Raw genomic sequence first — 922,746 nt, forward strand, 5'->3', positions numbered from 1 at the left:
GCGGTGGTGGTGGCGACAATGACCAGGTCGATATCGGCGGGCTTCAGGCCGGCCGCATCCAGGGCGTGGCGCGCCGCCGCTTCAGCCAGGTCGCAGGTGGTCTCGCCTTCAGCGGCAATATGCCGTTTTTTGATGCCGGTGCGTTCCCGAATCCATTGATCCGAGGTCTCCACCATTTTTTCCAGGTCGTGGTTGGTGAGCACCTTTTCAGGGAGGAAGCTGCCGGTACCGGTGATTCTCGAATATGTCACCTTAACCCACCTGCTGTTTGGTCAACAGCGTATCCAGTTGCTGGTTGATGCGCGCGGGCACCGACTTGTCGACTTCCAGCACCGCCTCCTTGATGGCGTTGGCGAAGGCGAACACATCGGCGCTGCCGTGGCTCTTGATCACGATGCCGTTCAGACCGACCAGACTGGCGCCGTTGTAACGGCGCGGGTCGATCTTGTGCTTGAGCGCCTTCAATACCGGCATGGCGATCAGGGCGGCGAGCTTGGCGAACGGATTGCGCGCAAAGCCTTGCTTCATGAAATGGGTGATCATCTTGGCCACGCCCTCGCTGGTCTTGAGGGCGACGTTACCGACAAAGCCGTCGCAGACCACTACGTCCACCGTGCCCTTGTAGATATCGTCGCCTTCCACATAGCCGACATAGTTGATGTCGCTCTGGGCCAGCAGGCGCGCCGCCTCTTTGACCCGTTCGTTGCCCTTGATCTCTTCCTCACCGATGTTCAGCAGGCCGATCTTGGGCGCCGGATTATTGTCCACCGCCTGCACCAATACCGACCCCATCACCGCAAACTGGAATAATGCGTCGGCGCTGGAATCCACATTGGCGCCCAGGTCCAACATGTGGGTATGGCCGTTCATGGTGGGCAGGGCGGTGATGATAGCGGGCCTATCGATGCCGGTCAGGGTCTTGAGCACGAAACGCGAGGTCGCCATCAGCGCACCGGTATTGCCGGCACTGACACAGGCCGAGGCCTTGCCCTCTTGCACCAGGTTGATGGCGACGCGCATGGAGGAATCCTTCTTGGTGCGCAAGGCCACCGAAGGCAATTCATCCATAGCCACCACTTGCGAGGTGTGTCGGATCTGCAGGCGCGGCCCCACATCGGCGCCTTGTTGCTGCAGGACGCCGGTCAGGATTTCCTGGTCGCCGACCAGGATCAACTTGAGATCTTGATTTTCCTTTAAAACACTAAGGGCGGCAGGCACGACCACATCGGGGCCATGATCGCCGCCCATAGCATCCAGGGCGATGGTCACGCTCAAGGTTTACTCGCCTTTATCTGCGATCACCTTGCGGCCACGATAATACCCGTCAGCCGATACGTGGTGACGACGATGCACCTCACCGGAGGTTTCGTCGATGGACAGAGTCGGTCCGCTCAGGGCGTCGTGGGAACGACGCATACCGCGCTTGGACGGACTCTTTTTGTTTTGTTGCACAGCCATTGTTTAAACTCCTGTTTCGTTACGATCAATGCCTACTCTACTGCTTCTTGCCTTTCAACTCAGCCAATACGGCAAACGGGTTGGGTTTGTCCTGTGTCCGGTCACTCTGTTCGGCCTCGCTGTGAAGCCGCTCCAAAAATGGTTCACAGGCGTCCTCATGCAACGCCACGATGGGTAATGCCAGGATCAACTCATCCTCAACCAGGTCGGCCAGCTGTATCGGCTCGCTCCCCACCATGCAGGGTTCGTAGTCCGGCGCCAGCTTGCGGGCCTGCTCGTCGCTGGCGACGAAACCCAATGCCACGTCCGACTCGATGCGCTCGGTCACCGTTTGCAGGCAACGCTGACAGACCCTCTCCACCTGGGCGCTGAGATGCCCCTTGGCGTAATGCGTGCCCTGCTCGTCTATACCAAACTGTAATTGTACGCCGGCATCACCCGCAACATCGACGACCGCTTCAGCCAAGCGCGCCATGCCCGTTAGCTCGAGCGTGCCGGCCAGCACCTGACCCTGTCGGGCCAGCCTGAAGGGAGCGATCTGTACGGGCAGGTGCTGGGGTGACATAGGCGCGTGATGATAAAGGCAAAGCCCCGTTGTGTCAAAGAAAATTCTTATTTTTCACTCTGTTACCACAATTACGTCTTGACTTGGGGGTGGCTTTCTCGTAGAAACCACTAATGGCCCGCATACGCCTGCCACGACGCGCCGCGCCATCGGCGCTCGAGGGCTTCCGGTCAGGCATCACGCCACTGAATCAATTGATATAAAAATCAACATGATAAAAAAGATACTTATCGCCAACCGGGGGGAGATCGCAGTCCGCATCGTGCGGGCCTGCGCCGAAATGGGCATCAAATCAGTCGCCGTTTATACCGACGCCGACCGTCACTCGCTGCACGTCAAAAAGGCCGATGAGGCCTATAATCTGGGGCCCGATACGGTGGCCGGCTATCTGAATGCCCACCGCATCGTCAACCTGGCGGTGGCGGCGGGCTGTGACGCCCTCCACCCGGGGTATGGATTTCTGTCTGAAAATCCGCAGCTGGCGCAGATCTGCCAGCGCCGCGGCATCAAGTTCATCGGGCCCAGCGCGGATGTCATCCGCAGCATGGGCGATAAGATTGAGGCGCGCAGCGCCATGGTCAAGGCGGGCATCCCGGTCACGCCGGGCAGTGACGGCAATGTGGAATCACTTGAGGCGGCCGTTACATGCGCCGCCGCTGTGGGCTACCCCATTATGCTCAAGGCCACCTCCGGCGGCGGCGGCCGCGGAATCCGCCGCTGCGAAAACGAGCAGGCGCTGCGCCGCAACTACGACCGGGTCATCTCCGAGGCGACCAAGGCCTTCGGCAGCGCCGAGGTGTTTATCGAGAAATGCGTGGTCAATCCGCGCCACATCGAGGCCCAGATCCTGGCCGACAGCCACGGCAATGTGATTCATCTGTTCGAACGCGACTGCTCCATCCAGCGCCGTCATCAGAAACTGATCGAGATCGCGCCCTCGCCCCAGTTGTCGCCCGAGCAACGCGAGTACGTCGGCGATCTGGCGGTGCGCGCTGCCAAGGCGGTGAATTATGAAAACGCCGGCACGGTGGAGTTTCTGCTCGACCAGGATGACAATTTTTACTTCATGGAGATGAACACCCGCCTGCAGGTGGAACACCCCGTCACGGAACAGATTACCGGCGTGGATATCGTGCAGGAACAGATCCGCATCGCCGCCGGCCTCAAGCTGCGCTTCAGTCAGGATGAGATCAAACTGCGCGGCTTCGCCATGGAGTTTCGCATCAACGCCGAAGATCCGAAAAATGATTTCCTGCCCAGCTTTGGTCGTATCACCCGTTACTTCGCACCGGGCGGCCCCGGGGTGCGCACCGATGCAGCGATCTACAGCGGTTACGAGATCCCTCCCTATTACGATTCGCTGTGCGCCAAGCTGACGGTGTGGGCGCTGACCTGGGACGACCTGCTCGACCGCGCCGAGCGCGCCCTGAACGACATGGGCGTATACGGCGTCAAGACCACCATCCCCTACCATATTGAGATTGTGAAATCGCAGGAATTCCAGAACGGCAGCTTCGACACCAGTTTCGTCGAAAACCATCCCGAGCTGACCGGCTATTCGGTGAAGCGCTCGCCGCGCGAGCTGGCCGCCGCCATCGGCGTCGCCGTCGCGGCGCATTTGGGACGTTAACTCACCACACAAAAAGCGAAAGCAGGCTTATGGACAAAGTACACATTACCGATACCGTTCTGCGCGACGGCCACCAGTCACTGATCGCCACCCGCATGCGCACCGATGACATGCTGCCCATCTGTGCCAAGCTGGACCAGGTCGGCTATTGGTCGCTCGAGGTCTGGGGCGGCGCCACCTTCGATTCATGTCTGCGCTTTCTCAAGGAAGACCCGTGGGAGCGCTTGCGCAAACTCAAAGCGGCCTTGCCCAATACGCGTCTGCAAATGTTGTTGCGCGGCCAGAATCTGCTCGGCTATCGCCATTATTCGGATGACGTGGTCAAGGGCTTCGTCGCCCGCGCCGCCGAAAACGGGGTGGACGTGTTTCGTATCTTCGACGCCCTTAACGACACCCGTAACCTGCGTGTCTCCATCGAGTCGGTGAAGGTGGCGGGTAAACACGCCCAGGGGGCGATCAGCTATACCACCAGTCCGGTGCATGACATTCCCCAATTCGTGGGGATAGCGAAACAGATGGAGGCCATGGGGTGTGACAGCATCGCCATCAAGGATATGGCCGGCCTGCTGACGCCCATGGTCACCGCCGACCTGGTGGACGCCCTGGCCAATGCCGTGGCCGTCCCCATTCACCTGCATTCGCACGCCACCTCAGGACTGGCCAGTATGTGTCAGCTCAAGGCCATCGAACGCGGTTGCCGTCATATCGATACCGCTATTTCCACCTTTTCCGGCGGTACCAGCCATCCTCCTACCGAAAGCATGGTCGCGGCCCTCAAAGGCACACCGTACGATACCGGTCTCGACCTGGAGCTGTTGCAGCAGATCGGATTTTATTTTTACGGTGTGCGTAAAAAATACGCCCGTTTCGAGAGCGAATTCACCGGCGTCGACACCCGCGTGCAGGTCAACCAGATTCCGGGCGGCATGATCTCCAACCTGGCCAATCAGCTCAAGGAGCAAGGCGCCCTGGAACGCATGAACGAGGTGCTGGAGGAAGTCCCGCGCGTGCGTGAGAATCTGGGCTATCCGCCGCTGGTCACGCCGACCTCGCAGATTGTCGGTACACAGGCGGTATTGAACGTGCTGTCCGGCGCCTGTTATCAGAACATCAGCAACGAAGTGAAATATTATCTCAAGGGCCGTTACGGCAAGGCGCCGGGCAAGGTCAATGACATCGTACGCCAAATGGCTATCGGCAACGAAGACGTCATCGACTGTCGCCCGGCCGACCTGCTGCAACCGGAAATGGACAAGCTGCGCGAAGACGTCGCCACACTCGCCACCACCGAAGAAGACGTCTTGACCTACGCTATGTTCCCGGAAGTGGGCCGCACGTTTCTTGAGGAACGCGCCGCCGGCACACTGGTGCCTGAACCGCTGGAAAACGTGGAACCGAAGCAGTCCAGCGGCAGCACGCCGGTGGAATTCAACGTCACCATGCACGGCGAAACCTACCATATCAAGGTCACCGGCACCGGCCATAAGGCCGACAATCGCCGCCCGTTTTATGTCTCGGTGGACGGCGTGCCGGAAGAGATTATGGTCGAGACCCTGGAAGAGATCGGCCTGGCGGAAAGCGGTGAGGTGCTGTCGGCCAAGACCAAGGGCAGCAAACGTCCTCAGGCCAAACAACCCGGTCATGTCACCACCTCCATGCCCGGCACCATTGTGGATGTATTGGTCAATGAGGGCGATGAAGTGAAGGAAGGCGATCCCCTGCTGGTCACTGAAGCAATGAAAATGGAGACCGAACTTCAGGCGCCCATTTCCGGCAAGGTGACGGCGCTGCACGTGCAGAAAGGCGACACCGTCAATCCGGATGAGACCTTGATCGAAATCGAATAAACGGCTTGGTCAAGAAACCACTCATACTCGCCTCCTCATCGCCCTATCGGCGTGAACTGCTGCTTAAGCTCGGCGTCGATTTCGCCTGCGTCGCGCCCGACATCGATGAAACGCCCCGCCCTCATGAGTCTCCGGAACACTTGGTGGCGCGCCTGGCCCTGGAAAAGGCCCGCGCCGTCGCCCGCTGCAATCGCGACGCCCTGATCATCGCCTCCGACCAGGTGGCCCTGCTCGGCGGCCGCATCCTCGGCAAACCCGGCACTCACGCAGCGGCGCGACAACAACTGGCCGCCGCCTCGGGCAATACGGTGCTTTTTCTGACCTCGTTGGTGCTGCTCGATGCGGCGACGGATAAGTTTCAAAGTGCGGTGGTGCCGTTCAGCGTCCATTTCCGCAGCCTCGCGGAGAGTGAAATCGAGGGCTATCTACACAAGGAACAGCCTTACAACTGCGTCGGCGCCTTCAAATCGGAAGGCCTGGGGATCACCCTGTTTGAACGTTTGGAAGGCGACGACCCCAACACCCTGGTCGGTCTGCCCCTGATTCAGCTGACGCGTATGTTGGCGCAGGCGGGGGTCAGACTGTATTAACGGATTACTGTATGAACGGATTAAGGTTCGGCCAAGTTTGTCGATATAAACAAATACAGTAAAATCGGGGTAATACGCCATGTCCGGCAATTTCAAACTCAGCGATCTCGCCATCAGCGTAGTCGAACCTTCCTCCACCCAATGGCGCGTCATCAGCGGACAATTGAATCAGGTGGGTATCACCCGTCTTGAGCATTTTAAGCAGGCCGGCACTGCGCTGACCGATATGCGCGCCTTCAAGCCGGATCTGGTCATCAGCGCCATGCACATGCCCGACATGACCGGCGCCGACCTGGTCCAGGCCATGCGCAACGACGATGAGCTGGAGGCGATTCCCTTTATGCTGATCTCAAGCGAAGACTCGGATTACCACCTCGAACCCATCCGCCAGGCCGGGGTCATCGCCATTCTACCCAAACCGTTCCAGGCCCAGGACTTGACGCGCGCGCTCTATTCGACCTTAGAGTTCATCGAGCCTGATCAGTCCTTGCTGGCGGAGATCGATCTCGACGAACTCAGTGTGCTGGTGGTGGATGACAGTACCACGGCGAGAAAACATATCTGCCGCGTACTCAACAATCTGGGCATCGATGAGATCACCCAGGCGGCCAACGGCAAAGACGCCGTCGAAATCATGGGGCGGCAGTTATTCGATCTCATCGTGACTGATTACAACATGCCTGAAATGGACGGCAAGCAACTGACTCAATACATCCGTCAACACAGCCACCAGCGTTCCATCCCGGTGCTGATGGTGACCAGCGAGGCCAACCACAGTCACCTGGCCGGCGTAAAGCAATCCGGTGTCTCAGCCCTATGCGACAAGCCGTTCGAGCCGCAAGAGGTGAAGTCACTGATCCGTAAAATCCTCGCCGCGGAGACCGAACTCTAAACCCCAGTCTGCTACACTCTCCGTCTGGCTACGCATCAAAACCGGATGGATATGAAAACACTGTGCTTCAGCGCGTGTCTGTTTCTGCTGACGGATGCCTTTGCCGCCGACGCGCTAATCTCCCTAAAGGATCGTATCTTCGAAGTCGATCTCGCCGTGAGCGCGGCTGAACGCAAACGGGGATTAATGCAACGATCGTCGTTGGCACCGGATCAAGGCATGTTGTTTGTATACCCCGAGCCACAGATTGTTTCCTTCTGGATGAAGCAAACACTGATTCCGCTCGACATTCTCTACTTCGACGCCGAGGGTCGCCTCATACACATGTTCGAGCATGTCCAACCCTGCAGAATAACCCCTTGCAAAACCTACACTAACAAGCAGCCGGCACAATATGTGCTGGAACTGCCCGCCGGCAGCGCCGAAAGCCTGAGTCTGACGCTGGGAAACAGCTTTGAAATAATGAAGCCGTGAGTGTCTTGAAAGATGGCGAGCCATGAATTATCTTGAACCAAATGCCTCGCAGCGGAGATCATCACATGACGGCGGTTCACGCACTGGAACAATTCGAATTTCACCAGACACTGGACTCCACGCCCGGTATTTCCATTGTTTTCTTCTCCAGCAGGGAATGCCTTTCCTGCCGCTATTGGGAGCAACTGCTGGAACAGTTTCTTAAAAAGCATCCGGATATCAACATATTCAAAGTAGACGCCGGACAGGATCAAGCCTTAACCGAAGAATTCGATGTGTTCCATCTGCCGTCCTTATTCCTGTACCAGGACGGCCAGTATTATTCCCCTCTTCAAGCCGAAGCAAAACTGGAGGCGCTGGAATCCGCCATTACGGCAGCGCTGGAGGCGCCGGCAAAGGAATCGCCTTAGCTCGCCGTTGTTTTTTACCGATGAACTCAAGGGGCGCTCAATAAGGGATGCACCTGCCGTCAAAGGCGACGAAGGCACCCGGACTGTAGCCATCCATATTGTCGATAATGGCGGCCACACCCTTCACCGAACACTGCACGTCTATCAGCCCGCTTTGCCCGGTCATATCGGTTTTCACCCAGCCCGGATGCAGGGTAATAACCCTGACATCATAGGGCGCCAGGTCAATGGCCATGGATTTGGATACGCTGATCAAACAGGCTTTAGAGGCGCGATAAGCATAACACCCGCCCGTCGTGTTCTCTTCGCAGGAACCCATTTTAGAACTGATATTGGCAATCTTGCCCTTGGCCGAGATGACCTTTGATTTAAGGCGCTGCACCACACGCAGAGGACCGATACAGTTGACGTCCAATACATTCAACATGGTCTCGGGAGTGATGCCGTCCAAGGACTGGCCGGTTTCCTTATCCGGGCCGTAAATCCGGGCATTATTGATCAGCAGGTCGATAGAGCCCGGAATCTCCGACTCATTAATAAAATTGGCATCCTTGGTTTCGATGACGTCCCACTGTACGGTCTTGAGCCTGTCGGAGTCGAAATTTCTAAGTCCATCATCACCACAGCGATAACAGGCCCATACGGTGGCGCCAGCTGAGAGATAGTACTCGACAAAACCCAGACCTATCCCCCGGCCGGCCCCTGTAATCACCACATTCATGCACTGCCTCCCCAATTTGACATGTGGGATTTTGTCTACATTACCTCATTAAAGGCGGGAATTCTCCTCTTTGATTGCCCTTTATTCTTGTAATTCGATACTCGGAAATTTTGAGGCGAAGCGCTTGATCCACTCGGTGGCGGCCTGCTCGCCAGTCAGTTGGCGTCCCTCTTTGGCCAGGGCCTTTCTTTTATAATGCTCAATATGACAGACCTGCTCTATCATACGGGCTCGATAGGCGTCTTCCGGATCGCAAAACGCCACACCCACGTCGTAATAACCGCCGCGTTTGCGGCACCACTTGACCAATGCCGTGGTTTCGAATGACGGTTTAACAAAGCGGATTGTGATGCTGATACTCGATCCCGGTTGGATATACGATTTAGACGTGAAGGAAAGCCCGCCGTAGCTCACATCCTGCAGGCTTTCCTGGTTGTCTGCAGCTACCCCTTCGACACGAAAATCAATCGGGATATCTGACGGATGCCGGATATATCTGCGCATATAAATGCTGCCTTGTTTCCAAGAAAGGTGGCATGCCCACCTTCCTTTCTTTCAGTACAAAACCACTGTCTTAAAACGAGTCTATGTCTAATTAGACGCATATTCAAGCTGGGTGTTCAATCACGCAATTTGTAGCCACTTCGCAGCAAAAACAGGGTAAATGCAGCAAGACCGGCCCAAAACAATAAAACCGCGAACAGACTGACCCCAGGGTTTACATCCGAAACGCCGAAAAATCCATATCTGAAGCCGTCGATCATATAGAAAAACGGATTGAATCTGGAGAGCGCTTGCCAAAATTCCGGCAGCGAATGAATTGAATAAAAGACGCCGCTCAGAAACGACAAAGGCATAATAATGAAATTCTGAAAGCCGGCCATGTGGTCGAATTTCTCCGCCCAAATGCCGGCGATGATGCCCATGGTGCCAAGCACCGTACTGCTGACAAAGGCAAACATGATCAACCACACCACACTGTGCAAAGGCAGGGAGACAAACAGCGACGCAACCAGGAATATGCCCAATCCCACGACCATGCCGCGCACCACCGAGGCGAGCACAAACGCCAAATATAGTTCCAGGTATGACAAGGGCGTTAGCAGTACAAACACGATATTACCGGTCACCTTGGACTGGATCAGGCTTGACGAGCTATTCGCAAAGGCATTCTGAATCATGGACATCATCATCAGGCCGGGGATCAGAAACGCGGTGTAGCTGACATTCTCGTAGACACGCACGTGTTCTTCCAGCACATGGGAGAACACCAGCAAATACAGCAATGCCGTGACGATAGGCGCCAAAACGGTTTGCAGGGCCACCTTACCGAATCGCTTCAGCTCCTTGCGAAACAGGGTCCACAAGCCTTCCCAGTTCATGAGACCTGCCGCCCGGTCAGCTCCATAAATACGTCCTCCAGATCCGCGTCCTCGGTGCGCAAATCGACAATCTCAGCCCCGAGCTTGCGCAAACCGTCGACCAAGGAAATGATGGTATCCGTATCGCGGTTGAGAATGAACTCGATGTGTCCACCATCCACCGATCGGATTTTGGTAGCCAAGGCCTCGGGGATCTGCACCAGGGGCTGCGCCAAGGTCACCGAGACGGTACAGGTCTTGCCGACGCCGCGGGCCAACAGCGACTCCTTGCTATCCAAGGCGATCAACTGGCCGTCATTCATAATCGCGATGCGTTGACACAGGCTCTCCGCCTCTTCCAGATAGTGAGTAGTCAAGACGATGGTATGACCGTCTTTATGTAAGGCCTTGACGAATTCCCACAGCGAACTGCGCAGCTCCACATCGACGCCCGCGGTGGGCTCGTCGAGGATCACTACCTCAGGCTTATGCACTAAGGCTTGAGCGATCAAGACGCGCCGCTTCATACCGCCGGATAGGGCGCGCATATTGGCGCCGGCCTTGTCGGTCAGTTTCAGGCCTTCCAACAAGGAATCGATCCATGCCCTACTCTGTTTGCCGCGGCCGAAATAGCCGGCCTGAATCTGGAGAATTTCGCGCACCGTAAAAAACGGATCGTAGACCAGCTCCTGCGGCACCACGCCCAGATGTTGCCGTGAACGGCGATAATCGTGCACCACGTCGTGGCCCAATACCGACACCTGGCCGCTGTCCATGCGCGTCAGGCCGGCGATGATGTTGATAAGCGTGGACTTGCCGGCGCCGTTGGGGCCCAACAGGCCGAAGAACTCGCCCCGCTCGACCGTTAAGGACATGCCCTTCAGAGCGTGTACCTCGCCATAGCGCTTTTCCACTTTATCGATATGAATGGCTGCTTGCATCGCTACTGACCCGCTGCGTCCAAGGCTAAACCGATGTGGCAGGATTCAATAATGTCACGCACCAAGTGCGGGCCGCGATAGATCAGGCCGCTGTAGACCTGTACCAGTCTTGCGCCGGCATCCAGTTTGGCCTGCGCGTCCTCGGCGCTGAGTATGCCACCGGCGGCGATAATGGGTAATTTATCGCCAAGCAGGCGATAGAGTGTCTTGACCACCTGGGTGGAAGCTTGGGTAAGCGGCGCTCCGCTCAGGCCGCCCTGTTCGTCGCCGTGCGGCAGCCCCTCGACGCCTTGGCGGGAAAGTGTCGTGTTGGTGGCGATCACGCCGTCGATGCCATAGGCTATCAGTGTTTCAGCGATCACTTTTAAGCCGGCATCGTCCACATCCGGCGCGATCTTCAACACCAAGGGTACATATTTGTCATGGTGTCGCTGCAAGCGTTGTTGTTCCTGCTTCAAGGCCGACAACAAACCCCCGAGCTGATCCTTGTTCTGCAGCTCGCGCAAATTGGCGGTGTTGGGCGAGGAAATATTGACCGTGACGTAGTCGGCGTGGACATACACTTTTTGCAGCCCGAGCACATAATCGTCGACCGCCTTTTCAATCGGCGTATCGAAATTCTTACCAATATTGATACCGATAATGCCATCGAAGCGTGCCTGCTTGACGCGCTGCACCAGATGATCGACGCCGAGATTATTGAACCCCATGCGATTGATAATGGCCTCGGCCTGGGGGATCCGGAACATCCTGGGGCGCGGGTTGCCGGGCTGCGGCCGCGGCGTTACCGTGCCCACCTCGATAAAGCCGAAACCCAAGGCCGCCAGCGCATCGATGTGATCGCCGTTCTTGTCCAGCCCGGCGGCCAGCCCGACCACGGCGGGAAAGTCCAGCCCCATTACCTTGACGCCGCTATGGCTGCGAGGGGCCGGGGCTCGGATCAACCGCAGCTTATGGGCAAGGTCCAAACCGTTGAGCGTTAGCGTGTGGGCTTGCTCGGGATCGAGACAAAAAACCAGTGGTCTAAGCAATGAATAAAGACCGGGCATTAATCAACGATTCTCCGTCATACAATGGGTCCGCACGGCGGCGGACTCGAACCTCCTATTTACCCGGCAGGGATGATATTGCGTCCGACCAAGGCGCGGATGATTTGCTCCACGCTGTCTTCAATGCTTTGCGCGGCGGTGTCGACAATGATCTCGGGGTTGAGCGGTTCTTCGTAGGGCGAATTGATACCGGTAAACTCCGGAATCTCGCCGGCACGCGCCTTTTTGTAAAGACCTTTCACGTCACGCTCCTCGCATACATCCAGATCGCATTTGCAGTAGATCTCGATAAAATCGCCGTCTTCTACCAGTTCGCGCACCGCATCTCGGTCGGAACGAAAGGGCGAAATAAAGGCCGTCAGCGCCATCACACCGCTGTCGGTAAACAGCTTCGCCACTTCGCCGATGCGGCGAATATTTTCGGTACGGTCGGCATCGGAGAAGCCCAAGTCCTTGCACAGGCCGTGACGAATGTTGTCGCCATCGAGTACATAGGTGCGGGCACCCAGCTGATACAGGCGGTCTTCAACGGCGTGGGCCACGGTCGATTTGCCGGCACCGGAAAGTCCGGTAAACCACAGAATGGCGCTTTTATGGCCGTTGAGTTTTTCACGATCTGCACGGCTGACGGTGGCAGAATGCCAATAGATATTCTTAGATGTGGTCATCTATCTGTACCCCGGTTTATAACAAATTGATTTTTCGAAGTTTGTGCTGCGTCGCCTGGGGGCGGCCAGTAAGCCCGCCTATTCTACACCAGTTCCCTGCGGCCTGCCTAAAACGGCCAGACCACAGGCACGATGAGCAGACACAGCACACCGATCAGCAGCGTCAGGGGCAGGCCCATGCGGATGTAATCGGAAAAGTGATAGCCGCCGGGACCGAATACCATGAGATTGGTTTGATAGCCGATAGGGGTAGCGAAACTGGCCGAGGCCGCCACCATCAACACGATCACGAAGGGCATGAAACTGACGTCCAAGGAGGTCGCCATGGACAATACCACGGGAAACATGAGCACCGCCGCGGCATTATTGGTAATCATGGCGGTGAGCAGGGCAGTGGCGAAATAGACCGCTGCCAAGGCGATAATGGGGTGTCCGTCTCCGGCCAAGGCGACAATGCGATTGGCGAGATAGTCGGCGCCGCCGGTTTGATATAGGGCCTGGCCCAGGCCGAATGAGGCGGCGATCACAATCAGCACCTGCCAATCGACTGCGCGCCGGGCGTTATTGCCGGTGAGACAACGACTCACGATCATCAAACCGGCGGCCAACAGGGCCGCCTTGAGCATGGATAAGACGCCGGCCGATACCAGCACAACCATGCCTAGCAATATGGAGATGGACAGCACGGCGCGATCATGGCGCGGTGGGTTACTGCCCAGCAATTCACTGACCAGGAAAAAATCGCGCGAGTTACGATGGTTCTCGGTGAAGGCGGCCGGTGCCTCCAATAACAAGGTATCACCCGCCTGCAGCACGATCTCCCCGATCTTCATGCGCAACTGTTCACCATTGCGGGAGACGGCAATGATGGCGGCATTGTAACGTGAGCGAAAGCGCCCCTCCTTGACCGTCTTGCCCACCAGCGGGTTGGTGTCCGACACCACCGCCTCGATGAAACTGCGCTCCGGCCGCGGCACGTTCACCTTAAACACTTGGTTGGTCGCCGGTGTCAGGCCGCGGATTTTTTGCAAATCCACCACCGAATCCACCACGCCGGCGAACACCAGCCGGTCGCCACTTTCGAGTCGTTCCTTGGGGGATACGGCCGGCAGAATATGTCCGCGTCGCTCGATCTCCACCAAATACAAGCCGCTGAGCTGACGCAGGCCGGCCTCTTCAATGGACTTGCCCTCCAGACTGCTGCGCGGCTCCACCAGCATCTCCACGGTGTATTGGCGCACATCGGAAAACTGGGTAATGGCCGATTTTCGTTCAGGTAGTAGCCACTTGCTTACAACTAAGACATAGATGAACACCAACAGGGTACAGGGCACGCCGATCCAGGCCAGTTCAAACATGGTCAAGCCGTCACCGTCCGATTCCTTGATCATCAGGCCATTGACGATGAGGTTGGTGCTGGTGCCGATCAGGGTGCAGGTACCGCCGACGATGGCGGCATAGCTCAGGGGCATTAACAGTTTGGAAACCGACAGATGGTACTTGCGCGCCCAATCGTTAACGGCCGGGATCAGCATGGCAACGACGGGCGTGTTATTGAGAAAGGCGCTGAATCCGGCGACCGGCCCCATGACCCGCATCTGGGCATTGGCCAAGGACCTGGGGCGTCCGAGGAGACTGTCTGTCAACCAGTTGATGGCGCCGGTCTCTTTCAGTCCGGCCGAGACGATGAACAGCACGCCCACCGTCACCATGCCCTCGTTGGCGAGTCCGGACAAGGCCGCTTCCGGCGTCAGGATCCCGAGCACAAGCAACAAGGTCACGCCGCCCATCAGCACAACGTCGGCGGCCCAACGGGTGAACACAAGGGTTAGGAAGCAAACGGTGATAACCGCGATCGTGATCCAGGCGTCTACAGTCATGCGAAAAAAAAGAGGCTGGGGATTAAACCAGCCTCGCATTCTTTCACAGTCGCGGGTGTTTTAAAACTCTTCCCACGCCTCGCCTTCATCCTGGGGCTTGGCTTTGCTTCGTGCTGCCGGCGCAGGGCTGGCCGCCGCACGCGCTTGCGGCGCGGGTCTGTGAGCCGGTACGCCGGCATGGTGGGCAGCCGCAGCTTCCTGGCGCAGCAAGGACTGGTCGATGGTGAACTGTCCCACCAAGCGTTGCAGCCCCACTGACTGATTGGCCATGGATTCGCTGGCGGCGGCCGCCTGTTCCACCAGCGCCGCATTTTGCTGCGTCACCGATTCCAACTGGGTGATGGCCTTGTTGATCTGGTCGATGCCGGTGGCCTGTTCCTGTCCGGCGGCGGCGATCTCGGCGATGATGTCGCTGACCTTCTTCGAGGCGACGACAATCTCCTCGAGGGTCTTGCCGGATTCGTCCACCAGGCGGCTGCCCTCCTCGACCTTGCTGACACTGTCCTTGATTAGGCCTTTGATCTCCTTAGCGGCCGCGGCGCTGCGCTGCGCCAGGCTGCGTACCTCGCCGGCGACCACGGCAAAGCCGCGGCCCTGTTCCCCGGCGCGGGCGGCTTCGACCGCTGCGTTCAATGCCAGCAGGTTGGTCTGAAAGGCGATCTCGTCGATGACGCTGATGATGTCCTCGATCTTCTTGCTGCTGGCGTTGATCTCAGACATGGCGGTGACGGCATTACCGACCACTTCGCCGCCCTTTTCGGCCTGTTGCCGCGCGCCGCTGGCCAGCTGATTGGCCTGCCGCGCGTTGTCGGCGTTCTGTTTCACCACGCTGGTCATCTCTTCCATGGTTGAGGCGGTCTCTTCCACCGAAGACGCCTGCTCCTCGGTGCGCTGACTGAGATCGGCATTGCCCTGGGAGATCTCACCGGCGCCACTGCTGATATTGCCCGCGGCCTGGGTGATCTCGGCCACCATGGTCTGCAGATTGGTGAGGGAATTATTCAGGGCGTCGCGCAACACCGCGAACTCGCCTTGGTATTCGCCGGTCATGTGTTGCGTCAGGTCACCTTCTGACAGCGCCTGGATCACACGCGTCGATTCACGGATGGGTTCGACCACGGCTTGGAGCATGTCGTTGACATTGTCGCCCAGGCCCTTCATGAAACCGGTGTACTTAGAGGTATCGAGACGGCGATTGAGATCCCCGGCTACCGCCGATTCGATCAGGCTGGCGAGTTGCTCTTCGGCATCGCTCTGTTCGGTCAAGTCCTTCCATTCCACCATGTTGCCCATGTAACTGCCATCCGGACCGACGATGGCGGTGGCATTGACCTGGAATACCAGATCCAATAAGCGGATGGTGCCGGTGGCCGGAAGGCGGCCCATGTCCGCCAACAGGCTGCGTTGATGGGCCGGGTTCTTGTGAAAACGGTCGATATTGACGCCGATCAGGTTGTGCGGATCAAAACCCGGAAACACCTGGCGCAGTTCAGCCTGGCGTTTACCCAGCAGTTCAATCACGGCCGGATTGACGTAGGTGATGTCCAGGTTTTCGTCGCACAACATCAGGGCGGTTTGGGCCCCTTCAACGGCTGACTTGAGGCGCGATACTTCCAGCTCACTGGTGCGTAATTCGGTAACATCCGACCACTCAAGGGTGTTGCCAATATAGCTGCCGTCCAGACCGTGGATGGCACTCACCCGGAGATGGAACTTGAGCGGCCCGACGGTGATATCGGTCTCGTACGGCAGGTTCGCGGGATTCGCCAGCAGCTGGCGTTGATGCGCTGGATTCTTGTGGAAGATGTCGATATTGGTCCCCGTCAGCTTGTGCGCATCGAAACCGGGGAACAATTTCTTAAGTGTATCTGCATGCTGCGCCATCAATTCCTGTGTGGCCTCGTTGACGTAGGTGATGACGAAATCGCGATCAATCATCATCATCGCCGTCTGGGCACCGTCGACCGCACGTTGCAACCGTGCCGCCTGCTCTTCTTTCAGGCATTTTTCGGTGACGTCATACCATTGCACCACGTAACCCGCCAGGTCGCCGTTGCGGTCCACCAGCAGGCGGGTTTCATGCTCGAATACATACGGACCTGGCGTGATTTCACCCTTATGGACGCTGCCGGGCTTGAGGCCGTGGAGGATCTTTTTAATGGCGTCCGGATCTTTATGATAGCGGTGAATGCTGCCGCCCATGACTTCCGCCACCTTAAAACCGGGCAAGTACTTGACCAATTCATCTTCGAGACCGGCAAGCACCTCCCGGGCGCGGTGATTGAGAAAGACCACGTTTTCGTCGGCGTCGGCCATCATGATGTTGATGGGCGCGTATTCCAATACGTCCTTCAGCACATTCAGGTCATCAATCATGGTTACAGGTCCGTCTATATTGTTCATTGGGTCACCAACCTCTTGATATTGTTCTGACATGCGCAGTCTCCGGATCGGCGGCAGGCGCCCGCCGCAGCTTGTAATGCAAGGATATGTCCGCCCCTGCCAGTTCATATCGGATATCGGGTTGGAAACTTTAAACCCGGCGTGCAGGCTTTAACTGCCTGATTGTAAAAGGGCTCTGACAGGGGTTCGGAGATTCTCGCCAAGCCCTGAGACAGTCACGTCGCGCGCATCACGGAATGACGCCAAACAATCAATAACTATTTGAAATTAGTGCGTTTTTACTGTACTATGGGCGCAAATTTCGAACCCGCCTAGGAGAAAAAATGGCGCACGGCCCAAACCACACGATCGAAACGAAGGATACAACGCTGGAAAAAGCCTTCAGCAAGGTTCTCACCCCCTTCGAAGAATTTATCCATCGCCAAACGACCGGCGGTTTGCTGTTAATGGCCTGCGCGGTTATCGCCTTGCTGATCGCCAATTTCGGCTATTTGGAAGCTTACCAACACATTCTCCATACGCCCCTGGGACTGTCTTTGGGCGGACTCGAACTGGAGAAAAGCCTGCATCACTGGATTAATGACGGCCTCATGGCGCTGTTCTTTTTCGTCGTCGGTTTGGAAATCAAGCGCGAGGTGATCGTCGGTGAACTGTCGGACATCAGCAAGGCAACCCTGCCCATCATCGCCGCGATCGGCGGCATGGTGGTGCCCGCCCTTGTCTATACCGTGGTCAGCGGCGGCCCGGAGACCGGCTCCGGTTGGGGCATCCCCATGGCCACGGACATCGCCTTTGCCGTCGGCGTACTGGTATTGCTGGGCACGCGTGCGCCCAAGGCCCTGTTGACCTTCCTGGTGGCCCTGGCCATCGTCGACGACCTGGGCGCGGTAATCGTGATCGCCCTGTTCTACACCGACACCATCTACTGGGGTGCGCTCGGCAGCGCGGGCGCACTGTTTGCTTTGCTGGTACTCATGAACATCGTCGGCATACGCAAGCCCCTCCCCTATTTTTTGATTGGCATGCTGCTTTGGCTTGCCATGCTCAAATCGGGCGTGCACGCCACTCTGGCCGGTGTGCTGACGGCCTTGACCATCCCGGCCCGGCCCAAGTTTGAGCCGCAACAATTCAGTCTGCTGGTGCGCAAGCTGCTGGACAAGTTTGACCAAGTCCACCAGCCCGGCATGAGCATAATGCGCAATGAGGAGCAGCGCTCTATCCTGCAGACCTTGGAAAATGGCGTTCACTTGGTGGAAACACCGCTGCAGCGGCTTGAACACAATATGCATGCCCCCGTGGCGTTCTTGATTATTCCTCTATTTGCGCTCGCCAATGCCGGTATCCCCGTGCATTTCGAGTCCATGGGCGAAACCCTTTTCCACCCCGTGACTATCGGCGTCATGCTGGGATTGATACTGGGCAAGTTTCTGGGCATCGCCGGCTTTTCCTGGCTGGCCATCAAGCTCGGCGTCGGCAAACTGCCGGCGGGCGTAAGCTTCAATCATATTGCGGCGGTCTCATTATTGGGCGGTATCGGTTTTACCATGTCGATATTCATTGCTGAACTCGCTTTTGTCGGCCAGCCCGAACATTTGCTCATGGCCAAAACGGGTATTCTGCTTGCCTCCATCATTGCCGGTGTGAGCGGGTACATCTGGCTCTACCTGGCCGGCAATAAACACGTGGATAGTTAATACAAGATGAAGCGGCGCCTTGTACCGCACCTGCAGCGCTATCTGATCACCGGCATTATCACGGTGATCCCGATTTGGATCACCTGGCTGGTGTTCAACTTCTTTTTCAACCAACTTTCCAAGGCCGGCAGGCCTTGGGTCAAGGCGCTGGCCAATAATCTGGGAGACTATTTGCCCGAGCTGAGCCAGTGGCTATTGGAGTCCTGGTTTCAGAACATTCTGGCGGTCCTGCTGACCCTGATCGCCCTGTATATCCTGGGCTGGTTGGCCAGCCGCGTCATTGGCAAGAAATTTCTCGATCTTTTGGATCTCCTTCTTAACCGCATCCCGCTGGTACAGACCATTTACGGCTCAACCAAAAAACTACTCAGCGTATTGCAGCAGAAGCCGGAAAAACTGCAACGGGTGGTGCTTATAGAGTTCCCCTCGCCACAGATGAAAACGGTGGGGTTTGTCACCCGGGTGATGACGGATGACGTGACGGGGCAGGCCTTAGCGGCGGTTTATGTGCCCACCACCCCCAATCCTACCTCGGGCTATCTGGAAATCGTGCCGGCGCACAAGCTGGTGGAAACCGATTGGACGGTTGAGGAGGCCATGACCTTCATCATCTCTGGCGGCGCCATTGCCCCGGCGCGCATTCGCTTCGATAATCCGGTCCCGCCCGAGGCGTAATCTTTAAACCAGGCGGCTATTGCTTATCCGATGATTGGTCGTGGTCGTGGTCGTGGTCGTGGTCGTGGTCGTGGTCGTGGTCGGCATGACTGGGGCGGTGCCCGGGCTCATCCTCAAGGGGAATCTTGATACTTTCATGAATATGTTCATCGGCCACGTCGTGATGCATGTGTTCGTGTTCGTGCGGATGAAAATGGATATGCACATGCTCATGATCGTCCGGACCGTGACTGTGGCGATGGGCGTGCAGAAAACTGGCGATAATACGTTTATGTTCAGCGTCCATCTGCCCGCTTCTGAGTTTTTCGTGCAGCAGCTCATGGGTCATCAAAGCCAGCGGTAACTCAAGGTGATGATCTTCCAGCAAGTTGCGGTTATACAGAATTTCGGAGGCCGGCCCGTCGGCGACAAACACGCCGTCGGAGAGCATGAGACAGCGGTCACAGACATCCAGGGCGATGTCCAAATCATGTGTACACAGTAGGATGGTCTTATCCGATTGTGCCAGCCAATGGATCAGCTTGCGTCGGTTCAAAGGGTCCATATTGGTGGACGGCTCGTCAAATACCAGGATATCCGGCTGATAGGACAATACGGTCGCCAGTGCCAGCCGCTTGCGCTCACCGAACGACAAATGGAATGACGAGCGTTCCTCGAAGCCCGTCAGGCCGACCGTGTCCAGCGCCTCACTGACGCGGGCCTCGATCTCGTGTTTGGGCAATCCCAAATTCAGCGGGCCGAATGCCACATCGTCAAACACGGTGGGACAAAACAGCTGGTCGTCCGGGTCCTGGAACACGATCCCGACCTTGCGCCGAATCTGGGTCAGATTGTCCTTGGTCACTGCCTGTCCGCCGATCGACACTTGGCCCTGAGTGGCCAGGGAAACGCCGTTCAGCAGACTCATGAAAGTGGATTTACCGGCCCCGTTGGGCCCGATCAAGGCCACCTTTTCTCCCGCCCGGATGCTGCAGTTAATCCCTTTCAATACCTCATGGCCATCGGGATAGCTAAAAAATACTTCTTTGGCCTGAATGGCAATATCATCACTCATACATGATCACCTTTTAAATCCAACCCTGTTCCGCCTGGATGAATATCCCTGCCAGGTCCATAGCGAACAGGATGACGGCAATGACGATGACAACAGCGGCCTTGAGAAAATCTTTGGCGGTGGCGTTGAACGTGACCAAGGTATGGAATTCTCCTTGATAGCCCTTGGAAAGCATGGCCTTGTAGATACGTTCAGTGCGCTCGAAACTGCGAATCAACAGGGTGCCGACAAAACCGCCCATCACTTTTAGGGTATACAGGTTCGCCTTTTTGACAAAGCCGCGCGCCTTCATGGCCAAATCCATACGTTTCATCTCTGCCAGAAATAAAAAGATGAAACGGTAGGTAAACAGCATGATCTGCACCACGACCGCGGGGCACTTAAGGTGCTGCAAGGCAATCAGATTGATATCGAAACGGCTGGAACCGAAAATCACAAACGCGATCAAGACGATGGCAAGCGCCTTCAATACTATCAACAGAGCAAGGCGCAGCCCTTCTACGGCGAAGGGCATGCCCAACAATTGCGAGCTGGAATCGACGGGATAGGTAAGCGGCAGAATAACAAAAAAGGGCAGCAGAAAAATCACGATCAACTTAAGCGCTTGATATACGAACGACAAGGGGATTTTGGATATCAACAACAGCGCCACGGCAACCAGCAGCCCGATACCGACCAGCGCGATGCTCTGCACCAGGGCGATACTCAGGATCAACGGCATCAGGGAAGCGATCTTGAAACGGGGGTCCCAGCGCTGAATGCTTGATGCCAGATGCGCGTGGCGATCAATATCCAAAGACACGGCGGCGCTTATCCCGTGGCGACGGCGCGACGTTGACCGGCCAACAGATCCGGTTTGGTCTTCATCAGAAAGCCGACACAGGCGCCGGTCACGATCCCCTCCAACACCATCAGCACCACATGATAGCCCAGCACCAGCTGCGCGGTCGCCATAAAGGCCTCCCCGGTCGTGACCAGTGCCAAAGCGAGGACGCAGCCCGAGAAAAAGATCCCCAAGGCCCCGGCCAGGAAACCGAACACCACCGCGCGATTGGCGAAGGATACCAGATGACGAGCTTGCCAGACGGCATAGGCCAGCAAGGCCCCGCCACCCAGCATGACGCTGTTGACGCCGATCACCGAGACACCGCCGAAGCCGAAGAAAGACTGTAATACCACCCCCAGCATAATCGCCATAAAGGCGCGTTTACCGAGGATTACCCCGGCTAGGCCATTGAGGATGAGATGAATACTGGCGACGACAAACGGGATATGGATGAAGTTGGCCACGAAGAAGACAGCGGTGACGACGGAGATTTTCGGTATTTCCTCCAGATCCACATTGCGAGAGGTGGCGGCGGCCAGCACCGCCATGGCTGCAAAGCCCGCGGTCAGCACCGGGCCCGAAACTATACCGTCTGCTATATGCATCTATTCCATACTCCAAAACGCCGGTTCGAGAGTAGCACGAATGGGCGATTCATGTCATAGAAACCGGATTTACGCGCCGATCACTCGCGCCGGCCACCCTGGCGCGCCTTGAAATAGGCAAACAGACCGAGAAACCCCATGATATAGCCCACTCCACCGACGATGCCCGACAATGAGGCTTTTTGCTGCGATTCCTCCAGCTCCCGCACCAGCGGCTTGATGGCTTCCTTAACGGCATGATTGACTACGGCCTGCAGTTCATCTGTCTCGGACGTGACCCTTTTATTAACAACAGGCGCTGAGGGCTCGACAACGTCCCCCGTCGCGGCGTTCGTCGCCGTAGTTGTGCGACTACTGTCCGTTTGCGGCACAGCATCGCTGAGTTCGTCGGCTGCCATGACAAATTCGCTCTGATGCCCCATGCCGGCATTGACAACGATTTTGAGGTCGCTGTGCTGGGGGATGGGAAAGCGGTACTGGCCTTCATCATTCGTCACCCCTTCGAGCAAAAGCTCGCCCGCGGGCGAATACACCTCGACCGCACTGTTCTGGGCCTTTTTGCCGTCGACGAAATACCCTTCAACGAAGACTTCACCATCCTCGGCATAGGCAAACAAATTGACCTTGTGCGCCAAGGCCTGGGGCATGGCCAAGACACAGACAAGCGTGGCGGCGGCAAGCAAACAACTTGGTAACTTCATGTACATATTCCTGGCTGAACCCAAAAAAAACAAAGGCCACCTGTCGGTGGCCAAATTCGAGCCTTATTTCATATCATGGGTATGCACCCAAAGTACAGCGCCGATCTCAACCGGATAGTCCTTGCCCTCGTGCTTCATAGTCTTCTCGTCTTCATTCAAGGCAGCGAACCCCCACCATCCCTGTTTCGGCATGGCGTAAGTGAATACGCCGTTTTCATCCGCCTTGACCACCTGGGTAATCATGGGATCGGCCGGCGGCTCGATGCCTGCATCCTGGGCGTAATACTCCACCTCGACTTCGCTGTACGGGACCGGCTCGCCGTTGACCTTGACGATGCCCTGGAAGACATTATTGGTCCATAGGCCGTATGGCCGAGTCAGGGGCACGATTTCGGTCTTAAGACCGATTTCCTCATCCCAGCCCGCTTCCATACCGAAGCCGTTCACCACCACCTTGGTGTAGTGCACGATAAAACTCTCTTCCGCCGGCTCCCAATAGGGTTGCGGTTCGACGTAAAAGATGTGATCACCGGGGCGTTTAAATGAGTAATCCGCTGTGAACGTGGTGAAGTGATTGCCTTCCCGATCTTGGGTCTTGCCCGCCTTCAGGTTGGACAGCAGATCATGATCCTCACCCTGGGCCACCACACCAAACTTTTCAGGTTTGACCATGTTCATGCCGATCCCCTCAAAGGGGTGCCAGAACAGCAGATCGAGATCGATGGTGCGTGACTCATCCTGTTTGACCATATCATCGCTCGGGACAATCATCTGGAAGTGCGCCTGGGCGGTGCCAGCCGCCAGCACGGGTCCCATCAGGCAGGCCAGGGCGAGGGAGGTACGGTTCATCATCGCGATTAACTCCTTAAAATTATGGATAAAGATTAAGTCGGACGGGCACGTACTGACTACGCATAGCGACCGCCTGCCAATTCATGTTGTGCTAAGCAATGGTATCACGATATTATTTTTCGTGTCACGCACGCTCGCGGCAGCCGTATGTTCGTGCAACGTAGATAAAACACCACAAGGAAAATACTATGAAATCAATAAAATACTGCAGCATTGCCCTCCTGCCCCTGGCGCTAGGAATGCATAGCACCCAGGCCGCAGAACTCGAATTCGGGGGCTTGGTGGAGGCCGAACTGTTCGTCGGCGACGAATTCACCGGCGCAGACTACAGCGATATCGTGCTGGCGACCATCGAACTGGGGGTTGATGCGCGACTCAATGACCGCGTCAGCGCCCACCTCTTGATGCTGCATGAGGACGACGACACTGAGCCCATGGAAGTGGACGAAGGTTTTATCAGTGTCCGCCTCGATCATGGCCTTTCCGTCAGCGCCGGCCGCATGTATGTCCCCTTCGGCAGCTTCGAGAGTCACTTCATCACCGACCCATTGACCATTGAGCTGGGCGAGACCCGCGAGGCGGCTGCGGTATTGAGCTATGTCGGCGACAACGGCCTATACGGCGCGGTCTATGCCTTCAACGGCGACACCATCGAGGCGGGCAACAACGGCGATGAAACCATCGATGGCGTCGGCGGCTCCATTGGCTACCTCTGGGAAGACGGCGACATGAGCCTCGACGTGGGGCTGGACTACATCAGCAACATTGCCGATGGCGATACCACCTCAGATACCCTCAGCGGTGGCACCTACCCGCATACATTGCAGGAATACGTCAACGCCATGGCGCTGCATGCCAACTACACCCGGGGGCCGCTGGCGGTGTTTTTCGAATACATGGCCTCCGATCAATACAATGTCGCCGACCTGGGATTCAACGGCCGCGGCGCCGAGCCCACGGCAGTCAACCTTGAGGCAGGCTACGACTTTGGCTGGAGCACCGCCATGATCGGCTACCAGGGCACCGATGAGGCGGTCAACCTCGAGCTGCCGGAACACCTGATCCTGGTCGGTCTCTCCAAGGAGATCTACGAGAATACCTACCTCAGCGCCGAATATGGCATGTACGAGGATTACAGCAGCGCCGCTGGCGGTACCGGTAACGACAAGAACCTGCTCACCGTGCAACTGGCGGTCGAGTTCTAAGCCTGGCGATCGCCAAACAGGCGACACTCCCAAAGGGCCGTAAGGCCCTTTTTTGATGCATCAGTCATGGGAATGAGGGCTTGCCGGGTCATGAGGGTGGTGCGCTCCCTTGGTGGGAATGGCCGCACCGGTGGTCGCCATGGTCAGCTTGCCGTGCTTCACCCCTTTGATACTCACCAGTTGATCGGCGAACTGCTGCAACAGGCGCGCCTTGCCCGCCACCACCAGCACCTCCAGGCAGTTGTGGTGATCCAAGTGGATGTGCAGCACCGACTTGATCTCCCCTTCAAACGAGTGCTGAATATGGGTCAGATTGCCCGATAGGTCGCGCGTGTGATGGTCATATACGATCGTGATAGTTCCCACGGTTTCCTGGTCGGATGTCCACTCCTCAGTGACGATCTGATCGCGAATAAGATCACGTATCGCCTCGGAACGGTTCGAGTAGCCCTTTTTCTCGATTTCCCGGTCAAAGCGCTGCAGCAGCTCATCCTCTATGGATACCCCGAAGCGTACCAATTTACTCATCCCTTTCTCCTAACTACATGAAAAATATGATTCTAGTATCGCAAAAATACGCGCGAGACCAGAACAATACCTTTTTATTTTTATATTTTTTCCATAAAAACCGCCAGCGACAGAAGTATGATGATTCTAATTCCATTGGCCCGCGTTATGACCATTCTAGCCTTCGTCGCTTTGTCCCTGCCAGCTGCCCCTTTTTCCATTCAATCCGAAAGGCCCCTGTCATTGTCACAGGGTGTTTAAACGCCGTTAGGCAGCGCTTTTTCAACAGGCTATACTAACCGCCCATTACGCAAATCACCCCGGGAGTCATCTAAGTGTCTGCTTTCATAGCCGAATACGGCCTATTTCTGGCCAAGACCGTCACCATCGTTATCGCGATTATCGCCATCGTCGCCGCTATCATCCTGTTGGCCAGCCGCGGGCGTGAGGGCGCTCGTGAGCACTTGGAGGTCAAAAAGCTGAATGACAAATACGAACAGATGGCCCATACCATCGAGGCTAGCACGTTGGACAAGTTCCAACTCAAAAAACGGCTTAAGCACGAAAAAAAGCAGCTTAAAGACCGTACCAAACGGCTCAAACGCGGCAACGCCGAACCACGCCAACGCGTCTTTGTGCTGAATTTTGACGGCGATATCCGCGCCACCCAGCTCGCCTCCCTGCGCGAGGAAATCAGCGCCATCCTGAGCGTCGCCACACCCGCAGACGAAGTACTTCTTAAATTGCAAAGCGGCGGCGGACTGGTGCATGCCTACGGCCTGGCCGCGTCGCAATTGATGCGACTGAAACAGAAAGACATTCCATTGATTGTTTCCGTGGACAAGATCGCCGCCAGTGGCGGCTATATGATGGCCTGTGTTGCCGACAAGATCATTGCCGCGCCGTTTTCGGTCATCGGCTCCATCGGCGTGATCGCCCAAATCCCCAACTTCCACCGTTTGCTGAAGAAGCACGATATCGAATTCGAGCAACTGACGGCCGGAGAATTCAAGCGCACGCTCACCATGTTCGGCGAAAACACGGACAAGGCGCGGCAAAAATTCAAGGAAGAGCTTGAGGACACCCATTCATTATTCAAGGACTTTATCGCTGAACAGCGCAGCTCCGTTGACGTCGACCGCATCGCCACCGGCGAACATTGGCCGGCCAAACGGGCCCTGGAAATGAGCCTGGTGGACGAGCTCAAAACCAGCGATGACTATCTGCTTGAACAAATCAACGCCAAGGATGTCTATGCACTTAGCTACTCAATCAAGAAGCCGCTGGGCGTCCGGATGGGTTGGTTCATACAGAGCACACTGGAAAAATTGCTACAAGACAAATCTCTTCCGTAGCAATACCCCTTCTTAATATAGGAAGGGGATATAGACCAGGCAATTGCAAAACCATGTTAAATATCCTTAATTGCAATTGATAAGCGCCCTGTTTCGTGCCAAACTAATTCCTGACTATTTTGATAAGTTTTTTCTGGAGGCGTTTTAGCCATGAAACTTTCAACTAAAGGACGATATGCGATCACAGCGATGCTTGATCTTGCCCTGAATGCCAATCAGGGGAATCGCGTGACGCTGGCTGATATATCGGAATTTCAAGGAATCTCGTTATCATATCTCGAACAGCTGTTTGCCCGTTTAAGGCAAACCGAACTGGTCAAAGGCACCCGTGGCCCGGGCGGCGGTTATCGCCTGGCGCGATCGCCTGACGAAATCACCATTGCCGAAATTATCGCCGCCGTCGATGAAAAGACGGGCAAAGAAAAGATGATGAAGATTGATGAACGGCATCAAAAAACCCAGGAATTGTGGGAACAACTGAGCAACTGCATCACCGATTATTTAGCCAATATCACCCTCAATGACCTGGTTGCTGGCCATAGACCCAAGGTGACCAGCGGCTCAGATAACAATGATCTCGACGCTTACGGTGTGTGGGGAAAGCGAGAGAACAACGACAAACAGACTTCAATGGCTTAACCGCCGGAATCAGGAGGTATACACGATGGCTTACAGTGAAAAGGTAATTGATCACTACGAAAACCCCAGAAACGTAGGGGCTTTCGACAAGAGCGACCAACACGTCGGCACCGGCATGGTGGGTGCGCCGGCCTGCGGAGACGTGATGAAACTGCAGATCAAAGTCAACGCCGAGGGAGTCATCGAGGATGCGCGCTTTAAAACCTACGGCTGCGGTTCCGCCATTGCATCCAGCTCATTGCTGACCGAGTGGGTCAAAGGCAAGACCTTGGACCAGGCGGCTCAGATCAAGAACAGCGAAATCGCCGAAGAACTCGCTCTGCCACCGGTGAAAATCCACTGTTCCGTATTGGCGGAAGACGCCATCAAGGCCGCCATAACGGACTATCAGGGGAAACACTGAGGCGATACCTCAGCAATACTTTGGAACAGCCAACAGCCCGGCAACTGCCGGGCTTTATGTATAAAGCGACAATGATCTCCGATTATGTCAGAGACCGTCATCTTCCATTGCAGCGGTGACGACGGTGTAATCGAGATCACCCAGGAGCGAGATCAGCGTTCGCTCTATCTGGGGAGTGGCGCCAAACAAAGCAGCATGGATCTGAGCCAACCTCACAGGCTCACGCTCTCCTACACACGGGCCATGATGGGCTGTCTTTTGTTTCATCCCGCGCCACGACAGGTCCTGCTGATCGGGCTTGGCGGCGGTTCATTAGCCAGGTTTTTTCTGCACCACTTTCGCGACTGCAGCATTGATGCAGTCGAACTGAGAGCCGACGTGGTTAAACTCGCCCATGCCTACTTCGCCCTACCCGCACAATCGAATCTGGAAATATTCACCACTGAGGCCTCACGGTTTCTAAACCAAGGCCTGGGGAGATTCGAGCATTACGATCTAATCCTAGTGGATGCCTTCAATCATGACGGCGTAGCACACTCGGTTAAAACCTTCGAGTTCATCCAGTCCTGCCGCGAGCGGCTCTCGCCCCGAGGTATCTTTACCATCAATCTTTGGGATCATCCGGCGGAAGAGATTCGACACACCGGTGCGCTTATTCAACAACTGTTCGAGAATAACACTTTGCTGTTGCCCGTCATTGATAAGGGCAATCTGATCATCCACGCCGCCAGAGACAAACGCACCCTGCAATTATCCGCTTCGTGCAAGCTGACAGCTCGCCGTCTGGAAACCGAGTTGGAAATAGATTTGAGCGGCCTGCTGCGTCAGCTCAAGCGCGCCAACCGCTGGCGCAGCCTAGGAAGATTCATGGGACGGGCCTGAAGGCCTCGGAAGAATTCTCATGCGGTACGCTGTGGCAACGTTCACAGGTCCACAGACTGAAGGACACCTTGTCATGACAGCGGCCACAGTACTCACCTTTGAGTATTTTTTCCATATTCACCGGGTTGGCCTCGTATTGGGGAATGAAGATATCGAAATGACAATTGCTACAGGTAAGCCATTCGGTATGGGCAAGGTGGGGAAAGCGGACATGGGGCATGTTGGCGGTCTGTTTCATAATGATATCCATATCCATCTCCAGCATCATCTCACCACCGAATTCGTCACCACTTAAACTGCGGCGGGGATTGATTTTGCCGCTGCGCAGGGCCTGGACCCAGTCGACCATACCGCGGCGATCCATGGGAAAATCCACCATGGCCTCAACCGGCTCCTGGAGGATCTGAATCGCTTCGTTTTCCGGGTCATGGATGCCATCTTCAGCCAAGCGGGGAGTCGAATAGGTTTCCGCCACAGCCACCCAGCTGATCGCCGAGAACAGCAAAAAGGTGATTGAACTGCGCCACATAAGGTTTCGCCCCGTGTTATTCATCAACTCCTGACGATACGAAGTTTCGTTAATGACTACAAGTGCTTTCGCCCATGTCTGGATATCGGTTTGAGCACTGTGCGGCACTATTTCCAGCGCCCGCGAACCCGTCTCGGTAATTTGGGTCAAATGCCTGAATCCCATATAATCGGCTGCATGGGCAGTCAACATTCAGGATATTGAGAATGACACTTAGCAGAAAGATCGTCTCCCTCGCAATTATCGCCGCCACGGCCGTGTTCGGCAGTTCCGCCATGGCCGCACCTTTGACACAGCAACAGTTGAACGAGCTCACACGCCACGCTCAACAGGGCGATACCCAGGCCCAATCGGATCTCGCCAATCGCTATCAGGCCGGCGACGGTGTCGAACAGAACACGGCCCAGGCCGCCTTTTGGTATACCAAGCTGGCCGAAAAAGGCGTCGCCGAGGCCCAACTCACTTTGGGATTGATGTACATTCGCGGCGACGGCATTGACCGTGACGACGAGCAGGCCCTGCATTGGCTGAACCTGGCGGCGGAACAACGTCTGGCGCTGGCCCAGTATCTATTAGGCATCGCCTATGCCGAAGGGCACGGCGTGCCCCGAGATCGGGTCAAGGCCTACATGTGGTATGAAATTGCCGCCGCCATGGACCACCAGAACGCCGTCGACGCCCGCGCGGCGCTGGCCCCACAACTGAATCAACAGGAAATAATCAACGCGGAAAAAATGGCCACCGAGTGGTGGATGAAATTCCACCACTAGGGTCTAGAGAATCAGGGAAGACTCGGTCTTAGACAGACTGAGAGGCGGCCAGCAGCTCGATCTCATGCTTGGCCTTGGCATGGCCTGATTCACCTGCCAGGCGGAACCATTCCAACGCCTTCTGAATGTTTTGCGCCACGCCCCAACCGTTTTGGTAAAGCGTGCCCACATAATACTGGGCCTCGGCATCCCCCTGGCGCGCGGCGGCCAGGAACCACTCCGCAGCCTTGTTCAAATCCCGGGCCACACCTTCGCCCTGCATGTACATCAGCCCCAGATTGAACTGGGCGCTCAATTCACCTTGTACGCCGGCCAGCTGATACCAACGCACGGCATGAGCATAATCCTGCTCAATACCTATGCCCTTGTGGTACATAAACCCCAGACTGGCTTGCGCCGTCGCATATCCCTGGCGTGCTGAGTTGCGGTACCACATTAAGGCGCGATTCACATCCTGTTCCACACCGAGACCGGTGCGGTACATATAGGCGATATTGTTCTGGGCACCGGCGTGACCCTGCATGGCGGCCTTGAAAAACCACTCGAAGGCGACCGAAGCATCACGTGCGACGCCCTCGCCGTCCAGATACATGTGCCCGATACTGGCCTGGGCTTCGGGATGCGCCAGTTCGGCGGCCTTTTGCAGCCATGCCATGGCACGTTTGAGATCCCGTTCGACGGCAATGCCCTTCTTATACATAAACCCCAAGCTGTACTGGGCAAAGGCATATCCTTGATTCGCCGCTCGGCGATACCAGTGCAGCGCTTCGCGGTAATCCACCGCGACGCCTTCACCGTAATAGTACATATCGGCAAGCGCGTATTGTGCCGCCGCAAATTCATTCTCCGCGGCCTTGGACAACCATTTCAGCGCCAGCCAAGTGTCCTGAGGCACCCCTTCGCCCTTGCTGTACATATAGCCCAGACTGAACTGGGAATAGGCATCGCCCTGCGCCGCGGCCTTGCGATACCATTTGGCCGCCGCGTCGTAGTCTTGAGTGACCTCGTCACCGTAATAGTAAGCATCCCCCAGTCGGCTTTGCTCACCTGCTGTGGCGGTTGCAAATGCCCCGTTTTTGCAGCGATAAGAGAACGCGTTCACGCGCTCCGCTTGTTGCTGCCAATGGAAACAGTTCAAATCAACGCCTGCGGAATCGAGCTGCGCGGTTTGTTGGGAGGTGATGGCGAAGGCTTGGGAACCGATGATCATCATGCCGGGGAGCACGGCGAGAGCTAACTTTTGGGCAAATTTGGTATTCACTGCGGGCCTCATAACTTTTTTGCAAATCAATCACTTCGCTCGGATTCCGAGATCGCCCCGAAATGGCGCGAGCCGCTGTTGACCTAGGCTCAAGATTAATATCGGTATTCGGCCCCAGGTCCTTTAACGAAAATGCCGCCCAAAAAGCCGGTTTCAGGCCTCAAGAAAACCACCGCCTTGCCGTCCATACGGGGGAGTGATTTTTGCCCAATCAAGCCGTACCCTGCCGAACCATTTGCAGTCACCAAGGAGCCGTTGCAAAATGTCCACCCATACCCCGCCCCGGAGACCGACCCTACTGATCATCCTGGATGGCTTTGGAATCAACCCCAGCAAGATCAACAACGGCATCGCCGCCGCCTCCACACCGCGACTGGACGACTATTTCGCACGCTATCCTCTGACCACGCTGTGCGCCGCAGGCCGGGCAGTGGGATTGCCCGACGGACAAATGGGCAACTCAGAAGTAGGACACCTGACCATGGGCGCCGGCGCGGTGCTGCGTCAGGACTTGGTGCGCATCAACGATGCCATTGAAGATGAAAGCTTTTACCAAAATCCGGTGCTCTGCGCGGCCGTGGAAAAGGCCAAGGCCCGCAACACACCGCTGCATATCGTCGGCCTGATTTCGGACGGTGGTGTCCACAGCCACATGCGTCATTTTTTCGCCCTGTTGGAGCTGTGCCGACGCCATGGCGTCACGCCCCTGTTGCACGCCATCACCGATGGCCGGGACACCGCGCCCCAGTCCGCGATTGAGTATGTCAATAAGTTGGAAGCCGCCCTGGCACGTGCCAACGGCGCAGTGGCCACGGTCAGCGGGCGCTATTACGCCATGGATCGCGACAAACGCTGGGAACGCACCGAGCGTGCCTGGCAGGCAGTCGCAAACGCCTGTGGTAGACGCGTACGTTCCCTACGTCAGGCTGTCGACGCGGCCTACGCCGCCGGCGAAACCGATGAATTCATCACCCCCACGGTATTGCCCGACGCCTGCCCCCTAAACGCCGACGACGCGATGGTCTTCTTCAACTTCCGCAAGGATCGCACCCGCCAATTGACCGCCGCCCTGGCGAGGCCCGATTTTGACGGCTTCGACCGCGGCCGATTCAGCCCCCTGCACGTCACCTGTATGACGAATTACGACAATCACTTCGATCTGCCCTATGCCTTTGCCCAGGAACAGCCCGAGGCGACACTGGCAGAGACCGTTTACCATGCCGGCCTGGCCCAGTTTCACTGCGCCGAAACGGAAAAATACGCCCACGTTACGTATTTTTTCAACGGCGGCCGGGGCGACGCCTTTCCCCATGAGGAGCGCCTGATCGTCCCCTCCCCCAGGGTGGCGACCTATGACGAACAACCGGAAATGAGCGCCGCCGCCGTGGCCGACAGCGTGATCGAAAAGCTCCGCGCTCAGCGTCATGCCTTTATCGTGGTCAACTTCGCCAACGGCGACATGGTGGGCCATACGGCCAAGCGCGAGGCCGTCATCAAGGCGGTGGAAAGCCTGGACCGGGAAGTCGGTCGGGTACTGGACATGGCGGTGAAGGAAAACTATTCGGTGATCTTGACCGCCGATCACGGCAATTGCGAACAACTGGTGGACCCCGACACCGGCGCCCCCCACACCCAGCACACCGTCAATCCGGTGCCCTGCCTGATTATCGATCAGATTCGCTGGAAATTGGCGCCCGGAGGCGGCCTAAAAGACATCGCGCCCACCGTGTTGCAACTGATGGGACTGAAACAGCCCGGCGCCATGAGCGGCCATTCGCTGCTGCTCAAGCCGGTCGATTCGTCCGCCGCGGCCTAGCCCACCGGGGCCGGGACCCTAACGGATGGTCCCCGCCTCCATGCCCGTAATGCGGGCAAAGGTCTCCGCCATCACCACCCCCAACCGGTTGGCGAACTGCTCGAAGGGATCGGGTCTGACGGTGTAGTCAACAATCTTTTTCTGCCCCACGATCTCGCGCGCCACATAACTGGCACTGCCCAGATCATCGACCAGCCCCAGCTCTACACTCTGCTCACCGGTCCAGACCAGTCCCGAAAACAAGGCCTCCTCATGCTTCAGTCGCTCACCGCGACCCGCCTTGACCACATCGATAAACTGCTGATGAATCGTGTCGAGCATGGATTTGATGTGTGCCACTTCCTCTTGCCTCAACGGCGAAAAGGGATCAAGAAAGCCCTTATTTTCGCCGGCGGTCAGCATGCGCCGCTCCACACCCAGTTTGTCCAGGGTTTCGACAAAGCCGAAACCGCTCATCGTGACACCGATGGACCCGACGATACTGGCCTTATCGGCATAGATCTCGTCCGCCGCGGCGGCGATGTAATAACCGCCTGAGGCGCACATGTCGGAGATGACCGCGTATACCGGCTTGTCGGGGTACAGGCCGCGCAGGCGCTGGATTTCATCATACACATACCCGGACTGTACCGGGCTGCCGCCCGGGCTGTTGATGCGCAGGATAATGGCCTTGGCATGGCTGGACTCGAAGGCGTCGCGCAGACTGGTCACGATATTGTCGGCGCTGGCCTCGGCATCGGCGGCGATGACCCCGCGTATTTCGATCAGCGCCGTATGCGCTTTGGTCACCGACAGCGCCCCGTCGCGCCCCGGCAGCATGGCCACCAGAAACACGACCAGGTAGGCGACGAACAAGAGCTTGAAGAAAATCCCCCAGCGCCGCGCCCGGCGTTGCTCCTTGAGTGCGCCCATGGCCAGATTGGTGATGAGCTCGCGCTCCCAGGCCTCATTGTCGCCGTTCTTTTTTGCGTCTTTCTCATCCACAATGGGGTTGCCGGTCCAAGGGTCCTGCTCACCCGATCGATTATTGCCATCTTGCATCACTCGGTCCTTTCTAAGCTATGCGTTGTCGGCCAGCCACGTTGCCAGCGCCGTAGCACTGTCCACGCAGGCCAGCGGCGCGAAACTTTCTAGGCGCTGCGGTTCATGGGCGCCATACGTGACCGCCAGTGCCTCGGCGCCGGCACGGCGCGCCATTTCCAAGTCGTACTCTGTATCGCCCACCATCAGGGTACGCTCGGGCGCCACATCCAGATCCGCCATGATCTCCCGCAACATCATGGGATCCGGTTTGGAACAGGTTTCATCGGCGCAGCGGGTGGCATGGAAATAGCGTTTGCAGCCGGTATGGTCCAACGCACGATCCAATCCTTGGCGGCTTTTACCCGTCGCCACGCCAAGCCAGAGGCGGCGCCGCTCCAGCGCTTGCAGTATCTCATGAACCCCGTCGAAGAGCACTTCTGGCAGGGGACACGCAACCAGAAAGTGATGGCGGTAGCGCTCAACAAAATGGGGCGCGTGGTGCGGCTCCATGGTGGGATGCAGGGTATTAATGGCTTCCTGCAGGCCCAGTCCAATGATGTTGCGGCATTCGGCGTCACTGCGGCGCGGCAAGCCCACATCCCGCCCCGCCGCCTGCAGCGAGGCCACAATACGGGCGGCGGAATCCATCAGGGTGCCGTCCCAGTCGAATACGATCAAATCAAATTTTGCGGACATGGACGATTAAGTTAACCTTTCCAGAACTGCTTCTAAGGACTCATCCAACGGCGCGGTCACGGTGAGCCGGCCGCCCTCCCAAGGAAATTCGAGGCGGTAAGCATGTAGAAACAGCCTTTTAACACCATATTCGCGCATTTCCTTGTTGAACACCTTGTCGCCGTATTTGTCGTCACCGGCCAAGGGATGCCCCGAATGAGCGGCATGGACGCGGATTTGATGGGTGCGGCCGGTGAAAAGTTCCACCTCCATCAGGGTCGCGCGCTTAAATCGCTGCTTAGGCGTAAAGCCGCTGGCCGCCGCCTTGCCGTCGGCGCTGACTCGCACCATGCGCTCGCCGGAGCTAACGCTGTTCTTGCGCAGCGGCGCGTCGATCACTCGACCATCGCCGCGCCACTTGCCCTGGCAAAGGGCGAGGTAAAGTTTTTTCACCTCCCCCTGGCGCAAGGCCTCGTGCAGACGCCGCAAGGCGGAACGCTTCTTGGCAATCAGCAGACACCCCGAGGTGTCACGATCGAGCCGGTGCACCAGCTCCAGACCGCGGCACTCCGGTTTGAGCGTGCGCATGGCCTCGATCACGCCATAGCTGATGCCGCTGCCACCATGCACGGCGATCCCCGACGGCTTGTTGAGCACGATCAGGGCGTCATCTTCGTGGAGCACACCACGCGCTATGCGCGCCAACACCCCGCGGCCCGGCTCGACCGTCGGCTTATCCGCCAAGCGCATGGGCGGAATACGGATCACATCGCCGCTTTGCAACCGATAGGGAGGCTTCACCCGGCCCTTGTTGACGCGCACCTGGCCGGTGCGCAGCAGCCGGTAAATCATGCTCTTGGGCACGCCTTTGAGCACACTCAGCAGGAAATTGTCGACGCGTTGGTCGGCGCGCTCGGCGTCGATTTCGATCATTTGCACACCCTGATGTGCATTTTCCGAAAAATCAGTCATTTATAATCACTTTTTAAGCCTGAAACATATTTCCAGCGGGAGGGTAACATGATATATTCTGGAGGTGGTGCTCGGCGGGCGACTGCATTCTACAGGATGCCTTTTCATCCCTACCGCGCCTACGTTGCAATACCGAGAGTGCAAATTTTGAGCCTTAGCGTGAAAGTCACGACGACGAACCAATCTGCGCACGGTATTGTCAAAAAACACTTACAACTGCCAATAGTTACGCTGGCAAAGGAAACAAATTTTATCACTTCATGAAGGTTTGCCAAATTTTCATGAAGTTGCGCAAATAAGCGCGGGGCCCGTCAGGGCTGACACAACTAGCAGTATTGACGCGAAATTAAACGAACATTGGCGTACCCGTGGTACACGGGCAGCTGAATGAACCCTGTCAGTCGACAGCAGGACCGAGCAGGTCGAGCATTAACGAATTCGAACCTCACCCGGGCGCCGGAACGGCCCCGGGTGACAGAGTAGCGAAAATTAGCGACCCGCGAGCGTCACCGTCCTCCGGACATGTGACATCCATGCTGCGCTGCAGTGAATTGCACGAGTTCCTTCAGTCTCCGCCCGCCTGTAATACGGGGCAGACGCCCAGGAGACAGTTAAAAATGAGAAGAATGTTAATCAACGCAACCCAGAAAGAAGAGTTGCGTGTTGCCCTCGTCGACGGCCAGCGCCTCTACGACCTCGATATCGAACTTCCCGGCCGGGAACAGAAAAAGGCCAATATCTACAAAGGAAAAATCACCCGCATCGAACCCAGCCTTGAAGCCGCCTTCGTCGACTTCGGCTCGGAACGCCACGGATTTCTTCCTTTGAAGGAGATTGCCCCCGATAGTTATGCCAAACAGCCGCAGGACGAAAACCGCCGCCCCAATATCAAGGAGATTCTGAAAGAGGGCCAAGAGGTCGTGGTCCAGGTGGATAAGGAAGAACGCGGCAACAAAGGCGCCGCCCTGACCACCTTTGTCAGCCTGGCCGGTCGCTATCTGGTATTGATGCCCAACAATCCGCGCGCCGGCGGCGTATCGCGCCGCATCGAGGGCGAGGATCGCAGCGAGCTGCGCGAGGCCATGGCGGCCATGGAGATCCCCGAAGGCATGGGCGTGATCGTGCGTACCGCCGGGGTGGGCAAAAGCACCGAAGAACTGCAATGGGACCTGGATTACCTGGTGCGCCTATGGCAGGCCATCGAAAAGGCCGGCCAGGAGCGCGCCGCACCCTTCCTGGTGTACCAGGAGAGCAACCTGATCATCCGCGCCATCCGCGACTATTTCCGCCAGGACATCGGCGAGATCCTGATCGACGCCAAAGAGGTGTACGACTACGCCCAGGACTTCATGACCCAGGTGATGCCGCACAACAAGAAGAAGGTGAAGTTCTACGACGACAGCGTGCCCCTGTTCTCGCGCTACCAGGTGGAGAGCCAGATCGAGACCGCCTTCCAACACGAGGTACGCCTGCCCTCCGGCGGCGCCATCGTCATCGACCGCACCGAGGCGCTGGTCTCCATCGACATCAACTCCTCGCGCGCCACCCAGGGCGGCGATATCGAAGAGACCGCCCTCAACACCAATCTGGAGGCGGCCGATGAGATCGCCCGTCAACTGCGTCTGCGCGACCTGGGCGGCCTGATCGTCATCGACTTCATCGACATGACCCCGTCACGCAACCAGCGCGAGGTGGAAAACCGCCTGCGCGAGGCCCTGAAGATGGACCGCGCCCGCGTCCAGGTGGGGCGCATTTCGCGTTTCGGCCTGCTGGAGATGTCACGCCAGCGCCTGCGTCCGTCGCTGGAAGAATCGATCCAGACCACCTGTCCGCGCTGCAAGGGCGAAGGCTCGATCCGCAATGTGGAATCCCTCTCTCTCTCCATCCTGCGCCTGATCGAGGAAGAGGCGATGAAAGAAAACTCGGCCCGCATCGAGGCCCAGTTGCCACTGCAAGTGGCCACCTTTCTGCTTAATGAAAAGCGCAATTCAGTGAGCGAGATCGAAGCCCGCCACGGAATCCACGTGGTGTTGCTACCCAATCCGGCACTGGAGACGCCCAATTACGACGTCAGGCGGGTCAAGGGTGACGACCTCAGAGACAGTGACGCCACCAGCAGCTATCAAATCATCAAGGACATCGAACCGGAAGAGGAAACCTCAAGCAAGCGCCAGGCCTACGCCGAACAACCCGCGGTCAGGAGCGTGCAGCCGGCGACGCCGGCGCCGCGTCCCACGCCCCCCGCCTCCAGCAATGTCTCAGAAGCGCAACGTAATGCCGAGGCCGGCTTTATCAAGCGCATGTGGAACACCCTGTTCGGCAACAACACCCCTGAAGCCACCCAGGAGGAAGAACAAACGGCGCGATCTTCTGACAAGCCGTCGCCGCGCCGCGCCAGTCAATCGCGCGGCGGCAGCGGCCGTGAGCGTACCTCGTCACGCCGGGGCGGGAGCCAAGCGCGCGGCCGCCGCGGCGGCCGCAAGCAGGATGACGACAAACCCCAAAGCAGCGCCACTGCCGCATCTGAGGCGAGCACCGAAGCACCCGGCGCAGAGGCGACCGAGGGTGAAAAGCAGCAGCGCCCGGCGGGGGAAAGCCGACGCGGTCGTCGCGGCGGCCGGCGGCGGCGCAAACCCAGCGGCAGCAAGCCGTCGCAGCAACGGGACGGGACGTCAAGCAGCGGCGACCCATCTAACGACAAGCCGACAAAGGCGGATTCCGACAAACCTCAGAAAACCGCCCCCAACGACGCCAAGCCGAACTCGGCGGATGCCAAAGCCAAGCCCAAGCGCCGTTCTCCCCAGACAACGGAGGAAACACCTAAGGCGACTGAAACGTCCCCGCTCGCCGCGGAGCGACCCAAGCCGGCTGGCGACGTTGCCGAAGCAGGTCCCACTCAGACCAAATCTGACCACCCCCCACGCGACGCTAATAATGCGCCCGCTAAAGGCGACGCGCCTCCCAAGGCTGAAGCCAAACCGGTGGTAGACCTCAAACCTAAGGCGCCCGAACCGGTGCAGAAAAGTATGGATCTACCGGCGCCTGCTGAAGAAAGGAAGGAGACACCCCCGCCGGTCACCGCGGAAAAGCGCGGCGTCCACGAGTAGTCGATACAGCGTCACCCAAACCCAAGGGCCGGGGCACATTGCTGTGCCCCGGCCCTTTCATTCTGGGGTGATCAAGAGAGGCGCGCGTCAGAGATGGCGGGCGCGAATATCGTCAAGCAGGCCGAGGGACGCCGCTTCGATCAAATCCAACACCCGCTCAAAGCCGCTCTCGCCACCGTAATACGGGTCGGGCACCTCGCGCACCGGCTGATCCGCCGCGAAATCCAGAAACAGGCGCAGCTTTGCTTCCTGGCCGGCGGGGCAAATCATTTCCAGGCGCTCAAAATTGTCCCGGTCCATCGCCAATACATAGTCGCAGCGGTCAAAATCCTCCGCCGTCACCTTGCGCGCCCGCAAGCGCTCGAGATCAATGCCGCGTCGCGCCGCCGCATCGCGGGCGCGGGGGTCGGGCGCTTCACCGACATGATAGGCATGGGTGCCGGCCGAATCCACGTCGATGAGATGGGACAGGGATTCATCTTCAATCATTTTAAGAAACAGTCCGTGGGCGGTCGGTGAACGGCAGATATTGCCCATGCAGACGAATAAGACTTTAACCATGACAGGGACCTGCGAATTAATCTATACTTTCACTCAGATATTTTTCCAGGCTATTATAACCTGGCACGAATAAGGTAAAGCAACATGCAGAGCCATTCCATTAATGTCGACAATCTGCGCAACCTGATCGGACAGGAAGTCGATTATGACGGTCGGCGTTGCAAGATTATAGAGATCCTTGAAGATATTCCAGCGCTAATCCTGCAGCACCACGACCCCTCTACCACCATCCAGGCGGACCAACATGGCGAAGCCCATCGCAAGGTGCCGGGCACCATTACCCTGCCGGTGGTGGACCGCGAAAGCGGTGGCCTGCATCCCGCCTTCAGCGATCTAAACGTTTCTCATCTGCTTTAAATTCGGAGCGTACACGCGCCAGGTCGGCCTCGGTGTCGACGCCCGCCACGGCACAGGCTTGGGCCTCGGCGACGTGAATCTTATGGCCGTGCCATAACACCCGCAGCTGTTCCAGCGATTCCATCTTTTCAAGTTCGGTGACCGGCCAGCTGACGTACTGGCGGATGAACCCGGCGCGATAGGCATACAAGCCGATGTGACGGTAATGCACCGCCTGCTGCGGCAATTCTTCGGTGGTTACCGAGAACGCATCCCGGTCCCAGGGAATGGGGGCGCGGCTGAAATAAAGGGCGTAGCCCTCGCGATCGCTGATCACCTTGACGCAGTGGGGGTCAAACAGCGCGCCGGCGCTATGGATTCGCTCCATTAATGTGGCCACACTGGCCGCTCCATGCGCTGCAAGATTTTGGGCCACCTGGTGAATCAATGCGGGCGGCATCAAAGGTTCATCGCCCTGTAGATTGACCACGATGGCGCCATCCTCCAGGCCGATTTTGCCCACCACTTCCGATAAGCGTTCGGTGCCGGAGCCATGCTCCGCCAAGGTCATGCACACCTCGGCGGAGAAGCCTGCAGCCGCCTCTGCCACACGCGCATCGTCGGTGGCGATAATGACCCGATCCGCGCCGCTCTCACGGGCCCGTTCGTAGACGTGTTGAATCATGGGTTTGCCGGCAATATCCAGCAAGGGCTTGCCGGGCAGACGCGTCGATTGATAACGCGCCGGAATGACCACGGTGAACCGCACTACTCGACTTCTTCCAGGCTCATGCGCCGCGCCTCGTCCTCGAGCATTACCGGGATGTCGTCGCGGATGGGGTAGGCCAGCCGGTCGGCCCGGCAAACCAATTCATTCTGTTCCTTGTGATATTTCAAGGGCCCCTTGCACACCGGGCACACCAAGATATCCAATAGTTTTCTATTCATATGCATTAACCAGTTAGTTGTTTGAGCATTTGCAGCAGGCATAATGCCAAGGCCTCGGGTAAACGTGCCTCCACGGGAACATACCACATCCTCGGCGCGTCCAAGAGCCGGCATTTTACCGCGTCCTTCTCCGTCATGACGATGGGTAACTCATCAGCGAAGCTCAAATCCTCGGCACTGAAAACGTGATGATCGGGAAAGGCGTGTTCGGTCACCTCCAGGCCGCGGCTGCGCAGCAATTGGAAAAAGCGCTGCGGATTGCCGATACCGGCCACCCCATGGACCCGCTGCCCGGCAAACGCTTGAAACGTCAGCGTTTCACCCTCCCCGGTCACGGGCTTGAGTCCCTGCGGCGCTAAATCCATGGCGAACTCCCCGCGCCGCGCCGCGCCGTTGGCGATGATGAAATCCACCGTATTCAGGCGCGACGCCGGTTCCCGCAGCGGTCCGGCGGGCAGGCAATGACCATTGCCAAAGCGGCGCTCGCCGTCCAGCACCGCCAGCTCGATATCGCGCTGCAAACGGTAATGCTGCAATCCGTCATCGGCGATGATGACGTCGCAGCGGGCGTGCTTGAGTAATTGTTGTGCCGCCGTCACCCGGTCCGGACCGGCCACCAGCGGACAAGCGCAGCGCCGTGCCAACATCACCGGCTCGTCACCCACCATGCGCGGGTCACTGTCGTGACGCACCTGCTGTGGCCAGCGCTGCGCCTGCCCGCCATAACCGCGCGCCACGATCCCCGGCCGGTATCCCGCCTTACGCAGCAGTTTCACCAGCCAGACCACCAACGGCGTTTTGCCCGTCCCCCCCACACTGATGTTGCCCACCACAATCACCGGCACGGCAAGTTTGTGGCTGCGTAGCAGACCGATTCTATACGCCCCGCGCCGCAACCCGGCCAGGCCGCGGAACAGCCACTCGGCCGGCAACAGCCAGACGCGGGCGCGGGAGGAATACCAGGAACGTTCCAGTGAATTCATCAAACAGGTTGTAACAGGCGGCGCCGAGCGGCGCAATTATTGATTATCGTTCTGATTACGCGTGGCGATGGACATCCGCAGCAAGCCGACCTGACGCGCTGCGTCCATGGCCGTCACCACCGATTGATGGGGGGCATTGGCATCGGCGCTGATGATTACCGGCGGGTTTTCCCGCTCGCCTTTGGCCTTGCGCAAGGCGCGCTTCAAGGTATCGAGCTGGGTGTTAATGACGAGATTCTTGTCGATGTAATAACGCCCTTCACGATCGATCACCACCTCCAGCGGATTGCCCACCTGCTCCATCGGCTCGTTGGAGGCCTGGGGCAGGTCGATCTCGATCTCGGATTCATCGCGGAACGTGGTGGTCACCATAAAGAAGATCAGCAACAGAAATACCACGTCGATCAGCGGCGTCAGATTGACGGAAATCTCTTCGCGGCGAAATTTACGTAGATTCAACTATTCGGCCTCCGCCAAATCCTGCTCACGCATACCCAGCAGCACTTCCACCAGTTTGAGCGATTCCTGTTCCATCGAGATGACCAGCTCGTCCACTTTGCGCTGGAAATAGCGATAACACATCAGACTGGGAATGGCGATGGCCAGGCCGGCGGCGGTGGTGATCAGGGCCTCGGAAATACCGCCGGCCAACTGGTTGGCATCCCCCACCCCCTGCACGGTGATGGCGGTGAACACCTTGATCATGCCGATAACCGTGCCCAGCAGGCCCAGCAGAGGCGTGATCAGGGAAATGGTCCCGAGGGTATTGAGAAAACGCTCCATGTCGATCACCACCTGGCGGCCGGTCTCCTCAATGGCCTCTTTCATAATAGCGCGATCATGGCCGCGGTTGAGCAGACCCGCCGCCAGGATACGACCCAGCGGTGAGCCGCTTTGCAGCTGCTTGATCTTGGCGGTATCCAGCTCGTTATTCTTGATCCAGTTCCAGATCTGCGCCAACAGGTGTTTGGGACAGATGCGACGCTTCTGCAGCGCCCAGATCCGCTCGCCGATTATCGCCAAGGCGATAATGGAACAGAGAATAATCGGGATCATCAACCACCCACCGGACTTTACGATTTCAAGCACTACGGCTCACTCCTTCCTTTGAGAATTTGCTGGAAAATCAATTTCGCTAATCATCCTTATTTTACGGACAAGGCCGGCACTTGTTTAGGAAAATGTGTCCAATAATGGCGATTTAGGCGGCGATAGCTTTGCGGCGGCGAGATCGCCTCGCGGCCCAGCCGCAGACTGATGGCCCCCTCCAGTCCGGAAGCCATCACCTCGGCGCCGACGACTGTATCATAACGAGCCACAATCGCCGCATGCGGCAGCTTGAAGCGGTTGCGGTAGCCGACCGGAAACAGGGCCCAACGGGGGCCGACCGCGCGAATAAAACGGGGCAAGGACGACGTCTTGCTGCCATGGTGCGGCACCACCAACACATCGGCGCGCAAGTTGGCGGCCTGCTCGGCCAGTAATAGGGTTTCGGCCCGTTTTTCTATATCGCCGGTCAGCAGCACCGCCCCACCCTGAGTACTCACCTTCAGGACGCAGGAGCCGTTATTCTCGTCGCCGCGAAATGCCCGTCCGGGATGCAATATGTCGAACTGTACCCCGTCCCAGCGCCAGCCCTGACCGGCGTGACAGCCACGCGCGCCGACATCACTCAACTGCCCGGGCACACTGGTGAGAATATTGGCCACCGGGATGCCCTTGATCAGACTCCGGGCGCCGCCGATGTGGTCATTGTCGCCGTGACTCACCATCAGGGTGTCGACGCGCTCGACACCGCGGCTGATCAGGTACGGCAACACCACCGCCGCGCCGGTATCAAAGCTCGCGCTGAAACGCGGCCCGGTGTCGAAGACCAGGGTGCGATGGCGCGTCTCCACCACCGCCGCCAGGCCCTGCCCCACATCCAGCAAGGTAAAGCGGGCCTCACCCGGCTCGGGGCGCGCATGGGGCAGGCAAAAGGCCGCCGCCAGCCACACCCCTCCGAGCCAGCGTGCCGGCCAGCCGCGCGGCGCCAGCAGCCACAGCGTACCCAGGGCGGCCGGCAGGATCACCCAGGGCGCAACGAAGGCGTGATAGATCTGCGCCGCGGGCAAGGCCGCCAGGCCCTCCAGCACGGGCCATATCAGCGTGAGACAGCCCTCGGCCAGGTACAGTAGTCCCTGCCCCAGCGCCGGCAAGACACTAAGCGTCAAGGTACCCAGCAATACCAGCGGCACCACGAGCAGACTGATCACGGGCACGGCGATGAAATTGGCCAGCGGCGAGATCAGCGAGGCCTTCTGAAACAGCAGCAGGGTCAGGGGCAACAGGCCGATGGCGATGAGCACATGCACCCGGCCCCACTTCCACCAGGCGCCCCGGGCACCCAGCCGGCCGCCCAGCCCGAACAGGATTACGGCCACTGCGGCGAAGGACAGCCAGAAACCGGCGTCCATCACCGCCAGGGGATCCAGCGCCAGCACCACCAGCAGGGCCAGCAACAGACCGTCCAGCGGCGGCCGGTAGCGCTGAAAGATCAGCGCCAGCATGAATACCACCACCATCACCAAGGCCCGCTGGGTGGGGATGGAAAATCCCGCCATCGCGGCATATACCAGCGCCGCCACGATGGCGGCCAGCGCGCCCGCCTTGGGCGCCGGCCAGTAGCGTAACAAATACGCCGAACGGGCCCAGACCCAGCGCCATAGAAAAAACGCCAGCCCCGCCACAAGCCCTATATGCAGACCGGAAATGGCCATCAAATGATTGGTGCCGGTCTTCACCAACACATCCCACTGCGGTGCCGAAATATCCTCGCGCAGGCCGATGGCCAGGGCCTTAACCATGCCTTGGAAGCGGTCTTGTGCCAGGGCCTGATCAATCTTTGCCGCCAGGGACGCGCGCAGTCGGTGCAGCGCATAGGCCGGGCTGTTTTCCCGGCCTAGATAGCGGTTGTCGTCACTGTGACGCACATAGCCGGTGGCACGGATGCCCTGACGAAACAACCAGCCCTCGTAATCGAAACCGCCGGGATTCATAAAGCCGTGAGGCTGCTTCAGCCGCAGCAGCAACTGCCAAGCTTGACCGACCTCCAGGGGCTGGTCGCTACGATACCAATTCAGCCGCACCCGACGCGGCACCTCGGCCGCCTGGAGCGGCGGCGTGATGACATCGGTGATCCGGAACAGAAAGCGCTGGCCGTATTGGCGTTGTTCGGGCAGGGACTCAATCACCCCCTCCACGAGCAGATTCTGGCCCTGCCATTCAGACGCCAGCTCGGTGGCCAGCAGGCTGTGCGCCTGCAGCAAGGCGATCAAAAACCCGTTCACCATCCAGAGGGGAATTTTGAGTGGTGCAACCAGGAAAGATAGTGGTAGGCTTAACAACAAAAGACCGGCCCAGCGACCGTCCGGCACGTCAGGCAGTTGCTGAAACACCACAATACCGGCAAGAAATGCGATGGCTGCAAGGCGCATCTTTGACTTCTTATTTTTATCCTGAGCTATGAGTGACCACGATTTCCCGGCCGCGGGGCGAGCGTAAGCACATTACCCTATCATGCCGCGCAAGCTGATCAAACGCTATCTGCCCGATCATCGCAGATTCAGGGAACACAAACACCTGAAGCGCTTCGGCCGTCTGCTGCACGATCCCAATATCTGGCATCTGAATCGGCGCTCGGTGTCAGGGGCCTTTTTCGTCGGCCTGCTGTGTGCCTGGATACCGGTGCCCTTTCAAATGGTCATCGCCGCCGCCATCGCCATCGCCGCGCGCGTCAATCTGCCCATCTCGGTCATCTTAGTGTGGATCACCAATCCACTGACCATGGCGCCCATGTTCTACTACGCTCACAAACTCGGGGCCTGGATACTCGACAGCCCGCCGCATAAATTCAGCTTTGAGCTATCCTTCAATTGGTTTATGAGCGAGCTGGGGCATTTCTGGCAGCCGTTCCTGCTCGGCTGTTTGCTTATCGGGCTGCTGTCCGCCCTGACGGGTTATGTGGCGGCACAAGTGGTCTGGCGCGTGCACATCTTCCAGTATATAAAAAAACGCAGCGCCCGCCGCCGGCAAGGTAAAGAGACCTCTTAGGCCGGCACCAGACGCCCCGCTTCCAAGCGCAACACCCGGTCCATCTTGCCGGCCAGAGAGAGATCATGGGTCACCACCAAAAAACTGGTACTCAACTCCCGGTTCAGGGACAGCATCAGGTCGTAAACCTGGGCGGCGGTATGCTGATCCAGATTGCCGGTGGGTTCGTCGGCCAAGACGCACTGAGGTTGGCTTATCAGGGCGCGCGCCACCGCGGCGCGTTGGCGCTCGCCACCGGACAATTCACCCGGCTTGTGCCGGGCGCGCGGCGCCAAGCCGACCCGTTCCAGCATCTGCTGCGCCTGGGCGGCGGCGCGTTCGGGCCGATCGCCGCGGATCAGCAGCGGCATGGCCACATTCTCCAGGGCGGTAAATTCCGGCAACAAATGATGGAACTGATAGACAAAGCCCAAGCTGCGATTGCGCACTTCGCCGCGTTGGCGTTCGTTCATGCCGGTAAAATTCTGCCCCTTCAGATAGACTTGACCGGCGCTGGGCAGATCCAGTCCGCCCAACACATGCAACAGCGTGCTTTTGCCGGACCCTGAGGCGCCGATGACGGCCAGGCGTTCACCCTTACAGACCTTGAGATCGACGCCATTCAACACCTCGGCCGCCAGGCCGCCTTCAACGAAGCGCTTCACCAGGCCCTGGCAGGACAGAATCACCTCACTCATAGCGCAGCGCCTCCGCCGGCTGGGTGCGCGAGGCGCGCCAGGCGGGATACACAGTGGCCGCCAGGCACAGCACAAACGCCACCACGCTGATGGTGACGATGTCTGCGCCGCGCATCTCCGAGGGCAGATCGCTGATGTAGTAGACATCGGGCGACAGGAATTTCATGCCCAGGGCCCGTTCGATGGCCGGTACGATCACCTCCACGTTGGAGGCCAGGGCGACACCGCCCGCCACCCCCAGCAGCGTACCGAACAAGCCGATCACCACCCCCTGGACGATGAAGATGCGCATAATCGCGCCGGGGCTGATGCCCAAGGTGCGCAGGATGGCGATATCGGCCTTCTTATCGGTGACGACCATCACCAGGGTGGAGACGATATTGAAGGCGGCCACCGCCACGATCAGAGTCAAAATCACAAACATCACAATCTTCTCGGTCTTCACCGCGCGAAAGAAATTGACGTGTTGACGGGTCCAGTCGGTGATCACAAAACCGTGCGGCAAATCCTGCACCATGAGCTGGGTCAGGTAGGGGGCCTCGAACATGTCGTCGAGCTTGAGCCGCACGCCGCTGACCTGGCCCGGCTGCAGGAACAGCTTGGCGGCGTCCTCGATATGAATCAGGGCCAGGGCGCTGTCGAATTCATACATGCCGGCCTCGAATACCCCGGCCACGCTAAAGCGTTTCAAGCGCGGCATAATGCCGATGGGCGTGACACTGGCCTGGGGCGTCACCAAGGTCACCTTGTCGCCCACCCTGACCCCCAGTTGGCGCGCCAGCTCCTGCCCCAGAATGATGTTGAACGCACCGGCCTTAAGGTCACTCAGGGCGCCGGCCACCATGGTCTGATCGAGGGTGGATACCTGCGGTTCCAATGTCGGTGCGACACCGCGAATGATTGAACCACTGACCCCGGCGCCGGCGGTCAGCATCCCTTCGCCGCGCACGAAAGGCGCCATGCCCTGGATCTGGGGATAGCGCTGCAGATACGGATCCAGACGCTGCCAGCGCTCCAGGCCGTCGCTGGCGCTGCTCACCACCATGTGCGAGGCCACGCCCAGGATACGCGTGCGCAGCTCCTGCTCGAAACCGTTCATCACCGACAGCACGGTGATCAGCGCCGTCACCCCCAGGGCGATCCCGGCGATGGAGATGAATGAGATAAAGGAAATAAAGTGGTTGCGCCGTTTGGCACGGGTGTAGCGCAGACCGATAAACAGTTCCAGGGGTTTAAACATCGCTTAAGATAAATTTTCGGGTTGGAGTGCCGCCGGACATTGTCGCCTTAAACAGCATTCACTACAACGGGCACGTTTGCGGCAGATATCCTTGGCGTGAATCACGATCAAGGCATGATACTCGTTGTACATCTGCACCTGTTGCGCGCGCGTCTTGATGCGGCGACTCAGGTTGGACTCGAATAGATGACGCAGGGTTTCATAGGCCTCGTCGCCGTCGATCAGCCCTAGGCGCGCAAACAGGCGGCGGGTATAGGCATCGATAACGAACACCGGGCGATCAAAGGCATACAGCATCATGTCATCGGCGGTCTCAAATCCGACCCCGTTCACCGACAGCAGGCCGCGACGCAGTTCATCATCATCCCATTCTCGAATGACCTTCTCGCCGCCCTGCTGTTGCAACCAGCGACAAAAATTCTGCAGGCGCTTGGCCTTGACGTTGAAATAGCCCGCCGGTTTGATCAAGCGGGCAAGCTGTGCGGCGGGCATGGCGGCGATCTTGTTCAATGACAAGGCGCGGCCGTGCTTGAGATGGGCGATGGCCTTTTCTACATTGATCCAGGCGGTGTTCTGGGTCAGCACTGCGCCCACCATGATCTCGAACGGCGTATCACCCGGCCACCAGGATTGGGGGCCGTAGTGTTTGTACAGGCTGCGATAGACCGACAGAAACGTCATTTACGCTTTTTGTAGACCGACTGCCTCGCCCTGACCGGCTTTTTGTGTGGCTTGCCCGCTTTGCGCCGGGCGGGCTTTTCGTCGCGGGCCAGTTGCTCCAGCGGGGTCAGGCCGACACTGTGGCGCAGCAATTCTATATCAGCGCGTGTCAACTCGTCCCATTCGCCCGATTTGAGACCGCGGCGCAGCGCAATCGGCCCATAGCGCACCCGCGACAGGCGGCTCACCCGCACCCCTTGGGATTCCCACAGGCGGCGCACCTCGCGGTTACGGCCTTCATTGAGGGTGACGTGGTACCAATGGTTGGCGCCCTGGCCGCCGGCATCGCGGATACTGTTGAAATGGGCCGGGCCGTCTTCCAACTCCACGCCCTGGCGCAGTTGGCGCAGCATGGCCTCATCCACCGGGCCCAGCACCCGCACGGCGTATTCACGCTCCAGTTCATGGGACGGATGCATCAGGCGGTTGGCCAGCTCACCGTCGGTGGTCAGCAAAATCAGACCGCTGGTGTTGATATCCAAGCGCCCCACGGTGATCCAACGGCCGCTGCGCAGACGCGGCAGACGGTCGAATATGGTGGGCCGCCCGTCCGGATCGGAACGGGTGCAGACTTCGCCTTCGGGCTTGTGATAGGCCAATACGCGGTGTTTGGTCGCCGGCCGTCGTTCGAGTCGAATCACCTTGCCGTCGACGCGCACGGTATCGCTCAATTCGGCCTTGTCGCCGAGGGAGATCACATTGCCGTTGACGCTGACACGGCCGGCCTCGATCAGACGTTCGGCCTCGCGCCGCGAGGCGATGCCGGCCGCGGCCAGAAGTTTTTGGATACGTTCTGCCACGATTAGGATTAATAGGCGGCTTCGGTTTTGGAGCGGGCGTCGCTGTCGGAGCCGTCATCCTCCGCCTCGGCCTGCGCCTGCTCGTCACGCGTTTCAGGCGGCTGATCCTCGGCCTGCGCTGCGTCGGTCTCGACGTCGGCCGTGTCCCGCTCGGCAGGATGTTCATCCGCGTCCGCCAAGGCCACCGGCTGCACTTGATCCGTATCGCTCCCCGCGTCATTCGCGGCGTGATCACCCGCGTCATCTTGCGCCTGTTCGCCGAAATCGAATTCGCGCTCGATGCTGTCGATGCTGCGCAATTCGGCCAGGGGGGGCAGATCGCTCAGACTCTTGAGATTGAAATAATCGAGAAAGCCCTTGGTCGTCCCGTACAGCGCCGGCTTGCCGGGCACGTCGCGATGACCGATGACACGAATCCATTCGCGCTCCAGGAGGGACTTGATGATATTGCTGCTCACCGTCACGCCGCGCACATCCTCGATCTCGCTGCGGGTGATCGGCTGGCGGTAGGCGATCAGCGCCAGGGTTTCCAGGGTGGCGCGCGAGTATTTCGACGGCCGCTCTTCCCACAGGCGCGCGATCCAGGGCGCCAGGGCGACCTTGACCTGGTAGCGAAAGCCGCTGCTCACCTCCTTCAACTCCACACCGCGCTCGCCACATTCTTCCTGCAGTTGCGCAATGGCGCTGCGGATCTCCTCGCGGCTGGGCTGGCCCTCGTCCAGGAACAGGCTCAGGATCTGATCGATACTCAGGGGCCGGCCGGCGGCCAGCAGCGCGCCTTCGATGATCTGTTTCAGTTTGTCAGGATTCGTGTGCATGGACATTCTGATGCGCCTTTACGTAGATAGGTCCGAAGGGTTCGGTCTGAATCATTTCGATCAGACTCTCCTTGATCAATTCGAGCACGGCCAGCAGGGTCACCACCACCCCCATGCGTCCTTCCTGGACCTTAAACAATTTACTGAACTCGATAAAGCTGTCGGGATTGATCATGTCCAACACCCCGGTCATGCGCTCACGCACCGACAGGGCCTCACGCTGGATGTGATGGGAGGAAAACATGTCGGCGCGCCGCAGCACGTCCTGAAAGGCCAGCAACACCTCTTTCAACTCCACCTCGGGCACCGGCTTGACCACCTTCAGATCGGGCGCCTCGGCGCTGCTCTCGAACACATCGCGGCCGAGGCGCGGCAGCTCGTCCATATCCTCGGCGGCCCGTTTATAGCGTTCGTATTCCTGCAGCCGGCGCACCAGTTCGGCACGCGGGTCTTCCTCGTCTTCCTCGGCAGCCGCGGGACGCGGCAGCAGCATGCGCGACTTGATTTCGGCCAGCATGGCGGCCATCACCAGGTACTCGGCGGCCAGCTCGAAACGCATATCCTGCATCATGTCGATATAGCTCATGTACTGGCGCGTGATCTCGGCAATGGGGATATCCAGGACGTCCAGGTTCTGACGCCGGATCATGTATAACAACAGGTCCAAGGGGCCTTCAAAGGCTTCCAGGAACACCTCCAGCGCGTCGGGGGGAATATAGAGATCCCGGGGCAGCTGGGTCAGGGCCTCGCCGTGGATCAGGGCGAAGGGAATCTCCTGCTGCAGGGCCGTTTCGGCGGGCGCATCATGCTCGCCGTGACCGGCCGCTGCTGCGCTGTCGTGTGTCTCGCTCATCGATACTCCAGGCCCATGGATTGACGCACCTCTTCCAACGTCTTGCGCGCCACTTCCCTGGCCTGTTCGGTTCCCTCGTTGACGACCTTGCGCACAAGGTTGGGGTTGTTGACGAATTCCTCGGCGCGCTCGCGCATGGGCGCTTGCTCCCGGATCACCTGATCGATCACTGGCTGCTTGCATTCCAGACAGCCGATGCCGGCGCTGCGACACCCCTCCTGCACCCAGGCCTTCACGTCATCCGTGGAATAGACCTGGTGCAACTGCCACACCGGGCATTTATCCGGATCGCCCGGATCAGTACGCCGCACCCGCGCCGGATCAGTGGGCATGGTGCGCAGCTTCTTCTCCACCTCGGCCGGGTCTTCGCGCAGGGCGATGGTATTGCCGTAGGACTTAGACATCTTTTGCCCGTCCAGACCGGGCATCTTGGAGGCCTGGGTCAGCAGCGGCTGCGGCTCGGGCAGGATTATTCTACCCCCTCCCTCCAGATATCCAAACAGCCGCTCCTTGTCACTGAGGGTGATATTCTGTTGCGCCTCCAGCAGGGCGCGCGCCGTCTGCAGCGCCTCATCATCACCTTTTTCCTGAAATTTCTTCCTCAACTCATCGTAAAGCTTGGCGTTTTTCTTGCCCATTTTTTTGACCGCCGCCGCCGCCTTATCTTCAAAGCCGGGCTCACGGCCGTACAGATGATTGAAGCGCCGCGCCACTTCGCGGGTGAGTTCCACATGGGCCACTTGGTCTTCCCCCACCGGCACCAGTCCGGCCTTATAGATGAGGATGTCGGCGCTTTGCAGCAGCGGGTAGCCGAGAAAGCCGTAGGTGGCCAGGTCTTTCTCCTTCAACCGCTCCTGCTGGTCCTTATAGGTGGGCACGCGTTCCAGCCAGCCGAGCGGCGCCATCATGCCCAACAATAGGTGCAACTCGGCGTGTTCCGGCACCCGTGATTGAATGAAGATCTTGGCCGAGCCCGGATTGACACCGGCGGCCAGCCAGTCGATCACCATTTCCCAGACATTGTTGGCGATGATGGCGGTATTTTCGTACTCCGTGGTCAGGGCATGCCAATCGGCCACGAAGAAGAAGCAGTCGTACTCGTGCTGCAGCTGAACCCAGTTTTTGAGCACGCCGTGATAGTGCCCCAGATGCAGCTTGCCGGTGGGACGCATGCCGGACAGGACACGCTGCTGTTGGTTTGGAACCGTATTCAAATCACTCCCTTCCTTACCCTGGTCTATTTATAAGGCCAACACACTATACAACAGCTGCATCACACCCTGAACCACGGGCCATAGCAGACCACCCAGCAGACCGGTGAACAGCAATACCAGCAGAATCACAATGCCATAGGGTTCGATACGTGAATATTTGTAGGCCAGCGGCCCGGGCAACAGGCCGGCCAGCACGCGGCCGCCGTCCAGCGGCGGCAATGGTAACAAATTTAACACCATCAGAATGATGTTAATCAGAATACCGGCGCTGCCCATGTAGATCATGGGCAGGCCGAGGAACGGCACCTGATCCGCCAGCAGATAGCCGAGCTTGGCCACCACGCCCCAGCCGATGGCCATGAGCAGATTGGAACTCGGACCGGCCAAGGCCACCAGCGCCATGTCACGCTTGGGATTACGCAGATTCTGCCACGTGACCGGCACCGGTTTGGCCCAGCCGAAGATGAAATTACCGGGCAGCAGCACGAATATCAGCGGCACCAGCACCGTGCCGATGGGATCGATGTGCTTGAGCGGGTTGAGGGTCAGACGCCCCATCATTTCGGCCGTCGGGTCACCCAGGCGACGCGCCACCCAACCGTGGGAGACCTCGTGAACGGTGATGGCGAACAGCACCGGCAGGGCCCAGGCGGCGATCTCCTGCACTAAATTCAATTGCAACATCGCAGCAGTATACCCCTTTCCGACATAATGATAATTATTCGAATAATATTATTGCCTTACAATATTTATATGACTCACTACTTTAAGGCTATAGCACAAGCTCGTCGGCCCCCTTGCCGCGCCGCACCACCTCCGGCGTCTCGTCCAGCAACTCGATCACCGTGGTGGGTTCCAGACCGCAGTAGCCGCCGTCGATGATCAGGTCCACCTGGTGACCGACCGTATCGCGCATGTCATAGGGATCGATCATGGGAAATTCATCGCCGGGCAGGATCATGGTCGAACTCAGGATCGGCTCGCCCAGCGCGTCCAGCAGCGCCAGGGCGATGGCATTGTCGGGCATGCGCACGCCGATGGTCTTGCGCTTGGGGTGCAGCAGGCGTTTGGGCACGACCTTCATGGCCGGCAGCACGAAGGTGTAAGGGCCGGGGGTAAGCCCTTTGATGAAGCGATAGGCGATGTTGTCGATCTGGGCATAATCGGACATCTCGGACAAATCACGACACATCAGGGTGAAATTGTGTTTGTCATCCAAGCTGCGGATGCGGCGAATGCGCTCCACCGCCTTTTTGTCGCCGATCTGACAGCCGAAGGCATAACAGGAATCGGTAGGATAGATCACCACCCCGCCCTGGCGGATGATCTCCACCGCGCCCCGGATCAGGCGCTGTTGCGGCGTTTCCGGATGAATCTGGAAAAACTGGCTCATGCGTTCATTCCCACAAGCGCCAGACGGGTTCGCAGCCCTGCGGCAGGGGCGGCAAGCGGCCCATGTGGCGCCAGGTTTGACTGGGGCCGTGATAATCGGACCCCAAGGAGGCATGCAGTTCATAGCGGCGCACATAATCGGCCAGGTTGCGGGTCATGTTGATGTCCTGGCTGCCCGAGATCACCTCCAGCGCCCGTCCCCCCACGGCCTTGAACGCCTCGATCAGGCGCCGCAGTTTGGTGGCGGACAGCTTATAGCGGCCGGGATGGGCGATGACCGCCTCACCGCCGGCGGCGGTAATCCACTGCACCGCCGTCTCCAGACTGGTCCATTCGGTCTTCACATAGGCGGGCTTGCCGGTGCCGAGATAACGGTCGAAGGCCTCCTGCAGGGTCTTGACGCGGCCGCAGGCATGCAGATGGCGGGCGAAGTGGGTCCGGCTCAGGATCTGGCCGTTGGCATAGCACCTGGCCCCTTCCAGACTGCCGTCGAAGCCGAGCTTGTCCAAACGCCGCGCCATCTCGGTGGCGCGGGCCTCGCGCTGTCGCCGCAGTCCCGCCAGGCCTTGTTGCAGAGTGACATTTGCGACATCGAAATTCAGTCCGACGATGTGCAACAGATACGTGTCCCAAGTGACCGAGATTTCGACACCGCTGACAAAACCCAAGCCATGCGCGCGCGCCGCGCCGGCCGCCTCGGCGAGGCCGTCGGTAACATCATGGTCGGTGAGCGCCAACACCTCCACCCCGTTTTGCACGGCGTATTCCACCAGCGCCGTCGGCGAGAGTTCGCCGTCGGAGGCGGTGGAATGACAGTGCAGATCATATTTCGTGTATCTATCCGTTCCCATGAATCTCGCGGCATGCCTCGACAAAGCGGCCTATGATAGAATCTTTGACCTCATTTAGCGAGACCCCTTACTGCCCCCTTGAGATGTTGAGGACTTCATGAAATTCCTGTTTGATTTTTTCCCCATTCTTTTATTTTTCATTGCCTATAAAGCCTACGACATCTATGTCGCCACGGCCGTGGCCATCGTCGCCTCCTTCATCCAAGTGGGCTGGCTCTGGCTGCAGCATCGGCGCGTCGAGAAGATGCATGTCATCACGCTGTTGCTGATCGTGGTACTGGGCGGCGCCACCCTGGCCTTGCAAGACCCGACCTTCATCATGTGGAAGCCATCCCTGGTCAACTGGGCCTTCGCGCTGGTGTTCGTCGGCAGTCACTTCATCGGCAAAAAGACCATCGTGCAACGCATGATGGAGAAAAACGTAGCGCTGCCCGGGCACATCTGGCCGCGCCTGAATATCGCCTGGTCGGTGTTCTTCGTATTTATCGGCTTTCTCAATCTCTATGTGGCCTACAATTTCGACGAGGCCACCTGGGTCAACTTCAAACTCTTCGGCATGATCGGCCTGACCTTCGTCTTCATCATCGCCCAGGCCTTTTTCATCGGCCGTTACATGAAGGAGCCGGAATCGGCCAACCCGCCGGAATCCGTAAATTCCCCAGAATCCGTAAAATCCCCCGTAAAATCCAAGGAGCAACCTTGATGCTGTATGCCATCATCGGCCGCGATAAGGACAACAGCCTGGAACAACGTCTGGCGGCACGCCCCGAGCATCTGCAACGACTGGAGGCCCTGAAAGGGCAAGGCCGCCTGCTGTTGGCCGGCCCCTTTCCCGCCATCGACAGCGAGGACCCCGGTCCGGCGGGCTTCAGCGGCAGCCTGATCGTGGCCGAGTTCGAATCCCTCGAGGCCGCGCAGCAATGGGCCGATCAGGACCCCTATGTTGCAGCCGGGGTGTACCAGAGTGTTACCATTAGGCCTTTCAAAAAGGTATTGCCTTAATGTCCGCTGAACGGGAACAACTCATCCGCCAACGCATCGAAGACGCCCTCAGGCCGCAACACCTGGAGCTGATTGATGACAGCCACCTCCATGCCGGCCATGGTGCCACCGGCGGTCACTATACGGTGCGCGTTATGTCGGATGCATTTGTGGGCAAGAATCTGTTGCAGCGCCATCGACTGGTCTACGAGGCACTCGGCGACCTGATGAACGGCGAGATCCACGCCCTCAGCATCGACGCCAGCACCCCTGCAGAACATGCCGAAACCTAGTCATAACCATCATTACAAAACCATTAAGGACTCAAGTATGCAATCACTCATGAAGTCGATCTCCGCCTTGTTTCTACTGTGTGCAGTCTCTATATCCTTCGCCGCCGACGGTGACAAGCAGATCGCCACCGTGAACGGCGAACCGATCACCACCGCCGATTTGCTCACCTATGCCAAGATCAAGAATCCAAAAGCCGACCTCAATTCGCCCCAGACCCGCCAGCAATTGATACAGGCCTACGTCGGCCGCGAGCTGCTGTTTCAGGAAGCCATGAAGCAAAATCTGAATGAGTCGGAACGGGTTCAGTTGGCCCTGGACAATCAGCGTCGCGAAGTGATTTCGCAGGCCCTGGTGGCCAAGATCCTGAACCAGAACCCCGTCACCGAAGCACAGGCGCGCGCGTTTTATCAGCAACAGGCCGAGACCTCCAAAGCGGCGGAATACAAGGCCGCCCATATCCTGACCCAATCGCAACAACAGGCCGAGGAGGCCATCGGCAAACTCAACAGCGGTACCGACTTCGCCCAGGTGGCGCGCGATTTCTCCAGCGACAGCAGCGCCAGCCGCGGCGGGGAAATCGGCTGGATCAACCCGGCCAGAATGCCGGAGAACTTCGCCGCCGCACTGCAAAACACCCGCGTCGGCGAATACACCAAAACACCGGTGCAGACCAATTTCGGCTGGCATGTGATCAAGGTCGAGGCCTCGCGCCCGGTAAGCGTGCCGGACTTCGCTCAGGTGAAGGATCGCCTGATGCAGCTGCTTGCCGAGCAACGGGTGTCGGAATACGTGGCCGAATTGCAGAAAAAGGCCGACATCAAGATCAACAATCAGTGAACCATGCAATGCGCCCGGTGCCGCGGCACCGGGTTATTCATAGCGGTGCAGCAGCTCCGTCAATCCTGCCTCGTCCATCACTTCCACACCCAACTGCTCCGCCTTGCTGAGTTTGGAACCGGCCTCGGCGCCGGCGATCACCAGATCCGTCCGTTTCGACACACTGCCGGTTACTTTTGCCCCCAGGGCTTGAAGTCGCCGTTTGACCTCGTCACGCGTCCACTCAGATAAACTCCCGGTAAGCACGATAGTCTTACCCTGCAAGGGCAGTTGCTTTACGGCGCGCCGCTCCACGGCCGGCCAATGCACACCGGCCTGCAACAGCTTGTCGATTACATCCAGATTATGGGATTGCTGAAAAAAGGCGCGAATATGAGCGGCCACCACCGGTCCCACGTCCGGCACCTGCTGCAAATCCTCTTCAGTGGCCGTGCGAATCGCATCCAGCTCGGCGAACCAGTTAGCCAGGCCCTGGGCCGTCGCCTCGCCCACCTCGCGTATTCCCAGCGCAAATAGAAACCGGGGCAAGGTCGTCTGTTTGCTCTTTTCCAGGGCATCGATCAGGTTCTGCGCCGATTTCTCGCCCATGCGCTCTAGGCCGGCCAGCTGTTCCGGCGTCAGGGCATAGAGATCGGCCAAATCGTGGATCAGCCCCTGCTGGCACAGCTGCTCCACCAATTTGTCGCCCAGGCCGTCGATATCCATGGCCTTACGCGAGGCGAAATGTTTGATCGCCTCCTTGCGCTGGGCGGCGCAGAACAGGCCGCCGCTGCAGCGCGCCACCGCCTCGCCCTCGGCGCGAATCACGTCCGAACCGCAGACGGGACACTGCTGCGGCATGGTAAAGCGTTTGACGTTTTTGGGGCGTTTGGACAGCACCACCGAGACCACTTCGGGAATCACGTCACCGGCCCGCCTGACGATCACCGTGTCACCGACACGCACATCCTTACGGTCGATTTCATCCTGGTTGTGCAAGGTGGCGTTGCTCACCGTCACGCCGCCGACGAACACCGGCGCCAGGCGCGCCACCGGAGTGATCGCTCCGGTCCGGCCGACCTGGACCTCGATATCCAGCAAACGGGTCATCTCCTCCTGGGCCGGGAATTTATGGGCGATGGCCCAGCGTGGCGCGCGCGCGACAAATCCCAGGACCTCGCGTTGATCCAGCCGGTTGACCTTGTAGACTACACCGTCGATCTCGTAGGGCAGCTCGGCGCGGCGCCGGGCCAGCGCTTCGTAATAGACCAATACCTGGTCGAGACCGATGACCCGTTTGATCTCGGGCGAGACGCGCAGGCCCCAATGCTGTAGTTGTTCCAGAATACCGCTATGGGTGGACGCCAGTTCCCTGCCCTCGACGAGACCGACACCGTAGCAGTACACGGCCAGGGGCCGCGCGGCAGTGATGCGCGGATCGAGCTGGCGCAGACTGCCGGCAGCCGCATTACGCGGATTGACGAACTCCTTGTCGCCTTTGTCGCGCGCGCGCTGATTGAGCGCCTCAAAGCCTTGTTTGGGCATATAGACCTCGCCACGCACTTCCAGACGCGCCGGGTAGTCCTTGCCCATCAAGCGCAGCGGAACGGAGGCGATGGTGCGCACGTTATGGGTCACGTCCTCGCCGCTGACGCCGTCGCCGCGTGTCGCCGCCTGCACCAGACGCCCGTCCTCATACAGCATGCTCAGCGCCAGACCGTCCAGCTTGGGCTCGGCGACGTACTCCACCCGCTCACTGCCAAGTCGTTCCCGCACGCGGCGGTCGAACTCCGCCACCTCGTCATCGGAAAAGGCGTTGTCCAGCGATAGCATGGGGATTTGGTGTTTGACTTCGCCGAAGGCCTTGACCGGCTCGGCGCCGACACGCTGGGTGGGTGAATCGGGCGTCACCAGCGCCGGATGCTTTGCCTCCAGCGCCTGCAGCTCGCGCAGCAGCCGATCGTATTCGACATCCGGGATCTCCGGACTATCCTCTACGTAATAAAGATAGTTGTGATGGTTGATCTCATCCCGCAACTGCTGGATGCGTTGTTCAACATTTGGGCTTTTCATAAGCGGCTAAGGCACAACACACGCGATTGTTATTATCGGTGCGCGTATTATCCCAGAAAGTCGGCCCACCACCCAGCCAAAAAACGCGCCCTTTAAAGCATGCCTGTCAACAGGGTGGCGATGCCAAGAAAGGAGAAAAACCCGACCACGTCGGTGACGGTGGTCAAAATAATGGATGAGGATTGTGCCGGATCCTGCCCCAGAGAACTGAGGATGACCGGGATAATGACGCCGGAAAACGCGGCAGCCGTCATGGAAATGATCATCGAGAAGGTGATCACCAGTCCCAAGCCATACGACCCGCTCCAGAAATAGACCCCGACAGCTGTAGTCAGCGCCACCGCAATCCCATTGATAAAGGCGGCGCCGATCTCCTTGCGCGTCACGCGGCGCCAGTGACTGGTGCCGATCTCGCGCAACGCCAGTCCGCGCATGGTCACCGCCAGGGCCTGGGCGCCGGTATTGCCCGACTGCCCCGCCACCACCGGCAGCAACACTGCCAAGGCGGTAAAGCTGGCGATGGTACTCTCGAAAATACCCACCACACTGGCGGCCAAAAAGGCGGTGAGCAGATTGATCTGCAGCCAAGGCAGACGCTTGCGCACCACGAACCCGATACTGGACAGGGCACGTTCGTCCTTGCTGGCGCCGACCATGGTCTGGATATCGGCGCTGGCCTCTTCCTGCACCGCCGTCACCAGGGCGTCCTGGCGGATAATCCCCATTAAGCGACCGTCGATATCCACCACCGGTAGATCCGTCATCTTGTGCTGTTCCATCTGTTCCACCACCTCGTCGCGGCTGGCGGTGGCCAGCACCCAGGCGGGCACCGCCTTGGCCAAGGCCTGCAAGGGGCCGGTGCCGTCGGCCAGCGACAAGGCCTGGATATCCACCATCTGCTTGACCACACCGTCGGCGTCGGTAAGAAACAACTGGCGGCTGAATTTGGGCTTGTGACGTTGCAACAGACGCAACGCTTCGCGCACCGTCAATTCGCCGCGCAAAGACAAAAAGCGCGGATCCATGACCCCACCGGCGCTGTCCGCAGGATATTCCATCAAACGCTGCAGTTCGTGACGGCGATCAGTATCCAGCAAGCGGAGATAGTCATCACGCGCCGCGTGCGGCAGGCGCAGCAACAATCTGGCCGAGGCTTGCGGCTCACTGCGCCCCAACAAGGTCCGAACAAAGCCCTCAGGCAACTGCAGCAGCGCCTCTTCCTGAGCTCCCAGAGGCAAGTGCTGCCAAAGCTGCAAGGCAATGGTCACCGGGACCGACTGCAATATGCCGCCGAGTTCATGCGCCCGGACCAAGGCAAGCTCGCGGGCCGCCTCCGCGGGATAGTGATTGAGATACTCGCGATTCAACGCCGCTGCCGCATGTTCAGACGCCGTTGTCATGGGTATCCCTTTTCGCTCGTTGAGTGTCGAACAGCGTGTCGAGCGTGGCCGTGAGGGCCACCGCCAGCGATAACCAAAGCCACTCCAAAAATGTCGTGGTCGCTGCTCCGGTGTCGGCCGTGACCTGAATTGGCACCGCATCATGCAAGCTGGAGAAATCGATTTCCCCCACCAGTCTGGTTTTACTGTCGATGACCGGGAGATACTGGTGATGACGCCAGACCGGCATATCCACTACTTCCTTCACGCTGGCGCGCACCGGAATGCCGGGCACGCTCCTGAGGGCCAATTGGGCGATGGGCGCCTGGGCATCGGCGCGCAGCAACTGGACCAGGCTCAGCACGCCCTTCAGCCTGAGCGCCTCATCATTGACATAAATGTGATGCTGGCTCAATTGATGCGTCTGCCTGATGCGCTTCAATGCCTCCGTCACCGAAATCGTGGCGGGGAGCACGAATAAATAACTGCGCATGCGGCTACCCACACTGCCGTCCGGATAGCGCATCAAACGCGTCAGGCGTCTTTGCGTTGATTGTGGCACGCGCTCCAGGCGCGCCTGCGCCGCATCCGGCGGCATGGCGCGCAGCAGTGTGGCGGCCGTGTCCCTGTCGCAGGCATCCAGCAAGGCGGCGGCCGCGTCCGCGGGCATGGCGGCAAGATAGGCGGCGCCATGCGCTGTCACCATGGCGCTCAACACGGTGACGGCGGGGTGCAGCTCCAGCTCGCTTAGGTAATCGGCGACCACCTCCGGGCCGAGACGCTCCAGCACCCGCGCCGCGGCCTGGGGATGGCGGCTGACAAATGCGCGACTGAGTTGAAACTCACTCTTCATCGTCGGGCACTGAATCCACCAGGGTCGAGAGATGGCGGCTGAACAGATTGGCGGGCAGGCTCACCTCGCCCTGATCACTGTCGAGGATCACCATGGTGGCGGTGATGGACAGCAGCCTGCCCTGCACGTCCAGTACGCGGATCATATCGCCGGTATGATAGCGTCGCCGCACTTGATGCGCCGCCAATACATTGGCGACATAATCCCGCGCCCCGATGCCGAAGGCCAAGGCGATGGCACTCAGCACCGCGGCCAGGGTAATGCCGAACACGGTGGCGAGAAAACTGACATCGATACCGAGCTGGGCCAGCGCCAGCACCACCGTCAATACGATAATGACGCCCTGCATCACCTGCGCCAGTAGCCTGGCCTGGGCGACGCCGGCGGCGAACATGGCCGACTCCACCAGACGCCGGCACAAAGACGCCAGAAATACGCCGACCGCAATGATCAAAGCGCTGAGCAGGATCACGGGCAGATAGCCGAGCCCCAGCCCGATCCATGCGGTGATGAACTCCAATTCTAGGATATGGGCGGCGACGGCGAAGAAAAATATCAGCACCAGCCAAAACACCAACAGTCCCAGCAGGCGCGTCGGCGGATGCGCACTTTGCAGGGTCTTCAGACCGGGCACATGGGTCAAGCGATGCCAGAGATGGTCCAAGCCTTCGGCCAGCCGCACCACAAAACGCCGCAGCAGCCGCGCCAGCACCCAGCCCGCCATCAATACCACAAGCGCCGCCAGAAGCTGGGGCAGCCACGCCAGCACCGCATTCAGCATTTCCACCAGACTGTGGGTAAGCGTGTCCAGCCAGTTATTCTCGTTCATAATAGAAGGATCTATTGTTGCGCCTTTAGCTATTGTAGACATTTTATGGATCGATGAAGTCGTCGCGACGCTCCGCCACACGGTGCTGTAACACCTCGGCCAATTCATCTATGCTTACCCGAAACCGCCGACTAAGGCATCATCATGACAAAAACCAAGACCATGCAACAAACAAAATTCATACTCGGCGTCGCCTTATTGGTGCTGCTGGTGATATTCACGGCGCAGAATACTGAAATAGTCACCATCACCTTCTTTTTTTGGCAACTCTCCATCTCGCGTGCCCTGATGGTGTTTTTCGTACTCGCCATCGGCGTCGTCATCGGCCTGCTGGTCGGCACCTGGCAGGCCACGCACAAGACTAAGCGCGGTCAATGAGCCAAGATAAAATCGTTCACCAGAAAGATGATTATCTCGACCGCGATGAGCCAGATGATGATCCACTCCAGGGTGGATGAATGCTGGTGTTTCTGATCGTCGGCCAGCATCTGGAACAATTCGTGGATGGTCTCAAGCTTGAGGGATAATATCTCGGTACGTTGTTTCAACTCCAAATAATGCGCCCCGATTTGATACACCGGCTCCAGTTCGGGGTATTCCCAGAAAAATTCCGGCGTATCCAGCAACTCATACTTGAGAATGATATCGCTCTTGGTCAAAAACAGCTTGCCGCGCATCCTGGCGGTCTGCCGCCGTGACAACAGGGTGGAGCCGGTGTCGGCCAACTTGCGCGGAATGGCGGCGGTCTCTTCGATGGTCTGCTGGGCCTGTCTCTCAAACATGGCCAGTTTCACCGACTGAGACAGGGCATGAGAGAAGGCCAACAGGGTCATGGTGTCGTTATCGACGAGCTCGATATGCTCATGGGTGAAACGGTTTTTCTCACAACCATGGATAAAGGGATAATGTTCCGTTTCCCGTTCCGGGTAGGCGCGCAGCGCAAACAGCTGCAGCTGCTCGTCAATGCGCTCCACCACATCCTTCCTGACATTCCAGTACACCGCGACGCCGAAGGGAAAAATGGCGCAACTGCCCTGTTCGACCTCGAGATAGATCACATCGCGGTAGCAGGCGCACCGTCCCGTGGTCAACAGGGCTCCGGACAAGCCGAGGAAGTTGAAGGACTCGGCGTAGCACACCGCCTGACATGACAAGTATTCCATGTTCTCGGACATCAGTTGCCTCGTTCAGATGGTCACCGCGATTGTTATTTCTTGCCATCCAGGCGGCGCAAAAAGTCGGCCATGACCAAGTTGAATAACTCCTCACCCAGATAGCGGTCCTCGACACCCATATCCAGATTCGGATTGTCATTGACCTCGATCACGTAGACACCCCGATCACTTTGTTTGACGTCGACGCCGTAGAGCCCGTCGCCGATCAACCCCGCCGCCTTCACGGCGATCTCCACCACCGCGCGCGGCGCCTCGGCGACGGCCCAGGTCTTGGCGTCGCCTTCCTGAAAAGCGCCGCTGCTGCCGTGTTTGACGATCTGCCAGTGTTTGCGGTACATGAAATACTGGCAGGCGAAAATGGGTTTGCGATTGAGCACGCCGATACGCCAATCGTACTCGGTATAAAGATACTCCTGCGCCAGAATCAGTTCGGAACTCTCGAACAGGCGCTCAGCGATGGCATGGAACTCGTCACGGCTTTCGGCCTTGAACACCCCTTGCGAAAAGGCACTGTCCGGCACCTTCAGCACCATGGGATAGCCGATGCTCCGTTCGGTGGCCTCCAGATCGCGCCTGCCCAGAATGGCGCTCTTAGGCGTGGCGATATGGTTGGCGCGCAGCAATTCCGCCAGATACACCTTGTTGGTGCAGCGCAGTATGGAGGACGGATCGTCGATCACGACCATGCCCTCACTCTCGGCGCGTTTGGCGAAACGATAGGTATAGTGGCTGATGCGGGTGGTGTCGCGGATGAACAAGGCATCATATTCCGCCAACCGGGCGTAATCCTTGCGCTCGATCAGCTCGGCATTGATGCCCAGCTTGCGCGCGGCCTTGATAAAGGCCTTGAGGGCGCGCGGATTGGACGGCGGCAAAGGGTCCTTGGGATCGTGCAGAATGGCCAGGTCGTAACGACCGGGCAGCTTCTGCTTACGGGTACGCCAGCGTTTGGACAGATAGGCGCTGAGTGCGGCACTGAAGTAGGCCTTTTCCTCAGCTTTGAGCTTATGCAGGGCAAACGGCCGGATGGTGGTAATGCGCCATTTATCCAGGCTTTTGAAATTGATCTGCAACAAAGGATAAGGAAATATCTCGAACAGTTTGCGCGCCAGGCCGTTAAAGGCCGCGTCCTGACAAGCGCCGAACATGACGCGCAGTTCGAACTCGCCCACACCCTGGGTGACGTGTTGCTTCTTGAAGGCCTTTTCTACGTCTTCATCGAGGATCACAGCATCGAGGCTGTACAGCGCCTTGTCGCTGAGATCGAGCATGCTCTTCACCGAGGGGATGACACGGTGCCGACGCGCCTCGGCCAGCAGGGAACAATAATAACCGACCCTGGAATAACGGTAGTCCTTGCACAGGTTGATCACCTGCACGTTCTTGAGCGCGAAATACTCCGCCGAGGTCAAATACTCGTCAATATCCACCACCGGACATTCGATCTCGCTATAGGTCCAGCGTTTGACGTCTTCAACCACTATTATCTGGGTCACCATGGATGTATGTATTACCTCGTCTGTGTCATGGTGGATACAAGATCAACGCGGCGCGCTGACCACTCTTGCCGTACTGTGCCATACGCTCGAACTCCTTGTGTAGAATGGGCATGTTGACGCAATCGGTGACCGTCTTGCCCTTCTCCTCATCGATGTAGGGGTCATGAAAATAGATGTAACGGTCGTCGTGACCGGTGACCACCACCCAATGGGGAAACTTTTCCTTGTAAATACGATAGGAACTGATCAGGATCACCGGCACGGCACCGCTGTCCAGGGCCTCGATAATACCGACGAGCGTGAGGCGGTGATAACTGAGCTTGACGGGCAGGTGGCCGATCTCTTCCAGAAAATCCTCGTCCACCAAGCGGATCACCTCTTTTTTTTCCTCGCTGCGCACGGAATCGACGAACAAGGTCTCGCCTTCTTTGACGTAGATCTCGACGCGAAAGCCGCGGTGATGCGCCGCCAGCGCCAAACCGTAGGGACCGCAGCCGCCGTGACCGGAGGTCATATAGATGGTGGTGGATTCACGCCACAGCCGCAGTTCCAAATGGCGGCTCATCTCGGTGTGATCATCCAGGGCCTTCATGGCCATCATCAGCGCCGCCGGGCCGCAGGTAAAGTCCAGCGTCTGCTGATAATAGGGCACCGAGGTCATATTCGGCGGAATATTCTGCACCAGACGTTTTTCCAGCCGCACAGCGTCGGACAGATCATCGTAATACTGCATATAGCGGCCAAACTGTTGGTAGCCCATACTCTCGAACAACCTCAGCGAGGCCTTGTTATCCACCCGGATCTCCAGGCGCATATAAATGCAATCATGTGCCAGCGCGGCGTCTTCGGCGGCCGCCACCAGACGACGCCCGAGACCGCCCTGGCGCGCCTCTTGGGTCACGGCAATGGAATAGAGCCGCGCCAGCGAGGTGCCGCGATGGAACAACACCATGGCGTAACCCACCAGCCGCCCGTCCTGCTCCGCCACCAGGGTGTCGGCATGGCCCTTGGTGAGCATGTAACGGAAATTGCGGCGGCTGAGCCGATCGCTGTCGAAACAGACCTTTTCGATCTCGACCAGTTGGGGAATATCGCCAAGGGTGGCGGGGCGAATCATGGGCTAACTCCGGAAACGAGAAAGGGACGGCGGCGAATAATTAGCACAGTCCATAGCGCCACTCCAGGAAAATTTCGCTCATCTCCGGCACGGCATTCAGGCGGCGGGCGGCCAGACCCGGTGCATTAGGTTGTTCTTGCCCGACTTTTTGATCTGGTACATCAGGTCGTCCACCGCCTTGATCATATCCCGCGCGCTGTGCATGGGGCGGATAAAACTCACCGCCCCGATACTGAACGTGACCGGCCAGCCCCGCGCCGCCATGGCCGCCAAGCCCTGGCGGTTCAGTTTGTCGATCACCACGCCCGCCGCCGCCTTGTCGCTGAGCGGTAATAATACGGCGAATTCGTCACCTCCCAGCCGCGCCACCAGGTCACTGGCGCGGACATGCTGCTGCAGGCTATCCGCCACGGTTTCGAGCAGTTCATCGCCGCCGTCATGGCCGAAATGATCGTTGACATACTTGAAGCCATCCAGATCGATGTAAACGATTGTAAACGGCTCAAGCTGGCGCTCGAACCTGAGCCGCTCGCGCTCGACTTGTTCAACGAAAAAGCGTCGATTGGCCAGCCCCGTCAGGGCGTCGGTGTCGGCCAGGCTCTGCTCCTGCTCAAGGGTCTTGCGCACCGTCAACAGCAAGCGCAGGATGATGAGAAAAAAGCCGAGACGCGCCAGTGTATTCCAAACCGGGATCAGTTCATGACTGTATTGGTTGCCTTCGGCCAGATCGCACAACACCCACACCGCCGCCGACACCAAGGCCACCGTCAGCCCGACCCGCCCACCACCGTACCAACCGGCCAACATGATGGGCGCGGTATAGAACACGGCGAAGGAAAGCTCGGTGCCGCTGATGTAGTCCACCCCACCAAGCACCAGTACCAGGCCAAACCCGAGCGCCAACACGGTCGGCTTGGCCACAGACTCAAGACGTTTATGAAATACCTTCAGCATGCTAAACACATTCCCGCTGGCGTTCAACCAAGTCCACGACGGCACTGGAAAATTACACCCGGGGACGCCAAAATGGCAATGACGATCTCACGCCAGCGAGTTGCGCACTGTCCATGCCTTATTTTACTAAAACCTATCATCCGCCGGGGACGCCGCCCGGCACCCTGGTGGAACGTGCGGCCGGCGCAGCCGGCGCGTTGAGCATCCGCCTGGTCGATTACACCGATCAAGACTACCTGGATAAGGTGGTCGATCATGCCGATGAATGCCGTCCCTACCTGGAACGGGACAGTATCACCTGGATCCACTTTCAGGGCGCAATCCAGGCACAGGCACTGCGCAACATCGGCGAGCTGTTCGATTTGCATGCACTGGCCATGGAGGATGTCATGAACAGCGGGCAACGTCCCAAGGTGGATGAATACGAAGATCAGCTGTTCATCGTCATGGCCATGCTGGACGTTCAGGCGCCGCACATGAAGGTCGACCAGGTATCGGTTTTTATCGGTCCGAACTACATCATCAGTTTCCACAACGGCGTCCATGACCCCTTCGATCCGCTGCGCAAGCGGCTGAAAAAACGCAGCGGCCGGATTCGTTCACTCAAGGCCGATTATCTGCTCTATGGCATTATCGATCTGATCATCGACCACGGCTTTCCGGTATTGGAACGCTTCGGCGAGGAAATCGAGACCCTCGAAGACACATTGCTGGCGGCGCCGACCCGCTCCACCCTGGGCGACATTCACCGGTTGCGGCGCGAGCTGCTGTTGCTCAGGCGCATGCTGTGGCCGCACCGGGATATAATCAACTACCTGTCGCGCGGCGACAACGCCCTGATCGGCGCAGGCACCTTGATATATCTGCGCGACTGTTACGATCATTCGATCCAGATCATGGACCTGCTGGAAAACTACCGCGATATGGCCGCCAGCATGCACGATGTCTATCTCTCTTCGGCCAGTTATCGACTCAATGACGTCATGCGCGTACTGACCATCATCGCCACCATCTTTATTCCCCTGACCTTCATCGCTGGTATCTACGGCATGAACTTCGAAAACCCGGACAGCCCCTGGGCCATGCCCGAGCTGGGCTGGTACTACGGCTACCCGCTGGTACTGGGCGGCATGCTGCTGATCGTATTCGGCATGTTGTTTTATTTTCGCCGCAAGGCCTGGCTCTGATTGACCGAATCTGTCAGTTTATTGCTATTATCCGTTGCCATAAGGAGAAGGTATGGATCCGGATACATCACAAGCACCACACTGGTGGGGCGAATACACCATCGCCGATACCAAAGGCCTACGCTGCCATATCGGGCCATTAGACCTGCTGCTACGCAACCTGCATGAGGAATGGCAAATCGCCTACGATCGCAGCTCAGGCGACGAGGATAAACACAGCGTCTGCCAAATCAGCGAATCGGATCTGAGTCTCGAACATTTCACCAACCATTCGCGTTACATCCTGCACGATGACTCGGGCAAAGTGTATATCAACCCGCGCTTGGCGGACCGGCCCATCGTATCCCGCCCCTGGTCGCCATTTCACCTCAGCGCGGGTCAGGAAACCACACTTTACGTCAGCTCGCCCCTGTGGATCGAAATCACGGTGGGGCACCAACGCCGCACGCTGGAGGAGATCGCCATCCTGCGGCCGTCTGATACTTGGTTCGGCGCCTCCACGCAAGAGGGTGAGCTTTGCTACGCCTCGCGCACCAGTTGCCGTCTGCGCCTCGATGAATTGCCCTGGCGCCCGCATCGCGCCCTTACGCCGGTGGTCATCCGTAATCGCGCCGACACCACATTATTACTGGAACGGCTCAGCCTGCCCGTGCCCCTGTTACCCCTGTTCGCCGCGCCGGACGGACGCCTGTGGACCCCGCGCGTCACCCTGACCCGCAGCGATGACGGCGACATGGCGGCGCTCAAGATCGACAAAGAGGCACCGGTGGAAGTCGACGCGGCGACGCTCATCCACACCCCCCGCACCAACGCCGGCACGGGCACCCTGGTGCGCGCCTTCAATGCCCTGTTTAGCTAAGACCGGAAGATCCGCCCGCATGCAGAGAACGCAATCATGACCGAGTTCTGGAACGAAATCACCACCTATCTCAGCAGCGAAAAGCTCTGGCTCGTGGTGCGCGCCACCATCCTGCTCATTATCGGTCTGGCGGTCGCCAAACTGGTCAGCAGTACCCTGGCCCGAGTCAGTCATAAAAAACTCGATAGCCATCGGGTGATGCTGCTGCGGCGCGGTAGTTATTATCTTATTTTGGGCCTGTTTGCAGTCTCGGCCCTGCACGAACTGGGGTTCAACCTGAGTGTGCTGCTGGGCGCCGCGGGGATACTCACGGTCGCCATCGGCTTTGCCTCACAGACCTCCGCATCCAATCTTATCAGTGGCCTGTTCCTGGTGGCGGAACGCCCCTTTACGGTGGGCGATATTATCCGTGTCGGCACCACCTCGGGGGAGGTGCTGTCCATCGACCTGCTGTCGGTCAAACTGCGCACATTCGATAATCTGTTCGTGCGTATCCCCAACGAGTCCCTGATCAAGTCCGAGGTCACCACCTTGACCCGCTTTCCCATCCGCCGGATCGATGTGGCGGTCGGCGTGGCCTACAAGGAGGACATCAACCAAGTCCGCGAGTTGCTGGAGGCGGTGGCGGATAAAAACCCGCTCTGTCTCGAGGAACCCAAACCGCTGTATATCTTTCAGGGCTTTGGCGAATCCTCACTCAACCTGCAATTTTCGGTCTGGGCCAAACGGGAAAATTTCCTGGAGCTCAAGAACCTCATACACCAAGAGATCAAAGAGGCCTTTGATGCCCACGGTATCGAGATCCCCTTCCCCCATCGCACCCTGTATACGGGCAGTGTCACCACACCCTTTCCGCTCAGGATGAGCAGCAGCGATTCGGCACAGGCCGACCAGGATAGGGCTTGAGCGGGCCTTAACCCGCCAGCGCGGACATTGCGAAATCTCAAAAAAACCGGTCACCAGATGTGCTAGGGTTTTAGGCATGTTGTCTCATCGCACCCTTCAAGAACAATCAAGGTGACTCACAAGATGGCAGAAGCTTCCGACTCGACCCCGTTGATGTTAAAGGCGCTCTATCCCCGCTCGCTCAAATACCTGACCGACAATCTGCAGGCCTTGGTGCGTGGGCGCCTGTGGCTAAAGGTGATCATCGTCAAACAGGCGGCCTTGCGCACCACCACCGGCGAGGATGTACTCACCGAGGCGCAATTGAGCGGGGCGCATAAGACCGAAGTCGGTCAAGCCTAAGGGCGGGCGTCCCGATGCAGGAGGCGGTCTCCACGCTCTACCACGCCGTGCGCCTAAAGGTGGTCGCCAAGTATCTCGGTCAATTGGCACTGATGCTGGCACTGCTGACCCTGGTGCCCCTGCTGGTGTCCCTGTTCTACGGCGAACACTTCTACAGTCTACGCTACGCCGGCGTGATCCTAGCCCTGCTGGTGCTGGGCATCCCCGGGCTCAAGTTGGCCGAACCGAGCGACATTCACACCAACGAGGCCCTGGTCATCACCGCCCTGGCCTTTGTGCTGTCGCCCCTGCTGATCAGTTGGCCCATGATGGCGGCCGGCCTGCCCTTTATCGATGCCTGGTTCGAGGCGGTCTCGGGCATTACCACCACCGGGCTCACGACGGTGCAGGCCTTCAGCGACAAACCCATGACCTTCCTCTTCGCCCGCGCCTGGATACAATGGTATGGCGGCCTGGGTATCGTCATCCTGTCGGTGGCCCTGTTGATGGGTCACCATAATGCCATGAAACGCCTGCTCGGTCCCGAAGGCGGTCAGAGCATGATCACCACCACACGCCACTATGCGCGCCGCGTGTTGGTAGTCTATGTCCTCCTTAGCCTAGTGGGCGTGATCGTGGTCTGGTTGCTGCTCCAGGATGGTTTCCTGGCTATCACCCACGTCATGACCGCCATCTCCACCGCCGGCTATTCACCACTGGACAACAGCCTGGCCGGTATCGACGACTGGGGCGCCCGGGCGGCGATCATGGTACTGTGCTTCTGCGGCGCCGTGCCCTTCGTGCTCTACTATCGACTGTTTAAGGGCAACTGGCGCGGTGTGGTCTTCGACAGTGAATTCCAGCTCCTGCTGCTGCTCACCCTGGTGGTCAGCGCAGCATTGAGCCTCATCCTGGCCCAACAGTTCGAGTTCAGCTATCGCGAGGCGCTGGGGCACGGTTTCCTGCTCGGCACGTCGACCCAGACCAGCACCGGTTTCAGTTCACTCGATGTCGGCGAACTGGACCCCTTGGCCAAGGGCATATTGATCATCGCCATGTTCATCGGCGGAGACATGGGCTCCACGGCCGGCGGCATCAAGATCCTCAGGCTGTTGATCCTGGCGCGTCTGATCCAACTCATCATCCAGCGCTATACCCTGCCCGCCCACGCCGTGATCCAGCCGCGCCTCGACAATCGCAACCTGGAGCACGATGAGATCCATCAGGCCCTGGTGCTGATCCTGCTATTTATCATGGTGAATGTGCTCTCCTGGCTTGTCTTCCTGGCCTATGGGTACCCACCGTTGGATGCCCTTTTCGAGGTCGTTTCGGCCACCGGCACGGTGGGGCTGTCCACCGGCATCACCCATCCCGACCTGGAACCCAGCTTGAAAATGGTGCTGATCTTGGACATGCTGCTGGGGCGACTGGAAATCATCGCCCTGCTCATCGTATTGTATTACCGTACCTGGATTGGAAAGAGGATGGCCTAATCATGCGCGCCGTATTCGTGGGAGCCTCATCGTTTGCCCTTATGACCGCCAATCTGCTGCTCAAGCGCGGTCACGAGGTGGTGATTATCGAAAAGGACAAGGAATGCATTGCCGAGCTGAGCGAGACGCTGGACTGCGGTTTTCTCCACGGGGACGGCAGCAAACCGGCCCTGCAGAAAGAGGCCGACCCGGACAGCACAGAGATCTTGTTCTGCCTCACCGGCGATGATCGTACCAACATCCTGGCCAGCCTGGTGGGACATTCACTGGGATTTAAACGGGTCGTAACCCGCATCGAAGACCGCGAGCTCGAGCATATCTGCCTGGAGCTGGGGCTGGAAGACACCATTATCCCGGCCCGCACTATCGGCCGTTTTCTCGCCGACATGTTCGAGGGCCAGGACCTGCTGGAACTCTCCACCATGATCCGCGACGAGGCTCGGGTCTTCTCATTCGTGTTGCCGGAGGACTTCGAAGGCGGCGTCGAGGCCTTGGAGTTGCCCGCAGACGCCCGCCTGGTCTGTATCTATCGTCAGGACAAGCTCATCATCGCCAAGGACGATATGGACCTGCAGGCCGATGACGAGGTGGTCATTCTCGCGCACCGCGACTGTTTGCCGAGCTTGCAGGAGCAATGGAACAGTTAGACAGGTGTCGGGATATTTTACACATCCACCTGTACAACCCCGACACGAACACCCTAATTCATTAATTCTGAAGCCCCTGCCTGCAGTTGGCCCGGGATTTGCAATAAATTTTGTGCAGTTAAGTTGAATTTATCGTTATCGGATGTTTAGTCATTGTCGCGCTTGGGGGTCATGTGCAACACGGAGTGTGCCGCAGGAAGGGGGATCGTCGCCGCAGCCACCAACCCTTTCACCTCTATAGCCTCGTCGGCCGGCGCCGCAACCATCGCCGCGCCGAACAGACCGCCAATGCCTGGCTGGATCATCACCCCTCCGTCTATCTCGTCGTCACCCTGGCCATCCTGGGCCTGTGTTTTGCCGATGCCTTTAATACCCTGCAATTGCTCCAAAATGGTGCCCAGGAACTCAACCCACTGATGGATGTGTTGATCCGATCCGATATTCGCCTCTTTGTCACGGCCAAATTCGCACTGACCGGCCTGGGCCTGTTATTGCTGGTGGGTTATCGCAACAGCACATTTATCAAATGGCTCAAGGCCCAGCATATCCTGTATAGCGTACTCGCCTTGTATGTCACCTTGATCCTATATCAATCGGTATTGATTCCGGATCATTTGTTAGGCCTGGTATTGCCCATCTGACGATGGTCGCACCATACGAGTCTGTCTACAAACGCTTGGCCACCAGCGTCGGCACCTTATCGCTGCGGGTCTCAAGCTTTACATAGCTCAACAGACGCACGCTGCCCTCCTGATGCAGGGTCTCGTGGACCAGCTTGACGGCGGCGAGGATTTCATCCAGCTCGCCTTCGATGTTGGTGCCGGAGGCATGGGTTTCAAGGATAAGATCACGATCATGCAGCAGCTGGACCGCGCGCCGGACCTCCTCCCGGACCGACACCTCGCTACCCAGCGGAATGACCTGTAGTTCGGCAGTGGCTTTCATAACGGCTCCTCCCTCGATCCTTATAATGGCGGTGCCCATCACTATAGCCGATTCCGGGCCTGAGACATTACACCACCGCAATGGGGAAACAGAAAAAGGCCGGGGAGTACCCGGCCTTTTCTCTATACTTTACCTGGCGGAGAAGGGTGAGCAAGGTTTCTATCAAAGCCAACGGTTTGGCTTTGATCCTTGCGAACGCCCGAGCCTCTGGCGCGGGCTGGATGGTCACCGACTGAACCGCCAAATGAAAAAAGCCAGCTGTTTAAGCTGGCTTTTGAGTCTGGCGGAGAAGGAGGGATTCGAACCCTCGATACGCTATTAACGTATACACACTTTCCAGGCGTGCTCCTTCAACCACTCGGACACTTCTCCTTTAAGGCGCGCAATAGTACCCCATCTCTTTTGTTGACGCAATTGGCCATACTCATTTTCGCTGCGCTAATTGATTGGAATCACTGCAAAATTCCTTGAGTGGACCGATATATGTAATATGGAACCCTGCTCTATGTATGTCAGTCCCAACTAACAGCCATTAGCCAGGAAGGATGTCGGGCCATGATTCATAACACACCCCCCTCTACCCTCTCGTCCAGCCGCGCGGCGATCAACCAGGCCTATCTGATGGACGAGGATGCCCACCTCAACACCCTGCTGGCAGCCCTGCATCTGGACCAGGATCAGCAGGCCCGCATCGAGGACATCGCCCGGGAACTGGTGGTGGAGCTGCGCCGGGTCAAGACCAGCAAGGGCGGCATCAGCGCCTTGTTGCAGGAGTACGACCTGAGCTCACAGGAAGGGGTAATGCTGATGTGCCTGGCCGAGGCGCTGCTGCGCGTCCCGGATTCCGAAACCGCCGACCGGCTGATCCGCGACAAACTGTCCCAGGCCGAGTGGGACACCCACCTGGGCAAGAGTCATTCCGTGTTCGTCAACGCCTCCACCTGGGGGCTGTTGCTGACCGGCCACATCGTCCAGCTGGCGCCCGAGATGGTGCACGAAAGCAGCTCGTTTTTTTCGCGCCTGGTGAGCCGCAGCGGCGAACCGGTAATCCGCATGGCCATCAAGCGGGCCATGAAGATCATCGGTCAGCAATTCATCATGGGGACCAGTATCGACCAGGCCATTCAGCGGAGTCAGGCAAGCGACAACCGGCTGTTCCGCTACTCATTTGATATGTTGGGCGAGGCGGCCCTGACCGCGGCCGACGCGCAGACATATTTCGATGCCTACCTCAACGCCATCCACACCCTGGGCGAGCACGCCGCTAAAAGCCACGATGCGCTGTTCGCCAATCCCGGCATTTCGGTAAAACTATCGGCCCTGCATCCGCGCTATGAATACACCCAGCGCGAGCGCGTGGTAAAGGAACTGCCGCCGCGTCTGCTGCAACTGGCCCGGGCGGCCAAGCAGGCCAATATCAACCTGACCGTGGACGCGGAAGAGGCGGATCGCCTCGAGCTGTCCCTGGATATTTTTGAACAAGTCGTGTTGGATGAGTCGCTCACGGCCTGGGACGGTTTCGGCCTGGCACTGCAGGCCTATCAAAAGCGTGCCGTCTTCGTCATCGACTGGCTCGCCGAACTCAGTCACCGCAGCGCTCATCGCATCCCCATTCGTCTTGTCAAAGGCGCCTACTGGGACACGGAGATCAAGCGCGCCCAGGAGCAGGGCCTGCCCGACTACCCCGTGTTCAGCCGCAAGTGCTCCACCGACACCGCCTACCTGGCCTGCGCCCAGCGCATTCTGAATTGCGGCAGCGCCTTTTATCCCCAGTTCGCCACCCACAATGCCCATACCCTGGCCAGCATCGTGGTGATGGCCGGCGACCGGGATTACGAATTCCAGCGCCTGCACGGCATGGGCGAAGGCCTGTACCGCATGGCCATCGAACAGCAACAGCTGACCCGTTACTGCCGCGTCTATGCCCCGGTGGGCAGCCACGAAGAACTGCTGCCCTACCTGGTGCGGCGGCTGTTGGAAAACGGCGCCAACACCTCCTTTGTCAATCAGATCGTCGACGCGCACACGCCGGTGGAACAAATCATCGCCAACCCCATTCATGAGACTGAGGTACTGCAGCAGAAACGCCATCCGCGTATCCCCCTGCCGCGCGACATCTATGCGCCGCAGCGTTTCAATTCCGGCGGGATCAACCTCAGCGACCCTGAGGCCCTGGCCGAACTGGATCAAGGTCTGGAAGACGCTATGTGTAAATCCTGGATCGCCGCACCCATCGTCGGCGGTCAGACCCTTGCGGGGAAACACCGCACCGTGAGCAGCCCCGCCAATCGCGAGCACACCATCGGCGAAGTACATCTGGCCGATCACGAGGCGGTGCAGCAGGCCTTGAGCCTGGCCCATGCCCACGCCACCGACTGGAACCATACCGCGGCGGAACAGCGCGCCGAGATCCTGGACCAGGTGGCCAACATGCTGGAGCGCAATCGCTACGAACTCATGGCCCTGGCCATACGCGAAGGCGGCCGTACACTCCGCGACGCGCTGAGCGAGGTGCGCGAGGCCATCGACTTTTGTCGTTACTACGCCGCCCGCGCGCGCGCGGATTTCGCCCAAGCGATCGAATTGCCGGGCGTCACCGGCGAACGCAACGAGCTGCGCTTAAGCGGCCGCGGCGCGTTCGTCTGCATCAGCCCGTGGAATTTCCCCGTCGCCATTTTCACCGGCCAGATCGCCGCCGCCCTGGCGGCGGGCAACAGCGTCATCGCCAAGCCGGCCGGGGCGACTTCATTGACCGGGGCGAAAATCATCAGTTTTATGCACCAGGCCGGGGTGCCGACCGAGGTGCTGCACTTCCTGCCCGGCGGCGGCGCCGAGATCGGCATGGCGCTGGTGCGCGACCCGCGCACCGCCGGCGTCGCCTTTACCGGCTCTACCGATACCGCGCGGCAGATCAACCAGGCCCTGGCGCAGCGCGACATCATCATCCCTTTCATCGCCGAGACCGGCGGCCAGAACGCCATGATCGTGGACAGCTCGGCACTGCCGGAGCAGGTGGTGGCCGACGCGCTCGAGTCCGCCTTCGACAGTGCCGGTCAACGCTGCTCGGCGCTGCGGGTGTTGTTCGTGCAAGAGGACGTGGCGCCGCGCATACTGGAACTGCTGAGCGGCGCCATGGAGGAACTGGTCATCGGCGATCCGGCACTGATCAATACCGACGTCGGCCCGGTGATCAACGACAAGGCCAAGGCGGGCCTGCAGCAGCATGTGGAACGTATGCGTCAGGAGGCGAACTTGGTCAAGACCGTGCCCCTGCCCGCGCATTGCAACAACGGCTCGTTTTTTGCGCCGCACGCCTTCGAGATCGACACCCTGGATCAACTCAGCCACGAAGTATTCGGCCCGGTGCTGCACATCATTCGCTATCCGGCCAATCAACTGCATAACGTCGTCGAGGCCATCAATAATACCCGCTACGGCCTGACCCTGGGCATTCACAGCCGCATCGACGCCACGGCGCAGTATATCGCCCGCCACGCGCGTTGCGGCAATACCTATGTCAATCGCAATATGATCGGTGCCGTAGTGGGCACCCAGCCCTTCGGCGGCGAGGGATTATCGGGCACCGGCCCCAAGGCCGGCGGACCCCATTATCTGCACCGCTTTGCCAGCGAACGGGTGTTGACCATCAACACCACCGCGGTGGGGGGCAATGCCAGCCTGCTGTCCATTGGCGAAGACGATGAATCCTAGGGCAGATGCTCGCCCAGCGGCGCTTCGATAAACTCCAGAGCATTGCCGTCCAGGTCGCGGCAAAACAAGGCCTTGCGACCGGATTTGCTGCGCGTATAGACGGCGCCGGCGTCATCCAGGCGCTGACACAAGGCTTCAAGGTCTGCCACTGCGAAGGCGATGTGCCGATCACGGCCGCCATGCTCGGGGCGTCCCGTCACCGGATCGGGGTTGGGCACTTGCATCAAATGCAGCTGCTGCTGACCCACGTCGAACCAGACGCCGGGATATCCCAGATCGGGCCGATCCGGATTAAGCGTCAAACCAAGCACTTGACAATAAAACTTCACCGACTTGTCTACGTCGGCCACAATTACCGTGGCATGCAAAATCGATTGTATGTTGGACATAAGGCACCTGTTGGACTGATTACTTTCCCCGCTCAACATTGTAGAGTAAAGCGACAATTAAAGGAGCCAAGCCATGTTGGGTGTGTTTCTCGATCGTGACAGCCTGGATCGCGGTGATTTAGACTTCTCCGCGCTGGACACTCTCAGTGACGACTGGCGCTTCTACGGCGTCACTCGGCCGGACGACCTGGCCGAACGCATCTGCGACGCCCGGATCATCGTCAGCAATAAGGTGGTGATTGACGCCTCCGCCTTCGAGGCCGCGCCCAAGCTGCAACTGATTTGCATCGCCGCCACCGGCTATAACAATGTGGACCTGGAGGCCGCCCGGCGCCACGGCGTGACCGTCTGCAACGTGCGCGGCTACGCCACGGCGTCGGTCAGCCAACATGTCTTCGCACTGATTCTGTCCCTGTCCATTCACCTGGGCGGCTACCGCCGGGCGGTGATGAAGGGCGAATGGCAGCGCAGTCCGCACTTCTGTCTGCTCGACTATCCCATCGAAGAACTGGCCGGCAAAACACTCGGCATCATCGGCCACGGTGAACTGGGCCACGCCGTGGCGCGTCTGGGCGAGGCCTTCGGTATGCATGTGCTCATCAGCGAGCACCGTGGTGGCGCGCCGCGTCCCGGCCGGGTGGCCTTCGAACAGGTGTTGGCGGACGCGGATGTGCTTACCCTGCACTGCCCGCTGACGGCGCAGACCCGCGGCCTGATCGGCACGAGCGAGATTCAACAGATGAAGCCCGGCGCCGTTCTCATCAACACCGCACGTGGCGGGATTGTCGACGAACAGGCCCTCGTCGATGCCCTGCGCGACGGCCGACTAGCGGGCGCCGGGGTGGACGTGCTCACCGAGGAGCCGCCGCTGCACGGCAACCCCCTGCTCGCCGACGACATCCCCAATCTCATCCTCACTCCGCATATCGCCTGGGCCAGTCGCAACGCGCGTCAACGTCTGTTGGACGCGATCGGCGCCAACATCGGCGCCTTCTTGGCTGGCACGCCGCGCAACGTCGTGAGTACATGAGCGCTTATTACCTCGCCATCGATCAAGGCGGCCATGCCAGCCGCGCGATTGTCTTCGATGCCGCGGGCAACCCTGTCAGCCAGGCCGAGCAGTCTATTCAAACCCACACCCCGCGGGTGGGTTGGGTGGAACACGACGCCGCGGCACTGGTCCAGGCCACGCGCGCGGCCATCCACCGGGCGCTTGCACCGCTGGGGGACAATAAACGGCACATCCAAGCAGCAGGCCTGGCGACCCAGCGCGCCAGCATCGCCTGTTGGCATAAAACCAGCGGCGCGGCACTGGCGCCCATCCTGAGTTGGCAGGACCGGCGCCACGCCCAATGGTTGGAACGGCTGCACGCACACAGCGAAACCATACATGCCAAAACCGGTCTGTTCCTGTCGCCCCACTACGGCGCCAGCAAGATGCGCTGGTGTCTGGATAATCTCGATGAAGTCAAACATGCCCGGCAACAAGGACAGCTGGTGATCGGCCCGCTGGCCAGCTTCCTGGCCTGGCAGCTGGTGAAACAACGGCCGCTACTCGCCGATCCGGCCAATGCCTCGCGCACCTTGTTGTGGAACCTGCAGCGCGGCGACTGGGATGACGACTTACTGGAACTGTTCGGCATCCCCAAAGCCATCCTGCCGCCCTGTGTGGCCAGTCGCGCGGCGGTCGGGCAGCTGGACATCGACGCACTCAGCATTCCGCTTGAGGTGATCACCGGCGACCAATCCGCCGCCCTGTTCGCCTGGGGCCGGCCGCAGGCGGAGGCCTGTTATATCAATGTAGGCACCGGGGCCTTCGTTCAACGCGCCATGAACACCCTCCCGAACGCCAAACGTTTGCTCAGCGGTATCGCTTATCAGGATGACTCACAGACCTGGTTCACCTTGGAGGGCACGGTCAACGGCGCCGCCCGCGCCCTGCAATGGTATGGTGAAAAACACGGAATCACGAACATCGAGCAGTGCGTGACCGAGGCATTGGCCAGCGCAGCCATACCGGCGCTGTTTATCAACACGGTGGTCGGCTTGGGCTCACCCGACTGGCACAGCCAACTCGAGCCACGGTTCGTAGGCAGTCACAATCGCGCCGCACAACTGCTGGGCATTGTGGAAAGCATTGTGTTTTTAATCCAACGCAACCTGGATGAAATGCGCCACTGCACGGCTGCCGCGCAACACATCATTATCAGCGGCGGATTGGCCAAGCTGGACCGGCTGTGCCAGAGCCTTGCCGACCTAAGCAAGCGCCCGGTGAAACGCCCGCCCCTCCATGAGGCGACGGCAAGCGGCCTGGCCTACCTGGTGGCGCAACCCTCCGGCAAGTGGTGCGCGGGGGAGGGTTCCCGGACCTTTTTACCGCATACCCATGCGGCGCTCGAGCAACGCTATAGCGACTGGAGTCGAGAGCTGCAGCGCTCGATCGCCGACAAGGCTTGAAATGCCCGGTTGAATTCAATATGTTACCCTTCATCAGTGCGAAGGTCGGCATTTCAAACAATAATAAACCACGGCGTCGTTGGTTAACGCGCCGTTCTTCAAGGACGATATATAGCGCTATGGAACCACCTATTCTGATCGCCCATCGCGGCTACGCCAAGAAATTCCCGGAAAACACCTTGGTCGCCATCCAGGCGGCACTGGATGCAGGCGCATGCGGCGTGGAGTTCGATGTGCAGTTCACCAAAGACGGCGTACCGGTCTTGTTGCACGATGCCAATCTGAAACGCACCACCGGCACCAACAAGCGCATCACCAGTATAGAACATGCCCAGGTGCACGAAATTACAGTCAATGAAGCCCAACAACGCCCGAAAAAATTCGGCAATGTGGGTATCCCGACGCTGGCCTCAGTGGTGGAATTGTTCATCGATTATCCCAAGCGCCACGCCTTTGTAGAAATCAAGCAGGAATCCATCGACGCCTTTGGTATTGAAAAGGTGATCAAAACCCTGGCCACCCTGTGCCAGCCCATTATCGACCGTTGCACCCTGATCGGTTATGACGATCTCGCGCTGCGTTGTTCGCGCGCCATGGGATTCAAATCCATCGGCTGGGTGTTGAAAAAATACAATGACGAATCGCGCATCCGGGCCACCGAACTGGCCCCCGATTTTCTCTTCTGCAATCACACCAAGCTCCCCAAAAAAACCACAGACATCTGGCCCGGTCCCTGGCATTGGGTGTTTTACGAAGTCACCCATGTCAAACAAGCGCTGCAGCTGTTGGAGCTGGGCGCAGAATATCTGGAGACCATGGCCATCGCCGAACTCATGAAGAGCAAACAGTTGCGGGCGCGCCATTGCGGTGAAGCCTGAGTCGAGTGTGTCCTCCCCTTATTACGACATCATCATCATCGGGGGCGGCATTCACGGCGCCGGTGTCGCCCAGGCGGCCGCGGCACGGGGGTATTCGGTGCTGGTCCTGGAACAATCCGCCATCGCCGCCGGCACCTCGAGCCGCTCCAGCAAATTAATTCACGGCGGTCTGCGCTATCTGGAGAGCGCCCAATTCAACCTGGTGCGCGAATGCCTGTATGAACGCGCGCTACTGCTCAAAAACGCACCCGATCTGGTGCAACTCAAACCGTTCTATATTCCGGTGTATTCCGAGACCAGCCGCAGCGCCTGGCAGATTCGCGCCGGCTTGTCGCTTTACGGCACTCTGGGCGGTCTGAGCAATGCCACTCGTTTCCAGAGTGTCGCCATGCGTGAATGGGGCAAACTCGACGGTCTGGATTTGGAAGATCTGCAAAAGGTGTTTCGTTATTACGACGCCCAGACCGATGACAAGTTACTCACCGAAGCGGTCATGCGTTCCGCTCAGTCCCTCGGCGCCGAGCTGCAAATGCCCGCTAAATTTATCGCCGCCGAGCGGCGCGGCCAAGCTTATGTAGTGCACTACCAAACCGAGTTTAAACAGTTCGAATGCGAAACCGCCCTGCTCGTCAATGCCGGCGGCCCGTGGGTCAATGAAGTGCTGCAGCACGTGACGCCGACCATACACGCCCTGGCGATCGACTTGATCCAGGGCACCCATATCATTCTGGACGGCACCGTCAATCAAGGCATCTATTATATGGAAGCGCCGGAGGACAAACGCGCCGTCTTCGTCATGCCTTGGAAGGATAAATTGATGGTGGGCACCACCGAGAGTTTGTTCCGTGGCAATCCGTCCAAGGTGATCCCCTTGGCCAAGGAAAAATCTTACCTATTGCAGACCCTGGGCTATTATTTCCCGCGCTACCGTTTCACGACGCATAAGGAGATCCTGTCCTCTTTCGCTGGTCTGCGTGTACTGCCCAAAATCGACGGCATCCCCTTCTCACGCCCGCGCGACACTCTGTTTCATACCGATACACCGCAACAGCCGCGATTGGTGAGCATTTACGGCGGCAAGCTCACGGCCTACCGCGCCACTGCCGAAAGACTGATGCACCGATTCAGCTTCGTGCTGCCCGAACGCAAGGCAATGGGCGATACCCGTAAGCTGCCCTTGACTCCCTAACAGCCCCGGTCGCATTGCAAGCGTAAAGCCAGTAAAATACGGGGCTTATCAATATTTGCGGAATGTGGCAATGAAAAGCCTCTGGGACGATAACGAAGCCAAACAATACGCAGGCGAGCTGAGCCAACGCGTCTACACATCGCGCCTGCTGGGGCGCGACACCTCCTTGGTGTTACACGGCGGCGGCAACACCTCGGTTAAAATCACTGCGACCAACCTGGTGGGCGAAGAGGAAGAACTGCTCTGTGTCAAAGGCAGCGGCTGGGACCTGGAGACCATCGACATCCCCGGCTTTCCCGCCGTCAAATTGGAGCATCTGATCAAACTCGCCAAGCTGGACTCGCTTTCCGATCCGCAGATGGTCAACGAACTGCGCACCCATATGACCGACGCCACCGCGCCCACCCCCTCGGTGGAGGCCATACTGCACGCCACGCTGCCCTACAAATATGTCGATCATACCCACGCCGACGCGGTGGTGACGGTATGCAATACGCCGCATGGGCTGGACAAGATCAAACAGATCTACGGCGACTCGGTGGTGATCGTGCCCTACATCATGCCGGGGTTTGACCTGGCACGGCAGTGCGCCATCGAATTCGCAAAGCAGCGCAATGAAGGCAGCATCGGCATGGTGCTAATGCACCACGGCATCTTTTCCTTCGGCGATACAGCACAGGAATCCTATCAACGCATGATCCGGCTGGTGGGCATGGCCGAGGATTACATACGCGAACATGGCGCATGGGAACTCGATTACGACACCCCGGCCAAAGACACCATCGCCCCCCTCGCCCTGGCGCAGCTGCGCCAGGATGTTTCCAAGGCCGCCGGCTTTCCGCTGCTACTCCGCAGTCAGCGCGACGCCAAGGCCATGAGCTTCATCAACCGCAGTGATGTAGCCAAGATCTCGCAACAGGGCCCGGCTACGCCGGATCACGTCATCCGCACCAAGCGCCTGCCCCTGGTGGGGCGCGACGTGAAAAGCTATATCGCCGACTATAAGACCTATTTCGAGCAACACGCCCCCCGGGCGCGCGCGCCCAAGACCATGCTCGACCCGGCACCGCGCGTGATCCTGGATAAAGAACTGGGCATGGTCACGGCGGGCAAGAGCGCCAAAGAGGCGAAGATCGTCGCAGACATCTACGACCATACGATGGATATTATTACGCGCGCCGAGCTGTTGGGTGGCTGGCAGGCCCTCCCGGCCAAGGACCTGTTCGACATGGAATACTGGGATCTGGAACAGGCCAAACTGCGCAAGGGCGGCAAGCCGCCGGTATTTCAGGGCGAGGCGGCCTTGGTCACCGGCGCCGCCTCGGGCATCGGTCGGGCCTGTGTCGACTCCATGCTGGCACGCGGCGCGGCGGTCATCGCGCTGGATATCGATCCCGCTATCGAGACCCTATTCGAGCGTTCCGACGTCCTCGGCATCGTCTGCGACGTGGGCAGTGAATCTCAGCTTCAAGCCGCGCTCAAACAGGGTGTCGCCACCTTCGGCGGCCTGGACATGCTGGTGCTGAACGCCGGCATCTTCCCCGGCGGCTGCCGTATCGACAATCTGAGTTCCGAGGCGTGGCGCAAGGTCATGAACATCAATCTGGACGCCAACCTGATCCTGATGCGCGAGGCCTATCCCTATCTCAAACTGGCCCCCCAGGGCGGCCGCGTGGTGGCGATGGGCTCGAAGAACGTCCTGGCGCCGGGCCCCGGCGCGGTGGCCTACTCCGCCAGCAAGGCGGCATTGACCCAGATCACCCGCGTCGCGGCGCTGGAATGGGGCGCGGACAATATCCGCGTCAACACCCTGCATCCGGACTGCGTCTACGACACCGGCATCTGGACCGATGAAGTGCTGGCCGCGCGCGCCGAACATTACGGCTTGACGGTAGACGAATACAAAACCAAGAATGTGTTAAAAACAGAGGTCAGCAGCCACGACGTGGCGGAGCTGACGGCGGAGCTGTGCGGGCCGTTGTTCGCCAAGACCACGGCGGCGCAGTTGCCGATCGATGGGGGTAATGAACGAGTAATTTAAACCTTGAACCGCAAAGGTCGCCAAGGAACGCAAAGAGAATATGAATTTTGGAGTTACAGGGAATCTACAATCTCAATTCTAAAACCACTTAATTATCACTTTCTCGAATTGACTTCGCGCACCTTCGCGCCCTTTGCGGTTAAATTTCAAACATACAACATGGATCAGTAATAATGGCCCAATACATCTACACCATGAACCGGGTGAGCAAGGTTGTTCCCCCCAAACGCACCATCATCAAGGACATCTCCCTGTCCTTCTTTCCCGGCGCCAAGATCGGCCTGCTGGGCCTCAACGGCGCGGGTAAATCCACCGTGCTGCGCATCATGGCCGGTGAGGACACGGAATACGAAGGCGAGGCGCGGCCGCAGCCCGGCATCAACATCGGCTATCTGCCCCAGGAGCCGGAACTGGACCCCAGCAAGGACGTGCGCGGCAACGTGGAAGAGGCCCTGGGCCACATCAAAGAGGCGATGGAGAAGCTGGATCAAGTCTACGCCGCCTACGCCGAGCCGGACGCCGACTTCGATGCCCTGGCCAAGCAGCAGGCCGAGCTGGAGAACATCATCCAGGCCAGTGATGCCCACAATCTGGAGCGCAAACTGGAGATCGCCGCCGACGCCCTGCGCCTGCCGGCCTGGGATGCGGATGTGACCACACTCTCCGGCGGTGAGCGCCGCCGCGTGGCGCTGTGCCGCCTGATCCTGTCGGCGCCTGACATGCTGCTGCTGGATGAGCCCACCAACCACCTGGACGCCGAATCAGTCGCCTGGCTGGAGCAATTCCTGCGCGAATTCCAGGGCACCGTGGTGGCCGTTACCCATGACCGCTACTTCCTCGACAATGTGGCCGGCTGGATCCTGGAATTGGACCGCGGCCACGGCATCCCCTGGGAGGGCAACTACTCCTCCTGGCTGGAGCAGAAGGAGAAGCGCCTGGAGCAGGAGGAGAAAGGCGAACAGGCGCGCATGAAGGCGATGAAGGCCGAGCTGGAATGGGTGCGCAGCAACCCCAAAGGGCGCCACGCCAAGAGCAAGGCGCGCCTCACCCGCTATGAAGAACTGGCCAACCAGAACTTCGACAAGCGCAACGAGACCAACGAGCTATTCATTCCACCGGGCCCGCGCCTGGGCGATCTGGTGATCGAGGCCGACGGTCTGAGAAAGGGTTTCGGCGAGCGCCTGCTCATCGACGATCTCAGTTTCAATCTACCGCGCGGCGGCATCGTCGGCGTCATCGGCCCCAATGGCGCCGGTAAGTCCACCTTGTTCAAGATGATCATTGGCACGGAACAAGCGGATGGCGGCGAGCTGCGCATCGGCGAGACGGTACAGCTGGCCTACGTGGACCAGAGCCGTGACGCCCTGGATGACAGCAAGACCGCCTGGGAAGAGGTCTCCGACGGTCAGGACATCATCACCGTCAACGGCGTGCAGATCAACTCACGCGCCTACCTGAGCCGCTTCAACTTCAAGGGCACCGACCAACAGAAGCGCGTCGGCAAACTCTCCGGCGGCGAGCGCAACCGCCTGCATCTGGCCAAGCTGCTGCAAAGCGGCGGCAACGTGCTGCTGCTGGACGAACCCACCAACGACCTGGACGTGGAGACGCTGCGCGCCCTGGAAGAGGCCTTGCTGGAATTCGCCGGCTGCGTGGTGGTCATCTCCCATGACCGCTGGTTCCTGGACCGTATCGCCACCCACATGCTCGCCTTCGAGGGTGACAGTCACGTGGAGTGGTTCGAGGGTAACTTCGCCGACTATGAAGAGGACAAGAAACGTCGTCTGGGTGAAGATGCCGTGACGCAGCCGCATCGTATTACTTATAAGAAATTCAGCGATTGATTTTGTGGGGCGCTGCGCGACTTAATACCCCCCCCTAACCCCCCCTAACCCCCCCTTTTTCAAAGGGGGGATCTACGTGCTTATAGCGACGCTTTACCCACTAGAGGGTGACATACATTTATAGCCCCCTCTTTAATAAAGAGGGGGTTGGGGGAGATTTGAGGCGAGCCCACCACAGATTTAGGTAAAAAAAAGCCCCGGCATTCAAAACCGCCGGGGCTTTTTTATTGCGATACCAGCGGGACCATAGGCCCCGCTGTTTTTCTGCCTTACTTCTTGGCTTCGCGCTCCTGCACTTCCTTGATGACGTCATCGGCCACATTCTTGGGGCAGGCACTATAGTGTGCGAATTCCATGGAGAACTGGCCGCGACCCGAGGTCATGGTACGCAGGTCACCGATGTAACCGAACATCTCGGACAGCGGACACTCGGCCTTGATACGCACACCGGTCGGGCCTGATTCCTGGCCCTGGATCATGCCGCGGCGACGGTTCAGGTCACCGATGACATCGCCGACGTGATCATCCGGGGTAAACACATCCACCTTCATGATCGGCTCCAGCAACTGCGGGCCGGCCTTGGGCATGGTCTGACGATAGGCCGCCCTGGCGGCGATCTCATAGGCCACCGCCGAGGAGTCGACCGCGTGGAAGGCACCATCCATCAGGATGACCTTGAAGTCGAGACAGGGGAAGCCGGCCAGCACGCCCTTTGCGGTGCTTTCTCTGAAGCCCTTCTCCACGGCCGGCCAGAATTCACGCGGTACATTACCGCCGGTGACCTTGGATTCGAATTCAAAGCCTGAACCCGGTTCGCCTGGCTCGATGACGTAATCGATCTTGGCGAATTGGCCCGAGCCACCCGTCTGTTTCTTATGGGTATAGCTGTCTTCAGTCCGTTGGGTGATGGTCTCGCGGTAGGCGACCTGAGGCTTGCCCACGTTGACCTCGATGCCATGGGTACGCTTGAGGATATCGACCTTGATGTCCAGATGCAGCTCACCCATGCCCTTGATAATGGTCTCGCCGGAATCTTCATCCGTTTCAACGCGGAAGGACGGGTCTTCGGCGATCATCTTGCCGATGGCGATACCCATCTTCTCAGCAGACGCCTTGTCCTTGGGCGCGATGGCGATAGATATAACCGGTTCGGGGAACACCATGGGCTCCAGGGTGGCCGGGTTTTTGGGGTCGGCCAGGGTATGTCCGGTTTGCACGTTTTTCATACCCACCACGGCAACGATGTCGCCGGCCTGGGCGCTGTCGCGCTCCTCGCGCGAATCCGCATGCATCTCGACGATACGGCCGATACGCTCGGTCTTGCCGGTGAAGGTATTCATTACCGTGTCACCCTTGTTCATCTTACCGGTATAGACGCGCATAAAGGTCAGGGCGCCGAAACGGTCGTCCATGATCTTGAATGCCAGGGCACGCAGTGGACCGTTGGGATCAACGATGGCGAATTTTCCGGTCTCGTTACCTTCCAAATCCACCTCAGGCTGAGGATTGACCTCCGTCGGGCTTGGCAAATAATCGACCACGCCGTCCAGCACCAGCTGAACCCCTTTGTTTTTGAATGAAGAACCGCAGAAGGTCGGGAAGAAATCCAGATGGATAGTCCCCTTGCGAATGCAACGCTTGAGGTCTTCGATGGACGGCTCTTCGCCTTCCAGATATTTCTCCATCAAGTCATCGTCCTGCTCGACAGCCGTTTCCACCAACTCGGCGCGATATTCTTCCGCCTTGGCTTTATACGCCTCCGGGATGTCGACGATCTCGTAGTTGAGCGGATCGCCCGATTCGTCCCAGATCCACGCTTTCATGTTGAGCAGGTCGATGACGCCCTTGAAATCGTCTTCGATGCCGATGGGCAGGGTCATCACCAGCGGGCGCGCGGCCAGCACGTTCTTGACCTGGTCGACCACGCGATAGAAATCAGCGCCGATACGGTCAAGCTTGTTGACGTAGATGATGCGCGCGACCTTGGAGTCGTTGGCGTAACGCCAGTTGGTCTCGGACTGGGGCTCGACGCCGCCGGAACCGCAGAACACGCCGACACCGCCGTCGAGCACCTTCAGCGAACGATACACCTCGATGGTGAAGTCCACGTGGCCGGGGGTGTCGATAATGTTGAAACGATGATCCTTCCAAAAACAGGTGGTGGCGGCGGACTGGATGGTGATTCCGCGCTCTCTCTCCTGATCCATGAAATCGGTGGTGGCGGCGCCGTCGTGGACTTCTCCCAGCTTGTGGATCTTACCCGTCAGCTTGAGGATACGTTCGGTGGTGGTGGTCTTGCCCGCATCCACGTGCGCGAAAATACCAATGTTTCTGTATTTAGTCAGATCAGTCATGTTTCTACTCTAGAGTTGTGTATAAAATCATTCGGCCGAGCGCTAAAAGCCGGCCCACGTCAAAATGGCCGCTATTTTACATCAAAATCTGTGAAAAAACAGGCAAATACCGGGAGGACAGCAAAATTCTCCGCGCGCGGCCGGGAATGCCGGTTATCCCCTTGTTTTGTAACGATAGTGAGCCTGGGACGGGGGGAACGGACCCTACCGGCACCCAACACCGCGGTCAATCACAGTGCAACTGACCGCCGCCGCGGGGAATAGTTCTCCCGAGCGCGCGGCGACCCTCGCCAAACGCCTGATTTATGCCCATACTTGTCAAAGGCAAAACACTCAGGGAGGAATACACATGCAGCGTTTATGTTTGTTTGGCGTCCTGCTGGCCGTACTGGCGCTACCGGCGCAGGCCAAGGTCATCGCCGAGTCGGTCACGTATCAAGCCGGCGACACCCTCCTAAAGGGCTACTTGGTCTATGACGACGCCATCCGGGGCAAACGACCGGGGATTCTCGTGGTGCATGAATGGTGGGGGCTGAACGACTATGCACGCATGCGCGCGCGTCTGTTGGCGGAGCAGGGTTATGTGGCGCTGGCACTGGACATGTACGGCGAGGGCAAGCAGGCCAGCCATCCGGAAGATGCGCAGAAATTCTCCTCTGAAATCGCCAATAACGTCGAGCTGGGCAAACTACGCTTCACCGCGGCGATGGACTTTTTGAAACAACAGCCACTCACGGATACCACCGACATCGCCGCTATCGGCTATTGCTTCGGCGGTGCCGTGGTGCTGCAAATGGCGCGCGAGGGGGTCGATCTGGATGCCGTGGTCAGCTTTCACGGCAGCCTCGGCACCCGCAATCCGGCCGAGGCCGGCGCCGTCAAGGCGCAGATTATGGTCGCCCACGGCGCGCAAGATCCGTTTGTGAAACCGGAGCAGATCACCGGCTTTATAGATGAGATGAACCAGGCCGAGGCGTTTTACCGCTTTATCATCTACAGCGGCGCCAAGCATTCCTTTACCAATCCGGGAGCCGATGAATTCGGCGAAAAATTCGATCTGCCCCTCGAGTACAACCCGCAGGCGGATCGCGATTCCTGGCAGCATATGCAGACTTTTTTGCGCGACGCCTTCCTTAAATAGGCCCGCGGCGGCGGCCAGCAAGGCGGCCTCCGCATCGCGGCGCGAAATGTCGTAACCCAGCGACACCCCGGCGGAGATGGCCGATCAGGCTTCAAAAGCTGATCAAGGATCGGCAATAGCGGTGTTTGGGACCGGCCTGGCAGTGACGCCTCAACAACAGATTGCCGCCCATGAACGCAGCCACTGCCAGGATAAGGGTGACGATACCGGCAACAAAGTCTCGCAAGCTCAAGCCGGACCTGCGTAATTCCGGGTATTGAAAAAAGCGTCCGCTGTGCGCTAAGACCCGCTATTCCAAGCCCTTCTCTTCGATGCTCATAATCGCGGCATAATGGGCGCGGGCGATGCGATCACGCCCCTCCCGCGTCATCAGGCACTCGCGACACTCCTGCTCGTTATCCATGAAAAAGTTTTCCGTCAGGATGGCCGGCATACGAGTACGTGTGAGCACGTAGAAATTGGCCTCCTTGTCCACATCACCGTCCAGGGTGTCGGCGCGCATCCTGATATCGGGGAACTCATTCTTGAATTCATTAAAAAACACCGTTGCCACGGCGTCCGAATCCGTCTCGCCCGGCGAAGTATAGACCTCGTATCCGGTGCCGCCACCGGCGTTAGCGTGAATGGATACATAAATACAGTTGCGCTGGTGGTGATAGTTGTTGGCGCGCCGCACCCGTTCGTTGAGTGAGATATCTTCCAATTCCGGCGCGATATTGACATAGCTGACCCGATCGGCGGTCAGCATCTCAATCAGGCGGTTGACGATGGAGCGGTTGAACTCGCCTTCATAAAGAATCGCCCCGTCGTCCCATTTGGGACTGCGCTTACCCTCGGTTTGATACAGGCCGTCGATTACGCCGCCATGACCGTTGTCCAGCAACCATAGATATCTGCTTGTCATCGCCATCCATCCCTCGTCTGTACGGATATATTTTTAGTTGTAGCATAGTTCAAGTCCACCGCAATCAAAGCAGAGCGCGCGCCATCACCAGCGCGTCTTCCCGGCCGACATGGCTGGGATAATAATTATTGCGGCAACCCAGTTCGTTAAACCCCATCGAATGATACAGGCTGATTGCTGCTTGATTGGAGGCGCGCACTTCCAGCAACATCAGCTCGATGTCATGTTTGCGAGCGATTTGCTCGAGCATATGCAACAATCCCCGCCCCAAGCCCGCACCGCGGAAATCGGGATGAACACAGACATTCAGCACATGGGCCTCCCCCGCCCCCATGGACATGACGGCATAGCCGACCAGCCGCCCATCCCTCTCCAGCAGACCGCCGTAGTAGCCGCTATTGAGGCAATCGCGGAAATTTCCGGCGCTCCAGGGAAAGGTATAGGAAAGGCGCTCCAGCGGCATCACCGTTTCGATGTCGTCCATTTTCATCGGGCGCAACTGATACGGAGCGGGAAACATGCGACCGGCTCAGTGACTAGCGTTCATCACTTGCCGCGCCAGCAGCAGATCCTGCCAGGCCTTGCGTTTTTGCGCCGGCGAGCGCAGCAGGTAGGCCGGATGATAGCTGATCACCACCGGAACGCCGGTATCGGCGTATTCGAAGCGTTTGCCGCGCAGCGCGCCGACGCGCTCATCGGTGTTGAGCAGATTGTGGGCGGCGACGCGTCCGACGGCGAGAATAATCTTGGGTTGGATCAACTCGATTTGGCGTTTGAGATAGCCCCGGCAGGCACCGGCTTCGTCCGGCTTGGGGTCGCGATTACCGGGCGGGCGACACTTGACGATGTTGGTGATATAGACCTGTTCACGTTGCAGGCCGATCGCCAGCAGCATCTGATCCAAGAGCTTGCCGGCGCGGCCGACGAAGGGTTCGCCCTGCTTGTCTTCGTCGGCGCCCGGGGCTTCACCGATGATCAGCCAGTCGGCCCGATGATCGCCCACACCGGGAACCGCTTGGATGCGGTGTTCATGTAAGGGGCAACGAGTACAGGCACGGACGGTGGCCTCCAGCTCGGGCCAATCCAAGGCGGCAATGGCCGGGTCGGCATCGGCCGCAGGATCGGAGACTGTGGTGGTGGTGGCGTCGACCGCATCGGCGCCACCGCCCGGCGCCGGGGACCGGCGCAGCCGCCAACTCTGGATGCCCATGGCATCCAGATAGGGTTGGCGTTTGTGCTGATCCATGGTCCCCTCCCGGTGTCATTAAAGTTGGGGATGGGCCCGTTCGGCCGCCGCCAGGATCTTGTTCAGGGCGTTGATATAGGCCCGCGCCGAGGCGATGACGATATCGGTATCGGCCCCTTGACCGTTGACGATGCGGCCACCGCGCTCCAGGCGCACGGTCACCTCGCCCTGGGCGTCGGTGCCGCTGGTGATATTGCTGACCGAATACAGCTGCAGGTCGGCGCCGCTGTCGATCACCGCTTCGATGGCCTTGAAGGTCGCGTCCACCGGGCCACTGCCGCGCGACTGGCCCTGCTGTTCTTCGTTGTTGATGCGCAGGGTGATCCGGGCGTCGGGGGTCTCGCCGGTTTCGGAACAGACCTTCAGGGCGACCAGTTTAACGTATTCGTTCTCGGCCTCCAGATTGACCTCGGTGACCAGGGCCTGCAGATCGTCGTCGTAGATCTCATGCTTTTTGTCGGCCAGTTCTTTAAAGCGGGCGAAGGTGTCGTTGAGTTCCTCTTCCGAGTCAAAGGCGATGCCCAATTCCTGCAGGCGGGTGCGGAAGGCGTTGCGCCCCGAGTGTTTACCCAGCACCATGCGGTTGGTACTCCAACCGACGTCTTCGGCGCGCATGATCTCGTAGGTCTCGCGATTCTTGAGCACACCGTCCTGGTGAATGCCCGACTCATGGGCGAAGGCGTTGGCGCCGACGATGGCCTTGTTGGGCTGCACCACGAAACCGGTGATGCCCGAGACCAGGCGGCTGCAGGGCACGATCTGGGCGGTATCCAGGGTGGTATCGCAGGGAAAGATATCCTGGCGCGTGCGCACCGCCATAACGATCTCTTCCAGCGAGGCATTGCCGGCGCGTTCGCCCAGGCCGTTGATGGTGCACTCCACCTGGCGGGCGCCGTTCATGACCGCCGACAGGGAGTTGGCCACGGCCAGGCCCAAGTCATTATGACAATGCACCGAGAACACCGCCTTGTCCGCGTTGGGGATGCGCTCGATCAGGTTACGCATCAGGCCGCCGAATTGTTCCGGCACGTTGTAACCGACCGTGTCCGGGATGTTGATGGTACGGGCGCCGGCCTCAATCACCGCCTCGATCACACGGCAGAGAAAATCCAGCTCGGAGCGGCCGGCGTCTTCGGGGGAGAACTCGACGTTGTCGGTGTACCGGCGGGCGCGCTGGACCGCCTTCACGGCCTGCTCCACCACCTGGTCCGGCGACATGCGCAGCTTCATCTCCATATGGATGGGCGAGGTGGCGATGAAGGTGTGGATGCGCGCCGAGTTGGCGCCCTTGAGGGCCTCGCCGGCGCGATCGATGTCCTTGTCCAGGGCGCGGGCCAGACCACAGACCGTGCTGTCCTTGACGGTATTGGCCACCGCCTGTACCGACTCGAAGTCACCCTGGCTGGCGATGGGAAAACCGGCCTCGATAACGTCGACGCGCATCTTTTCCAAGGCCTTGGCGATACGGATCTTCTCTTCCTTGGTCATGGAGGCGCCGGGGCTTTGCTCGCCGTCGCGCAAGGTGGTGTCGAAAATGATTAATTTATCACTCATTTTTCAATGCTCCAGTGCTGTGTGCTGATGTTACAGCAGGGCTACATCAGCGGCAAACGGAAGGCTCCGGGGGAACGCTTTCCGTCGATCAGTGTTCAGGTTTGTATGATTTTGGGCCCGCAACCGGGCTAGGGGATTAGTCTCTGCCCGAAGGCAGCAGTCGCAGGCCGGCGCGCAGCAAGGCATTGCCGGTGGAGGGAAGGACAAACTGTGGGACCGCTGGAGTCATGAAGCTTTCCGATATTCGTTGGAAGAAATATAACGTCCCCGGCGCCGGTGCGCAAGCCCGCCGGGGCTGCAAATCACTGCCCTTTGTCGGCCGACTTGCGCGCGGCGCGGCGCTGACGCAACAACACCAAGGTCAGCACCGGACCGGACAGGGCATAGATGAGCGCCATGGCGAACAGCACACGCGGCGGGTCCAGGGCCACCAGCACGAAGATCGCCACCACCACCAGGATCTTGAAAAACGGCACCTTGCCCTTGAGATCCAGGTCTTTAAAACTGTTATAACGCACGTTGCTGACCATGAGCACACCGGCGGCGGCCGTCAGCAGGGCCGTGATCCAGCCCAGATCCCCCCGCACCCAGGCGGCGTCATGCCCCCACCAGACCAGCCCCACCACCAAGGCCGCCGCCGCCGGGCTGGCCAGGCCTTGAAAATAACGCTTATCGATAATACCGACCTGGGTATTGAAACGCGCCAGGCGCAACGCGGCACCCGCGGCATAGACAAAGGCGGCGGCGAAGCCCACCTTACCCAGCGGCGTCAATGCCCAGAGATACATGACCAATGCCGGCGCCAGACCGAAGGACACCATGTCGGCCAGACTATCGTACTCCTTGCCGAAATCACTCTGGGTATTGGTCATGCGTGCCAGCCGGCCGTCGATGCCGTCCATGAACATGGCGATAAAGATCGCGATTGCCGCCGCTTCGAAGCGACCGCTCATGGCGGCGATGATGGCGAAGAAGCCGGCAAACAGGCCCGCCGTGGTGAACAGATTGGGCAACAGATAAATACCGCGGCGGCGTTTTTTTTCTGCTTCCGTTTCCATTGGCGTTCGCTCTTGCTCCTTCAGTTCCAGACTAAGGCTCCATTCTTACATCTTCGTGTAATGGATACAAAACAGGGATTGGGCCGCAGCACCAATCCCTGTAGCGATAGCGTCAAAAACAAAGATCAGTTCTTGGTCTTATCGACGATCTTGTTGGCGCTGATCCAAGGCATCATCTCACGCAGACGCGCGCCCACCTGCTCGATGGGATGCTCGGCGTTGAGGCGACGCATGGCGGTCATCTCGGGATAATTGGCCTGGCCTTCCTGGATGAACTGCTTGGCGTACTTGCCTTCCTGAATGTTCTTCAATGCCTCGCGCATGGCCCAGCGGCTCTCTTCGTTGATGACCTTGGGGCCGGTGACATACTCGCCGTACTCAGCGTTGTTGGAGATGGAGTAGTTCATGTTGGCAATGCCGCCCTCGTACATCAGATCGACGATCAGCTTGAGTTCGTGCAGACACTCAAAGTAGGCCATCTCGGGGGCGTACCCCGCCTCCACCAGGGTTTCGAAGCCGGCCTTGACCAGCTCCACCGCGCCGCCGCACAGCACCGCCTGCTCACCGAACAGGTCGGTCTCGCACTCGTCGCGGAAGGTGGTTTCGATAATGCCGGTACGACCGCCGCCGATGGCGGAGGCATAAGACAGAGCGATCTGTTTGGCCTTGCCGGAGGCGTCCTGTTCGATCGCAATCAGGTCGGGAATACCGCCGCCCTTGGCGAACTCGGAACGCACGGTATGGCCGGGTGCCTTGGGCGCGATCATGATCACGTCCAGGTCCTGGCGTGGCACGATCTGGTTGTAGACGATGGAGAAGCCATGGGCGAAGGCCAGCACCGCGCCCTGCTTGAGGCTGGGCTCGATCTCGTTCGTGTAGAGCTGGGCCTGGAACTCGTCCGGGGTCAGGATCATGACCAGGTCGGCGCCTTCCACTGCGTCAGCGGCATTGGCGACCTTGAGGCCGGCCGCTTCGGCCTTGGCGGCGGAGGCGGAACCTTCACGCAGCGCGACGGTGACATCGACACCGGAATCCTTCAGGTTATTGGCATGGGCATGGCCTTGTGAACCATAACCAACGATGGTGACCTTCATCCCCTTGATAATGGAAAGATCACAATCTTTATCGTAATAAATATTCATGGGCTGTTTCCTTATTAAACTAACTTCATCAATTAGAGAACCGAATTCGATTTACAGCGACAGACTCTTCTCGCCACGGGCGATGCCCGATACACCTGAGCGCACGGTCTCGATGATCGCTTCCGCGCCCACCGCCTTGAGAAAGGCATCGAGCTTGTCGCCGGTGCCGGTCAGCTCCACGGTATAGGTGGAGGTGGTGACATCGATAATATTGCCGCGGAAGATATCCACCAGGCGGTTGATCTCATGGCGCGCCTCGGTGCCCGACTCGGCCTTGATCTTGACCAACATCATCTCACGCTCGATGTGGGCGCCTTCGGTGAGATCGATCAGCTTGACCACATCGATCAGCTTATTGAGCTGCTTGGTGATCTGTTCGATGATCTCGTCCGAGCCGCGCGTCACCAGGGTCATGCGCGACAGGGATGGATCCTCGGTCGGCGCCACGGTCAGGGATTCGATGTTATAGCCGCGCGCCGAAAACAGCCCGGCCACACGTGACAGGGCACCCGCTTCATTTTCCATCAAAATCGAAATTATATGCCGCATCGACTTACACCAAAATCATTTCATTCAGGCCGGCACCGGCCGGGATCATGGGATAGACATTTTCCGTCTGGTCGGTGACGAAATCCAGAAACACCAGCCGGTCTTTGTATTTACCGGTGGCCTCTTCCAAGGCCGGCACCACATCCTCGGGCTTTTCGATACGCATGCCGATGTGGCCGTAGGATTCGGCCAGCTTGACGAAGTCCGGCAGCGCATCCATGTAGGACATGGAATAACGGCCCTGATAGAAGAACTCCTGCCACTGCCGCACCATGCCCAAATAACGGTTATTCAAGCAGACGATCTTGATGGGCAGGCCGTACTGCAGACAGGTGGACAACTCCTGGATGTTCATCTGGATGCTGCCCTCACCCGTGACGCAGGCAACCACATCCTTGGGGTTGGCGAACTGCGCCCCCATAGCCGCCGGCAGGCCGAAGCCCATGGTGCCGAGACCGCCGGAATTGATCCAGCGATAGGGCTTGTCGAACTTGTAGAACTGCGCCGCCCACATCTGGTGCTGGCCCACGTCGGAGGTGACAAAGGCGTTGCCCTTGGTGACATTATAGAGCGACTCGACCACATACTGGGGTTTGATCTGTTCGGACTCACGGTCATACTTCAGGCAGTCCACCGCGCGCCATTCCTCGATCTGCTTCCACCACTCGGCCATGGCCTTCTTTTCCGGCGTCTTGCCCGATTCATTGACCAGGGCCAACATCTCTTTCAAGACATGGGTGACGCCGCCGACGATGGGCACGTCGACCTTGACGTTCTTCGAAATCGAGGCCGGATCGATATCCACATGGATGATCTTGGCGGTAGGACAGAACTTCTCGATATTGCCGGTGACCCGGTCATCGAAACGGGCGCCGATGGCAATGAGCACATCAGAATTGTGCATGGCCATGTTGGCCTCGTAGGTGCCGTGCATGCCCAGCATACCCAGGAACTGCTTGTCCGTGGCCGGATAGGCGCCCAAGCCCATGAGCGTATTGGTGCAGGGAAAACCCAGCGTCTTCACCAGGTCGGTGAGCGCCTTGGCGCCGCGGTCCAGAATCACCCCGCCGCCGGTATAGACCATGGGTCGCTGCGCCGACAGCATCAGCTCGACGGCCTTTTGGATCTGGCGTTTGTTGCCCTTCACCACCGGGTTGTAGGAACGCATCTTGATGCGCTTGGGATAATGATACTCGGCCTTTTCGGCGGTGATGTCCTTCGGGATATCGACCACCACAGGTCCGGGCCGACCGGTGGTGGCGACGTAAAAGGCCTTCTTGATGGTCTCCGCCAGCTTGGTGACGTCCTTGACCAGGAAGTTGTGCTTGACACAGGGTCGGGTGATACCGACAGAATCGACCTCCTGGAAGGCATCGTTGCCGATCAAGCTGGTGGGCACCTGGCCGGTGAAGACCACCATCGGGATGGAGTCCATGTAGGCGGTGGCAATACCGGTGACGGCATTCGTGGCGCCGGGGCCGGAGGTCACCAGCACCACGCCCGGCTTGCCCGAAGAACGTGCATAGCCGTCGGCGGCATGGGTGGCGGCCTGTTCGTGGCGCACCAGCACGTGCTCGACCTTATCCTGCTTGTAGAGGGCATCGTAGATGTGCAACACGGCCCCACCGGGGTAGCCGAACACATACTCGACACCTTCATCCTCAAGACAACGGACAAAGATTTCGGCGCCTGTTAATTCCACCTTGGTATCTCCCTCAAAAAACCGTACTACTTCAGAAAAAAAAGCCCGCTTAACGGGCAGTTGCATGAATTCGGCGTTTTTGTTCCTAAGAAGGGCTCGAAACTACATTAGAAATCGAGACTTAGTCAAGCGCTACGCGCGCGGATGGCAGTATATCAGAATTTCACCACGCCGGGCGACTGGCAATGCCGCTGCGAGCCTCGTTATAATTCGCCGAAACCCAGACACAACGGAGGTCTCATGCCCTATCTCACGCTTCAAACCAACCAAGGTATTGACGCAAATGACATGCCCGCCGTGCTGGATGCACTTTCCAAAGGCGTCGCCGCAGCCTTGGGAAAATCGGAAAATTACGTCATGATCGCGCTGGACAGCGCAAAACCCATGTTTTTTGCCGGAAATGATGCCCCCGCCGCCTATGTCGAATTGAAAAGCCTAGGGCTGCCGGAAGACCAGACGACGCGCTTTTCAGAACAGCTCTGCAGCCTGGTTGAAGCACAGATCGGCGTCCGCCGGGAACGCATCTATATCAACTTCGGCGCGCCAGCCCGGCACATGTGGGGCTGGAATGGAAAGACGTTTTAGCCTTCGACAAAACCGCTCAAAAAGTCGTCCACCTGAGACCAGACATCCTCAGTCACGGCGGCATCGTAGTCGGGGTGCAGCGGATCCATAAATCCGTGTGCGGCGGGAAACACATAATTGCGATGGATAATTAGGGATTTCTTCAGCAACTGGCTGTATTCATCCATCATGGCGGCGGTAATGGCCTCGTCGTCCCGGGCAAAAATGGTCAACACCGGCGCCTTCAAATTACGCACCTGGTCCACATTGGCCTCAAGCACGCCGTAGATTACCACCGTCGCGGCCACTTTTTCCGGCGCCGCCACCGCCGCCTGGAACGACTGCCAACCGCCGAACCCGGCCCCCAGGGTCACCAACTTGCGGCCCTCGCGCTCACGCGCCAGATAGTTGAGCCCGGCGTTCACATTCACCTTGACCGATTCCGGGTCGGTGGCGTCCATGATTTCGGTCGCCAGCCACATTTTGTCCGAGATACGACCGTCGAAGACATCAATGGCCAGGGCCCGATAACCGCGCGCGGCGAAGCGCTCCACCCACGCGCGCACCGTCTCGTTCAGGCCCCAGCGGTCATGCAAAATTAATATACCCAGTTCGGCATCTTGCGGCCCGGCCGCATAGCCCTGCAAATACGTGCCCATGGCCGTTTGCAGGGTGATGGTGCCCTGATTGGGATCCGCCGGGGCAGGATCGGCCGCCCGCACCGAGACGGCAACAAGACATAAAATACATAGAATAAGGCTTTTCATAGTCACTCCGGCACAATCACGCCGATCAACATAGCAACAAGCACAGCGGCGCTCAAGCGATTCCAACCCGGCAGCGCCCAGACTATCGCCTCCCCTGTGCTATGCTCGGCAGCAAGTAAGCGACAACGAAGGGAGTACGCATGGCCTCACAAAACCAACCCGATTGGGATACCCTGGCGGAAAAGTTTGATCTCTGGCTCCCCCACATCGCCCCGGTCGGTGAGGCCTTGCTGGAAGCGCTGCAGGTCGACCCCGGCGACGCGGTGTTGGATGTAGCCTGCGGCACCGGTGAACCGGCCCTGAGCCTGGCGCGGCGTCATCCCCATGCCCGGGTGACCGCCGTCGACGCCGCCGCTGGCATGGTGCGCGCGGCCCAGAACAAACTCAAAGACGAGCGCCTCGATAATATTCAGTTCGACATCATGGCGGCGGAACACATGGACTTCGAAGACGCCAGCTTCGACAAAGTGCTGTGCCGCTTCGGCGTCATGCTGTTCGAAGATCCCCTGCAAGGGCTGAAAGAAATGCGCCGCGTACTCAAACCCGGCGGCCAATTCGCCCTGGCGGTGTGGAGCACGGCGGAAACTATGACCACCATGCACTGGGCCCACCGCGCGTTCAAGAATCGCCTGAAGGAAGAGGATCAACCTGCCCTGGCCAAGGTCACCTCGCTGGGCGAGTCAGGCATGCTGGAATCCCTGCTGAATCAGGCCGGCTTCAAGCAACATATCATCCAACGCAAGCCCTTTGATTACCACTTCCAGAGCTTCGACGAATACTGGGACACGGTCGAGGCCTCGGACATTATGAAGCAGCAGTTCGACGCCCTGGCCGAAGGCGAGCGCGACCAGGTGCGTGACGAGATTGCGCGCTTCGCCCGGGATTTTCACAGCGACAGCGGCCTGGCCATTCCACACGAGTACATCCTCGCCTACGGCGTCAGGTAAGCAACGAACGTCAGAACGCATTCAACAGATCGCCGAAACCCCATACCAGGGTGCCGACGATCAGCATGTACAGGCCGTATTTCTCGTACCGCCACACCCCCCCTGCCACATCATCGATCAAATGTCGTTTGTCGCTGTCGGCCCAGTCGCGCTCGAACTGGCGTGGCGGCCGCATCTGGCTGAGTTTGAGGCGGTTGATGTGATCGATGATCTGATGCGAGGTGAGTACAATGCCGTTGATGACCACCAAGGAGCCGCTGCGCGACAACCACAACCAATCATCCAGCCAGACACTCAGCAGTACGCCCAACATGAGCGTCAGCAGGGCGACGGCATAGGCCTTGATTGCAAAATGGGTGGTCTTCACTGCTGTTCATAGTAGCCGATCTGCGCCAACGCGCCATGGCAGCTCAGACACTGCGCAGGGTGCGCAGCGGCGGCTGATTGATGACAAAGCGCGTGCCCAGCGTCCCGGCGATACCAATGCCCAGCGCCCCTATCAGCATGCCACCGAACCACAAGGTGGGGCCGGGCGCGTATTCCAACTCGAAGATGCGCTCCGCCACCACCATGCCGACGCCGCCGGCGCTGAGGGCTGCCACCAGGCCGGACATCAGACCCAGGCCCGCGTATTCGAGCATCAGGCTGCCGAGCAACTGGCTGCGCCGCGCGCCCAGGGTGCGCAGCACCGCCGCCTCGTGGATGCGTTCATCGCGGCTGGAGTGAATGGCGGCATACATCACCATCAGTCCGGCCAGCAGGGTGAAGACGAAGACATATTCCACCGCCAGGGTGACGCGCGCGATAATGCGCCGCACCTGCCCCATGATGGCGTCGACATCGAAGACGGTGATGTTGGGGAACTGCTGTACCAGGTCATTCAGCACCTGGTGCTCATCCGCAGGCAGATAGAACGCGCTCATATAGCTGACCGGAAACCCCTCCAGCACCCCCGGCGGCGCCAGCACGAAAAAGTTGGCGCGGAAACTGTCCCACTCCACCGTGCGCAGGCTGGTGATGGGGGCGGTGAATTGTTGCCCGGCGGCGCGATAGGTCAAGGTGTCTCCGAGCTGCAGGTCCAGTTCCTCGGCGATGCCCTGCTCCACGGACAGCATGGGCCGGCCGTGTTCGTCCTCATCCCACCAGCGCCCGGCGACGATATTGTTGTCCGCCTGCAAATCAGCGGCCCAGGATAGGTTGAACTCGCGCGTGGCCAGGCGCTTGCCGCGCTCGGTGGCGAAATCATCTTCGCTCACCGCTTGGCCGTTTATCTCCACCAGGCGCATGCGCACCATGGGATAAAGCTCCGGCACCTCGATGCCCTGCCGCGCGAAAAAGCCTTCCACTTGATCGAGCTGCTCGGGCTGCACATTGATCAGAAAGCGATTAGGGGCATCGGCCGGCACCTTGCCCTGCCACTCTTCCAACAAATCGGTACGCACCACGGTGAGCAGCAACAAGGCCATCAGGCCGATACTGAAGCCCATCATTTGCAGCATGCTGCTGCCGGCACGGCGCGAGATATTGACCAGGCCGAAGCGCCACGAGGCCCGCCCCTGCCGACTCAAAGGCTTGAGGATCAGTAGCAACACCCCGACCAGGGCCGCCAACGCCAGCAACAGCACCACCAGACCCGCGAGAATGGTCAGGGCCAGGCGGGTGTCCTGGGCCTGGAGCAAGGCCAGCACCACAAACGCGGCGCTGCCGGCGCTATAGGCCAATAGACTGTTGATCTGCAAGCGACCCAGGTCACGCCGAATCACCCGCATGGTGGAGACATTGGCCAGTTGCAGAATCGGTGGCATGGCGAATCCCAGCAGGGTGATCATGCCGGTCAACATGCCCAGCGCCACGGGCCAGGCCGAGGGCGCCGGCAACTGGATGCGCGCCAGTTCACCCAAGAACAACACCAGTCCGCCCTGGGCCAGATACCCGAGCGCCACCCCCAGGGCGCTGGCCAGCAGGCCCAGCACCAGCATTTGATATAGATACAGTCGATTGATCACGGCCTGAGAGGCACCCAGACAGCGCATCACCGCGCAATTATCGAGATGGCGGCTGACATAGCGCCGCGCCGCCATGGCCACCGCCGCCCCGGCCAACAACACGCTCACCAGGGCCGCCAGCCCGAGAAAACGCTCGCCCCGCTCCAAGGCGGTGCGCACCTGGGGCCGGGCGTCCTTGACGCTGTTCAGTTCTTCGCCGGGCGCCAGGGTGTCCTGCCACTGGCGGCGCAACTGCTCCACCTGCTCCGGCGCGCCGGCCACCAACAATCGATAACGCACCCGGCTGGCGGGCTGCACCAGCTCGGTGGCGGGCAGGTCTTCCAGATTCATCAGCAGACGCGGCACGAAGCCGGAGATCATGCCGCCGGACTGGGTCGGCTCGCTGGTCAGCACGGCGCCGATGCGCAGGGTGGTCTCCCCCACCTGTACCGTCTCGCCCACCTCCAGTTTCAGGGCGTTCATCAGGCGACCGTCGGCCCAGGCCGTGCCCGGCTCGGGGCCGTGAGCCACCGCCTCGTCCGGGGCAAACTGCTCGGGCGCTATGCGGTTACGGCCGCGCAGCGGGTAATTGGCGCTCACTGCCTTCAATCCCACCAATTGACTCTGCTCCCCCGCCAACACCATGGTGGGAAACTCCACCGTGGCGGCGCTGCGCAGCCCCGCGTCTCTGGCGTGATCGCGGCGTTGCGCGGCGATGGGATCGCGCGAGACCAGCACCAGGTCGCCGCCCAGCAGGTCGTTGGCCTGCAGCTCCAGGGCCTGATGGATGCGGCTGGTAAAGAAATTCACCGACGACACGCTGGCCACGGCGATCACCAGCGCCAGCGCCAGGATGGTGAGCTCACCGGCGCGCCAGTCGCGGCGCAACTGGCGCAGACCGAGTCGGAATGCGTTCATCCCTCCAGCCTCAACCGCCCGTCCTCCAATTCCACCTGCCGGTCACAGCGCTGGGCCAGGTTCGGGTCGTGGGTCACCAATACCAGGGTGGTGCCCTGCTCGGCATTGAGCTGGAACAGTAAATCGATGATGCGGGCGCCGGTGTTGCGATCCAGATTGCCGGTGGGTTCGTCCGCGAACAACAACTTGGGATGAGGCGCAAAGGCGCGCGCAATGGCGACGCGCTGCTGCTCGCCGCCGGACAGCTGTTTGGGATAATGACCGGTGCGCGCGCCCAGGCCGACGCGCTGCAATACGCTGGCGGCCACCTGCGGCGCGTCGCGGCGCCCCGCCAGCTCCATGGGCAACATGACATTCTCCAGGGCGGTAAGATTGGGCAACAGCTGAAACGCCTGAAATACAAAACCGACCTTTTCCGCGCGCAGCCGGGCACGTTGGTCTTCGTCCAGGCCGAACAGATCCACGCCGTCGATCATGACCTGGCCGGTGGTGGGGGTATCCAGCCCCGCCAACAGCCCCAGCAAGGTCGACTTACCCGCGCCGGAGGCGCCCACCACGGCCACGGATTCGCCGGCCGAGATAGAAAGTGACACGTCGTGTAATAAGTCCAGCTCGCCGTCGGGACTGCGCACCCGTTTGCCCAGTCCCCGGACTCTCAATACCTCAGCCATAGTCGATTGGAAGATCCTTTTTTCTTGTTGGACATGCGTGTTCCCCACCTTAGACACGATAATGACAGATGATTCACTGCGCGCCCTGCGCAGGGCGAATCAGATCAGGCATAATGGTGCCATGCAAAAAATCGTCTTTACCCTATTGGTGGTGCTCTGCTGTGGCGTAACGGCCCAGGCCGATGAGCATAAAATTCTGGTACTGGGCGACAGCCTCAGCGCCGCCTTCGGCATCAGCCAGGAACAAGGCTGGGTGGCCCTGCTACAACAGCGGCTCACGCGCACTGGTGAAAAGTATCAGGTCATCAATGCCAGCATCAGCGGCGAGACCACCGCCGGCGGGCTGTCACGCCTGCCCGCGCTGCTGCAACGGCATGAGCCCGACATCGTAATCTTAGAGCTGGGCGCCAACGACGGTCTGCGCGGCCTGTCACTGAATGACATGCACGCCAACCTCGCGCGGATGATCGAACTTTCCCGGGCCCGCGGGGCCGAGGTGCTGCTGCTGGGTATGCAGTTGCCGCCCAACTACGGCCCCACCTACACGCGTCAGTTTCACGAAGTGTATGCCCGGCTGGCCGAGAGCGAAGACGTCGCTCTGGTCCCGTTTCTGCTCGCGGGGGTGGCGCAGCAGCGCTCACTGTTCCAGGCCGACGGCCTGCATCCGAGCGCCGCGGCACAGGATGAACTGCTCGAAAATGTGTGGGACAAGCTACAGTCACTGCTTACAACCAGCGGCGCCGTCTAAACAGCCATATCTGCAGCCCCACCAGCACCACCAGAAACAGAATCACCACTTCAAAACCATAGGCGTACTCGGCGCCGGGGATGCCGCCCACGTTGATACCCAACAGCCCGGTCAGAAATCCCAAGGGCAGGAACACCGCCGCCACCAGCGATAACACATACATGCGGTTGTTCATCTGCTCCGAGAGTCGATTATTCAACTCCTCCTGCACCACGCCGGCGCGATCGCGCGCCGCCTCCAGGTCCTCCACATAGCGCACTACGCGGTCGGTGATTTCACGCAGGCGGATGCGGTCATTGTCCGACAACCACTCGACTCTTTCTTGGGCCAAGCGAGCCATGGCCTCGCGCTGGGGTGACAGGTAGCGCCGCAGACCGATTACTTCCATGCGCATGCGGGCCAGTTCGTGGCGCAGTTGCGCCCGCTCTGATTCCACCACCTCGTTTTCGAGCCGATCCACCTCTTCTTCGATGGCGTCGATCGCATCCGCCATACGCACCACCAGGCGATCGGCCAGGTCGACCAACAGTTCGCCCGGTGTACCAGGTCCGTCACCGCGATCGATGGACTCGCGCACATCAACAATAGAGAGCAGACGCCGGCGCCGGGTGGTGATCACACGCCGATCCTCCACCCACAGGCGGAGCGCCACCATGTCCTCGGGATCGGCCCCCGGGTTGGTATTGACGCCGCGCAGCATCACCAGCAGGCCGTCTTTCAGGGCGGTACTGCGCGGACGCGTCTCATCGGCCAACAGCGCATCACAGACCACCTTATCGACGCCGCTGTCCTGACGCAGCCAGCGCTGTGCCTCGGCATGCGTAAAATCCAGGTGCACCCACAAAAACCCCTCGTCCGAGCGCCATTGTTGAAGGCCCTGCCAGTCCAGCGGGGTACCGCCGCCCTTGCCGTCGAGGGCATAGGCAGCAATCAGTCCATCTTGCTCGTCCATGGTCAATTCCCGGATCGTTGTTTAGTATGAGGACTATAACCGACTTGGGCGCAGCGGCAATAACACGCGCTCGACCGGGCCATAGCGCAAAACAAAAAGGGCCGACACACTTGTGTATCAGCCCTTTGTTGAAAAGTAATGGCGGAGAGGCAGGGATTACTCGGGCGTCCGCCCTCGCCCTACGGGCCAGCCTCGCTCCGCTCCGCTGTTCTCCCTCCGCTGCGCTACGGTCGTCGAACCGAAGGGTTCTCATCAAAACCTGCCCCACTCCAAAAACAAAAAAGGCCGCCTCTGGGGCGGCCTTTTGTATTTTATGGCGGAGAGGCAGGGATTCGAACCCTGGGAAGGTTTAACCCTTCAACGGTTTTCAAGACCGCCGCTTTCGACCGCTCAGCCACCTCTCCGCAGAAGCGCAAGATGATACCAAAAATTTTCAGGATTTCCAGCACTTGAGGAAAAATTTTGCGATTTAGACCGGGTATTAATCTAGGGAACCTTTCGTGCTAAACTCGGGTCTCAGAATATGAGTAATTCTCTATGGAATTCAACTTAAACAGGAGTCTGAACACTATGAGACCAGTAGAACGTGTGTACGGCGGTGCGATTCCCGCTTCGGCGTCGACCAATAAGGTTCTGCGAAATACCTACATGCTGCTTTCTATGACGCTGCTGTTCAGCGCCTTGATGGCGGGCGTGTCCATGACCATGCAGATGGGTCCGATGGCACACTTGCTGTCGTTCGTGGGTTCCATCGTGCTGATTTGGTTCGTGCTGCCGCGCACTGCGAATTCGGCTGCAGGCATCGGTGTGGTGTTTGCCATTACCGGCCTGATGGGCTTCGGTCTTGGGCCCTTGCTCAACGCCTACCTGAGCATGGCCAACGGTAGCCAGGTGGTGATGACCGCCTTGGGCGGTACCGGTGCCATCTTCCTGGGGCTGTCGGCCTACACGCTGACGACCAAAAAGGATTTCAGCTTCCTGGGCGGCATGCTGTTCGTCGGTATTCTGGTGGTGCTCCTCGGCGCTATTGTGAATATCTTTCTGGCCATTCCGTTCGTATCGATGGCCATCTCCGCTGCGGTAATCCTGATCATGAGTGGTTTCATCCTGTATGACACCAGCCGCATCATCAACGGCGGGGAGACCAATTACATCATGGCGACGGTCTCTTTGTACCTGAGCATCTACAACATCTTCGTCAGCCTGCTGCACCTCCTGGGTGCGTTTAACGGCGACGATTAATTAGCCCATACAGGCTATGCTAAGGCCCCGGCTGGTCCGGGGCCTTTTTCTTGGGGAGGCGTCATTATGGAAATGTGGATGAAGGTCGCCTATGCCGTGGCCCTGGGGGCCATGGTAATTTTCCTGTTGCCGCGCGCCAAGGCAATGATGGCGAATAGCCGCAAGGCCGAGGCGGGCGAATGGCGCGGCGTGATTATCCCCTTGCTGCTGGTCATCCTGTTTGTCGTATTGCTGATTCAATCGGTCCAATAGGCCAGCCCCCCTTGGAAACCCATCCCTTCGCCCCCTTCATCCGCACCCTGGGCCGCGGCCAGAAGGGTTCGCGCTCGCTGTCACAAGATGAGGCCTTTGAGGCCATGGGCATGATCCTGGAGGGACAGGTGGAGCCGGAACAGCTGGGGGCCTTCCTGATGCTGATCCGGGTCAAGGAGGAAACGCCGGATGAGGTTGCCGGCTTCGTGCGCGCCGTGCGCTGGACTATCCAACTGCCCGAAAATATTCCGGCGGTGGATCTGGACTGGTCCAGCTATGCCGGCAAGCGCCGTCATTTGCCCTGGTTTCTGTTGAGCGTGCTGCTGCTGGCGGACCAGGGGGTCAAGGTATTCATGCACGGCCTTAAAGGGCGCAAGGATAACCGTATCTACACCCCGCAAGCCTTGGAGTTTCTCGGCCTGCCGGTATCCGATTCGCTGGCCGAGGCCGCCCAGCGGCTGGAGACGCACACATTCGCCTATGTGAACCTGGAGCGCATCAGCCCGCGGCTGCAGCAGATTATCGACCTGCGCGAGATCCTGGGCCTGCGCTCGCCGGTGCATACCGTGTCACGCATGCTCAACCCGTTTCTCGCCCCCCATCAGATGCAGGGCATTTTTCATCCCGGTTATCTGGCGATCCATCAAGGCGCCGCCGCGCTCCTGGAGCAAGCCCACATGGCCGTGATAAAGGGCGACGGCGGCGAGATCGAGGCCAGCCCGGACAGCAGTTGCAGGGTATTATCGGTGAATCAACAACGGTGTAACGAAGAAGAATGGCCACCCCTGCTCGCTACCCGTGAACTCAAACCCAAATCCCTGGAACTCGAGCTGTTGCCACAACTCTGGCGCGGCGAAATCGAACACAAATATGGTACTGCCGCCGTCATCAACACCCTTGCCGTGACACTGCAGATGATGCAAAAACAAAGCCGCCGCGAAGACGCGCTGGCCATGGCGACGGAGTGGTGGCAGACGCGTTCGAAGGATCTCATTTAATATTCGCCAAGATTCTTACCCGCCGCCCCTACACAACAGCCCCGTTTCTGCTAAATTTAGAACGTAGGTTTCTGGATATTGCAAGTTCTCAGCCTTGCTCGGCTGTGGTGGCTTCTTTTAATCCTTATAGATCCGGGGACGAGGGAGGGGGGTATGGGTGTCAATGAGACGTTGCTCGATTTTGTGTTTCCGATTTCCAAAGCGACGCTCAATCAGTTTCTAACTAATATTTCATACGGCGTAGTGTTTTCCGACGAACACGGAAAAACGCTCTACGCGAACAATAAAATGGAACAAATCCTCGGCTATCAAACAGCCGAGATCAACGGCAAGACGCTCGAGACATTTTTCATTCCGAAAGATCGTCACAAACTCAATTCGGTTCTTCAAACGACGCTAAGCACTCGCGGTCATCGCGCAGAAAAACATTTAGAGGCCGTGGCGGTAAACCGGGCAGGCGTGGAAATCCCGGTGGCCATTTCCTTCAACCTGATCCGCGAGGGCGAGCGCCAACTCATCTTTTGCCTGGTGCAGGACATCAGCCAGCAAGTCACCCTGCAAAAGGAGTTATACCAACAGGCCATCACCGATTCGCTTACCGGTCTATACAACCGGCGCTATTTCGATCAACGACTGTTTGAAGAATTCACCCGCGCCAATCGCTACAGTCGCCCCTTCTCGGTGGTCATCATCGATATCGACGGCTTCAAACAGGCCAATGATTTACATGGCCACTCCTTCGGCGATGAGATGTTGATCAAGGCCACGGACACGTTCAAGACCGTGCTGCGCGAAGGCGACAGCATTTATCGTTACGGCGGCGACGAGTTCGCCATGCTGCTCCCCGAAACCAGCAAGGAAGGGGGCATTGAAGTGGCTGAACGGCTCAAGTCCATGTTCGCAACACGCTTTAGCAGCAACGAAAAACGCGTGCGGCTGTCACTTAGTATCGGCGTCTCGAGCTACCCTGAAGACGGCATGGACGAAAAGAACCTGATCAGCGCCGCCGACCGTCGTATGTACTCAGCCAAAGACTCCGGTGGCAACATGGTCAGCGCCTATGACGAAGTGACGTATTTAAACGATGATACCAGCCTGCTGTTACGCTCGCTCTGCAGTCTCGCGGCGTTGATGGAGAAGAGCCGCGGGCTCACCTCACGCGGCCTGAGTCACTCACAAAGCACCCGTACCCTGTCCATTGAGATCGCTCACCGACTGGGGCTGTCCGATGAGCGTATCGCCCTGCTGGAACAAGCCGCCATCCTGCACGACATCGGTAACATCACCGTTCCGGCCGCGGTATTATGCAAGAAAAACGCGCTTAGTGACGAAGAACGGCTTGAGATCCGCAAACACACGATGATCGGCGAAGAGATTATCGAAATGCTTGACACCACGCACGAGCAAAAGGAACTTCAGGCGCTCAAACGCATTATTGGCGAGCATCATGAACGCATCGACGGCTCGGGCTATCCGCGCGGCCTGAAGAATAGCGCTATCAGTATCGAGGCGCGCATCCTGGCCGCCGCGGACGCCTACAACGCAATGGTTTCCGAACGTCCTTATCGCAAACCCATGACCCAGACCCAGGCGCTGCAGGAGATGCAAAAACTGGCCGGCACGCTTTACGATACCGAAGTGGTGTCACACCTGTTGCAAATCAGATCCAATCAGTGATGCCCGCGGCCGTCTTCGCCATCCAGTTCGGCGAGCTGCAACTCCTCGCCCAGCTGCAACCAGGCCTCTTCCGTTTCCTGCTGCCGCTTTTTCAATTCACCCTGCCTGCTCAGCAACTGGGTCAGCCTGTCTTTATTGCCCTCCTGGTACACTACCGGATCGGTCAGCGCCTGTTCCACATCGTCGAGTTCGGCCATCAGTTTATCCAAGGCCGCCTCCAGGGATTTAAGCCTGTTTTGCAGGGGTTGTAGGCGTTTGCGCCGCTCGGCCTGGTGTCTCCGGATTTGCTTCTTGGATAGACTGGCCGCCTCTCCTCGCGTTTGCTGACCCGCGCAGGTACTGTCATTAAGCCGTTTGGATAACCACTCACGGTAGTCGTCCAAATCGCCGCCAAAACTGTGTACCTGTCCGTCAGCGACCAGCAAGAAATCGTCGCAGACACTGCGCAGCATGTGGCGATCGTGAGACACGATCACCATGGCGCCCGGATAGTCCTGCAACGCCATGCCCAGGGCCAGGCGCATCTCGATATCCAGGTGATTAGTGGGTTCATCCAGCAACAACAGATTGGGACGTTGATACACCAGCAGGGCCAGGACCAGGCGCGCCTTCTCACCGCCGGAAAAATCGGCCACCTGCTGGTCCACCCGTTGACCGCTAAAACCGAAACCGCCGAGGTAATCGCGCAGCGATTGCTCCGTCACCTGCGGCGCCAATCGCCGCAGGTGCTGAAACGGTGTCTCGGCCAGCGTGAGCTGCTCCAGTTGATGCTGGGCGAAATAGCCCACAGCCAGATCCTTGGCGCGCGTCAACTCGCCCGCCTGCGGCGTCAGCGCGCCGGCCAACAGCTTGATCAGGGTGGATTTGCCCGCGCCGTTGGCACCCAACAGACCGAGCCGGTCACCCGGCGCCAAGCCCATCTCAATGCCGTCCAGCAGGCGGGTGTCGCCATAGCCGGCCGCCACCTGATCCAGCCGCAACAGCGGATTGGGCAATTTTAACGGCGTACAGAACTGAAAATGAAAGGGGGAATCCACATGGGCCTGGGCGATCGTCTCCATGCGCGCCAGCATCTTGAGCCGGCTTTGCGCCTGCTTGGCTTTGGTAGCCTGGGCGCGAAAGCGATCCACAAAGCTGCGCACATGGGCGATCTCGCGCTGTTGCTTGTCGAAGGCGGCCTGTTGCTGGCGCAGCTGCTCGGCGCGAGCTGTTTCGAAATCGCTGTAGTTGCCGCTGTAGAGCTGGATGCTTTGGTGTTCCACGTGGGCGATCTGGTCCACCACCGTATCGAGAAAATCACGATCATGGGAGATCAACAATAGGGTGCCGGGATAGGCACGCAGCCAATCCTGCAGCCAGATGACGGCATCCAGGTCGAGGTGGTTGGTGGGTTCGTCCAGCAGCAACAGGTCGGAACGGCACATGAGCGCCTGGGCCAGATTGAGGCGCATGCGCCAACCGCCGGAGAACTCGCGCACCACTGTGTTTTCCTGAGCAGTGCTAAACCCCAGGCCGCGCAGCAGACGGGCTGCCCGGGCGCGGGCGCTGTACCCGTCGATGGCATCGAAACGGGCGTGCAGCTGGCCCTGGCGATGGCCGTCAGCGGCCGACTCGGCCTGGACCAGCGCTGCCTCGATACGACGCAGCTCGGCATCGCCGTCCATGACATAGTCGATGGCGGCGCGCTCCAGCGCCGGCGTCTCCTGGGCCACATGGGCCAACTCCAATCCTGCCGGCATGGAGAACTCACCCTGATCAGTCTGCAATTCGTCGCGGATCAGGGCGAACAGGCTGGACTTGCCCGTGCCATTGGCGCCGGTAATCCCCACCCTGCGCCCCGCATGGATAATCATATTGACCTGTTGGAACAGCAAACGCGGGCCGCGACGCAGGGCGACATCGGTGAAATTCAGCATGGGCGCAGTGTATCAGCCCCACCGCTGCGCCACCATATAGGGCCCTTGTGAAGTTGAAAGTGATAGACCATGAAATATGTCGGGGCCCATGTCAGCGCCTCAGGCGGCGTGGAAAACGCCCCGTTCAATGCCCATTCATGCCCGTGCCTTCGCCCTGCTCACCAAGCACCAGCGCCAGTGGAGCGCCAAGCCGTTGTCTGCAGCGAATATCCAGGCGTTCCAGGCCAATCTGACCAAGCTGGCATCGCCCCGGAACAGGTCCTGCCCCATGATCGTTATCTCATCAAAGCTGGGTCATCCCGAAAAGGTGGGGCTGGAAAAATCGCGCTTGGCCTTTCTCGACGAGATGCAGCGCTGTGCGCAATTGGGATTGACCCTGCTCAATTTCCATCCCGGCTCACACCTGAACTGAACCTAATCGGCGTCGACCAGTGCCTGGGCCGCATCGCCGAGTCCATCAATATCGCCCTGGACCAAACCACGGGCGTCACCGCGGTGATTAAAAACACCGCCGGCCAGGGCACTAAGCTGGGCTATCACCTCGAACACCTGGCCCAGATCATCGACCAGGTGGAGGATAAGACCCGGATGGGGGGGCTGTCTCGATACCTGCCACAGCTTGTGCGCCGGGTATGAGCTGCGCAGCAGCCGAGGCTTGGGACCAAACCTGTGCCGATTTTGAACGCATTGTCGGCTTTGAATATCTGAGGGGGATGCATCTCAACGATGACTATCATGCGCCATTCAATGGCACTTTTGTCTACAATTACCCGTATTCGCAGGCGATACAGCCTGGCATTGAGTTGGGGTGTGCCGCCGAAAACCGTCCCGTGGAACGGACAAGGAGGATACGATGAAACCACTGATACATGCCGGCCTCATCACCTTGGGGGCCTGTCTGTGTCTGGGTAGCGAGGCCGCATTGGCCGGGCTGTTCGACAAATTCAAGGAAAAGGCCGAGGCGGCAATCGCCGAGCAAAAAGCCGAGGTCGAGGTCGAGGATGCGTCCTCCCAGCCCACTGCGGCACCGGGACCCGGCGAATCCCCAAACAATCCCGCATCTGCGTCAGGCCAGACGGCCCTAGCTACCGTGAATGGTACGCCCACTGAGGCCGCACGCGCCTATCTCTTGATTCATTATAATCCCCAGGTACTCGACGAGGATCGCTGGCTCAAACTCCTGGCCCGGCGTACGTATCCGAGTGTACGCGACTGGATCTCCTCGGATGAATTCAGATGGCGGCGGGAACGGGACACGATCAGGTCCGCATTGCGCAATGCCGCCGAGGAGGTCCCGATGCGCTACGACATCACCCCTTGGCCCGATGCGGGCCCGACGGTCATACTGGGAAAATACGATTTCGATAGCGCAGCGTTTGGCATGTCTGGGGTTCACTGGCCCTGGGGACGAGATAATCCCGTGAGGTCGCTGTCTGTCCCGGTCGACAAGGCCGAACAATTGGCGGCCGCCTTTGGGGAACAGCCGCGCAACCTCTATGGTAAATATACGCTCGTTGTCAACGGTGCCGAGTTGGACAACAGAGATCGCCACGGCCGCGGCGATCTCTGGCGCAGCGTCATCTGGGACGACCGCATCGACAAGATCGACTTTTACATACGCAAAGGGTTCCAAGGCGAGACGCCCGAGGACTATGAATACGCCTTAAGCCTGGATACCCGTCAGTTCAGATCCGAAAACCCGACCGTTGGTCCTTGACTCGCGAATAATACAGCGGGCCACCCGCGGCGCGGCTGGGGTCTATTGGTGCCGTACTGCCGGCCGCTGGCATGCACGTCTGACAGGGCGTCGGTGGATATCCTGGATCAAAATCCAGAACCGGGAGATTGAATAAACGCCCGCTCCTCATCGGTGGACTCACGCCCTAGAATGGCGTTGCGATGGGGGTAGCGGCCAAAGCGGTCGATTATGGCCTTGTGCTGGATTTCAAATCTGTAATTATCTTCCAGGCCCGGCGCCTTGAACAATTCGACCGCACATTCATGGATCAAGGCGGATTCGCTATGCATGTAGGGCATATACAGAAAGGCACGCTGTTTGGCCGATAGCGACTTGTCCGCACCCTGGGCGACGGCCTCCTGTGCCAAGGCCAGGGCCAGCTCGTCATAGGCGAAGGCCTGGGGACGATCGCGGAAGATGTTGCGGGAAAACTGATCCAGTAACAGGATCTCGGCCAGGCGCCCCTGCGGCGCTTGGCGCCACGCAAACAACTCGCAACACGCCGCTTGGGCATGCAAGGCCGCGAACCGCTGTGTCACGATTCGATCAAAACCGGCGTCTTTACCGAACCAGCGCTTGGGTTCGATCTCATCAAACCAGAATGCGATAACCGCTTGATAGGCCGCCATCAGGATACGGGGTCGAACCAGTTGAGCTGATCATGCAACCGCACCACCTCCCCGATGATTAACAACGTGGGCGCATGGACCTCGTGTTGCGCCACTACCTGGGGCAGATCGGCCAGCGTGCCGGTGATCACCCGCTGCGCGGGCGTCGTGCCCTGCTGAATCAAGGCCGCCGGCATGGTGGCCGCCATGCCGTGCGCTATCAATCGATCACAAATGATCTGCAGCCCCGCCAGGCCCATGTAGACCACCACCGTCTGGCGCGGTTGCACCAGTGTCTGCCATTCCAGGTCCACAGTACCGTCCTGAAGCTGGCCGGTGACAAAGATCACTGATTGGGCGTAGTCGCGATGGGTCAGGGGAATACCGGCATAACTGGCACAACCGGCCGCGGCGGTGATCCCCGGAACCACTTGAAAAGGGATACCCTGTTGCGCCAGGCCGCTGATCTCTTCGCCGCCACGGCCGAAGATGAACGGATCGCCACCCTTGAGCCTGAGCACCCGCTTGCCCTGCTTGGCCAGCTTGATGAGCATGCCGTTGATCTCTTCCTGACGCAGGGCATGGTAGGCACGCTTCTTACCGACGTAGATCTGCTCCGCCTCGCGTCGCACCAGGCTCAGAATCTCCGGCGCCACCAGGCGGTCATAGAGCACCACGTCGGCCTGTTGCATCAGGCGCAGGGCACGAAAGGTAAGCAGATCCGGGTCACCCGGACCGGCGCCCACCAGATAGACTTCACCCTTGGCCAGCTGTGCGCTGTCGGCCTGATCGATGGCCGCTTGCAGGGCCTGCTCGGCCTGCGTGTCTTTGTTGGCATACACCAATTCGGCGATGGGGCCTTGCACCACTTGCTCCCAAAACCGGCGTCGCTGGGCCAGGGTCTTAAAACGCTGTTTCACCGGTTCGCGAAAGCGCCCCAGTAATTCGGCGAAACGACCGTAGGAGGCCGGGATCAAGGTCTCCAGCCGGGCGCGCAGCAAACGCCCCAAGGTGGGCGAGGCGCCGCCGGTGGAGACCGCGACCATCAGCGGCGAACGGTCGATGATGGACGGCAGAATAAACGTGCACAACTCCGGGGCATCGGCCACGTTTACCGGCATCCCGCGCTGGCGTGCATCCAGGGAGACCCGGCGGTTCACCGCTTCGTCACTGGTGGCGGCGATCGCCAGGATCGCACCTTCCAGTTCAGCCGCTTGATAGGCGGCAGCGATGTGATCGATCCGCCCTTGCTGTTCCATTTGCCGCAATGCATCACACAATTCGGGCGCCACCACGCGCACCTGGGCCTGCGCGCGTAGCAACAGTCCCACCTTGCGCGCCGCCACCTCGCCGCCGCCCACCACCAACACCGGGCGCCCCTTGAGGTCGATGAAGATAGGCAGAAAATCCATGCCCAGTTAGGCCTTAACGAGCCTGGTCAAGCCGCCCATGTAAGGCTGCAAGGCCTCGGGCACAACCACGCTGCCGTCGGCCTGCTGATAGTTCTCCAGGATGGCCACAAGGGTCCGGCCCACCGCCAGGCCGGAGCCGTTCAGGGTATGGACAAGTTCGGGTTTGCCGGTCTCCGGATTACGCCAACGGGCCTGCAGGCGGCGCGCCTGAAAGTCCTCGAAGTTGGAACAGGAGGAGATCTCGCGGTAGGTGTTCTGGGCCGGCAGCCACACCTCCAGGTCATAGGTCTTGGCGCTGGAAAAACCGATGTCGCCCGTGCACAGGGCCATGACGCGATACGGCAGGCCGAGCTTCTGCAGCACGGCCTCGGCATGGCCGGTGAGCGCTTCCAAGGCCTGATACGAATCCTCGGGACGCACCACCTGCACCAGCTCCACTTTTTCGAATTGATGCTGGCGGATCATGCCGCGGGTGTCGCGACCGTAGCTGCCCGCCTCGCTGCGAAAACAGGGCGTATGGCAGGCGTATTTACGCGGCAGATAATCCGCGTCGATGATCATATCGCGCACGATGTTGGTCACCGGCACCTCGGCGGTGGGAATCAGATAAAATTCCTGCTCGCCCTCCAGCTTGAACAGGTCTTCCTCGAACTTGGGCAATTGGCCGGTACCGCGCAGGCTGTCCTTGTTGACCATGTAAGGCACATAGGTCTCGGTGTAGCCGTGCGCGCCGGTGTGCAGGTCGAGCATGAACTGGATCAGGGCACGGTGCAGCCGCGCCACGCCGGCCGACATGACGGCGAAGCGCGCGCCGGTAATCTTGGCGGCGGTGTCGAAGTCCAGCTGGCCCAGACCCTCGCCCACATCCACATGATCCTTGACCTCGAACGCGAACTGCGGCGGCTCACCCCAGCGGCGGATTTCCACATTGTCTTCCTCGGACCGGCCGTCGGGGGTGGTTGCATGGGGAATATTGGGCACGCCCAGCAATATGGATTCCAGCTCATCCTGGACCTGGCCCAAGTCCTGTTCGGCGGCCTTGAGTTGATCGCCCATCTCGCTGACCGCCGCCAGCAGCGGCGCGATGTCCTCGCCCTTGGCCTTGGCCTGGCCAATAGCCTTGGAACGGCTATTACGCTCGGCCTGCAGTTCCTGGGTGCGCATTTGTATCTGTTTGCGCTGCGCCTCCAGCTCGGCGATGCGCGCGCGATCCAATTCGAAACCGCGCCGCGCCAACTGGGCGGCGATGTTGTCTAACTCGTTGCGGATTAAACGGGGGTCAAGCATGTCGTGTCCTTATTAATGCGCTTCTTGTTCGTTCACCCACGCCGACCATTTCAGCATGTGGCGCGGTTTAATAATGTTGTTCAAATGTTCCAGAATCTTTTCCACCTTGGTCGGCTCATCGAAAAACTCAACCACCAGCGGTAGATCCAGCGACAAGTCGGTGAGTGAAGCGGTGTGCATGCGGCCATCGTTGCCATAACCGCTAATACCGCGAAATACCGAAACGCCTTTCACCTTTTCCCAGTCGTGCAGGCGCTTCATTAGATTTTCCAGATGGCTGTCCTTCTCGCTGAGATAGATGCGCACCATGGTCACTTCGATCATATTCATATCTGTCTCCCTGCGATAACACCGGCCCAGGCGGCACCGACGCACAGCACCACACTGAGGGCGGCATTGGTCAATGCCTTGGCATGCTCGCCGGTCTCGATCAGGTTCAAGGTTTCGATGGAAAAGGTGGAAAAGGTAGTAAAGCCGCCCAACACACCGATCAGAATGGCGGCGCGCCATTCGGGGCCGAGGCTGAGACGTTCGATCAGCAATACCGACAGCACACCCATCAACAAGGATCCCAACACGTTGACTATCAGCGTGCCATAAGGGAACCCACGACCGAGCCAGCTGTAGACCCAACCGGACATGAGGAAGCGCAGTACTGCGCCGATAGCGCCGCCGGTGGCGATGGCCAGGAGTTGCATTATTTTAGCCCTTCACCCGAATCCCTTGCATGTTCTATTTTTTGTGTCATGACCTGGAAATGTATTGATTATAGACGTGGCAGATGCTCCAGCCCTTGGCAGGACTTGGGTCGTCGCGCCCTTCTCGACTTAACCCCGAACAGTTGCTGGGCCCTTTCTCCTCGAAGGGGAGCGGAAAATATCCGCGCCAACTTTTTGTAATGGTACCACCATCAGGTATTGGGCCATGAAGCGCCAGCCGCGCTATTTTTTTGCCTTTCTATCCAACGCCTGCAAATGGGCCAACTTCTCGCCGATCTTGGCCTCCAAACCACGCGGGCTAGGCTGATAGTAGTGCCGTTCCGGCATGTCCTCCGGAAAATAGCGTTCACCCGCGGCATAGGCCTCGGGTTCGTCATGGGCGTAGCGATAGGCCTTGCCGTAGTCCAATTCTTTCATGAGTTTGGTGGGCGCGTTGCGCAGATGAATCGGCACGTCGTGGGAACCATGTTGTTTGACATCGCTCATGGCCTTGTTAAAGGCCGTGTAAACGGCATTGCTCTTGGGCGCGCAGGCCAGATACAGCACTGCCTGGGCGATGGCCAATTCCCCTTCCGGACTGCCGAGACGCTCCTGCACGTCCCAGGCATTCAGACAAATCTCCAGCGCGCGGGGATCGGCGTTGCCGATATCCTCGCTGGCGATGCGCACTACCCGACGCGCCAAATAAAGCGGATCGCAGCCGCCGTCGATCATGCGCGCAAACCAATACAGCGCGGCATTGGGATTGGAGCCGCGCACCGATTTGTGCAAGGCCGAGATCTGATCGTAGAAGGCCTCGCCCCCCTTATCGAAACGACGCGGCGCCCCACCCTGCAACACTTCGTTCAACAAATCCTCGCTGATCTCGTCCTCGGCCAGATCGGCCATAATGTCGAGGAAATTCAGCGCCCGGCGGGCATCGCCGTCGGCCACCTCGGCCAGGCGATCGCGCAACGCCTCGGCCATTTTCAGCGGCCGGCCGATGCCGCGCTGGGCATCGCTCAAGGCGCGGTCGACGATGCGGCGCACGGCGTCGACGCCGAGACTGCGCAGCACGTACACCCGGGCGCGCGACAGCAAGGCGTTGTTCAGTTCAAACGAGGGATTCTCGGTGGTGGCGCCGATGAAGGTGAAGGTGCCGTCCTCCACATAGGGCAGGAAGGCGTCCTGCTGCGCCTTGTTAAAACGATGCACCTCGTCGACGAACAGCACGGTGGGTTTGCCCTCCATGTCGCGGGCGTATTGCGCCTTGTCCACCGCGGCGCGGATTTCCTTGACGCCGCCGAGTACGGCAGAGATGGCGATGAAGCGGGCCTTGGCTCGGCTGGCCAGCAGGCGCGCCAGGGTGGTCTTGCCAGTGCCCGGCGGGCCCCAGAAGATCATGGAGTGCAGGCGCTGGGATTCGATGGCCTGGCGCAGCGGTTTGCCAGGGCCGAGCAGATGCTCCTGGCCGGTGAAGTCATCCAGACTGCGCGGCCGCATACGGTCGGCCAGGGGCTGCCAGGCGTGACTATCGGCGTGTTCGAGCAAATCGGCCATGGGCGTTACTTGGTTTCGTCGATCACATCCACGCCCTGCGGAATATCCAGACGGAAGCTGTCGGCGGGGTAGTCCTTATTCAATACTACATTGTCGAAGCGAATGCGGGTGAACTGGCCGAAGCTGTCCTTAAGCTCCATGGCGTGGATGACATCATCTTCCAGCAATAGGTAAATGGACTCGAAGCCACTGTCAGGTCGTTTGGGCACCAGCTCGAACCAATCACGGCCTTCGCGCGTCAGTGCCAGCACATCAAACTGTTCACTGAGCTGCCCCGCCCCGCTCAATAGGCTGGCGGGGGTATTGGCCATGGTCTGATCCTGGGGCTTGATGGTGACCTGTTCCAGATCCACATCGTAGAGCCAGATCTTTGTGCCGTCGGCGACAATGTGCTGCTCGTAGGGTTGTTGGTAATCCCAACGGAACTTGCCCGGCCGCTGGATAATCACCCGCCCCTGGGACCGTTGCTTCAATTGATTGCCGGGGGCATAGACGCCCTGCGTAAAATCGGCGCCCAGACTCGATAAACCACTGAAAAATGCCTGCAGCGCCTCGTCATCGGCGGCTGAGACGGTGCTGGAAAACAGCGACACACATAACACTAACAACAGGGTTCGCGGCGACATAATCAATCCTTGACGGGGGGTGGCGCCATCACTTCACGGCTGCCGTTGGACTGCATGGGGCCGACCACGCCGGCACGCTCCATATCTTCCACCATGCGCGCGGCGCGGTTGTAGCCGATCTTGAGGCGGCGTTGGATGCCCGACACCGAGGCACGGCGAGTCTCCGTGACGATCTGCACCGCCTGGTCGTAGAGCGGATCGGCCTCTTCGCCGCCGTCCAGGCCCATGATGTCGCCGCCGTCGTTGGCCGGGCCTTCCAAAATCTCGTCGATATACTCCGGTGCGCCGCTTTCTTTGAGCGAATTCACCACATTGTGCACCTCGTGGTCGGCGACAAAGGCGCCATGGACGCGTGTCGGAATGCTGGTGCCGCCCGGCAAATAGAGCATATCGCCGTGGCCCAGCAATTGCTCGGCCCCCATTTGGTCGAGGATGGTGCGTGAGTCGATCTTGGAGGACACCTGGAAGGCGATGCGGGTGGGGATATTGGCCTTGATCAGGCCCGTGAGCACATCCACCGAGGGGCGCTGGGTGGCCAGCAACAGATGGACGCCGGAGGCACGCGCCTTTTGCGCCAGGCGCGCAATCAGCTCTTCCACCTTCTTGCCGACCACCATCATCATATCGGCCAACTCGTCCACCACCACCACAATATAGGGCAAAGGCGCCAGGGTGGGCCGTTCGTCCTCAGGTGACAGGACCTCGGCCAGGGGATCCGGGATGGCCGCGCCGGCGTCGATGGCCTCCTTCACCTTCTTGTTGTAACCGGTGATATTGCGCACCCCGAGTGCCGCCATCAATTTGTAACGCCGATCCATCTCGGCCACACACCAGCGCAGGGCATTGGCGGCGTCCTTCATATCGGTGACCACGGGCGCCAGCAGGTGGGGAATGCCCTCGTAGATGGACAGTTCCAGCATCTTGGGATCGATCATGATCATGCGCAGCTGCTCGGGCGCGGCCTTGAACAGCATACTCAGGATCATGGCGTTGACGGCCACTGATTTACCCGAGCCGGTGGTGCCGGCCACCAGCAGGTGGGGCATTTTGGCCAGGTCGGTCACCACCGCGTGACCGGCGATATCCTTGCCCAGGGCCAGAGTCAGCGGCGAGGCGCTGGCATCATATTGCTTGGACTGGACGATCTCGCTGAGGCGCACGATTTCGCGGTGCTCGTTGGGGATCTCCAGCCCCACCACCGACTTGCCGGGAATCACCTCGACAATGCGCACGCTCACCGCCGACAAGGCGCGCGCCAGGTCCTTGGACAGATTGGAGATCTGGCTCACCTTGACGCCCACCCCGGGCTGCATTTCAAAACGGGTGATCACCGGGCCGGGGTGCACCGCCACCACCTCGACCTCGATATTGAAATCCTGGAACTTGAGCTCGACCAGCCGCGACATGGCCTCCAGGGTCTCCTTGGATAAGCCCTTACCGCTGTGCGTGGCCACATCCAGAATCGACAGCGACGGCAGGCCTTTGGGCGTGTCGCCTGCGAACAGTTTCTGCTGGCGCTCCTGCTCGACGCGCGGGCTTACCTCGACCTTTTGGATGATGGGTTCGATGCGCACCGGCTTGCGCTTTTCCACTTTCTCGACCGCGGTCCTGACTGTGGATTCACGCTGCTTCTTGTGTTTATAGGCGGCCCATTTTTCACGCAGGGCACCCACCCAACTGCGCAGCAGGATGGCCAACTCCAGACTCAAGCGGCCGGTGACATCCATCAGCCAAAGCCATGACAGGCCGGTGAACAGCGTCACGCCGGTAAGGAATAAGGCCAGTAAAAACAGCGTCGCGCCGACAAAGCTGAAGGGTGCCACCAGGGTGCCCCCCACCACATCGCCGAGGATACCGCCAGCGTTGAGCGGCAGGGCCGTGGGGGTGCCAAAATGCAGCGTCGCCAAGCCGCAACCGGCGGTCACGGTGAGCACGAAGCCGCCGATGCGCAGCCCGAGTTCGTGCAGCACCACCGCGCCTTCCTGTTGACGCCCCTTGAACAACAGCCATCCGGTATAGGCGACCATGATGGGAAACAGGTAGGAAAAGTATCCAAACAGATACAGAAACACATCGGCGAACCAGGCGCCGGCGACGCCGCCGATGTTTTCCACTGTGCCGTTGACGCCGCTGTGCGACCAGCCGGGATCGCTCTCCGTATAGCTGCCCAGTGACACCGCCAAATAGAGCGCCACGGCACCGAAGACAAACAGCGCGCCCTCCCGCAATCCGTGGGTCACGGGGGCATTGGCCGCGCCGGGCTTGTCCTTTTTCCTTATCGCCTGTCCCAAGCTGAACTCACCTGTCTTGTATCGATTGACTCATTATGCGGAAAGCATCTTACTATTCAATACATTGCCGAGAAAATATCAAGCAAATACTTGGAAAAATGCGGCACCTATGCGGCGCACACCTCCGAGTGATTGATTTGGCACAAACGGGGCACGCTCTTTACCCCATCAGCGACATCACCTATGATGGGGTTTGCCGGTGTCGCGAAGCAGCAAACCACAAGATATAGGTTGCAACTGCCCTCAAAAACACTGGATATACTGTATCACACAACAAAAAGGATTTCTGGCACATCATGAGCGAAACCAAACACTGTCGATTGCTGATCCTGGGCTCAGGCCCGGCCGGATACACCGCCGCCGTCTATGCGGCGCGCGCCAATCTGAATCCGGTACTTATCACCGGACTGGAACAAGGCGGTCAGCTCACCACCACCACTGATGTAGACAACTGGCCCGGCGATAACGAAGGCGTCCAAGGCCCGGAACTCATGGTGCGCATGCAAAAGCACGCCGAACGCTTTAACACCGAAATCATCTTCGATCACATCAACGAGACCGACCTGAGTAAGCGCCCGTTCACCCTCAAGGGCGATGCCGGCAGCTACACCTGTGATGCCCTGATTATCGCCACCGGCGCATCGGCCATGTATCTGGGATTGGAATCCGAGGAAGCCTTCAAGGGCAAGGGCGTATCGGGCTGCGCCACCTGCGACGGGTTTTTCTACCGCGACCAACCGGTGGCCGTCATCGGCGGCGGCAACACGGCCGTCGAGGAGGCGCTGTATCTCTCCAATATCGCCTCGCACGTCACCGTGGTGCATCGGCGCGATGCCTTTAAATCGGAAAAGATCCTTTCGGACCAGCTGCTGAAAAAGGCCAAAGACGGCAACGTCAGCATCGAATGGAACCACACCTTGGATGAGGTGCTCGGCGACGACATGGGTGTTGCCGGCATGCGGATTAAAAGCACGCAAGACGACAGCACCAAGGAGATCAAAGTGCAGGGAGTTTTTATCGCCATCGGCCATAAACCCAACACGTCGATCTTCGAAGGTCAGTTGGATATGAACGGCGGCTACATCAAGGTGCACAGCGGAAGCGACGGTAATGCCACCGCGACCAGCGTTCCCGGGGTCTTTGCGGCCGGGGATGTGGCCGACCACGTATACCGCCAGGCGATCACCTCGGCGGGTGCCGGCTGCATGGCCGCGCTCGATGCCGAGCGCTTTCTGGAGAACCAGTAGTCAAGGGGAATAATATGGCAATCAATTCGTTTTATTCCAAAGGGAACAATTCCAATTCGGTGGTAGACTCTATGATTATCGGCAGGAATGATCAACGCGGCTTTTTACGGATGGATGTCAACGCGACCCTGACATTCAAGTTCTGCGGCGCCGATGACGTCTACGAAGGTGCGTCCCAAGACCTCAGCGCGACCGGCTTGCGTTTCGTTAGCCCGCAGAAGGTCAGTGTGGGCGATATGCTTGACGTGTGTATGAAGCCTGGTATCGATATCACCCCACCCCTGGAAACCACCCTGGCCGTGGTGCGCGTGACTCAAACCAACGACGGTCAGTACGAAGTCGCCGGCGTGTTGCAGCAAAACGATCCCGCCTAAACCAACAGCCCCGCCGGGGATATTGCCGGCGGGTTTTGACCTTGCCCATCACCGCCGCGTCGCGATTGAATCCGCGCCCACGCGGCATCGCCAAGCCGTGGCGACGTTGACTATAATATGATCCTGTACCGCATAAATCGTCTTATAGCAGAGCTCAGGGGGGGATGTGACCGGCCCGTTTTGGATTAGCGATGATGATTCGAATCAAGCCTTTCCTCCGGTCGAACTGGCGCTGGATGAACCTAACGGTCTATTGGCCGTGGGCGGCGACCTCTCCCCGGCGCGCCTGGTCGGCGCCTATCGCCACGGCATTTTCCCCTGGTTCAACGCAGACCAGCCAATTTTGTGGTGGTGTCCCGATCCGCGCGCAGTGTTGTTTCCGGAACACCTGCATATCAGCCGCAGCCTGGCCAAGCTCATCAAGAAAAAGCCCTTCCACATCACCGTAGACCGGGATTTTGAAGCCGTGTTGCGCGGCTGCGCCGCGCCCCGGCCCTACGAGACGGGCACCTGGATTACACCCGACATGCACCAGGCCTATCTCAAACTGCATCACATGGGCTTTGCCCACTCGGTGGAGGCTTGGCAGGAAGGACGGCTGGTGGGCGGGCTGTACGGCGTGGCGATCGGAAGGGTGTTTTTCGGGGAATCCATGTTCAGTCGTGTCAACAATGCCTCTAAGGTCGCCTTTACCTATCTCGTGGACCAATTAAAGGCCTGGCGCTATACCCTGATCGACTGCCAGGTAAGTTCAGCCCATCTCCACACCCTGGGCGCCGTGGACATCAAGCGCGATATCTTCATCGGTCTGTTGCGGCGCCACATTGATGCGACGGTGTACCCGAGCGCGTGGCAGACCGGCACCATCTCAACACCCACAAATCGAAATACAACGGCAACGGTATGAGTTGGACATGAACCGGCAGAACACTAATTCCATCCGCTGCCATGTCACCGCCCCCTTCGAGTGCAGCTATCTGCCGGGCCGTCAGGCCAGCAACCTGGTGGTCGATCCGGGGCTGCCGCTTAACGATCATCTACTCGGCGCCTTGCTCAACAGCGGCTTTCGCCGCAGCGGCGCGCATGTCTACCGGCCTCAATGCAACGGCTGCCAGGAGTGCGTCTCCGTCAGGGTGCCGGTCAAACGTTTCCGGCCGGACCGCAGTCAGCGACGCAACTGGCGACGCAACCGCGATCTGTGCCACACACCCTGCGCCGCCGAGTTTCAGGACGAACAGTTCCAACTCTACCGTCGTTATCTCGCCAGCCGTCATCACGACAGCGAGATGAGCAATCCGATTCCCGCCGACTATGTCGGCTTTCTCACCAGTCCCGGCGTGAGGACGGTGTTCCATGAATTTCGGCTGGAGCAACAACTGCTGGCGGTGGCCGTGGCCGACCATACACCCAACGGGCTGTCGGCGGTCTACAGCTTTTTCGACCCCGACCATCCCCATCGCGGACTAGGCACCTATGCCGTGCTTTGGCTCATCCAGCACGCCCGTCATGTGGGCCTGCCTTGGGTCTATCTGGGCTACTGGGTAAAGGAATGCCGGAAAATGAGTTACAAGACTCGATTCATGCCCTGCGAGGGCTATATTGATAACGAGTGGCGCCCCGTGGACGCCACCGGCGACTGAAATCTATCCCTTTGCGCAGGGAAGGGAAATAAGGCAAAATACGCGGCTGTTAAAATATTCGTGGAGCACGTACACCGGCATGGCTAAAGAAGAAGCGATAGAAATGGAAGGGACTGTGGTCGAAACACTGCCCAACACCATGTTTCGTGTTGAGCTGGAAAACGGCCACGTCGTCACCGCCCATATCTCAGGAAAAATGCGCAAAAACTACATTCGCATCCTGACTGGCGACAAGGTCACGGTTCAGCTGACCCCCTATGATCTGGCCAAGGGCCGCATCGTCTACCGCGCCCGCTAAACCGATGCAGGACTCTTTTCCTCTTCTATCTCGAAACTCAATTCCCCCTGATTCAGACCGACCCGTACATGACCGCCGCCGGCAAGCTTGCCAAACAGTAGCTCTTCAGCCAGCGGCCGCTTGATACTCTCTTTGATCACCCGCGTCATAGGGCGCGCGCCCATGGTCGGATCGAAGCCATGCTCAGCCAGCCATTCGCGCGCCTCGTTATCGACTTCAATGGTGACACCCTTCTCTTCCAATTGGGCTTCGAGTTCGATGATAAACTTGTCCACCACATGGCCCATGGTCTTTCGATCCAAGGCCTGGAATTCGACGATGGCGTCCAAGCGGTTGCGAAACTCCGGCGTAAAGGCGCGCTTGATGGCCTCCATGCTGTCACCGACATGGGACTGACCGGTGAAGCCAATCGCCGGACGGCTCATTTGTTCCGCCCCGGCATTGGTGGTCATCACCAGGATGACATTGCGGAAATCCGCCTCACGACCGTTGTTGTCGGTCAGGGTACCGTGATCCATCACCTGCAACAGCAGATTGAAGACATCGGGATGAGCCTTTTCAATCTCATCCAGCAACAACACCGCGTGGGGATTCTTGTTGATGGCATCGGTGAGCAGACCGCCCTGGTCATAGCCCACATAGCCGGGAGGTGCGCCGATCAGGCGCGATACGGCATGGCGCTCCATGTACTCCGACATGTCGAAGCGAATCAGCTCGATGCCCATGATCTTGGCCAGCTGGCGCGTCACCTCGGTCTTGCCGACCCCGGTGGGCCCGGCGAATAGGAAGGAACCGATGGGTTTTTCTTCGTGACCCAGGCCGGAACGGGCCAACTTGATCGCCGTCGACAGGGACTCAATGGCGGGATCCTGTCCGAAAACCACCATTTTCAGATCCCGCTCCAAGGTGCGTAGTTTTTCCCGATCGGAACTGCCCACCCGCATCTCGGGAATGCGCGCGATCTTGGAGACGATTTGTTCCACGTCTTTGACGCCGATGGTCTTCTTACGCTTGGACTGGGGCATCATACGCTGCCGCGCGCCCGCCTCGTCGATCACGTCGATGGCCTTATCGGGTAGATGGCGATCATTGATATAGCGGTCCGCCAATTCCACCGCCGCCTTGATGGCCTGGCGCGTGTACTTGACGCCATGGTGCTCTTCGAAACGCGACTTGAGTCCCATCAGGATCTGGGTCGCTTCCACCACCGTCGGCTCGGGCACATCGATCTTCTGGAACCGACGCGCCAGGGCACGATCCTTTTCAAAAATGCCACGATACTCCTGGTAAGTGGTGGACCCGATGCACTTCAATTCACCTGAGGCCAAGGCCGGCTTGATCAGATTGGAGGCATCCATCACCCCGCCCGAGGCCGCGCCGGCGCCGATAATGGTGTGAATTTCATCGACGAACAAAACGTTGTGGGGATTCTTGCGCAGCTGCGCCAGAACCGCCTTGAGGCGCTTCTCGAAGTCGCCACGGTACTTGGTGCCGGCAAGCAGGGCGCCCATGTCCAAGGCGTACACCGTGCTGTCCGCCAATACCTCGGGGACTTCGCCGTCAACGATACGCTTGGCCAGACCTTCGGCCAACGCAGTTTTTCCCACCCCGGCCTCACCGACGAACAAGGGATTATTCTTGCGCCGGCGACACAGCACCTGAACAGTACGTTCGATTTCGTGGTCACGGCCGATCAGCGGATCGATCTTACCTTGCTTGGCGCGCTCGTTAAGGTTGGTCGCGAAATTTTCCAGCGGTGATTTGCCCGGCGCTTCAGCTTCCGCCTCTTCGCCGTCGGACTGGCCGTAGCCTTCGCTGTCTTCATCGCCCGACACCTTGGAAATGCCGTGGGAAATATAATTCACCACATCCAGGCGCGAAACATTTTGGGCATTGAGCAGATAGACCGCCTGCGAATCCGGCTCTCCGAAGATGGCGACCAGCACGTTGGCGCCGGTGACCTCTTCCTTGCCGGCACTCTGCACGTGAAACACGGCGCGCTGTAATACGCGCTGAAATCCCAGCGTCGGCTGAGTTTCGCGACCGTCATCGGCGGACAGCACCGGCGTGGTCTCATCCAGAAAGGCGGCCAACTCTTTCTTAAGATTGGTCAGATCAGCACCACAGGCGTGCAACACGCTGGCCGCCGCCGAATTATCCAGCAGGGCAAGCAGGAGATGTTCCACCGTCATGAATTCGTGATGCTTATCGCTCGCCTCACGAAATGCAGTGTTGAGTGTATATTCCAATTCCTTGTTTAACATGACGACACCTCCGGCACTGTCACAATCAAATAGCCCGCCTTGCTAGGCTTCCTCCATGGTGCACTTCAGTGGGTGCTGGTTCTCTCGGGCAAATTCATTTACCTGATTCACCTTGGTTTCCGCGACATCACGCGAGAACACACCACAAATGCCGGCACCGCGCGTGTGCACTTCAAGCATCACTTGAGTCGCCTTTTCACGCCCCATACTAAAAAAGCTCTCCAGTATAAGAACGACAAATTCCATAGGTGTGTAATCGTCGTTCAGCAAAATTACCTTATACAAAGGGGGGCGTTTCAGCTTGGGCCGTGCTTCTTGGACCGTCAGGTCCTCGTCACTGTGTAAGGAGATCTTGTCACTCATAGTAGCCGTAACTATACCAATTGAAGCCGTTATGAGTGCCATCCTAGCACAAAATCACGCACATGATTCCAGTTCTAAAAACCTACCCAACACATTAAGAAATCGTGCTTTTTCAAAAGAGCTACTTGAGTCCTATGGCGCCTCCGCGAGCGGTCTCAAGGATTGCCGGACACCCCTTCCTGCATACCTATTAGATCGGACAAATCAATCAGAGCTTTAGTTGCACGGGCCATATTTTGCAGCTTCAAACCATAGCATTTTCAATCCCTTGACTTATCGACTTTTTTGTTCAACATTAATAATTGTGGTGGGGGGGAAGCAGTTATACATCCTCTACAGCGGTGCCGATGTTGGGCGGCATGTTTTTTGTTTTAACCGCGAGGAAAGTCAGTATGGCAAAAGGTACAGTTAAGTGGTTTAGTAATGCGAAAGGTTATGGTTTTATCGCCCCCGATGAAGGTGGTGATGACATCTTTGCTCACTTCTCTTCAATCGACATGGATGGTTACAAGTCACTGAAGCAGGGCCAAAAGGTCCAGTACGAGGTGACTCAGGGGCCCAAAGGTTTCCTGGCCTCATCCGTCACACTGGAAGGTGAACCGGAAAAGGAAGAAACCGGCAGTTGACGACTTGAAACAATCTATAGAAAAAACCGGCCTCAATAATAATAATCATGGCCGGTTTTTTTATTTGCGTTGGTTTTGCTGAATTTTACATCTTGGCAATCATGGCGTCGCCGAAGGCCGAGCAGCTCACCTCGGTGGGATTGTCCATCAGCCGGGCCAGGTCGTAAGTCACGGTTTTCGAGGCGATGGTGGCGCCCAGTGATTTGATCACCAAATCCGCCGCTTCGGTCCAACCCAGATGACGCAGCAACATCTCACTCGACAGAATCAAGGAGCCAGGATTGACCTTATCCTGTCCGGCGTATTTGGGCGCGGTGCCGTGAGTCGCTTCAAACATGGCGACTGTATCTGACAAGTTGGCCCCCGGCGCAATACCGATACCGCCCACCTGGGCCGCCAAGGCGTCGGAAATGTAGTCACCGTTAAGGTTCATGGTGGCGATCACGCTGTACTCGTCAGGGCGCAACAGGATCTGCTGCAGGAAGGCGTCGGCGATCACGTCCTTGACCACGATCTCCTTGCCGGTATTGGGATTCCTGAAACTGCACCAGGGACCCCCGTCGATTTCCACAGCGCCGTATTCTTCTTTGGCGAGCTCATAGCCCCAGCTCTTAAAGGCACCTTCGGTGAACTTCATGATATTGCCCTTGTGCACCAGGGTGAGAGAATCGCGGTCATTATCAATGGTGTATTGCAGCGCCTTACGCACCAAGCGTTTGGTGCCCTCACTGGAGACCGGCTTGATACCAATGCCCGAGGTGTCGGGAAAGCGGATCTTGGTTACGCCCATCTCACCGCGCAAAAAGTTGATCACGCGGGTCACTTCGGGGGTGCCGGCCTCCCACTCCACACCGGCGTAGATGTCTTCCGAGTTTTCGCGGAAGATGACCATATTGGTCTTTTCCGGCTCTTTCAGAGGACTGGGTGTGCCGTCGAAATAACGCACCGGCCGCAGACAGACATACAGGTCCAGCGCCTGGCGCAGCGCCACATTCAAGGAGCGCATACCGCCGCCGACAGGGGTGGTAAGCGGACCCTTGATGGAGACGACAAACTCCTTGACTGCCTCCAGGGTCTCCTGCGGCAGCCAGGTATCCTTGTCATAGACACGGGTCGACTTCTCGCCGGCATAGACCTCCATCCAGGCGATCTTCTTCTCGCCGCCGTAAGCTTTTTCCACCGCGGCATCGACAACCTTCTGCATCACCGGGGTAATGTCCACACCGATGCCGTCGCCTTCAATGAACGGAATGATGGGATAATTAGGGACAGTTAAGGCGCCGTGCATGTCGGCCGTGATTTTTTCACCCTCCGCCGGGACCACAATCTTGTCGTATGCCATCTGATCTTCCTATATTTTAAGAATATTGGCGCGTATTCTACCATTGCCGCTGAGTTCACGCTAAATCACCCTGACATGGCCAACATCATTCTGTTCAACAAACCTTACGATGTGCTGTCGCAATTCACCGATGCCGACGGCCGCACCACCCTGGCCGCCTATATCGATCTGCCCGGCGTCTATCCGGCCGGCCGCCTCGACCGTGACAGCGAGGGCCTACTGATTCTCACCGATGACGGTGCCATGCAGCAGCGCATCGCCCATCCACGCCACAAAATGCCCAAGACCTATTGGGCCCAAGTGGAAGGCCTTCCGGACCCAGCCGCCTTGGCGCAACTGCGCCACGGCGTAGAATTGAAAGACGGCCTGACCCGGCCCGCCGAGGCACGCCTGATCGAACCGTCCGCCGTTTGGCCGCGCACTCCACCCATTCGTTACCGCGCCCACATCCCCGACAGCTGGATCGAGCTCACCCTCCACGAAGGCCGTAACCGCCAGGTGCGACGCATGACCGCCGCCGTCGGCCACCCTACCCTGCGGCTGATCCGCGTCGGCGTTGGCCCCTGGACCCTAGACGCCCTCGAACCGGGACAATGGCGCGCACTGGAATGTCCGCCGGAATTGTTGCAAGCTGGCACCAGGCCCAAGCAAAAACGAGTCAGCAGACATGGTCTGGAAACCGCGCGTCACCGTCGCCGCCGTCATCGAAAACCAGGGTAAGTTTCTGTTGGTGGAGGAAGACAGCGGCCACCAAGCGCACACCGTCTTCAATCAACCCGCCGGCCACCTGGAGCCAGGGGAAAGCCTGATCAACGCCGTGATCCGTGAGACCCTGGAAGAGACCGGTTACGACTTTACGCCCACCGCCCTGGTGGGACTGTATCGCTGGATCGAACCGGCATCGGGCGAGACCTTTCTGCGGGTCTGCTTCAGCGGCGAGGTGGGTCAGTACTATCCCGGCCACCCGCTCGACGCCGGCATCGTCGGTCCGCGCTGGCTCAGCGTGGCGGAGATATCGGAATTGACGCCCAGCCTGCGCAGCCCACTGGTGCCGCGTTGCATCGAGGACTACTGTGCCGGGCGGCGCTTTCCGCTCACCCTATTGAGCGACATGCAGGCCGAATAAAAATGATCAGCAATCCCGCCCAGCAACTACGTCTGATAGAAAGCTTCACATTTCTACACCAAGCACGTCCCGAGTTTCACCGCGAATTCTTCAACGCCGCCACCTTGGTGCACGTCCCCGAAGGCCATACCATCGCCGAAGAAGGCTGTGAATGTTCGCAACTGGCCCTGCTTCTAAACGGGAAGGTGCGAGTCTATAAACTGGCGGCCAAGGGGCGCGAGATCACCCTGTACCGCATCGAACACGGCGACAGCTGCATACTCACCGCCTCCTGCGTCATGAGCGCCACCCCCTTCCCCGCCATTGCCCAGGCCGAAACCAAACTGGACGCCGTCATCATCCCGGCCGCGTTTGTGCGCGACTGGATGACCCGGTCTCCGCCGTGGAGCGGCTTCGTCTTTGGCCTCATCGCGCGGCGCCTGGCCGATGTCATCACCGTGCTGGAGAGTGTTACCTTCCTGCGCATGGATGTGCGCATCGCCGCCTATCTGATCGACAAGGCCGACGCTGGCAGCAGCCTGACCATCACCCATCACGAAATCGCTGCCGATCTAGGCAGCTCGCGCGAAGTGGTCAGTCGCGCCCTCAAGGCCTTCGACAAACAGGGGTGGATCGCGATGGGCCGTGGTGTAATTACCCTTCTCGCCCCGGCACAACTCCACGCCCTGGCCGAGGCGGAAGCGCCTCAGGAAATATCAGTAAAAGGTGATTAAGTCACATACACCGGACCGGACACTCCCTAAAGTGAATGCGTGGTTAATCAACGCAACGCGGGAGGTATGATCATGAAACACAATGTCGGGACGACCGATCGAGCCGTGCGCGCCATTGTCGGCGTCGCCATCATCGGCGCGGGGGTGTATTTCCAAAGCTGGTGGGGCGCTGTCGGCGCCGTGCTGTTAGTCACCGCCCTGGCGGGTTGGTGTCCGCCCTACGCTCTGCTGGGCATCAACACCTGCAAGGCCAAGGCCTAAACGCGATACCGGGCTATCCTGGAATCCGGGCCGGATTCCAGGACCACACCAGACACCCTCATCTATGCAGACTAAGCCCGCGGCGGCTGAGCCGCCTTGGCTTTGGCGTCGGGCCGTCTGCGTTTGTGCTGCAATCCACCGTCGGCACGTTTGCCTCCAGTGCCGCTGTTGCGCGGCTTGCCGTTGCGGCCACCGGGCTTGGCACGGCCATGCGGCTTGGGCGCTGATTGTTTCGCCGCCGTCGGCATCCGCCCCAAACGCGTCAAGGGTACGGCGTGGGTCGGTTCAAAACCGGGTTCCGTCTCACGCGGCAATTGCTTGCGGATCAGGTTCTCGATCCCCGCCAATAATTTCACTTCATCGGCACTCACCAAGGAGATCGCGGCACCACTGCTGCCGGCCCGGCCGGTACGACCGATACGATGGACATAATCTTCCGCCACATTGGGCAGTTCAAAATTCACCACATGGGGCAGCAGATCGATATCGATACCGCGTGCGGCGATGTCAGTGGCCACCAGCACTCTCACCTTACCGCTTTTGAAATCCGCCAGGGCCTTGGTGCGCGCGCCTTGACTCTTGTTACCGTGGATGGCCGCGGCTTTGATGCCATCGCGCTCCAGCTTCTGGGCTAGACGATTGGCGCCGTGTTTGGTGCGCGTGAACACCAGCACCTGATCCCAGTTATTGGCGCGGATCAGATGGCTCAACAAGCCGGTCTTGTTGCTCTTATCCACTTCGAATACCGACTGAGTAACACGCTCGGCGGTGGTGTTGCGCGCCGCCACTTCCACCAGCACCGGTTCGTGCAACAGGCCGCGCGTCAGACGGCGGATTTCGTCCGAAAAGGTGGCCGAGAACAGCAGGTTCTGGCGCTGTTTGGGCAACAGCGCCAGGATCTTGCGGATATCGTTAATAAAGCCCATGTCCAGCATACGATCCGCTTCATCCAAGACCAGGATCTCCAGCTGATCGAACGTCACCGCGTTTTGGTTGTACAAATCGAGCAAGCGTCCCGGTGTCGCCACCAGCACATCCACCCCGCCGCGCAGGCGCTGCATCTGTGGGTTGATCTTCACCCCGCCGTAGACCACGTCCGCACGCAGGGGCAGATACTTACCGTAGGTCGCCACGCTATCGCCCACTTGCGCCGCCAGTTCGCGGGTCGGCGTCAGCACCAAGGCGCGCACTGAGTTGGCCTTGACCTTGGGGCCGCCCGCCAGGCGCTGCAGCAAAGGCAGGGTAAAACCGGCGGTCTTGCCGGTGCCGGTCTGCGCCGCCGCCATCACATCCTGACCGGACAGTACTGCCGGAATGGCTTGCAGCTGGATAGGTGTCGGGGTGTCATAACCTTGCGCGTTGACGGCACGTAACAGGGGATCGGCCAAGCCGAGAGAAGAAAAACTCATGAATAAATTACTCTTAAAATGTACTGCCGGAATCAGGTGAAGACGGAGGTCAAAACAGGACGACAGCGGGGCTGAAGGAAATCTCAGACGCGATTATACGCGAAATCCGCGCGCATCGCTGTTATATTTTAATTCCGGCCTGACACTGAGCGACGCCCAACAATGCGCACCTACGCAAACATTATCGCCTTGATCCTGACCTGCGTGGCAAGTACCAGCCACGCCGCCCCTCCCCGGGCCGACGACATCATCGACAAGGCCTATCGCATCGAGCGGGTGGACGACCAGATCGCCACCCTAAACTTTACCTTCTCGGCCCCCGGCAAGGACAAGCAGGAGGTCATCTACACCATGGTGTGGAAGAACATGGCAGGGCGGGACGGCTATGACAACAAGGCCATTTTCTTTACCGAATACCCACCCGAGAAGCGCGGCGTCGCCTACCTGGGCTGGCTCAGACGGCCCGGCAGTACTGCCAAGGATGACGAGTGGATCTATCTGCCTGAGCTGCGCATGACGCGGCGCATCGCTCATCGCGACCACGCCCATGCCCATGACGATGACGAGTTCGGCAATTCATTGCTCAAACGCGAACACCTCGACCCGCGCCCGCCCGAACTCGACCACCACCGGCTCATCGGCGAAGAGATCCTGGAGGGCAGGCCGCATTACCTCATCGCCAGCATCCCCAAACAGGCCGCCGCACAAATGCCGGGCATGCCGCACCAAAGCGGAAAGGTCATTCGCTGGATCGATACCGAAAGCTTTCTTACCCGGCGCCTGCAGTTCTTCGAACAACACGGACAAGAAGTGCTGAGTATGCGTATCGATTGGGTCGAGAAAGACGGCTATTGGCTGTGGCGGCGCGTCATGGCCACCGATCCGCGCACCCTGGCGAATACGGTGTTGGAGATCAGCGATATCAGAATCAACACCAACCTGGACGACCGCACCTTTACCAAACGTGTCCTGGAAAAGGGCGCCGAACGCCTGCGCTAAGTCCTCCCCCGGCGCCTCACCCGCAGTAAAAGAGGTGCGCGCGGCCACCGAATTGGCGTGTTGTCGGCGGCCTATCAGTAGAAGGTCATAGAATCTCTAGCCCGGATTTTGGCTATCGCTATACAGCGAGAAAAACAACACAATCACACAGAGGTCAACTATGGGAACGTCCAGCAGCCAGAGCGGAAATCACAACAAGCAGAAAGTGAACGTACTCGTCATCATGGCTCACCCGCGCAGTCCCAGCCTGTGTTCCGCCTTGGCCGACGCCTATGCCGAGGGCGCCCGCGCCGCCGGCATGGAGGTGGAAACACTGAACTTGGGCGAACTGGAATTTGATCCGGACGTGCACCCCATTTCTCCGCGCCAGCAAACCCTCGAGCCCGACCTGGAGCGGGCCCGCCGACTGATCGAATGGGCTGACCACCTCAGCTTTGTCTACCCGGCCTGGTGGGGCGTGGGGCCGGCCCGGCTCAAGGGCTTTCTCGACCGGATAATGCTGCCCGGCTTTGCCTTTCGCGAAAAGGCGGACGGCAGTTATGAAGGCCTGCTGCCGGGCAAAACCGCCCATCTCATCACCACCATGGACATGCCACCCTGGGTCTACCGCTTTATCTTTCGCGCGCCCGGCCACAACGCCATGAAGCGTTCTACCCTCGGTTTTTGCGGCATCGACACCCCGCGCATCCTGGCGCTCGGACCGGTCAAGGATTCCCACCTGGAACAACGCCAGGACTGGCTGGAGCAGGCCCGCGCCCTGGGTTTCTCCCTGCAACACGGCGCCGAAAGCCGGGGCGCCCGCGCCAGGGCGAAACTCGTGGCCTGGATCAAGGCATTGCGGCTGCAATTCTATCCCATGACCTGGATGGCCTATACGGTCGGCGCCTTGGGGGCGCAGGCCGTCACCGGCCGGTGGGACCTGGCGCTATATCTGTTGGGCTACGCCTATCTGTTCTTTGGCGAGGCGGCGACCGTGTTCACCAATGAGTGGTTCGACTATGAAAGCGACCGGCGCAATACGCGGTACGGCCCATTCAACGGCGGCTCACGCGTCCTGGTCAGCGGCGAATTGAGTTTTTCTGAAATCAAGGCCGGCATCGTGGTGTCCTTGGCGGCCGCCGCGGCCTGCGCCGGTGTGATACTGGACCGCTTAACGGGTAACGACACGGCCGTCGCCCTGGCGCTGTTGGCCATCTTGATCTTGGGCCTGGGTTACACCGCGCCGCCCTTGAAACTGGCCTGGCGCGGCCTCGGGGAACTCAATGTGGGGTTCACCCACAGCCTGGGCGTCATCCTGATTGGCTATCTGCTACAAGGCGGCAGCTGGCATGATCCCTTTCCCTGGCTGGTGAGTCTACCCCTGTTTCTGGCAGTGTTGCCGGCGATCATCCTCTCGGGCGTGCCAGATCTTGAGGCCGACCGCGCGGCCGGCAAACGTACCCTGGTGGTACGACTGGGGCATGGCCGCGCTGTACTGCTGGCTCTGGGCCTGGCACTTGCCGTGCCGCTACTGGTGATGCTGATCAAGGACCTGCCGGCCCTGCACTGCGCCCTGCAGGGCCTACTGCCCTGGATACTGCCCCACGCCATGCTGATCGCCTATCTGCTCAGCCGTGAATGGCGCCACCAGACGCAGGGACGCAAAGACGGGCTGATGCTCGCGACCTTGAGCTATATCATCTGGTTCGGCCTGATCCCCTTGCTGCAGCTGAGCTGAGGTCTATTCCCCCCGCAGGCACGTCGACAGACGCTGTCCCAGCTGTCGCAGCAACTGAAAATAAAGCGTCGTGCCGGGCTTCAGATCCATCCCCATGGGATCGAGGGCGGCGCTGCGGATGTTTGTGCCTTGCGTCACCACCTGCATCAATTTGTCCGGAAACTGGGGCTCGCTGAAGACACACGCGACCTCTAGGGCAGTGATGCGCTCGCGAATCTCGCTCAGGCGGCGCGCCCCAGGCTTGCGTTCCGGATCGATCATCACCGCACCCACCGGGTTGAGATCGTAATGCTTTTCGAAATATTGATAGGCATCATGAAACACCAGATAGGGGATATGACGCACGGGCGCCAAGCGCGCCTGCAACGCCCGATCCAAGGTCTCTAAGTCTTGCTGCAAGCGTTCGCCATTGGCGCGATAACGCTCGGCATGGGCGGGATCCAGGGCGCTAAGGGTGTTCACCAAGGCGGCGACGATGCGCGCGGCATTGCCGGGATCCAACCACAGGTGGCCATCCATGTCGCGGTGATCATGAGCGCCCTCATGATCCGGTTCATGCCCCGCCCAGACCCCACCGCTACGCGCCGGCCACAAGGTCATACCCGGCAGGCGCAGCAACTCCAGCACCTGCACGTCGGCCCACAGACTGTCCAACACACGGGGCAAAAAGCTTTCCACACCGGGGCCGACCCACACCACCAAATCGGCGCGCTGTAGGCTGAACATCTGCGAAGGCTTGAGCATGTATTGATGCGGCGAGCGGTCACTGGACACCAACAGCGTCGGCTCGGCCACGCCCTCCATCACCCCCGCGGCGAGTGAATGGATGGGGGCGATACTGACCACCACCTGCGGTGGCGTGGCCGCGTGTCCCGCCATAGGCAGGGCCGAGAGCAACAGGGCGGACCATAATAGACGACGCAGCATAGGGCAGACTCAATCAAGATCAACGTTATGTTATAGTATAACATCACTGTCCGAACGGAGCATCCATGGCCCGCCAGCGATCCGATCACGCCTTTGCCCCCCATGACCACCGTCGCTGCATCACGGCGGCGCTGCTGGAGGCACAGCGCATCTGCCGCCAGAACAAAGGGCGGCTGACACAACAGCGCCAACGGGTGCTGGAGTTGATATGGCGCAGCCACAAACCGGTGGGCGCCTATGCCATCCTGGAACAGTTGCGCAGCGAGGGCTTTAACGGCGCCCCGCCGACGGTCTACCGGGCGCTGGAGTTCTTGCTCAAGCAGGGGCTGATTCACCGCCTCGAAAGTCTCAACGCCTATACCGGTTGCGCCCATCCCGGCGCCCAGCATACCGGTCAGTTCCTGATCTGTAGCGGTTGTCAAAAAATCGCCGAACTGGACGACCCCAAAGTCAATCACGCCATCAGCAGCAGCGCCGCGCGCCACGGTTTCGAGGCGGCTTATCAGGTCATCGAAATCCGTGGCCTGTGCCCACGCTGTCAGGAGCATCACCATGCCGGGTGAGCTGCTGATCGAAACCCGTAACGTCAACCTGCGGTTGCAGGGCCGCCAGATTCTGGATGCTGTGGATCTGAGCGTGCAGCGCGACGAAATCGTCACCCTGATCGGCCCCAACGGCGCCGGCAAATCGACCCTGGTGCGGGTCATTCTCGGTCTGATCAAACCGGACAGCGGCCGCGTCAAGATCGCAGCCAAGACGCGCATCGGCTACATGCCGCAGCGCCTGAGTATCGATGCGGTACTGCCGCTGACGGTACGGCGTTTTCTCACCCTGGCGCAACGCTGTTCCCAAACCCGCCTGCGGGAGGTACTGACCGAGGTCGGCGCGGAGCAGTTGCTGGATGCGCCCATGCAGACCTTATCCGGCGGCGAGACCCAGCGCGTGCTGCTGGCGCGCGCCATGCTACGCCAGCCCGATCTGCTGATCCTGGACGAGCCGGTACAAGGCGTGGACGTGGGCGGCCAGGAAGAACTCTACCGTCTCATCGGCAACATCCGCAGCCGCCACGGCTGCGGCATCCTGATGATCTCCCACGACCTGCACATGGTGATGAGCGCTACCGACCGGGTGTTCTGCCTGAATCGCCACATGTGTTGTTCCGGCACCCCCGACAGCGTGCGCAGCGATCCCAGTTATGTCGCCCTGTTCGGCCAGGCACCCATTCTCATGCCTTACAGCCATCGTCACGACCACGGCCACGACGCCCACGGCAATATCGTCCCGGACGATCGGCACAAGGAGTGCGAGCATGGATGACTTTCTGCTGCGCGCCCTGCTCGCCGGGCTCGGCGTGGCGCTGGTGGCCGGACCGCTGGGGGCCTTCGTGGTATGGCGCAAGATGGCCTACTTCGGCGACACCCTGGCCCACGCCGCCCTGCTCGGTGTAGCGCTGGGCTTCCTGCTGGAGTTCAATATCAATCTGGGCGTGATGATCGTCTGCGTGCTGCTGGCCCTGCTGCTGGTGGCACTGCAACAGCAACGGCGCTTGGCCAGTGACACCCTGCTCGGTATCCTCTCCCACACCACCCTGTCCCTCGGCCTGATCGCCCTGGCCCTCATGGAGACCCTGCGTCTGGACTTGATGGGCTATCTGTTCGGCGACATCCTGGCCGTCAGCGCCAATGACGTTTACTGGATTTTCGCCAGCACCGCGCTAGCCCTCACCGTACTGGTGTTGATTTGGCGGCCGCTGCTGGCCATCACCGTGCATGAGGAACTGGCACAGGTGGAAGGCGTGCCGGTGACCTGGGTACGGCTGGCGCTGATGCTGCTCATCGCCCTGGTGATCGCCGTGGCCATGAAGGTGGTGGGCATCCTGCTGATCACCTCCCTGCTGATTATTCCCGCCGCCACGGCCCGGGCCTTTGCCCGCACCCCGGAACAAATGGCCATCGGCGCCGCCTTCATCGGCTGCCTGGCCGTCGCTGGCGGCCTGTTCGCCTCCTTGCAATGGGACCTACCCGCCGGCCCGGCGATCGTCGCCGTCGCCGCCCTGCTGTTTTTCGCCGGGCCGTGCTGGCGCAGCAGCGCAGTGCGCTAGCGCCGCTTGCAATACCCAAACAATTTACTAAGATTATGCTCAGACGACAGCCATTACACTTGCAAGGAGATAACAATCATGAACACAAAAACGGGCCTCTCATTCGCATTGTTGTTGAGTGCCGCGCTCATATTGCCCTTCGCCGCCGTCGCCGGTGACGAAGCCACCAGCAAGATGGCGCGCATCGTGGCGGACATCAATCACAGGCCCAGTGCCACGGATAAGGAAAAGCTGCGCCAGATTGCGGAGAAAGGTTCCCCGGCCCAGCAAGCCATCGCCAACGCGCTGCTCGACATGAATCACAAGGTCAGCCCCAGCGCCAAGGACCGGCTGGGCAAAATCGCGCAGGATAGCTCGGTGCCTGAGGATACCCGCGAGCTCGCCTCGATTGTGAAAGAGTTTCACCATGAAGCCTCTTCGGCAGCGAAGCAAAAACTGCGCGATATGTAAGTTGAAGTGAGCGCTGGGGCCGCCAAACCCGGCAACATCTCTCTCCTGAAGCCTTTGCGCCGCCGAACCCTTCGGCGGCGTTTTTTATTGCGCGGACTGTGTATTGACGCGTTCGCGCAACAACACGGCCACGATCAGGGCGCCGACCAACAATTGCACCCAGATCGTCTCCACCGAGGGATTTAGCCTGAGCAGCTCGACACGCGGCAAGGGGCCGAACCGGTATCCAGCCCGCCTTGCAAAGCGGCGACGCCGTGCCCGGAAAACGCCTGCGCCGGCAAGGCGGGGATGGCGTTGAGCAGACGCTGGCTGAATTCCATCTGCCCGGCATATTCCGCCTGATTGGTCACCTTGTCGGTGGCCACGGTACCAGGGTAATCCACGGCGATATAGTCTAGCGAATGGCGCACAGGACGGGACATCCATCGCCTTGGCCGCCATAACCGACACGCAACCCAACTGACTCCATAGCAGCTGCAGCGCGCGCGTCACCAAGTGGGATGTAGAACGTTTTCATATGACAGATTCGTCATCTTGAAAGCTTAATGCGAATCATTTTCCATTCACTATTAACCCACACATCAATGGGTTTTTACACACGCCGCTGCGCTGCGCCGCGGCACCTGCGTAAGGCGTCGATTTATATTAAAATACGCCCTCTTTTTGAGGCTGGCTTTCGGACCCCATGACCCACAACCCTGCTCAACACATCGTCGTCGGTATGTCCGGGGGTGTGGATTCCTCGGTCACCGCCCTGCTGCTCAAGCGGCAGGGTTACGCCGTCAGCGGTCTATTCATGAAGAATTGGGAGGACCACCCCGACGGCGAATGCCCGGCGCTGCAGGATTCGCGCGACGTCATGGCCGTGTGCGACCAGCTCGACATCGACATGGACGGGGTCAATTTCGCCGCCGAGTACTGGGACCGGGTGTTCGCCTATTTTCTCGAGGAATACCGCGCCGGGCGCACCCCCAACCCGGACGTACTCTGCAACAAAGAGATCAAGTTTAAGGCCTTCCTCGATTACGCCTTGGCCCACGGCGCTGACAAGATCGCCACCGGACACTACGCCCGGATCGAACTGCGCAACGGTTACTACCGCCTGCTGAAGGCCAAAGATCAGAACAAGGATCAGACCTATTTTCTCTACACCCTGGGCCAGGCGCAGCTATCGAAGACCCTCTTCCCGCTGGGTGAGATCACCAAGCCACAGGTGCGCAAGATCGCGGCGGAGCACCAGTTCGTCAATGCACAGAAGAAAGACTCCACCGGCATCTGCTTCATCGGCGAGCGCAAGTTCAAGGAATTTCTGAGTCAGTACCTGCCGGCCCAACCGGGCGAAATGCGCACTCCGGAGGGCGAACTGATCGGCCACCACGACGGCCTGATGTACTACACCTTGGGCCAGCGTCAGGGGCTGGGCATCGGCGGGCGCAGCAATTCCAGCGGCGCGCCCTGGTTCGTGGTGGGCAAGGACCTGGAAGGCAACATCCTGCAGGTGGCTCAGGGCGAACACCCCATGCTCTATAGTGATAGTCTGGAGGCCGCCAAGCTGCACTGGACCACCGGCGTGGCGCCGCACACGCCACTGCGCTGCGCCGCCAAGACCCGTTACCGCCAACCGGACCAGGCCTGCACCCTCACGCGAATCGAGGGCGACCGCTGTTGGGTCGACTTCGACCGGCCGCAGCGGGCCGTGACGCCGGGGCAGTCGGTGGTTTTTTATCAGGGTGACGAATGCTTGGGCGGGGGCGTCATCGAGGCCACGGCCAGCCACACTCAACTCAAACAACACCTGGGATAAGACGAACAGAGATGCAACACAGCTATCGGGAACAGGTCATGGCCTTCGGCGGCATCTGGCAAGCCGTCAAACTGGTGCAACAGGTGGCACGTCAGGGCCATGCCGACACAGAACCCTTCGAGGCGTCACTCAACACATTGTTCGTCACCGACCCAAAGACCACCGAAGAGGTGTACGGCTCGGTCAAGCATCTGGTCCTGGGGCTGGAGACCATCCTCGACCAGTTCGGCGACGCCACCAATCACCGCGACATGGAGCTGACCAAGTACGTCATCGGCCTGATGCACCTGGAGCGCAAACTGGCGCGCGCGCCGGCGTTGGTGGACAAGCTCGGCAGCGGCATCGAACTGGCCACCTCCCAGCTGCAGCACTTCGGCAGCGTCAGCCACGAAAACATCATCGCCAGCCTGGCCGAGACCTACGCCAACACCATCAGCACCCTGGCGCCCAAGATCATCGTCCAGGGCGAACAGGGCCATCTCAGCAACAGCCATAACGCCGCCAAGGTGCGCGCCCTGCTGCTGGCCGGCATCCGCTCCACCGTGCTCTGGCACCAGTGCGGCGGCCGCCGCCTGGGGTTGCTGTTCAACCGCAAAAAAATGCTGAACCAGACTAAAGAACTCTTGAATGAAACCTACTGACACAGGAATGACCATGGAATTATCACAACTCACCGCCCTCTCCCCCATCGACGGCCGCTACGGCGCCAAGACCACCGACCTGCGCCCCATCTTCAGCGAATACGGCCTGATCAAACACCGCGTGCTGGTGGAGGTGCGCTGGCTGCAAATGCTGGCGGCCCAGCCGAATATCGACGAGGTGCCAGATCTGAGTGAGCATGCCACCAAGGTACTCAACGACATTGTCGACAAATTCAGCGTCGAGGACGCCCAGCGCGTCAAGAATATCGAAAAGACCACCAACCACGATGTCAAGGCGGTGGAGTATTTCCTGAAAGAGAAGATCGCCGGCAACGAAGAACTGGAGGCGGTGAGTGAATTTATTCACTTCGCCTGCACCTCGGAAGACATCAACAACCTGGCCTACGGCCTGATGCTGCGCGCCGCGCGCACCCAGTCGCTGCTGCCCATGATGGACGACATGATCAAGGCCGTCTCCGATCTGGCGCACAAGTACGCCGAACAGCCCATGCTGTCACGCACCCACGGCCAGCCCGCCTCGCCCACCACCGTAGGCAAGGAAATGGCCAACGTCGCGTTTCGACTCAAACGTCAGCGCGAACAGGTGGTGATGGTGCCCATGCTGGGCAAGATCAACGGCGCGGTGGGCAACTACAATGCCCATCTGTCGGCCTACCCCGAACTGGACTGGCAGTCCATCGCCGCCAACTTCGTCACCGGTCTGGGCCTGGACTGGAATCCCTACACCACCCAGATCGAACCGCACGACTACATCGCCGAGTTCTTCGACGCGGTGGCGCGTTTCAATACCATCGTCATCGACTTCTGCCGCGATGTCTGGGGCTACATCTCGGTGGGCTATTTCAAGCAGCGCACCGTCGCCGGCGAGGTGGGCTCCTCCACCATGCCGCACAAGGTCAATCCCATCGACTTCGAAAACGCCGAGGGCAACCTCGGCCTGGCCAACGCCCTGTTCGACCATCTGGCGGCCAAACTGCCCGTCTCGCGCTGGCAGCGCGACCTGACCGACTCCACCGTGCTGCGCAACCTGGGCGTGGGCCTGGCCCACGGCGCCATCGCCTACCAATCCTGCCTCAAGGGCATTGCCAAGCTGGAGGCCAACCCGGCACGCCTGGCGGAAGACCTGGACCACGCCTGGGAGGTGCTGGCAGAACCGATTCAGACCGTGATGCGCCGCTACGGCATCGAAAAGCCCTATGAGAAGCTCAAGGAACTGACGCGCGGCAAGGGCATCGACCAGGACAGCCTGAAGAATTTCATCCAAAACCTGGCGATTCCCGAGGCCGAAAAGCAGCGCCTGCTGGGACTGACCCCGGCGAGCTACATCGGCAACGCCGTACAACAGACGCGTAATTGCTAAGCCAAAGTGTGAACCGGATCACAGAAATCCGGCCGCGCATGGTCATAATTGATCCTACGGACGAGTCTTGTGGCGGCACCCCCACATCCACCCCAACGCTCTGGTCGTCGCAAACCGTCCGGAAACACGCCCGAACTGCGGAGGGAGCAGTTCGGGCTTTTTTGTATCCGGTCACAATGCGGCTTAAAATGGGATCAGTGCTTAGCAAGATGGGGAGTACACATGGCGTTACAGCTAGACGACTATATTCTGGGTGAAAGTGACGAGCTGCTCATGCTCGACAGCAGTGAGGACTGCAGTGCCGCCGTACTCGCCCTCACCCAACAGGCGAAACGGTCACTGGATATTTTCAGCCACAGCCTCGACCGCCGCGTATACAACGGCCAAGCCCTCTACAGCGCCGCACTCAAGCTGGCGACTTACAGCCGTTATTCCCAGATCCGCATCATCCTCAAGGACTCCACCGACGCGGTCAAACGCGGCAGTCGTCTGGTGGAGTTGAGTCACCGCCTCAGCAGCCGGGTGTTGATGCGCAAACCGCCGCTGGAATACCGCGATTTTGCCGAGGAGTTCGTCATCGCCGACGACGTCGGACTGCTGCGGCGCAAGCTCGCCACGCGCTATGCAGGCGAATTCAGTTTTTACGAGCCCTTAACATGCCGCCAACTCAAAAAATTCTTCGACGAGTGCTGGGAAAAGAGCGCCCCGGACCCGGACCTGCGCCGCCTACACCTGTGAACCGCCCACTGCCAGGCCCTGGCCATTGGCTCGCGCTGCTGCTCCTGCTGGGACTGGCGCAACATGCCATGGCCGAGGAAACCGTCAAGATCATCGCCCTCGAGCACCGTCTGGCGGCCGAATTGGTGCCGACACTGGAACCCTTCGTGGATGAACAGGGCGTGCTTACCGCCAAGGACAACAAGCTCATTATTCGCAGCAGCCTGCGCAACATCGGCGAGATCCGGGAACTGGCCGAGCAATTGGACCAGCCGCTGCAACGCCTGTTGATCGAGGTGAGACAACCGCTGGCGGGCTCGCGCGCGGCCGAGCGCACCACCGTATCGGGCCAGAGCGAGTCGCCGGAGCAGACGGCCAGAATCGTGATTGAACGCCACCGCAGCGCCGGTCGCGACCAGGCCGCCAGCGGGCAGCGCCTGCAAGTCCTGGACGGTCGCAGCGCCGTGATCAAGAGCGGCCAGCTCGTCCCCATGGCCAAGCGCCAGCTACGCGACGGTCAGGCCGAGACGGTGATCGAACATCAGGACGTCAGCAGCGGGTTTCGCGTCACCCCTCATCTCACCGGTGACGACCGTGTGATGCTCCAGATTGCCCCCTTCAGCGCCACGCTAGACAGTGGTGGGGGCGGCGTCATCAACCGCCAACAGGCCGTCACCACCGTCTCGGGCAAGCTGGGCGAATGGCTGGAGATCGGCGGGATCAGTGACAGCCAACAGGAACAAGAGCAGGAACAGACGCGCGTCTATGCCACGCACCGGCGCGATGAACAACAGCGCCGTATATTGATCAAAGTCACCAGACTGGAGTAAATAACCGCGATGATGGCCATTCTGGAAAATCTTGCCGATATCTCTCTCGAGGCGGCGCCCTGGCTGCTGCTGGGATTCCTGTGCGCCGGTCTGATCAAGGCCTGGTTGCCGGCAGACCTGATCAACCGCTGGCTCGGCGGCGACGGCATCTGGCCGGTGACCAAGGCGGCCTTGATCGGCGCACCCTTGCCGCTGTGCTCCTGCGGCGTGTTGCCCGCCGCCACCAGCCTGCGCCGCAACGGCGCCTCACGCAGTTCCACCGTGTCCTTCCTCATCGCCACGCCGGAGACCGGGGTGGACTCCCTCGCCCTGTCCTACGCCCTGCTGGGGCCGGTGATGGCGCTGATCAGACCGGTGGCGGCCATCGGCAGCGCCATCTTCACCGGTCTGCTGACGCTGGTCTTCGGCGCCGAACGGGCGCGTGCGCAGGTGCCCGCGGACGGCGACATGCTTGCGGTTTTTGAAGAGTCATGCGGCGACAACCAGTGTTCCGATAAACGCTGTACAACCCCGCCGGTCACACGGCAAGGACTGATCTCCCGCACCCTCGATGGCCTACGCTACGGCCTGGTGGACATGGTGGACGACCTGGTGCTGTGGCTGGCCTTCGGCCTGCTGTTGGCGGCGCTGATGCAGACCTTCGCCCCGCCCATGGTACTCGCCGACTGGGGGAGCGGCCTGCCGGCCATGCTGTTGATGCTGCTGGTGGGGATTCCTACCTACATCTGCGCCACCGCCTCCACGCCCATCGCCGCAGCGCTGCTGATCGCCGGCGTCTCGCCGGGCACGGTGCTGGTGTTTCTGCTGGCCGGACCGGCGACCAATATCGCCACCATGGGCGTGATCCATCAGGAAATGGGAACCAAGGTGCTGATCGCCTATCTGACCGGCATCGCTGTCAGCAGCGTCGGTTTCGGTCTGCTCACCGATGCCCTGCTGCAGGCTTACGGCATCGATGTCCATGCCCAGGTCAGCGCCGCCCCTGACTGGCTGCCGGCATGGCTGGTGTATTCGGCGGCTACGGTACTATTATTGGCCGCCGTGGTGTCGCTGGCCAAGAGGCTGCAGCAGCGCCTGCCCTCCGCGGCACGCGAGAACCACAGCCACTAGCCTGCAATTTCACCGGGCGGCTGTGGCGTCGAAGGCTGACACGGATGGAGGACTCTCAAACCCTGTCGAGCGAGCCGGCATCGCCATTCCTGTTCCCACCTTCGGCCTTTCACGAGTGAGGCGGGGCTGCGCACCCGATGAGACAGGCGGGCTAGCGCCCGCGCAGGAACAGCTTGTCCAATTCCCCCATGGACAACTGCACCCAGGTGGGACGGCCGTGATTGCACTGGCCGCTGCGCTCGGTGCGTTCCATGTCGCGCAACAGGGCGTTCATTTCAGGCACCGTGAGCTGGCGGCTGGCGCGCACCGAACCGTGACAGGCCATGGTAGAGAGGATCGCATTACAGCGCTCCTGGATACGATTGCTTTCCCCCGCCACCGCCAGATCCGAGAGCACATCGGTGACCAGGGGCTTGGCGTTGGCCTGTCGCAGTAAGGCCGGCACGGCGCGGATCATCAGGGTCTCGGGGCCGATGCGATCCAATTCAAACCCCAGTCCACGCAGAAACTCGGCATGTTGTTCGGCCAGCTGCGCCTCTTTGGCGCTGACACTCATGGATTCAGGCACCAGCAGCGGCTGGGCACGCACCCCCGCATCGCCCCAGGCCTGCTTCATACGCTCATAGGTAATGCGCTCGTGCGCGGCGTGCATATCCACCAACACCAAGCCCGTGTCGTTCTGGGCCAGAACATAAATCCCGTGCAGCTGCGCCAGCGCAAAGCCAAGCGGTGGAGCCTCGCCAGATTGCGGCGCGGGCCGCTCGGCGACGGCGCTATCGGCCAGGGCGCGCATACCTTCATAGGCCGCCCGGCCCTCCTGCACGCCGAGGGCGAAGCCGTGTTGGCGCGGCGCCGGCGCGCTGCCGAGACGGGGCTGAGCGGGGCCAGGATTGCCGGCGGGGACGGCATACTCCCCCGGCGATTGCGACTGGGGCTGCCCGCCCCCCGGACGCAGGTCGGCCAGGCAGCGGTGCAGGCTGGAAAACAGGAAATCATGCACCATGCGGCTTTCGCGAAAGCGCACTTCGTGTTTGGTGGGATGGACATTGACGTCCACCTCTTCGGCCGGCACTTCCAGATAAAGCACGAAGGCCGGCTGACGGCCGTGGTACATCACATCCTGGTAAGCCTTGCGCACCGCATGAGCGATGACCTTGTCCTTGACCATGCGCGCGTTGACGTAAAAGTACTGCAGATCGGCCTGACTGCGGGAAAAGGTGGGCAGGCCGACCCAGCCCCACAGCCTGAGTCCGCCGCGCTCGACATCGATCTCGGCAGATTGCTCCACAAAAGGTTTGCCGCAGATGGCGCCGATGCGGCGGCGGCGTCCTTCCTGATCACTGGCGGCGCGCCATTGATGCAGCGACTTCTGATCATGCTTGAGGCTGATCGCCACGTCGAAACGGCTTAGGCCGATGCGTCGCACCACGTCCTCCAGATGTTTGAACTCGGTACGCTCGGTGCGCAGGAACTTGCGCCGCGCCGGGGTGTTGAAAAACAGATCGCGGATTTCGATCGTGGTGCCCACCGGATGGGCCGCAGGCTGTGCCTTGGCCTTACCCTCACCGCCACTGACGGCGATCTGCCGGCCCTGTTCTTCATCCCGGTAGCGCGACACCAGGCGCAGCCGCGAGACCGATGCGATACTGGGCAGGGCCTCGCCGCGAAAACCGAGACTGGACACGTGGCTGAGGTCATCGAATTGGCTGATCTTGCTGGTGGCATGACGGCTCAGTGCCAGTACCAGGTCGTCCGGATGTATCCCCGCGCCGTTGTCGCGCACCCGAATCAGGGCGATGCCGCCTTTTTCCACCTCAAGTTCGATATGATCGGCGCCGGCATCCAGGCTGTTTTCAATCAATTCCTTGACCACAGACGAGGGCCGCTCGACCACCTCACCGGCGGCGATCTGGTTGGCGAGATGGGTGGAAAGACGCTGAACTCGTTTCACGGCGGGACCACACTGGCTTGCTCAAATAAGCCTGAGATTATACGGCAAGCGAGTGACGCTTTCAGCGCCCCCACAATTGGCCGCTTAACTGTCGCTGGTGGGAATGTGCAAAACCTGCCCGATACGCAGACTGTCAGACTGGAGCTGATTGGCCAGCCGCAAGGTATCGAGACTGACATGATAGCGTGAGGCGATTTCCGACAGCGTCTCGCCCCGGCGAATCACATGTTCGCGTGCCGCGATGCGCGTGCCGGGCGGAGGGTTGGATATAAAATAGCTGCGAATGCCGGCCATCATGGCGTCGGCCAACTGTTGCTGATAGCGCCATGAACGTAGATTGTGTTCTTCCGTGGGATTGGAGATGAAGGCGGTTTCCACCAAAATCGATGGAATATCAGGGGATTTCAATACCGCAAATCCGGCCTGCTGCACATGACGCTTATGGATTCTGGCAACCCCCTGCAGGCCTTTCAAGATACGGTCGGCCACATCCAGACTGTCTTCGATCGTGGCGCTCTGGGACAGATCCAGCAACACCGAGGCCAGCATATCGTCTTTGTCATCCAGGGTGACGCCACCCACCAGGTCCGAGGCGTTCTCACGATTGGCCAGCAATTTAGCGGCCTCGCTGGTGGCCCCGCTCTGAGAAAGCGCATACACCGATGCCCCCTTGGCGCGCGGATCGGGGAAGGCGTCGGCATGGATGGAAATAAAGATGTCAGCCTTGTGACGGCGCGCCTTCTCCTTGCGATCACCCAGCTTGATAAAGTAGTCACCGTCGCGAATCATCAGCGGGCGCATGCCTTCTTCCCGTTCCACCAGCTTTTCCAGTTTGCGGGCGATGGCCAGCACTACGTCTTTTTCCAGCGTACCCTTGCGGCCTTTGGCGCCCGGGTCGATACCGCCATGACCGGCATCAATGGCGACGATGATGTCGCGGTTTTGCGGCGCCACCACGATTTCCTTTTTGACTTGCGGCGCCGGCGCCACCGGCGCTGGTGTCTTGACCATGCGTTGCGGCACGCCGCCGGCCAGCTCAATCACCAATCGGTATCCCCTCTTACCCGCGGGCGTGAGTAGATACACCTTGCCCGGGGCAACGCGATCCAGCTCAAACACCAAGCGCAGGTCGGTGCCTTTGCGCACGCCGTTGCGCAGCTTGGTAATGGCGCTGCCGTTGAAATCGAGACTGGGTGTATGGCCCTTGCCGACCACATCGAGCAGGTCGACCACGAAGCGATCAGGACGGGAAAGCGTGAAATATTTGTACTTGACCGGACCGTTGAGATCGACCACGACCTTGCTGTGATCGTCGTAATGGCCGACGCGCAAACTGCTGAAATCCAGCGTTCTTGCCGCCCAACTCGCAGTGGTCGGCAGCAGGCAGAGTATTAGCAGATAGATTAGACGCCGCATGACTCCAACCCCTTTGTTGTTATTCCTCGAGGCACGGGATGACCCCTTAAAATAATACTTTAGCTTTTTCTCATATTTTCCAGAAAGATACAAGACTTTCCTAGAAAAAAGACAAATTACGGATGCTTCACCCTTGTTTCTTCGTCTGTACCCGCCATAACTTTAGCCCATAGTGTGGGACAGTTGCGCGAGCGTTGCCTTGAACCGCATCCCGGCATCGCTTATCGGCGTCAGGCTCACCGCCCTGCCCTGACCCGAATACTGGATCTCCACCACCAGATCAGCAGCCGGCAGTACGCCCGCCCCCTTTTGCGGCCATTCCACCAGCAGAATCACGTCCTGATCCAACCAGTCGCGCAGCCCCAGAAATTCCAGCTCTTCGGGGTCGGCCAGACGATATAAGTCCAGGTGATAGACCTGGCATTGCGGCAGGTCATAGGGTTCGACCAAGGTGTAGGTCGGACTGCGCACCGCGCCCTTATGGCCGAGGGCCTGCAAAAAGCCGCGCGCCAGGGTGGACTTACCGGCCCCCAACTCGCCGCGCAGATAGATCACGCAGCGTGGCGGGCAGGTGTGCGCCAGCTGCGCCCCCAACGCGCGCATCGCGGCATCGGTTTCGATGTTCAACATTGTCAGCTTAGGCGCTGGCCAGCCACTTGCAATCGTATTCGGCGATTTGCTGGCGGATATGGTCGACGGCGGAATGGGTCAACACGCTGCGGGTTTCGTCACGCAACTCGCCGCCTAGTTTTTGCGCCAGCTGCTGCGCAACGATCAGCATGGTGTCGAAGGCAGCCAGGCCGCTGGCGGTGTCGTTGGGCATTTGAATAAACAGACTGACACCGGGGGTGGAGAGCTGCTCCAGGTCATCGAGATCGAAGACACCGGGCTTGACCATGTTCACCAGACCGAACAGCGGTGCGTCATTCTCAATATATTGGAAGATCTGCATATCCGGACCATAGCGCAGGCCGCTGCGCTCGATCATCTCGATCAGGGCCGGACCGATGAAGTGTTGTCCCGGCGGCGCCATGACATTGAGGATAATCACCTTGTCAGGCGCCTCGTGCTTGTGGCCCTTCTTTTCTGGGGGGGCTTGCGCCGCCGGCGACTCGGCCTCCTGATGATTGCCGCGCAATTTGCCCAGCACGGAACGCACCCGTTTGGTGACGGGTGCCGCCGCCGTTTTACGTTCGTGTGCGCGGGCATCGTCAGCGTCCACTTTGATTCGGAATGGCTCCGCGCCCGCGTCTTCATCAACCAGGGGGGCATCAACAGTGCGCGGGGGCGGGGATTCGCCTTCCAGGTCGTGCGCATCCGCGGCGCTGTTTGCGACCGGGTGCGGGGCCGACGGCGGTTCGTCGGCGGCGCCCTCCCGCCCTGGTCCGGCCTTGGAAAACAACACACTGTGATCGATATCATCCCAACTGCGGCGCCGCTGGGTCTTACTGCGCATCCTGGCCACCCCGGCCAGAATCATGATGACGCCGATGACAACCAGAACTATGAGTAGCGAATCCATTGGTCTATTTCCGTGAACTCCTATGCGTGAGTGGCTGTTGCTAACCCACCATGCGGACGGCTTCGTCCACATCCACCGCCACCATGCGCGACACGCCGGGTTCGTGCATGGTGACACCGGCGAGATGATCCGACATCTCCATGGTGGTCTTGTTGTGGGTAATAAAAATGAACTGCACCTTCTCGGACATTTCTTTGACCATGGTGCAGAAGCGGCCCACATTGGCCTCGTCCAGCGGCGCGTCGACCTCGTCCAGCATACAAAACGGCGCCGGATTGAGCTGGAAGATGGAGAACACCAAGGCCACGGCGGTAAGGGCCTTTTCACCCCCCGATAACAAATGAATACTGGAATTGCGCTTGCCCGGCGGCCGCGCCATCACCGCCACGCCGGTATCGAGCAGGTCTTCGCCGGTGAGTTCCAGATAGGCATGACCACCCCCGAACAGGCGCGGGAACAGCTCTTTGACGCCGTCGTTGACCTTGTCGAAGGTATCCTTGAAGCGGGTGCGCGTCTCCTTGTCGATCTTGCGGATGGCGTTCTCCAGGGTGGTCAGGGCGTCGATCAGGTCGGCGTTCTGTTTGTCCAGATAATTCTTGCGTTCGGATTGTTCCTCGAACTCCTCGATGGCGGCCAGGTTGATGGCGCCAAGGCGCTGGATACGCTGGCCGATCTCATTGACCTGTTCCTGCCACTGGGCCTCCTGGGCCGCGTCGGGCAGCCCTTGTCTGACCTCGTCCATGACGAAGCCGGTTTCGGCGAATTGTTCCTGCACGGTCTGGCAGCGGACGCGGTATTCCTGACTCGCCATGCGGAGCTTTTCCAGCTGGGAACGGATCTCCTGGGAACGCTGTTCGGCCTGGTTGCGTTCGTCGGCCAGCTCGCGCATGGTGTGGTCGATCTCTTCCATGGCGCGGCGCGCCTGTTGCAACTCCTCTTCCACACCGAGGCGCTTGGCCAGTTTTTCCTCCAATTCCTGTGTCATGTCGGCCACCGGGTCGCCCTCGCTCCGCAGCTGGGCCTGCAGCTCTTCGCGGCGCCGTTCCAGGTGACTCAACTGGCCCTGCATACGCTCCAAGCGCTGCTGGGTACCTTCCAGCTGGGCGCGCAGCGATTGCAGCTTGAGGGCAAGCTCATGGGCACGGTCCCGGTCTGCGCGCGCCTGCTGGCGACTCTGCTCCAGGCGTTGACGCAATGCATCGCGTCGCTGCTGCAACTCATGCCGGGTCTGTTCGAAGTTCTCGGTCTTGGCTAGGATCTCATCCAGGCGGGCGCGCGCTTCTGCCAGAGACGCCTCCATGTCCTGACGCTGCTGGCGCAGGTCGACGATGTCGCCTTCCAGGCGCTGCTTACGGCTATGGAATTGTTGCATGCGCTCCTGGCGCGCGCTCAACTGGGACTCGATGCCGGATTTAGACTGGGTCACCTGTCTGAGCGTACCCTGCAGTTCTTCCTGAGCGCGCTCCAGCGCCTGCTGGCGCGTACGACTCTGCTGCAGCTTGGCCTGCAGCTCATCCACCCGCTCAGCAGTTTCCTCAATCTCGCTTTGCAGCGATTTCAGTTCCTGTTCGCGCTGCAGCACACCGGCCTTTTCATCTACGCCGCGTGACACGCGCAGCCAGTCGCGGCCCAGCCAGACACCGTCGCGGGTGACGATGGATTCCGACGCTTTGATCTGTGAGCGCAGCGCCAAGGCCTGTTCCAGGGTCTCGGCGGCATACACCCCACTCAGCAGGGAGGCCATGGAATAAGCACAGCGGACCTTGTCGAGCAGAGGCGTGCCGGCGCCACCGGTCTCCACTTGACCCGCATCCATGCCTGTATCGAACAGGGACAAGGCCCCCTTGTCCAGATCGCTCAGGGCGTCAGCGACGGCCTCCATGCCCTCGACACAGACCGATTCCAGGTGCAGGCCAAGGGCCGTCTCAACCGCCTTTTCCCAGCCCGACTCGACGTCGATGTTCTGCGCCAGACGCGCGGCGTCGTCCAGCCCTTTGCGCTTGAGCCAGTCGTTGAGCGTGTGATCGTCCTTGCCCAGCGCCTGCTGTTGCAGGGCCTCCAGCGAGGCGCGCCGTCCCTGCATGCTCTGCAGCCGGCCGCGCTCGGCGTCCAGCTCGCCGCTCAGGGCCTGGGTGTGTTCGCGCTCATAGCGGATCTGTTCGGCCTGTTGTTCCGACTCGTGGTGCAGCTGGCCCAGCTGTTCCTCCGACTGCTCGCGCGCTTGGCTCAGCTCCGCGATCTCGCCTTCCAGACTGCCCGGCGACAACAGTCCCAGCTCGTCCTCCATGCGCTGCATGCGCTGATTGACTTGCGCCAGGCTCTGCTCCTGATGCTGGATGCGGGTCTTCTCCACCTCGGCGCTGCGGATGTGTTCGGACGAGGTCTGGTTGAATTCGTCCCATTGCTGCTGCCAGGTTTGCATCTCCTCTTCCGCGCCATCGCGCACCAAGGCGGATTCGCTTTCTTTTTCGCGCGCGACCAGGGATTCCTCTTCCAGTGACTCGAGGGACATTTTCAACTCATCAATGGCGTCACGGTCATTGCTGAGATGTTCAGTGGCTTCGCGCCAGGCCTCTTCCACCTCGCCCATCTCACGTTCCTGTTGCTGGCGTGTGTCACGGACGTGCTGGATGGTCTGTTCCAGGCGCGCGATCTCGGAGCCGATGGCATAGTAACGCCCTTGCACCTCGTTGAATCTTTCGTTGCTCTCCACCTGGTGCTCACGCTGGCTCTCGATGGCCGCCTCCAGCCCGCGCTGTTCGGCCACCTGGCCTTCCAGGGCGGTCTCCTGGGCCTGGATCTGCTTATCACGCTCCTTGACGGTGGCCTCCAGGTTGGCGAATTTGAGCGCCAACAGCTCGGCCTTGAGTTTGCGCTCATCCTCTTTATAGGCCTTGTATTTTTCCGCTGTCTTGGCCTGACGCTGCAAGGTGGCGAGGCGTTTCTCCAATTCCTCACGCAGGTCGTCGATGCGCTCCAGGTTCTCGCGCGTATGCTTGATGCGGTTTTCCGTTTCGCGGCGCCGCTCCTTATATCTGGAGATACCGGCCGCCTCTTCGATGAAGACGCGCAAGTCCTCCGGCTTGGCCTCGATCAGGCGCGAAATGGTGCCCTGCTCAATGATGGCGTAGCTGCGCGGCCCCAGGCCGGTGCCAAGAAAGATGTCGGTGATGTCGCGCCGGCGGCACTTGGTGCTGTTGAGGTAATAATTGGACTGGCCGTCGCGGGTCACCTGACGTTTGATGGAAATCTCGTTGTACTGGGCGTATTCGCCGCCCAGGCGCCCCTCGGTGTTGTCGAACACCAGCTCCACCGAGGCCTGCCCCACCGGCTTGCGTGCGGTGGAGCCGTTGAAGATGACGTCCGACATGGAATCGCCGCGCAGATTCTTGGCCGAACTTTCGCCCATTACCCAGCGTACGGCATCGATGGTGTTGGACTTGCCGCAGCCATTGGGACCGACGATGCCGACCATGTTGCTGGGCAGGGGGATGGTGGTGGGATCGACAAAGGATTTGAAACCGGCCAGCTTGATCTTCTTCAGACGCATTCGTGAGTAACCTTCAGATGTATCCGGGAACGCTTTCGCGTTAAAATATTGCCCGATCATACCAGACCTGCCGAGTGACGCTAGGCTGGTATTTTTTATTCCCGCCACCGGGATCAGAGATATTCGTTAACTGTTTGAGTCTTTTAAAAATTATGTCGACACAGCCCACCAAAGAACTGGAAACTTTCGCCAACCCCATGCCGCAGCGGGATTATACCATCCGTATCGACGTGCCCGAATTCACCTGCCTCTGCCCCAAGACCGGCCAGCCCGATTTCGCCACGTTCAAGATTGAGTATGTGCCCGAGCAAAAATGTGTCGAACTGAAGGCGCTCAAACTCTATATGTGGTCCTTCCGCGACGCGGGTGCCTTCCATGAGAAGGTCACCAACGATATCCTCGCCGATCTGGTGGCGGCCACCGCGCCGCGCTTCATGCGCATCACCGGGGTCTTCAATGTGCGCGGCGGGATTTACACCACCGTCATCGCCGAGCACCGCGCGCCCAACTGGACGCCGCCCACACCGGTCAGCCTACCCTGATCCACGTGTCCCGTCCGCTATTCATCGGCCTCGACCTGGGCACGTCGGGCTGCCGTGCCATGGCCATCGACGCCGACGGCCGCTTGCAGGCCCAGGCGGCCATCGCCCTGCCGGCACCGCTCCGGCAGGGCGCCCGGGCGGAGCAGGCGCCCGAACTGTGGTGGCGCGGGGTGGCCGACTGCCTCGCCGCCCTGCTGCCGCAGATCAGCGCCAAAGCGGTGCGGGCCATCGCCGTGGACGGTACCTCCGGCACCCTGCTGCTGGTCGACACGGACGGCGAACCACTGGGCCCGGCGCTGATGTACAACGATGGCCGCAGTCAAGCCGAGGCGCAGCGCATCGCCGCGGTCGCACCGCGGGAATCGGCCGCCCACGGTGCCAGCGCGGCCCTGGCCAAGCTGCTGCATCTCAAACCGGGCGCCGCGGCGCGCTATGCAGTGCACCAGGCCGACTGGGTCGTCGGCAGGCTGACCGGACACTGGGGCGTCAGCGATGAGAATAACTGTTTGAAACTGGGCTTTGATGCCATCCGCAAGCAATGGCCGGATTGGCTGGACGCCTTGGGCATCGATCGCCGGCTGTTACCCAAGGTGCTGTTCCCGGGCACCCCGGTCGCGTCCATCAAGCCAACCCTGGCCGCCGAGCTCGGCCTGCCGCCCGAGACACTGATCGTCGCCGGCACCACCGACAGCACCGCCGCCTTCATAGCGACCGGCGCCAGCCGGATCGGCGAGGCGGTCACCTCGCTCGGCTCATCCCTGGTGATGAAAGTCATCGCCGACCGGCCAATCTTTTCGCCCGACCACGGCGTCTACTCACAACCGCTGGGCGAGCGCTGGCTGGTGGGCGGCGGCTCCAACAGCGGCGGCGCCGTGCTGCTGCACTTTTTCAACCGGCAGCAACTGGACGCCATGACGCCGGCATTAAACCCGGAGCGACCGACCGGCCTGGATTACTATCCCCTGTTGACACCGGGCGAACGGTTCCCGATCGCCGATGCCCGACTTCAAGCGCGTCTCACCCCCCGCCCCGAGGACGACGTCACCTTCTTCCAAGCCATGCTGGAAGGCATGGCGCGCATCGAACAACAAGGCTACCAACTATTGGCGGAATTGGGCGCGCCCTATCCCGTCTCGGTGCGCAGCGCCGGCGGCGGCAGCCGCAATCCGGCCTGGACGACTATCCGTCAACACCTGCTCGGCGTGCCGCTGCTCGAGGCGGAACAACAAGAAGCCGCCTACGGCAGCGCCCTGCTGGCGCGCCAAGGTTTTTTATCCCAAGGAATTGATGTCTTATGAATCCCTTCATCGGTCCCCTGTACGCCATCAAAGGCTTTAATCTCATCCGCCGACCCGGCCTGCGTCGCTATGTGCTCATCCCACTGTTGGTGAACATTGTGCTGTTCAGCGCTGCCATCTGGCTTGTTGCCAGCCAGTTCGATGCCTGGATGGCGCAATTGCTGCCGCAAGGCTATGAGTGGCTGGAGTGGCTGCTCTGGCCGCTGTTGGCTGCCGCCATGCTGTTGCTGATGTTCTATAGCTTTACCCTGGTGGCCAACCTCATCTGCGCGCCTTTCAATGACCTGTTAGCGGAACAGGTGGAACGGGAACTCACCGGTAGGGTTCAAGGCGAGGAGACCAGCCTGATGCAGGCGCTCAGGGACAGCCCCAAGACGCTCTGGAACGAGCTGGGCAAACTGAGCTATTTTCTGGTGCGCGCCATTCCCCTGCTGATCCTGTTTCTGATTCCCGGTCTCAACCTGTTGGCGCCTTTTTTGTGGATCGCCTTCAGCGCCTCGCTGCTGGCCAAGGAATATTTCGACTACCCCATGGCCAATCACGGTTACAGTTTCGAACAGCAACGCGAGATTCTCAAACAGCACCGTATCGGCAGCCTCAGCTTTGGCGCCAGCGTCATGGTGCTCACTATGATCCCGGTGGTGAACTTCATGGTCATGCCGCTGGCGGTGGCCGGCGCCACCGCCCTCTATCTGGAGCGCATCCAGAAATAAACAATGATATATATAGAATGAAGTGGTATAATTCGCGCCCTGTAGATTCATCGCAATAGCCACCACTCCCGCCGGGTCGTCGCCATTGCCTCAAGACCGCAAAGGTGTGCCCCCATGTCCGCTCCTCAATCTTCGATCCAGTCGTTTTCAGAACTGGGTCTAAACCCATCCGTCCTCCAGGCAGTGATCGAGGTCGGTTACGAAACCCCTTCGCCGATCCAGGCCGAAACCATCCCCTATCTGCTGCAAGGCCGGGATGTGCTGGGCCAGGCCCAGACCGGCACCGGCAAGACCGCCGCCTTCGCCCTGCCGCTGCTGTCGCGCATCGACCTCAAGCGCCTGGCACCGCAGGTGCTGGTGCTGGCACCGACACGGGAGCTGGCCATCCAGGTGGCCGAGGCCTTCCAGACCTATGCCAGCAACATGAAGGGCTTTCATGTCGCCCCCATCTACGGCGGCCAAAGCTACGAGACCCAGATCCGCCAGCTCAAGCGCGGCGTGCACGTGGTGGTCGGCACGCCCGGACGCGTCATGGACCACATGCGCAAGGGCACCCTCAAGCTCGACGGCCTCAGCACCCTGGTGCTGGACGAGGCCGACGAGATGCTGCGCATGGGCTTTATCGACGATGTGGAATGGGTGCTGGAACAGACCCCGCCCAAACGCCAGGTGGCCCTGTTCTCCGCCACCATGCCGGCGGTGATCCGCAAGATCGCCGAGCGCCATCTGAACAACCCGGAACAGATCACCATCAAGGTCAAGACCACCACCGCCGAGACCATCCGCCAGCGCTACTGGATGGTCAGCGGTCTGCACAAGCTCGACGCCCTAACCCGCCTGCTGGAGGTCGAATCCTTCGACGGCATGCTGGTATTCGTACGCACCAAGAATGCCGCCGCCGAACTGGCCGAGAAACTGGAAGCGCGGGGACATGCCGCCGCCGCCCTGACCGGCGACATGATACAAAAACAGCGTGAGCGCACGGTGGAACAGCTCAAATCGGGCAAACTGGATATCCTGGTCGCCACCGATGTAGTGGCGCGCGGCCTGGACGTGGAACGCATCACCCATGTCATCAACTATGACATCCCCTACGACACGGAGTCCTACACCCATCGCATCGGCCGCACCGGCCGCGCCGGGCGCAAGGGCGACGCCATCCTGTTCGTGGCACCGCGCGAAAAACGCATGCTGCACACCATCGAAAAGGCGACGCGCCAAAAGATCGAACAGGTGGAGCTGCCCTCCACCGCGACCATCAATGACAAACGCATCGAGCGTTTCAACCAGCGCATTACCGACACGCTGAGTGAAAACAATTTGGAATTTTTTCAGCAACTGATGGAGAACTACCAGCAGGAACACAATGTGCCCGCGCTGGAAATCGCCGCCGCCCTGGCGAAAATGGTCCAGGGCAACCAGCCGCTCTTGTTAAAAGAGCGCCAAATCCCCGCACCGCATCCGACGAAAAGCTTCGCCCAAGGGGAACGGCCGGACAAACGCAAACCGAAATCGGAACGCCCCAAAAAGAGCGGACCGCCGGAGGCGGGCATGGTGCGCTTTCGCCTGGAAGTGGGCCATAAGGACAAGGTCAAACCCGGCAACATCGTCGGCGCCATCGCCAACGAGGCCGGGCTGGACAGCGAACACATCGGCCGCATCGAGATCTTCGATGACTATAGTCTCGTCGACCTGCCCGAAGGCATGCCCAAGGACGTGTTCAACGATCTGCATAAGGCCTGGGTGGCGGGCAAACAGTTGCGCGTCTCTAAATTTGGCCAGGACACGCCGGGACGTGACTTTAGCGCCAAGGGCAAGTCCAAAAAGCATGCTCCGGCAAAACCCGCCAAGCGCGCCGGCGATAAACCGAAAAAGAAGTTGAAGCACCGCGGCAAATAACACGCGTCCACGGGCGCACTTTATTTACGCGGCGGCAGGACGCTACAATCCAGCACCACCACCATCGGCTCACCGTTACCCATGTTCCGACGCCGCCGCAACACCCCGCGCCTGTTTTCCAGAAAGCCGGAGATCGACCGCTCGCTGCGTCATTCGGTCAAGGACGGGGTGGCCTATGCGGTGATGACCGGTGCCGGCGAGGCCTATTTCTCCGCCTTCGCCATCCTGCTCAAGGCGACACCCAATCAGATCGGACTGCTGGCGGCGCTGCCGCAACTGATCGGCTCGCTGGCCCAGCTGCTGTCGGCCTGGCTGGGGCAGCGCTCGCAGCGGCGCATGCCGGTCATCCTGGGCGGCGCCCGGCTGCAGTGCTACAGCTGGCTGCCCTTGATGGTCCTGCCCCTGCTCGTGCCGGAACACGCAGTGACGCTGTTGCTGCTGGCGGTGACGCTGTACTACTTCGGCGCCAATCTGTCGGTGCCGCAGTGGAGCAGCCTGATGGGCGACCTGGTGCACAAGCGCCGCCGCGGCCGCTATTTCGCCTATCGCACCCGGCTCGCCAGCATTACCTCCTTCGTCGCCATGATCGGCGCCGGACTGGTATTGCACCTGTTCGACCAGAGCGGCTACGCCCTGGCCGGGTTCGTCACCATCTTCGCCATTGCCATGACCGCGCGCCTGGTCTCCATCCATCACCTGAAACAGATGCACGATCCGCCTGGTCACACCGCTGCGCTGGAGATTCCCAACTGGCGGCTGTGGAAAAACCAGTTCCTGAATTCGCCCTTCGCGCGGTTTTCCATTTTCTTCGCCCTGATGCAGTTCGCCACGGCCATCGCCTCGCCGTTTTTCAGCGTCTATCTGCTGCGCGATCTGGAGCTGAGCTATTTCCAGTTCACGCTCAACATGGGTATGGTGATCCTGGCCCAGTTCCTCACCCTCAACCAGTGGGGCCGCATCGCCGATGCCTTCGGTAACCGCCTGATCCTGGTCGTCACTGGCAGCCTGATTCCGGTCATCCCGGCGCTGTGGCTGCTGTCCAGCGAAATCTGGTATCTGATGCTGTTACAAGCGCTGGGCGGACTGGTGTGGGCAGGTTTCAGCCTCAGCGCCAGCAACTTCATCTACGACGCCCTGCCGGCGCACAAGCGCGTCACCCTGATGGCGCTGCATAATACCCTGGCCAACATCGGCCTCTTCGTCGGCGCCGTGATCGGCGGCTTCGTCGCCACCCACGTGAACCAAACCATCACTCTCGGCGGCTACACCCATGAATTCGCCAGTGTGTTCCTGATCGTGTTTCTGCTGTCGGCGCTGGCGCGCGGCCTGGTGGCGCTGATCTTTCTGCCGCGCCTGAAAGAAGTGCGCTACATCAGACCCATGCCCATGCGCGAGCTGATCTTCCGCGTCGCCCGCTTCAATGCCTTATGGGGATTGTTCTTCGATGTGGTGGGCAGCCGCCGCAAGCCCGGGCCCGGCGACAAGAGCGATTAACGCTTGATCACCCGGAAAGAGTTGATGATGCTGGCCAGATCGTCCTTGAGGCCCTGGGTGAGATCACCCTGCGGCACCTGGCTGGCGGTCACCACGTAGGCCTTGCCGTTGCCCATAGCATAGCGTTGGAACTGATACAGCTCATTACCGAACATGTTATTCATGAGCACGATTACGCCGCCGTTGGTCTTGGGGTCGACGCTGCTGGACAACACTTCCCAACCCTGGGCAAGAAGATTTTGCTCGGACAAGGCGATATACTCTTCAATACCCATCTGCCCGATCTTCTCCACCACCACGTTCACATTGGGGCGGAAATTATCCACCACGTCGTTTGAAATGATGGCGATGGGAATATCCACCGTTGCCGGCATCCCCATATTCCGAGCAAACTGACGGCCGATATCCAAATCCGCCGTCCACTCCTGATTGTTAGGCCAACTGATTTTGAAGCCGTGTTCCGTATCGGTATAGGTCGTGTTTTGGATGCCGGTGGTTGCTTGGGGCGTCGGCTCGACGGGCACGACCGAGACCTGGGTCTGGCCGATGGGTGTGTCGAGCGTCTTGATCTCCACGCCGCTGGCGGTAATCTTGAGATCGGTGGTGCGCTCCAGCAAACCGCCAAGTTCGGCCTTGAAGATCAACATGAAGGCGATAATCACAACCCCGAACACAATCCATTTGACCGGCAGTTGAGTAGCACGCGGGCTCGGCGATTTGCTGGAATCCTCGGACATGTCCCTACCCTTTTATAGTTGCAATCATCGCTCTACCCGCAAGCTTATATCAAGTAGATATTTAATCAAGCCGCGCGGTATCTAGTCATGCCCGCGCCAACGCGGGCGCGGGGTAATACACAGGCACGACAAACTCAACAAGACGATCAAACGATTCAACAAAGGACTTATTCGTGTATAAAGCGCTGCAGGCGCTCCACGCCCTGTTCCAGGCGTTCCAGCGCGGTGGTGTAGGCGAAGCGCACATAGCGTTCCGGCTGATTGAAACCGAAGTCCTTACCCGGGGTAATGGCTACGCCCGCCTCATCCAAAAGCCTTAATGCAAAGCCGTAGCTGTCGTCGGTAAAGCGGCTGCAGTCGGCATAGAGATAAAAGGCCCCCTGCGGGGTGACCGGTATCCCGAACCCCAGTTGCAACAGCGCCGGCAGTAGAAAATCGCGGCGCTGGCGAAAGGTTTGCCGGCGCCGCTCCAGGATCTCCAGGGTGGCGGGTTGGAATGCCGCCAGGGCGGCGTATTGCGCCGGCGCCGATGCCGAGAGAAAGATGTTCTGCGCCACCCGGTCCAGGGCCTCCACATACGCCGGCGGCGCCACCAGCCATCCCAGTCGCCAACCGGTCATACCAAAAAATTTGGAAAAACTGTTAATGACGAACACGTCTTCACTGACGGCCAGTGCCGTGTGTTCTTTGCTTTCATAAGTAAGACCATGATAGATCTCATCCACCAGCAAATGCCCGCCGCGGGCGGCGACGAATTCCGCCAAGGCCTGCATCTCAGACCTAGGAATCAGCGTACCGGTGGGGTTGGCGGGCGAGGCGCAGATCACCGCCTTGCTGCGTTCACTCCAGTGCTGCTGCAAATGGGCGGCGCTAAGTTGAAATCCGCTTGCCGCATCCACCGCTACGGCGACGCTGTTACCTTCGACCAGGCGCACGAAATTGCGATTGCAGGGATAGCCCGGATCGCTCATCAGCACCTGCTCGCCCGGATTGATCAACACCGTCATCAGCAATTGCAAGGCCCCCGACGAACCGGGCGTGATGATGATGCGCTCGGGGTCGACCGCCACGCCATAGTGGCTTCGGTAGTAGCCGCTGATGGCCTGGCGCAATTGCGGCAGCCCGCTGGCGGGCGTGTAATGATGGCAGCCTGATTGCAGCGCCTCGATGCCGGCCTGGACAATGGGCGCGGGGGTGTCGAAGTCGGGCTCGCCGATCTCCATGTGAACAATGTCACGCCCCTGCGCCTCCAAGGCGCGCGCCCGTGCCAACAGCGCCATGACATGAAACGGCTCGATGGCCGTCATGCGCTCGGCGAGGTGGGCCCGTTCAGCCATGTTCGGCCTTGTGCAAGGCGCGCACCATGCCCAGATTCAGGTGGCTGAAACCCAAGGCATCGCCCGCTTGAACGGTGAAGGACGCATCCGGTTCGCCCATCTGGTCAAGCACAATCGCGGCACCGTCGAAATCGTCGTCGGCGGTGTAGCCGTTGGTCGTTACGATGGTGGTCAGGCGCGCCTGATGCGCGGAGCGCATGCCGTTATAGGAATCCTCGAAGGCGACACACTGTTCCGAGGCCAGATTCATCTTGTCCAGCACATAGTGAAAGATATCGGGCGCGGGTTTTTTCAAGGGCACCACATCACCCGCGCCGATCACTTCGAACCAGTCAATCGAATCGGCGCCCAGGGTGTAGGTCAACAGTGCGGTGACGTTCTCCGGCGTGGTGGTGGTGGCGATGGCCAAACGCACGCCCGCATCCTTGGCCTCATTGATCAAACGCTCCACCCCGGGGCGCAGCGGAATGGCGCCTTTCGCCATCAGCTTGGTGTAGAAGCCGGTCTTGGCGGCATGCAGACCGGCGACGAATTCATCCAAATCACCCGGGCGTTTGAAACCGGTATTGTATTTATCGAGATAGAAGCGAATGCGCTCCTTACCGCCGGTCACCGCCAGCAACTCACCGTAGAGTTCCGGGCTCCACTCCCAATCCAACCCCGCTTCCTGGAAGGCCAGATTGAAGGCGACGCGATGGCCGTCGCGCTCGGTGTCGGCCAGGGTGCCGTCGACATCAAAAATCAGTGCCGCTAGTGTGCTCATGCTGCATTCCTTTCATCTATCAGGATTTCTCGAGGGGGGCATTTTAACACCAATCGTCCGCGATTAACCTTTTGAACTGAAATGGCTTTTCCTTTTGCGCCGGCATTCCTGCAGACACATCGCGCTATTGCCTCGCACCTCGATTTCTAGTATATATTCGGGTCTTTATGTTGAGGCACCAGGAGAAGGGAATGTCCCCGAAGAAAGCTAGCGCAAACAAAGCGGCGCCCAAGAAAAAGGCCGTCGCCAAGAAAAAGGTTGCCACCAAAAAGAAAGTCGTCGCGAAGAAAAAGGCTGCGACGGGCGGCCACAAGGGCGCGCCTAAAAAGACGGCCGCGCCGAAGAAAAAGGCGACACCGAAGAAAAAGGCCGCCTCCAAAAAAATGAGCGCGACGGAGGCCAAGGCCCGTGCTGACAAGCTGCTGCAGGGCTTTGGCAATTTCGAGCCCTATCAGCCGAAAAAAGGCGAGGAGTACATGAACGATGACCAGATCGCTCATTTCCGCCAAATCCTGACCGCCTGGAAACATGCCCTGATGGAAGAGGTGGACCGCACGGTTCAGCACATGCAGGACGAGGCGGCCAACTTTCCCGATCCCAACGACCGCGCCAGCCAGGAGTCGGACTTCACTATGGAATTGCGCACCCGCGACCGCGAGCGCAAGCTGATCAAAAAGATCGAGGAATCCCTCAAGGTGCTCGACAGTGAAGACTACGGCTATTGCGAAAGCTGCGGTGTGGAGATCGGCATCCGTCGCCTCGAAGCGCGGCCCACCGCGACGCTGTGCATCGACTGCAAGACACTGGATGAAATCCGCGAAAAACAAAAAGGGGGCTAAAGCCCCCTTTTTTTATTTTTCGTTCCGGCGCCCTAACCGGTTTTCACACCTGGCTGCTGTTCCAGCTCGGTGATCTTGGTTTCACATACCTGACTTACCTGCAAGCGATTGGCGCGCACAAACTGCATGATATAGTCGAACGCGGTGGGGTTGGTCTCTTTGAGCGAGTTTTCGACCACCAGGCATTTTTCACCCTCGACCATGCTCGGCTTAACGGCATTGGAGTAATGCAGACGTTGATCTTTACCGAAACTTGCCATTGTCGTGGAGATGCGCTCTATCCAATCACTCGGCCGGAATCTGCGCCCTTCCTCGGTCACGCTTCGTATCACGAGTTTACAACCAGATTTCAATTCCATTTTATGACTACCTAATCAGAATCGCTCGCCTCCGGGCGATTCTGTAGTTGTGGATTTTCAGGGAGTGTAACTAGCGTTGCTATCGGCAAGTCAGTGACATTCATAAGGGGTATTATACAACGAAGCCCCCTCTGGTAGGTCAATACCCTTCCAGAAAATAGTGCGTTTTCGCATAATGGGGTGATCGCCTCATCCGAAACGGACGAATATTTCAAAACAATGACACCACTGGGAGGGATTCATGAGCGTCCAAAATATCGACTCGGTACTCCAGGAAGAGCGTTTGTTTCCGCCTTCTTCCGACTTTGTCCAGGCCGCCGCCATCAACGACGCCGAAACTCTTGCCGCCCTGCGGCGCCGGGCCGAGGAAGATTACGAGGGCTTCTGGGGCGATCTGGCGCGCCAGGAACTCGACTGGCAGACTCCCTTCAATAATATTTTAGATCAAAGCCGGGCACCCCATTTTCGCTGGTTCCACGACGGGCGCCTGAATGTCTCCTACAACTGCCTGGATCGTCATCTGGAGGCGCGCGGCGACCATCCCGCCATCATCTTCGAAGGCGAACAGCACGACATCAAGACACTCAGCTACCGCGAGTTGCACGCCCAGGTGTGCCGCTTCGCCAATGCCCTCAAGGCCCAAGGCATAGCCAAGGGCGATCGCGTGGTCATCTATATGCCCATGACCCCCGAGGCAGTGGTGGCCATGCAGGCCTGCGCCCGCATCGGCGCCGTTCATTCGGTGGTGTTCGGCGGTTTTTCCGCCGAGTCGCTCAAAGACCGCATCGAGGACGCCGGCGCGCGCATGCTGATCACCGCCGACGGCGGCAACCGCGGCGGCAAGATCATCCCATTGAAGCAGGCAGCCGATAAGGCCCTGGCCCACGGCTGCCCCAGCATCGAGCGGGTAGTGGTATTCAAGCGCACCGGCCACGACGTGGATTTCAATGCCGAACGCGACGTCTGGTGGCATGACGCCATCGACGGCATGGATAGCAGCTGCGAACCCGAGTGGGTTGAGGCCGAGCATCCCCTCTTCCTTCTCTACACCTCGGGCTCCACCGGCAAGCCCAAGGGCATCCAGCACGCCAGCGGCGGCTACCTGCTGGGCGCCATTCTCACCATGAAGTGGGTCTTCGACATCAAGGACGACGACATTTACTGGTGTACCGCCGACGTGGGCTGGATCACCGGCCACACCTACGTGGCCTATGGCCCGCTGGCGGTGGGCAGCACCGCCCTGATCTACGAAGGTGCCCCCACGGTGCCGGACAGCGGCCGTTTCTGGGATATCTGCGAACGCCACAAAGTGAGTGTCTTTTACACCGCCCCGACGGCCATCCGCGCGCTGATGAAATGCGGCGACGACATCCCGGCCAAATACGATCTCTCCACACTGAGACTGCTCGGCACCGTGGGTGAGCCCATCAATCCCGAGGCCTGGATCTGGTATCACAAGGTGATCGGCGGCGAACGCTGCCCCATCGTCGATACCTGGTGGCAAACCGAGACCGGCTGCAACATGATTGCCCCCGTGCCCGGCGTGGTGGCCACCAAGCCCGGCTCCTGCACCCTGCCGCTCCCCGGTGTCATGGCCGACGTGGTGGACGATAAGGGCAACAGCATCCGCGAGCCCAACAAGGGCGGTTACCTGGTCATCACAAAACCCTGGCCCTCCATGCTGCGCACCATCTGGGGCGACGACGAGCGCTACGTCAGCACCTACTGGCCCAAGTTCGACGGCAAATACTATCTGGCCGGCGACAGCGCCCGACGCGACAAAGACGGCTATTTCTGGATCATGGGTCGTATTGACGATGTACTCAATGTCTCGGGTCACCGGCTTGGCACCATGGAGGTGGAATCGGCCCTGGTGGCCCACCCGCGCGTAGCCGAGGCCGCGGTGGTGGGGCGGCCCGACGAGATCAAGGGCGAGGCCATCTTCGCCTACGTGGTGCTCAAAGGCGACCGTCCCGAGGGCGGGGTTGACCGCGCACTGACCAAGGAGCTGCGCGCCTGGGTGGCGGAGCAAATCGGTCCCATCGCCAAGCCGGACGACATCCGTTACGCCGACAATCTGCCCAAGACCCGCTCCGGCAAGATCATGCGCCGGCTGCTGCGCAGCATCGCCCAGGGCGAGGAGATCACCCAAGACACCTCGACCCTGGAAAATGAAGGCATACTGCTGCAGCTGCAGGGCAAGGCCTGACGACCGGGGTAATTGAAGCGATGACCTCGGCTCCCGCCAATACACGCACTATCCGTATTGACTTTGCCCACCCCGTTTGCTGTAATGGTTACGACCTTACAGTTTGCATGGTTAGTAGCTGTGTATCATGCCAAGGGGTGCCGCGCGGGTTGGCGCCCAGATACCGAATATGAGTGACACGGCATATTCGACTGCAAACCGGGGTTTAGAAAAATAGAGACACGATCTCCTCCTAAGTCGTCGTCGCTTATTGTTACAACCCACCAGGGGCGCCCCAACCGCCCCTTTTTTTGTCTCCGGAATATGCCAGCCCGAACAAAAAAAGAGGGGCGCCGTTGTGGCACCCCGAAGTTAGGGAGGATATGAAAAAGAGAGGTTTTTCATACCACGTCGGCCGAGCTGGAGGTACCCGGCCAGTAACCATGATGCATGTTACGGACCAAGCGGAATGCGCCCAGCCCTTGACGGCAAGTCTTTAATAATCAAACACATGCTAAAATCCCTCCGCGCCGTGTCTGCCCACTGGCGGTGCCGCCGCACCGATTTGGCGCAATCACTTTAGAATCTCTCCAAATCTGGCCACAAGTACAAAAATCACTTAACATAGCCTCCCATTCTTGGTGTACCAGAATGACACTCCGCAAACAGCGGGGCCGGGGTCCAGCACGGGACCTCAACCCAGCCGCTCCCACCTACGCCCGGCCGCAAACACAGGATGTATGTATGAATCGACACCAACGGCAACTGTTACTGGAGCGCTATTTTCAACAGGTCAACGACGTGATTCTGTCGCGCCAGCACCCCATCACCGGCCTACTGCCGGCCAGTACCGCCGTCAACGCCCACGGCGATTACACCGATGCCTGGGTACGCGACAATGTCTACAGCATCATGTCGGCCTGGGGACTGGCGCTGGCCTACCGCAAACTGGACAACAATCAGGGCCGCGCCTATCTGCTGGAACAGAGCGTGGTGAAACTGATGCGCGGCCTGCTCATCGCCCAGATGAAACAGGCCGGCAAGGTGGAACAATTCAAGGCCGACCAAAGCGCTGAAAACGCCCTGCACGCCAAATACGATACCCAGACCGGTGACCCGGTGGTGGGCGACGACGAATGGGGCCATCTGCAACTCGACGCCACCTCGCTCTACCTGCTGATGCTGGCGCAGATGACCGCCTCGGGGCTGCGTATCGTGTATACCCTGGACGAGGTCGACTTCGTGCAAAATCTGGTGCATTACATCGGTCGCGCCTATCGCACGCCGGACTACGGCATCTGGGAACGCGGCCACAAGATCAACCATGGTCTGCGTGAACTCAACGCCAGCTCCATCGGCATGGCCAAAGCCGCGCTGGAATCGCTGCGCGAACTCAACCTGTTCGGGCCCGAGGGCGGCAGCGAATCGGTGATCCATGTGGTCGCCGACGAGATCGCCCGTACCCGCAGTACGCTCAAGGCAATTCTGCCGCGCGAGTCCGGTTCCAAAGAGGTGGACGCCGCCCTGCTCAGCGTGATCGGCTTTCCCGCCTTCGCTGTCGAGGACGAGGCGCTGGCCCAGCACACCCTTCATGCCGTGATCGGTAAGCTGCAAGGGCGTTACGGCTGCAAACGCTTCTTGCTCGACGGCCACCAGACCGCCCTGGAAGATTCGGAGCGTCTGCACTACGAGCCCCACGAGTTGAAGCAGTTCGAGCATATCGAATCGGAATGGCCACTGTTCTTCACCTATCTACTGCTCGATGCCCTGTTCCGCCAGGACGAGGAAGCCGCCCAAGACTACCGCCGGCGACTGGAACAACTGGCCGTCGACCGCAACGGTCACCCGTTGCTGCCGGAACTGTTCTATGTGCCGCTCGAGGCCATCGAGCTGGAAAAGGCCCAGCCCCACAGCCAGACACGCCTGCCCAATGAAAACGTGCCGCTGGTCTGGGCCCAGAGTCTGTTCTATCTCGGCACCATGATCCAGGACGGCCTACTGGAGATCAGCGATATCGATCCGCTGCAGCGCCATCTCAGCATCGGTCGCCAGCGCGCCACATGTATCCAGGTCGCCTTGCTGGCGGAAGACGAAACGGTGCAGCAGCGCCTGTTGGATCAAGGCGTGGTCAGCGAGACCCTGGCGCAGGTGGCGCCGATTCAAGTGCGCACCGCCCGGGAACTGGCCGAATGCCTGTATCGCTTGGGCAAGAACGACAAGCTGCAACTCACCGGCCGGCCGCCGCGGCGCATCCGCAGCCTGACCACCTCGCAGGTGTTCCAGATCGACGACAAGACGCTGGTGTTCCTGCCCGAGTTTCTCAACCAGAGCGATTTCTATCTTAACCACGACAACAAGCTCTTGGTGGAACAACTGAAAAGCGAACTGGCCTATCATCAACACAACTGGGACATCCCCGGCCGACCGCTGCTGATTCTCCAGATCAGCGCTGCCATGCTGCACCAAGAGGGCCAGAACGATCTCATCAATCTGATCAGGCAACTGCAGCAGGGCGAGTTCAATGACATCCCGGTGCGTATGGGCCGTCTGGCAGAACTCATGACCACCGCCGCCAAGCGCCGGCTGGATTATCTGCATGATTATGAATTCGCCGCACCGCCCCAGGCCACCGCGCGCCTCAGCCGCCAGCGGCTCAAATACGACGCCATGAAGACCCGCCCCATCTCCGCCGGCCAGGAGCAGAAGGTGGACCTGGCGACCAAACCCGCCGACCTCAGCGAACGGCTCGACTACAGCGACAACCCCTATCTGCAGATCGCCATCCTCACGCGCCTGGTGGAACTGGTCGGCTTTGAACACCCCCTCAGCCTGTCCCAGGGCGCTGAGCAAACCGACGTCTGCGAGCTGATTAAAGAGCTTTATACGCGCGCTGTGATGAATCATATCTGGTCAGTGGTGCGCCAGGCGGCCATCCTGCTGAACAAGCACGACGCCGGCCTCGAAGACGCCGTCACCGAACTGCTAGTGCGGCAGAAATGGGTCGACCTGGGGCGTTCCTACACCAACCAGGCCCTGGTCACCGAACCGCGCAGCAACCGCGAGATCGTCGCCCTGATTCAAGAATACGGCGGCGACGACAAGCGCCTGCACGTGCTGTCCGAAGAGGCCTTGATCTCCCTCGGCGCCCTCATCAAGGCCGAACCCGATCTGTTCGAGCAGATCCTCACCCTGCGCATCCACGATCTGATCGCCCTGCTCATCAACAAGATCGCTGCCGAGTATCACATCAACCAAAGCGAGGCCTTCGAAACCCTGCTTCAACTCAGACCCTATGAAATCCAACTGCAGCTGCGCAGCGTGCTGGGTGGCATGGGCTCGGCCCTGGACCAGGTCTTCAACCTGGAGACCTTGCACTATTCAGGTGTCGACAACGAACTTAACCGCGTCGTATTCCGCAAAAAAGAAGATCCGGACGCCTGCGGCGGCTACCCGGACTGGCTGTCCTGGCGCCAGCATCACGGCGTGCTGACGCGCATGGCCGACAGCTTTTACGTCGGCGTCTGGAATGTACTGGGCGGCTGTCCCGGCGTCGTCATCGGCGACCGCTACGAACGCAGCAACTATCTCGACGCCGAGTTGCGTTCCGCCACCACCGCCAACGAGCAAAACTTCGCCCTGATGGTGGCCCAACTGCTGAACAAGATCCACGCCCCGGAATACCGCCATCTGGCCATCGAGGCCCTCACCACCCTGGCCGCCATCTTCCGCGCCAATCCCGACCTCACACTCAACGACGAGATCATCCTCGACGTGCTCATCGGCCACGCCGTGCGCCAGGCCTGGCTGGAACGCCACCCGGAGGATCAAGCCAATTACGAACGGCACAAGGCAAACGCCTGGGAGATGTTTTATCTCATGCCGCCGCACGAGGCCGCCACCGCCTTGATGGACGCCTTCATGTTTTTGCTCAGCCCCGGCAACGCCACCCTGACCGAACCACAATCTTCAGAGGAATTAGCCGGTTAAGCGAAAGATTCAGGGCCGACCGTGTTGACCTTTGGAGAGCATGACAGTAATATACCGCCCTCGATTCAAGCACTCTTCCCCGGTAGCTCAGTCGGTAGAGCAAGTGACTGTTAATCACTGGGTCGGCGGTTCGAGCCCGTCCCGGGGAGCCATATTTGATAGACATCGAAACCGCCTTTCAGGCGGTTTTTTCGTTTCCGGCCATGTTTCGTCCGCATGTTAAGATCGCAGCCATGGCCAAGCACCCCGACATCGATCCCGAAGATCAGGCGTTGTTCCGCCAGGCCATGGCGGATGTGCGGCGCCTCAGCGGCGCGCGCGAGCATCCGGAAAAGCCACGACCGCCCCCCGAACCACGTCAGACCGAGGCCGACGAAGCGCGCGTGCTAGTGGATATGTTGTCGGACGATTTCGATCCCATCGATGAAGCCACCGGCGAAGAACTGCTGTTCGCCCGTATCGGCATCCAGAAACAGGTGTTGCGCAAGCTACGTCAGGGGAAATTCGCCCTTGAGGCGGAACTGGACCTGCACGGTCTGCGGGTGACCGAGGCGCGCCAGCGGCTGATCCTGTTTCTCAACCAATGCCGCGATCGCGGTCTGCGCTGCGTGCGCATCATCCACGGCAAGGGCTTGGGATCACAGCAAAAACAACCGGTGTTGAAAGGCAAGACAAGCCACTGGCTGCAGCAGCGCGACGAGGTGTTGGCGTTTTGTTCGGCGCGGCCGGTGGACGGCGGCACCGGGGCGGTCTACGTGTTGCTCAAACGACGTTAATAATAGTAACCCAGCCCCAGCTGGATGTAATTGTCGTTGCGCAATAGATAACTGATGTCTTGCGGCTCCACCGCATGCAGACCGCGGTATTCCAGGGTCAGGCGCCAACTTTGGCCCAAGCGCCGACTGGCCTCGACACTGGAGCTGGTAGCGGTACCGTCGCGGTCGATAATGACGCCCATCAGGATCTCGCTGCTCTGCATATCGTTGAAGGCCCAGCGCAGCCCGAGCATGACATCGTCCTCGAAGGGCTGGGGGGCCTGCTCGCCGCGTTCGTCATAGAGATACTCAGCGATAAAGCCGAGATCGATGGCGCTGCGGAAGATGCCCACGCGGGTGTATTCGAAACCGGCCACCGCCTCGGTATAGCGCTGGTCCAACTCCCTGGTGGAGGTGGCCTCCAGCTTCCACAGCCACTCGCCCATAATCGCCTGGAGCGTCAGCCCGGTCTGATCGATGAGGTTGTAACGTGGGATCAACACCGGCTGGCCTTGGGCATTCAGACCCGGGACGAAGCGCGGATCGCGGCCGGTGCCTGAGAAATGGGACACGCCGATATCCCAGTCGCCGATGTAGTGTGACCAGCGCACGGCCCAATCCAGATGATTTTCTTCATCCGGCGATTCGTAGATGGCGTCCTGCTCGGTGTCCACCACCAACGGTCCGCGCAGGCGTCCCTCCTCGCCGGGAAAGCTGCGCTCGCGAAACAGCGGCAGGGCAAAGACGTCAAACGTGCCCCAATCGCTGAACCAGCTGAGGTTCGCCATGGGCTGACCCAGCTTGTCCTCTTCATCGGTGTTTTCCACCAGATCCACCTGATTGATCACATCCACCAGGTGGCGCGACTCGGTCACACCCCAGAACACCTTGCCCACGCCCAGGCGCAGCTCCCAGTCGTCCCAGGCATTGAGCCACATCAGTTCGCGGATATCGGCGTGGTTGCGCTCCTCGTCCGCATCGCCGACGCGCACGAAGGGCACGAAGGTGAGACTGCTGCTGCGCTGATTCCAGCTGATATGAAATTCGGGCTGGATCGCCAGCGAGGCAGTGGTCTCGTGCTGCTCGGTACTATAGAGCGGCGCGTCGGTGAAGTGGCGCACTTCGCCCGCCAGGGAACCGGAATAGGTGGTCCGGAAAGTGGGCGGCTTGGGCGGTTTTGGTTTGGGTGGCGCCGGGTAACGCTTTACCGCCGCCGACCAACCCACGTCGGCCAGGCGGTTCTTGTCATACAAGGCTTCGCGGCTGCGCGCATACGGCCCTACCAGCACCACGAAGGCGGGACGGCCGATCACCTCGACTTGGCGTTGCGAGACATTGAACCCAAAGGACTCGATCTGCTGGCGGATGCCGGTGGCCGTGGCAGCATCGGAAAACACCCCGATCTGCAGGTAAAAGCGCTCCTCGGCCTGAGCGACCAAGGCTGCCAGGCCGAGCATGACACCCAGCACCAGGCGTGGCCAATAAGACTTACGCGACATAATCTCGATGTTAGGTTTAGCGCAGCCGTCTCAAGTCGTTCACCTCAAAATCATCTTCCGTCAGACCGGTGCGAAAACGGTAGTTCTTCCAGACGATGCGGGTGGTCTTGCCAGTCTGATGATTCTCCATGAACATCTCGCTGGGACGCCAGTGGTTCTCGAGGTATTTCTTGTAACCGATGAAGGTCAGCGTCTTGAGCAGGGCATTCTTGCGATCATAGTAAACGGTCTTCTGGGGCCGATATTCCTGTTTATCGATCCAGGTCACCTGGCGCGTGTAGCCGGAATACTCATCCACCGGATAGCGCTCCACCACAAAGCATTCCAGCTTGCCGCAGGCCTCGTCACGCAGGTATTTGTAGGTGTATTTCTCCACCTCCTGCGAGCCGATATCTTCATAAGCGAATTCACTGCCCATGTAGGGGCCCGATTTGTTGCGCGAGGCGATACGCTTGACGCGTTTCAGGGCCGGCAGATAAAGCCATTGGTCATCCGGTTCCACCTTGTGGGAATAGGTCATCATGGCGGTCCCCTTGACGTCCGCCGGCTCGTCGAAGATGGACAGGCCTTTGTCGCCGTCCCCTTCCACCTCCAGGCCCCAGACCCTCACCTCGCGGCGGCTTTCGTCGCCCTGGGCGTTCTTGAGGATCATTTCCATCTCGGCCTTGAAATCGTCGAAGCCGTTGGCGCGCCGATCCGACTCCTCGGCGATTTCCAGGCCGCGCTCCTCAGGCGTTTGGGCCAGCGCCTGCACGGGCGTCAGCAGGCTTCCCAGCAATACCGCAACAACAATCCTTTTATTGAGCATAGGCAACACCAGTCTCTCCTTGATCTTTCGCTTTATCAAATCTCATTAACAGGGGTGGTAGTAATAGGAAATCGGCAAGCAGCGCCAAACCAATAGTCAGGGCGGTCAACAGGCCCATGCCGGAATTCATTTCGAAGGCTGAAAACATCAGCACCAGAAAACCGGCCATCAGGGCGACCGAGGTGACCCATAATGCCATACCCACGGTGGAAAACGCATAACGCACCGCGTCCGGGCTGGACAGACCTTTCTCGCGCCGGGCGCGCACATATTTGCTGAGAAAGTGCACCGTATCATCCACCACGATGCCCAGCGTCATGCCGATCACCACCGATAGGGCCAGTCCCACCTCACCGACCACCATGCCCCAGATACCGAAGGCCATGGCCGCCGGGATGAGATTGGGTATCAGGCTGATCAGCCCCATCTTCAGTGAGCGCAGGGCGAAGATCAATATAAAGGAAATCAACACCAAGGCGATGGTGGTGCCCTGCAACATGCTGCGGATGTTGCTGAAGCCGATATTGGCGAACATGATGGTCGGCCCGGCGCCCTGGGTCTGCATGGACGGCGGCGCATTGTCGCGCAGCCAGGCCTGGGCGCGCCGCTCCAATGCCAACAGCTCGTTGGTAGAGATACTGTCCAGGCTCACCTGCAGGCGCGTGGCGGACTTGTCCACGTCAATCTGATTATTCAGATCCAGGCCGTAGGGCAAGGACATTTCATATAGCAGCAGATACTGCGCCGCCAGGTCGCGCCGGTCCGGGGTGCGATACCAGGCCTGTTCATCGTTGTGCATATTTTTGTTAATGCGTTTCATAACATCGCTAAAGCTGCTGACGTGCATCACATGGGGTTGCTGGCGATACCACCGGGCGAACTTTTCCAGGGTCTCCAGATAGCCCGGATCGCTGATGCCGCCGCTCTCGCCGGCGGGCACCGAATAACTGATCTGGTACATGCCGGTGAGATTATCGGTGGTGTAATCAGTATCCAGGCGGAACTGGATGGATTCGTCGAAATACTTCACAAATTCATCGTTCAACTCGTTTTTGGGTACAAAGGCCACCAGCACCACGACCAGGCCCACCATGCCCCACATCAGGGGCGTCCGTTTTTCGACTACGAAGTCGCCCAGCCGTTCCATCGAGGTCCAGCCGCCTGCGCGTGCTTTCGGCTTGCGCAGCGGCAGGATCATCATCAGCGCCGGCAGGAACGTTATCGACAGCAGCCAGCCCGTCACCACCCCCATGGCGACTATGCTGCCCAGATCGCGAAACGGCGGCGCGTCGGAGAAGTTCATACTCAAGAAACCAATGGCCGTGGTCAGGCTGGTAAGAAACACCGGCTGCATGTTGATGCGCAGGCTTTCCGTCATGGCCTGGCGCCTGTCGCGGCTGAGACGAAAACTCTGTTGAAAATTGGTAAGGATGTGGACACAGTGGGCCACGGCGATCGTCATGATCACCGTCGGCGCCGCCGTGGTGGGCGGCGACAATTGAATCCCGACCCAACCGGTCAGGCCCATGGCCGAGAGGATGGCCATTAAGATCACCAGCATTGTCGCCAGGGTGCCGGCGATCATGCGCAGCGACAGGCCCACCAACAGCAGGATCAGCAGGAACATCAGCGGCACCAGGGTCTGCATATCCTGCTGCGAGGCCTCGGGGAAGGCATTGTTCATGAATACGATGCCGGTCAGGCGCACGTCGATTTGCGGATACTTGGCCTCGAACTGCTGTGCCAGCCCGCGCGCAAACCCAACCACCTCGGGCACCTCCGCCTGGGCATTCTCGCCCGGCAAATGCACGGTCACATTCACCGCCGTGACGTGGCCCGCGGGCGAAACGATGCGGTTGACCAGGCTCGGCTCGGCCAGCGCGACCTGCCTGGCCTGCTCCAGTTCGGCCGGCGTCAGGGAGTGGGCGTCCTCGACCAGATTCTCCACGATCAGATCGTCGCCGTCGGCATGCGTGTGCTGGAAATTGGTGATCGAATCGACGCGGATGGAATACGGCATCTGCCAGGCCGCCTCGGTCAACTCCTCGACGATACTCAGGGTATCTCGGTTGAACACCTGGCCTGATTTGGGGGTGACCACGATCAGGACATTATCATCTTTACTATAGGTGTTCTGCAGTGCTTCGAAGGCCTGCAGCAAGGGGTTCTCCGCACTGAAGAACACCCGGTAGTCATTGGAAAAGCTCAAAAAACGCACACCGCTGATGGCGGCGAAAACCCAGATCAGGGTCAAGAACAGCGCCAGCCAGCGCCAGCGAATCAACATATTTGCATACCGTTCCAACATCACCTGCAACTCCTACATCAACAGCTTAAGCATCTGTTTTTTCAATCAATTCTGAAGTCGGATTGGGCCGTCGTCGCCAGTCCCTATCGGCAAAAACGGGGAAAAAACAGCCGCGGATGTGCGCTGACGCGCAAATGTGAGAAAATGCGCCCTCCTTGGAACGCGACCATTGTAACCGCAAATACCCGCTATGACGCCAGAGGCCCCGGAAATCGACGCCCCCGCTACACTGCAGGCCGCGCAGCGACGCGACCCCTTCACCCCCTATGTGCCGGACAAACCCGGCCGCAGGACCCTCTGGGCGCGACTCTACGGCAGCAGCTTCGGCATGGTGCTGGGCCAGGGCGCGCGCCGACACGCCGGCCCCATGGTGGTCATCACCGCCGATAACCTGATGGCGGCGCGGCTGGAGCACGAACTGCGCTTCTACCTGGGCGACGACGAACAGGTGCCGGTGATCCCCTTCCCGGACTGGGAGACCCTGCCCTACGACGTCTTCTCGCCGCACCAGGACATCACCTCGCAACGGCTGGAGGCGCTCTACCGCCTGCCGACGCTGGACAAGGGTATCCTCATCATCCCGGCGTCGACGGCCATGCACCGCCTGGCGCCGCGCGACTACATCGAGGCCCACAGCCTGATGCTGGACGTGGGCGAGACCCTGGACATCGAGGCGCTGCGTATGCGCCTGGAGCGCAACGGCTACAGCTGCGTCTCCCAGGTGATGGAACACGGCGAATTCGCCGTGCGCGGTGCGCTCATCGATCTCTTTCCCATGGGCAGCAAGACGCCCTACCGCATCGACCTGTTCGACAACGAGATCGAGACCATCCGCAGCTTCGACCCCGAGACCCAGCTGTCGCGCGACAACGTGGACCGCGTGCGCCTGCTGCCGGCGCGCGAGTTTCCCCTCACCAAGGAGGCCATCACCCGCTTCCGCCAGGCCTACCGCGCCGAATTCGAGGGCGACCCGGCCCGTTCGGCGATCTATAAAGACATTACCGAGGGCATCGCCCCGCCCGGCATCGAATACTATCTGCCGCTGTTCTTCGAACAGACCACTACCCTGTTCGACTACCTGCCCGACAACGCCGTGGTCGTGCTGGAAGAAGGCATCGAAGAGGCCGCCCGGACCTTCTGGAGCGAAGTGGAACAGCGCTACGACCAGCGCAAACACGACCCGGAGCGCCCCCTGCCGGCGCCCGAGCGCGTCTTCGTCCCGCCCCGCGAGCTGGACCGGGGCATGGCGCACTTCCCGCGCATCGACTGCCACCACTTCGAAGTGGAGGACGGCCAGGGCGTGCACAACTTTGCCAGCCGCACGCCGCCATTGCTCACCGTCAATGCGCGCGCCCCACAACCCCTGGCGGCGCTGGAAACCTTTCTCAAAGAGTTCAAGGGCCGCGTGCTGTTCGCCGCCGAGACCGGCGGCCGCCGCGAGGCCCTGTTGGAATTGCTCAAACGCGACGACATCCACCCGCGCCAATACCCGGACTGGCTCAGCTTCCTCGATGATAAGGCGCGCATCGGCATCACCATCGCGCCGCTGGAAAAAGGCCTGTTGTTCGACGACATCGCCGTCATCAGCGAACCCCAGCTGTTCGGCGAACAGGCGGTACAACGGCGCCGCCGCAAGGTCACCAAGCGCGACGACGATGCGGTGGTGCGCAGCCTCACCGAACTCATGCCCGGCAGCCCGGTGGTGCATGAAGACCACGGCGTGGGCCGTTATCTGGGACTACAGAGCCTGGAACTGAACGGCATCACCACCGAATTCCTGACGCTGGAATACGCCGGCGGCGACAAGCTCTACGTGCCGGTCTCATCCTTGCATCTGATCAGCCGCTACACCGGCACCTCGCCCGACAGCGCGCCGCTGCACAAGCTGGGTTCCGAGGTGTGGGCCAAGGCCAAACGCAAGGCTGCGGAAAAGGCCCACGACGTGGCCGTCGAGCTGCTGGACATCTACGCCCGCCGCGCCGCGCGCCAGGGCTATCGCTATCCCGAACCGGACGACCAGTACCGCGCCTTCGCCACCGCCTTTCCCTTCGAAGAGACGCCGGACCAGGAAGAGGCCATCCACAATGTGGTCAAGGACATGGTCTCGGCTCAGCCCATGGACCGGCTGGTGTGCGGCGACGTGGGCTTCGGCAAGACCGAAGTGGCCATGCGCGCCGCCTTCCTCGCCGTACAGGGCGGCAAGCAGGTGGCGGTGCTGGTGCCCACCACCCTGCTGGCGCAACAACACTATCAGAACTTTCGCGACCGCTTCGCCGACTGGCCGATACGCATCGAAGTATTGTCACGCTTCCGTTCCAAGAAGGACCAGGACGCCGTCCTGAAAGACATGGCCGACGGCAAGGTGGACATCATCATCGGCACGCACAAATTGTTGCAGGCCGGCGTTAAATTCACCGAACTCGGTTTAGTCATCCTGGACGAGGAGCACCGCTTCGGCGTGCGCCAGAAGGAACGGCTCAAGTCCCTGCGCGCCGAGGTGGACGTGCTCACCCTCACCGCCACCCCCATTCCGCGCACGCTCAACATGGCGTTGGCGGACATGCGTGACCTCTCCATCATCGCCACCCCACCCTCCAAGCGACTCGCCATCAAGACCTTCATCCGCCAGTGGGACAAGAACCTGGTACGCGAGGCCTGCCTGCGCGAGATCAAGCGCGGCGGCCAGGTCTATTTTCTCCACAACGAAGTGGAGAGCATCGAAAAACAGGCGCGCGACCTGGAAGCGTTGATCCCCGAAGCACGCGTCACCGTCGCCCACGGCCAGATGCCGGAGCGCGAACTGGAAAAGGTGATGCTCGACTTCTACCACCAGCGCTATAACATCCTGGTCTGCACCACCATCATCGAGACCGGCATTGACGTGCCCACCGCCAACACCATCGTCATGAACCGCGCCGACAAGCTGGGCCTGGCCCAGCTCTATCAGCTGCGCGGGCGCGTCGGGCGTTCCTATCATCAGGCCTATGCCTACCTCATCGTGCCGCCCAAGCGCAGCATGACCGCCGATGCGGTCAAGCGCATGGAGGCCATCGAATCCCTGGAAGGCCTGGGGGCCGGCTTCACCCTGGCCAGCCACGACCTGGAGATCCGCGGCGCCGGCGAACTGCTGGGCGAGGAACAGAGCGGCCAGATTCAAGAGGTCGGTTTCAGCATGTATTCCGAACTGCTCGACCGCGCCGTCAAGGCGTTGAAATCCGGCCAGGTGCCCAACCTGGATCAGCCGCTGGACCAGCACGCCGAGGTCGACCTGCGCATCCCGGCCCTCATCCCCGAGGATTATTTACCGGATGTCCACACCCGCCTGGTAATGTACAAACGCATCGCCAACGCCGCCGACGAAGAGGACCTGCGCGAATTGCAGGTGGAGATGATCGACCGCTTCGGTCTGCTGCCGGAACAGGCCAAGAACCTCATCCGCGTCACCGAACTCAAGCTCAAGGCCGAACCGCTGGGCATCAAAAAGATCGAAGCCGGGCCCCAGGGCGGGCGGTTGATGTTCAGTCAAAAGCCCAACATCGATCCCATGCGAATCATCGACCTGATCCAGCACAAGAGCCGGATCTACAAGCTGGACGGTCAGGACAAACTGCGATTTACTATGCCAACCGAGACGCCGGAGCAACGTATCGAGGTGGTGGAAAAGGTGCTGCATGAACTATCGGCATAGCATGCGCGCAATTCAATATACTCAACCGTATGGGGCGCTGTCGCAATCACGATAATGACAACGGAAAACAAACACAGCGTATGTCCACATTGCGGCAGTACTCACGTCAGGGTTTCCCGTTTAAACCAAAAACGGAATATTTTATACCGTCAGTTGTACACCTACTCCCGTTGCCGCAGCTGTCGGCGGCACTTTCGCACACCTAAACGAAACATCAAGCGCATGTCGCTTATAGGCGCAATGGCGACTGTCGCCGTCATACTCTCTCTTGGAGCGCTGTATCACTTTACTGCTCGGTCCAACTACCTTGCCCCCCCGCTCACCGAAAACCAACGGTTCTTAAAAGAGTTGGAATCGGCCCGTAAAGGTGATGCCGAGGCGAAATACCAACTGGGACTCAAATACAAAAACGGAGATGGCATTACACCCATGAGAGCGGAGGCGATCAAGTGGCTGACCAAGGCCGCCGAATCAGGACACGCCAAAGCGCAGCTGGAATTGGGTATGCTGTACTTTGGATATGTTAGCAACGACGATGTGCTTGACTTCAAGCAGGCGGGGCATTGGCTGCAACAAGCGGCGGAACAGGGTGAAGTAGACGCGCAATATGTTTTAGGGGAGATGTATGCCGACGGCCGAGGGGTGATTCAGGACTACGTGCAGGCGGCCGCATGGCTTAAGCGTGCTGCCCAGGCAGGACATTTAGACGCCATGTACAGCCTCGGCATGATGTATGTGGCGGGTAACGGCGTACCCGAGGACTTGATTGAAGCCTACGTGTGGTTCAACCTGGCGGCGGCGCAGAACAACCAAACAGCGATCATCGCCCGCGAAAAAGTGGCTGAACTGCTAAACCCGGAGCAGCTTGCCCAGGGTCAAGCGCGGTCACGCTCATGGGCGCCGTCGACTGGCGTCGCTCCCGCCACGGCGAATAGATAAAACGATATTGAGGTACCGCCAAAGCAAAAATCAGTACCCGCTTTGTAAATCAGGGAGCAGGGCTAACATGAATTAGTTTCGACTTGATCTGACAGTCACTTCCGCAAAATCGGTAACTGTCAGATCAGGTCGCGACTACTACCCTATCCCTCAGCGCTCACACCTGAGACACTGGGTTTCGTACTCGATCCAACCAGTGTTCCATCCCGTCCGCTTTTGTCTCATGAACTATCCGCATCAATTCGCCCAGCTCTGACGACGGGAAACCCTTTTTTGAGAACCAGTCCAAATAGGCCACCGGCAGGTCGATCAGAAGCGCGTTCGAATGCTTGCCAAAGGGCATTCGATAATTGGCCAGTTTGTACATCAGCTTGGGGTCGCCGTAGGTGCCTTGGGTACTCATTTTCCGGCCTCTCTATCTTCGTGGGCTAGGCAGGATATCTCAACCGGACCGTCTGACGCATAGATATTTTCGATATTTGCCGCCGCTGGGGGAACTATCCTGATTCCGGCTGTCTTACGAAGGGACCGATATAGCCGATGGCGTGGTCACCCGGGGTATTTCGCCCGGATGAAAATAAAGATACACATTCGGCCAATATCTGTTAACCTGTATCCCGGCCTGCTGAAACAGACCTGCTTACTGCTACAACGTGACACTGAAAAACTTCTGCTGCACCTCATCTTAATTTTTAAGACCTGATGTCCTGAAGATCTTCACTCTCTGCTGTTTGTCGTCATTAAGTGATTCTCTACACTGGCTTAAACGTGCGATTTGCATACACTATTTTTATCTTTAGGAGACATCATGTCTAAATCAACTGGTACTGTTAAATGGTTCAACGCCGATAAAGGCTTTGGTTTTATCACTCAAGCCGACGGCGGCGAAGACGTTTTCGTTCATTTCCGCGCCATTGCCAGCGAAGGCTATAAGAGCCTGGACGAAGGCCAAAGCGTTTCATTTGAAATCGAACGCGGCCAAAAAGGCCTGCAAGCTGCCAACGTTACCCCGCTGTAACCCGGCTTTACCGCTTGTAAGAGAAAGGGCGCCATCGGCGCCCTTTTTTATGTTATTTCCCGGCTTCAAACTCATTCAGGGGTGTCGCACGCCGCCTCGATATTGTGCCGGGTCGGTGGCCACCTTCATGCCCTCCCCGCTTGAAGGCCGTTTGTGATATAAAAAATCAACCCACCGGATTTTCCAGCGTGCCGATCGGATCGATGGTGACCGCAACCCAGTCGCCTGTCTTCAGGAAGCGCGGCGGCTCGAATCCCATCCCCACCCCGGCCGGTGTCCCGGTGGCAATGATGTCACCCGGCTCAAGCGTCATAGTCTGCGACAGAGTTTCGATCAAGATCGGAATGTCGAAAATCATTTGAGCCACGCTGCCATCCTGGCGTATTTCACCATTCACCGAGGTCTTAACCTGCAACTGCGTCACATCAGGAATCTCATCGCGCGTCACAAGACCCGGCCCCATGGGACAGAAGCCATCCAGGCTTTTGCCGAGGAACCATTGCTGATGTCCCTTCTGCATACGCCGCGAAGTGACGTCATTGATGATTGTGTAGCCGAAAATGTGCTCCATGGCCTGATGGCGTGAAATACCTCGACCACCTTTACCGATCACCACCGCCAGTTCGCCTTCGTAATCGGCCGAGTCGGTCGGGTCTTGGCTGGCGGGTATGGTGTCACCGGGCCCGATGACCGTAGTAGTGGCCTTGGTAAAGATGATGGGTAGTTCCGGTACGCCGTCACCGCTGGACGGCAATGCTGACTGCACTTCACTGACGTGGTCACGGTAGTTTTTACCGACACAGAGAATGTTGCGCAGAGGGCGTGGGATAGGTGCCAGGATTTTTACCTCATTCAAAGCCAATCGAACCTCTCCGGAGACGATAGCTTCGCGAGCTTTATCCAACCCAACTTCGCCCGCATTGATCAATGCCAACATATCACCGGGAAGACCGATTGCGGTTAGGTCGACAACTTCATTGCGGACTGTATCGAGCACACCGATACGACTGTGATTGTTTTGTTTGAAGGTGATTAAATGCATAGGAACACCCGGTTAATGTTTAGGAGTACGTAGGCTTCAGATCAAACCTTACGATGCCTGGAATTGCAGAACCTGCCCCGGTGCCTTTCTAACCAACAGCTGCCGCACTTGGGCCTGTTGCCGCTCACTCAGTTCGGTGAACACGTCTACCTCACCGGCGATGACAGCGGCCAGCGGCACACCGTCACGAAACAGAATACGGTTATTGATCTGGGCCGGGACGCGGCGGCCCGGGATGATGATGCCGACTAGGTTGAGGGGGTCGACGGCACTGATATTCAGGAGTTCACCATGTTTGTCCCGCTTGCGCGTGTCGCGCAGCGCGGCGACGGCTTCGGCCAGGGCGAACTGCTCACCGCTAAAACCCTGCACGAAGCGACCACCGCGGATCTCACCGCGCGCCTCCAGGCGGCGATAGACATAGAGCAGTTCGCGCCAGGGCGGCAGATTGGCCTCCCGCTCCAGTACTTTTCTGAACACCACGCCGTAGCGTTGCAACAGGGTGTGGGCGATGTGTTCCACCGCTTCGCTGTCGAAGGGTTGGGTCGCGTTGTCGTAATCCACCGCGGCACGCGGCGGACGCAGCAGCGACCAACGCCCGGCGTCGTCCACGCTCACCGCGGTGGCGCGGCGTCGGCGTCTGCCGTGACCGAACCCCGGACGTTTGTGTTGCGGTGCGATCAAGGCGCGCAGGCCGGCGAAGCTGTCGGAGGTGACCAGGCCGCGCGCCACCAGCTCGGCCAGGGCCTCTTCCACCTGGGTGCGCAGCAGACCGGTCTGTTGCACCAGATCGATGAAGAACGAGGCGCCGTGCTGATGCAAGGCATCCAATATTTTGTGGGCGCCTGCGGATAGTTTTAGATGTTCAAGCTCGGTGTCATCATTCAGTTTGTGCCAGTAATGGGCGTGTTGCCGCGCCACCAGCGCGATGGGCGTGATGCGCACCGGTGCGGCCTTGCGTGCCTGTTTGCCTTCGCTTTGTTTGGGCAGGTTGAGACGCAACCAGGTGATGCGGCCGGAGAGACAGAGATTCTCCAGCATGTCACTGGTGTAGCGCTCCAGCCGCGCGGGCAGGATCTCTGCCTCCCACCCCACCGCCGGGATGGAGTAGCCTTCCAGCTGTTCCAGCACGCCCAGCAAGGCGTCCTGCCCTTCGCCGCGATCCGTCAGATACTGCCACTGAAACAAAAAACGCATGTAGTCGGCCGGGGCCACGGCCTCAATCTCGCTGCGCAGCCGTTTTAGGGTGTAGCGATGGATGCGCGCCAGCAGACGCCGGTCGCACCATTCGGTTTCACTCGTTGCCTGGGTGGTGAAGCTGCCCTGGATGGCGAAGCCTTCCTGCTCCAGTTCCAGCAGGACGATGTCGAGCTGTTGGGTGGACAACCCCAGGGGCGCGGCCAGTTGCGCCACGGTGACCGGCCCCAGCCCTTCCAGGCGACTGCGGATCAATTCGCGCAGGGCATCCTCTTTGTGCAACGGCTGGTCACCGTTTTCAAACAACGGATCGATAGCAGGTTCACGCACCGCGTCTGGAAACAGGGTCAGGATTTCGTTCAAGCGTTCCGCCGCCACCCAAAGCTTTTTATCTGCATCGATGCTTACCAGCGTGACCCGCTTGTCGTCCGTCAGGCTGTTGAACAGAGGCTGCCAACCAAAACCCAATGCATCTTTTTCAACCAACGGGCCGCGTTGCGCCTCGCCCTCGCTCATGAAACCGAGCATGATAAGGCCGTCGTGTAGCTCGTCGGCGTCACGCGCATCGGGCCAGGCCTCTGACTGCACCCGCTGGATAGCCGCCATATCCAAACGACCGATGTCCGCCGCCGTTTCCGGATCCAGGTAACGGCGTTGTTGGATCGCCAGGGTGCGGCGCTCCTCCGCCGGGGCATCGTCGAGAAAGGCGTAGGGCCGGGCGTTGATTACTTCCATAGATAACGGCGACGGCGTGGTGAGGTCACACGTGACCAGTCGGATCTCGCCCTGCTCCAGGCGGGAAAGCAGGGTGATTAACCCGTCGATGTCCATAGCCTCGTACAGACAATCCTGCAGGGTCTGGCTGACCAGCGGATGGTCGGGCACTTCGCGATCACCGGCGATGTTTTCGAAACAGGCCAGCTGATCGGGAAAGATCACCGCCACCAGATCCTCGGCATCGGAGCGCTGAAACTGGGCCGGCACCCGCTTGCCGTTACGATTGCGAATCACCGCCAGGGCGATGTTGGCGTTCCAGCGCCAGCGGGTGGCGAACAGCGGCGCGGCCAGCAGGGCCTGGATCAAAATCTCTTTCACTGTGGCCGGCTTGAGATAGGCGGCGGGTTCTTCCAGCGGAAAACTGTGGGTCGGCCCCAGGGATAGAATGATGCTGTCCTCGGTGGCGGCGGCCTGAAGTTCAAAATTGAACTTGCGGCAAAAGCGTTTGCGCAGCGCCAGGCCCCAGGCGCGGTTGATGCGCGAGCCGAACGGCGAATGGATGACGAAGTGCATGTCCCCCACTTCATCGAAGAAGCGTTCGAAGATCAGCGTGTCGAAACTAGGCAATGCGCCCAGCGCGGCCTTGGCTGCAGCGAGGTATTCGGTGAGTTGTTGCGCCGCCGGTAACGGCAAGCTCAGCGCCTGCTGCAGCCATGCCTCGGCGGCCTCCATGCCCTGTTCCAGCTGCACGGAGATAGTGTCACGCAGCCTTGCCACCGCCAGCGACAACTCGTCGGTACGCCCCGGCGCCTCGCCGAACCAGAACGGGATGTTAGGCGGCTGGCCGTGGGCATCCTCCACATGGACCTTGCCCTGTTCGATTTTCAGAATGCGATACGAGGTGTTGCCGAGCTGGAAGATATCGCCGGGCAGACTCTCGAAGGCGAAGTCCTCGTTGAGACTGCCGATGGAATAGCCTTCGGGCGACAGCACCACGTCGTAATCGAACAGATCGGGGATGGCGCCGCCGTTGGTAATCGACGTCAGCCGCGCCGCCGGGCGCGGCCGCAGGCGACCGTTAACGGCATCGCGATACAGATAGGCGCCGCGCCGGCCACGGCGGGTGGAGAAGCCGTCGGCCAGCATGCGCACCACCTCGACAAACGCTTCGTTGGTTAAATCGCGATAGGGCCAGGCGCGGCGGAACTGTTCGAATAAAGCGGCCTCCTGCCACTCCTTGCCCGAGACCTCGGCGACGATCTGCTGCGCCAGCACGTCCAGCGGTTGTTGCGGCATGATGATGCGGTCCAGTTCATCGCGCCGGACCGCATCCAGCAGCGCTGTGCATTCCAGCAGATCGTCGCGCGACAGCGGAAACAAGCGCCCCTTAGGCAGACCGCCCACCGCATGGCCGGAGCGGCCGACGCGCTGCAGGAAGGTGGCAATGGAGCGCGGCGAGCCCAGCTGGCAGACCAGGTCCACGTCGCCGATGTCGATGCCCAACTCCAGCGAGGCGGTGGCCACCAGGGCGCGCAAGCGGCCGCCCTTGAGGCGCTGTTCAGCGTCTAATCTGTGTTCGCGCGCCAGACTGCCGTGGTGGGCGGTGACATTCTCCTCCCCCAGCCGCTCGGCCAGAAAGCGCGCCGCCCGCTCCGCCAGGCGGCGGGTATTCACAAAAATCAACGTGGTGCGGTGTTCATCCACCAGTTCGGCCAGGCGGTCGTAGATCTCGTCCCACACCTCGGCGGCCATGATCGCCTCCAGCGGCGAGTTGGGCACCTCGATGGACAGGTCGCGCTCGCGCGCGTGACCGGTGTCGATGATGGTGCAGTCTTGAGCCGGGCCGGTGAGGTAGTTGGCCATGGCCGCGATGGGCTTCTGGGTGGCCGACAGGCCGATGCGATTGGGCCGACTGCCGTGGTGGGCCTGACACAGGGCCGCCAGCCGTTCCAGCGACAGGGTCAGATGGGCACCGCGCTTATTGCCCGCCAGGGCGTGAATCTCATCCACGATCACTGTGCGCACGGTTTGCAGCATCTCGCGCCCCGAGGCGGAGGTGAGCAGGATATACAGCGATTCCGGCGTGGTGACCAGGATGTGGGGCGGCTGACGACGCATGCGCGCCCGCTCGCCCTGGGGCGTGTCGCCGCTGCGCACCCAGGCACGAATCTCCACATCCTTCATGGTCTGATGGAACAACTCCTCGCGGATGCCGGCCAGGGGCAGGTCCAGATTCTTCTGGATGTCGTTGGAGAGCGCCTTCAGCGGCGAGACATACAGCACTTGGGTCTCATCCTCCAAACCGCGTGCCTCACCCTCGCGTACCAGGGCATCGATGGCGGCCAGAAAGGCGGCCAGGGTTTTACCGGAACCGGTGGGCGCCGCGATGAGCGTGTTGTCGCGCCGCTGGATAGCGGGCCAGGCCTGTTGCTGGACGCCGGTGGGGCTGCCGAAGGTGGTGGTGAACCAGGCGGCGACGGCGGGGTGGAAGATGGACAAAGTCATGGATTATAGGACCGTTGGGACGGACGACTGTTCTCGGATAAATAAAACATAAGTTCCCCCCTTTGCAAAAGGAGGGTCAGGGGGGAATGGCACTTACTTAAGCTTCTTAGGGTGACCATTTTTCATCACCTCCGCTCTTGCTTCATGCCGTGTTCTCGTCAATAAGGGATAGGCTTTCGGTCTTCGCTTCACCGCTCTCGGTTCGATTCGGCCGGGACGATTCCCCACCTTTTTCTGCACCATCATGCGGAATAAATAACCGATATATTCATCATCCAAATACTGCGCGTTTTGTAGATAGATCAGCCATATCTGCAAGCAGTGCTTGAAACTTATACGTCTTGGGCTGATATCCGCCAGCAAGGCGGATTGTGCCATCATGAGGCGGATCAGGTTATAGGCAAGTAGATGGATCCATATTTCCTTGATCGCCATCTCGGGCGTTTTGCAACTGAGCACATTCATGCTTATAGTGTCTTTGATGTTGCGCAGGTCCAGCTCGATATGCCAGCGCATTTTGTACAGGGCTTTTAGCTTCTCTTTCGGGTAGTTGTTGTGATCGTCCAAAGTCGTGATCATTGTTTTGCCGCCGGCCTGGAATTCCCTGACCGTGAGTCTTTCTGGCGCCGCGTTATAGTCCTCTTCACTCATCCACTCCGGTCGTCGCTTGGGCTTGTCGATCAGGATCAGATGATCGCGTTCTCCCAGCCTTTGACCGAGACGAAAATCTGTCACGCGCTTTCTGGAACCGTTCTGCTCCATTAGAATATCGATCCCGTCGGCCTGCATGGCGGCAATAAAGAAATAGGTGGCAAAGAAGGCATCGCCGAGCGCGATATCGCCGGGCTGCAAGGTGTTCTGTATGGCGCGCAACAGGGTTTGTTCGTCACCCCCCTTGCCGTTGAAACGGCCGATCGCTGCATTCAATAGCGCACCGCTGGCCAGACTGGTGATGCCGACGATGCGACAAATGGGAAACCCTAAACCAGGCTGTTGACCGCGTTGTTGTGGGAATACGGCTTGGTTGGCAGCCGTGTCGGGCATCGTGACGGTGGTGCCGTCGATAATCCTGATGTGTCGACCCTGCCATTGCCATTCATCAGGCGCTCGTTCGTCAAGCTGGTCGCCCAGATGTTGGGTCAGTTCTGCGACCATCGTCAAAGGCAATCGTTGCCTGGCACGACAATAGCCACCCGTGTATGTGCTTCGGGCGCTAAACCCGCCGGCGAGTCGCTGGACTGCTGCCCGGTTAACAATGCTCTGACAGGAACGATCGGCGCTCATGGCTTGGGCCAGGAACATGGATAAGGTTTCCGTAGGTGGATAGAGGCGTTCCCGGTGCTCGGGCAAGAGCGCTTCCACTTTGTCCAGCAGCGTGTCGCTGGTGAGAAGATTGAAGAAACGATAGCTGTTGCTGTTTCCACGGTATGCCTCAACTCGAGTATGTTGATGTTTTTTGGCAGTATGGCTAAGCTTCATCGAGACCGGTTCCTTTTGGTAGGTTGTGGGTTTGGCGATTTACACCCTACCATGGTGCCGGTCTTTCTATTTGATAATCAAGTGCTTGGGCTTAAGTAAGTGCCATTCGGGTCAGAGTCATTGATTTCTAGCCCTCCGGTACTTCTCCGGTTTCGAGGGTGTTCAAAACACTGTGTCACCAATGCTCACAGAGCCAGGTGCTCGTCCCATTGATCCCAAACCGATCAGCCTGGAGCAGCGCCGGGACAAGCCCTGGTTTCGCGCCGCCTGTTTAGTGACTAATCCCGTCGCCGCGCTGTTACACGAATAGATCTCATCCGGGCGCATCGTCAACTTCGGTCACAAACCCCAAACGGCTTAAGCCGGCCTGCCGAGCCGCGGCCATCACCCGCACCACATGGTAGTAATCGGTGTGACGGTCGGCGCGGATATGCAGCTGCGGCTGGGGGGTTTCGGCGGCCGCTGCGGCCAGCCGCGCGGTCAAGGCCGGGCCCGTCAGTAGGACGTCATTCCAATACACCTCACCCGCGGCGTTCACGGCGACGCTCACCGTCTCCGGCGTGGTCTCGGTGGCACTACTGCTGGCTCGCGGCAACTCCACTTCCAGCGAGCGGGTCAGCACCGGCACGGTCAGCATGAATATGATCAACAACACCAGCATGACATCCACCAATGGGGTCATGTTGATTTCACTCATTACCTCGTCTTCGTCGCGCTCATCGAAAAATGCCATCAGTGCACCTCATCATCATGCTTGTTCGCGACCCCGGATAGAAAATAGGGATGCAATTGATGGGCGAACCGGTTGAGTCTGTTCACCACATTCTTGTTGCTGCGCACCAGGGCGTTGTAGCTCAGCACGGCGGGAATGGCCACCGCCAAGCCGAAAGCGGTCATGATCAGGGCCTCACCCACCGGTCCGGCGATCTTGTCGATACCCGCCTCGCCCGAAACGCCGATGCGGACCAGGGCATGATAAATCCCCCAAACCGTACCGAACAGGCCGATGAAGGGGGCGGTGGAACCGATTGATGCCAGCAGCGACAAACCGCTCTGCAGCTGTTCACGCCGTTCATCAATGGCACTCCGCAGGCTGGCGGACAACCAGTCGGCCAGCGGCAGGTGGCCGTGCAGATCCTGTCTGTGGCTGGCATGGTGCGACACCGCCTGACGCCCCTGCTGCGCCAGATAATAAAACGGATTGTTTCGCCCCTCGGCCTCCAGGAGTTGCAAGCCCTCGTCAAAGCGCTTGGCGTGCCAGAAAGCCGCGGCGTTTTTGGCCATGCGGCGCACACGCCAGAGGACCGCTACGCGCACCACGATGACGGTCCACGAAGCGACCGACATGAGCAGCAATAGCACGGCGACGAATTTGATCACCGGGTCGCCCTGTTGCCATAGGGTCTCCATTCCGTAGGGGTTTGTTTCCATGCTAATACTCGTTCTGTGAATACGCCACCGGCTCAAGCCGGTGACTTCGGGTTACAGCTGTGAGCCGGAGTAATCGGCCATTCGGCCGCTTTGTTTTGCCCCCTCTCTTTGAGAGAGAAGAAACACTCTATTCAAACTCATTCACGCTATCCAACAACCAAGTTCATATCATACGCAGATAGCCGTCGCCGACAGGCGAGGAGGTACTGATCCCCTCTCGGGGACTTTAAAGGATAATTCATTGCTGAGCGCGTGTCAGCGAAAACTCGATGGGCTGCCGGTAACGGTAGTCGATGGCCTCGCCATTGCGGGTGGCAGGGACGTAACGCCAGTTGCGCACCGCCGCCAGGGCGGCTTTATCCAGACGCGGATAACCACTGGAACGCTGCACTTCCACCTGACTCACCGATCCGTCTTTATGCACCACCAGCTCCAGCACCACCACACCCTCTTCGCGTAACCGCTTTGACAGCCGCGGATAGTCGGGCGCTGGATTGTTCAAATGGCGGGCATGCCGGCGCGGCGGTGTGACACTCGCTTGCGGCGCGGCTGTGGCCGCCGCATCCGGCGCCGGCGCCGGAGTGACGTCCGGCTCCTCGGGCGTTGGCTCGGGCGTTGGCTCGGGCGTTGGCTCGGGCGTTGGCTCGGGCGTTGGCTCGGGCGTTGGCTCGGGCGTTGGCTCGGGCGTTGGCTCGGGCGTCGGCTCGGGCGTCGGCTCGGGCGTCGGCTCAGGCGTCGGCTCGGGCGTCGGCTCGGGTTGCGATGACGACGACGCGACCATTACCCCTTGGATCACCGGCGCCTCGACCACCTCAGGCGGTGGCGCATCATTCAGCGAGAGCGCCAACAATCCGGCGGCGTGTGCGGCCATTACCAGAACCAGGCAAACGATTATTCCACTACGCGATAAAACTGCATCATCCCCCCATCATAAAAGGGCCGTTACCACGTAACGGCCCTTACTCAATCAAATGCTGTCGTCCCTGCTCACATCAGAAGCGATGAGTCATGCCCAACGACAGGGTCAGTGGCTTGTTGGGACGGGCACCATCGGGCGTGCGCGCGACGATCTTCTGCTCGTCAAACACATTTTCCACCTTGACGAACACATCCACGTCACTGGCCAACGGATAGTGGCTGACAAAGTCCACTACCACCAGCGATTCAGTCTCGTCGAAGGCGTTGGCGGCGTTGTTACAACCGGTGACTACACACATCTCGTCGATGTATTTGGCTATGGCGTAGCTGTCCCAGCCGCTGCTGTGTTCCAGCCCGGCGCGCAGCGCCAGTACATGTTCCGGCACATCCTTGAGCTGGTCGCCACTGTTGAAACCGCTCGCCGTATTGTCGGCGCTGATCTCGGCCCGGGTGAACGTGTAGGCGATGTTCAAGGGGATATCGAATTGCCCCTGCTTGAATGCGCTGCCGAGCTGCAGCTCCAAGCCGCTGATTTCCGCCTCGCCGGTAACGAAACTGCCGGAGGTGGCGCCGTTACTGCAAGGTGCGCCGAGCGAACAATATTCCGTCTTGTTGGAAAAGTCACTATAAAAACCGACGGCCTCGGCGAACAGGGCATCGGTGCGATAGCGCAGCCCCAGCTCCCAGTTGTCGCTGGTCTCCGGCTCTTCATTGGCTGTGGCACCGCCGCCCAAGGGGGAGAAGCCCTTATGCACACCGGCCAACAACTGCCAGGTCTGATCCAGGTCATAGGTCAAGGAGGCGCCCGGCAACAATTCATCGGACTCATTGCTGCGCGTCGCGGCAACGACGGTGCGCGCCGCGTTACCATATTGAATACGGCTGCTGCTGACATCCTCGTAACGCAGTGCCAGATTGACATTGAGGCGCTCGCTCACCTGCCAATCATCCAGCAACCACAGACTGGTGGCCTCGGCCTCTTCAAAGCGGTTGTCGCCGCCGCTGGGCGCCGTCGTCGACTGATACACCAGCGAACCGTTGACCTGGTCGTAGACATCCACCGGCTGGAAGCGATCCATCTCGTCTTCATGCAGACGCGCGCCCACACTGACCAGATGGCGCCCGGCGGCCACATCCACGTTCAACTGCACGCCTTGTGATACATAGGCGCGGTTGTTGTGTTTGTAATTGAGCCCGGTCACATCCGTCGTGCCGTCGAGTATCCCCTGGGCCGTGGCATTGCCGCTATTGGCATCATCGATAAAGCTGCCGCCGCCGCTGAGTTTGAACCAATCCCGCTCGAAGTAATTGCGATACAGGGTGGTGGTCGACGTGACCCGCTCGTTCCAATCCTTGGTATGGGTGGCCGACAAGCCGCGGTGACGGTTGTCCATCTGATCGATGCTGGAGAGACCGTAACGGCGATTGGGGTCGGCATTGAAGTCGGCGTCGGTCAGCCCCAGATAGGTCTCGTTGGAGATCTCTTCGGAATACTGGGCCTTGAGCAGGATGTCTTGGTCATCCCCCTGCCAGCCCAGCTTGGCCACGTAATCGGCGATGTCGAAGCCGGTATCCCGGTTGCTGCGGTCGATATCCTTATAGCCCTCGACTTCGCGTTGCACCGTCTCCAACTGCCAGCGCCACGCCCCCTGGCGGGCACCGTAATGGGTGTGGACGTCGGTGGAGCCACGCTCGTCGAACATTACCGACAACTCGCCGCCCCGATCCTCGGGGATGGGCGTGGAAATCAAGTTGACCACCCCGCCCGTGGTCTGGGGACCGTGGCGCAGCAGGGGCGCACCCTTGAGCACCTCAATCGCCGACATACGCATGGCAGTGGGGAAATAGTAGGCCGCCGGGTTGGAATACGGGGCCGGCGCGATCAGTACACCGTCTTCCAGCAGGGTGATCTTCTCGCTGCGCTCGGCCGTCGCACCGCGAATACCGATGTTTGGACGCAAGCCGGTGCCTTCTTCCTCACGCACATAAACGCCGGGCACGGTCTTGAGCACCTGGTTCACATCGGTGACCACCTCCTGCTCCAGGCGCTCCGACGTTACCACCGCACCGGAGCCGGGCAAGCTTCGGGCCTGCTCCTCCGTACCGATAATCAATACCTTATCCAAGCTTTCGGGCGGGGCCGCTGGCGCGATGACCGGGGCCAGGGCGGTGATGACCGCGATGGATACTAGAGACCGCTTGTACATAGACATAACTCCCTTCTTACATTTGACAGAACATGCACGGGCCGAGCCGCAACTGATAACCATTCTCATTACTGTATGTGAATACGGATGGTAATTATTATCGTCTGCGTTGTCAAACCATAAATGGGCCGAGCGGATCGATCCCGCGGTAAGCAGATCAATGGCGATCAACGGGGGGAGATTTACTCTGGCCCATACTCTGGCCCCATTGATCGCTCATTGAGTATCCTCCATTGATCCTCCTCGCCCGCGCCACGACGAACGCCACGATTTTGTCCGCTTTTTGTCGTCGCGCGTTCAATGTGTGCGCTCCATCCATATGTCTTCAGCAAACCCGTGATTCGAGACATTGAACGCACGGCCGGCTCGGATTCATTGCGATATTTCAATGCTGCGTGATTCAAACGCACTAGCATGGAGAGCATTAAACAATTGTGCTGTCGCTAACAGGACATAAAGATGGCGCGGCCGTATCGCTGTCCGCTTTCACATCCAAGCCAATGGAGGATTACACCATGAGCACCCTGAAGGTCATTGAAGTCTTATCCGAATCAGACAAAGGCTGGGAAGACGCCGCACAGCAAGCGCTCAGCAAGGCCGCAGAGACCATTCAAAATATCAAATCGATTTATATCAAGGAAATGGAGGCCAAAGTCGAGAACAACAGCATTACCCGTTACCGCATCAATGCCAAGATCACCTTCGAACTGAAATCCTGACCGGTATGACATCCCCCTCCCCCCAGAAGAACGGGATCAGCGGCGCATGCCCTGACCCCGAAATGTTCAGATCATGGACGTCGGGATCCTGAGGAACCGTAACGGCTCCGGGAAAGAGCCGGACATGATGCAGGAGCATGTACTGAAAATGCGTGGATGCAGGGGCGGGATAAAGCGTCACGGCATGGTGAGAGATGATGTAAACGCGCAATGACGGGGTCCGGTCGCTCAATGCGTAGTCCGCGGCAGAGCCCGGCGCCCGCTTTCCCACGCTGTTAAGGAGATGATCTAGATGATCCAACGACTTCGACAGACAGAGCCACCTGTGGATCGCGATCTCGACAGTGAGCTGCGGAAATTCGCCACTCCGCTGCAATCAGACGATGACCTGACGCCGCTGCTGGAGCGTATCGGCGACGCGCGCTACGTCCTCCTTGGCGAAGCGTCGCACGGCACGGCCGAATACTACTCCTGGCGGACCCGGATCAGCCGCCGGCTGATCGAGGAGAAAGGCTTCGATTTCATCGCGGTCGAAGGCGATTGGCCCAATTGCTACCGGCTTAATCGCTATATCAAGGGCTTTCAGGATGCCGGCGCCAGTGCCCGCGACGTCCTCCACGCCTTCGAGCGTTGGCCCACTTGGATGTGGGCCAACGAGGAAATCGTCGCACTGGCCGAGTGGCTACGGCATCGCAACGAGCGCCTGCCGGCGGCGCGAAAGACCGGTTTCTACGGGCTGGATGTCTACAGCTTGTGGGACTCGCTGCATTCCCTGATGGCGTACCTGCGGCGCTCGCGTCCCGAGGCGTTCGAGCAGGCCGTGCACGCCTTCCGCTGTTTCGAGCCCTACGGCGAAGACCCGCAGGAATACGCCTGGGCGACAAGGTTCGTAGACGCCTCTTGCGAAGACGAGGTGGTCGCACTGCTCGCGGAAATACGCCGCGGCGCGCCGCATTACGCCCATGACGGGCGCGAATCGGACTTGAATGCGGAGCAGAACGCGATTGTCGTGAAGGACGCTGAGCACTATTACCGTACCATGGTGCATGGGGGGCCGGAGTCCTGGAACATCCGCGATCGCCACATGGTCGAGACGCTGGAGCGGCTGATGCGCCATCACGGGCCGCAGGCCAAGGCGATCGTGTGGGAGCACAACACCCACATCGGCGATGCGCGCTATACCGACATGAGCGACGAGGGAATGGTGAACGTGGGTCAGCTTGTGCGCCAGCAGCGCGAGCGCGAGGATGTGGTACTGGTCGGCTTCGGCTCTCACCGTGGCAGTGTGATCGCCGGCAGCAGTTGGGAAGCGCCGATGGCGCGGATGCCTGTCCCCCCCGCCCGACGTGACAGTTGGGAAGACGTGCTGCACCGCATGGGACCGGAAAACCGGCTGTTGATCTTCAACCGGGACACGCCGGGTGAAGCCATGCTGAGGCCCCGCGGACACCGTGCGATCGGTGTGGTGTATCATCCGCGCCACGAAATGCTCGGCAACTACGTGCCGACGGTCCTGCCGCGTCGCTACGACGCATTCCTTTATCTGGACGAGACGACCGCGTTGCACCCCTTGCGCGTGCCGGTCGAGACGAAGCGCGAGGTCCCCGACACGTTTCCCGCCGGCGTTTGATGCGCGCGTTCTCCTTCCTGTGGCTAAGTCCGAAAAAGGCGACCCGCCTTGCAAACGCATTTGATAGCCCCTGAAGCTGGCTGAACCAGCAAATGAGCGACGGCCTGAACAGTAGCGAGGGAACCGGGTCAGGTTCGCCCTGATCCCTTTGATCCTATATCAATCACTACGCTGCGTTGTTAGGCGGCGTTGGCCCACCGTTTATTGGCGTATTACTCGGGATACAACAGATAACAGCGCGCCGAATGGCTGGGACTGGCGGCCACCGCGTCGGGATAGGCCTGGCTGCAGCGCGCCATGGCGTGGGGACAGCGAGGATGAAAATGACAGCCGGCCGGCGGCGCCATGGGCGACGGGAGATCGCCTTCGATGTGCAGCACGTCCCGCTTAGTGTCTGAATCAATGCTGGGCACCGCCGCCAACAGGGCCTGGGTATAGGGATGCCGCGGCGTCTGCAAAATCTCCGTCACCGTGCCACGCTCGACAATGCGGCCCAGATACATCACCGCCACTTCGTCGGCCAGATAAGACACCACCGAGATGTTGTGGGTGATGAATAGATAAGAAATGCCGAACTGCGCCTGCAGCGCCTGCATTAAATTCAGGATCTGCGCCTGCACCGACACATCCAAGGCGCTGGTGGGTTCGTCGCAGATAATCAGCTTCGGGTCCAAGGCCAGGGCACGGGCGATGCAGATGCGCTGGCGCTGACCGCCGGAAAACGTGTGCGGATAGCGGTTGCGCATGGCGGCCGACAGGCCCACGTGTTCCAGCAGGGTGTCGACGCGCACGCGGCGTTGTTGCCTGTCGCCGCCGATGCCCTGGGCCAGCATGCCCTCTTCGACAATGGCGCCGATGGTCATACGCGGGTTCATGGAGGAAAAGGGGTCCTGGAAGATGAACTGCATGTCGCGGCGCTTGCGGCGCAGGCGTTCGCCGCTGAGGTAGGTGAGGTCCTCGCCTTCGAACATCACCTGTCCCGCGGTGGGACGCAACAACTGCAGAATGGCCTTGCCCGCCGTGGTCTTGCCGCAGCCTGACTCGCCCACCAAGGCGAGGGTCTTGCCCTTTTCGATGCTGAGATCGATGCCGTCCACGGCGTAGACGAGACCGCTGCCGCGTTTGAACAGTCTCGGGCGCGCGGGGAAGTGGACCTTAAGCCCCTTCACCTCCAGCAGCGCCCCACCGACCTCGGCATTGATGTCGGCTTTAAGCTCGGCCGAAGCAACGATGTCCTGCGGCGGCCATTGCCTTAACACGTCGGGATCACAACGGTGACAGCGGACATGATGGCCGGCGTCCGTTTCGAGCCAGGCGGGCGCCCGGTCACGACACAGGTCCCAGGCGAAGTCGCAGCGGCTGGTAAAACGGCAGCCGGTGAAGACCTCGGTCAAGGGCGGCACGCTGCCCTTGATCACCTCCAGTTGTCGGTCGCGCTTCTGCAACTCGGGCAGGGAGTCGAACAGTTTGAGGCTGTAGGGATGTTGCGGGTGATTAAAAAAGGTCGCACGCTCGGCCTGCTCGACGATATGTCCGGCATACATCACCGCTACCCGGTCGGCGGTCTCGGCCACCACGCCCAGGTCATGGGTAATGAGCAAAATGGCCATGCCGGTCTGCTGTTGCAGATCGCGCAGTAGTTGCAACACCTGGGCCTGGATGGTGACGTCCAGGGCGGTGGTGGGTTCGTCGGCGATGAGCAGGTCCGGTTCGCCGGCCAGGGCCATGGCGATCATGACGCGTTGTTTCATACCGCCGGAGAGCTGATGCGGATACTCATCGATGCGGCTCGCGGGGGCGGGGATGCCCACCGCAGCCAACAACTCGATGATGCGCCTGCGTGCCGCCGCGCCCCTCATCTGCTTGTGCCGCCACAATACCTCGCCGATCTGCCGCCCCACCGTGAACACCGGATTAAGCGAGTTCATGGGTTCCTGAAAGATCATGGCGATACGGTTGCCGCGCAGCTTGCGCATGCCCGCCTCGGGCAGTTTGAGCAGGTCTGCGCCGTCGAGCAGGATCTCGCCGCCGACCACCTCACCCGGCGACGGCACCAGGCCCATGATGGACAGCGAGGTCATGGATTTGCCGCAGCCCGACTCGCCTAACAGGGCGAAGGTCTCGCCGCGCTGGATATCGAAACCGACGCCGTCCACCACGCGGGCGCTCTGTTCACCGAGGTTGAACCAGGTCTGCAGATTGCGGACGCTGAGCAGCGCGTCGGACATCAGTGCTCGAACTCAACGCGCGGCACGGCGGCCAAGAGCTTCTTGGTGTACTCGTGCTGCGGTACGCGGCTGATGCGATCGGTCGGGCCCTGCTCCACGATGCGGCCGTCGTTCATCACCGCCATCTCGTCGCTGACGTATTCCACCACGCCGATGTTGTGGGTGATGAACAACAAGGTCAAATCGCGTTCCTGGCGCAGTTCCAGCAGCATTTGCAGAATTTCGGCCTGCACCGAGACGTCGAGGGCGCTGGTCACCTCGTCGCAGACGATAAACCGGGGGTTCAAGGCCAAGGCCCGGGCGATGCCGATGCGCTGGCGTTGACCGCCGGAAAACTCATGGGGAAAGCGCCACACATAGTCACCCTTCAAGTGCACCCGCTCCAGAATCCGTTTGGCCAGCTCCAGGCGTTCTTCCTTCGATTCGCCGATGCCGTGCACCTTCATGGGCTCGGTGAGGGTGGCGGCGATGGTGAGGCGCGGATTGAGGGAGGACATGGGATCCTGAAAGATGATCTGCATCTCGCGCCGCAGCGGTTGCATCTGCTTGTGCGGCAGGGCGGTGATGTCGGCACCGTCGAAGTATACCTTGCCGGCGGTGGGATCGTTCAAGCGCAGGATCGCCCGTCCGAGGGTGCTCTTGCCGCAACCCGACTCCCCCACCAGCGCCAGGATCTGGCCCTTGGGGATTTTGAGGTCGATGCCGTCCACCGCCTTGACATGATCGACGGTGCGGCGCAGCACGCCTTTCTTGATAGGAAAATACACCTGCACCCCCTGCAGTTCGAGCAAGGGTTTGGCTGACGCAGTGTGCTCGGAATCGTGGCTGATGATCTCGCGCGGCAGATTCTCCGGCAGGGCCGCCAATAGCTTTTTGGTATAGGGATGTTGCGGCTGGTTGATCATCTGCTTCAGGGGGCCGGCCTCAACGATCTTGCCCAGTTGCATCACCGCCAGCCGGTCGGCCATCTGCGACACCACGCCGAAGTCGTGGGTGATGAACAGGATGGCGGTGCCGCGGCGTTGCTGCAGATCCTTCATCAGGCGCAGGATCTCGGCCTGCACGGTCACATCCAGGGCGGTGGTGGGTTCGTCAGCGATGAGCAGGTCGGGCTCGCAGGCCATGGCCATGGCGATCATGACACGCTGCCGTTGACCGCCGGAGAGGCGGTGCGGATATTCGTCGATGCGCTCCGCGGCATTGGGGATCTTGACCTGCTCCAGGGCGGCGATGGCGCGCTGGCGCGCCGCGGCCTCGTCCATCTCCGGGTTGTGAAGTTGCAGCGCCTCGATGATCTGGTCGCCGATGGTGAACACCGGATTGAGGGAGGTCATGGGCTCCTGGAAGATCATGGCGATGCGCGCGCCGCGGATGGTGAGTGTCTTGGCCGGATCAAGCCTGAGCATGTCCACCTGCTCGATGCGGCCGTCGTTATGGCGATAATCGAATAGAACGCGCCCGCCCGGGTGTTGGCTGATGTCCTGGGGCAATAACTGGATCACGGACAAAGCGGTGATGGACTTGCCGCTGCCCGACTCCCCCACCAGGCAAAAGGTCTCGCCCTTCTTGATCTCGAAACTGACCTCGTCCACGGCGCGCACGATTTCGTCGCCGCTGCGCAGCCAGGTCTGCAGGCCTTCGACTTTGAGCAGCCTAGTCATTATCTGGCCGACTTCTTGAGATGGGGATCGATGGCGTCGCGCATGGATTCGCCGATCAGGTTGTAGGCGAACACGGTGAGAAAGATCGCCCCGCCGGGAAAGGCCGCCATCCACCAGTTGAAGGTGGCGGCCTGTACCGCCTGGTTGAGCATCTGGCCCCAGGAGGGATCGTCCACCAGGCCCAAGCCGAGGAAGCTCAGGGTGGCCTCGGCGAGGATGGCCGAGGCCACGCCGAAGGAGGCCGCGACTAAAACCGGCGCCATGCCGTTGGGCAGAATATGGCGGAACAGGATGGAGTGCAGCGGCAGGCCGCAGGCGATGGCCGATTGCACGAACTCCTGCTGGCGCAGTTTCAAGAATTCGGCGCGCACGTAACGGGCATAGCCGGTCCAGCCGGTAATGCCGATGATGATCATCATGACGTAGAGGTTGCGTCCGAAGAAGGCGACGAAGGTCAGCAACAGGAACAACACCGGGATGGCCTCGAAGATCTCCACCAGGCGCATGCCGATCATGTCATAGATGCCGGAGAAGTAGCCCATCAGCCCGCCGATGATGGTGCCGATGATCATGGCGATGCCGGTGGCGACGAAGCCTATGCCCAAGGCGATACGCGAGGCGTGGATCATGCGACTGAGCACATCGGCGCCGTTTTCGTCGGTGCCGAACCAGTGGCTGCGATCAGTGTCGGCCAGCGGCGCCTCCAGTCCGGTATCGCCGGCGTCGCGCAGGTAGTCCTTAGGCGAATACGGGATGGGCGCGGTGAGCATCCAGTTATACTCGCCCGCCCTCGCCTTTTCCCGATATTCTTCATAGATGCTGAGCTTGGGCGGTGACACCAAGGCATTGCAGGCTAGGCCTGCGATCACCGCGATCAGAATCACGATACCGAATTTGGCGCGAAAGCTGATGCCCACAAACCACAGCGCCACGGCGCTGAAAAAGATGATCAACAATGTCACGTCCGCTGCGCTGAGGTATGTCAACAAGGGGCTGCGCAACTCACCCTGCGCGCTCACTAACAAGGGATGACTGTTGGCCAGAAACGGCGCGAATACCGCCACGAACACCAGCAGGCCAATCCACGCCAGACCGATGCGCGCGCCCCATTTGGTGAACACCTCGCGCAATACCTGGGCGGCATAACTGCGCTGTTGCCGGGGTTTCACAGCCTCACTCATAGCTCACCCGGGGGTCGGCGATGGCGTAGCAGAGATCGGCGATCAGATAACCGGCCAGGGACAACAGGGTACCGATCAAGGTGATCGACAGTACCAGCTCACGGTCGCGGGTCTGCACCGCCTCCACCGCCAGTTTGCCCATGCCGTCGATACTGAACAGGGCCTCGACGATAATGGAGCCACCCAGCAGGCTGGGCAACAGCCCGGCCGCCACGGTAATCAGGGGCAACAGGCTGTTGCGGAACACGTGGCGCCACAGCACCTGTTGATCGGGTACACCCTTGGCGCGGGCGGTGCGGGCATAATCCGAGAGCAGATTTTCCAGCACCGAACTGCGTGTCAGCTTGGCCAGAAAGGCGAAGCCGCCGTAGGAGAGACACAGCACCGGCAACAGCAAATGCCAGACGCGATCGAGCAGAAAGCCACGCACGAACTCGCCCTGCATGAAATAAAAACCCACGCCCGCACCGACACACAGGCCTACCATGCCCATCATGCTGGTGCGCAGGGCGCCGTAATCGGTATAGCCGATAAAGCCCGTGATGAACGCCAGTAACACGGCGATGATGAAATAGGTAATCTGCAGCGACTCGCCCGGTAGGGCATCGGCCATCGTGATGCCCAGGCCTGCGCCAAGCAATGCCATTACGCCTGTGCGCAGCAAGCGCCCGCCCCTCAGACTCAAGGTGATAAACAAGGACAGCGCAATGGCGATGGCCGCGAACAGCAGCAATACATCAGCAAGTGAATGCCAGTGCGGCATAAAGGGCATGTCCAAGGCTTCGCGCCGATTGAGACCGGCGGTGGGAAACCAGCGCCAGTATTGATCGCTGGCAAAAAAACCGATCAGCAGCACGCCGGCGAGCATGGTGGGCACCGACCACAGCGCCAGCATGCTCACCCCCGACCCCACGTCGAAGGCCTTGCCCCGTTGTGTCGCGGCGTGGACACCGATGGCGATGGCGATCACGTAGATCAGGGGGATGGAGATGACATTCAACAGTAGCGTGATGGGCAGGCGTTCTTCAATCAAATCCAGCACCGGGCGGCCGTACCGGAAACTGGTACCCAGGTCCGAGCCCTTGGTGAAGGAAAAGCCCTCGATCTCGTTTTCCTCATTAAAGGTGAATCCCACCGGCGACACGTTGTTGAGCCAACGCAGGTATTGCACCGGGGCCGGTTGGTCCAGACCGTAGAGGCGGTTGTAATACTTCTCCATGGCCTGCTTCACCTCGGGCTCGAGGTTCTGACCTTCCACCAGACTCTGCGCGCTGATGCCTCCGGGGGCCGCCGCCATGACGGCGAAGACCACGATGGTGATCCCGATCAGGGTCGGGAACATCAACAGCAGGCGGCGGATGATATAGGTATGCATCGGGGCCTGTGCTTACCGAGAGTACTTCTGCAGTTCTCCGGGCACGAAAATCTCCACCGGCACCATGCCCATGTTGAGACCGAGCTTGGTGATCTCAAGGTTGCGGATACGGTCATCGATGAACACCAGGGACTCGCGCCGCATCAGGAAGGTATAAGGCTGATCCTCGTACAGGATCTGTTCGGCCTCTCGCCACAGAGGCATGCGCTTTTCTTCGTTCACCGTACCGCGCGCCTGTTCGATGAGCTGATCCAGACGCTCGTTTTGGTAACCGACGAAGTTGTCGCCGCCGGCTTCGATCTGCTTGCTGTGGAAGATCTGGTAGATGTCGGTTTCGACACCACTGGTCCAGCCCAGTGTAATGGCGTCGAAGTCACGTTTGTTGATCAGGTCCAGCATCACCGACCATTCGGTGGGCTTGGGGATTAAAGAGATACCGGCGCGGGCGTAGAGGTCTTTAATAAAAAGCACCATGCGGCGGGTATCTTCATTGTCTTGAAAAAACACCAGCTCAAATTCGAAAGGCTTGCCATCGGGACCCTCCAGTACCCCGTCGTCGTCACGATCGGCAAAGCCGGCTTCTTTTAGCAATTGCTTGGCCTTGTCGAGATTGAACTGGCGCGCATCCAAATCGGGATCATGTTGCTTGCTGCGCGGATTGAAGGGGCTCACCGCCACCTCGGCATAGCCCAGCATGATCTCGTCGATGACGCGCTGACGGTCGGTAAGATAGGTCATGGCCTGGCGCACGCGCTTATCGGCGAAACGGGTGGGCTTGCCGTTGCGTCCCTGATTCCAGCCGATATAGCTGTAGCCCGCCGTCGGACTCATGTACTCGAAACGCTGGGTACGTTCCATTAGCGTGTCATCATCGAGCAGGGTCTGGTACTCGCGCGGGCGGGCGCCATAGGCGTCGATTTCGCCATTGCGGAACGTGGTTAGGCGTGCGGCGTCGTTTTGAATCACCTTCCACAGTAGACGGTCGAATGAGGGCTGCAGACCCCAGTAACGGGGATTACGTTGCAACTCCACCAGCCCTTGGTCCGGGGTCCAGCCCTTGGGATCCAGCAGACGGTAAGGACCGGAGCCCAATAACAGTCCCTTGGACTGATTGAAGGTCTCAGGGTCTTTCAGATAAGGCTCATAAAAATGGCGCGGCATGATGGCCATACCGCCGGCCAGGGCCAGACTGTTGAAATAGGGTTCCTTGAACTTGAACACCACCTTGTAAGGTCCGGTAGCGGTGACGCTGTCAATCTTGTCGTAGATGGCACGTTCACGGGGTGCGGCAATGGCCGGGTTTTGGATAAACTCGAAGGTGAATACGACGTCATCGGCGGTCAACGGTTCACCGTCGGAGAACTTCACATCATCGCGCAATTGAAAGGTGAACGTAAGGCCGTCTTCGCTCACCTGCCAATCGCGCGCAACCATGCCCAGCCATTCCAGTGACTCGGGGTCGCGCGTGAGTAAGGATTCCTGCACATAGGATTGCACCTCGGCGGCATAGGCGTCGCTGGAGATCAAAGGCGTGATGGTCTTTAGACCGGTACCGAAGGAGTTGACCAACCAGTCACCGCGGGCGAAGCCAGGCATGCGGGTGGCGGCGAAGGCGCGTTGGAAGGCCGGCAGCACTTCATCGCCTTGCGCACCGGCGGCCTTGCTGATCACCTGACCGCTGCGCAGGCGCTGATCCAGACCGTTCACGAGGCCGCGCAGGGAGCGGATATCCTCGGCCTGTTCCTTCATTACACTCTGCATGGCGTCCATCTCCCGCCACTGCCGGTCGACCATATACATGGCGAGCAGCAAGGTGATAAACAACAGGCTGAGAAAGGCGAACAAGAAAAAGTCTTTAAAGGTGAAGCGTTTTTCCATGACGGGTTTTCGATCCGAGTGTCGCGGCTAATCCACAGGTTTTTGATGGTACACTATTTTATTAGCGTATCTGAAAGCTCAGAATAACGGCCCCGCCGACATCAAACAAGATGCCCTCACACGGCTCTTCCCCTGACTGAGGAATTTAGGTACCTTTAACAAAATCATATCGAGAGGCGCCCGCCCCGGATGCCGACCGACAAACAAATCAATATGTATCAACACGCAAGGTGAACTATGGGATTTCTAGAAGGGAAACGCGCATTAATCGTCGGCCTGGCCAGCAACCGTTCCATCGCCTGGGGCGTGGCGCAGGCCATGAAGAACCAGGGAGCGGACCTCGCCTTCACCTACCAGAACGACAAGCTGCAGTCGCGGGTGGAGAAGATGGCCTCCGAATTGGATTCGGACATCACCCTGCCCTGCGATGTGAGCAGCGACAAGGATATCGAGCGCGTCTTCGAGCGACTGGACGACTATTGGGATCACGTCGACATCATCGTCCATTCGGTGGCCTTCGCCCCGCGCGAGGCGCTGGAGGGTGACTACCTGGATGCCATCACCCGCGAGAGCTTCAATATCTCGCACGAAATCAGTTCCTACAGTTTCGCCGCGCTGGCCAAGGCCGGCCGCAATATGATGGAAGGCCGCGACGGTGCCCTGCTGACCATGAGCTATCTCGGCGCCCAGCGCGCCATGCCCAATTACAACGTCATGGGTCTGGCCAAGGCCAGCCTGGAGGCCAATGTGCGCTACATGGCGCACAGCCTGGGGCCGGACGGTATCCGCGTCAACGGCATCTCCGCCGGACCGATCAAGACACTGGCCGCGGCCGGCATCGGTGACTTTCGTAAAATGCTGACCCATGTTGAGAATTTCGCGCCGCTGCGGCGCAACGTCACCATCGAGCAGGTGGGCAATGCCGCCGCCTTCTTGTGCTCAGACCTGGCGGCGGGCATTACCGGCGAGATCACCTATGTAGACTCCGGCTACAACACCATCGGTATGGCCATGGAAGTCTAACCGACCCTGCGACTTCCACAAACGGCGCGGCCTCGGGTGCGCCATTTGTAACTTGTAAACGCACCAGATGTTAGGAGTGCGACGTCAGGCGCCGCTCTTCCTCATCGGTGGTCAGCACCCGCTTCTCCCCTTCCAACCGGGCCACGATCACCGCGCCGCAGGAATCGCCGAAGACATTGACGCTGGTGCGACACATATCCAAGATGCGGTCCACCGCCAGAATCAAACCCAAGGCCTCCAAAGGCAATCCTATCGCGGTCAAAATAATCGAGATGGCCACCAGACTGGCCGAAGGAATCCCTGCCACGCCGATAGAGGTCAGCAAGGCCACCACCACGATCATGAACTGTTGGGCAAAACTCAATTCCAACCCATAGGCCTGGGCGATAAAAATCGCCGCTACACATTCATACAGGGCCGTACCGTCCATATTGATGGTGGCGCCCAGGGGCAGGACAAAGCTGCTGGTGCGGTTGGAGACCTTGGCGTTTTTTTCAACGCATTCCATGGTCAAGGGCAGCGTGGCCGAGGATGATGCCGTAGAAAAGGCCGTCAACAAGGCCGGGGCCATGGCGCGATACATGCGCAGCGGATTGACGCCGCCGACAAAGCGCAGCAGCAGCGGCATGGTAACGAAAATGTGAACCCCCAAGGCACCAAGCACCGCCGCGGTGAACCAGGCCAGTGGCAGGAAGGCAGAGAAGCCGGTACCGGCGACCACCTTGGCCACCAGGGCGAAGACGCCGATAGGGGCAAACTTCATCACCCAGTCGGTGATCATCATCATGACCTCGAACACACCTTCCCAAAAGGTGTGCAGGGTTGAGGCGTAACTGTGCGACACCCGGGTCATGAAATAGCCGAACAACAGACTGAAAAAGATCAAGCCAAGCATCTGACCGTCGGCTGCAGCGGCGACAATGTTGGTGGGCACCATGCGCAGAAAAATACCGGCGACATCGCCCGCGCCCTTGCCTTCGACCTTTTCCTCCAACTCGGCGACATCTTCGGACAGACCGATCATATCCCGGGCCGGTTGGCCGTCGATAACCCCCGGCTGCAAGGCGTTGACGAACACCAGCCCGATGAGGATGGCGAGCAGGCTGGTGGTGGCGTAGTACAACAAGGTCTTGGCGCCGAGGCGGCCGAGATCACCACCCGAGCCGATGCCGGCGATGCCGACGATGATAGATGAAACGATCAACGGCACGATCAGCATTTTCAGGGCATTGAGGAACAGCGTGCCGACGAAGGCGAAGATATCGTAAAAGCTAACGCCGAAGATGGCGGCGTCGGTACCGGTGAGGCTGCCGACGATAACCGCCAGCACCAGGGCTATGAGGATTTGCCAATGCAGCTTGAGCTTCATCTACGACGACTCCTTGTGACCCCGGCGCGGCGTTTTGGCAATTGCGTTTACAGGTTTTCCGGATATTCTTTGATGTCAGCGGATTGGCGCATATCGCTCATGGCGCCCATCAATTCGGCGGCACCGTAATAGCGCTCGCGCTCAGCCGCGATGGTATCAATAAGATTCTCATCTGCCGCTGTCACATCGCCGTCACTGACTTCAAATAGGGCGATTACCGCATAGTCACCGTTGCTCATGGCCAGGCCGTCATAGACCGGCGCGGCGCTGTCCGGAGACGGCATTTGGAAGGCGTGCCGGACCAGCTTGGCATCCATCCCTTGGACATCACGCTTGATGGGCTCGGGATGATTCCAGTTCAGCTCACGTTGTTCGGCAAGGGCTTGGATTTCGCCAGCTTGCGCAAGCGTGTCGAGGATTTCTTGTCCCGCCGCTTCGGCCATGGCACGGGCGCGCTGTTGACGCAGCTGAGTGATGATTTGTTGCTTCACCTCCTCGAAGGGGCGAATGGACGATTCCTGGTGCTCGTCTACACGCAGCACGACTACACGGTCGCCGTTGAGCTCCAACACCTGGCTGTTGAGCCCTTGCGCCAGCACTTCGTCGGAAAATGCGGTAGCACGCACATCCGGATTGCTGGCGATACCGGCGCCTTGCTCACGGCTAAACAGGGGAGTCTGTTTGATCTCCAGCTCGAGTTCGTCGGCGGCAATCTCCAAGGTGTCCGGATTCTCGAAAGTCAGATTGGCCAAGATCTCGCCCTGTTCGAAAAACATATCCTCGGCCTGACGACGACGATAGTCCTGTTCCAGTTGCGCGCGCACCTCGGCAAAGCTCTTGGACTGGCCGCTTTTGATATCTTCGACTTTGATAAGATGGAAACCATAGCCTGACCGGACCGGCTCGCTCACCTCGCCCTCGGCCAGGGAAAAGGCGGCATCGGCCAGAGCCGGGTCCATCATGGTGTCACGCGCCATGTAACCCAGATCGCCGCCGTCATTGGCTGAACCGATGTCATCAGAGTGTTCGCGGGCCAACTGCTCGAACGATTCGCCCGCCTGGACCTGTTGGTACAACGACTGGGCTTCCTGGCGCGCCGCTTCGAGCTCCGACTCCGCGGCATCGCCCGGCACTTCGATCAGAATGTGACGCGTACGGCGTTCCTCAGGTACGCCGAACTCCAACTGACGCTCCTGATACAGCTCGCGCAACTTGCCTTCATCTACATCCACATGCCGAGTCAGATCGGCGATACTGAGTTCGAGATATTTGATGCTGAGCTTTTCAGGCGTCGCGTAGCGGATCGAGTGTTCGTCGTAATACGCCTTGGCGTCTTGCTCGGAAACGCTGACCTGTTCAAGATAATCCGCCGCGGGGATGCGGATGTACCCCATGTCGCGCTGCTGTTCCTGCAAACCGATTAATCGCTTATTTTCCTGCTCTGTACTCCAACTGGTGGCGGCCACCGCCAAACGGTATTGCTGCATAATGACGTCGCGCCGCAGCATGTCTTCAAAGGTTCCTGCGGACATGAAATTTTGGTTCAGCCACTGTTGGTACAGTGCGGGATCAAATTCACCGTTGCTTTGAAACGCATCTAAATTGCGGATCTGCTGCGCCAACAGTGCATCACTGACGCGATAGCCCGCGTCCAACGCCGCCTGCAGGATCAACCGTTCTTCTTCCAGACGTTTCAAGACATTGCGCTTGAATTCATCTTCATCGGGAATGAACTGGCTGATGTCGGCACCGCCGAGCATGTTCTGCAAACGCGCACGCTGTTGCTGATAGGCGCGCTGAAATTCTTCAAGGGTGATCTTTTCACCGTTGACATTGGCCACCGGCACCTCAGGGTCGGGGCTGAAGTAGGCATCCCAGGCGACTGTCGAGAGGCCGATAATCAGCATCCCGATAATGGCGATCGCAATCCAACTTTGTGCTCTGTCACGTATATGCTGCAGCATGGCTTAATATCGAATTTCTTCCGGTGAATTTAAAAATGAGATGATAAAGAAAAAGGGTGCAGGCTGGAACAGCGCTGCACCCTTTTTTGACTGTTGGCGGAGTGGACGGGACTCGAACCCGCGACCCCCGGCGTGACAGGCCGGTATTCTAACCAACTGAACTACCACTCCACGCGTTACTTTTTAAATAAAAAGTCTGGTGGGTGCTGAGGGACTTGAACCCCCGACATTCGCCTTGTAAGGGCGACGCTCTCCCAACTGAGCTAAGCACCCCAGCGAAAGAGCGGCTAGTTTACAGCATCTTTTAAGGCTTTGCCAGCCTTAAATGCGGGAACCTTTGCGGCTTTAATTTGAATAGTTTCACCGGTTTGCGGGTTGCGGCCACTGCGTGCGGCACGCTCACGAACGGTGAAGGTACCAAAGCCAATCAGGGACACATCGTCCTGCTTTTTCATGGCGCTGGTGATGGTGTTGACCATGGCATCGACGGCGCGTCCGGCATCGGCTTTGCTCATATCAGCCTGTTCGGCGACAGCTTCAATTAGTTCTGCTTTATTCACTACGAAAACTCCTCTGTAAAAAACGTTATCTACACGTTATAAAAATACGTGCCGACCTAAAATCTCTCTTAACCGACCCACCAACTGCGAGAAACCAAACGGCTAGAAATACACTCCTCAGGACGCTGCGAGAATCAGCGTTAAATCCAAACTCTAGATTAGGTATGGCAGATTCAGGAATGTTTATTTTCTTGTTTAATTCGACCGAGGACCACGACGATCAATTCGGTAGAGCGGATTTTATACTTTTGTCCCCATGATATGTCAAGAGCCAAGGAGGCAACGGGCACCGTTATCAATGGTGCCTGACGCGTTCCTGTTTTGATTTTTTCCGTTTCGAAACGACCTTCTCGGGCACGCCTTCGTTTTTGCCCGTCACTGCTCTGGTCTCAGGCATATGCTGCAAGGCGACTTGTAGAACCTCATCTATCCACTTCACCAGGCGTATTTCCAGTTGGCCTTTGATATGCTTGGGGATTTCTGCCAGATCACGTTCATTCTCCTGCGGGATCAGGACCGTTTTGATACCGCCGCGATGGGCCGCCAAGAGTTTTTCCTTGAGCCCGCCGATGGGTAATACCTCACCGCGCAGAGTGATTTCGCCGGTCATGGCGACACTTGCCTTGACCGGGATATTGGTCAAAGCCGATACCAGGGAAGTGCACATTCCGATACCGGCACTGGGACCATCTTTGGGGATGGCTCCCTCCGGTACGTGGATATGCATATCCTGTTTTTGATGAAAATCTTCATCCAAGCCGAAGATTCCGGCCCGGCTTCTAACGACAGTCATAGCGGCATGCACCGATTCCTGCATGACGTCGCCTACTTGACCGGTCACCGTTAGCTTGCCTTTACCGGGGACAATGGCGGCCTCGATGGTGAGCAGGTCACCGCCGACCTCCGTCCAGGCCAAACCAGTGACCTGACCTACCCGATCCTCTTGCTCCGCCGCACCAAACCGGAACCGCCTAACACCGAGATATTTTTCTAGATTACGAGGCGTTACCGAAATCTTCTTAGTGGTCTTTTTCTTGCCTTGGAGCAGGATGTTCTTGACGACCTTACGACAGACCTTGGAAAGCTCACGTTCCAAACCACGCACACCGGCCTCGCGCGTGTAATACCGAATCACGTCTCGGACCGCGCCCTCGCTGATGTGGATCTCTTTCGGATCAAGACCGTTGGCCTCCACCTGTTTCGGCACCAGATAACGCAGCGCGATATTGGCCTTCTCATCCTCGGTATAGCCGGCCAGACGAATGACCTCCATGCGATCGAGCAACGGGCCCGGGATATTCAGACTGTTGGCCGTGGCAACAAACATGACATCGGACAGGTCGTAATCGACCTCCAGGTAATGGTCGTTAAAGCTGTTATTTTGCTCGGGGTCCAGCACTTCAAGCATGGCGGACGAGGGATCACCACGGAAGTCCATCGACATCTTATCCACTTCGTCAAGCAAGAACAGCGGGTTACGCACTGCAATCTTGGACATGTTCTGGACGATCTTGCCGGGCATGGATCCGATGTAAGTACGCCGGTGACCGCGGATCTCTGCCTCGTCGCGTATGCCACCCAGCGACATGCGCACGAACTCGCGTCCTGTGGCGCGCGCGATCGAGCGCCCCAGCGAGGTCTTACCGACACCAGGCGGTCCGACCAGACATAACACCGGACCTTTGAGTTTGCTGACACGTTGCTGTACGGCAAGGTATTCGAGGATACGTTCCTTGACCTTTTCCAGCCCATAGTGGTCTTCTTCAAGCACCGCTTCGGCCTTAGCCAGGTCATTGCAGATCTTGCTACGTTTTTTCCACGGCACACTGACCAGCCAGTCGATGTAATTGCGTACCACGGTCGCTTCCGCAGACATGGGCGACATCATTTTCAGCTTGTTCAGTTCGGCCTTGGCCTTGGTCTTGGCCTCTTTGGACATGCCGGCCTTTTCAATCTTGTCGGCATATTCATCCAACTCGTTGGGCGCTTCATCCATATCGCCGAGTTCTTTCTGAATAGCTTTCATCTGCTCGTTGAGATAATACTCGCGCTGGCTCTTTTCCATCTGGCGTTTAACACGGCCGCGAATGCGCTTTTCCACCTGCAACAGGTCAATCTCAGACTCAAGCAGGCTCATCATCCTTTCAAGGCGATCGCGCACATTGATTTGCTCAAGCACGCTTTGTTTTTCCTCGATCTTGAGCGACATGTGCGCGGCAATGGTATCCACCAGACGGCCGCCGTCATCAATACCGGAAAGCGAGGACAGTATTTCAGGCGGAACCTTGTTGTTGAGCTTGACGTACTGATCAAACTGATTGAGCAGCGAGCGCACCAAAATGTCTGATTCAGCTTCATCCAAAGAGACACTTTCAAGCACCTCTGTCTCGGCGGTAAAATAATCTTTTTCATGCACGTATTTGCGCAATTTAGCCCGCTCTATACCCTCAACCAGGACCTTAATGGTGCCGTCCGGCAGCTTCAATAACTGCAGGATGTTGGACAAAGTGCCAATGGCATAAATGTCTTCGGGCTGAGGATCGTCCAGTGACGCGCTCTGTTGCGCCACCAGCAGAATCTGTTTGTCCTGTTCCATGGCGGCTTCCAGCGCCTTGATGGATTTTTCTCTGCCGACAAACAGCGGAATAACCATGTGCGGATAGACAACCACGTCACGCAGCGGCAGGACCGGCAACACTTTGCTCACTGTCAACGCACTATTTTCGTGGTCATTCGTACTCATATCTATCAACCTCAACCAGAAATTCTATGGAAATATAAATAGGCAGGGTTTTGACACCCGAACGATGCAAAAACCTGATGCGCGGGACACGTCCCGAACGAATCGATCAACGTCTAATATGGTGGCCGGGCTTGCGAAAATCAAGCCCGGCGAGAAGAGTAAATATTAATTTTCCTTGCTGGCAACCCGGCCCTGTTGTTCGGCCTGGTCATACATCAGCAGCGGTTCGGAAGCCCCGCTAATAACCCCATCATCGATAACGACTTTGGCGACGTTTTCCATGGAAGGCAGGTCATACATGATATCCAGCAGGGCGCTTTCGAGGATCGAGCGCAGCCCGCGTGCACCGGTCTTGCGCTCCATCGCCTTGCGCGCCACGGCACGCAGCGCGTCGTCGCGGAACTCGACTTCGCAACCTTCCATTTCAAACAATTTGGAATACTGCTTGGTGATGGCGTTTTTGGGTTCGGTCAGGATTCTAATCAAGGAATCTTCATCCAACTCTTCCAATGTTGCCAACACAGGCAGACGACCGACAAACTCAGGGATCAAACCGTATTTGACCAAATCCTCGGGCTCGACAGAATGCAGCACTTCGCTGAAATTCTTCTTGTCATCCTTGCTTTTCACTTGAGCGGAAAAACCGATCCCGCCCTTTTCGGAACGATCACGGATGACCCGATCCAGGCCGGCAAATGCCCCACCACAGATAAACAGAATGTTCGATGTGTCTACCTGCAAGAATTCCTGCTGCGGGTGCTTACGCCCGCCTTGCGGCGGCACGGACGCCACGGTTCCTTCAATCAGCTTCAACAAGGCTTGCTGCACGCCCTCACCGGAAACGTCACGGGTGATGGATGGATTGTCCGATTTACGCGAAATTTTGTCGATTTCGTCGATATAGACAATCCCCGTCTGAGCCTTCTCGACGTCGTAATCACATTTCTGCAGCAATTTCTGGATGATGTTTTCCACATCTTCGCCAACGTAACCCGCCTCGGTCAGCGTAGTGGCATCGGCAATGGTGAACGGCACATCAAGCAGACGGGCCAGCGTTTCGGCCAGCAAGGTCTTACCGCTGCCGGTGGGGCCGATCAATAGGATATTACTCTTGGCCAGCTCCACCTCGTCCTTCTTCTGTCCGGCATCCAAACGCTTGTAATGGTTGTACACCGCAACTGACAGCACCTTCTTGGCGGAGGCCTGTCCGACCACGTATTCGTTGAGGATATCGTTGATCTCGCGCGGCACGGGCAACTTGCTGTCCTTGCCCACCACGCTACCCTCTTGCAACTCCTCGCGAATGATATCGTTGCATAGCTCGACGCACTCGTCGCAGACAAACACCGAGGGACCGGCAATCAGCTTCCTCACTTCATGCTGGCTTTTGCCGCAGAACGAGCAATAAAGCAATTTCTTGCTGTCGTCACCCGTGCCGTTTTTCTCGTCGCTCATACTCCCACCTCTGTGTGATCAACCGTCCGCAAATATTTAGCAAGAATCATTCCCGCCATGCGCCATTAGCCCCGTTCGCTCAGGACCTGGTCGATCAGGCCATACTCCACGGCTTCCTGTCCGCCCAGGAAATTGTCCCGGTCCGTATCTTTTTGAACCGTTTCAATCGACTGTCCTGTATGTTTGGCCAAAATCTTATTCAAACGTTCCCTGACCGCCAGAATTTCCCTGGCATGAATATCAATATCCGAGGCCTGTCCCTGAAATCCGCCCAGCGGCTGGTGGATCATGACCCGCGAATGAGGCAGGCAATACCGTTTCCCGGCCGCGCCACCCGCCAACAATAAGGCGCCCATGCTCGCCGCCTGCCCGATACACATCGTGCTTACATCCGGCTTAATAAACTGCATGGTGTCGTAAATGGCCAGGCCGGCGGTCACCACCCCTCCGGGTGAGTTGATGTACACATGTATGTCCTTATCCGGGTTTTCCGACTCCAGAAACAACAGCTGCGCCACTACCAGGTTTGCCATATGGTCCTCGACCGGACCGACCAAAAAGATCACCCGCTCTTTCAGCAGGCGCGAATAGATGTCATAGGCGCGTTCGCCTCGAGCGCTCTGCTCGACCACCATCGGCACCAACCCTGACGCCCATGTCTCCGCACTAGTTCCAGTCATAATATTATCGGCCATCGCTCATAATCCCTTTACTGCCAAATGCCTGCCAAAAACGGCCCAACACTATGTTACACAAAACGATTTCAGACTCAAAAAAAGGGGCAAAGCCCCCTTCTTCAGCTCTTCTTTCATTGAGCCTCCATGATATCATCAAAGGATTTTGTGACATCCTCGGTCTTGACTTCGGACAACAACCAGTCAACCACCTGGTCTTCCAGCACCAGGGCCTCGACCCCGGAAAGCCTTGATTTATCCTGATAGTACCAATTTAACACAGCCTGCGGGTCTTCATAGCTCTGGGCCATTTCTTCGATTCGGGTGCGCACATTTTCGGCATCGGCCTTAAATCCCTTCTCGCGGATCAGCTCACCGACCAACAGCCCCAGCCCGACCCGACGGCGGGCCCGGTCGCCCAGTGCTTCACGTATTTCGTCGGACACCTCTTGGTCGCCCTGCATGCCCATACTTTGACGCGCCTGATTCGCCATTTGGCGGATTTCATCCTCCACCAGCGCGGCTGGCAGATCAATGGGATTGGCGTCCAGCATTTTGTCCAGCAGCTGCTCTTTGACCTTGGCTTCGATCTTCTGTTTCAGTTCGCGCTCCATGCTCTGGCGCACTTCCTGACGCAGCGTCTCCACACCGCCTTCATTGGTACCTAGCGCCTGGAGGAATTCCGGATCGTCCAGCTCGGGGAGTTTGGGGCCCTTGACCGCTTTGACGCTGACATCGAATACGGCAGGTTTGCCGGCCAAGGCTTCGCTCTGATAATTCTCGGGAAAGCTGACACTCACCTCCTTGCTGTCACCCGCCTTGGCGCCGATCAACTGGTCTTCAAAGCCCTCGATAAAACGCTTGCTGCCCAGCTCGAGCGTATAGTCCTCGGCAGTCCCGCCTTCAAAGGCCTCGCCATCGATCTTGCCGACGAAATCGATGACCAGCTGATCGCCTTCGGCGGCGGCCCGGTCGACGTCTTCCCAACCGGCACGTTGTTTGCGCAGCTTTTCCAGCATACGGTCGACATCGGCATCGGTAACCTCCACGACGGGTTTTTCCACCACCAGATCGGCGGGCACGTCGACCTTGACTTCGGGATAGACTTCGAAGGTCGCGGTAAACGCCAGCTTATTCTCGGCCGAGGCATCGGTTTCGATCTGAGGCGTGCCGGCGGGGCGTAGATTTTCCTGCTGAATGGCTTCGTAAAAACTGCTGCGCACCAGCTCGGATTTCACCTCTTCGCGCACCTGCGCGCCAAAACGCTTCCGGATGACGCTGAACGGCACTTTGCCGGGACGAAAACCGTCAATGCGCACGCGACCGGCCATTCCCTTGAGGCGCTGTTGCACCTCTTGCTCGATCTTGTCGGCGGGCACTTCCACCGTCAATTTGCGCTCCAAACCTTGATTAGATGTTACAGATACTTGCATGACTCAATTCCTTAGGGACACTCGCATGTCACTTGATTAATCGTTAAACCGATGAACTCATTTCACCGCCAAAGCTGTTGGCCAATTTGTCAGGAGACTATTAAATATGGTGCGAAAGGAGAGACTCGAACTCTCACGGGTTACCCCACTGGAACCTAAATCCAGCGCGTCTACCAATTCCGCCACTTTCGCATCATGAAAATTTCGGCGCCTAAACCCCATATCCCACGCCAAGAATAGCGCCATTATACAGAGGCTTGGCCGGTTCAGTCACCCCGGAAGTGGATTTTTTGCCATGTGTTCACGCCTCGCGCTGGGCGGAGGTAACGCGGCCTCGACCCGCCCGCTTCGCCTCATAAAGCGCCTGATCGGAGCGCGACACCCAGGCTGAGGCGGTGTCATTGGTCTGCAGGGCAGAGACGCCGATAGAGAGGGATATTTTGAGGGATTCGCCATCAGCCACCTCGAGGGCGCGTGACTTAATATCCGCGAGCAGTCGATTGGCCAGCATCTCGCCATCATGCAACTGGGTATCTTGGAGGATTACGGCGAACTCATCGCCGCCGTAACGGGCGACAAAATCGGTCTTACGCGGAAAGGTTTTCCTAAGCACCTCAGCCACCTGCAGTACCACATTGTCGCCGCGGACATGGCCATGGCGATCATTGATTTCCTTAAAATGATCGATGTCGATCATCATCAGGCAGGACGTCTGACCGGAGAACAGGCTGAGCTCTATGGTTTTCTCCAGCAGTTCATCGAAGGAGGCACGGTTGTAGAGCCGCGTCATGGGATCCAGGGCCAACTCCTGTTGCGCCTGCAGCAGTTCGTGGCGCATGCGGTTGAGCTGCGTTCCCAGTTCCTCCAGCTGGTCGCGCTGACGCTTTTTGCGATCCTCGATGGCGCGGTTGATCAGGACCACCGCCGCCACCACCTCGGTACGCAGCTCATCGATGGAATCGCTGTCCACGGCCTTGTTGAGGCGTGAAAGGTGTTGAACCACTTCGTTATCGGCGCTTTGTTCGTCCTGAAAGGCCTCGCGCAGGCCCTGGATCACGACCCAGATCATCTGCCTGAAATCGGCAAAGCGCGCCAGCGCGAAATCATGTTCACGCTCCACCAGCTTTACCGCCAGATCGCCGATCTCATTCCAATCCAACCCGGCCTGTTTGTTTGCGGACGCCGTTGAGATTCGGCTCACCAACAGTTCACACTGCTTGACGATCTCATCGCCATCCTCGTCGCCCAGGGCCGCCGCCGATCGAGCCACGGCCTGCAGCACCTCGATGCAAGTCTTTACCGCAGGATGGGCAGTGTGTCTGATATCCTGTGCCATACACTATTTACCAAGGAAATTAACTGGGTACGGAAAGCATACCATTAAATTAAATGAACTGAGGAAAGGCGCGAGGCAGGCAAAAAAAATGGTGGGCCGTCAGGGACTCGAACCCCGGACCAAGTGATTAAGAGTCACCTGCTCTACCAACTGAGCTAACGGCCCCACAAACTTTAAACTGGGGTGAACGATGGGACTCGAACCCACGACAACCGGAATCACAATCCGGGGCTCTACCAACTGAGCTACGCTCACCATAAAACCACATCAATTATAAAATCCGGCGAGTGCCTCGTCACGCGTCTAAGGGCACAAATCAGCGAGGCGGACACCGGACCTGCAAACTGGCGCGCCCGGCAGGACTCGAACCTGCTACCCTCGGCTTAGAAGGCCGATGCTCTATCCGGATGAGCTACGGGCGCACATTAATCCACTATTGTTTCCAACGCCGCCCGTTGAGTCAATTTGGTCGGGGCAGAGGGATTCGAACCCCCGACATCCTGCTCCCAAAGCAGGCGCGCTACCAGACTGCGCTATGCCCCGCTGCCACGCCAGCACCTGGCGAAACAGGCGGGGTGGCGTAAAGGACGGCAATAATACTCGGCAGGCCCCCCAGCGTCAATGGATAATTGGCAGTGTTTTCAACAATGTTACCAATCTTGGGCGCGCAATCCGCGCCACGTGATCAGAAACGCCAGCGCACTCATCAGGGCCGCCGCCGTGAAGGTAACGGCGGCGCCGACACCGCTCCACAGATAACCACTCAACAGACTGCCGACTGCGCCCCCGGCACCGAAACTGAGACTGCTGTAAAGCGCCTGCCCCCTGCCCTGGTGGCGGCCGGTGAAGATATGATGGATCAGATGGATGGCGACGGCGTGATAAATGCCGAAACTGGCCGCGTGCAGCAACTGGGCGAACACCATTACCGACAACCATTCGACGCACCAGCCGATCAAAACCCAACGCAGTGTGGTCAAGGCCAGGCTGAGTAATAACAATATCTTGGGTCCGAAACGCGGCAACAAACGGTGCATCAGCAGAAAAACGCCGATCTCCGCGGCCACCCCCAAGGCCCACAACCCGCCGATCAGGCCGCGGCTGTAATCGCTCGCCTCAAGATAGATGGTATAGAAGGTGTAATAAGGTCCGTGACTGGCCTGCAGCAGAAAACATACCAACAACACCGTGATCACCTGCGGTCGGCGCAGCACCTGCCAGATGGAGCCGCCGTGATGTTCCAGCACTTCACCCCGTTCGCGCGGCACCAGCCAGGTGGACAAGGCCAGCCCGGCCAGCAGCGCCAGGAATACCCAGGGCACCATGCCCGTGCCGAAGGAGTCCAACAACGAGCCCACCAGCACGACCGCCAGAATGAATCCCACCGATCCCCACAGCCGCACCGCGCTGTAACGCTGCGGCTGGTCGCCCAGCATGTTCATGGTGGTGGCCTCGAACTGCGGCAGGGCGGCATTCCAAAAGAAGCTGAACAGGCACATCACCGCCGCGATCCACCAATAGCCCTGATCCAGGAACACGCCGCAAAAGGCGATCAAGGCCAAAAAAGTGGCCAAGCGGGTGATCTCCACCCGCCGGCCGCTGTGATCCGCAACCCAGCCCCAGATGTTGGGCGCCACGATCTTGGTGGCCATAATCAGAGCCATCAGTTCGCCGATCTCGGCCGGCCCGAACCCCAGGGATTTCAGATACAGGGACCAATAGGGGACCAGGACCCCCAGCGAGCCGAAGAAAAACAGATAGAAATTTGATAATCGCCAATAAGGCATCAACCCAGCTTAGCCCGCCGGGATGATGGGTGTTTCCGATTTAACGTCCAGATTCTGGGCGCGGTGGCGCAACAAGTGGTCCATCAACACCAGCGCCAGCATGGCCTCGGCGATGGGGGTGGCGCGGATACCGACACAGGGGTCGTGGCGGCCGGTGGTGACCACCTCTACCGGCGCGCCCTGCAGATCGACGCTGTGACCGGGCAGGCGCAGGCTGGACGTGGGCTTGAGCGCCATGCTCACGATAATATCCTGACCGGTGGAAATACCGCCCAGCACGCCGCCGGCATTATTACTGAGAAAGCCCGCCGGGGTGATCTCGTCACGGTGTTCGGTACCCTTCTGTTCGATGCAGGCAAAACCGGCACCGACTTCAACACCCTTGACCGCGTTGATGCTCATCATGGCATGGGCGATATCGGCCTCCAGGCGGTCGAAGATGGGCTCGCCCAGGCCGGGCATCATGCCGCTGGCCACTACGTTGATGCGGGCACCGATGGAATCACCCGATTTGCGCAGGGCATCCATGTATTCCTCCATCTCGGCCACCTTGCCGGCGTCGGGACAGAAGAAGGGGTTTTGGCCCACCTGATCCCAATCCAACGCCTCGGCCTTAATGGGACCGAGCTGGGCCAAATAGCCGCGAATTTCGATGCCTTGGGTGTGTTGCAGATACTTTTTGGCGATAGCCCCGGCGGCAACACGCATGGCGGTCTCGCGCGCCGAGGAACGGCCGCCGCCGCGATAATCGCGGATACCGTATTTCTGCTGATAGGTGTAGTCGGCATGGCCGGGGCGAAAGCGGTCCATGATCTTGGAGTAATCCTTGGAACGCTGGTCGGTGTTCCGGATCAATAGGCCGATGGGCGTGCCGGTGGTTTTACCCTCGAAGACGCCCGACAGAATCTCGACCTCGTCCGCCTCGCGGCGCTGAGTGGTGTGGCGCGAGGTACCTGGTTTACGCCGGTCCAGATCCCGCTGTAGATCGGCCGCGCTCAATGCCAATCCCGGCGGGCAACCGTCCACGATCGCCCCCAACGCCGGGCCGTGGCTTTCGCCGAAGGTGGTGACGGTAAACAATTTTCCGAAGCTGTTGCCTGACATGGGATGCCTCTGCGGGATGCCGAATGGTAGGCCGCGATTCTACCATATAAACGTCTGTTTTCTATGTTAAAACAGCCGCGTCGGCGGCGACGGGGTTAGTCCGGTGAGAACGGCGGCTAGATCACTTTGGAGAAACGCTGGGCGCTGGTGTGGCGCAGGTACTTGTCAAACACCATGCAAATATTGCGGATCAGCAGGCGTCCCTTGGCGGCGACGTGGATGCCTGCGTCATCGAGGCCGAGCAGTCCGTCGCGTTCCATGTCCCGGAGCGTCTCCATTTCGACCTTGAAGTAATCATTGAAATCGATCTTGTATTGCTGTTCGATCTGCGCCTTGTTCAGGTCGAAGTTACAGATCAGCCGGGTGATCACGGCGCGACGCAGCACATCGTCGGCATCCAGCTCGATGCCGCGAAACACCGGCAGCTGACCGGCGTCGATGCTGGCGTAATACGCGTCCAAGGTACGCTGGTTTTGGCTGTAGCTGTCCCCCACCATGCCGATGGAGGTGACGCCCAGACCGATCAGGTCGCAGCCGGCGTGGGTGGAATAGCCCTGGAAATTGCGATACAGCTTGCCCTCACGCTGGGCCACCGCCAACTCGTCGTCGGGCTTGGCGAAGTGGTCCATGCCGATATAGACATAGCCGGCGCTTTGCAAGCGCTCCGCCGTCATTTGCAGGATATCGAGCTTGGCCGCCGGCGAGGGCAGATCGGCCTCGTTGATGCGACGCTGCGGTTTGAACATCTCCGGCAAATGAGCGTAGTTGAAAATGGACAGACGGTCGGGATCCACCGCCAGCACCCGCTCGAGCGTGCGCGCGAAGCTGTCCACGGTCTGGTGCGGCAGGCCGTAGATCAGGTCGAGACTGATGGACTTGAAGCCCTCCTTGCGCGCCGCCGCCAACGCCGCCATGGTCTCCTGCTCCGACTGGATGCGGTTGACCGCCTTCTGCACCTGCGCCTCGAAATCCTGCACGCCCAGACTCATGCGATTGAAACCCAGCCTGCGTAACAGGGCCACGGTCTCGCCCGTCACTTCACGCGGGTCGATCTCGATGGAATATTCACCGCTGTCGTCGTCATGCAGTTTAAAGTGCTTGCGCGTGGTCTCCATCAGCTCGGTCATTTGTGCGTGGCTGATAAAGGTGGGCGTACCACCGCCCCAGTGCAGCTGGTCGACCATGCGATTGTCGTCGAACAGCTCGGCCTGCAGGGCCATCTCTTTGTAGACCCTGTCGAGATAGGGACTGGCCAGGCCGCGGTCCTTGGTGGCTATCTTGTTGCAGCCGCAATAGAAACAGACCGTGTCGCAGAAGGGAATATGGAAATACAGCGACAGCGGCCGGGCGGAGACATTGGTGCCCTGGGCGACGCGGCGATAGTCTTCCTCGCCGAAGCCTTCATGAAACTGCACCGCGGTGGGGTATGAGGTATAGCGCGGCCCCGATGTGTCGTAACGTTTAATCAGTTCCAGATCGAATATCAGGGATTGATCCACACTCTGCTCCTCCAGAAATGGTTCGCCTTCAGTTGATCGACTGATTATAGGGGAATTCGGCCCGGGATTTAAGTCGTATGACAGGCCTGCCGGAACAGCGCGTGGTACTCGCTCAGCACCTCGGCCTGGAGCAGAAACACGCCGTGGCCGCCGCGCTCGAATTCGAGCCAGACAAAGGGCACCTCGGGAAAGCGGTTCACCAGCGCCGCCTCACTGTTGCCCACCTCCACCACCAGCACGCCGTCGCGGCTCAGGTGATCGCTGGCCTGGGCCAGGATCTGCAGCACGATCTCCAGACCGTCCTCCCCCGCCGCCAGCCCCAGGGCCGGTTCGCGGCGGAACTCCTCGGGCATGGCGGCCATGTCCTCGGCATCCACGTAAGGGGGATTGGAGACGATAAGATCGTAGCGTTTGCCCTTGAGCCCGGCGAATAGGTCGGTCTGCACGGCGCGTACCTGATCCTGCAACTGGTGGCGCTCGATGTTGATCTTGGCCACGTCCAGCGCCTCGGCGGAGACATCCGCCGCGTCCACTTCGGCCCACGGAAAGGCGGCGGCACAGGCGATGGCGATGCAGCCGCTACCGCTGCACAAATCAAGGATCTTCTCGGTACGCTCCTCGTCCACCCAGGGGGCGAAACGCGCCTCGATCAGCTCGGCGAAGGGTGAACGGGGCACCAGCACGCGCTGGTCGACATAAAAACTCATACCGCCGAACCAGGCCTCATGGGTCAGATAAGGCGCCGGCAGACGCTCGACAATGCGGCGCCTGAACAGGCTCAGCACCGCCTCTTTCTCGGCCTCGGTCAGGCGGGCATGGTACATCTCGGGCGCCAGCCCCGGCGCCAAATTGAGGGCGTGCAGCACCAGGAACAAGGCTTCGTCCACGGCATTGTCCGTGCCATGACCGAAATAGAGCTTGGCCTCGTTGAAACGGCTGGCGCCCCAGCGCACAAAATCCACCACGCTGTGAAGCTGCGCCGCCGCCTGATCGAAAGTGTTATTCAAAGGAGTACCACCCGGTTTTGAAGAATGACTCTATTTATCGGATAAATAGGCGGAAAACAAGGGGCGCATGCTTTCCATCACGGCCTCGGCACGCATCGGGAACATGCCGGAAAAGACATCCCACTCCATCAGACTGCGGGCAATACTGCCGTCCTGGCGCGCTGCTTTCAGACGTGCCGACAGACCGGTGTTGACCGTCTCCAGGTTGGCGTAGATCTCGGACAAGCCGTCCAAATCGGCAGCGCCCTCCTTGCCGGCCTGACGGCGCACGAATTGCGCCATGGCATAGGCGGTGACGGCGCGGTAGATGGTCTCCGCCTCGGTGGCCAGGGGCAGATGGAACCGCGCCAGCGGACGGAAATAAGCCGCATGGGGACAATCACTGGTGGCCATCAGCAGGCCGATGAGCGAGCCCAGCGCCTTCTGCACCGTGGCGGAGACAATCACCGCCCGGTCGGCGGTCTTGACCTCAAGTTTTACCGTATCGAGCAGGTCCAGATCGTTGTAGTCCTCCACCAGCTTGACCAGATTCAGGGCGGCGGGGCAATAGGCATGTTCGTTGGGCTTGAGCGGGCAGTTAGTACATTTCTGAAACTCCAGGGCGGCCCACTCCGGCGGCTTTGGGGGCAGCCAGGCCACCGGCACCAGGGTGTCGCTGCGCAGGTGCAGCTCCAAAACCCGCTCCGGGCCGTCAGGAAAGATCAATTTGTACTGAACCTTGTTAATGTCCACGCGCCGCTCCTGTGATTTCGGGATTGATCAGGATTTCAACAATGAGTCGGGGGCGTAATAGTCATACCCCAGATCCTGAGCCACGGCCGGATTGGTCACCCGGCCCTTATACACATTGAGCCCCGCCAGCAGCCCCGGGTTGTGCTTCAGCGCCGCCTCGCCGTGCTCGGCCAGCTGCAGGGCATAGGGCAAGGTGGCGTTGGTCAGGGCCATGGTGGCGCTGCGGGCGCAGGCACCGGGCATATTGGTGACGCAATAATGCACCACACCCTCTTCTATATACATGGGATCGGAATGGGACGTGGGCCGCGAGGTCGCCACACAACCGCCCTGGTCGATGGCCACATCCACGATCACCGCGCCGCGGCGCATCCGCTGCACCAATTCGCGACTCACCAGTTTCGGCGCGGCATGGCCGGGCAGGAGCACCGCCCCCACCAACAAATCGGCCTCCAACGCCAATTCCTGCAGGGAATGGGCCTCGGAAAAGCGGGTGTTGAGGCCCGGCCCGAATAGATCGTCCAATTGGCGTAGACGGCCCAGGTTATTGTCCAGGATGGTGACCTCCGCCCCCAGGCCCAGGGCCATCTTGGCCGCCTCGGTACCCACCACGCCGCCACCGATAATCACCACCTTGCCGCGCGGCACGCCGGGCACACCGCCCAGCAGCACGCCGCGCCCGCCGTTGATCATCTGCAGACCGGCGGCCCCGGCCTGGATGGCGATGCGTCCCGCCACCTCGCTCATGGGCACCAGCAGCGGCAGGCGCCCAGCCTGATCAGTCACCGTTTCGTAGGCGATGCCCACCACCTTGCGTTCCAACAGATGGCGCGTCTGCTGCGGGTCGGGGGCGAGATGCAGATAGGTAAACAGGATCTGACCCGCGTGCAGCAGGGGAAACTCACTCGCCTGAGGCTCCTTTACCTTAATCACCATGGGGCATTCATACACCGCCTCGGGAGCGGGCACGATGGCGGCGCCCACCGCCTCATACATATCATCGTGAAAGCCGATGGCATCGCCGGCATTGTGCTCCACGCACAGCTCATGACCGGCATCGATCAATGCCTTGGCCCCCGCGGGGGTCACCCCGACGCGGTACTCGTGATCCTTGATCTCCTTCGGCACACCGATCTTCATTGCCCTGCTCCTTGCCTGCGAGGTCTGCGCGGTTTAGGTCTCGGCCTGATGTTGACGCCATACCCGGCGCAGCTTGTCAGCCAGGCTCATGGGGTCAAACGGCTTGGCGATCACCTCGATCGCGCCCAATGATTTAAAGTGCTCGATCTCCTGCGGCTGCACCTTGGCGGTCATAAAAAGGGCGGGCGTGTCTTCCAGGCCCTCGAGTTTACGCAACCGCGCCAGCGTGGTGGGCCCGTCCATGCCGGGCATCATGACATCCAGCAATAACAGATCGGGCGCGAATCCCGCCGCCGTCCTGATCGCCTCTTCGCCGCCGCTGCACACCTGCAATTCAAAACCACCTACCGATTCCAGGGCGATCCTGGCGACGGCCTGGATGTCCGGCTCGTCTTCTACGTATAGAATTTTGTTCAAGCCATTAGTCATGGATTTCTCTCTAAGCCGTCCATACGGGTCTTATACATCTATCATGCGTCCCAGTAAAAAATATTCTTCACACCAAGCGCGGCGCGCAAGCGTGGAATTCACCCCCTAAAACCGGTATCCTTAGCGCCTTTAGATCGGCACGGCGCATGTATTTGCCACAGTTAAACACTAGAAACTTGCATGACAGTTAAAAAGCTCCTGGGGTGGCTGCTGGCACTCATTCCCATTCCCGCACTGTGTCTCGATACCGCCCTGACGGGCGCGCAACTCGACCTGCGACCGCAACTGGGCCTCGGTGACGCACACCTGCACATAGCAGCGGCAGCAACGCAGGATTCTGAAATTGCGCCCGCTACCGCCCAATCCGCCGACAATGCCGAATTCCCCCATCTCGAGATCCCCGCCGAACCCGACTGGGACGGCATCACGAGTGACACTAAATTGTTCCTCTTATACCAGGTCGCAGTGGTTGGTGTGCTGTATCTAATGCCCGAGAGCGTGTCGCAGTGGGACGACGAAGACAAATCGGGTAACATCTTCGGCAAGTGGGACAACAACGTCAACAGCCTGCGCAAGGACAGCGACGACTGGGCCATTAACTTTATCGGCCACCCCTATTTCGGCGCGGTCTACTACGTGCGCGCCCGGCATCGCGGTTTCGACCGTCAAGCTTCTTTCTGGTACGGCCTGATCATGTCCACCATTTACGAATACGGCATCGAGGCCCTATTCGAGCCAGTGTCGATTCAAGACATGATCTTCACCCCCGTCGGCGGCGCCGTCATGGGAGAATATTTTATGATCGGACATGAAAATATAAAACGCGGCATCGCCGCGCGCGGTTATGCGCGTACGCGTGACAAGGTGGGCCTGTTTTTTACCGACCCGCTCGGCGCCATCAATGACAAGGTCAACCAGTGGTTTGGTACCAGTGATGAGCAAGCGGCGCGGCTGGAACTGTACCCCATGCTGAGCGCCCGCGACGACACGCTCAGCTCCCTGGAAGTGCGCGGCGTCCAGGCGTTTTATCGCTGGTAAAAAGACCGCGCCATGTCACTCTTGATACGTCTGCCGTTCATCCCCTGCTGCACATTCATCATCGCGACCCAGCTTCAAGCGGCCACCGCGCAGCCCTTTTCCATCAAGAACCTCAACCCCTTCATTCAAATCTACGGAATGCCGGTTACGGAAAACGCCGCCCTTGTCCCGGCGCGAAGCTATGCCGGCGCCGTGGCCTTGGATATGGCCAATAATTCCATCCTCACCACGGCGGGCAAAGAGTCCGTCATCCTCGACGGCGAGACCTATCGGCTCGCGTTTACCCTGCGTTACGGCCTGGATGAACGTACCGAGGTGGGGCTGGAGATACCCTTCATCGCCCACAGCAACGGCTTTATGGACAATTTCATCGAGGATTGGCACGACAGCTTTGGCCTCAGCAACGCCGAGCGGGTGAAGACCACCAGCAATACCCTGCGCTACCGCTATGCCGTCGCCAATACCGCCCTGGTGGACCTGGACAGTCCCAGCGAGGGCATCGGCGACATCCGCCTCTATAGCGCACGCCAACTGAGTAAGACGGCCGACAGTGCCCTGAGCCTGCACCTCGGGCTCAAACTGCCCACTGGCAGGGCGCGCCAACTGCACGGCAGCGGCGCCACCGATGTCTCCGTGTCCCTGGCACATATCAAGCGAGACTGGCTGACCGCCCTGGGGCTGACCAGCTTCACCAACGCCGGCATCGTGTGGCTGGGCGAAGGCGAGGTGCTGCCGGACACGCAGGAGAATGTCGCCGGTTTCGCCAGCGCCGGGCTAATCTGGGACAACAGCCGCATGATCGATCTCAAGGCCCAACTGGACATGCATACCCGCATCTACGACAGCGAGCTGGATCAACTGGGCGCACATACCGTGCAGCTCACCGTGGGCGGCTCGGTCTATCTAGGCGCGCAGACCCGTTTGGACATCGGCGTGGGTGAAAACCTGCTCACCGACACAACGCCCGATTTCCTCATCAATCTGGTGCTCAAGCATGGCTATCGCTAATCCGCACCAGGGTGGTATGATAGCCGCGATAACAACTTTCTTTGGGAGGGAAATCGATGTTGAATGAACAATTTATTACCATCATGGTGGTCGGGGTTTCGATTGTTGTCGTCGCCATGATGATCCTGCTGGTGTTTCGAATCTACAAGGTCGACCAGAACGACAAAAAGGATAGCTCCAACTCCTAAACCGGTTGCGGCCGGTTCAATGAAAAAAGGCGGGAATCCCGCCTTTTTTGCGTTCTGGTTTTGTGTGCTGGCTCCCGCGCCGCCGACTAAGCCGTGGCGGCATATTCACGCGCAATGGCGCTGAATTCCTCCAGATTGTCCGCTTCCAGGCCCAGTTCCTTCAATACCTCGGCCTCGATGCCGCGCCAAAATGCATCCTCTTGCTGCGCATCCCCGTTGGCCGGCGCACTGGCGCGGGCCAAACGATCCGCCAGTATGAGGGCCGCACCCAAGCGGCGTGCCTGGAGGGTGGGAAACAGGCTCAGGTCGTCACTGTGGTGTTGCTGGATGGCATCGCAGACCACTTCCGGCAGCTGCCAGGAGCGGGCCAGTAGATAGCTCACCACGGCATGGCTGGTATTGAAGTTGTCCTGCTCAAAGCGCTCGATATCACCCCCCAGCGCGATTACCATTTGCATGGATTCTTTAAACCGCGGCTCCTTATCCAGCAGCATAGGGATCGAGCTGTCGTGAAACAACCCCGCCATATAGGCGAGCTCGGGGGCGACGACCCGGGTGGTGCGGGCGATCATTTCACAGGTCTTGGCCACGACCAGGGTGTGATTCCACAGTTTAATCGTCGCCTCGGTAATGCCGACGATATCCTTGAGCGAGGAGGCCAATACAACACAATAGAAGTTGCGCAGCCCGAGAATGGACAGCGCCTGAACCATGGAATGCATTTCATTATCGGAGGTGCGGTAAAACGGTGAATTGACCAACTTCAATACCTTGGCCGCCAGGGCCGGATCCTGCTCGACCAAGCCGGCAATGCGCTCGAAACCGGGGTGCTCCTTCTTCATTTCGTCATTGATGGCCAGCAATACTTTCGGTTGCGGCGGCAGCTTCACCCGCTCGACCAGACCGACGAGGACGTCATACTCAGACACTTTATTTTCCACTGCCAGACTACTCCCGGAAAAGTTCAACTGTTATTAAAATTATTGTTTTCGCGTCACTGTCTGTTTATCGTCGCCGCGCGGCGATTTTAAAGCCGACCCCCCTCAGTTTTTTCCGGAGCTAACTAAGCGACTGAATTGGGACTGGTTTCTTCGGGCACTCAACCCGGCGGCCAACGCATGGGGCGTCCGCCCAAGACGTGCAGATGAATATGGAAGACGCTCTGGCCGGCGCCGGCGTTGCAGTTCATTACCGTCCGGTAACCCTCCTCGGCGATGCCATCCTTCGCCGCTACCTGCTGCGCCACGAGATAGAGCTTGCCCACCAGCTCGGCGTCGTCCGCATTCAAATCGTTAATGGTCGAGATATGACGCTTGGGCACCACCAGCACATGGGTGGGCGCCTGGGGATTGATGTCGCGAAAGGCGAGCACCTCGTCGTCCTCGTAAACCGTATCCGGGCTGATATCGCCGGCCACCATTTTGCAAAACAGACAGTCAGTCATTGCTCCCTCCTCCATTGCTCGGCCACGCTCGGGCCTGTGTCATTTCTCCTGTGAGCACAGTACTATACAAAACCAGTGAGTTCGAGAGGAGAGCGCCATGCACGTGACCCTGGTCCATGTTCACGTCAAACGCGAACATATCGATGCCTTCATCGCCGCCACCCGGCTAAACCACAAGGCCTCGACGCAGGAGAGCGGCAATCGCCGCTTTGACATTCTGCAGGCCGCCGATGAGCCAAACCGCTTCGTGCTCTACGAGGCCTACGCCTCGGACGAAGACGCCCAGGCCCACAAACACACCGCCCATTATCTCAAGTGGCGCGACAGCGTGGCCGACTGGATGGCCGAACCGCGCCAGGGGGTGCAATACCACGGACTGTTTCCCAAAGGCTGAGCCATGCTGTGTAATGATTTTTCTATTTCGCGCCTGCCGCGCATTGTCTACGGCGCGGGGAGCTTGGAGCAACTGCCGGGGCTGATCGCCCAATACGGCGAACGCGTGTTGCTGGTAACCGGCGCACGTTCGTTGCGCCAAACCCCGCGATGGCAAGCACTGATCGACGCGCTGGACCAACAGCAGATGCGCTGGGACAACGTGGTGGTCTCCGGCGAGCCCTCCCCCGAGCTGGTGGATGAAACCGTCAAACACTACGCCGGCGCCAACATCGCCACCGTCGTCGCCATCGGCGGCGGCAGCGTGGTCGACGCCGCCAAGGCCGTGGCCGGCCTGCTGCCCCATGGCAATTCGGTGCTGGATCACCTGGAGGGGGTGGGCAAGGGCATCGACTACCGCGGCCCCGCCCTGCCCTTCATTGCGGTCCCGACCACCGCCGGCACCGGCAGCGAGGCGACCAAGAATGCCGTACTCAGCCGCCAGGGTCCGGACGGTTTCAAGAAATCCTTCCGCCACGAATGCCTGGTGCCCGAATACGCCCTTATCGACCCGGAGCTGCTGGCCAGTTGTCCGCCGGCTCTGATCGCCGCTGACGGCATGGACGCCTTCACCCAGCTGCTGGAATCCTATGTCTCCACCAAGGCCAATCCCTTCATCGACGCCTTAGCCTGGAGCGGCATCCAGGCGGTAAAACAGGGCTTCCTCGACGCCTGGCGCGGCCAGGAACCCCAGGCCAGCCAGGGGCGCTGCGCCATGGCCTACGCCGCCTTGCTGTCCGGCATCGCCCTGGCCCAGGTGGGACTGGGCTCGGTGCACGGCCTGGCCTCGCCGCTGGGGGCGTTTTTCCCCATTCCTCACGGAGTGGTCTGCGGCACCCTGGTGGCGGCCGCCACCGAGGTCAACATGCGCGCCCTGCAACAACGCGAGCCCCATAGCCCGGCCTTGGCGAAATACGCCCAGGTGGGCCGGCTGCTGGCCGAGCGGCCCGAGGCCTCGGACGAACAGGCGCGCCGGGCCCTGCTCGAGGTGCTGCACGCTTGGAGTGAACAACTGCAGCTGCCGCGCCTGAGCGCCTACGGCATCACGCAACACGATTTCGACACGATTGTCGCGCATAGCCGCGGCAGCAGCATGCAAACCAACCCCCTCGTACTGACGGATGATGAGATCCGCGAAATCCTGCAGCAACGTCTTTAAAGTCCTGCCACTCGCTCTGGGCCTGGCCTGCAGCTGTGCCCAGGCCCAGCAACGCCCCCTGTGGGAGCTGGGGATCGGCGTCGCCGGCTTGCATTTGCCCTATTACCGCGGCAGCGACAGCGAGCGCGGCTACCTGCTGCCCTTTCCCTACATCATCTATCGGGGCGATTTTTTCAAGGTCGATGACGAAGGCATCCAGGGCCTGCTCTACAGCAGTGATGATCTGGTGCTGGACCTGAGCCTGGCCGGCGGCGTGCCGGTGCCCAGCGACCAGGACGGTCCGCGCCAGGGGATGCCCGAACTGGCGCCGACGGTGGAATTCGGCCCCTCCCTGGAAATCCGGCTCTGGCATGAGCCGCGCAGGAAGCACCGCAGTCTGTGGCTGCGGCTGCCGCTGCGGGCGGCCTATTCAGTGGATGGATTGGATTGGACCCATGAAGGCTGGGTCTTCGCCCCCTACCTGGAATACTACCGCAGGCCGGCCGCCGCCAGCGATCCGGAATACAGCGTTTCCGTCGGCCCCATCTTCAGCGACGATGCCTATCACGACTATTTCTACGGCGTCAAACCGGTCTATGTCACGGCGCAACGGCCGGCCCATGAAGGACGCAGCGGGTACAGCGGCAGCCGTCTCACCCTGACCGCCTCGAAGACCCTCGGCAACCTTTCCGTCGCCGCCTTCCTGCGCCTCGACACCCTCAAGGGCGCCAGCTTCAGTGACAGTCCGCTGCTGGAAAAGCATAGTTATCACGTTATCGGCTTTGCTGTCAGCTGGATCCTGGGGCGCTCCGACACGCTGGTGCATTCCCCTTGAAACATTCTGTCATACTCCTGTAACAGATCTGTTTTCTAATGCCACCACCGAAGACAGCTGAAGCCAAACCTATGTCAGTCAATATCTTTATAGTCGATGACGAAGCCGATGTGCGCGAGATGGTGAGTTTCACCCTCAAGCGCCAGGGCTTCAATGTGGTCAGCGCCGCAGACAGCCGCACGGCACTCAAGAAACTGGGCGAGATCCTGCCCGATCTGATCCTGCTTGACTGGATGCTGCCCGACATCAGCGGTGTCGACCTGGCGCGACAGCTGAAGGCCGACGAGCGCTACGAGGACATCCCCATCATCATGCTCACCGCCCGCGGCGAGGAGGACGATAAGATCCGCGGCCTGGACGCCGGCGCCGACGACTACATCACCAAGCCCTTTTCGCCGCGTGAGCTGGGCGCCCGTATCAACGCCGTACTGCGCCGCGCCTCGCCCAGCCATGGCAAGGATGTGATCAACATCAACGGCCTGTCCCTCGACCTCAAGGGCCACCGGGTACACGCCGGCAACACCGAGGTCAATCTCGGCCCCACCGAATTTAAGCTGCTGCAGTTCCTTATGGGACATCCCGACCGGGTTTTCAGCCGCACCCAGCTGCTGGACCGCATCTGGGGCAGCAATGTCTATATTGAGGAACGCACCGTCGACGTCCACATCCGCCGGCTGCGAAAAGCACTTGAACCGGTGGCGTATGACCGTATGATACAGACAATACGAGGAGCGGGTTACCGGCTGACAGCTGAGGAGTGAGGGTTATTGTCTCCATTGAGTAAGGAAATCTGGCGCCTGACCGGCCTGCTGGGCCTGGCGATGGTGATTGGTTTTGTCATCGAACAGCTGCTGGCCTGCCTGCTGATCGCCCTCGCCGTCTATCTGGGTTGGCACCTGCACAATATCAACCGGTTGGCGCGCTGGCTCAACAAACCGGGCAAATTCCATCCGCCGGCAGGTCAAGGCATCTGGGCCGAGATCTTCGACCGCATCTACCACCTGCAACAGAAGAACCGCGACCGCAAGAAGAAACTGGCCAAGTACATCGCCCGCTTCAAGGAGTCCACCGCGGCCATGCCCGACGCCACCGTGGTGCTCAATCGCTACGACCAGATTGAATGGGTCAACAAGGCCGCGCAGGAGAGTCTCGGCCTGCAACCGGCCAAGGACATCGGCCAGCATCTCAGCAATCTGATCCGGCATCCCAGTTTCATCCGCTATCTCAACCGCAAGGATTATGAGACTCCACTCGAAATACCCGCGCCGGTAGATGAACAACAACAGCTGAGTGTGCGCATCATCCCTTATGGCCAGAACCAGCGCCTGCTGATCGCCCGCGACATCACCCGCATCAAACGCCTGGAACAGATGCGGCGCGACTTCATCTCCAATATCTCCCACGAATTGCGCACCCCGCTGACCGTCATCCACGGCTATCTGGAAAGCATGCAGGATGAAGCCGACGGGCCGCTGGCCGAATGGCATGACACCCTGGAGATGATGATGCGCCAATCGGGCCGCATGCAGAACATCGTCAACGATCTGTTGATGCTGTCGCGGCTAGAAAACGAGGAACTCAAACCGGCCGCGCGCGAAGAGGTACCGGTGCCCAGCCAACTCTATGCCATCAAAGAGGAAGCGCTCGTCCTGAGCGCCGAAAAAGAACATCGCATCACCCTGGAGTGCGACAACGAGCTGGGGCTTTACGGCGTACAGAACGAACTCTACAGCGTCTTTTCCAACCTGGTCTTCAACGCCGTGCGCTACACCCCCAAGGGCGGCAACATCACCATCCGCTGGTATCACGATGAAGCCGGCGCCCATCTGGAGGTGACGGACACCGGCATCGGCATTCCGCCGCAACACCTGCCGCGGCTGACCGAGCGCTTTTTCCGCGTCGACGTCGGCCGCTCGCGCGACATCGGCGGCACCGGCCTGGGCCTGGCCATCGTCAAGCATGTGCTGGAGCGCCACCAGGCCAAGCTCAGAATCAAGAGCCAGGTCAACCGCGGCAGCACCTTCATCTGCGATTTTCCCGCCGAAAGCATGGTCATTTACCCGCAACAATCCGTCATAAAAATGTAATATTAAGGCCGCATACTTGCGCCAGCTCGTCACTTTAGACGATGTTTTCCCCAACGACTGCAGGAGCAATATTCGATGAAACTTCGTAACACTCTGATCGCCGTGGCCGGCGGCCTGGCGCTGGCATCCGGCGCGGCGCTGGCGGACAGCAAGGTCGACCCCAAGCTGCCTGAATACAGCAAGGCCAGCGGCATTTCCGGCAACCTGTCGAGCGTCGGTTCCGACACCCTCGCTAACCTGATGACCCTGTGGGCCGAGGAATTCAAGCGCGAATATCCCAATGTGAATATTCAGATCCAAGCGGCAGGCTCCTCCACCGCGCCGCCGGCCCTGACCGAGGGCACCTCCAACCTGGGGCCCATGAGCCGCAAAATGAAAGATAAGGAAATCGAGTCCTTCGAAAAGCGCTACGGCTACAAGCCCACCGCCGTGCCGGTCGCCATCGACGCCCTGGCGGTCTACGTGCACAAGGACAACCCCATCAAGGGCATGAGCATCCCGGAAGTGGATGCCATATTCTCCGTCACGCGCAAGTGCAAACATGACACTGACATCACCAAGTGGGGCGACCTGGGCCTGAGCGGCAGCTGGGCCAATCAGGATATCCAGCTCTACGGCCGCAACTCGGTCTCCGGTACTTATGGCTATTTCAAGAAAAAGGCCTTGTGCAAAGGCGACGCCAAGAACACCGTCAACGAGCAGCCCGGGTCCGCCTCGGTGGTGCAGTCGGTCTCGGCCTCCATCAACGGCATCGGTTATTCTGGTATCGGCTATAAGACCTCCGGCGTCAAAGCCGTACCGCTGGCGAAAAAGCCGGGTGACCCCTTCGTCGCGGCCACGCCCGACAACGCCATTGCCGGCGACTACCCGCTGTCACGTTTTCTGTATGTCTACGTCAACAAGCACCCCAACAAGCCCCTGGCGCCGTTGGAGCGTGAGTTCTTTAAGATGGTGTTGTCCAGGGCCGGGCAGGAAGTCGTCGTCAAAGACGGCTATATCCCGCTGCCGGCCAAGGTGGTGGATCGGGTGCTGGAGAGCCTGGAATAACACGCCGCCCGCTGCTTTTCATAAGGCCCCGCTCGGCGGGGCTTTTTTTGTCTGAATCACCGCTCAAATATTTCAGTCGGTCACACGAGCGTAACATTGGCTCCGTAAAATGCTCTCGAATTGAGTAATCGCGATTAGGTTTTTTAGTTCATTCATTCACTCAAATCGAGAGGTTAAAATTATGTTTAAGCATTCTCTGGCAAGCAGCCTGATCCTGGCCGGCGGCATGATCGGCACCGCCCAGGCCGACTCCAGCCGCGACTATATCAGCATCGTGGGCTCATCCACCGTCTACCCCTTCGCCACCGTGGTTGCCGAACAGTTTGGCAAAACCAGCAAGTACAAGACCCCCAAGATCGAATCCACCGGGTCCGGCGGCGGCCTGAAGCTGTTCTGCGCCGGTGTCGGCGTGGAACACCCGGACATTACCAATGCCTCACGCCGCATCAAGTCATCCGAAGTAAAAATGTGTGAAAAGAACGGCGTCAAGGAAATCATCGAGGTCAAGATCGGCTATGACGGCATCGCCATCGCCAACTCCAAAGCGGCGCCCCAGCTGGACCTGCAGCTGAAGGACATTTTCCTGGCCCTGGCCAAGGACGTGCCCAACCCCAACGGCAAGCAAGAGCTGGTCCCCAACCCCTATAAGACCTGGAAACAGGTCAATGCCAGCCTGCCCGATATCGAAATCGAAGTATTGGGTCCGCCCCCCACCTCCGGTACCCGCGACGCCTTTGCCGAGCTTGCTCTGGAAGGCGGCTGCAAAACATTCGACTGGATCAAGGCCATCAAGAAAGAGGACAAGAGCCGTTACAAGAGCATCTGTCACACCGTGCGTGAAGACGGCGCCTATGTGGAAGCCGGCGAGAATGACAACCTGATCGTACAGAAACTGGAAAGCAACGCCGACGCCCTGGGCGTGTTCGGTTACAGTTTCCTGGATCAGAATCGTGACAAAGTGCAGGGCTCCGCCATCGATGGCGTGCGACCGAAATTCGACAGCATCGCCGACGGCAGCTACCCCGTTTCACGTCCGCTCTACTTCTACGCCAAAAAGGCCCATGTCGGCGTGATTCCGGGCATGAAGGAATACCTGGCCGAATTCACCAGCAACAAGGCCTGGGGCGAAGAGGGCTACCTGGCCGACCGCGGCCTGGTGCCCATGCCCAAAGCCGAGCGCAATACGTTCGCCCAAGATGCCAAGCAGCTCGATACCCTCAAGATGTAACCAGGCAAATGCATAAGGGGCGGCGACCCTGGCGTCGCCGCCCATTATATTTTTAGGTAACGCCTATGTCCGTGCAAACCCTGCTGCTGCTATTACTCATACTGAGTTCGGCCGCCTACTATGTTGGCCGGCGCCGCGCCTTCAGTGTGAGCGACGGCAAGATCAGCCAGCTTCATTCCCTGCCGAGTTATTACGGCCTGTATACCGCCCTCTGGTGCGGCATCCCGGCACTGCTGCTGCTGAGTGTCTGGTTTGCCTTTGAAACGACCATCATCACCCACCTGGTGGTGGCCCGTTTGCCCGCCGACCTGCAACAGCTGGACCCGGCGCGCCTCAACCTGATCGTCAATGACATCAAGAACACCGTCAACGGCAATATCGTTTCCTCTGACGCCGATCCCGCCATCCTGGCAGCGGCTGAACATTACCGTCGTCTACAGTCCATCAGCCACGGCCTGATCGCCCTACTGGCGCTGTCACTCGCGCTGGGCCTGGCCGCGCTCAAGCTGCGCGCCATCCACATCAAGCATCAGGCGCGCAATGCGGTGGAATCCATCATCAAAGTTTTCCTCATCGTCTGCTCCAGCATCGCCGTTCTCACCACCGTCGGCATCGTGTTGTCGGTACTGTTCGAATCGCTGCGTTTTTTTCAGACCGTGCCGCTCACCGAATTCATGTTCGGGCTGGAGTGGAGCCCTCAGACCGCCATCCGCGCCGACCAGGTCGGTTCCAGCGGTGCCTTCGGCGCGGTCCCGCTGTTCGCCGGTACGCTGCTCATCTCGTTCATCGCTATGCTGGTGGCCGTGCCCATCGGTCTGATGTCGGCCATTTATTTGTCTGAATACGCCGGCCCCAAGCTCCGCGCCTCGGCCAAACCGCTGCTGGAAATCCTGGCCGGCGTGCCCACCGTGGTGTACGGCTTTTTCGCCGCCCTCACCGTCGCCCCGTTCATCCGCGATAGCGGCGGCCTGATCGGGCTGGATGTGGCCTCTGAGAGCGCCCTGGCGGCCGGACTGGTGATGGGCATTATGATCATCCCCTTCGTCTCTTCCCTGTCGGATGATGTCATTAACGCCGTGCCCCAATCACTGCGCGACGGCGCCTACAGCCTGGGGGCGACGCAATCCGAAACAGTGCGTAAGGTGATCTTTCCCGCCGCCCTGCCCGGCATCGTGGGCGGCGTGCTGTTGGCCGTGTCCCGCGCCATCGGCGAGACCATGATTGTGGTCATGGCCGCCGGCCTGGCGGCCAACCTGACCGTCAACCCGCTGGAGGCGGTCACCACTGTGACGGTGCAGATCGTCACCCTGCTCACCGGCGATCAGGAATTCGACAGCGCCAAGACCCTGGCCGCCTTCGCCCTGGGGCTGATGCTGTTCCTCACCACCCTGGTGTTGAATGTGATCGCCCTGCACATCGTGCGCAAGTACCGGGAGCAATATGAGTAATCCAAGCCCCTCCGCCGACTCGCCGACGCCGCCGCGCTGCATCGACGTGGTGCACAAGCACCTGGGCAAGCGCTACCGCGCGGAACGCCGCTTTCGCCGCCTGGGCATCAGCGCCATTGTCATCGGTATGTGTTTTCTGGTCATCCTGTTCACCAGCATCGTCAGCAGGGGCTATACCGCCTTTGTGCAGACTTATGTCGAGTTGGATGTCCACTTCGATCCGGACTATATCGCCGCCCCCGGCACGACTGATTATGCGACCCTGTCGGCGGCCGACTACGGCGGCCTGGTCAAGGCCACCCTGCGCGACATGTTCCCGGCCGTCACGGGGCGCCAGGACAAGCGCAATCTGTATAGCCTGGTCAGTGCCGGCGCCGGCTATCAGTTGCGCGAAATGATATTGGCCAATCCCGATCTGATCGGCACGACCCAGTCCCTGTGGGTTCCGGCCGACTCCGAGATGGATATGCTGATCAAGGGTCACGTCGACCGCGACCTGCCCGAGAGCGAGCGGCGTCTGACAGACACGCAGCTCGCCTGGATCGATCAACTGCAACAGCAACAGCGTATCGAACTGCGCTTCAACACCACCTTCTTCAGCGCCGGCGATTCACGTGACCCGGAACTGGCCGGCATTTGGGGCGCCGCCATGGGTTCCATCCTGACCCTCATCGTCACCCTGGCCCTGTCCTTTCCCATCGGCGTGGCGGCGGCCATCTACCTGGAGGAGTTTGCACCGCGCAATCGCCTCACCGACCTCATCGAGGTCAACATCAACAACCTGGCGGCGGTGCCCTCCATCGTCTTCGGCCTGCTCGGGCTGGCGGTATTCATCAACTTCTTCGGCCTGCCGCGCTCGGCACCGTTGGTGGGCGGCCTGGTGCTGACCCTGATGACCCTGCCCACCATCATCATCGCCAGCCGTGCGGCGCTGAAATCGGTGCCGCCGTCCATCCGCGAGGCGGCCCTGGGCATCGGCGCCTCGCCCATGCAGACGGTCTGGTTCCACGTGCTGCCGCTGGCCCTGCCGGGCATGCTCACCGGCACCATCATCGGCATGGCCCAGGCCCTGGGCGAAACGGCGCCGCTGCTGATGATCGGCATGGTGGCCTTCATCGTCGATATCCCCAGCGGCGTCTTCGACCCGGCCACAGCGCTGCCGGTGCAGATCTACCTGTGGGCCGACAGCCCGGAGCGCGGCTTCGTCGAGCGCACCGCCGCCGCCATCATGGTGCTGCTCGGTTTTCTGATCACCATGAACGCCCTGGCGGTGATCCTGCGCAAACGTTTCGAACGGCGCTGGTAATCGCCGACAACGCCAAGGAGGCGCTATGCAAACGGTAATCAATGAAGAGGTAACAATGACTGAGGCATTCCACGGCAAGATGTCCCCCGCGCGACCGAAACCCGCCCGGAAAAAGGTCGAGCGGGAAGCGCGCGGCACCGTCGGCACCACCACGGTGGACAATCCCCGCATCACCTGTCGCAACGTCAACGTCTACTACGGTGACAAACACGCCATCAATGATGTCAGCCTGGACATAGCGCACAACGAGATCCTGGCCATGATCGGCCCGTCGGGTTGTGGCAAGTCGACCTTTCTGCGCTGCCTCAACCGCATGAACGACACCGTCCCCGGCGCCCGTGTGAGCGGCGATATCCAACTCGACGGCATGAACATCTATGACAAAGGGGTCGATGTGGTCCCCATCCGCGCCCAGATCGGCATGGTGTTTCAGAAGCCCAACCCCTTCCCCAAATCCATCTGGGAAAACATCGCCTTCGGCCCCAGAATCCACGGCGTCTCCAACAACAAGGAAGAACTGCACCAGATCGTTGAGACCAGCCTGAAAAAGACCGGGCTTTGGGACGAAGTCAAAGATCGCCTGGACCAACCCGGGACCGGCCTTTCCGGCGGTCAACAGCAGCGCCTCTGCATCGCCCGCACCATCGCCGTCAACCCAGAGGTGATTCTGATGGACGAGCCCTGCTCCGCCCTGGACCCCATCGCCACGGCCAAGATCGAAGAGCTGATGGACGAACTGCGCCATCAATACACCATCTGCATCGTCACCCACTCCATGCAACAGGCGGCGCGCGTGTCACAACGGGTGGCGTATTTTCATCTCGGCGACCTGATCGAGGTCAGCGACACTGAAACCCTGTTCACCAATCCGCGCCACCAATTGACGGAAGACTACATTACCGGCCGCTTCGGTTAATCAGCGCAGCCGCACAGCAAAGGAACGAGTCATGTCATATCTGCTTGAGGGTCATACGGTAAAACGTTACGACGGCAATCTGAATCAGCTGCATATGCAAATCATCCAGATGGCGGGGCTGGCGCTGGACCAAACCCGGCTGGCGCTCAGGGCCCTCAAGGATGAAGACCTGGGTGCCGCCCGTCGCGTCAACGAGCGCGAAAAAGAGATGGACAACGACGAACTCAAGATTGATGAAATGATCGTCAATCTGATCGCCACCCGTTCGCCCGTGGCGCTGGACCTGCGCGTCATCATGGCCTTTTCCAAATCCGTCATCGACCTGGAACGCATCGGCGATCTCGCCTCGCGGATCGCCGCGATTTCACTCAACATCTATGACAACGAAAACAACGATCCCAGCAGCCAACTGATGCGCGATGTCTTCGTCATGGGCAGGCGTGCCACCGAGCTGCTGGAAAACGCCGTCGAGGTGCTCGACAGCCTCGACCAGACCAAGGCGCAGCAACTGCTGTGCGAACGCGACGAATTGGACGAGGACTTTCGCTCGGCGCTGCGCCGTCTGACCACCTTTGTGATGGAGGATTCACGCAACGTGGGACACGCCATCAATATCGTGCTGATACTCAAATCCTTCGAGCGCATCGGCGAACACAGCCGCAACCTGGTGGAACAGGCCCTCTACATCACCAATGGCACCGATGTCAGACACCAGGACATCTCGGCGCTGTGCGCCACCGATAATGAGTAAGCAACCACGACCCGACTCGTATACCCCTAAAGGATAAACCGAGGCTACGGACCGCAGGTTTGTCATCTTCAAGCCCCACCACAGGGGCTTTTTCTATTTCATTCAATTGCCCTGCATACTACTCTTGTGACAAGGTAGAAAAAATTCGCCTGGCAAGGGAGCAAACAGAATGAATTTCGAAAAGGTTGTGTTCGGTTTTTTTATCGTGCTGGCCCTGACGCTGAACTTCGGCTTTTTCATCGGGGATATCGATAATCCCGACCACCACAACGTCTACGAGCTGTTCGCCGCTTTAGTGATCAGCCTCATCGCCACCGTGCTCAAATTCGGCGAGCGCACCCAGATCGGCGCGGTGCTGCTGGCCACCAGCCTGGTGGCCGACCTGCAGCTCATCGCCGCCGCCATCGTCTGGGGCGGCGCGCTCTACGTTACCGAGGTCGGTCTTACGCCCCATGTCATGAGCTCCATCGTCTCGCTGTCCGGCGGCGCCCTGCTGGCCAATGTCACCTCGGTGGTGCTGCTGATTATCGAAACCGTCACCATGCGGCGCTGATGTTGAGGCTCAGATGCTGATCAGACCGCGACACTCCAATTACAAGGTGGTCTCGTTAGTGCTGCGGCGCATGCGCGCGCCGTTGATCGTCTTGATCAGCGCCTATGCCGTCTCGGTGCTCGGCTTTGTGTTGATCCCCGGCGTGGATGACCGGGGCGATCCCTGGCACATGAGTTTCTTCCACGCCTTTTATTTCGTCAGCTATATGGCCACCACCATCGGCTTCGGTGAAATCCCCTACCCCTTCACCAATGCCCAGCGCATGTGGACCACCTTCAGCGTCTATCTCACCGTCATCGCCTGGCTATACGCCATCGGCAAGATCCTGGCCCTGGCCCAGGACCCGGCGCTGCAGCGCGCCATCACCGAGAACCGTTTTGTGCGTAATGTGCGCCAGATCCGCGATCCGTTCTACCTGATCTGCGGCTATGGCGACACCGGCACCCTGATCACCAAGGCGCTGACCCAGCGCGGCCTGCGCGCCGTGGTCATCGACATCAAACAGGACCGCATCAACGAACTGTTGCTGACCGAGCTGGATGTCTACGTGCCCGGCCTGTGCGCCGATGCCGGCGATCCCAACACCTTGCGCAACGCCGGGCTTAAATCGCCCTTTTGCGTCGGCATCCTGGCCCTGACCAACGGCGACCACACCAATCTGGAAATCGCCATCAGCGGCAAGCTGCTCAACTCCTCACTGCGCGTGATCTGCCGCGCCGAAACCGAGGCCACCCAGGCCAATATGGCCTCTTTCGGCACCGACTATGTCATCAATCCCTTCGAGGCCTTCGCCGAGGAGATGGCCACGGCCCTGCATTCGCCCGAACTGCACAGGGTGTTCGACTGGCTGACCCAGTTGCCGCGCACGCCGCTGACGCGCCACACGCCGCCCCCGGCGGGCCATTGGATCCTGTGCGGCTACGGCCGCTTCGGCCGCTCCATGGACAAACATTTGAAACGTCAGGGCGTATCCACCACCATCGTCGAGGCCGACCCCGTCAGCACCCAATGCGAGGGCGCCTGCATCGTCGGCAAGGGCACCGAGGCCGTCACCCTGCTGGCGGCGGATGTGAAACACGCCGCCGGCATCGTCGCCGGCACCAATGATGACGCCGACAATCTCTCCATCCTCATGACCGCCAAGGAACTGAACCCGGAACTGTATACCGTGGCGCGGCAGAACAAACGCGGCAACGACCTCGTCTTCGCCGCCATCAAGAGCAACCACGTCATGCAATACAGCGAGGTGGTCACCCTCAAGGTGCTGGCGCTGGTCACCACACCGCTGCTGTACGAATTTTTGCGCCTACTCAAACAACAGGGCAACGATCTGGCGCGTGAGGTCATACCGCGGATCGAGCAGGTCTGCGATCAGATCGTGCCGGATATCTGGACCCTGCACATCAATTACAAGTCGGCCCTGGCGGTGACCCATGCCATCGAGAACGGCCGTAGCGTTCAACTGGGCCATCTCACCAGCGACCCGCGCGCGCGCGAGCGCCAACTGCGTTGTTTGCCGCTGTTGATCCGACGCGGCGAGGAATCGATCCTGCTGCCCGAGGTCAATGAGCCGTTGCAAAGCGGCGATCAGATCCTGCTGTGCGGCCGCTACGGCATCAGCGAACTTATGCGCTGGACGCTGCAGAACCACAACACCCTGCGCTATATCGAATCCGGCGAGACCCGTCCCGACGGTTATATTTGGCGCTGGTTTGCGCGGCAACGCTCCTAATGCGCTATCGGGCGTCGCATCGCTGGGATCTCAGCCCGCGCGAGGCGGTCGAATTGCAGCGCGAATTGGCGGCACAGGTGATCCGCACGGATGACTTCGGCACGGTCAGGCGTGTGGCGGGGGTGGATGTGGGCTTTGAGGATGGCGGCCGCGTTACCCGCGCCGCGGCGGCGGTGCTCAGCTATCCCCAATTGCAGCCCTTGGAACAGGCCGTTGCCCGGCGGCCGACCGAGTTCCCCTACATCCCCGGCCTGCTGTCGTTTCGCGAGATCCCGGCCGTGCTGGACGCCTTGAATCAACTCAAGCAGACACCCGATCTGCTGCTCTGCGATGGCCAGGGCCTGGCCCACCCGCGCCGTCTGGGCATTGCCTCCCACCTGGGTGTGATCACCCACCTGCCCAGCATCGGGGTGGGCAAGACGCGGCTGACCGGCCGCCATGGAACGGTCCCGCAACAGAAAGGAGGGTGGACGCCGTTAACCGATGGCGACCAAATCATCGGCGCGGTATTACGCACCCGGGAAGGCGTCAAACCGCTTTATATTTCCCTCGGCCATCGTATCGGCCTGGAAAGCGCCATCGACTTCGTGATGGGCTGTGTGACGCGCTACAAGCTACCCGAGACCACGCGCCAGGCCCACCGGCTGGCCTCAGGTCCACCAGTTTGAGGACCCCCGGCGTCGCAGCCGCGGTACCACCAGCCCCAGGATGATCCCCACCACCAGCACCCCGGCGCCGGCCATGAACCATTTCTGCACACTACTATTACGCAGCCTCGTGTTGTCGCTGGCCAGGCGCGTATTCTCGGCCCGCAGCTGAGCCAGGGCCACGCGAAGGCGTTGGTTTTCACTTTCCAATTCCATAGGACGGGCGGCGACATCCTTGAGCGTTTCGTTCTCGGCCAATACGGCTTCGTGCTTGCCCTTGAGCGCCTGCAACTCCTGCGTCAGGGCGCTGCGGCGCTGTTTCAAATCTTGATTGGCGGCCGCTAGGGTCCTGTTCTCCGCCGCCAGGCGTTCGGCCTTGCTTTGCGCCTCATCCAGCAATAACTCCGCGGTCGGGGTGTCGGTGAGGTACCAGCTTCTCACCCAGCCTTCGGTGCCGTCCGCAGTGCGGACACGCGCGAACTCGCTGTCCTCGCTCTCCTCCAGCAGTTCCAAACGCGTGCCCGAAGGCAATGATTCCAGGATCCGGAACTGGTCCCCTTGACCGCTGCGGAGCGTGATGATGAGATGATCGCTGACGTAGCGGGTGTTATCGGCGGCAAGCACCCCCAAGGATGCGCACAAGGCCAGGGCCGCCACAATTTTTCTATTTGCGTACACCGGTTTCATGGCCTCCAAAAACCGACTCGGTTACAGCGCCTAAGGCGCCCATTCGGCTTGAATATGCAGTTGTAAAAAACTCATTATAGCCACATAGCCACACCTTGTATAAAATCGCCACGACCCGCGAGACATAAAGACGGCAATGTGCTTTCTCTTGAACAATCATATAATTACAATAATTTCCTCTCTTTAAATACGGTTGTAATAAATTTGTCATAAATGCAAAGTATGATGCGCAGCACATCCAAGGACAGCGAATTCCATGGCTACAGCCCTTCCACCCGTTGACTCCCCCGCCAGTCAACGCCACCGCAAAATGCGCCGGGTCAAAGACCTGCTGGCGAAATACATGATCGGTGTCGGCGGACTGGGGGTCATCGCGGCGGTGGCCTTGATCTTCTTTTATCTGGTGTATGTGGTGTTTCCCCTGTTCCTGTCGGGCAGCCTTGAAGTGGAAGCACGCTACCCCAGCCCGGCCGCGGCGGACAGCGAAACTATGCTGCTGGCCATGGAGGAACAGGCCGAAATCGCCGTCCGCTTCGATGACCGTGGCCGGGCGACCTTTTTCAGCACCGCAGATGGGCGGATTATCGACGGCGTCGCCGCGGCGCTGCCGCCGGGAGCGGTGATCACCAGCTTCAGCGCCGCCGATCCGGCCTCACGCATCGTCGCCTACGGCCTGGACGACGGTAGCGCGGTGGTGTTGCGCCACAATTATAAGGTGAGCTATCCCAATAATATCCGCACCATCACCCCCTTCATCGACTATCCCCTGGGCCAGGAACCCATCGTGGTGGATGAACAGGCACGCCCCCTGAGCCAACTGGCCATTCAGAACGCCGAGGATCAGGCCATGATCAGCGCCGTTACCGCCGACGGCGAGCTATTGCTCACCGATATCCAGAAAGAGGTCTCGTTTCTCAGCGACGCGGTGGAGATCGAGGTGGAGACCACCTCCATCACATCCGCGGCGGCGAAGTTCCGTTTTATGCTGCTGGATAAAATGATGGATGTGCTGTATCTGGCCACGCCCCGCGGCGAGGTCACGGCCTATGATGTCAACGATCCCGGCGCAGCGGAAGCGCTGGAGACGGTGAACCTGCTACAACGCCCGGCCGAATTGACCAGCTTTGAATTTCTGACCGGCGATATCTCCATTCTGGCGGGTGATAGCCAGGGCAATGTCAGCCAGTGGTTTCCGGTCAAGAACGCGGACGGCATGCCACGACTGACCCATATCCGCGATTTCAAACTGGCGACGGCGGCCATAACCAGTCTCGCCACCGAGCACGCGCGCAAGGGCTTTCTGGCAGTGGACCGCGCTGGACGCCTCGGCATTTTCCACAGCACCGCCGATCAAACCATTCTCACCGAACAGTTGAGCGACGTCGCGGCTCAACAGGTGACCATCGGACCGCGCGCCAACGCCGCCATCGTCGAGAACGCCGAGGATCAACTCATCTTCGTGCGCCTGCACAACGAGCATCCCGAGGTGTCCTGGTCGTCGCTATGGGGCAAGGTCTGGTACGAAAGTTACGACGAACCGGCCTATGTCTGGCAATCCTCCTCGGCGAGCAGCGATTTCGAGCCCAAACTCAGCCTGGTGCCGATCTCATTCGGCACCATCAAGGCGGCCTTCTATGCCATGCTGTTCGCCATCCCGCTGGCCATCTTCGGCGCCATCTATACCGCCTATTTCATGACACCGAAAATGCGTTCCATGGTCAAGCCCACCATCGAGATCATGGAGGCCCTGCCCACTGTCATCCTCGGCTTTCTCGCCGGTCTGTGGCTGGCACCGCTGATGGAAGAATACCTGCCGGCCATGCTGGCCCTGCTGTTGCTCCTGCCCCTGGCGGTGGTCGGCGCAAGTTATGCCTGGCACAAGCTCCCTCCCCGCATCCATAACCGGGTTTCGGACGGCTGGCTGGCGGCGCTGTTGATACCACTGATCCTGTTGGTCTCCTGGCTGTGCTTTGCCATCAATCATCCGCTCGAGGCGTGGTTGTTCGGCGGCGACACGCAACTCTGGCTGGACCGGGAACTGGGCGTCAGCTTCGACCAGCGCAACTCGCTGGTGGTGGGCATCGCCATGGGCTTCGCCGTCATCCCGACCATTTTCTCCATCACCGAGGACGCCATTTTCGGCGTGCCCCGGCACCTGACCAACGGCTCCCTGGCCCTGGGCGCCACCCCCTGGCAGACCTTGACCCGGGTTGTTATCCTCACCGCCAGTCCCGGCATCTTCTCGGCCGTGATGATCGGTTTCGGCCGCGCCGTTGGCGAGACCATGATCGTGCTCATGGCCACCGGCAACACCCCGGTGATGGATTTCAGCATCTTCCAGGGCATGCGCACCCTGTCGGCCAATATTGCGGTGGAAATGCCGGAATCGGAAGTGGACAGCACCCATTACCGCGTCTTGTTCCTGGCCGCCCTGGTGCTGTTCATGTTCACCTTTTTCTTTAACACCATCGCTGAGGTTGTGCGTCAGCGGCTGCGTAAAAAGTATAGTTCTCTCTAATGCGTAAATGGATCAATAGCGGTTCCCCCTGGGTCTGGTTGACGGCGGCCTCCGTCAGTATCAGCATCATCATGGTCGTAGGTCTGCTGTTGCTGATTGCGGCGCGCGGCCTGGGGCACTTCTGGCCCGCCGATGTGGAGAGCTTCACCTATCAAAACGATAACGGCCAAATCGTGCAGGTGGCGGGCGAGATCCGCGATTCGGAAGAGGTGCCCGCCGCGCGTATTACCGACAGCGGTATCGAGTTGGACAGCGACGCAGAATGGATCACCCGGTATCTGATCAAGACCGGCAACCGCGATCTCTACGGCATCGACTTCCGCTGGCTGATCGCGCCGCGGATCCAGCAATGGAGCCAGGCCGACGATATGATGGTGATCGAGCGGCGCGAATGGGGCAATTTCTACGGCTTTCTGAAACAGGTGAAACGCGATGGCGAGGTGATCGCCGAGGGCCCGGGCAGCTGGGATACCCTGCAGCAACAAATCGAACACACCGGCGAAACCTTCGCCGCCATCCGCGACATCGAAAAGGGCGACATCGGCGCCATCAATTACGCCATGGAACAGTTGCGCCTGGAACGACGCGGCCTGGAACTGGAGGGTGAGGACAGCCCTGAGGCACTGGCCCGCCTGGAACGGGAAAAAGAGAAACTGCAAGCGGAATACGAGCACCTGCAGGACGATCTGCAGGCGCTCTATCGCGAGCTGAACCGTGCCTCGCTCACCGCCGCGACCGTCGACGGCAGGACGGTGGAAATCCCCATCGCCAAGACCGTGCAGGCCTATCGCCCCAACAGCATGTCGGTGCTGGACAAGGTCGGCTTCTACATCGGCAAGTTGTGGGAGTTCGTCAGTGAAGAACCGCGTGAGGCCAACACCGAAGGCGGCATCTTTCCCGCCATCTTCGGCACGGTGATGATGGTGATGATCATGTCCGTGCTGGTCACGCCCTTCGGCGTCATCGCCGCCATCTATCTGCGCGAATACGCGAAGCAAGGTCCGATCATCCGCATGGTGCGCATCGCGGTGAACAACCTGGCCGGGGTGCCCTCCATCGTCTACGGTGTGTTCGGCTTAGGCTTCTTCGTATATTTTCTGGGCGGCAATATCGACCAGTTATTTTTCGCCGAAGCGGCGCCTGCGCCCACCTTCGGCACCCCCGGCCTGCTGTGGGCCTCCATCACCCTGGCCCTGCTCACCGTGCCGGTGGTGATCGTGGCCACCGAAGAGGGCCTGTCGCGTATTCCAAAGTCCATCCGCGAAGGCAGTTTGGCCCTCGGGGCCACCAAGGCTGAGACCCTATGGCGCACCATCATCCCCATGACCAGCCCGGCCATCATGACCGGCCTGATCCTGGCGGTGGCGCGCGCCGCCGGCGAGGTGGCGCCGCTGATGCTGGTGGGGGTGGTGAAACTGGCGCCCACCCTGCCCCTGGACGGCAACTTTCCCTTCCTGCATCTGGACCGCAAGTTCATGCACCTGGGCTTTCACATCTACGACGTCGGGTTTCAAAGCCCCAACGTGGAGGCGGCGCGGCCGCTGGTCTACGCCACCGCCCTGTTGCTGGTGCTGGTGATCATCGTACTCAACCTGGCCGCCATTGCCATCCGCAATCGCCTGCGGGAAAAATACAAGTCACTGGAACAGTAATGCACAAGCAAGCAATCAAGAGACGATGCCCATGAGTGATTCAAGCGCCCCCACCACCCATGGCGTCAATTTGGACGCCATCAAGTCGAAGCAAAGGTCCGCTTCCCCGGCGACCGCCGAAACGGCGCTCACGGTCAAGGACCTGAGGCTCTTCTACGGCGACAAAATGGCGCTCAAGGACGTCAACATGACCATCCCGAAGGAGCGCGTCACCGCCTTCATCGGTCCCAGCGGCTGCGGCAAATCCACGCTGTTGCGCTGCTTCAACCGTATGAACGATCTGGTGGACGGCGTGCGGATCGAGGGCCAGATCATCTTGCATGACCAAGACATCTACCATCGCGACGTCGACGCCGCCGCGCTGCGGCGCCAGGTGGGCATGGTGTTTCAGAAACCCAACCCCTTTCCCAAGTCGATTTATGAGAATGTCGCCTACGGTCTGCGGCTGATGGGGGTCAAGCATCGTCGCACCCTGGACGAGGTGGTAGAGCGCTCGCTGCGCGGCGCGGCGCTGTGGGATGAGGTCAAGGACCGCCTGCACGACAGCGCCTTCGGTCTGTCCGGCGGCCAGCAACAGCGTCTGGTCATCGCCCGCGCCATCGCCATCGAGCCGGAAGTCCTACTGCTGGACGAGCCGGCTTCGGCGCTGGACCCGATCTCGACACTCAAGATCGAGGAGTTGATTTACGAATTGAAATCCGAGTTCACTATCGTCATCGTCACCCACAATATGCAGCAGGCGGCGCGTGTTTCCGACTATACTGCCTTCATGTATATGGGCGAATTGATCGAATTGGCGGATACCGACACGCTGTTCACCAATCCCAAAAAGAAACAGACTGAAGATTACATTACCGGTCGCTACGGCTAGAACCGGCAGCATACGCAACGGAGCCAGACATGGACAACAGCAATTTGCCTCATCATATTTCGCAACAGTTCGACGCCGAGCTGGAACGGTTGCGCAGCCAGGTGTTTGCCATGGGCGGCCTGGTCGAGGAACAGGTCAAGAAGGCGATTACAGCACTCACCGAGGGCGATACCGCCCTGGCCGATGAAGTCACCACAGGCGATATCCAGGTCAATGCCATGGAAGTGGACATCGATGAAGAGTGCACCCATATCATCGCCCGCCGTCAGCCCACGGCCAGCGACCTGCGCCTGGTCATCGCCGTCATTAAGACCATCACCGACCTGGAGCGCATGGGCGACCAGGCCGAAAAGGTCGCGCGCATCGGACGCGAACTGGCAGAGATGGAGCGGCCGCGCAACGGCTACATCGAGATCCAATCCCTAGGCACCCATGTCCAGAACATGCTGCGCGGCGCACTGGATGCCTTTGTCCGTATGGACGCCGAGGCCGCGGTCAAGATCGCCAAAATGGACCTGCAGGCCGACCACGAATACGAGGCCATTATCCGCCAGAACATGACCTTCATGATGGAAGATCCGCGCACCATAAAGCGTGTCCTCGGCGCCACCTGGGCGGCGCGGGCATTGGAGCGTATCGGTGACCATGCCAAGAACGTCTGTGAATACGTCATCTATCTGGTGAAGGGCAAAGACGTGCGCCACACCACCCTGGAGCAGCTGGAAAAAGAGGCGACGGAGGGCTAAATGTAGGTTGGGGTAAGCGCAGCGCACCCCAACACGTCAGGCTGCGAGACGGCGCCATAGGTTCGAGCCCAAGGCAGCGCCTGCTGAAATCATATCCCCACCCCAAGGGATTGGGGGAACCAGGAAGGTCTTTTAAATCCCCCCTACCCCCCTTTTTCAAAGGGGGGACCTACGTGCTTATAGTTGGGCTTTGTCGACAACCGCGCGGCACATCGGTATAGCCCCCTCTTTTTTAAAGAGGGGTTGGGGGAGATTTACAGCCCTTCCCCATGTCTAGCCTCAATAAAACCAAAACCCTCGCACGGGGGGCGTGACGGTCGGACGTGTTGGAGTGCGCGACATTTGCTTCTCCTTTATGCCCCACGGGTACAACCTACGTTAGATACCGTAGCCTGCGGCGCCAGGGTCCAGGCCTTCCGGCACCCTGGCCAAACGCCGCACCCCCGTCTCGAGCTGGCCATCGGGGTGGAGTCGGAACCAGCGATAACCCGGGGGCAGATAGTCGAGTTCGAATTCCTCCACGCCGGGTTTGAACTGTATGCAGGTAGACGGCGTACTCAACAACCGCACGCCGGCGCGCTCTTCGTCAAACTCCTGATGCACATGCCCCCACACCACGGCCTTCACCTGGGGATGGGCGGCGATCACTTCGAACAGTTTTTCCGGATTCCCCAGCCCCAGCGGATCCAGCCATTTGCAGCCCACCGGCACGGGGTTGTGATGCAGAAAGATCATGCTGTACGGCGCATCCGACTTAGTCAGGGCGCGCTCCAGCCAGCGTAGTTCCTTGTCATCCAGATGACCGCCCACCTGGCCCGGCAACTGCGAGTTCAGCAGCAACAGCTGCCATTGCCCCATGCGAATCTGCTTGTCACAGCTGATCACGCCCTGACCGAATTCGGACTGCATGAAACCGGCATCGTCATGATTGCCGGGGATCAGATGAGTCGGCACTTTGAGCCGCTCCAAGACCTGACGCAGGTGTTGATAACCTTGTTCCGACTCGTCGTGCACCAGATCGCCGCTGATCACGGCCACATCCATGGTCTGCTCTAGCGCCTTGTTGACCACGGCCTCGAAGCTCTGAAAACTGTTGACCCCGTACAAGCCGACCGACTGATCCGCATACAGGTGCGGATCGGTCAGCTGAACCAGTTCAATCGCTTTGTCTTGATTGCTCACGATAGGCTTTTATAGTTTTGTTTTTTTTGTGCCACGTTGTCGCGCAGATAGACCGGCACGGCCTGATCGGCAGCGACTGTCCTGCCCTGTTCAAATTCATGTTTCGCCAACAACGCCACCTCCTCCGCCCTGGGCAGCCATTCGGTCATTTCCGCTACCGGCACATGCGTCAGCACATCCGGCAGTTGCCCGGCGTACACCGCCCAGCCATTGCCGACGCCATACCACTCACCCGGGCCGGGCACCGGCACGGCCTCGGGCCGACACACGCACTCATCCCCCAGCAACGATACCACTCCTTGCTGCACCTGATAAGCACCCCAGTAGACCTCCCCCATGCGCGCATCGGTGGCGCACAGCACGGCCTGATAGGCGTTGTGACGATACCCCGCCAGGGCCAGGGCCGCCAGCGTCGAGACCGGCACCACCGGCAGGTCGGCGGCGTAGGCAATCCCCTGCGCCACGCTGGCGGCGACGCGCACGCCGGTAAAGGCCCCCGGCCCGCGACCAAAGGCGACGGCCGTCAGACGGGTCGGCGTCAAATCCGCTTCGCGCAGCAATTGATCGATCATGCCGAGGATCAAATCGCCATGGCCGCGGGGGGCCACCTGATAGCGCTGTGACACTTGTGCGTCGCACAACAGGGCGGCGGAACAGGCCTGGGTGGAGGTCTCGATGGCGAGAATATTCAACAAGGGTTTTCCATATTAACGGCTGAATTCCAAGCACATCATAAAAGGAAATAACGCCGCCATAAAGCGAGTATTTCGGCGTGCGGGACGACCAAGTGTTTCGTCCTCCACAGGATTCAACGACTCCCGACACGAGACGCTTGAGTTCATCCCGGCAACGCATCCGGCGCGACCGTCTCGCCAATATCCGATTTTGCCTGGGCGGCAAAAAAACGCTGTACCAGTTCCAGCTTGCGCGTGCGCAACATGGGCGGCAGGCTATTCAGGAACACCTGACCATAGGGCTTGTCGATCAGGCGCGGATCACACAACACCATCACGCCGCGATCATCTATGTCGCGAATCAAGCGCCCCACCCCCTGCTTCAAGGCGATCACCGCGCGCGGGACTTGCAACTCCATGAAGGGATTGCCGCCCCGGGCCCTCAGGGCGTCGGCACGCGCCTGCAACACCGGATCGTCGGGCGCGGCAAACGGCAGCTTGTCGATAATGACGCAGGACAGCGCCTCGCCGCGCACGTCCACCCCCTCCCAAAAGCTGCCCGTGCCCAGCAGCACCGCATTGCCCTGTTCGCGAAAGCGGCGCAGCAATTCGTTGCGGGGATAGTCGCCCTGTACCAGGAGCGGATAGTCGCAACGTCCCTGCAGTAAGGCGGCGGCCTGTTTCAAGGCGCGGTGGCTGGTGAACAGCAGAAAGGCGCGGCCGCGCGAGGCCTCCAAAACGGGCACGGCCGCCTCCATCACCGCCTCCACATAGCTCGGGCTGTTGGGCGGGGGCATGTCGGGCGGGGCGTAGAGCAAGGCGTGGCTGCGAAAATCGAAGGGGCTATCCCACAGGGCGGTGCGGACCTCCGTTAGGCCCAGTTGATCGGCGTAGTGATCGAAACGGCCGTTGACCGCCAGCGTAGCGGAGGTGAAGACCCAGGCCGCCCTCTGCTCCTGCATGCGTTTCTGGAACGGTTCGGCCACATTCAGCGGGGTGCAGCAGAGCACGAAGCTGCGGCTGTAAATATCCACCCAATAGACTTGGTCCGGCGTCTCCTCCGCGTTGAACAGGGCCAGCCGGCCGAGCTGCGTTTCACAGCGCTCGAGGCAGTTCTCCAGACCCTTGCTGCGTTCGGCCACCGGTTCCAGTTGTTGCTGCAAGGCCTGCAACGCGTTTTCCAGGCCCTGCAGCTGCTCGGCCACCTTGGACTCAGCGCGCAGGCGGGCCCAGGGCTGGCGCTGACTGCTGTCGTTACCCAGGGCAAGACGGAAATCGCGCACGGCATAGTCCAGCTTGTCCGCCGCCGTGGAGAGCGCCGCGCTGTCGGCGGCACTGCTGTGAAATTCCGCCAGCGCGTCCTTGGCCAGCTCGAACAACTGCCGTCCGCTGAGGGTCTGGCCGAAGAAATGGGTGGCGATCTCAGGCAGCTGGTGGGCCTCGTCGATGATGTAGGCATTGGCCGTCGGCAGCAATTCGCCGAAGCCGTCCTCGCGCAGCACCATGTCGGCCAGCAACAAATGGTGGTTGATCACCACCACGTCGGCGCCGGCGGCCTCGCGGCGCGCCCTCATTACATGACAATCGTTAAAACTGGGACATTCGGCGCCGAGACAGTTGTCCACCGTGGAGGTGACCATGGGCCACAAGGGCGAGTCCTCACCGATATCCATAAACTCGGTGATATCGCCACTGTCGGTGCGCCCTGCCCATTCGCGCACCCGGCGCAGCTGATGCACCAGTTCGCGCGAGGCCAGACGGCCCTCCTGTTCCGTGACCTGCAGACGATAGAGGCACAGATAATTGCTGCGTCCCTTGAGCAAGGCGGTCTGCAGCGGCATTTCCAGGGCTTTGCGCACCAAGGGCAGGTCTTTCTGGAACAACTGGTCCTGCAGATTCTTGGTGCCGGTGGAAATGATCACGGTCTGGCCGGACAGCAGGGCCGGCACCAAGTAGGCGAAGGTCTTGCCGGTGCCGGTGCCGGCCTCGCAGACCAGGGTCTGCTCGTCGCGCATGGCCTGCTCCACCGCCGCCGCCATTTCCTGCTGCTGGGCACGCGGCTGGAATCCCTCGATGCACCGCGCCATGGCGCCCTCGGCTCCCAGGACCTCGGCTGCAGTTTGAAACGACATAATGGCTAAGCGACGCTGATGATCTCAGGACCCGGAGCGGTTATCCCAGACCTCGTTCTCTTCGCCAAACTCGCGCGTCCAGACCAACTGGCTGATGGCCTTGAACTTGGCCACCGACATGGCGCCGCGCTTGGCGCGTTTGCTTTGGCCGGCCTCCTGCGCGGCAACGATCTCGTCGCGCTCGGCCTCATAGATTTCGAAGGGTTCGAAGTGATCGTCCATCAGCACCAGCACCACGCTGTCCCACTCTTGCTCCAGCTTGAGCTGGCCGATGCGCTGACCCGATCTCTCTTCGTCGAAAATCACGCGGCCCTTGATCTGGATCTTTTTGCCCGCGCGTTTGCCGCGGCCGACGGCGTCATAACCGCCCTGGGTACCGGGCGGCACCGGCTCCAGGTCGAGCTGTTTACAGGCGTCGAACTGGGCGATCTCGCCGCTCACCCCGCCCAGCGGTTTGCCGGTGGCGTTGCGGTAGTCGCGCGCGATGCGGCGCGTCTCGGCGATCAGTTTTTCCAGAGAATATATGGACACATCCGTTACCCGGGCAAATTCATGCATTATAGTGCCAGATCAACCAGATAAATTCAGCAATTTGACTGTGGGCCTGAAAACACCGCCTCGCCCTGTTATCCACCCGTCGGCATTTGCCATAATACACCCATGTCAGCCAACACGCTCATATCCGCGCTGCAGGATCCGGCACGCTACGACCACGCGACCGGCAAGATCAAACTGTTCGAAACCCACATCTCCTGGGTCCTGCTCACCGGAGACTATGTCTATAAGATCAAGAAACCGCTGGACTTGGGATTTCTCGACTTTTCCAGTCTGGCGCAACGGCACCGCTATTGCCAACAAGAGCTGGAACTCAACCGCCGTCTGGCACCCGAGCTCTATCTCGGGGTGGTGAAGATCAGCGGTTCGGCGCGACATCCGCGCATCAACGGCCCCGGCGAGGCGATCGAGTATGCCGTCAAGATGCGTCAGTTCGACCCGGACATGCAGTTCGACTCACTGCTGCAACGCCAGGCCCTGACAACGCAGCACATCGACGCCCTGGCCGACAGGATCGCGGCATTTCATCAGGGCATCGAAACCGCCCCCGCCGACAGCCGCTACGGCACTGCGCCGGCGGTATGGCAACCCATGCAGGACAATTTCGACCAGATTGAACAGCGCTTGCAGGATCGGGCTGACCGGGACCGTCTGGAACGACTGCGGCAATGGAGCCGGCAGCGTTTCGATAGCTTGCAAACGGCAATCAGCGCACGCAAGCGCAATGGCTTCGTGCGCAACTGTCATGGCGACATGCACCTGGCCAATATCGCCTGGGTAAACGATGCGGTGACCATATTCGACTGCATCGAATTCAACGATGAATTCCGCTGGATCGACGTCATCAGTGAGATCGCCTTCACCACCATGGATCTGGTGGACCGGGAGCGCCCCGACCTGGCAGCGCGATTGCTGGATCGTTACCTGCAGCACACGGGCGACTACGGCGGCCTGCGGCTGCTGCGCCTCTACCAGGTCTATCGCGCCCTGGTGCGCGCCAAGGTCGCCATCATCCGTCATAGTCAAGGCGACATCAGCGCGCAGGAAAGCGCGCAGGCGCTGGCACAATATCGAGACTACGCCCGCTTGGCGGAGTCCTTGACCGCAACGACACCGATACGCCTGTACATCACCCACGGCGTCTCGGGGGCGGGCAAGACCACGCTGTCACAGCCGCTGCTGGAGCAGTTCGGCATGATCCGCCTGCGCTCCGACGTGGAACGCAAACGCCTGTTCGGACTGGCCGCCCAGGACGAGAGCGACTCAGACACAGGGGCGGGCATCTACACCTCATCCGCCAGCGAACACACCTATGCGCGTTTGCAAGCACTCGCGACCGAGGTCATCCACGCCGGCTACAATGTCATCGTCGACGCCACCTTTCTCAAACGCATGCAGCGCCGGATGTTTCAAGGCTTGGCGCGGCAATTGGCTGTGCCCTTTGTCATTCTCCACTTTCACGCCGACGAGTCACTGCTACGCCGCTGGATCAGGGAACGCCTGGCCGCCGGTCAAGACGCCTCGGAAGCCGATGTGCAGGTATTGGAGCATCAACTGAATAATCAAGAACCGCTCATTGAAGGCGAGGCCGACCATATTATTGCCATCGACAGCGGCCGCGACGATGCCGCCGAATCACTCCTTTACGCGGTGAAACGCTTGCCCTAGCTGTCAACCGTGATACGCGCGACCACCCCCTTTTCCGCTTGATCAAGCGCCGACGGCACGCCGGACAGGATCAAGGTGTCGCTGGCGCACAAGCTCATATCGGCGTCGGGCCGCGAGATGCGCCTGCCCTCGTGCAGCAAGGCCACCAGCGAGACACCGTAGCGCTCCAGTTCCAGCTCGCCGACCTTGTGGCCGCTGGCCCAGCTGGTATCGGTGAGTTCCACGGCGCGTAATTGTTCCTCGCTATCGAGCCAATCGGACTCCAGCACACCGCCACCCGGAAACAGGCGCCGGAAGGTTTCATAACGCGCGGCGCGCACATCGCGAATCTTGTGAACGATGCGCGAGGCCGGCACCTTGAGCATAAACAACAAATAAGATGACAACATCAGACTGGCCTCCAGGGTCTCCGGCACCACCTCACTGGCACCGGCGTCGAGCAATTCCTGCATGTGGCTGTCGTCGGAGGTACGCACCAGCACGGGAATATCCACCTCCGCCCGACGCACCTGTTTTAAAATTTTCAACGCCGTGGACGGGTCGTTCACACTCACCACCAGCGCCGCGGCGCGCTCGATACCGGCCGCTTGCAACAATTCCAGGTTAGCGGCGTCGCCGTAGCTGACAGGCTCCTTGGCCAGCACGGCGTTCTGCACCAGCACCGGATCAAGCTCCATGGCGATATAGTTAAAGCCCTCCTCCTTCAACAAATGGGCGATATTCTGCCCCACCCGGCCGTAGCCGCAGAGGATGATGTGGTGTTTCAGATCCTGGGCCAGGTCCTCGACTTGCTCCTGGACCTTTTGTTTGCTGAGGCTGGCGGTCTTGGGCGTCAGCCAACGAATCAGGCGACCGTTGTAACGAATCACCAGCGGCGCCAAGGCCATGCTGATCAGCAGGGCCGCCAATACCACCTGACCATAGCCGTTATCGATGATCTTCCCTTCCAGCGCCAAGGTCAGAATGGCGAACCCGAACTCGCCGCCATGGGCCAATACCAGCCCGGTACGCAAAGACACCGCCGCGTCCCAACCGGCGATGCGGCACAGGACGGTAATGAACAAGCCCTTGAACAGGATCAGCGCCGTCAAGGTCAGCAGCACCGAGAGCCAGATGTCAGGCAACAGCTGAACATTGAAGAGCATGCCCACGGTAATGAAAAACAGCCCCAACAGGATATCGCGAAAAGGTCGGATCTCGGCCTCGATCTGATGGCGGAATTCGGTCTCACCCAGCATCATGCCGGCGACGAAGGCGCCCAAGGCCAGGGACAGGCCCAGCTGGTTGGTAAGCCAGGCGGCACCCAGGCTGATCATCAAGGCGGTCAGGGTAAACAACTCCATAGAGCGGTACTTGGCCACCAGATGAAACAAGGGCCGTAACACCCAACGCCCGAGAATGAAGATTAAGGCCAAGGCCGCCAGGCCCTGGGCCACCGCCACCAGCACGGTTATGCCGGCGCTGGTGTCGCGCGCCACGGACGGCGGCGACACCAGGATCAAGAACGGGATCACCATCAGGTCTTGAAACAGCAGAATACCCACCGCATTGCGGCCGTGGCGCGAGTGCAGTTCCACTTGGTCGGTCATCTGCTTAATCACCAGGGCGGTGGAGGACATGGCGACGATGCCGCCCAGCACCAGGGCGGACTCCAATTCAAGGCCAAAGCGCTGCGCCAGCAAGGTCACAATCGCCGTGGTGCCGAGCACTTGGGCGCCCCCCAGACCCAGCACCGCCCCCTTCATGTGCACCAGTTGCGACAGGGAAAACTCGAGGCCGATAGTAAACAACAGAAACACCACTCCGAACTCGGCCAGGGCGCGGGTATGTTCGGTATCGGTGACGAAGGCCAGACCATAGGGTCCGATCAAGACGCCGATGAGCAGGTAGCCCAGGATGGGCGGCAGACGCAAATGCAGACAGGCCGCCACTGCCGCGACGGCGACGGAAAACAGAATCAGGATTTCGTTTAAATAACCGTGGTCCATGGATAGCGGCAAACAGGCTGTGTTTTCCCCACTCTAATTGACTCACCCTGGAAATGCCAAATAAATGAAGGGTATTAGGCGCTGCCTGCGCTCACGGCCTCATGAGCCGAGTTATTTAGCGCGGCGGGCGCGAAAGAAATCAGTCAACAGTTGGGCGCATTGGTGCTGTAAGACACCGCCGTTCACTGCCACGGAATGATTATGTTCGGGACCGCCGAAGACGTCGAAGACGCTGCCGGCGGCGCCGGTTTTCGGATCGTAGGCGCCGAATACCAAGCGCTTCACTCGGGCATGAATCATGGCGCCGGCGCACATGGTGCAGGGCTCCAGTGTGACATACAGGGTGGTGTCGGGGAGGCGGTAGTTGCCCATGGACTGACCGGCGACGCGCAGCGCCACCATCTCGGCATGGGCGGAGGGATCGCTGCATTGGATCGACCGGTTCCAGCCCTCGGCGATGAGCCTATCGCCCTTGACCAGCACCGCCCCCACCGGCACCTCGCCCTCGAGGCCGGCGCGCTCGGCCAGCCGTAAGGCGTGGCGTATCCAGTGCTGATCAGGGGATTCGATTTGCATCATTTTCTATTCAACCGCAAAGGACAAGGGACGCTGACAAAGCATGAGTCCCATCGAGTAGTTATTAACCCGGCAAGCTAGTATGCCGGGTTAATAGAAGGTGCGACCCAATTTAGGGGCAGGAGACCCAGGCATGTTGTAAGTGTGATTAAAAAGACGGTGAAATTGCAAGGATTTCCTGATGCAGCGCGTCTTCCGCCTTGCCCTCCTGCACCAAACCGATCACTGCGTTGACTAGCACCACGCCGGGGATGACGATGGTGTCCAGCCAGTAGCCCATCGCCCCGGCGATGAACCCCGCGCCCGGCAGCACGTAGATAAGCAGGTTGTGGAATTGCGACAACAGGCGCACGAGCGTCCCGCGCGCCTGGGGAATGCACCCCAGCCGCCGCCGATGGCGGGACCGGCTAGGCGATCCGCCTTCCTTGAATGATTCGTAGCAAGATCACCACCACCGCGATGACCAGTAGAATGTGAATGAACCCGCCCAAGGTGTACGAGGAAAGCAAACCAAGCAGCCATAAGACGATTAATGTGATTGCAAGCATTTCGAGCATGTTAGCGTTTCCCCTAAAGGTTGCCGGACAACCTCACGTTGCCCGGCTATCGTTCTATAATATTGGACCTTCGCCGCCGTCACCGGTCAGCGCGGATCGATATCACGTTCATCCTCGGAAATGACCATCTCCACGCGGCGATTGCGTTGTCGAGTGGCAGGGGTATCGTTGCTCGCAACCGGATTCGACTCACCATAGCCACGCGCGGCGACGCGGTCCGCGCTGATGCCGTTCTCGGTCAAAAACGCGCGCACGGCTTCGGCGCGCCGTTCCGAGAGCATCTGGTTGTAGCTGTCGCTGCCCGTGCTGTCGGTAAAACCTTCGATCCTTACCTTGCGTTCCGGATACTCCTTCAGGAACTCGGCGATCTTCTGTACATTGCGCTCGGATCCCGGTTTCAGCTCGGCTTGGTTGAAATCGAACAGCACGTCACCGAGTGTGATGACCAGTCCACGCTCGGTCTTCTTGGCATTCAACTCCGCGAGTTTTTTCTCCATTTCACCCACTCTTGTGGTGGCGGCTTTCAGTTCACCCGCCGCCTGTGCGGCGGCGGCCGCGGAAATCTGCGCTTGGCGGGCCTTGTCGCTGTCCCTTTTCGCATCTGCGGCGGCCGTTTCCTGCGCTTGTCGCACAGCGGCATCCTGAGCTTCCCCCACTTGCCTACGAGCCGCATCGGCTTCGGCGGTTCGAACCTCAAGGCGTACCGCATCGCGCCGTGTACCGGCGCTGGCGACGGCCATTTCGGCGGAACGCAGCTTTGCCGTGTCCTGGGCAATCAATGCGCGCTGCTTGGCGAGGTAAGCCAAATGATCCACCAAGTCTGCATCTTCCTGTTTGCTCCAGGCATTCTCAGCGCTTTCCAGTGCCTGGCCGGCTTGTTGCAGTTCCACTGCCGCATGTTTTGAAACATCGGGATCGCTCCGCGCCGTGCTGTAAGAGCTGCGGGCCTCTTCAAGAACAGCGTGTTGCTCCGGTACAGTGCTGCAACCCACGCCCACCAGACTGGCGCCCATGATGAGGAGGGTGGGTACAATATAGTTACTTCGCATGATCAATTCCTTATATGTGGATTAACGGCTGTTGCTGCAGGTGCCATTTGGTTTCACGGCGCGGTGCGGTCGAGTTCTTGGCGCAGAACGCGATTCGACTCCTCCGCGTTTCTAACCGCTAATTGAGCTTTGGCCAAAGCGGCCTTGGTTTCGGCGAGCGTGGCGTCTGCCTGCGCTTGTTCCGCCAGACGTTGCGCCTTGACGTAGTCCTCGTCGGCCATCGCCTGTTCGGCCGCATTCATCTTTTCAGTGGCGGATTTCAATTCAACGGGGGCGTACTCATTGCCCCCCACACTGGCCGCGCGAGTGACCGTCGCCTTAGACACCGCGATCTGTTCCGTCGGCGGCGGCATGCTTGCACAGCCCGTCATGAACAGCGCCATGCCGGCTATGCCGCCCAGGCCGACTCGCGTCATAATTCGAAGAGGATCGTGGTGATTGGATATTTTCATAGTCATTTTCGCCCGTGAAGAGTTGTACTGCGTCGTCCGCAAGATCGACACTGTAGTTTGTCGAGGAGGATTGCTGGCCTTTACTACAGCATGAATGATATGGGACGGCCTGCATTGCGTCGGTGCGGTGTCGCACATAGACGGCGAGATCAGCGATGTCCCATACGCTGTGCCGGGCGGTATGATGGAAAGGAAGGGCGAAAAATCGTCATCCGCCTACTCACTGAGGCGCTTTAACCTCGCGCAATATTCTCTATCACCTCGGCACCCTCTTCCTGAAGGAAGCGCAAAAAGACCTTTGCTGCCGGTGACATGTAGCGGTCCTTCGGATGAACAATGTACCAGCATTCCATCAGCGGAAATCCTTCTATATTCAGCTCCACGAGTTCGCCACGTTCACACTCACGCGCAACGCAATACCTCGATAGTACCGACAATCCCATATTGCTGGCGACGGCGTGTTTGAGCGCCTCGTTACTGCTCAACTCCATACCGATGTTCAACGTGATTTCCTGACCATCAAGAAAGCGCTTCAACGCAATTCGCGTACCTGAAGTGCGTTCTCGCAGGAGAAATGTCTCCGTCTTGATCGCGTCCATAGAAAGATCCTCTCGACGCGCGAGTGGATGATCCGACGAGGCGACGATCACCAACGGATTTTTAATAAACGGAATTACATTGACTTCAATGTCGCTAGGCACTTGGTCGATCAGACACAAATCATCGAGGTTATCTTGCAGCCGCCGCGAAAGATTTTCTCTATCAACGATGCTTAAAGAAAACGTCACCTGAGGATAGAGCTTTTTAAATACCCCCAATAAAACCGGAACAAAGTATTCCGTGGTCGTTGCGCCGGCGAGTGTCAGCGGGCCACTCACCGTATCAATTCGGTTTGAAATATGTTCATCGAACCGCGTTACACAAGCAAATATCTCGCGACATGTCTTGAGAAATTCTCGGCCCTCATAAGTGAGATGGACCTGCCGCCCAACCTGCTCGAAGAGCCGGGTATTCAAACACTCTTCCAGCTTCTTCATCTGCATGGATACCGTTGGCTGCGTAATGAAAAGCTCCCGCGACGCGGCAGTAAAGTTACCTAATCTGGCGACGCATTCGAATACCTGAAGTTGTCGAAATGAAACGTTTCGTAAGCTGCGCGATGCAAGCGTCACTTGGTTTGTGTCGATATGAGTATTCATAGATACCTGGTGATGGATCCGATACGTAATGGTGATTGGATATTGTACGCAATAACGCGCATTGTGGCTTTACCTGCTCGCTTGAGCAGCTTAGGCGGCATCTCCTGACGGGATGGTTGCCTGATCACTGAAATGGAGAAACAAACATGAACACAGATAGATTACATTTTGATCTTAACCAAAATATGGCGAATAGTGACAAGGTCGCCCGATATGCCCTGGGTGCCGTACTGATTGCGTCGATATTTGTAGTGGCGCCGGCCTATACCAGCTCAGTCGTCTTGCTCCCGTTGATAGCGATACCGATTGTCATCAGCGCAATCATCGGTTGGGATCCAGTCTACGCATTGTTTCAGAAATCGCCGATTCCCAAGCTATTAGCTTTCAATATGCTGAAGCCCGCGACCGAATGAACGCCGCGACCCGGCACCTAATCCGGCACGACGTTAAGTTATACAGGATGGGCACATAAAACGTGCCCACCCTCCACGGCCCACAATGGCATGGGCTCATCATCTAGCCGCTGTAACACGCCAGCAGTCCATACAACAAAAAGCGAGACAGGAACGCCACGAAGGTCCAGAGAGGTAAATATTGAACCATTCAGATCGTTTGCCTCCATGGACTAGCCTTAACCCGGCGCACCCGACGAGCAATATCCGCATACGTCCCATGCACCGAGCAAGAATCCCACTACAGACATGATGGCGCTAAGAAGAGTATCGGGCGCACAAACTCCCTTTTCCGGACTAATCAACGGGTTATTCACGGGCACCCGCGAGACACCTGCCCTGCGACCACCGCGACATCTCGCCGCATCAACGCCCAGCAACGCATTGGGGGGGCGTTGACTGGAGCGCCGTTTGATCGCTGCGCATCAAGGTTGCCAGGAACCGCGAGTTATACCGAACAAACCGACAATGGCCACGCCAACACCACCGATCATCAGCAACACAGACTTGTCAGTTGGAGAGCCGGTAAACCGGCGTGAGATATCAGAGCTGACCGACTCCGAAACGCTGAAGCCCCAGAAAAACAACAAACCCCCGACGATCAACAGGAAAAACGAAATGCCGGTGTTCATAAGCAGTACCCCAGTAAAAGTAATCGGCAATGATTGCCGTATGCAAGGCTAACCCAACCAGAGGCGGGTGCCTGTGCGTTACCGAACAGACCAGGCCAGCCATCTTCGAAATAATGATGTGACACTCGATGGGGATGATGTGCAAGCCCTTATGTGGTGCCTATGATGCGCGAGGTGTCTTGATGATAAATATATTGGAAGATGATAGCGGAACCCTCGATTGCGCCAGCCAGTCGTTGTGCGCGAAATGCAACAGTCAAGATTCGGGCACATGACTTCCGTGCCAACCACGGTGCTGCTCGTTGAGGATGACCCTACTGATGCTGGATTGATCCGGGCGGCGCTTGAGGGGCATGGTCACGGAATGTTCCAGGTTGTATGGCTGACACGACTCGACGATGCGCTTGAACGACTGGGGCAGATCTGTTTTGACGTTGTGTTGCTGGATTTGACCCTCCCGGATGGCATGGGTATCAAGGCGTTTGAGCGGGTATTTCAGGCGGCACCCGATGCGCTGATTCTGGTTCTGAGTACCGCGGATGATGAGGCCGTCGCGCGTAAAGCGGTGCAGCAGGGCGCGCACGATTATCTGGCCAAGGAACATGCGGACGCCTACTGGCTGCCTCGCGCGCTGCGCTATGTCACTGAACGTAAGGCGACCGAGTTGATGTTGCGTGAGACTGAACAGACGTTGTTCGAAGAAAAAGAGCGCAATAGAGTCATGCTCGACTCGATCGGTGATGCTGTATTGGCCACTGATATCCATTCCAATATAACCTATCTGAATCCCATCGCGGAAAGGCTGACCGGTTGGTCACATGCGGACGCCTTAGGTCAACCACTTACGAAGGTATTCAATATTATTAATGGCAAGACACGCGAATCCGCCAATAACCCCGCACACTATGTCATAAAAAATGGAACAAACACCGAGCTTGGAATGAATTGTATATTGATCAGTCGCACCGGCGGCGAAACCGAAATCGAGGATTCCGCCGCCCCCATCCGCGACCGTGAAGGTAAGGTTACGGGTGCGGTGATCGTTTTTCACGACAGCAGTCAATCACAACAAATCACCGAGAAAATGGCGCATATGGCCCAACACGATTTTCTTACCGGATTGCCCAATCGTATGTTTTTGACAGAAAATCTGCCGCACATGATCGGTCTCGCAAGCCGGCGTCACAAACAACTCGCGCTGCTGTTTCTTGATCTTGATGACTTCAAGGATATCAATGACCTGCATGGCCATGCCATCGGCGACCGACTGTTGCAGTCAGTGGCCGAGAGGCTGACAAAGCGTGTGCGTGCCTCGGACGTAGTCTGCCGCCTGGGGGGTGACGAGTTCGTGATTATGTTAGCTGAAATCGAGAAGCCTCAGGATGCGGCCTATGTGGCTGAGATGTTGCTCATCGAGCTGGCTGTACCGTTCCTTGTCGAGGACAGGGAATTGCATGTCAGCCTGAGTATCGGCATCAGTGTATATCCGAATGATGGGGATAACATGAAGGCTCTGTTACGGGTTGCGGATGCGGCGATGTACAAAGCCAAGGCTGATGGCAATAATAACTACAGGTTTTTTGGAGCCGAGACACATGGCCTCATTAAAGATCAGAATTTCGTCGAAAACCGTCTTAAGCACGCCTGATTGGACAGTTCCTTTTGGTGAAACTGGTTGTTTGAGTAAGCTAACAGCCAAAACGCGCCTGCATGGTGAGTATGGATCAAGTTTTGGATGTGCTCGCCGCGTGTGTTGCCGGTGAATACAGCGGCGTCCTGCTGATGGTCGTCTTAACAGGGTCGGGTTGCGGGTGGGAGTGAAAAGGCAGCAACCTGTCAGTTTCCCGTTTGATCACGAAATAGCATTCGCAACTCAGTTTTTCCAATTTGAGCCGGTCCAGGACCTTGATGTGGCCACGGTGATATTCGATTGCGCCGACCCCCTTCAGCTTGTGGGCCGCCGAGGTGATACCCTCGCGGCGCACACCCAACATATTTGCGATCAACTCATGGGTCATGATGATCTCATTGTTCGGAAGGCGGTCTGCGGCCATCAACAGCCAGCGGGACAATTGCTGGTCGATGCTGTGATGACGGTTGCAGACCAAAGTCTGCGCCATCTGTGTGATCAGGGCCTGACTGTAGCGCAGCAGCAGCATCCGTAATATTGCATCAGGCTGATTGAATTCATCCTTGAAATGCTGGGCAGATATCCGGCAAACAGTACCGCTGGTTAATACAATCGCCTGGTTTGGGGTATTGTTGCCGCCCATGAATACGGAAACACCAATCATGCCCTCATTACCTACCACGGAGATTTCCGACGTTTCCCCGTTTTCCAATACGTGGACCAAAGAGATGATGTTATCGACGGGAAAGTAGACATTGGCCAGGTTGGCCGCTGCTTCGTGCAAGACCGAGCCTTGTGAAATACTCATTATTTCCAGCTTCGGGATCAGACGGCTCTGCACTTTCTGCGGCAAGCTGTCCAGCAGCCGGTTTTGCAGTGGCGAGGGTTGTTTTATCATCCTGATCTCCAACATCCTTGGTTTTTATTGGACCTTAAATGGTCCCCAGGCGATACAGTGCCATAAATATCGGATAGAGCCGCTGCGCGCTAACGCATAGGCCTATATAGCAAGGCCAACTGCAGCCAGCAAGTGTAAAGCCTTAGAAGTCGCACAATCGTTGGCGTCTATACATCAAAGATTTGATGCTGGCCGCATAACCCGAACAAAAACAATTGAATTAGGGACATTGGAATTCAGACAGTTTATACTAATGGCCGGTGCTTGGTGAGTTTTGGTGCACGCCGGCATGGAGGCCCTGATCCATGCGCCTGCATGGCAGGGACAGAGCATCACGATTAATACTACCGGGGGGGCTCTATGTCCAAGACCATCACTGACGTTACAGTTCAACAGCAATTGCGCCACGCCGCCGAAGCCAGTCTCAAGCAAGGCACTACACCACCTACCAAAGGCTGGTCGATCAGTGCGGATACCCTGACACTCTTGTATCGGCTGGCCAGTACTCCCGAAAGCGCCGGTGACGCACTCAAGCTGCTGCATGAATTGCAGGCACATCAGGTTGAGCTTGATTTGCAGCATCAACAGCTCGAGGCCAATGAGCGGGAATTTTCCCACGAACTGGAACGTTACAAGGCGTTGTTTGAACGGGCCCCTTTTGGCTATTTTGTTGTGAGTACAGATGGCCTTGTCATCGAAGCGAACCTGACCGGCGCCGAATTGTTTGGCGTCGAACCCGGCGACTTCGGGGGGAATGCTATTGACAGCTTTCTGGCCCCCGCAAGCCGACCGGTACTGGGTGAGTTACTGCAACAGCTGCGCCAAAGCGATGTAGCATCCTGTGAGGTGCAAACCGGCGACAAGGCAGGCCAGTTGCGACTGCTGCAGGTTATTGCAAATGCCTCGCCGGGTGACGAAGCTGTTTTATTGGCGTTTCTCGAATTAGGCCGATGACCACCCTTGAACCGTCTCGCCACGAACGGTGGTGAGAAATGCGGGCTATTCCATGGTTTCATCTATTACCGTTGATTCACCTCAACAATCAATGCCGACGACACGCATAGTGGGCGTTGGCGCCTCGGCCGGTGGCCTGGTGGCCTTGGAGCAGTTTCTGAGCCAGACCCCGGCTGACAGCGGGATGGCCTATATCGTGGTGCAACATCTGGATCCCACCCATAAGGCGCTGCTGCCGGAATTGTTGCAGCGCTTCACCAGGATGCCCGTGCGTGAAGCGCAGCAGGACATGCATATTGAGACCGACTGTGTCTATGTCATTCCACCGAATACAGAGCTCAGCGTCATCAACGGCAGACTAAAACTAGCGAGTCCTACCGTGCCGCGCGGTATGCGCTTGCCGATCAATGTCCTGTTTTCGTCCCTGGCCAGCGCCCAGGGCGAGCGCGCCATCGCCGTGATTCTCTCCGGCATGGGGTCGGATGGTACCCTGGGCATGCAGGCGATAAAGGCCGTCGGTGGTCTGAACGTGGTGCAGGAGCCAGGCTCGGCGCAATTTGATTCGATGCCACGGAGCGCCATTGCCGCAGGCTGTGGCGACATCGTTGCCCCGCCCGAGGAGTTGCCGCTCCGTATCCTGGCTTACGTTGCTCAGGTTCCGGACCCTGACACAACCATGGATGCAGAGACGCAGCCCGCTGCGCCGTCCGCACCACTGCAGAATATTATCAAGCTGTTGCAACAACGCACCCGGCATGATTTCACGCTCTACAAAAACAGCACCCTACATCGCCGGATCGAACGACGTATGACGATTCATAAAATCGCAACGTTCGCAATGTATGCCGAATTTCTCCGCCACAATACACAGGAAATTGACCTGCTGTTCAATGAATTGCTGATCGGCGTCACTAGCTTTTTTCGTGACCCCGAGGTCTGGCGCTATCTGGAGGATAACGCCTTGCCGGAATTGCTGGCGCGACGCAGGAGCGAGCCCAATCTGCGCGCCTGGGTTATCGGTTGCTCGACCGGCGAGGAGGCCTACTCCCTGGCGATGATATACAGCGAAGTAACGGAACGATTCCCCCGGCGCAACCAATTTACATTACAGATTTTCGCCTCGGACCTGAGTCCAGACGCCATTACGGCGGCACGCCGCGGCCGATACCCGCTGTCAATCAGTGATGTTGTATCGCCGGAGCGGCTGGTTCGATTTTTTACCTTGCATGACGGATATTACCAGATCAATAAAAAAATCCGCGACATGGTGTTATTCGCCCAGCATGACGTGGTGCTCGATCCGCCCTTCACCAAACTCGATCTGATTGCCTGCCGCAACCTGTTGATCTATTTTGATCCAGAATTACAACGCCGACTGTTGCCCCTGTTTCATTACAGTTTGCGCTCTGGCGGTATTCTGTTGCTGGGCAACTCTGAGACAGTTGGGCGATTCAGTTATCTTTTTACGCCTATTCATGCCAAGTTGCGGCTCTATTTGCGTCAGGACGATGTACGAATTCGTATGCCGAACACCCTGCTGAGCGCGCTTCCTTCGCGAACCAGTCCAACCGAGGAGTATCCTGTGTCATCCACCGATAGCAGCAAACCGTCTACGGATAGCCTACAGGCAGCCGCTGATCATCTCCTGCTGCAGGTCTATGCCCCGGCTGCCGTGGTACTCAACAGCGAAGGCGATATTGTCTATATCAGTGGGCGTACTGGAAAATACCTGGAGCCGGCGGCCGGCAAGGCCAACTGGAATTTTCATGCCATGTTGCGGGATGGTCTGCGCGAGCCGCTCGCGGAAGCACTGAAAAAGGTTGAAACACAAAGCGAGCCCGTGCATCTGCGCGGCCTGCGGGTGTCCATCCCGGGGGGCGTGCAACTCGTTGATGTCACGTTGCAGAAGTTATCTAAACCCGCCGCCCTTGAGGGCATGACCATGGTGGTATTCCACGATGTTTCCTTGGCACCGACCGGCAAGGGCAGGCGCAAGGATCAGGACGCGCGTGCATCAGCGCATGAGGCGGTAATACAACAGTACCTCCAAGAAATCGAATCCTTGCGCAATGAGGCGCGCACTTCCCGGGAAGAGTTGGAGGTATCCAACGAGGAATTGCAGTCCACCAATGAAGAATTGCAGTCGGCAAATGAGGAACTGACCACCTCGAAGGAAGAAATGCAGTCCATGAACGAGGAGCTGCAAACCATCAACAGCGAGCTTCAGGCCAAACTCGATGATCTATCGCTCGCCCAGAGTGACATGCAGAATGTGCTTAACAGTATCGATATTGCCATCCTGTTTCTGGATCAAGGGCTGAATGTCAGGCGCTACACAGATCAGGCCGCGAAGATTATAAATCTGCGTGAAAGCGATATCGGCCGACCGCTCAGCGACCTGACCACCAGCCTGGACTATCCTGAACTGCATGAGGATGCACTCACATGCCTGCGTACCCTGCTGCCCACAGAGAAGCAGGTCCTGTCCGTCGACAAGCGCTGGTTCGCGGTGCGCATCATACCCTATCGCAGACTGGATAACATGATCGACGGCGTTGTGATAACGCTGGTGGATATCACTGAGACGAAAAGTCTTGAGTTAGAATTGCGCCGCGAAAAAAAGGCGTGATACGGAGCGCGGATTCAACGCGTAAGTACAACTCAACCAGTCGGAATAGAGGACAAGCCGCGGTCACCTGGCCTATAAGATGCGCTTAGCCCAGCTCCACCTCGACGAAGTGCTCCCGGCGGTCGTCGACCAGCGGAATGCGGGTGTCGGGACGTTCAGTGCCGTCCACGGTCACGCGACTGACCTGCTGCGATGCTTCGCCGACGCGGCTGACGGTGATGTGGTAGACGGTGTCGCGAAAGCGGTAGTGAATTTTGTAGGCATCCCAATCGGCAGGGACACAGGGGGCAATGCGCAAATGGTCCACTTCCAGTTGCAGCCCCAGCAGGGTTTCCACGCTCAGCCGGTACATCCAGCCCGCCGCCCCGGTATACCAGGTCCAGCCGCCGCGGCCCGTGTGTGGCGACACGCCATAGATGTCGGCGCACATGACGTAGGGCTCGACCTTGTAGCGTTCGATGGCCTCGGGCGTGCTGCCGTGATGGATGGGATTGAGCATGGCGAAGAACTCCCAGGCGCGTTGCCTATCGCCCAGCATGGCGAATGCCATCGTGGTCCAGATCGCGGCATGGGTATATTGGCCGCCGTTCTCGCGCACGCCGGGGATGTAGCCCTTGATGTAGCCGGGCTCCAGGTCTGATTTGTCGAAGGGCGGGTCGAGCAACTGGATGATCTGCTGGTCGCGCCGCACCAGGCGCTGGTCGACCGCCGTCATCGCCTGACGTGCGCGTCGGGGATCGCCGCCCTTCGAGATCACCGCCCAGCTCTGGCTGATTGAATCGATCTGGCATTCGTCGTTACTGGACGAGCCCAGCGGGGTGCCATCGTCGAACCAGGCGCGCCGATACCAGGCGCCGTCCCAGGCCTGGGCCTCGATGTTGCTGCGCAGCAGCGCCGCCTGCGCGCTGCATAATTCGGCAAATTCCTGATCGTCGCGGCTACGCGCCAGGCCGGCAAACAGCTCGAGATTCTCGAGCAGGAACCACGCCAGCCACACGCTTTCGCCCTTGCCCTCCTTACCGACCAGGTTCATGCCGTCGTTCCAGTCGCCGCAGCCCATCAGCGGCAATTGATGGGCGCCAAAACGCAGGCCGTGCTTGAGGGCACGCACGCAGTGCTCATACAGGCTGGCCGCCTCGGGCGAGCGTTGCGGCTGGTCGTAGTAGGCCTCCTCTTCCGGATACAACTCGCGCCCTTCCAGGAAATGAACCGACTCATCGAGCACGCCGGTATCGCCGGTCGCCCGCACATACCGGCAGGTGGCATACGCCAACCACAGATAGTCGTCGGAGAAATGGGTGCGCACGCCCTGGCCATTGGGCGGGTGCCACCAGTGTTGCACGTCGCCTTTGAGGAACTGTCGCCCGGCGTGCCGGATCAGCTGCTCGCGGGCGAGCCATGGCGTCGCATGGATCAGCGCCATGGTGTCCTGTAATTGATCGCGGAAGCCGTAGGCGCCGCCGGACTGGTAATAGCCGCTGCGTCCCCATAACCGGGAGGACAGGGTTTGATAGACCAGCCAGCCGTTGGCCAGCACGTTCAGCGCCGGGTCCGGGGTGTCCACATTCACCGCGCCAAGCGTGCGGTTCCAGTGTTCCCACACCGCCTCCAATGCCTGGCGCGCGCCCGCCGGTCCGCCGTATTGTTGGATGAAATGCCGTGCCTGGTCGGTGTTGTCGGCTGCGCCGAAGACGAACACGATCTCTTGTTCCTGCCCGGCGGCCAGTTCGATCCGGCTCTGGATCGCGGCGCAGGGATCGAGGCCGGCCCCGGTCCTGCCCGACAGGCGCTTGCGGCGCATCGCCGCCGGGTTGGCGAGCGAGCCGTTGCGACCGATGAACTCGGTGCGGTTTCCGCTCATCGACCGCGCGCGTTCACTGACATAGGCAAACACCACTCGGTTGGCGCATTCGCGGCCGTAGGCATTGCGGGCAAGCAGCGACCCGCTGTGCGGATCCGTTTCGGTGACGATGTGCATCAGATTGGCGTGGCGCCACTCGCCGAGCACCAGTTCCCAATACCCGGTCAGCGACAGGCTGCGCGTGCGCTGCGATTGGTTGCGCAACTTGACCACCACGAACTTCACCGGCGCGTCCATGGCGACGTAGGTAAACAGCTCCGAGGCGATGTCGGATTCAAAGTGCTCGAACACGCTGTAGCCGAAGCCGTGCCGGCACACATAGCCGGAGTGGCCGCGCGCGGGTAAGGGCGTCGGCGACCAGAACGCGCCGGTCTCCTCGTCGCGGATATAGAGCGCCTCACCGCTGCTGTCGCAGAGCGGGTCGTTGTGCCAGGGGGTGAGCCGGAACTCGTGCGCGTTCTCCACCCAGGTATAGGCGCTGCCACTCTCGCTCACGACCGTGCCGATGTGCGGGCTGGCGATGACATTGGCCCAAGGCGCCGGCGTGGTCTGACCGGGTTCGAGGGTGACGACGTATTCGTGCCCGTCGGGGGTGAAGCCGCCCAGGCCGTTGCTGAAAATGCGCTCGCGCGGCGCCAGCGGATACACTGGCGCGGCAGCCGCCTGCTGCACGGTCTCCAGACGATCCGAGGCACGCTCCGCCGAGACGTGGCGTTCCACCTGCTCGATCAAGGTCGCGGCGGTATCGCTGAAGACGATGCGGGCGACCGTTTGCAGCAGCACCCGCTCGTCCTCGGAGAGCTCTTCGGCACGATGCACGAAGACCCCGCCCGGTTTGTCGAGCAGCTGCGCTTCGGGCCCGGCGTTGATCAGCCCCATGATCAAGTCCTGCAGCATCGCCCGGTAGCCCGAGAAATCCTCGTTCAGGATCACCAGGTCGGCGACCAGGCCCTTCATGCGCCAATAGGCGTGCGCCTGCAGCACCTGCTTGACCCGGTTGATGCGGTTGAGGTCGCCGATGTGCAGCAGGACGATCGGCAGATCGCCCGAGATGCCGAAGCGCCACAACCCGGACTGTCCCAACTGATTGCGGGCAATGATGGCGGGCGCGGCGCGGTGCAGGGCATTGCCATAAATCACGGAACTGGCCAGACGGCCAAATACCTGGGCATCGGCCTCGGTCGCGTTGAGGTGACGTAGCACCTCCTGGCTTTGGAACCAGGCCATTTCAAAGGCGCGCTCGACGAAGTGCCGGTCGCGGTATTTCTCGAGCAAGGCCAATGCGCCCGCGCGCGTATCCGCAACACCGGAGATGATCTGCACGGTCGCCGACTCGTCGGGCGACAGTTTAAGGGTGCGGCGGATCGCCACGATGGGATCGAGCACCGATCCTTCGGTGTTCGACAGCGCGGACGGGCTGTCGCGGTCATCCAGCACCAGCGGGTTGGCCGCCGTGCGACCGCGCCCGATGAAGCGGGCGCGGTCGGTCTCGTAGGACGGTACGTCGGCCACCGCGCCCGGTGCCGCCAGCAGGTGGAACATCCAGGGCACCTGCTCGCCCGGCGTGCGGGGACGCCGGGTGCAAAGGATCGCCTGGAGGCCGGGCAGGATTTCGGTCTGCACGAACAGATTACTGAACGAGCGATGCGCCAGATCGGCACTCAACGGCGCCAGCACGACCTCCGCGTAACTCGTCACTTCGATATGCCGGGTACGTGACGACTGGTTGGTGAGCTTGACGCGACGGATCTCGACATCGTCTTCAGGGGACACGCTGATCTCGGTGTGCGCTTCGATCGCCTGGTCGCGCCGCCGGTATTCGGCGCGCGCCTGCACGAAGATGGCCTCGTAGTGGTCGGCGCGGCGCAGGGTCGGCTGGTGTGCGGTCGACCAGTATTTGCCGCTGGCGCGGTCGCGCAGGTAGATGAAGGTGCCCCAGTCATCGGAGGTGACGTCCTCGCGCCAGCGGGTGATGGCGAGGTCGCGCCAGCGACTGGCGCTGCCGCCGGCATGGGTCGCCATGACATGGTAGCGGCCGTTCGACAGCAGGTGAACTTCGGGGATCGGCGTGTCCGGGTCGGTGAACACGCGCATGATCGCGCCGACGTCCGCGCTGGGGGGGCGGGCGGCGGCGCTGACTTCGGCCGCGTGCGGGTGCAGGGTGGCGCCCTTCTTCGGCACCCGCTCCTGCAACAGCAATTCGGTTGCCCGCGCCAGCGGGTCGGACATGAAGCGGCGCTGCATCGGCTGATCGAGCAGGACATGCGCAAAGGCCAACAGGCTCATGCCCTGGTGGTGCGCCATGAACGCGCGCACGATGGCGTGCGGCTTGCCGCGCTGCACCCGCGAGGGCGTATAGTCGACCGCCTCGTAGAAGCCGTAGGCGCCGAGGAATCCCTGATCGGCCAGCGACTGCAGGTTGCGGCACGCTTCCCGCGGCATCACCGTCAGCGCCAGCGCGCTGGCGTAGGGCGCGATCACCAGGTCGTCGCCCAGCCCGCGCTTGAAGCCGAGCCCGGGCACACCGAACGCCCGGTATTGATATACCTGGTTGATGTCGGTGGCGTTGTAGCAGGACTCGGAAATCCCCCAGGGCACCGCGCGTTGCCGGCCGTATTCGATCTGGCGCGCCACCGCGGCCTTGCAGGTCTGCTCCAGCAGGGTATTCGGGTAACTCGGCAGAATCAGCTGCGGCATCAAGTACTCGAACATCGAGCCGCTCCACGAAATCAGGCTGACGTCGCCGCCATGGCTGGTGAGCAGGCGGCCGAGCGCGAACCAGTGCTTCTGCGGCAGCTGTCCCTGCGCGATGAGCAGGAAACTGGCCAGACGCGCTTCCGATGCCAGCAGGTCGTAGCAGGACGGATCGCGGCGCCGTTCGCCGACATCGTAACCGATGGTCAAGAGGCCGGACGCGGTATCGTAGAGAAACTCGAAATCCATCGCCGCCAGGACGCGGCATCGGTTGATCAGCTCATCGATGAGGCCGAGCTGCGTCACAGCGCCCGCCGCCCCCGCGCCGGCGAGTTCCCCCCGGGTCGGGAGGGCACTGCCCTGCCACGCCGCTGGAACCAGCGATGCGAGCTCGTCCCCCAGGGCGCGGGACTGTCGATCGAATGCCTGCGCCCAGTAGCACAGTTCGTCGCTACCGGTATCCGCCGGCAGCCATGCCAGCAGCTCGCCGCCGATTTGGTGTATCTCGCTCAGCGCGCCGGCGGCGGCAGCCAGCGTCTGTGGCGGGCCCTCCAGTGTGAGGGCGCGCAGTGTGTCCTGCAGTAGGCCGATCTTTTTCGCCAGTTCGGGGGCGGGTGCGGCGGGCAACTGCTCGGCCAGTATCTCCAGGGTGTCCTGCAGACCCTGGAAAGTGTTGGCTGACAATACCGGCTGATGCTTCAGCTCGGCCAGGCCCGCCTGCAGGGTGAGCAGGCTGCCGGCCAGATTGCCGCTGTCCACCGACGAGACGTATTGCGGCTGCAGCGGCTGCAGCGTGCGGGTGTCGTACCAGTTGTATAAATGACCGCGGTAGCGTTCCAGCTTCTCCATCGAGGCCAGGGTGTTGCCGACGCGCTGCAGACATTCCCCGACCGTGAGATAACCGAAATCGACGGCTGCCAGGTCGGCCAGCAGCGACATGCCGATGTTGGTGGGCGAGGTGCGCGAGGCGATGGCGGGTGCCGGATACTCCTGGAAGTTGTCGGGCGGCAGCCAGTTGTCCTCCGGACCGACGAAATCCGCGAAGTAGCGCCAGGTGCGGCGCGCCGATGCCCGCAGGAACACCCGCTGATCGAGGCTCAAGGCCGCTTCCGGTGTCCCCAGGGGCCGGCTGATCCACCAGCCGACGGCGGGCGACAGCAGCCACAGCAGCAGGATGGGCGCAGCGACGAGCCACGCACTTCCTGTCATGGCCAGCGCCACCCCCAGCGCCACCCCCAGCAGCGGCGCGATCCACATCTCGCGAAAAAAGTCGGCCAGCGACTGGCATGCATTGCGGCGTGCGTAAGAGGGCAGTTGCCACAGGAGCAAGCCGTGTCGGGTGAACAGCATGCGCACCCCCGAGTGCAGGATCGCCCCCAGGCTAATCAGGGCATCGTAGGGCAAAAAGGCCAGGGTCAGCAGGGCGAGCATGATCGGGCGGACCGCGGATTTGCCGGTCAGGCTCAAGTGCACCAGCCAGTCGCGCTCCTCCGGCTTGCGAATCAGTTCGATTGCCGTGGCCAGCAGGGAGGGCAGGCACACCACCGCCACCACCAGCAGGCTCGCCAACCACGCCGAGCCCGGAGCAAACAGCCAGCCCCCGACCAGCAGGGCCAGCAGCGCCGGCGCCACCAGGCTGCGGCGCAGGTTGTCGAACAGCTTCCACCGCGACAAGGCCGAGAGCGGGTTGACCTGTCGCTTTCCCGTCGATCCATCCGCACTGGGCGGCCCCGGCACGCGCGGCAGCAACCAGCCGGCCAGCTGCCAGTCGCCGCGTATCCAGCGGTGGCGCCGGCTGGCCTCCATAGCATAACTGGCGGGATGCGCTTCGATGAGGTCGACATCGGTCACCAGGGCCGAACGCGCATAGCCGCTTTCCAGCAGGTCGTGGCTGAGGATCAGGTTCTCCGGAAAGCGACCGTCGACGGCCTGGCGAAACGCATCCACGTCATAGATGCCCTTGCCGATGAACGAGCCTTCCCCGAACACGTCCTGGTAGACGTCCGACACCTCGCGTGTGTAGGGGTCGAGCCCCGCGTCACCCGCGAACAGCTTGGTAAAGCGCGACTGGCCGGCACTGGTCAGGCTGATCGAGGCGCGCGGCTGCAGGATCGCGTAGCCTTCGACGACGCGGCCCTTGGCGGCATCATAGACCGGCCGGTTGAGCGGATGGGCGAGGTTGCCGATCAGGGTGCGTGCCGCGTCGCGCGGCAGCTGCGTGTCGGTGTCCAGGGTGATGACATACTGGATCGAAGCGAGGATGGACGTATCGCCGACGATATCCGAAAAGGCCGTTTGCGCGCCGCCCCGGAGCCGGGCGTTGAACTGCTCCAGTTTGCCGCGTTTGCGCTCATAGCCCATCCACACCCGCTCGACCGGATTCCACACCCGCGGCCGGTGAAACAGATAGAAGATGCACGCACGGTCCTCGCGGTAGGTCTCATTGAGCGCCTGCACCGCGGCGCGCGCGTAGGCGAGCAACGCGGCGTCATCGGGCAGTGTCTGCTCCGGCGCATCCCGAAAATCGGTCAACAGGGCAAACAACAGATTGGGATCGCGATTGCCGAGATAACGTATCTCCAGGGCCTCGAGCAGATCATCGATCTCCCGCCGACTGCTCAGCAAGGTGGGCACGATCACCATACTGCGGTGAGCGGCGGGTATGCCCTGTGAGAAATCCAATCGTGGCAATGCACGCGGCGGCACGCACAAGGTGACCGCCAGGTTCACCAGCGCCAGCGCCAGCGCCAGCGCCGAGGTGCCGATCAGGCCGGCGATCGTCAAGAACAGCGCAAAAAACCAGTCGCGCCAGTCATGCGGCGCGACGCCATCGAAGGCCCAAAGCACACCCGCCGTCGTGAGCAGCGTGAGCGACAGGATGGCGCCGAGATAAAGGGTCAGGCGAAGCTGCCGGAGCGCCCGACCGGCGCGCAATCTCCACGGCACGCGGCAACCGACCGCGTGCTCCAGGCTCGGCCGTCCGCGGTCGATCAGATAATACCCGACATGCGCGCTGCGGTCGTGGACCCCCAATCGCTCAGCGGCCGCCTGCGCCAACGCAATGGCCGCGCGCGCCACCGCCATTTCGCTGCCCGTGCTGCGTCGCGCCACGTCCTCGATGACATGCCGGTAGCGGTCGCGGGTGGCGAAATCCTGGCCGGTGTACATCGCCATCGGGTCCGCGCGTAAGATCTGTTCGACGACACTGAGCGACTCGACGAAATGCTTCCAGTCCATGGTGCCGATGAAACGCAGACTGCCGATACTGTTGGCGATCGAGATCTGATTGGCCGCGGCGGTTCGGCCGGCCGCCTCCGATAACTGCGCTGCGGTCACCCCCTGTTCGAACAGTTTATGTTCGACCCAGGTTTGCACGAACGCCATCGCGGGACCTTGAGACTGGAGCCTGGCGTAAAACTCCTCCACAAACGGCGCGGTCAGCGGCACGTCGGCATTGGCGAACTCGGCCAGCAACTGGATCAGCTGTTTGGGTTCGCTTGCGGCTGCGGCGAGCATGCGGTCGGCCCAGGTAATGGCCGCGTCGCGCTCCTCGCGCCGGCGGGCGATGCGCACACCGACGCGGCGCAGATTCTCCAGCAGCGCCAGCTGCAGCATGATGGGGAAGGCCCACAGCTCACCCAGCTTCAACGGCTCGACGGTCTGGTAGGCGGCGACGAACTGGGTGGCGTTATCGCTGTCGACGCGACCGTCCATGCGGGAGATCAGCTCCAGCGCCAGGTCGTAAATGCGGGGAAAACCGGCCGACGGGCCATCCGCCAGACGCGGCAACTGGCGGCTGTATCCGCGCGGCAAGTGCCGGCGCGCCAGGCTGATCTGCTGCTCGATCAGGTAGAAATTGTCGAGCAACCAGGCCTCGGCCGGCACAATCCGTTGCCTCTGGCTGGCAACGGCGGTGACGACGTCATACGCCGCCAGCAGAACCCGCGCATTGTCGGCCAACCGTGGCAGCAACCGGTCCGGCCCCGGATGCGGATCGATCCTGTGCTGGCCGGCCAGCGTGACTGCGTGCCGCTTCAGTTGCTCGATACTGAACAGCTCCGCGCGCAGCAACCCGGGATCTTGGTCGTGGCGCAGTGTATTCCGTGTGCGCGCCGAAAATCTGAGCGATTTTATGCTTATGACATGCTCCTTGCTTGAACACTGGACGCTCAACGCTGACCTATGACGGCGATCTAGCGAAGCTACAGCCCACGTGCTTGCGCACCCTCAGCCTTTATCGATTGATTCGGTCACCATTGATTGTAAGCTGTTTTAGCAGGCAATGACGCCGTCAAGCTGAAAAGAAAGTGCCACATCATCTCCGGCGGCCAGACCAGGGCACTACACCTTGGCGCAGATCATGCGATACCTGTCTGCCAACGTGGTAATGACGCTACGGCGTTGCGGCACAGCGGACGCGTCTTGGTAGACCTTTCCGCCTCCGCCGTCTGGCCGCCCTGGTGTCGGCACCCGCCAGTGCCCTTAACGCTATAAGTTTATTTCGCCATTGACACACTGTGGCCGTTTTCAATTGATATTTTTCACTGAAACTGCCCGACACTGGGGCTAACTTAGGCTCAGGGGTCGACCTGCGAGCGAATAACCATGAACGCAATGGCTTCAGGTCGAAATGTTTATCAACCACTCATTTAGAAGGAGTCACTCATGAAGAACACGGCAGCAGTAATATGTTTCTTAACCACCGTTATACCCGGTCTGTCGATGGCGCAGCTTGGATATGGTCCCGTCGAAGGGGATCGAGAGTTGTCCGTTGCCGGGACCGGCAGTAGCGAATCGGATTTCGACAACGGAAGCTTCGGCATCACCGGCGACATGGGCTGGTATTTCCGTGACAATATGGTGGCCGGGGTGCGCCAAAGCATCAATTACGCCAGCATAGAAGGCGCATCGCTGAATGATGATTTCTGGAATGGCGCGACACGTGGCTACCTGAACTATCAATTCGGCTCGTCGCAATGGCGACCCTTCGTCGGCGGCAGTCTCGGCCTGATCTATGGTGATGGCGTCAATAACAGCGGCTTTGCCGGGGTGGAGCTGGGAGTGAAGTATTATGTCCTCGCCAAGACCTACATCCTGGCGCGTCTCGACTATCAGTGGTTCTTTGATGACGCGGAAGACCTCGATGACACCTTTGACGACGGCGCCTGGCAAAACACGGTAGGCATAGGTTTTAACTTCTGAATGTCGGCACGTTCGCGTTGTCTGCAGCCGACGGTGCTGCGGTAGGTGGTGCTGTGCGCCAATTGCGTGTACCTATAACCAACTGACTTTGTTGTGAAAATGTGTCGGACACTAGTGGCCGGGGACTTGTCTAAAAAATGACTCCGCATAAGTTCGGCAACGCACAGACCGGACTTCAAGCTTCAACTATCTTGGGGACCTCACCCTGCATCTACATGAGTTCATGGCAAGAGGCAGAACCCAAACGGAATAATCATCTGGAGATCAACACATGAACAAGAATCAGGTCAAAGGTCATGCGAACGAGGCGAAGGGGAAGATCAAGGAGGTTGTCGGCAAGGTGACCGGCGACGAAAGCACGGAGTACGAGGGTAAAGCCGAGAAGCATGCTGGCAAGGCTGAAGCCAAGTACGGAGACCTCAAGAGCGACATCAAGAGGGCAACCGAATGAACCCTACAACAACCGAACAGCAGATACGACGGCGCCGATAATATGCAGGCCGGAGCCACGTTGCTGAGTGCCTCCTCCATTACTGGCGACGAAGTCTGTAACATGCAGGATGAAAAACTCGGTCGGATCACCCTGGAGGCTGAGCGTGGATGTTCGACGATCTCGACGATTTCAAGCAAATCGATGACACCCTGGGGCACGCGGCTGGTGCCGCGACCCTGATCGGCCGTGCCGACGAGGCCATGTACGGGCCAGGCCAAGACGCATAGCGGCGGCAAATGCCAGCTGTACCTCCAGAAAACCATCCTTGAATAACGGGCTAATGATCCCTCCTCCACTCGTAAAGAGATTAAAATTATGAATAAGAGAATTTTGGCTATTGTGTTGCTTGTTGTCGGTTTGATCCTGTTATTCTTTGCCTATCAGTCATCCCAAAGCCTGGGCGATCAGGTGACGGAGGCCGTTACCGGCCGCTTCACTGACTCCACCACCTGGTTCATGATCCTCGGCGCGGCTTCTGCGGTGGCCGGTGTTGGACTGCTGCTGTTCGGTAAATCCGGGAGCAATTAACGCAGGGATTCGCAATGCCCCACGACACGCAGGAATCCCTGGTTGGCGGGGCGAAGGATACCGGTAAAAACCCGGCGGCGTCACGTTCGGATAAACGACTGTTCAACCCGGCTGAGCTTCGCCTGTTTCGCTACACGGCGGTTCTGTTGTCCCTGGTTATGCTGATCGCACTGACCGGGTTCATCGTGTGGACATTTGCCTGGATACTGAACGCGTTCTACAACCTGCTCCTGTCGCTCGCCCTCGCCGGTGTTCTGGCGCTGGTGCTTCATCCTGTGGCGGAGTTTATCGAACGACGACTTCACTTGCCGCACTTGCTGGCCATCATTCTTCTGCTGGTGGTCTTTGTTGTGGGTATCGGCGGCCTGATTTTCCTGCTTGTCCCCATCCTGGTCAGCCAGGCCGTCCAGTTGATGACCGTATTGCCCGACATACTGGCAAGCTGGCAGGCACGTTTCTCCTCTCACTTCCCGGGACTCAGCTCCATGATTTCCACCCGCATGGAGAGCAGCGGTGGGGCGGAGTCCCAACCAGTCCTGGAAGACCCGGGCAGAGCCATCATGTCCTCCCTGGGGCTGTTGGCGGGTATCAGCTTCGTGCCCCTGTTCCTGTTCTTCGCCCTGCTCTCGGGGGACTTGCTCCGCGGGCAGGCATCCGAACTGCTATCCGTCTTCCACAAGCGCACCCAGCAGAAAGTGCTGTATTTCATGGATGTGTTCGTGGGATATGTCACCGCCTTCTTTCAGGGCCAGCTGATCATCGCCGTGTGCATGGGGACCCTGTATGCCCTGAGCTTTACGCTGATCGGCTTGAAGTTCGGCGTGCTGGTCGGTCTGGTGCTGGGACTGCTGAATATCGTCCCCTTCCTGGGCACCCTGATCGGCCTGCTGGTGGTCCTGCCCATGGCCTATCTGCAGCCGGATGGCGGCATTGAGTTACTGCTCTTGAACGGACTGGTGTTTGCGGCGGTGCAAGTGATAGAAAGCTGGCTGCTAACACCGAAAATCATGGCCAACCGCTCGGGCCTACACCCCGCACTCGTGGTTATTTCACTGTTCTTCTGGGGCACGGCCCTGGGCGGCATTATCGGCATGATACTCGCGGTTCCCCTGACAGCGTTCTTTGTCGCTATCTGGAGCGAGATCAAGGCCAGTCTGAAATGCTCGCTGAGCAACCGGGATGCCGACTCATGAAGGAAGAGGATCCCTTCCAGGGCGAAGCCGGCGGGAGCGACAACATCCGGGATATCACGCGCCTCCTGAAGGCCATGTCGGCTGACATGATACGCCTTGTGTTGGTGGAGGCGCGGCTGTTCGGGCACACGGCCCTGGCCATGATCGGACTCACCGTGGTGATAGCGCTGCTACTGGTGGGTAGCTGGCTGTTTATCGGCGCGGCGCTGGTGATGGCTCTGGCCAGCCTGCAGCCCTTCAGCCTGACGGGCGCCCTGCTGACGGTGGCGCTGGCGCACCTGGTGCTTGCGGCCCTGGCCTTCTGGCGGCTGCGGTACATTACACGGGGCCTCACGTTTCGTGAAAGCCGCGCGAGCGTGAACAGCTTGCTCGTCCATGCCCGGTCTCTCGTTGAGGCTGCAGGGCAACGAACAGAGGATAAGTGAGCAAGGTTCAGCGGGCTGGCGAGTCGATGAGGCTGGAGACGATCTGCATGGCTTTCACCTTGCCGGCCAGGAATCCGTAGGCACATTTGATGCCTGGCACATGCAGGCGTTCGGCCAGTATGCCACAGACAAAGGCAACGGGCAGCGCGGCAGGGCTTCGGGCCAGCGCCCGTGCCTGGTGCATCAGGCTGTCGACACGCTGGCGAATAAGACAGGCACGACAATCAATTCGGCCGCGCGCCTGCGCGGCCTCCTGCCTTAACTGGTTGCAACGAGACACTATGACCGGCGTCTTAATAAGGCGGTCAGCAAGGTCCCCGCAGCAAAGGCGAGGCCCAGGGAGATCAGGGGTTTGTCCCGCACGAGGCCGCTAATGGACTGCAGGGCTTCATTGGAGCGCTTTTTGGCTTTCTGTCCCGCATCCCTGACACGGGCCTCCGCATCCGCGGCCCCATGGCGGATCCGTTCCTCGCCCTTGCCCGCTATCTCGGCGACCCGGTCCACTGACTCGTGGGCGCGCTCTGAAATACGGTCTGTGGTGGCGTGGTCGTTACTGGCTGGTTTACTCATGGGATTTGTTCCCCGTTGCTGTGGTGGGACATGGGTGGAAGCTGTTCGGCGTCCACAGATTCAGTACCGAGAAGTCTCTCGCAAATACAACCGCCTGTCTGCGCGACAACGAACATAGGCGCGAATCCACCACTATCATTGACCAACGCACTCATTCGCTCCTGCAGCGCCAGGTGACCAGTCAACCGAGGGCAGTCCCGCTTGAGTGCTATATACGCCTGCGCGAAGATCATTTTGCGACATGCCGTCATGATTCAATCCAACGCTGTGAATCAGAGAAGAATCACTATGACTCCCATCAATGCGGACACTTCATGAACCGTCTGCGCCTTTACAGACGTCGGTGCAGATCCTGTGTATTACAGCAATCAAAACGTAGCGAAAGAACCATGAAACTCAGCGAAACCATTGCAGCCGCCCTGCTAGTGAACGCCCTGATGATCACGCTGCCTGCCTGCGATCAGCAAGCTCCTCTCGATGAGGCTGGTGAGGAAATTGACGACACAGCCGAAGACACGGACGATGCCATCGAAGATGCCGCCGACGACGCAGGCTGATCCGCTGCCTCTTCCCAATTGGCGTGCCCCACCAGCCGCTGAAATGCTCCGCAAAGCGGTTCTGGTGCTTCGGTTCAGGTAGTACGCACCGGGGCATCACGAACGAAAATTGGCTTGTAACGGCGCATAGTGACCCGCCAATTATTGCAGGGGACTTCAACGATGTAGCATGGTCCTATACCACGAACCTGTTTCAAAAAACCAGTGGCCTGCTCGACTCACGCGTCGGGCGGGGGATGTACAACACCTACAACGCCAGGAACCCGATCCTGCGCTGGCCGCTCGATCACGTCTTCCACTCCGATCATTTCAAGCTCGTGCGCATGGAGAAAGGACCCGCCTGGGGATCAGATCATTTTCCCATCTTCATCGAACTGAGCCTTGAGCCTGGAGCAGAGGCCGATCAGGAAGAATCTGATACAAACCGGGCGGAAGAGGATAAGGTAGATGAGAAGATCGAAGATGGTGAGCAGCAAACGGAAGAATGAGCCACGCCTTTCGATCACCACCTTGCCCAGATACGGGCACGCGGCGCCTCGGCTTATGTACGCTACCGCGCAGACACACGCAGCGCTTTACTCCAAGCTGCCAAGAATTGCCAGAGCACGCCGGGAGATTGCATGTGCCGTCCACCGAGTCATCACCTTCTGCCAATCGCCTGATCGCCGCCCTACCACGTAAGGACCGCCAGCGGTTTTTGGCCGGCTGCGCGCCCGTCGAACTCGTGTTTGCGGAAGTGCTTGCCAAACCCGGCACACTCATCGCCCACGTCTACTTCCCCACGGAAAGTTCCATTTCCCTGACGACGCCGACAGATGCCTGCGCCAGTCTTGAGGTAAGCATGGTAGGCGATGAAGGCATGCTCGGCACCACCCTTATACTTGGGGTGGACATCTCTCCGCTGCACGCCGTGGTGCAGGGCGCCGGCCCGGCGCTGCGCATGGACACCGCCCGGTTTCGCCGCGAACTCACAACCAGCACTACGCTGCAACGGGAAGTGAAACGATATCTCTATGTAACGATGAATCAAATGGCACAAACGGCTGCCTGCGCCCGCCTCCATGTGGTAGAGAAGCGGCTTGCCCGCTGGCTGCTGATGACGCATGACCGCGCGCACTCCGATGAGTTTTACGTCACGCATGAATTCCTGGCCTATATGCTGGGCGTGCGCCGCGTCGGCGTCACCATGGCCGCCACTTCGTTACAAAAGCGCAAGCTGATCAGCTACAGCCGAGGGAGAATCACCGTTCTCGATCGTGTCGGCCTCGAAGCCGCGGCCTGCGCGTGTTACGCGGCCGACAAGGCGGCCTATACACGGATAATGGCTTAGCGTTACCGCGGCTGGAGAACTTGTCCCCTTCATCAATATAGAGGTGCCCTAGAGTATATGACTCGTTAGATACAATGCAGATGCCCCACGCAACCCATGCACTCCTCCACCGGAACACTTGGCGAAAGCGCGGAAGTTTTACGGACCACCCACTGTTGCGTACCGTTGCGGGGCAAAGCTGCGTATCAATGGCGTGAAGTCGATCATTTGAAACTCGAGGTTACAAATTGTACGGAGGCACACCATGATTCGTCTGTTGTTCCATGGCCCCTAGGGCGGCAAGTAGAGTCTATGCGCCGGGACTACTGCCGATTACATCAGCCACCGTTTCTTCATTAACTGATAAGACAGGAAAGAGGTCAAAAGCCCAACTCCGAAAAGGGCGATCAACTGCAACGGAAAATCCGCGAGACCACCCCCTTCCAGCAGAATCGACTTGATCGGCCGGTAAAACTGGTAGGAGGGAAGCAAGGGCGCCACACTGTTAAGTTTCTCCGAGAAATCGGCGAGCGCGGAAGGAAGAAGGTGCGGCAGATAGAAAACCACGCCCAGGGTTCGCGCACTGGCCTGGGTTCGGCACAAAAAACCGACGAAGATACCGAACGAACTGAAACAGAATCCGCCCGCCATCAGAAAGACGACATAGCTCAAACCGCCGCCGGGCGCCAATTCAAACGTCATCAGCAGATGAAGCAAGAGCGACGCGGTGGCTATCAGGATCATCCCCAGACATACCTTGGCGAGCAACCACTCGGCCTCATGAATCGGCGTCTGCAACAAGCCGAGGAGCAGCTGCTTCTCTTTTTCTTCGGCCACCTGCGTCGGCAGGACGATGAAACCGACCAGCAGGACCAGCATCAATATCCAGGTCGGCAGCATCTGTCTCTGAATCCCGCTCTCGTGAAGGGAGCGGATCTCCGAGATCCAATTGTTTCCCTTCCCCTCCAGCGCCCGTTGCAGCCCGGAAACGGTTTCGACGATCGCCAGGGTCTGAAAAGAGGCCTTGTCCAGAACGATCAGCGCACTGCCTTGCGTCTCCTTACTCCACGGAAGCAGAAGCCCGTCACCGCTCCGATCCATCAACCAGCGGTTCCCTTGCTCTTCGTTCAGAAGCCGGGAAACCGCAAAGGCATGATCGGCCGCCTGGAGACTTTGAATCAATGCGGGAGGATAGTTCCCATTTTCAAGTAAGCCGATATTGATCTTCTGAACATGCGGTTGCTCCGTGTCGACCAGTTCCAACGCCACGAAAACAAAGAGAGGCACAAAGAGGACCAGGTAGAGGGTCTTGTTCTTGAATGCAATCGCCAAATCATTAAAAGTCAGTATCGCGACGTTTCTGATCATGAGTAGAGATTCTGATGAATGCGTGACTCGAAATATTCACCTGGGAGACCGTCGAAGACGAGGCTTCCTTGATGGAGGACCATGATCCGTGTCGCGAGGGTTTTGATGTCCTCGGGTCGATGAGAGGTGAAAAGTATCGTCTTCCCTGACGCATGGATGTTTTTCAACAGAAGGTAAATCTCTTTCGTCATTTCAAAATCTAGACCCGAAGTCGGCTCGTCAAAGAGAAGTAGGGGTGGATCAGCGAGCAGCGAGCGCCCGATGCTGACCCGCTGCTTCAATCCTTTCGACAACACCTGAACCCTGTTTCTACGAAACGGGAGAAGATTGAATTCCCGCAACGTCCCTTCGATTCGCGAGACGGGAATCTGAAAAAGACGGGCAAAAAGGCCGAGGTTGTATTCGACCGAAAAGAAATCGAACAGATTCGGTGTTTCGGGAACGAATCCGATCTTCCTGACAAGGGCCCGCCTGTTATTGAGACTGATTCCGTCGACCCGGACTTCCCCACCGTCTGGAACCAGCCAACCGCCCAGCAGTTTTAGCAGGGTCGACTTCCCGGCGCCGTTGTGCCCCACCACCGCAATCAGCTCTCCCTTGTCGACGCTAAATCCGGTGGCAAGGAGACCTCTGTTTTCTTTATAAAGTTTGGAAAGATGATGAACTTCGAGATGCATGGAAGAGGTTACTTCGCAGAAACGTGCCGAGGCGGCGTACTCCCGCCGGCCCCGTCCAACTCCTGACGTCTGGGACGGGGAATCCAGAGATTCTTTCTATACGCGCTTTGCCAGAAAGACAACCAGAAGGACTAAAACAACTACCACCAGTACACCAGTCATAACGATCTCCTTTATTTTAGCTTTTGTGAATTGACCTGAATCTTGCGTGCGCCCGGTTTCGAACGCGCTATATCTTGCCCAGCAGCAACAGAATGAGGAGAATTACCAGCACCAGGCCCAGGACACCGCTGGGCGCATAACCCCATCCACGGCTATGGGGCCAGGCTGGAATCACGCCGATGAGCAGCAGAATCAGAACGATCAGCAGAATGGTTCCTAATGACATTTCATATCTCCCAGGTAAGGCGCAGCTGCGCAGTGTCAGGAAACGCTTCCGAATTGATCCCGGAAGTCATCGTGATTTCCTTACAGGCCATGTTACTCTGGCGGGGACCCTCGTCTGTACGATGCCGCACATAGAACCCGGTACCTGGTCGTCGTAAGCGATGGCTCTCAGCAGTCCGCCAGTACCGCTCTGCTGAAAAAAGTTCGACGACAATACACAATCATTCCCATTCGTCACCCCCCTTCATTTGGCTATAATCCTACCGGGTCAACCGGTCACCGGGGTCGGCCCAAGTCAACCCACTGAATCTAAAAACAGAACAAGCCGATAAATAAGGTATTCCAGCGCTTGCTTTCCGTCGCCAATCGATGGACTGGCCTGGTCCGCCCCAGGAACCACGGGAACCGCGGTTTCTCCTTTGCGTGGTGCATGGCGGCTCACGGTTGCGAGTTATTATGAGATTCCCGTTTCTGTCAAACTACGCCAGTCTCCCCAGCAAAGGGGCGGGATCTCCATTTTGGAGCCGTGATGTTTACCGTCGGATACTTTGATATCCACTCTTACCTTACCGCCCATCCGTTACCTCTTCAATCTTTCTGCGCCCGCCTTAGTACGCCAGCGAACAGACAGACCAACTGCTTCGGCGTAATTTAAACCCTCATCCTGAATTCCATGTCTCGTGGCGATTCAATCCCCTTCCCGGTAATGATGCTGGCAAGGAAAAGCTGTGATGGAGCGTTAAACAGGACATTCCGTCCGACTAACACACCCGATTCAAAGGAGATTCATATGAAAAAACTACATTCATTTGCCTTATATGCATTGGTCACCCCCGTCATGACATTAGGTGCAGGTTCTTTGCTGGCTCAACAACCCACTGGCCAGAATAATGACCGTAAAATGCAGAGCGCACAGCAGGACCAGTCTCGCATACAGAACCAGGGCTATCTACGCTCTACTCCGGCTAATTAATGGCATACAGGCGAGCAACCTGATCGGTGCCGATGTTAGAACCTCTGGTAATGAGGATGTCGGCTCGGTGAGTGACCTGATTATTGACGAGCGCGGTCAGGTCGTGGCTATTGTCGTCGGTGTCGGCGGGTTCCTGGGCATGGGCGAGAAGGACGTAGCCATTGGCTGGGGTAATGTAACCCGATCTGAAAAATCTGATAAGAGCAAGATTCAGGTTAACGTGACCCGTGACAGTCTGATGTCTGCGCCGGAATTTAAACGCGCAGATTGAATTCCAGTTATCCACTTATTAATAGTGAAATAATAGGCGGCAGCGACGAAAGTCGTTGCCGTTTTCATATTCGGCCGACACAAACCCGTAACCAGGTGCCCTCATCGGCATCCCGTGCCAGCTCCACACTGTCCCAGCACAGGCCGACCTTCTTCTCATCCATGCCAAGTAGGTCGCCGACGATTAATGACGGGTTATCTGATGGATCCGATCTCCTTGTCCTCGATCGTGATGATCACGGAATGATCGATCAGATTGTTGGCGTGATACGCCTCGTCGCTCACCTTCTGGGCCAGTTGGGTAACGACGCCATTGGCCGGTCCGCCGTCATCGGCGGCACGCCCGTAGAGCAGCTGGACGCCACGCAGATCGCCGGGCTGCAGATCGTCGAAGGCCTCGGTATAGCGAAACGCCATCACCTGCCCGGATGGCCCGGGATGGTCCAGGCCGATGGCGTGACCGATCTCGTGAATCAGCGTATAGCGGATGTCGTATACATCCTCATCGCCATCAAACCCAACCTTCCACTCGTGGTCGGGATTCAAGCACACCAGCGCCTGTTCGATGGCGCGCACACCCTCCTCCGGATCGGGCGCGTAGGATACGTTGGCGAATGCCCGCCCGCGCGGCTGCCCCTGGGCACCGAGGATGATATCCGCCTCCCTCGCATCGTCGACCTCGTGAAATGACAGACCGGCAGCGCGTTCCCAAACCCGAAACGCCGCCGCGGTCTCGCGCGCCAGCGTCTCCCTGGAGAGGTTTCCCCCAAAAAGCGCATCGATCGGCGCCAGATCACGACAGTTGCGCGCATCATCGAACCGTAGCGTCTTCCCGGCAAAGGCATAGCTGACACTGGCCCCCGCCCCCAACCGCCGCTCTCCCCACTTCACCTTGTAGCCGTCCAGCTCGAGCAGCCGGTACCCGGCTTCGCCGGCATAGGCAGGCAGCGGAAACGCCAAGGGCAGCAGTCCGGCCGTTATTAACGCTAGTATGGGAAGGGTTGCACACGGAACTGATCGCACCGCAGTCTCCTAACTAAAGATACCTGAAAGCACGGGAATCGATGCGCTTTGAAGGCGCATGGGGACTCCGGCACAGGATAACGAACATCGAACTAATAGGTGCGGCACCGCACCGACAAAACTTTAGTTTATACTCAGACCTGAATCCGTGGCTTAACCGCGGCGCCTAGCACAAGCTCCTGATTCCACAGCGAATCGAAAAATGCCCGCATAACCTAAGGGTGAAGCTAAGATTTTTGAAACCCCCGGGCACTGGCCGTAGGTAGAGAACGATCCAGGCGCCAGCCTCACACTACAACCCCATGGATTTCCGGGAATGCGTAGCAAAAGACACCGCTATGGTTGCGGAGTGCGTAGACAGCTTGCTCACTTTGTTCGTGGTGGCGGACGACCATCGTCTTGTGGGTTACAGAATTAAAGGTTTTCGTTACCTCTTCAATCTTTCTGCGCCCGCCTTAGTACGCCAGCGAACAGACAGACCAACTGCTTCGGCGTAATTTAAACCCTCATCCTGAATTCCATGTCTCGTGGCGATTCAATCCCCTTCCCGGTAATGATGCTGGCAAGGAAAAGCTGTGATGAAGCGTTAAACAGGACATTCCGTCCGACTAACACACCCGATTCAAAGGAGATTCATATGAAAAAACTACATTCATTTGCCTTATATGCATTGGTCACCCCCGTCATGACATTAGGTGCAGGTTCTTTGCTGGCTCAACAACCCACTGGCCAGAATAATGACCGTAAAATGCAGAGCGCACAGCAGGACCAGTCTCGCATACAGAACCAAGGCTATCTACGCTCTACTCCGGCTAATGGCATACAGGCGAGCAACCTGATCGGTGCCGATGTTAGAACCTCTGGTAATGAGGATGTCGGCTCGGTGAGTGACCTGATTATTGACGAGCGCGGTCAGGTCGTGGCTATTGTCGTCGGTGTCGGCGGGTTCCTGGGCATGGGCGAGAAGGACGTCGCCATTGGCTGGGGTAATGTAACCAGATCTGAAAAATCTGATAAGAGCAAGATTCAGGTTAACGTGACCCGTGACAGTCTGATGTCTGCGCCGGAATTTAAACGCGCAGATTGAATTCCAGTTACCCACTTATTAGTGGCCGTTTTCAATTGATATTTTTTAATGAAACGGCCCGGCACTGGGGCTAACTTAGTCTCAGGGTTCGACCTGAGAGCGAACAACCATGAACGAAATGGCTTCAGGTCGAAATGTTTATCAACCACTCATTTAGAAGGAGTCACTCATGAAGAACACGGCAGCAGTAATATGTTTCTTAACCACCGTTATACCCGGTCTGTCGATGGCGCAGCTTGGATATGGTCCCGTCGAAGGGGATCGAGAGTTGTCCGTTGCCGGGACCGGCAGTAGCGAATCGGATTTCGACAACGGAAGCTTCGGCATCACCGGCGACATGGGCTGGTATTTCCGTGACAACATGGTCGCGGGGGTGCGTCAAAGCATCAATTACGCCAGCATCGAAGGGGCGTCGCTGAACGATGATTTCTGGAATGGCTCGACACGCGGCTACCTGAATTATCAATTCGGCTCGTCGCAATGGCGACCCTTCGTCGGCGGCAGTCTTGGCATGATCTATGGTGATGGCGTCAACAACAGCGGCTTTGCCGGGGTGGAGCTGGGATTGAAGTATTATGTCCTCGCCAAGACCTACATCCTGGCCCGCCTGGACTATCAGTGGTTCTTTGATGACTCGGACGACATCGATGACACCTTTGACGACGGCGCCTGGCAAAACACGGTAGGCATAGGTTTTAACTTCTGAATGTCGGCACGTTCGCGTTGTCTGCAGCCGACGGCGCTGCGGTAGGTGATGTAATGCCCGAGCAGTTGAGTCATCGGGTCTTCATTTACCGCATTCTCAGCCAGATAAGTAAGCATTCTCGGCGTCCCGCTCGTAACCCTTGCCGTTCGAGAAAAACGGCCGGCACGGTGGACGATGCTGTGCGCCAATTGTGTGATTTACTGATAACTCGGCGCTTTGACCCAACGGTACCGGGCCGTGCCATCCCATCGGGGCGGTCAATGTACGTATGTGGAAGTGAATATTTAGATTCAGCGCCGAGCCAAACCAATAGGTCAAGGTGACTGCTCCCGTATGCGCCGTCTTGTGGACTACCCCCGGTACCATAGACACCTCGCAACCTCATTTTGAGGCATGTTCGAATGCCTCGGGACTGAACCCACCAAGATGACTATGACGTCGTATACGGTTGTAGAACATCTCGATGTAATCGAAGACGTCGGCCCTGGCAAGATCACGGGTTTTATAGATCCGTTTCTTTTCATGTTCCTTCTTTAGGCTGCTGAAGAAAGATTCTGCCACGGCATTGTCCCAGCAGTTGCCGCGTCGCCTCATGCTGGGTTCCAGGTTATTGGCTTTCAGAAAGCGCAACCAGTCATCACTGCCATACTGTGAGCCCTGGTCGGAGTGTATCATCACTCGACTTTGGGGGCGACGACGCCACACTGCCATGATCAATGCATCCAGCACCAGCTCACGGGCTAGCATCGGCTTTACCGACCAGCCCACCACCTTGCGCGAATACAGATCGACCACGACAGCCAGATACAGCCAACCCTGCCAGGTCCTGAGGTAAGTGATATCCGTCACCCAGGCTACGAGGCCGGAGATGTCCACAATACTCGGGGAAGTCCACACCACCTGACAGGCAATACCTGTACAGGTTATCCTATCCGCCTAGAAACGGATTCCAGCGTTTTTCCATTGCACCCCGGCGGCAAATCATTGAGTATGGGTTAACACGTTTTTGACTTCCCTCTCACTCACGAAGGTGTGGATACAGGGGGTCCACTACTGCCTTGCCGGATCGGTTAACCCATGACGGACGTGTCATCAATACCGGAAAAGAGGGTTACCCCTTCAGGCGCCCTACTTGTCAACAACAGCAGCACAAAAAACTAGAAAAAAACAATAAAATCAGGCCATAATCTGACCAGACAGGCGTGTCATTTTTCAGATGCGACACCCCTGGGTCAATTTTAAATGCACATCAACATTAGACACACCAGGTCATCGAAATGAAATCTTTCAGTTTTACCGTATTACTGTTTCTTTTCTGGATCTTTTTGTCGGGACATCTGGAACCCCTACTGCTGGGGCTGGGGATGGCATCTGTCGCGCTCACGGTTTTCCTGTCACGGCGGATGAATGTCATCGATCATGAAAGCTATCCGCTGCATCTCTCGGCGAAGTTCCCCGGCTTTTTTGTCTATATACTCCGAGAGATCGTCAAGGCAAATATCGATGTTGTTAGACGGATCCTGAGCTGGAGGGCGACGCCGATAAGTCCGCAGATGATCGAAATCCCACAGCCGCAGGAATCCGATCTGGGGGCGGTGATTTACGCCAATTCCATCACCTTGACCCCCGGCACGGTCACGATCAGCTTATCGAAGAACAGTCTCACCGTTCATGCGCTCAGCAAGGAGGCGGCCAACGAGCTTGCCACGGGCGCCATGTCAGACGAGATATCTAACCGGGTTTTCAAACAATAGTGTTTATCGCAGCTGCACTGGCGATCCTTGTGACGATGGGATTGGCCCTCGCGCGCGCGCTTGCCGGGCCCACGACCTATGATCGTATTGCGGCGGTCAACATGTTTGGCACCAAGACTGTGCTGCTGATCGCTGTCTTGGCGTTTATCTCCGGCAGAGGTGATCTGCTGGATATTGCGCTGGTCTATGCCTTGATCAATTTCATAGGTGTCGTCGCAGCGCTGAGGCTGGTCACTCGAGGCGATTTTCACTCCTCCGACAGTGATGAAAGCGAAGCTAAGTAAGGGAGCGCCGGAATTATTATCGACATCCTCAGTTGGATCTGTCTGTTGGCCGGCGGGGCGCTGGGTATCGTTGGCGGCATCGGCATCCACCGTTTCCCCGACTTTTACAGTCGCCTGCACGCTGCCGGAATAACCGATACTCTTTGCGCCATGTTGATCCTGTTGGGCCTTGGACTACAGGCCGGCTGGAGTCTCACCGCCTTTAAATTGACCTTGATTTTTGTGTTCCTCTTTTTTACCAGCCCGACCGCGTCCCACGCGCTGGCAAACGCGGCGCTGCACAGTGGCCTGCGACCCAGGCTGGATAACAATGAACCTGGAGCCGGATCATGATCGATACTGTTATCGATGTCACTTTGCTGGCCTTTTTGGCGATCACCGCAGTAGCTATCTTGCGCCTGACAAACCTGTTTGCCATCGTCATGCTGTACGGGATTTTCAGTCTGCTGTCAGCCGGTCTGTTTGTGGTTATGGATGCCCCCGACGTCGCTTTCACCGAGGCGGCAGTGGGGGCGGGAATCTCCACGGTATTGCTATTGGCCACCCTGGCCTTGGTCAAAAGATCACAAAAGCCCTACTACGTAGAGGCGCCGCGGACCCACCGTCCATGGTTGCCGCTAATCGTCGCGGTCATAACAGGTTCAGCACTGGTTTACGGCACCTGGGATATCCCGGGGTTTGGTGCGGCCGAGGCGCCGGCACAAAGTCATGTTGCGCGCTACTACATCGACAATGCATTGCAGGAAACGGGTGTGCCGAATGTTGTTACCGCGGTACTGGCGAGTTATCGCGGGTTTGACACCCTGGGCGAGGTCGTGGTGGTTTATACCGCTGGCGTGGCTGTGCTGCTGCTGATCGGTGGGAGGCGCGCCAAAATGGCGGCCAAACCCAAGCACGAGGAGAGACCAGATGAGTCCTAACCTTATCCTGCATGTTATTGCCAAATTCGTTATTCCACTGATTATTCTGTTTGCACTCTATGTTCAGTTTCATGGCGATTTCGGGCCGGGTGGCGGTTTTCAGGCCGGGGTCATTTTCAGCGCCGCGCTCATTCTTTACGCCTTGGTGTTCGGGCTTGACGCCGCAGAAAAGATCATCCCCTCACATTGGTTACACAGACTGGCTGCGCTGGGCGTGGTGATCTATGCCGGGGTTGGAGTGGTGTCCTTGCTGTTAGGTGGCAATTATCTCGATTACACAGTGATGGGCAGCACTCAGATTGCCGGGCAACATCTGGGAATTCTGCTGGTGGAGCTGGGCGTGGGGATTACGGTGACATCGGTTATGTTGATTCTTTTTTTTGCCTTCGCAGGCAGGGCTAGAGAATGATGGATTTCTTTATTGGCCACTACAACTACTGGATCGTGATTTTTTTAATGATGGTCGGGCTCTATACGGTAATAAGCCGCGGCAACCTGATAAAAAAGATTATCGGCCTGAATATCTTCCAGGTCTCGGTCTTTATTCTCTATATCAGCCTCGGCACCGTGGAGGGCGGGGCGGCGCCTATTATCACTGAGGGCGTCGAGGTCTATTCCAACCCCCTACCCCATGTGTTGATCCTAACTGCCATCGTGGTGGGCGTGGCAACGACGGCGCTGGCGCTGGCTTTGGTGGTACGCATCAAAGAGTCCTACGGCACCATTGAAGAGAATGAAATTCATAATCAGGATCATTCGCTGTAATGGAGAATCATTTTAGCCTGTTGTTGGTGGTGGTACCGCTGATCGCAGCGCCTGTGGTCGCCGTATTGCCCCGTGGCCGATGGCCCTGGGCGGTTGCGTTTATTGTTGCGGCCTCGTGTGCCGTACTTGCCGGGATGCAGCTGTGGACGGTGGTTCATGAGGGGACCATCAGTTACGCACTGGGTGGCTGGGCGCCGCCCTGGGGGATTGAGTACCGTATCGATGCCGTCAATGCCTTCATGGCCTTGATCGTAGCCGCTATTGCTGCGATCACACTACCCTATGCTTTACTCAGCGCAGAGCGGGAGATCCCTGATGAAAAGATCCCGCTTTTCTATAGCGCCATGCTGCTCTGTTTGGCCGGTCTTCTGGGGATCACTCAGACCGGTGATATCTTTAACGTGTTTGTCTTTCTGGAGATATCATCACTTTCCTCCTACGCATTGATCAGCCTTGGTAAAAAGCGGCAAGCGCTCACTGCCGCCTATCAATATCTGATCATGGGCACCATCGGTGCCACCTTCTATTTGATTGGCGTCGGCCTGATCTATTCCCAAACCGGCAGCCTGAATATGCTGGATGTCGCAAGCATTCTACCCGGCGTGCAGCATCTGAAAACGGTGGAAACCGGCTTCGCCTTCATCATGATCGGCATCGCACTCAAGCTGGCACTGTTTCCTCTGCATCTCTGGCTGCCCAATGCCTACACCTACGCACCTTCAGTGGTCACTGTTTTTCTGGCAGCGACGGCTACAAAAGTAGCGGTCTATGTGCTGCTGCGCATACTGTTTACGGTTTTTCCGGAGGGCTTTGCGCTGGCCACGCCCGCCAACGAACTGTTCATCGTTGCAGGTATCACCGGCATTATCAGTGCCTCGATCTATGCCATCTACCAGGCGGATGTCAAACGATTGCTGGCCTACTCCAGCGTGGCGCAAATCGGTTATATGGCGCTGGGGATCGGGCTTGCATCGACGGCAGGCATCGCCGCCGCACTGATCCACCTGTTCAACCATGCCTTGATGAAGGGTGCACTATTCATGGCGGTCGGCGCGATCATCTACCGTATCGGCGCATGCCGTATGGAAGAGATACAGGGCCTCGGCAGGACGATGCCCTGGACCTTCGGCGCCATCGTCATCGCTGGTCTTAGCCTCATCGGCGTACCGGGTACCGCCGGTTTCGTCAGCAAATGGTATCTGGTAATCGCAGCGCTTGAGCAACAGGCGTGGATCTCTGTCGCCGTTATCCTGCTCGGTTCTCTGCTGGCTGTGGTCTACATCGGCAAGATCATAGAGGCTCTCTACTTCAAGCCGGTCACGGACGCCGGAAAAACAGTCAGCGAGGCGCCCATGTTGCTGCTGGTACCGACCTGGCTCCTGGTGCTTGCCAATCTCTACTTCGGTCTGGATACCGACCTGACTGTAGGCGTGGCTGAGAAAGCGGCGGCCGTTCTTGGAGGCATGGCCCCATGAGTGCCGAGATTCTGCTGCTGACAACCCTCCTGCTACCGCTGGTGGGCGCGGCCGGCATTATTATTGCCCGCCACACCCCTGATATTAGAGAGGGGATCACGCTGCTGACATCGACGCTGATCGCCATCCTGGTGCTGATGATCGCAGCGCGCTTCATGGATGGCGAGCAGTTTACCCTCACCGTGATGGAGCCACTGCCGGGCATCGCCATCGCCTTCGAGATCGAGGCATTGGGGATGCTATTTGCCCTGGTTGCCGGACTGTTGTGGGTGGTGACCTCGATCTACGCCATCGGTTATATGCGCAGCCATAACGAGCAGAATCAGACACGATTCTTCGCCGCATTTGCCGTGTCTATCGCCGCGACGATGGGCATCGCCTTCTCGGCCAACCTGTTCACGCTGTTCCTGTTCTATGAGATGTTGACTCTGGCCACCTGGCCGCTGGTCACCCATGCCGGCACAGCTGAAGCGAAGCGCGGCGGACGTACTTATCTCGGCATCTTACTCGGCACATCCATCGGCCTGTTCCTGCTGGCCATCCTGGTCACATGGTCGCTTACCGGCCGTGTCGACTTCCAGCACGGCGGTATACTGTCCGGCCATATCGATCCTGCCTGGGCCGGTTTGCTCTATGCTCTGTTCCTGTTCGGTATCGGCAAGGCCGCCGTGATGCCCTTCCACCGCTGGCTACCCGCGGCGATGGTGGCGCCCACGCCGGTCAGCGCCCTGCTGCACGCGGTAGCCGTGGTCAAGGCCGGTGTCTTCACCCTGCTTAAGGTGACGATCTACATCTTTGGTGGCGAATTCATCCTTTCCAATGATGTGACCGGCGGCCTGATCTGGGTAGCCGCCGCCACCATATTGATCGCCTCCATGGTTGCGATGACCCAGGACAATCTCAAGGCACGGCTGGCCTACTCCACCGTCAGCCAACTGAGTTACATTGTACTGGGGGCCATGTTGGCCAGCAAAGCGGGGTTGATAGGCGCCTCCATGCATATCGCGATGCATGCCTTTGCCAAGATCACCCTGTTTTTTGCCGCAGGCGCCATTTTCGTCGCCAGCCATAAAAAACGGGTCAGCGAGCTGGATGGGCTGGGTCGCGCCATGCCCGTCACCTTTGCGGCCTTCTTTATCGGCACCTTGAGCATCATCGGTATGCCACCTTTCGGCGGCATGTGGAGCAAGTGGTACCTTGGCCTGGGTGCGGTAGAGACGGCACAGCTGTTGCTGCTTGCCGTATTGATGATCAGCTCACTACTCAACATCATGTATCTGCTGCCCATCCCTATCCGCGCCTTTTTCAGCAAACCGGAGAGTGGTGAACACTATAGCAACATCGCGGAAGCGCCGACGCCGATGCTGCTGGCAATGGTGATTACCTCGACCGCCTGCGTCATCCTCTTCTTCTATCCCGACCCTTTCTATCGACTGGCGGGTTTAGCTGCCGGAGGCTACTGACATGTCAGATAAAAAAGAGAAAATCCATTTATTTGACCGGCCGGAGAATGTTAAACGCTTGCTCACGGGCTTCTATGCCATCTGCATTCTGCTGCTGCTGGCCGACTTTGTGCTGCACCGCCACGTCGGCTTTGACTGGGAGAAGATACCGGCGTTTTACGCCTTGTACGGCTTTATCGCCTGCGTCCTGCTGGTTCTCATTGCGAAGAAACTACGCAATGTCGTGATGCGCAAGGAAGACTATTACGATGAGTGAGTTCCCCCCGTTTCTGCTCTTTTTTGGAGCGGCGGTATTAGTTGCCATTACCCGCGGCTTGCCACGACAACTGATACTGCTGGCAACCCCCGTAATTACGGGACTCTATCTCTGGCTGGGCATCAATCCCGAAGCCGATGTCGCTTATACCCTCATGAGCTATGAGCTCACGCTCGTACGGGCGGATAAACTCAGCTTGCTGTTCGGCTATCTGTTCTGTATCGCCAGCTTTTTTGCAGGCATCTTCTCCCTCCATGTAGAGGATACAAAACAGCATATTGCCGGGGTGATGTACGCGGGCAGCGCATTGGGTGCGGTATTTTCCGGTGATCTGATCACCCTGTTCATCTTTTGGGAGCTGTTGGCGATAAGTTCCGTGTTTCTCATCTGGGCACGCGGCACAGAGCGGGCATTGCGGGCCGGCATGCGCTATCTGGTCTTTCAGGTCCTGTCGGGGGTACTGCTGCTGGCCGGCGCACTGGTCTACTATCGCAACACAGGCTCGCTCGAATTTGACCACATCGGTCTGGATGCGGGTATTGCAGGCTGGTTGATCTTTATCGCCTTCGGGATCAAAAGTGCCTTTCCGTTTCTGCACAGCTGGCTTACCGATGGCTATCCTGAAGCGACAGTGACCGGCACGGTCTTACTCTCCGCCTTTACCACCAAGGTTGCCGTCTACGCCCTTGCGCGTGGCTTTGCGGGTGAGGAAATCCTGATCTATATCGGTGTCACGATGGCTTGCTTCCCGATTTTCTACGCTGTTATCGAGAATGACCTGCGTAAAGTGCTGGCCTATAGCTTGATCAACCAGATCGGCTTCATGGTGACGGGTATTGGTATCGGCACCGCCCTGGCACTGAACGGTGCCGTTGCCCATGCGTTTAGCGACGTGATCTTTAAAGGATTGCTGTTTATGAGCATGGGTGCAGTGCTCTATCGGGTCGGCAACATCAATGGCTCGGATCTGGGTGGGCTCTATAAGTCCATGCCCAAAACAACCGTGCTCTGCATTATCGGTGCACTGTCCATCTCGGCGTTTCCGTTATTCAGTGGCTTTGTCAGCAAGTCGATGGTGATGACCGCACTGATGAAGGAGGACTATGCTTATATCTGGCTGCTGATGCTGTTTGCCTCCGCCGGTGTATTCCACCATGCAGGCATCAAGATCCCGTACTTCGCGTTTTTTGCCCATGACTCCGGCATTCGTACTCAAGAAGCGCCCCGGAATATGCTGGTTGCCATGAGTGTGGCTGCACTGCTCTGTATCTTTATTGGTACCCAGCCCCAGTATCTCTATGCGCTGCTGCCCTGGGAGATGGACTACTGGCCCTATGATACGACTCATGTCCTGGCCCAATTGCAGTTACTCTTCTTCTCCGCTCTGGCCTTTGTCTGGTTGAATAAACGAGGGTTGTATCCACCGGAGCTGCGCTCGGTCAATCTGGATATGGAGTGGTTCTATCGCAGGTTGGTGCCTGCTGGCGCGCAACGAACCCTGAACCTTCTGCACAGTGCAAAAGAAACTACGCTGGCAACAGTAAGGGCATACATGCAGGGTATGCAAAACGAATTCGGAAAATCTCCGATGGCCAAATATCATCTCTCGGAGAGTTGGCCTACCGGGAGCATGATCTTCTGGATTTCAGCCATCCTTGCTGCTTTTCTGTTGCTGGATCTCTTTGGTGTGGGGCGTTAGCCTGAAGTGGCTGAGAAAAACCCCCGATAGAGTCGATATACTCTCCTACCCCATAGCGCTATATTTATCCCTATATTCTCGCGCCAACGAGGCTTAACTTAGCGCCATTCGCTCCAGACCCGATTGATTTCTATCTCCTGCTCCACGGTGATGACATGCTTCAAATTCTCGATCAGCCCATTGTATTCTAATACCCAATAAACCATGACAAGGCCTACCCCCCTCTATTGTAAACGAGCCATTATTATCTTTTATATTCAATGGCTTATTCTCCTGCTAAATCGTAATACCATGAAAAATACCATGCTCAGAAAATCCTTAAAAATGCTCGAAAAATATTACCGACTAAGCGCCCGGATTATGAGTCAGGTGTAATAAATCTCGGGCCGGCAGCCGATGCCGTTGCGACGCAGGACGCGCGCGAATGCATCGGCATATGTCTTGGCGGTTTCGGCGGACTGGCCGATGCGTTCAGCAGAAATCGCGTAGCCGGATTTGTAGTGACGGTGGCCCCGCCCGTTCTTGCGCAACCAACGCGCAAGCGATGTGCGCCCGTCTTCGATAACGACGATAGCACCTCCGCGATCGCCCTCCATATAGACCTGGTTTTCGACCACGAGTGGCTTGGGCACAAAGGCGCTCATGGCCTCCAGACCCGCCGCATGTGCGAGGTCGTATAGCGCCTGCCAGCGCTCGTCACCTTTCAGGCTGTCAGAGACGAGAGGCGGCGGTCTGGCCTGCTCTTCAAGCGCAGCATCCTTCTCGCCCGGATAGGCGGTAACAAATGAGGCGCGCTCGCCAGGTCGCACAATCCAGCCGGTCTCGATTGTCGCGGTCTCCCCGTTCTTCCCGGTGACAGGCAGATTGGCAGTGAAGCGGACGCCATAGTCATCAATGCGCACATTTTCATAGGTAACATGACCAAGGGCATCTACAAGCTGTCCGTGAAGATAGGTCGAGTCTGATTTTGTAATACCAAGATGCTCCGCAAAGAATTTTGCCTTACCATTGTTGTCCTTGTGGTCAGGGTTGAGCAAATAGTCTGTGATTTTGGTAGCCTGTACATTGACCTCATCCGGCGCATCCGGAAGCTGGGCAAGATCCCACTCAAAGTCACGCTCCAGATTGCTTAGTGACGGGCTGTAACTCAAATCACGCATGACCTGCTGATGAACATCGAGCGCCATACGCCGCTCCATGCGCATTTCGCTGACGAGGCCACGGGCACTAAGCGTCGTGGGGAGAACTAGCGGCGGAGCGACAGCATCAAACTGATCGTAGGGTACGACCCCTAGTCCGCCAGAAGAAAACGTATCGGCCCCGATGAAAGAAAGATTGCCCGTCCCTGGTATACCGCCGCGAATATACACACGGCCTCCACGCAGGAATGCGTCCTTGAACATCACCTCAATAAACAGGTAGCGGTGAAGCGGATTGCCCAGATCGGGCGAAACGGCTCCTATATAAAGCGGATGGGAACGCAACTCCTTGTCCATCCGCTCTGCAATATCCGGCGCGACCGCCGGCACGAATGTGGCATCGAGTGAGTGGTGGCCGACATTTTCCCAAAAGGTCTCTCGATCTACCGTATGCCATCTTTCAAGGCATGACTCCACGAAGTCTCTGACGAGAGTGGCATAGAGACCCCGATCAGAACGCTCAGTATGACTCGTCTTCGAAGTCACTGGACCGTCAGGTTTGCGGCGCCTTGCCGGTTCGCCTTTGACTACTGCCGTCTTATAGGAAAGCCGCGCAAGCAGGACACCACCGCGATAAACGCGCGTCTCCACCGTGCCGTCTGGATCAGCAACTTTCAGTGCGCGCAAGAAAGCTTCGTCCAACCACTCGCCTTTCTTCACAGGCTCATGCGGTACAACGAACAAAAAAGCAACAGGCAAGGTTTCCGGCGAATCTACAGCCATGCGATACCACCATCCTGCTGTACACGCCCTACACGCCAGTTTCTACCCTTAAGAACCTCAATCTCTTGGGCGTCAAGATTGTCCCGCATTGCAATTGCCAGCAAGTGGGTTGGCCTCGTAAAAGCAACATAGTGCTGCTTGAGACGAGATTGCATGCGAGCACCTTCGGTGCCTTGGCCGGTCTTCTCGCCTAAAAGCCAGGGACGGAGCGCATTTAAATGGTGGTCGTAAAAGTAAGTATCGAGCACGAGCGTTGCCGTGTGAGTTTCGCCTTTAACCGAATGGATTGAGCCAACACGGACCTCAACGGTAGGGGCATCCGAAGGAAAGCGGTAAACATTGTCTTTGCGCCTCGCTTTTCGTACTACTTCCTCATCCGGTTCCTCATCAGGCCAGACCAGGAATTCATCCAGATGGACAGGGTTGATGTCGCCCCCTGTCAATAGCTCGGCAAGCTGAAGAATCACAGGCACCCAGGTCCCTTGCCACTCTTCTGGCCCAATGTCTGTTTCATCATCAATGATGCGCACAACGAGAGCCAGATAACGCTCTTTCAAGTCGGCCTGCCCTTCCAGCAATTCCAGGATCGAGCGATGCCGTCTCTTATGCTGCGTACGCTTCACAGCAGGATCAGCAATCTGTACAGCGCGATAAATACCGTCAGCTATGCGATCGACGACGAAATGAATATCACCATCCGCACCAGCTGCATTCCAGCCAGCTGCAATATATTGATGAAACGTCTTGGGCCTGGGCTCGGCATAGCTCATCTCATGGTCATACTCAGGCCAATAATGCGCGACAAAACGTGGTGCGTTAGTATTTTCACCGGGACGGTGAACACCACCAACAGCCGTAAATGTACCCTCCGCCAGGTCTTCGTCGGAAAACAGCGCGCGCAGGTATCTCGCGTAACATTCGAGCACGCTGGTGATCGTGTCGTCTCGAAATAGAATGACGGCATGCCTGCCGTGCGTTTCGGCTTGCACCTTATGCACGGGCGGTCCCAGCCCAATCAGACCCTGTGGATTCAGACCAAGCGGATTGGCAAGATCAGCAATTTGCTGACCGAAGCGGTGGCTATTGGGAATATCGCGCCTGATGGCATCCACGGGAAACAGGTCACTCTGCGCGCCGGTCGCCCCGGTGTGCGCATAGATCGCTTGATTAGAGTCTCCATAGCGCTGTCGAATGACAGGATCATCGCCAGCGATAAAAATACGTTGAAGCAATCGTGATTGTGACTCACTATTGTCCTGCACTTCATCAATGAAGAGCAGCGGAAATCTCTGCCGAATGATTGCGACAGCTTCCGGATGCTTGTTAAGCAAGTCTTCCGCCCACATAAACAGCTCTTCGTACCGATAGTACCCGTCTTCTGTACACTGACGAGCAAGCCGACAAAGTTGTTGTGCTGCTGGCTTATTTGGATCCACGAATACCTGATTGCCGTTTTCCTTGAGAATCAGGAAATCAGGCGACGCAACATGCCAGCTACCGACAAAGTTTACGTTGGGATGCTTCTCCTTGTTAGCGACAGTGGTTCTAAGCGCCGTGTATTGATTGAATGACAGTAGACGGCGCCGATGCTGTTCACAAAGAGCATCGTCTATAACTGCAATGGGATAACCCAGTGAACGCAGCCACGGGATGGCGAGAAATTCGTTCACGAAACCGTGAATCGTCCCGACATAGTGGGGATAGGAAAGCAGCGTTGCTCCGGTGGCCGTACGACCGAGACTGCGCTCGATTTCACGGCGCGCCGCGTTTGTGTGCGATAACACGCAGATGCCTGAGCGCCTCGACTTCCACTTCCGCGCGAGAATCGCGAGTTTGGCGATAAGCAAGGTCGTTTTGCCGCTACCGGGACAGGCTTCGACATCAAGCGTTTCATCGCTGAGCAGCACGGCCGCGCGCGGATCATTGCCATCATCTCCGTGAAATGCCGTAGGCGGTAACCCAAGCACTTCACAGGCCCACCGGATATCACGATCATCGACAGGCGGCACTCTGAACATTGGCCTAATCCTGCATCTGATCTTTTGCAGCGGGTTCGGCTTCTGGCGCTGGCGAGTCGGAGGTCACATGCTGGATAGCATCGACGATGTAATTCGGAAGAACAGCCTTCCATTCCGCCGGTATGCGCACGTGACTTTGACCAGTACGCGCGAGGATTCGTGCGAGATACTGGGCCGTGACAGACTTCGAGACTGTGCCCTTCGCGAGGGGCGCATAGATCCGGGCCGCACGCTCGTCTTCTGACATGGCCTCCTCGGCGAATGTCTTCCAGTCCTTTAGTGCCTGCCGCGTAACACCAATGGCCTTTACCGTCTCCGATGCGATGTCGTCGTCCTTCTTCGCCAAGGCAATGGCCAGAAACAGTTCGCGCCCCAGTCCGGCACGGGCAAGATCGTACTCAAGCGTCCAGTAGTCCGAAACAAAGGTCTCAACGCTCTGGCCGCTTGCCCGCGCACGGATCGCCTGTTTGTGCTGGTCCAGCTCCCCTTCCCCGAAATCTAATTCGGCCTTCCAACGGCGATTCTGGGGCTGGGGCCACGCCTCCCCGGCATTCACCTTACCGATGATCTTGGGAGCACAGTCGGGCATCACATCCGTATCGGCGATACACGCAACCGGAATGCCGATCTCGCCGCCCTCCGCGGGATTCATTCTCTGGAAAATCCGTGCATATCGCCGGAACCCGGTACCCCCGACATTGACAATGGAAACCCCGCTCTCGGTCAGACCGTGGTCAATCAACCCAGCAATTGTAGGCACAAGAATATTTTCGGCATCGCCTTCAACAATGATGACACCGCGCGCGAAGAATAGATTGGCCTTCGTTACGTCGAGGAAACGCTGCAGGAACCGGTAGTCGGAAGGACTGAGGTTCGTCTCTCCTGACGCGAGGGAAAACGCTTTTCCTCCCTGAAGCAGGAGAAGATTGTCAAGGTCGATTGCGGATGCAAGATTGGGGCTGTGTGTTGTGACAAGTATCTGAATGTCGTGGCCGCCACCGACTGGCTGCGCTCTGTCTTGCAGAAAACGCATAAGTCGAAGCTGCCGCTGCGGATGAAGATGTGCTTCGGGTTCCTCAATCATCAGGAACGGGAAACCATCCTCTTCGGAACCGAGCAGAAGCAGTTCACAAGCCATGAACAGGATATTGTTCGAGCCGAGTCCTCTGTTGCGTGGCAAATGATCGGCTCCGGCCTCTTGAAGCTGAAGCTCAAGCTTTTCCAGGAGTTGCCGCAATCTCGCCGCTTCATCACCGGTCGCTACACCGATATCACCGCTAAGATCGGAGCCTGCAAAGGACAGATTCTTTAGATAGTCTTCGTTCAGTCGGTCGCGTGCACCCGTGAGGCCGACGTGACCTTTGAGGAGCGCGTTGGCGAAGTCCCCAATTCCAAGAATGCTGAGCGTTGCCGGGTCAGCCGGCGGACCAGCGGCATGGTCGTATGGCACACCGGCTGTAGCGATGTCGTCCGTGTACTGGAGAATATGCGAAAGACGTGATCCACGTCCAGCAGACAGCGCACGCTCTGCGTCTCGCAGGGGACGAAGATAGGTTGCGCAAAGCAGGTTTCGACTCTCCGGGTCGAAAACCGGGCCATCCGCGTCGACGCCGGAGCGGACTTCAACTGACACATAACGGCGGTGTCTTGCGCGCCTTTCGGTGGCGAGCGCTTTCCAGTTCAGGTAGATGACAGGTACGCGACTGCCTTCGTGCTCTTCATATGTCAGATATTCGGCAAATGCACCGGTGTCAGAACGTGTAAGCCCAGCGAAGCTGGCAGCGTATGCGAATCTCTTTACTCTGCGTGCCTTCAGCGGGGCAGTGAAAGTCATCATCATCGATGCGAAAATATTCCTGATCACGGGTACCGAGCGCAAGCCGCAGCGCGTCAACAATTACGGTCTTCCCGGAGTCGTTTTCGCCAACGATTGCGGTTAGTCCCGGCCGCAATCTGAGCAGGGCGGCATTCTCGCCCTCACCAAACAGGCGGAAGTTCTCGACTTTGAGCTCCGAAATATACATCGCCGCCTCTCGTACGTCATTCGTTAGCTATGAGCCACTTCCCAGATGACCAAACCACTTGTTCTAAGCAGCAATTTCAATCTTGATATTCTTACCCAACGCTCTGGCTGCACGCTCCAGGGTCAGCAGCGTCACTGAAGGATTATCGGGATCAAGCAACCGTTCCAATGCGGAGCGGCTGGTTTTCATCCGCTTGGCCAGTTGGGTCTTGTTGAGTTTCTGCGCCTTCATCAATTCCTCGAGTTGAAAGGCAAGCACACGTTTAACTGCGATAGCTTCCGCTTCCGCAAGCACACCTTCCTCTTCCAGAAAATCATCGAAGTTACTGCCAATGTGTTTGCTCATGTTACTTCTCCAGGTTGGCTTTGCGATCTTTAGCCAATTGCAAATCAGCTTGAGGTGTCTTCTGGGATTTCTTGATGAAGCCATGCAGCAAAATCATCTTTTCACCCTTTACTGTAAACAGAATTCGAGCAATACGTTGATCAAGCCGACACCTGACTTCCCATAGTCCGGGCTCCATTTTTCGAACCACTGGCATTCCGATAGGCCAGCCATATTGAACGGTCTTAATGTCGCCACCGATCGTCCTCTTGTCTTGTTTGCTCAGGCCCTGTAACCACACGCGAACCGGTTCATTTCCCGACTCCGTTCGGTAAAAAACCACTTCAAGAGGCATATCGGCATCCATGTGAAAAAGTGTACCATATTTGGTACAATTTACAAGCCTTTGATCATGAAAGCTAGAAATCTGAGAACAAACAACTTTGCCGCCCAGAGAGGGAGGGAAGTGATGTGAATGAGTTCATGGTCCTACAGGCGCCTGATCCAGTGTGACTCGTACTTGGTAACCAATACCATGACGGGCTCGACATGCATGGCATGGTATAGGTGCGTCACGCTGATTGTGAGTATGGCGATACCATGATCTATACCATTGGAAAACGGTACTAACTGCTTGCCGATGCCTGTCAGTGCCAGATGTTGCCAGACAACAATGTGGGTAAGTCATTGGTTTTGCGGGCTGACTGCGTATTGATGCCTGTCAGTGCCAGCCAGTGCCAGATCTGGCCTACTCCCACTCGATTGTAGATAAGCCATTTTTATCTTTTATACTCAATAGCTTTTTTTCATGCTAAACGGTGATACCATGAAAAATACCATGTTCAGAAATTGCTGCTCAGGGCCAGAGAAAATTGCCGAAAAAACGCTGCCGCACAGCGCCCTAAACCACCTTATCCTCATCCTGGTACTTCAAAATTTCACCGAATTCATGCTTATCTCAGCAAGCATTAATGCTCGCAGATCTCCGGGATCCAACCAGAGGTGCAGAATCCAGAACCAGTTAAGCCTGGTGCTAGGTAATCGAGTGTCCAGTTGTTATCGAAACTGATTCCAGACTATCCACGTTCAGCATCAATCAAGTTATGATAACTTCTCTTCAAGAAAGTTGACGAGTGCACGTACCTTGGGAGCGACGTGTTTGCGTGTCGGGTAGACGGCATAAATGCCCAACTCAATCGAACGGTATTCTGGAAGTATTTCAACGAGTCTGCCAGTCGCTAGATCGTCCCCGACGAGGAAAGTCGGCTGTAGAATGATACCCTGATGCGCAAGTGCAACGGCCCGGCATGTATCCCCGTTGTTTGTGGACATCCATGGGTGAATCTTCACGTTGATCGGACCCTCAGGACCATCGAATTCCCAGGCATCCCCACCCATCCAGTAGCTATATCCGATGACTTTGTGCTCGGCCAGATCGGCTGGATTTGAGGGCTCACCATATTTATTCAGGTACCCTGGTGAGGCACAAAGAACAATTCGAGTACTGGCAAGACGCTTGCTGATTAGTGATGAGCTGGACAAGGTGGCAATGCGGATCGCCAGATCATATCCCTCCTCAACCACATCCACGACACGATCAGAGAGTTCTATATCGAGCCGTACCTGAGGGTGCATTTCGTGGAATGCATCCCAGAGGGGTGCAAGAGTTTGAACGCCAAAGGACACCGGTACATTCATTCGCAGGAGTCCGCGTGCCGCACCACTGCGCGAGCTAACCTCGGCTTCGGCCTCTTCAAGACCGGACAACAATTCACGGCAACGGGTATTGAACACGGCACCCTCTTCCGTGAGTGAAAGCCGCCGCGTGGTTCGATGCAGCAACCGCACGCCGAGTCGCGCCTCAAGGTCGGCCACATAGCGAGACACCGCCGGCTTTGACATGTGCAGCACCTCAGCGGCCTTGACAAAGCTACCCGCATCCACCACCGCGCAAAAAGTCTGCATTTCCTGAAATCGATCCATTGTTCCTAATATCGGTATAGTTCATTTCATATTTACGTGTTTATCTCAATTTACAGAACAAGTAAAGTTTTATTCGTACTCGGGATACACCCGAATCCGCCGTGAGGCGGCTTTTAAAACACTGTTCAAACCAGGAGATAGACAATGAATATTACTGTTATCGGAGCCGGCAACATGGGCTCGGCCTTCGTCAAGCAATTGGCCCATGCTGGACACCAGGTCACTGTCACCGCCCGCAATGTCGCCAAAGCCGACACTGTCGCGGCAGCCCATCCGGGGGCAAAAGCGGTCAGCCCGGAGCTGGCTGCTGACCAAGCTGAAGTCGTGATCATCGCTACGGCCTATGACGATGCGGTGAACGCGTTGCGTTCTGTGGGCGATCTTCAGGGCAAGGTCGTCATCGACATCACAAATCCTCTGACTCCCGACTATATGGGCCTGACCGTTGGCCATGAGACCTCTGCCGCCGAGGAGATAGCCAAGGCTGTACCTGGCGTAGATGTCGTAAAAGCCTTCAATACCGTGTTTGCCCAGGTCCTGGCCGAAGGCGGAGATTTCGGCAACGGTCGCAAGGTGACCGTATTCATTGCCGGAGACAGCAAACAGGGCAAGGACAAGGCTCGTGCAGTCGCCGAAAGCATGGGGTTTGTAACGATCGACGCCGGTGGACTGAAGAATGCGCGTTACCTGGAACCGCTGGCTGGCCTGAATATCTATCTCGGATATGGCGCAGGCCTAGGCACACACATCGCGCCAACCTGGATGCAGGACGCCTAATCAGATCGATAGGCATATCTATCAACCTATGTAAATTTACTGAGGAAAACATCATGAAAACCTTAGTGAAAAAAGTTATGGCAACCGACACCAGTTTTGGCCAATTGGCCCTTCGCATCCCGATCGGCATCATCTTTGTCGCCCACGGCGCGCAAAAACTGTTCGGCTGGTTCGGTGGGTATGGCCTGGAAGGAACCGGTCAATGGATGGCCTCGATCGGCCTGAACCCCGGCTACCTGATGGCATTACTGGCCGGCAGTGCCGAATTTTTTGGTGGCCTTGCCCTGATCCTAGGCCTGCTGGTGCGGCCGGCAGCGGCGGTACTCGCCTTTACGATGATCACCGCAATTTTTGCTGTTCATATCGGTAACGGCCTGTTCATGAGCAATGACGGCTACGAATTTGGTCTGGCATTACTGGCTGCATCGGTTGCCCTTGCCATCAGTGGTGCAGGCCGGGGTTCTCTCGATGCCTTGTTGTCCAGGAACTGATCAAGGTCATGTGTACAGGCTCGACATAGCCGGGACGAAGCGTCCCGGCTTAAATTGAGCAGAAGCGTTTATAGGAGGTTTGAAATGTTAATCAATGGGCAGTGGGCGAGAGATTTTCATCCCGTACAGGGTACCGACGACGAAGGCGGATTTGTTCGAGAGCAATCCCAATTTCGCAACTGGATCACAACTGATGGTAGCCCGGGACCAACCGGTGAAGGAGGTTTTGTCGCGGAACCTGACCGCTATCATCTGTATGTTGCACTGATTTGTCCCTGGGCCTCGCGCACATTGATGGCTCGTAAACTCAAGGGCCTGGAAGATGTCATTTCGGTTACCGTGCTCGATCCCCGCCTGACTGAAAAGGTCTGGCGTTTTGGTGACGACAAGAGGGCAATTCCAGGAACTCAATCTGACTCACTGTACGGCGCTGAATACCTTTACCAGATCTACCTGCGTGCAAAGTCTGATTATACTGGTCAGGTCACTGTTCCCGTGCTTTGGGACAAGCATAAAGAGACCATCATCAACAACGAATCTTCCGACATTATTCGCATGTTAAATGACGGGTTTGGCAACCTGGCCAGGGAATGCATCGATCTCTACCCAATTGATCTACGCACTGAAATCGACGACGTCAACGATCGTCTCTACGACAATTTCAACAACGGCGTGTACCGCGCCGGTTTTGCGACAACCCAGATAGCCTATGAACGAGCTGTCCAGGACAGTATTTGATAGTCTGGACTGGATTGATCGGCGACTCGACAATCAAGACTATCTGGTTGGCGACCGTCTCACCGAGTCTGATGTGCGAGCATTCGTCACCCTGATCCGCTTCGACCTCGCCTATCACGGGCTCTTCAAGACCAATCTCCGCCAGCTGCGCGACTATCGGAATATCACTGCCTATATGAAACGTATCTACGAGCTGCCGGGCATCGCAGAAACGGTATCGCCAGAGCATATTAAAATTGGATACTACTCCATCCGCGCCCTGAATCCTTCGGGTATCGTCCCGATCGGCCCCACGGAATTATGCTAATACTGGCCGCCCTTGGGGGAAAAACATTCACATGAAGAACGGGCTAACCTGACAGGAACTAAAAATGATCGAAGAAAAACGCGACCAATCCCATGACCGAATGCCGGTGGTTTTTGTTGGTCACGGCTCACCCATGAATTTAGCTCAAGTCAATCAGTGGAACCGTGGCTTTGCACAGTTACGCCACCACGTACCAAAGCCAGCGGCCATTTTGGCAATCTCGGCACACTGGTATGAGAGCGGCAGCTATCTGACATCTAATCAGCAGCAACCAACCATTCATGATTTTGGTGGTTTTCCAGATACGCTCTATAACATACAGTACCCTGCTCCTGGAGACCCGCTACTTGCTGAGCAAGTGCACGATCTCCTTGGGGAGTGGCAAGTGCAGCTTACCGAGGATTGGGGACTGGATCATGGAATCTGGTCAGTGCTGCACTGGATGTATCCAGAAGCAGATATCCCTGTCGTGCAGCTTAGTATAGATCGAATGCTTGATGTGCGGCAGCACTATGCGATTGGCAGATCACTTGCCGGATTGCGTGATCAAAACATTCTCATAATGGCCAGCGGGAATATTGTGCACAATCTTCCCGATGCTTTCAAACATATGCGATTTGGTACAACTACCACTCCTGAATGGGCCAGTCGTTTTGACGAGGCCGTCAAGCAAGCATTACTCGCACATGACACTGAAGCTCTTTTGTCGCTGTACCCAGATTCAGCCGATGGAAAACTTGCACATCCCACTCCGGATCACTGGTTACCGTTGATTTATGCAGCAGGTGTGGTAAATGCAAATGATCGTGTAAGTTTTCCAACCGAGGGATTCGATTTAGGGTCTCTTTCAATGAGAAATATTATTTTCGGATAATATCGACTGCGCTAGCATCTGGCTGCGAGAGCTTGAAGCCTCAGCCGAAATGCCAGTCAGTGCCAGTCATTGCCTGGCAGTGCCGGCTACTCCCACTCGATGGTCCCCGGCGGTTTGCCGGTGATGTCATAGACCACGCGCGAGATGCCCTTCACCTCGTTGACGATACGGCGCGAGACGTGGTCGAGGAATTCATAGGGCAGATGGGCCCAGCGCGCGGTCATGAAGTCGATGGTCTCCACTGCGCGCAGGGCTACCACCCATTCGTAACGACGCCCGTCGCCGGTGACGCCGACGGATTTGACCGGCAGGAAGACGGCGAAGGCCTGCGAGGTCTTGTCATAGAGATCGTGCTTGCGCAGTTCTTCGATGAAGATATGATCGGCCAAACGCAGCACGTCGGCGTATTCCTTTTTCACCTCACCCAAAATACGCACACCCAGACCGGGGCCGGGAAAGGGGTGGCGATAGACCATGTCATAGGGCAGGCCCAGTTCCAGGCCGAGCTTGCGCACCTCGTCCTTGAACAGCTCGCGCAGCGGCTCTAATAATTTCAGTTTCATGGTCTCCGGCAGGCCGCCGACGTTGTGGTGCGATTTGATGACATGGGCCTTGCCGGTCTTGGAGCCGGCCGATTCGATGACATCGGGATAGATGGTGCCCTGGGCCAGCCACGTGGCCGCGGTCAGCTTACCGGCCTCTTCGTCGAAGATATCGATGAACATGTTGCCGATGATTTTGCGCTTCTTCTCCGGATCGCTTTCACCCTTCAGGGCATCGAGAAAACGCTGTTCGGCGTCGATGCGGATCACCTTCACGCCCATGTGTTCGGCGAAGGTGGCCATGACCTGGTCGCCCTCCTTGTGGCGCAACAGACCATTATCGACAAACACACAGATGAGCTGATCACCGATGGCCTTGTGCAACAGGGCGGCGACCACCGACGAATCGACGCCGCCGGACAGACCCAGCACCACCTCGTCGTCGCCCACCATCTCACGCACCTGAGCGATGGCCTCCTCGACGATATTGCCCGGCGTCCAGGCGGCGGCGCAGTCGCAGATCTCGTGCACGAAGCGTTCGATGATGCGCTGGCCCTGGTTGGTATGGGTCACCTCGGGGTGGAACTGCAGGCCGTAGAAATGCTTCTCTTCATTGGCGATACCGGCGACGGGGGCCGAGCCGGTAGAGGCCATGAGCTTGAAGCCCGGCGGCAGGTCGATCACCCGGTCGCCGTGGCTCATCCACACGTCGAGGATGCCGTAGCCTTCCTCGGTGGTGTGGTCTTCAATATCTTTAAGCAATTGGGTGTGGCCGCGGGCGCGCACCTGGGCATAGCCGTATTCGTGATGATCGGCGTTTTCCACCTTGCCGCCCAATTGCTGGGTCATGGTCTGCATGCCGTAACAGATGCCCAGCACCGGCACGTCCAGTTCGAACACGACTTGCGGCGCCAGCGGCGCATTGGCCGCCACGGTGCTCTCCGGCCCGCCCGAGAGGATAATGCCCTTGGGCGCGAATTCGCGAATGGCGGTTTCATCCATGTCCCAGGCATGCAGCTCGGAATAGACGCCGGCCTCGCGCACGCGACGGGCGATCAGCTGGGTGTACTGGGAACCGAAATCGAGAATAAGGATACGGTCGTGATGGATGTCTTTGCTCATCGGCGTCTCTGGCTTAAGGGTTAAAACAAACAGGCCGACAGAACACCGGCTGCTGGCTTATTTAGTCGATGCGGTAGTTGGGCGATTCGCGGGTGATCGTCACATCGTGGACGTGGCTCTCGGTCATACCGGCATTGGTCACGCGCACGAATTGCGGTTTGGTGCGCATCTCTTCCAAATTGTGACAACCGGTATAGCCCATACTGGCGCGCAGGCCGCCCATCAACTGATGCACGATGGCGAGCATGCTGCCTTTGTAGGGCACCCGCCCTTCGATACCTTCCGGCACCAGCTTCTCGACGCCTTCAGACGAATCCTGGAAATAGCGGTCGCTGGAGCCCTGCTGCATGGCACCCAATGAGCCCATGCCGCGATAGGCCTTATAGGTGCGACCCTGGAACAGCTCCACCTCGCCGGGCGACTCTTCGGTGCCGGCGAACATGCCGCCAACCATGACGCAATAGGCGCCGGCCACGATGGCCTTGGCCAGGTCGCCGGAGAAGCGCACCCCGCCGTCGGCGATGAAGGGCACACCGCTGCCCTCCAGGGCTTTGGCCACATTGGCCACTGCGCTGATCTGCGGCACGCCGACCCCGGAGATGATGCGCGTGGTGCAGATCGAGCCCGGCCCGATGCCGACCTTGACGCCGTCGGCGCCGGCCTCCACCAGGGCCTTGGCCGCCGCGGCGGTGGCGATGTTGCCGCCGATCACCTGCACGTCGGGATAATTCTTTTTTACCCAGGCGACACGATCGATGACACCCTGGGAATGGCCATGGGCGGTATCCACCACCAGCACGTCGACACCAGCATCGACGAGGGCGCTGACACGCGCCTCGGTGTCGCCGCCGGTGCCCACGGCGGCACCCACCCGCAAGCGCTCGAATTCGTCCTTGCAGGCATTGGGTTTGTCCTGGGCCTTCTGAATGTCCTTGACCGTGATCAGACCGCGCAGGTGGAATGCCTCGTTCACCACTAACAGTTTTTCAATGCGATGCTGATGCAGCAGCGCCATCACCTCTTCGCGCGAGGCGCCTTCCTTCACCGTCACCAGACGCTGCTTCGGCGTCATCACCTTGGAGACCGGCTCGTCGTAACGTGTCTCAAAACGCAGATCGCGGTTGGTGACGATACCCACCAGCTCAGCCCCGTCCACCACCGGCACGCCGGAGATATTGTGTTGCCGGGTGAGCTGCAGCACTTCCTGGATGGTGGTCTTGGGCGAGACGGAAATCGGATCTTTGATGACTCCGCTTTCGTATTTTTTGACCTTGTAAACCTCGGCCGCCTGGGTCTCGATGGAGAGGTTCTTGTGGACAATGCCGATGCCCCCCTCTTGCGCCAGGGCGATCGCCAGACGGGATTCGGTCACCGTATCCATGGCGGCCGAGACCAACGGGATATTCAGGGTAATCTCGCGCGTCAAGCGGGTGGACAGGTCCACCTGCTTGGGCAACACGGTGGAGTGCGCCGGCACCAGCAAAACATCATCAAACGTTAAAGCTTCTTCTATGATGCGCATGACCAAATCCCGTCAGTTAAAACGGCTGGATTATACTTTGTCGCCCATAGCCGGTAAAGCAAAGTCAGACATCCCCTTTTCCCTGAGCGCCATGGCTTGAAGACGCGCGCCCTCCCCATATTGCCAACTGATTCCGCTTTTTGCGCCTTAGGTGCCCCTTTCCATCACCTCGAATAATGATTAACAAAAATCCCCTATCAGTTGTTTTATAACATTTTTCAGCGGATATATGCGCCCGAGAGTGACGCCAAGCGGCACAAAGTGACCATTTTTGTCAAGCCGTTTTGAGCAATAGAACACGGTTAATTCATGAATCGTTAATAAACAATCACTTAGGCCGATAACCTAATAGGCCCGCCGGACAAAGACGATCCGCGCTTATCGCCGGCATCACAAATACGTTTCAACTTATTGAATTAAATATATTTTTTTAGGTTTTTTTTAGACGGCACGGTTCCTGCAATTTAAACAGTCAAGTGTATGCAAATACCGCAACGGAGATAAACACGTGAAGCAAGCATTCAACATTCAACCTCAGCACGACAAGGAAACCACCATGCACAAGTCAATCATTACCGCCCTCATCAGCGCCCTCATCTTCTGCCTGGGCTGGGGCAATGCCCTGGCCGCAGACACCCCCATGGAACTGAAGATGACGGTGGAAGAGGAAGTTGAAGTCATCGACGCGCAAGGCAATACCAGCCTCAAACGCACCAATGCCGAGAACGTCATCCCGGGCGACACCGTGGTCTACACCACGCGCTACCAATACACCGGCAAGCAAGCGGCGGACAACGTCGCCATCCGCAACTTTATCCCGGCCGAAGTGACCTACCTGCCCGGCAGCGCCATGGGCAGCGACAGCGTCAGCTTCTCGGTAGATGGCGGCAACAGCTTTGATGCAGCGGGCAATCTCACCATCACCGATGGCTCGGGCGAGACCCGCCCCGCCACGCCCGAGGATTACACCCATATTCGCTGGCTGCTGCCGCGCGTCGAGAGCGGCCAAACCGGCAGCGTCAGCTTCAAAACCAAAGTCAACGAGGAATAAACCATGTGCTCCCCCAACAACGACCTGACTTGGAATGCCCACTGGGCATTTTTGCATATCAAGACCCTGACATTGATACGAGGATCGCCGCCATGAACCCGGATAGCGGATAGGAAATAGCAACACAGAAATTCAATCAACCCGCGATACGGACATCATCTCCCGCCAAGGAACCGGCAAACGAAACAGGAGATACACAATGAAAACGTATAAATCCATAACAAGGTTCCTCGGCGGCGGTGCTGCGGCCTTGTTACTCGCGGCCAGCCCGCAGGCGGTCTTCGCCGTAGCCTCAGGCACCTCGGTCGACAACACCGCGACCGTGGACTACGAGGTCAGCGGCGTGGCCCAACCCCAAGCAAGCGACAGCGTCAACTTCGTGGTCGACAAAAAGGTCGACGCACTGGTGGAAAATCTGGACGGCGCCGCCGTCTCGGTCGCCCCCGGTCAGACCACCGTCGTGCTCAAGTTCCGCGTTACCAACGAAGGTAACGATGTGCAGGACATGCTGCTGACCGCCACCGCCCTCGCCGGCGGTGCGGGTAAGTACGGCGGGACGGATAATTTTGATGCCTCCAACTTCAAAATCTATCTGGACGACGGCAACGCCAGCTGGGACGGCACCGGAACGGAGACCGACGTTACCGCCAACGCCTACATCGACGAACTGGCCAGCAGCGGCCAGCAGGTGGTTTACCTGGTCGGTGATATTCCCAGCGGTCAGGCCGACGCCTCCATCGCCTCGTACTACCTGGAAGCCCAGGTCGCCGTCGGTGGGGGTGCCGCGTCCAAGGGCGCGGCCGAGAGCGAAACCGGTGACGGCAGCGCCGATACTGAAGGCAGCGTCGATATCGTCTTTGCCGACAGCACCGGTGACAACAGCGATGCCGCCCGCGACGGCAAGCACACCCTTCAGGGTGAGTGGAAGGTCGCCGGCGCCACGTTGACGGTGACCAAGTCCTCGACGGTGATCAGTGACGGATTCAGCGCCAGCAACCCGAAACGCATCCCGGGCGCGGTGGTGGAATATCGCATCGATATCGCCAACAGCGGCGGCACGGCGGCCACCAATGTCACAGTCGCCGATGACCTGAGCGGTGAACTGGCCAACATCACCTTCGCGGCTGACCAGTACAACGGCAGCACGGATGAGATCGAGGTCACCTCCGACCTGTCGGGTACGCCGAGCGTCACCACCTACACCCAGGAGAGTGACGGCGACACCGGTGATTACAATGTCACCACGGCGGATACCGTCACCATCACGGGACTGTCGGTCGCCGCCGGCACCACCACGCGCGTCGCCTTCAGAGTGACCATCGACTAAGCGTGCCGGGTCGTTTCGCAGTTCGTAGACAGGCCTTCATGAGCGGCGTCCGCGCCGCTCAAAAGGCCGTGTTGCGTCTGCGCACGACGTTTCTTTTGATTTGCCTGGCCACGCTGTGGTGGCCAGGCCTTACTTTTGCCGTGCCTGCCGGTACGGTTATCAACAATACCGCGCAGGTGAGTTACGACATCAACACCGCGCATTACAATCTGACATCCAACACAGAACAGTTTACCGTTGACTCTACCCTGTCGCCTGATTTGGGCAACATGGCGGTTGCGGGACAGAACAGCAATCACTACTATCCCGGCAGCAGTGCAAGCCTGGATATCAGCATCGACAATACAGGCGGAAACAGCCTGGATAACGGATTTATTACCATTGACACCGATCCCGACATCAACGTGGAGTTAAACGGTGCCAATGTCAGCCTGGTCACAGAGAGCACCTCGGAGAGCGGCAAACGCAAAAAATACAGCGTCAGCGATCTTGCCCAGGCGAGCAGCGTAACCTATCAAGCGCAAGTGGATCTGCCTCTGACCGCAGCAGCGCGAAGCGCGTCGATGAAAGTCACTTACGAGGCGAATGACAAACAGATCTACAGCGAAGACATTACGCTGAATATCAGCGCCCGCAGTTCCGGTACGCTGAAACTGATGCAGTACTCCACTGCGAGCGATGCCGACGCCACCGCGGTCATGCCGAGCGCATACCTCGACAGCAACAATACCTATCAACCGATACCGGCGCCGCAACTGATTCAGGCACCTGGGCTGGACGTCACGGCCAGTCCCGTACCGCTGAAAGAGAACGCCACCTTCAGCCACGACCAGGTGATCTTCATTGTGCTGGATGATCCCGATCAAAATATCAGCGGGGCCAATGCGGAAACCGTCGAGATCACCCTCAGTATCCCAGCAGGGGAAGAAACCGAAACCATCAAACTACAGGAAAACGGCGCCGACAGCGGCGTCTTCACCGGCTATATCACACTCACGGCAAAGCCTGCCGTCAGCAATGACGGCGTTCTTGATGTCAACACCGATACCACGGTTAGCTTCAAATATGTCGACGGCGTCGATCAGAACGATACTAATCTGCAAGAGGTGCTGATAGATCCCTACGGCATCATCTTTAACAGCACCACTGGCGCACTGCTCAACGGCTATACGGTCAGCATGGTGAATGCCGATACCGGCCTGCCCGCCAGCGTTTACGGCGACGACGGAGTGAGCAGCTATCCCGCCACGGTGGTCACCGGCGGCAGCGTCACCGACAGCGGCGGCACGGTGTATCATTTCGCCGACGGCGCCTACCGCTTCCCCTTCGCCCCGGCGGGCAATTACAAGCTGGTGGTGACGCCGCCCGCCGATGTCCCATACCGCTGGCCGTCGAGCCAGTCCGCGGCGCTGATCAACCAACTGCCCGCGGCGCCCTACGCCATCACCCTGGGCTCGCGCGGCGAGGTATTCCCGCTCAACCCCGGTCCACCCCTGCACATCGACATCCCGGTCGACCCCCTGAGCACGCAAATGTATGTCCAGCGCAGCGCCGACAAGAACAAGGTCGCCCCGGGTGACTTCATCCATTATCAGGTCTCAGTGGAAAACGTCGCCGCCGTCACACTCAACGATGTAGTGCTGACGGACACCCTGCCCCACGGTTTCCGCTTCCAGGAACAATCCTTGTTGGTCAACGGCCTGCCCGCCGGTGCGCCCCAGACCTCAGACAACGGCGCGGAATTGACATTCGACCTGGGCAACATCAACAGCGGCGAAACCTATAGCGTCGAATACGTCGCCGCGGTCGGCGCATTGAATCGCGGCGCGGTGCGCAGCGGCAGCCGCGCCGGCGCCAACGGCGGCGCCGCCGGCTCCAATACGGCCGAACATTATGCCCAAGTGATTAACGCAATGATGCGCGACCGCGCCCTGCTCATGGGACAGGTCCTGATCGAGCCGCGCGAAGGCGACGCCGACGTCACCCGCCGCGGATTGGAAGGTGCGCGCATCTACCTGGAGGATGGCCGTTACGCCGTGACCGATGAACGCGGCATGTATCACTTCGAAGACATCAAGCCGGGCAGCCACGTGGTGCAACTCGACCTGGATACCATTCCCGATCAATACGAAGTGATCTTGAGCGAGGACAACACCCGCTTCGCCGGCCGCGCCTGGTCGCAGTTTGTCGATGTGCGCGGCGGCACCCTGTGGCGCACCGACTTCCATGTCGCCAACAAACCCATCCCCGTGGGCAATGTCTCCCTGCAGCTCAGCAATGAAATGCAGCGGGATAACCACACCGTCCCCTATCGGGTCGACATCCGCAGTGAAACGGTGGCGATCGAGAACATGCGCTTCAATGTCTTGATCCCCGAGGGGGCGGTGTACCTCTCCGGCAGCAGTCGCATGGGCGAGCGCGCCATCGAGGATCCGACGATTAATGACAACATGCTCAGCTATCGCCTCGGCGACGCCGACGCCGCGCAAGGGCATCAAACCTTGCGCTACGCCATCTTGCCGCCGCAGGTCGATACGGCCGGTGAAATGATCACCAAGGGCTTTCTGTTGTTTGACACCCCGGCCAAGCGCAACCAGCGCACGCCGGTGGCGGATCACCTACTCATGCTGGTTCCGAAACTTAGTGACAACGCCTTAGTCGGGAAAGACTTTATCTTCACACCGCGCTTCGAGACGGGAACCGCGACCCTGAACGCAGATGACAAATTCGCCCTGGCCAAGCTGGCGGAGAAACTGGCGGGCGTCGACGACATCCGCATCCATACCATCGGCCATGCCGACGGCGGCGACCCGGGCGATAAAACACGGCTTTCGCAACGCCGTGCCCTGGCCGTGGCCAATGAGCTGCAGCAGTTACTCCAGCTCAGCCCTGGATCCGTCAGCGCCGAGGGCAAGGGCACGAGCCAACCCTTCGGCATCGAGGACGACGAACAGGGCCGCCAGATGAATCGGCGCGTGGAGATACGTATATATAGAATGGATCACGTCACCGGAAAGGCAGTTAAAATCGCTGAAACAGATCCGCGCCTCGAGGCCACCGCGGGGCAGCAACAGACCGTTGCCACCCAGGGCAAGGACCCGGCCGCGAGCGCGACAGACGCCACCTCCAGTGTTAAAGAACCGGAAACGCCCAAGATTGTCTATGACGCTGCCTGGCTGCAAGGCAAGGATTCCGACCTGGAATGGTTGCAGCCGGCGGCCGATGGACTGCCGGACCAGACCAGTACCGCGATCACGCTCAAACATGGCAAAGGCCAGTTCATCGAACTCAAGCTCAACGGCCAAACCGTGCCACGCGTCAACTATGAAGGCTCAGTCAAAAACCAGCGGGGTGCCGTACTCAGTCTCTGGAAAGGGGTCGACCTGCAGATCGGCGACAATATGCTCGAAGCCGTCGTCAAAGACTCCGGCGGCACGGTAGTCGCACATCTGAAACGCAGCGTGCATGTGTCCGGCGGCTTCGCCAAGGCCGAATTGGTAAGTGACGCATCCAGCTTGGTTGCCGACGGCCGCAGCCACCCCGTCATCGCCCTGCGCATGACCGACAAGGACGGCTACCCGCTGCGCCCGGGCATGGGCGGCCAGTTCCGCGTCAAGCCGCCCTATCACGCGGCTGACAATACCGAGTTCGACCTGGACGTCATGCCCGGTGCCGCACCCCAGGATCTGCGCAGCTTCAACGTCGGTGCCGACGGCATCGCCCGCATCAAGTTGGCGCCCACCAGCCGTTCCGGTGAGGTGGAAATCGAATTGCCACGCCCCAATCAGGACGCGCAAGTGATCAAGGCCAGGTTGCAGGCGGAACAACGCGACTGGATCTTGGTGGGCCTGGCCGAAGGGACGGCGGGTCACAACCTTATCAAGGGCAACAGCGCGCCGCTGCAAGGCGACTCGGCGCAACAAGATATTTACCAGGACGGCCGGCTTGCCTTCTTCGCCAAGGGACAGGTGCTGGGCAAATGGTTGTTGACGTTAGCCTATGACAGCGACAAGGAACGCGTACCCGGCGAAGACCCCAACCTGTTCCAGATTGTCGACCCGGACAGCTACTATACGGTCTACGGCGACAACGCCAACGACGGTAATGACGCAGCCAGCAGCGAAAAGCTCTATCTGAAACTGGAGCGGGAGGCCTTCTACCTGCTGTTCGGTGACTACGAAACCGACTTCAACGAAACCGAGTTGGCGCTCTACAGTCGCACCCTGACCGGGGTGAAATCGCAATATGAAGACGAGAAATACGATATTACCGTCTTCACCAGCCAGACCAACCAGTCCTTCGTCAAGGACGAATTCAGAGGCGAAGGGCGCAGCGGCCCCTACCGCTTGTCGCGCAGCAACATCGCCATGAACAGTGAAAAGGTCGTCATCGAAACCCGCGACCGCTTGCGCAGCGAAGAAATCCTGGAGCGTGTCGAAATGCAGCGCCACACCGACTACAACATCGACTATCGCGAAGGAACCATCACTTTCCGCGAGCCGATATTCAGCGTCAATCAGAATTTTAATCATGTCTTCATCGTGGTCAAGTACGAAGCCTATGACGCCGCCGACGAACGAGTCACCTATGGGTTACGCGCCCAGACCCGGCTCAGCGACAAGCTCAGTGTCGGCGTGACCCACGTCAACGAGGGCCGCACCGGCGGCGAGGCCAAACTGAGCGGTGTGGATGCGGACTACCAGATCAGCGACAACACCGAGTTGCATGTGGAAGCGGCCCGCAGCGTCGATCGGAACATCGTCGGTGCCGAAGGCCAAGGCGATGCCTATATTGCCGAGCTCAAACACGAGACACCCACCAACAGCAGCAAGGCCTATGTGCGCGAGACCGACACCGGCTTCGGTCTGGGTCAGACCAACGGCTCGGAAGACAGTACGCGCAAGATCGGCGCCGAGACCCGTATCCAGGCCAGCGCATCCATCAACCTCAGCGGCCAAGCCTATCGTCAGGAACACACCGCCACCGAGGCCAGCCGCGATCTGGCCGAGGTGCAGGCGGAGATGAATCTAGACAGTACCCGCTTGCGCCTGGGGCTGCGTGGCGCGGTCGACAGCCGCGGCGATGGCAGCGAGCAGAAATCGGAACAAGTCACCAGCGGTATCACTCAGGGCTTTTTCGACAACCGTCTGATCGCCCGCGCCGATCACGAAAATAATGTCAGTGACGGCAATAGCATCGACTTTCCCGATCGCACGCGCCTGGGTGCAGACCTGCGTCTCAACGACAAGATCAGCCTGTTCGCCGAACAGGAAATCAGCGACGGTCAAATTCGTGATACCCGCCACACCCTGATCGGAGTGAAATCCACGCCGTGGTCGGGCGGCACACTCTATACCGGCGTCAGCGCCTCACAATCGGCCGCAGGCGAAAGCACCGCCGCGAATGTCGCCGGCACCCAGACTTGGCAACTCAGCCAGGCCTGGTCAATGGATATCGGCGCCGAACAATCCAAGCTATTCAGTGAAAAGTTGGGCATGCCTCTGGACAACAATGTGCCCTTTGTCAATGGCCCTGCTGTAGAAGAGTTTGTCGCCGCCTCGCTGGGGCTGACCTATATGGCCGGCGACTGGATGTGGACCGGCCGTATCGAAAACCGCAACGGTGACAGTCAAAACAGTCACTCACTGGCCACCTCGATGCAGACCACGCCCCACAACTCGCTTTCCATGCTGGCCAGTCTGACGCTGAATCAAACCGAGCGCAGCACCGGCGAACAACAGGAGCGCAGTAATGTGGGCCTGAGCTTCGCCTATCGCCCCAATGCCTCGCGCTGGATTCTACTGGATAAACTAAACCTTATTTCGGACGAAAGCAGAGGCGCTGCGTCTAACAGTGAGGCACAGCGTGTCATCAACATGTTCCATGCCAACTACAAACACAAGCGCTGGCAACTGTCGCTGCAGTACGGCGCCAAGCGCGTCACTGAAGTCATTAACCTGCAAACTTATACCAGCTTTACCGACATGCTGGGCGTCGAGACGCGCTACGACCTGAGCCGCAGCTGGGATATCGGCCTGCACGGCAACGTGCTGCGCGCCGCCGAGCTGGACCATTACGACTACAGCGGTGGCCTCTCCATCGGTCACTCGGTGGCGAAAAACATCTGGATCAGTATTGGATATAACTTTTTCGGCTTCCGCGACGAGGACTTCTCCGGCGCCAATTACACCAGCCAGGGCGTGTTCCTGCGCTTCAGGATGAAATTTGATCAGGTTTCAGTACGCGAGGCCGTCAAGTGGGCCGGGCAATAGGACGATGAAGACATGATGCATAAAGGAATGGATACATTCATCAAGCCTGCCTCGATCTACGTATGGATCGGCGTGCTGCTGTGCCTGTTATCAAGCGCAACGGTCGAGGCCGGCACCACGACCTTGTACCCGTCCGGGGCCAATGCCGGTGACAATGCCGCTTATCAGAACTCCGCCAGCACCGACCTGGATGACAATGACAGCACCAACTACGGCACCTCGTCCGGCAGCAGCAATGACTTCTATCTGGATATGGATGATTCCAGCAGCGGCGGCAGCATCGACTCGGTGCGGGTCAGCGCCCGGCTGCGCTGCGTCAATACCTGCGACGGTGGCTGGAGCGCGGACAATCCAGCCACCTTCAGAATCGGGGTAAAGACCAACGGTTCGAGCTATTTCGCCAGCAGTGACAGCCACAGCTCCACCGGCTACTCGCTATATAACGGGTCGAGCTACAGCACCAATCCGCAAAGCGGCTCGGCCTGGACCTGGAGCGAGATTGACAATCTGGTGGCCATCGTCGACCACACCAACTCCACCGCCATCCGCGTCACTGAGCTCTATGTCACCATCAACTGGACCGACAACACCGCGCCCGCGGCGGTCGCGGATCTGGCCGCCGGTAATCCCCAATCCACGACTATCGATCTCGATTGGACGGCACCGGGCAACGACGGCAGCAGCGGGACGGCGGACAGCTATGACATCCGCTATTCCACCTCGACCATTACCGCGGGCAACTGGTCCAGTGCCACCCAGGTGACGGGCGAGCCCTCGCCCAGCATAGCCGGCAGCAGCGAATCGATGACCGTGACGGGACTGAGCAGCAGCACGACCTATTACTTCGCCATCAAGACCGCGGATGCCATACCGAACACCAGTTCCATTTCCAACATCGCCTCGGCGACCACGGCCGCCCCGGATGTTACCGCGCCAGCGACGATCAGCGATCTCGCCATCGGCACCGTCACCACCTCCTCGGTGGGCCTGACCTGGCACGCGCCCGGCGATGACGCCAGCAGCGGCACTGCCACGAGTTACGACATCCGCTATTCCACCGCGGCCATTAACGACGGCAATTGGGGCAGCGCGACCCAGGTCAGCGGCGAGCCCTCGCCCTTGAGCGCAGGCACCCTGCAGTCGTATACCGTCACCGGACTGTCAAACGGCACGACCTATTATTTCGCCATTAAGACCGTCGACGAAGCCTCTAATTGGTCGGGCACGTCCAATTCGCCAAATGCCATTACCCCCTCGGGCACCTCGGTCACCCTGCACCCCTCCGGCGCCAACGCCAGCGACAATGCCAGCTATCAAAGCTCCGCCGCCACCGACTTGGATACCAATGACTCGACTTATTACGGCACCTCCAGCGGCAGCAGTAACGATTTTTATCTCGACCTGGATGATTCGGCCGTCGGCGGCGCGATTGATGATGTCAGAGTCAGCGCCCGGCTGCGCTGCGTCAATAGCTGCAACGGCGGCTGGGACGGCGATGATCCGGCCACATTCAGAATCGGGGTAAAGACCAACGGTTCAAGCTACTTCGCCGGCAGTGACAGCCACAGCTCCACCAGCTACTCGCTATATAACGGGTCGACCTACAGCACCAACCCCCAAAGCGGGTCCGCCTGGAGCTGGACTGAGATCGACAACCTGGTGGGCATCGTCGACCACACCAACTCCACCGCCATGCGTGTCACCGAGCTGTACGCGGTGGTCAACTACACGCCGGACAGCATCGCCCCCGCGGCGGTCTCCGACCTCGCCACCACCAACCCCACCTCCACCAGTGTCGCCCTCACCTGGACCGCGCCGGGAGACGACGGCCTGATGGGCACGGCCAGCAGTTACGATATCCGCTATTCCACCTCAGCCATCAACGACGGCAATTGGGCCAGTGCGACGCAAGCAAGCGGGGAACCGACGCCGAGCGCGGCGGGCAGTAATCAATCCTTTACCGTAACAGGCTTGAGCCCGGGCACGACCTATTATTTCGCCATCAAGACCTCGGACAACGCCAGTAACACGAGTGCGCTGTCCAACTCGCCCTCACAGGCCACCAGCGCCGCCGACCCGACCGCCCCCGCGGCCATCAGCGGCCTGGTGGCGGGTTCTCCCGGCGAGGCCTCGGTGCTGTTGAGTTGGACCGCGCCCGGGGATGATGACAATACCGGCACGGCCGCCAGTTACGATGTACGTTATTCGACCTCGGCCATCAACGACGGCAACTGGGCCAGTGCCACCCAGGCCACCGGCGAGCCGGCGCCCCAGATAGCGGGCAGCAGTGAGTATTTCACCGTGACCGGTTTGAATTCCAGCACCACCTATTATTTCGCCATCAAGACCTCGGACGAGGTGCCGAATACCAGCGCCCTCTCGAATGTGCATAGCGCCACCACCAGCGTCTCCACCGGCGGCGTGGTGACCTTACACCCCTCCGGGGCCAATGCCAGCGATAATGCCAGTTACAGCGGTTCCGCCGCCTCGGACCTGGACAGCAATGACGGCAATACCTCCTACGGCCTCTCCTCCGGCACCGGCAATGATTTCTATCTGGATATAGACGATTCATCCCAGGGCGGTAGCATCGATGACGTGCGCGTCAGTGTGGTGGCGCGCTGCGACCCGGATTGCGGCGGCTGGGGCGGCACTTCGTCGCAGTTCAAGATCGGCGTAAAGACCAACGGGGCGGACTATTTTGATGGCGGTAACACCGAAAGCGACCAGACCTACAGCCTGCACAACGGTGCCACCTACGCCACCAATCCCGACACCGGTTCGGCCTGGACCTGGAGCGAAATCGACGCCCTGGTAGGGATCGTGGACCATACCGCGGGCGATGGCCTGCGCGTCACCGAGATGTATGTCGAAATCAACTACACGCCGGGCGACAGCACCGCCCCCGATGCGGTCAGCGACCTGGCCAGCGGCACGCTGACGGATACATCGGTACAACTCTCCTGGACCGCGCCGGGCGATGATGGCGCCACGGGCACCGCCACCTTATATGACATTCGCTATTCCACCAGCCCCATCAACGATGCCAATTGGGACTTCGCCGCCCAGGCCACCGGCGAACCCGCGCCCGCCGTGGCGGGCAGCAGCGAATCCTTCACGGTGACGGGTTTGAGTCCGGGCACGAGCTATTATTTTGCCGTCAAGACCCGGGACGAAATCCCAAATATCGCCGCGTTGTCCAATGTGGTCAACGTCACGACTTATGATCCCCCGGTGGGCGGCTACACGGCCGACAACCTCATCCCCGCGGCCCAGGTGAGTCAATCGAGCAGCGGCGACGGCGTCATCACCATCAATTGGAAGGGACGTGACAATCAATCCGACAATGTCACCCTGAATAGCTTTGAGTATTCCGTCGACGGCGGTTCCACCTGGAACGCCCCCACCAATGGCGACGCCTCAGCGGCCTTGTCCAGCGATTGGGACGACAACGGCGGCAGTGACTGGAGCACAGCCACGACCTTCGCCAGTGCCCCCGCGCATAACTTCAGCTTCGATACCCAGCATGCCGACGTCAGCGGCCTGGACGGTGTCGACCAGTCGGATGTGCAGATCCGGTTTACCTTGAACGACGGCAGCATGGACAGCAATTCACCGGTCACCTCGGAAAGCGTCCAGGTGGACAATGTCGCACCCACTGCAACCATCACCGGCGCTTCCTACTCGCCCGCCAGTGATACCCTGACCATTACCGGCACCGACTTCACCACCATTGCCGCCGCCAGTACCGACATTAAATCCTATGTCGACTGGACCAAGTTTGTTTGGGACATCAACGGTGATGATGCAACCACAGCCAACATCAGCTTTGTCGAAGGTGATGTCACCAGCCTGACCGTCACCGATGCCACCACCCTGACACTGGTGTTTACCGGCGCCAAGGGGACGGCCATCGAGGGCACCAGCGGCTATGGCAGCGCCGGCGGCGCCGATACCCTGGATGTGAGCGTCGGTTTCATCAAAGACGCCGTCGGCAACACCGCGAGTACAGACGCGGTCGCCGACGGCGCCTTGACGATCGCCGTGCCCAACATCGGCGTCACCAAGCTCAGCAGCGTTATTTCAGACCCCATCAGTGCCAGCAATCCGAAACGCATCCCCGGGGCGGTGATCGAATATATGATCACAGTGTCCAATTCCGGCAATGCCTCGCCCGATGCCGATACCACCATCGTCAGCAACAGCATCGACAGCAATAAGATCGAGTTTTACTACGACGGCGGCGTCAGCTTCACCGACGGCGCCACCAGTTCGGACCTGGCCATCGATACGGTCAGCTATTCCCAGACCGCCGCACCGGGGCCTTACGTGTATGACTACACCCCGTCACCGGACGGTGATGGCTATGACCCCAACATCACCAGCTTCGAGGTCACCACCAGCGGCACCTTCGCCTATGGCGGCAGCCCGTCGGCCAGCTTCACGCTCAAATATAGAGTCCGGGTGAAATAGATTAGGGGTGTCCGAGCCGCGCACGCATGCGGCGCGCTTTATCGGTTTGACCGGTGTGCTCATAGGCTTGCGCCAACAGATCGATAACCTGGGGATTGTCGGTGGTGTAAAGCTCAAGGGCCTGCTCGAAGTACGCGACGGCCTGGGGATACTCCGCATGGCGAAACGCGATCTGACCCAGCCACTTGTAAGATTCGGCGGTCGGCTCGACGCGCAAAGATCTCAGAATAATCGGCCGCGCCGCATCGATGCGATCGGCCTTCAACAGCGCCCATGCCGCGGCGCGATAAACACTTTGGTCAAAGGGGAACAGTTCGATGATCGCCTGATATTCCGCCGCAGCGGCATCGATGTCGCCCTGCTCTTGATACTCCCGCGCCAACGCCAGATGGGCCTGGATTAAATCCCGCTCGCCGTTGTAGACCTCCAGCGCCAGGGTTTCAATTCTGGACTCAGGCCGGTATCGTTCAAGATTTTCCCCCGCCGCCGCAACGCTGGTAAACGGCCAGTGATCCGTCAGCTTCATCACGGAAATCCGGGCCAAGGCCCGATCCAGCGCGGTCACCCCCCACTGCGCCCGGTAACTTCGACCGGCAAGCGTCTCGGGCCAGTCACGGCGGATCCAGCCGGCCCGCCGCATGGCGTCCAAGAACGCCTCGCTCATAAGAAAATAGCCGTCGATGTTGGGATGCAGGTGCTCCAGCATCAAGTTAGCGCCGATCAGACCATGGCTGGAGTCGCCTTCAAAATAGGTCTGCATGGGCACCACCGGCACCTCATAATCAGCCGCCAGGCGATGAATAATCCGGTTGAACTGTTCCGGCGCGCGGAAGCGCAAGGCATCCAAGTCCTTGGCCCGGTAATACATCTCCCGCGCCGCCGGATACTCGCCCTGCTGCTCCAACTGACGCGCAGCTTGATACACTTCGCGTGCCGGCTCGTACGCTTGGGTGGCAACAGATACAAATGGAGCTTGATCCTGTACATTGCTAACCAGTTCGCTGATGATCACATCCACATCCGCCTGGCGGAAACGGCGCAGTATTTCATCGAGATTTGCTTGAAACTGCTCCACGCCCCTTTGATAGACCGCACCCTCGAGCGGAATGGTTTTCTCGGCCACCATGCGCTCCATCAAGGTGCCTTGGGCGAGGCGCAATTGCAGCGACGCCTGCGGCGTCAGCCAATGGATTAGATCCTGCAACAGCCGAAATACCTTATAGTGCTGAAATTCGAGATAGGCCCTGACCAGCCAACGCTGATCGCCGACGGACTTGGACGACCCAACGCCCAAGACACCGTAGAATTCGTTATGACCGCTGTAGATCAACACCGCATCCGGTGCCTGCGCCAGTATCTCGTCGACAAAATCCAACAGCGTGTAGGTATTGATGGCGGAAAAGGCCACGTTGACCACTTCGATGTGCCGATCCGGAAAGGCCTCGCCCAGGCGGGTGGCTATGATCCTGGACGGCATCATATTGTCGCGATAGGGCCAGCCGGCAGCGGTGGAACCGCCAAGCATGAAAATACGAAAACCGTTGTCGGGCTTGTGCTTCAGAAACAGATCATTGCGCGGATAGGGCGGCGCATCCTCCCTGCGAAAGTAGCGTAGGCCGACATCGGGATTGACGGTCAGATAGGCGGGGTATTTATCACCGGCGGCGATAAACAGCGGATAGGATTGGCCGTAGTCGAACAGGCGCAAGCCGGCCTCCAGCAGCAGCAGCAGAAGCACGGGCAGCAACACCAGGACCAGATAAAAAACCGGTCGTCTCCGCGTTAGCGCGGCACTATCCTGTCTCCGCGACGTATCCTTGCTACGCTGCTTTACCATGATTTGTGGTTATTGGCCTTGGCACCATACATTGTAAATCGGACTGTCCAAATCCACCGGCAAATGATCCCTGGTAACAAGACTGGAAGAATAACACGGCGCCAGGTTAAGATGCCTTCATGCAAGACGCGTTGAACATACCCGGCCGTGATATCTACAGCGTCTCTCGCTTGATTCGCGAGACACGGGCGGTCTTGGAGGGCAGTTTTCCCCTGCTCTGGATCGAGGGCGAAATCTCCAACCTTTCGCGCCCCGCCTCCGGTCACATGTATTTTTCCCTCAAGGACGAGGCGGCCCAGGTGCGCTGCGCCATGTTCCGCAATCGCAATCTGCAACTGCGTTTCAAACCGGAAAACGGCATGCGTGTGCTGGTGCGCGCCCGTGTCACGGTCTACGAGGCGCGCGGCGATTTTCAGATCGTCGTCGAGCACATGGAAGAGGCCGGCCTGGGCGCCTTGCAGCGCGCCTTTGAAGAACTGAAGGCGCGTCTCGGCCGGGAAGGCCTGTTCGAGATGCAGCACAAGCAAGCTCTACCGGTGTTGCCGAAACGTATCGGCGTCATCACCTCGCCCACCGGCGCCGCCATCCGCGATATTCTCAGTGTCTTGAAACGGCGCTTTCCCGCCATTCCCATATTGATCTATCCGGTGCCGGTACAGGGCGCGCAGGCCGCCGGCGAAATCGCCCGCATGATTCAGACCGCCGACAGCCGCCGGGACTGCGATGTCCTCATCCTGGCCCGCGGCGGCGGCTCGCTGGAGGACCTGTGGGCCTTCAACGAAGAGGGGGTGGCGCGTGCCATCTATGCCTGCAACACGCCGCTGATCGCAGCCGTGGGCCACGAGGTGGATTTCACCATCGCCGACTTCGTCGCCGACCAGCGCGCCCCTACCCCGTCGGCGGCGGCGGAGTTGGTCAGCCCCGATCAGTATGAGTTGCAACAGCGGCTGAGCAGACAGTCCGGCCGTTTGCAGCAGCAGATCGCCCACGTGCTGCGTCAATCGACCCAATCCCTGGACTGGCTGAACAAACGCCTGCAACGTCAGCATCCGGCCCGGGAACTGCAGCTCAAGGCACAGCGCCTGGATGAGCTGGAACTCCGCCTGAAACGGCAGATCAAACATAATCTGAAGCAGAACGGTCATCGGCTCGGCCGGCTCCAGAGCCAATTGCAACGCCATGCACCGCTGCAACTACTCAGCCAGCTGGACGCTCGGCGGCAACATCTGCAGCAGCGTCTACAGCACGCCTGGGAGCGCAGCATGACTCAAAAACGTCAGCGTCTGGCCATATGCAGTCGCACCCTGGACAGCGTCAGCCCGCTGGCCACCCTGCAACGGGGCTATGCCATTGTGCAGGATATGCCCGCTAAGCATATCTACCGGGATGCCGCTGAGTTGAGCCAAGGAGACAGGATCTCGGCCCGGCTGGCCAAGGGTAGCCTGATCTGTACCGTGGATGAAATCCATAAAGAGACGTCATGATATTTAGACTTCGATCGCCCGTTGCCGTCGTATGCGGCCTGCTGATTTCCTTGGCGACCTGGGCTCAGGCAGCTGAATTGCCCAGGCAGGAGAGCGTGCCCGGCGGCATCGCCGTCATCAAGCTGGATACGTCCGCTGAACACCCTCCCAAGGCAAGCTACAAGGGCAAACCGGTGATGGTGCTCCGCCATCAAGACGGCTGGTATGCGGTAATCGGCATTCCCCTGAGCGCCAAGACCGGCAAACACCTGCTCAAGACCAGCAGCGCCGGGCGGGACAAGACTTACCGCTTTCAAGTCAAGGACAAGGCCTACGAGACCCAACACATCACCATCAAAGACAAGCGCAAGGTGACACCGAATGCAGACGATCTCAAGCGTATTCGCGCCGAGTCCAAGCAAATCAGCGCCGCCCTGAGCCATTGGGACGACAGGGCTTATACCGACTCGCCCCTACTTGAACTGCCCGCCGAGGGACCACTCAGCAGCCCCTTCGGTCTGCGGCGCTTTTTCAACGAGCTGCCGCGCAAACCCCATAGCGGCATCGACATCGCCGCGTCCAAAGGGGCGCCGATCACCGCACCCGCTGGCGCCAAAGTCATCCTCACCGGCAACTTTTTCTTCAATGGCAATTCGGTGTTTCTCGATCACGGCCAGGGCCTGATCACCATGTACTGTCATATGGACACAATCGAGGTCAGGGAGGGGGAGATGGTCGAACGCGGCCAGCGGATCGGCACGATCGGCATGACCGGCCGTGTCACGGGTCCCCATCTGCACTGGAGCGTGAGTCTGAATGATGCGCGCATCGATCCGGGCTTGATCGTACCGGCCTTACAACCGAGTCTCGCTGCGGACCAGCCCGCCCCCGGCGAATAGGGACAGGCATGAAGCATCTGGCCGCCCGGTGAGTAAGGCGCGGGCTAGTTAACCCCCAGGGCGTTATCCAATTCAGCACGCACTTGAGAAAATTTATCGTAGAGTTTCGCGCCCGATTTGAAGGTTTCGGTTGAGCGTTCGCGCCCCTGGATAATGATCTCGCGCACCAGATCTTCCTGATTAGCGGTGAGCCCCAGGTCGAGCATGGCCTCGTCAAGCTCGTCGATCATATCGGTGATCACCTCGGCATTCTGCTGCTGGATCTGGGTGAACATGGCGTCCACCTCCTCCATCATACTGATCACCGCGTTGACGATGCGCCTTTTCCGCTGCGCGGCGTTTTCATGCAACAGGAATTTGATGCGCGCCTCGACGGCGTTACACAAGGCACCCAGCGCGTCCTTGAGTGTGCCGTAACGTTCCGGATCGTCAAGCGGCATGTTTTTCACCAACAGGGAGAAGTCTTGGTAGTTGATCAGGGTACGACTGCCGAAATCAAAAACCCTGCCTTTGCCGCGCGACAACTCAATCACATTCGCCTCCAGCGGCGACACGGCACCCTGACTGCCAAAATTCACGATGTGCTCAGGGGTGACGATTTGCAGCGAACACTTGAGTCCGTAGCCCCGGGTGACATCGAACAACAGCCGCGCCACTTCATCGAAACCGGCGGCATTCAAGGCGGATTTGTAAAATTCCAGAATCTGCCCCAGGTCGCTGGAATAGCTCATTGCCTGCAAGGCAACGTTGTTGGATTCGCTCAACTGCTCGCTGAGCTCCCGGTTTTTGACTCTGAACTTGAGCAGGTTGGAGATCTTAAAGCCCAGTTCCTCGGGGCTGATCGGCTTGGTGATGTAATCGTCGGCGCCGGCCTCGAAGCCCTTCATTTTTTCAGCCAGGCTGCTGAGTTGCGATACAAAGATGAGCGGTATTTCACACGTGGCGACATCGCTTTTGACCGCCCTGCACAAGGCATAACCGTCCATCTCGGGCATGACAATATCGGATAGGATAATGTCGATGTCAGCGGGAAATTGGCGCACCTGCTCCAGGGCGCGTCGGCCGTCTTCAGCGGTAAGCACATCACAATCCAGCGATACCAGATGCAGCGAGTGCGCTGCCAGCAACGCCGGATCGTCATCTACGACCAGCACACGTGTTTTAGTCGATTGGTACATGCATTCTTACCCGCTCTAGACATTGCCTAGATGAGGTATCGACAGAATGTTCGTATAAATGAATATATCGCCGGGATGATGTAACAATTGTTTATTGTTGTACTCATTACAGCCGCCGACGTGCGCTCGTGTCGGGCCGTGCCGGGACTAATTGTGCGCGGCGCCCTCAGCGTTCGGGCCGTGCCAATCGTTAAGCTTTCTGAACAGAAACTTCACATACGGCCCTTTCAAGCCTTGCTGGCTGTAATACCAAAATTCCATCCCGCCTTTTTTGACCTCTACCGGGTCGCCCAATAGTTCGCGCACCTCTTCGTAGTCGTATCCCACCTTGAGACGCGCCCAGTTGGAACGATCGCCGCTGTCGCCCGGGTTTTGCGGCGCACTCAGCTGCCGTGCCATTTGCTTGATCTCGGGCGATTCCAGTACCTCCAGACGCCGCTCCAGCTCGGTCACACGCGCGCTGAGGGCCTCAAGTTGCTGTTGCATTGAGGCCTCACTATCTGCAAAACTCACGCAAGGACAAACCACCGTGATTGGCAACAAAACCACCAAACGAGTGAGAAAATGCATTAATTTCCCTTTCAAGTGAACAACTTAGAAACAGATTCTAGCCCGGTCCCGACCGCCCTGTCGAACCGGTCTCAGGCAGGCATGGCAATAATATAAAAATATGAATAATAATCAGCGAGTTATAAACATTTTCTACCCTCTGTTGCGGCCTTCGGCACACTCGCCTGCGCGGCAATTCCTCATCAAGTTGGCGCGCTTAGCATCCGTAAATACTAATACTCCTTAAATTATTGCCAGGGTCTGCAAGCCAAGACTAATTCGGATGTCAACGTCAGGGATTCAAACGCAACGATTGCGGCCGGGCACACGTTATTACGTGTTGGCGCTGATCTTGATTACCGTGTTGCCGGTAATCGCGCTGATTTTTTACAATGATCTGGAGGATCGCCACGAGGCCCGCAAACAGGGCCGCAACCAGGCCATGGGCATTCTGCGTGCCATCCACCTGAAGCAGGAAAACATTATCGAAAGCACCGACCAGGTGCTCACCGCACTGGGGCAACTGCCCGCCATCCAAGAACACGATCGCGCCGCATGTACCTCGCTGCTGAATTCCCTGCTGGGACGATATCGACAGTTTTCCTCCCTCAGCGCCTTCAAGCCCGATGGCGAACTGTTTTGCAGTGCTCCTCGGTATGAACAGCAGATCAGCATCGCGGGTCAACCCCACTATCAACAAGCGCTGGAGAGTAGGCAGCTGACGACCAGCAATTACATCATCAGCAACCTTTTGGAAAAGCCGGCGCTGTTTGTCATCAAGCCCATACTGGACAGTACGGGCGAGCCGTTGGTCCTGGTAGACGCCGCGATCGATCTAAGCTGGTTAAATACTCAGATCCAGCAATTGCCGCTGTATGACTTTTCCATATTGACCATCTTCGACGCCCAGGGCACCGTGCTGATGCAGTATCCGAGTCAGGACGACGTGCACGTGGGCGACCGTTTCGCGGAAACCGAAGTGGTCACCACCGCTGTCAAACTGCGTCACCTGGGCGTATTGGAGCGCAGCGACGCCGCCGGGGTGGAATATATCCATGCCTATGCCCCGCTGGGCGGCCACGATATCAACGCCTTCGTCGCCGTGTCCATTCCCGCCGACGTGGTGCTGGCCGGCGCGAATGAGGATCTGCGCCATAATCTGTTGATGTTAACCATCGTCACCGTAATCGCCATCCTGATCGCCTTCAGCTGGAGTCATCGCTTCTTCGTTAATCCCATGCGCCGGCTGGCCGAGGCCGCCACCCAGGTGCGCCACGGCAAGCTCAACATCAACGTGGCGGGCGACGGCGGGCCGGCGGAACTGCTGCAGCTCGGCACGGCATTCAATCAAATGACCGAGGCCCTGCAGCGTCGCGCCGATGACCAGGAACGTATCGAGCATGCCTTGAGCCAACTGATACAGCAGCATCGCAATGCCACACCGACGGAATTCCTGGTCTCTCTAACCTCGATCCTGGCCGATTCACTGGACTCAAAATACTGCCTGATCGCGCTGCTGGACCCCGCCCATCCCGAGCAGCTCAAGACCCGCGTCTTATGGGCCAACGGCAGCCAACTCGATAACATCTCCATCGCCCTTGAGAACAGCCCTCATGAAGAACTGATCGAACGCGAACGCTTTCGCATCTATCGTAACGGTGTGCGCCGGCTGTTTCCCGACAGCCCGCTGCTCAACGAGCTAGAGGTGGACAGCTATGCCGGTATCACCCTGACGGACTTCGACCAAAAGGTGCGCGGCCTGTTGGTGGTGATGAACGATCAACCCATCCGCAGCGATGAGATGTTTCACTCCCTGCTGCAAATATTCGCGGCACGGGTAACGGCCGAACTGGAACGCGAGGACATGGAACGCCAACGTCTGCAACTGCTCGACGAGGCGCGCCTGGCCGCCACCGCTTTTGAAAGCCACGAGGCCATGTTTATCACCGATGCGCAGCACCGCATTCTCCGCGTCAACCGGGCCTTTATCGAAATCACCGGTTACGACGAGGCGTTTATTTTGGGCAAACGACCCAAAACGTTGTTGGTCGACGATGTCGATGAAGAGTTCTGCGAGCGGATGTGGAACGAAACTATCAAGCACACTAAGTGGTCCGGCGAGGTCGAATTCAAGTGCAGAAACGGCAAGACCTTCACCGCCAATCTAACCGTCAGTGCCGTGATCCCCGCCAGCGACGAACGCATCAGCCACTTCGTGGCCCATTTCCAGGATGTTACCGAACGCAAGCTGGCCGAGGCGCGCATCCAGCACCTTGCCTATCATGATGACCTGACCGAACTACCCAACCGCACGCTGCTGCTAGACCGGTTGGAAAAGGCCATGGCTCGGCTCAGGCGCCACGGCACCTTCGGCGCCCTAATGTTCATCGACCTGGATCATTTCAAAAACATCAACGACTCCCTGGGCCACCCCGTCGGCGACGGTCTGCTGATCCAAATCTCGGAACGTCTGCGCCAACACCTGCGCCAGGAAGACACCGTCGCCCGCCTTGGTGGCGACGAGTTTGTCGTGCTGCTGCCGGAACTCAACGATAACAAGGATCTCAGTTTACACGAGGCGCACAGCCTGGCCGGCAAACTGCTGGACATCCTCTCCGATGAATACAACGTTGCCGGCCACACCATCAAGACCAGCGTCAGCATCGGCATCGTCCTGTTTCCCGAACGCGACCTCGACGCCGACGACATCCTGCGCCATGCCGACATGGCCATGTACAGTGCCAAGGGCGCCGGCCGCAGCTCGGTACGCATATTCGAACCGGAGATGCAGGCGCGCCTCATCGAACGTCTCAAGATCGAAGACGAGCTGCGCAAGGCCTATGAGAAGAACCAGTTCGTGCTCTACCATCAGCCCCAGGTCAAACTCGACACCAACGCCATCATCGGCAGCGAAGTGTTGCTGCGCTGGCAGCACCCCGTTAACGGCCTGACCGTGCCCGGCGCCTTTATTGCCATTTTGGAAGAAAGCGGGCTGATTCAGCCTGTCGGTCAATGGGTGTTACGCGAGGCCTGCGCCACCCTGGCCGAAAACAGCCTGCTGGCCAACCATGTCAATCAGCCGGTGATGGCGGTCAACATCAGTCCGCGCCAGTTTTTGGAGCGCGACTTCGTCGACTACGTGATCGCCCAGCTGGATGAATTCGGCATTGAAGGCGAACGCCTGGAGTTGGAAATCACCGAACGCGCCGTGATCAAGGATGTGGACGAGACTATCCGCAAGATGAAACGGCTGCGCGAATACGGCGTACGCTTCTCTATCGACGACTTCGGCACCGGCTATTCGTCCCTGGCCTACATAAAACAACTGCCTATCGATACCCTGAAGATCGACCGCAGCTTTATTCAGGATTGCCTCACCGATGCCAACGACAAGGCCATTGTGCGCGCCATCGCCAGCATGGCCAACAGCCTGGAGCTGGGCATTATCGCCGAAGGGGTGGAGACCCGGGAACAACTCGAATTCCTCAAGCAGATCGGCTGTCAGGCCTATCAGGGGTATTACTACAGCCATCCCCTGCCTGAGGCGCAATTCAATCTACTGCTGAAAGAAAACGATAAAGTCGCCTAGGGCCGACAGAGCGCTCAGCGCCGCGACTGTTTGACAAACTTCTTGAGCCGCTTCTTCTTCTGGATCTGGCGCTGGGTCAGCACGTTGCGCCGCCCGGCGTAGGGATTGTCGCCCGACTTGAATTCCAATCGCACCGGCGTGCCGTGCAGTTTAAAGGCCTTGCGAAAGCTGTTCATCAAATAACGCTTGTAGGCGGCGGGCACCGCCTCGGTCTGATTGCCGTGAATGATAATCAAAGGCGGATTACGCCCCCCTTGATGGGCATAACGCAGTTTGATGCGCCGGCCGCGCACCAGCGGTGGCTGATGCTGAATCACCGCCTGCTCCAGCACCCGCGTCAACTCGGGGGTGGAAAGCTTCTGCACCGCCGCGGCGTAGGCCGCATCCACCGCCTCGAACAAATGCCCGACACCGGTTCCGTGCAGGGCGGAGATAAAGTGCATCTCGGCGAAATCCAGAAACAGCAGGCGCCGGTCGAGTTCGGTCTTGATGCGCTCGCGGGCGCTCTTTTCAAGGCCGTCCCATTTGTTGACGGCGATTACCATGGCGCGGCCGGCGTCCAGGGCGAATCCGGCCAGGGTGGCGTCTTGATCCGAGACGCCCGCGTGGGCATCCAGCACCAGGATCACCACGTGGGCCGCCTCGATGGCCTGCAGCGCCTTGATGACGCTGAACTTCTCGATCACCTCCTTGACCTTGCCGCGGCGCCTCACCCCGGCGGTATCGATGAGGGTATAGCGCTGGCCGTCGCTTTCGAAGGGAATGAAGATACTGTCGCGGGTGGTGCCGGGCAGGTCGAAGGCCACTACCCGCTCCTGGCCCATAATGCGATTGATGAGCGTCGACTTGCCCACATTGGGACGCCCGATGATGGCGACCTTGGTGCCGCCCTCCTCGTCCGCGTCCGGCGCTTCGGCGGCCGGAGGCAGAGCGGCCAGCACGCGCTGCATCATGGCCGCGATACCGCGGCCGTGGGCGGCGGCGATGGCCAGCGGCGCGCCCATGCCCAAGGACAGAAACTCGCTTACCGCCAGGTCGGCGTCGGCGCCGTCGATCTTGTTGACCACCAGGTAGATGGTCTTGTTAAGCCGGCGCAGCTGCTGCGCGATCTGCTCGTCGGCGGCATTCAGCCCGGCGCGACCATCTACCATAAACAACACCACATCGGCCTCGCCGATGGCCTGGTAGACCTGGCCCACCATGTGTTCCTCGACGCCCGCCTTGTCGTCGCTGAGTCCCCCGGTATCCACTGCGATGTAGGGCCGATCGCCGACCCGGCCTGTGCCGTACTGGCGGTCACGCGTCAAGCCCGGATAATCGGCCACCAGGGCGTCACGACTCTTGGTCAGTTGGTTGAACAGGGTCGACTTGCCCACATTGGGACGGCCGACCAGGGCGATAACGGGTTTCATAGGCGACTACGGTTGTTGTGTTCTCAGCCTCAGGGCCTCGACCTTGCCGCTGCGACTACGGCTGTAGAGGATGCCCTGGCGCTCCAAGGGCGCCACGCGGATGCCCGCCTCGTCGACCTGGTAACGGGCGAAGATGCGACCGTCGCTTTGCGCCAGCCAATGCAGGTAGCCTTCGAAATCGCCTACCACGACGGCGCCATCATACGCCAGCGGCGCGCCGACTTCGCGATATTTCAGTTTTTCGCTTTTCCATAGGGTAGCGCCGTTGCGGCGATCCAAGGCCCAGATCTGACCCGCGTCATCCACCAGATAGAGAGTTTGCTGGTCCAGCGCCAGGCCCACCGAGCCGCCCAGGTCGCGACTCCAGAGCGTGGTGCCGGTCAGTTTAGAAAGCGCCAACACCCGGCCCTGATGGGCGGTGACGTAGACCACATCGCCGACCACCAGCGGCGCCGCATCCACGTCGACCATGCGCTCCAGATCAGTGCGACCCTGGGGCACAACCACGGTGGCCTCCCACTGCAACACACCGTCGAATACCGACAGGGCCGCCAAATGGCCGTTGGCCAGGCCCAGCAGCACCAGATCGTCGCTGACCACGGGCATGGCGACGCCGCGCAGGCTCAGCGACGGCACCTGACTGGCGAAACGCCACAGCTGCTCGCCGCTGTCCAGGCTCAAGGCCTCGGTGACGCCGTCGCCGCAGCGCACGATGACCAGATTGTCCTTGGCGGCCACCGGCGGCGCCAGCACTTCACTGGAGACGCGGCTGCGCCAGCGCAGCGCGCCGTCGCTGCGCGACAGGGCCAACACCTCGCCCGCCGCGGTGCCGAGCAACAGCAGCTCGGGGCTCGCCCCGAGACCGGCGGAGATGACCGTCTCCAACTCGACTTTCCATAGGCGTTTGCCGTTGCTCACGCTGTGCGCCTGCACGATGCCTGCGGCGCCCACGCTATACAGCACCTCGCCGCTCAACACCGGCCGCAAGGTATCGTAGATCGTGTCCTCGGCGCCGGCGGGCGTGCTCACCGACCACAAAGACCTGACACCGGCGCCGCTCTCCAGCGGTTCCAGCGGCGTCGGTTCATGGATCGGCCCCGAGCTGCTACATCCAGCCAGCAGGCTCACCATCAGTGCCGGCCACAGCAATCGCATTAAGATTCCGCCTCCGGCCCGCCGACTTCATCCAGCTTCATTTGCAGGATCGAGGGGTCCAGGCCGGCCTCCATGGCATCGAGCGCTCGCTGATAGGCTTCGCGTGCCTGCTCGCGATTACCCAAGGCGACATGGATGTCGCCCTTGAGTTCATTCAGCACTAGGTCGAAGCCGCCGGCCTCGATGCCGTTCACCAGCGTCAAGGCCTGGCTGGCCTCACCCTCGGCCAGTAACAGGCGTGCCAGGCGCAGGCGCGCCACGGTCTGCAGCTGCGGCTGCTCATTTCGATCGATCACTTGTTGCAGATAACTTCTGGCGGAGGCGCGATCGCCTTCAGCAAGATAGGCCTTGGCCAGTCCCATGGCGCTCAGAGCGGCGTAGGGCGTGTCCGGATACTGGGCCAAAATGCGGCTGCCGCGATCCTTGACCGCCTGCAGATTGCCGTTCTGCAACTCGGCCAGCATGACGTCGTATTCCAGCGAGGCCGATTCCCGCGCTGCCTTTTGATTGGCCTGCCACTGCTGCCAGCCGATCAGGGAACCGAAGCCCAAAATGGCACCGATGATCACCGCCTTGCCGTTTTCCTTCCACCACTTTTTAAGGGCGTCTATCTGATCCCGTTCGGATTCGTATACTTCCACGGGGCAACTCCTTCTTCGGTTGTCAGTGTAAATTCAAATGCTGCAGCAGGAAGTGGCCGAGTTCATCCCAGGCAACGGTCTGCTGTTCGAAATCCGGATCGCGCAGGTGTTTGATCGAGACGCTGCGCTGGCCGACCTCTGCTTCACCCAGGATCAGCGCAAAGCGGGCGCCGCTTTTGTCGGCGCGCTTGAACTGGGCCTTGAAACTGCCGCCACCGCAGTTGCTGCGGATGCGCAGGCGCGCATCGGCGTCGCGCAGCTGCTCGGCCAACAGCAGCCCCGCTTCGAGGGTGCCCGCGCCGGCCATAACCAGGTAGACATGGGGCGCGCTGTCCGGCTCGCGCTCACCCTGATCCATCAGCAAGGCCACCAGCCGTTCCAAGCCCATGGCAAAACCCAGCGCCGGCGTATCGCGGCCGCCGAGCTGCTCCACCAGGCCATCGAAACGGCCGCCGGCGCAGACCGTGCCCTGGGCGCCGAGTCGGTCGGTGACCCACTCGAATACGGTCTTGTTGTAATAGTCCAGGCCGCGCACCAGACGCGGGTTCACCTCGTAGTCGATGCCCGCCGCGCGCAACAGGCGACAAAGTTCGCCGAAATCGTGTTGCGACGCTTCATCCAGGTGATCCACCAGGCTGGGCGCCGCGGCGAGCAGCGTCTGCATGGCGGGATTCTTGCTGTCCAGGATGCGCAGCGGATTGCTATGCAGACGGCGCTGACTGTCCTCGTCGAGCTGCTCATGATGCGCCTGCAGGTAGGCCACCAGTTTGTCGCGATAGGCGACGCGCGCCGCGGCCGAGCCGAGGGTGTTGAGTTGCAGCGTCAACCCGTGCAGCCCCAAGTCGCGCCACAACCGCGCCGTCATCATGATCAGCTCGGCGTCGATATCCGGACCGGCCAGACCGAAGCATTCCACGCCGAGCTGGTGGAACTGGCGATAGCGCCCCTTCTGCGGCCGCTCATGGCGGAACATGGGTCCCTGATACCAGAGCCGTTGAATCTGATTGTGGGTCAGGCCGTTTTCGATGCAGCCGCGCACGCAGCCGGCGGTGCCTTCGGGGCGCAAGGTGAGGCTGTCACCATTGCGGTCCGCGAAGGTATACATCTCTTTTTCGACAATATCGGTGACCTCGCCGATGGTGCGTTTGAACAGCTCGGTCTTTTCCACGATGGGCAGGCGAATCTCGTCAAAGCCGTAGGCCGCAAAGATACGCCGCGCGGTGTCCTCCAGCAGGCGCCAATAGGGCGTCTCCTGCGGCAGGATATCGTTCATGCCACGCACGGCCTGAAGTTGCTTGGACATCGTAAACTCGCGCTCTTATTTTTCTGATATCGCCGCGGGCGATGCCGCGGGACAGCTCTCACAACCGGCGGCTTGCTGTTCTTCTTGTTTGATCTTGATGCGGTGACGGATGGCCCGCTCCAATTCATCCACCATGGTCTCGTTGCTCACCTTGTGATCGGGCTTGCCGCCCACATAGAGCAGATTGGGCTCGCCGCCGGTGAGACCGATCTCGGCCTCGCGCGCCTCACCCGGGCCGTTGACCACACAGCCTATGACGGCCACGTCCATGGGCTCAGTGATGTCTTCCAGACGTTGTTCCAATTCGTTGACCGCGGCGATGACATTGAAACGCTGGCGCGAACAGGACGGACAGGCGATCAGGTTAATGCCCTTGCTGCGCAGGTGCAGACTCTTGAGTATATCGAAACCGACCTTGATCTCTTCCACCGGATCGGCGGCCAGGGAGATGCGCAGGGTATCGCCGATGCCCTCGGCCAGCAACATCCCCAGCCCCACCGAAGACTTGACCGTACCGGAACGCAGACCGCCCGCTTCGGTAATCCCCAGATGCAGGGGTTGTTCGATCTGGTTCGCCAGCAGCCGGTAGGCGGCCACGGTCATGAATACATCCGAGGCCTTGAGGCTGACCTTGAATTCCTGGAAGTCGAGCTTGTCGAGGATGTCGATGTGGCGCAGCGCCGATTCGACCAAGGCTTGCGGCGTGGGCTCGCCGTATTTCTTCTGCAACTCCTTCTCCAGCGAACCGGCGTTGACGCCGATGCGTATGGGAATGTTTTTGTCCCGGGCGGTCTCCACCACCGCACGCACGCGCTCGTCCTTGCCGATGTTACCCGGATTGATGCGCAGGCAGTCCACCCCCAGCTCGGCCACGCGCAGGGCGATCTTGTAATCGAAGTGGATGTCGGCCACCAGCGGCACGTCGACCTGTTTTTTGATTTCACCGAAGGCCTCGGCTGCTTCCATGCTCGGTACCGAGACCCGCACGATGTCGGCGCCCACCTGTTCCAGGGCGCGGATCTGGGCGACGGTGGCGGCCACATCGCAGGTTTCGGTGTTGGTCATGCTCTGCACCGAGATGGGCGCGTCACCACCGACCGGCACCTTGCCGACCATGATCTGGCGTGATTTGCGACGTTTGATTGGGCTTTGATGTTCCATAGTCAATTCTCTAGGGGCTGTTAACAGGCCCTTTATTCACCGAGGGTGAAGCGCGCCACGCCCTGGCGATTGTGCGCGGCGTGTGGGTAGACCTCACCGTTGTATTCAATCGTGACCGCCGGGGCATTGCCCAGCAAAATCTCAAAAGGCGCCTCACCTTGCACACGCGTGGTCTGACCCGCGCGGGCCAGATCCACGAACAGTCGCTCACCGCGGGCGTCTTCGATCTCCACCCAGGAATCTTCCGTAAAGCTGAGCTGCACGCTATCCAGCACCGGCGCAGCGGCCGGCGGCTCGGATGGGGCCGGGGGAACAGCCGCCGGCGCAACGCCCTGCGGCTCACTTTCAATGGGCCCCTCAGCGCTCGGCGCTGGCTCGGATTCTGGCACGGCGGCGCCCGGCGGTGGCGGTGTGAAGGCGGTCTCAGGTTGCGGCGACGCATCGATTTGCGGTCCGAAGGATGGCGTGTCGCTGGCGGTGCTTTCCACTTCCATCGGCGCCGACACCTCAGACCACCACCAGACGCCGAAGGACACTACCAGCACGATCACCACAATCCAAGCGGCGTAGCGCGGCGCGGCGTCGCCGGAAGACACATCCTTGATCTTGGTGACCTGAGTCAGCGGAGGCTCCTGGTTGCCGCAGACCTTGCGATACGCCTCAATTAGCGGCTCGGAGTCCACTTCCAACAACTTGGCATAGTTACGCAGATACCCCTTGACATAGGACGACCCGGGCAGGCGGTCGCAGTTCTCCGTTTCGATGGCTTCGAGGAGCGATAATTCCAGATGCAGGACGCTGGAGACTTCCTCGATACTCATACCGCGGCGGACACGCGTCTCGCGCAGCTGCTCACCCCAGGGCGGCCGCGCCTCGCTCTGCGAGGCATCCGACTGTTGCGCATCGATCTCTATCTGCTGATGTTTAGACATGATTCGGCAACGCCTCTGTGGTGTTATTCCTGCGCGGCATCTGGAAACCGGGTTGACAATAATTTCCGATACTTGTCGGCGGCGGCCTCGGCGCCCAAGGCCTCTTCGATTCGAATGCCGAGTTTGAGACTCTGCGCCGTGCGGCCGATGGCATGAAAACGCTCGATGAAGGCGCGCGCCGACAGATACTCACCCTGCTGATAGCTGATCAATGCCATCTGGTAAAGCGATTTCGGCAGGGACGGGCGAATCTGCAAGGCCTTGCGGAAATAGGCTTCCGCGGTCTCCGGGTGTTCCGTCTGCAGGGCGCACAAGGCCAGGTTTTCATAGGCCAACTCCGGGGTGCGGTAAGTGGGCAAATGGGCGGCCTGGAGAAAATATTCTTCCGCTTCCTTGAGGCGCCCCTGCTCGCACAGGAAGGCGCCGTAGTTGTTCAGCAACATGGGATTGTCAGCGTCATAACGCACGGCCTTGCTGTAATGCTGAAGGGCCAGTTCACGGTTACCCAACTGCTTGTAGACCTCGGCGATGTAATGATGAGCATCGGCGTTTTTGCCTTCCAGTTCCAAACTGCGTTCCAACTTGACCCGCGCCAATTCTAGGTTGCCTTGGCGCAGATACTGTAGTCCCAGATCGGCATAGATCTGAGCCGCCTTTTCCGGGTCGGCTTCGCGTTTGTCCATAGAAACGCATCCTGCCGTCAAAAATAGGGCCGCGAAGACACCGATGAACAACTTGCCAGGCTTCATGCCCGCCCCTCCTGCATTTCGATCCGACGCGCCTGGCGCTTGGTCTTGTCCATCACCTTACCCACCAGTTGGCCGCAGGCGGCGTCGATATCGTCGCCGCGGGTACGGCGGGTGACGGTGGTAATACCGGCGGCCATAAGAATCTCCCAGAAACGGGTAATGGCCTCCTGGCTGGAGCGGGTGTAATCGGTCTGCGGGAAGGGATTGAAGGGGATGAGATTCACTTTGGCGGGCACACCTTCGAGGATCTTCACCAACTGGCGCGCATGTCCGGGCGTATCATTAACGCCGTCGAGCATGACGTATTCGAAGGTGATCTTGCGCTTGCCGCTACCGGCAAAGGCGTAACGTTTACAGGCCGCCATCAATTCGTCGATGGGGTACTTATTGTTCAACGGCACCAACTCGTTGCGCAACTCATCATTGGGGGCATGCAGCGACACTGCCAGACTGACATCGCTCGCCTCGATGAGACGATCCATGGCCGGCACCACGCCCGAGGTGCTCAAGGTCACGCGGCGCTTGGACAGGCCGTAGGCGTCATCATCGGTCATGATATTCATAGCCGCGACTACGTTGTCGAAATTGAGCAAAGGTTCCCCCATGCCCATCAAGACCACGTTGGTGACAATGCGTTCATCGCGATGCCTGGCGCCGAAATACTGGTACGCGGCGCGCAACTGGCCGACGATCTCGGCACTGCTCAGATTGCGGTTAAAGCCCTGCTGGCCAGTGGAACAGAAAGAACACTCCAGCGCACACCCCACTTGTGACGAGACACACAGGGTGCCACGCTCGCCATCGGGAATAAATACGGTTTCAATATGATTGCCGCCATCCAGCCGCAATACCCACTTGTGGGTACCGTCGCTGGAGCCTCGGTCCAACACCACCTCGGGCGCGCGGATCTCGGCGCTCTCGCCGAGACGCTGGCGCAGAGCCTTGCTCATATTGGTCATCTGCTCGAAGTCTTCCACGCCGAATTGATGGATCCACTTCATCACCTGAGAAGCACGAAAGGCCTTCTCCCCCATGGCGGTGAAGAAGGCCTCCAGTCCTTGCCGGTCGAGACCGAGCAGATTGACCTTGTCGGTATTCAAATGAGATCAGCTCCGTGAATACAACTCGTCGCCGAAGAAATACGCGATTTCGGTGGCGGCGGTTTCAGGTGCATCGGAACCGTGCACGGCGTTGGCGTCGATCGAGTCGGCAAAGTCGGCGCGGATGGTGCCGGCCTCGGCTTCCTTGGGATTGGTGGCACCCATCAGTTCGCGATTCAAGGCGATGGCGTTTTCACCTTCCAGCACCTGGATCATGACCGGACCGGAGGTCATAAACTTTACCAGGTCGCCGAAGAAGGGACGCTCTTTGTGCACAGCATAGAAACCTTCGGCCTGCTCACGGCTAAGGCGGGTCATCTTGGCGGCGATGATCTGCAGGCCCGCCTTTTCGAAACGGCTGTAGATTTCACCGATAACATTCTTGGCGACGGCATCGGGCTTGATGATAGAAAGGGTACGTTCAACGGCCATGGTCAATATCTCTCCAAATTTTCAGATCTATATATAGGACAAACCCGCGGTCAACGCGGGTTCAAAAACTGTTGCATTTTAGCTGGTTACCGACTAACAAACAACGTCCACAGGCATCGGGCCGGCATTACTCACGCTCCTCGATCCAGGCCATTTGGATACCCTCAAGGATTTTTTCGCCGCAGTGGTCCGGATCGTCGTCGAATTCCTCCAGGGCCATGACCCAATCCATTAAATCGGTAAAACGGATGGTCTTGGGATCGACCTCGGGATGGGCCTCATCCAGGGCGATGGCGATCTCCAGCGAATCAGTCCATTTCAGGCTCATTTGCCTATCCTCCCTTTAAAATCAATTGTTTTCGGAAACCATGTTAATCGTGTATTTAGGAATCTCGACCACCAGTTCCTCCTCGGACACCGCCGCCTGGCAGCCCAGACGCGAATCAGGCTCCAGGCCCCAGGCCTTATCGAGCATGTCCTCCTCGGCGTCACTGGCCTCGTTGAGGGAGTCAAAGCCCTCACGCACGATGACGTGACAGGTGGTGCAGGCACAAGATTTTTCGCAGGCATGCTCCAGCTCGATGCCGTTGGCGAGGGCGGCATCCAGGATGGTGGTACCGCGTTCGGCCTCGACCACCTGGCCTTCCGGACATAATTCTGCGTGGGGTAGAAATATAATCTTAGTCATTCTTTACTCTGAAAATTCGTCTAGTGTATGGCCCTTGAGGACCTTCCTGACACTGGCGTCCATACGCCGCGCGGCGAATTCCCCTGCCGCTTGATCCAGCGCCTCCACGGCCTGTTTGATGGCCTGCACATCTTCACCAGCGCGCGCCTGTTGTAGCGCCGCGATGGCCCGATCGATGTTGCGCCGCTCCTCCGCCGACAGTAAGGCCTCGCCGTCGGCGGCGAGGGCGGCGTCGATGGCCTCGAGCACGCGGTCGGCCTCCACCTGCTGCTCGCGCAGACTGCGCGCCTGCATGTCCTTTTCGGCGTAGTCGAAGGAGTCGCGCAGCATCTGCTCAATCTCGCCCTCGCTCAGACCGTAGGCGGGTTTAACCTCGATGGCACTCTTGACGCCGGTGCTCAGCTCTTCGGCCATGACGCTGAGCAGACCATCGGCATCCACTTGAAAGGTGACACGAATGCGCGCTGCCCCCGCCACCATGGGCGGAATGCCGTGCAACTCGAAACGGGCCAGGGAACGGCAGTCGCTCACCAGTTCGCGCTCGCCCTGCAGCACGTGAATGCCCATGGCGGTCTGGCCGTCCTTGAAGGTGGTGAATTCCTGCGCCCGCGCCACCGGGATGGTAGTATTGCGCGGAATCAGTTTTTCCACCAAACCACCCATGGTCTCCAGCCCCAGGGACAAGGGAATCACATCCAGCAACAGCATCTCGTCGTCGGGCCTGTTGCCGGCCAGCGCATCGGCCTGCAGGGCGGCGCCGACGGCCACCACCCGGTCGGGGTCGATATCCACCAGGGGCTCGGTCTGAAAAAACTCGCCGACCATTTCACGCACCAGCGGCACGCGGGTGGAACCGCCCACCATGACCACGTCTTCGATATCCTCCAACTCCACGCCGGCATCACGCAGGGTGCGGCGACAGGGCAATAAGGTCTTGCGCACCAGCGGCTCGATCAGTTCATTGAAACCCTTTCGTGTCAGCACGCCCTGCCAGGGGGTGCCGGTCGGCCGCTCCAGACTGACCTCTACCTGTTCCGCCTCGGTGAGTTGCTCCTTGATACTGCGCGCCTGATGCATCAGGGCGCGGGAATGACGCTGGGCGGGATCGTCGCCCATATCAGCCTGCTGCAACAGCCACTCGACGATCAGATGATCGAAGTCGTCACCACCCAAGGCTGAATCACCGGCTGTGGCCAGCACCTCGAAGACACCGCGACTGAAGCGCAGGATGGACACGTCGAAGGTACCGCCGCCCAGATCATACACCACGTGCACGCCCTCCGAACCGCGATCAAGGCCGTAGGCCACCGCCGCCGCTGTCGGTTCATTCAACAGGCGCAACACGTTCAAACCGGCAAAGCGTGCAGCGTCCTTGGTGGCCTGGCGCTGGGCATCGTCGAAATAGGCCGGCACGGTGATCACCGCACCGCTCAGCTCGCCGCCGAGCGTCTCTTCGGCGCGCTGTTTGAGCGCCTTCAGGATCTCGGCCGACACCTCCACCGGACTCACATCGCCGGCGACGGTGTGGATGCGCGGCACAGCGGATTCAGTCTCGACGAATTCATAGGGCAGATGCATGCGCCGCACCTCTTCCGGCCCGCGGCCCATCAGGCGCTTGACTGAGGAAATACTGTTGCGCGGATCCTTGGGCGCCGCCGCACGGGCAGCCTGTCCCACCTCGAGCGTGCCGTCGGCCAGATAGCGTACCACCGAGGGCAGCAGGTGGCGGCCCTCGTGGTCGGGAAACGTCTCCGCCACGCCGCTGCGCACCGAAGCCACCAGCGAATTGGTGGTGCCGAGATCAATGCCCACCGCCAAGCGATGTTGGTGCGGCGCGGTGGATTGTCCCGGTTCGTTAATCTGTAGCAATGCCATGTGCTTAATTGCCTTTAGTTGATACAGGCGAAAAAAATTTTAACGTGCTTTATGTGGCGTCAAATCAGCGCTTCTTCAAGGGCCTCCGCCTCTTGTCTAAGACGATACAGAAACTGCAGCTGATGAACCGCCGTCTGAGCCCGAAGCAACGCGGCCTCATCACCGCGGGCGAAATCCTGTTTCAACTGTTCGACACAATCTTTCACGCGCTGATCCAATTGCTTCATGAAACGCATTAACGCCGCCATCGGATCGTCGCCGAGTTTGATTTCCGCCAATTCCTCGCGCAACCCCATTTGTTGCTCCAGAAATTCGGGATCGCGAATGGTCGTCGCCTCGTCATTCGTCACCGCACCGCGCAGCTCGAGCAAATAGCGGGCCCGGGCCAAGGGATCCTTCAAGGTTTGGAAGGCCGCATTGACCTGCGCCGCCTGCTGCAAACTGATACGGCGCTCGCGCTCGGAAGCGCTGGCAAAACGATCGGGATGGAAAGTTTTCTGGAGCTCTTGATAGCGCGCCGACAGGAGCTTCAAGTCTAACTCGAAGGCCTCGGGCAAACCGAACAATTCAAAATAGTTTTGCTTGAAATCCACAACAAGGTTTTCAAATCAGACGTTAAAGCTTTCACCACAACCGCAGGCGTCTTTGACATTGGGGTTGTTGAACTGAAAACCTTCATTAAGGCCTTCCTTGACGAAATCCAGCTCGGTACCGTCCAGATAAAGCAGGCTCTTTGAGTCGATCACCACCTTCACGCCGTGATCTTCGAAGACCTGGTCTTCCGCGTCGATCTTGTCGGCGAACTCCAGCACATAAGCCATACCGGAACAGCCGCTGGTTTTTACACCCAGGCGCAGGCCTGCGCCCTTGCCGCGGCTGGCAAGAAATTTCTTGACGTGGTTGGCTGCCTTTTCTGTCAATGTAATACTCATTGCTAACTATCCTCTACTGGCTACCGACTTCGGAATATCACTCTGCGTCCGCGGCACCTGTTTGTTGCTTGGCTCTAAAATCTTCAATGGCCGCCTTAATGGCGTCTTCCGCCAATACCGAACAGTGAATCTTGACCGGTGGCAGGGCCAGCTCTTCGGCGATATCGGAGTTCTTGATCTGGGATGCTTCATCCAAGGTCTTGCCTTTGACCCATTCGGTAAGCAGTGAGCTGGAAGCGATCGCCGAACCACAACCATAGGTCTTGAAACGCGCATCCTCGATCACGCCCTGTTCGTTGACCTTTATCTGCAACTTCATCACATCGCCGCAGGCCGGCGCGCCAACCATACCCGTACCGACACTGGCCTCCTTTTTATCCAAGGAACCGACGTTGCGCGGGTTTTCATAATGGTCCAATACCTTTTCACTGTATGCCATGCTTGTATCCTCTCAATCCTGCTCCCTGCCGATTAGTGTGCCGCCCATTGGACGCTATCCAGATCAACACCTTCTTGATACATCTCCCACAGGGGAGAGAGTTCGCGCAGTTTAGCCACTTTCCCTTTGACCAGCTCCACGGTGTAATCGATCTCCTCCTCCCTGGTGAAACGTCCGATACTGAAACGGATAGAGCTATGCGCCAATTCATCGCTGCGGCCGATGGCGCGCAGCACATAAGACGGTTCGAGGCTCGCCGAGGTACACGCGGAACCCGAGGACACGGCAATGTCCTTGAGCGCCATGATCAGCGACTCGCCCTCGACGAAGTTGAAACTGACATTCAGATTACCGGGAACGCGCTGCTCGGCATCGCCGTTAAGGTACACCTCGTCGATATCCCGCAGGCCGTTCCAAAGCCGGTTACGCAACTTCAAAATACGTTCATTCTCCTCTGCCATATCTTCCTTGGCGATGCGGAAAGCCTCACCCATGCCGACAATCTGGTGCACAGGCAAGGTACCTGAGCGCATTCCACGCTCATGACCGCCGCCGTGCATTTGCGCTTCGATACGGATGCGGGGCTTACGCCGCACGTATAGCACACCGATGCCCTTAGGCCCGTAAATTTTGTGCCCGGAAAAGGACATCAGATCGACGTCCAGCTGCTGCAGATCGATCTCGACCTTGCCGGCACTCTGGGCAGCATCGACATGAAAAACGATACCGCGTGAACGGGTCAGTTTGCCGATAGCCTCGATGTCCTGAATAACACCGATCTCGTTGTTGACGTGCATGATAGACACCAGGATGGTGTCGTCACGCATCGCTGCTTCCAGCTTGGCCAGATCGATCAAACCATTCTTTTCCGGCTCCAGATAGGTGATTTCGAAACCTTCACGTTCCAGCTGACGACAGGTATCCAACACCGCCTTGTGCTCGGTCTTACAGGTAATAATATGCTTGCCTTTGCGCTGATAGAAGCGCGCGGCACCCTTGATGGCGAGATTGTCCGACTCGGTGGCACCGGACGTCCAGACGATCTCCTTTGGATCGGCATTGATCAAGGCCGCGACGTTGGCGCGCGCCTCATTCACCAGTTCGTCGGCCTTCCAGCCGAATGAATGGGAGCGGGACGCAGGATTACCGAACACCCCGTCCATGGTCAAACAACCGGCCATTTTTTCAGCCACTCTTGGATCGATTGGCGTGGTCGCCGAATAATCCAGATAAATAGGCAGTTTCATACTCACAATCTCCAAATCGCGTTGTGTTCGTTAAGACTCTTCAGGCCCACGCCAACATGGCATTGTCCTGCAGAACCTTCGCTTGCCGGTTCATAACCTGCAAAAAATTCTCTATGTCGCGCTCGCTATTGTCCTTGCCGATACTGACTCTGACAGCGCCGCGGGCCAGAGTTTCATCAACCCCCATGGCGCGCAGCACATGGCTGGACCCGGGCTTGCGGCTGTCACATGCAGAGCCGCTGGCGACAGCCACGCCGACGCGGTCCATCTCCATCAAGAGTGTTTCACCCTCGATGCCGGGCAGGGCCATATAGACCGTATTGGACAGGCACTCGGCCTGTCGGGCGAATACCACTACACTTTCTATTCGCTCCAGCCCTTGCAACAGTTGGTGGCGCAATGCCGCAACCTTGGCTTGGCGCGGCGCGAGTTCCGCCAGGGCCAGCTCGGCCGCCCTGCCAAAACCGACGATGGCAGCGACATTCTCCGTACCGCTGCGATATCCCTCTTCCTGGCCGCCGCCAACCAACTGGGGCTGAAGATCAAGATGCTTGTCAAACACCAGAGCACCTGCGCCCTTTGGGCCGTAGATCTTGTGTGCCGACAAGCTCATCAGGTGCACGCCTAAAGCGGCAAAATCGACCTCTATTTTACCGGCGGCCTGAACCGCATCGGTATGGAACAGCACACCGCCTTCCTCGGCCAGACCGGCCAGGCGGGGGATGTCTTGTACGACACCCGTTTCATTGTTCGCCAACATCACCGAGACCATATCGGGGCCCGCCGCCAAGGCCTCCCGCATGGCGGCCTCGCTCACCCGCCCGTGCTGATCGACCGCGATTTCTATCAGCTGTCGTCCACGCGTCACCTGACGCGCCGGCGCCATCACCGAGGCATGTTCAATGGCGCTGACCGCCAGGCAGTTAAGCCCTGCGACCGCGCCCTTAATGGCGAGATTGTTCGCCTCGGTACCGCCGCTTGTGAAAACCACCTGCGAGGGATGAACATTAACCAGCTGGGCGACCTGCTCACGCGCTGTCTCTATCGCCTGCCTCGCCAAACGCCCCTGCCGATAAACTGCGGAAGGATTGCCATAATGCAGCCGCAAAAAAGGCAGCATGTCGTCGAGTACACGTTCATCGAGCGGCGTGGTGGCATTGTGATCCAGGTATGTCTGCATACCCTGACCTACTCCAGATATAAGATGTTAGGCGTGCCCCGGAGTCGCCGCCACTTCTTCGATAGTCGCGCCGAGGGCCGCACTGTCTTCACGACCGTCCTGACGCTTGGACACTTCCCTAACGAAGCGCCGCTCAACCAGCTGCTGCAGGTCAATGCCGGCCAGGAAGTCATGGATCTGTTTGCTTAGATCGCACCACAGCTCATGAGTCAAACATGGCTCGCCATCCTGGCAGTCGCCTTGACCGCCGCAGCGGGTGACGTTGACGTTTTCATCAATGGCGTTGATGACGTCGACCACGGCGATATCTGCCGCCGAACGGGACAAGCGATAACCGCCACCCGGACCGCGCGCGCTGTCCACCAGTCCCTGACGACGTAGGCGCGAGAACAGCTGCTCCAAATAAGAGAGTGAAATCCCCTGGCGCTGTGAAATGTCCGCCAAAGGCACGGGGCCTTCGGTTGCATGCAAAGCCAGATCCAACATTGCGGTTACGGCGTAACGACCTTTAGTGGTAAGTCTCATGGCAATCCCTCTTGCTGTCTTCAACGACCAATATTTAAATGATTCATAATGCCACATCCATACTGGGGATAATACTATACCTGAGTACAGTGGTCAAGTATTAATCCTTATTCTTGACTAAGGTATTGTGGACCTTTTGCGCCGGTTTTTCACCCCCGTCCTGGATCTCGTCGACATCCAGCTCTGGCATGGGGACATTTTCGATATTTCCGCCCAACTGCTCGATTTCACGGCACATCGCCTCCATTCGGGTATCCATGGCGTGAATGTGGTCAAGCATGTGGTTGATGGCGTTGGTCATGGGATCTGTCATGTCCTGGGACATGCCGTAGGCATCGAAGCCGATCTTTTTCGCCATGGCCTGCCGAGTCTTTTCTTTTGCGCTCGTCGGACGCGCCATCAGGCGCCCTGGAACACCGATAACCGTTTGATTTGGAGCCACATCTTTCACCACCACCGCATTCGAGCCGACGCGCACGCCGGCCCCCAGGGTGATCGGACCCAGCACCTTGGCGCCGGCGCCCACCACAACGTTGTTACCCAGGGTGGGATGGCGCTTACCCTTGTCCCAACTGGTACCCCCCAAGGTCACGCCGTGGTAGAGGGTGCAGTCATCGCCAATTTCCGCGGTTTCCCCGATAACCACGCCCATCCCATGATCAATGAAAAAACGGCGCCCGATTTTGGCGCCGGGATGAATCTCGATACCGGTCAGCCAGCGGGCCAGAGTTGAGTTGAAACGGGCCAGCCATTTCAGACCGTTGTTCCACAGCCCATGGCTGACGCGGTGGGCCAGGACCGCATGCAGCCCAGGATAGGTGGTCAGCACCTCGAACACATTGCGCGCCGCCGGGTCCCGTTCGAACACACATTGAATATCTTCGCGAATACGTCGAAACATGCGCAAACACTCGTCCTTTGCTTGATACCTATTATACTAATACCTGAGTCAACTATAGCCTGAGCGCGCCAGTCGAAGCCAATCAGCGCCCTGTTTTCTTAGACAGCTTGCGCCCCTGAGCGGCGGAGAACACACCGCGCAGAATGTTGACCTCGGTCTTGTCCAGCCGGGCGCGGTTGAACAGGCGGCGTAGACGGCGCATCAGCTTGCGCGGTTGATTGGCGTCGAGGAATTCCAACTCCACCAGGGTTTGTTCCAGGTGGCCGAAAAATGATTCCATCTCGTCCGCCGGGGCCAAATCACGCCGATCTTCCCCAGGCCCCGCGTCCTGCTCCGTGTGCGCCATCATCAACTCATAGCTGAGCACCTGCACCGCCGCTGCCAGATTTAACGAAGAAAAATCGGGATTGCCGGGGATGTGCACCAAATAATGGCAGGTTTCCAGTTCCGCATTGCTCAAGCCGGAGTGTTCACGCCCGAATACCAGCGCCACCTCCCCCTGCTCGCACTCTTGCAGCATGCGCGCGGCGCATTGCCGTGGGTTTTCCACCGGCCAGCTGATGCGCCGACTGCGGGCACTGGTGCCGACCACGAAGCGACAACCCGCCAGGGCCTGTTCCAGGCTGTCACACACGACCGCATGGGCCAGCAGATCGTCGGCGCCGGAAGCGCGGGCGGTGGCCTCGGCGCAGGGAAACCCCTGCGGCTGGACCAGATAGAGCCGTGTCAGCCCCATGTTCTTCATGGCACGGGCGGCGGCGCCGATGTTGCCCGGATGGGTGGTATTGACCAGGACGATGCGTATGTTCGATTTCATGGGGACGTATTCTAAACGAACAGCGCGCGGAAGCCTCACAAAAATCGCCATTCTCTGGTATCCTTTGCGCCCCGTTCAGCCGCAGCAGGAAGCAGGAATCCGCCATGCACCCCATCGTCAACATCGCTATCCGTGCCGCCCGCAACGCCGGCGACATCATCATGCGCGCCACCGCTCGCATGGACTCGCTCACCGTCAAGCACAAGTCCGAAAACGACTATGTCAGCGAAGTGGATCAGATGGCCGAACAGGAAATCATTCGCACCATCCGCAGGGCCTACCCCGATCACGCCATCCTGGCGGAAGAAAGCGGCAGCAGCGCCGCCAGCAACGACAGCGAATTCGAATGGATCATCGACCCGCTGGATGGCACCACCAATTACCTGCACCAGTTTCCCCAATATTCAGTCTCCATCGCGGTACGGCAAAAAGACCGCCTGGAACATGCCGTGGTCTATGATCCACTCAAAGACGAGATCTTCAGCGCCAGCCGCGGCGCCGGGGCCCAGCTGAACGGCCGTCGCCTGCGCGTCAGCGCCGCCAAGGGGCTGGACGGCGCCCTGCTCGGCACCGGTTTCCCCTTCAAGGACCAGCGCTATCTGGACCTCTATCTGCAGATGTTCAAGGCCATGGTCATCCCCACCGCCGGCATTCGCCGCGCCGGCTCCGCCGCCCTGGATCTGGCCTATGTGGCCGCCGGCCGTCTGGACGGCTTTTGGGAACTGAACCTGAATCCCTGGGATATGGCCGCCGGCCTATTGCTGATCCAGGAGGCCGGCGGCATGGTCTCCGATATCAAGGGCGGCCACCATATTTTCGAGACCGGCCACGTCATCGCCGCCAATCCCAAAGTGTTCAAGGCGATGGTCAAGGCGTTGCATCCCTACGCCAGCCAGATCGATTAATTTTCGCGCTTTAAAAACATCTCTTAAGCCGCTGATAAGCCAGTGACAATCCACTTCAGATAGCCACGCAACCCGCCTTCCGGAGCGACTTTCCTGGGTGATTTTTTCAAGTTCGTCCCTGCTTTGCCCGATATATTGGTTAGCAGTGAGGTGAGGTAGGGCAATGTCAGATAAGCTTTGCAAACGGGCCATTTCCGGCAATAAACAACAGGAAATCATCATGAAGGACGTACTTGGGGGGCTGGAGGAAATCGCCAGCATGTTGAGTTACGATCCCTGGCCCGGCGACTTCGAGATTATCGCGGTGTACTCTCCCGAGGAAGAAGAAAACGTCGCCACTCAGGAACAGGTCGTAGTCAAATCCCAGGCCGACGAGCGCCCCACCCACACAGCGCAGGTCATCTGCTATCAGCAACAAAAAGAACGTCTGCTGAAATCCGCATAACCACAGTTTTTGCCTATTTGATTCCAAGGGCCGAGCCGGGCCAAGCTTATATTCCGGCCCGCCAGCACCAAGGGAGTTGATCATGACCGAACCGGAACTGCCGCTCATTCTGGAAGCGGAGCAGTTGCTGCCGCGCCTGGGTGACGAACAGCTGCTCATCATCGATGTGTCCGATCCGGAAACCCACCGCGCCTACCATGTCCCCGGCGCCGTCCATTTACCCTATCAACAACTGACCTGCGAACTGCCGCCCGGCGCCGGTGAACTCTCGCCCCAGGCACCGCTGGCCCGGGTCCTGAACCGCATCGGTCTGCGCCCCGGGGCGCATGTCATCGCCTACGACAACGAGGACAACGGCCGCGCCGCGCGCCTGCTCTGGACCCTCGACCTCGTCGGCCACCCTCACTATTCCCTGCTCAACGGCGGCCTGCCCGCCTGGCTCGATGAACGTCACCCGGTCGAAGAAGGTGACACGCCGCCCGAACCCGTTGAGCGCAAATTCAACTACCAGCCTGACGGAAGCGCCGTCGATCTGCTCTATCTGCTGCAACACCTAAATGACAGCTCGATCACCCTGCTTGACGCCCGCACGCCAGAAGAATTTTCGGGGCGGGAAATACGTGCCCGACGCGGTGGCCACATCCCCGGCGCCGTCAATCTGGATCACCGCCGCCTGCTCGCGCCGGAACACAGCATGCGCCTCAAGCCAGAGAAAGAGTTAAATAAAATCATCAAAGAGTTGAAGATAAAACCTAAACAGGAAATCATCACCTATTGCCACACCCACCGCCGCTCGGCCCTGCTCTACATCGCCCTCAAAAGCCTCGGCTTCGACAAGCTCAAGGCCTATCCAGGCTCCTGGGCCGAATGGGGTAACAATCTGGACACACCGGTGGAGTAACGGCCTTTGCGGCAAAAAAGTCCCTGAAAAGACCCTCCCGCTTGGGTTAGAATTACTCCCTACACCGGTCGCCATCATCCGTCTATATTGTCTAACAGCGTGTGGCGAAGCGTGTTTTTTACCCATTCAAAAAACCAAGGAAGAAACCCCATGAACATAGACATCGGCATTAATGAACAGGACCGTCTCAATATCGCCGCCGGTCTAAAGCGGCTGTTGGCGGACTCCTACACGCTTTATCTGCAAACGCACAACTTTCACTGGAATGTCACCGGCCCTCAGTTCCGCGAGCTGCACCTGATGTTCGAAGAGCACTACACTGAACTCGCAACCGCGGTGGACGAAATCGCGGAACGCATACGCACATTGGATGTCGCCGCGCCCGGCACCTACAAATCTTTCGCGGAACTGAGTTCCATTAAAGAAGTGGAAGGCGTACCGGCAGCGAAAGAGATGATCGACATTCTGACTCACGGCCATGAGCAGGTTGTAAAAACCTGCCGCGAAGTGCTGGTGCCGGCTCAGGAAGCGAGCGATGAATCGACGGCGGCATTGGTCTCCGACCGCATGCGTGTCCATGAGAAAACAGCCTGGATGCTGCGCGCCTTGCAATAAGGGCCCACTGCTCCGGCCACTCCGCGAACCCTCGTTAAGTAATTAACGAGGGTTTAATCACGCCCCCAAACGGCACGCTCATCCGGCAGCGTAGATATGCGTTGGTGAGCAGACCCACCGACACGCAAAGCCAGGCCGCTGTCCAACTAATTTCCATCCACATCGCCATTTCCAGAAGCAGCCGAGGCCATGTCCTGATTGAGTGACAAAGCACTGCCATAAATAGTAATAAGAATTGTTTTTATTTTCCATTCAATAACTTATACTTGACACCCCGCCCCCTTTCGGGCCACCATCCCCCTCCATTGACCTATCCCCGGTCATCGCCAGCCATTCCGTTCGGATAGCCAGCCCACCCCATAACTAATCATCTGCCGAGGAAGCAAAGGAATCTGCCATGAAAGGTAACAAGCCTATTATCAAACTCCTCAACCGTGTTTTGAAAAACGAACTGACGTCGACGAGCCAGTTTTTCCTCCATGCCCGCATATATAAGAACTGGGGCTTTAACGAACTCAATGAAACGTCCTACAAGGCCTCCATCAAGGCCATGAAACAGGCCGACGATCTCATCAACCGGGTACTGTTCCTGGAGGGTCTGCCCAATCTGCAGGACCTGGGCAAGCTCCGCATCGGCGAAGACCCAAAAGAAATGATCGAAGCCGACCTGGCCCTGACCACCGAGATCCGCAGCCAATTGGTAGAAGGTATCGCCCAATGTGAATCCGCCCCCGATTACGTCAGCCGCGAGCTATTGGAAGAGATGCTGGAACACACTGAAGAATATCTGGATTGGCTGGAGACCCAACTCTCGCTGATTGACGACATCGGCATTCAAAACTATCTGCAAAAAATGATGTAAGGAGCACACCATGAAAGGCAATCAAAAAATCATCGACACCCTCAATACGCTCCTCGCCGGTGAACTCACCGCCATGGATCAATACTTCACCCATTCACGTATGTTTGACGACTGGGGGCTGAGCAAACTCTACGAACGCATCGACCATGAAATGGACGATGAAAAGCAACACGCTGACGCCCTCATCAAACGCATTCTGTTTTTAGAAGGCACACCGCAAGTGGGTAACCGCGCGCCGCTCAACATCGGCAAAGATGTACCGGAGATACTGGCCAACGACCTGGCACTGGAAAATCAGGTGATCAACGCACTGCGAAAAGCCATCGCCCAGTGTGAAAAAGAGCAGGACTACCAGACCCGCGAAATCCTCGAAACCATGCTGGCCGACACCGAAGAGGATCACGCCTACTGGCTGGAAAAACAACTGGGCCTGATCGATAAGATCGGCCTGCAAAATTACTTGCAATCACAGATGTAACAACAGCTATTCAGGGGCGCGCGGCTTACAAGCGCGCCCTGGCTACTATTTCGATGGGTTGGTTACAAACCCAATAACGGCTGATCAATGCGCTCTGCTTTTATTTGGTAAGAATGAGCTTGCCTTGTTTCGTTTTTCGCAAACGATACTCTTCTCCGCCATGTTCGATAATGATCTCTTTCTGCCCCGCAAGTAGTTCGTCACTGGTCACTCTGAGCGTCTCGAGGCCCGCTTGTCCTTTGGCTTGCGCTAGCGGCGTCGCCTGAGACGGGGAATTTTTAAAATCTCTCATTTCGCAACTCTCAATTTAAATAAGATAGCTGTTTAAGAGTGAAAGCGGAAAGCACGATGCGCCCAGAAGGCGCAGCCTTTCCCCGTCATCTTGCTAGCTAATCAACAAGCTTGGCTGGCTAACCCGAAAACGAACGAGATGGCTGGCAAATCGAATTTTATACGAATACTAATACGAACGATTCGTATTGGCAATATCGCATGGATTATTTTAAAATTTAGACCGTTTCCATCTACCCGGCGCAACTGCCTGCGAGTGTCGTCGCCTCGGTCTTGGGCGGCAATAGTTTCATCGACTTGTTGGCCAGACGACAAACAGTGGAACCACGCGCTTAATACTTACCTCAACGCACCCGTCATCGCTCGCTGCGCCGCAGCTCGGGAGACCGTGAATCGGGCCTCATCCACTTCGCCTGGCTTCAGTGATGCTACTGTTCTGGAAGTTAGAGGTTTGTTACTCTGCGCTGCGGCCACCGGCATCCTCTTGAATGTGTATCGATTCATACCAAGCGCCGGCAAAGTATCGCCTAGACCTAAATTTACCTCGCCACAGCTCACGCTCACGTGACACTTTATGGACGAGATTGGATGAGATTTATTGATACCTTCAGCCCCCTCGAGAGACGCCATAAAAGAAGAAGATATTTAAATATCAATAATTTAAAAAATATAACCCCATGAGTTCCGAAAAAAAAATCAGCCCGCACACCCCCATGATGCACAGGTGTTACAGCATTGTTTATTAAGCATTTATAGGAATACAGATTTAAAAGCTACACTATAGGTTACAGTTTTTAAGATTTTAAAGATTCTGATGCTAAAACAACTGCGCATTGATGATGCCGCTGCCTGTACCAGATGGCCGAGACGCTACATATATCGGCTCGGTGGAGCGTGGCGCCAGCCGGATGCGCCCAAACCAGTGTCACTTAAACCTTTTAGCTGAACTCTAAAGTTGACTTGCAGACAGAAGGGTTTGTAGGTGGCGGTTTAGATCGTGAACACGTTCAACAATGCGTCTCATAGATTGGCCGCCATCACTGTAGAGACGATCGGTTTCCAGCAAATGGAGGTCGTGACCAACCGAGCGAAGCTCACCCGTAAATTGCCCGCCCGGCTCATCAAGCCGGTAATGACCTACCAGGAGCAGGGATCGACCGATACTGCTTGCTGCCTCCTGTAGATCTTCGACACGGCCATCTTCAGCCATTGCTTCCGCCCTGTTATCGAGGTCCGCAAGCTCGCGCGAAGATCGGCTTATCATATCTGCAATGTCCCTCCTGGACTCATCCGAAAGCGGTACGGTATCAATGTGCTCTTTCTTTATTTCAGCTGCCTCCCTCACTGCATCTGTAACATACCCCAAAAGCGTACTCCATGATTCCTTACCCAAAGTCAGGCGATGGGCCGCAGCGGCATCGAGTTTATCAGCTATGGAGCGAAGCCGATCGTCCAGCCTCTTTTCAATTGCGGTGTCATCGGTTGCAAGACGCCGTAATTCCTCACCTGCACTACCAAGCTGGGTTCGTGAAAGATCAAGCCAGGGATTGACGTTTCTTTTTTCAAACTCACTACCATAAATAAGGACATCAATAAGCGTCGCTGCGAGAGAGGACAAAAAGCGGCTGCTCGGGTCCTCTTCTGCCGAAGCAAGTGGATTCGATTTCAGCCATTCTCCGACCCGCTCGATGACTTCGTGCGGTTCGGCGGGCCGTGACTGGGACAGATGACGCACATACGGTGTGTTTTTGCTGTAATAAATTGGCTGACTGCCACGGGGAACCTCTATTGCAAGCACGACAGATTCGGCTTCCATTGCAAACTTCACGACAGGCGTTATCGCGGGCCGGACATTCCCGGAGCAAACGCCTTCAATACGCCTGCAAAGACGGTCGCGGCCCTCTGGGCTGCCTACGTCCTCAAGACCGGCAAGCGTACCATCGTCACCGACACCAATAAGGATAGTACCGGCATTTGAAGATGCGAAGGCCGCGATCTCCCGGCTCAACTCATGACCGTTTTCTGGATAGCGCACCATAAACTCCAGATGCTGCCCTTCGCCCCGGTCGCGTAACAGGGGAAGTTCACTGGAGAGGGCTTCATCAAGCCATTCTGGAGCAGACATATTTACACCTAGTAACGCCAGGAGCGTCTATCTAGGTCATCATTTGATCCCGGCGAACCAATCGTACCGCGTTCGGCTGTACATTTCAGATTGATCATCTATTCGGCATCACTTCGTACAGCAATAACCTGGCCGGTTTATCAATTATTTATTTCGATTCACATTATCACTTTTGGAATGATCCGGATTATCTCGCGCATACTCTCGACCGTTGATTTTAACGACATGCGCACCTGGATGTTTACCTTGTTTGATTTCTTTAACGATCTCAGTTCGTTTTACTGCTGGTCTACTCCCGATTTTATATGTTTCATTTCGTCCACCGGGGCCGTCATTATTACCAATTATCTTGGTCATAGCCTTATCCTCTGTCGTTTAATGTTACGGATTCGTAATCGCGGTTTTCAGGTACGCATATACGAACACTGCATCAGAGTCACCACCGCCCCCGCCACCATCACATCCCCAATCAAGTAGCGATTTTTCTGCGGCTCTGGCGACATCTGAAGATAGGGCCTTACGGTGTGCCCGCCAATGATTTTCCTTTGGTACGCTATGGTCTCCGAATACGCGTTGTTCTATATTCTCTGTTATTCCGACATACCAAGATGAAAGGGCACCACCTTGTTTTTGGATGTGAGCAGCGATTTCGTTTACGATTGTTTGCGCATCTTGAGACTGCATTTGACTTTCTCCAAATATTCTCTAAAATGAATAGTACGAAAATAAGAGAAATTTTGGAGAAAGTCAAGTGCTCACGGCGCTCGAAAGGAAAATTCTTAATTTTATCGGCGAGTACCTTCGGGAAAACGGGGGGCGCTCCCCTACTTTGTCCGAAATCGGTGAGGGCTGCGGTGTTAAATCAGTTGGTACAATTCACCGTTACATAGCATCAATCGAAGATAAAGGGTTTCTCGAAAAAGCGCGCTCGGGTTGGCGTACGCTTCTGGCACCAAATGAATTGCCTTTCAAAGGCATAATTGCGGCTGGGAAACCAATTGAGGCGGTCGAACAAAATGAGTCCATTGATTTATCTGCGTTACTTGTCCAACCCGACTGTTTCTTGCTGAAAATTGAAGGCGACTCAATGATTGATAGCGGTATCCTTGATGGTGATTTAGTGGTGATAAAACCCGCTCAAACGGCGAGTAATGGACAAATTGTCGTTGCTCTAGTGGATAGTGAAAATGCGTCCTTAAAAGAATTTGAAAAGATCGATAATGGTCGCCGTATTAAGCTAATCCCCCACAACAAGCGCATGAAAGCGCAAATCTATGACGCAGGTAGAGTAGAAATTCAGGGTATTTTATCGAGCGTTATCCGAACATATTAGATATGGCGTATTGAATAATAACCGCTAGACACGAAGCAATCTGTGTTTGCGTAACCGTGGAAAAATTGACAATAGTTGGTTAGCGAAGGCGCTGGCAAGCCAGTCTCGATTACTTCTAGCTGTAGGCACCGGATCGAAAGCGTGCGTAGAAAGTCCATTGGTGTTTACCGCAAGTCATTATCGGGTTCAATTACCTAAGGGGATTCGACCTTATACCCCGGCTGTGAATAACCTCAAGAATGACCACGATTCTCCAATTTTCAATGATTCCGCGCAACTCCCCTGAATCGAATCCGGGAACCGACACAACCTTCACAATCCGAAGCGAGGCCAGCGAAGAGCTTGCCAAGCAAAAGTGAACCAGAGAAAGGACCGTGACTACTGTTCCATCCTGCGGAGAAGCCGAAGTACCTGCATTGACAGAGGTTTGGGAATTACTAGTTCTCCGGATTTGATCTTGGGCATACACACGTCGAGCACAGAAAGAAAGTCGTTCTTCAGAGTGATGTCAGTGTGCTGCTCATGGAGATGGCGCAGTGCATTGCCATGGCACTTTCGGAGCTTCTCGCCACTTCCGCACGGACACGGGTGATGACCCCGATAGCCATGCTCATAAAGAAAGGAAACGACAGTCAGTGCGGCTACTTCATCGGCCAATCCAAGCGTGTCTAGGTAGTGCCGCACGATTCCTTCCGTGCCGTGCTCTGACTCTTCGAATGGGTGCGCACCGTATATCTTCCAATGACAATACCCGAAAAGATACGGTATGACGAGTTTGTTTATGAAACCCAAAAGCGAGGGCTGTTCCAGGAATACGCGGCGTTCCTCGATCGGAACAGCAAGACACAGAGTTCCGTCCTTATAGACGTGATCATAATCGCTATCTATTTTCCCACCGGTTTCACGTACCCGCGGTAGGTGCTTGGGGTAGATATCGGGGATGCTGAGTTCGATCTCGAAGCATTCGGTGATCGGGCTATACCCATCAGCTGATGCCTCGAAAGATAATGGACCCGACAGGACCGTCTCATTTCCTGCCGCCGCGACCTTCGTCAGCTCGTTGTGAACCTGCTGTAGTTCGGCAATCTCAGTGACAAGCTCTTTCCTCATTCAGGCCCTCCAGGGTTTGGCAGCTCCTGAGATATGGATTTTGGGAGTACTGACTACGGCCGCCTCGACGGGTGCAATTAGATCGAGATGACTGGCAGTGGCCACCGCGCCGAGTACTGCGGTGAGGCGTTTGCGCAAGACATCCGGGCGCGTCTCGTCGAGAATGTTAAGAAGATCCTCTTTGAGTGCAGCCACCCATGAGAAGAAGGCCCTCGCCCGCGCATGGTTGTCCTCGTGCCAGCGGTCAGCGAAATTCTCCTCCGGGTTCACCGGATTACCGATATACCATCCACCGTCCGGTGTACGCTTGATTGGGCTGTAGGGGACTTTGCTTCTGTCAACGATCCCGTTTTCAACGAGAACCGAGTGCGCATGCAGCTTGTTGACGATGCCGCTGAGCGCAGTATAGATGTCCGAGTCATCCTGGTAAAATTGTGCGGCGAGTGTCGTGATAATGATCGAGATCGGCGCGTAACCGTTATAGCGTGCGTTGTTGAACTTTATATCACGGTGACGCTTCATAAGTTGGATCGACCTCTGAAGTGGCGTACGTACGAGTAGGTCAGGCACGTCGTCAACACGCGCATAGATATCAGGCGCCCGCACCTGTAACGCCCGCTTCTGCTCGCTCAGAGAGAATTCGAAAGCAGCCTGATTCTGGCTGTCGAACCAGAGGCCATAGCCTTTCGGATTGCTCGCAGACCAATCGTATGTGCCGTTCTTCTTGTTTGTGATCGCGATTGAAGTATCCAGGAGTCCGCTCGGATTCGAAATGCAAGGCAGAACATCCAGATGAAAGCCTACATCATCCTGCTCTGCGTATTCGAGCGTCCAGCACCGCTTGCCTTCCTCGTCGAGTAACCTTCGGTAGGTACCGTGCTCACACAGGCGGTCACCGACCATCTTCTTCATGGTGCCAGGGTCCGTGCGATGTTTCTCAATCGGAAACTCGCTGACAAGGTCGATATCGTAACTGGCTTCGACACCGCCTCTGATCGGTCTGACGACGGTCCCCAGGCGAAATGAGCCTTGCGGGTAGATACTCAACTCGCCGGAACACCCCGGATAATTACCATCCTCTAGCCAGCGGCCAACGGCCTGATAGCGTTCCACCGCGTCCTGGTACTTGCCTGGCGAAATATCGATATCCTCCGCGACCTTCTGCAGGAATCTGGAATACTTGCTTCTGTCTACTGTCATGACGATGCCTCGTTGATTTTATAGACCGGCGTGAACCCTTCCGCCGACTGCTGAAAGAATACGGGTTCGAGAACAGGTTGCCGATCGCGAGCCTTCGTGTGCCCAAGCCCTTTTAGATCCTGAATGACCCGCGTGTCATCCATCTTGTACGCGTTGTACGGGACCGCATGATTGATCCGATAAATGGCAGTGCGGTCGTGCTCATGGCCCGTAATCAACTTGGCGATGCCCATCGCCCCGTGCGACTGGCCGTCCATGAACAGCTTGACGATCTTCGAACCGAGCGTGCCAAGCCCGGCCCATTTTGGGATAGTGTAGGTTTCCTCCAGGCAACCGAGGCTGAGGATGTGAAGTGACTCACGGGGCCATCCAAGCACGGTCACGGCTTCAACGGCCGCGATCGCAATCGGATTGTTGGCCCAGATTCCGCCGTCAAGAAGCCCGACATCATGCTGGGTGATATGGTGCCGGAAGTAGGTCGGCGCAGCGGATGTTGCGAGGGCGGCGTCCACGGCCAGAGATCGGTAGTCGGTTTTCAGACGGATGTGGTGCGCAGTCTTGTAGATATAAACGCACTGCGCGACCGGGTTCCACGCCGGTACGATGAGCCGGGTCCTCGCTTCGCCGATACGCCGTTCACCAAGGACTTCTTCAAGAACAGCTCGCAGGGCATCGGAATCGTGTTTGCGCCGATAGAGCCGGCGAAGCCCACGCAATTTCCTGTTAGCAAAATTGACAAGCGGCCCATGGTTCTCGCCGAAGATTTCGGGGCCACGCTTTTCGTAGAGATCAAGCAGGTCTGATGCGGAAAGACCCATCGCGAGGCCAATGGCGAGAATGCCGCCCGTCGATGTGCCCGCAATCAGGTCAAAATACGAACCGATAGGGTGGTCAAGATGCTGCTCCAGCTCTGCGAGAAAGGCCGCTGGGAACGTGCCGAGGATGCCGCCGCCGTCGATACAGAGAATGCGGCGTGGCGGCTGTTCAGATTCGTATTCGGTCTCGGTCAATGCCCTTACCTTCTCTTTGTTCTGGTCGAGTTCGCGAGAACGTACCGCTGATTCCGATCCAAGGTCGGGGGTAACGGTTCGTCCTTTACGACGGTGCGCTCCAGCCCCTTCCCGCCTTGCGGACAGACAGTCTGGTACTGGCCAGAACGTGGTGCCTTTTCTCCAGGTTTCCAAGGTTTATCGCTCATGATTTCTACTTCCCATACCATAAAGAGGTTGTCAAAAGCCGGTCTATTCGCTAAAGTGTTGACTGAATTTAACACACCAACTTGTGATTCATAAACTAGTAATATGTGTTATTTCATATATTTATAATATTGTGTTGTCTGTATAGACAACATATTAATGCAGATTCATAGTACCGTCAAGGGGGGGAGTGAATGTCTTTTGGTTACGCGTTAAGCAAGTTCCGTGAGGCGCGAGGCTTGAGCCTTCGTGAGTTCGGCAAGCTGTGTGGGATAGACCACGCCTATATTCACCGGCTGGAAAAGGATGAGAAGACCGCGCCATCGGATGAAGTCGTCGAGTCCTTTGTGCGCACACTGAAACTCACCCCTCGCCGCGCGCGCCTATTGCGTCAGCTTGTCGGTAAGGCAGTGAACGAACAGCTTATTGATGTATTTATCGAAGATGAGGACCGACCCTTGGAGCTGCTGGACCCCCTGGCGCAGATGAGCTTCCGGGGCAAGCGTCCTGAGACCCACGATGACTGGCGAAAAACGGCTGACCGGCTCAACGCGTTCCTGGAGGAAGAAAAGGACTGAAATGGACGAACTGACCATCACCCTGAAGGCACGCAAGTTCATAAGGGATGCGGGCATTGATGCAGCTCCTGTCGATATCGCCCGTCTGGCCGCTGCCGCGAACGCCACAATCAAGGTCAGCAATGATCTGGATGACGACGAGTCGGGACAGACATTCCCTCTTGGCGGCAAGAACATCATCACAGTGAACGGGAATCACCGGGAAGAGCGCCGACGCTTCACCGTGCTGCATGAGATAGCGCATATCGTTCTCGAACTCCCCTCACAACACCACGGCGCGAACATGACAACGTCCGATCTGATCAGCTACCGTGGGCGCCCCAGAGAAGAGATATTGTGTGATGTTTTCGCGGCTGAATGTCTTCTGCCATACGACCTCTTCAGAAAAGATGTCGAAGCTGTGGACGTGTCTCTGGATGCGGTAAAGAACTTGGCAACCAAATACAAAGCGTCCATGACATCGACAGGGTCGCGCTTCGCAGTAAACTGCAACGAGCCTTGTGCCTTCGTCCTGATCGAGCATGGTAAAACCCGGTATGTATCCAATTCGAAATTCCTTCGCGAGCTTAAGGGGTGGATCAATGTCGGAATTCCAGTGCCGCAGGGTAGCGTGGCGTACCGGCTGCTACATGCCTCGTCGAAAACTGAAGACTATGATGAGATCGCCACGGACACATGGTTTAACAATGGCATAAAGGGGTTTAATCTGCTGTCCGAGGAAGCAATGCTGCTCAGTGAATGGGATCAGTGCCTGTCTCTCATTTGGATCGATGACGACCTGCGTCCGGCAGGATTGGGCGGCGTCCAGGATGCCGATGATAACGAGCTTCTCCTTGAGGAACTGGATGGAATCCTGCCATGGCCGTCCAAACGCAAAAGAAAATAGGAAGGCGTGGGACTAGCATCCGACCGCATTACGTCTGATTGTAGAACTGGTTCAACGGGTCTTATAGTGTCGAAATACCGAGGAAGTTGTTGACACTATGCTTTGCGGTAACATCAAAAGGTAAAATATTCACCGTAGCTCCAGATCCCTTCAGTGTCATCCGAATCGGCATCGTCATTTTCTGCTGCATGGGATAGACCAGAAAAAGGTCCTTTACCCGGTATCTCGACGCATAACTTTCCATTTGATACAGGTCTGCTTGTGAAATTCCTACCTTTTTCTCTCCCTCATCCAGTATTTTCCATTTTGCATCCGCGATTGCGACCACCTGATTATTCCCGTTCAAAAAGGATATGTCAGGCTTCATCATAAAGACATTTTCATCAGTATCTTGGCGCTTGGCGAAATATTTCTGAGGCCCTTGTTCTCTAACCCGAAGTCCTCTACCCCACGCCTTCTTACGCAATTCGCTGCCAACATATGCTTCGAATAACTGGTTCATATCAAACAAGAGCGATACACAGGTTTCCTTTCCCGCCAGGACATCCGGATGAAGCCCTCCTATAAACCATCTGCACTGGTCAAATATCGCCTCATATCTAGCAGTTGAGCGATCAAAACTCAGTGAGTCCAATAACGCGGCATCTGCAGAAGAGTCGCTTATCGGATCAAACCGCATAAGGAGTTCGGCCACTTGGATGCGGGCGCGATTTCCAATCGCTGTTCTTAGCAGAATCTTCAGGACATATTTCAATACCTGGTTGTGAAGGTTGTCCTCGCTTAACTCATCATATTGACAAAAAAGTCGCTCACGATGCGCCAGGTTCTGCTTGAATTGCTGCTCGATTCGTAATCTGCCACGCAATACGTTGAGATTCTCCTTGAGCTCTATATATTTTCGAATCTTCCCCTGCATCAACTGGGCATGTAGTTGGTCGCAAAAATGCAGTATAAACACATCAAGAAGACTGTGTTTCTGGAGCGCAACCCCCGCTGTACCCGCACGACGGAGTTTCAATCGTCGAGCTTTGGAAAGCATGCGTACCAGCGCATACCGACTGGATCCGGCGTCAACCTCAACACCGTAAATCTTGGGAAGAATTTCTATGGACAAATTCCCCAAAGAAATGACGCCACAATAGTGGCCGAATTTGATTTTCTGATTTCCCCAGGACCATGCTTTTGCTGGCAGCTCTTTTTCGAGTCTTGCGAGTGCGTCCGCATGCGCATACTCGAGCGCCTTCTGGCCGCGCACCCGAGACCGCAGAATTGGGATCGACTCATGCTCGATGACCGTCAACACCTCCACTATCAGGCACTCTCTTCGTACACTTTTCTAACTGCATCGGGCGTGATCTCATCGGGATCTACAACCCGGTATTCCGTCAGGTCATCGAAGTCGTCATGATCGAAACCAAGCACCTCTTCTTCGTTTAGCGTGTCATGGCATACAATTTGAGGCTCCAGTTTTTCTCCTGCCGGCCCTACATCACGGAATACTAACTGGACCCGGTGCCAGTCCTCATAAAAGTATTCCTGAAGTAGAGGGATCACCTGGTTAAACAACACCTCCTTGAGCCCAATAAAATCACGCACATTGATGAAATACGCGTGCCCAAGCGTCATATCTCTGTTTAGCAAGAAACGGATACGACGATTCATGGCCTCCAACAACGCGCGCAAATTGATTACGCCGCCTTCGCCATCTTCGATATAACCATCACCACGTGAGCCGCTGATCACGCCCGCATCCGGCATTAACTCTTTGAATTGGAAACGGCGGCGTAACGCGGTATCCAGCAGAGCAATTGAGCGATCCGCCGTATTCATTGTCCCGTAGACGTCCAGATTACCCGGTACGCCAAATCTCACCCCAGAATAAGGCAGAGTCAATTCCATCCCTGCCTTTAGATATCCGCCGTCACTGTATATCGCTCTTTTGTCTGTTTCGATCAGAGTAATCAGCTCACCAAATATCTTGGCAATATTTCCTCGATTAATCTCATCAATAAAAATCCCATATCGTTGGCCGGGATCTGCTTTTGCCCTTTGGCAGATTCGCTTGAACACGCCAGGTACAACCTGATACCCAATATCTCCAGTCTCTTCATCCTGGATGGGCCTTATGCCTTCAACAAAATCTTCGTAGCTGTAGGCCTGATGAAAAGTCACAAACTCGAATCTTTGATGGGATACTTCTTGTTTTGGGCCAGTTTTCCAGTTTTTTGCGAGTTCTATCTGTTCTGCACATTCTTCTTCCCAATCATCTACAAGAGACCACACGCTATTTGGTTTCTTATCGAACACAAGGGGCACACTACGGTTCTTGTACTGGACGGTGCTGGAGTTCTCCCACGTATGCGCCTGAAGATTCGCCCATATTGTTTGCGCGATGTTCCGATCACGCCCCATGGCCTTTGCCTTCAACTGAACATATTCATGATTCAAAATCGCGTTGACTTTGCCCTCCCCGCCAAGGTCGTATACTGCCGCGAAGATGACGTCGAACCACCTCGCATCCAGCAGTTCCTGAATCAACCATGCTTCGCGGCCCAGGGTCTGCTTCCTGCTCGAATATTTTTCAACCAACCTGTTGAGCTGGTAGGTCTTTCCAGTTCCAGGAGGACCGTACAGGATTAGATTTATCGCATCTGCTATTTTGCCGTTCACCTTCTTTTTCTCAGGCGTCATTGCCGCCTCTACTACTTTTTCCCATACTTTCTCAAGTATCCCGGCCGATCGCTGTTTGATCTCAATACCGGAGGACTGCGGCGACCATTCTTGCTTGTCGACCTTAATTCGCTCCAAATCAGATTCAGTTATGTACGGATCATTCTGTAGCGGATCCTGAATCCGTGAGAACGCCACATCCACGTAGCGACGTACCTCGCCTTTCTCTGCCTTCTCCTCATCCCAATGGGGCGCCTCGTAGGGTTCAGACACAACATTACCAATGGCTATGATACCCTTGGGCGGCTCCCCTGCTCTCACCAGAAACGCCTTGTCACCCGTGCTAACGTCCTGATTCGCACATGCCCACCGGTGTGTCACGGTTTTCCCTTCATGCGTCGCTGCTCTATCATCAGCCAGCGAATCCCACACCCAGTTCTTGGGATTCCAGCTAAACAACCAAGTCCTGATCTTCGAATCACCCCAAAGATCCCGAAGCGGGGTAACATAAAAGTCCAACTCGTTAGTGCCATACTCATCCTCTTTCTGCTTCCGTATTTCGATAAGATTCCGATCGATCTCCAATGCCGATAGCCCTCTAATCTGCGCTGCAGTCTTTCCGGAAAATGTCCTGACGATTCTCCTTCGGTCTGTCCCACCGAATATCCGTTCAAAGTCATCAGGAAAAAGTAAAAACAGGAGCATATGGCGCAATTGCCTGGCGTCGCATTCCGGTACCTGCTCAATCCACTGAGCGAACCCCCATCCATCAGAGAGGAGCTTGTCTCGCTCCGATTCAATAAGACGCTTGAAGGCAATTACTGTGCGGATGAAGAACACCAACTCCCGCCAGCGGTTGGTATTATAACTTGTACCGGCGCTGCCTACCCCACCAAGAACATCGTCAGCCACCCAAGCTGAATCCTGAGGAAATGGTTCACCCGACCATTCCCAGATACTCTTAATACCCTCACGCTTTTTTGATTCGCCGATATTGCTCGGGCACAGGAGCATTAACCACAGCATCTCTGCTGCGAGTTGCTTCACCCGGGACTCAGTCGGTTCAAGCTGAGCTTCCAATTTTTCGTAGAAATTTCCTTCACCTTCATCCGGCTGGTTTACAAAGTGCTGATCCAGTGCCTCAAGGTTAGGCAATGTCCATACTTCGCCCTGCTCGAACACTGAACTATCCGACCGCAATGCCACTTCTTTCCAATGTTGAGCCGCATGGAGTATTGGCTCGACTATTTTCTCTCCGCAGTACCGGCTCATACAGACCCTCCTGTTGTGTCAGATACCCGACCTGTTCCTGGTTCCATTTCTGTACTCCTTGTGAGCGATGCATTCAACTGTCGCATACTAGGCATCATGCTTGGTTGCATCGCAGACTTTGCGACTGACATCTGACGACGAGACCACATAGACTACGGATTTCGCACGGGATAGCCCCACGTACAGCAACTCTTGTTCCCGGTCTAAATCCAGAGTATCCAGCCCCCACAGAAATACTATCGGCGACTCCAGCCCCTTGAACCGCTTCACAGTATCAAGCAGTACTGCTTCCTCTCGCGTAACGCCTTCAACTGCCCATTGGCTAGGTCGAGGAAGCGGCCGCCCAAGAAGTTCGTCATAGTATTCCTGTTTACGTAACCCATCGGCCACAAGCACGACTATATCGCCAGGGACAACTTTCTCTTTTGCTATCAATTCCACTATCTTTGAATGTAATCGAGTTGCCTGAGCGTCATGACGCAGGGCTTCAATCAACTGGATCTCTTCTCCAGCTATCCCAGACGGCACAACTGGTTCTCCCTTGTAATATTGGTATGCCGCATCATGAATCTGATCAGTGTTTCGACAATTGGTTACCAACAAATAGGATTCGTTCTTGATTGGAAATGAGCGCGCTCTTGAATAGATATTCTGATTGTCATCAAAGAATATATAGAGCGGACTCGTTTCATAATCTGCCAACAACATTTCAATCGGGAACCAATATTCTTCCCTGAAATCCTGACCTTCGTCACAAACAATTGCATCATACTGGTTCGGCACAACATCCAGTGAGTAACTGAGAGCAGCTGGGTATTGAACATCAAACAAATCCATTCCAGGGTATGTTTTTTTCGCCTCATCAAGCATCTCACGACCACTCTGCTCTCCCGCCATTTTGACGCGCAAATAACAAAGTTGATGAAAACTCATTACGTCCAGATTTTCGACGGCCCCGCAGACATCTGAAAGATGATCGGCCAACTGTCGGTTATAGCAGGTAAGAAGTGTGTTAAACCCCTCAGATGCAAGCCTTTTCGCCTTCTCGACTGCCAACACCGTTTTTCCTGTTCCTGCACCACCACTGATCGATACCCGGCGCTGGGTTCTGAGAACATCCAGCACGCGGATCTGATCTTGCGTGAGCCTGAGGCGCTGTTCTTCTTGATCCCTAATCCGCGCTGAGATAAGCGGAGATACTTCAAACGAATGCGCGAAGGTATTCTTAATAATCTCCATACCCCGTGGGCCAATTGGGTTTGCGCTGTTATCGTTACTTGACCAGTACTCCAATGCCGCCCCTACCCATTCACGAATATTCCTCAGATCATCTGTGATACCGATGAGGCACCCTGGAAGATCTGCCCGTACAATCGGCGCAGCTTCGTTAATATCCGGAAAAAATACGGCATGCCCGCAAGCAATGCGGCCAGGGCCATGTAGACCCCATCGCGGGTTCTCCCTTAGCTTTGTCAGGATCGAATACTTTGCACGCAATGCCTGCTCAACAGGGTTTTTTATTTCATGTTTAACGTTGTGACGATCAATGGAGTACCAGTGTCCTGTGTTACCTTCAAAGCACACGCCCCCACCCTTCACCTCGACGCAAAGGTAGCCATGCTCAGGATGGGCAATCAGAAAATCCGCTTCACCATCTCGAGCCTGATCATCTTCCCTGCGAAGGATCCAGTTCACCTGGAACAGCACGAGGTATGCTTCAGGCAATAGACCTCGTAGAGCCCGATAGAGTTTGGCCTCCGCTGCCGATTCCAGTCGATCGATTTCCCGCTCGCTGAGCTTAGGGATCATCTGGCCCATTGTCTTCCTCAATAACCGTCATCGTTTTTAAGTTAAGAGGCATGTATTTTTTGCCCCTGGTTCCCCCAAAATCGACAAGCAGCGATATGGTCTGACCTCTTTTCTCCACTTTCTCGATGACAGCCTCACCGAGATTCATACAGTTTATCCTTGTTCCAACTATGTAACGCAATGTGGGATCCGCTGCTTCGTCAACAGCGACCTTCCGCCACTCGCCATCAAACATATATGAGTCAACCTTCATCGCCGGACTCTGAATGGCATGAATTCGGGCACAGGTTTCGTCGAGTGCGTGCTCTACAACATACAACCAGTACTTATCGCCATAATTCTGTGCTTCGCTAAACGGGTTTTACCCCGATTTCACGGACACATCTAAAAAGGTTAATAATAGCCGAGGAGGTGTGTCATGCCAAAACGAAGGAAATACTCTACGGAGTTTAAACACGAAGCCGTTGAGATGGCGAGAACCAGTGAAGTATCCATCAGTCAGGTGGCCCGAGAGCTGGGAATTGAGCCGAATATGCTAAGTCGCTGGTGCCGAGAGTCGGTGAATGCAGGCCCCAAGGCCTTTCAAGGCCAAGGCAAGCCCAGAGATGAAGAACTGGCGTCACTGAAGCGCGAACTGGCGAGGGTGAAGAAGGAGCGGGATTTTTTGCAAGAAGCGGCGGCGTTCTTCGCGAAAACGTCGAAATGAGATATCGAATGATCGAGCGCTGCCGCGATGCTTTTCCAATTCGTCTGATGTGCCGTTGTCTCAAAGTCTCGTCCAGTGGGTATTATGATTGGCAGGGTCGTGCCCCCAGCGCCCGCAGCCAGGCGAATGAGCGGTTACTGAAGAAGATACACCGTATTCATGAGGAAAGTGATGGTGTCATGGGGTCACCACGGATCTGGGAAGAACTGCGCTATGAAGGCGCCCTGTGCAGTATCAACCGTGTTGCCCGCTTGATGCGGATCAATGGCATACAGGGCATTCCACAGAAGAAACGCTGGCATAGAAAGGGCGCAACTCACCGACCGATGGGTGTGCAGAATTACCTGCAGCGTGATTTTAATGCGAACGAGCCGAACACCAAGTGGGTCACTGACATTACATTTATTGAGACAGCCGAAGGCTGGCTCTATCTGAGTGCCGTGAAGGATCTATACTCGGACATGATCGTCGGTTGGTCAATGAGTCATCGTCAGACCCGGGAACTGGTATTGCAGGCCGTGCTGATGGCGCTGTGGCAACGGGAAGATCGAACACCGGTGATCTTGCATTCGGATCGAGGCTGCCAATTCACCAGTGGGGAGTATCAGCGCTTTCTGAAGGGTCATAATCTCATCTGTAGCATGAGTGCCGTGGGAACTTGTGCCGATAATGCCTCGATGGAAGGATTCTTCGGAATGCTCAAACGCGAACGGGTGAATCGGCGCATCTACCAGACACGTGCCGAAGCCAGAGCGGATGTTTTTGACTATATCGAGCGGTTTCATAATCCCAGACGTAGACGACGGCTTGAAACTTCTAAACAGGACAATTTATGCTTAACTCAACCGTCCGTGGAAACGGGGTAAAACCCGTCCTCCCCTGATTTATCAAACCCGAGCTTTTCGAATACCCGCTGAGCAATGATGCTGTCTGTTAAATACCCTTCCCTTGCATTTTGCACTGCTGCCAGCAACGCACCTCGGAGCAGCAAAATCTGTATAAAATCATTAAAATGGCCAGCTTGAAGCGAGGCATCCTGCCTGTTATCGGAGAATCCGAGTAACTTTTTTGCATCCTCTTCCAGATCCGTGTCCCGTTCGAGCATATAGCGCAGCGCTGATATCGTAAGCACTGTTGTGGCAGAAGAACGCCCTTCCCCGCTCAGACCGGTGACGCGGTTTGCGTCACGACCTCTGGCCGCATAGGAGACACCACAGCTTAAACAAAAGCGAAAACTTCCAGGAATAAACCAACCATGCTCTCCATCATGAGAGCAATGCCCGTTAGGCTCGGCGTATGTGCGCTGCGGGCAATATTTCTTGAAATTGCCTTTTACCCTGTAGTCACCTTTTTTAACCTCCAGCCAGTTTTCCGGATATTTTTCCGGATCAGCATCATCCCACTGCTGGCCTGAATCGAACATAAAAAAGCCAAAGTTTGTATCCTCATCATCATGGCTGCGCTCGTCGATATCACGAGGACTGATTTCGGTTTCGCCATGCTCACTAACGTGCCAGACAGGGTAGTACTCCTGACCGCACTGACGACAAAAATGTACGCCGAAGTATTTTTTTTCTCTATTTTCCCCTGGGGCGAATTGTTGCCCAGTCAAATCGAACTGACGCTTATTCTCCGGTTCTAGTGTTGCGTAGAGTGTATTTGCACCAGAAATAAATTGGTGGAGGCGGAATGCAAACAGGGGTTTGTTTTTGCTGTCCCGGCATTGATATGCGGTTAAAAGGAACTCCCTCAAATATTCTTCGCACTGTTGCTCATCAAGCCCAGAGTCATTAGCAAGCCGCTTTGCCGCATCTTTAATTGTCTGCGGCCGGGCTCTGACCCATCGGCCTTCCTCCTTGGCCAGTCCCAAGGACAGTTCTATCCACCCTGATACTGGATGCTCTCTTAACGCCTTAAAATCTGTATTTGAGGGAAACCCTGATTTGATGGCATCGGCCAGAACGGCTCCGACTGGTTTTCCCGAATGGGGTGTCTGCCGTTGCAGAGTCTCTGTTACGATGTTTTCCGCTTTAACCTGGGTTCCGAACAGTTTGCTCGCAACCTCGGATACGGCCTCATTTCGCGCCTGCAGAGTCCCTTCACTGGCCATAGTGGCAGACGTACCAATGCACAGAACATTCGAATTCAGTCTCTCCCGGACGCGCCGCACCAGCATTGCAACATCGGCACCCTGGCGTCCTCGATAGGTATGCAGCTCATCCAGCACCAAGTACTTGAGCCCCTTGGCTGCTTGCATTACTGTGCGATCGAGATCATCCTGCCGCGTCATTAGAAGTTCCAACATCATATAGTTCGTCAATATGATGTCAGGAGGTATCGCAGCCATCATCTGACGTTCTTCCTGGGATTCCTGACCTGTATAGCGGCCATAAGTAACCGGTTTCGATTCGCCATAATGCCCGAGGAATTTATCCAGCTCTTCTAACTGGCTGTTAACCAGCGCATTCATCGGATAGATGATGATGGCCTTTATTGCCGGAGATTGGGTTCCTTTAGACTTCAGGATATGATCGACTATTGGAAGAATGTAACTTAGAGATTTACCAGAACCGGTACCGGTAGTGAGAACATAACTCTCGTCCCGCTGCGCGATATCTATGGCATCTTGCTGGTGTCTGTGGAGCTGTGCAGAAAACCCTGGATTACTGCCCTCGCGCCCAAATCTGAATATGTCCTGACATGTTGAATGCAGCTTTCCTGCATTTACCATTTGCTCGATATTTTGGCCAGACACATATGCAGGATTTAGTTGAACCAACGGTGCTGGCCAGTAATGTCCTGAGTCATACCGATTGGTAACAAACTCCCGGATATCGTCAGCTTTTATCTTGGTAAAGCTAGTGGTGAAAGACCTGTAATCGGCAACGATTCTGTCGCGGTATTTGAAGACGTCCATTCCTAGCCTTCCTTGCTTCTGTCGGTATTGTCAGTATTAGTTCGTACCCAATTGTCGACTTCGTCCTTTCTGAATTTCCAGAGACGACCTACCTTGTGGGCAGGCATATTCTTACGTTCTATCCATTTATAAATGGTGTCACGCTTGACCCCGAGATGGGTTGCGATTTCGTCCACCGAAAGCCAACGATCATCAGTCATCGCCTAGCACTCCACTATGCAGCCTCGCCGAAGGCAAGCTCGGAAACCACCGAAAATCAACCACGCTGAGACTGTCACAGAACTTTGTCCAATAAAATCGGGAATATTTGGTCACAGAGTATTAGAATAGGTGGGTAAAAGCTAGGTTTTTTGCCTCTCGGCGCACAGATTGGCCAGAACAAGGCACTATAGATCAATAGGTTGTGTAATTCATGCCTGCAGTTACCTGAAATGAATGACTGTGTAGGCATCATTTCTCACAAATTTATGGCAGCAATGAAGAATATCCTATTGATTACACTATTTACCCTGAGCTAGCCTGAAGCCTGTTTTACCCGCTGAGTATTCAGCAACCCATGCTGGCTCAAGCCAGTACCCTAGCGCCTTCGCCGAACCGTGAAACGGGCGCAACGACCACTTGGTCGCCGGTTCATTCTTCATTCAGCCTAACGGCTTTCTTTTCTAACCCTGCCGGGGAGTGTTTCCCCGAATCGGGATACCTCTCTGTGCATAATTTTTCAATTAACAGGAGGTAATCCATGAATATCAATGGCGTTTTATCCATTCGTACTATCCAGGGCCGTAACGGGCCATTCAATGTCGGCCGGCTGATCACCGATTTGGGCGAGTTTGCCGTCAAAGACACCTTGCTCGATCAATATGATGAAGGCCGGTATGAGGGGAATTTCAGCATTACGCAGATTTTCCCGGCATCCTACTTCGCTGCTGGCCGTTTTGTTGTCGAGGTCAGGGCCACGTTAAAGAACCTGACGCTCGAGGGTGTCGATGAACTCAAACCCGAGGACAAGGCGGCTACATCTGAACCAGACCCGATGGACGATCAACCGTCGCCTGCTGTATCTACTGTGGCACCCTCTTCAACCGACCGGCTGGAACAGCCGTCTGAGGTTGAAACCAGCGCCGAAGGCGATGAGGCACTGTTTGGAACGCTGTGGCCCCTTGGGACTCAGGTCAGACTGGATCCGACGGTAGACCGTAAGCGATTCCGTGAACAGCGCAACCGTCTCAAGGCGTTGAGTTATACGTTTGACGCAATTGAGCAGATCTGGAGCAACGCAGGTAACAATAGCTAGTTCCAGTCACTTCTCACCTTAAAACCCAGCCGGGAAAACATGCCCCGGTGGGCGTGCTTTCTCCGGCGTTTTTCTAAACGTTTTTCTTATATATAAAAGGAGAAAGCAATGTTTGAATCACATCTGATGCAGGTGGACGAGGCGCCGGAGTTGTTTGCCGATGCCGTTCTGGTGGACGCCGCCGACAATCTACTGTTTCTGTCCCTTTGGGGACGCGATACCGCACTCCAGGAATTCCTGGCCCGGCTATCCCTTCCCAGTCACGAAGGCGGCCTGGACAGTTTTTTTCTACGTCCGGAAAACACGGAGAACGGACTGCCCAGGCGCAAGCTCGTGCAGATCGGAGATACCGATCGACTCGACCACTACTCGGGCCGCATGCCGACCAATATCTTCGGCGACATGGCCCACTTGTGGTTGTTCAACCGATTGGTGACCGAGCCTGATCTGGCCAACCGCCGCACCATCGTCCTGTTCAAGCCGGACGAGGTTTCGACGGGGGCAGGACGTGAAGTGGTTCATGGCCGTATCTGGCAATTGACGAAAGCCATCTGTCACCTGCCACTGCTCGATCACTGGATCGAACCCGTTACCGAGGCATTCCGGTCACGGGATTGGATCAAGGACTTCGATGGCATCGGCATTCATGCCGCCATGATCGATCTGAACCTTGGTGAGGAAGTCGAAACGGTGATCACCGGTCTCGTACGGGACGGCTCACTGACTCTCGCTTAGTAACCTCCACCCATTAGCCCCCTCCGGGGGCTTCTCTGATCTTCCTGCTTTAGGGCGATCAGGGAAGATTCCGGATAACGATTTTCAACCTGGCTGCTTGGTTAAAGCAGTACCTTTGCCAACAATAGTTGGCACCTGAAACGCCTACGTCGAACCGTGAAACAGGCGCAACGGTCATTTGACCGTCGGTTCATTTTCTATAAACCCGCGGGGTATCCTCATACCCTGCCGGGTCATGGTGCGCCCCGCTTTTTGCTTTCCGCAAAGGAGGAATACCATGGGTTGGCTTTTTACTCAGGGCTCTTCGAAGTCCGACATCATTCGTGATTTAACGGCTACCGAAGAAAACGAGACACGACGCTGGGAGACACTAACACATAGTGTTCGTGGCAATGTGCTCTGGGCAGTGGTTGAAATCACTCACAAACAGGAGCAGACCACCAAGCGTTTTATTGCTTGCTACCTGCTGCGCTCGGATAAAGGCTATGGCTGGGGATACAAGGACATGGAGGAATCCATGTTTCCTAATTATTTCTCCTGTCCGTTGAAGTATCTGGCGATGGTCCCGGTCGCTAACGCCGATTGGCGCGCCGAGGTCCAGAAGTATCACGAACGACGCAATCGGAAGGTCGAAATCGGCCAGAAGATCGGTCTTGTTCATGCGTCAATACCGTGGGTGGTCATCACTTCAAAACGGCCGCTGCTGGGAACATATGATGGCATGTGCTATCGCGTTCCCCGCCGCATGCTCGGTGAAGTGCTTGTCTGACCATTCATCTTAAAACCCTGCCGGGGAAATACTTTCCCCAACAGGGGTGGTGTCTCTCCGGCTCATCTCAATCAATGATAGGAGAAACATCATGGCTTTAATGTTTCAGCGCCTGGCGCGTAATTTTGTAAAGAACGGCTACTACCCAACGGATGGCGATACCATCGCACGGGTGTTGTCGGCTTTGTCGGCACCCAGGTCGGGGACCTTACGGATTCTCGATCCCTGTGCCGGCGAAGGCGTCGCCCTGGCGGAATGCAAACACCACCTGGGCAGCGATCGTGTACAGGCCTTCGCTGTGGAATATGACCGGGAGCGTGCCTGGCATGCCAAGCAACTCCTGGATCATGGCATCCATGGCGATATCCAGGATTGCAATCTCGGACAACGCCAGTTCGGTTTGTTGTGGCTCAATCCGCCCTATGGTGATCTGGTTGCCGACAAGGGCAGCACCGGGGATCGTCTCGGTGGCCAAATGGATAAAGGGGGTCGCAAACGGCTGGAGAAGTTGTTTTATAACTTCGCCGTTCCGGCGTTGCAGTTCGGGGGAATCATGGTGCTCATCATTCCCCGCTATACGCTGGATAAAGAACTGGCCGTATGGATCACCACCCATTTCCATCGGGTACAGGTGTTCCAGGCGCCGGAACAGCAGTTCAAGCAGATCGTGTTGTTCGGTGTCAGGCGTCGTACCAGGGATGCGAGGAATGATGATCCTGAAATGCGGAACCGGCTTCTCTCGATCGTATCGGGCGAGCTGGAACCGGGAGTACTGCCCGAGGCGTGGTCGCAGGAACCCTATGTGGTACCGGCGGCACCGGGTGGTGAGGTCAAATTCAACTACGTAAAGATCGATGCTGGTCAGTTGAACGAAGAGATACGACGCAATCCCTGTCTATGGGATCAGTTCAATCTCAAGTTCCGGCGTCTTGCTTTAGAGAGTAGTCGCAGACCTTTGCGCCCATTGTCGAACTGGCATTTGGCGCTTTCTCTGGCTGCCGGTCAGGTGTCCGGAGTGGTCCAGTCAAAGGATGGCCGCCGGTTTTTAATCAAAGGCGGTACGCACAAAGAGAAGATGAGAGAAGTGCGAACGGAGATTCAGCCGGACGATACGGTGACCTCCATAACCATTCTCACCGACAAATTTGTGCCGACAATCCGGGCGATCGATTTCACACCAGGGCCTGACTATGCTCGTGTGATTGAAATCAGATAACCGTTTATCAACTTGCTTTTAACCCACCTGGGGAGACTTCACTCCCCGCTGGGGATGGTGGTCTCTCCGCTTTATTAACCAATAGGAGAACCATCATGAAAGAAAATCAAACTGCCACTGAACTGTTCGGTGATGTCATCTACATCTACACCCGCGCTCAGGCCATCGAGGACGGAGTGCTGGTGGACATATCGGAAATGGCCAGAGAGTCTGGTTTCCGGTGGCCGGTCGCTATCACCCAGACTGCCTGGCAGGACTGCGTTGCCTGGTCGGATGACGACAATCAACGACAAGTCTATCAGGACGAGTCCGGTCGCTTGTGGGATGTGTTGTGGATGGCGTTTATCGCAATCCGCAGCGCCAACGGCGGCACGCAGATGGAGTATCAGCTCTATCGTGTTCCCCGCGACGGCAAGAGCGTCGAGGCAAGACTGACAAGTCTGAAATTGGTCTGTGGTCCGGGTGATGACGGGGAACCGGTGATCACCATCATGCTGCCGCATGAGGATTGACTGTGACCATGGGAAACGAAATCCAGCGACAGTATCCTCGACTGATTCGCTGCATGCGCAGTGCCGGACTCCTTACCGAGTCGGAAGCCATTGGCGCTCTGGTGGAGTACAAAGTCTTCGGTATTCGAGAAGGCTTTGGCTCCGAGGCGGTCGCCCATCTGGGTGGTCAACTGGAAGCCATACGCCAAGGTATCCGATACCGGCATTTCACTTCATCAATTCTATGAATTGAGTTCATAGCAAACCCGCCTGGGGAGACTTCTCCCCGGCGGGGTGAGGTCTCTCCTTTTTTAATCAAAGGAGAAACACAATGCCAAACTGGTGTGAAAATAAAGTCAGTTTTTCCGGTCCTGCCAAGGATCTTGAAAAACTCAAGAAACTGATCGGTACTGATGAACAGCCGATCTCGTTTCAAAAGATAAAGCCGATGCCGCTGGATCTTGATCTTGCATCTGGGTCCTCAATTCTCGGCTACGAAGTGGTTTACGGCGATGTCGAGAAGGTGCTGGGCTACCCGTGGGTCATTGCGGCTGGTATCACAACCCGAGATGGACTCATCCAGCATCTGGAAAATAAACATCCGGATTATCTGAAATTGGCTGAGCAATACAAGGCCAATCTGGAGCGGTATGGTTTCAGTGACTGGTATGGATGGCGGATCGAAAACTGGGGTACCAAATGGGATGTGGGGGCCAATGACATTCAGGTAGTCGATGATAGCCCTGAATATCTAAGCCTTGAGTTTTATACCGCCTGGTCGCCGCCAGAGGGTATCTATGCTGCCCTTCTGGAACTGTTCGATGAACATCAACTGGATGTGCAGGCCACCTGGTTCTATGACGAACCCGGTATGCAGTTCGCCGGTTATCTATCGTAAACATCAACCCCGTCAGGGCGATCATCGCCCTGACGGGAGTGGTCTCCCTGGCATTCAACCAAAGGAGACTTAACGATGAAATACGTTATTCAATACACACTGCCCTACGAACACCGGGTCATGGTCGGCATCGAGGCCGAAAGCCGCGAGGCCGCCATCGCCAGGGCCAATGATTTGTTCGACCAGGGCGATATCTGGGATGACACGCAAGAGGTCCCGCTGCTCTACGATGATTTCGAGGAGACCGGTGATGCCGGTATTGCCCTCGAGTTTACCATCGAGGATGAAGTATCCGGCGATTGGCCGGAAGCTGATACCAGCGTCAAAGAGATCCGTCGTCGGGATGCAGCTTTTCAGGCCGCATGTTTGTTAGTTGATGCCTACCGCCGCGGCGAAGAACGCGGCGGCAGCGTCGACTGGGACGACCTGGATCAGGCCTATCAAGCTGCCTTGATTGCAGCGGGACCGTCTGCAGGCCGTGCTTACACCACGCCCCGCGAAACTTGTGAACGACTGGCCGTTGTTATCGAAGGCGGACTCGTGCAAGCAGTTGTGGCCGACCGGCCTGACGCTGCACCCTCTGTCGCCGTGATTGACTATGACGCTGAGGGTTTCGAGACCGACGAGCTGCGTTACATCACGCAATCGGATGGTAACAAGGCCAAGGCGCTGGTTGTCGAGCATTGCGTGGAACAAGCAACCATTGACCTCAACGAGGTTTTTCAAGAAACCGAGTAACCAACCCAAACGCCCCGCCTTGTGCGGGGCCATTCCAAAGTGCAGAAATAACTGTGCTTTGGAATGGCAGTTTCAACCGTGGCCACTGCGTATTCAGCGGCACCCTTGTCTGACCACTCTCGAGTCGTCGGATACCTCAGCGCCTTCTTCGAACCGTGCAACAGGCGCAGCGATTTCTTATCCCTATATATGTGGGATAGAAGGATCGCCGGTTCATTTTTCACAACCCACAAGGGCAGTCACTCCCCTTGTGGGGATAACGCTGCCCTTTCTTTTTAACCATGAAAGGAGCAAGCACATGAATGCAGTAGTAGAAGCACTATCAATCGAGGAGGAAACACAAGACGCCATACCGCTGACCCAGTTTGTCACCGACTTTGGTGATGATCTGTTGAACGCGGTATCGCGGCAGAACCCTCCTGTTTATACAGGCGAGTCCAACCCCCACCGTGATGCGGTGATGGAGGGATTGATACGGAAACCTTTTCCGGCTCAACGTGATGTCGTACAGGCGGTTACCCGCTTGTTGATGGACGAGGCGGAAAAAGCCGCGATCATCAATGCGGAAATGGGGACCGGCAAAACCATGATGGCGATTGCCGCCGCTGCGGTGATGTATGCCGAGGGTTTCCAGCGGTCTCTGGTCGTCTCACCTCCCCACCTGGTCTACAAGTGGCGGCGGGAGATCCTGGAGACGATTCCGAACGCCCGTGTCTGGGTGTTGAATGGTCCCGACACCATCCGCAAGTTATTACAGCTTCGGGCGGTGCTGGATCACGCCACTCAGCACGAGGGGCCGGAGTTTTTCATCCTGGGCCGTGTGCGGATGCGCATGGGATCACACTGGAAGCCAGCCTTTGCGGTGCGCAAGCAACACATACGCCAACATACGGAGGAAGGCAACGATGCATCGTCTACTTTCGTGAAAACGTTGGCATACGCGAGTTGCCCAAGCTGTGGAACCGTGGTGAAAGACGGTGACAGTGAGCCTGTAGAACCAGGGCGTTTCAAGAGTGATCGGCAACAGAGTTGCCGACAGTGTGGTGAACGACTCTGGTCGCTCATTCGTCCGGGCCAGAAGCAGAAAAGCCGCAATGAGTTGGTCGTCGAGGCCATGTGTCAGTTGCCGACCATCGGTAAAAAAACGGCGCAGAGGCTGATCCAAAACTTCGGTGAGGATTTGCTCTCGGGCATGCTGGAAGACAACCTGTACGAGTTCATCAACCTGATGGATGAGAACGGGGATCTGGTGTTCAGTGACCGGCAGGCCACCCGCATGGAACGCGCCATGGCATCGCTGGAGATATCCTTCGGTCAAGGGGGATTTCAACCAACGGAGTTCATCAAGCGCTATCTGCCGGACGGCTACTTTGATTTACTGGTCGTGGACGAAGGCCATGAGTATAAAAACGACGGCTCAGCTCAAGGACAGGCCATGGGTGTGTTGGCCAACAAGGTACGCAAGGTGTTGTTACTCACCGGGACGTTGATGGGTGGTTATGCCGACGATCTCTTTTTTCTGTTATGGCGCATCATGCCACAACGGATGATCGAGGATGGCTACCGCTACAACCTCAAGAGTGGCAGCCTGGGCACCGCCGCGATGGCGTTTATGCGTGAGCATGGCATTCTCAAGGATATCTATAAAGAAACCGAAGAGAAAAACCATCGTACCGCGCGCGGCAAGCGTATCAGCGTCCGCACACAAAAGGCGCCGGGATTCGGCCCGCTGGGTGTGGCGAGGTATGTACTGCCATTCACTGCTTTTCTGAAGCTCAAGGAGATCGGCGACAACATTCTGGCGCCCTACCACGAGCATTTCACGGAAGTGGCCATGACGGACGTGCAGGCCGAACGGTACCAGGACCTGGAGACCAAACTCACCAGCGCACTGAAGGATGCGCTTCGTTCAGGAGACAATAGTCTTCTAGGTGTCGTGCTGAATTGCCTTCTGGCCTGGCCCGACACCTGTTTCCGTGAGGAAGTGGTGAAGCATCCGAGGACGCGGCAACTGCTGGCATTCGTACCCACGATCATCGGGGGCGAACCGGCGCCGAAGGAATCGGAGATGGTGCGCCTATGCAAGAAAGAAAAGGACCGTGGCCGCCGTGTGTTGGTCTATACGACCTACACCGGCACCCGTGACACCGCCGCCAGGCTCAAAGGCCTGCTGGAGGTGGAAGGGCTCAAGGCTGCCGTGTTGCGTGCAAGTGTGGAGACAAGCCGGCGGGAAGACTGGATAAGCGATCAGGTCGAGCGTGGTGTGGATGTGATTATCACCAACCCCGAACTGGTCAAAACCGGTCTGGATCTGCTGGACTTTCCAACCATCGTCTTCATGCAAAGTGGCTATAACGTCTATACGTTACAACAGGCTGCACGACGCTCGTGGCGCATTGGTCAAAAGGAACCGGTGGATGTCTACTTCCTCGGCTACAGCGGTTCGGCACAAATGGCGTGCCTGTCGCTCATGGCCAAGAAGATCGCAGTGAGCCAGTCCACGTCAGGTGATATGCCGGACACCGGGCTGGACGTCCTCAATCAGGATGGCGATTCGATCGAAGTGGCCTTGGCTAAACAATTACTCAACTAGACAGGAGTGTTCGACTATACCGCCAAACGATAAAACGTTTGGCGGTTTTTTTATCCATCATCAAAGTAGCTCTCAGTGCCCATGGTGGCGGGAACTCTCATCACGCACGTCCCGCAGCTCAGCCGGAAAAATCTTCCTCTGCCCATTGGAAAAATGCAGGGTGAGCCGTACAAAGTTACCGGGGCGAAGCGATCGATCCAGTCCCCACAACATCAAGTGCATGCCACCCGGTTCGAGTTTAATTTTTTCACCGGGCGCAATATCCAGGGATATTAGCTGGCGCATGGTCATTCTTCCATCCACGCCGGCAGACCGGTGAAGTTCGACCTTTTCCGCTTGCGGACTGCTAATACCTGTCAGCGTAATCGTTGCACTACCGCTATTTCTCAATTCAAAAAACCCGGCTGTCACCTTCACAACCGGGGGCATGCTATTCACGTAAGCATGGGTAACCTGGACGGCCATTGCCTCTACATCATCGGCATGAACGAAAGTAATGGGCAGTGTACCAAGCAACATTCCCAAGATGATCAATAGATATTTCATAACCTCACCTTCAGCGCATTACGAAGACTCTTCACAATCTCTTCCGGCAAACTTTCGTGAGCGAGAAGATCGCGCAGCTTACCTTGAGGATCGATGACGTAAACAAACGACATATGAGCCACAGTGTAATTTTCGCTATTGCCTTCATGCTCGATCTCGAAATCCGAACGATAGCGTGAAACGATTTTTCGTAACTCCTCTTCGCTACCCGTAACACCGATAATATTAGGATGAAAATAGGCGGTGTACTCCTTGAGTGTTTCGGGGGTATCCCTCGCGGGATCGACACTGACCAACATGCCCTGAACTTTTGAGCGCTCCTCTTCTGTCAATTGTATAAACGCTCGCGCCCAATTGCTCATTGTCATGGGGCAGGCATCGGGGCAGTTGGTGTAGCCGAAATAAACCAGCACCACCTTGCCGCGAAAATCCTCCAACGCCATCGGACCATCCGCCGACTGCAGGGTAAAGTCACCGCCCATGTCCTGGAGATGCTGGGGGATAGGGGAGGGTTGTGAGTTTATCCACCACCATGCGCCGCCTACGGTGACGGCGACGAGGCAGATACTAATCATGCCACAGGTCCAGACTTTGCTTCTCGACACCATTACAAAAATTCTCTCCTTGTTTCGTTGTTTTTCTTGCCCGTCATCCGATTAACCCTCAGCTCTGGTTTCAATCCGAATTGCTTGACCGATTTCGATGACATAAATCCATCCGGCATCATTCTGACCGGTTCGCGCATGCTCTCGAATTAATTGGATCGCTTCATCCACCTGTGTTTCCTCGCACACCACTTCCAGTTTTATCTCGGTAATGACGGCGGTTCCCAGTTCAACGGAGTAGTCCTGCTCCTTACTATCCAGCGCCTTGAGTGTACCCTTAACATCGACGATGGACAGGTTATCAAAACCGGCCCCCTTGAGAGCGTGGATGACATCAGTAATACGGTTGCGATGGATAAAGGCTTTGATCTCTTTCATGGTCTTTTCTCCTAAATATAAATAGTGGAAAACAGCGCTCCCCCTCAGTGAGAGGGGACGTCTGAAATCACTTCTGTTTGCGTGTCTCCATCCACTCATAGATCACCGGCAGCAGCACCAGAGTCAATAACGTGGAGGTGATTAGGCCACCGACCACCACAGCCGCCAGGGGCCGTTGGGTTTCGGCACCGACACCACTGGAAAGCAGCATGGGCACCAGACCGAGAATGGCGACGCTGGCGGTCATCATCACCGGCCGCAATCGCATCTCCGCACCTTTACGTACCGCGTCGTAGACGGACAGGCCCTTCTCCCGCAGCTCGTTGAGAAAGCTCACCAACACGATGCCGTTGAGCATGGCTACACCGAACACGGCAATAAAACCGATCGCCGAGGGCACCGACAGGTACTGGCCGCTGATGAACAGCGAAACGATGCCGCCGATGGTGGCGAAGGGCACATTGGCGATAATCAAGGTGGCGTACTTGATCGAATTGAATGCTGTGTAGAGCAGTACGAAGATGAAGAAGATGGTCAACGGCACAATGATCGCCAGCCGCTGCAACGCCCGCTGCTGGTTCTCAAACGCACCGCCCCACTCGATCCAGTAGCCTGGTGGCAGTTCGACCTGTGTCTCGATGGCTGCTTCCGCATCCTGGACAAAACTGTCCACGTCGCGGCCACGCACATCCATCTGAATCACGGCGTAACGCTGCAACTGCTCGCGGCGGATGAAGGAGTAACCCTCCGTCACCGAGACATCGGCTACCTTGTGCAGTGGCACGATGGCGCCGTCGCTACTGCGCAGGGGAATGTCGCGAATGGCATCCACCGACATCTTGGCCGCATCGTTCAAACGCACCGTGATATCGAAACGCTTGACGCCATCGATCAGAGTGGAGACCGGCTCGTTGCCGATGCCGGTACGCACCACGGTCAACACCTCATCGGCGTTCATTCCGTAGCGCGCCAACTGCTCGCGATTGACCTGGATGCGAATCTGCGGCTTACCCAGGTTAGCCTCCAGCGACAGGTCAGCCACACCGGGTACCTGGCTGATGGCGTTCTTGACCTGCTGGCTGACGCGATCCAGTTCGTCCAGATCCTGCCCATAGAGCTTGGCCGCCAGGGTGGCGCGAACGCCGGAGATCAGTTCCTCCACACGCATCTGGATCGGCTGGGTGAAACTGATCACCGCTGTCGGCACTGCCTTTTCCAGCGCCTCGCGCATCTCATCCACCAGATCGGGCATCTCCCGCTTCGCGTTGGGCCATTCATCGTGGGGATTCAGCTCGGTGTAGATTTCCATGTAGTTGACGTCGGCGGTCTCACCCTTTTCGGCCCGGCCGATCATGGCGATGGTGGTCTTCACCTCGGGGAAAGCCGTCAGCACCTTAGAAACATCCTTGGAGATGTCGATGGATTGCTCCAGCGACGTGGAGGGAATCGACACCACCCGCCACATGATGGAGCCTTCCTGCAACTGGGGCATGAACTCCTTGCCCAGCAGCGGGAACAGCGCCAGCGCCCCAATCAACAACACCACCGCGCCACCTATTACTGTACGCTTATGCGCCAGCGACCAGGCCAGGGTGGGCAGATAGGCCCGCTTCAGCCAGCGCACCAGCAGGGTATCGCGCTCCTCTTTCGGTTTGAGAATCAGCACCGCCAGCACCGGGATGATGGTTAGTGTCAGCAGCAGTGAACCGGCCATGGCGAAGCTGATGTTAAAGGCCATGGGCTTGAACAGCTTGCCCTCTAATCCCTCAAGGCTGAACAATGGCAGAAACACCACAATAATGATAAGAATGGCGAAGGCGATGGGATTGGCCACCTCTTTGGCCGCCGCCAGCACCGCCGCGCTACGGTTGACCTTTTCACCCTTTTCTCGCCACTCGGCCATAATGCGAAAGGCGTTTTCGGTCATGACGATAGCACCGTCGATCATCATGCCGATGCCGATGGCCAAACCCGCCAGCGACATGAGGTTGGCCGACAAGCCCATCTCACCCATGAAGATAAAGGCGATCAGCATCGCCAATGGCAACGCGGAAATAACAACAATGGCCGAACGGATCTCACCGAGGAACAGAAATAGCACAATGGCGACCAGGATGGAGCCCTCTACCAGGGCCTTTACCGCCGTATTCACGGCCTTATCCACCAGGTCCGTGCGTTCGTAGACCGGGCGCAACGCCACGCCTTCAGGCAGGGCGGACTCGACCACACCGAATTTCTCTTTCACCGCCGCTACCACGTTCTTGGCGTTCTCACCGATACGGGCCAGCGCCATGCCCAGTACAACTTCCTCGCCATCGCGGGTCACCGCGCCAAAACGCAAGGCCGGTTGCTGGGCAATATCCGCCACGTCACGCAGATAGACCGGCGTGCCCTCTTCCACCTTGACGACAATGTTGCCGATGTCGGTTTCGTTCTCCACCAACCCCAGTCCACGTACCAGGTACTGCTCCGACCCCTGGTTGATGTACTGACCGCCCACCTGGCCGTTATTGCGCTCGATCACTTCCATCACTTCACGAAAGCTGAGGTCGTATTCGATCAGGCGTAGTGGATCGATCACCACCTGAAACTGCCGTTCCTCACCACCCCAGGACATGACATCGTCCACGCCCGGCGCGGTGCGCAGCATCAGCCGTACCTGCCAATCCTGCAGGCTGCGCAGATCCATCTTGCTGACATCTTCTTCTAACGCTTTATCTGCCCGCTCCACGGTGTACCAGAAGACCTGACCCAGTCCGGAAGTGTTGGGCCCCATTTCGGGTTTACCATAACCCTCGGGCAAACGGTCGCCGACCTCCTGCAGGCGCTCCATCACCAGCCGTCGGGCGAAGTAGATATCCATATCATCGGCGAAATAGACCGAGACATAGGAGAGCCCGAACAGACTCACCGAACGGATCTCCTGCACGCCGGGCAGACCGGCCATGCCGGATTCCACCGGGAAGGTGAGCAGTTCCTCGACATCCTCGGCCGCCAGACCAGCTGCCTCGGTGTAGATGTTCACCTGCACCGGGGTGACGTCGGGGAAGGCGTCGATGGGCACGGTGGTTACCGCTCGCCAGCCGAGAAAGCCCACTACCGCAAAACAGACGATCACCAGAAATTTATAGCGTAAAGACGCTTCAACTAAGTTATTTAACATGGTCTCTGCTCCTTAATCCGCGTCGCCGATCTGTGATTTCAGTAGCAGTGACTTGAGCACATAGGCACCCTGTGTCACGATCTCATCACCCTCCGCCAGACCTGCCTTGATCTCGGTCCAGTTACCGCGTGTAGCACCGCGCTCCACCGGCGCGGGATGGATCTCATCACCCTCCGTTTTGAAGACCACATAATCTCCCTGGACTAGCAATACCGACTCTTTGGGTACGGCGAGCACCGGCTTACCGGCGACAATCTGAATGGCGCTCTTGACGAACTGGCCGGGGCGCAGACGACCGTCACGCGAGTCCAACTCGATACGCACCGCCAACGTGCGGGTCGTCTTGTCCATGAGGCGATGGATCTGCACGACCTTGCCGGACAACCAGCGGCGTTCATCACTGCTCACACGGGCCGGACTGCCCACCTCAATGCCAGCGGCCATCTCCGCCGCCAGCTGCGCCTCCACCCAGAGGCGAGACTCGTCGCTAACCTCCATCAGCACCCGGCCCGGCTCCACCACGCGGCCGATCACAAAGTCGTCGCTGAGCACCGTGCCTTCCTGCGGGCTGAGCAGGTCGAAAGACCCTGTCGCCTTGGAGACGTCGCCCTCTTCCAGCAAGGCCACCACCTGAGCTTCGGTCATGCCAAACGCCAGTACTTTGGCATAGGCCTGCTGGCGGGCCACTTCGGCCTCTACATAACGCTTTTCCGCCACCACCTGGCGACCCAGTTCCTGAACCCGGCTCCACTCCCGGTCGGCCATCAACAATTGGCCCTGGGCTTCGGCCATCTCGACACTGGAGAGGGTGACCAACTTCTGACCCTTTTTCACCTGCTGCCCCATGCGGGCGTGGCGCTGGGTGATCTGGGCGGTGATGCGCGGCGTTACCTCAGCCGTGTGATAGCGGTTGACCGTCACCTCAGCGGGGGCGATCACCTCGTCGGCCATCAACTGCGTGCCAACTATCTGAGTGAGAATCCCCATGGATTGACGTTGCTCTACCGTCATGGGCGGGATGCCGCCCTCTTCTTCCTCATGCTCTTCTTCAGCAAAGGCCGGGGCACTGCCCAGCAGGCAGAGAATAAGGAACCGGTTAATCAATTTGTTCATAATGCGTTTCTCCGAAAAATGTATGGGGGAATGAAATCAGTCGTTCAGTCCCAACCAGGATTCTGTTTTGCCACTGGCCGCGAGCCATTCAAACCACGCCTGCCACAGGCTGCCGCGCAATTCGGCGGCAGCGGTGCGGGTATCCAGCGTCTGCTTGAGTTGCACCAGGTAATCAGAGGTGCTGAGTTCACCCGCTTGCCACAGGCGCTCCAAAAGTTGAGTCTGGCTCTCCAGACTGGTCTGCCCGGTTTGCAGCCAGTCGTCCCAGGCCTGACGGCTTAGTTCGAAACGTTGCGCGGCCGAGACCAAGCGGGCGCGGCTGTGGCGATAACTGTCCTGGGCGCTCTGCTCGATCTGAATGGCGTCAGCACTGGCCGCCTCCACCTCGGCGCTGAAGTTGTTGCGCACGAACAGCGGGATAGAGAGGGTCAGACCGATCAGGTTGTCCGATGCATCGCGGCCGCCACGAACGCCAATGGTGGGATCGGCCCGGCGCTCACGGCGGGATAACTCCACATCCGCGCGGGCGGTGGCAAATTGGGTTCGGATGACGCGCAGCGCGGGCAACTGTTCGAGCAAGTCATCAATATTTTTCGTATCAAGCCGCGAAGCAGATGGAATCTCAGGCAACACGGGCCACCCCTCTGATCCTGCATCGGCAACCGCCATCAGCGCCTGCTCCGCCTGCGCCTGCAGTCCCACCAAGCGAACCCGTTGCAGGTTGGCCTCGGTCGCGGCCAGCCTGGCCAGATCCAGCTCCACCTGCCCCAAGTCGCCTGCCTGGCGGCGCTGCTCGCTCAAGGCGAGAAAGCGCTGCATCAGGGTACGACGTTGCTCGGCCAGCGCCGTCAATTCGCTCGCGGTGTGATAATCGGCCAGGGCATCTAGCAGTTCTGTTGCCAGTGCCTGGCGCACACCCGCCAATTCGGCGACAACACGCTCACGCTCAAGCGCCGCCACGCGAGTGCGGGCTTCCCGCTTGTCGGCCCAGTCGATGGTCTGGCTGAGCCCCAAGGTCTTGGTGACATCGCCGGTGTCCTCATAATCAATGTCAAGATCCGGGTTGTAGAGCGGCTGGTCGGCCGCTGTTTCGCGGGCCGTTGCCGCGTCCAGTGCGGATCGTGCAGCCAAAACACGCGGGTTGTCATCCAGTACAGTGCGAACCAAGGCTGTCAACGTCGGTTGATCGGCCGCGTTTACCGCCCCAAAAGGCAATATCAAAATACAGCCGAGCAGCGCGGCTGGCGTGAATAATCGTGTTCTCATCGGTGAATCCTTGCTAGTAAAATCAGTACAACAAGCGAAGCGGAGCCTAAAAGCCCCCATGCAAACATTCAGATTTGGGGAGGTCGAAAGGGGGGAGTTTGGTCCAGGGAGTGATAAGAAAGGTTTGTCCGCACCACGTCCTGGCGGGTGAATGGAAAATAATCTAACTTGGTTTCGGGGGCAATGGCGACAAGATGAAGCCAACCGGCACAAAACTCGTCACAAACGCCATCGTTCAGGCCATCGCCGGACAGATCACCCGACTGGGCCAGCACAGACTCATCGCTGCCATAAGGCGAAAAACAGTCGTCCATCGCCCACGCCACATTGGTGACAAGCACGGAAAAAATCAGCAGGTGGGTAATGATTCGACGCATCACAAAAAAACAGGCTTACAGCGCCGCCATCACCCGCTCAAGCCGGGACTTTACTTCACCGGCCAATTCAGCGACGGCTGGATTATCCACCAGGTTCAATACCGCGGCAGGGTCCATGAACTCCACATGCACCGTCCCGTTCTCTTCCTGACGAACGAGTACGTTACAGGGCAGTAGCAGACCGATAGAAGGTTCGTTGGTGATGGCCTGGTGGGCCAGAGGCGGATTGCAGGCACCGAGGATGCGATACGGCGGCATCTCTTCACCAAGCTTTTTCTTCAGGGTCGCCTGCACATCGATGTCGGTGAGTACGCCGAAGCCTTCCGCCTTGAGCGCTTCGGTCACCTCGTCGATGGCGCGCTCAAAATCCATGGGGACGGTTTTGCCGAAGCCATATTTAATCTCTTCCATAGTGTTTCTCCTAATCATGTTGTTGTACGTCAGTGCCATCCCCAGCCTTCTGGACCGGCAAAGGATTGACTGCCAGCGTCGCAGGGACTAAATCATCGACAATGAATGACTGGCGAAAGTTCTCGAAACCGGCTTCCCCGAGTTCGTTTAACAGACCGTGATCCAGAAAATCCCAGGCCGTGGGATTCTCGAGCAACATCAACAGTCGAAACACAGCATAGCGGAACTTGCCACCAGGCCGGTAAATATCCACCACCAGCAGGCGTCCGCCGGGCTTGAGCACCCGGCGAATCTCGCGCAAGGTATTGCAGCGGGCGGCGCGAGGCATCTCGTGCAGCACATAAGTCGCCGTCACTGCATCGAAATAACCATCGGGAAAGTTAATGGCTTCGATGCTCTGTTGATAAAACTTCAGTTGCGGCAACAGCGCCTTGCGCCGTGCTCGTTCGATCATCCGGGGCGATAGATCGATCCCGACAATCTCTCCCGACGTGCCGACCTTTTGCGCCATCAGAACGGCGAGCGTCCCCGTCCCGCACCCCACATCCAGCACTCGCTCACCCGGACTCAGACCCGCCTGCTCGACCATGTCTCGGCGCACCTGATGTTCTCCACCGACGGCCCGGCCCAGAAGGCGCATCAGTGGATCGTAGCAGAGCGCGAGCCGGTTGCACGCCTCGCGGTAGTATCCCGATGTCGGTCTTGTATTCACGTGCTAGGCCTTCAGCATCCGCAAACCACTGGCGATGACCACGAATTCGCTCACTTCGTGGGCGATGACTGCAACCGGCAACGAAAACGTCCCGGCCACTGCGCCGACAATCAGAGTGCCGATGACCACCACGGACAGTGCCAAGTTCTGGCGGATCACACTCCAGTTGCGGTGGCTGAAGCGGACGAGATACGGCAACCTTGAGAGATCGTCGGCCATCAGCGCCACATCTGCCGTCTCCAGGGCCACGTCGGTACCGGCCGCACCCATGGCGATACCCACATGGGCCGCCGCCAACGCCGGGGCGTCGTTGACACCGTCGCCAACCATGACCACCCTGCCGTACTGTTTGTCTAGTTCTTCTACCTTACGAGTCTTGTCTTCCGGTTTGAGCTCGGCAAACACCTCGTCGATACCCGCCTGTTGAGCGATGGCTTGGGCGGCCAGAGGATTGTCACCGGTCAACATGATGACTTTGTGGATACCGGCACGCTTGAGTCCGGCGATGGCCTCGCGGGCCTCGGGCCGTAACGGGTCGGCGATGGCGACAAGGCCGTGAACGGCCGTTTTCGTACCTACCAGCACCACCGTCTTGCCTTCACACTGCAAGGATTCTATCCGTCCCTTAGCGCTATCGAGGTCGGCATCAAAGTCCGCGAACAACCTGGGACTACCAATATAGACCGTTTCATCGTCGATCCTGCCCTTCGCCCCGGCACCCGTGAGTGAAGTAAAATCTTCCGCCGCTTGTGGCCTGAGTCCTTCGCTTTCGGCCCGGTCGAGGATGGCACGAGCGAGGGGGTGTTGGGAACGCAGCTCCAGTGCCGCCGCTACTGAAAGCACGCCGGTTTCATTGTGTCCGGTCAAAGGCACAATGTCTGTGACTTGGGGCCGGCCAACAGTCAGGGTGCCGGTCTTATCCAGAGCCACGACGCGGACCTTGGCCAGATTCTCCAGGTGTACTCCGCCTTTTATGAGGATGCCGTTACGCCCGGCGGTGCCGATGGCCGCTACCAGCGTGATCGGAATGGAGATGACCAGGGCGCAGGGCGCGGCGGCGACGATGAAGACGGTGGCACGGGTGAGCCATTCTTCCCATCCCATGCCGAGCAATCCCGGAACGAGTGCGAGCAGGATGCCCACCCCCAGCACCGCCGGGCTGTAGCGTTTACCGAAGCGCTCGATAAAGCGCTGGCTCTTACCCTTGCTGGCCTGGGCCTCCTCCACCAGTTGGATGATGCGCGCCAGGGTATTATCGGCTATGGTCTTTGTGACCCGCACGGTGAGCGCGCCTTCGCCATTGAGTGTCGCGGCGAACACGGTATCGCCCATCACTTTTTCCACCGGTACGGATTCGCCGGTGACCGGGGCCTGGTTGAGACTGGAGCGGCCGTCGATGATCTCGCCGTCGGTTGCTACCGCCTCACCGGGATGGACAATAAACACATCGCCGACCCGGAGCGCTTCCACTGGAATGCGCATCTCCTTGCCGTCGCGCACCACCAAAGCGGTTTTGGGGGCCAGATCCATCAGCGCGCGAATGGCGTGACGGGTACGCTCCTCCGTGTAACCCTCGGCCGCCTCGGAGATGGAATAGAGGAACACTAGCATGGCGGCCTCCGCCCACTGGCCCATGAGCCCGGCAACCACGGCCGCCACGCTCATCAACAGCTCGATGCCAATCGCCCGTTCCTTAACCAGTTCCTCGATCGCCTCGCGACCGAAAAACCAGCCGCCGATGATTACCGCCAAAATATAGAGGCCGGTCTCGGGCAGCGGCGGCAACCCCAGCTTGGCACCGAAAAAACCAATGACCAACAACAGACCGGAGAGCGCCGAAGTCACCACCTGGGGATTGCGCCAGGGTGGTGGCATGGGTTTGCCTTCGGCGACTGCCGTGCAACTCGGGCAGGCCATCAGCGCGCTTCCTCTGTCTTGAATTCGTCAGACTGGATACCGACCCGGCAACGGCCGCCTTCGCGCAGGCAAAGGCGTTCGCGGAAACGTTTTAAGTCAGCGTTGTAGATGCCTTCCGGGTCAGGCAACGCCCTTACAGTGGCGTATAGCGTCTCCAGGTAGGACGGTTCCAACACCAACCGGTGATAGACCCAACGCCCCTCTTTTTGAGATGACAGCAGCCCCGCCTGACGCAGAATCTTCAAGTGACGGGAAAGTTTGTATGACGGCTCCAGCAGGCTATCCACCAGCTCACACAGGCATGACTCTTCAGCGGTCGCCACCATCAAACGGATGATCCGCAGCCGGGTCTCGTCGGCCAGCGACTGAAAAATCTTTTCGGGTTGAATAGTAATTGAATGCATAGTTGCACTATAATGCAACTATTGATCTCTATCAAGCCTTGTCGAAGGAGAACCTTAATGATGGACATGATGAATTACGACCACGGCGGTTGGTGGATGGGCAGGATGTGGTTTTTTCCCCTTCTGTTTTGGATTCTGGTGATTGCCGGAGTGGTTTTCATCGTCAGCTGGTTGCGCGATCGCGGTCAAGGACAACAGGAATCGTCGCTGGATATTCTAAAAAAGCGTTATACCAGCGGCGAGATCGACCGGGATACCTTCGAACAGATGAAAAAAGACATCCGGGGAGACAAGCCATGACACCAAACCGAAATCTGAACATTAGGCTGACCATAAAACATACACACCCACGCCCAGCAGCAACAGCCCGGAGATCGTTCGCAAGCCCCGCTGACGGCGGGGTGTGGCTAGCCACGGTTGTAGGCGTTCGTAACCATGCCCGATTAACAGCAGCGGCAGTCCAGTGCCCAGCCCGTAAATGAACATCAACAGGCCGCCCCAAACCAGATCACCCTGCATGGCGACCAGAGTGAGGATGCCGAGCAAGATGGGGGTGGCACAGGGCGCAATGGCCAGCGAGAAGAGGAAACCGGCACCGAAGGCGGTGAGTGCATGCGGGAGTTGATTGGCGTCGATGTCATGTAGCCTTTGGCTATGCCAGACGGGTAGACGCAATGGAAACAGGCCGAGCATAGAGAGCCCCATAAAGATGGGCACCAGCGCCAGCAGCATCTGAAATAGCGGATCAAAGCGACCAAACACCCAGCCCAGGCCCGCAGTGAGCAGACCCATGACGGCCGTTGCTGCTGCCATGCCGAGGACAAACACTAACGCAATACGCGTCTGGATGACACCGGCCGGTATTTGCCCGGTTTTATCCTTAGCCGCCGTTGTTTGACAGCAGCTGCACCCCATGAAGCCGAACACCGCCGGGTACATGGGCAGGCAACAAGGATTGAAAGCTGTCAGCAATCCACCGGCCACCACTAACGGCAGTGCCAGCAATGAGCCATTGGCCAGATACGGTGACAACCAGGCGGCAAAGGCATCCACAATGCTTACTTCAACAACAGTTGTTCGGCCTGTGCCAGGGCCTGTGCAAGCTGCTCCTGCACTGCCTGGCTTTCACCGACAATTTTGCCCCGTTCGTTACCTTGACTGTCGATGAATACGACAGCGGGCAGAAAGCGTATCTGATAACGTTCGATCAGCGGGTTATCCGGGCTCCAGTCGGTCTGAATCACCTCGATGCGCCCCTGATAACGCTGCTCGGCTTGCTCAACCAAACGATGAATTGCCTGGCAACTGGGGCTATTGTCACCACGAATCAGGACAATGGCCGGACCATCGGGTGACGTGATCTGTGCGATTTGGGTTTCGCTCGCTGTCGGCCATAGCTTGATGCCTAACACACCGAGCAACACCGCGATGACCACTATGCCTGCTGTTCTCATTAACTCAGCTTCCTATTGCTTTTTAACGACAGCCGCAGCCCGATGAACAGGTTTGAAGGCTTGCCTGCTCAATCTCACCGGGCGCTTGATCCTGCACATACTTTTCTCCGCTTTTCAGCGCCTGTTCCGCCCGCGCCAGTTCGCGGCCCAGATAGGCTGCGTGATCCAGGCGGCTAATCAGCCCCTCGTTGATCACCGTGACATAAAGCGCTGCGGGGGACTGTGCGGCGAACATCCGATCCAACACACCCTGATTGGTGTAATGCTCCAGCATCAGTTGATTGGCACGCCGGTCGGGGTAAACCACAAAATAGCCCGCGGGATCGAGCGTCAGCTTCGTTGGCGCTGCTGCAGCCTCGATTGGAATGGGCAAGATATCCTCGGGCGCTCCGGCAAAGGGGCCGGGATTGTTGGCCGCCGCTTCCGAGATTTTTTTCAATACAGTGGGAATGTCGGTTTTGCCGATACACTCCACGAGCTGTACCTGCCGCCGAAAGGCCTCGACATGTTTGACATCCAGATTTTTAAGCAGTGGCCGCTTCCCGTTGGCCCCGATGATACGCATTTTCTCATTCACACCGTGATGGAACAGGCTGATTAGTGACTGGCCGGGCAGATGGCCGATGGCCTTTTGCGTATCTTCACCACAAAGCACAAGAAAACGGATGTGTGGATTGGCAAGCGTGTTGCGGATGAGGTGTTCAATGCCGAGATTTTCCGTGTGCAGCGTGCCGACCAGCGATAGATCCTCGACACCGCTGGCCACCAGCTCGGCAACCAGATGGTCGGAGTTCAAGGTGCAAACAGCGACAGGGGCCTGCATCCGCACCACCTGATAATCTCCAGGCAGCGGCGGCCAGCCTTCGCGCAGTTCAGGTGCTTCGGTGGCGCAATGACCACCCTCGGCGACGGCCGGATCGAGTTCGGCCGCCAGATTCTGCGCCACGGCAGGCCAACACACCTCACAGCCCAGGCAGTCGTAGCGCTTCGGTTCGAACAGCGTGCGGGCCTCTTTCAGCAGTGAAGCCAAATCGGCCTGGATAACCGCTGAGTCTTGTAACGTATCGATGGTGTCCTGAAAGCAACCACAGCGCCAACACTTTTTTGCCGCCATGGCCTGACGAAGTTCCTCTTCGATCCGGTTCAATGTTGAGGGTGATTCCGTCATGCCCCATGCCCTCCCGCTGCGAGATTCAACATAACAATCCCCAGCACGATCAACATGACGCCAATCCCTTTCCAAAGGCCCGCCCGTTCCTTCAGCATGAGTATGCCCAGCAGTGCTACACCCGCCGTGCCGCCACCGGCCCAGACCGGATAGACGGTGCTGACCGGTAAATTGACTAGGGCTAGGCTGACAAGATAAAACGCCGATCCAAACGCAGCGAGCGCCAAAACCGCTGGCAACGGCTTGGTGAAGCCGTTGCTGAAACGCAAGGCGAGTGCGGCGGTGATTTCAGCGATGACCGCCAACCCAACCAGTAGCCACGCGTATGAAGTTTCAATCAGGCCGCCCATACATCAACACCCTGATTTCTTATCGGAGGTCATATTCACCAGAATGACGCCACCGATGACCAAAAGAACGCCCACGATTTTTATTGCGCTGATTGCTTCGCCCAACACCAGAACCCCTAACAAAGCGACCCCCGCCGTTCCACCGCCTGCCCATACGGGATAAGCCACGCTGACTGGCAATGTTTTCATCACATGACTGACAAGGTAGAGCGCCAGCGTAAAAGCAAGCAGTGCAAGTACGGTGGGCAGCAACAAGGTGAAACCCGCACTGAAGCGCAGACCCAATACACCGGCAATTTCGAGACAGACCGCCAAGCCCAACAGCAGCCAAGCCGTGGAAGATGTTGATTCGGTGCTATCCATATTCGCCTCTCAAAAGGACTTTCCTTACATATCGTCATTATCGAAAACATCGAAATGTTTAGACAAAACAAAGATCAGCCGAGGCGCTTTTCCATCATCGCTAGGTCACCCTGCAGTGCTTTCAACAGGTCATCCACTTTGAGGTGATAATAGACCATCTTGCCGTCATCCCGTTTGCCCAGCCAACCCTGATCGCGCAGCAACTTCAATTGATGAGAAGTAGCCGCGACGCTCAGCCCCAAAACATGGGCGATATCACAAACACATAGTTCTCCCTCCGCCAGGGCCAGCAGAATCTTCAAGCGTCTAGGATTTCCCAGGAGTTTGTAGAACTCCGCCAGTTGCGGCAGACGCTCCTCATCTTCGGCCAATCGAGCCTTAACCGCAGCCACTTTGTCCTGGTCAAAACACGGGACTTTGCAGACTTCGTCCTGACTGACTAGAGGAGATACTTTTTTCATAAATTCGCCATTCATTTCGATATTTTCGAAAATGTTATATCATTCATCCTACGATATCAACAGACATCGCTATCCAAAGACCAATAAGCCAAAGGAAATGAATTCAGATGAGTCCAGCCGATATCACCATCCCCCTGGCCCTTTTCGCCGGTGCATTATCGTTTTTCTCACCGTGCGTTCTACCCTTAGTACCGGTCTACCTCAGTTACCTGTCAGGCAGCTCACTGGAAGAGCAGAATGAGGAGGAGCGCGTTGGCCGCTGGCATGTATTCAGCCATGCCCTGTTTTTTGTTGGTGGATTCACCTTGATATTCGTACTGCTGTTCGGCCTGCCGGCGACACTGCTCGGTAACGCGCTGTACCACTATAACGATCTCATCGCCCAGGCTGGAGGTGTGTTGGTGATCATCTTCGGTGTTCATACCCTGGGATGGATCAACATCCCGTTTTTAAATATGACCAAACAACTACAGGCCGGGCATAACATGGCACCAGGCTACACCCGCTCGGGATTGATCGGTATGGCCTTCGGTGCAGGCTGGACACCCTGTATAGGGCCACTGCTGGGCACAGTGATGACCATGGCCGCTAGTCAACCCTCACAAGGGGTGCTCTATACGCTGATCTACGCCTCGGGCCTGGCACTGCCCTTCCTGATAACAGCGCTGCTATTTTCACGTGCCACCGGGCAGTTGCGCCGCCTCAATCGGCACGCCCATATCGTGCAAAAAGTGAGCGGTGGCTTTTTGGTGGCGATTGGCCTGCTGTTGGTAAGCGGTCAGCTTGCTTCGCTCAATACGTTCTTTATTCAGTTCACGCCTGATTGGTTGGTGGAACATTTGTAATGGGGCACTGCCGTTAATCAACATGATTAACATTTGATTCGCCTTTCACATGCTTCACGACATTGATCACTGCCTCAATGGAGATATTTTCAGGTGCCCCTTCCATCAGGATATGGATTGTCTTGGGCAGCAGCCTTCCCATCACAAAATCAAGAATAGTAGCCCGATAAGTGCCCTTCCAGGGCGCGTTACTAACCGTTTTTTCCCGATTTCATGCAGCTAACATAGACGACACGATAACAACACTGATGAGCGTCTATTTCACTTTATGTTGCCAACCTTCTTCTCAATACTTGATGGGTATTTTATAGGAAATGCATCACATTTTCTGAACGCGGACATTGTAGTGCCCCCAGCAATCTTCCCACCCCTGAAGCCCATGACAACAAGGGCGACTCATTTAGATGGGACTTTCCCATCAACGTACCATTAGGGGGCATGAAACTATGAAACTCGATTTTGACTTCTCTGACATCAATCTGCAGTACCTGTTACGTACGCGTGACCTCGCCAGGCAAGATCCCGAGGTCGTCGCCACGTTACAGGGTATATCCGTCGAAATGGCTCATATACTGACTCAAACGACACCTGAAGAACTGACCCATATCACTCGAATCAAGCCGCCGCTGCTTGTGCCACGTCAGGAAGCCTGGTGGTGGGAGCGGATTCTGAATGCGATTCGTAGCGGCCAACCCGGTGAGATTGACGCCATCGTTGAACATGTTTTTCTGATCACATCATCAAAACCTGGAGGTGACGTGTCATGAAATCCATGAATTACGTCACCCCCTTTGTTTTGTGCACACCGCCTTGCGGTTCCGATAAAGATTGCGCCCGTTGCGAGATCAAACCCTGTGCCGATGCAACCAGGATTCATGACGCGGTACGCCTGATTCAGGCCGGCGCCCGTGCAACACTGGTCTGCCAGCTCACGGACCTGCCGAAGAAGCTGGTTAAACGCATATACATCATGCTGCAGGGACATCCGTCGCCACGGGGCCAGATGCCTTTTACCGATGCCTGGTACCTCGAAAATGATTTACGCATGTTGCATGCAACCCTTGTCTGGCAGTTGCACAACCGAATCGCAAGAAAGAATCGCAGCGAGGCCAGAATCGTTCTGGATGTATATGCGGTGTACCAGTGTATCGTTGACAAACCACAGCTTGATCTGACCCGGGCGGTATTCGTGCTGAGCCTGATGGCGATGGACTTGTGGCAACAACGGCACTGCCAATATTGCGGCAACGCCTTTCTGGCTCCTGCAGATGAAAAGCACGATATCGCCTGTCCGGGATGCAGACTTTATCACCGCTACCGGTGTTATCGCTGCGGTAACGCATTCGACGCACACGCCATGGGTCGGCCGCGAACGGTGTGCAGCCACTGCATGGATAGCAAGGTGTCCAACGCCAACAGTTCAAAACGAGGACGCCGATGAGTGTCCTGTGGCGTTCTCCATGACCCTGAAAGTCACCATCACCAGCACCAAGGGAGGTGTCGGCAAGACGACATTGACGGCCAATCTGGGCGGCATACTCGCCGATCTGGGGCAACGCGTTTTGCTCGTCGATGCCGACGTACAACCCACACTATCAAGCTTTTACCCACTGGATACGTTGGCGACAAGGGGCCTCTCCGGCTTGATCACCGAGGCTACAGCGATTGATGTCGTCAGCCATTCGGCGATTTCCAACCTCGACCTGATTGTCTCCGACGACCCGGAAGGGGCATTACAGAACTGGATACTGCATACGCCAGACGGCCGGGTGCGATTGAAGCACCTCCTGACATCGTTCGACGGGGCGTATGACATCATCCTGATCGATACTCAGGGCGCGGTTGGGCCGTTACAAGATGCCGCAGTGCTGGCGGCCGACCTGTTGCTATCGCCTATCCCGCCGGAAATTCTCTCGGCGCGCGAATTCACCCGTGGCACCCTGGGTATGTTGGATCGACTGCAACCCATGACCTACCTCGGTGCACCCGTCGGTCCTTTATATGGCTTGATATACCGGATGGACCGCACCATCGACGCACAACGTATCGTGCGGGAGCTGCGCCGAGAGTCCGGTCCCAGCCATGGGCAAATACGGATTCTGGAGACGGTCATCCCGGCCACCGTGGCCTATCGTGAGTCGGCCACTGCCCAGACGCCGGTTCACCGCTGGGAGGCCAAACGCACCGGCCCTACGCCCAGCGCCAGGGAAACCATGCTGAATCTGGTGCGGGAACTCTTTCCCCACCTAGGTGATGTGGATCTGCCATGAGTTCGAAACACCGTCCTTCAGATGAGAAACTCGGACAGCTATTGAAGGCGCCGCACTTCGGCAAAGGTGGCGAGTTGCCTCGCGCCGACCCCGTCGCGCCCACACCTATGTTGCTGACACTCGCGCAAATCCGTCCCTACGACCGAAACCCGCGCCGCGAACGCAATCCGCGCTATGACGAGATCAAGGATTCAATTCGTGCCCAAGGCGGATTGAACAATCCGCTGACGGTGACTCGCCGTCCCGGTGCAGAACACTACATGGTGGAATCGGGCGGTAATACGCGCCTTGGCATCCTCAACGAGCTGCACAAGGAAACCGGCGACGAAACGTTTTTCCGTATTCATGTGTTGTTCCGGCCGTGGCAATCGGAAACCCACGTCCTGGCCGCCCATCTCATCGAGAACGAGAAACGCGGCGACATGCTCTTCATCGACAAGGCACTGGCGGTGCGGGATCTGAAGACGATGTTCGAGTCGGAAGACGGCACGCAGTATTCCTTCCGTCAACTGACCCAACGCCTTAGAGATACCGGCTATGCCGTCGATTTGAACCTGCTGTCACGGATGGATTATGCGGTGGATGTTTTACTGCCGCTCATCCCGGAGGCGTTACGCGCCGGCATGGGAAGACCGCAGATCGCGCGTATCCGGCAGATCGAAAAGGCCTTCCAGTCTTATTGGACCCAAACCGCGAACCAGGACGAAGCCGCCTTCGGCGATCTGTTTCACGACTGCCTTGCCGAGCACAATCGCCCCGAATGGGACAACGAAGCCCTACGTATCTCACTGGAAGAGCGGCTGGCCGATGTGTTGGATATCCCGGTCAGGTCCATGCGACTGGACATCGATGCACTGCTGCATGGGAGGAAGATGGAGGATTCATCTCCCTCTATCCAGCCACAACAATCTGTCAACGCAAACGAAACCGACGAGCAGACCAACGTACCTACGGATATTCAGCCTGCTAAGCGGATCGATACATCGGCACCTGCAGAATCACCACCGACACCAGAGGCGACAAACGAAGCAACCAAGGTGGCGAATTCGTCTGGCCCCGTTCAAGCGAGCCCAGAGAAAACAAAAGTACCGGATCGACAACAAGCCGCAAGCATCGAAAATGCGGAACCTGCCGATACCGCCCCGCTCGACATCGAGCAGGCCCGCCGTAACACTTATGAAGTTGCCTATGACCTGGCATCTCACTACCAGATGGAACAGTGTGTGCGGCAATCCCCTGACTGGGGTTTAGGTTTTCTTGTCGACCTGCCCGATGAACCACTCATCCCCGATGACGCAAGTACACTCGATGCCAAACAACAGTGGGAAATGATGTTGCGTCAGTGGGTCTGGTGGATGCTCTATGTCTGCTCGGAAGAGACTGCGCAGGCCGAACGAATCCCCAATCTTCCCGAGTCAATGGCGATCCGGGATCTGTGTCTCAAGAGCGATCAGCAGGAACTCATGCGCATGCTCGGCCAACCCGCCTGGGTGTCGATTGCCTGCCAGCTCTTCGCTGACCCACTGTTTCCTGACGCGCACTTCCACTCACTCATGGCGCTGATTCGCCAGTGCCGGCAGTTGCGATCACAGATCGGTTGTGAAAACGAAGATACGCTCTGGCTGCAAAGGAGTGAACATGCCCCCTCATGACTCTCTGCTCGCCTATCACGTCATGCTGTACGCCATCCAGGCGCTGTCGGAAGGCGATCTCAAGGCGATCAAGGATCTTGATTTCACCGTTGATGAAATCCGCCAGCTCTCCCAGCTCCCGGTCAAGGCCATCAAACACCTGGCGCGTATGAGCAGCCACTTTCTGGAGATCAAAACCGACCATAGCTGCTTCAGCAAAATCATGGTCCACCTGCGCCATGAGTTGGCCAATGACGCACTGCAGGACGAGTTGCTGCGCCTGGAGGCACCGATCACCATGATGAACACCCTCTTCGGCATGTCCACCACCGAATACATCCAGCGGCAGAAACTGTTGGGTATCCCCGGCTGCGGTGCGGGCCGGCCACCGCTCCCGTCCGACGAGGAGCAAGTCGCCATATGGGAAAGCTGGGTCAAAACGGAGGGCTTGCCCCTGCCAGAACGCTATCAGCATGTGGGCCAGGAGACAGGACAACCACTGCGTGCGCTCTGGTCTTTGATCCAGTCCTGGGAAAGCGCCCGTGACAATAATCGTATCAGACCACGATGCAGTCGCGTTTAAGGAAAGCCGTAGACGGAGAAACCCGTGACGGATGAACAGGAAACAGTCGCGCCCGTTTCTCCCCAAACCCAGGCGTTATCCCTCTATATTCAGAATGCCATTCAGCAACTGCGCAATAGCGCGCCGCACTCCACAGACCGGCGCGACGAGGACCAGCAAAGCAGCCTGATCTTCTTCGGTAACTGGCAGGACCCCTACCCGCGTCTTTTGGTAACCGATCCAATACTCGAACCCGTGGACAAGGTGGTCTGGCAGATCATACGCACCCATATCACGACGCCCGGCGCCGTCACCGCCTTCCCGAATTACGGTGCGATCCGCGCCGGCGCCAATGTCAAATCCAACCACACCGTGTCGCGTGCCATTACCATCCTGCGGGCTACGCGTTGGCTGTCACTCTGCGAGCGTGTCAGGGACACACAGGGGCGTTTCCTCGGCAATATCTACGCCCTGCATGACGAGCCGGTCACGCTGGGCGATGCCATGTATCTCGATAGTGACTATATCGAATTTTTGCGTAACAGCCAGAATCACAAACATCTCAGGGTAGGCCGTGTCGCGCGCAGCGTATTGGCCACGATTCAGGACATGATCGACGTGGGTAAAGATGCCATCGGAGAACGTGTCCAGACCTGGACTTATGAGCGGCGGATCGGACTATTTGCCCGGGAGCGGAAAGACACACCGGTATTACAGCTTGCCAAACACAACCCCTTTTATGCCCTGTCCGATCCGCATATCGCGGCTCTCAATGAACAAAATCCGGATACAGGTACCTCTTTACCCGATGCACGCATGGGTGACGAGACCGAATACACCCAAGTGCAAAAAACGCACATGGTTGAAAACGATGAACACAACCGTGTGCAGAATCTGCACCTGGACGCAAATATTGCCTCACCCCCCCGGCAAAATACGCACACGGATGTATGTAGTAGTAGTAGTAATAATATAAATACAACTACTACAAACAAACATCTGTCGCGCGCGTGCGCGAGGCTGCCCGAGTTCCTCCACTTCCCGCCCCGGATTTCTGACAACGAGAGAAATCTGGCCATGATGTACCTCACAGCCATCGACGATTCGCTGCAGCAGGACGTGCTCGACGAATGGCATGGCCGCCTGAGCACGGGCACCAAACGTGGAACACCCATCGAGAATCCCATCGGCTATCTGGCCGTCCTGTGTCAACGGGCGAAGACCGGGGAGTTTCAGTTGACCATTGGTCTGCGGATACGCGAAGCGAGAGAACGGGAGCAGGAGCATAAACGGCGGATGAAGGAGTTGGACAAACGCAATGACGAGAAGACCCTCGCGTTGTTGCAAAAGCACTCGGGAAGCGCCGCGAATCGAATGTCACAACGTCTCGAGGAAATCCGAAGCGGGCAAAAAAAACAGGAATCGGAATCATGAATAACACTTCCCACGGGTGTTGGCAGTGCCAACACCTGAAGGTGGCGCCGGAACCGGCCCGTACTGTTGGCAGTGCCAACACCGAGAAGGCGGGCGATATCCACGTCGGTCCCGGACGGGACTGAACAACCTATGAAACCAAGCAGGAGGAATAACCATGAACGATGAACTAGCTGATACCCGTAGCAAACCGCGAGCACTGCCGGACAATGCCGATCCGGTGGTCGACTACACCACGGCTGCGTCACGCCCTGGTTTACTACGTGGCAGCGCCAGCCTTGACATACAGACACGCCAGGCGCAACGCCTGGTCTACGGCCGGCGGCATACAGAGAGCAAGGAGCACATCATCGGGCTGGTTCGATTTGGCATGAATATGAAACGCATCTGGTCATCCGCCGGCCGTGATGACCCCTACGCGGACTGGACCCTGCTGCAGGTCGAGGAATCGTTGAACAGTACGCGGGATTATATCAACACCCTGCGCCAGGAAACGGAATCACTGTTGAAGACGGCGGCCATCGGTGTACAGATCAATATCGCGCACTCGCTGCAACCGGTGCGTGTGCCCCTTCAGTTCGCCAACGCCTTCGGCTATATGGGCGCCTACTTGATCGCGGATTTCGATCAACTGGTCTGCGCTATTCTTACCGGCCGGCATGTGGGACTGATACAACGCGGCAACAGCGACAAGGCGTTACACAACTGCGCACGTCGGGTACGACACGCCTTTGCGCTGTCTGGCCTGTGGAAATTCACGCTGGTGACCCGCGCCGATATGCGCAATAGAACGCCCATCGCGCTGAAAGCCAGGGAGGCAATGGCCATCATGGGTGAACTGCCGCAGGAGGTTCTGGACGGTAACCAGCGGGCACGGATCGCACCGGAGATCAACAGCGCCGATTCTCCATTGCCTGATGTGGCCGAAGACCCTGAAATAGATAATCCGGATGATCAGGAAAGTAGCTAATGCAGTTCGATGCTAAAGGGCCTTTTCCTTTACCTTTTAAGGGTAAGGGAGGTCGGGTGGATTGGCGGCTACGATCACTTCGACAGCGGTTGGATTATACGCGTGCCATGCGCGACGAGATCGGACAGTGCATGCTCGCTTTGATCGACCAATTCCAGCAAACGTTTCGCCCGCCCCGGCCTGCCCATTTGACCCTGCACAAAACCGGCAGCAGCCAATATGTCCGCTGGCGTCTGCGAGGCAGCCGCTTGGTCAAGCAACAATATTTCGAGCTGTCGGCTAACGAGGTGGGAATGAATCTCCTGAGCTCGCTGTCGCCTCCGGCACGCGAAGTGTATCTCGAATTCGAGCAGGAGCGGCTGAAACTCAATCTGCTGTATGGCATGCAACATTACGAAGTCAGGAGTCTGCAACGCTACCTGGACACCGTGCATAAGCTGGATGAGCTGAAGCGTGGAGTCTGAGTTTTTATCGCGCCAGCTTTATCGCCCTGATTTTATCATTGAGCCAAAACCGATTTTTCGTTGGCCAGGCGCGGTCATCCGGGTAATGTGAAATCCCGAGATTATCAACCCACTACGACGAGGACAATATTATGGCGAACACATTCATTGGCGCAGGCAATCTGGGTGCCGATCCTGTATTGACATCACCGGTCGGTGAAGACCAGCGACAAGTCGCCGACCTGCGCGTCTATTTCGACAAGCCCGTTAAAAACCCGGAGACCGGTGAATACGAGGACAAGGGTGGCTTCTGGTTGGACGTGTCCGCCTGGGATCGGCTTGCGGATGACGCCATGCGCACATTGAAGAAAGGCGCACGCGTCAGGGTGGAAGGTTCATTGAAACACAACGTTTGGACCGATGAAAAAAGCGGTGAAGAGAAATCCAAATTCGTGTTGTATGCGGATGATATCTCCCTCATCCTGGCCCGCGTCGAGTCCGTGCAAAGGCGGCAGAAATGATCGACAAAAGTATCCGAGGACAGCCCATGAATAGAACCGATCTGGCCAGCGCAATCTCGAGCAATCTGGACATTGCGGAGACAGAGGCATTGAAATTCATCGATTCATTCGAACAGATCATTCGCACTACCCTGTCGGAAGGCGGTGAGGTCTCCTTGATCGGCTTCGGCCGTTTTCATCGGAAAAAACACCGGGCACGCATCGGGCGCAATCCGCACACCGGCGAAACCATAGCATTACCGGCTCGTTACGTTCCCGCGTTCTCCCCCGGCAAGACACTCAAAGAAACACTCAAGCAGACAGTGTAAGTTCGACGTGCAACTCTATCTCTGTGAAAAACCTTCCCAGGCCCGCGACATCGCTCGTGTGTTAGGTGTGAGCAGGAAAGGTGACGGCTGTCTGCAAGGCAGCGATACCACCGTCACCTGGTGCTTCGGTCACCTGTTGGAGATGCTTGCCCCCGATGGCTACGACCCCGCCTATAAACGCTGGCAGTTCGAGACCTTGCCGATCATTCCTGGGCAGTGGAAATTGGAGGTCAGGAAGGAGGCGCGCAAGCAATACAATATCATTCGGCAATTGTTGAAGAAGGCCTCCAGTGTGGTGATCGCCACCGACGCCGACCGGGAGGGTGAAACCATCGCCCGTGAAATGTTGCAGCTTTGCCAATGGCGCGGCCCGGTAACCCGGCTATGGCTCTCGGCGCTGGATGACGCCAGTATCCGTAAGGCGCTCGCCAATGTACTCCCCGGTTCCAGGACCGAAGCGCTCTATCATGCCGGACTGGGCCGTGCCCGAGCCGATTGGCTGGTGGGCATGAACCTCACCCGCGCCTATACCCTCATCGGCCGCCAGGGTGGTCATGACGGCGTGCTCTCCGTAGGACGGGTACAGACCCCGGCACTCAATCTGGTGGTCGAGCGGGACCTGGCCATCGAGGCTTTCACACCGAGCCCCTATTACGAGATCCACGGAACGTTCCAGGCACAGGCAGGCCAGTTCACGGCCAGGTGGCTACCACCCGCGGAACTGACGGATTCCGAGGGCCGCTGCACCAATCTTACGGCGGCCCGCACGCTGGCGCAAAAGATCGAGGGTCAGCAGGGCAAGATTACCAAGGCGGAAACCACCCGCGAGAAAGAAGCGGCGCCCTTACCCTTCGATCTATCTACGCTACAGCAAGAAACATCGAAACGCTGGGGTATGGGTGCGCAGGAGGTGCTGGATACCGCCCAGGCCCTGTACGAAACCCATAAGGCGTTGACCTATCCACGCACCGACTGTCCCTACCTGCCGGACTCGCAACGGGCCGATGCAACACAGGTGCTGTCCACGTTGAAACAATCCGATCCGGTCTATGCGCCTTTGGTTGACGGCGCTGATGCCGGCCTGTGTTCCAGGGCATGGAACGACAAGAAGATCACCGCCCACCACGCCATCATCCCGACCACGACCTCCGCCGATGTGACCAAGATGTCACAGCGGGAACGGCGGCTCTACGATCTGGTCAGCCGCCGCTATATCGCCCAGTTCTACCCGGCATACGAGTACGACAAGACCGTGATTGAGGTCATCGCCTGCAACAACACCTTTCGCGTTTCCGGCAACGTGCCCCGAGTCGACGGTTGGCGAAGCGTTTTGGGCCAGGCAAGGACTGACAGCCCGGATGACAATGCCGACCTGCCGGCGGTGTCCACGGGTGAGGTGACACAGGTGCTTAGCGACCGTCTCGATACCAGGCAGACCAAACCACCTCCTCGCTACACCGAAGGCTCGTTAATCGCCGCGATGAAATCCATCGGCAAGCAGATCAGTGATCCTAAACTCAAGAAGGTGCTGCGCGATACTTCCGGAATCGGGACGGAAGCCACACGTGCCGGCATTATCGAAACACTGCTGCAGAGGTGCTTTTTAACAAAGGCCAAGAAAGACCTGATCAGCACGCCAACAGGCCGTGCCTTGATCGCCATGATGCCGGCACAGATCAAGGACCCAGCCACTACGGCTCTGTGGGAGCAAGGACTGGATGATATCGCTCAAGGGCGTGGCAACCTCCCGGCGTTTATCGCCGGTCAGGCCAAGTGGATCGAGGAGATCCTGCGCCAGGTTAAACAACAGTCCGCATCGGGTGCCACTCGTTCAGCCGGGTTCGGCGACGACGATCCAGCACAACATCCGTGTCCGCAATGCGCCAAACCGTTGCGGCGGCGCAAAGGCAAGAACGGCTGGTTTTGGGGTTGTACAGCTTATCCGGATTGCAAGAGCACGTTGCCGGACAATCGAGGAAAACCAGGACAAGCCAACAAGCACTCCGCAACACGTGAAACACACGGTGGTCCGCCCTCGAAGATCGGCGACGCCTGCCCGCAATGCCGATCCGGCAAGCTGGTGCAACGTTCCGTAAAAACCGGCAAGAATGCCGGTAGACCCTTTATTGGCTGTACTGCCTACCCAAAGTGCGACTATTTTGCGCGGACGTATGAATAATAATATCAATAAGTTACACTATTCTGACCACAACAGGGCCGGTCATGTGAAACAGCAGGTGGACATCGCCTCGCGAAAAGTCTAATATTGATTAAATTAATCAATTTAATCAATACGAGGTGCGCTATGGAAATACTCAACGCCAGTGATGCCAAACGCGAATTCGGTGAAGTCCTCATTAAAGCACAGCATGGTCCCGTCGGGATCAACAGGAATGGCAAACCCGTTGCCGTGGTGATCTCGGCAGCGGAATTTGCTCAGCTCGAAGCGCTGAAAGAGGAACACCTGAGAGAGGCAATCCAGGAAGGTATCGCCGACCTGCAAGCCGGAAAGGTCACGGATGGCAAAGCTGTCATGGACAAATTGCGGAAACGGATAAGTGGCTGACTATAAATTCACAGAAAAAGCCGAACGCGATCTTGAAGACATCATCGACTATACCTTCCAACAGTGGGGAGCAACGCAGACCCATACCTATCTCGATGGCCTGGAAGCGCGTGGACAACTACTTGCCGACAATCCCGACCTGGGAACCAAACGGGAAAACCTATCTGAAGAGCTTCTCAGCTTTCCCTATGAAAGCCATATACTGTACTACATGAGACAGCCCCACGGTATCACGATTGTGCGGGTGCTTCATCAAAGCATGGATCCAGTAAAACACCTCTAATCCTTCCAGCCCACAATCCCATCCACGGTATAACGATTTATCAGCAGCATGGTCTGATAATTTTTTCATTGAATAATCTATTTATCGTTGTCACCTGACAATGATTGGCCGATAGTCCAAGACACTGACGACTGTTATCGGTCAATTATTTTTTCACCCCTCGCTACTTGGGCTAAGTAGCACCTTTGCTGATTGATATCAGCGCCTTTAGCACTTTTCCGGATCGTGTGACAAGTGCATCGGTCAGGCCATCGCGCCAGCGCCGTCGATCCATCTTCATCAACCCATCGGGGAAATCTGTTCCCCCTGTGGGGTTCGGTGTTTCCCTTTCATAAACTCATAGGAGAAACATCATGTCAGATAACATAGACATCAATAACCCAGGTCTCGATAATTCAGACCACAATAACCAGGAGACTAAATACTTCGATCTCCATGCGACAGGTATCGGCTATCTCAACCGAGTCCGGGAAGTACCGGTCAAACGCTCTCAACCGTTTCTTGCTGTCGATATTTCCGCCCTCCATGGCGACAGTGAGGATATCCAGTACACGCGCTTCGACTGTCGTGTATCCGGTTCAGACGCAAAGACCATCATTGAACAGTTGATGTCCGTCATCAATGACGATGAAAACAAGGTACTTGTCGGCTTCAAACTGGGCGATCTCTACGCGGACACCTTTACCTACAAGTCCGGTGACAAAGCGGGCCAAACCGGTGTCTCGTTGAAAGCGCGTTTGCTGCGCATCGACTGGGTCAAGGTAAACGGCAAGCCGTTCGACATCGAGCTGCGCACAGCCGTCTGATCGACCTTCACTCCCTTACAGGACCATTTCCTGTGGAACTACGCTGCACTGCGGCGTTTTTCCAGAACGGCCGCGCCGGCTGTTGCGGAAAGACGTTGCACCTCTCGCCGTGTGCTTGACGCGGCATCCTTGCTGATATCCATCAGCGCCTACGGCACCTTCGCCGGATCGTTAAACAGGTGCAATGGCTAACGCCAACGATCCATTCATCAACCTATGGGGCAATGCGCTTTCTGTTTCAGGAAGGTTTTCCCCAAAACCAATGGCAGGAGACAACCACATGAACCAAATAGCAATGGGCAACGATGCCGATGAAACCATGTTGAGCAGGTTTCAGCAGCAACAGGCCAAAGTCCGTGATCACTATGCCGATGCACCGGCGCGATTTCTGGCGGCGTGGAAAATGGAGATCAAAATGATCGGTCCGCAATATTTTTACTGCAGGGGCATCGACAGTTATCAGGATGCGACTGACCGCAATCAGATTCGCCCGGATCATGAAGCGATCGAACGCTTCATGTCCGTGTGCAGTATTGGCGAAGGCGTGTTCATCGGCGCTGTTTGTAGTTTCTATAACGGTGACTGGGGACTAAGCCTTGGCAAATGCCATGGTTATACCGCACTGGGTGACATCGCCAACCGTCTCGACCTGGAACAGGTCGAAGTGTTAACGGAATTGATGCTGAATCACACCGGCTGGTAGCCGTCTTTTTCGGTGGCACATAGTGGCCCCTGGCACTACCTCGCTTCTGCGGCGTAGCGCCAGTTAGCGCCACAGTTCACGCTAACTCACACCAGAGTTCAGACAAAAGCGCCGGCGACCGTCAGTGCCGTAGCGGTCTTTCCCATGGCTCATGCCAGATGTCTGCCGGATAGCATCGCAGGGCTTTGGGAAAGACCGCCATGGTCTTTGTTTCGATCGTCGCCGGCCGCCCGTCGTCGGATTGTGACGGGTCCCTTTGTGCGAAGTAACGCGCCCTGATTGTGTAGACCTCTTTCCCCGTTATCAGGTCAGGTTAACGAACGATCGACAGGTGACAAGGCACGCCGTGCCGATCCATCATGCAGTGGGGATCAAGGCCAATGAACGGCCTATGAATTTGCTTTCTCCGGTTAATAACACCGGCGCCAGCGTCACTCAACACGCTCTCAATATCAATCTGCAGGATCTTCCTGTGGGAATGTCGCCGCTTCCATGCGGCGTCTTTCCAAAGTATCGATCACCATATCAACAGGCGTTATTTCGGAAAGGCAGTTTCTACCGTGGCATGTTGCGGACTCAACATGCACCCTTGCCGGCTTTATCCGGCATCCCGCGCACCTACGCCGGATCGTGAAACAGGTGCAACGACCCAGGCCTCCAAGCCAGTGCCGTCGATCCTTCTTCGTCAACTTTCTTCAACCCAGGCCGTGGGAGATTACTCTCCCACTGGGATGTGATCTCTGCTGCCGTTATTTCAGGAGATCACCATGGAAAACGCCCTTCAATACGATGAAACCCGGTTGAAACAACAACTGCGACAACCGGCTACTCGGCCAGCCGAGTTTGATGACAACGAACAGAGAGCCATTATCCGTTTGGCCCTCGATATCCTCGCTGCGCGACATGTTCGAGGCAGCAATCTGACCAGCCCCGCGGATACCACGGCGTACTTGCGTCTCAAATTAGCGGACTACAAGAACGAAGTGTTCTGTGCCATCTATCTCGACAATCGGCATCGAGTGTTGACCTTCGAGGAAATGTTCCGTGGCACCATAGACGGTGCTTCCGTCCATCCCAGGGTGGTGGTGCAGCGGGCACTGGAGATCAACGCGGCGGCCGTAATTTTCGCGCACAATCATCCCAGCGGCGTCGCGGAACCTTCACGATCGGATGAACAACTCACCAAGCGGTTGAAGGATGCGCTGGCACTGGTGGATGTTCGGGTGCTGGATCACATCGTGGTCGGCGATATAGAAACCACCTCTTTTTCTGAAAGAGGTTTGTTGTAACGTGTCATCCAGTCGCGGGGAATCTCTCCCCCCGACTGGAACTCCCTTAGTTCTCACTCACAACACTCACGCCCTGTTAATTTTCGCAACACTGTATCCAATTCTTCATTGTTCCTACCCCCCCTACTTCCCGACACTACACCCACACACCGCAGTCGCGCGGGATGGTCGACATGCGAAGCGCTGTACCTTTTTTTAATTTTGTCTTTTGCGGTCATGAACAGTGCCTTCGCCGAAAGCTGTTGGCAGTACGCCGCGGAACGCTACGGTATAGATACGACCATCCTGCACGCCATCGCCATGACCGAGAGCGCGATGAATGTGCGTGCGGTTAACCGCAACGCCAATGGATCGGTGGATGTGGGTGTGATGCAGATTAATTCTCGGTGGTTTCCCCGCTTGGCTGAGATGGGAATCGCGCCGGGGGATTTATGGGACGGGTGCACCAACGTACACGTCGGCGCCTGGGTCCTGGCGGGCTATATCCGTCACTTCGGCTACAACTGGCGAGCTATCGGCGCTTACAACGCGGGACCGTCTTCGTCACCTGAGACTGAACTTAAACGAATAACTTATGCAAAACGTGTTTTCCACAATCTGTCTATTAACAACCCTCCTGATGGGCTGCGCATCCGTGCCGGACACACAGGCGATTCATGATGAGACCGAGCAATCGCTCACACTCGGCATCACGCAAGTACGCGGAACACCCGATCACTTTCTGATATGCGCGGATTGCCCGGCATCCACACAAAAGACCACAGTTAGCAGATCTGTTCATCGGGCCGAATCGCAATCGGGTAAATATTCACAGCACGCGCCACGCAAACTCACTACCCATTTCGATCATGCTTCCTCTGTCCTTAGAGATTCAGATCGGGTTGCACTTGCACAGTTGGTTAACACATTACCAGAAACCTATCGGATCACGATCACCGGCTACACCGATAACACGGCTACGGGTGGCACGATCACCAATGACACTCTGGCTCAGAAACGTGCGCAATCAGTAATGAAATTTTTAAACGATAAGGGTGTAGACAAAAACGATATCACGCTCAAGGTCTCATCGCTTTGTTGCTATGTCGCTTCCAACGCCACCGAATCAGGCCGTGCGAAAAACCGTCGTGCGGAAATCATTGTCACTTCACTTTCCACTTCACATCACGAAAAAGAGGAAATCAATCCATGATGTTATGCAATACCAGAAGCTATGCTCAGTTGAGCATCGCCTTTTCCGCGCTGTTCCTTCCAGGGCTGGCGCTGGCCGCCACCACTGGCGGTGAGTTCCAGGCCTTCTACGATTTCATCTATGGCGCCGCGTCCGGTTATCTCGGCCGTGGACTGGCCATCACCGGCGGTGTCTTCGGCCTGGCCTATGGCATCGGACGGGGTTCAGCATTGCCCGCGGTGCTCGGAATCATATTGGCCATCTTCGGCGTGCTCGGTCCCACCATCATCAACGCCCTGTTCAGCTCCGCGACGATCTGAATTATGGAGATGGCGCGCTACATGATCCCCCGCCACCTGGATGACCCGCCGATGGTTTTTATGTGGGATGCGGATGAAGCGGGCACCTTTATGTTTCTGATGCTGTTCGGCGCCCTGTTTCAACAGTTTATCGCAGGAATCGTGCTGGGATTTATCACGGCACGGGCTCTGGCGCGCATTAAACAAGCAGGAGGTCGTGGATTGATCCTGCGTTTTCTCTATTGGTATACGCGCTCCGATCTCTGGATCAAGTGCCGCGCTCCCAGCTTCGTGCGGGAGTACGCCGGATGAAACTGCAACGGTTCCGTTCCAGCCTCGCGGCCGCCCAATGGAGTGGCAGGTTGTGGTTCGTAGTGGCGGCGGTCATGGCGCTTTCCAATCTGATCCTTAGCTGGCACACCATGATGAATGATGTCCGCGAGAAAACGGTATTCGTGCCGCCCGAGTTCAGCCAACCGTTTTGGGTACAAGGTAATGAAGCCAGTCCAGAGTATCTGACCCAGGTAGGTGAGTGGTTCGCTTCCCTGATGCTGTCCTACACACCGAAGAATCTGGACCACCGTATCCAGACCTTTCTCCGTTACGCATCACCCGATGCCTATGCTGTCTTGCATACACAGCTAGCCGAAGAGGCCGAGCGCATCAAGCAGCATGAGATGTCGGCCATGTTCTTTCCAATAGACGCCATGGTGCGGGGCAACTTCGTGGCCATCATCGGCCAGCAAATTGTGCGGGTGGGCAAAGAAATCGTCAGTGAAAACCGCATTGCCTACCGCATGAAATTTCAACTGCAAGGTGGATTCATCCACATCACAGAATTCCAAGAGGTCAATCGTGATAAACCGTTTGTTGTTAATAACGATACTCACACTACCCGTTAGTGCATTCGCACTTCAGGTCGTGGATGTCGTGGATGGGCGAACCGTGCCGGTCAAGGTATCGCTGAAGGAACTCAATCGCATATCCATGGCCGATGGGGCGCGCATCGATCACATCTGGGGTGCTGAAGACCGGATGCGCGTGGAGCCTGACAAAACCTCCGGTCAGCTCTTCGTGCGGGTCATCGGCGTGAAACCGTTCTCTCTTTTTGTACGCGCTGACAACGGTGAGACATATACCTTACTGGCCGCGCCCACGGACATCCCCGCCGAGACCGTGTTTCTTCGACCGCCCTACCACGGCAACCAGAGTGGCAACTCGGCGGACCGGGCATTGCCCTTCATCAAACGTATTCAGCGCCTGATGTCTTCTCTGGGACGCAACGCATTGCCCGAAGACTACACGCCCCGCGCCGCTCCCGAGACCATTCCCCTTTGGGAGGAAGTGCAACTGGAGCGGAAAACGATCTACACCGGCGACACCCTCACCAATCTTACCCAGGAAGAAATGCAGCTGGATGAGCGTGAATTACGGATTCTGCCGGGGCATCCCATTGCGGCGATTGCCATCGACACACATCGGCTGCGCGCCCATGAATCGACTGACGTCTTCGTCGCGCGGATCATACGAGGGGTGCAACCATGACAGACACCCATGAGGCCACTTCCACAACCAGTACGGCCGCACGCAAGCGCCAAACCATCATCACGCTCGGTGCTGCGGGCCTGTTGTTCGGCGGCATCCTACTGGGACTTTATTTGACCGACCCACAACAACAAATCGCGACGAACAATGACCAGGTGTCGAGTGATGAAGAAATTACCGAACATTTCAACCTGCCCGGTAAGAAGGTCGATCCACGTGAAGTGTGGATCTCCCGCGGCGAGAGCGACATCAATACTCTGAAGAAATCCAACGCCGAGTTCACACGCACCATCGAACAGCTACGCGGTGAGATAGCACAACTACAAACGAATCAGGCACGCGCCAATCAAGCCACCCCTTCGGTGCCGCTGAACACCGGGGTGGCGACCTTTCCCACGCTGCCGCCGCCACCGCCGCCCCGCAAACAGTCACCGGCTTCAGGCACGATGGTGGATACGGTGCTTTCGGATGCGGCGGGACAAACCGCCAACAACCTGGGCGTCAACCGCAACGGCAGCACAATATCTTCTTCCGCGATTCTATCCGTCAGTCTGGCGGACACTCCCGTACCCGATGACAAAGACAAACAGGGGGCCAAAAAGAAACCCCCGTGCAACGTCACCAACTGCATCCCACCCGGAGCATTTGCCAAAGCGGCGTTGCTCTCGGGCCTGGATGCGCCCACCGGCGGCAGGGCCGACACCAACCCTCATCCGGTATTGCTGGAACTACTCGATACCGCATCGTTGCCTAACCGGTACCGTTCGCGGGTTAAAGAATGCCGCGTCGTGGCGGCCGGTTTCGGACGCATTTCCGATGAACGTGCTTATCTGCGCCTGGAAAGACTGTCCTGCGTGCTACGCGGCGGGGAGATACTCGATGTGCCGCTCAAGGGTTACGTCTCCGGCGAGGACGGCAAGGTCGGCATGCGTGGCCACCTGATCAGCAAACAGGGAGCGCTCATCGCCCGCGCCCTCCTGGCAGGGACGGCCGGTGGTATCGGCAGCGCCATCTCACAATCCTACAGCTCAGTCCTGACCTCGCCAACCGGCGCTGTCTCCACCATCGATCCGAGCAAGACACTGGAATTCGGTGTTGCCTCCGGCTTCGGCACCGCACTGGGGGAAATCTCTGACTGGTACCTCAAACGGGCCGACGAGACCTATCCCATTATCGAAATCGATGCCGGCCGTGTGGTGGAAATCGTACTAACTGAAGGTATCGAACTGGGCGTCAACATCGAGGAGAACCATTCATGAAACAAATCTACGGCATAGCGTTCATCTTGCTATTTTCGGCCCAATCCGCATCGGCTGAGGATACGCCAAGCTCGCTGAATTTTGCCAATGTGGAACGTACCGTCCACAAGGCATTACCGGGCACGCATATCACCTCAATCCAACCTTCGGTGCTACCGGGACTGGTCGAAATTATAGCCGGCCCCAATGTCCTGTACGCCGACCCCACAGGACACTATCTGGTGGTCGGCAGCATCTACGACATGCAAACCGCGACGGACCTCACTGCACAACGTAAACGCGAGGTCGCGCAAACAGCCAGGATCAAGTGGGATGATCTACCGCTGGAAACGGCGGTGAAATACGGCGGCCAGGGTCCAACCAAACTGGCTGTCTTCTTCGACCCTGACTGCCCCTGGTGCAAGCGACTGCACGAACAGCTGTCAGCGCTGGATGATGTCGAGGTCTACGCCATCATGTATCCAGTGGAATCCCTTCACGCTGGCGCCAAAAACAAGGCCGCGGCCATTCTCTGCTCTAGCGATCCATTGCAGGCACTGAACAGGGTGATGGCGGGCAAGGATCTTCCGGCCGTCTCTGACCCCACCTGTCTGGCGCGCAACAACGCCGCGATCGATCGCATCGAGGCCTTCGCGCGCAGCCATGACATCCACGGCACACCCACCCTGATCGCTCCGGATGGCCGGGTTCGCCCGGGGTTTCTCCAGGCAAAGCCACTCAAGGCCTGGCTCGACGCGTCAAGTTAAGGAACGGGATAAACACATGATTAAATTGATTGCGCTAACGTTCTTTACATTACCTATCGTCCTCAGCGGCTGTGCCACCGCTAAATACGCCTGTGGCGTACCCGAGGGCATCGGTTGCAAGCCACTGAGTGAGGTACACCGAATGGCACAGGACGGTTTACTCAAAAGCCAGGCGGTGCCCGACAACCGTGATCCGGTAGCGCACGATCAAGACGAGGATGACTTTAACGGTGCTGATGCCCCGCAACCGCCCTCGGCTCACTCGCGCAGATCAGCGGGACTGGCAACGGTGTCGCCCGGCGCCCCCCTATTGATTCCACCCCGGACGATGCGGGTCTGGGTCGCTCCCTGGCCCGATGAGGACGGCACCTTGCACGACGAGACTTATCTGTATCTGCGGCTCGATAACGGCCATTGGGTCATGGAGAAGCCCTGATGTTATCCGCACTCACCAAACCCCTTCGCGCCTTCTTTGCCGAGTCACCACCCGGTGAAGGTTTGCAACGCAAAGCGTTGCCGCCCACCCAGGCGGAGTGGAATGCATTACTGCAACGTCACGGACTGTCACAACTGCTGCCCTATGAATCGTGGGATGAGGAAACCGGTCTCTACTACAACGAAGACAGTGTTTCCTGTCTGCTGGAAGTCACACCCTCGGTCGGCATGGACGACGAGACCCTGCGCGTGCTGTCCGGGATCTATAGCGGCCTGCCCTCCAACACCACGGTGCAATACACCCTCTACGCCTCGCCGGATATTTTACCGCTGATGAAGCGTTGGGCGAACCTGCGTCAGAAAGACGATGCGATCGGCGATGACGAGGCTCATATCCGTTCCCATCACCGCAACGAAAACATCTATCGGGCCACCTTGCGGCGGCGGGTGGACTATCTGCTCGGTGGCACCTGGGACAGTCTGTTTTCGGATCAGGCCATGCTGGTGCGCGACTTTCGTATCGTGTTGAGTCTCAGCCGACCATTGGATGAAAACGGCATCGCCGAGCAGATGGTGCAATTACGCGAATCGGTCACCGGCACGCTGCGTTCGGCGGGCCTGGGTTCACGTTCCATGGAGGCAGCGGCATTCATCAATTTCATGGATACCTTGCTCAATCCCCGTCCCGTTCGCCGCGACACACTCAGCTACCAGGAAGACAAACTGCTACGTGAACAGATGGTGGACAGCGATACGGTGATGCTGGCCGGCCGCGAAGGCCTGGCTCTGCAACACGGCGAGACACTGCTGGATCTGCGGCTCTATTCCGCGCGGGAGTATCCGGACACCTGGGCGGGCTGGGGCATGGACAAGCTCATCGGCGACGTGATGTCCAACACCCTGCGCATTCCCTGTCCTTTTCTGATGACCTTCATCGTGCACGTGCCCGATCAGGTGGCGGCGTCGGGCGAAGCCAAATACAAATCGGCCCGCGCCACCCAGATGGCGGATTCCCCAATCGGCAAATTCGTACCGGTCTGGAAAGATCGCAAGGCGGATTGGGATTTCGTTTCCAGCCAGATCCAGGCCGGTCACTCGCTGGTGCGCGGTGGCTTCCAGGTGGTGCTGTTTGCGCCGCACGGCAGCGGCAATCGCGCCGAACACCAGCTCAAGGCCCTGTATAAAAGCGCCGGATGGACGTTGAGCCGTGACTCTTTCGTTTCGGTGCATGCGTTTCTATCGGCTCTACCCATGACGGCCGGGCCGGGCTTCGTCAAGGAACTGGAAAGCTTTTCGAGGCTACGCACCTTTCTTACCTGGTCCTGCGCCAACCTCGCGCCCGCGACGGCGGAATGGTGGGGAACCGGCACACCATTGCTGATGCTGCAGGGACGACGCGGCCAGATCATGCACCTTGATCCCTGGGACAACAAACAGGGTAACTACAACATGGCCATGGCCGCGGCCAGTGGCTCGGGAAAATCGTTCCTTACCCAGGAAATCATCATGAGCATCCTGGGTACCGGTGGCCGGGTCTGGACCATCGATCGGGGCGAGTCCTACAAGAACATCTGCCAATTGTTGGAAGGCCGGTATCTGCGTTTCGATCATGACACCCGGATCAATCTCAATCCCTTCACGCGCATCACCGATGAGGGTTTCACTGACGACCTGCCCATGTTGAAGGCGCTGGTGGCGCACATGGCTTCACCTGCGTCAGCCTTGGGCGCCATGGAGTCGGCCTGGATCGAACAGGCGCTCAAGGAAGTCTGGACGGCGCACAAACAGCACACCACGGTCACCCATATATTCGACGCGCTCAAATCGGACAGTGACAAGCGCAAAGCGGACCTGGCCGATTGCCTGTTTCCCTACACGAAACACGGGGTCTACGCCCGTTTCTTCGAGGGCGAGAACAACCTCGATCTCGACAAACCCTTCGTGGCGCTGGAACTGAAAGACCTGGACGCCATGCCCGACCTGCAATCCCTGGTGCTGTTACTGCTGATGATGCGCATTACCGAGGACATGTATCTCGGTGAGCGCACCCAGCGCAAACTCTGTGTCATCGACGAGGCCTGGAAACTGATGGGCTCCGGCAACGCCGGCTCGTTTATCGAGGAAGGCTACCGCACGGCGCGTAAATACGAAGGCGCTTTTCTCACCGTCACTCAGGGCGTCAACGATTACTACAAATCAGGTACCGCCCAGGCCGCCTTCGAGAACTCCGACTGGGTATTCCTGCTGCGGCAGAAAAAAGAGAGCCTGATACAGCTACAGAAATCAGGCCGCTTCGCCATGGAAGAGTCCGAGATGAAATTGCTGCGTTCGGTGCACACCATCCACGGCAAGTATTCCGAAGTGGCCACCTACAGTCCCGACGGCATGGCCATCGGGCGGCTGATCGTCGATCCCTTCACGGAAAAGCTCTACTCCACCAAAGGCACCGAGTTCGATGCCATTCAGAAAATGGTGCGTCAGGGCATGACACTGGCCCAGGCGGTGGAACAACTCGCCAAGGGGGTGGAACGATGAACGGTGCCGTGATTAACAGTACTGGATTGGTCACGGTGATCATCGCGGCACTGGTCGGCAGTGCCGCGACGCTGTTGACGGAGCGCTGGATGGGACAGCCACAGAAACTGGCGACCGTCGATCCCGGCATCCTGGTCGCCGAACATCTGCAAACCATCGATCCGGGGATGGATGAGGACGCCATCAAGGCGCGCAGTCAGGCCTATGCAAAACGCCTCGATGCGGCGGTTACCCGTGTCGCCAACAAATACCACGTCGTGCTGCTGGTCAAACCTTCCGTGATCACGGGCGTGCCGGATCTCACCGACGAAGTCCGCAGGCAAGTCGATGAACAGGCGCGCTAAACAGTTCGCCAAGCGGACCGTCATCGGCTTGGCGACCACGATGATCGGCGTGATTATTGTTCAGGCCGCCCTTTCGCCCTGGTATCTGTTCGGCCTCAACATCGACAACAGTCTGCCAGGCTATGTCTATCTGGTGATTAGAGACGAACTGCCATTACGCCTCGATATCGCGGCCTTCCGGACACCACCCAATCCGTACTACCCGGAGGGCGCCCCTTTCATCAAGGTGGTGCTGGGTGTACCGGGAGATAGCGTGACCCGTAACGGACGGGAATTTTCCATCAACGGCGTAGCGATCGGATGGGCGAAGGAACAGACCCGCCGTGACCAGCCCCTGACACCTGGCCCAACGGGCATGCTTCCACCCGGCCACTACTTCTTCTGGACCCCGCACATCGACAGCTACGACTCGCGCTATGGTGAGATCGGCTGGATCACTACCGACCGCATACTGGGTCGTGCCGTGAGGCTGTTGTAATGAGTGTCGTGATGAGAAGCGTGTTAAGCGTAACGCTCCTGTTTGCCGTTTTGTCACTTATGCGGATTCCCATCGCAGGTGCCGGCACCGACCTGGGCGTCATCGGCCAGACCTACGAGATCGCCGAACCGAGCATGCTGGAAAGTATTTATGGCAAGCTCAAAACAGCCGACGAAAATGGCGAGCTGGCGAAGATCGAAGAGGACATGAAGGCGCGGTTCATCGCTTACGCTAACCGCCCCACAGGTGTGTCCCTGCCGCGCACCAAGACACACAAGGTTCGCTATTTCGACCCCACGGTGCGCTTTGCTCAGAGCATCAAAGACCATGAAGGCAAGGTGCTGTGGCCAGCCGGCACGACAGTCAATCCGCTGGATTACATCTCCCTGTCACAGCAGTGGATTTTTTTCAATGCCGATGACCCGGATCAGGCGGCCTGGGCACAGGCTTACGTGAAGCGTTATCCCGAGCAGGTCCGGCTCATTCTGACGCAGGGAGCCGTATTAAAGCTGATGGAAACATGGGACATGCGTCTGTACTTCGATCAGGGTGGCAGACTGGTGGAACGCTTCGGCATCGAAACCCTGCCTTCGGTGATCAGCCAGGACGGCAAGCGACTGCGCATCGATGAAATCGTGCCGGAGGATGCGCATGGTTAAGCGTAAATCATGGCAATTGGGTTTAGTGTTAGCGGCGTCCCTGCTCACCGGTGTGATGGTGCAATCCGCGAGTGCCGCCGGCACCTGCGGGGCCATGCCCTTCGTCAATCCCATCACCGATATCTGCTGGCGTTGCATATTTCCCTTGTTCATCGGCCCCGTCCCCGTCGCCACCATGGGACAGACCGACTCCGGCGCTACCAACGGTTATCCCCCCGCGGTTTGCATCTGTCCGATGGCTGCCCCGCCCTGGTTTCGCGTCGGTATCGGCACGGTTTTTTGGGAACCGGCGCGGGTCGCCGAAGCCGTTCGCACGCCCTGGTGTTCTCCCACGCTGGGCGGGATCACCCTGGCACCACCCGGATCATCCGTCGCCGGTCAGGGTGGTAACCGGACGACCCACGCGCATACGGAATCGGTGTCGTTTTACCACGTCCACTGGTTCATCTACCCGGTGATGTACTGGTTCAACATGATGACCAGTCAGGCCTGTGTGTCGCCGGAGCAATTCGACGTGGCCTTCATGACCGAGCTGGACCCGCTGTGGAACAACGACGAGATGAGCTTCATCCTCAATCCCGAAGCCGTGTTGTTCAACAATCCGGTGGCGCAAGCGGCCTGCGCCGCCGATTGTCTGGCTGCATCGGCTGGCTTTCCGCTGGACCCGCTGTTCTGGTGTCTCGGTTGTCAGGTGGGGCTGCATCCCTTGTCCGGCACGGTAAAACCGCATGAAAGTGGCCTGGCTTCTTCCACCGTGGCGGTGGAACGGCTGCACGCCACTCTACATCGTGCCCTGGTCGCGATGGATGTCAGCACCCCCGCCGCCATGTGCCTGCCCCTCCCGGCGCCCATCATGCAGAAGACCTGGTACAAGACCCAGCTGCTGCGCCCCATTCCCACGCCCTTGATGGCGCATCCCTACGGGCGCAGCACTACCTTGTGGGGCGCGGGTAAGGAATTTCCCATACAGGGCGAGGACTTCGCCTACATGATCTGGAGGCGACGCGCATGTTGCGCTTATTAGCCCTACCCCTGCTCGCGTTTGTTCAATTCGCCCATGCCGCGCCGGACAGTACGGCCGCCATGAACGACGCGGATCGAATGCGCGAGACGATGCACAACCGAACCTCGGATGTACTAAAACAAGCCGACGCCTTATCCACCTCACCGGAGTTTATTAACGAGCTGGAGAAGGAATCTTCGAGGATCATCGAACGATCCGACGCCCTGCCAAAGACCGCATTTCCCGTTCTGCCGGAACCCGATCCCGCGCAGCTATCACGGGCGCGCGCGGAAATCGGCAAACTGCTCGATCAGGCGGAACAGCACGATGTACCCATCGACACGAATAACGACAGCGGTCCACAGTTCTATGTCTTTGTTTCCTTCTCCATGCCGGATATAACACTGCGGCGACTGATGAACCAGGCCCGGCACATTGGCGCACCCCTGGTGTTGCGCGGCCTGGTCGAGAACGACATGAACAAGACCCGCATCAAGGTCGGCAAACTGCTAGACGCGGACAAAAAGGGGAATACGAGCATCGACGGCGGGTTGAGCATCGATCCCACCTTGTATGAGCGCTTTGGTGTCTCGGTCGTCCCTGCTTTTGTCCTCACGGATGCTCCGGTGCAAGCCTGCAGGCAAGACGGGTGCCCCACTCCGGATTTCGTGCGTCTGGCCGGGGATGTCACGCTGGAGTATGCCCTCGAGTCTATCGCCAGGGAAGTACCGGCGATGCGTGACGATGCCCAGGGGCTACTGGCAAACATGAAGGGGGAAATCCCGTGAGAAGACTCCTTCTTCCCTTGTTGCTATTGGCATTCCAGGGTGCAGGCTTTGCGGAAAGCATGCCGGTACCCGAAGCCCTGGAAGCGGGAAAGGCGTTCGGCAACGACGGGCGGCAACAAAGCCAGGATCTGACCGTCAACCAAAGCGCCGACACGGTGCCCGGCTACCAGGGCACCGACGTGCCGGAAACCCAGTACGCCGACAACCCCATGGCTATCGAGGATACGGCGCGTAGCCAGGTCAATCAGAACGAGACCGGTGCGTTTATCAGTGAATCGGCCACCTCGCGCCCGCAATTTCAGTTCGACAAAGAAAACGATCCCCTTTTTACACGTTCCGCGGCGATCGAGGAAAACCCGCAGTCGGTAGCGGGCAATATCACCGGCGAATTCTCCGGCTGCCAGAGTTCGACCATCACCACACCGCCGCAATACAGCGAGGAGACATGTGTCGAGTGGCGTGAAAGCCAGCAATACACGTGTCAGGAAACCCTCCAGTTGTCCTGCAACCGTCCTATCGAATGCGACGCCGGCGGCATACTGATGGGATCGCTGAACACGGATATGCAGTGGAACTACACCTACCCCACGCTCACGCTCGGCGCCAACGCCGACAATATCTGGAGCGGTTATTGTGCGGTCTTCGACCGGCAAACCACTTTCACCATCGAAGATATTAACAAGGTCAAGGAATTCACCCTGATCCAGGCCGGATTTGATGACTGGATCAAGATCGAGGTCAATGGCAACCCGGTCTACATCGGCCCGTATGGCGGGGACCGGCTGGAGGTGGTCGATACCGTGCTCTTCTCAGGGTTTAGCATCAAACAGGTGCAATACGGCCCTTCCAACTACGGTGGCTGTGAACTCAGCACCAGCTGGAACCAGGCGCTCGACATCGACATCAAGCCGTTCCTGCAGACCGGCATCAACACCATCGACATGCGGGTCGTGGTGGCGGGCGGCGGTGAGGGCTGGATGAAATTTCGGGCCACCCAATATTGCGATTGCGAGTGGTCGGAGACCTGGAGCAATGATTGCGGCGCGTTAGAGACGCAGTTGGCGAATGGCATCTGCGCGCAGCCGACGCGGACCTGCCTGGAACCGGCGGAGACACGTCTGATCGACGGCATCGAAGTCTATCGTGATTGCTGGCGCTATGAAAAGAACTATGAATGCGCCGCACCATCGACTACTGAAGAGGATTACTGTGCGGAACTGCGAAACCGGGGTTGTACCCAAATCGGTTCGCGCTGCACCGGCACATTGGCTAACAACCTGTGCGAGTCCTACGAGCAGACCTATCAATGCGAGACCTCCGCCGGCACCAGCCAGGAGATCATGGATTGCAGTGGCCAGACGATGTGCATGGACGGCGGCTGTTTCGATACCTCATACGAACCCAGCCAAGACTTTGGTGTAGCGGCCGCGAACCTCGGCGCGATCAGCGACGCGGCGGCGGATTTCGATGTCGATGCCAACATCATTTTCAGAGGTGACGACCTGCGCTGCAGCAAAGCGATCCTGGGTTTCTCGAACTGCTGCAAGCTCGACGGCTGGGGCCAGGATATCGGCCTGGATCAATGCAGCTCCAACGAACAACGTCTGGCGCTCGCTCGCCAAGCCAGCCTGTGCCATTACGTCGGCAGTTATTGCTCCAACAAAACCATCTTCGGCTGCACCAGCCGCAAAGAAACCCATTGCTGTTTCAAGTCGAAACTGGCCCGCATCATTCAGGAACAGGGCCGTACCCAACTGGGCATGGGCTGGGGTAGCGCAAAGAACCCCCAGTGCGATGGCCTGACCATCGAACAACTGCAAAGCCTGGATTTTTCCCAGATCGATTTTTCCGAGTTCTATGCGGACGCATTCGACAAAGCCAACGGCCCCAGCAGTGGCGAGCTGCAAGGGCTCATCGAAAACTATATTCAACAGTCCTTGCCATGATGCAGCGTCTATCCGTTCCCCTATTGATTCTTTTCCTTCTAACAACGGTCCCGGCCTGGACCAGTGCCGCCCCATCGGAGCAATGGTTCGGTCGTCATGCCGAGGGTTGGTTCTGGTATGTGGTGCCCCCGATTGAAGAAGAAACCGATGAAACAGAAGACACCCCACCGAATGCGATACTCGCCCCGGCCCTATCTGATCCCAAGGCGGACTCAAAAGCGGAACTCAAGGCGTTTCAGGAAAAACTGGAAAACGCCCAGGCACTGGCCATCATGCAACCCAGCGACGAGAACGTCGCGGCGTATCTCCAGCTGCAGAAACAGGCCATGGCAAATTCACAACGCTTTGCCGAAGTGTGGCAACAGGTGGTGTGGGTAACACCTGAGCTGGACCATACCCTGGTACGCCCAACCAGTCCAAAAGCGGTCAATACCTATTACGACACACGCAACGAGCTTCAAAAGGTGCGTCTGGAAACCATCGCCCGTACTCATGGGTTGTTCTATTTTTTCCGGGAAAGTTGCCCTTATTGCCAACGCTTTTCTCCTGTTCTTAAAAGTTTTGCTGCGCGGCACGGGTTTCATGTCACTGCCATCTCGCTGGATGGTGGGCCGAGTCCCGGCTTCCCGAATCCGCGTTTCGATAACGGCACCGCCCGGCGCTTGGGTGTCAACACGGTACCCGCCGTCTATCTGATTGAACCCCGAAGCCGGTCGGTACAACCCGTCTCGTTTGGTCTGATCGGTCCTTCCGAATTGGAAGAGCGGGTCATTACCTTGATCGATAAAAATCCTGGAGATACGCCATGAACAAGCCTCGATTATTAATCATGGCCTGCTGTTCGCTCCTGCTTGTTCACACTTCCCAGGCAGATGTCGGCAGCGACATGAATAATTTCTTCAACGATATGGGATACAACTCTAATGTCACCCCGCCCGGCGTTTACGAGGGTCAGGCGGCGGGTTACTTCACCGGTGGCGGACTCTACCTGCGCTCTCCCTCGCGCAATTATCAGCTCGCCTCGGTACAGATGCCCAATTATCGCGCCGGCTGTAGTGGCGTGGATCTTTACGGTGGCGGATTCTCCTACATCAACTCGGCACAACTCATTGCCGCCTTGCGCAACGTGGGACAGAACGCGGCCAGCTATGCCTTCATGCTGGGGCTGCGTGTCATCTCGCCGCAAATTTCCAATGTCATGGAGTGGATCAAAGACAAGGCGGAGATGATCAATCAGCTCAACATCAATTCCTGCGAGGCCGCCGCCGATCTGGTCGGCGGCATGATGGGCATCGATGCCAAGGAAAACTCCCAATGCATTTTAACCCGCTATGGCAATGGCGACTCCATGGAGGATGCCCGGCAGGCCTGTGGCGCCGGCGGCCAACGCAACTCGACGCTGGCCGGTTCCTCGCTCAATCAAATGGCCTTCACCCGTGGCAATATTGCCTGGCGGGTGATGTGGCAAAACCTCTTTCTCAGAAGCGACACCAATCTGATGGAACTGATGATGAACCTCTCCGGCACCGTCATTCTGAGCAAGGATCTGGGCAACGAGAACTCGGCCACCACGACCGTCACCATCCCTTCGGTTTTACAAACCCAGAGGGCGGAACTGCTCAATGTCTTGCTGGATGGTTCCCAATCCATCGTCATCCAGGGTTGCACCTCCAGCAGTGACGAGATGGCGTGCACCAGTCTCACCAACAAAACCGTTCAGCTCGGTGCCGGCAATGGACTCAAGAATCGCGTAATCGTCATCATGAACGGCATCGCCGACAAGATCCGTAACCGGCAAACGTTGAGCAGTAGCGAAATCGGCCTGCTCGGTGCAACGAAAATCCCGATCTACAAAATCCTCAATGTCGCCAGCGCCATGAGCAGCGCCGTTGTGGCGACGCAGGCCGATAAGTACGCCGATATCGTCGCCAAGGACATCCTCTACAGCTACGTCAATGACCTGCTGGATATGGTGGTGGCGTCCACTTCCGGGAGCGAATTCATGCAGGGTGAGGAAGGCAAAGCCTACATGGCGGGCATCACCGAATCACGACGGCAAGTCAATCGCATGAAATCGGATAACTTCGAGGAACTGTCCCGCTATGTGGACATGATCCGCGAAACCCAGCTCTATGAACGGATGCTGGTGGCCAGCATGTCGCCGGCGCTGGCCGAAAGCATGCGTTATGCTGGCTCACTGAGGTAAGTCTGTGCCTAGCTGGGAGATCTTCACCTACGGCGGCGGCGCGGTACTGCTGCAACTCTTTAATGGCCTGGTCGCCATCCTCGGCGACAACGACTATTTGGTGCTGCTCAAGATTACCGGCTTGATCACCGTCATCTGGGTGATCATCGAGGCGATCTTCATGCGCAGGCCGATCAGCATCCAACCGTTCGTTGTCGTGATCCTGGTCTTTTATGTCCTATTCATTCCGCGGGTCAACGTGATCATCACCGACCGCATCAATCCCGCCAACAGCGGTGTGGTGGCGAACGTGCCCATCGGTGTCGGGTTCACCGCCTCCATGGCGAGCAATGTCGGGGATTGGATGGCGCGCACCTTCGAGAGCGTACTGTCCCTGCCCAATGACCTCCAGTACAGCAGTAACGGCTTGCTGTTCGGTTCAAACCTGCTCCGGGCCTCGACACAGTTCGAGATCACCGACAGCCGGTTGGCGGGCAACATCTCCGAGTTCATGCAGCAATGCGTGTTCTACGACATTCTCACCGGCTTTTACACCTGGGGGGATATTGTCGATGAACCTGATCTTTGGACCATGCTCCAGTCTACCGCGAACCCGGCGCGATCGTTTCAGTATCTGGACGCATCGGGAAGCAAATCCATCGTTACCTGTCCCGCCGGTGCCGCCCTGCTCAATACCGACTGGACCAACGAAATCACCCGCGCCCGGCAGATCTACGGCAACCGCCTCTTTCCCGGCGATCCACTGGCGGAGGCCAAATTCATGGCCGCACTGCCGGTTTCCTATGCCTACATGAGCAACATTACGACCACCGCTGCGGATTCTATCCGCCAGAACATGATGGCCAATGCAGTGAAACGTTCGCTCACACGATTTGCCGCCCGGGCCGATGCCAGCGCTGCCGCTCAGGATCTGGCACTGGCACAGGCCGAGGCGCAACGTAGCGCGTCTTACTCCGTACTCGGGGAACTGGCCGGTAAGACCCTGCCCTTGCTACGCAACATCTTCGAGGTGTTGGTGTACGGCATGTTTCCGTTGTTTCTGGTCCTGATGTTTACCCCCGCGGCCGGTAAGGCGCTGATGTTTTATCTGAAGTCTGTCTTCTGGCTACAGCTCTGGGCACCACTCTATGCGCTCATCAATCTGATCATGACCAGTTACTCGGCGGATACCGGCATGGCCGTGGCGACCTTACCTTCAGGGGGCCAGGCCTTGACACTGGCGACGGCCACCGCCCTGGGTAACGTCAATGCAGACATCGCCGCCATCGCCAGTTACATGGCCTGGATGATTCCCCTGATCTCCTGGGGCGTAGTCAACGCCGGTGCCGGAATGTCCATGTCCATGTTGGCATCTGGGCTGGGGGCCATCACACAGCAGGCGGGCTCACGTGCCGCGGCCGATATCTCCCACGGCAACGTCAGCATGGGCAATATGGGGCTGTATGGTCAGCATGGATTCAAGAACGACTTTGCGCCAGCTTACGCAGGCGGTGTGGGCACCATGGTCGACGGCCAGGGCACAACTCACAAGATGATGCCAACCGGCGCCGAGACCTTGAGTTATCAGCAATCGAATCTTGGATTCGGAACTCAGATAACCAATGCGATGCGCTCCAGCGTGGCGACACAGCTTTCAGAGTCTCAGGAATCGGCGTGGCAAAACACGGCAGCCTACAGTCAATCCCTCGCATCCAATTACAGCGATATGAAACGGTTCGTGGACCAGACCTCGAGCGGTACCGGGGTCAGTCAGGAATTCAAAATGCAGGATGGGACATCCGTGCAACAAGAATTCGGCGAGCTGACATCTGTCGCCAACAACTTCGCCAGCAAGTATGGCGTGTCCAACGACCAGGCGGTAGCCATGATTGGTGCCGCGGGATTCGGAGGAAAGATCCCTCTTACAGAAATTGGGGCTGACATAAAGGCACAATTCAGAAATCAGGATGCACTCCAAAATGCCTGGTCTGAAGCACAACAGCTCAATCAAAGCACTAACTTCTCCGAACGTTATCAGAATGTCTCCAGCGCCGTTCAAGCGGAGGCCGCCAGGGTCAGCTCCGAGCATAATGATTCCTTTGCTGGAGAAGTCGCCGGTGGACTCACAGAACAGACACAGTACAGAGATGACGCTCAGACCAGTTATAGAGACGTGGATCAGTGGCAACACACGAAATCCCGAGTGGATGATCAGGGTTTCAGCTTCCAGGGCGACGTCGGCATGGCCGTCAGGCGATTCATGATCGAGGAAGAAAATCGTTCCCCCGCCGACGTAGACAGCATCATCCATCGCCACAACATGGGCGATACCAGCGCCACCGCAACACTGTCCGATTCGGTTTCCCATTTCGCACAAGCACATGGAAAGGAACTCGCTGGAATACAAGCGGCGCCTGACACGCATACTGTATCTGACGCCGGTGAAGCACACACAGCAGCGATCGGCAGTAGACGATCTCAGGTGGCTGAGTCTGGGCTCTCAAACTCGGCAGTAGTTCGGCAGGCGGCTCAAGCGTCGGGTATTCAAGGCGAACGTGATGTCAGTGACGGGGTAGCAACCTTGATGGATGAATCCGGACTTGGTATAGATGCTGCCACAACGAGAATCGGTATGGGGCGTGCTTCAGTAACCGATGACGGCCAGCAATTGGAAGAGACGGTAGAAGATAAACAGCGGATCCACTCTGTGGGTACCGCTCCGAGTATCCACGAAACCATGGACAAGGTAAAAACGAAATTGACTAACAAATTCTCCGATTTATTTGATTAACGAATCGTCATTCGTCACGTTTCGGAGATCGAGCGGCTGTGATGGAGAAAATGTTGCTTCGCTCGTTTCCTTCCACCATTTCTGACTCTCCCTCTCCTTTTTCTTCCGTTCGTCCAGAGGCAATTTCGCAACGTTAGCCATGTGGGACTTGTATATCCTGCGGAACACAGGAATAGCGATCGCGACCAAAACGAACCCAACCAGGTAATCCTCGAAAAGCACAGCCAATCCAGGCAGGAATTGGCCAAACCCGACGACAATTCCTGCTAGCAATAAAAGACCACAAATTTCCCTGAATATGCGCATGTCCTGCTCTCTCATTAATCCGATGGCCCGTATCACCAACTGCATTGATCAATTTGACATAACGTCATAGGCTATGTCCAGCAGGTTTGACCGGAGGCCCGGATAGATAGCCACTCGCCCGCTAAAATTGGCCGGTCTTTACTGTTCTTTCTCTCCTGACGGGCTTATCGTCGATTCCTTGCCCAAGGCCTCGATAAGCGCGCAGTGAATGTCATTAGCATCCGCCGCCTCGCATTGGGAAAGCAGATCCAGCAACGCGCCACGCATGGACTGAAGATCTCGCAGGCGTTCTTCGATCTTTGCTATTTTCAAGCGCGCCAATTGCTGCACCTCCAGGCAATGACCATCGCCGAGACCCAGCAACTCGCGTATTTCCTTGAGTGTGAAACCAAGCTGTTGCGCGCGCCGGATGAATCGCACACGTGCGATTTCCGCAATGGGGTATTGCCGAAAGCCTTGTGCTGGTTTCGGGGGCTCCCGGATTATACCCAGGCGTTGATAATAACGTATGGTCTCAACGTTGACGCCTGATCGGTCGGCCAGTTTGCCGATGGTGAGTTCTTTGGTTGCATTCATATTCGATTCGGCACCTACTCACTCTTTGTGGACGCTGTCAAATACTACATGTTCTCTCGGGGTGCATCACCTATGTTGCACAAGACGACGGTTGTTTACGCACCAGTACCAGATCCCATACCGATGCACCAACCAGTCCAGCAAACCCGGTATAGGAAATGGGTGCGAATACCCATAACCCAACAAAGGCTGCGACACTGCTGCCCAGACCCAGATAAAACGGACCATTCCGCCCGTGTCTCTGCCTGGAAGATTTCAAGGTCCAAATGCTGAATCCCAACAAAAACACCAATAACGGGATCAATATGGCATCGTTAATCAGAAAACCGGCGCCCAACGCGGTCAGCGCGGCGATGACCGGCGCAAGACCGAGACAACACGCGCCGACGATAACGGAACCCAGTGAACTTAGTATCTGGCGCATGTCGATACTCCTCTGTGCCGTGGCAATTGTGGCGTTGGCATCGGAAACACTATCCCGCACAACAGGACAGTTGGTTTACATCCTTGCTGAAGGTTTGGGCACAGAGTTTCAATCCCTCGACCATGGTCAGGTAAGGGAACAACTGGTCCGCCAGTAGCGGAATGGTCATGCGGCTGCGAATCGCCAGTGCCGCGGTTTGGATAACTTCGCCACCTTCGTCGGCCAGGACCTGGCAGCCGACGATGCGGCCATTGGCCTTTTCCGCCACCAGTTTGATAAATCCCCGCGTGTCCCTATTGGCCAGGGCCCGCGGCACGTTTTCCAACTTAAGGGTGCGGCTCTGCACGTCCACCCCCTGCTCTTTCGCCTGCCGTTCCGTTAATCCCACCGTACCCACCTGCGGGTGGGTGAACACCACCGCGGGCATGGCCGACAGGTCGAGCGCCACATCATCGCCGGTCATGTTGCGCGCGGCACGTGTACCCGCCGCGGCGGCCACGTACACGAACTGCGGTTGGCTGGTGCAGTCACCGGCGGCGTATATGTTGTCCACGTTGGTACGCATGTGATCGTCAATGACGATGGCGCCGCGCCGATCGGTTTCCACACCGGCCTTGTCCAGATCTAAAGCTGCCGTATTGGGTTCACGGCCGGTGGCCACCAGCAGGCGGTCACCTTGCAATTGTTCGCCTGTGGACATGCTTAGTGTAAATTGCCGGCCATCATGGCTCACGGCTTCCGCTGCGGTATGTGATATGACCTTAATACCTTCATCGGTGAAGACCTTCGCCAAACCCTCGCCAATATCGGTGTCCTCTTTCGACAGCAGGGTCGAACGCGCCAGCACGGTGACTTCCGCGCCCAGATGGCGGAGGGCCTGTGCCAGCTCCACGGCCACCACGGAGGCGCCGATGATGAGCAAATGCTTCGGGATTTCTTCCGCGACCAGTGCCTCGGTGGAAGTCCAATAGGGTGTTCCGTTCAGGCCGGTGATGGGTGGTACGGCAGGCCTGGCGCCCACGGCCAACAAGATGCGGTCAGCGCCGATGTCTTTTTCGCTGCCATCGGTTTTGGTTACGGTCAAGGTGCAGGCATCTTTGAAACGCGCCACTCCACGCACCAGGCTGATGCCGGGGTTGGTTTCCAAAATATTTTCATATTTTTCCTGACGCAGTTTCTCCACCAAATCCTGTTGTTGCGTCACCATGCTGGCACGATGGATCACCGGTGTATGAAATGGAATACCGGCAAATCCATGATAGCTCTGTTGATGGGCAATATGCGCACCGCGAATCAATAGCTTCGACGGTACGCAACCGACGTTGACGCAGGTGCCACCGATCACACCGGCGGCTTCGATCATGGTGACTTGCGCGCCGCGTTCAACGGCCGCAATGGCCGCTGCGAAGGCGCCCGAGCCGGTGCCGACGATGGCGATGCACAAGGGCTGGTTCGCGTGGCTCGCGCTCATGGCTTGAGCCTCGAAGGATAACCTGCTTGCTCGGTGGCGAAGGTCAGGTCTTCCACATCGGCCTTGGCCGGATCATAGGTCACCGTGGCCCAGCCGATGCCGTCACCTTCGTATTTTGCGCTCACCTCGGTCACGCCATCCACTTGCCGCAGGGCCTTTTTCACGGTGATGGGACACATGTTGCAGGTCATCTTGTCCACCGACAGGGTGATGGTTTTCAGTTCGCCCGCCAGGACGCTTCCGAATACAGGCAGGCACAATCCCAAAATCAAAAGCAATTTACGCATAATGTTGCTCCTCAATACATTCACTAAAAATCAATCCAGTAGATAAGGCCCATACCAGGGGAAACTGATCACCACCAGCACGAACACGCTCACGACCCAGAAGGCGATGCGCTGCTTGCGCAGGTTGGCGGGCCGGGCGCAGGGTGCGTCCACGGCGCAGGCCTGGGGGACGAGATACAGTTTGCGAAAGGCCAACCCCAGAAAGATCAGAGTCAGGCCGATGAAAATGGGCCGGTAGGGTTCCAGGGCGCTGAGATTACCGATCCACGAGCCGCTGATGCCCAGCATCAGCAATACTAAGGGGCCGATACAACAGGTGGAGGCGGCGATGGCGGCGATAACGCCGCCGACCAGGGTGCCCTTGCCGGCCCCGCTGCTCACCGGCTTGGCCCGCCCTTCGGCCGCATCCGTCTGCGCGGCCGTCTGAGAATGAGTCATGGCAAACTCCTTAGAAAAACCGTTGATGGGGGAATTCTAGACTCCGTACCTTACAACGGAGTCAAGCGGCATTTCGTTTTTTCCTTCCCGCCGCCACCTCCGCAAAATTCCGGGCAAACGGGCTTGACCTGGAGTTGACTCCAAGGTTTAGACTTTCCCGCAATGAAAGCATGGGAGCACGAAATGAAACCATACCTGTGGCACACCCTGCCCGGCGCGGTGGCGGCGGCCGCGCTGCTAGCCCTCGGCAACAACGCCGCCCTGGCCCACGACCCCGTCTTCGGCATCGGCCCCCACGTGCTGTACAAGGGCGGGGTCGAGACCGCTGTCCATCAGCACCGGGAAAAAGCCGGGGAAGAGACGGAAAATGAACTGGCTTTGGAATTGGTCTACGGGGTTACCGGCGACTGGGCGGCGGGCGTGGAGCTGCCCTACGCCAGCAAGGAGGAAGGGCCGGAATCGTCCAGCGGTCCGGCGGATATCAAACTGTTCACCAAATACCGCTTCTGGCGCGAGGACTCGCTGGGCCTGCAGGAATCGGCCGCGGTGCTGCTGGCGGTGAATATGGACAACGGCGACGAAACGCAAAGCCCACCCCTGGGTAACGGTGCCACGGATTATCTGGCCGGACTCACTTACGGCTATGAAGGACTTGAATGGTACCGTTGGGCCAGTGCGCGTTACCTGCGCCCCGGTGAGAACGATGCTGGTTTACAGATGAGCGACAAATGGCAGGTGGACTTTGTGGGCGGCTGGCGCCCCACGCCGCCTGAATACCGCAGGCCCGACACCGTCTGGCTGCTTGAACTCAATGGCGAGTTCGCGGAGAAAGCCACGTTGAACGGCAACACCCTCGCCAACAGCGGCGGCAGCGAGTGGTTCCTCTCCCCCGGCATTTTCTGGACCTATCGCAACTTCGCCATTAAGGCCGGTGTACAGATTCCCATCGCCAGCGACCTGAACGGTACGCAGGACGAATCTGATTACCGCGCCAGCGCCAGTTTCGAGTGGCACTTGTAACCTATGATTTTATTTTAGGAGCACACACCATGAAGCATCTCGTTCAACTTATTGCCGCCACCGCCCTGCTCTGGGCGGGCCTCGCACTCGCCGCCGGCACCCAATACGACTTGCGCGTGGACGGCCTCGCCTGCCCCTTCTGCGCCTACGGCATCGAGAAGAAATTCCTCAAGACCGAAGGCGTCGAATCGGTGGACATCGACCTCAAAAACGGCCTGGTGATCGTGAAAACCGCCGGAGGCAAGACCTTTACCGAGAATGAATTGAAGACCATCATCAACGACGCCGGCTTCACGATGAAGAGCATGACAGAGAAACCCTTATGAACCAGATTCGATGGTTGTCAGTGGGTGTGGCCGTGACCATCCTTACTGCACTCAGCACTGGCTGCTCCATCTGGTCGCCCTCGCCACAAGAATCGCCCTACGAGCTCATCAAGACCTGGGGTGGCAAAGGCACCGAACCCGGCCGGTTCAACGAACCCACCGGCATCGCCGTATTTGGCAACGAGGTCTTCGTCAGCGACTCGCGCAACGCCCGCATCCAGGTGTTCGATCTCGACGGCAATTTCAAACGCGCCTTCGGCGAGGCGGGCGAGGCACCCGGGCAACTGGGCCGCCCCATGAATTTGAGCGTTGCCCGCGGCGAGCTTTACGTAGCGGATTACTTCAACGACTGGATACAGGTCTACTCGTTGGACGGCCGCTTCCTGCGCGAAATCGGCCAGGCGGGCAGCGGCCCGGGCGAATTCGACGCCCCCGGGGGCGTGGCTGTTGCGGACAACGGCGATATATACGTGGCGGACTTTTACAACCAGCGTGTGCAACGACTGCGTGCCGACGGCCGGTTCATCCGCCAATGGGGCGTGACCCGCGAGACCGGCGTGTTCGGCGGCAAGCTCGGCTATCCCACTGACGTGGCCGTGGCCGCGGATGGAACCTTGTATGTCGCCGACGGCTACAACGACCGCGTGCTGGCCTACGGACCTGATGGCGATTTGATGACGAAATGGGGCGGGCCCTTTGCCATGAATATCCACGGCCCGTGGAACGGCTGGTTCGCCACCGTCACCGGCATCGCCGTGGGACCAAAAGGCAATATATATGTGGCCGACTTCTATAACGACCGGGTGCAAAAATTTATCCCGGACGGGGAATTTCTCAACACCTTCGGCATCCCCGGCGACGGGACAACGCATACCGCCATTGCTGTGGCGGTTACCGACGACGGCAACGTGTTCGTGGCCGACTACGCCAACCATCAAGTCCAGATGTGGAGACCGGATGAGCAAGACCGTTAACATCGAAATCTTCACCGCGCCCAACTGCAATAGATGCGGCCGCGCCGTGAGCCTGGTGCAGTCTCTGGCGCAAGAGCCCGGCAATGACTGGATAGCGTGGCGCCGGGTGGACGTGGTCGCCGAACTGGATTACGCCGTGGCCATGGGCGTGCGCGCCACGCCCGCCATCGCCATTGACGGCAAGCTGATGTTTACTGCGCGGCCTACACACGACAAACTGTATCTAACATTGCAACAACACTTGAGTGAATCATGACCCAACGCATCAGCGACATCACCCGGCAGCTCGGCCTTTCCGCCGACACCCTGCGCTATTACGAAAAAATCGGCCTATTGCCCAAGGTCAAGCGCACAGCCTCGGGTATCCGTGCCTACAACGACAAGGACATCTCCCGGCTCAAGTTCATCCAGCGCGCGCAGAGGATGAACTTCTCCCTGGCCGAGATCAAAGACCTATTGCAGATGCGCGAAGATCCACAACACGCGCGCACCGAAGTGCGTGAGCTTACCCACCGCAAGTTGGCAGACATCGAAAACCACCTGCAAGACCTCACCACCCTGCGCAATGAACTTACCCTGCTGGTCAATCTCTGCGCCGCCAGTGACAACGGCTGCCCGATTATTGAAGGTATTGAAGACAGTGAATGAGCCTGTACACCTTTATCTCGCGGTCTCCACCGGCAAGCCTGCCTGTTTCCACTCGGGATAGCCATCCTGCAAACGCCTGACCCGGAAGCCTTTCCCGCGTAACAATTTCACGGCCTCGAAAGCGAGTACACAGTAGGGGCCACGGCAGTAAGCGACAATCTCACACTGCGGATCGAACTCGCTGAGATGTTTTTTCAATTCTTTCAAGGGAACATTGACCGCACCGGGCAAGTGGCCGGCGGCGTATTCGGCTGGAGGACGAACGTCCAATACGGTGACTGAACCCTCTTTTGCCCGTTGCATCAATTCATCACGGGGTATCGGTTCCATGCTGTCTTTGCTGGTGAGATAGGTGCCGACCAACTGATCCACCTCGGCCAGATGCCGTTCGGCCACGTTTCTCAAGCTGCCGACCAGTTCGTTCACATCCTCGCCATTTAGACGGTAGAAGACACGCTGACCCTCTTTGCGCGTCGTCACCATCCCGGCATGGCGCAACTGCTGCAGGTGATGGGAGGTATTGGCCACACTCAGCCCCATCACCTTGGCGAGATCCTCCACCGAATATTCGCACTGGGCCAGAAACTCCAGCATCTCCAGCCGGTTGCCACTGCTCATCGCTTTGGCAACCTGGGCGAACTGCCCGAACAGGGCTTTTTTGAACGCACTCATACTTCTACCGTCCATTAAACGTACATCAATAATATTCAAACCATTGCTTGAATACAAGGATAGGGTACGCTACAGTATTATTCAAGTAATTATTTGAATATTGTATGGAGCGGCATTAGATGACTTTCCCGGAATTTATTACCCAGCATGAGGTGACCATTCGCCTGAGCTTCTTTTTCGGCGTCTTTGCCCTGATGGCGCTGTGGGAGATCGTTGCGCCACGCCGGGTGTTGACCGTCTCCAAGGCGGTGCGTTGGATCAACAACCTGGGGCTGGTCTTCTTCAACAGCATCGTCCTGCGCCTGATCTTCCCTGCCGCCGCGGTGGGCATGGCCGTCTTTACCGCTGAAAACGGCTGGGGCCTGCTCAACCATTTCCAGATCTCCTTCCCGCTGGCCGTGATGATCTCGGTGGTGGCCATGGACTTCGTCATCTATTTGCAACACGTGCTGGTGCACGCTGTACCTACCCTGTGGCGGCTGCACCGGGTACACCATGCCGACCTGGATTACGACGTCACCACCGGGGCGCGCTTCCATCCCATCGAGATCATCCTATCCATGCTCATCAAATTCGCCACCATCGTGGTGCTTGGCCCGCCGATAGCCGCAGTGGTGATCTTCGAGGTGGTGCTGAACGCCATGGCCATGTTCAATCACGGTAACGTGCGCCTGCCGCTGGCGCTGGACCGGGTATTGCGGCTCATCGTCGTCACCCCGGACATGCACCGCGTACATCACTCGGTGGAAGACAACGAAGCCAACAGCAACTTCGGTTTCAATCTTTCCATTTGGGACCGAATCTTCGGGACCTATATCGATCAGCCCCGCGACGGCCATGTAGGAATGACCATCGGTATCCATCAATACCGCGCCGCTAAACAGGTGAGCTGGCTGCCAGGCATGCTGGCCCTGCCCTTCATCGGCAAGATCTCAGGTTATGCCATCAATCGCCGCGAGTGGAGCAAGCCCGATGAACAATAAGATTGCGCGCATCCTCCTGCTTGCGCTCGTCATCGCGGGGATCACTCTTGCCGTGATCTACCGCGAGTCCTTCGACACCATGGCACTGGAAGCCTGGGTGAAGGATGCCGGCGCCGCCGGCCCAATCCTGTTCATGCTTATATACGCCCTGGGTACGGTGTTCTTCCTGCCCGGTTCGGTGCTCACCCTCGCTGGTGGCGCGCTGTTCGGGCCGGTATTGGGCACCTTCTACAATCTCACCGGTGCCACTATCGGCGCCACGCTCGCCTTTCTGGTGGCGCGTTACTTGGCATCGAACTGGGTGGAACACAAAGCCGGCGGTAGGCTGAAACAACTCAAGGAAGGCGTCGAGGGCGAAGGTTGGCGTTTTGTGGCCTTCGTGCGCCTGGTGCCGTTGTTCCCCTTCAATCTGCTCAATTACGCCCTGGGCCTGACGCGCATCAAGCTGCCCCACTACCTCATTGCCAGCTACCTGTGCATGTTGCCCGGCGCCATGGCCTACACGTATCTGGGCTATGCCGGGCGCGAGGCCGTGGCCGGTGGCAGCGGCGTGATCCAGAAGGGCCTGCTGGCCCTCGCCCTGCTTGCGCTGGTTGCTTTTCTGCCGCGCCTCATCGGCCGTCTGCGGCAAAAACCGATGTTGAGCATCCCGGAACTCAAACAACGTCTGGATGCGGCTGAGGACCTCCTGGTGCTCGATGTGCGCAGTGCGGAAGACTTTGCAGGCGAACAGGGTCATATCGCCAGGGCCACCAACATCCCCCTGGAAGCGTTGCCGGATCGACTCGCTGAGCTGGGTGATTACGAAGAACGGCCCATCGTCCTCGTCTGCCGCACCGACCGCCGTTCCAGCCAGGCGGCGCAACTGCTGGCACGACAGGGTTTCGCCGATGTGCATGTCGCCAGGGGCGGCATGACAACTTGGCTCAGCAATGGTTTTCCTATCGAACGATAAAGGAGGCCAGCCATGAAGATACTCATCATCCTCAACGACGCGCCGTATGGCAGCGAGCGCAGTTACAACGCCTTGCGCCTGGCCAAGAGCCTGACCAAGCGCGATCCAGCCGAACTGACCCTGTTCCTGATGGCCGATGCCGTCACCTGCGCCAGGCAAGGACAAAAGCCACCCTCCGGTTATTACAACATCGAACTGATGCTCAAGGCGGTACTCCGCCACGAGAACAGCCGTGCCTTGCTGTGCGGCACCTGCATGGACGCGCGTGGCCTGACGGACGAGGAACTCATCGATGGCGCGCAGCGCAGCGACATGGAGGCGCTATCCACCGCCACCTGCGACGCCGACAAGGTGCTGGTGTTTTAACGGACTGATGATAAAGGAGACACGGATATGTTTCACGACATGGGTGACTGGGGTTGGGGCATGGGCTTCGGCTGGATCTTTATGATTCTATTCTGGGCACTGTGGACTTCCCCCGATTCAGTAGACGGTTATGATCTTCCACTATTTGCCTGCTCGAAATCAACCGGGAAGAGTATGAACAAAAGAAACACGATCTAAAACAGTGATGACTGAAATGATGTAAACACATTCGGCAGATTTTTTTCAGGAGAAGAAAAATGAACGCCCAAGGTAAAACCATCCTTATTCTCGGCGGCGGCATCGGCGGTGTAGTCGCCGCTAGCCTGCTACGTAAAAAACTGCCGCGCGAACATCGCGTGGTGCTTATCGAGCGGGAGGCAAACCATGTGTTCGCACCTTCGTTTCTCTGGCTCATGACTGGTCTGCGCACGCCGGAGAAGATCAGCCGTCCCCTGGCCAAATTGGACAAGCTCGGCATAGAACGCATTCAGGGCGAGATCGAAAACATCGATCCTGCGAAAAAAACGGTGACGGTGGGTGGGCAGGAGTTCAAGTGCGATTACCTGGTGCTTGCCCTGGGCGCCGAGCTGGCGCCGGACACCATTCCCGGTCTGGCCGAGGCGGGTCACAACCTCTACTCACTGAAGGGTGCGGAAGCACTGCGTGAAGCACGTCTCCAATTGCGTGAAGGTCGCTTGGTGGTACTGGTGAGCGGCGTGCCGTTCAAGTGTCCGGCGGCACCCTACGAGGCCGCCATGCTACTGGAGTACGATTGCCGCAAGCGCAAGGTTCGTGAGCAGTTACGGATCGATCTATTTACACCAGAGCCGGGGCCGATGGGTGTCGCCGGCCCGGAGGTCTCTACCCAGGTACGACAAATGGTCGAATCCAAGGGCATCGATTATCACCCGGAGCATACCGTCACTCAGGTGAATCCAGAGGCAAAACAGATTCAGTTTACCAACGGCGCAATAGCGGATTTTGATCTATTAGCCTACGTGCCGCCCCATCGCGCATCGCAGGTTGTTCGTGACGCCGGATTGACCGGCGAATCAGGCTGGGTACCGGTTGATCGCTCGACCTTGGCGACGAAATTCCCCGGCATCTACGCCATCGGTGATGTCACCGGCATCATGCTGTCGATGGGCAAACCGCTGCCCAAGGCCGGCGTCTTCGCCCATGGTGAGGCCGAGGTAGTGGCCAATAACCTGATCCACGAAATCACCGGTAAAGGAAACCCTAAAGTCTTCAATGGTCATGGTGAGTGTTTTTTGGAGAGCGGCGATGGTAAAGCCGGTTTTGGCAGTGGTAATTTCTTCGCCGAGCCCGCCCCGCAAGTGAAGCTGCGTCAACCCAGCCGCACCCTGCACCTGGGCAAGGTGGCCTTCGAGAAGTACTGGTTGTTTGAATGGTTTTAAGGAAATGATCATGAACCTACGCCGCCTGACTGAATTCTCCCTCGACCGCCCCAGGACGGTGATCGGCCTGACCCTGCTGATCACCGTCTTGTTCCTGTTGCAGTTTCCCAAGATCACCATCGACACCGATCCGGAGAACATGCTGGAAGCCAACCAGCCCGACCGTGTCCTTTACGACCGTGTCAAAAAGGAGTTTGGCATCCACGATCTGATCGTGGTGGGCATCGTCGACGACCAGGGTATTTTTCGCACCGAGGCCCTGGAGAGTGTCAAGCGCACCATCAATGCCATCGTCAAGATCAAGGGCGTGATCATCGAAGATGTGGTGAGTCTTACCACTACGGACAACGTGAAATCGGCGGGCGGATTGCTGGACATCCATCCGGTAATGCGGGAATCACCACGCTCCGAAGAGGCCATTGCCCAAATGCGCCGCGACATCGCCGACAACCCCTTCTTGCACGAAAAGATTGCGTCAGGTGACGGCAGCGCGCTGGCCCTCTACGTACCGATCCGGGAAAAGGCCTTGAGCTTCCAGATTGCAGGTGAAATCGAAGCGGTGCTGCAACAAGAGCTGCTGCCAGGGCAACACTACCATCTGGCCGGACTGCCGGTGGCCGAGGACACCTTCGGCCATGAGATGTTCGTACAAATGGCGGTGGTGGCACCGCTGGCCTTCATGGTGATCCTGTTGCTGGTGTTCTTGCTATTCCGTCAGGGGCCGTTCCTGCTGCCCATCGGCCTCGACGCCATGTTCGCCGTCATTTGGACTATGGGTTTGTTGATCGGCAGCGGCTATACAGTACACATCATGAGCTCCATGATTCCGGTCTTTCTCATGCCTATCGCCATCCTCGACGATGTGCATGTGCTGAGCGAGTTCTTCGACCGCTATCGGCAAGTGGGCGATAAACGCCGCGCCCTGCTGGAGGCGATGGAACCACTCTACCGTCCCATGCTGCTGACCTCGCTCACCTCGGCGGTGGGCTTCGCCTCCCTGGCCCTGGCTGCCATCCCCCCGGTGCAGGTCTTTGGCCTGTTCGTCGCTTTTGGCATCATGGCTGCCTGGCTGTTTTCCATGACCATGGTGCCTGCCATCATCAGCCTGATGAGTGACGAACGTTTAAAGAAGGCCTTGCCGCGTGAACAGGAAGAGCACTCCCGGCTCGACCGCTTGCTGGCACCGATTCGGCATATAGCCTTTTCCCATCACCGCACTGTGCTCATCATTAGCCTAGTGGTGATCGCCGTGGGTATTGCTGGAGTGACGCGCATCCAGGTCAATGACAACCCGGTCAACTGGTTCAAGGAAGGCCATCCCATGCGGGTGGCCGATACGGTGATGAACCGTCTCTTTGGCGGTACCTACATGGCCTATGTTGTGGTGGAAAGTGATGAACCCGAGGCCATCAAACAGCCGCAGACCGTGGCCTGGATTGACCGTTTGCAGGCCCATCTCGAAGACGATCCCCTGGTGGGTAAGACCTCCTCGGTGGCTGACATCGTCAAGCGCATCAACTTCGTTCTCCACGATAACGCACCTGAGTGGAACCGCATCCCGGACACCGCCGATGCGGTTGGCCAGTTCCTGTTTCTGTTCCAGTCCTCCGGTGACCCCAACGACCTGGACAACTTCGTCGACCGCGAGGCGCGCCAGGCCACCGTCTGGGTGCAGATGAAGGGCGGCGACAACCAGCAGATGGAGGTCATCGAGAACCATCTGCAAACCTTTACAGCCAGTGACCCACCTCCGACAGGCATCAACGTCAAATGGTCGGGGCTGACCTATATCAACAAGGTCTGGCAGGACCTGATGGTAAGCGGCATGCTCAAAGCCATCCTCGGCAGCTTCGTGGTGGTGTTCGTAGTCATGGTGATCGCCTTCCGCTCACTGGGTCTGGGATTGCTGGCCATGACGCCGCTGACGGTGGCAATCCTGCTCTCTTATGGCCTGATCGGCTGGTTGGGCAAGGACTACGACATGCCCATCGCCGTCTGTTCATCGCTGGCCCTGGGGATGGGCATCGACTTCGCCATCCACTACTTGATGCGCTTTCGCGCCCACTATCGGCAAAGCGGCGACCTGGAAGAGACACACCGTTACATGTGCGGTGAACCGGGGCGCGCTATTCTGCGCAATGCGATTGTGATCTCCCTCGGTTTCCTGCCGTTGGTGGCTTCCACCCTGTTGCCCTATGTGACCGTGGGAAGCTTCTTCGCCCTGCTGATGCTGTTCAGCACCCTCGCCACCCTGTTTTTATTGCCGGCGGCTTTACACTTATTGGGTCCACGTCTGCTCACCGGAGGTAAGTAATGAAACATTTGTTCCTGAACGTCATCCTGCTGCTGTTTTCCAGCTCCGCTTTTTCCCAAACCATGAGTGCTGAGCAGATCATCGAACAGTCACAACGCGCCTTCTACTACGCCGCCGGGGATATGCAGGCAAAAGTCACCATGCAACTCATCGACGCTGACGGCGGCACGCGCAAGCGGGTGATGACCATGCTCAGGCGCGACACCGTAGAAGGCGGCGAGCAGAAGTATTTCATCTATTTCCACGAACCGGGGGACGTGCGGCGCATGACCTTCATGGTGTGGAAGGACCCGGTGAAGGAGGACCAGCGCTGGATCTTCATCCCCGCCGTCGACCTGGTGCGGCGCATCGCCGCCGATGACAAGCGCTCCAGTTTCGTCGGTTCGGACTTCACCTACGAGGATGTCTCGGGCCGCGATGTGGCCGACGACAATCACACCCTGTTGCGCGAAGAGACCCTGGACAACAGGGAGGCCTATGTTATCGAGAGCATTCCCAACGAGGTGGTGGAATACACCAGGCGCATCTCATGGATCGACAAGCAGACCCTGCTGCCGCTGAAAGAGAGCTATTACGATGCCCAGGATGAGCTCTACCGGGTCTTCACCGCCGACAAGATCGAAGCAATTAACGGCTGGCCGACAGTGACACAACGCAGCATGAAAAACCTCAAGACCGGCCACCGCACCGAGGTGATGTTCGACAGGATCTCCTACGATCTGGGGCTTGATGATAAGGACTTCAGTGAACGACGCATGCGCCGCCCGCCACGGGCGTGGATAGAGTAGGACCATGATGGCAGTGTGGGACCACTCAATTTTTGCTCTAGCCATGGTTCTGCTGCTGACAGCATCGCCAGGCCAGGCCGCCGATGTAGAGACCCACGGCTTCCTGCTGCTCAATTACAGTGGCCGCATGACGGATGACCGACCGGCACAGAGCGACAGCGATTTTTTGCTCGGCGAGGAGCGCTTACGCCTGGATGTCTCGGTTTGGGCGGATGAGATAGAGGCATCCGCCCGCTTCAAGGGCGACCTGTTTCACGATTCTGTGGACGATGAAACTGAACTGGATATGCGCGAGGCCTATGTCGATTATGCAACGGATAAAGTCGACCTGCGCCTGGGCAGGCAGATCGCCACCTGGGGCGTGGGCGACCTGCTGTTCATCAACGATGTCTTTCCCAAGAACTGGGTGTCGTTCTTCTCCGGCCGGCCACTGGAATATCTGAAAATCGGGGTGGATGGCGCGCGGCTCCGTTTTAGCGGTGAAATGATCAATGCGGATGTTATACTCATCCCGTTCTTCACTCCCGATACCCTTCCCACCCCGGCACGCTTTTTTCTCTACGACCCACTAGCCCCGGTTACCACTCGCAGCGAAACCAAGCCTGCCTCGACCTACGATAATAGTGAGTTGGCCCTGCGGCTCTACCGCCGCGCCCGTGACTTCGACGTGGCAGCCTATCTCTACAAAGGTTTCTGGCGCTCGCCGGGCATGCGGCCTGATGACTTCACCGCACCGACACAGATCGAGCTGTTTTATCCGGAACTGTACGTCTACGGCGCCAGCGCCCAGGGCAACGCCTTCGGCGGGGTGCTGAGCCTGGAGGTGGGCTATTACGACTCACGAGATGACCGCGACGGCAACGATCCTACTATCGCCAACTCCCAATCGCGTTTTCTGATCGGCTATCAGCGCCAGCTCAAACAGGACCTCACTCTCGGCCTGCAGTACTACACGGAGATCATGCGGGACTATGATCAATACAAACAAACGTTACCAGCTGGCTTTGCCGTGCAGCGCCGTTCCCGCGACACTGTCACCCTGCGATTAGAACAGCTGCTGCGGCATCAGACCCTGCGGCTGAGTCTGTTCACCTTCTACAGTCCGGCAGATGATGATTATCTGATTCAGCCGAAAATGAGCTATCAATTTTCTGACGAGTTGTCTGCAACACTGGGAGCAAATTTCTTTGGCGGAAACAAAAAGACCACTTTCCTCGGTCAGTTCGATAAGAACGACAATATCTACCTCTCAGTCCGCTTCGATTTCTGACAGGAGGAGTGATGGCAAACTGTTGTGAAGACAAAGCCTGCGAACTCGACGCCTTGGGCAAGCGCCAGCGGCATGTGCTGCAGATTGTGCTGGTGATTAATGCGCTCATGTTTTTTGTTGAGTCAGGTGCCGGTCTCATTGCCCGTTCGACTGCTCTGCTGGCCGATTCGCTGGATATGCTCGGCGATGCTCTGGTCTATGGATTCAGCCTATGGGTGATCACTCGGGACCAGCGCTGGCGAGCGATCGCCGCCTTGCTGAAAGGCTTGATTATGGCGGCCTTTGGAATCGTAGTACTCCTGGAGGTACTTGATAAGCTGTTCGAGCCGGTGCTCCCAATAGCGCCGGTCATCGGCACAGTGGGATTCATAGCGCTCGCCGCTAATAGCGTCTGTTTGGTTCTGCTACTGCGCCACCGTCATGACGACATCAACATGCGTTCAACCTGGTTATGCTCGCGCAATGACATCATCGCTAACGTTTCAGTATTGGCGGCGGCGGGCGGCGTGGCGGTGTCAGGGTCGATGTGGCCGGATGTGATTGTCGGTCTGGGTATCGCGCTGCTGTTTCTGCACTCTGCCATCCATGTGCTGAAACAGTCGGTCATAGAACTACAGGTTCGGCATGATTAGGCCAAGAGCGGGGATGAAGAAGCGGACCGTCATACTTATTCTCCTCTTGACGATCTTCATCCTATTTCTCGGTTGGCGCTTCGTGCGCCCCATGAACATCTTCGTAGTATCACCTTCATTTGAACGGCCCATTGATACCAGCAACGCACCAACTATGTTTCAAACGCTGAGCGCGCAAGAATGCGCCGCCTGTCACCGTGAATTCTATGACGAATGGGCCACCACGATTCACAGCCAGGCCTGGACCGACCCTTACTTTCAGGTCGACTGGCGTTTCGAGGACAAACCGCAGGTCTGCAAGAACTGCCATATCCCGCTGGACCGTCAGCAGGAACACCAGGTGCTCGGTTTTCGTGACAGCGAAAAATGGGACCCGATACTGGCGCCCAATCCGGATTTCGATGCCGAACTTCAGCATGAGGGCGTGACATGCAATGTGTGCCACCTGCGCGACGGCAAGATTCTCGGCGTCTATGGTGATAGCAACGCGCCGCATCCGGTGGAAAGGATCGACAACCCCAACCGGGTATGTGTGCGCTGCCATGTGGTGTCCGGCGAGCGCTGGGACACCTTCTTCAAGTTCCCGCCCTGTGGAACGGTGGCGGAAATCCAGACAAACCAGGGCAAGCAATGCGTTAAAGACGTGGATAATCTGACGACGGACACCATTGCCGCATTGGGCTGTGTGGACTGCCATATGCCTTTGCTGCAACGTCCGCTGGTTACCGGCGGCAAGGTACGCGCAACACGGCGGCATTTATGGCGCGGCGGCCATGAGCCGGCGATGGTGAAACAGGCCTTGACCATCTCCTTTGAGGAAACCGCCGGCGTTGCCGCCGGCGAACACCGCTTTGAGTTGGCCATCACCAACAGCGGCGCCGCGCATTATGTGCCCACCGGCACGCCCGACCGCCATTTGACAGTGCAGTTACGCCTGCTCGATGCAAAGGGCAAGGTGCTGAAAGAGGAAGATCACCTGCTCAAGCGCACTGTCATGTGGCGGCCATTCATCATCGATCTTTGGGACACCCGCCTGCCTCACGGCGAGCAACGAAGTTATCACCTGGCGTTTCCAGACCAGCAACAGGCCGTCGCCGTCGAGGCGGTGGTGCGCTATCACCTGTTGGACGAGAAGCGCCGCCAACGCATCGGCTATGAGAACAAGGAGCCCATCGCCTATGACGTATTCAGGCAACGCCTGCCCGTGACCGAAGTCAATCTATGATCAACAAAGGGGGAAAAATGAAACTGCCCATCTACCTCGACTACAACGCCACCACCCCGGTTGATCCCCAGGTGGCGGATTCTATCGAACCTTATCTGCACCAGCACTTCGGTAACCCTTCGTCCACCCATGTCTACGGCCGCCGAGCCCATGAGGCGGTGGAGCAAGCCCGGCAACGGGTGGCGGAGTTGATCGGCGCGCAAACCACCGAGATCGTCTTCACCGGCTGCGCCACCGAGGCCAACAACCTGGCGATCCGTGGGGTGGCCCGCGCCTTGCGTCACAAGGGTCGGCACCTGATCACCAGTGCGGTGGAGCATCCCTCGGTGGCCCAGCCCTTCAGCTACCTGCAACAAGAGGGCTGGAAGGTGACCGTAATTCCAGTCGACGGTCACGGCCGGGTGAATCCCGCTGACGTGGCCAATGCCTTGCGGGATGACACGGTACTGGTCTCCATCATGCACGCCAACAACGAAGTGGGCACCATCCAACCCATCGAGGAGATCGCCGCCATCACCCGCCCGCGTGGCATCGTGCTGCATACGGATGCCGCCCAGTCCATGGGCAAGATCCCTGTCTTCGTTAATGATTTGGGTGTTGATCTACTGACTATCGCGGGACACAAATTCTATGCCACCAAAGGTGTCGGTACCCTCTATGTGCGTAAGGGCACGCCGATCCAGCCTGTCCTGGTTGGCGCGGGCCATGAACATGGCCTGCGACCGGGCACCGAGAACGTACCCGCCATTGTCGGCCTGGGTGAAGCGGCCCGTCTGGCGACCGAGCGTGGAGCGAATGAGATGCTGCATCTGCGTGAAATACGCGATACGCTACACAGACAGCTTGCAGAGGCCGTTCCCGACCTCCTGTTGAACGGCCATCCTGAGCAGCGCCTACCCAACACCCTCAACCTCTCTTTTCCCAATGTGGACGGCCGGGAACTGCTGGCCGATGCCGCGAACGACGTGGCCGCCTCGGTGGGCTCAGCCTGTCACGAGGAGGGCGAGGCAGTAAGCGGCGTACTAGGGGCGATGGGGATAACACCCGAGCGAGCGCGCGGCGCCGTGCGGCTCTCTCTGGGAATGCAAACCACTGAAGAAGAAATCGGCCAAGCCGCCAAGGCGCTAATCACTGTGTGGCAGGATAGCGCGAAGCTCCGGTGACTCAACTCATGAGGAGGTTCATTGACCCGGCAGCCTACGAGGCCTGGTATCGTACACCGCGAGGTGCCTGGATCGGCCGGGCCGAGTTCACGCTGTTAATGAGACTGCTGCGCCCGACATCCGGCGACACGCTGCTGGATGTGGGTTGTGGCACGGGGTATTTTTCGCGGCGATTCGCCGACTCAGGTCTGCATGTCACCGGCATCGATCCAGACGCAGCCATGCTGGCATTCGCCAACTCGCGCAGTGCAAACGTTCAGTATATGCAAGCATCAGCGTTGCGCCTCCCTTTCAGGGATCATGCCTTCGATTACGCAAGTGCGATCACCAGTTTGTGTTTTATCGAACCACCGACGCTGGCCATTGCGGAGATGCAGCGCGTCTCCCGCCACGCAGTCGTGCTGGGATTACTCAATCGTCACAGTCTGCTGTATTACGCCAAACATGATCAGGGTGGGTACAAGGGCGCGCGCTGGGACGGCACCAGAGACGTGCGACAATGGCTTGAGCCTTTCGCCCCAACCGTGGAAACTGAAATCCGCAGCGCCATTTTCCTGCCCGGCGGCAATCTGTTCTCTCGCACAATAGAACGGTGCTTGCCGACCCGTCTCCCTTACGGAGGTTTTCTTGCAGTGAAAATCCAGCGCCGGTTATGACGGCTACCCCAAAACAAATCACAATATACTAGCCAGGGTTTGTTGTTTATTTAGCGGTTGTTTATTTAACTTGCCCGCCGCATGGACGATAGATAGAATCAGCTTATGATTAGAAATCCGTTATTCCGCCGATTCGTCACTGCAACTGTGATGGTGCTGGGGCTGTTTACGCAGTTCCAGATGGCGTTCGCCTGTGAGTTGATGGATGGCAAGGTGCAGTATGTCTGCTGTTGCGACGAGCCGGGATCCATGGGTTGTGCCATGGGCGGTGGTTGTCATGATTCGCAGGATACGCAGACGCAGAACTGCTGTGCAGTCTCATACGAGCCGATGCCCAATGCTACGGCGATCGCCCCAGAATCCCATTCACTGCAGGTATTGTTGCTCGACGCCCCCCAGCCACCGCCCATACCTGTTTCGTTCGATATTCCGGAGTTTTCTCCGGCCAATCACGCCCTTCGTTTTACCCACGCCTTAGCTCCTCATGTTGCAGGCACAGACACGTACCTGCTGACCAACCGCTTCCGCATCTGATCACACCTTCGTTCGCCCTTTAGGGCGTTTTGTCGCGTTTGGGTTCGCACCCTGGCGCTTGCCGTGCTGCGCGCGTCTCGTGGCCCGGACTTGTAAGCAACTCACAACGAAGGTGTTTTATGTACAACAAAATATTTCTCTGGTGGCTCCGGCCCGGGATCGTCATGGCGTGCCTGGCCTTCGGCTGGCATACCGTCATGGCCGCGCCTGTGGACGATGGTTTTAACCGTGAACCGCAATTGACATCGGCACGGCTGGTAGACGCCGTGCTAAACCGTAACCCGGATATTCCCGCCATGCAGGCGGCTTGGGAGGCGGCCCAAGCTCGCATTGAACAGGCCGGGGCGCTCAATGACCCCATGATGTCCTATGCCTTCGCCCCGCAAACCGCGGGGGCGAGCGGCATGGACTTCGGCCAAAAGCTCTCGATTTCGCAACACCTGCCCTGGCCTGGTAAACGCGAGCTGCGCGGCGATGCCGCCCGCTTTGAGTCCGAAGCCGCACATGAAGGGATCGAACAGACCCGGCTGAAACTCACTGAAGCGGCCAAATCGGCCTTTGCCGACTGGTATTTCGTGCACGCGGCCATCCGTGTTAACGCGATCAACAAGTCGCTGTTGCAAGAATTCCGCAACAACGCGGAGATCAAATATTCGGCGGGCCGGGCCTCGAAACAGGATGCCCTGCGTGCCGAGGTGGAAGTCGCGCTGCTGGAACACCGTGACATCGTACTGGAGCGCCGCCGCCGTGAGGTGCTGGCGGTATTGAATACCCTGTTGCAGCGCCAGCCCGATGCGCCGCTACCTCCCCCGTCGAATCTGCCGGATACCGGCGTCCTGCCGGCGGTGGCTGAGCTGCGCACGGCGGTGCTGGAGGTTCACCCCGAACTTCGCGCCTTGGCTGCGCGCCTTCAGGCAAGCCGGCAACAGGTGGCGCTCGCCGAACGTGAGTTCTACCCCGATTTCCGTCTGGCCGCCGAATATAACAGCCTGTGGATGCGCGATGAGCAGCGTTTCACCGTCGGTGTCGGTATCAACATTCCCCTCCCGGGTAAACACCGCGCGGCGAAGGACGAGGCGCAGGCCATACTCATGGGTTTGGATCTCACGCGGCAAGCCAGGATGTCCGAGATCATGGGCGAGGTGCAACAAGCCTATGACCGGGTGCGCGAGAGCGAGCATGTATTGTCCCTGTACCAAAACCGGCTGCTGCCCCTCGCCGAGGAGAACCTGGCGGCCGCCCGCTCGGATTACGAGGCCGGCCGCGGTAATTTTCTCGACATGATCGGCGCGGAAAAAAACCTGATGCAGGCCCAACTCCAACTTGAGCAGGCACGAACGGATCACCACCGGCGGCTGGCGGCGTTGGAACGCACCGTGGGCGGGCCGCAGGCCCTGCAAGGCATTCAATCCTGGGGTATCAAACAATGAAACGCAATAATCTGAACAGTCTGATTCTGGTGATGTTTTTGGTTGTTACGGCTGATGTGCATGGCGCAGCCGAAAACACTGAATTTTTCGATGCTGGTCCGTTCAAGGTGCGGGCGGAGATCAATCCGGAAACGCCGAAAGTCGGCAGAAACCGGGTCACGGTCTGGGTGCAAGACAGCGCCGATAACCCGGTGGGTGGTGCAAACCTGAAAGCAGTGGCGGTGATGCCGGCCATGGGCAGCATGCCCGCCATGTACGCACCAGCGGAGATGACCGAGGCAGAGCCCGGGCGATACGAAGGTGAATTCGAACCCTCCATGGGCGGCGAGTGGCCGCTGACCATCGACATCGAGACGGGTGCAGGTAAGGGCAGTGTCACCTTTGACCTGGCCACCGGCCGCAAGGGGCTGCGCTGTGCCACCTGCGGCGGTGCAGGTGTTGATGTCCCCGGCACGGTGCGGGTGGACCCGGCCCGCCGCCAGCTCATCGGCGTCACCACCGGGCGGGTCAAACGCAAAACCTTGCGCGTGACGGTGCGCGCCGCCGGTAGCGTCAGCTACGACGAAACGCGCCTGAACGATGTGGCGCTGAAATTCAGCGGCTGGATCGGCGAGTTGTATGCCGATTCCATCGGCAAACCGGTCAGCAAAGGCCAACCTTTGTTCACCGTTTACAGCCCCGACCTGCTCTCCGCCCAGGAAGAGTACCTGGAGACCCGGCGCCGATTCGGCGCCGAAGGCGATAGTGGCAAACAGCGCCTTGAGGCCGCGCGCCGCCGTTTGCGCCTGTGGGATATCACCGACACGCAAATCACGGCCTTGGAGAGGCGCGGCCGGGCGCTGGAATACGTGCCCATCCTCGCCCAAGCCGATGGCGTGGTCATCGACAAGGCGGTGGTCGCGGGTTCGGCTTTCATGGCGGGCCAGCGCCTGCTGCGCATCGCCGACGTTTCCCGCGTTTGGGTGCAGGCCCAGGTCTACGACTACGAGCTGCCGCTGATCGAGACCGGCATGAAGGCCAGGGTGACACTGCCGGAACTACAGGGCCGCGAGTTCGAGGGCGCGGTGGATTACCTCTATCCCTTCATGGAGGGCGACACCCGCACCGCCCGCCTGCGCGTGGTGCTGGACAACCGGGACGGGTTTCTGCGCCCGGACATGTATGTTCAGGTCCAGCTCAAGGCCAACCTGGGCAAACGCCTGGTGGTGCCGGAATCGGCCGTGCTCTTTGCCGGGCAAAGCCGGGTGGTGTTTCTCGACCTCGGTGATGGTCGTCTCGCGCCCCGTAAAATTAAAACCGGCCAGCGCAGTCGCCAGTGGATCGAGGTGCTGGAGGGGCTGGAAGAAGGCGACACGGTAGTCACCTCCGGCAACTTCCTCATCGCCGCCGAGAGCAAGCTGAAGGCGGGGGTCGAGTCATGGTGAATCGATCCGATAGCTCAACCCATGGTCCCATCGAGTGGCTTATCAGCTACTGTGCGCGGAACCGGTTATTGACTCTGCTCGTCGTGATTGCAGCGACCTTCTGGGGGTACAAAGCGCTGCTCGATACACCGCTGGACGCCATTCCCGATCTCTCCGACGTGCAGGTGATCATCTACACCGATTGGCCGGGGCGCAGCCCCGACCTGGTGGAAGACCAGATCACCTACCCGCTCACCACCACCCTGCTGGCGGCACCCGGCGTGCGGTCGGTGCGCGGCCAGAGTTTCATGGGACTCTCCTTCGTCTATGTCATCTTCGAGGATGGCACCGACATCTATTGGGCGCGCTCGCGGGTGCTGGAGTACCTCAACTCGGCGCTGGACAAACTGCCCAACGGTGTGCGCCCGACGCTGGGGCCGGACGCCACCGGGGTGGGTTGGGTCTATCAATACGCCCTGACCGACAAGAGCGGCAACCACGATCTGGCTGAACTGCGCAGCCTGCAGGATTTCAAGCTGCGTTACTGGCTGGAGTCGGTCGAGGGTGTGGCCGAGGTGGCCTCGGTGGGCGGTTTCGTCAAGGAGTATCAGATTCACATCGATCCCAACAAGCTGGCCGCTTACGGCATTCCCTTGAAAAAGGTGGCCGAGGCGGTGCGCCGTTCCAATGATGACGTCGGTGGCCGGGTGCTGGAGATCGCCGGGCATGAGCAGTTTATTCGTGGCCGGGGTTACATCCAGGACAAGCGCGATCTGGAAAAGATTGCCATTGGTTTGGGTAAGAATGGGATTCCCGTTCTGCTGCGCGATGTGGCCGTGGTCAGTCTGGGCCCGGCCATGCGCCGGGGTCTGGCCGAACTGGACGGGGAAGGCGAAGCGGTCGGCGGTACGGTGGTGATGCGTTACGGCGAAGATGCGCTGGGGGTCATTGAACGGGTCAAGCAGCGGCTGGCCGAGGCGCAAGCGGCGCTGCCCGACGGGGTGGAGATCGTCACCGTCTATGACCGCTCCGAACTGATCAAGCGCGCCATCGATACGCTGAAACATACGCTCACCGAGGAGATGATCGTGGTGTCACTGGTCATCATGGTGTTTCTGCTGCACTTCCGTTCGGCGCTGATCGCGATCCTCACCTTGCCGGTGGCCATCCTGTTGTCGTTTATCCCCATGTCGGGACAGAACCTCACCGCCAACATCATGTCCCTGGGCGGCATTGCGGTGGCCATCGGTGCAATGGTGGACGCCTCCATCGTCATGATCGAGAACATCCATAAACGCCTGGAAGAGTGGCATGAAACCAATGAACAAGGCAGCCGCAGCACTGTCATTATTCAGGCGATGCAGGAGGTGGGGCCGAGCATCTTCTTCTCGCTGCTGATCATCACCGTCTCCTTCCTACCGGTGTTTGCCCTAGAAGGTACCGAGGGACGGATGTTCAAACCACTGGCCTACACCAAGACCTACTCCATGGGTTTCGCTGCACTGCTGGCGATCACCTTCACCCCGGCCCTGGCGGTGTTGTTGATTCGCGGCAAGATCCGGGGTGACAAGAGCTGGCTCAACCGGGCATTGGTGGCTGTCTATACGCCCATTGTGCGCTTGGCGGTGAAGCTGCGCTGGTGGGTGGTGGGCGGTGCTATCGCCGCCCTGGCGGCCACCGCGCCGGTGTTTATGGATTTGGGTAACGAGTTCATGCCGCCGCTCAACGAGGGCACGATTCTTTATATGCCCACCGCGCCGCCGGGCATGTCGATTACCGAGGCGGGCCAGGTACTGCATGCCATGGACAAGGAACTGAAATCGTTCCCGGAGGTGGTGCGGGTGTTCGGCAAGATGGGCCGTTCCACCAGCCCCACCGATCCGGCGCCGCTCTCCATGGCTGAAATAGTGGTCACCTTCAAGCCCAAGGATCAATGGCGCGAGGGTGTCACCTGGGAGAGTCTCCTGGCCGAGATGGATGCGCAGTTGCGTTATCCCGGCATGCCCAATGTCTGGTGGATGCCGATTCAGACCCGCACCGAGATGCTGGCCACCGGGATACGCTCCACCCTGGGCATCAAGGTGTTCGGCGACGATCTGGAGGGTGTGGAAGCCAGCGGCATCCGCATCGAACAGGCGCTGCAAAACGACGAACGCACCGCACCCTATACGCGTAGTGCCTTTGCCGAGCGCATCAGCGGCGGTTATTTCCTCGACTTCGACATCGACCGCAAAAAGATCGCCCGCTACGGTTTGACCGTGGCCGATGTGGAGGACGTGATCATGGCGGCGGTGGGTGGCATGACCGTGTCCGAGACCGTCGAAGGTCGGGAACGTTACGCCATCAACCTGCGTTATGCCCGCGACTTTCGTGACGATCCGCAGGCGCTGAAACGGGTGTTGGTACCCACGTCCACCGGCGCGCAAATCCCGCTGGTGCAACTGGCCGAGCTGAACTTCCGTACCGGCCCACCCATGCTGCGCAACGAGAACGGCCAGTTGGTGGGTTACGTCTTCGTCGATGTCAACGACAAGATCGGCATCGCCGACTACGTGGCGGCGGCCAAACAGGTGGTGGCGGAACAGGCCGACGTGCCCGCCGGATACCGCCTCGACTGGGCCGGGCAGTTCAAATACTTCGAACGCGCCAAGGCCAAGCTCAAGGTGGTGGTGCCGCTGACTCTGTTCATCGTCTTCTTTATGCTATTTATCAACCGCAAGTCAGTAGTGGAGTCGCTGATCATTTTGTTGGCGGTGCCTTTCTCGCTGATCGGCGCGGTATGGTTGCTCGCCTGGCTGGACTACAACCTCAGCGTTGCGGTGTGGGTCGGCATGATCGCCCTGGCGGGGCTGGATGCCGAGATGGGTGTATTGATGATGCTCTATCTGGGCATGGCCTACCGCCAGCGGCAATCGGAAGGAAGACTGCAAACACATCAGGATCTGGTGGCCGTCATCACCGAAGGAGCGGGGCGGCGCATCCGCCCCATGCTCATGACCGGTATGGCACTGCTACTGGGCCTGATCCCTATCCTCTGGAGCGACGGCACCGGTGCGGACGTGATGAAGCGCATCGCCGCGCCCATGGTCGGGGGGATCGCCACCGCACTGGTCACCGTGCTGGTGCTCTTTCCCGCCATCTTCGCCATCTGGAAAGGACGCCACCTACATGTAACCAGGGAGGGAAAGACCATGACATGACCTGCTCCCAACTCACATTTTCCAATCACAAATCACAATTCATTAACAAGAGGACTTATACAATGAAAAAAACACTCATCATAACAACATCCATCATCGTCATGGGCTTGAACTTGGGGGCGATTGTTCTTCCGGTAAGAGCCGCGCCGGTTAATAATGTTTCGTATCAACCCCTGGTGCTGGCCGCCACTCAGAGTCATCACGGCGAAGGCACGGTCACCGCCATCGACAAGCCAGGTAAACGGATCGAATTCAAGCACGGCCCCATCAAGAGCCTCGGCTGGATGGGTATGAAAATGTTCTTCGATGTCGATGATATGGACCTGCTGGAAGATATCAAGGTCGGCGACAAAGTGGACTTTGAATTTATCAAGACGAAGGACGGCCGCTTTGTCATTACCGACATCGAGAAACAGGGCTGATGCTACTGAAGGTGGGGCCTTAACAGGCCCCACCGTTAATCAAATGGAAGAAGAGACAACCATGATGGACATGATGAATGACGGGGCCGGTTGGGGCATGACGGGTAGCATGTGGTTTTTTTCAATATTATTTTGGGTCCTGGTTGTTGCCGGGGCGGTGTTGATCGTCAAATGGGTGATGGAAAGGAATAAAGATGAATTATCTTCGAATGAATCACCCTTGGACATCCTGAAAAAACGCTATGCCCGTGGCGAGGTCGACAGGGAGACCTTCGAGCGTATGAAAAAAGATATCGAAGGAGGAAACCCATGAGAAGGAATCGAACTTTGATCATCGGTGTGGCCTTGTTCCTGGCCGGAGCAACGGGATTGATGAGCTTGTATAGCCCGCCCATGTCCATGGCGGGCATGATGGGCGGTGGAATGATGATGGGTCGAGACGGCATGAAAGGAATGATGAAAGAAATGATGGGTGCTCAACTGCCCCCGGGCATAGAGCCTCGCGATCTTCCTGAAGCCACATCAAACGGCGCACGACTGCTTGGGCAATATTGCACTCAGTGTCATGAGATGCCGGGCCCCGGCATGCACACGGCGGAAGAATGGCCGCGAGTGGTTGATCGCATGAATCAGCGTATGCAGATGATGAGTGGCCGTAACATGATGCGGATGATGCATGACATCAAGGCGCCCTCCGATAATGAATTACAAATACTGGCGGCCTATCTGCAAAAACATGCCCAGCAAGCAATCGACAAGACGCAATACACAGACTTGAATTCACCCGCCGGTAAAACATTTATGGCCACCTGTTCACAATGCCATGCCCTGCCTGACCCAAAGCAACATACGGCGGCTGAATGGCCCACCATTGTCGAGCGTATGACACGGAACATGGACGCCATGGGAAAAGCCGTACCAGACCAGGAGACACTTGAGGTCATTGTGGCGTATCTGCAAAAACATGCTAAATGATCACGCGAATTCGCAACAATGCGGTGGCGAAATCTAATGCACCACTCATTCAGACTGGCTGGCAGGGCCGCTTGGAATACTGCTGTTTCTACTAACGGCTGGCATACCGGTCAACTTGGCTTATGCTCAACAACAAAACCTGAAAGCGGATCCGTCAGTTCTAGTCAGTTTCTCCCACGTTACTCGACGGCGCTGTGAGTGAGTCGCTGAGCCAGATTTCTGTTTTGCGGTTTGGGCAGATAATGTTTGGTTCGCTCACGCGCTTTTCCTCCTTGTGCACACCATCCGCCCATTCTGCCAGGAAATATCGCCACCTCGGGTCGTTTTAACCGCTCAATGAGATCCTTAACTCGGAATTTTACTCTGAAGCAGGTGGTCTGCCTGCTATTCCGCCCACGTGAGCCGTCCCGATAGCTCGCTCCCAGGCTGTCTCGACTACTTTTGATTGTCTGCATCTTCCAACTCCCACTACTACTTACGGGTTATGGTAAACACACGATGTTCAACCGGGTAAATGGGGGACTATTACTTCTTGTATTAGGGATTGAATCACAGTTTGTAGGATTCGAACCGGAGAGTACCTGGTTCATAGGCAAGGGCGCAACAATTACAGGAACCGGACCTCTGCTTTCATGCCGAGTTCCGGCGAAACACCAGGGCCGCCGCCGCATACAGGGCCGAGCCGATCACCAGCAGGGCCATTGCCTGCGGCCACAGCTCGGCGATACCGACACCCTTCAAAAAGACGCCCAGAATTACGTCCATGTAATAGCGCAACGGGCTGGCTAGTGACAGCCACTGCAAGAAATCCGGCATGCTGGCGACAGGTGCCAGCGTGCCCGACAGAAACATGATGGGAAACAGGCCGAAGAAAGAGAGCAACAAGGCTTGCTGCAGGGTTTTGCATACAGCGGCGATGAGCACGCCGATGGCGATGGCGCTGAGCAGAAACAGTACCGTCAGCAAGAGAAACAGAACGAGACTGCCATGCAACGGCACACCGAACCACCAGACGATAAGAAGACTGGGAAAAACCGACAAGGTGCCCATGAACAGCGTGGGAATGGTCTTGGCGAGGAACAATTCGCCGGTGCGTATCGGCGTGACCCGCAGCTGCTCGATGGTGCCCACCTCCTTCTCGCGCACGATGGTCGCCGCCGGGTGGATCACTCCCACCATCAGGGCCGCGAGGGCGATCATCGAAAGCACCATGAAACTGGTATAGGTGAGATCCGGGTTATACCAGATGCGGATCTCTGCCCGTACCGGCGGACCGCTGCCTGGCATGGCTTCGGTTTGCAGGGATTGCAGTGCCAGCAAGACATAGTTGCGGGCCGTCGCTGCCGTGTTGCCATCGGCGCCGTCCAGCAGGATTTGCAGCTGCGGTGACTCCTGACGCAACAGCTTGAGGCCGAAATGTTCGGGGATGACCAGCACCAGCCGGGCGCGACCGGCCTGCAACCAGCGCTCGGCTGCCGGCATGTCAGCGGGATGACCCACCAGCTCGAAGGACTCACCGCTGGTCAGGGCGGAGACGAGCCGGCGGCTGACCGGCGTATTGTCCTGGTCAAGTACCGCCAGCGGCAGGTGGCGCAGGTCGAGCCCCAGGGCGTAAGTGCAAATGATCACCTCGACGGTATAGAGCCAGAGGATCAGCAGCAGAATCACCCGGTCGCGAAAGAACTGGATGAACTCCTTGACCAGCAGGCTCGCCAGCCGCATCACGCCACCTTTTTCTTCAGCCGCCAGGCGGCAAGGAAGAACACCGCCAGCGTGTAAACGGCGAGCACCGCCACTTCGAACCACAGCGCCTCCAGGCCGGCACCCTTCAGCGCCACACCGCGCGAAATATCGACGAAGTAGCGGCCGGGGAAGACCGCGGTGTAGAGCTGCAGCAGCCTGGGCATCGTGAAGATCGGGAACAACAGACCCGAGAACAGAAATGACGGCATCAGCGTCACGATCAGGGCCAGCAGCATGGCCGTCAGCTGGCTGCGGGTAACAGTGGATACCAGCAGGCCGATGCCGACGGTACAGAATACGTAGATCAGACCGGCCGCGAGCAGAAAGGCCAGGCTGCCCTGGAACGGCACCCCGAACCACAGGTAACCGACGCCGATAACCATGACCATCTGCAGGAAAGCAATGCAGCCGTAGGGCACCAGCTTGCCGACAATGAACTCGGCGCTGGTCAGCGGCGAAGCGAAGATACCCTGGATGGTGCCGGTCTCTTTCTCACGGACAATGCCCAGCGCTGTCAGCAGCGGCGGGAAGGCCATCAGGATTACGGCATACAGGCCCGGCACGATATAGTTGGCGCTTTTCAGCGACGGGTTATACCAGACCCGCGTCTCCACGCGCACCACGGCAGCATCGGCAGGCTGCTGAAATCCGGCGATGATCGCCTCGCTGTATCCCGCCGCGAGCAAGGCCGTGCTCGAATAGGTGCCGTCCACCAGCACCTGCACCGCGGGGTGCTCGCCACGGACAAGCTGCGCCCCGAAACGCGGCGCGATGACCAGCGCCACGTCCGCCTCACCGCGCTGCAGTGCAGCTTCGACCTCATGCGTCGAGAGCAGCGGCCGCGCGCGACGAAAATACTCGTTCTGCACGAAGCGCTCGACCAGTGCCCGACTGGCGGGACTGTTATCTTCGTCCAGCACAGCAAGAGCCGCCTGGCGCAGATCCAGCGAGATGGCATAGCCGAACAAAAACAACATGACCAGCGGCATCAGCAGCGAGACCCCGACAGTAATAGGATCACGCAGAATCTCGCGTGTCTCCTTGCCGACCACGGCGGCGATACGGTGCCGGTTCATGCCCCCGCCTCGACGGACGCCCGCTCGAGATAGGCCATGAACAGCGACTCCATGTCGCCGTCACCCGCACTGCCCAGGCCGGCGCGCAGTTCATCGATACCGCCCAGGGCGATCAGGCGCCCCTGCGCCATCAGGCCGAGGCGGTGGCAGTAGCGCGCCTCCTCGAGATAATGAGTCGTAACGAGCACCGCCATGCCGCTCGTGGCGAGCAGCTGAATCAACTGCCAGAAGCGCTGCCGGGCGACGGGATCAACACCCGAGGTGGGCTCATCGAGGAACAGCACCGCCGGGCGATGCATGATGGCGCAGGCCAGTGCCAGGCGCTGGCGTAACGCCCCGGAGATGTCCCCGGCGCGACGCCCCTCCACGCCACCAAGCCCCGTCATATCGCCGGCCCAGGCCATGGCCGCCCGCCGTTCCTTTCCGCCCAGCCCATAGGCCCCGGCAAAGAAGGCGAGGTTCTCAGCCACGGTGAGATCGGGGTAGAGCGAGAAGCGCTGCGACATGTAACCGATGCGCCCTTTGAGGCGCCTCGCCTCGCGCCGGACATCGACATCCGCCACCCGCACGCTACCGGCCGTGGGCCGCAACAGACCACAGAGGACACGGATCAACGTCGTCTTGCCGGCACCGTTGGGGCCCAGCCAACCGATGACCTCACCCGGCGCGATGGTGACCGAGACATCATCGACGGCCGTGAAGGCGCCGAAGCGTACCGTGACGTTTGCCACCGCGACCGCCTCCGCCGGCCGCTTCGCCGCTGCTGCTGTCTGTGGCGACATCACCGTTGCCGCCTCCGGCACGAAAGCCAGCTGGATAAAAGCGTTCTCCAGGTCGGGCTCCGCATCAGACAATGTTCCCAGGCGGCCGAGACCATCCTGTAACTCCGCCGGCAGCGTCGCTGCCGGGGCCAGTTGAAAACGCATCCTGTCCGCCAACCATTGCACGCCAACCATCTCCGGCACACCGGCGAGCCGCTGGCGCGCCTCGTCGATGCGGCTCGTTTGCAGTTCGTACACCCGGCCACGGGCGCGCTCGCGCAGGGCGGCGGGTGTATCGACGGCCAGCAGTTCACCGCGGTGAAGAAAGGCCAGGCGGTCACAATGCAGGGCCTCGTCCATGTAGGGCGTGGTAAGAACGATGGTCGCGCCCTGATCGCGAAACTCTCTCAGCATGCGCCACAGCTCGCGGCGCGAACGCGGGTCAACGCCCAGGCTGAGTTCGTCCAGCAACAGTAATGGCGGCTCGTGGATGAGATTGGTGCACAGCGACAACTTCTTGCGCATGCCGCCGGAAAGCTGTCCCGCCCACCGTTCCAGGAACGGTGCCAGCCCGGCCATCTCCAGCAGGCGCTCGCGTCGCCGCCGGAGCAGCTCGCCGCTAATGCCGCGCACCCGCGCGGCAAAGGCAATATTCTCGTCCACGCTGAGCCGGTCATAGAGCGTGAAGCCCTGGGACATATAACCGATGCGGGACGTGATCTGCACCGCCTGCCTGACAGTGTCGAAGCCAAGCACCCGGCAACTCCCCGCACTGGGATCAAGGATCGCGGCGAGCAGCTGCATCAACGTGGTCTTGCCTGAGCCGTCGGGACCGACAATACCGAAAATCTCACCGCGATAGACACCCAGGTCGATGGCGGCAAGCGCTGGATAAGCGCCGTAACGCCGTCCCAGGCCCTGCGCCTCAATAATCCGCTCAGCCTGATTCGGATCAATCATCTGTCGCTAGCCCGGCACCACCAACCGTTCCGGCCAGACGGCACCATCCTGCCAGCGTATCCAGGCATCGGCGGGCATACCGGGCTTGAGCCAGCCCTGGGGATTATCCAGTGTCAGCGTGACCCCGAATACCATGCGCACCCGCTCCTGCGGCAGGTGCACGTCGCGCGGCGTGAACTGGGCGCGCTGATCCACCTGACTGACGACGGCTTCGAAATAACGATCGGGGAAGGCATCCACTTTAACGCGTGCCGTATCACCCAGCTTCACCTTGCCGATGTCGCCTTCCGGTATGTAGACCTTGAGTTCGAGGTACGACAGATCGACCAGCACCGCCACGGCCCGCCCCGGCGCGGCCAACTCGCCCGTCTCGACGGCCTTGGTCTGCACGGTACCGGTGACGGGGGCGTGAATGCCGGTCCTGGCCAATTGTTGTTGCAACAGCGCGACCTGTTGCCCGGCGGCGCTAAGCCTGGCGCGGGCCTCGGCAATCTGCGCCTGCAGCGTACCGACCCGGCCCTGCGCCTCGCGGAAACGGTCTTCCGCCTGATTGAGCTGTTGCGGGGTGACCGTGCCGCTGCGACGCAATTCCCGGTAGCGCGTGAGATCGCTCTGCGCCGTGGAAAGATGATGACGCCAGAGATCAAGCTGCTCCTTGAGCGCGGCCTCACTGCGCTGGATGGCGGTCGTCTGCGCCTCTGCCTGTTCCAGCTGGAGTCGCGGCTGCACATCATCGAGTTGTACTAACAAATCGCCCGCTTGCACCAACTCGCCCTCCTGCAAGCGGTTCTCCACGACCCGGCCGGCAAGTTCGGCACTGACGACAACTTCGGTGCCCTCGATATGGCCGTTGCCATAAAGCAGTCCCTGTGGCAAGGGCGGCGGTTGCAGGATCATATACAAGCCATAGGACAGGCCCGCCAGAGCGATTAATACAACAGGCGTCAATACCCAGTTCCTTGACATTGTTAATCCCTCCGCTGCACGTTGGCTCTCAACACATCAATACCGCGAGGGTGCGGTCTGCCAATGTAAGCCGTGACTGTCCATCGAGCAATGGGCAATCGCGGTTCCTCACATCGTGAGGCGCGGATTCACCGGTGTTCACGGTCACCCGCCAAGCCCGGCCGGATTGCCCATCGGGCAGCCGAAACTCTACGGCATGCGGCTCGGCATTGAACAACAGGCACAATTCGCCATCGGTCGCTCTCATCCCATGAATCGAACATCCCAGGGTGCGGGCATCACTATGCCAGTCGGGATAGCGGCCTTCGGGTTCGAACCAGGTAATCTCCTTGCTCTCGTAAAAGCTCTCAGCGCAGAGCACTGAGTGCCGCTGGCGCAACCCAATCATCTCACGGGTAAAACGCAACAGCTCGCTGTTGCGTTCTACCAGCCGCCAGTCAACCCAGGACAGCTCGTTGTCCTGGCAGTAGGCGTTGTTGTTACCGCTCTGGCTGCGGCGGAATTCGTCGCCGCCGAGCAGCATGGGCACGCCGCGGGAGAGCATCAGGGTGGCGATGAGATTCTTGAGCTGGCGCAACCGCAGCGCCTCAATTTGCGGATCGTCTGTCTCACCCTCGACGCCGTAGTTGGCGTTCCAATTGGCGTCGGTGCCGTCGCGGTTATTCTCGCCGTTGGCCTCGTTGTGCTTGCGCTCATAGCTCACCAAGTCGTTGAGTGTAAATCCATCGTGGCAGGTGATGAGGTTGATGCTGTTGAGTGGCTGCTTGCCACCGGACTGATAGAGATCGGCGCTGCCGCATAAGCGACTCGCCAGCCCGCCGCGCATGCCGGTATCGCCGCGCCAGAAGCGGCGCACCTCGTCGCGGAAATGGCAGTTCCATTCCGACCAGCGCCGGCTGGCGAAACGCCCGACCTGCCAGGCGCCGGCCGCATCCCAGGCCTCGGCGATCAGTTTCACATCGCGCAGGATGGGGTCCTCGGCGATGCGCTCCAGCAAGGGGGGATTGCTGATCATGTTGCCGTGTTCATCGCGCCCGAGCACCGAGGCCAGATCGAAACGAAAGCCATCGACGTGCATCTCGATGGCCCAATAGCGCAGACAATCGAGGACGAAATCACGCACCACCGGGTGATTGCAGTTGAGCGTGTTGCCGCAGCCCGTGTAATTCTTGTAATAACGCGGGTCGTCTTCCAGCAGGTAGTAGATCGGATTATCAATGCCGCGAAAACTCAGGGTCGGTCCCAGCTCGTTACCCTCGGCGGTATGGTTGAAGACCACGTCCAGGATCACCTCGATGCCGGCTGCGTGCAAGGCGCGCACCATCTCCTTGAACTCGCTCACCTGCGCGCCTGTCTGCGAGGCGTAACCTTCCTTGGGGGCGAAAAAGCCGACCGTGCTGTAGCCCCAGTAGTTGTGCAGCCGCTTGCCGGTCAGAGGATTGACGCGCACCAGCTCGTGCTCGTTGAACTCGTGCACCGGCAGCAGTTCCACGGCGGTGACGCCCAACCCCCGCAAATAGGGGATCTTCTCGATCAGGCCGCGATAGGTGCCGGGATGCTGCACGCCCGAGGACGGATCGGCGGTGAAACCGCGTACATGGGTCTCGTAGATAATGGTCTGCGGCCAAGGATGCTTGAGCGGACGGTCACCCTGCCAGTCGAAGCCGTTGTCGACGACCAGGCCGCGCGCCGTATATCCTTCGTTGTCGTCATACGCCAGGTGAACGTCGTCCTGCTGCGCGGAGGCGTCATAACCGCGCGCCTTGGCGAAATCCCAGTCCGAGACGCCCGTCAGCGCCGAGGCGTAAGGATCGATGACCACCCGCCGCGGATTGAAGCGCAACCCCGCAGTCACGTCATAGCGCCCGTCGACACGGTAGGCATAGGCCGTGCCGGGCCGGACATCCGCCACCCAGATATGCCAGATATCCCCGTCGCGATGGTTGGCCGGGTCCAGATCGATGCGATTCCCGGGCCCCGGCGCATCGAGCCCGTCATACAGCAGCAGGCTCACCGCCGCGGCATGGCGGCTGAACAGGGCGAAGTTGACGCCTTCATCGACCAGCCGAGCTCCCAACGGAAAAGGCCGTCCCGGAGCGGTGCGCAACGTTTCGGTCATGGCTGTGCGCGTTGCCGGTTGATCGTACCCGGTCCGCGCGCCGGGAACCAGATTTGATACAAGGCGATGAGTATCTGCGCCGCCAGGCACAGCCCCAGCACCGCTCCGGCGATCACCACCGTGAGCGCATAATGGGGATCCCAGTGGGTCAGGTACCAGGAAAGGATGTCCACCGCGATGGCGACAAACGGCAGCACTAGTAATGTCCCTTTCAGCCACTCCCACAGGATCACCCGGCGGAATATCATCCCCACGCCGAACATGATCAAACCGATGCCGAACAGGTGGATATGCGACAACCGCACCAGTGACAACACTGAGGTTCCGGTATCTATTCTGGCGACCTCGCTCACCGCCTCGTAGCTGGACAGATCGGGCACCGGCATACCCGAAGAGGGGCTGTGGCAGCCCAGGCAGTTGCGTTGCAGGACGGGCTGCACGTTCGTTTCAAACGTCTTGCGGGGCGCCCCCGACTTCAGCCACGCCACGATATGATGGCGCTCCTCGCGGTCGAGATAGCCGCCCATGGGCCCGCGGATCGCCGCCTCCAGCCGTGTACCGCTGCGGTTGCCATAGTAGTTTTCCACGATGTCCTCCACCGACAGTCCCGGCTTGCCGTCGTGGCCTTGATGGGTCAGATCGAGATAGGTCAGGGCCATGAGATAACCGACGCCCATCAACAACAAGAATGCCGTGTAAAACAGCCTCTCGCTGAACCGATCCTCCCGGAGTGGTTTGGTTTCGTTGGCTGCGACCATGTTTTCCTCCCGAACAAAATATAGATTACTCTCTCAAAACCAATAGATACAGGGTGAGAGATGGTTCCCGATCATTACGTCTGGCTGGCCTGGTCCAGCGCCTTTCTGCTCCCCTGGGCGATCGTTTACGCCGTCTTTCCTGCCCACCGCCGCGCCATGTGGTGGGCCAGCCTGTTCACCGCACCTTTCGGCCTGACCGAACCCTTGTTCGTCCCCGAGTACTGGAACCCACCCAGCCTGTTCGATCTGGCGCAGCGCACCGGCTTCGACATCGAGAGCCTGATCTTCTGTTTCGCCATCGGCGGTATCGGCGCTGTGCTGTACAACGTGTTCACCGGTAAAACCACTGCGATGGTCAGTCACGATGAGCGTTGCTCGCTCCGCCACCGCTATCACCGTTACGCGCTCGCCTCGCCTTTTCTGGCGTTTCCCCTCATCTATTTCCTGCCTTGGAATCCCATCTATCCGGGCATCGTCGCCATGGCGGTGGGCACCATCGCAACCATGCTGTGCCGCCCCGACCTTGCAACCAAAAGCTGGGTGGGTGGCCTATTGTTTCTGCTCTACTACGTCGTTTTCCTTACCGGCCTCGAGTGGTCGGCACCCGGCTATATCGACCGGATATGGAATCTCGAGGCCCTCTCTGGCGTCACCCTCCTGCGTATGCCGCTGGAGGAACTGCTGTTTGCCGTCACCTTCGGCATGTACTGGTCCGGTGTCTACGAGCATTTCACCTGGGCACGACCCGCGTATCCAACATCCGCCACGGCACCATGATCGGGATTAAAGCCAGCGCCGCGCCAACCAACCCACCGTTTCCGTTAGATGATCGGTCCAGGGCCGGGTAGCCCAGCGGTCCGCGCATATCTCTTCCGATTCCTCCAGATCTTTTTCGAATTGCTCCACTAACTGCCGGCAAAGACCCGGCTCACGGGTGATGAAGTTTAGTTCGTAGTTCAGGAAAAAGCTGCGATAGTCCAGGTTCGCTGTACCCAGAACGGCGTAGGCCTCATCAACCACCGCGGTCTTGGCATGCAATACCCGCGGCAGATACTCGAAGATGCGCACACCCGCCCGTAGCAGCTTGGCATAGGCGGCGCGGGCCGCCCAGCGGGCCAGGCGCACGTCCCCCTTGCGCGGCACCAACACACGCACGTCCCTCCCCCGCCGCGCGGCGGTGATCAGGGCCTCCTGTGTCCGGTGATCCGGAACGAAATAAGGCGTAGTCAACCACATGAGGGACTCCGCACTATCCGCCATGGCGGCATACGCACAGCGCAGTTGCTGGCGGCACAGACGGGTATGATTTGGCATCAGCACGGTGGCCGTCCCCGCTGTCCGCGGCAAGACCCAGCGCCGGTTCCCGCGCCAAAAGGCGTCGAACAACCGGGCGGCCTGAACGGCGAGCGCGCCGTCGCACCGCACATGGGCGTCGCGCCATCGCTGCTCCCCATAGACCGACCGTGAATTCTCGCGGTGAATATTGAAACCGCCGAGATAGGCGTCGCTGTCGTCCACCACCAGCAGCTTGCGGTGGTTGCGCCGGTTGTAACGCAGCGGCTGCCGCCAGCGCCAGCGGTGAAACCACCGCAGCTGCACCCCCTGAGTGAGTAGATAGTGTTCGAGGCGGCTGGAAAAGCATAGCGCCGATCCGGCGGCGTCGATATGCAACCGCACGTCCAGCCCGGCACGCGCCCGTTCCGTCAGGGCCTCGGCAAACCGCCGCCCGATTTCGTCATCGGCGAAGATATAAGTCTCCAGCCACACCCGGCGGCGCGCCCCGGCGATCGAATCGAGCATGGCTCCGTACAATGCATCACCTTCCGTGAAGTATTCCAGGGTCTCGTGGCTCTCGGCCAGCAGGGGCAGGCAGAGGCAGGGGCCGATCCGCGTCATGATCTCTCTTTCCGGCTCCACGCTCATCTGCATGCCCTCATCCAATCCCTCTTACCCCACCATGTCGAGATCCCGGCCGCATTTCATACAGAATGGCTTCGCGCACCAGCAGCACGTCACCGCGGGCGCCCCAGAGGAGAAACTTTCGTGCTTGCTCCGAGGTGATGGCGGCCGTCAGTAGCCGGTGCCACCACAGCTCAAAGAGCGTCCATTCACCCCGTCCCGCCGGCCGCATGGCGAAGACATGCTTGTGGCGTTTGTTAACGAAAGTGTGCCACCACTGCTTCTGGAGCCCGGGCACGAAACAGACGAACCAGCTGCCGACCTCCAGCGTCACCGGGGAACCGTCCTGATCGATCTCGAGTTCGATCGTCTCCAGATCACGGTCCATCGAGCTACGGAAGGTAGTGATGGGGAGGCGTGGCTTCACGGGCTTCGATCTCCGTTTCCTCGCTTTCGTGGATCAGGGCCCGGCGCAGGCGCTCGACCCAATCCCCGCCGAGCCGAGTGCCTGCCTCGGTCAATGCCTGCTCCAATTCTTCCAGACTCACCTGCAACAGGTCATAGGTCACCTCGATCGTCTCGCCCGAAGCGGTAGCCTCATTGACGCCCATCAGCCCGCTGAGCAACTCCTGCACCAGCGCCGCGCCCTCCACCGAAAGTGGCTGGCGAAGAGCCAAGCGCCTGCGTTTCAGCTCAACCTGCCCCCTTTGTCTGGGCGCCGGCTCACCCGGATAACCGATATAGAGATGAGGGTGAGAGAGAAAACGCGCCTTACATTGCTCGGAGCAGAAAGCGAATTGCATCTGCTGATAGATAATCTCGTTTTGATGCGGACCGACCCGCATGCCGCACACCGGACATTTCACCTGATCGCTTTGTTTCATGGCGCCTCTCCTATAATCGCCCCGACCGCGAGATTCCACGCACCAGTCGAATCGTGAACCAGAATGCCAAAACATACCCGATCAACGCGGGCAAAGGGATGCCTGCCACACGGGGCCCCAATTCGGACTGCATGAGCAACGACGAAGCGATATACAGACCGAGGGCCACCAGCGCCAACGCCAGCCGGTTGCTGCTGCGGTCGAGATGGGATTCGAGGTCCTCCAGACCACGATGGTATAAACGCCACTGGAACCCTTCCCGTCTTAACCTGCGTATCCCTTCCGCGAGGGCCTGGGGTAACTCCTGAATCGCCTCGGCTGCCTCGTACTTCAAACGTGTCTGCATGGCCTTGGAGGCTTGTGACGCGATGGTATCCCTGATCTGCTGTTCACCCGCCGTCAACCCTTGCACGACATTGAATTCAGCGTCCAGCGTCCGTACCGCCGACTCGGTGAGTAATGATGCCCGCAGGTAGACCAGTAGGTTATGCGGCACCCTAACGTTGCGTCCCTGTCCCAATCGCATCATGGCGATAAACGCCTCGCTGAATGACCAGTCCTTCATGGGAAGCGCGGCATAATCTTCCAGCATCTCTTCCAAACCGCGAATGAACTCGGCGCGATCCAGATCGCCGGCGATCAGTCCCAGTTCCTGGTAGGCATCCAGCAACCAGCCGCTGTCGCGCTGCACAAACGCCTGCATTGCCGCGGCAAGCGCTTTGCGGCTCTTGTGATCGAGAAATCCGACCAGACCAAAGTCGTGCAGACAAAGACGGCCATCTTCCATAACGAATAGATTGCCAGGGTGGGGGTCACCGTGAAACATACCAAACAGGAAGTACTGCCTGAGGTAGGCATCCACCAAGGCCTGCGCCAGCGCTGCTCCCCGCGCCTTGACCGCCGGATCATCAATCCTGCGGCCGCCGCTGCGTATCTGGACCATCACGGCATCGGTGTAGAGATCGTCTACGATTGGAGGGACATATATTGTCTTCGAACCCTCGAACATCTGCACAAAACGCTTGACGTTGCGCGCCTCGCGCCGAAAGTCCATCTCCTGCTGCAGTCCGTTATCTGTCTCCTCGATGATGGCGAGCGACTGGAACTGGCGCAGCCGCGGGACCAGTGCCGCGAGCAGCCTGACCGCGAGTTTCAGCAGGCGCATGTCGCGCGCCACCTGCGCCTTGATGGCCGGGCGGCGCACCTTGACCACGACGTCCCGGCCATCGTGGAGGCGGGCGCGGTGAACCTGGGCGATGGACGCCGCGGCCAGCGCTTGTTCGTCGAACTCGGCAAACAGTTCGTGAACCGGCGCGCCGAGTGATTGCTCGATCTCCAGCACTGCCGTCTTGCCGTCGAACGGCGCTACACTGTCCTGCAGTGCCTGCAAGGCCTCGATATAGTCATCCGGTAACAGGTCGCGGCGCAGGCTCAACCCCTGCCCCAGCTTGATGAACGTCGTCCCCAGCCCCGCCAGCATGCCGGCAAACTTGCGCGCCGGAGAAAGCTTGGGATGCAGCCAGTGCAGACGGACCAGGCCCAACCAGAACAGATACACCCATAGCGCCCAGCTGATGCGAATAAAGCGGCTCAGATAAGCCACGCGTCCACCTGTCGATGCTGAAATGAATATGTCATGTCCTGTCTACACCCGTCCTGTCTGCAACAATTCCGATATGATTCGATCATCAGTCACCCTCTTGAGCTATCGCGCACCTGCTTTGGTGCTGACCAGCGACATCGCCGCCAACGTCAACAACACGCCGAATACCGTCATCATGCTGACCCGCTCATCGTAAAAAAGGGCCCCCATCGCCAAACCCAGTCCCGGCACAAGATAAGTAAACACATTGGCCCGGTAGAGTTCGGTGACCGCCAGCACCCTGCACCACAACCAGTAAGCCAGTGCCGTGCCAGCCAGGCCGAGCGTAAGCAAGGAAAAAACGAACCGGCCGGTCCACGAAATGTCATCGGCCTGCTCCAGCATGGCGGCGGCCAACAGCAGGGGCACCGCGCCGATTAGGAGCTGGATGGCCATAGCCATGACGATATCCACGGCCCCCGCCACACGGCGAATCAGCACGTTCGAGAATGTGACACCCAGCGTGGCGAGCAAAAGATAAGCAAGGCCCAACGCGTAGCCGCCACCGGATAGCGCATCGCCCCCCGGCAAGGCAATCAACAGGATGCCTGCAAACCCCAACGCCATGCCCGTGTGTCCCGCCCATCCGGGACGCTCACCCAACAGCAGGTAGCCCACGGCCGTGGCCAGTATAGGCTGTGTGTTGGCGATCACCGTGGCCAGGCCCGGAGAGATAAACTCGGACGCGTGGAACATACCCAGAAACGCCAGCGTCGTTGCACCGATGCCGATACCGGTTAATTGTGCCCAGTTCATCACGCCGCGCGGTACGGGCCGCCCCAGCGCCATGCCGACCAACAGCAAAGCAATACCCGCCAGCAAAGCCCGCAACCCCGCAAAATAAAGGTGTGGGGCGTCCTGCAGGCCGAGTCCGATCAGCGGAAAACAGGCGGCCCATAGCACCATGACCAACAATGCCTGCGTAATCCACACTAGCCGTCCTCCCCTTCTCGATCTCCACGGCGCGGGGACACACGCCATAAAACGATCAAACCCACTATCGCCGATAGTATCGAACCGATCAGAATCGCGAATCGGGCCGAGGCGAGCAACGCCTTGTCATCGAAGGCCAGAGACGTGACAAACAGGCTCATGGTGAAGCCAATGCCGGCGAGCAACGCCACCCCGTACATCTGTGCCCAATTCATGCCGGCCGGCAGCTTCCCGATGCCGATGCGCACCGCCAGCCAGGTCGCCCCGAACACCCCCAACTGTTTGCCCAGGAACAGACCCAGGACGATACCCATCGCCGCCGGCGTCCACAGCGTGCCCGGCGCCAGGCCGGAGAGCGTGATGCCGGCATTGAAGAAGGCGAATACCGGCACGATGCCCAGCGTCACCCAGGGCCGTAGACCGGACTCCATCTCCTTCAACGGCGAGCACCCCGCCCCATCGCGCACGCCCCGCAGTGGGAGGGCGAGGGCGACGATGACGCCGACCAGCGTCGCGTGCACGCCCGATTTCAGCACCGCCGCCCAAAGGAAAAGACCCGCCAGCAGATAGGGCGCGGTATAAACGACCTTATAGCGATTAAGAACGATGAGCGCGCCGATGCCGCCCACCGCCGCCAGCAGCGAAGCCGCGGTTAATCCTTCGGAATAGAACAGGGCGATGATCAGAATGGCACCGACGTCGTCAAATATCGCCAGTGCGGCAAGAAAAATCATCAGTGCCTCCGGAACGCGCTCGCGCAGCAGTGACAGGACGGCGAGGGCCAGTACGATATCGGTGGCCGTGGGTATCGCCCAGCCGCGCATGGCGACCGGATCGGACGCATTGAAGGTAATATAGATCGCCGCCGGCGCCGCCATGCCGCCGACGGCCGCCAGCAATGGCAGGGCGAAGTGTTTAACGCCGACAAGCTCGCCTTCCAGCACTTCGCGCTTGATCTCCAGACCGACCAGCAGGAAGAAGAACACCATCAATCCTTTGTTGATCCACACGATCAGGGGCTTGTCGATGGCAAACTCGCCGATGTGTATCGATACCGGCGTGTGGTGGACGAACCAGTAGAGCTCGAACAGTGGTGAATTCGCCATCGCGAATGCCGCTATCAACGCCGCGATCGTCAATATGCCCCCGCGCCGTTCGGTTTCGGTGACCTTGCTCATAGCCTCAAGTTTGACGTTCCTTCACACCGTTTCAGTCCGCTGCCACCAGCGTCTGCGACCGCGTGGCGATATGAATACCCTCCAGTCGCGTGCGTTTGAGCAACAGCGCGTTCACCGCCACCAGCGCCGAGCTGCCGGACATGGCCAGCGCCGCCACCTCCGGGCTGATCACCAGCGGGTAGAACACCCCGGCCGCCGCGGGAAAGGCGATGACGTTGTAGGCCACCGCCCAGAACAGATTCTGGTGCATCTTACGCAGCGTCGCCCGCGACAGCTCGATCGCGCCCAGCACGTCATGGGGGTCACTCTTCATCAGCACTACGTCGGCGCTCTCCATGGCTACATCAGTGCCGGCGCCGATGGCGAAACCCACGTCGGCCTGGGTCAGCGCCGGGGCGTCGTTGACGCCGTCGCCCACCATGCCGACCTTCTTGCCGCTGCGCTGGAGTTCCTTGATTTTGTCCGCCTTCTGCCCCGGCAATACATCGGCGATGACGGTGGCGATGCCGAGTTCCTTGGCAATGCGCTCGGCGGTGGCCTGATTGTCGCCGGTGAGCATCGCCACCTCCACGCCGCGCTCGCGCATCTTTTTCACCATGGCGGCGGCGGTAGGGCGCGGCGCATCGGCAATGGCGATCAGGCCCATCAGCACACCGCCGTGGGCGACGTGCACCACGGTCTGACCAGCGCCCTGCAAACGCGCGGCTTCATCCGTCAGCCCCGCCATATCGATCCGCTCTTCGTCCATCAGGCGGCGGTTACCCAGCAACAGGGTTTTTCCGGCCACCTCGGCGCGGGCGCCCTTGCCCTCGAGGTTGGCGAAACCGGTCAGCGGCTCCAGCTTCAGCCCCTCGGCCTTGCGTTGAATCGCCTGAGCCAGCGGATGGTCGGAACCCTGCTCCACCGTGGCGGCCAGGCTCAGCACAGCGTCCTGATCCGCATCGAGCCGCGCGACGACCTCGACCACTTGCGGCTCGCCCATGGTCAGGGTGCCGGTCTTGTCGAACACCACGACATCGAGCTTGGTAGCGTCTTCCAGGGCCGAGGCGTTCTTGAACAGGATGCCGTTCTGGGCCCCGAGGCCGGTGCCCACCATCACTGCCATAGGCGTGGCCAACCCGAGGGCATCGGGGCAGGCGATAACGAACACGGTGATGGTCAGCGTCACGGCGAACAGCAGGGTCTGGCCGATCCACCAGAACCACGCCGCGAAGGTGAGCAGACCGATGACGATGGCGATCACCACCAGCCATTGGGAGGCCTTGTCGGCCAGGAGCTGCGCCGGGGCCTTGGAGTTCTGTGCTGCCTGCACCAGCTTGACGATCTGCGCCAGCGCCGTATCCGCGCCTACCTTGGTGGCGCGGTACTTGAAACTACCACTCTTATTAATAGTAGCGCCGATGACCGTATCGCCGGGCGTCTTGCCCACCGGCATGGATTCACCGGTGAGCATGGACTCGTCCACCTGGGATTCGCCCTCCAGCACCTCGCCGTCCACCGGGATCTTGTTGCCGGGGCGGATCACCACCACGTCATCTTTCAGGACCTCGGCAGTCGGAACCTCCACTTCCTGTCCGTCGCGCTGCACCATGGCCTTGGGCGGGGCGAGATCCATCAGCGAGCGGATGGCGTCCGAGGCCCCGGCGCGGGCGCGCATCTCCAGCCAGTGACCGAGCAGAATGAACACCAGCAGCACCGCCACCGCCTCGAAGAACTGCACCCCTTCGAAGAAGAAGGTCGCGCCGAGACTGAACAGGTAGCCGGTGCCCACCGACAGCACCACCAACACCGCCATGTTGAGCACGCCGTTTTTCACTGCGCGCCAGGCGGCGACGAAGAACGGCCAACTGGGCCAGATCACGGCCACAGTGGCAAGAAAAAACAACCATTGATTGAGCGGCAAACCGAGCGGCGGTGCCGGCGGCGTGAACATCCCGCCCATCGGAGAGTAGATAAAGATCGGGATGCTGAACAACAGGCAGACCCAAAAGCGATTGCGCATGTCACGCACCATGGCCTGCATGTCCATGCCGCCACCATGGCCCATCTCGTGGGCCATCGCGTCCCGGGCGCCGGCGTGCGCGGCATGTTCGGCGGGTTGCGCCGCTTCGCCATGGGCCGCGTGCGCGCCACCGCCAGGCATGGGCATGGCCGCGGCATCGCCCGGTGGATCCTCGGCTGCGCACACATGTTTCGGCAGCCGTTCCCCGGCGCAGTGATAACCGCACTCATGCACCCTGGCCTTGATGGTCTTGATATCGACCGCCGTCTCGTCATAGACCACCGTCGCGCTGCCGGCGACATAATTGACCTCGGCTTTTTTTACGCCAGGCAGTTTTGTGAGCTGCTTCTCCACACCGCGGGCGCTCAGCGCCGACAACAGCCCGCCCACTTCGATGATACTGGTCTTCATAGCGTCAAAATGCTCCGGTAGACTGCCACTTCGACACGATGCTGTGTCGTGCGCCGCAGATGATCACACATAGCCTCAAGGGCATCAGGTTCACCGTGCACCAGCTTGATGGCGGTGTTCTTGGCGAGGCGCGATTGCTCCAGCCAGTGCTGAATGTCGACGTAGTCACCGTGCCCCGACAATCCATGCATCACCTCCACCCGGGCCTTGATAGGAATCCATTTACCGTGAATTTTTACGCTTTCAGTACCTTCCAGCATTTTCGCACCACGGGTACCGCCAGCCTGATAGCCGGTAAACAATACGGTGGTGCGATGCTCTTTCAGCAGGCGTTTGAAGTGATGCAGGATGCGGCCGCCAGTGGCCATGCCGCTGCCGGCGATGATGATATGCGGATAATTCAGTTCAGCCAGCGCCTTGGAGTCCTCCATACTGCGCGTATAGGTGGCCACATCACACATCTGATGGCACTGGTCATGGCTCAAGCGGTGCTGGCTGGAATACTGGCAGTAAATATCCGAAACGCTGATGGCCATGGGGCTGTCCAGGTAGACCGGCATCCTGGGTATCCGGCCTTCCAGCGTCAGTGTTGCCAGCATGTGTTGCAGCGCCTGGGCACGGCCCACGGCGAAACTCGGGATCAGCAGTGCGCCGCCCTGCCCGGCCGTCTCGTTGACGATCCCGGCCAGTTGTTCGAAGGGGTCGGCAGCGTCGTGGCGGCGGTTACCGTAGGTGGATTCCAGCAGCAGCAAATCCAGTTCCGGCAGCGGTTGCGGCGGGTTCATCAACATATCGTTCGGCCGGCCCACGTCGCCGGAAAAACCCACGCGCTTGCCTTCGGCTTCGACGATCAGGCTGCCGGCGCCCAGGATATGCCCCGCGCCCTGCAAATGCAGCGTAATATCGCCCACCGTAAAGGTTTCGCCGAATTCCACCGGCTCGAACAATTCGAGAGAGCGTTCGGCGGTGGCGCGTTCATACAGCGGCTGCGGTGATTCATGCTTGCTCAGCCTGTGACGGGCGTAGTACTTAGCGTCCTCTTCTTGAATATGGCCGCTGTCCGGCAACAAAATGCCGCACAAGGCCTTGGTGGCGTGATGGGTGTAAACCGGCTTGCGATATGCGTTCTTATACAGCACCGGGACGTTACCGGAGTGATCCAGATGGGCATGGGTCAACACCACCGCGTCAAGTTTGTCGATATCCAGTGGCAAGGGCTGCCAGTTGCGCTCGCGCAGCCATTTGTAGCCCTGGAACAGACCGCAATCCACCAGTATCCGGCTTGTGCCGCTTTCCAGCAGGTATTTTGAACCGGTTACCGTTTCGGTACCGCCCAGAAAGGTGATTCTCATTCTGACTCTCCTGTTCCCGTTCTGCGGGAGGTAACACATGGCGCAACGTCCGATAACAGTCTCACAGACCCCGCAACAGCACACAGAACCTGTTCAGACATCTCCGCTTCCAGCGTGATGCACTGCACTTGGAAGGTGATCTGGCCCGCATTTCTCACCACTGTCACCTTGCATTCTCCAGCACGGGATTGTGCCAGCCGCCATCTGCCGCGATGAGCGCGTCCGCTGCCTTGGGCCCCCAACTGCCGGATGTGTACGCGAAGACCCGAGGATGCTTTGTCAGCACAGGATCGACCACCGCCCAGGCGGCCTCAAGACACTCCTCACGGGCGAACAGCGCGCCGTCACCGGCCATGGCGTCCTCCAAAAGGCGTTCGTAAGGCGCTTGCTCCTCCGGCTGCTCGTCCAGCAGGAAGAGCTCGCGCTGGTCGCCGGTGAACTCCTTCCCTGGCCGCTTGACGCGCGCGGCCAGGGCGACGGCGGCACGGGGCGAAAGCCGAAAGCGCAAATAATTGGCGCGCCCGTTCGCGGGCGCCGAATCGTCAAATAGCCGCTGCGGTGGCGGCTTCAACTCGACCAGCACCTCGGCTGCCGTGGCGGCCAGACATTTACCAGTACGCAGGTACCACGGCACCCCTTCCCAGCGCCACGAGTCAATGTACAGCCGCAGGGCGCAGAACGTCTCGACGTCCGAGCGTTTCGCCACGCCCGGCTCCCGGCGGTAACCGGCGTACTGGCCGCGCACCAGGTCGTCGGGTCGCAACGGGCGCATGGCCCGGAAGACCTTGTGTTTTTCGGCGTGCACGGCGCCATAGTCCTGATAGCCCGGCGGCTCCATGGCCAGCAGCGCGACGATCTGGAATAGATGATTCTGGACAACATCACGCAGCGCGCCGGCGCTTTCGTAAAACCCGCCGCGCCCCTCCACTCCGAACGCCTCGGCCAGCGTGATCTGGACACTGGCGACGTAGTTGCGGTTCCAGATCGGCTCCAGGAACGTATTGGCGAAGCGGAAATAGAGGATATTCATGATCGCTTCCTTGCCCAGGAAGTGATCGATGCGGTAGACCGCTTCTTCCGCGAACATCGATCGCAGGACGCGGTTGAGTTCCCGCGCGGATGCCAGGTTACGTCCAAAGGGCTTTTCGACGATAACACGCGCATGCTTCGCCAAACCTGTGTCCCCGAGTCCTTTAACGACCGTCTCGAACAGTGAGGGCGGGATGGCGAGATAGTGCGCCGGGCGGCGGGCCTCGCCCAGCGCCTGTTTGAGTGCGTCGAAGGTGCCAGGGTCGTTATAGTCGCCGCTGACGTAGCCGAGCAGGGAGAGCAGCCGGTCGAGGGCCGCCTTGTCATCGATCTTGCCGGATTGTTTTATGGCGTCCCTGGCGTGCTTGCGCAGTTGTGCCGGACTCCACTTCGAAGCGGCGACCCCAACCACCGGTATCTTGAGGGCACCGCGTTTGGCCAGCGCGTAAAGCGCCGGAAAGATCTTCTTGCGTACGAGGTCGCCAGTCACACCGAAGATCACCAGTGCATCGGAAAGCGGCACAGTATTACCGTTGGTCTTGCCCATTTCAAATGATTCCATTAATAAATCTCATCGCATCCACCGAACTCATAACGTATCAACTGTAACTAACCGCGCGATAGATACCGGTACTCACAGCTAAACAATATACCGGTCCCAGCCCGCGTAAGAATCCTTGATCTTCCCGCGCGGAATCGCCAATGCTATCAGCAGCAGGCCGCAGATCACGCCGTTCCAGACCGCCAGCGGCGAGGCGATGCCGTCGAGCAACCAGGGTGCGGCGATCAACCAAATGCCGAACGGAATGTTGATGAAGCGCGTGGCGCGGCCGACCTCGGCCAGGGCGATAATCGAGAACGTCACCACCAGCAGCCCGACCAGATGATCGCTGTCGGCCATGGCGCCGGCACTGTCGAAGGTGACCCGGGTAAACGTGAGCCAGACGCCGATCGCGATACTGAGCAACAACGTCCAGGGATAGGTCACACCGCGGGTCGCCTGCGACCACTGCTCGCGGGGCGTGGCGACCAGCCCCTTGGCGGTGTCGTCGCTGCCGCCGTCCATCGCGTCGCCGGTCCAGAAGGTGCGCCAGAACGGCATGCCCTGCTTGCGCGACCAGGCCAGGAACTGGCCCATGGCCACGAACTCGTTGAGCGAATAGGGGATCATCACCGCCATCGCCAGGGCCGCGATCAGGCACAGGGTGCACCAGGTGCCGATCACGATCGGCTGGATGATGACGAAATAGATACTGACGACGCCGAGTGGCAGGATCAGAATGGCCAACCCCAGCACCATCCACGGCATGGTGCGCCAGCGGTCCTTGCCGGCCATCCAGACCATGACCAGTTCAAGCATGTAGACGATGCCACCCAGGGCGCCATCGGCAATCGGCCAGGCCTTGGAGACATCCGAGGTGATGATCAGCTCGGTGCCGTTCATCCCTCCCGCCATCATACTGCCACCGACGAAGAACGGCTCCCACACGCTATCGATATGGCCGAGCTGATAGGCGCCCAGCACGCGGGCGATGAGAAAGCCGATCAGCGCCAGCACCGCAATCGGCAGGCGCTGCAGCCAGGTTGATGGGCAGTAGGCCCAGCCCGGCGGCACGTCCGGTTTGCCCATCATACCGGACATGCTCATGCCGGGCATCATCGGGATCAGCACCGCCAGCGCGATCACCAGCCCACCGACCAGCGTGCCGTTGGCATAGGCCTCGGGCAATGGCGTCCAGAACACCAGCGGTGCGAACATCAGCCACAGACCGACGAAGGCATTGGCCCACTGCGCCCAGGGATTGCGGCGCCACACGTCCGCAGAGAGCACACTGAAGACGATCACCAGAATGCCACTGATGACATCGCTCCAGGTCATCAACAGGTTGCGCAGTTCAAATGATGGCAAATCACGCTCGGCCATGACCCGCAACTGGTTGGCATCGGGGGAGAAGTCGCTCATATAGCCGAGCGTGAACGGGCTGGTCAGCAGCCACAGGCCGAGCATCATGCTGAGATAATAGGGCCAGAGCATATTGCGATGGCTTTCGACCATCATGTCAATCTCTTCACCTTTGCTTGGTTTCGACGCGCCGCGCGGCACCAGCACCATGCCGCACTTGGGGCAACTGCCCGGTTCGCTGCGCACGATCTCCGGGTGCATGGGGCAGGTGTATTCGGTCGCCTGGCCTTCACCGGACTGGGCATGCTGATGGCCGGCGCGCGCGTCCTGCGCATCAGGTTCGCGGTGTTCGTCATGTGCGTGATGTTCGCCGTGGCCTTCGGACGAAGCGGTGCGCCGTTCCAGCGCCATGCCGCACTTGGGGCAACGGCCGGGTTCGCCGCTCGCGACCTCGGGGTGCATCGGGCAGGTGTACTCGGTCGCCTTATCTCCGCCAGGCGCCGCATGCTGATGCCCGGCGTGTTCGCTATGTCCACTATGCTCACCGTGTCCTTCAGACGAAGCGGTGCGCAGTTCCAGCGCCATGCCGCACTTGGGGCAGCGGCCAGGTTCAGTGGCCTCGACTTCGGGGTGCATGGGGCAGGTGTACTCGGCCGCCTCCGCCGCGTCGGCGGTTTCCGCCGGCTCCAGCGCGGTACCGCAGCGCGGACAGTTGCCGGGCGAAGACTGGCAGACCCCAGGGTGCATCGGGCAGCTGTGCATCGCGCAGCCCGGCGAAGGTTCGGCCGCCGCCATGGCGGGAGCGGTGTCGCCGCCGTGCGCGTGCTCATGCCCCGTCGCCGGGGCTGCCGCGTGCTCGGGATGAGCACCGTGTTCTGAATGGGTCGTATCAGCGGACTGTTCGGGGATTTCGGGCAAGGCGTCCTTTTCCTTGCGCCTTTTTAACGACGCGGGCGGCTCCAGGCCGTGCTCGCGGTACCAGCCGAGCGGGTCGGCCTTCAATGCCGTGACCATTTTCGGCAGTGTTTTGCGCAGCGAACGCTTCGGCTGCCAATCCAGCAGCGTGAGGGCGCGGCGGATGTCGAGGGCGTAGTGGTCGTTGGCCCGGTCGATCATCCACGGCTTGATGAACTGCTCCTTACCGGGGATGAGGTCCTGCGCCCAGGCGCCCACCTTGGCGATGAGCCCGGGGACGTTGTGCGTCTCACGGGACTCGCCGTGGAGCAGGCGCATGAAGGTGTGCTGCAACTCGTCGTAGCTCAGCGTCTCCGGCTCGCCGATCAGGATCGCCACTTCCGGCGGCAGTTGGGCACGCCGCTCGATGGCGTGCTCGATCGCGTCCACCACGTCCTCTAAGTGGACGAAGGCCTGGCCGTGCGAGGTCTCGCCGGAATAGAGGTGGCCGGCGAGCTGGCCCTCGTAGATGCGCTGGATCTGGTGCGCCAGCGGCGGCGAATGGCAGACGTCGTCATAGACGCCGGCGAAGCGCAGGATCACCGCGGGAATCTCGCCGCGCTCGGCGTGAATCACTTCCTCGGTGCGCACCTTCGACGCCGGATAGGCCCAGGTCGGCTCCAGCGGCCAGTCCTCATTGATGAACTCGCCCGGCTCGCCCGGGCGGTGCACGAGCATGGTGCTGGAGAAAATGAACTGTTCGACATCGAAGCCGCCCTCGCGCAGGCCGCGCAGCAGGCGGCGCGTGCCCTCGACCGTGATCTCGTCATATTTGGGACTCGGCTTGCCGAGGAAATCGTAGTACGCCGCCAGGTGCACCACCGCGGCGATGTGCGTACCATGGTGTTCCCTGAGGACGCGAAACCCCTCTTGCACGCTCTCATCGGAAGTGATGTCAACGGGGATCGCCACGCAGTCGGGCGGCGGCGGAGAGGGCGCCGTGCGATCGAACCCGATGACATCGCTGAAACGTCCGGTCAGACGCCGCATCACCGCACTGCCGATGCGTCCACTGGAACCGGTGACCAGTACGATTTCTCTTTTTTGTTTCATGGTTGCGACTCCTTAATAAGACGATAAACTCTGCAATTCACCCCAGATGACGGCACAGGCCACATTCCATCCGCTAATACATATAACCCCTATCTGCGCTGGTGACCTGTCTTCCCCCGCCCGGTTCTGTATCATGCGCCAAATCGCCTCACAAAATACGGAACCCATGACGCCGATTCCCTCATTGCGACGACTTCGCCGCTGCCGTCGGTAACGTTGTCCCCTGCGATCCCGGCGACGCTTGCAGTGTCTTCAAGTCCTGCTCGCCCAAGGTCTCCTTTTGCAGCAGCAGACGGGCGCCCTGTTCCAGGCGCTCGCGCTGTTGGGTGAGCAGCCGCACCGCCCGATCGAACGCCGACTGCACGATGTCATGCACGGCGCAGTCGATATCGCGCGCGGTCTCTTCGCTGTACTCGCGCGCGTGCGGGAAGACGCCGGGCACCTCCAGGAACGCCGGCCGGCTCGATTCCAACGAGACGTGGCCGAGCTTTTCGTCCATGCCGTAACGCATCACCATGCCGCGGGCGATGTCGGTCGCCTTGGCGAGGTCGTCGGCGGCGCCGGTGGAGAGATGGCCGAACACGACATGCTCCGCTGCCCGGCCGCCGAGCAGCACCGCCATCTTGTTCTCGAGTTCCTCGCGCGTCATGAGAAAGCGGTCCTCGGTCGGCCGCTGGATGGTATAGCCCAGCGCGCCGATGCCGCGTGGGATGATCGAGATCTTGTGCACCGGGTCCATATTCGGCAGCCCCATGGCGACCAGCGCATGCCCCATCTCGTGATGCGCGACCACCTCGCGCTCCTTGGGATTGAGCAGGCGGTTCTTCTTCTCCAGACCGGCGACGATGCGCTCGATGGCTCGGGTGAAATCGTCGAGAGTCACCGCGTTGGCGCCGCGGCGGGTGGCGAGCAGCGCCGCTTCGTTGATCAGATTGGCGAGATCGGCGCCGGAAAACCCGGGCGTCAGCGCCGCGATCTGTTCCGGGTCGACATCGGCGTCGAGGTGTACCTTTTTCAGGTGCACGTTCAGGATCTGTACCCGGCCGATCTTGTCCGGGCGATCGACCAGTACCTGACGGTCGAAGCGCCCGGCGCGCAGCAGCGCGGGATCGAGGATCTCGGGGCGGTTGGTGGCGGCGAGCAGCACCAGGCCTTTCCCCGGATCGAAACCGTCCATTTCCACCAGCAATTGGTTAAGGGTCTGTTCCTTTTCGTCGTGTCCTCCCATGGGGTTGGCGCCGCGGGCGCGCCCGAGCGCGTCCAGCTCATCGATGAAGATGATCGCCGGCGCCTTGCCGCGCGCCTGCTGGAACAGATCGCGCACCCGCGCGGCGCCGACCCCCACGAACATCTCGACGAACTCCGAACCGCTGATGGACAGGAACGGCACGCCCGTCTCCCCGGCGACCGCGCGCGCCAGCAGCGTCTTGCCGGTGCCCGGTGGGCCGACCAGCAACACCCCCTTGGGGATGTGCGCACCCAGGCGGCCGTATCGCCCGGGTTCTTTCAGAAACGTGACGACCTCCTTAAGTTCTTCCTTGGCCTCGTCCACGCCGGCCACGTCGTCGAACGTGACCTTGGTATCCTTTTCCATGTAGATCTTGGCCTTGCTCTTGCCGATCTCCAGCATGCCCATGCCGCCACCGGCACCCCCCATGCGCTTCATGAGCAGTCCCCAGATGGCGAAAAAGATCACGGCGGGCAAAATCCATGACAGCAGCGTACCCATCCAGTTGCTATCGATACGCCCGGTGAAGCGCACCTTGGCGGCCTCGAGTTCCTTGACCAGATCGGGATCGTTCACCCGCACGGTCACGAATGGATGCGCTCCCGGCTCAAACTTCTTCAGCTCCGCAAGCTTTTCCGCCGGCAGCAGGGTTTCAAGTCCTTCATTCCTGAGCGTCCCTGAAATCGTTTGCTCGCCGATGGCGACGTCTTCGAGCTTGCCGGCGCCGAGCAGCGCCTTGAAGCTGCTGTAGGACAGCGTCTCGGCATGCGGGGCAAACAGGAAATTCTGCAGCACCAGAATTAGCAGCAAGGCGAAAACGAAATACCAGATGGAGAACTGTTGCTGGCGTGGTTCCATGGAATTATTCCCCGTCAGGCGCCCCATGCAGGTTATTGCAGAAACGCTTGAGTCCGTTGTAGAGCGGGCAGAAAACCAGTCCGGCATAGACCCCGTAGAGAAAGCTCTCCACCAGCCCAAGCAGGAAGCCCCACCATGTCAACCACTCGAAGGCAGGTAGCACCTGTTCGAGAAACTCATGCATGTGCAGGCTCTGCGGCGTCACCAGGCCGTACACGACGCACGTCGTAAACATGACCGCGCCCCACAAACCCAGGACCCAGGAAACCAGTTTTGTGTTAAGCATAGCGCCTTCCTCAGTGTTGATGCCCTGAAGGGTTCTTCGGGCCTGTTTTATCCGGACCGGTCTCGCCAGTGTCCGGCTTATCCGGGGCGTCATGTCCGCCATGCCCACAGCCACCACCATGGCCGCTATGTCCACCACCCCCACCGTGACCGCCGTGACCAAACAGGTGCATGCCCACGAACAATATGCCGATCAGCACCCAGAACCAGTTTTGCGCAAGCCATTCCATAAAACCCCCCTTGCCCGTATTCGGCAAACTATCAAAACACCATATCCTATCTCCATAGTGCAACACCCAGGTCAAACCTGCTCTTTAATGACGCGCTTATCCCAACGACTGCCAACGGTGATGAAACATGTACGTCAACAACAACGTCGTTTTTCGTCAAAATACTGCGCTGAATATCAGGTTCAACAACATCCTCCTTTATGCCCAGCCCCGCCTGTTTGCTTCTGGCCATACGCCTGCGGCGAGGCCTTGAACTTGTCGTGACAGGAGGCGGAGCAGAAGTAATAGGTCTTTCCCTCATGCTCCTGCTGCGCCGCTGCGCTTTTCTTCTCGATCTCCATACCACATACTGGATCTTTCACCATGACACTCTCTCCTCTGTTACACGCCCAAAGTGCGGGCGCCATTCTGAACGTGCCACCACCTGCAATGCGTGTGCATTGCCACAGTGGCGACCCATCCGCCAAAAATCATTTCATCGCCGGTCGGTCCTCGTCCTCATCACCTATTGTGTCCGCCCCTCCGCAAAAACAGGACGGGTGCCGGTAATGCTGCTCGATATACATCGCCACCATGCGCTCAATCAGCACAGCGGGATCGGCCTCGTAGATCATCCGCGCGCCGGTGTCCTTGTCACCGAAGCTGGCGACGATATGGGGAATCTCCCCGGTGACACCACCACTGCCCTGCAACACGCCGATGAGCTTGCCCTCGTCGTAGGCGATGGCGAACTCGCCGAGGGTGCCGGAGCGCCCGCCGACGATCACTACCATGTCGCTGGAGCGGATATTGGTGACCTCGCGCCCCATCAAGCCGCTGCCGGTGTAGATCAGCACATCGAACATGTCCGTCGGCGAGTGATACTTGTGCACATGTTCATCCAGGCTCAGCGCCGGCGAGATCCCCACCGACCAGCCGCCTTCCTGCCGTGCACCGACAGCGCATTCGTAGGGCAGGCCGGGACAGGCGCCGGTAATGAGGACAAAACCACGTCCTCCGATCGCCTGGCCCAGGGCACGCACTTGCTGCTTAACCGCCTCGGGATGATCATCGCCCGCCGAGCCCATCACCCCGATGGTCAACCGCATGGCGGGCGCCTTGTCCTGATAAATCTCGGGTTGTGAAATAAAGGTCTGCTTGTGCCCCTCCGAGCAAAAGTAATAGGCATGACCTCCGAATTCGGCCATTGCCGCCGCCTTGCGCGGATCGAGCTCCATGAGACAAACGGGATCACGCATCATGACGGTTCCTCCCCGGTTGATTTGCCGTGCAGGGTTTTCTGCAACAAGGCAAGAAAACCGAATGCCGGGTGCTTGAACTGTGCATTGTGCAGCACCCCCCAGTGTTCGCGCAGATACGCTTCGAGAAACTGCATGACATGAAGCAGAGACACCGCATGATAACCGTGTGGCGGGTCGCCCTCATGTGTCATGCCGAAGGCGACCAGACGCACACCATGTCCGGCGGGAACTACGGCGGTGCCTTTACGCAATAATTGCTTCACTATCCCCTCCACGTCTTCCAGACCGCAACAACCGAAACGGGCCAGCATGACGCGCAGCACGTCCGGATCCCGGGCACCGCGATTGAGTTCGGCGCGCCCCTCCTTCACCTCCCCGACCAGCATGTCCGCCCGATCAGGGGGACAGCGCAATGCCGGATCAGGGCTAAAGATGCCATATTCACCGCGCGCGCCCGGCACCAGCCGTCCGGCGTGGGGAAAACGAAAGGCCATCACGTCGAGATCCGTCGCCACGCGGAAGCCGCCCTTGCGCACCCCTTCGATGACCGGGTATTCCGTAACGGTGAAGTAGCCGTTCACGTAGAGATAGGCCTCGACCAAGGCAACGGCGTTATCCATGAACACCTTCCGGTCTGTGCTTATTGTCACAATGAATCTCCGCACCGGCGTGGCCGCCATGGCGGCACCATACACAGTGACAATCGACGTGATCGCAGCTTGCATCCTTGCGCCGCAAGCGCTGCTGCCGGCGCGCCCAGGGCAGCAGCAACCGTTTTACCGGCCAGGGCTGGTAGAAACCGTGCAGAAAACGATGGGCGTCCCAGTGTTGTGTCTGGTTGCGGCGCAAAAACCAGCGGTAACCCCGATTGCCCAGGGCGGCGAAGATGGCGCGGTTGACCTGGCCGTTCCACAGTTGCGGCCCTAGCGCCTGCCGCCACAGTACGTCGTAGTGCTCGCCCTCAAGCAGGCTGTGCGCCGCCAGCACGCCGGATATCATCGCGAAGCGCATGCCAAAACCCCACAGAAAATCCTGAAAGCCGGCCTGCTCACCCACCACCGGGTGGCCGCCGGCGACGGCGCGCTCCGGGATACGGAAGTTGCCGGCGCCGCCATGGGAGCGGGGATTGTTCATCTCCAGCCCTACCAGCCGCTGAAAGGCCTCCACGGTACGCTGCACATACTGCTGTTCCTGCTTGAAGCCGGTGAACATGCAACTCTTGACGGTGCCGCGGCCATTCATGATCAGAAGATAGGCATAACCTTTGGGGGCGATGTTGTCGTCATAGATGATCCAAAAACCGTTGTCACGATCGGTGTCAAAGTGATAACCGACAGCGATGGCATCCGCCGTCTTGGGTCCGGTGGCAAGGATGGCGTCCCCGTCCACATGGTCGAGCCGGCTGTTGAAACGTACATCCACCCCCAGCATGCGCGCCTGATCGAGCAAGGCCGTGTCCAGCGTGCGCGGCCCGGGACCCCGTTCCACCATGTAGAACAGCGTTTTCTTGCCACTCATGTCGTAGCGTTCACCCCAGGCATCGAAGCCCCAACCACGATCGCACGGCAAGGCATCAAAATCCGTGTTGATGCCCAGCCCCTGCAACAGGTCGAGGACATCCTGATCGGTGCTCCAGTTCTCCAGTCCCTGGAGATCACCCTGAAAGCGGTAACCTACCTCCCGCTGGGCCTCGTGGACGATAACCCGCCGCCCCGCCTGGGCCAAGGTGATGGCCGCCACCAGCCCCGCCGGTCCCGCGCCGGCAATCTGGACAGTGCCTTCGGAGCGCTCTTTTGGAACAGTCAATGCCATGCAAATTCACCCTTCCTGGTAGACTTCGACGCGGTAAAAGCGGTTGAAAAAATAGTCCGCGCGGGTGCGCTCGAACGCCTTGCCATACCCTTTGGCCCTGGAATGCAGAGCCGCGGCAAGGTCTTCCCGCCAGAACTCCGCGAGAAAAGGCTCCAGGCGCATCAACAACCTGCGCAATGGAAAGATGCGGTACAAAAAATGATGCGTCGGCAACGGCGCGTATTCGACTATGATCACCTGGCCTCCCGCCTCGATCACCCGTACAAGCTCATCAATAACACGGGACCGCGCATCTGCCGGCAGCTCGTGAAACAGAAAAAAGACCAGCACTGTGGAAAAGCTGTCATCCTTGAATGCCAGCTTCTCGGCGTTCATGTGTGCAAGACACACGCTGTTGTGTCCCTCGTTGTTCAACTTGCGCCGCACCGCTTCAAGCTGCACGGGCGCGACATCACAGAGATACACAGAATGATCTTTGTTCTCATTCACGATACTGGGGGATAAGAGGCCATACACGCAGGTCAGTTGCAGCAGGCGCCCCGGCGGCCGGCTCTCCAGACATTGCAAGGTTTGCCTGAGCAGGCGTTTATACTGGCCGAACAGAATGGCGTTGATGATGGGCTGGTGGTCAAAAAACCATACCCCGGGACGCCACAGGTAGGCCCACCAGTAATGGCGCGCCAGGTAATCAGGGATGCCATCGCTGAATCTGTGCCAAATTTTCAATCGCCCTTTCCTTCCCATTAATATTCCTGCCCAGCGCACTACCCGGCCTCACGTTCCATATCGATGTGCCCGCAGGGACACTCCGCGGCGCAGATGCCGCAGCCCTTGCAGTAGTCGTAGTCGATCGCATAACCCCCTTCCTTCTTGATCACTGCGGCGTCGGGGCAAAAGTGCCAGCAGTTGTCGCACTCGAAACAGACGCCGCAGCTCAGGCAGCGACCGGCCTCACGCCAGGCATCGTCGCCCCCAAGCCCGGCCACCCGTTCGTCGAAGTCAAGAGAGGGGTTAGCCTTAACGGCGCCCTCCCGGCGGGCCAGCCTGGGGTAATACTCCGGCTTGATGTCGCGGAAGGTGACCTCGGCCTTGTCATGATGCTGATACTGCGACGGCGTGCCGGTCAGGAATGCGATGATCGACATCGCCGCCTGATAGCCGCTGCCGACGGCGGTGGCGGCGAATCGCGGCAGACCCGCCGCATCGCCGCCGATAAAGACATCGGGCGACTGGGGCTCCAGTAGCGCCTCCAGACCCTGCCAATCCACCTCCTGACCGATGGCGAAGATCGCCAGACCGGCGGGCAGAAACTCCTCGGTCCCTTCGAACAAGACCGGATTGAAACGGCCATGACGGTCATGGATCTGATCGACACGGGCGATCTCCACGCCGGACAGGTGAGCGCCACTGCGCACCAGGCGGCGCACGCCGGCACGATACAGCAGGCGCACCCCCTCGTCCTCGGCCTGGATCACCTCGTCGAGGGAGGCGGGCATCTCCGCACCGGGATGGCCCCCGTGCCTGCCGTGGGGGTCCTGCGGGCACACCACCGTCACCTCCGCCCCCAGCCGGCGTGCGCAACGCGCGGCGTCGATAGCGGTATTGCCGCCGCCGATGACGGCGACGTGCCTGGGCAGTCTCAAGCGCTCGCCTGCGTTGATACGGCGCAGGAAATCGACACCGCTCATCACGCTGTGGCCGCCATAGCCGTCGTCGGGGTAGGTGCGCGGTTGCAAGGCGCCGACGGCGAGAAAGACGGCGGCGAACTCCGAGCGCAGGGCGTCGGCGCTGATCTCGGCGCCGATGCGGGTGTTAAGTTTGAGTTGTATCCCCAGTGCGAGGATCGCATCGATCTCGCCCTGCAACACCGATTTGGGCAGGCGATATTCGGGGATGCCGCTGTAGAGGGTGCCGCCAGGCGTCGACTGGGCATCGAAGATCGTCACCGGATAACCGCGCCGCGCCAGCTGGAAGGCGCAGGACAGGCCCGCCGGTCCCGCGCCCACCACCGCCACCTGTTGCGTCTGCTGCTGGTCAGTCAGCGGCCGGTGACGCCAGCCATGTTCCAAAGCCAGATCACCGAGATGGCGTTCGACGCCGTGGATGTTCACCGCGGTATCCAGATGAGCGCGGTTGCAACTGCGTTCGCACGGGTGATAACAGACGCGCCCCATCACCGCCGGCAGGGGATTGCGTTCCGTGAGTTTGCGCCAGGCCGACTCCCACTGCGTATCGCTGGCCAGCGCCAGCCACGCCTGAATATCCTCCTCGGCGGGACAACTTTGTCCGCAGGGCGGCCACTTGTCGCGATAGACCGGCCGCTGGTTGCGCCAGTCGCCGGTGTGATAGGCGACGGTGCTGCCGGGTTCGATGGCCAGGCGGCTCATGAGGAGACCTCCCGGCTTGGCGTGGCATAACCGCCGCGGCCGTGGCGCTGCGCCTGCGATGCCTTGTCGGTATCCCACTCGGTATCGGCGTCCAGCAAGCCATAGCGGCGGATATTGGCATCGGCCAGGGCCTGCAGGTGGCGGATCTCCTCGGCGCCGCCCTTGCCGGCGAATAGATGCTTGAAGCGGCCTTGCAGCTTCAAATACTCCTCAACCGGCCGCTGGCGCGCGAGACGCATCACGCCGGTCACCGCGCCATACTCCAGTTCGACCAATGGAAACAGGCCGGTCTCCACCGCCAGCCGCGCCACCGTCACCGACAGTGCCGCGTCGTGATCCCAGCCCAGCGGGCACGGCGACAACACATGAAGAAAGCGCGGCCCTTTAATGCCCATGGCCTTGTCTACCTTGGCCTTGAGGTCGGGGAAATAGGCCACGGTGGCGGTGGCCGCGTATGGCATGCGATGGGCGGCGACGATAGAGATCAAATCTTTTTTCAGGTGGTGCTTACCCTCACTGATCCGGCCCGGCGGCGAGGTGGTGGTACGTACCGCATGGGGCGTGGAACTGGAGCGTTGCACCCCGGTGTTCATATAGGCCTCGTTGTCGTAACAGACGAACAGCACGTCATGGCCGCGCTCGATCATGCCGGACAGGCATTGCAGACCGATGTCGAAGGTGCCGCCGTCACCCGCCTGCACCACCACCGGCGTCTCCTCGCCGCGGGCGCGCAGCGCCGCTTCCACACCGGCGGCGACCGCCGCTGCATTGCCGAATACGGAATGCATCCACGGCGCCTGCCATGATGATTGCTGGTTGTGCGTGGTGAAGACCTGCAGACAGCCGGTGGCATTGACATAGATCGCCTCGGGGCCGATCAGGTCGGCAACCATGCGCGCCGCCATGGCCTCGCCGCAGCCGGAGCAGGCGCGGTGACCGGAGGTGAGCACATTGTGTCGATGGCTGTCGCGGGTATCCATGGCTAGACCTCCTGAGTTGACGGCACGGCGTCAAAGCTGAGATCGGCGAAGCGGCAGGCAGCGGACGACTCCCCCGCCGCCGTGCGGCGCAAGATCGCCTCGATCACCACAGGCGTCAGGTCGCGGCCACCGAGGCCACCAATGACACTCTCGATGGGTATCGATTTCCCAACCTGGTACAGGGCCGCCCGCAGTTCGCCGGCGACAATGCCACCCGCCCCGGCGCTGAAGGCCTTTTCCAACACCACGATGCGTACGGCGCCGGCAAGGTGTTGCGTAATGGCCTGCGCGGGAAAGGGCCGGAAACAGCGCAGCCGCAGGGCCCCCACCGACACCCCGTCTGCGCGCAACGTATCCACCACATCACGCAGCGCCCCCATTGTAGACCCCAGCGTCACTATCACCGTCTCCGCCCCCTCCAGACAATAGGGTTCCACCAGTCCGCCATAACCGCGTTTGAAACGGTCATTGAACTCGGCATCGATGGCCGCGATCACCTCACTCGCCTGTTCCAGCGCCTGATGCTGACCGGCACGGTACTCCAGGTAATTGTCCGGCTCGCTGCCGCCGCCCAAAGTGATGGGCCGGGCGGGATCGAGGACTCGGGTAAAGGCAAACGGCGGCAGGAATTCATCAATGGCAGCCTGTGCGGGGATCGCCACCGGTTCGAAGGTGTGGGTCAGAAAGAAGCCGTCCATGCACACCATCACCGGCAACTCACAGGCCTCGGCTATGCGGTAGGCATGGATAACGGTATCCACCGCCTCCTGATTGCTCTCGACGTAGAGCTGTATCCAGCCGGCATCGCGCATACTCATGCTGTCCTGGTGATCGCTGAAGATATTGATCGGCGCGCTGACCGCGCGATTGGCGCAGACCATCACCAGAGGCAGACGCATACCGGCGATGTTGTACAGCACCTCGGTCATCAACAGCAGGCCCTGCGAAGCGCTGGCGGTAAACGCCCGGGCGCCGCCGGCCACCGCCCCCAACACAATGGAGGCGGCCCCGAATTCGCTCTCGGCGTTGATGAACCTGGCATTCAACTCGCCGTCGGCGACGAACTGGGCCAGGTGTTCGATGATGTGGGTCTGCGGTGTGATGGGATAAGCGGCGATCACCTGCGGCCGGCACAGACGCACTGCCTCGGCCACGGCGCGGGAACCTTCAAGTAACTGTCTCATGATGCCTGCTCCTGTTGCGGGGCGACGGCCTGGTAGCCAGCGTGCAAGGCCTCGATATTGGCCTTGACCACCGCCTCGCCCTTGTTGGCCAAATGGCTGGAAACGGCCTGCTCCAGCGCCTTCAGGCTGACCCAGCCGGTGGCGGCGGCCAGCGCGCCCAGCAGCACCGTATTGGGCAAAGGACGTCCCAGAAACTGCTCAGCGATACGCGTGGCGGGGACAGCAACCCAGCGCAAGGATTGAAACGCCGCATCATAGGCTGGCGGCCCTTGCTCACTGTTGAGGATCGCCCAGCCATCTGCTTTGATCCCCTGCAGGACCGGCTCGGAATGCAGCAGGGTGCTATCCTGAATCACCACCGCATCCGGACTATAGACCTGGTTGTGAGCGCGAATGGGCAAAGTGCTGATACGCACATAGGCCTCCACCGGCGCGCCGCGCCGTTCGGAACCGAACTTGGGAAAGGCCTGGGCCTCGAAGCCATCTTCGAAGGCCGCCAGGGCCAGCAAGGCCGCCGCCGAGACCGCGCCCTGGCCGCCGCGGCCGTGAAAGCGGATTTCGTGCGGAACGTCATGACCGGCATTCCGTTTTGCATCGCTCATGTCACAGACTCCGTCATCTCGTGTTTCCGTTCAGGCGTGGTTCGCCCGGCCTTCTTTTCGTAGAGATCATCACGTCGTAGCGGCGTTGCCAAAGACTGGCGCGCGTGGCCGGCCAGGACCTGGTAGACATTGGTACTGCCCTCGTCGAAATACCAGGCGGAGCCCGCCATATACAGGCGCCACACCCGGTAGGTGGTGTCACCCACCAATTCCACTACCTGTTCCCGGTTCACCTCCAGGGCTTTTATCCACTGGCGCAGAGTCAAAACATAGTGACGACGCAACCCCTCCACGTCGATGATCTCGAATCCGGCCTGTTCCATGGCGTTGGAGACGTCGCTGATGCGGGCCAGCTCGCCGTCCGGAAAGACGTAACGGTTCATGAAGCGCGTGATCGGCGTATCCCGCCAGCCGGTGTCATTGGTGATGCCGTGGTTGAGGAACAGGCCGTCAGGCTTCAACACCCGCCTGACAGTTCGGAAATAGAGTGGAAAATTCGCCACACCGATGTGTTCGAACATGCCGACACTGACAATACGGTCGTAGAGTACCTCTTCGGGCAGATCACGATAGTCGCGCAGCTCTATCGTTACCTGCCCTTGTAGCCCTTCGTTGCGTACCCGCTCAACGGCATAGCGGTACTGCTGCTCGCTGAGGGTAATGCCATGGGCCCGTACGCCGTAGTTTCGTGCCGCCCAGCAGGCCAGCGCCCCCCAGCCGCAACCGACGTCAAGCAGGGCCTGACCCGGCGCCAGCCGCAGCTTGCGGCAGATGTAATCCAGCTTGTCGCGCTGGGCGCCGGCGAGCGTCTGGTCTGCATCGCGGAAATAGGCGCAGGAGTAGACCATTTCCGGATCCAGCCACAGGCGGTAGAAGTCATTGCCAATGTCATAGTGATGGGCAATGCTCTGTCGCGTATTGTTCACCCTCGAACGCCAGGGGCGCGCGCTCAACGAACCTTCCGCTTCCCAACGAGCCGGCAGACGCAACGCCTGGCGCAGGAGCCACCACTTCTCCGGCCATGGCAGAACCAGCTGTTGCATGTGCGGCACCAGGTCGAACAGGCGTTCGGCGTCACCATCCAGATCGATCTCGCCGACGAGATAGGCTTCGGCGAGACGCACCAAGTCGCGGCGCACAACCAGGTCTCGCAGCGCCGCGGGGTGTTGAAATACCACCGTGCAAGGGGCATCACTTGCACCGTGCACGATGTCACCGTTCCACAGCCGGACCGCGACCTTGCCGCGATAGCCTGCCAGGACACGTCCGAGGATGCGCCGCGCCGCCAGTGACGCCGGCGGACCGGCGGCAGCCGGCGCTGAAGTCCGTATGATATTCCTCTTCAACACCGCAGCGCCCTCATCGCCTTCCCGAACCTTCATTCGTCTCGCGGCGATCGCGGTTTCAACGCGCGGGCGGCGAAAACATTGTAGAGCGGCACCCATATCAAGGCCGCGTACCAACCGTAACCATAGGCCTCGATCATGCCGAGAAAGAAGCTCTTCCAACTCAGCCACTCGAAACCCGGCAACAATTTTTGCCAGGCCTGGTACATGGCATGCTCGGGAAAGACCAGATCGAATGCGACACAGAGCGTGAAGGTGATGACAAAGAACAGACTGGTGGCGTGCCCGACCGCCGTGAGCGACAAACCCTTCATGGCAAATCCTCCCCGTGCTCACCACTGTCCGGGGGCTTATTGGGATACTGCTCCGGATTGGCGTCGAACTTGTCCAGGCAACTCTTCGAGCAGAAACGATAAAGTGTGCCTTCGTACATCTTGCCGTAGCCCTTGTCCACTTCGACCTCCATGCCACAAACGGGATCGATATGCTTCCCACCGCCGCTACCGTGGCCGGAGTGGTCGCCGTGACCATGCACCATGTGCGCCCCGCAGCCGAAGCGCATCATGACGTAGAACAAACCCGCAAAGATCAAAAAAGTCAACAAACCGTCCATACCTGCTCTCATCTATGTAAACCTGGCCCATCAAACCCGCCCTTCTCAACCGGACAGTGGGCAGGCCGGGGTTTATGACATGGCGTCACTTCCGCCGCGTCGCCGAGTTCTCCGCATGCAGTTGCCTGAGAAGGCATTTCTCCTTGCTGTTAAGCGCACGAAACATGACACCTATGCCTTCATCCCCGACATGCACCACCCAGCCGCGCAGACAACCACAACGGGGAATCTCGATCTCTATCGCCGTGTTCGTCGGCACCGCCTGCCGGGCGGCACGGATAAACATGCCGTCGGTGGAAAAATCGCGCGTCCTGCCATGCACTATCAAACCGTCACAACGACGGACGACCACCTCCACTGATAGCGGGTTGCGTTGTTTCCATCGATGCTCCAAATTCCCGATCCCTCCCTGTAGCGCACGGCCGTTTATCGCACATAGGCTTCGCTGGCGTAGCGGCGCATCATGCGCTGGCTGTTGAAGTAGGAGGCGCACTTGGCGATCGCCCCCTTCATTATCGCCGTCCATCCCGCGCGATCCTCGTAATAGAGCGGCAGGATGGTCTGTTCCAGCTTTTGATACAGATGTCCGGCATCATTACCGTTGGCGGACGATGCATCATCACCGATGGCCCAGCCCGTGATCCCTTCGATACAGCCTTCGATCCACCAACCATCCAGTACGCTCACGTGAGGCACGCCATTGAACGCGGCCTTCATGCCGCTGGTGCCGCTCGCCTCCATCGGCCGCAACGGCGTGTTCAACCAGACATCCACGCCCGACACCAGCGCCAACGCCGTGGCCATGTCGTAATCGGGGAGATAGGCGACGGGAATGACGCTGCCGAGTTCGCGAATATGGTTGTGTAAGGTTTCGATCAACTGTTTGCCCGAAGCATCTTTTGGGTGTGCCTTGCCCGCCAGCACGATCTGGATGGGATGGCGTCGCGCTATCTCTTGCAACCGTTCCAGATCGGAAAAGAGCAGATCAGGACGCTTGTAGGCCGTCATGCGGCGGGCGAAACCGAGGGTAAAACAGTCTACTGACAGAGAGATCCCGCTGCGTGTGTTGACCTCATCGATGAGCCGTTGTTTCGCCTCCTCGTGTGCCATCAGGACAGACTCATCAGGGATGCAGCACTCGGCACGCATCAACAGTTCCGGCTCATGACACCAGCCCGGCAGGCGGGCATCAAAAAGCTTGCGGAACGGTACGCTGGTCCAGGTAAAGGGATGGACGCCGTTGGTCACTGCATGGACGTGATAACCGGGAAACATGTGGCGCGAGACCTCGGCATGACGCCGGGCGACGCCATTGACATATTCGCTCAAATTCAACGCCAGGCGAGTCATGTTAAGATCTTCCGCACCGGCTAGATGCCGCAAGGTGAGCGGATCAATGTAATCGCCAAGGACACGCTGCACCAGATCATAGCCGAACTTGTCATGCCCCGCTTCGACGGGGGTATGGGTGGTAAAACAACACAATTCGCGCACACGGGGGATATCGTAAGGCGATTCACCAGCTCGCACTTCCTCCGTTGGATGGGCATAGCGACGCAACAACTCCAGCGCCAGGAGCGCCGAGTGCCCTTCGTTCATGTGGTACTGGCGTAACTGAAACCCCAGCGCCTGTAACATGCGTATCCCGCCAATGCCCAGCACGACCTCCTGCCTGAGCCGGTAGGCCTCATCGCCACCATAGAGCTGCCGCGTGATGGCGCGATCATCGGCGCCATTTTGCTCCAGGTCGGTGTCGAGCAATACGACCGGCTGCGTGCCGTTCATATGGCCTCCGAGGACATAGAGCCAGCCGCCGATCCAGACCCGCCGCCCCTCAATGGTCACCGCGACGATGGCGTCCAGAGACACAGCCCATTGGGATGGCTCCCAGGGATCGGTCTGTTCGGTTTGCCTCCCTTCGGCATCGATCATCTGCCGAAAATAACCCGCCGTGCTCGCCAGTGTCACCGCCACCAGCGGTATTTCCAGATCGGCGGCGGAACGCAGGGTGTCGCCGGCGAGGACGCCAAGACCACCGGCATAGGTGGGGATCTCGTTGCGCAGCGCGATCTCCATGGAAAAATAGGCGACGCGCGGTTCGTGGATGAAATCGTCTATGGTGGCCATGGTGCCACTTACTCGCTCGCTGACAAGTGGGCGTTGACTTCCGCCTCCGCCCTCAGCCAGTCGTCCAGGGCTGCATCGCCCTGAAAACCGCGCTGCTCCGCGAACAGATAGGCAGCCTCGGCGATCATGGCGTGGCGCTCTTCATCGCGCATCCGCTGGTTTTCTTCGTGGTTGAAATGTTGGCTAGCCGTCTGCTTGCCCGAATCTTTCTTATGTCGTTTGCTCATGGTCATCTCTCCTTCATTTCGCTTTGGTTGTGAAGCCGCAGATGCGGCATGAACGCAGGTGTGCGCGCGGCATAACGCGCATAAGCTTCACCGAACTCCGCCCTTACCGCCCTCTCCTCATAGCGCGCCAGCCTGACGTACATGTAGACCAGCACCGGAAACATCAGCAGCGTGAGGATCGTCGGCCACTGCAACAGAAAGCCGAACATGATCATGACGAAGGCTACATATTGCGGGTGGCGTATCCGCGCATAAGGGCCGGTTATCGCCAATGCGCCCGTTTTCTGGGCTTTGTAAAGCACTCCCCAGGCAGCAGAGAGCAACCAGAAACCGCCGCCGATGAACACCATGCTGAGTATGTGAAACGGCCCGAAATGGGGATTGGCCTTCCAGCCGAACAACATCTCCAGCAGGTGTCCCGCGTCGTGGGAGAGCCAGTCTACTTGCGGGTAGTTGCTCTGCAGCCAACCGGAAAGAAAATAGATGGTCAGCGGAAAGCCGTACATCTCAGTGAACAACGCCACCAGAAAGGCGGAAAAGGCACCGAAACTGCGCCAGTCGCGTTTGGATTGCGGCTTGAAGAAACTGAAGGCAAAAAAGATGAAGATCGCTGAATTAATGATCACCAGCGACCATAGACCATAGGCGGGTGCAGTCTCAGTCATGGCGGTGCCCCTCCTTTCCATGGCCGCCGTGCATGAAGACATGCAGCAGCGGGCAGGCGAGCAGGAGCAGCCATGGCAGCCAACCCAGGGCATGGGCGCGGTGCTCGCCGAGCAGGAAAAATCCGGCGACTGCGGCAAATCCAAGTAACGCGATCCCGTTACGAGAGCGCCACCACGATTCTTTCCGATGTGAGTCCATGTTCATGCCCGGCCACCTCCATGCCTGTTACTGTGTTCTTCATTCACGCTGCGGATAACACTATCCAGCTGCTTGTCGATCCGCCTTGCCGTCATCCAGGTATAAAAGATCGCTGCAAGGCAACCGGCGGCTATCACGAGCAACAGCATCGATCCCCATGTAACGCCCCAAGAGAGAAGCGCGAGAATCGCTATTGCCACCATGGCCAGCGCACAGAGCAAAACCAGGGCCCGGCGAATACGCGTCTGTTTGTTTCCCTTCCGTGTTCTGTGCGCCATCGTGCACCATGCCACTTACAGAGTAGCGCGCCGCAGCCGCAAGGCATTGGTAATGACCGACACCGAGCTGAAACTCATCGCCGCGGCGGCGATGATGGGCGAGAGCAGCAGACCGAAGAAGGGATACAACACCCCGGCGGCTACCGGCACGCCCGATGCGTTGTAAATGAAGGCGAAGAACAGATTCTGGCGGATGTTGCGCATGGTGGCGCGGCTCAAACGGCGGGCGCGGACGATACCGCGCAGATCGCCCTTGACCAGGGTCACCCCGGCGCTTTCCATCGCCACATCAGTGCCTGTGCCCATGGCGATTCCCACCTGGGCCTGGGCCAGGGCCGGTGCATCGTTGATGCCGTCGCCGGCCATGGCGACGATGCGCCCATCGGCCTGGAGCTGTTTGACCACGGCGGCTTTCTGATCCGGCAGCACCTCGGCCTGGACCTTATCGATATCGAGCCTGGCGGCCACCGCCTCGGCGGTCTTGCGATTATCGCCGGTGAGCATGACGATCTGGATACCCTCGTCATGCAAAAATTTAATCGCCTCCGGCGTGGTCTCCTTGATCGGATCGGCCACGCCGATGAGTCCGGCGGCTCGACCGTCGACGGCCAGGAACATCACCGTCTGCCCCTCGCCGCGCTGGGCATCGGCCTGGGCGGACAGTTTGCCCGCGTCGATGCCGAGATCCTGCAATAACTTGATATTACCCAGGGCGATCTTGCGGCCGTCCACCACCCCAGTGACACCCTTACCGGTAACCGACTGGAAGTCATCCGCCGACGCCAGTTCCACTTTGCGCTTCTCCGCGCCACGCACAATGGCCGCCGCCAGGGGATGCTCGCTGCCACGCTCGACACTGGCGGACAGGCGCACGATCCCGGCCTCGTCGAAGCCTTCGGCCGGGGTCACGCTCACCAATTCGGGATGGCCTTCGGTGAGGGTGCCGGTCTTGTCGACAATCAGGGTATCCACCTTGCGCATCACCTCCAGCGCCTCGGCGTTCTTGAACAGCACGCCCATCATCGCCCCGCGGCCGGTGCCGACCATGATGGACATGGGTGTGGCGAGACCGAGCGCGCAGGGACAGGCGATGATCAACACCGCGACGGCATTGATCACCGCATGGGCGAGCCGCGGTTCCGGTCCCCACATACCCCAGACGATAAAGGTGATCACGGCGATGATCACCACCGCCGGCACGAAATAACCGGAGACGATATCCACCAGTTTCTGGATCGGGGCGCGGGAGCGCTGCGCCTCGGCAACCATTTGCACGATCTGCGCCAGCAGCGTTTCGGCACCGACCTTTTCCGCCGTCATCAACAGGCCACCGGTGCCGTTGACCGTGGCACCGATCACCTTGGCACCGGCACTCTTTTCCACCGGGATCGGTTCGCCGGTGACCATGGATTCATCGACATGGCTCTGGCCGTCGACCACGGTGCCGTCCACTGGCACCTTTTCGCCGGGGCGGATGCGCAGCTTGTCGCCGGGCTGGACCTGCTCCAGCGGGATGTCTTCTTCCGTACCGTCATCACGGACGATGCGCGCCGTCTTCGGCGCCAGGCCGAGTAATAATTTGATCGCGGCGTTGGTCTGGCTGCGGGCACGCAACTCCAGCACCTGTCCCAGCAACACCAGCGCCGTGATCACGGCGGCGGCCTCGAAATAGACCGGTACCACCCCCATCTCATTGAACACCGAACGCGGAAAAATATTCGGCATGAGAGCGGCCACCATGCTGTAACCCCAGGCCACCGCCACGCCCAGGCCGATGAGGGTAAACATGTTGAGATGGCGCGTAATGACCGACTGCACGGCGCGGACATAGAAAATCCAGCCGCCCCACAGCACTGCCGGCGTTGCCAGGATCATCTCGGTCCACTGGCGCAGTTTAGGATCGATGATCCCCGCCATCTGCTCGGGCCAGAATTCCGCCGCCATGGCACTGAGGAAGACCGGGATGGCCAGCACGGCGCTGACCCAGAAGCGGCGGCTCATGTCGCGCAGCTCGGCGTTGTCTTCCTCTTCCGCCGCGACCGTGCGCGGCTCCAGGGCCATGCCGCACTTGGGGCAGCTGCCGGGATGATCCTGAACGATCTCAGGATGCATGGGGCAGGTGTATTCGGTTTTTGTGGTTGGGGCGGGAACACCCTTCGGCTCAAGGGCCATCCCGCACTTCGGACAACTGCCCGGTCCTTGCTGCTCGATTTCAGGATGCATGGGGCAGGTATACAGAGCAGAGGTATCCGCCGTCTCAGGCTCGACAGCCGCCTCCACTGAATGGCCATGAGATTTCCCGCCGCAGCAGGCGTGGTCGTGTTCCACCTGCCCCCGGGTGTATTTCAGTGGCGTGGCCTTGAACTTGTGCAAACAGATCTCGCTGCAAAAACGATACTGCTGGCCATCATGCTCGATAACATATGGTGAGCCCTCAGAGACACTCATACCGCATACCGGATCTTTTTCTGCTTTCATCCTTATCCCTCACCTCCTTGCAGCACCGCCGCGAATCCCGTCAGCCGCAACAAAGTCATGTGTGTCAGGGGAGCGCGTGTTCGTTATTTTTTCATTTCACCATGTTCACTACGCTGTTGCATCATCATTTGTCCCATCATTTGTTCCATCATCTGCTGCATCATGTCCAGACGGCGCGCCATCATTTTCTGGCGCTCATCCATGGACATGCTACCCGCTCCGGACTTCTCGCCTGAACCCGTCTTTCCACCGGGACTACTCCGCATCATCATGCCCGGACCCATCATCCCCCGCATGTTGCCCATCATTTCGTGCATCTGCGTCATATGCTCCTGCATCAGTCGCATGCGTTCTTCTGGATCATCGGTCTTCTGGGCTCGGCCCATGGTTTCTTGCATAGCCTGCATCTGATCCTGCATCCGGTCCATGTCCATCATGTTCATGCCCATACCGGGGGAAGACGCCGCCTGACCGCTCATACGCCCTTGCGAGGGAGGATGGCGATCATCGGCTTGGACCACGGAAAACCCTATGGCCAAGCACACGGCGGTGGGAATCAAAACGTGTTTCAGGTTCATCGTCGTTTCTCCTTTACATTGTTCGGCAATCCTTGAAATCACCGGGTGAATACGCGGGTTATACCGGCCTTTAGTGTTGCCGCTCAAGCCCTATCGATTCGATCAACGCCTGCACGTCGCGTCCATACGGAACGGCGCCTGGCCGTCGCTCCCATCTTTTCAGCGCGGTATCTAAAAGAACCTGCAGACGTTCAAGCCGCACTAACCTTGTCCGATTACGCTCAGCTTTATTGGCTATCATCCGATGTACTTCCGGGCAGCTTGTATCCCGCCGTTCACTCGCCACCAGAATCTCAGCAATCTCTTTCAGAGAGAATCCAAGCATTCTCGCCTGATGAATAAAATACAGCCGTCCAGCGTCGCCCTGGCTGAACAATCGGTACCGATTATCCGGGTGCCGCTGTGGTTGAAGCAGACCGATACGAAGGTAGTGACGCACGGCATCGGGTGTCACCCCGACCCGCCTGGCCAATTCGGTTACCGTCATCATCTTCGCGTCCTCGCTTGATTGCCCCGCATTCGCTTCAAGTATAGAACCTTGGTGCAACACCACGGTCAAGCTCCAGGATGGTATTTCATTCGGTTTCCCCTTCAATGAGGAGGCACACCGAATCGCCGATCGGTACGCCGTCCGGCATTGATTTCCAACGCTCAAGCGCCGTCTCCATGCGTGCTTGCACGGCATTCAGCTCGTCCACCCTTTGCCGATTTTCGTCGATCCGTGCCTCGATAATCTCACGCACCCGGGGACAGGGGGAACGTCCTTGCCCCGCCTCACGGACGATTTCGTTGATTTCCTTAAGGGTATATCCCAATCGCTTGGCCTGGAGGATAAACCGCACCCGCTGGACATCGGACCCGGAGTAAAGCTGGTACCTGTTGCTGGAATCACGACTTGGCGCGAGCAGGCCCTTGCGCGTGTAGTGACGTATCGCGTCGACGCTGACACCGGTTTGTTTGGCGACTTCCCCGATCCTAAGCATGGCGTCCCCCTAGCGGTCGAGTACAACCATCTGGTGCGCGACGCCCTTGCCGATGGCGATCGAGCCGTGCACGGTCAGAGACTTGGGCTCTATGATCCAAATCTTCGGTTCCTTGCGGCTTGAAACATAAAGCTTGCCCACCGCGTCGACGTATTCGACGTGATAGGGCGCCGGTTGCAAATCGATGGATTTTTGCTCGTCGCCTAGCAGGTCGATACGTACGAGCTTGCCCTCCCCTTTACTGGTGGCAAACAGCCAGCGGCCATCATTGGAAACATCCAAGCCGTGGGGTTCTCGGCCTACGGCATAGCGCTTCTCGACTTCCCCCCGGCTTAAATCCAACGCAACCGCTTGCCCGTCGCCGACATTGGCCACGAACAATGTTTTGCCGTCCGGCGCCAGCGCCATATGTTCCGGTTCTTTGCCAACTGCTAATTCACGTTTGACGTTCCAGACACGGGTATCGATCTCGCTCACCGTGCCGGACAAGGCGTTTGAGACATAAAGATTGCTGCCGTCCCTGTTGAACAATGCATAATTGGGCGAGTCTCCGGTCTGGACCTCCTTTACCACCGACATGGATGCCAGATCGATCACCGAGATACCGCCGACGCCGGAGTGCACGGCGATGGCGTATTTCCCATCCGGCGACACGGCCATATGATGGGTGAGCCCGCGCACGGCAACCCGGCGCAGGACACGACCGTGCTCTGGGTGGACCATGGAAACATAGCTTGGAGTGTTAGCTGAGGACTCCTGCGAACCGGCTGCGTGATGGCCCGCATGCTCGGCCTCGCTCACCGCCGCCGGTTTGACCGCGCCAGTCGCCGCGTCGGCTCCCACCGGTTGCATGCTGCCGGCCACCAGGTAGTCGCTGTTTGGACTGGCGGCCAGACCATGGGCGTTTTCAAGTTCCGTAACACGACCGATGACCTTATCTGTTTTCAGATCGATAATCGCAAGGTCGTTGGCCTCCCCGGTGGGGACATACATCTGTAGCGCTGCGTTGGTAACGGCCGGGAATAACAGCGCCAGCACCGATAGATAATTCACCGTTCTTTTCATTGTTCATATCCTCCTTGAGCATCGATTAGCGGTGTACGTGACTACGCGGCTGCTCTGTTACCTACGACCTCCGGACACATATTTGACCGGCGCAGCGATGAGCAAGATCACCCAAAAGATGATCCCGAACCCACAGTGTCCGGTCGCTCCAGCCCTTCCCTGGGCTTCGCGACATAAGAACCTCCCTGTTCAAAAAGCCAAATCCCCAGCGCCAACCGTTGCCGTCGTGCATCACTCCATATGGCTCATAGATTGCTTTTGACGGTTAATGTTCGTGTTCATGACCATCATCGTGACGATCCTTTGGCTGCGCAGTCGCGCCGCCGTTTGCCACATCCATATTCGTCATCGCCTGATCTTCACGGGCATGGTCCGTACCATGACTATCTTCCTCCTCGTGGTGCTCCTTCGCCATCTCCACCGCGCCACTAGCGGCAGATGTTTCACTTGCATGGCCATGCCCACCGCCATCAGCATGTTCATGGGCATGACCTTCCCCTTCAGCTTTTGGAAGCGACATCACTCCCAGGCCGTAGCGATACACTACCTCGCCGCCACGCCAGGCGGTAGAGGCCAGCACACCGCCGGCAATAACCATTGCTGCAATGAATACGGCGCCAAGGGCTTGTTTGCGGCGCACGCGTACCGCGGACCAAATAGCCATCACAAGAAATATAGTAATCGCAGCAATGGCCCAATTGCGGTGATCAGTCATGGCGGCATGGGAGGGTGTATCGTGGGCCACGGTGTTGTAGGCATATAAACCGGCCAGTCCGGTGACAATCGTGAAACCTGCGCCGAACCACAGCGCCCAGCGGGCAACGATTTGCCATTGCTCCTTTAATGGCGACTTGATAAATGGCGTAACCACAAAAAGCCCTGTCGCCAGCGACAGCAGCGCTACCGTAAAGTGCACGAAGATGGGATGCCAGTTGGGGATGATTTCAACCATACGATGGTCCTCTGTTTCAAGTGTTTAGTTTAGTTTACGTCTACAGCGTCAAATCTCGCCGGCGAACGCTTCCGCCCGGGAACGGATCCGGTAGAGTTTCTCCACCGGCAAGATCGCGACGATGCCGTCACCGGCCTGCCCCACATGGGCGGCATCGATGATGGCGGCCACGATTTGTTCTGCATGTTCTGCTGCCGTGAATATCTCGATCCGAGCATGGCTAGTCAGCCAGTCTCGCGCATAAAAATTCGCATATTCTCCGTAACCTTTGACCCTGCTCACACTGATGCCCCGCACCCCGAATTCCTGGAGCCGGGATTCCACCTTCTCAAGTGCATCAGAGCGGATGATGGCGGTCACTTTTCTGTGGGGCATAACTTTCTCCTGGTGTAAGATTTAAGATGCAGCGCTCAAATACGCGGTGGCGGACGGTTGCAACAAGCGCCCGGTGTCGCCACCAGATTGTTCAACTCATTTTCTTCGGTATGGCGCGCCCAACCCCGCTTCGAGTTCTGCCACCACCCATTATCAAGCTTGACGTCCACCTCATGGAGTGCGCGTTCTATCTGCGCCAGGGTCAGTTGCAGCAAGTCATAGCGGACCATGAGCCAGCGACCCACCACATGGCTCTCTTTAACACCCATCATCGCCTGCAAGTACTCCGTGACCGCCTGTGCGGTCTCGGAATCCAACGATTCAGCCAGGCGCAATCTCCTCCGCTTGACGACCTCGCCGCGTTCTTTGGCACGCCTACCGCTGTAGAGTGCGGGTCGGTCATTAAACGTCTCGCGGCATTGTTCGGAACAGAAATGAAAGAACATCTTGTGATATTCCACTGTCAACCGTCCGCTATCGACCTTCATTCCGCAAATCGGGCAATGTTCTTCTTTATTGCCGATCATTTGCGCTCTCCTCTGCGTCGTCCCTAAAGTCGGCACCTGTGCTGTCACTCAGAACCAGAAACGCACGCCCGCCACGGCCCGCGTCTCTTTCGTGTCCAACCCCGCGGCGCGGGCGTAGTCAGCGGTACCGCCGAACTTGCTGGCCCACTCGATACCGACGTAGGGAGCGAACTCGCGCCGGATCTCGTAGCGCAGCCGAACACCGGCCGTCAGGTCGGACAGGCCTGAACCCAGGGCGCGCTCAGCATCACGCTTGCCGTAGAAATCAGCCTCGAGACTCGGCTGCAATATCAGTCGCTGCGCCAATAGCAGATCATATTCGCCATCAAGGCGCAGTGCGGTACGGCCTTCGTCACCGACATACCCGGCGACGTCCAGCTCAAACCAGTAAGGCGCCAGTCCCTGGATACCGAACGCCAGCCAGTTGCGATCCGGTGTCACGCCACTGTCCTGGCGCACACCGAGCTGTGTATCCCAGAACGGTGCGATCGCATGCCCCCAGAGCAACTCCGTTCTCGCCTCTTCAAGCTCGCCCGCATCGATGTCACCCTCGGCCTTTAGCACCAGACGGTTGTAATCGCGGCCGTACCAGCCCTGCAGGTCATAGGTCAACGAGGTATTGCCGCTGGTACGAACAGACTCGAAGCGATCGACCAAGAGCATGCCGAAATTCATCTCGTCCGCCTCGACCGGCCGGGTTAAGGAATCGAAAGTGTATCCGTCTGAATAGGCATGCGGGTCGCGCGCGCCCGAGACGCCTGATTCCTCATCCGCCTTCCCCATTGCATCCGACATAGCGCCATGGTCCATTGAAGCGGAGCCCATCGGTTGCTCCATCGTCATTCGCTCATGATCCGCCGCATCCCGGGCCCAAAGCGGGGGAAAATTCAGCGCCATGATGGCGACAGCAATCATAATCGTGCTCTTCATCATCTTCATTCCCTTCGACATGCTCTGGTTCAGGCCACGGTAACGACGCGGAACATGCCGGCCGCCATGTGATACAGCAGGTGGCAATGCCAGGCCCACTGCCCCGGGGCATCGGCCGTCACACTGAACGTAATCCGCTGGGCCGGCTGGACACTGATGGTGTGCTTGCGCACCAGAAAATCGCCCTCCGGCGTCTCCATCTCGCTCCACATCCCGTGCAAATGCATGGGATGAATCATCATCGTATCGTTATGGAGTATGACCCTCAGACGCTCACCCTTGCGAAAATGAACCGGTGTCGACTTGCCCAGCTCCAACCCATCGATAGACCAGGTATAACGCTCCATGTTGCCGGTCAGGTGCAGCTCGATCTCCCGTTCGGGTTCGCGGGAGTCCAGGGCCCCGCCGAGTGTGTACAGATCGGCATAGGTCAATACCCGGCGGCCGCTGTTACGCAGGCCGATACCCGGATCATCGAGATTGGTGCGCGGCGTATCGACGCGCATATCGACACTGGGACCGTATTCGGTCGTGGCATGCCGGACGCGCACGGCGCCGGACGCCATGGCCATGCCGCCGTGTCCGCCATGCTGCATGCCGGCCATGTCACCCCGACCCATCTCGCCCATCATATCTGTCATGGTCAGCCACTCCGGCGCATCCAGCGCCGGCACCTCGGCAGTCAGGCCGGCGCGGGTGGCGAGGGTACCGCGGGCAAAGCCGCTGCGGTCGGCGGACTGCGCGAACACCGTATAGGCATCATCCACGGGCTTGACGATGAGGTCATAGGTCTCGCCCGGTCCCATGCGCATCTCCTCCACCGTCACCGGTTCTACATTCTGGCCATCGGTCTGCACCACCGTCATGGGCAGCCCCGGAATACGCACATCGAAGAAGCTGGCGGTGCCGGCATTGATAAAGCGCAGGCGCACCCGTTCGCCGGGGCGGAAAAGACCCGTCCAGTTACCCGCCGGTGTGGTGCCGTTCATCAGATAGGTATAGGTATATCCGGATACATCTGCGAGGTCGGTCGGGTTCATGCGCATCCGGTTCCACATCCGCCGCTTTCCGATGGCGGCAGTAAACCCCTCTGTCGTCACATCCTGGAAGAAATCCTTCGCGGTAGGCTGATTAAAGTTGTAATAATCACTTTGTTTCTTGAGCTTGGTCAGCACCGCCAGCGGATCTTCATCAGTCCAGTCAGACAGCAGGATGACATGGTCGCGATCGGCCTTGACGGGATCGCCTTGGACGGGATCGATGATAATGGCGCCATACAGACCGGTCTGCTCATGGAGAGTGTGGGCATGGTACCAATAGGTCCCGGACTGCCGGACTTTGAAGCGGTACACGAAGGTCTCACCCGGCGCGATGCCCTTGTAGCTGATCCCCGGCACACCGTCCATATCGTAAGGAAGAATGATGCCGTGCCAGTGTATTGAGGACAGTGCCGGTAAACGGTTCGTCACTCGTATGGTAACGGTGTCTCCCTCGCGCCAGCGCAGCGTCGGCGCAGGCAGGGAATCATTGACAGTCGTGGCCGTACGCGGCGCGCCGGTGAAATTGGCGGGCGTCTCGCCGAGCGTCAAGTCGAATTCGGTACCGGTAAGCACCGGGGCCGTACCGGTGGCCATCCCGTCGGCCGCCGCCCCCTGCGCCCGCGCGGTTCTCAGATGTGGCGACAGGCCCAGCAGCAGACCGCCTGCCGCAAGACCCTGCATGAACCGGCGGCGCGGCAAATTCGGCAACAACTGTTGTTTTGACGAATCAAAAGACTTCATTTTCAGTTTTCCCTTTCAGTAAGAAATGCATCCCGTGTATGTTTGGGGGCAGAAAAAGTTCCCGCCCGTTTCGCGTCATGACATACGCTGATGAACCGTATGTTATTGGCAGCCCGCTGTTATTAGCGTGACAAAATCATTACAATTTTGTAATGCATCTGTAATCTTTCTGGCACCCCGTGGAGGATAGGCTTTGAAAGGGAGCGACATACAGCAGCGGGCAACGCGAATGTACTATGAAAATCCTGATCGTCGAAGACGAAACCAAGATAGGTGATTACCTTAAGCAAGGACTCAGCGAAGCCGGCTTCGTTGTGGACCTCGCCCGTCATGGCTTGGACGGTCATCACCTGGCGATGACCGAGTCTTACGATCTGGTCATCCTCGATGTCCTGCTGCCGGACGTCGATGGCTGGCGGATTCTGAAATCGCTACGAGAGGCGGGCAGCAAGGTCCCGGTACTGTTTCTCACCGCGCGTGACAGCGTGGACGATCGCGTCAAGGGGCTGGAGTTGGGCGCCGACGATTACCTGGTCAAACCCTTCGCCTTTACCGAACTGCTGGCGCGGGTGCGCACGCTACTGCGCCGCGGCGCCATCCCGGCGAATGAAACGACACTCCAGATCGCCGATCTGGAGCTGGACCTGGTACGCCACCGCGTCACTCGCGGAGGTCGCCGAATCCATCTCACCGCCAAGGAGTTCGCATTATTGGAATTGTTGATGCGCCGCCAGGGTGAGGTATTGCCGCGCTCCCTGATCGCCTCCCAGGTGTGGGACATGAATTTCGACAGCGACACCAATGTCATTGACGTCGCTATACGCCGCCTGCGCGCGAAGGTCGACGAAGACTTTACACCCAAACTGATCCATACCGTGCGCGGCATCGGCTACATGGTGGACGTCTCGAACGAGACCTGAAAGCAGATGCGCCATCCTCCGTCACTTACGCTGCGTCTGACCCTGCTTTTTGGTATCACGGTGGTCGTTGTATTTCTCTTTTTCGGATGGTTCATCGGACGATCGATAGAAGACCATTTTGCAAACGAGGACGTCCGTGAACTCCAGGTCATCGCCCGGGCCGCACAGCGGGTGCTAACAACCGCCGAATCCGGAGACGGACTCACTCGCTCTGATCAGCGGTTCAATGACATCCTGGTGGGTCATCACAACGCATCCCTCTACCTCGCCGGTCGGGACGAGCGGCCGATATTTGCCAGCCCCGGTCCGGACTTCGATAGGATCGTGCAGCCAGCCGCCAAGGAAACCGATGACAGTAGCGTGCGCCAATGGACAGGCGAAGATCACACCTACCGGGTGCTGATCCAAGCCATAGGCGAGCGTTCTGCCGCGGGAGGGCCTTACACCCTCGCCGTCGCCGTACCGATCGATTATCACCTGCGGTTCGTCGAAAAATTCCGCGACACCTTATGGCTTATGGTAGGAAGCGGTATCGGCGTTATGAGTCTTATAGGATGGATCGTGGTACGGCACGGGCATGCGCCCCTTCATAATATCGTCGCGCAGATTCGCCATATCAGCGCAGCCGAATTGAACACCCGCCTGCCGCCGGAGACCATGCCCCGAGAACTCACCGATCTGGCCGTTGCGTTTAACGAATTGCTGGAACGTATGGAAGAAGCCTTTCTGCGCCTCTCGAATTTTTCCGCCGATATCGCCCACGAATTGCGTACCCCGGTAACCAATCTGCTGACCCAGACCCAGGTGGCCCTTTCGAAGCCGCGCAGCGTGGATGAGTACCGCGAAATCCTCTATTCCAACATCGAGGAATATGAGCGCATGGCACAGATGATCGGCGATATGCTGTTTCTCGCCAAAACCGACAACAGACTGTATGAACCGAATACCGTCGATGTCGATCTCGCCAGAGAAGTGCTAGAACTTTTTGAATATTACGAAGCCTGGGCGGAAGAACGAGGTGTGTCGCTGACGCTGGAAGGTCATGCGACGGCACCGGGAGACAGGCTCATGTTAAGACGCGCACTCAGCAATCTCCTGTCCAACGCCATAAGGCATACACCATCAGGCGACAGCGTGCGGGTATGTCTCGACCGTGAAGCAAACCAAGCGGTCACCGTCACCATCGAGAATCCCGGCCCAGTCATTCCTCCAGAACATATTCCAAGATTATTCGATCGCTTTTATCGCGTGGATGCCTCAAGACAACGCAGTGGCGATGGGGCCGGTTTGGGTCTAGCCATCGCCAAATCCATCGTCGACATTCACGGCGGAAAAATCGAGGCGACATCCACCGAGGGTTGTACACAGTTTCGAATTACATTGCTAGCGTCACTCGTACCGATACGCTCAAAGTAAAAAGGAATTTCAAAGGGTTTTGAGAATGGAAGGGGGCTGTAATGGAAAGGCCCTATCCGAAAGGGCTGGAGGCACAAAGGGTTCCCATCCCTCCTGTCCCAGCTATCTGAGTTTTCTGCCTGCCACAGAAAAATGTTTGCCGGCTAAAACTAATTTACCGTAGTCATTGAAACGCCCGGCCTGCTACAACCGGGCAGATGTTCTGCCTGCAGCGTAAATCAAAATCACCTCACCCGGAATGCTTGTCCGTTAAGCTGCCGCTGGACCTGTTGGGACAGCATTCCCGGCACATCCGGGAGATCCAGCAACTGGTGGGGATTCCGCCACCTCATTGGCGCATCTTTTATCTGGATGCGCTGTTGTCCTACGCCAACTACGTCCAGCTGCTGCCCGCCTCTGAGGCCCATCACCACGCAGGCGCAGGTGGCTTGCTGGCCCATGGACTCGAGGTGGCGCTCCATGCCCTGCGCCTGCGCCGCGCGCATTTGTTGCCTCAGGGCGCGGACACCGAGGAGATCGTCGCCAAACGGGAGGTATGGACCTATGCGGTCTTCAGCGCCGCGTTGCTGCACGATATCGGCAAACCGCTGATGGATCAGGACATCACACTCTATGATCATCGCGGATGCGATGTCGGCCCCTGGGATGCCCTCACTTCCCCGCTGTCGCCGAACAGCTGGTACCGCATCCGCTTCCGCCGCACCCGTGAGTACCGTCTGCATGAACGGGTAGCACCCTTGTTGTCCCAACTCGTTCTACCACAGCGCGCCCTGGCCTGGCTCGGCACCGACCGCAGCCTGCTGGCCAGCTGGCTGGCAGCGGTCGGCGGGACATTCGAAGAGGCCGGCATCCTGGGCGAGATTATCCAACAGGCCGATGGACTCTCCGTGGCAGAGGATCTGGGCGCCGCAAGGGAAACGACCCGATTACCCGGCACCCGCCAGCCACTGCACGAACGTCTGCTCACCGGGCTGCGCTTCTTGCTGAAGGAAAACAAGATCCCCCTCAACCGCAATGGCGCGGCCGCCTGGTTCGACGGCGAGCGGCTGTGGCTGGTCAGCAAGCGCGGCATCGATACCCTGCGCGAGCACCTCACCCAGGAAGGCCATACGGGCGTCCCCTCCCGTAATGACCGCATCTTCGACGAGCTTCAGGAAAACGGCATCCTGATCCCCAACGGGGATCGCTCCATCTGGAAGGCGATAGTAACCGCTGATGACTGGTCGCATACCCTTACGTTCCTGTGCTTTCCGGCCGTGCGACTTTGGCCTGACCCTGGCTCCCGGCCCGAAATATTTGCCGGCACGATCACGCCGGTGGAGATCGAAACCGGCGATATAGAGGTTTCAGAACCAACAACCCTGAAATCACCACCATTGGAAAAGGCCTCCGGACCACACCACCCTGATGAAGAAATTCCTCCATCGGACACGCCGGTAACGCACACACCTTCTGCCAGCGGCTTTGACCCCATCGAATTTTTCGCCCCAACGCCATCCGATCCAGATCAACGAACTGAAGGTGACGCTGTGGCTTCCAGCACTCGGAAGCCAGCAGAAAGTGATATCGAAACCGGAAATGATCCCGGCCAGACGTTTCTGGACTGGCTTCATGACGGTCTCAAACAAAACCGTTTCGAGATCAATGCAACCAGCGCCCGCCTCCATTGCGTTGAGGAAGGACTGCTGCTGGTCAGCCCCGGCATCTTCAAGGATTTTGACCGGGAAAACTGGCAACGGGTACAGAAGCGTTTTCAGAAACTCAAGATCCACCGCAAGACCGCTCAAGGCACCAATATTCATACCTATCAGGTTACCGGCAAGCGCAGCAAAAGCCGCATCAATGGCATCCTCATCGAGGACCCCGAACGGCGGTTCGAGGGTGTGATGCTGCCGGAATGCAATCCGCACCTGGCCCTGGGTAAAACAGGGACAAGCACAGCGGAGTAAGCGTTCATGTCGGATGCCTTTGATAACCGCCTGCGCCCCGTCGTCGAATTTTTGCCGGGTGCCGTCTTCATTACCGGCGCAGCCATGCTGTATGCAGCGCCCTCGACGTTCTTTCCTATCCTGCCGGGACTGGCGCAAGTCACGGCCTTGGTATTCGCCGGCTTGGGTGGATGGCGTTTATGGCAAGGTTGGCGGGTATGCCGCTACCAGGGTTATTTGCGGCGACTGCCCCGCTACGTGCTGAATGCCGACCAGGTCCCGGTCTCCTGGCACAAGCTGTTTCTGGGACGGGGCTTTCGCTGGGATCAGCGCCACACTCAACGACTGGTGGAGTCTCGTCATCCTCAAGCGCAACGTTATCTCCAACCGGGAAAACTTTACCAGGCCGCGAGGCGCACGGAGATCCGACTGGAACGCTCGCCCTTGTTGTCGTGGCTGCCACGGCTGACGCGACGCGATTCCGGCTGGAATCCGTTGCGCCCCTTACCGCCCGTCGGCGGAGCACCCGCGCTCCACGGCGTCGGCACCGAAGAAGAAACCGACATCTGGATGGATATCGGTGAGCGGGTCGGCCACAAGCTGGTGCTCGGCACCACACGGGTAGGCAAGACGCGCTTGCTGGAGATACTGGTCACCCAGGATATCCGGCGCGGCGATGTGGTGATCTGCTTCGACCCCAAGGGCGATATCGATCTGCTGCGCCGGATGCACGCCGAGGCCCGGCGGGCGGGACGGCTGGACCAGTTTCATATCTTCCATCTGGGATTTCCCGATATTTCCGAGCGCTATAACCCGGTCGGAGACTTTGCACGGATCACGGAGGTGGCGTCGCGCATTGCGACCCAGCTTCCTTCCGAGGGCAACAGTGCCGCCTTCCGCGAATTCGCCTGGCGTTTTACCAATGTCGTGGCCCGCGCCCTGGTGGGTCTCGGCCGCCGCCCCGATTATCACACTATCGCCCGCTATGTGACCAATATCGAGCCACTGCTCACCGACTATTTCCACCTGTGGCTGGACAAGGAAGCACCGGCGGATTGGAAGCAAGCGGTACAGCGGATCGAGGGCAACCTCAACGAGAAAATTCTGCCCATGGCGCTGCGCGGGCGTGAGTTTCATGCCATCGCCCTCACCCGTTACGCCAAGGAGAATCATCTGTTTGATCCCGTCGCCGACGGCCTGCGCAGCGCCTTCGAATACGACAAGACCTACTTCGACAAGCTCACCGCCAGCCTGCTGCCGCTGCTGGAGAAACTCACCAGTGGCCGCATCGGTGCCCTGCTGTCTCCCGATTATAAAGACGGGTCCGACCGCCGCCCTATCCTGGACTGGATGCGGGTCATCCGCGAACAAGGCATCGTCTATGTGGGGCTGGATGCCCTGACCGATGCCGAGGTTGCAGGGGCCGTGGGCAATTCCATGTTTGCCGATCTGACCTCGATCGCGGGTCAGCTCTACAAACACGGCGACACCCAGGGACTGCCCATGCTCGACGGCCACACCAGCGTCAAGAAGACCATCCATGCCGATGAATTCAATGAACTCATCGGCAATGAGTTCATTCCGTTGCTTAACAAGGCCGGCGGCGCAGGATTCCAGGTTACCGCTTACACCCAGACCGCCAGCGACATCGAGGCCGGCATCGGTGATCGCGCCAAGGCGGGACAGATCACTGGCAATCTGAACACACTCATTATGCTGCGGGTGAAAAACGAGATCACCGCCCGCACCCTGACCGATCAGCTCCCCAAGGCGCGCGTCTATACCAAGCTCGCCGCCTCCCAGGTCACCGATAATAATGATCCTGGCACCAGCACCGATTTCACGACCCGCAACGAGGATCGGCTCACCGAAACGGAGATGGATATGCTCACACCGGCCGACCTGGTGCAACTGCCCAAGGGACAGGCCTTCGCACTGCTGGAGGGTGGTCAGCTCTACAAACTGCGACTGCCCTTGCCCGGGAGTGATCCGTTACTGCCAAAAGACATGGAAGCCATCCGCCGGGAACGGCTCGCCTTTTATGGAATGGAGCATGGCTGAACAGCAACGCCTGACCGGCTTGTTATGGCTGGCCAAGTGGTTCTTCCTGCTGACCCTGTTTGTACTGATCGTGGACCTCTTCTGCGTGTTCGTCCTCTGGTCTCCCAACGGGGCACGCCAGCTGGAATACGTCTTTCAGCAAGAGGTGGCGCTACTCGAGCTGCAACCCGCCCAGGAAGCTTTTCTGGTCGACGTCACTCAGGCGTTTTATGAGCACGTGTTTGTCGCAACCGGCATTGATGGCACATTGCGGCAATCGGCTAAGCCTGGCACTGATACGCCGGAGACAGTACACGATTTCGCGAATACCCTGTGGCCAGCCCTGGAGACGGCCATGATCGGTCTGAAATTGTTTGCCCTCCGGATTGGCGTGCTGATATTGACGCTGCCTTTCCTGGCGCTGGTCACGGCCGTGGCCATGGCCGATGGCTTTGTTGGCTGGTACCTGCGCCGCACCGGCGGCGAGCGTGAGTCCGGCTTTATTTACCATCGCGCCAAACGCAGCTTGGCATGGTCATTCCTGCTTCTCTGGATCGTCTACCTGATCCCGCCTGTCCCTATGGACCCTAGATACCTGCTGCCACCTTTCCTGGTCGCGTCCGGCATAGCCACCCGGTTACACGTCGCGTTTTTCAAGAAATATCTTTGAAAAGTACCCTCTAGGGGGAAGTTAATCGGGGAGTTAAGTCTGATCGGCCTAGCTAGAATGGCATTTCCCTTAGAAACAATTGGTGAACAAGAGAATGACGCACAACGCTGACCATTATTCTTGCGTTCAGGGAGCCACGATGCCTGAGCATCACGCACTCCGAATTGAAAGAAAACCAGCGGTGTTAAATCGAACCGGGATGAGTCACGCGACCCTTTATCGTCGAATCAGTGAAGGCTTATTTCCTCCTGGGGTTTGCCTCGGTAATCGTTCTGTCGGCTGGCTGGCCCATGAAGTGGATATGATGTTAAATGCATTTGCCTCGGGAAAAACGACAGAGGAACTTCAAGCCGTAGTAAGAGTTCTCATTGAAAAGCGGCAAACGCCAGTTTCTTGATTAAGCGATTCCCCCTTCCAATTACCTGCTGGAGTTAACTTGGGACAATAACCTCCATTCATCGCCTATAACCAGTTTCAGCCTCCTTTATTTCTCATATTTAATAAATATACTGCGCATTACCCACCACTCCCACATATATTTCTCGTTTTTAAGTAATTATTGACTTTTTGCCCAACATCGTCCTATAGTTTCTTATATTGGAGAAACTTTATGGCCGGAAAAATTACGCCCTCGCCCTTGCCCGCCTCCCCAGTCGTCGATTCAGCGGAGGCGTTTGGCGCGTTTGTACGCAGCCTGCGCACTCAACAACAACTGCGCATCGATGATGCCGCTGCACTGTGCGGTGTTTCGGTTCAGCTGCTCTCGGATCTTGAAAATGGCAGCCGTTCCGTCGGCCTGGACAAGGCCCTGGCGGTTGCACGGCAACTGGGGCTCACCCTGCTGGCGGTACCAAAATCGGAGCAACCCCAGGCGATTGCCGCCATCAAGCGTCAGTCATTATGACAACCCACAGCCTTTCGGCCTGGATTGGTGAACAACGGGTTGGCACCCTGAGCTATCACGACGATACCGGGCGCTTCTCTTTTGAATACGAACAGACCTGGATGACGAATAGCGGCGCTTATCCGATCTCCCCCGCCCTCCCACTTCGGCGTCCGGATAACCAAACCGATGAACTGCACTCGGTCAATGTACGCCGCTTCTTTGAGAATCTGCTGCCCGAGGGCAAAGCCCTGGAGGATGCGGCGGCAGCGCACACGGTCTCAAAAGGCAACCTGTTTGGTCTGCTGCGCTGGCTGGGCCAGGAGAGTACAGGTGCGCTGGCCCTATTGCCTGAAGGCACCCTGCCGACCCGGGTTGAACCGATCGTGCGTGAGGTCACCTTTGAAGAGCTCTCCGAGCGCATCCATGACCGAGCCAATCGTCCCTTCAATGTATGGGACGGCCGGGTACGCATGTCCATCGCCGGTTACCAGGATAAACTGGCGGTCTATGTTGACGAGGAAGGAAAGCTGTTCCTGGTGGAAGGCCTGCTGGCTTCGACTCATATCCTCAAACCGGAGCCGATGAACCCGAAGCTCTCCAGGCTGGTGGCCAATGAGCACTTTTGCCTGAAGCTGGCTGCCGCGCTCGGTATACCCTCGGCCGAGGTAGAGATTCTACGAGTGCCGGAGCCGGTACTGATGGTCAAACGTTTCGACCGCATCAAACACAACCGCCATGTCGAGCGTTTACATGCGGTGGATAGCTGCCAGGTGCTCAATCTCAGCGTCAACCACAAGTATGAACGCAATTTCGGCAGTGGGCGCGATGTCGCCAATATTCGGGACGGCGTCAGTTTCGAGAGACTCTTCTCCATCACGCCGCTCACCCAGTCTCAAGCGGCCACGCGTATGGCGCTGATCCGTTGGGCGATCCTGCAATACCTGATCGGCAATAGTGATGCCCATGGCAAAAATATCTCATTTCTGGTCGAGCCTGGCGGACTGCGCCTCGCCCCTGCTTACGACCTGGTTTCGGTGTGTATCTACCCGGATATCGAACACGAATTTGCCATGGCCATCGGTGACGAGTTCGACATGACTAAAGTCCGTGCCTTCGATTGGGCGGACTTTTCCGACCGCTGTGGCATAGAACGCCGCCTTCTGGTGCGTGAGATGAACCGGATGATCAAAGCGCTCAGAATCCAGCTGCCGACATTACTGTCTCTGCCCAACTACATTGAGGACGAGCGTACCATGCTGCAGAAGATCTCGGACCTGGCCCTGCAACAGGCTGAGCAACTGGAAATCGATGCGAGAATGATTGCGAAAGTGGTAATTGAATAGTCCGTTTTTCGTTTCAGATCTAACGAAAGAAGCGGGTGCAGCCTCAACCAGTTCCAATAATCGAGTCCAGATGATCCGCCCACTTTTGCAACCAGTGCCGACACTCAGGCTCATACCGATGCAAGTCATAGGTTCCCTCAATCCCCTTACGCGAATGCCCCAGGGCCGCTTCAGCCACCTCATTGGGGCATTGCAGGCGCGACAACCCTGTTCTGACACTCCTGCGCAGATCATGAGGAGTCCATGTAGGGATTTTTATCATCGTGTCAGCCTGCCTCATTCTCCAGGCCTGCTCGGTAAGCTGCTTTTGCTGGATGGGTAGTTTCGTCTTCTGGGAGGGAAATAGGTAATCACCTGTAGTCATACGTAGTGCAGTCAAAAATTCCACTGCTTGGCGAGGAAGCTGAACATAGCGCTCGGTTCCGGTCTTGCTCTCCCTGATATGAAAGGTCTGTTTCTCCAAGTCAATGTCCTTCCAGGCCGCATTGCAGACCTCTCCGGTTCGACACCCTGTCCAGAGGGTAAATCGAAGAACATTTTTCTGTGTGGCCGTATAGTCAGCACCCGGCAACCATTTCAGCAACGTCGCCAACTCGGTATCAGAGAGGACCCTTTTTCCTCGTTGATGGGTAAGTTTCACCTTGGCCTGTCTGAGGCTTGATTTGGCGAGGAGTGCCGGATTGGCAAATTCATCCGAAAAATAACCTAGCCCAATAGCGAATTCGTAGGCAGCGCTAAATTCTCTCAATACGTTTCCTGCCTGAACATTTGCACCACGCTGGACAATGGACATGACCATATCCACCACGACTTTTCGCGTGACAGCATCTGCTGGCATGTCTCCCAACTTGGGAATCACATCGCCATAGAGGGTCCTGCGCGTCTCAGACTGACCTTTTGGTTTTCGCGCACCGGCAATGATCCGCCCATTCGAAGATTTTCTGTCTTCGATATATTGAGCCAGATAGAGCTCGACCAAATCCTCTACGATGAACGGTTTCTTCGCCTCCGCACGCTCGCACTCTTGGGCCAGCACGAACTCCTTTTCCTGCCTTTGCTGCTCTCTCGCCTCGGTTGCCGGGCAACGCCCCTGGCGGCGAAGCTGCTTTAGCTCCTGGAGTTTTAGTCTCGCTTCAGCCAAGGAGGTTTCCGGGAAGCTACCGATTTTGACCTGAATGAGTTTCAAGGTGATCGGGCTGGTATAACGATAGGAAAATGTTTTCACCCCGGTAGCACCGCACTTCACGCGCAAACCCGCGTTTTCCCCTGTATCGGCCTTGATCTTATCTCCCGGCTTCATCACTTCCACTGTTCTGGAAGATAGAGGTTTGGTACTCTGTGCTGTTCCCATGGGCATCCTCTTGAATTTGTTTCAGCTTGTGCGACTCACTGAGAAAAAGTGTAACCTGTGGGCCTAAACAAAAATTTACTCCAATACAGGTTACACTTCAAGTTACACTTTTTCATGAGATTGGATGATATTCCATGAGATTCGCTGAGACGGCAAGAGACGGCAAAATAATAGAAAATCTTTACAATTCAATTAGATGAACAGTATAACAGCATGAGTTTAAAAGAAATAAACGGGAAGCATACGCCAATGATGCAGCAATATTTGCGCATCAAGGCCGAGCACCCGGAGATGCTGGTGTTCTATCGCATGGGTGACTTCTACGAACTCTTTTACGACGACGCGCGCAAGGCCGCCCGCCTGCTGGACATCACCCTCACCGCCCGCGGTCAGTCGGCCGGCGAGCCCATCCCCATGGCCGGGGTGCCGTTCCACGCCGCCGAGAGCTACCTGGCCAAGCTGGTCAAACTGGGCGAATCGGTGGCCATCGCCGAACAGATCGGCGACCCGGCCAAGGCCAAAGGCCCGGTGGAGCGCAAGGTCGTGCGCATTATCACCCCCGGCACGGTCACCGACGAGGCCCTGCTCAATGAACGCCAAGACAACCTGCTGTGTGCCGTGCACCGGCTGGACAATCAGTTCGGCCTCGCCACCCTGGACCTCAGCGCGGGCCGCATCACGGTCATGGAGGTGGACGCTGTTGAGACCGTCAAGGATGAACTGGAGCGCCTCAAACCGGCCGAGCTGTTGCTCTCCGAAGCGCTGGCCCGCCTGCTCAAGCTGGAAGAGCGCTATGCCGTGCGCCAGCAGCCGCCCTGGTATTTTGAACAAGACACCGCCACCCGCCTGCTCACCGAACAGACCGGCACCCAGGACCTGCAGGGCTTCGGCTGCGAGACCATGAGCAGCGCCGTCTGCGCCGCCGGCTGCCTGCTGCAGTACGCCCTCGACACCCAGCGCGCCAACCTGCCCCACATTCACAGCATCCGCGTCGAACGGCACGAAGACAGCGTGGTGCTGGACGCCGCCAGCCGCCGTAACCTGGAACTTGAAGCCAACCTCATGGGCGGCCGCGACAATACCCTGCTGGACGTACTCGATTGCAGCACTACGGCCATGGGCAGCCGCCTGCTGCGGCGCTGGCTCAACCGCCCGCTGCGCGATCGAAACCTGTTGAACAATCGGCTACAAGCCGTTGAAACACTACTAGAAAACCAAAGATTCGACCCCCCGCGCGAAGTGCTGCGCGGCATCAGCGACATAGAGCGCATCCTGGCCCGCATCGGCCTGAAATCGGCCCGCCCGCGCGACCTGGCCCAGCTGCGCGACACCCTGGCCCTGCTGCCCGAGGTGCGCGCCAGTGTCGCGCAACTGGACTCACCCTTGCTGCAAGAGACCCTCACCCGCCTGGGCGACTACCCCGAACTGAGTCAACTGCTGCAGCGCGCCGTCATCGACAACCCGCCGGTAGTGATCCGCGACGGCGGCGTCATCGCCCCCGGCTACGACCCCGAGCTGGACGAACTGCGCGGCCTGAGCGACAACGCCGGCCAATTTCTCATCGATCTGGAAGCAAGAGAACGGGAACGCAGCGGCATCGCCACTCTGAAAGTGGCCTACAACCGGGTACACGGCTACTACATCGAGGTCAGCAAAAGCCAGTCCGACAAGGTTCCGGCCGACTATGTCCGGCGCCAGACCCTGAAAGGTGTGGAGCGCTACATCACCCCCGAGCTGAAGGGCTTCGAGGACAAGGTGCTGAGCGCCAAGGAACGCGCCCTGGCGCGCGAGAAGGCGCTTTACGATCAATTGCTGGAGGATCTCATCCCCCACCTGGGCGCCCTGCAGACCAGTGCCGCCGCCCTGGCCGAGCTGGATGTGCTGGCCAACCTGGCCGAACGCGCCGACAGCCTCAATCTGAGCAAGCCGGAACTGATCGAGCAACCCTGCCTGGAGATCCACGGCGGCCGCCACCCGGTGGTGGAGCAGAACCTGGAGGCCCCCTTTGTCCCCAACGATACCCACCTAGATCCGCAGCGGCGCATGCTGATCATCACCGGCCCCAACATGGGCGGCAAATCCACCTACATGCGCCAGACCGCCCTCATCACCCTGCTGGCCCACATCGGCAGCTACGTGCCGGCGCAGCGGGCGGTGATCGGCCCCATCGACCGCATCTTCACCCGCATCGGCGCCTCCGACGACCTAGCCGGCGGCCGCTCCACCTTCATGGTGGAGATGACCGAAACCGCCAATATTCTCCACAACGCCAGCGCGCAGAGCCTGATCTTGATGGACGAGATCGGCCGCGGCACCAGCACCTTCGACGGCCTGTCGCTGGCCTGGGCCTGCGCCGAATACCTGGCCGACAAGGTGGGCGCCTTTACCCTGTTCGCCACCCACTACTTCGAACTCACCACCCTGCCCGAGCACCACGACAATGTGGTCAACGTCCACCTCGACGCGGTGGAGCACGACGACAGCATCGTCTTCATGCATGCCGTCAAAGAGGGCCCGGCCAACCAGAGCTATGGCCTGCAGGTGGCGGCCCTGGCGGGCGTGCCGCGACCGGTGATCGAGGCCGCCAAGGCGCGCCTTATGCAACTCGAAGACAGCACCGTCAACACAGCCCCGGTCAATGCCCGTCCCGAACCGCAGCTCGGCCTGTTCGAAACACGCCCCCATCCCGTGGCCGACAAACTTACCGAGATCGATCCGGACAACCTGACGCCGCGCCAGGCCCTGGAGGCGCTGTACCAGCTAAAACAGCTGATATAATCCGTCACGCTGGCCAACAATTCAGAGCGACGTATAATAGGGCGCTAACCGAAGTAGGGAAAACAAGGAAGAAATTATGACTTTTGTCGTAACCGAAAATTGCATCAAGTGCAAATACACCGACTGTGTCGACGTCTGCCCGGTGGACTGTTTTCATGAAGGCCCCAACTTCCTGGTCATCGATCCGGAAGAATGTATCGACTGCACCCTGTGCGAGCCCGAGTGCCCCGCCAACGCCATTTTCGCCGAGGACGACGTGCCGGACGATCAGCAGGCGTTCATCGCCCTCAACGCCGAGCTGTCCGAGCAATGGCCGGTACTGGCGGAACAGAAGGACGCCCCGGCCGATGCCGACGACTGGAACGGCGTGGAAGACAAGCTGCAATATCTGGAACGGTGAATCAAAAAAAGCCGTCCGGAATGAAATTTCCGGACGGCCTGCTTGGTTAAATCCCGGCTGTTTTATCCCAACCGATCAATCCGTCTCGACCCGCACAGCCAATACATCGCATTTGGCCGAGTTCACCACCCCACGCGCCGTAGACCCGAGCAAGTGCGCCAAGCCGCGCCGACTGTGACTGCCGATGACGATCAGGTCCACGCCCTCGTGCTCGGCAAAATCAATAATCGTCTGTTTGGTGACGCCCAGTTCCACATGTCCTGCCGATGCCGCAATACCGAGCCGCTCGCACATCTCCGCCATACGCTTTTCACCCCGCGCCACCAGTTGACGTTCGATCTCCTGCGTCTCGGGCAACACCAGCTCATTCCCGAAGTACAACGGCAGACTCTCCACCACGTGAATGGCGCTCAACTTGGCCTGATCCAAATCGGCGAGGTATTTGGCCTTATCGGCCACCGCGCCGGCATCGTCCAACAAATCGGTGGCCAGCAGAATATGGGAATAATGTATCGACATGAACGGCCCTCTCAATATGTAAACCTATCGCCATTAAGCATAGATTGATTTGAAGGCGGCAACAAATTCATCGTACTTGGCGGCGGGTAGTTCATTGATGCCCGCGGCGGCCTTGCGTCCGCCGCCGCTGGGAAACTGCCGGCACAAATCATCGGCGCCGCGCTTGTCATTCAGCGGCGCGCGCACACTGACCACATAACCGCCCTGGGGCAGTCCGGTCAGTAGGGCATGGGCGCGCTCGGGATGGGCCGTCGCCAACTGGTTACTGAAAACCCCCGAGACGCGCCGCGCCCACGGTTCGGCGGGAAACACGTAGACGGCAAGCTTGTCTGTTTCGATCTCAGGCCGAGTGGCTTCGGCCTTGGCGATATCCTCCACTGATCCCTGACGCAGGGTAGCAAACACCTCAGGCGCCTGTTCGATGAACTGCAAGGGGTCGGCATAGGCGTGCATACGCGCGGCGAGCTCGGCCGGATCGAAATGGAGGTCCGCCACGGTCGCGCCGTAACCGTTGTAGTTGAGATAAACGCCCAGGTCACGTAGCAAGGCTAACTGCGCGTCGTTCAAATCCAGCGTCGTAGCCGCCTGGCGGGCACTGGCATCGAAATTGTCGCCAAAGGCGCCGACCACCGCCCAGGCACGATACTTCCCCTCGAGCAGGCGATCCACAATCAGGGCAGTGCAGGCGTCCGCGGCGGTATCGATGTGGGCATCGAGCGTGTCCGACGCCGGAATATCGCCGGCGAAGTGATGGTCGAAGTATTTCACCTGCACGCCCTTCGCCAATAAGGCCTGCAGCGGCTCACGGTTTTTATCCAAGGAGATATCGAACACATTGACCTGGTCGCCCGCGGCGGCATCCACCTTTTGCAGCAGGGCGATATCACGTTTTACCCCGGTCACCAACTGGCTATCGCCGGGAAAGGCGAGACGAAATTGCTGCACTGCGCACAAGCCGTCGGCATCGCCATTGAATACATCGAACCTCATTCCCCGCTCCTTAATTAATAATAGTTTCGTGTTGGGCCATTTTATCGGATGCGCGGCGCAAACAAAAACGGCGCCGCAGCGCCGTTGTTGTGCATCTAGCCGCCGCACAGCGGCCCTGACTAGACGTTAGATTTTGAAACGGGCCACCGCCTGCTGCAGCTGATCGGCCAGTTGCGCCATTTGGTCGGCAGCGGAGCTGGAGTGCTGGGCGCCTTCGGTGGTCTCGTTGGCCAGATTACTGATATTGACGATATTGGAGTTGATCTCCTCGGCCACGGCGTTCTGTTCTTCGGCGGCGCTGGCCACCTGGGTGGTCATGTTGGTAATGGTAGCCACGGCGGCGGCGATGGCCTGCAGCGCCTCACCGGCCTTATTGGCCTGATCCACGGTCTCGCCGGTCATCCGCTGACCGCGCTCCATCACATCCACCGCCTCACGGGTACCGGACTGCAGATTCTCGATCATCTTTTGGATCTCTTCGGTGGACTGCTGGGTGCGTCCCGCCAGGGTACGGACCTCGTCGGCCACGACGGCGAAGCCGCGGCCCTGTTCACCGGCGCGGGCCGCCTCGATGGCCGCATTCAGCGCCAACAGATTGGTCTGCTCGGCGATGTCCTTGATCACATCCAACACGGTACCGACTTTCTGGCTGTCCTCTTCGACACGGTGCAATACCTCGGCCGCCTGCTGTACCTCGTTGGCCAGGCGTTCGATCTTATTGATGGCGGCGTTGACCGTCTCCTGACCGCTGTTGGACTCCTCGTTGGCCTGGTTCGCGGCATGGGCGGCGTCGCTGACATTGCGCGCCACCTCTTGCACCGTGGCAACCATCTCGTTCATGGCCGTAGCCACCTGGTCGGTCTCTTGCTGCTGCCGGCCCAAGGCGTTATTGGTCTGGGTATTGATCGCCGAGAGCGCCTGGATCGAGGTATTGATCTGGGTAGATGCAGCGACCACATCCTGAATGGTCTGGCGAGTCTTGGTCACGAACAGATTGAAGCCGCGCGAAACCGCGGTAATCTCATCGTTCCCTTTTTCCGGTAGGCTAATGGTCAAATCACCCTCGCCTTCGGCGATTTCAATAAAACTGGTGGCGATCCGTTTAATCGGCCGGATAACGGTGGTGACAATCATGAAAAAGGCGAGTATCGCCAAGACCACACCCACCACCACGGTGGTGGTCAATACGCTGAAAGACACGGTCTTCACGGTCTCAAGTTCGGTGTGATAATTTTCCACTTTGCCGTCGCCCAGCGCTTCCATCTTGGCCAGTGAACCGAGCAAGACCTCGACTGATTGAGCCAGATCCTGCTGGGCGGCGTACATGGCACGAATGGTATCGCCGTTCGAGACTACGCGCACTTCTTCCACCGCCTCTATCAGATCGTTGCGTGAACTCGCGAATTCTTTTCGCACACGGGTGAACTCGGCCAGCGTTTTCTCATCAAACAAGCCAGTCTCCACCATACGGGAAATCGCTTCCTTCTCGGTGACAACGCCCTCTTCAATGCGTTGTTTGAGCTGTTTCATCCTGCCCGGATCGGTTTCCTGGGCAAAGGCGTTAATGGCGATGATCTGATCCTGCAGGGCGATCGTCCCCTCCATGGAGCCGTCGGCGGCGTCCCAGGCGACAGTGGTTACGTAGTCAAGCCCGTCCGAAAGCTTGCTGGCGGCGAAATAGCCGGCCCCACCGCTGACAAGCAGCATCGCCCCCAGTCCAAGCACGGCGCCCCCGATTTTGGTAGAAATATTGATCCGCATAACGCCCTCGGCTCCGGTAAACATTCGTTAATTAGGTGTAAACGTAATTCAGCTATCGGTGAATCGGCCGAGAACTTGAGTAATACAGGCGCCTGATAAGTGGGCGGCTCTTATCAGTGTTTTTATAATGGTATGGGCACTAACACCGGCCGGCAGAATGCCTTGCCAGGGTGAAATAGCGCCCCCAATTTCATTTATATAAATATAGTTATTTACTATAAGGTTTGTTTTATATTCTAATATGGACTTGGAACCGCATCATCCAGCAGGAGTAGGAATGGTTTATTTCACGGTCCGGCGGCTGCATAAGCCCTTGTGGGCATCGTCCCGTTCAACCCGCTTTCAACCCGGTGTGCGCCTGGCAGGCGGCCGACGTCCCATTCGTAGCCACGCATTATGAGCCGTTCCCTGCCCCCCACGCCGGCATGCTTATTGAGTCGCGTTGCCTCCCTACGATTTGACGACACGGAACGCAGATGCGCGCTTTTCCGTTAAGCACCTGGGCCAGGAACTCGGTCAGACGGCAGTTGGTGTTGGTGCTGTTGCTGCCCTTGCTGATTTTTATCATGGCGGTGGCCTATTTCGAATATGACGAGTGGGACAAGCGCCTCAAGTCCACCGCGTTGGCTGAGACCGTGCGCGGCAGTATCACCTTCGCCGCCGGCAGTTCGGAGGATGTCCTCAACGGGGATATCGACGCCGTTTCGGACATGATCAGGCGCATCATCAAATCCGAACAAAACTACAATGACAATACCTTGTTGCACTTAACCACCATTGTCGTACTCGATGCCGACGGCGGCGTCTTGGCGCGCACCGGCGCCGATCAAGTCAAACCGGGACGCGAATACCAAGGCCCGCTGCCGCAAGGCATCGCGAGTGCCACGCAACTGGTGCACGACCGAGATCAGCCCTTCGCCGAAATTGACACAAACAACGCCACCCTGCTGGCGTATGCCCCGATCGACTGGCAGGGACAACGCCTCGGCGCGGTCATCAATGAATACAGCCTGGCACCGCTCAACGCCCAGCAGCGCGAGATCATCGGCCTGTTCTTACTGCGCTCGCTGGCCGCCATCGGCGCCGCCATGCTGCTGGGATTGCTGATAGTACGCTGGATTACCTACCCTCTGATTTCCATTATCAGGAATCTTCCACAACTGGGTAGCGGCCGGTTTTCCCTGCCGGCACTGGCGGCGCGCGAGGACGAGTACGGCACCCTCACCAATGCCCTGAGCGAAGCCGACCGCCGTATCCACAAATCAAACCTCGCCCTGCAAAAAGAGATTGAAGAACGACGCCAAATGGAAGGGGATTTGAAACTCGCCGCCACCGTTTTCGAAAACAGCAGCGAAGGCATCGTCATTACCGACCGCGACAACAACATCCTCTCGGTCAATAACGCCTTTGAAAAGCTTACCGGTTACCAGCGCACTGAGGTGATTGGAAAAAACCCGCGCATCCTCAAATCCGGCCGTCATGACAGCCACTTTTACCAAGATATGTGGCGCCATATCAATGCAGAAGGTCGTTGGCAGGGCGAGATCTGGGAGCGCCGCAAAGACGGTGTCGTCTATCCGAAGTGGATCACCATCAATGCCATCCGCGACGACACCGGAGAGCTGACCAACCACATGGCCATCTTCTCCGACATCAGCGAACGCAAGGCCGCCGAGCAACGCATTTACCATTTGGCCCACCACGATGCGCTCACCGGCCTGGCCAATCGCACCCTGCTGGGGGACCGGATTCGTCACGCGATTCATCAGGTGCGTCGTTCCGGCCGCATGGTCGCGGTACTGTTTATCGATCTCGACGGTTTCAAACTCATCAACGACACCCTGGGGCACGAAGTGGGCGACACCATGCTGTGCAAGGTCGCCGAACGCCTCCAATCGCTGGTGCGTGACAGCGACACGGTGGCGCGCATGGGCGGCGACGAATTCCTGGTGCTGCTGTCCGACATCGGCCACGAAGAGGACGCCGCCCGGGTCGCCGAAAAGGTCGTCAGCGCCATCGCCGAGCCTTACCACATCAACGGTCAGGAATTGCGCACATCGCCCAGCATCGGCATCAGTATATATCCGCAGGACGCTGCCGATGAAAACGCCCTCATCCGCAGTGCCGACACCGCCATGTATCACGCCAAGGCCGTCGGCCGGAACAACTTCCAGTTCTACACCGGCAGCATGCACGAGCAGGTGTTGGAGCGTCTCGATTTGGAGCACGGTCTGCGCCAGGCCATTGAGCGCGACGCCTTGGAACTGGAGTTTCAGCCCCAGTACGACGTGCGCCAGGAACGGGTGACCGGCTTCGAAGCGCTGGTACGGTGGCGGCATGATGATCGCGGCCCGATCCCACCGACGGAATTCATCCCCATCGCCGAAGAGAGCGGACTGATCGTGCAGCTGGGCGAGATAGTGCTGCGCCAGGCCTGCCTGCAGAGCTTGGCCTGGCAGCACGCGGGCATGTCCAGTTTTCGTATCGCAGTGAATGTCTCAGCGCGCCAGTTCTGGGACGGCAGCTTCGCCACCCGCGTGCAAAAGGTTCTGGAACAGACCGGCGCCCGCGCCGAGTGCTTGGAACTGGAACTGACCGAGTCCACACTGCTGCATCACCGCAGTGAAAAAGAAAAAGAACTGCACGAGCTGCGTGCCATGGGCATCAAGATCGCCATCGATGACTTCGGCACCGGCTATTCCAGCCTGTCCTACTTGAAACGACTCGCCATCGACCGCCTCAAGATCGACCGCTCCTTCGTGCATGAGCTGGGGCACGACAGTGAAAGCGAGGCCATCGTCATCGCCATTATCAAGCTGGCACAAACGCTCAACATCGAACTCGTGGCCGAAGGCGTGGAGACCACCGAGGCACGTGATTTCCTGGTGGCACATGGCTGCAACGTGATGCAGGGGTTTCTGTTTGGCCATCCGCAGCGGGCCGCCGCCTGGAAGGTATCTTAACTGGCGTCTTCAGTTCCGGCGGCCAGCAGGCGCTTCAACTCAGGCACGCAGGAACCGCAATTAGTACCCGCTTTCAATACCGCACCGATCTCCTCGGCGCTGCACAAGTTCTGCGCTTTAATCGCCGTGCTTATGCTGTTAATGCCGACGGAAAAGCAGGCACACACTACTCGGCCCACATCCTCCTGACCCACCGGCGGCTTGCCCAACAACAAGCCGCTGTGCTCCGCATCGGTCAAAACGTCTTTAGCAAACAGTCCGGCTAACCAGCTGCGTGACGGCAATTCGTGGCCGGGCGCGGTAAACACGCAACTCTCCACCTGCCGCCCTACCATCCGCACGGCGCGATACTGATGTGCGCGGGCATCCAGATATTCAACCCAATTCACCTTGCTATCCGAATCACATAGCAGCTCGCGCGCCCAAGCCGGCCAATCGCCCTCGGTCTGCTCACCGGCGATTTCATAACGATAAAATCCGTTCCCGCTGGCGCGGCTCCAATAAGCAAGGCCCGTCATTTTCAGACGCCGGCGACTCAGTAAGAAGCCGTGCCAGGCTGGCCGGTAGGCCGCCACGCGTACCGGTGTCTGCTTTGATTCCGGTTGTCCGGAAATCGGATCGACGACCGGGTTGACCACCGCATCGACACGGGCATGCGAGGCAAACTGGTCGTTCCAATGCATAGGAACGAATACACTGCCGCGTTGCTGATCTTCACTCAGTTTGACACGTACAATCACCTCGCCCCAACGGCTGAACACCCGGGCCAGGGCGCCCTCGCTGACAGCTGCTTCCTTGGCATCGTAGGGATGAATCTCCACATAGGGCTCAGGCGAGTGCTCGCTCAGGCGCGGCGCCTTGCCGGTGCGCGTCATGGTATGCCATTGATCACGCACCCGACCGGTATTCAAGCTCAGGGGAAAGTCATCACTGGGGCTATGCTCAGGCGGTCGCGGTTCGATGGCCAAAAGGCGGGCCCGACCGTCCGGCGTGAAAAACCGCCCATCGCCGAACATACGCGCCTTGCCGGCGCCGTTCACAACCGGCCATTGGATGGGCGCCAGCGACTCGTAATCCGCATCGCTGAGTTTGCTCAGTTCAGCGATATCGAAATCACGCCGACCGTCATTGCCATGACCGGAGAGAGCCGCATGCTCGCGAAAGATATCCGTGGCCGAGCCATAGTCAAAGGCCCGGTCAAAGCCCATGCGTTTACCCACTTCGGCGATCATCCACCAATCGGCCTTGGCCTCACCGGGCGGCGGCAAAAAAGCGCGCTGGCGCGAAATGCGTCGTTCCGAATTGGTCACCGTGCCGTCCTTTTCACCCCAACCCAAAGCCGGCAGCAGCACGTGGGCCAGCGCGGTGGTGTCGGTCTCGCACATGATATCGGAGACCACCACCAGTTCGCATTTTTGCAGGGCCGCTTTAACGCGGTCGGCATCCGGCATACTCACCACCGGATTGGTCGCCATAATCCAAACCGCCTTGACCTTACCCGCGTCTATGGCGTTAAACAGGTCTACCGCCTTTAATCCCTGATGATCGGCGATCCGTGGTGACTGCCAGAATCCCTGCACCAGCCGGCGATGCTCGGCATTATCGATATCCATGTGCGCCGCCAACATATTGGCCAGGCCGCCCACCTCGCGACCGCCCATGGCATTGGGCTGGCCGGTAAACGAAAACGGCCCCATGCCGGGACGGCCGATACGTCCGGTGAGCAGATGGCAATTGATAATGGCATTGACCTTGTCCGTGCCACTGGAAGATTGATTAATTCCCTGTGAGTAGACGCTGATGACGCGCTCGGTGCGGGCGAACAGACGATAGAATTCGGCCACATCCTGCGGCGGCAAACCACACGCCTGCGCCACTGTTTCAAGCGAGCCAGCGCCGTCCCGTGCAGCCGCCAGCGCCACCTCGTGGCCGCTGGTAAAATTGCCGACAAACAACTCATTGGTCTCGCCCACACGGTTCAAGTGCGCCAGCAGACCATTGAAAAGGATCGCATCACTGCCCGGCCGCAAGGGCAGATGCAGATCGGCCAGATCGCAAGTGGCTGTTTTGCGCGGATCGATGACAATGATCTGCAGGTCCGGATTGTCTTGCTTGGCCTGCACCATGCGCTGATACAAGACCGGGTGACACCAGGCAGTATTGGAGCCGACCAACACAATCAGCTTAGCCCGTTCCAGGTCCTCATAACTGCAAGGCACGCTATCCGCACCGAAAGCGCGCTTATGGCCCGCCACCGATGATGACATACACAGGCGCGAATTGGTGTCGATGTTGGCGCTGCCGATGTAGCCCTTCATCAGTTTGTTGGCGCAGTAATAGTCTTCGGTCAGCAATTGACCCGAGACATACATGGCCACGGCATCCGGGCCGTGTTCGGCAACAATGCGTTTGAACCCGTCGGCCACGGTGTTCAAGGCCGTGTCCCAATCACTGCGACGGCCGTGTACTTCGGGATAAAGCAGACGCTGATCCAGATCGACAGTCTGACCCAGGCTCGCACCCTTGGAACAGAGCCGACCAAAATTAGCGGGATGCCGGGTATCGCCGGCGATCGCCACGCTAGCGTCGTTGGGCGTGGCCAACACGCCGCAACCGACACCGCAGTAAGGGCAGGTGGTTTGAGTCGTGTTGTTCATGGACTACAGGGCCAGATAGACCACCCCGTTTTCTACCATCACCGCATATTTGCCGCTACAACCTTCATCCGGTGCCTGGGCCTCGCCGCTGGCCAGATCGATGCGCCAATTGTGCAAGGGACAGGTCACGCTATTACCGTGCACAATGCCCTGAGACAAAGGCCCGCCCTTATGCGGACACTTATCGCGCAAGGCGAACACCGTGTCGTCGGCGGCGCGGAACAGGGCGATGTCACCGCCGGCACGCGCCACGACCCGGGAGCCCAATTTGGGTATCTCTTCAAGCGCCCCGATTTCAATCCATTCACTCATCTCATCAACCTTCATCAAAATACTTACGCCGTCGCACTGTGGCTAACCCACCTTCTTGATCGGAATATAGGCCTTGCGCGTTTGCGGATCTTCCGCCTCCTTGGCCCAGGGATCGTATTGAAACACCTCCTGGGATTCGAGGAAGCGCTGCTGCAATGCCTTGCGCCCGACCTCGTCCTCCGCCACTTTCTGCTTGACGTAACTCAGCCCGACACGCTCGATCCACGGCGCGGTACGCTCCAAGTAATGGGCCTGTTCGCGATAAAGCTGCATAAAGGCGGCGCTGTATTCCATAGCCTCGTCTTCCGTGGCGACTTTGCACAGCAGTTCGGTGGCGCGCACATGGATACCGCCATTGCCGCCCACATGCAGTTCATAACCAGAGTCGACACACACGACACCGAAATCCTTGATGGTCGCCTCGGCGCAATTACGCGGGCAACCTGACACCGCCATTTTGAACTTATGCGGCGTCCACGATCCCCAGGTCATCTTCTCCAGCTTAATGCCCAGGCCGGTGGAATCCTGGGTGCCGAAACGGCACCACTCCGAACCGACACAGGTTTTCACCGTGCGCAGCGACTTGCCATAGGCATGGCCCGAAACCATTCCGGCCTGGTTGAGATCGCTCCAGATGGCGGGCAGGTCTTCCTTCTTGATGCCGAACAGATCGATACGTTGACCGCCGGTGACCTTCACTGTCTTGGCGTTGTATTTTTCCGCCGCATCGGCCAGGGCGCGCAGTTCCTTGGGCGTGGTCACACCGCCCCACATGCGCGGCACCACGGAGTAGGTGCCGTCTTTCTGGATATTGGCGTGGACACGCTCGTTGATGAAACGCGACTGGGGATCGTCCTTAGCCTCGCGAGGCCAGGCCGCCAGCACATAGAAATTCAGCGCCGGGCGGCACGAGGCGCAGCCGTCTGGATTTTTCCATTCCAAAAATTCGCGCACCGCCTGGATGGAGGTGAGTTTATTATCTTCAATGGCATGACGCACCTCATCATGAGTGAAGTCGGTGCAGCCACACACGGGCTTTTTCTTAGGCGTCTCGGAATAATCGCCCACGGTCGACGCGAGGATTTGTTCCACCAGGCCGGTACAGGAACCACACGAGGCCGAGGCCTTGGTGTGACTGCGCACTTCTTCCAAGGTGAACAAACCCTTGCCGGTGATGGCCTTGACCACTTCGCCCTTGCACACGCCGTTACAACCGCACACTTCCATATCATCACTCATGGCCGACGCGGCGTTCTGACCGCCATGGCCTGAATCGCCCAGATGGGCCTGGCCGAACATTAAGGTGTCGCGGAAGTCTGAGACGTCGGTGCCGTCACGCAGCAGCTGAAAGTACCAGGCGCCGTCCACAGTATCACCGTACATGACCGCGCCGTGAATCTTGTTGTCCTTGAGCACGATCTTTTTATAGACGCCGCGCGCGGCATCCTTCATCACCAATGCTTCGGTGCTATCGTCACCCAAAAAGTCACCGGCGGAAAACAGATCCACACCAGTCACCTTGAGCTTGGTCGAGGTGACCGAGCCTTCGTAGCGGCCGATGCCGTAACAGGCCAGATGATTGGCACACACCTTGGCTTGCTCGAACAAGGGCGCCACCAGACCATAGCTATGGCCGCGATGCTGCACACATTCACCCACGGCATAGATCTTCGGATCGAAGGTCTGCAGGGTGTCATTGACCACGATCCCACGCTCGCAATGCAGGCCGATCTTTTTCGCCAGCTCAATATTGGGACGGATACCCGCCGCCATCACCACCAAATCGGCGGCGACCTCCAGACCGCCTTTGAAGCGTACGCCCTTGACGTGCTCGTCGCCGAGAATCGCCTCCGTCTGGGTGGCCATCAAAAACTGCAAGCCCTTCGCTTCCAAAGACCGCTGCAGCATCCCGGCGGCGACCTCGTCGAGCTGACGCTCCATTAAGGTCTCGGTCAAGTGCACCACGGTGACATTCATGCCCTGCAGCTTGAGACCATTGGCGGCCTCCAAGCCCAACAGCCCGCCGCCAATGACAACGGCATGAGTATGGCGCTTGGCGCTGTCCAGCATGGTGTCCACGTCCGTGATGTCACGAAAACCAATGACACCGGGAAGCTCATGGCCGGGCACGGGGATAATGAACGGATTGGAGCCCGTCGCCAACAACAAACGATCGTATGACGCTTCAGTCCCGTCAGCGGCGATCACTGTGCGCCGGCGCCGATCCACATCGACGACCGTCGTGCCGACATGCAAGGTGATGTTGTTGTCTTCATACCACGCGACGGTATTGAGCATAATGTCATCGATGCCCTTTTCCGCCGCCAACACCGGCGATAACAATATTCGATTGTAATTGCCGTAAGGCTCGGCCCCAAATACGGTGATGTCATACCTGTCCGGCGCAATCTTGAGCAGCTCTTCAAGGGTGCGCACACCCGCCATGCCGTTACCGACCAATACCAACTTCTCTTTCATCGCGCGCTCCAACTCAACAAATTAGTCTCATGGTTTGAGTGGAGCAAAGGCTGTGCCAGAAACAGAAAAATACGCAAGCAACTGATTTAATTGTTGTTACCTCGAAACACGCCCCACTATGGAACGCCATGACGAACCAAATTGGAACGTTATCGAGGTACAGCGCATCATGAGGGTGCGTGCGAAAATGGCATGGCACGCAAGCACGGGCCGCGCTCAAACCGAGTGACTGGATTATGGCCGATCCATTGCCGGCGACAAGGCGAACTCAAGCGGGGCTGTCTCAGGGCCGCCGCGCTAGACGCCGCCCAGCTCCCGTTCGATGCGACGGCGGAAGAAGCTGATACCGTCATGGATGACCTGCGAATAGCTATCGATGATATCGCTGGCGAAATCGAACAGCTCTTTGCTGTTGAGTTGAATTGAAGCGGCGCCGCTGATATTACGAGTGACCGTTTGCTGCAGTTGATCGAGCTTATGATCGTGCAGCAGGATCTCGGGCAGGGAGGGCACGGCGCGCAAGGTATCGTGCTGCAGGGCCCGACACACGATACGCATCTTTTCCTTGTTCATATTCAACGCATGAATCAGAGAGACAAAGCGGCTATCGAACTCGGTATCCGAATGGCCCAAGGAACAGACATGGGTCGCCAAGCCACGTAGGCGGGCGATATTCTCCAGCAATTCAGGCATGAGCTTCAGGGTGATATTCAACACCAACTTGGACATGCCTGGCATAGCGGCCCCGCCGCTCTCAACCCTGGCCCTGGCTAAGCGGGCGTCGCCCACCAGCTGCCAAATATGCTTGATCATGCTGTCGATAAAGTGGTTATGAAATTCGAAATTGGTCATGGCCGGGTCGGTCTGCCAATGTTCGATCAGCGCCAGCCAGTCGCGTTTGAGCGTTCGCATGTGGGCATCGGCGATCAGTTTGCCGCTGTGGCGATTGAGATGGTCGATCACCGCCAGATAGCGCCGGATCACCTGCTGGCTCTGCACTACCCTGGGCATGAACTCTCGATTGCCCGCCAACACCGCCAGGCTCGCACCGCGATGTTTTTGCGCCTCGATCATCAACAAGGTGACATGACGCGCCAGTATCAGGGTATTCAACTGTTGTAGATAACGGGCCGCCGCCGCAGCAGGATCGGCGAGCGCGCCCGCTGCCGATGTCGCCGCCTCACCGATCGCCAGGCTTGCGGGCTTACTCATGGGCTAGCCCGCATTTCTCACCGGCATCGCGTGGGTAGGCGCCGGGCCGGCGCGCTTGTGCCCTTTAGGGAACAAGGCATCGTGGTGGCTATACCTTGAGTGAGACGCCAGCTTAGGGGTGCGTGCACCCGCCTGACCCGTGATCGGCCGGGGGCGGGAACGGTATGTCATTGTCTGATCGATCAACATGCTCGATAGCCCTTCATTCGTTTCAATCACATACATTTCAGCCGTTGACTGCCCGGTGAGAAATGCGGCCTAACGCTCGTCCGGACGGCGTTGGCGCTCGTAGAGGAACTTCAGCACTTCGGAGCGATACTCATTGTACTTGGCATCGCCCGCCAAGGCCAAGCGATTGCGCGGACGATCAAGCTCAACATGCAGCACCTCGCCGATGGTGGCCGCTGGCCCGTTGGTCATCATAACGATCTTGTCCGACAGCAGCACCGCCTCGTCCACATCATGGGTGATCATAATCACCGTGTTGTTGAGATCGGCCTGGATCTCCATCACCGAGTCCTGCAGATGGGCGCGGGTCAGGGCGTCCAGGGCACCGAAAGGCTCATCCATGAGCAATACCGTCGGTTCCATCGCCAGCGCCCGGGCAATCCCGACACGCTGTTTCATACCGCCGGATATTTCGGCGGGATACTTGTGCATGGCGTGATCCATGTGCACCAGCTTGAGGTTATGCTCAATCCATTCCTTCATCTGCGGTCGGGTCTTTTTCTTTTTAAAGACGGCCTTGACCGCCAGTTCCACGTTTTGATAACAGCTCAGCCACGGCAATAAAGAATGGTTCTGAAACACCACGGCGCGATCCGGGCCCGGCTCGTTGACTTCACGCCCGTTGAGAATCACGCCGCCGCGGGTGGCCTGATACAGGCCCGCGACAATATTCAGTACAGTGGATTTACCGCAGCCGGAGTGGCCGATAATGGAAATGTATTCGCCCTTATCGATCTTTAAGTTGACGTTATCCAAAGCCTTGAAAGGCCCTTTCTTGGTGGCAAACTCGATGCAGATCCCACTCAGATCCAAAAAGGCGGGGCGATGGTGCTCCCGCCGTTGGACATCCTGGGCTTCAAACAGCGCTTCGTCTCGTTTTAGTGCGTGTACAACCGACATACGTCTCACCTCGATTTATTAGCGACCGGCGCTCTTGTCATGGGACAAGACCTTCTGCAGCGTCAACATCATCCAATCCAATAGAAACCCGATCAGACCGATGGTCAGCACCGCCACCATGATGCGGCCCAGCGAATCGGAACTCCCGTTCTGGAATTCATCCCAGACGAACTTACCCAAGCCCGGGTTCTGCGCCAGCATTTCGGCGGCGATCAACACCATCCAGCCGATACCCAGCGAAATACGCAGACCGGTGAAGATCATAGGCAGTGAGGCGGGAATGGCAATCTTGAATACCTGGGTGAACCAGTGCAAACGGATCACCCGACCGACATTGATCAAATCCTTATCGATGGAAGCCACCGCCACCGCGGTATTGATCAGGGTCGGCCACAGGGAACAGAGCGTCACGGTAATGGCCGAGGTAATAAAGGATTTTTCGAACAGCGGATCATCGCTGACGTAGACCGCCGATACCACCATGGTGACGATGGGCAGCCAGGCCAGCGGCGATACCGGCTTGAACACCTGCACCAGCGGGCTGATGGCGCCATAGAGTTTCTGGCTCAGACCGCAGGCCACGCCCACGGGGATGGCGATAAGCGCACCGATCAGAAAACCGGTAAACACCGTCACCAGGCTGGTAAAGATCTGATCAATGAACGTCGCCCGGCCCGTGTATTCGCGAATCTTCACCTCGGCATCGGGATGCTTCGCCAGCTTCTTGGCATTGCGCTGTTCCTGACGCTCATAAAAGGCGGCCTCTTTGTCCCGTTCGGCCTTGTGTTCCGCATATAAACCCTGGGCCTGCTGCCATACCTGCACCGGGCCCGGCAGTTCACCGAGACTGGTCTTGACCTGTGACGCCGCACCGGCCCAGACAAACAGAAACACCACAATCGCGATCACGGGCAGACCGATCAGAGTCATCATATCGCTGAACTGTTCGCGCGCATTTTCACCCGCGCCCAGCCGCACCATAGGCACCATCCAGGTGAACCCCGTCATTTCGAGAAAGTTGATAAGCTTGGTTTTCATGTCACTGTCCTGCTTTGTTTGGCGCGGGGTACAAGCGCACCCCGCGGTTACCTGCGCTTAAACCTTGTCATCCGCCTTCAGGCCGATCTCGAACTGCTTCAGATAGTCATTGGGCTTGTGGCCGTCATAGGTGATGCCATCGATGAATTCGGTCTGGGGCGGACGGAAACCGTCTTCACTATCGAAGTCAGGAAAGGCTGAGGCTGGAATCTTGCCCTCGGCGATCAATTCCTTGGCCGCCTGTGCATAGATATCCGGGCGATACACCTGCTTAGCGATATCCATGTACCAGCTGTCCGGTTTGGCCTCGGGAATCTGACCCCAGCGACGCATCTGGGTCAGATACCAGACCGCATCCGAGTAATAAGGATAGGTGGCGTTGTAGCGGAAAAAGACATTGAAGTCGGGTACCGCACGCTTGTCGCCCTTCTCGTACTCGAAGGTGCCGGTCATGGAGTTGGCGATGACATCATAGTCCGCGCCAACGTAGTTGGATTGCGACAATATCTTCACCGCCTCGGGGCGATTGGCGTTGTTGCTGTCATCCAGCCACCGGGCGGCGCGGATCAGCGCCTTCACCACGGCGATATGGGTATTCGGGTGTTCATCCGCCCATTTCTTGCTGACACCGAACACCTTCTCCGGATTGTTTTTCCAGATCTCGTAATCGGTGATCACCGGCACGCCGATGCCCATGAACACGGCCTGCTGATTCCAGGGCTCGCCGACGCAATATCCGTAAATCGTGCCCGCCTCCATGGTGGACGGCATCTGCGGCGGTGGCGTCACCGACAGCAGCGCGTCGGCATTCAAGGTGCCCGAGGTATCGCCCTTATGAGGCGCGTAATAGCCGGGATGAATACCGCCGGCGGCGAGCCAATAGCGCAGCTCGTAATTGTGCGTCGATACCGGGAACACCATACCCATCTTGAAGGGCTTGCCCTCGGCCTTATACGTGTCCACCACCGGCTTCAGATAATCGGCCTTGATGGGGTGCACGGGCTTACCGTCTTGATGGGGAATGTGTGCCTTCATCTGTTCCCAGACATCGTTGGAAACGGTGATGGCGTTGCCGTTCAGGTCCATGGAAAAGGCGGTGATAATGTGTTCCTGCGTACCGAAACCGATAGTCGCGCCGAGCGGTTGACCTGCCAACATGTGGGCGCCGTCCAGCTCGCCGGTAATCACACCGTCGAGCAGCACTTTCCAGTTGGCCTGGGCCTCCAGGGTGACGTAAAGACCTTCATCCTCGAAGAAGCGTTTTTCGTAGGCGATGGCCAGGGGCGCCATGTCGGTGAGCTTGATGAAACCGAATTTCAGATCCTCTTTTTCCAGATCCTCCACCGCTTGGGCCATGTTCATGCCCAGCACTAGGGTGGCGGACAAGACGATCGCGGAGGCACCTTGGATCAGGCGGCGTATGGGGGTGCTGTCATTCAATGGGTCAAGCGGCATTGTGTTTACTCCGTTTCTGCTTTGTTTCATTCAAAAAAGCGTCCATCCGCAACAGACACTGAGGTGTGTCTCGCCGTTAGACGTCAACATGAGCAGTATTTAGCAACCGCTGTGCCAAACACCGCGCAAGGTAGGTAAGTAACTATTGGGAAAGGGATAATCGCTTTATAAGCGAGACATGCGCCCTGTTTTGGCACGCCCGTCGCGCACTAAATTCGCGCAATGAAAAGCAAGGGCCGGACATCCATGCCTCGTAATCATGCACATGTTCGCTCACAACTTCGTGCATGACGGGGTGTGGACGGCCGGCCCTCGCCGCGGCTTAAAACGCGCCTAAAACGTGGCCTGGCCCATGAGCCACATCTTGTCGGTATCGGTGGCGAAGCTATCGGCCGAGTAAGCGGCGTACTTTGCCAGCACGGTGTAATTGCCGAACGTCTTGGCCGCCAGCAGGTCCAGCTCGGTGCCGTAGTCGCCGCCGCCGGTGTCGGCGGAAAAGTCATGATAGACACCCATCAGCTTCACCCCCGATAGTTTGCCGGAGACGCTGACATAGGTGTCCACCAGACCATTGACCGGCGTGGCCAGAAACTTGTCCGCCCAGCCGTTGAAGGCATGCAGGGTGGCCAGCGGCGTGCTGAAGGCATAGGTACCGTCGCCGCCGAGCGTCTCCAGTCCCAGCTTCACGGTCACGCCGCTGACGGCCGCGCCCACTTCCACCAGGCTGTAATCGGCGTCGATGGTGGCGGCACCGTCCGCGTAGTCCGACTGCTGGGCGAACTCCAGGGTGTACAGCGCCTTCACCTCCTGGCTCACCGGCGTATCACCGGCAAAGCGCAGACCGAGCGTGGCTTGCGAAGCGCTGGGGTTATCTACTAATTCCAGGAAATAGCCGTAACCGGTCAGCTTACCGGCGCCGAAACCGGAATAGGCAATATTGAGCAAATGGGCTTTGGTGTCGAGGTCGCCCGCCGCTGCCGCCTCACCGAAGATACGATTCACGTTGCTGACATAGCTGTACAGGAATTGGGTATCGGCCAGTGTACTGTTATTCACGGTAAAGGCGTCATAAGTCTGTTCGTTTTGACGCCAACCCACGTTACCGATAAAGCGGGCGTTGTCCAGGATGATGCGCTGGCGGCCGTACATGATGCCGGTATCCGCCAATCCCGTATAGCTGAGCTTGGCCTGGTTGACCTCGGTGCCTTCCGGGTCCGCGATCACGGGATAGCTGGTTTGGGCACTGGGCAGGCCGGTGGCATTGTTGTATTCGATATCGCCGAAGGCGGTGATATCGTCGAACTCCAGAAAGGCGTTGAAACCCTTATAATCGGCGCTGGCATAATTCAGACGGGTGCGCAGCGTCGAGGCCTTGGCCTTTTCACTGATGCCGGTTTGATCCACGATTTCGTAGCGGTAGCGCAGCTCCAGGCCCGCCTCACCGCCCGCCACCGCGTCAGTGAAGCCGGCGGCGCTGGCAGTTGTGGTATTGCCACCGGCCAAGGCCGCTGCCAACAACAAGGTCGCCGGTGCTTTGGTTTCAATCCCCAATACATTTATTCGTTTCATTTATCTTTCCTTCCGTTAAGTTACAACACAAAAAAAACGCCCATAGGTCGGCAACAGTATGTCATTGGCTATTCGATCGACATTCTTGATCACCCTCCATCAGTGACAGTCATCTACACCACAACCCTTGGCAGCGCTGCAATGGCCGGCACCCGGGCCCGCCTCAAGCTAACAGGCCGGCCATTACCAGCAATAAGCGTTCCATATCCTATATTTCCACTTGAAACAGCAGGATACAAAGACAGCCCGGTGACGAGCGATATCATGACGCACCACATCAAGGCAGCGGACAGGGCCCTTGCGCACTATAAAAAACCCCGGGCGGTGGTCCACCGCCGGGGGGAGAGTACCTCGGCCGACTTACAAAGGGATACGTCATGCCGAGCAAAGTTGCAATTGGGACAGATCTTTTTGGCGGCGATGAAGTACACACCACAAGCGCCGCGTTGTGAGCCGTAAGGCGACTGCTATAATGGCCATCCTCAAACTTCCTGCTAAGACGAGAGTTGTCAGTTGCCCATGAGCAAAACCGTTGCCGATGAGTTCAGTTCGCAGACGATCGCCCTGCTTACCGTGTCCGATACGCGCACCGAGGCAACGGATAAATCGGGAGACTATTTAAGGCATGCCTTACAGGCCGCGGGACACCGGCTCCGCGACAAACAGATTCTGCCGGATTATAAATACCGTATCCGCGCCCGGGTGTCACAGTGGATCGCCGACCCCGAAATCAGGATTATCATCATCACCGGTGGCACCGGCTTCACCGATCGCGACATCACCCCCGAGGCGGTGCAGCCGCTGCTGGACAGAGACATTCCCGGTTTCGGCGAACTCTTCCGCCAGGTCTCCGTCGCCGAGATCGGCGTGTCGAGCCTGCAATCACGCGCCTTGGCCGGGGTGGCTAACGGCAGCTTAATTTTTTGTCTGCCGGGTTCAGTCAACGCCTGCCGCACCGCCTGGGAAAAAATCCTGGAGCCACAACTGGACATACGTCACCGGCCGTGCAATTTTGTCGAACTGTTCCCCAAGATTCGACAAGAACAATAAACCCATGCGTGATGACTGAGATCTGCGACACGCCCGGCATGCTCGACCTGGATACGGCGCGGGCGCAAATCCTGGACCATGCCAACGCGGTGGTCACGGAAACCGTGGCGCTGGCCGAGGCCCACGGCCGCGTGCTGGCCGAGGCACTGACGGCGCAATTCGATTCGCCCACCTTCGACACGGCCATGATGGACGGCTATGCCATTGACAGCGCCGCCCTGAACTCAGACCGGCCCACCACCTTGCCCGTCTCGCAACGCCTTGCCGCCGGTGATGTGCCAACGGCTTTGGGGCGACACACGGCGGCGCGTATTTTTACCGGGGCACCGCTGCCGCCCGGGGCGAATACGGTGGTGATGCAGGAACAGTGCGAGAGACACGACAACCAGGTCACGCTACCGGCAGATGTGGCGGTCGGCGCCAATATCCTCCGCCGCGGCGACAATTTTCACAGCGGCGAGCGACTGGCTCCCGCCGCTGAGCGCCTCCAAGCCTTCCACCTGGGTCTGGCCGCCAGCCAAGGTGTGCAACGCATTAAGGTGTATAAAAGGCTGACCGTGGCCTTGATCAATTCCGGTAATGAACTGGTCATGCCCGGCCACGCCCTGCAACCTGGCCAGGTCTACAACAGCAATTATTTCACCCTGCGCGCCCTGCTGGAAAACTGCGGCTGTGAGGTGCTCGACGTCAACATTCTTGAAGACGATCTGGGGCAAAGTAAGACCGTGTTGCAACATGCCGCCGCGAGCGCCGATGTGGTTGTCACCAGCGGCGGTGTTTCCGTGGGTGAGGAAGATCACATCCGCGCCGCCGTGGAGGCACTGGGATCAGTGCGGCTCTGGCGGGTGCGCATCAAACCGGGCAAGCCTTTCGCCTTCGGCCGCATTGGCGACGCGGCCTTTCTCGGTCTGCCCGGCAATCCGGTGTCCTGTTTCGTGACCTTCTGTCTATTGGCCCGGCCCTATCTGCTGGCCTGCCAGGGCATGGACAGGGTGCTGCCACGGCGTCTCGTGGTCCACGCCGATTTCAACACCGATAAGCCCGACAAGCGCGATACCTTTCGCAGCGCCGTGCTCGAGCGGGGCGAAGAACTGCGGGTGCAACTGCTCCCCAAGCAGAATTCCGCCTCTCTGGCGCCCTTGCTGCAAGGCGACGGCCTGGTGCATATTCCCGCCTTTTTAAAGGTGGGTCAGGGCATGACCCTGGATTTCTATCCCTTCAATGAATTGATGTAGTGCATGAGTGGAGGATCCATCACCGCCGTCATCCTCGCAGGTGGCCGGTCGCGACGCATGAACGGTGAGGACAAGGGCTTGCTGGACCTCAAGGGCAAGCCCTTAGTGCAACATGTCATTGATCGTATTGCGCCTCAGGCGGATAACATCATCATCAGCGCCAATCGCAATCAAGCGAGATACGAAAAATTCGGTTATGCGGTGGTCAGTGATGAACAACAGAACTACCTGGGTCCCCTGGCGGGCATTGCCGCGGCCATGCAGCAGAGCGCTACCGACTACCTGCTGGTGGTTCCCTGCGATACGCCCTTTCTACCAAACGATCTCGCCACCACCCTGCGTCAGCGCTTGGAACAGGAGCGCGTCCGGGTATGCCTGGCCCACGACGGCCACCGCCTGCAACCTTTGATCGTGTTGCTCGCGTGCTCACTGCGATCCCGCCTGGACACAGCTATCGCCGCCGACCATCTAAAAGTGGAAACGTGGATGCTGGCGCAGAAGCACTGCATCGCCCGTTTTTCAGATCCGGACAGGTTCATGAACATCAACAGCCGGGATGAACTGGCGCGGGCTGAAACGCAGGCGTACTGAGCCATTCACGGCAATGACAAAGCGGTAAAGACTCCGTATATTTAAGCCTACCTACACTGTGCGTAGGTAGGCCATATGCAAGATGCATGGATTCTACTTTAGATATATCAGGGAGCGACTACGGAATGGAATACAGTTATAAATTTTTTACGGGACTGGGATTACTCATTGGTATAGCTATGCAGCCCTTGTCTGCCCAACCCATTTCCTGTGCAGACGATGAAACGGCGACACACGTGTCGGGCAAGATCTACAATAGCGCCGTACAACCCGGTGTGACATTGGGCACAGTGCATCTACACCTAGGTGCCCACAAGGGGGAAAAGCATAGAATGAAATGCGGTATCCTGGGGCAAGGCGCCACCAGTCCGGACGGCTCCGCCAATTTTATCCATACTTTTGTATGTGACGATCAGGTCATCCACCCCGTGAGCGGGGAATCCTATCACTCCCAACTCACCCTTAATACCAGCGGGTTCGCCAATTTCCAGGCCTGCCCCGCGGGCTATCCGCCGGGTTCGGCCTATGGCACATTCGAGGAGACCTCCGTTCCATTGCCCGGCACAGGGCGAGGCATATTCGAAAACGTGGAGCGCGGCGAAATACACATCAAGGGGACGCTAAACTGCCTGTTCGCCATCGACATGAAATTTAAGGGCGAAGTCTGTTTAAAGAACTCTTAGCTCCATATGCTCTGAAATTGTTTTGCATGCGCCGCCCGGGTTCGGGCGGCGGCCTTGCCGTTACGAAGAACAAAACCATCATTCAAGTCGATACCCCGACGCTTTAGTGCACGGCATCAAAACGTGAATTCGCGCGCGGCCAGACTTATTCATTAGGTTTGAGCCTAAACACGCCCGCCAGGTGAATGGCCAGTTGCACGTAGCGCCTCGCCTCACGCTCTTCAATCACGTAATCGGGCACATGCGCCGCCTGGTTGCGAAGATATTTCAATCGGGTATAGATGTCGGTGTTCTCCCTGGGAATGCCCCGGATCTGCGCCAGCTTATCCGCAGACAGGGAATTTCCCACCAGCCCCTTGACACGTATACCTTCTTGTTTGGCCACATCATTCAGCGCGCATTCCACCTCGCGCCACGCCTCCATAATGGCTGCCCGCGGCGATATACCCGCGATGCGCAGCAACTGCTCAATCTTCTCTTGCTCGTTATCCGCAATATGCGGGAGGGAACGATCGAGCAACTTCTCCGCTTCCTTCGCCTCTTTCTCAACCTCCAGCAGCTCCTTCTCAAACTTCGCTTCAAGGTCCTTGTATTTGAATAGCGAAAGCCGGTTCAGAAGGCCACGAAGCTCGTTTCTGAATATATACGAGACCCACACGATGGCCAGTGGCCAGATAATGGTTCTCAATATATCGACAAAGGCATCCATAAGCATGATTCGTTTAGCGAGCCGTCACAGAGGCACGCCGCTACCGACATCTCCGCGCAACGCCGATGGCATCCGTGGGCTTGCCGCCCAGGCCGCGGCATGTCACGCCCCATGAGTCATTCTGAATAGTTTTTAATAGCAAGCTTTGACGATATTCTTTGAGTCGCGGCGTTCCAGACGGGAATGTTATACCTGCCGGGAACGTCCACTTGCCATTCTTCAATATAGGGTTCATACAGCCTCGACCATAGCTCTGTTGGCTTCGCCACGACGCACAGCTTTGCCTTCTCCCGCCTGTAGTGATCAGAAAAAGTCCGCAAGTGCGTGGCGGTGTGTTTTGTGATGTTAAGCACGCGCCTACCCTTGTTGACGATATCCGCCTCTGTCAGGGATTCCGTATCGGTATCGAAGCTAAGCATACGAAACCATATATCCACCGGTTTGATCAGACTGGCCTCGACCGCGCCATAGGAAGGATGGTCAACGAGTTCGAATACCAATTCGAGCTTATGTCTGTCACCCATGAGCTTGAGCGTTGGTTTGAGCAGATCCACCGTATTCTCCAGATTCTCGGCACCGCCGGGTACGCACGGCGCATCCTACCCGATGCTCCATTCATTGCGGGTAATATCCGGCGAGGTCATCTGACCCAAGGCCTCCCAGATGGTTAAATAGTGACGCGGCAGCACATCCACCCCCACGGACATGACACTGGACGTGCGATCCCCCCAGCGATCGGGGGGTGAGACACCGGCCTGTTGCGCCAGATTGACGAAGGCCGTTTGTTTCGCCCCCAGGTTACCCGTGGTGCGATTGACGTATTCATCCGGCAGCCCCAGGGCGTGGCCGAATTCGTGGGCCGCGGGGGAAAAGCGATTACCGCTGTAGCTGGTCTCGAAGCCGGTATCGGGAATCAGCTCCACCTTGCGATTGGCGGCGTCATCGGGCGCGCCCACCGGACCCTGCGGATCGATCACCAACGGCTGGGGCACCCCGGCGCGGCGCAACACCTCGGCCACCGCCTCGGCCCGCTCCCTGGAGAGGCGATCGTTGTGCGCCCGCGCACCTTCAGCGCTGGCGAAGCCGCGCAACACCATGGGGATGGCGGGGTCAGAGGGATTCTTGGCCTTCATGGCCTCGGCCAGGGCGCTCAGACGGGCATCGAAGGGCGGCCGGATGTTGGCGCGGTTCTGCTCGAACAACACCGGCGAGGCCATGGCCGCGGCGATGGCCCGCTCCAGGCGTTGGCGTTCGGCACGGGCCACCTGACGGCTGCGTTTGTTCTGTTCCTCGATGACATCGTTTTCATCCAGCTCGCCCGTGCCCTGCCAGCCGGCCGTACCCGGATTACGGGCGCTGAACGAAGACGTCCGTTTGCCGGTAGGACTGGACATCTTGAATACGGTGACATCGAAGTGGGCGGCGCTGGCATCACTGACGATGCGCGGCGTCACATGGGGATCGGCGCTGAAGGGCCAGCAGGGCTTGGTGGAACGAAAGGTATGCGCGAAGGACCACTGGCGCGAGACGGTCTGGACGTAATCCCGTTCATATTGACGCTTTTGGGTGTCGGTCCAAAAGTAGCGGCTGATATCCTGGCCCGCCAGGGCCATGGAGTAGAGCGTCATGATGTCCGGCGTATCCTCGGCCTGGACGAAGTTGAACTTCATTTTCACCACCGCCGCCATCAGGGACGAGCGTGGCCAGTAATAGGCGTCGAACTTGCCATAGCCCGCCGAAGGCCTGAAGTCCAGCGCCGAGAAGCTGCGGCGACGGAAGCGTTCCTTGCGTTCCTCCTCTTCCGCGGTGGCGCAGGCGTTGGGCCCGGTGGGCGCAGGGGCCTCGGCCTCGGGCACCCCGGCCGGCAGCGGCACGCCGGCATCGCTGGGACTGGCCGGACCGGCCTCCGGGACCCCGGCGTCGGGCTCAGCCTCGCGCAGGTATTGCGGCAGGCCCGCCTGGCCTGCCTGCGCCGCGGGCTCCGGCGTGCGATAGGGGCGTTGTTCCGATTCAGTCTGTACAGCGGTTTGCATAGGGCGTTCTCTGCATATCGTTATCAATCAAACTATTATAGTCTGCGCGGTCGCGTGTCGCGATGCATCGGTGATGCTCAGGGTTCCAGGTCCTCGCGCCGCGTTTCCTCTTTGGTGAGGGACAAGGCCTTGGGCATGGCGCCGCCGGCGACTGCATCGGCATAATAGACCTTATACGCCTGCGGTTCTTCGTCATAGATCAGCAGGGCATCGGCCTTCAAGGCCTTGATGGCCGCTTCCTTTTTCGCGTCCGGTTTGTTTTCAACGACCTTCAGATCGCTGACCTCTTTGTTGTTAATGGCGAAGTATTTCCCCTTGCGCCGCATCAGGGCGACGGAATGGCCGGCATTGTCCTTGGGGTCCAGGGCCATATAACCGATGGGCTCGAAGGCCTTGAAGGCCGGGTTGTCGGGATCACGGACGCTATCGAAAAAGCGCATGGCATAGGTGGACAGGACATCACAATCCGCCTTCAGGCGCAGCTTGGCCGGCGCGCCCGGACCCAACTTGCCCAGCTTGCCGGCCAGGTCCGGCTGAATGTTGCGCCCCGAGACATGATAGAAAAAGATGTCGGCGATCTCTTCGTAGGTCTTGATCCATTTGTCCTGGTCATCCGGGTGTTTCTTGGCCAGGGCCGCGCCGAATTTATCGGTGTTGTCATCCAGCCAGGACCTGAGGGTCCTGAACTTCAAGTTCTTGGGCGCGTCGATCTTCACACCCGTGTCCTTGCCCAGCTGCACCAGATAGCCGACGTAATACTTCTGTTTGTTGGCATAGACCCAGGGCATGTCCTTTTCCATTTTCAGCTCGCCCACGTCCGGCAGCACCGTGGGGCCGTATTCCGGCTCGATGAACCACTTGGATTGCAGGACCTTGAACAACAGGTCACCCTTATTCTCTTTCCACATCCAGTCGGAAAAGACCTTGCGAAACCCTTTTTTGCGCAGCAGCACTTGGGAGACGATATCGATCAGGAAGGCGTCTTTTTCATAGGCATGGATCAGGGGCTTGAGGATGGCCTTGAGGCGGCCATTGTTGAGCTTCTTCTCGAAATCGCCGCTGCTGGTGGAGAACTTCTCCAGCAGGGGGTTATCGCTCTTGCCTTTATGCTTGATGAGCCATTCGGTGATGCGGGTCAGCACCTGGGGATCGGCGCTCTCGATCCTGTCCAGCACGGCGCCGTAGACATATTCGATCTGGCCCTCATCGGCCATGGAAGCGGTGAGTGCCACCGCCTCCTGGCCGAAACCGGCCTGGGCCATATAATTCAGGATCATGGCCGCCCGGTCCTCCTTCTGCACCACCTTGGGCCCGCCGGCCAGGATCTTCTTGGCCAGCAGCTCCGCCTTCTTGAACTTCTTCTCCCAGGCCTTGCGTGCCTTCTTGCCCTTGGGTTTGGGCATGGGGCCGATGACGCTGGGATCGGGGTCGGTGATCAGGCTCCAGGCATACTCCTGCAGGTCGAAGGCGTAGTCCTTGTGCTTGGGGTCGGTGGTCTTACCGTGTTTCTCGGCCCACTCGGCCAACTCCTGCTCCAGTTCATCCTGCAGGGATTTGCGCTGCAGCCGCTGCAGCGCCCGGCTCACCCTCGCTGTGGCGCCGCCCGGGCCCTTGGGCCGCGTGCCGGTCTGCTGCATGACGTGGGTCAACTCGTGGGCCAACAGATGCCGGCCCGCCTCACTGTCGGGTCGATATTGACCGGCGCCGAAGAAGATATCACTGCCCACGGTGAAGGCACGGGCGGAAACCTGTTGATTCAGGCGACTCGCCTGCGGCCCCTGGTGGACCCGGACATGGGAGAAGTCACTGCCCATGCGTGACTCCATGAATTCACGCGCTGACTGCGGCAGGCCGGCACCGCCGCCGCGCTGAGTCTGGAGATCGGATTGGAAGCTGGCGCTGACACGGCCGTCACCCGCTGCGGACCCCTCGGCCTGTAACACCTCGTCTTCTTCCTCTTGCCGGGCCTGGCGCTGCACCTGTTCAGCCGTGGCCGCAGAGAGATCGCGCGCGGCGCGCGTCTGACCCATGACGTGATCGGCCACTTGATCCGCCTCGCGCTCGTAGGGATCATCCACCGGGCCAACGGTGAGACGGGGCTGTATGATTTCTTCTTCCTCCGCCGTGACCTGACGCTGCACCGGCCCCGCCTGCAGATACAGGGGCAAGCCCGCCGGCGCCTCGGGACGCGGCCGTTCGGGTGATCGCACCGATTGCGGATCGCTTTGGTCCAGGTGCCGATATTTAGACTCAAAGCTCGACATCAACCCTCCTGACAACTGCCCTTGTTGTCGCGGATATTCTCGATGAAACCGCTGACATCGAAGCTGGAGGCTACCGGCGGCCCGCCCCGGTTGCTATTCTGCTGCAGCTCGCCGTCGCAGTATTTGTAGGTGGCGTAGGCACAGCTGAAGCCGGCGTTGAGGTACTGATAGGTGCAGTGGCCGTCACCAAAGATGTCGATGGCGTGGGGCCCGTCCTGATTCACCACGCTCACGCCGTACCTCACCACCAGCTTGTCGTCATGCACCAGGTCCTTCACGTTTTCCTCCACCTGGCTGTTGTGATCACGATTGGCCTGGCCGGTGATGGGATAGAGATTGATGGGATCGCCCACTCCGCCCAGGCCGCGGTTGTCGGAGTGGTTGAGCAAATGGCCCTTGATATAGACCTGGGTCTGTTTAAATCCCGAGCCGCCGTGGGCGGCCAAGGTGGGCAACTTGCGCAAACCATACAGGTTGTCCTGGCCGTTGGGCGCACCGCCGCCAGTCTTTTCGTGGGTCAGAAGCTCGGTCAGCATGCTGGCGCCTACCGTATCGCTGGAGCCGTCCAACAGGGTCAGGGAGGTGCTGTTGTAGTTGGTCTGGTTCAACTGCGGCGCCAGACTGGGAATGTGTTTGGCAGTGGCGGCGGTCAGGGGATCCTGGCACAGGTCCAGGGTCCAGGTGATGACATGGTCGGTATCCCGGGTGGTGCCGATATCCGGCGGCGTCACCGGCGGGGCCTGGTCGCGCACCGTGGCGGTGACGGTGATGGGCTCACCGTTCCAGTCCTCATCGATAAACAGACGGACGCCGCGACTGTCCAGGGTCGGATGCACGTAGGTGGTATTGCCGCTGCCCGGTGCCAGCCAACTGGCGGACTGGCTCACCTCGTAGACCGTCTCATACGGCCCCTTGCCGGGATCGATGGGGATCCAGGCGGCCGTGCCGATGGGACGGAATTTGTCTTTGTCGCGCGACTGCACCCCGAACACCAGATCATCACCCGCGGCGGCCGGCAGTTTGACCTTTTGCAGGGGCACGGAACGGATGACATTGAAAGGCGTGTCGGGATGAAACTCCCTGCCCCTGGGCCGGGGTCTGGGCCGGGGTCTGGGCCGCGGTTTGGGGACAGGTTTGGGACGCGTCAGCCACTTATACAGCAGATACAACAGCAGCAGGATGATCAGGATAATGACCACGATGACGATGATCAACACGATGAATTCAGCTACCGTCAGCGAAAAGGCGAAACCGAAGGCGATGATATACACCACCCCCTGGAAGATGACGATGACAAACCCGGCCGGCGGTCCGGCGAAGGCGATGGTGGGATTGTTGGAAGTCGGCGGCATCCTGAATCTGCCGATCAATTCACCGACATTCAAGCCCAGCCCTTGGCCGCTGACCAGGCGCCGCACCATGCCACTGACGGCACTGCGAATGCGGCTCAACACATTGTCGGCGAACTCGATCAGGGCTTGCACCGGCCGTTCCACCAGGGAACGGATGTAATTCACTACCCTAACGAACAGGGAAATGGCCCAGGTGATGGTGTTGGCGATGAATTGAGTCACCGCCTCCACCATGCCCCGCAGGGTCAGTAACACCTTGGCCACATAGTCCACCGCCGCGCTGATAAAGCCGGCGATGCGGCGGGTGACGGCGGCCATGACCTGGGCCGCGATGGACCGCAGGGTGGTCAGCAGCAGGGCGACAACGCCGCGGGTCTTCTCCTGGAAGCTGTGGATGATGGCGGCGTTGCGCGCCTGCGCCCGTGCGCTGATCTCGATAATGTGGGCGCGCCAGTCATCGGCCCGGGTCGTCGCCTCGACGCCGTCGCGCTGCCCGCCCCCGTCGCCGAGGGACGCGGCCAGGGCCGCCAGGTGTGCGCGACAATTGGCACGGATCTGGCGCAGGGAGCGCTGCGCCAGTTCTCGCATGGCGCGCAGCACGCGGCGTTCGGCGCGCGTCAGAATCGGCAGGACGGTGCCGTAGAGGATGCGGCGCAGGGTCCCCACCACCCGGCTCAGGACGCGATTGAACAAACTGAATACGGAGGCGGCGATCTGGCTCAGGGCGGCGGAGATGCGTGTCAAAGCCATATTGATGAAGGCGGTGATACTGTTCAAGGCGGTGGTCAGCAGGCGCATACCGATGGCCAAGGCGCTTTGAATCATCCCCAGCACCGTGCCCAGGGCCGCGTTCACGGCGGCCACGGCATGATTGATCAGACTCGCCGCCAGGCGTCGCGCCTGTTCCACCCCGGGCAAATCGGGTAAGGGCAGGGTGTTTATGAGATGACTGATGCGGCCCGCAATGCCGCTAACAGTGGCTTGCGCCGCGGCGCCGGCACGCTGCACGATGCCAGCGATGCTCTCTTGCACCGACGCGGCCGCCCGGTGAATGGAGATCAGCGCCGCAGCGATGGCGCCTTGCACCGTGGCCAGGGCGTTGGCGATAGTCGCGCCGATTTGGGCCTGCTTGGCGGCAACAAAGGCCTGCAGCGCCTCGATCCTGGCTTCGATGAACCCGCTCATCCCGTCGCGCGCGGCGCCGAAGCGGCCGCTGACCTCGGCCCGACGGGCGCCGGCCAATGCCTGTAACAGCCCCGCCGCCGTCTCGCAGTCGCCATTGACATGCTCGGCCTGGGCCAAGACAAAGGCCTTGTGCTCGGAATCGGGGGCGGCGGCGATGCGGGCGTAAGGATCGCCGTTGACGGCCGCGCCGTCGGCGCCGTCCGCCTCGGGACCGGTCTCTGCCACGGACCCGGCTTGCGCCTCTTCTTCTGTCTCCGGCTCGGCGCCGGCGCCTCCCACTGCCTGGGGGCCGGCCTCGGGAGCTGATTCGCCCCCTTGTTGCTGTGCCTCAGCGCCGCCCTCCGCGGCCGACTCGATGGATGTGCCTTGCGCCTCCCCAGCGCCGGCCCCTTGTCCCCCGGCTGAAGCGCCTCCTGCGCCAGGCGCCGCGCCTTCGTCCTCTGCCCCGCTGCCCGTCTGCATTGCCGGGGGCTCGGCTTCCAGGGTGGCGCTCGCTTCCGCCTCCGGTGTCGCCGGGCTTGATGCGGGAGGCTCGGCGGCACCGGTCTCGGAGGCAAACGCTGCCGGGGCGGCAGGCGCGCCCGCCAAGATTGATGGAATCTGCGTGTGCTGCGCTTCCCGCCGGGCCGGTTCGGTCTCGGCCGGCAGCGCCGCTGCCGACCCGTCAATGGTCGGCACGCCCTGGTTTTCGGCAACGGTCGCGCCCGCGTCGGCCCCCACCCCTGCCCCGGGTTGCCCCGCCGTCGGCCGCGCTAAGGGTGCCGCCCCTTGCTGCGCCACATGGGTCGCCTCATGGGCCATCAGCCCCATGTCGTTTTCACTCTGGCCGCGCCCCAGATAGATATGGTTGCGGTGGGTGAAGGCCTTGGCATTGATGCTGCGCGCGGCGTCCTGGGCGCGCCCGTCGGAGTGGACCCGCACCTGACTCAGGTCGCGCCCCAGTACGGCGCCGATGCGTGACTGCAACGGCGCCGGCAAGGAGACGCCGCTGCCGGGATGATTGAGGGTTTGATCAAGGGGGTCCGCCGCCTCGGCCACGGGCATCTCCGTTTGCTTGGCCTGTACGCGCCCGGTCCCTGGTCTCTCCTCTTGGCACTCGGCGCACAGGCGTTGCAGCGTCGCGCCGCCGGGTACGCGCGACACGGATCCAGGCGATGAGTCCGGCAGGCGCATTACGGTCTCGGCCACGTGGTCGGCCTCGCGCTCATAGGGGTCGTCGGCCGGCGCGACACTAAGTTGGGGCCGCAGGCCTGCACGCGCAAGCGGTATAGCCTGTAGCGGGGGTCCCTCGGCGTCATGCGCCGAGGGCCGACGTTGCAGCCTGCCCTCCTCCTCGGCCAGGGGACCCGGCGGACTGCCGATACCGTCACAGCACTTGGCCTGTATTACCTCTTCTTCCTCGTCCTGCGCCTGAGCTTGAACCGCGCGGGGGGAAGGTGAGGTCGGCCAGGGCGTAGGCGCCCCCGTGCGCAAGCCGCCCGCGAGGAACAGCGGCATGCCCAGGGGCATACCGGTCTCGGCGGCACGGGGCGCGGACTCGGGTGACGCCCGCTTGACCGCCTTGGCCGCAGACTCACCCTCCTTGGTTTGAACGGCGCTCTCCATGCTCAGCCCCGGCGCGAATCAACCCGTGCCATAGCGGCGCAACTCACTGGGAAACTGGCGCCCCAGCTTGCGGTATTCCCCCATCAGGGCGCTCACCACGTCCGCGAAGGCAATGGGCCGTTGCGCCGCCTGTGCCGCCACCGCCGCCGTCAACACTGCATTGCGAATGTGACCGCCGGCCAGGTCACTGGCTGCCGCGAGTTGGTTGATCTGCTTGGTGTTGAGTTGATGTTGATCACCCAGATGGGCCTGCCACAGGGCGCGGCGCTCCTGCGGATTGGGCAGGGGAAACTCGATAATCTTGTCCAGGCGCCGGGTGAAGGCGGCGTCGAAGCGCTCGCGGCTGTTACTGGTCAGCACCACGATGCCGCGATAGAACTCGATGCGTTGCAACAGGTAATTAGTCTGGGAGTTGGCGAAGCGATCGGTGGAGTCTTTGACATCGGTGCGCTTGCCGAACAGGGAGTCGGCCTCGTCGAACAGCAGCACGATCTCGCTATGCTCGGCGCGCGCCAACAGGGCGGCCAGGTTCTTCTCCGTCTCGCCGATATACTTGCTCACCACCGCCGCTAGGTCGACCCGATACAGAGGCAGTCCCAACCGGGTGGCCAGCCAACTGGCCGCCAGGGTCTTGCCGGTGCCCGACGCACCGGTCATCAAACAGCGCACCCCTTGTTGATAACGCACCTTGATGGTGACGCCCAGGGAGGCGTCCAGATGTTCACGGGCGCGACAACGGGCCAGCAACTGCTGCAGCTCGTGATCGACCGATTTCGACAACACCAGCGCCTCATCGGGGATCTCGGCCGTCATGGGCTGGGCCAGATTGCCCAGCGCACCGGCTTCGGCCTCCCAGGCGGCGCGGCGGATATCGTGGATGTCGGGGCGCTCGCGTTGCTGCAACCGCGCCTCACGTTGCGCCAACTCGGCCAGCTCGGCGATGCGGCCGCTGGAGTGAATATGCGCGCCGGCCAGCTGATTCGCCAAGGCCGCGTGCTGCAGATATTCCAGCCACAGCTGTCGGCGTTCCGACTCGGGGGGCGGCATCAGCTGCCATTGTTTCAGCGAGCCGCGGGCCGTCTTTACCTGGCCGTCGGGGCCGGTCAATACCAGGCGCGGCCCCTCATAACCGGCCAGCTCCGGCACCAGGACTTGGGCCTCGGCCCCCATGTCGTATTCGAACACGGGCAGACGGCCACCGATGAGACAGGCCACCCCTAAGCCCGCCAGATCGTTATCGGCCGTTGCAATCAACCACGGCGCGCACTGCAGCTGAGCCGCAATCTCGGCGGCCACGGCACGCGCCTCGGCTTTAGAGGCGGAGCGCAGCACCAACACGCCATGGACACAGCCCTGTAGGGTGGCGGCATGGCGCGCCGCGGTCTCCAGCGTGGACAAGGGCAGGCGCACGCCCGCCGCCTGGGACAGGTCGCGACAGCCGGGCCATAGCAAAGGTTTGTCGCGCAACAACAAGGCAAGGCCCATGGGCATCTTGACGGTCTGCTCCGGCAGGGGCGCCTGTTGATTGAGCAACTGCAAGGCGCCGCTGGCGATGGCCGGACCGGCCAGCAGGGCGCCGCTCACCCAGCCCGGTGCACCGCTCAGCGGTGCCAGCGCCGCCTCCAACATGCCCAAGGCCGGCCGCGATCCGCCCACCGGCGCCTGAATATGGGCCAGCACCCGGCCCACCATCGGTTCCTCCTCCACCATCAGGGCCAACATCACGGCAATGATCTCGGCATGAGACAGCCCCAGCCGCTCGGCCATCTGCACCATGGTGCGGTCGGCCGGCGCGGGATGCCGCAACAACTGGGTCAGCAGTCCGGCCAGATCGGTGACTTCACGCAATGGATCGTAGTGGTTATAGAGATACACCTGCTCCGCCCCCACGGGTTCCACATCCGCCTCGGCGAACAGCAGGCGGCCGACACAGCCCAAGGCGATGTGGCGCAATGACAGCGGGGCGGCAGGTGTCTCTTGAGCGCCTGCGCCGCTGCTACGGTGTGAAGTCTCGCTATACATGACCCTATCCTTCGTTGTGGTAATGGAACTGCACCACGCGCCCCAACCAGGGCACCCAGCCCGGGTCCGAGTCCAGGGCCACACGGCGCAGGCGCAGATCGGTGTGGTTGATATCGAAGTGCACGTCCCAGTGAGTGGGGGTGAGCGCAATCCGGCCGGGGCGCTGGATCAGGCCGCGCAGTGAAAGTTTGCAGTAACGGCGCAGATACGCCGCCGCCACCAGTTGCAGGGTGTTTGCCAGCTCACGCGGGGACGCCGTCGCTGGCGGCCGGTCGGACAGTTGTCGCCAGAGTACCGGTATCCAGCGTACAGGTATCTGCATCTCTGCCAGGGCGATGTCGGGCCGCGGCTCGAAGTCCTGGAACAACATCCAGAGGGGGTCTTGCTGGGCGAGCCTGAAACGCCGCGCCATGCTCCATAACAAGTAGCGTGGAAAATCGAGTGAGATGAGGCGTTGGTTTCTTTCTAGCAATTCGGACAGGGCAAGCCGCTGCAGTACGGGGATCATGAGTGCGAAGCCGGCGTGGCTGCTGCAACACGCCTTGCCGCCCGGGCCGGGTTCTTTTTCATATATCTCGGGCTGTGCCGGTGGGTCGGTTAACCCCCCCTTAACCCCCCTTTGCAAAGGGGGGAATGAGTCTTGGGCATGCTGCGATCCAGGCGCCTCTACCCCTGCCGGCGATGACAGCGGGGGATGAGCATCATGCTGCACACCCGCCGCAACCACTCCTCCCGTCTCCCCTTTTTGCAACGGGGGGCCAGGGGGGGGTTCATTCCCGCCAAGCTCGACTCGCTCACCCGACCAGGCCGTCAACCACCGCGCCAGGTCCATGCGCGGCAAGACGTCGCGACACGCCAACCACACAGGCTGGCGCAGAATCAGCGCATTCCAGGCCAACCATCGACTGCGCACATCCGCTTCACCCCATGCGTCCACGGCCGTGGCGATGGCATGACGCCAATCCCGATTCAAGTCGGGGGCGTGTATCCGTTTTTGATAATGGACGGGTGAGCCCGTGTCCGCAGCGGCCACCGGCGACAGTCCCGCCTCATGCAACAGGCGCCCGACCAGGGAAGGGGTAATGTGCGGCAGCAAACCCTCCAAACGCCGCGGCGCCAACACGGCCTGCAACACATGCGCCGGCGCCAATACCTGCACCGGTGTACGCAAGGCTTCCAATAGCAGCCCTTCGACGGTGGCTGTCGTCAGGCGCAGATCACGCCCCGGAAACAGGCTACGCCAATACCATGCGTGAGCGACCCCGTCATCGAGCAAGGTGCGCAGCAAGGCCTGATAGGGCCGCAAGGGACCACTGAACCAGACTACTTGGGCGTCCGGCGCGGGGCGTTCGTCCACACACACCGCGCCGACGGCCAGGTTGCGCACTAGATTGGCGATGCGCTCGGCCAGCAGATTGGCCGGCAGGTTGCTTCGCAATCTGCCCAGCTCCAGACGCCGTATCACCACCTGAGCACTGGGCGGAAGGCCGGGCAGGCTGGCGCTGCGAAAGGCCTCTTCCAGGCAATAGCGGGCCTGTTGCAGGTGGCTGTGGTCACTGGCACTGAGGCTCAGCTTGCGGATGCGGCGTTCGGCGTGTTGCATGGGCTAGCGCAATACCTCCGTCATTACGACTACACAAGGGATCCCCCTCTTTTCTAAAGAGGGGCTAGGGGAGATTTAAACGACCAGGAACAACACTGTGCCTTTTGGCTTATTTTCGACATCTATAAATCCCCCCTGCCCCCCCTTTTTAAAGGGGGATGGGTTGGGTGGGGCGGCGGGGATGACATTAGAACATCATCCCCAAGCGCTCCCCGATCTGCACCCGCGCGCCGGATTCCAACTGCACGCTCTCACCCACCACGCTGTGCACCTCGGCGCTCAGCTGGCCGCCTGATATGTCCGCCACCTTGCCGCGCACCAGCGTATTGCCGCCCGAGACCATGGAGATGGCCATGCCCACCCGCACCCGGGTCAGGTCGGCGATCACATTCACAAAGCTGCCGGGACGCACCACGATGGGCGCTGGGATATAACCGGCGATCAATTGATTCACCGGCGCATGGCTGGCACCCAGCAGGGCCACCCGGATCAAGTCGCTGATCATGTGCTGGGCCTCGCTGTACTTGCTGAAGACACGGCCGTAGAGCCAATCCACCAGGCGCTGCATGTCGTGACGTTCGATGTAATCCAACTCACCGAAACGCGGCAGGCTGTAGAGGTTGCGCAGCTTGACCGGTTGATCGTATTGGCTCAGCCGCTCGGCCCATGCCAGGCGTATGCCGGCCGGCACCTCGGAAAAATTCACATACAGACACGTCGCCACTTTCGAGATCATCTCCATTTCCCGCGCGGCGCGCTGACTGGCGCCCATGCGGCCGTGGTTGCCGTCAATCAGATCACCCAGCGATACCACCTCCGGTACACGTTTGATCGACTCCTGCCAACCGAAGCGCTGGAAGGCGGCCAGATCCAGGGCCGCGGTCTTTTTGCGTTCGATCTGAACGCGCTGCTGGGCCTGCATCAGCGCGGCGCCCATGCCCTGAAACAGGGTGTCCGGCACCTGGAAGTTCAGTTTCAGGAACGGATGCGCGGTGATCTTGGTGGCGGCCCGCTGCTTGGCATTGGCGAGGGTCACATGCAGATCGGCCAGACGACTGAGATGGGGCAGGATCAGATTCACCGCCACGAACCACTTCATGGGGGCATCGCGTACCACATCCAGCATGGCCGCCACGGGCTCGGGTGTCTGCACGTCCGACAGATCGCACAGGGGCAGCGGCTGGTCGGAGAGATCCGGATTGACATAGTGCATGGGCGCATCCAGGCGCACGTCCACGGTACGTGGACGGCGAAACAACAGGAAGGAGACCTGGGTGGCCAGGATCTTGTCGCGCTTGGCATTCAAGGCGTCGATACGCGCCTGTTCCTCAGCCTTGAGCGCGCGCGCCACGGTGAGATCATGGCGCGCTTCGGCCAATTCGTCGCCGAGGGTCTTGAGGCGCTGGTCGGCCTGGTTCAACTCATCCCGGATATCCTTCAAGGTATCCTGGCAACGACTGACGGCGCGGCGATAGGCATGCACCCGGCCCTCGATGAGGCGCAGCACACCCACTACGTTTTCCAGGGCCTTGACCCCGGCATTGAAATAGGCCGCCTCGTCGTCGCTATCCACCGGATCGTAATTGCCGTTGAGCACCCCGTCCAGGATGGAACGGTCGGCGCGGATGTCGGCAAAGGAGACCGACTCGCCATCAGCGCTCACGCCGGGCACGCTCAGATCATCGATATTGATGTCGCTATCGACCAAGTCGCCGAGCAACTCCCCCTTCACCGCCACCCCGGCCATGTAGGAGACATTGGCACCGGACTCCTGCAAGCGTTCACCCACGGTGACGTTGTTGAAGTTCTGCACCATGCCGATGACCGGGTTCTGTTCGCCGACTTCTTGGGGGGTGGCGACGTTGAACAAGGCAGCGCTGCTGCTCTGGGTCTCGAACATCGTCGCAAAATTCAGCTCGGCATCCTGCACCCCGGCGAGACTGATGTTGCGATTGCGCAAGCTCATGTCACGCAACACGGCATTCTCAAGCGCGGCCGACCCACCGGCCAAATCGCGACCGCTCAACTCGCCGGAGACGAAGCTGTTGCCGCCGACGATATTGATATTGGCCGTCCCCGCCACCGAAACATTGCCGGCGTCCCCGGCAGGCACATGGGTCACCGGACTATTGACAGCGCCACCGCCATCACCACCGGTCTGCGGCGTGGCCTGCTTGATGCGGGTATAGAACTCGGATAACTCATTCTTGGTGGCCACCGCCGACTCACCCTTGGCGATCTCGGCCAGGGCCGGCGAGGTGGCCAGTTTGGTGCCCACCTCGTTGCCCAACATCATCTGGCGCACCCGGTACATGTCGGTGCGCAGACGCAGGAAGCCGAACTCCACCCGATCATTGGCCTTATTGATCTTCTGCTGCAGGAAGTTGATATATTCCTCGATGCCCTTCTCGTCCAGTTCGGCCACCTCGGCATCGGAGAGCGGCGTGGTGGTATCGAGGTAATTGCGCAGCGCTGCCAGTGCTTCGACCTGGTACTGCGCCTGACCGAAAGGCGGCTGCAACTTACCGGGCACCACCTCGACGGTGCCGAACTGATCCTCGGTGTCCAGCAACGCCACGCTGACGCTGAACTCTCCCTCGTCCGCGCCGGGACTATGGGCCTGGATGGCAAGCACGTTTTCGCCCTCGATCAGACGTCCCTTGAGCTCACCCAGTTCATAGAAGCGTGTTTGCAGTTCTTGCGCAGTGGCCGCCGGTGCGTTGTGAAACGGCCGGGTGACATTGGCCGAGCTGAGATAACGGCCGTTGAGATAGGCATAAAAACCGCCGTTGGTGGTGACGCTCAGGGTGTAACGATGGGCCTCTTCAATCGACGCCAGGCTGAAACCATGGCGAAGGAATAGGGTGACGTAGTTGCCCGGCATATCGTCCAGGGCAGTGCCCAGACCACCGGTACCGTAACCGATACTGGTCACCCCTGCGGTCCAGTTGGCGTCGTCGAAACCGTTTTGGAACCAGTTGCTGGGCGGCGCGGTCTGGCCCTTGAAATAGCGGCATTCATCGCCCCGCTGGACCAATTGCTGTTCGAATTCGATGGGCTGTTCCAGTGAATCGATGGCATTGGGATCGTCGGCCGGATAGAGCAGCGGCCGGCCCTTCATGGCCCGAAACAAGGCCGAGGCGATATTCCGCACAATCAGGCGCCGGCCCAGCCATTGATTGCGCTGCGTGGTGTAACGGGCGATGGTCTGGTCGAAGATGGGATCGATCACCTCGACTACCAGCAGCTTGGGATCGTAGTGCTGCTGCGGCACCGGCACCAACACCTCCACCCGGTCCGGTGCATTCAAATCATAGGGCAGCAGGCTGGCGCTCTCCTCGATGGCCAGATCCAATTGCTCATAGGGGATGGCCAGGGCGCGCACCGCATAGCTGGGCGGAAAGAAGTGCTGCAACTGTTGGCGCGCGGCCAGCGCCTCCTTGGGCAACACGCCCACCGGCGGCAGATAACGAAACTCGGCCCCGGCCTGAATGTCGGCGGGCTCCAGCCCGGGGGTGTTCATGACCCAGTCCACCAGCTGTTCGTTGAATTGCTCGAACTGCGCCTGCCACAAAAATCGGTCACCCGCCGGACTGATGGGCACGGCATTGCCCTTGGCCTCGCCGCCGCGACGCACCACGCTGTTGCGATCGATGAATTGATATTGCAGTGCGGCGTCCAGACCGATCAGGGCGATGGGCACGCCGACCGATGACCACGGCAGGTATGCGCCCTCGCTCAGGCTGCGTTCATAATCGAACACGGCATAGGCGATACGATTGCGCTGCCAGTTGCCTAACACCGGCAACGGTCCGAGTTCGCGGTTCCAGGCATACAGCACCAAGCGTGAACCATCCACCCACTGCCAGTTCTCAAACGCCTCGTCGCTGGGGTCGTAATCACACGGGTCAGTGGAAGGCTCCTGGCCGAAGTGTTCCACCGTGACCGGTTGCAACACCAACACCATGGCCGCCGGCAACGCCACCCCGGCAGCGCGCAGGGCGCCCAGGGTGTCACCCAACTTATAGGCACCCTCGACACCCTCACCTTCCAGCAGGGATGCCGGGGCGTAGACGCGAATGTCGTCCAGCTTGAGCTGCTGATTGCGATTGATATGGACGATCTCACCGCTGGCGGCAATGCCCATGCCGGCGGCGATTTCGATCACCACACCGTCGCCGGTCTCGACCGCATCGGCCTCCAGGCCGGTGACCACGCCGGGGGAGACCGCCTGCCCCAACGTCGCCAGATGACCGGCGCGGCCCTGCTGTTCCAGGCGCAGGGCAGTGTGGGTCAGGGCACGGCCGGTGAAATACTCCAGGCGTTGACGCCAGTCGGCGTCGGGATAGCGTTCGATAGCGGGTTGTACCGCCAACAGCTGTTCACCATGGACCGGATCATCAATCGGAAAGCGTTTCATATGCGCCTCATCTTCTGGTTAGGGTGCTACCGATACGCGGATTGAAAGAGACCGGCTTGTTCACCACCGGACCGCTGCGCACCTCAGTGGTACCGGCCTTCTCTTCGATCACCTTGCTGACCTTCTCCACCGCGGCGGCATCATTGCCGCTGCCTGCGTCGGCCAGTTCTTTGGTCAGCGTTTCGAACTCCGCCTTGGGCAGGGTGCGACTGAGTCGGTCCAGCTCGGGCAGCTTGCCGGACTTGGCCAGGTTCTCCATCACCCGCGTATTGCCGCTGAAGTGCTCATCCGCTTTTTCCAACCGCGCCAGACCTTCGCCAAAGCCCGGTTCGCTGAAACGTTCAGCCACTTTCATGACGTCGCGGCTGTCCACCTCCTCCGCCTTTTCCAGTTCGGTCACCGCCGCCCGTACTGCGGCGTCGGAGCCGCCCAGCATCATGGGCGAGGCGAGAAACGAGGTAAGCTCCGCCGCTGCCGTGGTGGTGGCGCGCGACAATAGGGAATTGAAACGGGTCTTGAGATTGAGGCCGTTGATGCGTTCGGTCACCTTCTCTTCAAATTCCCTTTCAGCGCTGCGGATCTCCACCGACCAGGAGGTCACCTCCGCCTTGTAGTGCAGATTGCGGCGGCGCAGATACCAGAGTTGGCTCAACTTGCTCAACTCGGTGCGCCACTGACTGTCGGCACTCGCCTCTGCGGGAGTCATCGCCGTCACCCGTCGGCGCGACAACAATTGACTCAAGGCCGTGATCGGTTTGCGTTTGGCGATCATGCCCGGTTGCGCCGCCGGCAGTTCACGGCTGATAGTGGGCAGGCTTTGGCTCAGGCTGCGGAACTGATGGCGCGGCACCGGCATCACCACCAGTACCGAGGTGGACTCCTGCGCCGCGCCGGTCAACTCAAGGTCCAGCGGCGGCAACAGCATGGCGTCTTCCAACAAGGCCGGCAGTTCATCCTCCGGCACGATGGAAAGCTCCACATCCATCTCCGCCGGAAAAAAGCTGTGACTGAAATCATCACCGTTGACACCACTGGCGGGCATAGGACCGGCCGGTGGCAACACCGGAAAGTGTTCACTGGCGCTAATACGCGCGCCCGAGCCCAGTTGTTGCTGCAGTTCATTCAACTGCACGCTGTACTGACGCAGATGGGCGGCGCGCAAGGGTCGCGGCGAAATCCCCAGGCCCCAGACATTGCGTTCCCGCTGGGCGATCTCGCGCCGCACCATGAACATATCCAGCCAGCGGATAATGCCGTGATCCAGGGCCAGCATGGCCAGCGGCAAGACATCCTCGGGTTGGCCCTTCAAACTTTCCTCGTAGAAGATCTCACGCGCCACATGGCTGCGACGCTGTTCCAGTTCGGTGGCCGCGCCGGGATCGGGATAAGGGATCAGGGTCACTGCCGTCGCCTCGATCACCGAGCCGTCATGCGTGGTGCGCGGCGCGTCCACATGGGTGGGATAAGACGAAATGGGATTGCCGGTGTACTCCACCGTGCGCAGGGCGACGATGTAGAGCCCGCTGCGGTTGAAGGGTGACGCCCTGGGAATTTCGGAAAGACCAAAACTCGCATCCAGTTGCTGTCCCTCGGCTACGTTGGCCAGATCCACGCTGAGTTGTTCCGGCAACACCACCTGACTGCCCGACGGCGTCAGGCCGTGGCCGGCGTCGATGACCACGGTGCGCGCCTTCTCGCTGTGGGCGCGCACACCCAAGCCGGTGATGACGCCGAAACCGGCGACACGGCCATAGTCCGCCTGGCGCGCCAGAAAATAGTTCTGCTCGGCGTTCAGGGCCTGGGCATCGAGAAAGCGCCCGTCGAACCACAGAGGTCGGCGACGACGATCATCGGTGATGATGGTGCCCTGCGGTTTCGCTTGCTGCAGCTCGGCCAGGTCGATCTTCTCCCGGGCCGGACCGGTGGTGATCTTGTTCATCTCAATTCTCCTTGAACTGATCTTGATTTGTATAAATCCCCCCTAGCCCCCCTTTTTCAAAGGGGGGTACTGGGGTGGGGGTTCCCCGCGCGGGGTCCTGCAAACTACCCCCGTACCGTTGCTCCCCTTTTTCAAAGGGGAACTGGGGCAGGATTCCCCGCGGGGCTTTGCAAACTACCCCCGTACCGTTCCTCCCTGTTTCAAAGGGGGAACTGGGGCGGGGGTTTCCCGCGGAGCCCTGCAAACTACCCCCGTACCGGTCCCCCCTGTTTCAAAGGGGGAACTGGGGCGGGGGTTTCCCGCGGGGCCCTGCAAACTACCCCCGTACCGTTCCTTCCTGTTTCAAAGGGGGAACTGGGGCGGGGGTTTCCCGCGGAGCCCTGCAAACTACCCCCGTACCGGTCCTCCCTGTTTCAAAGGGGGAACTGGGGCAGGGGTTTCCCGCGGAGCCCTGCAAACTACCCCCGTACCGGTCCCCCCCTTTATTAAAGGGGGGTTAGGGGGGATTTTCGCGTTAGCGGGGATTTCATTCCCGGGACCTTTAAACATCCCCCGTCACTCCAACCCCCAACCACCGCGCCAAGGCATTGGCCGTCACCACGAAGGGGCGCAGCTCGTTACGCACCATCACCGCTTCGGCACTGCGCCGCGCCGGGCGCTGCCCGGCCGGGGCCTGATCCGCCGGCAACAGCACCCGGGCCAGAAACAGCGCGCTGGTATCCTGACCCGGCACGTGCTCGGGCAAGGGGTCCAGACCCTGCAAGCTGCTGTAGGCACTGCCCTGGCGCCAGGCATCGAAGATGGCCTGGCGCAGATTAACGGCATCACCGCCGAAGTCGGGCCATTGGGCTTGGGGCACGGGCGGATCGGTCTCCTGACGCAGGATCAACTCGATTTCAAAGCCGTCGCGCAGGCGCGCGGCGGTGACGCTATCAAAACTGTCGAAGGCAGACGAGGCGAAGGCCGGGGTCTTGCCGCGCTCGCACACCACGAAGCGGATGAACAGATCGGCCGCCACCCCCGAGGGTGAATCGGTCCACAGATTGCCCGTGTCGTGCCAGGCCTGGCGCAGCAGTTGCGGCGACTGGGCCGCATACCAGTCGGCCAGTTTCAGGCAACGCGGCGTGACCACCTCGATCAGGCGTCCGAGGCGGTCGATGGCCAGGCCCGGTTCGACCAATAGACGTTCCGAACGGGCGGGGTTGGTCTCATCGGCCGGCTGTTCCGGTTCATGGATCACCTCCAGCCCCGCCAGGGTGCCTTGGCCCATGGCATATGCCAGGGCCCGGGCCAGGCGGCTGCGGTGATAGTCCTGCTCGGCCCGAAAGTCCTCCGCCCCCAGCAGCACGCCGGTCGCGTAATGGACCCGGTCGGGGCCTTCCGGCAGGGGCAATGAATCTGTTTCTTTTGCCATGTTTGCTCTCCTTACACTTTAAATCCCCCCTGCCCCCCTTTTTCAAAGGGGGGGAACTGGGGCGGAGGGTTCCCTTCGGGCCCGGCACGTTACCCGCATACCATCCCCCCTTTACAAAGAGGGGAACATTCCGGGGCAGATTGCAGTGCCCATGCCTTAACCACCGCCCGCTCCCCCCCCCTTTTTAAAGGGCACTCGCGGAGCATAAAGGGTTAGGGGGGATTTCCTGCCACCCACCCTCACCCCAACGGCCTGCGAATGATGACGGGATCATTCCCGATCACCGGCCGCTCGATGCGCAGGTCATCGGGATCGATGGGCGTCACCGGAATGCGCTGATCCACGATCCTCACCTTCACCTTGGCCGCCCGACTGCGATTGCCGCTGCTGTCTTCCACTTCAAGCTGAAAGACATAGGTACCGGCCGGCAGGCCGCCGTCCACCTTGAGCTGCGGCACCCGGGTCTTGAATCGCTTTTTGCGCCTGAAGTCGGCCATGGATCATCCGTCAACGAGAGACCAGTTGTAGCTGACGATATTGCCGCCACCCACATCTACCGACTTCTTGCCGTTCAAGATAAAGTTGCGGCCGAAGCCGATGGAGTTGTTGTCCAGCGGCCGCCCCTCTTCGTCGTTGACGGTGATCACCGCCGTGGGCGCCTGGGTGTCCAGCACAATCAACATCACCTTGGCCGGCGCCGAGACATTACCCGAGTCGTCCTTCACCTCCAGTTGAAAAGTGTGCTGTCCCACCTTCAGTTTCTCGTTGGGCATGGTGATGGTGAGCGTGGCATCGGTGGTTTCGATGTCGTTGGCACGGATATCTTCGAGTGTTTTAGTGGTCATGCGTTATCTCCTTCGTCATTTAAAAAAGACCAGCGGTAACCGACCAGGCTGCGGCCGGGGGCCGCCTCCGAGTCGCTGCCGTCCAGGGTGAAGTCGTCGCCGAACCCGGCGCTCACATCGTCGGCGCGGGCGATGGGTTTTTGGCTGGGCAATTCGGGCACGCCGCTGCCGACACCTTCCAGACGCGGATCCAAGGTCGCCGGGCCCATGACGTAATCGCCGCGGCCGACATAGCTACGATTGACGCGCGCCGGCTTGGCTTGCGGCCGCGACGTCAGATAGGTATCCACGCCAACTAAAGACGTGATGCCGGCCAACAAGGGCGCGCTCGTGGGCAGCACCCGGGACAGCACGTGGGCCGGCACCTCGCGTTCGGCCATGCGCTGGATCATGCCCAGGTCTTGAGGCGTGACGTTTTGATGCACCAGGAGGGTGACCCGAAACGCCAGGCGATCGAAGAAGGTGTCGATGGCGGCTTGCTCCGCGGCGTTGACATCGAGATCGGCGGAAAATAGAGCGAGAAACTCGCGCCGCTGTTCATCACCGATGAACAGGGTGTCACCGACGAATGAGTTGCCGGTTTCGATGCCACCCAGGGTCAACGGGTCTTCATCGTCGTCCAGGTCGGCGCCGATGATGGTGGCGAAGCTGCGGCGCAGGCGGTAATCCTCCAGCACCACGATCTCGCCGCCGCTGACACCGCCCTCGGTGGCAATCTCCAAGGCCAGATTGAGACCGCGCAGGGTACCGTGCCAGCGATACAGCTCGGCGGCGTTTTCCAGAAAACGGCGCCGTTGCGTTTCGGACCAGCCGGCCTCGAATTGAAAACCGATCCAGTCGGACAACCACTCCAGGGCCTCTGACGGCACGGTCTGTGGCCGCGTGACCAGATCGCTGTAGGCAATGCCGTCCTCGATAGTGGTAAACAGTCCCTCGATGTTGTTGATATAACGTTCGAGGAAATCGGCGGGGGTGGCCCTGCCCGCCGCGTCGGCCTCGGGGGCGAAGGTCTGTTCGCCATAGAGCTTGGGCAGGTAGTGTTCCACATAAGAGAATCGGCTGGCATAGGCACGCGCGGCATACAGTTCCGGCGTCGCGTTGCCGGGACCGCTCAATTCCACTTTGATATAGAGATACCGACCGCGCAGATTGCGCACCTGGAGACCGCCGCGTTGAATCAAGACGGTGAACAAGCCCTTGCGCCCGGGCTCGTTTTCACACGGCAACAGGCCGGGATGGTGCGGCAATTCCGAAGACCGCGACATCCACGCGCCCACCGGAATATCGCTCGGCGCACCCTGTTGATAGCGCTCACCGAAGCGATGTTCGAACCATTGCAAGCTGTCATCGTTGATATGGTCCTGCACCTCATTGCTGGCGGTGAGCCACACACGTATACCGCAACCGGCGGGAATCGATGCCTCGATATAGAGCCGGTGCCACACTGAATCCACCTCGGCAGTGTCCAGCTGCATGTGCAGGCCGGTGTTGAAGGCCTGGCCCTGGCGCGTAAAAAACGGGAACGACAGACGATGCAGGGCATGGCTGGTGTCGAAGGCCGGATAGTGCGGCGGATAGTCCAGGCCGTGGATAAACGGGCCGAAGTTGTAATCCTGTTTCAGTGGATACAAATCACCGGACGGGAACTGGGCCGAGGCCGAGGTATCGACCTTGTATACACGCGCCTCGCTCTTGGCCTTGGCCGGCGTTTCATCCGTGGTCTCACCGCAGACCAATACGCCGATGCGGCCGGTGGCCACCCAGGCCAGACTGTAGGGCGTATGCGTGCCGAGCAGTGTCATCGGGTCACTGAGTTCGAATGTCTCGCCAAGCTGCCGCAATACGGCCTCGCCATGCGTCACCCAGCTGAGCAAGACCACTTCGCCGGTCAGACTACAGGCCAGGGCCACGGGCGCCTCCTGCACGGGCCAATGCACCTTGTCCAGCACGGTCAGGCGCGGTGGATTGGCGTTCTCGTGACAGGGCCGCACCGTCTCGGGAGTATAGGGTTTGTGGGCGCGCTCGGAGATGGGTGCGCCGCTCAAACGCGCCAGTCGGCGGTTGTCGCGATCCAGTACCCAACAACCCGCGCCGGGTGCCGGACTGAGACGCCAGGCCTTGAACCCGTCCGCGCTCACCACCGCATCGCGCCAGCGCTGGCGTCGGTCATGCATGATCACCGCGCCGTCCACCGCCATGTAGAGCACGCCGTCCGCGCCCAAGGCCATGTCGGTGAGCGCGACTTCTTCAGTAAAGCTGTAGATAATCTGCGGCGTATCGTCCACACCCACGGCTAAAATGCGATGCCATTCGCCGTCCCACCAGGCACGGTTGCCGTGTTCGTCACGCGCCTGGGGCACGCTTTCGAGGCGCGTTTCGGCCGCTGACCGATCCTCGGCGATCGTCAGCTCACGGCGTTGCCGCGCCAGGCGCAGACTACGACGCTGGGCATCGTACTCCAGCGCCGGCGGCTCGCCGGGCAGGTGCCAGTGCGGCTCGTCGGCCAGCAACCAGAATTTGAGGCCGTTGGCGTCCATCAGCAGGTCTCCGGGACCACCGGCAGGGCGACGCCACCGCCGCCGTCGACTTCACCGCCTGTGTGGGTCGCGCTGACAGTCTCCGGCGTGACGCCGTCGCTGCTCACCGTCACCGCCAGCAACTCGGGCAACTGCCAGTCTTTCAAGACGATCTCGATGGCGGCGCACTGCTGCAGCCGCTCGACTTGACGCCACTGTTTGTTCTGGCGCCGGAACAGATTCACACCGCTGACGGTGTTCACACCCTTGACCCGGGCCACCACCACTTCCAATTCACGATCGCCCACGTTGCGGCCGAGCGGCCAGCCCTCGCCCTGCGGGCCGTGCGGCGACAAACTCCAGAGATGACGCTGCAGCGCCTGCTGCACGTCGTAGTTGACCTGGTCGTGAGCGAAACCGGCCTTGACGGTAATGCCCACGCCCAAGGCGACGGGAATGTATTCACAAGCGATGACATACAACTCGGTGGCCAATGGCCGCCGCGCCGAGAGATAGTCGTGCACCTTTTGAATCAGGGGTTGATCGGGGCGCGGGTTGGGCGCTTGGTGCATCTGCTTGCGCGGCAACACCATCACCGACACCACGCCGGGCACATTGAAACGGCGTTGGCGCGGCATGAAGCGCGGCAACACTTCGACGCGGCCGATGTTGGCCCCCGGTGTTTCGGCCACCAGGGAACGGTAGTCATCCTCGGTGACGGCGCGATTACGATGCTGCAAACGCGCCGGGATGCGACGCTCCGCCTCGTCCAGTGTTTCCGCCGCGCTGCCGCCGTCGGTGGCAATGCCCTGGATTACTTTCAGTTTGCGCGTCACCGGCGCGCCGTCCACGCCCTTGGCCTCGATGGCCTGCAGCGTGCCCGCCGGCAGGTTGCCGGCCGCGCCGCCGCCGGCGCGCATCTGCGCCACGCGGATGCGCCGTCCCGCCTCGGGGATGCGACCGTAGATGCCGTTGCCGAAGGTGACCGTGCCCGCCTCGCTGTCGAGCACGAAGACGCCGTCGTCGCGACCGCTTAAGGCCAGATCACTCACCGCCTGCCACGGCACGTAGCCGCGGCCGCTCTCTTCCACTTGTAACTCAAAACTTGCCGCGTCGACCGATGTGGCCTGTAGTTGAAACACCTGATCGGCACTGCCGTCACTCTGACCGATGACGCGGTCGCGCACGCTCTGGCGCTGATCGATCTCCACCGCGTTGATGCCCGCCCAGCTCAAGCGCATGGATTCCAGTTTGTCCGCCGGCCGCAGGCGCAGCCACGCCACCAGCCGCGCCAACCTATCCGGGTCGTCGATGCGCGGCGGCCGATCGCCGACACCGGCGTTGGCCTCTTTGCGCGCGTCGCCTTCCAGCACGCCGAAGTCTTCGACACCGCCGGGCAGCACCAGTTGTTCGATACCGCGGCGGGTGAAATCCTGGGTGGTATCCGCCACCCGGCGCAGGTTGCTGTACACCGGCGCGTCATCCACCAGATCGGCGGTGCTGATCCACCAGCTGTGTTCCAGGGCGCCGATGCGGCGCACATCATCGAAACTGGCGGGCAGTTCAACGGCCGGGGCGATGCCGACGTTGAGGATTTCGCTGCTGTCGCCGTTGCCGGCCAGGGCCAGCTTCACCGCCGCCACGTCCTCGGGGCGACTGGCCAGCAGGGCGATCCACAAACTGCGGTCGGCGCTGTCCTGCACCACATCCAAACCGGCCTTGTCATACATACCGTCGACGAAGGCGGGCGTGGTGACATAGGCGTCCACCGTGCCGTCGATCTTGTGGAACTGGCGCAGTCCCTCGATCACTTCGGAAAGTTCGTCTTTTTCATCGATGCTGAGGGCACGTTTGTAATAACACTCACCGGTGACCGGCAGCACGCTCACTTCGGACAGGGATTCGAAATTCACCGGCCCGGCCAGACGCGCCTCTTTGGCCAGGGTCACCGCGGTGACGGGGGTTTTTTCATCCAGCGCAACGGAGACCACACCGCGCGCCGCGCGCGCCGGTTGCATGGGCATGCCCAGCAGCTGCAGAAAGGCAAGGCGCTGGCGCTCGGGAATAAGATTGGCGCGATACAGCACCGTGTCCGCCAGCCAGGCGAACAGCTCCAATAAGGTGCGGCCCGGATCACCGTTCTGCTGCGGTGTCCACTCCGGTGTGTGTGCCGGGACGCGGGCCAACAGCTCCTCGACCAGGTCCTCGTATCTGCGATCATCCAAACGCGGCGGTGTGATTGGCATATCCTTATCCTTCCAGCTCCAGTGTGATGCCCATCTGTTGCGATTGATTGCTGAGGCGCAGGCGGTAGACGATCTCCACCCGCACCGTATCCGGGCGTTCCTCCACCTCCCACACATCCACGCGGTCCAGCAGGATGCGCGGTTCCCAGCGCGCCAGCGACTCGTTGATCAGGTCGCGGATCTGACGCCGCGTGGTGAGCGTGTTGGGCTCGTGCAGATAGCGTTCCAGTCCGCCGCCGAAGGTGGGGCGCATCAGGCGCTCGCCGGGACGGGTTTGTAAAATGATTTTTATGGACTGGCGTACGCTTTCGGCCAGGCTGGGATAGCGCAGACGACCCTGACTGTCGGGGACACCGAGCAGGGGCCAGTTGACAGGGATGGGTGGGTTGTTGCTGGTCATCGCGTGCTCCATCCTTGGTTTGGTGGCAGCGTCTTTAAATCCCCCCTAGCCCCCCTTTGTAAAAGGGGGGAACAGTTCGGGGCAGATTGCCGCCCACTGCTAAAAAAACCGCCGTACAATCCCCCCCTTTGTAAAAGGGGGGCTAGGGGGGATTTAATACCCAAGACATTCATCACACCCTCCATCACGCCCCCTTCTTCCCCTTCAAGCCCGGAATCGGCAGACACACAAACAAATACGGAATCCAGCGGAAAAACAGATCAAACAACGCCACCATGATCATCATCAGAATCAAGGCGCACAGCGTGACGATGGGGATGGACAAGGAGCAGATCATGCCGAAGCTGTTTCCGCCCTCCTTGCACGTGCCGCTGCCGGGATCGGGCAGGTCCTTGTGAAACGGCCAGGGCAGTACCGACAACACCAGATCGGCGAAACTCATCTTGCGGATGCCCTTGATCTTGCCGCACAGCATGTCTGAAATCACAAAGCCGGTATTCTTCTGATACTTGCGCAGGCCCGCCGGCGAGATATCCATGGGCATGGGGATACGCACCGGGCGCGCCGGGGCGTCGGGATCGAAGAACGGCGCCATTTGAAATTGTTGCGTCGGCGCGCTCACCAAGGCCGGGAACAGCGGGCCGCAGTGGGGGCGCTCATAGACGCAGCGCAGCACGAACCAACTCGCGCGCGTGTCCCCCAGGGGCACCGTGTCCATCAATTCCGCGGCCGGCTCGCCCGGCGGCAACAGGGCCTCCACCATCTCGGCCAGTACATCCACGGCGCTCTGCTTACGCTCCAGGCCGCTCAAACCACTTAACTCGGCACTGGAAACGGCGGGCATGGGGGCGTCGCGGTCGGGATCGGCCAGGGGAAAGAGAAAGTCCGGCCACTGGCTATTGACCGAAATCGGCGCACCACTTTCGTTGAAACGGATGAAGGTCGTCTCCACGGCCTCCAAACCCTGCGCTGAATCTGCAGCCGCCAGCAGGGCATGGCCCAGGGTCCACTTCAGGGCGGTAAATTTGTAGCGGGCCGCGGCGCTGGGGATGTGGGCGCCCCAACCGATACTCAACAAATGGCTGAACCATGACGAGTTGATAGAACCAGGGGTCTGTTCATTCCAAAAGGCGATGAACTGCAACAGCTGCAGCAGATAGCGTTCGGCATCGCTTGTCGCTTCAGCGGCGGGCTTGCCGGCGATGATCTCCCAACCCAGTTCGCCGCCGAGCACGGTGTTGTTGATGGCGGTCACCAAGGCCTGCTCAGCGTCGTTGAGCGTGGCAAATTCCTTTTCACCTTTGAGTGTCTGCCACACGTCGGGCAGGTGCCTCTCCAGGAAACGGGCGAAGTCGAGCAACACGTACCAGGAGCCGGTCTGCAACTCGTCGCGCGCGGTACGCAACAGACGTCTGCGCTCACGCGCCTGCGCCGTGGCGTCGCTGCCGAAGTTGGCAAAGGTTTTATTGGCGCCGTTCTGTTTGAATTCGGCCTGTTCCAGCAACAGTTTCCAGGGCGCCACTACATCGGTCTGGAACAGCATAGCGGCCATACTGCGGCCGGCGCTGATTGTGTTGTCGGCGGCGGCATCGGCGCCCAGCTCCGCCCCCACCCACTGTTCACGCCGCCCGACCGGGATGGTGCCGTTGAACAGCGTGCGGCTGTCGCCACACACCTTGTGGGCGAAGGTCACCGGAAACATGGGCAACTGCTCTTCACCGGCCACCAGACTGCGCGTAATCGTGGCGTGATGATGCCCGATACGGCGCCAACTGTTGTGTTTCGGGCCGGGCACGAAGGCGTATTCGTCCCATTCGCGCAGAGGCGCGTTTGGATTGCCCTCCGGCGGCAGCAGGCGGCGCACCACGAAGCTCACCTTTTCCTGCCGTGTCAGTTCCGGTTGGCAATCGGGCAGCCCTGCTTGTTCACACACCAGGGACGCAGTCACCAGGTAGTGGCGCTTTTGCGCGGGCTGAAACAATTTCAGCGGTAGCTGCTCGTCGCTGATGGCGGCGACCGCGGGCAGCGCCTTTTGCTTGAATTGCGTTTTCAGCGGTTGCAGGTTGACGGCCGTGGGCAACAGCGGTTTTTTGGCCTTGGCCAGGCGGTGAGTCTTATCATATAAAAACGCCACCCGGGATGCCGCCGGGGCGTCCGCTTGCCCGCGCGTGGGCGAGGCCATGGGTTCGCGCCAGGTCTCCGCTTGGGCGATCCACTCGCCCAAACGCTCCGGTTCGCTCTGCATCACGTCGATGTACTCGTCCATGAACGCATCGTGATCGAAACGCAGAATCGCCGGTTGACCGGCACGGGCATTGTCCGCCATGCGTAAACCGACCGGGCTGGGGCGGGCCCAGATGGGCAGCGGCCCCAGCCATCTGACTTTTGTCTTAAGCGCTACCATATGTTGCCCGCCCCTGGTGTATAGGAGGCACTGATGACACTGTTGCTAATCAGGGTGTCGCACTGCACCACGCCGCTGAAGCGCGACATGGCAGCGTTCACCGTGACCATGGAGGCGCTGATTTCCACCTGTGTCGCCTGCACCTTTACATTCATGCCGGTGTTCACCGTCACGCCCTGGGGATCGTAGGTGACCGTGGTGCCGCTGATGCGAAACTCGATCTTGCCGCCGCCCGCATCCGTCAGTTCACCGCTGACCCCGCCCGGGGTGGTGAAGCTGATGGTGGCATCCGAGGGTTGCTCCTCGACGATGGCGATGCGGGTGCCGGCCTTGCCGGTGAGGGTCCAGCGATCCACACGGTCACCACCGCCGCCCAGGGTCTCGGGCACGTCGGCACTGCCGCTCCACAAGCCGCCGATGACGATGGGCTGGCGCGGATCACCGTTGACGAAACTCACCAGCACCTCGTCGTCCACATCGGGAATGAAAAAGGCGCCGCGATTGTGGCCGGCGAAGGGCACGGCCACGCGGGCCCAGATCTCGGCGTCCTGTTCATCCGTGCCGTCGAAGCTGAGCAGGCGGATCTTGACCCGACCGATGCCCTCGGGGTCGTTCACCGCCACCACCTTGGCCAGATAACTGCCACCGTGCAGCATGGGAACGAGTTGCTTCATCAGGGCCTGGTCGCTCATGAGGCCTCTCCTAACGCGGACGATTCGGCCTTAAAGTCGGTGAGGTAACCGGATTGCACGTCATAGCGATGGTGCGTGCTGACCACGTAGTAGGTGTTTTCAAAACGGGCGCTGACGCCGCGCAGCTGCAGATGGCTGCCGATACGGATGCTGGGATGCCCCGTGGCCGTGCCCTCGGCGCGCACGAAGCCGCGCGCGCGCTGATCGAACACCGTATCGGCCAGGGCCTGGGCCTCGTCGTCGTTGGACACCGGGATGTGGCCCACATGTTCGCTGCGCTCACCCATGGCGTCGCGCAGCAGATCAAAGCCGCGCCGCCCCTGTCCAGGGCCGAGATTGACGCCGCTGCTGCGGCCGCTGACACTCCGCCCCGTCAGTGGATTCCAACCGGCGCAGGTGACCGCGCTCACTTGGTGCGCCAGGTCGGCGATGAAACGCACACTGCGCAGATCATGAAACATCGCCATCTCGATGACCTGACGCTGCACCTCGCTGATGGGCGCGGCCTCGAGACGGTCCTCGACGATCTGCATGTCGGCGTCGAAGCGGCGCAATAATCTGCGCAGAAAGGCCAGGTCGCTTTCGTTGAGTTGCACCCAGGTGCCGGTGGAGGAACTCAAGCCGGTGACTCGGGCCTGCAGGCTCAGGCGCCCGGCGATCTCGTGGGCGATGTCGGCGATGGACATGTCGCGCCAGGTGTGGCTGCGACGGGTCATGCGCGCCTGTTGCAGTTTGTCCTCAGCCAGGATCAACAACTCAGGCGGTTCGGCCTCGGGGAATTCCACCTCCAGGCCGGTGATGATGCCGCGGAACAGCTCCTGCGGCGCGCTGACGTCACCGGCGAATACGGTGATGCTGGAACCGAGACGGATTTCGCGTTCATCCTCGAAGGCGTAACCGGCGCTGCCGTCGGGGTCACTGGCAATGTTGCTCAGGCGCAATTCCATGGCGGACAGGCCGCCCTCCTGCTCGCGCATCGCCATGGTCAGCAGCAACGCGTTGACTTTGTCGAAGCGCTGGCCGTCGATCTCCACGACGGGGCGTGGGTTGTAGACGGGGGCGCGGTTGAGGACGGTGATGGTCATGCGATTACTCTATGGCTGTGATGTTGACGACTCAGGCCATTGGGCGGAGTGGTGCCAGGCGCTGGAAATCCCCCTCGATCCCCCTTTACAAAGGGGGAAGTCCACCTCGATCCAGAACGGTGACAAGGCTCCGGTTCCCCCCTTTGAAAAAGGCACCCAAAGAACGGGCATAAAGGGGTCAGGGGGGATTTGAGGAAACTGGCACACACCTCAAACATAGCCACGCTCATCAATCCGCCTCCAACCTCTGCTGCCGGCGCCAGAAGGTCGCCTGTTGCTGCTGCCAGCAATAGGCCTTCTGTTGCGGCGTTTGGTGTTCGCCGCTTGGCGCGTGCTCTGTGTCCGCCGGCTTGGGCGGCGTTTCCACCTGAGTCACCACTTCATCAAATACCACACCCATCATTCACCTCCGTCGAATTCCATGCGCGCCTTAAGCGCGCCGGCCTGACCCACGTCGGCCTTGAAACTGGCCGAGCCCTGCAGCCGTGCCTGGCCGCCGATGCCGAAGGCGGCGGCGCCTTCGGTCCCGAATTGCGCAGTGCCGGCCGGACGCAAGAAATTATTCAGCTTGAGCGTGCCTGACACACCCGTGTTGGCCTGGGTATGCAGGCCGGCGAAGGCGCCGCGGCCGCCCGCCCCGGCGGTCATGGAGACACCACCGCCTGCCGGACCCGAGGCCTTGAGTTGCAAGCGGGCAGCGCCGGTGAAACGCATGTTTTCCAGACCGTTTTGGCTGGCAATGTCGCGGGCTGCAGCGGGGTTGCCGGCCCGGGTCGCCACCTGGGTGACGCCGCGCCCGTCACTGTCGGGCGGTGGCGGCGTCTGCACCGTGTTGCCGCCGCCCTGCCCGGCCAGCGAACCGCCGGTATTGGCCGTGCGTTCGCGGGAGCCGCCTTCGAAGACATCATCCTGACTAGCCAGGGTCAGGTTGATCGAGGCCCGCAGCGGCACACCGTCGGAGGAAAAGAAATCGATGGTCTCTTTGTATTGCTCCATCATGCCGGCAAAGGTGTATAGCCCCCATTCGAACTCGACGACGGGCGGGGTCTTGTCACTTTCCTGAGGCTCCATCAACTGCGCCACGCGCACGCTGTGTAGGCGCACATCCTCGCCGCTGTCGGTGGTGTCGAAGACCAACTCCATGGTGAGCTTGCCGGTGCTCTCGTCGACGTATTGCTTGGCCGAATTGCCCGAGCCGGTATTCTTCATCTGGTTGCTGATGGTGTATTGCAGCGAGGCCGGATTGAAGTGCACAGCGAAGCTTTCATCGCTGCCGCGAATTCTGAAGTTGGCTCGGACTATGTTGGGTGTATCTGGCATTTCCAATCCCTACAGTTGTTTCACGGCCGCGTCATTGCGGGCCAGGCCTTCATGAACCAGGTGCAACTCTTCGATGGCGACTTCGTTGTTGCTGGCGTTCAGGTCCGGCGCCTTGAATTTGGTGGGCAGGGCGCGTTTGAGTGTCCACGAGAAGACGCCCGTGCCGGCCTGGTCGAATAGGGTGATGGAGACATTCAAGCGTTGGGCATAGGCCCCCTCGCCCACCAGACTGAACCAGTTCCACAGATCGTCTGTCTGGGTCAGCCCACGTTTCAACACCACGGTACCGAAGTTGATGTTGCCCATGCGTTGCGCCGCGCCCCAGTTGCGCCCGCCCTCCTTGATGGTCTTGGGTTCCATGGTCACTTCCAGGCCGCTGCATTCGGCGAAGGCGCCGCTGCACAACAGCACCTCGCCGCCCTCGGTCTCGTTACCCAGCATCTGCTCCTTGAAGTCCACCTGAAAGCGGAAGCCGCGCAACGGGTAGTCGTAGACAGCGCTCATGCCGCCTCCATCCCTAAGGCCGAGAGTGAGACACGGCCACCATCACCGATGGCCAGCTGGATGCGCAGGGTCTCGATGCTGGCGGCGGGACGGAGGGTGACCAAGACGATGACGCGGCCGCTGTCGATGTCCTGTTGCATCATGGTGGAGCGGTCGCAACGCACCTGAAAGGCATCCTCCGGCCGCTGCCCCGCCAGCGCCCCGGCCGCCTGCATGGCGGTGAGCACATCGCTGAGCCGATCCTCGATTTGCTGCCATAAACGTTCGCCCGAGGCCTCGAAGACATACGCCTCGCCGATGGCGCGCGCGGCGCGCATCACCAGGGCGATGGTACGGTTGATGTTGCCCTGACGATAATTGAGATCATTGCCGGTGGTGACATCCGACAATAAGCGAAAACCCTCCGGCGTTTGTCCCAACAAGGAAACCCGATCGATCAGCGGCGCCCGGGGCGACGCCGTCGGCGGTGCGGCCGGATTGAGAGCGAAGCGTTCCTGCTGCGCCAGACGCGGGGCGATGTCGATGACATCCTGAATATTCAGCGCCGTAGCACTGCGGAAGGTTCCGCGCGTCAAGGCATTGCGCGCCAGCAGGCCGGCCATGACGCCCTCGGGCGGTTCCAGGTTGGCGGGTAAATCACCGGCGTAGTCTTGCTGCAGCCAGGGGAAGCCCAGCTGTAGAAAGGCGGTAGCGAGACTATTACTGGTTTGCAGGTTACCGCTAAGCCAACCCTGTAAATGCATAAAGGCGAGCAGATCGCGCGCCGCGCTGCTCGCCTGATGCGGTAAGGGCAAGGCGGCCAGCAGCTGTGCATCGCGGCGAAACTCGGAAATGAATTGCGCCGCACGGCGCAGCACCGTGCGCCAGATCACGTATTCGGAATCGGTGCAGCGCGGTGGCGCCAGATAGATCACCTGTTTCTCTGCCTCGGGCGCGGTCGCTTGGGAGCACTCCACGAACTGCGGCTCGGGCGGCGGCACTTCGACGGGCGTCACCGTATCCTCACGATAAACCGACGCAAGCTCAGCCAAGTCGGGCATGCTCACAAACGAGACCTCGGGCAGGCCGAAGAGATGGTGCAGGCCGTGCCATTCACCGCGCCGCGAACGCTGGCCGGTGTAGTGGGGCACCAGTTGCAGCAACATGGCATCGCGCCTGGCACGATCATCGGACAGCGCCACCGGTTCTCCCAGTGAGATGACGTAACACTTGCGCCCGCCTTGGGCGAAGAAGGAGCGCAACGCCGCGCCCAGATAGGTGGCACCCAGCGTGGCCGCGTCGGCGTACTCACGCTCATCCCATGCAAACAATTGATCGAATTGCTCCCAGTTGTGGATGGGCACGGGTACATCGTAGAGCGACTCCGCGCCGGACTGAACGCCGGTGCTGGTGGCGGTGGACCACCAGCCTTCGTGCTGCAGCCAACGGCGTAGCGGCACCGGCGTCTCGAGCGCGCGGGTCTTGGCGAAGCCGATAAAACAGGCCACGTCGGTGCGATTGGGCGCCGCATCGGCCTCGGGGGCAAGTGCTTCGAAGATCAATCCCTTCATCTCGAATCAGTCCGCTAGGCCACCTCGAGGTCAATGCCCTCGGACGACAGCACCAACTCCTCCATCGCCACGTCCCCGCCGCCCTTGGCGGCCAGGGTGGGACCGGTATATTTCATGGGCACCACGTTGCGCAGGGTCCAGGACTCCACGTTTTCGCCCGCCTCGTCGCGCAGGGTGATGACCACGGTGCGCTTGGCCTCGGGGCCGTTGCGTTGGGTCTGTTTGATCCAGTCCCACAGGTCTTCCGAGTTGACGATGCCGCGTTTCAAGGTGACATCGGAGACCTTGTGGATGCCGGCCACCTTGCGCACGTGGTTCTCCTTTTCATTGCCGTTGCGATACTCGGCCATGGTGATCTCCACGCCCAGACCGCTGACATCGGAGAAGCCGCCCAACGGCGCCTCCGGGCCGGCGGGGCCATTGAGATTGACGATAAAATTAAAGGCGCCGTAAGGGGTGATACGTTCAGCCATGATGGTAGTCTCCTTGTCTTAAAATATTTTTCCGCTCAGCACGCTGGCACATAGCTCTCCCCTTTAACAAAGGGGGAAGTTTGCTGCGACCCACGACGGTGGCAACATCCCAGCCCCCCCCTTTGCAAAAGGGGGGTTAGGGGGATTTAAAATGCCCGGCCGGGTGCCAACCCGAATAAATCCCCCTCGATCCCCCTTTAACAAAGGGGGAGGTTTGCTGCGACCCACGACGGTGGCAACATCCCAGTTCCCCCCTTTGCAAAAGGGGGGCTAGGGGGGATTTAAAATGCCCGGCCTCGTGCCAACCCGAATAAATCCCCCTCGATCCCCCTTTAACAAAGGGGGAAGTTTGCTGCGACCCACGACGGTGGCAACATCCCAGTTCCCCCCTTTGCAAAAGGGGGGCTAGGGGGGATTTAAAATGCCCGGCCTCGTGCCAACCCGAATAAATCCCCCTCGATCCCCCTTTAACAAAGGGGGAAGTTTGCTGCGACCCACGACGGTGGCAACATCCCAGTTCCCCCCTTTGCAAAAGGGGGGTTAGGGGGGATTTAAAATGCCCGGCCTCGTGCCAACCCGAATAAATCCCCCTCGATCCCCCTTTAACAAAGGGGGAGGTTTGCTGCGACCCACGACGGTGGCAACATCCCAGTTCCCCCCTTTGCAAAAGGGGGGCTAGGGGGGATTTAAAATGCCCGACCTCGTGCCAACCCGAATAAATCCCCCTCGGTCCCCCTTTAACAAAGGGGGAGGTTTGCTGCGACCCACGACGGTGGCAACGCCCCTGTTCCCCCCTTTGCAAAAGGGGGGCTAGGGGGGATTTAGTTCGTTGCCCCCACATGCTTGTAATACAAATCTTCACGTCCACATCAATCCCGGGCATCGGCGGTCTTCTGACCAATACGGAAGATGACGAACTCGGCCGGTTTCAGCACCGCCACACCGATCAGGCAGATCATGCGACCGTTGTCCAGATCGTTCTGGGTCATGGTGCTGCGGTCGCAGCGTACGAAGAAGGCCTCTTCCGGGGTACTGCCGAGCAGATTGCCGCTGCGCCACTCGTTGTAGAGAAAGCTGATCACCGCCTCGCGCACGTTGGCCCAGAGTTGCGGGCCATTGTTCTCGAACACCGCCCACTGGGTGCTGCGGTCGATGGAGTGCTCCAGATAGAGAAAGAAGCGCCGCGGCCCGATGTATTTCCATTCCGGATCGGAGCTGGCGGTGCGCGAGCCCCAGACACGATAGCCGCGCCCGGGGAAGAAGCGCAGACAGTTGACGCCGCGCGGATTGAGTATCTCCTGCTCGGCGTGGCTGATGTTGCGTTCGAACCGCAAGCTGCCGCGCACCACTTCATTGCCGGGCGACTTCGCCACGCTGCGAGCGATGTCGTTGCGGGCGTAGATACCGCAGATGAACCCGGAAGGCGGCAGGGTGATTTCGCGCGGGATGCTGACATCGTCGGGTCGCGCCAACGGATTGGAGACCACCACCCACGGATAGTACATGGCGGCATAGCTGGAATCGACGACGCTTTTGTCGGTCAAGGCCTCGGTGGGGATGATGCCGGCGCGGGTGTCCAGCACGGCAAAGCGGTAGGCCTTGCGCGTTTCCGCATGGGTAATCAGGGCGCCCTGTATCCCCTCGCGGTCGCTGAAGGAGGCATAGCCCGGCGCGGCCACGATGGAGATGTCATCGACGCGTCCCAACTCCCCCAACGGATTGGTGTAATCGCCGGCCGCCGGCTCGCCGCCGTCACTGCCGCCGCTCAACGCCTGGGCGGTGCCGTCGATGCTATCGAGGACGGCGTGGAGGCGGAAGGCATCCACGCCGTCACCCGGCTCCAGGGCAAAGGCCAGCTCCAGCTGATCCACCAGACGGTCGGGGTTGGGGCTGAGCACATCGCCGATGTAGCGCGGATGGCCGGGCGCGAGGCCGAGATTTTCATAGAAATAATCATTGCCGTCGGCGTCGCTGACCAGCACATTGGCGGTGATGAAATTTTCGTCCCCACCCAACGCACCGAAGGCCGTGTCGCCGCTATCCACGAAACCGCCCGCGCCGCGAATAAAGAGGGTGCCGCCGTCATCCATCACCGTGCCCAGGGGCGCGCGATCCAAGGACATGGCGGTGACCGGTGTCTCCAGCAAGGAGACCGTCACCGTGCCGTTGCCGTTACGCCCGGGCGAACGGGCGATGAAACGGATGTTGTTGGCGTCGTCGGCATCGCCGCCGGCAAAGGCGCTGCGGGCGATGCCGTCACCGCCGCTGGCGCTGTAGACGCGCGCCATGAACAAACGTGCGCCGCCGTTATCGAAATAGTTGCGCACCGCGTGGGCCACGTAGTTGGGCACCTCGCCGGCACCGAAGTCGAGGTTTTCGAAGCCGCCGAAAATGCGTTCGAAGTCGCCGAAGCTGGTGATCAACACCGGTTCGCCGGTGGTCGCCCCCTTGCGTGTCGGGCCGGCAAAGGCGGTGGTGCTGGTGCTGACACCCTCGATGGATTTGGCGCGGAAACTGGTCTCTTCCACATAGACGCCGGGGGCTAGGTATTCAGGCATGATCGATCTCCCTTGTTCAGGTTAAGTTGATAGCTACGCGTTCCATCCGTCCGGTGGCGAGCTCCAAATCCATGCTCACGCGCCGATGGGTTTCGTGGTCTTGTTCCAACAGGTCGGGGTCAACGGGCCAAGACGTGGACGGCGCCAGGGATAATTCCAGGCGCACCGCCAGGGTGTTGACCAAGACCGGCGCTTCCTCGTCGCCGTCACCCCCCTCTCCCGCGTCGGCGTCGGCGAACTTGGTAACCGGGACGCCGGGCACGATCACCAACGCCTCGCCGCGCTCATCGGAGATGCCGCTGGCCAGCACCTTGTCGTCCTCGGCATTGATGATGCGGATGAGGCTGCCGCGCACCGGCGGCGCCGTAGCCGGGTCCGGCCCCTGGGTGACGCTGGCGCGGACCGTGCTCCAGTTGTGCGACAGGACGGCGGTAGCGGCGGGATACATGGCGACGTCCCGCGGCGTAAACAACGAGTCGCTGTGGCCCGCATTGTCCGGGTCGGGATCGCGCGGCAGACGCAGGGTCACCAGGCGCGGCAGGTAACGCCGCTGCGGATCGGCGATCTCAAAAACGTATTGATTGGCCTGCAAGGCCGGAGCATCCGGCGGCGCCAGGAAGGCCTCGCTGTGCGACGCCAGCCCGTCGGCGTGGGTGATGACATAAAAACCGCGCCGATTGCGCAGCAGGCGCGCACTGGGTGAACCAATCTGCATGGCACGCGTCAACGGCGTCTGTGTCGCCCGATCCACCAGGCGCAGCGCACCCAAGACGCGTTGTTCGATGCGTTCAATCAGCATCGTCGTCACGCTTCTCTTCATATTGATAGCGGGTCGCCACCACCGGCAGGCCGGTCTCCGCATCGTCCGGATCGATGCGGATCACCCGGGCGATGTAGGACAGGGACAGGCGGTAGTTGGGCGCCAGGGCGTCCCAGATGCGCATCAGGTCCTCGTTGGAGAGCTCCGCCGGGATAATCTGCACCACGTCGTCCTGGCGCCAGCCGCCCTCCTCGGTCAACGACGACACATCCATGATGGGGTGTTGGTGCAGTTGACTCATAACCCAGGCGCAAATGGTGTGTTCGGCGGCGGCGCTGTCGGCCCACACGCTGATGAGAAAATGCAGGTCCACCGACAGCGGCACGGCATCGTCTAGCGCACCTCTGGCCCGGGTCTGACTGCGCATATGCTCGTTAATCGTGACGCGATAGAGATACAAAGTGAGGGACGTGCCGAAATCGGCGTCGGGCTCCAGCTCGCCGGAGGCGATGACTCTGAAATTACAGGGATACTCATCCTGCATGGTGGTATTCGGCGCGCCCTCGGGCAGCGGGTACGCCTCATAGGCGTTTTGCAAATATTGAACAATGGAATTGCACACTGAATGGATGCTCTTGATATTTGCCATGAGTCTAAGCGGAGCCTTTTTTCACTCTTCAGTGATTCTTGTTGTTCAAGCGATAGATCGGACCGCGTTTGCCGGTGTCCTGCCTGGCCGAGACAATGCCCGAGTGCGAGAGCTGTTCCAGCGCGGCGCGCACCACTTCCAGTTCCGTGCGAATGCGTTGTCGCGCTATCCACCAGCTGGCAATGCCCTCGAGCGAGTCGGCGGCCTGGGGATGAGATTCCAGGTAGTGTTCGATTTCATGGGCCACGTTGCTGACCCGGTCCTCCCATTCACACATGCGCGGCCCCTGACTATCGTTTTACCTGGTGTCACACAGCAGAAAGCGTGCCAGCCACATAGAGAAGACAAGTGTTTGATTATTGGTGATGGGAGACGAAAGGTGGTGCGGCACATAGGGTAAAAAGGGCCAGGTACATGAGGAAAACTCGGGCACTTTTACCCGGCACAAATACCGGTGCCGCGGGGTCTGCTGCGTGACGAAGTCATCGATTCCCTCAAGCGCTTATGAGGCGTCTCGTCCGAGTCCTGCGCTGTGCCTCCCCGTGTTTAAAGGGGGTTAGGGGAGATTTCATTCCACCACAGACGACGCTGAGTATTACTCGCCGGGGAACTGCTTTCTGCTGATGCCGTGCTTCTCCAACAGTTTGGCAAAGGTACGCCGTTCCTTGCCCGCCTGCCGCGCCGCCTGAGAGACATTGCCCTTGGCGTCCTCAAGCACGTATTGCAGATAGCTGCGCTCGAATTCGCGCACCACCACCGATTTGGCATCCTGAAAATTGCGTCCGTAGAGGGCGCGATAACGCCGGTCGCGCATATTGCTACGGCGTTCGCCCGCGCTGCCTTGCAACGGCTGAATGCTGATACAGGGTGTATCGGCCAGCAGGAATTCCCGCAGAATCAGGTTCTCCAGCTCGCGCACGTTTCCGGGCCAGTCGTAACGCGCCATCCAGCGCAGGGTAGCGGGATCCAGGTACTTATCATATTGCTGATACATCTCCCGATATCGGTCGATGAAATACTCGGCCAGCATGACCACGTCATCACCCCGTTCACGCAGCGGCGGCAGCTGTAAGCTAAGAATATTGATGCGATAGAATAGATCGCGGCGAAAAAATCCCTGTGTCACCAGGCGCTCGAGCGGTTCATTGCTGGCGGTGATCAAGCGCAGTTTGGCCTGTCTGCTTTGCTCAGCACCCAGGGGTCGGTATTCATAGTCCTGCAGAAAACGCAGCAGGGACACCTGACCCTTGGCGCTGAGGGCCTCGATTTCGTCCAGAAACAAGGTACCGCCCTCGGCCTGCTGCACCAGGCCGAGCTGGGAATGGCGGGCATCGGTATAGGCGCCTTTGACGTGACCGAAGAGTTCGTTTTCCACCAGATTGTCCGGCAAGGCGCCGCAGTTGACGGCGACAAAGGGCTTGCCGTCTTCCAGGCCCTGGTAATGGATGGCGCGGGCGATCTTTTCCTTGCCGGTGCCGGTTTCACCCAGAATCAACACCGGCGCATCGCATTTGCAATACTTGCCGATATCGGTGATCACACTGTGGAACGATTCGGATGCGCCGATGAGATTCAGCCTCAGCGTCAGCCGGCGCTCCAGGCGCCGTCCGACCGTGGCCAGACGCTGAAGACGCTGGAGCTTGGCCGACAATTCTTCATACCCTCCCGGCCAGGCGATGACCTCGCTGCACACCTGGGTACGCTGACTGGGTATTTCTACCTCCGCGACGGGCAGCAAGCCGAGTACGGGATGGCTTTTTAGCTTTGACCATGCGGCGTCAGGCTCGGTAACGAAGGAGGTAAAATCGACGATCAAGACCTCGTGAGGCGACAACACGATGGTCGCCAGCGCCTCAGGCGTCAGCCAACGAATTGAATCAGCTTTTACGTGTTTGAGATGTACGTCCAGCCGAGCGGCGAGCGCATCCGGTCGGCTGGACACCAAAGCAAAAAGTGGCTCTTCCTGGCCCATGTTATTATTCCCTTCCCTTATCCGCGGCGGCATTCTGTCTTTATTATTCCGCCGTTCTACCCACGAAGCATGCTTATTATAGTGTGCGGCGCACACTAAATTAGATCAACGCTTTGGATTACGCAACACTCCAGACCTAAGCGTCGAACGAATGTCCCCGATTGACGACAGAGCACAGTCCGCGCTGTAGTAACATTACCGTATTGTGACAATGCCCAAGGCCCGAAACCAGCCATGGGTGATCGACCTATAATGATTTCCTATCGCGCTTACACAGACCGAGCCACCGATCATGACCGATATCGAATCCAACAGCGACGCCATGCCCTGCCGCTACTGCCGTCAACCCGTGCATCCGCTGGCGACAAAATGTCCACACTGCGGCGAACATTTGACCGACGCCTCGCAATCCCAACGAATCGGCAAGAAGATCCTCGCCGCGGTGGGCGTGACTACCGCATTGCTCAGTCTGTTCTTTGGCCTTAAGGAAGGTTACTTCTTTGTCGAGCAACGCCAGCAGCAACGCGAGATGTTCGCGGCCCATCTAAGCGCCGCCGAACACTTTCTCAAACTCGACAATCTGGAATACGCCGAGGCCAGCCTCAATCGTGCACTCGATATCAATCCCAACGACACACAACTTCAGCTCAGATACTTTCTGCTACGTGCGCGCAACTTGTTACGCGAAGCCGATTACTACGGCGTGCAACTGCCCGATGAATACATGGCGGTGATGCCGGAACTGATTACCCGCGGATTCAGCCTGATCGAAAACGACTTTGCCAGCCACGACCAGGCCCGCCTGCTACTGTCGCTGGCGCGACTGTTGCAATATGATCGCCGCTGGCAAACACCGGACGCGGTGGCGGCGCTATTCGCCGACGCGCGGGCACTTTCCCCCCACGATGCCGATGTTGCCTACTGGTATGGGGAATGGCTGATGAACCAAGCGCCTCCCGACGAACACGGATTATCCTTGATGCAGGAAGCCGTGCAACGACAACCGGATAACGCCCTGTACCACTACGGCCTGGGACGCTATCAAGCACGCCGGCAGGACTATGCCGTCGCCATCGAATCGCTCAAACAGGCCATTCTGCTCAGGCCTAAACAACATGAGCTGCAGACCATACGCGCCGCTAACGAGGCCGAGCATGCCCTGCGTCAGGCACTGCTGGACGCCGATACGCAAAACGAGATTACGGGCACCGATTTTTACGGACTGAGCATGAGCGAGCGTATCGCCTTGGCCGAATTTGCACTGGAGCACGGCAGCAGCAACCGGCGCCTGTGGTTGCTGTCCGCCAGGCTGTTCCACGCCAACAACAGACATGCCGAGGCCGAGGCATTGCTGCGCAAGATTCTTGGCGACTACAACCAACGTTCCGACAAAGACAATCTGGAACTCTTCGCCGCTGTACTTGACGCCCAAGAAAAAAACGCGGAGGCAAACCAGGTCCGCCAGCTACTCGCACAAAAACACGAACGTGAGTTATACGAAGAAATTCTCGAAACCGGATACGAAGGCAAACACCGTTACAAGGTCGGCCTCAAAGTCGCCAAACAAAACGAAGGTGAAGGAATCGAAGTCATTAAGGCCTACGAGGGCTATCCCTTCGCCAAGGCCGGCATACAAAGCGGCGATCAGCTGCTGGAATTCGCCCACCGCAAAGTAGAAAACCTGCGCTCCATCTGGGTGCCCATCAACGACTTTTCGCCGGGGACGGATGTGCCGTTAAAAATCCGGCGGGGGAACGAGGAGCTTAGTCTTACCGTAATCATCGAGTAGTATCGTTATTTACAGTGCATGATTACAGCAATGCCCCCTTAAACGCCATGTCATTCATATAAAATAGTGAGCAATGCGCTACATCACTACCTGTCCGAAACTGTTTATTTCAGTTCATCCCCACGGGTGCAGGGAACACGGATAGTTACCAATCTTTCACAGCATAGCTAGAGGTTCATCAGCGCCCGGCGCCTCGATCGGCAGGCTAGACACAAAACACACCGCGCCCGGCATGAAACTTGACGGCTGGGAGTGGGAAATCATGCGCGACACGTACCGACTCACCCCTGACGCTTCTTCGGCAGACTCATCGACAGCACCTTAGCCGCGTCCACCGACAACTCCGCCACGCGATGATTAGCGATCGCCAAGCGGCGGCGCTGATCAGCGGACATCTCAAACCACGTCCCCTCTACCGCCGACGACTGCTCCCCCGGCTTGGATGGCCAGCATCACGCAATACGCCGCCGGCAGCTGACCCCACCCCCTTGCGATCCTGGGACATGCCGACTTTCACAAACTCATCCCGCATCTTCACGCTTCAATGAGGCCGTGGCTATATGCCACCACGGACAGGGGAAGCTCTCGTTGGGGATCGTGGTCCATAATGCACACCTCTATTTATATGGTATGTACCTTGCTCTAATCGACCACGCCGGCATGCCCATTACCAAAGTATTTTATTTAATAATCATACTGTTACATTAATGACTTAGGTGCCATGTATTTATTCAATAAGCTGTTGCTTCTCTAGAAACGCATTATGTGCTATAAATCGAAATACATTATGTATTTCGATGGAGATTACGAAATGGCTGCCATAAGCGTGAGATTACCGGAAGATCTTGAAGCCCGACTCACCCATGAGGCGGAAATCGAGGGCAAGCCACGTTCGGAAGTGGCGCGCGAGGCGATTTCCGCATACCTGGCCCAGCGCGAACGGGAGCGATTCATGAAAGAAATGGTGGCGGAAGCCCGAGCCGCATATTCCAACGAAGCCATCCGACAGGAGGTCCAAGAAATGGCCGAGGATTTTCGCCCCTTTGAAAGCGACCCCGTCGACACGGATGCATCCGACGAGCCGGGAGAAAAGTGGTGGAAGTAATCCGGCGCGGTGAGGTCTGGGTTGCTAACCTCAACCCGAACCGCAAGCGTGAAATCGGCAAGGTTCGCCCCGTGCTGGTGATGCAGGCCGATGAACTCACCGCCATCGATACTCCGACGATCCTCATCCTGCCCATGAGCACACAGGTCTACCCCACCTTCAAACGCTGGAGAATCACCATCCCTGCGCGGGACAGACTGCTCAAGGAGTGCCAAATTCTTATAGACCAACCCCGCGCCCTGGATCGAGTTTGTTTCGGCGAAGGTCCCCTCACCCGACTCAGAGCGGAAGAAATGGCGGCGGTGGAAAAAAGTTTTCTGGCGGTGATTGGTATGTGAGCGCGACAGGTGATGGCTGTTTTTCTTCACAGCATTCACCTCCTTAATTTGACGATTTGTTACATTTAGCGCTGACACTTTCTGGACCCATATCGTTTCTCGGCCATCCAGCAATGAAAATCATAATGGCCATTATCCGGATCTATATTGATCTCGTACTGGCATGCCAACTCGTTGCGAATCTGCGTTTTCTTAACTGCCTATGTGAACCCACCAACGTCGCCAAGTTTGATCTCGACAACTTTCTTAGCTGCCTGTGCGGCAGTGAACCGAAAACCGCGCTCGCCTTGGCGGCCGTTGCCTTTCTTAGCTGCCTGTGCGGCAGTGAACATAAACGCGCTGTACGATGGCGATGCTCAACATTTCTTAGCTGCCTGTGCGGCAGTGAACATTTGCTCGGCAAGGCCTCGATGGGCATGACCTTTCTTAGCTGCCTGTGCGGCAATGAACAAACCGGGGTAGCCCCACGCCACCCCGGTAACTTTATTAGCTGCCTGTGCGGCAGTGAACATTTGAAAATGAAGAAAATTGTATCTGTAACATTTCTTAGCTGCCTGTGCGGCAGTGAACAACTTGTTTGGTTTTGGTGAGAAGTCGGTACATTTCTTAGCTGCCTGTGCGGCAGTGAACAGTCGCCATTAGATATCATCCCCTGCAAATGCTTTCTTAGCTGCCTGTGCGGCAGTGAACTTGAAGGCGTGCCCGTCAACGACCACAAGTACTTTCTTAGCTGCCTGTGCGGCAGTGAACCGGCAACCGCTCGACGTTCTCGGCCACAAACCTTTCTTAGCTGCCTGTGCGGCAGTGAACCGGCAACCGCTCGACGTTCTCGGCCACAAACCTTTCTTAGCTGCCTGTGCGGCAGTGAACCGGCAACCGCTCGACGTTCTCGGCCACAAACCTTTCTTAGCTGCCTGTGCGGCAGTGAACGCTGTCGAATGTGTACCCGCCCGGCGCGACTTTTTCTTAGCTGCCTGTGCGGCAGTGAACGTACTTGTCGCTATTCCAGTGCATCCAACTCGTTTCTTAGCTGCCTGTGCGGCAGTGAACCGCAGCGGCCGCGCCGGCGACGGCGAGAACGTTTTCTTAGCTGCCTGTGCGGCAGTGAACAGGGCTGTTCTGATAAATCTATAATTGCTTCATTTCTTAGCTGCCTGTGCGGCAGTGAACGTGGCGGTTGGCGTTACGCAGCTGATCGATCTTTTCTTAGCTGCCTGTGCGGCAGTGAACACCATGGCGGGCACCCTGAGCATTAGGGTGATTTTCTTAGCTGCCTGTGCGGCAGTGAACACCGACAGCTCCGCCAGCTCGGCCAGCGTGTATTTCTTAGCTGCCTGTGCGGCAGTGAACCCAGTGACGCCGGCCCCATCGTCGCGCTGATCTTTCTTAGCTGCCTATGCGGCAGTGAACAACCTGAGACTGCGCCAGGATGGCGAACCAATTTTCTTAGCTGCCTATGCGGCAGTGAACTCGTCCACCTTCAGCTTGTTGTCGTTCGATGATTTCTTAGCTGCCTATGCGGCAGTGAACCTCCAGCACCAACTCTTTATCATTATCGAGGTTTTCTTAGCTGCCTATGCGGCAGTGAACTTTTCGCTGATCCCGTGGGTGTTGATGCTGTTTTTCTTAGCTGCCTATGCGGCAGTGAACTTGAAGATTTTGTGAACATACTGGATTACTGATTTCTTAGCTGCCTATGCGGCAGTGAACGGGTTATGGAGATGGGCGAGCGGATTGCCTGGTTTCTTAGCTGCCTATGCGGCAGTGAACGTCGTGCTGCTCATTGAGCCGGTCAATCTGCCATTTCTTAGCTGCCTATGCGGCAGTGAACGTGCCGGTGCGTGAGATGGCCCTGGCGCCGATTTTCTTAGCTGCCTATGCGGCAGTGAACAACCAGGCGCTCTAGTGGGAATCTCGCCTGCCTTTCTTAGCTGCCTATGCGGCAGTGAACTCGCAGACTCATTGAGCGGCTTCGGAAACTGTTTTCTTAGCTGCCTATGCGGCAGTGAACTTTGACCTCGTTTAACCAGAATCCAGTAACCTTTTCTTAGCTGCCTATGCGGCAGTGAACATGACCGACACCCCCATCCCCCAATACATCCATTTCTTAGCTGCCTATGCGGCAGTGAACGCGTGATCCGGGCATTTCCGCCGCATCGCAATTTTCTTAGCTGCCTATGCGGCAGTGAACAGCTGGACGCCGATGACCTGCTGGCGCTGACTTTTCTTAGCTGCCTATGCGGCAGTGAACGAGACGATGCCGCCGTAGTTTTGATCCACCTCTTTCTTAGCTGCCTATGCGGCAGTGAACGGGCAAGATACGTTTTCAATCCATGGCCTATATTTCTTAGCTGCCTATGCGGCAGTGAACACCACGACCGGGAATATTTTCATTTTGCCGTATTTCTTAGCTGCCTATGCGGCAGTGAACACCTCGGTGCGGATTTGATTGAGCGTTTTTTCTTTCTTAGCTGCCTATGCGGCAGTGAACACCAGGTGATTGAGGTGCGCGCTACCCCCGCTGTTTCTTAGCTGCCTATGCGGCAGTGAACGGCGCGGCCGTACTTTTTGATCATGCTATCGATTTTCTTAGCTGCCTATGCGGCAGTGAACCCGCATTCGGGTATTTGCGCTCAATCGCATGGTTTCTTAGCTGCCTATGCGGCAGTGAACTATTTGCTGACATGCGCCAGCAGTCGGCAATATTTCTTAGCTGCCTATGCGGCAGTGAACTAGTCGATTCCTCCACCATCGGCGGAGTTCCTTTTCTTAGCTGCCTATGCGGCAGTGAACGGACATCCACTAGAAGATTGCCATCCGACGTTTTTCTTAGCTGCCTATGCGGCAGTGAACTCGATGCCCGCCTGGCGGCTGCTGTCGATTGCTTTCTTAGCTGCCTATGCGGCAGTGAACACGGCAATCGAAAACGCACAATAACATCGCATTTTCTTAGCTGCCTATGCGGCAGTGAACTCAAAATCCATATTCTTCATGGGTCTTCCCTTTTTCTTAGCTGCCTATGCGGCAGTGAACGCTACCAGTCGTCCGCCCGGCTTGAGGCATGTTTTCTTAGCTGCCTATGCGGCAGTGAACTGTAATGTTCTGCGAGCCAAGGGGTTTCATAATTTCTTAGCTGCCTATGCGGCAGTGAACACCATCGGGCTGCACAAACCAGATGGCCATCTTTTCTTAGCTGCCTATGCGGCAGTGAACGGTGGCCTCTGGGGATGGATAGACATCAAACGTTTCTTAGCTGCCTATGCGGCAGTGAACTCACAGGCACATCGTCGGCGCCGGTGATAGCGTTTCTTAGCTGCCTATGCGGCAGTGAACATAGTGTGATGTCGCGTGGTCGCGATGATTTATTTCTTAGCTGCCTATGCGGCAGTGAACGCTGTGGTGAGTTAACCCGGCGGCATACACAATTTCTTAGCTGCCTATGCGGCAGTGAACGACGATATTAGAGCCTGCCGGTATTTTGCAGCTTTCTTAGCTGCCTATGCGGCAGTGAACCCCGCCGATACTGATCTTGAGCAAGACGCTCATTTCTTAGCTGCCTATGCGGCAGTGAACGGCGAGGTGCTCAAACACATCACCATTATCAGTTTCTTAGCTGCCTATGCGGCAGTGAACGCGATAGCTGACGCGCTTGCGAACGATACGCCTTTCTTAGCTGCCTATGCGGCAGTGAACTTTTTTATCTTCCGCCAGTGACCGCCCATCCATTTCTTAGCTGCCTATGCGGCAGTGAACAAATTGCGCACCATTGACAGCAGCATGTCTTTTTTCTTAGCTGCCTATGCGGCAGTGAACTTTGAATACGGGCAGTATTCCGGCACTGTAGTTTTCTTAGCTGCCTATGCGGCAGTGAACTGCTGGCCTCGCGCAAAAAGCGTGCCGCGCTGTTTCTTAGCTGCCTATGCGGCAGTGAACCGCGAAAAATACCTGCAACTCACCATGACCGATTTCTTAGCTGCCTATGCGGCAGTGAACGTTTCGAAGTGCTGGCACGGTTGAGCAGTAATTTTCTTAGCTGCCTATGCGGCAGTGAACCTGAGACTCGCGGCAATACGAGATCGGCTAGTTTTCTTAGCTGCCTATGCGGCAGTGAACTCCGCAGTGCGCAGCATTTCGGCCGTGAGTTCTTTCTTAGCTGCCTATGCGGCAGTGAACATTATTTCGCCCTGAATGACAGCAATGAATATTTTCTTAGCTGCCTATGCGGCAGTGAACGTGGGGTTGCCAATGGTGCATGAGCCCTTGGCTTTCTTAGCTGCCTATGCGGCAGTGAACTGCTGTTTGGTGCGGTTCTGGCTACTTTTGCTTTTCTTAGCTGCCTATGCGGCAGTGAACTGATGCCTGGTGTATTTTCCGGTGACGACGACTTTCTTAGCTGCCTATGCGGCAGTGAACGTGACAAAGCCACTTATAAGTCCCTAATTGTAAAAGAGCATGTTCCAAAATAGGAAAACCCACCCTTTTTGGCAGGGTGGGTATAAGTATTTGATTTAAAACACTTGAGGCTATATGCCTCAAAAAGGGTCAAAACCAAGGAATGGTGGCTTCGTTACTCAGACCGTAGGTGTTGAATTCACCACTCGAGGAGTGTGACTTGGGCGGCATATGCTCCAAAAACAGCCTGAACCGCTGACCGGTGCTTTCACTCTTTAGTTGCAGATAGGGTAAATCAAGCCGTTTTTCTACTGAGTCAGGGATAAGCCCCTCTACATCTCGCTCGGTTACGTCTTCGTGTCGCTTGCGGTACCGACGACGCATCCGCTCGGCACTTGATTTAGCTTGCACCCGGCGGATCCTGCAGTGTGACGAATCTGGCGGTACCGGGGTTATTTCACCTACCTCCACATGATCCCGCATCCCGGACAGCCAGTTCTTCTTTTGAAGATTTTCGAGCGCCGCTTCTGAACCATGCAGCCTAAGAATATCTCCCAAGTGGGGCCGTTTTTTATCTACTTTTGGAAAACTTACTCCTATCTCTCTGCTTTGAAGAGCTACCAATGCTCGGTGCAGCTTGGCAAATAAAGCATTTATCAGCATTGGGGCAGGAAACTCCGGGTCGGGCAGTATCTTTATATTTTGATACCTATTCATAGCTTAGTCCTTTTCGCTGGAGCCAAATACCCCACCTCGGATCAGAGTTGCCATTACGTAGTGTTGGTGTCCCTCTTCCGGCTCCTTGCCTTTGAGCACCCAATTGTCCAACAGGTTGTAAAAATCGATCTTCTGTTTCGGCTGCCGATAAGCTTTTCCTTGCGAAGTCACAGAACCATAAGGTTCAACGGCAATGGGGCCGATGCCGTCCACATCGTCATACCAGGTATCGATGGTACGCAGGGCGTTACCGATTTTTTGGCTGTGCATGGCGGCTACTTCGCTACCCGCCTCTCCTACAGAGTAAAGTGTCTTACTCTTTTGTCCTTTTTGCGATCCGCGATCCAAGATAAGCTCTTGCGATGGGTAAATCTCTTGGCCATCTCCAACTCGAACGTAGGCGACGATTTCCACCAAGGTATACTCTTTGCCTGCCAGGCCGTTTTCGATTACACCTGCCAAGGATTTGAAATCAGCCTCTGCATTGCTCGGCACACTGAAATTACGCAAGGAGAAATCGAGGGCATTAAACTCCCAGCTATTGATCACGGAGCCATCCTTCAAATGGTTGACCTGCACAGCGACCTGTTCTGCCCCCAATCGGTTGCGCCATAAAAAACGGCCGTTGGCGATATTGTGCGCGTAACGCTTTGCCAATTCACCAAAGCCGGACTGGTCTACATAGCCATTAACGGTGGCCTGGAGCTGTTGCTGATAGTCGGCACTATTACAGGCGGAGGGTGTTCCCGCGCCACCCAATACTTTCAATGTGAAACGGGCACGCAACGTATCGGCATCGTTAGGTAACATTGCCACATCCACTGTTTGTAGATTTGGGGCCTGAATTGAGGCATCGAGTTTCGCGGGATCCTGATCTTTGGTCTTGAGCCGGTTGGAAATCGTGCCCCGCACCGACTTTTCCCGAATGGTAACGGCAGGCCAGTGATGACCATTATTCTGATCACCCCACGCCCCGGCACTAAAAAGTGCGTCGGACGGGTCCAGTTTACGTTCAAATGCCAATACAGATGCAGTTTTAAGTTCAGCCATGTTCTACTCCTTACTTATTATTAATGTCAGTGTTAGTTACAAAATCAGCGTAGCGGTTGCTGCACCGGTAGATACCTTTCTCAACATCCGCTTGTTGATGCCACAGTAGTTGTTGCAGCGTGGTTATACGATGAGGGCTTACCCATTCACCCAGTGAATAGAGGTTTTCAACGAAACAGAAAGGCGTCTCGTTATCGCGCGCGTTGCGCACTTCGCCGGGTTGGTAGAGTGGTGAAATCGACGCATACCCTACCGGGATGGGCACCAGCCAGCCTGGATTTTTACGGATGCCCCACTGCTTCTCATCAGGATTGTCAGGATCGGGAACATCCGGCTCGATATTGAGACGCGAGAGGTCCAAAAGTGCATCAAGCGCGTTGCTCTCAGCATCGGTTTGACGCAGCCAGGCCAAACGCTGCTGGAGCCTGTCCTCCCTCTGTACCAGCGCAAAGCCCGGCAGTAACCGGCGACGTAGCTTCATGAACAGCACATCCTGGCTTTGTCGATCGATTGGTAACGACCAGTATTGTGGTTGGTAACGGCGATCGCGCCTAGGCAGCAGTGTGCCACCGGCCAATCGCTGGAGATAAAGAGTGCGGTTTAGTTCGCTCAAAAAGGCTTCGCGATCCTCCTCATCCAAGTGGTCGTTTAGTCCAATGACCAGACTCACCTCCATGTGGGCGCGGCCCTCTTCGACAATGGCCGCCGTTTTGCCATCCTTGCCCACTGGGTGACGTGCCAGGTTAAACACGCGGGTATATTTTCCTGCCGGTTGAGAGACCTGGGGTTCAAACTTGTGACAGACGATGCCAACACCGCCAAAGCCCTCTTCCAGTGAGTTAGCCAGGCGCCTCTCCAACGCATGGACAAAACCGCTAAAAGCGGTGGGCGATGGAAATCCCCATGTGAGCGGCCCGGAAACCGCATTGGCGTTTTGCACTTGCAAGCGGGGCAATACGATGAGTGCTTTAGGATCAGTCATACTCCACCTCCAAGCGCAGCATGGAGAGGACTTTATCCAAGTCTCTTTCCCATTTAGCAGCCTCATCCCTGCTCAATGGCAAGCTATTTTTCTTTTTGATCAGTTGGCCGTTCAGCCAGTTGGCAAAGCGCTTACAAACGGCCTCCTTCCAATCGCCCCATGTGTAGGTTTTGGCAAACGCCTCATCGCTCTCCGCCCGCACCGGGTTAAACCAGCACTGTTCGTCCATGTTTAGGTGGCACTCATCCAATGCCGTCCAGTGACTATCGATCTCACGCAACTGGGCAGCAAACTGCAACAGCTCTTCAATGATTCGATTTACCAGCTCAATGCGCTTGTTGCGTATCTCAAAGTTGTTTTGATCTTCCCTCAGGCTGTAGAGAAAATTGCGCAACTCCCGAACCGCCGCTTTTACCTCCGGACGCCGTCCAAACCAGCCGTCGAAAACGCTCTCTACACGTAACGGGGGTTTAACCGGCTCCGAAACCCAATCCGGTGGGCATGAACGAAGCAGATAGTTCTCGCCATAGCGTTCGCTATTGAGTTGGCTGATGTTTTGCGGTTTGGTGCCACCGAATTGCTGAATTACTATTCGCGGATATTCATGGTAACCATGAGGATGTGCTTTTCCTTCACGACGAGCGTCTCGGGCCGCCTTCGCCTCTTCTGAGAAGCGGTCATCCCTGACAGTTTGCCACACGTGATGGACCAGCGACGTCGGAAACATCGGCGCGAGCAGGTGAAACTCATCTTCGCCGATGGGCCAGTAGAGCTGCTTCGCCAATTTATGAGACGCGGGCTCCCCCTTACTCTCAACCAGCCCCGCAAACGCCTCCATCCAGGTCTGTTTCTGTTCATCATCCGATGGCAGGACTTGCCGAAGTGCAGAGTCGGCCTCAATGGCACGGGCAAGCAGCGATTTCTCCTGCACCTCCAGGCGCAGAAATTTATAGACATCCAGCGCAGCCGCATTCCCCACCACATCCTGCGCGATCTCGCCCGCCAATGTGTGAGTACCAATCGCCAACTCTCCCGCATCGACATTGCCAGGTGAGTTGAGATTGGTGCCCTTGGCATCTGGATGAATGTATTTCAACGCATGGGTAATTTGCTGAATCTGTCCGACCCTGCGCGCCGCATCGGGAATCCAGTTTTCCAGTTTAAAGTCTTCGATAAGCTTTTGCCGCTTCTCCTCATCCTTGGCCTTCTCCAGCTTGGCCTGCAGGCGCTCCTGCAGAAAACCGTCGATGACGGTGCGGAGCTGGGCTATCTCTTCCGTCTCCGTTATTGCTTGTGTCACAAATAGATCCCCCTTAATACATGCATCTTTATTAAAAAAGGCAGACCACCAAGAGTGGCCCGCCTCGTACTTGTATCAACCCGGACTTTTACTCGGGTCATCTTTTCGTTGATAGGTACGCTCTTCCTGAAACAGCCCATCTTCTTTATGGATCTTCACTGAACCGGTTTTATCCTTCATGTAGTCACGCGTTTTCTCAATGATCTCGCGCTTTGTCTCTGCTGTTTTGGAGGCACGCCGCCCCCCTTCTTTGGTGAGATTCCATTTCTCACCTTGCTTTTTGATGTGGTAGTTATCCACTGTTATAACCTCACGATTTAATCGGACATTGGGTCAAATGCAGGGGAAATACACTTCCCCTGCTTACTGGGTTAGAATGCCCGGAGCAGCAACTCCGGGCTTAGGCTCTTCTGATTCGATGGACGCAAAGCATCTTCTGTCCTCCTTTAGGTGGATCTCGCTAGTCACGAGAGGGGTTGCAGCTTCAACTGGCGCCGCACCACCGGCGCCAGTTGATCCCTTAAACAAGTCCTCCTTAGTAGTACTTATGAATTAAAAGATAAAACGATACCTAACCGCAATAGTACATCCAAAACCGAAGAAGTCAAGAAAGAGCCCCAACTGTCCAATATTTAGCCGATAACCAACTCCTCTTACCTTACAAAAACCTATTGATAAACATGGCATAATGTCTGAACTGCCGAACAGGCAGCTAAGAAATTAGTTGTACTTAAGAAACAAAACATTCACTGCCGCATAGGCAGTTACACATGCCGGGCCTGAAAGCCCGGCATCATCCCGATACCCACCCTCACGTCGCCCCATAAACACTTGGCGACCCCACACTCTTTTGCTACATTTCTAATGCGCATCATGAATGCGCACTCAATATGGAGTAAACCTTATGCCCCATCTATACAACGAAAACGCCGCCAAAAAGTCCACCAACCTCAGCATCAACAGCGACCTGCTTGCCAAGGTGAAAAAACTTAACATCAACCTCTCCGCCACCCTGGAACATGCCCTGGCCGAGGAGTTGAAAAGAGCCGAACGGGATAAGTGGCTGAAGGAGAACAAAGGCGCCATCGATGAACTGAACAAACTGGCCGATAAAACCGGGCTGTTCTCCGATGCCTATCGGGGTTTCTGATGACCCAGTTCGCTTTGTATAAAAATGAAGACAGCGCTTCCAATACCACCTACCCCTATTTTGTCGATGTCCAAAATTCCTTACTTGCCGATCTGAATTCACGCCTGGTGATTCCCCTTACCCCTCACAGCGCATTGGGCAACACGGATGTGAAGCGGCTGTGCCCGGTTTTTCATTTTGACGAGGGCGACTTTGTTCTCCTGACCCATCAAATGACCTCGGCGCCCAAATCGATCCTGAAAACAGAGGCGGGCTCGCTGGCAGAGTTTCGATACGAGATACTCACGGCTATTGATATGCTCATCTCCGGAATTTAGGCCTTCCAAAATCCCAAAGCCGGGTGATAGTTCCAGCCGTAACCGGCCTCCCACTCCAGATCCACAAAACCAAATTGTTTTGCGCATTCGCATTCGTCGATTCCGAACCTTTCCGCCAACTCGGTGAGCGCCTCTTCGTAATCCGGCTCGCCCCAGAAACCGATGCCTGATCCTTGGTTTAACTCAACCGGATGAAGAAGGTTGTCTGAGTCCTGAGGCAGCTGCCCCGGCGTGATTTTGTAGAGCCTGATCGCTTCGTTATCGTCGTAAAGCAGGGCATAGCGCTGCCTGCCCAGCGGATCGTTACGGAATTGCTGTTTCCTTTGCAGGTATCCGCAAAGATGGGCACGGGTTGTCCACCACCAGTAGACCGGCTTTTGCTTCTGCACGGAATCACCCTCCAACATCAGATCGTGCAATACGGCGTGCTCAATATCCACAAGGTTTTGCGCGGGCTCTAACAACCGGCGCTCTTGGATACGGCTGCTTGCGTCTATCACCGCCAGTTGCTCTTGGGTGAGCAGTTCTGTAAGGCGATGGCTTGCCAGCATGAACTGGTCGCTCTCAAAGCCTGGGCGGCAGAATGCCGGTTTGTCTCCGCCGTTTTTTAGATACTTGATATTGGTATCCAACAGATAGAGGTTGGCCTCGTTGATCATCTTGGGTTCATCGCGATGGCGCCTGACGCGCCCGGCCAACTGGGTGATGGAGCGTTGCGAGGAGGGTTCGACAATCGCCCAGTCGTAGTCGTGATCGCGGCCGACTTCGGCGACGGCGGTGGCGAGTACGACGAAGATGTGATCGTGAGCTGGGTGGCTGTTGATCTGGGCACGCAGCTCCTCGTCCTCAAACAGTGCTGTGGGATCGTGTCGTTTCAGCACGCGATCCAGCCTTTTTTCTATGGCGGAGCGCATCAACAGTGGATGTTGGGAGTGATAAACGCAGAGGTGGACATAGCATCCTTCCTTGCCACCAAGGGCATAGAGCGCCCTTGCCACTTCGACCAGCGGTTTGATATTCGCCATGCGAACCAGGCCGAGGCTGATCCGCTTGTCGCTTTTGGGATCATCAACCGCATGTTTGTCATGCAGGGTATGAATAAAGTCGTACAGATAGCCCGCGAACTCCGGGTAGATTGCTTCGGGCTTCTGCTTCAAGGCGATGGGCAGCGGCTTGACTTCTGCCTTTCTACGTTGCTCTTTTTGCGCAATTTTCGATAGTCGCTGAATCCGCTTGTCAACGAACTGTTGATGGGCATCGACAAAGTTGGCTTCACAATCCGCAGATTGACAACCAAACTCATCAAACCAGCCACAGCATATTGGGGCAACCTGTGCCCCTTCACCGCGATTATCTTGAAATATACGACGGCCTTGTCGATACGCGTTGAACAAACCCTGTATGAGTGCCGGGGGCAATGTAGCGGAGGATAACAACACCCGACTGCCTAACATCCCGGCCCAATACACCAGGCGGGTCAGCGCGGGCAGATCCTCCACGCCGAAGTCGTCCGGCTCGTCCAAAATCAGGTCCGAACTCATCAGCCGCAGCATAGGGGCGATCTGCCGCCCTCCACGAGTGCCGTCTGTGGCCGGGATTAGATGATCAATGGTACAGGCAAGAATGGGGGCATTGAGCAGTTTTTGCGCATCTCGATTATGTTTCAACCATTCGTTGAGCGGTCCATCCTCCAGGCTGCCTTCGAAATGGACGTGAGTGTTATCCAATAGCAGGTCTTCGGCCGACTCGGAGCCGGTGTAACTGAGTGGCCCGTCGGGCTCGCGATTTTTTTTATGAAGTGTGCGAATGGCGCCACCGCCCACCAGCACAGCCATATCTTCGTCGCCTAAATTCAGCTTGTCGCGATAGGCGTCGCCGGTCTGGAGCGTGAGGGTTCGCAAGCCAAGTGCGATATTAAAGCGGGCGCCTTGGTTCGCATCGGCCAGTCCATACATGATGCGGCCGTTGCCGAGGGTTTTGCCACAACCAGTGGAGGCCATGTTGACGCCGAAAAAACCTTGATCAGCGCTTTTGGTTTGCAGACTTACGGCAAGATCGTAGGCTTTGTCTTGCCAGCGAAAACGGCTGTCTTTGCTGCGCTGACGAAAACCTTTGTGACGGGCGATTCTCGGGAGCTGGGCCGCCATGCGCGGCAGACTGCGCACGATGCGGGCGGCATTGACCTCTACCCCGATCAAGTGTTCGTCAAGGCGCTGTTTCAGCTTGCCGGTCTCCCTGTCGGTATTGGCGCTCAACGGAAACTTGCGGTCACCATAGCGGCTATGGCTTGGCTCTGCAGAGTAGTAGTGGTCCGCCAACATGAGCGCCATACGCGAGAGGTGAACCACATAGGGGTTATCGAACCATGACGAGGTCATCAACTGGGGGCGCTGTAGTAACCGCTTCGCCAGCTTACGGACATGTTCGCACCAATGTTTACTATCTGAGGGCAAGCCCTTGTTAAACTGCCAACAAAGGGCGGCGTCCGCATCGTCACGCATGCCGCACCAATTAGCCTTTATCGCCTTGGGTAACGCGCCAAGATCATGATCGCAATCACCCGGCGGAGTCGGCGTACGATGATGACTAACGATGAGCCAGCCGATGAGCTGGGCCAACGGCGGCAGCCCATTTTTTTTAAATGGACCGCTGGTATCCGACCCCACCCCATCACGCTTCAATCTTTCAAGCCATGCTTGATCACCGCCGGGCGACAATTCGACCATCCTGCCCAACCAAACCTCATCGCTATCCTGACCCACAAACGCTTCAAAGAGGCGTAGTGATACCCATTCATGGCGATAGGCATCCGCAACCGGCTTTTTGCTTTTGCTGCGCAGCTTTTTTTGAAACGCATCATTGGCCTTACCTAGATCGTGAAACAGCGCCGCCATGGCCGCCAGCAAACGAATGTCCTCCGCGGTGTGCCAGTCATTTTCATCCTGATTGCGTAACACGTCGCGTTTTGTTGTGTTGGTGGGTGTTGCCCCTTGCGCATTAAAACGTTTGGCGTCGCCGACGATCCACATCAGTTCGCTATGATCCCTGCCTCGTATCCAGTGACAGGCAACGGCAGTATTTTTACGTGCGGTTTTGCGCAACATTTTGTGCAGGGTTTGCAGCCCCTGCATTGTGATGGGCGTTTGCCAGGTACGATCACCGCGCCGCTCGGCAAATTGATCTAGAATTCGGCGCGTCTCTTTAAGAGCATTTTTGCTGCACTGAGAGACCAACAATACATTCATTGCGCCTTGCCTCCTGTCTCTATAGCGATTTTCTTCAGGGTGTCGATCATGAAGTCAAGCGATTCGGTGCGGGTGAGCGCTTCTATGCAGGCGACACGAAATTCCTGCTCATCATTCCCTGCCATGGCTGAGATAAATGCCTGGGGTAGAATTACAGCATCCTTTACCAGGTCAGCCACATCGAAAACCAAGCCGCCTCTTCTCGTTTTCCCGTGCAACACGGCAAGACCGTGGGGTAGCCCGAGCACCCATGTGGCTGTTGCGCCGAGCCCATAGGCGAGATAGTTACCGTGATCGAGAAAGCGATTGGCGGGGTCGGTACCGCTGCCGTTCTTGGCACGGGTGAACTTTTCATCATACCCCACAGTACGCACGGCGGTTTTGAACAGTTCTTTTGTCAAGCGCGCTTCCAGCGCAAGAAGGTCGTTGGTTCCCGGCGCATTTTTAATGGCTTCAGCTGTTCTTTCCAGTGCCGGCTTCAATAAACTCGGGGTTACCGTAAAGCCAGCGTCTTTTAGTGCGCGGCTGTTAAACCAGTGTTGCTCAAGCCTTTGCAGGCGTGCATGCTGAAACCGTTTGGCGGCTTCCAGCCGTAACGCGTCATCAAACCAAAATTTCACCCAATGCTGCAAATATTCCGTCGGCCGGTATTCGCTTTGCGGCGACAGCCAGGCAACTTCCACGTCCACCTCGTTGGCGCTGAACAACGGCGTGCCACCACCGCCACAAAAACCAACCAGCACCCCCGCTTTGGCCAGTTCGCGCATAGCGGCCTGGGTAATCGACGTGCCGGTCCCGAGCAACATGCAGGTGGTGTTGGCGATTGGGATATTCCAGTAAAGGGAGGATTTCCCCTCGTCGGTGACATATTCCACCCGACCGCCGTTGACTAATATGCGGCAATGCTGAAGATAGTAGATGTTGGCCCGTTTCGAGTGAAGAACACTTTTTAAATCGCTTGGTGATATATCTTCCATTTTTCTCCATTCCCCCAAGAGCGTGAGCTCCACGCCAAATTCTTATATTTTTTATCCCAATTAATTTAGGGTGTTATCCAGTTCTTATTCCATAACCCACGTCACAAACCTATACGCCCATATAGCCAGCGTAATCACCGTCAACACAAGAAACCAAGGGCTCACCGTAACCGCCAACACAGCCGATGCCATCGCCACAAACACCAGCTTTACGGGATGAAACGGATCGTCGTTACTCATTTGTTCGGCCTCCGTTGTTTCTCCATCCTGCTTTTGCAACATAGGGGGTGTATCAGAACCTGATACCACCACTCTGCTAGCGTTTTTGAATTCATTATGGCTGTGCCTGTTTATCAATACGGAGTCTCGCCTGCCGTATGGATTGTTGCAGCTTGGCCTGTAGAATTTCCCGCGGCGGCAGCACTGTTAGATACTCCGCCACATGAATGCCGCATTTATCCAGTTCCAGTAGCTCGATTTGCTCCTGTTTTTTGTCGGCACACAGGATGATGCCAAGCGGCGACTCTTCATCCGGCTCTTGTTCGTGTTTCGCCAGCCAGCGCAGGTATAACTCCATCTGGCCTTTGTGTTCGGCGCGGAAATCGCCCAGTTTCAAATCCATGACCACCAACCTCTTGAGCTTACGATTGTAAAACAGCAGGTCTATGTAATAGTCGTCAGTGCCGATTTGCAGACGTTTTTGGCGGGCAACGAAGGTGAACCCCGCACCCAATTCCAGCAGAAACGATTCCAGTTCACGCAAAATCGCGTCTTCCAGATCTCGTTCAAGATAACGATCATTCAACTCCAAAAAATCAAGTACGTAGGGGTCTTTTAATAACAGCGAAGGGGCAATCTGTTGTTCTTGACGTAGTTGTTGAAGATCGTGATGGGCGGTTTCTTCCGGCTTTTTTGATATGGCCGTGCGCTCAAAAAGCTGAGAGTCGATCCGCGCCTGAAGTTGACGTGTTGACCAGCGTTCCAGACGGCACATCTCCAGATAGAAATCCCGCTTTATCGAGTTATCTATATAAATCAGTATCTTAATGTGGGTCCAGCTCAATTCTCTCCGCACTGCGGAGACAGTCTCCTCGCTGGCGAAACTCTCCGCAAAGCGGAGACAATGCCGTAATTGCTTTTCGCTCCAGCCCCTACCGTACGTTTCGGTAAGACGCTGAGAGAGTTTTACTATCACCTGCTTACCGTATTCCGCCCGCGTATCATTTAGCACGTTGGATTTGATGCGCCCCCCAATTTGCCAGTAAAGCCAGGTCAACTCTGAATTTATTGCGGCGGCAGCCTGCCTTTTAGCGTCATCGATTAATCCACGCACTTCCGTGAACAGTGTGCCTATGCCTTCAATCTCACCCATCTGACCAACTTATCCTTCATTTGAAGCTGTTATCCCCTTGTATCACGACCCCTGTATCAAAACCTGACACCGCCTTATCATCCGCTTGCCTCATAATTCCCAAGCGCCAACTTCAGCTTTTCCCGCACCGCTTCTCTAAGACTCTCCGGCCCCACCACCTCCACGTCCGGCCCGTACTTGAGTATGTCCATAATCAATTCCTTGGGATTGCTGTAAGGCAACTTGAGCTGGTACTGCCCGTCGGCCAGAAATTCACCTTCCTGCCTGGGATGCCAGCGCTCTTCGGCGACCCAGCGGGCGGCGATGGGACTGAACCGGAGTACAGCGGTGTGATCGGCCTTGCCGGAGAAGATGCCGTAGGCATCGGCGAAGTAGTCTTGCAGGGTTTGTTGGTCCACCTCCTCGGCGCGTTGCTCGAGAATTTTTATCTGCTTGATGCGGTCGACGGAGAAGTTGCGCAGGGCCTGGCGTTTGTGGCACCAGGCGTCCAGGTACCAGTTGTCGCGGTAGTGCACGAGACGTTGCGGTGAGACGGTGCGTTGGGTGGTTTGGTTGCTGCCGCGGGCGTGGTAGTGCAGTTTTAGCCGCTTGCGCTGCAGCACGCCCTCGGCCACTTTTTGGAAGGCGTCGGCGTGGGTACGTACGCCCATGGCGAGTACGCGCACACGGTCGGTGAGCTCGCCGCTGCCGAGGTGTTTGGATTGCAGCAGATGTTCGATGCGTTTTTGCACCGGTTTCAGCTGCTCGTCGAGCAGGCCGGGCTGCAGGTCGTGCATCAGTTTGTGGATGGCCAGCAGGGCGTGCAGCTCTTGTGCGTTGAACCAGAGACCGGGGAGTTCGTAGGGGTGTTCGCCGTTGCTGTCGTAATACCAACCGTTGTCGTTGTATTCGATGGGCGCCCCCAGATAGTCACGCATGGTATTAACCAGGCGCATGAAGGTGGAGCGTGAACACTCGAGCTTTTTCTGGATGGCCGTTCGCGGGATGGGATAGCGCGCGTCGCTCAACAGCTTGTGCAGCGCATATATGCGATCGAACTTGTCCAAACGACCCCCGTTATTCAGACTGACATGAACCAGCCCACTAACATACGCGTGCAGAGGGTGTTTTACAAACGGGGGATCAATGGGGACCGGCCGAGTTGAACACCGCGTGGAGTATCCACCGGCTAAAGCCAGTGGCTTCGGGGGATGACTATAAGCCGGATTGATCGGCCATACGGCCGATATATTTGCCCCCTATCCCTGAACACCCGCAGGGCATACAGGATAGGGTGCCTTCAATAGCCTGTTTGGTATAAAGGGGTGATGAGCGCGCTTACCAACCGCCGCCGCTGCTCCAGCCGCCACCGCCGCTGCCCCAGCCGCCACCACCGCCGCTGCCACCAATATTGCAGTCATGGTCTGGGTTTTGTTCGGGATCGCAGAAGTCTATCCATCTGACCTCGTAGACATCGAAGGTGTCTTCGGCATAGCTGTAGTTCTTGAATTCACCCCCGCCATGAGTATACAGGCCGGCGGTGACGTGAGAATTCGGAGAATCGGCCATATCGAACGTTGCCGAGGCGGATGGGATGTCGGCATCCGTTATGGTCACCCGGTTGACGACGGTACCGGGTGTCGTCATGTCGCTGTAACTGATGTTGGTCATATCAACAGAGAATACCGATTCCATGCCGTCATCGTTGATGTTCTGGGTGATCTTGGGTTTGTACTCGTTGAAGGGTTTGTAAAATTCCTGTTCGATGCCGGCGTCCTTGATGATGGCGCGCATGTGAACGGTGCGTGGATTGCCGGCACCGTTGCCCGTGTCCCGCACGTCGGGTCCGAGGGGGTTATCGATGTTGTCGAGATAGCCGGTGCTGAGGGCGGAGTCGTGGGAGCCGGAACTTCTGATGTACCACTCCATCACGAAGTCTTCGGTCTCCTTGCCGACGATGACATGGAAATAACCGTTACCCACTTCCTGCAGAAAATAGCCGCTGCCGCAACCGCGCCCCAGGCTGAACGAGCTGCCGCCACCGCCACCCCAGCCTCCGCCGCCGGAGTCTCCGTCGCTGCTTTGGTTACCGCCGCTACACTCGACGTTGGACCAGCCGCCGGCGCCGTCACCAGAACCGCCCCAGCCTCCGCCGCCACCGCTGCCACTGTCTCTGTCGGGGGTAAAATTGAGTTCAAACTCGGCGCGTGGCGTGGTGAGATTAAAACTGAATAATGCAAAACCACTCGCCAACAACAACATATAAAGAGGGTATTTATCGAACTTCACCATCAGAAAATCCTACCAAATCATGCACATACAAATTCAAGCAGGTTTCCTGCTGCTGGCCCCCATTCCTTTTGGGGTGAATTATTTGCTGATTTAAGAAAAGTTAAATTATTTTTAGAATTACTGTGAATTAATACCATACACAAGAGAATCACGCAATCCTAATATTGAATCCGCCTTGGCCCGCAGCTTATGGCTGTGTGCCGGAGTCACCGAATTTCACGCCCCCGCAGCAGGTCATTTTGCCGCTGCAAAGGCCATCACTGCATTGACCGAAACGAAGCCGATCACAAACACGATCAGCATGCCACGGTCGAACATTTCAGCGGTTTCCAGCTGGCCTTCTCCCTTGGCGATGCGTGACGAGATGACCGAGCCGAACAAGGTCAGGAAGATGGTGACCATGGCCAGGCCGTTGGCCATATCGATCAAGGTCACCATGTTAACGCCGGGCAGTTCGTTCAGGTTGACGTAGCTGCTGGCCACAGAGGCGAAGAAGGCCCCCACACCAAGGCTGATACGCTCACCGGACAAGGGTGAAAAGACGAAGGCCAGCAAGGCGATGGCGACGGAGGCGAACAGGCCCTGGAAGAGCTTGAAATACAAGCCCCAATCGGGCCGGTCGATGGCGATACCGTAAGTAATCTGCGAATACACCGCCTGGTAACCTGCGGGTAGGCGCGGATCACCGCGCCGGGTCTTTTAGGCGTGGGGCTTGCTGACCATCTCGGCCTGTTGCAAGCGATAGCCCGGCACTTCGACGCGCGAACTGTATTCCGCGCCGTTTTCGCCCGGCGTATAGCGCAGACGATTCCAAAGATGGTCACCGTCTTCGATGCGGATGGTCAACAAATGATTGTCAACGGGATAACGCACCACATTGAAAAACTTGGTCATGCGCGCCGTGACACGGTAGAGGGCGTAATGCAGACCGTCTTCGGTGGTTTGCTCGAGCTTGGTTTTGGATTGAACTTCACCATTGATAATCTGGAAGGTCTCCCCCGGGTCGAGTGAATCGTTGCGCCATTTAAACCAAATATATAAGTCCGCCGTCCAGCTGGTGGCCTTGGTGGAAATATCCAGAATGCGATCCAGATAGATGCCCACGTATACCGTGTCATAGGTGTCGGAATCCATTTTCTCGAGTTCGGCCAGATCGACCCGGGTTCGGCCCTGCTCGGTTTTATGAGGGTCTAGGCGCGCTTCGTGGCGCTGCAGGGTTTCAATCTTATCGGCATAAAGTTTACTGCCGCCGAAATACCCGGCGATAAGAAAAAACCCGATCAACAGCAGCAACCACGATGCTGCGATTGCACGCCCCTTGGTTTCAAAAAAATCCATTTAAACCTCTCCTGCCACTGTAATACCGGTCAGTAAAACTTCATTACCGTAATTAGAAAAAACACACCCAGCACACTGGGCTAATAGATCGCCTTGGCCAGCAGGCCGTTCTGGTATTCGAAGAACGGGGAACGCATGCCCAAGGCCAGCCGGAAGGCGTCCATGGGCACCAGGATGATGACGAAATAGATCACGAAAAAGAAATACTCGAGATAGAATATCTCGCCCGCGGAGATGCTTTTGCGAATATCGAGATGGGAAAACACGACGACGAAAAAGACGGCGACGCAGATACTCATCAGGCGTCCCACCTCCACATGCTTGGATAACAGCGCCACCGCAAACAACACAATCGAGACGACGATCAAGGGCGTAAGATTGGAAATGAAGGCATCGATGAACACGCGCTTCACCCCTATTTCGTAGTACAGGGTGGGCATCACCTCGCGCTCAAACGCCTGCTCGATGCCGAAGTCGGTGTTTTTTTGCAATGCGCGTAATACGAAATAGGCCTCATTGAGTTTCCATCCGGGCAGAAACGCGCCCTGGTCCAGTCCGGGCAACAAGGTCGCGGTGGTAAGGGTATAGGCATCCAGATCCGGTACCAGCACCACGTTCTGGGTTTTGGCGAGAGGCAGCAACTGCATGTCCAGATGCTCGACCTCAAGCGGATAGCGCGAATAATCCACCGGCACGCGCAATATGGCTTGAAACGCCCATTGCAGCACTTCGCCGCCGGCAACCGGGTAACGCCCCAGCTCTTCCATTTTGACACTCTTGGCCCGGCCTATCTGGAGACCTTTGGCCAGCTCCTGTGGATAATCGTCGCCGTATGTTTGCCACAGCCGCCCGGTCACCAGCACATCATTGGCATTATTGAACTCAATCGCATCAATATAAACCCCGGTGGGAACATACAAGGGCGGATCCAGATGCTTGCTTTCGCTTGACTGGCGATAACTGTTCATCACGGCCTGCAGGGTGGCCTTGTCGGAGACCTTGACGCCGGAGCTATGAATCGACGGATGATAGGTCAAAGCCAGATCCCAGATGATACTGATCCCCACGATGAGCAATACGGAAACGATCGCCGTCAGCAGCCATACCCTGAACGGTGAACCGAAACTGGCCTTTAGCAGCAAGGCCGCCAGGGTGCTGCAGAACAGGATCGCGCTGATGATTATCCACAGAATCTGTTGCCGCAGCGTGTCGACATTGATATCCAGATCGCTTTTGATAAAGGTATTTTGCAGCGACCAGCCCGAGGTGGGCACGGTCGCAAAGATCAACCAGGAGGCCTCACCGGTGGTGGTGCTGACATGATCTATCACCCCGCCTTCACCGCGCGCCGCTCTGTCGGCGATCACAAGCCGGTCGGCATCATTTTTCTGACGCGCCACATCACGGATATTCTGACGTGTCTGCACATATTCATAATTGGGGTGATAGAGATAATTGCCGTCGCGCGTGGTCAGCGCACCGAAGCCGCTGGGGCCGATATTCAAAGACTCGATAATATCTCTGATCTGCGCCATGGAGATATCGATGGTGACCACACCGTTGGCCGTCTTTTCTCCGCTGTCCGGATGAACGCGATAGAACAGCGCCGAATAGGTGATCATGTAGGTCTTGCCGGCTTCGTCCCAATAGGGTTCGCTCCAGCGATTGCCCTTATCCATGGCCTGCACATACCAATCGTATTCCGGCGCGGTGTAATCGTACACATCGGCGAGTTGCAGAAACTCCAGCGCGCCATCGCGGCCGGACTTGGAATAATAGGCCGAATACAGCCTGACGTCCGGGGTGTAGCCGTAAGGAACGAAGCTGATCGAGCCGCCATAGGCGTAAGGATTGGCGACCAGCATTTCTCTGAGCCGGTGCAGCATGTGATCGCGATCGATGCCGCCTTCGGTGAGTCCGTTTGCCAAGGTCTCCGCGGAGTTCATGGCCTGCCGCAATACGGCATCGATCCTGGCGGCGGCATCGGCGGTCAGCTGGCGCAAATCGGCCTTGGCCGACGCATAGATACTGTTTTTGTAACTGACATGCTGATAACTCAACACGCCGACACCCAGCAATGAAACCAGGCATGTCAGCCACAACAGGCGGTGCAACCACGGATGCCGATGTGAAACGGTTTGGGATTCTGTTGCGTTTACGTCCATGTTTGCTTCTTATTATTATTAGGGCGTCCCACTCTCGACCCCCGCTCGTGGGACGGGCTTACTCCCCGGTCGGCAAGGTCTTGACCACCGCACGTGTACCCGTCGCCCCGCTGCGTTTGTTGGGCACATTCATTTCATTCCAGACGCCGGCCGCGGCCTTAAAGGCGCCGCTGGCGCCATCGGCAATCTTGGTCAAGGCAATGATCTTGGGACGGCCGTCGCCACCCACCTCCCAGCCCCACTTGACCGAGCCTACATAGCTGTCACCGCCGCTGCCTTCGTGCAGGGCGGTCACTTCGAACTCCTGCTTGCCACTGATGCTGGCACTCCTCACCGGCACCGTGGGTTCATCCGACAACAAGGCGGTGTTCCAGCTGCCACCACTCTTCTGGGCACTGGTGACATGGCCCTGCTTGAGGGCGCCGGTCGGCTCCAGCTGAGAGAGATCACCGCCCGGACGCGCCTTCATCGGCGCATCTTCGGTCAGACGCTGCTCGGCATAGCGTGGATCCAGGTTTACCAGCTCGCCGCCCTCGTCATAGAGCTGTTGATCGATGGCCCAACCCGCGTCGGTGGTCCGCATGCCGAAGCCGGCGGTCTTGTTGCCCTCTGAGGCCGAGGTCTCTTCATTGACAAAACCGCGGGGCGTGGATTTACGCTTGGTGATCTTCATATCGTCCTTCACCGACTGCACCAGGCTGACCCGATCGCCGTCGGCGCCCATTTCACTCTTGGGCGTAAACTCCAAAATAATCTTGGCGCCGTAGTGCTTAGTCGCCGCCGTGGTCTGATTCCAGAAATAGGGCTCGAAACGCTTGGTATCGAAACTGCCGCCAGCCACGGCCACGGCGCGTTGGATAGGCAAACCGGCTGCGCACCCGACACCCGGCTTGAGTTGGGCGGGTTCTTGCCACGCGGCGCTGACGGCATAAGCACTCGCCCGCGCCCCCATGACGTCCGCTTCCTTTTCCAACGCGGGCTCATCATTGATCGCCGCGCCCTTGGCCTGTACGGTCGGCCGCACCCGGCCCTGTTTCTGTTGTACCGTGTGCCAGGCCTCGTGGGGCAGGTGGTGCTCCTGACCCGGGCCGAGATGAATCTCGCTGCCCTGGGCATAGGCCAGAGCATTGAGTTGCGCCGGCTTGTCCGAGTTACGATGCACCCGCACATCGGACATATCCAACCCCGACATCGCCTCGATGCCCGCCTTGAGCTTGTCGGGCAGGCCGTTGCCACTCGCCGGCTGACGCTGCAGCGGCGCGTCGCTGCTGTGCTGCAAGCGGCGGCGCTGCGCCGTCATGCGCGGGCTGCCGTCGATGGTGGCCGACAAGCGCTGCTGGCGCTGCGCACGCGTGGAGCGGTCCTGATCTGATCCGCCGGCATAGCCCGCGCCGGACGGAGAGCGCCCTTGCGCCGCCGCCCTGGGCTGCTGCGTTGAACCTTCCCTTTCGTGTTCTGGTTTCATGGTCGCGTCCTCTGTCTCGTTCTTCTCTTGGTCTCTGGGCGCTGTGCGTGTCAGCGCCGCCCTATAGGTAATGTATTGGTAAACCGCGCGTGTCCTTGTCTGGCTTTCATACGCGCACCGGATCAGGGTAAGGGCGGCCGCGTTGCCCGGCTGACATAGCGCACCGTCATGACCAGCGCGATAAGCACGCCCAGGGAGGCAATCACCGCATCGGCCCGTGCCTGCCAATACGGATCGCAGATCAAGGAGATGATAAAAATCAGCAACGTCGTCAAACCGGCGGCGGCGAAATAGAGGAAATGTTGTTTATAAAAACTACGCAGGCGACACACCCAGATGGCGACCAGGGCATAGATACCGAGCACCGCAACCAACAGATCAAAGGCAAGCCGGAATGCCCAGCGGTTAGGACAGGCGAATTGACACAGACCGGGCATATATTGATCCACCAGGCCGCCAATGTGATCATCGTCGCCGGCGGCGCTATACAGTTCAACAATCCTGGACTTGATGGCGGCCATGTCTGCGTCGCTTGCCAGGGGCAGGGGCCACAGGCCGACACCGGCGAAATTATCCTGAAAATAGATCAGGTCGTCGGTGAACTGGGTGAAGGCGCCGCGTGGATCATCGGCATGCCCGTCAGGCGATATCACCGGCACGATCTTTCTCAATACCGCCTTGCGCTGCGCGCCGCGGAATTCGTCTTCGATATTGCGGCGTAGAATCTTCTTGGCATCGGAGGTCGGCTGTTGCAGGAAGACAAAGACGTAATCCACTGGGGCCGCGTCGCCGTCGCTACTGTCCAGCAGAATGCTCTCCAGGTCGCTAAAAGCAGCTTGCTGATCCAAGGCCGCGACATCGAGATCGAGCAGGATATTGATGTGATAGTCCCGCTCACGCTCGGCCAGTCTTTGCGCCACCTGATTGACGAAGGTGATGAGGTTGGCCCGCTTGCCGGCAGACTCGGTGTAATTGTCGAACACCAGTGTCACTCCGTCGCCGCGTACCGCGGCACCGCCCTCAAACAGCGTCAAGGGATCGTTCAACAGGCTCGTTTGACTGGGCGTAAATTGTTGCGTCACGGCTTCGACCGTGGCGCCCACTGCACGACGCAGCCGTTTGCCATCCCACGCCTGCCAGCCGCGGGCCTGAATCGTGACATCCACCGCGACGCGGTATTTATGGGCCAGATTGATAAACCCGGCTGCATCCCAGTCATCGCTCCACTGCAGCGAGCTTTGGATGTCGCCCTCTGCGTTGAGCGCCAAGGCGTAGAAGGCAATGCGGTCGAAGAGGCTGAAGTCCACCTCTTGCGGCGTGCCATCCGCGAGCCAATAGGGGTAGAAGCCATAGACCAGACTGGAATGCTCGCCCGAACATCCGCAGTCAGCGCCGCTCACTTGAATGGGGTTGAGCTTGGCGCCGGGCTCGACCCGCGCCTGCGCCAGGATATCATCCAGATAGGGCCGATACTCCAAGTCGCTGCCGGCAAACAACTGAGCCAGGGCGGATTTGAACAGGGCGGCATTGGCGTAGGCAATACCGGCGATGCCGGACAAGGCCTCCAGAATAGGATCAGGCAGGGTTTCGTCGGCGACCGGCTGTTGCTCGCCGCCTTGCTCGCTGTCTTGGGATTGGCCGTCATCGCTGTCCTGTTGCGGCGGCGACCAGCGATAATAGACGCCGGCATCGGCGCGTTCGGACTCCGTCGCCGTCGACGGGGTTGCGGCTGCAGGCGTCGTCGCTGAGGGCGCTTGATCGAGCAACTCCACCAAGGTCGCAGCGATATCCGCGGCGCCGGCCTGCACGGCATGCGCACGGCAGAAACGCTGCAAGGCCAGGCGCGTATCGGCGCCCAACACGCCATCGCTGTCGATGGGTCCGTAACCCAAGCCGTTGAGCCTTTGCTGAATCTGGATCACCCGTTGCTTGGTGACCGTTTGCACATATTGCTGAAATGCGTCCTTGATCACGGCCGGCTGGCAGCTGTCAGGCGCATCCTGCGCCCAGACCGCGGCGTTCAGCAGCGACATGCCCAGGGCGCACAGCCCAGCAAACAAAGACAATCTCATTGTTTTTCTGTTTTTCATACCTGTAAGGTCTTTCCTTCCTTGCGCAACTCTTTCACTACGCCATTGACCAGGTCTTCACTGGTGATCGTGTTGCGCTGCCCCTGCAGGGCACTGATGGCGCCGTAGCGCACCACATTGGTGATCGCCCCGCCGGTGAGTTCATAGCGTTCCGCTAGGCCGTGCAGATCCACCCCCTCGTCCAACAGGGCCTTGCCGTTGAGGGTATTCAGCCATAGACGGTAGCGCTGCTCGGCATCGGGCACGGGGAAATACACCAGCGACTGAAATCGGCGTGCAAAGGCCTCGTCGATGTTGGCCTTAAGATTGGTGGCCAGAATCACGATGCCGGGAAAATCCTCGATACGCTGCAACAAATAAGAAATTTCCTGGTTGGCGTAGCGGTCATGCGAACTTGACGTCTGGGTGCGTTTACCAAACAGGGCGTCGGCCTCGTCAAAGAACAATATCCAGTGTTTGCTTTGCGCCTGATCAAAGACATTGGCCAGGTTCTTTTCCGTCTCGCCGATATACTTGGAAACCACCATGGACAGATCGATACGATACACGTCCGCCCCCACATCGGCGCCGATCAGCGTCGCGGTAAGGGTCTTGCCCGTCCCCGGCGGGCCGTAAAACAGGCTGCGATAACCGGGCTTGATGGATTTCTCCAATCCCCACTGCCGCATGATGATGGCCGAGCCCTTGATCCAGGTCTTGATGTTGTCGATTTCGGCCAAGACCGGCGGCGCCAGCACCAGATCCTCCCAACCGAGGCGGGTGGTAATCCGTTTGGCGGGAAAGCTGATGCTGTAATCAGGTTTGTGACACACGCCGGAGGTGAAGCGGCTCAGATAGTCGGAGGCAATCAACAGCGCGCCACTGAGCAAGGGCTCATCGACATCGCGGCGCTCCAGGCGCAGAATGCCCTGGCGTGCGAACGGCCGGTCCGCGTCAAACAATTCCAATATTTCAAAGCGTCGGCTCAAATCACTGCCGGCCAGCAGAAACGCGGCGGTCTCACCGGTGGGCAGAAACCCGCCATGGCTCTTACCCTGCCAACCGCCGAACTCCGCATAGCCCCGATCCAAGTTCTTGTTGCGGATAAACAAGGTATCCAAGGCCTGGGGCTGCAAATGGGGTAGCAGTGCCAGGATAAGAATCAAGCGCGCATCGAAGTCCAGCGCATTTTCGCGCACCACACGGGCGTATTCCGAATCATCCGCCGTCAAATCCGGCGGTTCGATCGCCTGCACGTCCGCGTAATCGCAGGGCTGTTCGAAATAGAGACAAATGCGCGTCTCCAGCACACGGCTGAACCAATCGATCTCGCGCGCCAGGCTTACCGCGTTCGCGTTAGCTAAACTCATAAAACTCAGCGCCAGTCCACATAAATCACACGCTCCATCCAAGCATACTTGATCGTCGAATAACTCCACGGCAACTGGTCCAGCAACATGTCATACGGTTTGGATTCGACCAGCAAATGCCAGGCGTCATCCTTGAGCTGGAGCCGGCCCTCGCGCTGCAGAAAGGCTTCACGCAAACCGGCAACCGAGGTATTGCCCAGCGCCGTCCAGTTCTGGATCATGCCTTGCAGCAGTCCCAGCAGTTGTTCTGTCTCTCGTTCGGCCAGCGTAATCTCTCGCTCAATGGGGATCCCTGTCTTGACACCGCAGAGGAGTTTGTTCAACACCAATTGATATTCCGGCGCAGCGAGATTGCCGTTGACCAAAAACTGGAGCATGTGCACACCGCGCACCGCCGCATGGCGATCTCTGAAGGCAGACGCCTTGGTCAACCCGAGCATATCGAACACACGCGGCAGATAAGGGGCGGCCAGCACCACGCCGGCGTTATAAATATAAATATCTTCCAACACCGGGGGCTCCGGCGCCGACGACACGTCCACCTCGTTGATGACGCGAGGGTTTTCGCCTTTGGTAAAGGCAGGGCCGGAATCGATGTCGTTCAAGCACTGAATGGTGCGTCGAATCATCTCCCGCGTCGAGGGCAGACTGTCGGCCAGCAGCTGCTGCGAGATCGCCGCGACAAACTCCCCGGGGGCGTTTCCGGCCGCGCGCTGCATTAGATAATGAACAAGATGGGTGACAAAATAGCGTTGCTGAAACACCGGACCAAACTCGGCGACATAGGCGAAAATCGCCTGCCACTTGAGCACTGCCAGCCGGGCGCTGTCCACGCCCACGCCCATACCAGAACCGTAACAGGCTGTGGTGACGATATCCGCATACCGAATCAAGCGAGACAGATCGTTGACCCCGGCCGCGCCGAGCCAACGAATCAAAAGGCGCTCGGGCAATACGCGTACCAGGCGCTCAGTCATGCGTGCATCGCTCATCAACGTATTTAGAAGACGCCGGACCGCGCGTGGCTGACGCTCAAGCAAGTACTCACAGGACTGAACCAGGGCGTCGACCTCGACCTGGGTCGGTTGCTTATGCGAGCGCAGGTAAGTCGACACGACTTGCTCCTGGTCTTCAAAACGATCAGGCGCGGACTCGGCGTGTGGCGTCGGGGCGGCGTGCAGCCCCGCATGCTCCACCTGCGAAGACACACCGCTCGTGTACGCCGGAATCGCCTCAAAATCGATCAACTCGCCACGCACAATTTGCCTCAGAACCTGATAATAATAGGGCCGCCGTGCTGGGCTGCGTGCGGCGTATGACTCAAGCGCCTCGATGAGCGGCGACTCGTTGGCCCCGTCGCCCTGATGCATCAACCGTACGAAGGCAAGCACCAAGCTGCGCAGCGCAGACGTCGACCATGCGTCACTGGACAGCTCAGACCCGACAGCGCCGGCCTGCAGTTCACGCAACAGACGCATCAACAACTGGGGGGCGCGACGCTCCAGGGCGTCGATGGCCTCGTTCAAGGCTTCACCATGTTGCTTATCGTCACGGCTCAAGGCGCGGATCAGTTGGTCATAATGCGTGTAATCGGCCAACCACGCCTCATTTGTGGAACCCGGGTCCCGAGCATCCGCATGCGCCGCTGTATCCAGCTCGGTCAAAAGATGCAGCATCTGTCTGGCACCCGCATTGGACTTGGCTAAGCCCCTGAGCTGTGCAGAGAATTCAGCGGCCAATTCGTCCGGGCTCAGGTTATTGGCCGCGGCCGCCTGCCGTAACACGCTGGCGAGATAGGATTTTTTGTTGAAGCGGCTGCCCCGCTCCACCAACAAATAGGTCAGCGTAAATTCCCATAGCTGGCGCTTCACCGCCCGACGCGGCGGCGCAGGCTCACCCCGGGGTTGCCTGAACCAAACGGGTTGCTCCAATACCGTCGCCACGAAACCGTATTCCGTCGGCTGCATAAGCACCAATATCTGTTGCAATGCGCTCTCGGGAAAGCCATGGGCCAGCCGTTTGCGCACCACGGCACGCCGACCGTGTTGGTTCAGCACCTGTTCCAGCAGCCCGGCCGAATCGGTTAACACTGTTTGCCATAGCGCTTCGATAAGCGAGAAGTCCCCGGCGCAAATGGCGTCGGCCAGACGCGACGACGCATGTCGGTCGACGTCGTCGGCCGCTGCCACCTTGTTCGGCTGTGGCGCAGATTCGGCGAGCACGCGTGACAATACGGCTTGAAGCTGTGCCCCGCCCTGTGCTGCTCGGCCGCGCGCCAGCCGTTCGAGCCATGTTGACGTCTGCAAGGGCCAACGGCGCCACACAGGCAGCAGCGCCTGCACTAACAATTGCTGCACATCGAGCTGACGACCGCCCTTGCCAAGAAGCAACATGATCAGCTCGCCGACAAGCAATCGTTGTGCGTCGTGTCTAGAAACATCCGGGCCAACGGCGCTCAACAGTGTGTCCACCAGCTGTATGATATGGCCGGCCTGCGCCGGTGCCAGCAGCTCGATGAGTGTATACACCGTATGCGTTGGAAACTGAGTGACCAAGCGGTCGACTACCAGCTCGCGCTGCGCGGCTTGCTGTAAAAACGATTTGAAGGCCTGCGCTTGGGTGCGCAAGTAGTCGCTCAAGTGCTGCGCCAAGCGCTCCCCGTCTGCTGGACCCGCATACCATGGCAGATGGCCGTAGACGAGATAGTATTCAAGCAATTCGCGTCGGCCGGTGCGCCGGTCCAAGGCCTGCACGCCGGTCGACGGCCCATCATCAACTGACTGGCGCAAAGCGGCCAGCGCCTCCTCCAATTTACGCCGCAGCCGGCGCGGCAACTCGTCGCGGTAATCGTGATGGGGGACGACCCCGAGATCCAGTTCGATTGCCGGGATGCGCAATACCGCGTCCCTGCCTGCGGCGGCATCGAACACCTCTTCGACCACCTTCATCATTTGTTGATGGACGAAGCCATTGAGTTCCGCCTGCAGCGCGAAGGCGGTCTCCTGACAGTCGAACCCGACATGGAACTCGGCACTATGAATGAGATGACGCGAGTTCATGACGGGGGACGAATCCCACCCTCCTTGGGCGCACGATTTTCGAGTAAAAAGCGGATTAACTCCGAGGACGCCTGATTGATCGCCTTGGAGTCGGGCGTTGCGGCGCTTTTGAGAGACTGCCATTTCTCATAAAGAATCTCGAACTCGTAGAGCTTGTGAAACTCGAGCCAATAGAATTCAGGGTAGATATGGGGTGGCGTATTGATGCGTACGGTTTCCTCGGCCAACATGCGGAAGTGCTTGTTGGCGCAACGGGCAGTGTACGCGGGGAAGATGACACTGATCCGAAATGAGTAAAAATCTTCGCCTTCGGCCAGACTCATCCCGACGTGCCGCTCGGCACCGACGGGCCGCAGCAACAGGTGTTCGAGAATATGCAGACCTTCACTTTCAGCGTTCAGATGAAGCAAAAAATCACGCAAGGCACGCGCTGCTTGGGCACCTTCCTCCCGCTCGGAAAACGTGCCGAGATACCAGTGGCGCTCGTCATCGGAGAGGAAAGTGAGCTGATAATCCTGGCCTGAGGTAAGGCTGCCGAGTCGATAGCGGTCGAGATCAATTCCGCCGTGCAGCAGGACATCGCTGAGCAGATTGTTCTTCAAGGGAATGGCATCTTCGATGCGTGACCGGATGACGTCTATATCATCGGACGTGAAGGACGCCGGTGCCCTGACCCTTTCGAAACCGGCATCCGCCAGCTTGGTGGTATCGATGAACTCAAGCTCGGCACTACCCGTCTTCAACTGTTCGTAGACATGATGCTGTGTCAACTTCAGGCCTTGCTTAAGAATGGCCATGCTCAGGGCGCGCGGCGCGTGGTTGCGGAAGTTCAGCAGGATACTGACTCTGTGTTGGAGACCGGAACGTCCGCGCTGCGTCCATGATTCGGCGCGGTAATCGCTGCCGCCGGCACGATCCCGCCCCAACTCGACAACGGCACAGAGCAATTCGATCTTATTCTCTACAACGAGCTGTTCCAGTTCATCATGCCCGTAGTAATAATTAAAATGACGCAGGGAATGTTGAGAAAAGCTCTCGCCATACAGGGCCAGCAGATAATCAAGTAAGCGACTCTTGCGCTCCGGGTGATCATCGAACTTGGCCATGATGCGTTTCAGCGCCTCCGCGGCGCGCAGCGGGTAGAGCTCCTCCAAACCGGCGACCTGCTCCGGAGTCAAGGGTTGAATCTGATAAGAGGCCTGGTGCGCGTCATCGATGGAAAATAATCTGCCGATGTTGTCCAGATTGGCGAGATAATTGGCCATAAACTGTTCGAACAACAATAGATACGCCTTCAATTGCTTGGCACGCGCCTTAAGCGGCGCTGCCGCCGATTCGGGTAGGCCGTAGAAACCGATGCCATAGCTGGCGGGAAACTGTTCCTGAATCGAGGCATAGCTGCTTAGAAATCGCGCCTTGCCACGCGGCAGTTGATACAACTGCGACAAGGGCTGAACACTGGCGCGCGTCGAACGATATCGAAATGTCAATTCATCGAACTTGGCGCGCACATCCGCCATGGACACCGGCAAGACACGGCCGTTCGTGGTCAGGACGATCTGGACCTGCTCATCACGCTGAGGAATGAATAGATTGCAGGCGCTCTCCTGGCCGGCGCTTTCGATCACGTCGTAGTAGCGTTCTCCGTCGCGCTCCAGATAGACCTCGCGGACATGATCGACACCTTCGATAGAATTAATCACCGCATACAAAGTCGCCACCGGAAACTCGGCCCGGTCGCCGTCCAACTCCGCGTCCTTGAGCAGGCCGTGATCGGTGAACGGGCCGCAAAACACTTCGTCCAAGCCATCACCCTCGCGAACGGCCTGTTCGTAGCCAAACAGAGTGACCCCACCCGCAATACGTCGAGCGCAGTGGAAATAGATCTCGGCCATAATATCCACCGGGCGGCGCGCGCTGCCGACCTCGACCTCGGCGCGCAGGTGATAATCCTGGCCCGGCACGATACTCACATCGGCCACATCCTCACACAAATTGCGCGTGGTCTCATAAAAGCGCCGCACCTTCTCCACTACCGCGCCCCTTTCCGTCTCTTCTACGCCCTGCTCCAACTTCAGGGCGATACGGTACAGGCCGCGACAGACACCGTCCCGGCGCTGTCGTCCCGACAAGGCTACCAGCCAGACGTTATCCAACTCGCTCACTGCGTTGAGCAGGGCCTTGCGATAATCCAGCACCGTGGTCGGGCGGCAGGGGAATATACGCTCAGGACGATGCAGGGACTGACGCTCGAAATCGATCTCACCGCCGGCGCCGGCCAGATAGTCTTCCACCGGAAAACCCGCCCGATAGATGAGATCGGTGATGGCGAAGCACAGCTGTTCCAGGATGGTGACACCCGGATCGTGCAGGTTATAGTCGGTCCACTGTTTACCCGACAATTGCTGGGCCAGCGCGATGCCTTCACGGCGCAGGCTGTCGAAGCCGCTTTCCAGCTGCCGGCGCGCGCGCCGTTTGATGAATGGCGCTTCAGACATTATCAATCACCCTGAGCCTCATCCGGCGATCCTTGCAAGTCGGCCCAGGACTCGCTCATGTCATCGTCGAACCATAGCTGAGTCAGGTAATAGCGCACCCTTACACCGGCACCGTAATCACACACGGTGCGCAATTGGAGATAGTATTCCTCGCCTTCGCCCAGCCAGCGCAGTTTGATGCGATTGCCGCGCGACAAATAATAGGCCTGATGATACTTGATGCGTTTTTTGAGGTTGAGAAAATTAAACAGCCAGCCGCGCGGGTTGAAGGTATTCAAGGCCACCGCGTTCATGAGCGCATACTTACCCGTGCCCTTGTTGCCGGCGCCGGCCATCACCTCGAAACCCTGACAACCGCGCAGTGGCCCGGCGATATTGTGCCAGCGGCCGTCGGCCGGCACGCTGGTCTGATCGCCGGGATTGACACCGATGCGCCCGCGCGCCGCGACAATGCCGTTGACATCCAGCGCCCATTGCGGGTTATCCCGATTGACGCCGACACGCCCCCCGGGTCCCAGGACCAGCGTGGCGCCGGCCTCCTCCCCTTGTCCGGGCTGTATGAACCTGAGGGTATCGCGACGCTTGTCATAACTCACTGACCAGGCCGCCTGTTGTTCCGCGCTATTGCGGAAAAAGCTGATCAGACGATCATGATCGCCCACCAGGGAGATTTCAAAGCCGTTTTCCGCGGAACGATCGAAGCCTTCATCGATGGTATTGAGCGCGGAATCGATCAGATCACCGAATTGATCGGCGCTGGGCAAGGCGCCTTCGCGAAAATATCGTTTTAATGTGCTTCTATTCTTTTTCGCCATATTAACTACTTCCACTGATTATGAAGGTATTGCCGATTTCGAGTTCGTCTATGCCCGTCACCTCGGCCTCGATGCTGTGGGCAACGGGCATGGTTTCGATAAAGTGGTGCCGGGCCGGCAACATCAGCCCCCAGGGAAAACGCGGCCGAATCTCCATCTCCCGAAGCTGCTGTGCCTTGGCCGTATCGCCGAGACGGTAATGACCGGTGCCGTCGGTGGTGATATGCAGCATGGAAAAGTTGGTGACGAAGTCCACGTAGTCCAATTCGCGGATATAGGACTCCACATCCTTTTGGCGCATACTCCAGCCGAAGCGAGCCTGTTTGCCGACACGCCGCCACGGGCTTAGATAGTCGGAAATATCGCGGTCCAATCGATTTACCCCGGCGGCATCAACCAGGTCGGTGGCGAATTTCACTGTGCAACGAATCTGCACCTGCTCGTACGCCGGGTTGCGCACCTCAAGCTTGATAAAGGGTGAACTATGACGTCGCAGAAAATTGCGGATACGGGTAAGTTCCACCGAACTGATCATGGCCTGGGCGTTGCTCTGCAGCGTTTCCGCCACTTGCGGCACCACCACGATCAACACGTAGCCGGGTGCCGGTGCCTGCTGACGGCTACGCATGTTGGCGAAGCACTTGACCTTGGCCACAGCCGGAAACTGCTCCAGCACCAGGCGCTCGTAATCCCAGGGCACGGAGGCCCGGTTTTTATGGCGTAGGCGTTCGCTGAGCCGAGTTTTGAAGGCCGACTCATCTTCCCCCGCGCGACCGCCGAAGGCACCGCCCACCTGCCGGATCGCAGCGATGCCGGGGATGGCGCGCATGGGCTGCCATTTTGTCTGCAGCGCCTGGCTCGCTTCCGCCGCCTGTTTCCGCGTCAATTTCACCGCATTGGTATACACCGCATGGCAACTACAAAAACCATGCAACTCCTGCTTAGCGGACAAGCGCAGCCAGTAATGGTCGCGCGGCATGACGTGGACAGCGCGGCGGATATCGTCGGGGATACGCAGGGTGACTGTGCCGGAGGATAAAAAGCCGTTGGTGGTATCCGCCAGCACCTCGGTCGCCGCCAGTCGCTTCCAGTTGTCGCCCGTCAAGTAAAACCAGCTTAGTGGCGGCGTCTCGGCGGCCAACTCCTGGGCGTGATCCTCCGACAGGTGAAACAACAGGGTCAGCGTCCCCCGCAGTTGCCTTGCGCTCAGCCCGATAAATAGATTGCCCTGATGCGCATACTGCGGCAGCAACGCGGGCGGCTTGTCCGTGGCGGCGGGATAAACCGTTTCGACCCCGAAGGGGTGATGATGAAAGATCATCTCCCGCTTGCCGTCCTGGACGCCGCGCGGGTCCAGGGCCGGATTGATCGTGCCGCGGGCACGGTAATCCAGCGAGATCCTGTTGAGGACGGGGGTATAGGGCGGATTGGGGGTGGGCAGCGGCTTTTTACGGCGCGCATTCTGCGCCAACACCCAAGTCAATTGCGCCGGGTACTCTCTGTGACCGAAGGCGCCCTCGGGGCCGGTGAGACAGAATTTGAAAAAACCGTTTCTGCTGCCCAGATCATAATTGTAGTCATCTTCGCCGATGGCCGCGGAAAGTGGCTTGGCATAATGCAATACATTGACCTGCAGCTGCTTGTCGGCCTTAAGCCGCCCACTCTCTGCGTCGCTAGCGAATAGCGGCATCGCCTTATCGGCGTCCACCTCCCCCGGTTGCCAGTGGCCGTCCGCCAAGACGGCAAAGCCGCCCTTGAAAACGTCGTTATCATAGTCGCTTGGGTAACCCCGATAGTGTTCGGCAAATCCACCCGCCGCCTTGGGCAGCTCACCCCACTCCAGATTCAGACGCAGCTCGAGCAGTTTTTTCTGCGCCAGTTCGTAATTGCCGAAAATGAAATAGGCGTTTCCGCCCGGCAGCGGCCCAAACGGGGCGAAGGGTTTGGAAGGATCTAACTGACCATGATTGTTATATAGCAGCAGGTTGTTGATGCCAGTCACTGCCACATCGATATCCAGGGCTTTGACAGTCAGATCGGAAAACAGCGAATAAGGGTAAAAATGGGTTTGCGGATTGATGCAGCATTCAAATACCGGGTGCTCGGTTTGCAGACCCGTGCCATGCCGTTCCGAATCGTATGGGGCGATGGGATCCACGTCCTGCCCCAGGGTGAGACACACGCTGAATCCCAGGCCGTCGCCGCCCTTCGCCGCCGCAAGCGGGGTGATGCTGTAGTCCTGCACCGAGTGCCAGCCGTCGGCGGTGCTTAGGCGAATGCGAAAGATGCGTTTCAGCAGTTTATAGAAAAGGCCCTGACGATCCTGGGATAACAGGCTCTCGACCTCATCGGCCGAACCGCGCTGCAGCAAGGCGGTGGCGATATTGATGATCTTGACCTTGTTGGCGCGACTCAACCAGCCCTCCTGCGCGAGCAGGTAGCGGCTGAACAGGCGCCCGAATAATTTTCTGAAACCTGCCGCGTTGTGGCTGCGTGCCAACATAGCGACGAGGGTATCGGCATCGACACGAATGGTGTCCTGCAGGGCGATATCCAACTCGATACGGCGCACGCCCTCTTCCAGGCGCAACAACGGCGAAGCGACGGAAAAACCGATTTCCGCATCATCGGCCTGGCGTGTCGCGAGGCCGGCTTTCTCTTCGCCGAACAGCGGCCAGGGCGTCGCGCCAGACGCATGCGTCCCGGCTAACGGCGGCCGGCCGGCCTTGATGCGCGTGGCGTAACCGAGTTCGCTCTCGGGCGCCACCAAGTCGTCATGCTGCAGATAAAGGGTATACAAGGAGGTCACACGGGCGTCACTCAACCGCAGGTCGGTGTCTGCACAGTAGATCACATCGTTTAACTGGGCGTCCTTGCCGGCGCTGAATTCCCGGCCCGCTTCGATCATGGCGGCGGGCATACCCGCGGGTGCGTCCAGAACCAAGTGCACACTGTCGGGGGACGCCGCACGCGGCTTGGCCAGGAGTACCTGGCGATAATAAAAATCCAGGTGGCGCTTGGTAAATCGGTTAACCGCCTGCTGTGCTTTTTCGTACAAAGCGAGAAAAACCATGAACAGGCCGCTGGCCGGGTCATGCTGTTGACTGCCCAGACTTTCCTGCAAATAGGCGGGGGTCACCGTTTTCAAATAAGAAACAGCGTTGAAAAAAGCGTAAAAGGCGCTGCGCAATTGTGCCCTAACATCCTGATCACCGGCACCCGCATCAAGCTTGGCACGCGGAAACTGAAAAGCCTTGCCAGCCCGTTTAATCCCCCAGGCGGCGCCGAAACCGGAAAAATCGACCGCTGTGGTCGGTGCCTTCTGCCCATCCAAACGCCCGAGTATCTCCCCCACGGCGTGCAAGGCCGGCGCCAGTTTTTCCTCGACGATCGCGACCAGCTTCTGCTGCAAGGCCGTTCCCGACCGGCGACCGCCGGCGTCGAGCTTGCCGAGCCAGAAATTGACGCTGTCCGCCCAGCGCAGCACATAGGCGGCCAGCGGGCTTATATCGCCGTATGCCAACCGCAGGTATTCAGTCTCCATGCGTTTCAAATCGGTAGCCAATATCATGGCCATGATCACGGCCTCGTCGGCGCTGAACAGTTCGCCCCAGTTGCCGGCGATGCGGTTATCGAGATTGTAGTAGTTAACCTGAGCGGCGAACTCCGCGCCCATGGCCAAGAGCTGTTCGAAGACCAGCTCATCGACCTTGAAATAGCCCGGCTGCAAGGCGGGAGCGAGCCGGTCACGCCGGTCGGTCCCGTCACTGATCGCCATGTCGGACCACTCAAGCATGATCACACCCCTTGAGCCTGTCTTCACATGCGCACATGACTGCCCTCGATAAAATAAAACGGATAGACCACGTTGCTGCGGGTGTTGGTGGTCCGCACCGTATAGTTGAGTTCAAGAATGATCTTGCCGTCGTACACCGCGTCCGTATTGACGTCGATACTGTCCAGCCGAATTCTGGGTTCGAAAAACAGTACCGCCCGTTCCACCACATCGCGGATCTCGGTAATCGTGCTCTCATTGACGCTTTCGAACACCATGGCGTGGATGCGGCACCCGTAGGCCGGTTGCATGACACGCTCGCCGGGACGGGTGGAGAGCAGAATGCGCAGGCTTTCACGGATATCCTCCTCTTCCGAGACCATCTGTACCTGAATGCTGTCGGCGTGCTTGTGGAATTCGGGCGGAAACCCCCAACCGACGCCGAGAAACTTTTTGTCGCGTTCAAACGCCGACATGGGGCTTAACCTCCAATCATGACCGTGGCGGCACCCAGCACGATGCTACCGCCGTGGGCGGTGGTATCACCCATGCGCGCCGCCGGTTTCCCGCCGATCATTACCGTGGCCGAACCCTTGGCGATAGTGTCCGGCGGACCGACGCAGACGGCGGCGTCACCCACTACCGCCGCCGGCATTTTTTCAATCAACACGGTGGGCACGCCCGGACCGACCACCGGTCCGCCGACATGGGGAATAGGCGGCACGCCCGGTGTCTGCATGGGGCAGCTGTGCATATCGGTGAGTCTGGCGGCGGGTGGCATGTTTGCGTTCCTCGTTTTTTTTAGTTGATCATCACCATCGCGCCCTTGACCGTCGTCTGGCCCGAGGCGGAAATTTCGGCGCTGGCACTGCCCTTGGCGGTAAATCCCACATCTGCGGTGTTGTTCACATTCATGCCCTTGACCGATACATCCGCCTTGGAGCTGACGCCGATCTCGCCGGTGGCGTCCAGGCTGATCTTGCCCTTGGCGGTAATGCTGATGTCCTTGGGGCTGTCGAGCACGATGCCGCTCTCGCTCAGCTCGACCTTGTTGCTGTTCTGATCCTGCAGCAGGATCGATTTTTCATCGTCGCTGATCACGATTGTGTTGCCGGCGGGGGTCAGGATAGTGACCACCTTCTTGTCGTCGTCGAACTCGACTTTAAGTTCGCTCTTGGTCACCAGTGCCTTGGTGAAATTATCCGCGCTCAGATCATAGGGCGGAGGCAGTTTGCTGCTGTAGAGGCTGCCCAGAATGACCGGATTGGAAGGATCGTTGTTGAGATAGCCCAACACCACTTCGTCACCGATCTCCGGAATGAAAAAGGCGCCAAAACTATTCGAGGCATAAAAATTGGCCAGCCGCGCCCAGACGCCTTCGGACTCGGCCTGCAACAGAGGCAATGAAACCTGCACCTTGTGTTGCCCGTCGGGATCCGCATCCAGCTTTTTCACCACGCCGATCTGCAATCCCTCGACGCCCGGCAACAAACCAGCGGCCGGCGGCGCCACCAGGTCGCGCTGCTCGGCAAACCAGTCCGGTGCCATGCCAAACTCCACCGCGGTGACCCAGTTACCGTTGGCGATGTCATGGTTCACCGAACTCACGAAGACATTGCCGTTGAAGCGGTTGCCCACACCTTCCAACTCGATCAGCTCACCGAGCTTGGCCTTGGCACTGCCTTGGAACTTCATCCGCCCCCGAATACGCGCCAGCCCGGCCTTGATCTGCTGGCCGGTGGCCCAGTCCTTGAGCGCGCTTTTTTCCAACGGCGCCGCCGTTTGCAGACGAAAGTCGCTCAGGTTGAGCACCTTGGCCAGATCGGCCGCCGTCAGGTCGCCCTGCGCATTCAGGCTTTGCGGTTTGACCTGTTCCTGGACGATGGCCTGGTCCTTGGGGTCCCAACTGAAGCCGCTGACCTGACTCAACTGGCTGCGCGCGTCGAGATCGGCGTGAAACTCCATCAGGTCCTGGCCGTAACTGACCTTGAGCTGCGCGGCAGCATCGGTTTGCGGCGCTTTCACCGTGAGCTTGCCGTCCTCGCAGCAGACCAACAGGCCGTTGGCCTCGGCGCGGGAAAGCATGAAATCCCAGTCGGAACAGTAGTACTGCACCAGTTCCTTGTATTGCGTGGTGGTTGCCTCCACGTCCGAACTCAAACCGGAATAGTTGGCGATCAGCGTGGCAATGACGTCGCTGTCTTTGGCGTCGATATAGTTGGCGTTTTTACGGCCGACGCACATGGCCACCGCCGGGTCGCGGCATTCAATCACCAGACGGGAATAATTGTCGCCGCTGATCTTGATGCCGTGTTTGACGACAACCCCCTTGAAAATGCTTTCCTCGGAATCGCCGTAACCGGCCTTAATCTCGACTTCGCTGCCCGGTTTGAACTCATCGCCGTTGCTGACGGGGAAATCCTGCTGCGGCATATCCCCGTCCAACAGCACGATTTTGGCATACGGGATCTTATTGATGGTCTTGGTCACCGATACCGACACGAGCTGGATAGCCTCGTCGATCTCGCTGCCATTACTTGAAATGGTCAGCTTGATGACACCGTCGCTATTGGATAATGGAGACTCCGCCATAATTACCTCAAGGGTGGAAAATGCAGTTTGCTGCCGGGCGTGAGCGCACGGAAGTTGGTGATGTCATTGACCCGGGCCACTTCGAGGTAATATGAACTGTCTTTGTAGACGCGGTAACACAGCAATGGCAGGGTATCCCCCGCCTTGACCTCGATCACATGACTCAAATCGGGTGAAGAACGCTTGGCGCGCAGGGCCTCCTCCTCCTTGCTCATGAAGCCGGAAAAGGCCAGCTTGATCTTGGCGCGCAGGGGTTCGCCGCTGGGTTTGAACAGTGTGTACTCCACCGACATGGATTCCAGTCGGCCGAAGAAGATCAGACTACCCCACAACAAGCGCACATGATTGGGCTCGTGGTTGTCGCCGTCATATTTGTAGACGATATCGGTAAGCTCCTGGACCTGGGTCTTCACATCCTTGGCGCCCACCAACTGCACCACGCCGGTGCCGTCGATGACTATATCGAAGTTGACCTTTTCCGGCTTGATGCCGCTGAACTTGGCATCGGAACCCAGCTGTCCCAGCGCCTCTTTCTTGTTGTAGCCGATGGAATAGGCATGACTGTAGCTGGCGGGATTGAGCATGACCTCGAAGGCGGTACCGTCATCCACATTGACGTTGCCGCTGTCATCCACCGTGCACGGCGATATTTTCAGCTTCTTCTTCAATCCTGTACTGATACCCGCCATTTAGCGCTCCCGCACCTCGTTCAGACTATCCGCGATCATCTCGCGGCATTCTTGCATCAGCGCTTCTTTCAGTTGTTCCATATCCACGGCACGCTGTTCCGAGTCTTGTTGCGCGGGACCTTCGTCGCTGACCGTGGACTTGATAATCAGCTGCTTGACTTCGATAGTCATATTCAAATCATCCTGTTGGAATAGTTGTAACTTAGCTCGATTTTTTCGATGGCCACTTCGTTCTTGGTGGAGTTGAAGGGCTCCACTTCCCAATTGACGGGATAGGCATTGGCGAAGGACCAGGCGCGCACCGGCGCCTTGTTCTCATTCATCAGGTAGACCATCACCGGCATGGGCACGATGGGCACGGCGAAATCGGCTTCGAACACCGAGCGGCACCAGATCACCAGCGGCGAGGTTATTTTGGCGATACCGCGCTTCAATACCAGCCTGGGATGCTTCACCGACTTGGGCAGTTGGTGCACATAACGGTTTTCGCCGCCCTCCACGTAGGGCTCGGTCTCGATCTCGGAACCGATACCGCTCACCTCCTGAAACGAGGTATCCGACATACCCGCCGTGGCGGCGAAGACAACCTTAAAATAAAACGCGGAAGGCTGATAGCCGCCCGACGTCAGCGATATTCCAGCCATAGTTCCTCCCGGCGCAAAAACACAACAGGGGCGATGCGTAAATAACGCGTCGCCCCCCCTATTCCGTCGTTGCGCAGTTAAGAATTATCGATGGTAATCCCTTCGTGGGCGACCTCGATGGTCTCGATGGCCACCTCGTTGCCGTCCGCCTTGAGGTCGGTACCGGTAATCTTGGTCGGCCAGGCATTGGCCAGGGTCCAGACCATGGTCGGCGCACCGGCCTCGTCGAGCAGGCTGATGGTGACCGGCACACGCTTGATGGTGTTCATCTTGATCTGGTTAAACCAGTCCCAGAACTTATTATCCGACTTGAAGACGCCCTTCTTCATAGTGACATTGCTGGACTTCTTGATGCCCGGCATTTTGATGGTGGAAAACTCGGGGCTGTCGCCGTGCCGATACTCGATCGGCTGCGCCTCGATATCCAGGCCCGACACCTCCTGGAACGACATTACTTCGGAATCCCATTTCACCTGAAAGTAGAACTTCGGCAAGGGCCATACGGTTGTGGATTGTGCGGATCCGTCATCTGCCATGATACATCTCCCTCTAAGTTGAAAAGATTATTATTCGTTATTGTCGGTTTTCAGACCGAGATGCTATGACTTCTGCATCTGCTGTTGGAACGTGATTTCAATAAACTCGGCCGGACGACTGATGGCCACCAGCACCGTCACCCGCAAGATACCTTCCAGGATGTCCTCGGAGGTCATGGTCTCGCCCAGACCGACATGGACGCTGAAGGCATCGTCCGGCACCGCCCCGGCCAGGCCGCCGCGTTTCCAGATACCGGTGAGAAAGTTGCGGATCATGCTCTTGATGGTGACCCAGGTGTTGGCCACGTTGGGCTCGAAGACATAGGCCTTGGTGGCCAGCTTGATGGACTCTTCCAGCATGATCATGGTGCGGCGCACATTGATGTAGCGCCAGTCGAGACTATTGCCGTCCAGGGTGCGCGCGCCCCATACCAGCGTGCCCTCACCGATGAAGGTACGGATGGCGTTGATGGACTTGCCCTGGGTGGTGACGTTCAGGTCTTCCTGATCGTCGTGGGTGATATTCACCGCCGGCGAGACCACCGCGTTCAGACTGACATTGGCGGGCGCCTTCCACACACCGCGGGAATTGTCCACCATGGTATAGATGCCGGCCATGGCCGCGGCGGGCGGCAGCAGGTTGAGCTTTTCTTTGATGGAGCCGAGGATATTGCCGTACAGCGGGCTCATGGCGATGAGACTCTTGTTGAGCAGCCCCTTGACCGCATAGACCTCTTGTTCCGATTTGTCGTCCCAGCTGTTGGTGATGTCGTTGACCGCCTGCGCCTGTTGGGCGATCTTGGCGGGGGTGGAATCGTCGACGCTGTCCGGAATGCCGAGTTCGCTGCGCAACAAGGTCTGCAACACGTCAGGGTTGGCGATGTTGTCGTAGCTAAGGTCCTTGTCCTGAACGATGGTGGTATTGATCCAGGGATAATAGGCGGCGGCGAAATCCAGATAGTTGATACCCAAGGCCGAGCGGAAATTCTCGACGCAATCGCCGGCGGGGTCCTGGCGGTCCTTCTGACCGCCCCAGATATCGAGGATGGCAAAACGGTTTTTCATCTTGCCGCCACAATGGGCCAGAGCCGCCTGTTGCACGCTGATGCTGTTTTGTTCGTCCAGCAACACGGTCTCGGGGATAACCACCATGGTGGGCTCCTGCTCTTTGACCAGCAGGTTGATCCCTTTGCTCAATCTGTCCGCCTCGATGGCGTCCTTGTAGTTACCCACCGATACTACGTAGCAGGGCCCGCCGCCGTTCTGAAAGAACAGCAACATGCTATGGTAGAGCAGGTATTCGCCGGCACTCTGGTTCAACACATACGCGCTGTCGCCTAGCGAAAAAGCCGCCTCGACATTGGGATCGGCGGGCTTTTCCTCGATGTTGAACTGGGGCATGGGCGCGAAACCGAAATAATTGTGAAACTCCGACATGGATGTGATGCGCCAGGGTTTGTTCAATAAGGACTTGCCCCTGTTATCCGCCTTTTGGGTGTAGCCGATAAAAGCCGGAACCGCGGTGGCCACTTCGACGACAGAATTCGGAAAGGCGTTCTTTTCGACGATATAAACGCCCGGTGTTTTCATCTGTCCCATAATATCTTCCCTCTATTTATTGTTAGCTGTTAACGTAGATTTCTGAAACTACCGTTCCGTGCCCTGCAATCGTTTCCATCCCCGGCCGGCTGACGCAGGCAAGCGGTAATCGTTTGATCAAAACCCTTTCGCCTTGCTGACTCTTGGCGCTCAACTGCAAACGAAAGTCGTAATCCTGATGCAGGGGAATGTCTTTTGTGGATCTAAACACAAGCGCGTCCCGGCCACCCGCCAAGGTGGTCCTGCCCAACGGCTCGAATTCAAGCCGGCCGTCCGCATCCACGACACGGGCATCCTGGGCGGCCATCTCGCCGAGCACATAATATTGCCAATAGGTGCGGCGCGAACGAAATGCGATTCGATACTCCACACCGTCGCCATCGAGCCAATCCGCGAGTAGCGATTGCCGCCCGTGATGCGCATAGATCCTGAGCACGAACACGGGCGGCAGCAGTCTGTCCTTCTGGCCCATCATACTCCCGAGCCGGTCCGAATCCAGGGCCACAAGATCATGTTCCGCGACGTAATCCGAACCGTGTAGACGCACGACCGCGCCCGGCGCCGCGCCGCGATTGTCGAAATAAGGCATCTCGGCCATGCCGGCGCCGAAGGGCTCGCTGTAGCTCCTGAACTCCGGATCGGCGGCGTACACCTTGAATTCAAAACACAAGGGGTCGTCGCTGTCGTCGGCATACATTTCCAGCGACGCCAGTCGCGCTTCATCGTAACTCACGACGATGCCATCACCGCGGCGGCGCAATAACAAACCGGCGTTGCCCATTATGTGTTGGGTATGTTGCGTGGGGATGAACTCGAGACCGGGGCAACGGCCATCCGAGAAGAAATCATGCGCCACACAGACACGAAACAATGATCGGTAGGCGCTCATCACAAACAAGCCTGTGTCAGTGACTCAGGCTGGGTTGCGGCCGGGTCAAGGCAGGGGCCTGCTTCTTCACCGCACCGGAGTCGTAAGTCACCATCCTGACCTTGTAGAGCACCGAGGGCAGATATTTGCCGCTCAGCATGCCCCACAGACTGCTGAGGTTCTGCATGTCCAGATTTTCGATATCCAGGATGAGTTTGTTGATTTTAGTATCCAGACCGGGGCTGTTGTGTTGGTCGAACACCCCCTGGCCCTGGAAATAGCTGATGGTTTTGGAAATAAACTTCAACCCTTCCTGATAATTACTGCCGCTGAAATAGCTGGCGAACATCAGATATAAATTAAAGTATAGAGGCGGCGAGGCAACGATACTGCGGCCGCCACCGCTGGCGAAGTTTTGCTGCTGGAAGGGGACGCTGTCCTTTTCGATATTGACCAGGGAAACCACGATCTTGTTGTTGGCATGGGGGGCGACGCTGCCGTCCTGCTCCAACAGATTGGAAACCACGACCACATCCTCGCTCAGGTCGAAGCTGCGCTTGAGATGCTGATTGAGTTCGGAGGCAATATGACTAATCGCGGTGTCGATCATTAACCATCCCTTCCCTGATAGTGGCTAACAGACAATCACGGCGCCGAGATTGTGATCTAATTGGGGCGCCGGAATGGGGAAGTGTTGCGGTAACGCGGGGTTTTGTCAAGGCGCCCGGACACCGCACCAAGTCGGGGCATCACCTGCCGGGGTAGGCTTTTATTCCCAATACTTACGTCTGGCGTAATGCTCCAGCAGCTTGATTTCATAATCGCGGCTAATCACCGCTTTGGGATCGTAGGCCGGGGCGGTGAGGATATCCTCTTTACACAAGTCCACGGTCACACTCTTCTCCAGCCAGTGGACCCGCTCGATCCAGGCGGGATTGAGCAGCACGTGCTTGCCCGGCCACCAATTGCGGGTATCGATCTCCAGATAGCGTACCTTCCAATACTGGTCGTCGATGACGAAGTCCGCCACGTGGCCGAACTCGCCGTCCTCGGCGTCGAGGCGGTAACCGCTCACCTGGTCCGAGCTGCGCAAGTGGTTGTCGCGCTTGCCTTCACGCCAGGTATCATAAAACGGCGGCAGGGGCCGGTGGGGGTCGAAGCTCGGCTGTGCGGCCGAGAAGGGGTCGGATTGCCAATACGGCGGCCAACCGTAATAGCGCAGGTATTCCTGTTCGTACTGACGCGAAACCGGCTGATCGGCGCCCAGAGGCGGGCTGTTCTCTATCTGCTCCTGACTCAGTTCGATGTAAAGCGTATGCGCCTGCTCGTCGAGTTCGCCGACGGCGACGGGCGAAATGAGCACGCGCCGCCCCATCAACCAACCACCCGTGTTGACCACCAGGTAGCGAACAGACCAATTGGAATCGTCGAAGTAGACTTCTTCCACTTTGCCGATTTCACCGTCCGCGGCACACAGGGTAAAGCGCTGAAGCTGCCTCAATCGATGTAATTTCACATTAGCCATAATTTACACCTGCTTAATCATTGCGGCGTTCGCACGGCGGCAAGCCGTCACTGCCCCGCGGCGGGAACGCATGGAAGTCGATGCTGCAGCGCCAATTCCAGTGGCGCTTTGCGACTGTCGCCGAGCCGGTCACGGGTATCACGCAAGGCGCTGCGCAGCCCCTCCTCGACCACAGGGTGATAAAAAGGCATACGTAATACGTCGTGAACACTGCGGCGCTCACCGATGGCCCAGGCCAGCAAATGGGCCAGGTGCTCACCCTGCGGTACACACATCTCGGCCCCCAGCAGGCGACCTGACCCGGGTTCGGCATAGACACGCAGCACGCCTCGGTCACTGCGCGTCATCCGCAGCCGTCCCTGAGCGGCGAAGTCGGCCGCGCCGATCACCGGCTCAACGGATTTGAGACTGGCCAGACTCTGACCGGCCACGGCGATATGGGGATCGGAAAAGACAATCATCAGCGGCGTGCGCCGTTCAAACGACAGGGCACCTGACTGCAAGGCATTGTGAGCGGCAATATAGCCCTCGTCCGCCGCTTCGTGCAGCAGCGGGACGCAGCCGTCCACATCGCCGGCAAGATAGATGGGCAGATCGCCCACCTGCATGGTGTGGGGATTGAAACGGGGCCGGCCTTGATCATCCAAGACCACGCCCAACTGCTCCAGTCCCAAGCCCTCCAGGTTGGGGCGCCGTCCCAGGGCGACCAGCGCCTTATCCACCACCACTTGCCGACCGCTGCCCTGTACCGCCACCCGGTCGCCCTGCGCATCCAGCTCGGCGCGGGCACCCATATAGATGGGGAACTCCGGCTGCAGCATATCGAGCGCCTGCCGGGCCACCGTTTCATCGCTGAGCCCGCCGATACAGTTGGACGCTTCAAAGCCGTAGACGTCCACGCCCACGCGGCTCAGGGCCTGGGCCAGTTCCAGCCCCACACCACCCATGCCCACCACCGCCAGCGAAGGGGGCAGTTCCTCCCATTCGAAAAACTCATCACTGTCGGCCACGCGCCGGCCCAGCGCGCGCCAGGCGTCCGGGACCACGGGGCGCGAGCCTGTGGCGATGATGCTGGCTTCGGCCTCGATGATCCGCTCCCCCACTTGCACGCGCTGCGGTGCGACGAAGCGCGCCCGCCCGGCGATGCTGCGCTCGCCCAGATCGGCGGTTTGGCGCGCGGCAGCGGCGGCAAAGTCGTCGCGCAGGTCGCGCACTTTCTGCATCAGCACGGCGGAATCCAGCTGCAACGCGGCCGCCCCCTGCACATCCAGGGTTTCGAGCAGGTGACGGTTATGAAAGGCGTTGGCGAATTCCACCAGGGTCTTGGAGGGCATGCAGCCCGTACGGGCGCAGGTGGTGCCGTAGGGGCCGGCGTTGATGATGACGAAGTTATCGGTGTGCTTGCGTACCTGGTTCAGGGCCGACAAGCCCGCAGTGCCGGCACCGATAATGGCGATGTCATAACGCCGCGTCATGACGTCAATTTGTCCGTGTTCGTGGGTTCATAAGATCAGATCATCGTCAGTGGCCATCACCACCGATCAGGTGGCGTACTCGCGCGTCAATTGAAAGCGTTTCTCCTGCAGCGCCTTGAGCACGGCGTCATAGGAATGGGCGAATTTGGCCACCCCCTCCTGCTCCAGCTGCTCGCTGATCTGCGCCAGGTTGATACCGCATCGATCCAGGGCCTGCAACTGCTGCTTGGCCTGGTCCACATGCTCCTCCAGGGTGGCATGCAACTCACCATGGGCCTGAAATGCATCCAGGGTGTCGGCCGGCAGGGTGTTGACGGTATGCGGCCCGATCAACTGCTCGATGTAAAGCACATCGCGATAGGCCGGGTCCTTGGTGCTGGTGCTGGCCCACAGCGGCCGTTGCATACTGACGCCGCGTTGCAGCTGTTCCGCCGCCCGTTCGGAACCGAGCGCGGACTTGAAGGATTGATAGGCCAGCTTGGCATTGGCGATGGCGATCTTGCCTTTCAGCGCCTCAGCCTCGGCGCCGCCGACCTTATCCAAGGCGGCATCCACCTTGCTGTCGATACGGCTGATAAAAAAAGAGGCCACCGAGGCCAGCCCGGCGGGGTTGGGATTGTGCTGTAGTCCGCGCAGAAAGGCCTCGATCACCGCCTGGTAACGCGGCACCGAAAACAGCAGGGTAATATTGACGTTGATCCCCTCGGCGATCAGGGTCTCGACGGCCAACAGACCCGGCACCGTGCCCGGCACCTTGATCATCAGATTGGGCCGATCCACCGTACGCCACAGATGCCGCGCAGCGGCGACGGTGGCATCGCTGTCATAGGCGATGTGCGGCGAGACCTCGAGACTGACGAAGCCGTCGCGGCCGTCACTGCTGAGATACACCGGCGCCATGATGTCGGCCGCCATTTGCACATCCTGCACGATCAGCCATTCATAAAGATGCTGCTCATCGAGCTGGTGATCGGCCTGCAACAGATCGCGAATGGTATCGTCATACGCCTGACTACCGGTCAACGCCTTTTCAAAAATGGTGGGATTGGTGGTCACGCCCCGCACACCGGCATCGCGCAGTGTCGCCAAGCCGCCGTTGACCAGCAGCTCACGATCAAGATAATCCAACCATACCGACTGTCCGTAGTCGCTATACAGCGTCAATATATTCGATGTCATGCCTCAACCCACCTTAAAAAATTCTTCAAAATTGCCCAGTTGGCGCAGTCACATCACCTTAACGTCGCGGCACCGCCCAGCGCATTGAATTTTATCAATCGTAAAGCTTCCGTCCGGGGCGCACGCCACACCGGTTTGGCCCGGTAATTTCGCGTTCCCGGCGCCGCATCTCATTGAAAAATCGCAATGCGTTTGAGTCTGTGATTGGCTAGCGTAAGCAGTAAGGTCCCAACGCCCGGCCAGGCCAGTCTTTTGCAGGAGATCCATCATGCGCGACAACAATCCAAGCGGTGATACCATGCACCCGCTGACCCGGCATCATGCCACCGCCTTCGAGCGTTGGGCCGACGGCTATGGTGTGATCCGCCATGGTGATATGACCCAGCGCCGCATCTATGAGATGGCCGACCGCCTGCATCGGCAAGGGCGTGTTAACGAGCGCGACCTGGTGTTCCGGACACTCTCGGCCGCCGACCGCGTCGCCAGCGCCGCCATGTGGCTGGTGGCACATATGGTCTACGCCCGGCGCGTCTATCTCGACGGCCGCGAACTGCTGGCGCAGGATTTCAAACACAAGCCGGAGGGGCACATGGGCGGCTCGCTCAACATGGTGCCCGCCTATGTGGGCTACCTCGCCGCCAACAGCATCACCGGCAATACCCGCGGCTGGCTCATGGGCCAGGGTCACTGCGTCTCCGCCATCGACGCGGTCAACCTGCTGGTGATCAACATGTCGCCCGCCCACGCCGAGCGCTACCGACTCAGCGATGCCGGGTTGACGCGCTTCGTGGAGGATTTTTATGCCTATCAGGTGGGTCCGGACGGCCGCCCGGCGTCGCCGCTGGGCAGCCATGTCAACGTCCATACCGCCGGTGGCATGATGGAGGGCGGCTATCTCGGCTTCGCCGAGCTGCAATACATGCACATGCCCGAACCGGGCGAATCCCTGGTCACCTTTCTCAGCGACGGCGCCTTCGAGGAACAGCGCGGCAGCGACTGGGCACCGCGCTGGTGGCGCGCCCAGGACAGCGGTCTGGTGGCGCCCATCATGATCGCCAACGGCCGCCGCATTGACCAACGCAGTTCCATGGCCATGAAGGGCGGCGCAGACTGGTTCGAGGAACATTTACGCCGCAATGGCTTCGATCCGTTTTGTATCGACGGCCATGATCCCGCCGCGTACGCCTGGGGCGTGATCGAGATGGAAGAACGCCTGCTGCAGCATGCCGAGTCCATCAACCAAGGCAAGGGGGACTATCCAGCGCCGTTGCCCTACGCCATCGCCGAGTGCATCAAGGGCTACGGTTTTCCCGGCGCCGGCACCAAGCGCGCCCATAATCTACCCTTGGGGGCCAACCCGGCCGAGGACGACACGGCGCGCCAGAGCTTCAACCGCGGTGCCGAACGCCTGTGGGTCGACTTTCACGACCTGCAAGACTCGGTGCGCATGCTTAACCATCACAGCATTCAGGGCCGTCCCAAGGAACGCGACCATCCCCTGGCGCGGCGCCAGGTCGCCACGCCCAATCTGCCCGAGCCGCCCTGGTGCGCACCGGGGACTGCCGAACCGCAAGGCGCCATGTCCGCCATCGATGCCTATTTTTGCGACATCGTCACGGCCAATCCGCAGCTGCGCGTGCGCCTCGGCAATCCGGATGAAATGGAAAGCAATCGCCTGACCAAGAGCCTGGCCCTGCTTAAGCATCGCGTCACCCACCCCGAAGCCGGTATCGATGAGGCGCTCGACGGTCGGGTAATCACCGCCCTCAACGAAGAGGCGGTGGTGTCGGCGGCGCTGGCCAACAAGAGCGGCCTGAACCTGGTCGCCAGTTACGAGGCATTCATGGTGAAAATGCTGGGGGCGGTGCGCCAGGAATTGATCTTCGCCCGCCACCAGTTCGACAACGGTGAGATCCCGGGCTGGCTGGGCCTGCCGCTGATCGCCACCTCCCATACCTGGGAGAACGGCAAGAATGAGCAGTCACATCAGGACCCCACCTTCAGCGAAGTCATGATGGGCGAGATGAACGATGTCTCACGGGTGCTGTTCCCGGCCGATTGCAACACTGCGGTGGCCGCCCTGGAGGCGGTCTATGCCAGCCATGGCCAGCTCTGGACCCTGGTGGTGCCCAAACGGCCCCTGCCCCAGTGGTTCGACAGCGAACAGGCGCGGCAGCTGATTCGGGATGGGGCGGTACGCCTGCGCGGCAGCGGCGGGCCCAATGAACGGCTGCTGCTGGGGGCCACCGGTGCCTATCAACTGCGCGAGGTGTTGCACGCCTCGGATCGCCTGCAACAGGTCGGGGTCGAACACAGCGTGGTCTATATCCAGGAGCCCGGGCGCTTCAGGATCCCCCGGGACCGCCGCGAGATGCGCCAGATGACGCCCCAGGACAGGGTGCGGGAACTGTTTCCCGCCAACGCCGAGGTGCGCGTCTTTCTCACCCATACCCGCCCCGAACCCTATATCGGCATCCTGTGGCCGTTGTTGGACAACGAGGCCGGCACCCCGGTATTGGGCTATGTCAATCAGGGCGGCACCCTGGATGAGGACGGCATGCTGTTCGCCAACCGCTGCACCTGGGCCCATGTCATCGCCTCCGCCGCCACCGGTCTGGGCGAATTGCCCGAGGTATTGCTCAGCGAAGCGGAGTTCGCCGCCCTGGCCGGCCAGGGGGATCCCCAGGTCCTGTTCAGAAAGTCAGCCCGCGATGACGCATGAGTCGGCAATCATCGCACAAGGATACGACCAGGCCATCGCCTTGTTGCGCGCCTGCAGCACCGAACACGGCTTTGTCGCCTCGCCCAGTGAAAGCCGTAATTATCACCGCGTGTGGGGGCGGGACAGCGGCGTTATGACCCTGGCGGCCCTGCTCAGCGGAGATCAAAAACTGATCGATGCGGCGCGCCAGTCCCTCCTCACCTTGGCCAACTACCAGGGGCCGCACGGCGAGATCCCCAGCAATGTGGATCCGGTGGCGGAACGCATCAGCTACGGCGGCACCACGGGCCGCGTCGATGCTGATCTGTGGTTCATCATCAGTTGCGCCGAGTACTGGTGCGCCAGCGGCGACGATGATTTTCTCGATGCGCTGCTGCCCGCGGTGGAAAAGGTGAGGTTTCTATTGGGCGCCTGGGAGTTCAACAGTCGCGGCCTGCTCTATGTGCCGCTCACCGGCGATTGGGCCGATGAGTATCTGCACAGCGGCTATGTGCTCTATGATCAACTGCTCTATCTGCAGGCACAGCGCAGCCTGGCCGGTATCCACCGCGCCATACACGGGTCCGAGGATCATGCCCTGCTGGAAAAGATCAGCCGCCTGCGCCATCTGATCCAGGCCAACTACTGGTTCGATGACGACGATCACATCCCCGACGATGCCTATCACGAGGTGTTGTATAAAAAAGGGCGCAAGGCGGCCAGTCACTGCGCCGGCCTGCACTGGCTGCCGGCCTTTTCCCCCACCGGCTACGGCTACCGCTTCGACACCCTGGCCAATGTGCTCGCCTCCCTGCTGGGGGTGGCCAATGAAACACAGCGCCGGCGGGTGGATCAATTCATCAATGACAAGTTGATTAGCGAGGATCAGCGTGTCCTGCCCGCCTTTCATCCCGTCATCAAGCCGGTGGATGAAGATTGGGAGGAATTGCAAGTGATGTTTTCCTATACTTTTAAGAACAGGCCCTATGAGTTCCACAACGGCGGGCGCTGGCCCATGGTAACGGGCTTTTACGTGGCCGACCTGGCGCAGCGCGGCTGCCGGCAAGAGGCGGAGGCATTCTTGCAGGCCATCCACCGCGCCAATGCCTTGTCCATGGAGGGCCAGGCCTGGAGTTTTCCCGAGTTCATCCACGGCGAGACCGGCGCGCCCGGGGGCACCCGACAACAGGGCTGGAGCGCCGCGGCTGCCGTCATCGGCCACCATGCCCTGCGAGGGCAACAGCTGTTTCGCATCGCTGACCATGAATTGAACACCCAAACACGGGAGCCATCGCAATGAGCCTTCACCGACACGGCCTTTCCATCGGCATCGAAAGCGTGGGTGACGACTTCTTTCTTACCTTCAAAGCCACGGGCACACTCACCCATGCCGACTATGAAAGGATCGTCCCGATGATCGATTCCGCCTTGGCGGGGATGAGTGATGCGAAAATCAAGGCCTATATCGACCTGTCCGAGCTGGAAGGTTGGGAGGCCCGCGCCGCCTGGAACGATTTTAAGCTCGGCCTGAAATACCGCGGCGAGTTTGAAAAGATCGCTGTCTTCGGCAGCCATAAATGGCAGGAATATGCCGCCAAGGTGGCCTCCTGGTTCGTGTCCGGCGAGGTCGAATACTTTCCCAGCGCCGATGCAGCGTTGCAGTGGCTGCAACAATAACTCATGACAATACCTTTCTTGGACACGCAGCGATAACACAAAAGCTAAAACAATAAATCATGGACCGTCACCGAAATCAGCATGGCCACAGCGGCAACATCGTCGCCGTGCGCGGCAATGTGGTGGACGTGCGCTTCGCCCCGCCCCTGCCGCACCGCAATCAGGCCCTGTATAGCGGTGACGACGACACGGTGGTGTTGGAAGTGCAGAGCCATCTCGATCCGCACACGGTGCGCTGCATCGCACTCACCGTCACCCGCGGCCTGCAGCGCGGCGACTCGGTGAAAGACAGTGGCGGCATGCTCACCATGCCGGTGGGCGAGGGCCTGCTGGGACGGGTGCTCAACGTCTTCGGCCAGCCTATCGACCGCCAGGGCGAGATCGAGGCCGACGCTTACCAGCCCATCCACCGCCCGCCCCTGCCCATGGACCAACGCGTCACGCGGCGCGAGATCTTCGCCACCGGCATCAAGGCCATCGATCTGTTGGCGCCGCTGGAGCGGGGTGGCAAGGCCGGCTTGTTCGGCGGCGCCGGGGTGGGCAAGACGGTATTGATCACCGAAATGATCAACAACATGGCCGGGCGCTACAAGGGCATCAGCCTGTTCTGCGGCATCGGCGAGCGCATCCGCGAGGCGGAAGAGCTGTACCGCGAGATGCGCGACGTGGGCGTGCTCGACAACACCATCATGGTCTTCGGCCAGATGAACGAGCCGCCCGGGGCGCGCTTTCGCGTCGGCCATGCCGCGCTCACCATCGCCGAGTACTTCCGCGATACGGCGCGCCGCGACGTGCTGCTGCTGATCGACAACATCTTTCGTTTCGTGCAATCGGGCATGGAGGTGTCGGGACTGATGGGGCGCCTGCCCTCGCGCGTGGGTTATCAGCCCACCCTGGGCACCGAGCTGGCCGAATTGGAAGAGCGCATCTGCAGCTCGGCCAGCGGCGCCATTACCTCGGTGCAGGCGGTCTACGTGCCGGCGGACGACCTGACCGACCCCTCCGCCACCCACACCTTCGCCCATCTGTCGGCCTTTATCGTACTGTCGCGCAAACGCGCCAGCCAAGGACTTTATCCGGCCATCGATCCGCTCAACTCCGATTCCAAGATGCTCACGCCCACGGTCGTCGGCGAGCGCCATTATCAGGTGGCCCAGGCGGTGCGCAGCACCCTGGCGGAATACGAGGAGCTGAAAGACATCATCTCCATGCTGGGCATGGAGGAGCTGTCGCGCAAGGACCGCGCCACGGTGAGCCAGGCGCGCCGTCTGGAACGTTTTCTCACCCAGCCCTTTTTTACCACCGAGCAGTTCACCGGCCATGCGGGCAAAGCGGTGGAATTGGAACAGACCATCGAAGGCTGTGAGCGCATCCTGGCCGGCGAATTCGAGAAGAGCAACGAAAAGGCGCTGTATATGATCGGCACTGTGGATGAAGTCAAGGGCAAGCAGCCCCGGCAATCCGCTGAGCAAGATGAAGGTCATGGGGAAGATGAAGAGACGAGAGCATAGTCCATGCGTTTGAAACTTTTACTGCCCACCGAAGTACTGGTCGACACCGAAGTCAGCAAAGTGGTGGCCGAGGCGGAAAACGGCTCCTTCTGCCTGCTGCCGCGCCACGTGGACTTCGTCGCCGTCTTGGTGCCGAGCATTTTCTACTACACCGACCACAACCATAAGGAATATCTGTATGCCATCGATCACGGCAGCCTGGTCAAGTGCGGTGAACAGGTGTCGGTGTCGACCATGAACGCCATTCAGGGCGACGATTTGCACAGCCTGGAGCGCACCATTGAGGAACGTTTTATTGATCTGGACGAACATGAGCGCGCCGCGCGGACGGCCCTGGGGCGTTTGGAGGCGGGCACGGTGCGACGCTTTATGGAATTACAGGAACAACGACGGGGCTAAGCATGGCCGACGACCCGAATCAAGACAACCCCCAGCAGCACTTCCGCAAGGAGGCCGGCAAGCGCGTCCGGCGTAAGCTGCGCACCCAAGACGACCGCGACAAGAGCGGCTGGTTCTGGTTCGGCATGTTCGGCATGGTGGGCTGGGCGGTGGCGATCCCCACGGTGATCGGTATCGCCATCGGGCTGTGGCTGGACCGCGTCTATGCCGGGCCGCCCTCCTGGACCCTGAACCTGCTCATTGTCGGGGTCATCCTCGGTTGTCTCAACGCCTGGTATTGGGTGAAACAGGAGAGCCGCCGTGACTGACCCCGGCCAGGTGGATGCCCTGATGATGTCACTGGTGGGTGCGGCGGTGGTCGCCGCGGTACTGATCAACGCGCTGTCCGGACGCCTGGGCGTGCCCGCACTGGTAGGTTTTCTGTTACTCGGCGTGCTGCTGCGTCTGGCCGACAGTCACTGGCAATTCCTCAGTGAGCCGGTGATGACGGCATTTCGCTTTATGGCCAACCTGGGCGTGGTGGCGCTGTTGTTCAAGGTGGGCCTGGAGAGTCATCCGCGGGCCCTGGCCGCCAAGTTGCCCAGCGCCAGTCTGATCTGGATCGGCGGGGTCTTCGTCTCCGCCGCGATGGGCTTTTTTGCCAGCCATTATTGGCTGTCTTTGGCGCTGGTCCCCTCACTGGTGATCGCCGTCGCCCTGACCGCCACCAGTGTGGGTGTGTCGGTGGCGGCCTGGGAGGAAAAGGGTGCGCTCGCTTCGGACAAGGGTGCCCTGCTGGTGGATGTGGCGGAACTGGATGATATCTCGGGCATCGCCCTGATGGCGTTGCTGTTTGCGCTGGTGCCGGTGTTGCTCAACGGCGGCGGCGCCTTCTGGCCCACCCTGGGGGGTACCGCGGCCTGGTTCCTTGCCAAATTTTCCTTGTTTATCCTGTTTTGCCTGCTGTTTGCGCGCTACGGCGAAGCCCGCCTGACCCGACTGACGGCCCAGCTGCGCGACCCGCCCGAGCGGATGCTGGTGGTGTTGGGCATCGGCCTGCTGATCGCCGCCCTGGCCGGCAGCCTGGGATTCTCCCTGGCCATCGGTGCGCTGTTCGCCGGATTGGTGTTCAGCAACGACCCGGAGGCGGTGAAAACGGAAAAATCGTTTCAGGATTTATATGCCTTCGTGACCCCCTTTTTCTTTATCAGCATCGGCCTGCACATCGACCCGGCCTCCTTGGGCAGCGGTCTGGGCATGGGCAGCGCCCTGGTGGCGGTCGCCATCCTGGGCAAGCTCATTGGCCATGGCCTGCCGGCCTGGTGGATCAGCGGCGCCAGCGGTGCGGTATTGATCGGTATCAGCATGGTGCCGCGTGCCGAGATCACCATGATCATCATGCATCAGGGTCAACAGCTGGGCCCCGAGGTGGTGCCCGATAGTGCCTATTCAGCCATGGTCGTGGTGAGTATGATGACCTGCCTGCTGGCACCCATGGCGCTGCATCCCCTGCTCAATCACTGGCCGCAACGGGAGGACAAGTCATGAATCCACTGATCTTCGAACTCATGGCCTCGGCCGTGGCAGGGGTGGGTTTGGGCCTGCTGTTTCTGTGGGCACTGTGGCGTTCGCTGCGGCGCCTGCCCGAGCGTGACCGTCCCGGCCTGTGGATGGCCGGCGCCATGACCCTGCGCATCCTGGCGGTCGTCGCGGTATTGTTTGCCATCCTGCTGTGGGGCGACTGGCGCCACGTAACCGCGGCGTTGGTGGGATTCACCTTGGCGCGCTGGCTGGTGGCGCGGCGGGTGGTCGCACGGCGGGCCGACGCCACGGCGGGGACGGCAAAATGACCATCAGCCCCGATTCCATTCTGCTCTGGGCCTGGGGAAGCCTTCACCTCAACGCCACCATTGCCTACACATGGCTGATCATGGCGCTGCTCACAGCCGCCTCTTGGCTGATCAGTCGGCGTCTGTCCAGCGGTACCCGGATGTCGCGCTGGCAGAATCTCCTGGAGGTGATCGTATCGAGCACCATTGATCAGATCCGCGAGGTCACCCACCAGGATTACAGCCGCTATCTGCCCTTCGTCGGCACCCTGTTCCTATACATATTGGCCAGCAATCTGCTCACCATTGTGCCCGGCTACATCGCGCCGACAGGCTCCCTGTCCACCACCACGGCGCTGGCCATATGCGTGTTGGTGGCGGTACCGATCTATGGCATCGCCAGTGAGGGCCTGCTGAGCTATCTCAGACACTACGTCCGCCCGACGCCCTTGATGCTGCCCTTTAATATCATCGGTGAACTGTCGCGCACTATCGCCCTGGCGGTGCGCCTCTACGGCAATATCATGAGCGGGACGGTGATCGTCGGCATCTTGCTCAGCCTGACGCCGTTTTTCTTCCCCATTGTCATGCAGCTGCTGGGGTTGATAACCGGCACCATCCAGGCCTACATCTTCGCCATCCTGGCCATGGTCTATATCGCCTCGGCCAGTTCGGCACATCGACACACCCAGGAACGCGATGCACAACGGCAAGATCAAGACACCTCAAAGCAGAAAGGAGAACCCCATGGATAGTGTATCCATCATCGGCATGATCTCGGTGGCCACCGCCGGCATCACCATCGCCATCGGCTCCGTCGGCCCGGCGCTGGGCGAAGGGCGCGCCATCGCTCAGGCCCTGGCGGCCATCGCCCAGCAACCGGACGAGGCCGGCACTATCAGCCGCACGCTGTTCGTCGGTCTGGCCATGATCGAATCCACCGCCATCTACTGCTTTGTGGTCTCCATGATCCTGATTTTTGCCAATCCCTTTTGGGATCATGTCATCGCCGCGGGAGGCTGAACATGACCATCGACTGGATCACAGTCACGGCCCAGATCATCAACTTTCTGATCCTGGTCTGGTTGCTGAAACGTTTCCTCTATCAACCGGTGATCAACGCCATGGATCGGCGCGAGCAGCGCATCAGTGAGCGTCTGTCGCAGGCACAGCAACGCGAGCAGGAGGCCGAGGACGAGGCGCAAGACTATCGCCAGCGCCGCGAGGCATTGGAACAGCAACGTCAGGACACCCTGCAACAGGCCGAGGACGAGGCCGAACAGCGGCGCCAGCAGCTGCTGGATGAGGCGCGCCGCGAGGTCGATGAACTGCGCCACCAGTGGCGCGGCGAACTGAAACAGGAACAACACAATTTCCTTGCGGAACTGAAACGGCGTGGCGCGCACAGCGTCGCCGCCATCGCCGACCGGGCCTTGACCGATCTGGCCGATGCAGACCTGGAACGCCAGATCATCAGCAACTTCCTGCAGCGCCTGGACAAGCTGGATGAGGCGACGCGCAATATGCTGGCGGATGACAACAAAGAAGTGCGTCTGCGCAGTAGCTTCGCACTTGACGATGACACACGCCGGCGCATCGGCGACGCCGTCGAAAATGCCCTGGGCCAACGGCTCGAACTCCAATACGAACAGACAGAAGAGCTGGTATGCGGCATCGAACTGGTCACCGAAGGCCGCAAACTGGGCTGGAGCGTGGCGCAGTACATGGACAGTTTGGAAGCCAGCATGAAGAAGGTGCTCGACGGCGCGCCAGGGTCGAGCTGAGCGCCATGTCCATTCTCAAAGACTTGCAACAGGAGATCGACACCGCCATCGAGACGGCACTGACAGCGGCGCCCAAACAACTCCGCAGCCGCGAGGTCGGCAGCGTGACTCACATCGGCGGCGGTATCGCCCGGGCCACCGGCCTGCCGGGCCTCGGTGCCGAAGAGTTGGTGCGCCTGCCTGGCGGCGTGCTGGGCATCGCCATCAATCTCAGCGAGGCCGACATCGGCATCGTCTTGCTGGGCGACAGTGATGAGCTGGGTGCCGGCAGTGAAGTGGAAGCCACCGGCCGCGAAGTCGACACCCCGGTGGGCGACACGCTGTTGGGAAGAGTGTTGGACGCCACCGGCCGGGTGCGCGACGGCGGCGCGCCGTTACAGATCCAGGAACGGCGCGCCGTGGAACAACCCGCCCCGCCGATGATGGACCGCGCCCCGGTACAGGTACCGCTGCAGACCGGGCTCAAGGCCGTGGATGCCCTCATCCCCATCGGTCGCGGCCAGCGCGAACTCATCGTCGGCGACCGCCAGACCGGCAAGACCTCCATCGCGGTGGGCAGCATCATCAATCAGCGCGATACCGACGTGATCAGTATCTACTGCGCCATCGGTCAGCGCGGTACCGCGGTGGCCCGGGTGGTGGACGCCTTGCGTGAACACGAGGCCCTGGAACGTACCATCGTGCTGGTAGCCTCGGGGGAAGATCCGCCCGGCCTGCAGTACATCACCCCCTACGCCGCCATGAGCATGGGCGAATACTTCATGGAACAGGGCCACGACGTCCTCATCGTGTATGACGATCTGACCCGCCATGCACGCGCCTATCGCGAACTCTCGCTGCTGCTACGCCGGCCGCCGGGGCGCGAGGCCTACCCCGGCGATATCTTTTACCTCCACTCGCGCCTACTGGAGCGCGCCACCCATCTCAGCGACGAGCGCGGCGGCGGGTCACTCACCGCCCTGCCCATCATCGAGACCCAGGCACAGGACATTTCCGCCTACATCCCCACCAACCTGATCTCCATCACCGACGGCCAGATCTATGTCTCGCCCGAGCTGTTCCGCAAGGGCATGATGCCCGCCATCGACATCGGCAAGTCGGTCTCCCGCGTGGGCGGCAAGACCCAGCTGCCCGCCTACCGCAAGGTGGCCGGCGACCTGCGCCTGGCCTATTCCCAGTTCGAAGAGCTGGAGACCTTCGCCCGCTTCGGCACCCGCCTGGATGAGGACACCCGCGCCACTATCGAACGCGGCCGACGGGTACGCGAGATTCTTAAGCAACACGAGTACCAGACCCTGAGCGTGAGTGAACAAATCACGGCATTGCTGGCGGTCAACAGTGGCATGTTCGATGGGCTGGAACTGGAGCAGGTGGGTCAGGCGGAACAGACCCTCCGCGCCCAGTTGTTGGAACGACACCCAGAGCTGTGGCAGCGCATCGACCAGGGCGAAACCCTATCGGACGACGACTGGGAACAATTGCAACAGGCCCTGCGCAGCGCAGCTGATTCGCTGCAATCGGATCCGGATGAGGCGAGGGATCATGGAAACGACTGAGCGACTGCAGCAACAACTCGAAAGCCTGGGCGATCTGCGCTCGATTGTGCGCACCATGAAGGCCATGTCGGCGGTCAGTATCCGCCAATACGAGACCGCCGTGCATGCCCTGGCCGATTATTTTCACACCGTCGAGCAAGGGCTCTACGTCGTGTTGAGGGCGCGGGGCGAAAGCGCCGGCCCCCCGCCGCCAATGGCCGACACCCCCCATGCCGCTATCGTCTTCGGTTCGGATCACGGGCTCTGCGGCCGCTTTAATGAAGACATCGCCACCTTCACCTTGGCTCAATTGAGGCAGGTTGCGCATACCGATGAGCCATGCCGCCTACTGGTCATCGGCGCGCGCGCCGCCGGTCAGTTGGAAGACGCCGGGCAACGCGTTGAGGAAAACTTTTTGGTGCCGGGCGCCGCCGCGCGTATCGCCGTCACGGTTCAACACATACTACTCAAACTGGATGAATGGCGTCGCGCGCATAAAATCGACCACGTGCATTTGTTCTATAACCGGACCACGCCCGGCGGCACCTACCAGCCGACCCATATCCGCCTACTGCCGGTGCAACTGCAACGCTTCCGCCGCCTCGACGGTAAAGACCGCTGGCCTTCGCGCAGCCTGCCCGGTTTTACTATGCCCGCCAACAAACTGCTCGACGGCCTGCTGCAGCAATATTTCTTCGTGACCTTATTCCGCGCCTGCGCCGAATCCCAGGCGGCCGAACACACCAGCCGGCTCAATGCCATGCAGAGTGCCTCCAGCAACCTGGACGAGCGCATCGAAGAGGTCACAGGACAATACCGCCGCGTGCGCCAGGACAATATCACCAGCGAACTGATCGATGTCACGACCGGGTTCAATGCCTTGACCGGCGGCGAGCTTTGAATACAAGCCAGACAAAAAAAGCGGCGCAATTTGCGCCGCTGCGTCAGTAAAGACCGCTTGAGGTCTGCGTCACCGATTCGGTTCGCTCTTGGCTTAATCTAAATTCAGACTGGTGACCGCGTATGCCTCAATCTCCCGACCCTCGAAGAAACCGAGATCCAAGGCGCCGGATACGGATACGTAGTCGCCTTTGTCGATCTGTTGTATACCTTCATCGTCCAAGGGGTTGTAGATCATTTCATCGGTGTCCACCTCGATAGTGTCGCCACCGGTATCCAGGGTAAACTCGCGCCCGTCGATACTCGCGACGGTACCGGACACATTCAACCAGCTGCCGTCTTCCAGCGGCCGTATTGTAACGGTCGGATAGGCCAGGACGTAGGACATATCCTCTTCATCGGCAGGGTTGGCATAAAAGTATGAATTCAGATTTTCGACATAGACACTGCTGGCTTCTATGCTGCGCTTTTCAAACAGGTCGTCGTCGATAATGCCGCGCACCGTCACATTGTCCCCATCGAGCAACATGTACGCGTCACCATACCAATCCCAATCATCCATTTCCACGGTGATCAGCCCTTCACCATAATCGAGGCGAAAGCTATCGTCGGTGGCGGACACCACAGTTCCATTGACTGTAATCCAGCTACCTGCAGGTTTTTCGCCGGGATCAGCGGCGAACACAGGGGTGCTGGCGAATAAAATGCCGGCCGATACCAAGCAAATGGGCAAATGTTTCTTGTGTTGGCTCATGAGTCAGCTCCTAAAGGTGGTTTAACCGAACACCAATCTGAACGCATATCAACGCGCCTGGCATTGACAATCATCAAATAATCCATACACCCGTATATCCGAACGCATTGTTGAGCTGAGCACATTTAACATAGCGACCAACGTCAAATATGAAGCATCAGTCCCGCCACGCCACTGACAATCAAATAGAACGCCACGATGTAGTTGAGAAACCTAGGGATCACTAAGATCAAAATGCCCGCCAGAACGGAGATAAGTGGGTTCAAGTAGAGTTCCATGGCCATTATCCATCCTCCAATATTTATCGCGAGCAACATCATTGCCGCAGGCACGGCGCCGCACATTGAAAAATATCAAATCCCAGGGTTAATTGATGAATCTCAATGCATTTATAAACCATCTCGCTACACTAGCGCTGACATTCTAACCAAGGAGATACGCAATGAGACTGAAGCAGCGCACAGCGCTCGCCGTTACAATGCTCACCCTGGCATCGGCACCACTGATGGCTGAATCCCAGCAATCCAAGAGCGATGCGGTGAAATGGGCATACAAGACCACCGACTTGATCGATCATGAGGTGATCAGCGACAACGGCAACAAACTGGGAACGATTAATGAACTGGTGTTCGACGAAACCGGGAAGATTTCCTATTTCGTCTTATCGCGCGGCGGGTTCCTAGGCGTCAATGAAACCAAGATACTGGTGCCATGGTCCGCGCTGGGTGATCTCGACGCCGAAATGGGCTCGTATATCGCCAAGGTGAATTCTGCGGCCATCGAAAACGCGCCCACGCTCTCGCCCAACGACCTAGCCGAATTGACGAACCCGGAGCTGACCCGGGAGGTGGACAAGCACTTCATGGCGGCGGGGATGAGAGACACAGGCATGGCCTCAGCCCCTGATTCTGAAAAGATCCGTCAGAAGTTCAGCAAATACGACAAGGATTCCGACGGTATGCTCAGCCGCGAGGAAGCCAAGGAGATCGCCGGCCTCGCCTCCAGCTTCAAGCAAGCCGACGGCGACGACGACGGCAGCATCAGCCGTGCGGAATACGCACGTTTCGTGGTAACCGACAAATAGCGCCATTCGCAAGGTCCGCACGCCTCGCGCGACCGGGTATTGCCCGGTCGCGCGTTTTTTCATGGGTAAACTCAACAACAGTGCCGGCCCGCCCACACCCACTACACACTAGCGAGAAACTAAGACCAGGCTGCGTTGTCTTAATGTTAAGAACATCCGGCTTGTAAAGCAGGGAAGCTCAAGGAGGATACGATGCAACGCAAAACCGCAAACGCATTGCTTGTTCTCGCCGTGACACTGCTCACCATCGGCGTCATCACCAGCCTGATGATGGGGATCACATAACAGTTTGGCTCTCCTTTGAGGGGGGATTGGGGTGGTGGATCCCAACGTAACTGGCTTGCCACCACCTCTTTTTTGGCATTGAGGCGTCCGCCCGCGGCGGACGCCGCTGTTGCAACGGCCCGCCGCATGTTGCGCGGGCTAAGCGTCTGACTGACCGGGCGCTTGCTTATCGCCGCAAGAGTTAATGCCCAATAAGGCATTTAACGGGCAGAATCGAATCGCGCCCGTCACCAGCCCAATGGTCGCCAGTACCAGCACCACGGTTTGCCACACCGGACCCATCGGCACGGCCAGCGCAACGACCAATAGTATCGCTCCGGCAACCAGACGGACCACCATATCCACACCACCGACATTGCATTTCATTTTTTCCTCCAACATCATTTGCACTAGGCATCGAATGGTGAGCATAGTCAATTTGCGCTTGGCTTTGCATTGAAAAAACTCAATCCCTATAAAAACCAGACAAAATATACTCACTGTCCTAAAATGTGATGGATATTTTGCCGACGCGTTCGCGTTGAATCGCCGACGCACACCATGGGAGATGACCGCCAAAATGGAGGCATGGGTCACCGGCTGGAATAATCTCGCTTCCCACCTCGGGCACATGGCATTGGCCTATGTGTTGGCGCTGCCCATCGCCTGGGATCGGGAATACCGGTCACAAGGCGCCGGTTTGAGGACGTTCCCCCTGGTGGCGGTAGGCAGTTGTGCTTTCGTCTTGATCGGCATGGCTGTGCTATCGAATTCCGAAAGCCACGCCCGTATTCTCTACGGATTGATGACCGGCCTGGGCTTTATCGGGGGTGGCGCCATCTTAAAAAGCGAGGCCGGCGTCAAGGGCAGCGCTACTGCAGCCAGCATCTGGATTACCGGCGCCATGGGCGCAGCGGTGGCGTGGCAGCGTTATGAGATCGCAATCTTCCTAAGCCTGGTGGATTTTTTGACCCTGCGCCTAGGGGCGCGCTTGAAAAGGGCTTTTGGTCGAAACCACAACCGAGACAACCCGCCTCGATAATTAAGCCTCCCCCAGCAACAGACCGCCCGCCAACCACACAACTGCGACAAGCGCCAGACTGCGCAATATCTTATCGGTCAGCGACGCAGAGCCCTCGTGAGCGTGATGATGGCCATGCCCGCCGCGCCGAGTCCGCCACCACAGCCAGACCAATACCGCGGAGATCAATAAAAATATCAGGTTTAGGACGAAGCCGTAATTGAATTGGAAATAATCCCGGCTCACAGGCGAATCCCCGCCGCTACGCTCAGGCAGCATATCGAATGTCGACAGTCCATAGTGCAATAGTAGGGCAGTCACGACCAGACCGCTCAACAACATCGCCAAGATATATAACGACATGCGCCACCCGTAATAGGCGGCGTTGATACGCAACACCGGCAATACCACCAAGTCGGAAAATATGAACGCCATCACGCCGGCAAAACTGACGCCGTGGTCGAACAACAGGGCGGCCAGCGGGATGTTGCCCATGGAACCGATAAATGTGAAAAACGCGGCCAGCGGCCCAACGACCGTTTGCGCCAAGACCTGGAAGAAACTCAGCTCCGCCTGGCTGCCGCCCGAGCCGACAAACAACAGTTCGAAGAAGCGCTCCGGGACGAAGGCCGATATGATCCCGGCGAGGGTAAAACCGATCAGCACGTCCTTCCAGACCATCTGCCATTCCATCACGTAGGTCTCGCCGATCTGCTGCCAACCCGCCACGCTGAACAATTTTCGGCGCCAATCGGGCGCCCCGGCCTCGTCCCCGCCATTCTCACGATCGAGACGTTGGCGTACCCGCTGCAACAGCTTTTTCGGTTTTGTCAGACGAATAAAAAGCCAGGCGAACAGAATCAGTAAGATCCCACCGAGGTATTCGCCCAGCACGAACTGCCAACTGAGAAAGATGGCGATGACAATGCCCAGTTCAACCACCAGATTGGTGGAGGCCAGCAAAAAGGCCATGGCCGGCGCCAGGCCGGCCCCTTTCTGCAACAGTGCTCGGGTGGAGGCCAGGGCGGAGAAGCTGCAGGAACTGGAAATAAATCCGAAGAACGCGGCCAACGCCATACTGCGGGCGCCGGCCGTGCCCATCGCGCGCTGCATACGGCTGCGAGTTACCAGGACCTGAATCAGACTGCTGATCAGATAGCCCAGGGCGAAGGCCCATAAGGCCATCCAAAAAAACCCGAGACTGGTCATAACCGCCTCGTGCCAATGTGATAAAAAGCGCTGCATGTCGATTTTCTGCCCTTAATTAGCACCCCATACCGCCATGAGACTCACATATGGTGCGGAACTAATGAATACGCGTTAGTACGTGCCACAACGGCTATTGCCGTGCCGTCCTCTCAGCGGCAGGCGGATCTTGCGACTGAGTGCGCTGGTAGTGCAGCTGAGTCACATCCTGGGGGAAAATCATGCCTACGTTCCATTCGAAATAGACCTGCAACTTGCGCAGCAGGGTAGGCATCTTAAACAAATAAAACGCGCGCCACAGCAACCAGGCGGGAAACCCCGACAGTTTGAGCCCGAAGACCCGGGCGATGGCGCGATGATGCCCCACCGAGGCGAGTTCGCCGCGCGAGGTATAGCTGAAGGCCTGTGTCGACCGCCCTTTGATACGACGGACGATATTGTCGGCCAGCTGTTGCCCCTGGCGCACCGCGAACTGGGCGGTGGGCGGACTCGGCTCGCGGCTGGCACGATTGCTGATCAAGGCGCAGTCGCCCACCGCCCAGATGTCGGCGAAACCGCTGACCGACATATCCGCGTCGGTGCTCAGGCGCCCTTTTTGTTTCGGTAGATCAAGCTGTTCGATCAAGGGAACGGGACGGGTCCCGATGGTGCAGACCACGTTGCGACTGTCATAGCGCCGGCCCTGATTGTCTTCACATCCGTGTTCGTTGACCGCGCTGATGCGTGCATGGAAACGCACTTTGACACCGCTGTGCCGCATGGCCCGCAATGCGAACTCGCCCAGCGAAGGCGGAAACTCCGGCACCAAACGCTCACCGCTTTCCAACAGCACCACGTCCACGTCCTGCGCCTCGACGCGCGAATACTGGCGACAGGCGGCACTGAAAAAATCGCTCATGGCGCCGGCCACCTCGACGCCGCTGGAGCCGCCGCCAACGATATAGAAACACAAAAGTTGGCGACGCAGCTGTGCATCCTCGGTCTGTTCCGCCTGTTCCAACCGCTCGATCATTCGGTTGCGCAGATACAGGGCGTCACCCAGGGTCTTCAAGGGCATGCCGTATTCCGCCATGCCTGGCACCAGGTCGAGCTTGGCACGCGTGCCGCAGGCCAAGACCACGTGGGCATAGGGCAACTCATGCCCGCCGTTCTCGCCATAGTGCACAATCCGTTTGTCCATATCGATGTGATGCACCCGGCCGTACAAATAGTCGCGTTTGTCGACAATCTGCCGCAGCGGCGCCACCGAATGGCCGGGCAGCATGGAGCCGCCCACCACCTCCGGCAGCAGCGGCGTGTAGATCATGTAGTTCTCTTCACTGATCAATAGCGCCCGCCAACCCGGTGGCAGCCGTTTCGCCAAGCGCCGCATTACCGCCGTGCCGGCGAAGCCACCGCCGATCACCACCACGTTACGGGTTTTCATCGCGCCCTCCTTCCGTTGAGCGGTTGAGGTCTTCAAGCACAGCTAATCCCATGGCGTACGCTTTAATCGTGCAGGCGTTTCAACAGCGCTTCGCAAAAATCATCCAAGTCGTCAGGCTTGCGCGAGGTAATCAGATTGTCGTCTTCCACCAAGGGCTCATCCACCCAGCGGGCACCGGCGTTTTCCAGGTCGGTGCGCACCGAAGGCCAGGACGTCAGGATCTGACCCTTCACCACGCCCGCCTCTATGAGCAACTGTGGGCCGTGGCAAATCGCCGCCACGGGTTTGCCGCTCTGGACGAAACGGCGCGTGAATTCAACCGCCTTGGCGTCGGTGCGTAGATTATCGGGGCCGTGGCCGCCGGGGATGACCAGGGCATCGAACTCGTCCGGGTCGGCATCGGCGACGGCACGGTCGATTTCCACCGCGCTGTTTTGGGTCTTGCCATGAATCAGGGCACCGGCCTCCCGGCCCAGCACCACGACTTCATCACCCGCGTCACGCAGAGTCTGGAAGGGCACTTGAAATTCCGAGTCTTCAAACCCGTCGCCGACCAGCATCGCTACATGTGCCATTGTCTATCTCCTTTATGTGTGTTGGTGAAAAGTTCAGGCCTCGGCCTGCTCGGCCGCGGTCTCGTCCTGCGCCCGGTCGCGGGCCAACAGCAGGTACATGGCCGGCACCACGAACAGGGTGAACAAGGTGCCGATGCCCAGCCCGCTGGCGATCACTAGCCCGATGTGGAAGCGGCTTACCGCCCCCGGGCCGCTGGCGCTGAGCAAGGGGATCATGGCCACCAGCATGGCCACCGTGGTCATGATGATGGGCCGCAGCCGAATCGTCGCGGCCTCCTCCACCGCTTCACGCTTGCTCATACCTTCGCGTAACTGCAGTTGATTGGCGAATTCGACTATCAAAATGCCGTTCTTGGCGATCAAACCGATAAGGGTGATCAGCCCCACCTGGGTGTAGATGTTGATGGTCGCGAAACCGAGGGTGAGAAAGATCAGCGCGCCGGCGATGGACATGGGCACCGACACCAGGATGATGAAGGGATCGCGCCAGCTTTCGAACTGGGCCGCCAGCACCAGATAAATCACCAGGATGGACAGAAAGAAGGTCACCACCAGGGCGCTGCCCTCCTGGGTGAACTGACGCGAAGTACCGGCGTAATCGAAGCCGATGTTGGCAGGAAACAATTCGCTGCCCTTCTGCTGTAGATATTGCAATCCCTCGCCCAGGGTAATCCCAGGCGCGACGGCACCCTGGATGGTCACTGAGTTGAGCTGCTGGAACTGGGTGCGCGCGCTGGGCTGCACGGATTCAGTAAAACTTACCAGGGAAGCCATGGGCACCAGCTCGCCGGAACCGGACCGCAGGTAATAATCGCTCAGCATGTCACTGTCGAGACGATAGTCACGCGCCACCTGTGGAATGACCTTGTAGGCCCGCCCCTGCAGATTGAAACGATTGACATAGCTTCCGCCCACCATGGCCGCCAGGCCCTGGCCGATATCGGCCATGCTGATACCCAGGTCGCCGGCCCGGTCGCGGTCCACTTGCAGCGTGGTCTTGGGGCGGGTGAATTCGGGGCTCTTCTGCAGAAACTGAAACTGGCCGCTTTGCATGGCGGCGCCGATGAGACGTCCGGCCAGCTCGTCCAGGGTCTGGTAATCGGCGTCGCTGGTGAGTATGAACTGCACCGGCGGCCCGCCCGAGGTGCCGGGCAAGCTGGGGCGGGAAAATACGGCGATCTGCATGCCGGCGATGGAGTTCATTTTCTGCTGCAATTCGGGGCGGATGTCCATCTGCGAGCGCTGCCGCTCGGACGGCGGCGGCATCTTGAAGCCGCCGAACACGGTGGTGGGATCGCCGCCCTGTCCCAATAGTAAAAAGCTTTCGTCGTATTCGGGGATGCGTTCGAAGCTGTCGACGATCTGGCGCGAGTAGGCGCGACTGTAATCAATAGTGGCGGTCTGGGGCGCCGTGGCCTGGAAGAACAGAATGCTCTGGTCCTCGGTGGGCGCCAGTTCGTTGGGCGTAGTGACGAACATGAAATAGATACTCACCAACACGATGGCGGCGAAGGTGCCGCTCACCGGCAGGTAGTCCAGGGAGCCGTGCAGCATTTTTCGATAAGCGCCGGCGACAGCCTCGAACACGGCATCCACGCCGCGCTTGAAACGCCCCGGTTGTTCCTCGCGACGCAGCACCTTGGAGGACAGCATGGGCGACAAGGTCAGGGCGATCACACCCGAGACCAACACCGCCCCCGCCAGGGTAAAGGCGAATTCGGTGAACAGGGCGCCCACCAGCCCGCCCATAAAGCCGATGGGCGCGTACACCGCCACCAGTGTGGTGGTCATGGCGATGATGGGCAGGGCCAGTTCGCGCGCCCCTGCCAGCGCCGCCTTGAAGGGCTGCTCACCCTGCTGGATGTGGCGGTAGATGTTCTCCACCACCACGATCGCGTCGTCCACCACCAGACCGATGGCCAGCACCATGGCCAAGAGCGTGAGCAGGTTGACCGAATAGCCCAGCAGCAACATCAGAAAGCCGGCCCCGATCAGTGACAGGGGCACCACCACGATGGGCACCAAGGCGGCACGCAGCGACCCCAGGGACAACACGATGACGAACAACACGATACCCACCGCTTCCAACAGGGTAGTGAAGATCTCCCTGATGGAATCCTCGATGTAGAGACTGGCGTCATAGGGTACGACGACTTGCAAGCCCTGCGGCAGCTGGCTGCGGATCTCGGGCAGCTGCTGGCGCACGCGCTGGGCCACCGACAAGGGATTGGACCCCGGGGTCTGCTGGATACCGACAAAGATGGCGGGCTTACCCTTGTACCAACTGGCGGAGTCGTAGTTCTCGGCGCCCATCTCCGTCTCGGCGATGTCGTCGATGCGCACCAAGGTACCGCCCTGATTGCCCACCACCAGCTTGCGAAAGCCCTGCACGTCGCCCACGTCGGTGGTCACGCCCAGATCGATGGAGACGTAGGCCCCCTTGGTCTGCCCCACGGCGGCCAGATAGTTGTTGGCGCGCAGCACGCGCTGCACGTCTTGGGGCGTCACGTCCAGGGCGGCCATGCGGCGCGGGTCGAGCCAGATGCGCATGGCGAATTGCTGGTTGCCGATCAGCTCTGCCTTGGCCACCCCGGGCACGGCCTGCAGCTTGGGCTGCACCACGCGCAGCATGTAATCGGTGATCTGCGAGGACGACATCTCGCCGCTAAAGAAGGCCAGATACATGAGCGCCGTGGCGTCGCCGGTGGTGGAGTCGATGGTCGGGTCCTCGGCCTCGGCGGGCAGGACGTTGCGCTGACTGGCGACCTTGGCCTGGATCTCGGCCACCGCGGCGCTGGGATCGTAGTTCAACTCCATGTGGGCCTCGATCAGCGAGCGCCCCTGGGTGCTGCTAGCCGTCAGATAGTCGATGCCCTCGGCCTCGGCGATGGCCTGCTGCAAAGGCGTGGTGACAAAGCCCTTGACCAGCTCGCTGCTGGCGCCCGGAAACAGGGTGGTCACGCTCACCACGGTGTTGCGCGTCTGCGGGTATTCGCGCACTTCCAGCACCGCCAGAGAGCGCAGCCCCAGCAACAGGATCAACAGGCTGATGACACTCGCCAGCACCGGCCGACGAATGAAGACGTCGGTAAATCTCACGGCGCGCTCACCTGCTCATCCAGCGCCACGGAGTTATCGATGTTGACCGACTGACCGTTACGCAGCTTGACCTGACCGGCGAGCACCACCCGGTCGCCGGCCTTGAGACCGCTTTTGATCTCCACCCGGCCGTCGCGCACCGCACCGGTCTGCACCTGGCGCCGTTGCACCACCCGATCGCCCTCCCGCTCCTGGATGAGGAATACGGAATCGCCATAGGGGTTATAGGTAACGGCGGTGTGCTGCAACGTCAGCACGTCCTCGCGCGCAGGCAACATCAGCTTGACCTCGGCAAACATGCCGGGACGCAACCGTTGCTTGGGATTGTCCAGGGTGGCACGCAGTTTAACATTGCGCGTCTCCGTCTCCACCTTGGGGCTGATGGCCGTCACCGCACCCTTGAAGCGTTGCGCGCCAAAGGCCTGCACCGTCAATTCCACCTCGTCACCTTCATCGAGCTTGGCGAGATGACGCTCGGGCAAGGAAAAGTCCACATGCACCGGATCCAGCGATTGCAAGGTGACGATGGGGGCGCCCGGCGCCAAGTACTCGCCCAGATTCACCTGCCGTACCCCCAGCTGTCCGCTGAAGGGCGCCTTGATGGCCTTCTTGGCCAACAGCGCGCGGGTAGAGGCGATTTGCGCCCGGGCGTTACGCAAGCGGGACTGGGCCTGATCATAGGTGGACTGGGGCACGGTGTTGTCGCGCAGCAGGTCTTCGGCGCGTTCGAATTCCAACTCCGCCAGGCGCTCCTCCGCCTGTAGGCCCTCCAGACGGGCCTGGTCGACACTGTCATCCAACTGCACCAGGAGTTTGCCCGCTTTGACCATTTGACCGGATTTGAATTCGATGGCGCGCACCTGGCCGGCCACCTCGCTGGAGACATCCAGGCCTTGATCCGCCACCAAACTGCCTACGGCAAACAGAGAAGGCTGCCAGGTTTCCTGCTGCACGCGCGCAGCCGCCACGGTAGCGGGCGGCGCCGACTCGCTCGAGCCCGCCGCCGTCTGCTGCGAGCGGTAATACTTCCAGCCGAAGACGGCGCCGAACACCAAGGCCACGGCGATGAGCATGAGAATAAATCGCTTGAACATGTGCCAACCTTATGATGTCGGGCCGACCCCCGGGTTTACCAAGCACGCGGGGCCACACCCGGCGTGAAGATTCATGATTGCCTGTGTCATGGCCTATTGCATTGAGATTCATCAATGGCCGGACATTGCGTCGACACTATGGCCGGTGGATTGCAATCGGCCGGCGCCAACGACTTGATAAACATCAATGACCGACCACTCGTGCTGGCGAAATATAGTGTGTCTCTATCATCATCTGAATTTGGATCGCCTGGTACAATGATTAAACACAGCACACAGGAGGCCGAGATGGACAAGAAACAGGCATATCAAGACAAAATGGACGCCCGCTTAAAAGAGTGGGACGCTAAGCTCGCTGAGCTGGAGGCGCGCGCCGCCCGGGCCGAGGCGGAACAAAAATTGGCGTATTACGAACAACTCGAGTCACTGCGCGAAAAACAGAAGAGCGCCCGTCAGCAACTTGAAGCGCTGCGCGACGCAAGTGAAGACGCCTGGGAAGAAATCACGGACGGCATGGAACGGGCCTGGGATGATCTGAGCCTGGCCATCAAGAACGCCAGCCAACGATTCAAATAGTTTCGCTACTAGGATAATAGACCTATGCAGAATCCTGAGGAATGGGGCGATTGGTCACTCTTCGCCATTATGGATATCACATTTTGGCAGAATAGTCTTATGGACTGGCTGATCGCGCTGACGGCCACCCTGACCGCGATTGTCTTGTTAGGAATAATCAAAAAGCTCCTTATATCGCGGCTATCCAAGCTTGCCACTAAGACCAAAACCTTTCTGGACGATGACTTTACAGAAGCCCTAAAACACACCAAGGGATTATTTCTATTTATTGTCAGCCTCTATCTGGGTGCGCAATTCGTCGAACTGCCTGACCGCGCCGACATCATCCTCAGCAACATTAGCGTCATCGCTCTGTTTATTCAGACGGGTCTGTGGGCCTCGGTGGTATTAACCCAAACCCTTGACCGCTATCGCAAGAAGCAACTGGATGAAAACCCGGCCAGTGTGACTACAATCAGTGCTATCGGCTTTGTCGGAAAATTGCTGCTGTGGTCGGTGGTCCTGCTGCTGGCCCTGGATAATCTAGGTATTAATGTCACCGCCCTCATCGCCGGTCTTGGCGTAGGCGGTATCGCGGTCGCGCTGGCGGTGCAAAACATACTCGGCGACCTGCTGGCGGCCCTTTCCATCGTGTTGGACAAACCCTTTACGGTAGGCGACTTTCTCATCGTCGATGATTTTCTCGGCAGTGTGGAGAACGTCGGTCTGAAGACCACGCGCATTCGCAGCCTCTCGGGTGAACAATTGGTATTTTCCAACTCGGATCTACTCAGCAGCCGCTTGCGCAATTACGGGCGCATGTTTGAACGCCGAGTCGCCTTTCCGATCGGCGTCACCTACCAAACCCCACGTGAACAGCTGGAAAAGATTCCGTCCATCCTGCGCCAGGCCGTGGAGGCTCAGGAGAATGTCCGCTTCGATCGTTCACATTTCAAGGAATACGGCAACTTCTCGCTTAACTTCGAGACTGTCTATTATGTCAAAGGCCCTGATTACAATCTCTACATGGATATCCAACAGGCCATTAATCTGCACATTCACAAACGTTTTGAAGAAGAGTCCATAGAATTCGCCTATCCGACCCAAACGCTATACGTCATGAATCGCAACGGCACAGATCAAACACACGGCGGATCGATGGCGCCTGAACAGCAGGGCTGAGATTCATATGGACATAAAAAAACCGGCATTCCTAAGGAAGGGAGGGTAGGAATGCCGGACAAAAGCTCGGCCGGGTTGGGGATCCCGGCGCCGAGCCCTAGCCACTCCAAAGGGCGTGATGGAGCGGCGATGAGTCAACCATGATAACGACTGATCATTGCAAAACATTGACAAACATCAATCGCACCTGCGTCGCTTTATCCTGGTTTTTACCACTGAAAAATTGATAATTCGCAATGCCTCTTAGCGCTGTGGCGCGCTATGATAATTTCAAGGTTGAATTCCCGACACGTGCCGTCACCCGAGCAACAAAACCAATAAAAAAATGATCTCCCGGGCAAGCGCAAGGAGATGCATTATGGTCCAGACCGGTTTTCTGACGGACAATCAAACCATCCTCGACAGAGGCCACAGCCCCATTGACCCAGGCGCGATGATCGCGGCCTACCGTGCCGGTCCCCGCATGGTGATCAACTTGGCCAATGACACCTCTACCTCTGAAGCCATTAGTGTACTGCTGCATTACCAGTCAACCAGCCACGATGCCAAGGCCAAGCCCGGTGGATTTGTCCAGCACATCGATGACCCCGCGACAGACGTCGATGGACTTGCCGAGCGCGGGGTTCAACCGGGCGGTTCACCGATATTTTTACCTGACACTCCGGATGCCCGTGCGCACACCGAATCCATTCGCGCACAGACAACGCCGAAAATGCTCAAAGAAGGTTTGGCGTCGGAATGCATCGCCGCGGGCGGTTCTGGTGACATGACAGCATTTGTCGCCGTTCCCGCCCCAAGCACACGGCATTTACTGAAGGATATTCTTATTGTCGAAGGCAGCCTGCCGACGACCCGCCCAAGCTGATCGACCACATGCCCTCGGCGCCTGAGCCGAAAAACCGACTGGAGACAACATAACCATGCCGAAAGAATCAGAAAACGTGATGCAAGCAATGAAAGAAACACGTGAGCTGCTCGCCCAAGCCGAGCGAACACTGACGCGGGCAAAGACGCGCTGCGCTCACGTGAACGCCCATGAGTTGGAACACGTGTTGCGCGACATACGTATGCTGTACAACCGCACGCTGGCACTTACCGCCGATGTCAACCGTCGCGCCATCGACAAATTCGCGCAAACTCGGCGGGGGCCGCGCAGCTGGCCCAAACAGCAATAGGCCTGCTTGGGCCAGAGCGCGGGCGTGTGAATCGACGGGGCGCTGGCGGCGCCGATATTTTCAGTGCTGGGCGATAAAATTGAGCGCCGATTCATCGCGCTGATAACAATCATGCGTATTGTACGGAGGGTTTGTGGTCGGACAGGGGGACAAGAGCTTGTTGCGCTTGAACTCTGCCAATACGCGACTGACGCTTTCCGGGGTCGCGCCGAGTATGTCGGCCATCTCTTCACAGGTCAACAACCTGACTTCGTTGGACGGCAACTGATTTTCTATCTCGGAAAGAAAGTTCACCAGCCGCGCGACACGCGCCTTAATCGCACCGGTGGAAAGCTCGGCGATCCAAAGGTCGGCCTCTTGCAGGTAATCGAACCAATGTTCGATCAGACGGCAATACAGATGGGGGTTTTCCTCTTTGACACGCAACAACTCATTGGCGGGAATGCGATAGACCTCCACATCGTCAACCGCGATCGCGGTGTGTTCATAGGGCTGACCCAGCAAGCCGCCCAGCCCCAACCATGAACCGGTGGAATGCACGCGCACGATCCTGGCCCTGCCATTGGGCAGATGGCTGATCAGCTTGACCATGCCGCGGCGCACCACATAGACCGTGTCTACGGTACCGCCTTCGTTATAGATCATTGCCTTGGCTGCATAATGCGCCGGCCGCGCTGAAAACAGGCGCGCGATGGCGGCATCCGTCAATTGCAGGCCGTCCTCAGTCTTACCGTTTTGCGCAGTACGAGCGACAAATTCTCCGCTTCCATTGTCTGCGAAAAACTCATTTCCCTTCAGCATGCTACACCTCCTGGTCTGTGGGTGAATTTGCAAAAAAATTTACAGATTCCTCGCCCCCGCGGTCGATATGGCGACAGCAAAATCAGGTGCTGGTATTAGGACTGCCCGCTTGTAGTTTGTCTGACTCGTGTGGAATGATGTGAGCGCCATTACGAGTCACATTGTTGCAACGCGACACTGCATTCACAGCTGTACTAACGGTAGCACAGCCAACCCCCCATTGCACGGTGCCAAACTCATCACCTTAGTTAACAGGATGATTATGAAAAAAATATTTGTCATGGTTCAGATTGATAATCCGCAATGACAGAGTGAACGTGTCATCTTAGATTTGTAAATGTGTATATGCAGACGTGCTAACGAATTCAGGGCGTATAAATCACACATTATATTTGGCGTTGAAATGGCCGGAACTGCTGCTTTTCCATCGGCTTATCCGTAGATTAATAAATCAGGAATCAACCATGACGCATCAACCTGTCTACGCCATTCCCCTGTCCGAACTGGGGTCGAGCGATGTCGCCAAGGTCGGCGGCAAAAACGCCTCCTTGGGCGAAATGATTCAGCACCTCGAAGCGGCGGGCATTCTCGTACCCGACGGCTTTGCCACGACCGCTCAGGCGTATCGTGACCATCTTGCCGCCACCGGTCTGGACGACAAGATCGCCGCGCAACTGCGATCGTTACGCAATGAAGAACAGGCGCTGCATGAAACCGGCGAGGCGATCCGCCACATGATCCTGGACGCGGCATTTCCCGATGACTTTAAGGAGGCCATTGTCGGCGCCTATGAGCGACTGGCCGAGCGCAGCGGCCGCGAACAACCCGCTGTGGCGGTGCGCAGCAGCGCGACGGCCGAAGACCTGCCCGAGGCCAGCTTCGCCGGCCAGCAGGAGAGTTTTCTCAATATTCGCGGTGCCGCCGCCCTGCTCGATGCCTGTCGCCGCTGTTACGCCTCGCTGTTCACCGATCGGGCCATCAGTTATCGTGAAAATCACGGTTTCGATCACATGAAGGTGGCGCTGTCGGTGGGTGTCCAAACAATGGTGCGGGCCGGCAATGGTGCGGCCGGGGTGATGTTTTCCATCGATACTGAAACCGGCTTTCCGCGCGCGGTGCTGATCAACGCCGCCTGGGGCCTGGGCGAGACTGTGGTCCAAGGGCTGGTGGATCCGGACGAATACCTGCTGTTCAAACCCATGCTGGAAGACCACGAGCGTACGCCTATTCTGGAAAAACGGGCCGGCAATAAGGCGCGCAAGATGGTCTATAGCGATGCCGATGACGAGCCGACTCAGCTGGTGGACTGCAGCGCTGAGGAACGCGACGCCTTCGTGCTCAGCGATGAGGACATTCTCACCCTGGCGCGCTGGGCGCTCATCATCGAGAAACACTATGACCGGCCCATGGACATGGAGTGGGCCAAAGACGGCGACAGCGGTGAACTATTCATCCTCCAGGCGCGGCCGGAAACGGTGCAGTCGCAGAAGCAGGCCGGCGTGCTGAAAACGTATAGTCTCAAGGCGAAAGGCGAACAACTGGTGACCGGACTGAGCATCGGCGACGCCATTGCCGCCGGCAAGGTGTGCAAACTGGATTCCGCCGCACAGATCGACCAGTTTGAAGATCAGGCGGTACTGGTGACCGGCATGACCGACCCGGATTGGGTGCCGATTATGAAACGCGCCAGCGCTATTGTCACCGACCATGGCGGCCGCACCTCCCATGCCGCCATTGTCAGCCGCGAGCTGGGCCTGCCGGCGGTGGTCGGGTGTGGTGATGCCACGCAGCTGCTGGAAAACGACCAAGAAGTCACGGTCTCCTGTGCCGAGGGCGACAGCGGCTTTGTCTATGCCGGTATCAGCGACTTCGAGACCGAGGATGTATCGCTGGAGGATATTCCCGAGACCCGCACCCGGATCATGCTCAACATCGCCAATCCCGCCGCCGCCCTGCGCTGGTGGCGTCTGCCGGGCGACGGCATCGGCCTGGCACGCATGGAGTTCATTATCAACCATGGCGTTAAGATCCATCCCCTTGCCTTATTGCAACCCGATCGGATCGAGGACGACACGGCGCGCCAGCGCATCGCCGAATTGACGCGCAACTGGCCCGACGGGCCCAGTTATTTCATCGACACGCTGGCCTACGGCATCGCCCGCATCGCCGCCTCGCAACACCCGCGCCCGGTGATCGTGCGCATGAGCGATTTCAAGACCAACGAATACGCCGAATTGATCGGCGGGCGTAATTTCGAACCGCGGGAGGCCAATCCCATGCTGGGCTGGCGCGGCGCCAGTCGTTACTACAGCGAGGAATACCGCGATGGCTTCGCCCTGGAATGCCGCGCCGTCAACAAGGCGCGCCGCGACATCGGCCTGGACAATATCATCGTCATGATTCCCTTTTGCCGCACCGCCAAGGAGGCGGACCGGGTATTGGCAGTCATGGCGGAAAACGGCCTAAAGCGCGGCGAAGAGGGCCTGCAGGTCTACGTCATGTGTGAGATCCCGTCCAATGTGGTGCGTGCCGCCGACTTCGCCCAACGCTTCGACGGTTTTTCCATCGGCAGTAACGACCTGACCCAGCTGACCCTGGGGGTGGATCGTGACTCCGACCTTCTCGGCCACCTGTTCGACGAACAGGACGAGGCGGTGAAGGATATGATCACCAGCGTCATCAACAGCGCGCATGCACATAACCGCAAGGTCGGGCTATGCGGCCAAGCGCCCAGCGACCATCCCGAGTTTGCCCGTTTCCTGGTCACGGCCGGCATCGATTCCATCTCGGTCAACCCCGACAGCTTCGTCAAGGTCAAACAGCAGGTCGCACAGGCGGAACACGACGGGGGCTAAGCGTTCCGAGGCGCTGCCCATCCCCACGATACGCAACTCATCAGCGGGTTCAATGTCTTAATTAAGACACCGCGGTGTATACCCGAACCGCGCAATACGGAGAAAAAGCGATTTAATGGCGACCCCTATACAAGGCAGAGTGGTAGAAAAAAAATTATGGACGCCGCGGCTGGTTTCGCTGCGTTTCGAGGCGGATGTGCAGCCCTTCAAAGCGGGGCAGTTTTTGCGCGTGGCGCTGGAACTGGGCGGCGACCTTGTCGGTCGGCCCTACTCCTTTGTCAATTCCCCGGAAGAGTGGCCCCACGAAATCTACTTCAACATTGTCGAACAGGGTCAACTTTCGCCGCGTTTGGCAGCGCTTGAGCCGGGCGATGCGCTGTGGGTCAATCCCGTTGCCAACGGCTTCCTGACCTTGGATGAAATACCCGAGGTGCGTCACCTCTGGCTGCTTGCCACCGGCACCGGTATCGGTCCGTTCTTGTCCATGCTCAAGACGGACGGGCCATGGCGCCGTTTCGACAAGATCGTGCTCGGCCATAATGTGCGCGAGGCGCGCGAACTCACCTACCAGGACAGCATCGATCACCTGCTGCAGCGCCACGGCGAACAACTGAGCTACACACCCCTGGTGAGCCGAGAACACGTTACCTACACCCTGCATGGCCGTATTCCCATCAACATCCTCAACGGCAATTTGGAACAACACGCCGGCATCAAAATCAGCCCCGCCGACAGCCACGTGATGCTGTGCGGCAATTCCGGCATGATCGAGCAAACCGTAGAACTGCTGGCCGAACGCGGCATGAAACGTCATCGTCGTCGCGAGCACGGCCATATCAGCAGCGAACAATATTTCTAGAACGCCCCCGCCCCGGCCTTATTGACATTGATCAATGCGGCTTATCCGAGTTTGCGCAATAGTGACTGCATGATGGAATTTCGACCGGAAGATCGTGTCCGTTCCTGTCATTTATTTAGTGTCTAATAACTAAGGAGAACGAAATATGCTGACAATGAAACTCAAAAATCTTGTCATTCCCGTATGCAGCCTAGTCCTGCTGCTGCCGGCCTTCGCCTATGCTGACAAAGACAAGGACATGGAACACAAGATGATGATGTCCGTCGATCATATGGGCGAGCCGATCACCGTCGATATTCTGATCGGCAAAAACGTCAAGGACAGCGAGGGTCGGGATATCGGCGAAGTGGAGACATTGATCATCAATCGAACCGGCCGCATTACTCATGCCGTGCTTTCCTTCGGCGGCTTCATGGATATCGGCGACGATCTGATTCCCATTCCATGGTCTGTGTTTGAGCTTGACCGGAACCTGGTGGCCACACCTCAGGACAGCCCATTGCAGCTGAGAGTTACCAAACAGAGGCTTGGCGATGCACCGCGCATTAATGAACCCACGCACCCGCTGCCGGGTCATGAAATCACGAAACTGGACCAGGCCAACGCCTATTTCAAGGACGAGATCAAGGAGCGCCATAAGGAATGGAAGCGCGCCCACAAAAAAGGCAATATGATGTAATGCCTGCGCCTCGTAAATATTTGCAGCATCCTCATAACAATGGGATTGCCAAGGAGGTGCCACCATGAACCGCAATTTTGTTCCAACCCCGTTCAGGGCCGGCGCGGGCGCACTGGCCCTTGGCCTGACCCTGCAGCTGAATGCCTGCGCCAATCCAGGCGCGAGCAACGACAGCGCAGCGGCCGACGGCCAGCAAACACAGCAACAGACGCAAACCATGCAAGCGCCGACCGACGCGAATGTACCGGCCATGGACCAGCTGGCAAATGACATGACGCAATACCGCGAGGTCTACCGCGTCGGCGAAAGCGTGATCCTGCCGTTGCCGGATCAAACGCTGTTTCGCGAGCCCGGCAGCGTGGTTATCAGCAACGAAGGCGGCACGCTGTTGACGCGCATCGGCGAGATTCTGCGTCAATACCCGGGTACCCAAGTCTTTATCCAGGAATATGTGCCTGCCGGCGAGATCAAAGTGCAAACGCGCAAGCACGCCATGGATCAGGCCTACATCATTCGCAGTGAACTGATCGGGCGTAATATTCCACCGCAACGACTGGTGGTGGACATCGAACCACGCAAGCCGCGTGCGCAGGAGGACGGCGGCGACCAGGCCCAGGCGCCGGAAGCGCTTTCTCTGCAGCAGCATCGCTTCGACCTGCATATCGTGCCCTACGAATGATGTCCACGGACCCGCTTGATCACCATCGCCCGACCTGCCCGGCTGATTGACTTGTCCGGACCTTGGGCTATGGTAATTGTTCGTGGAATGTGCTTTTAAGTCGGTAAATCATGGCATACGTGATGCCTTAAGGAGGGCTTAAATGATTAACTTGAATATGGAAATTCCCGAGGTAAGGGCGTGTGATGAAAGCCGCTGTGCCTACAATGTAGAGCAGTCCTGTCACGCGCGCGCCGTCACTATCGGTGACGATGACAAACCCATGTGCGACACCTTCTTCAGCTCATCAAGGCATGCCCATAACACCAAGCAAACGGCGGGGGTGGGCGCATGCAAGATCAGTGGCTGCCGGCACAATGACGATTTCGAGTGCCAGGCAGACCATATCGACATTCAGACACCCAATGGCCAGGCGCGATGCATGACCTTTGCCAGCTGAAGGCGAGCCAGCCCTTGCGGGTGCCGGCGCCGCTCCTTTGTGGATGGCCCGCGCCGTTTCCATGACTGCCGAAACGGCGCGTGTTTCGGGCATCGATTCCCTGCAAGCGTGCTTATCCCCCCGACTGGGTGCCAAGGCGCTGGCGATACGGGCATGGATGGCTCGGTGTGTGGGCTTTGGATTAAAGAAACATAGATGCCATGGACTACATCCACGATCCAGACACCGATTTTCGCCCCATCGACGCGCTCACCCAGCGCCAGGCCGCCGACCAAGCCGATGCCCTGCGCGAGGCAATCAATCATCACGACTATGTACTACGTCAAAAACCAACCGGCCATCGCCGACGCGGTCTACGATCAGTTGTTCGCCCGGCTACAGGCCCTGGAGGCGAGCTATCCCGATCTACAACAGGCGAACTCCCCCACGCGCCGAGTCGGCGCCGAGCCGGTCAGCAAACTCAAAAAGGTTCGGCATCAGGCCCCCGTGCTCAGTCTGGAGGGAACGCTCGAAGCGGATCAGGTGCAATCTTTTCTGAAGACTGTCGGCAAAGACGATGACCACAACGAACCGCAGCTCTATCTCGAGCCCAAATTCGACGGCTTTTCCGTCGAGATCGTCTATCGGCAAGGTCGCTTCGATTACGGCGCCACGCGCGGTAACGGCGAGGTGGGCGAAGACATATCCCACAACTTAAGAACCATCGGCGCCCTTCCCCTCACTCTTCAAGACGCCGAACATGCCCCCCAGACCCTGGCCGTGCGCGGTGAGGTCTTTATGCCAAGACATGGCTTTGTCGAACTCAACAAACAGCGTGTCGAACGCGGCGACAAACCCTTCGCCAACCCGCGCAACGCCGCGGCTGGAATGATGCGTCAATTGGATTCGCGCAAGGTGGCAGGCAAACCGCTGGATATCTTTGTGTATGAAATCATATCCAGCTCCGCAGAACGCCCCGCCTCCCATGATCAGGCCATCAATATGTTGCAGCGCTATGGTCTCAAGACCTCGCCCGAAAACCAGCGGGCCTCCTCGCTCAAGCAGATCCAGCGCTATCATGAGGATCTGGCGCAACGCCGCGATGGCCTGGATTACGAAATCGACGGCATCGTCGTCAAGCTGGACGATTACCGTTTACGCGCACAGCTCGGCAGCCGTGACCGCAACCCGCGCTGGGCCCTGGCCTGGAAATTCGCACCGCGCGCCGAAATCACCACCTTGGAGGCGATCACGGTGAGCGTGGGCCGTACCGGTATCCTGACCCCGGTGGCCCTGCTGCAACCGGTGGACGTGGGTGGCGTCACGGTCAGCCGCGCCACCCTGCACAATGCCGACGAGGTCAAGCGCAAGGATGTGCGCGTCGGTGACCGGGTGCGCATTATCCGAGCCGGTGATGTCATTCCGGAGATCCAAGCGCGCCTCAAACAGCCTGGGAAGAAGCGCCACCCGCCCTTCACCATGCCCCGGCGCTGTCCCGTCTGTGGCACGGAGGTGGTGCCCGAGGGGGCCTATTTTCTCTGCAGCGCGGGATTGGCCTGCCAGGCCCAACTGGCGGGACATATCCTCCACTACGCCGCTAACGACGCCATGGACATCGATCATCTCGGCGAGAAGACTGTCCAGCAACTCATCGACGCTGAGCGGGTCCATGATCTGGCCGACTTGTACCGCCTCAAGGTGACGCACCTGGAGGCCCTGGAAGGCTTCGCCGAGAAATCCGCCAAACAGCTTTACGACGCCATCCAGGGGGCCAAGCAGGCGCGCCTGGACCGCTTCCTGTATGCCTTGGGTATCCGTCATGTGGGCCGCCACGTGGGCCGTCAGCTGGCCGCCCATTTCGGCACCCTGGAGGCGGTGACCCAGGCCGATCAGGCCGCCATCGAAGCCATCCCCGAGATCGGCCCCGAGATCACCGCCTCAGTCAGCCACTTCTTTGCCGAGCAACGCAATCGCAAAGTCCTGCAGCGTCTGCAGAAAGAAGGGATCGACGTGCAAGCCATGCCGCAGCGGCGGGCACAGCCGCTCAAGGGCAAGACCTTTGTCTTCACCGGCACGCTGGAACACTACAGCCGCACTGAGGCCAAGGAGCAGGTGGAGATGCTGGGCGGTCGCGCCACCTCCAGTGTCAGTGGCGAGACCGATTACGTGGTGGTGGGCAGCGACCCGGGCAGCAAGCGCGAGGACGGACGAAATGAGGGGGTTGCGCTCATCAACGAAGATGAGTTCATCACCATGACCGAAGGCGGCTGACGGGCGAGCAGGCTCGGCGGCTTTAATGTACCTAAGGAGGAATCTATGCCCAATATACTCATCACCGGCAGCAATCGCGGCATCGGCCTGGAATTGGTTCGCCAATACGCCCAGGCGGACTGGCGGGTCTACGCCACCTGCCGCCACCCGGCCGAGGCCCACGAACTACACGGGCTGGCCAAGGAGAACGGCCAGATCTCCATTCACCGTCTCGATGTCACGGTGGCCGAAGACATCAAGGCCATCGGCTGGGCGCTGGAGGATGTCCCCCTGGATATCCTCTATAACAATGCCGGGGTCTATTTGGAAGACGACTACCTCAAGCCCGCGCCGGGCACTATTCGCTATGACCTGTGGCTACGCACACTGGAGGTCAACAGCCTCGGAGCGGTGCGTGTGAGCGAGGCCCTGCTGGATAATGTTGCCGCCAGCGACATGCGTTTGATCACGGTCATGACCAGTCATATGGGCAGTATCGAGGATATCAGCATACCGGGCAGTTATTACTATCGTTCCAGTAAGGCCGCCCTCAATGCCGCCATGCGCGGGTTCGCCGAAGCGCTGCGCGAGCGCGGCATTGGGGTCTTGCTATTGCACCCGGGCGGGGTCCAGACCCGTATGGGCCCCAGTGACGGCATTCGCCCGGCGGAGAGTGTACGGGGCCTGCGCCAGGTCATAGACGCCTTCACCCCCGACCAGACCGGCCTCTTCTTCCGTTATGACGGCGAGCCCATGCCCTGGTAGACCCATGACCCAAGGCAAGCTCCACATCGGCACCTCGGGGTGGAACTACGATCATTGGAAGGGCCCCTTCTATCCCGAGGAGCTGCCGGCCAGCCAGATGCTCGACCACTATACGATGCATTTCAAGAGCGTCGAACTCAATAACTCGTTTTATCATTTACCCAAACGGGCGACGTTGGAAAAGTGGCGCGAGCTCACACCGGTGGGCTTTGTCTTCAGCGCCAAGGCCAGTCGTTACATCACCCATATGAAAAAACTCAAGGATCCCGAGGCCAGCGTCAAGAAATTCTTTGAGCGTATCACGGCCCTGGACGACAAGCTGGGCCCCATACTGTTCCAACTGCCGCCGCATTGGCAGTTCAATCAACAACGACTGCAGCAGTTTCTCGAGTGCCTGAGCCAGGACTTTCGCTATACCTTTGAATTCCGCGATCCCAGCTGGATCAACGATGAGACCTTCGAACTGCTGGCCCGTTTCGATGGCGCCTTCTGCATCTACGAGCTGGACGGCCATCTCTCCCCCAAGGAGATCACCACCGATTTCATCTATATTCGCCTGCACGGGCCGGACGGCCCCTATCAGGGCAATTACGACGATCAGACCCTGAGTGGCTGGAGTGGCGCCATCTCCGCCTGGGCCAGGCAGGGCCTATCGATATATTGCTATTTCGATAACGACGAAGCGGGCTACGCCCCCCAGAATGCCCTGCGCCTGCAATCCATGCTCAGACCCAAAGACGACTAGGCCCGTGCCTTGACATTCCTCAATGACAGCCTATCGGAAAACACTGTATTGCTATCCACTTGCAGCGCCATAGGAGAACACACATGGGCGATCAATTGAGCGCCAAAGCCCTGGTAAAGCAATATATCAATATCTGCAATGACGTATTGCTTAGTCATCGTCAATCCGCCCTACTGAAACAGGTCCTGGCGCTGATCAATCGCCGCTATTCCCAGGAGTCCATCACCTTCAAGCTTGTGGATGATGAAGGGCATGAACAGGGACGCTTCACCACCCGCTTCGTGGACGGCACATTCATGCCCATCGAGGACGCGCAAGACAGTGAGTCATCCGACATCCGCCTGGTCTTGGAGCAACGCTATGTGCAACAGGTGGTGGAGCATGCAGAGGACTATATGGAACACCCGACCAAACTGGACTGGGATTGGCTGACCGGCGAAGTAAGGTCGGAATAGCGATCGGGTCCAAGCGAGGATAGGCACGGTGGCGATACACAATAATGAAATCGCTTCGGCACTGGAACGCCTGGCCGATCTGCTCGATATCGAGGACGCCAATCCGTTTCGGGTGCGCGCCTATCGCAATGCCGCACGCACCGTGGGCGGCTATTCCCGGAGCATGGCCGACATGGTCGAGCACGGGGAAGATCTCTCCAAGTTGCCCGAGATCGGTAAGGATCTGGCCGACAAGATCAAGACCATGGTGGAGACCGGCAAGCTGCCCGTGTTGAACGAGGCGGAATCGCGCACCCCACCCGCCCTCAGCGATTTGATGAAGATCGAGGGTCTGGGACCCAAACGGGTGAAGATCCTCTACCAGCACCTGGACATCCATAGCCTAGAGGATCTCAAGCGCGCCGCCAACAAGGGCAAGATTCGCGAACTGGAAGGCTTCGGGAAAAAGACCGAGGCGATGATCAAACAACGGGTGGAGCGCTACAGCGGCGCCGAAAAACGCACCAAACTCCTGGTCGCCCAAGAGGTAGCCTCGGCCCTGATCAAGTACCTCAAACGCAGCCAAGGCGTGAAACAGATCACCGTCGCGGGCAGTTATCGGCGCCGCAAGGAGACGGTGGGCGATTTGGACATTCTGGTCAGCGCCAAAAAGGGGTCCACCGTAATGACGCGTTTCGTCAATTATGAAGAAATCATCGAGGTGATCTCCCAGGGCAAGACCCGCTCCACGGTGCGTCTGCAAAGCGGCCTGCAGGTGGACGTCCGCGTAGTGCCGCAGGTGAGCTATGGCGCCGCCTTGCACTATTTCACCGGCGCCAAGGCCCACAATATCGCGGTGCGCAAGCTGGGGGTCAAACAGGGATACAAGATCAACGAATACGGGGTATTTGAGGACGACAAACGCATTGCCGGCAAGACCGAGGCAGAGGTCTATCAGGCGGTGGGGCTGCCCTATATCGAGCCGGAGTTGCGGGAGAATCGTGGCGAGATCGAGGCCGCTCGAAAGGGCAAGCTGCCGCAATTGATTACCCAAGACGAGCTATGCGGCGATCTACACGCCCATACCAAGGCCTCGGACGGCCACCACAGCCTGAGGCAGATGGCCGAGGCCGCGGCGCAACTGGGTTATCAATATCTCGCCATCACGGAGCACTCCCACCGCGTCACCGTGGCCAACGGACTGGATAAGACGCGCGTGCTCAAGCACATCAAAGAGATCGACAAACTGAATGCACAACTGGACGACATCCAGTTGCTCAAGTCCATCGAGGTGGACATCATGGAGGACGGTTCGCTGGACCTGCCCGATGACGTACTGGCGCAACTGGATCTCACTGTCTGCTCCGTACACTACAAATTCAATCTATCGCGCACACAGCAGACCGAACGGATCTTAAAGGCCATGGACAATCCCCATTTCAATATTCTGGGCCATCCCAGCGGCCGCTTGATCAATGAGCGGGAGCCCTATGACGTCGACCTGGAAAGGCTGATGCAGGGCGCCAAGGAACGGGGCTGCTTTGTCGAGCTCAATGCCCACCCCGATCGCCTCGACCTCACCGACGACGCTTGTCTGCTGGCCAAGGAGATCGGCCTCAAGGTGGCCATCTCCACCGACGCGCACAGCACCAACGATCTGGATTTCATGCACTTTGGCATCGGTCAAGCCCGGCGCGGCTGGCTGACGGCCGATGATGTGATCAATACGCGGCCGTTAAACCAACTAAAGAGGCTGTTGCGGCGCGACTGACGCAAAAGGAAATCATTATGCCGGAACTCGCCGATGTGGAAGTCTTTCGCCAATACCTCAATGCCACGGCCCTGCACCAGGAGATCGCACATACCCACGTGGAGGGTGAACAGATCCTCGCCGGCACCTCCCCCCAGGGCCTGGGGCGGGCGCTTAAAAACAACCAGTTCGACGCCACCCGTCGCCACGGCAAGTATCTGTTTATCGAGCTGCATCATGGCGGCTGGTTGGTGATGCACTTCGGCATGACCGGTCGGCTAAGCTATTTTGACGGCGACCGCCAGACCCCGGAACATACCCAACTACTGCTGGACTTCAAAAACGGTCGGCGGCTGGCCTATGTGGCGCCGCGCAAGCTGGGACGCATCGAACTCACGCGCAACCCACCGACCTTCATCGCGGCCCATGAGTTGGGTCCGGATGCCCTGACGCCGAGCCTCGCCGACTTCAAACGACTGGCTGAGGGCCGGCGCGGCAGCGTCAAGGGTTGGCTCATGAACCAACAGGTCATGGCGGGCATCGGCAACGTCTATGCGGACGAAATCCTGTTCCAGGCCCGCATCCACCCCCGGCGCAAGGTGCAGGACCTGGACGCACGCGACCTGGACACCCTTTATAAAAAGATACATCAGGTCTTCGACGCTGCCATCGCCGCCAAGGTGGCGCCTGACGACATGCCCGACGACTTTTTGCTGCCCCACCGTAAAAAGGGCGGCAACTGCCCGGGGTGTCAAGGCAAGGTCAAGCAGATCGCCGTATCGGGGCGCAACGGCTGGTATTGCCCGCGTTGCCAAGAATAATAAACAGAGAATCCTGACCTGCCCTTAGGGCCGCCCCTGGATCCTCCCGAGACCCCGCATGCACCGCCGCCTCGGGCTTATTGAGTTTTTTCAATGACCCGGCCAGTCCTTCTTGCTGCAATACGATCATGGCAGTGAGTGGTGTCGGCAGCGACGGAGGAGCAGACATGTACGATGAAAATATGGAACAGCGCGCGCAGCGGATCCATGGATTACGCGCCAAGATCGAGCGCTTAAGGCAACAACAGGAACGGGTACCCAGTCACCTGCGCCACGCCTACAGTCACGAATTGCATCGCTTGCAGGAGATGCTGCTTGCGGCGGAACAGGCGCAACACGAGGCACTCGCCCGGCACCAACCGGGGCAGCTCGCCAAACAGTCGGATTACGACGACTTGGAACATGAGTTGGACACCGCCTTGGCCCGCTTTGGCGCGCCGGATTGAGGCGGCTGCGCCCCAAGCCATCCGCTTGAACCCTTTTCAGACCTCTACCTTTTCACACCTCTAAAAGAGGACGCCGATATGCGCAAACGAATGATCGAAACGGAACAGGCCGAGACACCGCCCAACTTGCAATGGCTGGACCTGGCCCAATTGGCCTCGGTGGAGATCACCTCGGAGGATAAGGCCCACCCCATCGAGGCGGCCTTACTGCCCGGCGAGGCGGGCGGCTGGCGCGCCGCGCGCCCCGGCCGTCAGACCATCCGGCTGCATTTCGACCCACCGCAGCGGCTGCAGCACGTCAGCCTGCTGTTTCAGGAGACACAGACGGTCCGCACCCAGGAATATGTGTTGCGCCTGTCCCCCGATGGCGGCAAAACCCAGCGGGAGATCGTCAGGCAGCAATGGAACTTCAGCCCCCAGGGATCGACCCGGGAGACGGAGCACCACACGCTGGACGCGCCCGCCGTGACCCTGCTGGAATTGATCATCATCCCCGATATTGGCGGAGGCAATGCCATCGCCTCACTGGAGGCGCTGAGGCTTGCCTAGCGCTGGCGCCGGCGGCGACAAGTTGCACGCGTTAGGAGCCGTAACCCCTGGCCCTCCCTGACCATGAGGCGCAACATGTCCGCCGCGCGTAACACCATGCCGCACCCCGGCACAAGCGATGGACGAGGACAGTGATCAGCATTCACAAGACCGCCATACAAATCAGTGTAGACTGGAAAGGAGATGGGTTGATGGCACTGTTTACACCGAGGATGGCACCATGTGGTTAGAGACAAGCTGTGATTTATCTTTCGATATCGATGTGCCGACCCCCTTTATGCTCATGCTGCGGCCGCGCAGCGGCGCGCAGCAGTGGATAGCACGCGAAGAGTATCAGCTGACGCCCAGTGTACCGGTCTTTGAATTTACCGATGACTACGGCAACTTATGTCAGCGCCTGGTCGCGCCACCCGGCCACTTCTCCATTCACACCGCCGCCCAGGTCATGACGGCGGACCAGGTGGACCAAGCGCCGGGGGCCCCTTTTGTCGAGGTTCAGAACCTGCCGGATGCGGTGCTGCGGTATTTGCTGCCCAGCCGTTACTGCGAGTCGGAGCGCTTCGGCCAGATGGCGACCGAGATCACGGCCGGACGACTGCCGGGATTCGATCAGGTGGCGGCCATCGAAACCTGGGTACGCGACAACATCCGCTACGAGGTGGAGACCAGCGACATCCCCATATCGGCCGTGGAGGTGAATATGCGCCAGGCCGGCGTATGTCGTGACCTGGCCCATATCGCCATCGCCATGTGCCGCAGCCTGAGCATCCCGACGCGCATGGGGGTGGGCTATCGCCACGCCTTAGACCCCATGGATCTGCACGCCTGGTTCGAGGCCTTCGTCGGCGGGCGCTGGTATAGCTTCGATGCCACCCAGGTGGATAACAAAGGTGGCTATGTGACACTGGGCTATGGCCGCGATGCGGCCGATGTGGCGGTTTACACCCAGTTCGGGCCGGCGGTCTATCCGACGAACCAACAGGTTCAGGTGCGGCGTATTCAGCCGGAATAGGCCTAAACCTAGCGCGCACTTCTTACCGGGCGCCTCCACGACATCACTCCGACGCCCTGTTGAAAAGCCTGTGTCGGCCGCTAACTTTAGCGTGGAAACCTTCTATTTTTGGCATCTCTCACTGCTGACCGTTTGATGTTTCCCGGCATGCCCGCCATACATTTGTCAATATCGGGAGGAAACAGTGGAAGGTATCAGCGACATTAAAATTATCGGCATCGATGAGCGCCGCCCGCCGCGCATAAGAAAAGCGCCTTATATCGACATCATATTCAAACTATCACCTCAGGCGCCCCCGGATTGGTGCAATGATTTCAATGCCATGCTCTCGAAACACCCGACCAGCCCCAAGATCAAGGAAAACGAGGGGGTGTACATCGAGGCCTGGGTGAGATCGCCTGATGAAATTGTCCCCTTGTTGGACACCTTGAAGATCAAGGTGGCCGAGTGTACCCGGGCCTATATCGAGCGAATCGAACAATCCGCCCGCGATGCCAACGATGACAGCCAGGCCTTGTCCCAGGAAGGGGGCGAGCAAGGCCGCCTGAATACCATCATCGCCGCATTGGATTTCGATACCTGAGCTCGCTCTAATGCGGCGTCAACAACCGCGCTCCAGTCCCGCGGCATCGTAGACACTGAAGAACTGACCGCAGCCCTTTGTCAGACCACGATCGTAGTAAAGTGCCTTGAGGGTGAAGTCGGCCGGCGGCCGGAGATAGCCGCCTTCCAGCAGGGTGTCATAGGACGCGCCGCCGAGCAGGCGATGCACCTGAGTCAGATAGAGTCGGTTGACCGCGCCGGCCTTAAGCAGGGTTTCCAGTACCCCCGGCCCCGCCACCGAATAGATACTGCAGAAGCCTTCGGCGGCCAATGCCGTCACCAACATTTCGCCGTCCACCCCCTTACCCTCGCCCACGCGCAGCACGCGTGCGCCGCAGGCCTCGATGTCCCGCACCCGACCGGCGTCGGCCTGGGCACCGGTGGCCACATACACCGGTCGATCCAGTTTTTCGCAGAGGGCCTGAATGGGCAGGTTCAAGCTGGCACTCAGAATTACCACCGCCGGCTGCGGGGCCATGCCCTGTTGTCGACGCCAGGCGCGCAGGTCGTCATAGGCCGGATCATCGCTCACCGGCAGGCTGTCCTGCGCCTTGCCGGCGGAAAGATCGCGCACATAGCGGGCACTGGACACCAGGATGTCGGCCTGGGCGGCCAGCTCCTGGTAAAGGCGCCAGTCACGCCGATTGGTGATGGCATCGGGAACACCGATCTCGCCAGTCTCCGGGTGGGCCACCGCGATGCGGCCATCCAGACTGGCGATGAAATTACTGTACACCAGGGGCCGCTGTTGCAACTCGCTGCGGTGTAGGGCGTGTTGCAGATAGAGTCCCTCTAGGGGCACCTCCGCCTCATAGCTGGGCGCCAGTCGGGTAACGGTGGGTGTGGTCAAGAGTGCGCTTCCATGTTGGACAATATCGCCATGGTCGTCTCTCCCCGCGGGGGTCGTCATTGATCTTTTTCAATGCCCCCTGTACTCAAGCCTGTAATAGTTACCCTAGACATTAGAAAAATGATCATAAGGAAACAATATGTTCGACTATTCTACCGGCATGATGATATGGATCGTGGTGCTCATCGCGGTGGTGCCCTATGTCCACCGCATTCGTCATCCCGACCAGAAGTTCTTGGCCGCCTATCTCATCTTTCTGTTCAGCTTCATCATCGCCTCCTCCGCGCTCTATGCCTTACTGGCCTGGTTGGTGGAGGCACTGAACTTGACGCGCCTGTTCGGCGACGTGATGACGACACTGACCTTTCTGATCTTGGTTTTTGTGCCGGCATTTTTGGTGGCGCGCTGGCTTACCCGCAAACCACCCTCGCAGCACAACACCGTGCCGCCCTGATCTGAGTCATCTTTCAGCAAGGGCGCGCGGAAGGCCGAACCTAGGAGATGAGTATCGCCGACTGGCCATTTTGGGCGGTAATCGGGCTGTTCATCCTGGCCACTTGCGTCATTGGCGTCGCCGGGGTACGCATGACCCGCCTGGCCGATCGACTCGCCGATGTCACCGGCCTTGGCGAGGCCATCTTCGGCGCCGTCTTCCTCGGTATCACCACCTCACTGTCGGGCAGCATCACCTCCATCGTCAGCGCCTATCAAGGCTATCCGGAACTGGCGGTCAGCAACTCCATCGGCGGCATCGCGGCCCAGACCGCCTTTTTGGCCTTGGCGGATATCACCTATCGCAACATCAACCTGGAACACGCCGCCGCTTCCGTCGAGAATCTGATGCAGGGCGGCTTGCTCATGCTCATGCTGGCCTTGCCGTTGACCGCCATGAGCATACCGTCCCTGACTGTGTGGCAGATCCATCCGCTGTCGCTGTTGCTGGTGGTGGTCTATATCTTCGGCCTGCGCCAGGTGTCTCAGGCACGCGCCGCTCCCCTGTGGCAACCCAAACACACCGCCGAGACCCGCGTAGACGTGCCCGAATCCGACGCCCAGGCCATCACCGGCGCAGCCGTCGTCACGCTGTGGTTGCGCTTTATCCTCCTGATGCTGATTGTGGGCGCGGCTGGCTATACCGTGGCCGAGACCGGCATGAGCATCAGCGATCGCAGCGGCCTGTCCCAGACCGTGGTCGGCGCCCTGTTCACGGCGGTGGCCACGTCCCTGCCGGAGCTGGTGACGGCACTGGCGGCAGTCCGGCAACGTGCCCTGACCCTGGCGGTGGGCAACATCATTGGCGGCAACAGTTTCGATGTCTTGTTCCTGGCCTTCGCCGACGTCAGCTATCGCGGCGGCTCGATCTACCACGCCATCAGTGATCGCCAACTCTTCGTCATCGCCATTGCCCAGGTGATGACCGCCGTGCTGGTGCTGGGTCTGTTGCGACGGGAAAAGCGCGGCATCGCCAATATCGGCTTCGAGAGCTTTCTGGTGCTGGTCATCTATCTGGTGGCCGTCGCCGTCCTATTCATGGCGCCGTAATCACGCCCCTTCCCGTTCCACATCGCAAAAAAAACGGATCCACGAATAGCAGGCCCGGCTCGGCATGATCATAGGTGGCACGCATAATCTTTTCCCACAGAGCACGGGCCGGCGTAGAAACGCGCTTCCCAATCCGAGCTATCATCTTCGATCCGGGCGGACTGCGGGCCACCCGGCGCCAGGTATCCTCAATGGTCTGGTCATGCAGCTGTGGTTGGATACGTCACGGATACTTGCTGCGCCAGATGTGTTCGGCGATGGGATCGTTCAGCGCGCCGTGGGACATAGCTGTGTGCATCGCTCCCTCCCCCCGCTCAGCAGCGCTGTTCGAGATAGTCTTTGAGCACCCGAGCATTACTGTGCTCTTCGTCGCGGGCGGCATAGACCAGGGTGACACGCCCTTGGTCGACCAACTTGCACAACTCGCCCACCTGGTCCCGTCGTTTCTCCAGCTCGTCGCGGTAACGCGCCTGAAACTGCGGCCAGCGCTCGAGGTCATGGCCATACCAACCACGCAACGCCTGCGTTGGCGCCAGGTCCTTGAACCAGTGGTCGATGGCGGCCTGCTGTTTGGACACGCCGCGCGGCCATAAGCGATCCACCAGCACCCGGGTGCCGTCGTGGGCCCCGGGTGGTTCATAGGCGCGTCTGAGCCAGATCTGCATTGCCCTTCCCCGTTGTATGAAGCTCACCCCTCAGCCTAGTCGGGGATCACATTTATGCATTGATTTTTTTCAACAACGCGGGGCCACGACGGGGGTATGCTGAATAAATCCATACACGACATCGCAGGAGCCAAATCATGCGCCCACCCCGCGACATTCCCCCAGCCGCCGAATGGTTGCCCAGCCCCAAGTGGATCCGCGCCTACGCCGGCGGACGCAAGATGGTGGACAGCCGCCGGGCCATGCTGTTGCGTCAGGACGGTCGCCCGGCCTTCTATTATTTTCCCGAGACCGACGTAGCCATGGACTGTCTCACCGCTGACAGCGAGGAAAACGGCACGCTGCGTTACCGGCATCAGAAGAAGGGGGCCGAATGCGCCTGGCAACTAATGGCGGGAGGCAAGCACCCGCCCGAGTTGAACGGCCACCTCACCTTGGACTGGTCTGCCATGGATGCCTGGTTCGAGGAGGACGAGGAGGTCTTTGTTCATGCGCGGGACCCGCGCGTGCGGGTGGATACCCTGCACAGCAGTCGCCATGTCCGCGTCGTGGTATTGGGGGAAACAGTGGCCGAGACCCACCACCCGGTACTGCTGTTCGAGACCGGCCTGCCAGTCCGCTACTACATTCCCAAGCTGGATGTGAACATGGCACTGCTGGAACCGAGCCCGCATGCGACGCGCTGTCCCTACAAGGGCGAAGCCGGTTATTACTCGGTGTGCGTGGATGGTCGGCGTGCCGAGAACATCGCCTGGTATTACCGCTATCCCACCGGCGAGGTCCATGACATCGCCACCCTGCTCGCCTTTTACGGCGAGCACGTCGATGCCATCTATGTCGATGGCGAGCCCATACAGCAGGAAGGAGCATAGGCCCATGCATATCGTCATGAACAGTGCGGAAGACCTGGACATCTCCGACTTTACTCAGCCCGGGATCAACATCGAATCCAATGATCCCGAGGCGCATTACAGCGCCCTGCAAATGTTCGCTACCTCCCTGGCCCTGTGCACCTATTCGGTGCTGGCCAGTTACGCCGAACAGATCGAGGTCAAGGCCGATAAGCTGGCGGTGCACATGCAGTGGCGCTATGCCGAACAGCCCTTTCGCATCGACCACATCGAGATGGAAATCGACTGGCCGGAGCTGCCCGAGTCGCGCCTTCAAGCGGCCCAGCGCGCCGCCGCCATGTGTACCCTACACAACACCCTGGCCCAGCCCCCGGACGTGATCACCCAGGTCAATCGTTAACAGACGGTCCGGCTCAAAGGCACAGTTTGCGACCCGGCTCCACCGACTGCAGCCAACGGCCGTAGAGCAGGTCAGCAACACGGTGCAGGCGCTGGAGCCGCCCTTGGATGTCAGAGAGAATGGCCTCGGGGCCCTGTACGATCTCCTCCCAATTGATGTCCAGCTTGGTATGAACAGTGGGGTTCTCCCGCGGCTGAGAAACCTCGGGGGCATATTCCGCCAGCCAACGTTTGATTATGGCGGCATCCACCTCCAGATGACCCTGCAGGGCCAGGGTCCGCCCCAAGACAAAGGCCTCATTGGCGTTCCACTGGCTGCGCAACAGACGGGTGGCATTGAGCGGCAGATCGAAGGCCTGCTCATGCCATTGGAACATCTCCAGCCAATCGGCCACGCCCTCCAGCCATTGGGCCGCCAGCGCCTCCTCACGCAGGGGCTGAATCTCAAACCAACCGATGCGCTTGACGGTATTGCGCATGACTCTGGCATCCAGGGCCGCGGCTATCAATTCGGCACCCAAGCCGTGGCCCAGCACCGGGATATCGGCCTCCACCGCGCGCTGAATCAGCTCGATCTCCTGCTGCATCCACGGCGCTCTGTGTGCCATTTCTTGGGGATGCAGATCATAGGGGCCGCCGAGGAGCACGAGACCGGCCAAGGACTCGCCCGCCGGCGGCAGGGGCGCGGCCGGCGAGACCGGGTGCAGCCGCAGGGAAAAACCCTGGCGCGCCGCCACCGCCTGGAAATAGCCCGGCGGATGCACAGGGCTGTGTTGCAACACATAGATAGGGGCGTCTGGCGAGGCCATAGAAACTCCTGTGTGATGGCGGCAGGTGCTGAATCATGTTGCGGACGCAACGCCGCGGCGGCATTGACATCCATCAATGAAGGTCTAAAAGGTAGTGTTACCGGGGCCGAATTGTCGCGCGCTGGCGAAACTACCCAGGCATGGGAGAGAAAGGGGCCGCAATATGAGTTATCAAGTCATCGAGCAAGGCCAATGGCGCGATTTCCTGGACGGGTTTATGCGCGAGCACCTGGGATGGCTGGTCACGGTAAAGTATTTGCGCACTGATCAGTTGTCCGACGATGAGGCTACGCAGGTGCCGGCCAGCATATTGGTACGGCACTATCCCCTGGAGGACATCCGGGAGTCGGAAAGGGAGAACGGCATGGACATCATGTTGACCGTGGGCAGCGGTCAGGATGAAAACTCCATATTGATCGAGAGCGTGCACCACCTCTACCTGCATAAGGCGGACAGTGCCGATAAGGGACTGCGCATCGACAGCACCGATGATACCACCACCCTGGTGGAGTTTCGCGCACCGATGCTCCCTGAAAACGTGGACGGCCTGGCAGAGGCGGAACGCTAGTGGAGGCTGCTGCTTAGGCGGGCCCCTGCTCATGCAGGGTGCTGGCCAAGCCATCGACCGCCGCCATGACATGTTCCAAGCTTCCCTCGACTATACTGCGGCCAGCGTGGTCGACGGCGCAAAATATGTCCTTGTCGCGGTCGCGGCGTATCGAGGCCAACAGTTGTTCCTTGGCGCCACCGCGATAGATCTCGAAGGCCACGTCCACCCCCTTTTCACGATTCCAATGCCAACGCGTGGCATAGCCACGTCCCACTAAATGACCGCCGAAGCTCTCCAGCTTGCGTTCGTCTTCCTTACCGATAAAGTCCTCCGGCAGCTTGATAATCTCGGTCATGGCTTATGACTCCTCAATGTTCACTCACCGACGTGTTGCGCCGCCGCCTTGAGCTATCTGTGTCAGCACTGTCTCTGTTTCGCAGCAGAACGTCAATCTCATGCGCATCCAGCGTCTCCCGCTCCAGCAGACGCTCGGCCAGCCTTTCGAGTTGCGGGCGGTGCTGTTCCAATAACTCTCTCGCCTGTGACTCTACCTTGCACAACAGGGTCTGCACTTCCTCGTCGATCAGTCGCGCGGTGTGCTCGCTGAAATCACGCTGCTGAGCCATCTCGCGGCCCAAAAAGACGTGTTCATCGCCACGGCGAAAGGCCACAGGCCCCAGCGTTTCACTCATGCCCCACTGGCTGACCATGCGGCGCGCCAGTTGCGTGACCTGCTTCAGATCCTGCTCGGCACCACTGCTGACTTCGCCCATGATGAGTTGTTCGGCCACCCGACCGCCGAGCATAACACCGATGCGGTCCAGCAAATAGCTGTGCTTGAGGTTATGGCGCTCCTCCTCCGGCAATTGCTCGGTGGCGCCCAAGGCATGACCGCGCGGGATGATGGTGACCTTGTCCAAGGGATCGGCCTGCGGCAAGAGATAGGCCATCAGGGCATGGCCCGATTCATGATAGGCGATGACCTCCTTTTCCTGATCGCCGATCATGCTCTCCCGTTCCGCGCCCAGCACGAGCTTGTCGCGGGCCTGGTCGAACCTTGCCATATTCACCTGATCACATCGATCACGTCCCGCCAGCAGGGCCGCCTCGTTGACCAGGTTTTCCAGCTCGGCTCCGGAAAAGCCTACGGTTTTGGCCGCCAATGACTCCAGGTCCACATCGTCAGCCAGAGGCACATCACGGCAATGGACCTCCAGGATGCGGCGCCGGGCATCACGCTGAGGCAGCTCCAGCGTCACCTTGCGGTCGAACCGTCCGGGGCGCAGCAGGGCCTGATCGAGCACATCCGGCCGATTCGTGGCCGCCAAGACCACGACCGCCTCATGCGGCTCGAAACCATCCATCTCGCCCAGGATTTGATTGAGGGTCTGCTCGCGTTCGTCATGACCGCCACCCAGGCCGGTACCGCGCGCACGCCCCACCGAATCGATCTCGTCGATGAAGATGATGGCCGGTGCCTCCTTGCGTGCACTTTGAAACATGTCCCTGACTCTGGATGCACCGACGCCGACAAACATTTCGATGAACTCCGAACCGCTGATGCTATAGAACGGCACCCCGGCCTCACCCGCCGCGGCCTTGGCCAGCAAGGTCTTGCCGGTACCTGGCGGCCCCATCATCAGAATCCCCTTGGGGATCTTGGCGCCCAGCCCGGTATAGCGCTGCGGCGCCTTGAGATATTCGATGATTTCGCGCAGATCGCGCTTGGCGTTTTCCAGTCCTGCCACATCGTCGAAGCTCACCCCGGTCATGGCACGGCGGAACCGCTTGGCCTTGGATTTTCCGAAGCCGAACATGCCACCCGCCTGGCCATTTTTTGCCATACGCTCCTGCATCTTGCGTACGCCAAGAAAGATGAGCAAGAAAATCAGCACCCAGGGCAACACGCCGACCAGCAGGGGCATCCACCAGGCGGGCTCTGTGCTTTTGGCCTGAATCTGCACCTCGTGCTGCTCGAGCAAAGACAAGAGTTCAGGATCATCCACCGGCGGCAGGGTGGTCATGAATTGCCTGTCCGCTTGCCGACCCTCCGCGCCCTCATCCTCTGCATAACGCCCGCGCAGCTGCTGGCCCTGAAACGTGACTTGCGCGATTTCATCGTTTTTCACCGCTTGCTTGAAGTCGGTGTAGGCGATCGCTTTTGCTTTTGGCCCGGCATCGAGATTAAGCCACAACAGCGCCACCAGGCCCGCCACGAACAGCCAGACCCAGACCGACATTCGACTACCCGGTGTCGGGTTGCGATCCGGGTACTCGGAATCGCGCCTCTCATCGCCCATCAATTCCCTCCGTCTGTGCATTGACGCCGCGCATTAAACGGCGTTCGCCCCATTTATATCAGGAGGGGACAGCCACGATATTGACAAATTTCAATGATTCCGCAACGCCCAATTGATTAATCTGAGACCCAGGTGCAATCCCATAAAATTTAGAATTGCACTGATAGAGTTCATACACCTTGCCAAGCGTGTCTTTCATCCATCCAGTTCAGGTGATCATCATGGCGCAGGAGATGCACAAGCAGCTCATCAAACAGATCGAGGCGGCCCTGGAGCAGGACGTCCGCTTCAACCCTTCCCAGTCACGCCTGCGTATTTGCGCCAATGACCGGGGCATTGTCCTGGCAGGTGAGGTAGACAACATCGCGGAGAAACGACTGGCGGCGAACTTGAGCCGCACACTGGCAGGCGATGAGGTGGACGTCGAGGATCGCTTATGTGTGGCCACCGAACAGGTCGCCGACGCCGAATTGGCACAGCACATCTGCCGCCAACTCGGCGCAGAACCGGTCTTCGCCCGCACGGCCATCAGCCGGGTCGGCCCCGGCGGGGTTGAACCCTGGCAACAGCCGCCGGACAGCGAAGGCAACATCGACGTTATCGTAGAAGACGGCGTCGTCACCCTGAGCGGGGTCACCGGCTCACTGAGCCATCGCCGCTTGGCCGAAGTGCTGTGTTGGTGGATCCCCGGCTGCCGCCGTGTCGACAACCGACTGGCCGTGGCCCCCGATCAACCCGATTCCGACAACCTGCTCACCGACGCAATCCGCATTGTGCTGGACAAGGATCCGCTGGTGGATGCCGGCCAGGTCCGCCTGGGCAGTGCCGCCGGCATCGTCGAATTGGACGGGTTGTTGCCCTGCGACGAAGCACGCCGCATGGTGGTTCGCGACACTTGGGCAGTGCCCGGCGTCTGGGATGTGGTCAATCGTCTTCAAACCGGCCCCTCGCCGACGGCGTGACAACGATCCTGACAAAGCGGGCACGCGTGACGCGCAGATTACATCCCGCCCACAAGCGAAAAGGCGATAGGCAGTCGAAACGATATCTGGACATCGGGGGCATCTTCGGTCAGGCCCGCCCCCAGGGCAATATTGAGATTACGAGTTTTACCGACACGATGAGACAAGCCCATTAACAGAGTCCCCACCTCAAGGCGATCCGAGCCGGGCAAGGTATCCCCGTTTTGCTTGGTGGCACCAACGGAATTGTGACTGTAGCCCAGGCTGAATGAGGCGCGCGGATTGATAGCGAAGGCCATGCCGAAGCTGATCCCCGTTGCATCGCCAGGTTCGATTCGCCCGATGGACGGATTGATTTCACGACCGATGTTACGCAAATAGCTGATGCTGCCGTAAAACACCGCCGGGTCTGAAGGCACGCTGATACTCAGCCCCGGTTGCACACTCACAAAGCCCGTGCCCGTCGGCAGGGTGGTCTGCAGACCGGTATCGGGATCGACCTCAGTTTCAAACGGATCGCTGCCGGAACGCGACTTCACGCGCAGGCTACCCACATAATAGGGCCCGCTCCCCCTGCCCCGGTTAAACATGTAGTTGAGTGTCATCTCAACATCCCCCAGGCCGCTGCCGTCGGCCTGCGTCAGCGTATCCTCCTCCGCCGCCACCGCCAACGGTCGAGTGACCGTGGTGTCGTCGCGACGCACGTAGGGAATCTTGATACCCACTTCCAAATGATTGGTGATGCCGTAGCGCAGCGCCAAGGCGGCCATCAGTGTATTTCGGTCCACCTCGCGCACATCGATGGCACCGATGGTAATGGCGGGGATGATAGTGAAGCCTTCCAGCGCCACGCGGGTCACGCTGGAGTAGGAATAATGCAAAGACGGTTCCACGATTAGGGTGCCCTTATGTGTCAGCACACCCTGACTCTCGATGACATCCACCGGTTGCAGGGGACGGTTGGGCCTGGGAGGTGGGGCCTGCCCCACCGGGCCCTGGTTATCCGGCTGGGAGGCGCTGCGCTGGTGACGGGGTTGCGACTGCGGCTGTGCGGCGGCGGGTGCACGGGGTTGCGCCTCTTCGTCATCGACCGGAGGCAGCGCCAAATCTTCCATCTGAACCTTCAGCCCTTCGATCTTACGACGCTGCTGCTCCAACAATTCTTTCTGCTGGCGAATCAAACGCGCCTGTTCCTCCATGGCATCCCGTTGATCGGTCAGCCGTTCGGCCTGTTCCTTGAGCGTACGCGCCAGCTCCTTTTCCTGTTGTTCAAGCTGTTTGCGTTTTCCCGTAAGTGCCTCGATCTCCTTCTTGATCTCACCCTGCTGCTGTTCGATGGACTCGACGCCGCCTTCACCGCCTTGTTGACCATAGACATTCCCGCCGGGGAGGACCATAACCAGAAATAACGAAACGCATACGCAAGCGAAGGACTTAATCAATGCTCATCCCCACATTATTATAGTAGTTATATTCCCTGGCGGTGGGCTACAGATCCTCGGTTTACTTAGACCTCACGCCCCTTATTCCGACCAGAGATTTATCAGCGCAATCTTGGCGCTAGCGCACAACTCACCACATGGGTCGCCCGTATCGGGCGCCGCACCCGGACAACACCTGGTGGCTGCAATCCGCATGCAGCGATCATTGCGCGCTGGCAAAACTTTGTTTATCGGACTCGCTTTCCAACGAGGCTCTGAGATCGTCGAGACGTCGATGCTGTTCAAGGTATCTTTCTTTTTGCCTGTCGAGCTGCTTTTCAGCTTCTTGAATGGCAATTCGCTGTGAGATCAACTTGTCTTCCTGCTCAGAAATCATTTGTGTCACTCTGTTTTCCAGGTCAAGCAGGGCGCGGCGCTGATCCATGAGCTTTTGCAAATCGCTTTCCAATCCCTGCTGCCGATCGACAATCTGAGTGCTGAGACTGGATATTTGTTGATTCAGGGACTGCAAGTCACTGGATGCGGGATTGTGCTCCCGGGGCGCGTCGCCTTCGGCGAGCACAGCATTTGCGCCGAGCGAAAACGCAACAGCGGAACACAAAACCATCAATTGTTTGACCTTCATAATCATTCTCCCGGTAATGCCTTATTTATTGCTAACGAATGGAGCTCAGCGAACGTGTAACTTCGAAATCCACCATCCTCCCCAAATCAGGAATCCTTAGATCCCTGAAATTCTTTACATCAATATCGAGACCGGTGATATGACCGATCTTCTGCCCATCAAGCGAATTTTGAATAATATTCAGCATTCCCGAGGCCTGCAGCGCGAACGCGCCCTGCCCGCCATTGATCTGCTGCATATAGGGCTCAAACTGCGGACCTACCTGTGCCGCCAATGCCTCGCGATTGATGTGAGAAAGGTTCATCGCAAAGGAGGACTGCAAGGTATCGTTGAGATATACCAAGCGCTCAATACCCACATCGATTTCCAGCCCGTTGGAGGTGACAAACCCACCTCTCAATGTATCCAGCGTGTCATCGGACAAAACAGCGTACTCATGCAGACCACCGCCTGGAAGATTTTCGGCGGCGCGCGCAAGTCCAGAACACATCATCGTAAACATCAATAGAACAATCGCGCAAACGCATGGAAATTTCACGTTATCCAGGGCAATGCATCCAGCAGCTTGTTGGGTGGCATTGTTCACGCTAAAACTCCAAATGACTTGTATAGGGCGCCAGCACGGTGGACAAACCATCACGGCTGATAATCGATTCAACCGGTGCCCTGGCAATGATTCCATAGCGATCTTGGATATGAAAATTGCGCTGCCCGACATTCTTATTGGTACGAATCAAAAACACGATCCCGTTCCACATGTCCTCAAACTCATCGCGCGCCAGGTAACGTGTCCCCTTGGCCGGGTCACCCACCAGCACATGAGTCTCGTCTACGCCCTTGATAACGATAAAGTGTTTATAGCCATCGTCATTGACCAGCACGATGGCCGGCACGCCGATCTTTTTCAGGGTTTCGAGCGGAAATCGAAAGCCATCTGACTCAAAACCTTCCGTCTCCAAAAACCGCTTGATATCCAGCAGGGAAAATCCGGCGCGCCGGATCAGTGCCTGATCGCCGGAGTTGTACATGAGGGTAAACGCTTCGGTTTCACTCACTGGATATTCATAGTGATAAGTCAGCAGCGTGGCCACGGCAGCGGAGCCGCAACTAAAATCGTGCCGCTGTCGAACAGTGGTCAAAAAACGCGCCTCAGAAAACGCCGTCACCTTGACCACCACATCCGCGGGGCCGGCATCAAACTGCATAAATGCAGCCGCAGCCGCTGCGGGCAGGCCAATCAAGGCAAAAAGCGCGTAGTGTAATATTTTTCGACAAACGAGCGGCGACGCGTCATCGCGACGGCCGTTCATCCTCGACGCAGCCCTGTTACTCACCCAGCTTGAGATTAACAATGGTCGCATTTTGGATAATCACATGATTACCGGAATTCTGTATCACAGTGGCAAAGCCGCTGCTATCTGAAAACGCCCCGTGACTGATGGCGTTATTGCCGCTGGTGCTGGATTGGATGAAATTGTTGTTCAGATTGGCATCCAAATCCATGTCATTCAGCTGCAAAAAGCCGCCCCCTCCCCCCTGTCCCCGAGTAGACTCCAGCTCGGTCAGAGGCACAGCAGTGGCATGGGACAAAGGTTCGGCCAGCGTTTCATCGGCTATCAAGTCCGCCGAGCCACTCAAACACATCAACACCAGCAACGAGACACCATAGGGTCCGCGCATTTCAACACCTCCTCAACAGCCAAACACGACAGCCGTCTCCACTTGTTTTGATGGTGCCGGCGGAGGGATCCCCTCCGCCGGCCACATCACAGCTTATCAAGTTTCAACCAACCGAAAACCAAAGTGGTTAGTTTGTGTTTCCGGCGCCGTTGACGTTTGCCTGAACGGTGAAGTTTTGCTGAATCAGGCTATTGTGACCGTTGTTTTGGGCCGACTGGTTGATGCCATTAGTATTGGCGAATGACCCATTATCAATGGTGTTGTTCACCCGATAGGTATAGTCACCGTTACCCATATCAACGCTGTTACCGCTCACCGTGGCTGACAATTCACTTTGCGCCAAGGCGACATCCAGATCGATATCTCCGATGTTTATGCTGTTGTCGGAGTTATTGCTGTTATCGTTCTGTGAATCAGCCATATTAGTGCTGTTGTCGCTGCTATCGCTGTTCTGCGAATCGGCCAGGTTAGTACTGTTGTTGCTGCTGTCTGAGTTGTCGCTATTGTTGCTGTTATCACTGTTATCGCTGTTGTCGTTCTGCGACTGAGCCAGGTTGGTGCTGTTGTTTGAGTTATCGCTGTTGTTGCTGTTATCACTATTGTTGCTGTTGTCGCTGTTATTGCTGCTGTCGCTGTTGTCGCTGTTGTCGTTCTGCGACTGAGCTAGGTTAGTACTGTTATTTGAGTTATCGCTGTTATTGGAATTGTCACTGTTGTTGCTGTTGTCGCTACTGTCACTATTGTCGTTTTGTGACTGCGCCAGATTGGTGCTGTTGTTTGAATTGTCGCTATTGTTGCTGTTGTCACTGCTATCGCTATTGTCGTTCTGTGACTGAGCTAGATTGGTACTGCTGTTTGAGTTATCGCTGTTGTTACTGTTGTCGGCGTTTTGGGAGTCGGCAACGCTGGTGCTGTTGTCACTGTTATTACTGTTATCGCTGTTGTTGGTGTTGTCGGTGTTCTGAGAATCCGCCAGACTGGTGCTGTTGTCACTGTTGTTGCTGTTGTCGGCGTTTTGGGAGTCGGCAACGTTGGTGCTGTTATCGCTGCTATTGCTGTTATCGCTGTTGTTGTTCTGCGAATCCGCCAGGCTGGTGCTATTGTCGCTGTTGTTACTGTTGTCGGCGTTTTGGGAGTCGGCAACGTTGGTGCTGTTGTCACTGCTATTGCTGTTATCGCTGTTGTTGCTGTTATCACTGTTATTGGTGTTGTCGGTATTCTGCGAATCCGCCAGGCTGGTGCTGTTGTCACTGTTGTTGCTGTTATCGGCGTTTTGAGAATCGGCGACGCTGGTGCTGTTGTCGCTGTTGTTGGTATTGTCGGTATTCTGCGAATCCGCCAGGCTGGTGCTGTTGTCACTGTTGTTGCTGTTATCGGCGTTTTGAGAATCGGCGACGCTGGTGCTGTTGTCGCTGTTGTTGGTATTGTCGGTATTCTGCGAATCCGCCAGGCTGGTGCTGTTGTCACTGTTGTTGCTGTTATCGGCGTTTTGAGAATCGGCGACGCTGGTGCTGTTGTCGCTGTTGTTGGTATTGTCGGTATTCTGCGAATCCGCCAGGCTGGTGCTGTTGTCACTGTTGTTGCTGTTATCGGCGTTTTGAGAATCGGCGACGCTGGTGCTGTTGTCGCTGTTGTTGGTGTTGTCGGTATTCTGCGAATCCGCCAGGCTGTTATCGCTATTATTGCTATTGTCGTTATTCGAATCCATTGCCGAGCTATCGGTTCCCACCGAGCTTGAATTCTCATTCGACGAAACGGCGCCGTTATCCGCCGTCGACTCGGCGATGGCGTTTGAACCGTCGCTGGTATTATTGGTCGGATTCGCCCAGGCTGAAGTGGACATTCCCAGTGCAAGCGCAATCGCAGTGGCTAAAAGGCTTTTATTCATCGTTTGGTTCCTCCATGTAATTATACTTAGAGTATTCTTATTATCACCAAACTCGGTTGTGTTCCGCCCAGGGCCGGTTCCGTTATTGTGACTGGCCCTGTTCAGCAAAGTATGGTGAAGACACACTCATCATAGGGATGCTGAGGATACTGCTCGAAACCCCGAGCCCCCATACCATTTTGTTATCTCGAACTACTGAACTGCTAGGAACTTCTAACTACGAACTGCTGAACTGCATAACTTCGACGAACGCAAAGTTTAGGCTGGCGACAAACCCCGCACATGCGCGAGTCCGTACCATTGATTGTCTATTTGCATTTTTTAGGCCAGAAAAAAATCTAACATCGAATCAGTATCTTGCTTTCGGCAGAGATTAGCAGCAACTAATAATTGTAAAAATACCCGACAATTTCAGTCATTCTGTGTGGCGATTGAGGCGCGCTCACAACACCTCAGGTCCGGCGTCGCAAAGCAAAGGCGATCACAGTTTCAGCAAGCACCTCGTTTAGCCTCAATCCTTTTAATAGCTTCAACTACACTCGGCTACGCTGAATGAAATGGCGCGCAATGTTGATAAACCGCAATGTATTCGTATGCGCGGGATGTAAGAATATAGTGAAGCCAGTGAGAATCTAGTATTAAGGTGTTCACACGTAACACGGATGGATTGAAGGGGGATTCAGGACATGTCTGAAGCCGGCACTGCCAAGCCGAGCAATACGCCCGCATCATTCGCCATCAAGGACTGCGCCCTGGTGGCCCTGGCGACGGGTAAAAAGGTCACATTATTACGGGAGTTCCGCCGTGAATTGCAGGACATCGATGCGGCCAGCATCTATCACCACTTCTGGGGCGGGCTGCTACAGCCTCGTTTCGAGGAGCGTGAATACAATAACGACTTTGCCGCCTGGATGCAGCACGGCATCCACGACGCCGCACTGGCGGAGCGCCTGGCCGTGTTGGACCCCACCCGCGCCACCGATCTGGAGGCGCTGCGCTGCGAGGTTCTCGAACAGATCGATATTCGTCTGGAGGAAGTGGAATACTTATCCTGGAGCCGTGCCAGCCAGCCATTTGTGTTCATCTGTTCCCAGATCGTGGTATTCGATACCGGCCGACGCCTGCAACGGCCGCAGGAACTCGCCAAGATCGTGTCTCAACTCTCCACCAGCAGCATCTTTTACCACTTCATCGATGCGCGCCGCCGCACCGAACATGGCCATGACGATTTCAGCGATTGGTTGACCCTGTTCGGTGAGCAGTACGGCCCCTTGAAGCAAGCGCTGCAGGCGGTGGATCCCTATTTCGGCAGCCTCAGCGAACTGCGCCGACAATTGATTTCCCTGTTACAAAGCCATTTCCCGGAGGTTCACGCATGAGCCTGTTGGAGGAATATGCCCGTGTCACCGGCCCGGATGTCATCGCCCAGCTGCAACAATTGACCCAGCCGCTGCAGGGCATGAAGCTGGTCCATGTCAGTTCCACCCGCAGTGGCGGCGGGGTGGCCGAGATCCTCAATAAGATGGTGCCCTTGACCCGGGAACTGGGTATCGATACCCAATGGGAGGTCATCAGCGGCGATAGCGACTTCTTCGAATGTACCAAGGGCATGCACAACACCCTGCAGGGTAATCGCATCCCCTTGGGTGACCACCTGCTCCAGTCCTATGAGGCCACCAATGCGCACAACGCCGAGCGTTTGCGTCCCACCCTGGAGGCGGCGGACTTCGTCTTTATCCACGACCCGCAACCGGCGGCGCTGCTCGGGCTGTGCCCCAATCGCAGGGGTAAATGGATCTGGCGCTGCCATATCGACGCCAGTCATCCCTATCGACCCGTATGGAAATATCTGCGCCAGTTCGTGGCACCTTATGACGCCAGTGTGTTTTCCCTGGCGGCCTTCGCCCAGGAGTTGCCCCATCCCCAGTACCTGATTCCGCCCAGCATCGATCCGCTGGCGGAAAAGAATATCGACCTGGATGAAGAGACCATCGCCGAGATCTGCGACCAATACCAGATCGACCGCCAACGCCCCTTGATCGTGCAGATTTCGCGGTTCGATCGATTCAAGGATCCGGTGGGGGTCATCCAGGCCTATCGCCTGGCCAAGCGCTATCTCCCCGGACTGCAATTGGTGCTCGCCGGCGGCGGTGCCGCCGATGATCCGGAAGGTGAAGTCGTCCTGGACGAAGTCAAGACGGCGGCCGCCTATGATGCCGATATTCATGTACTGCTGTTGCCGCCCGACGCCAACCTGGAGGTCAACGCGCTGCAGCGGGCCGCGGACATCGTCGTGCAAAAATCCTTGCGCGAGGGCTTCGGCCTGACAGTCACCGAGGCCATGTGGAAGGGAAAACCTGTCATCGGCGGCGATGTGGGTGGCATTCGCCTGCAGGTGGTGAACTACCACACCGGCTTTCTCGTCAACACGCCCGAGGGGGCAGCCCTGCGCATCCGCTATCTACTACACCAAAAGGAACGGCTGGAGGAGATGGGCGCCAAGGCCAAGGCCCTGGTGCGCGACAACTTTCTTATCACCCGCCATCTGCGCGAATATCTTACCCTGATGGTGGCATTATTGAATGAGGGACATGACCGCATCCAACTCGGGTAAACAACGCCATCACAGCATGCCCTTCGGGGCCCAACTCCTGGACATGGGGGGGGTACGCTTCAGACTCTGGGCCCCCGCGGCGCAGCGCGTCGAACTGTGCCTGATCGAAGGCGAGGCAGAGACCCGTCTGCCCATGACGCGCCAGGATGAAGGCTGGTTCGAATGGGTGACCGAACAGGCCGGCAACGGCAGCCGCTATCGCTTTCGTATCGATGCCGGGATGCACGTCCCGGATCCGGCCTCCCGTTATCAACCGGAGGATGTGCATGGCCCCAGCGAGGTGGTCGACCCCCGGGCCTGGGCCTGGCAGGATGAGGCCTGGCTGGGGCGGCCGTGGCAGGAGGCCGTCATCTACGAACTGCACGTCGGCAGTTTCAGCCCACAGGGCAACTATGCCGCCATCCAAGCGCGCCTGGACACGCTGGTCGAACTGGGGGTGACCGCCGTCGAGCTGATGCCGGTGGCCGACTTTCCCGGTCGGCGCAACTGGGGCTATGACGGCGTCTATCTGTTCGCCCCCGACAGCCAATACGGCCGTCCGGAGGACCTCAAGGCCCTCGTCGAGGCCGCCCATGCGCGCGGGCTAATGGTGTTCCTGGACGTGGTGTACAACCACTTCGGTCCCGAGGGCAACTATCTCCACGCCTATGCCCCACAGTTCTTCACCGAGCGCCATCATACCCCCTGGGGCGCGGCCATTAACTATGATGGCAAGCACAGCCATTGGGTCAGGGAATTCTTCATTCACAATGCCTTGTACTGGTTGGCGGAATATCATCTCGATGGTCTGCGCCTGGACGCCGTGCACGCCATCATCGACGACTCGCAACCGGACATCCTCACCGAACTCGCGGAGCGGGTGCAAAGGCACTTCGGCAACCAGCGCCAGATCCATCTGGTGCTGGAGAATGATCGCAATGCCGCCCATTATCTGAGGCGCAGCGCCAATGGCCGACCGGAACATTATGTCGCCCAATGGAACGATGACATCCATCACGCCCTGCACGTACTGCTCACCGGCGAAGGGGAAGGTTATTACATGGACTATGCGCCGCACCCCTTGCCCCATCTACAGCGCTGCCTGAGCGAGGGGTTCGCCTACCAGGGTGAAGCTTCCGCCTATCGCGAGGCACAAGCGCGGGGCGAGGCCAGCGCGCATCTGCCGGCCACCGCCTTCGTCTCTTTTTTGCAGAATCACGACCAGGTGGGCAATCGTGCCTTTGGCGAGCGCATCGCCGCACTCACCGACGACAAGCGCCTGCGCGCCGCCCTGAGCCTGCTGCTGTTGGCCCCCGCCCCGCCCCTGCTGTTCATGGGCCAGGAGTGGAACAGCTCCCAGCCGTTCCCCTTTTTCTGCGACTTCGGCGCCGATTTGGCCGAGAAGGTGGTGGAAGGACGACGCAATGAGTTCGCCCATTTTCCCGAATTCAACGCCCCGGCCGCGCGCGAGCGCATCCCCGACCCCATGGCCGAGGCCACCTTCAACCAGGCCATCCTCGACTGGCAGGCGCGCCACAGTCCCGATCACCAGCCGTGGTTGACACTGCATAAAGAACTGCTGGCACTGCGCCACGCCGAGGTGATACCCCGCCTGCACAATCTGGTGGGGGGTGCAGCCGCTACCACCACCTGGGCCGGGCAGGGCCTGCGCGTGGACTGGTCCCTGGGCGATGGCGCCGGGCTGGCGCTGCTGGCCAATCTGGGTGATACATCGATCGCAGCGCTCGATCGTCCTTCGGGACGATTACTCTACAGCACCCATCCGACGGCGACACAAGCCGATGCGCTAGCGCTGCCCCCGTGGTCAGTCTGCTGGTATCTGGATGAGGCACGCCACTCGCGATGAAAACGCGCGCTGTCCCCGACGCCACCTATCGGTTGCAATTCAACCGCGACTTCACCTTTGCCGATGCCACGCGCCTTATTCCGTATCTGCATCAGCTGGGCATCAGTCATATCTATGCCTCGCCCTATCTCAAGGCGCGCAGCGGCAGTGCCCATGGCTACGACATCGTCGACCACAATGCGCTGAACCCGGAGATCGGCGATCAGGCCGATTTTCAGCGTTTCGTGGACACCCTGAAACAGCACGATATGGGCCAGATCCTGGACATCGTGCCCAACCACATGGGCGTAGGCGGCGATGACAACGCCTGGTGGCTGGATGTGCTGACACACGGCCAGGCCTCCTTATATGCCGAGTATTTCGATATCGATTGGCACCCGGTGATGACCGCATTGAACAATAAAGTCCTGCTGCCATTCCTGGGGGATCACTACGGCACAATATTGGAGAGCGGCGCCTTACAACTGGAGTTCTCTCAAGAACACGGCAGCTTCGGCGTGCGCTACTACGAACACCTGTTCCCAATCGATCCACGCACCTATGTCCATATCCTGGGCCGTCTGAAACAACGCCTCGAGGCCATCCCCCCGCTCGCTGAAGACGCCGGCGCCGAGCTCGACGGCATTATGGCGGCCTGCCGCGCCCTGCCACGTCGGACCGAACTGGCAAGGGTCCAACGCCAACGCCGCCACGATGAAGCCGCCGCGTGCCAACAACGCTTGGCGGCCTGGCATCAGAACTCTCCCCCTGTCCAGGCGCAGTTGGATCACACCCTAAACGAATTCCAGGGCAAGCCCGAGCAATCCAAGAGCTTCGATCCACTGCATCGTCTGCTGGAGGCCCAGGCCTATCGCCTGGCCTATTGGAAGGTGGCCACCGACGAGATCAATTACCGACGCTTTTTCGATATCAATGATCTGGCCGGGTTGCGGGTAGAGCTGCCGGAGGTGTTTCGGGCCACCCACGGCCTTATCCACCAACTCATCGCCACCCATCAGATTCAGGGCCTGCGTCTCGACCACCTGGACGGCCTCTCCGACCCCTACAAATATTGCCGGGACCTGCAGAGCCTGATCGGCGCGGCCTTGGGCGAGGCGGAGACGGCCGAGCCGTCACCCTTTTATGTCATCGTGGAAAAGATACTGGCCAGTCACGAACGTCTGCCCAGTCAGTGGCCGGTGGCGGGCACCACCGGCTATGAGAGCGCCCGGCTCTTGAATGGCCTGTTCGTCTATCCACACGACGAAAACCGGCTCAGTCGCCTGTATAAAAATTTCAGCGGTGACAGTGCCGATTTTGATGAGACGCTCTACGTGCGCAAGAAACGGATTATCAACAGCAGCTTATCCAGTGAACTGAACGTGCTCGCCAATCAGCTCAACGGCATCGCCGAGGCCGATCGCCACAGCCGTGATTTCACCCTGCATGGATTAAGCCGAGCCCTGACCGAGGTGGCGGCCTGCTTCCCGGTCTATCGCAGCTATGTCACCGCCACCCAGGTCAGCGAGGTGGACCGCCACCATGTCCGTTGGGCCGTGGCCCAGGCCAAGCGCCGCAATCCCAATACCGAACCCCTCATCTTCGATTTCATCTGCGAGCTCTTGCTGTTGACCGGGCAGAGCCAACGGTCACCATCGCTGCAGCGGCGCGTGGTCCAGTTCGTACAGGGGGTCCAGCAATACACGGCACCGGTGACGGCCAAGGGCATGGAGGATACCGCCTTCTATCATTTCAACCGGCTGGTGTCACTGAACGACGTAGGTTTTGACCCGCGCAGCGTCGGTATCTCCACAGCGGCCTTTCATGGCGAGAACAAGCAGCGTCTGGACAGCTGGCCCCACGCCATGATCAACACCTCCACCCATGACAGCAAGCGCAGCGAGGATGTGCGCGCGCGCATCAATGTGTTGTCGGAAATCGTGCCGCAGTGGCGCCGTTATCTATCGCGCTGGCGCCGTCTGAATCGTCATCGCAAACGCCTGGTGGATGACCAGCACGCACCCAACCGCAACGACGAATACCTGCTCTACCAGACACTGGTCGGTGCCTGGCCATTGGATGACGCCGCTGGCGACCTGGATGCCTTCAGGCAGCGCATCGAGACGTATATGATCAAAGCGATCCGTGAAGCCAAGGACCATACCTCCTGGATCAATCCCAATGAAGCATACGAGGCGGCCATGCACCACTTCGTCGGCGCCGTGTTGCAAAGCCCAGGCCAGAACGCCTTTCTCGACGATTTCATTCCCCTGCAACGGCAAATCGCACGCTGCGGTCTCTATAACAGTCTGTCCCAGGCCCTGCTCAAGTTCACCATGCCCGGCGTCCCGGATATCTATCGGGGCAACGAGGTATGGCGCTTCGACTTGGTGGATCCGGACAACCGCCGCCCGGTGGATCACCGCCACCATCATGGCCTACTGCAAGGCTTGATCGACCAGACCCGCAGCGACCAAGCCCTCACCGAGCTGACACAGTCGTTGATGGCGGCGCTGGAAGACGGACGCGCCAAGCTCTATCTCACCTGGCGCATCCTGACCCTGCGCCGCCGCCACCCCGAACTGTTCCAGCACGGCGACTACCTGGCCTTGGACGTGACAGGGGCAAAAGGGGAGCATATCTGCGCCTTTGCCCGCCGCTGGCAGGATCGCCAGCTGATCTGCGCAGCGCCCCGTTGGTATTTCCGCCTGTTGCAGGGCGAGCCCGAGAAATTGCCCTTGGGCGAAGCCGTCTGGGCGGATACTTGGGTGGCGGCACTGCCGGAGGCGAACGGGCGGCCCTATCGCCACCTGTTTACCGATCGAAGCGTACAGGCTCGTGCGCGTGCGGATGGCTCACAGGGCTTTGCCGCCGCCGAGCTGTTTGCCGACTTTCCGGTGGCCGTCTTGATCAACGAATGACGGGCGCGCGTTCCCGCAGCCCTACTCCTCGTAGCCCGGTCCTGCGCCGCGGGAATTGCGTGCAAAGTAATCGGTGCGTCCCTTCGGTACCACCACCAGACCGCCCTCGGTGACGTGATAACGGGCACGATCCGCCGCCGCATCAAAGCCGATCCGGGCATTGGGCTCGATGCAGTTGTGACGGTCCACGATGACGCGCCGCAAGCGTGCACCGGCGCAGATGCGCACATAGTCCATGATGACGCAATCCTCCAACTCCGCCCCCGGCTCAATCACGGCCTCGCGGCGGATGATACTGTTGCGGATCTTGGACCGATCCACCAAGGCCGCCGCCCCCAGCAGGCAATTATCTATCTCGCTCTCGAACACCCGCGCCACCGGCCCCTGGTAGTGACTGGAGAATATCGGCCACTGAGGATTAAAGGCATCGAAGCACGGTTCCCGGCCGAGCACGTCCTTATGGGCGTCGAAATAGGAATCCAGATTACCGACGTCGCGCCAATAGTTCGGCTCTTCATAGTCCTTTACACCTGGCACCTTGTTGTCGGCAAAGTTATAGGCATAGAGGCGGTGCGTGGACAGCAGGCGGGGCAGGACGTGATGACCAAAGTCGGTCTCGCCGCGCTCATGGGCCTCCTCCAGCGCCTGCATCAAGACATCGGCATTGAATAGATAGTTGCCCATGGACGCATAGGCCCGGTTCGAGTCACCCGGCATGGATTGGGGGCGGGCCGGCTTCTCGGCAAAACCGAGGATGCGACCGTCATGTTCGGCCTCGATAACGCCAAAGCTGGAGGCCTGTTCCAAGGGGACCGGCAAGGCGGCGACACTGATGTCGGCATGGTGATCCCGGTGAAAGCGCATCATTTGACGCACATCCATGCGATAGATATGGTCGGCGCCGAACACGGCCACCATGTCGGGCCGGTGTCGGCGCAGCAGGCCGAGGCTTTGGTAGACGGCATCGGCGGTCCCCTGAAACCAGCTGCTGCCCTCCTGCATCTGCGGCGGCACGACAGTGACGAACTGGTCGGGCAACAAGGGCGAAATGGTCCAGCCTTTACGCACATGCTCGATCAGGGACTGCGCCTTATATTGCACCAATAAATAGATAGCGCGGATTTCGGAGTTAATCAGGTTGCTGAGGACGAAATCGATAATCCGATAACGCCCGCCGAAAGGCACGGCCGGCTTGCAACGCTCCGTGGTCAGGGGGCGCAAGCGCTTGCCCTCGCCGCCCGCCATGACGAAGGCCACGACTTTGTCCTTGCGTTTGCGTCGCTCTTCCAATTCGTCTCTCCTCTTACTAAACCCGGCAACCGCTCGACCCTTATGAGAACAGATCAGCAGTCCGTTATCATTGAGATTTTTCAATGTGCCGCACGCCCGCCGAGCCGTCGCAGGGCTTGAGATTTATCAGTGCAGCCACCGGCTGCAAGCCGCATAATGTCGAGTTGAACCTGCCTGTCATGCGACCCCAACATGGCCGGTGTCTGGGATACCCCGGCCCGACCAACACGGTCACGAAATAAGGAGGCACTGATGCCCGACACAGCCCTTTCGAACCCGGAACACAGCGCCACGGCCCTAAAGCGACTCATGCCGCGCATCGAGGCGCGTTACAGTGACAAGACCGACCCCACCGAGTGGCAGGCCTATACGCAGCGCATGCGCAAGCATTTTCCGCGCCTGTTCGAACGTCTGCATGCGCTCTACGGAAACAAACACGATTTTTACTACCACCTGGAGGGCATCCTGGCCTCCGCCACCGAAATGTGGCTGGCGCGCCCGGACGAGCTAAAGGCGCTGGACGCCCTGCGCGAGGCCGACCCCCACTGGTATCACTCCAACCGCATGGTGGGCGCCATGTGTTATGTCGACCTGCTCGCCGGCGACCTGCAAGGGCTGCGCGAGCGCATCCCCTACCTGTCAGAACTGGGCATCACCTATCTGCACCTGATGCCCTTGTTCAAGGCGCCGGAGGGCGACAACGACGGCGGCTACGCGGTCAGCAGTTATCGCGAGGTGGAGCCACGCCTGGGGACTATGGACGATCTGGCGGCGCTGGCCACAGAACTGCGCCATCACGGCATTTCGCTGGTGGTGGACTTCGTCTTCAACCATACCTCGGACGAACACGACTGGGCCCAGCGCGCCTTGGCCGGCGACAAAGACTACCAGGACTACTACCGCATGTACCCCAACCGCGAGCTGCCGGACGCCTTCGAACGTTCCATGCCTGAGGTGTTCACCGAGGATCATCCGGGCGCTTTCACCTATCGCACGCGGATCAAGAAATGGGTCTGGACCACCTTCCACACCTATCAATGGGATCTGAATTACGAAAATCCCGCGGTCTTCAACAGCATGCTGGAGGAGATGCTGTTTCTGGCCAACCAGGGCGTGGAGATCCTGCGCCTGGACGCGGTGGCCTTCATCTGGAAACGCCTGGGCACGAATTGCCAGAACCTGCCTGAGGCACACTGGATCATCCAGGCCTTTAACGCCGTCGCCAGCATCGCCGCGCCGGCCATGGTGTTCAAATCCGAGGCCATCGTGCATCCGGACGAAGTGCGCAAATACATCGACATGGGGGAGTGTCAGTTGTCCTACAATCCCCAGCTCATGGCCCTGCTTTGGGAGGCGCTGGCCACCCGCGACACGCGCGTGCTGCAACACGCCATGCAGCACCGCTACGCCATGCCCGAGGGCTGCGGCTGGGTCAACTACGTGCGCTCCCACGATGACATCGGCTGGGCCTTCGCCGATGATGACGTCCAAGCGGTGGGCTTCGACCCCGGGCAGCACCGCCGCTTTCTGACCCGTTTTTATAGCGGCAAATTCGAAGGCAGCTTCGCCCGTGGCGCGCCGTTCCAGGAAGATCCGATCAGCGGCGATGCGCGCGTGTCGGGCACCTGCGCTTCGCTGGCGGGGGTGGAAAAGGCGCTGGCCGAGCAAGACGAGAAAGAACTCGATTTCGCTCTCCAACGCATGTTGCTGATCCACGGCGTCATCATCACCATGGGCGGCATTCCGCTGATCTATCTCGGCGATGAGGTGGCCATGTTAAATAATTACGATTACGATCAAGACCCGGCCAAGAGCGGCGATTCGCGCTGGCTGCATCGTACCAACTTCGATGCCGGGCGCGCCGAACAGCGCCGTGATACGGCGTCGGCGCCGGGCCGCGTCTATCAGGGGCTGCTGCGCCTGATCCAACTGCGCGGTCAGAACCTGGCCTTCTCGCGCGGCGATACCGAGTTCGTGGCCACGGGCAACCAACACGTGTTCGGTTTTGTTCGCAGTAACGCTCAGCACGTGGTCTTCGTGTTGGCCAATTTCAGTGAACGGGAACAGGGACTGGAAGCTCGGCGCCTGCGCCAGATGGGCATGCGCAAGACCATGGTGGATCTCTACGGCGGGCGGGTGCTCACCGCCACCCAGGAACTGGCGATGGCACCCTATCAATTGTTGGTACTGGCGCGCGTCGCCTGATGCAGGTGCCGGCGCCCACCGGCCTCGCTCGCCCCACCCCGGTGGTTATGCTTTAACTGGGTTTCTTCTTCTGGATAAGGCCAGGCCGGCCAGCCCCAGCCCCAGCAAGGCAAGACTGGCCGGTTCGGGGACACTGCCGGCAACCGCAGACGTCGCCGCATTGAACGAAATCGTATACGTGCCCGCACTGCCGCCGCCGGTCCAACTCGACAAGGGGTCGGCCGCGCCCGGTCCGGTGGGCAGCTCGGTGCCGCAACAACCATTATTGAAGATATTACCGCTCGCCGACGTCGGTTCATTATTGTAGCCATCGATGCCCAAGAAATAGTCACCGGTCACCAGCACGGTGGATATGAACGCATTGACACCGCTGCCACTATCGTCATCGGCCAGGATGCCCAAACCGCTGCCATCGAAAAGGAAAAGCTGTGAATCACCCGTCGCGCTCACCGTCGCGCTGAAGGCGCCACCGCTCCACCCGAAACTGAACAAATCGACATCGCCCGTGCCGGCCGAACCGGAGACCGAGGTGGCCCCTGCCCCCAGCACCTGGGCGGTACCCATCAGATCACCGGCGTCACCCACCTCGGTGATGGGCACTGCATAGGCGTTGCCGCTGGCGCAGGCAAGGGTAAACATCGAAATCAACATTTTTTTCATTTTAGCCACCTTCATGTTAGATATTTATTTATTGCTAATATTAGCAATAACCATACCTAAAATTGTTAACAGTTGATTTCATTGGGAAATATGACTTAAACGTGCAATACGCCCGCACATGATGTGTAAATAATTCCGACGCTTTTTACACCGTGCCGGCCGGACGCCTATTGGATGGATGGCTGCCGCAACCGGCTGTGCTTAGCCACGCCTCAGGCGGACACCACTGTCGGCGTCAAAGAGCTGCAGATGCTCGGGCGACATACATAGCGTCAGGCGGTCACCCGTCTGGATGCCGTGGCTCGGGTCGATACGGGCGACCAGTTCGAGACGATCGCTGTTGGCGCTGATGTCCAGATCGCCGGGGAGGCGCAGCGTTTCGAAGTCACCGAAATCAAGACCGAAGTATACGAACAGATCGGCGCCCAGCCATTCCACCACTTCGGCCTGGGCCTCAAAGCACAGCTCGTTGTCCCGTGCCTGCTCGACAGCCTGCAGGTGTTCCGGACGAAAGCCCGCCACCAGCGGCCCGTCGCTGCCTGTTAGCGCCGCGCGCTGGTCTTGCGTTAAGGCCATTGCCCCCGCCGGGGTTTCAACGCATGCGTCGCGATAGCGCGCCGGCACGAAGTTCATGGCGGGCGACCCGATAAAGCCGGCCACAAATAAAGTGTCCGGGGTCTCATACAGCTCGCGTGGCGTGCCGATCTGCAATACCTCGCCTTGGCGCAGCACGGCGATGCGATCGCCCAGGGTCATGGCCTCGGTCTGGTCGTGGGTCACATATACCGTGGTGGTCTCGAGCCGGTTCTGCAGCCGGGCGATTTCGGTGCGCATCTGCACGCGCAGCTTGGCGTCGAGATTGGACAGCGGTTCATCCAGCAAAAACGCCTTGGGCTCGCGCACGATGGCCCGCCCCATGGCGACGCGCTGGCGCTGACCGCCGGACAGGGCGCGCGGTTTGCGCTCCAGCAAGTCGCCGAGCTCCAAAATCTCGGCGGCCTGGCTGATGCGCCGCTCGATCTCTTTGGCAGAGAGCTTGGCGAGCTTGAGCGGAAAGGCCATGTTGTCGCGCACGCTCATATGCGGATAAATGGCGTAGCTTTGAAACACCATGGCCATGTTGCGGTCCTTGGGATCGAGGTCGTCGACGCGCTCGCCGTCGACGAGGATCTCACCCGTGCTGACATCCTCCAGGCCCATGATCATGTTCAACAGGGTGGACTTGCCGCAGCCGGAGGGCCCGACCAAAATGAAGAACTCGCCGTCTTCAATGGTAAAATCGGCGTCCTTCACCGCCGTGTTCTCGCCAAAGTGTTTGCTCACATTGTGCAATTCGATCTTGGCCATGGGCTTATCCTTTGACGGCCCCCGAGGTCAGTCCGGCCACGATACGGCGCTGAAAGATCAACACCACGATGATGATCGGCAGCGTCACCACCACCGAGGCGGCGGCGATGGAGCCGGTGGGCTGCTCGAAGCGCGAACTGCCGGTGAAGAAGGCGATGGCCGCCGGCACGGTGCGCGCGTCGTTGGTGGAGGTGAGCGCAATGGCGAACAGAAAATCATTCCAGGCGAACATGAAGACCAGGATGGCGGCGGTGAACACACCGGGCGCCGCCAGGGGCGCGATGACATAGGTGAAGGCCTGCAGGGGCGTGGCGCCGTCGACCCGTGCCGCTTTGTCCAGGTCCCAGGGGATTTCGCGGAAAAACGCCGACAGGGTCCAGATGGCCAGCGGCAGGGTGAAGGTCATGTAGGGCAGGATCAAGCCCAACCAGGTGTCGTATAAGCCTAGCGTGCGCCAGACATTGAACAACGGTCCGATGATGGAGACCGGCGGAAACATGGCGATGGACAGGGCGGCGGCGAGGATAACGCGCCGACCCGGAAACTCCAGCCGCACAATGGCGTAGGCCGCGAACATCGCCAACACCACGGCGGCCAGGGTGGAGATAGCGGCGATGCCGATGGAATTCCATAAGGCGGCGGAAAACTGGGGGTCGGCGAACACCGCTCGATAGTGTTCCAGGCTGATCGTTTGGGGAAAAAAACGCTGGTCGCTGAGATCGGCGCTGCGCTTGAGCGACAGGGATATAATCCACGCCACCGGTATCAGGGCATAGATCACCACCAGCACGCTGCCCGCCCCCCAGAACAAACGCTCCAGGCGCGCGGCGTTCATTGCCCCTCCCGGCGCGACAAGTCGATGCCGAACCCCTTGATGTAGATCAGGGCAATGACCACTACGCAAACGAATATCAACACCGACACCGCCGAACCCAGTCCCAGATTCAAACGTGTAATCAGGGCATTATATCCGACGATGGAGACCGACTCGGTCCCTTGGGCACCGCGGGTTTGGATAAACACCGTATCGAAGATACGAAAGGCATCCAGGGTGCGAAACAGCAATGCCACCATTATCACCTGCCGCATCAGCGGCAGCGTGATCTTGAAAAAACGCTGTACGGCATTGGCGCCATCGACGCGCGCCGCACGCAGTAAATCATCGGGCACCAGGGTGAGCCCGGCCAACAACAGCAGCGCCATGAACGGCGTGGTCTTCCAGATCTCGGTCTGGATAATGACGAAGAAGGCGGACCAGCGCTCGCTCAGCCAGGCCCCCTCTAAACCGAGCAAGGCATTGACGAAGCCGGTGGTGGGATCAAAGGCGAAACGCCAGCTCATGGCCGCCACCACGGTGATGATGCCGTAGGGCACCAGCAGCGAGGTGCGCACCAGACGCCGTCCGACGACGGCCCGGTGCATGATCAGGGCGAACACGAAACCGAGCAACAATTCGGCCAACACCGAGCCGACGGTGATCACCAGGGTGTTGAATAAAGACTGCCACCAGGCCTCGGAATTCAAAACGCTGAGATAATTGTCGATACCGACAAACTGACGCTGCTCGGGGAAACGCAGGTCATAGCGAAACAGCGACAGCCACAGGGCATAGAGCATGGGGTAGGCGGTCACTACCAGCATGGCGATGAGCGCCGGCGCACACAGCTTCCAGGCCAGACGATGCTCGGCCGCCGCGCGCCGACTCACAACAGGCCCTCCGAGCGCAGCGCGCGCCCGACCGCCGCGCGCAGGCGCCCCACATCCCGCTCCGGATCGATGTCGCGCATGGGATGCAGGGTATGACTAATCGCCAGCGACACATCGGCGTACAACGGCGTTTTGGGACGCTGCACCGCATCCCGCAGGGTCTGGCGCAGCAGGTCGGCGAAAGGGAAGGTGCGGCGCACGTCGGCGTCTTCATACAAGGCGACGCTCGTGGGCGGCAAACCACCCAGAGTGGCGGCCAGGCGTTGGTTGGCCGTCGAGGTCAGGCAGGCAGCGGCCGCGAAGGCGAGTTCGGGATGACGACTGTGGGCGCCGATGCCCAGATTGATACCCCCGATTGTGACTCGGCTCAGCCGGCCTTCGATGACCGCTGGCCAGCGCGCCCAGGCCATGTGCTCGGCCACGCTGGGGGCATTGGCCCGGGCACTGGGCCAGACGAAGGTATAGTTGATAATGAAACTGGAATCGCCGGCCTCGAAACCGAGCCTGGCCTGATCTTCGCGCGCCGTAGCCAGCGACGCAGCGGCGGCCGGTGAGTTGGCAAGCCGGTGCATGATCTCCAGGGCGCGCCGCGTCGGCGCGGTTTCGAGCGCGACGGTTTCGCCTTCGGGCCCGAGTACCGATCCGCCCGCAGAAGCGAGCAATGAGACAAAAAATACCGTCAGACCTTCGTAGCGCGCACCCTGCGCCTGTATCGTCCCCTTGGCGCCGATGCGCTCGGCCATTTGAATCATTTCATCCCAGCTGGCCGGCGGCGCAGCGACGCGGTCGCTGCGATACCACAACAGCTGGGTGTTGGTGGTCAGGGGCGCGGCCCACAACTGTTGCTCGTAGCTCGCACTTTCGACGGCGCTGGCAAAGCGGCCCAAACGCGCGGCCCGTGCGGCCTCGTCCTGCCAGGGCAGTATCCAGCCCGCCTCGGCGAATTCGGCGGTCCAGATCACATCCATGCCGATGATATCGATATCCGCGTCGCCTGCTGCCAGTCGCCGCACCAATTGTTCGCGCTGTTGGTTGGCGTCGGTGGGCAGCGGCACCAGCTCGATGACATAACGCCCTTCAGCGGCGGCGCCACACTCCCGCGCCGCCTGCTGAAACGCCCCGGAGGGCTCGTCGAAGACATACCAACGCAGCCGCGGCGTATCGGCGTCCTGCTCGGAGCAGGCGGGCGCCGCCATCACGACGGCGGCTAAAATCAGTTGACCGATCGTCTGTCTTACCGTGCGCATGCTATTCCCCTGTGACCGTGAAGAGGCACGCATCAATCCGCGCATGTTCATTATAGGTTCCCACCGACCCGTAACCTTGAATTCTTTCGATGTCTGTTGTCGCGACAGCGTTTATTCCGACACTAGGAAACGCCAGCGCCGCGCAACAACATACAGTGCGAGCCATGACGCGCATAAACGTCGCCGGCGGACGCTAACTCCTCCATCCGTGTTAGCGCTATTGTTGTGTCGCTGCATAGCGGATCAGCACCAGGCTGCGAGGCTGAACCGGGTAGGAGCCTGCTATCGCCTCCTCGACTTCCGCCGCCTGGTCTTCGCGCGCCGTGTCTATCACCAGGGCGGGCTGGGCCAGGCTATCCAAGGACGGCAAGTTGTATTCCTGCGTCTCGCCCGTAGGGTTGAGAATTACCATAAAGGTATCATCCGGTTCTTGTTCACCCTCCTTGGTCAAGTGATATATCCCCGCCTCACCGCTCAGTAACATGGCGATCGGCTGCGCTTCGTGAACGTGCCAGTCTTGCCCCTGCATCTCCTCGCCGTCGGCCTTAAGCCAGCTGATATCCTTGTTCTCGGTACCAGGCGTTACCGCGCCATGAAAAAAGCGGTGACGGTGAAACACGATATGCGTTTGACGCAAGCGGGTGAGCAGCTGCGTCAACCTCAATAGGGCCTGGCCGTGCGCGTCTATATTCGACCAATCGAGCCAATTGATCTCGTTGTCCTGGCAATAGGCATTGTTGTTGCCCTGCTGGCTATGGCCGAATTCATCGCCACCACGCAACATGGGCAAGCCCTGGGAAAATAATAAGGTTGCCAGCAGATTGCGCTTCTGACGCTCACGCTGGCGGATGATCTCCGGGTCGTCCGTATCCCCCTCGACGCCGCAATTCCAACTAAAATTCTGATCGCTGCCGTCGCGATTATCTTCCTGATTGGCCTCGTTGTGCTTCTCGTTGTAGCTCACTAGATCATGCAGGGAAAAGCCGTCATGGGCGGTGACGAAGTTGACGCTAGCCCAAGGGCGGCGGCCGCGCCGATCGTAGATATCGCTGGAGCCGGTAATGCGCGACGCCAGTTCCGGCAACTGCCCCTCGTCGCCGCGCCAAAAGCGGCGTACGGTGTCGCGGTAACGGTCATTCCACTCCGACCAGCCGGGCGGGAATTGGCCGAGACGATACCCGTTATGACCCACATCCCAGGGTTCGGCAATCAGTCTGGTGGTGGACAACAAGGGGTCCTGGGCGACGGCATCGAGAAAGCTGGAGTGCTCGTTAAACTCCCCGTCCACCCGCGCCAGGGTGGTGGCGAGATCGAAACGGAAGCCGTCGACGCGCATCTCCTCCACCCAATAGCGTAATGAGTCGGTCACCATGCGCAGGGCATTGGCGTGGCGCAGTTCCAGCGCATTCCCGGTGCCCGTGTAGTCATGGTAATAGCGGGGCTGGTCCCCCAGCAGATTGTAATAGGAGAGATTGTCGATGCCGCGCAGTGACAAGGTGGGGCCCAAGTGATTGCCCTCGGCAGTATGATTGTAGACCACGTCGAGGATGACCTCGATATCGGCATCGTGCAACAGCTGGACGAAGGTCTTGAATTCATTGACACCCCCTTCGCCCAGGTATTGCGGATGGGGTGCAAAAAAGCCAAGGGGATTATAGCCCCAGTAATTGCTCAACCCCTTATCCACCAGCGCCCGCTCGTCGGCAAAGGCGTGCACGGGCAATAACTCCACCGCGGTGATGCCTAAATCCTGGAGATAGCGGACGATCTCATGATTGGCCAGACCGCCGAAGGTGCCACGCTCGGCGTCGGCGATATTGGGATGTCGCATGGTATAACCGCGCACATGCATCTCATAGGCGATGATCTCATGCCAAGGGCGCAGCAGGTTGCGATCCCGACCCCAGGTGAAGGCGGGGTCGATGACCCGACACTTGGGCATATAGGGCGCGCTGTCCCGTTCGTCGAAGGACAAATCTTCATCCTCGTCGCCCACGCGGTAGCCGAACAAGGCATCATGCCATTGCAACGCCCCGTGCAGACACTTGGCATAGGGATCGAGCAGCAACTTGTTGTGATTGAAACGGTGCCCCTGATCCGGCTCATAGGGCCCGTAGACGCGATAGCCATAGAGCTGTCCGACCCGCACATCGGGGAGATAGCCGTGCCAGACCTCGTTGGTGCACTCGGGCAATTCGATGCGTTCGACTTCCTTTTCGCCCTTGCTGTCAAACAGACACAGCTCGACGCGCTCGGCATGGGCCGAGAACAAGGCAAAATTTATCCCACTGCCGTCCCATGCCGCCCCCAAGGGAAAGGGCAAGCCGGGCCAAACACGCTGTTTCGCCATGGCGTAAAGACTCCTTAAATTTTAATGGGCGTACCAGACTCAATGGCAAAGCTTGGCAAAACGCCCGATGACACGCATTGAGATTTAGCAATACCCCCTCACGACCTAGATTAAGCCTCTGAATCGATTTGACGTATGTCAATGCATCCAGCCTATCGCCGGGCTAAGTTGCGTCTATCTAAGCTACTTTATCAGGGAGTCGGCTCATGGATTTATTGAACGGTATAGTGCCGCGAATCAACTGGCTATGGGTGCCAATGCTAGCCGTGTCTTGCCTGCCCTTGGCCGCATGGAGCGCCGAGAAGATACCTACTACTCCCCACCTCGATCAGCTGGCGCGCTGGCGCAACGCTTTGGCTTGCAGGGGCTGTGCATCGCGGGCTATCCCATGTACCGCGGCCTGAGTCGCCTGTTGGGCATGGAGGTGGCGGAAGTGCCCGACGACCTCGACGCGGCCTTTGACACCCTGCCACAACACTACTCCAAGCAGCAGCACGACCTTTATTTCCTGCATATCAAGGGCACAGACAAGCGCGGCGAAGACGCCGATTTTGACGCCAAGGTAGCCGTCATCGAGGCCCTGGATCAACGCCTGCCAGCGCTACTGGCGAATGAGGTCGGCGACGGCGACACTATGGATTTCAGGCCATGCGCTGCGAGCCCGGAGCGCCGCCGCGCTTGGACAACCCGGCCGTCAGCACCTGGCGCATGGCGTCTTCCACCGACATGTCTAAAGGCACCACCCGGTCGTGCGGCAGATAGACCGTATAGCCGCCGATCTGATAGCTCATGGGCAGATACACGGCGACCATGTGCTCCTTGTCCGGCAGACCCGGCATGTCCGTCAGGCGCTCACGGGTCAAAAATCCGATCAGATGCATATCCGCCACGGTTACCATGACCACCTGTTTGAGTTCACCGCGCTCCTTGGTGGCGGAAAAATAGTCCATGAAATCACGCAGCCCCCCGTAGATGGACTTGACCAGGGGAATCTTCTCCAGGATATATTCCCCCACTCGAAACAAGCGCTGCACCACCCAGGCATTGACCACCAGCCCGATGAAAAACAGCAAGACCAAGCCCGCCACCAGCCCCGCGCCGGGCAGGTAGTACTCTGCAGGCACCAGGGTGGTGATCACCGGCCGTAGCACGCGTTCGATGGAGATTCCCAGCCAATACAGGAGGTAGAGCGTTAGACCGATGGGAAGAACGGCCGCCAGCCCTTTCAACAGAATGTCCCACACATACCGCATACACATTTCTCCATTGCGGATAAAGTCGCTTAGGCTAGCATAGTCGATGCCCGCGACCTGCCATGAAGCTATTGCGCATTGACGTATTTCAATGAATATTGACGCGGCGCGGGCGAGCCTCGTACACAGCCCTAAATCAATCAGAACAAGGCGGAACCCACCCGCATGGATCGCAACCATTCTCAACCCTGCCTGGAGCTGAATCGCTTCGACGCTGCCGTGTTTGACCTCGACGGTATCATCACCCGCACTGCCGATCTGCACGCCGCGGCATGGAAGGCAATGTTCGACGATTATCTGAAGCAACGCAGCGGACCCGGGCAGTTCCGTCCCTTTGACAGGCACGGTGACTATCGCCGCTATGTGGACGGCAAACCCCGTTATGAAGGGGTGCGCAGTTTCCTTGAAAGCCGCGCGATTGAGCTGCCCGACGGCCGACCCGAGGACGGTCCGGACCAGGAGACGATCTACGGCCTGGGCCAGCGCAAGAACCGGCTGTTCCTGGACCTGCTGCGTCATCAAGGTGTCGAGGTCTACAGCTCCACTCTGCAATTCATTCGCCGTCTGCGTCAGGCCGGTCTGGGCATCGCGGTGGTCTCGTCCAGTCGCAACTGCGCGGCCGTACTTGAGGCGGCGGATGTCGCCGACCTGTTTGATGCCCGCGTCGACGGCAGAGACCTTCAGCGTGACGCGCTGGCCGGCAAACCCGCGCCCGACATGTTTCGGGAGGCCGCCCGGCGACTGGCCATAGCGCCGCACCGCTGCCTCGGCATCGAGGACGCCACCGCCGGGGTGGCGGCCGCCCATGCCGCCGGGTACGCCCATGTCATCGGCGTCGACCGGGCGGGTCAGGCCAAGGACCTGCGCGAGCACGGTGCCGACACGGTGGTTGAGGACCTGGGCGAGGTGGTGCTGTGCGCCGATCACAGCGACAAACCGCATCCCGCCCTGCCCTCGGCCCTGGACAGCCTGGACCGTATTGTTCCGGACGCAGACGGCGACGTGGCCCTGTTCCTCGACTTCGATGGCACGCTGACGCCCATCGTCTCGCAGCCGGACCAGGCCGCGCTGAGCACGACCATGCGCACCACCCTCCAACACCTTGCCGGCCTATGCGAGCTGGCGGTAATCAGCGGCCGTGATCTGGCCGACGTGCGCCGACGCATGGGCATCGAGGGTATCTGGTATGCGGGCAGCCATGGCTTCGAACTTACCGGTCCCGGCGGTCAGCACGACGAATATCAGGAAGGCGGCGCCTACCTGCCCAAACTGGATCAGGCGCAGCGCCAGCTGAACGATCAGATAGGCGACATCCAGGGCTGTCTGGTGGAGCGCAAGCGTTTCGCCATCGCCGTCCATTACCGCCAGGTGGATAATGATGACGCGGTTAACGAGATAAAGCAGACTGTCAAACAGATTCACAGCGCCGTCGAAGGCCTGCGGCTCAGTACCGGCAAAATGATCCTGGAGCTGCGCCCCGACATCGATTGGGACAAGGGCAAGGCCCTGCACTGGTTGATGCAGATGATGGATCTGGACCCGGCGCGCTTCCGGCCCATTTACCTGGGCGATGACGTCACCGATGAAGATGCCTTTCGTGAGATCAAAGGAGAAGGCGTCGGCATCCTGGTCGCACCCGCCGACCAGCCCACCCGCGCCCGCTACCGTTTGGCCGACGTGGATGCCGTACAAACCTTCCTGCAGCGCTTTGGCCAGCGCCTGGAATCGCAATCGAAATGAGCGACTGGACCCTGGATTATGACGGCTTCGAGCCGGGGCAGGAGGCCTTGCGCGAGGCCTTGTGCACCCTGGGCAACGGCTATTTTGCCTGGCGCGGGGCCGCGCCTGAATCCCGGGCCGACGAGGTGCACTATCCGGGCACCTATATCGCCGGATGCTATAACCGCCTGCGCACCGAGATCGTCGGCGAGACCATCGAAAACGAAAGCCTGGTCAATGTCCCCAACGGCTTGGTGTTGCAGTGGCGCATCGACGACGGCGATTGGGTTCGACTCGCCGACGTCGACATCCTAGAGTACCGCCAGCAGTTGATGATCAAACACGGCATACTCAAGCGCAGCCTGCGCTATTGCGATCCGCAGGGTCGTCTCACCCGCATCGAACAACAACGCCTGGTCTCCTTGGACTCGCCTCACCTCGCGATTCTCAGCACCGTGATTCACGCTGAAAACTGGGCCGATACCATCGAGATCCGTAGCGCCCTGGACGGCCGGGTGTTAAACGCCGGCGTGGCGCGTTACAAGGACTTGAACAAGCAGCACCTGCGTAGCGTGAACAGCGAGACACTCGACCCCGACAGCTTCGCCCTGACGGTGGCAACCACGCAGTCGCATATACGGATTGCTCAAGCCGTGCGCACGCGCTTGTGGCGCGGTGACACACGCATCACGCCCGCACCGGACATCGAACGCCGGGACGGCTACATCGCCCATCGCTATCACCTCGAACTCGATCCCGAACGAGCGCTCAGGATCGACAAGCTCATCGCCCTCTATACCTCGCGTGATCACGCCATTAGCGAGACGGGGCTGGAGGCGCGCAAGGCGGTGTCCGTCGACCAGGACTATGATGAACTGGCGGCAAGGCATATCACCCTGTGGAAGCAGCTATGGCAGCGCTTTGATGTCGATATACTCCATGACGATCCGCGCGTGGAGTCCCGCACCAAACAGGTGCTGCGCCTGCATATCTTGCACTTGCTGCAGACCACCTCCCCCCATGTCATGGATTTGGACGTGGGCGTGCCCGCACGCGGTCTGCACGGCGAGGCCTATCGCGGTCATATCTTCTGGGACGAGCTGTTCGTCTTTCCCCTGTTCAACCTGCGCATGCCCGAGATCACCCGTGCCCTGCTGCGCTATCGCCATCGTCGCCTGGGGGAAGCGCGCGCGGCGGCCCGAAGGGCCGGGTATCAAGGCGCCATGTACCCCTGGCAAAGCGGCAGCAATGGTCGAGAAGAGAGTCAACATCTGCACCTGAACCCGAAGTCGGGCAACTGGATCCCGGACAACTCCCATCTGCAGCGTCATATCAACGCCGCCATCGCCTATAACGTCTGGCAGTATTATCAAGTGACCTGCGATGTTGAGTTTCTGTCCTGCTACGGTGCCGAAATGATCCTGGAGATCGCCCGCTTCTGGGCCAGCCTGGCCTCCTATAATGACTCCCTGGAGCGCTATGAGATTCACGCTGTCATGGGGCCGGACGAATATCATGATGCCTACCCGGGCAGCGAACAGCCCGGCGTGAACAACAACGCCTATACCAACGTGATGGCCGCGTGGGTGCTACTGCGCGCCTTGGAGATGCGCGACATCTTACCCAGCCAACGCTTCGCTGAACTGTGTCAGGCGCTGAACCTCGCCAGCGAGGAATTGGCGCACTGGGAGCAGGTGAGCCGGCGCATGTATATCCCGTTTCATGATGACGGCATCATCAGCCAGTTCGACGGCTATGACCAATTGGCGGCGTTCGACTGGGAGGGCTATCGCAGGAAATACGGCGACATACAGCGGCTGGACCGCATCCTGGAGGCCGAAGACGATACGCCAAACCGCTATCAGGTCTCTAAACAGGCGGACGTCTTGATGCTGTTTTACCTGTTCTCCGCCGAAGAACTGGGGGCGTTGTTCTCACGCCTGGGCTACCCCTTCGAATATGAGACCATCCCGCGCAATATCGACTATTACGTGCAGCGCACCTGCCACGGCTCCACCCTCAGCCGGGTGGTCCATGCCTGGGTGCTGGCGCGGGCCGACCGCCCGGGGGCCTGGCCCCTGTTTATGCAGGCCTTGGAGAGCGACGTGGCCGACGTCCAGGGCGGCACAACCCCGGAGGGCATCCACTGCGGCGCCATGGCCGGCACCGTCGACCTGGTCCAACGTTGCTTCACCGGCATCGAGACCCGCGGGGATGTGCTTTGGCTAAATCCACGCCTGCCCGAAGGACTCAAGCGCTTGACGCTCAACATTCGCTATCGCCAACAGATCTTGGAACTGTGGATCAGCCCCACCGCCCTGCGCATCAGTGCCGATCCGACCACCGGGCAGACGATCAAGCTGGGAATCGGTACGCAGATTCACCGGCTGCGCCCGGGCGAGTTGCGTGAATTCCAGTTGTGAAGCGGTCGCCGGTGATCACTCCTGAGCGACATAGCGCAATTTGCGGCTGTCGAACGTATAGGTATGTCCGCTGCCCTGCTTGGTCAGGATTTGACTGCGCTTGAACAGGGCCAGGGTGCGACTCACGCTTTCCGCCGTCACGCCCAGGATGTCCGCCATTTCATGCACCGTCAATAATTCCACCACACCGGCTGCCGCGCTGCGTTCGAATCTGGACAGGAACTCGATCAGCCGTGCCACCCGTGGCTTGATGCCACCGGTGGAGAACTCGGCGATCCAACGGTCCGCCTCGACCAGGTGGGCATAGACCTGGGTCAATATTTCCGCGAACTGGGCCGGCTCCTGACACCTGAGCAGGCGTAGCTTTTCCAGGGAGACGAACTGGGCATCCACATCCTCCACGGCCACGGCGGTGTGCTCGTAGGGCTGGCCAAGGATGCTTTCCAGCCCGATCCAATGATCGGGCGAATGCAGGCGTATGATGCGCGCCCGGCCATTGGGGAGATAGCTGAGCAACTTCACCATACCCGCACGAATCCGATAGACGCCTGCGGCCGTGCCACCCTCCCGATACAGAACGTCTTTGGCGCAAAACTGTTTTGCGCGACAGTCCGCAATCAAAGATGTTGCGTCACTGACGCCACTCTCTACGGCGTTAATCACGGCCATTCTCCCCACCTATGGCCAAGCGACGCTGACCCGTTTCATTGGACAGCCCCGCCTCGCCAGGCGCTTCAAGCGCCTCCAAAGGCGGGCGAAGAAGCTGTTCGACCACTTTACGCGCCGGCTCGTCCAGGGGCCTGAACATGACCCCGAATCCGCTGCTGGCGCGGTGCACCACCATGGCCGGCAGACACAACCAGTCCTCCGCATCCGTCCCCACCCGCACCAGAATATCGACGCATTCACAGCGACGTACGCGGGCCTTGCTCAGAACGAACATACCCTCGCCGCTGATGTTGTACATCAGCCCGGTCACGCCCGCATCGGCACGGCAATACACGTTGACGAAGGCCCAAGCGGATTGCCTGGGATCCAGCCGGTGCTCCATGCATTCGCCGTGCACTGGCGATTGCGCCTTGATCTCTGCCGACTGCCATAGCCTCTTCCCTGACCCTACCATTTGCTTCCGTGCCTCCTAGTTTATGCGCCTCAGTGATCACGCCGGCCCAGGCATCCTGTGCCGAGACCCAGCCGCCGGGGACACTGCAACTCCCCAGCCTCAACAAGGCTATTAGACTATGGAGGGGATGGATACTGGGACGAATCCTAAGTAGGATTACGTAAATCGCTGAACACCTTGTTTGACTAAAAGGCTAGAGAATTCAGCGTGTCTTGGTTGGACACAAATCCGAGAGCTTGATCAGCTCGGCAAGGTTGCTGGCACCCAGTTTGCGCATGATGTTGGCACGGTGCACCTCCACGGTACGGGGGCTGAGATCCAGCGCGCGCGCGATCTCCTTGCTGGACAGCCCCTCCGTGACATGCGACATGACCTGTCGTTCTCTCGGCGTCAGGCGCTCATAGGATTGTTGGGCGTGCCATTGCTGTTGTGTTGATTCACGCCGGTCCTCCGCCAGTGCCAGGGCCCCGCGCACCCGCTCCAGCAACACCTTGCCCCGGACCGGCTTTTCCAGAAAATCCACCGCACCCGCCTGTAAGGCCTGGACCGCCATCGGGATGGTGCCGTGACCGGTGAGGAATATAACGGGGATGCGGTGCCCGGTCTCGGTCATCGCCGCCTGCACTTCGGCGCCGCTCAGACCGGGCATGGCCATGTCCAGGATGACACAACCGTGGCAATCCGCGTCAAATTGCGCCAAAAAGGCGGGGCCGTCGGCATAGGTCTGCACCCTAAACCCGGCCTCCTCCAACAATTGGCATAAGGCATCGCGCAGGGCCGCATCATCTTCAACGATATAAACCGTTCCCGTCATGGCGCAAAGGGCAGGCGGAAATGAAATATACCGCCCGGTTGTTGTGGTTCAACCCACAGCCGGCCGCCGCTGGATTGGATCAGACTGAGGCTGATGCGCAGCCCAACCCCCAGGCCATAGGGCTTGTCACTGGCAAGTTTCTCGAACAGCCCCGCGGCCGTGTTCTCATCGAGGCCGGGCCCGGTGTCGACGACGCTGACCTGGGCCGCCTCGTTCACTGCACGTGAATACACGGTAATAACCCCTCCTGTCATTTGCGCGCCGTAAATGGCTTCGATGGCGTTACGCAGCAGGTTAAGTACGACCTGTTCGATGTGCACCTCGTCCGCCAAGACCGGCGGCAACGTGTCGTCCAGTTTCAGGCGAATGTTAATACCACAGGCCAATGCCTTCGATTTCATCAAGCCGCAGGCGCGTCGGATCACCCCGTTCAAATCCATCGGGACCCGTTCGCTGCCATTGCGACCGACGAATTTGCGCAAGCGCCGAATGATCTCGCCGGCATGCATGGCCTGTTCGCTGATATCGCGCACTTTTTTACCGATCTGCTCCGGATCCAGGGGCGGATGATGCAACAACCGCTCACTACTGTCGGCATGCATGATAATGGTGGCGAGCGGCTGGTTAAGTTCGTGGGCCAAGGTGGTGGCCAGCTCGTTGGCGGTCTGCAGGCGTTGCAGCCGGGACGCCTCCTCCAGATGCTGGCGCGCCTCGGATTCCGCCTTGCGCTGTTCGGTCACATCCGTGCCGGAGCCGACGATACACTGGATCTCACCGGCCGTATTACGAATGGCCGTCGAGCGCCAGCTGATGAGGCGCATGTCGCCCCCTTTTGTGAACCAGTGGTTCTCGTTGACCACCAGCCGTTCACCGGCGGCCAGGCGATCTACCACGGACCTGACGGAATCGGCTTCGTCCGCGGGAATCAGTTTCCACCACGCATCGGTTCCCTTTAGGGCGTCGAAGCGGTGCCCGGTCAGGCTCTCGCAAGCCGGGTTGAATTGAACCAGCTTTTCATCTTGATCGATCACGATGATCAAACTGCCCACGGTATCCAACACAACATCCTTGAAATTGCGTTCTGCCTCCAGTTGTTCACGGCGCTCCGCCAAGTTCAACTCCAAGGCCTTGCGCTGGCTGATATCGGCCACCGCGATAATTGCGTACAGGGGCACGCCTTCGGCGTCACGCACCATAATCGTCTTTACCTCACCCCAGACGACATTGCCGTCGTGGTGCAGGAAACGCTGTTCGCACTGATATACCGCGCGCGCGTCCTGCGCCGCGCCGGACAGCTGCTCGAAGTAGACAGGCCGGTCATCGGGGTGGAGCAAATCGACGAAACTGCGCTGTTGCAAGTCGGCGTCCCTATAGCCCGTCATTTGACGAAAGCGCGCATTCACCACAAGCAGGCGGCCGCTCTGCGGCTCGACCTGGCACATCCCCACAGGCGCATCAGCGAAGATTGCGCGAAACTCCCATTCGCGTTTCGCCAGAGATTCTTGCGCCACACGCCGTTCCTGGATTTCATCCTCCAGCTCGGCGGTGCGCGTGACCACGCGCTGCTCCAGGGTCCGGGCCATCTCGCGCAGCTCCAGCTCGGTTTGCTTGAGCTGGGTGATGTCGGTAAATGTCAGCACCACCCCGTCGACACGCCCGTCATGGCGCCGGTAGGAGGTGATTTGACGCAGATACCAATGATCATCCTGCCCCTGCACCTCTTTGCTGATGGGAGCGACATGATTCAACACCTGGCGGATGTCCTGCTCCAGATCGGCGTCTTGGCAGCGGTAACTGATATCACTCAGGGGACGTCCGAGATCACTGTCAATAAGATTGAATAAGCGCGTAGCACTGGGTGTGAAACGCTGAATGGTATGGTCCGGCGCCAAGAACAATATCGCGGTATCGACGCTGGCGATGAGGTTGTCCATGTCGTTATTGGAACTTTCCAGCTCCTCGACCTTGTCCTGCAGCTGATTGTTGACCGTGCTCAACTCTTCGTTGAGGGACTGCAATTCCTCCTTGGAACTCTCCAGCTCTTCATTGGTGGACTGCAGTTCCTCGTTGATCGACATGACCTCTTCGTTGGAGACCTTGAGTTCTTCATTGCTGCTTTCCAGCTCCTCGATGGTGCTCTGCAATTCCTCGCGGGTGGACTTGAGTTCAAACTCCAGTTGCTGCACCAAGGACTGGTCGCTGGCATCCGGATGAGCGGCGGCCGCCGGCGCCGGGCCGGGCAGCGTTTGCGGTTCGTCCTGGAATGTAATCAGGAACAGCTTGTCGCCCAGGCGCCGGTCCGGCAACGCTTGAACGCGCATCCGGACCGGCACGTTGCGGCCGTCGCGCTTGATGTGTAAATCCTGAATTTCGATATGCTGCTTGTCGCCCAGCGCGCCCTGCACCACGGCACGAATACGGGGCCGCAAGCCCGCATAGGCCAGGCTGAGCAAATCACTGCACGGCGGCCCGTCGGGCTGCTGCAGATATAGATGAGTCGGCCCCGAGTAGTGCAGCACGTGGAAGCGCGTGTCGATCACCACCGCCGCCGGGGCGTACTTCTCCACCAAGATCTTGCGGGTGAGTTCTTGCAGCGCATTGGCCTGCCGCTGCACCGGCGGCGACGCGCGGTCCTGCTCGGCGCGGCGCTCTCCCGGCTGGATGGGAAAATTGGCATGCACCCGCCGCGCCGCGCTGAGACGACGAAAAATACGCCACTTGCGCGACACCGGCTGAAACAGATCCACCTGTCGGCCGATGCTCTCGGACGAACCCAACATCAGGAAGCCGCCCTCTTTGAGCGCGAAATGAAACAGCTGCAACAACATCTGCTGGACCTGGGATTCCAGATAGATGAGAAGATTGCGGCAACTCACCAGATCGAGTCGGGAAAACGGCGCATCGGTAAGCAGGTTCTGTGGCGCGAACAGCACCGCCTCTCGTAAGAACTTCTTGACCTGCCGCTTGTGACCGTCGACCTTGGTAAAAAAATGCTCAACCCGCCCGCCCCCCAGATCGTTGACCACACTCTCCGGATAGACGCCGCGACGGCCGACTTCGAGGGCGTTCTCATCCACGTCGGTGGCGAACACCTGCACCGGGCAGGTCTTGCCCGCGGCGTTGAGCGCCTCGAGCAGCAGGATGGCGATGGAATACGCCTCTTCGCCGGTGGCGCAGCCCGGCACCCAGACACGTATCGGCGCATCCGCAGCGCGCCCCTCGATCAAGTCCGGCAACACCAGGGTTTGCAGCACCTCATACATCTCAGGATTACGAAAAAAGGCGGTGACGCTGATAAGCAGGTCTTTACACAAGCGCTGCAGCTCATCCGGTTGGTCGCGCAACAGCGCCGCATAGTCGCTCAGCGTGTCTAGATGGTTAATCCCCATACGCCGCAGCACGCGGCGCAGCACCATGCGTTTGCGATAGGCGCGGAAATCGAAACGGGTGCGCGCCTGAATCAATGCCAACACCTGGCTCAGGTCTTGCTCTACATCAGGGGATTGGACCGCCTCCTCGGTCTCAATAGGAAAATGGCGCACATAGTCAAGCAGCGCCTTGGGCATCTGTTCGGGCGCCAACACATAATCCGCCAGACCCGTGTCAATGGCGCTCGTGGGCATGGACTCGTACTCGGCGCTGGACGGCTCCTGCACCATGACCATACCACCGGCACCCTTGATCGCCTTCAAGCCCGCGCTGCCGTAGCTGCCGGTGCCTGACAGAATAATGCCGATGGCCCATTCATGTTGATCGTCCGCCAGTGAGCGCAAAAAGGGGTCGATGGGCAGATCACTGGCGCTTTTCTGGGCTGGCCGGCGCAAACGGATCACACCTTGATCAAGGCTGAGAAAATGATCGGGGGGGATGACATAGACATGGTTGGGCGCCAAGCGTTGTCCGTCTTGCGCCTCGGACACCGGCATATCGGTTGTTCGGCCCACCAGCGTCGCCATCATGCTTTCGTGGCTGGGATCGAGATGGGGCACCAGCACAAAGGCCATACCGCTGTCACCCGGCATGGCCTTGAAGAACGATTTAAAGGCCTCCACCCCCCCCGCGGAAGCCACCACACCGACGACGGGAAAGGGGCTTTCTGTTATATCACCGTCGGCTTGATCGCCGGACTCATGATGCGGCGCATCCGGATCTTGCAGCGCTGCGTGCGTATCTGACCGGCTGTCGCCTTCCGGCACGGAGTTTTCGGAATCATCCTCCCGTTCATCGGCCATCTGCTGCTTTTTCCATCGTTTCACTGTCCCCCGTGCATGGCGCGTATGCAACTGCCTGCGGCAATATAACGGCCTCCCCTAGCTTATTCTACCGGATTCAAATCAGCGCCGTGCGGACTCTATTTGTCGCCTCTATCGCTGCCACTTTATCACCGTGATAAGTCGCGCATACTCCTTGGCGCAACATCATATTAAATCTGCGCACCCGATATTATCAGCGCATAAAGTGGTATTGTGAATCTGACTTCCACTCCGCTGAAATAAGCCTTTTGAACGGGACGATTCGCGACGTAACGGCACTATTCCGGGAGGCAGGCAGAGATGACGGCCCGCACCGGGGCGACGCTGCGCCGGTGCGGGCGTACTGCGGGGACAATCGGCATCGCTCGGCACATCGGGGTCGGGCGCTTAACCAACACGCGCGCGGCCGATCCCTGAGACGACAACCGCCGATGCAGCTCGGCGGGATGCGACGAGATCTAGTCGTTAGGGGGCTTCACCGGATCCAGACCGAGAATGAACTCCGCCAACTGATCCCGTTGCTCCGCCGTGGTGCGCGGTCCATAGGGCGGCATAGGCACACCGCCGGTGTATTCAGTCCACTTACCCTTACCCCCCTTTTCCATCTGCGCCAAGAGCGTCTTTTTGGCCTCGGCCTGGTCCTGGTCCTGATAGCGATGCGCGACCCAGGCCCACGCAGGTCCGACCACCTTTTTGTCGACAGCATGACAGGCGGTACACCCCGACTTGGTGGCTATCTCCGGCATTTCTTGCGCCAATGCTCCATTGGAGCCCAGTGCCGCGATCGCCAGGGCACTTCCCATAAACATACTCTGTGTTAGCTTCATTGCATCCTCCTTATTTATTTGTAGTTACCGGTGATTGCTCACCGCTCCTCAGCCAACGCCCCGACGCATCGGCACAATCAACACATCGCAAACCTGCGTCTGGGGCAGGTGTTCGATGGCCGTGGGCAGCAGCGCCTTCAAGCCGCGCTGTTCGTGTTCGGCCAGCACCACAAGATCGATCTGATGCGCCTGGGCATAGTCGGCAATCGCGTGCCACGCCGACTCGGTGGTGAATTTCACCTGTTGATGAGTCGGCTTGAAGCCGACCCGATCGACCTGTTCACGCAAGCGCCGGCGGGCCTCGTCTTCACGGTACTGCTGCGGATCCGCGTCTTCCGGTGCGATGACCTGATTGGAACGGCGTTCGGGAAAGTTTTCCACGACATGGAGCAGGGTCAGTTGCGCACCGAAACACTCATTCAATGCCGCCGCCCGGGCACAGGCCAGGTCGCTGGCGGCGGAAAAGTCGGTGGCACACAAGATGTGTCTATAGCTATGCATCATGGAGTCCAAACGTAGCGCCGCCCGGCCGTGGTTTCATTGACAAATATCAATGACGCGCGGCTACCGGCGTTTAGGCCGCCCGACCGGTAATGCCGACATTGACATATCTTAATGTGTCGTTGTTCCACTCTTGCTAGGCTCAATACAACTCAACGGACGCGTCGTCTCGCCAAGACTATGAACGATAAACTTAAGGGCTATCGCAGCAAACGCGACTTCAGCAAGACCCAAGAGCCCCAAGGCGGCGATGGACAGAGCGGCGGGCGGCGCTTTGTCATTCAAAAACACGAGGCCTCCAGCCTGCATTACGATTTTCGTCTGGAATTCGGCGGTGTACTGGTCTCTTGGGCGGTGCCCAAGGGCCTGTCCACCGACCCCGGCGAAAAACGTTTGGCCATCCAAACCGAGGACCATCCGCGCGGCTACATCGACTTCGAGGGCGTCATCCCCGCCGGGGAATATGGCGCTGGCACGGTGATGGTCTGGGATACCGGCCACTACAGGAATCTCAAGGCGCGTAAGGGTCCCGATAGCCAGCGCATGGAAGACGCCTTGAGCGACGGCCTGATTGAGGTCTGGCTGGAGGGTCAGAAGCTCCAGGGGGGCTATGCCCTGAAGCGCACCCAAGGGGGCAAAAAACCGCGCTGGCTGGTGATCAAGATGGATGACGCGGCGGCCGACGCCCGGCGCAACCCCGTCAGCACTGAACCCGACTCGGTCAAGAGCGGGCGCAGCTTGAAGCAGATCGCCGCCGAGGCAGACGAGGATGACTGACTGGCGCGACCAATTGAGCGCGGCGCAACGCCAGGCCCTAACACGAAAGACCATGCCCAAATGGACCGAGCCCATGTTGGCCACCCTCACCGATGCGCGTTTCTCCGCTGACGATTGGATCTTCGAACGCAAGCTGGACGGCGAACGCTGCCTGGTGTTCCGACGCAAAAGCCGCTTGCATATCCTGTCGCGCAACCGGCAGGACCTCAACGACACCTATCCCGAACTGGTCCGCGCGCTGTCCCAGGAAGGACCCGAGCACTACATCGTCGACGGCGAGATCGTCGCCTTCGAGGGTAGGCGCACTAGTTTCTCCCGCTTGCAGGGACGCATCGGCATCGACGACCCCGACGCGGCGCGCGCCAGCGGCATCAAGGTCTATCTCTATCTCTTTGACCTGCTCTATCTGGACAACGCCGATCTGACGGGCTTGCCCCTGCGCAGGCGCAAGCAGCTGTTGCGGCGTTGTTTCGACTTCAAGGACCCGTTACGGTTTACCGCCCACCGCAACGAATGCGGCGAAGCCTACTATCAGGAGGCCTGCGACAAGGGCTGGGAGGGCTTGATCGCCAAGCGCGCCGACAGCCCCTATGTCCACAGCCGCTCCAAGCACTGGCTGAAGTTCAAGTGCGTCAAGCGCCAGGAGCTGGTGATCGCCGGCTATACCGACCCCCAAGGCAGTCGCATCGGCTTCGGCGCCCTGTTGCTGGGCTACTATCACCACAAGCAACTGCGCTATGCCGGCAAGGTGGGCACCGGCTTCGATGACAAAACCCTGAAACAGTTGGGCGAGACGCTTAAATCTATGCAACAGGATGACTGCCCCTATGCCGAGACCCCCAACCAGGCCGGCAAGGACGTACACTGGGTCAAACCCACGCTGGTGGCCGAGATCGGCTTCACCGAATGGACCGCGGATCAGCGCCTGCGCCATCCGCGCTTTGTGGGATTGCGTCACGACAAGGCCGCCACCCAGGTGGTGCGCGAGACGCCGGAGTAAGCTGAGGTGGCACGCTTCGGTCGCTACACGGTGGAACTCTCCAATACCGACAAGGTATTTTTTCCCGACGCCGGGATTAGCAAAGGGGATCTTATCGACTACTACAGCGCGGTGGCCGAGTGGTTGGTGCCCCATGCCAAGGACCGTCCCCTGACCCTGCACCGCTTTCCCGACGGCATCGACCAAGACGGCTTTTACCAGCAGCAACGCAGCGATTATTTTCCCGATTGGATCCAAAGCCGCAAGACAGCGCGGGTCGAGGACAGCCACGAGGATGAAAAGGCCGTGGACCACGTGCTGTGCAACAATCAGGCGACCCTGGTCTATCTCGCCAACCAGGGGGTGATTACCCTGCACGGCTGGCTGTCCCGGGCGCCCCGCCTGACCCGTCCGGATCGCCTCATCTTCGATCTCGATCCGGCGCACAAGGATTTTGGCACCGTGCGCCGCGCCGCCCGGCAGGTGGCGGCGCTGATGCAGCAGCTAAACCTGACGCCCTATGCCATGACCACCGGCTCGCGCGGCCTGCATGTCGTGGCGCCGTTACGGCGCGGGCAGCAGTTCGACGCGGTGCGCGACCTGGCCCAGGCCATGGCCCAGCACCTGGCGCAGCAACACAGTGACGACTTGACGGTGGAGCAGCGCAAGGACAAACGCCAAGGCCGCATCTATCTGGATGTGATGCGCAACGCCTATGGTCAGACCGCAGTGCTGCCCTATGCGGTGCGCGCCAAGCCCGGCGCCCCGGTGGCCACGCCGCTGGACCTGGACGAATTGGACGACAGCGGGCTCGATCCTCAGGGCTGGCATATCAAGAACATTCTGCGACGTTTGGGTCAAAAGGGCGACCCGTGGGCCGACATTCGCCGTCACGCCGTCAGCATCGAGGGGGTGCGCAAAGCGCTGGACAAGATGCGGGATTGAGTGGCCCCAGCCCGCCCCGGCGAGGGGAGGAAAAAACCAGGCGGGTCTAAAGCGCCGTTTCTCCTGCTCCGCAAACCGGGCAGCCGGGTGAAAATTGACCATTGTCAATGCCACCTTCCGAGCCAGTTGTTTGAATGTTCCCTGTGCTGCTCAGGCGGTGACTGCGACGCCGGGCCGATGGTGATACATATGAATCACAAGGAAGATCCAATGCACATCACTCTGTTTGAGATCGAACAATGGGAATGCCAGGCCTTTGCCCCATTGCAGGAACAGCACCGGCTTGTCTTTGAGGAACACCCCCTGCGCATGGACAACGCCTCGGACTATGCCGAGACCGAAGTGATCTCGACCTTTCTCTATTCCAAGCTGGATGCCCAGGTGTTGCAGAAACTCCCCCAGCTGAAGATGATCACCACCCGCTCCACCGGTTTCGATCATATCGACCTGGACTATTGTCGTGAGCATGACATCATGGTGTGCAACGTACCGACCTACGGCGAGAACACCGTGGCCGAACACGTATTCGCCCTGCTGCTGGCCATCAGCCATCGGCTAGGCGAATCGGTGGACCGTACCCGCAAGGGCGATTTTACCAATGATGGTCTGCGCGGCTTCGATCTCATGGGTAAGACCCTGGGGGTCATCGGCAGCGGCAATATCGGCCGCCATGTCATCAAGATCGCCCAGGGATTCGGTATGGAGGTGGTGGCCTATGACCTGCATCCAGACGAGCAGTTCGCCGCGGAGTGGAACTTTGAATATCTCGCCATGGAGCAACTACTCGGCCGCGCCGACGTGATCACCCTGCACGTGCCGGGCAACCAGGCCACTCATCATCTCATCGATCAGGCGGCCTTTGCCGCCATGAAAGACGGCGCGGTGCTGATCAACACCTCGCGCGGTACGGTAGTGGATGTCAATGCCCTGCTCCACGCCCTGGCCGAGGGCAAGATCAAGGCGGCCGGGCTGGATGTGCTGGCCGAGGAACCAGTGATCCGTGAAGAGGCCGAGCTGCTGCGCGCGGTATTCTCCCAACGCCATGACCTGAGTGATCTGCTGGCCGACCACATTTTGCTGCATATGAACAACGTCATCATCACGCCCCACAATGCCTTCAACACCACCGAGGCGGTGCAGCGCATCCTTGATACGACCCGCGACAATATCGCCGCCTATATTCGCGGCGAACCCCGGAATACCGTACCCGAATAATTGCCGACCCCTCGCGCGGCGAATCCATGAGCGAACCCTATCGACAAACGGCCGAGCAGGTCCTGCAGCAACAAGACGTCTCCGCCGCGCAGGGGCTGTCGTCCCAGCAGATAGAACAGCGACAGCGGGAATACGGGCCCAACCGGCTGCGGCGCGCCGGCACGCGTCCCGCCTGGCGCATCCTGCTGAAGCAGCTGGAGAGCGTGGTAGTCATATTGTTGATCAGCGCCGCGCTGGCAGCGGCCGCCTTCGCCCGTGTGTTGGAGGCCCTCGCCATCGCTGCCGCGGTATTGGTCAACACCGTCATCGGCTTCTTTATGGAGTGGCGCGCCACCCGCGCCATGGAGGCCTTGCAACGCATGGGCAAGATCCAGGCGCGGGTATGTCGCGAGGGCAAGGTGCAACAGCTGACGGCCGGTGCTCTGGTGCCGGGCGACATCGTGCTGCTGGAGGCCGGCGACATGGTAGCCGCCGACCTGCGCCTGCTGGAGAGTAACAAACTACAATGCGATGAAGCCGCCCTGACCGGGGAATCGGTGGCGGTCAACAAACAGGTGGAGCCCCTCTCCGGGGACGACATCCCCCTGGGTGAGCGCAGCAACATGGCGTACAAGGGCACCGCAGTGACCCAGGGCTCGGGCAGCGGGGTGGTGGTGGCCACCGCCATGGACACCGAGCTGGGCCATATCTCCGAGCTGGTGGAACAGGCCGAGCAGGCCGCCACCCCGCTGGAAAAACGGCTCGATGCCCTGGGGCGGCGCCTGGCCTGGATCACTTTGGCCATCGCCGTAGTGGTCGCGGGGGTCGGACTGCTGGCGGGCAAGGACTGGCTCATCATGGTGGAGACCGCCATCGCCTTGGCCATCGCCGCGGTACCCGAGGGGCTGCCGGTGGTCTCCACCCTGGCCCTGGCACGCGGCATGCAACGCATGGCGCGACGTAATGCCGTGGTCAAGCAGCTCTCCGCGGTGGAGACCCTGGGCGCGACCAGTCTGATCTTCACCGACAAGACCGGCACCCTCACCGAAAACCGCATGCGGCTGCAGCAATTGGCACTGGACACCGGTATCCTGCAGCGCGAAGACGACACGTGGTGCCGGGACGACAACCGGGTCGAAGCGAGTCAATGCCCTGCCCTACAGGCCGCCCTGGAGGTGGCCGCGCTGTGTAACAACGCCGCCCTGGATGAAGATGAGGCGGTGGGCGATCCCACCGAGGTGGCCCTGTTGGAGGCGGCCGCCGGTGCCGGCCTGCAACGCCGAGCATTGCTGGAAGATTACCCCGAGCTGCGCGAGGTGAGCTTCGATCCGCAGGTGAAGATGATGGCGACCTATCACCGCTGCGATGAGGATGTATGCGTGGCGGTGAAAGGGGCCCCGGAGGCGGTGCTGCCAGCCTGCACCCACCTGCTCTGCGATGACGGTGAACGCGACTTGGACGACGAACAACGGCGCCAATGGCAACAGCACAGCGAGGAACTGGCCAGCCAGGGACTGCGCCTACTGGCCCTGGCCCGGAAACGCGTCGCCGAGGAGCAGGCCGAACCCTATGAAAATCTGACCCTGATCGGCCTGGCGGGGCTCTACGACCCGCCACGGACCGGGATCAAACAGGCCATCGCCGCCTGTCAACATGCCGGTATCCGCGTAGTCATGGGCACCGGGGATCATGCCGCCACCGCCGGCGCCATTGCGCGGGAGATCGGGCTGGATGGTCCCGACCGGGTGGTGCAGGCCGCCGAGCTGCCGGCCCTGGAGGCGCCGGATAAGATGGCGGAATCGCGGCGCAGTGAATTGCTCGACACCTCGGTCTATGCCCGCATCAGTCCGGAACAAAAGCTGGGGTTGATCCGCCTCTATCAACAGGCCGGCTATGTGGTCGGGATGACGGGCGACGGCGTGAACGACGCCCCGGGCCTGAAGAAGGCCGACATCGGCATCGCCATGGGCCAGCGCGGCACCGAGGTGGCGCGCGAGACCGCCGACATTGTGCTCAAGGACGACGCCTTCGACACCATCGTCGTCGCCGTCGAACAGGGGCGTAACATTTTCGCCAACATCCGCCGCTTCATCGTCTATCTGTTATCGGGCAACCTGGGCGAGATCATGGCCATTTCCGCCGCCGCCCTGGTGGCCGCGCCCCTGCCCATGCTGCCCTTGCAGATCCTGTATATCAATTTCATTTCCGATGTCATGCCGGCACTGGCCCTGGGATTGAGCCGCAGCGAACCCGGCGTCATGGACCAGCCACCTCGCGCCAGTGGCGAACCACTGTTGCTGCGGCGTCACTGGCTCGCCATCGTCGCCTACGGTGCCTTGATCGCCGCGGCGGTGTTGAGCGCCTTTGCCATCGCCCTGCAAGTACTGGAACTAACAGAGGCCGAGGCGGTGACCATCGGTTTTCTTACCTTCGGCTTCGCCCGCCTCTGGCACGTCTTCAATATGCGCAATCCCGCCTCTCCCCTGCTGCTCAACGAGATCAGTCGCAACCCCTATGTGTGGCTGGCCTTGTTCATCGGTGTCGCATTGTTGCTGGGCGCCGCTTATCTGCCCCTATTGGCCCAGGTATTGACCGTGGTGGCGCCCGACTGGCGCGGCTGGCTGTTGAGCCTGGGGTTTTCCCTACTGCCGTTAGTGTGGGTTCAGGTGATGAAGGGCCTGCGCCTGGGCTGGGAAAAAGAGGCGACTTGAACACCGCGGGAATTGCGAATTTTCAATGCTCCGTTGCGGCACGCCTTATACGCTCAGTCACAACATCGCATGTTGAATCAAGACCACGAACAGGGGGTGACTTTAATGGACTTTCACCACTTCATCGGACAGATTCAGGATCGCGCCCAGTTGGGCACCACCCAGGCCGCAGTAAGCGCGACCCACGCCACCCTCACCACCCTGGGCGAGCGGCTGACGGAAGGCGAACGGAAGGACTTGGCGGCACAACTGCCGCAGGAGGTGGGCCATTACCTGATCGAGGGTGACAGCGGCCAGACATTCGATATAGATGCGTTCTTCAGTCGCATCAGTGCCCGGGAACACAGTGACGTGCAAGACGCCGTTTATCATTCGCGCGTGGTGCTGGAGGTATTGCAGGAGGCCGTGTCCCCCGGCGAGATTCGCCAGATCAAGGACCAGCTGCCGCCGGAGTTTTACAGCGTCTTCGAGTCGGGCAGCAGCGGCAAGCTCAAGCGCTAACCCCGTTTGGCGACGCCACTCGCCTCGCCATGGGCGTGGTGGCTTGGCCACTTCCGGCGTCCCGACGGATAAGGACGTCACCTTTTCATTCCCGACGGAGATTTTCCCATGGCCAAGCAGAGCGCAGCAGATATCTTGGTGGAACGCCTGCTGGATTGGGGTGTAGAGGTGGTATTCGGCATGCCCGGCGACGGCATCAACGGCCTCATGGAAGCGCTGCGCAAATGCAGTCAACGTATACAATTCATCCAGGTACGCCATGAAGAGGCGGCCGCCTTCATGGCCTGCGCCTATGCCAAGTACAGCGGTCGACTGGGGGTCTGCCTGGCCACCTCCGGTCCCGGCGGCATTCATCTACTCAACGGTCTCTACGATGCCAAACTGGACGGGCAGCCGGTACTGGCCCTGACGGGTCTGCAATTTCATGACCTGATCGGTACCAGCACTCAGCAGGACGTGGAATTGGACAAACTGTTTATGGATGTGGCCAAGTTCAACGCCCGCATCATGGGCGCCGCCCATGTGGAGAACATGGTGGACGTGGCCTGCCGCACAGCGTTGGCCTATCAAGGGGTGAGCCATCTGACCTTTCCGGTGGATCTGCAAAGCGCGCCGGCTGAACGCAAGGGATCCAAGCGCAACATCCCCTATCACAGCTCCGATGAATTCGCCCGCACAGCCCGACTGCCCACGCGCCAAGATCTGGAACAGGCGGCGGCGATCCTCAACAGCGGAGAACGCATCGTCATCCTCGCCGGCCGCGGCGCCTTGGGCGCCACCGACGAGCTACTGGAACTGGCGGAGCGACTCGGCGCCCCCATCGCCAAGGCCTTATTGGGCAAGGCATGCGTCCCCGACGACAGTCCTTACACCACCGGCCCGGTGGGCATGCTGGGCAGCCGCCCCTCACAACAGGCCTTGGAAAACTGCGATACCCTGCTGATTGTCGGCAGCAGTTTCCCCTATATCGAATATTATCCTGCCCCCGGTCAGGCGCGGGCGGTACAGATTGAACTGGACCCGGCCCGCCTGGGGCTGCGCTATCCCGTCGAGGTGGGATTGATCGGCGACAGCGCCCGTACCCTGCAAGAGCTGTTACCGCTCCTGGAATACCAGGAGAAACGCGATTTTCTTGAACGGGCACAACAGGGAATGGAGGATTGGCAGGCGCTGATGCGCGACCGCGGCACTGTCCGGGACACACCCATGAAGCCGCAGGTGGTGGCTTGGGAACTTGGCCGACGCCTGCCGGACAACGCCATCGTCTCCTGCGACTCAGGCACCATTACCACCTGGTTTGCCCGTCAGATCCCGGTCAAACGCGGCCAGATGCACTCTCTTTCCGGCACCCTGGCCAGCATGGCCAACGGCCTGCCCTACGCCATCGCCGCCAAGATTGCCCACCCTGATCGCCCCAGCGTCGCCTTTGTCGGTGACGGCGGTCTATCCATGCTGATGGCCGAGCTGGCGACCTGTGTCAAATACCAACTGGATGTCAAGATCGTAGTGATCAAAAACAATTCCCTGGGCATGATCAAGTGGGAACAGATGGTCTTTCTGGGTAATCCTGAATACGGTTGTGAATTGCAACCCATCGATTTCGTCAGTGTGGCAAAGGGCTTCGGCGTGAGCGCCTTTCACATCGAGGATCCGGCCGCTTGCGGCGCGACATTGGAGCGGGCCTTTGCCACCGACGGGCCGGTCTTAGTTGAGGCCTTGGTCGATCCCCACGAACCGCCGCTGCCGCCATCGGTGGACTTAAAAGACGCTAAGCATTTCGCCCAAGCCCTGATCAAGGGCCAACCCAACCGCAAGAAGATCGCGCTTACCGCCCTCTCGGACAAGGTGCGGGAATTGATCTAGCGCCTTTACCTAACATGGATCACGCAGCAGCGTGTGAATGTCACCACAGCACTCAAATTATAAATATGAAACCTATCGCCACACTGACCATGAACCCCGCCGTGGATGTGATCGCCGAGGTGGAACAGCTACAGCCGGGCAAGAAACTGCGCAGCCCAAGCCGCACTGATCATCCGGGCGGCGGCGGCATCAATGTTGCTCGAGTCATACGCCGCTTCGGCGGCGAGGTCCGGGCGGTATTCCCCGCCGGGGGCGAGGTGGGCGAGAGACTGTCCCACCTGCTTGAGCGGGAGAATGTTCAGTACCACGCCGTACCGGTAACGGCGCAGCCACGCCAGAACTTTGTCGTGCATGTAAAACAACCCGATGAGCTATACCACTTCGTCATGCCCGGTGCGCCCCTGAGCGAGGCCGAGGCCGAACGCTGCCTGAAGGAGTTGCTGCGACTGCAACCGCGGCCCCGTTATCTGGTGGCCAGCGGCAGCCTGCCACCGGGCGTGGATGAAACGTTCTACGCCCGAGTGGCCCATCTCGCCCATCGACACGACATGCGCTTGATCCTGGATACCTCGGGGGCGCCGCTGCGCGCCGCTCTGGATGAAGGGATCTATTTGATTAAACCCAATCAACGGGAATTCGCCGACCTGGCGGGAGAACCCCTGGCCGAAGACGAGACGCAGCGGCGCGAGCAAGTCGCGGCCATGTTGGCACAAGGCAATATGGAGACCCTGATCGTCACCTTGGGTGAGGCGGGCGCCATCCTGGCCACACCGCAACAACAGATACGGGTCCGCCCACCTGCCATAAAAGGCGTCAGCCCCGTCGGCGCCGGAGACAGTTTCGTCGCCCTGCTGGTCCTGAAGCTGGCGCAGGGTAACGCTATGCAAGAGGCGCTTGGCTACGCTGTGGCCGCAGCCGCGGGGGCGGTCCTCACCCGCGGTACCGAATTATGCCGAGTGCAAGATGTGGAGCGCATCTATGAACAGATGTCGCACGATGACACCGCCATTCAAATCCATGGCAACCCTTAAAGGAGGCGAGCACCATGCCCATTGAACTGCCATCCCTACCCTATCCCAAAAACGGCCTGGAACCCTATCTCAGCGCCGAGACCCTCGAGTTTCATCATGACAAACATCATCAAAAATATGTATCCAAACTCAATGGGCTGATCAAAGACACAGAGTTCGCCGCGCAGTCCTTGGAAACGATTATCACCACGGCCCCCATCGGTCCGATTTTCAACAACGCCGCCCAGGTCTGGAACCACAACTTTTACTGGCGCTGTCTCACGCCTAACGGTGAACAACAACCGGAAGATCCCTTGGCCGAGGCCATCGACTCGAGTTTTGGTTCCTATGATCAATTCAAGGCGCAATTCAACCAGGCCGCCACCGACTTGTTCGGGGTGGGATGGGTATGGTTGGTGAAGGATGGTGCCGGCGTGGTCTCCATACTCGCCACCAAAGACGCCGACAATCCATTAAAACACGGGCGCATTGCCCTGCTCACCTGCGATGTCTGGGAGCATGCCTTTTACATCGATTATCGCAACGACAAGGCGCGCTATATGCAGGCGTTCTGGCAGGTGTGCAACCTACGCTTCGCCGAGGAACGCTATCGCGCCAATTGACCGGCCTGTGCCGGGTCGAGCAACGCGGCAGATCGGTAAATATTTAAAGGAAAAACGGAGGCGTATATGACTAAAGTCGCCATCAACGGCCTGGGCCGCATCGGCCGGGCCACCTCCACCGGGGCCGCCAGCGCCACCATCGATGTTTTGCCGAACTATCGCGGCAAGTTCGACGGTCTGGCCATTCGCGCGCCGGTGGTGGTGGGTTCCATCGCCGACATCACCTTCGTCACTGAACGCAGCACCAGCGTCGAGGAGGTCAACGACATCTTTCGCGCGGAGGCGCAAGGTGAACGCTATCAAGGGGTGCTGGGGGTCACTGAGGAATCCATCGTCTCCGCCGACATCATCATGGATCCGCGCGCCTCTATCGTTGATCTGACGCGCACGCGCGTGGTCGACGGTGATCTGGTCAAGATCATGAGTTGGTATGACAATGAATGGGGGTATGCCAGTCAAATGGTGAAACAGGCCCACACCCTGTTGCAATAGAAATAGCGGCATCTGCGCTTCCGCAAGGCTCATTGACCGATCGCAATGCATTCACCGCTTAGCTGGGCGATACTTCGTTGATTGAATTTAAGAGAGAACGCTCATGATCGGAGTATGCGGCATCACGCACCAATGGCAACAGGACTTCCATGCATCATTGCGACAACACAGCGGCGTCGACTTACGCGGCGTGGCACTTCGTGTCAAGCAGGGCGGGCAATGCCTTATCCTGGAAGGCTCGGTGGCCCACATCGCAGCGAAGCGGATGGCACTGACTAAACTGCGGCAGTTGGCCGGAAAGCATCGACACGTGGACGATTGCCTGAACATCAAGACCAGCCAGCAGGACAGCGGCGCGTTACGCAATAAAGTGGCCCGGGTCCTGCTTAGCGAACCCGAATTCGAGCGTTACAACCTCATCGTCAGCAGCCCGGAGAGAAGCCAGCGACTGCGCCCGCGGGGCTTTCAGGGGCAGGGTTTAATCCATGCGCGCATCCTCGAGGGAACGGTAAGCTTGGCCGGACAGGTCACCGGCGCCAGCCAGTATCACTTGGCGGAATTGGTCATGTGGTGGATCCAAGGGTGCCGCGATGTCATTAATCGTCTGCGCATCATAGGCAGTGACACTCGCGCGGGGCAGCCGCCGGGCGGGACCGCTAACTGCGCCTCCATATCGGAACGCAATGCCGAGCCGCGTTCCGGTAAGCCTGTAGGCGGCAATCCCCCGCAACGATTACCGGCCAACGCATTGCGCCCTTGCGCGCTCACTTCGACGCGCCGGCGCTGGCCCCCCGTTCACTGAAACCAGTATGCGGTAGACAAAGGAGGGCAAATTTATGATCAATGCAGAATTGTTGCGAGACAAGGGCATCCTCGTGGTAATGCCGGTGGACACATTGGAGAAGGCCGATTTCGAACGTCTGAATCTACTGGTCGATCCCTATATCGAGGAACACGGCAAGTTGACCGGCATATTGATCGACGCCGAGTCCTTCCCCGGCTGGGACGACTTCGCCAGCATGCTGACCCACATCCGTTTCATTCGCCATCACGAAAAGAAGGTGGAACGGGTGGCCGCGGTCAGCGACCAGGGCTTTCTGGCCATCCTCCCCAAGGTGGCCGATTACTTCGTCTCCGCCGAGGTGCGTCACTTCGAATATCAAGAACGGGACCGGGCCCTGGCCTGGTTGGAAACGGGACTCAAAGTGGACTAGGGCATCAGGTGTCGGCCGCCACGACAGCGGAGGATCCGGCCACCGGCTCGTCCTTGGACCGTTTCATCGATGCTCTGACTGAGCGGGGTCAACACCCCTTGCTGCAGCAGTTCCAGGCCCAGCAGTCGCAACGACACACCTATGGTCAGATCGGGGAACAGGTTCTGGCCCTGGCCCGGGGCGTGCAACGGCGGGTGGAGCCGGGTGAGGCGGTGGCCCTGCTCGGGTCCGAGGGACCGGCCTGGATCATCGCCGCCTTGGCCATCCTGCGCAGCGGTGCGGTGGTCATGCCCCTGGATGTGCAGCTCGGTGACGATACCCTGGCCCACGTGCTGGAGGACAGCGGCGTACGCTGGATCTTCACCACCACCCGCCAGCGCGAACGGCTGACGCGGCAGGCACCCCAGGCCCACCTGGTCATGCTGGATGAAGAAGATGAAGAGGCGCGCGTGAGCTGGCGCAGCCTGATGCAGAAGGATGGCAGCTTACCCGCCAATGACAGCGCTGCGCCCGCCGCCCTGTTCTATACCTCCGGCACCACGGGTCCCCCCAAGGGAGTGCCGCTAAGCCACGCCAATCTGGCCTTTCAATTGGATACCCTGGCCCGGACAGACATCACCCACCCCGGCGACCGCGTGCTATTGCCCCTGCCCCTGCACCATGTCTATCCCTTTGTGATCGGCATGCTCGGCCCCCTATCCCTGGGCCTGACCCTGGTCATTCCCTACGCCCTCACCGGGCCGCAATTGATGCGCGCCATCCGGGACGGCCATGCGACGGTCATCATCGCTGTGCCGCGGCTCTATCGCTCCCTATTCGACGGCATCACCGCCCGCGTGGCCCAACGCGGGCGCATGGCCCGGGCCCTGTTCCAGGGACTGTTGCATCTCAGCCTGGTGGCGCGAAAACGCTGGGGAGTCTATCTGGGCCGCGTCCTGTTTCGCCCCCTGCACGCCCAAATGGGCGGCCAATTGAGGGTCCTGGCCAGCGGCGGCTCGGCCCTGGATCCGAGCCTGGCCTGGCAATTGGAGGCTCTGGGCTGGCAGGTGGCGGTGGGCTATGGCCTCACCGAGACCGCCCCGCTGCTCACTGTGGACCCGCCCGGTCAGCTCCGTCCCGGCACCGTGGGCAAGGCGGTACCGGGGGTGGAATTGCGCATCGATCCACAGGCCGCCCCCGAGGGCAGCAAAGACGGCGAGGGTGAGATCCTGGCGCGGGGCCCGAACATTTTCGCGGGCTATCGCAACCAGCCCGACAAGACGCGGGCGGTGCTCAGCGACGATGGCTGGTTTCGCAGCGGCGACCTGGGCTGGCTGGATGCGGACGGCTATCTGCACGTCAGCGGCCGGGTCTCCACCCTGATCGTCACCGAAGGGGGCGAGAATATTCAGCCCGACGAGCTGGAGGCGCGCTATGCCGAGCACCCGGCCATCAAGGAGCTGGGCATCCTGCAGCGCAACAATCAGCTGGCGGCCCTGATCGTGCCCAGCGCCGGTGGCGGCGACAATATGCGCGCGCGCATCCGCGACGCCGTCGGCCACATCGCCGCTGAACTCCCCTCCTATCAACGCCTGGCCGAGTTCGCCTTGAGCGCCAAGCCCCTGCCGCGCACCCGCCTGGGCAAGATCCAGCGCCACTCCCTGGAACAACGCTATGAACAGGCCCAGGCCGAAGGCGACCAGGCCCTGCAGCGCGAACCCCTGGCGCTGGAGGAGATGTCCGCCGAGGATCGCAACCTGCTGGAACACCCGGCGGTTCGGCGCAGCTGGGAGTGGCTGGCGCAGCGCTATCCCAAACGGGGCCTGACCCCGGACAGCCATCTGCAACTGGAGCTGGGCGTGGATTCACTGGAATGGCTCAACCTGACCCTGGAGCTGGGCCAACGGACAGGGGTGGAACTCAGTGATGAGGCCATCGGCCGTATCGAGACGGTGCGTGATCTGTGGCAGGAACTCATCGACGCTCGCGGCGGCGCGGCCACCCTGGCCGATCCGATTGAACACCCGGAACGGGTACTGGATGAGAAAAAGCGCCGTTGGCTGCAGCCCCGCCATGGGGTGGTGCGCGCCAGCGCCAGTACCCTCTATGGCCTTAACCGGCTGCTGATGCGCGGCCTGTTTCGGCTCCGCGTCTACGGCCGGGAGCAACTGCCCGAGCAGGGGCCGATGATTCTGGCCTGCAACCATGCCAGTTATCTCGACCCCTTCGCCGTCGGCGCGGCCCTGCCCACGGCGCGACTGCATACCCTCTATTGGGGCGGCTGGACCGGGGTGGCCTTTAGCAACCCCCTGACCCTCATGGGCAGCCGCATCGTGCAGATCATCCCCATCGATCCGGAGCAGGGCGTGCGCAGCAGCCTGGCCCTGGCCGCGGCGGTGCTGGAACGGGATCAGGGCCTGATCTGGTTCCCGGAGGGCGGACGCTCGCCCAGCGGCGAGTTACAGGATTTTCGACGGGGCATCGGCATGCTGTTGCAGCGTTTCTCCGTGCCCGTGGTCCCGGTCTATATCCGCGGCAGCGAGAAGGCCCTGCCGCTGGGCCGACGCCTGCCGCGCCTGACGTCGATCAAGGTGCACTTCGACGCAGCCCTGGATCCCAAGCAGCTGGCGCAACAAGGCGAAGGGGAGGACGAGGCGGCGCGCATCGTGGCCGCCCTGCACCGACATATGGCCCGGGGTTTGGCCGAATCAGGTCGGGGCTGAGGCCTTATCCGAGGCCGGGGCGTGTCGCGCTGCGGGCACCGTCAACATCAGCACAAAGCCCACCGCCAGCAACACGATGATCACGCTCATGCCGGCGCGCTGGCTGTCGAACCAGCCGGTCACCCAGCCCACCAACAACGGCCCCATGAAGGCGGTGGCCTTACCCGAGAAGGCGAACAGACCGAACATCTGACTGCGCAGATGGGCCGGGGCCGTGTGTCCCAAATAAGAGCGTGAGGCGGCCTGCACCGGGCCGACGAAGATACCCAGGGCCACGCCCAGCCCCCAGAACATCAAGGTGGATTCTACCCAGAGCAACAGCGTGCCGGGAATCATAAGACCGATCAGTGAGACCAGGATAGTGCGCTTGCTGCCCAGCCAGTCATCCACCCAGGCAAAGGCCACCGCCCCCAACCCGGCGCTGACATTGAGGGCGATGCCGAACATCAATACCTGGGTCTCATTCAGACCGAAGGTGCCGGCGGCATAGACGCCGCCAAAGGCAAACAGGGTGGCCAGGCCGTCGATGAAGATCATGCGGGCGATCAAGAAACGCAGGATGTGGCGATAGTCACGCACCTGACGCAGGGAGTCGCGCAGCTGGCCCAGGCCCTCGGTTACCGCACTGCGCAGCCGGATCTGACGCGCTGGCGCGTCGGTGGTGAACAGGAGCATGGGCACGGCGAACACGGCATACCACAGGGCCACCAGCACAAAGGTGGCGCGCACATGCTGGGCCTCGTCGCGCGGCAGGTCCAACCAGGCCGATTCGTGCACCAGGCCGAACAGGGCCAACAACAAAGAGGCAATCCCGCCGGCATAGCCCAGCCCCCAGGCCCAACCGGACCAGCGCCCCATGCGCGCGCCGCTGGTGAGCGCGGGCAGCATGGCGTTATAGAAGACAAAGGCGAACTCAGCCCCCACAGTGGCCAGGCCGGCCAGCAACATGGCCGGCAAGACCCACTCGTTGTGCGGCTGCACCCACCACAGGGCGGCAGTGGCCAGGACACACAGCAGGGTGAATGCGCCGATCCAGGGCTTGCGCCTGCCGGTTTGATCCGCGATGGCCCCCAATAAGGGTGCACTGAGCGCCACGATCACACCGGCGATGCCGACGGTATTGCCCCATTGGGTGGTGCCGATCGTCTCGTTCTCCGCCACTTGGCGGGCGAAATAGGCGGGGAAGACAAAGGTAGAGATAATGGCGGCGAAGCTACTGTTGGCCCAATCATACAAGGCCCAACTGAAACGCCCCTGGCTGCGAGCCTCGATGGCGGGCGTATTTTCGACGTCATTGGACATGACGTTTATTATACGGCGATGCGAAGCTAAATCTGATCCGAATTCATGATGCGGACATTCGCCTCGCTGAGTTCCTGGCGCAGCTCATCGTCTACGCTGGGGTCCACGGCGCGGGTCAGATCCCACAAGAAATAGGTATTGAAACCGGCATCGGCCGCATCGATGGCGGAGAACTTGGCGCAGATATCGCGCGCCAGTCCGCACACGTAGACGTCCTCAATGCCACGCTCATGCAGATACCCCGCCAGACCGGTGGCGGGGCGCTTACCCTCGGGGTTCCAGTTATTGCGAAAACCGCTATAGGAGTCCACGGCGGGGTCGGTGCCTTTGCGGATAATGGCCTCGATGCGATTCAGGGCCAGGCCTTCGTGCAGTTGCGCGCCGCGCGTCCCCTGCACGCAATGATCCGGCCACAAGGTCTGTGCATGACCATACAGATCAATACTGTCCATGGGCTGGGCATCCGGGTGATGACTGGCGAAGGAGACGTGGTCAGCGGGATGCCAATCCTGGGTGGCCACACAGTATTCGAAACGCCCGCTTTCCATCAGCACCTTTACCGGCGCCACGATCTGATCGCCCTGCTCCACCGCCAAGCCGCCACCGGGCATGAAGTCGGGCTGAATATCGATCAGCAGCAGAACACTACGGTGCTTCGATGCCATGTGGACCTCCTGGGTGCGAACAGGCGCGCGCTGCATAAACCCATGCAAATAGGATACATCCTGTCGAGCCCCCGAGTCGATTGCATTGACATATCTCAATGTCGAGCGGCGCAACGGGTCGCTACCGTGTCTCGCCGTGAAAGGCGGCTCACATCGGCGTGGCCATGGGTCAAGGCGGCACCGATGTGGCACGCCGCGCCGCCGCCCTGATCCTGTCCGACGACAACTTCGCCTCCATTGCCCACGGCATGGAGAAGGGCCGCACCGCCTATGACAAGGTACGCAAGTCGACCTGCTGGTGTTTGACGAGCTGCCCAAGTGGCTGCCGCCAAGATTTAAATCCGTCAATGACAGCGGGGTGACACGGTTTATCCTAGAGGCCATTGATAATGGTCACTGGAGCAGCAGGAGGATCCCATCATGCGACTACCCATCGAAAACCGGCAGACGGCGGGCCAGGCCTTGGCCGACGCCCTGGGCGACTACGCCCAGCGGGATGATGTACTGATACTGGCCCTGCCGCGCGGCGGCGTGCCTGTCGCCTGCGAGGTGGCCGAGGCGCTGCAGGCGCCCTTGGACCTCATGCTGGTGCGCAAGTTGGGCACGCCGGGACAACAGGAGTTGGCCATGGGGGCCATCGCCACCGGCGGAGCCCGGGTGATGAACCCGGACATCGTCTCCGCCCTGGCCATCGACCAACAGACCATCGACGCGGTGGCCGAACGGGAACAACGTGAACTGGAACGTCGCCAACAGGCCTACCGCGGTGACCGACCGTTGCCGCGCATCGATGGCCGCTGCGTCATCCTGGTGGACGACGGCGTGGCCACCGGTGCCACCATGCGCGCCGCCGTTGCCGCCCTGCGCCAACAACAACCGGCGCGCGTGGTGGTGGCCGTGCCCATCGCCCCCGCCGAGACGGTGGCCAAGATGGAACAGGGGGCCGATGAAGTAGTTTGTCTGGAGACCCCGGAGCCGTTCATAGCCATTGGCCGGTGGTACGCCGACTTCCCCCAGCTCAGCGATGCAGAGGTACGCCAACAATTGGCACGCCTGTGGGACAAAGAGACCGAGGCAACGACATGAGCAGACCCGACATCACCCCCGAGGAAGTCATCATCCAGACCGAGGACGCCCAGCTCAGCGGCAACTTGACGGTACCCGCGGATGCCGTCGGCCTGGTCATCTTCGCCCACGGCAGCGGCAGCAGCCGCCATAGCCGGCGCAATCGCTATGTGGCGCAGGTACTGAACCAGGCCCAACTGGGCACCTTGTTATTTGACCTGCTTACCGAGGACGAGGAGCGCATCGACAACCGCACCCGGGAGTTGCGTTTCGACATTCCACTGTTGAGCCAGCGCCTCATCGGCACCATCGACTGGACCCGCCACAACGCGGAGCTGAACGGTCTGCACATCGGTCTGTTCGGCGCCAGCACCGGCGCCGCCGCGGCCTTGAATGCCGCCGCGGCACGACCCCAGCAGGTCGGGGCGGTGGTCTCCCGGGGCGGACGCCCCGATCTGGCCGCCGACGCCCTGGCCCAGGTTAAGAGCCCCACCCTGTTGCTCGTCGGGGGCAACGATCCACAGGTCATCGAATTGAATACCCAGGCGGCGGACCAGCTGGTCGCGCCCCATACCCTCCACATCGTGCCCGGGGCCACTCATCTATTCGAAGAGCCGGGCAAGTTGGAAGAGGTGGCCGGTCTGGCGCGGGACTGGCTGCGGCGCTACCTGGTCCGGAATGAACACTGAGCACCCCCTCCTCTTCGCCCTGAGCGAAAGCCGGGCCTTCGGCGACCGGGTTGCCGCCACCCTGGGCCTGTCCCTGGGCGAGCACAAGGAGCGTGAATTCGAGGACGGCGAACACAAGATCCGGTCGCTGGAAAACGTGCGTAATCGCGACGTCTACGTGATCCAGTCACTCTACAGCGACCCTGAGCGCAGCGTGAACGACAAGCTCTGCCGCCTGCTGTTCTTCCTGGGCGCCTTGCAGGATGCCTCGGCCGCGCGGGTGAGTGCGGTCCTGCCCTACCTCTGTTATGCGCGTAAGGACAGAAAGACCAAGCCGCGTGACCCGGTGACCACGCGCTATCTGGCCCAGCTGCTGGAGTCCATGGGGACGCACCGGGTAGTCGCCCTGGAGGTGCACAATCCCGCCGCGTTTCAAAACGCCTTGCGCTGCCGCAGCGATCATCTCGAGGCGCGCCGGCTATGGGTGGACCACTTCGCCCCACGGCTGGCGGAGCGTTCGGTGGTAGTGGTCTCACCGGATGTCGGCGGCGCCAAACGGGCCGAGGCGTTTCGTCAGATGCTGTCCCGACGCCTGGCGCGCGAGGCCGACATGGCCTTTCTGGAAAAATACCGCAGCGCGGGCGAGATAAGCGGTCAGGCGGTGGTGGGCGATATCCACGACAAGGTGGCCATCATCGTCGATGACCTGATCAGTAGCGGCAGCACCCTGGTGCGGGCCGCGCGCGCCTGCCGCGCGGCCGGCGCCCGCGAAGTCCATGCCGCCGCCAGCCATGGCCTATTCGTCGGTGACGCAGATCAAACCCTGACCGAGCCGGCATTGGATCAGTTGGTCATCACCAATACCATCCCGCCGTTTCGCCTCACGGCCAAGGCGATCCAAGACAAGTTGACCGTGTTGGACGCCGCCCCGCTCTTCGCCGAGGCCATCAGGCGCATCCACAATGGCGCCTCCCTGGTCGAGCTGGTGGAGGACAATGCCTAGAAACGGGCTGTGGCCGCGCCAGAGCGCCTGTTAATGCTTAACTGGCATCGATGTGATGCAGCGCCAGCTCGAGATAATCGCGGGCGCGAGTGCGCCACTTGTCGTGATCATCGACCGTGTCATCGTCCGTATGCCAGATCGCCAGTGTAGCGCGCAGACAGGCGCGATAAACCGTATAGAACCGCATCAGGTCGGCCTCGGACCGGTCACCGCTGACATCGATGTAATAGTTCAGCACCCGCGCGCCGAGGGCGGGGGCGCCCAGGCGTTCGCATTCCAGAGCCAGGTAGGCCAACTCATCCAGGGGATCCAGGATGCGCAGGTCGCGATTGAACTCGAGGCAATCAATCACCACCGGCTCTGCGATCAAGCAGATGTGTTCGGGGCGCAAATCCCCATGCCCCTCTACCAGGCGGGCCTGTTGCGCACGGCGCATCAGCAACACCGCCCGCTCGCGGATAAAACCGCGCTGCCAGTCAGCCAGGCGCTTGAGTTGCGTCATAGGCAATCCATACTCGGCCTGGCCTAAGACGTCGAGATTGGCTTCAATATCCGCCGCGAAGCGCTGCACATAGGCGTCCGGCGCCATGGCCACACTCGCCGCACGATGCCGATAAAAATCCGCCAGTAATCGGCATACGCCGATGAGGTCCGCGCCCTTCACGGTGTTGTCCAGGATGGCCGCATCCAGCATCCGCGCCGCCGGCAGACGCCGCATCTTCACCAGCCAATCGACGACCTGCCCCGCCGGCGCCAACATCAAGCTGCCATCGGCTTGCCGGCGCAGCGCAACGACGCCGAGATAGACACCATTGGCCAGGCGGCGATTGAGTTCGACCTCACACTCGCAGTCGCGGCGCCTGAGCTCAAGGGTACTGAAATCGAGAAAATCGTAGCGCACCGGCTTTTTGAGTTTGTAGACAAACTCTTCGCCCAGGAACACCCAGGACATGTGGGTCTCCTTCACCTCGACGCGTCCCGGTGGCGCCATGTAGGCCTGGGGACCACGCAATGCCGCCACCTTGTCTTCAATGGAGGGGTCGGAGAACTGTGCCGATCGATTCATACAGGGATTTCACCGCAGCGCTGATTCAGTAGAGCAATAAACAAAGCCGCCGGAGGGCGCATTGATTTTCCGCAATCCCGGCACCGGGCGACGGGCGATTGAAATTTTTCATGGAGCTCGCGTCATGGCCGCCAACCTGGAGTGGCATCGGGCGCACAACACCACCTTTGAAGCGGCGCCCGTCCTCGCTGGCAAGTTTCGCAGCAATGTCTATGCTTGAAATTCGTTACCAATTACACGCAGGGGGGCTGCCATGAATCATCTCGTACGCTGGATAGTTGTGTTCTTAGGCTTAAGCATGACCTCCGCGCTGCTGCTGCGGCCGGCAGTGGCCGGACCCGGGGCCCTGTTTCCCGAGGTCATCCCACTGCCCAATGGCTTTCAACCTGAAGGTATCGCGGCCGGGGTCGGACTGAATGTCTACGCGGGCGCCATCGGCGACGGTGCCGTGGTGCGGGCGCAGGTGCTGACCGGCGAGGTCGAGCCGGTCGTCCCGCCGCAGGCGGGAAGATCCGCTGCCGGACTGAAGTTTGACCTGCCCTACCGTCGACTGTTCGTCTCCGGGGGTGCCACCGGGCAGGCCTACGTCTACGATGCCGGCAGTGGCCTGGAGCTAGTCTCTTATCAATTGGGGCCGGCAAGCGGGAGTTTCATCAACGATGTGGTGATCACTCGCCGCGGCGCCTATTTCACTGATTCATTCCGCCCCGTGCTATACCGCCTACCCTTTTCCGTGGGCGGCGCACTGCCCACCCCCTCGGATGCACAAGAGATCGCCCTGGGCGGCGATTTCGTCCAGGTTCCCGGCGCCTTTAATGCCAACGGCATCGCGGCCATAGGCGCTGGCAAAGAATTATTGCTGATCAATAGCACCACGGGAATTCTGTATAAGGTCGATCCAGACACCGGCGTTGCCACCGAGGTGGATCTGGGCGGTGCCACACTGAACGGCGGCGACGGCATCTGGCTACGCGGCCACACCCTCTACGTGGTGCAGAACGCCTTGAACCAAGTCACGCTGGTGAAACTCTCGGGCAAATACGAGCGCGGCGATGTCATCAATGTCATCACCTCCGCGGCACTGCGTTTTCCCACCACGGTGACCGGCACGGGGCCTTATCTCTACGTCGTCAACGCGCGCTTCAATGAAGTCGCTCCGGGCACGGCCGGACCGACGGATGAGTTCGAGATCGTGCGTCTGCCCCGGCTGCGTTGAGCGACGGATCGTCCCTTGGTCCAGTGAGAGTTATTGTTTCGACAAATCTAGGATTTTAATTGCTGACCGCGACCACAAAGAAATCAAGGCAAAGCGGGCTGGCGTTTGCGCACGACCGGCCAGGGGGTGACGAAATAATCCCTCTGTCCCCATTCGCCCGAAGAACCAATAAAAAAGCCCTGCTGTCTTCCAGCAGAGCCTCTATTGTATATGGCGCGCCCGGCACGATTATTCGCTAAGCTCACCCTGGCGGGCCAGCATCGCTGACGCGCTGCTGTTCTCCTTCGCTACCGCTCAGTCGTCGAACGTCACTGAATATATATGTCGCACGTTCGAACCGTGCCGCGGGGGCAATAAAAAGGCCCTGCTGTCTTCCAGCAGAGCCTCTATTGTATATGGCGCGCCCGGCACGATTATTCGCTAAGCTCACCCTGGCGGGCCAGCATCGCTGACGCGCTGCTGTTCTCCTTCGCTATCGCTCAGTCGTCGAACGTCACTGAATATATATGTCGCACGTTCGAACCGTGCCGCGGGGGCAATAAAAAGGCCCTGCTGTCTTCCAGCAGAGCCTCTATTGTATATGGCGCGCCCGGCACGATTCGAACGTGCGACCGCCTGGTTCGTAGCCAGGTACTCTATCCAGCTGAGCTACGGGCGCTTATATAAGGGCGGGGATTATCCCGTCTATGGCGCTGACTGTCAAGATAACCGCCTGAAAGGGGTAAACATCCCGACGTTAAATATGGCACGGAGCGGGATCACCGGCCTGCGGCTTCCAGTGTCACGACACTATTCTCTCGCTGGCGCTCGGTCGTCACAGCGCTTGATTTATAACATCGATGTTTCGGATCCCGCGCTTGCGGGCAACACCGGCGCCGTGCTCCGGCCACTTACATCCAATATCAAAATGGCGGAGAGAGAGGGATTCGAACCCTCGATGGGCTTTTGACCCATACTCCCTTAGCAGGGGAGCGCCTTCGGCCACTCGGCCATCTCTCCGTAAAGTGGGGAATTATACCTGATGCAGTTTGGATTCCGAACCCGGAAACCGAGCGAAATGCGTTAAACCAAAGCATCCCTCCATACGAGGGCGTAAGGATACCGTTTGACGCTGTGATCGTAAAGTATCTTGTTATTTATTAAGGCTGATTTGGAAAATTTCAGGAATTGCCGGAGGCATCCTGGGCGTCCGACTGATCGCCGGCTAGAGAGGGGTTTGGCGCTTCGCCTTTTTCCTGCTGGATGCGCTGATAGATCTCTTCACGGTGGACCGAGACTTCTTTCGGGGCATTCACGCCGATACGCACCTGGTTACCTTTTACGCCGAGCACGGTAACGGTAACGTTATCTCCTATGATCAGCGTTTCTCCTACACGCCGGGTCAAAATCAGCATATCGGTCTCCTTGTCTACATGTTCCTGTAGGTCCTTCCGTCAAGCATTTCGACTCGACCAGGCAGTCCCTACCCGTCATGCATAAGTTATCGACCGAGGATTTGAGAACTGTAGAAAAAGCCAATAATTCAACACCCTGCGTCAAATGTCCGCCGTGAGCAACAGACACATAAAAATAACATATTGATTTATTATGATTTATTCTCTAGCCCAAAGGCGCTGTGCAACGCCCGCACACCTAATTCGAGGTATTTTTCGTCGACGACGACTGAGATTTTGATCTCGGAGGTGGAGATCATGCGGATGTTAATCCCTTCATTGGCCAGGGCCTCGAACATGGTGCCAGCGATGCCGGCATGTGAGCGCATGCCCACACCGACCAGGGAGATTTTGACGATCTTGTTGTCGCCGCTGACTTCGCGCGCGCCCAGTTCCTGCTTGATCTGCTCCAGAATGGACAGCGCCTTGTCATAATCGTTGCGGTGCACGGTGAAGGTAAAGTCGGTGGTGCCGTCGACGCCGACATTCTGGATGATCATGTCGACTTCGATGTTGGCCTTGCCGATGGGGCTGAGAATCTTCGAGGCCACCCCGGGTTGGTCGGGCACGCCGACAATGGTCAGCTTGGCCTCGTCGCGATTAAAGGCGATTCCGGAAATCAGCGCTTCTTCCATTCCCTCTTCCTCATAGCTAATCAGGGTGCCTTCACCCTCTTCGAAACTGGACAGTACCCGCAGGGGTACATTGTATTTGCCGGCGAATTCCACCGAGCGTATCTGCAACACCTTGGAACCGAGACTGGCCATCTCCAGCATCTCTTCGAAGGTGATGCGTTCCAGGCGCCGGGCCTCGGGCACGACACGGGGGTCGGTGGTATAGACGCCGTCCACATCGGTGTAGATCTGACATTCCTCGGCCTTAAGCGCCGCGGCCAAGGCCACCGCCGTGGTATCGGAACCGCCGCGTCCCAGGGTGGTGATATTGCCTTCTTCATCCATGCCCTGAAAACCGGCCACCACCACCACGCGGCCTTGGTCCAGATCGTGGCGGATACGCTTGTTATCGATGTCGAGGATGCGCGCCTTGTTGTGCATGTTGTCGGTGCGGATGTGCACCTGATGGCCCGTGTAAGAGCGTGCCGGACAACGGCGTTTGTTCAGCGCCATGCTCAGCAGGGCGATGCTGACCTGCTCGCCGGTGGAGAGCAGCACATCCAGCTCGCGCGGCACGGGGGTGTCCTGGATGGCCTTCGCCAGTGCCACCAGGCGGTTGGTCTCGCCGCTCATGGCGGAGACCACCACCACCACGTCGTGACCCTTGTCGCGCCAGCTCTTGACCTTGTCGGCCACCGCCTCGATGCGCTCGATGCTGCCCACCGAGGTGCCGCCGTATTTTTGTACGATTAACGCCATGCCGTTCTACTTCTGGGAAAGGGCGTGATCATACTCAAGTCGTGGCAAGAAATCATCTGAGTCAAAGCGAGTCTCAGACGATTTTTTCACGCACCCAGGCCTCGACCGAGGCCAGAGCCTGGTCCAGGGGCGCAGGGTCATTGCCGCCGGCCTGAGCCATATCGGGACGTCCGCCGCCCTTGCCGCCCACCTGCTGGGCGACATGATTCACCAGCTCGCCGGCCTTGATCCGGCCGGTCTCGTCCTTGGTGACACCGGCGGCCAAGGCCACCTTGTCGCCGTTGACCGTGGCCAGTACCACAGCGGCCTTGCCGAGCTTGTTCTTGAGCTGATCGACCGTATCGCGCAGGGCCTTGGCGTCGCCGCCCTCCAGTTTGGCCGCCAGCACCTTGATGCCGTTGACGTCGATGGCTTGGGCGGCCAGGTCGGTTCCCTGGCTGCTGGCCAGCTTGGCCTTGAGCTGCTCCAGCTCCTTTTCCAGCTTGCGGTTACGTTCCAGCACTTGATTGACCTTGGCGGCGGCATCCTCGCGGCCGCCTTTGACGGCGGCGGCGATGCGGGTCAAATTCTTTTCCGTCTCACCGATATAGTCCAGGGCGCCCTGGCCGGTGACCGCCTCGATGCGGCGCACACCGGAGGCGATACCGGCTTCCATGACGATCTTGAACAGGCCGATGTCGCCGCTACGGCGGGCGTGGGTGCCGCCGCACAGCTCGGTGGAAAACTCACCGATGCGCAGCACCCGCACCTGGTCGCCGTATTTCTCGCCGAACAGGGCCATGGCGCCGGCCTCCACCGCCTGGTCGTAATTCATCAGGGCGGTCTCCACCGGGGCATTGGCGCGGATCTGTTCATTCACCAGCATTTCCACCTGGCGCAGTTCTTCTGCCGTCATCGGTTCAAAGTGGGAGAAGTCGAAACGCAAGCGCTCCGGCTCCACCAGAGAACCCTTTTGGGTGACGTGATCGCCCAATACCTGGCGCAAGGCGGCATGCAATAAATGCGTGGCCGAATGGTTGAGCACAATGGCCTGGCGCCGTTGTTCATCCACCTCGGCCTTGAGCGTGTCGCCGAGCTTGAGCTCGCCGTGTTCCACCTTGCCGATATGGGCATTCACGCCGTGCCCCTGCTTTTGGGTATCGGTCACGCCAAACACACCATTCCGACCCTGCAATCGACCGGCATCACCGACTTGACCGCCGGACTCGGCATAGAAAGGTGTCTGATTCAGAATCACCATACCTTCCTGCCCTGCGCGCAAGGATTCCACGGGCTGGTCGCCGGCGAACAGGGCGATCACTTCGGCCTGATCGGCCAGGTGTTCATAGCCGGTGAATTCGCTCTCCGCATCCACATCGACCTTGCCGGGATAGCCGCCGCCGAACTGGCTGGCGGAGCGGGCGCGTTCACGCTGGGCCGCCATCTCCTGGTCGAAGCCCGCCATGTCCACGCTGAGGCCGCGCTCGCGGGCAATGTCGGCGGTGAGGTCGGCGGGGAACCCGTAGGTGTCGTAGAGCTTGAACATTACTGCGCCCGGAATCTCCTTGCTTTTGAGCCGGGCGATATCCTCTTCCAGGATCTTCATGCCCTGATCCAGCGTCTCGGCGAAGCGTTCTTCTTCCAGGCGCAGCACCCGTTCCACCTGGGTTTGGGCCTTGGCCAATTCGGGATAGGCCGCGCCCATCTCATCGACCAGGGCGGCGACCAACTTATAAAAGAAGGGATCGTTCATACCCAGCTTATAACCGTGGCGGATGGCACGACGGATAATGCGGCGCAGCACATAACCGCGCCCCTCGTTGGATGGCAGCACACCGTCGACGATGAGGAAGGCACAGGAACGGATGTGGTCGGCAATGACCTTGAGCGAGTTATTGTCCAGACCGCTGCTATGGGTGGTCGCGGCGGCCGCCTTGATCAGGTTCTGGAACAGATCGATGTCGTAATTGCTGTGCACCCCCTGCATCACCGCGGCAAGACGCTCCAGGCCCATACCGGTATCCACCGAGGGTTTGGGCAGCGCTGTCATGGCGCCATCGGCGGCGCGGTTGTACTGCATGAAGACCAGATTCCAGATCTCGATATAGCGGTCACCGTCCTCTTCCGGGGTGCCGGGCGGGCCGCCGGCCACATCCGGGCCGTGATCATAAAAGATCTCGGTGCAGGGACCGCAGGGGCCGGTATCGCCCATGGACCAGAAGTTGTCGCTATCGTATTTTTTGCCCGGTTTGTCGCCGATGCGGGTAAAACGCGCGGGATCGGCGCCGATGTCCTTGAGCCAGATATCCGCCGCTTCGTTGTCGTCCTCATAGACGGTCACCCACAGCTTGTCGGCGGGCAGCTTCATGGTCTGAGTCAGAAACTCCCAGGCAAACCGGATGGCGTCGCGCTTGAAATAATCGCCGAAGCTGAAGTTGCCCAGCATCTCGAAAAAGGTGTGATGGCGCGCGGTGTAGCCGACGTTTTCCAAGTCATTGTGCTTGCCGCCGGCACGCACGCAGCGCTGCGACGAGGTGGCGCGCTTGTAGGGACGTTGCTCCAGACCCAGGAAGGTCTCCTTGAACTGCACCATGCCGGCATTGGTGAACAACAGGGTCGGGTCATTGGCCGGCACCAGCGGGCTGCTGGGCACCACTTCATGGCCGTGCTCACGAAAATATTCCAGAAAGGCCTGGCGAATCTCTGCACTCTTCATTGCTTACTTGTTAATCCCAATCGTCCTGTTTCATGGCGCCGTTGATGTGTTCCGACTCAAAGCCACGGTATTGCAGAAACCGCATCTGCCGGGCGCGCTCCTCGAAACTCTCGGGCAGGGCCGGACCGAAGCGTTTTTGCCGCACCTGCGCCGCCAGCGTATGCCAGTGCCGCTCATGCAGATAACGATGGATGGTGTCGTCGTCGATCCGGTGCTCGCGCAGGTCCCGCCGCAGCCGCACCGGGCCAAGGCCCTTCGCCACCTTGGCGCGCACGTAGCTCTCGGCAAAGCGCTCATCCGAGAGCAAGTTGTCGGCCTGCAATTCGGCCACCACCGCGTCGATGGTATCGGGATCGAAATCCCGCGCCAGCAATTTTCGACACAGCTCTTGGCACGAGTGTTCACGCCGGCTCAGCAGTCTCACCGCCGCCGCCTGACATTGCTGCTTCTGAGAATCCGACATCCGTGACTAGATTTAGCGCCTCGCCTTGCCGCCGATGGTAGAGAAATCTCCCCTATTAGGCAAGCGACGCGGAGCTAAGTTCTTGATCTCGCGAATCGCCACGGCGTGTTGCCGGCGGTGGCGTGAAGGCACAAAGAAAAACGCCCGCAAAAGGGCGTTTTTGACCAACGGACAGACACTGCACCTCAAGGGCTTCAGGCTTCCACCTCTTCCTCGATCGGCGCCTCCTTCTGGGCGGGTTTGGCGCTGACCACTAATTTAGTGCGGATCTTGTCCTCGATATCCCGGGCGATCTCGGGGTTCTCCTTGAGGAAGTTGCGCACATTGTCTTTGCCCTGACCGATGCGATTGCCGTCGTAGCTGTACCAGGCACCGGACTTTTCCACAAAACCTTCCTTGACGCCGATATCGATGATTTCACCCTCGCGGGACACGCCCTCGCCGTAGAGGATGTCAAATTCGACCTGCTTGAAGGGCGGCGCCACCTTGTTCTTGACCACCTTGACGCGGGTCTCATTCCCCAATACGTCGTCGCCCTTCTTGATGGCGCCGATGCGGCGGATGTCGAGACGCACGGAGGAGTAGAATTTGAGCGCATTACCGCCGGTGGTGGTTTCGGGGCTGCCGAACATGACGCCGATCTTCATACGAATCTGGTTGATGAAGATCACTAGGGTGTTGGAGCGTTTGATATTGGCGGTGAGTTTACGCAGCGCCTGCGACATCAGGCGCGCCTGCAGGCCGACGTGGGAATCGCCCATGTCGCCTTCGATCTCGGCCTTGGGCGTCAGGGCGGCGACCGAGTCGATTACCACCACGTCCACGGCGCCGGAACGCACCAGCATGTCGGTGATCTCCAGCGCCTGTTCACCGGTGTCGGGCTGCGACACCAACAACTCGTCCATATCGACCCCCAGCTTCTCGGCATATTGGGGATCCAGGGCATGCTCGGCGTCAACGAAGGCCGCCGTGCCGCCGAGCTTTTGCGCCTCGGCCACCACCTGGAGAGTGAGGGTGGTTTTGCCGGAGGACTCCGGGCCGTAGACCTCCACCACCCGGCCGCGGGGCAAACCACCAATGCCCAGGGCGATGTCCAGTCCCAGGGAGCCGGTGGATACGGCGTCGATATTGCGCACCACGCCCTCGTCGCCCATGCGCATGATGGAGCCCTTACCGTATTGGCGTTCGATCTGGCCCAGCGCCGCATTCAGCGCCTTACGCTTGTTATCATCCATATTCACTCCCCGTTAATTAACTGTGTAAACGTACAGTACTATACAAGCAAAGCTTGCAGCTGACAATGCCCTGCATTATCACATATCTGCGCCGTGTCATCCCAGGCGCCAGCGGCGCAGAATTTCGTACCGGGCCCCGTCGGGCAGCAAGGTCGAGCGCACCAAAACGAACGCCTTTACCGGCCAGACCTGGACCTCGGCCTGCAGCCGACCGGGATTGCGCTTGAGCTTACGCGCCAAGGTCAAATGGGCCTGGTACGGGCGGGTATCCACCTCCAGACCGCAGGCCCGCGCGGCGCGACGCAAGGCCTCGACCAGCTGCTGCAGGGCGGGCGGGGTCTCATGCGGCCCCCACCACAGCACTTGAGGCCGGCGCCAATGGCCGAAACGCGCCAATCTCAGCTCGAAAGCCGGGGCGTGAATGGCATCCACTTTGGCCGCCAGGGCCCGGCGCGTCTCGGGGTCGACCTGGCCCAGATAAAGCAAGGTGAGATGTAGATTCTGCGGCGGCACCCGCCGACCATTACCGGACGGCAGCAGCTGTTGCGCCAAAGCAGCCCAGCCATGCTGCTGCTGGGCCGTGGGCCAGAGGGCAAAAAATAAGCGCTCGTGCTCAGCCGTCATCCGCCAGCAAATCGAGCACGCCCTGCAGGGCGATGGCGACGGCCTGGCGCCGCACCGCCTCGCGATCGCCACCCAGATGTTCGGTGCGGCTGATCGGTTCACCGCCGCTGCGGGCCCAGCCGAAGCAGACCGTACCCACCGGTTTCTGCGGCGAGCCGCCGCTGGGGCCGGCCACACCGCTGACCGCCAAGGCCACCTGGGCGCGGCTGTGCGTCAGGGCGCCGGCGGCCATCTCGCGCACCGTCTGTTCGGAGACGGCGCCGTCCTGCGCCAGGGTGTCCTGAGACACCCCCAGCATCTCGTGCTTGGCGTTGTTGGTATAGGTGACAAAGCCGCGCTCGAAGGAGCTGGAGCTGCCGGGTACGGCGGTCAATGTCTGCGCCACCCAGCCGCCGGTGCAGGATTCCGCCGTGCTCAGCATCAAGCCCAAATGATCCAGGCGTTCGCCGACGGCCCTCGCCAACTCCACCAATTCCATTGCTTCGTCTCCGTGTGCCATGAAGTTTTGTGAATTTCACAGGATAGGGTAGGATACGCAGCCTTGCCGTTTGCCTCGACACGCGTAATTTATTGTCTCAACACAACCCGCCCATGTCACTGTCCGACCGTTTAATTGCCCTGATACAGTATCCCCTGCCGCATCATCTGTTATCCAAGCTGATGTATCTGGCCACCCGGATCCGCTGGCGGCCACTCAAAAACGCCATGATCCGCTTCGTCATTAAGCATTTCAATGTCGACATGAGCCTGGCCCAACGACCGTCGCCGCACGACTACGCCAGCTTTAATGATTTCTTCACCCGCGCCCTACGACCGGAGGCCCGCCCCATCGCCCCCGCCGCGGATGCCATCGCCTGCCCGGTGGACGGCACCATTAGCCAGGTCGGCCCGATCCAGGAGGGCCGCATCTTCCAGGCCAAAGGTCATGATTACAGCCTCGAGGCCCTGGTCGGCGGGCTGCAGCACCTGCGCGACTGTTTCGCCGACGGCCAGTCCGCCACCATCTATCTATCGCCGCGGGATTACCATCGCATCCACATGCCCCTGGACGGCGTATTGCGCGAAACCGTCTACCTGCCCGGCCGGCTGTTCAGTGTCAATGCCGCCACCACCCGGGCCATCCCCGGGCTGTTCGCGCGCAACGAGCGCTTGGTGACCGTCTTTGACACGGCACAGGGGCCGATGGCGGTGATCCTGGTGGGGGCCATCTTTGTCGCCGGCATCGAAACGGTATGGCACGGCGATTATGGCGATAAGACCTTCCGCCCCTTTGAACATCATCGCGCCCCCGAGCTGCCGCCACTGTCTTTAAAGAAGGGGGAGGAACTGGGGCGCTTCAATATGGGGTCGACGGTCATCCTACTGTTCCCGCCGGGCACAGTGCGCTGGCAGGAAACCCTGCGGGCGGAACAGACGGTGGTCATGGGACAAAGGCTGGGCCGCATCGGCACGCCTTAGATGCGTTGCGCCGCGCACGCCGGCGCTCAGCTCTGCAACACCTCGCGCAATGACCGGAATGAGGAGATATCCAATTCCTCGAACATCACCCCGATGCCTTCGCCGGTCGCCCGGGCCACCTTGCCCGGCACCTTGTATTTGGTGCAGCGCCCCGGCTCACCGAGACGAAACACCAAATCGATGGGCGCATTGACGCTCGGCTGCAATTGCTGCACCTCGACGAATGCACCGTTCAGACTGATATCCCGTGTCTGACAATTCACCACTTCTATATCCTTATAACGCAGGTCGACGCTGACATGGACGGGTCGCCTTGCGGCCCAACGCTTCTCCATAAGACTTATCTCCAAGGCCCGTTATTTTTATTATTCATATTCGAACACCCGGATACAGAATAGTAAATAGGTATTTATTATGAGCCGCTTAGCGCAAGATAGTGATGCAATTAGTGGGCCGACTATGCAGTACTTCGGCGATAATTTCGATATACACTTTTTTCCCTAACCGAATCATGAGATTGTCATTAACTGAGTACGCAGGTCGCGGCGCGCGCGATCGAAATGCACTTCAGTACATCACTATATTGTTAACAATTTCGACAGTCCCCGACGCGCCCGCATTTCTCGCCGGGCTAACTGCGCTCGATGGGAAAGCTCACCACCTCGGCGATACAATCCGTCTCTGCCGCCAGCATCAGCAAACGATCCAGCCCTAATGCCACACCGGCGCAATCAGGTAAGCCGTGCTGCAAGGCGTGGATCAGGGTTTCGTCCATGGGGACCTCGGCCAGGCCGTGACGCCGCCGCTGGTGCCGATCCTGTTCGAAACGGCGGCGCTGTTCGGCGGCGTCAGCGAGTTCATGGAAGCCATTGGCCAGTTCTACCCCGTCGACATACAACTCGAAGCGCTGCGCCCGCGGCGGATCATTCCCATCCAGGCGCGCCAGCATGGCCTGTGAGGCGGGGAAATCATGAATGAACACGGCACCCGGGCCCAAGCGCGGCTCGAGGATGTGCGTTAGGATCAGGGCCAACCAATCGTCGCGCGTGGTCTCATCCAGATTGACGTTGACGCCGTGCTCACGCAGACAGGCGCGCGCCTGATCGACGCTGAGGCGGAATACATCCAGGCCCAGCGCCTGCTCAAATAAGGCCTCATAGCTCATGCGTCTGGCCGGGCCGGTGTGCAGCAAGGCGTCGATCAGGGCCTCCACCTCATCCATTAAGCCGTGGTGATCAACGCCGGGCCGGTACCACTCCAGCAAGGAGAACTCCGGGTTGTGGCGGCGCCCCGCTTCGCCGTTACGAAACGCCTTGCAGATTTGATAGATAGGCCCGCTGCCGGCGGCCAGCAGGCGCTTCATGGCGAATTCAGGCGAGGTCTGCAGATACAGGTCGCATCCCTGCGGGGCATGAGGGCCGTGATAGCGGCAGGCGAAACTGTCCAGATGGGGATCGGTGGCGGCGGCGGCGCCAAGCAGCGGTGTCTCCACCTCCATCACCGAGCGCGCCGAAAAAAAGGCCCGAATCTCGGCCAAGATGCGGGCGCGCAATTGTAAATTTTCCCGCGGCGCTGAGGGCCGCCAGTCGCGCGGCGGCGTCACCACGCTCTACTCCTTGGCGCGGGAGACGTATTCGCCGCTGCGGGTGTCGATCTTGAGCACATCGCCGACATCGATGAACAGCGGCACGCGCACCACGGCACCGGTCTCCAGCGTGGCCGGCTTGCCGCCGCCGCCTGAGGTGTCGCCGCGCACACCGGGATCGGTGTCGGTGACTTCCAGAATGGCAAAGTTGGGCGGGGTCACCGCCAGCGGTACGTTGTCCCACAGGGTGACGGTGCACATCTCTTCGCCCTTGATCCACTGCGCCGCATCGCCAACGGCCTCGGTGCTGGCGGCATACTGTTCAAAGGTGTCTGGCACCATGAAGTGAAAAAACTCACCGTCGTTGTAGAGATACTGCATCTCGGTATCGAGGACGTCGGCGGACTCCACCGTCTCATTGGATTTGAAGGTACGCTCGACGACACGGCCGGTCTTGAGATTGCGGATCTTGACGCGATTGAAGGCCTGGCCCTTGCCCGGCTTAACGAACTCATTTTCGACAATGGTACAGGGATCATTGTCGATCATGATTTTCAGTCCGCTCTTGAATTCGTTTGTGCTATAAGTCGCCATATCGTCCTCGTTTTCTCAAACTGATCAGCCGGGCTATACTGCCCGTCAAGCTGAGCGCCCGCAAAAGCGCGTTATTTTAGACAATATTCACGCCATGTTACAGCATAAACTCATTCCCGCCGCGCGGCACAACTGGCAACGGCAAATGGCCGAGGCGGTGCGCGATCCCGCCGAACTCCTGACATTGCTGGAATTACCGCACGATTTGCTGCCCGTCAGCGCCGCGGCGGCGCGCCAATTCGCCCTGCGGGTGCCGCGCGGCTTCGTGGCGCGCATGAAAAAGGGTGACCCGAACGACCCCCTGTTGCGTCAGGTGCTACCCCTGGACGCCGAGATGCGACAGGCACCCGGTTTCGATCGCGACCCGGTGGGCGATCACGCCGCCGTCGTGCAACCGGGCCTGCTGCAAAAATATCAAGGCCGGGTGCTGGTGATGACCACCGCCGCCTGCGGCATCCACTGCCGTTATTGTTTTCGCCGCCATTTCCCCTATCAGGAACAGGCCGCCCGGCCATCGCGCTGGCAAGCCATCTGCGACACCATCGCCGCCGACACATCCATCCACGAAGTCATCTTGAGCGGCGGCGATCCGCTTTCTTTGGCGGACGCCCAATTGACCCAACTGGTGCAGGGCTTGGAACAGATCCCGCATCTGAAACGGCTGCGCATTCACAGCCGTCAGCCCGTCGTGTTGCCGCAACGCGTCGATGATGCGCTGCTAAGCTGGCTGGGTCACTGCAAGCTCAAGACCGTCATGGTCATCCATTGCAATCATGCCAATGAGATTGACGCCTCGGTACGCAGGGCCTTGGCAAAATTGCAAGCCATTGGCGTCCCGCTGTTCAATCAAGCCGTGCTGCTACGTGGGGTGAATGATGATGTGACGCAACTGTATCGTCTGAGTGAGACGCTGTTCGAGTCCGGGGTAATGCCCTACTACCTGCATCTACTGGACAAGGTGCAGGGCGCGGTCCATTTTGAAGTCGACAGGCAAACGGCCCAGGCGCTGGTCATGCAACTGCGCCGCCGGCTGCCCGGCTATCTGGTGCCGCGTTTGGTGGAGGAAGTGGCACAGGCGGCTTACAAACAGCCGCTGTAGACTGGATCAAGGCTGTTTTTTCTTGTCGTGCTTGTCATCGTCGTCTGCGGCAATATCGCCGAAACCGCCCAGGCCGTCTAGTCCATCGTCCTCGTCCAGGCTGGCCAGCTGCGCCAATAATTCATCTTCGTCGATGTCCGTGCCGTCGCCCGCCTGGGCTTGAGGCGCTGTCGCCGAAGGTGTCTCTTCTTCCATCACCGCCTCGCCAAGCAGTTCGTCGGCGGCGGAGGCTTCAGCCTCGGACACCACGATGTCTTCGTCCTTGGACAGATCGATCACCGGGCCGCGGGCCTCCTTCCCGCCAGGTGCATCGGCGGCATCGGCCGGTTTTTCCTTAATCTGTTGCTGCTGGCGCTGCGCGGCGCTTTCCTCGGCCATGGCATGAAGGACCACATCCTCCAATGACTGGTCATCATTGACGCCCATCTCGCGCAATAGGCCGGCTTCGTTTTTGGGTTCAGCTTCGGGTTCAGCTTCGGGTTCAGCTTCGGGTTCAGCTTCGGGTTCAGCTTCGGGCTCGGCTTCGGGCTCGGCTTCGGGCTCGGCTTCGGGCTCGGCTTCGGGCTCGGCTTCGGGCTCGGCTTCGGGCTCGGCTTCGGGCTCGGCTTCGGGCTCGGCTTCGGGTTCAGCTTCGGGTTCAGCTTCGGGCTCGGCTTCGGGCTCGGCTTCGGGCTCGGCTTCGGGCTCGGCTTCGGGCTCGGCTTCGGGCTCGGCTTCGGGTTCAGCTTCGGGCTCGGCTTCGGGCTCGGCTTCGGGCTCGGCTTCGGGCTCGGCTTCGGGCTCGGCTTCGGGCTCGGCTTCGGGCTCGGCTTCGGGCTCGGCTTCGGGCTCGGCTTCGGGCTCGGCTTCGGGCTCGGCTTCGGGCTCGGCTTCGGGTTCAGCTTCGGGTTCAGCTTCGGGTTCAGCTTCGGGTTCAGCTTCGGGTTCAGCTTCGGGCTCGGCTTCGGGCTCGGCTTCGGGCTCGGCTTCGGGCTCGGCTTCGGGCTCGGCTTCGGGCTCGGCTTCGGGCTCGGCTTCGGGCTCGGCTTCGGGCTCGAGCGTGGCCCCTGATTCAGACTCAGCCTGCTCTGAAACAGCCGCTTCTTGGCCCACTGTTTCAACTGCGTCCGTCGCGGCTTCGGACACATTCTCGGCCGCAGGCGGCACGCCGGCTGCGGCAGGCGCTTCTTTCTCGCCCTTGGCCGCCGAGCCGGTCATGCCCCCCGGCCGGAAGGCTTGGCTGTATTCAGCCATGGCCTGCTCGATCTCGTTATAGGCCTGCCCCAGTTCTTTGGACAAACGCTGATTCTCGTTTTTCAGGTTCTCCACTTCGGAGGCGAGCTTGTGACCGTCTTCTTCCAGCCGCTGCAGTTGTTGTTGCATCGCTTCCGAGAAATCGGCCTCCTCGCCCTCAACCCGGTCACGCATCAGGGCGACTAAGTCCATATAGGACGAAGTATGTTCGTGCAGCAGCTTGTCCAGAGTCTTCAGGGCGCTGGAGTTGCGCTGCATGTACATTTCGACCAGGCGGTTGTAAAACTTATTTTCCTTGTCCACCCATTCCTGAGCCAAGTCCCTATTGCTGCCGTCTTCGTCTTCGCCGTCGGCGCCGGTCTTGCTGAGCAGTTGTTCAAACGTCGCTTTGCGCTCAGGGACGTTGTGTTCCAAACGTCCCTGCAGGGTTGCGGCCGCTTGCTTGTCGCGCTTTTTCAACTTTATGAAATACACCGCCGCGACAACAATCACCACCAGCAAGGCGAGTATCACCTCGCCCATCAGGATGAGGATAGTCGGATCAATCGTTATCATCGTCGCCCCCTTTTTCCTCGGCGTCCTCTGCATCGTCCTGTTTCGGCTTGGGTGTACGGAACCATTTGCGGTAAACAAAGAAGGCAATACCGATCAGCAATGCATTGACACCGATGATCTTGGCCGCCACCAGCATCCAATTCGGCGATTCCTCTTCGGCTGCATCCTCAGCGGAGGCCTCATCCTCCGGCGCTGCTTCGGCGTCGGTCGAATCTTCAGCAACAGGCTCTGCGCCGGTATCTTCCGCGGCTTTCTCAACGACCGGTTTGGCATCGGCCGGCGTCTCATCGGGCTCATCAAAGGCCACGTCCTTAGAGCCGCTGCCGAGTTCGAAACTGCCGAGCTGGTACAGGCCCGGGCGCCCGTCCTGGCGTTCCGCCTGCACCTCGATTTCAAGCTGATAAATATCACCGGCGCTGACCTTCATATCCAGCCGCCATTCACTCGGTCCGGTGCGCGGAATCGTCACCGACTTGGCCGCCCCGCCCTGTTTCGCCACCGTGGCGTCGATGAGCATGGAATCGGGTTTGATGAGTTCTGCGAAGGGCACCAGGCTGAGCGAGTATTGCGCCGGATCACCCGCCGCTTCTTCCTTGACGGTCACCGCCACGGGCTTGTCCACCACCTTCACGGTGTCGCGCTTGGAACGCTTGAAGGTCATCCCGTCGACCACTAACTCGTATTCATATTCGCCCGGGGCGAGTTCACCGCCCACCTTGGTACTGAAACGGCCGTCATGGGCGCTGCGATCGATGCCCGTGCCGTCGTCTTCGACCGGGATTTGTGTCTGCTCACCGCTGCCGGAACGTTCCAAGGTCACGTGGACGAAATCCAGGAATTCCGGGGTGCGAATCACCTCGCCATGCTCTTCCAGTTCCACGTAGTAAGGCATGACGTCCTGGCTCATCATCACATTGGGCAGGCGGCTGGCGCGCACCTTGAGATCGGTGACCACCATAACGCGGTTGTCCGGATCCAGCTCGGCATCCACGCCCCATTCGCCGGCCATGGGTGCGTCGATGGTGATCAGGTCATAGCGTTCTTCGTGGCGCCAGCGCAGGTTCTCCGTTTCACTGCGATGATCGACTTTCTCGCCGCTGGGCATGTGCAGTACCGCCGTTTGCGCCCCCGGCTTTTTGAATATCAACAGGGTCAGTTCGCGTACCGAGTCATCCACCAGCACACGGTTGTCGGTGAGCGGCAGGGTCTCCACCGGGACGGCCTTTTCAAACAGCTTGAGAAAGATGCGTTCCAGTTGCGAGGCGTCCTTGGCGACCTCGTTCCACCCTTCCGTGGTGGAGGCAAGCTGACGCAAGAAGGCCTTATCCGCTGCGTCGGAGAGCGCGATGGTGTGGATGGTGGCACCGGCGGCTTTGAGTCGCGGCAGGGTCTCATTCAAGATGCGACCGCGGGCTTTTTCATTGGCGCCCGGCGTCTTGGAGATGTCCACTACACCGTCGGTGAGAAAGATAATGCTGCGCTTGGTGTTGGGGTCCGGCGCCTTCCAATCCCAGGTGGATTTCTCCAGCACACCTTCGATGTTGGTGAACAGCCCCTTGGAGTTGATCTGGCCGGCGGCCTGGTAGGCCTGCTCTTTCCACACGGCATCCACTTCGCCGTGCTTGACCAGCATATTGACGTACTGACCGAAGGTCCAGACACCGGCCTGTTGGCCCTCGGGGATGAGTTGGGTGATCAGGCGCAGCGCCGGGATGCGCAGATTGTTGGGATCATTGTCTTTCATGCTGCCCGAGATATCGATCAGCACGCGCACATCGCTGCGTTCGGGCGCCGGGTCGGCGCCCATGTCTGCGGCAACGGAAACGCTAGTCCACAATCCGAGCGCGAACCACAGCATGAGTCTAAATTTCATTTGACTGCTCCACATGAGTCCATTCATACCCCGAGAGGTATCCACCTTCTTTGTCTATCGACCTTTATTAACAATGCTTTAAAGCGGAATCTTGCAACAAATCCGCTGCAGGAAAGAGTGCCGCGGAAGGCTTACTGATGCCGGATGAGCCAGCAGTGGTGGATTTTGGGATTGCGGGCGAAATCGCGCGGCAGGGTGCGGGGGGTAATGTCCTCGACGGCGAAACGCGCCTCGAGCTCAGGATCAATCTTGAACTTCCTGAAATTATTGGAAAAAACCAGCGTTCCGCCGGCATCGAGCAGGGCCATGGCGGCCCCGATCACGGCCGGATGGTCACGCTGTACATCAAAGGTATCAGTCATGCGCTTGGACGATGAGAAGGTGGGGGGATCGAGGAAGATCAGGTCGAATTTCGCCCGTTTGTAGACACCGCCCTGTTTGAGCCACTCCAGGCAGTCGGCCTGAACAAACTGGTGTTGCTCCCCATCAAAACCGTTCAGGGCCATGTTCTGCCTGGCCCAGTCCAGGTAAGTGTTGGACATATCCACGGTGAGGGTCGATTTCGCTCCGCCTCTGGCGGCGTAGACACTGACCGTGCCGGTATAGGCGAACAGGTTGAGGAAGCGCTTGCCCTTGGCCATGTCGGCCACCATTTGACGGGTGATACGGTGGTCCAGGAACAGGCCGGTGTCCAGATAGTCAGTGAAGTTGACCAGGAAGCGGCAACCGCCCTCCTCGATCTCAAAAAACTGCTTCTCCTCGGCTTGGCGGGTGTACTGGGCCGCCCCCTTCTGGCGCTTGCGCACCTTGAAGTAGACATTTTCCTGCGGCAGTGCCAGCACCTCGGGGATCACCGCCATGGCCTCGCGCAGGCGAAGTCGGGCCTTGCGCTCATCCACTGTCTTGGGCGCCTCGTATTCCTGCACATGCACCCAGCGCTGTTCGCCCTGATAGAGATCCACGGCCAGCGCGTATTCGGGCATGTCGGCGTCATAGAGTCGGTAGCAGCTCACCCCTTCGCGCCGCGCCCAACGGCCCAGCTCCTTCAGGTTCTTGCGTAGCCGGTTGGCCAGCATCTCGGCGCCGGGACCCAGCTCCTCGGGTTTGGCCGGGCGCGGGCCGCGCTGCTCGGTCATGTACCACTCGGGGTCGATGTGAAAGCGCAGCAGCTTGCACGGCAGGGCGCCGTTGAACATGTTGTGCTGTTTTTGCGCCCGGATGCCCATCAGCTTGGCCAGCTCCGGATTGCCGGTGAAGACCGCTGCCTCCCAACCGCTAAACTCAGCTTTTAAACGCTCGCCCAGCTGGCGATAGAGTGGCTCCAGGGTTTCGCGCTCGCCCATGCGTTCGCCGTAGGGCGGATTGACCACTACCAGTCCCTGTTCCAGCTGTGCGGGTTTGCGCAACTCGGCGACGTCACGTTTGGCCAGACGAATATGCTCATCCAGCCCGGCGGCTGTTATGCTGGCCTGGGCGAACTGAATCGCCTTGCCGTGGCTGTCATAGCCGAAGATGGGGGGCAGATGCTCAAGACCGGTGTCGCGACGCTGTGCTGCCTCATCCGTCAGGCGCTGCCATAACGCGGCATCATGTTGCTGCCAGGCCAAAAAGCCATAGCGCTCGCGCAGCAGACCGGGGGCCCAGTCGGCGGCGATCATGACGGCCTCGATCAGCAGCGTGCCCGAGCCGCACATGGGGTCCACCAGCCCCCCGCCCTCCGCCGCAATGCGTGGCCATTCGGCGCGCAGCAGGATGGCGGCGGCCAGATTCTCTTTCAGCGGCGCCGCGCCCCCCGCCTGGCGATAACCGCGCTTGTGCAGGCTGTCGCCGGACAGGTCGAGATAGAGCGTGGCCTGGTCGCGCTGCAGAAAGAGGTTGATGCGCATGTCGGGATTCTGGATATCGACGGAAGGACGCTCGCCACAGGTCGCGCGGAATTGATCCACGATGGCGTCCTTGACCTTCTGTGCCCCGAACTGGCTGTGCTGAATCTGGGAATTGCGCGCAACGAAGTCGATGGCCAGGGTCTCGCTCGGAGTGAAGTGTGCCGACCAGTCGACGCTCTGCACCCCTTCATACAGCGCCTCGGGCGTTGGGGCCGCAAATGTAGCCAGCGGCAACAGAATGCGGTTGGCGCAACGCGACCATAGACAGGCACGGTAGGCGGTTTCCATATCGCCGGAAAATTCAACGCCGGCGGGTTGTTCGCGCAGCTGCGTGGCACCGAGTGCTTCCAGCTCGGACATGAGGAGCGCCGCCACACCCTTGGGCGCGGTGGCAAAAAAGCGGAGTGCCTCGTCCCCGGAGATTACGTCGGACACGATCCCCCCCTTTGAAAAAGGGCGGTTAGGGGGGATTTAAAAATCAATGAGGATTTAAATTTACGCCGCCTGGAAATCCCCCCCAGCCCCCCTTTAATAAAGGGGGGAGCCGAGGTCATCGCATGCATCATGGCCTAGCCGTGATAACGGCGGAATACCAAACAGGCATTGGTGCCGCCGAAACCGAAGCTATTGGAGAGCATGAGCTCGGCGCCGGCCTCGTCCTTACGCTCCAGCAGGATGGGCATGCCCGCGGCGGCCGGGTCCAGGGTTTCGATATTGGCCGAGGCACAGAGAAAATCGTGCTGCATCATCAGCAGAGAATAGATGGCCTCGTTCACGCCCGCCGCCCCCAAGGCATGGCCGGTGAGCGATTTGGTGGAGCTGATGGCCGGCATGTCGTCGCCGAACACCGCACGGATCGCCTCCAGCTCCTTCATGTCGCCGGCCGGGGTGCTGGTGCCGTGGGCATTGATGTAATCCACCCGGCCTTCCACACCGTCCAGGGCCAGGCGCATGCAGCGCGCCGCCCCCTCGCCGGAAGGCTGCACCATGTCGAAGCCGTCTGAGGTGGCGCCGTAGCCCACCAGCTCGGCATAGATGCGGGCGCCGCGCGCCTGGGCGTGCTCCAGCGCTTCGAGCACCAGCACACCGCCGCCGCCGGAGATGACAAAACCGTCGCGCTCCGCGTCATAGGCGCGCGAGGCCTTGTCGGGGGTTTCATTGTACTTGGATGACAGGGCCCCCATGGCGTCGAACATCATGCTCGATTCCCAGCCCAGCTCCTCGCCGCCGCCGGCGAAGACCAGGTCCTGCTTGCCCAGCTGGATCTGCTCCATGGCGTTGCCGATGCAGTGAGCGCTGGTGGAACAGGCCGAACTGATGGAATAGTTGACGCCCTTGATCTTGAAGGCGGTGGCCAGGTTGGCCGAAGTGGTGCTGCCCATGGTGCGCGGCACCATGTAGGGACCAACGCGGCGGATGCCCTTTTGGCGCAGGGTGTCGGCCGCCAGCACGGTGTTGGCGTGGGAGGCACCACCGGAGCCGACGATGAGGCCGGCGCGGGGATTGGAGATAAGGGTCTCGTCCAGCCCGGCATCCGCGATGGCCTGCTGCATGGCGATGCAGTTATAGGCCGCCGCATCGCCCATAAAACGGCGCAGCTTGCGATCGATCAGCGCCCCGATATCCACATTGACGGATCCGTGCACATGGGAACGAAATCCAAGCTCGGCATATTCCTCGCTGAATTCGATGCCCGAGCGACCGGCCCGGAGGGAGCCGGTCACTTCGTCCTTGTTATTACCGATACTGGAAACAATCCCCAGCCCTGTGACAACCACTCGTCTCACTGCTGACACCCTTACATGTTTTCAGTAGAAGTAAACAGTCCTACGCGCAGATCTTTGGCAGTGTAAATCACCTTGCCATCCACTTCCAATTCCGCATCCGCCACGCCCATATAGAGCTTGCGCATAATGACGCGGGTCATGTCCACACGATAGGTCACCAGTTTCTTGTCCGGCGTCACCTGGCCGCGAAAGCCGACTTCGCCCACGCCCAGGGCGCGACCGCGGCCGGGACCGCCGCTCCAGCCGAGAAAAAAACCGATCAATTGCCACATGGCGTCCAAACCGAGACAGCCGGGCATGACCGGATCACCATGGAAATGGCATTCAAAAAACCAGAGCTCAGGCTTGATGTCGAGCTCGGCAATAATCTGGCCTTTGCCATGAGCACCGCCGTCGCTGGATATCGTAGTGATGCGGTCGAACATCAGCATCGGCGGCAGCGGCAGCTGGGCATTGCCCGGACCGAACAACTCACCGCGGCCGCATTGCAGCAGCTCTTCCCGTGTAAAGCTTTCCTTATTGTGCATAAATGACTGTTTTGTTGTTATTTCGCCGCCAGCGAGGGGCGGTTGATGACAAGAACGCCGCCGCCGGCGAAGCGCCCTTTCCCCACTTATAATTTAGCCGCACATAATAACAGAAATGAATTACCCGCAGCGCGCCTAATTGCGTCCCCCTGAATGGCGGCAAAAATGATTTGTATAGCAGCAAGTCAACTCAATGCCATCTACCCCGCTCGGCGGGCTCGATGGCATCGACCTCGATGACGTGCTCGGCCACCACTGACCAGCGCACATCCAGACCGTAAAGCGTAACCACGTAAGGCTTGGCGCCGCGCCTGCCGGCATGATAGGCGGGGCGGGGATCAAGGCTGAGGACCGCCTCGATCAGTTCGGGCAGGTCCGGATAAGCGGCGGCATAACGGCGGCACTGCCGCTGTGCCAGGGCGCCAAACCGCACTTGAAACCGAGCCTCCGGCGGCTCTGCAGCATAGTCGGCCCGGGCCCCGGCGACAGCATCCTCAGTCGCCAGGTAGGGCTTGATGTCGAGCACTGGTGTCCCATTCACCAGGTCCACTCCGCGCAGCAATAGGGAAACACCCTCCTCATCGCGTTCCACACCTGCCAACGCCACTACGGACAGGCCAATAGGATTGGGACGGTGAGTGGCGCGGCTGGCGAACACCCCGACCCTGCGGTTACCCCCCAACCGCGGCGGGCGCACGCTCAAACGCGCCTGCTGTCCGAGACAATGATGAAACACGAAACTAATCCATACATGGGAATACCCCTCCAGACCGGCGCAGACCTCGGGCCGATCATAGGGCGGCAGCAACTGTAACCGGGCGCAGGCCGATGCCACCAGCCGCGATTGCCGCGGCACGCCGAACTTGTCACTGAAACAGGAGTGGATGATCCCGACGGGCTCGATTGAAAAGGTCATGAACGATGCGCTGTTTACAAACCGACCCCCAGGATAAAACAAAGGGCCGCTGCTGAGCGGCCCTTCTTTTAAATTCGCAGTCTTGGCTAGCTTAGCCGGACCGCGTAATCAACATTGAGAAAACATATCAACCAAATCTAGAAAATCGCCACATTACCCAAAACAGCTAGCAGCAAAAAAATTAGGCATACGCCCGCCACTATGGGCACATCATCTTCTGACGCTAAACGTCCTATCATAATTCCTCCCGAGATATTGTCACGTGTTGACGAAAGTACTACCACCGAGGTGCGCATCGCATTCGCCCATAGAGATATGGCGAATCCAATGAGGCCTACATAAATCACGGCGTGAGGTACCCTTTAGGGCGGCAAACGCTTACTAAGCCCTCTATAAATTTAGTAAAACGCTAGATGATTACAAAGAATAAAATCAGATATTGAAAGACGAATTTACTATAACAATTGCTAGCCTCGTCAAGGCGTTGGTTCCAACGCCTCCAGCCGCGCCTCGAGCGCCTCCGCTGGCATCACCGACAAACCCAATCGGCGGGCAATGGCGGTATTCAATTTAACCGAAAAATACTCGGGATGCTGCTCCGTGGCCGAGGGCAGCCGACAATCACTCATGAGGCAATTGACCATTTCGGCGCTCTGACGCCCAAGTTGCTCGGGAGATGAATACAGCGCCAACAAAGCGCCCGCTTTGACATAGGATTCAGAATAGGCGATCAGGGGCTTGCGCCCGCGCAGGCTGGCCAACAGCAAGGCCTGGACGGCGCGGCGGTTGAACAGATAGGGATCGGGCAATACCAGGATGGCGTCATTGTTGCGCACCGCGCCCTGCAAGGTGGTCACCAAGCGCCGGTCGTCGTGCAAGGGTACCGGCTGTAACTCCAGGTGTTGACGGCCGGCGGCACTAAGCAGCTGGGCGGTGTGTTCGGCGGAGACCTCACCGTAGAGAAAGCCCAAAGATTGAAGCCCCGGCAGCGCGATCTTGGCCAGATTGATAAAGCGATAGGCCGGCTGGTCGATAAAGACCACTCTGTGGTCTTTGGCCAACATGTCCTGGTCACGCAACCAGTGATAACTGCTCAGCGGCAACATGGTGTAGATCACCCGCACCTCGGCCAAATCGGCGGCCGCCAAGGTCTTGGCCGCCTCCACACCGGCGGCGACGATCACACCGCCCGGCGCCGGGCTCATGCCCGAGGTAAAATTTTCGGCCCGCAGATAACGCATCCCCTGTACTGTTTCGCCGGGCGCCAGCGCCTTCTCAAACCCTTGACGAAATGAACTGTAGAGGGGGGATTCCTGGCTCACCAGAAGCAGCAGACGAGCCTGGGCATTGGCGCTTAATACCAACCCGACGATAACTATCCAGACTGCCTTATTAGCCATCATACGTTATTCGCGCGCCTACCTGCGCCGGCCCCCACGGCGCAAGCTCTGTTTACAAGCTCGCCTTAATCGTCAGATACGCTGATGACGCCGCCTCGGTTTGCTGGGGATAAAAGGACTGATGCCTCAAGAGCTCCATCTCCGGGTATCGTCCCAGCACATTGCGCGCCGCTAAGGCCAGCTCAAGATCATAGCTATCCATCCTGAATTGTCTTGCCACTTTCACATCCAGGCGCCGCACCGGCTCGCGAAAATTGACTTCCCGCGCCGATTCCCATCCCTGTACTCGATCCATGAAGTAGTAACCGATCCCGGCACTGTAGCCGCGCTCGAAATCCATCATATAGAGCAGACTAAAGGTGTGCCGCGGCGCCTCGACGGCGTTTTTTGTATGTAAGATCGCCCCATCGAAAGCCAGCACCCTCTCATCTATATCGGCGAAGGCATAGCCCATATACAGACTGGATTTGTCAACAAACGTAAATTTTGTTTCCACTTCCAGCCCCCTGACGATGAAAGAGTAGCGGTTGTGGTAAATGCCGCGGTCTCCGGTGAAATCATCCGCCGACACTGTGGACAAGCCGATCAAGCGGTGCATATCGTCGTAATATAATTTGACGTCATATTCCGCCATGCCCCGAGAGGACAGCCCGTGGTAACCCAGTTCATAGGAAGTGATCTCCTCCACGCGGGTATCGCGCAGCCCGGCCCAGAATTCATCATAGATATCCGGTCCAGGGCCTACCAAGGTGCCATTGTTATAGAAATTGGTCGTGCCGTCGTAGTGGTACAGCGAGGTCCATTCGAACATGGAGGGCGCACGAATCGCCTGAGAACCGGTTAGGCGCAGGCTTTTGCCGGGGGAAAACCGATAATTGGCTCCGACGCGCGGCGAGATGTGGGTGCCGATGGTACTGTAATCCTCCAACATGGCGCCGCCGTTGAACAGCCAGGCGCGGCTGGCGGCCCATTCCAGATTGGCGAAGGCATATTTGAGATGATTATGTATCTCACCGCCGGGCATCAGGTTCTGTCCGCCCCAGACTTGATCGTCGCGCGCGCCCGCGCCCCAGACCATGCGCAGCTCATCAGTAAGCCCAACGTTGTGCTGCAATTCCAGCTCGTAACGATGGGTACGGCGGCTGAAATCCACGCGCATGGGCTCCACCACCAGATCGTTGCCCCCAATCGTGCCAAGCGTGACCTGTTCGGTCACAAAGACCTCATCGACACGCTGGAAGATATGATAAAACTGCAGCGAAACGCTCTCACCGATCCCCAGTGTGCGTTCCCAACGGATTTGCTCATAGTGATTCAGCTCGCTCTTTTCGCGATCGGGACTCAAGCCCGGAAACGCGGTGGTGCGGTTCTCGACACCGCGAGGGCCCTCAGCGACACCGGCCTCAAAGGTCATCACATCTGTGTTACTTAAAGCGTAATCGCCCCGCATGGAAAGGATGCGGGTGCGTTTGTAATCGAATCGCTCGGGAAAACCGTCATCCTGAGTAAACGCCGCCGTGACACGATAATCGAGCTTTCCCACAGCGTCACCGTGACGCAGAAATACTTCACGTACATCCTCGTCCCCCAGATTGGTTTTTATCATCGTCCCTTTGTCCAATACCGGGTGACGGGTAATGATGTTGATCACGCCAAGAAAGGAATTGGCGCCGTAACTGGCAGAGTTCGGACCCCGCACGACTTCGATGCGCTCGATATCGTCCAGCGTGATGGGCAGAGTGGCCCAAGGCACGCCGCCGATGGCCGTGGTATAAACGGAGCGACCGTCGATCAGCACCTGCATCTGACGCACGAAACGGTCCTTGGTATAGTGGTAACTAACGCCGGGCGTATGGCCGTCGTGATAGCCGACGATAAAGCCCGGCACCAGACGGAACAGTTCGGGTATTTCACGCGCGCCGGAGGCTTCGATCATGCGCCGGTCGATTACCGTCACCGCCTGGGGTGCATCGACCACCGACTGCGGCATGCGGGTCGCGGACACCACCACCGGCACATCCTGCCAAAAGGCCTCCTCCGACAACGGTGGTTCAGTCTCGGCGACACAATTGAGCGGGAGGATGGTTAAGGCGGCTAGAAATAGGCGATTCAGCGATACACGCTTCCCCGGGGCGTTCTTCATATAGTGATTCTCCTCATTATCATGACCAAATGTGCGACCTGGCTGTAAGCGAAACAACCAAAACCGGGTCGGACCAACCCGAATTGAATACATCAGAGCATGTAATATTAATCAATTGTTAAATAGTTATGCTCCTGAAATCCTATATCCGTCAGGCAATTGTTAATTTATTAGTAATTAATGAATGATACATGAGCGGCCAAGCCGGCGAGCGGTGGGGAGAGGGTGTTGATGGGCATTCAGCCCTGTTTCAGAGGCGATGCGGCTCCAATTCGATGCGTTCCAGGCGCTGACCCAACATCCATACCTCGCCGCGATAACGCTCCGCACCGGTGCTGGAGAATTCAAATGCAAACTTGCGCCTTACCGAAAGCCTGCCGCCGGCGCCGCGCTTGAATCCTACGACGGCCCGCATCATGATGCTTTGATCCAGCAGCTGCAGTCCCAACTCGTCACAGCGACGTTGGGCGGCACGCAAGGCGAGGTGTTTAATCCCTTGGCTTTTCCACCAAAACACGAAGCCGAACGCCACCCCGGCCAGCAGCATGAGATTGAATAGATAGGCCGCCATCAGGGCGCCGCCCGCCAACCGATTTCCAGCGCCGTGTGCGCGCCCACCAGGGTCTGGCTCAAATGCGTCGGCATGTTTGCCTGCGTCTCGGACTCCGGAATATAGGCCCCCATGATCTCAGCATAACGCTGCGGCAGCAGGGGCGCACGCTCCGGCTCGGCATAGCCCTGCGGGAAGATGGGCTGACCGCTGGCCAGGTCGTACTTGTCGGTCGCCCCCAGGGTATGGAGCACCTCGTGGGCGATGACCACGTTGTTGCTGCCCTCCATTTCGGCGGCGGCAAACACGTGCACCACGCTCACCATGCCTTTTTGCAGACCGGTGGAATGCGCCAGGCGCCGCCCCGCCTCGGCCGGGTAATACAGGGCGAACACCCGGATATCCGGCCGCGGCCCCTCATAGGCATCGTTGACGGCGGCCCAGTAACGCAACTTCAGACTCCAAAGCATGGTCGCCAACAGCTCACCCGGGCGTGGCGGCAGCGGCGGTGACTGCGTGAGTTCAGGCCCCAGGCGCACCTGCAGCGGGTGTTTCAGCGGCACGCCGTAGCGCCTGATCTGCTGTGAAAAATAGTGCTGGATCGAGGCGAAACCGGCGTCATCAAGGGTGCGCAGATAGCTACTCACGCCGGCCCCCTGATCCAGGTTAATAGGATAGACCACCACCCACAGGGGCTCAGTCCAGTCGGTGGAACGCAATACCGTCAACCAGCTGTCCAGCGCCACCGCCGCCAATATAATCAACAGCAGGGCAATTCTAAATTTTCTGAAACCGCCGCTGGATGCAGTCATCCCCGGGACTGAAGTTCGTTCAGTGGGGATAACTGTGGCAGCGCGTTTGGATCCAAGCTTGTCGTAGGCGATGCCGCAGGCAGGACACTGCCACGCCGGGGCCCGCTCATCTGTGCCGCGCTCATGGCCGCACTTGGGACACGTCAACGACGCTCCTCCGCCGGGCTAACGCACATCGATCACCAGCCCCTCGCTGGGCCGGCCGAACAAACCGTCGCGCGCGTGGTGCAGCTGCCACTGAAACGGATAGTGGCCGGGGTCCGGCGGCGCCTGAACATTGAAGCGAAACACCAGAAACGCGCCCGGTTCGATTACCTGCCCCGGCGCCATCTCCACATGGTCCAGCGCCCAGATCAGCCCCTCGCCCCGGGGACTGGCCAACGACACGCGGCCGGCGCGCCAGGCGCTGCGGCCGATGTTCTTAAATTGGATCGCGACCTGATGGGTCTCCCCCGCCAGCATGGTCTGGCTGACATCCTGAAACACAAACTCGGCGTCGTCGCGGGACAGGTCCCGTGGCAGCACCGTCACCTCGAGTCGCGGCGCCGCCTCCCCGAAGGCGCCGGCAGCGCGGCGCATCTGCCACTGAAATACATGCTCGCCCGGCGCGTCGGGGGCCGTCAGTTGCGCTTTGAAGGTGGCCGTTTCATCGCTTGCCACCGGGCCGGCCAACTCAATGCGCTTAACGCCCCAGTCGGCGCCGCCGACCGTGGCCAGGTGATAACCGGCGTCGCGCGTCCAGGTATTCGCACCGGTATTTTTGATTTGAATCACAGCGGCGAACTGCTGACCGGCATAGACCTCTCCGGGAATCAGCTGCATCACCACGCTGGCCTGGTCGTCGGCCGCGGCGGCCGGCATCGCGCAAAGGACGGCCAATGAGAACCCCATCACAATTAATGAGCGCTTACCGCCCCACGTGTTGCTGAAACTTGAAACTGCGTTCACCCAAAACCTCCAACTTGTGCCCCTTCACCCCGGACGACGAATCCATTGCAAAATAACGGCAGAAAAGCGGAAAACTGCACGCCGCCCCGTGCCCCACAGCATAGCGTCAACCGGGATCTGTATCACTGCAATTGAAGCCCGGATAATGCGTTCGGCAGCGGCGTGGTCGAAATTGCTCGAGATCCTTCGATACCCGGGATAGAGGGCCGGGGCGCGTCGATCGGTGTCGACGGCGGCGGTTGGTCGGCGTTTTTGCCTTGCACAGCGGCATCGATCCATTGCGACACGGCTTGCAGCATGGTCAGCTTGGCACCCTCAGTAACACTGGGCATAACAAAACCCGGCCCTCATCAGGCCGGGTTTTGTTATATTGGCCTCCCCAAGGGGATTATTCGGCCCTTCCAGGGCCTTACCCTACGGGGCCAGCGTCGCCAAGCTCCGCTGTTCTCCCTCGCTTTCGCTCGGTCGTCGAACCCGAAAGGCTCCTGCAAGACCCTTAAGTGACAAATATAAAAAAAAGCCCAACCTTGGCAGGCTGAGCTTTTTGTATATTGGCGTCCCCAAGGGGATTCGAACCCCTGTTACCGCCGTGAAAGGGAAACAGATCGGACTTTAACGGACGTAAACGGAATCATTTATCTTCCTGTTTTATATTGATTTTATTTGGTCTTGGTGTATTATGGTCCGAAGCAGTTTGGTAACATCTGTTACCCACGAGTTACCCACGGACGAGAATCCCCTATGGCCAGATCCGTCAGAAGCAATCCGCTGGCAACCCGCACCAACCGCCTGAAACTGGTCACCGGGAAGCGCGTCTATGTCACTATCGGTGAGGGGCTGGCCCTGGGTTATCGCCGCCCGGCCAAAGGCAATGGCACCTGGCAGGCGCGCCTATGGACGGGCGAGCGCTATATAAAGCACGTGTTGGGCGAAGCGGACGATTATATGGACGCGGACGGTTCGCACGTGACCACATTCTTCCAAGCGCAGGAAAAGTCCCGGCTGTTTGCCCAAGAAGCACGCTCCCCCTCCAGTCCCACGGTGACTCGCCCTACTACTGTGGGCGAAGCTGTCGACCACTACATGTACTGGTTTCGGGAAAACCGTAAGTCGGTCAATGAGACCGAGGCATGCATCAACGCGCACATCCTCCCCCACTTTCGGGACACACTGGTCTCCGAACTGAGATCAAGCGAAATTAAGGCATGGCTTCATGCCCTGGCGGCGAAACCCGCCCGGCGCCGTAGCCGCAAGGGTGGCCAGCCGGCCTACCGCGCGGCACCAAAAACGGAAGACGAAAAGCGCTCCCGCAAAGCCAGCGCCAACCGCATATTCACCATTCTGAAGGCGATTCTGAACAAGGCTTTTGAGGACGGACTTGCTTCCAGCGATACCGAATGGCGCCGCGTCAAACCCTTCGAAAAGGCCGATGAGCCACTCACACGTTTCCTGACCACCGCCGAGGCCGAACGTCTGATCAATGCCTCGAGTCCGAATTTTCGCCTGTTGGTCAAGGCCTCCCTTTTTACGGGCGCCCGCTACGGCGAACTGGCTCGCCTCAACGTTGAACACGTCAACCTGGATACCGGACAGGTCTACATCACCCCGTCGAAATCAGGCAAAGGCCGCTATATCCCCCTCTCCCACGAAGGCCTGGATTTCTTCACCACCGTAATCGCCGGCAAACTGCGGCGCGACTTTGTCTTCACCCGCGAAGACGGCGAGGCATGGGGAAAAAATCATCACACCCGGCATATGAAGGCCGCCTGTGCAGCCGCCAAGATTGAACCGGCCATCAGCTTTCACGAGCTGCGCCATACCTATGCATCCCTGCTGGCCCAGGCCGGGGCCGACTTGCTGACCATATCCAGGCTGCTGGGACATGCGGACACCCGGGTCACATCGAGACACTATGCCCACTTGTGCGACAACACGCTGAAGAACGCCGTAACCACGCTGCTGCCCAGCTTTGGTCACCAAGCGGATAAAACCATAAAGGCCATTCGCTAGGGCCCCTTAGGGATCAGCCCAAAACAGACTTGAATATAACTAAATATAACCGATAATATAACCATGACCTACACCCTCTTGATACACAAGGACGCGGACAAGGTGTTACGCAAGATGGACCGTCCGACCCGATACCGGGTCGCCGAGAAGATCCAGGCCTTGGGCGACAACCCGGACGATCCGGCCTTGGATATCAAGCGACTGACGGGAATGGACCGTTACCGCATGAGGGTGGGCGACTGGCGCATCATCTTCGACCGGCAAGATGCCGTGAGGGTGATTGCAATTGAGAAGATCAAGCCCCGTGGGAACGTGTACAAATGAGCTCAACAGCAAAGAAGATCCAGGTCATCCAATCCCTGGACGGCAAACCAGAATACGTGCTGGTGCCGTATAGCGTTTATCGCGCCCTCAAAACCAAGATCGATGACGCCTTGGCCAAACAGCCTGCAGATGAGGACTTCCACCCCTTCAGCCTGGACGAATATGTCGACAACCCCGTGGCCCTGGCCCGGATCAAGGCGCGACTCTCCCAGCAAGAACTGGCAGAGCGAATGGGCATCAGTCAAGCGTATATCAGCAAAATTGAGAACCAAGAAAAGGTAACCGCCAAAGTCATGGGCAAGGTAACCGCGGCCTTGAAACGAAAATCGTAACCCACTCGAATGCCGGCGGGTAGATCTACAGTACTAACCCGGCATGATAAGACGGGCAGCGACGTGCAGTCACACGCCGCCACCCTAACCACAACCCACCTACACAGGAGGTGCAGTCATGGCTAACACCGATTCTACAGCACTACCCCCCAGCCCAACGCAATTCGATGGCGACTACCGAATCAGGGAAATCGCCGATCAAACCGGAGATGCTTCCAGCGATATCAGAGCCGTCGTTGAGATGATCAACGATGTCATCGAGGCACAAAATACTAACTGGCAGTCGCACGTGTTGATGCTAACCCGGCTGCTGGGGTCAATCGCCAACAACATCGACGAAGCCTCGAACGTTGCCTACTCAATTCTGCATAGCAACGAGAGTCACTAAATAGGGCAACAAGAGTACCGCCAAGCCTAGGGTAGCTCCCGAACGGTCGGAAGCCTTCGCCGGCCTGGCTTGGTGTTTTTCTATGAAGGCGCGCATAGAAGGAGCGTGTATGCTTAATATAAGTATACTGCAACAGCGACATGAAGCCCGCCTGTCTAAACTACGCGATGTTATCGATAAGGTTCTACCCGTCGACGTAAAAAATCGGGGAGATGCTGTCGATGAACTCGCGAGAATTGTAAGCGAATTGGAATATTATCTCCTTGTAGACAAGAGCCCATCCGAAGATAAAGGAACGACGCACAAACTCCTTCAGAAATCTGCCAAAGACATGGCCGTGCTGGCCAATCACTTAGAAAAGATTGATGAATTGCTTGAGCAGTCTGCGCCGGCAACACAGATCACTATCGCTCAAGAGTTAGAAAAGAGGGGCATTTCCCCTGACATTCTCTCCAATGCAATGACCATCCTGCACGAAATCGCCGTCAATCACTCAAAACCACCACCCCCCCTCCAACAAGGAAACACCAAAACTGCTATTGGTCTTTATACTGCAACGGTGTATCGCCATCTCAATACAGTAGGAATATGCAAAATGCGTGCTGCATCACGCATTGTGGCAAGCCTCCTCATTTCAACAATACCCCAGTATCACGAACACGACCCCGACAAACTAGCCGACAGCTGCTATCAACTTATCCGTGAGAGCGTTTCCCGGTAGGGAAAGCATCGCCTCTATAAAATAATTTCTACCAATAACCATTGGCCCTATTCTTGTCCCATTGAGTACGAGGGGGTGCGGATAACTCCCCTCAACCCTTTTAAAATCATATCGGCATTTAATTTCTTTATGTCCTTACGGGACTAGCAAGAAGGGGAAGCACAATGGAAAACGCAACCAGGTCATTCTCTATTTGTCGACTGCCTTCCGTCCTCGCGGCAAGAGGGAATAGGTCGCGCTCGTCTCATTATGACGATATCAAGAAAGGCCTATGGACTCGACCAGTGAAATGTGCGGCAAGGGCCTGTGGCTGGCCGCAGCACGAAGTAGAAGCACTAAATGCGGCACGCATTGCCGGCAAGACAGATGACGAAATAATGGAGCTTGTCGCCAAGTTGGAGGATGAACGCAAGACAGCTCTGGATGAGGCCCTCAAATGACAGCGGCCTCAGGCTTAAAAGCTTGGACACCCGACGGCACCGCCATTCCCCCTCCCCCTTGTGTTTGTTTGCGCACGGTGCGCGAGTGTTGCAGGGCAGCGTGCAACATGCAACGACGGGCATATTCGATATGCCAGTCTTGGGGGTCCTCCCTGGGGGGTCCCTTGAGGGTAATTCGAACCTCAATATCTCCCGACTGTGAGGTGTTGAAACATAGGCAACAGGTTGAATTCAATGACTGCGGCACGGTGACTGGGTTAGCGAATGACCCAACGGGAGTAAGTAGCAGGCACGAAAACTGAAACATAGACCCCGGAGTAACTACACACCCGTCCAAAAACTACAGGGGCGACTACAGGCAAAACTACACACTAAGTGATTGAAAATGAAAATAACTACAGGAACTACAGGCAAACGCGCCCGCGCACGCGGGAGAAAATATTTTTTACACGAGCGTTATAAGTAATTTGTCTCGTGCGTACGACCCCCTCTAGTGTGTAGTTCCGTAGTTTATAAGCAATATCAAAAGGTTAGTGTGTAGTTTGACTGTAGTATTGGGTGTAGTTCCTTGAAAAGTATGTAGTTCGGCAGATTTTAAAAGGGCTGAGTAATGACAAACGCACAAGCGCGCAAGATAGAACACAAACCGGTAGCCGACCTGGCGCCCTATGCCAGCAACGGCCGCTCCTACAGCAACGTCCAGGTGGCACACTTGGACCGCAGTATTCAGGAGTTCGGGTTTACCGACCCGGTATTGACCGACGCAGACAGCACCAGCATCACCGACCACGGCTGTGTCATGGCGGCGCAATGGCTGGGTTCTAACGGATGACCCACGAGAATTACGACGACGTGCTGGCACAGCTACACGCCTACGGCTTAGAGGTGGAAGCGCCCCTGGAAATCGGCGGCACCAAGCCGGCGCGCTGTTACGAGGCCGGCGGCGACCGGGAAAAGCGCGGCTGGTACTGGCTGCACGAGCTGCGCCTGGATGACGGACTATATCTGGTGGGCTCTTTCGGTGTCTTTCGCGGCGACGACCCGGGCACGCAAAAGATCGCGCTCAACAAACGCTGCCAGGACTGCGGCCAGATCATGGCCATGCGCGAGCGCAAGTGCCCCAGCTGCGGCGGCAAGAACATCAAAAAGCGCGAGCTGACCCAGGAACAACAGGCCGCCATCAAACAACGCCAGGCCGAGAACAAACGCAAGCTCGAGGCCGCGCGCAAGGTCGAGGCCGACCGCGCCGCCCAATGGGCGCATGCCGTGTGGACCCATTGCCGCGAGGCGGCACCCCGGGAACATGACTACCTGGCGCGCAAGCTGCTGAACCACACCGGCGGCGCGCGCATTTTCGACGACCATGACGGCGTCATGCTGCAAGGCGCCGAGCGGCGCGACTATGAATACCTGGCCCTGTTCCATGGCGCCCTGGTGGTGCCGATGTGCGACATCGCCACCGGCAACGTGCGCGGCCTGCAGTTCATATTGAGCCGCGAGCACCACAAAGAGCGCATCGCCAAGACCGGCCGCGACAAAGAATATTGGCCCAAGGGCATGCAAAAGGACGGCATCGCTCACTTGATCGGCGGCAGCCCCCAGGGCGTGGCCCTGGTGACCGAAGGATTCGCCACCGCCATCACGCTGCATGAGGCAAGCAACACCCCCGTCGCCATCGCCTTCGACGCCAACAGCGTGCCCAAGGTGGGCGCCGCCCTGTTCAAACAACACCGCAAGCGGATCCACCTTATTTTTTGCGCCGACGATGATTGGCTGCAAAAGTGCAGCGCGTGCAAGGCCTACACCCCGGTGGCCGAGATCAAGTGCCGCCACTGCGGCGCGGCGCACGGCAAGCACAATGCCGGGGTGGAGCGCGCCAGCGAGGCGGCGCTTGCCACCGGCGGCAGCTACATCGTGCCGCAGTTCGCCGACCCGCGGCCGGACGATAAGAAGGGCCCGACCGACTACAACGACCTGCACGCCATCGAGGGGCTGAACACCGTGCGGGCCCAGATCGAGGCGGCCCTACCCGCCGGCAGGACCGCGCCAGCGGGCGCGCCCATCGGGGGGGAGGGGGAACGGCTAAAGCCCCGTATCTCTATCGACGAGGCGGTCGCCCGCTTTGTTGGCACGTACGGCTTCGGCGGGAAAGTTCTGTACGATAAACAAGAGCGGTGTTTGTCTACCAAGGACGATGTTTGCAATCTGTTGCCGCGCCACGGCTGGGACCAATTGAAGGAGCACCCGGCCTGGGCCGTAGTGCGCCACACAGAGATCGGCTTCGACCCGTCAGAAACCGACCCAGAGATCATCTGCAACTTATGGGGCGGCTGGCCCACAACACCCGAGAAAGGGCGCTGCGAATACCTGCTCGACCTGCTGGCCCACCTATGCAGCGGCGAGGAAAACAGCGCCGAGCTATACGACTGGACATTGAAGTGGCTGGCCTATCCCATCCAGCACCCCGGCGCCAAGATGGAGTCGGCGGTGGTGGTGCATGGCCCGCAAGGCACCGGCAAGAGCCGCTTTTTTGAGGCCTACGCCAAGATATACGGCCCCTATGGCCGGGTGCTGGACCAGTCCGCCATCGAGGACAACTTCAACGCCGACTGGGCCAGTAAAAAACTATTTATTCTCGCCGACGAAGTGTTGGCCCGCGGTGATATGTATCACCTGAAGAACCGGCTTAAGGGCTTCATCACCGGCAGCACCATCCGCGTCAACACCAAGATGGTCACCGCGCACATCGAGCGCAACTGCATGAACATCGTTTTCCTGTCCAACGAAAAGATGCCGGTGGTGCTGGAAAACGACGACCGGCGCCACTGCGTGATCTGGACCCCACCCAAGTTGCCCGATGACATCTACCACGCCGTCAACGATGAGATCGACAACGGCGGCATCGAGGCCCTGCATGACTATCTGTTGCGCCTGGACCTGGGCGGCTTCAAACCTTGGAGCAAGCCCCCACTGACCAAGGCCAAGCACGAATTAATCGACCTGGGCATCGGCAGCGACGAGCGCTTTATTCGCGAATGGCTGGCGGGTGAAACACCACACCCGGTCGGCCCCTGCGCCAGCATGGATCTGTACGCGGCCTATCAACGCTGGGCACGCGCCAACGGGGAGAGCAGGCCTCGCAAGTCTAACCAGTTCTTGGGCTATGTAGCCAAGCTTGAGGGCTGGAAGATCCAGCCCAGCAAGATATGGGACAACACCCACTACACCGGCAATTACATAAGCAAGCGCATGGTGATCCCCAGCGAGACCGCCCTGGCTGCGGCGGGTATCCCAGCCCGGCCGCCGGAAAAGACAGTGGGCCAATGGTTGACTGACGGCTATGCCGAGTTTCGGCTGGCACTCGATGATGGAAGGTGAACCGCTTTTCTCAGATGCGCTGATTTCAGCGCCTTCATTAATGCAAACAAAGAGGTAATGCCATGAGTGATATCAAAGCAGCACAGAAAGAAATGAACGACGCCTACGCCGACTATGCTGAACTGAAAAAGCGTCTCAAATCTTTTGGGTCACGTCGAGAGGAAGTAAAGGAGTCAATCCCGCAGCTCACCGCCAAGATAGAAGAGGCGGAAAAACATAAACAAAAGGCCATGGCGGACTACGCAGCCGGGGTGGTTGATCAGAACGCCGTTACAGAAGCGCGGGCCATGGTTGAGTCAGCGTGCCGGGAAGAAGAGCAAGCCAACGGAATGCTGGAGGCAATTCAAGGCGAGCATCGAAAAGCGGTCGACGCCCTATATCCGGCCCGTGATCGGTGCCGAGATGCGCGCCGGCGCTATTGTCAAGCATGCGCCGAGCCCATCGAAGACCAACTAGCTGGTGATACGAAGATCAGGCGGCAGCTGCTGGATATCTTCGCTGCTGCCGCATTGGAAAACGATGTAGAGCTTGGATTTGGGCAAGGCCAGGTAGATTGGGAATTGCTGTTGACCAATACCTTCCCAGAGCCCACTAATGATGAAATCGACAAAGCGATCGAGCGCTTTGAGCGTAACCATATGCAGGATTCCAAGGAAGTGGCTGCATGAGGGTAGAAGACCGCCCGCCCTATCGTTGGCTCCGGCGGGTCGGTGCAATCGCCGACCTGCCGTCCTGGCCACGTGATCGGCGCACGCTGGCCTACCACGAGGCCGGGCATGCCGTTCTGTCTGAGCTGTGTGGCTTGGCTGTAGACGTGGCCAAGATCAACACTGAGGGAAGCAAAGGGGAAATGCGATTCGTAAAGCCTCGGCCCTGCGCAGACGTCCCTGAATTTCCTCAAGCGATGATCGAGAAGGTGGCCGTAGAGATGGCGGCCATGTATGTGGGTGGCGTTATGTGCGAGTTGCTGCTCCATGGCAGGGATTTAAAGCCGGGCACCTACCTGCTGTTGAATGATCGGGACTGGACCAATGCCAAGCGCATACTGTGGAAGGCGTTCTCAAGCCACACCCCGCTGTTCTACTGCCAGCGCCTGGCACGAGCAGTGCTCTCCGAAAACTGGACATGGGTGCGAGCCGTGGCGGCTGAGATTGAGGCTGTAGGCATTGCAGACGGCGCCACCGTCAGGCGCCTTCGAGGGGAAAGCGCGCAGGGTATCCCCGCCGATGGGGCTGAGCAGTCATTACGAATCAGAGCCCCTAGGGCGGCTGGGGCTGGGGTTGGGGCTGAAGGCCTAGGGCAATGTCAGTCTCTATGAGAGGCGCTATCGCTCAACAAGGTCGAGCGCCTGAGCGCCGTTTGATAGACCAACCATAGGAGCAACGCATGCTAGATAATCAACTACGTGTTCAAATCGTCGGCGATGACCGCGACTTAAGGGCCACGGTGCAGCGCTCCGGGCGCAACCTCAAACAATTGGGCAGTACCGGCAACCGGGCCAACCGCGAACTGGCCGACGGCGCTGAGAAGGTGCAGCGTTCATATCGGCTGGTGGCCGGGGCTATCGGCCTGGTGACGGCGGGCATCGGCGGGTTTTCGCTGGCGCAGCTGGTGGAGAATACCGTGGCCGTCACCCGCGAGACCGAGGCCTGGGCCCGCGCCGTTGGCGTCTCAACCAAGACCCTGCAAGCCTGGAACTACGCCGGGGAACAGGCCGCCCTGCAACAGGGCAAGATCGGCGATATCTTCAAGGACACCGCCGAGAAGATCGCCGACGCCTACACCACGGGCGGTGGCGAGGCCGCAGACGCCCTGGCCCAGCTCAACCTACGCGCCGCCGATCTGGTGGGGCTGTCGCCGGATCAGCAGCTGCTGGCCATCGGCAACGCCCTGAGTGACCTGGGCACCCAGGGAGAAAAGGTCAAAGTGATGGAGGACCTGGCCAGTGATGCCAGCCTATTGTTGCCCCTGCTGGATGATAACGCCAAGCATCTGCGCGCATTCATCACCGAGGCTGAAGCCAGTGGTGTGGCCCTCTCGGCCCTGGATAGTGCCGCCATCTCGGAACTGGGCAAAGAATTTGCCCAGCTCAGGGCTCAAGGTACCGGCTTCGGCAATGAATTGACCGTGGCCCTGGCCCCAGCCATCCACGGCGTTAATCAGGCGCTGACTGACATGATTGCCGGGTGGGATGGCATGGGCAACGCAGCCACCAAGTCGGTGGAAATCGCCGTGACGGGGCTGGGATTCGTGCTGGACGTCGGGCGCGAGTTGCAGACCCTGTTGAAGCTCTCCCAGGTCGGCTGGTTGCAGTTGGGCAAGGCGGGCGTGGATGCCTTGATAGGCACCGGCGAGGCGGGTATCGAATTGATCAACACTGTGCTCCAGCCGATCCGCGACTTGCTGGGGAACATTTGGGAAATTGAAGGCGAACTGGTCACCCTTGCCGGCAGGGTGACCGGCATTGATTGGATGCAGCAGTATGGTCAATTTCTACAAGATTTTTCGGCGTCGATGAAAACCTCACGCCTGGAAATGGAAGACTTCACTGCGCTGCAGGGTCGCCTGCAGCAATCCTTGGCTGGGGCCAATACCGAGTTGCAGGCCCTTATCAACAGCGACGCCCCAAGCACCGAGCTTCAGGACTGGCTGGAGAGCAACCGCGCGGAGCTGGAAAAGATCGCCGCCGAGGCCGTCGAAGCCAATGCCGCCATGACCGGCCTTGGCCAGCGTAGCGGGTCCGCCAACGACGCGTTCTATAAACGCCTATCGGCGGCGGAAAGCACCATCCAGGCGGCACGCACCGAGACTGAGAAATTCACTGACGAGATGCTGCGCCTGAACGCTCAATTCATCGCCGGGGATATCGGCGCCCAGACCTACGAGGTGGCCATCAAGCAGGCGTTCGACGGCATTGAGGCAGAGGGCACCGCCAGCTTGCAGGCCTTGATTGACGCCGTGCACGGCTGGGGCCGAGAATTTACTGACACGTTGGCCAAGTCGGTGACCACTGGAAAATTCAACTTTAAGGACCTGGCCGATTCAATTATTCAGGACCTGTTGCGCATCCAGATACAGCAAAGCATTACCGAGCCACTGCTGGCCGCCGGCGGCGATATCTTCGGCGGCCTGTTCAGCGCGGGCACCAAACACACCGGCGGTATTGTCGGCAGCGAGAACAGTGGCAGCCGCATGGTGTCGCCGGCGCTGTTCGCCGGGGCGCCGCGTTATCACACCGGCGGCATTGCCGGGGATGAGGTGCCGATCATCGCCAAGCGCGGCGAGGGTGTGTTCACGCAGGGGCAGATGCGCGCCATGGGCGGCGGCAACCAAAACGTGCGCGTGGTGATGGAGAATCGCGGCCAGCCGCAGCAGGTGAGCGACACTGATGTGAGTTTCGACGCTGAAGGCATGGTGGTGCGCATAGTCACCGACGACATGCGCCGCGGCGGGCCGATTAGCGGCACCATGAGCCGCACGTTTAACCTGCGGCGGGGTGCGTGATCTGGAACGGCCGCAAGTAGCAGCCACATGGTTTTAAGGCTTCCACCTTGACTGCAGTTGACTGTAATTAGAAATTCAGAGCTTCTATGGCGTCATTACCAAACCAGTTGCGGACCGTCTGCATAGCCACATTGGAAAGTTGCTGGGTAAAGAGAATAGTTAAACGTCTCTTCGGTCTGGAACAGGTGACATAGAAAAGGTTTCGATTGCGCTCGAAGGAATCTTGCTTGTTAGCGGGTATATTTGCTCCTTGCCCTGCCAATTCGAGCATTTCGTTGAAGTTATATCTGTTCCATCCTCGGCCTACAACGACGAGGACATTTTCGAACTCGGAACCCTTAACGCCGTGCTTGGTCTCGAATGGAGAATGGCCTGACAAGTAGCGGCATAGAGCAACGATTTCTTGATACGCAACAGCCCTAAGATCGCCGAGCTCCTTCAGCGCACGCGGCACTTCCTCACCGGCTTCCGGGTTGAGCTCACGCAATTCACGTTCAAGCCGTTCGACGGCATCAGGGAGCCTCGGACGGCGTACAGCAAGCAAATAATCCACCACGTCGCCGACCGTCCCGCGATCTCTTAACTCTATGAGTTTGCCCATGGCCTCGGACCACTTCTTTTTGTCAGCCTGGGCACGGACCGCTGGCACATTGGAACCGAGCGCACGGAACATCTCACCGTACTTCCTGGAAAGGTATGCTTCACATGCCGGCTCCAGACAGTCGGTAAAGTAGGCGATATGTGGGTGCTCCTTATTCGTGAAAGAGTCGTTGAAGGTGAAGACCGTCGGAATACTGTGATATCCCTGCTTGCTGGCAAGAACGCGATGCGTAAGCATCAAGATCTTAGTACTCTCTGGAGACAAATCCCAATTCTCTTCGGCAAGGCGATCGACGACCATCTGAAGCGCACGGTCAGCGGCCTCGGAAGGCAGATCGCCACCCCAATGACCGCCGGTTTGACGGCCCCCCTTCCATGTGTTCGTGTGAAAGATATGGACATCGCCCTGTTCGTTCGGATCAACGACATGTTGAGGCAGCTCAGGCCTCATGCGATTCAAGCAATCAACAATTGTGGAAACCGACCGGAAGTTCGCTTGCACGCCGACAACTGTCAGGCTCGGATGCTCAATTTTCCCGCATCCATCACCGTAAATTTTCTGCCAATGATCGCCGAAGAACCCGAATTGAGGGGCGCCCTCCTGTCCGAGAAAGTGGCTCTTGATAGAGTCGATCCAATCAGCGTCGGTGTCCTGATATTCGTCGATCAAAATGATTGGATACTTTTCCCTCATGATGCGCCTAAACTTGGCGTTGTCCATAAGAGTTATAGTCAAGACAATAACGTCGTCGTGATGAATAGAGACGCGACGGTCGTTGATACTTCTGTGCCCCAACTCATACTCTACAGCGCGCTCGCCGAAATCGCCGACTTCGGAAATTCTGTCCGACCAATGTCGAAGCTTCGGCAGCAGTTCCCGGAGCTGTCTTTGAAATCCGCTAATAAGAGACCAGCAGAACGCGTGGATAGTATTGCAGTAAATGAGTGGGCTCCGGTCGGTCCGTGCGACGATCTCTTCTTTCGCCACGTTGGTGAAGGTGATGCAGGCAATCTTCTGATGCCGCTGCGGAAAAGTGTGCTGATAGCGGTCAATAAGAAAATGGAGTGCCTTAACAAGCGCATAGGTTTTTCCGGCACCGGCACCAGCCTCAACGAGAAAGCTCTCCTTGCGTTCCAGGCAACCATACACGTTTGTGAGCGCGCGCTCACCAGCCTCCTTGGCTGGATTGAAGTGTCCCACAACCTCAGCCATCGTCAACACCCGCCTGGCCGGTCGTCGCATTAGTCTCCGGAGTACCGCTGGCCGCCAACCATCTCAATCCGTCGAGAATGTAACCGGGTGCTGTCCAACTTGTCTCGTCAATCGCGTATTTGAGGGCGAACTCAGACTTCTTGATATTGTCGACCTTCCGCCCTGCGCACATAGCCTGCTCGTCGGGCGTATCGCCGTCAATGCCGAACATCTCCATATTTGCCAACATGAACGAGTCCTCGAAAGTGCGGCCGCAGGGACCGCCTTGGGCTTCGGGAATTTGATAGGCGATGCGTCGGAGCCCGGCGACCTTTGAGTCGTCGTCTTTCGCGATAAGAGCTGCGGGTGAACAGTCACCACCCTCGAACCAGGTATTGAGACAGGCGTTGCTCGTGGCCACGCCCTGATGCACTGGACATGCGCCACCCCCAGCGGCGACGACGGAATCGAGGTCGGTTATGATGAGGGTACGCAACTCCAGAAAATCGAGGAGACTAAAGAATATGTGCGCATAGGCACCGCCGACTTCAATAGTCGTCATATACTGATTGGACAACTTCGGTACATCGGGTTCGGATTCCTCCAACTTTTCTATGATGACGGGCAGCAGCAGTCGCTCGCCGGTGCCTTCGATCAATACGGCCTTGTCGGCGAAAAACAGGTCACAGCGTGTCAGGATCAGGTACTGGTGGAGAAACTTTCTGTGCTCTTCCGGCGTTTTGCGCAGCCCCTCTCGTAGGTCCTTGATTTTGGTCTGGCGGACGCTATCAACGGAGGTCGGAAGGAAATACCGAATCGCCTCAAAGCCGGCCGCGTTAGCAACGTGTGAGGAGTGCGTCGATACGATAAACTGGACTGGCCAGGGCAAGGGAGCGCCTTCGTCGGCGCTGAGCTGCTGGGCGATCTTCGACACCTGACGGATAAACACTTCCTGCATCTGGGGATGCAGGTGAGCCTCGGGTTCCTCGATGAATACGAGATGGACACCGGGAGCTGACGTTTCGGCACGGAATGTTCGATAGAAGCTGACGATTTGGAGCAGGATGAAGATGAGATTTCGTACCCCGAGACCGGTATAGGACTCAGGAAGCAGGATTCCATGGTGTCCCGCATATCTGACCTTTGTATGCCGCGAAAGGAGGCGTTCGACATCGAGTGTCGTTTCAGTCTCTAGTTCGGAACCGTCAAGGCCAGGATAGCCGAACGTTCGCAATGTCGGCATCAATTTCCGCAACTCTTCTTTGAAACCTCGGTCGATCGATTGCTGAATATCGCGCACGGCCTCTTGCAGGGCTTCAGCGATGCGCTGTTCTCCCTCATTCGCAGTTGGCGCCTTCGCAGCGGTAAAGAGACCTTCCAGAATTTTTGCCAGAACGTCTGTGTCTCTCGAAGAGTCGTCGTCTAACCCACGCTGAGCGTTGACGAAACCGGTCTTCAGGAGTACCCGGAGCGCACTCACGGTCATCTGTTTTTGGTTTATTGGATCACTGGGGTCTTCGGCCCATACTCTGGCAATGAAAAGAGCGGGAACGCGATCGCGTAGCACCTGGAAGAACGCGAGCCGTTCTTTGTCGGTGAGGTCACCATCTCGCTGGTCAGCGAACAGAGAATCAATGGCGCCGTCACGCAACTCATAGCGTGCCACGACGAGTGCTTCGTTGCAGTCTGGGTTGAGATCGATGATGAAGTCACTGAGAGGGCCTAGATCAAGCTGGTCGGGGTCGTACCTAAATAGGAGACGCAACTCGATGCTCGGTAGCAAAGCGCGAACTATATCATCTTGTTCGCCTCTGTTCTTGGCCTTAAGCGCTTCGCAAAAGTCATCGTATGAGGCATTCGAGAAGTCTTCGATCTCGAACTTCGGGTTATGGTCTACGAGAAACCGACGAATGGCCTCCGAAAGCGATGTTTTGCCGCTGTTGTTGCGGCCGACGACCAGAGTCGTTTGGTCCTCAAGCACGAGCTCCACGTCGGCCAGAAGACGGAAGTTTTTAACGGTGACTTTTTGGATGTGCATATTTTGTCTTTTCTGGTCGCAAATTATGCCTCAATTAGGCAAAATCGAGGTTTTCCGTACAAGAGCTATTTACCACCGAGCTCCCGCTTCTGTTCGATTCGATTCATCTGCGCTTTTGCTAACCTGACAATATCTGTCAGATCAAATGCTGGCTACGCTATACTATTTGTGGTGCCACCAAATCCTGAGCTTGGTCACCAGATACCACGTCAGGCCCAAGAACATGAGCAGTGGCGGCCATGGACTAGCATGCTGCTCAATGCCCGTCGGCTGAGAGAAGAACCATATTGCACCGACAAGCAAGAGGAGCACGGCGCCAATGGTGTGGAGCTTTAGGCGCTTACCGGTTTCTTGGATAGTGGTAAGCGGTGTGCCAGCGGCCTGGGTTTCACGAGCGGAAGCGATGCCGATGCCGCAATTAGGACAGCTTGTTGCGGCGTCTGAGACTTTTTTCCCACATTCCGGGCAGTCGATGAGCGCCATAGTTATACCCCCTTGTTGTCGCTTATTTCCACCGCTGTGCCTACAGCGGCAATGAACAGAAACGGATCCCCTTTTCCCGTCATTTGACTATATTCCAGGCTGACACTGATGACGGCATTGGCACCCACGGCAAGAGCTTCTTGCTTTAGCTCGGTTATTACAGTCTCCCGCATCCGGCGAAGCTCTTTTTGAATGGTCTTGCTGCGCCCGCCGAAAGCATCCCGTATGCCGACCATGAGGTCTTTTACAGAATTGAGGGCAAACATGCACTCGGCGGTGATAATTCCCTTGCGGGCCTTGATGGGAAGATCAGGTGAGGGCTCGGCGGTGACCAGGACGGCGTTTAACTCTTCCTCCTGGGCCTTAAGATACTGCCTGACATCGCCGCGCTGGGCGGCTTGCTCGCACTTATAGCAGATCCCTTTTCCTTGCTCGCTGGCAACCAGGCCAACGCCACATTGCGTGCAGCTTGTGTGCATAACCCCCTCCCCTTTCTTAACCCAAGCCTATCAGCAACCTTGGCGATGGAGCAAGAAAGGCCGGAAATACAAATTATTGCGCCCTACCAAGTCACGCACTAACAATGAAGTTTGATCATGGCCATCAGATATTCACGAAAAGAAGGTGGCAATGCGGATAACCAGTTAGCACATTTAAGGTCTCCGCGAGCACTGGATTTTATTTCCCTCGGATAGGGCACTGAATCCAGGCTTCATCGCATCCATGGCATTACGCCCACGCGGAGGGCTTACCCTTCTGCTGGGGAGACACAGGCGATACTGGAACTAAATACTTGCTTCGGGCACATGCCGGGCCCGCTTTGAGGATATCTTCCTGCTCGACTCAAGCCCCTGGCGGGCTGAACAGGCAGATTGTGAGTGCATCAGGTGCTGGAGAGCGCGACATCCCCATGGACCTGAGCACAGGCCACCAAGAGAAAATGCCGCGGAAGGGGCACGCCAGTTACCCACGAGTTACCCACCAGACAATAAAAAAGGGTTACATCTCTGTAACCCTTTGATTTAATTGGCGTCCCCAAGGGGATTCGAACCCCTGTTACCGCCGTGAAAGGGCGGTGTCCTAGGCCTCTAGACGATGGGGACGTTTTTCTTAAAACGTCTTCAGGGCTAGGCCCCTGAGAAACTAATTGGTGGAGCTAGGCGGGATCGAACCGCCGACCTCTTGCATGCCATGCAAGCGCTCTCCCAGCTGAGCTATAGCCCCCGAAAGAGATGCGCATTTTACGAAGGGTGGGGATAGGCGTCAAGTACAAGTTTTAACATTTCTTCAATTTTCCCCTGAACTTAGGCTTAACCGCCGTTTTGTTCAATTTTGGCCCACGTGTCGCGCAGCGTGACAGTACGATTGAACACCGGTCGGCCGCGGGCATGGTCGGCATCGGCGCAGAAATAGCCTTGGCGCTCGAACTGAAAGGCCTCGCCGGAACGTGCCTCGGCCAGGATCGGTTCCAGCACACAGCGGGTCAGGGTGCGCAGGGAGTCGGGGTTGAGATAGTCGGTGAAATCCTTGCCCTCGCGATTAGCAGCTGCGTCCGGCGTAGGGTGGGCGAACAAACGATCGTAGAGGCGCACTTCGGCCGGGATACCGTGACGCGCCGATACCCAATGGATGACACCGCGCGGTTTGCCCACACCCTCGGGTGTCTGGCCGACGGAGTCGGGTACATAGCTGCAGTGCAGTTCGATCACTTCATCGTGTTCGTCCTTGACCACCGCGTCGCACTGGATGATGTAAGCGTTGCGCAGCCGCACCAGGCCGCCCTTGACCAGACGTTTGAACTTCTTGTTGGCCTGTTCGCGGAAGTCTTCGCGCTCGATGTAGATCTCATTACAAAACGGCGTCTTGCGCGTACCCATGGACGCGTCCTGGGGATGGTTGGGTGAGTCCAGCCGTTCTTCTTTATCTGCCGGGTAGTTTGTGATCACCAACTTGAGCGGATCGAGCACGCCCATGCGCCGCGGCGCCTTGACGTTAAGTTCGTCGCGCACCGTGTTCTCCAGTAATTCCATCTCCACCGTGCCCTCGCTCTTGGTGACGCCGATGCGATGGCAGAACTGGCGCAGGGCGGCGGGCGGATAGCCGCGCCGGCGCATGCCGGCGATGGTGGGCATACGCGGGTCGTCCCAACCTTCGACGAAGCCCTCGCTTACCAAACGGGTGAGCTTACGCTTACTCATGACGCTGTATTCGAGATTGAGGCGCGAGAATTCGATCTGCTGCGGATGGCAGTCGATGCCGATGTTGTCCAACACCCAGTCGTAGAGCGGGCGGTGATCCTCGAACTCCAGGGTACAGAGCGAGTGGGTGATGCCCTCCAGCGCGTCGCTGATGGGATGGGTGTAGTCGTACATGGGATAGATGCACCAGGCCTCGCCGGTCTGGTGATGAATGACGCCGTGGCGGATGCGGTATAAAGTCGGGTCGCGCAGGTTCATATTGGGCGCCGCCATGTCGATCTTGGCGCGCAGCACCTTGGCACCGTCTTCGAATTCGCCGTTCTTCATGCGTTCGAACTGGTCCAGATTCTCGTCCACCGAGCGGTTACGATAAGGACTCTCTTTGCCCGGCTCGGTGAGGGTGCCGCGGTATTCGCGCGTCTGCTCGGCCGTCAGTTCGCAGACATAGGCCTTGCCCGCCTTGATCAACTCGACGGCGAACTGGTACAGCTGGTCGAAGTAGTTGGAGGCGAAATAGAGGCCGGCCCATTCATAGCCCAGCCAGCGCACGTCCTGTTTGATGGACTCGACGAACTCGGTGTCTTCCTTGTGCGGATTGGTGTCGTCGAAGCGCAGATTGCAGCGGCCGTTGTAATCCTGGGCGATGCCGAAGTTGAGCACGATGGACTTGGCGTGGCCGATATGCAGATAACCGTTGGGCTCGGGCGGAAAACGGGTGACGATAGTGGTGTGTTTGCCCGTCGCCAAATCCTCGTCGATGATCTGGCGGATAAAGTTGCTTGGGGTATTGGTTTCGCTCATCCTGCCTCTATTCCTAAATTAACCGGTAAGCGCCGAGCGCCTATGCATGCCCTTTGATAAACGCGATCGCCTTGTCGAAGCGGCGCACACAGGCGTCTTTGCCGACCAGGAAGAGTACCAAATCCAGATCCGGCGACGCAGCGCCGCCGGTGACCGCCAGACGCGCCGGCATGCCGACCTTGCCGAAGCCGACCCCCAGCGTGTCCACGACGTGTTGCAGCGTGGCGTGGATCGACGCGCGCGTCCACTCGCTCATGGCCGCCATGGCATCGCGCAACTCGGCCAGTACCGTCGCGGCGTCACCGGCGAAGGCCTTCTTGGCCGACTTGGCATTGTATTCTTCCGGATCACGATAATAAAAGGCGCAGACCTGGGCCAGCTCCACCAGGGTCTTGGCCTTTTCCCGTTGCGCCTCCACCACGGCGATGATGTCCGGCCCCTCGCTGGGATCGATTTCCAAGCTGCCCAGGTGATAGCTCAGATGATGGGCCACGTGGGCCGGATCGCTGTTCATCAGGTACTGGTGGTTGAGCCAGCGCAACTTTTCCGGGTTGAACGTAGCGGCCGCCTTATTGCAGTTGTCCAGATCGAACAGCTCGATCATCTCGCCGACGGAGAACACCTCCTGGTCGCCATGGGACCATCCCAGCCGCACTAGGTAGTTCAGCACCGCCTCGGGCAGGTAGCCCTCCTCGCGATACTGCATCACACTCACCGCGCCGTGGCGCTTTGACAGACGCTTGCCGTCGTCGCCCAGGATCATCGGCAGGTGGGCGTACTTGGGTGGCTCGATGCCCAGTGTCTTGAGAATGTTGATCTGCCGCGGCGTGTTATTGAGGTGGTCGTCGCCGCGGATGACATAATCAATCTCCATGTCGGCGTCATCCACCACCACGGTGAGGTTGTAGGTAGGCGAGCCGTCAGGCCGGGCGATCACCAGGTCGTCGAGTTCGGCGTTGCTGATCACCACCCGACCCTTGACCAAGTCGTCGATCACCACCGCGCCCTCCGTCGGGTTCTTGAAACGCACCACCGGCTCCACCCCATCGCGCGGCGCCGTACGATGGCGGCAACGACCGTCATAACGCGGCTTTTGCTTCTTGGCCATCTGTTCCTCGCGCATGGCCTCCAGCTCTTCCTTGCTGCAGTAGCAATGATAGGCATGGCCCTGGTCGAAAAGCTGCTGGATCACCTCTTTGTAGCGCGGATAGCGCTCGGTCTGATAAAACGGCCCCTCGTCGTATTCCAACCCCAGCCAGGTCATACCCTCGAGAATGGCATTGACCGATTCGGCAGTGGAGCGCTCCAGGTCGGTGTCCTCGATGCGCAGCACGAAGCGCCCGCCGTGTTTGCGGGCGTAAAGCCAGGAGAATAGCGCCGTGCGGGCGCCGCCGATGTGCAGATAGCCGGTAGGGCTGGGGGCGAAACGGGTGCGTACCGTCATTATGTTTCCCTAAAGCTGTGGTGAAAACGCAAAGACGACTATTTTAACAAACCGCCTGCCAAGCGGTGAAAAAATTCATAACCCGCGATAAGCCGAACACAAAAAAGGCGCCGCCTGTTCAGGCAGCGCCTTGGGTTGGGATCAGCAGTCTAAATCAGCGGCCGAGGACGTCGTTGCGGGTACTTTCGGCAATCGCCGCGGCCTCGGTAATCAAGTCATCCGGCACACCCAGTTCTTTCAAGGTGGCGCCCAGATTTTCCATGACCGCGTCGAAGTGCGAATCATCCAGGCCCTTGGCCACCAGATGGGCGTGGGCGGCGCGCATATCCTTGCCGCTGTAATGGGCCGGGCCGCCGAAGGCGAAGGTCAGAAAGGCCTTCTGCTTGGCACGTTGTTTGTCCATATCCACCGTTTCGAAAAACTGGTTGATGCGGTCATCGGCCAGCACCTTGCGGTAAAACACGTCGACGGCGGCGTCCACGGCCGGCTCACCGCCGATACGCTCGTACAGGCTTTTATCTGCGCTCATGGCCGCCTTCTCTTCCTCGGTATAACCGGCCAGTACGTCGCCGCGCACACTCTCGGCGATAGCGGCCGCTTCGCCGATCAAGTCATCCGGCACACCCAGCTCTTTCAGCGTGGCGCCCAGGTTTTCCATCACGGCGTCGAAATGACCGGCGTTCAAGCCGCGTTCCACCAGGTGGGCGTGGCCCAGGCGCATATCTTTGCCGCTGTAATGGGCCGGACCGCCGAAGGCGAAGGTCAAAAAGGCCTTCTGCTTGGCGCGTTGTTTGTCCATATCCACCGTTTCGAAAAACTGGTTGATGCGGTCATCGGCCAGCACCTTGCGGTAAAACACGTCGACGGCGGCCTCCACGGCCGGCTCACCGCCGATACGCTCGTACAAGGGCGCTTTGGCCGCGGGCGCCGGCTCAGCACCGCCAAACATCTTTTTTAACCACCCGAACATGTTCTCTCCTCCTCGTCTCGATCAAGGCAAATCGTGTAAAGCGATGATAGTACCCATCATAACATGTACTGTAAATATATTTTTTAACCGACTGACGCAGTCGGGTATTGACGGAAGTACAACGGAAGCGACGGGTTACTGGGTTTCGACACGGTGGCGCATGCGCACAAAATCGGAATGGGTGACGTAGATCAGGTCACTGATCTTGCGGATCAGGTGTTCCTCGTATTTGTCCTTGTCCAGGTCGGCGTAGCAGACCCGCCACAACAACTCGACGATCTTAAGCTTTTGTTCATAATCGAAATGGTCGTTCACCAGACGGGTAAATTCGTAAAGCGAGGTGGCGTCATCGATCTCGCTCTCGGCCAATTCGACGATTTCGCGTGTCTCCTGATGAGACAGGGAAAACATATGCTCAACGGCATTCACCACGGCCTCGCGCTCCTCGGCATTGATATGAAAATCGGCGCGCGACACCTCGACCAGCAGGGACGCAGTGGCCAGTTGTAGCGCCCGCTCGGGCAACTCGCCGTGACGCTCGCCACTCACCGATTTGATGTTTTGATCAAAGAACCGACGTACGCTTTTTAGCATCGACCTACACTCAATCGATTGCGTTGAGGGTGACGGAATCCACGCCCGAGCCGGGCGACAACAGCTGCACGATGTCACCATAGCCGGCATCGGCAGCCATGTCTTGGGCGCTTTCGCCGTCGGAGTTGTGGATGTTGGTTTGGGCGCCGGCCTGCAGCAGTTGCACCACCACCTTGTCGTGACCGGCGCGGGCCGCGAACATCAGCGCCGTCATGCCGGTGCTGGCGCCGGCCTGCACTTCGCGGGCATAGCCCAGTTCGGGCTCTTCGATGGCGTTGACATTGGCATTGTGCTGCAGCAAGTCGGCGACGATACGGTGGTTACCGGTTTTGGCCGCCTCCATCAAGGGACTCAGGCCGGCCAGGCTTTCGATACTGACATCGGCACCGTGTGCCAGCAGCAACTCCACTAGGTGGCGACGGCCGTTTTCCACCGCCACGTAGAGTGGCGTCTTACCCATAAAACCGCGATAATCCACCTCGGCGCCGGCCTCGATCAAGGCCCGTGCGACCTCTTCATGGCCCTTCTCCACCGCCACGATCAACGCGCTGTCCTTGCCCATGGATTGTTTTGCCATGGCCATGCGGTTGCGCCGATTGTCCTGTTCCCGGGCGTTGGGATCGGCGCCGTGCTCGAGCAACAACCGCGCCACCTGAACATCCCCGCCAGCGGCGGCCACCAATAACGGCGTCTCACCATGGCGGTTGGCCAGACCCACTTGCGCGCCATGCTCGAGCAGAAAGCGGACGATGTCCTGATGCCGCTGGCGCACGGCGGCGTGCAGGGCGGAATCACTGCGCGCGGCGGCCTCCATCAAGTCGCGCTCACGCAAGGGGGCGTGGGATTTGGACAGCGCAAACTGGCTCAATCCGGCGGGCAAGAAATTGATTTCCGCCCCACCCGCAACCAGCGCCTCGACCGTTTCCAGACGGCCTTCATAGGCCGCTGCCAGCAAGGGCAGAATGCCGTTATTATTGGCGGAGTTGGGGTCGGCCGAGCCGTCACCCAACAACTGTTTCACCTTAACCACGTCACCAATGCGTGCCGCCTTGAGCAGGCTCTCGTCGGCATCCAGGCCGGCGTAGACCTGTTCATCCTTGGCGCCGGCCTGTTTCAGCACCGCGATGAGCTTGGCGTCATCGGTGGTACGGGCATAGTTGAGCGCCGCCTCGCCGTGGTTGCTGGTAAGATTGGGATCGGCGCCGTTCTGCAATAACAACTGCGCCATAGAGACCCAATCGACCGGCTCGCGGGTCAGACCGTGGGTCGCTGCATACATCAAGGGCGTGAAGCCGCTGTTGTCGAAATTGGGGCGTACCGTGTTGCGTAGGTTGGGATTGGCGCCGCCGTTGAGCAGCACCTTGGCGGTATCGTAATGGCCGTACCGAACCGCCATGTGCAGGGCGGTTTCGCCTTCATTGTTGCGGGCGTTGACGGCGGCGCCCTGTTTAATCAGCTGATGCGCCAATTGGTAATCGCCCTTGGTCGCCGCCCCCATGAGGGCCGTGATGTCTTTATTATTGGCTTCGTCGACGTCGGCGCCGCGGGCCAGCAGCAACAGCGCCATTTGTTTCTGACCGCTGCTGGCCGCGGCGATCAAGGCGGTGTTGCCGTAGGCGTCCTTGGCGTCCACGTCCATGCCGCCGTCGAGCAGATAGGTCACCGCCTCGGTCTGACCGTAGCGGGCGCCCAGCACCAAGCGTTCCGGAGACGCATCGACCAAGGGCGAGTCGCCGTCGTCCTCGGTTGCCGAGGCGTGTGCTTGCATCGCGGCCACCGGCGTGGGTGTCGGCGCCGCCGTGGCTTCGGGGGCCGGGTCGGCACTGTTGACACTGGCGGTCTGTGAACCACTGCAGGCCGTCAGCGCCAGGCTGAGCGCGCCGCTGCACAACAGCACGGCGATCAATTTGAAAGGCTTGAATGTGTCTTGTTGCATGGTATTTCCCCCCTGATCCGAGCCAGGTGCGCTGCCGTAGTGACTAAGGTGATGCCGGTTCATCCGTGAGGGGCGGCGTCAATCAACGATTGCAACCACGTGTTTATCCTTATAATTATCAGACCTACTCATAGTAGCACATAGGCAATAAGCCGATATGGCGCGACCTGCCGCGCGCAGCGTTTAATACCTGACATTATTACAACAGTATAGCCATATGCGATCGAGATCAAATGTAAGGCGGGGTAAAGGCCCGGCCGCGACGCAGGCCTAAGATTCGAGTTCACGCCACAGCGGCACCCCGCCGCTGGCGTGCTCGAGCTTGTCGAGATACTCGGCATGGGCGACAAGCTCGTCGTCGGCCGCCCGGATGACCCGCAGTTGGGCCCGGTTCGGCGTCAGCGGCGCGCGCACCTGCTTGTCTTGCGTTCCCGCACCGGCCTCGGTTTCGGCATCCAACAGCAGAGAGGTCTGACCGCCGGTCATGGCCAGGTAGAGGTCGGCCAGGATCTCCGAGTCGAGCAAGGCGCCGTGCAAGGTGCGACTGGAATTGTCGATGTCGTAGCGCCGGCACAGGGCATCCAAGCTATTGCGCTGTCCCGGATGCAGTTCACGCGCCATCAGCAAGGTGTCGAGCACCTGGCAGTGGTCGGTCACCTGGCCCCAGTCGGCGCCCAAACGCACGAATTCATGGTTGATGAAACCGACGTCGAAGGGCGCGTTGTGAATGATCAGTTCGGCGCCGCGAATAAACTCGAGAAACTCCCCGGCCACGTCGGCGAAGCGCGGCTTGTCGGCCAGGAACTCGTTGGTGATGCCGTGCACCTCGATGGCGCTGTCGTCGATATCGCGATCCGGCTGCAGGTATTGGTGATAGTGATTGCCGCTGAGGCGGCGGTTGATCAGTTCAACACAACCGATTTCGATAATACGATGGCCCTCGGCGGGTTCCAGGCCGGTGGTTTCCGTGTCGAGTACAATCTGTCGCATGCTGATTCCTTACGCTGTTCAGTTAACGCTTAGTTCGTCGATACCGCGATTGGCCAGGGCGTCGGCGCGTTCATTTTCCGCGTGGCCGCTGTGTCCCTTGACCCAATGCCATTCCACCTGATGGCGCGCCGCGGCCTGGTCGAGCTGCTGCCACAAATCCACATTCTTGACCGGCTTTTTGGCGGAATTCTTCCAGCCGCGTTTTTTCCAGTTGGCTAGCCATTCGGTAATGCCCAGGCGCACGTACTGGGAATCAGTGGTCAAGCGGACCCTGCAGGGGCGCTTCAGGCTTTCCAGGCCCATGATGGCCGCGGTGAGTTCCATGCGGTTGTTGGTGGTCTCGGCGGCGCCGCCGTAAAGCTCCTTCTCGCGGCCATTGTAGCGCAGCAGCGCGCCCCAACCACCCGGACCCGGGTTGCCGCGACAGGCGCCGTCGGTGAATATCTCGACTACGTCAGACATGACTGTGGCGACTCCGTGTGGTGGGGGTCAGGTCGCCGACCAGGGTGCGGCGCGGGCGCCAGCGCGGCCGAATCGGGGTCAGGGTGGTAACCCGTTTTCTCGCCACCAGCACGTACGCCCCGGACAGGCGCGGCCACAGGCGGGCGCCCAGTTTTTCCATAAAGGCGAGTTTTTTCATCACGCCGACGCGCTGGATCGGGGGGCGGTAAAAATAACGCCGTACCAGCACCACGTCAAACCCCAGCAGCGCCATCCAGTCCTTGATGCGGGTAAGCGAGAGAAAATCGCCGCACCAAGGCGCCTTGCCGCTGAAACAGCGACACAGCCGCCAGATACCCCACAGACTCCAGGGGTTGAACCCCAGCACCACGACATGGCCTTCGGGGATCAGGATACGGTCGGCCTCGCGCAGGATCTGGTGCGGCTGGCGCTCGAACTCCAAGGTATGCGGCAGCAGCACCACGTCCACACTGCCCGATTCGATAGGCATGGCGTCCGGGTAGGCATAGGCCGCCGGCATGAGCGTCTCACCGCCACTGTCGGCATCGAGTAAGACCTGGTGCCGGATGCGGCTGCCAGCCAGCAAATCATCCCCCAGCAGACAACCGACCTGCACGATGTGATAGCCGAACAGGGTCGGCAGAATGCTGTCCAGCTGTTCCCGCTCGCGCTGCAACAGGGCTTGCCCCAAGGGGCGGTTATACCAACCGCGCAGACGTTCGCGGATATCGTTGATCTGACAGCGCTTAAGCCCTTCTATCATGCATTCCCCCGGCGCCGCGTCGATTGACCTGCGTGGCGATGCTTGTCAGCATGTGCTGTATGCATTCTATTCATCCCATTCCCGCCTTTGCGGACAATTATATCTGGCTGATCCGGTTTGGCGACCGCCGCGCGGCGGTGGTCGATCCCGGTGACGCCGAGCCGGTCCTGCACACCCTACAACAACAAGGCCTGGAACTGGCCGCTGTCCTGATTACCCATCACCACTGGGACCATATCAACGGCCTCGAGTTGCTGCGTGATCACCACAGTGATATCCCCGTTTACGGCCCGGCCGGCGAACAGATCGCCGGCCTGACCGACACCTGCAGCGAGGGCGACTGTATCACGCTTGACGGCCTGCGCCTGAAGGTGCTGGACGTGCCCGGCCACACCGCCGGCCATATCGCCTTTTTCGGTCATGGGGCGTTGTTCAGCGGCGATACCCTGTTCGGCGCCGGCTGCGGTCGACTGCTCGGCGGCACCGCGACCCAACTGTATGAATCGCTGAACAAAATAAGTCGGCTGCCGATATCCACTTATAACTACTGCGCGCACGAATATACACTCGCCAATCTCGACTTCGCCCAAGCGGTGGAACCGGGCAACAGCGACATCCGGCAGCGCTGCGCAGCGGAACAGCGCAAACGTGATCAGGGGCAACCCACCCTGCCCGCGACCCTGGAGCTGGAGCTGGCCACCAATCCCTTCTTGCGCTGCGACCAGGAGGCGGTGATTGTGAGCGCGGAAAACTTCGCCGGCAAACACCTGGACGGTCCGGACAAGGTGTTCAAGGCGTTACGCCACTGGAAAGACACCTTTGGTTAAGGCCGTTATACTGTGGCCACAACAACAAGCCGGAATTGAAGCAGGACAACCATGAAGATTCGTACACGCCCGTTCACCGCCCCTGTCATATCCACCGTGCTGGTATTGCTGCTGGCCGGCTGCGCCACCGGCATGCAGACGCGCAGCGCGACACCATCGCCGCCGCTCGACACGGCCGCGGCTGATAGCATCGAAGAATTCCGCTCGGTCACCGCGGCGCGGGAACACGCCGTTCACCAGTCAGAGGAATTGGCGCTGCTGGAGGAATCGCTGGCGGCCGCCAGTCAGGACGAACCCCTGGAAGATACGGTGGCGGTGCTGCCCGAGACGGATGCCGATTTCCCCCAACTCGGGGTCGACGCAGGCCAGGCGCAGCCGCAACAGACGGCGGACAATGACGATATGGAACCCATGGCGGAAGCCCCCGTCGCCGTTGCCCCGGATGACATCTGGCAGCGCCTGCGCAGCGGCTTCGCCCTACCCGACCACGACCACCGCGGTGTCAACGCCCACCGCGACTGGTATGCCCGGCACCAAAGTTACCTAAATCGCACCTTTGACCGCGCCGAGCCCTATTTTCACCACATCGTCGAACAGGTGGCGGCGCGCGGCATGCCGCTGGAGCTGGCCCTCCTGCCGGTGGTGGAAAGCGCCTTCCAACCCTTCGCCTACTCTCACGGCCGCGCCGCCGGGCTGTGGCAGTTCATCCCCGGCACCGCGCGCCGCTACGGCCTTAAGATCGATTGGTGGTATGACGGCCGCCGCGATGTCGCCGCCGCCACCGACGCCGCCCTGGACTATCTGGAGGCCCTGCACAAGCGCTTCGACGGCGACTGGCTGCTGGCCCTGGCCGCCTACAACTCCGGCGAAGGCACGGTCTCCCGCGCCGTGCGCAACAACCAACGCCGCGGCAAAGGCACCACCTTTTGGGATCTGCAACTGCCGCGCGAGACCGAGGGCTACGTGCCCAAACTGCTGGCCATCTCCGGCATCGTGGCCGCGCCGGAAAAGTACGACATCAGCCTCAGGCCCATTGCCAACCAGCCCTACTTGGCTGAACTGGACATCGGTTCCCAACTCGACCTGGCCATCGCCGCTGAGATGGCCGGCATGACGCTGGAAGACCTGTATCTGCTCAATCCGGCCTTCAACCGCTGGGCCACGCCGCCCGATGGGCCGCACCGCCTGCTGCTGCCGTTGGACAAGGCCGACGGCTTCGCCCAGCAACTGGCGCAATTGCCTCACCGTGAGCGGGTCAAATGGGTCCGCCACCGCATTCGTGAAGGCGAGACCCTGGGACACATCGCGGTCAAATACAAGACCACGGTCAAGACCATCCAGACCACCAACAAGATTCGCGGCAATATCATCCGCGCCGGCAATTACCTGATCATCCCCGCCGCCAGCCAGTCACTCGACAGCTACGCCTTGAGCGAAGCCCAGCGCCGCCACAGCACACAAAACAAATCCCGCGCCGGCACCAAGTCCACGTACGCGGTACAGCGCGGCGACACCCTGTGGGATATCGCTATGGCGCACAAGGTCTCGGTGCGCCAAGTGGCCGCCTGGAACGGCATGGCACCGCGCGATACCCTGCGGCCGGGACAAACGCTGGTGATCTGGAGCAAGGCCGACGGTCTGGCCGCACCGGCCGCGAATCCGCTGGCCGAAAGCCTGACACGTAAAATCAATTACCGCGTGCGCAGCGGTGACTCGCTGGCGCGCATTTCACAACGCTTCAACGTCAGCGTGGCCGACCTGAAACAGTGGAACCCCAAGGCGCGCGGCAAATACATCCAGCCGGGCCAGCGCCTGGTGGTCTACGTCGATGTCACCAAGGTGGCAGAGAACATCTAGGCGCCTGTCGGTCGATCAAACCGAACAACGCCGCTCGGCCAGTTTTGCAATCAGGCCGCGTGTGGATTGATCGACCCGGGCGAACATAACACCGAATCCGACGTTGTTGCGATGTATCACCAGTCCCGAGACCTGAATCGGTTCCTGCTCGAGGGTGATTTGGGGCATGGAAATGGTGACATAACGTTCAACGTTAAATCCGGCACCGTTTACCACAAACATTCCATCGCGGCTGACATTGTATATCAACCCCATGGATCGCTCGCCTTGCCTGTTTTTAATTTCAGCCAGTGCAAATGTACGACAACGCGTTCCCTGACGATTCTCCATGCTACTTCCCCTACTCCTCAATATGCATCCTTGCAATCAACCCTGCGGCAAGGCGGCCCTGCCACAACCCATCTCCCATACCAAATCAGAGATCGCCCGCCGGCGGGACCGTAAAGATCTTGGTGCGACACGACCGTTTGGCCCGGTAGCAGGCCTCATCCGCCTTGGTGATTACGCTCGCCAAGTCACCATAACGATAATCCACGGCAACGACACCGATACTGACATCGATCTCGATCTCACGGCCCTGCCAACTCAAGGCATACTCGCGCAGCGTGGCGCGCAACATGCGCGCCGCTGCCACCGCATCCTGCATGGAACAATGTTCCAGCAACAACATAAATTCGTCCCCGCCGTAGCGCGCCACCGTATCGCGCTCGCGCACTATGGAATTGAATAGCTTGACCACTTGACGCAGCACCTCATCCCCGGCTTGATGGCCGTAGGCGTCATTGATCAGCTTGAAGCCGTCCAAATCCAGGAACAGCAGCGCATGTGCCTGACCCGATTGTTTAGATTTATTCAGCAACCGCTCGATACGCTTCTCGATCTCGCGCCGATTGACGATACCGGTGAGGCCATCATGGGTCGATTGGTGATTCAGTTGATCGACGGCACGCTTAATTGCACCGACTTCGTGTATCACGATACTCATTCCCGAGGGATTCACATCCGGAGAACGGCGTGTATAGGCGATCGACAGCCTGACCGGAATCATGCGACCGTCATCGTGCTGCATGAGATACCAGAGACCGTGCTTCGGTAGACTTTCGGGCAATACAGAGTCGTCCTGCGTGACTGAATCGACGGGCTGATCTTCATGGAACAGGCGAATCACTTCCCCCCAGTGTTTACCCACCGCGCTGGAAAACGTGTTTCCGAGAAAGCCCTCCGCCGCCTGGTTCAAATAGAATATTTTTTGATCCATGTTAACGGCGACCAGCGGCGCCGCCAAACTATCCATCAGGCACCACGCGAGATCCGATACGCCGGCATCGTCCTTTATCTGTGCTTGTGAACAGTTATTGCCAACATCAACCGCCATACGCAACTCCCTTTCGCGAGCCGAACTCGTGCGTTCAGATCAATCAAGTGTGAGCTGCTAAGGTAGGGGAATCCCATATGCGTGGTAAAGACAGGGATTTACTTAGGTATCATTACCTAGGGCCAGGAATGCGACGATCGCCTTAAAAAGGCTGCCCATGTTGCTTGTAGGCTCCCTCCGCGATTGGGGCTCACGACAAGGCACCTTCGCGGGGGAAGGCGGCGCCTATTCGGTGACCGAATCGATGAGCAGTTTGGCTGCCTCACTGAGCTCCATGGCGCTGCTTATTTTTAGTTTGGCCATGGCGCCGGCCCTGTATTTCTCCACTGTGCGAAAACTGATCCCAAGGGCTTTAGCGGCTTCCTTATTGGTGCGCCCCTCGGCGACCAGCTTGATGACCTCTTTTTCGCGCGGCGTCAGATAGGCGATGCGCTCATTCAGTTTGCGGGCCGCCGTAGCTAGCTGATGCTGGCGCCGGTCATAGGCCAGCGCCTGCTCCACACGCTCAATCAGTTGCTCCGGTGAGACGGGCTTTTCGAGAAAATCAACGGCACCTTTCTTCATGGCCTGTACCGCAGACTCCACCCTGCCGTACCCCGTCATAAATATGATCGGCAGGGACACGCCGCGGCGTTTCAGCTCGTCTTGCAGCAACAGGCCGCTCATTCCGGGCATATTGACATCGGTAATTATACAGCCCCTGAAATTACGCTCGCATACCGCCAGAAACTCTTCCGCCGTGGCAAAGCATTCGACGACATGGCCCACGTCATCCAGGATTTTTGTCAACGCCCTACAGATGGCCACCTCATCATCGATCACATATACCACCTGAAACATAATGCGTCCTCCTTTCCCAAGCTACGACCCGGGTAGCACAATGTGAAAAAGCGCACCTCGAGTTGGTGGCGTTTCCGCCCAGATCCGCCCACCGTGGGCTTCCACGATCGAACGGCTGATGGCAAGCCCTATCCCCATACCGTCTGTCTTAGACGTTTCAAACGCCTGAAATATCTTTTCGAGCATCGCCTGATCCATACCGGCCCCGTTATCCTGCACGGTCAGCTTGACACCTTCATCCACTAATGAAGCAAGAATATCAATCCGTCGGCGCTCGCCGTTAACCTGGCGCAAGGCGTCAATACTGTTGCGCAATAGGTTGATCAACACTTGCTCGACATGCAGGGGGTCAACGCAAATCAGGGGCAAGTCTTCGGCATATCCCGCATGTACGGCAACCTGTTCGTCCATTAGCAAGGGGTTCACCAAGCCGAGCGCGCCATCCACGAGTGCGGATACCGCCAGCGACTCTTTACGCAATTTGCCGTGGCGCGCGAATTCACGCAAATGTTGAATGACCTTGCTGCTGCGCTTCACCTGCTCACGCGATACGGCAAGCAAGTGCTTTAACTCATTCCGGTCGCAGTCTTGCTTTTCTGTCAAGCGCTGTGCTGCATAAATGAAGTGATCGATAGCCATCAGCGGCTGATTGAGTTCATGCGCCAGGGTCGATGTCAACTCTCCCATGGCGTTCAGACGACCGGTATGGATTGCCGCTTCGGAATGCTTGCGCACCTCCTGTTCGGCCTCCTTGCGAGCACTGATATCAGCGGTCATGCCGACCAGCCGGATCAGCTTGCCGCGGCCATCAAAAAAGCCCCGCCCGGATTCTTCAAGCCAGCGCACCCCCCCGCCGGGCGGCAAAAAGCGATACTCGATATGATAGGCATCCTGCGCCGGTGTCAGGTTGTATATATTATCGAGAAAACGCTCGCGGTCCTCGGGGTGGATGTGGGCAAAAAACCATTGGCCGGTCTCGTGTTCAGACGCCACCGTCATCCCCGGTCTGGACATGGCTTCGATTTTGCCCGAGTGCTTGACTTCATCCGTCGCCGGATCCCACTCGAAAGCCTTCATACGCCCGACTTCCGCCGCTTGTTTAAGGCGTAGTTCGCTTTGCCGCAGGGCGATGTTTCGCTCCTCCACTTCAGCCTCAAGCCGTGAACGCATATCACGTAATTCAGCTTCGATTTGTTTTAGCCGGGAAACATCTTCGACGGCTATATTAATACCGACGACAGCGCCAGCGCGGTCCCTCAACGGCACATAATGTTCGACAAAAATGTGCTTGCCGCAGCGAACCTCGCATTCGAGTGCCGGCTCCCCCGTACGGATCACACGATAGAGCAGGGCTTCGCTTTGCTCGGCGCGATCCGGGCAAATCTCGCGTAGACCATGCCCGATATGCGCGGCGATCGGAATACCATGCATCTGCGCCAACCATTGATTGACACGGCTGAAGCGCAGGTCGGCATCGAGCACGGCCAACCCTACATGGGCCGATGCATAGATTTGTTCCAGCCCCTCCAGCCCGTCCTCTTGTTGCAATGGACGGCTGTGCGTCTTCGCCTTGGGGTGACTGGAACCGGATTGCTGCGGATATAAGCGGGCGGAAGCGCCGACCCCTGATGCGGCAAACAGCTTCTGTAAGGACACGCCTGGTCGTGCCGCGCGGGGGTTGTCATTACCCTGACTCATCGCTCGCCACACTCCCTATACGACACCCAGTAGCACTTCCACCCGCTCATAATTGACCTTTCACGTGCTCGACGCCCGCCGGGACACACGTTAGTAGTTGACCAGTTTGCTATGGTATTTTGACTATAGTTCAAACCTCAGGTCATTACCAGTCCTAAATCAGGGGATTTGTACCGCCATCCAGACCTGTGGCTGCGCCTCGGCGAGACGGCCGGCCCGAGCGATGCGATCGCTGTCACTGCGAGCACGTGCGCGGCATCGGTGCCCCTAACTTCCCCCGCCCAGCGCAGGACCGGAAGAATCAGACCGACCGTCCCCGCCGCCCGAGAGTCGCGCCAGCAACTTATTCGCCTCTTTCAGATCGCGTGCCAAACGCCGATTCTCAATCAGCATCTCATAACGCCGAAAGGCCTCGTTGATATTGGCACGCAATACATCGATCTCCCAAGGCTTGGTAAAAAATCGGTAGATATCGCCGCGGTTGATGGCATCGGTAATAAACTCGACATCCGTGTAACCACTCAAGACAACCCGAATCGTATCGGGATATAGTTCCTTCGCCTTGCTCAAAAATTCGACGCCGCTCATGCCGGGCATACGCTGGTCAGCGACGATGACGCCGACCTGATTAACAGCCAACACCTCCAGGCCCTGCTCACCGCTGGTGGCGGTCAATATGCGATACCCCTCAGAATGCAGGCCGCGTTCAAGCGCGAGCAGCACAGTGGGCTCGTCATCCACTAACAACAGGGTCTTGGCAGTCTGGCCTATACCGGCGCCGGGCAGCACCGGCATACGCTTGGGCCCAGCCAACAATCGAGTCACTTCGTCTACAGGCAGCGGTCGACTGAAAACATAACCCTGCAACTGATCGCAATTATGGTCGCGCAGAAAATCCACTTGCGCACCGGTTTCCACCCCTTCGGCAATGACCGTCAAGCCGAGACTGTGTCCCAGCGTGATAATGGAGCGGGCGATGATCGCATCGTCGGGGTTTGTCAGCATATCCTGGACAAACGTCTTGTCGATTTTGAGATTATCCACCGGCAGCCGTTTCAGATACGACAAGGATGAAAAACCGGTGCCGAAATCATCAATGGCGATCTGGACGCCCAATTCACTGAGCTTATAGAGGGTCTCGATCACATTCTCCTGATTCTCCATCAGCATGCTTTCAGTCAACTCCAATTCCAACAAACCAGGTTGCAGATCGGTCTCCTCAAGAATCGCCTTCACTTTCTCATAGATATGGGGCTGCTTCAGCTGGCGCACCGAAAGATTGACTGCGACCTTGATGGGCTCGAAACCCATTTCCAGCCAGGTTTTCAATTGCCGGGTCGCGCTGCGCAGCACCCACTCGCCAATCTGTAGTATCTGCCCGCTACGTTCGGCGATCGGTATAAACTCGTCCGGCGGAATCATGCCGAATTCAGAATGCTTCCAGCGCAGTAGGGCCTCGACCCCGATGACGGCGCCACCGTCCAAGGCCACCTGTGGCTGGTAATACACCTGCAACTCACCAGCTTCGATGGCGTGCGGTATATCGCTCTCCAAGCGTAAGGCGTGGGCCGTGGTTTGCTGCAGATCGGAGGTAAAAAAGCAATAATCGTTACGCCCCATGTGTTTGGCGCGATACATGGCGATGTCCGCATACTTCGCCAACACATCAAACTCCCTGCCGTCGTCGGGACAGACGGCGATACCGATCGAAAATGACACCGTCAAGCGGTAGTCGTCGATTTGGTAGGCCTGGTTGACGGCTGCGAGCACCTTCTCCGCCACCCGGGCGGCCCCGTGGGCATCGGTATTCGGCAGCAACAGCACAAATTCATCGCCGCCCTGGCGCGAGACCGTATCGCCGTCACGCACCACCGACAACAAGCGGTTGGCGACCTCGGCCAATAACTTGTCGCCCATGCCGTGGCCCAAGGTATCGTTCACATATTTGAATCGATCAAGGTCGCAGAACAATACCGAGACCTTTTTATTTTGGCGCTCAGACAAAGTAATGGCATGCCTGGCCCTATCGAGGAGCAATGCCCGATTAGGCAGCCTGGTCAGGGGGTCATAATGCGCCAACCAACGGATATGCTCTTCGTACTGCTTGCGCTGGGTGATGTCCTCGAAGACACCGATGTAGCCGGTCAATTTGCCGCCGGCATCAACCGCTTGGGTGATACTCAACCACTCGGGATAGACGCTGTCGTCTTTGCGCTTGTTCCAGATTTCGCCCTGCCAGTAGCCGTCCCGAGCCAAGGTTTCATCTATGGCCTGAAAAAACGCGGCGTCGTGCCGATCCGACGACACCAAGCGTGGCGTCTTGCCCAGGGCTTCCGCCGCTTCATAGCCGGTGATTTCGGTAAACGCCTTGTTTACCATGACGATAGTCCGATCGGCATCGGTGATCATGATGCCCTCACGGCTTTGCTCGAACACCTGCGCGGCCAAATGCATCTCCGCTTCAATGGATTTACGTTCGCTGAGATCCATGAGCGTTCCTGTCAGCCTCACGGTTTTTCCGGTTTCATCACATGTCGCGATGCCTCGAATCAGCGTGGGCACATAGTGACCGTCTTTATGGCGGAAGCGGCATTCGACCGACTCCCGATCCTGAACACCGCTGGTCAAGCGCTCGATGGCCTCTTCCACGGCATGAATGTCGTCCGCATGGGCGAGACGTCGCCACAAACCGGAATCAGCGGACAATTCATCGATCTCATAGCCAAACATGCGCCAGAACTGCGGCGAGTAGTACAACTCATCTTGCACCAGGTCCCAATCCCAAGGGGCGTCATTGGAGCCCTCGATAATCAAGGATAGACGTTGTTGGGCCTGCTTACGATCGGTGATATCCCGGGCAATACCCAGCACCCCGACCAATCTGCCTTGTGGATCGAACACCGGTGTCTTGATGGTTTCGAACACACAATGATAGCCGGTCCGCCGGAAGCTTAACGACTCCTCGGCGATGGTGGGCTGCTGGTCTAGAATGACCTTACGGTCATTTTCTTGGAAGAAATCCGCCAAGTCTTTATCGACGAAGTCGTAATCCGTCTTTCCGACTATTTCATCCTCATCGGCGCCGAAGACACGCTCAAACACAGGATTGCAGAACAGATAAACGCCCGCCGTATCCTTTAGCCAAATCAGATCCGGGATGGTATTCAGAAGTGTCCTGAGGCGCGCCTCGCTCGCCTTCAGCGCCTGCTCGGCCAGCTTTGTGCCAGTAATATCACGCACCGTGGACACCAGATAGTCGGCCGTACCGTCGGGTTTGCGCACGCACTTTACGTCGACCGTGGCGAACACGATGGCGCCATCTTTGCGGACAAAGCGTTTGTCTAGGGTATAACCGTCCGACTCGGCGCGCACGACACGGTCAAATGCGGCGAAATTTTGCTTCAAATCGTCGGGGTGGGTGACGTCGTCCCACGTCATTTGAGCGAGTTCATCGAATTCATAACCGAGAATTTCGCACAAACAATCATTGAACAGGAGCCAACGCCGGGTGGTGGGCGAGGTGATCGCCATACCGATAAACGGCAGTTCATAAAAATGGCGCAAGGCGCGATCGGTCTTCGTCTTTTCCGCCTGCAGCGCGAGCCCGTACACGCGCTGCTGCTGCCGCCAGAGTATAATCAAACTGATTGAAATGACGCTTACCGCCAACAGACTAATCAGGCTTATCCAGCGTACCAGGATATAAAGCGGTTCCAGCACCTCGGCCCTGTCCAGTTTCGCGATAATCTGCCAACGGGTACCGTTCACCGCATGAAACGCCGCCAGTACCGGCACGCCGCGATAATCCTTGCCCTGGAATACCCCGGACCCGCCGCTGCGCACGGCGAACGCCGCCGCCAGATGCGGGTCACGCGTGGAAAACTGCAGATCTAGGGGATTCGCTTGACTGAACTTCGGTTGATTAAGAAACATGACGCTGTCACCGTCGTCGCGCACCAGCAGGGTTTCGCCACTGGGACTGCTGTCGGGCCAGCGTGTCATGTAGGGGAGCAGGAACTGCTCCGGCTCGATGTGGATGAGGATATAACCCGGCCGAGTTTCAGAAGCGCCGTCAGGACCCAGACCGACGAGCAAATCAAAATGTAGCGTGCCCTCGGCATCCCGGAACAGGGGCATTACCTGAAACCCCGTGGCCGGCAGCGACATCAGCATTTCTTGCTGATTGGCCAACGGCCGATGGGGCTCGCCTGAGGTCAGCAGCCCTCCTCCTTGGGCATTTAACAACACAATGGAACGATAGCCGTAGGCATTGCGAAAGGCATTCAGGCGTGCGCGCAGCGCTTGCTTAGGGCCGTCGTCGCCGCGGGCGAGACGGACAACCTGGGCGACGAAGCTCGGGTCCCGTGCCAGCGTATAGCCGTCGCTTTGGCGCTCGTTTATCCAACTCTCGATCTGCAGCGCCTTGAGCTTTGCAATCGCATCAAGATTATTGAGCGTGTCCCGCTCCAGGCGGGGTTCCTGGTAGGCAAGGATTCCCACGCCGACCACGGGCACCAGTAATAACAAGGACATCAGCATCACGACTAATCGGCGTGTACTCGGGCGGTTGTCGCCCGGCGGGGCCTGGACGTGGTCATCAGCGTTGGCAGCGGGTCCTTGCCCGTACTTCAGCAGCAGGTAGAGCAAGGCCCCGGACAGCGCCACAAAAAACACCCCGTTGACTAGCTCGAGCTGGCTTAAGATGACGCTGTCATCGGTACTGAGTTGGAGCAAAAAGGACGAAACGTAAATCCATAGGCCGGCGAATACCACGTAGCACATCGCAATCATCACGGGACTACGGCCGGGGTGGAAACCCTTATTGAGAATGGACGACATATTCCTTGACCCACACTAACGACGATCCATATCGCCCTTTTCCTGTAATTCCAACCCGTCACCTCAGCGATGAAACCGGCGCGCGCGATGCCGCGGCACGAGTTCAGCGCAGCGCGCGGCCCGTTGAGCTCGGCCAACCACTAATTTATTAGTATTTTTTGGCAAGACGCGGATCCGTAATCAGCCGTTGAGGACAGTGACACTATCTTCAATAGGCATCGGACCGGGCCCGCGCGCCTGTGCATATACGCGCGCCGACGCCGTCACTCCGACGGATGGATTAATCCGCCTATACGGTTATCGTACAAACTGCCCTATAGATTAGTCTCGGTCTCGCCACGTGCAATTACGCCAGGAAAGACCGTCCGGCGTTGCCACGCCGGGAACGCCACCGGTCCCGCGCGACTCAGGCGCAGAAAAGGGGCAACGGCGATTTGGTGAGCGCAACAACGACGATATAGGCAAATACCAGCAGGGCAAGCCACCAGGCGGTGATGCGGATATTACGCGTCTTGCCCAGGCGCAATGCCACCAGGCCCAGGCCTATGTACACCAGCAGGCCGACGATCTTGGCCGCCAGCCAGGGGCTGTTGGCCGGATTGAAGCCGTACTGTACGGCCAGCCAGATCGCGCTGAACAACAAGGTGGCATCGACGACATGGGGCAGTGTCCTGACCCAACGCGTGCGCAGCAGCGCGGACTCACGCATCATGAGTATGCCGCGCAGGATGAATCCCAGGATGGACACCACGGCGCTGCCGACATGGATGAGTTTGACGCCATCCATCACGCTAGCCTTCCGCCTCCCAGGCGCGCCAGGCCTGCAACCGCGGGAAGTAAAGCCCCACACGTATGGGGCGCGGATCGCGCAGCTGCATCAATGCCGCGTAGCGTGACAATTGATGTTGATAGCGCGCCTGCTCGCTGTCGAGAAACGCTGTGGAATCACCGCCTTCATGGGCGCCGGTCTTGTAGTCGATAATCCAGCGCGTACCGTGTTCGTCGACAAAGCTGCGATCGATGACGACCCGCACCACGCGCCCACCTAACATCCCGCTGAGCGCCAGTTCACAGGCGCTGTCCTGGTGACCCGAGGCCAGTATCCAGCGTCCCCGTTCATCCCGCAGGGTCAGCCGCAGACTTTGCTCGACCTGGGCGGCGGCGTCCTCCACGGCATCGGCCATCACCCCGAGTCGCAACAGGGCGGCACGGTAATACGGGCGCAAGGCGGTGATGCGTTGTTCGTCCCAGTGCTGCAGCCCCTGTTGCGCGATGCGTTGCAACAATTCGTGCACCACCGTGCCCACGTGGCGCGCGGTTTCGCCGGCCCAGCTGAATTCCAGTTCGGTTTCCTGTTCGAGGAGTGTCGCCTCCGCCCCCAGCTCCCATGAGCTGGTCGGCGTCGGCGGCTGCCATTCAGCTCGGCTGCGTTTAAGGCTTGCCAGTGCGGCAAAGCCGTCCTCGCGCGCCGTTACCTCGGCCGTTGTCGGCCGGACGCTGTCGTGTGCCTGCACAAATTCTTCTTCCAGCGTGGGCCACAGCAGCTTGAGCAGGGAACCGGACTGGGGCGGTCGCAGGTCTTGTTCATTGGCGGTGGTATGTCCCAGCACGTGCAGGCGCCGTCGTGCCCGGGTCGCGGCCACATACAACACGCGGCCGGTCTCGAATTCGGCCTTGCGCTTGTCGACACTCTTCAGGTAGTTGTAAATGGCATCATGGACCTCACCGGTGGCGCGCAGCGGCGCCAATAACAATTCACCCCGGGCGCCGCTGGACCAGCGCTCCAACCACATCAACAATGGGCTTTCATCGGGCGGCGCCTTGCGTCCCAGACCGGGCAGGATCACCGTGTCGAATTCCAGCCCCTTCGACTTGTGGATGGTCATCAGTTGCAGGCCGTCATCAGCCTCGATATCGGGCCGAGCGAACAGCTTAGCCAGACGCTCGTCCAGCAGCTGCACCTCATCCAGGCCGCCGGCGCTGTCCAGCGTCTGCAACAGGTTCAGAAACACCTCGGCATCTTCCAGATCGGTGCTGTTCTCCACACAGGCCGGTCCGCCCAGCTGCAGCCAGACCGATTCGACCCAATGGCGCAGGCCGTGGCGAAAACGCGCGGCCATGGCCTTGACCAACACGCTGCGCAGGCGCGTCAGTCGCTGCCGGCCAGGCGCCGACAACTGCGCGATCAGCGCATCGTCCTGCAACTGGCGCCAGATCACCGCGCTGGCATCGGCGTCGGCAAGCCGGGTGAGGTCGGCCAGCTCCAGCCCACACCAGGGTGCGCGCAGCAGCGCCAGCCAGGCGAGGCGATCGGCGGGATGTAACAGGGCGCGGGTCAGGGCGTAAAGATCCTGCACCACCGGCCGGTGGCCGAGCTGTTCGATCTCGATGGCGCGGTAGCGCAGGCCTTCCCGTTTCATGGCGGCGACGATCTCGGCCAGATGACTGCGGGCACGCACCAGCACGGCGATGGAGCCGCGCGGATTTTCACGCTGCGCCCGGCAAATCAAATCGACGACCCGGTCGGCCTCCGCCGCGGCGTCCTGCGCCAGCCAGGGGTGAATCTGCACCGCCTCGCCGTCGTGGCCGTGAAAGGCCACCGAACGGGAATACGCCACCGCACCGACGGTGACATCCTCACTCGGCGGAAATACATCGGCAAAGGTTCGATTGACCCAGTCCACCACGCCCGCCTGGGAGCGAAAGTTCACGCTCAGAGTGAGCGGTGTCAGCGCCACGTCGCCGATGCCCGCACGCCGCGCGCGCAGATACAGCCCCACCTCCGCCTCGCGAAAACGGTAAATGGACTGCATGGGATCGCCCACCAGAAACAGGCTGCGGCCGTCGTCCGGCTGCCAGCCGGCGGTGAGCCGTTGCAGCAATTCGAACTGACCGAAGGAGGTGTCTTGAAATTCATCGACCAACAGATGTTGGATACGATAGTCCAGGGCCAGGGCCAGATCGCTGGGGGCCTCCTCCTCGCCCAGGGCGGTCAGGGCCGATTGCGCCATCTCACTGAAATCGACCTGGCCGCGACTGCCGAAGACGACGCGCAGATGGGCCACCGCCACCAGCAACAGTTCACACATGGCCTCGACAATCTGCCACTGCGCGTCGCTGTAGCGCGGTGACGGCAGGGAACGCACATCGTGCAACTGCTGTTGCAGGCCGGGCACTTGGTCCAGCAGACCGATCAATGCCTGGGCGTCTTCCTTCCTTTGTTTGAATAAGGCCTTCTCCGCCTTGTCCTTGGTGCCGCTGGGGGCGGGAAAACCGAGTTTGGCGTCGAGCCGTTTGCGCCAGCCGCCCTGCTTGGCCAGCAACAACTCACACACGCCCAGCCACTGCGGCAGGGCATCGGCATGCGCGTGCGGCAGATCGGTCAGGCCGCGACAGGCGGCCAGCGGATGATCGTCGGCGACCCGCTGTGAGGCGAAGTCCACCAGTTCCATCAGGCTGGAAATCTGCATCACGGGAAAGGCGTCCCGCGCCTGATGCAGCAGCTCGACGACGGTGTTGGCCAAGGCCCGCTCCAAGGCCTCGCGCCACTGCGGCTCGCGCACCTTGACCAGATGGCGCAACCACTGATCGCGCCGCGCCAGCATGCTCACCAGCATCTGTTCGGCCAGGCCGAGATTGTTGTCCAGGTGGGCCAGCAACTGCTCGATGGCCGGCGACCAGTCCTGGCCCTGTTCCAGATCGGCCAGGGTGGTGCGCGCGGCCTCCAGATACAGGGCGTCGGGATCGTCACTGATGGCCGGCTGGGCCCCGAATCTGGAGAGCACCGGCAGCTGACGTGTGAGCGAGGCGCACAGCGAGTCGATAGTCTGGATGCGCAGCCGCGCGGGATTGTGCAACAACCGCCAACCCTGTTGCGCGTCGCGCGCCAGGGCGGCGCGGGCCAGTTCCCGGGTCTGTTTGAGATAATCATCCGCGTTGTCCGCCAGCGGTCGGGTCGCCAGCCGCAGGGCGTCGAGCAAACGCTCGCGCATCTCGGCGGCGGCCTTGCGCGTGAAGGTAATGGCAACAATCTCCTCCGGCTGCGCCACCCGCGCCAGCAGCACCAGAAAGCGTTGAGTGATGAGACCGGTCTTGCCGGAACCGGCGGGGGCCTGAACGATGAATGAGCGGCTGGGATCGAGGGCCCGCTGACGTTGTTCCATATCGACGATCGTGTTACTCATCCTCATCTCCCATACCGATCTCATCCAGTTCGCTGGCGGCCAGTTCGTTGATGCGGCACAGCGGTCCCAGGTCGCAATAGCTGCAGGCGCGGCTGTTGTGGGTATAGGCATCCTTGGGATCGACTTCGGCGCGGCCACGGCGGAAGTTGTCGCCCAGGCGATTCAATTCGTCGCGCCACAGGCCCTGCTGTACAGACCAGTCCACCGCGCCGGGCTTGATGTCCTTGGCGACGCCCGTGTCGCGGCTCACCCCCTTCAAGGCCAGCTCGCCGGGGCGCAGGGTGGCGAAGGCCAGCGCCGTCACCTGGCGCTCGCTGGTGACGGCATACAGGGGCAGCTGGGGTTCGTTGGGCCGCTCGCCGAACCAGTCGTTGGGGCTGCTGCGCCCGGTCTTATAGTCGATGATCAGCTCGCCGCCGGTGGTCAGCCGGTCAATGCGGTCGGCCTTGATGCTCATGTTCAAACCGGCAACAACGACCTGACGCGCCTGCTCCACGGCGACAACTTCGAACGGCGACCGTTGTGTCTCCAATTCCAGCCAGGCCCGCGCCAATTTGATCAGGCGCAGCTTTTCCAACGCGGCGAAACGTGCGCTGAACTGTTGCGGAAACTGCTGCGCCTCTGCGTCGATCACCTGCGCGACTATGTTTTCCACCCGCTGTTGCAGCGCCGGGTCATCCTGGCGCAGCAGCGTCTGCTGATCCTTGAGTTCGCGCCATAGCAGCTCCATCACCCGGTGCGCCAGGTTGCCGCGGGCGGCGGCGTCCAGGCCCACCTGCGCCGTCTGCAGGCCTTCGGCCTTGAGCCGATGACGCCCGAAGGCGCGAAAGGGACAGGCGGCCTGGTCCTTGAAGAGGGCGGTGCCGCCGCGCACCTCGATGCCCATGGGCAACGCCGGCGCTTGCCAGTCGCAATAGCTTTCCAGCTGACGCGATTCAAACAGCTGATCGCGATAGGGGGGCGGCGCATTTTCCAACCAAGACGCCTGCGCCACAGGCGCGGCGTCGGCGATCATGGGGCTGGGACGCAGATCGGCATCCCCGTCGCGGCGTGGATAACTGACGATCACCTCGGGTGCGGCGGCGAACAGGCGCCGGCCCAGCTGCTCGGCATAGGCCAGTTCACGTTCGGCGGAGGCGTGGGGCATATTCAGGCGCCGTTGCAGGGCGATCGGCAGGAAAGGATGAGGCGTCGGCGCCGACGGCCAGACGCCGTCGTGCAGCCCCATCACCCAACAGTGGCTGAACTGCACCCCGGCCGCCTCCAGCACACCCAGCACCTGGATGGGCTCATTCCTGCTCTGCGCCTGAAACAGCACGCTGCCGGCCTGCTGGCGCAGTTGTTTCAATGCCTCACTGTAGGTGAGATTGGCGGTCACCTGACTCAGCCCGGCGAAACGAGCCAGCAGCTTGTGCCAGGCCTGCAGGGTCTGGTAGGCGTCGCTGTCCAGACTGCGCTCGCCGGGCCAGCCGGCCTGTTGCAGCAAATGTTGAAAACTGCGTGCCCATGCGTCCGGGGCCTGGCGCCGCGGCAGTTCGCTGAGACTCTGCCGCAGGCCCTGCAGCAGCCGGCTGAGGCGATCGCAACCGGCATTGTCACTGTGGCGCAGCACCTGGTTCAGAGTCAGGCGCGCCTCGCCGCGGCGGCGCAGCAGTGCATCCAATTGGGCGCGCACGGCCAGCTCCCGATCGGCGCCGCCAATCCAGGGGGACAGCAGCAGGCGGCCCCACTCGGCCAGCGGCGCCGGCGCGCGCAATACCGCCAGCAGGGTCAGCGCAGTGTGGATCATGGGCAGCTGCACCATGGCGCGGCCGAGGGAGATGTTGTAGGGACGCAGCGGGCGCCGCTCCAGATCCAGCACGGCGCCAGGCAGCAACACCTGGTCGAAGATACGTTCGATGTCGGCGCGCATGGCGGCCAGGTCGGGCACCACCACGCCGATGGGCGGCGCGGCATCGCGCTGCAACAGCTGGCGCAGCCACAGCGCCACCTGCCGGATCTCGGCCTGACTGTCGGCGCAGGATTGCAAAGACACCTGCGCCGGGGGCTGTTCCAATTCGGACTGCTCGATGACCGCCCCCTGGCGCTGCAATGCGGCGATCAGGCTTTGATGCTGCGGTGTCAGTTCGTCGAAACCGGCCAGCAGGAAATGGCCGTTGAGGTTCAGCCGCCCCTCATCAAGGGCGTTAATCAGCCAATCGGGCAGCACCTCTTGATCCAGCCAGTGATGTTGTTCACAACGCCGTTGATACTCCCTGGCCCAGGCATGAAAGGCAACGCTGTCCGCTTGGGTCTCAGCGCCGAGCACGGCGACGGGTTGATTCCATTGCCTGAGCAGGCGCCAGGCCTGCATGGCGGAACGCGCGGCGGCATGGGTGTTGAGCAAGGACTCGCCGTGAACCGAGGAATGGATCACCGCCTCCCACACCGCCAGCGCCTGTTCCGCTGTCAACAAATCGAGCGAGCGGCCGGCGTGCTCAAATTGGGCCTCCTGCCACAAGCGCTGCAGCCAGGCGTTCCATGGCAAGATCGTCGGTGTGGTCCAACTGTGCTTGCGCTGTTGGCGCTGCCGGTCTTCATAAGACGTGTGCAGGTGCAGCGCCAAACGGCTGTTGACCGTTAACACGGTGCAACCGGCGGCGATGTTTTCCAGTAATGCAGACACGCGTTGCTCCATTTCAGGGCACAAAAATCGAAGTTTACAGTTTACTGGAAAGTGTGTATCCAGCACGGGAGAATCCCCCGGGTTCGCCTCGGACTCACTCAAACGCCATCGAACACGGGACAAAGGACGAGGCTCAGGTCAAGAAAGGCGGTTTTGTCGTATTGGGGCCTGTGGGTTCATTTCCCGGTCAACGGGGATCTAATCTGAACGCCAAGCTGGGCAGCAGATAACTCTGTTCGGCCAACGGCCCGTCGATCCACAGCGGCCGCGATTCGCTTAACAGTTCGGCCAGCGGCTGTTCACCCCGGGCATAGGCGTCGACCATTTGTTTCAGGGTGAGATAGGCCGGTCGGTTCAGGTAAGACCGGCAGTGCGACACGACTCGGCGCAGCACGATGACATGGCGACGCCGGGTGGCCTGGTAGGTGAATTGGCGTGCATACCATACGCCATAGACGTGCAGATCGCGTTGGCCCAGCCTGGCCCCCGCCAGGTTTGCCAGCCAGGCATCCATGCGCCTCAGCCCACGGGCGCCATGGGCCAGCAGGCTGAGGCGCTCGCGGCGGTGGAACGCCTTAAGCTGCGCCACACTGGGTGGCTGGGCGGCAAAGCGGCGCCAACGGCGATAGGCCTCGACGCGCTGGATAAAATTGACCTGCTGCTCGGATGACACCAGGGCGGTTTCTTCCACCACCGGCAGCAACGGCAAGGCCCGCATAATGCAGGCGGCGAACAGACCGGCGCCCTTGGCTCGGCGAGCGCCCGACCGCTTTACCGGCGTGCTGGACACAGCGCAACTGGGCGAGCGCGCCTTGAAGATATAGCCATCAATGTCGGCCAATTGATGCACCGTTACGCCAGCGAAGCGGGTCAAATCACGCGTCACATCCAGTCGCGCATCGGCGACCCCGACAGCCCGCAAACGACCGTTCGTCTCCACCAATTCGATCGGCGGACGCGGCACGCCCATGCCGATTTCCACCTCCGGACAAATGGGAATCAGCTCCAGCCATTGAGCCAGTATATGCACCGCAAAGGGGTTGAACTTATCAGCGCCGTCATAGCGCACCCGCTGACCGGTGAGGCAGGCGCTTAGCGCCAGTCGCAAATCTGTTTTTGGCGGTTGAGTTTGCCTAGACTTGTGTGAAACACTCATGTGGGTCCGACACCTCGTGGGCTTGCAATACAACGCGTCGCGGGCGAGTCAAGAAAGTGTGAGGCAGGCCGAAGAATGCCTTATAAGTATGAAGCATTTTCTTCCCATCATCGCATTGAGCTTTCTCGGCTGCCTGTGGCTACCGGCATACGGCGCCGGCGGCAACACCGTCGCGCTTACCTTATCAAGCCGCACGACAGAGCCACAACTGCTGCAGCAACGGGCCGACTTTATCGCCGCCCGCAACGCCCTGCGGCGCGGCCAACAGCACAGGTACAACGAGCTGGCGCGCGAGCTGCAGGATTACCCCCTGTATCCTTACCTGGAGTACTGGAACCTCAACCGTCATTTAAGCACGGTCGCGACCGCCGAGATCGATCGCTTTCTGCAACGCTATGACGAGCTCTACCTGGCCGACCGCCTGCAACGCCACTGGCTGGAGAAATTGGCGCAGCAGGGGCGCTGGCAATTGTTTCTGCGCTACTACGACGGGCGCGATGACGCCGAAATGCAGTGTTATCACCGCCGCGCGCTCTACAAGAGCGGTGATAAGGCCGCTGCGCTCGAGGATATGGAGAAACTTTGGCTGGTGGGTCGCTCGCAACCGCGCGCCTGTGATCCGCTGTTCTCGGTGTGGCGCGACGCCGGCCGCCTGACCCCCGAGCTGGCCTGGCAACGACTGCAGCTGGCCATGGATAACGGCCAAACGTATCTAGCCCGCTATCTGGAACGCTTTCTCGAGCCGCAACAGCGCGAATGGGCGGCCCTGTGGCGCGAAATTCACCGCCATCCGGAACGGCTGGTTGAGCATCCGCGGCTACGGCAAGACAGCGCGCTGGCCAGAACCGTCCTGGCCCACGGCGTACGACGTATGGCGCGCCGCAATCCCACCCAGGCGGCCGAAACCTGGGACAAGCTGGTGATGGAATTCGCCTTCAGCGAGGCGGAGTTCAATGCCACCGAGACCTATATCGCCCTCTCCCTGGCCCGCGCCCACGCCCCCGAGGCCATGCATTGGCTCGGCAGTGTCAACGTCGAGAATGAAGACATTCGTGAATGGCGCATCCTCACCGCCATCAACCAGGACGACTGGGAAAACGTCATCTTCTGGTTCGACCAATTGCCCGCCGAAGAACAACAGTCGCTGCGCTGGCGCTACTGGCTGGCGCGCGCCTATGAGCAGACCGGCAAGCCCAACCGGGCACAGATCATCTACGCTGCCGTGGCCAAGGCGCGCGACTATTACGGCTTTCTGGCCGCCGACCGCATCGATGCGCCCTATGATTTCGGCAACCAGCCGCTACATTTCAGCGCCGCCGAACTGGCCGAAACCGAGCGTCTGCCCAGTATTGTGCGCATGCGCGAGTTTTATCTCATGGGCGACACCCTTAACGCCCGGCGTGAGTGGTATTCCGCCATCCAGGAAATGAACACGCGCGAGATTCAGAAAGTCGCCAAGATCACCCATGACTGGGGCTGGCATGACCGCGCCATCCACAGCCTGGGCCAGGCACGCTATTGGGATGATCTGGAGATCCGCTTTCCCCTGGCGCATCGCGACAACATCCACAAAAACGCCAACAAGCAGCAGATCGATCCGGCTTGGGCCTATGCCGTGATTCGCCAGGAAAGCGCCTTCGCCTCCGATGCCCGCTCGCCGGCGGGCGCCATGGGGCTGATGCAGATCATGCCCAGCACCGGCCGTCTGATCGCACGCGATCTCAATACCCGCCTGAAAAACAAGTCCCAACTGCTGGACGTCGACCTCAACATCCGTTTCGGCATCAGCTATCTACGCAAGGTGATGAACCGCTTCGACGACAACACCGTACTCGCCACCGCCGCCTACAATGCCGGCAGTCAGCGGGTCAAGAGCTGGCTGCCCAGCGACGCGGAACTCGCGCCCGATCGCTGGATAGAAAACGTGCCGTTCAGAGAGACGCGCGATTATCTGAAACGCGTGCTGGCCTATAGCGCCATCTACGACGAACGCATGCAACGCCCGGTGACGCCGCTGAAACAACGCATGTCCCTGATTCTTCCCACTGCCCCACCCTCCTAATTAAACGGGCCATTCCGGCAATGCGACAAAAAAAAAGCCCGGCACGAAGCCGGGCTTTACTATTAAAAACAGTGAGTTAAAAAACTACTCAACCATTTCTTTCAGTTTCTTCAAAGGCAGAACCTTGACCACGGTACGGGCCGGTTTGGCCTTGAATACAGTTTCTTCGCCGGTAAAGGGATTGATACCCTTGCGTGCCTTGGTCGCCTTCTTGCGAATGGTCTTGACCTTGAGCAGGCCGGGCAGGTTGAACTGACCTACCGCACCTTTCTTAACGTGCGCCTCGATCACCTCACCCAAGCCGTCAAGCACGGCGCCAACATCCTTCTTGGCCACACCGGTGCGATCGGAGATCGTGCTCAACAGCTCGGTTTTGGTATACGCCTTCTTGGCGCGAGGAATCGGCTTGGCGGCCGGTGCGGCTGCAGCCTTTTTGACTGACTTCTTCTTGGTGACTGCTTTTTTGGTCGCCACCTTCTTCTTGGTAGCAGCTTTCTTTTTTACTGACTTTTTCATAGTGTCGTTAGCCCCTTTTGGTTGTCGAGGTTAGCAAGTGAATACCACTCCGGTGTCCTATTTAAAAAAGATTCGTTTTTCCCATCGTCACCCACACTAAAACAAACCCCCTTCGCATTACCCTTTTACCACCCATTATTAAAAAAATCACTATTATTACGGCACAAAATCGAAATTTTTTTAACTTCATCCGGTATAATTCACGCGCAAAAACCCAGGCCGAACTGCGGTCGCGAATATTCGGGAGTCTTCAACGTCATGCTAAACTTCCCTACCATGCTGGCACGATACAAAATCCCCTTTATAAGCTTGGCCCTTTTGGCCCTGGCCATAGGATTGGTTTACCTGCTAGAAACACGGGAACCGGCACCGCTGGAGTTCGACAACAGTACAGGTGTTTCGGTGATCTCGCCGCCCGTGCCTCTAGCCTCGGTGACACTGCAGGATCAGAACGGCGACGCATTTCGGACCAGCGATCTGGAAGGTCAATGGACACTGATGTTTTTTGGCTTCACCAACTGTCCCGATGTCTGCCCGACCACTTTGAGGACCCTGAAACAAGCGGAAGAACGCCTGCCACAGGCTATTAATTACGTCTTTACTACGCTCGATCCCCGCCGCGACACGCCCGAAAAGGTCAAAGAATACCTGGCCTTTTTCAACCCGGACTTTATCGGTCTAAGCGGCACCAAAGACGAAATTGACCGCCTCAGCGAAACACTTGGAGTAATCTATGACTACGAGGGTGATGTAGAATCGGGCGACTATCTGGTCAACCACTATGCCGCCATCCTCGTGATCGACCCTAAGGCACGTTTGCGCGCCCACATCCTGCCGCCCCATCCGGTCGACAAGGTGGTCGATGCGACTACCAGACTGATTGACTACTACGGACATTGACCATGCTAAATAAATTGTTGCTCGGCCTATCGCTCTCCTTGCTCATTGGCCCGGCCATCGCCGCAGGCGACGCAGCGATCGAGATCAAGGATCCCTGGATACGCAGCGCCCCGCCCAATGTCGCGGTCATGGCCGCTTATCTGCGCCTTATCAATCACTCCGATGACACAGTTAAGCTTATCGGCGTCAGCAGCCGTCAGTTTGAACGCGTGGAAGTGCATCGTTCCGTGATGCAGGACAACATCATACACATGGAAAAAATGGAGCCTCTGCTCATCGCGGGGAAACAGGAAATGATTTTCGAACCGGGCGGCTTCCATCTGATGCTGATGGATCCGCATCGCCCGCTGCTAAAGGGCGACACCGCCCATCTGCGATTCGAATTTGATAACGGGCAAGAATTGATGCTTCAAGCCAGGGTGCAGGATACGGCGCCCGCAGGCGCGGATTCGGACATCGGTGATTTCCGCCACCAACACTGAAGCGCGCTTTAATACCCGCGATTAAAAAGCCGGGACGAACCCGGCTTTTTTGATAGATGGTGGGCCGTCTGCGACTCGAACGCAGGACCAACGGATTAAAAGTCCGCTGCTCTACCAACTGAGCTAACGGCCCGAAAAGAGGGCGCTATTCTAGCCTAATCATGCTGTTAAGGCCAGCCCTCAACTCGAATTAGTTAACGGTATTGGGTCGGGTCAGGAATGGCCGCCGCGGCAAACCCCGCCGCGCGCAAGCGACAGGAATCGCATTCGCCACAGGCGCTTCCCGTCTCATCCGCCGCATAACAGGAAACGGTGAGGCTGTAATCCACACCCAACTGCGTGCCTTGCTGGATAATCTCGGCCTTGCTCAAATCGATCAGCGGTGTATGGACGTGAAAACGTCCGCCTTCTACCCCGGCCTTGGTGGCCAGATTGGCCATGGTCTCAAAGGCGCGGATGAATTCCGGTCGGCAGTCGGGATAACCGGAATAGTCCACTGCGTTCACACCGATAAAAATATCATAGGCGCGCAACACCTCGGCCCATGCCAGAGCCAGGGACAGAAATACGGTATTGCGTGCCGGCACGTAGGTCACCGGAATACCTTCAGAAGAAGCCGTGGGGACATCGATGGCGCTATCGGTCAAGGCGGAACCACCGATGTCGCTCAACCCCAATTGAATCACCTTGTGTTCTCGTACACCTTGGGAGAGGGCCACGCGCAACGCGGCGGCCAATTCGGCGCGGTGACGCTGACCGTAGTCGAAACTAAGCGCATAGCACTCATAGCCTTGGTGCTTGGCCATGGCCAAGCAGGTGGCCGAATCCAGACCGCCGGAGACCAGCACCAAGGCTTTACCGGCCTGGCTCATCGCCCCATAGAATCTTGTGCAACTGCACTTGGAAGCGCACCGGCAAGCGATCCTGCAAAATCCAATCGGCCAGTTCCGTCGCATCCTGGACGCCGTAACCAGGTGACATCAGGATTTCACCGCGCTCGGCCAGCTCAGAGCGGATAATCATCTCCTTGGCCCACAAGTAATCATTGCGATCGCAGATGACGAACTTGAGCTGGTCGTGGGCACTCATGTATTCCAGGTTTTCGAGACGGTTGCGGCCTTGTTCGCCCGACGCTGGCGTTTTCAAATCCATTACCTTGGACACGCGCGGGTCCACCTGACTGACATCGAGTGCGCCGCTGGTCTCCAAAGAGACCTGAAAGCCCTTGTCACACAATATCTGCAACAACTCCAGACAAGCGCTCTGGGCCAGGGGTTCGCCGCCGGTCACGCAGACATGGCGGGCAGCGTATTTGGTGACCTCGTCGAGGATGTCATCGATCAGCCACCATTCACCGCCCTGAAAGGCATAGCTGGTATCGCAATAACCGCAACGCAGTGGACAGCCGGTGAGACGGATAAAGACGGTAGGAAAACCGACGCTGCGCGCCTCACCCTGGAGGGAATAAAATATTTCGGTAATGCGCAGCCGGGTCTGCTGTGCGGAGCGGGTTTCGATTGTCACCACCGTTGAAAAACCCGCTTATCGACCTTCGAGACGCATCTTCTGTAAACGGTTTTCGGCCAAACGGCTAACCGTCGTATTCGGAAAACGCTCGCCGACGTCCTCGAGGGTCTGGCGCGCGGCATCCCAGTCGCCCAGCTCATAGTAGGTATAGCCCAGCTTGAGCATGGCGTCGGAGACCTTGCTGCTGTCGGGATGCTGATTCAGCACCTTGAGGAATTCCTGCTTGGCGCTGTCGAAACGGCGCGTGACATAATTGGCCTCGCCCAACCAGTATTGGGCGTTGTCGGTGTAATCGCCCTTGGGATAACTGCTCAGAAATGCCTGGAAGGCCGCAATGGCCTTGTCGTACTGCCCTTCCTTAAGCAGATTGAAGGCCTTTTGATAGGCATCACGCTCCGCCGCGGGATCAGCGGACGCGGGGCTGCCGGGCACGGCCGCACCCGGCATAGTCACGGATGGCGCGGCGATGGCGCTGCCGCCGGAGGCCGCCGGCGCGGCGGAAGACGACGCCGGCGCGGAACTCTTGAGCTGGTTGAGTGACACCTCGATATCGCGCAGGCGCCGATCGATATCCAGATAAAGATCGCGCTGGCGTTGCTTGATCCCGTCCAGCGCGTGACCGAGGGTTTCGATTTCGCCGCGCAGATTCTGACTTTCGGACTGCAGGTTATCCAGGCGCATCAACATATCCACCAGCGCCTCGTTATCCAGCAAGCGTTCCAGCTTATTGACCCGCGCTTCCAGCGACTGGGGCGTTGTGCCCGATTGCTGAGCCGGTCTGGACGGGGCCGGGCTTGCTTGATCCGCGCCCGCGGAACGGTCGATGACCGGCGGCAGAAATTCCTGGGCCTGAATAATCGCGGGGGCGGCAGCCGCCATACAGACCGCTGCCACCCCCATCCAGATCTGTCTGGACGCTTTCCGCATCAGTAGACGATTTCTACCCGGCGATTCTGCGCCCAAGCCGACTCGTCATGCCCCATGGCCACGGGCCGTTCCTCACCATAGCTGACCACTTCGATCTGATCGCGGGAAACGCCCATCAGGGTCATCATCTGCTGCACCGCCATGGCGCGGCGCTCGCCCAGACTGAGATTGTATTCGCGCGTGCCGCGCTCATCGGCATGGCCCTCCAACACGATGCTCACTGAAGGATGGCTGCTCAGGTATTCCGCATGGGCCTCGATGATTTCCCGTGCATCGGGCTTGATCTCGCTTTTGTCGAACTCGAAATAGACGGTGCGCTCCGACAACAGACTATCGGGATCCTGCAAGGGATCACCGACGAAACCGCCACTGCCTTCTACGCCTCCCAGTTCCACTCCACCGGCGCCGGTATCACGCCCCATGGTGCCGGTCTCGACGCCCTCGGTACCGGACGTCATGGCACCTCTGTCACCCCCCCCGGTGCTCGTATCTGTCTCGGTGGTACTCGGCGTGGTTGAACAGCCCCACAACATTGCCACTGGCAGTAAAATGGCCAATGTTTTAGTCAAAGCGCGCATCGCTTACTCCTTATTTATTAGTGGTCAAAAATGGTCCCCAGGCGGGTTCGCGCGCATCGCCGTCTTCATCCAGCACAATACGCTGCTGCACACGGCCATCCACCGATACCGCGGCCAGTACCCCTCTATTCAAATACTCAGTTGCATAGATGATCATACTACCATTAGGCGCGAAGCTAGGCGACTCGTCCAATCGACTTTGGGTGAGAATTTGCACGAAACCGGTCTCTAATTCAAGCACGGCGATGCGAAAATTGCCGTTATCGCCGCTCACCATGGCGATTTGCTTACCGTCGGGCGAGTAAGAGGGCTTGGCATTGTATTTTCCCTCAAAGGTCAGCCGCTTCACTTCACCGCCTGCGGCCGAAATCCGATAGATCTGCGGCTGACCGCCGCGATCCGAAGTAAACACCAGATGACGACCGTCGGGCGACCATTCCGGTTCAGTATCGATGGCACGATGATGCGTCAGACGCTGTAATTTGCGGCTGGCCACGTGCATGAGATAGAGCTCGGAGTTGCCGTCTTTGGACAGGGACATGGCCAGACGCGTGCCGTCCGGTGACCAGGCCGGGGCGCCGTTGATGCCCGAAAAGCCCGCCACCCGCTCACGTTCGGCGGTAAAGATATCCTGCACATAGATCATGGGACGGCGGTTTTCAAATGACACATAGGCCAGCTTGCGTCCGTCCGGCGACCAGGACGGCGACATGATGGGCTGGCGTGAGCGCACCACCAGTTGCGCGTTGTGACCGTCCACATCGGCCACATGCAGGGCGTAATAACGCACATTGTTGGTCCGCCACAGCTTGGAAGTAATATAGGCGATGCGGGTATTAAAAGCGCCTTTGTCACCGGTCAGTGTCTCGTAAATGATATCGCTGATCTGGTGGGCGATGCGGCGCAGATCCTTTTCCGGCGCGCTGAAGCTGTAACCGACCAATTGGGTCTCGCGGTTGACGTCGAAGAGCTGGAACTGGATCTTGAATTGGTCTCCTGTGCCGGTCATCCGTCCCACCACCAGGTTGGGCGTGCCGAGCAGGCGCCAGTCGCGGTAATTGACCTGGGAACCCTCCTGGGGCCGCGACAGCATATCGTTGCGCGACAGCGGATCGAACAGGCCGCTGCGGCGCAGATCGTCACTGATGATCTGGGCGATATCCTGGGGCGGATTCATGGCCGGGCCTTGCCAACCGAAGGGCACCACCGCGATCGGCAGCGCGCCTTCTACGCCTTGGGTGATGTCGATGGTCAAGCCCGCCCGCGCCACACCGCCGGCCAGGGTGATGAACATGATCAGAACTAACTGGACCAGATATCTCAAAATCATTCCTCGGGTCTGAAGTTAAAAGTGAGTTCACGAAACTCATTCATAAGTTCCGGCGACTTGGGAAACGGCAAGGGCGAAGCCGAAAATACTGCGTTTTCCACCGAGCGGTCAAACAGCGGATTGCCGCAGCTCCTGGCCAGGCGCGCGTCGATCACCTGGGCGGTACCGCCCGCGCCGGGCACCAGCCTCACCGTCACGGTACAGGCGGTGCCGGCGGGCCAACTGGTGGGCCGCACCCATTTCTCTTCCACCCGCCGTTGAATCAGAGCGAGGTATTTGTCCCGTTCGCTGGCCAGCGCACGCTGCCGGGCCGCCTGCATGGACGCCTGTTCGGCGGCGATCTGTTCCTGGCGCAGGCGTTCTTCCTCGGCACGGCGGCGCGCTTCTTCCTCGCGCCGTTGCTGCTCGGCCTCTTCTTTGCGCTTACGCTCTTGTTCCAGTTGGCGTTGGCGCTCGGCCTCTTCTTTACGCTTGCGTTCCTGTTCCAGTTGGCGCTGGCGCTCGGCCTCTTCCTGGCGTTTGCGCTCCAGCTCGGCCTGGCGTTGTTTTTCAGCCTTGCGCTGTTCTTCCAGCTTGCGTTGGCGTTCGGCTTCGGCCTGGCGCTTTTTTTCCTGCTCCTGCCTTTGCTTCAATTCGGCCTGTTTGCGCTGCTCGGCTTCACGCTGCTTTCTGGCCGCCGCTTCCTCTTTGCGCCGCTGCTCGGCCTCCAGCTGTTGGCGCCGTTTTTCCTCTGCCAGTTTGCGTTGGCGCTCCTGTTCGGCGCGGATCTTGGACTCGTCGATCATCACCGCCTGGATCACATCCACCTCGGGGGCGGCCAGTGTGTGGCTGGAGGTCCAATCCAGGCTGAGCGATAGAAACAGCGCCAACAGCAGATGGATCACCAGCGCCAGCATCAACGCCTTGGGATTGTCGCGAATGATTTTTAGCATGCGTAACGAATCGCGCCGGCGGTCTTATTTGCGCTCGACCGGATCGGTCGCCAGACCCACGCCGGGGGCGCCCGCCCGTTGCAGCAGCACCATGGCCTCCACCACCGCGCCGTAATTCACATTGTTATCGCCGCGCACCACCACCGGCGTATCCGGATGTTTGCGCAGTATGATGGAAACACGCTTGACGATCTCCTCGGCCTCCACCGGCACCTTTTCATCGCCGCCGATGTTGATATAAAAGCTGCCCTCGGCGTCGACGCTGACCTCGACGGGCTCGCGGCTTTCCTTATCCAGCGGCTTGGCGTCGGCCTGGGGCAGATCCACCTTGACACCCTGGGACAGCAGCGGCGCGGTGATCATGAATATCACCAGCAGCACCAACATCACATCGATATAGGGCACCACATTGATCTCGGCCATGGGCCCGCGGCGTTGACGATGCTGCGCCATGGCTATGTGTCCTCGCCGGCCGGCACGTGGGCCTGACGTTGCAGGATGGAGGTGAATTCATCGACGAAGCTGTCGTAATGGCTCACCAGACGCTCCACGTCACTGCGAAAACGGTTGTAGGCGATCACCGCCGGGATGGCGGCGAACAGGCCCATGGCAGTGGCGATCAGGGCCTCGGCAATGCCCGGCGCCACCATGGCCAACGTCGCCTGCTGCACATTGCCCAGGGCGCGGAAGGCATTCATGATGCCCCACACGGTGCCGAACAGGCCGATGTAGGGACTGGTGGAACCGACAGTGGCGAGAAACTGCAGACTGCCTTCCAGATTGTCGGCCTCGCGATTGAGATTGACGCGCATGATGCGCTGCGCGCCCTCCACCATGGCCATTTTGTCGGGACCGCCCTGCTGACGCAGCTTGATGAACTCCTTGAACCCGGCCTTGAAGATGCGTTCCAGGCCGCGCGCCTCGGCGTGGTTGCTGCTCTGCTCATAGAGACGACTCAGATCACCGCCGGACCAGAAACGGTCTTCGAAGGATTCCAGTTCCTGGCGCGCCTGTTTCAAGGACTTCGATTTGTTGAAGATGATGGTCCAGGCCATGATCGAGACGACCAACAGCAATAACATCACCAACTGCACCAAGGGGCTGGCGTTTATTAGCAGCGAAATAAGCGACAAATCAGCAGACACTGGCAATCTCCGTATTTATATAGTTTGGAATGGGTCGCGGACGTAGCGTCTGCGCATCCAGGCAGGCGATCTTGATGCGCGCGCGACAGAGTTCGGTGTGAGCATCGTCTTGGCGCACAACGCTTTGATGGAACCGCATACTGGCGCGCCCCTGGCCGACCAATGTGACCGACACGGCCAGACAATCATTGAAACGGGCGGGCCTGAGATAGGCCACTTCCACGTGGGTGACGGCGAACAGCACACCGTCTTGCTCGCGCACCCGGTCTTGCTCAATGCCGAAACTGCGCAGCCATTCGGTGCGGGCGCGCTCCATGAAACGCAGGTAATTGGCGTAATAGACCACACCGCCGCTATCCGTATCTTCGTAATACACCCTCACGGGCCAGCTAAACGTTTCCATTGCAATGTCAGTAAAAACAGCTCTATTCAATGACCCGAACAGGGCCTTAAAGTTGCAGCCATTGTAAACCAGCCAACCAACGGCCTGTGTGAATTATTCGTCAAACAGATCTAAGGCGTCCTGATGTGCCTGATCCGCCACCGCCGGCGGGGCCAGGCCGAAATGTTCGTAGGCCTGACGCGTCACCACCCGGCCGCGCAGGGTGCGCATCATGAAGCCCTGTTGGATTAAATACGGTTCCAGCACATCTTCGATGGTGCCGCGCTCCTCGCCGATGGCGGCCGCCAGACTGTCCACCCCCACCGGGCCGCCGTCAAATTTCTCGAGAATGGCCATGAGCAGCTTGCGGTCCATCATGTCGAAGCCGTTGCTGTCCACATCCAGCAAATCCAGCGCCCCCGCCGCCACCCGGGCGCTGATGCGGCCGTCGGCCTTGACCTCGGCAAAATCGCGCACCCGGCGCAACAAACGGTTGGCGATACGCGGCGTGCCGCGCGAACGGCGCGCAATCTCCACCGCGCCGTCGCGTTCGATCTCCACATTGAGGATCTGGGCCGAGCGCTCGACGATGGCGGTGAGGTCGGCGCTGTTATAGAACTCCAGCCGCTGCACAATACCGAAGCGGTCGCGCAGGGGCGAGGTGAGCAAGCCGGCGCGGGTGGTGGCGCCCACCAGGGTGAAGGGCGGCAGGTCCAGCTTGATGGAGCGCGCCGCCGGCCCCTCGCCGATCATGATGTCGAGCTGGTAATCCTCCATGGCGGGATAGAGCACTTCCTCCACCACTGGACTGAGGCGGTGAATCTCGTCCACAAAGAGTACATCGTGGGGCTCCAGATTGGTGAGCAGCGCCGCCAGATCACCGGGACGCTCCAGCACCGGGCCGGAGGTATGACGCATGGCCACGCCCATTTCATGGGCGATAATATTGGCCAGGGTGGTCTTGCCCAGGCCGGGGGGGCCGAAGATCAGGGTGTGATCCAGCGCCTCGCCGCGTTTTTTGGCCGCCGCAATGAAGACCTCCATTTGTTCGCGCACGGCGGGTTGGCCGACATAGTCGACCAGCTGCTTGGGGCGGATGGCGCGATCGATGGCCTCCTCTTCCTTAGAGGGTTGAGCGGCTCCGACGAGGCGATCGGTTTCTATCATCTGTTATGTCCGAAGGTGTGCTTGCATAGTCTTAGTTTAACCCGCCGCCGCTTTCAGGGCCTGACGGATGAGCTCCTCACTGCCCAGGCCGTCGCGGCTGACCCCGCGCACCATGCGGCTGGCCTCATTGGGCTTGTAGCCCAATGCCACTAAGGCGCTGACCGCGTCCGCCAACGGATCATCGGCCTTGGGGGCCGCGTCGGCAGGTCGTGGCAGGCTAATCTCACTCTTGCCGTCGAGCTTGTCGCGCATCTCGACGATGAGGCGCTCGGCGGTCTTTTTGCCGACCCCCGGCAGGCGCACCAGGCTGGCCACATCGTTTTCCTGTATGCAGCGGGCGAAGGCGTCGAAGGACATGCCCGACAGAATGGCCAGCCCCATCTTGGCGCCGACGCCATTGATCTTGATCAGATTGCGGAAAAAGCCGCGCTCGGCCTCGGAGGCGAAACCGAACAGCAAATGGGCATCTTCACGCACCACCAGATGAGTATGCAGCAGCACCTCGGCGCCGATCTCGGGCAGGGCGTAAAAGGTGCTCATGGGTGCCTCCAGCTCGTAACCCACACCGTTGACGTCCACCAGCAATTGAGGCGCGCGTTTGAGGATTAATTTGCCGCGCAGGCGACCGATCATGGTTGCGCCTCGACTGAAGCCTGGGGCAACTGCGATGAGCTTGGTAGCGGAGGAGGAAAATCCCCCCTAGCCTTTATGCCCTTCAGGGTGCCCCTTTGCAAAGGGGGGAACAAGGGCGTCATCGAGCCGACCCGGCCGCCATTCCCCTGCGTCTCCCTTTGTAACGGGGGCAACAACCATGCCGCCCGCTCCCATCTTTGTGATGGGAAAAATGACCACGCCGCCTGATCCAACCTTTGTACAGGGGGAAATGACCGTGCCATCTGCGCCCCCCTTTGAAAAAGGGGCACCCTGAAGGGCATAAAGGCTGGGGGGGATTTTACAAACTGCTTCATCAAAGTCATCCGTTTCATTCTCTCCCGTTCCCGGCAATTTGTTTTAACGTGTCCCGGGTATGACGATGGCACAGGGCGCAGGCCAGGGCATCGGCGGCGTCCTGTTGCGGCAGGCCGGGCAGATTGAGTATCGCCCGCACCATGAACTGTACTTGGGCCTTGTCGGCATGACCGCGGCCGACGAGGGCCTGTTTGATCTGGGTCGGCGAGTATTCGAATACTTCCAAGGCCTGGGTGACCCCGGCGCAGATAGCAGCGCCGCGCGCCTGCCCCAGCTTGAGGGCGGAGTCTACGTTGTTTTTGACGAACACCTGCTCGATGGCCATCTCATCGGGACGGTGCTCGGCGACGATTTCAGCCACCGACTCGAAGATCGATTTCAGCCGCTCGGGCAAAGCCGCACCACTGACCCGAATGCAACCGCTGGTGACATAGACCAGCTGGCCCTGGGCAATCTCGATAACGCCGAAACCGGTGACACGGGAACCTGGATCGATCCCGAGGATGCGCAGTGTCACGCCCGGCCCGCGATTGTAAGGGGGGCGGATTTTGATTGCATCGGCATTCGGCTATTCATCAATCCTTTTTCTAAATCATCAACAAAAAACAAATGCGCTGCGCGTCCTTAATCCAACTGCGCCAGCACCGCGTCGGAAAAGTCGGCATTGGTGTAGACATTTTGCACGTCGTCCAAATCTTCGAGCATGTCGATCAGGCCGGTTACCTTCTGTGCGTCTTCCAGCTCCAGCTCTACCGTCGTGCCAGGCGTCATGGTGACATCGGAGTTTTCCGGCGTAAGCCCGGCGGCCACCATGGCCTCTTTGACGTCGACGAAATTCTCCGGCGTGGTGATCACGTCAATGCTGCCGTCGTCATTAGTCACCACGTCTTCGGCGCCTGCCTCCAATGCCATTTCCATAATCTTGTCCTCGTCGCTGCCGGCGGGATAACCGAGTATGCCCTGTTTACTGAACAAATAGGCCACCGAGCCGTCAGTACCCAGATTGCCGCCGCGCTTGGTAAACGCGTGGCGCACGTCACCCACGGTACGGTTGCGATTGTCGGTGAGGCAGTCGACCATCACCGCCACGCCCGCCGGCCCATAGCCTTCGTAACGCAGCTCTTCGTAATTCTCACCCTCGCTGTCACCGGAACCGCGCTTTACGGCGCGATCGATGGTGTCCTTGGTCATATTCTGACCCAGGGCCTTGTCGATGGCGGTGCGCAAACGGGGATTGGAGGCGGGGTCGCCGCCGCCCATTTTGGCCGCTACGGTGATCTCACGGATCAGTTTGCTGAAAATCTTGCCACGCTTGGCGTCCTGGGCCCCCTTGCGGTGGCGGATATTGGCCCACTTACTATGTCCTGCCATGGCTCCTCTCGTCGTTCCAACGGCTTATATCATGCTAAATGGCAAGAGTTTAGCATTTCTCGGCGCTGAAATTGAGCGGCCGACGGGCTTTCATCGCAAGCTAAAAAAAAGGGGGCGGAACTGTTCGAGTACACGGGAGTCTCGAACAGTGCCCCCAAGGGGGGGAGGAAAATAAATCTACGTTTCGGCCGGGTGACGCGCATCATTTTAGAGTGTGGCAGCTTTACGCCACCCGACCGCGTGCACATGGCACGGAATGACCGATGCTATTCCTCGCTCAGAGCGGCAAACTCTTCTTCATCCAAGGCGCCGTCGCCATCCATATCGGCCTGTTCAAAATCCGCCAGGGTCACGCCTTGCTCGGTCAATTCCTGCTTGGTGATCTTGTTATCACGATTGCTATCGAGCTTGTCGAATTGCTGTTCCATGCCCTGCATGGACGGATCTTTATGCGCTTTATCCATTGAGTCTCCCGCCCATGCCGGGGCCGCGAGCAATGTTAAGACACAGCCGGCAGCCATCAGGTTTTTGTAAATCATTGCCTTTCTCCTTGTGCAAATTGACTTAAATCGACATACACGACGCACAGCGCCGTTCGGTGTAAAAACCTTGTCAAAGAGCATAGAGCAACCGCCGTGCCAAGCCATAAAACTCATTAATAATCAATGCTGTAATCTAGACCACCGGTTTACAGCGTGGCCCCGCCGCCGCCACTCGGGCCATAACTGTCGCCAGCCGGCGACGGGGTTTGAGGCCGCGGCCGGCAAACCGCCGGCGAATCCGGCCATCCGGGTTGTCACCTAAACACGACAGGCGTTTCTTAATCGCGACAAGTAGCCGCCCCAACTAGCCGCCCTGGCGCGGCCAATCGACTGAATCCGCACTGCACCCATCAGGGGACGTCCCAAACTCATTAGGTCATCAAAGCGTTACTGCATGCTCGCCAGGCCGGTAAAGCCTGACCCAGCCGCTGGCGCTGAGCACGCGCGCCGCTGCGGCCCGGGCGATTCGGGCGCTGGAGCAGGCGTGAACGGCAGCCGGAGCGGCAAACCGTTTTACATTGAGCCGTGATTGGTTGATGCTGTTATCCGATCCGACTCCGGCATCAATGAGGACACCATGGGCAAACGTTATCAGGCGCTTGAAACCGCGCACATCGACTTCATCCGTCGGCAACATATCTTTTTCGTCGCCACCGCCGCGTGGGAGGGCACGGTCAACCTGTCGCCCAAAGGCTTGGACAGTCTGCGCGTGTTGAATAAGAACCGCATTATCTGGCTCAATGTCACCGGCAGCGGCAATGAAACATCGGCCCATGTGCAGCAAAATCCGCGCATGACCATCATGTTCTGCGCCGTCGAGGATAAACCGCTAATCCTGCGCGCCTACGGCCAGGCCAGAGTGATACACCCCAAGGATTCGGATTGGTCACTGCTGTATCCCCGTTTCAACCCCTTACCGGGCGCACGGCAGATTTTCGATCTTGATATCGAAATGGTGCAAACCTCCTGCGGCATGGGTGTGCCCTTGTTTGATTTCGTCGGACAACGAGAAGAGCTGATCGAGTGGGGCGAGCACAAAGGTGAGGACGGCATCAAGGAGTATTGGCGCGATAAGAATCAGGCCAGCCTGGACGGCCTGCCGACCAATATTGTCAAAAAGGGGCTGTAGCCTAGTTTGACGCCGATTCTATCTGCTTACCGCGCTCATCGACCAGGGTTTGCACATTGCGTGCGTCTTCAATGAGTTTTTGCACCCGCTCAGGCGTGGGGAGAAGATCGACGGATTGGGAAACATCCTGCTCATCGACAACCGCCTGGTCCGACGGCGCAACGACGGTTTGTGCGTCTTCAGCGAACGAACGGACACTGCTGTTCGGCGCCACAACAACCGTTTCCACCCCTCCCCCAGCGCCGGGCGGCTCGTTGCTGAATTGCCACACACCGGCGTCATTTCTCCATTTATAGACTGTCAGCGATTCACCCCCGGCCGATGCGGGGCGGTCGGCGAATTTATTGCCGGCGGATTCCAGCCAGTCCGGGATGCCTGTTTCAGGCAGGGTCAAAGAAGGAAGATTGTCCTTGCCGATCCGGTCAACAATCGATAAATACACCAGGGGTCCTGCCAGAACGGAGGTGACGGCGGCCATGACCAATATTTTCTTAATCACTTACGACTATTACTCATTTTTATCGTCCAACGGCAGGGTTATCGGCGTCGCCAGGCCAACTCCCGGTTTCATTCACGGCTAAGAACAAAAAGGCAGCCGCAGCTGCCTTTAGACACTTCGATCAGAGTCAACAACACCCCGACCCCGGCGGACAACTGCGCGGTTTGAGCGCCTCGATGGTGGCCGACACCACATAGTCGGTGACATTGTGGTCCGGCGCCCAATCGCGGATGAATTCTTTCGACTCATCCTTGGGCTCGATGCGCACGTCAGTAAAGCCCGCATCTTTGATCATCGCCCCCAGCGCCTCGATCAGCGAGGCATTGCCCATGCAACCGGCGATCAGGGCGGGATCGTTGCGCATGGCTTCGGGCAGTTCCACCGTGGCCACCACATCGGAGATGGCCAGCCGGCCACCGGGTTTGAGAATGCGGAAGGCCTCCCTGAACACCTGCGGCTTGTCGGGTGACAGGTTGATCACGCAGTTGGAGATGATCACATCCGCCGTTTCATTTTCGACGGGCAGGTGTTCGATCTCGCCGAGCCGGAATTCGACGTTGTCGTAGTGACCCTTGACGGCGTTGTTGCGTGCTTTGCTGAGCATGTCCGGGGTCATATCGACGCCGATAACATGGCCTGTTTCGCCCACTTCGTGGGCGGCGAGGAAACAGTCGAAGCCGCCGCCGGCGCCCAGGTCCACCACTGTCTCTCCCGGCTGGAGCGAGGCGATGGCGCGCGGGTTGCCGCAGCCCAGGCCCATGTCGGCGCCGCCGGGCGCCTTGGCCAGATCCTCTGCGCTGTAGCCCAGGCGGGTCGAGATCAGGGTGTTGATGGCGGCATCGTCAGAAACACCGCAGCAGCTGCTCTCTATCCCGCATCCCTCGCCCTGGTTGTTGGCCTTGGCCACCTTGGCGTAGGCCTCGCGAACCCCTTGGCGATGGCTGTCCTGCCGACTGGATTCGGCGTGTTCCGTTTTGGGGGGACAACAATTGCTCATTTCCGATTCCTACCTTTACCGACAAAAAGACTCTTTATGATTATAAGACCCTGCACCGGATTGGCCTAGGGAACGTTAATGGAGCAACCGTGCTTTAACCTTGGCATTATCGGCACCTGCGAGGCTTGCGTCAGGCGCTACGCTTACAAGTTCGATGCAGCATCTTGGGCCAACTCCGCCTGCGCCACGGGCGCCCTGCCGGCCAGCCCGTCAGCGCCAACCGGCGCGGCCGGTATGGGTACACAATTACTCAGCTTGAGCGCCGGCGGCTCCATGGAAAAGACGAAGGGGGCCGCCTTGCGCAACGCACTGATACCTAATATATAGCGCGTGCTGCCGGGGAACACCGCGGCCTCGACATTCTTGAGATAGCAACCGTCTCCGATGCTCAGACCAGCAATACGGTAGACCGGAACGGTCTTCGTGCTGCCGTCGGCCATGATGCCGGTTAACTGCTTCACATAACTGGCGCCGCCATTCTCTTGCAGCACCGCCAGGGTCTGTTCGTTAATCGTGGTATAGCTGGAACCCGTATCCACCATCAGATCGATGTCGCCATAGCCATTCAGATAGCCGTCCACATAAAATGTCGAGGCTGCGGTCATACGCATGGGGATTTCTTTGTTAAAGGGGGCCGCCTGACTCATTGCACAAGGGAGTATAAGGAGCGTCAACAAGATGGATACTTTCAACATTACCTCCGCGTCAGCATTGACGGGTTTCTGATAGGGTTCATCAGCGAAGACAGCAAGTGCTATGCCATCCTGCATATTGCCGCTTATCCATCACGATTACCAGTCCCGCCGGGCGTATTTCGCCCCCACCTGTCGCCAACAGGCCACAGGTCGATAGTTCTTGATTTTCATCAGCTTGCGGCATGCACCGGGCAAAAAACCGTCGTCTAATGGGGACACTTTATCACCCGGCCGGATGGCGTCTTTATACATAATCAATTGATTTAATTTGAATTATTGTGTTTTGGCGCGCTTGATGCTTAGTCCCACATGCCCATGCCCACGGACGGAACTGAGGTAATCGCAGTGTAATCAACCGACAAGGAGACTCAATCATGACCACTGTAAACGCATCGTTGATCGCAATATCTTTGGCCGGCGGTGTCGCCTTTACGGCAGCGGCAAGCGCCGGGGATATGTCATCCGCCAACAATCAATTGACGCCTAAAGACCCGCAGGATTATTCACGCCTGGATCTCGACGGCGACGGCTATATCAGTAAGCGCGAAGCTCAAACAAACCCGAGCTTGGCCGAGAAATTCGAAACGCTCGACAGCAACCAGGACCAACGGGTCGATGAAGGCGAATTCGCCCGTTTCGAAGCCATTGAGTCTGGTGATTCCGACACCAGAATCCATGAATAAATCGTGGGTACACAGTGGTGTCACGGCACCTGTACACACCGCAGGTTCGACCTATACTTGAGGTTGCTCCGCAATCGGACGGCGCGGCAAGGAATGCGTCTAGGCGTCGCTACACCCTGCGCTGGATGATTCGAGCGGGCAACCCCGTAAATTTTAGGATGAATTTTGGCGAAACCTGCCATGGATCACTGTTAACACAAGGAGGACCGTTATGAAACTGACACACATCGCAAGGACAGGCGCACTCTCACTGCTGGTCGCGTTCACAGCCGTCGGTCTGGCCAGTGCTGGGCAAGACAGCGGCAAGGCTCAGTCCGGCGCCAGCACCGGCATGCAATCCAGTTCCCAATCCAATGCCCAATCCAACGCCATGAGCCAGCAGCAGAACGCTGCCGTGAAACAGGTTCAACAGGCGCTGCAGGAGAAAGGCTATGAGGTGGGCGCGATTGACGGGAAGTGGGGCAAGCAGTCCACCCGCGCCCTCAAACAATATCAGCGAGACAACAACATAGCGGCAACCGGCAACTTAAACCGCCAAACCGCGGATCGGCTTGGCCTCAGCACCGGCGAGTTTGCGCGTTTTGAAGAGCAAAGCGGGCAGGCCATCGGTTCCCAGGAACAGGGCAGGAGTACTTTGCAACAGGATGTAGAAGATTGGCCCAGCAGCCATGATGTCCCTGATCCGCATGAAGTCGATCCGTAACTTTCAGCGCCACAGCTCCCTGCGCCAGGGCGTCCTCGGGCACCCTGGCGTTTTTTTGATTGATTCGCCAGCGCGCGTCCCCAAGCGCCCGCCATACCAAATGTCACCTGCCGAGGCGTGGCCCGCCCGTCGGGTGGTGGATTACTGTTTTATCCCCAGCATTAAATCCATCACGTTGGTGCCGGTAGGGCCGGTCTGGATCAGAGCGCCGCTGGCGGCCAGGAATGCGCCGGCGTTCGCCGCACTCAGGGCGCGTCGGGCATCCAGCCCCTCGCTGCGGCCATGCCGCACGGTCACGCCGTCCACCACGGCGCCGGCATCCTGAGTAGGACCGTCCGTGCCGTCGGTAGCGGCGGCCAGCAGGGCGACATTCTTGCGGCCGTCCAGTTCGATGGCGGCGCTCAGGGCGAGGTGCTGGTTGCGCCCGCCGCGACCGGGATTATGGGGTAGGCGCACCGTGGTCTCGCCGCCCCAGACATGCAGCACCTTGGGCCCCTGCAACAGCTCCGCCGCCAGGCGGCGCCCTACCAGCAGGGCGTCGCCACCGATGAAGGGATGGTGTTCGTACACTTCATAACCCAGCACGCGGCCTTGTTGCGCCGCGGCGCGGGTGGCGTCGCCGAGACTGGCGACAATCTCCGTTTCGATGTTATCGAAACATTCATCACCCTCCTCCGGCGCGGGCGGGGCCCGCTCCATCAGCGCCTCCAGCCAGCCAGGCAATTCCCATGGTGCCTCGGTCTCCAGCAGTATCTCCGGCACTAGCAGGCCCGAGCCGATAGTGGCGGGATCATCGCCCGGCACGTCCGAGATCAGCATCAAGCGCGTCGGCCGGCCCTGCAGTCGCTGCGCCAGACGTCCGCTCTTGATGCAGGACAGGGCCTTGCGCACATAGTTGATGACGTGGATATCCAGACCGCTGCCCAACAGCCAGTCGTTGGCCTTGTGCAACTCGCTCAGCGCCATGCCTTCAGGCAGCACTTCCACCAGACTCGAGGTGCCGCCGGATACCAGAAACACCACACGCGCGTCCGCCGGCGCGGCGTCGATAAAGCGCAGCAAGGCCTCACCGGCGTCCAGGCTGGCCTGATCCGGCCAGGGGTGTCCCGCTTCGAATACGTCTATCTTCGCCGGCAAGGGCCTGGCCGGGGCATAACCATGCTTGGTGATAAGCAGGCCGGCGCGCAACCGATCCGCCAAGACATCCAGGGCGCCCTGCAACATGGCCGGCGCGGCCTTGCCGATGGCGATCACATACACCGGCGTATCCACAGTCTGATCCTGCAATGCCCGGTGCACGCAGGCTCGGCCGTCCACCGCCGCTAGTCCCGCCTGATATATGGATAACAGATGATCTCGCAGTGACACCTGCCTGACCTCCTTTGCTGCCTGATGTTGAGTTCGGCGATCTGCGCTTGCTTGTCTCCCGCCGGGCGAACCCTTACTATGACTATCGCTTTTGCAGCCGATCATCATATCATCCACGCCACTTCACTGACGCCCCATGGACCCACGAATTTATCAAAAAATGCGCGCGGTGGAGGATGAACATTGGTGGTTCGTCGCACGCCGCCGGATCGTCGCCAAGCTCATCGAGTCCCTGCCGCTTGCAGCGGCGCCCGACATCCTCGATGCCGGCTGCGGCACGGGCGGCAATCTCGCCTTGCTGAAACGTTACGGCCGAGTGACGGCCATGGAAATGGACAATCATGCGCGCCAGCTGGCTCAGCGGCGCCGGCTGGCCGAGGTGCTGCCAGGCCATCTGCCCGACGCCCTGCCCTTTACCGCGCAGCGTTTCGATCTGGTGGTGATGCTGGATGTGCTGGAGCACATTCGCGACGACAGCGCCAGCCTGGCCGCCGTGGCCGGGCTGCTGAAAACAGGCGGCAGGATAGTACTCACCGTGCCCGCCTTTCCGCTATTATGGGGAGCGCATGACCAGGCCCATCATCACCAGCGCCGTTATCACGCCGCGTCGCTCCAGGCGGCGGTGGATCAGGCCGGTCTGGAAACCGAATACATGACGTACTTCAACACTTGGCTGTTCCCCCTGATCGCACCGGTGAGATTGCTGCAACGGCTGCTGCCGCGGCAAAACACAGACACCGAACTCAGCGTACCGCCGGCAATGCTCAACGCCCTACTGGGCCGAGTGTTCGCCAGCGAGTCCCGGCTGCTGCCGCGCCTGCGTCTGCCCTTCGGGGTTTCGCTGCTGGCCGTGCTAAAGTCCCGCGAGAATTGATATCAAAGAGCCGATGCTTTGAAGCCCAACCACCGTGAATTGATTGTCTTCGCCGTCACCGCCGCCGGCCTGCTACTGGCCTATCACTGGATCTTCTCCGCCTTTTTCCCCGCTGCCAACAATGGTATCGGTCATGATTATTCGTATTTTCTGCCCAACCTGCTAGACGGCTATTACTGGTACCTGAACAACGGCGCCCTAAGCACTCCTTGGTTTACGGCGGCCTTTTGCGGTGGCGTGCCGGCCTTTCCCAATCCGCAGAATATTTATTTCTCCGTACCCCAGTGGCTGAGCTTCGCCGCCGATCCGTTAAGTGCGGTCTATATCACCATGCTGCTGTTCGCGCTGACGGGCTTTGCCGGTTTTTACGTATTGCTGCGCCGCTGTTTCCAGGCAACCCCCACCACCGCTCTCCTGGCTGCGGCGTTGTTTATGTTCAACGGCTTTTTCGCCCACCGCCTGTTGATCGGCCACTTGGGCATGCACGTCTTCATGCTCACCCCTGTGATCGCCTATTTGCTTTTGGATCGCGCCGACAGACAGGCGGGCGATATACTCAGGACGGCGATGGCGGGGCTGCTGTTCGCGTATGTGATCTATGCCGGCGGAACACAGCTGATATTGCCGATGATCATTGCCGTCATGATCATCGGCCTGACACAGGGTCTGCTGCATCAAGGACAGGCTCGTTTCTGGATGCGACTCGCCGGCGGCGGCGCACTCGGCATGTTGCTTGCCTTGGCCAAGCTCAGCGCCGCCCTGGCATTTTTGGATAATTTCCAACGCAGCGACTATCAGCTGCCCGGCGTAGAATCCATCTGGGGGCTTGTTCGACTCAGCTTCGAGACCCTGTTTCTACACCCTGCGGACACCACCATCCGTGCGTTTTGGAGCAACGCCCAATGGGCGACGTCCCGGCACGAATTCGAATACGGTATCACCGTGGTGCCGCTGATCATGCTGGTCATCGCCGTTCCGTTTTTGCTAGGCAGGGTACGCGGGAAAGCGCGCCTCAGCGCCAGGCAATGGCTGCAGTTGGGCGCGCTATTTCTCCTGCTACTGATGCCGTTGGCGTTGAACTATTACACCCCGGCCTGGAACGCGTTTTTGAAGGACATCCCCGTCATCGGCAGCAGCAGCACCTTGATCCGCTGGTTCAGTATCTATATCCCGGTCATTCTGCTCGGCGCCGGCCTGGCCTTTGACAAGGCGGCGGGCTTAAAACGCGTCCGCCCCTATCTCGCCGCCGGCGGTATCCTGGCCGTCGTGGTCGTCAACGCCATGACCGAACGCGACTATTACGCCACCCAGCCCTACAACCCGGCACCCATCACCACTGCCTATGAACAGGCCCGGGGCCAAGGGCACGCCCCCCGTATCGACAAGATCACCGCCTTTCGCGATCAACACGGGCGCATCCTGATGCCCATCTTTCGCAACAACAGTTTGGTCCAAGGCGCCTCACAGCTGTTCTGTTACGAACCGATCTTCGGCTACCGACTGGAAAAGTTTCCCGTGCAGCAGATGCGGCCCGGGCCGGTGTCTGCGGTCATAAATGATCACTTCAACCTCAAAAACCCGGCCTGTTACGTCTACGATGAAAGCAACAACTGCGCCCCCGGTGATCATTTCGCCGTTTCCCAAGCACAGGCCGCCCAGGCGTTCAGCCGCTATCAAGCCTATCCTTTCCAACTGCCGTGGTGGCAACGAGCGGCCAATATGATCAGCCTGGTGACGCTGGCCTTGATCGTGCTATTTTTGCCGGCATACGCTGTAATGTCATTCCGTAACAAACGAGCTGCGAACAAACCCAGTGGATACTGATAACGCACTGATTTCCATCGTCGCACCGGTGTTCAACGAAGAGACGGTCATCCAGACCTTCTACGACCAACTCTGTGCCGTCATCGACGAGATCGATAGCCGCTTCGAAATCATCTTCGTCGACGACGGCAGCCGCGACAGCTCGCCGGCGCTTTTAAATCGGCTCAAACAGCAGGATGCGCGTGTCGCCGTCATCGCGCTGAGCCGCAACTTCGGCAAGGAGATCGCCCTTACCGCCGGTCTGGACCACAGCCACGGCGATGCGGTAATCGTCATCGATACCGATCTGCAGGACCCGCCGCAACTGATCACGCAACTGATCGCCGAATGGCGCAACGGCTATGATGTGGTGTATGCCCAACGGGTGACGCGCGCAGGTGAAAGCTGGTTCAAAAAAATCACCGCCCACCATTTTTACCGCCTGATCCAGCGTCTTTCCCACATCCGGATCCCGGCGGACACGGGTGATTTCAGACTGTTAAGCCGCCGCGCGGTCGAGGCCCTGGGGCGATTACGCGAACGGCATCGCTTCATGAAAGGTTTGTTTGCCTGGATCGGCTATCCGCAGAAGGCGGTGCAGTATGATCGCCTGCCGCGCCGTGCCGGCCAGAGCAAGTGGAACTACTGGCGCCTGTGGAACTTCGCCCTGGAGGGCATCACCTCCTTCAGCACCGCGCCGCTGCGCATCGCCACCTATTTTGGTCTGGCGGTGGCCCTGCTCGCCTTCATCTACGGCGCCTTTATCATCTACGACACCTTGGTACACGGCAACCCTGTGCCGGGTTATCCTTCGTTGATGGTGGTGGTCTTATTCCTCGGCGGCATTCAACTCATCGGCATCGGTATTATCGGTGAATACCTGGGACGCCTGTACGATGAAGCGAAACAGCGGCCGCTGTATTTGGTCAAGTCCTATCAACCCTCGGCAGATTGCTCCGCCAAGGCGGCAACGACCTCCTCGATCACCGATTCCCATTCCCCCACCTCGGGCTGACGGAACAAGCGCATCGTTGGGTACCAGGGACTGTCTTTACGTTCGAGAAACCAACGCCAGTCGGCGGGATGGGACAGCAAGGTCCAGGCGGGTCGGCCCAGGGCACCGCTCAAGTGGGCCACTGCAGTACAAACGCTAATCACCAGATCCAAATGACAGATGGCCGCCGCCGTGTCGGAAAAGTCATTCAACTGCGGGCCGAGATCGATAATATTCATGCCTGCCGGCGCATCCCGCAACTGGTCGGCAGCGTCCCCTTTTTGCAGGCTGTAAAAAGTGACCTTCGGCACCCTCGCCAAGGGTGCCAATTGCTGCAGCGCCAAGGAGCGCCGCTTATCGTTTATACCGCGCGGGTTACCGGCCCAGACCAAACCCACCCTGAGGCCGCTGCCGCTGATGAGGTTTTCCCATTTAGACAAGCGGGCCTCATCCACAGTCAGATAGGGAACCTCGGCGGGGATGCTGTCGAATTCGGTGTCGAGCAGACCGGGAAGGCTGAGCAGCGGGATTTGATAATCGTAGTCACCGTGGTCTTGCGGCGTGATGACCCGGTCCACACCGCTCAAACTCCGCATCAAGTCGGCCAAGCTCGCCGGGCATTCCAATACCAGTGTACCCACGCGATCTTCTATCAGATTCAAATAACGGCAAAACTGGATGGTATCGCCCATACCCTGCTCGGCGTAGACCAGCAAGGTCTTAGCGGGGATCGGCCGCCCGTCCCAGCGCGGCCGTGATGAATAGCGCCGGCCGAACTGGCGCATGGTCTCCAGCGTCTTGAAGCGGGATTCATAATCAAGCCACCCCTGTTTGAATTCACCGATCAACAGCAGTAATAGGGCGCGGTTCCAGCGCATAGCGTGGCTGTCGGGATCTATCTGCAAGGCCCGATCAAAGCAGGCGCGCGCCTCATCGAAATGGGCATAGCGGAAATGCAGGTAGGCCAGGCTGGCCAGGGTGGCCGCCGAACGCGGTGCCAGCGACAATGATTTTTCATACCACGCCAGCGCTGCCTCGAAATCCCCTTTGGCGTGAAACAGGTTGCCCAGGTTGGCATAGATTTCCGCTTCATTGGCGCCGTGGTGCAAGGCTTCGCGATAAATCATTTCTGCGGCGTCGAACGCGCCCTGCTCCTGCTTTACATTGGCCAGACAGTTGAGTGCGGCGGCATCCACCGGGTCCATATCCAAGGCCTGACGACAATACCGTTCCGCATCCTCCCACCTCCCCAGCGTGAGATACAGCCTGGCCAAACGCTTGTGGCCGTCCGTCGCGGCAGGTTTGAGCTTGAGATAACTGAGATAGAATTGTTCAGCCGCGGCCGGATCCTGTTGCAGTTCCGCCAGTCCGGCCAGATTGAAGTGGATCGCGGCTGCGTCGGGGCGCAATTGCAAGGCCCGCTGGAAAGCCGCCTGCGCCTCGGAGTACTGCCCCAGCCGGCCCGACAGGGCACCGTAATTGATCCAGGCCTCGTAATCGAGCCGCTGACGCCGACAGATGTCCCCGAACAACTTGCGCGCCTCGGCGATACGATTCTGCTGCAACAGCGCGTGGGCCTTTTTCCGTTTTGAATCCAGTACGGGGTCGCGTTTGGCCACGGTGTGTTACAGACGATCGAGGCCGCGTTGCAGGTCCGCCTTGAGATCCTCCACATCTTCCAGCCCGACTGCGACGCGGATCAGGCTGTCACTGACACCGGCCGTGTCACGCTGTTGCTGCGTCAGGCGGCCATGGGTGGTGGTGGCCGGATGGGTGACGGTGGACTTGGTGTCGCCCAGATTGGCGGTGATGGAGATCAGCTCGGTACTGTCGATCACCCGCCACGCCGCCTGCTTGCCGCCTTCGACCTCAAACGACAGCACCCCACCGAAGCCCTTCTGCTGTTCGGCGGCCAGGGCGTGCTGGGGATGAGACGCCAGTCCCGGGTAATAGACATGCTTCACCTTGGCATGGCCCTGCAGCCATTCGGCCAATATCTGGGCATTACGGCAATGGGCCTCCATACGCAGGCGCAGGGTCTCCAGCCCTTTCAGGAACACCCAGGCGTTGAAGGGGCTCATGGTCGGTCCGGCGGTGCGCAGAAACGCATAGACCTCGCTGCCCACCACATCCTCCTTGCCCACCACGGCGCCGCCGATACAGCGCCCCTGACCGTCCAGGTACTTGGTGGCGGAATGGATGACGATATCGGCGCCCAGATGCAACGGCAGTTGCAGGGCCGGGGTACAGAAACAATTGTCCACCACCAACCAGGCGCCATGCTGATGGGCCAGTTCGGCCAGGGCCTTGATGTCCGCCACCTCGGTCAAAGGATTGGACGGCGTTTCCAGAAACAGGAGTTTGGTATTGGGCTTGAAGGCGGCACGCCAGGCGGCGACATCGACCAGATCCACAAAGCTGGTCTCGACGCCGAACTTGGCCATGTAGTTATTCAGCAGTACCGAGGTCGTGCCGAAGATGGCGCGCGATGAAACGATGTGATCGCCGCTTTGCAGCAGGGCCATGAAGGTGGACAGGATGGCCGACATACCGGAACTGGTGGCGACGCAGCGCTCGCCCCCTTCCAGGGCCGCCAGGCGTTGTTCGAAGCTGCGCACCGTGGGGTTGGTGAAGCGCGAATAGATATTGCCCGGCACCTCGCCGGAGAAGCGCGCCGCGGCCTCGGCCGCGCTGCCGAAGACATAGCTGGAGGTGGGAAAGATGGGCTCCGACTGTTCCGCTTCTCCGGTGCGCCGCTGTCCCGCCCGCACCGCCAGGGTGTCGAAATTATAGTGCTCGAATTCGTCGCTCATGGTTGCTCTACTCCGCCCGTAGCGCGGGCACAAAAAAACCCGCTTTGCGTTTTTCATGATCGCTAAAGCAGGCTTGGCACCTCTCTTTAGCGGTATTTGTTACGCGCCCGCAAGCTGAGCTCAAATCGGCGCACTAGAATATCTAAGAGTAAAAAAATCGGCCCCGCCCTGTCAATGTTTAAGCGATCTCTGACCTTATTGGCTGTTATGCAAGTCGATGACATCGGCATTATGGACACCACGCTTTTCCTTGGCCGCGTCGTTGCGGATTTCTTCCAGACGCTGGAAATAGGCGTCGTCCACATCGCCGGTGACATAGCGGCCGTCGAACACCGAGGTATCGAAATCCACCAGCTCCGGGTTGCGTTTGCGCACCGCCTTTTTGAGATCTTCAAGATCCTGGTAGATTACCCTGTCGGCGCCGATCACTTGCGCCACCTCGTCATCGCTACGGCCGTAGGCGATCAGTTCATTCTTGGCCGGCATGTCGATGCCATAGACATTGGCATAACGAATCGCCGGCGCGGCGGAGGCGAAATAGACTTTCTTGGCGCCCGCGTCACGGGCCATCTGGATGATCTGCTGCGAAGTGGTGCCGCGCACGATGGAGTCATCCACCAGCAACACGTTCTTGCCCTTGAACTCGAGATCGATGGCGTTGAGTTTCTGGCGTACCGATTTCTTGCGCTGGGTCTGTCCCGGCATGATGAAGGTACGGCCGATGTAGCGGTTCTTGATGAAGCCCTCGCGATACAGTACGCCCAGTTCATTGGCCAGCTGCAAGGCCGAGGTTCGGCTGGTATCGGGCACGGGGATCACCACATCGATATCCCGATCGGGCCACTCGCGCTCGATCTTGCGCGCCAGGGCCTCGCCCATACGCAGACGCGCCTTATAGACCAGCACATCATCGATAATGGAATCGGGACGCGCCAGATAGACATATTCGAAGATACACGTGGCATAGGCGGGCTTCTCGGCGCACTGTCTTTTGTGCAGACTGCCGTCCCGGCCGATGAGGACCGCCTCCCCCGGCGCGATGTCGGCGATCAGCTCAAAGCCCAGCACGTCCAGCGCCACACTCTCGGAGGCGATCATGTATTCGGTGCCCTTGTCGGTCTCACGCTTGCCATAGACGATGGGCCGGATGCCATGGGGATCGCGAAAGCCGACGATACCGAAACCGGTGATCATGGCGATCGCCGCATAGGCGCCGCGGCAGCGTCGATGTACCGCCGCCACCGCGTCGAACACGTCGTTATGATCGATACGGAACTTACGCTGACGCTGCAATTCATGGGCGAAAACGTTGAGCAGCACCTCGGAATCCGAGTCCGTATTCATATGGCGCAGGTCGGTGGTGAACAGTTCGCGCTTCAGCTCTTTCGAGTTGGTCAGATTGCCGTTATGGCCCAGGGTGATGCCGTAAGGTGAGTTGACGTAGAAGGGCTGGGCCTCGGCGGAGGAGGCACAGCCGGCGGTGGGATAACGCACATGGCCCACACCCATATCGCCGCGCAGATTGAGCATGTGCTCGGTGGCAAAGACATCGCGCACCAGACCGTTATCCTTGCGCAGAAAGAGCTTGCCCTTGTGGTAGGTGACGATGCCGGCGGCGTCTTGGCCGCGATGCTGCAGCACCGTCAGGCCGTCATACAGCGCCTGATTGACGTTGCCCTTACCTACAATTCCGATCACACCACACATTGATTCAACCTCTCAAAAAGAATCCGTTGGGAACAGTGCATCGCCGTTGCGGACGAATGCCTGTCCCATGTTGTCCAGCGGATAATGCAGCTGGAGCCAGGCCAGCGCGTCTTTGACGACGGCCACTGCATACGATTGCTGCCACAGCGATTCTTCCACCATGGGCGTCATCTCCGCCAGCAGCACCAGCACCGCAATCACCACAAAACCCCGTGCCAGGCCGAACCCGGCGCCGGCCACCCGGTCCACGCCCCGCAAGCCGATCGACTTGATCACCCTCGTCAACAATTGGGAGAGGATAAATCCGACAATGTGCACCAGCACAAACAAGACCACGAAACTAAGCGCCAAACGCAGACCCTGGTCATTGATCAAGCCGACCAGATACGGCTCCAGAGTCGCCGCCCAGGCAAAGGCCAGCCAGAACGCCGCCACCCATACCAACAGCGACAAGGCTTCGCGCACGAAGCCGCGCCAGATGCCGATCAGTGCGGACGCAAGCATAATCCCCGCAATCAGATAATCAATGCTGCTCATAAGCGCAGCTGCAAAGTCGGCAACGATACAGACGAAAAATCAAAGACCACTCCAGTCTCAACCCGAGGCGCCCGTGGTTGCGAAAGGGGGGGATTTTAACAGAATTGACATCAATCCTGAACCAATGCCTGGTTGCGCGGCGGTCCGAGCAGCATCGGGGATCCGCTTACTGATACTGCATCACCAGGCCGTTCAGCTGGGTCTGTTTATCCACCTTCTTTTTCAATTGGTCCGCCTCGGTGCGTTCCAGTACCGGGCCGACCTTGACACGGTAAATGGTCGCGCCGCCGCTGCGGCCGCGTTCGATGAAGCTGGGGTGGCCGGCGCTGCGCAGCCGGTCACGCAGCTTAAAGGCTTTGGGCTGATCGGAGAAACTGGCCACCTGCACTACCCAGGCGCTGGCGCCCGCGGGCACAACCGGCTTGCTGTCGGCCTCAGGCGCGGCCTTGGCCGTGTCCCGCTTAGGCGTAGATTTAGTTTCGGCTGCACCGGGCTTAGGCGTCGGGGTGGCCGATGCCTGGGCGGGCGGCTCAGGTTGCTCGGGCTCAGGCATTTCCACAATACGCTCGTTGCCGTCGACCTCGGGGTCGACCGGCTCGGACCACACCTCCAAGGGCAACACCTCCATTTGCATGGCATCGGGGGCTTCCGGCATTTCGACCTGCTGCACGGGGTCGGGCTCATCCTGACTGAAATCAAGAATGCTGGGCACCAGGATCAGCGCCAGGGCCAACAACACGATGCCACCGATCAGCCGCTGTTTATGCGCGCTTTCCATCACTTCACCTCTGCCTGATTGGGTCGTGGAAAGCCTGCATTATAATCCTCCGCCAAGGCCGCGGCCACGGTGTAAAAGGAACCGAACACCACCACCCGGTCATGGGGACGCAGGCGTGATTCCAGCGCCCGCAATGCCGCCGCCACATCAGGGTATTGCTCAGATGCGGCGCCGGGCACGGCGCGCTGCAGGATCTCGTCCAACTGCGCGGCTGTGGCGGCGCGCGGCAAGGCCACCGTGGTCAGACACCAATGATCCACCACCCCCGCCATGGCGCTGAACATGGCCTGAATATCCTTGTCCGCCATCACCGCGGTCACGGCGTACACCTCGCCCGGCATAGACCAGGCCGAGAGGCTGGCGGCCAGCGCCTGCGCCGCCTGCGGATTGTGGGCCACATCCAGGATCAAGGGCACCGCCCCCGCCACCACCTGAAAGCGTCCCGGCACCCGCACGTTGGCCAGCCCCTCGCGCACATGGGCCTGGGACACGGGCAGGCGCGCCGCCAACAGTTCAACGACCATCAAGACGGCGGCGGCGTTATCGCGCTGAAAGACGCCGCGTAGCGCCGGCGGTGGCAGGGCGTCGCGGATACGGTCGTTACAGCGCCAGCGCCACTGACTGTCCTGGTCCAGCGCGGAAAAATCCTGCCCCAGGCGATACAGGCGGGCGCCCAGGGCATCGGCCGTCTGCTGCAGACTGGCGGGCGGATCGGGATCGCCGCACACCGCCGGCCGATCCCGGCGCATAACGCCGGCCTTTTCGCGACCGATGCTTTCGCGGTCATCGCCGAGCCAATCGGCATGGTCCAGGGCGATGGGGGTGATCAGGGCGACATCGGCATCGAGCACATTGACCGCGTCCAGACGACCGCCTAAACCGACTTCCAGAATCACCACGTCCGGCGCGGCGGCGGCGAAGATCTCGATGGCGGCCAGGGTGCCGAATTCGAAATAGGTCAGGGAGGTGTGGCCGCGAACCTGGTCAATATGCGCGAATGCGTCCATGAGCGACCGGTCCGCCACCGGCTCGCCGTCGATGCGGATGCGCTCGTTGTAGCGCAACAGATGGGGCGAGGTATAGGCCCCGACGCGGTAACCGGCGGCCAGATAGATGGCCTCCAGCATGGCCACCGAAGAGCCCTTGCCATTGGTGCCGGCGACGGTGATGACCGGGCAGCCAAGCCGTGGGTGATCCAGGCCTTGCAATACCGTGCGCACCCGCTCCAGGCCCAGGTCGATCGCGGACGGATGCAGACCCTCCTGCCAAGACAGCCATTGATCGAGGGTTTGAAAGCGCATTAGCGGAGGCGCCGCGCCCGTTACGCGTTCAGTGTCTGCTTGGTCAATATGGCCAGCACAGCGGCCAGGCGGTTGCGCATCTCCAGGCGGCTGACGATCATATCGACGGCGCCGTGTTCGAGCAGAAACTCACTGCGCTGAAAACCTTCCGGCAGGGTTTCGCGCACGGTCTGTTCGATGACACGCGGCCCGGCGAAACCGATCAGGGCCTTGGGTTCGGCCACGTTGATATCACCGAGCATGGCCAGGCTGGCCGACACACCGCCCATGGTGGGGTCGGTCATTACCGAGACGAAGGGGATGCCCTGCCGACTCAGGCGCGCCAGCACGGCACTGGTCTTGGACATCTGCATCAACGAGAACAAGGCCTCTTGCATGCGCGCGCCGCCGCTGGCGGAAAAGCACACCAGCGGAATACGTTCTTCCAGGCTGATGTTGGCGGCGCGCACGAAACGTTCGCCCACCACCGACCCCATGGAGCCGCCCATGAAACCGAATTCGAAGGCCGCCGCCGTCAGCGGCAGCCCCTTCAGGGTGCCCTTCATGGCCACCAGGGCGTCGTTCTCTTCGGTCTTCTTTTGCGCCTGGGTGAGGCGGTCTTTATAGCGTTTACTGTCGCGAAACTTGAGGATATCGACGGGCTCCAGCTCGGCGCCGATCTCTTCGCGCCCGTCCGGGTCGAGAAACAGATCGAGACGGCGGCGCGCGCCGACGCGGTGATGATGACCGCACTTCATGCAGACATCCATATTGCGCTCCAGCTCGGCGCGATAGAGCACGGCGCCGCAGCCATCGCACTTGGTCCACAGCCCCTCGGGGATGGATTTCTTGCTGCCGCCTTCAGTGCGGATGCGGGACGGTAACAGTTTTTCGAACCAACTCATGTAGTCTTTCCTGTTGTTTCTGTGTTTTGTTTACCACAAAGGACGCGCAGGCGCACGAAGTTAAAATCTTTTTATAATTTTTACCGCAAAGGTCGCGAAGGAACGCCAAGGATTGGGGCCGTTGTTTCTTCCTGAATCACAGCATTTAAAATGAATCCTGCTAATAGACACAGCGATGAATACAAGCCCGATGCTTTGGGCATAGACCATAAAGCTGGCAAACATTGCTTTACTTTGCGTTCCTTCGCGTCCTTTGCGGTTAAATGTGTTTTAAGCTCCCGTGCCTTTTATCAAAAAATCAGTCATCCATCGCCGCGCGCATGTCGCGCAGCAGCTCGCAGACGGCCTCATTGATCTTGTCGGGCTGCTGCGCGTGTTCGGCGACGCGGTTGACCACCGCGCTGCCCACCACGACGGCATCGGCCACCTGCGCCACCCGGGCGGCACTATCGGCATCGCGGATGCCGAAACCGACACCGATGGGCAGGTCGGTATGTTTCCGAATCTGTTCCACCTTGTGCGCCACCGCGTCCACATCCAGGTTGGCGGCACCGGTGACCCCCTTCAGGGAAACATAATATATAAAGCCGCTGGCGACGGCACAGATTTTGGCGATGCGCTCATCGACACTGGTGGGCGCCAACAGGAAGATGGGATCGATGTCGGCCGCGCCCAACACGGCCACCAAATCGCCCGCCTCTTCCGGCGGCATATCCACGGTCAGCAGGCCGTCGACACCTGCCTCGCGGGCGGCCTGGGCGAATGTGTCATAGCCCATGACCTCCACCGGGTTCATGTAGCCCATGAGCACGATGGGCGTTTCCTTATCCTGCTCACGAAACGCCTTCACCATGGCCAGCACGTCGTGCATACCCACATGGTGTTTCAGGGCCCGTTCGCAAGCCTTTTGGATCACCGGGCCCTCGGCCATGGGATCGGAGAACGGCACCCCCAGCTCCAGCAGGTCGGCGCCCGCCGCCACCATGGCGTGCAACAAGGGCACGGTGACCTCGGGATTGGGGTCGCCGGCGGTGACGAAGGGGATCAGCGCCTTGCGCCCGGCCTGTTTCAAGTCGGCAAACCGTTGTGCGATGCGGCTCATACCTTGATGCCCTCCAGCTCGGCGACGGTGTGAATGTCCTTGTCACCGCGCCCCGACAGATTGACCACGATGATCTTGTCCGGCTCCATCTGCGGCGCCAGCTTGGCGGCATAGGCCAGGGCATGGGCCGACTCCAGGGCCGGCATGATGCCCTCGAAGCGGGTCAAATCATGGAAGGCCTGCAGCGCCTCTTGATCGGTGGCGGCGACGTAGGTGGCGCGGCCGCTGTCCTTGAGCCAGGCGTGCTCGGGGCCGACGCCGGGATAATCCAGGCCGGCGGAGACTGAATGGGTCTCGATAATCTGACCGTCGTCGTCTTCCATCAGATAGGTACGATTGCCGTGCAGCACGCCCGGGCGGCCGGCGCACAGCGGCGCGGCGTGACGCGGTGTGTCGATGCCGTCGCCGCCGCCTTCGACGCCGTACATGGCCACCGCCGCGTCGTCGATAAAGGGATAGAACAGGCCGATGGCGTTGGAGCCACCGCCGACGCAGGCCACTAGCGCATCGGGCAGGCGCCCCTCCGCCTCCAGGATCTGCTGGCGCGTCTCGCGGCCGATGATGGCCTGGAAGTCGCGCACCAGGGCCGGATACGGATGGGGCCCGGCCACGGTACCGATGATGTAGAAGGTGTTGTCGACATTGGTGACCCAGTCACGCATGGCCTCGTTGAGGGCGTCTTTGAGCGTCCTGGAGCCCGATGTCACCGGCACCACCTCGGCCCCCAGCAGCTTCATGCGGAAGACATTGATGGCCTGGCGTTTGACGTCCTCGGCACCCATGTAGACCACGCACTCCAGCCCCAGACGGGCGGCCACGGTGGCCGAGGCCACGCCATGCTGACCGGCACCGGTCTCGGCAATGATGCGGGTCTTGCCCAGGTGCTTGGCCAGCAGGGCCTGGCCGATGGTGTTGTTGACCTTGTGGGCGCCGGTGTGATTCAGGTCTTCGCGCTTGAGATAGACCTTGGCGCCACCCAGGATCTCGGTCCAGCGCTTGGCGAAATACAGCGGCGAGGGCCGACCGACGTAATGGGCCAGGTCCTTGTCCAACTCCGCCTGAAAATCGGCATCGTGCTTCATCTGCTCATAGGCCGCGGTCAACTCGGCCAACGGCTCCATCAGGGTCTCCGCCACGAAGCGGCCGCCGTAGGGGCCGAAATGGCCGCTGGCGTCAGGTAGGTTCGCTTTCGACACGTCTCACTTCTCCTATGAATGCCGCCATTTTGGCCGCATCCTTGATTCCTTTGGCCGACTCCACGCCGCCGCTGACATCCACGGCATAGGGCCGGACTTGTTGGATGGCCGCAGCGACATTGGTGGCATTCAAGCCGCCCGCCAGCACGATGGAATGCGCCAGCTGCGGCGGGACCCGTCGCCAATCAAAGCACTCACCGGTGCCGCCGGGCACATCGGGCTGGTAGGCGTCCAGTAACAGACCGCGGGCCCGGCGGTAGCGTTCCATTTCGGCCTGCAGGTCCACCGTTTCACGCATGCGCACGGCCTTCAGCCAGGGGCGGTCAAAACGGGCGCAGAACTCAGGCGTCTCGTCGCCGTGAAACTGGATCATATCCAGGGGCACGCGGGCGAGCACGGTTTCCACCTCGTCCGGGCTCGGATCGACGAACAAGCCCACCGTGGTGACGAAGGGCGGCAAGGCGGCCGTCACCGCCTCGGCCTGCGCCGGCGTCAAGGCCCGCGGACTGTTGGCATAGAACACCAGCCCGATGGCATCGGCCCCCAGGCGCGCCGCCGCGCGGCCGTCCTCGGGCCGGGTGATGCCGCAGATTTTGATGCGCGTGCGCATGAATGTCGCTGCCGTCCAAAAAGGGGAGAATCTTACCAGATTTTCGAGGCTTGGGCCTGCCTGCGCTCACTTGTGGGCGCGCAGCCAACGGACAATATCGTTCGCCCCCAACGCCCCCGCTTGGCGCGCCGCCTCGCGGCCGCCGCGAAACAGCACCAGGGTGGGAATGCTGCGAATGCCGAATTGGGCGGCCAATCCCTGCTCGGCCTCGCTATTGACCTTGGCCAGACGCACCTGCGGCTCCAGCTGCAGGGCGGCCTGGGCAAAGGCCGGCCCCATGATCTTGCACGGTCCGCACCACGGCGCCCAAAAATCCACCAGTACCGGAATGTCGTTGCCGCCGATGTGTTTGGAGAAAGTCGCCGCAGTCAAGTCCAGGGGTTGACCGGCAAACAAGCTTTGATGACAACCGCCGCACTGAGGGTGTTGTTGTAAACGCTCAGTAGGCACGCGGTTCACCGCGTTACAATGGGGACAGACGATGTGCAGATGCTCACTCACCGGGATTCAATTTTAAGTCGCATGCACACGCGGCAACGTGCCGCCACTAGCCTGACGTTTTTTTCGCATCCTCGGCCGTGCCCGCTTGGTGGCGCCACTTGGCATAGCAATCCAGGCCGCAAAAATGGGCCACATACTCATTCGCCTCGGCGCTCTTGGCCTCCGAGAGCGGCACCTCTTTCATGCACACCTCACACTTGACCGAGTCTTGCTTGCTTTTGAGGGAATCGTTCATCTGGTACCTCCGAGCTTCACACGAATAAATGCACGTTTGTTAATTTAAGTTTAGTACGAATTTTATGAGACGCCCGCCCGGAACAAAAGAAGGCCGCCTTGCGGCGGCCTTTCTTCTTGCTTTGCGAGGGTTCCTGCCCGACCAGGAGGGGAGGGGGAGGAGTAGGACAGAAACCCTACCAGCGCAAACCCGGGGTATTAACGCGAATGCTGCAAACGGGCGTCACCTACGGCGATGTACACCGCCAAACCGGTCAGCAATGCCAATGAAGCGATTTGAATATAGGCCCATGCCATATGTTCTAACCTCCATTTTGATTGTGTGATTACCCTTACAACTTGTATGACTACAGTCTATACGTGATTTAGAGTTTTGCAAGGGATTTTTTAAAAAAATTCTCGGCGAGTCGCACCGGCTTACCAGAGGGCGGCGGAGCCGTCGATCTGGGGCAATGGAAACTGCTGCGGATAAGTCACGCGGGTGAGATAAAGCCCGGCGGGCGGCGCGGTCACGCCCCCCAGGGTACGGTCGCAGTGAGTCAGCACCTCAGCCGCCCACTCCACCGGTCGCTCTTCGGCGCCGATGGCCATGAGCACGCCAGCGATATTGCGCACCATGTGGTGCAGGAAGGCGTTGGCCTCGATATCGATAAAGATCAACTCGCCCTTGCGGCTTACATCCAGGTCATACACGGTGCGCACCGGGCTTTTGGCCTGACAGCCCATGGCGCGATAGGAGGTGAAATCGTGCTCCCCCAACAGCAGGCGGCCCGCCGCCGCCATGCGCGCCTCGTCCAGGGGGCGGAAATTCCAGGCGGTGCGCCGTGCCAGAAAGGTGGGGCGCACGTTACGATTGTAAATGACATAACGATAGCGGCGCCGCAGGGCACTGAAACGGGCGTGGAACTCCTCGCTGACCGGCGTCGCCCACAGGATCACCACCTCCTTGGGCAGGTTGGCGTTGGCGCCGAACACCCAGGAACGCATACTGCGCGAGACCTCGGTATCGAAGTGGATCACCTGTTCGGTGGCATGCACCCCGGTGTCGGTACGCCCGGCGCAAATCACCCGCAGCGGCGCGTCGGCCACCTTGGCCAGGGCCCGCTCGACCGCCGCCTGCACCGAGGGCGAATGATCCTGAAACTGCCAGCCGCAAAAGGCGCTGCCGTCGTACTCCACACCCAGGGCGATGCGCATCATGGAGATTCCTGCCTAAACATGGCCCGCCATTTTACCCCTATCCGTGGGTTCTGAAATAAAAACGCCGGGCAGGGTCCGGCGCTTGGCAGAAATGAAATACAAAACTAGTCGGCCACCGGTCTGACGCGCCAGCTCTGATTCTTGTTGGCCACATATTCGCCGCCGTGGATGAAATGAATAATCATGGCGCGGGGATTGAAGCCGGCCGCTTCGGTGTCGGTCCAGAAACCCGATTCCGGGGTGTAGGGAAACACGTCCAGATTGATGGCGGGCTTGAAGCACTGTGTCTCGACAATGCTTTGCAGCTCCGCCGCCGTGGGCAGACGCCAGTCGCTGCGCCCGCCGCGCTTAGCACGGTTCAGCTCTTCGATGGCGCGCTGCGCCGAGTGCCAGTCATAGGTCAGGGTCTGGCCCGTGCAACTGGCCCCGTCCCAGCGCATGCCCAGACCGCAGCGTAGCCAGGTCAGACCGGTCTTGCTGTCCGTGACCGTCTCGCCGTTGCCTTGTTTGAAGCGACTCGTCGGGGCGCTGGCGACCTTGTCGTCATCACATGTCTGTGCCATGGCCGGCACGCTCAGCATTGCCGCCAAGGCGGCTGTCAATAAGGTTCTCACCGTGTATTCTCCCATCCAGCGCACCGCCCGGCCACGCAGCCCCGGGCGCCAATCACAAACTGAACAAATCGAGGGGCGGATTTTAGCCTATTCCTCGCTACGCCGCATGTCCCGCCGGGACGGGCCCTACTGGTCGGCGATCAGCCGGATGCGCCAGGTCTGGTTCTTGTTGGCGATGTACTGCTTGCCGTTAAGGAAGTGGACCAACCAGGTCCTGGGTTGTACCCCTGCGACCGCAGAATCGGTCCAAAATCCGGATTCCGGCGAATAGGGAAACACCTCCAGATCGATGGCCGGCTTGAAGCAGCGTGTTTCGACGATGCTGCTCAACTCCACCACGCTGGGCAGACGCCAGTCGCTGCGGCCGGCCGTGTTCTTGGAATTCAGCTCGGCGATGACGATCAGCGCTTCACGAAAGGTATAGCTCAGGCTCTTGCCGGCGCAGGAGCCACCGTCCCAGCGCATGCCCACCGGACACCTGAGCCAAACATTGCCGCTGCGGGCGTCTTTAATGGTGCCGTCGTCACCGGCCTCGAAGCGGCTCATGGGGGCACTGGCCGGTTTGCTCTCGTCGCACGTCTGTGCCACTGCGGGCAGAGACAGACTGCCGACCAGCACCGCAATGAACACGCTTCTCAAATACATCACGTCACGTTCTCCTAAACACCCCTGAGCGGGAGGTCCGCGGACCTGCCATCGAAACTTGGCGATGTCAGAGCTTCGCACTCAGATATTCCCGCACAGTTTGAGAGGTCATTGTAACAAGGCCGGGATCGAGCGTCGAGAATCCGCCCAGAAATGGCATAATGCGGAAAACCCATCCCATCCCTTGGAGTATTTAGTGGATCACCTGACCATTACCCGCCCGGACGACTGGCACCTGCATCTGCGCGACGGCGCCGCCCTGGCCACCACCGTGCCCCACGCCGCCGCCCAGTTCGGCCGCGCCATCGTCATGCCCAATCTGCGCCCGCCGGTCACCAGCACCGAGATGGCCCTGGCCTACCGCGCGCGCATCCTGGCGGCCTGCCCGCCGGGCAGTGATTTCAATCCCCTGATGACCCTCTATCTGACCGACGACACCGCGCCGCAGGAAATCCGCCGCGCCAAGGCCAGCGGCCACATCCACGGCGTCAAGCTCTATCCGGCCGGCGCCACTACCAACTCGGATTCCGGCGTTACCGATCTGGAGCAGGTCTATGACACCCTGGCGGTCATGGCGGAGGAAGGCATGCCGCTACAGGTCCACGGCGAGGTCACCAGGCCGGATATCGACATCTTCGATCGCGAAAAGGTCTTCATCGAACAGACGCTGGCACCGCTGATCGACCGCTTTCCCGAGCTGCGCATCGTCTTCGAGCACATCACCACCAAGGACGCGGCCGACTTCGTGCTCTACGCCGGCGAGCACGTCGCCGCCACCATCACCGCCCATCACCTCTTGCTCAACCGCAACGACATGCTGGTGGGCGGCATCCGCCCGCACCACTTCTGCCTGCCGGTACTGAAGCGTGAACAGCACCGTCAAGCACTGTTGGACGTGGCCACCAGCGGTAATCCCAAGTTCTTCCTCGGCACCGACAGCGCCCCGCACCCCAAGGGTGCCAAGGAAAGCGCATGCGGCTGCGCCGGTATCTACACCGCCTTCGCCGCTATCGAATTTTATGCCGAGGCCTTCGAGGCCGCCGGCGCCCTGGGCAAGCTGGACGGCTTCGCCGGGCGTTACGGAGCGCAGTTCTACGGCCTGCCGGTGAGTAAACAGACCCTGTCCTTGGCGCGCCGCGAATGGGCCGTGCCCAAGGCCTTCGCCTTCGACGAAGACGTGGTAATCCCGCTGCGCGCCGGCGGCGCCTTGCACTGGCAATTGCTCAATAACGAAGAAACACATGTTGCCTGAACGGCCATCCACCCCCACAACCGAAAGCACTGAATCGATCTGATGTCTGTAACCAAACCAAGAATCGCTAACCGCTTCCGCGGTTTCCTGCCCGTCGTCATCGACGTGGAGACCGGGGGCTTCAACGCCGCCACCGACGCCCTGCTGGAACTCGCCGCCGTCATGATCGATATGGACGAGGACGGCATGCTCTACCGCGCCCATACCCACGCCTGCCATGTGGCGCCCTTCCCCGGCGCCAATTTGGAACAATCCGCGCTGGCCTTCAACGGCATCGATCCGCACCACCCGTTTCGGGCCGCGCTGGCGGAGAAAGAGGCACTGGAACAGGTGTTTCAACCCATCCGCGCCGAGATCAAACGCACCGAATGCAGCCGCGCCATCCTGGTCGGCCACAATCCGTTTTTCGATCTGGGTTTCGTCAAGGCGGCGGTGGAACGCACCCAGGTCAAAAATCCCTTTCACGCCTTCAGCAGCTTCGATACCGCCACCCTTGGGGCGCTGGCCTATGGCCAGACAGTGTTGGCGCGCGCGGTGCAGGCCGCCGACATCGAATGGGATCAGAGCCAGGCCCACTCGGCCATCTATGACGCGGAGAAGACCGCCGACCTGTTCTGTACCGTAATCAACGCCTGGCAGGAATTGCAGTCACTGTAGGGCGCACCATAATATTTCCGCGACTCGCGACCCGGTGCGTGAGTCGGGTTCGGTTTAAGCGTCAGACTGATGGTGCGCCGTGCGCACCCTACGCCCGCCCCGGCAACACCACATCCACCCTAAATCCGCCCAAGTCCTCGGACTGCCCAAATACCAAGCTGCCCTGGTAGTGCTCGACAATATCGCGCACGATGGCCAGGCCCAGGCCGTGACCGGCGGTGCCCTCGTCCAGGCGGCGGCCGCGCTGGTCCAGTTGCTGGCGCAGTTCGGGCGCACAGCCCGGACCGTCATCCTCCACCGTCACCGTTAGACCGGCACGGTCGGGAACCGTGACGCGCACGCGCCGGCGCGCCCATTTGCAGGCGTTGTCCAGCAGGTTACCGAACAACTCCAACATGTCCTCGCGGTCGCCGGCAAAGGTCTTGTGCTGGGGGATGCGCAGTTCGAATTCGAGCCCGCGTTCGCTGTAGATCTGCCTCAGAATGTCGACCAGGCCGTCGAATTCGCGCCCGGGGTCGAAGCTCAAGCCCGGTGTCGAGATGCCGGCCAGACGCGCCCGCTTGAGTTGGCGATCAATAATCTGGCGCATGGCGCCGGTCTGTTCCTGCAGCCGACGCGCCAATTGCGGATTTTGCCGTACCACCTCTTCGTCTTCCAGGCGCACCAGCACCGTCAAGGGCGTCTTCAGGGCATGGGCCAGGTTGCCGAGGGCGGAACGAGAGCGTTCCAACCTATCCTGCATCACCTGTAACAGCCGGTTGAACTCCTTGACCAGCGGATGCACTTCGCTGGGCACGGCTTCGCGCAGGCGGGTGATCTCGCCCAGTTCCAAACGCTTCACATCCTCGATCACCAGGCCCAAAGGACGCAGACTGCGCTTGGCGAGCAAGGCCAGCAACAGCATCACCAGCACCATCAGCACCACACTGACAAGGGCATAGCGCTGGCCGAAGTCATGCAACTGCTGCAACAGCGGCGTCATATTCTCGGCCACGACGATACGCAACGGGTGCCCCTGCTTGGAGAACTCGCGCACGATCAAGAGCAACCACTGATCGTTGGGGCCGGACACATACTGGGGCTCGCCGCGCGCTGCATAGACGGGAAAATCCTCGTCCCAGAGCGAGCGCGAACGCAGTTGTTGTGTGCCGCTTTGGACCAGATAGTAGTGCCCGGAAAAAGGCATGTGATAAATGGCCTCGTCGCGCTGGGTATCAAAGTGAACACGCCCGTCGGACGTAAACGCGATGCGTGCCAGCAGGCTGTCGGCATCGTGTTCCAGGCGCGACACGACATAGTCCTGGGTGAGGGTGCGCACCGCCGTATTGACCACCCACCACTGCAGCACAAACACGGCCACCAGCCCCAGGCCTAAGCCGAGCCCGAGGCGAGCAAGCAGTGACTTCACGCCTGATCCGCCTCGAACACGTAACCCTGGCCGCGCTTGGTTTGGATCAGCGCCTTGCCCAGCTTTTGGCGCAGCCGATTGACATAGACCTCGATGACATTGCTGTCCTTGTCGGAGTCGTAATCGTAGACGTGTTCGGTCAACACGGATTTGGACAGAATGCGACCGGGATGGAGCATGAAATAACGCAACAGGCGGAACTCGGTGCCCGTCAACGGGAATACCTCGCCGGCAGCGGTGGTGACGCTCTGCGTGTGCTCGTCCAGCTGCAGATGTCCGACCTTGAGCTGATCACCGCCGGTCTGGGCCTTGAGACGCCTGACCACGGCCTGCATGCGCGCCAGCAACTCCTCCACATGAAACGGCTTGGCCAGATAATCGTCGGCACCGGCCTTGAAGCCGTCCACCTTTTCGTGCCAGGCATCACGGGCGGTCAGAATCACCACCGGCACCTTGTTACCGGCGGCGCGCCAGTGGTGCAGCACCTCGAGGCCTGAGCGTTGCGGCAGCCCCAGGTCGAGCACCACCAGGTCGTAGTCTTCTTGCTCGCCCATGAATTCGGCGTCGACGCCGTTATCGATCAAATCCACGGCGAAGCCCGCCTTGGCGAGGTCATGCTTAAGCTGCCCGCCCAGCGCCGGATCATCCTCGACCAGCAATACCCTCATGACTAATGCTCCGTCTCACCCTGTTTTTCCCGCAGGAATCGACCATCGCCGGCATCGTAATAGTACTCGTGCACGGCGCCCTGCTCGTCGACGAACTCGACCTCGTAGACGTATACGCCGTGCTCGCGCTCCAGCTCGATCTCGATAACCCTGCCGCCATGCCGGCCGCGGGCGTCCTCCAGAATCATTTCCAGCGGTACGATATTACCGGCATCACGCAGCCGTTTGGCCGCGTCGTGATCCCCTTCCGAGGCCGCCGCGACGAGACTGCCCAAACAGCACAACAGGCCGAATATAGCCAGTGCCGCTTTCATACTCGACACGTCATGCCCTCGAGTGCGCCACACCGCGGCGCCTGCCGGCAGCGTAAAACAAAATATTTCATGCTTCACCTCCAATCGTGCGTGGTAAAAGCGTAGCGGGCAAACATAAATTAAAACTGAAACAGCGGCCCTGGCGAATAGGTCTTTCCGTCCCGGTCATAAAACGCAAAAAGCCGCCCCTTGCGGAGCGGCTACGTTACAGTGCCTACCTCGAAATCTTCAGCAATGGGGCAAACGGCGCGTCAGCTGGCCAAGGCTTGTTTGACCATGGTCTCCAGCTCACCGTTTTCAAACATGGCGATGGTGATATCGCAGCCGCCCACCAACTCGCCTTTGATATAGAGCTGGGGAAACGTAGGCCAGTTGGCGTATTTGGGCAGGTTGGCGCGCAGCTCCGGTTGTTCCAGAACGTTGTACGCGTTGTACTCGGCACCGACCTCATTCAGGATCTGCACCACGCGGGCGGAAAATCCGCACATGGGAAACTGGGGCGTGCCCTTCATGTACAGCACCACGGGGGCGCCTTCCACCTGTTGCTTGATTGTCTCCATGATCTCCATACCGACTCCTTCAAACGTGCTCGGATCAAAAGTCCGAGTATTCTACTGGGAAATACCGCAAAAATATACTCAAGGAGTATAGGGTCACTTGGCCGGACGGGATAGCCCCCACGCGCCGCCGCCAGGTGTTTCGATGCTCAGGCGCTGGCCCGGGCGGGCAGTGAAGCTGATCTTGGCGGGTAGGATCTCGCCGTCGAGACGATTCACCCCCGGCATCCCCGCGCCGCCGCCGTTCAAGCCCCAGGGCGCATGTCCACGCCGTTCGGTCAATAATGTGACACTGGTGACCTGCAGGAATTCAAATTCGCGCACCAGGCCGTCGCCGCCGCGCTTCAAGCCCTCTCCGCCCGAACCGCGGCGCACCTGGTAGCGGCGGATACGCAGGGGATAATGCATCTCCAGGCTCTCCACCGGCGTATTGAGGGTGTTGGTCATGTGGGTCTGTAGGGCGCTCAGACCGCCGCCGCGGGGGCCGGCGCCCATGCCGCCGCCCAGGGTCTCGTAATAATCCCACGCGTGGCCGACGTGGCGCGCCCCCATGGCGACATTGTTCATGCTGCCATGGCTGGCCGCCGGGATGCGCTCCGGCAGTGCCTGGGCCAGGGCGCCCATGATGACATCGACAATGCGGGTGCTGGTCTCCACATTGCCCGCCGCCACCGCCGCCGGGCGCCGGGCGTTAACGAGGCTGCCTTCCGGCGCCTGCAATCGGATCCGGCGAAAGCTGCCGGCGCAGGCCGGGGTGTGGCGCGGCATCAGACAGCGGAACACGTAATACACCGCCGCCGCGGCCACCGACAGGGGGCAATTGATATTGCCCGCCACCTGTGTCGCGGTGCCGGCGAAATCCACCTCCACCGCGCCCGCCTTGACACTGAGCCGGGCGCGGATAGGGATGTCCTGATGGCCCAGGCCGTCGTCGTCCATCACGTCCTCGAAACGATAGTCCCCCCCCGGGATTTCACTCAAGGCCCGGGTCGCCAAGCGCTCGGCATAATCGTTCAGCAAGCCCACGGACTGCTCGAACTGCGCCGCCCCCATGCCGTCCACCAGGCCGCTCAAACGGGTCCCGCCGATGCGGTTGGCGCTGATCTGGGCGGCGAAGTCGCCGCGGCTTTGGCCAGCGTTGCCGGTGGCCGACACAATCGAATCGAGCAAGGCCTCGTCCAGGGCACCACCACGGATCAGATAGGAAGGCGGGATGATCACCCCCTCCTCGTCCAGGCGTTGGGAGATGGGCATGGAGCCGGGGGTGCTGGCGCCGATGTCGGCGTGATGGGCGCGGTTGGCGACGAAACCCACCAGGCGCGTGGCGCTGAACACCGGCGCGATCAGGGTGACATCGGGCAAATGGGTGCCGCCGAGGAAGGGGTCGTTGACGATCACCATATCGCCGTGGCGCCATTCCAGCCGGCCGATAATCCCGGCCATGGCGTAGGCCATGCTGCCCAGATGCACCGGTATATGGGCCGCCTGGGCGCACAACTCACCCTGGGCGTCGAACACGGCACAGGAAAAGTCCAGTCGATCCTTGATATTCGGCGATAACGCGGCGCGACGCAGCATGGCCCCCATCTCGTCGCACACGGCGGCGATGCGGCTGGCAAAAACGGAGAGTTGAATGGCATCCATGGAATACCATCCTAGCAAATCCTTTTACCTCTTCCCGCTTTCGTACTATTGTCTGTAATCTCTTGCATTTTCCATGGCCGTTTCTTAGACTGAATCTAATAATCCCCAGGTAATTCAATCAACAATAAACCAAGGAGAGATCGACATGGCACATAAACTGCCTGAACTGCCCTACGCCAAGGACGCATTGGCCCCCACCATTTCCGCCGAGACCCTGGAATACCATTACGGCAAACACCACCAGACCTATGTGGACAAGCTCAACGGCATGATCGAAGGTACCGAGTTTGCCGACGCCACGCTGGAAGACATCGTCAAGAAATCCTCCGGCGGCATGTTCAACAACGCCGCACAGGTGTGGAACCACACCTTCTACTGGAACTGTCTCAGCCCCAACGGCGGCGGCGAACCGAGCGGCGCCCTGGCCGACGCCATCACCAAGGCCTTCGGCTCCTTCGCCGATTTCAAAGAGAAATTCGCCACTTCAGCCGCCGGCAACTTCGGTTCGGGCTGGACCTGGCTGGTGAAAAACAGCGACGGCTCGGTGGAGATCGTCAACACCAGCAACGCCGGTTGCCCCCTGACCGAGGGCAAGACCCCGCTGCTGACCGTGGACGTGTGGGAACATGCCTACTACATCGATTACCGCAATGCCCGCCCCAAGTACCTGGACGCGTTGTGGGGCATCATCAACTGGGATTTCGCCGAGAAAAACTACGGGGGTTAACCTTTTAAAATCCCCCCTAACCCCCCTTTTTCAAAGGGGGGGATCTGTTGCGGAACCTGACCAAACACACCGTAAAGCCCCCCTCTTGCGTAAAGAGGGGTTGGGGGAGATTTAAAAAGCCGGCACGATTCCCCCGCACCCATCAGTGCGATTGATTGCCCAGTCCCCGAAATCACAGTAAAATTCTCACTTTGCAGCAGCCCACCGGGCTGCTTTCTTGTTTTCGGGGATACCAATGACGGATCACTTAATGTCCACGTATAAGCGCCTACCGGTGAGTTTCGTGCGCGGCGCAGGCGCCTGGCTGTGGGACGATAATGACAAACAATACCTCGACGCCCTGAGCGGCATCGCCGTCTGCAGTCTCGGTCACGCCAATGCCCGGGTGGCCGAGGCCATTTGCGCGCAAGCGCGTCGCCTGCTGCACACCTCCAATATCTACGGCATCGCCAACCAAGATCGATTGGGCGAGGCGCTGTGCCGCGTCGCCGGCATGGACAAGGTGTTCTTCGGCAATTCCGGCGCCGAGGCCAACGAGGCCGCCATCAAGCTGGCGCGGCTCTACGGCCACAACAAGGGCATCGCCAACCCGGCCATCATCGTCGCCGCAGGCAGCTTCCACGGCCGTACCCTGGCCACCCTGAGCGCCACTGGCAATGCCAAGATCCAGGCCGGTTTCGAACCGCTGGTGCCCGGCTTCGTGCGCGTGCCCTACAACGATATCGCCGCCATCGAGCAACTGGCCGACAATGCCGACATCGTCGCCGTGCTGGTGGAACCCATTCAGGGCGAAGGCGGCATCAATATCCCGGCCGACGATTATCTCGACCGCATCCGCGCCCTGTGCGACCGACACGATTGGCTCATGATGCTGGACGAAATCCAAACCGGCATGTGCCGCAGCGGCAAGTGGTTCGCCTACCAACACAGCAACAGCGCGCCCGACGTGATGAGCGTCGCCAAGGCGCTCGGCAACGGCATGCCCATCGGCGCCTGCCTGGCGCGCGGCAAGGCGGCCGAGGTGTTGCAGCCCGGTAGCCACGGCTCCACCTTCGGCGGCAATCCGCTGGCCTGCGCCGCGGCCCTGGCGGTGATCGAGGAAATGGAAAGCGGAGACCTGGCCAACAACGCCATGATCAAGGGTGAACGGCTGCGCCAAGGCCTGCAACAGGCGTTGGCCGATTGCGACAGCGTCGCCGCCATACGCGGCCGCGGCCTGATGCTGGGCGTGGAATTGAAACACGCCTGCGGCGAGCTGGTGCAGCGAGCCTTGGATCAAGGCCTGCTGATCAACGTCACCGCCGAGAAGGTGGTCCGCCTGCTACCGCCGCTGATTATCGAGAGCGACGAGATCGACCGCATCGTTGATATAATCGCAAGCCTCGTTAAACAATAGAATTGAATCACTCGATGGATACTAAGGATGCCGCCATGGCTGCACGTCATTTTATTACTCTGATGGACTTCACCCCTGACGAACTGCAGGGATTGATTCAACGCGCCATCGAACTGAAACGCATGCAAGGCAGCGGCGCGATCTACGAGCCGCTCAAGAACAAGGTGTTGGGGATGGTATTCGAAAAATCCTCCACCCGCACCCGCGTCGCCTTCGAGACCGCCATGGCCCAATGCGGCGGCCACGCCATCTTTCTCTCGCCGCGCGACACCCAACTCGGCCGCGGCGAACCCATCGAGGACAGCGCCAGGGTCTTGTCGCGCATGGTGGACGTGATCATGATCCGCACCTACGAACACGAGAAGCTGCTGCAGTTCGCCAAGTATTCGCAGGTACCGGTGATCAACGCCCTCACCGACATGCAGCACCCCATCCAGCTGCTGGCTGACATCCAGACCTATGTGGAACACCGCGGTGAGATTCGCGGTAGGCGCGTCGCCTACATCGGCGACGGCAACAACATGTGCCATTCCTACATCGACGCCGCGCGCCAATTCGGCTTTGAGCTGGTGATCGCCTCGCCCGCAGGCTATCTGCCGGACCCGGCCATTCTCAAGGCCGCCGGCGCCAGCGCCTATCTGGTAGACACCACTCAAGAGGCCGCCAAGGGCGCCGACCTGATCGTCACCGATGTCTGGGCCAGCATGGGTCGGGAGGAAGAGCTGAGTAACCGCCGCATCGCCTTCGGCGACTACCAGGTCAATCAGGCCCTCATGCAGCTGGCAAATCCCGACTGCCTGTTCATGCACTGCCTGCCGGCACACCGCGAGGAAGAGGTCAGCGCCGAGGTCATGGACGGACCGCAGAGCGTGGTCTGGGACGAGGCCGAAAACCGCCTGCATTCGCAGAAGGCCTTGCTGGAATTCCTGCTCACCGGCAAACTCGGGGGCTGATTTAGCGGCGCCACGCTGGCGCGGCGCGACGGGCATAAACATGAAGACCCTGCTCAGCCTTAACAATATCGAATGCCGCTATCACGACACGGCGGTGGTCAAGGATCTGTCGTTCAATATCCGCCCCGGCATGCTGGCCTGTTTGCTGGGCCAGAGCGGTTGCGGCAAGACCACCGTACTGCGCGCCATTGCCGGCTTCGAGCCGCTGCATCATGGCGAGATCGTCCTTCATGACCAAGTCGTCTCCCGGCCCGGCTTCACCCTGGCGCCGGAAAAGCGCGGCCTGGGCATGGTGTTCCAGGATTACGCCCTGTTCCCACACTTGGACGTGGCGGGCAACATCGGCTTTGCCCTGAGCGGCAAATCACGCCACGAGAAACGTCGCATCGCCGAGGAATTGCTGGAGACCGTCGGTCTCAAAGGCTATGCCGGCCGTTATCCCCACGAACTCTCGGGCGGCCAGCAGCAACGCATCGCCCTGGCCCGCGCCCTGGCGCACCGGCCGGACCTGATCCTGATGGACGAGCCCTTCTCCAATCTGGATGTGGACCTGCGCGAACGCCTGGGCCTGGAGGTGCGCGACATTCTCAAGCAGCAGGGCATCGCCGCCATTCTGGTCACCCATGACCAGCACGAGGCCTTCGCCCTGGGCGACATGGTGGGGATTATGAAACACGGCCGCATCCTGCAATGGGACACGCCCTTCAATCTCTATCACGAACCGGCCGACCGCTTTGTTGCCGACTTCATCGGCCAAGGGGTGTTTCTCGATGCCCGCCTGATCTCACCCAATGCCGTGGAGACCGAGGTGGGTATCATCGAAGGCGACCGGGCCTACCCCTGGCCACCCGGCACGGCGGTGGAGGTGCTGCTGCGCCCCGACGACATCGTGCCCGACTCGGACAGTAAATTGACCGCCGAGGTGGTCAATAAGGCCTTCAAGGGCGCCACCATTCTCTACACCCTGCGGCTACCGACCGGCAACCGGGTGCTGTCCTTGTTTCCCAGTCATGACGATCATCCACTCGGTGCGCAGGTGGGGATCAGCATTAATGCGGATCACTTGATCAGTTTTCAGAAAACTAAAGTGCTAGCTGTTTGAGTTAGGGGCCGGGGGCTTAAATCCCCCCTAACCCCCCTTTTGCAAAGGGGGGAACAAAGGGTGGTTTTTATGGAAGGGCGAGCCCAAGGGATTCCTCGCGGACCACTCACATAAACCGGTGGTTTCTTCCCTCATTTGCGTGCAGCAATGCACCATTCCCCCTTTGCAAAGGGGGGAGCAAAAGCTGGTTTTTTTATGGAAGGGCGAGTCCATGGGATTCCTGGCCGACCACTCACATAAACCGCTTGTTTCTTCCCTCATTTGCGTGCAGCAATGCACCATTCCCCCTTTGCAAAGGGGGGGAGCAAAAGCTGGTTTTTTTATGGAAGGGCAAGTCCAGGGATCCCTCGCCGACCACTCACATAAACCGGCGTTTTCCTCCCTCATTTGCATATAGCAATGGACCATCCCCCCCTTTGCAAAGGGGGGTTAGGGGGGATTTCCAGGCCGCACCCCAAACAAACCCCAAAAAAAAGCGGACCGAAGCCCGCCTTTTCAAACCATTTCGTCAACCGATTACAGCTGTGCCGACAGATATTCGGCCACGGCCTCGATCTCCTGATCGGTCAGTTTATCAGCGATGGCGCTCATCATACCGGCCGGGTCGTTCTCACGCTTACCGGCGCGGAACTCCTTCAGCTGTTTGATCAGATAATCGCGATGCTGCCCGCCGATGACGGGGAACACCGAAACATTTTCTGATTTGCCCTTACCCTTCTCGCCGTGGCAGTTGATACACCCGTAGACACCACTTTTGGGATTCCCCTGACGGAACAGTTTTTCGCCCTTGGCCAGCAGGTCCTGGTCGGGCTTGGTCAATGCACCTTTCATTTTCTGCTCAGAAAAGAAGGCGCCAATGTCCTTGGCGTCTTGATCCGAACCCACCATGGCCGCCATGCCCGCCATGGTATCGTTATTGGCGCGGTGACCGCTCTGAAAGTCCTTGATCTGTTTGACGATGTAACCGGCATATTGACCGGCCAGACGCGGATAGGTGGCATCTTCGCTATTACCGTCAAAGCCGTGGCAACCGCCGCACAGACCGGCCTTGCCTTCACCGGCGGCCGCATCGCCGATGTCCGCCGCCTGGGCGGTGACGCCAAAACCACACAGGGCGGCCGCCGCCGCCATGAAACGCATGTTACGTGATATCAACTTCATTTCTACTCCCCCCCTAGCTAACTAGGATTATTCCCCAAAAAAAACTTCCTATAATGACTGACTTTTTATATCAACCTCCATGCCCAAGGTCAAATGATAGTTATTGCTATCGCGCTACTCGGCATCCAGGCCGGCCTCGCGCAACAAGGCCTTCACAAACTGCACCGGGATGGCATAGGAGATCCCACTCGGGCTCTGCAGCGCGTTTTCCTTGGTTTCCTTAACGAAAACGCTGTTAAGCACCCCCACAACCTTACCGGTTTCAGGGTCATACAGCGGGCTGCCGCTGTTGCCCGGATAGGCGATAGCGTCGAGCTGAAATACTTTATATTGGGTCGCCATGCGTTTGAGCAGGCGCGGATTGAGCTGCTTGGAATTGTAGACCGGCTGCACCGCCGGGGTGATGGCCGACACCATGGCCTGGTGGGTCACCACGTGATACCCCAGGGCGGAGCCGATGGGAAAACCGCTGATCAGAAACTCGCGCCCCTCCTTAACCCCCGCGTCGTCCCCCAGGCTCAGCGGTGTGAGCGGCGCATCGGAGAATTTCAGCAGGGCCAGATCGTGCGCCTGGTCTTCCGCGATCACGGTGGCCATGCGCACTTCGCGGCGCTGTTCATCGGGCACGACCACCACCAGGCTTTCCTTTTTGGCCGGATCAAGGAAGGGCGGAATGTTATGCGCATTGGTAATGGCATGCCGACCGTCGGCGACGACGAAGGCTGTACCGACAAATATCACCGCCGGCTGGCGCAGCGCTTGGTAATTGCCCAGGGCCACCACGCCGGGTTTCACCTTGGCGATGACGGCGGAATAGTCCCCGGCCGACAGCAGCGGAGCGAAGAGTAGGCCGCACATTAGCAGTCGCAGACGGCGCTTGTTAAACATCACGTTCATTCATCTCAATCCAGAATCGCCTGGGTCATGCAGGATGACGGATATGATAGCCTACTCGCAGTCACCGCCGTCCGACATACCGTTTCGAGCCGCCCAATGACCACACATAACGCAAGCCGCTATTTTTTGTACTGGCTCATCTGGGCGGTATTGATCGTCTATGGCAGTCTGCTGCCCTTCGAGCTGCGGCCGCACAGCCTGGCCGAGGCCATCGAAAAATTTCGCCACATCCCCTATCTGGATCTGGGTGTGGTGTCGCGCGCCGACTGGATCGCCAACATCCTGCTGTACATCCCCCTGGCCTATCTGGGTGTCACCTGGCTGAGCCGGCTGACCTGGCTGCCGCGCAGCCTGGCGATGCTTTTCACCGCGGCGCTGGGGGTGGCGCTGGCGCTGGGCGTGGAGTTCACGCAGATCTTTTTTGCCCCCCGTACCGTATCACTCAATGACCTGATTGCCGAGTCCATCGGCACCGCGCTGGGCTTGATCGTGTGGAGCGCCAGTCACTCGCGCCTGGCCGGACTGGCGACGGCGGTGCTGCGCCCCGGCCCCGGTGCCTTGACGGCCGGCCTGACCCTGTATGCCCTGGCCTATCTGGGACTGGCCCTGTTTCCCTACGACTTTATGGTCTCGCTGGCGGACCTGCAATGGAAACTGCTGGAAGGCCGCTATGGCTGGGGCCTGGAGCACTGCGATGCGCTGCTTCACTGCACCAGCCAATGGCTGGCCGAGACGCTGGCGGCCCTGCCTCTGGGGCTGCTGCTGGTGCGCCTGATGCCGCACCGGGCGGGGCGCCATGGCGGCAACCTCGGCATTGCCGTCGCCGTGGGCGCTTGCCTGGAGGCGGCCCAGTTTCTGATCGCCTCCGGCGTCACCACGGTCAACGGCGCCCTGTCCAAGGCGGTGGGCATCGGCCTCGGCGCCTGGCTGCGTGACATCCCCTCGCCGCAGCTGGCGCAACGTCACGCCCACTGGCTCAGACCGGCGCTGTTGCTGGCGCTGATTCCCTATCTGGTGTTGGCGGCCCTGCTCAACGGCTGGAGCGGTATCGAGTGGGGCAACTGGGAAACCCTGCGCAGCGCGCTGGACAAACAACGCTATCTCCCGTTTTATTACCACTACTTCAGCACTGAGACCCAGGCGGTGGCCAGTCTGCTGGCCCAGAGCGCCATCTATCTGCCGCTGGGCGTGGGCTTCTGGCTGTGGCACGCCAGTGGCGCCACCCCGCTGCGCCGCCCGCCGGTATTCGGTCTGCTGCTGAGCAGCGCGGCGATTGCCTGCGTCATCGAGGCGGGCAAGCTGTTCATCCCCCGCACCCACCCCGACCCCACCAACCTCCTCATCGGCCTGGTGGCCGCCTGGTTGGGGCAGCGCCTGTGTCAATGGCTGGCGGCCTGTGCCCGCGCTCCGGCGCCGGCGCCCGCCGAACGCGCACCGGTGGTGCGGCAATTTCCGCGCAAGGCGCTGCTCGGCGCCGGCGGGGTGATGCTGGTCATGGGCGCGCTGGGCCTGACCCTGATGCAGCAATCGGCCGACTCCGAGGCCATGTTCGTGGCCGGGATCAAACATGACTATGCGACGCCCGACGCGCTCCCCCCCGCCGTATTACCGAATTTCCGCACGCAGCATCCACGCTTGCCCGTGCCAACAGCGATGGAGATAGCCCGCCTGCAACGGGAAAACCCCGGCTTCTTCGACGACCACCGCCGGCGCGCCGCCGGCCCACGGAGCAATCCCGATTCCGCCATCCTGATGGCCTATGTGGAACCGGGCAGCCAGGACCTGGACAGGCTGTTCCAGCACCTCATGGCCCTGAAATTCAATTGGCGCGGTTATGAACAGGGCAAACGGCTGGCCCATGCGTATGACTGGCTCTACGACCAGTGGAGCGAGACGCAACGGCGGCAACTGCAGGACAAACTGGCGCATGGCTGTGGCTATCTGATCGAAGTGATTCGCAGCGGCCGCCTCTCGCCCTACAACGTCACGCTCTACAGCGGCCCGGCCCAGGCCCTGACGGCTTGCAGTATCGCCTTATATCAAGATGACCCGCGCGGCGATGCGGTGATGGCCTTCAGCGCCGATCTGTGGCACGACCGCATCCTGCCGGTGTGGCGCCAGGTCATGGGTGAGCACGGCGGCTGGCACGAGGGCGCCGACGTGGTGGCCAAGGGCATCGGCCAGGCGGTCTACCAGCTGCCTAATCTGTGGCGCCGCGCCACCAGTGTGGACTATTTTCAATCGGAGCCGGGCTTGCGCGGCTTTTTGGACTTTCTGGTCTACCGCATCCGGCCGGACGGCACCCAACTCCGGCTCGGCGACAGCAGCACCTTCACTCGTGACGCCCCCGACCGCCTGGCGCTGGCGCTCGAATACCGCCATGCCGCCGCCTACAGTCTGGCCCCTCCACCGAAAAACCCCGTGCCCACCAGCTGGCCCTGGGGACCACTCACCGATAACGGCCTCTACGATCCAAAAGCCGTCCAGGCCCTGCCCCTGACCAAGCACTTCGACGGCATCGGCCTAGTGGTGATGCGCAGCGGCTGGGATGAGGATGCCACGTACATCACCTTCAAGGCCGGTGACAACTACTCATCGTTCACCCATTTGGACCAGGGCAGTTTTACCCTCTACAAGGGCGGGCCGCTGGCCATCGACAGCGGCCTGTACTACAAATACGGCTCGGACCATCACCTCAACTACGCCTACCAGACCATCGCCCACAACGTGGCCACGGTCGCCAACCCCGCCGAAGCCGCCGCCATCTCCAACAACGAGTTCAGCCGCACGACGCGCAGCATCGCCAATGACGGCGGTCAGCGCCGCGTCGGCGGCAATCTCGAGCTCTACCCCCACCCGCTGGACCTGGACGAATGGCAGTCCAAGGCCGAGATCTATCACACCGGCCGTATCACCGAGCTCAAGCAACGGGACGGCGTGGTCATGGTCAGCGCCGACATCAGCGCCGCCTACACCAACCGTTTCTCGGGGGAAGGCACAATCTCCAGCCGCAGCCGCCGGGTGGAGCGCTATCTGCGCACGTTCATCTACGATCGGGTCAACGACCTGGTGTTGGTATATGACAGCATCAGCAAGACCGAGCCCGGTTTTACCAGCCGCTGGCTGATTCATTTCCCGGATAAGCCGGCACTCATCGGAGCTGACCGCTTTCTGCTCGCCCCACGGGCCGAGGACATCACCGCCGAGCCCGGCGGCATACTGGAGGGGCAGGTGCTATTGCCGGCCCAAGCGCAGATCACGCCGGTGGGCGGGCCGGGCAAGGAATTTTGGGTGAACGGTAAGAATTACGACGACAAGGGCGCGGTGCAGAAAGCCGCCATGCGCGGCAAACGCATGACGCCCGCCGACGCGGGGACGTGGCGTATTGAGATCACCGCGGCGACGCTTGTGGAGACAGATGAGTTTCTTGTCGCCATGCCCCTGAAACGCAGCTGGTCAGACCCGACCCCCTCCGTCAGCTGCACGCCGGGAAACGCTGTCATCAATTGCGCGATTACCGGGAAACGTGATATGACATTGCAGATCGCCGCCGACGGCACGGCGACGCTGCAATAAATATCTCCAAGCGCAGACTTACGGACAACCGACGTTGATGCCGGACACCACGGTGGCGTTGTCCACATTCACCACCCCGGCCTGGCAAAAGCTGTAGCTGCCGCCGTCATCCCAGATCTCGTAGCTTTGACTGCCCGTGCCGTAATCATAGGTCACCACGCTGGCCGTCCCGGCCTCGGTGACGCTCCAGGTACCGACCTGGGTTCTGGGATCGACGGGATCAGCGTCGCCCAGTTTATAGTCCCACAGCGCGCCGCCGGCTTGATGTTCTTCCTGCCAGCGATCGCCGCCGCGCGCCGCGCAGACCGTGTTGCCGCTGAGCAAGGTGGTGAGCGCGGCATCGGTCACCTGGGTGGCGGGGGTGTTGCACGCCGCGAATGCGCCTTCGGCGGCGCAGGCCAGGGCAAGCACGCCCGCCATGTGTGTTATTGGTTTCATTGGTCCTAACCCTCATTTTTGTGTACGGCCAACGCGCATTATGACACGCCGAGTCAACTGTATAGCACAAGATAATGACGGCGGATAAGCGCCCCGCCGGGGCGTGGCGCAGACGCCACGCGCCATCACGTCAGGCCCTTGTGCGCGAGCTTGCATTTCCGGGGTCGCGGCATCAGGCGTGGGGTTGCCTGGTCGATCGATACTCTTGCCAGTTCTCCATCAGTTTCAGTCACCTACACCACAGCCCCGGGCCGCACAGTGAGAAATGCAGGCTAGGGAAAACCCCCATCGGCGCGGGGCTTGCGCCGAAGATCGGGCGGCCAATGGGCCGGCGCCGGCGCGCTGGCATAAGCCCCCGCCTCGTCGCCGCGGCGCGGCACGCCGTCGAAGTCCCGATTCCAGGCCGGGTATCGGCGCAGCCGCGTGGTGTCGAATTCGGCCTGCAGGGGCTGAAGCGGGCGCAGGTCCAGCTCGCCCGGCGGCATCAGGGGCTGACGCAGATACGCCCCCACCACGGACAAGGACGCCGTCACATTGCCCCGGACCTCATTCGCCTCGATGGGCTGCGGGGCAAACACCGCATTGGCCGTCACCCGCTGGGTGTAGGGCGTCATCAATTCCACCAGCTCGCCCTGCGGCGGTAACACCCGGATGCCGGTGCCGGCGCTGAGCACTGTATTAAAGAAGATATCCATGCGCCGCGGAATATCGTTATGGGGCTGGATGTGCACCGCATCGCCGAAATCATTGACGAAGAGGTTATTGTACAAACCGATATTGCCCTCGCCCTGAAACAGGGCCTCGGTCGGGTTCTGATAAAAGAAATTGCCGTAGATCAGATAGCGGTCATGCTCGCCCGGCCCGCTCAGCGGCCAGTGGCCCACCAACACATTCGGTCTGGCCATGGGCGGCTCCGAGCCACCACGCAATTTGCTGAAGACATTGTGGCGGATAATGGTCTGCGCATCGCCCCGGGGCATGCCGGGCACGTCTTCACGCTTCAGCTGGTGCTTCACCTGCAGGTTATAGCCAAGGGTATCGAGCACCAGATTGCGCTCGATCAGACCGGCGACAAAGGCATCCGAGCCGTCGGAATTGCCGAAATACAGACCCGTGCCGGCGCCGATAATTACATTGCCGCGCACCACCCAGTTCCAGGCCGGACACTTGGTGGAGATGCCCACGATCTGCTGATTGTGGCCGTGATTCACGATTCTGAGATTTTCCAGGGTGATGTGATGGGCCCAGTCGGCATGGCCTTCGGCCTTGACGGCATCCACCGGCAGGCCGCGGCCGTCCAGGATAAGATCGCTTATTTCTACGTGGCTTGAATTGAGGATGCTGACGCTGTTGTGATTAGGCCGCCCGATAAACAGCGGACGCCTGGCGTCATCTGCCGCGGTGATGATGATCGGTTGACCGGAAGTGCCGTTGAGCTTATGGATCGGCAAACCGCGCCGGTAGGTACCGGGCTGCAGACGTAACACATCTCCCGGCGCCAGCTGCTTTAATAAGGCGCGGTAATTGGCTGGGGTGGCGGAATAATCGGCGCCCGGGGCCAAGACAGGCAAGAGGCAAAGCACTAGCGCTACAACCCATCTATGCATTGCGTAATTCACGCCGCCTCCTCGCCAAAACACCGTTCCCCTCATCACTGATCCTGCACAGCAACAACGGACACCCATTTAAGCGACTCATTGAGCCTCAAACACCTCGGGGCTGAGATAGCCGTTGGCGCTGTGTCGGCGGGTTAAATACCCCGGTTACCCGATTATGTGCGACCTTTCCACGCTTTTGGATTACGACGGGCATGAAGCACCGCCAGAACAGAAATGCGATCTTCCTCTTCGATAAAAAATACACCAAAGGGAAATCTATGGATTAACACTCGGCGCACTTCTTTGTAAATTATTGAATAAATTTCTGGACTTCGAGATGCTCTAGACAGTGCCTCTTCAATACATAAAAGAAAGCTTTCACCTAATCCTTTTCTTTGAGCCTCGTACCAATCATAAGCGTCTTTAATATCTGCCTCCGCCTCTGGGCGGATGACAACCTTTTTTATTACACTCATGAATTTGAAATTCTGTCTCTAACATTCTCCCACGTGTCACCTGCGTCCGGGTTTTCTGAATAGCTCGCCAGCCTAGCATCCAGTTCTCTTCTTTGATCATCGGTTAGTGGAAACAGCTTCTCTTCAGATGCAACGCTATCCCACAGATCTTCTGCCAGCAGAATTTTCTCAGAGGGGGTAAGCTCTTGTAATTTCATGAGTTTTCCAACCTTAAAATTAGATATTCACATCTATTTTAGCGGATTCCCGGGCTGGGTACTAAAGGTAATCCGATTGCTTGTAATTTCAAGCACATAACATTCCCCCCCCAGACTGAGGCAATCGCCAGGCACCAGGGTCGGACCACTACTCTTTAACCCAAGGGGGCGATTGCCTGGATGACAGTTGAAGGAGGGATTGTTGGGACCAGCCGCCGGAACTCGGAACCTAGAGCCGGCATTTCGGGGGAAAATTGGGCCTTTAAGGCCTAATCAGAAGCAATATCAATGGGGGTTAATAATACTTTCAGATGGTTATCGTGGTCCGACCCGGTGAAGCGGCCCGATGATTAGGCGGCATTCAGCGGTTTAATGCGGGCTATATCTTTCTTTATTCCCTCCGCGGCGTCCCACAAATCCACAGCCCTCTGCGCGTTAAGCCAGAACTCAGGTGTATTACCAAACAGACGCCCCAACCGGAGCGCCATCTCCGGGCTGATACCGCGCCGCTCGCGTAACAATTCATTAATCGATTGCCGTGACACACCCAGGGCCTCAGCCAAGGTGGAAACGGTAAGCTCATATTCAGGCAGAAAATCCTCACGTAGCATCTCCCCTGGATGGGTCGGCCGACGCTTGATCCTGGTTGTATTCGGAATGCTCATATTACTCACCTCGTTGAATGATAATCGCAGGCTTCAACATCATAAGCATCACCGTCCACGAATCGGAAACAAATGCGCCATTGGTCATTAATCGAGATCGAGTACTGCCCTTTCCGATCGCCTTCCAGCGCATGAAGCCGATTACCGGGCGGAACCTTTAGGTCATCCACCCGCGTGGCCAAGTCCACGTACTCCAACTTACGCCTAGCCCGTTTGGCAACATCCGCTGGAAACCGTTTGGCTTTGCCTGTGAGATACAGCTCCTGCGTGAGTCGATCCGCGAACGTTTTGATCATACATCGAATGTAGTCTGTCACGTTACACGTGTCAACCGTAGAGGCTATACCCGCATTTAAAGGGGACGTTAACCCCCCGTGTCAGAATAGTTATAGTTGCCGGCATGCGTTAAAGCGGGCGGTACCCTTTATCCACCCTTGCTGCCCGCCCCCTTTCAACGGCTATTCGGACGGAAAAATTGAAGTTCCAAGGTTTAATTTAGGTCGACTTATGGCACTTTTCCTAATATATTCTGGCAGTTGCCGTGATCAGGCCCGATGGCAGAATATAATTCCAACATGATAATAATAATTCCAACATGCGCCAGTTGATCGTAACCGGTGGCTATCCCTACTCCACCCATACATTTGTCATCAGGGAAATCGCGGCGTCCATTGCCGCGGGAAATGAAGTCTATGTGCTGGCATCGAACCGCGGTGATAAGGCTGGAGCAACGCTGGCGGCACGACTGGGCATGCCGGACCCGGCCCATTTGCTCTACGGTGACTACGCAAACAGCCGGTTGTTCGCACCGAGCCTATGCCGTTTTGGACGCCGTGTGCGTTCCGCCGCCGACGTCGCCGTGTATGGCCGGCGGCTGGCGGAAAGGCGTAAGACGTTCTTTTGCCATGCCCTATCCAGGCTGCCGCGGCTTGACCTCATTCATGCCAACTTCGCCGGCTGGGCCTTTGAGGTCGGCATGCCCCTAAGTCAAATTCTGGACATCCCCTTGACTATCACGGTGCACAACAATCATGAGCAGTTACGGCGCAGGAGCCTCCATAGTCTACAAGCTCTTCAGCAGCGCGCCGCGGCACTGGCGCTGGTGAGCAGGTCCAGCCAGCGGATCTGGGCGCAAAGAACCGGCAGCGAGCACAGGCTCCGGGTAATCTACAACGGTATAGAGTTATCGGAGTTTCCCGACAGGCAACCCGACACCGCAGACTCAGCCCCCAGACTCATCTCTATCGGCAGGCTCGCCAGGGAAAAGAGCATCGATGAAGGTATAAGAATATTCAGCCGATTGAAACAAAAATTTCATGACTGCATTTACCACATTATCGGCGATGGTCCGGAAAGGGCAGAACTCGAAAGTTTGGCGAATCGGCTCGGCTATAGAGAGTCGATAATATTCCATGGCACGCTCACCCATGAGCAGGTACGAAAACAATTAGCCAATTCGGATATTTTGCTGCATACCGGTGTCGATGAGTCTTTCGGTCTGGTGATTACCGAAGCGATGGCGGCATATAAACCGGTCGTGGCAAGCAATTCAGGCGCGGTGCCCGAACTCATCACTCACGGGGAAACAGGATATCTGTATGAACCGGGCAATGAAGATCGGGCGTTGAACTATCTGACCAGCTTGGCGGCAGACGCGGAAATGAGAAATAAACTCGGCAGACAAGGACACAAAGTAGTCGAGGAAAGGTTTTCTTGGCCGGCGCATATGGAACGCATGGAACAGCTCTGGCTTGATGCCCTAGCAATGAAACCATAAAAAGCAGCACAGCCGAATAACCATACGAATTGGACGGCGCTCCCAATTCTAAAAATACGGAGAAATCAGAGACAGGTGGAATACAGCTCCTGATAAGCGGCCACCATCCCCTCCAGGGTAAACTGCCGCTCAAACCGTTCGCGCCCTGCCCTACCCATTTTCCGGCCAAGTTCGGGATCACTCACAATCTTCAGAAGCGCCGCGACCAGCGCCTCAATATCATCCGAAGGGATCACGACCCCTGAAACGCCGTCCTCCACCACCTCACTGTTACCCCCCACATCGGTGGCGACAATGGGCCTGGCTGCCGCACTGGCCTCCGCCAAGGTCAATGATAAACCTTCACTCTTGGAGCACAGGACAAACAGGTCGAGGGCGCTCAGCAACTCAGGCACATCGGAACGCGCCCCCAAAAAGCGGATCTGCCCGGCCAACTCCAACTCATCGCGCAGGGAATGCAGTTCCTGGCGCAGCGGCCCGTCACCGATAATCAGCAGCACCGCATCCGCACGCTGCTTCGCCAGCCGGGCCATGGCGCGAATCAACAGGGCGTGGTTCTTGATCGGGTCCAACCGGGCCACGATGCCGATCACCGGCTGATCGGGCGTCAGGCCCAGCTCAGATCGAATGGCGTCGACGTCGTAATCCTGCGCGAATCTGGCGGCATCGATACCGTTATGAATAGTGGTGATCTTTGCTGCCGCGATACCTTCTTCCTCCGCCAGATAACGCTTGCCGTAGTCGGCCACCGCCACCACCCGGTCCACCAGCTTGCCTAACACGCGATTCGCCAACCGGGTCTTCCAGCCCGAAGAAAAATCACGCCCGTGCTCGGTATAAACGATACACGGCACTCGGGCCAGTTTCCCCGCCAGTGTGCCGTAAAAGAAGGCGGTGGGATTATGCAGATGCAGGATCTGCGGCCGGGTCCGGCGTATAAAGGCGGCAAGTGTGAAGATGTAGCCTAGATCCACACCCGGCCGGCGCTGCACCAGATGCACGGGAATCCCTCTATCGGCCACCTGCGCCGTGAGGTCGCCCAGGGTATCGAAACAGCAGACCACAGGGCTGAAGCGGCTGCGATCCAGGCGTTGCAGAAAATTGACCACCATCATCTCCAGGCCGCCGATCTCCAGCCCCTGAATAAGGTGAACCACGCGAACGGAATCGGTCAAGAAAGATATCCAAGCTTCTTCAACGTCGGCCCGGCGATCTCCATGGCCTGGGCGATCTCCGCCTCCGGCCAGGATTGGTAGGTACCGGTATTGGGCATGAAACCCTTGGACTCCTCCGCCTTGTAATCCTGCAGACCGTAATCGTGCTGCTGCTTGTAAAACTCCAGCACCTGTGGATCCCACGCCTCGTCCAGAAACTCAAACAGCGGCGGCAGATAGCGCGCCGGCTCGGCGGAATACTCCTCGTATTTAACCCGAAAACACTGCGCCGGGTGGGCCGCCTCGAAGGCCAGCATCTTTTCGCACTGCTCCATCCAATAGCGCAGGTTAGTCAGATGCGGGGCGCCGGGATACTGATCGGCATATTTTTTACCCGGCCCGCGATTGACGTCATTTTCATACATCCTCGACATGGAGTTGGCCACATCGAGGCCGTGACGGTAGAGCATGATGTAGCGGCATTGCTCCCCGAAAATGGCATGCAGAAATTCAATGATGTCTACATAGGATGGTGTTTTATCGAACCAACGTTGCTTGCCCTTGGCCACAGCATAATCATCGAATAGCGCCCCTGCGAAGCGGCGCAGATGGCGCTGCAGGCCTTGATCGTCGACCCCCATTCCCTGCAGCCCTTTGCGATACCATTCGTCGCCGTGGAGTGAGGCCAAGCCATTGAGGAAGTTGGACTCCGGTGGTACGGCGATGTTTGGATGACTGTCGAGGACATAACGTAACAAGGTGGTGCCGGAACGATACACCCCGACAATAAATCCGGGCGGCATCGCCTGACGCGCCGCCCGATCGACTGTTTTAACAATCACTCGCTCACGCACCTGGGGCCCGCCGGCGGCGCCTGAGATTTTTCTTATCACCCGACCCAGTAAACTCATTATTCTAGATTCACACCTTATTATTCCAGACCGCCACACATCTTCGTCAACGGCAGTTCCAGCGGCATCATACCAAATAGCACGCCCCGTGCGGACCGCCGGCCACGCCAACAGCACGCATCCACCTGCCCGATCATGATATATTTGGCGCCGATCCAGCTGTATTTAGTGCCGATTGACTTATATGTTTCCGCCCACAGACCCCCTCAACTGGCTGCTGCTCATCGTCACCCTCTGGCTGGCCCCGCTAGGGCTGATCATCATTTATTTTGCCCCCACCCTGAGGGCCATCTGGCGCGAACCGGTGTTGCGCCATCCCGTGCTGATCGTGGAGAGCGATGATTGGGGCGCCGGCCCGTTGGAACAAACCGAGGCACTGGAGCGGGTTGCCGACATTTTATCGAGTTGCCGCGATCATCGCGGTCAGCCGGCGGTAATGACCCTGGCCGTAATACTCGCCGTTCCAGATGCCGCCGCCATCCGCGCCAGCGGCAAATACCGTCGGCGCGGCCTGGACGATGCGCAATTTGCAGCAGTGCGCGAAGCCATGGAAAACGGCGTCAAACAAGGCGTCTTCGCTGTGCAATTGCACGGCCTTGAGCACTACTGGCCGCCGAGCCTGATGGCCAGCGAGGACGAGACCGTACAACTTTGGCTGACACAGGATACGCCCCAATCCACTGAACAGCTCCCCGCTCATCTGCAAAGCCGCTGGATCGACACCACCACGCTGCCGTCACGCCCCTTGCAGGAACGGGACATTGAAACAGCGGTTGGCGAGGAGATCGAGCTGTATCAGCGCATATTCGGAGATATACCCAAGGTCGTGGTACCGCCCACCTTTATCTGGAGCGACGTGGTGGAAGCCGCCTGGGCGGCGGCGGGCGTGAGATACGTGGTAACACCGGGCCGCAAAATTACCTGTCGCGATGCCGAGGGCAAGCCGGCCTGTTACCAGGGCCGTGTTCACAATCTTGAAACAGGGCGTGGAGTACACTACCTCGTGCGGGACGATTACTTCGAACCCATGCTCGGTCATGCGGCAAGCGAAACGCTGGCGGCCCTGGAAAGAAAAACCGCATTGGCGCGCCCCTGTCTGTTGGAAACCCATCGCGCCAATTTCCTGGGTAAGCGGGAACGTGTCGATCCCGCCCTGCGGGAGCTCGCCGCACTGCTGCAACAAGCGCTGAATCGCTTTCCCGGGCTACGTTTCATCAGTACCGAGGCGCTGGCCGGGGCCATGCTGTCCGGCAACCCGGACTGGCTGGAACACCGACGGGGTCCACGCCTGGCGGTTTTCGCCGAACGCATCACCCACATCCCCCGGCTCGGCAAGCTGAGCCGCTTCATCGGGCTGCATCTAGTGCTAAAATGGGCCGCCACATTCTTCGGGCACCGGGCTTCATAGAACGGCATCGCGCCCGTCGTTGGTAACCACAATTATGAAACAAAACCAAACAACCCCACATGAATAAAAACAGCTTCCCGTGCTTGCTGCTCACCGAAATCTTTCTTCCCACCAGCGGTGGGACAGCGGTACTGTTTGACGGCGATTTTCGCGAATTGGGCGGCAAGGAAGTGCATATCGTCACCGCCGCGGTGCCCGGTGCCCACGAGTTCGATCAGACCCATCCCAACACCATTCACCGCCTGGGCCTGAAACGCCATGCCTGGCTGAGGCCCGAGTCGGCGCTGATGTATATCAAGCTATTTTCCCGCTCTCTCGGCATCGCGCTTACCCGGCCGATTAATGCGGTCTTTGCCGGCCGTGCCCTGCCTGAAGGCATTACCGCCTGGGCCGTGGCCCGGCTGACACGACGCCCCGTCATCATCTACGCCCACGGCGAGGAGCTGACCGGCTGGGGACGGGGCAAAAAATTCAAGGCCATGTGCTTCGCCCTGCGCCACGCCGACTGGGTCATCGCCAACAGCGACTTCACCCATGACACCCTGGCCACGCTGATCAAGGTAAATCCCGAAAAAATCGTCACCCTCTATCCCACCGCCGATGAAGTGCGATTCCGACCCGACTTGCCCTATGAAGACCTGCGCCAGGATATCGGCATCAGCGAGCAACAAAAACTCATCCTCTCGGTGGGACGGCTGCAGCGACGCAAGGGTTTCGATAACGTGATCCGATCGCTGCCGGAGCTGCTCGCCAACGGGATCGATGTCCATTACGCCCTCATCGGCATCGGCGAAGACCACGACTACCTGATCGAACTGGCCGCTGAATACGGCGTGGCGGAGCGCATTCATTTTCTCGGCCATGTAAGCTACGAAGACTTACCGCGCTGGTACAACGCCTGCGACGTGTTCGCCATGCCCAATCGGGACATCGACGGCGACACCGAAGGCTTTGGCCTGGTCTATCTGGAGGCGGCGGCCAGCTGCAAACCTTCGATTACCGGGAATAGCGGAGGCACGGGATCTGCAGTGGCCCACGGCGAGACGGGGCTGCGGGTGAACGGCGACAGCGTGGACGAGATCGCCGCAGCGTTGATTAGCTACTTAATCGATCCCGCGCTGGCGGCATCAACCGGAACAAAGGGCCGGGATCGCGTGCTGGAAAAGTTTACTCAAGAACGGCGTGCCCAGAACCTGCGTAGGCTTATCGGCGCAAGCTCGCCATAAGCATCACTTAGCGAACGACCATATAAGCATATGAAATCGAGATTCATCTCCAGGCTGGTGAACTCCGTTTCTTTGGGCCGACTGAAATTCGGTTGGTACGACAATGCGTTTTGTAGCGACGCAAATGCCATATTCAGCGGCGGTAGCCCGCGCAGCGGCACCACCCTGCTCTATTCCCTGCTCAATGCACACGACAATATCTTTATGGCATTGGAAACCGGTCTGATGTCCGGCAACCGAAATCTTAGCCGTATTCACGGCAGAACGAATCTATCTGTGCCGGAGTTAAGCGAACTGTATCGCCGCTCGCGCTGCTATCCGGAATTTTCAGAGAAGGTCTTGTCCGGGCTTGCTGTGGACGCCGGCAAACAACGATGGGGTGACAAGTCGCCCGTCAACGTGACCTTGATAGAAAACATATTCCGCTATTTTCCGAAGTCCCGGTTCATACATATTGTCAGAGATGGTCGCGACGCCGTTTGCTCCATCCGCAATCACCCGCCGTCATTCGGCAATAGGTATAACATCAATCCCTGGGACAAATCGGTGCAGCTATGGGAATCGTGGACGAGGCAAGGGATAGCATGGCGGGACGACCCACGCTATTACGAGATAAAATACGAGGCGCTGGTCAACAACCCCCAACAGGCCCTGATAGAGCTGTTCCAATGGTTAGGCGAACCCTGGCAGGACAACATCTTGACCAAGGCTAAGTCCACAAAAGTCTCTTCTCATCTCGGCGTTTCAAAACCCATCAATCGTGATTCCTATGGAGCCTGGCAGGCAAAATTACCTCAAGAGGCCAGGGCGCTATTCTATGGATCGGCCAACGAACTGTTGGTCAGCCTGGGCTATACTGAGGATGACGCATGGATTGGCGACAAGCCGGTAGATCTATAGAACCAGGCCATCTAATCAGAGAAAACTTTTTTTCTGTTATTCCTGTCAATCCACCAAGCATACCCCAGCCAAATTCCGTAGACCGACAGAACAGACATTATCGGCATGGCGGGAAGCCGGTACCGGAATATCACATAGCTGGCCGCATGGATCGCGCAATACAGTAATACAGTTGCATACAGAATGAGATGTGACCGCTCCAGTTTCCTAAAAAACAACAGCGGCAGCAGGGCAGTGGTCAGAATAAACAGATAATAAACAAGCCAGACGGAACGCACGGCCGACTCCAGGCTCGACTGATCACCGAATTTTCCTGTATGAAAGGGCGGCATCCAGAAATACGCCACCTTGCTGAGCGAGCGCCATGCCGTTTGAACTGGGTTTTCGAACATGTAATCCAGGGCCTTGTCCTGAAGGATTGCCATGGACTCAAGCTGTCCTTTCTCGCGGCGCAGGGCATACCACTCAGCCCCCATCGGCGTGTCTTGAATCCCGACAAAGCCAGCCGAGGAATTGGCGTTGTTGCCCAGATAAAGATTAAAACTACCGTTGGTATTGAGCACCGGCTGGCCGAGTTCCGAATATGTATAGGCCAACCAAGGTGTCAAGGCGATCGCACAGCCGAGAATACAACCCAGGGCCGGCGCCCAACGCAACCCGGACAATGACGGCTTGCGGAGATTGAAACCGATCACCACCACACCGATCAATACCCCGGTTAGTATGGTCGCCGGGCCTACCATCAATTCCATACCGAATATAAGCCCGAGGGTCAGCGCCGCAAACAAACCGGGGCGGCGTGAGTAGCGCAGCAGAATCACTGTCTGAAGCAAAAGCAGTGGCACCATCAGGTTTTCTTTTGCCACATATTCGGTATACAAAACGGCCGGCGGATAAACGGCCCACAACAGGGCCGCGGCGGCCGCCCACTTCCAATTCGGTAGCGCTTCCCTGCCGCAAAGGTATACCAGCAACACACTGACAACGCCCAGGACCGCGTTTACGAAACCGACCACTTCCACGCCAGCACCGAAGAGCGCGAAAAAAGGAACGAGAAACAAGGGATATCCGGCGCTATAAAAGGCGACGTTACCCATCCCGTCGCTCATGTGTCCCGTAGCCAGCATGGAGGTCGCCATTCTCATGTAGATGGCGTAATCCGACACCGGCGCGATGTCCAACACCATGACGGCAGCGAGCCTGATCGCTGCCGACAATAGCAATATCGTCAGCAAGACGCCGGCCTTGGTCATATTGGCGGACACAGCAAGCCTCATCCGCTACGCGCTGCGTCCCACCAGGACACAACCGATCGCAATCAGTATGGTTCCGGCAATGCGCGCAGGCGTAATCGTTTCGTTAAGAAGAAAGGCGCCGAAGGCCATGGTGACAAGAAAACTGATGCCCACGAACGGGTAGGCGATGGAAAGATCGACTTTCGACAGGACCCAGAGCCACATCCCCACGCTCAGCCCGTAAATCAACAGGCCGAGCCATATCAGAGGGGACAACGCCACCGCCACCAATGCATCCATAAGACCGCCCTCAAGGGCGGACTGCACGTGGCTCCTCATCACACCGAGCTTCAGGGCCAATTGCGCGCATGCGGACAAAGTTACCGTCAGCAGTATCAGGCCTAAAATAAGATATGTCATATCGATCCCCACTCAGAATTAAACATATCGAGCCAACAGCACGACCGCAACGAATGCCGCGCCGACCATTTGGCTCACCCGGTCCTTGATCGCAAACACCACCGGGTCCTCAAATATCTTCCCCCTGCGCGCCCCAATCCAAATACGATTCCCCCAATACAGCATCAGCAGGCATAGACCCCATAACAATTCGGGAGTCCTGTACAGCACGGCCACTTCATCACTGTTGATATACAATGCCAATATCACCACGGAGGCGGTGATAGTCGAGGCGCCGAGGCTGAACATGGTCTCGGTGTCCGCCGCTGAGTAGCCCCGCCCATGCGCCTTTTCGTCGGTCTCGGACAGGGCGGACACCTCAATGTAGCGTTTGAGATAAGCCAGGCTGACGAATACGAAGACCGAAAAGGCCATCAACCACGAAGAGAGTTCGATATTCACCGCCTCGGAGCCCGCCACCACACGCAAGGTGTACAACACCGCCAGGGTCATCACATCCGCGGTCGATATCCGTTTCAGGAAAAACGAATAGGCGTTCGTCAATAGATAGTAAACCAGCAACACAGCGACGAAAGACAAGGGCAGGAATAACAAGGCGATGATAAACGCCGCCAGGGGCAGACCGCCGGCCCCGACAATCCCGATGGTCAGGGGCAGCTCGCCCGAGGCCAGCGGCCTGTTGCGCTTAGTGAGGTGACGACGATCCGCCTCCAGATCCAACATGTCGTTCAGAAAATAGACGCCTGAGGCACAGATACCGAAACATAGAAAGGCCAGCGCCGCCGACATCAACATCGGAACATCTATATAGGCATGCGAGGTGAACATGGGGACAAACACCAGAAGATTCTTAGCCCACTGATGAATGCGCATTTCCTTGAGCAAGGCCTGACCAAGTGAGTGGGGAGAGGTGATGACTTTCTCGGCCTTACCCTGGCGCCTGGCACGCTCAACATCGCTGCGCGGCGCGTTTACTAGAATATTCGAGCAGGACTCCGCCCAAATCGGACGATCTGCAATGCTATCCCCTGCATAAGCGAAACCCTCTCCATCCGCCTCTCGCAGGATCGCCGCCAGCTTTTTAATTCCTTTGAGGTTGAGCTCCACATCCGAGGCGATGACCCTATCGAACAATCCAAGATATTCGGCCACCTGATGTGCATAGCGCTGATTTGAGGCCGTGGCCAGGACAATCTTCCTGCCTTGATTCTTCTGTTCCCAAAGATAATCGATCAACTGATTTTCAAAGGGAAGATAATCCATGTCGAGGTCGACCAGGCGCGCCACGCGGTCTTTGACATAGGATCGACCCTGCAATATCCAGATGAGCAAGGAAAACATCCGCAACGGATTCGCCTTGACCAGCTTAAGTACGCTTTCGACAAACAGGTCCGTACGCACCAGTGTTCGATCAAGATCTACGAATATATATTTTACTTCACTCTGCATACCAGACACCTTCAGCGCCGAAGAAAACACCGCTAAACATCGTTCTCACCCAATCCATCCAGCCTGCCGAACGTAGACATCCCACGACGTCTCGCCATGAATCTGAGACTCTAATCGTGCATCCAACACTCGAGTTTCGACTTGAGCCGAGCGGCGATCTCCGGATTCCGGTCGATGACATTGTGCCGGCATGCCGGATCCTCACGAATATTAAATAACTGGTAAATCGACCCATCTTCAAGAGGCTGATATGTCAACTTCCACTCCCCCAGCCTGACCATACGGTCCTTGGCCGCCACCACGATGTCTTGAAACTCCGGCTTCAATGAAATCATTCCCGACGCCTTGTCCGGCACCTCCAGCAATTCAGGCAAGCTGGGATAACGCAAATGTCCGTCCGGCGTGCCCGGCAGGTCGGTGAGCCAGACGCCGGTTTCGTAGAATGCAGGCAGGTCCTCATCCGCCGGTTCACCATGCATGAATCGCGCGAGCGACACCCCCTCCATCCCCCCGTCACGCGGCGCACCGATCAAATCCAACAGTGTCGGAGCCAAGTCCACCGTCCGCACCACACTGGACACGGTCTGTTGCTGCCGGTTGCGTGGATCAGCAATAATCAAGGGCACCCGCGCAGAAAAATCACCAATGGCCGAATTCCCCTGCCCCCAGGTCTCATGCTCGAAAAACTCCATGCCGTGATCGCTGAAAATCACCACCACGGTATTATCAGACAGCCCGGAGTCTTCCAAATAATCCAAGATACGCTTCAATTCATCATCGAAATTCTTCACGCAGCCGTCATATAGGTTAATAATCTGATCCAGGTCGAATTCGGTCTTCGGCTCGCCCTGCCGGCGGATGATCTCGAACGGATCGCGCAACCTGGCCATGGCGAACTTGGATTCACCACGATACTCGCGATCGGCGTACATTGTGTAATAGGGATACTTGGATGCAAACGGAGGATGCGTCGTCGCCATGAACGACATCAGAAAAAACGGCTCATCCCGTTGCGCCAAACGCGCAATCATACGTCGCGTGTCACGCCCGACCTCCTCGGTCAGAGGATGTCCACCCAAATAATAGATTTCAGGCAACAACATCTTGCCGAATAGATTCTGCGTAAACAAAGATAGAAATAGACGTATGTCCTTAGGCCCCTGCCGCAACAGGTATTTAATATTCCATTGGTCATGGGGCATCTCGGTATATTCGAAGCCGAAGTCGAGTTTGTTCAAATCGGAAATGGCCCAGTCCCCGACCGCTGCGGTGCGATAGCCCTGGCGCCTGAGAATATCGGGTAGCGCGGCGACCGGCAGATGGGTATCGGCGGGCGAGAGGAAATTGTCGCGCACGCCGTGGGTGTGGGGCCAAGTACCCGTGAGCATCGAGGCCAGGCTGGGGGCCGTGCGCGCGCAGGGCACATAGCAATCGGTAAAGCGGGTAGCGCGGCCGGCCAGCGCCTCCAAGGTCGGGGTGAGTTCGCGCGGATACCCCATACCGTTTACACGGTCGGCACGCAGGGTATCGGCGCCGATCATAATGATATTGGGACGGCTCCGGTCACCACGCGCCTTGACTGGCCGCGGCTCACGCTGCCAGGCGGACAACGACATAACGATGATATAGGCCAGGGAGATGCACAGTATGAGGCCAAAGCCGAGCCAGTCCGCTGCGCCGGCCAAGCTCACCAGTGCGGCCCCGAGCCAAGCGGCGGTTGCGCCCCAAAGCACGATATCCAGGGCCCTGAGACGCGCCGGTGTCAATTGTTCCCACAGGGCATAGAAGTGCGTCATGGAATAATGGGAGGACGAAGCGATCAAGCCCGGCGAATAGAGTAGCTTACGCAGAAATTGACGCCCGCTCAGAACAAGCAGGGAAGACGAAGCGGCGACTATAGCGACGGTAATATCAAAATCATAGCCCAACAGGGCCATACCGCCCACATAAAGGATGCTCCCGACAAAGGCCATCAGAGTGGAAATCAGGAAGGCGTAAAATGTAAGCCGCCCCAGGGCGTAAGCCAAGTAAAGCCGGTAGTGCGATAATACGCCTTCGGCAATCTGGGGACCTGTTCGAGCGAAATCACGGAGTGATTTAGCCAGCATCAACAAGGTAATGACTGCACCAACGAGCAGGCTCACGCCGAACCCTTCGGCCAACGACTGCAGAATGAGACGATCGGTATCGGTCATAGGCACACCTGACCTTGCATCAACACCGGCCCCTCATTGGATGTTGTGTCAGTCATCACCCCTATCATGTCGATTCCAACATGTTTGAGAAACGGCGCGTGGGTGAAACGCTTTTTCATAAGCGACGCCCCAGCAGCATGTCTCTGGCCAGTCCCAGACAAAGCCTGCCGCGCCCCAAGGGCGACAAAGCAAAGGCACGCAAGACGTCTGCCAGCGCCGTACTGCGCTGACCCGCCCGGTAGGCCCCTTTGGCGTAATCGGCATAGACGCCCGCCAGGCTGGAGCGCCAAAAACTCCCCTGCCGCTCCGGCGACAGCAGGACGCGGTTCTTTTTGATCGACTGCAAGGCCGATTCGCGCATGGCCGCCAGATTGCGGCTGACACTCTGTTCGCGCCGCAGGATCACCACCAGCGGCTCGGCAATGCAGGCATAACCGGACACGGCGGCCAGCCTGATCCAAAGATCGGGGTCTTCGAAACCGCGCAGACGTTCATCGAACAGCCCCACCTGCTCGAACAAGGCCTTGCGTGCCATGACCGCCGAGCAGCCGCCGGCAATGGCCGCGTTTTCGCTGAAAAGCGTCTCCAACACATTCACCGTATCCAGCGGCGGGCAATGCCAGTCGTTGACGAATTCGCCCTGCGGATTTTCGACCCGTGCGGCCGTGGAACAAAAGCCGACCTCGGGGCGCGCCTGCATCAACTCGACCTGCCGGGCGAGCTTGTTCGGCAGCCACCAGTCGTCGGCGTCAAGAAACGCCACGTACTCCCCGCGCGCGGCACGGATACCCGCGTTACGCGCTGCAGACATGCCGGCATTGTCCTGTTCGATCACCTTTATCGTGTCGCCGTAGCGCTGGAGCACCTGCCGGGTATCATCCGTGCTGCCGTCGTTGACGACGATGAGCTCGAATCCACGCAGGCTTTGGGCGAGCACACTGTCGATGGCGCGAGCGACACACCAGGCCACGTTATAGGCCGGCATGACAATACTAACGACCGGGTTATTATCAGTCATCGGCATACCCCAACTCGGTCATTAACGGTTGGATCGTTGGCAGAATACGCTCGATGGCCTCCGGATTATGCGCCTTCCACTTTTGCCGTTTAGGCGTACCCTTGACGATACTGGTGGGCCGGCGGCTGAGGTTGGCGCAACGCGTCTCCAGGCTTTCATCAAAGGGGATACCCAGACGCTCAAAGACGGGCCGGAACATCTCCACCGGCCGCTCGAAAATATCCTCGTAACGCAGCTGTATCCACTGCGCCGACGGAATGAACTGTTTGGCCTCCAGGGCCATGCGGTTGGCGGTCTGCCACTGATAGGCGCAGACCTCCTCCAAGGAAGCACGATTGTAGTCGCGCCATCCGGGCGGTAGAAAGAATGACCAGTCGCTAAACTCAGCGTCGTTTATCGCCACGGTTTCGGGGCAGGGTCCAAGAAACTGGGACAGACGAAAATGACCGTCGTGGCGCCAGCCGTCCATCATGGAGCTGATATTGTCCCGGCCGTCGCGATGGATGTAGATGAACGTCGCCCGGGGAAACAGCTTATACAGATAAGGCAGACGCATGACATTGATACAGGTCTTGTCCAACACCCTGCCCCGTCCCAGACGCTGATAGAAATAGCACAGCGCGGCATCGCGATGGCCCGGCTTAGCATCGTCGGCGTAAGCCGCCTCGGAATGCCAACCGTTCAAGTGCGGACCCCAAAGACCGTTCCAAAAGCTGGGAATCTCATAGCCCAGAGAACGCAACTGGGGTGCGGCGGCGATGGTCTCATACGTAACGGTGGTACCGGAACGGGAACAGCCCACCACAAATACGGGATCGGGCATGGCGGGCCGTGTCAGCCGCCACCACCAACCGCGCACCGTGTACCTGGCCTGACGCAGGTTCTTGGCCCGGATCTCCGGGTCCAGCAGTTTGTGAATGTTGCGCAACTTCGCCATGCTCAATGTTTCCCCGAACCCGTCAGCGAGTGAGCCTGCAGCCTGTCCTTGTGACGCAGGTGATAACCGCGGCATTCGCCCATGGCCGCCGCCAGACGCACCAAATAAAAGCGACGATGCTGCGCCTTGATCGCTGTCAGCACCCACAACAGATAACCGGCGACCTTGCGGTACATGAACGCGGGCACGCGCCCCCCCGAGGTGCTGTTGTCCTCAGACAGGCGTACATTGGACGCCGAGCGGATATAGGCCTTTTTAATGAGATAGGCGAGCGCGAGACGCTCGCCATCGACATAATGATATTGCACGACATCGGGCACATACTGCAGTCGCGCCCCCAGATGCAAGGCACGGCGGACCCATTCCAAATCCTCCGCCCCGCCCAGGTTATGACCGACCGGGCCGAACTCGGTGGAAAACCCGCCGACGCGCTCGCACCACTCGCGCCGCAAGAACAAATTACCGCCCCCCGGAATGGCACTGTCGAGCGCGAGCGGCTTGGGCGTATCACCCTGGTCGAAGCGGGGGACAGGCAGCGGGTAGATTCGGTACGGGCCTTTGTCGTGCACCCAGGCGGGCTCAGAGCCGTCCCAGTCGGGCAGGATACGGCCGCAAAACAGGTCCGCATCGGGATATGCTTCCGCGGCGCGGCAAAGATTTACCAGGTACGCACTGTCCACCCGGTGGTCATCATCAACAAAGGCCACCAGATCCGATCGAATCCGTGGAATAGCGCTGTTCAGGGCGTGGGATTTACCGGGGGTGGGCTCCTCGAACCAGTCCAGGGCCAAGGCATCCGGTTTTATCTGTTTAAAATTTTCAAGCCGGATGACAGTCTCGTCGCTGCAGGCGTTGGCCGCCACCAGGACGCCCACCTGCCACCCTTTGGGTCGCTGTGCTGAATTCAAAAACTCCAAAGTGCGCAACAACAGGTCAACACGATTATGCGTGCAGATTAGAATCGTGAGTGAGTTTGGACCGTTGATCATTACCGAAGCATCAAGGTCAAACAAAGCAAATCAAAATCGGTTTTACTGAAGAAGTCATTTCATCGCGCTTCTTGGTAAGCTTTACGGTACCCCTTCATGGTGCCGAGAAAATGCCCTACCGTCATTAACTGGCGAAAGGCGCGGTGTGGTCCTCTGGTAGCGAGCTGCCACAGATATTTACCGCCCGCACGGGCGAATTGGGGATATAAAAACAACGGCACGGCGAACAGCCGTCGCCCAAACTGCTTTTCATCGTAATAGGCCTTCTGAAAACCGGCATTGTAATGAATGGTGAGAAAATATTTGCGTTCAAGCTGGTGCGGCAATATCTGGTGGTAAACGATTGCCTTTGGCTGGTAAAAGATACGCGCATCATCGGTAGCGGCTAGACGATGAAAATAATCGGTTTCCGCCCCTTTAAACAATTCGCCGCGTTTGCGCCCTTGCCCCTTGCGTCCAACCTTGGGGTTAAAAAGCCCGATCTTATCCACCACTCGGCGGTTGAATGACATGTTGCCGCCGTAAGGATATTGGACCACGCCGTCCATCCTGAACGGTTCCTCGCCATAATCCTGATAGCCGAGGAATCCCCATACCTCGGGTGTCACCCACGGTGGAAGCTTGATGTCGGGATCCAGATGGATACGTCCGCCGACCGCATCGGCATCATTCTGCTCCAGCGCCTCATAGAGCGCGGCAAGCCAGTCGGACTTCACCAGAATATCATCGTCCACATAACAAAAATATTTGCCGCCCGAATCATTCACGCCGTGATTGCGGGCGTTGTTGAGACCTTGCTCGGCTTCGAAGCTATAGCGTATACGAATCGGCAGCGTCTCAGCCAAACGCTCCACGACCTGGCGGGTATCATCACTGGAGTTGTTATCCACGACCAACACCTCCCAATCCAGGCCTTCCACGCCCTCCTGGCGGGCCAGGTGGTCAAGGCAGACGGGCAGATTGCCACTGCGATTGTAAGTGCAAATAATGACTGTAAAATCCATGCCTATCCCCTCCGCCCCAAACGACTCAACACCCTGCCGGAGTAATATTGCAGCGGCAGATACCAGGCGGCGTCATTGGTACCGAACTTCAGCTTTTGCCGGAAATGTTTGAGCCTGTCGCTGCCAAACACCTCTATCCGGCGCAATAAAAATCGATCCGTGGTCGCATTATTGAAGCCGGAGCGGGTGGAACAGGCACTGGCGTAACCGGCCCGCTCGACCGTGTCCCGGGTCGCCTGATTGTAAAGCCCGTATGGATAGGCGAAATGACGCACCGGCTTTGCCAGCAGCTCTTCAAGCGACGTCTTGCTGTCGCCGATCTCGCGCCGCATCTGCTCGTCGCCGGTCTCGGGCAGACGCACGTGGTTGAGGGTGTGACTGCCGATTTCAATACCGGCAGCGTCCATTTCGCGAATCTGACCGGCATCCATCAAGCGTCTTTTTGGCATGCCACGGCTGTGCATCCAGTCATTGTCACCACCAATCCGGTTGGCCACAATATACATGGTCGCGGGAATCCGATATTTTTCCAGCACCGGCATGGCGTGCTCGAAGGTACTGGCAAAGCCGTCGTCAAAACTCACCGCCACGGCATTGGGCGGGAGCGGTATTTTTCCGGTTTGCGCCTCCAGAATCCGGTCGAGCGAGACCGGTTGGCAGCGCTCGCTGAGCCAGGCCATCTGCTCGGCGAAACGCTCGGGCAAACAACAATACTTGGCCTCCTGCCCGGAACAGCCCGTATCGAGGATGTGATACATGAGAATTGTGGCGCGCATACGGTTTAAACCACTCCCTTGAGATCGACAACATACATCTGACGCTCACCGGAGTGAACGGAATCAATACAGACTTTGCTCCCGTCACGACTCCAGCGCGGATGCAGATCACAACGGATCTCACCCCACCATTTATCCTTGGGCGAGCGGAGTCTGGCAAGGTCAGTGCGTTTACCCCGATCCGGGTCAAACAACATCAAGGTACGCAACTGGTAAACATCGGGATAGGTATCATTCAGCACCCATTTGCCGTCCGGTGAAAAGGTGCAGTGACCGTCTTCAGTGAGCACCGATTCACCGACTACCGAAATCGAGCCGTCCCCGTCATCAAGAAAAAGAAAGCGGTCGCGGCCGTCCGGGTGGCGCGCCCAGATCATGATGCGACGGTCATCCAGCCAATCGTAATGCGAAACCATGCCGGTATCCAGCAGACAGCGCAGCTCAGAACCATCTGGCTTCGCGGTATAGAAGCGAACTGACCAGCCGGCCTCACCCACACGCCAGATATGAAAAAAGGCGAAACGTCGGCCGCCACGACTGAATTGAATGTGATTGATCCAGTGGTGGGCGCCTTGCATCCCCTCTTTGGGATTCAGGGTCGCGAGTTGCTCCAGGGAGATGATCAGGCGTGACGTCCCCCCCTCCAGGTCCATCAGGTGGATCCCGTCATCAACCGGGTGCGGCTCATCCGCCCATGGATCGGTGACACCGGCATAACCGTAGCCGGGGCGGTGGCGTTGCAGCCGCGCAAAATTCAGACTCAAGGCCTGCTTGCCATCCGGTGCTACGGCATAGACGGGGCGCTCGTATGTCTTTACCTCGTCGCCGTTGACATGCCTTACCACGGCCACCAAACGACCGTCGCGGCGGTCATTGTGAATGAACAGCCGCTCCGGATCGGCCGGATGCCATTGCGTCATCGCCCCCTGCTGCCAGTTCCAAGCATGACCTTCCGATAAGGCTTCGAAGCGATTATCGTCATCGACATGAACAACACCGATCGTGACCCTATCGTCGGCGGCGGGCGGGCGATCGTTGAAGTCCACTTCATGCGCCAGGAGCAGTCGGCCGGAAAGATTCCAGGGTGTCTTTTCGTAATAACCGAAAAAGTGATGTTTCGGCCCGGTAGTGACGGGGCGAACGATCTCCCGGCCGCGACCAAAGCGTATCAAGCGATAAAAGGCGGGGAACCGTTCAAGCGCGCGCAGCTCCATCCAACACTCGAACTCGTGCTGAACACGCCACGGGACGCATTTCTGTTCAAATACAAAGGATCTCAGCTTGCCGGCCAGACTCATGAAGCACCCTTGTAATTGCGCCGCACCCACGCCATGTCAGCCTCCCCGCCTGTCAAGCGCAGCGATAAACCTTGGATATAAAGCCTCAGGTAACAGCAACGCCGGCAGGATATAGCGCAGATCTTTGAGCTGCCAACATCGCATGGGAAACACCATACGAAAAATTTTCTGGGCGGAAACCAGGTCACGTCGCCAGTATGCGTTATAAGCTCGCTTGAGCAGGGCGCCGTCGATCAATTCACGCAATCGCCCGGCCGACAAATGCACCACCAGCTCGGGATGGTTGGCAACAAATTTTTTCTTCACATCCCGCACATTGCGCGCCTGGCGCCACTCATTGGACGTAATCTGCCCCACGCCGTGATGACGGTAAAACGCCAATACCTCCTCGACCAGGACGATGGGCCTGGCCACCGCAATACGCAGCCAGAGATCATAATCCATACAGGTCGACCAGTTGAGGTCGAAGCCGCCCACCTCGATCATCACATCACGCCGTACCAACGCGGCATGAATGGGCCAGGGGGACGCCGAGCGCAGAAACATCTCCGCCTTGTTCTCGGGGCTATAAACCGGGGGAATATATGGCTCGCCGCTTTTTTCCGCCAGCCCTACATTCTGCCAACCACAATACGCCAACGCGGCATCCGATCCTACGAGACCGGCATGTAATTTTTCCAGGCAGTCCGCCGCCCAGTAATCATCCGCGTCCAGAAACGCGACAAACTCGCCGCTGGCCCGGGTCATGCCGTTGTTGCGCGCAGGATAAGGACCCTGATTCTCCTGCTCCACGAATACGATTCTGTCGCCGTACTCGGCGAGTATTTCCCTGGACCCGTCGGTGGAGCCGTCATCGACAACGACCAACTCCACATCCGGATAACTTTGATTCAGTACACAGTCGATGGACTCGCGCAGGTGCCGCTCGGCGTTATAGCACGGCATGATGACGGAAATACGCCCCGCAACTTGCGGCTTCCGAACTGATTGCTCTTCCATATTCATGACTACCCTTAATCTAAGAGGATATCTTTAGTCCGCCAGAATCTGGGATGCCCCCGGCATAGCACTGCTACCCCTGAAGCTCCTTATCAAGAACCTCAAGGTAAGCCCGCCCCCAACGTAGATCAGGCTCGAGATGGTTCCCCTCCGCCCATTCATTCCAGGCCTTGATAAACAGGATCTTATGCTCTGGTTCGTGGTCAGCCACCTTGGACATCGCATCTTGCAGATGACGCCGAAACAACCCCGGGGTGGAGCCGTGGAAGACGAGCCCATTCATTGCGGCCCGCGGCGTGTTGTCCCAGTTTGGTAACACACAGGGATAATCCACGAAATCCGGCTTAATTTTGCGCAACAGAAACGAAAGCATTTCCTCATAACTGTACACAGACAGTTGGTGCCGCCCACGCCCCAGCAACACCTTAAGCTTGGCATCCCAATACCGGATGGGAACCCGACCGTCACGGGGTGGCAGCTTCTGCATCATGCAGGCATCGAAGCCGCGCTCGCGCGGATCCCAGCTGGGATCAAAGTGGGCCACGCCAACCAGATGCAGCCCCTTCAACCCCGCCTGATGCGCCCGTTCCCGCCAGTAATCGGTCACCCGCGTTATGTCGGGGATATGGTCAGGCTTGTACACAAGGAACAGCGGCTTGCCGTCCACCGTGATGTAGCGTGGGTCGGTAAACGCCTTCAACAGAAAATCGAAATGGGCGGCATGGTCCTCCATACCGGGATAGGTCTGCTCGATCAGGATCTTGTCCGGACAGCCTTGCCAGATGCTGTTCCAGCTATGATTGGCCCAGCACAGGCAAAAGGGAAAATCAGGCGCGCCGGAACTCAATATCTCGTTGACCGGGCGCTCCAAGATACGCCGCCCGCCGAACCAGTAATGGTAATAGCAGAATCCCTCCACACCGTACTCCCGGGCCAGCTCGGCCTGGGCGGCGCGGGCTTCCGGCAGGCGCAAATCATAGAAACCCAGATCCGCCGGCACATGAGGCTGATAATGCCCACGAAACAACGGCTTGGCTTTGGCCGTATTGGTCCATTCGGTAAACCCCTTCCCCCACCACTCATCATTCTCTGGAGTTGGGTGAAACTGGGGCAAATGGAAGGCGATGGCACGAGCTTTTTTATTCATATTAACTACTTTTTGCTTCTATCTGAGGGCCACGCCGGCCATCGCTTGATGCGCTGCCGGTCTACCTCTGGGCGCAGGTTCAAACCACCAATCAAGCAGCCGAGTCCATGCAGTGAAAAATAGCGCTATTTTATCTTAATCTCTTGTTACTATGTGGAAAAGTTGCCGCGCCCGGCCCGGGATTGCCCCGACATGGAACCCCTGCCCCTTCCGGAAGGCGACCATAGCAAAAAAAACCCCGGCACCGTTTGAACATTCAAAATCACCCCGTAAAATAGGGCCTAAACCACAATATGTAATAACAGACCGTTGAAAAATGATTTTCAGTCCCTTCTCCCTCTGGGGTAGGGCATTTTTCAACAGCCTGATAAGTGACTGATTTGGTTAGCGGCGGCGCTGTTCAAAACTGTACCCCGAGCGCATACGATGACGCCCGGAAGAACGGCGTACATGATTGTTTTATATGAAAAATATAACGGATCTCCCATCAACCCAGGCCATGCCCACAAGCTACCAACCACAACCCCCAGGATTAGAATACCGTGACCACACAATCACACGCGGAAAAGATATTTTGCATCGGCCTGTCCAAAACCGGCACCACTAGCCTGGCGGCCGCATTAAGGCAACTCGGCTATACGGTCCGGGACAATCTCGGCGTTAGCCGGTATATCCCCGGCGACCTGAGCTGTGTCGACGAGGCCGAAATTGAGGCCCACGACGCCTTCACCGATACCCCCATCCCCAGCCTCTATCGTGAACTCGACGCCCGATACCCCAATGCCAAATTTATTCTCACCATCCGGGAAAAAGGGCCCTGGCTAAAATCCTGCAGAAAGCAGTTCACTCAACGCCATGCCAAGGCGCGTCACGACGCCATCAACGAGCTGTTCATCGATATGTATGGCAGCGCCTGGTTTGACGAGGAAAAATTTTCCGCAGGCTATGACAGATTCGTGGAGGGGGTAAAAGACTATTTCAAGGACCGCCCCGATGACCTGCTGATTCTGGACCTTTGTGACGGCGATGACTGGGAACCACTGTGTCGCTTTCTCCACAAGCCGATTCCCGACGCACCGATCCCCGTCACAAATGTCACCAAAATCCAGTGGATCAAGGCGGAAGATGTCGCCGACATCGCCAGAAAGGCGGGCGCGAATATCCCTACCGCCGACTCACTGAAACATTCAAGCGGCTCAGCACCCAAAGGCATGCTGGGCCGCCTCGGCGACAAGGCCCGCAACACCGTCATCGCACGGCGCCGCGCCAGGCTACCCAACATCCTGGACACCACCTATCAAACAATCGTGGACAACCTCAAGTCCATCGACGCCTCAATACCCGTATTGTCCGAAAAAACCAAGGACACGCCCTACTCAGACCGAAAGCAATGGAGTCATGCCTGGCTGATCGACACCTTCAAAGGGAAGGACCTGCTGCTCCGGGGTGATAATGGCTTCAGCATCAATATCGCCCTGGTCGAAAACGGCAATGTGAGGATGGGGGTCGTCTACTTCCCGGCGACCGATACTGTCTATTACACGAAAAACGGGAGCGTCAGCTATAAACAGTCAGGGGCCGATGAGGCGCTACAATTGGGCCATGGAGATTCCCGCAGCGACGCATCCTCAGCAACCGCTGAAACAACTCAGGGTAACGCGCCCCTAACGCTATGCAAAGCGGCGGAAGGCGATACACAACAACCGTACATACGGGGGCAATTCAGAGAATGGGAAATCGCCGCCGCTAACGCCATTCTAAATGGAAGTGGAAAAAGGATTAAAATTCCCGAGACCGAGCAGGAACCCAAATACAACAAAGAAACACTAATGATTAACATCTAACGGTATAACAAATACCTGATTGACCCTACCAATTTACTAGTGCAGATTCTGAACCGCATAACTTCAAAATTACAACATGCCATTTTTGATATTAAGCACATCTTTTCAAAAGACGTTCTTATATTTTATTGGCGTGGCGCCAATGATCAAAACTTCGGCGACCAGCTCAATGTTGATCTAATTAGATATTACGGCTTTCAGCCCGTCCCCTGCGCACCGGGAAAAGCCGAAGTCTTCGCCATTGGCTCCATTCTGCATAGGTATGCAAAAGGCCACGACGGCATCGTTGCCGGCTCCGGCTATATCAAACCCCCGCAACATATCACTATTAACCCCAAGAATACTATCGCCTTACGTGGTCCGAAAACAAATTCTTATTTCAAAAAAGACGATATACCGCTATGCGACCCAGGTATCCTCGCGAAACGAATATTCGGCTCATTCAGTACACAACACCAAATCGGTATAGTCCCGCATTTTCGCGACCAAGACGATCCCCAGCTGCTTAGCTTTCTGAATAATCACCCGGCTATAAAGCTGATTGATGTATTGCAAAAGCCCGAGGCGGTCGTCAGGGAGATCGCACAGTGCGAGACCATCTTATCGTCCTCACTACACGGATTAGTAGTCGCGGATTCGTACAACATTCCCGCCGTATGGATAAATTTCGATGATCGACAGGAAGGCGGAGAATTCAAATACCTCGACTATCACGGATCTCTCGGCATTGAAAGGCGGAGAATATCCTTAGGGGCGACCCCAGACCTCGGCATGTTGTTGGACCAGGCAGTAACGGTCGACCCTCGAGTTACGGATCAAAAAATAATGGAGCTGGAACGCGCATTCAGCACACTAAGGCACCGTCTTATCATTCTTCGTATCCACAGAGTGTTCAAGGCGGTATTATCCACAATTATGCATAGGTAACGGCAATAATATATCTTGACCGGCCTTCTTATATACCCGAGAGCCGCATATTCTATGCGAACAGCTTCCTGAGTCGATAGGGAACATATTTGTTAATGAATGTCGACTTGCCGCTAGATAGGGGCGCGGGAATATTGTTGACCATTTTGGCGGACAACTTCTGCGACAAGGACGGCGAATAGCCTATTTTTTCGGCATACTCCCTTATTTCTCTAATAAATGGATCATCGCTTTTACCCAACAGCGTCTTTACAATATAGGCTTCGCGGACTTCATACCATTTATTCAAATCAAATACATTCGCAAACTTGTCAAGCTCGCCCAGCAACTCCAAGGTAAACAGCGTCCGGGTACACTTCCAACATGCCGAACAGTTCATTCCATCCTTGCTGCCCACACATACATTCAGCCATTTACTGACTCCCTCGATCATTGCCACACGGCCGGTTTTCTCTACACGAGAATACTGCCCGCCGGTAGAGATGCAATCCAATGTCTCGGTGGACAACAAGTGAACAGCCATGGCGTCGGCATACGCCATACTATTGGTGTTTCCAACAAAGGCATCCTGATACCTGTACGCCGATGCGTAGTAATACTTGGAAAATAATTTTTGCAGCAACAGGACGGCCGATACGTTTCTCGGCACATGAGTCTTCTGAAAACTGGATGTAAATATTTCATTAATATTTGAATCAATCTTAATGAAGGGTATATCCATGACATTCGGAAACCCTTTGATCAAATCATATCTTAAATTGAATAGCCGCCGCGCATGCTCCGCATCGTTCCCCAAACCATGTGACCCGACATTATTGAAGGCGAAGTGAGTAATTTTGAATCCGTCCGGCACGTCTGCCGCAATCAAATGGTCATAAACAGCGCAAAACGAATCAATACCGGCGGAGAACCCGGTGACGACGGCTCCGGCACAACTGTATGCACCTTTATCGAATGAATCCGGGACTATGCTGACTTCGTTTAGAGACGGATCTGTCCGTCTGAGGATAGGAATATAATACTGGGTTAGATTATAGAATAATTTTTCTGAAACAGCGCCTTTGACGACCACATCCTCTCTGGCCTGCATCGCCAGATAGATCAGACCGACCAGGAAGGAATCAAGCTTCTCGGTGGTCAAATATTCTTTATATCTTTTATCGACCGAATACCACAGGCGTTCTTTCTTGCCGGCATGCTCAATAAGCGAGGAGACAACCACAATATCGCCGTTTTCACAAATCTCGACGGGATTAATTCGCATTTCATAACACCGTTAAAGCCTACTTCTTTTACATATATCGACCCTAACGCATGAGAATTGAACGTTTACCCAACTTCGATGAATTTTTATTGACGTATTTTTCCGTAACCATCAGCACCTGCACTGTGCCGCCGGGCGCTTGCTCTATACGACGAACAAACGTCTCCGGTCGAAGATGCTCCTGGTAATATGAAATAACATTATTACGCAGCTCGGCGATTTGCCTCTCTCCCATGCCAAGCACGTGCCGCACCTTCCTGGCGAGGTCGTCCGCATCGCCGAAAGCGATACAATTCTTCATGTGCTCAAGCCCGGGCGAGAACCACTCGGGATAATTGATAACCGGAATCACACCCAGCGCCATCGCCTCGATCACGTTATGACACATGGGCATACATATCCCCGGCGGCGAAAGAAAGAAATCCGCCCGGGAAAGACGATCAAGCCAGAGCGCGTCATCCACCCACAGCCTGGTGGTGTCGAGTACCACGAACTTGTTGAGATAATCACCAGCAAAGGCGGCTGACAGCGTCGTTTCATCATCGAGGATCAATGAGTCGTCCGGCAGCCGCTGAAGCAGGATCTCGATTATCTCCGGTCGCGACAGCTTGACATCAGGATATTTAACCTTTGGTCGGTTATACCCATTGGTGTCACCGGAGAAAAACAGCCTGAGCCGCTTTTGACTCTTCCGCAAACACCGTAAAACACCATACATATCTTTTCCATGATGCCCCCAATGGACCGGGTGCATCGGGTAAGGCATCAAAATCGGTTTTTTCGTTAACCAATACGACGAGAAAATATCATATCCCAGCTGAATCTTGCGCTTCCATTTTTTACCGGCACACTGCTTATCTTCGCGATCAAACAAATACACAAAGTCCTGACTATTGCCTGGAATAGCATCCGACACCTCGAGTCGGCCGAGAGATAGCGTTAACTGCCCTATCCTTGTATCCGGATCAATACTGATCGTGTCGGATAGAATGACTCTGTAACCGCTCACGACAAACACATTTAGAATCGAAAAAATAAGCCGCCCACTCTCACTCAGGATATGCTTATCCAGGAACCTCACATAAATGGCGGGGGCGTCATACATACGAAAGCCTTAACACAACATTACGCATGTCTAAGAGTTGCGGATCAGAGAGCAGCAAGAATTCGCTCCCAAACACTGACCAACACCTGCTCTTCTCTGGCCGGCGAATATTCCGACGCAATAAACTCGGATGCTGCGCGGCGCTCGGCGGAAAAATACGCCTCATCCTGATTACAGGCGTCGATAATATGTTCCAACTGACGTGCATAGCCGATGATATCACCATCATTAATGGGAAAAGAAAACTCCGGCATGAAAAACTCTTTCCCTCCCCAACCGTGATAACCCATCACGATGCAACCACAGGCCATAGCCTCGGCAGCCGGAAGTCCAAAACCCTCGCGGAACCCAAAGCTAAGAAAGATCATAGATTCTCGCATCAGCGCCGCAACTTCTTGCTGCGGCCTGTTGATAAAAGGCACCACCTCGAATTCTTCGAGCTTGCCGCGAAACTTTAGAATATTTACAACCTGCATTGCGTCGGCCTGAGACTTAATGCGGGAAAAACAGATTTGCTTCTTCTTTTCCTTCTGAAAGAAAAACATATCCGGATCTATCGAGAGAAAAAAGCGCTGGACATTGGCGCCAGGAAAGGCGTAGTGCACATACTCTTCGCAGTGTTCTGAATTTACAAGAACCGCCCTAACAGATTCATCACGATAGGGCGTCTTAAGATTGCTCTTTGAGTATGAGTACCCCTTAAAGGTAAGAAAACCATTCTGGTTAAGGATAACTTTCGGTATACCCTGCCCAATCTCCGCCAAATCCGGGCCCTGGGTCTCCGTCATAACCAGAATATCATTGCATCCGATCGCAGCCGAGGCACCACCGATAATGGGAATATCAGTCAGGCCATCGTCCTTGACACACCTCCTGATCTTATTACGTGCCCGGAGAACAAGAGATCTTAGCGGAAAGCGGGTATAAGCTATCCGGGTATTATTGGGAAACCAAGTACACCTGAACCCATTTTTCTGGTGCAGAACGTAGGCAGGTATGCCATGGCTATTAAGAATATCTACATGGCGATAGATAACACGGATACCACCGGTTGGATTGTCACTATGAGGACATAGATAGTAAATCGCCATAGCAGATCTCTATTCCTGTTCCGCGTCTTGTTGTGCAACATCCGACGCAGAGGACGACCACAAACTAATACGTTTTAATAGCATCTGGGTGAAATTCGGATCATCCGCGCGCAAACATTTATCAATCCCGGAACCGTAATATTTCTTTAGCTCGGCCAACGATATTCTTTTTTCACAGTTTAAAACTGTAACTGTGGACATCTTCACCATGACCTTCTCGACCATGCGGCGTAGCCACCATTTTCTAGATAGCTCAGGAAACGGCTGAAACACCCACACCAGCTTGGCATTTGCAAACTTTAATCTCAACAACAATAAGACAACTCGCATAATAAATACTATTGACGTCACTTTACTCGTAGACGATGGATGCGGCAGAGGCACTTCCTCAGTAACCCACAGGTCAGGCATCGACCCACAGACCGGATCAAGAAGAGAGCCAACGTTCTCCAGTCGCACAGAGTGACTTCCATTAGCTATAGCTTGCAAGATAGTGTCATATAGATCTCGGTGTTGGCGAGATACAAGCATCAGCTCCGAGGTGCGCAAAACAAGAGATGGAATCGTGCTTGTTGTTATTAAGTCATACCCCCATGCTCTTAATTCATCTTGCGCAATCATCTCGGACACCCGTAATTTATCGGGTAAAACATTATTCCGCCAAGCCGCCACCTTAGATTTATCAACAGACATTGCGGCTTGATTCATATGACTTCCGGTCGTATCAAGCAACGTCTTCTCTGTACCGTCAGGAACTAGCATACGATCGTCGAACGGCACTCCCAGAAAGAGGCAGATCTGTCGAACGATAGTTCCTGGATTCTGCACAAGATCCTCATAACGAATCGCCAGCGTATTATTGTCATTTTCTGCAAATGTGCGGCCGCCAGAATTTGCCTGCCTCCACAGCCATAAGTTTTCATAGAAATTTGAACTTCCAAATCTAACCTTTGTCAACGAATGCGCAACATCTCTACCATCCCTAACAATAATGATTATTGGTGCTTCTGGAAAAAGGAATCGAATGAATGGAAGACAAAGAATATGATTAGGTGTCTTTTCAATCCACAATGACTTCCCATAGTGCTCACTGATTGTTTCACCTAATGCAATAAAAGCTTCTCTACCGGTAACGACCTGTCCTCCAACTCGCTCATAGACCAGGTGAGCCGGCTTATTCCAGTCTGCCGTGGGCTTCATACTATCCACAATTTTGTATAACGAATCCGGCCATTCACGCTCAAAACACTCAGGCCCACCTGGGTATCTAAAGAGTCTGTATAGAAAATTCGTTTCAGGTGTTACACATATTTCCGAATGACGATTCAAAATTGCCGAGACGAGCGTCGTACCACTGCGCTCCTTACCAACAACAAAAGCAGGCGAATGAAAAGCAGATCGACACTGAGAAACATTGCCGGCAGAGCGATCAAAATCAACAGTATGGGTGGTATTCATAATATCAGGACGAGCGGCTAATACAGATCCGCTTTAATTCTTAGCCGGAAGAGAACAAACATAACTCTTTTATATTTAACCAGGCAACTTAACGCTATTGTTGCTTTCGAGCTACTAACTGACGAAGCCCAGCACGTTCAGTAACGGGAATATCAAATGGTGGTTTCTCTTGATACAACTGAAATCCACACTTTTCCAGAAAGGCACATATTTTTAGATTATCCGCACCCAAATGGGGATGAAGATCGAGAAGCAACACCAAGTCTGGATAAGTTCGTAGCGTATTTTCCGCCCCTTTTAGAACAAGCATCTCGGCTCCTTCCACATCGATTTTCATGACACGAATAGGCGTCTCCATAGCTTGTTTTTCAAGTACGCTATCCAGGGTACGAGTCTGCACCGTAATTACACCTTCTGCCCGGTTCTTTTGTCCAGGAATCAAAGTATGCCACCCACTCTTACTGCCAAGATGTAGTTCAGCAGTACCGTTTTCATCGCTTAATGCCATTTCGAAAAGCATAACGTTAGTGTAGCCATTACGACGAGCGCTTTTGTTAATCCAATGACAATTGCTAGGCTCTGGTTCAAACGCCAACACCCGCCCTTCTTCGCCCACGAGCTTTGCGGCTAATAAAGTAAAATCCCCTTTATTTACGCCCACATCAACAAAACAGTCTTTTTCCCGCAGAAAATGCTTAAATGCCGCGTGTTTTTCTGGTTCATATCTCCCCATCGCCCGCGCAAGCATCATCTGGGATTCGGAGATATCCAGATAGATATCACCTCCAGGAACACGATAAGGAAAATAGAAAGATGGAATAAACCGCGCCCAGCTATCATGATGTTTGAGGAGCCACTCGGCAAATACCATTTTCGCTTTCATTAGCTCAGTCCTTAATTTTACGTGGCAGGATCGCTGATGTCTCCGGCAAGGTTGCGGGCACAGAAAAAAATTGGTTACCTAGCAATTCCCACGAGGCGTCTACATTAACAAGCCTCATCGGTGCCTGACGAGACTCTTCACTCGTTGGTCGAACCGAGAACATTCTTAATGTTTCACCGGAAAATATTACCCGCCGATACTGATCAAAAACTGCAATCCGGATACAGTAGACCCCAGGCGCTATCGGGTAAGATGGAATACAGCATTCAACCTCATATAATCCCTGGGGGAAATCCGGCCGGTTTTCGAATATGGCCGTTGAGTTAGCGGTAAGATATACAAAGTCAGTTGTATGCGTTCCGATTACGATTTCCGGCTTCTTCACAGCCTGGTTAAATCTAAATGCCACCCGGATTCGCAATGGCTCGCCGGAATGAATCTCTTCAGTGGTTTCGCCGTGAGTATCTAGCAATACTATTTTCTCAACGTCGACTTCTCCCGAGCTTTTTATTCTTTTTCTCGACCCATGTTCCTGCGTGGAATCGGAATGAATTTTGTCATTACTACGTTGATAAAATAGGGTGCAAACTTCGCCCGAGTCTCCATCTTTCAAGACTTTTCCATGATCAAGCAAAACAACGCGGGAACACATTCTTTCAACCTGCCTGATATTGTGACTAACAAGCAGTACAGTCCTCCCCTGCCCCTTAATTACATCCTCCATCCGATCAAAGCACTTACGTTGAAAGGCCAGATCACCCACCGCCAGTACTTCATCAACGATCAGTATCTCCGCCTCGATACTAGTGGCGATGGAAAAACCCAGCCGCACCTTCATGCCCGAGCTGTAGCGCTTTATCGGGGTGTCTATGAATTCTTCCAGTTCGGCGAATGCGACAATTTCGTCGACTTTCTTCTTGATCTCGGCACGGGGGATGCCGAGGATGCTGCCGTTGAGATAGATATTTTCACGGCCGGTGAGATCCCCAATCAGGCCCGCCCCCACCTCGATCAGCGGCGCCACCTTGCCGCTGACTTTAACCGAACCGCTGGTGGGCTGAACAACATTGGACAGGATTTTAAGCAGCGTACTTTTGCCGGCGCCGTTTTGCCCGATGATACCGACGACTTCGCCCGGTTCCACCTTGAAGTCGATGTCGTCCAGTGCCTTGAATACTTTGCGTTGCGGCGCAGGCTGCCCCTTCAGCCTCGCCATCAGACCTGTCAGATTGTCTTTGAAACTGGTGAGCTGTCCCAGGCGGAATTCCTTGCTGACGTGATTGACTTCAATTGCTGACATTGGTGACTATCCTAACTTTTTTCGCGGCTGAGGCCGCTCCTTCGGGACGGGTGATTCGGCTTTGCATAGCATAAGGATGGTTCAGATCACGTCCGCAAAATGGGCTTCGGCCCGCTTGAAATAGATATAACTGAGGGGCAACAGGATCAGGATGGTGATCAATCCGGGCCAGATGGCGCCGATATCCGGCGCCATACCCTGCAACATCGCCTTCTGGAAGGCGTCGATGATGCCCGCCAGGGGGTTCATCATATATAGCGTATAGAGCATGTCTGACCATTCACCCGCCGCCTGCTGAGTCAGCAGCCTTTCCTTTACCAGGGCCAGGGGATAAATGACCGGCGAAAGATACATCAGCAGGGAGAGCACGACGGGCAGGCCCGTTCTTACATCACGGTAATAGACGTTGGCGGCCGCCCCGGCAAAGGCAACGGTGAGGGAGACGATAATGGTATAGAGGATGATCAACGGCACCCAGAACACGTGGATGGTCGGCGCCATTTTGTAATACACCATCATGCCGGCCAGGATCAGGAAACTGATACACAGTTCGACCAATTTGGTCAGCACCGAGGTAATGGGGAATATTTCTCGCGGGAAATAGATCTTTTTGATGAGATTGGTATTTCCGACCACGCTGTTGACACCTTCGGCCGTCGCCTCCTGGAAAAAAATCCACGGCAGCAGGGCGGCGAACACCAGGATTGGATAAGGTATATCGCCGCTGTCGATACCTACGAAGCTCTTTACCACCGTAAAGATCAGCATCAGCATCAGGGGCTTGAGCAGGGCCCAGGCGATGCCCATATAGGCCTGCTTATATCGTACGGTAATAGTCTTCCAGGTCAGCGCCGCCAGCAGTTCGCGGTAGCTGTATAGATTGTTTATAACGCGCAGCATGATGTTTGCTTGTCCATCGATATTCTTATGATTCTGTATCGGCCCTAAATAACAAAATGTTACCGGGCGCACTAGCTGATGAGCCGTTTTCTTCCAAGCGGCAGGGCGGGATTTTAACATCTTTGTCGGGATGGGTATTATCGAGGTAAACACGCAGGCGGACTGATGACACCACACCGGATATGTCGATTTTCTTTACAGCCGTTGGAGGGTAGCGCCCGCTATCGCAGCGGCTTCTCCCGTACCCGGGCAAGCGCGGGGATTTCGACACCGTGAGATACGCATGGGGAGGCCCATAGCGCCATACTCCACTAATACACTTATTAGTTATAAGGTTATTGATGGCGTTCGCGCTTTGGGCGGGGGTACGGTATTCTGCGCGGTCAAACGCATCTCCTGTAGCGCCCTGCGAAACCGGGTCGGCGACCCAACCCTTTCCATCGGCGTGGAAGGTAAAAACAGGTATAAGTCACACATAAATGAATAATAGCGCCGAAAAGATCATCGTTTGTTTTACCGCGAATTCCGCCTTTGAATGGGGCGGTGCAAGCCGGGTCCTGTTCACCAACCTGCGGCTGCTCGACAGATCAAAATTCGAGCCCATCGTCCTTTTGCCTTATCGGGGCCGCATCATCCCCACCCTTGAGTCCCTGGGTATTCGTTATGAGGTCTGGGGAAAACTGCACGAACCCCAGGGCATTCTCGAGTATTTAAAGACGCTGTATCGATTCATACGCTTCCTGAAGCAGAACAAAGTCCGCATCCTCCACATCAACGGGGTCTACTGGCGACCGGCCGAGGTCTTGGCGGCCAAGCTGGCGGGCGTTCCCATTGTGACTCACTACCATGTTCTTCCCAAAGAACCCGGTCCGTTCGTCAAATATTCATCCCTTATCGTCGCCGTTTCGGAATATATCTCCAAACATGCCTTGCCGCCGGGTGTACCAAAGCGCGTGCTGCACAACGCCGTCGAGCCGGAAAAGTTTACCCAGGGCATCAGCATACGCGGTGAATTGGGGATCGATACCGACAAGGTGGTGGTCAGCTTCATCGGCCAGATCAAGAAGATCAAGGGGGTGGATCTGTTCATCGCTATGGCCAAGCGCCTGCAGCACGACGATGTCGTCTTTATCATCGCCGGCAAATGCCGTAAGCCGGCGGATGAGGGCAACGCCTATACCGAGGAGGCGCTGCGGGCGGAAATCGGCGACACTCCGAATATCCACTATGTCGGGTTCCGGGAAGATATTCCCAATATTTACGCCTCGTCAGACATGATCGTGGTTCCCTCCCGCTGGGAGGAACCCTTCGGCCTGATTCTGCTCGAGGCCGGGGCGGTGTCGAAACCGGTGGTAGCCGCTCAGGTCGGCGGCATTCCGGAAGTGGTTGTGCATGGCGAAACCGGCTATCTGTTTCCTAAAGAGGACCTGGATACGATGACACTCCAGGTCGAGACATTGGTGTCGGATGCCGCTCTAAGGACCAGAATGGGTGCACAGGCGCGGGAACATATCGAGCGGCATTTTACCCATCAACCCGTAAGAGCCCTGGAACAGACCTATCTCGACCTGTTGGACCAAAAATGACCGGGTGCTGATGTCATTGAAACCCACCCCGAAACCGGTACCCGAAACGGTCTTATAAACGGGGCTCAGGGCCCGATGTCTACGTTCCCGTATTTCATGCGCCCGCCATTCCCCGGCTCCTGCCGCGCTTGCCCGACGGCTTTAACCTTCTCAGGATTCGCCAGATAGTTGAGCGTCAACACTTTCAATATCACCACCATGGCGACGAAGTGATAGATAAGGTCGAAATAGGCCAGACTGATAAACGCCCCACCCACGCCAAAGGCGACGATGCTGACCTGCAGCATGGCTGCCATGTCCCCCGCCCAGCGCATCTCCTCGTGTCGTTTGGTCTTTCGTTTGACCCAGGAGGCACTCATCCAGGTAAACGCGCCCAGTGCCAGGAACAGCCCCAGGCCCACATAGCCGTGCTCACCCAGTATCTGAAAATAGATACTGTGGGCGGCACGGCGCCCGGCGGTCATTTCAAAGCCGCCGCCGACCAGGGGGTTTCGGTTGGCCACATTGATCGCGAATTCCCAGGCATCGAGGCGTCCCATGGCCGAGGCATCCTCCTCGTATGTTTCAATGGAGTGCATGCGCTCCTTCCACTCCGCCGGCATAAAATTGAACGCAGCAAAGCTTGATGCGGCAATGACGATTGCCAACAGGATCTTGCCCCGACTTTTCATGAACAGGAAGAACAAGACAGCGATCAGCCCCAGAAACGCGCCGCGGGACGACGTGCCGACTACCGCGAATATGGTCAAACCGATCGAAATCGTCATGGCATGCTTGATCCATCGGTTAGGAGTACTCAGTTGGAGGTAGCGCATCAGTGGAATGGTCATATTCAAAGCCGTCCCGATTTCGCCGCGGGTACTGATAAACGATCCATCCGGCCCCAATACGAGATATGAACCGCCTGTTTGGAGTGTGAAAATGCCTCCTTTGAAGCCGTAAAAGCCAAGCGAGACGACGATTACCCACACCAGGATCTGAAGGCGCTTAGGATCATTGATAAACATCAGAGTGATATAAATAAACAACATCACCTTCCATACCTTGCCCCACTTGAACCAGGCGGCGTCCGGAATCTGGGCGAAGAAGGTGGTGATCAACATCCAAATGATGAATACGGTCAGGACGATGGTTTCGCGAGTCCAGGGGATTTTTCTGGATTCCTTGGTGAAGATGACTGCAAGCAATGTGGCGGCCGCGACGATCTCGGCATATTGGATGCTGGTGGCCCAGGCAAGGCGATGGGGGTTCATATACCCCAGCCACGACCATACATAAACGCCGATATGGGGCTGCCGTAAAATGAATGGCAACGTGGCGAAGACAATCAGCGTTAAGACGAGCGCTCTCACTATGATATCCCTTCGCTACGCTTATCCGGCATCTTGGCTCGCTGCGTCTTTGGTGAACCACTTTACCCTGGGCGGCAGGTCGATATCTTTCAGCATCCCCTCCCGCATCTTCTTGTCCAGATGTTGCTCGTGTCTCAGCCCCCGGTCCTTGACCTGGTAGAGCCTGCCCTTCTCCGCCTGATCCTGACCGAACTGCTCACCACGCTGAAGGCGGTCCAACAATTCGGCATAGACCTCGGCACTGTCGCGCACCGCTCTCCAGAACAGGGTCAATTCATCGTCACCCTCCTTGACCTCGGGCGAGACATAGGCGATGAGGTGGCCGGTATCGATGCCGGCGTCGATAAAGTGCAGGGTGCAGCCAATCTGCTCGGGTTCGCCGTTGTGCAGTGCCCAGAAGGTGCAGTCGGCGCCGCGGTAGTGGGGCGAGAGTCCGCCGTGCAGATTGACGATGCCCAGGCGTCCTTTTTCCAATAATTCGCCCTTGATCAGGGAGGTGCCGAAGACGGCGATGACGTCGGGCTGGAGTTTGTCGGCCAGGGCCACCACGTCAGGATGGTTGATATGGGGCACTTCCACGACCAGGTCCTCCCGCTCCAGCTTGGGCGGCTGCTCACCGAAGAAGAAGTTGGCCTCGCCGTTACCGACATAACGGCGCCGGTCGCGCAGCCAGCGCCACACCTTGCGCCACAACTTGGTCGGGCTGGCGAGCAGCTTGAACACCTTGGCGGCGTTGAGATCGCTGCCCACCTCCTGGACGATGGCCACGGGCCGCCCGGCGCGGCACAGCCGGTTGGCGACGTGCAGATGCCGCGGCGAGCGGCCGCACAGAATCATGACGGAGAGATCAGACATCGGTGGCTCTCTGGATCGACGCGGGCGGCACGGCGATGTCGGCCATGTCCATCATCAGGGCGTCGGCGAAGAACTTGGCCGCCCAGTTGGGATATTCGAAACGGGAGTAATCACCCCAGATGGGGGCCGATCCGGCGATGCCGCCGCGCACCACCTCGTCGGCGGCGTTGATGCGTTGGGTACGTTTCACGTAGCCGATGGCCTTTTGCGCCGCCTGACGCAGCTCGGGAGCGGCGCCGTCCTGGGCCAGGCGTAGCCAGTTCAGGCTCATCTGCGCCACGCCGGTGATACAACAATAAGAAGCAGTGGGTTCCCAGCCGTCACCGTAGGTGCCGGCCAGCCAGCCGTCCTCACGTTGCACCTTGGCCATGCCCTTGGCCGCCTTGAGGGCCGAGCGCAGGTAGCGTTCCTCGCCCAGCAGCAGGCCGCTTTCCAGAAAGCCGCGGATGGCATAGGCAATGGTATGGGTGAAGGGGGAACGGTTGAGAGTGAAGGCATTGGTGGCGTACCAGCCCGAGGGGGTCTGCTGCGACAGGGCCCAGTCGAGGTGCTTGATCGCCCCCTGTTTCAGCGCTTCGTCGCCGGCCACCAGGGCGGTCTTGAGCAGCGCCCAGGTGCCGCGGGTATTGTAGACATGGGGCACGCCGTTGTGTTCATAGTGGCGCCAGCTGCCGTCTTCTTCCTGGTGCCGGACCAGCCACTCGCCGGCCTTCACCGCCGCCTCCAGACAAGCCTGGCGCCCCAGTTGCAGATAGCCGGCCAGCATGCCGTGCATGATCTGGCCGGTATTGAAGATGACCGGATGGCTGCCGCGCTCGCCGAAATGGCCGGGAAAGGCACCGTCGTCCTGCTGCAGGGAGAGCTCCCAGTCAATCATGCGTTGGGCACGCTGCACCAGTTCGGGCCGCTGCAGGATCTCGGCGGCGGCGAGGAAGGTTTCAATGATATAGCCGGTGGTCTCGGGATAGCCGGGCAGCCAGCCGTCCTCAAAGCTCCAGCCTGCCGCCACGCCGCCCGCGTCGGGACCGCCATCGCATACGTCCTGGGCTCGGCAAAGCCAATCGATAGCGGCCTCAAGGTGGGTCTTGTGGTCGTGCTCGGGCTGGCGGGACATCCCGACCACGTCGCCGGTAATTAAACGCAGATGACGCGGCCGCCAGGGCTTGTAGCGAAACGGCAGGGCCAGCAAAATGCTTGGATTCATGAATTGCTTCCTTTATTACTTCTTATTTCATCGGCAGTCTGGCGTGGAACCCGATACTCGAGGGCTAATGGGCAAATAGGCGCCATTATACCAACCTCCCCTTAAGGGGCATCCACAAAGCATCGAGAATTGAGGGGGATGTAAAAACTTCGCGATTCACCCGTCGCAGCGGTGGTGCTGCCTACACGCTTAAATCCCCCCTAACCCCCCTTTTTCAAAGGGGGGAATGGTGTTGGTGGACTGCACACTGGTCGAAGCCCGGTCAGCCACCGCCCCCATACCAAAGGCAAATTGAGGGGGGTTAATACGCTTCGCGGTTCGCTCATAGCAGCGGTGGTACTGCCTGCACTTTATAAATCCCCCCTACCCCCTTTTTCAAAGGGGGGATTGGGAATGGCGGCCATCGCCACTGCCGAAGCCGCCCCACCAACCTCCCCCTTTATTTAAAGGGGGATTGAGGGGGATTTCAGCACCTTGCAGTTCACTCATGGCTCCGCTGGCTTTGCCGACCTTTTTATAAATCCCCCCTACCCCCCCTTTTTCAAAGGGGGGAATGGTGTTGGTGGACAGCACATTGGTCGAAGCCCGATGCCCCACTTCCCCCTTTACCAAAGGGCACCCACAGGGCATAAAGGATTGAGGGGGATTTAACCGAATTCGCAGCTGAGCTGTAGCATCGGTTTCTTCGGCGAGCTCTGCAATCCTACCCTGCCCCCATGTTTGTAGGAGGGGGACATAAAAAAGATTTATGAATCAGGCGATGATTCGGCCGTGCGCAATCCATCATCCAGCGCCACGTGACTCACCACATAGCGATGCTTGCCCGAAGCCTCGGGCCGGATCTCGTCCAACAAGCGCAGTTCGACCCGCACCTCAGCGCCTAGCCGCGCCTGGATGCCCCGCTCGATCTCGGCGGCGCAGGCGGCCGTCCACCGCGGATTCTGTACGACCTGTATTTCAATTTTGTCGACGGCGTGCTGAATCAACTTGAATTCCTCCACCCCCTGCACTGCGCGCAGCACGTAGATCACCGCCAGGGCGTGCATGATGGTGCCGTCGGCGCGCACGATAAAGTCCGTGGTGCGGCCCATCACCTCGCCGATCACATGCAGGCCGCGGCCGGCCGAGCAGATCTCATCGGTCTGACACACCATGTCACCGGTGCGATAGCGGATGAAGGGCTGGGCCTGGGAGCAAAGCCCGGTCATGACCGCCTCGCCTACTTCGCCGGGCGCCACGGGTTGGCCATCCGCACCGAGCACCTCCAGAATGATGCTCTCGCTCATGAGCAGCATCTGCCCTCCGGGCGACTCATGGGCGGTAAAACCGATATCGCGGCTGCCGAATTCGTTGGCGGCCGGCACGCCGAAGACCGTCTGGATCAACTCGCGCTGATGCTCATAGAGCGGCTCGCCGGTGGTACAGACCACCTTCAAGCTCGGCAATCTAAGGTCCCTGCCGCGCGCCTGGGCGTGGGCGGCCAGCAGGGCGATGCTGCTGGCGTAGCCGTAGATGCACTTGGGCCGGTAGGCGCGGATCGCCTCCATGTAGTCATCCATGTTTTGCGGCGACATTTCGAAGGCGTTGAGCACCAACTGATTGAACAGGCGGTCGCGCAACTGCTTGATGCGATCGGTCTTGTTCAACTCCACAGGCGCGCCCCACAGATAGACCTCGCGGTCGCCCACGTCCACACCCCACCAGCGCCGCGCGCGGATACGCCCGGCGGCGTCCGAGGCCTGGCGCCAGCGGCCAAAATAAAAGATCAGCGGCTGACCGCTGGAACCGCCGGTGTTGTATTTGAAGGCGCCGCCGGGCACATCGCGCCAGACCATGTCATCGCCGTTTTGGATGGCGTCATGTTTGCTCATGGTGGGCAAGCGGCGCAGCGCCTCCAGACTCAGCGGCGCCGCGTGACTCAGTTCCAGACCCGCTTCACGGATACGGGCCGCATGCCAAGGACAATGGGCGGCGGCAATTTGTAGCAGCTCTTTCAGCTTGCCCAGCTGCAATTGCTCAACATCTTCGCGGGACAACCACTGGCTTTTTTCCAGCGCCGCCGCATAGGGAAAGGTGGGGCGATGCATGAGCCGCTCGTGCAAGGGATAGATGATTTTTTTTGTCAGAAATGGATGCATGGCTTGCTTTGACTATTTTGGCGCTTACTTTACCACCTGGCCTTTTATTAAAGGGGGCGTGAGGGGTTTTTAAACACCCCGCCGTTCACTTTTAGCGTCGGTGTGTTCGCCCAGCTTTTTAAATCCCCCCTAACCCCCCTTTTTCAAAGGGGGGAATGGGTATGGCGGCCATCGCCACTGCCGAAGCCGCCCCAGCAACCTCCCCCTTTATTTAAAGGGGGATTGAGGGGGATTTCACGCACCTTGTTGTTCACTCATGGCTCCGGGCGTTGCCGACCTTTTTATAAATCCCCCTACCCCCCTTTTCAAAGGGGGGAATGGGTATGGCGGCCATCGCCACTGCCGAAGCCACCCCAGCAACCTCCCCCTTTATTAAAGGGGGACTGAGGGGGATTTCACACACCTTGCTGTTCACTCATGGCTCCGGGCGTTGCTGACCTTTTTATAAATCCCCCCTACCCCCCTTTTTCAAAGGGGGGAATGGGTATGGCGGCATCGCCGCTGCCGAAGCCGCCCCAGCAACCTCCCCCTTTATTAAAGGGGGATTGAGGGGGATTTCACACACCTTGCTGTTCACTCATGGCTCCGGGCTTTGCTGACCTTTTTATAAATCCCCCATCTCCCCCTTTATTAAAGGGGGATTGAGGGGGATTTCAGCGCCTCGACAAGACCACCACCCATATCTGCTGCCCACCGAGCGCCCCCCTATTCCTTACCAAAATGGGAATACCCGCTGTTGACCAGGCGACCGAATTCCTCCGTCAATACCGCCACTCGGCGCTCCCAGGCATTGGCCCGGGCATAATCGAGGATCACGCTACGATCCCACGCCTTATCCAAGGCATCGATTAAGGCTTGTTCCAGTCTCTCGCGGTCACCAAAGGGGACAATAGTACCCAAGCCTTCATGGGCCACCACCTCGGCATTGCCGCCCACGTCCGTGGTCACCACCGGCAGGCCGCAGGCCATGGCCTCGAGGAAGACATTGGCCCAGCCCTCGTTGCGGGTCGAAAGCACAAACACATCGGCGGCCGACAAGGGCAGCTTCAACGCTTCCGGGGGCAGCGCACCCAGAAAGCACACAGTCTCTTCCAGTCCCAGCTCTGCCACTAGCCGGTTTAACTGCTCGGTCCAGTCCCCTTCGGGGCTGGAGCCGCCAACGATCAAATAGCGCAGCCCGGGGAAGCGTTGACACAAGGCGGGCAGGCGCTCGATCACTCGATGGAACCCCTTGCGTTCCACCAAGGCCCCCACCGAGATCAACACCGGCGCATCCTGTTCGATGCCCAGTTGAGCGCGCGCCTCTGGGCGGGGGACGGGCCGAAACTTCTCCGTGTCCACGCCGTTGCCCACCACCCGAATCTTGTCGGGATCGATGCCCAAAGCGATGGCGTGCTGACGCAAGGATTCCGATACGGAGAATATGCGGTCGGCGTTTTTCATCGCCTGGATCATGCGCCGGCGCCGGCCGGGCAGTTTGGCCAGCGGCACTTCAGTGCCGCGTAGGGTGATGGTCACCGGTCGCCGCAGCCATTTGCCCAGCAGCGTTGCGGCATAACCGTCGGGATAGGCGAAATGTGCATCGATAATGTTGAACCCAAATCGGTGCCTCAGCTTGCGCAGTGTGGCCAGACTGCCCAGGGCCATAAAAAAGCCATCCAGCGACTTGAACAGTCCGGGCATCGAGAAGAAGCGCGGGTGATAGACCTCAATATCCTCCTGAATCTCGAAGCGTGGGGCCGGCGGGCGAAAGTGCGGGCGCCATTTGCGGATGATCCCCTGCAAGGGAAACCACGGCACCGGGGCCACCACCACCAAGGGAAGTTCTTTGGCTACTCGGAACATACGTTCGCGGATGAACAACCCTGCCTTGGGCTGCCCGGGATGGGGAAACAGGGTGGTGAAGACCAGGAGTTTTGGCTGTACATCATCCATTGTATTCAAAATATCAATAAGGTTTTTTTGGCTGCTTTGAATAGCCTCGAGGCTACTCCATTTTCATGGTACTTACTTAATGCCGTCACCCGGCGTGGTTTCGGCCTGCGCCGGGTTGGGCCCATCACTGAAGCCACCACACTCACCTCCCGCTTTCTTAAAGGGCACCCACAGGGCATAAAGGACTGAGGGGAATTTATTCTTGCTTAGCACCCCATGCAGATGAACGGGGTTAGCTCAGCTGCTTAAATCCCCCCTAACCCCCCTTTTTCAAAGGGGGGAATACTGCTCATACCACACACACCATGCGACAGCGAAGCCACCACACCCGCCTCCCCCTTTCTTAAAGGGGGACTGAGGGGGATTTATTCTTGCTTAGCACCCCTTGCAAATGAATGGGGTTGGCTCAGCCGCTTAAATCCCCCCTAACCCCCCTTTTTCAAAGGGGGAACACTGCTCATACCGCCCACCATGCAACACTGAAGCCACCACACCCGCCTCCCCCTTTCTTAAAGGGGGACTGAGGGGGATTTTTTCTTGCTTAGCACCCCCTGCAGATGAATGGGGTTGGCTCAGCCGCTTAAATCCCCTAACCCCCTTTTACAAAGGGGGGAACACTGCTCATACTGCCCACCCCCCCTCGGCCCATGGCACTTACTCAACGCCGGCACCAAGTAAACGTTCATATACCGGCTTGTAACGCCTCACGCTTGCGACCCAATTTCTCTCCTCTTCCACAAAGCGCCGTCCCGCCGCGCGCACCTCGGGCAGACGCGCAGTTTGACTTAACACACCCAGTACGCAATTCGCCAGGGCATGGGCGTCGCCGGCCGGAAACAACCAACCGGTCTCGCCGTCGCGGATCAACTCCTTATGACCCCCCACGTCCGAGGCCACCACAAGGCGCTTCTGCGCCATGGCCTCCAGCGGTTTTAACGGCGTGACGATCTCGGTAAGACGCATAGGCAGGCGCGGATAGACGAAGATATCGACCAGGTCGTAATAGCGCTGCACCTGTTCATGCGGCACCCGGCCGGTGAAAATGACATGCGCCTGTAGCCCCTGTTCCTCGGTGATCCTGCGCAACTCATCCGCCTTGGGGCCGCCGCCCACCAACAGCAGGCGCGCATCGGGGCGCTGCTTGAGAATTTCGGGAAAGGCTTTGAGCAACAGCGTCAGTCCTTCATAGGCGTAGAAGGAACCGATAAAACCGAGCACCCATTTGTCCTTCAGTCCCAGTTCTTCCTGCAAGGTCGGGTCGGCGCTGCGGTCGGCCTGGAAGCGCGCAATGTCGACGGCGTTGGGAATCACGGTGACCTTCTCCGGCGCCACGTCGCGTGCCACGATCTCTTTGCGCAGGCCCTCACAGATCGTGGTCACGGCATCGGCGCGGTGAATGACCCGTGTTTCAAGTGCGCGGGTGAGGCGATAACGCAACCCACCCTCTGTGGCGGTACCGTGATCCACCGCCGCATCCTCCCAGAAGGCGCGGATTTCATACACCACCGGAATACCATGGCGCTTGCCCACGCGCACGGCCGCTTCCCCATCCAACATGGGCGAATGGGCATGGAGAATATCCGGTCGCACTTCCTTCACCACTTCTTCCAGCCTTTTTTCCAGTGCCGCCACGATCGCCCATTGATTCAGCACCGGCAAGCGGGTCATCCAGCCGCTCGGTGTCGGGCTACGGTAGAAGCGCAGGCCGTCCACCTCTTCCACATCGCCCTCCACCGTGGCGGCGACGTTGTGCTTGGGGCCGGTCACATGAAACGTCTCCCAACCCAATTCGCGCTGCTGCTGCAGGATGGCGCGACTGCGGAAGGTGTAACCGCTGTGCAGGGGAATGGAATGATCCAGGACATGCAGGATACGCATGTTATGACGACCTCTTGTTATTGTTCACCATGATAGGAAGGTTATTAACAACGCAGCACCTGGCGCGCAAAGGATTCAAACATCAGTAATGACCACAGCGGCACACTGTAATCGCGCCGCCCCGACTGATGCTGGTCCACCATCTCTTTCAGAAACCTGCTGTTGAAATAGCCGGTCTCGGCCAGCACCGGCCCCAGCACCGCCTGGCGCACACGCTCTTTGAGTGGCCCGCGAAACCAGCTGGCCAGGGGCACGGAGAAACCCATCTTGGGACGATACAGAATGTCGTGGGGCAGATGGGACGTCAGTGCCTTTTTGAATACGGCCTTACCTTCACCGCCCTTGAGTTTCATATCGGGCGGCAAGGTGGCCATCCATTCCACCAGCTTGTGGTCCAGCAACGGCACCCGCACTTCCAGGGAATGGGCCATGCTGGCGCGGTCTACCTTGGTGAGGATGTCGCCCGCCAACCAGGTCTTGATATCCAGGTACTGAACAAAGGATAGCGGGTGGTCCGGGGCGTGTTTGGCATGTTGCTTGAGAACATCGACAGCGTTGTAGCCCTGCAGTTGGTCTTTGAACTGCCGGCTGAATAGTCGGCTGCGCAGCGGATCGCCTAGATGTGAAACGCTGTGAAAATAGCCGCCCACGCTGTCGCGCGCCAAGGCTTCGAAGGTGGACTTGGCGCGCAGCACCTTGGGGGCCCAATCCGCCTTGGGATACAGCTTGCCCAGCAGACCGAAGACGGGCCGGCGGATGGCCGCGGGCATAAAGGCGCGCATCCGTTCTTCATGCAGGTGCCAGCGATAACGGCGGTAACCGGCCAGGTTCTCATCGCCGCCGTCACCGGAGAGGGCCACGGTGACGCGTTTGCGTGCCAGCTGGCAGACGCGGTAGGTGGGCATGGCGGAACTGTCGGCAAAGGGTTCGTCATAGAGGCCGGCCAGCTTGTCGATCAGGTCGAAGTCGTCCGGATTGACCTCCTCCACCTGGTGATCGGTGTGATAACGCTCGGCCACCTGGGCGGCATAGCGCGCCTCGTTGAATTTGGGGTCGCCGAACGAAATAGAACAGGTATTCACCGGTTTATCGGACAGGCCGGCCATCATGGCCACCACGGCACTGGAATCGACACCGCCGGAGAGGAAGGCGCCCAGCGGCACTTCGGCGACCAGGCGGATATCCACGGCTTCTTTGAGCCGCTCGAGCAACTCGCTACCGGCCAGAATCTCGTCGCCGGGCCCGCTACTGCTAAAGCTTACATCCCAATACTGTCGCGGAGAGGGCAAGGCCTGACCATGACGCAGCGTGAGGATATGGCCGGGCGCCAGCTTGCGCGCCTGACGCAGGATGGTCTTGGGATCGGGCACGTAACCGTAGGCGAAGTAATCCTCCACCGCGCGGGGGTCAATATCGCGCTGCAGACCCGGATGGGCCAGCAGCCCCTTGAGTTCGGAAGCGAAGATAATGTGGCCGTCATCCAACTGCGCGTAGTAAAGCGGCTTGATGCCGAGCCGATCGCGCGCCAGAAATAGGGTCTGCCGATTGCGGTCCCACAGGGCGAAGGCAAACATACCGCGAAAGCGCTCGACACAGGCCTCGCCCCACTCTTCCCAGGCATGGACGATGACCTCGGTATCACAATGGGTGCGGAAGCTGTGGCCCAATTCTTTGAGCCGTGTGCTCAACTCCGGGAAATTGTAGATCTCGCCGTTGTAGACCACCACGACCGAACCGTCTTCGTTGAACAGGGGTTGCTGGCCGCTGGACAAATCGATAATGGACAGCCGGCGGTGCGCCAGGCCGACGCCGGGCTCGGTATGAATACCGCCTTCGTCGGGACCGCGGTGGTACTGGGTCTCGTTCATGCGCGACAGCAACCCGGCGTCGATGTCGCGCCTGCCGGTTCTGTCGAAGATGCCTACTAATCCACACATAGTTTTTATAGATTCTTGTTATTCCTGTCCCACGCGGTTCATGATTATTTCATCGTTAGCGTCCGATCAGGGTCCGGGCTCACTCGCTCGGTAAAGGCTGGTTTCAACAGCCGGATACATATCGGAAATGTATTCTTTGATAAGCGCTTCGGCCCGCGTCGCTTCGGTCTCGAATTCGGCGGCGATGATAACCCCTGCGGCATCGGTGCGCCCACCCAACAGGGTGTTCTTTGCCTCCAACAGTTTGGCGACATAGTCGTTGGCGGCATATTCGCCGCCGAACCAATCCCAATAGTAAACGACAAGATTTTGCTGGGCGGAGCGCAGCTTTGCCTTGCGGATGGGGAGTTGCTCACCACGCACCTGCAACTGGGCGGGTCGGTTACCGACCTGACTCCATACGGGGTGTTTCTGCTCCACCATCACGTTTTGGGAGTTGATAAGCTCGGCGCCCTGGCGCTGCGTGCGATAATAGGCCAGATACAGACTGACACGTCGACCGTCTTTGACGTAGGTCTGTTCCAGCTCGGCGTCCATACCCAGATAACGCGGCCGCCATGGCGTCAGCGATGTGGGCGCTTGACGCCAACCGTTCTGGGCCTCGGGCATGCTTAGGTTTACGTCCAAACCTTGATCTTGGTGAGTGTTGATAGCGGCCGCAGCGGGCCAGATGATCAACACGGCGAAGGCCGCCAGCGCGGCAACGGACATGGACTTACGGTCGACGCAAGGCGCCCCTGGACTTTCCGCAGACTGGGCGTCGATCTGCGGCTGCCGGGCTTCGTCGTCTTCGCGCCAAAACGATCCAAGCCAGAACAACAACAGCATGACAATACCGAAGAACACCCAGCCGTAAATAAAGTGATCCACGCCATGGGCCAGTTTGTGGTCGCTGAGATGGGAGATCATGACGATCATGTAGGCGCGCAGCCCGTTGGCGATGATGGGAACGACGATGGCCGCCAGGACAAACAGCAGGCGGCGCGTCAGGCTGCGATAGGTGACATAGGCGTAAAGCACCCCCAGGGTGACGGAGGCGATGAGGTAACGCACCCCGCTGCAGCCTTCCACCACTGACCAGCGGCTGCCCGGTATCTCGAAGAACAGTCCTTCCTTGAACACGGGGATGCCGGTGAGTTGCAGCATCTTGACGGTGAATTCGGCGGTAAAGTTCATCAGCGGCGGGATCAGGCCTTCGCCCATGGGGACGGCAAAGATAAGAAAGCCCAACGGAAAGGCTAAGCTGCGCAGCATCCGCCAACCGAACACGACCCACACCAGCACCGGCAGCATGGCCACCAGCGCCAGCTGTTGCACCACCAGCACGTCGATGGCATTGGCCAACCACCACAGCATGCCCAAAGCGAACAAGGGCGCCAGGGCCTTGTAATCAGGCCGCAAAGGCGTATGGGCAAGCTGTTCGCGCCGCTGCCAGATAAAGTAGAGACTGATGGGCAGAATAAAGAACCCGTGGGCGAAGGTCTCGGAGCGCCACCAGATGGCCACCATGGAGGCGCTGGTCGGCCAAAATATCAGCAGCCCCGCGGCCAGGGTCAGGGCAATCAACGTGGCGATAGTGGTCGGCGAGATTGCGGGTCCACCTGCTTGGGTTATGGTGTGCTGTTCTGCATTCATAGCATTATCCGGCCAGCATGGTCTCTAAACGCGACAGATTGTGCTGCCAACTGTAGGATTCGATCACCCGCCTGCGCGCCGCCGGGCCGAGATCATCCGCCTGGTCCTGTTGCATCAGCGTGTCCAGGGTATCGACAAAGGCCGCTTCATTGTCGGCCTGCAATACCTCGACGCCGACCTGAGCCTCCAGGCCGTCCAGGGCCTGGGGCGTAGCCACCACCGGCCGCGCCATGGCCATGGCCTCCAGCACCTTGTTCTGTACGCCGCGGGCCAGGCGTAGCGGCGCCACCGCGATACACGCATGGGCCAGATAGGGGCGGATGTCTTTTACCGCGCCGGTCACCGTCACGCCGTCTTGATCGGCCAGCTGTTGCACTTGACGCGTGGGACGCGAACCGACGATGTAGAAGCGCGCCCGCGCATGGCGCTCACGCACCCGCGGCAAGACCTGCTCTGCGAACCAGCTGACGGCGTCCACGTTGGCCCAATAATCCATGGCCCCGGTAAACACCATCACTTGCTCGCCCTCGGCATAGGGACTGACATAGTCCTGCTGCGGCGTGAAATAATCCGTATCCACACCGTTGTTGACGAAGCTCACCCGCGGCGCCGCTTCGGGCGCCAGGCTCTTGAACAAATCCGCCTCCTGCTCCGAGACAAAAAAGCTGTTATCGAAACAAGCGGCGACTTTGCGCTCATAGGCCAGCAGGGTGCGGCCCTCGCGCCGGTAAATCCAGTTCATGGGCCAGGATTTAGCCGCGGCATATTGCCGCCATTTGTCCGAATCCACGTCGACGAAATCGATCACGCGGCGCACACCGGACCAGCGTTCACCCATGACGTACTGGGCCATGGCGGAGGAGAACACCAGCACGGCGTGAAACTCATGCCGCATCCGCTGCGCCTCCACCCAATCGGCCAGACCGACCTGGCGATAATACGGCAGACTCAAGGGCGCACTGCCCAGCAGGGCGGGCAGACTCTTGAGCTTCGCCACCGCGGGGTTTAGAGGCGCGGCATAGACGTCGGCGCAATACGCCTCCAAGGCCGGCCGGTGCTGCCAGTCATCGTCGTCATCGACGAAGGTGGCGAGATGAATCTCATAATGCCGAGCCAGACACTTGAGGATATTGAAGGAACGGATCTTGTCGCCCTTATTGGGCGGATAAGGGATGCGATGCACCAGGTAAAGCAGTTTCTTCTTCATCGCCGCCGCCAATGCCGCTCAGCCTAGATTCTTGACGATGTGCGGCCCGATCATACGCGTCATGGCCAGGGGCATCTTTTTCCATGCGCCGATGAACAGGCGGTATTTCGGATTCAAGGGATTGACATCCGGGACCGCGTCGGCCTTGACCAGCACGTATTCGTAGTGCAGCGGCTCCGGTTCGAAGCCCCAGTTTTTCTTGAAGCTGTAGGATCCGGTGCCGACCTTGCTGCGCCCGTAGTCGAAAACCTTGACGCCGGTTTCACAGGCGTGGCGCATCACCTCCCAATACATGAAGTCATTACCCTTGACGGCACGGGCCAGCTCGGTGCCGCCGCCGTAATAAGGCAAGACTTGATCTTTGAAATAGAAATTCATGACGCTGGCGACCAACTGTCCGTCCTGGGTCACGCTCAGGATGCGACAGTCATCACCGAATACCTGTTTCAATACTTGAAAATAACGCTTGGAGAATACCGGCGTGCCCAAGGCGTGAACGCTCTGGGAATAGGCATCATAGAGACGCTCGATGTTCTCATCCCAGGCGCTTTCGAGCCCGGCCTTGATGCCCTTGCGCACCATGGCGCGCTGCTTGCGCGGGATGTTCTGCATGTTCTGATCGAGGTCGGGGTCGATCGCTTTGCGGAAGGTGACATACAAGTCGCGCTTGGCGGGCCAGTCCTTGTGCTGCGGCGACTGATTACGCAGTTCCAGGCAGTCGACACCGAGTGCCTGGGCCAGCTCGATAGCGGCCTGTTCCAGGGCCTGCCGAGCGGCCTCATCGTCGGCGACAATGCCGCCGTAGACGCAGAAGGGCGTCGACACCAAACTATTACCGAAGATACGACTGCGGATATGACCGAGTGGCAGGATGCCTGTGATAGCCCCGTCGCGCTCGGCGTACAGAAAACGGCCCTGGTGACCGAAGGCCTGCTCCAACACCCGACGCCAACCGGCGCGATGGAAAAAAGTGGCCGCCTGCGCCTGCTCCACATAGTTGTCCCAGCGCTGAACATCCTGCTCTGTCAGCTGTTTGATTTGCACTGCCTTAATCTCCTGCTGTTCCACTGGGCGTGTGATTTACCGGGCGTCGACGAATACTGTATCCATGCGGCCCCAGGAAAAATCGCGCAACAATTGTTCCAAGCGGGCCTCCATGCGTTCCAGATTGAGGTAATGACGGAAACGGGTCTTGGCGCTGATGCCGGTCTGGCGCGGTTGTTCGGGGTCGATTTCCCAGGGGTGAAAATAGAACACGCCGGGCTGCCCGTCTTTGTTGTTGACGCGGCGCATGGCCCAGCGGTAAATCGGATAGGGGAACAGGCGAAAGTAACCGCCCCCGCCGCAGGGAAAGCGCCGCTTGGCCAGGGTGAAGGTGGTCACTGGCACTTCCAGCAGACCGTCATCGCCGTTGGGATAAAAAGGAAAACGCGGCGCCTGGGGCATGCCGTATAGATCGTGCTTGATGGGATAGATGCTGGAACTGTACTCGTGGCCGGCCTCTTGCAGCACTTCCAGCGCCCACAGATTTTTGGCGCCGATGGAGTAACTGGCGGCGCGATAGCCGCGCACCGGCACACCGCCCATGTCTTCCAACAGCGCCTTGGTGCGCATGACGTCGGCGCGGAACTGGTCAGGCTGCTGCTGGGTGACGCGGATGTGCTCGTAACCATGACTGGCCAACTCGTGACCCGATTCGACAATGCGCTTGATCAAGCCGGGATAACGCTCGGCCACCCAGCCGAGCATGAAAAAGGTGGCCTTCACGCTGTGCTGATCGAACAGGTCGAGGATGCGCTGAGTATTGCGTTCCACCCGGCAGTCGAGGCGGTCCCAGTCGTCGCGTTTGATATAGGGTTCGAAGGCCGAGACCTGAAAATAGTCCTCGACGTCCACCGTCATGGCGTTGCGAATCATGGTTTAGAGTCGCTCCTCGAGAACGGCCACGATGCGCGCGGCGGCCTTGCCGTCCCAGTATTCGGGAATACGGCCTGCCTTGCCGCCGCTAGTTAACACGTCGTCGACCGCCCGGCGAATCTTGTCCGCATCGGTGCCGACGATGACATTGGTGCCCTGCGTCACGGTGATAGGCCGTTCGGTATTCTCGCGCAAGGTGATACAGGGTACCCCCAGGGCAGTCGTTTCCTCTTGAATGCCGCCCGAATCGGTCAGCACCAGTTTAGCCTTGGACATCGCCCCCAATAACTCCAAATAGCCCAGCGGGGCCAGGCGGCAGATGCGTGGGGTATCAATCAGCGCAGCCAGGGAAAATTGCGCCATGCGGCTGGCGGTGCGTGGATGCACCGGGAAGATTACCGGCAACTGTTCACTGATTTCGGCGACGACGGACAGCAGTCGCTCAAGCGTTTCCCGATTGTCCACATTGGACGGACGATGCAGGGTGAGCAGGGCAAAGCCTTTGTCGCTAAAAAACTGTTCGCTCTGAGCAAGACCGGACAAGGTCTGCTGTAGCGGCACCGCCCGCTTTACATGTCCGAGTAGGGTATCGATCATGACATTACCGACGAAGTGAACACGCTCAGCGGCGATGCCTTCGCGCTGCAGGTTGTCATGCGCTTGGCGTTCAGTGGTGAACAGCAGGTCGGAAATCTGATCGGTCAGCACGCGGTTGATCTCTTCGGGCATGGCGCGGTCGTAGCTGCGCAGGCCGGCTTCCACGTGGATGACCTTGATATTTTTCTTCACCGCCACCAGGGCACAGGCGATGGTGGAGTTGACATCCCCGACCACCAGAATCGCCGCCGGTTGTTGTTGCTCCAGCACCGGCTCAAAGCGCTTCATGATCTCCGCGGTCTGTTCGCCATGTGTGCCCGAACCGACACCCAGATCCATGTCCGGCTCGGGAATGCCGAGCTGATCGAAAAAGCGATGCTTCATGTCGGCATCGTAATGCTGGCCGGTATGCACCAGAAAGGGTTCGAATTTGCTGTCGGGTTTATTCAATTGCGCCATGATGGGCGCGATCTTCATAAAGTTGGGGCGCGCGCCCACCACGCAGACGATTTTTATTTTTGCCATGGGGTACTGCCTTTATCTATCAGTGCAAATTAGCGCCGACTGGTTTCCAGGAAGCGTCTCAAGGCGCGCTCCAGGATATCGATGCGCTCTTCCAGTATACCCACCCGGGTCTCAACGCCTTCCAGCTGCTCGGACTCGCGGCTTTGCGAAATGCCCACGTGGATCGGCGCCGAGGGCAATTCCGGTAACTCAGGCTCGGGGTCGTGCGCCGCTGCCTCTGAGGCGGTGGCGGGCGTCTCCTGCTTAAGCTCGTTGGCGACTTCCTGAACATGCTTCAGTTCCAGCGCGTGCAGCTCTTCGAGATAACCGTAGAGCAGCAGCCGGTCACAAAAATTATTGATGCGACGCGGCACG

At 58.9% G+C, this 922,746-nt stretch carries 812 protein-coding genes, 15 tRNA genes, 18 pseudogenes and 1 CRISPR repeat array (2 of these 846 only partly in view); of the genes and pseudogenes, 343 read left to right on the forward strand and 502 right to left on the reverse strand.

The genetic code is table 11. The features are described from left to right. The 4 genes in view from Tel_09475 to Tel_09490 are tightly spaced (at most 37 nt apart) and all read right to left on the reverse strand, a layout consistent with a single transcriptional unit that may run on beyond the window. Positions 1 to 251, reverse strand: partial view of a 3-oxoacyl-ACP synthase gene (locus Tel_09475; GenBank protein ID ALP53363.1) — the 5' portion only. It extends 718 nt beyond the left edge of the window; 251 of the gene's 969 nt are visible here — the first part of the coding sequence; its start codon is at positions 249 to 251; the stop codon falls past the left edge of the window. A gap of 1 nt (position 252) precedes the next feature. Next, the gene (locus Tel_09480) at positions 253 to 1,275 is read right to left on the reverse strand and encodes a phosphate acyltransferase (protein ALP53364.1); all 1,023 of its coding nucleotides are present in this window, start codon (positions 1,273 to 1,275) and stop codon (positions 253 to 255) included. Positions 1,276 to 1,278: 3 nt separating this feature from the next. Further along, positions 1,279 to 1,458, reverse strand: coding sequence for a 50S ribosomal protein L32 (gene rpmF / locus Tel_09485; GenBank protein ID ALP53365.1), 180 nt, complete (start codon positions 1,456 to 1,458; stop codon positions 1,279 to 1,281). A 37-nt stretch (positions 1,459 to 1,495) separates the two neighbouring features. Continuing rightward, on the reverse strand, positions 1,496 to 2,023 hold the full coding sequence (locus Tel_09490) for a hypothetical protein (protein ID ALP53366.1): 528 nt from the start codon (positions 2,021 to 2,023) through the stop codon (positions 1,496 to 1,498). 211 nt (positions 2,024 to 2,234) lie between these two features. Between Tel_09490 and Tel_09495 the strand changes: the two genes are divergently transcribed. The 6 genes from Tel_09495 to Tel_09520 all read left to right on the forward strand — a co-directional run bounded on the left by Tel_09495 (position 2,235) and on the right by Tel_09520 (position 7,866). Continuing rightward, positions 2,235 to 3,653 (forward strand): pyruvate carboxylase subunit A, encoded by a 1,419-nt coding sequence (locus Tel_09495; protein ID ALP53367.1) that lies wholly within the window; start codon positions 2,235 to 2,237, stop codon positions 3,651 to 3,653. Between the two features lie 29 nt (positions 3,654 to 3,682). Continuing rightward, positions 3,683 to 5,500 carry a pyruvate carboxylase subunit B gene (locus Tel_09500; GenBank protein ALP53368.1) on the forward strand — a complete coding sequence of 606 codons (1,818 nt, stop codon included), beginning with the start codon at positions 3,683 to 3,685 and terminating at the stop codon, positions 5,498 to 5,500. A 5-nt stretch (positions 5,501 to 5,505) separates the two neighbouring features. Then, on the forward strand, positions 5,506 to 6,090 hold the full coding sequence (locus Tel_09505; GenBank protein ID ALP53369.1) for a septum formation inhibitor Maf: 585 nt from the start codon (positions 5,506 to 5,508) through the stop codon (positions 6,088 to 6,090). A 79-nt stretch (positions 6,091 to 6,169) separates the two neighbouring features. Continuing rightward, on the forward strand, positions 6,170 to 6,982 hold the full coding sequence (locus Tel_09510; GenBank protein ALP53370.1) for a two-component system response regulator: 813 nt from the start codon (positions 6,170 to 6,172) through the stop codon (positions 6,980 to 6,982). A 60-nt stretch (positions 6,983 to 7,042) separates the two neighbouring features. Then, positions 7,043 to 7,456, forward strand: a complete 414-nt coding sequence (locus tag Tel_09515) for a hypothetical protein (GenBank protein ALP54808.1) — start codon at positions 7,043 to 7,045, stop codon at positions 7,454 to 7,456. A gap of 65 nt (positions 7,457 to 7,521) precedes the next feature. After that, positions 7,522 to 7,866: a hypothetical protein gene (locus Tel_09520; GenBank protein ALP53371.1), complete on the forward strand. Its 345-nt coding sequence runs from the start codon at positions 7,522 to 7,524 to the stop codon at positions 7,864 to 7,866. 37 nt (positions 7,867 to 7,903) lie between these two features. Here Tel_09520 and Tel_09525 read toward each other — a convergent pair whose 3' ends face one another. The 8 genes from Tel_09525 to Tel_09560 form a co-directional block, all read right to left on the reverse strand. Beyond that, the gene (locus tag Tel_09525) at positions 7,904 to 8,587 is read right to left on the reverse strand and encodes a short-chain dehydrogenase (protein ALP53372.1); all 684 of its coding nucleotides are present in this window, start codon (positions 8,585 to 8,587) and stop codon (positions 7,904 to 7,906) included. An 81-nt stretch (positions 8,588 to 8,668) separates the two neighbouring features. Continuing rightward, positions 8,669 to 9,091 (reverse strand): hypothetical protein, encoded by a 423-nt coding sequence (locus tag Tel_09530; GenBank protein ID ALP53373.1) that lies wholly within the window; start codon positions 9,089 to 9,091, stop codon positions 8,669 to 8,671. A 116-nt stretch (positions 9,092 to 9,207) separates the two neighbouring features. Beyond that, on the reverse strand, positions 9,208 to 9,969 hold the full coding sequence (locus Tel_09535; GenBank protein ID ALP53374.1) for a metal-dependent hydrolase: 762 nt from the start codon (positions 9,967 to 9,969) through the stop codon (positions 9,208 to 9,210). Continuing rightward, positions 9,966 to 10,889, reverse strand: coding sequence for a hypothetical protein (locus tag Tel_09540; GenBank protein ALP53375.1), 924 nt, complete (start codon positions 10,887 to 10,889; stop codon positions 9,966 to 9,968). Before Tel_09540 ends, Tel_09535 begins: the two co-directional genes overlap by 4 nt. Before the next feature lie 2 nt (positions 10,890 to 10,891). Then, complete coding sequence (locus tag Tel_09545) at positions 10,892 to 11,938, reverse strand: dihydroorotate dehydrogenase 2 (GenBank protein ID ALP53376.1); 1,047 nt, start codon at positions 11,936 to 11,938, stop codon at positions 10,892 to 10,894. A 59-nt stretch (positions 11,939 to 11,997) separates the two neighbouring features. Then, positions 11,998 to 12,606: an adenylyl-sulfate kinase gene (locus Tel_09550; GenBank protein ID ALP53377.1), complete on the reverse strand. Its 609-nt coding sequence runs from the start codon at positions 12,604 to 12,606 to the stop codon at positions 11,998 to 12,000. A 107-nt stretch (positions 12,607 to 12,713) separates the two neighbouring features. Continuing rightward, entirely contained in the window at positions 12,714 to 14,486 is a 1,773-nt protein-coding gene (locus Tel_09555) for a potassium transporter TrkA (GenBank protein ALP53378.1), read from the reverse strand. A gap of 60 nt (positions 14,487 to 14,546) precedes the next feature. Continuing rightward, the gene (locus Tel_09560) at positions 14,547 to 16,862 is read right to left on the reverse strand and encodes a hypothetical protein (GenBank protein ALP53379.1); all 2,316 of its coding nucleotides are present in this window, start codon (positions 16,860 to 16,862) and stop codon (positions 14,547 to 14,549) included. A gap of 350 nt (positions 16,863 to 17,212) precedes the next feature. On the opposite strand from Tel_09560, the gene Tel_09565 reads away from it, so the two are divergent. Then, a complete protein-coding gene (locus Tel_09565; protein ID ALP53380.1) occupies positions 17,213 to 18,583 on the forward strand; it encodes a sodium:proton antiporter in 1,371 nt (456 codons plus the stop codon). 6 nt (positions 18,584 to 18,589) lie between these two features. Further along, positions 18,590 to 19,258: a hypothetical protein gene (locus Tel_09570; GenBank protein ID ALP53381.1), complete on the forward strand. Its 669-nt coding sequence runs from the start codon at positions 18,590 to 18,592 to the stop codon at positions 19,256 to 19,258. A 337-nt stretch (positions 19,259 to 19,595) separates the two neighbouring features. Here Tel_09570 and Tel_09575 read toward each other — a convergent pair. From Tel_09575 to Tel_09595, 5 genes and pseudogenes are all read right to left on the reverse strand, one after another. Next, positions 19,596 to 20,312, reverse strand: a pseudogene (locus Tel_09575) (cobalt ABC transporter ATP-binding protein). Between the two features lie 13 nt (positions 20,313 to 20,325). Then, a complete protein-coding gene (locus Tel_09580; GenBank protein ALP53382.1) occupies positions 20,326 to 21,108 on the reverse strand; it encodes a hypothetical protein in 783 nt (260 codons plus the stop codon). A gap of 14 nt (positions 21,109 to 21,122) precedes the next feature. Next, on the reverse strand, positions 21,123 to 21,710 hold the full coding sequence (locus Tel_09585) for a hypothetical protein (GenBank protein ALP53383.1): 588 nt from the start codon (positions 21,708 to 21,710) through the stop codon (positions 21,123 to 21,125). Between the two features lie 113 nt (positions 21,711 to 21,823). Then, the gene (locus tag Tel_09590; GenBank protein ALP53384.1) at positions 21,824 to 22,450 is read right to left on the reverse strand and encodes a hypothetical protein; all 627 of its coding nucleotides are present in this window, start codon (positions 22,448 to 22,450) and stop codon (positions 21,824 to 21,826) included. A 57-nt stretch (positions 22,451 to 22,507) separates the two neighbouring features. Continuing rightward, positions 22,508 to 23,293 (reverse strand): ATP-dependent DNA ligase, encoded by a 786-nt coding sequence (locus Tel_09595; GenBank protein ALP54809.1) that lies wholly within the window; start codon positions 23,291 to 23,293, stop codon positions 22,508 to 22,510. Positions 23,294 to 23,535: 242 nt separating this feature from the next. Here Tel_09595 and Tel_09600 point away from each other — a divergent pair, with 242 nt between their 5' ends. Then, positions 23,536 to 24,501: a hypothetical protein gene (locus Tel_09600; protein ALP53385.1), complete on the forward strand. Its 966-nt coding sequence runs from the start codon at positions 23,536 to 23,538 to the stop codon at positions 24,499 to 24,501. Between the two features lie 126 nt (positions 24,502 to 24,627). On the opposite strand, the pseudogene Tel_09605 reads toward Tel_09600, so the two are convergent. Beyond that, positions 24,628 to 25,029 (reverse strand): annotated as a pseudogene (locus tag Tel_09605) (nickel-responsive regulator). 314 nt (positions 25,030 to 25,343) lie between these two features. On the opposite strand from Tel_09605, the gene Tel_09610 reads away from it, so the two are divergent. From Tel_09610 to Tel_09625, 4 genes are all read left to right on the forward strand, one after another. Then, positions 25,344 to 26,363: a hypothetical protein gene (locus Tel_09610; GenBank protein ID ALP53386.1), complete on the forward strand. Its 1,020-nt coding sequence runs from the start codon at positions 25,344 to 25,346 to the stop codon at positions 26,361 to 26,363. Positions 26,364 to 26,513: 150 nt separating this feature from the next. Then, complete coding sequence (locus Tel_09615) at positions 26,514 to 27,002, forward strand: hypothetical protein (GenBank protein ALP53387.1); 489 nt, start codon at positions 26,514 to 26,516, stop codon at positions 27,000 to 27,002. A gap of 25 nt (positions 27,003 to 27,027) precedes the next feature. Next, entirely contained in the window at positions 27,028 to 27,405 is a 378-nt protein-coding gene (locus Tel_09620; GenBank protein ID ALP53388.1) for a scaffolding protein, read from the forward strand. Positions 27,406 to 27,489: 84 nt separating this feature from the next. Further along, positions 27,490 to 28,287: a hypothetical protein gene (locus tag Tel_09625; GenBank protein ID ALP53389.1), complete on the forward strand. Its 798-nt coding sequence runs from the start codon at positions 27,490 to 27,492 to the stop codon at positions 28,285 to 28,287. Here Tel_09625 and Tel_09630 read toward each other — a convergent pair. Next, positions 28,271 to 28,816, reverse strand: a complete 546-nt coding sequence (locus tag Tel_09630; protein ID ALP53390.1) for a hypothetical protein — start codon at positions 28,814 to 28,816, stop codon at positions 28,271 to 28,273. The genes Tel_09625 and Tel_09630 overlap by 17 nt on opposite strands. 206 nt (positions 28,817 to 29,022) lie before the next feature. Between Tel_09630 and Tel_09635 the strand changes: the two genes are divergently transcribed. Then, positions 29,023 to 29,586, forward strand: a complete 564-nt coding sequence (locus Tel_09635) for a hypothetical protein (GenBank protein ID ALP53391.1) — start codon at positions 29,023 to 29,025, stop codon at positions 29,584 to 29,586. Between the two features lie 28 nt (positions 29,587 to 29,614). On the opposite strand, the gene Tel_09640 is transcribed toward Tel_09635, so the two are convergent. After that, positions 29,615 to 30,847 (reverse strand): hypothetical protein, encoded by a 1,233-nt coding sequence (locus Tel_09640; GenBank protein ALP53392.1) that lies wholly within the window; start codon positions 30,845 to 30,847, stop codon positions 29,615 to 29,617. Between the two features lie 262 nt (positions 30,848 to 31,109). On the opposite strand from Tel_09640, the gene Tel_09645 reads away from it, so the two are divergent. Next, positions 31,110 to 32,663, forward strand: a complete 1,554-nt coding sequence (locus Tel_09645; GenBank protein ALP53393.1) for a 2,3-bisphosphoglycerate-independent phosphoglycerate mutase — start codon at positions 31,110 to 31,112, stop codon at positions 32,661 to 32,663. An 18-nt stretch (positions 32,664 to 32,681) separates the two neighbouring features. On the opposite strand, the gene Tel_09650 is transcribed toward Tel_09645, so the two are convergent. The 3 genes from Tel_09650 to Tel_09660 form a co-directional block, all read right to left on the reverse strand. After that, positions 32,682 to 33,650, reverse strand: coding sequence for a peptidase S49 (locus tag Tel_09650; GenBank protein ID ALP54810.1), 969 nt, complete (start codon positions 33,648 to 33,650; stop codon positions 32,682 to 32,684). Between the two features lie 72 nt (positions 33,651 to 33,722). Continuing rightward, entirely contained in the window at positions 33,723 to 34,382 is a 660-nt protein-coding gene (locus Tel_09655) for an HAD family hydrolase (protein ID ALP53394.1), read from the reverse strand. 6 nt (positions 34,383 to 34,388) lie between these two features. Continuing rightward, positions 34,389 to 35,333, reverse strand: a complete 945-nt coding sequence (locus tag Tel_09660; protein ID ALP53395.1) for a 23S rRNA pseudouridylate synthase — start codon at positions 35,331 to 35,333, stop codon at positions 34,389 to 34,391. Positions 35,334 to 35,959: 626 nt separating this feature from the next. On the opposite strand from Tel_09660, the gene Tel_09665 reads away from it, so the two are divergent. Further along, positions 35,960 to 38,440 (forward strand): ribonuclease E, encoded by a 2,481-nt coding sequence (locus tag Tel_09665; protein ALP53396.1) that lies wholly within the window; start codon positions 35,960 to 35,962, stop codon positions 38,438 to 38,440. 87 nt (positions 38,441 to 38,527) lie between these two features. Here Tel_09665 and Tel_09670 read toward each other — a convergent pair whose 3' ends face one another. Next, complete coding sequence (locus Tel_09670) at positions 38,528 to 38,977, reverse strand: phosphotyrosine protein phosphatase (GenBank protein ID ALP53397.1); 450 nt, start codon at positions 38,975 to 38,977, stop codon at positions 38,528 to 38,530. Between the two features lie 108 nt (positions 38,978 to 39,085). Between Tel_09670 and Tel_09675 the strand changes: the two genes are divergently transcribed. Beyond that, positions 39,086 to 39,358 carry a hypothetical protein gene (locus Tel_09675; protein ID ALP53398.1) on the forward strand — a complete coding sequence of 91 codons (273 nt, stop codon included), beginning with the start codon at positions 39,086 to 39,088 and terminating at the stop codon, positions 39,356 to 39,358. On the opposite strand, the gene Tel_09680 is transcribed toward Tel_09675, so the two are convergent. The 6 genes from Tel_09680 to Tel_09705 are packed head-to-tail and all read right to left on the reverse strand — an operon-like array spanning position 39,327 to position 44,744. Beyond that, entirely contained in the window at positions 39,327 to 40,106 is a 780-nt protein-coding gene (locus tag Tel_09680) for a 3-deoxy-manno-octulosonate cytidylyltransferase (protein ALP53399.1), read from the reverse strand. The genes Tel_09675 and Tel_09680 overlap by 32 nt on opposite strands. Next, positions 40,106 to 40,285 (reverse strand): tetraacyldisaccharide 4'-kinase, encoded by a 180-nt coding sequence (locus Tel_09685; GenBank protein ALP54811.1) that lies wholly within the window; start codon positions 40,283 to 40,285, stop codon positions 40,106 to 40,108. Before Tel_09685 ends, Tel_09680 begins: the two co-directional genes overlap by 1 nt. Positions 40,286 to 40,290: 5 nt before the next feature. After that, positions 40,291 to 41,268: a tetraacyldisaccharide 4'-kinase gene (locus Tel_09690; protein ID ALP53400.1), complete on the reverse strand. Its 978-nt coding sequence runs from the start codon at positions 41,266 to 41,268 to the stop codon at positions 40,291 to 40,293. Between the two features lie 36 nt (positions 41,269 to 41,304). After that, positions 41,305 to 41,727 (reverse strand): hypothetical protein, encoded by a 423-nt coding sequence (locus Tel_09695; protein ID ALP53401.1) that lies wholly within the window; start codon positions 41,725 to 41,727, stop codon positions 41,305 to 41,307. Next, entirely contained in the window at positions 41,728 to 42,357 is a 630-nt protein-coding gene (locus Tel_09700; GenBank protein ALP53402.1) for a biopolymer transporter ExbB, read from the reverse strand. It lies immediately after the preceding gene. A gap of 56 nt (positions 42,358 to 42,413) precedes the next feature. Continuing rightward, positions 42,414 to 44,744, reverse strand: coding sequence for a hypothetical protein (locus tag Tel_09705; GenBank protein ALP53403.1), 2,331 nt, complete (start codon positions 44,742 to 44,744; stop codon positions 42,414 to 42,416). An 82-nt stretch (positions 44,745 to 44,826) separates the two neighbouring features. Between Tel_09705 and Tel_09710 the strand changes: the two genes are divergently transcribed. Then, entirely contained in the window at positions 44,827 to 45,360 is a 534-nt protein-coding gene (locus Tel_09710) for a hypothetical protein (protein ALP53404.1), read from the forward strand. On the opposite strand, the gene Tel_09715 is transcribed toward Tel_09710, so the two are convergent. From Tel_09715 to Tel_09760, 10 genes and pseudogenes are all read right to left on the reverse strand, one after another. After that, the gene (locus tag Tel_09715) at positions 45,357 to 46,037 is read right to left on the reverse strand and encodes a lipoprotein ABC transporter ATP-binding protein (protein ID ALP53405.1); all 681 of its coding nucleotides are present in this window, start codon (positions 46,035 to 46,037) and stop codon (positions 45,357 to 45,359) included. The two genes, Tel_09710 and Tel_09715, sit on opposite strands and share 4 nt — an antisense overlap. After that, the gene (locus tag Tel_09720) at positions 46,030 to 47,277 is read right to left on the reverse strand and encodes a cell division protein FtsX (protein ID ALP53406.1); all 1,248 of its coding nucleotides are present in this window, start codon (positions 47,275 to 47,277) and stop codon (positions 46,030 to 46,032) included. Before Tel_09720 ends, Tel_09715 begins: the two co-directional genes overlap by 8 nt. Before the next feature lie 3 nt (positions 47,278 to 47,280). Beyond that, positions 47,281 to 47,958 (reverse strand): endonuclease, encoded by a 678-nt coding sequence (locus Tel_09725; GenBank protein ALP53407.1) that lies wholly within the window; start codon positions 47,956 to 47,958, stop codon positions 47,281 to 47,283. Next, positions 47,955 to 48,797 carry a hypothetical protein gene (locus tag Tel_09730; GenBank protein ALP53408.1) on the reverse strand — a complete coding sequence of 281 codons (843 nt, stop codon included), beginning with the start codon at positions 48,795 to 48,797 and terminating at the stop codon, positions 47,955 to 47,957. The genes Tel_09725 and Tel_09730 overlap by 4 nt, the downstream gene beginning before the upstream one ends. A gap of 77 nt (positions 48,798 to 48,874) precedes the next feature. Further along, positions 48,875 to 49,615, reverse strand: a pseudogene (locus Tel_09735) (hypothetical protein). Further along, a complete protein-coding gene (locus tag Tel_09740; GenBank protein ID ALP54812.1) occupies positions 49,599 to 50,399 on the reverse strand; it encodes a hypothetical protein in 801 nt (266 codons plus the stop codon). Before Tel_09740 ends, Tel_09735 begins: the two are co-directional and overlap by 17 nt. Before the next feature lie 65 nt (positions 50,400 to 50,464). Next, positions 50,465 to 51,640 (reverse strand): tryptophan--tRNA ligase, encoded by a 1,176-nt coding sequence (locus Tel_09745; GenBank protein ALP54813.1) that lies wholly within the window; start codon positions 51,638 to 51,640, stop codon positions 50,465 to 50,467. A 69-nt stretch (positions 51,641 to 51,709) separates the two neighbouring features. Beyond that, a complete protein-coding gene (locus Tel_09750) occupies positions 51,710 to 52,366 on the reverse strand; it encodes a hypothetical protein (GenBank protein ALP53409.1) in 657 nt (218 codons plus the stop codon). Between the two features lie 88 nt (positions 52,367 to 52,454). After that, positions 52,455 to 53,075, reverse strand: a complete 621-nt coding sequence (locus Tel_09755; protein ID ALP53410.1) for a threonylcarbamoyl-AMP synthase — start codon at positions 53,073 to 53,075, stop codon at positions 52,455 to 52,457. Positions 53,076 to 53,079: 4 nt separating this feature from the next. Continuing rightward, entirely contained in the window at positions 53,080 to 53,925 is an 846-nt protein-coding gene (locus Tel_09760; protein ID ALP53411.1) for a phosphoesterase, read from the reverse strand. Positions 53,926 to 54,022: 97 nt separating this feature from the next. Between Tel_09760 and Tel_09765 the strand changes: the two genes are divergently transcribed. Genes Tel_09765 through Tel_09780 form a run of 4 tightly spaced genes read left to right on the forward strand, consistent with a single transcriptional unit; the run spans position 54,023 to position 56,037 of the window. Next, on the forward strand, positions 54,023 to 54,628 hold the full coding sequence (locus tag Tel_09765; GenBank protein ALP53412.1) for a septation protein A: 606 nt from the start codon (positions 54,023 to 54,025) through the stop codon (positions 54,626 to 54,628). Beyond that, entirely contained in the window at positions 54,628 to 54,927 is a 300-nt protein-coding gene (locus Tel_09770) for a hypothetical protein (GenBank protein ALP53413.1), read from the forward strand. Before Tel_09765 ends, Tel_09770 begins: the two co-directional genes overlap by 1 nt. Next, positions 54,927 to 55,199 (forward strand): hypothetical protein, encoded by a 273-nt coding sequence (locus Tel_09775; protein ALP53414.1) that lies wholly within the window; start codon positions 54,927 to 54,929, stop codon positions 55,197 to 55,199. The genes Tel_09770 and Tel_09775 overlap by 1 nt, the downstream gene beginning before the upstream one ends. Positions 55,200 to 55,248: 49 nt before the next feature. After that, positions 55,249 to 56,037 (forward strand): hypothetical protein, encoded by a 789-nt coding sequence (locus Tel_09780; GenBank protein ID ALP53415.1) that lies wholly within the window; start codon positions 55,249 to 55,251, stop codon positions 56,035 to 56,037. A gap of 33 nt (positions 56,038 to 56,070) precedes the next feature. Here the strand turns inward: Tel_09780 and ligA are convergent, their stop codons facing one another. The 4 genes from ligA to Tel_09800 all read right to left on the reverse strand — a co-directional run bounded on the left by ligA (position 56,071) and on the right by Tel_09800 (position 61,150). Then, positions 56,071 to 58,089 carry an aromatic ring-opening dioxygenase LigA gene (gene ligA, locus Tel_09785; GenBank protein ALP53416.1) on the reverse strand — a complete coding sequence of 673 codons (2,019 nt, stop codon included), beginning with the start codon at positions 58,087 to 58,089 and terminating at the stop codon, positions 56,071 to 56,073. A gap of 92 nt (positions 58,090 to 58,181) precedes the next feature. Then, positions 58,182 to 59,489, reverse strand: a complete 1,308-nt coding sequence (locus tag Tel_09790) for a hypothetical protein (protein ID ALP53417.1) — start codon at positions 59,487 to 59,489, stop codon at positions 58,182 to 58,184. Further along, positions 59,473 to 60,321 (reverse strand): hypothetical protein, encoded by an 849-nt coding sequence (locus Tel_09795; protein ID ALP53418.1) that lies wholly within the window; start codon positions 60,319 to 60,321, stop codon positions 59,473 to 59,475. Before Tel_09795 ends, Tel_09790 begins: the two co-directional genes overlap by 17 nt. Beyond that, entirely contained in the window at positions 60,311 to 61,150 is an 840-nt protein-coding gene (locus Tel_09800; protein ID ALP53419.1) for a hypothetical protein, read from the reverse strand. Before Tel_09800 ends, Tel_09795 begins: the two co-directional genes overlap by 11 nt. 162 nt (positions 61,151 to 61,312) lie before the next feature. Between Tel_09800 and Tel_09805 the strand changes: the two genes are divergently transcribed. Beyond that, entirely contained in the window at positions 61,313 to 61,528 is a 216-nt protein-coding gene (locus Tel_09805; protein ALP54814.1) for a hypothetical protein, read from the forward strand. Here the strand turns inward: Tel_09805 and Tel_09810 are convergent. From Tel_09810 to Tel_09825, 4 genes are all read right to left on the reverse strand, one after another. Next, positions 61,522 to 62,325 carry a sad1-interacting factor 2 gene (locus Tel_09810; protein ALP53420.1) on the reverse strand — a complete coding sequence of 268 codons (804 nt, stop codon included), beginning with the start codon at positions 62,323 to 62,325 and terminating at the stop codon, positions 61,522 to 61,524. The genes Tel_09805 and Tel_09810 overlap by 7 nt on opposite strands. A 32-nt stretch (positions 62,326 to 62,357) precedes the next feature. Continuing rightward, positions 62,358 to 63,824 (reverse strand): carboxylate--amine ligase, encoded by a 1,467-nt coding sequence (locus Tel_09815; GenBank protein ALP53421.1) that lies wholly within the window; start codon positions 63,822 to 63,824, stop codon positions 62,358 to 62,360. A gap of 25 nt (positions 63,825 to 63,849) precedes the next feature. Beyond that, positions 63,850 to 64,941 (reverse strand): ribosomal-protein-alanine acetyltransferase, encoded by a 1,092-nt coding sequence (locus tag Tel_09820; GenBank protein ALP53422.1) that lies wholly within the window; start codon positions 64,939 to 64,941, stop codon positions 63,850 to 63,852. 96 nt (positions 64,942 to 65,037) lie between these two features. Continuing rightward, entirely contained in the window at positions 65,038 to 65,895 is an 858-nt protein-coding gene (locus Tel_09825; GenBank protein ALP53423.1) for a hypothetical protein, read from the reverse strand. 113 nt (positions 65,896 to 66,008) lie between these two features. Between Tel_09825 and Tel_09830 the strand changes: the two genes are divergently transcribed. From Tel_09830 to Tel_09860, 7 genes are all read left to right on the forward strand, one after another. Further along, complete coding sequence (locus Tel_09830; protein ID ALP53424.1) at positions 66,009 to 67,082, forward strand: magnesium transporter; 1,074 nt, start codon at positions 66,009 to 66,011, stop codon at positions 67,080 to 67,082. Between the two features lie 52 nt (positions 67,083 to 67,134). Then, a complete protein-coding gene (locus Tel_09835; GenBank protein ID ALP53425.1) occupies positions 67,135 to 67,941 on the forward strand; it encodes a hypothetical protein in 807 nt (268 codons plus the stop codon). A 36-nt stretch (positions 67,942 to 67,977) separates the two neighbouring features. Next, positions 67,978 to 68,847, forward strand: coding sequence for a mechanosensitive ion channel protein (locus Tel_09840; protein ID ALP53426.1), 870 nt, complete (start codon positions 67,978 to 67,980; stop codon positions 68,845 to 68,847). Positions 68,848 to 69,000: 153 nt separating this feature from the next. Further along, positions 69,001 to 69,189, forward strand: coding sequence for a hypothetical protein (locus tag Tel_09845; GenBank protein ALP53427.1), 189 nt, complete (start codon positions 69,001 to 69,003; stop codon positions 69,187 to 69,189). Between the two features lie 92 nt (positions 69,190 to 69,281). Further along, positions 69,282 to 70,661: a hypothetical protein gene (locus tag Tel_09850; protein ID ALP54815.1), complete on the forward strand. Its 1,380-nt coding sequence runs from the start codon at positions 69,282 to 69,284 to the stop codon at positions 70,659 to 70,661. A 2-nt stretch (positions 70,662 to 70,663) separates the two neighbouring features. Beyond that, complete coding sequence (locus Tel_09855) at positions 70,664 to 71,308, forward strand: potassium transporter (protein ALP53428.1); 645 nt, start codon at positions 70,664 to 70,666, stop codon at positions 71,306 to 71,308. 185 nt (positions 71,309 to 71,493) lie between these two features. Next, positions 71,494 to 71,949: a hypothetical protein gene (locus Tel_09860; protein ID ALP53429.1), complete on the forward strand. Its 456-nt coding sequence runs from the start codon at positions 71,494 to 71,496 to the stop codon at positions 71,947 to 71,949. A gap of 25 nt (positions 71,950 to 71,974) precedes the next feature. Here Tel_09860 and Tel_09865 read toward each other — a convergent pair whose 3' ends face one another. Both Tel_09865 and Tel_09870 read right to left on the reverse strand, forming a co-directional pair. After that, positions 71,975 to 72,253, reverse strand: coding sequence for a hypothetical protein (locus tag Tel_09865; protein ALP53430.1), 279 nt, complete (start codon positions 72,251 to 72,253; stop codon positions 71,975 to 71,977). 281 nt (positions 72,254 to 72,534) lie between these two features. Next, positions 72,535 to 72,625 (reverse strand) — tRNA-Ser (locus Tel_09870). 183 nt (positions 72,626 to 72,808) lie between these two features. On the opposite strand from Tel_09870, the gene Tel_09875 reads away from it, so the two are divergent. Continuing rightward, positions 72,809 to 75,964, forward strand: a complete 3,156-nt coding sequence (locus Tel_09875) for an integrase (GenBank protein ID ALP53431.1) — start codon at positions 72,809 to 72,811, stop codon at positions 75,962 to 75,964. On the opposite strand, the gene Tel_09880 is transcribed toward Tel_09875, so the two are convergent. Then, the gene (locus tag Tel_09880) at positions 75,961 to 76,353 is read right to left on the reverse strand and encodes a glyoxalase (protein ID ALP53432.1); all 393 of its coding nucleotides are present in this window, start codon (positions 76,351 to 76,353) and stop codon (positions 75,961 to 75,963) included. The genes Tel_09875 and Tel_09880 overlap by 4 nt on opposite strands. Positions 76,354 to 76,426: 73 nt before the next feature. Here Tel_09880 and Tel_09885 point away from each other — a divergent pair, with 73 nt between their 5' ends. The 6 genes from Tel_09885 (at position 76,427) to Tel_09910 (ending at position 84,762) form a co-directional block, all read left to right on the forward strand. Continuing rightward, positions 76,427 to 77,383: a glycerate dehydrogenase gene (locus Tel_09885; GenBank protein ALP53433.1), complete on the forward strand. Its 957-nt coding sequence runs from the start codon at positions 76,427 to 76,429 to the stop codon at positions 77,381 to 77,383. Then, positions 77,380 to 78,810: a hypothetical protein gene (locus Tel_09890; protein ID ALP53434.1), complete on the forward strand. Its 1,431-nt coding sequence runs from the start codon at positions 77,380 to 77,382 to the stop codon at positions 78,808 to 78,810. Before Tel_09885 ends, Tel_09890 begins: the two co-directional genes overlap by 4 nt. Positions 78,811 to 78,929: 119 nt before the next feature. After that, entirely contained in the window at positions 78,930 to 79,688 is a 759-nt protein-coding gene (locus Tel_09895; GenBank protein ALP53435.1) for a hypothetical protein, read from the forward strand. Positions 79,689 to 79,695: 7 nt separating this feature from the next. Then, positions 79,696 to 80,877 (forward strand): hypothetical protein, encoded by a 1,182-nt coding sequence (locus Tel_09900; protein ALP53436.1) that lies wholly within the window; start codon positions 79,696 to 79,698, stop codon positions 80,875 to 80,877. Between the two features lie 70 nt (positions 80,878 to 80,947). Continuing rightward, positions 80,948 to 82,918, forward strand: coding sequence for a short-chain dehydrogenase (locus Tel_09905; GenBank protein ALP53437.1), 1,971 nt, complete (start codon positions 80,948 to 80,950; stop codon positions 82,916 to 82,918). A gap of 173 nt (positions 82,919 to 83,091) precedes the next feature. Continuing rightward, the gene (locus Tel_09910) at positions 83,092 to 84,762 is read left to right on the forward strand and encodes an ABC transporter ATP-binding protein (GenBank protein ALP53438.1); all 1,671 of its coding nucleotides are present in this window, start codon (positions 83,092 to 83,094) and stop codon (positions 84,760 to 84,762) included. A gap of 269 nt (positions 84,763 to 85,031) precedes the next feature. Here Tel_09910 and Tel_09915 read toward each other — a convergent pair whose 3' ends face one another. Next, positions 85,032 to 87,116, reverse strand: a complete 2,085-nt coding sequence (locus tag Tel_09915) for an elongation factor G (protein ALP53439.1) — start codon at positions 87,114 to 87,116, stop codon at positions 85,032 to 85,034. Between the two features lie 349 nt (positions 87,117 to 87,465). Here Tel_09915 and Tel_09920 point away from each other — a divergent pair, with 349 nt between their 5' ends. Continuing rightward, positions 87,466 to 88,257: a dienelactone hydrolase gene (locus tag Tel_09920; GenBank protein ID ALP53440.1), complete on the forward strand. Its 792-nt coding sequence runs from the start codon at positions 87,466 to 87,468 to the stop codon at positions 88,255 to 88,257. Positions 88,258 to 88,546: 289 nt separating this feature from the next. On the opposite strand, the gene Tel_09925 is transcribed toward Tel_09920, so the two are convergent. From Tel_09925 to Tel_09960, 8 genes are all read right to left on the reverse strand, one after another. Next, positions 88,547 to 89,161 (reverse strand): cell wall hydrolase, encoded by a 615-nt coding sequence (locus Tel_09925; protein ALP53441.1) that lies wholly within the window; start codon positions 89,159 to 89,161, stop codon positions 88,547 to 88,549. Positions 89,162 to 89,225: 64 nt separating this feature from the next. Further along, the gene (locus tag Tel_09930) at positions 89,226 to 89,651 is read right to left on the reverse strand and encodes a hypothetical protein (GenBank protein ALP53442.1); all 426 of its coding nucleotides are present in this window, start codon (positions 89,649 to 89,651) and stop codon (positions 89,226 to 89,228) included. 39 nt (positions 89,652 to 89,690) lie between these two features. Further along, the gene (locus Tel_09935) at positions 89,691 to 90,407 is read right to left on the reverse strand and encodes a hypothetical protein (GenBank protein ALP53443.1); all 717 of its coding nucleotides are present in this window, start codon (positions 90,405 to 90,407) and stop codon (positions 89,691 to 89,693) included. 18 nt (positions 90,408 to 90,425) lie between these two features. Continuing rightward, positions 90,426 to 91,961 (reverse strand): 2-isopropylmalate synthase, encoded by a 1,536-nt coding sequence (locus tag Tel_09940; GenBank protein ALP53444.1) that lies wholly within the window; start codon positions 91,959 to 91,961, stop codon positions 90,426 to 90,428. A 302-nt stretch (positions 91,962 to 92,263) separates the two neighbouring features. Then, the gene (locus tag Tel_09945; protein ID ALP53445.1) at positions 92,264 to 93,019 is read right to left on the reverse strand and encodes a CDP-diacylglycerol--serine O-phosphatidyltransferase; all 756 of its coding nucleotides are present in this window, start codon (positions 93,017 to 93,019) and stop codon (positions 92,264 to 92,266) included. A 125-nt stretch (positions 93,020 to 93,144) separates the two neighbouring features. Further along, on the reverse strand, positions 93,145 to 94,161 hold the full coding sequence (locus Tel_09950) for a ketol-acid reductoisomerase (protein ID ALP53446.1): 1,017 nt from the start codon (positions 94,159 to 94,161) through the stop codon (positions 93,145 to 93,147). A 51-nt stretch (positions 94,162 to 94,212) separates the two neighbouring features. Then, positions 94,213 to 94,710 (reverse strand): acetolactate synthase small subunit, encoded by a 498-nt coding sequence (locus Tel_09955; GenBank protein ID ALP53447.1) that lies wholly within the window; start codon positions 94,708 to 94,710, stop codon positions 94,213 to 94,215. Between the two features lie 4 nt (positions 94,711 to 94,714). Next, positions 94,715 to 96,412, reverse strand: a complete 1,698-nt coding sequence (locus Tel_09960) for an acetolactate synthase 3 catalytic subunit (GenBank protein ID ALP54816.1) — start codon at positions 96,410 to 96,412, stop codon at positions 94,715 to 94,717. Positions 96,413 to 96,652: 240 nt separating this feature from the next. Between Tel_09960 and Tel_09965 the strand changes: the two genes are divergently transcribed. After that, the gene (locus tag Tel_09965; protein ID ALP53448.1) at positions 96,653 to 96,997 is read left to right on the forward strand and encodes a hypothetical protein; all 345 of its coding nucleotides are present in this window, start codon (positions 96,653 to 96,655) and stop codon (positions 96,995 to 96,997) included. Here Tel_09965 and Tel_09970 read toward each other — a convergent pair. Then, entirely contained in the window at positions 96,994 to 97,698 is a 705-nt protein-coding gene (locus tag Tel_09970; GenBank protein ALP53449.1) for a hypothetical protein, read from the reverse strand. The genes Tel_09965 and Tel_09970 overlap by 4 nt on opposite strands. A gap of 185 nt (positions 97,699 to 97,883) precedes the next feature. Here Tel_09970 and Tel_09975 point away from each other — a divergent pair, with 185 nt between their 5' ends. After that, positions 97,884 to 98,690 carry a hypothetical protein gene (locus Tel_09975; protein ALP53450.1) on the forward strand — a complete coding sequence of 269 codons (807 nt, stop codon included), beginning with the start codon at positions 97,884 to 97,886 and terminating at the stop codon, positions 98,688 to 98,690. A 10-nt stretch (positions 98,691 to 98,700) separates the two neighbouring features. Here Tel_09975 and Tel_09980 read toward each other — a convergent pair whose 3' ends face one another. Genes Tel_09980 through Tel_09990 form a run of 3 tightly spaced genes read right to left on the reverse strand, consistent with a single transcriptional unit; the run spans position 98,701 to position 102,264 of the window. Beyond that, complete coding sequence (locus tag Tel_09980; GenBank protein ALP53451.1) at positions 98,701 to 99,057, reverse strand: hypothetical protein; 357 nt, start codon at positions 99,055 to 99,057, stop codon at positions 98,701 to 98,703. 43 nt (positions 99,058 to 99,100) lie between these two features. Beyond that, the gene (locus Tel_09985; protein ALP53452.1) at positions 99,101 to 101,593 is read right to left on the reverse strand and encodes an ABC transporter permease; all 2,493 of its coding nucleotides are present in this window, start codon (positions 101,591 to 101,593) and stop codon (positions 99,101 to 99,103) included. Beyond that, the gene (locus tag Tel_09990) at positions 101,590 to 102,264 is read right to left on the reverse strand and encodes an ABC transporter (protein ALP53453.1); all 675 of its coding nucleotides are present in this window, start codon (positions 102,262 to 102,264) and stop codon (positions 101,590 to 101,592) included. The genes Tel_09985 and Tel_09990 overlap by 4 nt, the downstream gene beginning before the upstream one ends. 121 nt (positions 102,265 to 102,385) lie before the next feature. Here Tel_09990 and Tel_09995 point away from each other — a divergent pair, with 121 nt between their 5' ends. Beyond that, complete coding sequence (locus tag Tel_09995; GenBank protein ID ALP54817.1) at positions 102,386 to 103,012, forward strand: arylesterase; 627 nt, start codon at positions 102,386 to 102,388, stop codon at positions 103,010 to 103,012. Here the strand turns inward: Tel_09995 and Tel_10000 are convergent. Then, the gene (locus Tel_10000; GenBank protein ALP53454.1) at positions 102,990 to 103,964 is read right to left on the reverse strand and encodes a magnesium transporter CorA; all 975 of its coding nucleotides are present in this window, start codon (positions 103,962 to 103,964) and stop codon (positions 102,990 to 102,992) included. The two genes, Tel_09995 and Tel_10000, sit on opposite strands and share 23 nt — an antisense overlap. 314 nt (positions 103,965 to 104,278) lie before the next feature. Then, positions 104,279 to 104,368, reverse strand: a tRNA-Ser gene (locus tag Tel_10005). Positions 104,369 to 104,501: 133 nt separating this feature from the next. Between Tel_10005 and Tel_10010 the strand changes: the two genes are divergently transcribed. The 3 genes from Tel_10010 to Tel_10020 all read left to right on the forward strand — a co-directional run bounded on the left by Tel_10010 (position 104,502) and on the right by Tel_10020 (position 108,133). Continuing rightward, entirely contained in the window at positions 104,502 to 105,206 is a 705-nt protein-coding gene (locus Tel_10010) for a hypothetical protein (GenBank protein ID ALP53455.1), read from the forward strand. Between the two features lie 248 nt (positions 105,207 to 105,454). Beyond that, positions 105,455 to 106,456: a glycosyl transferase gene (locus Tel_10015; GenBank protein ID ALP54818.1), complete on the forward strand. Its 1,002-nt coding sequence runs from the start codon at positions 105,455 to 105,457 to the stop codon at positions 106,454 to 106,456. A 153-nt stretch (positions 106,457 to 106,609) separates the two neighbouring features. After that, positions 106,610 to 108,133: a hypothetical protein gene (locus Tel_10020; GenBank protein ALP53456.1), complete on the forward strand. Its 1,524-nt coding sequence runs from the start codon at positions 106,610 to 106,612 to the stop codon at positions 108,131 to 108,133. Here the strand turns inward: Tel_10020 and Tel_10025 are convergent. Then, entirely contained in the window at positions 108,127 to 110,049 is a 1,923-nt protein-coding gene (locus Tel_10025; GenBank protein ALP53457.1) for an ABC transporter ATP-binding protein, read from the reverse strand. The genes Tel_10020 and Tel_10025 overlap by 7 nt on opposite strands. A 127-nt stretch (positions 110,050 to 110,176) precedes the next feature. Between Tel_10025 and Tel_10030 the strand changes: the two genes are divergently transcribed. Further along, positions 110,177 to 110,461, forward strand: a complete 285-nt coding sequence (locus tag Tel_10030; GenBank protein ALP53458.1) for a hypothetical protein — start codon at positions 110,177 to 110,179, stop codon at positions 110,459 to 110,461. 441 nt (positions 110,462 to 110,902) lie between these two features. Continuing rightward, the gene (locus Tel_10035) at positions 110,903 to 111,766 is read left to right on the forward strand and encodes a hypothetical protein (GenBank protein ALP53459.1); all 864 of its coding nucleotides are present in this window, start codon (positions 110,903 to 110,905) and stop codon (positions 111,764 to 111,766) included. Between the two features lie 107 nt (positions 111,767 to 111,873). Here the strand turns inward: Tel_10035 and Tel_10040 are convergent, their stop codons facing one another. The 8 genes from Tel_10040 to Tel_10075 all read right to left on the reverse strand — a co-directional run bounded on the left by Tel_10040 (position 111,874) and on the right by Tel_10075 (position 120,269). Continuing rightward, on the reverse strand, positions 111,874 to 112,419 hold the full coding sequence (locus Tel_10040) for a hypothetical protein (protein ALP53460.1): 546 nt from the start codon (positions 112,417 to 112,419) through the stop codon (positions 111,874 to 111,876). Continuing rightward, on the reverse strand, positions 112,416 to 113,807 hold the full coding sequence (locus Tel_10045) for a sirohydrochlorin ferrochelatase (GenBank protein ID ALP53461.1): 1,392 nt from the start codon (positions 113,805 to 113,807) through the stop codon (positions 112,416 to 112,418). Before Tel_10045 ends, Tel_10040 begins: the two co-directional genes overlap by 4 nt. A 6-nt stretch (positions 113,808 to 113,813) precedes the next feature. Continuing rightward, positions 113,814 to 115,094 carry a serine--tRNA ligase gene (locus tag Tel_10050; protein ALP53462.1) on the reverse strand — a complete coding sequence of 427 codons (1,281 nt, stop codon included), beginning with the start codon at positions 115,092 to 115,094 and terminating at the stop codon, positions 113,814 to 113,816. Between the two features lie 12 nt (positions 115,095 to 115,106). Next, positions 115,107 to 115,424, reverse strand: coding sequence for a hypothetical protein (locus Tel_10055; protein ALP53463.1), 318 nt, complete (start codon positions 115,422 to 115,424; stop codon positions 115,107 to 115,109). Further along, complete coding sequence (locus tag Tel_10060) at positions 115,421 to 115,792, reverse strand: camphor resistance protein CrcB (GenBank protein ALP53464.1); 372 nt, start codon at positions 115,790 to 115,792, stop codon at positions 115,421 to 115,423. The genes Tel_10055 and Tel_10060 overlap by 4 nt, the downstream gene beginning before the upstream one ends. Positions 115,793 to 116,035: 243 nt before the next feature. Further along, on the reverse strand, positions 116,036 to 117,352 hold the full coding sequence (locus tag Tel_10065) for a recombination factor protein RarA (protein ID ALP53465.1): 1,317 nt from the start codon (positions 117,350 to 117,352) through the stop codon (positions 116,036 to 116,038). Positions 117,353 to 117,357: 5 nt separating this feature from the next. Further along, entirely contained in the window at positions 117,358 to 117,978 is a 621-nt protein-coding gene (locus tag Tel_10070; GenBank protein ID ALP53466.1) for a hypothetical protein, read from the reverse strand. A 2-nt stretch (positions 117,979 to 117,980) separates the two neighbouring features. Next, positions 117,981 to 120,269 carry a cell division protein FtsK gene (locus Tel_10075; GenBank protein ALP53467.1) on the reverse strand — a complete coding sequence of 763 codons (2,289 nt, stop codon included), beginning with the start codon at positions 120,267 to 120,269 and terminating at the stop codon, positions 117,981 to 117,983. Between the two features lie 296 nt (positions 120,270 to 120,565). Here Tel_10075 and Tel_10080 point away from each other — a divergent pair, with 296 nt between their 5' ends. The 5 genes from Tel_10080 (at position 120,566) to Tel_10100 (ending at position 123,828) form a co-directional block, all read left to right on the forward strand. After that, positions 120,566 to 121,516, forward strand: a complete 951-nt coding sequence (locus tag Tel_10080; protein ID ALP53468.1) for a thioredoxin reductase — start codon at positions 120,566 to 120,568, stop codon at positions 121,514 to 121,516. A gap of 14 nt (positions 121,517 to 121,530) precedes the next feature. Beyond that, positions 121,531 to 121,890 carry a hypothetical protein gene (locus Tel_10085; protein ALP53469.1) on the forward strand — a complete coding sequence of 120 codons (360 nt, stop codon included), beginning with the start codon at positions 121,531 to 121,533 and terminating at the stop codon, positions 121,888 to 121,890. 184 nt (positions 121,891 to 122,074) lie between these two features. Then, entirely contained in the window at positions 122,075 to 122,797 is a 723-nt protein-coding gene (locus Tel_10090; protein ID ALP54819.1) for a leucyl/phenylalanyl-tRNA--protein transferase, read from the forward strand. Positions 122,798 to 122,804: 7 nt separating this feature from the next. Next, positions 122,805 to 123,530, forward strand: a complete 726-nt coding sequence (locus tag Tel_10095; protein ALP53470.1) for a hypothetical protein — start codon at positions 122,805 to 122,807, stop codon at positions 123,528 to 123,530. A 79-nt stretch (positions 123,531 to 123,609) separates the two neighbouring features. Next, complete coding sequence (locus tag Tel_10100) at positions 123,610 to 123,828, forward strand: translation initiation factor IF-1 (protein ID ALP53471.1); 219 nt, start codon at positions 123,610 to 123,612, stop codon at positions 123,826 to 123,828. Here the strand turns inward: Tel_10100 and clpA are convergent. Then, positions 123,825 to 126,092 (reverse strand): ATP-dependent Clp protease ATP-binding subunit ClpA, encoded by a 2,268-nt coding sequence (gene clpA, locus Tel_10105; GenBank protein ID ALP53472.1) that lies wholly within the window; start codon positions 126,090 to 126,092, stop codon positions 123,825 to 123,827. The genes Tel_10100 and clpA overlap by 4 nt on opposite strands. A 42-nt stretch (positions 126,093 to 126,134) precedes the next feature. Continuing rightward, the gene (gene clpS, locus Tel_10110; GenBank protein ID ALP54820.1) at positions 126,135 to 126,455 is read right to left on the reverse strand and encodes an ATP-dependent Clp protease adaptor ClpS; all 321 of its coding nucleotides are present in this window, start codon (positions 126,453 to 126,455) and stop codon (positions 126,135 to 126,137) included. 392 nt (positions 126,456 to 126,847) lie between these two features. On the opposite strand from clpS, the gene Tel_10115 reads away from it, so the two are divergent. Beyond that, a complete protein-coding gene (locus Tel_10115) occupies positions 126,848 to 127,081 on the forward strand; it encodes a hypothetical protein (protein ALP54821.1) in 234 nt (77 codons plus the stop codon). A gap of 85 nt (positions 127,082 to 127,166) precedes the next feature. Here Tel_10115 and Tel_10120 read toward each other — a convergent pair whose 3' ends face one another. Next, a complete protein-coding gene (locus Tel_10120; GenBank protein ALP53473.1) occupies positions 127,167 to 128,423 on the reverse strand; it encodes an isocitrate dehydrogenase in 1,257 nt (418 codons plus the stop codon). 75 nt (positions 128,424 to 128,498) lie between these two features. On the opposite strand from Tel_10120, the pseudogene Tel_10125 reads away from it, so the two are divergent. From Tel_10125 to Tel_10140, 4 genes and pseudogenes are all read left to right on the forward strand, one after another. Then, positions 128,499 to 129,080 (forward strand): annotated as a pseudogene (locus tag Tel_10125) (pseudouridine synthase). Positions 129,081 to 129,090: 10 nt separating this feature from the next. After that, the gene (locus tag Tel_10130) at positions 129,091 to 129,549 is read left to right on the forward strand and encodes an NUDIX hydrolase (GenBank protein ID ALP53474.1); all 459 of its coding nucleotides are present in this window, start codon (positions 129,091 to 129,093) and stop codon (positions 129,547 to 129,549) included. Positions 129,550 to 129,551: 2 nt separating this feature from the next. Further along, complete coding sequence (locus Tel_10135; protein ALP53475.1) at positions 129,552 to 130,262, forward strand: hypothetical protein; 711 nt, start codon at positions 129,552 to 129,554, stop codon at positions 130,260 to 130,262. A 72-nt stretch (positions 130,263 to 130,334) separates the two neighbouring features. Further along, entirely contained in the window at positions 130,335 to 130,523 is a 189-nt protein-coding gene (locus tag Tel_10140) for a hypothetical protein (protein ID ALP54822.1), read from the forward strand. A 71-nt stretch (positions 130,524 to 130,594) separates the two neighbouring features. On the opposite strand, the gene Tel_10145 is transcribed toward Tel_10140, so the two are convergent. Further along, the gene (locus Tel_10145; GenBank protein ALP53476.1) at positions 130,595 to 131,932 is read right to left on the reverse strand and encodes a hypothetical protein; all 1,338 of its coding nucleotides are present in this window, start codon (positions 131,930 to 131,932) and stop codon (positions 130,595 to 130,597) included. A gap of 162 nt (positions 131,933 to 132,094) precedes the next feature. On the opposite strand from Tel_10145, the gene Tel_10150 reads away from it, so the two are divergent. Together Tel_10150 and Tel_10155 are read left to right on the forward strand one after the other, a co-directional pair. After that, positions 132,095 to 132,931, forward strand: coding sequence for a hypothetical protein (locus tag Tel_10150; protein ALP53477.1), 837 nt, complete (start codon positions 132,095 to 132,097; stop codon positions 132,929 to 132,931). A 205-nt stretch (positions 132,932 to 133,136) separates the two neighbouring features. Beyond that, on the forward strand, positions 133,137 to 134,648 hold the full coding sequence (locus tag Tel_10155) for an NAD(P)H dehydrogenase (GenBank protein ALP54823.1): 1,512 nt from the start codon (positions 133,137 to 133,139) through the stop codon (positions 134,646 to 134,648). A 3-nt stretch (positions 134,649 to 134,651) separates the two neighbouring features. On the opposite strand, the gene Tel_10160 is transcribed toward Tel_10155, so the two are convergent. After that, positions 134,652 to 135,575, reverse strand: coding sequence for a hypothetical protein (locus tag Tel_10160; protein ID ALP53478.1), 924 nt, complete (start codon positions 135,573 to 135,575; stop codon positions 134,652 to 134,654). A gap of 65 nt (positions 135,576 to 135,640) precedes the next feature. Between Tel_10160 and Tel_10165 the strand changes: the two genes are divergently transcribed. The 4 genes from Tel_10165 to Tel_10180 all read left to right on the forward strand — a co-directional run bounded on the left by Tel_10165 (position 135,641) and on the right by Tel_10180 (position 138,126). Next, on the forward strand, positions 135,641 to 136,138 hold the full coding sequence (locus Tel_10165) for a Fur family transcriptional regulator (protein ALP53479.1): 498 nt from the start codon (positions 135,641 to 135,643) through the stop codon (positions 136,136 to 136,138). Further along, positions 136,128 to 136,892, forward strand: coding sequence for a zinc ABC transporter ATP-binding protein (locus tag Tel_10170; protein ALP53480.1), 765 nt, complete (start codon positions 136,128 to 136,130; stop codon positions 136,890 to 136,892). Before Tel_10165 ends, Tel_10170 begins: the two co-directional genes overlap by 11 nt. Next, complete coding sequence (locus Tel_10175) at positions 136,885 to 137,676, forward strand: hypothetical protein (protein ALP53481.1); 792 nt, start codon at positions 136,885 to 136,887, stop codon at positions 137,674 to 137,676. The genes Tel_10170 and Tel_10175 overlap by 8 nt, the downstream gene beginning before the upstream one ends. A gap of 78 nt (positions 137,677 to 137,754) precedes the next feature. Continuing rightward, positions 137,755 to 138,126 (forward strand): hypothetical protein, encoded by a 372-nt coding sequence (locus Tel_10180; protein ALP53482.1) that lies wholly within the window; start codon positions 137,755 to 137,757, stop codon positions 138,124 to 138,126. Positions 138,127 to 138,308: 182 nt separating this feature from the next. Here Tel_10180 and Tel_10185 read toward each other — a convergent pair whose 3' ends face one another. Then, positions 138,309 to 138,548, reverse strand: coding sequence for a hypothetical protein (locus Tel_10185; GenBank protein ALP53483.1), 240 nt, complete (start codon positions 138,546 to 138,548; stop codon positions 138,309 to 138,311). A 263-nt stretch (positions 138,549 to 138,811) separates the two neighbouring features. Here Tel_10185 and Tel_10190 point away from each other — a divergent pair, with 263 nt between their 5' ends. The 6 genes from Tel_10190 (at position 138,812) to Tel_10215 (ending at position 144,609) form a co-directional block, all read left to right on the forward strand. Further along, positions 138,812 to 139,930, forward strand: coding sequence for a tRNA-specific 2-thiouridylase (locus Tel_10190; GenBank protein ALP53484.1), 1,119 nt, complete (start codon positions 138,812 to 138,814; stop codon positions 139,928 to 139,930). 11 nt (positions 139,931 to 139,941) lie between these two features. Continuing rightward, positions 139,942 to 140,571, forward strand: a complete 630-nt coding sequence (locus Tel_10195; protein ID ALP53485.1) for a hypothetical protein — start codon at positions 139,942 to 139,944, stop codon at positions 140,569 to 140,571. Between the two features lie 13 nt (positions 140,572 to 140,584). Next, complete coding sequence (locus Tel_10200; protein ID ALP54824.1) at positions 140,585 to 141,952, forward strand: adenylosuccinate lyase; 1,368 nt, start codon at positions 140,585 to 140,587, stop codon at positions 141,950 to 141,952. Positions 141,953 to 142,174: 222 nt separating this feature from the next. After that, positions 142,175 to 142,690: a hypothetical protein gene (locus Tel_10205; GenBank protein ID ALP53486.1), complete on the forward strand. Its 516-nt coding sequence runs from the start codon at positions 142,175 to 142,177 to the stop codon at positions 142,688 to 142,690. Next, on the forward strand, positions 142,687 to 143,499 hold the full coding sequence (locus tag Tel_10210; GenBank protein ALP53487.1) for a hypothetical protein: 813 nt from the start codon (positions 142,687 to 142,689) through the stop codon (positions 143,497 to 143,499). Before Tel_10205 ends, Tel_10210 begins: the two co-directional genes overlap by 4 nt. A 12-nt stretch (positions 143,500 to 143,511) precedes the next feature. After that, positions 143,512 to 144,609: a permease gene (locus Tel_10215; protein ID ALP54825.1), complete on the forward strand. Its 1,098-nt coding sequence runs from the start codon at positions 143,512 to 143,514 to the stop codon at positions 144,607 to 144,609. A gap of 151 nt (positions 144,610 to 144,760) precedes the next feature. Here the strand turns inward: Tel_10215 and mutL are convergent, their stop codons facing one another. The 5 genes from mutL to Tel_10240 all read right to left on the reverse strand — a co-directional run bounded on the left by mutL (position 144,761) and on the right by Tel_10240 (position 153,048). Continuing rightward, positions 144,761 to 146,560 carry a DNA mismatch repair protein MutL gene (mutL, locus tag Tel_10220; GenBank protein ALP53488.1) on the reverse strand — a complete coding sequence of 600 codons (1,800 nt, stop codon included), beginning with the start codon at positions 146,558 to 146,560 and terminating at the stop codon, positions 144,761 to 144,763. A gap of 84 nt (positions 146,561 to 146,644) precedes the next feature. Beyond that, on the reverse strand, positions 146,645 to 147,976 hold the full coding sequence (locus Tel_10225) for a hypothetical protein (GenBank protein ID ALP53489.1): 1,332 nt from the start codon (positions 147,974 to 147,976) through the stop codon (positions 146,645 to 146,647). Between the two features lie 162 nt (positions 147,977 to 148,138). Further along, positions 148,139 to 148,606, reverse strand: a complete 468-nt coding sequence (locus tag Tel_10230) for a tRNA threonylcarbamoyladenosine biosynthesis protein TsaE (GenBank protein ALP53490.1) — start codon at positions 148,604 to 148,606, stop codon at positions 148,139 to 148,141. 7 nt (positions 148,607 to 148,613) lie between these two features. Continuing rightward, complete coding sequence (locus tag Tel_10235) at positions 148,614 to 149,498, reverse strand: hypothetical protein (protein ID ALP53491.1); 885 nt, start codon at positions 149,496 to 149,498, stop codon at positions 148,614 to 148,616. A 40-nt stretch (positions 149,499 to 149,538) separates the two neighbouring features. After that, entirely contained in the window at positions 149,539 to 153,048 is a 3,510-nt protein-coding gene (locus tag Tel_10240) for a chromosome segregation protein SMC (protein ALP53492.1), read from the reverse strand. 152 nt (positions 153,049 to 153,200) lie between these two features. Between Tel_10240 and Tel_10245 the strand changes: the two genes are divergently transcribed. The 5 genes from Tel_10245 (at position 153,201) to Tel_10265 (ending at position 158,994) form a co-directional block, all read left to right on the forward strand. After that, entirely contained in the window at positions 153,201 to 153,590 is a 390-nt protein-coding gene (locus tag Tel_10245) for a 7-cyano-7-deazaguanine reductase (protein ALP53493.1), read from the forward strand. A gap of 59 nt (positions 153,591 to 153,649) precedes the next feature. Further along, a complete protein-coding gene (locus Tel_10250) occupies positions 153,650 to 154,888 on the forward strand; it encodes a carbohydrate kinase (GenBank protein ID ALP54826.1) in 1,239 nt (412 codons plus the stop codon). Further along, positions 154,885 to 155,601 (forward strand): sulfate transporter, encoded by a 717-nt coding sequence (locus Tel_10255; GenBank protein ALP53494.1) that lies wholly within the window; start codon positions 154,885 to 154,887, stop codon positions 155,599 to 155,601. Before Tel_10250 ends, Tel_10255 begins: the two co-directional genes overlap by 4 nt. Before the next feature lie 114 nt (positions 155,602 to 155,715). Continuing rightward, positions 155,716 to 157,500: an RNA helicase gene (locus Tel_10260; GenBank protein ID ALP53495.1), complete on the forward strand. Its 1,785-nt coding sequence runs from the start codon at positions 155,716 to 155,718 to the stop codon at positions 157,498 to 157,500. 81 nt (positions 157,501 to 157,581) lie between these two features. Next, the gene (locus Tel_10265) at positions 157,582 to 158,994 is read left to right on the forward strand and encodes a hypothetical protein (protein ALP53496.1); all 1,413 of its coding nucleotides are present in this window, start codon (positions 157,582 to 157,584) and stop codon (positions 158,992 to 158,994) included. Here the strand turns inward: Tel_10265 and Tel_10270 are convergent. From Tel_10270 to Tel_10285, 4 genes are all read right to left on the reverse strand, one after another. Next, positions 158,991 to 159,731 (reverse strand): hypothetical protein, encoded by a 741-nt coding sequence (locus tag Tel_10270; protein ID ALP53497.1) that lies wholly within the window; start codon positions 159,729 to 159,731, stop codon positions 158,991 to 158,993. The genes Tel_10265 and Tel_10270 overlap by 4 nt on opposite strands. 167 nt (positions 159,732 to 159,898) lie before the next feature. Beyond that, on the reverse strand, positions 159,899 to 161,068 hold the full coding sequence (locus tag Tel_10275; protein ALP53498.1) for an aminotransferase: 1,170 nt from the start codon (positions 161,066 to 161,068) through the stop codon (positions 159,899 to 159,901). Continuing rightward, positions 161,061 to 161,831 (reverse strand): phosphatase, encoded by a 771-nt coding sequence (locus Tel_10280; GenBank protein ID ALP53499.1) that lies wholly within the window; start codon positions 161,829 to 161,831, stop codon positions 161,061 to 161,063. Before Tel_10280 ends, Tel_10275 begins: the two co-directional genes overlap by 8 nt. Before the next feature lie 124 nt (positions 161,832 to 161,955). Continuing rightward, entirely contained in the window at positions 161,956 to 162,234 is a 279-nt protein-coding gene (locus Tel_10285) for a hypothetical protein (GenBank protein ALP53500.1), read from the reverse strand. On the opposite strand from Tel_10285, the gene Tel_10290 reads away from it, so the two are divergent. Next, positions 162,215 to 162,670, forward strand: coding sequence for an RNA polymerase-binding protein DksA (locus Tel_10290; protein ALP53501.1), 456 nt, complete (start codon positions 162,215 to 162,217; stop codon positions 162,668 to 162,670). The genes Tel_10285 and Tel_10290 overlap by 20 nt on opposite strands. A gap of 32 nt (positions 162,671 to 162,702) precedes the next feature. Here Tel_10290 and Tel_10295 read toward each other — a convergent pair whose 3' ends face one another. After that, on the reverse strand, positions 162,703 to 162,930 hold the full coding sequence (locus Tel_10295) for a hypothetical protein (GenBank protein ID ALP53502.1): 228 nt from the start codon (positions 162,928 to 162,930) through the stop codon (positions 162,703 to 162,705). A 340-nt stretch (positions 162,931 to 163,270) separates the two neighbouring features. Between Tel_10295 and Tel_10300 the strand changes: the two genes are divergently transcribed. The 4 genes from Tel_10300 to Tel_10315 all read left to right on the forward strand — a co-directional run bounded on the left by Tel_10300 (position 163,271) and on the right by Tel_10315 (position 169,980). Further along, positions 163,271 to 165,238: an acetyl-coenzyme A synthetase gene (locus Tel_10300; protein ID ALP53503.1), complete on the forward strand. Its 1,968-nt coding sequence runs from the start codon at positions 163,271 to 163,273 to the stop codon at positions 165,236 to 165,238. A 723-nt stretch (positions 165,239 to 165,961) separates the two neighbouring features. Next, on the forward strand, positions 165,962 to 169,204 hold the full coding sequence (locus tag Tel_10305; protein ALP53504.1) for a glycosyl hydrolase family 15: 3,243 nt from the start codon (positions 165,962 to 165,964) through the stop codon (positions 169,202 to 169,204). A gap of 76 nt (positions 169,205 to 169,280) precedes the next feature. Then, positions 169,281 to 169,356, forward strand: a tRNA-Asn gene (locus tag Tel_10310). Positions 169,357 to 169,437: 81 nt separating this feature from the next. After that, positions 169,438 to 169,980: a DNA mismatch repair protein MutS gene (locus tag Tel_10315; protein ALP54827.1), complete on the forward strand. Its 543-nt coding sequence runs from the start codon at positions 169,438 to 169,440 to the stop codon at positions 169,978 to 169,980. Here Tel_10315 and Tel_10320 read toward each other — a convergent pair. The 3 genes from Tel_10320 to Tel_10330 are packed head-to-tail and all read right to left on the reverse strand — an operon-like array spanning position 169,977 to position 174,574. Next, positions 169,977 to 171,458: a hypothetical protein gene (locus Tel_10320; protein ID ALP53505.1), complete on the reverse strand. Its 1,482-nt coding sequence runs from the start codon at positions 171,456 to 171,458 to the stop codon at positions 169,977 to 169,979. The two genes, Tel_10315 and Tel_10320, sit on opposite strands and share 4 nt — an antisense overlap. Positions 171,459 to 171,474: 16 nt before the next feature. Further along, the gene (locus Tel_10325) at positions 171,475 to 172,266 is read right to left on the reverse strand and encodes a hypothetical protein (protein ID ALP53506.1); all 792 of its coding nucleotides are present in this window, start codon (positions 172,264 to 172,266) and stop codon (positions 171,475 to 171,477) included. Next, the gene (locus tag Tel_10330; GenBank protein ID ALP53507.1) at positions 172,256 to 174,574 is read right to left on the reverse strand and encodes an RND transporter; all 2,319 of its coding nucleotides are present in this window, start codon (positions 174,572 to 174,574) and stop codon (positions 172,256 to 172,258) included. Before Tel_10330 ends, Tel_10325 begins: the two co-directional genes overlap by 11 nt. A 229-nt stretch (positions 174,575 to 174,803) precedes the next feature. On the opposite strand from Tel_10330, the gene Tel_10335 reads away from it, so the two are divergent. Next, on the forward strand, positions 174,804 to 178,262 hold the full coding sequence (locus Tel_10335; protein ALP54828.1) for a transcription-repair coupling factor: 3,459 nt from the start codon (positions 174,804 to 174,806) through the stop codon (positions 178,260 to 178,262). A 240-nt stretch (positions 178,263 to 178,502) separates the two neighbouring features. Continuing rightward, on the forward strand, positions 178,503 to 179,201 hold the full coding sequence (locus Tel_10340) for a hypothetical protein (protein ID ALP53508.1): 699 nt from the start codon (positions 178,503 to 178,505) through the stop codon (positions 179,199 to 179,201). 157 nt (positions 179,202 to 179,358) lie between these two features. Here the strand turns inward: Tel_10340 and Tel_10345 are convergent, their stop codons facing one another. Then, complete coding sequence (locus Tel_10345; GenBank protein ID ALP53509.1) at positions 179,359 to 179,604, reverse strand: hypothetical protein; 246 nt, start codon at positions 179,602 to 179,604, stop codon at positions 179,359 to 179,361. Between the two features lie 405 nt (positions 179,605 to 180,009). Between Tel_10345 and Tel_10350 the strand changes: the two genes are divergently transcribed. Then, positions 180,010 to 180,219 (forward strand): cold-shock protein, encoded by a 210-nt coding sequence (locus Tel_10350; GenBank protein ALP53510.1) that lies wholly within the window; start codon positions 180,010 to 180,012, stop codon positions 180,217 to 180,219. A 166-nt stretch (positions 180,220 to 180,385) separates the two neighbouring features. On the opposite strand, the gene Tel_10355 is transcribed toward Tel_10350, so the two are convergent. The 7 genes from Tel_10355 to Tel_10385 all read right to left on the reverse strand — a co-directional run bounded on the left by Tel_10355 (position 180,386) and on the right by Tel_10385 (position 191,721). Further along, positions 180,386 to 181,261: a hypothetical protein gene (locus tag Tel_10355; protein ID ALP53511.1), complete on the reverse strand. Its 876-nt coding sequence runs from the start codon at positions 181,259 to 181,261 to the stop codon at positions 180,386 to 180,388. Between the two features lie 48 nt (positions 181,262 to 181,309). Further along, positions 181,310 to 185,680: an ATP-dependent DNA helicase gene (locus tag Tel_10360; GenBank protein ID ALP53512.1), complete on the reverse strand. Its 4,371-nt coding sequence runs from the start codon at positions 185,678 to 185,680 to the stop codon at positions 181,310 to 181,312. A 93-nt stretch (positions 185,681 to 185,773) separates the two neighbouring features. Further along, entirely contained in the window at positions 185,774 to 187,159 is a 1,386-nt protein-coding gene (locus Tel_10365; protein ALP53513.1) for a transposase, read from the reverse strand. Between the two features lie 313 nt (positions 187,160 to 187,472). Beyond that, positions 187,473 to 187,892 carry a biopolymer transporter ExbD gene (locus Tel_10370; GenBank protein ALP53514.1) on the reverse strand — a complete coding sequence of 140 codons (420 nt, stop codon included), beginning with the start codon at positions 187,890 to 187,892 and terminating at the stop codon, positions 187,473 to 187,475. Then, a complete protein-coding gene (locus Tel_10375; protein ID ALP53515.1) occupies positions 187,892 to 188,590 on the reverse strand; it encodes a biopolymer transporter ExbB in 699 nt (232 codons plus the stop codon). Before Tel_10375 ends, Tel_10370 begins: the two co-directional genes overlap by 1 nt. A gap of 238 nt (positions 188,591 to 188,828) precedes the next feature. Then, the gene (locus Tel_10380) at positions 188,829 to 189,092 is read right to left on the reverse strand and encodes a hypothetical protein (protein ID ALP53516.1); all 264 of its coding nucleotides are present in this window, start codon (positions 189,090 to 189,092) and stop codon (positions 188,829 to 188,831) included. 490 nt (positions 189,093 to 189,582) lie between these two features. Beyond that, positions 189,583 to 191,721 carry a hypothetical protein gene (locus Tel_10385; GenBank protein ALP53517.1) on the reverse strand — a complete coding sequence of 713 codons (2,139 nt, stop codon included), beginning with the start codon at positions 191,719 to 191,721 and terminating at the stop codon, positions 189,583 to 189,585. Positions 191,722 to 192,230: 509 nt separating this feature from the next. On the opposite strand from Tel_10385, the gene Tel_10390 reads away from it, so the two are divergent. After that, the gene (locus Tel_10390) at positions 192,231 to 192,434 is read left to right on the forward strand and encodes a hypothetical protein (protein ID ALP54829.1); all 204 of its coding nucleotides are present in this window, start codon (positions 192,231 to 192,233) and stop codon (positions 192,432 to 192,434) included. Positions 192,435 to 192,726: 292 nt separating this feature from the next. Continuing rightward, positions 192,727 to 194,064 carry a protein-L-isoaspartate O-methyltransferase gene (locus tag Tel_10395; protein ID ALP53518.1) on the forward strand — a complete coding sequence of 446 codons (1,338 nt, stop codon included), beginning with the start codon at positions 192,727 to 192,729 and terminating at the stop codon, positions 194,062 to 194,064. Between the two features lie 212 nt (positions 194,065 to 194,276). On the opposite strand, the gene Tel_10400 is transcribed toward Tel_10395, so the two are convergent. The 5 genes from Tel_10400 to Tel_10420 are packed head-to-tail and all read right to left on the reverse strand — an operon-like array spanning position 194,277 to position 202,387. Then, entirely contained in the window at positions 194,277 to 196,292 is a 2,016-nt protein-coding gene (locus tag Tel_10400; GenBank protein ID ALP53519.1) for an ABC transporter ATP-binding protein, read from the reverse strand. Further along, positions 196,292 to 197,953: an ABC transporter ATP-binding protein gene (locus tag Tel_10405; protein ID ALP53520.1), complete on the reverse strand. Its 1,662-nt coding sequence runs from the start codon at positions 197,951 to 197,953 to the stop codon at positions 196,292 to 196,294. The genes Tel_10400 and Tel_10405 overlap by 1 nt, the downstream gene beginning before the upstream one ends. Next, the gene (locus Tel_10410; protein ID ALP53521.1) at positions 197,953 to 199,134 is read right to left on the reverse strand and encodes an ABC transporter permease; all 1,182 of its coding nucleotides are present in this window, start codon (positions 199,132 to 199,134) and stop codon (positions 197,953 to 197,955) included. The genes Tel_10405 and Tel_10410 overlap by 1 nt, the downstream gene beginning before the upstream one ends. Then, a complete protein-coding gene (locus tag Tel_10415) occupies positions 199,127 to 200,509 on the reverse strand; it encodes an ABC transporter permease (protein ID ALP53522.1) in 1,383 nt (460 codons plus the stop codon). Before Tel_10415 ends, Tel_10410 begins: the two co-directional genes overlap by 8 nt. 12 nt (positions 200,510 to 200,521) lie before the next feature. Then, positions 200,522 to 202,387, reverse strand: coding sequence for an ABC transporter substrate-binding protein (locus Tel_10420; protein ID ALP53523.1), 1,866 nt, complete (start codon positions 202,385 to 202,387; stop codon positions 200,522 to 200,524). 237 nt (positions 202,388 to 202,624) lie between these two features. Here Tel_10420 and Tel_10425 point away from each other — a divergent pair, with 237 nt between their 5' ends. Continuing rightward, positions 202,625 to 203,410: an enoyl-ACP reductase gene (locus tag Tel_10425; GenBank protein ID ALP53524.1), complete on the forward strand. Its 786-nt coding sequence runs from the start codon at positions 202,625 to 202,627 to the stop codon at positions 203,408 to 203,410. Between the two features lie 70 nt (positions 203,411 to 203,480). Here Tel_10425 and Tel_10430 read toward each other — a convergent pair whose 3' ends face one another. The 22 genes from Tel_10430 to Tel_10535 all read right to left on the reverse strand — a co-directional run bounded on the left by Tel_10430 (position 203,481) and on the right by Tel_10535 (position 222,642). Beyond that, positions 203,481 to 204,779: a sodium:dicarboxylate symporter gene (locus tag Tel_10430; protein ID ALP53525.1), complete on the reverse strand. Its 1,299-nt coding sequence runs from the start codon at positions 204,777 to 204,779 to the stop codon at positions 203,481 to 203,483. Positions 204,780 to 204,826: 47 nt separating this feature from the next. Next, on the reverse strand, positions 204,827 to 206,686 hold the full coding sequence (locus Tel_10435) for a hypothetical protein (protein ALP53526.1): 1,860 nt from the start codon (positions 206,684 to 206,686) through the stop codon (positions 204,827 to 204,829). 151 nt (positions 206,687 to 206,837) lie between these two features. Beyond that, positions 206,838 to 206,914 (reverse strand) — tRNA-Asp (locus tag Tel_10440). Positions 206,915 to 206,940: 26 nt separating this feature from the next. Beyond that, positions 206,941 to 207,016 (reverse strand) — tRNA-Val (locus Tel_10445). 14 nt (positions 207,017 to 207,030) lie between these two features. Next, positions 207,031 to 207,303 (reverse strand): DNA-binding protein HU, encoded by a 273-nt coding sequence (locus tag Tel_10450; GenBank protein ALP53527.1) that lies wholly within the window; start codon positions 207,301 to 207,303, stop codon positions 207,031 to 207,033. A gap of 295 nt (positions 207,304 to 207,598) precedes the next feature. Continuing rightward, complete coding sequence (locus Tel_10455) at positions 207,599 to 210,046, reverse strand: DNA-binding protein (protein ALP53528.1); 2,448 nt, start codon at positions 210,044 to 210,046, stop codon at positions 207,599 to 207,601. Between the two features lie 165 nt (positions 210,047 to 210,211). Next, positions 210,212 to 211,501 (reverse strand): ATP-dependent Clp protease ATP-binding subunit ClpX, encoded by a 1,290-nt coding sequence (locus Tel_10460; protein ALP53529.1) that lies wholly within the window; start codon positions 211,499 to 211,501, stop codon positions 210,212 to 210,214. 65 nt (positions 211,502 to 211,566) lie between these two features. Then, positions 211,567 to 212,181 carry an ATP-dependent Clp protease proteolytic subunit gene (locus tag Tel_10465; GenBank protein ID ALP54830.1) on the reverse strand — a complete coding sequence of 205 codons (615 nt, stop codon included), beginning with the start codon at positions 212,179 to 212,181 and terminating at the stop codon, positions 211,567 to 211,569. A 128-nt stretch (positions 212,182 to 212,309) separates the two neighbouring features. Then, a complete protein-coding gene (locus Tel_10470) occupies positions 212,310 to 213,608 on the reverse strand; it encodes a trigger factor (GenBank protein ID ALP53530.1) in 1,299 nt (432 codons plus the stop codon). A 107-nt stretch (positions 213,609 to 213,715) separates the two neighbouring features. Continuing rightward, positions 213,716 to 213,800 (reverse strand) — tRNA-Leu (locus Tel_10475). 109 nt (positions 213,801 to 213,909) lie between these two features. After that, complete coding sequence (locus Tel_10480; protein ALP53531.1) at positions 213,910 to 214,944, reverse strand: hypothetical protein; 1,035 nt, start codon at positions 214,942 to 214,944, stop codon at positions 213,910 to 213,912. Positions 214,945 to 215,033: 89 nt separating this feature from the next. Continuing rightward, positions 215,034 to 215,109, reverse strand: a tRNA-Lys gene (locus tag Tel_10485). A 14-nt stretch (positions 215,110 to 215,123) separates the two neighbouring features. Then, positions 215,124 to 215,199 (reverse strand) — tRNA-His (locus tag Tel_10490). Between the two features lie 90 nt (positions 215,200 to 215,289). After that, positions 215,290 to 215,366: transfer RNA gene (locus Tel_10495), tRNA-Arg, on the reverse strand. A 44-nt stretch (positions 215,367 to 215,410) separates the two neighbouring features. Continuing rightward, positions 215,411 to 215,487, reverse strand: a tRNA-Pro gene (locus Tel_10500). 107 nt (positions 215,488 to 215,594) lie between these two features. Next, positions 215,595 to 216,731, reverse strand: coding sequence for an MFS transporter (locus Tel_10505; GenBank protein ALP53532.1), 1,137 nt, complete (start codon positions 216,729 to 216,731; stop codon positions 215,595 to 215,597). Positions 216,732 to 216,740: 9 nt separating this feature from the next. Next, entirely contained in the window at positions 216,741 to 217,835 is a 1,095-nt protein-coding gene (locus Tel_10510; protein ALP53533.1) for a chorismate synthase, read from the reverse strand. A gap of 116 nt (positions 217,836 to 217,951) precedes the next feature. Further along, a complete protein-coding gene (locus tag Tel_10515; GenBank protein ALP53534.1) occupies positions 217,952 to 219,334 on the reverse strand; it encodes a coproporphyrinogen III oxidase in 1,383 nt (460 codons plus the stop codon). Between the two features lie 68 nt (positions 219,335 to 219,402). After that, a complete protein-coding gene (locus Tel_10520; protein ALP53535.1) occupies positions 219,403 to 220,341 on the reverse strand; it encodes a protein-(glutamine-N5) methyltransferase, ribosomal protein L3-specific in 939 nt (312 codons plus the stop codon). A 30-nt stretch (positions 220,342 to 220,371) separates the two neighbouring features. Next, the gene (locus Tel_10525; GenBank protein ALP53536.1) at positions 220,372 to 221,073 is read right to left on the reverse strand and encodes a hypothetical protein; all 702 of its coding nucleotides are present in this window, start codon (positions 221,071 to 221,073) and stop codon (positions 220,372 to 220,374) included. Positions 221,074 to 221,100: 27 nt separating this feature from the next. Beyond that, entirely contained in the window at positions 221,101 to 222,213 is a 1,113-nt protein-coding gene (locus Tel_10530; protein ID ALP53537.1) for an alanine dehydrogenase, read from the reverse strand. 33 nt (positions 222,214 to 222,246) lie between these two features. Then, the gene (locus tag Tel_10535) at positions 222,247 to 222,642 is read right to left on the reverse strand and encodes a hypothetical protein (protein ID ALP53538.1); all 396 of its coding nucleotides are present in this window, start codon (positions 222,640 to 222,642) and stop codon (positions 222,247 to 222,249) included. A gap of 180 nt (positions 222,643 to 222,822) precedes the next feature. Here Tel_10535 and Tel_10540 point away from each other — a divergent pair, with 180 nt between their 5' ends. Both Tel_10540 and Tel_10545 read left to right on the forward strand, forming a co-directional pair. Beyond that, positions 222,823 to 223,680, forward strand: a complete 858-nt coding sequence (locus Tel_10540) for a hypothetical protein (protein ID ALP53539.1) — start codon at positions 222,823 to 222,825, stop codon at positions 223,678 to 223,680. A gap of 12 nt (positions 223,681 to 223,692) precedes the next feature. Then, on the forward strand, positions 223,693 to 224,688 hold the full coding sequence (locus Tel_10545; GenBank protein ID ALP53540.1) for a hypothetical protein: 996 nt from the start codon (positions 223,693 to 223,695) through the stop codon (positions 224,686 to 224,688). Between the two features lie 274 nt (positions 224,689 to 224,962). On the opposite strand, the gene Tel_10550 is transcribed toward Tel_10545, so the two are convergent. Further along, positions 224,963 to 225,817, reverse strand: coding sequence for a hypothetical protein (locus tag Tel_10550; protein ALP53541.1), 855 nt, complete (start codon positions 225,815 to 225,817; stop codon positions 224,963 to 224,965). Between the two features lie 158 nt (positions 225,818 to 225,975). Beyond that, entirely contained in the window at positions 225,976 to 226,320 is a 345-nt protein-coding gene (locus Tel_10555) for a hypothetical protein (GenBank protein ID ALP53542.1), read from the reverse strand. Between the two features lie 97 nt (positions 226,321 to 226,417). Between Tel_10555 and Tel_10560 the strand changes: the two genes are divergently transcribed. The 14 genes from Tel_10560 to Tel_10625 all read left to right on the forward strand — a co-directional run bounded on the left by Tel_10560 (position 226,418) and on the right by Tel_10625 (position 240,461). Beyond that, positions 226,418 to 226,714, forward strand: coding sequence for an antibiotic biosynthesis monooxygenase (locus Tel_10560; GenBank protein ID ALP53543.1), 297 nt, complete (start codon positions 226,418 to 226,420; stop codon positions 226,712 to 226,714). A gap of 3 nt (positions 226,715 to 226,717) precedes the next feature. Continuing rightward, positions 226,718 to 227,911, forward strand: a complete 1,194-nt coding sequence (locus tag Tel_10565) for an alcohol dehydrogenase (protein ID ALP53544.1) — start codon at positions 226,718 to 226,720, stop codon at positions 227,909 to 227,911. Continuing rightward, positions 227,877 to 228,725 carry a hypothetical protein gene (locus tag Tel_10570; GenBank protein ID ALP53545.1) on the forward strand — a complete coding sequence of 283 codons (849 nt, stop codon included), beginning with the start codon at positions 227,877 to 227,879 and terminating at the stop codon, positions 228,723 to 228,725. The genes Tel_10565 and Tel_10570 overlap by 35 nt, the downstream gene beginning before the upstream one ends. A gap of 71 nt (positions 228,726 to 228,796) precedes the next feature. Next, on the forward strand, positions 228,797 to 229,486 hold the full coding sequence (locus Tel_10575; protein ID ALP53546.1) for a two-component system response regulator: 690 nt from the start codon (positions 228,797 to 228,799) through the stop codon (positions 229,484 to 229,486). A 60-nt stretch (positions 229,487 to 229,546) separates the two neighbouring features. Continuing rightward, positions 229,547 to 230,812 carry a PAS domain-containing sensor histidine kinase gene (locus Tel_10580; protein ID ALP54831.1) on the forward strand — a complete coding sequence of 422 codons (1,266 nt, stop codon included), beginning with the start codon at positions 229,547 to 229,549 and terminating at the stop codon, positions 230,810 to 230,812. Between the two features lie 75 nt (positions 230,813 to 230,887). Next, positions 230,888 to 231,859: a phosphate-binding protein gene (locus Tel_10585; protein ALP53547.1), complete on the forward strand. Its 972-nt coding sequence runs from the start codon at positions 230,888 to 230,890 to the stop codon at positions 231,857 to 231,859. Positions 231,860 to 232,040: 181 nt separating this feature from the next. After that, on the forward strand, positions 232,041 to 233,087 hold the full coding sequence (locus Tel_10590) for a phosphate ABC transporter substrate-binding protein (GenBank protein ALP53548.1): 1,047 nt from the start codon (positions 232,041 to 232,043) through the stop codon (positions 233,085 to 233,087). Positions 233,088 to 233,152: 65 nt separating this feature from the next. Then, a complete protein-coding gene (locus tag Tel_10595; protein ID ALP53549.1) occupies positions 233,153 to 234,535 on the forward strand; it encodes a phosphate ABC transporter permease in 1,383 nt (460 codons plus the stop codon). Further along, a complete protein-coding gene (locus Tel_10600; GenBank protein ALP53550.1) occupies positions 234,528 to 235,841 on the forward strand; it encodes a phosphate ABC transporter permease in 1,314 nt (437 codons plus the stop codon). The genes Tel_10595 and Tel_10600 overlap by 8 nt, the downstream gene beginning before the upstream one ends. A 79-nt stretch (positions 235,842 to 235,920) precedes the next feature. After that, positions 235,921 to 236,757: a phosphate ABC transporter ATP-binding protein gene (locus tag Tel_10605; GenBank protein ALP54832.1), complete on the forward strand. Its 837-nt coding sequence runs from the start codon at positions 235,921 to 235,923 to the stop codon at positions 236,755 to 236,757. Between the two features lie 31 nt (positions 236,758 to 236,788). Beyond that, complete coding sequence (locus Tel_10610; protein ALP53551.1) at positions 236,789 to 237,508, forward strand: hypothetical protein; 720 nt, start codon at positions 236,789 to 236,791, stop codon at positions 237,506 to 237,508. Positions 237,509 to 237,677: 169 nt separating this feature from the next. Next, positions 237,678 to 238,061 carry a hypothetical protein gene (locus tag Tel_10615; GenBank protein ALP53552.1) on the forward strand — a complete coding sequence of 128 codons (384 nt, stop codon included), beginning with the start codon at positions 237,678 to 237,680 and terminating at the stop codon, positions 238,059 to 238,061. 13 nt (positions 238,062 to 238,074) lie between these two features. After that, positions 238,075 to 239,793 (forward strand): potassium transporter TrkA, encoded by a 1,719-nt coding sequence (locus Tel_10620; GenBank protein ID ALP53553.1) that lies wholly within the window; start codon positions 238,075 to 238,077, stop codon positions 239,791 to 239,793. Further along, entirely contained in the window at positions 239,793 to 240,461 is a 669-nt protein-coding gene (locus Tel_10625; GenBank protein ID ALP53554.1) for an endonuclease V, read from the forward strand. Before Tel_10620 ends, Tel_10625 begins: the two co-directional genes overlap by 1 nt. On the opposite strand, the gene Tel_10630 is transcribed toward Tel_10625, so the two are convergent. Next, positions 240,444 to 241,127, reverse strand: coding sequence for a hypothetical protein (locus tag Tel_10630; protein ALP53555.1), 684 nt, complete (start codon positions 241,125 to 241,127; stop codon positions 240,444 to 240,446). The two genes, Tel_10625 and Tel_10630, sit on opposite strands and share 18 nt — an antisense overlap. A gap of 256 nt (positions 241,128 to 241,383) precedes the next feature. Between Tel_10630 and Tel_10635 the strand changes: the two genes are divergently transcribed. From Tel_10635 to Tel_10650, 4 genes are read left to right on the forward strand one after another with little or no spacing between them, the layout of a single operon-like run. Continuing rightward, positions 241,384 to 243,645 carry a phosphate ABC transporter permease gene (locus Tel_10635; GenBank protein ID ALP53556.1) on the forward strand — a complete coding sequence of 754 codons (2,262 nt, stop codon included), beginning with the start codon at positions 241,384 to 241,386 and terminating at the stop codon, positions 243,643 to 243,645. Beyond that, positions 243,645 to 245,297, forward strand: a complete 1,653-nt coding sequence (locus Tel_10640; GenBank protein ALP53557.1) for a phosphate ABC transporter permease — start codon at positions 243,645 to 243,647, stop codon at positions 245,295 to 245,297. Before Tel_10635 ends, Tel_10640 begins: the two co-directional genes overlap by 1 nt. A gap of 31 nt (positions 245,298 to 245,328) precedes the next feature. Beyond that, complete coding sequence (locus Tel_10645) at positions 245,329 to 246,168, forward strand: phosphate ABC transporter ATP-binding protein (protein ALP53558.1); 840 nt, start codon at positions 245,329 to 245,331, stop codon at positions 246,166 to 246,168. A 29-nt stretch (positions 246,169 to 246,197) separates the two neighbouring features. Further along, positions 246,198 to 246,914 carry a transcriptional regulator PhoU gene (locus Tel_10650; protein ID ALP53559.1) on the forward strand — a complete coding sequence of 239 codons (717 nt, stop codon included), beginning with the start codon at positions 246,198 to 246,200 and terminating at the stop codon, positions 246,912 to 246,914. Between the two features lie 378 nt (positions 246,915 to 247,292). On the opposite strand, the gene Tel_10655 is transcribed toward Tel_10650, so the two are convergent. The 4 genes from Tel_10655 to Tel_10670 all read right to left on the reverse strand — a co-directional run bounded on the left by Tel_10655 (position 247,293) and on the right by Tel_10670 (position 251,433). Continuing rightward, positions 247,293 to 248,096, reverse strand: coding sequence for a hypothetical protein (locus Tel_10655; protein ALP53560.1), 804 nt, complete (start codon positions 248,094 to 248,096; stop codon positions 247,293 to 247,295). Next, entirely contained in the window at positions 248,093 to 248,788 is a 696-nt protein-coding gene (locus Tel_10660; GenBank protein ALP53561.1) for a hypothetical protein, read from the reverse strand. The genes Tel_10655 and Tel_10660 overlap by 4 nt, the downstream gene beginning before the upstream one ends. A 146-nt stretch (positions 248,789 to 248,934) precedes the next feature. Beyond that, positions 248,935 to 250,902 (reverse strand): helicase, encoded by a 1,968-nt coding sequence (locus Tel_10665; protein ID ALP53562.1) that lies wholly within the window; start codon positions 250,900 to 250,902, stop codon positions 248,935 to 248,937. A gap of 24 nt (positions 250,903 to 250,926) precedes the next feature. Beyond that, a complete protein-coding gene (locus Tel_10670) occupies positions 250,927 to 251,433 on the reverse strand; it encodes a hypothetical protein (GenBank protein ALP54833.1) in 507 nt (168 codons plus the stop codon). A gap of 129 nt (positions 251,434 to 251,562) precedes the next feature. On the opposite strand from Tel_10670, the gene Tel_10675 reads away from it, so the two are divergent. After that, positions 251,563 to 253,125, forward strand: coding sequence for a hypothetical protein (locus tag Tel_10675; GenBank protein ID ALP53563.1), 1,563 nt, complete (start codon positions 251,563 to 251,565; stop codon positions 253,123 to 253,125). A 353-nt stretch (positions 253,126 to 253,478) separates the two neighbouring features. On the opposite strand, the pseudogene Tel_10680 reads toward Tel_10675, so the two are convergent. From Tel_10680 to Tel_10705, 6 genes and pseudogenes are all read right to left on the reverse strand, one after another. Then, positions 253,479 to 255,113 (reverse strand): annotated as a pseudogene (locus Tel_10680) (hypothetical protein). 111 nt (positions 255,114 to 255,224) lie between these two features. Continuing rightward, a complete protein-coding gene (locus tag Tel_10685; GenBank protein ALP54834.1) occupies positions 255,225 to 255,689 on the reverse strand; it encodes a hypothetical protein in 465 nt (154 codons plus the stop codon). A 148-nt stretch (positions 255,690 to 255,837) separates the two neighbouring features. Continuing rightward, positions 255,838 to 256,041, reverse strand: a complete 204-nt coding sequence (locus tag Tel_10690) for a hypothetical protein (protein ALP53564.1) — start codon at positions 256,039 to 256,041, stop codon at positions 255,838 to 255,840. Between the two features lie 291 nt (positions 256,042 to 256,332). After that, a complete protein-coding gene (locus Tel_10695; protein ID ALP53565.1) occupies positions 256,333 to 257,295 on the reverse strand; it encodes a hypothetical protein in 963 nt (320 codons plus the stop codon). A gap of 53 nt (positions 257,296 to 257,348) precedes the next feature. Beyond that, positions 257,349 to 257,747: a hypothetical protein gene (locus Tel_10700; GenBank protein ID ALP54835.1), complete on the reverse strand. Its 399-nt coding sequence runs from the start codon at positions 257,745 to 257,747 to the stop codon at positions 257,349 to 257,351. Between the two features lie 233 nt (positions 257,748 to 257,980). After that, a complete protein-coding gene (locus Tel_10705) occupies positions 257,981 to 258,919 on the reverse strand; it encodes a hypothetical protein (protein ALP54836.1) in 939 nt (312 codons plus the stop codon). A 173-nt stretch (positions 258,920 to 259,092) separates the two neighbouring features. Between Tel_10705 and Tel_10710 the strand changes: the two genes are divergently transcribed. After that, positions 259,093 to 259,359: a hypothetical protein gene (locus tag Tel_10710; protein ID ALP53566.1), complete on the forward strand. Its 267-nt coding sequence runs from the start codon at positions 259,093 to 259,095 to the stop codon at positions 259,357 to 259,359. Positions 259,360 to 259,823: 464 nt separating this feature from the next. Here Tel_10710 and Tel_10715 read toward each other — a convergent pair whose 3' ends face one another. Then, positions 259,824 to 260,030 (reverse strand): hypothetical protein, encoded by a 207-nt coding sequence (locus Tel_10715; GenBank protein ALP53567.1) that lies wholly within the window; start codon positions 260,028 to 260,030, stop codon positions 259,824 to 259,826. 364 nt (positions 260,031 to 260,394) lie between these two features. On the opposite strand from Tel_10715, the gene Tel_10720 reads away from it, so the two are divergent. After that, on the forward strand, positions 260,395 to 261,678 hold the full coding sequence (locus tag Tel_10720; protein ID ALP53568.1) for a hypothetical protein: 1,284 nt from the start codon (positions 260,395 to 260,397) through the stop codon (positions 261,676 to 261,678). A 172-nt stretch (positions 261,679 to 261,850) separates the two neighbouring features. On the opposite strand, the pseudogene Tel_10725 reads toward Tel_10720, so the two are convergent. Continuing rightward, positions 261,851 to 262,558, reverse strand: a pseudogene (locus tag Tel_10725) (Crp/Fnr family transcriptional regulator). 360 nt (positions 262,559 to 262,918) lie between these two features. Between Tel_10725 and Tel_10730 the strand changes: the two are divergent. Beyond that, positions 262,919 to 263,512, forward strand: a complete 594-nt coding sequence (locus Tel_10730; GenBank protein ALP53569.1) for a hypothetical protein — start codon at positions 262,919 to 262,921, stop codon at positions 263,510 to 263,512. A 52-nt stretch (positions 263,513 to 263,564) separates the two neighbouring features. Further along, positions 263,565 to 266,141, forward strand: coding sequence for a chemotaxis protein CheB (locus Tel_10735; GenBank protein ID ALP53570.1), 2,577 nt, complete (start codon positions 263,565 to 263,567; stop codon positions 266,139 to 266,141). 85 nt (positions 266,142 to 266,226) lie between these two features. Here the strand turns inward: Tel_10735 and Tel_10740 are convergent, their stop codons facing one another. Continuing rightward, positions 266,227 to 274,767 carry a cyclic beta 1-2 glucan synthetase gene (locus Tel_10740; protein ALP53571.1) on the reverse strand — a complete coding sequence of 2,847 codons (8,541 nt, stop codon included), beginning with the start codon at positions 274,765 to 274,767 and terminating at the stop codon, positions 266,227 to 266,229. A gap of 594 nt (positions 274,768 to 275,361) precedes the next feature. Between Tel_10740 and Tel_10745 the strand changes: the two genes are divergently transcribed. From Tel_10745 to Tel_10765, 5 genes are all read left to right on the forward strand, one after another. Continuing rightward, positions 275,362 to 275,898 carry a hypothetical protein gene (locus tag Tel_10745; protein ID ALP53572.1) on the forward strand — a complete coding sequence of 179 codons (537 nt, stop codon included), beginning with the start codon at positions 275,362 to 275,364 and terminating at the stop codon, positions 275,896 to 275,898. A gap of 271 nt (positions 275,899 to 276,169) precedes the next feature. Further along, positions 276,170 to 276,349 (forward strand): general stress protein CsbD, encoded by a 180-nt coding sequence (locus tag Tel_10750; protein ALP53573.1) that lies wholly within the window; start codon positions 276,170 to 276,172, stop codon positions 276,347 to 276,349. A gap of 357 nt (positions 276,350 to 276,706) precedes the next feature. Continuing rightward, a complete protein-coding gene (locus tag Tel_10755) occupies positions 276,707 to 276,919 on the forward strand; it encodes a hypothetical protein (GenBank protein ID ALP53574.1) in 213 nt (70 codons plus the stop codon). A gap of 14 nt (positions 276,920 to 276,933) precedes the next feature. After that, a complete protein-coding gene (locus Tel_10760) occupies positions 276,934 to 278,112 on the forward strand; it encodes a hypothetical protein (protein ALP53575.1) in 1,179 nt (392 codons plus the stop codon). After that, positions 278,109 to 278,537 (forward strand): hypothetical protein, encoded by a 429-nt coding sequence (locus tag Tel_10765; protein ID ALP53576.1) that lies wholly within the window; start codon positions 278,109 to 278,111, stop codon positions 278,535 to 278,537. The genes Tel_10760 and Tel_10765 overlap by 4 nt, the downstream gene beginning before the upstream one ends. Before the next feature lie 7 nt (positions 278,538 to 278,544). Here the strand turns inward: Tel_10765 and Tel_10770 are convergent, their stop codons facing one another. The 3 genes from Tel_10770 to Tel_10780 are packed head-to-tail and all read right to left on the reverse strand — an operon-like array spanning position 278,545 to position 279,340. Next, positions 278,545 to 278,817, reverse strand: coding sequence for a hypothetical protein (locus Tel_10770; protein ALP53577.1), 273 nt, complete (start codon positions 278,815 to 278,817; stop codon positions 278,545 to 278,547). Then, positions 278,817 to 279,107, reverse strand: coding sequence for a hypothetical protein (locus tag Tel_10775; GenBank protein ALP53578.1), 291 nt, complete (start codon positions 279,105 to 279,107; stop codon positions 278,817 to 278,819). The genes Tel_10770 and Tel_10775 overlap by 1 nt, the downstream gene beginning before the upstream one ends. Next, a complete protein-coding gene (locus Tel_10780; GenBank protein ID ALP53579.1) occupies positions 279,104 to 279,340 on the reverse strand; it encodes a hypothetical protein in 237 nt (78 codons plus the stop codon). Before Tel_10780 ends, Tel_10775 begins: the two co-directional genes overlap by 4 nt. Before the next feature lie 347 nt (positions 279,341 to 279,687). On the opposite strand from Tel_10780, the gene Tel_10785 reads away from it, so the two are divergent. Both Tel_10785 and Tel_10790 read left to right on the forward strand, forming a co-directional pair. Next, the gene (locus tag Tel_10785; protein ID ALP53580.1) at positions 279,688 to 280,152 is read left to right on the forward strand and encodes a hypothetical protein; all 465 of its coding nucleotides are present in this window, start codon (positions 279,688 to 279,690) and stop codon (positions 280,150 to 280,152) included. Positions 280,153 to 280,286: 134 nt separating this feature from the next. After that, the gene (locus tag Tel_10790; GenBank protein ALP54837.1) at positions 280,287 to 280,994 is read left to right on the forward strand and encodes a Crp/Fnr family transcriptional regulator; all 708 of its coding nucleotides are present in this window, start codon (positions 280,287 to 280,289) and stop codon (positions 280,992 to 280,994) included. 312 nt (positions 280,995 to 281,306) lie between these two features. Here Tel_10790 and Tel_10795 read toward each other — a convergent pair whose 3' ends face one another. Continuing rightward, positions 281,307 to 282,341: a hypothetical protein gene (locus tag Tel_10795; GenBank protein ALP53581.1), complete on the reverse strand. Its 1,035-nt coding sequence runs from the start codon at positions 282,339 to 282,341 to the stop codon at positions 281,307 to 281,309. Beyond that, a complete protein-coding gene (locus tag Tel_10800; GenBank protein ID ALP53582.1) occupies positions 282,338 to 283,018 on the reverse strand; it encodes a hypothetical protein in 681 nt (226 codons plus the stop codon). Before Tel_10800 ends, Tel_10795 begins: the two co-directional genes overlap by 4 nt. 1,177 nt (positions 283,019 to 284,195) lie before the next feature. Here Tel_10800 and Tel_10805 point away from each other — a divergent pair. Then, positions 284,196 to 284,649 (forward strand): annotated as a pseudogene (locus Tel_10805) (hypothetical protein). Positions 284,650 to 284,843: 194 nt separating this feature from the next. Here Tel_10805 and Tel_10810 read toward each other — a convergent pair. Next, on the reverse strand, positions 284,844 to 285,629 hold the full coding sequence (locus Tel_10810) for a hypothetical protein (GenBank protein ALP54838.1): 786 nt from the start codon (positions 285,627 to 285,629) through the stop codon (positions 284,844 to 284,846). Positions 285,630 to 286,308: 679 nt separating this feature from the next. Between Tel_10810 and Tel_10815 the strand changes: the two genes are divergently transcribed. Next, the gene (locus Tel_10815; protein ALP53583.1) at positions 286,309 to 286,758 is read left to right on the forward strand and encodes a hypothetical protein; all 450 of its coding nucleotides are present in this window, start codon (positions 286,309 to 286,311) and stop codon (positions 286,756 to 286,758) included. Between the two features lie 169 nt (positions 286,759 to 286,927). Next, positions 286,928 to 287,464: a hypothetical protein gene (locus Tel_10820; protein ID ALP53584.1), complete on the forward strand. Its 537-nt coding sequence runs from the start codon at positions 286,928 to 286,930 to the stop codon at positions 287,462 to 287,464. Positions 287,465 to 287,845: 381 nt separating this feature from the next. Here Tel_10820 and Tel_10825 read toward each other — a convergent pair. Then, positions 287,846 to 288,316: pseudogene (locus Tel_10825) on the reverse strand (transposase). 425 nt (positions 288,317 to 288,741) lie between these two features. Between Tel_10825 and Tel_10830 the strand changes: the two are divergent. Genes Tel_10830 through Tel_10875 form a run of 10 tightly spaced genes read left to right on the forward strand, consistent with a single transcriptional unit; the run spans position 288,742 to position 296,080 of the window. Further along, positions 288,742 to 289,218, forward strand: a complete 477-nt coding sequence (locus tag Tel_10830; protein ALP53585.1) for a hypothetical protein — start codon at positions 288,742 to 288,744, stop codon at positions 289,216 to 289,218. Then, positions 289,218 to 289,502 carry a pH regulation protein F gene (locus tag Tel_10835; protein ALP53586.1) on the forward strand — a complete coding sequence of 95 codons (285 nt, stop codon included), beginning with the start codon at positions 289,218 to 289,220 and terminating at the stop codon, positions 289,500 to 289,502. The genes Tel_10830 and Tel_10835 overlap by 1 nt, the downstream gene beginning before the upstream one ends. Positions 289,503 to 289,517: 15 nt before the next feature. Further along, on the forward strand, positions 289,518 to 289,835 hold the full coding sequence (locus tag Tel_10840) for a sodium:proton antiporter (protein ID ALP53587.1): 318 nt from the start codon (positions 289,518 to 289,520) through the stop codon (positions 289,833 to 289,835). After that, complete coding sequence (locus Tel_10845) at positions 289,832 to 290,422, forward strand: cation:proton antiporter (protein ALP53588.1); 591 nt, start codon at positions 289,832 to 289,834, stop codon at positions 290,420 to 290,422. Before Tel_10840 ends, Tel_10845 begins: the two co-directional genes overlap by 4 nt. Then, positions 290,412 to 290,831 carry a cation:proton antiporter gene (locus Tel_10850; GenBank protein ID ALP53589.1) on the forward strand — a complete coding sequence of 140 codons (420 nt, stop codon included), beginning with the start codon at positions 290,412 to 290,414 and terminating at the stop codon, positions 290,829 to 290,831. Before Tel_10845 ends, Tel_10850 begins: the two co-directional genes overlap by 11 nt. After that, the gene (locus Tel_10855; protein ALP54839.1) at positions 290,831 to 291,187 is read left to right on the forward strand and encodes an NADH-ubiquinone oxidoreductase subunit 4L; all 357 of its coding nucleotides are present in this window, start codon (positions 290,831 to 290,833) and stop codon (positions 291,185 to 291,187) included. Before Tel_10850 ends, Tel_10855 begins: the two co-directional genes overlap by 1 nt. Continuing rightward, a complete protein-coding gene (locus Tel_10860) occupies positions 291,187 to 292,662 on the forward strand; it encodes a cation:proton antiporter (protein ALP53590.1) in 1,476 nt (491 codons plus the stop codon). The genes Tel_10855 and Tel_10860 overlap by 1 nt, the downstream gene beginning before the upstream one ends. After that, entirely contained in the window at positions 292,659 to 294,125 is a 1,467-nt protein-coding gene (locus tag Tel_10865) for a cation:proton antiporter (protein ALP53591.1), read from the forward strand. The genes Tel_10860 and Tel_10865 overlap by 4 nt, the downstream gene beginning before the upstream one ends. Position 294,126: 1 nt before the next feature. Beyond that, a complete protein-coding gene (locus tag Tel_10870; GenBank protein ID ALP53592.1) occupies positions 294,127 to 294,381 on the forward strand; it encodes a hypothetical protein in 255 nt (84 codons plus the stop codon). Beyond that, positions 294,368 to 296,080, forward strand: a complete 1,713-nt coding sequence (locus Tel_10875) for a cation:proton antiporter (protein ALP53593.1) — start codon at positions 294,368 to 294,370, stop codon at positions 296,078 to 296,080. The genes Tel_10870 and Tel_10875 overlap by 14 nt, the downstream gene beginning before the upstream one ends. Before the next feature lie 365 nt (positions 296,081 to 296,445). On the opposite strand, the gene Tel_10880 is transcribed toward Tel_10875, so the two are convergent. From Tel_10880 to Tel_10905, 6 genes and pseudogenes are all read right to left on the reverse strand, one after another. Continuing rightward, positions 296,446 to 298,002 carry a hypothetical protein gene (locus Tel_10880; GenBank protein ID ALP53594.1) on the reverse strand — a complete coding sequence of 519 codons (1,557 nt, stop codon included), beginning with the start codon at positions 298,000 to 298,002 and terminating at the stop codon, positions 296,446 to 296,448. Next, complete coding sequence (locus tag Tel_10885; protein ID ALP53595.1) at positions 297,993 to 300,020, reverse strand: hypothetical protein; 2,028 nt, start codon at positions 300,018 to 300,020, stop codon at positions 297,993 to 297,995. Before Tel_10885 ends, Tel_10880 begins: the two co-directional genes overlap by 10 nt. A gap of 4 nt (positions 300,021 to 300,024) precedes the next feature. Next, positions 300,025 to 302,044, reverse strand: a pseudogene (locus Tel_10890) (ATP-dependent endonuclease). A 63-nt stretch (positions 302,045 to 302,107) separates the two neighbouring features. Further along, positions 302,108 to 302,389, reverse strand: coding sequence for a Fis family transcriptional regulator (locus tag Tel_10895; GenBank protein ID ALP53596.1), 282 nt, complete (start codon positions 302,387 to 302,389; stop codon positions 302,108 to 302,110). Between the two features lies 1 nt (position 302,390). Next, positions 302,391 to 302,735: a hypothetical protein gene (locus tag Tel_10900; GenBank protein ALP53597.1), complete on the reverse strand. Its 345-nt coding sequence runs from the start codon at positions 302,733 to 302,735 to the stop codon at positions 302,391 to 302,393. Between the two features lie 734 nt (positions 302,736 to 303,469). After that, a complete protein-coding gene (locus Tel_10905; protein ID ALP53598.1) occupies positions 303,470 to 304,351 on the reverse strand; it encodes a LysR family transcriptional regulator in 882 nt (293 codons plus the stop codon). Between the two features lie 144 nt (positions 304,352 to 304,495). Between Tel_10905 and Tel_10910 the strand changes: the two genes are divergently transcribed. The 4 genes and pseudogenes from Tel_10910 to Tel_10925 all read left to right on the forward strand — a co-directional run bounded on the left by Tel_10910 (position 304,496) and on the right by Tel_10925 (position 307,538). Further along, positions 304,496 to 305,128, forward strand: a complete 633-nt coding sequence (locus tag Tel_10910; GenBank protein ID ALP53599.1) for an NADPH-dependent F420 reductase — start codon at positions 304,496 to 304,498, stop codon at positions 305,126 to 305,128. Between the two features lie 53 nt (positions 305,129 to 305,181). Further along, positions 305,182 to 305,619: a hypothetical protein gene (locus Tel_10915; GenBank protein ALP53600.1), complete on the forward strand. Its 438-nt coding sequence runs from the start codon at positions 305,182 to 305,184 to the stop codon at positions 305,617 to 305,619. 84 nt (positions 305,620 to 305,703) lie between these two features. Beyond that, a pseudogene (locus tag Tel_10920) lies at positions 305,704 to 306,664 on the forward strand (hypothetical protein). A 64-nt stretch (positions 306,665 to 306,728) separates the two neighbouring features. After that, a complete protein-coding gene (locus tag Tel_10925; protein ALP53601.1) occupies positions 306,729 to 307,538 on the forward strand; it encodes a dioxygenase in 810 nt (269 codons plus the stop codon). 86 nt (positions 307,539 to 307,624) lie between these two features. On the opposite strand, the gene guaA is transcribed toward Tel_10925, so the two are convergent. Together guaA and Tel_10935 are read right to left on the reverse strand one after the other, a co-directional pair. After that, complete coding sequence (guaA, locus tag Tel_10930; protein ID ALP53602.1) at positions 307,625 to 309,202, reverse strand: GMP synthetase; 1,578 nt, start codon at positions 309,200 to 309,202, stop codon at positions 307,625 to 307,627. A gap of 61 nt (positions 309,203 to 309,263) precedes the next feature. Then, positions 309,264 to 310,724 carry an inosine-5'-monophosphate dehydrogenase gene (locus Tel_10935; GenBank protein ALP53603.1) on the reverse strand — a complete coding sequence of 487 codons (1,461 nt, stop codon included), beginning with the start codon at positions 310,722 to 310,724 and terminating at the stop codon, positions 309,264 to 309,266. Between the two features lie 508 nt (positions 310,725 to 311,232). On the opposite strand from Tel_10935, the gene Tel_10940 reads away from it, so the two are divergent. From Tel_10940 to Tel_10955, 4 genes are all read left to right on the forward strand, one after another. Further along, positions 311,233 to 311,775, forward strand: coding sequence for a hypothetical protein (locus Tel_10940; protein ID ALP53604.1), 543 nt, complete (start codon positions 311,233 to 311,235; stop codon positions 311,773 to 311,775). A gap of 199 nt (positions 311,776 to 311,974) precedes the next feature. After that, on the forward strand, positions 311,975 to 313,102 hold the full coding sequence (locus Tel_10945) for a hypothetical protein (protein ID ALP53605.1): 1,128 nt from the start codon (positions 311,975 to 311,977) through the stop codon (positions 313,100 to 313,102). 38 nt (positions 313,103 to 313,140) lie between these two features. Next, on the forward strand, positions 313,141 to 319,374 hold the full coding sequence (locus Tel_10950) for a hypothetical protein (protein ID ALP53606.1): 6,234 nt from the start codon (positions 313,141 to 313,143) through the stop codon (positions 319,372 to 319,374). 27 nt (positions 319,375 to 319,401) lie between these two features. Continuing rightward, positions 319,402 to 323,847 carry a hypothetical protein gene (locus Tel_10955; GenBank protein ID ALP53607.1) on the forward strand — a complete coding sequence of 1,482 codons (4,446 nt, stop codon included), beginning with the start codon at positions 319,402 to 319,404 and terminating at the stop codon, positions 323,845 to 323,847. Between the two features lies 1 nt (position 323,848). On the opposite strand, the gene Tel_10960 is transcribed toward Tel_10955, so the two are convergent. Next, complete coding sequence (locus Tel_10960) at positions 323,849 to 325,597, reverse strand: hypothetical protein (GenBank protein ALP53608.1); 1,749 nt, start codon at positions 325,595 to 325,597, stop codon at positions 323,849 to 323,851. 206 nt (positions 325,598 to 325,803) lie between these two features. Between Tel_10960 and Tel_10965 the strand changes: the two genes are divergently transcribed. Continuing rightward, positions 325,804 to 327,168 carry an exodeoxyribonuclease VII large subunit gene (locus Tel_10965; GenBank protein ID ALP53609.1) on the forward strand — a complete coding sequence of 455 codons (1,365 nt, stop codon included), beginning with the start codon at positions 325,804 to 325,806 and terminating at the stop codon, positions 327,166 to 327,168. Continuing rightward, positions 327,165 to 328,046, forward strand: a complete 882-nt coding sequence (locus tag Tel_10970) for a hypothetical protein (GenBank protein ID ALP53610.1) — start codon at positions 327,165 to 327,167, stop codon at positions 328,044 to 328,046. Before Tel_10965 ends, Tel_10970 begins: the two co-directional genes overlap by 4 nt. 44 nt (positions 328,047 to 328,090) lie before the next feature. On the opposite strand, the gene Tel_10975 is transcribed toward Tel_10970, so the two are convergent. Both Tel_10975 and Tel_10980 read right to left on the reverse strand, forming a co-directional pair. Beyond that, entirely contained in the window at positions 328,091 to 329,200 is a 1,110-nt protein-coding gene (locus Tel_10975; GenBank protein ALP53611.1) for a hypothetical protein, read from the reverse strand. A 171-nt stretch (positions 329,201 to 329,371) separates the two neighbouring features. Continuing rightward, positions 329,372 to 329,710, reverse strand: a complete 339-nt coding sequence (locus Tel_10980) for a hypothetical protein (protein ID ALP53612.1) — start codon at positions 329,708 to 329,710, stop codon at positions 329,372 to 329,374. A gap of 376 nt (positions 329,711 to 330,086) precedes the next feature. Between Tel_10980 and Tel_10985 the strand changes: the two genes are divergently transcribed. Further along, positions 330,087 to 333,362, forward strand: a complete 3,276-nt coding sequence (locus Tel_10985; GenBank protein ID ALP53613.1) for a hypothetical protein — start codon at positions 330,087 to 330,089, stop codon at positions 333,360 to 333,362. A 14-nt stretch (positions 333,363 to 333,376) separates the two neighbouring features. Here Tel_10985 and Tel_10990 read toward each other — a convergent pair whose 3' ends face one another. The 20 genes from Tel_10990 to Tel_11085 form a co-directional block, all read right to left on the reverse strand. Further along, positions 333,377 to 334,774, reverse strand: coding sequence for a ribosome-associated GTPase EngA (locus Tel_10990; protein ID ALP53614.1), 1,398 nt, complete (start codon positions 334,772 to 334,774; stop codon positions 333,377 to 333,379). A gap of 6 nt (positions 334,775 to 334,780) precedes the next feature. Continuing rightward, complete coding sequence (locus Tel_10995) at positions 334,781 to 335,929, reverse strand: hypothetical protein (protein ID ALP53615.1); 1,149 nt, start codon at positions 335,927 to 335,929, stop codon at positions 334,781 to 334,783. Then, complete coding sequence (locus Tel_11000) at positions 335,929 to 336,570, reverse strand: hypothetical protein (GenBank protein ID ALP53616.1); 642 nt, start codon at positions 336,568 to 336,570, stop codon at positions 335,929 to 335,931. Before Tel_11000 ends, Tel_10995 begins: the two co-directional genes overlap by 1 nt. A 22-nt stretch (positions 336,571 to 336,592) precedes the next feature. Further along, the gene (locus tag Tel_11005) at positions 336,593 to 337,873 is read right to left on the reverse strand and encodes a histidinol dehydrogenase (protein ALP53617.1); all 1,281 of its coding nucleotides are present in this window, start codon (positions 337,871 to 337,873) and stop codon (positions 336,593 to 336,595) included. A 15-nt stretch (positions 337,874 to 337,888) separates the two neighbouring features. Further along, complete coding sequence (locus Tel_11010) at positions 337,889 to 339,034, reverse strand: 4-hydroxy-3-methylbut-2-en-1-yl diphosphate synthase (GenBank protein ID ALP53618.1); 1,146 nt, start codon at positions 339,032 to 339,034, stop codon at positions 337,889 to 337,891. A gap of 32 nt (positions 339,035 to 339,066) precedes the next feature. Then, positions 339,067 to 339,966 carry a hypothetical protein gene (locus Tel_11015; GenBank protein ID ALP53619.1) on the reverse strand — a complete coding sequence of 300 codons (900 nt, stop codon included), beginning with the start codon at positions 339,964 to 339,966 and terminating at the stop codon, positions 339,067 to 339,069. Positions 339,967 to 339,989: 23 nt separating this feature from the next. Then, positions 339,990 to 340,649 (reverse strand): hypothetical protein, encoded by a 660-nt coding sequence (locus tag Tel_11020; GenBank protein ALP54840.1) that lies wholly within the window; start codon positions 340,647 to 340,649, stop codon positions 339,990 to 339,992. Positions 340,650 to 340,711: 62 nt separating this feature from the next. Further along, positions 340,712 to 341,815, reverse strand: coding sequence for a 23S rRNA (adenine(2503)-C2)-methyltransferase (locus Tel_11025; protein ID ALP53620.1), 1,104 nt, complete (start codon positions 341,813 to 341,815; stop codon positions 340,712 to 340,714). 6 nt (positions 341,816 to 341,821) lie between these two features. Next, complete coding sequence (locus Tel_11030; protein ID ALP53621.1) at positions 341,822 to 342,247, reverse strand: nucleoside diphosphate kinase; 426 nt, start codon at positions 342,245 to 342,247, stop codon at positions 341,822 to 341,824. A 127-nt stretch (positions 342,248 to 342,374) separates the two neighbouring features. Continuing rightward, on the reverse strand, positions 342,375 to 342,569 hold the full coding sequence (locus tag Tel_11035; GenBank protein ID ALP54841.1) for a hypothetical protein: 195 nt from the start codon (positions 342,567 to 342,569) through the stop codon (positions 342,375 to 342,377). Positions 342,570 to 342,596: 27 nt separating this feature from the next. Then, on the reverse strand, positions 342,597 to 342,935 hold the full coding sequence (locus Tel_11040; GenBank protein ALP53622.1) for a 2Fe-2S ferredoxin: 339 nt from the start codon (positions 342,933 to 342,935) through the stop codon (positions 342,597 to 342,599). Positions 342,936 to 342,938: 3 nt separating this feature from the next. Then, positions 342,939 to 344,810: a molecular chaperone HscA gene (hscA, locus tag Tel_11045; protein ID ALP53623.1), complete on the reverse strand. Its 1,872-nt coding sequence runs from the start codon at positions 344,808 to 344,810 to the stop codon at positions 342,939 to 342,941. A 59-nt stretch (positions 344,811 to 344,869) separates the two neighbouring features. Beyond that, positions 344,870 to 345,403, reverse strand: a complete 534-nt coding sequence (locus Tel_11050; protein ALP53624.1) for a hypothetical protein — start codon at positions 345,401 to 345,403, stop codon at positions 344,870 to 344,872. A 15-nt stretch (positions 345,404 to 345,418) separates the two neighbouring features. Further along, positions 345,419 to 345,742 (reverse strand): iron-sulfur cluster assembly protein IscA, encoded by a 324-nt coding sequence (gene iscA / locus Tel_11055; protein ALP53625.1) that lies wholly within the window; start codon positions 345,740 to 345,742, stop codon positions 345,419 to 345,421. A 37-nt stretch (positions 345,743 to 345,779) separates the two neighbouring features. Continuing rightward, a complete protein-coding gene (locus Tel_11060) occupies positions 345,780 to 346,181 on the reverse strand; it encodes a scaffolding protein (protein ID ALP53626.1) in 402 nt (133 codons plus the stop codon). A 32-nt stretch (positions 346,182 to 346,213) separates the two neighbouring features. Further along, the gene (locus tag Tel_11065) at positions 346,214 to 347,428 is read right to left on the reverse strand and encodes a cysteine desulfurase (protein ALP53627.1); all 1,215 of its coding nucleotides are present in this window, start codon (positions 347,426 to 347,428) and stop codon (positions 346,214 to 346,216) included. A 40-nt stretch (positions 347,429 to 347,468) separates the two neighbouring features. Then, positions 347,469 to 348,608: a cysteine desulfurase gene (locus Tel_11070; protein ALP53628.1), complete on the reverse strand. Its 1,140-nt coding sequence runs from the start codon at positions 348,606 to 348,608 to the stop codon at positions 347,469 to 347,471. A gap of 27 nt (positions 348,609 to 348,635) precedes the next feature. Further along, positions 348,636 to 349,133, reverse strand: a complete 498-nt coding sequence (locus Tel_11075; protein ID ALP53629.1) for a transcriptional regulator — start codon at positions 349,131 to 349,133, stop codon at positions 348,636 to 348,638. A 100-nt stretch (positions 349,134 to 349,233) separates the two neighbouring features. After that, complete coding sequence (locus tag Tel_11080) at positions 349,234 to 350,034, reverse strand: serine acetyltransferase (protein ID ALP53630.1); 801 nt, start codon at positions 350,032 to 350,034, stop codon at positions 349,234 to 349,236. Positions 350,035 to 350,116: 82 nt separating this feature from the next. Further along, complete coding sequence (locus tag Tel_11085) at positions 350,117 to 350,902, reverse strand: hypothetical protein (protein ALP53631.1); 786 nt, start codon at positions 350,900 to 350,902, stop codon at positions 350,117 to 350,119. Positions 350,903 to 350,955: 53 nt separating this feature from the next. Between Tel_11085 and Tel_11090 the strand changes: the two genes are divergently transcribed. The 6 genes from Tel_11090 (at position 350,956) to Tel_11115 (ending at position 355,057) form a co-directional block, all read left to right on the forward strand. Further along, positions 350,956 to 351,756: an inositol monophosphatase gene (locus tag Tel_11090; protein ID ALP53632.1), complete on the forward strand. Its 801-nt coding sequence runs from the start codon at positions 350,956 to 350,958 to the stop codon at positions 351,754 to 351,756. A gap of 163 nt (positions 351,757 to 351,919) precedes the next feature. Next, positions 351,920 to 352,201 (forward strand): hypothetical protein, encoded by a 282-nt coding sequence (locus tag Tel_11095; protein ALP53633.1) that lies wholly within the window; start codon positions 351,920 to 351,922, stop codon positions 352,199 to 352,201. Positions 352,202 to 352,283: 82 nt separating this feature from the next. Beyond that, positions 352,284 to 353,102 carry a hypothetical protein gene (locus Tel_11100; GenBank protein ID ALP53634.1) on the forward strand — a complete coding sequence of 273 codons (819 nt, stop codon included), beginning with the start codon at positions 352,284 to 352,286 and terminating at the stop codon, positions 353,100 to 353,102. Between the two features lie 150 nt (positions 353,103 to 353,252). Next, entirely contained in the window at positions 353,253 to 353,717 is a 465-nt protein-coding gene (locus Tel_11105; GenBank protein ALP53635.1) for a DNA starvation/stationary phase protection protein, read from the forward strand. A gap of 397 nt (positions 353,718 to 354,114) precedes the next feature. Further along, positions 354,115 to 354,579, forward strand: a complete 465-nt coding sequence (locus tag Tel_11110; GenBank protein ID ALP53636.1) for a bacterioferritin — start codon at positions 354,115 to 354,117, stop codon at positions 354,577 to 354,579. A 10-nt stretch (positions 354,580 to 354,589) separates the two neighbouring features. Continuing rightward, on the forward strand, positions 354,590 to 355,057 hold the full coding sequence (locus Tel_11115) for a bacterioferritin (GenBank protein ID ALP53637.1): 468 nt from the start codon (positions 354,590 to 354,592) through the stop codon (positions 355,055 to 355,057). A gap of 100 nt (positions 355,058 to 355,157) precedes the next feature. Here Tel_11115 and Tel_11120 read toward each other — a convergent pair whose 3' ends face one another. Continuing rightward, positions 355,158 to 355,349: a hypothetical protein gene (locus Tel_11120; protein ID ALP53638.1), complete on the reverse strand. Its 192-nt coding sequence runs from the start codon at positions 355,347 to 355,349 to the stop codon at positions 355,158 to 355,160. A gap of 948 nt (positions 355,350 to 356,297) precedes the next feature. Beyond that, on the reverse strand, positions 356,298 to 357,473 hold the full coding sequence (locus Tel_11125) for a hypothetical protein (GenBank protein ID ALP53639.1): 1,176 nt from the start codon (positions 357,471 to 357,473) through the stop codon (positions 356,298 to 356,300). A 177-nt stretch (positions 357,474 to 357,650) separates the two neighbouring features. Between Tel_11125 and Tel_11130 the strand changes: the two genes are divergently transcribed. Further along, entirely contained in the window at positions 357,651 to 357,950 is a 300-nt protein-coding gene (locus Tel_11130; GenBank protein ID ALP53640.1) for a hypothetical protein, read from the forward strand. A 274-nt stretch (positions 357,951 to 358,224) separates the two neighbouring features. After that, positions 358,225 to 358,806 carry a hypothetical protein gene (locus Tel_11135; protein ID ALP53641.1) on the forward strand — a complete coding sequence of 194 codons (582 nt, stop codon included), beginning with the start codon at positions 358,225 to 358,227 and terminating at the stop codon, positions 358,804 to 358,806. Between the two features lie 378 nt (positions 358,807 to 359,184). Here the strand turns inward: Tel_11135 and Tel_11140 are convergent, their stop codons facing one another. From Tel_11140 to Tel_11150, 3 genes are read right to left on the reverse strand one after another with little or no spacing between them, the layout of a single operon-like run. Beyond that, positions 359,185 to 359,916, reverse strand: coding sequence for a hypothetical protein (locus tag Tel_11140; protein ID ALP53642.1), 732 nt, complete (start codon positions 359,914 to 359,916; stop codon positions 359,185 to 359,187). Beyond that, positions 359,917 to 361,116, reverse strand: a complete 1,200-nt coding sequence (locus Tel_11145; protein ID ALP53643.1) for a hypothetical protein — start codon at positions 361,114 to 361,116, stop codon at positions 359,917 to 359,919. After that, positions 361,113 to 362,126: a patatin gene (locus Tel_11150; GenBank protein ID ALP53644.1), complete on the reverse strand. Its 1,014-nt coding sequence runs from the start codon at positions 362,124 to 362,126 to the stop codon at positions 361,113 to 361,115. The genes Tel_11145 and Tel_11150 overlap by 4 nt, the downstream gene beginning before the upstream one ends. A gap of 380 nt (positions 362,127 to 362,506) precedes the next feature. Here Tel_11150 and Tel_11155 point away from each other — a divergent pair, with 380 nt between their 5' ends. Further along, positions 362,507 to 362,890 carry a hypothetical protein gene (locus tag Tel_11155; protein ALP53645.1) on the forward strand — a complete coding sequence of 128 codons (384 nt, stop codon included), beginning with the start codon at positions 362,507 to 362,509 and terminating at the stop codon, positions 362,888 to 362,890. A 1-nt stretch (position 362,891) separates the two neighbouring features. Further along, on the forward strand, positions 362,892 to 363,776 hold the full coding sequence (locus tag Tel_11160; protein ID ALP53646.1) for a hypothetical protein: 885 nt from the start codon (positions 362,892 to 362,894) through the stop codon (positions 363,774 to 363,776). A 61-nt stretch (positions 363,777 to 363,837) separates the two neighbouring features. Here Tel_11160 and Tel_11165 read toward each other — a convergent pair whose 3' ends face one another. The 4 genes from Tel_11165 to Tel_11180 form a co-directional block, all read right to left on the reverse strand. Further along, positions 363,838 to 365,085 carry a hypothetical protein gene (locus Tel_11165; protein ID ALP53647.1) on the reverse strand — a complete coding sequence of 416 codons (1,248 nt, stop codon included), beginning with the start codon at positions 365,083 to 365,085 and terminating at the stop codon, positions 363,838 to 363,840. Positions 365,086 to 365,087: 2 nt separating this feature from the next. Then, positions 365,088 to 367,718, reverse strand: coding sequence for a hypothetical protein (locus tag Tel_11170; GenBank protein ID ALP53648.1), 2,631 nt, complete (start codon positions 367,716 to 367,718; stop codon positions 365,088 to 365,090). 87 nt (positions 367,719 to 367,805) lie between these two features. Continuing rightward, on the reverse strand, positions 367,806 to 369,536 hold the full coding sequence (locus tag Tel_11175) for a hypothetical protein (GenBank protein ALP53649.1): 1,731 nt from the start codon (positions 369,534 to 369,536) through the stop codon (positions 367,806 to 367,808). Next, complete coding sequence (locus Tel_11180) at positions 369,517 to 369,780, reverse strand: hypothetical protein (GenBank protein ALP53650.1); 264 nt, start codon at positions 369,778 to 369,780, stop codon at positions 369,517 to 369,519. Before Tel_11180 ends, Tel_11175 begins: the two co-directional genes overlap by 20 nt. A 165-nt stretch (positions 369,781 to 369,945) precedes the next feature. Here Tel_11180 and Tel_11185 point away from each other — a divergent pair, with 165 nt between their 5' ends. Together Tel_11185 and Tel_11190 are read left to right on the forward strand one after the other, a co-directional pair. Continuing rightward, a complete protein-coding gene (locus tag Tel_11185) occupies positions 369,946 to 370,233 on the forward strand; it encodes a transposase (GenBank protein ALP53651.1) in 288 nt (95 codons plus the stop codon). 8 nt (positions 370,234 to 370,241) lie between these two features. After that, positions 370,242 to 371,099, forward strand: coding sequence for a transposase (locus tag Tel_11190; GenBank protein ALP53652.1), 858 nt, complete (start codon positions 370,242 to 370,244; stop codon positions 371,097 to 371,099). Here the strand turns inward: Tel_11190 and Tel_11195 are convergent. Both Tel_11195 and Tel_11200 read right to left on the reverse strand, forming a co-directional pair. Beyond that, positions 371,075 to 373,150 carry a hypothetical protein gene (locus tag Tel_11195; protein ID ALP53653.1) on the reverse strand — a complete coding sequence of 692 codons (2,076 nt, stop codon included), beginning with the start codon at positions 373,148 to 373,150 and terminating at the stop codon, positions 371,075 to 371,077. The genes Tel_11190 and Tel_11195 overlap by 25 nt on opposite strands. Before the next feature lie 2 nt (positions 373,151 to 373,152). Further along, positions 373,153 to 373,350, reverse strand: a complete 198-nt coding sequence (locus Tel_11200) for a transcriptional regulator (protein ID ALP53654.1) — start codon at positions 373,348 to 373,350, stop codon at positions 373,153 to 373,155. A 539-nt stretch (positions 373,351 to 373,889) separates the two neighbouring features. Here Tel_11200 and Tel_11205 point away from each other — a divergent pair. The 9 genes from Tel_11205 (at position 373,890) to Tel_11245 (ending at position 381,884) form a co-directional block, all read left to right on the forward strand. Then, a complete protein-coding gene (locus Tel_11205) occupies positions 373,890 to 374,444 on the forward strand; it encodes a hypothetical protein (GenBank protein ALP53655.1) in 555 nt (184 codons plus the stop codon). 108 nt (positions 374,445 to 374,552) lie between these two features. Beyond that, positions 374,553 to 375,179 carry a hypothetical protein gene (locus Tel_11210; GenBank protein ID ALP53656.1) on the forward strand — a complete coding sequence of 209 codons (627 nt, stop codon included), beginning with the start codon at positions 374,553 to 374,555 and terminating at the stop codon, positions 375,177 to 375,179. 277 nt (positions 375,180 to 375,456) lie between these two features. Continuing rightward, entirely contained in the window at positions 375,457 to 375,948 is a 492-nt protein-coding gene (locus tag Tel_11215; protein ALP53657.1) for a hypothetical protein, read from the forward strand. A 91-nt stretch (positions 375,949 to 376,039) separates the two neighbouring features. Further along, complete coding sequence (locus Tel_11220; protein ALP53658.1) at positions 376,040 to 377,164, forward strand: methyltransferase; 1,125 nt, start codon at positions 376,040 to 376,042, stop codon at positions 377,162 to 377,164. 95 nt (positions 377,165 to 377,259) lie between these two features. Next, complete coding sequence (locus tag Tel_11225; protein ALP53659.1) at positions 377,260 to 377,676, forward strand: hypothetical protein; 417 nt, start codon at positions 377,260 to 377,262, stop codon at positions 377,674 to 377,676. Between the two features lie 2 nt (positions 377,677 to 377,678). Continuing rightward, on the forward strand, positions 377,679 to 377,903 hold the full coding sequence (locus tag Tel_11230; GenBank protein ID ALP53660.1) for a hypothetical protein: 225 nt from the start codon (positions 377,679 to 377,681) through the stop codon (positions 377,901 to 377,903). Between the two features lie 83 nt (positions 377,904 to 377,986). After that, positions 377,987 to 378,553: a hypothetical protein gene (locus tag Tel_11235; GenBank protein ID ALP53661.1), complete on the forward strand. Its 567-nt coding sequence runs from the start codon at positions 377,987 to 377,989 to the stop codon at positions 378,551 to 378,553. Positions 378,554 to 378,628: 75 nt separating this feature from the next. Continuing rightward, on the forward strand, positions 378,629 to 379,291 hold the full coding sequence (locus tag Tel_11240; GenBank protein ID ALP53662.1) for a hypothetical protein: 663 nt from the start codon (positions 378,629 to 378,631) through the stop codon (positions 379,289 to 379,291). Positions 379,292 to 379,589: 298 nt separating this feature from the next. Next, positions 379,590 to 381,884 (forward strand): hypothetical protein, encoded by a 2,295-nt coding sequence (locus tag Tel_11245; protein ALP53663.1) that lies wholly within the window; start codon positions 379,590 to 379,592, stop codon positions 381,882 to 381,884. A 72-nt stretch (positions 381,885 to 381,956) separates the two neighbouring features. Here the strand turns inward: Tel_11245 and Tel_11250 are convergent, their stop codons facing one another. The 11 genes from Tel_11250 to Tel_11300 form a co-directional block, all read right to left on the reverse strand. Continuing rightward, positions 381,957 to 382,430: a hypothetical protein gene (locus tag Tel_11250; protein ALP53664.1), complete on the reverse strand. Its 474-nt coding sequence runs from the start codon at positions 382,428 to 382,430 to the stop codon at positions 381,957 to 381,959. Then, positions 382,427 to 383,038, reverse strand: a complete 612-nt coding sequence (locus tag Tel_11255; protein ALP53665.1) for a hypothetical protein — start codon at positions 383,036 to 383,038, stop codon at positions 382,427 to 382,429. Before Tel_11255 ends, Tel_11250 begins: the two co-directional genes overlap by 4 nt. 48 nt (positions 383,039 to 383,086) lie before the next feature. Next, positions 383,087 to 383,413: a transcriptional regulator gene (locus Tel_11260; protein ALP53666.1), complete on the reverse strand. Its 327-nt coding sequence runs from the start codon at positions 383,411 to 383,413 to the stop codon at positions 383,087 to 383,089. Between the two features lie 67 nt (positions 383,414 to 383,480). Then, positions 383,481 to 386,576, reverse strand: coding sequence for a metal transporter (locus tag Tel_11265; GenBank protein ID ALP53667.1), 3,096 nt, complete (start codon positions 386,574 to 386,576; stop codon positions 383,481 to 383,483). Between the two features lie 12 nt (positions 386,577 to 386,588). Then, positions 386,589 to 387,689, reverse strand: a complete 1,101-nt coding sequence (locus tag Tel_11270; GenBank protein ID ALP53668.1) for a hypothetical protein — start codon at positions 387,687 to 387,689, stop codon at positions 386,589 to 386,591. Positions 387,690 to 387,725: 36 nt separating this feature from the next. Further along, complete coding sequence (locus Tel_11275; GenBank protein ALP53669.1) at positions 387,726 to 388,865, reverse strand: hypothetical protein; 1,140 nt, start codon at positions 388,863 to 388,865, stop codon at positions 387,726 to 387,728. A 158-nt stretch (positions 388,866 to 389,023) separates the two neighbouring features. Further along, positions 389,024 to 389,332, reverse strand: coding sequence for a hypothetical protein (locus tag Tel_11280; protein ALP53670.1), 309 nt, complete (start codon positions 389,330 to 389,332; stop codon positions 389,024 to 389,026). Positions 389,333 to 389,347: 15 nt separating this feature from the next. Continuing rightward, a complete protein-coding gene (locus tag Tel_11285) occupies positions 389,348 to 389,743 on the reverse strand; it encodes an ABC transporter ATP-binding protein (GenBank protein ALP53671.1) in 396 nt (131 codons plus the stop codon). Between the two features lie 10 nt (positions 389,744 to 389,753). Further along, positions 389,754 to 390,383 carry a hypothetical protein gene (locus tag Tel_11290; GenBank protein ALP53672.1) on the reverse strand — a complete coding sequence of 210 codons (630 nt, stop codon included), beginning with the start codon at positions 390,381 to 390,383 and terminating at the stop codon, positions 389,754 to 389,756. A 75-nt stretch (positions 390,384 to 390,458) separates the two neighbouring features. Next, on the reverse strand, positions 390,459 to 392,372 hold the full coding sequence (locus Tel_11295; protein ALP53673.1) for an ATPase: 1,914 nt from the start codon (positions 392,370 to 392,372) through the stop codon (positions 390,459 to 390,461). Beyond that, entirely contained in the window at positions 392,372 to 392,776 is a 405-nt protein-coding gene (locus Tel_11300) for an ArsR family transcriptional regulator (GenBank protein ID ALP53674.1), read from the reverse strand. The genes Tel_11295 and Tel_11300 overlap by 1 nt, the downstream gene beginning before the upstream one ends. Positions 392,777 to 392,788: 12 nt before the next feature. Here Tel_11300 and Tel_11305 point away from each other — a divergent pair, with 12 nt between their 5' ends. After that, entirely contained in the window at positions 392,789 to 393,076 is a 288-nt protein-coding gene (locus Tel_11305) for a hypothetical protein (protein ALP53675.1), read from the forward strand. A gap of 21 nt (positions 393,077 to 393,097) precedes the next feature. On the opposite strand, the gene Tel_11310 is transcribed toward Tel_11305, so the two are convergent. From Tel_11310 to Tel_11335, 6 genes are all read right to left on the reverse strand, one after another. Further along, positions 393,098 to 393,568: a hypothetical protein gene (locus Tel_11310; GenBank protein ID ALP53676.1), complete on the reverse strand. Its 471-nt coding sequence runs from the start codon at positions 393,566 to 393,568 to the stop codon at positions 393,098 to 393,100. 266 nt (positions 393,569 to 393,834) lie between these two features. Beyond that, on the reverse strand, positions 393,835 to 394,212 hold the full coding sequence (locus Tel_11315) for a hypothetical protein (GenBank protein ALP53677.1): 378 nt from the start codon (positions 394,210 to 394,212) through the stop codon (positions 393,835 to 393,837). A 40-nt stretch (positions 394,213 to 394,252) separates the two neighbouring features. Next, a complete protein-coding gene (locus Tel_11320; protein ID ALP53678.1) occupies positions 394,253 to 395,398 on the reverse strand; it encodes a tetrahydromethanopterin S-methyltransferase subunit A in 1,146 nt (381 codons plus the stop codon). After that, a complete protein-coding gene (locus Tel_11325) occupies positions 395,395 to 395,748 on the reverse strand; it encodes a transporter (protein ALP53679.1) in 354 nt (117 codons plus the stop codon). The genes Tel_11320 and Tel_11325 overlap by 4 nt, the downstream gene beginning before the upstream one ends. 3 nt (positions 395,749 to 395,751) lie before the next feature. Continuing rightward, a complete protein-coding gene (locus Tel_11330; protein ALP53680.1) occupies positions 395,752 to 396,111 on the reverse strand; it encodes a transporter in 360 nt (119 codons plus the stop codon). Positions 396,112 to 396,185: 74 nt separating this feature from the next. After that, positions 396,186 to 396,572 (reverse strand): ArsR family transcriptional regulator, encoded by a 387-nt coding sequence (locus Tel_11335; GenBank protein ID ALP53681.1) that lies wholly within the window; start codon positions 396,570 to 396,572, stop codon positions 396,186 to 396,188. A 107-nt stretch (positions 396,573 to 396,679) separates the two neighbouring features. Here Tel_11335 and Tel_11340 point away from each other — a divergent pair, with 107 nt between their 5' ends. The 35 genes and pseudogenes from Tel_11340 (at position 396,680) to Tel_11510 (ending at position 429,387) form a co-directional block, all read left to right on the forward strand. Beyond that, a complete protein-coding gene (locus Tel_11340; GenBank protein ALP53682.1) occupies positions 396,680 to 397,417 on the forward strand; it encodes a hypothetical protein in 738 nt (245 codons plus the stop codon). Positions 397,418 to 397,863: 446 nt separating this feature from the next. Beyond that, complete coding sequence (locus Tel_11345; GenBank protein ALP53683.1) at positions 397,864 to 398,184, forward strand: hypothetical protein; 321 nt, start codon at positions 397,864 to 397,866, stop codon at positions 398,182 to 398,184. Continuing rightward, the gene (locus Tel_11350) at positions 398,181 to 398,858 is read left to right on the forward strand and encodes a hypothetical protein (GenBank protein ID ALP53684.1); all 678 of its coding nucleotides are present in this window, start codon (positions 398,181 to 398,183) and stop codon (positions 398,856 to 398,858) included. Before Tel_11345 ends, Tel_11350 begins: the two co-directional genes overlap by 4 nt. Positions 398,859 to 398,877: 19 nt before the next feature. Then, the gene (locus Tel_11355; GenBank protein ID ALP54842.1) at positions 398,878 to 399,687 is read left to right on the forward strand and encodes a chromosome partitioning protein; all 810 of its coding nucleotides are present in this window, start codon (positions 398,878 to 398,880) and stop codon (positions 399,685 to 399,687) included. Continuing rightward, positions 399,684 to 401,339 (forward strand): hypothetical protein, encoded by a 1,656-nt coding sequence (locus tag Tel_11360; protein ID ALP53685.1) that lies wholly within the window; start codon positions 399,684 to 399,686, stop codon positions 401,337 to 401,339. The genes Tel_11355 and Tel_11360 overlap by 4 nt, the downstream gene beginning before the upstream one ends. Continuing rightward, entirely contained in the window at positions 401,326 to 401,901 is a 576-nt protein-coding gene (locus Tel_11365; protein ALP53686.1) for a hypothetical protein, read from the forward strand. Before Tel_11360 ends, Tel_11365 begins: the two co-directional genes overlap by 14 nt. 24 nt (positions 401,902 to 401,925) lie before the next feature. Continuing rightward, positions 401,926 to 403,314 (forward strand): hypothetical protein, encoded by a 1,389-nt coding sequence (locus Tel_11370; protein ID ALP53687.1) that lies wholly within the window; start codon positions 401,926 to 401,928, stop codon positions 403,312 to 403,314. 157 nt (positions 403,315 to 403,471) lie between these two features. Next, complete coding sequence (locus Tel_11375; GenBank protein ID ALP53688.1) at positions 403,472 to 404,284, forward strand: hypothetical protein; 813 nt, start codon at positions 403,472 to 403,474, stop codon at positions 404,282 to 404,284. A gap of 89 nt (positions 404,285 to 404,373) precedes the next feature. Then, positions 404,374 to 404,748, forward strand: a complete 375-nt coding sequence (locus Tel_11380; protein ALP53689.1) for a hypothetical protein — start codon at positions 404,374 to 404,376, stop codon at positions 404,746 to 404,748. Positions 404,749 to 404,879: 131 nt separating this feature from the next. Continuing rightward, entirely contained in the window at positions 404,880 to 405,248 is a 369-nt protein-coding gene (locus tag Tel_11385) for a hypothetical protein (GenBank protein ID ALP53690.1), read from the forward strand. Next, entirely contained in the window at positions 405,245 to 405,556 is a 312-nt protein-coding gene (locus Tel_11390) for a hypothetical protein (GenBank protein ID ALP53691.1), read from the forward strand. The genes Tel_11385 and Tel_11390 overlap by 4 nt, the downstream gene beginning before the upstream one ends. A 7-nt stretch (positions 405,557 to 405,563) precedes the next feature. Then, the gene (locus Tel_11395) at positions 405,564 to 407,735 is read left to right on the forward strand and encodes a DNA topoisomerase III (GenBank protein ID ALP53692.1); all 2,172 of its coding nucleotides are present in this window, start codon (positions 405,564 to 405,566) and stop codon (positions 407,733 to 407,735) included. Positions 407,736 to 407,861: 126 nt separating this feature from the next. Then, entirely contained in the window at positions 407,862 to 408,122 is a 261-nt protein-coding gene (locus Tel_11400) for an antitoxin (protein ID ALP53693.1), read from the forward strand. Further along, positions 408,115 to 408,405, forward strand: a complete 291-nt coding sequence (locus Tel_11405) for a hypothetical protein (GenBank protein ID ALP53694.1) — start codon at positions 408,115 to 408,117, stop codon at positions 408,403 to 408,405. The genes Tel_11400 and Tel_11405 overlap by 8 nt, the downstream gene beginning before the upstream one ends. Before the next feature lie 353 nt (positions 408,406 to 408,758). Then, complete coding sequence (locus Tel_11410; GenBank protein ID ALP53695.1) at positions 408,759 to 409,211, forward strand: hypothetical protein; 453 nt, start codon at positions 408,759 to 408,761, stop codon at positions 409,209 to 409,211. Positions 409,212 to 409,506: 295 nt separating this feature from the next. Next, entirely contained in the window at positions 409,507 to 409,914 is a 408-nt protein-coding gene (locus tag Tel_11415; GenBank protein ID ALP53696.1) for a hypothetical protein, read from the forward strand. A gap of 767 nt (positions 409,915 to 410,681) precedes the next feature. Next, a complete protein-coding gene (locus Tel_11420; GenBank protein ID ALP53697.1) occupies positions 410,682 to 411,203 on the forward strand; it encodes a DNA repair protein RadC in 522 nt (173 codons plus the stop codon). 216 nt (positions 411,204 to 411,419) lie between these two features. After that, positions 411,420 to 411,794, forward strand: a pseudogene (locus Tel_11425) (hypothetical protein). A gap of 600 nt (positions 411,795 to 412,394) precedes the next feature. Further along, the gene (locus tag Tel_11430) at positions 412,395 to 412,694 is read left to right on the forward strand and encodes a conjugal transfer protein TraB (protein ID ALP54843.1); all 300 of its coding nucleotides are present in this window, start codon (positions 412,395 to 412,397) and stop codon (positions 412,692 to 412,694) included. Positions 412,695 to 412,697: 3 nt separating this feature from the next. Continuing rightward, the gene (locus tag Tel_11435) at positions 412,698 to 412,985 is read left to right on the forward strand and encodes a hypothetical protein (GenBank protein ID ALP53698.1); all 288 of its coding nucleotides are present in this window, start codon (positions 412,698 to 412,700) and stop codon (positions 412,983 to 412,985) included. Next, the gene (locus Tel_11440; protein ALP53699.1) at positions 412,982 to 413,575 is read left to right on the forward strand and encodes a hypothetical protein; all 594 of its coding nucleotides are present in this window, start codon (positions 412,982 to 412,984) and stop codon (positions 413,573 to 413,575) included. Before Tel_11435 ends, Tel_11440 begins: the two co-directional genes overlap by 4 nt. Positions 413,576 to 413,594: 19 nt before the next feature. Next, the gene (locus tag Tel_11445; GenBank protein ID ALP53700.1) at positions 413,595 to 414,218 is read left to right on the forward strand and encodes a hypothetical protein; all 624 of its coding nucleotides are present in this window, start codon (positions 413,595 to 413,597) and stop codon (positions 414,216 to 414,218) included. After that, positions 414,215 to 415,477, forward strand: a complete 1,263-nt coding sequence (locus tag Tel_11450; GenBank protein ID ALP53701.1) for a hypothetical protein — start codon at positions 414,215 to 414,217, stop codon at positions 415,475 to 415,477. The genes Tel_11445 and Tel_11450 overlap by 4 nt, the downstream gene beginning before the upstream one ends. After that, entirely contained in the window at positions 415,474 to 416,223 is a 750-nt protein-coding gene (locus tag Tel_11455) for a hypothetical protein (GenBank protein ID ALP53702.1), read from the forward strand. The genes Tel_11450 and Tel_11455 overlap by 4 nt, the downstream gene beginning before the upstream one ends. 16 nt (positions 416,224 to 416,239) lie before the next feature. Next, a complete protein-coding gene (locus tag Tel_11460) occupies positions 416,240 to 416,659 on the forward strand; it encodes a hypothetical protein (protein ALP53703.1) in 420 nt (139 codons plus the stop codon). Then, complete coding sequence (locus Tel_11465; protein ID ALP53704.1) at positions 416,659 to 419,193, forward strand: hypothetical protein; 2,535 nt, start codon at positions 416,659 to 416,661, stop codon at positions 419,191 to 419,193. The genes Tel_11460 and Tel_11465 overlap by 1 nt, the downstream gene beginning before the upstream one ends. Beyond that, positions 419,190 to 419,537 (forward strand): hypothetical protein, encoded by a 348-nt coding sequence (locus Tel_11470; protein ID ALP53705.1) that lies wholly within the window; start codon positions 419,190 to 419,192, stop codon positions 419,535 to 419,537. The genes Tel_11465 and Tel_11470 overlap by 4 nt, the downstream gene beginning before the upstream one ends. Beyond that, positions 419,521 to 420,015 carry a hypothetical protein gene (locus tag Tel_11475; protein ID ALP53706.1) on the forward strand — a complete coding sequence of 165 codons (495 nt, stop codon included), beginning with the start codon at positions 419,521 to 419,523 and terminating at the stop codon, positions 420,013 to 420,015. Before Tel_11470 ends, Tel_11475 begins: the two co-directional genes overlap by 17 nt. Before the next feature lie 59 nt (positions 420,016 to 420,074). Next, positions 420,075 to 420,674 (forward strand): hypothetical protein, encoded by a 600-nt coding sequence (locus Tel_11480; protein ID ALP53707.1) that lies wholly within the window; start codon positions 420,075 to 420,077, stop codon positions 420,672 to 420,674. Beyond that, positions 420,661 to 421,698: a conjugal transfer protein gene (locus Tel_11485; protein ALP53708.1), complete on the forward strand. Its 1,038-nt coding sequence runs from the start codon at positions 420,661 to 420,663 to the stop codon at positions 421,696 to 421,698. Before Tel_11480 ends, Tel_11485 begins: the two co-directional genes overlap by 14 nt. Beyond that, positions 421,683 to 422,465, forward strand: coding sequence for a hypothetical protein (locus Tel_11490; protein ALP53709.1), 783 nt, complete (start codon positions 421,683 to 421,685; stop codon positions 422,463 to 422,465). Before Tel_11485 ends, Tel_11490 begins: the two co-directional genes overlap by 16 nt. 17 nt (positions 422,466 to 422,482) lie before the next feature. Beyond that, positions 422,483 to 424,411, forward strand: a complete 1,929-nt coding sequence (locus Tel_11495) for a hypothetical protein (GenBank protein ID ALP53710.1) — start codon at positions 422,483 to 422,485, stop codon at positions 424,409 to 424,411. Further along, positions 424,408 to 425,220, forward strand: a complete 813-nt coding sequence (locus Tel_11500; protein ID ALP53711.1) for a hypothetical protein — start codon at positions 424,408 to 424,410, stop codon at positions 425,218 to 425,220. Before Tel_11495 ends, Tel_11500 begins: the two co-directional genes overlap by 4 nt. Positions 425,221 to 425,240: 20 nt before the next feature. Beyond that, positions 425,241 to 426,617 (forward strand): hypothetical protein, encoded by a 1,377-nt coding sequence (locus Tel_11505; protein ID ALP53712.1) that lies wholly within the window; start codon positions 425,241 to 425,243, stop codon positions 426,615 to 426,617. Between the two features lie 4 nt (positions 426,618 to 426,621). Continuing rightward, positions 426,622 to 429,387: a hypothetical protein gene (locus tag Tel_11510; GenBank protein ID ALP53713.1), complete on the forward strand. Its 2,766-nt coding sequence runs from the start codon at positions 426,622 to 426,624 to the stop codon at positions 429,385 to 429,387. On the opposite strand, the gene Tel_11515 is transcribed toward Tel_11510, so the two are convergent. The 6 genes from Tel_11515 to Tel_11540 all read right to left on the reverse strand — a co-directional run bounded on the left by Tel_11515 (position 429,376) and on the right by Tel_11540 (position 432,832). Further along, the gene (locus Tel_11515) at positions 429,376 to 429,738 is read right to left on the reverse strand and encodes a hypothetical protein (GenBank protein ID ALP53714.1); all 363 of its coding nucleotides are present in this window, start codon (positions 429,736 to 429,738) and stop codon (positions 429,376 to 429,378) included. The genes Tel_11510 and Tel_11515 overlap by 12 nt on opposite strands. A 93-nt stretch (positions 429,739 to 429,831) precedes the next feature. Next, on the reverse strand, positions 429,832 to 430,269 hold the full coding sequence (locus Tel_11520) for a hypothetical protein (protein ID ALP53715.1): 438 nt from the start codon (positions 430,267 to 430,269) through the stop codon (positions 429,832 to 429,834). A 70-nt stretch (positions 430,270 to 430,339) separates the two neighbouring features. Then, positions 430,340 to 430,753, reverse strand: coding sequence for a hypothetical protein (locus Tel_11525; GenBank protein ALP53716.1), 414 nt, complete (start codon positions 430,751 to 430,753; stop codon positions 430,340 to 430,342). Then, entirely contained in the window at positions 430,743 to 432,164 is a 1,422-nt protein-coding gene (locus Tel_11530) for a mercuric reductase (protein ALP53717.1), read from the reverse strand. Before Tel_11530 ends, Tel_11525 begins: the two co-directional genes overlap by 11 nt. Next, the gene (locus tag Tel_11535) at positions 432,161 to 432,451 is read right to left on the reverse strand and encodes a hypothetical protein (GenBank protein ALP53718.1); all 291 of its coding nucleotides are present in this window, start codon (positions 432,449 to 432,451) and stop codon (positions 432,161 to 432,163) included. The genes Tel_11530 and Tel_11535 overlap by 4 nt, the downstream gene beginning before the upstream one ends. A gap of 30 nt (positions 432,452 to 432,481) precedes the next feature. Continuing rightward, the gene (locus tag Tel_11540) at positions 432,482 to 432,832 is read right to left on the reverse strand and encodes a mercury transporter MerT (GenBank protein ALP54844.1); all 351 of its coding nucleotides are present in this window, start codon (positions 432,830 to 432,832) and stop codon (positions 432,482 to 432,484) included. Positions 432,833 to 433,072: 240 nt separating this feature from the next. On the opposite strand from Tel_11540, the gene Tel_11545 reads away from it, so the two are divergent. The 5 genes from Tel_11545 to Tel_11565 are packed head-to-tail and all read left to right on the forward strand — an operon-like array spanning position 433,073 to position 435,857. Continuing rightward, a complete protein-coding gene (locus tag Tel_11545) occupies positions 433,073 to 433,909 on the forward strand; it encodes a hypothetical protein (protein ID ALP53719.1) in 837 nt (278 codons plus the stop codon). A gap of 29 nt (positions 433,910 to 433,938) precedes the next feature. After that, positions 433,939 to 434,235, forward strand: coding sequence for a hypothetical protein (locus Tel_11550; protein ID ALP53720.1), 297 nt, complete (start codon positions 433,939 to 433,941; stop codon positions 434,233 to 434,235). Next, a complete protein-coding gene (locus tag Tel_11555) occupies positions 434,232 to 435,209 on the forward strand; it encodes a hypothetical protein (protein ID ALP53721.1) in 978 nt (325 codons plus the stop codon). The genes Tel_11550 and Tel_11555 overlap by 4 nt, the downstream gene beginning before the upstream one ends. Beyond that, complete coding sequence (locus Tel_11560; protein ALP53722.1) at positions 435,193 to 435,465, forward strand: hypothetical protein; 273 nt, start codon at positions 435,193 to 435,195, stop codon at positions 435,463 to 435,465. Before Tel_11555 ends, Tel_11560 begins: the two co-directional genes overlap by 17 nt. Then, on the forward strand, positions 435,462 to 435,857 hold the full coding sequence (locus tag Tel_11565; protein ALP53723.1) for a MerR family transcriptional regulator: 396 nt from the start codon (positions 435,462 to 435,464) through the stop codon (positions 435,855 to 435,857). Before Tel_11560 ends, Tel_11565 begins: the two co-directional genes overlap by 4 nt. Before the next feature lie 12 nt (positions 435,858 to 435,869). On the opposite strand, the gene Tel_11570 is transcribed toward Tel_11565, so the two are convergent. Then, positions 435,870 to 436,529 (reverse strand): ArsR family transcriptional regulator, encoded by a 660-nt coding sequence (locus tag Tel_11570; protein ALP53724.1) that lies wholly within the window; start codon positions 436,527 to 436,529, stop codon positions 435,870 to 435,872. Between the two features lie 119 nt (positions 436,530 to 436,648). Between Tel_11570 and Tel_11575 the strand changes: the two genes are divergently transcribed. The 18 genes from Tel_11575 to Tel_11660 all read left to right on the forward strand — a co-directional run bounded on the left by Tel_11575 (position 436,649) and on the right by Tel_11660 (position 456,263). Beyond that, positions 436,649 to 437,512 (forward strand): fatty acid hydroxylase, encoded by an 864-nt coding sequence (locus Tel_11575; protein ID ALP53725.1) that lies wholly within the window; start codon positions 436,649 to 436,651, stop codon positions 437,510 to 437,512. Beyond that, on the forward strand, positions 437,502 to 438,467 hold the full coding sequence (locus tag Tel_11580) for a sulfurtransferase (GenBank protein ID ALP53726.1): 966 nt from the start codon (positions 437,502 to 437,504) through the stop codon (positions 438,465 to 438,467). Before Tel_11575 ends, Tel_11580 begins: the two co-directional genes overlap by 11 nt. Before the next feature lie 12 nt (positions 438,468 to 438,479). Then, positions 438,480 to 438,833 carry a hypothetical protein gene (locus Tel_11585; GenBank protein ID ALP53727.1) on the forward strand — a complete coding sequence of 118 codons (354 nt, stop codon included), beginning with the start codon at positions 438,480 to 438,482 and terminating at the stop codon, positions 438,831 to 438,833. Positions 438,834 to 439,090: 257 nt separating this feature from the next. Next, positions 439,091 to 440,251 (forward strand): pyridine nucleotide-disulfide oxidoreductase, encoded by a 1,161-nt coding sequence (locus Tel_11590; protein ALP53728.1) that lies wholly within the window; start codon positions 439,091 to 439,093, stop codon positions 440,249 to 440,251. 4 nt (positions 440,252 to 440,255) lie between these two features. Then, entirely contained in the window at positions 440,256 to 442,565 is a 2,310-nt protein-coding gene (locus tag Tel_11595; protein ID ALP53729.1) for a hypothetical protein, read from the forward strand. Further along, positions 442,565 to 443,353: a hypothetical protein gene (locus tag Tel_11600; GenBank protein ID ALP53730.1), complete on the forward strand. Its 789-nt coding sequence runs from the start codon at positions 442,565 to 442,567 to the stop codon at positions 443,351 to 443,353. Before Tel_11595 ends, Tel_11600 begins: the two co-directional genes overlap by 1 nt. Positions 443,354 to 443,396: 43 nt before the next feature. Beyond that, entirely contained in the window at positions 443,397 to 444,623 is a 1,227-nt protein-coding gene (locus Tel_11605) for a hypothetical protein (protein ALP53731.1), read from the forward strand. Between the two features lie 11 nt (positions 444,624 to 444,634). Further along, positions 444,635 to 445,255, forward strand: coding sequence for a cation transporter (locus Tel_11610; protein ALP53732.1), 621 nt, complete (start codon positions 444,635 to 444,637; stop codon positions 445,253 to 445,255). Positions 445,256 to 445,409: 154 nt separating this feature from the next. After that, on the forward strand, positions 445,410 to 446,480 hold the full coding sequence (locus Tel_11615) for a hypothetical protein (GenBank protein ID ALP53733.1): 1,071 nt from the start codon (positions 445,410 to 445,412) through the stop codon (positions 446,478 to 446,480). Positions 446,481 to 446,497: 17 nt separating this feature from the next. Further along, positions 446,498 to 447,643 (forward strand): cysteine desulfurase NifS, encoded by a 1,146-nt coding sequence (locus tag Tel_11620; GenBank protein ID ALP54845.1) that lies wholly within the window; start codon positions 446,498 to 446,500, stop codon positions 447,641 to 447,643. 8 nt (positions 447,644 to 447,651) lie between these two features. Beyond that, positions 447,652 to 448,299: a hypothetical protein gene (locus Tel_11625; GenBank protein ID ALP53734.1), complete on the forward strand. Its 648-nt coding sequence runs from the start codon at positions 447,652 to 447,654 to the stop codon at positions 448,297 to 448,299. Positions 448,300 to 448,404: 105 nt separating this feature from the next. Continuing rightward, positions 448,405 to 448,833, forward strand: coding sequence for a hypothetical protein (locus Tel_11630; protein ALP53735.1), 429 nt, complete (start codon positions 448,405 to 448,407; stop codon positions 448,831 to 448,833). Between the two features lie 119 nt (positions 448,834 to 448,952). Beyond that, positions 448,953 to 450,263, forward strand: a complete 1,311-nt coding sequence (locus Tel_11635; protein ALP53736.1) for a hypothetical protein — start codon at positions 448,953 to 448,955, stop codon at positions 450,261 to 450,263. Next, a complete protein-coding gene (locus Tel_11640; GenBank protein ALP53737.1) occupies positions 450,260 to 451,687 on the forward strand; it encodes a hypothetical protein in 1,428 nt (475 codons plus the stop codon). The genes Tel_11635 and Tel_11640 overlap by 4 nt, the downstream gene beginning before the upstream one ends. After that, on the forward strand, positions 451,681 to 454,866 hold the full coding sequence (locus Tel_11645) for a cation transporter (protein ALP53738.1): 3,186 nt from the start codon (positions 451,681 to 451,683) through the stop codon (positions 454,864 to 454,866). Before Tel_11640 ends, Tel_11645 begins: the two co-directional genes overlap by 7 nt. Positions 454,867 to 455,042: 176 nt before the next feature. Then, a complete protein-coding gene (locus tag Tel_11650; GenBank protein ID ALP53739.1) occupies positions 455,043 to 455,288 on the forward strand; it encodes a hypothetical protein in 246 nt (81 codons plus the stop codon). A gap of 70 nt (positions 455,289 to 455,358) precedes the next feature. Then, positions 455,359 to 455,601: a hypothetical protein gene (locus Tel_11655; GenBank protein ID ALP54846.1), complete on the forward strand. Its 243-nt coding sequence runs from the start codon at positions 455,359 to 455,361 to the stop codon at positions 455,599 to 455,601. Then, positions 455,598 to 456,263 carry a hypothetical protein gene (locus Tel_11660; protein ID ALP53740.1) on the forward strand — a complete coding sequence of 222 codons (666 nt, stop codon included), beginning with the start codon at positions 455,598 to 455,600 and terminating at the stop codon, positions 456,261 to 456,263. Before Tel_11655 ends, Tel_11660 begins: the two co-directional genes overlap by 4 nt. Before the next feature lie 630 nt (positions 456,264 to 456,893). On the opposite strand, the gene Tel_11665 is transcribed toward Tel_11660, so the two are convergent. From Tel_11665 to Tel_11690, 6 genes are read right to left on the reverse strand one after another with little or no spacing between them, the layout of a single operon-like run. Further along, entirely contained in the window at positions 456,894 to 457,985 is a 1,092-nt protein-coding gene (locus tag Tel_11665) for an ABC transporter permease (protein ALP53741.1), read from the reverse strand. Next, positions 457,985 to 459,082: an ABC transporter permease gene (locus tag Tel_11670; GenBank protein ID ALP53742.1), complete on the reverse strand. Its 1,098-nt coding sequence runs from the start codon at positions 459,080 to 459,082 to the stop codon at positions 457,985 to 457,987. Before Tel_11670 ends, Tel_11665 begins: the two co-directional genes overlap by 1 nt. Then, positions 459,079 to 460,803 (reverse strand): hypothetical protein, encoded by a 1,725-nt coding sequence (locus Tel_11675; protein ID ALP53743.1) that lies wholly within the window; start codon positions 460,801 to 460,803, stop codon positions 459,079 to 459,081. Before Tel_11675 ends, Tel_11670 begins: the two co-directional genes overlap by 4 nt. A 6-nt stretch (positions 460,804 to 460,809) precedes the next feature. Beyond that, on the reverse strand, positions 460,810 to 461,751 hold the full coding sequence (locus Tel_11680; protein ID ALP53744.1) for a hypothetical protein: 942 nt from the start codon (positions 461,749 to 461,751) through the stop codon (positions 460,810 to 460,812). A 46-nt stretch (positions 461,752 to 461,797) separates the two neighbouring features. Beyond that, positions 461,798 to 463,846 (reverse strand): glycogen debranching protein, encoded by a 2,049-nt coding sequence (locus Tel_11685; protein ID ALP54847.1) that lies wholly within the window; start codon positions 463,844 to 463,846, stop codon positions 461,798 to 461,800. Positions 463,847 to 463,884: 38 nt separating this feature from the next. Next, positions 463,885 to 464,646: a hypothetical protein gene (locus Tel_11690; GenBank protein ALP53745.1), complete on the reverse strand. Its 762-nt coding sequence runs from the start codon at positions 464,644 to 464,646 to the stop codon at positions 463,885 to 463,887. 60 nt (positions 464,647 to 464,706) lie between these two features. Here Tel_11690 and Tel_11695 point away from each other — a divergent pair, with 60 nt between their 5' ends. Next, positions 464,707 to 465,423: a hypothetical protein gene (locus Tel_11695; protein ID ALP53746.1), complete on the forward strand. Its 717-nt coding sequence runs from the start codon at positions 464,707 to 464,709 to the stop codon at positions 465,421 to 465,423. A 6-nt stretch (positions 465,424 to 465,429) separates the two neighbouring features. On the opposite strand, the gene Tel_11700 is transcribed toward Tel_11695, so the two are convergent. The 40 genes and pseudogenes from Tel_11700 to Tel_11895 all read right to left on the reverse strand — a co-directional run bounded on the left by Tel_11700 (position 465,430) and on the right by Tel_11895 (position 505,817). Next, entirely contained in the window at positions 465,430 to 466,446 is a 1,017-nt protein-coding gene (locus Tel_11700; protein ALP54848.1) for a cardiolipin synthase B, read from the reverse strand. 133 nt (positions 466,447 to 466,579) lie between these two features. Continuing rightward, a complete protein-coding gene (locus tag Tel_11705) occupies positions 466,580 to 466,933 on the reverse strand; it encodes a hypothetical protein (protein ID ALP53747.1) in 354 nt (117 codons plus the stop codon). A 4-nt stretch (positions 466,934 to 466,937) separates the two neighbouring features. Then, positions 466,938 to 467,429: a hypothetical protein gene (locus Tel_11710; GenBank protein ID ALP53748.1), complete on the reverse strand. Its 492-nt coding sequence runs from the start codon at positions 467,427 to 467,429 to the stop codon at positions 466,938 to 466,940. A 10-nt stretch (positions 467,430 to 467,439) separates the two neighbouring features. Next, entirely contained in the window at positions 467,440 to 469,032 is a 1,593-nt protein-coding gene (locus tag Tel_11715) for a hypothetical protein (GenBank protein ID ALP53749.1), read from the reverse strand. Positions 469,033 to 469,134: 102 nt separating this feature from the next. Further along, entirely contained in the window at positions 469,135 to 470,052 is a 918-nt protein-coding gene (locus Tel_11720; GenBank protein ALP53750.1) for a hypothetical protein, read from the reverse strand. Beyond that, on the reverse strand, positions 470,004 to 471,182 hold the full coding sequence (locus Tel_11725) for a sodium:proton antiporter (GenBank protein ID ALP53751.1): 1,179 nt from the start codon (positions 471,180 to 471,182) through the stop codon (positions 470,004 to 470,006). The genes Tel_11720 and Tel_11725 overlap by 49 nt, the downstream gene beginning before the upstream one ends. Positions 471,183 to 471,213: 31 nt before the next feature. Beyond that, positions 471,214 to 473,595, reverse strand: a complete 2,382-nt coding sequence (locus tag Tel_11730) for an ATPase P (GenBank protein ALP53752.1) — start codon at positions 473,593 to 473,595, stop codon at positions 471,214 to 471,216. Further along, entirely contained in the window at positions 473,592 to 474,947 is a 1,356-nt protein-coding gene (locus tag Tel_11735) for an mRNA 3'-end processing factor (GenBank protein ALP53753.1), read from the reverse strand. The genes Tel_11730 and Tel_11735 overlap by 4 nt, the downstream gene beginning before the upstream one ends. 163 nt (positions 474,948 to 475,110) lie before the next feature. Continuing rightward, positions 475,111 to 476,523: a glucose-6-phosphate dehydrogenase gene (locus tag Tel_11740; GenBank protein ID ALP54849.1), complete on the reverse strand. Its 1,413-nt coding sequence runs from the start codon at positions 476,521 to 476,523 to the stop codon at positions 475,111 to 475,113. 93 nt (positions 476,524 to 476,616) lie between these two features. After that, a complete protein-coding gene (locus tag Tel_11745; GenBank protein ID ALP54850.1) occupies positions 476,617 to 478,035 on the reverse strand; it encodes a dTDP-glucose 4,6-dehydratase in 1,419 nt (472 codons plus the stop codon). A 666-nt stretch (positions 478,036 to 478,701) separates the two neighbouring features. Then, positions 478,702 to 479,886 (reverse strand): annotated as a pseudogene (locus Tel_11750) (nucleoside-diphosphate sugar epimerase). Between the two features lie 181 nt (positions 479,887 to 480,067). Next, complete coding sequence (locus Tel_11755; protein ALP54851.1) at positions 480,068 to 481,972, reverse strand: cell division protein FtsH; 1,905 nt, start codon at positions 481,970 to 481,972, stop codon at positions 480,068 to 480,070. A 4-nt stretch (positions 481,973 to 481,976) separates the two neighbouring features. Continuing rightward, positions 481,977 to 482,258, reverse strand: a complete 282-nt coding sequence (locus tag Tel_11760; GenBank protein ID ALP54852.1) for a hypothetical protein — start codon at positions 482,256 to 482,258, stop codon at positions 481,977 to 481,979. 411 nt (positions 482,259 to 482,669) lie between these two features. Beyond that, complete coding sequence (locus Tel_11765; protein ID ALP53754.1) at positions 482,670 to 482,894, reverse strand: hypothetical protein; 225 nt, start codon at positions 482,892 to 482,894, stop codon at positions 482,670 to 482,672. A gap of 63 nt (positions 482,895 to 482,957) precedes the next feature. Then, on the reverse strand, positions 482,958 to 483,728 hold the full coding sequence (locus tag Tel_11770) for a protein containing YHS domain protein (protein ID ALP53755.1): 771 nt from the start codon (positions 483,726 to 483,728) through the stop codon (positions 482,958 to 482,960). Continuing rightward, the gene (locus Tel_11775) at positions 483,725 to 484,348 is read right to left on the reverse strand and encodes a hypothetical protein (protein ALP53756.1); all 624 of its coding nucleotides are present in this window, start codon (positions 484,346 to 484,348) and stop codon (positions 483,725 to 483,727) included. The genes Tel_11770 and Tel_11775 overlap by 4 nt, the downstream gene beginning before the upstream one ends. Continuing rightward, positions 484,341 to 485,540 carry a hypothetical protein gene (locus Tel_11780; GenBank protein ID ALP53757.1) on the reverse strand — a complete coding sequence of 400 codons (1,200 nt, stop codon included), beginning with the start codon at positions 485,538 to 485,540 and terminating at the stop codon, positions 484,341 to 484,343. The genes Tel_11775 and Tel_11780 overlap by 8 nt, the downstream gene beginning before the upstream one ends. A 6-nt stretch (positions 485,541 to 485,546) precedes the next feature. Beyond that, a complete protein-coding gene (locus tag Tel_11785) occupies positions 485,547 to 486,266 on the reverse strand; it encodes a hypothetical protein (GenBank protein ID ALP53758.1) in 720 nt (239 codons plus the stop codon). Between the two features lie 38 nt (positions 486,267 to 486,304). Further along, a complete protein-coding gene (locus tag Tel_11790) occupies positions 486,305 to 487,927 on the reverse strand; it encodes a hypothetical protein (GenBank protein ALP53759.1) in 1,623 nt (540 codons plus the stop codon). A gap of 59 nt (positions 487,928 to 487,986) precedes the next feature. Continuing rightward, positions 487,987 to 488,907, reverse strand: a pseudogene (locus Tel_11795) (pyruvate ferredoxin oxidoreductase). A gap of 86 nt (positions 488,908 to 488,993) precedes the next feature. Next, positions 488,994 to 490,091: pseudogene (porA, locus tag Tel_11800) on the reverse strand (pyruvate ferredoxin oxidoreductase). Further along, positions 490,088 to 490,693 carry a hypothetical protein gene (locus Tel_11805; protein ID ALP53760.1) on the reverse strand — a complete coding sequence of 202 codons (606 nt, stop codon included), beginning with the start codon at positions 490,691 to 490,693 and terminating at the stop codon, positions 490,088 to 490,090. The pseudogene porA and the gene Tel_11805 overlap by 4 nt, the downstream one beginning before the upstream one ends. After that, a complete protein-coding gene (locus Tel_11810; GenBank protein ALP54853.1) occupies positions 490,690 to 492,024 on the reverse strand; it encodes a hypothetical protein in 1,335 nt (444 codons plus the stop codon). Before Tel_11810 ends, Tel_11805 begins: the two co-directional genes overlap by 4 nt. 47 nt (positions 492,025 to 492,071) lie before the next feature. Next, entirely contained in the window at positions 492,072 to 492,353 is a 282-nt protein-coding gene (locus Tel_11815) for a hypothetical protein (protein ID ALP53761.1), read from the reverse strand. Next, positions 492,350 to 492,652, reverse strand: a complete 303-nt coding sequence (locus Tel_11820) for a metal ion permease (protein ALP53762.1) — start codon at positions 492,650 to 492,652, stop codon at positions 492,350 to 492,352. The genes Tel_11815 and Tel_11820 overlap by 4 nt, the downstream gene beginning before the upstream one ends. 85 nt (positions 492,653 to 492,737) lie before the next feature. Beyond that, a complete protein-coding gene (locus tag Tel_11825; GenBank protein ALP53763.1) occupies positions 492,738 to 493,010 on the reverse strand; it encodes a hypothetical protein in 273 nt (90 codons plus the stop codon). A gap of 68 nt (positions 493,011 to 493,078) precedes the next feature. Further along, the gene (locus Tel_11830; protein ALP53764.1) at positions 493,079 to 494,779 is read right to left on the reverse strand and encodes an alpha-glucan phosphorylase; all 1,701 of its coding nucleotides are present in this window, start codon (positions 494,777 to 494,779) and stop codon (positions 493,079 to 493,081) included. Between the two features lie 8 nt (positions 494,780 to 494,787). Next, positions 494,788 to 495,006: a hypothetical protein gene (locus Tel_11835; protein ALP53765.1), complete on the reverse strand. Its 219-nt coding sequence runs from the start codon at positions 495,004 to 495,006 to the stop codon at positions 494,788 to 494,790. Positions 495,007 to 495,008: 2 nt separating this feature from the next. Beyond that, entirely contained in the window at positions 495,009 to 495,671 is a 663-nt protein-coding gene (locus Tel_11840; protein ALP53766.1) for an isoprenylcysteine carboxyl methyltransferase, read from the reverse strand. Between the two features lie 201 nt (positions 495,672 to 495,872). Further along, on the reverse strand, positions 495,873 to 496,148 hold the full coding sequence (locus Tel_11845; GenBank protein ID ALP53767.1) for a hypothetical protein: 276 nt from the start codon (positions 496,146 to 496,148) through the stop codon (positions 495,873 to 495,875). 15 nt (positions 496,149 to 496,163) lie between these two features. After that, positions 496,164 to 498,626 carry a copper-transporting ATPase gene (locus tag Tel_11850; GenBank protein ALP53768.1) on the reverse strand — a complete coding sequence of 821 codons (2,463 nt, stop codon included), beginning with the start codon at positions 498,624 to 498,626 and terminating at the stop codon, positions 496,164 to 496,166. 83 nt (positions 498,627 to 498,709) lie between these two features. After that, the gene (locus tag Tel_11855; protein ALP53769.1) at positions 498,710 to 499,204 is read right to left on the reverse strand and encodes a hypothetical protein; all 495 of its coding nucleotides are present in this window, start codon (positions 499,202 to 499,204) and stop codon (positions 498,710 to 498,712) included. Between the two features lie 70 nt (positions 499,205 to 499,274). Continuing rightward, a complete protein-coding gene (locus Tel_11860) occupies positions 499,275 to 499,763 on the reverse strand; it encodes a hypothetical protein (GenBank protein ID ALP53770.1) in 489 nt (162 codons plus the stop codon). Positions 499,764 to 499,779: 16 nt separating this feature from the next. After that, positions 499,780 to 500,187 carry a hypothetical protein gene (locus tag Tel_11865; protein ID ALP53771.1) on the reverse strand — a complete coding sequence of 136 codons (408 nt, stop codon included), beginning with the start codon at positions 500,185 to 500,187 and terminating at the stop codon, positions 499,780 to 499,782. Between the two features lie 9 nt (positions 500,188 to 500,196). Further along, positions 500,197 to 501,252, reverse strand: a complete 1,056-nt coding sequence (locus tag Tel_11870) for a hypothetical protein (protein ID ALP53772.1) — start codon at positions 501,250 to 501,252, stop codon at positions 500,197 to 500,199. A 265-nt stretch (positions 501,253 to 501,517) separates the two neighbouring features. Then, positions 501,518 to 502,204: a hypothetical protein gene (locus Tel_11875; protein ALP53773.1), complete on the reverse strand. Its 687-nt coding sequence runs from the start codon at positions 502,202 to 502,204 to the stop codon at positions 501,518 to 501,520. 48 nt (positions 502,205 to 502,252) lie between these two features. Beyond that, positions 502,253 to 502,579 carry a hypothetical protein gene (locus tag Tel_11880; GenBank protein ID ALP53774.1) on the reverse strand — a complete coding sequence of 109 codons (327 nt, stop codon included), beginning with the start codon at positions 502,577 to 502,579 and terminating at the stop codon, positions 502,253 to 502,255. A gap of 35 nt (positions 502,580 to 502,614) precedes the next feature. Further along, positions 502,615 to 503,106 carry a hypothetical protein gene (locus tag Tel_11885; GenBank protein ID ALP53775.1) on the reverse strand — a complete coding sequence of 164 codons (492 nt, stop codon included), beginning with the start codon at positions 503,104 to 503,106 and terminating at the stop codon, positions 502,615 to 502,617. A gap of 48 nt (positions 503,107 to 503,154) precedes the next feature. Next, positions 503,155 to 503,916 (reverse strand): copper resistance protein CopB, encoded by a 762-nt coding sequence (locus Tel_11890; GenBank protein ALP54854.1) that lies wholly within the window; start codon positions 503,914 to 503,916, stop codon positions 503,155 to 503,157. Between the two features lie 149 nt (positions 503,917 to 504,065). After that, on the reverse strand, positions 504,066 to 505,817 hold the full coding sequence (locus tag Tel_11895) for a copper resistance protein CopA (GenBank protein ID ALP53776.1): 1,752 nt from the start codon (positions 505,815 to 505,817) through the stop codon (positions 504,066 to 504,068). Positions 505,818 to 506,053: 236 nt separating this feature from the next. Here Tel_11895 and Tel_11900 point away from each other — a divergent pair, with 236 nt between their 5' ends. From Tel_11900 to Tel_11930, 7 genes are all read left to right on the forward strand, one after another. Beyond that, on the forward strand, positions 506,054 to 506,737 hold the full coding sequence (locus tag Tel_11900) for a two-component system response regulator (GenBank protein ALP53777.1): 684 nt from the start codon (positions 506,054 to 506,056) through the stop codon (positions 506,735 to 506,737). Between the two features lie 6 nt (positions 506,738 to 506,743). Further along, entirely contained in the window at positions 506,744 to 508,153 is a 1,410-nt protein-coding gene (locus Tel_11905) for a hypothetical protein (protein ALP53778.1), read from the forward strand. Positions 508,154 to 508,395: 242 nt separating this feature from the next. After that, positions 508,396 to 510,102 carry a hypothetical protein gene (locus Tel_11910; protein ALP53779.1) on the forward strand — a complete coding sequence of 569 codons (1,707 nt, stop codon included), beginning with the start codon at positions 508,396 to 508,398 and terminating at the stop codon, positions 510,100 to 510,102. A gap of 6 nt (positions 510,103 to 510,108) precedes the next feature. After that, a complete protein-coding gene (locus tag Tel_11915) occupies positions 510,109 to 512,142 on the forward strand; it encodes a conjugal transfer protein TraG (GenBank protein ID ALP53780.1) in 2,034 nt (677 codons plus the stop codon). After that, positions 512,135 to 512,791: a hypothetical protein gene (locus tag Tel_11920; GenBank protein ID ALP53781.1), complete on the forward strand. Its 657-nt coding sequence runs from the start codon at positions 512,135 to 512,137 to the stop codon at positions 512,789 to 512,791. Before Tel_11915 ends, Tel_11920 begins: the two co-directional genes overlap by 8 nt. 610 nt (positions 512,792 to 513,401) lie before the next feature. Next, the gene (locus tag Tel_11925) at positions 513,402 to 513,695 is read left to right on the forward strand and encodes a hypothetical protein (GenBank protein ALP53782.1); all 294 of its coding nucleotides are present in this window, start codon (positions 513,402 to 513,404) and stop codon (positions 513,693 to 513,695) included. Continuing rightward, entirely contained in the window at positions 513,692 to 515,020 is a 1,329-nt protein-coding gene (locus tag Tel_11930; GenBank protein ID ALP53783.1) for a hypothetical protein, read from the forward strand. Before Tel_11925 ends, Tel_11930 begins: the two co-directional genes overlap by 4 nt. A 43-nt stretch (positions 515,021 to 515,063) precedes the next feature. Here Tel_11930 and Tel_11935 read toward each other — a convergent pair whose 3' ends face one another. Then, positions 515,064 to 516,371 carry an integrase gene (locus tag Tel_11935; GenBank protein ALP53784.1) on the reverse strand — a complete coding sequence of 436 codons (1,308 nt, stop codon included), beginning with the start codon at positions 516,369 to 516,371 and terminating at the stop codon, positions 515,064 to 515,066. 213 nt (positions 516,372 to 516,584) lie between these two features. On the opposite strand from Tel_11935, the gene Tel_11940 reads away from it, so the two are divergent. Then, complete coding sequence (locus Tel_11940) at positions 516,585 to 519,149, forward strand: DNA mismatch repair protein MutS (protein ID ALP53785.1); 2,565 nt, start codon at positions 516,585 to 516,587, stop codon at positions 519,147 to 519,149. Between the two features lie 76 nt (positions 519,150 to 519,225). Continuing rightward, the gene (locus tag Tel_11945; protein ID ALP53786.1) at positions 519,226 to 519,549 is read left to right on the forward strand and encodes a ferredoxin; all 324 of its coding nucleotides are present in this window, start codon (positions 519,226 to 519,228) and stop codon (positions 519,547 to 519,549) included. 75 nt (positions 519,550 to 519,624) lie between these two features. Here the strand turns inward: Tel_11945 and Tel_11950 are convergent, their stop codons facing one another. The 3 genes from Tel_11950 to Tel_11960 form a co-directional block, all read right to left on the reverse strand. After that, positions 519,625 to 520,068 carry a hypothetical protein gene (locus Tel_11950; protein ALP53787.1) on the reverse strand — a complete coding sequence of 148 codons (444 nt, stop codon included), beginning with the start codon at positions 520,066 to 520,068 and terminating at the stop codon, positions 519,625 to 519,627. Positions 520,069 to 520,101: 33 nt separating this feature from the next. Further along, complete coding sequence (locus Tel_11955; protein ID ALP53788.1) at positions 520,102 to 521,058, reverse strand: acetyltransferase; 957 nt, start codon at positions 521,056 to 521,058, stop codon at positions 520,102 to 520,104. Positions 521,059 to 521,184: 126 nt separating this feature from the next. Next, the gene (locus Tel_11960) at positions 521,185 to 522,819 is read right to left on the reverse strand and encodes a hypothetical protein (protein ID ALP53789.1); all 1,635 of its coding nucleotides are present in this window, start codon (positions 522,817 to 522,819) and stop codon (positions 521,185 to 521,187) included. A 527-nt stretch (positions 522,820 to 523,346) separates the two neighbouring features. Here Tel_11960 and Tel_11965 point away from each other — a divergent pair. After that, positions 523,347 to 525,782, forward strand: a complete 2,436-nt coding sequence (locus Tel_11965) for a hypothetical protein (protein ALP53790.1) — start codon at positions 523,347 to 523,349, stop codon at positions 525,780 to 525,782. Here Tel_11965 and Tel_11970 read toward each other — a convergent pair. From Tel_11970 to Tel_12005, 8 genes are all read right to left on the reverse strand, one after another. Beyond that, positions 525,779 to 528,439, reverse strand: a complete 2,661-nt coding sequence (locus tag Tel_11970) for a nitrate reductase (protein ALP53791.1) — start codon at positions 528,437 to 528,439, stop codon at positions 525,779 to 525,781. The genes Tel_11965 and Tel_11970 overlap by 4 nt on opposite strands. A gap of 3 nt (positions 528,440 to 528,442) precedes the next feature. Continuing rightward, positions 528,443 to 528,751, reverse strand: coding sequence for a nitrite reductase (locus Tel_11975; GenBank protein ALP54855.1), 309 nt, complete (start codon positions 528,749 to 528,751; stop codon positions 528,443 to 528,445). A gap of 42 nt (positions 528,752 to 528,793) precedes the next feature. Then, entirely contained in the window at positions 528,794 to 531,241 is a 2,448-nt protein-coding gene (locus tag Tel_11980; GenBank protein ALP53792.1) for a nitrite reductase, read from the reverse strand. Between the two features lie 285 nt (positions 531,242 to 531,526). After that, positions 531,527 to 532,441 carry a hypothetical protein gene (locus tag Tel_11985; protein ALP53793.1) on the reverse strand — a complete coding sequence of 305 codons (915 nt, stop codon included), beginning with the start codon at positions 532,439 to 532,441 and terminating at the stop codon, positions 531,527 to 531,529. 258 nt (positions 532,442 to 532,699) lie between these two features. After that, complete coding sequence (locus Tel_11990; protein ID ALP54856.1) at positions 532,700 to 533,482, reverse strand: bacitracin ABC transporter ATP-binding protein; 783 nt, start codon at positions 533,480 to 533,482, stop codon at positions 532,700 to 532,702. 105 nt (positions 533,483 to 533,587) lie between these two features. Beyond that, positions 533,588 to 534,607, reverse strand: coding sequence for a nitrate ABC transporter permease (locus Tel_11995; protein ALP53794.1), 1,020 nt, complete (start codon positions 534,605 to 534,607; stop codon positions 533,588 to 533,590). Positions 534,608 to 534,664: 57 nt separating this feature from the next. Then, positions 534,665 to 536,062 carry a nitrate ABC transporter substrate-binding protein gene (locus Tel_12000; GenBank protein ID ALP53795.1) on the reverse strand — a complete coding sequence of 466 codons (1,398 nt, stop codon included), beginning with the start codon at positions 536,060 to 536,062 and terminating at the stop codon, positions 534,665 to 534,667. Between the two features lie 333 nt (positions 536,063 to 536,395). Beyond that, complete coding sequence (locus tag Tel_12005; protein ALP53796.1) at positions 536,396 to 537,631, reverse strand: hypothetical protein; 1,236 nt, start codon at positions 537,629 to 537,631, stop codon at positions 536,396 to 536,398. 519 nt (positions 537,632 to 538,150) lie between these two features. Between Tel_12005 and Tel_12010 the strand changes: the two genes are divergently transcribed. The 4 genes from Tel_12010 (at position 538,151) to Tel_12025 (ending at position 541,190) form a co-directional block, all read left to right on the forward strand. Beyond that, the gene (locus Tel_12010) at positions 538,151 to 538,681 is read left to right on the forward strand and encodes a molybdenum cofactor biosynthesis protein (protein ALP53797.1); all 531 of its coding nucleotides are present in this window, start codon (positions 538,151 to 538,153) and stop codon (positions 538,679 to 538,681) included. Positions 538,682 to 538,692: 11 nt separating this feature from the next. Beyond that, a complete protein-coding gene (locus Tel_12015) occupies positions 538,693 to 539,916 on the forward strand; it encodes a hypothetical protein (protein ID ALP53798.1) in 1,224 nt (407 codons plus the stop codon). Positions 539,917 to 539,919: 3 nt separating this feature from the next. Further along, positions 539,920 to 540,507, forward strand: coding sequence for a hypothetical protein (locus tag Tel_12020; GenBank protein ID ALP53799.1), 588 nt, complete (start codon positions 539,920 to 539,922; stop codon positions 540,505 to 540,507). A gap of 332 nt (positions 540,508 to 540,839) precedes the next feature. Beyond that, positions 540,840 to 541,190: a hypothetical protein gene (locus tag Tel_12025; protein ALP53800.1), complete on the forward strand. Its 351-nt coding sequence runs from the start codon at positions 540,840 to 540,842 to the stop codon at positions 541,188 to 541,190. A 145-nt stretch (positions 541,191 to 541,335) separates the two neighbouring features. Here Tel_12025 and Tel_12030 read toward each other — a convergent pair whose 3' ends face one another. The 27 genes from Tel_12030 to Tel_12160 all read right to left on the reverse strand — a co-directional run bounded on the left by Tel_12030 (position 541,336) and on the right by Tel_12160 (position 581,326). Next, positions 541,336 to 541,905: a hypothetical protein gene (locus Tel_12030; protein ALP53801.1), complete on the reverse strand. Its 570-nt coding sequence runs from the start codon at positions 541,903 to 541,905 to the stop codon at positions 541,336 to 541,338. 110 nt (positions 541,906 to 542,015) lie between these two features. After that, complete coding sequence (locus Tel_12035) at positions 542,016 to 542,453, reverse strand: hypothetical protein (protein ALP53802.1); 438 nt, start codon at positions 542,451 to 542,453, stop codon at positions 542,016 to 542,018. A 45-nt stretch (positions 542,454 to 542,498) separates the two neighbouring features. After that, on the reverse strand, positions 542,499 to 543,932 hold the full coding sequence (locus Tel_12040) for a hypothetical protein (protein ALP53803.1): 1,434 nt from the start codon (positions 543,930 to 543,932) through the stop codon (positions 542,499 to 542,501). Positions 543,933 to 544,009: 77 nt separating this feature from the next. Then, positions 544,010 to 546,196, reverse strand: a complete 2,187-nt coding sequence (locus Tel_12045) for a hypothetical protein (protein ALP53804.1) — start codon at positions 546,194 to 546,196, stop codon at positions 544,010 to 544,012. Next, positions 546,196 to 550,338, reverse strand: a complete 4,143-nt coding sequence (locus Tel_12050) for a hypothetical protein (protein ALP53805.1) — start codon at positions 550,336 to 550,338, stop codon at positions 546,196 to 546,198. Before Tel_12050 ends, Tel_12045 begins: the two co-directional genes overlap by 1 nt. A gap of 18 nt (positions 550,339 to 550,356) precedes the next feature. Continuing rightward, a complete protein-coding gene (locus Tel_12055; protein ID ALP53806.1) occupies positions 550,357 to 552,291 on the reverse strand; it encodes a hypothetical protein in 1,935 nt (644 codons plus the stop codon). Positions 552,292 to 552,364: 73 nt separating this feature from the next. After that, positions 552,365 to 553,963: a hypothetical protein gene (locus Tel_12060; GenBank protein ALP53807.1), complete on the reverse strand. Its 1,599-nt coding sequence runs from the start codon at positions 553,961 to 553,963 to the stop codon at positions 552,365 to 552,367. A 187-nt stretch (positions 553,964 to 554,150) separates the two neighbouring features. Next, positions 554,151 to 558,383: a hypothetical protein gene (locus Tel_12065; GenBank protein ALP53808.1), complete on the reverse strand. Its 4,233-nt coding sequence runs from the start codon at positions 558,381 to 558,383 to the stop codon at positions 554,151 to 554,153. 7 nt (positions 558,384 to 558,390) lie between these two features. After that, on the reverse strand, positions 558,391 to 560,322 hold the full coding sequence (locus Tel_12070) for a hypothetical protein (GenBank protein ALP53809.1): 1,932 nt from the start codon (positions 560,320 to 560,322) through the stop codon (positions 558,391 to 558,393). 541 nt (positions 560,323 to 560,863) lie between these two features. Then, positions 560,864 to 561,736 (reverse strand): hypothetical protein, encoded by an 873-nt coding sequence (locus Tel_12075; protein ALP53810.1) that lies wholly within the window; start codon positions 561,734 to 561,736, stop codon positions 560,864 to 560,866. A gap of 239 nt (positions 561,737 to 561,975) precedes the next feature. After that, the gene (locus tag Tel_12080) at positions 561,976 to 562,233 is read right to left on the reverse strand and encodes a hypothetical protein (protein ID ALP53811.1); all 258 of its coding nucleotides are present in this window, start codon (positions 562,231 to 562,233) and stop codon (positions 561,976 to 561,978) included. Positions 562,234 to 562,236: 3 nt separating this feature from the next. Then, positions 562,237 to 562,581: a hypothetical protein gene (locus Tel_12085; protein ID ALP53812.1), complete on the reverse strand. Its 345-nt coding sequence runs from the start codon at positions 562,579 to 562,581 to the stop codon at positions 562,237 to 562,239. Then, complete coding sequence (locus tag Tel_12090) at positions 562,578 to 565,118, reverse strand: hypothetical protein (GenBank protein ALP53813.1); 2,541 nt, start codon at positions 565,116 to 565,118, stop codon at positions 562,578 to 562,580. The genes Tel_12085 and Tel_12090 overlap by 4 nt, the downstream gene beginning before the upstream one ends. Continuing rightward, positions 565,118 to 567,343, reverse strand: a complete 2,226-nt coding sequence (locus tag Tel_12095; GenBank protein ALP53814.1) for a hypothetical protein — start codon at positions 567,341 to 567,343, stop codon at positions 565,118 to 565,120. The genes Tel_12090 and Tel_12095 overlap by 1 nt, the downstream gene beginning before the upstream one ends. Positions 567,344 to 567,347: 4 nt before the next feature. Further along, on the reverse strand, positions 567,348 to 567,743 hold the full coding sequence (locus tag Tel_12100) for a baseplate assembly protein (protein ALP53815.1): 396 nt from the start codon (positions 567,741 to 567,743) through the stop codon (positions 567,348 to 567,350). A gap of 184 nt (positions 567,744 to 567,927) precedes the next feature. After that, on the reverse strand, positions 567,928 to 570,147 hold the full coding sequence (locus tag Tel_12105) for a hypothetical protein (protein ALP53816.1): 2,220 nt from the start codon (positions 570,145 to 570,147) through the stop codon (positions 567,928 to 567,930). After that, positions 570,141 to 570,839 (reverse strand): hypothetical protein, encoded by a 699-nt coding sequence (locus Tel_12110; GenBank protein ALP53817.1) that lies wholly within the window; start codon positions 570,837 to 570,839, stop codon positions 570,141 to 570,143. The genes Tel_12105 and Tel_12110 overlap by 7 nt, the downstream gene beginning before the upstream one ends. Next, complete coding sequence (locus tag Tel_12115) at positions 570,836 to 571,924, reverse strand: hypothetical protein (protein ID ALP53818.1); 1,089 nt, start codon at positions 571,922 to 571,924, stop codon at positions 570,836 to 570,838. The genes Tel_12110 and Tel_12115 overlap by 4 nt, the downstream gene beginning before the upstream one ends. A gap of 399 nt (positions 571,925 to 572,323) precedes the next feature. Further along, complete coding sequence (locus Tel_12120) at positions 572,324 to 573,178, reverse strand: hypothetical protein (protein ALP53819.1); 855 nt, start codon at positions 573,176 to 573,178, stop codon at positions 572,324 to 572,326. Positions 573,179 to 573,253: 75 nt separating this feature from the next. Then, on the reverse strand, positions 573,254 to 573,748 hold the full coding sequence (locus tag Tel_12125) for a hypothetical protein (GenBank protein ID ALP53820.1): 495 nt from the start codon (positions 573,746 to 573,748) through the stop codon (positions 573,254 to 573,256). Next, on the reverse strand, positions 573,745 to 575,298 hold the full coding sequence (locus tag Tel_12130; protein ID ALP53821.1) for a hypothetical protein: 1,554 nt from the start codon (positions 575,296 to 575,298) through the stop codon (positions 573,745 to 573,747). The genes Tel_12125 and Tel_12130 overlap by 4 nt, the downstream gene beginning before the upstream one ends. 14 nt (positions 575,299 to 575,312) lie before the next feature. Beyond that, entirely contained in the window at positions 575,313 to 575,771 is a 459-nt protein-coding gene (locus tag Tel_12135; GenBank protein ID ALP53822.1) for a phage tail protein, read from the reverse strand. A gap of 869 nt (positions 575,772 to 576,640) precedes the next feature. Continuing rightward, the gene (locus Tel_12140) at positions 576,641 to 578,329 is read right to left on the reverse strand and encodes a phage tail protein (GenBank protein ALP53823.1); all 1,689 of its coding nucleotides are present in this window, start codon (positions 578,327 to 578,329) and stop codon (positions 576,641 to 576,643) included. Between the two features lie 16 nt (positions 578,330 to 578,345). After that, positions 578,346 to 579,128 carry a hypothetical protein gene (locus Tel_12145; protein ID ALP53824.1) on the reverse strand — a complete coding sequence of 261 codons (783 nt, stop codon included), beginning with the start codon at positions 579,126 to 579,128 and terminating at the stop codon, positions 578,346 to 578,348. Then, positions 579,118 to 579,738 (reverse strand): hypothetical protein, encoded by a 621-nt coding sequence (locus tag Tel_12150; GenBank protein ID ALP53825.1) that lies wholly within the window; start codon positions 579,736 to 579,738, stop codon positions 579,118 to 579,120. The genes Tel_12145 and Tel_12150 overlap by 11 nt, the downstream gene beginning before the upstream one ends. A 28-nt stretch (positions 579,739 to 579,766) precedes the next feature. Beyond that, the gene (locus Tel_12155) at positions 579,767 to 580,015 is read right to left on the reverse strand and encodes a hypothetical protein (GenBank protein ID ALP53826.1); all 249 of its coding nucleotides are present in this window, start codon (positions 580,013 to 580,015) and stop codon (positions 579,767 to 579,769) included. A gap of 318 nt (positions 580,016 to 580,333) precedes the next feature. Then, positions 580,334 to 581,326 carry a hypothetical protein gene (locus tag Tel_12160; protein ID ALP54857.1) on the reverse strand — a complete coding sequence of 331 codons (993 nt, stop codon included), beginning with the start codon at positions 581,324 to 581,326 and terminating at the stop codon, positions 580,334 to 580,336. 676 nt (positions 581,327 to 582,002) lie between these two features. On the opposite strand from Tel_12160, the gene Tel_12165 reads away from it, so the two are divergent. From Tel_12165 to Tel_12175, 3 genes are all read left to right on the forward strand, one after another. Then, complete coding sequence (locus Tel_12165; protein ID ALP53827.1) at positions 582,003 to 583,499, forward strand: hypothetical protein; 1,497 nt, start codon at positions 582,003 to 582,005, stop codon at positions 583,497 to 583,499. Between the two features lie 811 nt (positions 583,500 to 584,310). Beyond that, a complete protein-coding gene (locus Tel_12170; protein ID ALP54858.1) occupies positions 584,311 to 584,604 on the forward strand; it encodes a CopG family transcriptional regulator in 294 nt (97 codons plus the stop codon). Further along, positions 584,592 to 584,942 (forward strand): MazF family transcriptional regulator, encoded by a 351-nt coding sequence (locus tag Tel_12175; protein ALP53828.1) that lies wholly within the window; start codon positions 584,592 to 584,594, stop codon positions 584,940 to 584,942. The genes Tel_12170 and Tel_12175 overlap by 13 nt, the downstream gene beginning before the upstream one ends. A gap of 242 nt (positions 584,943 to 585,184) precedes the next feature. Continuing rightward, positions 585,185 to 589,355: direct repeats of the CRISPR family, unit length 28 nt; unit sequence TTTCTTAGCTGCCTATGCGGCAGTGAAC. 129 nt (positions 589,356 to 589,484) lie between these two features. Here the strand turns inward: Tel_12175 and Tel_12180 are convergent. The 5 genes from Tel_12180 to Tel_12200 all read right to left on the reverse strand — a co-directional run bounded on the left by Tel_12180 (position 589,485) and on the right by Tel_12200 (position 593,683). Beyond that, entirely contained in the window at positions 589,485 to 590,051 is a 567-nt protein-coding gene (locus Tel_12180; protein ALP53829.1) for a type I-F CRISPR-associated endoribonuclease Cas6/Csy4, read from the reverse strand. A 3-nt stretch (positions 590,052 to 590,054) separates the two neighbouring features. Continuing rightward, positions 590,055 to 591,101, reverse strand: coding sequence for a type I-F CRISPR-associated protein Csy3 (locus tag Tel_12185; GenBank protein ID ALP53830.1), 1,047 nt, complete (start codon positions 591,099 to 591,101; stop codon positions 590,055 to 590,057). Between the two features lie 10 nt (positions 591,102 to 591,111). Beyond that, a complete protein-coding gene (locus tag Tel_12190; GenBank protein ALP53831.1) occupies positions 591,112 to 592,083 on the reverse strand; it encodes a type I-F CRISPR-associated protein Csy2 in 972 nt (323 codons plus the stop codon). Beyond that, positions 592,076 to 593,383: a hypothetical protein gene (locus Tel_12195; protein ALP53832.1), complete on the reverse strand. Its 1,308-nt coding sequence runs from the start codon at positions 593,381 to 593,383 to the stop codon at positions 592,076 to 592,078. Before Tel_12195 ends, Tel_12190 begins: the two co-directional genes overlap by 8 nt. Before the next feature lie 75 nt (positions 593,384 to 593,458). Continuing rightward, positions 593,459 to 593,683, reverse strand: coding sequence for a hypothetical protein (locus tag Tel_12200; protein ID ALP53833.1), 225 nt, complete (start codon positions 593,681 to 593,683; stop codon positions 593,459 to 593,461). A gap of 604 nt (positions 593,684 to 594,287) precedes the next feature. Between Tel_12200 and Tel_12205 the strand changes: the two genes are divergently transcribed. Together Tel_12205 and Tel_12210 are read left to right on the forward strand one after the other, a co-directional pair. Then, positions 594,288 to 594,533: a hypothetical protein gene (locus Tel_12205; GenBank protein ID ALP53834.1), complete on the forward strand. Its 246-nt coding sequence runs from the start codon at positions 594,288 to 594,290 to the stop codon at positions 594,531 to 594,533. Beyond that, entirely contained in the window at positions 594,533 to 594,850 is a 318-nt protein-coding gene (locus tag Tel_12210) for a plasmid maintenance protein CcdB (GenBank protein ID ALP53835.1), read from the forward strand. The genes Tel_12205 and Tel_12210 overlap by 1 nt, the downstream gene beginning before the upstream one ends. Here the strand turns inward: Tel_12210 and Tel_12215 are convergent. The 28 genes and pseudogenes from Tel_12215 to Tel_12350 all read right to left on the reverse strand — a co-directional run bounded on the left by Tel_12215 (position 594,847) and on the right by Tel_12350 (position 632,376). Beyond that, the gene (locus Tel_12215; protein ID ALP53836.1) at positions 594,847 to 598,095 is read right to left on the reverse strand and encodes a type I-F CRISPR-associated helicase Cas3; all 3,249 of its coding nucleotides are present in this window, start codon (positions 598,093 to 598,095) and stop codon (positions 594,847 to 594,849) included. The genes Tel_12210 and Tel_12215 overlap by 4 nt on opposite strands. Continuing rightward, on the reverse strand, positions 598,092 to 599,072 hold the full coding sequence (locus Tel_12220; GenBank protein ALP53837.1) for a type I-F CRISPR-associated endonuclease Cas1: 981 nt from the start codon (positions 599,070 to 599,072) through the stop codon (positions 598,092 to 598,094). The genes Tel_12215 and Tel_12220 overlap by 4 nt, the downstream gene beginning before the upstream one ends. A gap of 84 nt (positions 599,073 to 599,156) precedes the next feature. Then, the gene (locus Tel_12225) at positions 599,157 to 599,354 is read right to left on the reverse strand and encodes a hypothetical protein (GenBank protein ALP53838.1); all 198 of its coding nucleotides are present in this window, start codon (positions 599,352 to 599,354) and stop codon (positions 599,157 to 599,159) included. Positions 599,355 to 599,406: 52 nt separating this feature from the next. Continuing rightward, positions 599,407 to 600,444 carry a cytoplasmic protein gene (locus Tel_12230; protein ALP53839.1) on the reverse strand — a complete coding sequence of 346 codons (1,038 nt, stop codon included), beginning with the start codon at positions 600,442 to 600,444 and terminating at the stop codon, positions 599,407 to 599,409. Positions 600,445 to 600,521: 77 nt separating this feature from the next. Beyond that, positions 600,522 to 601,490, reverse strand: a complete 969-nt coding sequence (locus tag Tel_12235; GenBank protein ID ALP53840.1) for a transcriptional regulator — start codon at positions 601,488 to 601,490, stop codon at positions 600,522 to 600,524. A gap of 271 nt (positions 601,491 to 601,761) precedes the next feature. Beyond that, on the reverse strand, positions 601,762 to 602,715 hold the full coding sequence (locus Tel_12240) for a hypothetical protein (GenBank protein ALP53841.1): 954 nt from the start codon (positions 602,713 to 602,715) through the stop codon (positions 601,762 to 601,764). Positions 602,716 to 602,949: 234 nt separating this feature from the next. Continuing rightward, on the reverse strand, positions 602,950 to 603,369 hold the full coding sequence (locus tag Tel_12245) for a hypothetical protein (protein ID ALP53842.1): 420 nt from the start codon (positions 603,367 to 603,369) through the stop codon (positions 602,950 to 602,952). A 45-nt stretch (positions 603,370 to 603,414) separates the two neighbouring features. Further along, positions 603,415 to 604,053: a hypothetical protein gene (locus tag Tel_12250; GenBank protein ALP53843.1), complete on the reverse strand. Its 639-nt coding sequence runs from the start codon at positions 604,051 to 604,053 to the stop codon at positions 603,415 to 603,417. Positions 604,054 to 604,133: 80 nt separating this feature from the next. Then, the gene (locus Tel_12255; protein ID ALP53844.1) at positions 604,134 to 606,167 is read right to left on the reverse strand and encodes a hypothetical protein; all 2,034 of its coding nucleotides are present in this window, start codon (positions 606,165 to 606,167) and stop codon (positions 604,134 to 604,136) included. 982 nt (positions 606,168 to 607,149) lie between these two features. After that, positions 607,150 to 607,518, reverse strand: a pseudogene (locus Tel_12260) (hypothetical protein). 287 nt (positions 607,519 to 607,805) lie between these two features. Beyond that, positions 607,806 to 609,716: a hypothetical protein gene (locus Tel_12265; protein ALP53845.1), complete on the reverse strand. Its 1,911-nt coding sequence runs from the start codon at positions 609,714 to 609,716 to the stop codon at positions 607,806 to 607,808. 53 nt (positions 609,717 to 609,769) lie between these two features. Then, positions 609,770 to 611,122 (reverse strand): AAA family ATPase, encoded by a 1,353-nt coding sequence (locus tag Tel_12270; GenBank protein ID ALP53846.1) that lies wholly within the window; start codon positions 611,120 to 611,122, stop codon positions 609,770 to 609,772. Positions 611,123 to 611,127: 5 nt separating this feature from the next. Beyond that, the gene (locus tag Tel_12275; protein ALP53847.1) at positions 611,128 to 614,181 is read right to left on the reverse strand and encodes a hypothetical protein; all 3,054 of its coding nucleotides are present in this window, start codon (positions 614,179 to 614,181) and stop codon (positions 611,128 to 611,130) included. Then, a complete protein-coding gene (locus Tel_12280) occupies positions 614,178 to 616,679 on the reverse strand; it encodes a hypothetical protein (protein ID ALP53848.1) in 2,502 nt (833 codons plus the stop codon). Before Tel_12280 ends, Tel_12275 begins: the two co-directional genes overlap by 4 nt. 2 nt (positions 616,680 to 616,681) lie before the next feature. Beyond that, positions 616,682 to 617,494, reverse strand: coding sequence for a hypothetical protein (locus Tel_12285; GenBank protein ALP53849.1), 813 nt, complete (start codon positions 617,492 to 617,494; stop codon positions 616,682 to 616,684). A gap of 1 nt (position 617,495) precedes the next feature. Beyond that, complete coding sequence (locus Tel_12290) at positions 617,496 to 621,290, reverse strand: hypothetical protein (GenBank protein ID ALP53850.1); 3,795 nt, start codon at positions 621,288 to 621,290, stop codon at positions 617,496 to 617,498. A 23-nt stretch (positions 621,291 to 621,313) separates the two neighbouring features. After that, on the reverse strand, positions 621,314 to 621,745 hold the full coding sequence (locus Tel_12295; protein ID ALP53851.1) for a hypothetical protein: 432 nt from the start codon (positions 621,743 to 621,745) through the stop codon (positions 621,314 to 621,316). Between the two features lie 5 nt (positions 621,746 to 621,750). Continuing rightward, positions 621,751 to 622,050, reverse strand: a complete 300-nt coding sequence (locus Tel_12300; protein ALP53852.1) for a type VI secretion protein — start codon at positions 622,048 to 622,050, stop codon at positions 621,751 to 621,753. Between the two features lie 20 nt (positions 622,051 to 622,070). After that, positions 622,071 to 623,861, reverse strand: a complete 1,791-nt coding sequence (locus Tel_12305; protein ALP53853.1) for a type VI secretion protein VgrG — start codon at positions 623,859 to 623,861, stop codon at positions 622,071 to 622,073. A gap of 2 nt (positions 623,862 to 623,863) precedes the next feature. After that, complete coding sequence (locus tag Tel_12310; protein ID ALP53854.1) at positions 623,864 to 624,550, reverse strand: peptidoglycan-binding protein; 687 nt, start codon at positions 624,548 to 624,550, stop codon at positions 623,864 to 623,866. A 173-nt stretch (positions 624,551 to 624,723) separates the two neighbouring features. Then, positions 624,724 to 625,194, reverse strand: coding sequence for a phage tail protein (locus tag Tel_12315; GenBank protein ID ALP53855.1), 471 nt, complete (start codon positions 625,192 to 625,194; stop codon positions 624,724 to 624,726). Between the two features lie 77 nt (positions 625,195 to 625,271). After that, positions 625,272 to 625,730 carry a phage tail protein gene (locus Tel_12320; protein ID ALP53856.1) on the reverse strand — a complete coding sequence of 153 codons (459 nt, stop codon included), beginning with the start codon at positions 625,728 to 625,730 and terminating at the stop codon, positions 625,272 to 625,274. A gap of 63 nt (positions 625,731 to 625,793) precedes the next feature. Beyond that, positions 625,794 to 627,329: a phage tail protein gene (locus Tel_12325; GenBank protein ALP53857.1), complete on the reverse strand. Its 1,536-nt coding sequence runs from the start codon at positions 627,327 to 627,329 to the stop codon at positions 625,794 to 625,796. Positions 627,330 to 627,351: 22 nt separating this feature from the next. Then, a complete protein-coding gene (locus tag Tel_12330) occupies positions 627,352 to 628,218 on the reverse strand; it encodes a hypothetical protein (protein ALP53858.1) in 867 nt (288 codons plus the stop codon). A gap of 16 nt (positions 628,219 to 628,234) precedes the next feature. Further along, positions 628,235 to 628,807, reverse strand: a complete 573-nt coding sequence (locus Tel_12335; GenBank protein ID ALP53859.1) for a hypothetical protein — start codon at positions 628,805 to 628,807, stop codon at positions 628,235 to 628,237. Positions 628,808 to 628,966: 159 nt separating this feature from the next. Beyond that, complete coding sequence (locus Tel_12340; protein ALP53860.1) at positions 628,967 to 629,722, reverse strand: hypothetical protein; 756 nt, start codon at positions 629,720 to 629,722, stop codon at positions 628,967 to 628,969. Between the two features lie 47 nt (positions 629,723 to 629,769). Continuing rightward, positions 629,770 to 631,197 (reverse strand): dihydrolipoamide dehydrogenase, encoded by a 1,428-nt coding sequence (locus Tel_12345; GenBank protein ALP53861.1) that lies wholly within the window; start codon positions 631,195 to 631,197, stop codon positions 629,770 to 629,772. Between the two features lie 66 nt (positions 631,198 to 631,263). Further along, entirely contained in the window at positions 631,264 to 632,376 is a 1,113-nt protein-coding gene (locus Tel_12350; protein ID ALP53862.1) for a hypothetical protein, read from the reverse strand. Positions 632,377 to 632,674: 298 nt separating this feature from the next. On the opposite strand from Tel_12350, the gene Tel_12355 reads away from it, so the two are divergent. The 13 genes from Tel_12355 to Tel_12415 are packed head-to-tail and all read left to right on the forward strand — an operon-like array spanning position 632,675 to position 644,692. Beyond that, complete coding sequence (locus Tel_12355; protein ID ALP54859.1) at positions 632,675 to 635,098, forward strand: xylulose 5-phosphate 3-epimerase; 2,424 nt, start codon at positions 632,675 to 632,677, stop codon at positions 635,096 to 635,098. After that, complete coding sequence (locus tag Tel_12360) at positions 635,088 to 636,377, forward strand: glycogen debranching protein (protein ALP53863.1); 1,290 nt, start codon at positions 635,088 to 635,090, stop codon at positions 636,375 to 636,377. Before Tel_12355 ends, Tel_12360 begins: the two co-directional genes overlap by 11 nt. Next, the gene (locus Tel_12365) at positions 636,374 to 636,754 is read left to right on the forward strand and encodes a hypothetical protein (protein ALP53864.1); all 381 of its coding nucleotides are present in this window, start codon (positions 636,374 to 636,376) and stop codon (positions 636,752 to 636,754) included. Before Tel_12360 ends, Tel_12365 begins: the two co-directional genes overlap by 4 nt. A 59-nt stretch (positions 636,755 to 636,813) precedes the next feature. Further along, positions 636,814 to 638,265, forward strand: coding sequence for an ATP synthase subunit beta (locus Tel_12370; protein ID ALP53865.1), 1,452 nt, complete (start codon positions 636,814 to 636,816; stop codon positions 638,263 to 638,265). Positions 638,266 to 638,268: 3 nt separating this feature from the next. Next, positions 638,269 to 638,664, forward strand: a complete 396-nt coding sequence (locus tag Tel_12375) for an ATP synthase F0F1 subunit epsilon (protein ALP53866.1) — start codon at positions 638,269 to 638,271, stop codon at positions 638,662 to 638,664. A gap of 2 nt (positions 638,665 to 638,666) precedes the next feature. Further along, positions 638,667 to 638,972, forward strand: coding sequence for an ATPase F0F1 (locus Tel_12380; protein ID ALP53867.1), 306 nt, complete (start codon positions 638,667 to 638,669; stop codon positions 638,970 to 638,972). Next, positions 638,965 to 640,191: a hypothetical protein gene (locus Tel_12385; GenBank protein ALP53868.1), complete on the forward strand. Its 1,227-nt coding sequence runs from the start codon at positions 638,965 to 638,967 to the stop codon at positions 640,189 to 640,191. The genes Tel_12380 and Tel_12385 overlap by 8 nt, the downstream gene beginning before the upstream one ends. Then, complete coding sequence (locus Tel_12390) at positions 640,188 to 640,493, forward strand: hypothetical protein (GenBank protein ID ALP53869.1); 306 nt, start codon at positions 640,188 to 640,190, stop codon at positions 640,491 to 640,493. Before Tel_12385 ends, Tel_12390 begins: the two co-directional genes overlap by 4 nt. Continuing rightward, on the forward strand, positions 640,490 to 641,227 hold the full coding sequence (locus Tel_12395) for an ATP synthase F0F1 subunit A (GenBank protein ID ALP53870.1): 738 nt from the start codon (positions 640,490 to 640,492) through the stop codon (positions 641,225 to 641,227). The genes Tel_12390 and Tel_12395 overlap by 4 nt, the downstream gene beginning before the upstream one ends. Next, positions 641,220 to 641,495, forward strand: a complete 276-nt coding sequence (locus Tel_12400) for an ATP synthase F0F1 subunit C (GenBank protein ID ALP53871.1) — start codon at positions 641,220 to 641,222, stop codon at positions 641,493 to 641,495. The genes Tel_12395 and Tel_12400 overlap by 8 nt, the downstream gene beginning before the upstream one ends. 2 nt (positions 641,496 to 641,497) lie before the next feature. Next, on the forward strand, positions 641,498 to 642,256 hold the full coding sequence (locus tag Tel_12405; GenBank protein ALP53872.1) for a hypothetical protein: 759 nt from the start codon (positions 641,498 to 641,500) through the stop codon (positions 642,254 to 642,256). 23 nt (positions 642,257 to 642,279) lie between these two features. Further along, a complete protein-coding gene (locus tag Tel_12410; GenBank protein ID ALP54860.1) occupies positions 642,280 to 643,812 on the forward strand; it encodes an ATP synthase subunit alpha in 1,533 nt (510 codons plus the stop codon). Beyond that, on the forward strand, positions 643,799 to 644,692 hold the full coding sequence (locus Tel_12415) for an ATP synthase subunit gamma (GenBank protein ID ALP53873.1): 894 nt from the start codon (positions 643,799 to 643,801) through the stop codon (positions 644,690 to 644,692). Before Tel_12410 ends, Tel_12415 begins: the two co-directional genes overlap by 14 nt. 93 nt (positions 644,693 to 644,785) lie before the next feature. Here Tel_12415 and Tel_12420 read toward each other — a convergent pair whose 3' ends face one another. Then, positions 644,786 to 645,445, reverse strand: a complete 660-nt coding sequence (locus Tel_12420) for a hypothetical protein (protein ID ALP53874.1) — start codon at positions 645,443 to 645,445, stop codon at positions 644,786 to 644,788. Positions 645,446 to 645,588: 143 nt separating this feature from the next. After that, positions 645,589 to 645,789 carry a hypothetical protein gene (locus Tel_12425; GenBank protein ALP53875.1) on the reverse strand — a complete coding sequence of 67 codons (201 nt, stop codon included), beginning with the start codon at positions 645,787 to 645,789 and terminating at the stop codon, positions 645,589 to 645,591. Positions 645,790 to 645,923: 134 nt separating this feature from the next. Between Tel_12425 and Tel_12430 the strand changes: the two genes are divergently transcribed. Then, a complete protein-coding gene (locus Tel_12430) occupies positions 645,924 to 646,529 on the forward strand; it encodes a hypothetical protein (protein ID ALP53876.1) in 606 nt (201 codons plus the stop codon). 423 nt (positions 646,530 to 646,952) lie between these two features. Here Tel_12430 and Tel_12435 read toward each other — a convergent pair whose 3' ends face one another. Beyond that, positions 646,953 to 647,225, reverse strand: coding sequence for a hypothetical protein (locus Tel_12435; protein ID ALP53877.1), 273 nt, complete (start codon positions 647,223 to 647,225; stop codon positions 646,953 to 646,955). A 148-nt stretch (positions 647,226 to 647,373) separates the two neighbouring features. Between Tel_12435 and Tel_12440 the strand changes: the two genes are divergently transcribed. Beyond that, a complete protein-coding gene (locus Tel_12440; protein ALP54861.1) occupies positions 647,374 to 647,835 on the forward strand; it encodes a magnesium transporter MgtC in 462 nt (153 codons plus the stop codon). Here the strand turns inward: Tel_12440 and Tel_12445 are convergent, their stop codons facing one another. The 5 genes from Tel_12445 to Tel_12465 all read right to left on the reverse strand — a co-directional run bounded on the left by Tel_12445 (position 647,836) and on the right by Tel_12465 (position 655,214). Next, a complete protein-coding gene (locus Tel_12445; protein ID ALP53878.1) occupies positions 647,836 to 649,059 on the reverse strand; it encodes a permease in 1,224 nt (407 codons plus the stop codon). Positions 649,060 to 649,153: 94 nt separating this feature from the next. Then, on the reverse strand, positions 649,154 to 650,446 hold the full coding sequence (locus Tel_12450) for a hypothetical protein (GenBank protein ID ALP53879.1): 1,293 nt from the start codon (positions 650,444 to 650,446) through the stop codon (positions 649,154 to 649,156). A 62-nt stretch (positions 650,447 to 650,508) separates the two neighbouring features. Further along, the gene (locus tag Tel_12455; GenBank protein ALP53880.1) at positions 650,509 to 651,021 is read right to left on the reverse strand and encodes a general stress protein; all 513 of its coding nucleotides are present in this window, start codon (positions 651,019 to 651,021) and stop codon (positions 650,509 to 650,511) included. A gap of 33 nt (positions 651,022 to 651,054) precedes the next feature. Continuing rightward, the gene (locus tag Tel_12460) at positions 651,055 to 654,120 is read right to left on the reverse strand and encodes an acriflavine resistance protein B (protein ALP53881.1); all 3,066 of its coding nucleotides are present in this window, start codon (positions 654,118 to 654,120) and stop codon (positions 651,055 to 651,057) included. Then, complete coding sequence (locus tag Tel_12465; GenBank protein ALP53882.1) at positions 654,117 to 655,214, reverse strand: hemolysin D; 1,098 nt, start codon at positions 655,212 to 655,214, stop codon at positions 654,117 to 654,119. The genes Tel_12460 and Tel_12465 overlap by 4 nt, the downstream gene beginning before the upstream one ends. Before the next feature lie 288 nt (positions 655,215 to 655,502). Between Tel_12465 and Tel_12470 the strand changes: the two genes are divergently transcribed. From Tel_12470 to Tel_12485, 4 genes are all read left to right on the forward strand, one after another. After that, positions 655,503 to 655,790, forward strand: coding sequence for a hypothetical protein (locus Tel_12470; GenBank protein ID ALP54862.1), 288 nt, complete (start codon positions 655,503 to 655,505; stop codon positions 655,788 to 655,790). A gap of 69 nt (positions 655,791 to 655,859) precedes the next feature. Beyond that, entirely contained in the window at positions 655,860 to 656,951 is a 1,092-nt protein-coding gene (locus Tel_12475; GenBank protein ID ALP54863.1) for a mechanosensitive ion channel protein MscS, read from the forward strand. Between the two features lie 358 nt (positions 656,952 to 657,309). Further along, positions 657,310 to 657,816: a hypothetical protein gene (locus Tel_12480; protein ID ALP53883.1), complete on the forward strand. Its 507-nt coding sequence runs from the start codon at positions 657,310 to 657,312 to the stop codon at positions 657,814 to 657,816. A gap of 88 nt (positions 657,817 to 657,904) precedes the next feature. Continuing rightward, a complete protein-coding gene (locus Tel_12485) occupies positions 657,905 to 658,126 on the forward strand; it encodes a hypothetical protein (GenBank protein ID ALP53884.1) in 222 nt (73 codons plus the stop codon). 60 nt (positions 658,127 to 658,186) lie between these two features. Here the strand turns inward: Tel_12485 and Tel_12490 are convergent, their stop codons facing one another. Continuing rightward, positions 658,187 to 658,927 carry a hypothetical protein gene (locus tag Tel_12490; protein ID ALP53885.1) on the reverse strand — a complete coding sequence of 247 codons (741 nt, stop codon included), beginning with the start codon at positions 658,925 to 658,927 and terminating at the stop codon, positions 658,187 to 658,189. Between the two features lie 464 nt (positions 658,928 to 659,391). Between Tel_12490 and Tel_12495 the strand changes: the two genes are divergently transcribed. From Tel_12495 to Tel_12565, 15 genes are all read left to right on the forward strand, one after another. Further along, the gene (locus Tel_12495; protein ID ALP53886.1) at positions 659,392 to 661,782 is read left to right on the forward strand and encodes a phosphoenolpyruvate synthase; all 2,391 of its coding nucleotides are present in this window, start codon (positions 659,392 to 659,394) and stop codon (positions 661,780 to 661,782) included. A gap of 115 nt (positions 661,783 to 661,897) precedes the next feature. Beyond that, a complete protein-coding gene (locus Tel_12500) occupies positions 661,898 to 662,641 on the forward strand; it encodes a ferredoxin--NADP reductase (GenBank protein ALP53887.1) in 744 nt (247 codons plus the stop codon). 154 nt (positions 662,642 to 662,795) lie between these two features. Beyond that, positions 662,796 to 663,320, forward strand: a complete 525-nt coding sequence (locus Tel_12505; protein ALP53888.1) for a hypothetical protein — start codon at positions 662,796 to 662,798, stop codon at positions 663,318 to 663,320. Positions 663,321 to 663,384: 64 nt separating this feature from the next. Continuing rightward, positions 663,385 to 663,999 carry a hypothetical protein gene (locus tag Tel_12510; GenBank protein ID ALP53889.1) on the forward strand — a complete coding sequence of 205 codons (615 nt, stop codon included), beginning with the start codon at positions 663,385 to 663,387 and terminating at the stop codon, positions 663,997 to 663,999. A 151-nt stretch (positions 664,000 to 664,150) separates the two neighbouring features. Then, entirely contained in the window at positions 664,151 to 664,438 is a 288-nt protein-coding gene (locus Tel_12515; GenBank protein ID ALP54864.1) for a hypothetical protein, read from the forward strand. A gap of 312 nt (positions 664,439 to 664,750) precedes the next feature. Further along, complete coding sequence (locus Tel_12520) at positions 664,751 to 666,688, forward strand: hypothetical protein (protein ID ALP53890.1); 1,938 nt, start codon at positions 664,751 to 664,753, stop codon at positions 666,686 to 666,688. 45 nt (positions 666,689 to 666,733) lie between these two features. Next, a complete protein-coding gene (locus Tel_12525) occupies positions 666,734 to 667,432 on the forward strand; it encodes a short-chain dehydrogenase (protein ID ALP53891.1) in 699 nt (232 codons plus the stop codon). Positions 667,433 to 667,436: 4 nt separating this feature from the next. Further along, complete coding sequence (locus Tel_12530) at positions 667,437 to 668,177, forward strand: hypothetical protein (protein ALP53892.1); 741 nt, start codon at positions 667,437 to 667,439, stop codon at positions 668,175 to 668,177. An 83-nt stretch (positions 668,178 to 668,260) separates the two neighbouring features. Continuing rightward, complete coding sequence (locus Tel_12535; protein ID ALP53893.1) at positions 668,261 to 668,632, forward strand: hypothetical protein; 372 nt, start codon at positions 668,261 to 668,263, stop codon at positions 668,630 to 668,632. 28 nt (positions 668,633 to 668,660) lie between these two features. After that, positions 668,661 to 670,382 carry a DNA polymerase III gene (locus tag Tel_12540; protein ALP53894.1) on the forward strand — a complete coding sequence of 574 codons (1,722 nt, stop codon included), beginning with the start codon at positions 668,661 to 668,663 and terminating at the stop codon, positions 670,380 to 670,382. 17 nt (positions 670,383 to 670,399) lie between these two features. Continuing rightward, the gene (locus Tel_12545) at positions 670,400 to 671,182 is read left to right on the forward strand and encodes a hypothetical protein (protein ID ALP53895.1); all 783 of its coding nucleotides are present in this window, start codon (positions 670,400 to 670,402) and stop codon (positions 671,180 to 671,182) included. Between the two features lie 167 nt (positions 671,183 to 671,349). Beyond that, on the forward strand, positions 671,350 to 671,628 hold the full coding sequence (locus Tel_12550) for a hypothetical protein (GenBank protein ID ALP53896.1): 279 nt from the start codon (positions 671,350 to 671,352) through the stop codon (positions 671,626 to 671,628). Between the two features lie 78 nt (positions 671,629 to 671,706). Further along, complete coding sequence (locus tag Tel_12555) at positions 671,707 to 672,177, forward strand: carbohydrate-binding protein (protein ALP53897.1); 471 nt, start codon at positions 671,707 to 671,709, stop codon at positions 672,175 to 672,177. Positions 672,178 to 672,397: 220 nt separating this feature from the next. After that, positions 672,398 to 673,189 carry a cysteine protease gene (locus Tel_12560; GenBank protein ID ALP53898.1) on the forward strand — a complete coding sequence of 264 codons (792 nt, stop codon included), beginning with the start codon at positions 672,398 to 672,400 and terminating at the stop codon, positions 673,187 to 673,189. Between the two features lie 184 nt (positions 673,190 to 673,373). Continuing rightward, a complete protein-coding gene (locus Tel_12565) occupies positions 673,374 to 673,772 on the forward strand; it encodes a hypothetical protein (GenBank protein ID ALP53899.1) in 399 nt (132 codons plus the stop codon). Positions 673,773 to 673,790: 18 nt separating this feature from the next. Here Tel_12565 and Tel_12570 read toward each other — a convergent pair whose 3' ends face one another. Then, on the reverse strand, positions 673,791 to 674,642 hold the full coding sequence (locus Tel_12570) for a hypothetical protein (GenBank protein ALP53900.1): 852 nt from the start codon (positions 674,640 to 674,642) through the stop codon (positions 673,791 to 673,793). Between the two features lie 139 nt (positions 674,643 to 674,781). Here Tel_12570 and Tel_12575 point away from each other — a divergent pair, with 139 nt between their 5' ends. Continuing rightward, positions 674,782 to 675,096, forward strand: coding sequence for a hypothetical protein (locus Tel_12575; protein ID ALP53901.1), 315 nt, complete (start codon positions 674,782 to 674,784; stop codon positions 675,094 to 675,096). Between the two features lie 47 nt (positions 675,097 to 675,143). Beyond that, positions 675,144 to 676,184 (forward strand): cation transporter, encoded by a 1,041-nt coding sequence (locus Tel_12580; protein ALP53902.1) that lies wholly within the window; start codon positions 675,144 to 675,146, stop codon positions 676,182 to 676,184. Positions 676,185 to 676,498: 314 nt separating this feature from the next. Here Tel_12580 and Tel_12585 read toward each other — a convergent pair whose 3' ends face one another. Continuing rightward, a complete protein-coding gene (locus tag Tel_12585; GenBank protein ALP53903.1) occupies positions 676,499 to 676,849 on the reverse strand; it encodes a hypothetical protein in 351 nt (116 codons plus the stop codon). Between the two features lie 137 nt (positions 676,850 to 676,986). On the opposite strand from Tel_12585, the gene Tel_12590 reads away from it, so the two are divergent. Beyond that, positions 676,987 to 677,721 carry a hypothetical protein gene (locus tag Tel_12590; protein ALP53904.1) on the forward strand — a complete coding sequence of 245 codons (735 nt, stop codon included), beginning with the start codon at positions 676,987 to 676,989 and terminating at the stop codon, positions 677,719 to 677,721. Positions 677,722 to 677,725: 4 nt separating this feature from the next. After that, complete coding sequence (locus tag Tel_12595; GenBank protein ALP53905.1) at positions 677,726 to 678,100, forward strand: hypothetical protein; 375 nt, start codon at positions 677,726 to 677,728, stop codon at positions 678,098 to 678,100. A 13-nt stretch (positions 678,101 to 678,113) separates the two neighbouring features. Here Tel_12595 and Tel_12600 read toward each other — a convergent pair whose 3' ends face one another. Beyond that, on the reverse strand, positions 678,114 to 678,908 hold the full coding sequence (locus tag Tel_12600) for a hypothetical protein (protein ID ALP53906.1): 795 nt from the start codon (positions 678,906 to 678,908) through the stop codon (positions 678,114 to 678,116). Positions 678,909 to 679,071: 163 nt separating this feature from the next. Here Tel_12600 and Tel_12605 point away from each other — a divergent pair, with 163 nt between their 5' ends. Continuing rightward, entirely contained in the window at positions 679,072 to 679,476 is a 405-nt protein-coding gene (locus Tel_12605) for a hypothetical protein (GenBank protein ID ALP53907.1), read from the forward strand. A 13-nt stretch (positions 679,477 to 679,489) separates the two neighbouring features. On the opposite strand, the gene Tel_12610 is transcribed toward Tel_12605, so the two are convergent. Together Tel_12610 and Tel_12615 are read right to left on the reverse strand one after the other, a co-directional pair. After that, positions 679,490 to 679,813: a hypothetical protein gene (locus tag Tel_12610; protein ID ALP53908.1), complete on the reverse strand. Its 324-nt coding sequence runs from the start codon at positions 679,811 to 679,813 to the stop codon at positions 679,490 to 679,492. 13 nt (positions 679,814 to 679,826) lie between these two features. After that, a complete protein-coding gene (locus tag Tel_12615) occupies positions 679,827 to 681,758 on the reverse strand; it encodes a cell division protein FtsH (GenBank protein ALP53909.1) in 1,932 nt (643 codons plus the stop codon). A gap of 212 nt (positions 681,759 to 681,970) precedes the next feature. Here Tel_12615 and Tel_12620 point away from each other — a divergent pair, with 212 nt between their 5' ends. Further along, positions 681,971 to 682,720, forward strand: coding sequence for a hypothetical protein (locus Tel_12620; protein ALP53910.1), 750 nt, complete (start codon positions 681,971 to 681,973; stop codon positions 682,718 to 682,720). 38 nt (positions 682,721 to 682,758) lie between these two features. Here the strand turns inward: Tel_12620 and Tel_12625 are convergent, their stop codons facing one another. From Tel_12625 to Tel_12650, 6 genes are all read right to left on the reverse strand, one after another. After that, positions 682,759 to 684,117: a hypothetical protein gene (locus tag Tel_12625; GenBank protein ID ALP53911.1), complete on the reverse strand. Its 1,359-nt coding sequence runs from the start codon at positions 684,115 to 684,117 to the stop codon at positions 682,759 to 682,761. 247 nt (positions 684,118 to 684,364) lie between these two features. After that, positions 684,365 to 684,793, reverse strand: coding sequence for a hypothetical protein (locus Tel_12630; GenBank protein ALP53912.1), 429 nt, complete (start codon positions 684,791 to 684,793; stop codon positions 684,365 to 684,367). A 25-nt stretch (positions 684,794 to 684,818) separates the two neighbouring features. Beyond that, positions 684,819 to 685,373: a hypothetical protein gene (locus tag Tel_12635; protein ALP53913.1), complete on the reverse strand. Its 555-nt coding sequence runs from the start codon at positions 685,371 to 685,373 to the stop codon at positions 684,819 to 684,821. Between the two features lies 1 nt (position 685,374). Continuing rightward, positions 685,375 to 686,052 (reverse strand): hypothetical protein, encoded by a 678-nt coding sequence (locus Tel_12640; protein ID ALP54865.1) that lies wholly within the window; start codon positions 686,050 to 686,052, stop codon positions 685,375 to 685,377. 61 nt (positions 686,053 to 686,113) lie between these two features. Next, positions 686,114 to 686,467 (reverse strand): hypothetical protein, encoded by a 354-nt coding sequence (locus Tel_12645; protein ID ALP53914.1) that lies wholly within the window; start codon positions 686,465 to 686,467, stop codon positions 686,114 to 686,116. Between the two features lie 127 nt (positions 686,468 to 686,594). Continuing rightward, entirely contained in the window at positions 686,595 to 688,175 is a 1,581-nt protein-coding gene (locus tag Tel_12650; GenBank protein ALP53915.1) for a hypothetical protein, read from the reverse strand. Positions 688,176 to 689,041: 866 nt separating this feature from the next. Between Tel_12650 and Tel_12655 the strand changes: the two genes are divergently transcribed. From Tel_12655 to Tel_12670, 4 genes are read left to right on the forward strand one after another with little or no spacing between them, the layout of a single operon-like run. Next, positions 689,042 to 689,734 carry a hypothetical protein gene (locus Tel_12655; protein ID ALP53916.1) on the forward strand — a complete coding sequence of 231 codons (693 nt, stop codon included), beginning with the start codon at positions 689,042 to 689,044 and terminating at the stop codon, positions 689,732 to 689,734. Then, on the forward strand, positions 689,731 to 690,969 hold the full coding sequence (locus Tel_12660) for a glycosyl transferase family 1 (GenBank protein ALP53917.1): 1,239 nt from the start codon (positions 689,731 to 689,733) through the stop codon (positions 690,967 to 690,969). Before Tel_12655 ends, Tel_12660 begins: the two co-directional genes overlap by 4 nt. Beyond that, on the forward strand, positions 690,947 to 692,815 hold the full coding sequence (locus Tel_12665) for a malto-oligosyltrehalose trehalohydrolase (GenBank protein ALP53918.1): 1,869 nt from the start codon (positions 690,947 to 690,949) through the stop codon (positions 692,813 to 692,815). Before Tel_12660 ends, Tel_12665 begins: the two co-directional genes overlap by 23 nt. Next, the gene (locus Tel_12670) at positions 692,812 to 695,715 is read left to right on the forward strand and encodes a malto-oligosyltrehalose synthase (protein ID ALP53919.1); all 2,904 of its coding nucleotides are present in this window, start codon (positions 692,812 to 692,814) and stop codon (positions 695,713 to 695,715) included. Before Tel_12665 ends, Tel_12670 begins: the two co-directional genes overlap by 4 nt. A 21-nt stretch (positions 695,716 to 695,736) precedes the next feature. On the opposite strand, the gene Tel_12675 is transcribed toward Tel_12670, so the two are convergent. After that, a complete protein-coding gene (locus tag Tel_12675; protein ID ALP54866.1) occupies positions 695,737 to 696,960 on the reverse strand; it encodes a glucose-1-phosphate adenylyltransferase in 1,224 nt (407 codons plus the stop codon). Between the two features lie 297 nt (positions 696,961 to 697,257). On the opposite strand from Tel_12675, the gene Tel_12680 reads away from it, so the two are divergent. Beyond that, positions 697,258 to 699,210, forward strand: a complete 1,953-nt coding sequence (locus tag Tel_12680; GenBank protein ALP53920.1) for an amylosucrase — start codon at positions 697,258 to 697,260, stop codon at positions 699,208 to 699,210. A gap of 45 nt (positions 699,211 to 699,255) precedes the next feature. Here Tel_12680 and Tel_12685 read toward each other — a convergent pair whose 3' ends face one another. The 8 genes from Tel_12685 to Tel_12720 form a co-directional block, all read right to left on the reverse strand. After that, positions 699,256 to 699,885 (reverse strand): hypothetical protein, encoded by a 630-nt coding sequence (locus tag Tel_12685; GenBank protein ALP53921.1) that lies wholly within the window; start codon positions 699,883 to 699,885, stop codon positions 699,256 to 699,258. Positions 699,886 to 700,071: 186 nt separating this feature from the next. Beyond that, positions 700,072 to 701,217, reverse strand: coding sequence for an ABC transporter ATP-binding protein (locus Tel_12690; protein ALP53922.1), 1,146 nt, complete (start codon positions 701,215 to 701,217; stop codon positions 700,072 to 700,074). Between the two features lie 4 nt (positions 701,218 to 701,221). Beyond that, on the reverse strand, positions 701,222 to 702,052 hold the full coding sequence (locus tag Tel_12695) for a sugar ABC transporter permease (GenBank protein ALP53923.1): 831 nt from the start codon (positions 702,050 to 702,052) through the stop codon (positions 701,222 to 701,224). Continuing rightward, positions 702,049 to 702,924, reverse strand: coding sequence for an ABC transporter permease (locus Tel_12700; GenBank protein ID ALP53924.1), 876 nt, complete (start codon positions 702,922 to 702,924; stop codon positions 702,049 to 702,051). The genes Tel_12695 and Tel_12700 overlap by 4 nt, the downstream gene beginning before the upstream one ends. Further along, positions 702,921 to 704,216 carry an ABC transporter substrate-binding protein gene (locus Tel_12705; protein ALP54867.1) on the reverse strand — a complete coding sequence of 432 codons (1,296 nt, stop codon included), beginning with the start codon at positions 704,214 to 704,216 and terminating at the stop codon, positions 702,921 to 702,923. The genes Tel_12700 and Tel_12705 overlap by 4 nt, the downstream gene beginning before the upstream one ends. 172 nt (positions 704,217 to 704,388) lie before the next feature. Next, the gene (locus Tel_12710; protein ALP53925.1) at positions 704,389 to 706,521 is read right to left on the reverse strand and encodes a glycogen debranching protein; all 2,133 of its coding nucleotides are present in this window, start codon (positions 706,519 to 706,521) and stop codon (positions 704,389 to 704,391) included. A gap of 328 nt (positions 706,522 to 706,849) precedes the next feature. Then, positions 706,850 to 707,110 (reverse strand): hypothetical protein, encoded by a 261-nt coding sequence (locus Tel_12715; protein ID ALP53926.1) that lies wholly within the window; start codon positions 707,108 to 707,110, stop codon positions 706,850 to 706,852. Positions 707,111 to 707,162: 52 nt separating this feature from the next. Continuing rightward, complete coding sequence (locus tag Tel_12720) at positions 707,163 to 707,780, reverse strand: hypothetical protein (GenBank protein ALP53927.1); 618 nt, start codon at positions 707,778 to 707,780, stop codon at positions 707,163 to 707,165. A gap of 159 nt (positions 707,781 to 707,939) precedes the next feature. Between Tel_12720 and Tel_12725 the strand changes: the two genes are divergently transcribed. Then, positions 707,940 to 709,514, forward strand: coding sequence for a hypothetical protein (locus Tel_12725; GenBank protein ID ALP53928.1), 1,575 nt, complete (start codon positions 707,940 to 707,942; stop codon positions 709,512 to 709,514). Then, entirely contained in the window at positions 709,511 to 711,916 is a 2,406-nt protein-coding gene (locus Tel_12730) for a trehalose 6-phosphate phosphorylase (protein ALP53929.1), read from the forward strand. Before Tel_12725 ends, Tel_12730 begins: the two co-directional genes overlap by 4 nt. A 15-nt stretch (positions 711,917 to 711,931) precedes the next feature. On the opposite strand, the gene Tel_12735 is transcribed toward Tel_12730, so the two are convergent. From Tel_12735 to Tel_12760, 6 genes are all read right to left on the reverse strand, one after another. Continuing rightward, positions 711,932 to 712,441: a hypothetical protein gene (locus tag Tel_12735; GenBank protein ID ALP53930.1), complete on the reverse strand. Its 510-nt coding sequence runs from the start codon at positions 712,439 to 712,441 to the stop codon at positions 711,932 to 711,934. Positions 712,442 to 712,571: 130 nt separating this feature from the next. Then, positions 712,572 to 712,967 (reverse strand): hypothetical protein, encoded by a 396-nt coding sequence (locus Tel_12740; protein ID ALP53931.1) that lies wholly within the window; start codon positions 712,965 to 712,967, stop codon positions 712,572 to 712,574. Between the two features lie 274 nt (positions 712,968 to 713,241). Beyond that, positions 713,242 to 713,853 (reverse strand): hypothetical protein, encoded by a 612-nt coding sequence (locus tag Tel_12745; GenBank protein ID ALP53932.1) that lies wholly within the window; start codon positions 713,851 to 713,853, stop codon positions 713,242 to 713,244. Further along, positions 713,850 to 718,085, reverse strand: coding sequence for a hypothetical protein (locus tag Tel_12750; protein ID ALP53933.1), 4,236 nt, complete (start codon positions 718,083 to 718,085; stop codon positions 713,850 to 713,852). Before Tel_12750 ends, Tel_12745 begins: the two co-directional genes overlap by 4 nt. Before the next feature lie 479 nt (positions 718,086 to 718,564). Continuing rightward, complete coding sequence (locus Tel_12755; GenBank protein ID ALP53934.1) at positions 718,565 to 718,933, reverse strand: hypothetical protein; 369 nt, start codon at positions 718,931 to 718,933, stop codon at positions 718,565 to 718,567. A 48-nt stretch (positions 718,934 to 718,981) separates the two neighbouring features. Further along, complete coding sequence (locus Tel_12760; protein ALP53935.1) at positions 718,982 to 719,437, reverse strand: hypothetical protein; 456 nt, start codon at positions 719,435 to 719,437, stop codon at positions 718,982 to 718,984. A 177-nt stretch (positions 719,438 to 719,614) separates the two neighbouring features. Here Tel_12760 and Tel_12765 point away from each other — a divergent pair, with 177 nt between their 5' ends. From Tel_12765 to Tel_12825, 13 genes are all read left to right on the forward strand, one after another. After that, positions 719,615 to 720,211, forward strand: coding sequence for a DNA ligase (locus Tel_12765; GenBank protein ID ALP53936.1), 597 nt, complete (start codon positions 719,615 to 719,617; stop codon positions 720,209 to 720,211). Beyond that, positions 720,204 to 721,211, forward strand: coding sequence for an ATP-dependent DNA ligase (locus Tel_12770; GenBank protein ID ALP53937.1), 1,008 nt, complete (start codon positions 720,204 to 720,206; stop codon positions 721,209 to 721,211). The genes Tel_12765 and Tel_12770 overlap by 8 nt, the downstream gene beginning before the upstream one ends. A 6-nt stretch (positions 721,212 to 721,217) precedes the next feature. Further along, positions 721,218 to 722,135, forward strand: a complete 918-nt coding sequence (locus tag Tel_12775; protein ID ALP53938.1) for an ATP-dependent DNA ligase — start codon at positions 721,218 to 721,220, stop codon at positions 722,133 to 722,135. 210 nt (positions 722,136 to 722,345) lie between these two features. Continuing rightward, the gene (locus tag Tel_12780; protein ALP53939.1) at positions 722,346 to 723,350 is read left to right on the forward strand and encodes a hydroxyacid dehydrogenase; all 1,005 of its coding nucleotides are present in this window, start codon (positions 722,346 to 722,348) and stop codon (positions 723,348 to 723,350) included. Positions 723,351 to 723,376: 26 nt separating this feature from the next. Next, positions 723,377 to 726,040 carry an ATPase gene (locus Tel_12785; GenBank protein ID ALP53940.1) on the forward strand — a complete coding sequence of 888 codons (2,664 nt, stop codon included), beginning with the start codon at positions 723,377 to 723,379 and terminating at the stop codon, positions 726,038 to 726,040. 105 nt (positions 726,041 to 726,145) lie between these two features. Continuing rightward, on the forward strand, positions 726,146 to 726,541 hold the full coding sequence (locus tag Tel_12790; GenBank protein ALP53941.1) for a hypothetical protein: 396 nt from the start codon (positions 726,146 to 726,148) through the stop codon (positions 726,539 to 726,541). Between the two features lie 108 nt (positions 726,542 to 726,649). Beyond that, positions 726,650 to 728,404 carry a pyruvate oxidase gene (locus Tel_12795; protein ALP53942.1) on the forward strand — a complete coding sequence of 585 codons (1,755 nt, stop codon included), beginning with the start codon at positions 726,650 to 726,652 and terminating at the stop codon, positions 728,402 to 728,404. Positions 728,405 to 728,469: 65 nt separating this feature from the next. Continuing rightward, on the forward strand, positions 728,470 to 729,435 hold the full coding sequence (locus Tel_12800; GenBank protein ALP53943.1) for a hypothetical protein: 966 nt from the start codon (positions 728,470 to 728,472) through the stop codon (positions 729,433 to 729,435). A 14-nt stretch (positions 729,436 to 729,449) separates the two neighbouring features. Next, positions 729,450 to 730,037 carry a superoxide dismutase gene (locus Tel_12805; protein ALP53944.1) on the forward strand — a complete coding sequence of 196 codons (588 nt, stop codon included), beginning with the start codon at positions 729,450 to 729,452 and terminating at the stop codon, positions 730,035 to 730,037. Between the two features lie 66 nt (positions 730,038 to 730,103). Then, positions 730,104 to 730,529, forward strand: coding sequence for a hypothetical protein (locus Tel_12810; protein ALP53945.1), 426 nt, complete (start codon positions 730,104 to 730,106; stop codon positions 730,527 to 730,529). 103 nt (positions 730,530 to 730,632) lie between these two features. Next, on the forward strand, positions 730,633 to 731,331 hold the full coding sequence (locus tag Tel_12815; GenBank protein ID ALP53946.1) for a hypothetical protein: 699 nt from the start codon (positions 730,633 to 730,635) through the stop codon (positions 731,329 to 731,331). A gap of 34 nt (positions 731,332 to 731,365) precedes the next feature. Further along, positions 731,366 to 731,743 (forward strand): hypothetical protein, encoded by a 378-nt coding sequence (locus tag Tel_12820; GenBank protein ALP53947.1) that lies wholly within the window; start codon positions 731,366 to 731,368, stop codon positions 731,741 to 731,743. Positions 731,744 to 731,751: 8 nt separating this feature from the next. After that, positions 731,752 to 734,445: a hypothetical protein gene (locus tag Tel_12825; GenBank protein ID ALP53948.1), complete on the forward strand. Its 2,694-nt coding sequence runs from the start codon at positions 731,752 to 731,754 to the stop codon at positions 734,443 to 734,445. Here the strand turns inward: Tel_12825 and Tel_12830 are convergent. Beyond that, complete coding sequence (locus Tel_12830; protein ID ALP53949.1) at positions 734,431 to 735,747, reverse strand: MFS transporter; 1,317 nt, start codon at positions 735,745 to 735,747, stop codon at positions 734,431 to 734,433. The two genes, Tel_12825 and Tel_12830, sit on opposite strands and share 15 nt — an antisense overlap. Before the next feature lie 26 nt (positions 735,748 to 735,773). Then, positions 735,774 to 736,448: a nicotinamidase gene (locus tag Tel_12835; protein ID ALP53950.1), complete on the reverse strand. Its 675-nt coding sequence runs from the start codon at positions 736,446 to 736,448 to the stop codon at positions 735,774 to 735,776. A 128-nt stretch (positions 736,449 to 736,576) separates the two neighbouring features. Between Tel_12835 and Tel_12840 the strand changes: the two genes are divergently transcribed. Genes Tel_12840 through Tel_12855 form a run of 4 tightly spaced genes read left to right on the forward strand, consistent with a single transcriptional unit; the run spans position 736,577 to position 739,148 of the window. Beyond that, on the forward strand, positions 736,577 to 736,774 hold the full coding sequence (locus Tel_12840; protein ID ALP53951.1) for a hypothetical protein: 198 nt from the start codon (positions 736,577 to 736,579) through the stop codon (positions 736,772 to 736,774). 58 nt (positions 736,775 to 736,832) lie between these two features. Continuing rightward, on the forward strand, positions 736,833 to 737,498 hold the full coding sequence (locus tag Tel_12845) for a hypothetical protein (GenBank protein ALP53952.1): 666 nt from the start codon (positions 736,833 to 736,835) through the stop codon (positions 737,496 to 737,498). Next, positions 737,495 to 738,166: a hydrolase gene (locus tag Tel_12850; GenBank protein ALP53953.1), complete on the forward strand. Its 672-nt coding sequence runs from the start codon at positions 737,495 to 737,497 to the stop codon at positions 738,164 to 738,166. The genes Tel_12845 and Tel_12850 overlap by 4 nt, the downstream gene beginning before the upstream one ends. Then, complete coding sequence (locus tag Tel_12855) at positions 738,156 to 739,148, forward strand: ribose-phosphate pyrophosphokinase (GenBank protein ID ALP53954.1); 993 nt, start codon at positions 738,156 to 738,158, stop codon at positions 739,146 to 739,148. Before Tel_12850 ends, Tel_12855 begins: the two co-directional genes overlap by 11 nt. Positions 739,149 to 739,185: 37 nt before the next feature. Here the strand turns inward: Tel_12855 and Tel_12860 are convergent, their stop codons facing one another. Continuing rightward, the gene (locus Tel_12860) at positions 739,186 to 740,214 is read right to left on the reverse strand and encodes a hypothetical protein (GenBank protein ALP53955.1); all 1,029 of its coding nucleotides are present in this window, start codon (positions 740,212 to 740,214) and stop codon (positions 739,186 to 739,188) included. 298 nt (positions 740,215 to 740,512) lie between these two features. Here Tel_12860 and Tel_12865 point away from each other — a divergent pair, with 298 nt between their 5' ends. After that, positions 740,513 to 741,430 carry a hypothetical protein gene (locus tag Tel_12865; protein ALP53956.1) on the forward strand — a complete coding sequence of 306 codons (918 nt, stop codon included), beginning with the start codon at positions 740,513 to 740,515 and terminating at the stop codon, positions 741,428 to 741,430. A 581-nt stretch (positions 741,431 to 742,011) separates the two neighbouring features. Here Tel_12865 and Tel_12870 read toward each other — a convergent pair. From Tel_12870 to Tel_12910, 9 genes are all read right to left on the reverse strand, one after another. Beyond that, positions 742,012 to 742,088, reverse strand: a tRNA-Arg gene (locus tag Tel_12870). Between the two features lie 250 nt (positions 742,089 to 742,338). Then, a tRNA-Ser gene (locus tag Tel_12875) sits at positions 742,339 to 742,429 on the reverse strand. A gap of 161 nt (positions 742,430 to 742,590) precedes the next feature. Continuing rightward, positions 742,591 to 742,824 (reverse strand): carbon storage regulator, encoded by a 234-nt coding sequence (locus Tel_12880; GenBank protein ID ALP53957.1) that lies wholly within the window; start codon positions 742,822 to 742,824, stop codon positions 742,591 to 742,593. A gap of 191 nt (positions 742,825 to 743,015) precedes the next feature. After that, positions 743,016 to 744,236, reverse strand: a complete 1,221-nt coding sequence (locus tag Tel_12885) for an aspartate kinase (protein ID ALP53958.1) — start codon at positions 744,234 to 744,236, stop codon at positions 743,016 to 743,018. Between the two features lie 73 nt (positions 744,237 to 744,309). Then, positions 744,310 to 746,931 (reverse strand): alanine--tRNA ligase, encoded by a 2,622-nt coding sequence (locus tag Tel_12890; GenBank protein ID ALP53959.1) that lies wholly within the window; start codon positions 746,929 to 746,931, stop codon positions 744,310 to 744,312. 10 nt (positions 746,932 to 746,941) lie between these two features. Next, positions 746,942 to 747,394, reverse strand: coding sequence for a hypothetical protein (locus Tel_12895; protein ID ALP53960.1), 453 nt, complete (start codon positions 747,392 to 747,394; stop codon positions 746,942 to 746,944). Positions 747,395 to 747,588: 194 nt separating this feature from the next. Further along, on the reverse strand, positions 747,589 to 748,629 hold the full coding sequence (locus Tel_12900) for a DNA recombination/repair protein RecA (protein ID ALP53961.1): 1,041 nt from the start codon (positions 748,627 to 748,629) through the stop codon (positions 747,589 to 747,591). 96 nt (positions 748,630 to 748,725) lie between these two features. Continuing rightward, positions 748,726 to 749,253 (reverse strand): hypothetical protein, encoded by a 528-nt coding sequence (locus Tel_12905; GenBank protein ALP53962.1) that lies wholly within the window; start codon positions 749,251 to 749,253, stop codon positions 748,726 to 748,728. Beyond that, positions 749,243 to 749,731 (reverse strand): damage-inducible protein CinA, encoded by a 489-nt coding sequence (locus Tel_12910; GenBank protein ALP53963.1) that lies wholly within the window; start codon positions 749,729 to 749,731, stop codon positions 749,243 to 749,245. The genes Tel_12905 and Tel_12910 overlap by 11 nt, the downstream gene beginning before the upstream one ends. A gap of 113 nt (positions 749,732 to 749,844) precedes the next feature. Between Tel_12910 and Tel_12915 the strand changes: the two genes are divergently transcribed. Next, positions 749,845 to 750,711: a phosphatidylserine decarboxylase gene (locus tag Tel_12915; protein ID ALP53964.1), complete on the forward strand. Its 867-nt coding sequence runs from the start codon at positions 749,845 to 749,847 to the stop codon at positions 750,709 to 750,711. Positions 750,712 to 750,737: 26 nt separating this feature from the next. Here Tel_12915 and Tel_12920 read toward each other — a convergent pair whose 3' ends face one another. The 3 genes from Tel_12920 to Tel_12930 all read right to left on the reverse strand — a co-directional run bounded on the left by Tel_12920 (position 750,738) and on the right by Tel_12930 (position 752,890). Continuing rightward, positions 750,738 to 751,046 (reverse strand): hypothetical protein, encoded by a 309-nt coding sequence (locus tag Tel_12920; protein ID ALP53965.1) that lies wholly within the window; start codon positions 751,044 to 751,046, stop codon positions 750,738 to 750,740. Between the two features lie 296 nt (positions 751,047 to 751,342). Beyond that, the gene (locus tag Tel_12925; GenBank protein ID ALP54868.1) at positions 751,343 to 752,314 is read right to left on the reverse strand and encodes a hypothetical protein; all 972 of its coding nucleotides are present in this window, start codon (positions 752,312 to 752,314) and stop codon (positions 751,343 to 751,345) included. Between the two features lie 6 nt (positions 752,315 to 752,320). Beyond that, complete coding sequence (locus Tel_12930; GenBank protein ID ALP53966.1) at positions 752,321 to 752,890, reverse strand: elongation factor P; 570 nt, start codon at positions 752,888 to 752,890, stop codon at positions 752,321 to 752,323. Positions 752,891 to 752,984: 94 nt separating this feature from the next. On the opposite strand from Tel_12930, the gene Tel_12935 reads away from it, so the two are divergent. Then, positions 752,985 to 753,989, forward strand: coding sequence for an EF-P beta-lysylation protein EpmB (locus Tel_12935; protein ID ALP53967.1), 1,005 nt, complete (start codon positions 752,985 to 752,987; stop codon positions 753,987 to 753,989). Between the two features lie 6 nt (positions 753,990 to 753,995). Here the strand turns inward: Tel_12935 and Tel_12940 are convergent, their stop codons facing one another. The 11 genes from Tel_12940 to Tel_12990 all read right to left on the reverse strand — a co-directional run bounded on the left by Tel_12940 (position 753,996) and on the right by Tel_12990 (position 768,532). Then, a complete protein-coding gene (locus Tel_12940) occupies positions 753,996 to 755,777 on the reverse strand; it encodes a hypothetical protein (GenBank protein ID ALP53968.1) in 1,782 nt (593 codons plus the stop codon). Further along, complete coding sequence (locus Tel_12945) at positions 755,764 to 757,584, reverse strand: hypothetical protein (protein ALP53969.1); 1,821 nt, start codon at positions 757,582 to 757,584, stop codon at positions 755,764 to 755,766. Before Tel_12945 ends, Tel_12940 begins: the two co-directional genes overlap by 14 nt. A gap of 197 nt (positions 757,585 to 757,781) precedes the next feature. Next, a complete protein-coding gene (locus tag Tel_12950; protein ID ALP54869.1) occupies positions 757,782 to 759,896 on the reverse strand; it encodes a 50S rRNA methyltransferase in 2,115 nt (704 codons plus the stop codon). Positions 759,897 to 760,105: 209 nt separating this feature from the next. Continuing rightward, positions 760,106 to 761,323 carry a 3-oxoacyl-ACP synthase gene (locus tag Tel_12955; protein ID ALP53970.1) on the reverse strand — a complete coding sequence of 406 codons (1,218 nt, stop codon included), beginning with the start codon at positions 761,321 to 761,323 and terminating at the stop codon, positions 760,106 to 760,108. 11 nt (positions 761,324 to 761,334) lie between these two features. After that, entirely contained in the window at positions 761,335 to 761,850 is a 516-nt protein-coding gene (locus Tel_12960; protein ALP53971.1) for a beta-hydroxydecanoyl-ACP dehydratase, read from the reverse strand. Between the two features lie 190 nt (positions 761,851 to 762,040). Further along, positions 762,041 to 762,766: a hypothetical protein gene (locus Tel_12965; GenBank protein ALP53972.1), complete on the reverse strand. Its 726-nt coding sequence runs from the start codon at positions 762,764 to 762,766 to the stop codon at positions 762,041 to 762,043. 476 nt (positions 762,767 to 763,242) lie between these two features. Continuing rightward, positions 763,243 to 764,130 carry a hypothetical protein gene (locus Tel_12970; GenBank protein ID ALP53973.1) on the reverse strand — a complete coding sequence of 296 codons (888 nt, stop codon included), beginning with the start codon at positions 764,128 to 764,130 and terminating at the stop codon, positions 763,243 to 763,245. 88 nt (positions 764,131 to 764,218) lie between these two features. Further along, the gene (locus Tel_12975; protein ID ALP53974.1) at positions 764,219 to 766,309 is read right to left on the reverse strand and encodes a hypothetical protein; all 2,091 of its coding nucleotides are present in this window, start codon (positions 766,307 to 766,309) and stop codon (positions 764,219 to 764,221) included. Positions 766,310 to 766,559: 250 nt separating this feature from the next. Then, on the reverse strand, positions 766,560 to 766,880 hold the full coding sequence (locus tag Tel_12980) for a hypothetical protein (GenBank protein ID ALP54870.1): 321 nt from the start codon (positions 766,878 to 766,880) through the stop codon (positions 766,560 to 766,562). Further along, entirely contained in the window at positions 766,880 to 767,671 is a 792-nt protein-coding gene (locus Tel_12985; protein ALP53975.1) for a hypothetical protein, read from the reverse strand. The genes Tel_12980 and Tel_12985 overlap by 1 nt, the downstream gene beginning before the upstream one ends. 165 nt (positions 767,672 to 767,836) lie before the next feature. After that, a complete protein-coding gene (locus tag Tel_12990; GenBank protein ALP53976.1) occupies positions 767,837 to 768,532 on the reverse strand; it encodes a hypothetical protein in 696 nt (231 codons plus the stop codon). 828 nt (positions 768,533 to 769,360) lie between these two features. Between Tel_12990 and Tel_12995 the strand changes: the two genes are divergently transcribed. From Tel_12995 to Tel_13045, 11 genes are all read left to right on the forward strand, one after another. Beyond that, on the forward strand, positions 769,361 to 770,629 hold the full coding sequence (locus Tel_12995; protein ID ALP53977.1) for a hypothetical protein: 1,269 nt from the start codon (positions 769,361 to 769,363) through the stop codon (positions 770,627 to 770,629). Positions 770,630 to 770,692: 63 nt separating this feature from the next. After that, positions 770,693 to 770,953 (forward strand): plasmid stabilization protein, encoded by a 261-nt coding sequence (locus Tel_13000; protein ALP53978.1) that lies wholly within the window; start codon positions 770,693 to 770,695, stop codon positions 770,951 to 770,953. Then, complete coding sequence (locus Tel_13005; GenBank protein ALP53979.1) at positions 770,950 to 771,285, forward strand: hypothetical protein; 336 nt, start codon at positions 770,950 to 770,952, stop codon at positions 771,283 to 771,285. Before Tel_13000 ends, Tel_13005 begins: the two co-directional genes overlap by 4 nt. A gap of 118 nt (positions 771,286 to 771,403) precedes the next feature. Further along, positions 771,404 to 771,673: a hypothetical protein gene (locus Tel_13010; GenBank protein ID ALP53980.1), complete on the forward strand. Its 270-nt coding sequence runs from the start codon at positions 771,404 to 771,406 to the stop codon at positions 771,671 to 771,673. Between the two features lie 109 nt (positions 771,674 to 771,782). Beyond that, positions 771,783 to 772,394 carry a hypothetical protein gene (locus tag Tel_13015; GenBank protein ID ALP53981.1) on the forward strand — a complete coding sequence of 204 codons (612 nt, stop codon included), beginning with the start codon at positions 771,783 to 771,785 and terminating at the stop codon, positions 772,392 to 772,394. Positions 772,395 to 772,558: 164 nt separating this feature from the next. Then, positions 772,559 to 772,834, forward strand: coding sequence for a hypothetical protein (locus Tel_13020; protein ID ALP53982.1), 276 nt, complete (start codon positions 772,559 to 772,561; stop codon positions 772,832 to 772,834). Positions 772,835 to 773,444: 610 nt separating this feature from the next. After that, positions 773,445 to 773,666: a hypothetical protein gene (locus Tel_13025; protein ALP53983.1), complete on the forward strand. Its 222-nt coding sequence runs from the start codon at positions 773,445 to 773,447 to the stop codon at positions 773,664 to 773,666. Continuing rightward, positions 773,663 to 776,212 (forward strand): hypothetical protein, encoded by a 2,550-nt coding sequence (locus Tel_13030; GenBank protein ALP53984.1) that lies wholly within the window; start codon positions 773,663 to 773,665, stop codon positions 776,210 to 776,212. Before Tel_13025 ends, Tel_13030 begins: the two co-directional genes overlap by 4 nt. Positions 776,213 to 776,274: 62 nt before the next feature. Continuing rightward, positions 776,275 to 776,880: a hypothetical protein gene (locus Tel_13035; protein ALP53985.1), complete on the forward strand. Its 606-nt coding sequence runs from the start codon at positions 776,275 to 776,277 to the stop codon at positions 776,878 to 776,880. Next, positions 776,877 to 777,530 carry a hypothetical protein gene (locus Tel_13040; protein ID ALP53986.1) on the forward strand — a complete coding sequence of 218 codons (654 nt, stop codon included), beginning with the start codon at positions 776,877 to 776,879 and terminating at the stop codon, positions 777,528 to 777,530. The genes Tel_13035 and Tel_13040 overlap by 4 nt, the downstream gene beginning before the upstream one ends. Positions 777,531 to 777,598: 68 nt before the next feature. Continuing rightward, positions 777,599 to 779,716: a hypothetical protein gene (locus Tel_13045; GenBank protein ALP53987.1), complete on the forward strand. Its 2,118-nt coding sequence runs from the start codon at positions 777,599 to 777,601 to the stop codon at positions 779,714 to 779,716. 67 nt (positions 779,717 to 779,783) lie between these two features. Here the strand turns inward: Tel_13045 and Tel_13050 are convergent, their stop codons facing one another. The 15 genes and pseudogenes from Tel_13050 to Tel_13120 all read right to left on the reverse strand — a co-directional run bounded on the left by Tel_13050 (position 779,784) and on the right by Tel_13120 (position 794,187). Next, positions 779,784 to 781,529 carry a DNA helicase II gene (locus tag Tel_13050; protein ALP53988.1) on the reverse strand — a complete coding sequence of 582 codons (1,746 nt, stop codon included), beginning with the start codon at positions 781,527 to 781,529 and terminating at the stop codon, positions 779,784 to 779,786. After that, positions 781,522 to 783,546 carry an ATP-dependent endonuclease gene (locus Tel_13055; protein ALP53989.1) on the reverse strand — a complete coding sequence of 675 codons (2,025 nt, stop codon included), beginning with the start codon at positions 783,544 to 783,546 and terminating at the stop codon, positions 781,522 to 781,524. Before Tel_13055 ends, Tel_13050 begins: the two co-directional genes overlap by 8 nt. 162 nt (positions 783,547 to 783,708) lie before the next feature. Further along, entirely contained in the window at positions 783,709 to 784,029 is a 321-nt protein-coding gene (locus Tel_13060) for a hypothetical protein (GenBank protein ALP53990.1), read from the reverse strand. Positions 784,030 to 784,031: 2 nt separating this feature from the next. Beyond that, entirely contained in the window at positions 784,032 to 784,364 is a 333-nt protein-coding gene (locus Tel_13065; GenBank protein ALP54871.1) for a hypothetical protein, read from the reverse strand. 692 nt (positions 784,365 to 785,056) lie between these two features. Further along, positions 785,057 to 785,132, reverse strand: a tRNA-Glu gene (locus Tel_13070). A gap of 45 nt (positions 785,133 to 785,177) precedes the next feature. Next, a tRNA-Ala gene (locus tag Tel_13075) sits at positions 785,178 to 785,253 on the reverse strand. Between the two features lie 86 nt (positions 785,254 to 785,339). Continuing rightward, positions 785,340 to 787,028: a glutamine--tRNA ligase gene (locus Tel_13080; protein ID ALP53991.1), complete on the reverse strand. Its 1,689-nt coding sequence runs from the start codon at positions 787,026 to 787,028 to the stop codon at positions 785,340 to 785,342. A gap of 40 nt (positions 787,029 to 787,068) precedes the next feature. Further along, positions 787,069 to 788,472: a glutamyl-Q tRNA(Asp) ligase gene (locus tag Tel_13085; GenBank protein ID ALP53992.1), complete on the reverse strand. Its 1,404-nt coding sequence runs from the start codon at positions 788,470 to 788,472 to the stop codon at positions 787,069 to 787,071. Between the two features lie 154 nt (positions 788,473 to 788,626). Beyond that, entirely contained in the window at positions 788,627 to 789,001 is a 375-nt protein-coding gene (locus Tel_13090) for a globin (GenBank protein ID ALP54872.1), read from the reverse strand. Between the two features lie 30 nt (positions 789,002 to 789,031). Next, positions 789,032 to 789,421 (reverse strand): annotated as a pseudogene (locus Tel_13095) (hypothetical protein). Positions 789,422 to 789,577: 156 nt separating this feature from the next. Then, complete coding sequence (locus Tel_13100; protein ALP53993.1) at positions 789,578 to 790,036, reverse strand: hypothetical protein; 459 nt, start codon at positions 790,034 to 790,036, stop codon at positions 789,578 to 789,580. A 10-nt stretch (positions 790,037 to 790,046) separates the two neighbouring features. Continuing rightward, positions 790,047 to 791,972, reverse strand: coding sequence for a hypothetical protein (locus tag Tel_13105; protein ALP53994.1), 1,926 nt, complete (start codon positions 791,970 to 791,972; stop codon positions 790,047 to 790,049). A 270-nt stretch (positions 791,973 to 792,242) separates the two neighbouring features. Next, a complete protein-coding gene (locus tag Tel_13110) occupies positions 792,243 to 792,962 on the reverse strand; it encodes a DNA polymerase III subunit epsilon (protein ID ALP53995.1) in 720 nt (239 codons plus the stop codon). A gap of 18 nt (positions 792,963 to 792,980) precedes the next feature. Then, positions 792,981 to 793,424 (reverse strand): ribonuclease H, encoded by a 444-nt coding sequence (locus Tel_13115; protein ALP53996.1) that lies wholly within the window; start codon positions 793,422 to 793,424, stop codon positions 792,981 to 792,983. Then, entirely contained in the window at positions 793,417 to 794,187 is a 771-nt protein-coding gene (locus Tel_13120; protein ID ALP53997.1) for a hypothetical protein, read from the reverse strand. Before Tel_13120 ends, Tel_13115 begins: the two co-directional genes overlap by 8 nt. Before the next feature lie 59 nt (positions 794,188 to 794,246). Between Tel_13120 and Tel_13125 the strand changes: the two genes are divergently transcribed. Further along, positions 794,247 to 795,014: a hydroxyacylglutathione hydrolase gene (locus Tel_13125; protein ID ALP53998.1), complete on the forward strand. Its 768-nt coding sequence runs from the start codon at positions 794,247 to 794,249 to the stop codon at positions 795,012 to 795,014. Between the two features lie 249 nt (positions 795,015 to 795,263). Next, the gene (locus Tel_13130; protein ALP54873.1) at positions 795,264 to 796,871 is read left to right on the forward strand and encodes a hypothetical protein; all 1,608 of its coding nucleotides are present in this window, start codon (positions 795,264 to 795,266) and stop codon (positions 796,869 to 796,871) included. A gap of 15 nt (positions 796,872 to 796,886) precedes the next feature. Here the strand turns inward: Tel_13130 and Tel_13135 are convergent, their stop codons facing one another. The 9 genes from Tel_13135 to Tel_13175 form a co-directional block, all read right to left on the reverse strand. Next, positions 796,887 to 797,126, reverse strand: coding sequence for a hypothetical protein (locus tag Tel_13135; protein ALP53999.1), 240 nt, complete (start codon positions 797,124 to 797,126; stop codon positions 796,887 to 796,889). A gap of 160 nt (positions 797,127 to 797,286) precedes the next feature. After that, positions 797,287 to 798,246, reverse strand: a complete 960-nt coding sequence (locus Tel_13140) for a hypothetical protein (GenBank protein ALP54000.1) — start codon at positions 798,244 to 798,246, stop codon at positions 797,287 to 797,289. 225 nt (positions 798,247 to 798,471) lie between these two features. Further along, positions 798,472 to 799,086 (reverse strand): hypothetical protein, encoded by a 615-nt coding sequence (locus Tel_13145; GenBank protein ALP54001.1) that lies wholly within the window; start codon positions 799,084 to 799,086, stop codon positions 798,472 to 798,474. A gap of 21 nt (positions 799,087 to 799,107) precedes the next feature. After that, entirely contained in the window at positions 799,108 to 800,634 is a 1,527-nt protein-coding gene (locus Tel_13150; GenBank protein ID ALP54002.1) for a hypothetical protein, read from the reverse strand. 417 nt (positions 800,635 to 801,051) lie between these two features. Next, entirely contained in the window at positions 801,052 to 805,623 is a 4,572-nt protein-coding gene (locus Tel_13155; protein ID ALP54003.1) for a hypothetical protein, read from the reverse strand. A 406-nt stretch (positions 805,624 to 806,029) separates the two neighbouring features. Then, positions 806,030 to 806,410 carry a regulator SirB gene (locus Tel_13160; protein ID ALP54004.1) on the reverse strand — a complete coding sequence of 127 codons (381 nt, stop codon included), beginning with the start codon at positions 806,408 to 806,410 and terminating at the stop codon, positions 806,030 to 806,032. 4 nt (positions 806,411 to 806,414) lie between these two features. Further along, positions 806,415 to 809,807 (reverse strand): hypothetical protein, encoded by a 3,393-nt coding sequence (locus Tel_13165; GenBank protein ALP54005.1) that lies wholly within the window; start codon positions 809,805 to 809,807, stop codon positions 806,415 to 806,417. Continuing rightward, entirely contained in the window at positions 809,800 to 812,484 is a 2,685-nt protein-coding gene (locus Tel_13170) for a hypothetical protein (protein ALP54006.1), read from the reverse strand. Before Tel_13170 ends, Tel_13165 begins: the two co-directional genes overlap by 8 nt. A 175-nt stretch (positions 812,485 to 812,659) precedes the next feature. Continuing rightward, entirely contained in the window at positions 812,660 to 813,580 is a 921-nt protein-coding gene (locus tag Tel_13175) for a hypothetical protein (GenBank protein ID ALP54007.1), read from the reverse strand. A gap of 136 nt (positions 813,581 to 813,716) precedes the next feature. On the opposite strand from Tel_13175, the gene Tel_13180 reads away from it, so the two are divergent. Then, positions 813,717 to 815,690, forward strand: coding sequence for a hypothetical protein (locus Tel_13180; GenBank protein ID ALP54008.1), 1,974 nt, complete (start codon positions 813,717 to 813,719; stop codon positions 815,688 to 815,690). Positions 815,691 to 815,774: 84 nt separating this feature from the next. On the opposite strand, the gene Tel_13185 is transcribed toward Tel_13180, so the two are convergent. Then, positions 815,775 to 816,206: a hypothetical protein gene (locus tag Tel_13185; protein ALP54009.1), complete on the reverse strand. Its 432-nt coding sequence runs from the start codon at positions 816,204 to 816,206 to the stop codon at positions 815,775 to 815,777. Positions 816,207 to 816,482: 276 nt separating this feature from the next. Between Tel_13185 and Tel_13190 the strand changes: the two genes are divergently transcribed. Both Tel_13190 and Tel_13195 read left to right on the forward strand, forming a co-directional pair. Then, a complete protein-coding gene (locus Tel_13190) occupies positions 816,483 to 817,106 on the forward strand; it encodes a hypothetical protein (protein ALP54010.1) in 624 nt (207 codons plus the stop codon). A gap of 2 nt (positions 817,107 to 817,108) precedes the next feature. Then, complete coding sequence (locus Tel_13195; GenBank protein ALP54011.1) at positions 817,109 to 817,588, forward strand: hypothetical protein; 480 nt, start codon at positions 817,109 to 817,111, stop codon at positions 817,586 to 817,588. Positions 817,589 to 817,645: 57 nt separating this feature from the next. Here Tel_13195 and Tel_13200 read toward each other — a convergent pair. The 16 genes from Tel_13200 to Tel_13275 all read right to left on the reverse strand — a co-directional run bounded on the left by Tel_13200 (position 817,646) and on the right by Tel_13275 (position 828,455). Then, positions 817,646 to 817,721 (reverse strand) — tRNA-Lys (locus Tel_13200). 61 nt (positions 817,722 to 817,782) lie between these two features. Then, positions 817,783 to 818,460 carry a 7-cyano-7-deazaguanine synthase gene (locus Tel_13205; GenBank protein ALP54012.1) on the reverse strand — a complete coding sequence of 226 codons (678 nt, stop codon included), beginning with the start codon at positions 818,458 to 818,460 and terminating at the stop codon, positions 817,783 to 817,785. Beyond that, positions 818,444 to 819,106 carry a 7-carboxy-7-deazaguanine synthase gene (locus tag Tel_13210; protein ID ALP54874.1) on the reverse strand — a complete coding sequence of 221 codons (663 nt, stop codon included), beginning with the start codon at positions 819,104 to 819,106 and terminating at the stop codon, positions 818,444 to 818,446. Before Tel_13210 ends, Tel_13205 begins: the two co-directional genes overlap by 17 nt. A 24-nt stretch (positions 819,107 to 819,130) precedes the next feature. Then, entirely contained in the window at positions 819,131 to 819,994 is an 864-nt protein-coding gene (locus Tel_13215) for a hypothetical protein (GenBank protein ID ALP54013.1), read from the reverse strand. A 47-nt stretch (positions 819,995 to 820,041) separates the two neighbouring features. Beyond that, complete coding sequence (locus Tel_13220; GenBank protein ALP54014.1) at positions 820,042 to 820,620, reverse strand: hypothetical protein; 579 nt, start codon at positions 820,618 to 820,620, stop codon at positions 820,042 to 820,044. A 10-nt stretch (positions 820,621 to 820,630) separates the two neighbouring features. Next, positions 820,631 to 821,950: a translocation protein TolB gene (locus Tel_13225; GenBank protein ID ALP54015.1), complete on the reverse strand. Its 1,320-nt coding sequence runs from the start codon at positions 821,948 to 821,950 to the stop codon at positions 820,631 to 820,633. Next, on the reverse strand, positions 821,947 to 822,882 hold the full coding sequence (locus tag Tel_13230; protein ID ALP54016.1) for a hypothetical protein: 936 nt from the start codon (positions 822,880 to 822,882) through the stop codon (positions 821,947 to 821,949). Before Tel_13230 ends, Tel_13225 begins: the two co-directional genes overlap by 4 nt. A 24-nt stretch (positions 822,883 to 822,906) precedes the next feature. Next, positions 822,907 to 823,335: a protein TolR gene (locus Tel_13235; protein ID ALP54017.1), complete on the reverse strand. Its 429-nt coding sequence runs from the start codon at positions 823,333 to 823,335 to the stop codon at positions 822,907 to 822,909. Positions 823,336 to 823,337: 2 nt separating this feature from the next. After that, positions 823,338 to 824,027 carry a protein TolQ gene (locus Tel_13240; protein ALP54018.1) on the reverse strand — a complete coding sequence of 230 codons (690 nt, stop codon included), beginning with the start codon at positions 824,025 to 824,027 and terminating at the stop codon, positions 823,338 to 823,340. Further along, positions 824,017 to 824,430, reverse strand: coding sequence for a hypothetical protein (locus Tel_13245; GenBank protein ALP54019.1), 414 nt, complete (start codon positions 824,428 to 824,430; stop codon positions 824,017 to 824,019). The genes Tel_13240 and Tel_13245 overlap by 11 nt, the downstream gene beginning before the upstream one ends. Before the next feature lie 93 nt (positions 824,431 to 824,523). Next, complete coding sequence (gene ruvB / locus Tel_13250) at positions 824,524 to 825,576, reverse strand: ATP-dependent DNA helicase RuvB (protein ALP54020.1); 1,053 nt, start codon at positions 825,574 to 825,576, stop codon at positions 824,524 to 824,526. 36 nt (positions 825,577 to 825,612) lie between these two features. Beyond that, complete coding sequence (locus Tel_13255) at positions 825,613 to 826,209, reverse strand: ATP-dependent DNA helicase RuvA (GenBank protein ALP54021.1); 597 nt, start codon at positions 826,207 to 826,209, stop codon at positions 825,613 to 825,615. Beyond that, on the reverse strand, positions 826,206 to 826,553 hold the full coding sequence (locus Tel_13260) for a hypothetical protein (GenBank protein ID ALP54022.1): 348 nt from the start codon (positions 826,551 to 826,553) through the stop codon (positions 826,206 to 826,208). The genes Tel_13255 and Tel_13260 overlap by 4 nt, the downstream gene beginning before the upstream one ends. Positions 826,554 to 826,558: 5 nt before the next feature. After that, positions 826,559 to 827,056 carry a hypothetical protein gene (locus Tel_13265; GenBank protein ALP54875.1) on the reverse strand — a complete coding sequence of 166 codons (498 nt, stop codon included), beginning with the start codon at positions 827,054 to 827,056 and terminating at the stop codon, positions 826,559 to 826,561. A gap of 113 nt (positions 827,057 to 827,169) precedes the next feature. After that, positions 827,170 to 827,916, reverse strand: coding sequence for a hypothetical protein (locus Tel_13270; protein ID ALP54023.1), 747 nt, complete (start codon positions 827,914 to 827,916; stop codon positions 827,170 to 827,172). A gap of 266 nt (positions 827,917 to 828,182) precedes the next feature. Then, on the reverse strand, positions 828,183 to 828,455 hold the full coding sequence (locus Tel_13275) for a hypothetical protein (protein ALP54024.1): 273 nt from the start codon (positions 828,453 to 828,455) through the stop codon (positions 828,183 to 828,185). A gap of 580 nt (positions 828,456 to 829,035) precedes the next feature. Between Tel_13275 and Tel_13280 the strand changes: the two genes are divergently transcribed. Continuing rightward, the gene (locus Tel_13280) at positions 829,036 to 829,587 is read left to right on the forward strand and encodes a pyridoxamine 5'-phosphate oxidase (protein ALP54025.1); all 552 of its coding nucleotides are present in this window, start codon (positions 829,036 to 829,038) and stop codon (positions 829,585 to 829,587) included. Position 829,588: 1 nt separating this feature from the next. On the opposite strand, the gene Tel_13285 is transcribed toward Tel_13280, so the two are convergent. From Tel_13285 to Tel_13295, 3 genes and pseudogenes are all read right to left on the reverse strand, one after another. Then, positions 829,589 to 830,086, reverse strand: coding sequence for a hypothetical protein (locus tag Tel_13285; protein ALP54026.1), 498 nt, complete (start codon positions 830,084 to 830,086; stop codon positions 829,589 to 829,591). A 127-nt stretch (positions 830,087 to 830,213) separates the two neighbouring features. Beyond that, positions 830,214 to 831,083 carry an arsenite S-adenosylmethyltransferase gene (gene arsM / locus Tel_13290; GenBank protein ID ALP54027.1) on the reverse strand — a complete coding sequence of 290 codons (870 nt, stop codon included), beginning with the start codon at positions 831,081 to 831,083 and terminating at the stop codon, positions 830,214 to 830,216. 242 nt (positions 831,084 to 831,325) lie between these two features. Continuing rightward, a pseudogene (locus Tel_13295) lies at positions 831,326 to 831,778 on the reverse strand (hypothetical protein). Positions 831,779 to 832,152: 374 nt separating this feature from the next. Between Tel_13295 and Tel_13300 the strand changes: the two are divergent. Next, on the forward strand, positions 832,153 to 832,461 hold the full coding sequence (locus Tel_13300; GenBank protein ID ALP54028.1) for a hypothetical protein: 309 nt from the start codon (positions 832,153 to 832,155) through the stop codon (positions 832,459 to 832,461). Between the two features lie 211 nt (positions 832,462 to 832,672). Continuing rightward, complete coding sequence (locus Tel_13305) at positions 832,673 to 833,164, forward strand: hypothetical protein (protein ALP54029.1); 492 nt, start codon at positions 832,673 to 832,675, stop codon at positions 833,162 to 833,164. 141 nt (positions 833,165 to 833,305) lie between these two features. Here the strand turns inward: Tel_13305 and Tel_13310 are convergent, their stop codons facing one another. Next, positions 833,306 to 834,505, reverse strand: coding sequence for a hypothetical protein (locus Tel_13310; GenBank protein ALP54876.1), 1,200 nt, complete (start codon positions 834,503 to 834,505; stop codon positions 833,306 to 833,308). Between the two features lie 163 nt (positions 834,506 to 834,668). Here Tel_13310 and Tel_13315 point away from each other — a divergent pair, with 163 nt between their 5' ends. The 3 genes from Tel_13315 to Tel_13325 are packed head-to-tail and all read left to right on the forward strand — an operon-like array spanning position 834,669 to position 838,224. Continuing rightward, the gene (locus Tel_13315; protein ID ALP54030.1) at positions 834,669 to 835,406 is read left to right on the forward strand and encodes a hypothetical protein; all 738 of its coding nucleotides are present in this window, start codon (positions 834,669 to 834,671) and stop codon (positions 835,404 to 835,406) included. 18 nt (positions 835,407 to 835,424) lie between these two features. Beyond that, entirely contained in the window at positions 835,425 to 837,230 is a 1,806-nt protein-coding gene (locus Tel_13320) for a hypothetical protein (protein ALP54031.1), read from the forward strand. A gap of 7 nt (positions 837,231 to 837,237) precedes the next feature. Then, positions 837,238 to 838,224 carry a hypothetical protein gene (locus tag Tel_13325; protein ID ALP54877.1) on the forward strand — a complete coding sequence of 329 codons (987 nt, stop codon included), beginning with the start codon at positions 837,238 to 837,240 and terminating at the stop codon, positions 838,222 to 838,224. Here Tel_13325 and Tel_13330 read toward each other — a convergent pair. From Tel_13330 to Tel_13400, 15 genes are all read right to left on the reverse strand, one after another. Next, positions 838,146 to 839,822, reverse strand: coding sequence for a hypothetical protein (locus tag Tel_13330; GenBank protein ID ALP54032.1), 1,677 nt, complete (start codon positions 839,820 to 839,822; stop codon positions 838,146 to 838,148). The two genes, Tel_13325 and Tel_13330, sit on opposite strands and share 79 nt — an antisense overlap. Before the next feature lie 6 nt (positions 839,823 to 839,828). Then, positions 839,829 to 841,016 carry an O-succinylhomoserine sulfhydrylase gene (locus Tel_13335; protein ID ALP54033.1) on the reverse strand — a complete coding sequence of 396 codons (1,188 nt, stop codon included), beginning with the start codon at positions 841,014 to 841,016 and terminating at the stop codon, positions 839,829 to 839,831. Between the two features lie 195 nt (positions 841,017 to 841,211). Next, on the reverse strand, positions 841,212 to 842,723 hold the full coding sequence (locus Tel_13340; GenBank protein ID ALP54034.1) for an amidophosphoribosyltransferase: 1,512 nt from the start codon (positions 842,721 to 842,723) through the stop codon (positions 841,212 to 841,214). A 12-nt stretch (positions 842,724 to 842,735) separates the two neighbouring features. Then, positions 842,736 to 843,260, reverse strand: a complete 525-nt coding sequence (locus tag Tel_13345) for a hypothetical protein (GenBank protein ALP54035.1) — start codon at positions 843,258 to 843,260, stop codon at positions 842,736 to 842,738. A 166-nt stretch (positions 843,261 to 843,426) separates the two neighbouring features. Beyond that, on the reverse strand, positions 843,427 to 844,038 hold the full coding sequence (locus Tel_13350) for a hypothetical protein (GenBank protein ID ALP54036.1): 612 nt from the start codon (positions 844,036 to 844,038) through the stop codon (positions 843,427 to 843,429). Further along, complete coding sequence (locus Tel_13355) at positions 844,038 to 845,339, reverse strand: hypothetical protein (protein ID ALP54037.1); 1,302 nt, start codon at positions 845,337 to 845,339, stop codon at positions 844,038 to 844,040. Before Tel_13355 ends, Tel_13350 begins: the two co-directional genes overlap by 1 nt. A gap of 20 nt (positions 845,340 to 845,359) precedes the next feature. Further along, a complete protein-coding gene (locus Tel_13360; protein ALP54038.1) occupies positions 845,360 to 846,223 on the reverse strand; it encodes a hypothetical protein in 864 nt (287 codons plus the stop codon). Positions 846,224 to 846,521: 298 nt separating this feature from the next. After that, positions 846,522 to 847,325, reverse strand: coding sequence for a tryptophan synthase subunit alpha (locus Tel_13365; GenBank protein ID ALP54039.1), 804 nt, complete (start codon positions 847,323 to 847,325; stop codon positions 846,522 to 846,524). After that, positions 847,322 to 848,521 carry a tryptophan synthase subunit beta gene (locus Tel_13370; protein ALP54040.1) on the reverse strand — a complete coding sequence of 400 codons (1,200 nt, stop codon included), beginning with the start codon at positions 848,519 to 848,521 and terminating at the stop codon, positions 847,322 to 847,324. Before Tel_13370 ends, Tel_13365 begins: the two co-directional genes overlap by 4 nt. Beyond that, complete coding sequence (locus Tel_13375) at positions 848,499 to 849,131, reverse strand: N-(5'-phosphoribosyl)anthranilate isomerase (GenBank protein ID ALP54041.1); 633 nt, start codon at positions 849,129 to 849,131, stop codon at positions 848,499 to 848,501. The genes Tel_13370 and Tel_13375 overlap by 23 nt, the downstream gene beginning before the upstream one ends. A 66-nt stretch (positions 849,132 to 849,197) precedes the next feature. After that, positions 849,198 to 849,632 (reverse strand): thioredoxin, encoded by a 435-nt coding sequence (locus Tel_13380; GenBank protein ALP54042.1) that lies wholly within the window; start codon positions 849,630 to 849,632, stop codon positions 849,198 to 849,200. Between the two features lie 46 nt (positions 849,633 to 849,678). Then, complete coding sequence (locus Tel_13385) at positions 849,679 to 849,867, reverse strand: hypothetical protein (GenBank protein ID ALP54043.1); 189 nt, start codon at positions 849,865 to 849,867, stop codon at positions 849,679 to 849,681. A 416-nt stretch (positions 849,868 to 850,283) separates the two neighbouring features. Next, complete coding sequence (locus tag Tel_13390) at positions 850,284 to 851,066, reverse strand: hypothetical protein (protein ALP54044.1); 783 nt, start codon at positions 851,064 to 851,066, stop codon at positions 850,284 to 850,286. Positions 851,067 to 851,170: 104 nt separating this feature from the next. Next, positions 851,171 to 851,647, reverse strand: coding sequence for a hypothetical protein (locus Tel_13395; GenBank protein ALP54045.1), 477 nt, complete (start codon positions 851,645 to 851,647; stop codon positions 851,171 to 851,173). 159 nt (positions 851,648 to 851,806) lie between these two features. After that, the gene (locus Tel_13400; GenBank protein ID ALP54046.1) at positions 851,807 to 852,325 is read right to left on the reverse strand and encodes a hypothetical protein; all 519 of its coding nucleotides are present in this window, start codon (positions 852,323 to 852,325) and stop codon (positions 851,807 to 851,809) included. A 196-nt stretch (positions 852,326 to 852,521) separates the two neighbouring features. Here Tel_13400 and Tel_13405 point away from each other — a divergent pair, with 196 nt between their 5' ends. Together Tel_13405 and Tel_13410 are read left to right on the forward strand one after the other, a co-directional pair. Further along, positions 852,522 to 853,577 carry a dihydroorotase gene (locus Tel_13405; protein ID ALP54047.1) on the forward strand — a complete coding sequence of 352 codons (1,056 nt, stop codon included), beginning with the start codon at positions 852,522 to 852,524 and terminating at the stop codon, positions 853,575 to 853,577. Between the two features lie 42 nt (positions 853,578 to 853,619). Then, the gene (locus Tel_13410; GenBank protein ID ALP54048.1) at positions 853,620 to 854,234 is read left to right on the forward strand and encodes a ribonuclease T; all 615 of its coding nucleotides are present in this window, start codon (positions 853,620 to 853,622) and stop codon (positions 854,232 to 854,234) included. Between the two features lie 88 nt (positions 854,235 to 854,322). Here Tel_13410 and Tel_13415 read toward each other — a convergent pair whose 3' ends face one another. The 5 genes from Tel_13415 to Tel_13435 all read right to left on the reverse strand — a co-directional run bounded on the left by Tel_13415 (position 854,323) and on the right by Tel_13435 (position 858,825). Then, positions 854,323 to 855,642 (reverse strand): hypothetical protein, encoded by a 1,320-nt coding sequence (locus Tel_13415; GenBank protein ID ALP54049.1) that lies wholly within the window; start codon positions 855,640 to 855,642, stop codon positions 854,323 to 854,325. Then, positions 855,639 to 856,310 (reverse strand): two-component system response regulator, encoded by a 672-nt coding sequence (locus Tel_13420; GenBank protein ID ALP54050.1) that lies wholly within the window; start codon positions 856,308 to 856,310, stop codon positions 855,639 to 855,641. Before Tel_13420 ends, Tel_13415 begins: the two co-directional genes overlap by 4 nt. Positions 856,311 to 856,312: 2 nt before the next feature. Then, positions 856,313 to 856,624 (reverse strand): hypothetical protein, encoded by a 312-nt coding sequence (locus tag Tel_13425; GenBank protein ID ALP54051.1) that lies wholly within the window; start codon positions 856,622 to 856,624, stop codon positions 856,313 to 856,315. Between the two features lie 251 nt (positions 856,625 to 856,875). After that, on the reverse strand, positions 856,876 to 857,193 hold the full coding sequence (locus tag Tel_13430) for a glutaredoxin (protein ID ALP54052.1): 318 nt from the start codon (positions 857,191 to 857,193) through the stop codon (positions 856,876 to 856,878). An 84-nt stretch (positions 857,194 to 857,277) separates the two neighbouring features. After that, positions 857,278 to 858,825 carry a 5-oxoprolinase gene (locus tag Tel_13435; protein ALP54053.1) on the reverse strand — a complete coding sequence of 516 codons (1,548 nt, stop codon included), beginning with the start codon at positions 858,823 to 858,825 and terminating at the stop codon, positions 857,278 to 857,280. 145 nt (positions 858,826 to 858,970) lie between these two features. Between Tel_13435 and Tel_13440 the strand changes: the two genes are divergently transcribed. The 4 genes from Tel_13440 to Tel_13455 all read left to right on the forward strand — a co-directional run bounded on the left by Tel_13440 (position 858,971) and on the right by Tel_13455 (position 863,003). After that, positions 858,971 to 859,552 carry a superoxide dismutase gene (locus Tel_13440; GenBank protein ALP54054.1) on the forward strand — a complete coding sequence of 194 codons (582 nt, stop codon included), beginning with the start codon at positions 858,971 to 858,973 and terminating at the stop codon, positions 859,550 to 859,552. Positions 859,553 to 859,787: 235 nt separating this feature from the next. Continuing rightward, the gene (locus tag Tel_13445) at positions 859,788 to 860,948 is read left to right on the forward strand and encodes an acetylornithine aminotransferase (protein ID ALP54055.1); all 1,161 of its coding nucleotides are present in this window, start codon (positions 859,788 to 859,790) and stop codon (positions 860,946 to 860,948) included. Positions 860,949 to 860,983: 35 nt separating this feature from the next. Continuing rightward, positions 860,984 to 861,901: an ornithine carbamoyltransferase gene (locus tag Tel_13450; GenBank protein ID ALP54878.1), complete on the forward strand. Its 918-nt coding sequence runs from the start codon at positions 860,984 to 860,986 to the stop codon at positions 861,899 to 861,901. A gap of 40 nt (positions 861,902 to 861,941) precedes the next feature. Further along, positions 861,942 to 863,003: a hypothetical protein gene (locus Tel_13455; GenBank protein ALP54056.1), complete on the forward strand. Its 1,062-nt coding sequence runs from the start codon at positions 861,942 to 861,944 to the stop codon at positions 863,001 to 863,003. 516 nt (positions 863,004 to 863,519) lie between these two features. Here Tel_13455 and Tel_13460 read toward each other — a convergent pair. Beyond that, positions 863,520 to 864,143: a hypothetical protein gene (locus tag Tel_13460; GenBank protein ALP54057.1), complete on the reverse strand. Its 624-nt coding sequence runs from the start codon at positions 864,141 to 864,143 to the stop codon at positions 863,520 to 863,522. Between the two features lie 135 nt (positions 864,144 to 864,278). Beyond that, positions 864,279 to 865,061 carry a hypothetical protein gene (locus Tel_13465; protein ALP54058.1) on the reverse strand — a complete coding sequence of 261 codons (783 nt, stop codon included), beginning with the start codon at positions 865,059 to 865,061 and terminating at the stop codon, positions 864,279 to 864,281. A gap of 96 nt (positions 865,062 to 865,157) precedes the next feature. On the opposite strand from Tel_13465, the gene Tel_13470 reads away from it, so the two are divergent. Then, the gene (locus Tel_13470) at positions 865,158 to 868,637 is read left to right on the forward strand and encodes a hypothetical protein (protein ALP54059.1); all 3,480 of its coding nucleotides are present in this window, start codon (positions 865,158 to 865,160) and stop codon (positions 868,635 to 868,637) included. A gap of 18 nt (positions 868,638 to 868,655) precedes the next feature. Here Tel_13470 and Tel_13475 read toward each other — a convergent pair whose 3' ends face one another. The 4 genes and pseudogenes from Tel_13475 to Tel_13490 form a co-directional block, all read right to left on the reverse strand. Next, positions 868,656 to 869,057, reverse strand: a complete 402-nt coding sequence (locus tag Tel_13475) for a hypothetical protein (protein ID ALP54060.1) — start codon at positions 869,055 to 869,057, stop codon at positions 868,656 to 868,658. 362 nt (positions 869,058 to 869,419) lie between these two features. Continuing rightward, positions 869,420 to 870,682: pseudogene (locus Tel_13480) on the reverse strand (hypothetical protein). A 1,014-nt stretch (positions 870,683 to 871,696) separates the two neighbouring features. Beyond that, positions 871,697 to 872,011, reverse strand: a complete 315-nt coding sequence (locus tag Tel_13485) for an XRE family transcriptional regulator (protein ALP54061.1) — start codon at positions 872,009 to 872,011, stop codon at positions 871,697 to 871,699. 5 nt (positions 872,012 to 872,016) lie between these two features. After that, a complete protein-coding gene (locus Tel_13490; protein ID ALP54879.1) occupies positions 872,017 to 872,307 on the reverse strand; it encodes a plasmid maintenance system killer in 291 nt (96 codons plus the stop codon). 299 nt (positions 872,308 to 872,606) lie between these two features. Between Tel_13490 and Tel_13495 the strand changes: the two genes are divergently transcribed. Then, positions 872,607 to 873,788 (forward strand): hypothetical protein, encoded by a 1,182-nt coding sequence (locus Tel_13495; GenBank protein ALP54062.1) that lies wholly within the window; start codon positions 872,607 to 872,609, stop codon positions 873,786 to 873,788. A 65-nt stretch (positions 873,789 to 873,853) separates the two neighbouring features. On the opposite strand, the gene Tel_13500 is transcribed toward Tel_13495, so the two are convergent. Continuing rightward, positions 873,854 to 874,963: a hypothetical protein gene (locus tag Tel_13500; protein ID ALP54063.1), complete on the reverse strand. Its 1,110-nt coding sequence runs from the start codon at positions 874,961 to 874,963 to the stop codon at positions 873,854 to 873,856. Beyond that, complete coding sequence (locus Tel_13505; GenBank protein ALP54064.1) at positions 874,960 to 875,745, reverse strand: hypothetical protein; 786 nt, start codon at positions 875,743 to 875,745, stop codon at positions 874,960 to 874,962. The genes Tel_13500 and Tel_13505 overlap by 4 nt, the downstream gene beginning before the upstream one ends. 292 nt (positions 875,746 to 876,037) lie before the next feature. Between Tel_13505 and Tel_13510 the strand changes: the two genes are divergently transcribed. The 3 genes from Tel_13510 to Tel_13520 are packed head-to-tail and all read left to right on the forward strand — an operon-like array spanning position 876,038 to position 879,387. Continuing rightward, complete coding sequence (locus Tel_13510) at positions 876,038 to 877,261, forward strand: hypothetical protein (GenBank protein ALP54065.1); 1,224 nt, start codon at positions 876,038 to 876,040, stop codon at positions 877,259 to 877,261. Positions 877,262 to 877,320: 59 nt separating this feature from the next. Continuing rightward, positions 877,321 to 878,487, forward strand: a complete 1,167-nt coding sequence (locus Tel_13515; GenBank protein ID ALP54066.1) for a glycosyl transferase — start codon at positions 877,321 to 877,323, stop codon at positions 878,485 to 878,487. 30 nt (positions 878,488 to 878,517) lie between these two features. Next, positions 878,518 to 879,387: a hypothetical protein gene (locus tag Tel_13520; protein ID ALP54067.1), complete on the forward strand. Its 870-nt coding sequence runs from the start codon at positions 878,518 to 878,520 to the stop codon at positions 879,385 to 879,387. Between the two features lie 11 nt (positions 879,388 to 879,398). Here the strand turns inward: Tel_13520 and Tel_13525 are convergent, their stop codons facing one another. From Tel_13525 to Tel_13580, 12 genes are all read right to left on the reverse strand, one after another. Next, entirely contained in the window at positions 879,399 to 880,664 is a 1,266-nt protein-coding gene (locus Tel_13525; protein ALP54068.1) for a hypothetical protein, read from the reverse strand. 3 nt (positions 880,665 to 880,667) lie between these two features. Continuing rightward, on the reverse strand, positions 880,668 to 881,042 hold the full coding sequence (locus tag Tel_13530; GenBank protein ID ALP54069.1) for a hypothetical protein: 375 nt from the start codon (positions 881,040 to 881,042) through the stop codon (positions 880,668 to 880,670). 18 nt (positions 881,043 to 881,060) lie between these two features. Continuing rightward, complete coding sequence (locus Tel_13535) at positions 881,061 to 882,491, reverse strand: hypothetical protein (GenBank protein ID ALP54070.1); 1,431 nt, start codon at positions 882,489 to 882,491, stop codon at positions 881,061 to 881,063. Positions 882,492 to 882,601: 110 nt separating this feature from the next. After that, positions 882,602 to 884,686 (reverse strand): hypothetical protein, encoded by a 2,085-nt coding sequence (locus Tel_13540; GenBank protein ALP54071.1) that lies wholly within the window; start codon positions 884,684 to 884,686, stop codon positions 882,602 to 882,604. A gap of 115 nt (positions 884,687 to 884,801) precedes the next feature. Beyond that, positions 884,802 to 885,704 carry a glycosyl transferase family 2 gene (locus Tel_13545; protein ID ALP54072.1) on the reverse strand — a complete coding sequence of 301 codons (903 nt, stop codon included), beginning with the start codon at positions 885,702 to 885,704 and terminating at the stop codon, positions 884,802 to 884,804. Continuing rightward, on the reverse strand, positions 885,697 to 886,641 hold the full coding sequence (locus Tel_13550) for a sulfotransferase (GenBank protein ID ALP54073.1): 945 nt from the start codon (positions 886,639 to 886,641) through the stop codon (positions 885,697 to 885,699). The genes Tel_13545 and Tel_13550 overlap by 8 nt, the downstream gene beginning before the upstream one ends. A gap of 2 nt (positions 886,642 to 886,643) precedes the next feature. Beyond that, positions 886,644 to 887,630 (reverse strand): glycosyl transferase family 2, encoded by a 987-nt coding sequence (locus Tel_13555; protein ID ALP54074.1) that lies wholly within the window; start codon positions 887,628 to 887,630, stop codon positions 886,644 to 886,646. A 59-nt stretch (positions 887,631 to 887,689) separates the two neighbouring features. Next, positions 887,690 to 888,634: a hypothetical protein gene (locus tag Tel_13560; protein ID ALP54075.1), complete on the reverse strand. Its 945-nt coding sequence runs from the start codon at positions 888,632 to 888,634 to the stop codon at positions 887,690 to 887,692. Between the two features lie 2 nt (positions 888,635 to 888,636). Next, the gene (locus tag Tel_13565) at positions 888,637 to 889,392 is read right to left on the reverse strand and encodes a hypothetical protein (GenBank protein ID ALP54076.1); all 756 of its coding nucleotides are present in this window, start codon (positions 889,390 to 889,392) and stop codon (positions 888,637 to 888,639) included. Between the two features lie 23 nt (positions 889,393 to 889,415). Next, positions 889,416 to 890,708, reverse strand: a complete 1,293-nt coding sequence (locus Tel_13570) for a hypothetical protein (protein ALP54077.1) — start codon at positions 890,706 to 890,708, stop codon at positions 889,416 to 889,418. Between the two features lie 36 nt (positions 890,709 to 890,744). Further along, positions 890,745 to 891,713, reverse strand: a complete 969-nt coding sequence (locus Tel_13575) for a hypothetical protein (protein ID ALP54078.1) — start codon at positions 891,711 to 891,713, stop codon at positions 890,745 to 890,747. A 67-nt stretch (positions 891,714 to 891,780) separates the two neighbouring features. Continuing rightward, a complete protein-coding gene (locus tag Tel_13580; GenBank protein ALP54079.1) occupies positions 891,781 to 892,854 on the reverse strand; it encodes a lipopolysaccharide biosynthesis protein in 1,074 nt (357 codons plus the stop codon). Between the two features lie 542 nt (positions 892,855 to 893,396). Between Tel_13580 and Tel_13585 the strand changes: the two genes are divergently transcribed. Together Tel_13585 and Tel_13590 are read left to right on the forward strand one after the other, a co-directional pair. Continuing rightward, positions 893,397 to 894,698: a hypothetical protein gene (locus Tel_13585; protein ALP54080.1), complete on the forward strand. Its 1,302-nt coding sequence runs from the start codon at positions 893,397 to 893,399 to the stop codon at positions 894,696 to 894,698. Positions 894,699 to 894,737: 39 nt separating this feature from the next. Further along, the gene (locus Tel_13590; protein ID ALP54081.1) at positions 894,738 to 895,625 is read left to right on the forward strand and encodes a hypothetical protein; all 888 of its coding nucleotides are present in this window, start codon (positions 894,738 to 894,740) and stop codon (positions 895,623 to 895,625) included. Positions 895,626 to 895,677: 52 nt separating this feature from the next. On the opposite strand, the gene Tel_13595 is transcribed toward Tel_13590, so the two are convergent. From Tel_13595 to Tel_13625, 7 genes are all read right to left on the reverse strand, one after another. After that, positions 895,678 to 896,889, reverse strand: a complete 1,212-nt coding sequence (locus Tel_13595; GenBank protein ALP54082.1) for a hypothetical protein — start codon at positions 896,887 to 896,889, stop codon at positions 895,678 to 895,680. A 43-nt stretch (positions 896,890 to 896,932) separates the two neighbouring features. Then, entirely contained in the window at positions 896,933 to 897,994 is a 1,062-nt protein-coding gene (locus Tel_13600) for a hypothetical protein (GenBank protein ALP54083.1), read from the reverse strand. A gap of 44 nt (positions 897,995 to 898,038) precedes the next feature. Then, positions 898,039 to 898,782, reverse strand: coding sequence for a hypothetical protein (locus Tel_13605; GenBank protein ALP54084.1), 744 nt, complete (start codon positions 898,780 to 898,782; stop codon positions 898,039 to 898,041). 312 nt (positions 898,783 to 899,094) lie between these two features. Next, positions 899,095 to 899,913: a hypothetical protein gene (locus tag Tel_13610; GenBank protein ALP54085.1), complete on the reverse strand. Its 819-nt coding sequence runs from the start codon at positions 899,911 to 899,913 to the stop codon at positions 899,095 to 899,097. Between the two features lie 724 nt (positions 899,914 to 900,637). Beyond that, the gene (locus Tel_13615) at positions 900,638 to 901,414 is read right to left on the reverse strand and encodes a hypothetical protein (protein ALP54086.1); all 777 of its coding nucleotides are present in this window, start codon (positions 901,412 to 901,414) and stop codon (positions 900,638 to 900,640) included. 16 nt (positions 901,415 to 901,430) lie between these two features. Continuing rightward, positions 901,431 to 902,726: a polysaccharide/polyol phosphate ABC transporter ATP-binding protein gene (locus Tel_13620; protein ID ALP54087.1), complete on the reverse strand. Its 1,296-nt coding sequence runs from the start codon at positions 902,724 to 902,726 to the stop codon at positions 901,431 to 901,433. A gap of 81 nt (positions 902,727 to 902,807) precedes the next feature. Continuing rightward, complete coding sequence (locus tag Tel_13625) at positions 902,808 to 903,626, reverse strand: ABC transporter (protein ID ALP54088.1); 819 nt, start codon at positions 903,624 to 903,626, stop codon at positions 902,808 to 902,810. Between the two features lie 479 nt (positions 903,627 to 904,105). On the opposite strand from Tel_13625, the gene Tel_13630 reads away from it, so the two are divergent. Beyond that, complete coding sequence (locus Tel_13630; protein ALP54089.1) at positions 904,106 to 905,212, forward strand: hypothetical protein; 1,107 nt, start codon at positions 904,106 to 904,108, stop codon at positions 905,210 to 905,212. A 65-nt stretch (positions 905,213 to 905,277) separates the two neighbouring features. Here the strand turns inward: Tel_13630 and Tel_13635 are convergent, their stop codons facing one another. The 13 genes from Tel_13635 to Tel_13695 all read right to left on the reverse strand — a co-directional run. Then, positions 905,278 to 906,465, reverse strand: a complete 1,188-nt coding sequence (locus Tel_13635; protein ALP54090.1) for a hypothetical protein — start codon at positions 906,463 to 906,465, stop codon at positions 905,278 to 905,280. A gap of 120 nt (positions 906,466 to 906,585) precedes the next feature. Continuing rightward, entirely contained in the window at positions 906,586 to 907,419 is an 834-nt protein-coding gene (locus tag Tel_13640) for a formyl transferase (GenBank protein ID ALP54091.1), read from the reverse strand. Further along, positions 907,412 to 908,623: a hypothetical protein gene (locus Tel_13645; protein ID ALP54092.1), complete on the reverse strand. Its 1,212-nt coding sequence runs from the start codon at positions 908,621 to 908,623 to the stop codon at positions 907,412 to 907,414. The genes Tel_13640 and Tel_13645 overlap by 8 nt, the downstream gene beginning before the upstream one ends. Before the next feature lie 746 nt (positions 908,624 to 909,369). Next, entirely contained in the window at positions 909,370 to 910,761 is a 1,392-nt protein-coding gene (locus tag Tel_13650; protein ALP54093.1) for a capsule biosynthesis protein CapK, read from the reverse strand. A 705-nt stretch (positions 910,762 to 911,466) separates the two neighbouring features. Further along, positions 911,467 to 912,696, reverse strand: coding sequence for a glycosyl transferase family 1 (locus Tel_13655; GenBank protein ID ALP54094.1), 1,230 nt, complete (start codon positions 912,694 to 912,696; stop codon positions 911,467 to 911,469). 654 nt (positions 912,697 to 913,350) lie between these two features. After that, the gene (locus Tel_13660; protein ID ALP54095.1) at positions 913,351 to 914,574 is read right to left on the reverse strand and encodes a glycosyl transferase family 1; all 1,224 of its coding nucleotides are present in this window, start codon (positions 914,572 to 914,574) and stop codon (positions 913,351 to 913,353) included. Between the two features lie 44 nt (positions 914,575 to 914,618). Further along, entirely contained in the window at positions 914,619 to 916,511 is a 1,893-nt protein-coding gene (locus Tel_13665; protein ALP54096.1) for an asparagine synthetase B, read from the reverse strand. A 66-nt stretch (positions 916,512 to 916,577) separates the two neighbouring features. After that, on the reverse strand, positions 916,578 to 918,077 hold the full coding sequence (locus tag Tel_13670; GenBank protein ID ALP54097.1) for a hypothetical protein: 1,500 nt from the start codon (positions 918,075 to 918,077) through the stop codon (positions 916,578 to 916,580). A gap of 73 nt (positions 918,078 to 918,150) precedes the next feature. Beyond that, positions 918,151 to 919,353 (reverse strand): sugar transferase, encoded by a 1,203-nt coding sequence (locus tag Tel_13675; GenBank protein ID ALP54098.1) that lies wholly within the window; start codon positions 919,351 to 919,353, stop codon positions 918,151 to 918,153. Positions 919,354 to 919,371: 18 nt separating this feature from the next. Further along, positions 919,372 to 920,406 (reverse strand): peptidoglycan bridge formation protein FemAB, encoded by a 1,035-nt coding sequence (locus Tel_13680; protein ID ALP54880.1) that lies wholly within the window; start codon positions 920,404 to 920,406, stop codon positions 919,372 to 919,374. A gap of 27 nt (positions 920,407 to 920,433) precedes the next feature. Then, positions 920,434 to 921,270 carry a polysaccharide deacetylase gene (locus Tel_13685; protein ALP54099.1) on the reverse strand — a complete coding sequence of 279 codons (837 nt, stop codon included), beginning with the start codon at positions 921,268 to 921,270 and terminating at the stop codon, positions 920,434 to 920,436. 3 nt (positions 921,271 to 921,273) lie between these two features. Further along, entirely contained in the window at positions 921,274 to 922,392 is a 1,119-nt protein-coding gene (locus tag Tel_13690; protein ALP54100.1) for a UDP-N-acetyl glucosamine 2-epimerase, read from the reverse strand. A 29-nt stretch (positions 922,393 to 922,421) separates the two neighbouring features. Further along, positions 922,422 to 922,746, reverse strand: partial view of an ATPase gene (locus Tel_13695; protein ALP54101.1) — the 3' end only. 689 nt of this gene lie beyond the right edge of the window; only the last 325 of its 1,014 coding nucleotides appear in the window; its start codon lies beyond the right edge, outside the window — the gene reads right to left on this strand; it ends in the stop codon at positions 922,422 to 922,424.

Source organism: Candidatus Tenderia electrophaga (assembly GCA_001447805.1).
Classification (GTDB): Bacteria; Pseudomonadota; Gammaproteobacteria; order Tenderiales; family Tenderiaceae; genus Tenderia; species Tenderia electrophaga.

What these genes read in the sequence shown, in the direction of transcription:
- Tel_13595 (ALP54082.1), bottom strand. Translation starts at nt 896,889, where the DNA reads ATGCGAATTAATCCCGTCGAGATTTGTGAAAACGGCGATATTGTGGTT.
- Tel_09965 (ALP53448.1), top strand. Translation starts at nt 96,653, where the DNA reads ATGCCCTATCTCACGCTTCAAACCAACCAAGGTATTGACGCAAATGAC.
- Tel_13390 (ALP54044.1), bottom strand. Translation starts at nt 851,066, where the DNA reads ATGATGCGCATCGCCCTGGGTGTGGAGTACGACGGCAGCGCCTTTTGC.
- Tel_10370 (ALP53514.1), bottom strand. Translation starts at nt 187,892, where the DNA reads ATGGCATTTTTCGATGAGCGCGACGAAGACGAGGTAATGAGTGAAATC.
- Tel_10325 (ALP53506.1), bottom strand. Translation starts at nt 172,266, where the DNA reads ATGCTCAATAAAAGGATTGTTGTTGCGGTATTGCTGGGAAGCCTGCTG.
- Tel_10290 (ALP53501.1), top strand. Translation starts at nt 162,215, where the DNA reads ATGAGCGCGACGGAGGCCAAGGCCCGTGCTGACAAGCTGCTGCAGGGC.
- Tel_12325 (ALP53857.1), bottom strand. Translation starts at nt 627,329, where the DNA reads ATGGGACAGATGAAAACACCGGGCGTTTATATCGTCGAAAAGAACGCC.
- Tel_11805 (ALP53760.1), bottom strand. Translation starts at nt 490,693, where the DNA reads ATGAGCGATGCAAAACGGAATGCCGGTCATGACGTTCCGCACGAAATC.
- Tel_11095 (ALP53633.1), top strand. Translation starts at nt 351,920, where the DNA reads ATGTCAGATAAGCTTTGCAAACGGGCCATTTCCGGCAATAAACAACAG.
- Tel_09880 (ALP53432.1), bottom strand. Translation starts at nt 76,353, where the DNA reads ATGTCCAACATACAATCGATTTTGCATGCCACGGTAATTGTGGCCGAC.
- Tel_09950 (ALP53446.1), bottom strand. Translation starts at nt 94,161, where the DNA reads ATGAATATTTATTACGATAAAGATTGTGATCTTTCCATTATCAAGGGG.
- Tel_12230 (ALP53839.1), bottom strand. Translation starts at nt 600,444, where the DNA reads ATGGGTGAGATTGAAGGCATAGGCACACTGTTCACGGAAGTGCGTGGA.
- Tel_10010 (ALP53455.1), top strand. Translation starts at nt 104,502, where the DNA reads ATGGAATTCAACTTAAACAGGAGTCTGAACACTATGAGACCAGTAGAA.
- Tel_11610 (ALP53732.1), top strand. Translation starts at nt 444,635, where the DNA reads ATGGCAAACTGTTGTGAAGACAAAGCCTGCGAACTCGACGCCTTGGGC.
- Tel_12145 (ALP53824.1), bottom strand. Translation starts at nt 579,128, where the DNA reads ATGCTGATTGAACGCATCGAACAACGCGTCTTGGGTGCGCTGCGCCTG.
- Tel_12895 (ALP53960.1), bottom strand. Translation starts at nt 747,394, where the DNA reads ATGTCGGATTCTCAGAAGCAGCAATGTCAGGCGGCGGCGGTGAGACTG.
- Tel_11815 (ALP53761.1), bottom strand. Translation starts at nt 492,353, where the DNA reads ATGAAGGGTTTGTCGCTCACGGCGGTCGGGCACGCCACCAGTCTGTTC.
- Tel_10115 (ALP54821.1), top strand. Translation starts at nt 126,848, where the DNA reads ATGGCAAAAGGTACAGTTAAGTGGTTTAGTAATGCGAAAGGTTATGGT.
- Tel_13445 (ALP54055.1), top strand. Translation starts at nt 859,788, where the DNA reads ATGACGGATCACTTAATGTCCACGTATAAGCGCCTACCGGTGAGTTTC.
- Tel_11335 (ALP53681.1), bottom strand. Translation starts at nt 396,572, where the DNA reads ATGAAAAAAGTATCTCCTCTAGTCAGTCAGGACGAAGTCTGCAAAGTC.
- Tel_13460 (ALP54057.1), bottom strand. Translation starts at nt 864,143, where the DNA reads ATGCGTTTCATGGCGGCGGCGGCCGCCCTGTGTGGTTTTGGCGTCACC.
- Tel_11400 (ALP53693.1), top strand. Translation starts at nt 407,862, where the DNA reads ATGGAAATACTCAACGCCAGTGATGCCAAACGCGAATTCGGTGAAGTC.
- Tel_11415 (ALP53696.1), top strand. Translation starts at nt 409,507, where the DNA reads ATGGGCAACGATGCCGATGAAACCATGTTGAGCAGGTTTCAGCAGCAA.
- Tel_11325 (ALP53679.1), bottom strand. Translation starts at nt 395,748, where the DNA reads ATGGGCGGCCTGATTGAAACTTCATACGCGTGGCTACTGGTTGGGTTG.
- Tel_11635 (ALP53736.1), top strand. Translation starts at nt 448,953, where the DNA reads ATGTACAACAAAATATTTCTCTGGTGGCTCCGGCCCGGGATCGTCATG.
- Tel_11530 (ALP53717.1), bottom strand. Translation starts at nt 432,164, where the DNA reads ATGAGCGCGAGCCACGCGAACCAGCCCTTGTGCATCGCCATCGTCGGC.
- Tel_11005 (ALP53617.1), bottom strand. Translation starts at nt 337,873, where the DNA reads ATGTCCAAGCAACTTCAGGCCGTGCGTGGCATGAACGATATCCTGCCG.
- Tel_11450 (ALP53701.1), top strand. Translation starts at nt 414,215, where the DNA reads ATGACAGACACCCATGAGGCCACTTCCACAACCAGTACGGCCGCACGC.
- Tel_12520 (ALP53890.1), top strand. Translation starts at nt 664,751, where the DNA reads ATGTACTACGTCAAAAACCAACCGGCCATCGCCGACGCGGTCTACGAT.
- Tel_10535 (ALP53538.1), bottom strand. Translation starts at nt 222,642, where the DNA reads ATGACTAATGGCTTGAACAAAATTCTATACGTAGAAGACGAGCCGGAC.
- Tel_10865 (ALP53591.1), top strand. Translation starts at nt 292,659, where the DNA reads ATGAGTGCCGAGATTCTGCTGCTGACAACCCTCCTGCTACCGCTGGTG.
- Tel_11725 (ALP53751.1), bottom strand. Translation starts at nt 471,182, where the DNA reads ATGAGCAAGGTCACCGAAACCGAACGGCGCGGGGGCATATTGACGATC.
- Tel_09540 (ALP53375.1), bottom strand. Translation starts at nt 10,889, where the DNA reads ATGCAAGCAGCCATTCATATCGATAAAGTGGAAAAGCGCTATGGCGAG.
- Tel_12095 (ALP53814.1), bottom strand. Translation starts at nt 567,343, where the DNA reads ATGCCAATCACACCGCCGCGTTTGGATGATCGCAGATACGAGGACCTG.
- Tel_12675 (ALP54866.1), bottom strand. Translation starts at nt 696,960, where the DNA reads ATGGCGGGCGGCGAGGGCAAGCGCTTGCGCCCCCTGACCACGGAGCGT.
- Tel_10625 (ALP53554.1), top strand. Translation starts at nt 239,793, where the DNA reads ATGCGCTATCGGGCGTCGCATCGCTGGGATCTCAGCCCGCGCGAGGCG.
- Tel_11205 (ALP53655.1), top strand. Translation starts at nt 373,890, where the DNA reads ATGAATATCAATGGCGTTTTATCCATTCGTACTATCCAGGGCCGTAAC.
- Tel_13180 (ALP54008.1), top strand. Translation starts at nt 813,717, where the DNA reads ATGAAGCATTTTCTTCCCATCATCGCATTGAGCTTTCTCGGCTGCCTG.
- Tel_09545 (ALP53376.1), bottom strand. Translation starts at nt 11,938, where the DNA reads ATGCCCGGTCTTTATTCATTGCTTAGACCACTGGTTTTTTGTCTCGAT.
- Tel_12135 (ALP53822.1), bottom strand. Translation starts at nt 575,771, where the DNA reads ATGGCTGAACGTATCACCCCTTACGGCGCCTTTAATTTTATCGTCAAT.
- Tel_11930 (ALP53783.1), top strand. Translation starts at nt 513,692, where the DNA reads ATGACAACCCACAGCCTTTCGGCCTGGATTGGTGAACAACGGGTTGGC.
- Tel_12555 (ALP53897.1), top strand. Translation starts at nt 671,707, where the DNA reads ATGCGCAAACGAATGATCGAAACGGAACAGGCCGAGACACCGCCCAAC.
- Tel_10755 (ALP53574.1), top strand. Translation starts at nt 276,707, where the DNA reads ATGAATAAGAGAATTTTGGCTATTGTGTTGCTTGTTGTCGGTTTGATC.
- Tel_09535 (ALP53374.1), bottom strand. Translation starts at nt 9,969, where the DNA reads ATGAACTGGGAAGGCTTGTGGACCCTGTTTCGCAAGGAGCTGAAGCGA.
- Tel_10540 (ALP53539.1), top strand. Translation starts at nt 222,823, where the DNA reads ATGACAGTTAAAAAGCTCCTGGGGTGGCTGCTGGCACTCATTCCCATT.
- Tel_12850 (ALP53953.1), top strand. Translation starts at nt 737,495, where the DNA reads ATGAGCAGACCCGACATCACCCCCGAGGAAGTCATCATCCAGACCGAG.
- Tel_11620 (ALP54845.1), top strand. Translation starts at nt 446,498, where the DNA reads ATGAAACTGCCCATCTACCTCGACTACAACGCCACCACCCCGGTTGAT.
- Tel_10735 (ALP53570.1), top strand. Translation starts at nt 263,565, where the DNA reads ATGGTTTCATCTATTACCGTTGATTCACCTCAACAATCAATGCCGACG.
- Tel_12070 (ALP53809.1), bottom strand. Translation starts at nt 560,322, where the DNA reads ATGAACAAGATCACCACCGGTCCGGCCCGGGAGAAGATCGACCTGGCC.
- Tel_11475 (ALP53706.1), top strand. Translation starts at nt 419,521, where the DNA reads ATGAACAGGCGCGCTAAACAGTTCGCCAAGCGGACCGTCATCGGCTTG.
- Tel_12040 (ALP53803.1), bottom strand. Translation starts at nt 543,932, where the DNA reads ATGCAAACCGCTGTACAGACTGAATCGGAACAACGCCCCTATCGCACG.
- Tel_12165 (ALP53827.1), top strand. Translation starts at nt 582,003, where the DNA reads ATGACCGATATCGAATCCAACAGCGACGCCATGCCCTGCCGCTACTGC.
- Tel_10230 (ALP53490.1), bottom strand. Translation starts at nt 148,606, where the DNA reads ATGTTGAACATCGAAACCGATGCCGCGATGCGCGCGTTGGGGGCGCAG.
- Tel_10300 (ALP53503.1), top strand. Translation starts at nt 163,271, where the DNA reads ATGAGCGTCCAAAATATCGACTCGGTACTCCAGGAAGAGCGTTTGTTT.
- Tel_10420 (ALP53523.1), bottom strand. Translation starts at nt 202,387, where the DNA reads ATGGAAAAACGCTTCACCTTTAAAGACTTTTTCTTGTTCGCCTTTCTC.
- Tel_13040 (ALP53986.1), top strand. Translation starts at nt 776,877, where the DNA reads ATGAGGGTAGAAGACCGCCCGCCCTATCGTTGGCTCCGGCGGGTCGGT.
- Tel_09705 (ALP53403.1), bottom strand. Translation starts at nt 44,744, where the DNA reads ATGCGCCTTGCAGCCATCGCATTTCTTGCCGGTATTGTGGTGTTTCAG.
- Tel_13105 (ALP53994.1), bottom strand. Translation starts at nt 791,972, where the DNA reads ATGCAACAAGACACATTCAAGCCTTTCAAATTGATCGCCGTGCTGTTG.
- Tel_09865 (ALP53430.1), bottom strand. Translation starts at nt 72,253, where the DNA reads ATGAAAGCCACTGCCGAACTACAGGTCATTCCGCTGGGTAGCGAGGTG.
- Tel_12280 (ALP53848.1), bottom strand. Translation starts at nt 616,679, where the DNA reads ATGTCTGAAGCGCCATTCATCAAACGGCGCGCGCGCCGGCAGCTGGAA.
- Tel_13510 (ALP54065.1), top strand. Translation starts at nt 876,038, where the DNA reads ATGTTTCCGCCCACAGACCCCCTCAACTGGCTGCTGCTCATCGTCACC.
- Tel_10800 (ALP53582.1), bottom strand. Translation starts at nt 283,018, where the DNA reads ATGCATCTCGAAGTTCATCATCTTTCCAAACTTTATAAAGAAAACAGA.
- Tel_12760 (ALP53935.1), bottom strand. Translation starts at nt 719,437, where the DNA reads ATGATGCATAGCTATAGACACATCTTGTGTGCCACCGACTTTTCCGCC.
- Tel_09520 (ALP53371.1), top strand. Translation starts at nt 7,522, where the DNA reads ATGACGGCGGTTCACGCACTGGAACAATTCGAATTTCACCAGACACTG.
- Tel_13270 (ALP54023.1), bottom strand. Translation starts at nt 827,916, where the DNA reads ATGGCAGGACATAGTAAGTGGGCCAATATCCGCCACCGCAAGGGGGCC.
- Tel_13360 (ALP54038.1), bottom strand. Translation starts at nt 846,223, where the DNA reads ATGAGTTGGTTCGAAAAACTGTTACCGTCCCGCATCCGCACTGAAGGC.
- Tel_12740 (ALP53931.1), bottom strand. Translation starts at nt 712,967, where the DNA reads ATGGAGCACCGGCTGGATCCCAGGCAATCCGCTTGGGCCTTCGTCAAC.
- Tel_10645 (ALP53558.1), top strand. Translation starts at nt 245,329, where the DNA reads ATGAGTGATTCAAGCGCCCCCACCACCCATGGCGTCAATTTGGACGCC.
- Tel_11375 (ALP53688.1), top strand. Translation starts at nt 403,472, where the DNA reads ATGAACGATGAACTAGCTGATACCCGTAGCAAACCGCGAGCACTGCCG.
- Tel_10880 (ALP53594.1), bottom strand. Translation starts at nt 298,002, where the DNA reads ATGGCTGTAGATTCGCCGGAAACCTTGCCTGTTGCTTTTTTGTTCGTT.
- Tel_09495 (ALP53367.1), top strand. Translation starts at nt 2,235, where the DNA reads ATGATAAAAAAGATACTTATCGCCAACCGGGGGGAGATCGCAGTCCGC.
- Tel_10860 (ALP53590.1), top strand. Translation starts at nt 291,187, where the DNA reads ATGGAGAATCATTTTAGCCTGTTGTTGGTGGTGGTACCGCTGATCGCA.
- Tel_12405 (ALP53872.1), top strand. Translation starts at nt 641,498, where the DNA reads ATGACCATCGACTGGATCACAGTCACGGCCCAGATCATCAACTTTCTG.
- Tel_12340 (ALP53860.1), bottom strand. Translation starts at nt 629,722, where the DNA reads ATGGCTAATGTGAAATTACATCGATTGAGGCAGCTTCAGCGCTTTACC.
- Tel_12170 (ALP54858.1), top strand. Translation starts at nt 584,311, where the DNA reads ATGGCTGCCATAAGCGTGAGATTACCGGAAGATCTTGAAGCCCGACTC.
- Tel_11300 (ALP53674.1), bottom strand. Translation starts at nt 392,776, where the DNA reads ATGCATTCAATTACTATTCAACCCGAAAAGATTTTTCAGTCGCTGGCC.
- Tel_09945 (ALP53445.1), bottom strand. Translation starts at nt 93,019, where the DNA reads ATGGAAACGGAAGCAGAAAAAAAACGCCGCCGCGGTATTTATCTGTTG.
- Tel_11065 (ALP53627.1), bottom strand. Translation starts at nt 347,428, where the DNA reads ATGAAACTGCCTATTTATCTGGATTATTCGGCGACCACGCCAATCGAT.
- Tel_09775 (ALP53414.1), top strand. Translation starts at nt 54,927, where the DNA reads ATGTCCGCTGAACGGGAACAACTCATCCGCCAACGCATCGAAGACGCC.
- Tel_11470 (ALP53705.1), top strand. Translation starts at nt 419,190, where the DNA reads ATGAACGGTGCCGTGATTAACAGTACTGGATTGGTCACGGTGATCATC.
- Tel_13430 (ALP54052.1), bottom strand. Translation starts at nt 857,193, where the DNA reads ATGGAGATCATGGAGACAATCAAGCAACAGGTGGAAGGCGCCCCCGTG.
- Tel_12425 (ALP53875.1), bottom strand. Translation starts at nt 645,789, where the DNA reads ATGTGCGGCGCCGTGCCTGCGGCAATGATGTTGCTCGCGATAAATATT.
- Tel_13685 (ALP54099.1), bottom strand. Translation starts at nt 921,270, where the DNA reads ATGATTCGCAACGCCATGACGGTGGACGTCGAGGACTATTTTCAGGTC.
- Tel_12455 (ALP53880.1), bottom strand. Translation starts at nt 651,021, where the DNA reads ATGGCACATGTAGCGATGCTGGTCGGCGACGGGTTTGAAGACTCGGAA.
- Tel_11575 (ALP53725.1), top strand. Translation starts at nt 436,649, where the DNA reads ATGACTTTCCCGGAATTTATTACCCAGCATGAGGTGACCATTCGCCTG.
- Tel_13045 (ALP53987.1), top strand. Translation starts at nt 777,599, where the DNA reads ATGCTAGATAATCAACTACGTGTTCAAATCGTCGGCGATGACCGCGAC.
- Tel_10120 (ALP53473.1), bottom strand. Translation starts at nt 128,423, where the DNA reads ATGGCATACGACAAGATTGTGGTCCCGGCGGAGGGTGAAAAAATCACG.
- Tel_12960 (ALP53971.1), bottom strand. Translation starts at nt 761,850, where the DNA reads ATGCACAATAAGGAAAGCTTTACACGGGAAGAGCTGCTGCAATGCGGC.
- Tel_10375 (ALP53515.1), bottom strand. Translation starts at nt 188,590, where the DNA reads ATGGAAACAAACCCCTACGGAATGGAGACCCTATGGCAACAGGGCGAC.
- Tel_12725 (ALP53928.1), top strand. Translation starts at nt 707,940, where the DNA reads ATGGATCGCAACCATTCTCAACCCTGCCTGGAGCTGAATCGCTTCGAC.
- Tel_09555 (ALP53378.1), bottom strand. Translation starts at nt 14,486, where the DNA reads ATGACTGTAGACGCCTGGATCACGATCGCGGTTATCACCGTTTGCTTC.
- Tel_11560 (ALP53722.1), top strand. Translation starts at nt 435,193, where the DNA reads ATGAGCAAGACCGTTAACATCGAAATCTTCACCGCGCCCAACTGCAAT.
- Tel_12350 (ALP53862.1), bottom strand. Translation starts at nt 632,376, where the DNA reads ATGACATCGAATATATTGACGCTGTATAGCGACTACGGACAGTCGGTA.
- Tel_11220 (ALP53658.1), top strand. Translation starts at nt 376,040, where the DNA reads ATGGCTTTAATGTTTCAGCGCCTGGCGCGTAATTTTGTAAAGAACGGC.
- Tel_12080 (ALP53811.1), bottom strand. Translation starts at nt 562,233, where the DNA reads ATGGCCGACTTCAGGCGCAAAAAGCGATTCAAGACCCGGGTGCCGCAG.
- Tel_11695 (ALP53746.1), top strand. Translation starts at nt 464,707, where the DNA reads ATGGTTCCCGATCATTACGTCTGGCTGGCCTGGTCCAGCGCCTTTCTG.
- Tel_11735 (ALP53753.1), bottom strand. Translation starts at nt 474,947, where the DNA reads ATGAGAATCACCTTTCTGGGCGGTACCGAAACGGTAACCGGTTCAAAA.
- Tel_13365 (ALP54039.1), bottom strand. Translation starts at nt 847,325, where the DNA reads ATGAGCCGCATCGCACAACGGTTTGCCGACTTGAAACAGGCCGGGCGC.
- Tel_09850 (ALP54815.1), top strand. Translation starts at nt 69,282, where the DNA reads ATGCTGGCACTGCTGACCCTGGTGCCCCTGCTGGTGTCCCTGTTCTAC.
- Tel_12065 (ALP53808.1), bottom strand. Translation starts at nt 558,383, where the DNA reads ATGAAACGCTTTCCGATTGATGATCCGGTCCATGGTGAACAGCTGTTG.
- Tel_10620 (ALP53553.1), top strand. Translation starts at nt 238,075, where the DNA reads ATGCTGATCAGACCGCGACACTCCAATTACAAGGTGGTCTCGTTAGTG.
- Tel_12940 (ALP53968.1), bottom strand. Translation starts at nt 755,777, where the DNA reads ATGATAACGATTGATCCGACTATCCTCATCCTGATGGGCGAGGTGATA.
- Tel_11915 (ALP53780.1), top strand. Translation starts at nt 510,109, where the DNA reads ATGTCGGATGCCTTTGATAACCGCCTGCGCCCCGTCGTCGAATTTTTG.
- Tel_13490 (ALP54879.1), bottom strand. Translation starts at nt 872,307, where the DNA reads ATGATCAAAACGTTCGCGGATCGACTCACGCAGGAGCTGTATCTCACA.
- Tel_10305 (ALP53504.1), top strand. Translation starts at nt 165,962, where the DNA reads ATGAATCGACACCAACGGCAACTGTTACTGGAGCGCTATTTTCAACAG.
- Tel_11600 (ALP53730.1), top strand. Translation starts at nt 442,565, where the DNA reads ATGAAACATTTGTTCCTGAACGTCATCCTGCTGCTGTTTTCCAGCTCC.
- Tel_11660 (ALP53740.1), top strand. Translation starts at nt 455,598, where the DNA reads ATGAGAAGGAATCGAACTTTGATCATCGGTGTGGCCTTGTTCCTGGCC.
- Tel_10895 (ALP53596.1), bottom strand. Translation starts at nt 302,389, where the DNA reads ATGAGCAAACACATTGGCAGTAACTTCGATGATTTTCTGGAAGAGGAA.
- Tel_13505 (ALP54064.1), bottom strand. Translation starts at nt 875,745, where the DNA reads ATGCCGCCCGGATTTATTGTCGGGGTGTATCGTTCCGGCACCACCTTG.
- Tel_11875 (ALP53773.1), bottom strand. Translation starts at nt 502,204, where the DNA reads ATGGTTGAAATCATCCCCAACTGGCATCCCATCTTCGTGCACTTTACG.
- Tel_10760 (ALP53575.1), top strand. Translation starts at nt 276,934, where the DNA reads ATGCCCCACGACACGCAGGAATCCCTGGTTGGCGGGGCGAAGGATACC.
- Tel_11130 (ALP53640.1), top strand. Translation starts at nt 357,651, where the DNA reads ATGATCCGGATTATCTCGCGCATACTCTCGACCGTTGATTTTAACGAC.
- Tel_12430 (ALP53876.1), top strand. Translation starts at nt 645,924, where the DNA reads ATGCTCACCCTGGCATCGGCACCACTGATGGCTGAATCCCAGCAATCC.
- Tel_11690 (ALP53745.1), bottom strand. Translation starts at nt 464,646, where the DNA reads ATGGTCGCAGCCAACGAAACCAAACCACTCCGGGAGGATCGGTTCAGC.
- Tel_12075 (ALP53810.1), bottom strand. Translation starts at nt 561,736, where the DNA reads ATGGCAAAAGAAACAGATTCATTGCCCCTGCCGGAAGGCCCCGACCGG.
- Tel_12295 (ALP53851.1), bottom strand. Translation starts at nt 621,745, where the DNA reads ATGTCGGCGTTTGAACGCGACAAAAAGTTTCTCGGCGTCGGTTGGGGG.
- Tel_12155 (ALP53826.1), bottom strand. Translation starts at nt 580,015, where the DNA reads ATGTGTGAATGGGAGGACCGGGTCAGCAACGTGGCCCATGAAATCGAA.
- Tel_12105 (ALP53816.1), bottom strand. Translation starts at nt 570,147, where the DNA reads ATGGTAGCGCTTAAGACAAAAGTCAGATGGCTGGGGCCGCTGCCCATC.
- Tel_12750 (ALP53933.1), bottom strand. Translation starts at nt 718,085, where the DNA reads ATGGCCGATGAACGGGAGGATGATTCCGAAAACTCCGTGCCGGAAGGC.
- Tel_10765 (ALP53576.1), top strand. Translation starts at nt 278,109, where the DNA reads ATGAAGGAAGAGGATCCCTTCCAGGGCGAAGCCGGCGGGAGCGACAAC.
- Tel_11430 (ALP54843.1), top strand. Translation starts at nt 412,395, where the DNA reads ATGTTATGCAATACCAGAAGCTATGCTCAGTTGAGCATCGCCTTTTCC.
- Tel_12010 (ALP53797.1), top strand. Translation starts at nt 538,151, where the DNA reads ATGAGCAAAACCGTTGCCGATGAGTTCAGTTCGCAGACGATCGCCCTG.
- Tel_13640 (ALP54091.1), bottom strand. Translation starts at nt 907,419, where the DNA reads ATGTCTGATCTCTCCGTCATGATTCTGTGCGGCCGCTCGCCGCGGCAT.
- Tel_10020 (ALP53456.1), top strand. Translation starts at nt 106,610, where the DNA reads ATGGGTGTCAATGAGACGTTGCTCGATTTTGTGTTTCCGATTTCCAAA.
- ruvB (ALP54020.1), bottom strand. Translation starts at nt 825,576, where the DNA reads ATGATAGAAACCGATCGCCTCGTCGGAGCCGCTCAACCCTCTAAGGAA.
- Tel_13635 (ALP54090.1), bottom strand. Translation starts at nt 906,465, where the DNA reads ATGAACCCCCATCGCCTTGCCTGGGCCACCAGCATCCAATATGCCGAG.
- Tel_13340 (ALP54034.1), bottom strand. Translation starts at nt 842,723, where the DNA reads ATGTGTGGTGTGATCGGAATTGTAGGTAAGGGCAACGTCAATCAGGCG.
- Tel_11500 (ALP53711.1), top strand. Translation starts at nt 424,408, where the DNA reads ATGATGCAGCGTCTATCCGTTCCCCTATTGATTCTTTTCCTTCTAACA.
- Tel_12745 (ALP53932.1), bottom strand. Translation starts at nt 713,853, where the DNA reads ATGACGGGAACGGTTTATATCGTTGAAGATGATGCGGCCCTGCGCGAT.
- Tel_10070 (ALP53466.1), bottom strand. Translation starts at nt 117,978, where the DNA reads ATGTCGCCGCGAACCCTGTTGTTAGTGTTATGTGTGTCGCTGTTTTCC.
- Tel_11640 (ALP53737.1), top strand. Translation starts at nt 450,260, where the DNA reads ATGAAACGCAATAATCTGAACAGTCTGATTCTGGTGATGTTTTTGGTT.
- Tel_12360 (ALP53863.1), top strand. Translation starts at nt 635,088, where the DNA reads ATGACGCATGAGTCGGCAATCATCGCACAAGGATACGACCAGGCCATC.
- Tel_09670 (ALP53397.1), bottom strand. Translation starts at nt 38,977, where the DNA reads ATGGGCAATATCTGCCGTTCACCGACCGCCCACGGACTGTTTCTTAAA.
- Tel_11675 (ALP53743.1), bottom strand. Translation starts at nt 460,803, where the DNA reads ATGATTGATCCGAATCAGGCTGAGCGGATTATTGAGGCGCAGGGCCTG.
- Tel_13055 (ALP53989.1), bottom strand. Translation starts at nt 783,546, where the DNA reads ATGCACATCCAAAAAGTCACCGTTAAAAACTTCCGTCTTCTGGCCGAC.
- Tel_13400 (ALP54046.1), bottom strand. Translation starts at nt 852,325, where the DNA reads ATGTATTTGAGAAGCGTGTTCATTGCGGTGCTGGTCGGCAGTCTGTCT.
- Tel_11580 (ALP53726.1), top strand. Translation starts at nt 437,502, where the DNA reads ATGAACAATAAGATTGCGCGCATCCTCCTGCTTGCGCTCGTCATCGCG.
- Tel_13650 (ALP54093.1), bottom strand. Translation starts at nt 910,761, where the DNA reads ATGCATCCATTTCTGACAAAAAAAATCATCTATCCCTTGCACGAGCGG.
- Tel_13110 (ALP53995.1), bottom strand. Translation starts at nt 792,962, where the DNA reads ATGCGACAGATTGTACTCGACACGGAAACCACCGGCCTGGAACCCGCC.
- Tel_11360 (ALP53685.1), top strand. Translation starts at nt 399,684, where the DNA reads ATGAGTTCGAAACACCGTCCTTCAGATGAGAAACTCGGACAGCTATTG.
- Tel_12735 (ALP53930.1), bottom strand. Translation starts at nt 712,441, where the DNA reads ATGGTGAAGTTGCTCAGCTATCTCCCCAATGGCCGGGCGCGCATCATA.
- Tel_11595 (ALP53729.1), top strand. Translation starts at nt 440,256, where the DNA reads ATGATCATGAACCTACGCCGCCTGACTGAATTCTCCCTCGACCGCCCC.
- Tel_11330 (ALP53680.1), bottom strand. Translation starts at nt 396,111, where the DNA reads ATGGATAGCACCGAATCAACATCTTCCACGGCTTGGCTGCTGTTGGGC.
- Tel_11925 (ALP53782.1), top strand. Translation starts at nt 513,402, where the DNA reads ATGGCCGGAAAAATTACGCCCTCGCCCTTGCCCGCCTCCCCAGTCGTC.
- Tel_10425 (ALP53524.1), top strand. Translation starts at nt 202,625, where the DNA reads ATGGGATTTCTAGAAGGGAAACGCGCATTAATCGTCGGCCTGGCCAGC.
- Tel_10815 (ALP53583.1), top strand. Translation starts at nt 286,309, where the DNA reads ATGAAAAAACTACATTCATTTGCCTTATATGCATTGGTCACCCCCGTC.
- Tel_13025 (ALP53983.1), top strand. Translation starts at nt 773,445, where the DNA reads ATGACAAACGCACAAGCGCGCAAGATAGAACACAAACCGGTAGCCGAC.
- ligA (ALP53416.1), bottom strand. Translation starts at nt 58,089, where the DNA reads ATGAAAAGCCCAAATGTTGAACAACGCATCCAGCAGTTGCGGGATGAG.
- Tel_12495 (ALP53886.1), top strand. Translation starts at nt 659,392, where the DNA reads ATGACGCATCAACCTGTCTACGCCATTCCCCTGTCCGAACTGGGGTCG.
- Tel_09625 (ALP53389.1), top strand. Translation starts at nt 27,490, where the DNA reads ATGTCAGAGACCGTCATCTTCCATTGCAGCGGTGACGACGGTGTAATC.
- Tel_13300 (ALP54028.1), top strand. Translation starts at nt 832,153, where the DNA reads ATGACCACTGTAAACGCATCGTTGATCGCAATATCTTTGGCCGGCGGT.
- Tel_11835 (ALP53765.1), bottom strand. Translation starts at nt 495,006, where the DNA reads ATGAGCAAACGACATAAGAAAGATTCGGGCAAGCAGACGGCTAGCCAA.
- Tel_09655 (ALP53394.1), bottom strand. Translation starts at nt 34,382, where the DNA reads ATGTCCGCAAAATTTGATTTGATCGTATTCGACTGGGACGGCACCCTG.
- Tel_11950 (ALP53787.1), bottom strand. Translation starts at nt 520,068, where the DNA reads ATGTCGATACATTATTCCCATATTCTGCTGGCCACCGATTTGTTGGAC.
- Tel_09925 (ALP53441.1), bottom strand. Translation starts at nt 89,161, where the DNA reads ATGACAAGCAGATATCTATGGTTGCTGGACAACGGTCATGGCGGCGTA.
- Tel_12770 (ALP53937.1), top strand. Translation starts at nt 720,204, where the DNA reads ATGACTGACTGGCGCGACCAATTGAGCGCGGCGCAACGCCAGGCCCTA.
- Tel_11920 (ALP53781.1), top strand. Translation starts at nt 512,135, where the DNA reads ATGGCTGAACAGCAACGCCTGACCGGCTTGTTATGGCTGGCCAAGTGG.
- Tel_12250 (ALP53843.1), bottom strand. Translation starts at nt 604,053, where the DNA reads ATGGATTTTTTTGAAACCAAGGGGCGTGCAATCGCAGCATCGTGGTTG.
- Tel_11700 (ALP54848.1), bottom strand. Translation starts at nt 466,446, where the DNA reads ATGCTCGATTCGATCGCCGGGGCGCGCCGCCGGGTGTGGCTGGAGACT.
- Tel_12560 (ALP53898.1), top strand. Translation starts at nt 672,398, where the DNA reads ATGTGGTTAGAGACAAGCTGTGATTTATCTTTCGATATCGATGTGCCG.
- Tel_10415 (ALP53522.1), bottom strand. Translation starts at nt 200,509, where the DNA reads ATGCATACCTATATCATCCGCCGCCTGCTGTTGATGTTCCCGACCCTG.
- Tel_10385 (ALP53517.1), bottom strand. Translation starts at nt 191,721, where the DNA reads ATGTCTATGTACAAGCGGTCTCTAGTATCCATCGCGGTCATCACCGCC.
- Tel_11615 (ALP53733.1), top strand. Translation starts at nt 445,410, where the DNA reads ATGTTTCAAACGCTGAGCGCGCAAGAATGCGCCGCCTGTCACCGTGAA.
- Tel_09690 (ALP53400.1), bottom strand. Translation starts at nt 41,268, where the DNA reads ATGAATTCACTGGAACGTTCCTGGTATTCCTCCCGCGCCCGCGTCTGG.
- Tel_09845 (ALP53427.1), top strand. Translation starts at nt 69,001, where the DNA reads ATGTTAAAGGCGCTCTATCCCCGCTCGCTCAAATACCTGACCGACAAT.
- Tel_13440 (ALP54054.1), top strand. Translation starts at nt 858,971, where the DNA reads ATGGCACATAAACTGCCTGAACTGCCCTACGCCAAGGACGCATTGGCC.
- Tel_09620 (ALP53388.1), top strand. Translation starts at nt 27,028, where the DNA reads ATGGCTTACAGTGAAAAGGTAATTGATCACTACGAAAACCCCAGAAAC.
- Tel_13465 (ALP54058.1), bottom strand. Translation starts at nt 865,061, where the DNA reads ATGAACGTGATGTTTAACAAGCGCCGTCTGCGACTGCTAATGTGCGGC.
- Tel_12690 (ALP53922.1), bottom strand. Translation starts at nt 701,217, where the DNA reads ATGGCCAAGATCGAATTGCACAATGTGAGCAAACACTTTGGCGAGAAC.
- Tel_10650 (ALP53559.1), top strand. Translation starts at nt 246,198, where the DNA reads ATGGACAACAGCAATTTGCCTCATCATATTTCGCAACAGTTCGACGCC.
- Tel_09795 (ALP53418.1), bottom strand. Translation starts at nt 60,321, where the DNA reads ATGAAGAGTGAGTTTCAACTCAGTCGCGCATTTGTCAGCCGCCATCCC.
- Tel_10000 (ALP53454.1), bottom strand. Translation starts at nt 103,964, where the DNA reads ATGGACGAGCAAGATGGACTGATTGCTGCCTATGCCCTCGACGGCAAG.
- Tel_10775 (ALP53578.1), bottom strand. Translation starts at nt 279,107, where the DNA reads ATGAGTAAACCAGCCAGTAACGACCACGCCACCACAGACCGTATTTCA.
- Tel_13580 (ALP54079.1), bottom strand. Translation starts at nt 892,854, where the DNA reads ATGAATAAAAAAGCTCGTGCCATCGCCTTCCATTTGCCCCAGTTTCAC.
- Tel_11235 (ALP53661.1), top strand. Translation starts at nt 377,987, where the DNA reads ATGCCAAACTGGTGTGAAAATAAAGTCAGTTTTTCCGGTCCTGCCAAG.
- Tel_10585 (ALP53547.1), top strand. Translation starts at nt 230,888, where the DNA reads ATGAAACTTCGTAACACTCTGATCGCCGTGGCCGGCGGCCTGGCGCTG.
- Tel_12720 (ALP53927.1), bottom strand. Translation starts at nt 707,780, where the DNA reads ATGTGTATGCGGTATGTGTGGGACATTCTGTTGAAAGGGCTGGCGGCC.
- Tel_10065 (ALP53465.1), bottom strand. Translation starts at nt 117,352, where the DNA reads ATGGCCGATTTGCTCGAACACGCCGATAGTCACGCCTGGCAGCCCCTG.
- Tel_10530 (ALP53537.1), bottom strand. Translation starts at nt 222,213, where the DNA reads ATGAAGATCGGTGTGCCGAAGGAGATCAAGGATCACGAGTACCGCGTC.
- Tel_12140 (ALP53823.1), bottom strand. Translation starts at nt 578,329, where the DNA reads ATGCCTGAATACCTAGCCCCCGGCGTCTATGTGGAAGAGACCAGTTTC.
- Tel_09635 (ALP53391.1), top strand. Translation starts at nt 29,023, where the DNA reads ATGACACTTAGCAGAAAGATCGTCTCCCTCGCAATTATCGCCGCCACG.
- Tel_11305 (ALP53675.1), top strand. Translation starts at nt 392,789, where the DNA reads ATGCAACTATTGATCTCTATCAAGCCTTGTCGAAGGAGAACCTTAATG.
- Tel_12205 (ALP53834.1), top strand. Translation starts at nt 594,288, where the DNA reads ATGCCCCATCTATACAACGAAAACGCCGCCAAAAAGTCCACCAACCTC.
- Tel_11120 (ALP53638.1), bottom strand. Translation starts at nt 355,349, where the DNA reads ATGAGAGATTTTAAAAATTCCCCGTCTCAGGCGACGCCGCTAGCGCAA.
- Tel_09835 (ALP53425.1), top strand. Translation starts at nt 67,135, where the DNA reads ATGGATCCGGATACATCACAAGCACCACACTGGTGGGGCGAATACACC.
- Tel_12180 (ALP53829.1), bottom strand. Translation starts at nt 590,051, where the DNA reads ATGAATAGGTATCAAAATATAAAGATACTGCCCGACCCGGAGTTTCCT.
- Tel_12860 (ALP53955.1), bottom strand. Translation starts at nt 740,214, where the DNA reads ATGAATCGATCGGCACAGTTCTCCGACCCCTCCATTGAAGACAAGGTG.
- Tel_10170 (ALP53480.1), top strand. Translation starts at nt 136,128, where the DNA reads ATGCCGGGTGAGCTGCTGATCGAAACCCGTAACGTCAACCTGCGGTTG.
- iscA (ALP53625.1), bottom strand. Translation starts at nt 345,742, where the DNA reads ATGAGTATTACATTGACAGAAAAGGCAGCCAACCACGTCAAGAAATTT.
- Tel_12935 (ALP53967.1), top strand. Translation starts at nt 752,985, where the DNA reads ATGTTACAGCATAAACTCATTCCCGCCGCGCGGCACAACTGGCAACGG.
- Tel_11845 (ALP53767.1), bottom strand. Translation starts at nt 496,148, where the DNA reads ATGGCGCACAGAACACGGAAGGGAAACAAACAGACGCGTATTCGCCGG.
- Tel_12975 (ALP53974.1), bottom strand. Translation starts at nt 766,309, where the DNA reads ATGAAGAACGCCCCGGGGAAGCGTGTATCGCTGAATCGCCTATTTCTA.
- Tel_12355 (ALP54859.1), top strand. Translation starts at nt 632,675, where the DNA reads ATGCACCCGCTGACCCGGCATCATGCCACCGCCTTCGAGCGTTGGGCC.
- Tel_10595 (ALP53549.1), top strand. Translation starts at nt 233,153, where the DNA reads ATGTCCGTGCAAACCCTGCTGCTGCTATTACTCATACTGAGTTCGGCC.
- Tel_10510 (ALP53533.1), bottom strand. Translation starts at nt 217,835, where the DNA reads ATGTCAGGCAACAGCTTCGGAAAATTGTTTACCGTCACCACCTTCGGC.
- Tel_12550 (ALP53896.1), top strand. Translation starts at nt 671,350, where the DNA reads ATGTACGATGAAAATATGGAACAGCGCGCGCAGCGGATCCATGGATTA.
- Tel_12315 (ALP53855.1), bottom strand. Translation starts at nt 625,194, where the DNA reads ATGGCTGGAATATCGCTGACGTCGGGCGGCTATCAGCCTTCCGCGTTT.
- Tel_11665 (ALP53741.1), bottom strand. Translation starts at nt 457,985, where the DNA reads ATGCGGCTGGCGAGCCTGCTGGTCAAGGAGTTCATCCAGTTCTTTCGC.
- Tel_13545 (ALP54072.1), bottom strand. Translation starts at nt 885,704, where the DNA reads ATGACTGATAATAACCCGGTCGTTAGTATTGTCATGCCGGCCTATAAC.
- Tel_13385 (ALP54043.1), bottom strand. Translation starts at nt 849,867, where the DNA reads ATGAACGATTCCCTCAAAAGCAAGCAAGACTCGGTCAAGTGTGAGGTG.
- Tel_11290 (ALP53672.1), bottom strand. Translation starts at nt 390,383, where the DNA reads ATGCGCCTTCTGGGCCGGGCCGTCGGTGGAGAACATCAGGTGCGCCGA.
- Tel_11155 (ALP53645.1), top strand. Translation starts at nt 362,507, where the DNA reads ATGTCTTTTGGTTACGCGTTAAGCAAGTTCCGTGAGGCGCGAGGCTTG.
- Tel_12130 (ALP53821.1), bottom strand. Translation starts at nt 575,298, where the DNA reads ATGAAGGGATTGATCTTCGAAGCACTTGCCCCCGAGGCCGATGCGGCG.
- Tel_09490 (ALP53366.1), bottom strand. Translation starts at nt 2,023, where the DNA reads ATGTCACCCCAGCACCTGCCCGTACAGATCGCTCCCTTCAGGCTGGCC.
- Tel_11870 (ALP53772.1), bottom strand. Translation starts at nt 501,252, where the DNA reads ATGAAAAGAACGGTGAATTATCTATCGGTGCTGGCGCTGTTATTCCCG.
- Tel_09550 (ALP53377.1), bottom strand. Translation starts at nt 12,606, where the DNA reads ATGACCACATCTAAGAATATCTATTGGCATTCTGCCACCGTCAGCCGT.
- Tel_11270 (ALP53668.1), bottom strand. Translation starts at nt 387,689, where the DNA reads ATGAACAAATTGATTAACCGGTTCCTTATTCTCTGCCTGCTGGGCAGT.
- Tel_13235 (ALP54017.1), bottom strand. Translation starts at nt 823,335, where the DNA reads ATGGCGCAGCATCGTCAACGCCGCGGGCCCATGGCCGAGATCAATGTG.
- Tel_12950 (ALP54869.1), bottom strand. Translation starts at nt 759,896, where the DNA reads ATGTCCGAGCTGGAAGCACTCGGTGCCACGCAGCTGCGCGAACAACCC.
- Tel_12215 (ALP53836.1), bottom strand. Translation starts at nt 598,095, where the DNA reads ATGAATGTATTGTTGGTCTCTCAGTGCAGCAAAAATGCTCTTAAAGAG.
- Tel_10610 (ALP53551.1), top strand. Translation starts at nt 236,789, where the DNA reads ATGTCATATCTGCTTGAGGGTCATACGGTAAAACGTTACGACGGCAAT.
- Tel_11160 (ALP53646.1), top strand. Translation starts at nt 362,892, where the DNA reads ATGGACGAACTGACCATCACCCTGAAGGCACGCAAGTTCATAAGGGAT.
- Tel_10565 (ALP53544.1), top strand. Translation starts at nt 226,718, where the DNA reads ATGCTGTGTAATGATTTTTCTATTTCGCGCCTGCCGCGCATTGTCTAC.
- Tel_10340 (ALP53508.1), top strand. Translation starts at nt 178,503, where the DNA reads ATGGCGACTGTCGCCGTCATACTCTCTCTTGGAGCGCTGTATCACTTT.
- Tel_10045 (ALP53461.1), bottom strand. Translation starts at nt 113,807, where the DNA reads ATGGATTTTCTGCCTATCTTCATCGACCTCAAGGGGCGCCCGGTGTTG.
- Tel_10055 (ALP53463.1), bottom strand. Translation starts at nt 115,424, where the DNA reads ATGAATATGATCGAAGTGACCATGGTGCGCATCTATCTCAGCGAGAAG.
- Tel_11485 (ALP53708.1), top strand. Translation starts at nt 420,661, where the DNA reads ATGCGCATGGTTAAGCGTAAATCATGGCAATTGGGTTTAGTGTTAGCG.
- Tel_12030 (ALP53801.1), bottom strand. Translation starts at nt 541,905, where the DNA reads ATGCTTATGGATGCCTTTGTCGATATATTGAGAACCATTATCTGGCCA.
- Tel_12685 (ALP53921.1), bottom strand. Translation starts at nt 699,885, where the DNA reads ATGAAGGTGGCTAAAATGAAAAAAATGTTGATTTCGATGTTTACCCTT.
- Tel_10750 (ALP53573.1), top strand. Translation starts at nt 276,170, where the DNA reads ATGAACAAGAATCAGGTCAAAGGTCATGCGAACGAGGCGAAGGGGAAG.
- Tel_10915 (ALP53600.1), top strand. Translation starts at nt 305,182, where the DNA reads ATGAAAACCTTAGTGAAAAAAGTTATGGCAACCGACACCAGTTTTGGC.
- Tel_12840 (ALP53951.1), top strand. Translation starts at nt 736,577, where the DNA reads ATGGGTCAAGGCGGCACCGATGTGGCACGCCGCGCCGCCGCCCTGATC.
- Tel_11760 (ALP54852.1), bottom strand. Translation starts at nt 482,258, where the DNA reads ATGCTTAACACAAAACTGGTTTCCTGGGTCCTGGGTTTGTGGGGCGCG.
- Tel_11340 (ALP53682.1), top strand. Translation starts at nt 396,680, where the DNA reads ATGAGTCCAGCCGATATCACCATCCCCCTGGCCCTTTTCGCCGGTGCA.
- Tel_10745 (ALP53572.1), top strand. Translation starts at nt 275,362, where the DNA reads ATGAAGAACACGGCAGCAGTAATATGTTTCTTAACCACCGTTATACCC.
- Tel_13000 (ALP53978.1), top strand. Translation starts at nt 770,693, where the DNA reads ATGACCTACACCCTCTTGATACACAAGGACGCGGACAAGGTGTTACGC.
- Tel_11890 (ALP54854.1), bottom strand. Translation starts at nt 503,916, where the DNA reads ATGGACCATGGCGCTATGTCGGATGCAATGGGGAAGGCGGATGAGGAA.
- Tel_11975 (ALP54855.1), bottom strand. Translation starts at nt 528,751, where the DNA reads ATGAGTGAATGGATTGAAATCGGGGCGCTTGAAGAGATACCCAAATTG.
- Tel_11060 (ALP53626.1), bottom strand. Translation starts at nt 346,181, where the DNA reads ATGGCATACAGTGAAAAGGTATTGGACCATTATGAAAACCCGCGCAAC.
- Tel_09810 (ALP53420.1), bottom strand. Translation starts at nt 62,325, where the DNA reads ATGTCCGAGAACATGGAATACTTGTCATGTCAGGCGGTGTGCTACGCC.
- Tel_12490 (ALP53885.1), bottom strand. Translation starts at nt 658,927, where the DNA reads ATGCTGAAGGGAAATGAGTTTTTCGCAGACAATGGAAGCGGAGAATTT.
- Tel_11820 (ALP53762.1), bottom strand. Translation starts at nt 492,652, where the DNA reads ATGGACGGTTTGTTGACTTTTTTGATCTTTGCGGGTTTGTTCTACGTC.
- Tel_13140 (ALP54000.1), bottom strand. Translation starts at nt 798,246, where the DNA reads ATGGCGGTTGATGTTGGCAATAACTGTTCACAAGCACAGATAAAGGAC.
- Tel_11110 (ALP53636.1), top strand. Translation starts at nt 354,115, where the DNA reads ATGAAAGGTAACAAGCCTATTATCAAACTCCTCAACCGTGTTTTGAAA.
- clpA (ALP53472.1), bottom strand. Translation starts at nt 126,092, where the DNA reads ATGTTAAACAAGGAATTGGAATATACACTCAACACTGCATTTCGTGAG.
- Tel_09875 (ALP53431.1), top strand. Translation starts at nt 72,809, where the DNA reads ATGATTCATAACACACCCCCCTCTACCCTCTCGTCCAGCCGCGCGGCG.
- Tel_10320 (ALP53505.1), bottom strand. Translation starts at nt 171,458, where the DNA reads ATGTCGCGTAAGTCTTATTGGCCACGCCTGGTGCTGGGTGTCATGCTC.
- Tel_10980 (ALP53612.1), bottom strand. Translation starts at nt 329,710, where the DNA reads ATGCAACAGCAACTTGAGGCCCTCAGCGCGCGTGTGACCGAGCTGGAG.
- Tel_13020 (ALP53982.1), top strand. Translation starts at nt 772,559, where the DNA reads ATGGAAAACGCAACCAGGTCATTCTCTATTTGTCGACTGCCTTCCGTC.
- Tel_11985 (ALP53793.1), bottom strand. Translation starts at nt 532,441, where the DNA reads ATGAGTAAGCCCGCAAGCCTGGCGATCGGTGAGGCGGCGACATCGGCA.
- Tel_12730 (ALP53929.1), top strand. Translation starts at nt 709,511, where the DNA reads ATGAGCGACTGGACCCTGGATTATGACGGCTTCGAGCCGGGGCAGGAG.
- Tel_11285 (ALP53671.1), bottom strand. Translation starts at nt 389,743, where the DNA reads ATGGAAGAGATTAAATATGGCTTCGGCAAAACCGTCCCCATGGATTTT.
- Tel_11200 (ALP53654.1), bottom strand. Translation starts at nt 373,350, where the DNA reads ATGACTGATGATCGTTGGCTTTCGGTGGACGAAATCGCAACCCATCTC.
- Tel_11655 (ALP54846.1), top strand. Translation starts at nt 455,359, where the DNA reads ATGATGAATGACGGGGCCGGTTGGGGCATGACGGGTAGCATGTGGTTT.
- Tel_12365 (ALP53864.1), top strand. Translation starts at nt 636,374, where the DNA reads ATGAGCCTTCACCGACACGGCCTTTCCATCGGCATCGAAAGCGTGGGT.
- Tel_10795 (ALP53581.1), bottom strand. Translation starts at nt 282,341, where the DNA reads ATGATCAGAAACGTCGCGATACTGACTTTTAATGATTTGGCGATTGCA.
- Tel_12380 (ALP53867.1), top strand. Translation starts at nt 638,667, where the DNA reads ATGGCCGACGACCCGAATCAAGACAACCCCCAGCAGCACTTCCGCAAG.
- Tel_10685 (ALP54834.1), bottom strand. Translation starts at nt 255,689, where the DNA reads ATGCAAATCGAATCCCCTGATCAGCACTGGATACGCCACGCCTTACGG.
- Tel_12660 (ALP53917.1), top strand. Translation starts at nt 689,731, where the DNA reads ATGAGCCTGTTGGAGGAATATGCCCGTGTCACCGGCCCGGATGTCATC.
- Tel_11115 (ALP53637.1), top strand. Translation starts at nt 354,590, where the DNA reads ATGAAAGGCAATCAAAAAATCATCGACACCCTCAATACGCTCCTCGCC.
- Tel_12000 (ALP53795.1), bottom strand. Translation starts at nt 536,062, where the DNA reads ATGCCGCTTGACCCATTGAATGACAGCACCCCCATACGCCGCCTGATC.
- Tel_12880 (ALP53957.1), bottom strand. Translation starts at nt 742,824, where the DNA reads ATGCTGATTTTGACCCGGCGTGTAGGAGAAACGCTGATCATAGGAGAT.
- Tel_10455 (ALP53528.1), bottom strand. Translation starts at nt 210,046, where the DNA reads ATGAGTACGAATGACCACGAAAATAGTGCGTTGACAGTGAGCAAAGTG.
- Tel_11090 (ALP53632.1), top strand. Translation starts at nt 350,956, where the DNA reads ATGCACCCCATCGTCAACATCGCTATCCGTGCCGCCCGCAACGCCGGC.
- Tel_11720 (ALP53750.1), bottom strand. Translation starts at nt 470,052, where the DNA reads ATGGCGTGTGTCCCCGCGCCGTGGAGATCGAGAAGGGGAGGACGGCTA.
- Tel_12220 (ALP53837.1), bottom strand. Translation starts at nt 599,072, where the DNA reads ATGGAAGATATATCACCAAGCGATTTAAAAAGTGTTCTTCACTCGAAA.
- Tel_13195 (ALP54011.1), top strand. Translation starts at nt 817,109, where the DNA reads ATGCTAAATAAATTGTTGCTCGGCCTATCGCTCTCCTTGCTCATTGGC.
- Tel_11605 (ALP53731.1), top strand. Translation starts at nt 443,397, where the DNA reads ATGGTTCTGCTGCTGACAGCATCGCCAGGCCAGGCCGCCGATGTAGAG.
- Tel_13230 (ALP54016.1), bottom strand. Translation starts at nt 822,882, where the DNA reads ATGCTAAAAATCATTCGCGACAATCCCAAGGCGTTGATGCTGGCGCTG.
- Tel_13605 (ALP54084.1), bottom strand. Translation starts at nt 898,782, where the DNA reads ATGACGGAGACCCAGGGCCCGGATTTGGCGGAGATTGGGCAGGGTATA.
- Tel_12440 (ALP54861.1), top strand. Translation starts at nt 647,374, where the DNA reads ATGGAGGCATGGGTCACCGGCTGGAATAATCTCGCTTCCCACCTCGGG.
- Tel_11310 (ALP53676.1), bottom strand. Translation starts at nt 393,568, where the DNA reads ATGGGTCTGCTCACTGCGGGCCTGGGCTGGGTGTTTGGTCGCTTTGAT.
- Tel_13375 (ALP54041.1), bottom strand. Translation starts at nt 849,131, where the DNA reads ATGCGCACGCGCATCAAAATCTGCGGCATCACCCGGCCCGAGGACGGC.
- Tel_11070 (ALP53628.1), bottom strand. Translation starts at nt 348,608, where the DNA reads ATGCAGACATACCTGGATCACAATGCCACCACGCCGCTCGATGAACGT.
- Tel_13125 (ALP53998.1), top strand. Translation starts at nt 794,247, where the DNA reads ATGCATTCTATTCATCCCATTCCCGCCTTTGCGGACAATTATATCTGG.
- Tel_10400 (ALP53519.1), bottom strand. Translation starts at nt 196,292, where the DNA reads ATGTCCGACGCGCTGCTCAGCGTCCGCAATCTGCAGACCTGGTTCAAC.
- Tel_11435 (ALP53698.1), top strand. Translation starts at nt 412,698, where the DNA reads ATGGAGATGGCGCGCTACATGATCCCCCGCCACCTGGATGACCCGCCG.
- Tel_13470 (ALP54059.1), top strand. Translation starts at nt 865,158, where the DNA reads ATGACCACACATAACGCAAGCCGCTATTTTTTGTACTGGCTCATCTGG.
- Tel_12655 (ALP53916.1), top strand. Translation starts at nt 689,042, where the DNA reads ATGTCTGAAGCCGGCACTGCCAAGCCGAGCAATACGCCCGCATCATTC.
- Tel_12415 (ALP53873.1), top strand. Translation starts at nt 643,799, where the DNA reads ATGGAAACGACTGAGCGACTGCAGCAACAACTCGAAAGCCTGGGCGAT.
- Tel_11710 (ALP53748.1), bottom strand. Translation starts at nt 467,429, where the DNA reads ATGAAACAAAGCGATCAGGTGAAATGTCCGGTGTGCGGCATGCGGGTC.
- Tel_10590 (ALP53548.1), top strand. Translation starts at nt 232,041, where the DNA reads ATGTTTAAGCATTCTCTGGCAAGCAGCCTGATCCTGGCCGGCGGCATG.
- Tel_10630 (ALP53555.1), bottom strand. Translation starts at nt 241,127, where the DNA reads ATGAAACCGGTGTACGCAAATAGAAAAATTGTGGCGGCCCTGGCCTTG.
- Tel_10350 (ALP53510.1), top strand. Translation starts at nt 180,010, where the DNA reads ATGTCTAAATCAACTGGTACTGTTAAATGGTTCAACGCCGATAAAGGC.
- Tel_12370 (ALP53865.1), top strand. Translation starts at nt 636,814, where the DNA reads ATGGACCGTCACCGAAATCAGCATGGCCACAGCGGCAACATCGTCGCC.
- Tel_09930 (ALP53442.1), bottom strand. Translation starts at nt 89,651, where the DNA reads ATGAAAATGGACGACATCGAAACGGTGATGCCGCTGGAGCGCCTTTCC.
- Tel_12980 (ALP54870.1), bottom strand. Translation starts at nt 766,880, where the DNA reads ATGGCGGCCTATCTATTCAATCTCATGCTGCTGGCCGGGGTGGCGTTC.
- Tel_12475 (ALP54863.1), top strand. Translation starts at nt 655,860, where the DNA reads ATGGATATCACATTTTGGCAGAATAGTCTTATGGACTGGCTGATCGCG.
- Tel_10715 (ALP53567.1), bottom strand. Translation starts at nt 260,030, where the DNA reads ATGAACACCGGCATTTCGTTTTTCCTGTTGATCGTCGGGGGTTTGTTG.
- Tel_13410 (ALP54048.1), top strand. Translation starts at nt 853,620, where the DNA reads ATGTCTGTAACCAAACCAAGAATCGCTAACCGCTTCCGCGGTTTCCTG.
- Tel_13010 (ALP53980.1), top strand. Translation starts at nt 771,404, where the DNA reads ATGGCTAACACCGATTCTACAGCACTACCCCCCAGCCCAACGCAATTC.
- Tel_11895 (ALP53776.1), bottom strand. Translation starts at nt 505,817, where the DNA reads ATGAAGTCTTTTGATTCGTCAAAACAACAGTTGTTGCCGAATTTGCCG.
- Tel_11505 (ALP53712.1), top strand. Translation starts at nt 425,241, where the DNA reads ATGGCCTGCTGTTCGCTCCTGCTTGTTCACACTTCCCAGGCAGATGTC.
- Tel_10265 (ALP53496.1), top strand. Translation starts at nt 157,582, where the DNA reads ATGTTCCGACGCCGCCGCAACACCCCGCGCCTGTTTTCCAGAAAGCCG.
- Tel_11170 (ALP53648.1), bottom strand. Translation starts at nt 367,718, where the DNA reads ATGAGCCGGTACTGCGGAGAGAAAATAGTCGAGCCAATACTCCATGCG.
- Tel_09500 (ALP53368.1), top strand. Translation starts at nt 3,683, where the DNA reads ATGGACAAAGTACACATTACCGATACCGTTCTGCGCGACGGCCACCAG.
- Tel_12240 (ALP53841.1), bottom strand. Translation starts at nt 602,715, where the DNA reads ATGGTGAAGTTCGATAAATACCCTCTTTATATGTTGTTGTTGGCGAGT.
- Tel_12400 (ALP53871.1), top strand. Translation starts at nt 641,220, where the DNA reads ATGGATAGTGTATCCATCATCGGCATGATCTCGGTGGCCACCGCCGGC.
- Tel_12500 (ALP53887.1), top strand. Translation starts at nt 661,898, where the DNA reads ATGGCGACCCCTATACAAGGCAGAGTGGTAGAAAAAAAATTATGGACG.
- Tel_09815 (ALP53421.1), bottom strand. Translation starts at nt 63,824, where the DNA reads ATGGTGACCCAGATAATAGTGGTTGAAGACGTCAAACGCTGGACCTAT.
- Tel_09890 (ALP53434.1), top strand. Translation starts at nt 77,380, where the DNA reads ATGAGCGCTTATTACCTCGCCATCGATCAAGGCGGCCATGCCAGCCGC.
- Tel_12395 (ALP53870.1), top strand. Translation starts at nt 640,490, where the DNA reads ATGACCATCAGCCCCGATTCCATTCTGCTCTGGGCCTGGGGAAGCCTT.
- Tel_09710 (ALP53404.1), top strand. Translation starts at nt 44,827, where the DNA reads ATGCCGCGCAAGCTGATCAAACGCTATCTGCCCGATCATCGCAGATTC.
- Tel_12310 (ALP53854.1), bottom strand. Translation starts at nt 624,550, where the DNA reads ATGGCGGGTATCAGTACAGGATTGAAGAAGAAGCTGAAAATATCGCCG.
- Tel_12300 (ALP53852.1), bottom strand. Translation starts at nt 622,050, where the DNA reads ATGCCACCCGCCGCCAGACTCACCGATATGCACAGCTGCCCCATGCAG.
- Tel_09920 (ALP53440.1), top strand. Translation starts at nt 87,466, where the DNA reads ATGCAGCGTTTATGTTTGTTTGGCGTCCTGCTGGCCGTACTGGCGCTA.
- Tel_12575 (ALP53901.1), top strand. Translation starts at nt 674,782, where the DNA reads ATGTTCGACTATTCTACCGGCATGATGATATGGATCGTGGTGCTCATC.
- Tel_12815 (ALP53946.1), top strand. Translation starts at nt 730,633, where the DNA reads ATGATCGGAGTATGCGGCATCACGCACCAATGGCAACAGGACTTCCAT.
- Tel_13030 (ALP53984.1), top strand. Translation starts at nt 773,663, where the DNA reads ATGACCCACGAGAATTACGACGACGTGCTGGCACAGCTACACGCCTAC.
- Tel_11350 (ALP53684.1), top strand. Translation starts at nt 398,181, where the DNA reads ATGAAATCCATGAATTACGTCACCCCCTTTGTTTTGTGCACACCGCCT.
- Tel_12995 (ALP53977.1), top strand. Translation starts at nt 769,361, where the DNA reads ATGGCCAGATCCGTCAGAAGCAATCCGCTGGCAACCCGCACCAACCGC.
- Tel_13280 (ALP54025.1), top strand. Translation starts at nt 829,036, where the DNA reads ATGGGCAAACGTTATCAGGCGCTTGAAACCGCGCACATCGACTTCATC.
- Tel_10050 (ALP53462.1), bottom strand. Translation starts at nt 115,094, where the DNA reads ATGCTTGACCCCCGTTTAATCCGCAACGAGTTAGACAACATCGCCGCC.
- Tel_10225 (ALP53489.1), bottom strand. Translation starts at nt 147,976, where the DNA reads ATGCGGCGTCTAATCTATCTGCTAATACTCTGCCTGCTGCCGACCACT.
- Tel_10100 (ALP53471.1), top strand. Translation starts at nt 123,610, where the DNA reads ATGGCTAAAGAAGAAGCGATAGAAATGGAAGGGACTGTGGTCGAAACA.
- Tel_11040 (ALP53622.1), bottom strand. Translation starts at nt 342,935, where the DNA reads ATGACTAAGATTATATTTCTACCCCACGCAGAATTATGTCCGGAAGGC.
- Tel_11935 (ALP53784.1), bottom strand. Translation starts at nt 516,371, where the DNA reads ATGGGAACAGCACAGAGTACCAAACCTCTATCTTCCAGAACAGTGGAA.
- Tel_10505 (ALP53532.1), bottom strand. Translation starts at nt 216,731, where the DNA reads ATGCCTTATTGGCGATTATCAAATTTCTATCTGTTTTTCTTCGGCTCG.
- Tel_12510 (ALP53889.1), top strand. Translation starts at nt 663,385, where the DNA reads ATGAACCGCAATTTTGTTCCAACCCCGTTCAGGGCCGGCGCGGGCGCA.
- Tel_09660 (ALP53395.1), bottom strand. Translation starts at nt 35,333, where the DNA reads ATGACTGATTTTTCGGAAAATGCACATCAGGGTGTGCAAATGATCGAA.
- Tel_12420 (ALP53874.1), bottom strand. Translation starts at nt 645,445, where the DNA reads ATGAGCCAACACAAGAAACATTTGCCCATTTGCTTGGTATCGGCCGGC.
- Tel_12805 (ALP53944.1), top strand. Translation starts at nt 729,450, where the DNA reads ATGCCCATTGAACTGCCATCCCTACCCTATCCCAAAAACGGCCTGGAA.
- Tel_12125 (ALP53820.1), bottom strand. Translation starts at nt 573,748, where the DNA reads ATGAGCGCTGTCTACGACTACCCGTTGCGCGGCTTCCGCTTTCAGGTG.
- Tel_10255 (ALP53494.1), top strand. Translation starts at nt 154,885, where the DNA reads ATGAATCCCTTCATCGGTCCCCTGTACGCCATCAAAGGCTTTAATCTC.
- Tel_12600 (ALP53906.1), bottom strand. Translation starts at nt 678,908, where the DNA reads ATGGCCTCGCCAGACGCCCCTATCTATGTGTTGCAACACAGCCCTGTG.
- Tel_11670 (ALP53742.1), bottom strand. Translation starts at nt 459,082, where the DNA reads ATGAACCGGCACCGTATCGCCGCCGTGGTCGGCAAGGAGACACGCGAG.
- Tel_12580 (ALP53902.1), top strand. Translation starts at nt 675,144, where the DNA reads ATGAGTATCGCCGACTGGCCATTTTGGGCGGTAATCGGGCTGTTCATC.
- Tel_11225 (ALP53659.1), top strand. Translation starts at nt 377,260, where the DNA reads ATGAAAGAAAATCAAACTGCCACTGAACTGTTCGGTGATGTCATCTAC.
- Tel_12810 (ALP53945.1), top strand. Translation starts at nt 730,104, where the DNA reads ATGACTAAAGTCGCCATCAACGGCCTGGGCCGCATCGGCCGGGCCACC.
- Tel_12375 (ALP53866.1), top strand. Translation starts at nt 638,269, where the DNA reads ATGCGTTTGAAACTTTTACTGCCCACCGAAGTACTGGTCGACACCGAA.
- Tel_10190 (ALP53484.1), top strand. Translation starts at nt 138,812, where the DNA reads ATGACCCACAACCCTGCTCAACACATCGTCGTCGGTATGTCCGGGGGT.
- Tel_12670 (ALP53919.1), top strand. Translation starts at nt 692,812, where the DNA reads ATGAAAACGCGCGCTGTCCCCGACGCCACCTATCGGTTGCAATTCAAC.
- Tel_11780 (ALP53757.1), bottom strand. Translation starts at nt 485,540, where the DNA reads ATGGCATTGACTGTTCCAAAAGAGCGCTCCGAAGGCACTGTCCAGATT.
- Tel_12905 (ALP53962.1), bottom strand. Translation starts at nt 749,253, where the DNA reads ATGACGGCTGAGCACGAGCGCTTATTTTTTGCCCTCTGGCCCACGGCC.
- Tel_13170 (ALP54006.1), bottom strand. Translation starts at nt 812,484, where the DNA reads ATGGAGCAACGCGTGTCTGCATTACTGGAAAACATCGCCGCCGGTTGC.
- Tel_11850 (ALP53768.1), bottom strand. Translation starts at nt 498,626, where the DNA reads ATGAAAGCAGAAAAAGATCCGGTATGCGGTATGAGTGTCTCTGAGGGC.
- Tel_10095 (ALP53470.1), top strand. Translation starts at nt 122,805, where the DNA reads ATGAACCGGCAGAACACTAATTCCATCCGCTGCCATGTCACCGCCCCC.
- Tel_12765 (ALP53936.1), top strand. Translation starts at nt 719,615, where the DNA reads ATGAACGATAAACTTAAGGGCTATCGCAGCAAACGCGACTTCAGCAAG.
- Tel_10850 (ALP53589.1), top strand. Translation starts at nt 290,412, where the DNA reads ATGAGTCCTAACCTTATCCTGCATGTTATTGCCAAATTCGTTATTCCA.
- Tel_10730 (ALP53569.1), top strand. Translation starts at nt 262,919, where the DNA reads ATGTCCAAGACCATCACTGACGTTACAGTTCAACAGCAATTGCGCCAC.
- Tel_09645 (ALP53393.1), top strand. Translation starts at nt 31,110, where the DNA reads ATGTCCACCCATACCCCGCCCCGGAGACCGACCCTACTGATCATCCTG.
- Tel_13625 (ALP54088.1), bottom strand. Translation starts at nt 903,626, where the DNA reads ATGCTGCGCGTTATAAACAATCTATACAGCTACCGCGAACTGCTGGCG.
- Tel_11185 (ALP53651.1), top strand. Translation starts at nt 369,946, where the DNA reads ATGCCAAAACGAAGGAAATACTCTACGGAGTTTAAACACGAAGCCGTT.
- Tel_12930 (ALP53966.1), bottom strand. Translation starts at nt 752,890, where the DNA reads ATGGCGACTTATAGCACAAACGAATTCAAGAGCGGACTGAAAATCATG.
- Tel_09600 (ALP53385.1), top strand. Translation starts at nt 23,536, where the DNA reads ATGCATAGCACCCAGGCCGCAGAACTCGAATTCGGGGGCTTGGTGGAG.
- Tel_11905 (ALP53778.1), top strand. Translation starts at nt 506,744, where the DNA reads ATGCGCCATCCTCCGTCACTTACGCTGCGTCTGACCCTGCTTTTTGGT.
- Tel_10965 (ALP53609.1), top strand. Translation starts at nt 325,804, where the DNA reads ATGCAAGACGCGTTGAACATACCCGGCCGTGATATCTACAGCGTCTCT.
- Tel_12890 (ALP53959.1), bottom strand. Translation starts at nt 746,931, where the DNA reads ATGAAGAGTGCAGAGATTCGCCAGGCCTTTCTGGAATATTTTCGTGAG.
- Tel_12225 (ALP53838.1), bottom strand. Translation starts at nt 599,354, where the DNA reads ATGTTGCAAAAGCAGGATGGAGAAACAACGGAGGCCGAACAAATGAGT.
- Tel_13255 (ALP54021.1), bottom strand. Translation starts at nt 826,209, where the DNA reads ATGATCGGTCGCCTGCGCGGCAAATTAATCCTCAAACGCGCGCCTCAA.
- Tel_10925 (ALP53601.1), top strand. Translation starts at nt 306,729, where the DNA reads ATGATCGAAGAAAAACGCGACCAATCCCATGACCGAATGCCGGTGGTT.
- Tel_10175 (ALP53481.1), top strand. Translation starts at nt 136,885, where the DNA reads ATGGATGACTTTCTGCTGCGCGCCCTGCTCGCCGGGCTCGGCGTGGCG.
- Tel_10275 (ALP53498.1), bottom strand. Translation starts at nt 161,068, where the DNA reads ATGGCTGAACGGGCCCACCTCGCCGAGCGCATGACGGCCATCGAGCCG.
- Tel_11520 (ALP53715.1), bottom strand. Translation starts at nt 430,269, where the DNA reads ATGAATGCAACCAAAGAACTCACCATCGGCAAACTGGCCGACCGATCA.
- Tel_12645 (ALP53914.1), bottom strand. Translation starts at nt 686,467, where the DNA reads ATGCGCGGACCCTATGGTGTCTCGTTGCTGGTGTTGATGTGTTTGAGT.
- Tel_11440 (ALP53699.1), top strand. Translation starts at nt 412,982, where the DNA reads ATGAAACTGCAACGGTTCCGTTCCAGCCTCGCGGCCGCCCAATGGAGT.
- Tel_11555 (ALP53721.1), top strand. Translation starts at nt 434,232, where the DNA reads ATGAACCAGATTCGATGGTTGTCAGTGGGTGTGGCCGTGACCATCCTT.
- Tel_11010 (ALP53618.1), bottom strand. Translation starts at nt 339,034, where the DNA reads ATGGAACATCAAAGCCCAATCAAACGTCGCAAATCACGCCAGATCATG.
- Tel_11900 (ALP53777.1), top strand. Translation starts at nt 506,054, where the DNA reads ATGAAAATCCTGATCGTCGAAGACGAAACCAAGATAGGTGATTACCTT.
- Tel_09725 (ALP53407.1), bottom strand. Translation starts at nt 47,958, where the DNA reads ATGACGTTTCTGTCGGTCTATCGCAGCCTGTACAAACACTACGGCCCC.
- Tel_10245 (ALP53493.1), top strand. Translation starts at nt 153,201, where the DNA reads ATGTCGACACAGCCCACCAAAGAACTGGAAACTTTCGCCAACCCCATG.
- Tel_11125 (ALP53639.1), bottom strand. Translation starts at nt 357,473, where the DNA reads ATGTCTGCTCCAGAATGGCTTGATGAAGCCCTCTCCAGTGAACTTCCC.
- Tel_11830 (ALP53764.1), bottom strand. Translation starts at nt 494,779, where the DNA reads ATGGCCACCATAGACGATTTCATCCACGAACCGCGCGTCGCCTATTTT.
- Tel_10710 (ALP53566.1), top strand. Translation starts at nt 259,093, where the DNA reads ATGAACACAGATAGATTACATTTTGATCTTAACCAAAATATGGCGAAT.
- Tel_10355 (ALP53511.1), bottom strand. Translation starts at nt 181,261, where the DNA reads ATGCATTTAATCACCTTCAAACAAAACAATCACAGTCGTATCGGTGTG.
- Tel_11765 (ALP53754.1), bottom strand. Translation starts at nt 482,894, where the DNA reads ATGGCGCCCGCACTTTGGGCGTGTAACAGAGGAGAGAGTGTCATGGTG.
- Tel_11080 (ALP53630.1), bottom strand. Translation starts at nt 350,034, where the DNA reads ATGTTTCGACGTATTCGCGAAGATATTCAATGTGTGTTCGAACGGGAC.
- Tel_10820 (ALP53584.1), top strand. Translation starts at nt 286,928, where the DNA reads ATGAAGAACACGGCAGCAGTAATATGTTTCTTAACCACCGTTATACCC.
- clpS (ALP54820.1), bottom strand. Translation starts at nt 126,455, where the DNA reads ATGAGTGACAAGATCTCCTTACACAGTGACGAGGACCTGACGGTCCAA.
- Tel_13550 (ALP54073.1), bottom strand. Translation starts at nt 886,641, where the DNA reads ATGGCGAAGTTGCGCAACATTCACAAACTGCTGGACCCGGAGATCCGG.
- Tel_11970 (ALP53791.1), bottom strand. Translation starts at nt 528,439, where the DNA reads ATGAACAACACGACTCAAACCACCTGCCCTTACTGCGGTGTCGGTTGC.
- Tel_12785 (ALP53940.1), top strand. Translation starts at nt 723,377, where the DNA reads ATGAGCGAACCCTATCGACAAACGGCCGAGCAGGTCCTGCAGCAACAA.
- Tel_11775 (ALP53756.1), bottom strand. Translation starts at nt 484,348, where the DNA reads ATGGATAACGCCGTTGCCTTGGTCGAGGCCTATCTCTACGTGAACGGC.
- Tel_10430 (ALP53525.1), bottom strand. Translation starts at nt 204,779, where the DNA reads ATGAAGCTCAAGCTGCATTGGCAAATCCTCATAGCCCTGGTGCTGGCG.
- Tel_11855 (ALP53769.1), bottom strand. Translation starts at nt 499,204, where the DNA reads ATGAACCTGAAACACGTTTTGATTCCCACCGCCGTGTGCTTGGCCATA.
- Tel_13645 (ALP54092.1), bottom strand. Translation starts at nt 908,623, where the DNA reads ATGAATCCAAGCATTTTGCTGGCCCTGCCGTTTCGCTACAAGCCCTGG.
- Tel_10390 (ALP54829.1), top strand. Translation starts at nt 192,231, where the DNA reads ATGAGCACCCTGAAGGTCATTGAAGTCTTATCCGAATCAGACAAAGGC.
- Tel_13525 (ALP54068.1), bottom strand. Translation starts at nt 880,664, where the DNA reads ATGAGGCTTGCTGTGTCCGCCAATATGACCAAGGCCGGCGTCTTGCTG.
- Tel_12710 (ALP53925.1), bottom strand. Translation starts at nt 706,521, where the DNA reads ATGGCGAAACAGCGTGTTTGGCCCGGCTTGCCCTTTCCCTTGGGGGCG.
- Tel_12185 (ALP53830.1), bottom strand. Translation starts at nt 591,101, where the DNA reads ATGGCTGAACTTAAAACTGCATCTGTATTGGCATTTGAACGTAAACTG.
- Tel_13135 (ALP53999.1), bottom strand. Translation starts at nt 797,126, where the DNA reads ATGGGGTTGATATACAATGTCAGCCGCGATGGAATGTTTGTGGTAAAC.
- Tel_13520 (ALP54067.1), top strand. Translation starts at nt 878,518, where the DNA reads ATGAAATCGAGATTCATCTCCAGGCTGGTGAACTCCGTTTCTTTGGGC.
- Tel_13355 (ALP54037.1), bottom strand. Translation starts at nt 845,339, where the DNA reads ATGCGCTTTCAAACCCTCGATCAATGGCTGTCTTGGCAGGAGGGTCTG.
- Tel_11515 (ALP53714.1), bottom strand. Translation starts at nt 429,738, where the DNA reads ATGCAGTTGGTGATACGGGCCATCGGATTAATGAGAGAGCAGGACATG.
- Tel_12050 (ALP53805.1), bottom strand. Translation starts at nt 550,338, where the DNA reads ATGGAGAGCGCCGTTCAAACCAAGGAGGGTGAGTCTGCGGCCAAGGCG.
- Tel_12885 (ALP53958.1), bottom strand. Translation starts at nt 744,236, where the DNA reads ATGGCGTTAATCGTACAAAAATACGGCGGCACCTCGGTGGGCAGCATC.
- Tel_12060 (ALP53807.1), bottom strand. Translation starts at nt 553,963, where the DNA reads ATGCAACACGCCGAACGCCGCATCCGCAAGCTGAGCCTCAGTGCCAGT.
- Tel_12335 (ALP53859.1), bottom strand. Translation starts at nt 628,807, where the DNA reads ATGATCGACACCGCGATTAGTCATATTGCCTCCGAACTCAATCAGCAT.
- Tel_10870 (ALP53592.1), top strand. Translation starts at nt 294,127, where the DNA reads ATGTCAGATAAAAAAGAGAAAATCCATTTATTTGACCGGCCGGAGAAT.
- Tel_13655 (ALP54094.1), bottom strand. Translation starts at nt 912,696, where the DNA reads ATGGATGATGTACAGCCAAAACTCCTGGTCTTCACCACCCTGTTTCCC.
- Tel_11940 (ALP53785.1), top strand. Translation starts at nt 516,585, where the DNA reads ATGAGTTTAAAAGAAATAAACGGGAAGCATACGCCAATGATGCAGCAA.
- Tel_12390 (ALP53869.1), top strand. Translation starts at nt 640,188, where the DNA reads ATGAATCCACTGATCTTCGAACTCATGGCCTCGGCCGTGGCAGGGGTG.
- Tel_13185 (ALP54009.1), bottom strand. Translation starts at nt 816,206, where the DNA reads ATGAAAAAGTCAGTAAAAAAGAAAGCTGCTACCAAGAAGAAGGTGGCG.
- Tel_11140 (ALP53642.1), bottom strand. Translation starts at nt 359,916, where the DNA reads ATGAGGAAAGAGCTTGTCACTGAGATTGCCGAACTACAGCAGGTTCAC.
- Tel_10560 (ALP53543.1), top strand. Translation starts at nt 226,418, where the DNA reads ATGCACGTGACCCTGGTCCATGTTCACGTCAAACGCGAACATATCGAT.
- Tel_10215 (ALP54825.1), top strand. Translation starts at nt 143,512, where the DNA reads ATGGCCATTCTGGAAAATCTTGCCGATATCTCTCTCGAGGCGGCGCCC.
- Tel_13205 (ALP54012.1), bottom strand. Translation starts at nt 818,460, where the DNA reads ATGAGCCAGGCCGGTAAAGCCTTGGTGCTGGTCTCCGGCGGTCTGGAT.
- Tel_09935 (ALP53443.1), bottom strand. Translation starts at nt 90,407, where the DNA reads ATGGATCAGCACAAACGCCAACCCTATCTGGATGCCATGGGCATCCAG.
- Tel_13160 (ALP54004.1), bottom strand. Translation starts at nt 806,410, where the DNA reads ATGGATGGCGTCAAACTCATCCATGTCGGCAGCGCCGTGGTGTCCATC.
- Tel_09760 (ALP53411.1), bottom strand. Translation starts at nt 53,925, where the DNA reads ATGGGAACGGATAGATACACGAAATATGATCTGCACTGTCATTCCACC.
- Tel_12450 (ALP53879.1), bottom strand. Translation starts at nt 650,446, where the DNA reads ATGAAAACCCGTAACGTGGTGGTGATCGGCGGTGGCTTCGCCGGCACG.
- Tel_10470 (ALP53530.1), bottom strand. Translation starts at nt 213,608, where the DNA reads ATGCAAGTATCTGTAACATCTAATCAAGGTTTGGAGCGCAAATTGACG.
- Tel_10085 (ALP53469.1), top strand. Translation starts at nt 121,531, where the DNA reads ATGGCAATCAATTCGTTTTATTCCAAAGGGAACAATTCCAATTCGGTG.
- Tel_10580 (ALP54831.1), top strand. Translation starts at nt 229,547, where the DNA reads ATGGTGATTGGTTTTGTCATCGAACAGCTGCTGGCCTGCCTGCTGATC.
- Tel_11625 (ALP53734.1), top strand. Translation starts at nt 447,652, where the DNA reads ATGAGGAGGTTCATTGACCCGGCAGCCTACGAGGCCTGGTATCGTACA.
- Tel_09840 (ALP53426.1), top strand. Translation starts at nt 67,978, where the DNA reads ATGACCGAGTTCTGGAACGAAATCACCACCTATCTCAGCAGCGAAAAG.
- Tel_12525 (ALP53891.1), top strand. Translation starts at nt 666,734, where the DNA reads ATGCCCAATATACTCATCACCGGCAGCAATCGCGGCATCGGCCTGGAA.
- Tel_12480 (ALP53883.1), top strand. Translation starts at nt 657,310, where the DNA reads ATGGTCCAGACCGGTTTTCTGACGGACAATCAAACCATCCTCGACAGA.
- Tel_10330 (ALP53507.1), bottom strand. Translation starts at nt 174,574, where the DNA reads ATGTTGGAACGGTATGCAAATATGTTGATTCGCTGGCGCTGGCTGGCG.
- Tel_10465 (ALP54830.1), bottom strand. Translation starts at nt 212,181, where the DNA reads ATGACTGGAACTAGTGCGGAGACATGGGCGTCAGGGTTGGTGCCGATG.
- Tel_11730 (ALP53752.1), bottom strand. Translation starts at nt 473,595, where the DNA reads ATGAAGACCAGTATCATCGAAGTGGGCGGGCTGTTGTCGGCGCTGAGC.
- Tel_10135 (ALP53475.1), top strand. Translation starts at nt 129,552, where the DNA reads ATGATCAGCAATCCCGCCCAGCAACTACGTCTGATAGAAAGCTTCACA.
- Tel_10945 (ALP53605.1), top strand. Translation starts at nt 311,975, where the DNA reads ATGAAAACGTATAAATCCATAACAAGGTTCCTCGGCGGCGGTGCTGCG.
- Tel_13435 (ALP54053.1), bottom strand. Translation starts at nt 858,825, where the DNA reads ATGGATGCCATTCAACTCTCCGTTTTTGCCAGCCGCATCGCCGCCGTG.
- Tel_10395 (ALP53518.1), top strand. Translation starts at nt 192,727, where the DNA reads ATGATCCAACGACTTCGACAGACAGAGCCACCTGTGGATCGCGATCTC.
- Tel_13665 (ALP54096.1), bottom strand. Translation starts at nt 916,511, where the DNA reads ATGTGTGGATTAGTAGGCATCTTCGACAGAACCGGCAGGCGCGACATC.
- Tel_12085 (ALP53812.1), bottom strand. Translation starts at nt 562,581, where the DNA reads ATGACCACTAAAACACTCGAAGATATCCGTGCCAACGACATCGAAACC.
- Tel_10695 (ALP53565.1), bottom strand. Translation starts at nt 257,295, where the DNA reads ATGCGAAGTAACTATATTGTACCCACCCTCCTCATCATGGGCGCCAGT.
- Tel_09570 (ALP53381.1), top strand. Translation starts at nt 18,590, where the DNA reads ATGAAGCGGCGCCTTGTACCGCACCTGCAGCGCTATCTGATCACCGGC.
- Tel_10205 (ALP53486.1), top strand. Translation starts at nt 142,175, where the DNA reads ATGGCGTTACAGCTAGACGACTATATTCTGGGTGAAAGTGACGAGCTG.
- Tel_10260 (ALP53495.1), top strand. Translation starts at nt 155,716, where the DNA reads ATGTCCGCTCCTCAATCTTCGATCCAGTCGTTTTCAGAACTGGGTCTA.
- Tel_09770 (ALP53413.1), top strand. Translation starts at nt 54,628, where the DNA reads ATGCTGTATGCCATCATCGGCCGCGATAAGGACAACAGCCTGGAACAA.
- Tel_11390 (ALP53691.1), top strand. Translation starts at nt 405,245, where the DNA reads ATGATCGACAAAAGTATCCGAGGACAGCCCATGAATAGAACCGATCTG.
- Tel_13675 (ALP54098.1), bottom strand. Translation starts at nt 919,353, where the DNA reads ATGAAGAAGAAACTGCTTTACCTGGTGCATCGCATCCCTTATCCGCCC.
- Tel_11250 (ALP53664.1), bottom strand. Translation starts at nt 382,430, where the DNA reads ATGAAATATCTATTGATCATCTTGGGAATGTTGCTTGGTACACTGCCC.
- Tel_12470 (ALP54862.1), top strand. Translation starts at nt 655,503, where the DNA reads ATGGACAAGAAACAGGCATATCAAGACAAAATGGACGCCCGCTTAAAA.
- Tel_10955 (ALP53607.1), top strand. Translation starts at nt 319,402, where the DNA reads ATGGATACATTCATCAAGCCTGCCTCGATCTACGTATGGATCGGCGTG.
- Tel_10555 (ALP53542.1), bottom strand. Translation starts at nt 226,320, where the DNA reads ATGACTGACTGTCTGTTTTGCAAAATGGTGGCCGGCGATATCAGCCCG.
- Tel_13225 (ALP54015.1), bottom strand. Translation starts at nt 821,950, where the DNA reads ATGATTTTGAGATATCTGGTCCAGTTAGTTCTGATCATGTTCATCACC.
- Tel_11145 (ALP53643.1), bottom strand. Translation starts at nt 361,116, where the DNA reads ATGACAGTAGACAGAAGCAAGTATTCCAGATTCCTGCAGAAGGTCGCG.
- Tel_11565 (ALP53723.1), top strand. Translation starts at nt 435,462, where the DNA reads ATGACCCAACGCATCAGCGACATCACCCGGCAGCTCGGCCTTTCCGCC.
- Tel_11790 (ALP53759.1), bottom strand. Translation starts at nt 487,927, where the DNA reads ATGAGCCGCCTGGCCATCGAACCCGGCAGCACCGTCGCCTATCACACC.
- Tel_10035 (ALP53459.1), top strand. Translation starts at nt 110,903, where the DNA reads ATGAAACCACTGATACATGCCGGCCTCATCACCTTGGGGGCCTGTCTG.
- Tel_11175 (ALP53649.1), bottom strand. Translation starts at nt 369,536, where the DNA reads ATGGGCCAGATGATCCCTAAGCTCAGCGAGCGGGAAATCGATCGACTG.
- Tel_12320 (ALP53856.1), bottom strand. Translation starts at nt 625,730, where the DNA reads ATGGCAGATGACGGATCCGCACAATCCACAACCGTATGGCCCTTGCCG.
- Tel_12795 (ALP53942.1), top strand. Translation starts at nt 726,650, where the DNA reads ATGGCCAAGCAGAGCGCAGCAGATATCTTGGTGGAACGCCTGCTGGAT.
- Tel_12800 (ALP53943.1), top strand. Translation starts at nt 728,470, where the DNA reads ATGAAACCTATCGCCACACTGACCATGAACCCCGCCGTGGATGTGATC.
- Tel_11490 (ALP53709.1), top strand. Translation starts at nt 421,683, where the DNA reads ATGTTGCGCTTATTAGCCCTACCCCTGCTCGCGTTTGTTCAATTCGCC.
- Tel_09755 (ALP53410.1), bottom strand. Translation starts at nt 53,075, where the DNA reads ATGAGCCAGTTTTTCCAGATTCATCCGGAAACGCCGCAACAGCGCCTG.
- Tel_10720 (ALP53568.1), top strand. Translation starts at nt 260,395, where the DNA reads ATGTTCCAGGTTGTATGGCTGACACGACTCGACGATGCGCTTGAACGA.
- Tel_10665 (ALP53562.1), bottom strand. Translation starts at nt 250,902, where the DNA reads ATGTCGTTTCAAACTGCAGCCGAGGTCCTGGGAGCCGAGGGCGCCATG.
- Tel_13005 (ALP53979.1), top strand. Translation starts at nt 770,950, where the DNA reads ATGAGCTCAACAGCAAAGAAGATCCAGGTCATCCAATCCCTGGACGGC.
- Tel_09530 (ALP53373.1), bottom strand. Translation starts at nt 9,091, where the DNA reads ATGCGCAGATATATCCGGCATCCGTCAGATATCCCGATTGATTTTCGT.
- Tel_09800 (ALP53419.1), bottom strand. Translation starts at nt 61,150, where the DNA reads ATGAACGAGAATAACTGGCTGGACACGCTTACCCACAGTCTGGTGGAA.
- Tel_12820 (ALP53947.1), top strand. Translation starts at nt 731,366, where the DNA reads ATGATCAATGCAGAATTGTTGCGAGACAAGGGCATCCTCGTGGTAATG.
- Tel_12465 (ALP53882.1), bottom strand. Translation starts at nt 655,214, where the DNA reads ATGTTCAAGCGATTTATTCTCATGCTCATCGCCGTGGCCTTGGTGTTC.
- Tel_13120 (ALP53997.1), bottom strand. Translation starts at nt 794,187, where the DNA reads ATGATAGAAGGGCTTAAGCGCTGTCAGATCAACGATATCCGCGAACGT.
- Tel_11020 (ALP54840.1), bottom strand. Translation starts at nt 340,649, where the DNA reads ATGGACAAACGCGAAGCCGACCCGGAAAAGGCGGCTCAGATCTATGCC.
- Tel_09910 (ALP53438.1), top strand. Translation starts at nt 83,092, where the DNA reads ATGGCCCAATACATCTACACCATGAACCGGGTGAGCAAGGTTGTTCCC.
- Tel_11085 (ALP53631.1), bottom strand. Translation starts at nt 350,902, where the DNA reads ATGGCGATTTTTGTGAGGCTTCCGCGCGCTGTTCGTTTAGAATACGTC.
- Tel_12190 (ALP53831.1), bottom strand. Translation starts at nt 592,083, where the DNA reads ATGACTGATCCTAAAGCACTCATCGTATTGCCCCGCTTGCAAGTGCAA.
- Tel_12305 (ALP53853.1), bottom strand. Translation starts at nt 623,861, where the DNA reads ATGGCGGAGTCTCCATTATCCAATAGCGACGGTGTCATCAAGCTGACC.
- Tel_12830 (ALP53949.1), bottom strand. Translation starts at nt 735,747, where the DNA reads ATGTCCAATGACGTCGAAAATACGCCCGCCATCGAGGCTCGCAGCCAG.
- Tel_13050 (ALP53988.1), bottom strand. Translation starts at nt 781,529, where the DNA reads ATGGCTGAGGTTGTGGGACACTTCAATCCAGCCAAGGAGGCTGGTGAG.
- Tel_12270 (ALP53846.1), bottom strand. Translation starts at nt 611,122, where the DNA reads ATGAGTTTAGCTAACGCGAACGCGGTAAGCCTGGCGCGCGAGATCGAT.
- Tel_12585 (ALP53903.1), bottom strand. Translation starts at nt 676,849, where the DNA reads ATGCAGATCTGGCTCAGACGCGCCTATGAACCACCCGGGGCCCACGAC.
- Tel_10575 (ALP53546.1), top strand. Translation starts at nt 228,797, where the DNA reads ATGTCAGTCAATATCTTTATAGTCGATGACGAAGCCGATGTGCGCGAG.
- Tel_11210 (ALP53656.1), top strand. Translation starts at nt 374,553, where the DNA reads ATGTTTGAATCACATCTGATGCAGGTGGACGAGGCGCCGGAGTTGTTT.
- Tel_13615 (ALP54086.1), bottom strand. Translation starts at nt 901,414, where the DNA reads ATGGTATTTGCCGAGTGGCTCCTCAAACATCATGATAGCTGGGCGCGG.
- Tel_10435 (ALP53526.1), bottom strand. Translation starts at nt 206,686, where the DNA reads ATGCTGATTATCGGCCTCTCGACAGTCGCCTGGGATGCCTACTTCAGC.
- Tel_11410 (ALP53695.1), top strand. Translation starts at nt 408,759, where the DNA reads ATGTCAGATAACATAGACATCAATAACCCAGGTCTCGATAATTCAGAC.
- Tel_11550 (ALP53720.1), top strand. Translation starts at nt 433,939, where the DNA reads ATGAAGCATCTCGTTCAACTTATTGCCGCCACCGCCCTGCTCTGGGCG.
- Tel_13425 (ALP54051.1), bottom strand. Translation starts at nt 856,624, where the DNA reads ATGAAAGCGGCACTGGCTATATTCGGCCTGTTGTGCTGTTTGGGCAGT.
- Tel_10080 (ALP53468.1), top strand. Translation starts at nt 120,566, where the DNA reads ATGAGCGAAACCAAACACTGTCGATTGCTGATCCTGGGCTCAGGCCCG.
- Tel_12595 (ALP53905.1), top strand. Translation starts at nt 677,726, where the DNA reads ATGCATATCGTCATGAACAGTGCGGAAGACCTGGACATCTCCGACTTT.
- Tel_11955 (ALP53788.1), bottom strand. Translation starts at nt 521,058, where the DNA reads ATGAGGTTCGATGTATTCAATGGCGATGCCGACGGCTTGTGCGCAGTG.
- Tel_12545 (ALP53895.1), top strand. Translation starts at nt 670,400, where the DNA reads ATGCCGGAACTCGCCGATGTGGAAGTCTTTCGCCAATACCTCAATGCC.
- Tel_10910 (ALP53599.1), top strand. Translation starts at nt 304,496, where the DNA reads ATGAATATTACTGTTATCGGAGCCGGCAACATGGGCTCGGCCTTCGTC.
- Tel_13620 (ALP54087.1), bottom strand. Translation starts at nt 902,726, where the DNA reads ATGTCAGCAATTGAAGTCAATCACGTCAGCAAGGAATTCCGCCTGGGA.
- Tel_11015 (ALP53619.1), bottom strand. Translation starts at nt 339,966, where the DNA reads ATGTCTAAACATCAGCAGATAGAGATCGATGCGCAACAGTCGGATGCC.
- Tel_11770 (ALP53755.1), bottom strand. Translation starts at nt 483,728, where the DNA reads ATGATGCGTGATCCCGTTTGTCTCATGGAGCTCGATCCGCGCAAGGCG.
- Tel_13085 (ALP53992.1), bottom strand. Translation starts at nt 788,472, where the DNA reads ATGACGGTACGCACCCGTTTCGCCCCCAGCCCTACCGGCTATCTGCAC.
- Tel_12100 (ALP53815.1), bottom strand. Translation starts at nt 567,743, where the DNA reads ATGACCAGCAACAACCCACCCATCCCTGTCAACTGGCCCCTGCTCGGT.
- Tel_12535 (ALP53893.1), top strand. Translation starts at nt 668,261, where the DNA reads ATGGGCGATCAATTGAGCGCCAAAGCCCTGGTAAAGCAATATATCAAT.
- Tel_10195 (ALP53485.1), top strand. Translation starts at nt 139,942, where the DNA reads ATGCAACACAGCTATCGGGAACAGGTCATGGCCTTCGGCGGCATCTGG.
- Tel_10605 (ALP54832.1), top strand. Translation starts at nt 235,921, where the DNA reads ATGTCCCCCGCGCGACCGAAACCCGCCCGGAAAAAGGTCGAGCGGGAA.
- Tel_13450 (ALP54878.1), top strand. Translation starts at nt 860,984, where the DNA reads ATGGCTGCACGTCATTTTATTACTCTGATGGACTTCACCCCTGACGAA.
- Tel_11570 (ALP53724.1), bottom strand. Translation starts at nt 436,529, where the DNA reads ATGAGTGCGTTCAAAAAAGCCCTGTTCGGGCAGTTCGCCCAGGTTGCC.
- Tel_11365 (ALP53686.1), top strand. Translation starts at nt 401,326, where the DNA reads ATGCCCCCTCATGACTCTCTGCTCGCCTATCACGTCATGCTGTACGCC.
- Tel_12290 (ALP53850.1), bottom strand. Translation starts at nt 621,290, where the DNA reads ATGCTTGAGTGGTCCGACATGGCGATCAGTGACGGGACCGACCGGCGT.
- Tel_13165 (ALP54005.1), bottom strand. Translation starts at nt 809,807, where the DNA reads ATGAGTAACACGATCGTCGATATGGAACAACGTCAGCGGGCCCTCGAT.
- Tel_11355 (ALP54842.1), top strand. Translation starts at nt 398,878, where the DNA reads ATGACCCTGAAAGTCACCATCACCAGCACCAAGGGAGGTGTCGGCAAG.
- Tel_11945 (ALP53786.1), top strand. Translation starts at nt 519,226, where the DNA reads ATGACTTTTGTCGTAACCGAAAATTGCATCAAGTGCAAATACACCGAC.
- Tel_11995 (ALP53794.1), bottom strand. Translation starts at nt 534,607, where the DNA reads ATGAAAACCAAGCTTATCAACTTTCTCGAAATGACGGGGTTCACCTGG.
- Tel_13345 (ALP54035.1), bottom strand. Translation starts at nt 843,260, where the DNA reads ATGAGCAGCATTGATTATCTGATTGCGGGGATTATGCTTGCGTCCGCA.
- Tel_12650 (ALP53915.1), bottom strand. Translation starts at nt 688,175, where the DNA reads ATGGATTCGAATAACGACAATAGCAATAATAGCGATAACAGCCTGGCG.
- Tel_12630 (ALP53912.1), bottom strand. Translation starts at nt 684,793, where the DNA reads ATGATTATGAAGGTCAAACAATTGATGGTTTTGTGTTCCGCTGTTGCG.
- Tel_11215 (ALP53657.1), top strand. Translation starts at nt 375,457, where the DNA reads ATGGGTTGGCTTTTTACTCAGGGCTCTTCGAAGTCCGACATCATTCGT.
- Tel_12505 (ALP53888.1), top strand. Translation starts at nt 662,796, where the DNA reads ATGAAACTCAAAAATCTTGTCATTCCCGTATGCAGCCTAGTCCTGCTG.
- Tel_09630 (ALP53390.1), bottom strand. Translation starts at nt 28,816, where the DNA reads ATGTGGCGCAGTTCAATCACCTTTTTGCTGTTCTCGGCGATCAGCTGG.
- Tel_13350 (ALP54036.1), bottom strand. Translation starts at nt 844,038, where the DNA reads ATGGAAAGCGCGCATAAACAGCGGCTGATCGGTGGCATCGTGTTGTTG.
- Tel_13015 (ALP53981.1), top strand. Translation starts at nt 771,783, where the DNA reads ATGCTTAATATAAGTATACTGCAACAGCGACATGAAGCCCGCCTGTCT.
- Tel_12780 (ALP53939.1), top strand. Translation starts at nt 722,346, where the DNA reads ATGCACATCACTCTGTTTGAGATCGAACAATGGGAATGCCAGGCCTTT.
- Tel_11295 (ALP53673.1), bottom strand. Translation starts at nt 392,372, where the DNA reads ATGGCCTGCCCGAGTTGCACGGCAGTCGCCGAAGGCAAACCCATGCCA.
- Tel_09590 (ALP53384.1), bottom strand. Translation starts at nt 22,450, where the DNA reads ATGTACATGAAGTTACCAAGTTGTTTGCTTGCCGCCGCCACGCTTGTC.
- Tel_12265 (ALP53845.1), bottom strand. Translation starts at nt 609,716, where the DNA reads ATGTCGCTGCTGAACGCCGCGGTCTGGGCGCAGGATGCGCCTGACAGC.
- Tel_10600 (ALP53550.1), top strand. Translation starts at nt 234,528, where the DNA reads ATGAGTAATCCAAGCCCCTCCGCCGACTCGCCGACGCCGCCGCGCTGC.
- Tel_12025 (ALP53800.1), top strand. Translation starts at nt 540,840, where the DNA reads ATGAAATGCGGTATCCTGGGGCAAGGCGCCACCAGTCCGGACGGCTCC.
- Tel_13155 (ALP54003.1), bottom strand. Translation starts at nt 805,623, where the DNA reads ATGTCGTCCATTCTCAATAAGGGTTTCCACCCCGGCCGTAGTCCCGTG.
- Tel_13515 (ALP54066.1), top strand. Translation starts at nt 877,321, where the DNA reads ATGAATAAAAACAGCTTCCCGTGCTTGCTGCTCACCGAAATCTTTCTT.
- Tel_12285 (ALP53849.1), bottom strand. Translation starts at nt 617,494, where the DNA reads ATGGCGAAAAAGAATAGAAGCACATTAAAACGATATTTTCGCGAAGGC.
- Tel_10235 (ALP53491.1), bottom strand. Translation starts at nt 149,498, where the DNA reads ATGGATTCGCTACTCATAGTTCTGGTTGTCATCGGCGTCATCATGATT.
- Tel_09720 (ALP53406.1), bottom strand. Translation starts at nt 47,277, where the DNA reads ATGTTTAAACCCCTGGAACTGTTTATCGGTCTGCGCTACACCCGTGCC.
- Tel_12705 (ALP54867.1), bottom strand. Translation starts at nt 704,216, where the DNA reads ATGCGCGGATTGATGCGTGCCTCTTCACGGTCACAGGGGAATAGCATG.
- Tel_13035 (ALP53985.1), top strand. Translation starts at nt 776,275, where the DNA reads ATGAGTGATATCAAAGCAGCACAGAAAGAAATGAACGACGCCTACGCC.
- Tel_09855 (ALP53428.1), top strand. Translation starts at nt 70,664, where the DNA reads ATGCGCGCCGTATTCGTGGGAGCCTCATCGTTTGCCCTTATGACCGCC.
- Tel_09675 (ALP53398.1), top strand. Translation starts at nt 39,086, where the DNA reads ATGCAGAGCCATTCCATTAATGTCGACAATCTGCGCAACCTGATCGGA.
- Tel_10405 (ALP53520.1), bottom strand. Translation starts at nt 197,953, where the DNA reads ATGACTAGGCTGCTCAAAGTCGAAGGCCTGCAGACCTGGCTGCGCAGC.
- Tel_11740 (ALP54849.1), bottom strand. Translation starts at nt 476,523, where the DNA reads ATGGGCAAGACCAACGGTAATACTGTGCCGCTTTCCGATGCACTGGTG.
- Tel_09990 (ALP53453.1), bottom strand. Translation starts at nt 102,264, where the DNA reads ATGGCTGAGGTATTGAGAGTCCGGGGACTGGGCAAACGGGTGCGCAGT.
- Tel_10130 (ALP53474.1), top strand. Translation starts at nt 129,091, where the DNA reads ATGGTCTGGAAACCGCGCGTCACCGTCGCCGCCGTCATCGAAAACCAG.
- Tel_11865 (ALP53771.1), bottom strand. Translation starts at nt 500,187, where the DNA reads ATGCTTAGGATCGGGGAAGTCGCCAAACAAACCGGTGTCAGCGTCGAC.
- Tel_12990 (ALP53976.1), bottom strand. Translation starts at nt 768,532, where the DNA reads ATGCCGGCCGCCGCGGCCGACGACCAGGCCAGCGTGGTGATGCAGCTG.
- Tel_12045 (ALP53804.1), bottom strand. Translation starts at nt 546,196, where the DNA reads ATGTCGAGCTTTGAGTCTAAATATCGGCACCTGGACCAAAGCGATCCG.
- Tel_13100 (ALP53993.1), bottom strand. Translation starts at nt 790,036, where the DNA reads ATGCTAAAAAGCGTACGTCGGTTCTTTGATCAAAACATCAAATCGGTG.
- Tel_10185 (ALP53483.1), bottom strand. Translation starts at nt 138,548, where the DNA reads ATGTCCCGTCCTGTGCGCCATTCGCTAGACTATATCGCCGTGGATTAC.
- Tel_11260 (ALP53666.1), bottom strand. Translation starts at nt 383,413, where the DNA reads ATGAAAGAGATCAAAGCCTTTATCCATCGCAACCGTATTACTGATGTC.
- Tel_10935 (ALP53603.1), bottom strand. Translation starts at nt 310,724, where the DNA reads ATGCGCATCATAGAAGAAGCTTTAACGTTTGATGATGTTTTGCTGGTG.
- Tel_12625 (ALP53911.1), bottom strand. Translation starts at nt 684,117, where the DNA reads ATGGTCCTCCCCGGCGGGAATGTCTATGGTCAACAAGGCGGTGAAGGC.
- Tel_13565 (ALP54076.1), bottom strand. Translation starts at nt 889,392, where the DNA reads ATGTATCACATCCTCGATACGGGCTGTTCCGGGCAGGAGGCCAAGTAT.
- Tel_10545 (ALP53540.1), top strand. Translation starts at nt 223,693, where the DNA reads ATGTCACTCTTGATACGTCTGCCGTTCATCCCCTGCTGCACATTCATC.
- Tel_09975 (ALP53450.1), top strand. Translation starts at nt 97,884, where the DNA reads ATGGCCTCACAAAACCAACCCGATTGGGATACCCTGGCGGAAAAGTTT.
- Tel_10025 (ALP53457.1), bottom strand. Translation starts at nt 110,049, where the DNA reads ATGCTGAATTTCACCGATGTCGCCCTGCGTCGCGGCCCGCGTTTGCTG.
- Tel_10905 (ALP53598.1), bottom strand. Translation starts at nt 304,351, where the DNA reads ATGGATCGATTTCAGGAAATGCAGACTTTTTGCGCGGTGGTGGATGCG.
- Tel_09885 (ALP53433.1), top strand. Translation starts at nt 76,427, where the DNA reads ATGTTGGGTGTGTTTCTCGATCGTGACAGCCTGGATCGCGGTGATTTA.
- Tel_13570 (ALP54077.1), bottom strand. Translation starts at nt 890,708, where the DNA reads ATGAGTCTGGCCGGCAAGCTGAGATCCTTTGTATTTGAACAGAAATGC.
- Tel_13575 (ALP54078.1), bottom strand. Translation starts at nt 891,713, where the DNA reads ATGAATATGGAAGAGCAATCAGTTCGGAAGCCGCAAGTTGCGGGGCGT.
- Tel_09820 (ALP53422.1), bottom strand. Translation starts at nt 64,941, where the DNA reads ATGATTCGCCCCGCCACCCTTGGCGATATTCCCCAACTGGTCGAGATC.
- Tel_12915 (ALP53964.1), top strand. Translation starts at nt 749,845, where the DNA reads ATGTCACTGTCCGACCGTTTAATTGCCCTGATACAGTATCCCCTGCCG.
- Tel_13420 (ALP54050.1), bottom strand. Translation starts at nt 856,310, where the DNA reads ATGAGGGTATTGCTGGTCGAGGATGATCCGGCGCTGGGCGGGCAGCTT.
- Tel_10675 (ALP53563.1), top strand. Translation starts at nt 251,563, where the DNA reads ATGTCAGCCAACACGCTCATATCCGCGCTGCAGGATCCGGCACGCTAC.
- Tel_12945 (ALP53969.1), bottom strand. Translation starts at nt 757,584, where the DNA reads ATGGGCGCCGACCCGGCGCCCGAACGCAGCGATGTGCGCGTGCTGATC.
- Tel_09805 (ALP54814.1), top strand. Translation starts at nt 61,313, where the DNA reads ATGCAACAAACAAAATTCATACTCGGCGTCGCCTTATTGGTGCTGCTG.
- Tel_13560 (ALP54075.1), bottom strand. Translation starts at nt 888,634, where the DNA reads ATGGATTTTACAGTCATTATTTGCACTTACAATCGCAGTGGCAATCTG.
- Tel_13145 (ALP54001.1), bottom strand. Translation starts at nt 799,086, where the DNA reads ATGTTTCAGGTGGTATATGTGATCGATGATGAGGTGGCCATCTGTAGG.
- Tel_09915 (ALP53439.1), bottom strand. Translation starts at nt 87,116, where the DNA reads ATGACTGATCTGACTAAATACAGAAACATTGGTATTTTCGCGCACGTG.
- Tel_09940 (ALP53444.1), bottom strand. Translation starts at nt 91,961, where the DNA reads ATGAGTGATAAATTAATCATTTTCGACACCACCTTGCGCGACGGCGAG.
- guaA (ALP53602.1), bottom strand. Translation starts at nt 309,202, where the DNA reads ATGAGCAAAGACATCCATCACGACCGTATCCTTATTCTCGATTTCGGT.
- Tel_13060 (ALP53990.1), bottom strand. Translation starts at nt 784,029, where the DNA reads ATGGCGCTCATCGACTGCCCGGAATGTGGGAAAAAAGTCTCAGACGCC.
- Tel_12680 (ALP53920.1), top strand. Translation starts at nt 697,258, where the DNA reads ATGCCCGACACAGCCCTTTCGAACCCGGAACACAGCGCCACGGCCCTA.
- Tel_11105 (ALP53635.1), top strand. Translation starts at nt 353,253, where the DNA reads ATGAACATAGACATCGGCATTAATGAACAGGACCGTCTCAATATCGCC.
- Tel_11755 (ALP54851.1), bottom strand. Translation starts at nt 481,972, where the DNA reads ATGGAACCACGCCAGCAACAGTTCTCCATCTGGTATTTCGTTTTCGCC.
- Tel_10030 (ALP53458.1), top strand. Translation starts at nt 110,177, where the DNA reads ATGCCCATTCATGCCCGTGCCTTCGCCCTGCTCACCAAGCACCAGCGC.
- Tel_09765 (ALP53412.1), top strand. Translation starts at nt 54,023, where the DNA reads ATGAAATTCCTGTTTGATTTTTTCCCCATTCTTTTATTTTTCATTGCC.
- Tel_09595 (ALP54809.1), bottom strand. Translation starts at nt 23,293, where the DNA reads ATGAACCGTACCTCCCTCGCCCTGGCCTGCCTGATGGGACCCGTGCTG.
- Tel_13690 (ALP54100.1), bottom strand. Translation starts at nt 922,392, where the DNA reads ATGGCAAAAATAAAAATCGTCTGCGTGGTGGGCGCGCGCCCCAACTTT.
- Tel_10900 (ALP53597.1), bottom strand. Translation starts at nt 302,735, where the DNA reads ATGGATGCCGATATGCCTCTTGAAGTGGTTTTTTACCGAACGGAGTCG.
- Tel_10315 (ALP54827.1), top strand. Translation starts at nt 169,438, where the DNA reads ATGGCCAAGCACCCCGACATCGATCCCGAAGATCAGGCGTTGTTCCGC.
- Tel_10950 (ALP53606.1), top strand. Translation starts at nt 313,141, where the DNA reads ATGAGCGGCGTCCGCGCCGCTCAAAAGGCCGTGTTGCGTCTGCGCACG.
- Tel_09995 (ALP54817.1), top strand. Translation starts at nt 102,386, where the DNA reads ATGCAAAAAATCGTCTTTACCCTATTGGTGGTGCTCTGCTGTGGCGTA.
- Tel_09905 (ALP53437.1), top strand. Translation starts at nt 80,948, where the DNA reads ATGAAAAGCCTCTGGGACGATAACGAAGCCAAACAATACGCAGGCGAG.
- Tel_13315 (ALP54030.1), top strand. Translation starts at nt 834,669, where the DNA reads ATGGACCCACGAATTTATCAAAAAATGCGCGCGGTGGAGGATGAACAT.
- Tel_12605 (ALP53907.1), top strand. Translation starts at nt 679,072, where the DNA reads ATGAGTTATCAAGTCATCGAGCAAGGCCAATGGCGCGATTTCCTGGAC.
- Tel_13455 (ALP54056.1), top strand. Translation starts at nt 861,942, where the DNA reads ATGAAGACCCTGCTCAGCCTTAACAATATCGAATGCCGCTATCACGAC.
- Tel_12005 (ALP53796.1), bottom strand. Translation starts at nt 537,631, where the DNA reads ATGAAACGAATAAATGTATTGGGGATTGAAACCAAAGCACCGGCGACC.
- Tel_10970 (ALP53610.1), top strand. Translation starts at nt 327,165, where the DNA reads ATGATATTTAGACTTCGATCGCCCGTTGCCGTCGTATGCGGCCTGCTG.
- Tel_09665 (ALP53396.1), top strand. Translation starts at nt 35,960, where the DNA reads ATGTTAATCAACGCAACCCAGAAAGAAGAGTTGCGTGTTGCCCTCGTC.
- Tel_10270 (ALP53497.1), bottom strand. Translation starts at nt 159,731, where the DNA reads ATGTCCGAGGATTCCAGCAAATCGCCGAGCCCGCGTGCTACTCAACTG.
- Tel_11460 (ALP53703.1), top strand. Translation starts at nt 416,240, where the DNA reads ATGATTAAATTGATTGCGCTAACGTTCTTTACATTACCTATCGTCCTC.
- Tel_12345 (ALP53861.1), bottom strand. Translation starts at nt 631,197, where the DNA reads ATGACGCGGCGTTATGACATCGCCATTATCGGTGCCGGCACTGCGGGC.
- Tel_11100 (ALP53634.1), top strand. Translation starts at nt 352,284, where the DNA reads ATGACCGAACCGGAACTGCCGCTCATTCTGGAAGCGGAGCAGTTGCTG.
- Tel_12965 (ALP53972.1), bottom strand. Translation starts at nt 762,766, where the DNA reads ATGACCTTTTCAATCGAGCCCGTCGGGATCATCCACTCCTGTTTCAGT.
- Tel_10200 (ALP54824.1), top strand. Translation starts at nt 140,585, where the DNA reads ATGGAATTATCACAACTCACCGCCCTCTCCCCCATCGACGGCCGCTAC.
- Tel_12150 (ALP53825.1), bottom strand. Translation starts at nt 579,738, where the DNA reads ATGGCAAATATCAAGAGCATCCATTCAGTGTGCAATTCCATTGTTCAA.
- Tel_12855 (ALP53954.1), top strand. Translation starts at nt 738,156, where the DNA reads ATGAACACTGAGCACCCCCTCCTCTTCGCCCTGAGCGAAAGCCGGGCC.
- Tel_10780 (ALP53579.1), bottom strand. Translation starts at nt 279,340, where the DNA reads ATGATCTTCGCGCAGGCGTATATAGCACTCAAGCGGGACTGCCCTCGG.
- arsM (ALP54027.1), bottom strand. Translation starts at nt 831,083, where the DNA reads ATGAGCAATTGTTGTCCCCCCAAAACGGAACACGCCGAATCCAGTCGG.
- hscA (ALP53623.1), bottom strand. Translation starts at nt 344,810, where the DNA reads ATGGCATTGCTACAGATTAACGAACCGGGACAATCCACCGCGCCGCAC.
- Tel_11420 (ALP53697.1), top strand. Translation starts at nt 410,682, where the DNA reads ATGGAAAACGCCCTTCAATACGATGAAACCCGGTTGAAACAACAACTG.
- Tel_12210 (ALP53835.1), top strand. Translation starts at nt 594,533, where the DNA reads ATGACCCAGTTCGCTTTGTATAAAAATGAAGACAGCGCTTCCAATACC.
- Tel_10250 (ALP54826.1), top strand. Translation starts at nt 153,650, where the DNA reads ATGGCCATCGACGCCGACGGCCGCTTGCAGGCCCAGGCGGCCATCGCC.
- Tel_12615 (ALP53909.1), bottom strand. Translation starts at nt 681,758, where the DNA reads ATGGGCGATGAGAGGCGCGATTCCGAGTACCCGGATCGCAACCCGACA.
- Tel_13540 (ALP54071.1), bottom strand. Translation starts at nt 884,686, where the DNA reads ATGACCGATACCGATCGTCTCATTCTGCAGTCGTTGGCCGAAGGGTTC.
- Tel_13215 (ALP54013.1), bottom strand. Translation starts at nt 819,994, where the DNA reads ATGGCGGCTGCCGCCCCCGCGATTATTCAGGCCCAGGAATTTCTGCCG.
- Tel_11195 (ALP53653.1), bottom strand. Translation starts at nt 373,150, where the DNA reads ATGGACGTCTTCAAATACCGCGACAGAATCGTTGCCGATTACAGGTCT.
- Tel_10615 (ALP53552.1), top strand. Translation starts at nt 237,678, where the DNA reads ATGAATTTCGAAAAGGTTGTGTTCGGTTTTTTTATCGTGCTGGCCCTG.
- Tel_13495 (ALP54062.1), top strand. Translation starts at nt 872,607, where the DNA reads ATGCGCCAGTTGATCGTAACCGGTGGCTATCCCTACTCCACCCATACA.
- Tel_12275 (ALP53847.1), bottom strand. Translation starts at nt 614,181, where the DNA reads ATGAACTCGCGTCATCTCATTCATAGTGCCGAGTTCCATGTCGGGTTC.
- Tel_11320 (ALP53678.1), bottom strand. Translation starts at nt 395,398, where the DNA reads ATGACGGAATCACCCTCAACATTGAACCGGATCGAAGAGGAACTTCGT.
- Tel_10995 (ALP53615.1), bottom strand. Translation starts at nt 335,929, where the DNA reads ATGCGATTGCTGTGGCCGGCACTGATGGTGAGCCTGCTGGCTGGATGT.
- Tel_11240 (ALP53662.1), top strand. Translation starts at nt 378,629, where the DNA reads ATGAAATACGTTATTCAATACACACTGCCCTACGAACACCGGGTCATG.
- Tel_12695 (ALP53923.1), bottom strand. Translation starts at nt 702,052, where the DNA reads ATGAACGCCGCGCGCCTGGAGCGTTTGTTCTGGGGGGCGGGCAGCGTG.
- Tel_12020 (ALP53799.1), top strand. Translation starts at nt 539,920, where the DNA reads ATGAGTGGAGGATCCATCACCGCCGTCATCCTCGCAGGTGGCCGGTCG.
- Tel_12530 (ALP53892.1), top strand. Translation starts at nt 667,437, where the DNA reads ATGACCCAAGGCAAGCTCCACATCGGCACCTCGGGGTGGAACTACGAT.
- Tel_11545 (ALP53719.1), top strand. Translation starts at nt 433,073, where the DNA reads ATGAAACCATACCTGTGGCACACCCTGCCCGGCGCGGTGGCGGCGGCC.
- Tel_12985 (ALP53975.1), bottom strand. Translation starts at nt 767,671, where the DNA reads ATGACTGCATCCAGCGGCGGTTTCAGAAAATTTAGAATTGCCCTGCTG.
- Tel_11280 (ALP53670.1), bottom strand. Translation starts at nt 389,332, where the DNA reads ATGCGTCGAATCATTACCCACCTGCTGATTTTTTCCGTGCTTGTCACC.
- Tel_13115 (ALP53996.1), bottom strand. Translation starts at nt 793,424, where the DNA reads ATGTCTGACGTAGTCGAGATATTCACCGACGGCGCCTGTCGCGGCAAC.
- Tel_09955 (ALP53447.1), bottom strand. Translation starts at nt 94,710, where the DNA reads ATGCGGCATATAATTTCGATTTTGATGGAAAATGAAGCGGGTGCCCTG.
- Tel_09895 (ALP53435.1), top strand. Translation starts at nt 78,930, where the DNA reads ATGGAACCACCTATTCTGATCGCCCATCGCGGCTACGCCAAGAAATTC.
- Tel_10145 (ALP53476.1), bottom strand. Translation starts at nt 131,932, where the DNA reads ATGAGTTTTTCTTCTCTCGGCTTGGCCGATCCCCTGTTACGTGCCGTC.
- Tel_12590 (ALP53904.1), top strand. Translation starts at nt 676,987, where the DNA reads ATGCGCCCACCCCGCGACATTCCCCCAGCCGCCGAATGGTTGCCCAGC.
- Tel_11880 (ALP53774.1), bottom strand. Translation starts at nt 502,579, where the DNA reads ATGCCCCACAGAAAAGTGACCGCCATCATCCGCTCTGATGCACTTGAG.
- Tel_12920 (ALP53965.1), bottom strand. Translation starts at nt 751,046, where the DNA reads ATGGAGAAGCGTTGGGCCGCAAGGCGACCCGTCCATGTCAGCGTCGAC.
- Tel_13475 (ALP54060.1), bottom strand. Translation starts at nt 869,057, where the DNA reads ATGGCGGGCGTGCTTGCCCTGGCCTGCGCCGCCGAAGGCGCATTCGCG.
- Tel_11960 (ALP53789.1), bottom strand. Translation starts at nt 522,819, where the DNA reads ATGCGGATCAATATTTCTACCAAAATCGGGGGCGCCGTGCTTGGACTG.
- Tel_11840 (ALP53766.1), bottom strand. Translation starts at nt 495,671, where the DNA reads ATGACTGAGACTGCACCCGCCTATGGTCTATGGTCGCTGGTGATCATT.
- Tel_13600 (ALP54083.1), bottom strand. Translation starts at nt 897,994, where the DNA reads ATGTATGACGCCCCCGCCATTTATGTGAGGTTCCTGGATAAGCATATC.
- Tel_10885 (ALP53595.1), bottom strand. Translation starts at nt 300,020, where the DNA reads ATGTTCAGAGTGCCGCCTGTCGATGATCGTGATATCCGGTGGGCCTGT.
- Tel_11385 (ALP53690.1), top strand. Translation starts at nt 404,880, where the DNA reads ATGGCGAACACATTCATTGGCGCAGGCAATCTGGGTGCCGATCCTGTA.
- Tel_11030 (ALP53621.1), bottom strand. Translation starts at nt 342,247, where the DNA reads ATGGCCGTTGAACGTACCCTTTCTATCATCAAGCCCGATGCCGTCGCC.
- Tel_13090 (ALP54872.1), bottom strand. Translation starts at nt 789,001, where the DNA reads ATGAGCGCAGATAAAAGCCTGTACGAGCGTATCGGCGGTGAGCCGGCC.
- Tel_11885 (ALP53775.1), bottom strand. Translation starts at nt 503,106, where the DNA reads ATGATCGGCAATAAAGAAGAACATTGCCCGATTTGCGGAATGAAGGTC.
- Tel_13260 (ALP54022.1), bottom strand. Translation starts at nt 826,553, where the DNA reads ATGACTTTGATGAAGCAGTTTGTAAAATCCCCCCCAGCCTTTATGCCC.
- Tel_11190 (ALP53652.1), top strand. Translation starts at nt 370,242, where the DNA reads ATGATCGAGCGCTGCCGCGATGCTTTTCCAATTCGTCTGATGTGCCGT.
- Tel_13535 (ALP54070.1), bottom strand. Translation starts at nt 882,491, where the DNA reads ATGCAGAGTGAAGTAAAATATATATTCGTAGATCTTGATCGAACACTG.
- Tel_13275 (ALP54024.1), bottom strand. Translation starts at nt 828,455, where the DNA reads ATGATTTACAAAAACCTGATGGCTGCCGGCTGTGTCTTAACATTGCTC.
- Tel_11745 (ALP54850.1), bottom strand. Translation starts at nt 478,035, where the DNA reads ATGATGGTCGAAAGCCATCGCAATATGCTCTGGCCCTATTATCTCAGC.
- Tel_09615 (ALP53387.1), top strand. Translation starts at nt 26,514, where the DNA reads ATGAAACTTTCAACTAAAGGACGATATGCGATCACAGCGATGCTTGAT.
- Tel_12790 (ALP53941.1), top strand. Translation starts at nt 726,146, where the DNA reads ATGGACTTTCACCACTTCATCGGACAGATTCAGGATCGCGCCCAGTTG.
- Tel_12835 (ALP53950.1), bottom strand. Translation starts at nt 736,448, where the DNA reads ATGCAGCGCGCGCCTGTTCGCACCCAGGAGGTCCACATGGCATCGAAG.
- rpmF (ALP53365.1), bottom strand. Translation starts at nt 1,458, where the DNA reads ATGGCTGTGCAACAAAACAAAAAGAGTCCGTCCAAGCGCGGTATGCGT.
- Tel_09830 (ALP53424.1), top strand. Translation starts at nt 66,009, where the DNA reads ATGCCTTATTTTACTAAAACCTATCATCCGCCGGGGACGCCGCCCGGC.
- Tel_10295 (ALP53502.1), bottom strand. Translation starts at nt 162,930, where the DNA reads ATGGCAAGTTTCGGTAAAGATCAACGTCTGCATTACTCCAATGCCGTT.
- Tel_09780 (ALP53415.1), top strand. Translation starts at nt 55,249, where the DNA reads ATGAAGTCGATCTCCGCCTTGTTTCTACTGTGTGCAGTCTCTATATCC.
- Tel_10150 (ALP53477.1), top strand. Translation starts at nt 132,095, where the DNA reads ATGCGCACCTACGCAAACATTATCGCCTTGATCCTGACCTGCGTGGCA.
- Tel_09525 (ALP53372.1), bottom strand. Translation starts at nt 8,587, where the DNA reads ATGAATGTGGTGATTACAGGGGCCGGCCGGGGGATAGGTCTGGGTTTT.
- Tel_12015 (ALP53798.1), top strand. Translation starts at nt 538,693, where the DNA reads ATGACTGAGATCTGCGACACGCCCGGCATGCTCGACCTGGATACGGCG.
- Tel_09565 (ALP53380.1), top strand. Translation starts at nt 17,213, where the DNA reads ATGGCGCACGGCCCAAACCACACGATCGAAACGAAGGATACAACGCTG.
- Tel_11075 (ALP53629.1), bottom strand. Translation starts at nt 349,133, where the DNA reads ATGAGACTTACCACTAAAGGTCGTTACGCCGTAACCGCAATGTTGGAT.
- Tel_11535 (ALP53718.1), bottom strand. Translation starts at nt 432,451, where the DNA reads ATGCGTAAATTGCTTTTGATTTTGGGATTGTGCCTGCCTGTATTCGGA.
- Tel_13530 (ALP54069.1), bottom strand. Translation starts at nt 881,042, where the DNA reads ATGACATATCTTATTTTAGGCCTGATACTGCTGACGGTAACTTTGTCC.
- Tel_09685 (ALP54811.1), bottom strand. Translation starts at nt 40,285, where the DNA reads ATGAATAGAAAACTATTGGATATCTTGGTGTGCCCGGTGTGCAAGGGG.
- Tel_12485 (ALP53884.1), top strand. Translation starts at nt 657,905, where the DNA reads ATGAAAGAAACACGTGAGCTGCTCGCCCAAGCCGAGCGAACACTGACG.
- Tel_10345 (ALP53509.1), bottom strand. Translation starts at nt 179,604, where the DNA reads ATGAGTACCCAAGGCACCTACGGCGACCCCAAGCTGATGTACAAACTG.
- Tel_11480 (ALP53707.1), top strand. Translation starts at nt 420,075, where the DNA reads ATGCGGATTCCCATCGCAGGTGCCGGCACCGACCTGGGCGTCATCGGC.
- Tel_10140 (ALP54822.1), top strand. Translation starts at nt 130,335, where the DNA reads ATGAAACACAATGTCGGGACGACCGATCGAGCCGTGCGCGCCATTGTC.
- Tel_13080 (ALP53991.1), bottom strand. Translation starts at nt 787,028, where the DNA reads ATGAGCGAAACCAATACCCCAAGCAACTTTATCCGCCAGATCATCGAC.
- Tel_13245 (ALP54019.1), bottom strand. Translation starts at nt 824,430, where the DNA reads ATGGAAACGTTTAGCTGGCCCGTGAGGGTGTATTACGAAGATACGGAT.
- Tel_09825 (ALP53423.1), bottom strand. Translation starts at nt 65,895, where the DNA reads ATGCTGAAGGTATTTCATAAACGTCTTGAGTCTGTGGCCAAGCCGACC.
- Tel_10635 (ALP53556.1), top strand. Translation starts at nt 241,384, where the DNA reads ATGGCTACAGCCCTTCCACCCGTTGACTCCCCCGCCAGTCAACGCCAC.
- Tel_11590 (ALP53728.1), top strand. Translation starts at nt 439,091, where the DNA reads ATGAACGCCCAAGGTAAAACCATCCTTATTCTCGGCGGCGGCATCGGC.
- Tel_12610 (ALP53908.1), bottom strand. Translation starts at nt 679,813, where the DNA reads ATGACCGAGATTATCAAGCTGCCGGAGGACTTTATCGGTAAGGAAGAC.
- Tel_13630 (ALP54089.1), top strand. Translation starts at nt 904,106, where the DNA reads ATGAATAATAGCGCCGAAAAGATCATCGTTTGTTTTACCGCGAATTCC.
- Tel_10480 (ALP53531.1), bottom strand. Translation starts at nt 214,944, where the DNA reads ATGGCACAGGATATCAGACACACTGCCCATCCTGCGGTAAAGACTTGC.
- Tel_11630 (ALP53735.1), top strand. Translation starts at nt 448,405, where the DNA reads ATGATTAGAAATCCGTTATTCCGCCGATTCGTCACTGCAACTGTGATG.
- Tel_09745 (ALP54813.1), bottom strand. Translation starts at nt 51,640, where the DNA reads ATGCGTCCCACCGGCAAGCTGCATCTGGGGCACTATCACGGCGTGCTC.
- Tel_12090 (ALP53813.1), bottom strand. Translation starts at nt 565,118, where the DNA reads ATGGACGCCAACGGCCTCAAATTCTGGTTGCTGGCCGACGAGCCGCAC.
- Tel_12445 (ALP53878.1), bottom strand. Translation starts at nt 649,059, where the DNA reads ATGCAGCGCTTTTTATCACATTGGCACGAGGCGGTTATGACCAGTCTC.
- Tel_09790 (ALP53417.1), bottom strand. Translation starts at nt 59,489, where the DNA reads ATGACAACGGCGTCTGAACATGCGGCAGCGGCGTTGAATCGCGAGTAT.
- Tel_10640 (ALP53557.1), top strand. Translation starts at nt 243,645, where the DNA reads ATGCGTAAATGGATCAATAGCGGTTCCCCCTGGGTCTGGTTGACGGCG.
- Tel_13220 (ALP54014.1), bottom strand. Translation starts at nt 820,620, where the DNA reads ATGCGCGCTTTGACTAAAACATTGGCCATTTTACTGCCAGTGGCAATG.
- Tel_10855 (ALP54839.1), top strand. Translation starts at nt 290,831, where the DNA reads ATGGATTTCTTTATTGGCCACTACAACTACTGGATCGTGATTTTTTTA.
- Tel_10360 (ALP53512.1), bottom strand. Translation starts at nt 185,680, where the DNA reads ATGACTTTGTCCATCTTCCACCCCGCCGTCGCCGCCTGGTTCACCACC.
- Tel_12865 (ALP53956.1), top strand. Translation starts at nt 740,513, where the DNA reads ATGACCTCCGCGCTGCTGCTGCGGCCGGCAGTGGCCGGACCCGGGGCC.
- Tel_11180 (ALP53650.1), bottom strand. Translation starts at nt 369,780, where the DNA reads ATGAAGGTTGACTCATATATGTTTGATGGCGAGTGGCGGAAGGTCGCT.
- Tel_12910 (ALP53963.1), bottom strand. Translation starts at nt 749,731, where the DNA reads ATGGAATTGGTGGAGTTGGCGAGGGCCGTCGGCGAACGCCTGGATCAT.
- Tel_10280 (ALP53499.1), bottom strand. Translation starts at nt 161,831, where the DNA reads ATGAGCACACTAGCGGCACTGATTTTTGATGTCGACGGCACCCTGGCC.
- Tel_10060 (ALP53464.1), bottom strand. Translation starts at nt 115,792, where the DNA reads ATGCAACTCCTGGCCATCGCCACCGGCGGCGCTATCGGCGCAGTACTG.
- Tel_09510 (ALP53370.1), top strand. Translation starts at nt 6,170, where the DNA reads ATGTCCGGCAATTTCAAACTCAGCGATCTCGCCATCAGCGTAGTCGAA.
- Tel_12110 (ALP53817.1), bottom strand. Translation starts at nt 570,839, where the DNA reads ATGAGCGACCAGGCCCTGATGAAGCAACTCGTTCCCATGCTGCACGGT.
- Tel_11645 (ALP53738.1), top strand. Translation starts at nt 451,681, where the DNA reads ATGGTGAATCGATCCGATAGCTCAACCCATGGTCCCATCGAGTGGCTT.
- Tel_10165 (ALP53479.1), top strand. Translation starts at nt 135,641, where the DNA reads ATGGCCCGCCAGCGATCCGATCACGCCTTTGCCCCCCATGACCACCGT.
- Tel_10365 (ALP53513.1), bottom strand. Translation starts at nt 187,159, where the DNA reads ATGAAGCTTAGCCATACTGCCAAAAAACATCAACATACTCGAGTTGAG.
- Tel_10845 (ALP53588.1), top strand. Translation starts at nt 289,832, where the DNA reads ATGATCGATACTGTTATCGATGTCACTTTGCTGGCCTTTTTGGCGATC.
- Tel_13485 (ALP54061.1), bottom strand. Translation starts at nt 872,011, where the DNA reads ATGAGCATTCCGAATACAACCAGGATCAAGCGTCGGCCGACCCATCCA.
- Tel_10570 (ALP53545.1), top strand. Translation starts at nt 227,877, where the DNA reads ATGAGATCCGCGAAATCCTGCAGCAACGTCTTTAAAGTCCTGCCACTC.
- Tel_13555 (ALP54074.1), bottom strand. Translation starts at nt 887,630, where the DNA reads ATGATCAACGGTCCAAACTCACTCACGATTCTAATCTGCACGCATAAT.
- Tel_10830 (ALP53585.1), top strand. Translation starts at nt 288,742, where the DNA reads ATGAAATCTTTCAGTTTTACCGTATTACTGTTTCTTTTCTGGATCTTT.
- Tel_10160 (ALP53478.1), bottom strand. Translation starts at nt 135,575, where the DNA reads ATGCTGCGTCGTCTATTATGGTCCGCCCTGTTGCTCTCGGCCCTGCCT.
- Tel_10240 (ALP53492.1), bottom strand. Translation starts at nt 153,048, where the DNA reads ATGCGTCTGAAGAAGATCAAGCTGGCCGGTTTCAAATCCTTTGTCGAT.
- Tel_12845 (ALP53952.1), top strand. Translation starts at nt 736,833, where the DNA reads ATGCGACTACCCATCGAAAACCGGCAGACGGCGGGCCAGGCCTTGGCC.
- Tel_11465 (ALP53704.1), top strand. Translation starts at nt 416,659, where the DNA reads ATGTTATCCGCACTCACCAAACCCCTTCGCGCCTTCTTTGCCGAGTCA.
- Tel_13395 (ALP54045.1), bottom strand. Translation starts at nt 851,647, where the DNA reads ATGCTGAGCGTGCCGGCCATGGCACAGACATGTGATGACGACAAGGTC.
- Tel_11345 (ALP53683.1), top strand. Translation starts at nt 397,864, where the DNA reads ATGAAACTCGATTTTGACTTCTCTGACATCAATCTGCAGTACCTGTTA.
- Tel_12900 (ALP53961.1), bottom strand. Translation starts at nt 748,629, where the DNA reads ATGGATGATAACAAGCGTAAGGCGCTGAATGCGGCGCTGGGCCAGATC.
- Tel_13190 (ALP54010.1), top strand. Translation starts at nt 816,483, where the DNA reads ATGCTGGCACGATACAAAATCCCCTTTATAAGCTTGGCCCTTTTGGCC.
- Tel_11245 (ALP53663.1), top strand. Translation starts at nt 379,590, where the DNA reads ATGAATGCAGTAGTAGAAGCACTATCAATCGAGGAGGAAACACAAGAC.
- Tel_09750 (ALP53409.1), bottom strand. Translation starts at nt 52,366, where the DNA reads ATGTTGCAATTGAATTTAGTGCAGGAGATCGCCGCCTGGGCCCTGCCG.
- Tel_10700 (ALP54835.1), bottom strand. Translation starts at nt 257,747, where the DNA reads ATGAAAATATCCAATCACCACGATCCTCTTCGAATTATGACGCGAGTC.
- Tel_10990 (ALP53614.1), bottom strand. Translation starts at nt 334,774, where the DNA reads ATGAAACCCGTTATCGCCCTGGTCGGCCGTCCCAATGTGGGCAAGTCG.
- Tel_12665 (ALP53918.1), top strand. Translation starts at nt 690,947, where the DNA reads ATGACCGCATCCAACTCGGGTAAACAACGCCATCACAGCATGCCCTTC.
- Tel_12435 (ALP53877.1), bottom strand. Translation starts at nt 647,225, where the DNA reads ATGCTCACCATTCGATGCCTAGTGCAAATGATGTTGGAGGAAAAAATG.
- Tel_13335 (ALP54033.1), bottom strand. Translation starts at nt 841,016, where the DNA reads ATGAGCGACGAATTCGAGCACTATAATTTCGACACCCTGGCGGTGCGG.
- Tel_13305 (ALP54029.1), top strand. Translation starts at nt 832,673, where the DNA reads ATGAAACTGACACACATCGCAAGGACAGGCGCACTCTCACTGCTGGTC.
- Tel_12330 (ALP53858.1), bottom strand. Translation starts at nt 628,218, where the DNA reads ATGAGCGCCTACCGATCATTGTTTCGTGTCTGTGTGGCGCATGATTTC.
- Tel_10460 (ALP53529.1), bottom strand. Translation starts at nt 211,501, where the DNA reads ATGAGCGACGAGAAAAACGGCACGGGTGACGACAGCAAGAAATTGCTT.
- Tel_12755 (ALP53934.1), bottom strand. Translation starts at nt 718,933, where the DNA reads ATGAAGCTAACACAGAGTATGTTTATGGGAAGTGCCCTGGCGATCGCG.
- Tel_11255 (ALP53665.1), bottom strand. Translation starts at nt 383,038, where the DNA reads ATGGTGTCGAGAAGCAAAGTCTGGACCTGTGGCATGATTAGTATCTGC.
- Tel_09715 (ALP53405.1), bottom strand. Translation starts at nt 46,037, where the DNA reads ATGAGTGAGGTGATTCTGTCCTGCCAGGGCCTGGTGAAGCGCTTCGTT.
- Tel_12115 (ALP53818.1), bottom strand. Translation starts at nt 571,924, where the DNA reads ATGACCATCACCGTCCTCAACCGCGCCCCCGTCTACAACCCACGCCCC.
- Tel_09985 (ALP53452.1), bottom strand. Translation starts at nt 101,593, where the DNA reads ATGAACGCATTCCGACTCGGTCTGCGCCAGTTGCGCCGCGACTGGCGC.
- Tel_11455 (ALP53702.1), top strand. Translation starts at nt 415,474, where the DNA reads ATGAAACAAATCTACGGCATAGCGTTCATCTTGCTATTTTCGGCCCAA.
- Tel_13660 (ALP54095.1), bottom strand. Translation starts at nt 914,574, where the DNA reads ATGCGTATCCTGCATGTCCTGGATCATTCCATTCCCCTGCACAGCGGT.
- Tel_09560 (ALP53379.1), bottom strand. Translation starts at nt 16,862, where the DNA reads ATGATTGATGACCTGAATGTGCTGAAGGACGTATTGGAATACGCGCCC.
- Tel_11585 (ALP53727.1), top strand. Translation starts at nt 438,480, where the DNA reads ATGAAGATACTCATCATCCTCAACGACGCGCCGTATGGCAGCGAGCGC.
- Tel_11705 (ALP53747.1), bottom strand. Translation starts at nt 466,933, where the DNA reads ATGGACCGTGATCTGGAGACGATCGAACTCGAGATCGATCAGGACGGT.
- Tel_11265 (ALP53667.1), bottom strand. Translation starts at nt 386,576, where the DNA reads ATGTTAAATAACTTAGTTGAAGCGTCTTTACGCTATAAATTTCTGGTG.
- Tel_10410 (ALP53521.1), bottom strand. Translation starts at nt 199,134, where the DNA reads ATGAGTGAGGCTGTGAAACCCCGGCAACAGCGCAGTTATGCCGCCCAG.
- Tel_10180 (ALP53482.1), top strand. Translation starts at nt 137,755, where the DNA reads ATGAACACAAAAACGGGCCTCTCATTCGCATTGTTGTTGAGTGCCGCG.